The 682,738-nt window shown below is 62.0% G+C and carries 660 protein-coding genes, 9 tRNA genes, 5 pseudogenes and 5 riboswitches (1 of these 679 running past the window's edge); of the genes and pseudogenes, 338 read left to right on the top strand and 336 right to left on the bottom strand.

From position 1 onward, the window contains the following. The 4 genes from BLR25_RS03595 to BLR25_RS03580 all read right to left on the bottom strand — a co-directional run. Positions 1-551, bottom strand: a 551-nt coding sequence (locus tag BLR25_RS03595) for a GTP-binding protein (protein ID WP_143009755.1), incomplete at its 3' end; no start/stop codon positions are given. Between the two features lie 39 nt (positions 552-590). Continuing rightward, positions 591-665, bottom strand: a tRNA-Thr gene (locus BLR25_RS03590). Positions 666-695: 30 nt separating this feature from the next. Then, positions 696-769 (bottom strand) — tRNA-Gly (locus BLR25_RS03585). Between the two features lie 60 nt (positions 770-829). Next, positions 830-914, bottom strand: a tRNA-Tyr gene (locus tag BLR25_RS03580). Between the two features lie 188 nt (positions 915-1,102). Between BLR25_RS03580 and BLR25_RS03575 the strand changes: the two genes are divergently transcribed. After that, positions 1,103-1,843, top strand: coding sequence for a class I SAM-dependent methyltransferase (locus BLR25_RS03575; RefSeq protein WP_091933722.1), 741 nt, complete (start codon positions 1,103-1,105; stop codon positions 1,841-1,843). Positions 1,844-1,846: 3 nt separating this feature from the next. Here BLR25_RS03575 and BLR25_RS03570 read toward each other — a convergent pair whose 3' ends face one another. The 4 genes from BLR25_RS03570 to BLR25_RS03555 are packed head-to-tail and all read right to left on the bottom strand — an operon-like array spanning position 1,847 to position 5,922. After that, a complete protein-coding gene (locus BLR25_RS03570; protein ID WP_091933476.1) occupies positions 1,847-2,491 on the bottom strand; it encodes a response regulator in 645 nt (214 codons plus the stop codon). Positions 2,492-2,551: 60 nt separating this feature from the next. Then, positions 2,552-3,028, bottom strand: a complete 477-nt coding sequence (locus BLR25_RS20880; RefSeq protein ID WP_143009754.1) for a hypothetical protein — start codon at positions 3,026-3,028, stop codon at positions 2,552-2,554. A gap of 4 nt (positions 3,029-3,032) precedes the next feature. Next, on the bottom strand, positions 3,033-5,567 hold the full coding sequence (locus BLR25_RS03560; RefSeq protein WP_176785735.1) for an ATP-binding protein: 2,535 nt from the start codon (positions 5,565-5,567) through the stop codon (positions 3,033-3,035). Further along, the gene (locus tag BLR25_RS03555) at positions 5,560-5,922 is read right to left on the bottom strand and encodes a thioredoxin family protein (RefSeq protein ID WP_091933466.1); all 363 of its coding nucleotides are present in this window, start codon (positions 5,920-5,922) and stop codon (positions 5,560-5,562) included. The genes BLR25_RS03560 and BLR25_RS03555 overlap by 8 nt, the downstream gene beginning before the upstream one ends. Before the next feature lie 272 nt (positions 5,923-6,194). Here BLR25_RS03555 and BLR25_RS03550 point away from each other — a divergent pair, with 272 nt between their 5' ends. Continuing rightward, positions 6,195-6,770 (top strand): DUF4337 domain-containing protein, encoded by a 576-nt coding sequence (locus BLR25_RS03550; protein ID WP_091933463.1) that lies wholly within the window; start codon positions 6,195-6,197, stop codon positions 6,768-6,770. A gap of 31 nt (positions 6,771-6,801) precedes the next feature. Here BLR25_RS03550 and BLR25_RS03545 read toward each other — a convergent pair whose 3' ends face one another. Next, positions 6,802-7,206 carry a surface-adhesin E family protein gene (locus tag BLR25_RS03545; protein ID WP_143009753.1) on the bottom strand — a complete coding sequence of 135 codons (405 nt, stop codon included), beginning with the start codon at positions 7,204-7,206 and terminating at the stop codon, positions 6,802-6,804. 101 nt (positions 7,207-7,307) lie between these two features. Between BLR25_RS03545 and BLR25_RS03540 the strand changes: the two genes are divergently transcribed. Next, the gene (locus tag BLR25_RS03540; protein ID WP_091933455.1) at positions 7,308-8,576 is read left to right on the top strand and encodes an ATP-dependent 6-phosphofructokinase; all 1,269 of its coding nucleotides are present in this window, start codon (positions 7,308-7,310) and stop codon (positions 8,574-8,576) included. A 24-nt stretch (positions 8,577-8,600) separates the two neighbouring features. Here BLR25_RS03540 and BLR25_RS03535 read toward each other — a convergent pair whose 3' ends face one another. Then, positions 8,601-9,230, bottom strand: coding sequence for a LysE family translocator (locus BLR25_RS03535; protein WP_091933452.1), 630 nt, complete (start codon positions 9,228-9,230; stop codon positions 8,601-8,603). Between the two features lie 114 nt (positions 9,231-9,344). After that, the gene (locus tag BLR25_RS03530; protein WP_091933447.1) at positions 9,345-9,959 is read right to left on the bottom strand and encodes an acetate uptake transporter; all 615 of its coding nucleotides are present in this window, start codon (positions 9,957-9,959) and stop codon (positions 9,345-9,347) included. 256 nt (positions 9,960-10,215) lie between these two features. Between BLR25_RS03530 and BLR25_RS03525 the strand changes: the two genes are divergently transcribed. The 7 genes from BLR25_RS03525 (at position 10,216) to BLR25_RS03495 (ending at position 17,357) form a co-directional block, all read left to right on the top strand. Further along, positions 10,216-11,037 (top strand): undecaprenyl-diphosphate phosphatase, encoded by an 822-nt coding sequence (locus tag BLR25_RS03525; protein ID WP_091933443.1) that lies wholly within the window; start codon positions 10,216-10,218, stop codon positions 11,035-11,037. Beyond that, positions 11,034-11,603, top strand: coding sequence for a YqiA/YcfP family alpha/beta fold hydrolase (locus BLR25_RS03520; protein WP_091933719.1), 570 nt, complete (start codon positions 11,034-11,036; stop codon positions 11,601-11,603). The genes BLR25_RS03525 and BLR25_RS03520 overlap by 4 nt, the downstream gene beginning before the upstream one ends. A 7-nt stretch (positions 11,604-11,610) precedes the next feature. Beyond that, positions 11,611-13,515 carry a ribonuclease catalytic domain-containing protein gene (locus BLR25_RS03515; RefSeq protein ID WP_091933440.1) on the top strand — a complete coding sequence of 635 codons (1,905 nt, stop codon included), beginning with the start codon at positions 11,611-11,613 and terminating at the stop codon, positions 13,513-13,515. 10 nt (positions 13,516-13,525) lie between these two features. Next, the gene (locus BLR25_RS03510; RefSeq protein ID WP_176785734.1) at positions 13,526-14,395 is read left to right on the top strand and encodes an energy transducer TonB; all 870 of its coding nucleotides are present in this window, start codon (positions 13,526-13,528) and stop codon (positions 14,393-14,395) included. A 10-nt stretch (positions 14,396-14,405) separates the two neighbouring features. Then, positions 14,406-15,224, top strand: coding sequence for a shikimate dehydrogenase (gene aroE / locus BLR25_RS03505; protein ID WP_091933437.1), 819 nt, complete (start codon positions 14,406-14,408; stop codon positions 15,222-15,224). Beyond that, positions 15,221-15,934 carry a monofunctional biosynthetic peptidoglycan transglycosylase gene (gene mtgA / locus BLR25_RS03500; RefSeq protein ID WP_091933431.1) on the top strand — a complete coding sequence of 238 codons (714 nt, stop codon included), beginning with the start codon at positions 15,221-15,223 and terminating at the stop codon, positions 15,932-15,934. Before aroE ends, mtgA begins: the two co-directional genes overlap by 4 nt. An 82-nt stretch (positions 15,935-16,016) precedes the next feature. Further along, positions 16,017-17,357, top strand: a complete 1,341-nt coding sequence (locus BLR25_RS03495; RefSeq protein WP_091933427.1) for a magnesium and cobalt transport protein CorA — start codon at positions 16,017-16,019, stop codon at positions 17,355-17,357. A 50-nt stretch (positions 17,358-17,407) separates the two neighbouring features. On the opposite strand, the gene hemL is transcribed toward BLR25_RS03495, so the two are convergent. Together hemL and thiD (BLR25_RS03485) are read right to left on the bottom strand one after the other, a co-directional pair. Then, the gene (hemL, locus tag BLR25_RS03490; RefSeq protein WP_091933423.1) at positions 17,408-18,691 is read right to left on the bottom strand and encodes a glutamate-1-semialdehyde 2,1-aminomutase; all 1,284 of its coding nucleotides are present in this window, start codon (positions 18,689-18,691) and stop codon (positions 17,408-17,410) included. A 52-nt stretch (positions 18,692-18,743) separates the two neighbouring features. Then, positions 18,744-19,583, bottom strand: coding sequence for a bifunctional hydroxymethylpyrimidine kinase/phosphomethylpyrimidine kinase (gene thiD, locus BLR25_RS03485; RefSeq protein WP_091933417.1), 840 nt, complete (start codon positions 19,581-19,583; stop codon positions 18,744-18,746). Positions 19,584-19,594: 11 nt separating this feature from the next. Here thiD (BLR25_RS03485) and BLR25_RS21180 point away from each other — a divergent pair, with 11 nt between their 5' ends. The 5 genes from BLR25_RS21180 (at position 19,595) to BLR25_RS03465 (ending at position 26,085) form a co-directional block, all read left to right on the top strand. Further along, entirely contained in the window at positions 19,595-19,765 is a 171-nt protein-coding gene (locus tag BLR25_RS21180; protein WP_176785733.1) for a hypothetical protein, read from the top strand. A gap of 112 nt (positions 19,766-19,877) precedes the next feature. Beyond that, positions 19,878-20,249 carry a response regulator gene (locus BLR25_RS03480; RefSeq protein WP_091933694.1) on the top strand — a complete coding sequence of 124 codons (372 nt, stop codon included), beginning with the start codon at positions 19,878-19,880 and terminating at the stop codon, positions 20,247-20,249. 24 nt (positions 20,250-20,273) lie between these two features. Beyond that, positions 20,274-20,639, top strand: coding sequence for a response regulator (locus BLR25_RS03475; protein ID WP_091933413.1), 366 nt, complete (start codon positions 20,274-20,276; stop codon positions 20,637-20,639). A gap of 12 nt (positions 20,640-20,651) precedes the next feature. Continuing rightward, positions 20,652-21,161, top strand: coding sequence for a chemotaxis protein CheW (locus BLR25_RS03470; RefSeq protein WP_091933410.1), 510 nt, complete (start codon positions 20,652-20,654; stop codon positions 21,159-21,161). 4 nt (positions 21,162-21,165) lie between these two features. After that, positions 21,166-26,085, top strand: a complete 4,920-nt coding sequence (locus BLR25_RS03465; protein WP_091933407.1) for a hybrid sensor histidine kinase/response regulator — start codon at positions 21,166-21,168, stop codon at positions 26,083-26,085. Here BLR25_RS03465 and BLR25_RS03460 read toward each other — a convergent pair. Then, positions 26,063-27,502, bottom strand: coding sequence for a cryptochrome/photolyase family protein (locus BLR25_RS03460; RefSeq protein WP_091933403.1), 1,440 nt, complete (start codon positions 27,500-27,502; stop codon positions 26,063-26,065). The genes BLR25_RS03465 and BLR25_RS03460 overlap by 23 nt on opposite strands. Positions 27,503-27,571: 69 nt before the next feature. On the opposite strand from BLR25_RS03460, the gene BLR25_RS03455 reads away from it, so the two are divergent. From BLR25_RS03455 to BLR25_RS03425, 7 genes are all read left to right on the top strand, one after another. Next, positions 27,572-28,141, top strand: a complete 570-nt coding sequence (locus BLR25_RS03455; RefSeq protein ID WP_091933400.1) for a YqgE/AlgH family protein — start codon at positions 27,572-27,574, stop codon at positions 28,139-28,141. Then, on the top strand, positions 28,134-28,577 hold the full coding sequence (gene ruvX / locus BLR25_RS03450) for a Holliday junction resolvase RuvX (RefSeq protein WP_091933396.1): 444 nt from the start codon (positions 28,134-28,136) through the stop codon (positions 28,575-28,577). The genes BLR25_RS03455 and ruvX overlap by 8 nt, the downstream gene beginning before the upstream one ends. 12 nt (positions 28,578-28,589) lie before the next feature. Beyond that, complete coding sequence (pyrR, locus tag BLR25_RS03445; RefSeq protein ID WP_091933392.1) at positions 28,590-29,096, top strand: bifunctional pyr operon transcriptional regulator/uracil phosphoribosyltransferase PyrR; 507 nt, start codon at positions 28,590-28,592, stop codon at positions 29,094-29,096. Further along, a complete protein-coding gene (locus tag BLR25_RS03440; RefSeq protein WP_091933390.1) occupies positions 29,089-30,048 on the top strand; it encodes an aspartate carbamoyltransferase catalytic subunit in 960 nt (319 codons plus the stop codon). The genes pyrR and BLR25_RS03440 overlap by 8 nt, the downstream gene beginning before the upstream one ends. 1 nt (position 30,049) lies before the next feature. Further along, positions 30,050-31,312 carry a dihydroorotase gene (locus tag BLR25_RS03435; protein WP_091933387.1) on the top strand — a complete coding sequence of 421 codons (1,263 nt, stop codon included), beginning with the start codon at positions 30,050-30,052 and terminating at the stop codon, positions 31,310-31,312. A 17-nt stretch (positions 31,313-31,329) separates the two neighbouring features. Further along, positions 31,330-32,565 (top strand): NupC/NupG family nucleoside CNT transporter, encoded by a 1,236-nt coding sequence (locus BLR25_RS03430; protein ID WP_176785732.1) that lies wholly within the window; start codon positions 31,330-31,332, stop codon positions 32,563-32,565. A 164-nt stretch (positions 32,566-32,729) separates the two neighbouring features. After that, positions 32,730-34,355 (top strand): methyl-accepting chemotaxis protein, encoded by a 1,626-nt coding sequence (locus tag BLR25_RS03425; RefSeq protein WP_091933380.1) that lies wholly within the window; start codon positions 32,730-32,732, stop codon positions 34,353-34,355. A gap of 75 nt (positions 34,356-34,430) precedes the next feature. Here the strand turns inward: BLR25_RS03425 and BLR25_RS03420 are convergent, their stop codons facing one another. From BLR25_RS03420 to BLR25_RS03395, 6 genes are all read right to left on the bottom strand, one after another. Further along, positions 34,431-35,051, bottom strand: coding sequence for a TetR family transcriptional regulator (locus BLR25_RS03420; protein WP_091933375.1), 621 nt, complete (start codon positions 35,049-35,051; stop codon positions 34,431-34,433). A 149-nt stretch (positions 35,052-35,200) separates the two neighbouring features. Continuing rightward, on the bottom strand, positions 35,201-35,950 hold the full coding sequence (locus BLR25_RS03415) for a sulfite exporter TauE/SafE family protein (protein WP_091933371.1): 750 nt from the start codon (positions 35,948-35,950) through the stop codon (positions 35,201-35,203). A gap of 10 nt (positions 35,951-35,960) precedes the next feature. Next, positions 35,961-36,251 carry a DUF167 domain-containing protein gene (locus tag BLR25_RS03410; RefSeq protein ID WP_091933368.1) on the bottom strand — a complete coding sequence of 97 codons (291 nt, stop codon included), beginning with the start codon at positions 36,249-36,251 and terminating at the stop codon, positions 35,961-35,963. Positions 36,252-36,261: 10 nt separating this feature from the next. Further along, entirely contained in the window at positions 36,262-36,807 is a 546-nt protein-coding gene (locus tag BLR25_RS03405; protein WP_091933364.1) for a YggT family protein, read from the bottom strand. Between the two features lie 47 nt (positions 36,808-36,854). Beyond that, positions 36,855-37,667 (bottom strand): pyrroline-5-carboxylate reductase, encoded by an 813-nt coding sequence (proC, locus tag BLR25_RS03400; protein WP_091933361.1) that lies wholly within the window; start codon positions 37,665-37,667, stop codon positions 36,855-36,857. Next, on the bottom strand, positions 37,664-38,353 hold the full coding sequence (locus tag BLR25_RS03395) for a YggS family pyridoxal phosphate-dependent enzyme (RefSeq protein ID WP_091933358.1): 690 nt from the start codon (positions 38,351-38,353) through the stop codon (positions 37,664-37,666). The genes proC and BLR25_RS03395 overlap by 4 nt, the downstream gene beginning before the upstream one ends. Positions 38,354-38,416: 63 nt before the next feature. Between BLR25_RS03395 and BLR25_RS03390 the strand changes: the two genes are divergently transcribed. From BLR25_RS03390 to BLR25_RS03340, 11 genes are all read left to right on the top strand, one after another. Beyond that, on the top strand, positions 38,417-39,463 hold the full coding sequence (locus BLR25_RS03390) for a type IV pilus twitching motility protein PilT (protein ID WP_091933354.1): 1,047 nt from the start codon (positions 38,417-38,419) through the stop codon (positions 39,461-39,463). A 24-nt stretch (positions 39,464-39,487) separates the two neighbouring features. Further along, a complete protein-coding gene (locus tag BLR25_RS03385) occupies positions 39,488-40,624 on the top strand; it encodes a PilT/PilU family type 4a pilus ATPase (RefSeq protein WP_091933349.1) in 1,137 nt (378 codons plus the stop codon). Between the two features lie 251 nt (positions 40,625-40,875). Next, positions 40,876-41,469, top strand: coding sequence for a 2-oxoacid:acceptor oxidoreductase family protein (locus BLR25_RS03380; protein WP_091933346.1), 594 nt, complete (start codon positions 40,876-40,878; stop codon positions 41,467-41,469). Further along, on the top strand, positions 41,462-42,715 hold the full coding sequence (locus BLR25_RS03375; RefSeq protein WP_091933342.1) for a transketolase C-terminal domain-containing protein: 1,254 nt from the start codon (positions 41,462-41,464) through the stop codon (positions 42,713-42,715). The genes BLR25_RS03380 and BLR25_RS03375 overlap by 8 nt, the downstream gene beginning before the upstream one ends. Before the next feature lie 10 nt (positions 42,716-42,725). Continuing rightward, complete coding sequence (locus tag BLR25_RS03370) at positions 42,726-43,742, top strand: thiamine pyrophosphate-dependent enzyme (protein ID WP_091933338.1); 1,017 nt, start codon at positions 42,726-42,728, stop codon at positions 43,740-43,742. After that, entirely contained in the window at positions 43,742-45,364 is a 1,623-nt protein-coding gene (locus BLR25_RS03365; protein WP_091933334.1) for an NAD(P)-binding protein, read from the top strand. Before BLR25_RS03370 ends, BLR25_RS03365 begins: the two co-directional genes overlap by 1 nt. Positions 45,365-45,793: 429 nt before the next feature. Further along, a complete protein-coding gene (locus BLR25_RS03360; protein WP_176785731.1) occupies positions 45,794-46,255 on the top strand; it encodes a type III secretion system chaperone in 462 nt (153 codons plus the stop codon). Between the two features lie 20 nt (positions 46,256-46,275). Beyond that, positions 46,276-47,865: a hypothetical protein gene (locus tag BLR25_RS03355; RefSeq protein ID WP_091933328.1), complete on the top strand. Its 1,590-nt coding sequence runs from the start codon at positions 46,276-46,278 to the stop codon at positions 47,863-47,865. Between the two features lie 2 nt (positions 47,866-47,867). Next, positions 47,868-48,203: a hypothetical protein gene (locus BLR25_RS03350; protein ID WP_091933325.1), complete on the top strand. Its 336-nt coding sequence runs from the start codon at positions 47,868-47,870 to the stop codon at positions 48,201-48,203. A 490-nt stretch (positions 48,204-48,693) separates the two neighbouring features. After that, positions 48,694-53,682, top strand: coding sequence for a 2-oxoacid:acceptor oxidoreductase family protein (locus BLR25_RS03345; RefSeq protein ID WP_091933321.1), 4,989 nt, complete (start codon positions 48,694-48,696; stop codon positions 53,680-53,682). Next, entirely contained in the window at positions 53,679-56,522 is a 2,844-nt protein-coding gene (locus tag BLR25_RS03340; protein ID WP_091933318.1) for a sulfide/dihydroorotate dehydrogenase-like FAD/NAD-binding protein, read from the top strand. Before BLR25_RS03345 ends, BLR25_RS03340 begins: the two co-directional genes overlap by 4 nt. Positions 56,523-56,717: 195 nt before the next feature. Here BLR25_RS03340 and BLR25_RS03335 read toward each other — a convergent pair whose 3' ends face one another. The 3 genes from BLR25_RS03335 to BLR25_RS03325 all read right to left on the bottom strand — a co-directional run bounded on the left by BLR25_RS03335 (position 56,718) and on the right by BLR25_RS03325 (position 60,560). Then, positions 56,718-56,909: a 4Fe-4S binding protein gene (locus tag BLR25_RS03335; RefSeq protein WP_091933314.1), complete on the bottom strand. Its 192-nt coding sequence runs from the start codon at positions 56,907-56,909 to the stop codon at positions 56,718-56,720. A 208-nt stretch (positions 56,910-57,117) separates the two neighbouring features. After that, complete coding sequence (gene hydA / locus BLR25_RS03330; RefSeq protein WP_091933310.1) at positions 57,118-58,512, bottom strand: dihydropyrimidinase; 1,395 nt, start codon at positions 58,510-58,512, stop codon at positions 57,118-57,120. Next, positions 58,497-60,560, bottom strand: a complete 2,064-nt coding sequence (locus BLR25_RS03325) for a glutamate synthase (protein ID WP_091933307.1) — start codon at positions 60,558-60,560, stop codon at positions 58,497-58,499. Before BLR25_RS03325 ends, hydA begins: the two co-directional genes overlap by 16 nt. Positions 60,561-60,796: 236 nt before the next feature. On the opposite strand from BLR25_RS03325, the gene xdh reads away from it, so the two are divergent. From xdh to BLR25_RS03290, 7 genes are all read left to right on the top strand, one after another. Further along, positions 60,797-63,439, top strand: a complete 2,643-nt coding sequence (gene xdh, locus BLR25_RS03320) for a selenium-dependent xanthine dehydrogenase (RefSeq protein ID WP_091933304.1) — start codon at positions 60,797-60,799, stop codon at positions 63,437-63,439. Continuing rightward, the gene (locus BLR25_RS03315; RefSeq protein ID WP_091933301.1) at positions 63,430-64,623 is read left to right on the top strand and encodes an amidohydrolase family protein; all 1,194 of its coding nucleotides are present in this window, start codon (positions 63,430-63,432) and stop codon (positions 64,621-64,623) included. Before xdh ends, BLR25_RS03315 begins: the two co-directional genes overlap by 10 nt. Positions 64,624-64,842: 219 nt before the next feature. Further along, positions 64,843-66,330 (top strand): nucleobase:cation symporter-2 family protein, encoded by a 1,488-nt coding sequence (locus BLR25_RS03310; RefSeq protein ID WP_091933298.1) that lies wholly within the window; start codon positions 64,843-64,845, stop codon positions 66,328-66,330. A 74-nt stretch (positions 66,331-66,404) separates the two neighbouring features. Further along, on the top strand, positions 66,405-67,478 hold the full coding sequence (locus tag BLR25_RS03305; RefSeq protein ID WP_091933295.1) for an XdhC family protein: 1,074 nt from the start codon (positions 66,405-66,407) through the stop codon (positions 67,476-67,478). After that, entirely contained in the window at positions 67,478-68,332 is an 855-nt protein-coding gene (gene yqeC / locus BLR25_RS03300) for a selenium cofactor biosynthesis protein YqeC (RefSeq protein WP_091933292.1), read from the top strand. Before BLR25_RS03305 ends, yqeC begins: the two co-directional genes overlap by 1 nt. Further along, on the top strand, positions 68,329-69,165 hold the full coding sequence (gene yqeB / locus BLR25_RS03295) for a selenium-dependent molybdenum cofactor biosynthesis protein YqeB (RefSeq protein ID WP_091933289.1): 837 nt from the start codon (positions 68,329-68,331) through the stop codon (positions 69,163-69,165). Before yqeC ends, yqeB begins: the two co-directional genes overlap by 4 nt. A gap of 18 nt (positions 69,166-69,183) precedes the next feature. Beyond that, positions 69,184-69,804: a nucleotidyltransferase family protein gene (locus BLR25_RS03290; protein WP_245715455.1), complete on the top strand. Its 621-nt coding sequence runs from the start codon at positions 69,184-69,186 to the stop codon at positions 69,802-69,804. Here the strand turns inward: BLR25_RS03290 and BLR25_RS03285 are convergent. Further along, positions 69,779-71,068 (bottom strand): pyridoxal-phosphate dependent enzyme, encoded by a 1,290-nt coding sequence (locus BLR25_RS03285; protein WP_091933282.1) that lies wholly within the window; start codon positions 71,066-71,068, stop codon positions 69,779-69,781. The genes BLR25_RS03290 and BLR25_RS03285 overlap by 26 nt on opposite strands. Further along, positions 71,065-72,558, bottom strand: coding sequence for a pyridoxal-phosphate dependent enzyme (locus tag BLR25_RS03280; RefSeq protein WP_091933279.1), 1,494 nt, complete (start codon positions 72,556-72,558; stop codon positions 71,065-71,067). Before BLR25_RS03280 ends, BLR25_RS03285 begins: the two co-directional genes overlap by 4 nt. A gap of 347 nt (positions 72,559-72,905) precedes the next feature. On the opposite strand from BLR25_RS03280, the gene BLR25_RS03275 reads away from it, so the two are divergent. The 9 genes from BLR25_RS03275 (at position 72,906) to BLR25_RS03235 (ending at position 82,831) form a co-directional block, all read left to right on the top strand. Beyond that, positions 72,906-74,477 (top strand): ABC transporter substrate-binding protein, encoded by a 1,572-nt coding sequence (locus BLR25_RS03275; protein WP_091933275.1) that lies wholly within the window; start codon positions 72,906-72,908, stop codon positions 74,475-74,477. A gap of 73 nt (positions 74,478-74,550) precedes the next feature. Beyond that, positions 74,551-75,489: an ABC transporter permease gene (locus tag BLR25_RS03270; RefSeq protein WP_091933272.1), complete on the top strand. Its 939-nt coding sequence runs from the start codon at positions 74,551-74,553 to the stop codon at positions 75,487-75,489. Between the two features lie 17 nt (positions 75,490-75,506). Next, the gene (locus BLR25_RS03265; protein WP_091933268.1) at positions 75,507-76,394 is read left to right on the top strand and encodes an ABC transporter permease; all 888 of its coding nucleotides are present in this window, start codon (positions 75,507-75,509) and stop codon (positions 76,392-76,394) included. Next, positions 76,391-77,404: an ABC transporter ATP-binding protein gene (locus tag BLR25_RS03260; protein WP_091933264.1), complete on the top strand. Its 1,014-nt coding sequence runs from the start codon at positions 76,391-76,393 to the stop codon at positions 77,402-77,404. Before BLR25_RS03265 ends, BLR25_RS03260 begins: the two co-directional genes overlap by 4 nt. Next, the gene (locus BLR25_RS03255) at positions 77,401-78,384 is read left to right on the top strand and encodes an ABC transporter ATP-binding protein (protein ID WP_091933261.1); all 984 of its coding nucleotides are present in this window, start codon (positions 77,401-77,403) and stop codon (positions 78,382-78,384) included. The genes BLR25_RS03260 and BLR25_RS03255 overlap by 4 nt, the downstream gene beginning before the upstream one ends. 201 nt (positions 78,385-78,585) lie before the next feature. Then, on the top strand, positions 78,586-79,830 hold the full coding sequence (locus BLR25_RS03250; RefSeq protein WP_091933691.1) for a Zn-dependent hydrolase: 1,245 nt from the start codon (positions 78,586-78,588) through the stop codon (positions 79,828-79,830). Positions 79,831-79,851: 21 nt separating this feature from the next. Then, positions 79,852-81,444 (top strand): N-acyl-D-amino-acid deacylase family protein, encoded by a 1,593-nt coding sequence (locus BLR25_RS03245; RefSeq protein WP_091933258.1) that lies wholly within the window; start codon positions 79,852-79,854, stop codon positions 81,442-81,444. 35 nt (positions 81,445-81,479) lie between these two features. Then, positions 81,480-82,352, top strand: a complete 873-nt coding sequence (locus BLR25_RS03240; protein ID WP_091933254.1) for a MurR/RpiR family transcriptional regulator — start codon at positions 81,480-81,482, stop codon at positions 82,350-82,352. A 47-nt stretch (positions 82,353-82,399) separates the two neighbouring features. Next, on the top strand, positions 82,400-82,831 hold the full coding sequence (locus BLR25_RS03235; protein WP_091933250.1) for an EamA family transporter: 432 nt from the start codon (positions 82,400-82,402) through the stop codon (positions 82,829-82,831). A gap of 149 nt (positions 82,832-82,980) precedes the next feature. On the opposite strand, the gene mce is transcribed toward BLR25_RS03235, so the two are convergent. Continuing rightward, positions 82,981-83,391: a methylmalonyl-CoA epimerase gene (gene mce, locus BLR25_RS03230; protein WP_091933246.1), complete on the bottom strand. Its 411-nt coding sequence runs from the start codon at positions 83,389-83,391 to the stop codon at positions 82,981-82,983. A gap of 78 nt (positions 83,392-83,469) precedes the next feature. Then, a complete protein-coding gene (gene lgt, locus BLR25_RS03225; protein ID WP_091933243.1) occupies positions 83,470-84,279 on the bottom strand; it encodes a prolipoprotein diacylglyceryl transferase in 810 nt (269 codons plus the stop codon). Between the two features lie 89 nt (positions 84,280-84,368). Between lgt and ilvD the strand changes: the two genes are divergently transcribed. The 3 genes from ilvD to BLR25_RS03210 all read left to right on the top strand — a co-directional run bounded on the left by ilvD (position 84,369) and on the right by BLR25_RS03210 (position 87,270). Beyond that, positions 84,369-86,222 (top strand): dihydroxy-acid dehydratase, encoded by a 1,854-nt coding sequence (gene ilvD, locus BLR25_RS03220; protein WP_091933240.1) that lies wholly within the window; start codon positions 84,369-84,371, stop codon positions 86,220-86,222. Positions 86,223-86,232: 10 nt separating this feature from the next. Next, positions 86,233-86,850, top strand: a complete 618-nt coding sequence (rhtB, locus tag BLR25_RS03215; protein WP_091933222.1) for a homoserine/homoserine lactone efflux protein — start codon at positions 86,233-86,235, stop codon at positions 86,848-86,850. Between the two features lie 81 nt (positions 86,851-86,931). Further along, positions 86,932-87,270 (top strand): c-type cytochrome, encoded by a 339-nt coding sequence (locus BLR25_RS03210; RefSeq protein WP_091933219.1) that lies wholly within the window; start codon positions 86,932-86,934, stop codon positions 87,268-87,270. 49 nt (positions 87,271-87,319) lie between these two features. On the opposite strand, the gene BLR25_RS03205 is transcribed toward BLR25_RS03210, so the two are convergent. Next, on the bottom strand, positions 87,320-88,240 hold the full coding sequence (locus BLR25_RS03205; RefSeq protein WP_091933216.1) for a LysR family transcriptional regulator: 921 nt from the start codon (positions 88,238-88,240) through the stop codon (positions 87,320-87,322). Positions 88,241-88,354: 114 nt separating this feature from the next. Here BLR25_RS03205 and BLR25_RS03200 point away from each other — a divergent pair, with 114 nt between their 5' ends. Further along, positions 88,355-89,119 (top strand): maleate cis-trans isomerase family protein, encoded by a 765-nt coding sequence (locus BLR25_RS03200; RefSeq protein WP_091933212.1) that lies wholly within the window; start codon positions 88,355-88,357, stop codon positions 89,117-89,119. Here the strand turns inward: BLR25_RS03200 and BLR25_RS03195 are convergent, their stop codons facing one another. Together BLR25_RS03195 and BLR25_RS03190 are read right to left on the bottom strand one after the other, a co-directional pair. Beyond that, positions 89,120-90,298 (bottom strand): EAL and HDOD domain-containing protein, encoded by a 1,179-nt coding sequence (locus BLR25_RS03195; RefSeq protein ID WP_091933209.1) that lies wholly within the window; start codon positions 90,296-90,298, stop codon positions 89,120-89,122. Positions 90,299-90,303: 5 nt separating this feature from the next. Beyond that, entirely contained in the window at positions 90,304-91,356 is a 1,053-nt protein-coding gene (locus tag BLR25_RS03190) for a 2Fe-2S iron-sulfur cluster-binding protein (protein WP_091933206.1), read from the bottom strand. Between the two features lie 58 nt (positions 91,357-91,414). Between BLR25_RS03190 and BLR25_RS03185 the strand changes: the two genes are divergently transcribed. Both BLR25_RS03185 and BLR25_RS03180 read left to right on the top strand, forming a co-directional pair. After that, positions 91,415-92,296 (top strand): NAD-dependent epimerase/dehydratase family protein, encoded by an 882-nt coding sequence (locus tag BLR25_RS03185; RefSeq protein ID WP_091933201.1) that lies wholly within the window; start codon positions 91,415-91,417, stop codon positions 92,294-92,296. Positions 92,297-92,305: 9 nt separating this feature from the next. Continuing rightward, a complete protein-coding gene (locus BLR25_RS03180; protein ID WP_091933197.1) occupies positions 92,306-93,448 on the top strand; it encodes a THUMP domain-containing class I SAM-dependent RNA methyltransferase in 1,143 nt (380 codons plus the stop codon). 4 nt (positions 93,449-93,452) lie between these two features. Here the strand turns inward: BLR25_RS03180 and BLR25_RS03175 are convergent, their stop codons facing one another. The 9 genes from BLR25_RS03175 to BLR25_RS03135 all read right to left on the bottom strand — a co-directional run bounded on the left by BLR25_RS03175 (position 93,453) and on the right by BLR25_RS03135 (position 103,029). Further along, entirely contained in the window at positions 93,453-95,849 is a 2,397-nt protein-coding gene (locus tag BLR25_RS03175; RefSeq protein ID WP_091933193.1) for a caspase family protein, read from the bottom strand. Positions 95,850-95,986: 137 nt separating this feature from the next. Next, complete coding sequence (locus BLR25_RS03170) at positions 95,987-97,639, bottom strand: fatty acid--CoA ligase (RefSeq protein ID WP_091933190.1); 1,653 nt, start codon at positions 97,637-97,639, stop codon at positions 95,987-95,989. 247 nt (positions 97,640-97,886) lie between these two features. Continuing rightward, positions 97,887-99,638 carry a type III secretion system outer membrane ring subunit SctC gene (gene sctC / locus BLR25_RS03165; protein WP_091933187.1) on the bottom strand — a complete coding sequence of 584 codons (1,752 nt, stop codon included), beginning with the start codon at positions 99,636-99,638 and terminating at the stop codon, positions 97,887-97,889. Next, positions 99,635-100,036: a type III secretion system chaperone family protein gene (locus tag BLR25_RS03160; RefSeq protein WP_091933184.1), complete on the bottom strand. Its 402-nt coding sequence runs from the start codon at positions 100,034-100,036 to the stop codon at positions 99,635-99,637. Before BLR25_RS03160 ends, sctC begins: the two co-directional genes overlap by 4 nt. Further along, positions 100,023-101,084: a type III secretion system export apparatus subunit SctU gene (gene sctU, locus BLR25_RS03155; RefSeq protein WP_091933181.1), complete on the bottom strand. Its 1,062-nt coding sequence runs from the start codon at positions 101,082-101,084 to the stop codon at positions 100,023-100,025. Before sctU ends, BLR25_RS03160 begins: the two co-directional genes overlap by 14 nt. Next, the gene (gene sctT / locus BLR25_RS03150; protein ID WP_091933178.1) at positions 101,081-101,896 is read right to left on the bottom strand and encodes a type III secretion system export apparatus subunit SctT; all 816 of its coding nucleotides are present in this window, start codon (positions 101,894-101,896) and stop codon (positions 101,081-101,083) included. The genes sctU and sctT overlap by 4 nt, the downstream gene beginning before the upstream one ends. Before the next feature lie 13 nt (positions 101,897-101,909). Continuing rightward, complete coding sequence (gene sctS, locus BLR25_RS03145) at positions 101,910-102,179, bottom strand: type III secretion system export apparatus subunit SctS (protein ID WP_091933175.1); 270 nt, start codon at positions 102,177-102,179, stop codon at positions 101,910-101,912. Between the two features lie 8 nt (positions 102,180-102,187). Next, on the bottom strand, positions 102,188-102,835 hold the full coding sequence (gene sctR / locus BLR25_RS03140; protein ID WP_091933171.1) for a type III secretion system export apparatus subunit SctR: 648 nt from the start codon (positions 102,833-102,835) through the stop codon (positions 102,188-102,190). Next, positions 102,832-103,029 (bottom strand): FliM/FliN family flagellar motor switch protein, encoded by a 198-nt coding sequence (locus BLR25_RS03135; RefSeq protein WP_218122604.1) that lies wholly within the window; start codon positions 103,027-103,029, stop codon positions 102,832-102,834. The genes sctR and BLR25_RS03135 overlap by 4 nt, the downstream gene beginning before the upstream one ends. Before the next feature lie 3 nt (positions 103,030-103,032). On the opposite strand from BLR25_RS03135, the gene BLR25_RS03130 reads away from it, so the two are divergent. From BLR25_RS03130 to BLR25_RS03120, 3 genes are read left to right on the top strand one after another with little or no spacing between them, the layout of a single operon-like run. Then, complete coding sequence (locus BLR25_RS03130) at positions 103,033-104,226, top strand: hypothetical protein (RefSeq protein WP_143009751.1); 1,194 nt, start codon at positions 103,033-103,035, stop codon at positions 104,224-104,226. A 24-nt stretch (positions 104,227-104,250) separates the two neighbouring features. Next, positions 104,251-104,526: an EscE/YscE/SsaE family type III secretion system needle protein co-chaperone gene (locus BLR25_RS03125; RefSeq protein WP_176785730.1), complete on the top strand. Its 276-nt coding sequence runs from the start codon at positions 104,251-104,253 to the stop codon at positions 104,524-104,526. Next, positions 104,526-104,765 (top strand): EscF/YscF/HrpA family type III secretion system needle major subunit, encoded by a 240-nt coding sequence (locus tag BLR25_RS03120; protein WP_091933157.1) that lies wholly within the window; start codon positions 104,526-104,528, stop codon positions 104,763-104,765. The genes BLR25_RS03125 and BLR25_RS03120 overlap by 1 nt, the downstream gene beginning before the upstream one ends. 197 nt (positions 104,766-104,962) lie before the next feature. Here the strand turns inward: BLR25_RS03120 and BLR25_RS03115 are convergent, their stop codons facing one another. The 6 genes from BLR25_RS03115 to BLR25_RS03090 form a co-directional block, all read right to left on the bottom strand. Then, positions 104,963-105,307, bottom strand: coding sequence for a hypothetical protein (locus tag BLR25_RS03115; RefSeq protein ID WP_091933154.1), 345 nt, complete (start codon positions 105,305-105,307; stop codon positions 104,963-104,965). Positions 105,308-106,032: 725 nt separating this feature from the next. Then, complete coding sequence (locus BLR25_RS03110; protein ID WP_143009750.1) at positions 106,033-106,287, bottom strand: hypothetical protein; 255 nt, start codon at positions 106,285-106,287, stop codon at positions 106,033-106,035. 453 nt (positions 106,288-106,740) lie between these two features. Then, complete coding sequence (locus tag BLR25_RS03105; protein ID WP_218122602.1) at positions 106,741-107,388, bottom strand: RNA polymerase sigma factor; 648 nt, start codon at positions 107,386-107,388, stop codon at positions 106,741-106,743. A 469-nt stretch (positions 107,389-107,857) separates the two neighbouring features. After that, positions 107,858-108,643 (bottom strand): class I SAM-dependent methyltransferase, encoded by a 786-nt coding sequence (locus BLR25_RS03100; RefSeq protein WP_091933145.1) that lies wholly within the window; start codon positions 108,641-108,643, stop codon positions 107,858-107,860. A gap of 7 nt (positions 108,644-108,650) precedes the next feature. Further along, on the bottom strand, positions 108,651-109,409 hold the full coding sequence (locus tag BLR25_RS03095; RefSeq protein ID WP_245715454.1) for an SDR family NAD(P)-dependent oxidoreductase: 759 nt from the start codon (positions 109,407-109,409) through the stop codon (positions 108,651-108,653). After that, positions 109,406-110,509: an NADH:flavin oxidoreductase/NADH oxidase gene (locus tag BLR25_RS03090; RefSeq protein WP_091933137.1), complete on the bottom strand. Its 1,104-nt coding sequence runs from the start codon at positions 110,507-110,509 to the stop codon at positions 109,406-109,408. Before BLR25_RS03090 ends, BLR25_RS03095 begins: the two co-directional genes overlap by 4 nt. 78 nt (positions 110,510-110,587) lie before the next feature. Here BLR25_RS03090 and BLR25_RS03085 point away from each other — a divergent pair, with 78 nt between their 5' ends. Next, complete coding sequence (locus tag BLR25_RS03085) at positions 110,588-111,373, top strand: transporter substrate-binding domain-containing protein (RefSeq protein WP_176785729.1); 786 nt, start codon at positions 110,588-110,590, stop codon at positions 111,371-111,373. Positions 111,374-111,387: 14 nt separating this feature from the next. On the opposite strand, the gene BLR25_RS03080 is transcribed toward BLR25_RS03085, so the two are convergent. The 5 genes from BLR25_RS03080 to BLR25_RS03065 form a co-directional block, all read right to left on the bottom strand. Then, a complete protein-coding gene (locus BLR25_RS03080) occupies positions 111,388-114,237 on the bottom strand; it encodes a CHAT domain-containing protein (RefSeq protein ID WP_176785728.1) in 2,850 nt (949 codons plus the stop codon). A gap of 109 nt (positions 114,238-114,346) precedes the next feature. Next, on the bottom strand, positions 114,347-114,679 hold the full coding sequence (locus tag BLR25_RS21175; protein WP_176785727.1) for a hypothetical protein: 333 nt from the start codon (positions 114,677-114,679) through the stop codon (positions 114,347-114,349). A 117-nt stretch (positions 114,680-114,796) separates the two neighbouring features. Continuing rightward, a complete protein-coding gene (locus BLR25_RS03075) occupies positions 114,797-115,018 on the bottom strand; it encodes a hypothetical protein (RefSeq protein ID WP_091933125.1) in 222 nt (73 codons plus the stop codon). Positions 115,019-115,282: 264 nt separating this feature from the next. Beyond that, positions 115,283-116,182, bottom strand: coding sequence for a ketopantoate reductase family protein (locus BLR25_RS03070; RefSeq protein WP_091933122.1), 900 nt, complete (start codon positions 116,180-116,182; stop codon positions 115,283-115,285). Positions 116,183-116,222: 40 nt separating this feature from the next. After that, entirely contained in the window at positions 116,223-117,446 is a 1,224-nt protein-coding gene (locus BLR25_RS03065) for an MFS transporter (RefSeq protein ID WP_245715453.1), read from the bottom strand. 275 nt (positions 117,447-117,721) lie between these two features. Between BLR25_RS03065 and BLR25_RS03060 the strand changes: the two genes are divergently transcribed. Then, a complete protein-coding gene (locus tag BLR25_RS03060) occupies positions 117,722-117,901 on the top strand; it encodes a hypothetical protein (RefSeq protein ID WP_091933119.1) in 180 nt (59 codons plus the stop codon). Between the two features lie 246 nt (positions 117,902-118,147). Here the strand turns inward: BLR25_RS03060 and BLR25_RS03055 are convergent, their stop codons facing one another. Next, on the bottom strand, positions 118,148-118,369 hold the full coding sequence (locus tag BLR25_RS03055) for a DUF3079 domain-containing protein (protein WP_091933115.1): 222 nt from the start codon (positions 118,367-118,369) through the stop codon (positions 118,148-118,150). A 204-nt stretch (positions 118,370-118,573) separates the two neighbouring features. On the opposite strand from BLR25_RS03055, the gene BLR25_RS03050 reads away from it, so the two are divergent. Beyond that, entirely contained in the window at positions 118,574-118,993 is a 420-nt protein-coding gene (locus BLR25_RS03050) for a hypothetical protein (protein ID WP_091933112.1), read from the top strand. 66 nt (positions 118,994-119,059) lie between these two features. On the opposite strand, the gene BLR25_RS03045 is transcribed toward BLR25_RS03050, so the two are convergent. Then, positions 119,060-120,550 (bottom strand): cobyric acid synthase, encoded by a 1,491-nt coding sequence (locus BLR25_RS03045; protein ID WP_091933109.1) that lies wholly within the window; start codon positions 120,548-120,550, stop codon positions 119,060-119,062. A gap of 56 nt (positions 120,551-120,606) precedes the next feature. On the opposite strand from BLR25_RS03045, the gene cbiB reads away from it, so the two are divergent. The 23 genes from cbiB to BLR25_RS02935 all read left to right on the top strand — a co-directional run bounded on the left by cbiB (position 120,607) and on the right by BLR25_RS02935 (position 139,492). Continuing rightward, on the top strand, positions 120,607-121,563 hold the full coding sequence (gene cbiB, locus BLR25_RS03040; RefSeq protein WP_091933106.1) for an adenosylcobinamide-phosphate synthase CbiB: 957 nt from the start codon (positions 120,607-120,609) through the stop codon (positions 121,561-121,563). Beyond that, positions 121,556-122,557 (top strand): threonine-phosphate decarboxylase CobD, encoded by a 1,002-nt coding sequence (cobD, locus tag BLR25_RS03035; RefSeq protein ID WP_091933102.1) that lies wholly within the window; start codon positions 121,556-121,558, stop codon positions 122,555-122,557. Before cbiB ends, cobD begins: the two co-directional genes overlap by 8 nt. Further along, a riboswitch (cobalamin riboswitch) is annotated at positions 122,557-122,752 on the top strand. It overlaps the preceding gene by 1 nt. 86 nt (positions 122,753-122,838) lie before the next feature. Further along, entirely contained in the window at positions 122,839-122,988 is a 150-nt protein-coding gene (cbpA, locus tag BLR25_RS03030; RefSeq protein ID WP_091933099.1) for a modified peptide precursor CbpA, read from the top strand. Beyond that, complete coding sequence (gene cbpB, locus BLR25_RS03025; RefSeq protein ID WP_091933096.1) at positions 122,989-124,365, top strand: peptide-modifying radical SAM enzyme CbpB; 1,377 nt, start codon at positions 122,989-122,991, stop codon at positions 124,363-124,365. A gap of 26 nt (positions 124,366-124,391) precedes the next feature. Beyond that, on the top strand, positions 124,392-125,435 hold the full coding sequence (cobT, locus tag BLR25_RS03020; RefSeq protein WP_091933093.1) for a nicotinate-nucleotide--dimethylbenzimidazole phosphoribosyltransferase: 1,044 nt from the start codon (positions 124,392-124,394) through the stop codon (positions 125,433-125,435). A gap of 101 nt (positions 125,436-125,536) precedes the next feature. After that, positions 125,537-125,750, top strand: a riboswitch (cobalamin riboswitch). A 157-nt stretch (positions 125,751-125,907) separates the two neighbouring features. Next, positions 125,908-126,588: an energy-coupling factor ABC transporter permease gene (locus tag BLR25_RS03015; RefSeq protein ID WP_091933089.1), complete on the top strand. Its 681-nt coding sequence runs from the start codon at positions 125,908-125,910 to the stop codon at positions 126,586-126,588. Then, positions 126,585-126,956 carry an energy-coupling factor ABC transporter substrate-binding protein gene (locus tag BLR25_RS03010; protein WP_091933086.1) on the top strand — a complete coding sequence of 124 codons (372 nt, stop codon included), beginning with the start codon at positions 126,585-126,587 and terminating at the stop codon, positions 126,954-126,956. Before BLR25_RS03015 ends, BLR25_RS03010 begins: the two co-directional genes overlap by 4 nt. Beyond that, positions 126,946-127,686 carry an energy-coupling factor transporter transmembrane component T family protein gene (locus BLR25_RS03005; protein WP_091933083.1) on the top strand — a complete coding sequence of 247 codons (741 nt, stop codon included), beginning with the start codon at positions 126,946-126,948 and terminating at the stop codon, positions 127,684-127,686. The genes BLR25_RS03010 and BLR25_RS03005 overlap by 11 nt, the downstream gene beginning before the upstream one ends. After that, complete coding sequence (locus tag BLR25_RS03000; protein ID WP_091933080.1) at positions 127,683-128,531, top strand: energy-coupling factor ABC transporter ATP-binding protein; 849 nt, start codon at positions 127,683-127,685, stop codon at positions 128,529-128,531. The genes BLR25_RS03005 and BLR25_RS03000 overlap by 4 nt, the downstream gene beginning before the upstream one ends. A gap of 36 nt (positions 128,532-128,567) precedes the next feature. Next, complete coding sequence (gene cobM / locus BLR25_RS02995) at positions 128,568-129,362, top strand: precorrin-4 C(11)-methyltransferase (protein WP_091933077.1); 795 nt, start codon at positions 128,568-128,570, stop codon at positions 129,360-129,362. A gap of 1 nt (position 129,363) precedes the next feature. Further along, positions 129,364-130,275 carry a sirohydrochlorin chelatase gene (locus BLR25_RS02990; protein ID WP_091933074.1) on the top strand — a complete coding sequence of 304 codons (912 nt, stop codon included), beginning with the start codon at positions 129,364-129,366 and terminating at the stop codon, positions 130,273-130,275. 6 nt (positions 130,276-130,281) lie between these two features. Then, positions 130,282-130,956 carry a precorrin-8X methylmutase gene (locus tag BLR25_RS02985; RefSeq protein ID WP_091933070.1) on the top strand — a complete coding sequence of 225 codons (675 nt, stop codon included), beginning with the start codon at positions 130,282-130,284 and terminating at the stop codon, positions 130,954-130,956. Beyond that, on the top strand, positions 130,953-132,110 hold the full coding sequence (locus BLR25_RS02980) for a cobalt-precorrin-5B (C(1))-methyltransferase (protein ID WP_091933066.1): 1,158 nt from the start codon (positions 130,953-130,955) through the stop codon (positions 132,108-132,110). The genes BLR25_RS02985 and BLR25_RS02980 overlap by 4 nt, the downstream gene beginning before the upstream one ends. After that, the gene (gene cbiE, locus BLR25_RS02975) at positions 132,107-133,396 is read left to right on the top strand and encodes a precorrin-6y C5,15-methyltransferase (decarboxylating) subunit CbiE (RefSeq protein ID WP_091933061.1); all 1,290 of its coding nucleotides are present in this window, start codon (positions 132,107-132,109) and stop codon (positions 133,394-133,396) included. Before BLR25_RS02980 ends, cbiE begins: the two co-directional genes overlap by 4 nt. Then, a complete protein-coding gene (gene cobI / locus BLR25_RS02970; RefSeq protein WP_091933056.1) occupies positions 133,389-134,183 on the top strand; it encodes a precorrin-2 C(20)-methyltransferase in 795 nt (264 codons plus the stop codon). Before cbiE ends, cobI begins: the two co-directional genes overlap by 8 nt. Further along, the gene (locus BLR25_RS02965) at positions 134,176-135,096 is read left to right on the top strand and encodes a cobalamin biosynthesis central domain-containing protein (RefSeq protein ID WP_176785726.1); all 921 of its coding nucleotides are present in this window, start codon (positions 134,176-134,178) and stop codon (positions 135,094-135,096) included. The genes cobI and BLR25_RS02965 overlap by 8 nt, the downstream gene beginning before the upstream one ends. Next, positions 135,093-135,488, top strand: a complete 396-nt coding sequence (locus tag BLR25_RS21170) for a cobalamin biosynthesis protein (protein ID WP_176785725.1) — start codon at positions 135,093-135,095, stop codon at positions 135,486-135,488. The genes BLR25_RS02965 and BLR25_RS21170 overlap by 4 nt, the downstream gene beginning before the upstream one ends. After that, positions 135,485-136,474 (top strand): precorrin-3B C(17)-methyltransferase, encoded by a 990-nt coding sequence (gene cobJ / locus BLR25_RS02960; RefSeq protein WP_091933052.1) that lies wholly within the window; start codon positions 135,485-135,487, stop codon positions 136,472-136,474. Before BLR25_RS21170 ends, cobJ begins: the two co-directional genes overlap by 4 nt. Positions 136,475-136,491: 17 nt before the next feature. Continuing rightward, entirely contained in the window at positions 136,492-137,097 is a 606-nt protein-coding gene (gene cobO / locus BLR25_RS02955) for a cob(I)yrinic acid a,c-diamide adenosyltransferase (RefSeq protein WP_091933048.1), read from the top strand. A gap of 2 nt (positions 137,098-137,099) precedes the next feature. After that, complete coding sequence (locus BLR25_RS02950; protein WP_091933044.1) at positions 137,100-138,407, top strand: cobyrinic acid a,c-diamide synthase CobB; 1,308 nt, start codon at positions 137,100-137,102, stop codon at positions 138,405-138,407. 10 nt (positions 138,408-138,417) lie between these two features. Next, positions 138,418-139,173, top strand: coding sequence for a uroporphyrinogen-III C-methyltransferase (cobA, locus tag BLR25_RS02945; RefSeq protein ID WP_091933040.1), 756 nt, complete (start codon positions 138,418-138,420; stop codon positions 139,171-139,173). A gap of 42 nt (positions 139,174-139,215) precedes the next feature. Beyond that, positions 139,216-139,292 (top strand) — tRNA-Arg (locus tag BLR25_RS02940). Between the two features lie 123 nt (positions 139,293-139,415). Continuing rightward, positions 139,416-139,492 (top strand) — tRNA-Arg (locus tag BLR25_RS02935). A 117-nt stretch (positions 139,493-139,609) separates the two neighbouring features. Here the strand turns inward: BLR25_RS02935 and BLR25_RS21485 are convergent. The 5 genes from BLR25_RS21485 to BLR25_RS02910 form a co-directional block, all read right to left on the bottom strand. Continuing rightward, a complete protein-coding gene (locus tag BLR25_RS21485; protein ID WP_218122601.1) occupies positions 139,610-140,935 on the bottom strand; it encodes an HNH endonuclease in 1,326 nt (441 codons plus the stop codon). A gap of 38 nt (positions 140,936-140,973) precedes the next feature. Then, a complete protein-coding gene (locus BLR25_RS02925; RefSeq protein WP_425438675.1) occupies positions 140,974-141,948 on the bottom strand; it encodes a tyrosine-type recombinase/integrase in 975 nt (324 codons plus the stop codon). Further along, positions 141,849-142,241 carry a helix-turn-helix domain-containing protein gene (locus tag BLR25_RS21895; protein ID WP_425438674.1) on the bottom strand — a complete coding sequence of 131 codons (393 nt, stop codon included), beginning with the start codon at positions 142,239-142,241 and terminating at the stop codon, positions 141,849-141,851. The genes BLR25_RS02925 and BLR25_RS21895 overlap by 100 nt, the downstream gene beginning before the upstream one ends. Then, positions 142,178-143,245 (bottom strand): replication initiation factor domain-containing protein, encoded by a 1,068-nt coding sequence (locus tag BLR25_RS02915; RefSeq protein ID WP_091933034.1) that lies wholly within the window; start codon positions 143,243-143,245, stop codon positions 142,178-142,180. Before BLR25_RS02915 ends, BLR25_RS21895 begins: the two co-directional genes overlap by 64 nt. Before the next feature lie 67 nt (positions 143,246-143,312). Then, entirely contained in the window at positions 143,313-143,783 is a 471-nt protein-coding gene (locus BLR25_RS02910; protein ID WP_091933031.1) for a hypothetical protein, read from the bottom strand. A gap of 245 nt (positions 143,784-144,028) precedes the next feature. Between BLR25_RS02910 and BLR25_RS02905 the strand changes: the two genes are divergently transcribed. Further along, a complete protein-coding gene (locus BLR25_RS02905; RefSeq protein WP_091933028.1) occupies positions 144,029-145,402 on the top strand; it encodes an AAA family ATPase in 1,374 nt (457 codons plus the stop codon). Beyond that, positions 145,332-145,898: a hypothetical protein gene (locus BLR25_RS20875; protein WP_143009749.1), complete on the top strand. Its 567-nt coding sequence runs from the start codon at positions 145,332-145,334 to the stop codon at positions 145,896-145,898. The genes BLR25_RS02905 and BLR25_RS20875 overlap by 71 nt, the downstream gene beginning before the upstream one ends. Positions 145,899-146,063: 165 nt before the next feature. On the opposite strand, the gene BLR25_RS02900 is transcribed toward BLR25_RS20875, so the two are convergent. The 4 genes from BLR25_RS02900 to BLR25_RS02885 form a co-directional block, all read right to left on the bottom strand. Continuing rightward, positions 146,064-147,677 (bottom strand): recombinase family protein, encoded by a 1,614-nt coding sequence (locus BLR25_RS02900; RefSeq protein WP_176785724.1) that lies wholly within the window; start codon positions 147,675-147,677, stop codon positions 146,064-146,066. Positions 147,678-147,844: 167 nt separating this feature from the next. Then, positions 147,845-147,985 (bottom strand): hypothetical protein, encoded by a 141-nt coding sequence (locus BLR25_RS21165; RefSeq protein ID WP_176785723.1) that lies wholly within the window; start codon positions 147,983-147,985, stop codon positions 147,845-147,847. A gap of 230 nt (positions 147,986-148,215) precedes the next feature. Next, positions 148,216-149,292 carry a hypothetical protein gene (locus tag BLR25_RS02890; protein WP_091933018.1) on the bottom strand — a complete coding sequence of 359 codons (1,077 nt, stop codon included), beginning with the start codon at positions 149,290-149,292 and terminating at the stop codon, positions 148,216-148,218. Between the two features lie 12 nt (positions 149,293-149,304). Further along, positions 149,305-149,655, bottom strand: coding sequence for a hypothetical protein (locus BLR25_RS02885; protein WP_143009748.1), 351 nt, complete (start codon positions 149,653-149,655; stop codon positions 149,305-149,307). Between the two features lie 259 nt (positions 149,656-149,914). Between BLR25_RS02885 and BLR25_RS02880 the strand changes: the two genes are divergently transcribed. Next, positions 149,915-151,255 carry an AAA family ATPase gene (locus BLR25_RS02880; protein ID WP_091933012.1) on the top strand — a complete coding sequence of 447 codons (1,341 nt, stop codon included), beginning with the start codon at positions 149,915-149,917 and terminating at the stop codon, positions 151,253-151,255. Between the two features lie 3 nt (positions 151,256-151,258). Continuing rightward, positions 151,259-152,191 (top strand): DUF4435 domain-containing protein, encoded by a 933-nt coding sequence (locus BLR25_RS02875; RefSeq protein ID WP_091933008.1) that lies wholly within the window; start codon positions 151,259-151,261, stop codon positions 152,189-152,191. Positions 152,192-152,256: 65 nt separating this feature from the next. Here the strand turns inward: BLR25_RS02875 and BLR25_RS21160 are convergent, their stop codons facing one another. Next, positions 152,257-152,532 (bottom strand): hypothetical protein, encoded by a 276-nt coding sequence (locus BLR25_RS21160; RefSeq protein ID WP_176785722.1) that lies wholly within the window; start codon positions 152,530-152,532, stop codon positions 152,257-152,259. Positions 152,533-152,675: 143 nt separating this feature from the next. Here BLR25_RS21160 and BLR25_RS02870 point away from each other — a divergent pair, with 143 nt between their 5' ends. Together BLR25_RS02870 and BLR25_RS02860 are read left to right on the top strand one after the other, a co-directional pair. Then, positions 152,676-153,542: an AraC family transcriptional regulator gene (locus tag BLR25_RS02870; RefSeq protein WP_091933004.1), complete on the top strand. Its 867-nt coding sequence runs from the start codon at positions 152,676-152,678 to the stop codon at positions 153,540-153,542. A gap of 268 nt (positions 153,543-153,810) precedes the next feature. Then, positions 153,811-155,223, top strand: coding sequence for a caspase family protein (locus BLR25_RS02860; protein ID WP_091932997.1), 1,413 nt, complete (start codon positions 153,811-153,813; stop codon positions 155,221-155,223). A 64-nt stretch (positions 155,224-155,287) separates the two neighbouring features. Here BLR25_RS02860 and BLR25_RS02855 read toward each other — a convergent pair whose 3' ends face one another. Beyond that, the gene (locus BLR25_RS02855) at positions 155,288-156,433 is read right to left on the bottom strand and encodes a rhodanese-like domain-containing protein (protein ID WP_091932994.1); all 1,146 of its coding nucleotides are present in this window, start codon (positions 156,431-156,433) and stop codon (positions 155,288-155,290) included. Between the two features lie 185 nt (positions 156,434-156,618). Then, entirely contained in the window at positions 156,619-157,020 is a 402-nt protein-coding gene (locus tag BLR25_RS02850; RefSeq protein ID WP_091932990.1) for a hypothetical protein, read from the bottom strand. 182 nt (positions 157,021-157,202) lie between these two features. Between BLR25_RS02850 and BLR25_RS02845 the strand changes: the two genes are divergently transcribed. Continuing rightward, the gene (locus BLR25_RS02845) at positions 157,203-157,712 is read left to right on the top strand and encodes a DUF2284 domain-containing protein (protein ID WP_176785721.1); all 510 of its coding nucleotides are present in this window, start codon (positions 157,203-157,205) and stop codon (positions 157,710-157,712) included. 442 nt (positions 157,713-158,154) lie between these two features. Continuing rightward, positions 158,155-158,439, top strand: a complete 285-nt coding sequence (locus tag BLR25_RS20870) for a hypothetical protein (RefSeq protein ID WP_143009747.1) — start codon at positions 158,155-158,157, stop codon at positions 158,437-158,439. Between the two features lie 72 nt (positions 158,440-158,511). Here the strand turns inward: BLR25_RS20870 and BLR25_RS02840 are convergent, their stop codons facing one another. Both BLR25_RS02840 and BLR25_RS02835 read right to left on the bottom strand, forming a co-directional pair. Further along, on the bottom strand, positions 158,512-159,156 hold the full coding sequence (locus BLR25_RS02840) for an HAD family hydrolase (RefSeq protein WP_091933680.1): 645 nt from the start codon (positions 159,154-159,156) through the stop codon (positions 158,512-158,514). Positions 159,157-159,220: 64 nt separating this feature from the next. After that, positions 159,221-160,636, bottom strand: a complete 1,416-nt coding sequence (locus tag BLR25_RS02835) for an MFS transporter (protein WP_218122600.1) — start codon at positions 160,634-160,636, stop codon at positions 159,221-159,223. Between the two features lie 224 nt (positions 160,637-160,860). Here BLR25_RS02835 and BLR25_RS02830 point away from each other — a divergent pair, with 224 nt between their 5' ends. From BLR25_RS02830 to BLR25_RS20865, 15 genes are all read left to right on the top strand, one after another. Further along, complete coding sequence (locus tag BLR25_RS02830; protein WP_091932984.1) at positions 160,861-161,703, top strand: oxidoreductase; 843 nt, start codon at positions 160,861-160,863, stop codon at positions 161,701-161,703. Between the two features lie 26 nt (positions 161,704-161,729). Then, positions 161,730-162,410 carry a DsbA family oxidoreductase gene (locus tag BLR25_RS02825; RefSeq protein WP_091933671.1) on the top strand — a complete coding sequence of 227 codons (681 nt, stop codon included), beginning with the start codon at positions 161,730-161,732 and terminating at the stop codon, positions 162,408-162,410. A 31-nt stretch (positions 162,411-162,441) separates the two neighbouring features. Beyond that, positions 162,442-162,705, top strand: a complete 264-nt coding sequence (locus BLR25_RS02820) for a KTSC domain-containing protein (RefSeq protein ID WP_091932980.1) — start codon at positions 162,442-162,444, stop codon at positions 162,703-162,705. Between the two features lie 127 nt (positions 162,706-162,832). After that, on the top strand, positions 162,833-163,561 hold the full coding sequence (locus BLR25_RS02815) for a FadR/GntR family transcriptional regulator (protein WP_091932976.1): 729 nt from the start codon (positions 162,833-162,835) through the stop codon (positions 163,559-163,561). Between the two features lie 191 nt (positions 163,562-163,752). After that, positions 163,753-164,733 (top strand): TRAP transporter substrate-binding protein, encoded by a 981-nt coding sequence (locus BLR25_RS02810; protein WP_091932973.1) that lies wholly within the window; start codon positions 163,753-163,755, stop codon positions 164,731-164,733. 56 nt (positions 164,734-164,789) lie between these two features. Beyond that, positions 164,790-165,284, top strand: a complete 495-nt coding sequence (locus BLR25_RS02805) for a TRAP transporter small permease (RefSeq protein ID WP_091933667.1) — start codon at positions 164,790-164,792, stop codon at positions 165,282-165,284. Further along, positions 165,275-166,633 (top strand): TRAP transporter large permease, encoded by a 1,359-nt coding sequence (locus tag BLR25_RS02800; RefSeq protein WP_091932970.1) that lies wholly within the window; start codon positions 165,275-165,277, stop codon positions 166,631-166,633. The genes BLR25_RS02805 and BLR25_RS02800 overlap by 10 nt, the downstream gene beginning before the upstream one ends. Positions 166,634-166,672: 39 nt before the next feature. Then, positions 166,673-167,365 (top strand): RraA family protein, encoded by a 693-nt coding sequence (locus BLR25_RS02795; RefSeq protein ID WP_091932967.1) that lies wholly within the window; start codon positions 166,673-166,675, stop codon positions 167,363-167,365. Between the two features lie 28 nt (positions 167,366-167,393). Continuing rightward, positions 167,394-168,158 (top strand): SDR family NAD(P)-dependent oxidoreductase, encoded by a 765-nt coding sequence (locus BLR25_RS02790; protein ID WP_091932964.1) that lies wholly within the window; start codon positions 167,394-167,396, stop codon positions 168,156-168,158. A gap of 26 nt (positions 168,159-168,184) precedes the next feature. After that, entirely contained in the window at positions 168,185-168,460 is a 276-nt protein-coding gene (locus BLR25_RS02785; RefSeq protein WP_091932960.1) for a UxaA family hydrolase, read from the top strand. Positions 168,461-168,481: 21 nt separating this feature from the next. Continuing rightward, complete coding sequence (locus BLR25_RS02780) at positions 168,482-169,660, top strand: UxaA family hydrolase (RefSeq protein ID WP_091932955.1); 1,179 nt, start codon at positions 168,482-168,484, stop codon at positions 169,658-169,660. Between the two features lie 22 nt (positions 169,661-169,682). Next, positions 169,683-171,077: a glucuronate isomerase gene (gene uxaC, locus BLR25_RS02775; RefSeq protein WP_091932952.1), complete on the top strand. Its 1,395-nt coding sequence runs from the start codon at positions 169,683-169,685 to the stop codon at positions 171,075-171,077. A 100-nt stretch (positions 171,078-171,177) separates the two neighbouring features. Next, positions 171,178-172,092 carry an alpha/beta hydrolase gene (locus tag BLR25_RS02770; RefSeq protein WP_091932948.1) on the top strand — a complete coding sequence of 305 codons (915 nt, stop codon included), beginning with the start codon at positions 171,178-171,180 and terminating at the stop codon, positions 172,090-172,092. A 98-nt stretch (positions 172,093-172,190) separates the two neighbouring features. After that, positions 172,191-172,379, top strand: coding sequence for a hypothetical protein (locus BLR25_RS02765; protein WP_143009746.1), 189 nt, complete (start codon positions 172,191-172,193; stop codon positions 172,377-172,379). Between the two features lie 613 nt (positions 172,380-172,992). After that, positions 172,993-173,187, top strand: a complete 195-nt coding sequence (locus BLR25_RS20865) for a hypothetical protein (RefSeq protein ID WP_143009745.1) — start codon at positions 172,993-172,995, stop codon at positions 173,185-173,187. A 584-nt stretch (positions 173,188-173,771) separates the two neighbouring features. Here the strand turns inward: BLR25_RS20865 and BLR25_RS02755 are convergent. From BLR25_RS02755 to BLR25_RS02720, 9 genes are all read right to left on the bottom strand, one after another. After that, a complete protein-coding gene (locus tag BLR25_RS02755; protein WP_091932937.1) occupies positions 173,772-174,326 on the bottom strand; it encodes a hypothetical protein in 555 nt (184 codons plus the stop codon). After that, the gene (locus BLR25_RS02750) at positions 174,323-176,581 is read right to left on the bottom strand and encodes an AAA family ATPase (RefSeq protein WP_176785720.1); all 2,259 of its coding nucleotides are present in this window, start codon (positions 176,579-176,581) and stop codon (positions 174,323-174,325) included. Before BLR25_RS02750 ends, BLR25_RS02755 begins: the two co-directional genes overlap by 4 nt. Before the next feature lie 172 nt (positions 176,582-176,753). Continuing rightward, positions 176,754-176,975 (bottom strand): helix-turn-helix transcriptional regulator, encoded by a 222-nt coding sequence (locus BLR25_RS21745; protein ID WP_091932931.1) that lies wholly within the window; start codon positions 176,973-176,975, stop codon positions 176,754-176,756. A 130-nt stretch (positions 176,976-177,105) separates the two neighbouring features. After that, positions 177,106-178,059 carry a hypothetical protein gene (locus BLR25_RS02740; protein ID WP_143009744.1) on the bottom strand — a complete coding sequence of 318 codons (954 nt, stop codon included), beginning with the start codon at positions 178,057-178,059 and terminating at the stop codon, positions 177,106-177,108. 94 nt (positions 178,060-178,153) lie between these two features. After that, positions 178,154-178,426, bottom strand: coding sequence for a hypothetical protein (locus BLR25_RS20860; RefSeq protein ID WP_143009743.1), 273 nt, complete (start codon positions 178,424-178,426; stop codon positions 178,154-178,156). 93 nt (positions 178,427-178,519) lie between these two features. Further along, a complete protein-coding gene (locus BLR25_RS02735) occupies positions 178,520-178,759 on the bottom strand; it encodes a hypothetical protein (protein WP_143009742.1) in 240 nt (79 codons plus the stop codon). A gap of 11 nt (positions 178,760-178,770) precedes the next feature. Next, on the bottom strand, positions 178,771-180,057 hold the full coding sequence (locus BLR25_RS02730; protein ID WP_091932921.1) for a tyrosine-type recombinase/integrase: 1,287 nt from the start codon (positions 180,055-180,057) through the stop codon (positions 178,771-178,773). After that, entirely contained in the window at positions 180,045-180,446 is a 402-nt protein-coding gene (locus tag BLR25_RS02725) for an Arm DNA-binding domain-containing protein (protein WP_091932918.1), read from the bottom strand. The genes BLR25_RS02730 and BLR25_RS02725 overlap by 13 nt, the downstream gene beginning before the upstream one ends. A 175-nt stretch (positions 180,447-180,621) precedes the next feature. Next, complete coding sequence (locus tag BLR25_RS02720) at positions 180,622-181,488, bottom strand: YicC/YloC family endoribonuclease (protein WP_091932915.1); 867 nt, start codon at positions 181,486-181,488, stop codon at positions 180,622-180,624. Positions 181,489-181,776: 288 nt separating this feature from the next. Between BLR25_RS02720 and rph the strand changes: the two genes are divergently transcribed. The 3 genes from rph to hemW are packed head-to-tail and all read left to right on the top strand — an operon-like array spanning position 181,777 to position 184,252. Further along, the gene (gene rph, locus BLR25_RS02715; protein WP_091932911.1) at positions 181,777-182,493 is read left to right on the top strand and encodes a ribonuclease PH; all 717 of its coding nucleotides are present in this window, start codon (positions 181,777-181,779) and stop codon (positions 182,491-182,493) included. Further along, positions 182,490-183,080, top strand: coding sequence for an RdgB/HAM1 family non-canonical purine NTP pyrophosphatase (gene rdgB, locus BLR25_RS02710; protein ID WP_091932908.1), 591 nt, complete (start codon positions 182,490-182,492; stop codon positions 183,078-183,080). The genes rph and rdgB overlap by 4 nt, the downstream gene beginning before the upstream one ends. After that, positions 183,077-184,252, top strand: a complete 1,176-nt coding sequence (hemW, locus tag BLR25_RS02705) for a radical SAM family heme chaperone HemW (RefSeq protein ID WP_091932904.1) — start codon at positions 183,077-183,079, stop codon at positions 184,250-184,252. Before rdgB ends, hemW begins: the two co-directional genes overlap by 4 nt. Positions 184,253-184,271: 19 nt before the next feature. Here the strand turns inward: hemW and BLR25_RS02700 are convergent, their stop codons facing one another. Next, positions 184,272-185,366: an ankyrin repeat domain-containing protein gene (locus tag BLR25_RS02700; RefSeq protein ID WP_176785719.1), complete on the bottom strand. Its 1,095-nt coding sequence runs from the start codon at positions 185,364-185,366 to the stop codon at positions 184,272-184,274. A gap of 101 nt (positions 185,367-185,467) precedes the next feature. On the opposite strand from BLR25_RS02700, the gene BLR25_RS02695 reads away from it, so the two are divergent. Beyond that, positions 185,468-186,004, top strand: coding sequence for an energy transducer TonB (locus BLR25_RS02695; RefSeq protein ID WP_091932898.1), 537 nt, complete (start codon positions 185,468-185,470; stop codon positions 186,002-186,004). A 9-nt stretch (positions 186,005-186,013) separates the two neighbouring features. On the opposite strand, the gene trmB is transcribed toward BLR25_RS02695, so the two are convergent. Then, a complete protein-coding gene (gene trmB / locus BLR25_RS02690; RefSeq protein ID WP_091932895.1) occupies positions 186,014-186,727 on the bottom strand; it encodes a tRNA (guanosine(46)-N7)-methyltransferase TrmB in 714 nt (237 codons plus the stop codon). 247 nt (positions 186,728-186,974) lie between these two features. On the opposite strand from trmB, the gene BLR25_RS02685 reads away from it, so the two are divergent. After that, complete coding sequence (locus BLR25_RS02685) at positions 186,975-188,216, top strand: GGDEF domain-containing protein (protein ID WP_091932892.1); 1,242 nt, start codon at positions 186,975-186,977, stop codon at positions 188,214-188,216. A 13-nt stretch (positions 188,217-188,229) separates the two neighbouring features. Here the strand turns inward: BLR25_RS02685 and BLR25_RS02680 are convergent, their stop codons facing one another. From BLR25_RS02680 to BLR25_RS02670, 3 genes are all read right to left on the bottom strand, one after another. Then, positions 188,230-188,508 (bottom strand): HU family DNA-binding protein, encoded by a 279-nt coding sequence (locus BLR25_RS02680; RefSeq protein ID WP_091932889.1) that lies wholly within the window; start codon positions 188,506-188,508, stop codon positions 188,230-188,232. An 89-nt stretch (positions 188,509-188,597) separates the two neighbouring features. Next, positions 188,598-189,254, bottom strand: a complete 657-nt coding sequence (nfsB, locus tag BLR25_RS02675) for an oxygen-insensitive NAD(P)H nitroreductase (RefSeq protein ID WP_091932887.1) — start codon at positions 189,252-189,254, stop codon at positions 188,598-188,600. Between the two features lie 66 nt (positions 189,255-189,320). Further along, positions 189,321-189,893 (bottom strand): DNA-3-methyladenine glycosylase I, encoded by a 573-nt coding sequence (locus BLR25_RS02670; RefSeq protein WP_091933662.1) that lies wholly within the window; start codon positions 189,891-189,893, stop codon positions 189,321-189,323. Between the two features lie 171 nt (positions 189,894-190,064). Here BLR25_RS02670 and BLR25_RS02665 point away from each other — a divergent pair, with 171 nt between their 5' ends. Then, positions 190,065-190,523 (top strand): zinc-binding metallopeptidase family protein, encoded by a 459-nt coding sequence (locus tag BLR25_RS02665; protein ID WP_091932884.1) that lies wholly within the window; start codon positions 190,065-190,067, stop codon positions 190,521-190,523. After that, on the top strand, positions 190,520-191,515 hold the full coding sequence (locus tag BLR25_RS02660; RefSeq protein ID WP_218122598.1) for a CapA family protein: 996 nt from the start codon (positions 190,520-190,522) through the stop codon (positions 191,513-191,515). Before BLR25_RS02665 ends, BLR25_RS02660 begins: the two co-directional genes overlap by 4 nt. A gap of 10 nt (positions 191,516-191,525) precedes the next feature. Here BLR25_RS02660 and BLR25_RS02655 read toward each other — a convergent pair whose 3' ends face one another. After that, on the bottom strand, positions 191,526-191,858 hold the full coding sequence (locus tag BLR25_RS02655; RefSeq protein WP_091932878.1) for a cupin domain-containing protein: 333 nt from the start codon (positions 191,856-191,858) through the stop codon (positions 191,526-191,528). Positions 191,859-191,873: 15 nt separating this feature from the next. Next, a complete protein-coding gene (locus BLR25_RS02650) occupies positions 191,874-192,179 on the bottom strand; it encodes a putative quinol monooxygenase (RefSeq protein ID WP_091932874.1) in 306 nt (101 codons plus the stop codon). 209 nt (positions 192,180-192,388) lie between these two features. Here BLR25_RS02650 and BLR25_RS02645 point away from each other — a divergent pair, with 209 nt between their 5' ends. After that, positions 192,389-193,351, top strand: a complete 963-nt coding sequence (locus BLR25_RS02645; protein WP_091932870.1) for a FecR family protein — start codon at positions 192,389-192,391, stop codon at positions 193,349-193,351. Positions 193,352-193,442: 91 nt separating this feature from the next. Here BLR25_RS02645 and BLR25_RS02640 read toward each other — a convergent pair. The 3 genes from BLR25_RS02640 to BLR25_RS02630 all read right to left on the bottom strand — a co-directional run bounded on the left by BLR25_RS02640 (position 193,443) and on the right by BLR25_RS02630 (position 195,481). Continuing rightward, positions 193,443-193,516, bottom strand: a tRNA-Gly gene (locus BLR25_RS02640). 27 nt (positions 193,517-193,543) lie between these two features. Next, positions 193,544-194,782 carry a formate-dependent phosphoribosylglycinamide formyltransferase gene (purT, locus tag BLR25_RS02635; protein WP_091932867.1) on the bottom strand — a complete coding sequence of 413 codons (1,239 nt, stop codon included), beginning with the start codon at positions 194,780-194,782 and terminating at the stop codon, positions 193,544-193,546. Between the two features lie 93 nt (positions 194,783-194,875). Next, the gene (locus BLR25_RS02630; protein ID WP_091932864.1) at positions 194,876-195,481 is read right to left on the bottom strand and encodes a hypothetical protein; all 606 of its coding nucleotides are present in this window, start codon (positions 195,479-195,481) and stop codon (positions 194,876-194,878) included. A gap of 121 nt (positions 195,482-195,602) precedes the next feature. Between BLR25_RS02630 and pssA the strand changes: the two genes are divergently transcribed. Then, positions 195,603-197,012 (top strand): CDP-diacylglycerol--serine O-phosphatidyltransferase, encoded by a 1,410-nt coding sequence (gene pssA / locus BLR25_RS02625; protein ID WP_218122597.1) that lies wholly within the window; start codon positions 195,603-195,605, stop codon positions 197,010-197,012. On the opposite strand, the gene BLR25_RS02620 is transcribed toward pssA, so the two are convergent. Together BLR25_RS02620 and BLR25_RS02615 are read right to left on the bottom strand one after the other, a co-directional pair. After that, positions 197,007-198,164, bottom strand: coding sequence for a sensor histidine kinase (locus BLR25_RS02620; RefSeq protein ID WP_091932861.1), 1,158 nt, complete (start codon positions 198,162-198,164; stop codon positions 197,007-197,009). The two genes, pssA and BLR25_RS02620, sit on opposite strands and share 6 nt — an antisense overlap. 13 nt (positions 198,165-198,177) lie before the next feature. Beyond that, positions 198,178-198,891, bottom strand: a complete 714-nt coding sequence (locus BLR25_RS02615) for a response regulator transcription factor (RefSeq protein WP_091932859.1) — start codon at positions 198,889-198,891, stop codon at positions 198,178-198,180. Positions 198,892-199,235: 344 nt separating this feature from the next. Here BLR25_RS02615 and BLR25_RS02610 point away from each other — a divergent pair, with 344 nt between their 5' ends. Then, positions 199,236-200,021, top strand: a complete 786-nt coding sequence (locus tag BLR25_RS02610) for an EF-hand domain-containing protein (protein ID WP_091932856.1) — start codon at positions 199,236-199,238, stop codon at positions 200,019-200,021. 69 nt (positions 200,022-200,090) lie between these two features. Here BLR25_RS02610 and BLR25_RS02605 read toward each other — a convergent pair whose 3' ends face one another. Beyond that, positions 200,091-200,993: a 5'-nucleotidase gene (locus tag BLR25_RS02605; RefSeq protein ID WP_091932853.1), complete on the bottom strand. Its 903-nt coding sequence runs from the start codon at positions 200,991-200,993 to the stop codon at positions 200,091-200,093. A gap of 140 nt (positions 200,994-201,133) precedes the next feature. Here BLR25_RS02605 and BLR25_RS02600 point away from each other — a divergent pair, with 140 nt between their 5' ends. Beyond that, on the top strand, positions 201,134-203,173 hold the full coding sequence (locus BLR25_RS02600; protein ID WP_176785718.1) for a methyl-accepting chemotaxis protein: 2,040 nt from the start codon (positions 201,134-201,136) through the stop codon (positions 203,171-203,173). A 48-nt stretch (positions 203,174-203,221) separates the two neighbouring features. Here the strand turns inward: BLR25_RS02600 and BLR25_RS02595 are convergent, their stop codons facing one another. Continuing rightward, the gene (locus tag BLR25_RS02595) at positions 203,222-203,587 is read right to left on the bottom strand and encodes a DUF1840 domain-containing protein (protein WP_091932846.1); all 366 of its coding nucleotides are present in this window, start codon (positions 203,585-203,587) and stop codon (positions 203,222-203,224) included. Positions 203,588-203,742: 155 nt separating this feature from the next. Between BLR25_RS02595 and BLR25_RS02590 the strand changes: the two genes are divergently transcribed. Continuing rightward, positions 203,743-204,954: an MFS transporter gene (locus BLR25_RS02590; protein ID WP_091932843.1), complete on the top strand. Its 1,212-nt coding sequence runs from the start codon at positions 203,743-203,745 to the stop codon at positions 204,952-204,954. 96 nt (positions 204,955-205,050) lie between these two features. On the opposite strand, the gene BLR25_RS02585 is transcribed toward BLR25_RS02590, so the two are convergent. The 13 genes from BLR25_RS02585 to mnmG form a co-directional block, all read right to left on the bottom strand. Beyond that, entirely contained in the window at positions 205,051-205,479 is a 429-nt protein-coding gene (locus BLR25_RS02585; protein ID WP_091932840.1) for a F0F1 ATP synthase subunit epsilon, read from the bottom strand. A gap of 59 nt (positions 205,480-205,538) precedes the next feature. Next, positions 205,539-206,939 (bottom strand): F0F1 ATP synthase subunit beta, encoded by a 1,401-nt coding sequence (gene atpD / locus BLR25_RS02580; RefSeq protein ID WP_091932837.1) that lies wholly within the window; start codon positions 206,937-206,939, stop codon positions 205,539-205,541. 35 nt (positions 206,940-206,974) lie between these two features. Beyond that, positions 206,975-207,841: a F0F1 ATP synthase subunit gamma gene (gene atpG / locus BLR25_RS02575; RefSeq protein WP_091932834.1), complete on the bottom strand. Its 867-nt coding sequence runs from the start codon at positions 207,839-207,841 to the stop codon at positions 206,975-206,977. A 16-nt stretch (positions 207,842-207,857) separates the two neighbouring features. Beyond that, positions 207,858-209,396: a F0F1 ATP synthase subunit alpha gene (gene atpA, locus BLR25_RS02570; RefSeq protein ID WP_091932830.1), complete on the bottom strand. Its 1,539-nt coding sequence runs from the start codon at positions 209,394-209,396 to the stop codon at positions 207,858-207,860. 9 nt (positions 209,397-209,405) lie between these two features. Continuing rightward, entirely contained in the window at positions 209,406-209,942 is a 537-nt protein-coding gene (locus tag BLR25_RS02565) for a F0F1 ATP synthase subunit delta (protein WP_091932826.1), read from the bottom strand. Positions 209,943-209,947: 5 nt separating this feature from the next. Then, a complete protein-coding gene (locus BLR25_RS02560) occupies positions 209,948-210,418 on the bottom strand; it encodes a F0F1 ATP synthase subunit B (protein ID WP_091932823.1) in 471 nt (156 codons plus the stop codon). A 37-nt stretch (positions 210,419-210,455) separates the two neighbouring features. Then, positions 210,456-210,704 carry a F0F1 ATP synthase subunit C gene (atpE, locus tag BLR25_RS02555; RefSeq protein ID WP_091932819.1) on the bottom strand — a complete coding sequence of 83 codons (249 nt, stop codon included), beginning with the start codon at positions 210,702-210,704 and terminating at the stop codon, positions 210,456-210,458. A 59-nt stretch (positions 210,705-210,763) separates the two neighbouring features. Next, positions 210,764-211,636 carry a F0F1 ATP synthase subunit A gene (gene atpB, locus BLR25_RS02550; RefSeq protein WP_091932817.1) on the bottom strand — a complete coding sequence of 291 codons (873 nt, stop codon included), beginning with the start codon at positions 211,634-211,636 and terminating at the stop codon, positions 210,764-210,766. Position 211,637: 1 nt separating this feature from the next. Then, positions 211,638-211,970, bottom strand: a complete 333-nt coding sequence (locus tag BLR25_RS02545; RefSeq protein ID WP_245715460.1) for an ATP synthase subunit I — start codon at positions 211,968-211,970, stop codon at positions 211,638-211,640. A 203-nt stretch (positions 211,971-212,173) separates the two neighbouring features. Beyond that, on the bottom strand, positions 212,174-213,016 hold the full coding sequence (locus BLR25_RS02540) for a ParB/RepB/Spo0J family partition protein (RefSeq protein ID WP_091932811.1): 843 nt from the start codon (positions 213,014-213,016) through the stop codon (positions 212,174-212,176). After that, complete coding sequence (locus BLR25_RS02535; protein ID WP_091932808.1) at positions 213,013-213,813, bottom strand: ParA family protein; 801 nt, start codon at positions 213,811-213,813, stop codon at positions 213,013-213,015. The genes BLR25_RS02540 and BLR25_RS02535 overlap by 4 nt, the downstream gene beginning before the upstream one ends. Positions 213,814-213,829: 16 nt before the next feature. After that, complete coding sequence (gene rsmG, locus BLR25_RS02530; RefSeq protein ID WP_091932804.1) at positions 213,830-214,459, bottom strand: 16S rRNA (guanine(527)-N(7))-methyltransferase RsmG; 630 nt, start codon at positions 214,457-214,459, stop codon at positions 213,830-213,832. Beyond that, positions 214,456-216,363 carry a tRNA uridine-5-carboxymethylaminomethyl(34) synthesis enzyme MnmG gene (mnmG, locus tag BLR25_RS02525; protein WP_091932800.1) on the bottom strand — a complete coding sequence of 636 codons (1,908 nt, stop codon included), beginning with the start codon at positions 216,361-216,363 and terminating at the stop codon, positions 214,456-214,458. The genes rsmG and mnmG overlap by 4 nt, the downstream gene beginning before the upstream one ends. Before the next feature lie 178 nt (positions 216,364-216,541). On the opposite strand from mnmG, the gene BLR25_RS02520 reads away from it, so the two are divergent. Then, positions 216,542-218,269, top strand: coding sequence for a response regulator (locus tag BLR25_RS02520; protein ID WP_091932796.1), 1,728 nt, complete (start codon positions 216,542-216,544; stop codon positions 218,267-218,269). A 35-nt stretch (positions 218,270-218,304) separates the two neighbouring features. Here BLR25_RS02520 and BLR25_RS02515 read toward each other — a convergent pair whose 3' ends face one another. From BLR25_RS02515 to gudD, 10 genes are all read right to left on the bottom strand, one after another. Further along, entirely contained in the window at positions 218,305-219,345 is a 1,041-nt protein-coding gene (locus tag BLR25_RS02515; protein WP_091932791.1) for an SMP-30/gluconolactonase/LRE family protein, read from the bottom strand. Further along, positions 219,345-220,898 (bottom strand): galactarate dehydratase, encoded by a 1,554-nt coding sequence (gene garD / locus BLR25_RS02510; protein ID WP_091932787.1) that lies wholly within the window; start codon positions 220,896-220,898, stop codon positions 219,345-219,347. The genes BLR25_RS02515 and garD overlap by 1 nt, the downstream gene beginning before the upstream one ends. A gap of 20 nt (positions 220,899-220,918) precedes the next feature. After that, a complete protein-coding gene (locus BLR25_RS02505) occupies positions 220,919-221,752 on the bottom strand; it encodes an aldo/keto reductase (protein ID WP_091933656.1) in 834 nt (277 codons plus the stop codon). A gap of 43 nt (positions 221,753-221,795) precedes the next feature. Continuing rightward, the gene (locus tag BLR25_RS02500; RefSeq protein WP_091932783.1) at positions 221,796-223,295 is read right to left on the bottom strand and encodes a tripartite tricarboxylate transporter permease; all 1,500 of its coding nucleotides are present in this window, start codon (positions 223,293-223,295) and stop codon (positions 221,796-221,798) included. A gap of 9 nt (positions 223,296-223,304) precedes the next feature. Then, the gene (locus tag BLR25_RS02495) at positions 223,305-223,766 is read right to left on the bottom strand and encodes a tripartite tricarboxylate transporter TctB family protein (protein ID WP_091932780.1); all 462 of its coding nucleotides are present in this window, start codon (positions 223,764-223,766) and stop codon (positions 223,305-223,307) included. Between the two features lie 163 nt (positions 223,767-223,929). Beyond that, entirely contained in the window at positions 223,930-224,889 is a 960-nt protein-coding gene (locus tag BLR25_RS02490) for a Bug family tripartite tricarboxylate transporter substrate binding protein (RefSeq protein ID WP_091932777.1), read from the bottom strand. A gap of 88 nt (positions 224,890-224,977) precedes the next feature. Beyond that, positions 224,978-226,246, bottom strand: coding sequence for a glycerate kinase type-2 family protein (locus tag BLR25_RS02485; protein ID WP_091932775.1), 1,269 nt, complete (start codon positions 226,244-226,246; stop codon positions 224,978-224,980). Between the two features lie 87 nt (positions 226,247-226,333). Beyond that, a complete protein-coding gene (glxR, locus tag BLR25_RS02480) occupies positions 226,334-227,224 on the bottom strand; it encodes a 2-hydroxy-3-oxopropionate reductase (protein WP_091932772.1) in 891 nt (296 codons plus the stop codon). Positions 227,225-227,293: 69 nt separating this feature from the next. Beyond that, positions 227,294-228,073: a 2-dehydro-3-deoxyglucarate aldolase gene (gene garL, locus BLR25_RS02475; protein WP_091932768.1), complete on the bottom strand. Its 780-nt coding sequence runs from the start codon at positions 228,071-228,073 to the stop codon at positions 227,294-227,296. A gap of 21 nt (positions 228,074-228,094) precedes the next feature. Continuing rightward, positions 228,095-229,444 carry a glucarate dehydratase gene (gene gudD, locus BLR25_RS02470; RefSeq protein WP_245715452.1) on the bottom strand — a complete coding sequence of 450 codons (1,350 nt, stop codon included), beginning with the start codon at positions 229,442-229,444 and terminating at the stop codon, positions 228,095-228,097. 168 nt (positions 229,445-229,612) lie between these two features. On the opposite strand from gudD, the gene BLR25_RS02465 reads away from it, so the two are divergent. After that, positions 229,613-230,365, top strand: coding sequence for a FadR/GntR family transcriptional regulator (locus tag BLR25_RS02465; RefSeq protein ID WP_091932761.1), 753 nt, complete (start codon positions 229,613-229,615; stop codon positions 230,363-230,365). Between the two features lie 18 nt (positions 230,366-230,383). Here the strand turns inward: BLR25_RS02465 and mutY are convergent, their stop codons facing one another. Next, positions 230,384-231,463, bottom strand: coding sequence for an A/G-specific adenine glycosylase (gene mutY, locus BLR25_RS02460; protein WP_091932756.1), 1,080 nt, complete (start codon positions 231,461-231,463; stop codon positions 230,384-230,386). Positions 231,464-231,564: 101 nt separating this feature from the next. Beyond that, on the bottom strand, positions 231,565-233,052 hold the full coding sequence (locus BLR25_RS02455) for an FAD-dependent oxidoreductase (protein ID WP_091932753.1): 1,488 nt from the start codon (positions 233,050-233,052) through the stop codon (positions 231,565-231,567). Positions 233,053-233,055: 3 nt separating this feature from the next. Here BLR25_RS02455 and BLR25_RS02450 point away from each other — a divergent pair, with 3 nt between their 5' ends. The 3 genes from BLR25_RS02450 to BLR25_RS02440 all read left to right on the top strand — a co-directional run bounded on the left by BLR25_RS02450 (position 233,056) and on the right by BLR25_RS02440 (position 235,526). Next, positions 233,056-233,268, top strand: a complete 213-nt coding sequence (locus BLR25_RS02450) for a hypothetical protein (RefSeq protein WP_091932750.1) — start codon at positions 233,056-233,058, stop codon at positions 233,266-233,268. Positions 233,269-233,340: 72 nt separating this feature from the next. After that, on the top strand, positions 233,341-234,930 hold the full coding sequence (locus BLR25_RS02445) for a sigma-54 interaction domain-containing protein (protein WP_091932747.1): 1,590 nt from the start codon (positions 233,341-233,343) through the stop codon (positions 234,928-234,930). 149 nt (positions 234,931-235,079) lie between these two features. After that, the gene (locus tag BLR25_RS02440; protein ID WP_091932744.1) at positions 235,080-235,526 is read left to right on the top strand and encodes a c-type cytochrome; all 447 of its coding nucleotides are present in this window, start codon (positions 235,080-235,082) and stop codon (positions 235,524-235,526) included. 95 nt (positions 235,527-235,621) lie between these two features. Here the strand turns inward: BLR25_RS02440 and BLR25_RS20850 are convergent, their stop codons facing one another. From BLR25_RS20850 to ubiB, 4 genes are all read right to left on the bottom strand, one after another. Next, on the bottom strand, positions 235,622-235,906 hold the full coding sequence (locus tag BLR25_RS20850; protein WP_176785717.1) for an acid-shock protein: 285 nt from the start codon (positions 235,904-235,906) through the stop codon (positions 235,622-235,624). Positions 235,907-236,073: 167 nt separating this feature from the next. Next, complete coding sequence (locus BLR25_RS02430; protein ID WP_091932740.1) at positions 236,074-237,129, bottom strand: Ldh family oxidoreductase; 1,056 nt, start codon at positions 237,127-237,129, stop codon at positions 236,074-236,076. Positions 237,130-237,316: 187 nt separating this feature from the next. Further along, entirely contained in the window at positions 237,317-239,308 is a 1,992-nt protein-coding gene (locus BLR25_RS02425) for a UvrD-helicase domain-containing protein (RefSeq protein ID WP_091932737.1), read from the bottom strand. Between the two features lie 57 nt (positions 239,309-239,365). Beyond that, positions 239,366-240,907, bottom strand: coding sequence for a ubiquinone biosynthesis regulatory protein kinase UbiB (ubiB, locus tag BLR25_RS02420; RefSeq protein WP_091932733.1), 1,542 nt, complete (start codon positions 240,905-240,907; stop codon positions 239,366-239,368). A gap of 225 nt (positions 240,908-241,132) precedes the next feature. Here ubiB and BLR25_RS02415 point away from each other — a divergent pair, with 225 nt between their 5' ends. The 5 genes from BLR25_RS02415 to BLR25_RS02395 all read left to right on the top strand — a co-directional run bounded on the left by BLR25_RS02415 (position 241,133) and on the right by BLR25_RS02395 (position 245,593). Then, positions 241,133-242,113, top strand: a complete 981-nt coding sequence (locus BLR25_RS02415; protein ID WP_091932730.1) for a sialic acid TRAP transporter substrate-binding protein SiaP — start codon at positions 241,133-241,135, stop codon at positions 242,111-242,113. A 99-nt stretch (positions 242,114-242,212) separates the two neighbouring features. Beyond that, positions 242,213-242,704: a TRAP transporter small permease gene (locus tag BLR25_RS02410; RefSeq protein ID WP_143009740.1), complete on the top strand. Its 492-nt coding sequence runs from the start codon at positions 242,213-242,215 to the stop codon at positions 242,702-242,704. Then, positions 242,701-243,978, top strand: coding sequence for a TRAP transporter large permease (locus BLR25_RS02405; RefSeq protein WP_091932726.1), 1,278 nt, complete (start codon positions 242,701-242,703; stop codon positions 243,976-243,978). Before BLR25_RS02410 ends, BLR25_RS02405 begins: the two co-directional genes overlap by 4 nt. A gap of 117 nt (positions 243,979-244,095) precedes the next feature. After that, positions 244,096-244,812, top strand: a complete 717-nt coding sequence (locus BLR25_RS02400; protein WP_091932723.1) for a DUF554 domain-containing protein — start codon at positions 244,096-244,098, stop codon at positions 244,810-244,812. Positions 244,813-244,822: 10 nt separating this feature from the next. Beyond that, positions 244,823-245,593, top strand: coding sequence for a hypothetical protein (locus BLR25_RS02395; RefSeq protein ID WP_091932720.1), 771 nt, complete (start codon positions 244,823-244,825; stop codon positions 245,591-245,593). A 13-nt stretch (positions 245,594-245,606) separates the two neighbouring features. Here BLR25_RS02395 and BLR25_RS02390 read toward each other — a convergent pair whose 3' ends face one another. Beyond that, positions 245,607-246,146, bottom strand: a complete 540-nt coding sequence (locus tag BLR25_RS02390; protein WP_091932717.1) for a YMGG-like glycine zipper-containing protein — start codon at positions 246,144-246,146, stop codon at positions 245,607-245,609. A gap of 16 nt (positions 246,147-246,162) precedes the next feature. Next, complete coding sequence (locus BLR25_RS02385; RefSeq protein ID WP_091932714.1) at positions 246,163-246,522, bottom strand: hypothetical protein; 360 nt, start codon at positions 246,520-246,522, stop codon at positions 246,163-246,165. A 186-nt stretch (positions 246,523-246,708) separates the two neighbouring features. Here BLR25_RS02385 and argS point away from each other — a divergent pair, with 186 nt between their 5' ends. From argS to BLR25_RS02365, 4 genes are read left to right on the top strand one after another with little or no spacing between them, the layout of a single operon-like run. Next, positions 246,709-248,472: an arginine--tRNA ligase gene (gene argS / locus BLR25_RS02380; protein WP_091932711.1), complete on the top strand. Its 1,764-nt coding sequence runs from the start codon at positions 246,709-246,711 to the stop codon at positions 248,470-248,472. 32 nt (positions 248,473-248,504) lie between these two features. Beyond that, entirely contained in the window at positions 248,505-249,137 is a 633-nt protein-coding gene (locus tag BLR25_RS02375; protein ID WP_091932708.1) for an SPOR domain-containing protein, read from the top strand. 3 nt (positions 249,138-249,140) lie between these two features. Beyond that, a complete protein-coding gene (locus tag BLR25_RS02370; protein ID WP_091932704.1) occupies positions 249,141-249,794 on the top strand; it encodes a thiol:disulfide interchange protein DsbA/DsbL in 654 nt (217 codons plus the stop codon). A gap of 4 nt (positions 249,795-249,798) precedes the next feature. Beyond that, complete coding sequence (locus tag BLR25_RS02365) at positions 249,799-250,596, top strand: SDR family oxidoreductase (RefSeq protein WP_091932699.1); 798 nt, start codon at positions 249,799-249,801, stop codon at positions 250,594-250,596. 12 nt (positions 250,597-250,608) lie between these two features. Here BLR25_RS02365 and BLR25_RS02360 read toward each other — a convergent pair whose 3' ends face one another. Next, on the bottom strand, positions 250,609-251,811 hold the full coding sequence (locus BLR25_RS02360; RefSeq protein ID WP_091933649.1) for an MFS transporter: 1,203 nt from the start codon (positions 251,809-251,811) through the stop codon (positions 250,609-250,611). A 135-nt stretch (positions 251,812-251,946) separates the two neighbouring features. On the opposite strand from BLR25_RS02360, the gene BLR25_RS02355 reads away from it, so the two are divergent. From BLR25_RS02355 to ubiT, 4 genes are all read left to right on the top strand, one after another. After that, positions 251,947-252,852, top strand: coding sequence for a LysR substrate-binding domain-containing protein (locus tag BLR25_RS02355; RefSeq protein ID WP_091932698.1), 906 nt, complete (start codon positions 251,947-251,949; stop codon positions 252,850-252,852). Positions 252,853-252,958: 106 nt separating this feature from the next. Next, positions 252,959-253,972, top strand: a complete 1,014-nt coding sequence (gene ubiU, locus BLR25_RS02350; protein ID WP_091932697.1) for a ubiquinone anaerobic biosynthesis protein UbiU — start codon at positions 252,959-252,961, stop codon at positions 253,970-253,972. 4 nt (positions 253,973-253,976) lie between these two features. After that, positions 253,977-254,882 (top strand): U32 family peptidase, encoded by a 906-nt coding sequence (locus tag BLR25_RS02345; protein ID WP_091932693.1) that lies wholly within the window; start codon positions 253,977-253,979, stop codon positions 254,880-254,882. Between the two features lie 2 nt (positions 254,883-254,884). Next, positions 254,885-255,349, top strand: coding sequence for a ubiquinone anaerobic biosynthesis accessory factor UbiT (ubiT, locus tag BLR25_RS02340; RefSeq protein ID WP_091932690.1), 465 nt, complete (start codon positions 254,885-254,887; stop codon positions 255,347-255,349). A gap of 83 nt (positions 255,350-255,432) precedes the next feature. Here the strand turns inward: ubiT and BLR25_RS02335 are convergent, their stop codons facing one another. After that, positions 255,433-255,816 carry a YajD family HNH nuclease gene (locus tag BLR25_RS02335; protein ID WP_091932686.1) on the bottom strand — a complete coding sequence of 128 codons (384 nt, stop codon included), beginning with the start codon at positions 255,814-255,816 and terminating at the stop codon, positions 255,433-255,435. Positions 255,817-255,911: 95 nt separating this feature from the next. On the opposite strand from BLR25_RS02335, the gene BLR25_RS02330 reads away from it, so the two are divergent. The 3 genes from BLR25_RS02330 to BLR25_RS02320 all read left to right on the top strand — a co-directional run bounded on the left by BLR25_RS02330 (position 255,912) and on the right by BLR25_RS02320 (position 257,912). Next, positions 255,912-256,829: a DMT family transporter gene (locus BLR25_RS02330; RefSeq protein ID WP_091932682.1), complete on the top strand. Its 918-nt coding sequence runs from the start codon at positions 255,912-255,914 to the stop codon at positions 256,827-256,829. Positions 256,830-256,892: 63 nt separating this feature from the next. Next, the gene (locus BLR25_RS02325; RefSeq protein ID WP_091932679.1) at positions 256,893-257,678 is read left to right on the top strand and encodes an enoyl-CoA hydratase/isomerase family protein; all 786 of its coding nucleotides are present in this window, start codon (positions 256,893-256,895) and stop codon (positions 257,676-257,678) included. Between the two features lie 42 nt (positions 257,679-257,720). After that, positions 257,721-257,912, top strand: coding sequence for a DUF1289 domain-containing protein (locus BLR25_RS02320; protein ID WP_091932675.1), 192 nt, complete (start codon positions 257,721-257,723; stop codon positions 257,910-257,912). 166 nt (positions 257,913-258,078) lie between these two features. Here BLR25_RS02320 and BLR25_RS02315 read toward each other — a convergent pair whose 3' ends face one another. Further along, positions 258,079-259,269, bottom strand: a complete 1,191-nt coding sequence (locus tag BLR25_RS02315) for a M20 aminoacylase family protein (protein WP_091932663.1) — start codon at positions 259,267-259,269, stop codon at positions 258,079-258,081. Between the two features lie 82 nt (positions 259,270-259,351). Between BLR25_RS02315 and rapZ the strand changes: the two genes are divergently transcribed. From rapZ to BLR25_RS02290, 5 genes are all read left to right on the top strand, one after another. Continuing rightward, on the top strand, positions 259,352-260,212 hold the full coding sequence (gene rapZ, locus BLR25_RS02310) for an RNase adapter RapZ (RefSeq protein ID WP_091933645.1): 861 nt from the start codon (positions 259,352-259,354) through the stop codon (positions 260,210-260,212). Continuing rightward, the gene (locus BLR25_RS02305) at positions 260,209-260,583 is read left to right on the top strand and encodes a NusG domain II-containing protein (RefSeq protein WP_091932662.1); all 375 of its coding nucleotides are present in this window, start codon (positions 260,209-260,211) and stop codon (positions 260,581-260,583) included. Before rapZ ends, BLR25_RS02305 begins: the two co-directional genes overlap by 4 nt. Continuing rightward, positions 260,564-261,106, top strand: a complete 543-nt coding sequence (locus tag BLR25_RS02300; RefSeq protein ID WP_091932656.1) for a Gx transporter family protein — start codon at positions 260,564-260,566, stop codon at positions 261,104-261,106. Before BLR25_RS02305 ends, BLR25_RS02300 begins: the two co-directional genes overlap by 20 nt. Then, positions 261,099-261,731: a flavin prenyltransferase UbiX gene (locus BLR25_RS02295; protein ID WP_091932654.1), complete on the top strand. Its 633-nt coding sequence runs from the start codon at positions 261,099-261,101 to the stop codon at positions 261,729-261,731. The genes BLR25_RS02300 and BLR25_RS02295 overlap by 8 nt, the downstream gene beginning before the upstream one ends. A gap of 192 nt (positions 261,732-261,923) precedes the next feature. Next, entirely contained in the window at positions 261,924-262,103 is a 180-nt protein-coding gene (locus BLR25_RS02290) for a hypothetical protein (RefSeq protein ID WP_091932652.1), read from the top strand. A 19-nt stretch (positions 262,104-262,122) separates the two neighbouring features. On the opposite strand, the gene BLR25_RS02285 is transcribed toward BLR25_RS02290, so the two are convergent. The 7 genes from BLR25_RS02285 to rpmH are packed head-to-tail and all read right to left on the bottom strand — an operon-like array spanning position 262,123 to position 267,073. Next, positions 262,123-262,509 (bottom strand): nitrous oxide-stimulated promoter family protein, encoded by a 387-nt coding sequence (locus tag BLR25_RS02285; RefSeq protein WP_091932651.1) that lies wholly within the window; start codon positions 262,507-262,509, stop codon positions 262,123-262,125. Further along, entirely contained in the window at positions 262,506-263,273 is a 768-nt protein-coding gene (locus BLR25_RS02280) for a sulfite exporter TauE/SafE family protein (protein ID WP_091932650.1), read from the bottom strand. Before BLR25_RS02280 ends, BLR25_RS02285 begins: the two co-directional genes overlap by 4 nt. 3 nt (positions 263,274-263,276) lie before the next feature. Further along, on the bottom strand, positions 263,277-264,650 hold the full coding sequence (gene mnmE, locus BLR25_RS02275; protein WP_218122596.1) for a tRNA uridine-5-carboxymethylaminomethyl(34) synthesis GTPase MnmE: 1,374 nt from the start codon (positions 264,648-264,650) through the stop codon (positions 263,277-263,279). Beyond that, entirely contained in the window at positions 264,619-266,310 is a 1,692-nt protein-coding gene (yidC, locus tag BLR25_RS02270) for a membrane protein insertase YidC (RefSeq protein WP_091932645.1), read from the bottom strand. The genes mnmE and yidC overlap by 32 nt, the downstream gene beginning before the upstream one ends. A 19-nt stretch (positions 266,311-266,329) precedes the next feature. Further along, positions 266,330-266,539, bottom strand: coding sequence for a membrane protein insertion efficiency factor YidD (gene yidD, locus BLR25_RS02265; RefSeq protein WP_091932643.1), 210 nt, complete (start codon positions 266,537-266,539; stop codon positions 266,330-266,332). A 4-nt stretch (positions 266,540-266,543) separates the two neighbouring features. Further along, positions 266,544-266,912, bottom strand: a complete 369-nt coding sequence (rnpA, locus tag BLR25_RS02260; RefSeq protein ID WP_091932641.1) for a ribonuclease P protein component — start codon at positions 266,910-266,912, stop codon at positions 266,544-266,546. 26 nt (positions 266,913-266,938) lie between these two features. After that, positions 266,939-267,073, bottom strand: coding sequence for a 50S ribosomal protein L34 (gene rpmH / locus BLR25_RS02255; protein ID WP_091932639.1), 135 nt, complete (start codon positions 267,071-267,073; stop codon positions 266,939-266,941). A 255-nt stretch (positions 267,074-267,328) separates the two neighbouring features. Between rpmH and dnaA the strand changes: the two genes are divergently transcribed. The 5 genes from dnaA to BLR25_RS02230 all read left to right on the top strand — a co-directional run bounded on the left by dnaA (position 267,329) and on the right by BLR25_RS02230 (position 273,764). Further along, positions 267,329-268,726, top strand: coding sequence for a chromosomal replication initiator protein DnaA (gene dnaA, locus BLR25_RS02250; RefSeq protein WP_091932638.1), 1,398 nt, complete (start codon positions 267,329-267,331; stop codon positions 268,724-268,726). A 208-nt stretch (positions 268,727-268,934) separates the two neighbouring features. Then, positions 268,935-270,053, top strand: coding sequence for a DNA polymerase III subunit beta (gene dnaN, locus BLR25_RS02245; protein WP_091932637.1), 1,119 nt, complete (start codon positions 268,935-268,937; stop codon positions 270,051-270,053). Positions 270,054-270,112: 59 nt separating this feature from the next. Continuing rightward, positions 270,113-272,584, top strand: coding sequence for a DNA topoisomerase (ATP-hydrolyzing) subunit B (gyrB, locus tag BLR25_RS02240; RefSeq protein ID WP_091932636.1), 2,472 nt, complete (start codon positions 270,113-270,115; stop codon positions 272,582-272,584). A gap of 60 nt (positions 272,585-272,644) precedes the next feature. After that, positions 272,645-273,361: a pseudouridine synthase gene (locus tag BLR25_RS02235; RefSeq protein WP_091932633.1), complete on the top strand. Its 717-nt coding sequence runs from the start codon at positions 272,645-272,647 to the stop codon at positions 273,359-273,361. A 43-nt stretch (positions 273,362-273,404) separates the two neighbouring features. Continuing rightward, positions 273,405-273,764 carry a DsrE/DsrF/TusD sulfur relay family protein gene (locus BLR25_RS02230; RefSeq protein WP_091933641.1) on the top strand — a complete coding sequence of 120 codons (360 nt, stop codon included), beginning with the start codon at positions 273,405-273,407 and terminating at the stop codon, positions 273,762-273,764. Between the two features lie 98 nt (positions 273,765-273,862). Here BLR25_RS02230 and BLR25_RS02225 read toward each other — a convergent pair whose 3' ends face one another. The 3 genes from BLR25_RS02225 to BLR25_RS02215 form a co-directional block, all read right to left on the bottom strand. Then, on the bottom strand, positions 273,863-276,394 hold the full coding sequence (locus tag BLR25_RS02225) for a DNA topoisomerase III (protein WP_091932631.1): 2,532 nt from the start codon (positions 276,392-276,394) through the stop codon (positions 273,863-273,865). A 120-nt stretch (positions 276,395-276,514) separates the two neighbouring features. Next, a complete protein-coding gene (gene dprA / locus BLR25_RS02220; protein WP_091932628.1) occupies positions 276,515-277,609 on the bottom strand; it encodes a DNA-processing protein DprA in 1,095 nt (364 codons plus the stop codon). Position 277,610: 1 nt separating this feature from the next. Further along, on the bottom strand, positions 277,611-278,630 hold the full coding sequence (locus BLR25_RS02215; protein WP_091932625.1) for a LysM peptidoglycan-binding domain-containing protein: 1,020 nt from the start codon (positions 278,628-278,630) through the stop codon (positions 277,611-277,613). A gap of 156 nt (positions 278,631-278,786) precedes the next feature. Here BLR25_RS02215 and def point away from each other — a divergent pair, with 156 nt between their 5' ends. The 3 genes from def (at position 278,787) to htpX (ending at position 281,149) form a co-directional block, all read left to right on the top strand. Continuing rightward, positions 278,787-279,290 (top strand): peptide deformylase, encoded by a 504-nt coding sequence (gene def, locus BLR25_RS02210; RefSeq protein WP_091932624.1) that lies wholly within the window; start codon positions 278,787-278,789, stop codon positions 279,288-279,290. Further along, positions 279,287-280,216: a methionyl-tRNA formyltransferase gene (fmt, locus tag BLR25_RS02205; protein WP_091932623.1), complete on the top strand. Its 930-nt coding sequence runs from the start codon at positions 279,287-279,289 to the stop codon at positions 280,214-280,216. Before def ends, fmt begins: the two co-directional genes overlap by 4 nt. Before the next feature lie 78 nt (positions 280,217-280,294). Beyond that, positions 280,295-281,149 (top strand): zinc metalloprotease HtpX, encoded by an 855-nt coding sequence (gene htpX, locus BLR25_RS02200; RefSeq protein ID WP_091933636.1) that lies wholly within the window; start codon positions 280,295-280,297, stop codon positions 281,147-281,149. Here the strand turns inward: htpX and BLR25_RS02195 are convergent. Together BLR25_RS02195 and BLR25_RS02190 are read right to left on the bottom strand one after the other, a co-directional pair. Then, positions 281,143-282,099, bottom strand: coding sequence for a S1/P1 nuclease (locus BLR25_RS02195; protein WP_176785716.1), 957 nt, complete (start codon positions 282,097-282,099; stop codon positions 281,143-281,145). The genes htpX and BLR25_RS02195 overlap by 7 nt on opposite strands. Next, positions 282,089-282,988: a cation diffusion facilitator family transporter gene (locus tag BLR25_RS02190; protein ID WP_091932621.1), complete on the bottom strand. Its 900-nt coding sequence runs from the start codon at positions 282,986-282,988 to the stop codon at positions 282,089-282,091. The genes BLR25_RS02195 and BLR25_RS02190 overlap by 11 nt, the downstream gene beginning before the upstream one ends. A 162-nt stretch (positions 282,989-283,150) precedes the next feature. Between BLR25_RS02190 and rsmB the strand changes: the two genes are divergently transcribed. From rsmB to BLR25_RS02160, 6 genes are all read left to right on the top strand, one after another. Then, on the top strand, positions 283,151-284,419 hold the full coding sequence (gene rsmB / locus BLR25_RS02185; protein ID WP_218122595.1) for a 16S rRNA (cytosine(967)-C(5))-methyltransferase RsmB: 1,269 nt from the start codon (positions 283,151-283,153) through the stop codon (positions 284,417-284,419). After that, positions 284,370-284,990 carry a DUF4390 domain-containing protein gene (locus BLR25_RS02180; RefSeq protein WP_245715450.1) on the top strand — a complete coding sequence of 207 codons (621 nt, stop codon included), beginning with the start codon at positions 284,370-284,372 and terminating at the stop codon, positions 284,988-284,990. Before rsmB ends, BLR25_RS02180 begins: the two co-directional genes overlap by 50 nt. Beyond that, positions 284,987-287,140 (top strand): sensor histidine kinase, encoded by a 2,154-nt coding sequence (locus BLR25_RS02175; RefSeq protein ID WP_091932618.1) that lies wholly within the window; start codon positions 284,987-284,989, stop codon positions 287,138-287,140. Before BLR25_RS02180 ends, BLR25_RS02175 begins: the two co-directional genes overlap by 4 nt. Before the next feature lie 3 nt (positions 287,141-287,143). Continuing rightward, complete coding sequence (locus tag BLR25_RS02170; protein ID WP_091932617.1) at positions 287,144-288,406, top strand: sigma-54-dependent transcriptional regulator; 1,263 nt, start codon at positions 287,144-287,146, stop codon at positions 288,404-288,406. Between the two features lie 60 nt (positions 288,407-288,466). Further along, positions 288,467-289,531, top strand: a complete 1,065-nt coding sequence (gene hemE, locus BLR25_RS02165; protein ID WP_091932616.1) for a uroporphyrinogen decarboxylase — start codon at positions 288,467-288,469, stop codon at positions 289,529-289,531. Between the two features lie 302 nt (positions 289,532-289,833). After that, entirely contained in the window at positions 289,834-291,840 is a 2,007-nt protein-coding gene (locus tag BLR25_RS02160) for a primosomal protein N' (protein ID WP_091933633.1), read from the top strand. A 17-nt stretch (positions 291,841-291,857) separates the two neighbouring features. Here BLR25_RS02160 and BLR25_RS02155 read toward each other — a convergent pair whose 3' ends face one another. The 6 genes from BLR25_RS02155 to BLR25_RS02130 form a co-directional block, all read right to left on the bottom strand. Beyond that, positions 291,858-292,085 (bottom strand): hypothetical protein, encoded by a 228-nt coding sequence (locus BLR25_RS02155; protein ID WP_091932615.1) that lies wholly within the window; start codon positions 292,083-292,085, stop codon positions 291,858-291,860. 93 nt (positions 292,086-292,178) lie between these two features. After that, positions 292,179-292,760, bottom strand: coding sequence for a ubiquinone biosynthesis accessory factor UbiJ (locus BLR25_RS02150; RefSeq protein ID WP_091932613.1), 582 nt, complete (start codon positions 292,758-292,760; stop codon positions 292,179-292,181). Positions 292,761-292,763: 3 nt separating this feature from the next. Continuing rightward, the gene (locus tag BLR25_RS02145) at positions 292,764-293,627 is read right to left on the bottom strand and encodes a Tim44 domain-containing protein (RefSeq protein ID WP_091932612.1); all 864 of its coding nucleotides are present in this window, start codon (positions 293,625-293,627) and stop codon (positions 292,764-292,766) included. A gap of 12 nt (positions 293,628-293,639) precedes the next feature. Continuing rightward, the gene (gene ubiE, locus BLR25_RS02140; RefSeq protein WP_091932611.1) at positions 293,640-294,374 is read right to left on the bottom strand and encodes a bifunctional demethylmenaquinone methyltransferase/2-methoxy-6-polyprenyl-1,4-benzoquinol methylase UbiE; all 735 of its coding nucleotides are present in this window, start codon (positions 294,372-294,374) and stop codon (positions 293,640-293,642) included. Positions 294,375-294,404: 30 nt separating this feature from the next. Further along, positions 294,405-294,833 carry a gamma-butyrobetaine hydroxylase family protein gene (locus BLR25_RS02135; protein ID WP_091932609.1) on the bottom strand — a complete coding sequence of 143 codons (429 nt, stop codon included), beginning with the start codon at positions 294,831-294,833 and terminating at the stop codon, positions 294,405-294,407. A gap of 115 nt (positions 294,834-294,948) precedes the next feature. Beyond that, positions 294,949-298,821, bottom strand: coding sequence for a DUF3683 domain-containing protein (locus BLR25_RS02130; protein WP_091932606.1), 3,873 nt, complete (start codon positions 298,819-298,821; stop codon positions 294,949-294,951). 465 nt (positions 298,822-299,286) lie between these two features. On the opposite strand from BLR25_RS02130, the gene BLR25_RS02125 reads away from it, so the two are divergent. After that, positions 299,287-300,177, top strand: coding sequence for a response regulator (locus BLR25_RS02125; RefSeq protein ID WP_176785715.1), 891 nt, complete (start codon positions 299,287-299,289; stop codon positions 300,175-300,177). A 40-nt stretch (positions 300,178-300,217) separates the two neighbouring features. Continuing rightward, the gene (locus BLR25_RS02120) at positions 300,218-300,991 is read left to right on the top strand and encodes a coiled-coil domain-containing protein (RefSeq protein WP_143009738.1); all 774 of its coding nucleotides are present in this window, start codon (positions 300,218-300,220) and stop codon (positions 300,989-300,991) included. Positions 300,992-301,103: 112 nt separating this feature from the next. On the opposite strand, the gene BLR25_RS02115 is transcribed toward BLR25_RS02120, so the two are convergent. Then, positions 301,104-301,526, bottom strand: a complete 423-nt coding sequence (locus BLR25_RS02115; protein WP_091932598.1) for a YqaA family protein — start codon at positions 301,524-301,526, stop codon at positions 301,104-301,106. 48 nt (positions 301,527-301,574) lie between these two features. Here BLR25_RS02115 and ilvA point away from each other — a divergent pair, with 48 nt between their 5' ends. The 4 genes from ilvA (at position 301,575) to BLR25_RS02095 (ending at position 308,090) form a co-directional block, all read left to right on the top strand. Then, positions 301,575-303,089, top strand: coding sequence for a threonine ammonia-lyase, biosynthetic (ilvA, locus tag BLR25_RS02110; RefSeq protein ID WP_176785714.1), 1,515 nt, complete (start codon positions 301,575-301,577; stop codon positions 303,087-303,089). 76 nt (positions 303,090-303,165) lie between these two features. Then, entirely contained in the window at positions 303,166-304,104 is a 939-nt protein-coding gene (cysK, locus tag BLR25_RS02105; protein ID WP_281245553.1) for a cysteine synthase A, read from the top strand. A gap of 84 nt (positions 304,105-304,188) precedes the next feature. After that, positions 304,189-305,328: a MalY/PatB family protein gene (locus BLR25_RS02100; RefSeq protein ID WP_091932588.1), complete on the top strand. Its 1,140-nt coding sequence runs from the start codon at positions 304,189-304,191 to the stop codon at positions 305,326-305,328. A gap of 47 nt (positions 305,329-305,375) precedes the next feature. Further along, entirely contained in the window at positions 305,376-308,090 is a 2,715-nt protein-coding gene (locus tag BLR25_RS02095; RefSeq protein ID WP_091932583.1) for a sensor domain-containing protein, read from the top strand. 16 nt (positions 308,091-308,106) lie between these two features. On the opposite strand, the gene BLR25_RS02090 is transcribed toward BLR25_RS02095, so the two are convergent. Continuing rightward, complete coding sequence (locus BLR25_RS02090; RefSeq protein ID WP_091932582.1) at positions 308,107-309,072, bottom strand: phosphoglycerate dehydrogenase; 966 nt, start codon at positions 309,070-309,072, stop codon at positions 308,107-308,109. A gap of 159 nt (positions 309,073-309,231) precedes the next feature. On the opposite strand from BLR25_RS02090, the gene BLR25_RS02085 reads away from it, so the two are divergent. The 6 genes from BLR25_RS02085 (at position 309,232) to BLR25_RS02060 (ending at position 317,897) form a co-directional block, all read left to right on the top strand. Beyond that, positions 309,232-309,831, top strand: a complete 600-nt coding sequence (locus BLR25_RS02085; RefSeq protein ID WP_091932580.1) for a response regulator transcription factor — start codon at positions 309,232-309,234, stop codon at positions 309,829-309,831. A 302-nt stretch (positions 309,832-310,133) separates the two neighbouring features. Then, positions 310,134-311,162 carry a DctP family TRAP transporter solute-binding subunit gene (locus tag BLR25_RS02080; RefSeq protein WP_091932577.1) on the top strand — a complete coding sequence of 343 codons (1,029 nt, stop codon included), beginning with the start codon at positions 310,134-310,136 and terminating at the stop codon, positions 311,160-311,162. 159 nt (positions 311,163-311,321) lie between these two features. Further along, on the top strand, positions 311,322-311,846 hold the full coding sequence (locus BLR25_RS02075; protein WP_176785713.1) for a TRAP transporter small permease: 525 nt from the start codon (positions 311,322-311,324) through the stop codon (positions 311,844-311,846). A 47-nt stretch (positions 311,847-311,893) separates the two neighbouring features. Continuing rightward, positions 311,894-313,171, top strand: a complete 1,278-nt coding sequence (locus BLR25_RS02070) for a TRAP transporter large permease subunit (RefSeq protein ID WP_091932575.1) — start codon at positions 311,894-311,896, stop codon at positions 313,169-313,171. Positions 313,172-313,218: 47 nt separating this feature from the next. Continuing rightward, complete coding sequence (locus BLR25_RS02065; RefSeq protein ID WP_091932574.1) at positions 313,219-314,217, top strand: TRAP transporter substrate-binding protein; 999 nt, start codon at positions 313,219-313,221, stop codon at positions 314,215-314,217. Between the two features lie 161 nt (positions 314,218-314,378). Further along, on the top strand, positions 314,379-317,897 hold the full coding sequence (locus BLR25_RS02060; RefSeq protein ID WP_091932573.1) for a response regulator: 3,519 nt from the start codon (positions 314,379-314,381) through the stop codon (positions 317,895-317,897). Between the two features lie 7 nt (positions 317,898-317,904). Here the strand turns inward: BLR25_RS02060 and BLR25_RS02055 are convergent, their stop codons facing one another. Beyond that, positions 317,905-318,534, bottom strand: a complete 630-nt coding sequence (locus BLR25_RS02055; RefSeq protein WP_091932572.1) for a 5-formyltetrahydrofolate cyclo-ligase — start codon at positions 318,532-318,534, stop codon at positions 317,905-317,907. 43 nt (positions 318,535-318,577) lie between these two features. Here BLR25_RS02055 and BLR25_RS02050 point away from each other — a divergent pair, with 43 nt between their 5' ends. The 4 genes from BLR25_RS02050 to BLR25_RS02035 are packed head-to-tail and all read left to right on the top strand — an operon-like array spanning position 318,578 to position 323,370. Then, positions 318,578-320,521, top strand: a complete 1,944-nt coding sequence (locus BLR25_RS02050; RefSeq protein ID WP_091932571.1) for a lytic transglycosylase domain-containing protein — start codon at positions 318,578-318,580, stop codon at positions 320,519-320,521. A gap of 48 nt (positions 320,522-320,569) precedes the next feature. After that, the gene (locus tag BLR25_RS02045; RefSeq protein ID WP_091932570.1) at positions 320,570-321,466 is read left to right on the top strand and encodes a complex I NDUFA9 subunit family protein; all 897 of its coding nucleotides are present in this window, start codon (positions 320,570-320,572) and stop codon (positions 321,464-321,466) included. A gap of 49 nt (positions 321,467-321,515) precedes the next feature. Beyond that, positions 321,516-322,136, top strand: coding sequence for a glutathione S-transferase family protein (locus BLR25_RS02040; RefSeq protein WP_091933626.1), 621 nt, complete (start codon positions 321,516-321,518; stop codon positions 322,134-322,136). Between the two features lie 16 nt (positions 322,137-322,152). Next, on the top strand, positions 322,153-323,370 hold the full coding sequence (locus BLR25_RS02035) for a multifunctional CCA addition/repair protein (protein WP_091932569.1): 1,218 nt from the start codon (positions 322,153-322,155) through the stop codon (positions 323,368-323,370). A gap of 6 nt (positions 323,371-323,376) precedes the next feature. On the opposite strand, the gene BLR25_RS02030 is transcribed toward BLR25_RS02035, so the two are convergent. From BLR25_RS02030 to BLR25_RS02020, 3 genes are read right to left on the bottom strand one after another with little or no spacing between them, the layout of a single operon-like run. Continuing rightward, on the bottom strand, positions 323,377-324,555 hold the full coding sequence (locus BLR25_RS02030; RefSeq protein WP_091932568.1) for a class I SAM-dependent methyltransferase: 1,179 nt from the start codon (positions 324,553-324,555) through the stop codon (positions 323,377-323,379). Then, the gene (cobC, locus tag BLR25_RS02025) at positions 324,552-325,067 is read right to left on the bottom strand and encodes an alpha-ribazole phosphatase family protein (protein ID WP_176785712.1); all 516 of its coding nucleotides are present in this window, start codon (positions 325,065-325,067) and stop codon (positions 324,552-324,554) included. Before cobC ends, BLR25_RS02030 begins: the two co-directional genes overlap by 4 nt. Beyond that, positions 325,052-325,807 (bottom strand): adenosylcobinamide-GDP ribazoletransferase, encoded by a 756-nt coding sequence (locus tag BLR25_RS02020; RefSeq protein ID WP_091932564.1) that lies wholly within the window; start codon positions 325,805-325,807, stop codon positions 325,052-325,054. The genes cobC and BLR25_RS02020 overlap by 16 nt, the downstream gene beginning before the upstream one ends. A gap of 142 nt (positions 325,808-325,949) precedes the next feature. Between BLR25_RS02020 and cobU the strand changes: the two genes are divergently transcribed. Further along, the gene (cobU, locus tag BLR25_RS02015; RefSeq protein WP_091932560.1) at positions 325,950-326,501 is read left to right on the top strand and encodes a bifunctional adenosylcobinamide kinase/adenosylcobinamide-phosphate guanylyltransferase; all 552 of its coding nucleotides are present in this window, start codon (positions 325,950-325,952) and stop codon (positions 326,499-326,501) included. A gap of 47 nt (positions 326,502-326,548) precedes the next feature. Here cobU and BLR25_RS02010 read toward each other — a convergent pair whose 3' ends face one another. The 5 genes from BLR25_RS02010 to BLR25_RS01990 all read right to left on the bottom strand — a co-directional run bounded on the left by BLR25_RS02010 (position 326,549) and on the right by BLR25_RS01990 (position 330,468). After that, positions 326,549-327,448 carry a hypothetical protein gene (locus tag BLR25_RS02010; protein ID WP_091932557.1) on the bottom strand — a complete coding sequence of 300 codons (900 nt, stop codon included), beginning with the start codon at positions 327,446-327,448 and terminating at the stop codon, positions 326,549-326,551. Next, the gene (locus BLR25_RS02005) at positions 327,445-328,047 is read right to left on the bottom strand and encodes a hypothetical protein (protein WP_143009736.1); all 603 of its coding nucleotides are present in this window, start codon (positions 328,045-328,047) and stop codon (positions 327,445-327,447) included. The genes BLR25_RS02010 and BLR25_RS02005 overlap by 4 nt, the downstream gene beginning before the upstream one ends. Next, entirely contained in the window at positions 328,044-328,412 is a 369-nt protein-coding gene (locus BLR25_RS02000) for a hypothetical protein (RefSeq protein ID WP_143009735.1), read from the bottom strand. The genes BLR25_RS02005 and BLR25_RS02000 overlap by 4 nt, the downstream gene beginning before the upstream one ends. Before the next feature lie 20 nt (positions 328,413-328,432). Next, on the bottom strand, positions 328,433-328,879 hold the full coding sequence (locus tag BLR25_RS01995; RefSeq protein WP_091932550.1) for a hypothetical protein: 447 nt from the start codon (positions 328,877-328,879) through the stop codon (positions 328,433-328,435). A gap of 65 nt (positions 328,880-328,944) precedes the next feature. Continuing rightward, positions 328,945-330,468 (bottom strand): DUF4384 domain-containing protein, encoded by a 1,524-nt coding sequence (locus tag BLR25_RS01990; RefSeq protein ID WP_176785711.1) that lies wholly within the window; start codon positions 330,466-330,468, stop codon positions 328,945-328,947. 149 nt (positions 330,469-330,617) lie between these two features. Between BLR25_RS01990 and BLR25_RS01985 the strand changes: the two genes are divergently transcribed. The 5 genes from BLR25_RS01985 (at position 330,618) to BLR25_RS01965 (ending at position 332,845) form a co-directional block, all read left to right on the top strand. Next, the gene (locus tag BLR25_RS01985; RefSeq protein ID WP_143009734.1) at positions 330,618-330,998 is read left to right on the top strand and encodes a hypothetical protein; all 381 of its coding nucleotides are present in this window, start codon (positions 330,618-330,620) and stop codon (positions 330,996-330,998) included. 13 nt (positions 330,999-331,011) lie between these two features. Further along, the gene (locus tag BLR25_RS01980) at positions 331,012-331,332 is read left to right on the top strand and encodes a hypothetical protein (protein ID WP_143009733.1); all 321 of its coding nucleotides are present in this window, start codon (positions 331,012-331,014) and stop codon (positions 331,330-331,332) included. Beyond that, positions 331,319-332,002, top strand: a complete 684-nt coding sequence (locus BLR25_RS01975; RefSeq protein WP_091932538.1) for an OmpA family protein — start codon at positions 331,319-331,321, stop codon at positions 332,000-332,002. The genes BLR25_RS01980 and BLR25_RS01975 overlap by 14 nt, the downstream gene beginning before the upstream one ends. 77 nt (positions 332,003-332,079) lie before the next feature. Further along, positions 332,080-332,412, top strand: coding sequence for a hypothetical protein (locus tag BLR25_RS01970; protein ID WP_143009732.1), 333 nt, complete (start codon positions 332,080-332,082; stop codon positions 332,410-332,412). 106 nt (positions 332,413-332,518) lie between these two features. Beyond that, complete coding sequence (locus BLR25_RS01965) at positions 332,519-332,845, top strand: hypothetical protein (protein ID WP_143009731.1); 327 nt, start codon at positions 332,519-332,521, stop codon at positions 332,843-332,845. A gap of 80 nt (positions 332,846-332,925) precedes the next feature. On the opposite strand, the gene BLR25_RS01960 is transcribed toward BLR25_RS01965, so the two are convergent. The 4 genes from BLR25_RS01960 to BLR25_RS01945 all read right to left on the bottom strand — a co-directional run bounded on the left by BLR25_RS01960 (position 332,926) and on the right by BLR25_RS01945 (position 337,376). Further along, the gene (locus tag BLR25_RS01960; protein ID WP_143009730.1) at positions 332,926-333,768 is read right to left on the bottom strand and encodes a penicillin-binding protein activator LpoB; all 843 of its coding nucleotides are present in this window, start codon (positions 333,766-333,768) and stop codon (positions 332,926-332,928) included. Positions 333,769-333,798: 30 nt separating this feature from the next. Then, positions 333,799-334,416 carry a penicillin-binding protein activator LpoB gene (gene lpoB, locus BLR25_RS01955; RefSeq protein ID WP_091932529.1) on the bottom strand — a complete coding sequence of 206 codons (618 nt, stop codon included), beginning with the start codon at positions 334,414-334,416 and terminating at the stop codon, positions 333,799-333,801. A 90-nt stretch (positions 334,417-334,506) separates the two neighbouring features. After that, the gene (locus tag BLR25_RS01950; protein ID WP_091932527.1) at positions 334,507-335,889 is read right to left on the bottom strand and encodes a DUF1425 domain-containing protein; all 1,383 of its coding nucleotides are present in this window, start codon (positions 335,887-335,889) and stop codon (positions 334,507-334,509) included. Between the two features lie 23 nt (positions 335,890-335,912). Then, positions 335,913-337,376, bottom strand: coding sequence for a COG3014 family protein (locus tag BLR25_RS01945; RefSeq protein WP_143009729.1), 1,464 nt, complete (start codon positions 337,374-337,376; stop codon positions 335,913-335,915). A 203-nt stretch (positions 337,377-337,579) separates the two neighbouring features. On the opposite strand from BLR25_RS01945, the gene gmk reads away from it, so the two are divergent. The 9 genes from gmk to BLR25_RS01900 all read left to right on the top strand — a co-directional run bounded on the left by gmk (position 337,580) and on the right by BLR25_RS01900 (position 346,277). Then, positions 337,580-338,191 carry a guanylate kinase gene (gene gmk / locus BLR25_RS01940; protein ID WP_091932523.1) on the top strand — a complete coding sequence of 204 codons (612 nt, stop codon included), beginning with the start codon at positions 337,580-337,582 and terminating at the stop codon, positions 338,189-338,191. A gap of 15 nt (positions 338,192-338,206) precedes the next feature. Beyond that, positions 338,207-338,413, top strand: coding sequence for a DNA-directed RNA polymerase subunit omega (gene rpoZ / locus BLR25_RS01935; RefSeq protein WP_091932520.1), 207 nt, complete (start codon positions 338,207-338,209; stop codon positions 338,411-338,413). 28 nt (positions 338,414-338,441) lie between these two features. Continuing rightward, positions 338,442-340,640 (top strand): RelA/SpoT family protein, encoded by a 2,199-nt coding sequence (locus BLR25_RS01930; RefSeq protein ID WP_091932517.1) that lies wholly within the window; start codon positions 338,442-338,444, stop codon positions 340,638-340,640. A gap of 123 nt (positions 340,641-340,763) precedes the next feature. Continuing rightward, a complete protein-coding gene (locus tag BLR25_RS01925; RefSeq protein WP_091932515.1) occupies positions 340,764-341,555 on the top strand; it encodes a TatD family hydrolase in 792 nt (263 codons plus the stop codon). 277 nt (positions 341,556-341,832) lie between these two features. Next, positions 341,833-343,623: a fumarate reductase (quinol) flavoprotein subunit gene (gene frdA, locus BLR25_RS01920; protein ID WP_091932514.1), complete on the top strand. Its 1,791-nt coding sequence runs from the start codon at positions 341,833-341,835 to the stop codon at positions 343,621-343,623. After that, entirely contained in the window at positions 343,616-344,368 is a 753-nt protein-coding gene (locus BLR25_RS01915) for a succinate dehydrogenase/fumarate reductase iron-sulfur subunit (RefSeq protein WP_091932512.1), read from the top strand. The genes frdA and BLR25_RS01915 overlap by 8 nt, the downstream gene beginning before the upstream one ends. Then, positions 344,365-344,763 carry a fumarate reductase subunit C gene (locus BLR25_RS01910; RefSeq protein WP_091932509.1) on the top strand — a complete coding sequence of 133 codons (399 nt, stop codon included), beginning with the start codon at positions 344,365-344,367 and terminating at the stop codon, positions 344,761-344,763. Before BLR25_RS01915 ends, BLR25_RS01910 begins: the two co-directional genes overlap by 4 nt. Next, positions 344,760-345,125, top strand: a complete 366-nt coding sequence (frdD, locus tag BLR25_RS01905; protein ID WP_091932506.1) for a fumarate reductase subunit FrdD — start codon at positions 344,760-344,762, stop codon at positions 345,123-345,125. The genes BLR25_RS01910 and frdD overlap by 4 nt, the downstream gene beginning before the upstream one ends. A 180-nt stretch (positions 345,126-345,305) precedes the next feature. Further along, positions 345,306-346,277: a sugar-binding transcriptional regulator gene (locus BLR25_RS01900; protein WP_091932503.1), complete on the top strand. Its 972-nt coding sequence runs from the start codon at positions 345,306-345,308 to the stop codon at positions 346,275-346,277. Positions 346,278-346,333: 56 nt separating this feature from the next. Here the strand turns inward: BLR25_RS01900 and BLR25_RS01895 are convergent, their stop codons facing one another. Further along, positions 346,334-347,035: a GntR family transcriptional regulator gene (locus BLR25_RS01895; RefSeq protein WP_091932500.1), complete on the bottom strand. Its 702-nt coding sequence runs from the start codon at positions 347,033-347,035 to the stop codon at positions 346,334-346,336. Between the two features lie 133 nt (positions 347,036-347,168). Here BLR25_RS01895 and BLR25_RS01890 point away from each other — a divergent pair, with 133 nt between their 5' ends. The 4 genes from BLR25_RS01890 to BLR25_RS01875 all read left to right on the top strand — a co-directional run bounded on the left by BLR25_RS01890 (position 347,169) and on the right by BLR25_RS01875 (position 351,414). Next, entirely contained in the window at positions 347,169-348,224 is a 1,056-nt protein-coding gene (locus BLR25_RS01890) for a 4-hydroxythreonine-4-phosphate dehydrogenase PdxA (RefSeq protein WP_091932497.1), read from the top strand. A gap of 76 nt (positions 348,225-348,300) precedes the next feature. Then, positions 348,301-349,290 carry a tripartite tricarboxylate transporter substrate binding protein gene (locus tag BLR25_RS01885; protein WP_091932496.1) on the top strand — a complete coding sequence of 330 codons (990 nt, stop codon included), beginning with the start codon at positions 348,301-348,303 and terminating at the stop codon, positions 349,288-349,290. Positions 349,291-349,356: 66 nt separating this feature from the next. Next, the gene (locus BLR25_RS01880) at positions 349,357-349,857 is read left to right on the top strand and encodes a tripartite tricarboxylate transporter TctB family protein (protein ID WP_176785710.1); all 501 of its coding nucleotides are present in this window, start codon (positions 349,357-349,359) and stop codon (positions 349,855-349,857) included. A 57-nt stretch (positions 349,858-349,914) separates the two neighbouring features. Next, positions 349,915-351,414 carry a tripartite tricarboxylate transporter permease gene (locus BLR25_RS01875; protein WP_091932494.1) on the top strand — a complete coding sequence of 500 codons (1,500 nt, stop codon included), beginning with the start codon at positions 349,915-349,917 and terminating at the stop codon, positions 351,412-351,414. A gap of 66 nt (positions 351,415-351,480) precedes the next feature. On the opposite strand, the gene tkt is transcribed toward BLR25_RS01875, so the two are convergent. Both tkt and BLR25_RS01865 read right to left on the bottom strand, forming a co-directional pair. Next, positions 351,481-353,484, bottom strand: coding sequence for a transketolase (gene tkt, locus BLR25_RS01870; protein WP_091932493.1), 2,004 nt, complete (start codon positions 353,482-353,484; stop codon positions 351,481-351,483). An 81-nt stretch (positions 353,485-353,565) separates the two neighbouring features. Then, entirely contained in the window at positions 353,566-355,272 is a 1,707-nt protein-coding gene (locus BLR25_RS01865) for a diphosphate--fructose-6-phosphate 1-phosphotransferase (protein WP_091932482.1), read from the bottom strand. A 199-nt stretch (positions 355,273-355,471) separates the two neighbouring features. Here BLR25_RS01865 and BLR25_RS01860 point away from each other — a divergent pair, with 199 nt between their 5' ends. Continuing rightward, positions 355,472-356,458, top strand: a complete 987-nt coding sequence (locus tag BLR25_RS01860) for a transaldolase (protein WP_091932481.1) — start codon at positions 355,472-355,474, stop codon at positions 356,456-356,458. 292 nt (positions 356,459-356,750) lie between these two features. Further along, positions 356,751-358,505 (top strand): NAD-dependent malic enzyme, encoded by a 1,755-nt coding sequence (locus BLR25_RS01855; protein ID WP_218122594.1) that lies wholly within the window; start codon positions 356,751-356,753, stop codon positions 358,503-358,505. Positions 358,506-358,658: 153 nt separating this feature from the next. On the opposite strand, the gene ccmI is transcribed toward BLR25_RS01855, so the two are convergent. Genes ccmI through ccmA form a run of 9 tightly spaced genes read right to left on the bottom strand, consistent with a single transcriptional unit; the run spans position 358,659 to position 365,616 of the window. Next, a complete protein-coding gene (gene ccmI, locus BLR25_RS01850) occupies positions 358,659-359,900 on the bottom strand; it encodes a c-type cytochrome biogenesis protein CcmI (RefSeq protein WP_091932480.1) in 1,242 nt (413 codons plus the stop codon). Continuing rightward, positions 359,897-360,382 (bottom strand): cytochrome c-type biogenesis protein, encoded by a 486-nt coding sequence (locus tag BLR25_RS01845; RefSeq protein ID WP_176785709.1) that lies wholly within the window; start codon positions 360,380-360,382, stop codon positions 359,897-359,899. Before BLR25_RS01845 ends, ccmI begins: the two co-directional genes overlap by 4 nt. Further along, on the bottom strand, positions 360,379-360,960 hold the full coding sequence (locus BLR25_RS01840) for a DsbE family thiol:disulfide interchange protein (protein WP_091932479.1): 582 nt from the start codon (positions 360,958-360,960) through the stop codon (positions 360,379-360,381). Before BLR25_RS01840 ends, BLR25_RS01845 begins: the two co-directional genes overlap by 4 nt. After that, positions 360,957-362,915: a heme lyase CcmF/NrfE family subunit gene (locus BLR25_RS01835; RefSeq protein WP_091932478.1), complete on the bottom strand. Its 1,959-nt coding sequence runs from the start codon at positions 362,913-362,915 to the stop codon at positions 360,957-360,959. Before BLR25_RS01835 ends, BLR25_RS01840 begins: the two co-directional genes overlap by 4 nt. Then, complete coding sequence (ccmE, locus tag BLR25_RS01830) at positions 362,912-363,379, bottom strand: cytochrome c maturation protein CcmE (RefSeq protein ID WP_091932477.1); 468 nt, start codon at positions 363,377-363,379, stop codon at positions 362,912-362,914. The genes BLR25_RS01835 and ccmE overlap by 4 nt, the downstream gene beginning before the upstream one ends. Then, a complete protein-coding gene (ccmD, locus tag BLR25_RS01825; protein ID WP_091932476.1) occupies positions 363,376-363,579 on the bottom strand; it encodes a heme exporter protein CcmD in 204 nt (67 codons plus the stop codon). Before ccmD ends, ccmE begins: the two co-directional genes overlap by 4 nt. A 2-nt stretch (positions 363,580-363,581) precedes the next feature. Further along, on the bottom strand, positions 363,582-364,325 hold the full coding sequence (gene ccmC / locus BLR25_RS01820; protein WP_091932475.1) for a heme ABC transporter permease CcmC: 744 nt from the start codon (positions 364,323-364,325) through the stop codon (positions 363,582-363,584). Between the two features lie 8 nt (positions 364,326-364,333). After that, positions 364,334-365,002, bottom strand: coding sequence for a heme exporter protein CcmB (ccmB, locus tag BLR25_RS01815; protein ID WP_091932474.1), 669 nt, complete (start codon positions 365,000-365,002; stop codon positions 364,334-364,336). After that, entirely contained in the window at positions 364,996-365,616 is a 621-nt protein-coding gene (gene ccmA / locus BLR25_RS01810; protein WP_091932471.1) for a cytochrome c biogenesis heme-transporting ATPase CcmA, read from the bottom strand. The genes ccmB and ccmA overlap by 7 nt, the downstream gene beginning before the upstream one ends. Positions 365,617-365,808: 192 nt before the next feature. On the opposite strand from ccmA, the gene BLR25_RS01805 reads away from it, so the two are divergent. From BLR25_RS01805 to hypF, 5 genes are all read left to right on the top strand, one after another. After that, positions 365,809-367,875: a sensor histidine kinase gene (locus BLR25_RS01805; RefSeq protein WP_091932470.1), complete on the top strand. Its 2,067-nt coding sequence runs from the start codon at positions 365,809-365,811 to the stop codon at positions 367,873-367,875. Next, positions 367,862-368,512, top strand: a complete 651-nt coding sequence (locus tag BLR25_RS01800) for a response regulator transcription factor (protein WP_091932469.1) — start codon at positions 367,862-367,864, stop codon at positions 368,510-368,512. Before BLR25_RS01805 ends, BLR25_RS01800 begins: the two co-directional genes overlap by 14 nt. A 173-nt stretch (positions 368,513-368,685) precedes the next feature. Then, positions 368,686-369,654 (top strand): DmsE family decaheme c-type cytochrome, encoded by a 969-nt coding sequence (locus tag BLR25_RS01795; protein WP_176785708.1) that lies wholly within the window; start codon positions 368,686-368,688, stop codon positions 369,652-369,654. Positions 369,655-369,671: 17 nt separating this feature from the next. Then, positions 369,672-371,669, top strand: coding sequence for an MtrB/PioB family decaheme-associated outer membrane protein (locus BLR25_RS01790; RefSeq protein WP_091932465.1), 1,998 nt, complete (start codon positions 369,672-369,674; stop codon positions 371,667-371,669). Between the two features lie 199 nt (positions 371,670-371,868). Next, entirely contained in the window at positions 371,869-374,190 is a 2,322-nt protein-coding gene (gene hypF, locus BLR25_RS01785) for a carbamoyltransferase HypF (RefSeq protein WP_245715448.1), read from the top strand. Between the two features lie 10 nt (positions 374,191-374,200). On the opposite strand, the gene BLR25_RS01780 is transcribed toward hypF, so the two are convergent. From BLR25_RS01780 to BLR25_RS01755, 6 genes are all read right to left on the bottom strand, one after another. Further along, a complete protein-coding gene (locus tag BLR25_RS01780) occupies positions 374,201-375,247 on the bottom strand; it encodes a septal ring lytic transglycosylase RlpA family protein (RefSeq protein WP_245715447.1) in 1,047 nt (348 codons plus the stop codon). Between the two features lie 19 nt (positions 375,248-375,266). Beyond that, positions 375,267-376,367 (bottom strand): rod shape-determining protein RodA, encoded by a 1,101-nt coding sequence (gene rodA, locus BLR25_RS01775; RefSeq protein ID WP_091932463.1) that lies wholly within the window; start codon positions 376,365-376,367, stop codon positions 375,267-375,269. An 8-nt stretch (positions 376,368-376,375) separates the two neighbouring features. Continuing rightward, a complete protein-coding gene (gene mrdA, locus BLR25_RS01770) occupies positions 376,376-378,280 on the bottom strand; it encodes a penicillin-binding protein 2 (RefSeq protein ID WP_091932462.1) in 1,905 nt (634 codons plus the stop codon). A gap of 11 nt (positions 378,281-378,291) precedes the next feature. Beyond that, entirely contained in the window at positions 378,292-378,813 is a 522-nt protein-coding gene (mreD, locus tag BLR25_RS01765; RefSeq protein WP_091932461.1) for a rod shape-determining protein MreD, read from the bottom strand. A gap of 4 nt (positions 378,814-378,817) precedes the next feature. Next, positions 378,818-379,735 (bottom strand): rod shape-determining protein MreC, encoded by a 918-nt coding sequence (gene mreC / locus BLR25_RS01760; protein WP_091932460.1) that lies wholly within the window; start codon positions 379,733-379,735, stop codon positions 378,818-378,820. A 115-nt stretch (positions 379,736-379,850) separates the two neighbouring features. Then, the gene (locus BLR25_RS01755) at positions 379,851-380,894 is read right to left on the bottom strand and encodes a rod shape-determining protein (protein ID WP_091932459.1); all 1,044 of its coding nucleotides are present in this window, start codon (positions 380,892-380,894) and stop codon (positions 379,851-379,853) included. A gap of 96 nt (positions 380,895-380,990) precedes the next feature. Between BLR25_RS01755 and gatC the strand changes: the two genes are divergently transcribed. The 3 genes from gatC (at position 380,991) to gatB (ending at position 384,257) form a co-directional block, all read left to right on the top strand. Next, on the top strand, positions 380,991-381,278 hold the full coding sequence (gene gatC, locus BLR25_RS01750; protein ID WP_091932458.1) for an Asp-tRNA(Asn)/Glu-tRNA(Gln) amidotransferase subunit GatC: 288 nt from the start codon (positions 380,991-380,993) through the stop codon (positions 381,276-381,278). Beyond that, entirely contained in the window at positions 381,275-382,729 is a 1,455-nt protein-coding gene (gene gatA, locus BLR25_RS01745) for an Asp-tRNA(Asn)/Glu-tRNA(Gln) amidotransferase subunit GatA (protein WP_091932456.1), read from the top strand. Before gatC ends, gatA begins: the two co-directional genes overlap by 4 nt. 70 nt (positions 382,730-382,799) lie before the next feature. Then, positions 382,800-384,257, top strand: a complete 1,458-nt coding sequence (gene gatB, locus BLR25_RS01740; RefSeq protein WP_091932454.1) for an Asp-tRNA(Asn)/Glu-tRNA(Gln) amidotransferase subunit GatB — start codon at positions 382,800-382,802, stop codon at positions 384,255-384,257. A gap of 45 nt (positions 384,258-384,302) precedes the next feature. Here gatB and pyrE read toward each other — a convergent pair whose 3' ends face one another. Beyond that, on the bottom strand, positions 384,303-384,950 hold the full coding sequence (pyrE, locus tag BLR25_RS01735; RefSeq protein ID WP_091932451.1) for an orotate phosphoribosyltransferase: 648 nt from the start codon (positions 384,948-384,950) through the stop codon (positions 384,303-384,305). 35 nt (positions 384,951-384,985) lie between these two features. On the opposite strand from pyrE, the gene BLR25_RS01730 reads away from it, so the two are divergent. From BLR25_RS01730 to BLR25_RS01710, 5 genes are all read left to right on the top strand, one after another. Continuing rightward, entirely contained in the window at positions 384,986-385,768 is a 783-nt protein-coding gene (locus tag BLR25_RS01730) for an exodeoxyribonuclease III (RefSeq protein WP_091932449.1), read from the top strand. Positions 385,769-385,878: 110 nt separating this feature from the next. After that, complete coding sequence (locus tag BLR25_RS01725) at positions 385,879-386,199, top strand: ElaB/YgaM/YqjD family protein (protein WP_091932447.1); 321 nt, start codon at positions 385,879-385,881, stop codon at positions 386,197-386,199. A gap of 11 nt (positions 386,200-386,210) precedes the next feature. Beyond that, positions 386,211-386,618 (top strand): phage holin family protein, encoded by a 408-nt coding sequence (locus BLR25_RS01720; protein WP_091932439.1) that lies wholly within the window; start codon positions 386,211-386,213, stop codon positions 386,616-386,618. After that, positions 386,599-386,916: a YqjK family protein gene (locus BLR25_RS01715; RefSeq protein WP_091932435.1), complete on the top strand. Its 318-nt coding sequence runs from the start codon at positions 386,599-386,601 to the stop codon at positions 386,914-386,916. The genes BLR25_RS01720 and BLR25_RS01715 overlap by 20 nt, the downstream gene beginning before the upstream one ends. After that, positions 386,916-387,227 (top strand): hypothetical protein, encoded by a 312-nt coding sequence (locus tag BLR25_RS01710; protein ID WP_091932432.1) that lies wholly within the window; start codon positions 386,916-386,918, stop codon positions 387,225-387,227. The genes BLR25_RS01715 and BLR25_RS01710 overlap by 1 nt, the downstream gene beginning before the upstream one ends. A gap of 183 nt (positions 387,228-387,410) precedes the next feature. Here the strand turns inward: BLR25_RS01710 and BLR25_RS01705 are convergent, their stop codons facing one another. The 11 genes from BLR25_RS01705 to BLR25_RS01655 form a co-directional block, all read right to left on the bottom strand. Then, the gene (locus BLR25_RS01705) at positions 387,411-388,142 is read right to left on the bottom strand and encodes a uracil-DNA glycosylase family protein (protein ID WP_091932429.1); all 732 of its coding nucleotides are present in this window, start codon (positions 388,140-388,142) and stop codon (positions 387,411-387,413) included. Next, the gene (locus BLR25_RS01700; protein WP_245715446.1) at positions 388,112-389,371 is read right to left on the bottom strand and encodes an AmpG family muropeptide MFS transporter; all 1,260 of its coding nucleotides are present in this window, start codon (positions 389,369-389,371) and stop codon (positions 388,112-388,114) included. The genes BLR25_RS01705 and BLR25_RS01700 overlap by 31 nt, the downstream gene beginning before the upstream one ends. After that, positions 389,371-389,985, bottom strand: coding sequence for a methionine biosynthesis protein MetW (gene metW / locus BLR25_RS01695; RefSeq protein ID WP_091932428.1), 615 nt, complete (start codon positions 389,983-389,985; stop codon positions 389,371-389,373). The genes BLR25_RS01700 and metW overlap by 1 nt, the downstream gene beginning before the upstream one ends. Further along, entirely contained in the window at positions 389,982-391,109 is a 1,128-nt protein-coding gene (metX, locus tag BLR25_RS01690) for a homoserine O-succinyltransferase MetX (protein ID WP_091932427.1), read from the bottom strand. The genes metW and metX overlap by 4 nt, the downstream gene beginning before the upstream one ends. Positions 391,110-391,302: 193 nt before the next feature. Further along, positions 391,303-393,054, bottom strand: coding sequence for a phosphoenolpyruvate--protein phosphotransferase (ptsP, locus tag BLR25_RS01685; protein ID WP_091932424.1), 1,752 nt, complete (start codon positions 393,052-393,054; stop codon positions 391,303-391,305). 7 nt (positions 393,055-393,061) lie between these two features. Next, positions 393,062-393,331, bottom strand: a complete 270-nt coding sequence (locus tag BLR25_RS01680) for an HPr family phosphocarrier protein (RefSeq protein WP_091932421.1) — start codon at positions 393,329-393,331, stop codon at positions 393,062-393,064. A gap of 25 nt (positions 393,332-393,356) precedes the next feature. Beyond that, a complete protein-coding gene (locus BLR25_RS01675; RefSeq protein WP_091932418.1) occupies positions 393,357-393,746 on the bottom strand; it encodes a PTS sugar transporter subunit IIA in 390 nt (129 codons plus the stop codon). Between the two features lie 27 nt (positions 393,747-393,773). Next, complete coding sequence (locus tag BLR25_RS01670) at positions 393,774-394,850, bottom strand: FAD:protein FMN transferase (protein WP_176785707.1); 1,077 nt, start codon at positions 394,848-394,850, stop codon at positions 393,774-393,776. Next, positions 394,829-395,785 (bottom strand): glutathione synthase, encoded by a 957-nt coding sequence (gene gshB / locus BLR25_RS01665; protein ID WP_091932416.1) that lies wholly within the window; start codon positions 395,783-395,785, stop codon positions 394,829-394,831. Before gshB ends, BLR25_RS01670 begins: the two co-directional genes overlap by 22 nt. Positions 395,786-395,826: 41 nt before the next feature. Beyond that, a complete protein-coding gene (gene gshA / locus BLR25_RS01660) occupies positions 395,827-397,122 on the bottom strand; it encodes a glutamate--cysteine ligase (RefSeq protein WP_091932409.1) in 1,296 nt (431 codons plus the stop codon). A gap of 36 nt (positions 397,123-397,158) precedes the next feature. After that, positions 397,159-398,433 carry an Eco57I restriction-modification methylase domain-containing protein gene (locus tag BLR25_RS01655; RefSeq protein ID WP_091932406.1) on the bottom strand — a complete coding sequence of 425 codons (1,275 nt, stop codon included), beginning with the start codon at positions 398,431-398,433 and terminating at the stop codon, positions 397,159-397,161. A 127-nt stretch (positions 398,434-398,560) separates the two neighbouring features. Here BLR25_RS01655 and panE point away from each other — a divergent pair, with 127 nt between their 5' ends. From panE to BLR25_RS01640, 3 genes are all read left to right on the top strand, one after another. Then, positions 398,561-399,484 (top strand): 2-dehydropantoate 2-reductase, encoded by a 924-nt coding sequence (gene panE / locus BLR25_RS01650; RefSeq protein WP_091932403.1) that lies wholly within the window; start codon positions 398,561-398,563, stop codon positions 399,482-399,484. A gap of 136 nt (positions 399,485-399,620) precedes the next feature. Next, positions 399,621-401,240 (top strand): ABC-F family ATPase, encoded by a 1,620-nt coding sequence (locus BLR25_RS01645; RefSeq protein WP_091932400.1) that lies wholly within the window; start codon positions 399,621-399,623, stop codon positions 401,238-401,240. A gap of 10 nt (positions 401,241-401,250) precedes the next feature. Next, a complete protein-coding gene (locus BLR25_RS01640; RefSeq protein WP_091932397.1) occupies positions 401,251-401,811 on the top strand; it encodes a 1-acyl-sn-glycerol-3-phosphate acyltransferase in 561 nt (186 codons plus the stop codon). 1 nt (position 401,812) lies between these two features. Here BLR25_RS01640 and BLR25_RS01635 read toward each other — a convergent pair whose 3' ends face one another. Both BLR25_RS01635 and sulP read right to left on the bottom strand, forming a co-directional pair. Continuing rightward, entirely contained in the window at positions 401,813-402,412 is a 600-nt protein-coding gene (locus tag BLR25_RS01635) for a hypothetical protein (protein WP_091932393.1), read from the bottom strand. Positions 402,413-402,479: 67 nt separating this feature from the next. Continuing rightward, a complete protein-coding gene (gene sulP, locus BLR25_RS01630) occupies positions 402,480-404,123 on the bottom strand; it encodes a sulfate permease (protein WP_091932390.1) in 1,644 nt (547 codons plus the stop codon). 116 nt (positions 404,124-404,239) lie between these two features. Here sulP and BLR25_RS01625 point away from each other — a divergent pair, with 116 nt between their 5' ends. The 5 genes from BLR25_RS01625 (at position 404,240) to BLR25_RS01605 (ending at position 409,111) form a co-directional block, all read left to right on the top strand. Then, on the top strand, positions 404,240-404,443 hold the full coding sequence (locus tag BLR25_RS01625) for a CopG family transcriptional regulator (protein ID WP_091932387.1): 204 nt from the start codon (positions 404,240-404,242) through the stop codon (positions 404,441-404,443). Positions 404,444-404,547: 104 nt separating this feature from the next. Further along, on the top strand, positions 404,548-405,156 hold the full coding sequence (gene thrH / locus BLR25_RS01620; protein ID WP_091932385.1) for a bifunctional phosphoserine phosphatase/homoserine phosphotransferase ThrH: 609 nt from the start codon (positions 404,548-404,550) through the stop codon (positions 405,154-405,156). Positions 405,157-405,165: 9 nt separating this feature from the next. Continuing rightward, complete coding sequence (gene purU / locus BLR25_RS01615) at positions 405,166-406,041, top strand: formyltetrahydrofolate deformylase (RefSeq protein ID WP_091932383.1); 876 nt, start codon at positions 405,166-405,168, stop codon at positions 406,039-406,041. Positions 406,042-406,100: 59 nt separating this feature from the next. Next, a complete protein-coding gene (locus tag BLR25_RS01610; protein WP_091932381.1) occupies positions 406,101-408,032 on the top strand; it encodes an ABC-F family ATP-binding cassette domain-containing protein in 1,932 nt (643 codons plus the stop codon). A gap of 230 nt (positions 408,033-408,262) precedes the next feature. Then, positions 408,263-409,111 (top strand): HTD2 family dehydratase, encoded by an 849-nt coding sequence (locus BLR25_RS01605; protein WP_091932378.1) that lies wholly within the window; start codon positions 408,263-408,265, stop codon positions 409,109-409,111. Positions 409,112-409,264: 153 nt separating this feature from the next. On the opposite strand, the gene BLR25_RS01600 is transcribed toward BLR25_RS01605, so the two are convergent. From BLR25_RS01600 to polA, 4 genes and pseudogenes are all read right to left on the bottom strand, one after another. Continuing rightward, the gene (locus BLR25_RS01600) at positions 409,265-410,416 is read right to left on the bottom strand and encodes an HD domain-containing phosphohydrolase (protein WP_091932375.1); all 1,152 of its coding nucleotides are present in this window, start codon (positions 410,414-410,416) and stop codon (positions 409,265-409,267) included. Next, positions 410,413-411,183 (bottom strand): annotated as a pseudogene (locus tag BLR25_RS21890) (response regulator); the annotation flags it as partial. The gene BLR25_RS01600 and the pseudogene BLR25_RS21890, both read right to left, overlap by 4 nt. A gap of 111 nt (positions 411,184-411,294) precedes the next feature. Next, a pseudogene (locus BLR25_RS21885) lies at positions 411,295-413,496 on the bottom strand (ATP-binding protein); the annotation flags it as partial. A gap of 529 nt (positions 413,497-414,025) precedes the next feature. Beyond that, positions 414,026-416,779, bottom strand: coding sequence for a DNA polymerase I (gene polA, locus BLR25_RS01590; protein WP_091932368.1), 2,754 nt, complete (start codon positions 416,777-416,779; stop codon positions 414,026-414,028). A 12-nt stretch (positions 416,780-416,791) separates the two neighbouring features. On the opposite strand from polA, the gene BLR25_RS01585 reads away from it, so the two are divergent. Genes BLR25_RS01585 through BLR25_RS01550 form a run of 8 tightly spaced genes read left to right on the top strand, consistent with a single transcriptional unit; the run spans position 416,792 to position 421,582 of the window. Beyond that, positions 416,792-417,517, top strand: coding sequence for an LOG family protein (locus BLR25_RS01585; RefSeq protein ID WP_091932365.1), 726 nt, complete (start codon positions 416,792-416,794; stop codon positions 417,515-417,517). A 46-nt stretch (positions 417,518-417,563) separates the two neighbouring features. Beyond that, positions 417,564-417,902: a DUF2782 domain-containing protein gene (locus BLR25_RS01580; RefSeq protein ID WP_091932364.1), complete on the top strand. Its 339-nt coding sequence runs from the start codon at positions 417,564-417,566 to the stop codon at positions 417,900-417,902. An 18-nt stretch (positions 417,903-417,920) separates the two neighbouring features. After that, positions 417,921-418,658 (top strand): BPSS1780 family membrane protein, encoded by a 738-nt coding sequence (locus tag BLR25_RS01575; RefSeq protein WP_091932362.1) that lies wholly within the window; start codon positions 417,921-417,923, stop codon positions 418,656-418,658. Positions 418,659-418,679: 21 nt separating this feature from the next. Further along, on the top strand, positions 418,680-419,438 hold the full coding sequence (locus tag BLR25_RS01570) for a BPSS1780 family membrane protein (RefSeq protein WP_091932360.1): 759 nt from the start codon (positions 418,680-418,682) through the stop codon (positions 419,436-419,438). Beyond that, positions 419,431-420,108 (top strand): nicotinate-nucleotide adenylyltransferase, encoded by a 678-nt coding sequence (gene nadD, locus BLR25_RS01565; protein WP_091932359.1) that lies wholly within the window; start codon positions 419,431-419,433, stop codon positions 420,106-420,108. Before BLR25_RS01570 ends, nadD begins: the two co-directional genes overlap by 8 nt. Positions 420,109-420,115: 7 nt before the next feature. Then, a complete protein-coding gene (gene rsfS / locus BLR25_RS01560) occupies positions 420,116-420,475 on the top strand; it encodes a ribosome silencing factor (RefSeq protein WP_091932357.1) in 360 nt (119 codons plus the stop codon). A 9-nt stretch (positions 420,476-420,484) separates the two neighbouring features. Next, positions 420,485-420,955, top strand: a complete 471-nt coding sequence (gene rlmH, locus BLR25_RS01555; RefSeq protein WP_091932355.1) for a 23S rRNA (pseudouridine(1915)-N(3))-methyltransferase RlmH — start codon at positions 420,485-420,487, stop codon at positions 420,953-420,955. Between the two features lie 3 nt (positions 420,956-420,958). Further along, positions 420,959-421,582 (top strand): Maf family protein, encoded by a 624-nt coding sequence (locus tag BLR25_RS01550; protein WP_091932354.1) that lies wholly within the window; start codon positions 420,959-420,961, stop codon positions 421,580-421,582. Here the strand turns inward: BLR25_RS01550 and BLR25_RS01545 are convergent. After that, the gene (locus tag BLR25_RS01545) at positions 421,566-422,645 is read right to left on the bottom strand and encodes a hypothetical protein (protein ID WP_091932353.1); all 1,080 of its coding nucleotides are present in this window, start codon (positions 422,643-422,645) and stop codon (positions 421,566-421,568) included. The two genes, BLR25_RS01550 and BLR25_RS01545, sit on opposite strands and share 17 nt — an antisense overlap. A gap of 2 nt (positions 422,646-422,647) precedes the next feature. Continuing rightward, on the bottom strand, positions 422,648-423,919 hold the full coding sequence (locus BLR25_RS01540; protein ID WP_091932352.1) for a peptidase U32 family protein: 1,272 nt from the start codon (positions 423,917-423,919) through the stop codon (positions 422,648-422,650). 100 nt (positions 423,920-424,019) lie between these two features. Here BLR25_RS01540 and rng point away from each other — a divergent pair, with 100 nt between their 5' ends. Then, positions 424,020-425,474 carry a ribonuclease G gene (gene rng, locus BLR25_RS01535; RefSeq protein WP_091932351.1) on the top strand — a complete coding sequence of 485 codons (1,455 nt, stop codon included), beginning with the start codon at positions 424,020-424,022 and terminating at the stop codon, positions 425,472-425,474. Between the two features lie 26 nt (positions 425,475-425,500). On the opposite strand, the gene BLR25_RS01530 is transcribed toward rng, so the two are convergent. Continuing rightward, positions 425,501-426,241 carry a substrate-binding periplasmic protein gene (locus tag BLR25_RS01530; protein ID WP_091932350.1) on the bottom strand — a complete coding sequence of 247 codons (741 nt, stop codon included), beginning with the start codon at positions 426,239-426,241 and terminating at the stop codon, positions 425,501-425,503. 105 nt (positions 426,242-426,346) lie between these two features. Beyond that, on the bottom strand, positions 426,347-426,808 hold the full coding sequence (locus BLR25_RS01525) for an Lrp/AsnC family transcriptional regulator (RefSeq protein WP_091932348.1): 462 nt from the start codon (positions 426,806-426,808) through the stop codon (positions 426,347-426,349). A gap of 169 nt (positions 426,809-426,977) precedes the next feature. Between BLR25_RS01525 and leuA the strand changes: the two genes are divergently transcribed. From leuA to hprK, 15 genes are all read left to right on the top strand, one after another. Next, positions 426,978-428,657, top strand: coding sequence for a 2-isopropylmalate synthase (leuA, locus tag BLR25_RS01520; protein ID WP_091932345.1), 1,680 nt, complete (start codon positions 426,978-426,980; stop codon positions 428,655-428,657). Positions 428,658-428,737: 80 nt separating this feature from the next. Continuing rightward, complete coding sequence (locus tag BLR25_RS01515; protein WP_091932341.1) at positions 428,738-429,361, top strand: riboflavin synthase; 624 nt, start codon at positions 428,738-428,740, stop codon at positions 429,359-429,361. Next, positions 429,361-430,515: a bifunctional 3,4-dihydroxy-2-butanone-4-phosphate synthase/GTP cyclohydrolase II gene (ribBA, locus tag BLR25_RS01510; protein ID WP_091932339.1), complete on the top strand. Its 1,155-nt coding sequence runs from the start codon at positions 429,361-429,363 to the stop codon at positions 430,513-430,515. Before BLR25_RS01515 ends, ribBA begins: the two co-directional genes overlap by 1 nt. 27 nt (positions 430,516-430,542) lie before the next feature. After that, positions 430,543-431,025: a 6,7-dimethyl-8-ribityllumazine synthase gene (ribH, locus tag BLR25_RS01505; protein ID WP_091932337.1), complete on the top strand. Its 483-nt coding sequence runs from the start codon at positions 430,543-430,545 to the stop codon at positions 431,023-431,025. Continuing rightward, positions 431,022-431,507, top strand: a complete 486-nt coding sequence (gene nusB / locus BLR25_RS01500; RefSeq protein WP_091932336.1) for a transcription antitermination factor NusB — start codon at positions 431,022-431,024, stop codon at positions 431,505-431,507. Before ribH ends, nusB begins: the two co-directional genes overlap by 4 nt. Before the next feature lie 54 nt (positions 431,508-431,561). Further along, positions 431,562-432,518 (top strand): thiamine-phosphate kinase, encoded by a 957-nt coding sequence (gene thiL, locus BLR25_RS01495; protein ID WP_091933609.1) that lies wholly within the window; start codon positions 431,562-431,564, stop codon positions 432,516-432,518. A 43-nt stretch (positions 432,519-432,561) separates the two neighbouring features. Next, a complete protein-coding gene (locus BLR25_RS01490; protein ID WP_091933606.1) occupies positions 432,562-433,014 on the top strand; it encodes a phosphatidylglycerophosphatase A family protein in 453 nt (150 codons plus the stop codon). Beyond that, entirely contained in the window at positions 433,011-433,526 is a 516-nt protein-coding gene (locus tag BLR25_RS01485) for a CinA family protein (RefSeq protein ID WP_091932335.1), read from the top strand. Before BLR25_RS01490 ends, BLR25_RS01485 begins: the two co-directional genes overlap by 4 nt. A 110-nt stretch (positions 433,527-433,636) precedes the next feature. Then, the gene (gene recA, locus BLR25_RS01480) at positions 433,637-434,653 is read left to right on the top strand and encodes a recombinase RecA (protein ID WP_091932332.1); all 1,017 of its coding nucleotides are present in this window, start codon (positions 433,637-433,639) and stop codon (positions 434,651-434,653) included. A gap of 24 nt (positions 434,654-434,677) precedes the next feature. Continuing rightward, complete coding sequence (recX, locus tag BLR25_RS01475) at positions 434,678-435,124, top strand: recombination regulator RecX (protein ID WP_091932329.1); 447 nt, start codon at positions 434,678-434,680, stop codon at positions 435,122-435,124. Continuing rightward, a complete protein-coding gene (gene lptB, locus BLR25_RS01470; protein WP_425438673.1) occupies positions 435,124-435,870 on the top strand; it encodes an LPS export ABC transporter ATP-binding protein in 747 nt (248 codons plus the stop codon). The genes recX and lptB overlap by 1 nt, the downstream gene beginning before the upstream one ends. 81 nt (positions 435,871-435,951) lie before the next feature. Next, the gene (locus tag BLR25_RS01465) at positions 435,952-437,391 is read left to right on the top strand and encodes an RNA polymerase factor sigma-54 (RefSeq protein WP_091932328.1); all 1,440 of its coding nucleotides are present in this window, start codon (positions 435,952-435,954) and stop codon (positions 437,389-437,391) included. Positions 437,392-437,527: 136 nt separating this feature from the next. Beyond that, positions 437,528-437,845 (top strand): ribosome hibernation-promoting factor, HPF/YfiA family, encoded by a 318-nt coding sequence (gene hpf / locus BLR25_RS01460; protein ID WP_091932327.1) that lies wholly within the window; start codon positions 437,528-437,530, stop codon positions 437,843-437,845. Between the two features lie 95 nt (positions 437,846-437,940). Further along, positions 437,941-438,402 carry a PTS sugar transporter subunit IIA gene (locus BLR25_RS01455; protein WP_091932326.1) on the top strand — a complete coding sequence of 154 codons (462 nt, stop codon included), beginning with the start codon at positions 437,941-437,943 and terminating at the stop codon, positions 438,400-438,402. Next, positions 438,399-439,340: an HPr(Ser) kinase/phosphatase gene (hprK, locus tag BLR25_RS01450; RefSeq protein ID WP_091932325.1), complete on the top strand. Its 942-nt coding sequence runs from the start codon at positions 438,399-438,401 to the stop codon at positions 439,338-439,340. The genes BLR25_RS01455 and hprK overlap by 4 nt, the downstream gene beginning before the upstream one ends. A gap of 67 nt (positions 439,341-439,407) precedes the next feature. On the opposite strand, the gene ttcA is transcribed toward hprK, so the two are convergent. The 5 genes from ttcA to bamE form a co-directional block, all read right to left on the bottom strand. Next, positions 439,408-440,295, bottom strand: coding sequence for a tRNA 2-thiocytidine(32) synthetase TtcA (ttcA, locus tag BLR25_RS01445; protein WP_091932323.1), 888 nt, complete (start codon positions 440,293-440,295; stop codon positions 439,408-439,410). A 35-nt stretch (positions 440,296-440,330) separates the two neighbouring features. Continuing rightward, on the bottom strand, positions 440,331-441,029 hold the full coding sequence (locus BLR25_RS01440; RefSeq protein ID WP_245715445.1) for a pteridine reductase: 699 nt from the start codon (positions 441,027-441,029) through the stop codon (positions 440,331-440,333). Between the two features lie 109 nt (positions 441,030-441,138). Next, positions 441,139-442,164 (bottom strand): UDP-N-acetylmuramate dehydrogenase, encoded by a 1,026-nt coding sequence (murB, locus tag BLR25_RS01435; RefSeq protein ID WP_091932318.1) that lies wholly within the window; start codon positions 442,162-442,164, stop codon positions 441,139-441,141. Between the two features lie 5 nt (positions 442,165-442,169). Then, positions 442,170-445,850 (bottom strand): methionine synthase, encoded by a 3,681-nt coding sequence (metH, locus tag BLR25_RS01430; protein WP_091932316.1) that lies wholly within the window; start codon positions 445,848-445,850, stop codon positions 442,170-442,172. Between the two features lie 57 nt (positions 445,851-445,907). Beyond that, a riboswitch (SAM riboswitch) is annotated at positions 445,908-445,985 on the bottom strand. Between the two features lie 86 nt (positions 445,986-446,071). Continuing rightward, positions 446,072-446,383 carry an outer membrane protein assembly factor BamE domain-containing protein gene (bamE, locus tag BLR25_RS20840; RefSeq protein WP_143009728.1) on the bottom strand — a complete coding sequence of 104 codons (312 nt, stop codon included), beginning with the start codon at positions 446,381-446,383 and terminating at the stop codon, positions 446,072-446,074. Between the two features lie 371 nt (positions 446,384-446,754). On the opposite strand from bamE, the gene BLR25_RS01420 reads away from it, so the two are divergent. The 4 genes from BLR25_RS01420 to BLR25_RS01405 all read left to right on the top strand — a co-directional run bounded on the left by BLR25_RS01420 (position 446,755) and on the right by BLR25_RS01405 (position 450,153). Next, positions 446,755-447,288: a YqaA family protein gene (locus BLR25_RS01420; protein WP_143009727.1), complete on the top strand. Its 534-nt coding sequence runs from the start codon at positions 446,755-446,757 to the stop codon at positions 447,286-447,288. Between the two features lie 206 nt (positions 447,289-447,494). Beyond that, the gene (locus BLR25_RS01415) at positions 447,495-447,749 is read left to right on the top strand and encodes a helix-turn-helix domain-containing protein (protein WP_245715444.1); all 255 of its coding nucleotides are present in this window, start codon (positions 447,495-447,497) and stop codon (positions 447,747-447,749) included. A 258-nt stretch (positions 447,750-448,007) separates the two neighbouring features. Next, positions 448,008-449,006: a lactonase family protein gene (locus tag BLR25_RS01410; protein WP_176785705.1), complete on the top strand. Its 999-nt coding sequence runs from the start codon at positions 448,008-448,010 to the stop codon at positions 449,004-449,006. Then, on the top strand, positions 448,987-450,153 hold the full coding sequence (locus BLR25_RS01405) for a dienelactone hydrolase family protein (protein WP_218122593.1): 1,167 nt from the start codon (positions 448,987-448,989) through the stop codon (positions 450,151-450,153). The genes BLR25_RS01410 and BLR25_RS01405 overlap by 20 nt, the downstream gene beginning before the upstream one ends. Before the next feature lie 12 nt (positions 450,154-450,165). Here the strand turns inward: BLR25_RS01405 and BLR25_RS01400 are convergent, their stop codons facing one another. From BLR25_RS01400 to BLR25_RS01390, 3 genes are all read right to left on the bottom strand, one after another. Continuing rightward, positions 450,166-451,002, bottom strand: a complete 837-nt coding sequence (locus BLR25_RS01400) for a deoxyribonuclease IV (RefSeq protein ID WP_091932289.1) — start codon at positions 451,000-451,002, stop codon at positions 450,166-450,168. Between the two features lie 124 nt (positions 451,003-451,126). After that, entirely contained in the window at positions 451,127-451,771 is a 645-nt protein-coding gene (locus tag BLR25_RS01395) for a class I SAM-dependent methyltransferase (RefSeq protein WP_091932286.1), read from the bottom strand. Between the two features lie 15 nt (positions 451,772-451,786). Beyond that, a complete protein-coding gene (locus BLR25_RS01390) occupies positions 451,787-452,530 on the bottom strand; it encodes an SDR family oxidoreductase (protein ID WP_091932282.1) in 744 nt (247 codons plus the stop codon). A gap of 152 nt (positions 452,531-452,682) precedes the next feature. Between BLR25_RS01390 and BLR25_RS01385 the strand changes: the two genes are divergently transcribed. Both BLR25_RS01385 and BLR25_RS01380 read left to right on the top strand, forming a co-directional pair. Then, complete coding sequence (locus BLR25_RS01385) at positions 452,683-453,129, top strand: PPC domain-containing DNA-binding protein (RefSeq protein ID WP_091932279.1); 447 nt, start codon at positions 452,683-452,685, stop codon at positions 453,127-453,129. Positions 453,130-453,157: 28 nt separating this feature from the next. Continuing rightward, on the top strand, positions 453,158-453,691 hold the full coding sequence (locus tag BLR25_RS01380; RefSeq protein WP_091933592.1) for a GNAT family N-acetyltransferase: 534 nt from the start codon (positions 453,158-453,160) through the stop codon (positions 453,689-453,691). 19 nt (positions 453,692-453,710) lie between these two features. On the opposite strand, the gene gcvA is transcribed toward BLR25_RS01380, so the two are convergent. Further along, positions 453,711-454,622: a transcriptional regulator GcvA gene (gcvA, locus tag BLR25_RS01375; protein ID WP_091932276.1), complete on the bottom strand. Its 912-nt coding sequence runs from the start codon at positions 454,620-454,622 to the stop codon at positions 453,711-453,713. A gap of 121 nt (positions 454,623-454,743) precedes the next feature. Here gcvA and BLR25_RS01370 point away from each other — a divergent pair, with 121 nt between their 5' ends. Together BLR25_RS01370 and BLR25_RS01365 are read left to right on the top strand one after the other, a co-directional pair. After that, positions 454,744-455,088 (top strand): DUF2917 domain-containing protein, encoded by a 345-nt coding sequence (locus tag BLR25_RS01370; protein WP_176785704.1) that lies wholly within the window; start codon positions 454,744-454,746, stop codon positions 455,086-455,088. An 84-nt stretch (positions 455,089-455,172) separates the two neighbouring features. After that, complete coding sequence (locus tag BLR25_RS01365; RefSeq protein ID WP_176785703.1) at positions 455,173-457,023, top strand: caspase family protein; 1,851 nt, start codon at positions 455,173-455,175, stop codon at positions 457,021-457,023. A gap of 3 nt (positions 457,024-457,026) precedes the next feature. Here BLR25_RS01365 and lipA read toward each other — a convergent pair whose 3' ends face one another. The 11 genes from lipA to BLR25_RS01310 all read right to left on the bottom strand — a co-directional run bounded on the left by lipA (position 457,027) and on the right by BLR25_RS01310 (position 467,554). Next, positions 457,027-457,998 carry a lipoyl synthase gene (gene lipA, locus BLR25_RS01360; protein WP_091932270.1) on the bottom strand — a complete coding sequence of 324 codons (972 nt, stop codon included), beginning with the start codon at positions 457,996-457,998 and terminating at the stop codon, positions 457,027-457,029. Then, entirely contained in the window at positions 457,995-458,564 is a 570-nt protein-coding gene (gene lipB, locus BLR25_RS01355; RefSeq protein ID WP_245715457.1) for a lipoyl(octanoyl) transferase LipB, read from the bottom strand. The genes lipA and lipB overlap by 4 nt, the downstream gene beginning before the upstream one ends. 78 nt (positions 458,565-458,642) lie before the next feature. Continuing rightward, a complete protein-coding gene (locus BLR25_RS01350) occupies positions 458,643-458,918 on the bottom strand; it encodes an HP0495 family protein (protein ID WP_425438672.1) in 276 nt (91 codons plus the stop codon). Further along, positions 458,911-459,798, bottom strand: a complete 888-nt coding sequence (locus BLR25_RS01345) for a D-amino acid aminotransferase (protein WP_091932266.1) — start codon at positions 459,796-459,798, stop codon at positions 458,911-458,913. Before BLR25_RS01345 ends, BLR25_RS01350 begins: the two co-directional genes overlap by 8 nt. Positions 459,799-459,805: 7 nt before the next feature. Next, positions 459,806-460,945, bottom strand: coding sequence for a D-alanyl-D-alanine carboxypeptidase family protein (locus BLR25_RS01340; protein WP_091933585.1), 1,140 nt, complete (start codon positions 460,943-460,945; stop codon positions 459,806-459,808). A 65-nt stretch (positions 460,946-461,010) separates the two neighbouring features. After that, entirely contained in the window at positions 461,011-462,201 is a 1,191-nt protein-coding gene (locus tag BLR25_RS01335; protein ID WP_091932264.1) for an MFS transporter, read from the bottom strand. A gap of 74 nt (positions 462,202-462,275) precedes the next feature. Then, entirely contained in the window at positions 462,276-463,496 is a 1,221-nt protein-coding gene (locus tag BLR25_RS01330; protein WP_245715443.1) for an ABC transporter permease, read from the bottom strand. After that, entirely contained in the window at positions 463,493-464,194 is a 702-nt protein-coding gene (locus BLR25_RS01325; protein WP_218122592.1) for an ABC transporter ATP-binding protein, read from the bottom strand. Before BLR25_RS01325 ends, BLR25_RS01330 begins: the two co-directional genes overlap by 4 nt. Beyond that, a complete protein-coding gene (locus BLR25_RS01320) occupies positions 464,191-465,477 on the bottom strand; it encodes an efflux RND transporter periplasmic adaptor subunit (RefSeq protein WP_091932262.1) in 1,287 nt (428 codons plus the stop codon). Before BLR25_RS01320 ends, BLR25_RS01325 begins: the two co-directional genes overlap by 4 nt. After that, entirely contained in the window at positions 465,474-466,913 is a 1,440-nt protein-coding gene (locus tag BLR25_RS01315) for an efflux transporter outer membrane subunit (protein WP_218122591.1), read from the bottom strand. Before BLR25_RS01315 ends, BLR25_RS01320 begins: the two co-directional genes overlap by 4 nt. 62 nt (positions 466,914-466,975) lie before the next feature. After that, entirely contained in the window at positions 466,976-467,554 is a 579-nt protein-coding gene (locus BLR25_RS01310) for a Spy/CpxP family protein refolding chaperone (protein ID WP_176785701.1), read from the bottom strand. Positions 467,555-467,770: 216 nt separating this feature from the next. On the opposite strand from BLR25_RS01310, the gene BLR25_RS01305 reads away from it, so the two are divergent. From BLR25_RS01305 to BLR25_RS01295, 3 genes are all read left to right on the top strand, one after another. After that, positions 467,771-468,493, top strand: a complete 723-nt coding sequence (locus BLR25_RS01305) for a response regulator (protein WP_176785700.1) — start codon at positions 467,771-467,773, stop codon at positions 468,491-468,493. Continuing rightward, entirely contained in the window at positions 468,490-469,851 is a 1,362-nt protein-coding gene (locus BLR25_RS01300; RefSeq protein WP_091932256.1) for an ATP-binding protein, read from the top strand. The genes BLR25_RS01305 and BLR25_RS01300 overlap by 4 nt, the downstream gene beginning before the upstream one ends. Positions 469,852-469,932: 81 nt before the next feature. Then, positions 469,933-470,865, top strand: coding sequence for a dihydrodipicolinate synthase family protein (locus BLR25_RS01295; RefSeq protein ID WP_091932254.1), 933 nt, complete (start codon positions 469,933-469,935; stop codon positions 470,863-470,865). A 65-nt stretch (positions 470,866-470,930) separates the two neighbouring features. Here the strand turns inward: BLR25_RS01295 and BLR25_RS01290 are convergent, their stop codons facing one another. Continuing rightward, positions 470,931-473,408 (bottom strand): glycogen/starch/alpha-glucan phosphorylase, encoded by a 2,478-nt coding sequence (locus BLR25_RS01290; RefSeq protein WP_091932252.1) that lies wholly within the window; start codon positions 473,406-473,408, stop codon positions 470,931-470,933. A gap of 198 nt (positions 473,409-473,606) precedes the next feature. On the opposite strand from BLR25_RS01290, the gene BLR25_RS01285 reads away from it, so the two are divergent. Then, positions 473,607-473,891 (top strand): type II toxin-antitoxin system HicA family toxin, encoded by a 285-nt coding sequence (locus BLR25_RS01285; RefSeq protein WP_091932250.1) that lies wholly within the window; start codon positions 473,607-473,609, stop codon positions 473,889-473,891. A gap of 1 nt (position 473,892) precedes the next feature. On the opposite strand, the gene BLR25_RS01280 is transcribed toward BLR25_RS01285, so the two are convergent. Both BLR25_RS01280 and BLR25_RS01275 read right to left on the bottom strand, forming a co-directional pair. Next, the gene (locus BLR25_RS01280; RefSeq protein ID WP_091932248.1) at positions 473,893-475,101 is read right to left on the bottom strand and encodes a multidrug effflux MFS transporter; all 1,209 of its coding nucleotides are present in this window, start codon (positions 475,099-475,101) and stop codon (positions 473,893-473,895) included. Positions 475,102-475,104: 3 nt separating this feature from the next. Beyond that, positions 475,105-476,604 carry a YifB family Mg chelatase-like AAA ATPase gene (locus tag BLR25_RS01275; RefSeq protein ID WP_091932246.1) on the bottom strand — a complete coding sequence of 500 codons (1,500 nt, stop codon included), beginning with the start codon at positions 476,602-476,604 and terminating at the stop codon, positions 475,105-475,107. A gap of 379 nt (positions 476,605-476,983) precedes the next feature. Here BLR25_RS01275 and BLR25_RS01270 point away from each other — a divergent pair, with 379 nt between their 5' ends. The 5 genes from BLR25_RS01270 to BLR25_RS01250 all read left to right on the top strand — a co-directional run bounded on the left by BLR25_RS01270 (position 476,984) and on the right by BLR25_RS01250 (position 482,368). After that, positions 476,984-479,155 carry a TonB-dependent receptor gene (locus BLR25_RS01270; RefSeq protein WP_176785699.1) on the top strand — a complete coding sequence of 724 codons (2,172 nt, stop codon included), beginning with the start codon at positions 476,984-476,986 and terminating at the stop codon, positions 479,153-479,155. 68 nt (positions 479,156-479,223) lie between these two features. After that, on the top strand, positions 479,224-480,468 hold the full coding sequence (locus BLR25_RS01265; protein WP_091932242.1) for a PepSY-associated TM helix domain-containing protein: 1,245 nt from the start codon (positions 479,224-479,226) through the stop codon (positions 480,466-480,468). After that, positions 480,465-481,124, top strand: a complete 660-nt coding sequence (locus tag BLR25_RS01260; protein WP_245715442.1) for an energy transducer TonB — start codon at positions 480,465-480,467, stop codon at positions 481,122-481,124. The genes BLR25_RS01265 and BLR25_RS01260 overlap by 4 nt, the downstream gene beginning before the upstream one ends. 8 nt (positions 481,125-481,132) lie before the next feature. Further along, a complete protein-coding gene (locus BLR25_RS01255; protein WP_091932240.1) occupies positions 481,133-481,933 on the top strand; it encodes a MotA/TolQ/ExbB proton channel family protein in 801 nt (266 codons plus the stop codon). A 12-nt stretch (positions 481,934-481,945) separates the two neighbouring features. Next, positions 481,946-482,368 (top strand): ExbD/TolR family protein, encoded by a 423-nt coding sequence (locus BLR25_RS01250; protein ID WP_091932238.1) that lies wholly within the window; start codon positions 481,946-481,948, stop codon positions 482,366-482,368. 18 nt (positions 482,369-482,386) lie between these two features. Here BLR25_RS01250 and BLR25_RS01245 read toward each other — a convergent pair whose 3' ends face one another. Continuing rightward, the gene (locus BLR25_RS01245; RefSeq protein WP_091932236.1) at positions 482,387-482,644 is read right to left on the bottom strand and encodes an accessory factor UbiK family protein; all 258 of its coding nucleotides are present in this window, start codon (positions 482,642-482,644) and stop codon (positions 482,387-482,389) included. A gap of 238 nt (positions 482,645-482,882) precedes the next feature. On the opposite strand from BLR25_RS01245, the gene BLR25_RS01240 reads away from it, so the two are divergent. The 4 genes from BLR25_RS01240 (at position 482,883) to BLR25_RS01225 (ending at position 486,456) form a co-directional block, all read left to right on the top strand. Then, the gene (locus BLR25_RS01240; protein ID WP_091932234.1) at positions 482,883-483,740 is read left to right on the top strand and encodes a TorF family putative porin; all 858 of its coding nucleotides are present in this window, start codon (positions 482,883-482,885) and stop codon (positions 483,738-483,740) included. Between the two features lie 23 nt (positions 483,741-483,763). After that, the gene (glnK, locus tag BLR25_RS01235) at positions 483,764-484,102 is read left to right on the top strand and encodes a P-II family nitrogen regulator (RefSeq protein ID WP_091932231.1); all 339 of its coding nucleotides are present in this window, start codon (positions 483,764-483,766) and stop codon (positions 484,100-484,102) included. Positions 484,103-484,128: 26 nt separating this feature from the next. Then, positions 484,129-485,586 (top strand): ammonium transporter, encoded by a 1,458-nt coding sequence (locus tag BLR25_RS01230; protein ID WP_091932229.1) that lies wholly within the window; start codon positions 484,129-484,131, stop codon positions 485,584-485,586. 171 nt (positions 485,587-485,757) lie between these two features. Next, entirely contained in the window at positions 485,758-486,456 is a 699-nt protein-coding gene (locus tag BLR25_RS01225) for a helix-turn-helix transcriptional regulator (RefSeq protein ID WP_091933568.1), read from the top strand. 13 nt (positions 486,457-486,469) lie between these two features. Here BLR25_RS01225 and BLR25_RS01220 read toward each other — a convergent pair whose 3' ends face one another. Both BLR25_RS01220 and BLR25_RS01215 read right to left on the bottom strand, forming a co-directional pair. Beyond that, entirely contained in the window at positions 486,470-486,967 is a 498-nt protein-coding gene (locus BLR25_RS01220) for a C40 family peptidase (protein WP_091932227.1), read from the bottom strand. A 55-nt stretch (positions 486,968-487,022) separates the two neighbouring features. Further along, positions 487,023-487,910, bottom strand: a complete 888-nt coding sequence (locus BLR25_RS01215) for a dienelactone hydrolase family protein (protein ID WP_091932224.1) — start codon at positions 487,908-487,910, stop codon at positions 487,023-487,025. 203 nt (positions 487,911-488,113) lie between these two features. Between BLR25_RS01215 and BLR25_RS01210 the strand changes: the two genes are divergently transcribed. After that, positions 488,114-489,724, top strand: coding sequence for a methyl-accepting chemotaxis protein (locus BLR25_RS01210; RefSeq protein WP_091932220.1), 1,611 nt, complete (start codon positions 488,114-488,116; stop codon positions 489,722-489,724). Positions 489,725-489,823: 99 nt separating this feature from the next. Here BLR25_RS01210 and thiC read toward each other — a convergent pair whose 3' ends face one another. Together thiC and thiD (BLR25_RS01200) are read right to left on the bottom strand one after the other, a co-directional pair. Continuing rightward, on the bottom strand, positions 489,824-491,740 hold the full coding sequence (gene thiC, locus BLR25_RS01205; protein WP_091932217.1) for a phosphomethylpyrimidine synthase ThiC: 1,917 nt from the start codon (positions 491,738-491,740) through the stop codon (positions 489,824-489,826). Between the two features lie 50 nt (positions 491,741-491,790). Next, entirely contained in the window at positions 491,791-492,681 is an 891-nt protein-coding gene (gene thiD / locus BLR25_RS01200; RefSeq protein ID WP_091932213.1) for a bifunctional hydroxymethylpyrimidine kinase/phosphomethylpyrimidine kinase, read from the bottom strand. Beyond that, positions 492,671-492,771, bottom strand: a riboswitch (TPP riboswitch). (Overlaps the previous gene by 11 nt.) Positions 492,772-492,897: 126 nt before the next feature. Here thiD (BLR25_RS01200) and BLR25_RS21595 point away from each other — a divergent pair. The 3 genes from BLR25_RS21595 to BLR25_RS01185 all read left to right on the top strand — a co-directional run bounded on the left by BLR25_RS21595 (position 492,898) and on the right by BLR25_RS01185 (position 497,417). After that, a complete protein-coding gene (locus tag BLR25_RS21595) occupies positions 492,898-494,184 on the top strand; it encodes a carbonic anhydrase (protein ID WP_176785698.1) in 1,287 nt (428 codons plus the stop codon). A 90-nt stretch (positions 494,185-494,274) separates the two neighbouring features. Next, a complete protein-coding gene (locus BLR25_RS01190) occupies positions 494,275-496,776 on the top strand; it encodes an ATP-binding protein (RefSeq protein ID WP_091932206.1) in 2,502 nt (833 codons plus the stop codon). Positions 496,777-496,787: 11 nt separating this feature from the next. Continuing rightward, positions 496,788-497,417 carry a response regulator transcription factor gene (locus BLR25_RS01185; RefSeq protein ID WP_091932201.1) on the top strand — a complete coding sequence of 210 codons (630 nt, stop codon included), beginning with the start codon at positions 496,788-496,790 and terminating at the stop codon, positions 497,415-497,417. 71 nt (positions 497,418-497,488) lie between these two features. Here the strand turns inward: BLR25_RS01185 and BLR25_RS01180 are convergent, their stop codons facing one another. Continuing rightward, positions 497,489-498,841, bottom strand: coding sequence for an anaerobic C4-dicarboxylate transporter (locus BLR25_RS01180; protein ID WP_091932196.1), 1,353 nt, complete (start codon positions 498,839-498,841; stop codon positions 497,489-497,491). 348 nt (positions 498,842-499,189) lie between these two features. Here BLR25_RS01180 and BLR25_RS01175 point away from each other — a divergent pair, with 348 nt between their 5' ends. From BLR25_RS01175 to BLR25_RS01145, 7 genes are all read left to right on the top strand, one after another. Then, positions 499,190-500,491, top strand: coding sequence for an HD-GYP domain-containing protein (locus BLR25_RS01175; RefSeq protein ID WP_245715441.1), 1,302 nt, complete (start codon positions 499,190-499,192; stop codon positions 500,489-500,491). Beyond that, entirely contained in the window at positions 500,488-502,812 is a 2,325-nt protein-coding gene (locus tag BLR25_RS01170) for a PAS domain-containing hybrid sensor histidine kinase/response regulator (RefSeq protein ID WP_091932192.1), read from the top strand. The genes BLR25_RS01175 and BLR25_RS01170 overlap by 4 nt, the downstream gene beginning before the upstream one ends. Before the next feature lie 133 nt (positions 502,813-502,945). After that, positions 502,946-503,593, top strand: coding sequence for a TetR/AcrR family transcriptional regulator (locus tag BLR25_RS01165; protein ID WP_091932188.1), 648 nt, complete (start codon positions 502,946-502,948; stop codon positions 503,591-503,593). Further along, complete coding sequence (locus BLR25_RS01160) at positions 503,590-504,642, top strand: efflux RND transporter periplasmic adaptor subunit (protein ID WP_091932183.1); 1,053 nt, start codon at positions 503,590-503,592, stop codon at positions 504,640-504,642. Before BLR25_RS01165 ends, BLR25_RS01160 begins: the two co-directional genes overlap by 4 nt. Next, the gene (locus BLR25_RS01155) at positions 504,639-507,728 is read left to right on the top strand and encodes an efflux RND transporter permease subunit (protein ID WP_091932179.1); all 3,090 of its coding nucleotides are present in this window, start codon (positions 504,639-504,641) and stop codon (positions 507,726-507,728) included. The genes BLR25_RS01160 and BLR25_RS01155 overlap by 4 nt, the downstream gene beginning before the upstream one ends. 43 nt (positions 507,729-507,771) lie before the next feature. Then, positions 507,772-508,461 (top strand): protein-L-isoaspartate O-methyltransferase family protein, encoded by a 690-nt coding sequence (locus tag BLR25_RS01150; RefSeq protein ID WP_091932175.1) that lies wholly within the window; start codon positions 507,772-507,774, stop codon positions 508,459-508,461. A 20-nt stretch (positions 508,462-508,481) separates the two neighbouring features. Next, the gene (locus tag BLR25_RS01145; protein ID WP_091932170.1) at positions 508,482-509,831 is read left to right on the top strand and encodes a TolC family outer membrane protein; all 1,350 of its coding nucleotides are present in this window, start codon (positions 508,482-508,484) and stop codon (positions 509,829-509,831) included. Here BLR25_RS01145 and waaA read toward each other — a convergent pair. Further along, positions 509,806-511,083 (bottom strand): lipid IV(A) 3-deoxy-D-manno-octulosonic acid transferase, encoded by a 1,278-nt coding sequence (waaA, locus tag BLR25_RS01140; protein WP_091932165.1) that lies wholly within the window; start codon positions 511,081-511,083, stop codon positions 509,806-509,808. The two genes, BLR25_RS01145 and waaA, sit on opposite strands and share 26 nt — an antisense overlap. After that, on the bottom strand, positions 511,080-512,033 hold the full coding sequence (gene waaC / locus BLR25_RS01135; RefSeq protein WP_176785697.1) for a lipopolysaccharide heptosyltransferase I: 954 nt from the start codon (positions 512,031-512,033) through the stop codon (positions 511,080-511,082). Before waaC ends, waaA begins: the two co-directional genes overlap by 4 nt. Before the next feature lie 60 nt (positions 512,034-512,093). Here waaC and rfbB point away from each other — a divergent pair, with 60 nt between their 5' ends. Genes rfbB through BLR25_RS01100 form a run of 7 tightly spaced genes read left to right on the top strand, consistent with a single transcriptional unit; the run spans position 512,094 to position 518,841 of the window. Then, positions 512,094-513,161 (top strand): dTDP-glucose 4,6-dehydratase, encoded by a 1,068-nt coding sequence (gene rfbB, locus BLR25_RS01130; RefSeq protein WP_091932162.1) that lies wholly within the window; start codon positions 512,094-512,096, stop codon positions 513,159-513,161. Further along, complete coding sequence (rfbD, locus tag BLR25_RS01125; RefSeq protein WP_091932158.1) at positions 513,158-514,054, top strand: dTDP-4-dehydrorhamnose reductase; 897 nt, start codon at positions 513,158-513,160, stop codon at positions 514,052-514,054. Before rfbB ends, rfbD begins: the two co-directional genes overlap by 4 nt. Before the next feature lie 31 nt (positions 514,055-514,085). Further along, positions 514,086-514,976 carry a glucose-1-phosphate thymidylyltransferase RfbA gene (rfbA, locus tag BLR25_RS01120; RefSeq protein WP_091932154.1) on the top strand — a complete coding sequence of 297 codons (891 nt, stop codon included), beginning with the start codon at positions 514,086-514,088 and terminating at the stop codon, positions 514,974-514,976. After that, positions 514,973-515,527: a dTDP-4-dehydrorhamnose 3,5-epimerase gene (rfbC, locus tag BLR25_RS01115; protein WP_091932149.1), complete on the top strand. Its 555-nt coding sequence runs from the start codon at positions 514,973-514,975 to the stop codon at positions 515,525-515,527. The genes rfbA and rfbC overlap by 4 nt, the downstream gene beginning before the upstream one ends. Continuing rightward, positions 515,527-516,984 (top strand): phosphomannomutase, encoded by a 1,458-nt coding sequence (locus BLR25_RS01110; RefSeq protein ID WP_091932144.1) that lies wholly within the window; start codon positions 515,527-515,529, stop codon positions 516,982-516,984. The genes rfbC and BLR25_RS01110 overlap by 1 nt, the downstream gene beginning before the upstream one ends. A gap of 13 nt (positions 516,985-516,997) precedes the next feature. Continuing rightward, entirely contained in the window at positions 516,998-518,002 is a 1,005-nt protein-coding gene (gene galE, locus BLR25_RS01105) for a UDP-glucose 4-epimerase GalE (RefSeq protein WP_091932139.1), read from the top strand. An 11-nt stretch (positions 518,003-518,013) separates the two neighbouring features. Next, complete coding sequence (locus BLR25_RS01100; RefSeq protein WP_091932134.1) at positions 518,014-518,841, top strand: symmetrical bis(5'-nucleosyl)-tetraphosphatase; 828 nt, start codon at positions 518,014-518,016, stop codon at positions 518,839-518,841. Here the strand turns inward: BLR25_RS01100 and BLR25_RS01095 are convergent. From BLR25_RS01095 to BLR25_RS01055, 9 genes are all read right to left on the bottom strand, one after another. Then, positions 518,796-519,584: a lysophospholipid acyltransferase family protein gene (locus BLR25_RS01095; RefSeq protein WP_091932131.1), complete on the bottom strand. Its 789-nt coding sequence runs from the start codon at positions 519,582-519,584 to the stop codon at positions 518,796-518,798. The two genes, BLR25_RS01100 and BLR25_RS01095, sit on opposite strands and share 46 nt — an antisense overlap. Before the next feature lie 14 nt (positions 519,585-519,598). Beyond that, positions 519,599-520,051, bottom strand: a complete 453-nt coding sequence (locus BLR25_RS01090; protein WP_091932127.1) for an outer membrane lipoprotein — start codon at positions 520,049-520,051, stop codon at positions 519,599-519,601. Positions 520,052-520,065: 14 nt separating this feature from the next. After that, positions 520,066-521,001 carry a carbohydrate kinase family protein gene (locus BLR25_RS01085; protein WP_091932124.1) on the bottom strand — a complete coding sequence of 312 codons (936 nt, stop codon included), beginning with the start codon at positions 520,999-521,001 and terminating at the stop codon, positions 520,066-520,068. A 79-nt stretch (positions 521,002-521,080) separates the two neighbouring features. Continuing rightward, a complete protein-coding gene (locus BLR25_RS01080; RefSeq protein WP_091933559.1) occupies positions 521,081-522,256 on the bottom strand; it encodes a DUF3426 domain-containing protein in 1,176 nt (391 codons plus the stop codon). Further along, positions 522,253-523,149: a 50S ribosomal protein L11 methyltransferase gene (gene prmA, locus BLR25_RS01075; protein ID WP_091932120.1), complete on the bottom strand. Its 897-nt coding sequence runs from the start codon at positions 523,147-523,149 to the stop codon at positions 522,253-522,255. Before prmA ends, BLR25_RS01080 begins: the two co-directional genes overlap by 4 nt. 5 nt (positions 523,150-523,154) lie before the next feature. Further along, positions 523,155-524,519, bottom strand: coding sequence for an ATP-binding protein (locus BLR25_RS01070; protein ID WP_091932117.1), 1,365 nt, complete (start codon positions 524,517-524,519; stop codon positions 523,155-523,157). 7 nt (positions 524,520-524,526) lie between these two features. Continuing rightward, on the bottom strand, positions 524,527-524,952 hold the full coding sequence (accB, locus tag BLR25_RS01065; RefSeq protein ID WP_091932114.1) for an acetyl-CoA carboxylase biotin carboxyl carrier protein: 426 nt from the start codon (positions 524,950-524,952) through the stop codon (positions 524,527-524,529). A gap of 88 nt (positions 524,953-525,040) precedes the next feature. Further along, a complete protein-coding gene (locus BLR25_RS01060) occupies positions 525,041-525,649 on the bottom strand; it encodes a TlpA family protein disulfide reductase (protein ID WP_091932110.1) in 609 nt (202 codons plus the stop codon). Beyond that, a complete protein-coding gene (locus BLR25_RS01055; RefSeq protein WP_091932106.1) occupies positions 525,624-526,235 on the bottom strand; it encodes a hypothetical protein in 612 nt (203 codons plus the stop codon). The genes BLR25_RS01060 and BLR25_RS01055 overlap by 26 nt, the downstream gene beginning before the upstream one ends. Positions 526,236-526,338: 103 nt before the next feature. Between BLR25_RS01055 and mpl the strand changes: the two genes are divergently transcribed. From mpl to BLR25_RS01020, 7 genes are all read left to right on the top strand, one after another. Further along, positions 526,339-527,697, top strand: a complete 1,359-nt coding sequence (gene mpl, locus BLR25_RS01050; protein ID WP_091932103.1) for a UDP-N-acetylmuramate:L-alanyl-gamma-D-glutamyl-meso-diaminopimelate ligase — start codon at positions 526,339-526,341, stop codon at positions 527,695-527,697. A gap of 115 nt (positions 527,698-527,812) precedes the next feature. Further along, on the top strand, positions 527,813-528,025 hold the full coding sequence (gene rpsU, locus BLR25_RS01045) for a 30S ribosomal protein S21 (RefSeq protein ID WP_042334924.1): 213 nt from the start codon (positions 527,813-527,815) through the stop codon (positions 528,023-528,025). Positions 528,026-528,152: 127 nt separating this feature from the next. After that, entirely contained in the window at positions 528,153-528,599 is a 447-nt protein-coding gene (locus BLR25_RS01040) for a GatB/YqeY domain-containing protein (RefSeq protein WP_091932100.1), read from the top strand. Positions 528,600-528,669: 70 nt separating this feature from the next. After that, a complete protein-coding gene (dnaG, locus tag BLR25_RS01035; protein ID WP_091932098.1) occupies positions 528,670-530,406 on the top strand; it encodes a DNA primase in 1,737 nt (578 codons plus the stop codon). 62 nt (positions 530,407-530,468) lie between these two features. Then, positions 530,469-532,421, top strand: a complete 1,953-nt coding sequence (gene rpoD / locus BLR25_RS01030) for an RNA polymerase sigma factor RpoD (RefSeq protein WP_091933555.1) — start codon at positions 530,469-530,471, stop codon at positions 532,419-532,421. A gap of 8 nt (positions 532,422-532,429) precedes the next feature. Continuing rightward, a tRNA-Ile gene (locus BLR25_RS01025) sits at positions 532,430-532,506 on the top strand. Between the two features lie 216 nt (positions 532,507-532,722). Next, positions 532,723-534,213, top strand: a complete 1,491-nt coding sequence (locus BLR25_RS01020; protein ID WP_143009725.1) for a sensor domain-containing diguanylate cyclase — start codon at positions 532,723-532,725, stop codon at positions 534,211-534,213. Between the two features lie 118 nt (positions 534,214-534,331). On the opposite strand, the pseudogene BLR25_RS01015 reads toward BLR25_RS01020, so the two are convergent. Continuing rightward, a pseudogene (locus BLR25_RS01015) lies at positions 534,332-534,520 on the bottom strand (zinc ribbon domain-containing protein YjdM); the annotation flags it as partial. 266 nt (positions 534,521-534,786) lie between these two features. Between BLR25_RS01015 and BLR25_RS01010 the strand changes: the two are divergent. Next, positions 534,787-535,869 (top strand): acyltransferase family protein, encoded by a 1,083-nt coding sequence (locus BLR25_RS01010; RefSeq protein WP_091933552.1) that lies wholly within the window; start codon positions 534,787-534,789, stop codon positions 535,867-535,869. A 419-nt stretch (positions 535,870-536,288) separates the two neighbouring features. On the opposite strand, the gene BLR25_RS01005 is transcribed toward BLR25_RS01010, so the two are convergent. Both BLR25_RS01005 and BLR25_RS01000 read right to left on the bottom strand, forming a co-directional pair. After that, complete coding sequence (locus BLR25_RS01005; RefSeq protein WP_091932092.1) at positions 536,289-536,627, bottom strand: zinc ribbon domain-containing protein YjdM; 339 nt, start codon at positions 536,625-536,627, stop codon at positions 536,289-536,291. A gap of 55 nt (positions 536,628-536,682) precedes the next feature. Further along, positions 536,683-536,758 (bottom strand) — tRNA-Phe (locus BLR25_RS01000). A 227-nt stretch (positions 536,759-536,985) separates the two neighbouring features. Continuing rightward, a riboswitch (S-adenosyl-L-homocysteine riboswitch) is annotated at positions 536,986-537,066 on the top strand. 80 nt (positions 537,067-537,146) lie between these two features. Between BLR25_RS01000 and ahcY the strand changes: the two genes are divergently transcribed. Both ahcY and metF read left to right on the top strand, forming a co-directional pair. Beyond that, the gene (gene ahcY / locus BLR25_RS00995) at positions 537,147-538,547 is read left to right on the top strand and encodes an adenosylhomocysteinase (protein WP_091932088.1); all 1,401 of its coding nucleotides are present in this window, start codon (positions 537,147-537,149) and stop codon (positions 538,545-538,547) included. A 76-nt stretch (positions 538,548-538,623) separates the two neighbouring features. Next, the gene (metF, locus tag BLR25_RS00990) at positions 538,624-539,451 is read left to right on the top strand and encodes a methylenetetrahydrofolate reductase [NAD(P)H] (RefSeq protein WP_091932082.1); all 828 of its coding nucleotides are present in this window, start codon (positions 538,624-538,626) and stop codon (positions 539,449-539,451) included. Positions 539,452-539,593: 142 nt separating this feature from the next. Here metF and BLR25_RS00985 read toward each other — a convergent pair whose 3' ends face one another. From BLR25_RS00985 to BLR25_RS21880, 3 genes are all read right to left on the bottom strand, one after another. Further along, positions 539,594-541,441, bottom strand: coding sequence for a caspase family protein (locus BLR25_RS00985; RefSeq protein WP_091932077.1), 1,848 nt, complete (start codon positions 541,439-541,441; stop codon positions 539,594-539,596). A gap of 345 nt (positions 541,442-541,786) precedes the next feature. Beyond that, positions 541,787-542,383 (bottom strand): caspase family protein, encoded by a 597-nt coding sequence (locus BLR25_RS00975; RefSeq protein ID WP_176785696.1) that lies wholly within the window; start codon positions 542,381-542,383, stop codon positions 541,787-541,789. Beyond that, positions 542,319-542,615, bottom strand: coding sequence for a caspase family protein (locus BLR25_RS21880; RefSeq protein ID WP_143009723.1), 297 nt, complete (start codon positions 542,613-542,615; stop codon positions 542,319-542,321). The genes BLR25_RS00975 and BLR25_RS21880 overlap by 65 nt, the downstream gene beginning before the upstream one ends. A gap of 568 nt (positions 542,616-543,183) precedes the next feature. Here BLR25_RS21880 and BLR25_RS00970 point away from each other — a divergent pair. Then, on the top strand, positions 543,184-544,833 hold the full coding sequence (locus BLR25_RS00970; RefSeq protein WP_176785695.1) for a methyl-accepting chemotaxis protein: 1,650 nt from the start codon (positions 543,184-543,186) through the stop codon (positions 544,831-544,833). Between the two features lie 156 nt (positions 544,834-544,989). On the opposite strand, the gene BLR25_RS00965 is transcribed toward BLR25_RS00970, so the two are convergent. The 8 genes from BLR25_RS00965 to nifH form a co-directional block, all read right to left on the bottom strand. After that, on the bottom strand, positions 544,990-546,309 hold the full coding sequence (locus tag BLR25_RS00965; protein ID WP_091932064.1) for a DcaP family trimeric outer membrane transporter: 1,320 nt from the start codon (positions 546,307-546,309) through the stop codon (positions 544,990-544,992). 442 nt (positions 546,310-546,751) lie between these two features. Next, entirely contained in the window at positions 546,752-547,708 is a 957-nt protein-coding gene (locus BLR25_RS00960) for a hypothetical protein (RefSeq protein WP_091932060.1), read from the bottom strand. Between the two features lie 29 nt (positions 547,709-547,737). Further along, a complete protein-coding gene (locus BLR25_RS00955) occupies positions 547,738-548,451 on the bottom strand; it encodes a dinitrogenase iron-molybdenum cofactor biosynthesis protein (protein WP_091932056.1) in 714 nt (237 codons plus the stop codon). 59 nt (positions 548,452-548,510) lie between these two features. Further along, positions 548,511-548,708: a 4Fe-4S dicluster domain-containing protein gene (locus BLR25_RS00950; RefSeq protein ID WP_091932052.1), complete on the bottom strand. Its 198-nt coding sequence runs from the start codon at positions 548,706-548,708 to the stop codon at positions 548,511-548,513. Between the two features lie 26 nt (positions 548,709-548,734). Beyond that, complete coding sequence (gene nifT / locus BLR25_RS00945) at positions 548,735-548,956, bottom strand: putative nitrogen fixation protein NifT (RefSeq protein ID WP_091932048.1); 222 nt, start codon at positions 548,954-548,956, stop codon at positions 548,735-548,737. Positions 548,957-549,040: 84 nt separating this feature from the next. After that, complete coding sequence (nifK, locus tag BLR25_RS00940) at positions 549,041-550,606, bottom strand: nitrogenase molybdenum-iron protein subunit beta (protein ID WP_218122589.1); 1,566 nt, start codon at positions 550,604-550,606, stop codon at positions 549,041-549,043. Between the two features lie 165 nt (positions 550,607-550,771). Then, entirely contained in the window at positions 550,772-552,247 is a 1,476-nt protein-coding gene (gene nifD / locus BLR25_RS00935; RefSeq protein WP_091932045.1) for a nitrogenase molybdenum-iron protein alpha chain, read from the bottom strand. Between the two features lie 89 nt (positions 552,248-552,336). Continuing rightward, on the bottom strand, positions 552,337-553,227 hold the full coding sequence (gene nifH, locus BLR25_RS00930; protein WP_091932041.1) for a nitrogenase iron protein: 891 nt from the start codon (positions 553,225-553,227) through the stop codon (positions 552,337-552,339). 111 nt (positions 553,228-553,338) lie between these two features. Between nifH and BLR25_RS00925 the strand changes: the two genes are divergently transcribed. Both BLR25_RS00925 and BLR25_RS00920 read left to right on the top strand, forming a co-directional pair. After that, positions 553,339-554,235 carry an NAD(+)--dinitrogen-reductase ADP-D-ribosyltransferase gene (locus tag BLR25_RS00925; protein ID WP_091932038.1) on the top strand — a complete coding sequence of 299 codons (897 nt, stop codon included), beginning with the start codon at positions 553,339-553,341 and terminating at the stop codon, positions 554,233-554,235. A gap of 140 nt (positions 554,236-554,375) precedes the next feature. Continuing rightward, complete coding sequence (locus tag BLR25_RS00920; protein WP_091932035.1) at positions 554,376-555,218, top strand: SIR2 family protein; 843 nt, start codon at positions 554,376-554,378, stop codon at positions 555,216-555,218. On the opposite strand, the gene draG is transcribed toward BLR25_RS00920, so the two are convergent. From draG to nifL, 9 genes are all read right to left on the bottom strand, one after another. Continuing rightward, on the bottom strand, positions 555,211-556,116 hold the full coding sequence (gene draG / locus BLR25_RS00915; RefSeq protein ID WP_091933544.1) for an ADP-ribosyl-[dinitrogen reductase] hydrolase: 906 nt from the start codon (positions 556,114-556,116) through the stop codon (positions 555,211-555,213). The genes BLR25_RS00920 and draG overlap by 8 nt on opposite strands. Positions 556,117-556,192: 76 nt before the next feature. Then, on the bottom strand, positions 556,193-556,552 hold the full coding sequence (locus BLR25_RS00910) for a 2Fe-2S iron-sulfur cluster-binding protein (RefSeq protein WP_091932030.1): 360 nt from the start codon (positions 556,550-556,552) through the stop codon (positions 556,193-556,195). A 46-nt stretch (positions 556,553-556,598) separates the two neighbouring features. Next, positions 556,599-556,886, bottom strand: coding sequence for a 2Fe-2S iron-sulfur cluster-binding protein (locus tag BLR25_RS00905; protein WP_091932026.1), 288 nt, complete (start codon positions 556,884-556,886; stop codon positions 556,599-556,601). Between the two features lie 10 nt (positions 556,887-556,896). Beyond that, positions 556,897-558,174, bottom strand: coding sequence for an FprA family A-type flavoprotein (locus BLR25_RS00900; RefSeq protein WP_245715439.1), 1,278 nt, complete (start codon positions 558,172-558,174; stop codon positions 556,897-556,899). Then, positions 558,171-558,617 (bottom strand): ArsC/Spx/MgsR family protein, encoded by a 447-nt coding sequence (locus tag BLR25_RS00895; RefSeq protein ID WP_091932021.1) that lies wholly within the window; start codon positions 558,615-558,617, stop codon positions 558,171-558,173. The genes BLR25_RS00900 and BLR25_RS00895 overlap by 4 nt, the downstream gene beginning before the upstream one ends. 10 nt (positions 558,618-558,627) lie before the next feature. Continuing rightward, complete coding sequence (locus BLR25_RS00890) at positions 558,628-558,906, bottom strand: 4Fe-4S dicluster domain-containing protein (RefSeq protein ID WP_091932017.1); 279 nt, start codon at positions 558,904-558,906, stop codon at positions 558,628-558,630. Next, on the bottom strand, positions 558,906-560,399 hold the full coding sequence (nifB, locus tag BLR25_RS00885) for a nitrogenase cofactor biosynthesis protein NifB (RefSeq protein ID WP_245715438.1): 1,494 nt from the start codon (positions 560,397-560,399) through the stop codon (positions 558,906-558,908). Before nifB ends, BLR25_RS00890 begins: the two co-directional genes overlap by 1 nt. 243 nt (positions 560,400-560,642) lie before the next feature. Further along, complete coding sequence (gene nifA, locus BLR25_RS00880; protein WP_091932011.1) at positions 560,643-562,217, bottom strand: nif-specific transcriptional activator NifA; 1,575 nt, start codon at positions 562,215-562,217, stop codon at positions 560,643-560,645. Then, the gene (nifL, locus tag BLR25_RS00875) at positions 562,208-563,743 is read right to left on the bottom strand and encodes a nitrogen fixation negative regulator NifL (protein ID WP_218122588.1); all 1,536 of its coding nucleotides are present in this window, start codon (positions 563,741-563,743) and stop codon (positions 562,208-562,210) included. Before nifL ends, nifA begins: the two co-directional genes overlap by 10 nt. A 388-nt stretch (positions 563,744-564,131) precedes the next feature. Here nifL and rsxA point away from each other — a divergent pair, with 388 nt between their 5' ends. Genes rsxA through BLR25_RS00840 form a run of 7 tightly spaced genes read left to right on the top strand, consistent with a single transcriptional unit; the run spans position 564,132 to position 569,509 of the window. Then, on the top strand, positions 564,132-564,713 hold the full coding sequence (rsxA, locus tag BLR25_RS00870) for an electron transport complex subunit RsxA (protein WP_091933540.1): 582 nt from the start codon (positions 564,132-564,134) through the stop codon (positions 564,711-564,713). A 13-nt stretch (positions 564,714-564,726) separates the two neighbouring features. Next, positions 564,727-565,260, top strand: coding sequence for an RnfABCDGE type electron transport complex subunit B (locus BLR25_RS00865; RefSeq protein WP_091932003.1), 534 nt, complete (start codon positions 564,727-564,729; stop codon positions 565,258-565,260). 20 nt (positions 565,261-565,280) lie between these two features. Further along, positions 565,281-566,792 (top strand): electron transport complex subunit RsxC, encoded by a 1,512-nt coding sequence (gene rsxC / locus BLR25_RS00860; protein ID WP_091931999.1) that lies wholly within the window; start codon positions 565,281-565,283, stop codon positions 566,790-566,792. Further along, complete coding sequence (locus tag BLR25_RS00855) at positions 566,789-567,886, top strand: RnfABCDGE type electron transport complex subunit D (protein ID WP_091931996.1); 1,098 nt, start codon at positions 566,789-566,791, stop codon at positions 567,884-567,886. The genes rsxC and BLR25_RS00855 overlap by 4 nt, the downstream gene beginning before the upstream one ends. After that, complete coding sequence (gene rsxG, locus BLR25_RS00850) at positions 567,883-568,521, top strand: electron transport complex subunit RsxG (protein WP_091931993.1); 639 nt, start codon at positions 567,883-567,885, stop codon at positions 568,519-568,521. Before BLR25_RS00855 ends, rsxG begins: the two co-directional genes overlap by 4 nt. After that, positions 568,518-569,201, top strand: coding sequence for an electron transport complex subunit E (locus tag BLR25_RS00845; protein WP_091931987.1), 684 nt, complete (start codon positions 568,518-568,520; stop codon positions 569,199-569,201). Before rsxG ends, BLR25_RS00845 begins: the two co-directional genes overlap by 4 nt. 26 nt (positions 569,202-569,227) lie before the next feature. After that, complete coding sequence (locus tag BLR25_RS00840; RefSeq protein WP_091931983.1) at positions 569,228-569,509, top strand: RnfH family protein; 282 nt, start codon at positions 569,228-569,230, stop codon at positions 569,507-569,509. A 118-nt stretch (positions 569,510-569,627) separates the two neighbouring features. Here BLR25_RS00840 and nifM read toward each other — a convergent pair whose 3' ends face one another. The 12 genes from nifM to nifE form a co-directional block, all read right to left on the bottom strand. Next, positions 569,628-570,506, bottom strand: a complete 879-nt coding sequence (nifM, locus tag BLR25_RS00835; RefSeq protein ID WP_091931980.1) for a nitrogen fixation protein NifM — start codon at positions 570,504-570,506, stop codon at positions 569,628-569,630. Further along, positions 570,493-570,966, bottom strand: coding sequence for a nitrogen fixation protein NifZ (locus tag BLR25_RS00830; RefSeq protein WP_091931977.1), 474 nt, complete (start codon positions 570,964-570,966; stop codon positions 570,493-570,495). The genes nifM and BLR25_RS00830 overlap by 14 nt, the downstream gene beginning before the upstream one ends. Beyond that, a complete protein-coding gene (gene nifW, locus BLR25_RS00825) occupies positions 570,966-571,274 on the bottom strand; it encodes a nitrogenase-stabilizing/protective protein NifW (RefSeq protein WP_091931974.1) in 309 nt (102 codons plus the stop codon). The genes BLR25_RS00830 and nifW overlap by 1 nt, the downstream gene beginning before the upstream one ends. A gap of 30 nt (positions 571,275-571,304) precedes the next feature. Then, positions 571,305-572,432, bottom strand: a complete 1,128-nt coding sequence (gene nifV / locus BLR25_RS00820; RefSeq protein WP_245715437.1) for a homocitrate synthase — start codon at positions 572,430-572,432, stop codon at positions 571,305-571,307. Positions 572,433-572,562: 130 nt separating this feature from the next. Further along, positions 572,563-573,780, bottom strand: a complete 1,218-nt coding sequence (nifS, locus tag BLR25_RS00815; protein ID WP_091931966.1) for a cysteine desulfurase NifS — start codon at positions 573,778-573,780, stop codon at positions 572,563-572,565. A gap of 3 nt (positions 573,781-573,783) precedes the next feature. After that, positions 573,784-574,707, bottom strand: coding sequence for a Fe-S cluster assembly protein NifU (gene nifU, locus BLR25_RS00810; protein WP_091931962.1), 924 nt, complete (start codon positions 574,705-574,707; stop codon positions 573,784-573,786). Between the two features lie 92 nt (positions 574,708-574,799). Next, positions 574,800-575,099 carry a ferredoxin III, nif-specific gene (gene fdxB, locus BLR25_RS00805; RefSeq protein ID WP_091931959.1) on the bottom strand — a complete coding sequence of 100 codons (300 nt, stop codon included), beginning with the start codon at positions 575,097-575,099 and terminating at the stop codon, positions 574,800-574,802. 47 nt (positions 575,100-575,146) lie between these two features. Continuing rightward, positions 575,147-575,611, bottom strand: coding sequence for a NifX-associated nitrogen fixation protein (locus BLR25_RS00800; protein WP_091931956.1), 465 nt, complete (start codon positions 575,609-575,611; stop codon positions 575,147-575,149). Then, positions 575,608-576,060, bottom strand: coding sequence for a SoxR reducing system RseC family protein (locus tag BLR25_RS00795; protein WP_176785694.1), 453 nt, complete (start codon positions 576,058-576,060; stop codon positions 575,608-575,610). Before BLR25_RS00795 ends, BLR25_RS00800 begins: the two co-directional genes overlap by 4 nt. Next, positions 576,057-576,473 (bottom strand): NifB/NifX family molybdenum-iron cluster-binding protein, encoded by a 417-nt coding sequence (locus tag BLR25_RS00790; protein ID WP_091931949.1) that lies wholly within the window; start codon positions 576,471-576,473, stop codon positions 576,057-576,059. The genes BLR25_RS00795 and BLR25_RS00790 overlap by 4 nt, the downstream gene beginning before the upstream one ends. Before the next feature lie 13 nt (positions 576,474-576,486). After that, the gene (nifN, locus tag BLR25_RS00785; RefSeq protein ID WP_091931946.1) at positions 576,487-577,881 is read right to left on the bottom strand and encodes a nitrogenase iron-molybdenum cofactor biosynthesis protein NifN; all 1,395 of its coding nucleotides are present in this window, start codon (positions 577,879-577,881) and stop codon (positions 576,487-576,489) included. Next, positions 577,874-579,307, bottom strand: a complete 1,434-nt coding sequence (gene nifE / locus BLR25_RS00780) for a nitrogenase iron-molybdenum cofactor biosynthesis protein NifE (RefSeq protein WP_091931943.1) — start codon at positions 579,305-579,307, stop codon at positions 577,874-577,876. The genes nifN and nifE overlap by 8 nt, the downstream gene beginning before the upstream one ends. Before the next feature lie 343 nt (positions 579,308-579,650). Between nifE and BLR25_RS00775 the strand changes: the two genes are divergently transcribed. The 5 genes from BLR25_RS00775 to BLR25_RS00755 all read left to right on the top strand — a co-directional run bounded on the left by BLR25_RS00775 (position 579,651) and on the right by BLR25_RS00755 (position 581,851). Then, entirely contained in the window at positions 579,651-580,196 is a 546-nt protein-coding gene (locus tag BLR25_RS00775) for a nitrogen fixation protein NifQ (RefSeq protein WP_091931939.1), read from the top strand. Between the two features lie 83 nt (positions 580,197-580,279). Then, on the top strand, positions 580,280-580,705 hold the full coding sequence (locus tag BLR25_RS00770; protein WP_091931934.1) for a TOBE domain-containing protein: 426 nt from the start codon (positions 580,280-580,282) through the stop codon (positions 580,703-580,705). A 17-nt stretch (positions 580,706-580,722) separates the two neighbouring features. Further along, positions 580,723-580,905, top strand: coding sequence for a hypothetical protein (locus tag BLR25_RS00765; RefSeq protein WP_091931930.1), 183 nt, complete (start codon positions 580,723-580,725; stop codon positions 580,903-580,905). Positions 580,906-580,995: 90 nt separating this feature from the next. After that, on the top strand, positions 580,996-581,313 hold the full coding sequence (locus BLR25_RS00760; RefSeq protein ID WP_245715436.1) for a NifB/NifX family molybdenum-iron cluster-binding protein: 318 nt from the start codon (positions 580,996-580,998) through the stop codon (positions 581,311-581,313). A gap of 64 nt (positions 581,314-581,377) precedes the next feature. Next, positions 581,378-581,851: a GNAT family N-acetyltransferase gene (locus tag BLR25_RS00755; RefSeq protein ID WP_091931926.1), complete on the top strand. Its 474-nt coding sequence runs from the start codon at positions 581,378-581,380 to the stop codon at positions 581,849-581,851. 51 nt (positions 581,852-581,902) lie between these two features. Here BLR25_RS00755 and BLR25_RS00750 read toward each other — a convergent pair whose 3' ends face one another. Next, a complete protein-coding gene (locus BLR25_RS00750; protein ID WP_143009722.1) occupies positions 581,903-582,316 on the bottom strand; it encodes a hypothetical protein in 414 nt (137 codons plus the stop codon). Positions 582,317-582,683: 367 nt separating this feature from the next. Here BLR25_RS00750 and BLR25_RS20830 point away from each other — a divergent pair, with 367 nt between their 5' ends. Continuing rightward, positions 582,684-583,058 carry a hypothetical protein gene (locus BLR25_RS20830; RefSeq protein ID WP_143009721.1) on the top strand — a complete coding sequence of 125 codons (375 nt, stop codon included), beginning with the start codon at positions 582,684-582,686 and terminating at the stop codon, positions 583,056-583,058. Between the two features lie 35 nt (positions 583,059-583,093). Here the strand turns inward: BLR25_RS20830 and BLR25_RS00740 are convergent, their stop codons facing one another. From BLR25_RS00740 to BLR25_RS00720, 4 genes are all read right to left on the bottom strand, one after another. Further along, a complete protein-coding gene (locus BLR25_RS00740) occupies positions 583,094-583,471 on the bottom strand; it encodes a diacylglycerol kinase (protein WP_091931911.1) in 378 nt (125 codons plus the stop codon). 53 nt (positions 583,472-583,524) lie between these two features. Continuing rightward, positions 583,525-584,592, bottom strand: coding sequence for a glycosyltransferase family 4 protein (locus tag BLR25_RS00735; protein ID WP_218122586.1), 1,068 nt, complete (start codon positions 584,590-584,592; stop codon positions 583,525-583,527). A gap of 280 nt (positions 584,593-584,872) precedes the next feature. Then, entirely contained in the window at positions 584,873-586,066 is a 1,194-nt protein-coding gene (locus BLR25_RS00725) for a glycosyltransferase (RefSeq protein ID WP_091931900.1), read from the bottom strand. After that, a complete protein-coding gene (locus tag BLR25_RS00720; protein ID WP_091931896.1) occupies positions 586,054-586,836 on the bottom strand; it encodes a UDP-2,3-diacylglucosamine diphosphatase in 783 nt (260 codons plus the stop codon). Before BLR25_RS00720 ends, BLR25_RS00725 begins: the two co-directional genes overlap by 13 nt. 45 nt (positions 586,837-586,881) lie before the next feature. On the opposite strand from BLR25_RS00720, the gene BLR25_RS21155 reads away from it, so the two are divergent. Next, positions 586,882-587,049 (top strand): hypothetical protein, encoded by a 168-nt coding sequence (locus tag BLR25_RS21155; RefSeq protein WP_176785693.1) that lies wholly within the window; start codon positions 586,882-586,884, stop codon positions 587,047-587,049. Here the strand turns inward: BLR25_RS21155 and BLR25_RS00715 are convergent. The 3 genes from BLR25_RS00715 to BLR25_RS00705 all read right to left on the bottom strand — a co-directional run bounded on the left by BLR25_RS00715 (position 587,036) and on the right by BLR25_RS00705 (position 590,922). Further along, a complete protein-coding gene (locus tag BLR25_RS00715) occupies positions 587,036-587,317 on the bottom strand; it encodes a thiamine S protein (protein WP_091931893.1) in 282 nt (93 codons plus the stop codon). The genes BLR25_RS21155 and BLR25_RS00715 overlap by 14 nt on opposite strands. Positions 587,318-587,351: 34 nt before the next feature. Further along, positions 587,352-589,265, bottom strand: coding sequence for a sigma-54-dependent Fis family transcriptional regulator (locus tag BLR25_RS00710; protein ID WP_091931890.1), 1,914 nt, complete (start codon positions 589,263-589,265; stop codon positions 587,352-587,354). Positions 589,266-589,464: 199 nt separating this feature from the next. Further along, complete coding sequence (locus BLR25_RS00705) at positions 589,465-590,922, bottom strand: heterodisulfide reductase-related iron-sulfur binding cluster (protein ID WP_091931886.1); 1,458 nt, start codon at positions 590,920-590,922, stop codon at positions 589,465-589,467. Positions 590,923-591,243: 321 nt separating this feature from the next. On the opposite strand from BLR25_RS00705, the gene BLR25_RS00700 reads away from it, so the two are divergent. Beyond that, positions 591,244-592,974, top strand: coding sequence for an aldehyde ferredoxin oxidoreductase family protein (locus tag BLR25_RS00700; protein WP_091931882.1), 1,731 nt, complete (start codon positions 591,244-591,246; stop codon positions 592,972-592,974). 81 nt (positions 592,975-593,055) lie between these two features. After that, positions 593,056-593,304 (top strand): MoaD/ThiS family protein, encoded by a 249-nt coding sequence (locus tag BLR25_RS00695; RefSeq protein WP_091933531.1) that lies wholly within the window; start codon positions 593,056-593,058, stop codon positions 593,302-593,304. Between the two features lie 257 nt (positions 593,305-593,561). Here BLR25_RS00695 and BLR25_RS20825 read toward each other — a convergent pair whose 3' ends face one another. From BLR25_RS20825 to BLR25_RS00660, 8 genes and pseudogenes are all read right to left on the bottom strand, one after another. After that, positions 593,562-593,777, bottom strand: a complete 216-nt coding sequence (locus BLR25_RS20825) for a hypothetical protein (RefSeq protein ID WP_143009719.1) — start codon at positions 593,775-593,777, stop codon at positions 593,562-593,564. Positions 593,778-594,027: 250 nt separating this feature from the next. Beyond that, positions 594,028-594,465, bottom strand: coding sequence for a DEAD/DEAH box helicase family protein (locus tag BLR25_RS21590; RefSeq protein ID WP_245715435.1), 438 nt, complete (start codon positions 594,463-594,465; stop codon positions 594,028-594,030). Between the two features lie 201 nt (positions 594,466-594,666). Further along, positions 594,667-595,131, bottom strand: a pseudogene (locus BLR25_RS21875) (TniQ family protein); the annotation flags it as partial. Between the two features lie 2 nt (positions 595,132-595,133). Continuing rightward, positions 595,134-596,156, bottom strand: a complete 1,023-nt coding sequence (locus BLR25_RS00680; RefSeq protein WP_091931870.1) for a TniQ family protein — start codon at positions 596,154-596,156, stop codon at positions 595,134-595,136. Next, on the bottom strand, positions 596,153-597,127 hold the full coding sequence (locus BLR25_RS00675) for a TniB family NTP-binding protein (protein ID WP_091931866.1): 975 nt from the start codon (positions 597,125-597,127) through the stop codon (positions 596,153-596,155). The genes BLR25_RS00680 and BLR25_RS00675 overlap by 4 nt, the downstream gene beginning before the upstream one ends. A 1-nt stretch (position 597,128) precedes the next feature. Then, positions 597,129-599,117, bottom strand: a complete 1,989-nt coding sequence (locus BLR25_RS00670; protein ID WP_091931863.1) for a DDE-type integrase/transposase/recombinase — start codon at positions 599,115-599,117, stop codon at positions 597,129-597,131. A gap of 12 nt (positions 599,118-599,129) precedes the next feature. After that, positions 599,130-600,092 carry a hypothetical protein gene (locus tag BLR25_RS00665; RefSeq protein WP_143009718.1) on the bottom strand — a complete coding sequence of 321 codons (963 nt, stop codon included), beginning with the start codon at positions 600,090-600,092 and terminating at the stop codon, positions 599,130-599,132. Between the two features lie 239 nt (positions 600,093-600,331). Beyond that, on the bottom strand, positions 600,332-600,562 hold the full coding sequence (locus BLR25_RS00660) for a DNA-binding protein (RefSeq protein ID WP_091933527.1): 231 nt from the start codon (positions 600,560-600,562) through the stop codon (positions 600,332-600,334). Between the two features lie 143 nt (positions 600,563-600,705). On the opposite strand from BLR25_RS00660, the gene BLR25_RS00655 reads away from it, so the two are divergent. Continuing rightward, complete coding sequence (locus tag BLR25_RS00655; protein WP_176785691.1) at positions 600,706-601,128, top strand: helix-turn-helix domain-containing protein; 423 nt, start codon at positions 600,706-600,708, stop codon at positions 601,126-601,128. Positions 601,129-601,307: 179 nt separating this feature from the next. Here BLR25_RS00655 and BLR25_RS21870 read toward each other — a convergent pair whose 3' ends face one another. The 7 genes from BLR25_RS21870 to BLR25_RS00620 all read right to left on the bottom strand — a co-directional run bounded on the left by BLR25_RS21870 (position 601,308) and on the right by BLR25_RS00620 (position 612,949). Next, the gene (locus BLR25_RS21870) at positions 601,308-601,793 is read right to left on the bottom strand and encodes a Mov34/MPN/PAD-1 family protein (RefSeq protein ID WP_091931853.1); all 486 of its coding nucleotides are present in this window, start codon (positions 601,791-601,793) and stop codon (positions 601,308-601,310) included. Further along, the gene (locus tag BLR25_RS00645) at positions 601,786-603,513 is read right to left on the bottom strand and encodes a HesA/MoeB/ThiF family protein (RefSeq protein WP_091931850.1); all 1,728 of its coding nucleotides are present in this window, start codon (positions 603,511-603,513) and stop codon (positions 601,786-601,788) included. Before BLR25_RS00645 ends, BLR25_RS21870 begins: the two co-directional genes overlap by 8 nt. An 11-nt stretch (positions 603,514-603,524) precedes the next feature. Next, complete coding sequence (locus BLR25_RS00640; protein WP_091931845.1) at positions 603,525-604,742, bottom strand: nucleotidyltransferase domain-containing protein; 1,218 nt, start codon at positions 604,740-604,742, stop codon at positions 603,525-603,527. Positions 604,743-604,767: 25 nt separating this feature from the next. Beyond that, positions 604,768-606,366: an SAVED domain-containing protein gene (locus tag BLR25_RS00635; RefSeq protein WP_143009717.1), complete on the bottom strand. Its 1,599-nt coding sequence runs from the start codon at positions 606,364-606,366 to the stop codon at positions 604,768-604,770. Positions 606,367-606,645: 279 nt separating this feature from the next. Next, positions 606,646-609,759, bottom strand: a complete 3,114-nt coding sequence (locus BLR25_RS00630) for a type I restriction endonuclease subunit R (RefSeq protein WP_091931838.1) — start codon at positions 609,757-609,759, stop codon at positions 606,646-606,648. An 11-nt stretch (positions 609,760-609,770) separates the two neighbouring features. Beyond that, the gene (locus BLR25_RS00625; RefSeq protein WP_091931834.1) at positions 609,771-611,114 is read right to left on the bottom strand and encodes a restriction endonuclease subunit S; all 1,344 of its coding nucleotides are present in this window, start codon (positions 611,112-611,114) and stop codon (positions 609,771-609,773) included. After that, positions 611,111-612,949, bottom strand: a complete 1,839-nt coding sequence (locus BLR25_RS00620; protein WP_091931831.1) for a type I restriction-modification system subunit M — start codon at positions 612,947-612,949, stop codon at positions 611,111-611,113. The genes BLR25_RS00625 and BLR25_RS00620 overlap by 4 nt, the downstream gene beginning before the upstream one ends. A 313-nt stretch (positions 612,950-613,262) precedes the next feature. Between BLR25_RS00620 and rpoH the strand changes: the two genes are divergently transcribed. The 4 genes from rpoH (at position 613,263) to BLR25_RS00600 (ending at position 617,823) form a co-directional block, all read left to right on the top strand. Next, entirely contained in the window at positions 613,263-614,114 is an 852-nt protein-coding gene (gene rpoH, locus BLR25_RS00615; RefSeq protein WP_091931828.1) for an RNA polymerase sigma factor RpoH, read from the top strand. A gap of 311 nt (positions 614,115-614,425) precedes the next feature. Continuing rightward, positions 614,426-615,433, top strand: coding sequence for a LacI family DNA-binding transcriptional regulator (locus BLR25_RS00610; RefSeq protein ID WP_091931824.1), 1,008 nt, complete (start codon positions 614,426-614,428; stop codon positions 615,431-615,433). A gap of 380 nt (positions 615,434-615,813) precedes the next feature. Then, positions 615,814-616,302 (top strand): tripartite tricarboxylate transporter TctB family protein, encoded by a 489-nt coding sequence (locus BLR25_RS00605; RefSeq protein ID WP_091931821.1) that lies wholly within the window; start codon positions 615,814-615,816, stop codon positions 616,300-616,302. An 18-nt stretch (positions 616,303-616,320) separates the two neighbouring features. Continuing rightward, entirely contained in the window at positions 616,321-617,823 is a 1,503-nt protein-coding gene (locus BLR25_RS00600; protein WP_091931818.1) for a tripartite tricarboxylate transporter permease, read from the top strand. A 112-nt stretch (positions 617,824-617,935) separates the two neighbouring features. Here the strand turns inward: BLR25_RS00600 and BLR25_RS00595 are convergent, their stop codons facing one another. The 5 genes from BLR25_RS00595 to BLR25_RS00575 all read right to left on the bottom strand — a co-directional run bounded on the left by BLR25_RS00595 (position 617,936) and on the right by BLR25_RS00575 (position 623,273). Continuing rightward, positions 617,936-618,253: a DUF3579 domain-containing protein gene (locus tag BLR25_RS00595; protein WP_091931815.1), complete on the bottom strand. Its 318-nt coding sequence runs from the start codon at positions 618,251-618,253 to the stop codon at positions 617,936-617,938. A 131-nt stretch (positions 618,254-618,384) separates the two neighbouring features. Next, a complete protein-coding gene (locus BLR25_RS00590; RefSeq protein ID WP_091931812.1) occupies positions 618,385-619,314 on the bottom strand; it encodes a dihydrodipicolinate synthase family protein in 930 nt (309 codons plus the stop codon). A gap of 59 nt (positions 619,315-619,373) precedes the next feature. Then, positions 619,374-621,023 (bottom strand): signal transduction protein, encoded by a 1,650-nt coding sequence (locus tag BLR25_RS00585; RefSeq protein ID WP_091931809.1) that lies wholly within the window; start codon positions 621,021-621,023, stop codon positions 619,374-619,376. A gap of 35 nt (positions 621,024-621,058) precedes the next feature. After that, entirely contained in the window at positions 621,059-622,648 is a 1,590-nt protein-coding gene (locus tag BLR25_RS00580) for an FGGY-family carbohydrate kinase (RefSeq protein WP_218122584.1), read from the bottom strand. Positions 622,649-622,796: 148 nt separating this feature from the next. Then, positions 622,797-623,273, bottom strand: a complete 477-nt coding sequence (locus BLR25_RS00575; RefSeq protein WP_176785689.1) for a NanQ anomerase/TabA/YiaL family protein — start codon at positions 623,271-623,273, stop codon at positions 622,797-622,799. A 155-nt stretch (positions 623,274-623,428) separates the two neighbouring features. On the opposite strand from BLR25_RS00575, the gene BLR25_RS00570 reads away from it, so the two are divergent. The 7 genes from BLR25_RS00570 to phoR all read left to right on the top strand — a co-directional run bounded on the left by BLR25_RS00570 (position 623,429) and on the right by phoR (position 629,912). Continuing rightward, positions 623,429-624,424 (top strand): PstS family phosphate ABC transporter substrate-binding protein, encoded by a 996-nt coding sequence (locus BLR25_RS00570; protein WP_091931783.1) that lies wholly within the window; start codon positions 623,429-623,431, stop codon positions 624,422-624,424. Between the two features lie 105 nt (positions 624,425-624,529). Beyond that, the gene (gene pstC, locus BLR25_RS00565) at positions 624,530-625,474 is read left to right on the top strand and encodes a phosphate ABC transporter permease subunit PstC (RefSeq protein WP_342718393.1); all 945 of its coding nucleotides are present in this window, start codon (positions 624,530-624,532) and stop codon (positions 625,472-625,474) included. After that, the gene (gene pstA, locus BLR25_RS00560; RefSeq protein ID WP_091931777.1) at positions 625,474-626,406 is read left to right on the top strand and encodes a phosphate ABC transporter permease PstA; all 933 of its coding nucleotides are present in this window, start codon (positions 625,474-625,476) and stop codon (positions 626,404-626,406) included. The genes pstC and pstA overlap by 1 nt, the downstream gene beginning before the upstream one ends. 21 nt (positions 626,407-626,427) lie before the next feature. Continuing rightward, complete coding sequence (pstB, locus tag BLR25_RS00555) at positions 626,428-627,213, top strand: phosphate ABC transporter ATP-binding protein PstB (RefSeq protein ID WP_091933523.1); 786 nt, start codon at positions 626,428-626,430, stop codon at positions 627,211-627,213. A 13-nt stretch (positions 627,214-627,226) separates the two neighbouring features. Next, positions 627,227-627,931, top strand: coding sequence for a phosphate signaling complex protein PhoU (phoU, locus tag BLR25_RS00550; RefSeq protein WP_091931775.1), 705 nt, complete (start codon positions 627,227-627,229; stop codon positions 627,929-627,931). After that, entirely contained in the window at positions 627,928-628,614 is a 687-nt protein-coding gene (phoB, locus tag BLR25_RS00545) for a phosphate regulon transcriptional regulator PhoB (protein WP_091931773.1), read from the top strand. The genes phoU and phoB overlap by 4 nt, the downstream gene beginning before the upstream one ends. A 5-nt stretch (positions 628,615-628,619) precedes the next feature. Next, positions 628,620-629,912, top strand: coding sequence for a phosphate regulon sensor histidine kinase PhoR (gene phoR / locus BLR25_RS00540; protein ID WP_218122582.1), 1,293 nt, complete (start codon positions 628,620-628,622; stop codon positions 629,910-629,912). Here phoR and BLR25_RS00535 read toward each other — a convergent pair. Beyond that, a complete protein-coding gene (locus BLR25_RS00535; RefSeq protein WP_091931767.1) occupies positions 629,909-630,823 on the bottom strand; it encodes a LysR family transcriptional regulator in 915 nt (304 codons plus the stop codon). The two genes, phoR and BLR25_RS00535, sit on opposite strands and share 4 nt — an antisense overlap. 136 nt (positions 630,824-630,959) lie before the next feature. On the opposite strand from BLR25_RS00535, the gene BLR25_RS00530 reads away from it, so the two are divergent. The 3 genes from BLR25_RS00530 (at position 630,960) to BLR25_RS00520 (ending at position 632,932) form a co-directional block, all read left to right on the top strand. Then, the gene (locus BLR25_RS00530) at positions 630,960-631,430 is read left to right on the top strand and encodes a DoxX family protein (protein WP_091931764.1); all 471 of its coding nucleotides are present in this window, start codon (positions 630,960-630,962) and stop codon (positions 631,428-631,430) included. 38 nt (positions 631,431-631,468) lie between these two features. Then, a complete protein-coding gene (gstA, locus tag BLR25_RS00525) occupies positions 631,469-632,074 on the top strand; it encodes a glutathione transferase GstA (protein WP_091931761.1) in 606 nt (201 codons plus the stop codon). Between the two features lie 66 nt (positions 632,075-632,140). Further along, positions 632,141-632,932, top strand: coding sequence for a dioxygenase family protein (locus tag BLR25_RS00520; protein ID WP_091933520.1), 792 nt, complete (start codon positions 632,141-632,143; stop codon positions 632,930-632,932). Positions 632,933-632,955: 23 nt separating this feature from the next. Here the strand turns inward: BLR25_RS00520 and BLR25_RS00515 are convergent, their stop codons facing one another. The 6 genes from BLR25_RS00515 to glnA form a co-directional block, all read right to left on the bottom strand. Continuing rightward, the gene (locus BLR25_RS00515) at positions 632,956-633,672 is read right to left on the bottom strand and encodes a type III pantothenate kinase (RefSeq protein ID WP_091931758.1); all 717 of its coding nucleotides are present in this window, start codon (positions 633,670-633,672) and stop codon (positions 632,956-632,958) included. After that, positions 633,669-634,484 carry a biotin--[acetyl-CoA-carboxylase] ligase gene (locus BLR25_RS00510; protein WP_091931755.1) on the bottom strand — a complete coding sequence of 272 codons (816 nt, stop codon included), beginning with the start codon at positions 634,482-634,484 and terminating at the stop codon, positions 633,669-633,671. The genes BLR25_RS00515 and BLR25_RS00510 overlap by 4 nt, the downstream gene beginning before the upstream one ends. Before the next feature lie 40 nt (positions 634,485-634,524). Further along, the gene (gene ntrC / locus BLR25_RS00505) at positions 634,525-635,952 is read right to left on the bottom strand and encodes a nitrogen regulation protein NR(I) (protein WP_091931752.1); all 1,428 of its coding nucleotides are present in this window, start codon (positions 635,950-635,952) and stop codon (positions 634,525-634,527) included. A 54-nt stretch (positions 635,953-636,006) separates the two neighbouring features. Then, entirely contained in the window at positions 636,007-637,098 is a 1,092-nt protein-coding gene (gene glnL / locus BLR25_RS00500; protein WP_091931747.1) for a nitrogen regulation protein NR(II), read from the bottom strand. A 19-nt stretch (positions 637,099-637,117) separates the two neighbouring features. Further along, positions 637,118-637,588 carry a DUF4124 domain-containing protein gene (locus tag BLR25_RS00495; RefSeq protein WP_091933512.1) on the bottom strand — a complete coding sequence of 157 codons (471 nt, stop codon included), beginning with the start codon at positions 637,586-637,588 and terminating at the stop codon, positions 637,118-637,120. A gap of 145 nt (positions 637,589-637,733) precedes the next feature. Further along, positions 637,734-639,149, bottom strand: a complete 1,416-nt coding sequence (gene glnA / locus BLR25_RS00490; RefSeq protein WP_091931744.1) for a type I glutamate--ammonia ligase — start codon at positions 639,147-639,149, stop codon at positions 637,734-637,736. 314 nt (positions 639,150-639,463) lie between these two features. Between glnA and BLR25_RS00485 the strand changes: the two genes are divergently transcribed. The 3 genes from BLR25_RS00485 (at position 639,464) to BLR25_RS00475 (ending at position 641,870) form a co-directional block, all read left to right on the top strand. Next, positions 639,464-639,913, top strand: a complete 450-nt coding sequence (locus tag BLR25_RS00485; protein WP_091931742.1) for a rhodanese-like domain-containing protein — start codon at positions 639,464-639,466, stop codon at positions 639,911-639,913. Between the two features lie 83 nt (positions 639,914-639,996). After that, on the top strand, positions 639,997-641,091 hold the full coding sequence (nadA, locus tag BLR25_RS00480; protein WP_091931737.1) for a quinolinate synthase NadA: 1,095 nt from the start codon (positions 639,997-639,999) through the stop codon (positions 641,089-641,091). Positions 641,092-641,096: 5 nt separating this feature from the next. Beyond that, entirely contained in the window at positions 641,097-641,870 is a 774-nt protein-coding gene (locus tag BLR25_RS00475) for an endonuclease/exonuclease/phosphatase family protein (RefSeq protein ID WP_091931733.1), read from the top strand. A 15-nt stretch (positions 641,871-641,885) separates the two neighbouring features. Here the strand turns inward: BLR25_RS00475 and gluQRS are convergent, their stop codons facing one another. The 10 genes from gluQRS to BLR25_RS00425 form a co-directional block, all read right to left on the bottom strand. After that, entirely contained in the window at positions 641,886-642,830 is a 945-nt protein-coding gene (gluQRS, locus tag BLR25_RS00470) for a tRNA glutamyl-Q(34) synthetase GluQRS (protein ID WP_091931730.1), read from the bottom strand. Positions 642,831-642,884: 54 nt separating this feature from the next. Beyond that, positions 642,885-643,976, bottom strand: coding sequence for a redox-regulated ATPase YchF (gene ychF, locus BLR25_RS00465; protein ID WP_091931727.1), 1,092 nt, complete (start codon positions 643,974-643,976; stop codon positions 642,885-642,887). Between the two features lie 25 nt (positions 643,977-644,001). After that, positions 644,002-644,589 (bottom strand): aminoacyl-tRNA hydrolase, encoded by a 588-nt coding sequence (pth, locus tag BLR25_RS00460; RefSeq protein ID WP_091931724.1) that lies wholly within the window; start codon positions 644,587-644,589, stop codon positions 644,002-644,004. 75 nt (positions 644,590-644,664) lie between these two features. Beyond that, a complete protein-coding gene (locus BLR25_RS00455) occupies positions 644,665-645,273 on the bottom strand; it encodes a 50S ribosomal protein L25/general stress protein Ctc (protein WP_091931721.1) in 609 nt (202 codons plus the stop codon). A 54-nt stretch (positions 645,274-645,327) separates the two neighbouring features. Further along, positions 645,328-646,278 carry a ribose-phosphate pyrophosphokinase gene (locus BLR25_RS00450; RefSeq protein ID WP_091933507.1) on the bottom strand — a complete coding sequence of 317 codons (951 nt, stop codon included), beginning with the start codon at positions 646,276-646,278 and terminating at the stop codon, positions 645,328-645,330. Positions 646,279-646,364: 86 nt separating this feature from the next. Next, a tRNA-Gln gene (locus tag BLR25_RS00445) sits at positions 646,365-646,441 on the bottom strand. Between the two features lie 112 nt (positions 646,442-646,553). Next, on the bottom strand, positions 646,554-647,735 hold the full coding sequence (locus tag BLR25_RS00440; protein ID WP_091931716.1) for an iron-containing alcohol dehydrogenase: 1,182 nt from the start codon (positions 647,733-647,735) through the stop codon (positions 646,554-646,556). A 12-nt stretch (positions 647,736-647,747) separates the two neighbouring features. Then, on the bottom strand, positions 647,748-648,605 hold the full coding sequence (gene ispE, locus BLR25_RS00435) for a 4-(cytidine 5'-diphospho)-2-C-methyl-D-erythritol kinase (protein WP_091931713.1): 858 nt from the start codon (positions 648,603-648,605) through the stop codon (positions 647,748-647,750). Then, positions 648,602-649,198 carry a lipoprotein insertase outer membrane protein LolB gene (gene lolB, locus BLR25_RS00430; protein WP_091931709.1) on the bottom strand — a complete coding sequence of 199 codons (597 nt, stop codon included), beginning with the start codon at positions 649,196-649,198 and terminating at the stop codon, positions 648,602-648,604. Before lolB ends, ispE begins: the two co-directional genes overlap by 4 nt. An 8-nt stretch (positions 649,199-649,206) precedes the next feature. Then, positions 649,207-650,982, bottom strand: coding sequence for a tetratricopeptide repeat protein (locus tag BLR25_RS00425; protein ID WP_091931706.1), 1,776 nt, complete (start codon positions 650,980-650,982; stop codon positions 649,207-649,209). A 143-nt stretch (positions 650,983-651,125) separates the two neighbouring features. On the opposite strand from BLR25_RS00425, the gene mutM reads away from it, so the two are divergent. Continuing rightward, a complete protein-coding gene (gene mutM / locus BLR25_RS00420) occupies positions 651,126-651,953 on the top strand; it encodes a bifunctional DNA-formamidopyrimidine glycosylase/DNA-(apurinic or apyrimidinic site) lyase (RefSeq protein WP_091931703.1) in 828 nt (275 codons plus the stop codon). A gap of 94 nt (positions 651,954-652,047) precedes the next feature. Here mutM and BLR25_RS00415 read toward each other — a convergent pair whose 3' ends face one another. The 5 genes from BLR25_RS00415 to BLR25_RS00395 are packed head-to-tail and all read right to left on the bottom strand — an operon-like array spanning position 652,048 to position 656,069. Beyond that, positions 652,048-652,302, bottom strand: coding sequence for a YfhL family 4Fe-4S dicluster ferredoxin (locus BLR25_RS00415; protein WP_091931699.1), 255 nt, complete (start codon positions 652,300-652,302; stop codon positions 652,048-652,050). 22 nt (positions 652,303-652,324) lie between these two features. Then, positions 652,325-652,822, bottom strand: a complete 498-nt coding sequence (coaD, locus tag BLR25_RS00410; protein WP_218122608.1) for a pantetheine-phosphate adenylyltransferase — start codon at positions 652,820-652,822, stop codon at positions 652,325-652,327. Further along, complete coding sequence (gene rsmD, locus BLR25_RS00405) at positions 652,815-653,378, bottom strand: 16S rRNA (guanine(966)-N(2))-methyltransferase RsmD (RefSeq protein WP_091931695.1); 564 nt, start codon at positions 653,376-653,378, stop codon at positions 652,815-652,817. The genes coaD and rsmD overlap by 8 nt, the downstream gene beginning before the upstream one ends. 2 nt (positions 653,379-653,380) lie before the next feature. Beyond that, positions 653,381-654,676, bottom strand: coding sequence for a M16 family metallopeptidase (locus BLR25_RS00400; RefSeq protein WP_091931691.1), 1,296 nt, complete (start codon positions 654,674-654,676; stop codon positions 653,381-653,383). A gap of 10 nt (positions 654,677-654,686) precedes the next feature. Next, positions 654,687-656,069, bottom strand: coding sequence for a M16 family metallopeptidase (locus BLR25_RS00395; protein ID WP_091931687.1), 1,383 nt, complete (start codon positions 656,067-656,069; stop codon positions 654,687-654,689). Between the two features lie 97 nt (positions 656,070-656,166). Here BLR25_RS00395 and ftsY point away from each other — a divergent pair, with 97 nt between their 5' ends. From ftsY to BLR25_RS00375, 4 genes are all read left to right on the top strand, one after another. After that, positions 656,167-657,141 (top strand): signal recognition particle-docking protein FtsY, encoded by a 975-nt coding sequence (gene ftsY, locus BLR25_RS00390; protein ID WP_091931682.1) that lies wholly within the window; start codon positions 656,167-656,169, stop codon positions 657,139-657,141. A 2-nt stretch (positions 657,142-657,143) separates the two neighbouring features. Then, complete coding sequence (locus tag BLR25_RS00385) at positions 657,144-657,815, top strand: cell division ATP-binding protein FtsE (protein ID WP_091931679.1); 672 nt, start codon at positions 657,144-657,146, stop codon at positions 657,813-657,815. Next, positions 657,812-658,711: a permease-like cell division protein FtsX gene (gene ftsX / locus BLR25_RS00380; RefSeq protein ID WP_091931674.1), complete on the top strand. Its 900-nt coding sequence runs from the start codon at positions 657,812-657,814 to the stop codon at positions 658,709-658,711. The genes BLR25_RS00385 and ftsX overlap by 4 nt, the downstream gene beginning before the upstream one ends. A 72-nt stretch (positions 658,712-658,783) precedes the next feature. Beyond that, on the top strand, positions 658,784-659,719 hold the full coding sequence (locus BLR25_RS00375) for a ZIP family metal transporter (protein ID WP_091931671.1): 936 nt from the start codon (positions 658,784-658,786) through the stop codon (positions 659,717-659,719). A gap of 31 nt (positions 659,720-659,750) precedes the next feature. On the opposite strand, the gene BLR25_RS00370 is transcribed toward BLR25_RS00375, so the two are convergent. Continuing rightward, complete coding sequence (locus tag BLR25_RS00370) at positions 659,751-660,620, bottom strand: EamA family transporter (protein ID WP_091933499.1); 870 nt, start codon at positions 660,618-660,620, stop codon at positions 659,751-659,753. Positions 660,621-660,790: 170 nt separating this feature from the next. Between BLR25_RS00370 and BLR25_RS00365 the strand changes: the two genes are divergently transcribed. Continuing rightward, positions 660,791-661,000: a hypothetical protein gene (locus BLR25_RS00365; RefSeq protein ID WP_091931668.1), complete on the top strand. Its 210-nt coding sequence runs from the start codon at positions 660,791-660,793 to the stop codon at positions 660,998-661,000. A 250-nt stretch (positions 661,001-661,250) separates the two neighbouring features. Further along, positions 661,251-662,786, top strand: coding sequence for a biotin attachment protein (locus BLR25_RS00360; protein WP_091931664.1), 1,536 nt, complete (start codon positions 661,251-661,253; stop codon positions 662,784-662,786). A gap of 252 nt (positions 662,787-663,038) precedes the next feature. On the opposite strand, the gene BLR25_RS00355 is transcribed toward BLR25_RS00360, so the two are convergent. The 13 genes and pseudogenes from BLR25_RS00355 to BLR25_RS00295 form a co-directional block, all read right to left on the bottom strand. Beyond that, on the bottom strand, positions 663,039-664,175 hold the full coding sequence (locus BLR25_RS00355) for a glycerate kinase (protein ID WP_091931661.1): 1,137 nt from the start codon (positions 664,173-664,175) through the stop codon (positions 663,039-663,041). Between the two features lie 78 nt (positions 664,176-664,253). After that, positions 664,254-665,201 carry a transketolase family protein gene (locus tag BLR25_RS00350; RefSeq protein WP_091933495.1) on the bottom strand — a complete coding sequence of 316 codons (948 nt, stop codon included), beginning with the start codon at positions 665,199-665,201 and terminating at the stop codon, positions 664,254-664,256. An 8-nt stretch (positions 665,202-665,209) separates the two neighbouring features. After that, positions 665,210-666,043, bottom strand: a complete 834-nt coding sequence (locus BLR25_RS00345; protein ID WP_091931656.1) for a transketolase — start codon at positions 666,041-666,043, stop codon at positions 665,210-665,212. Between the two features lie 43 nt (positions 666,044-666,086). Beyond that, a complete protein-coding gene (locus BLR25_RS00340; RefSeq protein ID WP_091931652.1) occupies positions 666,087-667,115 on the bottom strand; it encodes a zinc-dependent alcohol dehydrogenase in 1,029 nt (342 codons plus the stop codon). 28 nt (positions 667,116-667,143) lie between these two features. Then, positions 667,144-668,412, bottom strand: coding sequence for a TRAP transporter large permease (locus BLR25_RS00335; RefSeq protein WP_091931648.1), 1,269 nt, complete (start codon positions 668,410-668,412; stop codon positions 667,144-667,146). Further along, positions 668,409-668,945, bottom strand: a complete 537-nt coding sequence (locus BLR25_RS00330) for a TRAP transporter small permease (protein WP_176785687.1) — start codon at positions 668,943-668,945, stop codon at positions 668,409-668,411. Before BLR25_RS00330 ends, BLR25_RS00335 begins: the two co-directional genes overlap by 4 nt. A 141-nt stretch (positions 668,946-669,086) precedes the next feature. After that, the gene (locus BLR25_RS00325) at positions 669,087-670,106 is read right to left on the bottom strand and encodes a TRAP transporter substrate-binding protein (protein WP_091931640.1); all 1,020 of its coding nucleotides are present in this window, start codon (positions 670,104-670,106) and stop codon (positions 669,087-669,089) included. A gap of 86 nt (positions 670,107-670,192) precedes the next feature. After that, positions 670,193-671,092, bottom strand: a pseudogene (gene garR / locus BLR25_RS00320) (2-hydroxy-3-oxopropionate reductase); the annotation flags it as partial. Positions 671,093-671,113: 21 nt separating this feature from the next. After that, positions 671,114-671,917 (bottom strand): hydroxypyruvate isomerase, encoded by an 804-nt coding sequence (gene hyi, locus BLR25_RS00315; protein ID WP_091931631.1) that lies wholly within the window; start codon positions 671,915-671,917, stop codon positions 671,114-671,116. A 211-nt stretch (positions 671,918-672,128) separates the two neighbouring features. Next, entirely contained in the window at positions 672,129-674,051 is a 1,923-nt protein-coding gene (locus tag BLR25_RS00310) for a sigma 54-interacting transcriptional regulator (protein WP_091931626.1), read from the bottom strand. A 149-nt stretch (positions 674,052-674,200) separates the two neighbouring features. Further along, entirely contained in the window at positions 674,201-674,413 is a 213-nt protein-coding gene (locus BLR25_RS00305; protein WP_091931621.1) for a dodecin, read from the bottom strand. A 53-nt stretch (positions 674,414-674,466) separates the two neighbouring features. Continuing rightward, positions 674,467-675,345 carry an HDOD domain-containing protein gene (locus BLR25_RS00300; RefSeq protein WP_176785686.1) on the bottom strand — a complete coding sequence of 293 codons (879 nt, stop codon included), beginning with the start codon at positions 675,343-675,345 and terminating at the stop codon, positions 674,467-674,469. Between the two features lie 139 nt (positions 675,346-675,484). Beyond that, positions 675,485-676,315 (bottom strand): putative hydro-lyase, encoded by an 831-nt coding sequence (locus BLR25_RS00295; RefSeq protein ID WP_091931613.1) that lies wholly within the window; start codon positions 676,313-676,315, stop codon positions 675,485-675,487. Between the two features lie 217 nt (positions 676,316-676,532). Here BLR25_RS00295 and BLR25_RS00290 point away from each other — a divergent pair, with 217 nt between their 5' ends. Continuing rightward, positions 676,533-676,988 carry a bacteriohemerythrin gene (locus tag BLR25_RS00290; protein WP_176785685.1) on the top strand — a complete coding sequence of 152 codons (456 nt, stop codon included), beginning with the start codon at positions 676,533-676,535 and terminating at the stop codon, positions 676,986-676,988. 24 nt (positions 676,989-677,012) lie between these two features. Here the strand turns inward: BLR25_RS00290 and BLR25_RS00285 are convergent, their stop codons facing one another. Further along, entirely contained in the window at positions 677,013-680,120 is a 3,108-nt protein-coding gene (locus BLR25_RS00285) for an ATP-binding protein (protein ID WP_176785684.1), read from the bottom strand. Between the two features lie 237 nt (positions 680,121-680,357). Here BLR25_RS00285 and BLR25_RS00280 point away from each other — a divergent pair, with 237 nt between their 5' ends. The 3 genes in view from BLR25_RS00280 to BLR25_RS00270 are tightly spaced (at most 27 nt apart) and all read left to right on the top strand, a layout consistent with a single transcriptional unit that may run on beyond the window. Continuing rightward, complete coding sequence (locus BLR25_RS00280; RefSeq protein ID WP_176785683.1) at positions 680,358-681,914, top strand: DUF4118 domain-containing protein; 1,557 nt, start codon at positions 680,358-680,360, stop codon at positions 681,912-681,914. Next, complete coding sequence (kdpE, locus tag BLR25_RS00275; protein WP_091931600.1) at positions 681,911-682,627, top strand: two-component system response regulator KdpE; 717 nt, start codon at positions 681,911-681,913, stop codon at positions 682,625-682,627. The genes BLR25_RS00280 and kdpE overlap by 4 nt, the downstream gene beginning before the upstream one ends. Before the next feature lie 27 nt (positions 682,628-682,654). Continuing rightward, on the top strand, positions 682,655-682,738 hold the start of the coding sequence (locus tag BLR25_RS00270; RefSeq protein WP_091931597.1) for a potassium transporter Kup. Its footprint extends 1,800 nt past the window's final position; 84 of the gene's 1,884 nt are visible here — the first part of the coding sequence; its start codon is at positions 682,655-682,657; its stop codon lies beyond the right edge, outside the window.

Genomic DNA, 682,738 nt, shown 5'->3' with positions numbered 1-682,738 from the left:
CTCGTGTCGCCTTCCAGCGCCTTCAGCGCCGAGCCCTTGACGATAGGAATGTCGTCGCCAGGGAATTCGTACTTCGACAGCAGCTCGCGAACTTCCATTTCAACCAGCTCGAGCAGCTCAGCATCATCAACCATGTCGCACTTGTTCATGAACACGATGATGTACGGAACACCCACCTGACGCGCCAGCAGAATGTGCTCACGCGTTTGCGGCATCGGACCGTCGGCCGCCGACACCACCAGGATCGCGCCGTCCATCTGCGCAGCACCCGTAATCATGTTCTTGATGTAGTCAGCGTGGCCCGGGCAGTCAACGTGCGCGTAGTGACGCGTCGCCGTCTCGTATTCCACGTGCGCCGTGTTGATCGTAATGCCGCGTGCCTTCTCTTCCGGCGCCGCGTCAATCTGGTCGTAGGCCTTCGCCTCACCACCAAACTTCTTCGACAAGATCGTCGTGATCGCCGCCGTCAGCGTCGTCTTACCATGGTCAACGTGACCAATCGTGCCGACATTCACGTGCGGCTTCGTACGTTCAAATTTTGCCTTAGCCATAGCCGGTACCTCGATACGTTAAAAATAAAGGCCAATTCGTGGTGCCCATGGGCAGGATTGAACTGCCGACCTCTCCCTTACCAAGGGAGTGCTCTACCACTGAGCTACATGGGCGCCCTGCTTGTCGTAAAACCTGCCGCAACATGGAGCGGGTGAAGGGAATCGAACCCTCGTCTTAAGCTTGGAAGGCTTCAGCTCTACCATTGAGCTACACCCGCGAAACCATCACCCCGCTGCAACCAACTTACTGCAATCACAACCAGACACGGCGGAATTCTTGGTGGAGGGAGAAGGATTCGAACCTTCGAAGGCAGAGCCGACAGATTTACAGTCTGTTCCCGTTGACCGCTTGGGTATCCCTCCAACTCGGAACCAGCAAGTATGGTGCACTCGCTGCACTTTGTCAAGTGCCTTTCCGATAAGAGTAGAATTATAGCAATATCTGCGCCCTGTTTCGAGATATTTTGACTATTTTGCCATTCATGCCCACAGACAATTACGAGCCAAACGCCGACGCAACAGGCACCGAACCCACCGCCCCCCCGCGCACGATGCTTCGACAATGCGCCGTCCAGGGTGCCGCCGTCATCCTCGTCTTGTCGCTCGCCTGGCCCTATTTCGGACTCCGGAGCGAACCCCTGCCCTGGCCAGAAACAGCGTTCGGCATTGGCGCAGTCGCTCTGCTCCTTGCCCGCCTCAGCCACCAACCGAGTTGGTGGCTCTGGATTCATGCGCTTTTCGTGCCGGCCGCCTGGGCCGTTTCGCGCCTCGACATCCCACCCGGGTGGTTTCTGCTCGGCTTCATCGCCTTATTGCTGTTCTTCCGCGGCGCCGCCAGCGGCCGCATCCCCCTGTATCTCAGCAACGCAGCGACCGTCGAAACTCTGAGCGATCTCCTGCGGCAGCATCCGGGGGTGCGCTTCGTCGACCTTGGCGCAGGCATCGCCAGCACGCTTGTACCACTCGCCCAAGCACTGCCCGACAAACACTTCACTGGCGTGGAGAACGCGCCGGCCTCATGGGCGATCGGACGAATCCGTACGCGCGGAATTGCCAACATTCTCTGGCAGCACGCCAACCTTTGGGACCAATCTTTGGGCGACTATGACGGTGTTTACGCCTTCCTCTCGCCCGCCCCGATGGCGGCGCTTTGGCAAAAGGCTCTGCGTGAAATGAAGCCAGGATCAATTCTCGTCAGCAATTCGTTCGCAATCCCCGACGTCTCGCCGACCGAGATCATTCAGGTCGACGACACCCGCCAGACGCAACTTTACTGTTATCGGATTCCTTGAGAACTAGAGCCGGATACCATTCTGGCTGATAGTCACCATCGCCTGCGTGCGACTGGATACGCCGAGCGCCTTGAATATGGCGGTCATGTGGACTTTGACCGTTCCTTCGGACAAACCAAGCAAGGCCGCAATGTCGCGGTTCGACTTGCCATGCGCCATCAACCTGAGCACCTCAATTTGCCGCCCCGTCAGACCAATTTCCGACGGGTCGATCTTGCGTGCGGCAGCGCTCTTGGGCGTCACCACCGTCGACAAGGCAAGACCGGCAGACGCCAGCGGCCGCCCGGCCAACACCTCACGCAAAGCTTCCAGAAGGCGCTCGCTGGAATACGTCTTCGAAACAAAGCCGGCAGCGCCGGCTCTCATCGCTTTGCCCACGGTCGCCGCATCGTCAAAAGCAGAAAGAATCACGACGGGCATATCCGGATAACGTTTGTGCAAGGTGGCCAGATATGACAGCCCATCCAGCCGCGGCAAACCGAGGTCCAGCAGCATCAAATCCACCGAACCGGACTCTTGTAATCGCTGACTGGCGATATCGCAATCCGCCGCTTCAAGTACCGTAACATCGGACTCGAGTTGGCGCAGCGTTTGCGCCAAGCCCTCGCGTACCAAGGCATGATCTTCGACGATGAGCAGTTTGAGCATACGGGAACGAACCGCTGAATTGATTTGCGGCAAACTATAGCACGCTAGGAAACAACGGAACTATGGCTGCACCGCGCATGACTTGAGCCAATCGACCGGCATTTCGATCGCACCGCCCTTGATGAGCGGCTCACCAATATAGGTGCCGCGAAAGAGGAGTCCGGTTTCGCCGTGTGCTGCCGTCCACGGCGTCTCCCACGATTCCACGACGATCCGCGCCCGCGTCACATCGACATCGGCGGAATCGCCTTCGACCCGCCCGAACACGCAGGGCGTCGCGCGCGCCAGTTGCCACAAGGCTTCCCGCGTCACCGCCGACCCAGCCCTGGCAGCCGCAGGACATTCCTTCACCGACTGTCGCTCACGGTGTATTTCGCTCACCACGCCTTTCACCCAGAACGTCGGGGATTTAAGCAAACGACCCTCACCGCCTTCACGCAAAACGACACAATCGCCCTCGCTGATATCGGCCCGTACAGAAATATTTGAGAGAAATAACGCGCAGAGCAAGACCAACGACTTCCGCCCGAAATACATGCCATCACCCCACCAAGGCTTGTCGATCTATTCCATTTCTCGCCGCGACACTCATCGCCGCCAGCAAATCCACCATTTCGACCGGCTTGAGGAGGACGGGCCAGGGCGATGACGCAGCAATTATCTCGCGCCGAAGCGCCTCGCCGGTCATCAAGACCGCCTGCACCGGCGTCGTCCGTCGTTCCTGCACGGCGGTAAGGAACGCCATGCCGTCCATCCCTGGGAGATTCAGGTCGGACAGATAAAAATCTGCAGCCAGAACCGCTTGCGCGCCGAGTGCGCGCTCGGCGGAATCATAGAGTTGAGTGCTGACACCAAACTCGTCGAGCGACAACTCGATCGCCTTGGCAACCATCGGATCATCTTCCACCACGACCACCGACCATCCCGCCAGCAAGGACTCGTCCACGCCACGAGGAACGGATGCCACCGGCTTAATTGCCGGAATGGCGGCGGCGACCGGAATCTCATACGCCGGTAGCATTACTTCGAAAACGGATCCCTGTCCCGGTCGCGAACGATACGACAATTCGCACTCCAACAATTGCGCCATGCGCCGAGCAATGGTCAGCCCGAGCCCCAAGCCCTTGCTGCGGTCGAGCACCGAATCGCTGACCTGATAGCTTTCTTCGAATATTCGATCACCATCGCGCGGATCGATCCCCACGCCGGTATCCCACACCTGAATCACCATGCGCCCGCGGCGCTTGCGCGCACCGACCAGAACGCCGCCGCGCTCGGTGTATTTCAAGGCGTTGTCGATCAGATTGCGCACGATACTCATAAGCAGACCGGTGTCGATGAACAACACTGTTGGCGCGAAGGGGAAAAACAGCTTGAACCGGAGATTTTTCTGCCGTGCCAAGGTCGAGAATTCAGCGTCGATCGCACGGAAAATCTCTTCCAACTCGACGCAACGCGGCTGCGGCTTGATCTGACCGGAGTCAAGCTTGGAAAGATCGAGCAGGGAGTAGAGCAATTCACTCAGCGCATGCCCCGAGCGCGACAGAAAATCGGCAATCGCCTTCTGTTCCGGGCTCAGATCGGTACGACGCAAGGCATCGAGAAACAGGTTGATCGCCTGAATCGGCTGACGCAGATCGTGGCTGGCCGCTGCCAGGAAGCGCGTCTTGCCGAGGTCGGCATTCTCGGCGCGCTGCTTGGCTTCGAGCAACTCGGCCTCTGTCCGCTTGCGCTGGGTGATATCCGTCAGCGCCGCAAGATACCCCTGCACACTGCCGTCCGAGGCGACGCCGGCCCTGATCTCGACCTGAACATAGGCCAAGGTGCCGCCCGGTTGGACAAAACGAAGTTCGCAGGCATACGGACGCTGCAGGATGCGGCCAACCATGCTGCGACGGGGAAGGCCGGATCGATCTTCGCGATGCACGAAGCCCGTCCAGTCCGAACCGGTCATTTCCTCCCGGTTGCGCCCGGCGATCGCCGCGCAACGGTCATTCACATAGGTGCAATTGCCGGCGTCGTCAAACCGGGCAATTCCGACCGGCACCAACTGAGTGAGCTCGCGAAACTGCGATTCGCTCACCGCAAGCTCGCTCAGTACCTGCTGCTGATGCGCCTGAGCTCGCCGCAACCGCATCAACAGGACGCCCAGAAGGGTGAACACCATGGCGGCCGAAACGACAACGCCAACGACTTGCTGATACCAGACTTCCAGCACTTCGTTCTTGCCCAGCCCCACCGCGAAGTAGAACGGAAAATCCCGCATCCTGACGATGCTCATGATGCGCGGGACATAATCCGGCGCAGCTTCGTAGTGCAATGTGGTAAGCCGCTCCGGCAGAGCCAATCTCCGCACCACAGGATGTTCGGACGGTAACGCGGTGTTGACGTCTCCCGGCAGATCCGGAGAGCGGATCACCAGCGAGTGGTCGTCCCGACGCAACGCAATCAAACCGTAGTGTCCCAGTTCAAGCGCGGAAAACTGACGCCGATAGAAGCCGAGGTCGATCGAACCATAGACAACCCCAAGGAAGTCTCCCTTGTCATTGCGCAGGCCTCGTGCCAGCACCAGCACGTCTTTACGAACCCCCCGCCCTGCCAGCACCTCGGAAATAACCAGACGATCGCTTGGATCTTCGCGCAATTGGCGGAAATACGAGCGATCCACGACATTCATCCGACTGATATCCAGCGCGCCGGAAAAATACAACAGATTGCCGCCCGCATCGACCACGCGATAACCGACCATGTCGTCTCGGTTGATCATGCGCCGCTCCAGACTCGCATTCATGCCGGTCCGATGACGCACGACCGCACCAGGACGGAGGACGTCGGCGGAAATATCACGCCGAAGCGCGATGAGTTCGGCGTCAATCTGGCGCAAGCGCGCCTCAAAACGCGCCTCGAACAACGCCGCCAGGTTGTAGGCACTTATTTCCGCCGTGTTGACCTGATCGCGGTAACTCAGCCAGAGTTGCCCGCCCAGCAGCAAGAGCATCGACATCACCGCGACCACCAGCAGCCAGGGTGCCAACATCAGCGGCACCACCTGATTCGGATGCCGGCGCTCAGCCATTCGCCGCCAGCCCCACCAAATCGGCATCGCTCTGCCAGAGCAAACGCTCCGGCGCAGAACGGGCATAGCGCCGACTCTCGTCGAGCGACTGCTCAGCGAAGGTCTCAAGCATCCGCTTCAACACGCCATGGTGCGGCAGCATCGTCCCGAAAAACAGGACATCCCCACCGCGCCGGATCAATACCGTCGGAAAATTCTCGACATCGAGATCACCCATCTCGTCTGCCTGATCCTCGATATCGACCCAGTGGAAACGCATCTCCGGGAACTCATCCGCCAACGCCTCGAACCCTGCCCGGTACTCGCGACAAGTTCCGCACCATTCGGCACACAGGCAGATGACGGCAAACTCCATGCTCGAAACGCTCCCTCGCTCAATTCAACCGCAGACCACAATCACCCCGCGCTACGTCAGGCCGGAAAACCTAAACGGACCGACGCCCAGGCATACGGCTACCGGACGCCACAAAGACACTACCCCGCGCGGGGAGATTGGCGAAGCAATATTATGGCAGAACTGTTCGCTCCTGCCGGCTTTGGGTCACCATCCCCCGATTGACGAAAAGAGCGACGACGGAGATACTTCGCCGCACTTATTTTTCAGTTCATTTCTCGGGAAGGAACGCCATGTCCGGCCACGGTTTCCATGTTCACGGCCCCCACGATCACGAAGTCGAACACGTCGCGCAACACGGCGGCGACCCCTTCACCGCGCGCGTCGCCGTGCTGACGGCAATCCTGTCGACGGTTGGCGCCATCTTCGGCTACATGGGTGGCCACAGCCAGAATTCGGCCCTGCTGTACAAAAACGAGGCCGCGATCCAGAAAACCTCAGCATCCAACCAGTGGAACTATTACCAGGCGAAAAGCAACAAGCAAAACCTCGCCGAATTGTCGATCGTGCTGACGCGCGGCGACGACCGCGAAAAATACGCGCAGGAGGTCGCCCGCTACAAGAAGGAAAAAGAAGAAATCAAGCTCGACGCGGAAAAGCTCGAAGCCAAGGCTAAAGCTGCCGACGAGAAGAGCGAAATCGAAATGCATGTGCACGAACGCTGGGCGCTTGCCACCACCTTGCTGCAAATTGCCATCGCCCTCTCGGCCATCACCTTGCTCACCCGCAAGCGCTGGCTACTCGTCGGCGTTTACGGCGCCAGCGCGCTCGGCGTGATCACCGGCGCGATGGGCTACCTGCATCTCTGACACCTTCAGGTGAAGGCGGCTTGTCGTCCACTCAGCGGACCTGACAGGCCACCTTCCACAAGGCCTCTTCCATCGACGCCTCGGAAATCGTATACCAGCGCTCGGCTTCCTGGCCGTCGGCCGCGACCTTGATGCCGTCGCCCATCGGGCCGGTAAAGGAGAGGGACGACAGATAGCGCTCACGCTTGTTGATGCAGTCATACACGGTGCGTACCACGGTCGACCGATACGCCGGCTGACCCTCTTCCTCCTGCGGTTCGGCCCAGCGCACCAGATGCAGCACCTGCCCCGTGTCGCCTTCGCGACGAACGCTGGCGCGGTCGACATAGACCCGCATGCCGTCGTCGAAACGCGAAAGTTCCTGCCATTCGGCTCGGGCGGAAGCGCTGGCCAGCAACAGCAAGAGCACGCCGGCAATTCGTCTGGATATTTTCATGGCGCGGATTGTACCCGATCACACCAAACGTCCGTTTGACCCGAGCGCCTGCATCAGTGGATACTAGGCGCTCTCCCGCCTTCCAGCGTAAAGGCCCCGGCATGAATATCACCGTTCTCGGCGAAGCCCGCTACCCCTCTCCGCTGTCGCACTTTGTCAGCGACAAAATCCGCGTCCTCCTGAATGCCGTGATCGACCCGGACGCACCGCCAAGCGACGATTTGCTGCTCGAAGTCGCCGGACCGCGGGAAATGCTCTATTTCGACCCGAAGAAAACACGCGCCGGCATCGTCACCTGCGGCGGCCTCTGCCCCGGTCTGAACAACGTCATCCGTTCGCTGGTGCTACAACTCCACCACGTCTACGGTGTCCGTGAAATCCTCGGCTTCGTCAATGGCTATCAGGGACTCGATCCCTGGCGCGGCGCCGAGCCGATCCCGCTGACGCCGGAATTCGTCGAGGACATCCACAAGGGCGGCGGTTCCGCCCTCAACACCTCGCGCGGCCCGGTCGACGTCAGCGTCGCCGTCGACAACCTCATCCGCCGCAAGATCGACATTCTGTTCGTCGTCGGCGGCGACGGCACGCAGCGCGGCGGCGCGGCGCTCTATCACGAGGCCAAGCTGCGCGGCCACGCGCTTGCCGTGGTTGGCATCCCGAAGACGATCGACAACGACGTCCCCTTCGTCTCGCGTACGTTCGGCTATCTGACCGCCGTCGAAGAGGCGACCCGCATCCTGACCTGCGCGCACACCGAGGCGCATAGCGTCGAAAACGGCATCGTCGTCGTCAAGATCATGGGCCGCCATGCCGGCTTCATCGCCGCTGGCGCGACGGTCGCCAGCCAGGACGTCAACTTCACGCTGGTCCCCGAAGTACCGTTCGTCCTCGACGGCGAAGACGGCTTCCTCGCCGCACTCAAACGGCGCATCGTCAAGCGCGGCCATGCCGTCATCCTGGTTGCCGAAGGCGCCGGACAGCATCTGATGAGCGGCGGCGAAAAGCAGTATGACGCCTCCGGCAACCTCAAGTCGAAGGACATCGGCGTCTTCCTGCGCGACCGCATCCACACCTACCTGAAGGAGCAGGACATCCCCTTCACACTGCGCTACATCGATCCGAGCTATCTCGTCCGCAGCGTTCCGGCTGGCGCCGAAGATGCGATCCTCTGCGACTTCTTCGCCCGCAACGCGGTTCACGCCGCCATGGCGGGCAAGACCGGGTTGGTCATCGGCCAGCAGCACGACATCTTCACGCACGTCCCGATCGAACTGTTGGCCAGCCGAAAGAAGCAACTCGACCTCAACAGCCCTGAGTGGCAAGGCGTTCTGTCGGCCACCGGCCAGGAATTCGCGCACTTCCCGGCCTGATCGTTCATACAGGCAGAAGGCCGTTCAGCGCACCGCCATCAAGCGTGCGCCAAGCGCGACGAACACGGTGCCGGCGGCGCGGTCCAGCCAGACGCCCGCCTTGCCATGACGGCCCAGCCATTGCCCGACGCTGCCGGAGAAAAAGCCGAGTGCGCCGAAAATCAGTGCGGACTGCAGGGTAAAGATCAGGCCCAGCCAGGCGGTCTGCACGGACGCCGAACCGTGCTCGACATTGACGAACTGCGGCAGAAACGACAGGAAGAAGATCACCACTTTCGGATTGATCGCGTTGGCCAACAAACCCTTGGCGAAAAATTGCCGGGGCGATGACGGCAGCACCGCCACCGCATCGGTTCGTACCGCGCCGCCGCTGCGCCACGCCTGAATGCCAAGCCAGACGAGATACGCCCCGCCGCCGAGCTTGAGCACCCCGAAAGCCATCGGCGAGGCCGCCACCAGAGCGCTGATACCCAGCGCCGCCAGCGTCGTATGGCTGATGCATCCGGCCGCACAACCCAAGCCGAAGGCCATGCCGTGACGCCGACCGCGCGACATGCCGACGCTGAGGACCATCAGGTTGTCGGGGCCGGGCGATACCGTGATCAGCACCGCGGCTGCCAAAAAGGCCAGACACTGCTCGGGCGTCAGGGGCATGCGCGCTCCAATCGTCGAAAAGGTCAAAGAATACCGCAAGCCGGAAAAGAAAAAAGCGAGGGTCCGGAGAGCCCTCGCTTTTCATTCGGCCGGAACGCGCCGGCGCAGTGTTGCTTACTTGAAGATGCCGAAAGGCTTGCCCACCGGCAGGAAGACCTTGCCGAAGAAGGTGTTCAGCACGACCGCGCCGCAGCCATAGAAGGACAGCATCGCGGTGGTCAGTTCGGCGTAGGCGCCGATCATGTGCGTCTCATGCGGGGCAACGCCGAAGGCATTGAGCGACAGGGCGGCCAGCAGGATATCGATGACCACCATGGTGATGAAGATCAGCTTGCTGACTTCCATCGCGCCCAGCGTCATCAGGACCGAGAAGATCAGATACCCGAGGAAGGCGAAGCCCAGTTGCTTGACGTCACAGGCTGCGGCCAGTTCCGGTCCGAACACGCCCATCTTCATCATCCAGGCGGTGGCAACGGCATACCAGAAAAAGGCATAGGCACCGAAGACGGTACCGCCCCAGATGTTGTCGTGGAGGAAATCGAAGATGCAAGCGATCAGCTGCGCAGTCGCGCCAAGGAACAGCGCGTAGACGATCACGAACGACAGGCCCGTCGTCAGCCCCAATTTCTGCGACGAGGCGACCAGCGTCACCATCGCCAGGCCGAACAGCCCCAGCGCGGTCGGATTGGCGACCGTAACTTTAATTTTCTGCGTTTCAGCAGCACTCATTGACACTCTCCTGAAAAAAGAATGGACCTGTCGGCACACCCCGCGACCCAACGAAAAACATCCAAAAAATCAGACGCTCCGGAAACACAGGCGCAAACAAATCCGTTTTAACCCCAATGTAAAGGTCGCGCATTCTCCCATGCACCACGCATCCTGTTCAACTTCGGTTTTCCGCAAAAAGACAAGCGCTTGCCGTCCCTAGCCCCGCGGCAGGACGCGCCTGTTAGAATGCCGGTTTTTTCCACGGAGCCGTTTGGTGGACTTCCTGATCCTGTTCAAGGCCCTTGTGCTCGGCATCGTCGAGGGGCTGACCGAATTCCTGCCGATTTCATCGACCGGACACCTGATCCTGGTCGGTGACCTGCTCGGCTTCAACGACGCACGCGGCAAACTGTTCGAAATCGTCATCCAGTCCGGCGCGATTCTCGCCGTTTGCTGGGAATACCGCGCCCGGATCTTCAATACGCTGCGCGGACTGCCCCGCGAACGGGCGGCGCAGCGCTTTGCCCTGAACATCGTCATTGCCTTCATCCCACTCGCCGTCCTCGGCCTGCTGTTCAAGAAGGCGATCGAAGCCCACCTGTTCAAGCCCCTGCCGGTCGCCCTCGCCTTCATCGTCGGTGCCATATTCATTCTCTGGGCGGAGCGTCGGCGGCACACGATCCGCGTCGACTCGGTCGACGACCTCAGCGCCCTCGACGCGCTCAAACTCGGACTCGCCCAGGCGCTGGCACTGATTCCCGGCACCTCACGCTCCGGCGCGACGATCATCGGCGGACTCTTCTTCGGACTGTCGCGCCGCGCCGCTGCCGAGTTCTCGTTTTTCCTGGCCATCCCGACGCTGATCGGCGCAACCCTCTATCAGTCCTACAAGGAGCGCGCGCTGTTCTCCGCCGACGACCTCGGCCTGTGGGCGACCGGCTTCGTCGCCGCCTTCGTCTCCGCCTTTTTCTGCGTGCGCTGGCTGTTGCGCTTCATCTCGACGCACGATTTCACCCCGTTCGCCTGGTACCGGATCGCTTTCGGCATCGTCATCATCGTCACCTGGCAACTCGACCTTATCGCGTGGACCGCATGATCTCTTCGATTCTTTACCTGCATGGATTCTGTTCGTCGCCGGCTTCCTGGAAAGTCGGCGTCCTCAAGAAAGCACTCGACGACCGCGGACAGGGCTATCGTCTGATCTGCCCGACGCTGTCGCCGGTACCAGAGGAAGCCATCGCCCAGGCCGAGGCCATCATCGAAAGCCGCGTCGGCCCCTTGACGCTGGTCGGCAGTTCGCTCGGCGGCTACTACGCCACCTGGCTGGCGGAAAAGCATCTGCTGCGTGCGGCCCTGATCAACCCGGCCATTGTCGCCCCGATTTCCCTGCAGAAATACCTGGGCACACAAACGAATTTGCATACCGGTGCCAGTTTTGAATTCACCGAGGCGCATATCGACCAGCTGCGCGCGCTCGAAGCCCCGGAAATCACGCCCGGCCGCTACCTGCTGATGGTCGAAAAGGGCGACGAGGTACTGGACTACCGCGATGCCGTCACCCGGTACGCCGGCTGTCGCCAGGAAGTCTTCGACGGGGGCGACCACAGCTTTACCCGCTTCCCCGACATGTTGCCGCAACTCCTTGAATTTTGCGGGTTATAATTTCCCGATGCATGTATTGTTCGAAGAAGACGGCGCGTTCAAGGCAGCCACGGTCCTGACCGACAACGACAGCTCGCTGCAGGTCGAAACGGCCAGCGGCAAGCGCAGCAAGATCAAGGCGGCCAGTGTCCTGTTGCGTTTCAACGACCCGTCGCCAACCGAGTTGCTGAACCGGGCCGAACCCGCCGCCGGGGAGATCGATATCCCCTTCCTCTGGGAGTGTGCAAGCGATGGCGAATTTCTTTTTTCTGATCTTGCCGACGACTACTGCGGACACAAAGCCAGCCCGGTCGAAGCGGCATCGCTGTTGCTTGCCCTGCATTCAGCGCCCATCCACTTCCACCGCAAAGGCAAGGGCCGCTTCCGCAAAGCCCCTCCAGACATTCTGGCAGCCGCTCTGGCCGGTCTTGAAAAAAAGCGTCAGCAAGCGCTAGCCATCGAACGCATGGTGGCCGAACTCAAGGCATTCACCTTGCCGCCGGAGTTCAAGCCGCTGCTCGACCAACTGCTCTACAAACCCGACCGTAACCGCCCGGAAACCAAAGCGCTGGAAACTGCCTGCGCCGAGACAGGACTGTCGGCGCTGCACCTGCTCGACCGTTGCGGCGCGGTGCGCAGCGCCCACGACGTTCATCTGCGCCACTTCCTGCTCGAGTATTTTCCGCAAGGCACCGCGTTTCCGCCGGTCGAACTGCCGACCCTCACGAACGAGCTCCCGTGCGCCACGGTGGCCGCGTTCTCGATCGACGACGCGGCAACGACCGAAATCGACGACGCCTTCTCTATCGAGACACTCGCCAGCGGCTGGCGCGTCGGCATTCATATCGCCGCCCCGGCCCTCGGCATCCTGCCCGAATCGCCACTCGATGCGATCGCCCGCCAGCGGCTGTCGACCGTTTACATGCCCGGCCGCAAGATCACCATGCTGCCCGACACCATCGTCGAGGCCTACACGTTGGCGGCCGGACGCGAGTGCCCGGCGTTATCGCTGTATCTGACAGTCACACCGGATTTCGAGATCGCTGCGCACGAATCGCGCATCGAACGCGTGCGCATTGCCGCCAATCTGCGCCATCACGACATCGAACCGCTGTTCAACGCTGAAACGGTCGCCGGTGAACTGCCGGATTTCCCGTTCCGCGACGAGCTGAAAACGCTCTGGCAACTGGCCAGCGCCTGCGAGAAGCGACGCGGCAAACCGTCGGCCATGCAAGGCATCCACGACTACAATTTCGACATCGACGGCGATCCCGAGAACCCCGAACAGTGCCGCGTCCGCATCAGCGAACGCAAGCGCGGCAGCCCGCTCGACAAGCTCGTCGCCGAACTGATGATCGTCGCCAACAGCACCTGGGGCGGGCTGCTCGCCGAGCGCAGCATCGCCGCGATCTACCGGGCGCAGACCGCCGGCAAGGTACGCATGACGACATCGCCGCTGCCGCACGAAGGACTTGGCGTCGCCCAGTACGCCTGGTCGTCGTCGCCCTTGCGCCGCTACGTCGACCTGATCAACCAGTGGCAACTGATCGCCTGCATCGGCGACCGCGCCCCCTATTTCAAGGCACGCTCGGATGCGCTTTTTGCCGCCATGCGCGACTTCGAGCTGACCTACGCCGCCTACGCCGAATTCCAGCGCGGCATGGAGCGTTACTGGTGCCTGCGCTGGTTGCGCCAGGAGGCGATCGACAGCATCGGCGCCACCGTGCGTCGCGAGAACCTCGTCAAGGTGGATCACCTGCCGATCGTGCTGCGCGTCCCGTCGTTGCCGGAATTGCCGCCGGGTACCCGAGTCACGCTCAGCATCGAAACGCTCGACCCGCTGACGCTCGACCTCGGTCTGCGCTTCATCGATACGCAGGAAGGCGAAAGCGACGAAGCGCTCGACGACGACGCGGCGGAAGCGCTGGACTGACGTGATCGCCATGAGTCTGCCCCGGCGCCCGTTCGCCGCCATCCCCAAGCTGTGGATGGCGTTCGGCATCTCGTTCGCGCTGCACGGGCTGCTGCTGGCACTCAACTTCAAGTTTCCCGATGCCTCGCGCGCCTTCCAGGACAAGGCGCTCGAAATCATCCTGGTCAACAGCAAGTCGGCGCACAAGCCGACCAAGGCGCAAGCCCTCGCGCAAAACCGTCTCGACGGCGGCGGCGACACCGACCAGGATCGGCGCATGCGGACGCCGCTGCCGGCCTCGCACCGCGAGAAAAGCGGCAACGATCTCGAACAGGCGGAGAAGCGGGTCAAAGCCCTCGAAGCGCAACAACAGAGACTCCTGGCGCAAGCTCGCGGCAAGGGCATGGCAATCAAGGCCGAACAGGAAGCGCAACCGGAACCGGTGCCAACCCTCAGCGGCCGCGACCTTGCCACCAGCGCCCTGGCGCTGGCACGCATCGAAGGTGAAATCGCCCGCGACACCGAGACCTACAACAAGCGCCCCCGCGTCAAGCATCTCGGCGTTCGCGTCGACGAATATCGCTTCGCACAATACGTCGAGGACTGGCGCCTGAAAGTCGAACGCATCGGCACGCTCAATTACCCGGAAGCCGCACGTGGCAAGCTGTTCGGCTCACTGATCCTGTCGGTGACGATCACCGCCGACGGCCAGATCGCCAAGATCGAGATCGATCGCAGTTCGGGCCATCGCATCCTCGACGACGCCGCCCGGCGGATCATCCAGATGGCCAGTCCCTACGCCGCCTTCCCGGCCGACATCCGCGCCGACTTCGACCGCCTCGAAATCACGCGGACCCTGACCTTCACGAACAGCAACCAGCTCGAATCACGCACCCGTTGAAAGAACGACCATGACAGACCACTACTGCGTTTTCGGCAACCCGATCGGTCACAGCAAATCGCCGATCATCCATGCCGCCTTTGCCCGCCAGACCGGAGAGGATATCGACTATGTCACGCAACTGGCGCCGCTTGACGACTTCACCGGCGCCGTGCGCGACTTCATCGCCCGCGGCGGCAAGGGCGCCAACGTCACGGTGCCCTTCAAGGAAGAGGCTTTCCGACTGGCGACCCGGCGCACCGAGCGCGCCGAACTCGCCGGCGCCGTCAACACCCTGAGTTTCTGCGACGGCGAGATCATCGGCGACAACACCGACGGCTTCGGACTGCTGCATGACATCGAAACCAATCTCGACACACCGGTCGCCGGCAAGCGCATCCTCATGCTCGGCGCCGGCGGCGCCGCCCGCGGCGCCATCGGCCCCCTGCTCGACGCCGGCGCGCTATCGCTGACCGTCGCCAACCGCACGGTCGCCCGCGCCACTGAACTGGCTGCGCGCTTCGCTGCGCTCGGCGCCGTCAGCGCCAGCAGTTACGACGACCTCGCCGGACAACAGTTCGACATCGTCATCGACGCCACCTCGTCGAGCCTCAGCGACGCCATGCCGGCGCTCCCGACCGGCCTGTTCGCCGCCGGCAGCCTCGCCTACACGATGATGTACGGGCGTCCCGACATGCCCTTCTGCCGCTTTGCCCAGGAACAGGGCGCCGCACGCATCGCGCAGGGGCTCGGCATGCTCGTCGAGCAGGCCGCCGAAGCCTTTTTCGTCTGGCGCGGTGTCCGCCCGCAAGGCAAGCCGGTCATGGAACTGCTGCTCGCGGCGAAATGAAGGCGGCGCGTTTCTTCGCGTCGCTTGGCCGCTGGACAAAACGCCTGCTGTGGCTCGTCGTCATTGCCGCAGTCCTCTACGAAGCCTGGATCTTCGCGTGGGTCCTGTGGTGGCGCGACCACAATCCGGACATAACCCGCTTCATGGAGATCCGCCTCGCCGAATTGCAACAAAAAACGCCCGGCGCCCGCCTGAGCAAGCACTGGGTCGAGTACGGCGCGATCACGCCGGCGCTCAAGCGCGCACTGATCGTCGCCGAGGACGATTCCTTCGTTCATCACCAAGGCTTCGACTGGCGCGGCATGCAAAAAGCGCTCGAGCGCAATGAGCAACGCGGGAAAATCGCCGCCGGCGGCTCGACGATCACGCAGCAACTGGCCAAGAACCTCTTCCTGACGCCGGACAAGACGCACTGGCGCAAGGCACAGGAAGCCGTGATCACCGCAATGATCGAGGCCACCTGGAGTAAGCGCCGCATCCTCGAGGTCTATCTCAACGTCATCGAATGGGGCAACGGCGTCTTTGGCGCCGAGGCGGCGGCACTTCATCACTTCGGCATTGCCGCGGCGCAGCTGTCGCCGGAACAGGCCGCCCGTCTCGCGGCGATGGTGCCGAGCCCGCGCTATTACGACCGTCATCGCGACTCTGCCGGCCTCGCCGCCCAGACCGATGTCCTGCTCGGACGCCTGCCCGCAGCACAAATCCCCTGACGCACAGCCGGTTTTGGCCTGCCCCGCATGCTAGAATTGGCGCCGGTTTGACGCGCCCCGGCAACGCAGGAGGAAATCCCCGATGAGCGAAGAAAAGAGCATTCCGGAGAATCTGGATACGGTCAAGGAACTGCTTGCCAAGCGCAAATTGGTCGAGGAGCTCGTGCACCGTTCGGATTCGCCGCGTCACGACAGCGGCGACGACCCCGCACACAAGCAACACCCGATCGGCCTGCACGCCCTGCTCGAACGCCTGCCGCTCAACGAAGTCGCGGCCATCATCGAGGCGCTGGAACCGCAGGAACGCCTGCAAGTCTGGAATGACGTGCGCGAAGAACGCGGCGAGGCAATCCTTGAAATCCTCTCTGACGAGATCCGCGAAGACCTGATCTGCGACAGCCACCTGCGCAACGAAAAGACTTCGGTGACGGCCTTCGAACTGCGCAACGGCCGCCTCAGCCAGATCAACGTCAACACGCCCTACGACCTGCGCTGTCTGAAACCGATCTGGGTCGACCTGGTCGCCCCGACGCCGGAGATCCGTGCCTGGGTCGGCCGCTTCTTCGACGTGCAGTTGCCCAACCCGAACAACCTCAAGGACCTGGAGGCCAGCGCCCGCTTCTACGTCGAGGACAACGGCGAGATCCACCTGCACTCCGACTTCCTGCTCGATTTGGAGACCGAATCGCGCAACGTCGCGGTCGCCTTCATTCAGCACAAGGACGTGCTGTTCTCGGTGCGAACCGAGGAATTGCCGACCTTCCGCTTGCAGCGCCTGCGGGCGCGGACCCAACCGGGCTACGTCTCGGACGGCAAGGACGTGCTGCTCGACCTCTACGCGGCCGACGCCGAATACTCCGCCGACGCACTCGAAGACATCTACGCCGACCTCGAAGCCGCCGGCAAGAAAGTGCTCAACAAGCACCTGTCAGACGAAGAAGCGGCGGCCATCCTGTCCGAAATCGCCCGCAGCGAAGACCTCAACGGTCGTATTCGCCGCAACGTGCTGGACACGCGCCGGGCGGTTTCCTTCCTGATGCGCGGCAAGTTCCTCACCGCCGACCAGCAGGAGGACGCGCGCCAGATCCTGCGCGACATCGAGTCGCTCGACGGCCACACGTCCTTCCTCTTCAACAAGATCAACTTCCTGATGGACGCGACGGTCGGCTTCATCAACATCAACCAGAACCAACGCGTGTCGAAGCTGACCACGATCAGCGTCATCTTCATGCCGATCAACATCCTCGCCGGCATCGGCGGCATGTCGGAATTCTCGATGATGACGCAGGGCGTCCCCTGGCCGCTCGCCTACGCAGCCTTCATCATCGGCATGATGGGCGTCGGTTGGGCAACTTTCCTGGTATTGCGCCACTACGAGCGTCGCATGGCGCTCGAACAGCGCAGCAAGGATGCACTCGGCTAAACGCCGGGTTCGGCGGGGCGCACGCCCCGCCCTCTATCTCGAAACAAGCGCTAGACGGGATTCGCGAACCAGCGCCCGGCCGCTGCCACCGTCTCGGCGATGTCGGCATCGCTGTGTGCCGCCGAAACGAAGCCCGCCTCGTAAGCCGACGGCGCGAAATAGTGACCGGCGGTCAGCATCGCATGGAAGAAGCGGTTGAACGCGGCCTTGTCGCACTCGAGCACTTCGGCATAGGTCTGCGGACAGGCGGCACGGAAATACAGCCCGAACATGCCGCCGACAGCCTGCGCCGAAAAGGCCACGCCCTGCTGGCGCGCCGCATTTTCCAGTCCGCTGCACAAGGCCGCCGTCTTCGCCGACAACGTCTCGAAGAAGCCCGGCGCCTGAATCAGCTTGAGCGTCGCCAGCCCAGCGGCCACCGCCACGGGATTGCCAGACAGCGTGCCGGCCTGATAGACCGGCCCGAGCGGCGCGATCTGTTCCATGATCTCGCGCCGACCGCCAAAGGCGCCGAGCGGCATGCCACCACCGATTACCTTGCCAAGCGTGGTCAGGTCCGGCGTGATGCCGAAGCGGCCTTGCGCACAGGAGAGGCCGACGCGGAAGCCGGTCATCACCTCGTCGAAAATCAGCACGGCGCCATGCTTCGAGCACAGCGCACGCATCGCCTGCAGGAATTCCTGCTGCGGCGCGATCAGGTTCATATTGCCGACGACCGGCTCGACGATCACCGCGGCGATCTTGTCGCCATGCTCGGCGAAGGCCTGTTCGAGTTGCGCCGCATTATTGAAATCGAGCACCAGCGTGTGCTTGGCGAGATCGGCCGGCACGCCACCGGAACTTGGATTGCCGAAGGTCAGCAAACCGGAACCCGCCTTGACCAGCAGACTGTCTGAATGGCCGTGATAACAGCCCTCGAACTTGACGAGCAGGTCACGCCCGGTGAAGCCGCGCGCCAGACGGATCGCGCTCATCGTCGCCTCGGTACCGGAACTGACCAGCCGCACCATGTCCATCGACGGCAACAGCTGACAGAGCAGATCGGCGAGATCGACCTCGGCTTCGGTCGGCGCCCCGAACGACAGCCCTTGCGCCGCAGCCGCCTGCACTGCCGCAACGACGTCGGGATGCGCGTGGCCGACGATCAGTGGCCCCCAGGAGCCGACATAGTCGAGATAGGACTTGCCATCGACATCGGTAACACAGGCACCGGCCCCCTGCTTGAAAAAGCGCGGTGCGCCACCGACGGAACGGAAGGCGCGCACCGGCGAATTCACGCCACCGGGAATATGCCGTTGGGCACGCTCGAAGAGAGAGGAATTTCGATCAGACACGTGAAGTCTCCGCAAATAGAAAGAAAGGAATGCGCTTCAGCCCGCCCAAACATCAGGCATCCGGCGCCTCGTGACGGCGCGCCCAGAAAAACCGGTCAGGAATGAACTGCCCCATGCCGGCACGAAATCCGGCCGCCAGCGTCTGCCAGGTGTAGTCCTGCGCCTCGCGCACCGCGTCGCCGACGGCCAGGCCGTGGGCCAGTCCGGCCGCTGCCGCGGACGCCAGCGTACAGCCGGCACCGTGATAGGCCCCGGCCAGACGATCCCAGTGATCGCTGCGCGCCACGCCCTCGGCACCGTAAAGGGTGTTCACCACCTGCTGCGTGTTCTCGTGCGTGCCGGTCAGCAGCACGTGACGGCAGCCACAGGCCAGCAGGCGCTTGGCGCATTCGCCGAAATCGAGGTCGTCGGCATCGCTCTTGCCGTCGTCGGCCAGGCGGCGGATCTCGAGTGTATTCGGCGTCAACAAGGTTGTCTGCGGCAGGATCAGCTCCTTCATCGCGCCGACCATCTCGTCGTCGGCCAGTTCGGCGCCCCCACCCGAAGAGAGTACCGGGTCGAAAACCACCGGCACATCGGGATAATCGGCCAGCACCGCCGCCACGACGGCAATGATATCGGCACTACCGAGCATGCCGAGCTTGAACGCATCGACCGGCATGTCTTCGAGGACCGCGCGCGCCTGCGCCTCGACCCACTCGGGATCGAGCGCCAGCACACTGCTGACGCCGACGCTGTCCTGCACCGTGATCGCCGTCACCACCGACAGCGGATGACAGCCCATCGACGTCAGCGTCATCAGGTCGGCCGCTACCCCGGCCGCACCCGTCGAATCGGTCGCAGCGAAACTGAGAACGAGGGGGGGCGATAGATGAGAAGAGAGTGAATCCATGAAATCGTCACATGCCGTCGGGTTCGCCGGTGCTGGCGCATGCGCGCTACACCCGGCTTCCGGCGCGAAAAAACATGACGACGATTCTACCCGAAAATCCGCTCCCGACCGGGTTGGCGGGCGTCTGCGCCGATACCTGGCGACGCTCGCCAGTCGCCGCCGGGGCGAGCCTTGCGGTATAGTGTGGCCCAGATTGAATCCGAACGAAGTCATGCAGCATCCAGGTCGCCCCCAAAAGCGGCAGTCCGGAGGACAGAATTGACTGAAGCCGTTGATTTGAATGGCATCAAGGTCATGGTGGTTGACGACAGCAACACGATCCGGCGCAGCGCCGAGATTTTCCTCACGCAAGCCGGATACCAGGTCATTCTTGCCGAGGACGGTTTTGACGCGCTGGCGAAAATGATCGACCACCGGCCCGCCATCGTCTTTTGCGACGTCCTGATGCCGCGCCTGGACGGCTACCAGACCTGCGCGCTGATCAAGAGGAATCCCCTCTTCCATGCAACGCCGGTGATCATGCTGACGTCCAAGGATGGACTGCTCGACCGGGCACGCGGGCATATGGTCGGTGCCGACCAGTACCTGACCAAGCCCTTCACCCGGGAAAGCCTGTTGCAGGCACTTGCGACCTTCGCCAAACCTCCGTCCGGATCTCTCAACTGAAAAAAACAACTCAGGAGCATCGCCATGTCCACTGTCAAGAAAATCCTCGTCATCGACGACTCACCGACCGAACGCTATGTGCTGGTCGACCTGCTGACCCGCAACGGCTATGAAGTCGTGACGGCGACCAACGGCGAAGAAGGCATCGACAAAGCCCGGAACGAGCATCCCGACCTCATCCTGATGGACGTGGTCATGCCCGGACTGAACGGTTACCAGGCGACGCGCACGCTGACGCGCGACGACGCCACCAGGAACATCCCCATCATCGTCTGTACCTCCAAGGGCCAGGAAACCGACAAGATCTGGGGGCTGCGCCAGGGCGCGCTCGACTACCTGACGAAGCCGGTGGACGGCGACGAACTGCTGATGAAAATCGCCGCACTCTGATCCAGACCACGCATGGGCCAGCGCGGCAGCCTCAGCCAATTCCAGACCTACCTCGCCAACCGTCTGGCCGGTGCCGGATCGCAACCGGCGGCCGGTCTGCTCGGCGTGTTATCGGGCGAGGAGCGCTGGCTGCTGCCGCTTCAGGACTCCGGCGAAGTCGTTCCGCCGCCGCCTCTGACCGCCGTTCCCTTGACGCGTCCCTGGTTCGCGGGCATCGCCAACATCCGCGGCGACCTCTACGCTGTCACCGATTTTGCCGCGTTTTGCGGCAAGGAAGCGACACCAAGAAGCGGTAGCGCGCGGCTGCTGCTGGTTGGTCCGAGGCAAGGCAACAACTGCGCCCTGCTCGTCGGCCGCATGCTCGGATTGCGCAACATCGCAGACCTGACCCCGACCGATTCGGAAACCCCGCCCCATGCCTGGGTGGGTCAGACGTTTTCCGACAAGGAAGGATGCACCTGGCGGATGCTCGACGTTCGGCAATTGATGGCCGACGAAGGCTTCATGTCGGTCGGCTCGTAATCCCATGAACACAAAAAACACATTCGACACCGGTCTCCTGACCTGGGTCAGGAGCGAAATCGATCAGGCGCTCGACCAGGCCGACCAAGCGCTCTGCGCCTACACCGACAGCGTCACCCACGGCGCTGGCGATCTCTCGCGCATCCACGACTGCCGACTGCGCCTGCATGAGGTCCACGGCGCCGTCGCAATGGTCGGACTCGACGGCATCACCCAACTCACCGAAGCGCTCGAACAACTGATGGACGCCGTCGAAAGAATGCTGCGTCCCGCCGGCGAAACGACCATCGATCTGGCGCACCGTAGCCTCCGGGCGATCCGGCAGACATTCGACGCCTTGCAGGCCGGCAAGCCTCTGCAAGCCCTGCGGCTGGCACCGCTCTACGAAGCGGTGCAGAAAGCGCGCGGCATCGACACGGTTTCGCCCACCGAACTTTTTTTCCCGGACACGAGCCTCTGCCTGCCCGCCTGCGAACAGGTCAGCAAACAGGCCGGCGAAGCGTTGGCAGCCGACGAACGCCGATCGCGCCAGAAGCAGGCGCGCGCGCGCTTCCAAAAAGGCCTGCTCGTCTGGTTGCGGGCGCCACAGGAACGCACCGGCCTCGACGAAATGCGCGAGGCCCTGCTGCAAATCGAAGCCAGCCAGGAAACGCCGGCCACCCGCACTTTCTGGCGCGTGGCGGCAGGCGTACCGACGGCGCTGACGGAAAACCCCGGTCTTGCCGAAAGTGCGCTCAAACCCTGGTGCACGCAGATCGACCAACAACTGCGCCGCCTCATTGACGGGGATGTCGCCGCCGATACACGCCTGCTGCGCGAATCGCTGTATCTCATCGCCAGCAGCGCCGCTGCGCACCCGCTGACCGAGGAGATCCGGACGACCTACCGTCTGGGCGACCTGATCCCCGACAACGCAAACGACGCCCTGGAAGAAACGCCGCAGCAGCAATTGCACGCCCTGCTGATTGCCGCCGAAAACGCCTGGAAAGCCCATTGCACGGGCACGGCATCGGCACTGACGACGTTTGGTGCGCGGATTGGCAGCGCCGCCACGCTGATCGAAACGCTCGGTCACACCGACACCCGCCGCCTGGCGCAAGCCATCGTCGCTGCGGCCAACTGGCTCGGCGAAGATCCGGCGCGCCATTCGGACACGCTGGCCGGCGAAATGGCGACGGCGCTGCTGCTCGCGGACACGGCGCTACGGAATTTTGCCCACCTCGGTAGCGATTTCGCCCAAGCCGTCGACACCACCGTCGCCCGCCTGCACCGTTGCATCGCCGGTTTCGCTCCCGCCGACGAGGAAAGCGATCCCGCCCTGGCAACGCTCTCCCAGGAAGCGCAGGAAAGCTTGCGTGCCGGACAGGCCGGCAAGGCGCTCAGGAATGCGCTGACGCAGATCGAACTGGTCCTCGACGAAGTCTTCCGCACGCCCGAGCGTCGAAACGACATCGCCACGCTGGAAACGTCGCTGCAACAGGGAGCGCGCGCGCTCACCGACTTCTGCCACGACGCGGCGGCGCTCGACGCCTGGCAGCGCTGTGCCGCCGACCTGCGACGCCTTGGCGCCGCCGATGCGCCCGCCCCCGACGCCGACTTCGAACGCATCGCCCGTGGCCTGGCGCTGATCGGATTCTTTGTCGACGCCCGCGAGCACGATGACATCGACTTCGCCGAATTCGCCCGGCAATTCGACGCCGCGACGCCCGCCGCAGCGCCGGAGGCAGCGCCCGATACCGCCGCCAGCACCACGACCGACGCCGAATTCATCGCCCTCTTCGTCGAGGAAGCGCGCGGCGAACTCGTCACCCTCGCCGACTGCCTCGAACGCCTGCGCCGGCAAGCCGGCGACCGCGAGGCGCTGATCACGCTGCGTCGTGCCTTTCACACGCTCAAAGGCAGCGGCCGCATGGTCGGACTGGAAGACGCCGGCGATGCCGGCTGGGCGCTCGAACAAACGCTCAACCTCTGGCTGGGCCAGGAACGGGCGGTCTCCCCGGCCTTGCTCGACCTGATCGAACAGGCGCGTGCGCTGTTCGAGACGATGGCCGACGCGCTCGAAAGCCAGGCCGGCACTCCGCCCGACATCTCGGCGCTGATTGCCGCCGCGGCGGCGCTCCGGCAACCGCCGACCGACACGGCCGCGCCACGCCCGGCAGCCGCCTCGCGCACCATCCTGTCGGGCGCGCTGCTGGAAATCTTCCGCGACGAAGCGACCGGCCATGTCCGCACGCTGCGCCACGAACTCGGCGTACTCGAACGCGACGAGACGACCGCAACGCCAGCGGAGATGATCCGCGCCGCCCACACTTTGGCCGGTATTTCGGCTACCGTCGGCTTCCGCCAACTCAATCAACTCGCCCGCGCCCTCGAATACGCGCTGCTTCGACGCGGCCCTTCGGCCGAATCGGCCAGTCTCGAAGCGCTCGGCGTGCTCCGACAGGCCACCGACGAGATCGAACAGACCCTCACCGCCGTCATCGAACAACGCGAAATCAGCCTGTCGCCGGACATCGTCGACGCGTTGAACGCGCTCTACCCGGCGGTCGCCGACAGCGACGCGCCCGCGGAAAACGACGACGCGGCGATTCCGGCACCCGCGCCCGCCGCCGAAGGATCGGGCAAGACAAAACTGGCGACGCTGGTCGCCGCCCTGCCGCAGCGCGAAGACGACATCGACCCGCAACTCCTGCCGATCTTCATCGACGAAGCGCAGGAACTGAGCCAAGGCATTGCCACGCAACTGCGCGCCTGGCAGGACGCCCCGGACGACGCCGAAGTCGTCACCGCGCTCACCCGCCTGCTGCATACGCTCAAAGGCAGCGCCCGCATGGCCGGCGCCATGAATCTCGGCGAAATCACCCATGCCATCGAGGCCCGCGTCATCGACACCACCAGCGGCGGTGAGATCTCGCGCGACGCCATCGATGACATCTGCAACGTTTTCGATGACGTGCAGCAAATCCTCGACCGGCTTCAGGGCGGCGAAATCCCCGATGCCGGCACACCGCCCCCCGGAACCGAAGACGGAACGCCCGACGCAACACCGGCGGTGCAGGAACACGAGGCCGGGATAGGCGTACCACGCGCCACCGTGCGAGTACGCGCCGACCTGATCGACCGGTTGGTAAACGAAGCCGGCGAACTGTCGATCGCCCGCACCCGGATCGAAGGCGAAATGCGCGGCCTCAAGGACTCGCTGCTCGACCTCACCGACAACGTCGCCCGGCTGCGGCGCCAGTTGCGCGACATCGAGATGCAGGCGGAAACGCAGATGCCGGCCGGACAACGATTGGACGACAGCGCCGACGACAGCACACCCGCCGGTTTCGATCCGCTCGAATTCGACCGCTTCACGCAATTTCAGGAAGCGACGCGGATGCTCGCCGAATCGGTCAATGACGTCGCCACCGTCCAGCAGAGCCTGCTCAAGAACCTCGACAACGCCAATGCCGCGCTGGCCGCTCAGGCACGCCTGAACCGGACGCTGCAGAATGAACTGATGGCCGTGCGCATGGTGCCTTTCGGCAGCCTCTCCGACCGTCTCTACCGCATCGTCCGGCAAACCTCGAAAGAACTCGACAAGCGCGTCAACCTTGAAATCCACGGCGCGCAGGTCGAACTTGACCGCAGCGTTCTCGACAAGATGGTGGCGCCGCTCGAACACTTGCTGCGCAACGCCGTCGCGCACGGCCTCGAAGCAGTCGGCCAGCGGCGGGCTGCCGGCAAACCCGACATCGGCGAAATCAACCTGTCATTGACGCAGGAAAGCAACGAAGTCGTGCTGAGCCTCAGCGACGATGGCCGCGGCCTCGACCTGCCGCGCATCCGTGCGCGCGCCGTCGCCGCCGGCCTGCTCGCCGAAGACGCCGTCGTCAGCGACGACCGTCTGGCCGAAATGATCTTCACGCCGGGATTCTCGACGGCAGCCGAAGTGTCCCAGATCGCCGGACGCGGCATCGGCATGGACGTCGTCAAGAACGAGGTCGCGCATCTCGGCGGCCGCGTTGACATCGCCACGCAGGCCGGAAAAGGCACCGAATTCCGCCTCACCCTGCCGCTGACCCTGGCAACGACCAAGGCGCTGCTGGTCCGCGTCGGCAACCGACGCTATGCGATTCCGTCGGCGATGATCGAGCAGGTACTCGACCTCAAGGAAGAAGCGCTCGAAGACATCGGCGCGGCCGGACAGGCCGACTGGCAAGGCCAGGCCTATCCCTTCCAGTTCCTGCCTCGCCTGCTCGGCGACGCCAGCGCGCTGCCCGAGCGCCGTCGGCAATACTGGGTGTTGCTGCTGCGCAGCGGCGGGCGCCGCTCCGCCGTGCAAGTCGATGAGCTGATGGGCACCCGCGAAATCGTCATCAAGAACGTCGGGCCGCAGCTGGCCCGCGTCATCGGCATCGAGGGCGCAACGGTGCTCGGCGGCGGCGAAATCGTCCTGATCATCAACCCGGTCGCGCTCTTCGTGCAATTCACCCAATCGCCGGCGCGCGGCGATGCCGCCCAGACGCCGGCTGCCGGTCCGTCGGGGTCGATGCCGGCGCACCGACCGACGGTAATGGTCGTCGACGATTCGCTGACGGTGCGCAAGATCACCGGGCGGATGTTGGCGCGCGAAGGCTATCAGGTCCTCGTCGCGCGCGACGGCGTCGATGCGCTCGAACAGTTGATCGACATCGTTCCCGACGTCCTGCTCGTCGACATCGAGATGCCGCGCCTCGACGGTTTCGAACTGACGCGTCAGATCCGCGCCGACGAACGATTGCACGCGGTGCCGATCATCATGATCAGCTCGCGTACGGCGGAGAAGCACCGGCGCTATGCCGCCGACATCGGCGTCGATCACTTCCTCGGCAAACCGTTCAACGAAGAAAACCTGCTCAAGCTCGTCGCGAGCTTCGTCACGCTGGCGAACCGTTCTTGACAGCGGCATAACGCGCGAGCGTGCGCCGCCGCGCCTCGGCGTGATCGACGCAGGGCCGCGGATAGTCGACGCCGAGGCGCAGGCCATGCGCCGCCAGCGCCAATTCGCCCAGAGTCCACGGGGCATGGATGAAACGGTCGGGCACAGCCGCCAGTTCCGGCACGAAGCGGCGGATGAAACTTCCCTCGGCATCGAAGCGCTCGGATTGGGTCACCGGATTGAAAATACGGAAATAGGGCTGAGCGTCACAACCGGTCGACGCCGACCACTGCCAGCCACCGTTGTTCGCCGCCAGATCGAAATCGAGCAGGCGCTCGGCGAAATAGGCCTCGCCACGCCGCCAGTCGATGCCGAGATCCTTGGTCAGAAACGATGCTGTCAGCATGCGCAGGCGATTATGCATCCAGCCGGTCAGGCGTAGTTGCCGCATCGCCGCGTCGACCAGCGGAAACCCGGTCGCGCCCTCGCACCAGGCGGCAAAATCGCGATCGGCAGTCGCGCCGCTTTCCCACTTCAGCGCGTCGAATTCACGGCGAAAGGCGCCGTCCACAACATGCGGAAAATGATCGAGAATCATGAAATAGAAGTCGCGCCAGATTAGCTCGTCGAGCCATTTCGCCGCGCCGTCCCGGCCCGCCCGGGCGCCGCCGATTGCCAGGGCGACGAGCCGGCGAATCGACATCGTGCCGAAACGCAGATGCGGCGACAGGCCCGAGGTAGCGTCAAGCGCCGGAAAATCACGGGCGGTCGCATAGCCGCCCAGCAACGACTCAAAGCGCGTGAGCGCGGCCTGCGCGCCGGACATCCCCGGCTGAAACGGCAAGGCATCGGCCGGCGGCCGGAAACCGATGCTCGCCAGCGGCGGCACGCCCTGCGCGCACGGCGGCACGGCCAAGCGCCCCGGCTGGATCGAGAACGGAACGATATCGTCATCGGCAAAGCGCCGCAGCCAGGCATTCCGGTACGGCGTAAACACCGTCAGCGGCCGTCCTGACTGCGCCAGGACCTCGGCACCGTCGCGCAGCGCCTGATCCTTGAAGCCTTCGAAGCCGATCCTGTGCGCCGCCAGTGCCGTTTCTACCGCAGCGTCGCGCTGCTTGGCCGCGGGTTCGTAATCGCGATTGGCGAAGACCGCGTCGACACCGAGCTCGGCGGCAAGCGCCGGAATGGCGTCGACCGCGCGCGCCGTGCGCACGATCAGCGCGCCGCCGTGCTGGCGCAGGCCGGCCTCGAGTTCGATGAGCGAGGCATGGATGAAGGCAACGCGCGCATCCGCCGGGTCCACCAGGGCGTCAAGAATGTCGCGATCGAAAATGAACACGCAATAGACGCGTCTGGCGCGTCGCGTCGCCTCGGCCAAAGCCGCGTTATCATCGTCGCGCAGATCGCGCCGGAACCACATCAGAATCGAATCCAACACCCTGCCACTCCCGGTTAGACCATGGTGGCCGCATGGCCAACCGCCATTTGAGGGTACAATATTCGTATGCAGAGCATCAACCTGACCGATCATTTTCTGATCGCCATGCCTTCCATGGCGGATCGGTATTTTGCCAAGTCCCTGGTTTATATCGCCGAGCATAACGAACAAGGCGCCCTCGGCCTGATCGTCAATCGTCCGGTCGAGCTCAACCTGGCGACGCTGCTTGAGCGCATCTCGATCCCGGTCTCACCGCGGGATCACGACGAATTCGCCAATCAAGCCGTCTATTTCGGTGGCCCGATCCAGACCGATCGCGGCTTCGTCCTGCATCGACCGCTCGGTGAATGGCAATCGACGCTCATCGTCAACGCCGACACCGGACTCACGAGTTCCCGCGACATTCTCCTGTCGCTCGGCAGCGCATTGCGCCCGGCCGACCTGCTCGTCAGCCTCGGCTATTCCGGCTGGGGCGCCGGCCAGCTTGAACACGAACTGGCGCAAAATTCCTGGCTGACGGTCCCCGCCAGCGCCCACATCCTCTTCGGACTGCCGCACGAGGAACGCCTGGCCTCAGCCATGGACATGCTCGGCATCGATTTCGCCAACCTCGCGGACGCCGCCGGGCATGCCTGAGACAGGCGCACCGGCACGAGGCACGGTCCTCGCCTTCGACTTCGGCGAAAAACGCATCGGCATCGCCATTGGCGAATTTGAATTGCGCCAGGCGCATCCGCTGACGACGATACGCAGCGAAATCAATGCCGAACGCTTCGCCGCCATCGGCGCACTGATCCAGGAGTGGACACCGATCCGGCTCGTCGTCGGCCTGCCGGTGGCGCTCGACGGCACACCGCACGCCATGACGGCACGCTGCACTCGCTTCGCCAACCAGTTGCGCGGCCGCTTCAATCTGCCCGTCGACTATGCCGAAGAACGCTACAGTTCGCTCGAAGCCGAGGAACGGCTACGCGAGAGCGGCCACGACGCCCGCAGCGCCAAGGCTCATGTCGACACGCTGGCCGCCCAGATCATCCTGCAAGGCTACTTCGAACACCTCCCGTCCCCTTAGGAAACCGCCACCATGCCCCTTCCCATTCTTCCGGACGCCGAAGCGCAATGCATCGCGCTTGCCGATCTGATCCGCCCCCACCTGCAGCCCACGACGATGCTGATCGGCATCCACAGCGGCGGCGCCTGGGTCGCGCGACGTCTTGCCGAACTGCTGCAACCGGCCACACCGATCGGCCAACTCGATATCTCCTTCTATCGCGACGACTTCAGCAAGCGCGGACTGCACCCGCAGGTCAAGCCGACACGGATCCCGCTCGACGTCGACGGCCGCTCGCTGATTCTCGTCGATGACGTGCTCTATACCGGCCGCACCACGCGCGCTGCCATCAACGAATTGTTCGACTACGGTCGTCCGGCCAGCATCTCGCTGGCGGTCCTCGCCGACCGCGGCGGCCGCGAACTGCCGATCTATGCCGAGTTCTGCACCTGGCAAGTCGCACTCGGCGAACGCGAGGAACTCGTGCTTGAACCTGGTCCGGACGGCAAACTGCAATGGAGGTGCGAAGACCATGCCTAATCCTCAGCTCAACGCCCACGGGGAACTCACCCACCTGCTGACGACCGAGGGCCTGCCGCGCGAAACGATCGAGCATATCCTCGACACCGCCGCAAGCTTCCTCGAAGTGTCCGACCGTAGCGTCAAGAAGGTGCCGCTGCTGCGCGGCAAGAGCGTCTTCAACCTGTTCTTCGAGAATTCCACGCGCACACGGACGACCTTCGAAATCGCCGCCAAACGCCTCTCGGCCGACGTCATCAACCTCGATGTCGCGCGCTCATCGACGGCCAAGGGCGAAACGCTGCTCGACACGGTGGACAACCTCGTGGCCATGCACGCCGACATGTTCGTCGTCCGCCACAACGCGTCGGGCGCCCCCTACCTGATCGCCGAACATCTGCGCCGCACCGGGCGGTCCGAGGTGCACGTCGTCAATGCCGGCGACGGCCGGCACGCGCACCCGACGCAGGGCCTGCTCGACATGTACACCATCCGCCACTACAAGCGGGACTTCTCGCAACTGCGCGTGGCCATCGTTGGCGACATCCTGCATTCGCGCGTCGCACGCTCGGACATCCACGCGCTCAAGGCGCTCGGCGTCCCCGAGATCCGCGCCATCGGACCGCAGACGCTGCTGCCCGTGGCGATCGAAAAAATGGGCGTACGCATCTTCCACGACCTGCGCGAAGGCGTCCGCGACTGCGATGTCATCATCATGCTGCGGCTGCAGAACGAGCGCATGAACGGCGCGCTGCTGCCGTCGGCGCGCGAATATTTCAAGTGCTACGGCCTGACGACCGAAGTGCTGGCGCTGGCCAAGCCCGACGCCATCGTCATGCACCCGGGACCGATGAACCGGGGCGTCGAGATCGCCTCCGACGTCGCCGACGGCGCGCAATCGGTCATCCTGCCGCAGGTGACCTTCGGCATTGCCGTCCGTATGGCGGTCATGAGCATTCTGGCGGGGAACTGAGATGAACAAGCACACGATCCACATCACCGGCGGCCGCGTCATCGATCCGCAGCGTCAATTCGACCAGGTCGCCGACGTCTATATCGACGGGGACCGCATCGCCGCAATCGGTGCAGCCCCTGCCGGCTTCGTCGCGACGCAAACGATCGACGCCCAAGGCTGCATCGTCAGCCCCGGCTTCGTCGATCTTTCCGCCCGCCTCGGCGGTGTCGAACCCGAACTGGCAGCCGCCGTCGCCGGCGGCATCACGGCACTGGCCTGCCCGCCCGACACGCGACCGCCGCTCGACGAAGCCGGACTTGTCGAACGCATCGTCCGTCGCGGCGCCGCGCTCGGCCTCGCCCATATCTACCCGCTCGGCGCACTGACGCAGGAACTCGGCGGCGAGAAGCTCGCCGAACTGGCGACGCTGAGGAAGAGCGGTTGCATCGCCTTCTCGCAAGCCCAGCGTCCGCTGATCGACACGCAAGTGCTGCTGCGGGCGATGCAATACGCCGCCACCGTCGACGTCGCCCTGCACCTGCAACCGCAGGACCACTACCTGGCCCGCGACGGCGTCGCCCATGACGGCGATGTCGGCTCACGCCTCGGACTCGCCGGCATCCCGGTCTGTGCCGAAACCGTCGCCATCGCCACCGCCCTGCAACTGGCCAAGGCCACCGGCGTCCGCCTGCACCTGACGCGGCTGTCGTCGGCCGCCGGTATCGCGCTGGTACGTGAAGCGCGCCGCAACGGACTCGCCGTCAGCTGCGACGTCGGCATCCATCACCTGCACCTGTCGGAAGAGGACATCGGTTATTTCGACAGCCATGCCCGCTTCACTCCGCCGCTACGCGCCACCAGCGACCGCGCCGCGCTGCGCGAAGCGGTTGCCGAAGGTCTGGCGGCGATCTGCTCCGACCACACGCCGGTCAGCGAAGACGGCAAGCAACTGCCGTTCGGCGAAGCTCAACCGGGTGCGACCGGGCTCGAACTGCTGCTGCCCTTGACGCTGCGCTGGGCACAGGAATGCGGCGTTCCGCTGGCGACGGCACTGGCCCGCATCACCTGCGATCCTGCCACCATCCTCGGTATCGAGACCGGCACGCTCGCGCCGGGCAGCCGCGCCGACCTCTGCATCTTCGATCCCGAGGCACGCTGGCGCGTGACGCCGGACACGCTGCGCAGCCAGGGCAAGAACACCCCCTTCCCCGGCGAAGAGATGTGTGGCCAGGTTCGCGCCACGCTGGTCGGCGGGCGCCAGGTCTTCGGCGACAGCCACTAGGACAGCGGGAGCCCACGGTGCAGGCGCTCGTCGGCTATCTCGGCCTGCTGGCGCTGGCGTGGGTGCTATCGGCCAACCGGCGGGCGGTGCCCTGGCGTACCGTTCTCGGCGGCATCACGCTGCAAGGCGCGCTGGCGCTGGCGATTTTCCGCCTGCCCGGCGCCCGCGAGACCTTCGCCGCCTGCAACGACGCCTTGCTCGCCATCAGCGCGGCAACGCGCGAAGGCACGCAACTCGTCTTCGGCTATCTCGGCGGCGGCCCGCTCCCTTTCAGTGAAAGCGCGCCCGGCAGCAGCTTTGTGCTGGCCTTCCAGGCGCTCCCGATCGTGCTCGTCATGAGCGCGCTCTCGGCGCTGCTTTTTCACTGGCGGATACTGCCCTGGGCGGTGCGCTTCTTTTCGCTCGTCCTTGAACGCAGCCTCGGCGTCGGCGGAGCCGTCGGCATGTCCACGGCCGCCAATGTCTTCGTCGGCATGGTCGAGGCGCCCCTGCTCGTCCGCCCCTATCTGGCTGCCGTCAGCCGCGGCGAGCTCTTCATCATCCTCTCCGCCGGCATGGCTGGCGTCGCCGGCACGGTCATGGGGCTGTATGCGGCGATCCTCGGCAAGGTCGTTCCCGATGCGCTCGGCCATATCCTCGCCGCCTCGTTCATCAGCGCGCCGGCTGCGATCGTTTTCTCGGTCATCCTTGTGCCCCCCACCGGCGCACCGACCGGCCGCCACCTTGAGCTGCCGCGCACCGACCAGAGCAGCATGGACGCGATCACCCGCGGCACGATGGAAGGCGCGACGCTGCTGATCAACATCGTCGCCATGCTGATCGTCCTCGTCGCACTCGTCAGCCTCGCCAACCAGGCGCTCGGTATGCTTCCGGCAATCGACGGTACGGCGCTGACGCTGCAACGCCTGCTCGGGTGGCTGATGGCGCCGCTCGCTTGGGCTTGCGGCATTCCCTGGAGCGAGGCCGGCACCGCGGGCGCGCTGCTCGGCACCAAGACCGTCCTCAACGAACTGATCGCCTATCTTGATCTCGCCTACCTGCCCGCCGACGCATTGGCGCCACGCTCAAGACTGATCATGACCTACGCGCTCTGCGGCTTCGCCAACCTCGGCAGTCTCGGTATCCTGCTCGGCGGCATGTGCGCGATGGCTCCCGAGCGCCGCGCCGAAATCATCCGGCTGGGCCCCTGGACACTCGTGTCCGGTACGCTGGCGACACTTTCCTGCGGCAGCGTCGTTGCACTACTGCAATAAGCCAGAGCAACAAACGCCCGGGGCTCAATCAAACCCTCCCTCTTTCGGCCAAATTGGCCTACCATTCATTCAGATGTCAAGTAATTGGCATCCGCCGGCCTATGACATAAAAATTTTCCATCAGCTGAGCACCTATAAAAACTCACCGGGAAAGGACCTTCGAAATGGGGAATGTCAGTATCGCAAGACGTTTGCAAATTCTCGCCGTCGTTGCCATCACCTCGCTGCTGGTCCTGGCGGCCTCCGGTGCCTACGTCGCCTATCACCTCCGCGGCAGCATCGACTACCTTTACCGGAATACGCTGCCCAGCATCGAAACCATTGAATCCATCAATCAGGATTTCCTGCGCTTGAGGCTATCGGTGCTCTACCACTTCCTCAACAAGGATGCCGCCAAGAAGCAAACCTCCGATGCGCAGATCAAGGCGCTGAAGGACAAGATCCGGCAAGGATTGGCACGCTACGAGAAGGATCTCGTTTCCGATGCCACGGACAAGGCGATGCTGGACAAGGAAAAGGGCTATTTCGAAACCTATTTCGTCGAGATCGAACCGGCGCTCGAACGATCTCGGGCCCTCGATGACGCCGGCATTTGGGATGGCGTCGCCAAGGCGACCAAGAACATGACGGTTCTCAGCGAAGCCATCGAGGCACACAAGAAATACAACAACCAGCTGGCTGAAGACTACATCAAGGACTCGGAAGCCAGCGACCGGCGCGGCCAGTTCGTCGCCATCGGCCTGATCGTCCTGTCGCTCACCGTTGTCGGCGGACTCAGCTTCTTCATCATTCGCGAGATTCGCACGCGCATGGGGCGTCTGAGCGGCATGATGAACCAGGTCAACGACACGCTCGATTTCACGGTGCGTATCCCGATCACGCGCATGGACGAACTCGGCCACTCCGCCGACGCTTTCAACCGGCTGATCGAGAAGTTACAGACGAGCCTCCGATCGATTGCCGAGAGCACGCGTTCAGTCGCCGCGGCCGCCGACGAAATGAACACCACCTCCGGTCACGTCGCCACCGCCTCGCAGCAGCAAGCCGCAGCGGCCTCCGACATGGCGGCAACCGTCGAGCAACTCACGGTCAGCATCAATCACGTCGCCGACCGGGCCGGCGAGACCAGCCGCCTGGCCAAGGAATCGGGCGAGGTCGCCGGGCGCGGCGAGCATGTCATTGCAGAGACCAGCACGGAAATTCACGAAATTGCCAGCACGGTCGGCGAAGCCGGAGAACTCATTCACAGTCTCGAATCGAATAGCCAGCAGATCGCCAACGTCCTTCAGGTCATCCGGGACGTCGCCGAACAGACGAATCTGCTCGCACTCAACGCTGCCATCGAAGCTGCCCGCGCCGGCGAGCAAGGCCGCGGCTTTGCGGTCGTCGCTGACGAAGTGCGCAAGTTGGCCGAACGCACCGCCACCTCGACCCAGCAAATCGCCAAGACCATCGACACCATGCGCACCAGCGCAAGCGACGCGGTCGCCAGCATGACGACGGTCAACACCAAAGTAAAATCCGGTGTGGACAAGGCTCAGGAGGCCAATCAAGCGATGCTGCAAATCGGCGAGGGGGCACGGTGCTCGATCGACATGGTCGAGGAAATTGCCGAAGCCATTCGCGAACAGGGAGCCGCCACCAACAATATCGCCTCGCAGGTCGAACGTATCGCCCAGATGTCGGAAGAGAGCAGCGCAGCGGCAGCCAACAGTGCCGAAGCCGCGAACACGCTCGACCGACTGGCCAAGGATATGCAGCGCATCGTCAGCGCCTACCGGGTCGCTTGACGTTGGCCTTCGACGCTTAATGCCAGTGAGGACAGGCCCGGTTAAATGCAGACTGCGTTTAACCGGGGACCTTTTCTATTGAGTTGTGTGCAATCCCGCAAGATACAGATCAATGATGACCGGCCCGTCGGCAGCCAACGAGAAAAGCCGCGGATCGAGCGTCCAGTTGACCACGAGGCCGTCGGCCGCCGCCATCAGACCAATCGCTGCCAGATGCGGGTCTAGCGAAGCGGGCAGATAGCCACGTGCCTGCGCCAACCGGAAGGCTTCTTCACTGACCGCGAGATAACGGTTTCCGCATTCGAGATGCTTGTCCCGACTGCGCGCCATTTCCCCGACATACTCGCATTTATGCCAGACGATCTCTATGACGCGGAGATAGCGCGGATCATTGACGATGCGTTCGAAGAAATGCGATGCGAGTTTGCGCAGGAGGTCGACCGGATTGGCGTCGTCGTCGGCCCGCAACTCGGCAAGCTTCGTCTCGAACGGGTCGAAAACCCGCTGGATCATGGCATCGAACAGATCGGCCTTGTTCTTGAAGTGCCAATACACGGCACCGCGCGTCACCCCGGCCGCCGTCGCGATTTCCGCCAGCGAGGTGCGACTGACGCCATGTTCCTTGAACACGAGTTCAGCCGCATCGAGAATCGCGTTCCGGGTTTCCTGCGCTTCCTCCTTGGTTTTCCTGACCATGATGATGATCCTCCTGCATGACGCCCATAGACCAATGCCAGGTACGCAAGTCACGATTCTAGCGCGAAACGGCGAATACATACACTCATGAATGTATGTAAATATCATGCAGCGCCACGCCGATCCGTCGCTGTTCGTCGGCGATTTTGTCAGGCGAGCAATTTTGGCAAGGCCGCGCACAACACGGCCACGCCGGAAAAGCTCAGCAGGAGTAGAACGATCTGGCGGAAGCGCGCCTGGCTCATGCGCGCATAGACGCGCACACCGAAGCGCGCCGGCAGAAACAGTGCCAAGGCCACGACAGGGAACATCGGCCACATCTCGGCGCTGACCACCCCGGTGAATAGATAGGCGACGAAGGTCACCGCCAGCGTCGCCAGGTTGAAGTTCTGGATGACCGCGCGCTGCTCGTCTTTCTCAAGTCCGCGCAGGGTCGTCCACAAGGTCGGGATGGCCCCCGTGATACCGCCGAGACCGCCCATGAAGCCGCCGGCCATGCCCGAGAGCGCGTCGGCAAGGCGACCGCCCCAGCGAATCTGCGGCAGATTGCGGGAAAACAGCATGGTCGGACACCAGGCGACGAGCACGATGCCGAGGATCAGTTTGAAGACATTGGGATCGAGCGACGGCAGGAGCAACACGCCAATCGGAATGCCGACGAGTCCGCCGGCGAGATAGGGCCCGAGGACCTTCAGATGCAGCCCGCGCCGGACCGACACCATGGCAACCAGCTGGCCTGTCAGCGAGCCGAAGACGGCCATCACCGAGACGAGCTTGGGATCGAGTCCCCAGACCCAGATCGACACCGCCACCATGCTGAAAGCGAACCCCGACAAGCCTTGCACAAAACCGGCGATGACGGCACCAACGATCAACAGCAGGTAATCGGGAGAGAACATCGACGAGCCCTCAACTGCCCGACCAGAGCCGATCGCGCACGACGGCTTCATTGACGGCGACTTCGACCACCTTGCGCCGGGAGGTCTGTCCGCTCTTCAGGCTGACGGCGGCGCGCGGCAGGTCCAGGCGGTCGGCAATGAACTCGAGCAGTGCCGCGTTGGCCTTGCCGTCCACCGGCGGTGCGGCCAAACGGATTTTCAGCGCATCGCCGTGCAGGCCGGCCACTTCGGTCTTGCGTGCCGCCGGTTGGATGTGCAGCGTCAGCGTCACCGCGTCACCGCGTGCCTGCAACCAGGTCACCGCACGCGCCTCACAGGAAAATCAGGATCAGCTGCAGCAGGAGAATCGCCGCCAAGGGCGACAGATCGATCATGCCGAGCGGCGGAATGATGCGCTGCAACGGCGCCAGCAGCGGCCGGGTGAATTGATTCACCGGCTGGGAAAACGGCGAATACGGGTTGATCCACGACAACACCGCCTGCAGCACCAGCGCGCCGATCATCAGGTAAACGCCCAGCCGCAGCGTGGCGAGCAAGGCCTGCCCGGCAATGAATGCGACGAGCATTTCCGGCGCGCCGAAACCGATATGCATTCCGCCCAGCAGGGCGACCCGGGCCAGCAGGAGCAGCGCCTGCAACGCATACGCGGGCAGCAGCGACGCCAGGTCGAAGCCCATGAATCCCGGCAGGATGCGCCGCAAGGGCGCGACGATCCAGTTACTCAGCTGAACGACCAGCGCCCCCAGCGGATTGGAGAAGGAGACGCGAAACGCCTGCATCATGAAGCGGAGCAACAATACGCCGCCAAAAAATCCGCCGATGGAATCGAGCAGGAAAAGCAAAGCACGCGTCAACATCAATCACTCTCCAATGCACACACGGTATCGATCGCCGGCACGCTCGCTCAGTCGCGCCCGAACTGTTCGCCGAGTTCGCGGCTACGCGCTGCGGCCGCCAGCGCACCGGCGGCAATCGCTTCGCGTACGCCGTGCTCCGCCATGACGCGCAGCGCCGCCTCGGTCGTGCCGCCCTTCGACGTGACGCGCTCGCGCAGGATCGCTGCGGACTCTTCCGAGCCCTGCGCCAGCTTGGCGGCGCCAAGCACCGTATCGATCGACAGTTGACGCGCCTGTTCGGGCGAGAAACCGAGTTCGGCAGCAGCCTGCTGCATCGCCTCGATCAGCAGGAAGGCATAGGCGGGACCGCTGCCCGAGATTGCCGTGACCGCGTCGATCTGGCCTTCGTCAGCCACCCATAGGGTCGTGCCGACGGCCTGCAGGATTTTTTCCGCGCCGCGCCGCTCGGGCTCGGCAACGCCGGGCAGCGCGAATAGACCGGTAACGCCGGCGCCGATCAGGGCCGGCGTATTCGGCATGGCTCGGACCAGGCGCGTATAGCCGCCGAGCCAGCGCGACAGGTCGCCCAGACGAATACCGGCGGCGATGCTGATGACGAGTTGCTCGCGCAACTTGCCGCTAAACGGTTCGACTGCAGCGCGCAATTGCTGCGGCTTGACCGCCAGCAGCAAAACGTCGCAGTTGAACACTTCTGCCGTCGGCGTCGTCACGCACTTGACGCCGAAGCGCTGCCGCAAGGGCTCGTGGTTCTGCTCGTTGATCTCGATCACCGTGATCGCGCTGGCGGGGACGCCTTTGTCGAGCATGCCGCCGATCAACGCATTGGCCATATTGCCGCCGCCGAGGAAGGTGATTTTCATGGTTTCTGTCTCTCTCCAAAAATCGCGGTTCCGACACGCACCATCGTCGCCCCTTCGGCGATCGCCGCCTCGAGGTCGTGCGACATGCCCATCGACAGCGTATCGAGCGGCATTCCGCCGCGTTGCAACTGTTCAAATGTCTCGCGCAGCGAAGCAAATGCACGTCGCTGCGCGGCAAAATCCTCGATCGGTTCCGGAATCGCCATCAATCCACGCAACTGCAAGCGGGGCAAACCGATCACCGCGGCGGCCAAGGCCGCCACTTCGTCCGGCGCGACACCGCTCTTGCTCGCCTCGCCGCTGACATTGACCTGCAGGCACACCTGCAAAGGCGGCAGGTGTTCGGGCCGTTGTTCCGACAAGCGCTGCGCGATCTTCAGACGATCGATCGAGTGCACCCAGGCAAACGATTCGGCGACCGGACGCGTCTTGTTGCTCTGCAGCGGGCCGATGAAATGCCATTCGAGCCCCAGCGCCGCAAGCGCCTGGGTCTTGGCCACGCCTTCCTGCACGTAGTTCTCGCCGAAGCAGCGCTGTCCGGCCGCAGCGGCTGCCTCGACCGAAGACGCCGGCCAGGTCTTGCTCACGGCCAGCAGCGTCACCGCGGCCGGGTCGCGCCCGAAACGGCGCGCAGCCGCATCGATGCGGGCGCAAACGGCTTGCAGGTTGGCAGAAATAGTCGTCATAATCGGAGCCGAAAGATGCCGCGAGTATAGCATCGCGCTCCGAACACCGCCGAGGGAGACCCCATGGACATCACCGAACTGCTGGCCTTCAGCGTCAAGAACAAGGCTTCCGACCTGCACCTTTCGTCCGGCCTGCCTCCAATGATCCGTGTCCATGGCGATGTGCGCCGCATCAATCTGCCGCCGATGGAACACAAGGACGTGCACGCCATGGTGTATGACATCATGAACGACGGACAGCGCAAGCACTACGAGGAAAACCTCGAATGCGACTTCTCCTTCGAGATCCCCAACCTCGCCCGCTTCCGCGTCAACGCCTTCGTGCAGAAGCGCGGCGCGTCGGCGGTGCTGCGCACGATTCCCTCAAAGGTGCTCTCGCTCGAGGACCTCAACGCGCCGAAGATTTTCAAGGACATTTCCGAATATCCACGCGGCATCGTACTCGTCACTGGTCCGACCGGGTCGGGCAAATCGACGACGCTGGCGGCAATGGTGAACCACATCAACGAAAACGAACAGGGCCACATCCTCACGATCGAGGACCCGATCGAATTCGTGCACGAGTCGAAGAAGTGCCTGATCAACCAGCGCGAAGTCGGACCGCATACGCATTCGTTCTCGAACGCGCTGCGCTCGGCCCTGCGCGAGGACCCCGATGTCATTCTCGTCGGCGAAATGCGCGACCTCGAAACCATTCGCCTGGCATTGAGCGGCGCCGAAACCGGCCACCTGGTATTCGGCACGCTGCACACCTCGAGCGCGGCCAAGACGATCGACCGTATCGTCGACGTCTTTCCTGCCGCCGAAAAGGAAATGGTCCGGGCGATGCTGTCGGAATCCCTGCGCGCCGTCATCTCACAGACCCTGCTCAAGACCAAGGACGGCAGCGGCCGCGTCGCCGCGCACGAAATCATGATCGGCACGCCGGCGATCCGCAACCTGATCCGCGAAGCCAAGGTCGCACAGATGTACTCGGCGATCCAGACCGGCGCACAGGTCGGCATGCAGACGCTCGACCAGAACCTGCAGGACCTCGTCCGCCGCAACATCGTGACCGCCTCGGAAGCGCGCAGCAAGGCCGCCAACAAGGACGCCTTCCCGGGTGCCTGACACGCCAGATAAAGAAAGCCCGCCATGGAACGCGATCAAGCCCTTCGATTCATGCAGGAGTTGCTGCGCCTGATGGTGCAGAAAAAAGGCTCCGACCTCTTCGTCACCGCCAACTTCCCGCCGGCCATCAAGATCGACGGCAAAATGACGCCGGTCTCGAACCAGATCCTCACGGCGCAGCACACCTCCGAACTCGCGCGCTCGATCATGAACGACCGGCAAGCGGCCGAATTCGAAGCCACGCGCGAGTGCAACTTCGCCATTTCGCCGGCCGACATCGGACGTTTCCGCGTCAACGCCTTCGTCCAGCAAGGGCGTGTCGGCGTCATCTGCCGCACCATCAATACGACGATCCCGCGTTTCGAGGACCTCAACCTGCCGCCCGTGCTCAAGGATGTCGTCATGACCAAGCGCGGACTGGTGTTGCTCGTCGGCGGCACCGGATCGGGCAAATCGACCTCGCTGGCAGCGATGATCGGCTATCGCAACGAAAATTCGTTCGGGCACATCATCACCATCGAGGACCCGGTCGAATACGTGCACGACCACCGGAGCTGCGTCATCACCCAGCGCGAAGTCGGCGTCGACACGGAGTCGTGGTCGGCTGCGCTCAAGAACACGCTGCGCCAGGCGCCCGACGTCATCCTGGTCGGCGAAATCCGCGACCGCGAAACGATGGACTATGCAGTCGCCTTCGCCGAGACCGGCCACCTTTGTCTCGCCACGCTGCATGCCAACAGCACCAACCAGGCAATCGACCGGATCGTGAACTTCTTCCCGGAAGAGCGTCGCCCGCAACTTCTGATGGATCTCTCGCTCAACCTGCGCGCCGTCATCTCGCAGCGCCTGATCCCGCTCAAGGAAGGCAAGGGCCGTGCCGCGGCGATCGAAATCCTGCTCAACTCGCCGCTGGTATCGGACCTGATCTTCAAGGGCGAGGTGCACGAGATCAAGGAAATCATGAAGAAATCGCGCGAACTCGGCATGCAGACCTTCGACCAGGCCTTGTTCGATCTCTATGAGGGCGGCAAGATCAGCTACGAAGATGCCTTGCGCAACGCCGATTCGGTCAACGACCTGCGCCTGCAGATCAAGCTGCACGGCAAAGAATCGAAAGATCGCGATGTCAGCGCCGGTCTCGACCATCTGGAAGTCATGTAAGGCCATGAATCGGCGCCATCCCCGGCGCCGCAAGCCCTAACGCGAAAAATCAGGAATTCCGAAAAAGCCGCCTCCGCGGCTTTTTTTATACAGAAATTCAATAAACGAAATTGACTTTCACAATGCGCAAAATTTTTGTACAATCGCTAATTCCAGGAGTGCATTTTGTTATTCCGATATTGCACCAAGAGGCCTGACAAACGCCATGCGGTCTGACAAAAACTCCCAAACCCCAGAAGCGGAGAGCGTTTATGTTCGAAGTACGCATTCATGGCCGGGGAGGCCAAGGCGTGGTGACGGCGGCGGAGATGCTGTCGATCGCCGCATTTGAAGAAAACCATCACGCGCAAGCATTTCCAAGCTTCGGCTCCGAGCGGACCGGGGCGCCGGTCGTGGCCTACTGCCGCATCGACGACAAGGAAATCCGGCTGCGCGAACCGATCATGCAACCGGATGCACTGATCATCCAGGACCCGACGCTGCTGAGCCAGATCGACGTTTTCGCCGGTCTCAAGCACAACGGTTTCGTCCTCATCAACACCAAGAACAGCTTTGCCGAACTGGGCCTCGCCGAACTGGTGAGCACCTGGTCGGCCGACCGCCTGTGCATTCTGCCGGCCACCGACCTCGCGCTCAAGCACGTTGGACGCCCGGTGCCGAACGTGCCGCTGCTGGCGGGTTTTGCCGCGCTGTCGGGCAAGATCAAACTCGAATCGGTGTGCAACGCCATCAACGTCAAATTCTCGGGCAAGGTCGCCCAGGGCAACGTCGCCGCCGCGACCGAAGCCTTCGAGATCGTCCGTGCCCATGTCGAAAGCACCCGCAAGGAGGTTGCCCATGCTTAAGCAAATGGAAGGCTCGCAGGCCGTCGCCGAAGCGATCGCGCTGTGCCGTCCGGAAGTCATCTGCGCCTATCCGATCTCGCCGCAGACCCACATCGTCGAAGGGCTTGGCGAGATGGTCAAGGGTGGCGAACTGCCGGAATGTGAATTCATCAACGTCGAATCCGAATTCGCCGCGATGAGCGTGGCCATCGGCTCCTCCGCTGCCGGCGCCCGTACCTACACGGCAACCGCCGCGCAGGGCCTGCTGTTCATGGTCGAAGCCGTCTATAACGCATCGGGCCTCGGCCTGCCGATCGTGATGACCGTCGCCAACCGCGCGATCGGCGCCCCGATCAACATCTGGAACGACCACTCCGACTCGATCTCGCAACGCGACAGCGGCTGGATCCAGCTGTTCGCCGAAACCAACCAGGAAGCCGTCGACCTGCACATCCAGGCCTTCAAACTGGCCGAAGAGCTGTCGCTGCCGGTGATGGTCTGCATGGACGGTTTCATCCTGACCCACGCCTACGAGCGCGTCGATATCCCGAGCAAGGAGCAGGTCGACGCCTTCCTGCCCAAGTACGAACCGCGCCAGGTGCTCGACCCCAACGATCCGGTCTCGATCGGCGCGATGGTCGGTCCCGAAGCGTTCACCGAAGTCCGCTATCTTGAGCACCAAAAGCAGATGCAGGCGCTCGAACTGATCCCGGAAATCGCCGCCGAGTTCAAGGCAGGCTTCCAGCGCGACTCGGGCGGTCTGGTGCGCGGCTATTGTCTCGAGGACGCCGACACCGTCGTCGTCGCCATGGGCTCCGTGCTCGGCACGATCAAGGACACCATTGATGAGATGCGCGATGCCGGCGTCAAGATCGGCGTGCTCGGCGTCATCTCCTTCCGTCCGTTCCCGCTCGAGGCCGTGCGCGCCGCGCTGAAGAACGCCAAGCGCGTCGTCGTCGTCGAGAAGACCTTTGCCGTCGGCATCGGCGGCATCCTGGCCACCGACATCCGCACGGCCATGGACGGCATCGCCATCCGTGACTACACCGTCGTCGCCGGTCTCGGCGGCCGCCCGATCACGCGCAAGTCGCTCCGCGAAGTCTTCAACAAGGCCACGTTCGACGAACTGCCTGCACTGACCTTCCTCGATCTCGACTGGGCCATCGTCAACAAGCAGCTGGCGCGCGAACGCGCCAAGCGCCGTTCCGGCCCGACCGCCGAAAACATCCTGCGCGACGTGGGCGACCATGTTGCCCAACACAGTTGAGGAGTCGTTCATGAGCTTTCAACCCGTCAAGTTTTACCAGACCGGCACCTTTACCGTCGGCAACCGCCTGCTCGAACCCGATCAGCGCAGCGTGCAGGCCAACATGGAGCGGACCAACTCGCTCAACTCCGGCCACCGCGCCTGCCAGGGCTGCGGCGAGGCGCTCGGCGCCCGCTACGCCATCGACGCGGCGATGCACGCGACCAACAACCAGCTGATCGCCGCCAACGCTACCGGCTGTCTTGAGGTCTTCTCGACGCCCTACCCGGAAACCTCGTGGCAGGTTCCCTGGATCCACTCGCTGTTCGGCAATGCCGCCGCCGTCGCCACCGGCATCGCCGCGGCGATCAAGGTCAAGCGCCTGAAGGGCGAGACCAAGGAAGACGTGCGCGTCGTCGCCCAGGGCGGTGACGGCGGCACCACCGACATCGGCTTCGGCTGCCTCTCCGGCATGTTCGAGCGTAACGACGACGTGCTCTACATCTGCTACGACAACGGTGGCTACATGAACACCGGCGTTCAGCGCAGCTCGGCGACGCCGCCGGCCGCGCGCACGGCGACGACGATGCCGGTCGGCGCCGAACCCGGCAACCCGTTCGGCCAGGGCAAGTTTGTGCCCTCGATCGCGATGGCGCACGAAATCCCCTACGTCGCGACCGCCACCGTTGCCGACCTGCGTGACCTCGAACACAAGGTCAAGAAGGCGATGACCTTCCGCGGCGCCCGTTACATCCACATCCTGGTGCCCTGCCCGCTCGGTTGGGGATCGCCTTCCGGCGACACCATCAAGCTCTCGCGCCTGGCCAAGGAAACCGGTTTGTTCCCGGTCTTCGAAGCACAGTACGGCGAAATCACCGGCTCGGCCAAGATTCGCGAACCGCTGCCGGTCGAGGAGTACCTGCGGCCGCAAAAGCGCTACGCCCACCTGTTCGGCAAGAAGCCGGCCTATGAAACCATCGTCCGCCTGCAGGCGCTCGCGGACCGCAACATCCGCAGATACTCGCTGCTCGACAAGGAGGCGAACTGATGAACAAGCCTTTTGCAATCACCCTCGATCCCGGTTCCTCGCTCGCCAACCACACTGGATCGTGGCGGACGGAACGTCCTGTCTACGTTGACCGTCTCCCGCCCTGCAACAACCAGTGCCCGGCCGGCGAAGACATCCAGGGCTGGCTGTTCCACGCCGAATCCGGCAACTACGAGGCCGCCTGGCGTCACCTGACGACCCACAACCCGTTCCCGGCGATCATGGGCCGCGTCTGCTACCACACCTGTGAAGGCGCCTGTAACCGCGGCAAACTCGACGCAGCCGTCGGTATCAACTCGGTCGAGCGCTTCCTCGGCGACGAGGCGATCAAGCAGAAGTGGCAGTTCGATCGCCCCGCAGCGGAATCGGGCAAGCACGTGCTGGTCATCGGCGCCGGTCCTTCCGGCATGTCGGCGGCCTACCACCTGCGTCGCCTCGGCCATCAGGTCACCGTCGTCGAAGCCGGCCCGCTGGTCGGCGGCATGATGCGCTATGGCATTCCGAAGTACCGCCTGCCGCGCGAAGTGCTCGACGCCGAGATGCAGCGCATCGTTAACATGGGGGTGCGCGTCGTCCTCGACACGAAGATCGAGAACGTCCTCGACACGATGAAGGAAGGCAGCTATGACGCCGCGTTCCTCGCCGTCGGCGCCCACATCGGCAAGCGCACGGCCATCTCCGACGGCGAAGGCCCGCGCGTTTTCGACGCGATTTCGGTACTGCGCGGCCTGGAAAACGGCGAGAAGATCCCGCTCGGCCGCCGCATCGCCGTCTATGGCGGCGGCAACACCGCGATCGACGTCGCGCGTACGGTCCGTCGTCTTGGTGCCGAACCGATCATCATCTACCGCCGCACGCAGGACAAGATGCCGGCGCACGCCTTCGAAATCGAGGAAGCGCTGCAGGAAGGCGTGACCATCAAGTGCCTGTCGACGATCAAGCAGACCGATCCCAAGGGCATCGTCATCGAGAAGGTTCAGGCCGACAGCCGCGGCTCGCTCCACCCGACCGGTGAGTACGAGACGCTGGAAGTCGACTCGGTGGTGCTGGCGCTCGGCCAGAACGTCGACCTCGGCGCGCTCAAGGGCGTGCCGGACATCGAACTCAATGACGGCGTCGTCAAGGTCGATGCCAACATGATGACCGGCCATGCCGGCCTGTTCGCCGGTGGCGACATGGTGCCGACCGATCGCAACGTCACCGTCGCCGTCGGCCACGGCAAGAAGGCGGCCCGCAACATCGACGCCTGGCTGCGCGGAACGACCTACGCCGCCCCGGAAAAACACCAGATCGCCACCTTCGAGCGGCTCAACACCTGGTATTACTCCGACGCGCCGAAGACCGTCCGTCCGATGCTCGACGTGATCCGTCGCCAATCGACCTTCGACGAAGTCCAGGGCGGTCTCGACGAGACCAACGCGCTGTTCGAAGCGCGCCGCTGCCTCTCCTGCGGCAACTGCTTCGAGTGCGACAACTGCTACGGCGTCTGCCCGGACAACGCCGTCATCAAGCTCGGCCCCGGCAAGCGCTTCCAGTTCAACTACGACTACTGCAAGGGCTGCGGTCTCTGCGTCGCCGAGTGTCCTTGCGGCGCCATCAACATGGTGCCGGAAAACATCTGATCGGCAACGCTTCGTTGTGCGCTTCAGAAAAAGCAGGGCTTCGCGCCCTGCTTTTTTTTCGCCGACGCAACGGGCCGGATGCCCGGATGCCAGCGACACTCACTGCCACTGTAATCGCGACACGAATCCACGGGTGATATTCCGGTGACAGGATAGACTCGGCAGATTTCGGTTGCAGCCACCGGAAGATTTTTTGTCAGTGCAATTGAGGGAGAAGTCCGTCAATTCCTTCGGGTGCGTGCGCGAAAACACTCCGAGGCAAGAACCGGGTCGCCGCAACGCCAGAGCCTCGGTTCGCGACAACCGCCTTCGTCGCTGATCGCCCCCCTTTGCCGAGATGCATTGGAACCGTCCTTTTCCGGATGTTACCAAGGCGATTTGAATCTCCATAAGAAAAGCCATCGCACGATGGCCACGGAGATCTTTCCCATGTCATCCCAACAGACCCTCCGCGATCTTATGACCGAGATCGGCCCTCTCCTTGATCTGGCGCAGATCACCGAGTTTTCCGAGGACGCTTCCTGGCATCTCGTATTCGATACCGATATCCACATGGATATCGAATACGACCCGAAAGGCGAACGCTTGATGATTACCGGCGATCTTTCCGAGCTGCCGCAAGAGCGCGAGAACACTTGCGTAGCTCTCCTGCGCTACAACTACCTCTGGACGGAGCACGGCGGAGTTCGCGCCGCGCTCGACGGCGTACCCGGTCGCCTCGTCCTCATGCTCGAAATGCCCGTTGCTCGACTGGAAATCTCGCGCCTGTGCGCCGCGCTGCGAAACCTTCGGACGGTCATTGAAACCTGGCGGGCCATCCTGAGTGGCAAGACGAGCGCAAGAGAGGCTGCCGAGCAAGTAATCACCATGGCTGGAATCATCCGGTGTTAATTGATCTGGAGGGATGGCGAATGCCCAACACTATCGCAGATGCAAGAACTCTCACCTTAAGCGACATCGTCGATCAACTTGGCGTCAAGCCTGACGATGATGGCAAGGTCAATGACACACGGGAACTGCGCTCAAGAGGCAAGGATTTGTACGTTAAGGAGGAACGAGGGGCCCACCCCTCCGTGGTCAGCCGGAAGTTGCACCGTGAATATGCCATTGAGCGGGTGCGCGACAGCCTCGCGGCCGAGTTCAATACGCTCCCCGACAAAGCGCAGCAAGTTCTCCACGACGTGTTCGGCCGGGAGCCCACCCAGATCACCGTAAAAAATCTCCTGCGCTTGCACGAACTGGGAACGAGCGCCAAGAACCTGTACGAAAAGTGCGGCCACAATTTGCCACTAGCATTCGAGGCGGCCAAAGGCGTCGAAGAATTCCCTCAACTCCCCCAGTATGAGCAAATAGCCAAACGCAAACTGCCCGCCGAGCATAAGGAAGCCGAGAAAACGAAGCTGCTTGAACGCGTGGCACAAGAGCTCATCGATGACTACGTGGACCAGAGCAAGGCGCTGAAAGACCTGGTTAAAGAGGAGGATCGACCCGAACTCTTTGCCATACTGCTTAGCAAAATGTCTGAACTTCCCGACTCGTTTGGGTCGTGCACTCGTGATCAAAAGGCTATGTGGATCAGGTTCGCCTCGATACTTGGCCATACCGGGAAAGACCCCAAAACCAATGAAAAATACAGAATATTTTCCCGAGATCAATTGCGATGCATGACCGTCGAACAAAGACTAACCATGCTGGGCACACTGATAAATCGCTTTAGTCAGCTCCGTCTTACCCATGACAATTGGATTCTAGGACATTCTGCCAAGCCAAAGTGGGCCGAGGAAAACTTCGCCGAACAAAAGACCATGTGGCGCTTATACATCTGGATCAGCCAAGGTTTTGGCCTGGACGAATTGGCGCCGCTCGAAGAGGTTAGGGCACTGGAATCATTCATTAAGGCAGCCAGCAAAGACGCGTTCTTTCGCGACGCCTACGCCCGTTGGGACGATAAGAACCAGAAAGAACGCATGGAGGTCTGCCAACGCCTCGTTGATCTGTACGCCGACAAATTCATTCTGATGCAGCACAAACCGTCGGTCGCATTCCTCGACGCCGCCGATTGCCCCCCCAGGGCTTTTACCCGCCCCAGCGTTATTCATCCCTATTTCGATTCAATCAATTTCAACAAGGAAAAAGTACTCACCGGAGACTTCTGCTCCGCTTGCAATAGCATCCTTCATGAATTGACGCACTGTTATCAGCACGAATTGATTTGGCTGAAGAACACATTCCAAATGAATCGTGATGACCCACGCCACCTTCGGGTGAAGATCTTCGAATTCGGCACAGCTTGCTACCAACTGCCGAGTTTTTTTGAGAATCTCGGTTTTTCGGAAGAGACAGCACTGTTCGCATATAAACAAAATGTAATTGAACAGCACGCCTATCAAATCGGCGACTACACCGAGTCCAGGATGCGCGAACTTTTCGCCCAGCAAGACACGACAGAACAAAAAAGCGAATCGGGAGAGACAGAACAAGTAAATGACTCGGGAGAATAACCATGACGATGACTCGCTTCGCAATTTTTGAAATTGCCGATCTCGCCAACGCAGCACAGATCGGAGAAATCGTGATTGCAGGCGCTGGCGCAATCCGCTTGAGCGCCAGCGCCGACGCTCCTTCGACCCTCCGTCTCGGCAACGCCGTCAATGTGGTTCGCACCGCCCGATCCCTTGACCTGCGCAGCGAGTCGATCAGCAACGACGGCCATCTTGTGATGGAAATCGACAAGATCAGCCCCGGCGCCCCACTCTATGCGGCGGCGGTCGCCGATACCTTGTCATGCCGTTATGGCTTCCGCTGCGTCATGCAGGGGGAAGGCGCCGAAAACACCTGACCCTCCGCCATCGGCAAACAGCAGTTTTTCCGGTCATCGAGCTTGGCGCATACCCGGCTCTTTTTTCGTCACATTCCCCTCGCCCCGTCGCCGCCGTCACCTCCGCATTGCCGACAAAAACCTAAACAACTGATTCGTCTGGGAATATTTTTTTTGGTATTGCATTTCATAATTTGCAAAATTTTGTTGCTAGAATAGTTCGTTCTGGGGTGTCAATTTTCTATTCCGATATAACACTAAGCTGCGGATAGAAAAGGGAATCTCGATCAAACTCTCCAAGGGGAGATCTATGGGAACGCAGAGGGGACTGCACCATAACGGCCACAACGGCCACCTTCTGGCAATGGCGAAAAACGTGTCGCCGATTGCCACGCCCTCGTATTTCTCGCGCCCAGACGGCATTTCCGGATCCTTTCATCGATTTGTAGCAAGCCAACCGCCAAGTCAGGCGGCGGGCTGAATTTCTCATCATCCTTTCGGAATTCTCAATATGAAAGCCAAGAAAGCGAAATATCCAGGCATTCCCACCGTCATCAACGGTAACGGCGCAGTCGCCCACGTCATGGGCCAGGTCTGCGGCGGCGTGATCGGCTACCCGATTACACCATCGACGGAGATCTCGGAAATTTACGAAGCCTTCCGTGCGGAAGGCGGCGTCAATGTCTGGGGCAAGCATCCTTTCTTTTTTGAGCCGGAAGGCGAACACTCGGCCCAGAGCGGCGCGCTTGGCGCGCAACTGACGGGCGGCCAGTACATCTCCAACGCCTCGTCGAGCCAGGGCATTCTCTACGCGCTCGAATCGCACTACGTCACCGTCGGCAAGAAGGTCGGCGGCTTCGTGCTGCAGGTCGCCGCCCGCGTCGTCTCGAAGCATTCGCTCAACGTCATGGCCGGTCACGACGACGTCTATGCCCTGCTCTCCTCAGGCTACACGATCCTGTTCGGCTCGAACCCACAGGAAGCCGCCGACCTCGCAGCGATTTCCTACCGCAGCTCGGCGCTGTCGCTGATCCCGGTCGCCAACGCCATGGACGGCTTCGCCACCAGCCACATGATGAGCGAGTCGTATCTGCCCGAACCGGAATTGCTGAAGGAATACCTCGGCGACCCGGAAGGCCGCATCAAGGCGCCGACCGTCGCCCAGGAAGTGCTGTTCGGCGCCAAGGGACGCGTCTTCCAGCTCAACCAGTACCTGTCGCGCCATGAGGCCGACATCACCGCCGACAACCTCGCCGCGCTGAAGAAGTACCTCGACAGCAACGCCGCCAAGGTCGAAAAGGACAACGCCGGCGAGCTCGTCGCCAAGACGCTCGGCTGGCTGCCCGAAGAACTCCACGGTCAGTGGAAGCGCCAATGGGTCAACGCTCTTGAAAAAGGTACCCGCCAGCTCGTTCCGGCGCTCGTCGACGTCAACAATCCGGGCCTCACCGGCGCGGTGCAGAACCAGCCCGACTTCCAGGCCGGCGCTGCCGACCACCGTACCCACTTCGTCAGCGAAGTCCCGGCGCTCGTCCGCCAGGCAATGGCCGAATACTCGACGCTGACCGGCCGTCATTATTCGCCGGTGCATACTTATATGTGCGATGACGCCGAAATCGTCATGGTCGGCCTCGGCTCGGTCTGCGACGACGTCGAAGCCGTCGTCGATTACCTGCGCAGCAAGGGCAAGAAAGTCGGCCTCGTCGCCATCAAGCTGCTGCAACCCTTCCCGGAAGCCGAAGTCGTCGCCGCGCTGGCCGGCAAGAAGGCAGTCACGGTGCTCGAACGTTCCGACCAGACCGCGCTGACCACACTGGTCACCCAAGCGCTGTTCAAGGCCCGTGAAAACGGCGAAGCGAAGACCGTCCGTCACGCCGACATCCCGGCAATCAAGGCCATTCCGCGCCTGACCACGGCCATCTTCGGCCTCGGTGGCCACGATCTGCAGCCGCGTCATCTGATCGCCGCGTTCAAGGCGATGGAAACCGGCAAGAGCGCGCCGCTCGTCTACCTCGGCTCGCAGTTCTTCTCGAAGACCTCGAATCCGCGCCTCGCCGAACTGCAGAAGCGCATGAAGGCCGCGTATCCGGAAACCGAAATGATGGCGCTCGAAGCCGAGCCGAATCCGCGCCTGCTGCCCGATTCGGCCTTCCGCATCCGTTTCCACTCGGTCGGCGGCTACGGCACGATCGCCTCCGGCAAGCTGCTCACCGACATCCTCGCCGGCGCCCTCGACATGCAGTCGAAATCGGCGCCGAAGTACGGCTCGGAAAAGAGCGGCGCCCCGACCAATTACTACATCACGCTGAGTCCCCAGCCGATCAAGATCACCAACGCCGAGCTCGAAGACGTTGAAGTCGTGATCTCGCCGGACCACCGCTCCTTCGTGCACACCAACCCGCTCAAGGGTCTGGCCGATGGCGGCACCTTCATCCTGCAGTCGTCGGGTACGCCCGAGCAGGTCTGGGCCGAACTGCCGGCGCAATTCCGCAAGACGATCCGCGAGAAGAAGATCAACTTCTTCATCATCGACGCCTTCGCCGTCGCCAAGCGCAACGCGCCGACGCCGGAACTCGCCACCCGCATGATGGGCATTGCCTTCATCGGCGCGGTCGCCGGACACGTCAAGCAAGTCGCCGGTGGTGCCTCGCAGAAGGCGATTCTGGAAAAAGTGCGCAAGCAGATCCAGAAGAAGTTCGGCTCCAAGGGCGACGCCGTCGTCGCCGGCAACATGCAAGTGATCGAGGAAGGCATCCAGGCCACGCAGCGCGTCGACTACAATGCCGCCGCCTTCACCAAGATCGACGCCAAGCCGGCGCCGATCGTCCTGCGCAATGTCTCGCTCTCGTCGTCGATGTGCCAATCGTCGGGGTCCTCGACCTGCGGCCTGTTCGATCGCGAGTATTTCAGCGACATGATTGCCACGCCGTTCAAGGAAGGCACCATCGGCGAAGCGCCGGTCCTGCCCGGCACGGGCCTGTTCATGCCGGCCGGCAGCGCTGGCGCCAAGGACAAGGGTCTGTTCCGCCGCACCGTACCGGTCTTCAACGCCGAGGTGTGTACCGGCTGCATGGAGTGCACGCTGGTTTGTCCGGACGCCGCGATCCCGAACACGGTTCATGACATCCACGAACTGCTCGCCACCGGCATCGCCCAGCTTGACGTCACCGAAGCACAGCGCGAAGCCATGCGCGCGCAGATCATCCCGATGACCGAGGGCATCCGCGAAACCTATCGCCAGACGAAGGAAGAGCGGGCGTTCCACGAAGTCGTCGCGGAAGTCGCCGGCAAGCTGCCGACCAAGCAAGCCACGCTGCTCGCCAACTTCACCAAGCTCGTCGACGTGCTCGCCGTCTACCCGGTTTCGAAGACGCGGCCCTTCTTCGACGCGATGGAAAAGGCGACGCCGGGCACCGGCGGTCTCTTCGCCAGCACGATCGACCCGTGGAAGTGCACGGGCTGTCTCGAATGCGTCGAAGTCTGCGGCCCGGGCGCCCTGAGCGCGCAGGAACAGGAACCGGCGCTGCTTGAAATGCTGCAGACCCGCTTCGAATTCATGAGCAAGACGCCAAACACGCCGGTGCGCTTCTTCGACACCGCGCTCGAAGGCGGCGAAGCCAAGCGCCTGCTGCTCGATCGCAGCAATTACTATTCGACGACTGGCGGTCACGGCGGCTGCCGCGGCTGCGGCGAAGTCACCGCGATCCGTCAGGTGATGGCGACCAACCATGCGATCACCGACAAGCGCAAGGAAGCCCACATCGCCGAACTCGAAGAAACGGTGGCGGCGCTGGAAGCGAAACTCGCCTCGCTCGGCAAGAAGGACGCCGCGCGCAGCCAGCGCATCGACACGGCGCTCAAGGCGCTCGAGAAGCGTCTGTACCTCTATGAAGGCGGCCCGACCGGCAACGGCCCGGCTGGCGCGATCATCGCCAACTCGACGGGGTGTAGCAGCGTTTACGCCTCGACCTTCCCGTTCAACGCCTACAACGATCCCTGGGTGAACAGCCTGTTCCAGGACGCCCAGCCGCTCGCCAAGGGCATCTTCGAGGGCATCGCCGCGCAGGCGCTGACCGACATCCGCGCGCTGCGCACGGCCAAGCTCGAACTGGCCGACGCCTACGTGCCGGAACAGCATGACGCCGAAATGCGTCTGCTGAGCTCGGACAAGTTCACGAAGGAAGAGCTGGCCCTGTTGCCGACGATCATCACCGTCGGCGGCGACGGCGCCACCTACGACATCGGCTTCGGCGCCTTCTCGCGCATCCTGGCGAGCAACACGCCGATCAAGGTCGTCGTGCTCAACACTGGCGCCTACTCGAACACCGGCGGACAAGCCTCGACCTCGAGCTTCATCGGCCAGGACTCCGACCTCGCCCGCTTCGGCGCGGCGCACAGCGGCAAGTACGAAGCGCGCAAGGAACTCGGCCTGATCGCCTCGTTCCACTCGAACGTCTTCGTCTGCTCGACGAGCACGGCATTGCAGGGACACTTCCTCAAGAACACGATGGAATTCCTGACCTATACCGACTCGCCGGCAGTGCTCGACGTCTATACGCCCTGCCAGGGCGAGCACGGCGTCGCCGACAACGTCTCGGCGCAGCAGGCGGCCCTCGCCGTCAAGAGCCGGATGAACCCGGTCTTCGTGCACGACCCGCGCCGCGGCAAGACGCTGCACGACTGGTTCTCGCTCGAAGGCAACCCGGAACCGAAGGCAACCTGGAGCAAGCAGACGCTCGAATACCTCGACGACAAAGGCGAGCTCAAGCTGATGACCGTGCCGCTGACGCCGGCGAGCTTTGCGCTGACGGAAATCCGTTTCAAGAAGCAGTTCCGCAAGCTGAAAGCCGATGCCGACAACCAGATGCCGGTCGAGCAGTTCATCGATCTGCCGGAAGCGCAGCGCAAGGGCAAGGTGCCCTTCGTCTTCGCCACCGACGGCAAGAAGAAACTCGTCAAGTACGGCGTTTCGGCGTCGATCGTCGCGCTCGTCGAGGAACGCCGCAAGCACTGGCAACTGCTGCAGTACCTCGATGGCCAGCACGTCTCGAAGATGAGCGACGAGTACAAGAAGGGCATCGCCGCGCTGCAGTCGCAGGTGCAGGAATCGCTCAAGCAACGTGACGCGTCGCTCGACGGCATCGCCCGCGCGATGTCCGAGCTGGCCGCCTCGAGCAAGGCCCAGGTCGGCAATGGCGTCGTCATCCCGATCGCGCCGGCAGGCGCTGCCCCGGCCGCTGCGCCTGCGGCAGCCGGCGCCGCCACCGCCGTCGCCACGGCGATCGTGACGATGGAAGACTCGAGCAAGTGCACGAACTGCAAGACCTGCTATCAGGACCTCTCGGAAATCTTCGAGAAGACCGTGATGGTGGTCAACGGCGAGTCCCGCGAAGTGGCGCGGATCATCCCCGGCGCGCTCGAGCGCGTGGAAGTCACCCCTGAGCTGAAGGCTCGCATCAAGCGCGTCTCGGCCAATTGCGATGCGGAGATCATTCGATGAGTCAAGCAACACCCAACCCGCAGGACGATCTGTACCGCTACCTCAACGCCAGCGAATCGCTGGAGAGTACGCGGTCGCAGATCGAAGCCCTGGAACAGTCCGACGCGGTGAATGCCTTCCATAACCAGATGGAACTCCTGAAGCGCCGGCTGCTCCAGGAGCCGCAGGCCTTCCGCGAGATGTTCATCGCCGACGGCGCCAACGCCATCGTCTGGGAATTCCAGCAGCCCGAGCTTTCCGAAAGTTTCATCAACACCTTCTGGGAGTTCCTGCTGCGCGACGATGACATCAGCAAGGTGCTGATGCGCTTCGTCTGGAATGTGCCACTGGGCCTCAAGCGCAAGTTCGTCAAGGCGCTCGACCAGCACCTGTCCGACCGTTACCCGATGTTCAAGGGGCTGTCGAACGGCTGGCCGGCGGACAGCTTCATCCCGCCGTACATCCGCTCGCCGGAAGAACGTTCGACCGACTTCGAACTCGTCAATCAGGGCTACCTCGGCTACATGAACACCGGCCTCACCGCCCGTGAAGTCGACATGCTCGTCTGGCTCGAAGTGCTGCGCGACAAGCAGTGCGAGGAGCGTCCCTGCGAAATCGGCCTGCATGTGGCCGGCAAGGCCGATCCGAAGGGCGGCTGCCCGGTCAAGATCCACATCCCGCAGGTTCTCAACCTGATGGGCAACGGCCGTTTCCGCGAGGCGATGGAGCTGATCGAGAGCTGCAATCCGCTGCCCAACGTCACCGGCCGCGTCTGTCCGCAGGAACTGCAGTGCCAGGGCGTTTGCGCGCACACCAAGCAGCCGATCGAGATCGGCCAGCTCGAGTGGTTCCTGCCACAGCGCGAGAAGGTCGTCAATCCGGACGGCGTCGCCGAGCGTTTCGCCGGCGTGCCCAACCCGTGGGAACAGGCCGTCAAGCCGCCGATCGCCATCGTCGGCTCCGGCCCGGCCGGCCTCATCAACGCCTACCTGCTGGCGGCTGAAGGCTACCCGGTGACGGTGTTCGAGGCTTTCCACGCGCTCGGCGGCGTGTTGCGCTATGGCATTCCCGAGTTCCGCCTGCCCAACTCGCTGATCGACGACGTCGTCGCCAAGATCAAGCTGCTCGGCGGCAAGTTCGTGCAGAATTTCGTCGTCGGCAAGACGGCAACGCTGCAGGACCTCAAGAACGCCGGTTTCTGGCGCATCTTCGTCGGCTCCGGCGCCGGTCTGCCGCGCTTCATGAACATCCCCGGCGAGCATCTGCTCAACGTGATGTCGGCGAACGAGTTCCTGACCCGCGTGAACCTGATGCAGGGCCTGCGCGAGGACTATGAAACCCCCTTGCCCGAAACGCGCGGCAAGGAAGTCCTCATCATCGGCGGCGGCAACACCGCGATGGACGCGGCACGCACGGCACGGCGCCTCGGCGGCAACGTCACCATCGTTTATCGCCGCACCCGCAGCGAAATGCCGGCGCGCGTCGAGGAACTGCACCACGCACTCGAAGAAGGCATCCAGCTCAAGGTGCTGCGCTCGCCCTGCGAGTTCATCGGCGACGACAAGACGCACTTCGTCATGGCAACGACTCTCGAAGTCATCGCCCTTGGCGAGCCGGACGCGTCCGGACGCCGCAGCCCGGCGCCGACCGGCGAGAAGGAGACGGTGAAGGCCGATCTCGTCATCATGGCGCTCGGCAACGATCCGAACCCGATCATCCGCGACTCGGAACCGAGCCTCAAGACGACGCGCGGCGGCTCGATCGAACTCGGCACCAAGGGCTCGATGCAGACCTCGCTCAACGGTATCTACTCGGGTGGCGACGCGGCCCGCGGCGGTTCAACCGCGATCCGCGCGGCCGGCGACGGCCAGGCGGCGGCGCGCGAGATCGTCGGCGAGATCAATATGTCGGCGGCCGAGATCGCCGGCATGGTCGAGCAGGCCAAGGCCTACACCGAACTCGGCGCGACGCCGCAAACGATCGTCGACAAGATCGACCTCGCCGGCGGCATCGTCGAGTTCATCGTCAAGGCGCCGATGATTGCCAAGTCGGCCCGCGCTGGCCAGTTCGTGCGTGTGCTGGCCTGGCCCGACGGCGAACTGATTCCGCTGACGCTCGCCGACTGGGATGAAAAGGAAGGCACCATCTGCCTCGTCGTCCAGGGCATGGGCACTACCAGCCTCGGTATCAACAAGATGAAGATCGGCGAATCCTTCGCCGGCATCGCCGGCCCGCTCGGCCTGCCGAGCGAGCTGCATCACTACGATCCGAAGAAGCAGACGGTGGTGTTCACGGCGGGCGGTGTCGGTCTGCCGCCGGTCTATCCGATCGCGCGCGAGCATCTGCGCCTCGGTAACCACGTCACGCTGATCTCAGGGTTCCGCAGTTCCAGCCTGCTGTTCTGGATCGCGGAAAACGAGCGTGTCGGCAAGCTCAAGGCCGAATTCGGCGACCTGCTCGACGTCATCTACTGCAGTAACGACGGCAGCTTCGGCATCCACGGCTTCGTCACCACGCCGCTCGAGGAAATGCTCAAGAACGGCAAGAAGAGCAAGGGCCGCGACATCGCCGAAGTGGTCACCATCGGTCCGCCGCTGATGATGCGCGCGGTCAGCGACCTGACCAAGCCGTACGGCGTCAAGACCGTCGCCAGTCTCAACTCGATCATGGTCGATGCCACCGGGATGTGCGGCGCCTGCATGGTGCCGGTCAACCTCGACGGCAGGATGGTGCGCAAGCACGCCTGCGTCGACGGCCCGGAAATCGACAGCCACATCATCGATTGGGACAAGTTCCTGCCGCGCTTCGGCCTCTTCAAGCCGCAGGAACAGGCGAGCAAGGTCAAGCACGGGTTTGCCTGACCGGGTTTAGGCCAACAAAAAGGGCGACCCTGCGGTCGCCCTTTTTTATTGCGTGCTGTGCTTCTGTTCTATCCGTTGTTCAGCGGTTTTTTTGGCGCCTTTTTTGGCGCTCTTCCAACGCTGTTTCAACGTTTTTCAGCGATTTTTCAGCACTCCCCTACTGACAACGCGCCAACGCCCTCCCAGACGTTCGTATTAAGCCGGGACGCAGGCGTCGACGTTGCACAGTTGTGCGCACATCGGGCTGTCATAGACGCCGTCGCACTGCGTGCACTTGTCCGGATCGATCTTGTATTCCTTGCCGGCGTGGCTGATCGCCCGGTTCGGGCATTCGGATTCGCAGGCGCCACAGGCGTTGCAAAGGTCCAGTTCAATTTTGAAGGCCATGAGTTTCTCCTCGAAGTGTGGCGGTTGCGCCCGGCGGGCAAATCACCGTCCAATTAAAAAATCATACTCGCAATCACGACAAGCATCACGACAGTGATCGCAACATCGCCGTTTCCCCGCGCTCGCGTGTGTCACGCGACGCATTCGCCGGACACGCGAATCGCGCATGATAGCCATGATCGCAAAAATTCGCCATGGGACAGTCTCTTCAGCGCGTTGCCGGAGACGACGTCGGTGCGCGATGACAATAGCGTCCGTGTCCGGCCTCGACGCGCAGGTCGCCATCCGCCCAGACATGCGCGCCGCGGGCGAGCGTCTGGACGACGACACCGCGAACCTCGCGCCCTTCCCAGACGGAAAAATCGGTGCGCTGATGCTGCGTCACCGCCGACAGCGTTTTCGTGCGCGCCGGATCAAGCACGATCACATCGGCATCGCCGCCGATCTCCAGCCCGCCCTTGCGCGGCCAGAGACCAAAGGTCTTCGCTGCGTTCGTCGCAGTCAACGCGACAAACTGCTCGGGCGTAATCCGACCGGCATTGACACCGAGATCCCAGAGCACTGACAAGCGCTCTTCAACGCCGCCACAACCGTTCGGAATCTTGGTGAAGGCGTCGCGACCCAAGCGCTTCTGCGCTTTCGTGAAGCAGCAGTGATCGGTCCCCGTCGTGCTCAGCGTGCCGTTCTGGACGCCCGCCCAGAGTACGGGCGGGTGCGCGGCCGGGCGATACGGCGGGCTCATGACATGACCGGCGGCAACGTCGAAATCAGGATCGCGATAAACCGAATCGTCGATCGCCAGAAAACCCGGCAGCGTCTCGCCGATCACCGGCACGCCGCGCGCCTGCGCGGCGGCAATCGCCTGCACCGCCTCGGCAGCGGAAACGTGGACGACATAGAGCGGCACGCCGACGGTCTCGGCCAGCGCAATCGCCCGGCCGGTCGCCTCGCCCTCGCACAGCGACGGGCGCGACAACGCGTGACCGAGCGGCGCGGTGAGGCCCTCGGCCAACAATTTTTCCTGCAGGTAGGCGATCAGGTCACCGTTTTCGGCATGAACCTGCGGCAAGGCGCCCAACTCACGGCAACGCCGGAATCCTTCGATCAGATCTTCGTCGGGCAACATCAGCCCGCCCTTGTAGGCGAGGAAGAACTTGAAGCTGCTGATGCCGTGCGCGCGTACGAGCGTCGCCATCTCGTCGGCAAAACGCGCGTCCCACCACGACACGGTCATATGAAAGCCGTAATCGATCACCGATTTCGCCGCCCAACCCTGCCAGACGGCGAGCGCCTCCAGCGGCGACTGGCCTTTCTCCGGGCCGACGAAATCGAGAATCGTCGTCGTGCCGCCGGCGGCCGCGGCCGCCGTCCCCGAACCGAAATCGTCGGCGACCACCGTGCCCATCATCGGCAACTGCATGTGCGTGTGCGGGTCGATGCCGCCGGGCATCACGAAGCAGCCGCCGGCATCGATGATGTCTGCATCATCGGCGACGAGATTGTCGCCAATCGCCGCAATGCGGCCGTCATGGCAAAGCAGATCGGCACGCCGATGACCGTCGGCGGTGACCAGCGTGCCACCGCGAATCAGGACGTCGCGCATGATTCCGCCATTTCCAGGGCGGTCTTGACGTAGTTGCTGGCCTCGGCATCGATCACGGCAAGGCGCAGCAATTCCATCAGCCGAAGCTGGCGCAGATCGACGGCGGCGTCGGCCTGTCCCTCGACCGATCCCAGCGGGTCGTCGAGGTCGACGCGGATATCGAAGCCCTCGCCGACATAGCGCAGCTTGGCACCCGGCGTATGTTCGAGCCGTAGTTCCTTGCCCTCGACACGGGCGAACATGGTCAGCGTCTCGCCGTCGCGCACCAGCGCGTAACCATCGCGCGTCGGTGCCGCCTGCCAGGCGGCCAGGCTGCCGAAAAAGCGCGGCTTGATCAGGCAGGGACTGCGGTTTTCCGGGCAGATCACCTCACAGTTGCCGCACTCGTTGCAGGCGTCGATGAAGTTTCCGATCTGCCAGGGCTTGCGGAATTCGATCGGATCGGTCGTTTCGACAGACCAACCCGCTGCCGACGGCACCAGCCGGCCGGTCGAATACGTGCCCGGTTCGATCGCCAGGACGAGGTTGGCGTTGTTCGGGCAGACCGAGATGCACTTGTTGCAGTTCACGCAGTCGAACATCGCCAACTGCTTCTTGAGTTTGAGCGGCGCCGGATCGTGCTTGGCGCGGGTGTAGCGCGGATCGTCGAGCGCACGCACCACATAGGTGTCGGTGTTGCGCAGCACGCAGGCCGATACCCAGGCCGGGAAAGCCTCGCCGGCCGCCGCGGCGAGATCCCCGCCATTTTGCAGCGCCGCCCGGCAGGCGTCGACGCGCACCGATGGCAGACCTAGTCCGTCGAGCGCCGCCTCGCCGTGGCCGAACGCCTTGATGACGAATTCATCGAGCGTATGCGCGCCGGTTTCCGTCATGCGCGCTTCGAGCGCCGTCAGATACGCGGCGCCACGACCGTAACCGCCGGCCTTGAGCAGGTCGGAACAGACCGTCACCGGTTTGAGGGAAAGCGCCACGGCATCGGCAAAATTCTGTTCGTTGATGCCGGCCGAGAACGAGACGCGATAACGGTCGCCGAATTCGGCACGGAATTTCCGCACCAGCGCCATCGCCAGCAAATGCAGCGGCTGGCCGGACATGTACATGTTCGACTCGACCGCCGGGAAGAAGCTCTTGTAGTTCTTGACCAGCAGCGTGTTGCAGAACTTGACGCCGAAATCGCGTCCCTGTTGCGCCGCCAGATCGCCGAGCCGCGTGATGATGCCGACCATGTCGGCCCAGGAGGGATCGCCGGCGAAGGCCGAATCGGGAACGATGAGATCGGTGTAACCGAGGCGATCGTGGAGAATCTCGAAAAGCGTCTCGCGACCGAGCAGCGTCGGATTCAGCTTGACGACGACATTGAGCCCCATGTCGCGCAGCAGGAAGCTGGCAATCGCCTCGATTTCGTCGGGCGGACAGCCGTGGAAGGTCGATAGCGTCAGCGTGTCGGAAATACAGGTCCGGAACGGCAGGTCACGGAACCGCGCCAGCGCGTCGGGAATCTGCGCACGCAGCCGTTCAACCGTCGTCCGCGCATCCATCAGCCCGGAGAGGAAGGCACGGATCGGCGGCGAACTGATGCCGGCGAGATCGTAGCCGACGCTCATGTCGAACACCGTTTCGGCATGGCCAACGGCCAGACCGTCCGCCTTCAGCATCTCGACGAGCATCGACGCCTTGACGTACTCCTCGAGCGACTGATCGAGCTTGAGTTCCTGCGACCACTCGACGTTGAAGCCGACGGTCTGCATGTCGATGCAGGGCCGCACGATTTTCAGCTCATCCATCACCTGGACGGTCTTGAGCTCCATGAAGCGCCCGCCGCACAGCCAGGCAAGCACGATATTCTGCGCCAGTTGCGTGTGCGGACCGGCGGCCGGACCGAAGGGCGTGGACACCGGACCACCCGGAAACGACATTGACAGGTCAAGATCGCTGCGGCCGGAATAAAATAGATGGTTCGGCAGATCGAGGGCGCCCTTGCCGGCGGCCAGATCTGAGAACAGACGCGTGGCAAGGATGTCAAACGGAATCGGAGTCAGGTCGGCCATATCTCATTCGCCAGGAAACAGAATTGCTCACGGTAATGACGCAAAAACAACGCAGCTTCTCCAGCAACATGCATGCCAGGGTTGCTGCGTTCGCTCAGTCTGTCATTCGCTTGGATTGAAAGATTGAAATTAACATATCACAATACGGATATTTTGAAACCATTGTTTCACATGGCCCGGAATTTGCAAGCCGTTGAACCGGCACATCCGCTAGACCCACGCAAAGGCAAACGCACATGACCCTGTACCACTTCACGCTCAACGGCACCCCGGTCGAAGCCGAGGCCGAGCCGACGCAATCGTTGCTCGAGATCCTGCGCACGCAGTTCAAGATCATCTCGGTCAAGAGCGCCTGCGCCCCGCAGGGCCAATGTGGTGCGTGTCTCGCGCTGATCGACGGCGTGCCGCGTACCTCCTGCAGTCTGGCGATGGGCAAGATCGAGGGCAAGAAAATCCTGACGCTCGAAGGCGTCAGCGAGGAGGAGCGGGCGCTGTACGCCCAGGCTTTCCAGAAGGCCGCCGGCATGCAATGCGGCTTCTGCACGCCCGGCCTCGTGCTGCGCATCAAGTGGCTGACCGATCGCGCCCGGCCGATGTCGCGCCAGGAGATCGCCGAAGCGCTGAACGGTCACGTCTGCCGCTGCACCGGCTATGTCAAGATCATCGACGCGGTCGAACTCATCTACGCCGCCAAGCACGGCGGCCAGCCGCTCGACGCCCCCACCGAACAGGGCCGTGTCGGCGATCCGCTCGGCCGTTATCAGGGCATGGCGCTGGCGCTCGGCCAGCGACCCTTCGTCGCCGACCTCGATGTTCCCGGTCTGCTGCACGGCGCATTGACGCTGTCGCCGCATGCGCGCGCACGCGTCATCTCGATCGATACCAGCAAGGCGGCAGCGCTGCCCGGCGTCATCCGCGTCGCCACGGCCAAGGATGTGCCCGGCGACCGCTGGGTCGGCCTGATCTACAAGGACTGGCCCTGCTTCGTCGCCGAGGGCGAGGAAGTCCGCTACGTCGGCGACGTGCTCGCCGCGGTCGCCGCCGAAACACCGCAGATCGCCCGTGCCGCCGCCAAACTCGTCGAGGTCGAGTACGCGCCGCTGCCGCCGGTGCTCGATCCGGCCGAAGCGATCAAGCCGGGCGCGCCGCAGGTCAATCCAAAGCATGACAACGTGCTGTCGCGCTCGATCCTCCAGCGTGGCGACGTCGATGCCGCGCTCGCCACCTCGACCCATGTCGTCAGCGGCACCTGGCGCACCCAGCGCGTCGAGCACATGTTCCTAGAACCGGAAGCGGCGCTGGCCATGCCGCTCGATGACGGCCGCATTCATCTCTACACGCAGGGCCAGGGCATTTTCGAGGACCGCCACCAGGTCGCCTCGGTGCTCGGCGAGCCCGAAGCGAATGTCTATGTCGAGTTGGTGCCGAACGGCGGCGCCTTCGGCGGCAAGGAAGACATGACGGTGCAGGCGCAGACGGCGCTACTCGCCCGCCTGATCGGCCGGCCGGTACGCATCGAACTGACCCGCGAGGAATCGGTACGCATGCATCCGAAGCGCCATCCGATGACGATGGATTACACCGTCGGCTGCGACGCCGAAGGCCGGCTGACCGCCGCGCGCGTCTATGTGCTCGGCGATTCCGGCGCCTATGCCTCGGTCGGCGGCAAGGTGCTCGAACGCGCCGGCGGCCACGCCTGCGGCGCCTACCGGATTCCCGTCATCGACATCGAGGCGGTCGCCGCCTACACCAACAACCCGCCCTGCGGCGCCATGCGCGGCTTCGGCGTCAATCAGACCAACTTCGCCATCGAGGGCTGCCTCGACCTGCTTGCCAAGAAGGTCGGCATCGACGGCTGGGAAATGCGCTGGCGCAACGGCATCCGCGTCGGCGACATGTTCAGCAGCGGCCAGATCCTGGAGAAATCGGTCGGCCTCGAACGCACGCTGCTGGCGGTGAAGGACAGCTACTACGAGGCCAAGGCGGCCGGACGCGCCGTCGGCATCGCTTGCGGCGTCAAGAACTGCGGCCTCGGTAACGGCGCGATCGAACGCGGCTACTGCCAGATGGTCGTCGAAGCCGACGGCAGCATCGGCCTCTACTCCGGATTCACCGAAATGGGGCAGGGGCTGATGACGATCATCATCCAGTTCGCCGTCGAAGTGACCGGCCTGCCGCCCTCGGTCTTCCGGCCGCAGATCAACAGCCGCTTCGAACTGGCCGGCGGCGCCACGACCGGCTCGCGCGGCACGCTGCTCGCCGGCCGCGCCACCATCGACGCGGCTCAGAAACTCAAGGCCGATCTCGACGCCGGCAAGACGCTCGCCGACCTCGTCGGGCGCAGCTATGCCGGCGAGACGATCATCGACGACACGACGGCGCTCGGCCAGACCAAGAACGGCAAGATCAAGACGCACACCACCTTCGGCTGGGCCTCGCAAGTCGTCGTGCTCAACGAGGAAGGTGCCGTCGATTTCGTACACTCCGCTCAGGACGTCGGCCGCATCATCAATCCGCAACAGTGCGAAGGTCAGCTCGAAGGCGCCATCCACATGGGTCTCGGCTACGCGCTGACCGAGGAACTGCCGTGCAAGGACGGCATGCCGGTGGCTTACACGATGCGCGATCTCGGCATCCTGCGCGCCAAGCACATGCCCAGGGTCAAGATCACGCTGGTCGAAGAGAACGAACCCGAAGGCCCGTTCGGCGCCAAGGGCATCGGCGAACTTGGCCTGGTGCCGACGCCGAGCGCATTGGCCGGCGCGCTGGAGGCTTTCGACGGCACGCGTCACGTGTCGCTGCCGATGAGGGATTCGCCGGCCGCGCGGGCGATCGACGTCGGCCATCTCGACGATGCGGAGCGCGATCAATGGCACTAGCACCGGCCCTGCGGATCGGCCCCGATCGCCACGGTCGCGTCGTCGCCATCGATAACGGCCTGGTCGTCGCAACGGCACCGGCCGACGCGCAGCACCTGGCCTGCCCTGACGGAGAGATCCTCGCCGGCGCCGTCTGCGCCCACACCCATCTGTACAGTGGTCTCGCCCCGTACGGCATGCCGCCCGCTTCGCCGCCGCCCGAAAATTTCGTGCAGATCCTCGAGCGCGTCTGGTGGAAGCTCGACCGGGCGCTCGACGCCGACACCCTCGCCGCCTCGGTGCGCGATTACGTCGCCAAGGCGCTGCTCGCCGGCACGACGACGCTGATCGACCACCACGAGTCGCCGAACCTGATCGAAGGTTCGCAGCAAATAATTGCCGACGCCTGCGAGCAACTCGGCATCCGCGCGCTACTCTGCTACGGCGCCACCGAGCGCAATTTCGGCGCCGACGAAGCCCGGCGCGGCCTCGAAGAATGTCGCCGCATTGGCGCCTCGCCGTTGCGGCGCGGCCTCGTCGGCCTGCATGCGAGTTTCACCGTTTCCGACGAAACGATCCGTGCTGCCGGAAACCTGGCCCGCGAACTCGGCACCGTCATGCACGTGCATGTCGCCGAGGATGCCGCCGACCTTACCGACGCCCAGGCACGCGGCTATGCGGGCCCGCTCGAACGCCTCGAACAGTTGGGGGCGCTGCCGCCCGGCTCGATCATCGCCCACGGCGTCCATCTGAACGAAGCGCAGGTCCGGCACTGTGCCGAACAGGGCTGGTGGCTGATCCACAATCCGCGCTCAAACGAAGGCAACCGCGTCGGCTATGCCGGTCAACTACGACACAGCCCGCGCGTCGCGCTCGGCTGCGACGGCTGGGATGCCGACATGGCCGTCGAACAGGCGGCGCTGCTGCGTCTGTCCAAGCAACACGGCGACGCCGACGTGGCGACGCGGCTCGACCGCGGCCATGCGCTTGTCGCCGAACGCTTCGGCGCCACCGCCGACCCGCTGCAGCCCGGCGCCCTCGGCGATCTCGTCATCCGCCAGGACGGCGACGTCCGCCATGTCATCGTCGGCGGCCACATCGTCGTCGCCGACGGGCGGCTCACCGGCGGCGATGTCGACGTCATCGGTGCCGATGCCAGACGAGAAGCCACACGCTTGTGGCACCGGATGGCCGAAACGGAATAGAATCTCGCCAGCATAAAAAAGCCGACCGACGCGAAAACGCATCGACGCTAAAAAAAATCAGCGCCACGCGATCGGCTGGTACGAACGTTGCTCGATTGGAAACACCAGTTTCATAAGCGCCAAATTCAGGAACATTTGTTTCAATCTGGTGCATTGTGCTGTCGATTGATCCCCGTTTTGGTGAATTCGCATCCATCTTCTGTCCAGGGAGACATAACCATGAGTCAAGCAGCATCCATCCATCCCGTCGATCAGACCCTGCCCATGGGTCAGCTCGCCGTTCTCGGCCTGCAGCATGTGTTGGTCATGTACGCGGGCGCCATCGCCGTGCCGTTGATCGTCGGCCGCGCCTTGCAACTCACGCCCGAACAGGTGGCGATGCTGATCTCGGCCGACCTCTTCTGCTGCGGCCTCGTCACGCTGATCCAGTCCTGGGGCGCGACGCAGTGGTTCGGCATCCGCCTGCCGGTGATGATGGGCGTCACCTTCGCCGCCGTCGGACCGATGGTCGCCATCGCCAGCACCATGCCCGGCATGGCCGGCGCACAGGCGATCTTCGGCGCAGTCATCGGCGCCGGCCTGATCTCGATCATCATCGCGCCCTATGTCAGCCGCATGCTGCGCTTCTTCCCGCCGGTCGTCACCGGCACGATCATCCTGGTCATTGGCCTCAGCCTCATGCGGGTCGGCATCAGCTGGGTCTTCGGTACGCCGGTCGGCCCGACGGCGCCGAGCATCGTCAACCCGGAACATGCCAAGTGGCTGGCCGAGATCCGCGCCATGGCCGGCGCCGTGCCGGAAGTGCCGAAAGGCCTCGCGCTTGCTGCCAGCATCCCGAATCCGAAGTACGCGCCGCTCTCGGGCGTTGCCATCTCGGCGCTGGTGCTGGTCTCGATCATGCTGATCGCCAAGTATGCCAAGGGCTTCGTCGCCAACATCTCGGTGCTGCTCGGCATCATCATCGGCGCCGTCGTCGCCACGGCCTCCGGCTTCATGAGCTTCGACAAGGTCGCCAAAGCCGGCTGGTTCGATATCGTGCTGCCCTTCCAGTTCGGCATGCCAACCTTCGACCCGATCCTGATCCTGACCATGACGCTGGTCATGATCGTCGTCATGATCGAATCGAGCGGCATGTTCCTCGCGCTCGGCGAGATGACCGGCAAATCGGTCGACCAGCCCGACCTCGCGCGCGGCCTGCGCACCGACGGTCTCGGCACGCTGCTCGGCGGCATCTTCAACACCTTCCCCTACACCAGCTTCTCGCAGAACGTCGGCCTCGTCGGCGTCACCGGCATCCGCAGCCGCTTCGTCTGCGTTGCCGGCGGCATCATCATGCTGGTCCTCGGCATGTTCCCGAAGATGGCGGCGCTGGTCGAATCGCTGCCGGCCGTCGTTCTCGGCGGTGCCGGTCTCGTCATGTTCGGTATGGTCGCCGCGACCGGTATCCGCATTCTGACCGCCGTCGACTTCCAGGCCAACCGCAACAACCTGTTCGTCGTCGCGGTTTCGGTCACGGTCGGCATGATTCCGCTGGTCGCTCCGAACTTCAAGCAGTGGATGCCGCACAGCATCCATCCGCTGATCGATTCGGGCATCCTGCTGGCGTCGATCAGCGCCGTGGCGCTCAACGGCTTCTTCAACCACGGCAACGGCGTCAGTCAGAAGGAAACCGTCGCCGCCGCCAAGGCTGCCGACGGAGCCCACTGAGCCTGCGCATGCGGTGATGCGCCTTGAACGCGCTACACTGAGCGGTCCGACCGTCAACGCCTGACCGCTCCGCTATGGATCACACCCTTTTCAAGGCCATCACCGACAGTCGCCAGCGCATCACGCTGGCGACGATCATCGACGTCAAGGGTTCCTCGCCCCGCCACGCCGGCACCAAGATGCTGGTCGGCTACGACGGCACCCGCACCGGCACGATCGGCGGCGGCAAAAGCGAAGCACGCACGCTCGACGCCTGTCGGCAAAGCCGCGAAAGCGGCCGCAGCCTGCTGCTCGAAACCAAGATGCTCGGCGACGGCACCGCCAGCACCGAGATGATCTGCGGCGGCACCCACCGCGTCCTGATCGAAGCCGCCGTCGATCCCGAACCCTACCGCCAGGCGCTGGCGCTGCACGGCCAGGGCAAGCGCCTTGTCTTCGTCAAGCGCCTGGTCGGCACCCCCAATGAAACGCTCGACGCGGTCGAAACCAGTCTGATCGATGCCGAGGGCGGCATCCTGTGCGGCCCGGCCGGCAGCATCGACTTGGAACGCGTGGCCCGTGCGCTGCAATCCGGCGCACCAAGCTTCGACACCGTCAACGGCCTCTATTACGAACCGCTGCTCCCGGAAGAAAAACTGCTGCTGCTCGGCAGCGGCCACGTTGGCCAGGCCGTCGCCCGTACCGCCGCATCCGCCGGTTTCCGCGTCACGGTCATCGACGACCGGCCCGAGATCATCGACGCCGCCCGCTTCGACGCGACGATCCGAACCGTCGTCGCGCCCTACGAACAGGCGATCGCCGAATTCGCGTTCGACGCCGCCACCTATGTCGTCATCGTCACGCGCGGCCACCACCTCGACCTGCAATGCCTGCGCGCCATCCTGACACGCGACTACCGTTATGCCGGGATCATGGGCAGTCGGCGCAAGACGCGCATCCTGATCGAACAGGCGATCACGGACGGCTTCGACCCGGAAAAGATCGACGCGCTGTGCACGCCGATCGGCCTCGACATCGGCGCCGAATCGCCGGAGGAACTCGCCATCGCCATCGTCGCCGAGATGATCGCCTTCCGGCGCAACGCCCGCATCCTGCCGGCGCTTCAGCACGCCCGGAAAGCCCGCCGCCCCGCCCCTGCCGTGAACTGATGCGCGGTTCGATACACAACTCGATGCGTTTCTCCGACCTCCTGCGCCCTCTGTTGCCGTCTTCTCCGCCCGGCAAGGTCATCGCGCTGGTCGGCGGCGGCGGCAAGACGACGGCGATGTTCGCCCTGGCCGAGGAATTCTCGGCCGACGGCCATGACGTGCTCATGACCACGACGACCCACATCGCCGACCCGCGCGACGAACCGGACCGAAGCTTCGACCATCTCTGGCTCGATCCGGCGGCTGTCGCCGACCCGGCGCAGATTCCCAAAACCGCCGCCGGACGCGGACGCCGCTGCGTGCTCGCCGGCAGCGACGCCGCCGACGCCGGCAAGCTCAAGGGCATCGATCCTGAACAGCTGACGACGCTGCGGCATGTCTGGCCCTTCATTCTCGTCGAGGCCGACGGCGCCAAGCGCAAGCCGATCAAGGCGCCGGCCGCCTATGAACCGGTGTTGCCACCGACGGCCGATCTGGTCCTCGGCCTGATCGGGCTTGATGCCCTTGGCCGCGCTTGCGGCACCGACACGGTTCACCGCCCCGAACACTTCAGCCAGATTACTGGCTGTCCACCCGGTACGCCGATCGGACTCGATCACCTCGCCCGCCTCGCCACCGCGCCCGACGGGCTGTTCAAACAGGTGCCGCCGGCAACGCCGCGCGTCCTGGTTCTCAACAAGGCCGACCGCAGCCCGCTGCCCTTGCCCGAAGTGCTCGACGCGCTCGAGGACTCGGTATCGCGCTGCGCCGAATTGATCGTCATCACGACGCTCGCCGAACGCGATCCCGAACAGCGGGTCCATGCCCAGCGTCCGCTCGTCTGCTGCCATTTCCCCGGAGACCTCGCTTCATGAAGCTTCTCAATCAACACACGATCGTCGTGCGCGGCGCCGGCGACCTCGCCACCGGCGTCATCGCCCGGCTCGTGCACGCCGGTTTTCGTGTCGTCGCGCTCGAATCGCCGACGCCGAGTGCCATCCGGCGCACCGTCTGCCTCTCCGAAGCGATGTACGAAGGACGCGCGCAAGTCGAGGACATCGAAGCGATCCGCGTCGACACAGTCGACGCCGCGCTGGCCCTGCTCGCCAGCGCCGGCCCGTCCGGCCCGGTGCCGCTGCTCGCCGACCCGAAGGCCGAGTCGCTGGCGGCAATCAAGCCCCTGGCGCTCGTCGACGCCATCATCGCCAAGCGCAACCTCGGCACGCGCCGGGGCATGGCACCGATCGTCGTCGCGCTCGGCCCCGGCTTCGAGGCCGGTGTCGACGCCGACGCGGTGATCGAAACCAATCGCGGCCATCATCTCGGCCGCATCCTGCTGAGCGGCCAGGCGGAACCGAACACCGGCGTGCCCGGCATCATCGCCGGCGCCGGTCGCGAGCGCGTGCTCTACGCGCCGGTCGCCGGTGTCATCGAAAACCTGACGCAGATCGGCGATCAGATCGAGGCCGACCAGGCGGTCCTCGCCGTCGTCGGTGAGGCCGGCCGCGTACTCGTCCGCTCGGCGCTCCAGGGCACGGTTCGCGGCCTCATCCGGCCGGGCTATCCGGCCCACGCCGGGCTCAAGGTCGCCGACGTCGACCCACGCTGCGTTCGCGAGCATTGCCACACGATTTCGGACAAGGCGCGCGCGCTCGGCGGCGGCGTGCTCGAAGCCGTGCTCATGCTGGCGGGCCGCGTCGGTGCCTGAGATTGGCGACGGAGATTCGTGGCTGAGATCGGACCCCGCATGATCGTCGGCATCCTTCTCGCAGCCGGCGCCGGCCGTCGTTTCGGCGGCGACAAGCTGCTCGCCGAAGTGGCCGACGGGCAGTGCGTCGCCGAGCTGTCGGCCGCGCGTCTCGCCCCTGCCGTCGACCGGATGATTGCCGTCGTTCGCCCCGGCGACGACGCGCTGGCCAAACGGCTCACGCAAGCAGGGGCCGAAGTTCGGCCCTGCCCCACGGCGCACGAGGGCATGGGCGCCAGTCTCTCTTTCGGTGTGCGGCAGGCACCCGACGCGGACGGCTGGCTGATTGCGCTCGCCGACATGCCGCTCGTCGCCACCGACGACATCCGGCGCGTGGCCGACGCATTGCGCGCCGGCGCCGCCATCGCGCTGCCGGTTGCCGGCGACCGGCGCGGCCATCCGGTCGGCTTTTCGCGACAGTTTCTTGACGAACTGACGGCGCTCGGCGGCGATGCCGGTGCCCGCGCGCTGCTGCAGCGATACGCAGCGGCAATCACGCCGGTGCCGGTTGCTGATGCCGGCACCTGGCTCGACCTCGACACCGCCGACGATCTCGCCGCCTTACGCCAACAGACTAGCGCTCAATCCCGGAAAAAATGATAGCGGCATCGCCACTGGCCGGTGGCGCCACAATCAGGCCGGCCAGCCCGGCTGTCCCCGTTGCCGATGCGCGGATGCCGGTCGTCGCCACACCGACCTCATGGGCGCGCTGCAACACAGCTTCGACCGCTACCACCGGCGCCCCGCCGGACGCGCGCATCGCCGAGACGATCTCGAACCAGTCATAAGTCTCGTCGTCGAGAATGCCGCTGGCGATACTGCTCGGCGCATTTTCCCAGGCCCACATGAACTGTGAGCGCCGTTGCGCCGCCGATTTAGGATCGCCGCCGGACAGTTGCGCCCAGGCACGCGCCAGCGGCGCACAGGCAGCGGTCTGGACAGCCATCAGGCGCGGCACGGCCGCCACCAGGCCCTGGCGTGCCGCCAGCGCAAAGCCTTGCGCCAGCCCGCTGGCCAGCGCCCCGCCGCCGATCTGGACATAGAGCGATTCGGGCTGCGCGCCCGTCGCCGCGAAAGTCTCGGCCATTTCCAGCGCCAGCGTGCGCCCGCCCTCGATCGCCAGGCCGTTCTCGGTCCCCTGCACACCAAACGGAATCGCCCCGGCCGTGACTGCTTCGCGGAAGCGCAGGAAGCAGGGATCGCCGCGTTCGCCGGCACGGCGTTCGCACAGCGTGATCGTCGCGCCGAGTTCGGTCAGCCGACGCACGACAGAAGAACTGGCGTCGGGCGGAATGAAAACATCCAGCGGCCACTCGGCAGCACGCGCAATTACCGCCGCCGCCAGCGCGGCATTGCCGCAGGAAGCGATGGCCAGGCGTCGCGACGACAGCCCGTCGCCGGCCGGCAGCCGCGCAGCCTCGAGGACGCGCAGGTAGAGCATGACGCCCATCAAATGCCGCGCCTTGTGCGAGCCCGCGACATTGCCGGTCTCGTCCTTGACCCAAAGGCGGCCAGAAAAACCGATCGCTTGCGCCAGCCGCGCCTGCTCGCGCAAGGGCGTCAGGCGGAAACCAGTGCCGTCGGCGGCGATCAGCGCGGCGTCGAGACGGCCGGCAATATCCCTCCAGGCCTCGTCCGACAGCCCGGCGCGACGCGCCAGCCGATACGGCGAGAGGAAGCGGCGATAGCGCACGAAGGGATCGTCGCTCGCCGTATCGATGCCTACAGCATCGGCATCGGCGGGTAGCAGCAGGTGATCGATATCGCGGCCATCGTCGGCATTGGGACAGCGGAAGGGCAGGCTGAGCGCGGCATCGACGCGCGCGCCGCAGCCATGACAGACGAATTGCCCGTCGTCGCTCATGCCTTGACGCCGGTCCGCGCGTTGAATTCGGCGATCATCGCATCCCAGGCCGGCACGAGATCCTGCAGGCCATCCCAGAACGACTGCCTGGCGCGCGCCGTGAAATCCTCGAGCGACACGCCCTGCTGCTCGACCCAGGTGAAGTAACCGAGGTTGAAGATGCGCTGCCGTTCGATATGCGTGAGTTCGAGCAGGTGGTCGGTGGTCGTCGCCGCCAGCGACTGGCCCCAGCACTCGCCGGCGTTGACCGCGTCGAAGCGGCCGCCGAAATAGCGCCCGATCGCCTTGTCGATCTCGCTGCCGTACATCGCCGCGCCGTCGGTCGCGACGGTGATGATCACGTCATCCTCACCGAGACCGTAGTAGCGCGCCGTCTTGATTGCCGCCAGCATGTTGCAGAGCGAGGACAAACCGAAATTGGACAGGCGCTCGACGAGAGCGGCATCGACGCCGCGCCGCTCGACCAGATACTTGCGCCCTTCCGGGGTATTGAAGAGCACCATCAGCTGGTCGGAGTGCTGATCGCTGACCGCGGCGATCATGTCGGTGTTCATGACGTTGTGGATATAAGGCACGTGCTTGTCGCCGATACCCTGGATGTTGTGCTCGCCGAAACCGTTGTTGAGCAGCGTCGGGCATTCGGCCGCTTCGACGGCGACGATGCGTGCGCCGAATTTTTCCTTGAGATGATCGCCAGCCGCCAGCGTACCGCCCGAACCCGAGGCCGACACGTAGGCGGCGAGCTTGGCGCCCGGCTTGCCCTGGGTCAGCGATGTGTACAGCGTTTCCAGCGCGGCGCCGGTGCAGTTGCGGTGGATCAGGTAATTCCCGAACTCGCAGAACTGGTTGAAGATGATGTTGGCCGGATCGCGATCGAGCTCGGCGCAGGTGTCGTAGATTTCCTTGACGTTGCTCTCCGAGCCCGGCGTACGGACGATGTCGGACGGATCGCTGACCCATTTGTCGAGCCAGTCGAAGCGCTCCTTGCTCATGTTCTCGGGCAGCACGGCCGTGCCGCGGCAACCGAGGATGCGCGAGATGGCGACGCCGCCGCGACAGTAGTTGCCGGTCGAGGGCCAGACGGCGCGGTGCTTGGTCGGATCGAACTGGCCGGTGACGAGGCGCGGCACCAGGCAGCCGTAGGCGGCCAGCACCTTGTGCGCATTGATCATCGGGAAGCGGTTGCCGAGCGCCAGCACGATGCGCGCCTTGACGCCGGTCAGCGCCGGCGGCAGCTCGATGTGCTCGGGCACGTCGGTGAGGCCGGTGCGCGCGCCGTCGTTGAACCAGTGCACGCGAAAGAGGTTGAGCGGATGCGGGCTGTCCGGGCTGACGTCCTTCAGTTTTTCCCGGATGCTCGCCGGGATCGTGGACGGGTCCTTGAGCTGGCCGATCGTCGGCAGCAGCACGCCGGCTTCCTTGAAGCGGGCGATCGTATTTTCATAAACCGCGGTGTCGACCACGGTGCGTTCCAGTCCCAGACGTGCCATTGCAGCCTTCCTTCACAAAATGCGGCCAGCGCCGCCGTTAAACGACGATGAAAATGTGCTTCGGTCGGAGACGCCTCCCGACCACTGTTCACAAGCGCGCCGGAACGGTATTTGTCGACCGACCGGAGCGTCACGCCCCAGCTCGGTGCAAAACCCCATTGACCGGCATTTTCCACCAACGAATCATCGCATTAGATTGCCCATAATTGGTGCGTGGTTATTCGTTTTTGCACCACTTTGGAACGAATTTTTTACGTTTGACATCGTTGAAAATTTCATTTTACAGTGTTTTCGACGGTCTGGAAGACAGACCGAATTTTTCCCCTTTTTCTCCTCTGGAGATCGCCATGCGCCTGCCCCTCCCGTTCCGCGCCCGCCCGCTTGCCGCCGCCTTTTTTTCGCTTGCCGCCCTCGCCGCCCAGGCCGGTTTTGCCAGCACCCTGCACATGATCCCGCAGGGCGATCTGAAGATCCTCGACCCGATCCAGAACCCCTCCTACATCACCCGCAACCACGGCTACATGATCTACGATACGCTGTTCGCGCAAAATGCGAAGGGCATCATCAAGCCGCAGATGGTCGATAGCTGGAAAGTCTCGGCCGACAAGAAGACCTGGAGCTTCAAGCTGCGCGACGGACTCAAGTGGAGCGACGGCACGCCGGTCACCGCCGCCGACTGCGTCGCCTCGCTCAAGCGCTGGGGCGCCCGCGACGTCTCGGGCCGGCTGCTCTTCGCCGCGGTCGGCGAGATCAAGGCGAGCGACGCCGCCAACTTCACGATCGTGCTCAAGTCGGCCTTCGGCCCCGTGCTCGAAATGCTCGGCAAGCCCTCGTCGAACGTCCCCTTCATGATGCCCGAGCGCATCGCCGCGACCGACCCGAACGAGCAGATCAAGGACACCGTCGGCTCCGGTCCCTTCATCTTCAAGCGCGACGAGTGGGTGCCGGGCAGCAAGGTCGTCTACATCAAGAATCCGAATTACGTGCCGCGCAAGGAGCCGGCCGACGGACTCGCCGGCGGCAAGCTCGTCAAGGTCGACCGCGTCGAATGGAACTACATCCCCGACCAGAACACCGCGCTCGCCGCCTTCAAGAAGGGCGAGATGGATATCTACGAACTGCCGCCGGCCGACTTCATCCCGGTGCTTTCCGCCGATGCCTCGATCAAGCTCGCCACCGACCCGCTCGGCGACCAGGGCTGGCTGCGTCCGAACCATCTGGCGGCGCCCTTCGACAATCCGAAAGCCCGGCAAGCGCTTTACTACCTCGTCAATCAGGGCGAATACATGGCCGCCGCCGGCTTCCCGGAAGCCTACCGGCACAAGCCCTGCATGGCCTACTTCATGTGCGGCAGCGTCAACGAATCGTTCGCAGGCTCGGCGCCGTATGCCGGTGGCAAGGATATCGAAAAGGCCAAGAAACTCCTGCAGGAAGCCGGCTACAAGGGCGAGAAGATCGTCGTGCTGACGCCCTCGGAGCCGCCGGTGCAGGCCGCCGCCGCCATGGTCACGGTGCAGAACCTCAAGAAGGCCGGCGTCAACGTCGATGCGCAGGCGATGGACTGGAGCACGCTGCTCGCCCGCCGCGCCAAGAAAGATGGCTGGCATATCTTCCACACTTATTCGGTCGGCACCGACGTCTTCTCGCCGGCGGTCAACGCCTACGCCCAGGCCAACTGTGAAAAGGCGCCGTCGGGCTGGCCGTGCGACGCCAAGCTTGAGCAATTGCGCGCCGCCTGGGTGGCCGAAGGCGACGCCGCCAAGCGCAAGAAGATCACCGACGAGTTGCAGGCGCGCATGTACGAGGTCGTGCCCTATGTGAACTTCGGCCAGTTCTTCCAGCCGATGGCCTATCGCACGAATCTCACCGGCGTGCTCAGCGTCGGCGTGCCGGTGATGTGGAATATCGAGAAGAAGTAAAACCCCGCCGGGCCGGCGCTTCTGTCATCACTCCTGCCTTCACGCCGACCGGCCCGGTTATCCTCCCGTCATCATGAACTATCTGCTCAGACGCCTGCTCGCCGTCATCCCGGTATTGGCCGTCGTCGCCGTCATTGTCTTCCTGCTCCTGCGCCTCGCCCCCGGCGATCCCGCTGTCATCATCGCCGGCGACACGGCGAGCGCCGAGGACATCGAACACATCCGCCAGACGCTCGGTCTCAACCGGCCGGTGGTCGAGCAGTTCGTCGGCTGGATCGGCCAGATCCTGCGCGGCGATCTCGGCACCTCGGTGTTCACCGGCATGCCGGTCGCCGAGATGATCCGCCAGCGCGTCGAGCCGACCTTGTGGATTTCGGCGCTGACCATGGCCTTCGCCGTCGTCTTCGCCGTGCCGATGGGCATCATCGCTGCCTGGAAAGCCGGCACCTGGGTCGATCGCGCCGTCTCCGGACTCGCCGTCGCGGCCTTCTCGCTACCGGTGTTCGTCATCGGTTATGGCTTGGTCTATGGTTTCTCGACCCAGCTCGACTGGTTCCCGGTGCAGGGCTTCAAGAGCCTCTCGGACGGGTTCGTTCCCTTCATCCGCCACCTCGCCCTGCCGGTCATCAGCGGCGGGCTGATCTACATGGCCTTGCTGGCGCGGATGACGCGCTCGACGATGCTGGAAGTGCTTGCCCAGGACTACATCCGCACCGCCCGCGCCAAGGGCCTCTCGTCGCAGCGCCTGTTGCTGCGCCACGCGCTCAAGAACGCCGCGGTGCCGATCGTCACGACCATCGGTCTCGGCATCGCCATGCTGCTTTCCGGCGTCATCGTCACCGAGAGCGTCTTCGCCATCCCCGGCATCGGCCGCCTCACCGTCGACTCGATCCTGCGCCGCGACTACCCGGTGATCCAGGGCATCGTGCTGGTGACGGCAACGGCCTACGTTCTCATCAACCTGATCACCGACCTGCTCTACGGTCTGTTCGATCCGCGCATCCGCTACTGAACCGGAGACCGCCGCCCATGGACAGCCCGATGATCGCCGCCCTCGAAGCCCGGCTCGAACGACAGCGCCGGCAGCCTCGTATTCTTGTCTTCGCCCGGCGCCATCCGGTGCTTGTCGCCGGCGCCGCGCTGCTCGCGACGATGGTGCTGTTGGCGCTGCTGGCACCCTGGCTGGCGCCGCACGACCCGACCGAAATGAACGTGCTGCAGCGCCTGAAACCGCCCTCGGCCGACTACCTGCTCGGCACCGACGCGCTCGGCCGCGACATCCTCTCGCGCACCCTCTACGGCGCACGCGTCTCGCTGCTCGTCGGCGTCTCGGTCGCGCTCTTCTCGGCGCTGGTCGGACTCGGCATCGGCACCGTCGCCGGCTTCAACCGCGTCGCCGACCGCATCATCATGCGCATCATGGACGGCATGATGGCGATTCCCGGCATCCTGCTCGCCGTCGCGCTGATGACGCTGATCCGCGCCAGCATCGCCACCGTCGTCATCGCCATCGCCATGCCCGAGATCCCGCGCGTCGTCCGCCTCGTCCGCTCGCTCGTGCTGACGATCCGCGAGCAGCCTTACATCGAGGCCGCCCGCGCGATGGGAACGCGGCTGCCGATGATCCTGCTCCGCCACGTCATTCCCAACCTGCTGACGCCGCTGATCGTGCAAGCGAGCTTCATCTGGGCCTCGGCGATGATTTTCGAGGCCTACCTCTCCTTCCTCGGCGCCGGGACGCCGCCCGAGGTCCCGAGTTGGGGCAACATGATGGCCGAGGGCCGCTCGGTCGTTCAGCTCGCTTTCGGCATCATTCTGTATCCGGGCATCTTCCTCGGCCTCACCGTGCTCGCCGTCAACCTCGTCGGCGACGGCCTGCGCGACCTGCTCGACCCGCGCATCGGGAGAAAACTGTGAGTGCTCCGATTCTCGAGATCGACGACCTGCGCATCGCCTTCGCCAGTCCCGACGGCATCGTCCGCGCCGTCGACGGCGTCTCCTGGCAGCTGAATGCCGGCGAAATGCTCGGCATCGTCGGCGAATCCGGCTGCGGCAAGAGCGTCACGGCGATGTCGATCCTGCGCCTCCTGCCCGGACCGCCGGCGATGTTCGCCAGCGGCGCCATCCGCTTTCGCGGCGAAGACCTGCTCACCGCCAGCGAAGCGCGGATGCGGGCGCTGCGCGGCAATGCCATCTCGATGATTTTCCAGGACCCGATGACCTCGCTCAATCCGGTGCTGACGATCGGCGAACAGATTGCCGAAGTGCTGATCCTGCACCAGAAGCTGTCCAAACGTGCCGCCTGGACGCGCGCCGGCGAGATGCTCGACCTCGTCGGCATTCCCGACCCGGTCCGCCGCCTGGCCGACTACCCGCATCAGTTCTCCGGCGGCATGCGCCAGCGGGCGATGATCGCGCTGGCGCTCGCCTGCAATCCGGCCGTGCTGATCGCCGACGAGCCGACCACCGCGCTCGACGTGACGATCCAGGCACAGATCATGGAACTCCTTGCCCGGCTGCGTCGCGAAATGGGGACGGCGATCGTGCTGATCACCCACGATCTCGGCGTCGTCGCCGAATGCTGCGACCGCGTCGTCGTCATGTACGCCGGCACCAAGGTCGAGGAAGCCCGCGTCGACGCGCTCTTTGCCCGCCCCAGCCACCCTTACACGCGCGGCCTGCTCGCCGCGATGCCCGAACTCGACACGCCCGGCGACGCCCGCCATCGCCGTCTCGCCGAAATCCCGGGCATGGTGCCTTCGCTGAAACAGGCGGCCGTCGGCTGCCGTTTCGCGCCGCGTTGCGCCCTCGCCGACGAGCGTTGCCGGCAGACGATCCCGGCGCTCGCCCCCACCTCCGGCGAACACGCGGACCATTTCGCCGCCTGCTTCCGCGCCCACGAACCCCTGCCAGGAACCGCCGCATGAGCGTCGTCGCCTTTCCCCGTCCGCTGCTCGATGTGCGCGACCTCGTCAAGCATTACCCGACCCGCACGTTCTGGCGCGACAGTCCGCCGGTGAAAGCCCTCGACGGCATTTCGTTCACACTCGGCGCCGGCGAGACGCTCGGCCTCGTCGGCGAATCCGGCTGCGGCAAATCGACGGCGGCGAAAACGCTGCTGCGGCTGATCGAACCGACGGCCGGCCAGATCCTGTTCGACGGCGCCGATATCGCAACGCTCTCGCCGGCCGCCTTTCGCCCCTACCGGCGCGAACTGCAGATCGTTTTCCAGGACCCCTACGCCTCGCTCAACCCGCGCCTGCGCGCCGGCGAAATCGTCGCCGAACCGCTGCGCAATTTCGGCTGGGACAGCCGCGACGGCGAACAGCGCGTCGCCGACCTCTTCGCCCGCGTCGGCCTCAACACCGACGCCTTGAAAAAATACCCGCACGAGTTTTCCGGCGGGCAACGCCAGCGCCTCGGCATCGCCCGCGCCCTGGCGCTGAACCCTCGGCTGATCGTCCTCGACGAACCGGTGTCGGCGCTCGACGTCTCGATCCAGGCGCAGGTCATCAACCTGCTCGAAGACCTGCAGGCCGACCTCGGCCTCTCCTATATCTTCGTCGCGCACGACCTCGCCGTCGTCCGCCACATCAGCCACCGCGTCGCCGTCATGTACCTCGGCCGCATCGTCGAGATCGGCCCGGTCGACAGCTTGTTCACCCGTCCGTTGCATCCGTATACGCGTGCGCTGCTGTCGGCCGTGCCGAAGATTTCGCCGGCCGCGCGTCAGAACCGCATCCTGCTCAAGGGCGACCTGCCGAGTCCGGCGCATCCGCCCTCGGGCTGCACCTTCCGCACGCGCTGTCCGCAGGCCCGCCCCGAATGCGCCGAACGTGCGCCGCAACTCGTCGCGCACGGCAACCGGCATCAGGTCTCCTGCCATTTCGCCGAAACATCCGCCTGATGACGCCAGGCGGCCGCGGCCCTTCGGACAGAGCATGCGATCACTGGAACAATCGTTTTAAATTTGACAAGGATGAAATATTAGTTTTAAAGTAAATCGATCATCATGAACGGTCGGACCGCGCCGACATCCCGGGCCGATATCCCGCATCGGGACCGCATCGGTCACCGACCGTCAACCGAACACGCACGAACCACTGCCATGACCACTGCCAAGACACCCCGGATCGACGGTGAGCGCCTACTCCGTCGGCTCAACGACCTCGGCGCCATCGGCGCCATCGATGGCGGCGGTTGCGCCCGCCTCGCCCTGACCGACGCAGACAAGGCCGGACGCGACCTCGTCTGCGGCTGGATGCGCGAACTGGGTCTCTCCGTCAGCATCGACGCCATCGGCAACGCCGTCGGCATTCGCGCCGGCCGCCGTCCCGGCCCGCCGGTCATGGCCGGATCACACATCGACACCGTCCGCACCGGTGGCCGCTATGACGGCAATCTCGGCGTACTGGCCGGGCTCGAAGTCGTCGCCGCGCTCAACGATGCCGGCGTCGAGACCGAACACCCGCTCGCCGTCGCCTTCTTCACCAACGAAGAAGGCTCGCGCTTCGCCCCGGATATGATGGGCAGCCTCGTTTTCACCGGCGAACTGCCGCTCGCCACCGCGCTCGATACCGTCGGCATCGACGGCGCCCGTGTCGGCGACGAACTCGCCCGCATCGGTTATGCCGGCGACACGCCGGTGCCGCACCCGGCGCCGCGCGCCTATGTCGAACTGCATATCGAACAGGGCCCGGTGCTCGACCACGAAAGCGTGGAGATCGGCGTCGTCGAATCGGTCCAGGGCATTTCCTGGACCGAGATCGAGATCGGCGGCGTCTCCAATCACGCCGGCACGACGCCGATGTCGCTGCGCTGCGACCCCGGCTGGGCTGCCGGTTCTATCATTGCCTTCGTCCGCGAACTGGCGCGCGAGCTCGGCGGCAGCCAGGTCGCCACAGTCGGGCGGATCGAATTTTTCCCGAACCTGATCAACGTCGTGCCTGAACGCGCCGTCCTCACCGTCGACCTGCGCAACACCGACGAGACGACGCTGCAACAGGCCGAAGCCCGCCTGCACGCCCATCTCGACGCGTTGCGCGCACAGGAAAAGGTGACGATCACGACGCGCCGGTTGGCGCGCTTCGAACCGGTCCCCTTCGCACCGGAGATGACGGCGCTGATCGAACGCCACGCGAAGGCGCAAGGACGCTCGACGCGCCGATTGCCGAGCGGCGCCGGACACGACGCGCAGATTCTGGCGGCGGTCTGCCCGGCGGCGATGATTTTCGTCCCGAGTGTCGAGGGCATCAGCCACAACGTCCGGGAGTTCACTCCCCCCGATCAACTCGAAGCCGGCGCCAATGTCCTGCTGTCGGTTCTGTGCGAACTGGCCGGTGCCGACGCCTGACCGACGCCACGAAAGAACACCGTGAAAACCCTCTTCAAGGATGGCCAGATCATTGACGGCAGCGGCGCCGCCGCCGTCACCGCCGACCTGCTCGTCGTCGATGGCACGATCGCCGCCATCGGGCGCCTTGATGCCGAGCCCGGCACGCAGGTCATCGATGCCCGCGATCGCATCGTCTGCCCCGGCTTCATCGACACCCACACCCACTCGGACCTCGCCGCGATCATCGACCCGGCGCTCTCCGCCAAGATCCGGCAAGGCATCACCACCGAACTGCTCGGACAGGACGGCGTCGCGCTGGCACCGCTGCCAGAGCAGTACATCACGCCCTGGCGCAAGAACATCGCCGGCCTCGACGGCGACACCGACCTGATCGACTGGAAATTCCGCGACACCGACGGCTACCTCGCGCTGCTCGCCGCGCATCGTCCGGCGACCAACCTCAGCTATCTCGTGCCGCACGGCAACGTGCGCATGGAAGCGATGGGACTCGACGGCCGCGCCGCCAGCCGTGAGGAAGTGGCCCGCATGTGCGAGATCCTCGACCGCGAACTGGCCGCCGGCGCCTACGGCTTCTCCACCGGCCTCATCTACATGCCCTGCGCCTTCGGCGACACGCACGAGCTTGTCGAGCTGTGCAAGGTCACCGCGCGGCGCGGCGGCATCTTCGTCGTGCATCAGCGCAGCGAGGCCGACGACATCCTCGCCTCGACGCAGGAACTCATCGACATCACGCGGGCCTCGGGCGTGCACCTGCACATCTCGCACATGAAAGTCTGCGGCAAGAAGAACTGGGGGCTGATCGACCCGATGCTCGACATGCTGGAACGCGCCCAGCAGGAAGGCATGAAGATCTCCTACGATCAGTATCCCTACGTCGCCGGCAGCACCATGCTCGGCGTCATCCTGCCGCCCTGGGTGCATGCGGGCGGCACCGACAAACTGCTCGAACGCCTCGCCGATCCCGCCGCGCGCACGCAGATGATCGCCGACATCGAGCGCGGCATCCCCGGCTGGGATAACTTCATCGACTTCGCCGGCCTCGACCAGATCTTCGTCACCAGCGTCAAGACCGAGCGCAATGCCGACGCCGTCGGCCTCAACCTCGTCCAGCTTGGCGAACTGCGCGGCAAGGACCCGTACAACGCCACCTTCGACCTGCTCCATCAGGAGGACAATGCCGTGGGCATGGTCGATTTCTACGGCACCGAGGAGCATGTCATCAAGTTCCTCTGCCGTGCCGAGCAGAACGTCTGTACCGACGGGCTGATGGGCCGCGGCAAGCCGCATCCGCGCGTCTTCGGCGCCTTCCCGCGCGTGCTCGGCAAGTACGTGCGCGAGGAAAAGCGCCTCTCCTGGGAAGCGGCGATCCACAAGATGACCGGCAAACCGGCCGCCGTGCTTGGCTTGCCCGACCGCGGCCTGCTCCGCCCCGGCTATGCCGCCGACATCGTCATGCTCAACCCGGCGACGGTCATCGACAAGGGTACCTTCATCGAACCCAATCAATATCCGGACGGCATCGACGCGGTGATAGTCAACGGCGCCTTCGCCTTCGTCGGTGGCGCCGAGACCGGCGCCCGCAGCGGACGGGTGCTGCGTAAGGACTATTGAACGCCCTCACAACAGAGCCGGTATAATCGAAGGCTATGAAAAAGACCGGCCCGGCCAAGAACAAGAAGGAATTCACGCTGATCGACGAGCGCATCGGAGCGCTCACCGAGACGCTGCCCGACTCCGAGCGCAAGCTGGCGGAACTCCTTTCTTCGCGCCAGGTGCTGCTCGCCACGCACTCGGCGACCGAACTCGCGGCCCTCGCCGGCAGCTCAAAAGCGGCCGTCACCCGTTTCATCCAGCGTGTCGGTTACAAGAGCTTTGCCGAAGCCCGGCGCGAAGCGCGTGAAGCGCAATGCTGGGGCGCCCCGGCATTTCAATATGCGCCCGACCTGTCGAGCGTCTCCGGGGACGCCTTCGCCAAACACCTGCAGAGCGATCTCGACAACCTGACGCGAACCTTCGAGCGGCTCAACCCGAAAACGGTCGAGCGCGCCATCGACGCCATCGTCAAGGCGCGCCGTGTGGCAGTCATCGGCTATCGCAACAGCCATGCGCTGGCCCAGTATCTGGTCCGTCAACTGGTCCTGCTCAAGGACGCCGTCACGCTGCTGCCGCAAGCCGGCCAGACAGTCGGCGAGGACCTCGCCGGCTTCACGGCCGAGGACATGATCATCGTCCTGGCCTTCCGGCGCCGTGTCCCGGTCGTCGACCAGATCGTCCAGCACGCGCGACAGATCGGGATGCCGGCGCTGATCCTGACCGACGCGGCGACGCCGGCCAATGAAGTGCCCGGCGACTGGCGCATCGTCTGCGAAACGCGCGGTTCGGCGCAATTCGATTCCTATGCGGCGGCGATGAGCGTGCTCAACCTGCTCGTGTCGACGCTGGCCCTGCGCCCCGAGATCGCCAACAAGCACCGGCTGCTCCAGGCCGAGCGCCTGCACAGCGCCTTCAGCGAACTGTAAGGGGCAGCGCCGCAATCCTTTTTAACGACCGGAAAGGAGTGCAAAACATGACCAACGGCAGCTGGGTTTACTGGGCACTACTGTCCGCCGTCTTCGCCGCGCTGACCGCGATTTTCGCCAAGATCGGCATCCAGGGCGTCGACTCGGACCTCGCCACGCTGGTCCGCACCGGCATCATCATCGTCGTGCTCTCGGCCTTCGTCTGGTTCGCCGGCAAATGGAGCAACCCCTTCGCGCTGCCGGGCAAGACCTGGCTGTTTCTCACGCTCTCCGGGCTCGCCACCGGCGCGTCCTGGGTCTGCTATTTCCGCGCGCTGCAGATCGGCGAAGCGTCGAAAGTCGCCCCGATCGACAAGCTGAGCCTCGTGCTGGTCGCCCTCTTCGCCGTTGTCTTTCTCGGTGAACGCCCGTCGGTCAAGGACTGGACCGGCATCGCCATGGTCGCCGGCGGCGTCCTCGTCCTCGCGCTCAAACGCTAGGGGGTGTTCACAATCAAGCGCTTGATTGTGAACACCCCCTAAGCAAAAAAGAGGGAGTTCCCCTCGCGGGCAACTCCCTGGTACTTCCAAAGGCCTTCCCGACACGCGCCTAAGGCGCCGACCGGGAACGGCCTGCTCTGGTCGTTGTATTACTTGTTCGGATCTTCGCAGAGTTCCATCAGCACGCCGGCTGTGGACTTCGGATGCAGGAAGGCGATGTTCAGGCCTTCGGCGCCCTTGCGCGGGGCCTTGTCGATCAGCTGAACGCCGTTACCGGCGAGTTCGTCGAGGTTCGACTGGAGACCTTCGACGGCGAACGCGATGTGCTGGACGCCCTCACCCTTCTTCTCGATGAACTTGCCGATCGGGCCTTCCGGATCGGTCGACTCGAGCAGTTCGATCTTCGACTGACCGATCTTGAAGAAGGCGGTGCGAACCTTCTGTTCCTTCACTTCTTCGATCGAGTAGCACTTCATGCCGAGTTGCTTTTCCCAGAACGGGATGGCGTCGTCGAGGCTCTTGACGGCAATGCCGATGTGCTCAATGTGCGTCAGATTCATTTCGATATCCTTATGAAAGGGTGATGGTAAAACGGGAAAAGTCTAGAAAACCACTATAAACCGGTTTTTCAAAAACAATCAATTTCGGACTTCCGCAGAAAGCGATCGATTTGCGCGGATCAGGAGCACGATGCCGAGGACAACCATCGGCAAGGACAACCACTGTCCCATGCTGACGACCTCGGAAAGGCCGAAGATGCCGTCGTCGGGCGAGCGGAAATACTCGGCGACGAAGCGGAAGACGCCATAACCGAGCAGGAAGGCGCCCGAGACCGCCGCGCGCGGACGCGCCTTGCCGGCGTAAATCCAGAGCAAAACAAAGAGCAGCACCCCCTCCAGCCCGGCCTGATACAGCTGCGACGGATGACGCGGCGCCAAACTGCCGGACTGCGGGAAGACCATCGCCCAGGGCAGCGAAGGATCGCAGACGCGCCCCCACAGTTCACCGTTGATGAAATTGCCGAGTCGCCCGGCGGCGAGGCCAAGCGGCACCAGCGGTGCGATGAAATCGGTAATGTCGAACCAACGCTGCCCGGTCTTGCGCGCGTAGAGCGTCATCGCGACGAGCACACCAAGAAAACCGCCGTGGAAGGACATGCCGCCTTTCCAGACGGCGAAGATCTCAAACGGATGCGAGAAATAGTAGCCGGGCGCGTAAAACAGCACCTCGCCGAGGCGGCCGCCGAGGACGACGCCGAGCACGCCATAGAAGAGCAGGTCGTCGAGATGCGTCGCCGTCCACCCGGCCGGCCCCAATTGCCGGTGAATGCGCACCCGCCCGAGCGCGATGAACTGCAGGAAAGCCGCCAGGTACATCAGCCCGTACCAATGGATCGCCACCGGTCCGAGCTGCACCGCGACGGGATTGAACTGGGGATGGATCAACATGCGCTCACCGCTTCATGACAACCGCTTTTGGGCTAGAATCGTCGATTATACCGTCTCGTATCACCTGTCATCGTTACCTGGAGAGTCCCATGCCTGCCTATCGTTCCCGCACCTCCACCCATGGCCGCAACATGGCCGGCGCCCGCTCGCTGTGGCGCGCGACCGGCATGAAGGATGGAGATTTCGGGAAACCCATCATCGCCATCGTCAACTCCTTCACCCAGTTCGTCCCGGGCCACATGCACCTCAAGGACCTCGGCCAGATGGTCGCGCGCGAGGTCGAGGCCGCCGGCGGCGTCGCCAAGGAATTCGACACGATCGCCATCGACGACGGCATCGCCATGGGCCATGACGGCATGCTCTACTCGCTGCCCTCGCGCGAGCTCATCGCCGACTCGATCGAATACATGGTCAACGGCCACTGCGCCGACGCAATGATCTGCATCTCGAACTGCGACAAGATCACCCCGGGAATGCTGATGGCCTCGATGCGCCTCAACATCCCGACGATCTTCGTCTCCGGCGGTCCGATGGAAGCCGGCAAGGTCCAGGTCGGCGGCAAGATCGTGCGCACCGACCTCATCGACGCGATGATCAAGGCAGCCGACAAGACCATGTCCGACGAGGACGTCGCCAACATCGAACGCTCGGCCTGCCCGACCTGCGGCTCCTGCTCGGGCATGTTCACCGCCAATTCGATGAACTGCCTGGCCGAAGCCCTCGGCCTCGCCTTCCCCGGCAACGGCACAGTGCTGGCCACGCACGCCGACCGCAAGGAACTCTTCCTCAAGGCCGGCCGCCAGATCGTCGAACTCTGCCGTCGTTACTACGAGCAGGACGACGCCTCGGTGCTGCCGCGCAGCATCGCCAGCTTCGACGCCTTCGAAAACGCCATGTCGCTCGACGTCGCCATGGGCGGCTCGACCAACACCGTGCTGCACCTGCTGGCCATCGCCCAGGAAGCCGAAGTCGATTTCACCATGAACGACATCGACCGCATCTCGCGCAAGGTGCCGCACCTGTGCAAGCTGGCGCCCTCGACCGAACAGTTCCACATCGAGGACTGCCACCGTGCCGGCGGTATCTTCGGCATCCTCGGCGAACTCGACCGCATCGGCCTCATCCATCGCCACACCGCTACCATCCACACCAAGACGATCGGCGAAGCCATCGACATCTGGGATGTCATGCGCACCCACGACATCGACGTGCACACGCTGTATCTCGCCGCGCCGGGCAACGTCCCGAGCGGCGAAGCCTTCTCGCAGGCCAAGCGCTACCCGGAACTCGACCTCGACCGCACGCACGGCTGCATCCGCGACCGCGCCAACGCCTATAGCCAGGACGGCGGCCTCGCCGTGCTCTTCGGCAACATCGCCGAGGAAGGCTGCATCGTCAAGACCGCCGGCGTCGATGCCAGCATCCTGACCTTCACCGGCAAGGTGCGCGTTTTCGAAAGCCAGGAAGACGCGGTCAACGCTATCCTCGGCGACCAGATCAAGGCCGGCGACGTCGTCCTGATCCGCTACGAAGGACCGAAGGGCGGTCCGGGCTGCCAGGAAATGCTCTACCCGACCTCGTACCTCAAGTCCCGCCATCTCGGCAAGCAGTGCGCGCTGATCACCGACGGACGCTTCTCCGGTGGCTCGTCGGGCCTGTCGATCGGCCACGTCTCGCCGGAAGCGGCGGAAGGCGGCGCCATCGGCCTCGTCGAGGACGGCGACACGCTCGAAATCGACATCCCGAAGCGCAGCGTTCGCCTCGCTGTCTCCGACGAAGAACTCCAGCGCCGTCGTGCCGCCATGGAAGCCAAGGGCGACAAGGCATGGAAGCCGGTCAGCCGCAAACGCGTCGTCTCCAAGGCGCTGCAGGCCTACGGGCTGATGGCGGCCTCGGCCTCGCGCGGCGCCGTGCGCGACCTCGGCCAGCTCAAGCGTCGCTAAAGGCGACGCGATGGCTCTTTCGGTCTGGCTTGGTTTCCTCGTCGCGTCGATCCTGATCGCCGTCTCGCCCGGTCCGGGCGCGGCGGCGTCGATGAGCGCCGGTCTGCGCTTCGGCTATGGCGGTGCCGTGCGCGTCATCGCCGGCCTGCAGTGCGCGCTGACGATCCAGGTGACCGTCGTCGCCCTCGGCCTCGGCGCGCTGCTGACCGCCTCGGCGTATGCCTTTGACGTCATCCGCTACGTCGGCGCGGTCTATCTCGTCTGGCTCGGCTTCCAGAAATGGCGCGCGCCGGCCGAAGCTTTCGACGCTGGCGCAGCGTCCATACGGCCGGGCGGCCTGTTCGTCGAAGGCCTTCTGGTCAACCTAACCAACCCGAAGGCCATCGTCTTCATCGCCGCGCTGGTGCCGCATTTCATCGACCCGGCCAAACCGCAGTGGCCGCAGTTCGTCATCATCGTCCTGACCATGTGCGGCATCGACTCGATCGTCATGTCGGGCTACGCATTGCTGGCCTCGCGGGCGCGCGGCTGGCTGCGCAACCCGCGCCTGATGAAAGCGCAGAACCGGATCTTCGGCGGCATTTTCGTCGGCGCCGGCGCGCTGCTCGCGACCTCCGGGGGCCAATAATCGAACGCTTTGCCGGAAATGCGGTCTGAGCCGGCGCCCAATGATTCCAGCATCCCTCATTCCACTCACAAGGAGTTCACCATGAAATTGCTGTCCGTCTCGCTCGCCGTCGCCGGCCTTCTCCTCGGAACAGCGGCCCAGGCCGACGAAGCGCTGGCCAAGGCCAAAGGCTGCCTCGCCTGCCACACTGTCGACAAGAAACTGATCGGCCCGATGTACAAGGAAGTCGCGAAGAAATATGCCGGCCAGAAAGACGCCGAAGCGACGATCGCCGGCACCATCGTCAAGGGTACGCCCGCCCCGACCGGCGTCGGCTGGCAGAAAGCCGGCAACGCCACGCTGCCGTTCATGCCGCCCAACGCTGGCGTCAAACCCGACGAAGCGGCCAAACTGGCCAAGTGGATTCTCACGCTCAAGTAAGCATCCCGGGGGCGAGGCCGATGGCCGCCCCCGTCCCGGCATAACGGGTTCAGGCTCCCTCTGACAGCCGCTGCCGGGCCAATTCGACAAAAGCACGCGCCGCCGGCGACAAGCTCGCCGGATCGCGCGTTGCCAACAGCAAACGACGCGACACCGGAATGCCGTCGAGTTGCACCAGCGCCAACCCCATCGAGCGCACATGCGGCGCCCCGGCCGCACGCGGGACGATCGCCGCGCCGATGCCGGCCGAGACCATCCGGCACACCGCATCGAAATTGCGTACCTGCACCCGCACCTTGAGCGCACAGCCGACCGATCCGGCCAGCGCGGCAATCTGCCGCATCAGCGAGGTCGACCGGTTAAGTCCGACGAAATCGAGCGCCGCCGCCTCGCGCAATGACACCGTCGTCCGGCGTGCAAGGGCATGCTGCGCCGGCAACAGCAAGACCAGTTCATCCACATCGCAGACAAAACTCGCGAGTCCTTCGAGCGGCGTGTTCTCGCCGACGATCGCCACTTCGGTCGTGCCGGCGACGACGGCCCGCACCGCTTCCTGACTCAAGGTTTCCTCAAGATCGACCTTGACCGACGGATGCCCGACGAGAAAGCGCGCCAGCAACGCCGGCAGAAAGCCGGCGAAGGCCGAAGGATTGGCCCAGATGCGCAGGCTGCCGCCGGCGCCGCGGCGGTAATCGTCGAGGGTGAGCGCCAGCCGCTCGACTTCGGCGATGACGCGGATCGCCTGCTCGAGCAGCGCCTGGCCCGCGGCGGTCGGCACGACGCCTTTCTTGCCCCGCAGCAGCAGCGCCATGCCGACATGCGCCTCGAGATCAGCCATGCGCTTGCTTGCAGCGGCGACGCTGATGCCGAAACGGCGTGCACCGGCGCTCAGGCTGCCGCCATCGACGGCGGTGACGAAGAGCCGCAGCGTCACGAGATCGAAGCGGCTGAGATTGACGGAGGATGGCATTCCTTAACTTTTTACGAAACTTGTTTGAATTATTTTCAATAACACGAAGGATAGCAAGCACCATACTGAAGGTGAAGCGACATCCCTTCCCCCCCTGAACAAAGGAGTTCCGACATGAAGCAGACCTACCGGATCGGCCAGATCGTCCCCAGTTCCAACACCACGATGGAAACCGAAATCCCCGCCATGCTGCGCGCCCGCGAAACGATCGAGGCTGAGCGCTTCACCTTCCATTCGAGCCGCATGCGCATGAAAAAGGTCACCAAGGAAGAACTCGCAGCAATGGACTGCGACTCCGACCGCTGCGCCATCGAACTCTCCGACGCGCGCGTCGACGTCCTCGGCTACGCGTGCCTCGTCGCCATCATGAGCATGGGCAAGGGCTACCACCGCGTCTCCGAAGCCCGCCTGCACCAGCGCACCGTCGATAACGGCGGCCCGGCACCGGTAGTGACGAGCGCAGGCGCACTCGTCGAAGGACTCAAGGTGATCGGCGCCAAGAAAGTGTCGATCCTGGCCCCGTACATGAAACCGCTGACCCAACTCGTCATTGAGTACATCGAGAACGAAGGCATCGAGGTCGTCGACAGCCTCTCGCTCGAAATTCATGACAATCTGGAAGTCGGCGCCCGCGACCCACGCGCGCCGGCCGAACTCTGGCGCAAGCTCAACACCGCCAATGTCGATGCCATCGTCGCCTCGGCCTGTGTGCAGATGCCTTCGCTCGCTTCCATCCCGCTGATCGAGGCGGCCAGCGGGCTGCCGGTCGTCTCGAGCGCCGTCTGTACGGCCTACCAGATGCTGGCCAAACTCGGCCTCAAGACTGTCGTGCCCGATGCCGGCGCACTGTTGTCCGGACGCTATCCGGCGGTGCGCTGATCACTGCGCCATCGCGTCGGCGAAGGCCAGCGCCTGCAACTGGGCGCGATTGAAGGACTCCGCCGACAAGCCGAGCTGGCCCGCCAGCTCGGCAATCGCCGGGCCGTCCTCGCCCTCGCTGATACAGGCAAGGTCGAGAAAAGGCGCATAGAGCCCGCCCTGCCCGAGCAAGGCATCGCAAATCGCCTCGGGCAGGCTCATCGATTCAAGCACCGTCTCCATGCTCACGCCGAGCAGCACATCAAGCATCGAGAATGCCCCGGTAATGAACAGGTTGTCATACTCCTGCGGATCGACGAGGCCATGCCCCAGGCTCTCCATCAGCCGCGCCCGCGTCAATGCCGCATGCATCAGCGCCGGCGCCATTGGGTCCTTGCTGGCGGTCACGAGCAGGAGCGACAACCACTTATTGAGCTTGTCATAGCCGAGAATCGTCACCGCGTGACGGAACGACTGGATTTCGCACGACAGCCCGAAACCGGCCGAGTTGATATAACGCAGCAGCTTGTAGGACAGTGCCACGTCCTGCTTGAGCGCCGCCTCGACTTCCTTGACATCAGCATTCTTGCGGACAAGGTTGAGCACCCGGACGATCTGCGCCTGTCCCGGATTCAGGGGTTTCCTCACCGTGTGTGCCGAAGCCTGCTTGAAAAACCAGCTGGCGACGGCGTTTATCCCGGCGTCGAGGCAAGCCTTGAAAACCTCGCGATCGAAAACGTTGAGCGCGATGACGATGCCATGGAGCTGCAGTTGCGCGGCCAGCGCGCTCAATCCTGCCGGCGCCAAATGGCGCGCGTCAAGCGCGACAAAACGATACTGGAGGCCGCTGGCCAGCGCCGTCGCCACCTGCGCATCGACCTTCAGGCACAGCGCCGGCTGAACCGATTGCAGGGCGGCGACGAACTCGCCTCCCTTCGGACCGAGCAACGTTGCCGAACCGAGTTCGAGCACCGCATTGGCAGGCACGGGCCAATCGAGCCAGGCCGCATCGACCGGAAGGCTACCGCCATCAATAAAGAAAATCCGCTCGCCGGCCGGCCAGACGTCCACCAGCCCAGCCAAGGCCTGAGCCGCCGCATGGGCGTCCGCGGCACCGCTGGCGTGCAGCGTCAGCCGGGTGGCGATCGCTCGACTTTGCCCGTTCAATACCGGTTGTCGCGAAAGGAAAATGTCTGTCATACGCTTTACTCCGCCTCAACCGGCACGCTCGACCGCGGCCGCACCACGTCGCCCGAAAATGCAAAGGCATCGGCAAAGAACGCCGCTGCCGGCAGACCGCCCGCGTCAAGGAAGCGCTCGCGCACGGCCGTCACCAGCGCCGGAGAGCCGCAGGCATAGACCTCGCACCCGGAAAGATCGGGAAAATCGGCCAGCACCGCCGCGTCGAGCGACCCGGTGCGCCCGGTCCACGCATCCGCTTCCGCCGGCGCCGAGAGAACCGGCTCATAGCGGAATGCCGGATGCGCTGCCGCCCAATCACGAACGAGTGCGTCGAAATAGAGATCCTGACGCTGCCGTCCGCCCCGGTAAAGAATCAGGTCGCGCCGCAATCCGCGCGCCAGTTCGGCTTCGAGGATCGCCTTGACCGGCGCAAAGCCGGTACCGCGAACGACGAAGATCGCCGGTTTGTCGGAGGCTTCGTGCAAGCCGAAACTGCCATGCGGGCCGTGAATGCGGACGAGATCGCGCAGTTTCAGTCCGTCAAAGACATGACCGGTGAATTCACCGCCGCGGATTCGCCGGATATGCAGTTCCAGCGTCGTGCCGCCGGGCGCGCTCGCCAGCGAAAAAGCGCGCCGCCGTCCGCCGCTGAGCAGGATATCGACATACTGCCCCGGCCTAAAGGAAAAGGCCTCGCTGCCGGGCAGCTTCAGTTCGACGCGCATGACATCGGGGGCGACGCGTTCGAGCCGTTCAACGCGCGCCGGCAGCAGGCGCGGCGGTTGGTCGGCTGCCAGGGCCGGCGCACGCGATTCGATGCGCAGATCGCTGCGCGGCCGCGCGCAGCAGAACAGGGCCTGCCCCTGCGCGCGTTCGGCCTCGCCAAGCACAAACGGGGACGTCTCGCCGTGATCGACCTCGCCCTGCAGCACACCGCCACGGCAAGCGCCGCAGTGTCCGGTACGACAGCCATACGGCAAGGTGATTCCGGCCCGCAGGGCGGCGCCGAGAATCGTCTCATTCTCGTCGCCGTCGAAGGTCTGGCCACCCGGTTCATGCTTGATGCGAAAAACCATCGAAACTCCCAGAGAGTCCATCCGGTAAAATCACGCCGTGAATTCTTGGCACACGCACTTGCAGAAACTACTGATCATCGGCGGCGGCGACGTCGCCCGCCGCACCGCGCAGCATCTGCGCGGCCGCTACCGCCTCTACATCCTGCTTCGTGACACGACGCAGGCGGCGTTCTGGCGCGCCCAGGGTGCCCGCACGATCCAGGGCGATCTCGACCGGCCCGAGAGCCTGACACGGCTCGGCGGCCTCGCCGATATCGTGCTGCATTTTGCCCCGCCACCCGACCGTGGCCCGCGCGACACGCGCACCAGGCACCTGATCACGGCACTGAGACACGGAAAAAGTCTACCACAGCGCCTCATCTACATTAGCACCAGTGGCATCTACGGCAACTGCGACGGCGCACGCATCGACGAGACGCGGCCGCCGGCACCGGCCACCGCCCGCGCGCGACGGCGCGTCGACGCCGAACGCCAGCTGCGACAATTCGGAAGACAGTCGTCGGTCAGTGTCAGCATCCTGCGCGCGCCCGGCATCTACGCTGCGGACCGCTTGCCGATCGAGCGCCTGCAGCGCGGCGTCGCGGCGCTCGCGCCCGAAGACGACGTGTTTACCAACCACATCCACGCCGACGACCTCGCCCGGCTGGTCTGCGCTGCCCTCCGGCGCGGCCGCAGCAACCGCTGCTACAACGCCAGCGACGACTCGGCGCTGCGCATGGGCGAATATTTCGACCTCGTCGCCGACAGCTTCGACTTGCCGCGCCCGCCGCGCATCTCGCGCGACGAAGCGAAAAAAACACTCTCGCCGGTACAACTCTCGTTCATGAGCGAATCGCGGCGACTCGACAACCACCGCATCCGCCGCGAATTACGCGCACAATTGCGCTATCCTCAAGTGGCGGACGGCATTGCCGCCGCCAAGACCGACCCCTCTCTCTAGGACACTCGTTTGGAACACTTCTTCGCCACCTGCCCGCGCGGGCTCGAAACCCTGCTCGCAGAAGACCTTGCCGCCGCCAATGCGCAGGACATCCGCAACGTTCCCGGCGGCGTTCATTTCGCCGGCGACTGGGTGTGCTGCTATGCCGCCAACCTGCACTCGCGGATTGCCACACGCATTCTCTGGCGTGTCGCCGAAGGCCCGTACGCCCGCGAAGACGACATCTACCGGCTGGCCTACGATACCCCCTGGTCGCGCTGGTTCGGCGCCGCCCAGACGCTCCGCGTTGACGTCACGGCGATCAAGAGCCCGCTGAAAAGCCTCGAATTCATCACGCTGCGCATCAAGGACGCCGTCTGCGACCGATTCCGTGCCGATTCCGGCCAGCGGCCGAGCGTCGACACGCGCACGCCGGACGTCCGTGTCCAGGCCTTCATCACCGCCGAGCGTTGCACGCTCTATATCGACACCTCCGGCGCACCGCTCTATCAGCGCGGCCTGCGGCAGAAAACCGTCGAAGCGCCGCTCAAGGAGAATCTTGCCGCCGGCATCCTGCGCCTCACCGGTTGGCAACCGGGAACGCCACTGCTCGACCCGATGTGCGGCAGCGGCACCTTCCTCGTCGAAGCCGCGCAAATGGCGCTCGGCATCGCCCCGGGATCGGGCGGTCGCAGCTTTGGCTTCCAGCGTCTGAAGAACTTCCGCCTCGAAACCTGGAAGAACCTGCTCGACGCAGCGCAGGACGCCGAGAAGCCCGCAAAACCGATGCAGATTTATGGCAGCGACATCTCCCCGGTGTCGGTCCGTGCCGCGCTTGCCAACCTCGACCGCGCCGGCCTGCTGCCTGCGGTGAGCCTGTCTTCGGGCGACATCCGCGAGATCGCGGCGCCGGCCGCGTCGGGCGTCCTGGTCGCCAACCCGCCCTACGGCGAACGCCTGTCGGAGCAGGAGGAACTTGCGGCCTTCTATCCCGAACTTGGCAGCGCCCTGAAACGCAACTTCGCCGGCTGGACCTGCCACCTGCTCACCGCCGATCTGCGCCTGCCAAAACTGATGCGCCTGACACCAAGCAAGAAGACGCCGCTGTTCAACGGCGCCATCGAGTGCCGGCTGTTCGAATTCAGGATGGTCGCCGGCAGCAACCGGAAATAGCCGATCAACGCGTCCGCACCAGCGGGAAGCCCTGCCCGGTCGGTGACACGATCGGGTATTGCTTGTGCTGGAAGACCTTCTCGGCCAACTCCGGCACCATGTTATCGACATAGTCGGCGAGTTCCAGCGTCTTGACGAAACCGTCGCGGTCGGTATCGGCCGCGCCGTTCAAGCCCTCGACGATGACGTAGGTGAACAGCCCCTGCCCCTTGTAACCTTCGAGCGCCTCCTGCACCGACGTCGCCGCCGACAGCACCGTCGAACCGACCGCCCGCGACAGCACCTTCATCGCCGTGTCGTCGCTCATGCCGCGCGTCAGCATCGCCACCTGTAAAGCGTCGCCGAGCTGTCCGGCACTACAGGTGTCGAGCACGATCAGTTTCTTCGACGCCGGGATGTTCGAGATCAATTCCTTGAGCGTTTCCTGGGTCAGCGCGTCCTGCTTGAGTCGCGCCGACGCCGTCGACCCGACATTGGACGTGATCAAGAGATACTGGCCGTCGTCGACGGTGCCGTGACTGGCGACATAGAAGACGAACAAGTCGTCCGGCCCGACATCGCGCTGCGCCTGTTTGAGCGCCTCGACGATCGCCGTCTTGGTGGTGTCGGCCGGCGTCACCAGCGTACGCACATTCACCGACGAGAAAAGACTCCTGGCCTTGCTGCCCAGCGTCGATGCGAACAGCGTCGCATCCGACACCGTGTATTTCAGCGCCAGGCGCGGATTGGCAAAGTCCTTGATGCCGATGACAATGGCATGCATGGACGGCGGCCGCGCGACAATATTGGCCTGCACGCTGATGGTCGCATCGGTACTCTGCATGCTGTTGTCGGCGTTGAAGGCGATCGCGCGGATCGCATTGACGCCGGGCTCGAGCGGTATGTCATAAGGGAGGACGACGCCCTCGGCGCCTGCCTCCGGCGACACCGCCCGATTTCGGTCGAGCACCACCGCCGTGCCGTTGCGGTACAGACGCACATCGCCGATGCCACCGCCCTGATCCTTGACGCGCAGGCGAACCGACACCTGGCGCGCATCGGTCGCGACCGGCGTTTCGATGATTGCCACCGATGGCGGCGGCTTGATGTCGGCAACCCGCTTGAACTCGCTCAGCGCCCCGCCGGACAGGGCCACTTTGACGAGATCGGGCCGGTAGAACGACTCGCGCAACTGCGCGATGGAAAACGGCTGGCCGCCAACCGACACATCGAGATTCTGATCGCCCTTGTCCGACGCGTTGTAATAACCGCTCGGCGTCGACACCAGCCATTCGCCGTCATCGAAAGCGATCATCGCGGCAGCTTCCTCGCCGCTGTCAGCGTTATAGATGCGCACCGAAGCCGCCGAGGTAATCGCCAGCAGGCGCCCGTTGGGCGAGAACTCGGCAAAGGCCGGGCTCATGTCGAGAATCATTTTCTCGTCCGGCCGCTTGAGCGCATGGATCAGCTGGCCGTCGGCAAGATTCCAGATGCGGTAATCGCCTTTGTTGTTGCCGCTGACGAAGCGGCTCCCGTCGGGCGCGGCAAGCAGGAACTTGATCTGCGCGTTGTCCTTGTCCGATCCAAGGAAGGTGTTTTGTTCGTCGTAGCGCAGGAGTTCCCTGACGGGAAAGCCGGTCGCCGCATCGCGCAGCGTTACCGAAATCGTCATGCTGGTACCCAACGTGCCGTGGTAGTCGGAATGCGAGGTCAGCAGATAACGGCCATCGGGAGTGAACGCCACTCCATTCACGTGACGGTCGCTCACCTGCCACAGCTGCGCACCGGTCTGCACATCGATCAGGGCCAGTCCTTTCCGGGCCTGTCCCATCACCGCTATTCGGCGCCCATCCGCCGACATCGCCGCGATCTGCCATTCGCGGAAGGTCCGAATCGTCGTACCGGAGCTCAGGTCGACCTGCTTGGTGTTGAAGTACGGCACGTCAAAGAGGTTACCCATATTGAATTCGGCGCCAAACAGGTAACGGCCATCTGGCGTCATGAACAGCCGGCTGAGAAACTGTCCGGGAATGTCGCGGATCTTCTTGCCGTTTTCGACGTCCCACTGTGCCGTAAAACTGTCACCGAACAAACCGGTCATGCCGGTGGCAATCAGCGACTTGCCGTCGCGCGAGAACACCACACCAACGACACCGTAAGGCGCTTCGAGCGGAATCGTCGACTGGCCGCGCGCCGACGCGACGTCCCAGACACGGATCGCCGGTGCGACACCAGCCGACGCCATTTGCCGCCCATCGGGAGAGTAGGCAAGACTGGCCACCGCCAGCACCTTGCTTTTCACCGCCACTTGCCGATCGCCCGAGCGTGTCCCCAACTGCGGCGTCACCGCCATCATTTCCATGCACCCGGCCACCAGCACGCATACCGCCAGTGCAAGGCCCCATCCGATTTTCGCACGCATGACCGCACTCCCTCGTTTTGGTGCGGGTCGCGGTCAACGCAAGTCGGCCCGCCTATTCATAAAGAATATGCGAGCCGACGGGAAATGCCAGAAATCAGACGCGTGCCGCCACCCGGCGACACGCTTACGACGAATGCTTAGAGCGTGTCGAGCGATTCGCGCATGGCGCGCTTGTTGATCTTGCCGACACTGGTCTTGAGCAGCGCCTTGACGAAGCGTACCTGCAACAGGACACCGTGACGCGAGATGCCGGTCTTCTCGATCAGCGCCGCCGAGGCATTGCGGATGGCATGCTCGCTGACTTTGCCCTCGAATTCCGGCTTGAGCACGACCAGCGCCAGCGGACGCTCGCCCCATTTCTCGTCGGGCAGACCGATCACCGCCACTTCCTGGACGGCCTCGTGCGCGCCGACCACGTCCTCGAGTTGCAGCGACGACGCCCACTCACCCGCGGTCTTGATCACGTCCTTGATGCGGTCGGTGATCTTGAGATAACCACGGGCGTCGATATTGCCGATATCCTGGGTATGCAGGTAACCGCCTGCCCAGAGTTCCTGCGACGGCTGCGACGCGTCGAGATAGCCCTGCGTCAGCCAAGGCGAACGCACGACGACCTCGCCGGTGGTATTGCCATCGTGGGCGACATCGTTCATTTCGGCCGTGACGATACGCAAATCGACGAGCGGCAGCGGCAAGCCGGTCTTGCAACGCAAGCTCACCTGCTCCGCCTCCGGCGCATCGAGATCGGCAGCCGTGAGGTGGGCGATAGTCAGCACCGGACAGGTCTCCGACATGCCGTAGCCGGTAAAGGCGTCGACCCCCTTTTTCAGCGCTGCGCTGGCCAGGGCCTGCGACATCGCCGAACCGCCAATCACCACTTTCCAGCGCGACAAATCGGTCTTGGCGAAATCCGGATGGGCGAACAGCATCTGCAGGATCGAGGGCACGCAGTGCGAGAACGTCACGTTCTCGTCGCGCAGGAGTTGCAACAGTGCGCCGGGCAGGTACTTGCCCGGATAGACCTGCTTGACGCCGAGCAGCGTCGCCACGTACGGGAAACCCCAGGCGTGCACGTGGAACATCGGCGTGATCGGCATATAGACGTCTTCGCGGTGCAGGCGCCCATGCACCGACGCCGTCCCGACGTTCGTCGCCACGCCGAGCGTATGCAGGACGAGTTGGCGATGACTGAAATAGACGCCCTTGGGCAGACCGGTCGTGCCGGTGGTGTAGAACACCGTCGCCTGCGCGTTCTCGTCGAAATCGGGGAAGTCGTAGTTTGGACTCGACGCCGCCAGCAACTGTTCGTATTCCGACGCGAAGACGACCGGCACATCGACCGGGCCACCCTCGTCGTCGATCAGGACGAAGCGCCGAAGACGCTCGAGACGCGGCGCGATCGCCGCGACGATCGGCAGGAACTCGCGATTAACGAGCAGCACGTCGGCCTTGGCATGGTTCAGCGTGTAGAGGATCTGTTCGGCGCTGAGGCGCACGTTCACGGTTTGCAGGATGGCACCCATCATCGGCACCGCGAAGAAACACTCCAGATAGCGGTGACTGTCCCAGTCCATCACCGCCACCGTATTCCCGGCCTCGACACCGAGCCCGGCCAAGCCGCTGGCCAGACGGCCGATGCGTTCGCGCAAGGTCCGGTAGGTGAAGCGCAGTTTCCCCTGGTAACAGATTTCCTGGTCCGGCGACGTCGCCAGCGGCGTATGCAACAGATGTTTGATCAACAGCGGATACGCATACGCTGACGGCGCGGACTGGATGATTTTGACGGGCATGATCGCTCCACGATTCGAGTGATAACAAAAACATCGGAAAACCGATCGGGACGATTCATTCTCGTTAACTACGGGCATCCCGGACGGCTGAATTGGCGGTCTACCGCCACCGGGCAAGCAGTATAGCGATCTAACCGCACCGCCGACAACACGGTGACGACAACAGCGCGGCGCCGCCCTCGTCGCGGCAACGGGGCGCCGGCGTGCGCAATACCTCGTCCGGAACCGCGCGACGCACCGCGTCCAACTACGGCGCCTTCTTCTCCTGCGCCTCCGGCATCGCGAAGGCTGGCACATCCGCCGACGCTTCGTCAGGAATGACGATCGACTCGCCGGCCGGGAGGGCGACGACCCGCGGCTTGATCAGGAACAGCCGCTGGCGCTGCTGACGATCGGTGGTCTTGTGCGAGAACAGCAGCCCGAGCACCGGAATCGCGCCGAGCACCGGCACCCGGTCGGTTCTCTGCACATCCTGCTCCCGGCTGTAACCGCCGACGATCAGCGTCTGTCCTTCGTTCACCAGCGCCTGCGTGCTGAGGCCGCTATTCAGGACTGTCGGCAACTGGTCGACCAGCTTGTCCTGAACGGCCCCGTCCTCGACATCGACCGTCAGCTGGACGACGCTTCTATCATCGGACCGGATGACCCGCGGCGTCACGCGCAAGGTCGTGCCGGCACTGACCGGCGTCACCGTCGCGACGCGCTCGCCCTGGGTACGGATGTAGAAAGTTTCCGAATGATCGAAGACGGCACCAAGATTGTCGAGCGTCAACACCGAACGGCGACTCTGCACGGTGGCATCGCCGATGCCCTCGAGCGCACGCAGGCGCGACACCAGGAAATTTCCTGCACTGACCGACAAGGTCGAGGCATCGACCGCATCTTTCGCCGCCGCCCAGTTGATCGCCAGCGCCGGCGACGATGACGCTGGCGTCGGTGTGTTGTACCCCAGGCCGCCACGCCCGACGCGCGCCCCCCAGTCGATGCCCAACTCGCTCATGTACTGGCTGTTGACGTCCACGATCATCGCCTGGATCTCGATCAGCGGCGTCGGGACGTCGAGCGCCCGGATCAGCGTTTCATACACCGGCATCCGTTCAGGGATGTCCTGCACGATCAGGCTGTTCAGGCGCACGTCGGCCTGAACCGAAGGCATGCGCACGCGGGCGCCACCGGGCGTCCGTATCGGCGACGCAGTCGGCGCGGCAACGGTGGCAGACGCGGCGGCCGCCGGATCGGCAACCAGCGGCGACGCCGTGCGCAACGGCGCCGCCGAGGCCATCGCCTCGTTGTTGACGCCGCCCCGCCCACCGCCGCCGGCGCCGAGGATCAGATTGCGCAGGATCGTCGCCACCCCGGGCGTGACGATTTCCCGGTCGCGAAAAAAAATGCTTCGATCATCGACGCTGGCATGCTTGAGCCGGAACACCGCCACCTGCTGGCCACCGGCGACCGATGGCAGTGACTTGACGGTGCGTTCGATCAGATCGACGTAAGCCGGCGGCCCGGACACCATCGCCACCCCCTGGTCCGGCAATTCCCCCCACCCGAAGCGCGCGTCGAGGATACCGAGGCTCGCCAGCGCGTCGCGCAACTGGCCGGTACTGTTATAGGCCGACGGCAGGTAGGCGACGCGCTGGTCATCCGACCGGCTGACGAACAAGGTCCCGGCATGGATGAACCAGTTGAAGCCATAGACGCTGCCGAGCTTGTTGATGAAGTCGGTCGGACTCGCGGCGTTGAAACGCCCGTTCACCCCCCCCTCGATCCCGCCACCGAGTTTCAGCGACAGGCTGAAGCTGCCGGCGAAGTCCTTGAGCACGGTGTCGAGCCGGGCCGAATTGGCGTAGTGGCTGTACGGCGCCTCCGTCCATGGCGGCGGCCCGGCCGCGACCGTACCCAGCGTCAGCAGCAAGGACATCAGCGCCACGCCGTGGCAAACACGCCACACATTCCGGACGCTTCGCATGACACCGGCACCGGTCGGTCTTCTCGTCATTTCCTCTGTGCCTCCCTGATCCAGAATTCCAGCGCATCGACAAATTCGCCGATCTCTGCGCCGACCTCGTCGGCAGAAAGATCGGCCGCCAGAGACTGCTGCAGGGACAAGGCGCCAGCGATGCAGAGCGTCGCGGCCGAATCGCGCAGCCGTCCGGCCGCGACATTCGTCATGCGTGCCAGCCACCGATCGGCCATGACATCCCCCAACCCGGCCGGCAATGCCGCGATCCGCGCGCTGAACGCCACACGACCGCCGATGTCGGGACGGAACTGCAAGCGATAGCGTCCGTCGACCACGAGCGTCAGATGCCCGCGGTCGTGCCAGGACAGCGTCGGAATCCCGCGTTGCAGGGCAAAAGCCCTTAGCCCCGGAGGCATCGTGCTAGGTCCCGCCATGGTCGCCCTCATGCATGGAAAAGTCGCGGACGAGCCGCAACACCTCGGCGACCGGCTCGACCAACGCGCTCGGAATGTAGTGCTCGATCGCCGCCTCGCGCATCAACTGATGCGCCAGCGGGATGTTCTGCAGGACGGGAACGCCGGCCTCGCGTGCAGCCTCGATCATCCGCTCCGCCAGCGCCCCCTCGCCCTTGGCGATGACCATCGGCAAGGGCGTTTCATCCTTGTCGTAATGCAGGGCGATGGCCAGGTGGCTCGGGTTGGTCACCAGGACCGTCGCCTTGCGTGCCCGATCCACCGCCCCCTGATTCAAAAGCTCCTGATGCAGGCGACGGCGATGCTGTTTGATTTCCGGGCTGCCTTCCATTTCCTTGTATTCCTGCTTGACCTCGTCCTTGGCCATCATCAACCCCTTGGTATATTGACGGCGCTGAAAAACGAAGTCGGCGGCGGCGATGGCCGCATAGACGACGGCGACATTGACGATCAGCGTTCGCAGCAAGGCTGCGACGCCGACACCGACGCCCGCGATGCCGCCTTGCGGCAGGGTCAGCAATTCCGGAATGGCTGCGCGCAACAACGAATAGATCAAGGCCGCGAGACATCCGATCTTCAGCACGGACTTGAGCAGTTCAATCAAATTCCTGACCGCGAAAATGTTCTTGAGATTGGCGATCGCGTTGAGCTTTTTCGCCGACGGCTTCAAGGCTTTGAAGGCAAACAGCATGCGGGTTTGCGCCATTTCAACGAAGAGCCCGAGTCCGATGACGATCAGCAGGAAAGGAAGCAGCAGCGACAGCGCCTCCTTCACCAGCTGCCTCAGCACCGCACTTGCAGCGTCCTCGAACGGCAATGCCAGCGCACCGAGCGGCAATAACATCATCTCGCCCAGCGACTCGACAATGCGCTCCGCCGAGCCAAGCAAGTAGGCGAACATCGCCAGGATCAGCACGGTCTGCGTGAAGTCCTTGCTTTTGGCGACCTGCCCCTCGTCCCGTGCCTGGCGGATTTTCTTGCCGGTCGGCTGTTCGGTCTTTTCGCTCATGGCCAGCGCCCCGCAGCCCCCTCCCACTGCTGGCGAAGGAAGGACAGCATCCCCGGCCCGTCGGCAAGCGATTCACCGGCGTAATAAAACAGCGTCGGCAGATACACCAGCAAGACCAGCATCGCCAGCCCGCTCTTGATCGGCATCGCCAGGAAGAAGACATCGAGTTGCGGCACGAACCGGCTGATCAGGGCCAGCCCGATTTCGGCAAGAAACATCGCGACGATCGCCGGTGCGCTGAACAGCAGGCCGAGGCGAACGATCCGCGTGAATTCGTCGAGCAGCAGCGGCATCGACTCCGATCGCAGCGACGGCATCCAGGCGAAGACGTCCCAGATGCGGAAGCTGTCGTAGAGCACTTGCAGCATCATCGTCACTCCACCGCCGGTCAGGAAGAAGACGATGAAGGCCTGATTGAAGAGAATGCCGAGCGGCGACGAATCATTGCCGGTCAACGGATTCAGCGTTGCCGAAATGCTCGCGCCGCGCTGGTTGTCGATCAGGAAGCCCACCGCTTCGAAGGCCCAGAACGGTACAGCGATCAGATAACCGAGCACGAAGCCGACACCGACCTCCTTGACGACGCATATCAGCACTTGCGACGCCCCCGGATCGGTCGCCGCGAGACTCGACATCAGCGCCGGCGCGACCGGTGCGCCCAGACCGGCGGCCAGCGCGAAACGCAGCATGCCGGGCAGTAGCTGCCGGTTGAAGAGCGGCACGGCGATGAATAGCGCCAGGATGCGCGGCTGCGTCAGCAACAGCGCGATCAGGAAGGTCCTGGTTTGCTCGACAATTCCGCTGGCATCCATGGGCAGCTCGCCGCTAACGCAAGGCATGCGGGAACAAATCGAAGACGACGAGCGTGAAATTGAACAGCTCGCCCCCGATCCAGCGGATCGTCAAGGCCAGCGTCGCCATCACTGCGATCAGTTTGATCGCAAACGACAGCGTCTGCTCCTGGATCTGCGTCAACGCCTGGAACAGCGAAAACAACGTGCCGACGACGGCCGCCACCAGGATCGGCGGCAGGGACAGCGCCAACACCAGGTACAATGCTTTCATCATGTACGACACCACATCGGCCGATTCCATCGCGTCTCCTAGGCGTAGGTCTGGATCAACCCGTGGATCAGCCGCGACCAGCCGTCGACCATGACAAACAGGAACAGCTTCAGCGGCAGCGAAATGGTGACCGGCGACACCATCATCATCCCCATCGACAACAGGATGTTCGAGACGATCAGGTCGATGACGACGAACGGCAGATAGAGCAGGAAGCCGATCTGAAATGCCGCTGTCAGTTCGCTGACCAGGAAGGCCGGCATCACGACGAGGAAATCGCGTTCGCTGACGCCGGCCGCCAGTGCCGGCCCCCACATCTTCCGTGCCGAGGCGACGAAGAATTCGTGCTGCTCCGGGCGGCTGTTGCGCATCATGAATTCGCGCAACGGATCGGCGCCCTTGCGCAGCCCCGTCAGCAAGCCATCGACACTTTTCATCGCCTGCGGCTGCTGCAAAGTGGTTTCGTAGATCCGCTGCCCGACCGGCGCCATCACGTAGCACGACAGGATCAAGGCCATCCCGTACAGCGCGAGGTTCGGCGGAATCTGCTGCACCCCGAGCGCATTGCGGATCAGCGACATGACGATCGAGATTTTCAGGAAAGAGGTCGTCGCGACGACCAGCGTCGGCAGCAGCGCCAGCAGGCCGAGCACCAGCGCGAGCGTGATCGGATCGAACTGGCTCATGCCCGCATCGCCAGCGTCGCGATGCTCACGCCCAGTCGCCCGTCGATGTCGACGAGTTCGCCGGTAGCGATCAGCCGGCCGTTGGCGCGCACATTGACAAGCGTGCCGAGCGGCCGGTCGAGTTCGAGCACCTGCCCGGCCCGCAGGGCTTTCAGTTCGCCCAGCGTGATGCTGCGCTCACCGAGATCGAACACCAGATGCACCGGAATGCTGTCGATCGGCGACGGTGCAGTGGCGTCAGCTGGCGTCTCGAACCATCACAGGATGGCGAGGCCGCACCGATGCAGGGCGGGTCGCTGCCGCTTGGCACCGGGATGGAGATCGGCAAGGCGTTGATCACGGTGGATGTCGTCGAAGCGCCGTGGCGAATCCGCCACGCATCTGCCGTCATCAGCGCTGAAGATAAAACTCAACGTCCGGGCCAGGCCGCCCCCCGATATAATGCCAAAGGCATTGTCGCAACACCGGTATCCGCAAACGGAAGTCACTCCTCGCGCATTGCCGCTTGCATCGTCGCAGGCCTCGCCGCGATCGGCGGTCTTGCGGTATTCGCACAGCCCGAGGCGGTTCCACCGGTAGCGACAGTGGCGGAAATCAGCCGATCCGACCGCGACGATCGTCGAATCGCCGACATGTCGACAATTCTCGCGACGCTGGCCATCAACGACCGCGCAGAGATCGTCCGTCTTGCCGACGGCAAGCTGCGGGTCGACGCAACGGTAATCGATGAAGCCGAATACGAACGGCTGGCGGACGCACTATCACGACTTCATCCACGCCCCGGACTGCGCAGGACCGACGAACGCGAATTCGTCCAGTCAGTCTGCCAATCCGTTGCCGCCGAGGAAGACGGGGTCGTTTGCGAATATCTCGACAACGGAAGATTCCGGATCCGCGGTCACGTCGCCAGCGAAAATCTGCGGGAGATCCTGCCCGCCAGACTGTCGGCGGAATTTCCGGCGATTCGCCGGATTGATGACATTAGAATGAGCCGGGTCAAGATGGCCGAGCATCTGCTCGACGTGTTGCGCAGCAAGGGCCTGACCGACCTTCGCGGCCAGTGGCGGGACGGCGTGTTCGTCATTGAAACACCGACGCTTGCGGGCGATCAGGCGTCCCTGGCGCACGCCCTCGCCGACGCCGATCGCCAGTTCGGCCGCTGGCTCAGATTTGCCGTCAAGTCGCCCGTATCGTCGCACCCTGCCGCACACGTTGATCCCTCGCTGCCATTTCACCCGAGCACCGTCGTCGGCGGCGCAACGCCTTATCTCGTTCTCGACAACGGCCAGAAGATACTGGTCGGCGGTCATGTCGGCGCCTGGCACCTGGTCGGCATCGACGCTGAACGGGTTCGGCTCGACGGACCGAGCCCAATCACCTTTACCCGGTAACCGTACGTGACCAGGATGGCAATCATGATGACCGAATTGGAAGAGCAGCTGGCGCGAGCGGACGCCGGATCCTTACGCGCCGCGCTGTCCCGGCGACTGGGCGAACTTGCCGAAGATGCCCGCGTGCGTCTTGCCGAAGGCGTGCCGCGGGAGGACTACGAACGCTGGCATCAAACGGAGGAAGCGATTCAGGCGGCAAGCGAGGTCATCGCGCATTGGTCGCTTCCGCCACAACCGGACATCTCCGACGACACCATGCGAGCGCAAGGTGCCGCATCACATTTTTCCAGGAGATCTTGATGACAATCAACAACCTGAACTTCGACTATGTCGGCACCACCGTAGCCAATGTCATCGGCACTGCGGAATCGGCGCTCAAAGCCAAGATCTCGACGCTTGATTCGGCGACTGCGAGTCCTGCCGAGCTGCTCCTGCTGCAACAGGATATCTCCAAGTGGGCAATCATGACCGAGATCCAAAGCACGCTGGTCAAGACCATCAGCGATGCGATGAAAGGCATCATCCAGAAATCCGGTTAAGCCGACACAATGCATAAGAGCCTGTTTCGGTAGGGCTCGCGGGCCGCGTTGTCGATAGGGGCGGAGGGATGCAAGGCGCGAGGCGCGGCGCATGGTTGCTCCATGCGCAAGTGAAGCAGCGCCGCAGGCACCGCTCCTATCGGCAACCCGAAGGGCCGCCGGCGCGGCCCACGAGCCCTACCGAAACAGGCTCTACGTCATCGGGATTCCGGATTCTCGTGATCGCTCGGCGTCGCATCCGGCCGCTGCGACAGCGATTCGCCGAAACTGACGCCCTGGAGCGCAGCACGGATCGTCTCAGCCATCGACAATGCCTGCATCACCGTGCGCGAGGACAGCGGCCTTCCCTCCTCCGTCCCGAGATCGAGTTCATCGGCTACCACCTGCGCGAGTCTGACGCCATAAGCGTCGGTCATCGCAGCGACAAATGCTGACGTCGCGTCGCCGCAAGACTCAAGCCGCGCGACCGCGTACCCGACACGAGTATGCGTGGTCGCCACCAACACCAGCGACGCGTCCTGAAGTTCGATGTACGCATCCATACCCAGCGCAGCCAAGCGACGAAACTTTTCTATACCGAAAGCATATCTTGCGGCGCGTATGTGAGAGAAAGTTTCCATACAATCTGATCGGAACAACCGCGATTAGAGAGAAATAACTGAGTTGCTGGCAGAGAAAATATAGCAATAGGCCGCTGTTTGCAAAATAAACATCCGCCGTTTGTAACGGCGCCGGCACATTCGGTTCCTTTGGCTTCCGGAGAACTCGCACAACCATCCCCGTCACGTCGATCAAGGTGACAGAAAAAAATTTCATTGGCATCGCCAGCACAACAACAGTCCGGACGATCCGAAATTTTCACTTCAAAAGGCGCCCGGAACCACACCACCGATAATCGTTCATTGCCGCCGTCGTGCTCGCCGGCGGTACGTCCAACGGATTGAATGGCGGACCGTAATCCCGCCGTGTCACTGCGGACCTCTGCGCCATCAAACCGCGCGAATATCTCAATCAGTCCGTCATCACATCCGGCGTCGGCATGATTGCTGACGTTCGGCTATCTCGCGTCAAGACCACGACCGATGTGCGCCGGGTATGCGCGGACACGCCGCGCCCGGAGGTATCTACATCCAGTGCCTGCTGCAACGCTCCGGACTCATCGAACCGGCGCATCGACGTGTAACGAAAGACTCCCTGTTCTAGCGACATCTTTCCTCCATCGCCGCCGCGTCCTGCGCCTGATTTGTGCCGGTGGACGTCCCCACGTTCAAACGCCGCTCGGCGATCCGCTGACCGAGGATCCGACGCTGCTGACGCTCGACCTTTTCGACAACCAGGGATCATCAGCTTCAGTACCGACGGTGACAGCCCCGGCGACGCTGTCACAGACCGCTGGCGCGATGTTTATGGCGAACTCATATTCTCGACAGCGGGAGATGTGCGCATCATCGACGTCGCGCTGCATGCGGCGTTCAGGAAGATCGAGAGATATGTTGTGGCGATCTCTCGTCAGCGATTTCACGCCACCAGCGATCCCGAGTGTCTTGTCGCAGCCTTTACCGGGATCCCACGCGCAGCACTGCTTCTCGCAACCGCCCGCGACGCCGGTCCTGCGGAGCGCGCGCCGCCACGATGTTATCGGTATTGACTCGCCCATTCGCGCAGGAGCGCCACTGCAGGCGGCTTCCCGAAAATTCTTCTTGCATTATGCGACCGGAAGGATGCGTGACAAGCGCACGCTGCCCGTCGTCACCTTCCAATACCGCGTCCAAGTTGTCGTGATCGCGGGCCTTGGGAAAGCCGGGCATGCCGTCTGACAACAGTCCGGCATCCGGAGACTCGCGGAGGTCATGCCTCTTGGCTCAAGCCTTCCGGCGCCAGGCGATGCGCGGGCAACTGCTCCGCTGAAATGCAGGGGCGAAGCCTGCGAAGGCCCTCCGAGCCCGGACCGCCGCCGAAAGACGCGCCGTCACCATCAGGGGAGGATCCCCACATCCCCGAGCCGTTCTCGCAGTCGCGCGCGCGCACGGGCGACGCGACTGCGCACGGTTCCCACCGGGATCGCCAGCATCAGCGCGGCTTCTTCGTAGGACGTTTCTTCCAGCGCCACCAGCAGCAATACCTCCCGCATCTCCAGCGGCAACGCCGACAACTCGCGATTGAGGGAAATCACTGCCCGGCGACGAGCGATCGAATCGGCGGGATCATCGCTCTCCGCCGCGATATCCTCCAACAGTTCGCTATCGACGAAATCATATTTGCGTTGTGGCGCCCGCGAAAGGTAATTGCGCGTCAGGTTCATCGCAATGCCATACAACCAGGTCGACAATGCGGATTCGCCGCGATAAGTCTCATACGAGCGAGACGCTTCCAGGAACACCTGCTGCACGAGATCCTCGGCGTCGTAGGCATGCCCGATGTTCTTGAGAATGAAGCGATGGAGACGCTGACGATGGTCCTGCACAAGTTGTCTGAACAGGCGCTCGCGGGGTGGTCCGTCCACCCGTACGTCTGTCATGGAGAGAGCGGCACATTTCGACGAGTTATCCGAAATCGCTCCACTTTCTTTGCAGCCCGGCCTGGGCGATTTGTCGCCAGCCGCGGAGATGACTGTTCTTTTCATGGTAATAGGACCGCCGCAAAGACCTACTGCATGGTTAGCGAGCAATTTTCAGGACTGACTGAATGACTCGCCGCACAAGAAATCATCGGCTTTGAGCGAACACAGTAGTGCTGATACCAGCATCGATTGGCACGCTGCAGCCATTACTGCATACAGAATATCCAATAAATCGAAGACAAAACAGACGCCTTATCGTAACGCCACTAATCGCATATTACTGTGAAGTAAGTATCATAATCGTCTATTTATGCACGTAGAATGCCACCACATACGGACTTCTCCGGCGTATGAGAGCTTGACCAGGCAAGCGCGAGACGCCGGCACACAAGTCATTGCTATTGTGTTTGCAACGCACGCCGCCACTCGACCGCCAGTCGTTCGTCACCGCTGCATTCCGAGCTCGGACCTGTCGAGTGGTGCGACGTCCTGTGGCACCAGTGACGCGGGAGACATGGCCCGCCGCAACCGGCTACTTCATCGCCCGCTTTGGATAAATGTCGAAGCGACTCGATTTTCCTTCGAGTGCATAGCCCGGCAGCATGCCGGAAATCGCCGGCGCCTTGCGCGGACGTTTGACAACAACGCGATGCGACGCGAGCGCCAGTGCGGCTTCGAGCAAAGCCGGCGCGTCGTCGTCATCACCGGCAAGCGGACGGAAGAGGCGCATTTCCTTTTTCACCAGCGCATGCTTGTCGCGGTGGGGAAACATCGGATCGAGGTAGATCACCTGCGGCGGATCGCCTTCCCAATCCCGCATCAGTGCGATGGCATCACCGCAGACCAGGCGCATCCGGCCGATGATGGCAGCACAATCGGGATCGGCGAGCGCCCGCGCCAACCCGTCTTCGAGCAAGGCTGCGATGACTGGCTGGCGTTCGATCAGGGTCATCGTACACCCCAGTTGCGCCAGCACGAACGCATCGCGACCGAGTCCGGCCGTCGCATCGAGAACCGTCGGCCGCACACCGGACTGGACACCTACCGCCTTGGCGATCATCTGACCGCTGCCGCCGCCGAACTGACGACGATGAGCGACCGCGCCGGAAAGAAAATCGACCCGGATCGGGCCGGATGCCTGCGGCCCCAACTCGGCGAACTGGAGGCCGTCGCCCCCCACCTGCACGGCATACGCCGCCTCACCGCCGAGCGGCAAACCCAAACGCTGCGCCAGGACTCCGGCCGCATCGTCACAACCGGCATCCAGGGCCTCGACCCGGATCGCCGTCGTGATGCCCGCGGCGGTTGATTCGCTCATGCGCACCTCAGCCCGCCGGCTGCCGGACCAGGCTGAACGGGCCGTAGCCCTGGCAGACCGGCATCAATTCGAGCTGATTGACATTGACATGAGGCGGCAGGGACGCCACCCAATACACGGATTCGGCAATGTCATCGGCACTCAGCGGCGTGGTGCCTTCGTATACTTTCGCCGCCGCAGCGGCATCGCCGTGCAGTCGCACCTGCGAGAATTCGGTACCCCCGCACAGGCCCGGCGCGACGTTGGTCGCGCGCACGCCGGCCCCGACGAGATCGGCACGCAGATTGCGCGTGAATTGCTCGACGAAGGCCTTGGTCGCGCCATACACATTGCCGCCGGGATACGGCGTTTCGCCCGCGGTCGAACCGATATTGACGATCGTCCCGCGGCCGCGCGCGACCATGCCGGGCAACAGCGCATGCGTCAGCGTCACCAGGCCGCGGACATTGGTGTCGATCATCGTTTCCCAATCGCTCAGTAGTGCCTTCTGTGCTGGCGCGACGCCGAGCGCAAGTCCGGCGTTGTTGACGAGCACATCGACCGGTGTCCATTCGGCCGGTAAACCGGCCAGCATCGCCTTGATTGACGCCTTATCTGTCACGTCGAGTACCACCGGCAGAAGTGCCGGCCCAAGATCCGCCTGCAGCGCCAGCAGTCGGTCGCACCGCCGCGCCGCGGCAATGACGCGATGACCTTCCTTGACGAAACGGCGCGCCATGGCTTCGCCGAAACCCGAACTGGCGCCAGTAATCAACACATTCATCATGCTTTCTCCTGAATCAACTGCCGCGACACAGTACCGAGGGGCGCTGCACGCAAATACTGGCGCGGCCACTCGCCAATCCCGCCAAGCGCCTGAACCGCCTGCATCGGCCAATAAGGATTGCGCAGCGCCTCACGACCGATCATGACGAGATCGGCCTGTCCGGTCCGAACGATGTGATCGGCCTGGGCCGGCGTCGTAATCAGGCCGACCGTTGCCGTCGGAATCCCCGCCTCGCGGCGGATGCGCTCGGCAAAACCTGTCTGAAAACCGGGACCGACCGGCATCGTCGCCGTCGGAATCAGTCCCCCGGAGGAAACATCGATCAGATCGACGCCGAGCGTCTTGAGGATGCGACACAGTTCCACGCTTTCCTCGACGCACCAGCCGCCATCGACCCAGTCGGTCGCCGAAATCCGCACCAGCAACGGCAGACGCTCCGGCCACTCGGCGCGAACCGCCGCGACGACCTCGCGAACCAGGCGCGTGCGGTTCTCAAAGCTGCCGCCATAGGCGTCGTTGCGCTGATTGGCGAGCGGCGAGAGAAACTGGTGCAGCAGATATCCATGCGCGGCGTGAATTTCGACCGTCTGAAAACCGGCGGCACAGGCGCGCCGTGCTGCGGCGACGAACTGCCCAACGATCGCCGCAATCTCATCCGCCATCAGTGCCGTCGGTGACGCATAGCCCTCGCCATAAGCCAGCGCAGAAGGTGCACACGTCGTCCAGCCGCCCTCGTCCGCCGTCAAACTGCGCTGCGCTTCCCAGCCGGCGGCGATACCGCCCTTGCGTCCGGCATGGGCAAGCTGTACGCCGGCCACCGCGCCCTGCGCGCGAATCAACTGGGCGATACGCGCGAGCGGCGCTACCTGCCCGTCATGCCAGAGCCCGAGATCGTACGGAGTGATGCGTCCCTCGGGCGCCACGGCCGTCGCCTCGAGATTGATCAGGGCAAAGCCGCCGACCGCGCGCGTGCCGTAATGCACGAGATGCCAGTCCGAAGGCATACCGTCGCGCGCCGAATACTGGCACATCGCCGGCATCGCGATCCGGTGACGGAGCACCACATCGCGCAACTTGAGCGCTTCCAATACATGTGTCATGACATCGGTTCCTCAATCGAGCGACACAGTTTATCATCCCGGCCTGGCCCTCCTCGTCCGCCCCCTCCGGAGATTCCCATGCGCCTGATCCGAACGCTGCTCCTCGTCGTCGCCAGCCTTTGTCTCAATCTCCCGGCCACTGCCGAGAGCAATCGCCTCGACGACATCCTCGCGCGCGGCGCCCTGCGCGTCGGAACGACCGGCGACTACAAGCCCTTCAGCTATCGCCCGGCGACGTCGGTCGAATTCGTCGGGCTCGACGTCGAACTCGCCGGACAACTCGCCAAGGCCCTTGGCGTCAAGCTTGAACTCGTGCCGACCTCATGGCCGACACTGATGAAGGATCTCGGCGAGGACCGCTTCGACATCGCCATGAGCGGTGTTTCGATCAGCCTCGATCGGCAGAAGAAAGCGCTCTATTCGATTCCCTACCTGCGCGATGGCAAGACACCGATCACGCGCTGCGAAAACAAGGAGCGCTTCCAGACGCTGGCCCAGATCGACCACCCCGGCGTCCGTCTGATCGTCAATCCCGGCGGCACCAACGAGCGCTTCGCCCGTGCCAATATCAAACAGGCGTCGATCGCGGTCCATCCCGACAACGTGACGATCTTCGACCAGATCATCGCCGGCCGCGCCGACCTGATGATTACCGACGCCATCGAAACGCGCCTGCAGGCCAAGCTCAAGCCGCAACTGTGTGCCTTGCACCCCGAAGCACCGTTCGATTTTTCCGAAAAGGCCTACCTGCTGCCGCGCGACCTGGTCTGGAAGACTTTCGTCGACCAGTGGCTGCACCAGACGATCGCCAGCGGCGCTTTTTCACCGCTGCTCGAAAAATGGCTGGCGCACCCGTGGCCCTGATGCGCTGATCCGAATCAGCGCCCGCCGTCGCCGACCAACGCGTACGGCGCCCAGAACATCGGATGCGCGTAACTGTAATCCTTGCCCGCGCTCTTTTGCATCAACGCCAGCGACGACTGCTGCAGCGCCCGCGCCCGCGACATCGCCGGATCGGCACTCTGCCGACGGAAGGCTTCGGTCGTCAGCAGCCGTGCCGACTCGGTCTCGACGGCCCAGTTGGTGACCAGCAGCGCCCGCGCGCCAGCGTAGAAGAAGGCCCGCCCCAATCCCGACACCGACTCGCTCGACTGCCCACCCGCCGCCGCGGTGTTGCAGGCCGACAGCACGACCCAGTCGGCGCGCAGCTTGAGCCCGAGGATTTCCTCCATCGTCAGCATGCCGTCCTCACCGTCACCGGTGATCGCCGGATTGGAAAGCGCCAGGGCCGGCTGGAACAACCCCGGCATCTCGTTCCCCATCAGCCCGTGCGTCGCGAACATGACGACACGATAGCCTGCGAGCGCGGTGTGCTTGACGACCGCTTCGCTCGCCCGTTCGTGCAGGAAGATGTCGCGAGTCGCATCGGCCCCGAGTACGGCGGCGACTTCCTCGACTTCCTGCGCCGTCTCCGGCAGTGGCGGCAAGAGCTTGAAATTGACCGGTACGCCAAGCGAGGTGGCGGATGCCGACCCGGCCTCGCCACGATCGTCCGAGCGCAGGGACGCGCGCCAGCGTCCGCCTCGCGTCGTCGCCCCACTCTCTGCCGCTCCGGCGGCGGCCACGAAGACAGGATCGCCAAAGCCGACGAAGGGTCGTTCGGCCGGTTTGGGCACGCCTTGGCCGCGTAGCGCCGTCAGCGCCACGACCGCCGGCAGCTGTGAAATTCCGACGCGCTTGATGAGCCAGGGCGCCTCCGCCATCTCGGCATACGGCAAGCGCGCCGCCGGCGCCGTCCATGGCTCGGTCAGGAGCACGCCGAACGGCAATTGGCCGAGACGACCCTGCGGAACGACGATGAGATCCTGCGCCTCGCGCCAACCGTCCTCGACGCTACCGAGCAATTGCGCATACAACTCGTGCGCCACTTCCAGATCATATTTAGGCGAACGTCCTGCCGCGTCGGCATTGGGATCGAGCCCCCGGCGCAATTTGTCCACCTTGGCATCGACCTGCGCCTGGCTCATCGGCACGACAGCAAACTTCGGCTCGCCACGTGCCGGAATCGCCCAAACCAGCGTTTGCGCGCTGCCGGTATAAATCGACACCAGCGCCTCACCCGTGCGTAAAAGCTTCTGGACGGCCGCAATGCCGACCGGCTTCGGGTTGAGCAATCCGGCGTAGTCGGGGAAACGACGCTCGATATCGCGCAGCGCCTGCGTTTGCTCGTTACGCAGGCGCGTCAGCGTCGCACGCATTTGCGCAACGACCTGATCCTGTTCCGCCACCCGGCCGCGTGCCAGCAGATTGCCAAGCGACTCGGCGAGCGCGCTGATTTCGCGTTGCAGATCCTGTTCACGACGCGCGAGATCGGCGAGCGCCGGATCGGCAATCGTCGCCCGCGACGCCGACACCGACAATGCGCGCTGCACGGTACTGCCGCGCGCCAGATCGGCGAGCCGGAAGGCCTCGTCACGTGCCGTTGCCGCATCGGCACCACCCGCCGCCGCATGGGAAGCCAGCAAGGCCAGATAACCGTCGAGCATCCAGTTGAAACGAGCGTTGCGCAAAACGCCGGCATCGACTGACGAGCGTTCGCCATTGGCCAGATCCAAATACTTGGGTACGGCGACGCGCAGCTTCTGCAGGGCCTCATCGGCGCGCCCATTGGCGGCTAGCGCGAGTCCGTAAAACGCCTCGGCCTCCCAGCGAAGCAAGGAAGCTTCATCTTGTTGTCGACGCGCTTCGACAATGCGTTCCATCATTGCCAGCGCCGGGGCTGGATTGTCCAGACGCTGCAAGGTGTAGGCGTATTCGACCGACCCGGATGCCACCCGACCGCGTTCCGATGCCGCGCCAAGCAGCGCCGCCTCGCGTTGCCGGTGCCACTCGAGCGCCTGCGGCCATTGTCCTAGCAACATATGAACCCGGGCCAATTGAAGCCTCAGGTCGGCAGCGCGCAAGGACGCCTCCGACGAATCGCTGGCGCGCAGGGAATCGAGCCCTTCCTCGAAAATCCGCCGCGCCAAGTCGACTTTTCCCTGCTCCAGCGCCAAGCGCCCCATGCTTTGCTTGACGCGCACATGAATGGCTGGCCGCTTCTTGATCTCCACGGTCTGATCGGCGACCACACGCAGCTGATCAGCGGTAACCCCGGCAGCCGCAAGTTGGCCAGTGGCAATCTGAACATCCATCAATCCGCGCACGCACTCCATGATCTGCACGCTGCCTTCGATGTCCGGATTGTCGCGCAAGGCGGCGGTAGAGGAGGCGACGCAGGCCTTCAGCGCTTCCTCGGCCTCAGCCAAATGTCCCGAGCGCAGTAACACCGCCGCCTTCGCGCGCGCCAGCCCGGCCTGCCACCAGGGGCCGCGCGAAAACCAGCGCCTCGAACGACGTAATGAATCCATCGTGCGTTCAAGCTGAGCCAACGCCGCCGACGCCTGGTCCAACTGATGCAGGGAGGCATACTGGTTGACCTGGGCAATCAGAACGTTGTGATCCTGACCGGGACCGCTCGTGACACGCAGTTGCCGCTCGCCAACATCGATAGCCCTGGCGAACAGGCCGCGGTCGGCATAGTTGTGGCGCAAACGCTCGTAAACCGGAAAGGCTGCCGGGTTTTGCGGACCGATCAACCGGATCGCCTCTTCCAGCAACTCGCGCTCACGTTCGACTGCCCCCTCTTCGCGCGCCTTCTCGGCTTCGAGGAAAACGGGGCGCGCCACCTCGGGAATCGGCGGCGGGGGGTTCGCGTTTTGCGCCGATGCCAAGGAAGCCAGGCACAACAGGCCCGTCCACACAGTGCAGCGCAGCCACCGCGGTAACAGAATGCCGCTACCGGTCGGACGGCTGATCAGGCGGCGGCAGATCCGGCGCACGGCCAAAACGAACAATGCCAAAGGCGATGACAATCGAGAACAGAGCGACGATGAATGCAAGACGCCGTCCCTTCCATAGACTGGAGAACCACCGGTTGAGATCGTCGGCGAAAATCGCCGCCTTGCCGCCGAAGCGCTCGAGTTCGCGACGATACAGTTTTGAATCCCCCGGATCGACCACATAGACCGCGCCATCGACGAATTCATATGACAAGCCTTCGTCCGGCAGGTTTCCGGCACGATGGTAGATCAGGCCAGCAATCAGCAGACCGGCCAGCAAAATCACCACGCCGGCGACATCGCAAAAAAACCTGAGTGAGCGTCGATCCCTGAATATCATCCGACCGTCACCGTCGACATACCATCCGTACCCGGCAACGGCCGCAAGCAGACAAGGCGCAATTCCTCACAGCCCATATTTGTCGATTTTCTTGTCGTAGCCCTTGGCCGCCATGCACTTGTCCATCGCCTCGGTGGCGTCGTCGCCGACTTGCCGCGCCATTTCGGTCTTGCATTCGACCAGCGCATCCTGCAGCGCATCGGCATTGCCGTCCTTGACATAGGTATAGGTATTCGAACAGGCCGAAACCACGAAACACAGCAGCGCGGTGACATAAATCGATTTCATGGGACGCCTCCTGAGGGTCATGACGTACTGATGCTACTTCCGGCGCCCACCGATAGCAAGATTCGGCGCTCGCGCAAGTCTTACAAACCGTTACGCAATCGCCGCAGTGCGCCAACAGACAGGCGCCGGCCTCAAAACGTACACTGCAGTCATTGCTTCAGCATCCCCTGCTGACAATGTTTGACCCTCCCTGACTCATCGCAATGATGAGATTTGCATCCCGTGTCCGACTGACACGGGATTTTTTTTGCCGTCGCTCGCCCCTCAATTGCCCGCCGGCGCGTTCTCCAGCAAACGTACGAGCGCGTACAAGACGCGGTTGGCGGGGGTGGCAATGCCAAGTGCCTGACCGCGACGCACGACGTATCCGTTCAGATGATCGATTTCGCTGGGCTTGCCGCGCATCAGGTCCTGCGCGGTGGAAGAACGCTGGGTCGGCATGCTGTCGATGATGCCCTGAACCGCCGCCCGCGAATCCGCCGCAATCGCGATGCCATCGGCACGCGCCACGGCCAGGCACTCGCTGAGCACATCGTCGATGACGTCAGCAACGCCGGCGCCCTGGGCCAATACACCATAGGGCTGTCGGGTGATCGCCGACAAGGCGTTCAAAGTGCAGTTGACGATCAATTTCTCCCACAAGGTCGCCATGACGTTGTCCGACACCCGGACGGGAATGCCGGCAGCGACAAACAGGGCCGACAAGGCCTCGGCCTCGGGCGAGGCGCCGATCACGAGATCCCCGCGCCCGTGGTGACGCACATGGCCGGGCCCCGCCATCTCGACGGCGACGTACACAGCGACGGGCAGTGCCGTCCGACCCAGACAGGCCGACAGACGTGCCGCGTTATCGACGCCGTTCTGCAGGCTGAGCACGATCGTCGTCGCCTCGAGATGGGGCGCCATCGCCGCGGCCGCGCGCTCGGAATCGCCGGATTTGACGCAACACAGCACCAACGCCGCGCCTTTGATCGCGCTGGCGTCGCCGGCGGCTGCCAGCGCGATTGTGCCGGAGAATGCCGCCGCCTCGAAACGCAGGCCCTGTGCCCGGATGGCCTCGACATGCGGGGGACGGCCGATCAGCACGACCTCGTGCCCGGCCCGCGCCAACATGCCGCCGTAGTAACAACCGACAGCACCGGCACCCATCACTGCTATCTTCATGTGAGTCTGCTCCTGTCTGCGGCACCTCGCCCAACCCTGCTCATGGCGTCGATTTCGCCGGAGCGGCGACGCTTCGATGATGCAGCCTGACGCGCCAGGAAAAGGCCGCGCCCAACACCGGAATCAGCGTTGCTGCCACGAGAAATAGTGTTTCGGCGCCGAGGTTCGAGAAAATGTGCGAAGAAACGAAGACGCCGAGCGACTGCCCGAGGAAAAATGCCGACGCAAACAAGGAGACCGCGGTACCGCGGACGCTTGGCGCCATCTGGGTAGCATTGGTCTGCAGCGTATTGTGCAACTGGTAAAAACCGAGGCCTGCCAGGAAAGTCAGGAAGGGCGTCCACGCCCAGTGGTTTTCGGTCGCAAGGATCAGCCAGGCGAGGGCCAGCATGACGCCGCCGACCCCGGCAAGCCCGGGCTCGCCGAGACGACGGACAAAATGCCGGGCGAACACGATGTAGAGAAAACCGCCGGCACCGAAAGCCATCATCATCACACCAGCCGTCGTCAGCGCCAAGGAAAACCGGGTGTGCAGGAAAGTCGGAACGAAAGCCATCGGACCGAATACCAGCATCCCCTCGATGAACACCGTCACGAGCACGACGCGCGCCCAGGGTGTAGCCAGCACCACGCCCACCTGCGTCAGAATCGAAGCGCGGACCAAGGGATTCCCGGCGGCATGCTGCGCCGAAGGATTGTGGCGCGCTTCCCGCAGCACGCGCCAACCGACACCGAGAAAGATCGTCGCGAGGAAGGCGAAAGCCCAACGCCAACCGAAGGTATCGGTAAATACGCCGCTGATGAATTGGCCGCTGACCAGGCCCAGAATCTGCCCGCCCAGGAACCGGGCCAGCGTCGCCTGCCGGTGTTCGTAGGCGACCGTATCGCCGATCCAAGCCATCGACAGCGGAATGATGCCGGCGGCGGTCATGCCGGACAGGAAGCGCGCGACCACCAGCCAATCGAGCGACCCGGCGAAGGCGGCCGCCAGCGTCCCCGCCGTCGACGCCAATGTGCAATAGGCGATCAGCCGATACTTGCCGATGCGATCGCCGAGCGTCCCGAAAAATGCCTGCAGCAACCCGTAGGCGATCGCAAAAAAGGACACGACATGACTCGCCTCGGCCGTACTCGTCGAAAAATGCTCCGCCAAGGCCGGCAGCATCGCATCGCAAATCCGCATCGAGGCTGCGCTGGCGAACGCTGCCATCGACAGCAACAAAATGGCCCGCGTGCGGTGAGGATCGGAAAACGGCGTCGTCACAAAAATATCCCGGTCATAAATGGATCGGCAAGCATTATGCGCGATGTCGCGCGCCGTGGCGCACCGTTCGCCAGGCCAGGAACCTCAGCCTCCGATTCTCTGTTGCAAAAGATGCGAAAAATATGAAAAACAGCCAGGAGCAAGCACTCACTATCAGCACAAGATCGGCCTGACCATCTCACAAAAACGCCTACTACTTTAGTGATACCCATGCTAGAATCCGTCGCCTAAATTTCGACCACTCTCCCCTTTGGCCCACTCAAGGAGACCATTCGATGAAAATGGAAAACCTGCTGCCCGAACAAGCGCGCGCCTTTCTGGAAAGCGCTAGTTACCTTGAACCCGTCATCCAGCAAGGCGAAGACGCCGTGCACTTTGGTATCGACAACGTCGGACGCGAATTCATCATGATCGCTTCGATGATTGGCGACGTCTTCAAGCTCGGCTTCCTTTGAGCGTTGCGGTGTCCCCGGCGTCGGCGGTATCCGCCGGCTCCACTTTCTCCTGCTTTGGAAGCACCGTCGGCACGCCTGAAGGCGCCGGCGTACAAGACTCTGGCATGCCCAGCGTTGGCGGTCGTCCGCAGGCGACGCAATAACCGCGCTTGTCGATGATGCAATAACCGAGACAGGGATAGCGCACGGCGCTCCCCCTTCATCGGCCACCGGCCGGCACACGCGCCGGTCGTGTCGATTCGACATTCACTTTTTCACCTCGCCCGCATCGGCGTCCGCCGGCGTTTCTTCGTCGACGTCTAGGCCCCAGTCGCCGTGGCGATACCAATCCTCGCCGAGCAACTCGGCCGGATGCTGGGTGCGGCCCGAGCCATTGCCGCAACCGAGCGAATCCCAGGGGCAATAGCGGTCGCAGCCCCAGCAGATACGCTCCGGGTGTTTGGGGTTCAGGGGGAATTTCTTGGCCATCAATCGCTTTCAATCGAACGGCACGCGCCTTGACGTCGTTGCCTGTCCACACCGCCGATAGAGTCGCCGCCAAGCCAACAGGTTCCCCGACGGCACGAACTGGCGACCAGTGATACACTACGAATCGTAAGGGGGTCGTCGTCATGCAAACCCGGGTTTGCGACAACGTCGGCTCGGATTCAGCGCCACCACAGGAGCGACAACATGGGCATTACAGAACAGGTCAAGAACAACCTCGAGCAAGGCAAGGAACTCGTCAAGACCAATATCGAATATGGCAAGGAACTCGTCGAGTCAGGCCTTGAAGGCGCCAAGGAAGCCCGCCGTGCGGTGCTCGAAGCCGAAGAGACCTCCGACATCCTGGCCGTCGCCGCTGAACAGTCCTGGCAAGCCGCCAGCTTCGGCGTGCTGACCGGCGCCGTGCTCGGCGCGCTGGCCGACGATCGCAAGCCGGTACGCGGCGTCATCGCCGGTGGCATTCTCGGCGCCGTGCTCGGTTTCGGCGCCAGCTTTGCCTGGAAGACCCGTCCGCTGACCGCGGCAATGGCACGCGAAGCCGGCAAGCGCATCGGCACGACGCGCGACAAGCACTGGCTGTCCAAGCATCCGATCAACTACGGCTGATCGTTCGCCAGCAGTTTCCAGAATCACCCTCGTCTGCCGGAGAAATCCGGCAGACGCTTATGGGTCTCAGACAGGCGCCTTGTCCGGCCGGATACACGGAAACCACTCGGCCAGCCGCGCCAGATCCATGTGTTCCTCGACAGCGTCGGCCAGACGATCGAGGTCGCGCTCGCGCCGCTCGACCGGGTCAAAACGCGCTGCTGGCGTGTGTCCTGCCCAGGCGATCAGCGCGTTGAGCGCATCGGGCTGATCGAACAATCCATGGCAGTAGGTCGCCAGCACCTGGCCATCTTCGGAAATCGCGCCTTCGGGCGATCCGCCCAGCTGCGTCGACGGCCGTGACAGCGCCGGACCGTGCGTCACGCCCATGTGGATCCGGTAGCCCTCGATCGCCGGCGCCCCCGGCAGGGTCAATGTTCCGCTGACGTTTTCCAGCCGCTTCTCGGCGGCCAGCGTCGTCTCGAAATCGAGCAGGCCGAGCCCCGGTGCGCTTCCCGGCGCGCCTTCGAGCCCTTGCGGGTCGTTCAGTTGACGGCCAAGCATCTGCAAGCCGCCGCAGATACCGATCAGCTTGCCGCCATAGCGCAGGTGGCGCTGGATCGCCTCTTCCCAACCCATCTCGCGTAGCCAGTCGAGGTCGGCCTGGACCGCCTTCGAACCGCCGAGCACGATCAGATCGCAGGGCGGCACCGGGTCATGCGCGCCGACGATGGTGAAATCGACTTCCGGGTGATAGCGCAAAGGGTCGAAATCGTTGTGGTTCGACAGGCGCGGATATGCCGGCGCAACGACCTTGAGCTTGGCATTTTCCTTTTCCAGTTTGCCGCGCGGCAGCGCGTCCTCGGCATCGAGATACAGCCCGTGCAGATAGGGCAGCACGCCTAGCACCGGCTTGCCGGTCCGTTCCTCGAGCCAGCGCAAACCCGGTTCGAGCAGCGACATGTCGCCACGGAAACGGTTGATGACGAAGCCTTTGACCCGCGCCTGCTCGCTCGGCGACAGCAATTCGAGCGTGCCGACGAGGTGCGCGAAGACGCCGCCGCGATCGATATCGGCGACGATGATCACCGGACAATCGACGACCTCGGCGAAGCCCATGTTGGCGATGTCGCGGGCGCGCAGGTTGATCTCGGCCGGACTGCCGGCGCCTTCGACGACGATACAGTCGTAGGCGTCGTTGAGGCGTTGCCAGGACTCGAGCACGGCCTTCATTGCCCGTGGCTTGTATTCGTGATAGTCGCGGGCATTCAGGTCGGCGTGCGCCTTGCCCTGGATGATCACCTGCGCGTGCCGGTCGGTCGAGGGCTTGAGCAGGATCGGATTGAAGTCGATATGGGCCGGCACGCGCGCGGCCAGCGCCTGTAGCGCCTGGGCGCGACCGATTTCGCCGCCATCGACGGTGACAGCCGAATTGAGCGCCATATTCTGCGGTTTGAAGGGCGCGACGCGCAGCCCGCGACGGGCGAGCACGCGGCAAATGGCGGCAGCCAACACCGATTTACCGGCGTCGGAGGTGCAGCCCTGGACCATCAGGGAGGGAACGGATTTTTGTGACATGGTTAGCGGATTTTCAAGGTAAGTCGTAGAATTGCGTCCTTTTCCGCCATTCTCTCATGCTTGCCCCGTTTTCACTCGACCTGCCGTTCGCGGGCGTTCCATCGACGCTGTGGCTGCCCCTCGCGGCGCTCGCGGCGGTGGTCCTTGACCGCCTGCTCGGCGAAATGCGGCACGCACATCCGCTGGTCGGCTTCGGAAACCTGGCGAGCGCCGTCGAACACCGGCTGAATGGCGGCCGGGCCCGCATCCTGCGCGGCGCCCTTGCCTGGATGCTCGTCGTCCTGCCTTGGGTCGCCCTCGCCGTCTGGGCCAAACGTTACGATTTCATCGGCTGGCTGACCGATGTCGCACTGCTCTATCTCGCCCTCGGCGGCCGCGCCCTGCACGAACACGCCGAACACGTCGGCGCCGACCTCGCCGCCGGCGACCTCGCCAGCGCCCGCCAGCACGTCGGCTGGATCGTCTCGCGCAACACCGAGCAACTGGACGAATCAGGCGTCGCCAAGGCCTGCATCGAATCGACACTCGAGAACGGCAACGACGCGATCTTCGGCGCGCTCTTCTGGTTCATGCTCTTCGGCGGCGCCGGCGCCGTACTCTTCCGCCTGGCCAACACGCTTGACGCGATGTGGGGCTACCGTACCCCACGCTTCCTCGAATTCGGTCGCGTCGCCGCCCGCCTTGACGACGCGCTCAACTATTTCCCGGCACGCCTGACCGCGCTCTCCTACGCGCTGATGGGACAGACCGCCCGCGCCCTGCGCTGCTGGCGTGCGCAGGCGCCGATCTGGGACAGCCCTAACGCCGGACCGGTGATGTCGTCCGGCGCCGGCAGCCTCGGCCTCGCGCTCGGCGGCGCCGCGATCTACCACGGCCAGCTGGAAGAACGCCCGGTGCTTGGCGAAGGTCGCCCCGCCCGCGGCGAGGACATCCCGCGCGCGCTGGCGCTGGTGCGTCGCAGCCTGGCGCTGTGGCTCGTCATTTACCTCCTGTTGGGAGCCGCCTGTGCTTGAACATGGTGGACGCCTGCTGGCCGCGGCCCAGGCACACAACATCCCGGTCGAGCGCTGGGTCGACCTGTCGACCGGCATCAATCCCGAAACCTACCCGATCCCGGCGATCGATCCGGCCTGCTGGAACCGCCTCCCCGAAGACAACGACGGACTCGAAACCACGGCCGCCGCCTACTATGGCAACGACCGTCTGCTCGCGCTGTCCGGGTCGCAGGCGGCGATCCAGACGCTGCCGCTGTTTTTCGCCCCGCAAGTCATCGCCTGCGTCGCGCCGATCTACGAAGAACATCCGCACGCCTGGGAACGCGCCGGCCATCGCGTGCGGCGACTGCCGACGCTCGCCCGCGCCCTCGCGGCGGCGACGCCCTTGGTCCTGATCTGCAACCCGAACAACCCAACCGGCAACGCAACACCGCGCGATGCCGTTGTCGACGCTGCCGAACAGTTGCGGCGGCGCGGCGGCTGGCTGATCGTCGACGAAGCCTTCGGCGACGCCAGTCCGCAGGACAACGTCGTCGATCTCGCCGGCAGCGAGGCCGCGCCGAACCTGATCGTGCTGCGCTCGCTCGGCAAGTTCTTCGGCCTCGCCGGTGCCCGCGTCGGCTTCGTCTTCGGTGTCGCCGAGAAACTCGATGCCCTGCGCGAAAAACTCGGCCCCTGGCCGCTCTCCCACCCGGCGCGCTTCGTCGCCCGCCACGCACTCGCCGACACCGCCTGGCAGGACGGCGCGCGGCAACGCCTTGAAACTGCCTCCATCCGCCTCGAACAGGCGCTCGCACCACTGGGCGAGGTTCAGCGCACGGCCCTGTTCTGCACCGTCAAGACGGCACAGGCCAGCGCGCTTGCCGAGCATTTCGCCCGCCATGCCATCCTCGTGCGACGTTTCGACGCGCACGGACTGATCCGTTTCGGCCTGCCCGGCAACGAAAGCGAATGGGAACGGCTCGACGCCGCGCTGGCGCAGCTGACCGCCGCCGCCTTGACGCTGTCCTGACAACAACGGGATAATTCGCGTTCCGTTCGGTTCGACGAAACGGAACACGGTGAAAATCCGTGGCGGGCCCGCCGCTGTATCCGGGGACGAATGCTGCACGGTCGCACGACCAGCCACTGGGGGACATCCTCCGGGAAGGCGCAGCAGTTCGGTTGATCCGGGAGCCAGAAGACGTCTCGAACCGTGCAGAACAAGCAAGAAGCCGCATCCGCGCCGGCCATCGCCGTGCGCCTGCACGCCTCTTGTCCTGATGACTCATGCACTGTCCCGAGGAGAGGATCATGTCGCCACAACAGCCCGCCCAACCGGCCACCCAGGCCGCCACCCAACCGACCGCCCCCGTCGCGAGCATCGCCATGCGCAAGCGTTGCCATCCCGATGGCATCGGCCTGTCGCATTACGTGCTGATGGACCGGAGAGCGGCCAAGTAAATGAAAGTCGCCGAACTGACGCGGGCCGCCGGCCCGCTATTGGCCGTCGACATCGAACACGACAGCTATGCCGCGGTCATCGAGCCGGAATCGGCGTTCTGGATGCTGGTGGACAAACACCAACTCGACGCCGCGACCGCCGATCACCTGCCGATGATGCAGGCCTGGCGCGACCAGGCCGACGACTTCGCCGCCGAAATGCAGGCGCTGCGTTTTGGCCTGACGCCCTCCGGCGTCTACCTGAACCCGACCGAGCGTTGCAACCTCGATTGCAGCTACTGCTATCTGCCGCGTGCGCAACGACGCGACGGCCAGCGCATGACGACCGAGCGCTTGCTCGCCGCGCTTGAGCGCCTGCGCGACTATTTCCGCACGGTGATGCCGCCGGGCCGCCTGCCGCGAGCGATCTTCCACGGCGCCGAGCCGCTGATGAACCGCGACGCCGTCTTCGCCGCGATCGACGCCTTTGGCGCCGATTTCGACTTCGGCCTGCAGACCAACGCCACCCTGCTCGATGACAGCGCCGTCGAATTCCTGACGGCGCGCAACGCCAGCATCGGCCTCTCGCTCGACGGGCCGCTCGCCGGCATCACCGACGCCACGCGCAAGACCTGGGCCGGCAAGAGCGTTCATGACAAAGTACTGGATGCGATGGCGCGCCTGCGCGGCTACGGTTCCTGGAGCGTAATCGCCACCTGCACGACGGAAAACCTGCCGCATCTCAACGCACTCGTCGATCTGTTCCACGCCGCCGAAGTGCCGACCTGCATGCTCAATGCATTGCGCTGCACGCTGCCCGACGCACGAACCGTGAAACCTGACGATGCGACGATGGCTCGCGCCTTCATCGCCGCACTCGAACGCTCGCACGAACTGTTCCGTCAGACCGGCCGCAAGCTCGTCGTCGCCAATTTCGCCAACATCCTCATCGGCATCCTCGCACCGACGGCGCGCCGGCTGATGTGCGACCTCTCGCCCTGCGGCGGCGGCCGCGCCTTCTTCGCACTGGCGGCCGACGGCAGTCTCTATCCGTGCAGCGAATTCATCGGCCTGCCGCGCTTCAACGGCGGCAACCTGTTCGATGATCACGGCATCACGACGGCACTCGCCTCGGAAGCGTTCCGCAGCGTCACCGCGCGCGACGTCGATACCTTCGCACCGTGCAACGACTGTCCGATCCGGCACTTCTGCGGTTCGCCCTGCCCGGCCGAAGCGCACGAAATGAACGGCGGCATGGACCGCACCGGCGCCTTCTGCGACTTCTACAAGGCGCAGGTCCGTTACGCGCTGCGCCTGATCGCCGACGGCAGCGCCGACGATTTTCTCTGGGACGGTTGGGACGACGCCACCGAAACCGTCTTCAGCCATTTCGGATAACCCGCATTCCTCAGGATTCCATCATCATGACTTCCCCCTTATTCTCGCTCGCCGCCCCCGACCGTGCACTCGCCGTCACGCTGCAGCACAAGATCGACCGCAAGACCAAGCCGCTCGGCGCCCTCGGACAACTCGAAGCGATGGCGCTGCAGATCGGCCTGATCCAGCAAACCGCGACGCCCCGGCTCGCGCATCCGCAGATCCTCGTCTTCGCCGGCGACCACGGCGCCGCCAAGGCCGGCGTCTCCGCCTATCCGCAGGAAGTGACGTGGCAGATGGTCGAGAATTTCCTCGCCGGCGGCGCCGGCATCAACGTCTTCGCGCGCCAGAACGGTATCGGCCTGACCATCGTCGACGCCGGCGTCGCCCATGATTTTGGTGTTCGTGACGGCCTCGTCGACGCCAAGATCGCAGCGAGTACGCGCAACTACATCGAGGAACCGGCGATGACCGACGCCGAGTGCGACGCTGCGCTCGAACGCGGCGCGGCGCTCGTCCGCAAACTCGCCGCCGAGGGTTGCAACGTCATCGGCTTCGGCGAGATGGGCATCGGCAACACCGCCTCGGCCTCGCTCATCACCCACTGCCTGACCGGTGTCCCGCTCACCGAGTGCATCGGCCGTGGCACCGGTCTCGACGACGCCGGCCTGCAACGCAAGCGCGCGCTGCTCGACCAGGCTCTGGCGCGCACCGGACGCATCACCGAACCGCTCGCCGCGCTGACCGAGTTCGGCGGCTACGAGATCGCCATGATGGCCGGCGCCATGCTGGCCGCCGCGCAGGCCGGCATGGTCCTGCTGATCGACGGCTTCATCGTCAGCTCGGCCGCGCTCGTCGCCGCCAAGCTGGCCCCGCATTTCACCGACTACTGCATCTTCTGCCACCACTCGGCCGAACCCGGCCACCGCGCCCAACTCGCGGCGATGCAGGTAGCGCCGCTGATCAACCTGGGCCTGCGTCTCGGCGAAGGCACCGGCGCCGCGCTCGCCTATCCGCTGGTGCTGGCGGCCGTCAATTTCCTCAACGAAATGGCCAGTTTCGAGTCGGCCGGCGTCTCCGACAAGGGCTAAAAGCCCCGCGACCAACGCGGTTTCTGCAGCCGAGTCCTGAACAAAAACAAGGTCTTGGCTTGTGGAAACCCGCAGTTTTCATTCACTGCGTCCTTGGCGTAAAATGGGCGCGAATTTCAGGTTCCTTGTTCCCTCCGGGGGACGGGTGAAACGGGAAGTCGGTGACTCCGCCGTGCGCGGTAATTCCGACGCAGCCCCCCGCTGCTGTAGGCCTGACGAATCCGGCACGATGCCACTGTGCGACACAATCGCATGGGAAGGCGCCGGAGGAGGAAGACGGCAAGCCAGAAGACCGGCCTGGAATGAATGTGGTGCCAATCCTCGGGGTGAGGGGTGAGGTTCTGACGATTCGTTGCCGCGCTTCAATGGTCCTCCGTCTACCGAGGACCGGCAGCCCATCCTCCGATCGACTCCCCTTTTTCCGAGACCGTTGTCATAGTTGTCGCGTCGCTTTCGGAATCAGAGGTGAATCATGCATATCATGGAAGGCTATCTCCCCGTCGAGCATGCCCTCGGCTGGACCGCCGCCTCGGCCCCTTTCGTCGCCTACGGGATCCATGCCGTGCGCAAGCGCTTCCGTGACAACCCCGAACAGCGCATGCTGCTCGGCGTCGCCGCCGCCTTCACCTTCATTCTCTCGGCCCTGAAGCTGCCCTCGGTCACCGGCAGCTGCTCGCACCCCACCGGCACCGGCCTCGGCGCACTGCTCTTCGGTCCTGCCGTGATGGCGCCGATCGGCCTCGTCGTGCTGCTCTTCCAGGCGCTGCTGCTCGCCCATGGCGGCCTGACGACGCTCGGCGCCAACGTCTTCTCGATGGCCATCGTCGGCCCCTTCGTCGCCGCCGGCATCTTCCGCGTCGCCCGTGGCCTGCGCCTGTCGTTGGCGCTCAGCGTCTTCCTCGCCGCCTGCCTGTCCGACCTCGCCACCTACGTCACGACCTCGGTCCAGCTCGCCTGGGCCTTCCCCGACGCGACCGGCGGCTTTGCCGTTTCGCTCGCCAAGTTCGCCGGCATCTTCGCCATCACGCAGATCCCGCTGGCGATCAGCGAAGGCCTGCTGACCGTCCTCGTCTTCAACGCGCTGGCCCGCTTCAATGCCCAGGAGTTGCGCAGCCTCAAGCTGTCGACCGACCTGGAAGTCCGCGCGCAATGAAGAAACGCCCGGTCAACCTGCTGCTGATCCTCGGCGTCGTGCTGCTCTCGGCGCTGCCGCTGTGGCTCGTGCAGAAGCCAGAGGCGACGCCGGGCAGCGAGGCCGCCGAAATCTTCACCGGCGCCGACGACAAAGCCAAGAACATGATCGGCAGCATCAACCCCGACTACAAGCCGTGGTTCTCGCCGATCATCGAACCCGCCAGCAACGAGATTGCTTCGCTGCTTTTCGCACTGCAGGCGGCGATCGGCGCCGGCGTCATCGGTTATTACCTTGGCGTCTCGGTGACGCGCGAAAAATTCCGCCGCGAGGCCGAGAAGAACGCCGCCACGCCGACCGCTCCGGAGAACGAACGCAGTGCTGATTGAGCAGTCGGCCTACACCAATCGCTGGCGCAGCATCTCCCCGGCCGCCAAAGGCCTGTTCGCGCTCAGCGGTCTCATTGCTTCGTTCGCCGCGGCAACACCGACGACGGCGGCGGTCGTCGCACTTGCGCTGGTCGCCACGACGCTGCTCGGCGCCGGTATCGGCTGTGCGCGACTCGCACGCGTCGCCGCTCCGGCGCTCGGCTTCCTGCTCATCGGCAGCCTGAGCCTGCTGGTCTCGCCGGCGCTTGACGCCAGCGGCAGCCTGACGCTGCAATGGCTGCCCGAAGGCAGCGCGCCCTTCTTCCGCCTCGTCGCGCGCTCGGGTGCGGCGCTGGCGGCGCTCCTTTTCCTGGTGCTGACGACGCCGCTGATCGACCTGATCGCGCTGATGCGCCGCCTGCGCTTTCCCGATGTGCTGCTCGAACTGATGGTCGTCTGCTATCGCATGCTCTTCGTTTTCTCCGAAGCGCTGCACGACACGCTGACCGCACAGGCCGCCCGTCTCGGCTATGCCACTCCACGACTCGCGCTGCGTTCGCTCGGCCAACTGACCGCCAACCTGGCGATCCAGGTCTGGTCGCGCGCGCATGACCTGCATATCGCCGCACTCGCCCGCAACAACGACGGGCCGCTGCGCTTCATCGAACCGACCTTCGCCGATACCCGCCGCGATCTCGCGATCGCCGCGCTGGCCGGCAGCATCCTGATTCTCGGAGCGACTCTCCTATGAGCTTCAACGACGTCCTGCTGCAGTTCGAGCAGGTGGCCTATCGTTATCCGGACGGCAGTATCGGCCTCGACGGCTGTTCGCTCGGCATCCGCGCCGGCAGCCGCAACGCGCTGCTCGGTGCCAACGGCGCCGGCAAGACGACGCTCTTCCAGCATGCCAACGGCCTGCTCCAGCCGCAGGGCGGCGTCGTACGCTACGCCGGCACGCCCGTCGACTACAGCCGCGCCGGCCTGCGCCGCCTGCGCACCGACATCGGCCTCGTCTTCCAGAACCCCGACCGGCAACTCTTTTCCGCCAGCGTGCGCGAAGACGTCTCCTTCGGCCCGCTCAATCTTGGCCTCGATACCGATACGGTACGCCAGCGCGTCGACGCGGCACTCGATGCCGTCGGCCTCGCCCATGCCGCCGACAAGGCCGTGCATAACCTTTCCTTCGGACAGAAAAAACGCGTCTGCATCGCCGGCGTGCTGGCCATGGAACCCAAGCTGCTGATCCTCGACGAGCCGATGGCCGGTCTCGACAACGCCATGCGCGAGGAACTCCTCTCGGCGCTCAACGGGCTTCATGCCAAAGGAATCACGCTGCTGCTCGCCACGCATGACATCGACTTCGCCTACCGCTGGGCCGACGACATCCACCTGATGGCGCGCGGCCGCTGCACCGCCTCGTTCGCCAGCGCGGCGATGCCGGCGCGCGAGGACGATCTCAAGGCCGCCGGACTGCCGTCGCCGCAGGTCATCGCCCTGCACCGGGCGCTGGTCGCCCGCGGCCTGCTGGCGGCAACGCCGCTGCCGCGCTCGCAGCGCGAACTCGTCGCGCTTCTCGAAACGGGAGCGCTTTCATGAATGCTGATTTGATTTTCTTTTTTGCGAGGTACTGCCATGGCCGGTAAGGTCTGGTTCATCGGCGCCGGTCCCGGCGATCCCGATCTCATCACCGTCAAGGGCCGCAAACTGCTCGAACAGGCCGGCGCGATCCTCTACGCGGGTTCGCTCGTCGACCAGGCCGCAACGATGTACGCGCCCGAAGGCTGCGTCATCCGCGACTCCAAGGACATGACGCTCGAAGAAATGGTCGCCTGGGTCATCGACCAGGCCAGCCGCAATGCCATCGTCGTGCGCCTGCAGACCGGCGATCCCGGCCTCTACGGCGCGCTGATCGAAATGACCCGTCCGCTCACCGCCGCCGGCATCGAGTGGGCCGTGGTCCCCGGCGTCTCGTCGGCGATGGCGTCGATGGCCGCCGCCGGCGAATCGCTGACGCTGCCGGAAGTCACGCAGACCGTCATCCTGACGCGCACGGCCGGCCGCACGCCAATGCCCGAAGGCGAAGACCTCGTCTCGCTGGCGCGCCACCACTGCACGCTCTGCATCTATCTTTCGATCACGCTGCTGCACGAAGTCCAGGCGGCGCTGCGCGAGGCCGGCTGGCGCGAGGACGCGCCGATCCTCGTCGTGCAGAAGGCCAGCTGGCCGGGCCTGGAAAAGATCGTGCGCGGCACGCTCGCCGACATCAAGCGCAAGTGCCAGGACGAAAAAATCGGCAGCCAGGCGATGATCGTCGCCAGCCCGACGCTCGGCTCCGCCGACTGGGAAAGCCTGGTGCGCTCCAAGCTCTACGACCCGACCTTCACGCATCGTTTCCGCAAGGCCAGCGAGGACAATGGCAATGACTAAGATGCTCCGCACGACGATCCTGCTGGCCGGACACGGTTCGCGCAACCGCGACGGCAACGACGAGATCGAGCGCTTCGCCGCCGCCTGGCGCGAGCGCCATCCCGAATTGCGCATCGATGTCTGCTTCATCGAACATGCCGATGTACTTCTCGACGAAGGCCTCGACCGCGCCGCGCGCGATGCCGATGGCGTCATCCTCGTGCCGCTGATCCTCAATGCGGCCGGACACGTCAAGATGGAAATGCCGGCGGCGGTCGCGGCGGCACGCGAACGTCATCCGAAGGTGCGCTTCGTTGTTGCCCGCCACCTCGGTATGGGTCGCGACATCCTCGACGTGCTGCAACGGCAGCTCAATCGCCAGATGCGCGCGCTGAACGTGCCCGACCCGCAGACCACCGGCGTCATCCTGCTCGGCCGCGGTTCCTCGGACGCCAGCGCCAACGGCGAACTGGCGCGCATGGCGCGCTGGATCTTCGAGGAAAACGATCACGAACTCGTCGACCTCGCCTTCACCGGCGTCACCTGGCCGCGCCTCGAAACCGCCGTGCAGCGCCAGATCAAGCTCGGCATGACGCAGATCTGCATCCTGCCGGTCTATCTCTTCACCGGCGTGCTGATCGAGCGCATCGCCGCGCAGGTCGAGCGCCTCAAGCAGCAGTACCCACAGGTCGCGTTCGCAGTCGGCAACTACTTCGGTTTCGAGCCGGAAATTTTCGCAATTCTCGACCGCCGCATCGGTGACGACGAACTTTCCAGCGGCGGACTGCTCGAATGCGACGGCTGCAAATATCGCGAAGCCGCCGAAGGCGAGCATCTGCACGATCACAGCCACACAGGGACCGGCGCCTGCGCCGGCCACGCCGAGCACGCGCATGAACATGCGCATTGCCACCACGCCCACCCTCATCGCTGAACGCTTATGACCACCAACATCGTTACCGAACAACTGACCGCCGCCGGCCGTGCCATCGAGCATGACTCCTTCGCGATCATCGACGCCGAAGCCGGCCCACACGCCTACACCGCCGAACAATGGCCGCTGGTGCGCCGCATGATCCACGCCAACGCCGACTTCGAATTCAACGGCCTCACGCTGTTCCACCCGGACGCGATGCGCGCCGGCCTCGCCGCCGTGCTCAAAGGCGGCACGCCGGTCGTCGCCGACACCGAGATGATCTGCGTCGGCCTGTCGAAGCCGCGCCTCGCGCATTTCGGCATGAGCACGCTGCACACCATCTCCGATGCCGACGTCATCGAGCGCGCCCACGCCGAGGGCACGACCCGCGCCGTGCAAGCCATGCGCAAGGCGCACCGTCTCGGCAAGCTCGAAGGCGGCATCGTCGCCATCGGCAACGCACCGACCGCGCTGCTCGAAGTCATCCGCCTGATTCGCGAAGAGGGCGTGCGCCCGGCGCTGATCGTCGGCATGCCGGTGGGATTTGTCTCGGCAGTCGAGTCGAAGGATGAGCTGATGACGCTGAACGAAGTGCCCTGGGTCGCAATCAAGGGCCGCAAGGGCGGATCGACGCTCGTCGTCGCCGCCGTGCATGCCCTGCTGGGGCTCGCCGAAGCCGAGCAAAAGAAGGTGGCATGAGCGACAGCCCCGCCCCCGAGAAAGTCCGCAAGGGCGACGCCAAGCGCAAGCGCGGCGGCCGCAGCGGCTTCACGACCGGTGCCTGCGCCGCCGCGGCGGCGCGTGCGGCGACACTCGGCCTCGTCAACGGCGAAGTCCCGAATGTCATCGTCTCGCATCTCCCCAACGGCCATGACATCAGCTTCCCGGTCACCGACGGCCACCTTGCCGACGGCATTGCTCATGCCGTCATCATCAAGGATGCCGGTGACGATCCGGACGCGACGAATGGCGCGCATCTCACCGCCGACGTGCGGCGCCTGCCGGGCGCAGCCGGGCAGATCGTCCTCAAGGGCGGTACAGGTGTCGGCACCGTCACCAAGGAAGGCCTCGGCCTCGAGGTCGGCGGACCGGCGATCAACCCGGTGCCGCGCCGCAACATCACCGAAAACGTGCAGGCCGTCGCCGGCGCGCTGCTCGACAACGACGGTCTCGAAGTGACGATCTCGGTGCCGGGCGGCGACGAGATGGCGAAGAAGACGCTCAACGCCCGTCTCGGCATTCTCGGCGGCATCTCGATCCTCGGCACCACCGGCATCGTCCGCCCCTATTCGACCGCGGCCTTCCGCGCCAGCGTCGTGCAGGCGATCGACGTCGCCGCCAAGCAGGGCCAGACCGACATCGTCTTCACCACCGGGGGACGCAGCGAAAAGTTCGCCATGGGCCAACTGCCGGCGCTCGACGAATCCTGCTTCGTGCAGATGGGCGACTTCGTCAAGGCGGCGTTCCAGGCGGCGATCAAGAACAAGATGGCGCGCGTCTACATTGGCGCGATGGCCGGCAAGCTGACCAAGATGGGCCAGGGCCTCGCCGTGACCCACGCGTGGAAGGCCGAGATCGACCGCGACCTGCTCGCCGAATGCGCGCAGGAAGTCGGCGCCGCCCCAGACCTCGTCGCCGAGATCCGTTCGGCCGAGACGGCGCGCTTCGCCGCCGATCGCCTCGTCGCGCTGGGCCTGTCGGAGGAGTTCCACCGCGCCATCGCCAAACGCGCGATCCGCAGCCTGAAATTCTGTTATCCGGGCAAGTACCACCTCTGCGTGCTGGCCTGCGACTTCGACGGCAAATTCATCGTCCGTGTCGACGAAGCCGAAGCACTGGAGCCCACGGCATGAGCCACTGCACCCTGATCGGCATTCTCGACGACGGCTGGGCCGGACTCACCGATGCCGCACACGAACGCATCACTGCCGCCCGCGTCGTCATCGGCGCCGGCCGCACGCTCGAGCTCGTGCGCCCGCATCTCGCTGCCGGCGCCATCACCCACGACATGGACGGCGCGCTCGCCGCCGTCGCCGACTGGAGCCGCGATGCACTCGCCGCCGGCCAGCCGGTCGTCGTGCTCGCCACCGGCGACCCGCTCTGTCATGGCCTCGCCGCCTGGCTCGACGGCAAGTTGGGCGGCAAGCTCGACATCCTGCCGAATCTGTCGACGCTGCAACTCGCCTGCACCCGGTTCAAGCAGCCATGGAATGACATCGCTATCGCCTCCTGCCACGGCAAGGATGCCGGCGAATGGTGCGTCGGCGCGACGCCGGCACACGGCCTCTACGCCGCGATGCGCGCCATCGCGCTGAACCCGACGGTCTTCCTGTTCACCGGCCCCGAAAACACCCCGGCGCGGCTCGCCCGCGCCTTACGTCTCGCCGGTTATGCCGACGACGAGATCACGCTGTCGATCGCCTGCCGGCTGCAGTTGCCCGACGAAACGCTGTTCCCGGCACTGACGCTCGACGTCGCCGCCGCCACCGACTTCCCGACGCCGAACGTCGTACTGGTGCAGCGGCGTGCCGCGGCACCGATGCCGGCCTTCGGCCTGGAAGATCTCGAATACCTCCAGCGCAGCCCGGAAAAAGGCCTGATCACCAAGCAGGAAGCGCGTGCCGTCTCACTCGCCAAACTGCGCATCGCGCCGACTGCGACGGTCTGGGACATCGGCGCCGGCGCCGGCTCGATCGGCCTCGAAGCCGCCCGCCTGGCGCCGCACGGCCACGTCTGGGCGATCGAGAAGAACACCGGCGACGCCGCCAACGCGCGCGCCAACGCCGCGCGTTTCCGCCTCGGCAACTACACGCTGATGGACGGCAAGGCGCCCGAACACCTCGACACCTGGCCGAATCCTGACGCCGTCTTCATCGGCGGCTCGGGCGGCGAACTCGCCGGGCTGATCCGCCTGATCCTCGACCGCCTGAACCCCGGCGGCCGGCTGGTGATGAACTTCGTCACCCTCGAAAACCTCGCCACCGCCACCACCGCGCTCGCCGACGCCGGCGCCGCGTGGGACGTCATCCAGCTGCAAGCGAGCCGCAGCCAACCGATTCTCGACATGCACCGGATGGCGGCCCAGAACCCCGTCTGGATCATCACCGCCAGCAAACCGCAGGAAGCTCCCCATGACTGACACGAAAACTTACGGAAAACTGATCGGCGCCTCGCTCGGACCGGGCGATCCCGACCTCATTACCCGGCGCGCCTGGACGGCGCTGCAATCGGGCGCGCGCTGGATCTATCCGGTCAAGAAGGCGCAGGAAATCTCCTACGCGCTGTCGATCGTCCAGAACGGCGGACTGCCAGTCCCGACCGACGCGGTCGAACTCGTCTTCCCGATGACGCGCGACGCCGAAGCGCTCGGCAAGGCCTGGACGCGCGCCGCGCGCCGGACCGTCGAGCTGCTCGCCGAAGGCCGTGACGTGGTCTTCCTCGTCGAAGGCGACGCCTCGACCTTCGCCACCTTCGGCCACCTTGCCCGCGTCGTGCGCGAGATCGTGCCGGAAATCGAAGTCGACACAATTCCGGGCGTTTCCTCCTTCACCGCCGCCGCTGCTGCCACCGGCCTGCCGCTCGCCGAAGAAGACGAGACGCTGGCGATCATCCCGACCGCCTACGGCATCGGCGTCATCGAGCATATGCTCGACGAATTCGACACGCTGATCCTGCTGAAAGTGAAGCCGCTGCTCGACGAGGTGATCGAACTGCTGGAACGCCGCGGCATCCTCGCCACCAGCTGCTTCATCGAGAAGGTCGGTTCGCCCGACGAGCGCATCGTGCGCGATCTCGCCACGCTCAAAGGCGAGACGGTCAATTACCTGTCGCTGCTGATTGTGCGCAACGCCAAGCGCCAGCGCGGCGAACTGCGCCGCGGCTGCCGCCAGCGCAAGGAAGCGGCCGAGGCGCGCGCCAATGCGTGAGCGGCTCAAGGCCCTGCGTGAGGCGGCCGCCCAGGTCGCCGACGCAGCTGCCAAAGCGACGCCCGCCACAGCGGCGCCCGGCAAGATCGAGCCCGGTCTGGCCGGATCGTTGCGCGCCGTGCGCCGGCAACTGGCGGACGAGAAGCTGGCGCAGGCCCCGAGCTTCGCCGGACGCGTCGCCGTCGTCGCCATCACCCGGCACGCCATCACGCTCGCCGGCAAGGTCGTCGCCGCGTTGCCGGACGCGCGCCTGCACGTCCCGGAAAAATTTCTCGCCGATGCCGAGCGCTGCGCCCCGGGCGCCGTCGTCGCCTACACCGGCAAGACCGGCGAAGAACTCGGCCGCCTCTTCGGCGCGGTCGACGGCATCGTCGCCATCTTCTCGCTTGGCGCGCTGGTGCGCCTGATCGCTCCGCATCTCAAATCGAAGGAAACCGACCCGGCCATCGTCGTGCTCGACGAGGAAGGTCGTTTCGCCATCCCGATGCTCTCCGGCCACCTCGGCGGCGCCAATGCGCTCGCCGGTCGGCTTGCCGTCGTCCTCGGCGCGACGCCGGTGCTCACCACCGCCTCCGACGTGCGCGAGACGCTCGCCGTCGATCTGCTCGGCCGCGAACACGGCTGGGCGCTCGACGCCACGCATGAAGCGCTCGTCCACGCCAGCGCCGCCGTCGTCAATGACGAACCGGTCGCGCTCGTGCAGGAAGCCGGCAGCCCGGACTGGTGGACGCGCCACGCCAACGGCCGGCGCGGACCGCTGCCGGCCAACCTGACGCGTTTCGACCGGCTCGAAGACGTCGACCCGGCGCGCTATGCCGCCGTCCTGATCGTCACGCAGCGCGCACTGCCCGGAAATTATGCCGATGCGCTGGCCGGCCGCTGCGTCATCTACCGCCCGCAGGAGGACGCATGAAAATCGCCCTCGGCCTCGGCTGCGACCGCGACACGCCGATCGCCACGGTGCGCGCCGCCGTCACCGCCGCACTCGCCGTCTGCCGCGAACGCTGGGAAGACGTCGTCGCCGTCGGCAGCATCGACCTCAAGGCCGATGAACCGGCGCTGCTCGAACTCGCCGCGGACCGCGGCTGGTCGATCCGCTTCTACCGCGCCGACGAACTCGCCGTCGTCGATGTTCCCAACCCGTCGGAAACCGTGCGCAAGCACACCGGCACGCCCTCGGTCTCCGAGGCGGCCGCGCTGCTCGCCGCCGGCGCCGACAAGACGCATCTCCTGATCGAAAAACTTCGCCACCGCGGCCCCGACGGCCGCAATGCCACCGTCTCTATCGCAAGGATCCCGGAATGACCGAAAACACCACCCACACCCCCCGCGGAAAAATCATGCTCGTCGGCCTCGGCCCGGGCAGCCACGACTACCTGACCGCCCGCGCCCGCGCGGCGATCGGCGAAGCCGACACGGTCATCGGTTATGCCACCTACATCCGCCTGGTCAAGGACCTGCTCGAGGGCAAGGAAATCGTCAAGAAGGCGATGGCCGAAGAACTCGACCGCGCCATCGAAGCCTACGAGCGCGCCAAACTCGGCAAGAAGGTCGCGCTCGTCTCCTCGGGCGACGCCGGCGTCTACGGCATGGCCGGCCCGACCTTCGAAGTGCTCTTCCAGGCTGGCTGGACGCCCGACTCCGACATCGAAGTCGAAATCATTCCCGGTGCCTCGGCGATCAACACCTGCGCCTCGCTCGTCGGCGCGCCGCTGACGCACGACTTCTGCGCCATCTCGCTCTCCGACCTGCTGACGCCGTGGCCGACCATCGCCCGCCGTCTCAACGCCGTCGCCTACGCCGACTTCGTCGTCGCGCTCTACAATCCGAAGAGCGGCCGCCGCACGCGCCAGATCGAGGAAGCGCAGCGCATCTTCCTGCAGTTCCGCGATCCGAAGACGCCGGTGGCGATCGTCAAGTCGGCTTTCCGCCCGAAGCAGCGCATCGAATTCACCACGCTCGACAAGCTCACCGAAGCCGACATCGGCATGCTGACGACGGTGCTGATCGGCAACTCCAACACCTACGTGAAGCACGGCCTGATGATCACGCCGCGCGGCTATGCCAACAAATATGACGTCGAAGTCGGCAACCGCGCCGCGCGCGAAGGCGAGAAAGCCGGCGTGTCGCTGTCGACCGGCCTCAACGGCTGGCTCGCGGCGATCCACGGCAGCGACAAGACGCCGGCCGAACTGGCGCTCGAATACCGGCTGCCGGAAGTCTATATCCGCTCGGTGCTCGAACATCCGCCGGTCGATCTCGCCGACGCCGACGACAGCGGCGAAGAGTAACAGGGCAGGCCACGACGATGAGTGACGACGCCAAGGACGCGCGGCACCAGGACCGCATGCAGCGCAAGAAGGCGGTGGTCGACCAGAAGATCGCCGACGCCAAAACACGCCGCGGCGTGCTGCTGGTCAACACCGGCATCGGCAAGGGCAAATCCTCGGCCGCTTTCGGCGTTCTCGCGCGCGCACTCGGCAACGGCCTCAGCGCTGCCGTCGTCCAGTTCGTCAAGAACCGCTCGGGCACCGGCGAAGAGGCCTTTTTCCGGCGCGCGTCCGACATCCGCTGGCACGTCATGGGCGAGGGCTTCACCTGGGAGACGCAGGATCGCGAGCGCGACGCTGCCGCCGCCCGCAAGGCCTGGGAACAGGCGCGCGTCTATCTCGCCGACGCCAGCATCGACCTCGTCGTCCTCGACGAACTCACCTACGCCTTCAAATACGGCTGGCTCGACCTCGATGCCGCACTCGCCGACCTCGCCGCGCGTCCGCCGATGCAGCATGTCATCGTCACCGGCCGCGCCGCGCCGCAGGCGCTGATCGACGCCGCCGACACGGTCACCGACATGGACCTCGTCAAGCACGCCTTCAAGGCCGGCGTCGCCGCCATGCCGGGGATGGAGTTCTGAGCATGACCGAGCGCAGCTGTCCCGCCCTGCTCTTCGCCGCGCCCGCCTCGGGCAGCGGCAAGACCAGCCTGGTCGCGGCGCTGGCGCGCCTGCACACGCGGCAGGGACGCCGGGTCAAAGTCTTCAAATGCGGACCGGATTTCCTCGATCCGCAGATTCACGCCATGGCCAGCGGCCAGCCCTGCGACAACTTCGACCTCTGGATCTGCGGCGAAGATGACATTCGCGCCCGCCTCGCCCAGGCCGCGCAGGACAACGACCTGATCCTCGTCGAGGGCGTCATGGGCCTCTTCGACGGCACGCCGAGCAGCGCCGACATCGCCGAGCGCTTCGGCCTGCCGGTGCTGGCGGTGATCGACGCGCGCGCCATGGCGCAGACCTTCGGGGCCGTCGCCTTCGGCCTCGCCCATTTCCGCCCCGCCGTCCCTTTTCACGGCGTCCTCGCCAACCGCGTCGGCAGCGCCCACCACGCCGGCCTGCTGCGCGCCGCGCTGCCCGACGGCATTCATTGGTGCGGCGCCTTGCCGCGCCAGGACGCCGCCTCGCTGCCAAGCCGTCACCTCGGCCTGCTGCCGGCTGCCGAAATCGACGATCTGACGGCGCGCATCGATCTGCTCGCCGACGCACTCGCCGACACGCCGCTGGCCGAACTGCCGCCGCCGGTCACCTTCGCCGTGCCCGACCAGGCGCCGCAACCGGCACTGCTGCAAGGGCGACGGATCGCCATCGCCCGCGACGCCGCCTACTGCTTCATTTACCCGGCCAACCTCGAACTGCTGACGGCGCTCGGCGCCGAACTCACCTTCTTCTCGCCGCTGGCTGGCGACGCCCTGCCCGACTGCGACGCGGCCTGGCTGCCCGGAGGCTATCCGGAACTGCACGCGCCGGCGCTAGCCGCCCGCACCGATCTGGCGGCGCAGCTGCGCGCCCACGTCGACGCCGGCAAGCCGCTGCTCGCCGAATGCGGCGGCATGATGTCGGTCTTCGAGCGCCTCGTCGATCTCGACGGGCAAACCCACGCGATGTTCGGCCTGCTGGCCGGCCAGACGGTCATGGGCAAGCGCCTCGCCGCGCTCGGCTCGCAGGAAGTCGCGCTGCCCGAAGGCACGCTGCGCGGCCACGCCTTCCATCATTCGCGCTGCGACAGTCCGCTGCCGCCGCTCGCCCAGGCGCAAAAGACCGACGGCCGGGTCGGCGAGCCGGTCTGGCGGCAACGACGCCTCACCGCTTCCTATTTTCATTTCTATTTCCCCTCCAATCCCGAGGCCACCGCCTCGTTGTTCGACCCGGCCATGCCGGTTGCATCGTGAAGGAAAGAACATGAGCACGACAGAGAAACTTGGTACCGTGACCCTCGTCGGCGCCGGCCCCGGCGATCCCGAACTGCTGACGCTCAAGGCGGCGCGCCTGATCCGCGAGGCCGACGTCGTCGTTTATGACAATCTCGTTGGCAGTGGCATCCTCGACATGATCCCGTCCACCACCGACCGTATCTACGTCGGCAAGAAGGCCGGACAGCACACGCTGCCGCAGGAAGACATCAACCGCCTGCTCGTCGACCTCGCCCGTTCGGGCAAGAACATCGTCCGCCTCAAGGGCGGCGATCCCTTCGTCTTCGGCCGCGGCGGCGAGGAGATGGAAGAGCTGATCGAAGCCGGTTTCTCGGTCGAGATCGTGCCGGGCATCACGGCTGCACTTGGCGCCGCATCAAGCTGCCACTTTCCGCTGACGCACCGCGACCACGCGCAAAGCTGTGTCTTCGTCACCGGCCACCTGAAGAACCACACGATCGACCTCGACTGGCCGGCGCTCGCCCGCCCCGGCCAGACACTGGTGTTCTACATGGGCATCACCGGTCTCAACATCATCTCCGGACAACTCATCGCCCACGGGCTACCGGGCGACACCCCGGCGGCGATGATCTACAAGGCGACGCATCCCGAGGAACGTTTCATCCCGACGACGCTGGCCAATCTCGAAGCGACGGCGATTGCCGAAGCCGTCAAGCCGCCGTCATTGATCGTCGTCGGCAGCGTGCTCACGCTGGCCGGAAAAACGTCCGCCGCATCAAAGTGATGGACGAAAAGGGCCAAAAAAGCTATAGTTCGCACCCTCCGCGCGCCCGTAGCTCAGCTGGATAGAGTACTGCCCTCCGAAGGCAGGGGTCGGACGTTCGAATCGTCTCGGGCGCGCCAGCATTCAGGAAAAGGCTGATTCCACCAGGAATCGGCCTTTTTTGTTTTTGGGGCCGCAAAACGCACGCGGGCATGGACTCTTGCCGAGCTGACCTGTACAATCCGCGACTTCAAAAACGCGTAGCGCCCGTAGCTCAGTTGGATAGAGTACTTGGCTACGAACCAAGGGGTCGGGCGTTCGAATCGCTCCGGGCGCGCCACGTAACTTTTTGAAAACAAACAAATTAGCCACTCTTAACCGAGTGGCTTTTTTGTTTTATGGCATTGCTGTGACAAAAATGTGTCGCACTTGCACCAACCTACAGCCATTACCCTCGCTAATTTTTGACGTTGCTAACGATCAAATCTTTCACCTGACTCACGGTCAGCCACTGTTTCTTAGAGTGGACGACTCGATGACAATTTGGGCACAACATCGCGAGGTCATCTAGCTTAGTAACAGCCCTCTCTTCCAACGTGTGCAAAGGTTTCGTGTGATGAACCTCAATAATGTGAGAGGCAGTTGCGCCGTACTTGTCGCAAAAGTCAAAGCCACATGCTTCACAGAATAATTTTCCGTGAGCATCCCGAAACGCCTTCTTTTTTCCTTCAATCAACTTCCTGCTTCGCTCGCGAATCCGATGTAGGCGCGTCAAAATAGCCCCCTCTTCCGCCTGTACGAAACCCGGCTCATCGAGTTCAATCGTCTGAGAAACAGACGGCTCCATCACCGCAGCCTTTATCGCACGAACAACTCCAGCCAAGCGTGCAGGACTAGCGGCGAACTCTTGCCAAACAACCGCCTCATCCCTATTACCCCTTCCCAAACCGACGCGACCACCTTGCGTATAGTCGGGATCATGATGACGAAAATTCATCAACTTCATATAGACCCCGTTCGAATTCCGATACGCCTCATTTTGAACAACACCAAGAGCCACACCGAGCCGATTCAGAAAACTGGAGAGCTCCAAAACGTCCTTGCTATCTTTTGCCACTGGCGACTGTTTTTGCTGCAGATAAAGGTCTAACGCCAAAATCAGCTCATCCCTGCTCCATTTGGGATTCCGTTTCTTTCTATCGCCCTCAGAATCACCACTCCTCCCCCTCCCAGATCCGTTCGTCGCACCACGGGAAAGCATTTCATTGCCAGGAATAAGACCAAGTTCCTTTAAGTAATCTAGGCCAAACTTTGTGAAACCGACGGATGTCACCTTAGATCGCCAAGCACCGGTCTTTTCAATCGCGGAGGCATACGCATTCACAAGGTCCTCACCTTGCAATCCACCCTTAACAAGTCTTAGCAAGGACGAGAGCGAATGAAGAGTTGCCGTACCTTGAGGGTTCTCATCCAAATGATGACGCAACATCTCTTTTTGCCGATCCGTCATTTCCCATGTATCAACCGTACGCGCCGCACAGAAGAGCGCGCCAAGATCAGTCGTTTTTACTTGGTCTCCTGTCGCATCAAGCAAACCAAGGCCAGCAGCAAAACGCACCAACGTCCGAACACGCACAGCAGGATGCTTCGCCGAGCCACTCTTGGTAGTCAAATCATTATGCCTGGCGAGAGTCGCTATATCCGCGCCCTTGAGGTCTGCCACACAATAGACAACACCGTTTATATAGTGGAGCTTTGCGACGGTAAAAACCTGGCCTTTCATACCCCCCCCTACAGAGTCATTTCAGGTAGCAAGACAAACTAGTTGTTTATCATTAACGATTCCAAGCGATCAGCATATGGCGCGAGATGATCCGCGGCAAGGTGTGCATAGCGCCGTACCATCTCCGAACTCTCCCACCCTCCCATTTCCTGCAAAGCAAACAATGGCGTTCCAGCTTGCACATGCCAACTTGCCCACGTATGGCGCAAATCATGCCACCTAAAGTCCTCGATCCCTGCACGCTCTAGCGCGCGATACCAGGCTTTCGTACTCACCTGAAGGATTGGCCTACCTCGATAGCTAAAAATGCGCTCAGGATGTCCTCCCAACTGTTTTTGGATCAACGCCACCGCTTCGACGTTCAGAGGAACAGAAATCGCCTTCCTAGCTTTGGCCTGATCAGGATGAATCCAAGCAATTTTGCGATCCAAATCGACCTGCGACCATTGCAGCCCGGTAACATTAGCACGACGAAGACCCGTCGCCAGTGAGAACGCCGCCATATCGGCCAAATGGGGTGGCAATTCCGAAATTAGCCGTTTTGCCTCATCACGCGTCAAGTAACGAATCCGACGCGTCGGCTCCCTCAACATTCGTACTTGTGGCGCTTTATCAAGCCACTCCCATTCATTAACGCACTTGCGCAGAATGGCTCGAAGCACCTCAAGGATGCGGTTTACTGTTGCATTGCTCACCCCTTCTGCCAATTTTGCCTCGGTAATCCTGTCGATCATGCGACGATTAATCGAACAAAGCATGACCCCTGACAAATGGGCATCCAACCAGCGGAGATGTATTTTGTCCGTTTCAATCGTCGCCTTATGCGATTGTTCTTTCAGCCAACGAACAACAGCATCATTCCATGACCTACGAGGCCTCTCGCCGAGCTTCGACAACCGCCATAACTCGCTTTTCAGCTTGTCGTGGAATTCTCTGGCCTGCGACTTGATTTCAGTCCCAGCAGACTGGCGTATTCGCTCACCATTGGGTGCGACAACATCGACCCAATAGATTGATCCACGCTTGTAGAGTGGCATCCTTGAACCTCATCATTTAGCGAGACTTTGGGAAAAGGACGCGGCCCGGAATACTTCGACCGCAACCAATCGGCTAGATCTTCTTCAAGAAAAACCCAGGCGCGACCGGCCTTCGCCCCCGGAATAAGCCCGGCTTTTGCTCGCCTTCGGACTTCTTCGGGATGCATTTTTAGAAAGCCCGCTGCCTCCTGGAGGGTAAAGGTATTCACGACACCTCCCCCGGAAAGGCATGATCCAGGCGTTTCGGAACGCCTCGCACGGCGAGACATTCAACGATTTCAAGCGGCGAAAGCTCCAGAATTTTCCATTGAAACCAAATCAATTTTCCGTAACTATTCCGGGCGGCCTCGACTAACACATTGAGTTCGATCTTCGCTGTTCGCGTAACGGTTTCGATACGCGATTGCCCCTTGCTAATCCAGGCGCATGGAGGATAAGAAGCCGCTAAATACATGGAGGGTGTAAGCAATACATCAAGCGGAATTCGTCTATCCCGATTGTGGAGTTCCACCTCCCAACGAACCCAACTACTTCGAGGATCGCCTAGCTGCTTTCCCTTTTCATAAATCCGTAGGAGCTTGCCGTTTTTGCGATTCCCGACATATAGAGTCTTCCCCTTGCCGGAGCCGAAATCATCGACGTATTCGCCCGCTGGCGGATGCCCCTTTCCGGCATGAAAGTCACCGGCCTCATACCAATCGCGGAGCTGCTCAAGCGAAATTAGCCCTTCGTAATCATCATGCGCGAGATCAACCCGAGTAATTCGCCCGCGATGCTCCTTGATGAAATCATGAACCGCGAGCCAATCTTTGATAACACAACACCCCTCGCCCGACAGACTAATCAGCGAGGTTCCAGCAACCGAATGCCCGCCGGTTCCAAAAATTCCATAACCATCACCAAGCACCCAGGAGTCTTTATAGTTGAGATGCCCTTTCCTTCGGTTCGCTCCTATACCGAATCCAAAGGAGCGGCGCAGCAACCCATCAAACTCGATAAGTTTTTCGTTACCAGTAATCTGAAAGCGAAGAGTGAAATTTAACCAATCAACAAACGCAGCCTGGAGATTTGGTTCCTTCGAATGATTTTCCCCCCGTATTACCAGACGGGGGGATTCGGCCACCTCAGCCGTCGCACCAACCTCAAGCGCTTCTGTTCCGGCCTCGTTTGGCCGTACGGTTGCCGCTTGCGCGGCAATCCGTGCGCCCAGCCCGAGGCCGGTTACATTTTCTGATGAGTTTGTTGAAAACTCTGAGGATTGATGAACGCCCATTTCAGAGGAAACATAAGAATTCCTCCGAACAATACACCACACAAAAGGAAATCACAAGTTCCCTTTGCTAAATCTCTGACACATCCCTACGTCGCGGGATTTTTATCGTTCCGCCGACAACCTTCCAGAAATTTGAATAACGTAGTGCCAGATTCAACCCAACAGAACGGTAGCTACTTGGTCCCACCTCGGGAAACTCTTCCCGAATCCGAATATTGAGAATCTCCTCATAATTCCGCACGGTCTTTTTGCTGTGGATGATGTAGAGCACCTTCCATCCAAAATGGAACCCCATCCTCATCATCCCGAGAGCAGCCTCAAGCTGAGTTAAATCACCTTGAAAACTCGTAACCGCCTCATTTTCGATATAACGAAGTCGGGTTTCTTGATCGGCGGTAAGACGATGAACCCTATCTGGAGGCTCTTTCCGCTCCATTCCTAAGAGCTTTACAAGCGCCTCAATACTTGCCAGCTCAACTTTTCTAAGGAAGCCGTCCGATGGTTCCGAGCCAATCTGGCTATCGGTATCTTTCTCCATGTTCCCTCCTAGTAATTCTGAGAATATACCCACAAAAGGAAACTTGAACAACCCTCCACCCATCACCCTCCTGAACTGACCACACCACTAGCACTTTCAATTATCAAGGTCTTAAAATATGACGAAGTGGCCGTCGCGGCACTCATGATCTTGTATCGCTCTTTTCACATAAAGCAAGTTATAGTGAATGAATCGAAGACATAACGCTTCGCCCCCCCTGTCAACATTGACGTCCTAACAAAACAATGGCTAAACCAACCGCAAAAACAACGAAATCGCTCTTTAGGGGAAAATTCACATCAATGTCCGTTTGTGGATTCAAATCCCTATTTTCGGAACAAGAAATCAAACTACGCCCACTGACTATCCTTGCTGGAAGCAACAGCTCAGGAAAGTCCAGCATCATGCAACCGTTGCTGCTTCTGAAACAAACATTAGAAGCCCAATACGACCCAGGCTCTTTATTGCTCGACGGTCCTAACGTACGTATGACATCAGCACACCAAATGATGTCCCGATTGAACAACCGTCAAACTGCTAGCTGTTTTTCACTGGCTTTTCATCTTGACTCAGAACACAGCCTAAAGGTCGAATTTAAGCGAGTTGAAGGAAAAGGTATTGAGCTACATAGGATTTGCTACACACACGAAGGAGCAGAAATAGACGTCAGACAGGGACCAGCAAGTGAGAGTGTATTGAGTTTCATCCGAAGCATTAATGACGAAGGCTTAAGCCTCATTGATATGTTCAAACCAAAGGAGGACATAACCTGGGAAATCTCACGCGACCGATGCCTGTTTAAGCTATCGATGCTACGAGAGAAATACACCTTTTTCCAAACAGAACTTCCGCAATCTCAAGCACTGCAACAATTGGCAAAAAAGCTAATTCATGTCCCAGGCTTGAGAGGAAACCCTGCACGTACCTATCGCACCACGGCTTTTGAAGGAACGTTCCCTGGAACATTCGAAAACTATGTGGCGAGCGTTATTAGCCATTGGCAAAAAGAACAAGATCCTAGACTCGACAAATTAGCCAGTGACTTGCAAAAACTTGGTCTCACATCAAGGGTCACGGCAGAGCAAGTTGATGACACACAGGTAGAAATCAAAGTCGGCCGGGTTACCAATAACAGTAAGCAATCGCGAGACAACGTCAGTATTGCAGACGTTGGCTTTGGCATGTCTCAGATACTGCCAGTCATCGTAGCTCTACATGTCGCGGCTAAAGACCAAATTGTGTATATCGAGCAACCTGAAATTCATCTTCATCCCAAAGCCCAATGGATTTTAGGTTCAATACTGGGAGACGCGGTTCTACGGGGAATCCAGTTGGTCATTGAGACTCACAGCTCCTTACTGCTACTCGGAATTCAAGAGCTAGTCGCTAGCGACAGGCTTCCCGCTGACAAGGTACAACTTCATTGGTTTTCCCGGAACCAAAAGGGGGAAACGGTAATATCCGCAGCCGACTTAGATGAGACAGGTTCCTTTGGAGACTGGCCAGAAGATTTTGACGAAACAACCATGATCGCCCAACGGGCCTATCTTGCTGCCGCTGAACGTAAGTTATTTGAAAAAAATGCCCAAAAAAAGACAACCAGTAAGCCTGGTTATTGATGCAAGCGTTGCCCGCGCCAGCGGCAATGACTCCGCCACATTCCCTTTGGCTATTTACTGTCGCGACTATCTCTCCGAGATAATTAACCACGAATACAAAGTAGTATTTAGTCCAGAGATGTCTCGCGAATGGAATAAACATCAATCAAACTTTGCTCTTGGTTGGCGTACAAGCATGGTAGCAAGACGGCGAATCGAAGTTCTCACAGAAGATCCTGCAAACATGGATTTTCGCAATGCCATTTCATCATCGCAATCGACGCCCAATCAAAAACGGGCGATGCTAAAGGATAGCCACCTAGTCGAATGCGCCGGAGCAACTGACAACAGAGTTTCTGCACTTGATGACACGGTACGCAGGCTGTTTCAATACACGACAGGCGTATCAGCTCATGTGAAGAAACTTGTATGGGTAAATCCAGGGAAAATCGAGGAAACCCCATTGCAATGGTTACGCGACGGAGCGAAGGCAGAGACGGCAAGAATGCTACGATAATCCGAGAATGACACCCATCACATTTGTTCTCCAACCTTTAAAATTGTTCTGAATGTATCTCTCCCACATTTGGTGTGCCTGTGGCGTGACTGCGTGTTGTTGCCAGAAGGACAACACAAACACATAACAATTTGAATTTTATTGACTTATTTTCAAAGAAATGGACTACGAACCAAGGGGTCGGGCGTTCGAATCGCTCCGGGCGCGCCACGCGAACATGGAACTGGGCACTTCTTCTGAAGTGCCCTTTTTCTTTTCTGAAATCGCTTGAGCAAGCGCGACATAACTCCCCTTCATCGTTGCCGTGTCACCCGTCACCACGATCTCATCGACCAAGGCGTGCAAGTAGCGCTTCGCGAAATCCTTGTTCTGTAGCTTCGCCCGAATGGCTTTGCTGAACGCTTCTACTTGGCTCGGCAGAATCCGATCCTGCGGAGCCGCATGAATCCTCCTGACGCCAGTCAATTCGATCATCAGGGACTGACGTTCTGATTTGAGTTCCTGCGACCTGCGCTGCACCACTTCATCGACCGCCAGACCGTTCTCAACGGCATCGAGCAAATTCCGCTGCTTCTTTTCAACTTCCTTCAGGAGCTTGGTCAGCGCGTTGACCTTCTCTTGTTCGGTGCTTTTGCTCGACCTGATCCGCTTGCGTAGCTCGGTCATGAGCTGGTTCAAACGCTCTGGCGCGCAGATTTTCTCGGCAAATTGATCGAGGATCAGCGCATCAAGCTTTTCCATCGGGATATTCCGGCTATCGCAGGCATGGTTTCCTTTGCTCTGGCGATTCGCGCACTTGTAGTAGTGATAACGACCACTCTTGCCCGTCACCGCTGTCAGGCGGTGCCCACAAGCGCATCTAAGCAGCCCTGTAAGCAACGTCGGGGAGTTCACAAGCCTCGGGGGTGTGTTGCGCGGCGAGCGGGCTTTTCGGAGCGCCTGTGCATCGTGGAATTGTTCAGGGGTCACAATTGGCTCAGATCGATAAGTCACCCACTCGTCGGCGGGGCGTTTCTCCCCGGTCTTGGAGCAACGCTTATTAAAGACATGCTCGCCAAGGTAGGCACGGTCACTCAGGATCTTGTGAATCTTCTGGATGCTCCACGGATTACCGCGCATGAGCTGACCGCGTTGCGTGAGGTGCTTACCGATTTCCTTGATACCGAGGGTCTTGCCGCGGAATCCGTTGAGGTACAGATCGTAGATCGTCCGCACAATGATAGCTTCAGCCTGATCGAGTTCGAGCCTCTTCCGCTTGCGCCCCCGGCTTCCCGATATTTCCGTGGCCACAGCCTTAAATCCAAACGGCGCCTTTGAGCCGCTATAGAACCCCTGCCGCACGTTCTCGCACATGGCGCGGTGCGTATGTTTCGAGTTCTCGCGACTCTGGTGTTCGTCAAAGAGGTTAATGATGCGCCGCATCATGTCGCCACCAGCATCATCGCTCGTCGGCTGGGTGATCGAGATGATTTTGACGCCATGCCGTTTGAGCTTGCGTTCGTAGCTGCCAAACTCAATACCATCGCGGAAGAAGCGCGAGAAACTGTGAATCAGAATCGCCTCGAACGCTGCCGGTTTCGCTTGAGCATCGGCAATCATCTGTTGAAACACTGGCCGCTTGTCATCCATCGCCGAGGCTCCCGATTCGACATATTCGCGGATCGGCGTGCAAGCGTTGGCCTTGCACCAGTCTTTCAACTGACGGATTTGGTCTGGGATCGACAGATCGTTATCGGCTTGGCGCGTCGTGGACACACGCGCATAAAGCGCAACATGCATGGTTCTCACTCCGTAATGACCGGCTCCCCATTCACCGCATGGCGTGATGTTGGCGATGAGCGCCCGTCTATCAAGGTCAAGCTTTGTGCGCGTGCGCAACCTTGACAGCCAGTCACTCATCGCCCTTTTGGTCGCCATGCGGCAAATGGGGCGCTGTGGTGTTGCTATCAGTCCTCGGCTTCGCTTTGCTGCTGCATCAACACCAGCAACTCGGGATAGACCGAGGCCAGCAAATCAGTTTCAGCTTCTTGCGGCATATCGAGGGATTCGGGCTTGAGCCGAATATCGAGCAGGATGGTTTCGCTCACTCATCGTGGCACCTCCTTTCCTGCTGTATCGGCCTGCCCTGTCCTACCCTGTCCGTACCGCTTTAGCAGAGAATCCAATTCCGGTAGGAGTCCCTGATTTCCGAACTCATCGAGCGCGATCTTGCGAAACGCATGAAACTGGCACTCCGTCGGCATCCCTATCGCCGCAGCATCGAGGATGCGACTCAAGCGCCCGTGAACCGCTTCGACGATATCGTTACGCAATTGGCTCACCATTGGCCGAGCCTCGTTTCATCCATGCGTCGCTTGACCTCACCATCCCATAATAGCGGATCGTGCAGACGATCAATTTGACGCCCCAAGCAAGTCATCGCATCTTCTTTTGTTACCTGGGCTTTGCCGCGCTGCAACGCGTGAATCGAGGCGATTCGTTTGAGATACCCATAGACAGCAATACTCAGGCGAAGCATTCGCTCATCCAACTGTGCGCCGGGATCACATTCTCGCAACACCCCAAGGCAATCTAATTCGCTAATCCTCGCGGAAAGATCAGACCACAAGGGATGCAGCGGCCACCGTGACCGATTGCTATCCGCCGTCTTTCTGCGTAGCGAAGCGCTTGATTCAACCAAAGGGCGGAGCAAGTCGCCCTGGCGCTCACGCAAGTCGGCAAATGTCCTTATCCCAATATACCGGAGCATGGCTTTACGGATTTCCCACTCAATGCGCCAAACGTTGTCTTGAGTATCTCCCCATAGGGGGTAGAACCACGTTTTGTGGCTCGACTCAGCGATCTCCTCGGATTTGTTATAAACCCGCAGAACAATCGGGCTAGTACCGAATGAGAACGTCTGGACCTGCCCATTTTTCCGGTACTGGACGTCCTTTACCGCCGTCGTGACAAAACTGTCCTCATCGAAATCGATCGCATCGATCCAATAGTCAAAGGCAAAGTCGACACGCGATAGGCTCTCGGCACGAAACGGCTCCAGCCCAACTGACTTGGCCCAACGTAGAAAGCGTCCGTGCAGTTCATCGGCACCGTAATGCCAAAGAGCGTGACTTCGATAGGTCACATAAAAGTTCGGCTTGTTGAACTCCCCGCACTGGATGCTGAAAGCATCGTTCTCCAGCAGGAGCGGATAACCACTCCCGGTCCCATGGCTTGCCAACAAGAACTCTTCTGCACCCAAGACCAAGGGTACAGAGTGGCGCAACTTGGCCTGCTTTATCGAGTCGCGCTGTACAGCAAGCCACTCGAAATCAAAAACGCTATTCGCCTCTCGGGTGAGGTACTCAGCTACGACAAGTGTGTCGACGCCGCAGAGCAAATTGCGAAAGGCCATGATTCAGACCGCTCAGTCTTTACCCTTGCTGGTCTTTGCAGGACGACTCTTCTTTTTCGGCCCCTGAACGGCTACCACCGTCTTGCGATTACTCGTCCCTCTCCTATCGATGGTCATTTCTCGAACCACTTCATCGGGAAGCTTGCTCTTAACCGCATCAAGACCACACTCGATGAGCTGATTAATTATCTGTGACACCGAGACCTCGCTCATCCGAGCCAAATTCTCGATCTGAATGAATTCCGGCAACGGAAATCGATGGCTGCGCTGAACAGAAGCGACAACACCTCCGATTGAGGCCGACCCCATCACCATCGCGGCCAAAAGGCTGGCAGCAGTCGGTTCGTTTTTATCTGATGTCATGACATCATCTCCTAGTGGTTTGTGTTACACCACTGTAACCCACCGAAGAAACCCACGTCAACACCCGCGCAAAATCTGCACTCCTGGACTCACTAAGACATGAGCCGCCCGGCGTCCTCGCATCGGCTCCGGGCGCTTGGCGGCTCATGTCTTCTTGCGACTCGATTCCCGTAGTGATAGGGTTCCATGCAAGGCTTTTTATTCCGATGTATTTATAGCCCCCCGTGTTACTTGAACGGGATGTGCGGAGCAAATCGATATGACCATAAGCAATAGCCCAATACAACGTTTCTCCATCACCAATCTTCATGGAGAACGTAACGTAGTGATTGATTTCGCAAATACAGTAAAGATACTGATAGCGGAAAACGGCGCCGGAAAAACTACAGTACTGAATGCGCTGTACAACCTAATTGCGGGAAATTTTAACAAGCTTCGCAAAACCAATTTTTCCCAAATTTCAGTGACTTTCTCCTCTGGACGAGAAATTTTTCTGACCCAAGAAGACCTTAGATGGAAAGTAAACGACGCTCAAATCCCCCCAGGGATCTTCCAGCATTTCAAAGCATTCCTGCCTCTAGAACACATCCAAGAAATTTACGATCTATTCTGTCAAGGCAACCGTTCCGTCCTTAAAGCTTCTCCTTATTTCGCAGAAGCCAGGAAGAGGATGAATGTCGATGAAGCGAACCTAATATCATGGATTGAAATTCTCGTTCGCGAGCTATCGCCATTGAATTTACAGGGTCAGCGCCTTATCGAGGCCAGATCAGTTATACAAGAGGAGTTTCCATTTGACCTTATATACCTGCCGACTTACCGAAGGATCGAAGAAGATTTAAGAAACCTCGGCGAAACGATACCAGACAGAGGAATAGATAGAAATTTTATTCAGTTCGGAATGAGCGACGTTACCGCGCGTTTTAACGAAATAACATCTGAGATCAAGAATTCTTCTATCCGATGGTTTGCGCGCGTCAACGGCCAAATGCTTACTCAACTAATAACCGGGGTAAATGTTGATGATGATATGCGCAATAGCCTTAGCAGTGCAGAAGCTCTCAGAATTGTTCTCGATCGCGTCGGAGACAACGTAAGTCCTGAAAATAAGCAACACATAATGAGTTTGATCCACAATCGTCGGATACTCGACAATGCTTCATTATCTTACTTCATGGCGAATTTGGTTAAAGTCTATGAACAACAAAAGGAAAATGACTCGGCGATTAAGAAATTTACGGCCATATGCAATATGTATCTCGTTGACAAGGAAGTTGTCTACAACGAAAGCTCTGTAGAAATAGATATTGTCCGCAAGAAGAATAAGGCAAGCGTGATGATCGAAACCCTTTCCTCGGGGGAGAAACAAATAATCTCCTTATTTTCCCGGCTTTTCTTGGAGAAACATCGTTCAGTTGCTATTTTTTTTGACGAACCAGAACTGTCCTTATCTCTTGAGTGGCAGAAGAATCTTCTTCCTCATATCGTTCAATCCGGTATTTGTGGATTTCTTTTCTGCACAACTCACTCTCCGTTCATTTTTCAAAACGATCTAAGGCCTTACACCAGTGATCTCGTAGAGTACATTACGGAGCTCTAGGAAATGGGTCGCGTAGAAAAAATGCTGGAGGCAACCGAATCGGTATCGGTTGCCTTCATGATTTTCAGCAGAGTTGCAGCACGAGATAGACAGGCCATCTTCTGCTTCTTTGAAGGCGAAGACGAGAAATATTACAGTGGCAGGATTAACTTTGTTTTCGGCCATAGACCGTGGCACCCTATTAATTGTGGTGGAAAAAATGCCGTCCTTGAGACACAGAGAGAAATAAGGTCACGAACTTATTATGACAAACACACAGTCGCCTTCTTCGTTGACAGAGACTTTGACGAGCCAATTTCCAGAACCATGGCTGACGAAATTTACGAGACCCCATGCTATTCAATAGAGAATCTATATTGTGACCCTCAGGCCATCAAGCGAATTCTTTCTGCTGAATTTGGCTTAGCCGACCAAGCAGGACTAAATGAGCAGTTTACTCAGATCTACGATCGCATACTGGAATGTCAGAACGCGTTTCACGAGCTGATTCTCCCTCTCAACTTATTCATCAAGGCTCACCGTTTAGCCGAAAAACATAGTGGAATCAAAAGGCTTAACTTAAAAAATGTCAGACTTGAGCAAGTTGTCAGCATTTGCCTCGATAAAGTTGAAAGGTTGATTGCAGATGAGGATCTAAATTCTCTTTATCCTGAATCTATTCCTATTGAAAATATCGATTTCAGTTCCATCCCATCGTTTCATGGAACTAACTTATGCTATGAGCTACGTGGCAAATACGAACTTGAGTTCATTCGAATAATTCTCTGCCGACTTAAAGAAGCATGCTCGTGTAAAGAGCATGTTTTTTGTCGGAAAGGCTATTCGGTAAAGCTGAATCTCACAAAAGCAAACACAATTTCAGAGTTAAGCCAATACGCGACGACGCCTCCGTGTCTCATAAAGTTCTTAACCAAATTGGCAGGCTGGCCCCCTTGACCATGATCAAGAAACAGCCCCTACAATTGAGAGCGCATAGTTTTACTGCAGACAATTCAAATTTTTCACTTTTTGATATTTACAAGAAGATCGACAATCCAGTGCCCAGACTCACCGCTTCTGGCGCGCCACGCAACTTTTTGAAAACAAGCAAATAAGCCACTCCTCACCGGGTGGCTTTTTTGTTTTCTGCGGGGACGATTAGGGACTCGGCCCCACAGCGAAAGCACGAAATAAGCACGGCGCACTTCTCTTCCCCTGCCTGGCACCACTTCGTACCTCGCCATCTGGCGCCATTGTTTAGGCTTGCAAACGACGTTTCTCCGGTAGAGTTCGACCATCGGAATCCCGACCAAGCACAGCGTGTCCTGAAAGGCCGTGCCAATTCAGTCACACCTGGCATGCCGGGGGGATCTGAGCAATTTTTGTCAGGCCTCAGCACCGGAAATTACGCATAGTGCGGCCCGTGAAGAATGAACCGCGAATGAACGAAAGCAAAGCCAGCGTCTATGCCGCCCGATTTGACAGAGTGCTCGATCACATCGAACAGCACCTCGACGAACCGCTCGGCGTCGAGCAGCTGTGCCAGCTCGCGAATTTCTCCAGGTTCCATTTTCACCGGCAGTTCGCCGACTACATCGGCATCACCGTGGCGCGATACATCTTGCTGCTTCGATTTCGGCAGGCAGCCTATCGGCTCGCCTTCGATCACAGCGCCAAGATCATCGACATCGCTCTGGATGCTGGCTTTGAAACCCCGGAATCGTTCACCCGTGCCTTCGGCAAAACCTTCGGCCAGACCCCTTCGGCCTTCAGGAAAGCCCCCGACTGGGATGCCTGGCACGCGGTCTATCGATTCCGCTTACCCGAAAGGAATACCATCGTGCAGGTCGACATCGTCGATTTTGAAACAACCCGAATCGCAGTGAAGGAACACCGCGGCCCCACCGAAAAACTGAATCATGCCGTGGGCGAATTCATCGCCTGGCGCAAAGAATCCGGCCTGTCCCCGAAGGACAGCCATCGAACTTTCGGCATCGCCTACGACAACCCCGACACGACGCCCCCGGCGGAATTCCGTTTCGATATTGCGGGAGAGATCAAAACGGAAGTCCCCGCCAATGCGCAGGGCATCGTCATGAAAACCATCCCCGGCGGCCGCTGCGCCAAAGTGCGCCACTACGGATCGCACTCACGTATTGGCGAGAGCATTTACCCACTGTATCGGCAATGGCTGCCCAGCAGCGGAGCAGAACTGCGCGACTTCCCGCTTTACTTCCACTACCTGAATCTGCTGCCGGAAACCTCGGAAGCAGACCTGGTGACGGACATCTACCTGCCCTTGAAGTGACGGCCCAGGGCGGCTGCGTTTCCGCCCCGGCCAATGACGCCGACACACCCCCTGGCGGCCGCTGCGATCCGCCACGCTGCGCCAACGACCAGGAATGCGCCGATATCGCACGCAATCGGCATCCTTTCCCACACGGCGGACTGAATGCCGCGTCGCCGCGCATCCTCCGCATCGCGGCACTACAGCCGGTATGCTAGAGTTTTAAGGAAGCCTAGCGTGCGGCGGGGTCGCACCCAGGCCGTACTTGGCTATCCGAAGGGGGCACAGCATGAACCGGTTCGTCTCGACACTCTGCATCGCGCTGCTGCCAATGCTGGCCGGCTGCGTGTCCGCGCCGCCGGTCGATCGCGTGCAAGTGACGGTCCTGTGCAACAACCGGGTGTGCACACCGATCGACGCCAATAACGCGACGCGTTCGATCCAGTCGATCAAGAAGCTGATCTATGACGGCCTGTCGCGCGAGTTCTCCGCCTGCGAAACCAGCGGACCGAACAACCCCTGTACGTCCAACGATCTGGGCATGTTCGTGCTCGGCGGGCCAATCCCGGGACGCGGCGCGCTCAAGTCGGCGAGCTTCCTCTCGGTCACCGACGGCCCGGTCGCCAACAGCCTCAACCTGCGCATCGCCCTGCGCGAAACCTTCATCGGTACGCCACTCGTCTGCTCCCATGCCGACGGCACGCTGACACTGAGCGGAGCCGGCAAGGTCGTGCTCGAATTCGCGCCGCATTACTGCAACTGGGCACTGGTCGGCAACGTCTTCACCTCGTTCTCGATGGTCATCGACCGCATCGACCTGAACGACAGGCTGGTCACCGGCTACTATTCGCTCGCCACCACCGGCACAGGCAACGGCGCCGGCAGCGGCTACGCGGCGCTGCGCATTCCCGACGGGCGGCTCGACTTCGGCACCTTGCAAGAACTCGACACCCTGATCAAGAGCAACGCGACGAACCGGCTGACGACGGCGGAATCGCCGGCGCCGGCGACCGCGCCGCAGCCGGAAGGTAGCAAGGTCGCGCTGATTATCGGCAACGCCGGCTACAAGATTTCGCCGCTGCAGAATACCCGCAACGACGCCAAGTCGATGGCTGCCTCGCTGAAAGCTCTCGGCTTCAAGCAGACGGTGTTGATCGACGCCAATCACGACCTGATGGAAAGCGGCCTGCGGGCCTTCATGGAGCAAGCCCGCTCAAGCGCCATCGCGCTCGTCTATTACGCCGGCCACGGCGTCGAGATCAACGGCCGCAACTACCTGGTCGGCACCGATGTGGACATGAGCTCGCCGCAACAAGTGCTGGCGCACAGTATCGACGCCACCGAGATGCTGTCGGCCTTGGGCATCGCCACCCAGGGCGCCAAGATCCTGATCCTCGATGCCTGTCGCGACAACCCGTTCCCGGAACGTTTCCGTCGCCAGGCGCACGGCCTCGCCCAGATCGAGGCGCCGGTCGAAACCTTCATCGCCTTCTCGACCTCGCCGGGCAAGGTTGCCGAAGATGGCAGCGGTTCCAACAGTCCTTATACCAAGGCACTCATCGCGCGCCTCGACAGGGAAAATAGCGCGCTCGAAGCCATCTTCCGCGACGTGCGTAAATCGGTCGTCAACGAGACCAACGGTCGCCAGACCCCCTGGGAAAACACCAGCCTGACCGCCGAGATCAAGCTGTCGACGCCATAGGTGCCCGTCCGACGCGCCATGCGCAGGCGGTGCGCATGGCATCGTTTCCCGGAAAAGTCCGTCCTTACTTCTGCTTCATCGTGTAGCTGCCATCGGCTGCGAACTTGATGTTCGCATCGAGGAAGAAGGCCTTGACGTCGGCGCGAGCGGCCTTCACCGTGTCATAGGCTTCGCCGGAGCGGGCGCCGGTAGCACAGAAGAAAATCACCGGCTTGTCGGTCGGCAGCGACGCGACCTTGGCATCGAGATCGTCAACCGGAATGTTGACGGCCCCCTTGATCGTCCCGGCGTTGAACTCGCGCAGGTCACGCACATCGACGAGATGGATCGATTGCGGCGCGCTCTTCCACACCTTCTCGAACGATTCTACCGTCACCGTTCCCTTTTCTTTGCCGTAGGCGAGCGCAGCGCCGTCGGCCGACGCCGTCGCAGCGGCTGTCGCCGACTTGGCGGCACCCGCACCGGCCAGCTTTTCCCATTCCGGATAGCCCTCCGGATAGGTCACCACGTTCGCATAGCCAAGCTTCTTCGCCTTCGCCGCCGATTTATCGGAAAGCACGCAATCGAGGCCGCCGCAGTAATAAATCAGCTGCGTTGCCTTGTCGGCCGGCAGTTTGTCGAGGTGCTTGTCGAACTCGCTGTCCGGAATATTGATCGCCGTCGGGATCATTCCTTTCTCAGCGACGCGACGCGGCCGGGCGTCGATCAACGCGTAAGCGGCTTTGTCGTCGATCAGCTTCTTGATATAGGCGGCCGAGACCGATACACCTTCACCGCGTTCCTTCCAGTCCGGCATACCTTCCGCATATACCATGATTTTGGCATAGCCAAGCTTCTCGGCCTTGAACGCAGAATTGTGGCTCAACATGCAATCGACACCACCGCAGTAGAAAATCAGCAACGCGGACTTGTCTGCCGGCAACTTGTCGGCAAGCTTGTCGAACTGACTGTCGGGAATATTGATCGCCCCGGGAATATGACCCGGATCGAATTGCCGTGCCGCCGGACGCGAGTCGATGATCATGACATCCTTCACCGGCGGAATGTCGACCTTGCCACGCACTTCGTCGTAACCGGCCAAACCTTTGACGTACCAGCCCTCACGCGGCTGGCTCCTGAGATCGGCCGCCACCACATTGAAACCGACAGCCACCAGCACAACGCCCGTCAGTAACCGGCGCCCGGCGCATTGCAAGCATGTTTTCCACATAAGCCCTCCTGAATGACCCTGTTATCAGTCGCCAATGCCGAGTTGGCAGACCGTGAAGTAATTGAATTCTAATATTACCACTTACGAATATACAGGGGCATTGGTTAGGTAGCTTCCGAAGTTGTCCGACCGCGACAAGCACTCCGGCGTAAAGTTTCTGCTTCCTGCAATTCGAGACGGGGGAATTACAGGCAGAGTCCCCAAGGACGCCGACTTCTGCTCTCGGCCATCGCCCACTGCCGCGCTTCGTCCATCGCCGAAAACAGGCGGACCTCATGGCGATTCATGCCGGTCGAAATGTATTCCTGGACGAGGCTTACGACGTCGGGATGCGTCGCCACGATCGCAATGCGGGTATCGGGATTCTGCCGGGAGGCCACGCCATCCGTCGCCGCCAACTCGAGCAAGGCTTCCGTCGAATAAGATCCGCCTGTGCATTGTCGGCAGTCATGCACAATGTAGCGGAGTGAATCGTAACGTTCATCCGCTTGATACAATCGGGCCACCTGAGCGACTTCAACGATCGTCAGATGCCCGTGATAGCACACCAGAACACCGTCCGACTCCCAAACCAGTTCGTGACTCATTCGCCCTCCCCTGCCGATTTTTTTTGCAGCATGTTGATCCTTTTGCGCCGGATTTGCAAATACCATATTCTCCGCTCCGGCCCGCCCACCGTTTGCACGCGTCTTTAGTCCGTCATCGAACCAGTTTTTATATGCACACTTCCCAGCAACTACGGACGGCGGTTGTCAGCAAGGCAGCGATCATGCGGCACTATGATGTCAATCGCATTCAAGGCTATTGCCGCGACTGCGGCATGTACGGCAAATTCTGGTCCTGTCCACCCTTCGACAGTCAGCCGCTGGCAGCCTTGCCGGAATGGACGCACGCGGTGCTCATCATGTGGCAGACAGCGGTAAGCACTCCCGACGACATGAATGCCTTGATAGCGCAATTTCAGGCGGCGCGCCGCCATCTTGGCGAAATCCTGATCGGCTGCGAGCGCCCCGGAACCACCGCCATCATCGCCGGCCAATGTTTCGGCTGTTCCGATTGCGTCCGCGCGCGCGGGGCTGATTGTTGCGCACCGGCGCGGATGCGCTATTCGCTCGAGTCGCTTGGTTTCGACGTCAGTACCTTGACAGAAGAACTACTCGGGCATCGCCTGGCGTGGGCCGCCGACAAGACACCCGACACGCTGACGCTTGTCGGTGCATTGCTCTGCGCCAATTGCGACTCGGCCAGGCACCTCGAACAGGCGCTCTCCGCACGTTAAATTTGGCCTGCAGTCACTCAGCACGGCGCACCGCCGATGCTCGCCAACAACTGCAAACGAGAACTAGTTCCTGGTCGCTCACCCGCAATCACGGCTATAAAGAGCGCCGATCATATTCGCGTCGCAGGTCTTCAAAGATGAGCCGTACCACGCCCTCCGTTTTTTTCTGCCAATTGCCTTCATGCAAATCGCTTCACGCTGCAATGACAGCTGTCGCTCACACTTTGGCATATTGCCACCGACACTCCCCGCGCAAGGCCAATGATACGTGCAGGGCAGGACCGCATTAGACGACTCCTCATCCCCAAAGCACGATTTCCCCTAAGCCGTTGCCATACCGATGCCATTGGCGTAACCTCGGCGCATGAGGTGACGGCGCACATCCGATAGACCCAGCTGCCCCCAACCGACGAGCGCGGTTAAGACTGCACGGAGGCCCTCTTTGAAAAAACTGCTCATCCTGTTGTTAATCGGTATTTGTGGCCTGGCATGGCGCAGCGAAGATCTCATGAAACTCGTCGGCCTCGCACATCCCAGCGGAGACGTTTCCCGGTTTCAGGGATCGCCCCAGCAGCCACCTCGTGGAATGACGATGAATGAATTTGCCGAACTGGCCAGAAAGGATCCTGACGCATACCGCAAATTCTTCGCCAGTCATCAGGCCACCACCGAACGCAACCCGGCCGACAAGTTGATGAATTTTTTCGCGCATGGCAAATACGAATAGTCGTCGCAGGTGCGAATGTCATCGTCTCCCGGACCATCAGCGCGCCAGCAATTGCAGAATATTCCGACCGCTCTAGAGGTGGTGGATCAAGTCCGACAAACCGCCAATATAGGTAAGCTTGTCGGCAATCGCCTCCGGCACGCCTTCGCGCGGATGCAATGAGAATACCCGCATTCCCGCCGCAACGCCGGCCAGCAGTCCGGGGACGCTGTCCTCGACCACTGCGCAATGCGCTGGGTCGGTACCGAGATCGCGCGCGGCAATCAGGAACAAGGCCGGATCGGGTTTGAAACAGCTGTGGTCGTAGGCGCTGTAGATGCGGTCGCCGACATAGGGCAACAGACCGGTCAGGTCGAGCGTCAGCTGCACCTTTTCCATCGGACCGTTGGTGACGACGCCGAAAGGAATATGCAGACGTTGCAATAACTCCAGCGCGCCCGGCATCGGCGCGAGATCCTCCTTGAAGCGGCGGACACTGGCTTCGCGGTAGCGCTGCGTGAAGTCCTGTTCGAAATTGTCGCCAGCCTCCGGCACGCGTTCGGCAATCCAGGCAGCGATCCTGGACATGCGCACACCGCGAAACTGGCGGTGCGCTTCCTCGCGCGTGAATTGCAGCCCCTCCGCCACCGCCATCTGGTGCAGCACGTCCATCGCCGGCACCTCGCTATCCACCAGGGTGCCGTCGCTATCGAACAATACCGCGCGTATTTCTCGCATTGTCATCTCAGTTCAGCCAAGCGGCATTGGCCGCGCAAAAACGCAGGAGCATAGCACGCACCGGTCAGCGCTCGGCCGACGCGTGCCGCAAACGCAGAAGACTGAAGACCGCCGCCGCGCCGGCCAGTCCGGCGGCCAAGCTCAGGGCGACAGCCGGCCCGGCGCCATCGTGCAGACTGGTGAGCGTGAACACGATCGCCATCGTCATGGCGCCGCAGGTCTGCCCGGTCAGGCGCGCCGTCGCCAGCATGCCGCTGGCCCCGCCGGCACGATGCAGTGGCGCCGAGGTGACGATCGTGTGGTTGTTGGGCGACTGAAAGAGGCCGAAACCGGCGCCGCTCAGCGCCAGACGCCAGATGATATCGACATCGCTCGGCGTCGCCGGCATGGTCGCCAACAGCCCAAGACCGGTCGCCAGGAGGGCGAGGCCGATGCCGCTGAGCAAGCCATCGGGATAGCGGCCGATCAGATGCCCGGCCAGGGGCGCCGTCACCACCACGGCAAGCGGCCAGGCAGTGATCAACAATCCGGCCTGTGCCGGCGAATGGCGATACGCCACGATCAGCAGGAAAGGCAGGGCGATCGAGGTCAGCGTTTGTGCGGCAAAAGCCGTCACCGAGGTGCACATCGACAGCGCGAACACCGGGATGCGCAGCAAATCCACGGGAAAGATCGGCACCGGCAAGCGCCATTGGCGCCGCAGATATACCACACCGACGCACACACCGACCCCCAGCAGGGCCGCGCCGGTCGTCAGGCTGTGTGTCGCCATGGTGCTGTCGCCGCGCGTGCCAAGACCGTGGGCGCCAAAGAAAACGAGGACGAACGTGGCGACGTTGAGCAACACGTCGACAAGGGACAAGCGCGCACCCGGCAAAGGCGGCGTGCGGTTTTTCGGCAGCACGCGAAAGCCCAACCACAACACGATGGCGCCAATCGGCAGGTTGATCGCAAACAACCAGGGCCAGGACGCCAGCGAGAGAATCAGCGCGGCCAGCGATGGACCCGCGACCGAAGCCGTCGCCACCGCCACCGAATTGATCGCGACGCCGCGCCCGAGCAGATGGCGCGGATAAATGAGCCGCACCAGCGCCGGATTGACCGACATGATCCCGGCTGCCCCCAATCCCTGCAACGCACGCGCCGCCACCAGTACCGGCAAGGATCCGGCGAGCGTGCAGGCAAAAGACGCCAGCGTAAACAGGATGAGTCCGCTGAGATAGACGCGCCGATAGCCGATCAGATCGCCCAGCGTCGCGCACGGCAGCAACAGCGCCAGGATGCAGACCTGATAGGCGTTGATCACCCACACCGATTGCGCAGCGGACGCATCGAGTTCGTGCGCAATGGTCGGCAAGGCGAGATTGACGACGGAACTGTCGAGCACCGACATCGTGATCCCGAGGATCACCACCACCATGGCGGCATAGCGCGTCGGTACGGGCAGGCCGTCCTGATCCGGAGCTGTCGAAGGAGTCACGGCGAAAACGCCTGGGGAAGGATGAATCCGGAAATTATACCGATCGATTTCGATCGTCGGCGCACCGGCCGGCGTATTCGCCAAAGGTGAACAGAACCAAAGCGAGCGAAGCGTGTCTGTTGGGCAAGATCGCCGATGCCCGTCGACAATGACAACGCGATGACTCGCCGCCCGGAATTTTGGCATGATGTTGCATCGGATCTTCTCTGACTGGGAGCACTGCCATGCAAAACGACCGGCCTGTCTGGCTGATCACCGGATGTTCGAGCGGTTTCGGCCGCGAACTCGTGCGCGCGCTGCTGGCGCGGGGACACCGCGTGGTGGCGACCGCGCGCAAGCCCGAGACCCTCGCCGAATTCCCTGCCAATGACGGACTGCTGATCGCAGCGCTTGACGTCAACGTACCGCAACAGATCGCCGACGTCATGCAGCGTGCCGAAGCCCGCTTCGGGCGCATCGACGTGCTCGTCAATAATGCCGGTTACGGCTATCTGGCGGCGATCGAGGAAGGCGAGGAGGCCGAGATCCGCGCGATGTTCGATACCAATGTCTTCGGACTCGCGGCAATGACCCGCGCCGTGCTGCCGGGCATGCGGCAACGGCGCAGCGGTCACATCGTCAATATCTCGTCGATGGGCGGCCTCGTCGGATTCGCCGGCGTCGGCTATTACAACGCAACGAAATTCGCCGTCGAAGGCCTGACCGAAGCGTTGGCCAAGGAAGTCGAACCGCTCGGCATCCGGGTGACGGCGGTCGAGCCGGGACCGTTCCGCACCGACTGGGCCGGCGCCGGACTGCGCCTGACACAGCACGCCATCGCCGACTATGCCGACACCGCCGGCGCCCGACGTATCGCCACGCGCGGCTACAACGGCAAGCAACCCGGCGATCCGGCCCGCGCGGCCGCCGCGATCATCGCCGCGGTCGAAGCGCCGGAATCGCCGCGCCATCTGCTGCTCGGACGGCCGGCCCACGATACCGTCAACGACAAGTTGCAAGCCTTGCAGCGCGAAATCGAGCACTGGCGGGAACTGACGCTCGGCGCCGATTTTCCCGCCGGACAATGAACCGATCCCCCACCGAGGACATCCCGATGACCGCCACACTCAGAATCGACTTCGTCTCCGACATTTCCTGCCCCTGGTGTGCCATCGGCCTGGCATCGCTTGAACAGGCGCTGGCCGAGACGGCCCCGGAAATCACCGCCGAACTCCACTTCCAGCCCTTTGAACTCAATCCCGGCATGCCCCCCGAAGGCCAGGACATCACCGAACACCTGACGCAAAAGTACGGCACGACGCCGGCACAGCAAGCGCAGGCCCGCGAAGCGATCCGGCAGCGCGGCGCCGACGTCGGCTTCGTCTTCCGGCGCGAAGGCCGCGACCGCATCTACAACACCTTCGACGCGCATCGCCTGCTGCATTGGGCGGGTCTGCCCTCCACCCAACCCGGCGGCTTGCAGCACGCTTTGAAGAAACGCCTGTTCGGCGCCTATTTCACCGACGGCGAAAGCCCGGCATCACACGCCATCCTGTTAGGCGCGGTGGCCGATGTCGGACTCGACGTCAGCCGCGCCCGCGAGATCCTCGACGGCAACGACTACGCCGACGAACTCCGCCGAATCGAAGGCCTGTACACCGACGCCGGCATCCACTCGGTGCCGGCCATCATCCTCAACTCACGCCATCTGATTTCAGGCGCCCAGCCGGTGTCACTCTTCGTCCAGGCCTTGCGTGAAATCGCCGGAGAAAGCCCGGAACAGACAGCACCCTGAGAACACGCGCCCTGCATACAAGGAACCCGCCATGGAAATGAAACACATTCAATCCGGCCGTCTGCGCAGCGTCGGCTATGACGCGCGCGAGCGACTGCTGCGCGTCGAACTCGACGATGGCAGCCTGATCGAATACACCGGCATCGGCAGCGAACTGTGGCGCCGACTCTCGACCTCCGCGTCGGCCTGGAGCGTCTACCGCGACGCGATCGAAGAGGAATACACCGGCCGCAAGGTCGCCGGCAGCACTGCCTCGAAAGCCGGCGGCAACCCGCTCGACGCACTGTTCAAATAGGATCGCGCGGCGCCCGCGGCAAATTCTCCGGGAAGACGTCCTTCTACAGGCCCGTCACAACCTGTTGGACAGGTTTGCGTTTCGCTCGATATAATCGGGGCAACCCATTCTTCTTTGGATCGCCCGCATGGAAGACTACGTCGTCCCGGTAATGCAGCAGGAAACCCTGTCGTCGCAGGTCATCCGCTTTCTTCTCGGCCTTATCTCGGAAAAGCGCCTGAAAGTCGGCGACATCGTGCCGAGCGAGGTCAAGGTTTCGGAAATGCTCCAGGTCAGCCGCGGCATTGTCCGCGAATCCTACCGGGCGCTCGCCTCGATCGGGGTGCTTTCCGTACAGAGCGGCAAGCGACCGCGCATTCGCGAAATGGATCCGAGCGTACTCGCCCAGTTTTTTGCCTATGCCGCCGCGACCAGCCAGATCAGCCCGACGCAGATTCTCGAATTGCGCCGGGTAATCGAAATGCAGGCCGCCGTTCTCGCCGCCACCCACGGTACCGACGAGGATCTGGCCACGATCGAAGCCGCCGGCAAGCGATTGCACGAGCAACCGATTTCGCATCCGGAGTGGATCAAACGCGACTACGAACTGCACATCGCCATTGCCAATGCGGTCCATAACCCGCTTTTCCAGATCATCATCCGGGCCCTGCGCGCACCGCTGGAGGAATCGATGCGCGTCGGCATCGAGAGCCAGGTGAGCAACCACACCGAGGCCCACATCGTCGATCTGCACGACCGGATCGTCAGCGCCATTTGCCAGCGCGATGCCAGCGCCGCCAGCCAGGCCATCGAGGAACATTTCAACGCGCCGGTGTCAGCACTGCTGAAAAAGGCCATCGACGATACCCGCTGCTAGCGTCCGCGCAAAAACACCGACAAACAAGCCCCGCACCCACGCCACGGCACAGCGTTGACATGCCCGATCACTATGCTAATCTGTCAACGTGTTGTACAGGTTTATAGGTTGGATTCGGCAAGCGCCGGCCAGCCTGCAGTTTGAGTTGGAGAACATCGTCCCCCGTTTCAATTCATTCCCAGGAGCAAACCATGAAACAACCTATCAAGGCCTTGATCGGCCTGGCGCTGGCAACCGCCTTCACCCTCACGACAGCGCATGCGCGCGACTTCCGCGGCGCCATCGTTCACCCGCTGGACTACCCGGCGTCAGTCGCTTTCAAACACATGGGCGACGACATCTCCGCCGCCACCAAAGGCAAGTACGGCATCAAGGTATACGGCAGCAGCACGCTCGGCTCGGCCAAGGACGCCATCGAACAGGTGAAGATCGGCGCCATCGACATGACCTGGATCAGCGGCTCCGACTTCAACCAGATGCTGCCCGAAACGGTGATTCCCAACCTGCCCTTCCTGTTCCGTGACATCGAGCACTTCCGCAAGGTGATGTACGGCCCGGTCGGCGATGAACTGCGCGCCTCGTTCGAGAAAGTCGGCTTCGTCGCGCTCGCCGCCTACGAGGCCGGTTCCCGCTCGTTCTACGCGAAAAGACCGATCCGCTCGGTGGCCGACATGAAGGGCCTCAAGGTTCGTGTCCAGCCCTCCGACATGTGGATCAGCGTCATGGAAGCGATGGGCGGCAACGCCACGCCGATTCCCTACGCTGAACTCTACACGGCCCTGAAGACCGGCCTCGTCGACGCGGCCGAAAACAACTACGCGTCCTACGAAACGGCAAAGCACTTCGAATCGGCACCGATATTCAGCGAAACCCAGCACGTCATGGTGCCGGAATTCCTCGTATTCTCGAAGAAGGTCTGGGACACGCTGACCAAGGAAGATCAGGCGGCGATCCGCAAGGCCGCAGCCGACTCCGTTCCCTACTACGTGAAGCTCTGGGTCGCCAAGCAGGACGACGCCAAGAAAGCGCTGATCGCCCACAAGGTCACCTTCATCGAACCAAAGGACATCGATCGCAAGTCCTTCTCGGATTCGCAAAAAGCCGTCTGGGACAAGTACGCCAACACGCCGGAACTCAAGTCGCTGCTGCAGAAGATCATCAACACCAAGTAACCGAACCCCCGCGCGAGGACCTGCGGGTCTTCGCGCGCCTCTGAGGAAGTATGCAAATGCATTGGCTGACCAAACTGAACGAGTATCTGTCTCGTTGGGCGATGTACATCGCCGTCGCCTCGCTGCTTGGCATCGTCGGCACCGTCCTCGGTTCCGTCATCTGGCGCTACGTGCTCAATAATGCGCCGTCATGGTCGGAGCAGGTCGCCCTGCTGCTGGTCATTAACGTCGCCATGTTCGGCGCTGCAGCCGGCATTCGCGACGAAGGCCACATCGGCATGGAATCGCTCGTCGGGCTGCTGCCGAAACCCCTGCAATTCTGGGTCGGCAACATGAACGGCTACCTGACCATTCTGTTCGGCGCTGCGCTGATCTGGTGCGGCACGTTGATGGCCATTTCCGTCTATCCCAACCGCATTACATCGATCGGCATCACGGAAGCCTGGCGTTATGTTCCCTGCATCATCGCCGGCACCCTCTTCATCCTGTTTTCGATCGAGCATCTGATCGCAATGTTCACCGGCAAGGAAGTGACTCCGTCATGGCACTGATCGTCCTCTGCATCACCTTCACCCTCTTTCTGCTGATGGGCCTGCCAGTGGCGGTGGCCATCGGTCTGAGCTGCATGGCGACCTTCGTCGCCGAGGGATTCCCGCTCGAACTCGCCCTGCAGAACATGATTTCCGGGATGAACGTTTTCTCCTTCCTGGCCATCCCCTTCTTCATCTTTTCGGGCGAGCTGATGCTGCACGGCGGCATCGCCGACAAGATCGTCACCTTCGCCCGCAACATGGTCGGACACTGGCGCGGCGGCCTCGGCATGGCCAACGTCGTCGCCTGCACGATCTTCGGCGGTGTCTCCGGCTCGCCGACCGCCGACGTCTCGGCGATGGGGGGTGTCATGATCCCGATGATGAAGAAGGAAGGCTACAGCGCCGATTACGCCGTCAATGTGACGACGCACGCCGCCCTCGCCGGCGCGCTGATGCCGACCTCGCACAACATGATCATCTACGCCTTCGCCGCCTCGAGCACCAGCGGCATGCTGGCCGGCGCCAACATCATGAGCAAGGGCGTGTCGATCGGCGAACTGATGTTCGCCGGCGTCCTCCCGGTCATCGTGCTGATGGTCTGCATGCTCGCCGCCGCGTACTGGGTGGCGCTCAAGAACGGCTTTCCGATCAAGCCCGACGGTTCGAGCACGCTCGATCCCTTCGCCGGCTGGCGGGCGATCCTGGTCTCCTTCGTCGCCGCCATTCCGGGTATGTTCGTCGTCGTCATCATCCTCACGTGCATCATCATGGGCGTGACGACAGCGACCGAAGCCGCCGGTATCGCCGTCACCTACTCACTGCTGCTGACCTTCCTCGGCTATCGCTCGATGAGTTGGCACAAGCTGATGAAAGCCGCCGCCAAGGCCGCCAAGACGACCGGCGTCATCCTGCTGCTGATCGGCGTCAGCACGATGCTCCAGTACATCATGGCGATCCTCGAGATTCCGGACAAGACGGCGCAAATGCTGCTCGGCACGACAAGCAATCCGCTCGTCATGTTCTTCCTGATCAACATCATCCTCTTCCTGCTCGGCACCTTCATGGACATGGCGGCGACGATCCTGATCTGTACGCCGCTGTTCCTGCCGATCGCCTTGCAGATGGGCATGGGCCCGGTCCAGTTTGGCATCGTCATGCTGCTCAACTGCGCGCTCGGCCTCAATACGCCGCCGGTCGGCGGTACCCAGTTCGTCGGCTGTGCCATCGGCGGCGTCTCGATCGAGGAAGTCATGAAAACGATCACGCCGTTCTATGGCGCGCTGTTCGCCGTCATGGGCGTCGTCACCTACGTCCCGTGGTTCTCCACCTGGATTCCCTCGTTGCTGAAGGGCGCGCCGGTTTACTGACCGAGCCGCCCAATGCCCTCACACGCCTAAAGGACTCACATGAAAACGCCCTGGAAAAATGACGACGAACTCTTCGCGCTGGCAAAGCAGAAACTCTTCGTCGCGCTGGTCGGCGACATTCTCGACAAGCTCGGCTGCCAGCACCAGTTTCTGCCGGCGCAGATCAAGCCCATCCAGAACAGCATGGTGCTGATCGGTCGTGCCATGCCGGTACTCGAAGCCGACCACTTCGCCGAAAAATACGAAGGTCGCTCGCCCCTTTCGCAACAGCCGTTCGGCCTGATGTTCCAGGCACTCGACGACCTCAAGCACAACGAGATCTACATCTGCACCGGATCGTCGCTGCGCTACGCCCTCTGGGGCGGCCTGATGTCCACGCGTGCGATGAAATGCGGCGCTGCCGGCGCCGTGCTGCACGGCTATCATCGCGATTCCAACGAGATCGAGCGGCTCGGCTTTCCGGTCGCGTCGATGGGCAGCTATGCGCAGGACCAGGGGCCACGCGGAAAAGTCATCGACTGGCGTGTACCGATCGAAATCGACGGCGTTCGCATCAATCCCGGCGATGTCATTTTCGGCGATCGCGACGGCGTGCTCGTCGTGCCCAAGGACAAGGTCGACGAAGCCTTCATCGGCGCATTCGAAAAGGCAAAAGACGAGAACAAGGTCCTCAAGGCGCTGCAGCAAGGCATGCCCACCGTCGAGGCCTTCGAGACCTTCGGTATCATGTGACGCAACCCACCGGACAAGGACACACCTAATGACAACAGCAAACGCCTTCTCGCTCGAAGGCAGGACGGCGCTCATCACCGGTGCCACCAGCGGCCTCGGCTACGCCATCGCCCAGTGCATGCTGACACAAGGCGCCACGGTCATCATCGTCGGCCGCGATCTCGACAAGGCGCGGCAAGCCGCCGCCAGCCTCGGACCCAATGCACACGCTGCGGCCTTCGACGTGCAGGACACCGACCGGACGGAGGCCTGGGTCGGCGACTTGCTCAAGCAACATCCGCGCATCGACATTCTCGTCAACAATGCGGGCAACCACTGCAAGAAGCCGATCGAACAAATGAGCGTCGCCGATTTTGAATCGGTGCTCGATGTCCATGTCGTCGGCGCATTCGCGCTGACCAAGGCGCTGGTGCCGCACATGAAGGCGCATCGCAAAGGCTGCATCCTGTTCACCGCATCGATGACCTCCTTCCTCGGCCAACCCTTCGTCACCGGCTATGCGGCCGCCAAATCGGCCTACCTCGGATTGATCCACGGCCTGGCCACGGAGCTTGGCGCCGACGGTCTGCGCGTCAACGGCGTCGCCCCCGGCTGGATCGACACACCGATGCTGCGCAAGGCCATCGAAGGCGACGATGCGCGCAAGAACAAGATCCTCGGCCGCACGCCGATGAAATGCTTCGGCGATCCCGAAGACATCGGCTGGGCCGCCTGCTACCTCGCCAGCGATGCGGCAAAATTCGTCAACGGCCACGTCCTGATCGTCGACGGCGGCGCGCTGATCGGCTTCTGAGTCGCCGTGCCAATCCGGGAGACGCCATGAAAAGAGGATTGCGCCTGCACCGTCAGGATAATTGCATCGTTATGCTGGATGATGTCCGGCGCGGGGAGGCGGTCGCTTACGACGGTGGATCCGTGATCGCCAACGCCGATGTCGATCTCGGCCACAAGCTGTCGATCGAGGCCATCGCCATCGGCGAAAAAATCAGAAAATATGGCGCCAGCATAGGTTCTGCGACGGCAGCGATTGCCCCGGGCGATCATATTCATACCCATAACCTGAAGAGCGACTACATCGTCGGTTTTCATCATTAGTCCGGCATAAAGAGGAACCCCATGCAAGGATACGTGCGCCAGGACGGCAAACTTGGCATCAGGAATACGGTGCAGGTCGTCTTTCTCGTCGAATGCGCCCATCATGTCGCCAAGCGCATTGCCGAAAGCTTCACCGCCGACGTCCAGTATTTCGGATTCCCCGGCTGCTATCCTTCCGACTACGGCCACCGCCTTGTGCGCAACCTGTGCACCCACGCCAATGTCGGCGCAGTCCTGCTCGTCTCGCTCGGCTGCGAGAACTTCGACCGGAATCGCTTGCACCAGGAGATCCGCCAAAGCGGCCGGCCCTGCGAGACGCTCGTCATCCAGGAAACCGGCGGCACCGCACCGAGCATCGCCGAAGGCTGCCGTCGCGTGCGCGAAATGCTTGCCACGATCGCCGCCACACCGCGACGCGCGATGACATTCGGCGACCTGATCATCGGCACGGTTTGCGGCGGATCCGACGGTACCAGCGGCATCACCGGCAACCCGGCCGTCGGCCGTGCCTTCGACCGCCTGCTCGCCGACAACGCCATTTGCATGTTCGAGGAAAGCGGCGAACTGATCGGTTGCGAGCCGCACATGATGGCACGTGCCGCCGACGAATCGGTCCGTCGGGACATCGACGCGGCGATGAGCAAGGCGCGCGATTACTACTCGACCATGGGCCTCGGCAGCTTCTCCAACGGCAACGCCGTCGGCGGACTGACGACACTCGAAGAGAAGTCGCTGGGCGCCTACGCCAAGTCGGGCGACGGCAAGATTAGCGGCGTCATCCGTCCGACCGAAATACCGACGAAGCCCGGTCTCTACCTCATGGACGTGGTGCCCGACGGCGAACCGCGCTTCGGCTATCCCAACATCTGCGACACCTCCGAGATCGTCGAACTCATCGCCACCGGTTGTCATATCGTCCTGTTCACCACCGGCCGTGGTTCGGTCATCGGTTCGGTCATCGCGCCGGTCATAAAAGTCTGCAACAACCCGCAAACCTATGCCCGCCTGAGCGATGACATGGACATCAATGCGGGACGCATCATCAGTGAGGGAGCGACGCTCGACGACGTCGCCGACGACATTCTTCGGGCGATCGAAAACACGGCGTCCGGCATGCCGACCAAAGCCGAAAAACTGGGGCACGTCGAGTTCGTGCTGACCTACAAGGATTTCGATTACGGCAAAGCCTGTTGCCGCTGATCCGAACGTACCGGAGACCAAGATGAGCGCCTTCATGGACAAGGACTTTCTGCTCGACACCGACGTGGCACAACGCCTTTATCACGACGTCGCCGCAACGCTGCCGATCATCGATTACCACTCGCATCTGATCCCCCGTGAAATCGCCGGGCGGCGCAGGTTCGCCAATCTCGCCGAACTCTGGCTCGGCGGCGATCACTACAAATGGCGCTTGATGCGCAGTTGCGGCATCACCGAAGATTTCATCACCGGCGATCGCCCGGTGCGTCAGAAATTCGACGCTTTCTGCCGCATCCTGCCGCTTGCCATCGGCAATCCGATCTTTCATTGGAGCCACCTCGAACTGCGCCGGCTGTTCGGGATCGACCTGCCGATCAACGCAAGAAATGCTGATGCCATTTGGGAACAAGCGAACGCCCGACTGGCGCACATGGACACCTGGAGTTTCCTCGAGCAGGCGCGGGTCGACATCGCCTGTACGACCGACGACCCGGCCGACGATCTCGCCGAACATCGCGCGATTGGCGCTTCTGCGCTGAAGACTCGCGTCATCCCCGCCTACCGGCCGGACAGCGCCATGGCCATCAACGCACCAGGGTTCCCCGCCTACCTGGAGAAGCTCGGCAGCCGCATTGGCGTGCCGATCGCCTCGTTTGCCGCCCTCATCGACGCGCTGATCGACCGTATCGACACCTTCGATGCCGCTGGCGCACGCATCTCCGATCATGCCATTGACGTGCCGCTGGCCGACGTCATTCCCGCTACCGATGTCGCCGAGCGGCTTTTCGCCAAGCGGATGCGCGGTGAAGCGTTGTCGCCGGCAGAAATCGGCGAATACCATAGCGTCATGCTCGACCGACTCGGCCGCGCCTATGCCGAACGCAACTGGGCGATGTGCCTGCACATTGGCGCCTTGCGCGACGTCAATACCCGTATGGTCGGCCGCATCGGACAAGCCACCGGCTACGACTCGATCGCTGACCACAGCTATGCCAAAGGACTGGCCGCACTGCTCGATAGCATGGAGCGCGACGACCAGTTGCCGAAGACCATGCTGTTCTGCCTGAACCCGGCAATGAACGAAGTCCTTGGCGCGATGATCGGCAATTTCCAGACGGGACCGGTCAAGGGCAAGATCCAGTATGGTCCGGCCTGGTGGTTCAACGACCACAAGGAAGGCAACCTCGAGCAGTTCGTCACGCTGGCAAACCTTGGCGCCCTCGGCACCTCGGTCGGCATGGTGACCGATTCGCGCAGCTTTGCCTCCTACCCGAGGCACGAGTATTACCGCCGTCTGCTCTGCCGACAGCTCGGACGCTGGGTCCAGGACGGCGAGTACCCCGACGATTCGGAGGCGCTCGACACCATTGTTCGCGGCATTTGCCATCAGAATGCGCGCGATTATTTCGGCTTCTAGGGCGGAGGGCCGCCCGATAACGTCCTCGATTTCACCGGCCATTCTGGCCGGTTTTTTTGTGCATCCGAGTGTTTTCGGACCTGACTAAATAAGGACCGTCATGAGCGCGTTGCAGACGCTGGATGTCATTACGCTCTGGCCTGACGCTGTCGGACCGGGCTCGGAACAGCTGTCGATCCGGGAAACCGTCACCGAACGCAGCTGTCATCCGTGCTGGCCCGATCGCATCCTGACCGGCATCACCCGCCCCCGACTGACCGCCTTCGTCCCGCGCAAACCCAACGGCGCCGCCGTCATCGTCGCCCCTGGCGGCGCCTACGGACGCATCGTGCTCGACAAGGAATCGGCGGAGATGGCGCTCTGGCTCAACACGCTCGGTGTCACCGCCCTGCTGATGCACTACCGGCTTCCCGCCGAAGGTCACGCCGACGGCCCCGACGCCCCGTTTGCCGACGCACAGCGCGCCATACGCGTGTTGCGCCAAAATGCCGGTGACTGGGGGCTCGACCCGGCCCGCATCGGTTTCCTCGGCTGTTCGGCCGGTGGCCATCTCGGCGCCATGCTCGGCACGCAATTCGATCGCCCGGTCGGCCGCCGCATCGACGACCTCGCCGCCTTTTCGGCGCGTCCCGATTTCATGCTCTTGCTCTATCCGGTGATTTCGATGACCGATCCGCACGCCCACTGCGAGTCGCGCGACAATTTGCTCGGTAGTTCGCCGTCGCCCGCCCGGATCCATCGCCATTCCGCCGAGAACGGGTTGCGCCCGGAAACCCCGCCGTGTTTCCTCGCCGTCGCCGACGACGACGCCGTCGTTCCGGCCGAAAACAGCCGGCTGTTCAAGGCTGCGGCGCTCGCCGCCGGCGTCGACTGTACGCTCCACCGTTTCAACCGGGGCGGCCACGGCTTTGGCATCCGCGATGCCCGCGATACACCGGCCCACGGATGGACGACGCTGGCAGCCGAATGGCTCGCCGCCCACGGGTTCCTCGCTAACGAACGGAACGCGGAATAGACCCGGAAACATTTGGCAACAACTTCGCTGTCAAACGCCGTCAGTCGGGGATGATGCCAACGCGTTAAGGACACATGAACACACGCAAGGAGACGTTCATGAGCACCTCACTCAAGACTGTTTTACTGGCCGCCGGCATCGCGATACTGTCGGGTTGCGCCGTCTATCCGTCACACGGCGCCTACTACGGTCCGGGTCCGGGTTACTCCTCCTACCGCGGCTTCGTCCCGCCGCCCGCACCGTTCCGCGGGTTCTCGCACCACGGCCACGGATTCCGGCGCTGGTAAGCCGGCGCGCCGAGGAATCCGAGTGTCATTTGTGAATCTGAATCTAGAGTAATGGCCGAAAACGTTGCCAATACTGGATTTCCATCACTAGACATTTGATGGTGGTACACGTATTGGTGCACGTTTCTTGAGAGTGTAGCCAACATCGCCGATAAATTGCTTGGGTTCCGAACGTCTAGGAAAACTATGCCGACGGCCACTTTGGAGCAGATACCCCGTTTCTGCTGATGCGTCCGGCACATCGGGCTTTGTAGACAGGACTCCTAGCCGGTGAATCCGCCCCCACGGTAAGCCCCCAAAGTGACCGCCGGAGTATAGGCCGTTTATGGCAGGACCGCTAGAATATGCCCTTCCACCTCGTCTTTAGCCTTTGCCGTGAAAGGGCTCCAAAGTTTGACGAGTAAACGAATAGAGAAAGAACTGTGGAAGTATCCCCCATCGGCCGATGAGTAGCTGGCATTAGACCTTACTACCTTCGGTCAAACGTCCGAAACGAATGGGGGCATGCTTTGATGCTAGCATAAACTACGATATTTACCGGTCTACGATATTCGTTTGCAACCGCCTTAACGAACGTACGCCCGTTGGGCTAACGCCCCAAAGGATACCTACAATGACCGATTTCACCCGCATGACTACCGAGCAGATCGAAGAAGAATTGATGAAGCTCTGCATCGCGGAGCGATTCGACGGGGATGTCGCGTGGTTGACCAGGGCATATGACGGTGAGCATTCCCTCGAAAAGGCCAAAGAACTCGACGATTGGCTACACCTTGCCAACCCCCGAAGGCACTCATCGCTTAAGTAAATTGTCGCCCCTCAGTCGTTTAACAACGCCGCCAAGCTCCCCTAGACTTAGATCCAGCCCCGTAAACGGCGGAGTAGAGGACGCTAGCCTATCTTGGGTGGCCGAATTCTCCGGTAGCCCTGCGGGGCGTTCCTTTTCAGCTTTCCCGGTATTCTGCGCGATCAGCCGAAGTAGCATCTGGAGTTCTTTGCTTCTATACTGTCGGCGGTGATGGAGCTTGCGCGTCGGACTCATAATCTGAAAGTGTGCGGAGTGCGCCACCCAAAGGCTGCATTGACTTGATCGCGCTGGGAATTAGACCCGGAGTTGCCGTCAAGCCATTCGCGGCCTTTGTTCTTTCATACACCAGCAATAAGCCGTCGATGACCCATGGAAGGTTAAATTCCACCCATTGCATATCCCCTACCCGGTATGCGTGGGTATGCGCGGATATTCGCGTGGATATTCGTTCAGTTATTTTCCCCATCCATACGCACAACCCGCGCCTTTGCTACGGGTTATGGCTATCGGCTGTTTAGAAATGTGCGCGGAAATCGCGCCTATCGGCTTCTCGCACGCGCGCGCACGACTGTCATCACCTACCTTTAGGGCCTCGCAAAACCCTGGCCGTCGTACACGCGCGTTGAATAGTAGTTATCGTTGAATGCTTCGCAGCGTTGCAACACATTGGCGACAGGCCGGTAGCCTTTAATAGCAGACACCGGCCCTCCCGGCCTTGAGACAGAACAAATACCGCCGCGCAGGTTCCGGCACTCGGCGCATCGGTGGCGGTCATCGGAGAATGGCTCTGGCTTAGTCAGTTCCGCCGCTACCCGCCCGATAAAATAGTTTCTTGCGTCAAAGTCGCAGCGGCATTTGTCGATCACCTCGCCAATCGTCACCGTGTCCGTTTCGCCAACGGATGCCAACCAGGTAAGAATCCGCTTCTCGTCGGAATCATTGAGAGGGGGCAATCCGCCGCAGTCTGAATCGTTCGCCGCCTGTAGTGCCTCGATGATGTCCGTCTTGCTCTCGCGGATTGCAGCTAGCCAGCGATTTACCGCCGCGCCGTCGCCGGTCGCTTTGATGGTGCCAGTAGGGGAAAGCGTCAGTCTTACCCCGTCCGCTTGAGCCTCGCGGATGATCGTCGCCGGGGTCATATTTCCACCTCGACCGCGCCTAATTCATTACGAAGGTGCTCAATTTTCCCGAAGGTGCTCACCACTTTTTGTTGGGCATCTTCGGCATTGTTGAGCATCTTCGCGTTTTCAAGGACCGTTTTCACGGCTCCCTGTCCAGGCATCCGCCAAACCCATCCGGCTTTCATGCCTTCCTTGGCTGGTTCAATTCCAAGCGCCTTTTGTGCCCGCCTGATCGTTGCCCAGGAGTACCCCGCGCCATCGGCATCCACCTTGATGGTCTTTGTTGGCAAAGGGCCATCTGACAGCAAGTCGGCAAGGAATCGCTTGGCATCTGCCAGGGTACCGCCTTCGCCATCGTCGCCAGTTGCATCCGCCGTCGCCAGCAATTCACGTGCAGCACCTTCTACCGCATCACCCCACAGCACAGATGACGCGAAGATGCCAGGATGCGTTTTCAGTTCGGCCTGGTGCAAGTCGTATTCAAAACCGCCGTCATCCGGTCCGATGTTCGACTTTGCCCGGCAGAAAAGCCGCACGGTGTGCCCGTCTTCGCCTTCCTCCTGATGCTTCGCTGCCACCAACACCACGCGGGCCAGCGCGCCGAATGCCAGGCTTCCGGTCAATCGCTCTACGGGGTCGCGTCCGCCTGTTCCCTTGGAAAAGTGCGTGATACCCAACAGGGCGCAGCGCATCGCGCCAGCCAGATCAACCAACGGTTGCAGTCCGCGTCGCACCTCTGCATTCTTGTGACTGTCTCCGGCAATGGCGGAAACCACGGGATCAACAATCAGCAGTCGCACGCCGCCGATTTCGGCCAGCTTGCGCCGTAGCGGTTCCATGTCGCGGGCAGGGTCGAAAGATCGCCGCTCGTTGCCTTCCCGAATGTCAGCAATGAAATAAACGCGGGACAGATCAGCCCCCGACAGGGCCAGCCTCGGTATTAGGGTGTCGGCGGGGTCATCTTCGCCACTCCAGATCACAACATTTCCGGCAATGGAGCGGGTGCCATCCGGCCAGTGTCCACCGGTTGTCACGGTCGCAGCCAGCCCCATGCTGATTGTCGTCTTGCCGGTGCCTGGTGCGCCGCCAAAGACATGCATCTTGCCCGCCGCCAGCCAGCCATTCCAAAGCCAGGTTATCGGTTCTGGGGTTAGCTCACTTGCCCGAATCAGATTCACATCCCGCGCATATTCGCCGGCTGGCGCATTACCATCACCGGGTTGATGCTCTCCATTTGTCGGTTCGCTCGCGCTCGTTACGGCGCTTATTACGGCGTCCGCCCCGCCAAGAATGAACAGGTCATTCATGTCCGTCATGTCGGGATCGCGGTCAGTACCAAAGTCTGGAATTGCCAGTTTCCCGCCGACAGATCGCGCCGCCTCGATTGCGTGTGGATCTGGTTCGCCGGTCGTCTTCACCAGATCAGCCAGGATCACTATCGCCGCTTGCGAGTAGCATTCGCGCATGGTCTTTGCCACCGTTGGCAAGTTGCCCGATGACAGCGCCGCTATGCCGGGTTTCCCTGTCGCCGTCGATGCGGATAGCACGGTCGCCACGCCTTCACCTATCAACAAAGTCAGGCCAGAGCTCTTGCTATCTGGCAGGCGTTCGGTTGCCCAATACCCGCCCACCTTGCTACCGCGCCCGGATAATGCCGCCTTGCGCTTGTCGCCATCAATCAGTTCCAGCGTTGAAATACTGCCGCTTTGTTTGACAGGAACTACCAACAAGCGCCCGGTCAGCAGGTCGCCGCTCGACTTCGGGGAGTAGCCCAATATCGCAGCCGCCTTACTCGAGTCAATCTCTCGCAGAGTCGGTGTCGGTAAAACTCTCTTGCGTTCCAGATAGGGATGATCGGCTTTCGCTTCGGTCGCCGCTTTCATGATCGCCGCCGCCTTTGCTGCCGTGTCGGCACGTTCGCGGGTTATCTCGGCTTCCTCTTTCTCTGCCCGTTCTGCTGCAATCCGCCGCCGCTCGGCAAGCTCTTCCGGTGTCGGCATTTGATGCCCGCCATCATCGTGCCAGCCGTTCGCCTTGGCTTCATAGAAAAGCGAACCAATGCTTACCTTGCCGCCAGCCCTGATGCTCTTCCACACGTCCCGAGCGTCCTTGCCGTTGAAGGACTCAGCTTGCTGGCTCCAAGATTCCCACAGATCAAAGCCGGCGTCTGCAATCTCTGACTTGATCGCCATGCCTATGCGGAGCCATGTCACTCGGTCGCTGGCATCAATGAATTGCAGGGCTTCGCGGATGCGGTCGACGTTGGTCATCATTGTCGCCCGCCTTTCTGCCATCCGCGCTTCTGGCGACGTTCTATTTTGCTCTGTTTTAGACAACCAAATAGTGCCGGTCTGGTAGTATCGGAGTCTGTGACAGTGGTATCTCTTTTAGCCGTGCCGGTGCCTGCCGTGCGCGGCTTTTTCTTGTTCGTCATCTCAGCCCCCTTTACGCCGCCAGGGCTTTGCGAAGATCTCCCACGTTCCAGGCGGTCACGCGCTCGGATAACTTTCGTGGGGCAGGCAGTGTGCCGCGCTTTACCATTCGCCAGACGGTTGCCGATGAACAACCGATAAGAGCCTGAACTACGGGCTGACGAACATTGGCGGAATCAGGAAGTGAATCGAAGTGAACCAGCGCTTCGGGGATGCTTCTGGTATGTGATGCCATGTTTTCGCCCTTTCTGAGACGTTATGCACATGGCTTCGTATTATTTATATCAAAACGGCGTTAGATGCCCATCCCCAACGGACGCCGTACATTTTCTGATTGAGGCTGTACAGTCTCCGCTCGGAAACTGTTATCTAAATCTCACTCCGATTTTCTTTGCATGCTCACGAATCCACCCCGCAACTGTCCTCGGAGTCTTTTCAATACCCTTCGTCTCTAGCAGCCAACTCGCGATATGTACACCTGCCATGTCTGCACTACTAAATCGCGAAATGTCTTTTTCCCACTCGGCAACGACGATGCTCTTTGCTTCATAGTTTTCGCGGTGCCTTTCACTATTTAGTTTTTTCGCATTCTCTGATCTGAGCATGCACGCTTCGTGTTCGCGCATGGCCCGTATCTTTGCCTCATCTTCCATGTAACGAAAGTGCTCAGCAAAACAGACTGCATCCATCGCTTCAATAGCATTCTCGCCAGCGACAGCCATATTAATTTCATGGCCGAAATTAAATTGCTTGTCTGGTTTCAGGGCTGAGGCCGTTTCAGCTATTCTGCACAGCGCCAATGTTGCGAATAGCTCTGAATAGGTTGCATTCGCAATGTCGTTTACATCTTCTGCGGCATAGCCTCTCGCCAATATTCTCAAAACTTCGGCATCGGTATCGGTTGAATATGGCCCGTCCAACATCAACTTATCTCTAGCATCTTCTTTGAGTTGCCATTGCCCCCCATATTCTTCTCCGTTCTCGCTTTCCATACTTCCAACCCATTCGAAAAACTCTAACGCCCTGTCGTACTCTTGTTCAATCCAGGCTGGTTCGCGCTTCCATCGTCTGGGAGTGTTCAATATTTCTTGTAGGCGACTGATTTCGTCGTCAAGCGCATCTGACCTATGACAAAAGATCGCAAAGTCTAGACCTCGTGCCATTTTTAGTATTTCTTCGACTGTCCTTGACTCCAATAGCACTCGAGCTCGGTTAGCAATCTTTGGTAAGTGCGCAAACGGATAGCTTGGCACTTCTTTTGACCGTGGGTCAAAGAACATTAGCAAGTGCACAAGATAAGAATAATATTCCTTTGCCATAGCGCCCCTTCGTCGCTCCCCCGTTAGGTAGCCACGCCAGCCAGGTAAGGGTGTCCCGGTTTTCGTCCCGTCGGACTAGGCGCGGCTTGACTGATTACATGATAGATTTTTCCACTTCTTCAATAAAACATCCCACATCGTTATCTACACTATCAGCCAGATATACAGCGTGAGTCATTAGCCTTGTTATCGTATGGGAGAATAATTTTTCTGGTTTTGGGTCGAGAGAAGAAAGAATCTCAACAGCATTAGCAATTGCTGACAAAGCCTCGCAGCCAGACAGATAAATCCTGGCGCTTTCGATGTCGCTTTTGGTAATTTGATTAGCCGGGCTTTTCTGGGTGGAAGTATTATTCGCGTTAGCCATGATGCAATCTCCTGTATTGCGTTGTGGTTAGGGCTGGCGTTGTGTTGGCGCACTTCGCCCGCCCGCTTTGCCCGAAAACGTCGGGCGGCGTGATTAGGGAAATATTCTCGTCATTCCTTGAGCCGCTTGAATCATCGCGTCGTAAGGCTCCTTCCCTTCGGTCAAGCCCTTCGCCAACTCCAAGAGATATGTCCGTGTTATCTCGAGATGTAGGCTGGCTTGCACGCATTGCCTTACATTCTCTGGCATGTTCAGGAAGTTATCTGACAACTCGCCGAGCACCTGGGCAGCATCCGCTATTTTCTCAACCTGCATATTTTCCTTTCTGGTCACCACTAGATTCGTCAGGTGGCGGTGTTGCCTTTCTTAGCCTTCTTCATCGGAATAACGTTGTAGTCGGGTTTTCCCTCTTCCAAAGCCTTCAATAGATTCGCCCATTCGTTCAGGGCTGCTTTGCGTTCGTCAAAGTAATCGTGACGGTTGTAGATACCCTCCACGCCTTTGATCTTGTGGTTTAAGCAGCGCTCTGCCACGAAAGGATCGACGCCCAGCGCCGCTAGGTGCGTCCGGGCCGTACGGCGAAAATCGTGAATCGTGAAGTTCGGAACGTCTTTGAGTCGGGGCCGAATGTGTTTTGCCATCGCGGCATTCAGCGTGTTCAGGTCGATATGTGGAATCATCCGGTGCTGAGCCTTACGGGCAGGGAAAACACAGATTCTGCCGTTCGCCAGGCGGTGCAATTCCTTGAGCGTTTCCAGTGCTAGCGGCGGCAAGGGAATATCGATCGCTGAGCTGGTCTTGGTACGCTCTGCCGGCAGGTGCCAGACTGCGTTATCAAGGTCAAACTCGGACCATGGAGCCGCAATCAATTCTTCCTTACGGACAGCCAACAAGAGAAGAAGGCGGACGGCATAAAGGTTTTCAACCGAGAACGTCCCGAGCATTTCCCGCATGACCTGGAATAGCTGAATAATTTCCTCGCGGGTTAGCCAACGATCCCGGCTTTCTTCTTTCCCGCCCGCGTCCGATGGATCAAAAGCAGATGCCGGGTTGTAGATCACCACATGGCGCTTGACTGCGAAGTCAAAAATTCGCTTTGTCCAGCGAAGCACGTCATTGGCTATTGTGGGAGCCCCGCGCTTAACGATGGTTTGCAGCATGTCGTCGACGTCTCGTGGTTTGACGTCTTCGGCTTTCATCTTGCCGATACATGGCTTGATGTCGTTCTCAATCCGACGGCGCACGATGTCGGAATGCTTCCATGTCGGCAGAATGATGCGCTCAAAGAATTCGTCGCAGAGTTGCGCCACCGTCACGGCGTTTTTCTCGGCCTCTATCTTGGCAATTGCCGCTTTCTTGCGTTCCTGCTTCTCACCAGCAACGTCATGACCAAGGGCAACACGCGCCGATAACTCCTTTGCCGTCTTGCGGGCATCGGCCAACGACAACACGGAATAGCTACCGAGAATTACGATTCGCTGCTTTCCTGCAAAGCGATAACGAAATTTCCACACCGGAACAGCATAATTTTCACGAAAACACAGGCAAAGGCCATCGCCATCACCTCTTTGCTCAAATCGTTCGTTTGCTTTGATCCACGCCCTGATCTGAATATCAGTTAGCTTGCCCATAAGTCTCCTCCTTCAAACTCTATGGACACGGTCATTCGCTTTGCCCCTCTAAGTGACGCCTCTCGCAGCAAGGCAGAAAACGTTATTGCCAATTGCTTGTCGCTGTCCTTCCTGCGTTTGTTACCTATAGAGGCCACCACGCTTTCCCCTTCTTCGATCAACTTCCGATAACTGCGCGCTAGTTCGCGTGCCTTATCTAACGAGAGATCCGGATAACTACCGAGGGAAAGCTTGTGTTGCTCACCGTCCTGCGTAAATCGGAACAACCAACACGGAAATTTGAAACTCTGCCGAAACGAGAGATATAACCCGCCTCCATCGCCTCGCATCTCGAAACGCTCATCTGCTTCTATCCAAGAAGCAATCAACTTATCCGTCAGTTTTCTCATGGCACAACCTCAGTAAGCACCTCCTATTTACAGATCAAATAACAAAGGGGTTCTCATAGAGGTGCACACAAATTCTGCGCTTTTATGAGACGACATGCAATGCATAGATACAAAAAAGCCGCATGGTTAGCGGCTTTTATCGTTTTGCAGACCCGGTGTGAGACGCCGAGAAACGTTACTCCAAATTCTGAATCTGTTCGCGCATTTGCTCGATCAGCAGCTTGAGGTCCATCGCCGTCTGCGACACTTCGGCCACCACTGACTTCGACCCCAGCGTATTGGCTTCGCGATTGAGTTCCTGCATCAGGAAATCGAGACGCTTGCCACAGGCGCCACCAGACTTGATGACGCGCTCGACCTCGTCCAGATGCGTCGACAGCCGCGCCAGCTCTTCAGCCACGTCGATACGCACGGCAAAGACAGCGACCTCCTGGCGAATCCGTTCGTCATCGGCACTGCCGAGCGCATCGACGAGGCGCTGCTTGAGCTTTTCCTGGAAAGCCGCCTGGGCCGCCGGAATCCGCGGCGTCACTTCGCGCACCAGATCGCGGATCCGGGCAACGCGCTCGAGGATGACGTCGCCAAGCTTCTGGCCTTCGCGCGCGCGGCTCGCGGCAAAATCGTCGAGCACCTGCTTGGCCAATGCCAAGGCTTGCGGCACCAAGCTGTCAGTATCGAGCGCATCGTCGCCGAACATGCCCGGCCAGCGCAGCACTTCAGCCACCGACAGCGCACGGGCGCCCGGCAACTCCGTCAGCACCTGCGCTTCCAGCCCTTTCAGGCATTGCAGCAGATCGGCATTGACGGTCAGCGCCTGTTGCGTCGACGCCTTGGCGGCAAAACCGACGCGGCATTCGATCTTGCCGCGCGACAGTTTGGCGCTGAACATCTCGCGCAAGGGCAATTCGGCCGCGCGCAACTCCTCGCAAATGCGGAACTGAAAATCGAGATAGCGCGAGTTGACGCTCTTGAGTTCAAGGTGCAGCGTGCCGCACTCGACATCGAGCGTGCGCACCGCATAACCGGTCATGCTGTAGATCATGGAGGTCCTGGACAAAAGGAAGAGAGAAAGGCCGTTGGCCGTCGGCTTTACAGCCCGAGGGCAAACCCCGACAATGCCAAAGTGTCATGATAGCTTCGATTCCGACCGTCCAACAAGCCGAGCCGACTGACTCTCAGCAGTCCGGCACCGTGTCGGCAATCGCTGCCGACGTCCTGGCGACTGTTCGGACCGCTGTACTGCGATCTCGCGGATAGCAATGCCAGAACAAAGCCCAAACGACTTCCCGACCCAAACATCCCGTTTAATTGCCCTCGATACAGGAACACTATGCGTCCCAGCCAACGTCAACAGAACGAACTTCGCCCGATCCGCATCACCCGGAATTTCACCTGCCATGCCGAAGGCTCGGTGCTCATCGAGATGGGCAACACCCGCGTGCTCTGCACCGCCAGCGTCGAAGAGTCGCTTCCTCCCTTCCTGCGCGGTAAAGGCCAGGGTTGGGTGACTGCCGAATACGGCATGCTGCCCCGCTCGACCCATACCCGCAGCGCCCGCGAAGCGGCCAAGGGCAAGCAAACCGGCCGCACCCAGGAAATTCAGCGCCTGATCGGCCGCTCGCTGCGCGCCGTCACCGATCTCGTCGCCCTCGGCGAACGCCAGATCACGCTTGACTGCGACGTGATTCAGGCCGATGGCGGTACCCGCTGCGCCTCGATCACCGGCGCCTGGATCGCCCTCCATGACGCCTGCGAAGGACTGGTCAAGGACGGCAAGATCGCCACCAATCCGTTGCGCGATCACGTTGCCGCCATCTCGGTCGGCATCTTCGAGGGCGCTCAGGTGCTCGACCTCGATTATCCCGAAGATTCGGACTGCGACACCGACATGAACGTCGTCATGACCGGCAGCGGCGGCCTCGTCGAAATCCAGGGTACAGCCGAAGGCGAACCCTTCTCGCGGGCGCAGATGGACGCACTCGTCGATCTCGCCGAAGCCGGCATCCGCGAACTCATCCGGCGCCAAAAGGAGGCCATCGGCTCATGAAGCTCGTCGTCGCCTCCAACAACCCCGGCAAACTGCGCGAATTCGGCCAGTTGCTCGCGCCGCTCGGCTGGGAAACCATCGCGCAGAAGGAACTCGGCGTTCCCGAATGCGAGGAGCCGCATCACACCTTCGTCGAGAATGCGCTGGAGAAAGCCCGCCACGCCTCGCGCGTCACCGGACTGCCGGCATTGGCGGACGATTCCGGTCTCTGCGTTCACGCCCTGGGCGGCGCGCCCGGCGTCTACTCGGCGCGCTATGCCGGCGAACCGAAATCGGATGAGCGCAACAACCAGAAGCTCGTCGCGGAGCTCACGCCGCATGCCGACAAGCGCGGGCATTATGTCTGCGTGCTGGTCTTCGTGCGACATGCCGACGATCCGCAACCGATCATCGCCGAGGGCGAATGGCACGGAGAAATCGTCAGCGCGCCGCGCGGCGCCGGCGGCTTTGGCTACGATCCCTACTTTCTGCTGCCCGAGTTCGGCAAGACTGCCGCCGAACTCGACGCCGCCGAGAAGAATCGCTGTTCGCACCGCGGTCTCGCCCTGCAAGCATTGATCCAGCGTCTCCAGGCTCGCCGCGCATGACAGTACCCGAGGCGTTCGCGCCGATCCCGTTGTCGCTTTATGTGCATGTTCCCTGGTGCGTACAGAAGTGCCCGTACTGCGACTTCAACTCGCATGCCTTGCGTGACACGCTGCCCGAAGCCGAGTATGTCGCCGCGCTGATTGCCGACCTCGAGTCGGCGCTGCCGCTGGTCTGGGGACGACGCATCAGCAGCGTCTTCTTCGGCGGCGGCACGCCCAGCCTGCTCTCGGGCGAAAGCATCGCCACGCTGCTGGCCGCCTTTCGCGCGCGTCTGCCGCTGATCCACGGCGCCGAGATCACGCTGGAAGCCAATCCCGGCACCGTCGAATCCGAAAAATTCGCCGCTTTCCGCGACGCCGGCGTCAATCGCCTCTCGCTCGGCATCCAGAGTTTCAACCCGCCCCACCTGCACGCGCTAGGACGCATCCACGATGACCGCGACGCCTGCCGCGCCATCGAGATCGCCGCCGAACACTTCGATAATTTCAACCTCGACCTGATGTACGGTCTGCCGCGTCAAACCCTGACGGAAGCGCTGGACGACCTTGAGCGGGCACTCGGTTTCGCACCGCCGCATCTCTCTTGCTACCAACTCACGCTCGAACCCAACACCGCCTTCGCCGCTGCACCGCCGCCTGTCCCCGAAGCCGACCTGTGCGCCGACATGCAGGAAGCCATCGAGGCCCGGCTCGCCGATGCCGGCTACCAGCACTACGAGACATCCGCCTTCGCCCGCCCGGGCCGTCAATGCCGCCACAATCTCAATTACTGGACCTTTGGCGATTACCTCGGCATCGGCGCCGGCGCCCACGGAAAGCTGACCATCCCCGGCGAGGACAGCCGTTCGGTCCTGCGCCAGATGCGCTGGAAACTGCCCAAACAGTACCTGGCGCAAACGGCGGCCGGCACCCCGGTGCAGGATGAATTCACCGTCGACGTCGAAGACCTGCCCTTCGAATTCATGATGAATGCCTTGCGCCTGAATCAGGGTTTCGCCCCGGCGCTTTTCGGCGAGCGCACCGGCCTTGCGCTCGAAGGCATCGAAGCGCCGCTACAACGGGCCGAAGCAGCCGGCCTGCTCGAACGTAATGCCGAGCGCATCGCACCGACGGCGCGCGGTCAGCGCTTCCTCAACCAGCTCCTGCAAGGTTTCATCGCCGAAGCAGAGTGAGGAGCGCGGCGCCGTAGCCTTATTGCTTCATCTGCTCGACGGTATCAAACAGTTGCTTGCGCAAGTCGTCCGCCGGCCGCCCCTGTGCCTCGGCCAGACGAATCTGGCGCATCAATTCGGCGACCTGGCCAGCCGTCGGTCGCGCCGGTTGACTGGGCGTGATGCTGATCGTTCCTGTCGGCGCGACTGGCGCCGCCGGCTTGCCATTGACGACCACCTGGGCGCGTTCGCTGCCCAAAGCCCCCCGCTTGGCGGTAATCACCAGCGAACGCGGCTGATAGGGCAGAGGCATCGGCCGGCGCGAAGGGCCGACGACGATCGACGAACGACGGAACGCACCGACCGCCTCCATCAACTTCTTGCGCAATTCCTCTGACGACTGACCGGCCACTTCGGCTTCACGGATCTGCCGCAACAATTGCTCGATTTCGCTCGGCGCCGCCGCCGAGCGCACCGGCTCGCCAAAACTTTCCTTCGGCGCCTTGACGGCAATGGCGAACTCCTCGGACGAAGAAATCATCTTGCCCAGCCGGTAGTGGTCATAACGCATCGCCAAGGTCAGGGCCGAATCGCCCCAGTCGTTCTTGCTTCTGGGGTCGGCGCCCGATTCCATCAACACTTTCGCCAGGTCCTCGCGCCCTTCGCGCGCCGCCATCATCAAGGGCGTCGAGCCGTTCGGCGACTTGGCGTTCACTTCGGCACCGAGACCGATCAGGTACTTGGCCAATTCGTTATGGCCATTGAACACGGCGTAATGCAGCGCGCCCCAGTAATTCCCTTCGCGGTTGAGCGCCGCACCATGATCGAGCAGCCATTTGACCGCCTCGACGTGATTGTTCCAGGCCGCCAGTTGCAGGGGTTGCTCACCATTCCGGTTGGCCCGCCGTGGATTGGCGCCGCGCTCGACGAACAGGGCCATCATCGGGATATTGCCGTTCCAGGCGGCGATCATCAGGCCGGTACCGATCTCGGCACCGACGAATTCCGGATCCAGCCCCTCATCGAACCAATTCCGGACCCGGTTGAGATCGCCTCGCTCGACCGTAAAGGAAAAAGTGAAAGGATCGGGCGCGGCAGCCCAGGCAAACGAGCCGGCCAAGGCCAGAAAAACCACCGCACATCTGCCAAATTTCGCCCATCGATACATCCGAACCGTCCTTGCCACTCCGCAAAAGCACGATATTACGCCAGGTTTTGTAGGAAAATACGGGCGCCATGCCGTCCCGTCTTCTCATTGCCTTCGCGCTCTCTTTCATCCTGCACGGCGTGCTACTCCTGCCCGATGTCTTCAAGCGCCTCGCCGCCCCGTCCCGCCCCGCTGCCTTGCAGGCCACCCTGCGGATGCCGCCGGTGACGCCGCCGCCCGCCGACACGTTACTGAAAAACACCCTCGACGAGAGTAGCGAAAAAGCCCGTTCCGAGCCGACGCCACCGCCCCCCAAAGCGTCGCCGCCCGTCAAGACGTCGCCGCCGCAAAAAATGCCGGCCAAGCAGAACGTGCAAGCCGCCCAGCGCAAATTGTCCCAGCATCTTTTTTATCCGCCCGAAGCGGTCGCCCGCGGCATTCAGGGCGAGGTTCGGCTGATCCTCAGGCTATCGCCCAGCGGGACGATCGAAGATGTCGCCGTTGCCGCCAGCAGCGGCCATGCCATCCTCGACAATGCCGCCATCCGCGCCGCCTACGCCATGGGGCAACTCGCCGGCGGTAACGGACGCGAACTGATCCTGCCAGTGATATTCCGCCTGCAGTAATCGGTACGACTAGCGGCGCCGGAAAATCACATCCCAAACGCCGTGACCGAGGCGCAAGCCACGCTGCTCGAACTTGGTCAACGGACGGTAGTCGGGACGCGGCGCGAACCCCGATGCCGTATTCTGCAGCGAGGGCTCGTCGGCCAGCACCGCGAGCATCTGCTCGGCATAATTTTCCCAGTCGGTGGCGCAATGCAGATAGCCGCCCGGCTTGAGCCGCCGTGCCAGTGTCGCAACCAGCGGCGACTGGATCAGGCGGCGTTTGTGATGCCGCGCTTTCGGCCAGGGATCCGGAAAGAAAATATGCACGCCGTCGAGGCAGCCCTCGGGAATCATGTCACGCAGGACTTCAACGGCATCGTGCTGGACGATCCGCAGATTGGCGAGACTCTTCTCGGCGATGAGCTTGCACAGGCTGCCAACGCCCGGCGTATGCACTTCGACGCCGATGTAATCCTGATGCGGATTGGCTTCGGCAATCGTTGCCGACGTCTCGCCCATGCCAAAGCCGATTTCGAGAATGCGCGGCGCCGAACGACCGAACACCGCATCGAAGTCGAGCGGCGCGTTCGCATACGGAATACCGATCCTGGCCATCATTTCGGTGTAATAGCGCTGCTGCGCATTGGACACCCGGCCCTGGCGCAGGACGAAGCTGCGGATATGCCCGGCACGCCCGGCCGTGTACACGTTTTCGCTGTCGGAGATATCGATATCGTTCACGCTTTTACCCCTCTCCGGCCGACCGCCGGAATTCGTCCATCTGTTTCTGCTCGTTCCGTGGCTCACCCGCGGACGCGGGCCGCGATTCTACCATGCCCGTCCACGGCCTACCGGCGGCGGCGTCATACCGCAATTCATCGACAAAGAACATGTCAATAGTGCTGGCCGCCGCCACCATCACTCATATACCATATGGATTGTCGTCAAGCTGACAAAGCAACCTCCATCCCCACCGACCCGACGCCCCATGCGCAAACTCGCAGAAATGCTGAACACGCGGCTATTGGCCGCGCAAGTGAACGAGTTGGCGCAACGCGAGCGCATCACTGCCACCCTTTCAATCGCCGCCATCGCGATGATTGGCTGGGTTCATTGGGACGCCGTCGCCAGACTGCCGATTGTCGCCTGGAGTATTTACATGAGCGCCGTGCAGATCATGCGCATCGCTGCCATCGGCATACTCTCGCGCCGATCCCCGGCGACGCACAACGTCTTGCTGCGGCGTAACAGCCAGATTGTCATCAACGTGCTCAACGGACTCGGCTGGGGCGCGATCTGGTTCGTGCTCGATACCGGCCGCATCGATTTCCTGTTCATGTTCAAGTTCGGGGCGATCGCCGGCACCACCGGCATCGCCCTGAATTCGCTCAGCGTCATCCTGCCGGTCTATCTCGGCTTTCTGCTCTCGCAAATGGGCTTGATGACGCTCTACCTGCTCGGCAGCACTCCATTCCTGACCCCGCACCAACAAGCGGCCTTCGTTACCGGCACCGTCGTCTATACGATCGTTCTCTGCGCCATCGCCCGCAGCACCGCGCGACTGACAAAACAGGCCATGATGCACGAAATGGAACGGGAAGCCGCCCTGATCGAGGCCAAGGAAAGCCATCTGCGTGAACTCGACCTGCGCAAGAGCCTGCAGGCACAGTCACGCCAGATCGAGGAAGCGAACCAGAAACTCAACGCGGCGAACGAAAGCCTGCAAGTGCTGGCACGTCAGGACGCACTGACCGGCGTCGCCAACCGGAGGCACCTCGTCGAGGAACTCGAACGTAATTTCCAGACTTTCCACCGTTATGCCAACCAATTCTCGCTGATCCTGCTCGACATCGACCATTTCAAACGGATCAACGACGTTTACGGCCACCACACCGGCGATCTGGTACTCAAGGCGACCACCGCCAGAATTCTCGCCGGACTCCGCGAAATCGACCGCATGGGCCGCTGGGGTGGCGAGGAATTTCTCTGCATCCTGCCCAACACTGGCCTGGAAGAAGCGCTCGCCTGTGCCGAGCGCCTCCGCCGCGATCTTGCTTCCGCAGCGCTTGTCGACAGCTTACCGGCGCTTTCGGTAACCGCCTCGTTCGGCGTCGCCACCTGCAGCCAGGACGACAGCATCGACACCCTGATGGGCCGTGCCGACAAAGCCCTGTACGAGGCAAAAGAAAAGGGCCGAAACCGGATCGTCGGTATTTCGGCCCTCGATTGAAGCGTGCCGGGTCTTACTTCTTGGCGACGGCGCTCTTGAACGCTGCGCCGGCCGAGAACTTCGGCACCGTTGCCTCGGGGATGACCAGCTTCTCGCCGGTCTTCGGGTTCTTGCCTTCACGCGCGGCGCGCTTGGTCGCCTTGAACGCGCCAAATCCCACCAAGGTGACGCTGTCGCCAGCCGCTACGGCCTTCGTGATGTTGTCCACGACGGAATCGAGCGCGCGCGCCGCTGCTGCTTTCGACAGATCGGCATCCTGGGCGATCAGTTCAATCAGTTCGGATTTGTTCATTGCATCTCCTTGGCTTCAAAAAAGGGCGCGAGGATACTGGAGAACGGACGGTTTTCCAAGCCCCGCACGGGTTGTCGGTTCTCTCGACGCTAGATTTCGGTAAAAAGCGTCTCGGCAGGCAGACGTGATTTCGGCAAGTCGGCATTGAAATCGTCCTGGCTGCGATAACCCAGCGCAGCCATTACCACGCTGGTCAGACCCTGCGAACGCAGGTCGAGTTCCTCGTTAACGATGCGCTGGTCAAATCCTTCGATCGGGGTCGCGTCGATTCCCAAGGCCGATGCACCGAACAGCAAGGTCCCCAGGGCAATGTAGACCTGCTTCTCCATCCAGTGCTGCGTGTCCTTGAAATCATAACGGTGCAACCCGGCGTAAAAACTGCGCCCACGCCGCTGCGTTTCCTTGCCCTCCGGCTTGGGGAAGCGGCCGTCGCGATCTTCCTGATCCAGCACCGCCGTCAGATGATCGTCGTCCATCGACGTGCGCGCGCAGAATACGATGACATGCGAGGCATTGAGGATCTTGGGCTCGTTCGCCGCATACGTGCTCGCTTTGGCGGCCCTGGCGAGTCGCTGCTTGGCGGCATCGGTCGAGACGATAAAAAAGTGCCAGGGCTGCGAATTGACCGACGAAGGCGCGTAGCGCAGCAGGGTCTTCAGCTGTTCGACGTCGGCTGGCGACACTTTCCGGCTCGGATCGTAGGCTTTGCAAGTGCGGCGCGAAAGCGCCACCTGGGTGATATCCATGACAGTACTCCAATTGAATTGCATCGACGCGGCCGATTTTACCGTAGCCGGCCACCACCACTGCCCTTAGCGGGCCAGCGCCCGGACGGCCTGATGGCGAAAACAAGTGATCAGGTGATCGTTGACCATGCCCGTCGCCTGCATGAAGGCATAACAGATGGTCGTCCCGACGAACTTGAAGCCGGCGCGCACCAGCGCCTTGCTCATCGCATCCGAACGGGGCGTCGCCGCCGGCACCTCGCCCGGCGCGTGCCAGTCATTCTGGATTGGCGCATCGTCGACAAAGCGCCAGAGGAAATCCCGCAAGCGCGTGCCACCCGCCGTCAGTTCGAGATACGCCCGCGCATTGCCGATCGTCGCCGCCACTTTGGCTCGATTGCGGATGATGCCGGGATCGGCCAGCAAGGACGCGATCTTCGCTTCGTCATAAGCAGCGATCCGGGACGGCTCAAAACCGTCGAACACCTCGCGGTAATGCACCCGCTTCTTGAGTACGGTGGCCCAGGACAAGCCCGCCTGCGCGCCTTCAAGCACAAGCAATTCGAACAGCTCCCGATCGTCATGAACGGGAACGCCCCATTCCTCGTCGTGATAGCGACGATACAGATCAAACCCTTCACACCACGGACACCGTTCCATCGCCCTCTCCTTCAAATGACCGAAGTGTAGCGCGCTGTCGAGGACGATCGGCAGCGCAAGGAAGACCATCACACGACAACATCGGCATTTTGGCCGGCGCGATTCCATACTACACTCCTGGCTTCGGCAAACCCGACATCCGTCAGATTCGGCGGACACGCCATCGCAAACATGCTCGACATTCTCCTGCCCTCCCGCCGGCATCACACACCCTATCGAAAAGGACTGGCCCTGAGTCGCGTTGCCGCGTCGATGCTGATCGCCTGGCCGTTCGCCGTCCTCGGCGAGAACAGCCAACTCCGCTGCGACGTTTCCTACAGCGGCAAAGCGGAAACGCTGGTATTTTCACCCGCCGCCGATCCCTATCGCGTCAAGGCCATCAACATCAACGACCGCTTCCGATTCAAGGCCGTCGTCATCGGCGATGCTTCCGGCATCGATGACATCAGTCTCTATGTGCATGACCTCGACACCGGACACCCCGTGCTTCTGCACGAAGCGAACTACGCCAAGCCGATACCGCAACGCAACGCGCAACCCGATGCGCTGACCGGTACGCAAACCATCTACTCGCCGCGTCGCGGTCGCGAACTGAGCTATCGATGCGCACTGCTGGAACTCGAACCGTGATCCGATCCGTCCTTCTCGCTCTGGCTGCCTTCGCCCTGCCGGCAACGGTGGCGGCCGAAACCGTGGCAAACGCCGCTCCGGTCAGCATTGTCTTCGTCGGCGACATCATGCTGGCCGACACGCCCGGAAAAGTCATACGGCATGGCGGCGACCCATTCGGCCCGGTCGCATCGCTGCTCGCCGCCGCGGACATCAGGATTGGCAATCTTGAATGCACGGTCGCCAGCAGTGGCCAGCGGGAAGCCGGCAAGGTCGTGACATTGCGCGCACATCCCCGCGTGCTCAAGGTGCTTGGCCACCACTTCGACGGCGTCAGCGTCGCCAACAACCACTCCGGCGATTTCGGCCCGACCGCGTTCGCCGAGATGATCGGCCATCTGGAACGCTCCGGCATCGGCTTTTTCGGCGGCGGACGCACTCTTGCTGACGCTCATCGCCCGCTGATCGTAGAGCGACAGGGCATACGCATCGCTTTTCTCGGCTACAACGAATTCATGCCGCGCCGCTTCGAAGCCGACGAAGACAAGGCCGGTATCGCCTGGAGCGAAGACGCGCAGGTCCGCTTCGATATCGCCGCTGCCCGGCAGCGCCATCACGCGGATGTCGTCATACCGGTCATGCATTGGGGATGGGAAAACGAGTCGGTCGCCAATGACCGGCAGCGCGCGCTGGCGCGCCTGATGATCGATGCCGGCGCCGATGCCGTGGTGGGTGGCCACCCGCATGTTGTCCAGGACACGGAAATCTATCGCGGCAAACCCGTTTTCTACAGTCTCGGCAACTTCGTCTTCGACGGATTCGACCCGCCCGAAAACAATACCGGCTGGATTCTACGACTCGAGGTCGACCGCCACGGACCGCATGCATGGCGGATCGACCCGGTCCGGATCGATGCCAAAGGAATCCCGCACCCGAGCACCGACCCCGCGACATGCTGGCGTGCCGGAATGACCGACGCAGCGCCTTGCGGCGACCGCGTCCCAGCGCGCTGATGATGTGAAATTACGTCGCGGACGGCAGATAATCGTCGCGAACCGGAGAAAACACCTCAATCGCCACCGAATCTTCGAGAATATCGGCCCGATGCTCGACGTTTCCGGGGATGCACCAACTGTCGCCCGGACCGGCGACAAAGGCCTCACCGCCGATGATCAGGCGAATCTTGCCGGAAACCAGGTAGCCCGTTTGTTCGTGAACATGCGAATGTGCGGGCAACTGGGCACCGGCAGTTAACCTGAATTCGGAGAGCAAGGTCTTTTCGCCGAATACCAAGGTCTTGAGGAGAATCCCCGGCAACGCCGACTTGTACGATTCTCCGCTCGCCGCATTAAACATCGCGAACCTCCGGCTCTATGCGTTTTGCAAAATCTTGAGCGACACTTTTTCCAGCATGCCCTTGACCTGCTCGCCATAGGCAAGCATGTGCGGCGCCACCGAATGTGCCTGGAGCGCTTCCAGACTGTCCCATTTTTCGATGACGGTGACGATGCACGCGTTCTTGTCCTGGGTCGGAATGTCGGTCACCAGGTCGATCGCCGGCACATACTCGATGCAGCCATCCTCCTTCAGAACGTTCGGCACGTTGGCCTTGAAGATCTCGATGAACTCGGCCAGACAGCCTTCCTTGATGTATAACGATGCCAATACATGGACCATGAATACACTCCTCCTCAATGAACAAAAGGCGATGCTCTGCTTATTTTCGAAGCAGGCACGCCCAGCAATCGTCCATTCTAGCCGGAATTTTTCAGTCGAAATGCATTTCTCCGTGTCCAATAAATACCTTGCCTCACCAAGCTCAAGCGTCGTAGGCTACTGCCATTAAGCATTCTGCAGTCCTCGACCATGTTCGTCGGAAAGGAGCAATGATGTTGATTCGTCACAGCAAACTCTCCAAGGGCGCCTTTGCAATGGCGCTAATATTCGGTTTTAGTCAGCTGGCATGGGCCGCGGCTTTGGTCGAACAAGCCGTTGGCGAACTACGTGTCGCCAAGGACGGTACCGAATCGCGTGTCGCCCAGGGGGCTCGCATCGACAGCGGCGCAACGCTGACGACGCTTTCAAACAGTCATGCCATATTGCGCTTCGATGACGGCCAGGTGATCGTTCTCAACGCGGACACCGTGTTCAAGGTTGTCGACTACCGCTACGACCAGACGAAACCGGCAGAAGATCGCTCGATACTGGATCTGGCGAAAGGTGCATTCCGTTATGTCTCGGGCGCGCTCGCCCAACGTAGTCGCGAAGCCACCGAGATTCGCAGCAGCACTGCAACCATCGGCATTCGCGGCACCGATTTCATGGCCGCATCCGGCAGTTTGGGCATTTCCGTCGGCAGCGGACAGGTTGCCGTATCGAATACCGCAGGCAGCGCCGTCTTCGGCGCAGGGCAGACCAGTTACATCGCCGCAGCCAACGTTCTGCCCGTCGCCGGGCCGCTACCGGGCGCAATAGTCACTTCCTTCAGTCAACTCGCCCAAATTCCGGTCGTTGGCGCGCCTTTGCCTGCCAACCCCAATCCCGGCCCAGGTTACGGCGGTGGCAATGCTGCCACAGGAACGACCACGGGGTCGGCGACGACAGGCTCCGCCACGACAAGCACTGCAGCCACGGGAACGGCGAGCACCGGCACCGCTGCGGCAACCGGAACCGCTGCCGGCGCCAGCGCCTCGGGCGTCGCCGTCGGCACGATGGCGACCGCAGCGACCGCAGCCGGCGTTGCCGCCGCAGCCGCAGCCGCACTCGCCGCCGCAGCGTCCGGTGGCGAATCGCAGAACTCCGTGGCGACCACTTCGACCTCGACCAGCACGGCCACAAGCACCCAGTAGCGATCTCTCACCCGCAGCGCCAGCAGCCTGCGAGGACCGACACATAACAAAAAAGCCAACCGATATCGGTTGGCTTTTTTTACACTCAAACTGGAGCGGGCGATGGGAATCGAACCCACGGCACAAGCTTGGGAAGCTTGGGTATTACCATTATACGACGCCCGCGAAGCCGCTATTCTAAGTGCTCCGCGCCTAGGATTCAATCGGCTTGACGCGGCTCGCCGCCAGTTTCGCGCGCTGGCGCGCTTCGTCGGTCGTCGCCGCAGTAGCCACGGCAACGCCCATGCGGCGCTTCTTGAAACTTTCGGGCTTGCCGAACAGGCGCAGATCGGTCTCCGGCACGGCCAGCGCTTCGGCGACCCCAGCGAAGGCGATCGCCGTCGCGTCCACGCCGCCGTAGATCACCGCCGAAGCGCCCGGCGCGCGCAGCGAAACATCCACCGGCAAGCCGAGAATCGCGCGAGCATGCAATTCGAATTCGGAGAAACGCTGCGAGGCAAGCGTCACCAAGCCGGTGTCATGCGGCCGCGGGCTGACCTCGGAGAACCAGACCTGATCGCCGCGCACGAACAACTCGACCCCGAACAGACCGCGCCCGCCCAGGTTGGTCGTGACCGCCGCCGCGATTTCCCGCGCCTTCTCCAGCGCCGCCGGACTCATCGCCTGCGGTTGCCAGGATTCCACGTAATCGCCGCTGATCTGTAGATGACCGACCGGCTCGCAGAAATGGGTCTCGACCGCGCCGCTGGCACCGACGGCACGGACCGTCAGCAGGGTGATCTCGTATTCGAAATCGATAAAACCTTCGACGATGACGCGCCCGCGGCTCACCCGCCCGCCCTGCATGGCATAGTCCCACGCCTTGGCAACATCCTGCGGACCGCGCAGCAGCGACTGCCCCTTGCCCGAGGAGGACATCGTCGGCTTGACGAGACAAGGATAGCCGATACCGGCGTCGATCGCCGCCTGCAACTCATCCAGCGAACTGGCAAAGGCGTACGGCGAAGTCGGCATGCCCAGTTCCTCCGCCACCAGGCGGCGGATGCCTTCGCGATCCATGGTCAGGCGCGTCGCGCGCGCCGTCGGAATAACTTCGGCCAGGCCTTCGCGCTCGATCTCGAGCAGCAGATCGGTCGCGATCGCCTCGATTTCCGGCACCACGAGATGCGGCCGCTCCTGCTCGATGACCGCCCGCAAAGCGGCCGCATCGGTCATCGAAACGACATGCGACCGATGTGCGACCTGCATGCCAGGGGCATTGTCATAACGATCGACGGCAATGGTTTCGATACCCAGGCGTTGCAGCGCAATGATGACTTCCTTGCCGAGTTCGCCGGCACCCAACAGCATGACCCGGGTTGCCGAACGGGACAGTGGTGTCCCCAGCGCGGTGACAGGTTGAAGACGCGAGCCGATAGGAGTCGTAGCCATGGCAAGGTTCCAGATGACGGTGAACGAAGAAGGCGGATTTTACCAGCCCGGGACCAAGGCTGTCCGGTCACGCCGCCGTCTGGCGGAATATGCTCAGCGCAAATCGGCGACGAGTGCCTTCAAGCCATGTCCGCGCGCCGCAATCCGGACGCGCTCGCGGTATTGCCGCAACTTGTCGCGAGCCAATACCGCCGGGGGCTTTTCCGCAGCCACGCCGGCGCCAGGATGATAGACCGGCATCATTGGCCCGCCATGGGAGCGACGCCAATCGCCGATATGGATCAATCCTTGCGCGATGAGCGCCGCCAGATAGCCGCTGTTCTTGACGGTATTGATCGACAGACCTGAATACTGCGCGATCTCGCGGTAGGTCAGGGGGCCGAAATGGCCCAAGGTCTCGACGATGCGCACCATGCCAGGAGCATCACGATTGCTATCGTCGACACGCGGCCGCTTGACGTCTTCCTGATTGCCAAGACTGTACAGCGGCGTGGAAAAACGGCCATTGACCTGGCGCCAGCCGCTGATGAACAAGCATCCGCGGGCCTTGAGGGCCTTGATGTATCCTCCGCACGCCAGCGTCGTCATGCCGACAAAAGCCTCCGCCGAAATGTCGGACACCGACATATTCGGTTTCTTCTCGAGCACGCGCAAAATGCGCTGCATGGCCTGGCTGGTAACGGGATCGGGCGTTTTCATGCCGCTACGCTATCAGAGCTGATTGCGGCTGACAACCATCAGGCCTCGACCCGGCGCCGAAAACCGCCCAAAAGGACAAGAAACGGCGCGGAATCGGCCGACCCCGGTATAATCCGCCTCCGTGGAACACGATCATCTCTATCGAACAACGACATCCCGTCTTGCCCGCGTTTTGCAACGCTGGCGCGATCGCGCGCGCCACCTGCCGGCGCTCGAAGATATCCGCGGCATGGCCGTTCCGGCGGACGCCGTGACGATTCTGCCCGATCCGGTCGCCTTCCGCGAAACGCTTCTGGCGCAAATCGCCAAAGCGCGGAAGCGCATCCTGATCGCGGCCTTGTATCTGCAGGACGACGACGCTGGCCGGGAAATTCTGGCGGCGCTTTACGCCGCCCGCGCCGCACATCCCGAGATAGAAATCGCTGTCTTTGTCGACTGGCACCGTGCGCAACGCGGCCTGATCGGCAAGCAGAAATCCGACGGCAACGCCGCCCTGTACCGCGCCGAAGCCGAACGGTTCGGCCCGGGCGTCACCGTGTACGGCGTTCCGGTCCAGCGACGCGAACTGCTCGGCGTGCTCCACCTGAAAGGCTTCGTTTTCGACGAGACCGTGCTCTACAGCGGCGCCAGCCTCAACGACGTCTACCTGCAACGACACGGGCGTTACCGGCTCGACCGTTATCATCTGATCCAGCATCGCGAACTCGCCGACTGCATGGCGCGTTTGCTGACCGAGACGATTACCCCGCATCCGGCCGTGCACCCGCTGGAGCGGGCCGACACGCCGCCAACCGGGCGTTTGAAGCCGGCGATTGCCGACCTGCGGCGAACGCTGGCCGCGGCACGCTACCGATTCACCGCATCGGCGCCAAGCGACGCAGATGTGTGCATCACCCCCCTGGTGGGCTTGGGTCTTCGGCACAACGAGCTGAATCGCGTGCTCCTGCAACTGGTTCTGCAGGCGCGGAGCCAACTGACGCTCTTTACCCCGTACTTCAACCTCCCGGGCTCGCTGCAGCGCGCACTGCGCCGGGCAATCCGCGCGGGTTGCCGCATCACGATCGTGCTCGGCGACAAGACCGCCAACGATTTCTACATTCCCCCGAGCGAGCCGTTCAAGACGATCGGCGCGCTGCCCTATCTCTACGAAGCCAACCTGCGCCGTTTCTGCAAGCGTCATCAGCGCGCCATCGCGGCCGGTGTGCTCAACGTGCATATCTGGAAGGACGGCGACAACACCTTCCATCTGAAAGGCATGATCGCCGATGAAGAGCGCATCCTGCTGACCGGAAACAATCTCAATCCGCGCGCCTGGCGACTCGATCTGGAAAACGGCCTGCTGATCCACGACCCGCACCGCCTCCTGACGACGCAGCATCGGGCAGAACTCGACCGCATCCTCGTCAACACGGTCCGCCTCGCCCACTACGACGCACTCGAGACGGTCGACCACTACCCACCGCCGGTACAGCGCCTGATCCGGCGCCTGGCCCGCATCCGCGCCGACCGGCTGATCAACCAGATGTTATAGCGCCGTCATCGGCAGATAGACGCTGACGCGCAAACCGCCTTCCGGACGGTTCTCTGCCTTGATCTGGCCACCATAGTTTTCGACGATCTGGCGTGCGATCACGAGACCCAAGCCGTGACCGTTCACGCCGCTCGTCTGCGAGCCACGATAGAAAGGCTGAAAGATCTGCTCGGTTTCGCTGCTGAGGACGCCGGGACCGCGATCTTCCACTTGAACACACGCGGTTTCGCCCTGGACGCTCAAACACAGGCGGACCCACTTTCCGGCCGAAGCATGCGTCATCGCGTTGCGCAACAAGTTGTCGAAAACTCGGTGCAGCAACTCAGGATCGCCCATGACGCGTACCGCTGCCATGTCTTCACCCTCGAACTCGAGGTTGAAGCCCAACTGTGCCGCCTGCGGCTCGGCATCGGAAACGACATTGCCGAGCACCTCGGCAACAATGACCGGTTCGTCGATGCGTTCGACCATGCCCGCTTCGAGACGCGACAGTGTCAGCAGTTCGCTGATCAGTCGATCCATCCGCTCCGACTCGCGTTCCAGTCGCTGCAAGCAGTCTTCGAGCCGATCCGGCTGCTGGCGCGCAATGCCGATCACCGCCGTAAGTCGTGCCAGCGGTGCACGCAATTCATGCGACACGTCGTAAAGGAGGCGACGCTGGCCTTCCATGAGATGCGCCAGACGCGTCGCCATATGGTCGAACTCCTGGCACAACTCGGTCAGCTCGTCCTCGCGCCGCCCCATTGAAGCCGCGAGCCCGGGAGACAATTTTCCGCCACCGGCGGCGCGTAGCGCATCTTTCAGCCGCCGGATCGGGCGTGCCACATAGCTCGCCAGAAGAGCGGCGAACACCAGGCTGACGACCGCGCCAGCAAGAAGATGCTCAATCGGTAGTTTCGCCGGCCGCGGCAGGAACCCTGGCGGGTGTGGCTCACCTGGGCCACCGGGCGGCCCCGCAAAGGGCCCGCCCACCGGCCCGCCTTCGGGTGCCGGTCCTTGAAAACGGGATTCGTGTGGCGGTGGATGATCGAAGACATGGACGGGTTTGGTCGCCCAGATCGCGAGGCCGACACCGACCACGGCAAGCAACTGCGCCAGGAAAAAGAAACAAAGAAACTTCCAATAGAGACGACCGAGCCTGAAACGGGGCATATCCACCCTCCCGTCAATCGATCAGCAGCTGATAGCCCTTGCGCAGGACGGCCTGGATGCGCGGACGACCGTCGTTCAGCGGCGGCAATTTCCGCCGAATGCTGCTCAAGTGCACGTCGATACTCCGATCATAGCGCTGATGTGGGCGGCCGAGCCCTTGTTCCGACAGCGTATCCTTGCTGACCACCTGTCCGGCCCGCTGAATCAGCACCTCAAGCAGGTTGAATTCGGCATTGGTGAGATTGAGATCCTGCTCGCCCCAGGAGATTTTTCGCTGGGCCGATTTCAGAACGAGTTCGCCAACCCGGACCATATCGCTTTCGCCCGGCTTGCTCCCCTCGCTGGCGGCGAGCGTACGCCGCAGGATTGCCCGCAGGCGGGCGCTGAGTTCGCGGGGCGTGCAGGGCTTCGCCACATAGTCATCGGCGCCCAATTCCAACCCCTGGATGCGGCTCTCGTCGTCACCGCGCCCGGTCAGCATCAAGACCGGGATGCTGCTCTTGGCACGAATGCGCCGCAACACCTCGATGCCGCTGATCCCCGGCATCATGACATCGACAACTGCGATATCGGGCAGGGGACCGGAAAACAGCATCTGGATGGCCGTTTCACCGTCATTTGCCTGCGATACGCGAAAGCCATCGCTGCGCAGGTAAAAATTCAGAAGCGAGACCAGTTCGACATCGTCGTCGACCAGCAACACGTGGGGAGCATCAGGAAAATTCATGACGGAATGATAACCAAGTCGAGCCTTCATCGGGCGCCTGCTTTACGCGCATTTACGCCCCTTTGGAAAAACTTGCCGGACGACCGGCAAAACAATGCATGTATCAGATTATATTCGATTTTTATTCCACAAACCGGGCACAAACCCCGCCCTTTGCACAGCATCCGTGCCGTGTCGCCCAAGCCGTGCGGATGTCGCCGTCGATGACGCCAGAATTCTTAACACAGCTTTTCACTGTTTAACCCTTAAGCACCTTCGTTGACGGCTTTTCTGGCCGATATTTTGCCTATGACATATCGGACCGGCTGCCGCCGATTCCTTTTCATTTTTTCGAGGAGAATGCGATGAGTTCCATCAGCAGCATAGGCAATTACTACAACACCAGTAGCTACTACACGACCGGCAGTTCGAGCAGCACGAGTTCGAAGCGTCCGAGCAGCGATGAAATCGCCAGCGAGCTTTTTTCGGTACTCGATAGCTCTGGCAAGGGCTACATCGAGGAGAGCGATCTTGCATCGGCGCTGTCCAGCCTGAGTGGTACATCGAGTACGACATCAAGTTCGACCTCCAGCGCCAGTGACATTTTCTCGCAGCTCGATTCCAACGGCGACGGCAAGGTCACGGCATCGGAAATGTCGGCGAGTCTCACCAAACTCGCCGATCAGCTCGATACCCAGTTCAACCAATCGCGTATGCAGGACGCGACGGGCTCGATGCCGCCGCCGCCCCCGCCGACCAATGACACAGGCTTCACCCAGGACGAACTCGAGCAGCAGCTGTCCGAGATCAGCAGTAGCGGCAGTACCAGCGACAGCCAACGTGCCGATCTGATCAGCAACATCGTCAACAACTTCAGTGCGGCCGACACCAACGGCGACGGCAAGGTAACATTCGACGAAGCCATGTCCTACCAGCAATCGACAACGAGCGCGACATCTTCGTCGAGCAGCAGTTCGTCGTCGACGTCGACCAGTTCCGACTCGTCGAGCAAGGACTCGAGCACCAGCACGCAAACCACCGATGCGCAGATGTTCCGGCAGTTAATGGATCTCCTGCGTCTCTATGGCGATGGCACGAGTAGCAACAACACGCTAAGTTCGCTGAGTTCGCTGATTTCGACGTCGGCCTGATGGCACAGAACGACTCCGGCTCCCGCGCGCGAGCCGGAGCGGCGATTCTCGCTGCGCGCGAACACCGACTCAGGTGTTGGTGACGCCGCTGAGCACCTGACCGGCAGGCCCGGCCCTGGACGCCGATTCGCAGTGTCCGGTCTGGTCGTCGAAGAAGAAGTCGGGTTCGAATTCCGCCAGAAACGGCCCTTTCTCCAGACCACCGAGAAACATGGCCTCATCGACCGAAACGCCCCAGTCGATCAGCGTACGGATGGCGCGCTCGTGGGCTGGCGCGCTCCGCGCCGTTACAAGCGCTGTGCGCAAGCGGACCGGAACCGAAGGCCCGGTCGCGCCCTGCAGTCGTTGCAAGGCTTCGAGCAGCGGCTTGAACGGGCCAGGCGGAAGCGGACGTGCAACATGCGCCCGTTCATGGGCGTGAAAGCGCGCCAGTCCATCCTGCTGATAGATGCGCTCGGCTTCGTCTGAAAACAGAACGGCATCGCCGTCGAACGCAATCCGCAACTCATCGGCATGGCGCTCGGTATCGACGTGCGAATGCGCAAAAACCTGAGCGGCGGGAAATCCGGCTGCAAGTGCCTTGCGAACGTCATCGGCATTGGCCGACAGGAACAGATGCGCACCGAGCGGATCGAGAAAGCGGTACGGCGCCCGCCCGCGGGTGAAGACACCGCGACCAAGATCAAGCCCGTTCTCTTCTGCCGAACGGAATACTCGCAATCCCGAAACGGGGTCGTTGCGCGAAAGAATGACGATTTCAACGCGATGCACGCCGTCGGCATTGAACGCCAAGAGCTTCTTCGCCAGCGTAAAGGCCACGCCGGGCGGCGCCGGCCGGTCCAGCCGATCGGACTGCAACTGCATGTAAGCCCGGTCGTCCATTTCTTCGAATACGCGGTTTTCCTCCTCGAAATCGAAGAGTGCCCTCGACGACAGCGCAACGACAAGTTTGTTATCCAACGTCACCGGCATGCAAGACCTCCGTTACTCGATCGGGCCAAAGATTTTTCCCTGACCCCATTTTAGCCTCCTAGAGTTGCGTCGATGGCTATGCCATAATCGATTCGCGTATGCCAAATCTAAACAACGACAGCATCCGTCATGGAGGAGTTATGAACGTACGTCAACGGCCACTGGCCCAGCAACTCAGCATCGTCATCCTGCTGACCACCGTGTTCGTTTTCGCCGTTCTGGTCACCACGCTCTCCATTCTGTCAAATCGCGCCGCCATCGGCCAGGCCGAAACAGCCATTCAGGAACGCGTCAACGCCCTCGCCGCGGCCATCAGCGACAGTCTCGACAACGCCAAGGATACGGCTAAATCGGGCATGGATATCGCCCACAAGATGCTGCCCGGCAGTATCACGCTCTCCGACGAGAAAGCGCCGGCCGGCGACGTTGCCGCCGTACCAGTACTCAAATCCGGAGGCGTCACCCTCAACAACAATCTCGAACTGCTCGCCAAGATCCGCGACCTGTTGCACGCCGACCCCGCCGTCATGGTCAGGCTCGGTGACCAATTCGTCCGCGTCACCACTTTCCTGAAAAATCCCGCCGGCAAGTCGCAGGTCGGCGTCCCCCTGCCGGCAACGGGACCTGAAACGCGCGCCGTCAAGGACGGCAAGCTGTACAGCGGCCTCGTCAGCCGCGACGGCGTCTATTACGTCTCGCATTTCGAACCCATCATCATCGACAATACCACCGTCGGCGCGCTATCGATCCGTGTCAACGTCGATAATATCCTCAAGCGGGTCAAGGAAGGCATCCAATCGTTCCAGGTCGGGGAAACCGGTTACGCCTTCATCGTCGCACCCGGAAAAACCCTTGAAGACGCGGTCATCGTCGCCCACCGCGATCCGAAACTCGTTGGCAAGTCGGTCAAGGAACTGGCGAATCCGGCAATCACCGCCTTCGTCAAACTCATGATCGAAAAGCGAAGCGGAACGCTGCATTACGACTGGACCAGCGAAGACGGCAAATCCGGACGCAAGCTCGCCGCGCTTGCCGAACTCAAGGACTCCGGCTGGATCGTCGGTGCCGGCACCTGGGTCGATGAGTTCACTATCGAAGCCCGCAAGATACGCAACATCACGATCGGCATCCTCGTCGGCGCCGCGGCTTTGCTGGTCATTGTCGCAGCGTTTTACACCAACCGGCATCTGGCGCCCCTGTCGACGATGGCTGAGACGCTCACCGCCATGGGCGATGGCGATCTGCGCCGAAGCATTGCCCAGGCCGATCCGAACAGCCGGGATGAAACAGCCCAATTGGCAGTTGCACTACGGCGGATGCGGGACGGCCTGACCCAGATGATCGGACAGATCGGTGCCGCGACGACCGACATGACGGTCGCGGCGGAAGCGATGAACAGCACCGCGCAGAGCGTGATGGACGGATCGGAGCAGCAAAGTCAGTCCGCCGCGAGCCTGGCAGCCGCGGTTGAGGAAGTGTCAGTTTCGATCTCCCACGTTTCCACCAATGCCAGCGATGCCGAACGACTCGTGACCGAATCGGCGGTTGCCGCGCATCTTGGCAACCAGCGTGTCGGCGAAGTCGTCCGCGAGTTTACCGGTATCGAACGCGATATCCGTGAAACAGCGACCGTCGTCCACCAACTCGGGGAACGGACCGCAAACATCACGCAGGTGGTCCAGATCATCAAGGAAATCGCCGACCAGACCAACCTCTTGGCACTCAATGCCGCGATTGAAGCCGCACGCGCCGGTGAATCCGGCCGTGGCTTTGCCGTGGTTGCCGACGAGGTACGCAAGCTTGCCGAACGGACCGCCGCATCCACCACGGAGATTTCAGGAACGATCGTCACCGTTCAGCAGGACTCGCAGGAAATCGTCACCCGTATCGGCAACCTCGCCCAGCGCATCACCGAAGGCGTCGGTGCCGCCCGTACCGCCGGGGACACCTTGAACGACATCGAAAGGGAAAGTCAGACCGCCGTCACCGCCGTCAAGGAAATCGCCAACAGCACCGGTGAACAAAGTGCAGCGACACACGATATTGCCCAGGGGGTCGAGAATATCGCGCGTATGGCTGAAGCCAACCGACAAGCCAGCGAACAAAACAGTGAAGGCGCCGAACACCTGCACCAACTGGCCGAAACGCTGAACCAAGCGGTCGTACGCTTCAGGATCTGAGGTATATCAGGAGACACCCACCGCATTCTGCGGTGGGTACGGCACGCGCTAAAAGTCGCGGTCGGCTTCCCAGAGGATGAAACCTTTTTCCTTGAACGTCCATTCCATCAGATGCACGAGTGGCGTCGCGCGCTGACACAAATGAACAGGCGGGACTTCAACCTTGACGCCGACCTCATCCAACTCATCGTCGGGATCGATCCCTTCCTCTCTCCGGCGGCATTCGGCCAAATGCAAGGCTTCCTTTTCCGCAGCGATCGCCTCCTTCAGTCGTGCGATCGCCTCCGGCAACTGCTCATGCATGAAAACGCCGCGCGCCGTACATTCCTTGCCGATAATCTCGTATAGCCGACGCAGGTGTTCGGCAAACATCACCATGTCGCCAGAAGTGCTTGACGTTAATCTCACCAACATGACCCGGCCTCTCTACACTCGTCTCTCTTAAGTCTCGATCTCTTTGATTTCATTCTAGCCGCTGGAAGCCAGCTTTGCGGGGTAGAATCCCCATTCATTGCCTTTCCATTGCGCCTTCATGCCAAGGGTCGGATGCGACCCGATGCTCATCTGTCATGTCCTGGTTAAGACTTTTCCTGCCCTTTGCCGGCGCCTATTTTCTCTCGTACCACTTCCGGACGATCAACGCGGTTGTCGGTCCGATCCTGAGCAACGAACTGTCCCTTGGTGCCGCCGATCTTGGCTTGCTGACGAGCACGTATTTTGTCGCATTCGGCGCCACCCAGCTTCCACTCGGCCTGCTGCTCGATCGTTACGGCGCGCGGAAAATCGAGGCTGTGCTGCTGCTGTTTGCCGCGGCCGGGTCGGCGGTTTTCGCTGCGTCGACCTCGATCGACGGGCTTGCACTCGGCCGGGCGCTCATCGGCCTCGGCGTTTCCGCCTGTCTAATGGCCTCGTTCAAGGCATTCTCGCAGTGGGTTGCGCCGGACAAGCTCGCCGCCATGACCGGATGGATCATGACCGCCGGAACCCTCGGCGCATTCGCCTCGACGGCGCCGCTCGATCTCGTTTTGTCTTGGCTGACCTGGCGCGAGGTCTTCTGGCTGCTCGCCGGCATCACCTTCCTCGTATCGGCCTGGGTATTCGTCAGCGTTCCCGAGAAGCAGAGCACGCAGAAGCCTGACTCGATGGCAATCCTGTGGGCCGGATTGCAGGAAATTCTGCGCAGCCCGCATTTTTGGCGGATCGCCCCGATCGGTTTTGCCCAGGTCGGCGGATTCATGGCGATTCAAAGCCTCTGGTCGAGTGCCTGGCTGATGCAGGTCAATGGCTTTTCGCGCTCGCAAGCCGCGGACCACCTCGCAGCGATGAGCATCGCCATGATCGTCGCCTATGTCCTCATCGGTCTGGTCTCGACCCGACTGGCCCGCCACGGGATCAGTCCGCGCATGCTGCTCGCCGGTGCGCTCGGATTCGCGCTGACGACCCTCATCGCAATCGTCGCCGAAGCGAGCGAACACCATTACGCGCTGTGGATCGTTTATGGTGCATTTTCGAGTTTCGGCACGCTGTCTTATTCGGTGCTGGCCAGCGACTTCCCGAACGCACTGTCAGGCCGCGTCAATACGACCTACAACCTCCTGAGTTTCGCCGGCGCCTTCGCCTTCCAGTGGGCCATGGGGCTGATCATCGATGGATTGCGTGCTACCGGCTACTCAAGCGCCAGCGCCCACCGCTACGCCTTCATCATGCTGATTGCCTGCCAGCTCGGCGCCTGGCTCTGGTTCCTCAGCGGTTTCCGGAAAGCCCGACGACAGCTTGGCTGACAGCAATAGCCGGCGGCAGCGACCGGACGGGCCACGCTTTAAAAACAAAACGGCCGGGCGGTGTCGCCCGGCCGTTTGTCTTCGATTCCGACACGCTCAGTGCTGGGTGTGGTGTTTCTTCCGCTTGATCGTCTTGAGCTGCGCAACGGCTTCCGCCAGTTCCGCCTCAGCCGCCGCGTAATTGATGTCGGCGGCGCGGTTCTTCAACGCTTCTTCGGCCCGCTTCTTCGCCTCGAAGGCCTTGGCTTCATCAAGATCGTGCGCGCGAATCGCCGTATCGGCAAGCAGCGTGATCAGATTCGGCTGGACCTCGAGAATCCCGCCCGACACGTAGACCAACTCATAATCGTCACGATCGGGAATCTTGAGTCGCACGGTTCCCGGCCGCAGACGCGTCAGCAGCGGCGTATGCCGGGGATAAATTCCGAGCTCCCCCGACTCGCCCGGAAAAACGGCGAAGTCGGTCTCACCCGAGAAAATCGATTCCTCGGCGCTGACTACATCGACATGTACTCTCAGTGGCATCTTTCATTCCCCTGCGCCAGGCGCCCTCCAAACGGAACGGCGCCCCGGCGCGCTCGATCTTAGAGGGTCTTGGCTTTCTCGAAGGCTTCTTCGATGCTGCCGACCATGTAGAAGGCCTGTTCGGGAATGCTGTCGCATTCACCGTCACAAATCATCTTGAAGCCCTTGATCGTATCCTTGAGCGACACATACTTGCCCGGCGAGTTGGTGAACACTTCGGCCACGTGGAAGGGCTGCGACAGGAAGCGCTGGATCTTCCGGGCGCGATACACGCTCAGCTTGTCTTCCGGCGAAAGCTCGTCCATACCGAGAATCGCGATGATGTCGCGCAGTTCCTTGTACTTCTGCAGCGTCATCTGGACCGCGCGCGCCACTTTATAGTGCTCTTCACCGACAACCTGAGGATCGAGCTGACGCGAGGTCGAGTCGAGCGGATCCACGGCCGGATAGATACCCAGCGCCGCAATGTCACGCGACAACACGACGGTCGAGTCCAAGTGAAGGAAGGTCGTCGCCGGCGACGGGTCGGTCAAGTCGTCCGCAGGCACATACACAGCCTGGATCGAGGTGATCGAGCCGACCTTGGTCGAGGTGATCCGTTCCTGCAAGCGGCCCATTTCCTCGGCCAGCGTCGGCTGATAACCCACGGCAGACGGCATTCGGCCGAGTAGCGCGGACACTTCGGTTCCGGCCAGCGTGTAACGGTAGATGTTATCGACAAAGAAGAGAATGTCGCGGCCATCGTCGCGGAAACGCTCGGCCATCGTCAGACCGGTCAGGGCCACGCGCAGACGGTTACCCGGCGGCTCGTTCATCTGACCGAAGACCATCGCCACCTTGTCGAGAACGTTCGAATCCTTCATCTCGTGATAGAAGTCGTTCCCTTCGCGCGTCCGCTCACCGACGCCGGCGAACACCGACAGACCGGAGTGCTGCTTGGCGATGTTGTTGATGAGTTCCATCATGTTGACGGTCTTGCCGACGCCAGCGCCGCCGAAGAGACCGACCTTGCCGCCCTTGGCAAACGGACAGACCAGATCGATAACCTTGATGCCCGTTTCGAGCAGCTCGACCGACGGCGACAGCTCGTCGAACTTAGGCGCCGGCTGGTGAATCGCGCGACGCTCTTCGGTTTTGATCGGACCCGCTTCGTCGATCGGACGACCGAGCACGTTCATGATGCGCCCGATCGTCGCCTCGCCGACCGGCACCGAAATCGGCTTGCCGGTATTGCTGACCTTCATGCCGCGACGCAAGCCATCGGAAGACCCCAGGGCAATCGTGCGCACCACGCCATCACCGAGTTGTTGCTGGACCTCAAACACCAGGTCGGCTTCGCAACCGGCGTGCTCCTCGGCCTTGTCGAGCGCGAGGGCATCGTAAACATTCGGTATTGCATCGCGCGGGAACTGAATGTCCACCACGGCGCCGATACACTGAACAATATTTCCTTGACTCATCGTCCTATCCTCAATCAATTAACCGGTTCGCAAGATCAGACGGCCGCAGCGCCGCTGACGATTTCCGAAAGCTCCTTGGTGATGGCCGCCTGGCGCGCCTTGTTGTACATCAGCTTAAGTTCGCCGATGACGTTCTTGGCGTTATCCGAGGCCGACTTCATCGCCACCATCCGCGCGCTCTGTTCGGAAGCCATGTTCTCGGCCACCGATTGATAGAGCAGCGCTTCGACGTAGCGGATCAGCAGGTTGTCGATCACCGATTTGGCATCGGGCTCATAGAGATAATCCCAGCGATTCTCGGTATTGCTGCCAACGAGATCGCCGGAAAGCGGCAGCAACTGCTCGATGACCGGCTCCTGCTTCATCGTATTGATGAAGCGGGTATAGGCGATGTAGACGACATCGACCTCGCCATTCACATAGGCATCGAGGAGCACTTTCGCCGGACCGATCAACTTCTCGAGATGCGGGGTATCGCCGAGTCCGGTCAGATGCGACACCAGATTCGCACCGGCACGCACCATGAAGCCGAAACCCTTGTTGCCGACTGCCGACACCTGCAGGGATTTGCCCTCGGCATCCCATTCCTTCATCTTGCTGAGCGCCAGACGCAGGACGTTGGTATTGAGACCGCCGCACAGCCCCTTGTCGGAGGTGACGACGATCAGGCCAACGCCCTTGACCTCGTCGCGCCGCTCGAGGAACGGATGCGCGTAGTCCGTCAGGGCGTGCGAAAGATTGCCCGCCACGCGCCGGATTTTCTCGCCATAGGGACGTGCCGCCCGCATCCGGTCCTGCGCCTTGCGCATTTTGGATGCGGCGACCATCTCCATCGCCTTGGTGATCTTGCGCGTGCTTTCGACGCTCTTGATCTTGTTGCGGATTTCCTTGCCGCTCGCCATGACGATATTCCCCCGTTCAGACCAGCGTGGCCTTGAACGCTTCGATCGCCTTGGTCAGCGCCTTCTCGGCTTCGCTGTCGAGTTCCTTCTTCTCCTCGATGGCATTGGCCAGAGCGGCATGCTGCTGCTTGATGTAGTTCTGCATCAAGCGTTCGATTTCGAGCGCCTTCTTGACCTCGACATCGTCAAAGAAGCCCTGGTTCACCGCGTGCAGCGTGATCGCCATTTCCGACACCGCCATCGGCGAGTACTGCGGCTGCTTCATCAGCTCGGTGACCATGCGGCCACGATCGAGCTGCTTGCGGGTCGCTTCGTCGAGATCGGAAGCAAACTGCGCAAACGCTGCCAGTTCGCGATATTGGGCAAGCGCCAGACGCACACCGCCGCCGAGCTTCTTGATGACTTTGGTCTGAGCCGCACCACCGACCCGCGACACCGAAATACCGGCATCGATGGCGGGACGCACGCCCGAATTGAACAGGTCGGTATCCAGGAAGATCTGGCCGTCGGTAATCGAAATGACGTTGGTCGGCACGAACGCGGACACGTCGCCGGCCTGCGTTTCGATGATCGGCAGCGCCGTCAGCGAACCCGTCTTGCCCTTGACCTCGCCATTAGTGAAACGCTCAACGAATTCCTCATTGACGCGCGCGGCCCGTTCGAGCAGGCGCGAGTGCAGGTAAAAGACGTCGCCCGGGTAGGCTTCGCGGCCCGGCGGACGGCGCAGCAGCAGCGACACCTGACGGTAGGCCCAGGCCTGCTTGGTCAGATCGTCATAAATGATCAGCGCATCCTGGCCGCGATCGCGGAAGTATTCGCCCATCGTGCAGCCGGCATACGGTGCGATGTACTGCAGCGCCGCCGATTCCGACGCCGTCGCCGCGACGATGATGGTGTATTCCATGGCACCATGCTCTTCGAGCCGGCGAACCACGTTGGCAACGGTCGAGGCCTTTTGCCCGATCGCCACGTAAATACAGATCAGGTCCTTGCCCTTCTGGTTGATTATCGTGTCAACCGCCACCGCCGTCTTGCCGGTCTGACGGTCGCCGATGATCAGTTCGCGCTGTCCGCGCCCGATCGGCACCATCGAGTCGATCGACTTCAGACCGGTCTGCACCGGCTGCGACACCGATTTCCGCCAGATCACGCCCGGCGCGACCTTTTCGATCTTGTCGCTCAGCTTGGCGTTGACCGGGCCCTTGCCGTCGATCGGCTGACCCAGCGAGTTGACGACCCGTCCGAGCAGTTCGGGGCCGACCGGCACTTCAAGAATACGGCCCGTCGAACGCACGATGTCGCCTTCGGAGATCTGCTCGTACTCGCCGAGCACGACCGCGCCGACGGAGTCGCGTTCGAGGTTGAGCGCCATGCCGAAGACGCCGCCGGGAAACTCCAGCATTTCGCCCTGCATCACATCGGCCAGACCGTGAATCCGGCAGATACCGTCGGTCACCGACACGACCGTGCCTTGTGTCCGGGTCTCCGAGCCCGTGTCCAGATTCTGAATCTTGCTCTTGATCAGTTCACTGATCTCGGAAGGATTCAATTGCATGCATTTCTCCTAGTTCTTGAGCGCTGCGGCCATTGCGTCGAGCTTGCCGCGAACGGAAGCGTCGAGAATCTGGTCGCCGACCGCGACCCGAACGCCACCGATCAGGCGCGCATCGACCCTGACACGAGCTTCGAGGCGCGTCGCAAAATGCGCTTCAAGCTCTTTCATCAGATTGTCCAGTTGTGCGTCGTCGAGAGGGAAAGCGCTGGTAATTTCCGCTTCCCGGATGCCCTCGTCGGCGCTCTTGAGTTGCTCGTAAATGTCCCGAATATCGGGCAAGACCGAAAGGCGCTCATTTTCCGCCAGCAATCCGACAAACTTCGCGAGATCCTGGTCTTTCTCTTCGCTAAAGAGCGAAATGAACAGTTCGGTCACTTGGCCCGCGGAAAACCTTGGATTGCCCACTATTTTGGCCATTTCCGGATCAACGACAATCGCGGACAGGCGCTCGAGGCGTTCCGACCAGACGGACTGCTTCCCGGTTTCCCGCGCCAGGCGAAACACTGCCTGCGCATAGGGGCGAGCGATGGTGACAGACTCGGCCATAGGGATCAGAGGTCCTGCTTGATCTGCGCCAGCAAATCGGCATGGGCCTTGGCATCGACTTCACGGCGCAGGATCTTCTCCGCACCGGCGATGGCCAGATCGGCCACACGCTCGCGTAGCGCTTCCCTGGCTCGCGCCGCTTCCTGCTCGATTTCCGCCTTGGCGCCGGCAATCACCTTGTCGGCCTCGATACGCGCCTGCGCCTTGGCTTCCTCGATGATCTGCTGCGACTGTTTCTCTGCCTGGACAAGAAGTTCGACAACCTTCTCCTTGCCCTCCCGGACCGTCTCCGCCGAGCGCTTGGATGCCAGCTCGAGGCTTTGCTTGCCTCGCTCCGCCGCTGCCAAACCCTCGGCAATCTTTGTCGCACGTTCGTCGAGCGCTTTCACGATGGGGGGCCATACGAATTTCATCGTAAACCACGCCAAGATGAAAAACACAACGAGCTGGGCGACCAGAGTTGCGTTCACATACACAGTGATCTTCCTCCGCTGAGGTGGATCGAAGCGTCGCTTACTTGACGACGAACGGGTTGGCGAAGGCAAACATCATGGCGATACCGACACCGATCAGGAACGCCGCGTCGATCAGACCGGCCAGCATGAACATCTTGGTCTGCAGCTCGTTCATCAACTCGGGCTGGCGGGCCGAGGCTTCGATGTACTTGCCACCCATCAGGCTGATGCCGATACACGCACCGATAGCACCCAGACCGATGATCAGACCGCAGGCCAGCGCCACATTGCCGAGAACAATTTCCATGACTACTCCTTCAGATTGATGAGTTACAGCGTTAACAATTGAACCAACAAAAACAAAAATCAGTGCCCTTCATGCGCCTGGCCGATATAGACCAATGTCAGCATCATGAAGATGAAAGCCTGCAGCACGACGATCAGGATGTGGAAGAGCGCCCAGAAGGTGCCCGCCACCACATGCCCGGCCCACATCAGCGAACCGCCGACGCCGCTCATGCTCGAGAAGCCCATGCCCATCAGCGCGATCAGCATGAACAGCAGTTCACCGGCATACATGTTGCCGAACAGACGCATGCCGTGCGACACCGTCTTGGCCAGGAATTCGATCATCTGCATCAGGAAGTTCGGCAGATAGAGCGCCGGATGATTGCCGAACGGCGCGGTGAAGAGTTCATGCACCCAGCCGCCCATGCCCTTGATCTTGATGTTGTACCAGAAGCAGAGCAGCAGCACCCCGATCGACATGCCAAGGGTGCCGTTCAGGTCGGCCGTCGGCACCACGCGCAGATAGGCGTGCTCGTTGCCGGTGGCGCCTTGCCAGAGCATTGGCAGCAAATCGACCGGCAGGAAGTCCATCGAGTTCATCAGGAAGACCCAGACGAACACCGTCAGCGCCAGCGGCGCGACGAATTTGCGCGACTCTTCGCTGTGGATGATCGAACGCGCCTGGCCGGCGACCATTTCGAGCAGGATCTCGACCGCCGCCTGCGCCCGTCCGGGCACCCCGGAAGTCACCCGGCGCGCCACCACCCACATCAGGAGCAGGCCGATGACGCCCATCGCCACCGAGAAGAAAAGGGTATCAAGGTTGATGACCGAGAAATCGACGACAGATGCCTGCGGATGCCCCGTGGTGTTGAGGTGCCCCAGATGGTGGACGATGTAGTCGCCCGCACTCGGAACATGAGCCGCCGCTTCGTGACCGGTTGTTGCCATATCAGGACTTTTTCCAGAAAGCCAAAAAACCCGCTTGCACTGCAAGCACCAAACCGCCCAGCAAGGAGAACCAATGCAGGTCGGCATAATTCTTGACGATCAACACCAGCAGCCCGACCGTCAGGGCCATCTTGATGAATTCACCAAGAAAGAAATTGACCGGGTACGAAGCCTTCGGACGCTGCGCGACCCTGCTCAGGCGCAACGCGAACAGAAAATTGGGGAGCACGCATACGAGACCGCCCAAACCTGCCGAAACCGCTCCATGAAACCCTGCCCATCCGCCCGCGACCGCAACCGCCACTCCGGTCGCCATCAACTGCAGAATGACCACTCTGAACAATTGTGCAACCCCAAAAAAAGAAGGCGGTCCTTGCCAGCCACCGGACCGATTGTTGTTTTTCGTTGTTTCAATGCGACTTTATATCACAGGCCGAGCGAATTGCACTATTTCGGATTTCCGACAATTGATGTCAATAATTCTCACTCTCAACTGTTTCGAATGCATTTCCCTCAACCCGCTTCTGCAATACAAGTTCAGCGCATCCGCTGCAGGATGCCGTCCAACTGGTCGAGATTGGAAAATTCAATCTGAATACGTCCGCCGCCAGCCTTGTTGGTACGTATCTCCACCGCTGCCCCGAAGACGTCGGACAGTTCATCCTGCAGACGCAACACGTCGCGATCCGGCTTGGCGGCCTCGGCCGCCTTATGCGGTTTGAGTGCCTGCTGGGCCAATCGCTCGGCCTCGCGGACCGACAGGCCCTTCTGCACGATGCGCTGCGCCAGCTGCACCTGCAAGGCGCCGGACAAGGGCAGCAAGGCGCGGGCATGACCCATGTCGAGCTCGCCGCTCATCAGCAGGTCCTGTACCGGCTGGACGAGCTGCAGCAAACGCAGGAGATTCGTCGCCGCCGGCCGCGAACGGCCGACCGCGTCGGCCGCCTGCTGGTGCGTCATCGAGAACTCGTCGATCAGACGTTGCAGACCTTGTGCTTCTTCAAGCGGATTCAGATTCTCGCGCTGGATGTTCTCGATCAGCGCCATGGCCAGGGCCGCCTCGTCCGGGATTTCCCGGATCAGCGTCGGCACCTCGGTCAAGCCGGCGATCTGCGCGGCACGCCAACGACGTTCGCCGGCGATGATCTCGTAACGTTCTTCGAGGCCCCCGAGCGGACGCACGAGAATCGGCTGCATCACCCCCTGGGAGCGGATCGACGCCGCCAAGGTTTCGAGCGAGGCACTGTCCATCCGCGTCCGCGGCTGGTATTTGCCGGGCTGCAACTGGCCAACCGGCAGCGACCGCTGCTGGTCGCGCCCACTGTTGTCATTGCCGGCAAGCAGCGCATCGAGGCCGCGGCCAAGACCTTTCATTTTCATTGTTCCACTCCTTGTTCCGCCGGCACGCGAACGACACCGTCACGCCGGTCGAGTAATTCCTGCGCCAGAGCCGAATAGGCCTGAGCACCGCGCGACTGCTTATCGAAGGCGATCACCGGCTTGCCGTAGGACGGCGCCTCGGCAAGACGAACGTTGCGCGGGATGATGGTGCGATAGACCTTGTTGCCGAAATGCTCGACAAGCTCTCCGGAAACCTGCTGCGTCAGCGTCGAACGCGGATCGAACATGGTGCGCAGCAGGCCTTCGATTTCGAGCCGGGGATTGAGGTGGGCACGCACCTTTTTGAGCGTCGCGACGAGGTCGGTCAGTCCCTCAAGCGCATAGTATTCACATTGCATCGGAATCATGACGGCGTCGGCCGCAGCCAAACCATTGACCGTCAGCATATTGAGCGCCGGCGGACAATCCATCAGGACGAAATCATATTCACCGAGCACCGGGGCGAGCGCGTCACGCAAGCGGTACTCGCGCCCATTCATGTCGATGAGATCGACTTCGGCGCCCGCCAGCTCGCGATTGGCCGGCAGCACATCGAAGCCGAAATCGGTCCTGATCCTCGCCTCGAGTACGGTCGATCGCCCGATCAGGATCTGATACACCGTCGGCAAGGCCTCGCGCTTGACGATGCCGCACCCGGTCGTGCCGTTGCCCTGCGGATCGAGGTCGATCATCAGCACGCGCTGATCCAGCGCCGCCAGACAGGCCGACAGATTGACCGCTGTCGTGGTCTTGCCGACGCCGCCTTTCTGGTTGGTCACCGCCAGTATTTTCGCCAACTCGTTTCTCCCCTGACTAATGCGCTGCCTTGCTCAGAACGACCAGATGCCGATCGCCATCGACCCCGGGCACGTCGAGCCGATGAACTGCGCCCACCTGCGCCGTCGCCGGCAGCCTGTCCAACTCGGCCTGCGGATGCACCCCTTTCATGGCCAGCCAGACGCCGCCCTCCACCAGGAGGTGCGCCGACAAGGTCACGAAATCGGCAAGTTCGGCAAAGGCACGCGATGTAATCGCAGTAAAGCCGCTCTCCGGATGATACTGTTCGACCCGTCCGGCGTGAACGGAAATATTCCGCAATCCCAGTTCTATGGCCGCCTGTTGCAGGAAAGCCGCCTTCTTCGTGTTGCTGTCGAGCAAGGTGACCGACAGATCGGGACGGGCGATCGCCAGCGGGATGCCCGGTGTGCCGCCGCCGCTACCGACGTCGAGCAGACGCCCGGCCGGAACGAAAGGCAGGATGGCGAGCGAATCGAGCAGATGATGGCTCACCGCCCGGTCCTGCTCGCGCAAGGCGGTCAGGCTGTAGGTGCGGTTCCATTTATAGAGCAGCGCCAGATACGCCAGCAAACGTTCCTGAGTGGCGACGTCCAACTCCAGACCCATCGCCGCGAGCCCTGCCGACAGTTGCTCCGCCTGGCTCATGCCTTCTCCCGGCCGGCGTCGAGCGCCTGGCGCTTGAGGTAGACCAGCAGGATCGAGATCGCCGCCGGCGTCATGCCCTGGATGCGCGAGGCCTGGCCGATCGTCTCGGGTTGGTGCCGCAAGAGTTTCTGGCGAATTTCGGCCGACAGCCCGCCGATGCTGTTGTAATCGATGCCGGCCGGCAGGCGGGTTTCTTCGTTGGCCTGGTTGCGCACGACTTCCTCGGCCTGACGATCGATGTAGCCCTGGTACTTGGCCTGGATCTCGATCTGCTCGACCACCAGCGGATCGCTGACGCCGGCGCTATCCTGCGTTTCACCGACGCCGAGCGCCATCAGATCGGCATACGCCACGTCGGGACGCCGCAGGAGTTCGTACAGCGTGTATTCATGTTCGATCGGCTTGCCGAGCACCTGCGTCACGGCCGCCATGTCGACCTTGTCCGGATGCACCCAGGTCGAGCGCAGCCGCTCCTGTTCGCGCGCGATCGCCTCACGCTTGGCGCAGAACGCCGCCCAACGGGCGTCGCCGACCAAGCCCAGCGCCCGTCCCTGCTCGGTCAGTCGCATGTCGGCGTTGTCCTCGCGCAGGCTCAGACGGTATTCGGCACGGCTCGTGAACATGCGGTAAGGTTCGGCAACGCCGCGCGTGATCAGATCGTCGACGAGCACGCCGAGATAAGCTTCGTCGCGCCGCGGCGACCAGCCGTCCTTTTCCTGCGCGAACAAAGCCGCATTGGCACCGGCGAGCAGACCTTGCGCCGCCGCCTCTTCATAGCCGGTCGTGCCGTTGATCTGGCCGGCGAAGAACAAACCGCGGATCGCCTTGGTTTCGAGTGTCGACGACAATCCGGTCGGATCGAAGTAGTCGTATTCGATGGCGTAGCCGGGCCGCAGGATATGACAATTCTCGAGTCCCCTCATCGAGCGCACCAGCGCCAGCTGCACGTCGAAAGGCAGGCTCGTCGAGATGCCGTTCGGATAGATTTCGTGCGTCGTCAGGCCTTCGGGTTCGAGGAAGATGTTGTGGCTGTTCTTGGTCGCGAAACGATGAATCTTGTCCTCGATCGACGGACAGTAGCGCGGCCCGACACCCTCGATGACGCCGGTATACATCGGCGAGCGGTCGAGACCGCTGCGGATGATCTCGTGCGTCCGCTCGTTGGTGCTCGTCACCCAGCACGGCATCTGGCGCGGATGCTGGCGCGCATCGCCGAGGAAGGAGAACACCGGCAAGGGATCGTCGGAATGCTGCTCGGTCATCACCGAGAAATCGATGGTTTTCCCGTCCAGGCGCGGCGGCGTACCGGTCTTGAGACGACCGGCCGGCAACTGCAGTTCGCGCAGGCGGGCGGCCAGCGAAATCGAGGGCATGTCGCCCATGCGTCCGCCCGTCGATTGCGACAGGCCGACGTGGATCTTGCCGTTGAGGAAGGTCCCGGCCGTCAGCACGACGGCGCGCGCCGAGAAGCGGATACCGTGCTGGGCCACTGCCCCGACGACCCGGTCGCCTTCGACGATCAGATCCTCGCACGACAGCGCGAACAGCGTGAGATTCGGCTGATTCTCGAGACGCCCCCGGATCGCTTGCCGATAGAGCACGCGATCGGCCTGCGCGCGCGTCGCTCGCACCGCTGGGCCCTTGGAGGAATTGAGGATGCGGAACTGGATGCCGGCCTCATCGGTCGCTGCCGCCATCGCACCGTCGAGCGCATCGACTTCCTTAACGAGATGCCCCTTGCCGATGCCGCCGATCGAGGGGTTGCAACTCATCGCACCGAGCGTGTCGAGGTTATGCGTCAGTAATAGCGTCTTCACGCCGATGCGGGCGCTGGCGAGCGCCGCCTCGGTGCCGGCATGGCCGCCACCGACCACGATCACATCGAAACGTTCAGGAAACTGCATGAGGAAATATCCAGCACAAGCAAATCGGGAGGGTTGCGGATTCTACGCCAATTCCATGAAAAATAACAGGTTTCCAGTATTACCAGGAAAAATTCCGAATGAATTCGGTGACATGCGTCAGATTGCAACGGTCATACCTGCTTGCCCGGAAGATCAGGCTCGCGTAAGGTGCGCGCTCATGGCCCAGCCGGATTCCTCCCTCACCGCAGATTTGCTCTTTTCACTGAGCAAGGACCTCGCCCGCATGCGGGTTCTGCTCGTCGATCGTCATATCGGCGCGCGCAACTCGATGCGCATCATCCTGTCGACGCTCGGCGTCAAGTCGATCCACGGCGCAGGAACGGCGGCGGAAGTCGTCCGCCAGGTCAAGGCCAATGACTTCGACATCATCCTCACCGACTATCACCTCGATGACGGCCGGGACGGTCAACAACTGCTTGAGGAACTGCGCCAACAGCATCTGATCGCGTCGTCGACGGTATTCATCGTCATTACCGCCGAACGCGGTTATCACAACGTCGTTTCCCTGGCCGAGCTCGCCCCCGACGATTATCTGATCAAGCCCTTCACCGCCGATCAGTTGCAGGGCCGCCTCGCCCGCGCCATTCACAAGAAGCGGCACTTCGCGCGGGTTCTCGAGGCGCTCGACCGCGGCGCCTACGCCAGCGCCCTGAACCATTGCGACACGCTGCTGGCGCAGAACACGCCTTTCGTTTTCGACTGCCTGCGCTTCAAGGGCGAAACGCTCAACACGCTGGGTCGCTACGACGATGCCAAGCAAATTTATCAGCGCGTGCTCGACACGCCGACGCCGCCGGCCTGGGCCCGCATGGGTATGGCGATCGCGTTGCGCGGTGAGGAGCAGCTCGAACAAGCGGAACTGCTCGCCACTGACCTGATCGAGGACTTTCCCGAGTTCCTCGCCGCCTACGACTTCGTCGCCAGCGTGCGCGAGGAAATGGGACGGCTCCCCGAAGCACAGTCCGTTCTGCAACAAGCCGCCGGCATTTCCCCCAACAATACGATCCGCCAGCGCCTGGTCGGTGACATCGCCGTCCGCAACCAGGACCTCGACACCGCCGAAGACGCCTATGGCCGGGTCCTCGATCGTCGCCAGGGATCGTCGCTGCGCAGCATCGACGACTACACCAATCTCTCGCGCGCAATGATCGACAACGAGCATGTCAGCGAGGCCAAAAAGGTGGTCGAGGACCTGCGCCGCGATTGGCGGGGCAGCAAACACGGCGAAATGGCCGCGCTGGTGATGGACAGCCTCTGCGCTCACAGCGAAGGCGCCGCCGATCGTGCCAAGGAGGCGCTCGACAAGGCCCTGACACTGCACGGAGAACTTCAGGGCGACGACAACCCGGCGCAGTTGTCGCAAAAAATCGTCGTCGACCTCGCCCACGCCTGCCTGGCGAACAACGAAACCGGCAAGGCCCAGGAGATTTTCTCCAAGGTCGCCACGGAAAACTACGAGGACCGCCACCTGATCGCCCGCATCGAGGACGTGTTCGCCAAGGCTGGCATGGCCGAAGCCGGACAGTCCCTGCTCGACAAGATCAGCCGCGAAATCGTCGACCTCAATAACCGCGGTGTGCTTGCCGCCCGCAGCGGCGATCTCGACACCTCGGTCAAGATGCTCATCGAAACGGCACAGCGCGTGCCAAACCTGCAGTTCCTCGTCAACGCCAGCAAAGCGATCTTCACACTGATCGAACAGCGCGGCTGGGTCAACGACTACGCCGATCTCGGCCTGCGCTTCATCGAACAGGCCCAGGCGAAGGAACCGCGCCATCCCAAGGTCATTTCGGCGCGCGAACTCTATCAGCGCGTCGCGCGCAAGTACGGGATCGATTCGGCCCCCGGCAGCGCACGCAGCGGCGCCGAGAAGACCGAAGGCTAAGCGTCTGCGCCGTCGGGAATCGCCGGCCGCACGGGTCAGACGGTGCCTTGCGCTTCTACGTACAAAGCATACAGGGAATGCGAACTGGCCATGTACAACCGGTTGTTCTTCGGCCCGCCAAAGCACAGGTTGGCGCAACGTTCCGGCAAGCGGATGAAACCGATCGGTTTGCCCTCCGACGTGAACACTTTGACGCCGTCGAGCGCTTCCGGCGCGCCCCGCAGTCGGTAGGCCCGACGCCCGCCACCGACCTCGGTCGGTTCCGCTTCGAGCGTGCCGTCGCTGCCCCAGCCACACCATAAATTACCGTCGCGATCGACCCGAAAGCCGTCTGGCGCGCCGTGGTCGGCGGCGTCGATCAGCTTCGTCTTGTTGCCCACCGTACCATCCAGGCGAACGTCATAAGACCAGATGCTGCGATTCGGCGTGCCTTTCCACTCGACCACGTAAAGCTTCTTCTCGTCCGGCGAGAATGCCAGCCCGTTCGGGTTGACGAGGTCGGAAATCACCGGGCTGAGCGTGCCGTCCGGCGCAATGCGGAAGACATGGGTGGCGACCTGTTCAGGCGTCGCCTTGAAACCTTCCCACTCACCACTGATGCCGAACAACGGATCGGAAAACCATACCGAGCCGTCCGATTTGACGACGACGTCATTGGGCGCGTTGAGCCGCTTTCCCTCGTAGCCGTCGGCCAGCACCGTGATACGGCCGTCGCGCTCGGTCCGCACCACGCGCCGCGTCAGCGAATGCTCGCAGGTGATCAACCGTCCCTGCCGGTCGCGCGTATTGCCATTGGAAAAGTTCGCCGGCTCGCGAAATACCGTGAAGCTGCCGTCCCGTTCGCTGTACCTCATGATGCGATTGTTCGGGATGTCGCTGACCAACAGGCACGCCTCGTCAGGCAGATAAACCGGCCCCTCGGCCCAGCGCATGCCGGTCGCCAGTCGCTCGAGCGAACTACTGTAGATCCGGTACTTGAGAAACACCGGATCGAGGATTTCGACGGCCGGATCGGGATAGCGCAGACTCGGCCTGAAATCGGTCCCGTCGCCGTCGCGTTCGCACGACATGGTCATCAGGTAATCGGCGCCGGATTGAACACGGCAAGCGAGTTGAACAGCCCCCACTGGTCGGCCCAGGTCTTCTTGCGCCCGCTCGCCACGTCAAGGATCAGGCGGAAGATTTCCCAACCGACATCTTCGATCGTCGCTTCGCCGGTGGCGATCGTACCGGCATCGACCTCCATCAGGTCGTGCCAGCGGGCGGCGAGATCGCGGCGCGTCGCCACCTTGATCACCGGCGCGGCTTCGAGTCCGTAGGGCGTGCCGCGCCCGGTCGTGAACACCTGCAGCGTCATGCCGGACGCAAGCTGCTGCGTGCCGCAGACGAAGTCGCTGGCCGGCGTCGCCGCGTAGATCAGGCCTTTCTGCGTCACCTTTTCGCCCGGCGCGATGACGCCGGAAATGGCGCTCTTGCCGGATTTTGCGATCGATCCCATCGCTTTCTCGACGATATTGGCGAGGCCACCCTTCTTGTTGCCCGGCGTCGTGTTGGCCGCCCGGTCGGTTTGCCCGAGCGCCAGGTAATTGTCATACCACGCCATCTCGCGCAGCAGCGCTTTGCCAACTTCCTCATTGACGCAGCGCGGCGTCAGGAGGTGGATCGCGTCGCGCACCTCGGTCACTTCCGAGAACATCACCGTCGCACCGGCCCGCACCAGCAGGTCGGCGGCATAACCGACTGCCGGATTGGCGGTCACGCCGGAGAAGGCGTCGCTGCCACCGCACTGCAATCCGACGATCAGGTCGGACGCCGGACAGGTTTCGCGCTTGCGCGCGTTGAGGCGGGCCAGATGCACTTCGGCCTGCTTCATGATGTTGTCGACCATCGACTGGAAGCCGGTAAATTTCTCGTCCTGCAGGCAGACGACGTCGTCGCTGACGACCTTGATAGGAATGCCGCCCTCATTGAGAAGCCGATCCGGCGGCAATTTTTCGCAACCGAGGCTGACGACAAAGACCTCGTTGCCGAAATTCGGATTCAGCGCCAGATTGTGAATCGTCCGGATCGGCACCACCGCCGCCGGCGCGTTGATCGCAACGCCGCAACCGTAGATGTGATTGAGCCCGACAATGCCATCGACATTGGGATATTTCGGCAGGAGCTCGGCCTTCATGCGTTTGACAACATAATCGACGACACCGGCGACACACTGCACGGTCGTCGTGATCGCCAGCATGTTCTTGGTGCCGACAGTGCCATCGGCATTGCGGTAGCCCTCGAAGGTGTAGCCGTCGAGCGGCGGCAACGGGGCCGGCACCTTGGTTGCCAGCGGCAGGGTTTCGAGTGGCGGCGCGACCGGCAGGCGCACCAGCGACTCCTCTATCCATGCCCCGCGCACAATCGGCTTCTCGGCGTAGCCGATGACTTCGCCATAGCGCAGAATCGGCGCGTCCTGCGCCAGATCGACGAGTGCCACCTTGTGTCCCTGCGGCACGTGCTCGCGCAAGGTCAGACCGTCTTCGAAGACGGTGCCGGCCGGCAAGCCGCCCGAGTTGACGACGATCGCGACGTTGTCGGTGTCATGCACCTTGATGTACAGCGGCTTGGCAGGCTTCTTCGCATTCATATCCGGTATTCCACTGGGGCTTACAGCATTTCCAAAGGGGTCGCACGCGTTGGCGGCGGGAAGAGGCGATCGAGCGCAGCCAGCACCGGCGCGTCGAGTTGGCACTGTAGTGCCGAAAAATTTTCTTCGAGGTGCGCGCGCGTCGATGCTTTCGGGATAGCGATCACACTGTCACGCTGCAACAGCCAGGCGAGCGCCAGCTGCGCCGGCTTCCACCCGCGCTCCCGCGCCAGATCGCAAAAGCCGCGATGTCGCAGCAGGCGCGCCTGTTCGATCGGCGAATATGCCATCACCGGAATCCGCCGTTCCTGACACCAGGGCAGCAAATCCCATTCGATGCCGCGCCGCGTCATGTTGTAGAGCACCTGATCGACCGCCAGTGCCTCGCCGCCGGTAACATCGCACCATTCATTCAGGTCATCGGCATCAAGATTGCTGACGCCAAAATGACGGATCTTGCCGGCCGCCTTCAGTGCCTCGAAAGCTTCGATCGTTTCCTCGAAGGGCACGCTGCCGCGCCAGTGCAGGAGATAGAGATCGAGACAGTCGACACCGAGCCGGCGCAAGCTGCGTTCACAGGCGGCCTGCGCCGCCTTGACGCCGGCATTGTGCGGATAAACCTTGCTGACCAGAAAAACCCGCTCGCGGCGACCGCGAATCGCCTCGCCGACGAGCTTTTCCGATTCTCCCTCGCCGTACATCTCGGCGGTGTCGATCAGCGTCATGCCGAGGTCGATGCCGTGCTGCAAGGTCGCAATTTCCTCGGCACGCCGCGCCCGGCTTTCGCCGATCATCCAGGTGCCCATGCCCAGCGCGGGCACCAACTCGCCCGCGGGCAGACTGACGTGTTTCATTGCTTGCATCCTTTCATCGCAGCGCGGCACCGTACGACCGGCCTCACTCCTTGAAGGTTTCCTCACGCTTCTTGCTGATCGCCGGCAACAGCACCACCACCATTGCCACCAGCGAGACGGCGAGCAGCGTCGCCGACAGCGGCCGCGTCACGAACACCGAGAAGTCGCCCGAGGACATCAACAGCGCACGGCGCAGGTGCTCCTCCATCATTGGACCGAGGATGAAGCCGAGCAGCATCGGTGCCGGCTCGCATTCAAGCTTGCTGAAGAGGTAACCGGCAAAGCCGAAGAAGGCCATCATGAAGACGTCCCACTCGGTATTGTTGATGCTGATGACGCCGATTGCGCAGAAAACGATGATGACCGGGAACATCAGGTGATACGGCGCCGTGATCAAGCGCACCCAGAGACCGATCATCGGCAGGTTGAGCACGATCAGGAAGAAGTTGCCGATCCACATCGACGCGATCAGGCCCCAGAACAGCGCCGGCTGCTCGGTCAGCACCGCCGGACCCGGCTGGATGCTGTGGATCATCATCGCACCGATCATGATCGCCATCGTCGGGTTGGACGGGATACCGAGCGTCAGCATCGGGATGAACGAAGTCTGCGAACCGGCGTTATTGGCCGATTCCGGACCGGCGACGCCTTCGATAGCGCCTTCGCCGAAGGGGATCGGATTCTTCGAGAGCTTCTTCTCGACGGCATACGACGCGAAGGACGACAGCACTGCACCGCCCCCCGGCAGGATGCCGAGGAAGGAGCCGACGACCGTGCCGCGCATGATCGGTGCCAGGATCTGCTTGAAGTCGGCCCAGGACAGACGCAAGCCCGACACCTTCTTGGCCATGACGTCGCGGGTTTCCTTCTTCTCGAGATTGTTGATGATCTCGCCGAGACCGTACATGCCCATCGCCAACACGACAAAATTGACGCCGTCGGCCAGCCAGGGCTGCCCGAAGGTGAAGCGCTCGGCACCGGAATTGACGTCGGTGCCGATGATGCCAAGCAACAAGCCGAGGAAAATCATGCCGAGCGCATGAAGCAGCGAGCCGTGCGCGAGGACGATCGAGACGACGAGACCGAGGACCAGCAGCGAGAAATATTCGGCCGGACCGAATTTCAGCGCCATGTCGGCCAGGGGAGGCGCAAACAACGCGATCAGGAAGGTGGCGATGGTGCCGGCGATGAAGGAACCGATCGCCGCCGTCGCCAAGGCCTTGCCGGCGTCACCGCGCTTGGCCATGGCATGGCCGTCGAGCGCAGTGATCACCGACGAGGCCTCACCCGGCAGATTGACGAGAATCGCCGTCGTCGAGCCGCCGTATTGCGCACCGTAGAAGATGCCGGCCAGCATGATCAGCGCGGTGACCGGCTGGAAGCTGAAGGTCACCGGCAACAACATCGCGATCGTCGCCACCGGACCGAGGCCGGGCAGGACGCCGATCAACGTGCCGAGGACGACGCCGACGAAACAGTAAAACAGGTTGGCCAGCGAAAAAGCGGTGCTGAAGCCAAGCGAGAGATTAGCCAGAATTTCCACAGAACCCCCTCACAGGCCGAGCCACGGGCCGAAGATGACAAAAGGCAGCCCAAGTCCCTTGACGAAGACGAGCGCACTGAACGCACTGGTGACGACGGCCAGGATCAAGGCCGTGCGCAGGCGGAATTTATCGCTCGCCCAGGCGCTGGCGACGACCAACAGGATCAGCGAGAGTGCAAGCCCAAGCCCGCGAACGAGCAACCCGAACAGCACGACGCTGCCGAGCACGAGAAAAATTTCCTTCCAGTAGAAGCGCTGAATCGCCTCGCCCGAATGCGTGAAGGAACGAATGATCGAAATGCTGCCGACCAGCACGAGCAAGCCGCCCAGTACCGTCGGAAAGTAACCGGGCCCCATGCGCACGCTGGACCCCATGTTATAGCCGCTGGCGATGACGATCGCCCCGATGCCGATCAGGGCGTACATCAACCCTGCGTAAAAGTCCTTCGGATGCTTGATGAATGATCCCATATGCATTTTCCCCTGCGTCCACCCTTTTCTGCGTTGCCAGCCGCTTTAACTGCATTGCGACACGTTTTACTGCCTCTCTCTGTCCGCGGCTGGAGCGGCGGCGATCACCGCCGCTCCAGCCGGGTTTGCTTTTTCATATTGGTGTTGCGAAGCCTTCTCCGGCTCAGTCGAGCGTGATCTTGCCGACCTCGATCACGGTCTTCCACTTGGCCAGTTCAGCGTTCAGGAAGCGCGAGAACTCTTCCGGCGTCGATGCGACGATTTCAAAGCCCGGGTCGGTCAGTTTCTTCGCCGTCTCCGGATCCTTGAGTGCAGCGACCATCGACTCATGCAGCTTGGCCTTGACGTCGGCCGGCAGCCCCTTCGGCGCGCCCAGGGCCTGCCAGGACGTCACCACCATATCGCGGTAGCCGAGTTCGACCATCGTCGGCACGTCGGGCAGCAGCGGCGAGCGCTTCTCGCTCGTCGTCGCCAGCGCGCGCAGCTTGCCGGCCTTGATGTGCTGGATCACGTTGTTGAGGTTCTGGAACGACACCTCGGCGTGGCCCGCCACGAGATCGGCGATCGCCGGGCCGCCGCCCTTGTAGGGCACGTGGATACCGGTGGTATTGGTAATCATCCAGAACAGCGCAATCGACAGGTGGTCCGACGAACCGGCGCCCGACGACGGGAAGCTCACCTTGCCGTTCTTCTGCTTGAGATAGGCGATCAGTTCCTTGACATCCTTGGCCGGCACGTTCGGATTGACGACGAGGATGTTGGGCGACTTGACGGCGACCATCAGGAGATCGAAGTCCTTGGCTGGATCATAGGCCAGGTTCTTCTGCAGGAAGGGATTAGCGGCCCAGACGCCGATCGAGGCGCAGAGGACGTTGTACCCATCCGGCGCAGCACGCTTGATTTGCGCGGCGCCGATGGCACCGGTCGCGCCCGGTTTGTTTTCGACGATGACCGGCTGGCCGAGCTTTTCGCTCATCTTCGGCGTCATGATGCGCGCCAGCATGTCGGTCGAGCCGCCCGGCGGGAACGGCACGGTAATCGTCACCGGCTTGTCCGGAAACGCGGCATGCGCTGCCGTAGCAACGAACGCACTGGCAAGCAGTGCCAGGATTGTTTTTTTCATGGTGAACCTCTCCTCCGTGGTTTATGAACTGTGTTGCAGGACGTCCGCGTTCAAGCACGGACGCCGGTTCGGGCTGGCGCGCCAGCAGTCATAAGATCAGCACCGCCCGGAAATCATTGACGTTGGTCAGCGTCGGCCCGGTCACGACCGCATCGCCCAACGCCCCAAAAAAGCCGTGTCCATCGTTATCGGCCAGCGCATCCTTCGGCCGGATACCCTTTTCCCAAGCACGGGCAAGCGAATCGGGCGCAAGAATGGCGCCGGCGATTTCTTCCTGCCCATCGACGCCGTCGGTATCCCCGGCGATCGCATGAACGTTCGGCAACCCGTCGAGGGCAACGCCGAGCGATAGCAAATATTCGACATTGCGACCGCCGCGACCGTTACCGCGCACCGTCACCGTCGTCTCGCCACCCGACAGCAGCACGCACGGCGGCTGGAAGGGCTGCTGGAAGCGCACGACCTGGCGCGCGATTCCGGCCATCACCTTGCCAACATCGCGGGCTTCGCCTTCGATCGCATCGCCGAGAATGTGCGCCGGAATGCCGGCCTGACGAGCCACGGCAGCAGCAGCTTCAAGCGCCATCATCGGCGTCGCGATGAAGTGGGTTTCGCTGCCGGCAAGGCGCGGATCGTCGGGCTTGATCGATTCGCCACGCCCGCTTGCCAGCGTTTCGAGCACCGCCGGCGGCAACTGTATGCCGTAACGGCGAACGATCGCCAGCGCGTCCTCGCACGAGGTCGGATCGCCGACCGTCGGACCGGAGGCGATATCGCAGGGTCCGTCGCCCGGCACATCGGAAATCAGCAGGGTCACTACCTTCGCCGGATGGCAGGCCGCCGCCAGGCGTCCGCCCTTGATTGCCGACAAATGGCGGCGCACGCAATTCATTTCGCTGATGCTGGCACCGGACTTGAGCAATTCGCGATTAACGGCCTGCTTGTCTTCGAGACTGATCCCCGGCAAGGGCAAGGGCATCAGGGCCGAACCGCCGCCCGAAATCAGGCAGAGCACGAGATCGTCAGGCGTCAGCCCCTCGACGAGATCGAGGATGCGCTGCGCCGCCTTCAACCCCGCCGCATCCGGCACCGGGTGGGCGGCCTCGACAATCTCGATCTTGCTGCAGGGCACGGCATAGCCGTACCGCGTCACCACCAGCCCGGAAAGCGATCCGAGATAGTGGTCTTCAAGGACGCGCGCCATCGCCGCCGAGGCCTTGCCGGCACCGATGACGATCAAGCGGCCGCGCGGCGGCGCCGGCAAATGGCGCGGAATGCCATGGTGCGGCTGAGCCGATTCGATCGCCGCCCGGAACATGTCCTCGAGCAATTGACGCGGATTGATTGCAGTACTCATTCGCCGATTCCGTCCCTGACAATGTTTGATGAATACCCTTCGTCACCGCCCCGGTGCGGCCGGCACGATGACGAAGTGATGACGCGATCAGGCTTTTTGCCCGATCTCGAAATTGGCCATCAGTTCGAGCGCGCGCACCATGCCCGAGTGATCCCAGGCGCTGCCGCCGTGCGCGGCGCAACTGTTGAAGAGCTCCTGCGCCGTTGCCGTGTTCGGCAGCGACAGGCCGAGTTTGCGCGCCGACGAGAGCGCCAGGTTGAGGTCCTTCTGGTGCAGTTCGATGCGGAAGCCCGGATTGAAGGTGCGCTTGACCATGCGGTCGCCGTGGATCTCGAGGATCTTCGACGAAGCGAAACCGCCCATCAGCGCCTCGCGCACCTTGGCCGGATCGGCACCCGCCTTGGCGGCGAAGAGCAGCGCTTCGGCGACTGCCTCGATGTTCAGCGCGACGATGATCTGATTGGCGACCTTGGCCGTCTGCCCGTCGCCGTTGCCACCGACCAGCGTGATGTTCTTGCCCATCAGGTCGAACAGCGGCTTGACCGTGTCGAAGCTCGCCTGGCTACCGCCGACCATGATCGACAGGGTGGCGTTCTTGGCGCCGACCTCGCCGCCGGATACCGGCGCATCGAGGTATTCGCAGCCGAGGGCGTTGATCTTCTTGGCAAACTCTTTGGTCTCGATCGGCGAGATCGAGCTCATATCGACGACGATCTTGCCGGCCGACAAGCCTTCGGCAATTCCGTTGGCATCGAAGAGGGCGGCGGCGACATGCGGCGTATCGGGCACCATCGTGATGATGATGTCGGCTTTCTGCGCGACTTCCTTACCGCAACTGCACGCCTTGCCACCGGCGTCGATCAGGGCCTGCGGGATGCTCGGAATGTTGAAGAGATAGACCTCGTGTCCCGCAGCAATCAGATGACCCGCCATCGGCGAACCCATGATCCCCAAACCGACAAAACCGATCTTGCTCATTTTTCACTTCTCCTGTTCAAAGGGTCGCAGCCTGAACTGCGTTAATAATGACATTGGTACCGACAATGCTCAAAGAAACTTGTCGCGCAAGGCTTGCGTGGCATTCCGGAAAACACCGAGATCGCTGCCGACGGCGACGAAGGTCGCGCCCATCTCGATATAACGGCGCGCATCCGCCTCGACCGGCGCCAGAATGCCGATCGGTTTGCCGTGCGCTTTGGCGCTGGCGCAGATCTTCTGCATCGCCGCCTGAACTTCCGGCTGCAGCGGATTGCCGAGGAAACCGAGCGAAGCCGAGAGGTCGGACGGGCCGATGAAGATGCCATCCACCCCCTCGACGGCGCAGATCTCGTCGATCGCATCGACGCCGACCTGATTTTCGATCTGCACCATCACCGTGATGTTGTCATTGACGATCTTGAGATAGTCCTTGACCGTGCCGTAGCGGTTATTCCGTTGCGATACCGACACACCGCGCACGCCCTGCGGCGGATAGCGCGTCGCGGCGACGGCAGCGCGCGCCTCCTCGGCCGACTGCACGAAGGGAATGAGAAAATTGTGGAAACCGGCGTCGAGCAGGCGCTTGATTTGCACCGTGTCGTTCCATTGCGGCCGGACCACCGGCGCGCTGCGGCTGTCCTTCAGGGCCATCAACTGCGGAATCAGGTTGATCGCGTCGTTCGGCGAATGTTCGGCATCGAGCAACAGCCAGTCGAAACCGGCGACACCGAGGACTTCGGTGGTGATATAGCTGCCCAGCGAACTCCAGCAACCAATCAACAGTTTGCCGGCCTTCAGGTCGCGGCGAAAGGTATTTGGAAAAGCGGAATACACCTGTTGTTCACTCATGATTTTTTTCCTTTTCTTTCCTCAGCGCACGAGACAGGGGCGCTTGTTGTCAAATTTCCAGCCCGGAATCAGGAACTGCATGGCCACCGCATCGTCGCGCGCGCCCAAGCCCATCGCCAGGTAGGCCTGATGCGCTTTTTCGACTTCGGCCATGTCGAGCTCCAAACCGAGGCCCGGCTTTTTGGGCACGCGGATCAGACCGTCCTTGATCTGATACGGCTCCTTGGTCAGACGCTGACCGTCCTGCCAGATCCAATGCGTGTCGATCGCCGTCACCTTGCCCGGCGCCGCCGCGCCGACATGCGTAAACATCGCCAGCGAGATGTCGAAGTGATTGTTCGAGTGCGATCCCCAGGTCAGCCCGAACATGTCGCACAGCTGCGCGACGCGAACCGAACCCTGCATCGTCCAGAAATGCGGGTCGGCGAGCGGGATATCGACCGATTGCAACTGGATCGAATGCGCCATCTGGCGCCAGTCGGTAGCGATCATGTTGGTCGCCGTCGGCAAGCCGGTGGCGCGGCGGAACTCGGCCATCACCTCGCGGCCGGAGAAGCCGGCTTCGGCGCCGGTCGGATCCTCGGCATAGGCGAGGATGCCATGCTTGTCGCGACACAGGCGAATCGCCTCGGCCAGCGACCAGGCGCCATTCGGATCAAGCGTGATGCGCGCCTGCGGGAAGCGTTCATGCAAGGCGATGATCGCCTCCATTTCCTCGTCGCCGGACAGCACGCCGCCCTTCAGCTTGAAATCGTTGAAGCCGTAGCGCGCGTGCGTCGCCTCGGCCAGGCGCACAATCGATTCGGCAGTGAGTGCTTCCTCGTTGCGCAGGCGGAACCAGGCGTCGTCCGCGTTTTCTTCGCTGCGATAGTTGAGATTCGTCTTCTTGCGGTCGCCGATGTAGAAGAGGTAGCCGAGGATTTCGACCGCCTCGCGTTGCATGCCCTCACCGAGCAATGCCGCCACCGGCACGTTCATGAACTGGCCAAGCAGATCGAGAAAGGCCGATTCGACCGCGGTCACCGCGTGGATCGTCGTGCGCAGGTCGAAGGTCTGGAGGCCACGGCCACCGACGTCGCGATCGGCAAACGCCGAACGCATGGCATTGAGAACATTGTTGTATTCGCCGAGCGTTTTGCCGATGATCAGGGAGCGTGCGTCCTCGATCGTCTGCCGGATTTTCTCGCCGCCCGGCACCTCGCCGAGACCGGTGTTGCCGGCGCTATCCTTGAGGATGACGATATTGCGCGTGAAAAACGGCCCATGCGCCCCCGACAGGTTGAGCTCCATGCTGTCCTGCCCGGCGACCGGAATGACCTGCAGATCCGTAACCTTCGGTGCGCCGCTGATAGTTTGCCCTGCTGAAACCAAGATGACCTCCGCGAATTTATTTATTCCCCAACCTGGAAGGACCGACGGGCCGCATTTCACACCCGTCTTGCGCCACTTCGTCATACGTCGTCGTACGTCGTATCATGGAGTATAAAGTGATGTAGAATATTTGCAATAGGCATCCCTCCCCTTTTTACTTCGCCCGCCATGAACAACGAAAAAACCGCCGTCCAGCCCCGCCGACGCCCCGTCAGCCTCGCGCAGGAAGTGATGAACGACCTGGCGGAACGGATTCGCTCCGGTCGTTATCGTCCCGGCGACAAGTTGCCGACGGAACCCGAACTGATGGTCGAACAGGGCGTCAGCCGAACCGTGGTGCGCGAGGCCATGTCACGGCTACAAGCGGCCGGACTCGTCGAGACCCGACATGGCGTCGGCACCTTCGCGCGGGCGCCTTCGGCGCCGAAGCTCGACCTGACCACCGTCGTCACCATCCGCGATGTGCTCGCCATGCTGGAACTGCGCATCAGCCTGGAAACCGAGGCGGCGGGGCTTGCCGCGCAACGGCGCACCGAAGAGCAGCTCGGCCTGATGCGTGAGGCGCTTGCCGCCTTCGAGCAAGGCGTCCGCAAAGGCGAACGCTCGATCGAGGCCGATTTCCAGTTCCACCTGCAGATTGCGCTGGCCACCCACAACAAGTATTTCGAGGAGTTCTACCGGCACCTCGGCCCGACGACCATCCCGCGCACACGCATCGACATTTCCAAGCTCTCGCTCGAACCGGGCCAGGACTACCTGCTGCGCACGAATCGCGAACACGAGGCGATCCTCGACGCGATCTACCGGCAGGACCCGCAGGCAGCGAGCGCCGCCATGCGCATGCACCTGACCAACAGCCGCGAACGACTCAAGCGCGCCAGCGAGAATTCCGCGCCGATCGACCTACCCGTACAGGACTGACGTCGTACGACCTAAAGGTTACCGGGAAGCTGCCGCTTCGAGAATTTTCCGTATCGGCGCCGGCAGCGCCGCGCTTGCCAAGGCCGACCAGGGACGCCAGAGCAATGGTTCCGGCAGCCTGCCCGACGGCGGCAGTGCCTCGACGCAACAGAACGACACATGCATGAGCAGGCGGAAATGCGTGAACGTATGGCGCAGATCCGGCAATGCCTGCTGCGAAACCAGGCGGTAACCGCAACGCGCGGCCAACGCTTCGGCACTATTCCAGCCGTCCTGCTCGGGCAGGCTGAGCAACCCACCCCAGATGCCGGTGGCGGGACGCTGTTCCAACAAGACGTTTTCGCCGTCGGACAGTAGCCACATCGTCGTTTCGCGCTCGGGCAGCGGCTTGCGCGGTCGCGCCTCCGGCAGTTCGTCGACACGCCCCTGCGCCAGCGCGCGGCAAGAAGCATTGAGCGGACAGGCGGCACAATCGGGCGTCGAGCGGACGCACAGGGTCGCGCCCAGATCCATCAAGCCCTGCGTATACGCCTCGATTCCGTCCCCCGGCAGCAAGGACTCGGCGAGCGCCCAGAGTGACCGCTCGATGGCCGGCGCGCCAGGAAAACCGGCGATGCCGAAATGCCGGGCGAATACACGCTTGACGTTGCCGTCGAGGATCGCCGCGCGCACGCCAAAGGCAAAAACGGCAATCGCCGCTGCCGTCGAGCGCCCGATTCCGGGCAAACTCGCCAACACCTCGGGATCTTGCGGAAATTGACCGTCATATCGCTCGACGACCGTTTGCGCGCAACGGTGCAGGTTACGCGCCCTAGCGTAGTAACCGAGTCCCGACCAGTTTTCGAGAACCGACTCGACCGGCACACGCGCCAAGGCGTCCACCGTCGGAAAACGCTCGATAAAACGCGCGAAATAGGGAATGACCGTCGATACCTGCGTCTGCTGCAGCATGATTTCGGACAGCCAGACGCGATAGGCATCGCGCGTCGACTGCCAGGGCAACTGATGGCGCCCGCAACGACGCTGCCAGTCGATCAGGCGGCGGGAGAACGAGGGATCGGCAGGAATCGTGGAAGAAACAGGCGAAGACACACTCATGGAACGGGTCGGCAAACAGGGCGGACGATCTTAGCACGCCCGCCCACGTTGCCGACCGGCGCCGGGAAAAGTCAGACACTCCCGGCGCCCGGCGACGCTGCCTAGCGCGCCTTGGCCGCCTGCGCGGCGTGCTCGCCGGCGATGCGACCTGAATTGACGGCAAAGCCGATCGTGCTGCCGGCCATCAGCAGGTCATAGCTGTCGCCGTACATGCCACCCGCATCGTTGCCGACGACATACAGTCCCGGCACCGGTACTTCCTGTTGATTGACCGCCTGCAGGTTCTCGTTGACCTTGACGCCGCCGAGCGTGCCGAGGGTCGTCGCCACGCTCTTGATCGCGTAGAACGGCGGCTTGCTCACGGCTTGCAGGAACTTGGCATCCTTGGCGAAATCGCGGTCATGACGCACGGCAACGTTCTCGTTGTAACGCGTGATCGTCTTCTTGAGCGCCTCGGCCGGCATGCCGGTCAGCTTGGCGAGTTCGTCGACCGAATTGGCCTTGAAGGCGATCCCGTTCTTCTGCCCACGCTGGAAATGCTCGTCGAATTTGTCGAGCTTGGCCGTCACCGGCACCATCACGCCAACGCCGACGTCAATGCCCTTGGTCTTCATGTAGTCCAGCGTATTCTGGTCGAAGACGACGAACATCGTACCGCCCTGTTTTTCAAGCGCGTTGCCGGCGAACGGCCACTGGAAGATGATGCCTTCATCGGCGAAACGCTCGCCGCGCGGGTTCAGCCACAGATGCGGCTGTTTGGCGGCGGCACCGGTGTGCGAGGTCGTCGATTCGCCGACCGGGCCCGGACGGTACGAGGCCACGACTTCGGTACCCTCCGCCGCTGCGCCGGCGGCCCATGCCATCTGGATGCCGTCGCCAGTTTTGCCGACGTTGGCGACCGGCATCGCATTCGGGAAGCGCACGTATTTCTCCAGCATTTCCTTGTTGTTGCCGAAGCCGCCGGTGGCGATGATGACCGATTTGGCGCGCAATTCGATCTTCTCGCCGTCCTTGCTCTTGGCCAGCACGCCGACGACCTTGCCGTTTTCCTTGATCAGGTCGGTCGCCGATGTTTCCGTCATGATCGGATAACCGAGCGCCGTGAATTTGTCCTGCAGCGTCTTGATCCAGCCGGCGCCGCGGCCGTGATAGATATGCCAGGTGTACAGACCGCCCGGATAATTGGAGGTCAGTTTTTCGAAGGTCACGCCGTTGGCTTTCAACCACTCGATCGAATCGGCGGACTTATCGACAAAGGCACGCACCAGCTTCGGATTGGCGCGCCAGTGGCTGTAGTCCATGATCAGCTTGAAGGCCTGGTCGGTCGTCAGGGTGTAGTTCATCTCGCGCTGCAAGGAACTCTCGACGGCAAAGATGCCTTCCGAGAACTGACCGGTACCGCCTGTGCGCGCCTGCTTTTCGAGCACGACGACCTTGGCGCCCTTCTCTGCGGCGGCATAGCTGGCGGCAGTACCGGCCGCCCCGGCGCCAATCACAACGACATCGGTATTGATCGTCTGGTCCGCCTGCGCGGCAATCGCCAGCGTCGACGCAACCACGGCGGCAAACGCCCTGACCCTGAGTTTCATAGCATGACTCCTGAAGTGAATAAGACTGAAAAGCTTTCGCATCCCAAGCGGGAAAAGGAGACCGGCCTGTTCTTTCTGGCCTTGTTCGTCGGTACCGGCACCTTGCGCTTCGGCAAATTGCAATACCCATGCCATGCTCATGGAAATCACTACATACCTGATTTTATGCATCTTTTAATCGACAACCGAGACAAAGGCATCTTCCAAAACGCATAAACTGCCATATTTGCCAGACGCACCGCCGTATTGGATAGAATACGGGCATAACTACCGCATAAGGCAGAACCAATGAGCGACCTCGACCCGGCCTTCTACCGTAGCGTCACTACCGCCATTTGCAGTTCGAGCGAAATCGGCAGTGCCTTGCATCGCGCCCTGCTTGCCCTGCGCGAAATGATGCCGATCGACCTGATGATCATCTGGGTTTACGACGACGCCCAGTCCGGCCTGCGTAAAATTGCCATGGCATCCGAGGACGGCGGACACGACAGCAACGAACTCATGCGACTGAATCCGGCGACGCGGGCAAAGCTGCTGCGCATGGACATCCCTCACACCGTCATCGAACGTACCGGCCTCAACCCGGTTGTCATGCGCATCGTGAACCACCCGGACGCCGACCCGGTCGCGCGCAGCATGAAGAAATACTTCATGCCACAGGACTATTCGTCGATGGTCATGTATCTCGACAGCGACGGCAAACGCATCGGCACCCTCTTCGTTCGCGCCGAAGGGACGCAACGCTACGAGGCTGCCCACGCGCAGTTGCTCGCCCAGTTTCTCGAGCCCTTCACGCTGGCTGCCGCCAACGCGCTGCACCGCGAAGAGATGATCAAGCACCGCAACGCGCTGGCCGGAGACCAGGCGCATGCCCGACAAAGCGCCGGCAATGCCTCGGGCGATCGCATCATCGGCAGCGAGTACGGTCTGAAAAACGTCATCGACATGGCGCGGCAAGTGGCGACAATGACGAGCCCGGTACTGCTACGCGGCGAAACCGGTACTGGCAAGGACATGATCGCCACCGCCATCCACCGCCTGTCGGCCTTTCGCGACGGTCCCTTCGTCAAGGTCAATTGCGGCGCCATCCCCGAGGCGTTGATCGATGCCGAACTTTTCGGCCACGAAAAGGGCGCGTTCACCGGCGCCTTTTACCAGAAGCTCGGATTTTTCGAACGCGCCGACAAGGGCACGATCTTTCTCGACGAAATCGGCGAACTGCCGCCGCCGGTGCAGGTCCGCCTGCTGCGCGTGCTGCAGTTCAAGGAAATCCAGCGCGTCGGCGGTAGCGACCCGATCCGCGTCAATATCCGCGTCATCGCGGCGACGCACCGCGACCTCGAACAAATGGTGGCGGCAAAGCAATTTCGCGAAGACCTGTGGTTCCGTCTCAACGTCTTCCCGATCTTCATTCCGCCGCTGCGCCAGCGCACGGAGGACATCCCCGAACTCGTCAGCCACATGGTGACGAAGAAGAGCCGCGAGCTCAACCTGCCAGGCACGCCGCTGATCGCGTCGTCGGCAATGAAACGCCTGGCCGAATACGACTGGCCCGGCAACGTCCGCGAACTTGAAAACATCATCGAGCGGGCACTGATTCTTTCCCGCGGCAAGATAATCGGCATCGATGCCCTCTTCCCCGGCGATGCGCCGCGCGCGACCGTCCCGCGACCGGCCGCCGACGCGATCCAGCCGCTCGACAGCCTGTTGCGCGAGCACATCGTCAGCGCACTCGGCCACTGCGACGGCAAGGTGCAGGGACGCGGCGGCGCAGCCGAAGCGCTGGACATGAATCCCAGCACCCTGCGCAACCTGATGAAACGCCTCGCCATTCCCTACGGCCGCAAGGCTGGAACGGAATTCCGGCGCAGCGCCTGACCACCCCGGCGAGCACCGGAACACAGTATTCTTGAACTTCCACGGCGACAGCCACTCATAGTCAGCCGAACATTCGAATCGCATTTTCGCTGCCACAGACAGCGAGTTTGCGCGATACTAATCATCGGTCTCACTCGAAGAGGAACTCCATGTCCGACAACAAGAACCCGTCACGAACCATTTTTCTGGGCGCTGTCGCCGTCGGCGTGCTGCTGACCGTGGTGGTCTGGCCGCTCTCGATGCTGGGCAAGGGCGGCGTCTCTCCTGCCGATGCCGACGAAGCCGAACTGCGGATCCAGCCGGTTGCCCGCGTCGAGATGCAGAAGGCGGAGAGCGTCAAATCGGACGGCAAGCCGCGCAGCGGCGAAGCGATCTACGCCAGCGTCTGCAAGGCCTGCCACGAAGCCGGTGTCGCCGGCGCACCGAAGACCGGCGACAAGGCCGCCTGGGCGCCGCGACTGGCCACCGGCATGGCGGCGCTGCTGAAATCGGCGACCAACGGCAAGAACGCCATGCCCGCACGCGGTGGTGCGCCCGATCTCAGCGACGACGAACTCAAGGCCGCCGTCACCTATCTGACCGGAAAAGCCAAATAGGCGCTTCGCTACCGATCCCCGGACAATAAAAGGGGCGCCGCACAGGCGCCCCTTTCACATTGCGCCACCTGAGCGGTGGCGCTGTTTTGCGTTGATTACTTCGTTGCGGCCGGCGCTGCCGACGTTGCGGGCGTGGCCGGTGTTGCCGGCGTCGCCGGTGCGGCAGGCTTTTCAGCCTTGGCCGCCTTGTGATGCTTGACCTTGGCCTTCGCTTCGGCCTTCACCGCCGGCTTGGCTGCGGCTGCCGGAGCTGCGGGGGTCGCGGCGACGGCCGGCTTGGCCGCCTCGGCAGCTTGCGCCGGAGCTGCAGCAGGCGCCTGAGCAAAAGCCATCGAACCGAACGTCGCAGCAATGACAACAGCAAGAATTTTCTTGAGCATGATCAATCTCCAATGAGTGAGTTGTGCAACTCGGTCGGTTCGATGCACCGTGCAATCTGTTCCGGCCTTGCTAGCAGTAACGCCTGAAGATTCACCGCGGATGTCAGCGCTTGGGTAACGTCGGGTAACGCCGTGTGACGGGGCCTGTGCCCCGTCGAACGATCGGATCAAAGCGGTTGCGGCACGCTCACGCCGTACTTGGCCGCTTTCGCCGTCAGCGCTTCGAGCACCGCGGGCGAGACGTCGACACCGTTCAACTCGGCCTCGCGCATGCGCTTCTGCGCCATTTCGCCCGGCAAACGGACGGGTTTGGCCGGATCGATCGGCGCATTGGCGTGGCAGCGGTCGATCGTGTAATCGGCCTGGCGGAGAAAATCGGCACGGCCACCGAAAGCCGCCGGATCCATCACCTGCAGGAAAACGCCGGCGCCCCAGCGCTTTTCCGCGTCCGGCCGTCCGAAGCCGGCCAGGCCATGGGTGAGCATCTCGACCATCAACGACAGACCGAAGCCCTTGTGGCCGTACTCGAGCCCGCCGAGCGGCAGCAGCGTGCCACCGACACCGGGATCGATGACATGAGGATCGGTCGTCGGCGTGCCTTTGGCATCCATCAGCCAGGGATGCTCGAACTGGACGTTGGCCGCCCCCTTCTGCTTGGTCATGCCGACCGTGGTGATCGAGGTGCTGACGTCGACCCACACCGCCTGCTCGCTTCCCGGATAGCCGATCGCGATCGGGTTCGGCGTAAAGATCGGTTCCGTGCCGCCATACGGTGCGATGAAGCCCGAGGCCGGGTCTGATGACGCAAGCATGACAACGAGACCGCGGTCGGTGACCTGCTTGATCAGCGCCGCCAGGCAGGCGATATGGTGACTGCGACGAATGACGCCGGTGACGACGCCGTGTTCGCCAACCCGGTCGCAGGCCTGCGTCAGGGCCGTCGATACCAGCCACGGTCCGGGCAGGTAACGGCCATCCCAGACGAAGACGGCACCGCTGTCGCGTATCACCTCCGGCTCGCCCGCCGTCGTCATCAGCCCTTTCTCGATCTGGTCGAGATACTGCGGACACAGCGCCATGCCGTGCGTGCGCTGGCCGACCATGTCGCCGGTTACCAGCACGGTCGTCACCGCCTCAGCCTTGTCGGCTTCGAGGCCGGCCGCGACGAAAAGCGAGGTCGACAATTGCTTGAGGGATTCGATGCTGTAGTGCTGCGTTGCCATTCATGCCTCCGGTATATTAAGAGCCTGTTTCGGTAGGGATCGTGGGCCGCGAGCCCTACCGAAATAGGCTCTAGATGCGAATCGCGAACCCGGCATTCTACGGCATCTGCCATACCAGACGCCGGGTTTCTCGTATATTCCGGCCCCTAGGGGGTGTCACAATCTAGCGGTTGATTGTGAACACTCCCTAGCCAGCCTTCCCGGCCAGCATGGCACGCATCGCCGCAAGACGTGCGGCACCGGTCGCCTTGTCGGGTGGTGCATCGACCTTGCCGCCGGAGAAGCGCAGGTCCTCGCCCATTTCGGCGATAAAGCGCGAGGGCTCGCAGGGAAAGAAGTCGCGCCCCTGTTTGCGGCGTTCGGCATAGGTCACATGCAGCGAGCGCTGGGCGCGGGTGATGCCGACATACATCAGGCGGCGCTCTTCCTCGAGCTTGACCGGATCGAGCGATTCACGGTGTGGCAACACGCCCTCCTCGACGCCGATCAGGAAGACGTGCTTGAACTCCAGTCCTTTCGAGGCGTGCAGCGTCGATAGCTGGACGGCATCGGGCGCATCGGCATCCTCGCGTTTTTCGAGCATGTTGATGAGCGCGATCATCTGCGTCAGTTCGATCAGGTTCTTGTTGTCCTCTTCGCCACGTCGCGCCAGCCAGCTGACGAGTTCCTGCACGCTCTCCCAGCGCGTCATCGCCACCTTGCGCTCTTCCTCGCTCATCAGCCAGGCTTCGTAACCGATGGCGCCGAGCAGGTCGTTCATCACCGTCCCGGCCGGCTCCCGTTGGGCCCGATATTCGATGCGATTGATGAATTCGCAGAAGTCGACCAGCGGACCGAGCTGGCGCGCCTGCACGCGACGAGCGAAGCCTTCCTCGAAGGCGGCGGCAAAGAGCGAGATGTGACGCTCGCCGGCGTAGGTCCCGAGCGCCTCGAGCGTCGAACTGCCGACGCCGCGTTTCGGCGTCGTCACCGCCCGGATGAAGGCCGGATCGTCGTCGTTGTTGGCGAGCAAGCGCAGATACGCGGTGATGTCCTTGATTTCGGCCTTGTCGAAGAACGACTGCCCGCCCGACAGCAGATACGGTACGCGCTGGTCGCGCAGATGCTGCTCGATGATGCGCGCCTGGAAGTTGCCACGATAGAGGATGGCGTAATCGGAAAACTTGCCGCGATGCTCGAAGCGATGCGCCTGCAGCTTCATCGCCACATGCTCGGCTTCCTTTTCGCTGTCGCGGCAGACCGTCACCGAGATCGCTTCGCCGTGACCCAGGTCCGACCAGAGCTTCTTGTCGAACAGTTTTTCATTGTGCGAGATGACCGCATTGGCAGCCTTGAGGATGCGCACCGTCGAACGATAGTTCTGTTCGAGCTTGATCAGTTTGAGGTTCGGGTAATCGCGCGGCAGGCCGCGCAGGTTCTCGATGTCGGCGCCGCGCCAGCCGTAGATCGCCTGGTCGTCGTCGCCGACCGCTGTGAAGGCCGCGCGCGGCCCGGCGATCTGCTTGAGCAGGCGATACTGGCAGGCGTTGGTGTCCTGGTATTCATCGACCAGCAGGTAGCGCAACCGGTTCTGCCACTTGTCGAGCACCTCGGGATAGCTGTCGAAGAGCAGCACCGGCAGCACGATCAGGTCGTCGAAATCGACCGCCTGGTAGGCTTTCAGCGTCGCCGCGTAGCTGGCGTAGGCTTGCGCCGCCAATTTCTCGATCTCGCTCTCGGCATTGGCGAGCGCGGCGTCGGGCTGGATCAGCCCGTTCTTCCAGTTGGAGATCAGCGTCTGCAATCGGCGGATCGTCGCCTTGTCGGCGCTGCCCGAGAGGTCGGAAAGGATGGCGAAGCAGTCGTTCGAATCGAAGATCGAAAAGCGCGGCTTGTAGCCCAGCACTTTCGCCTCCTCGCGCAAAATGCGCATGCCGAGCGAGTGAAAGGTCGAGATCGTCAGCCCGTCAGGCTTGCCGTCGAGCAGTTGCGCGACGCGCTCCTGCATTTCCTTGGCAGCCTTGTTGGTGAAGGTGATCGCCGCGATATTCGAGGGCGAGAAACCGCATTCCTGGATCAGGTAGGCGATCTTCTGCGTGATCACGCGGGTCTTGCCCGAGCCGGCGCCGGCAAGCACCAGCAAGGGACCGTCGAGATAACGAATGGCTTCGCGTTGAGGGGGATTGAGAACAGCGGACATCGGATTGCAATGACAAACAGTTGAAACGGCGGCGGCCCGGACGAAGCCGGGCGCCGGCTACCAAAAGAACGGCGTCAGCAGAGCCGCCAGCAGCAGCCCTGCAATTGCCAGCAACAGGCGATTCTGGCGGCGCTGGGTGGCGTTGAGTTCGGCCAGCAGCGGCGCCAGATCGCTCGCCGGCGCCTGCGCCAGCGCCTGATGGACGAGGCGCGGCAGTTGCGGCAGGGTCCGCGCCCAGGTTGGCGCCTCCTGCTTGACCGTGCGCAGCAGGGATCGCCAGCCGAGCTGTTCGTTCATCCAGCGCTCAAGGAAAGGTTTGGCGGTGTCCCAGAGATCGAGGTCGGGATCGAGCTGACGGCCCAGTCCTTCGATATTGAGCAGCGTTTTTTGCAGCATGACGAGTTGCGGCTGGACCTCGACATTGAAACGCCGCGAAGTCTGGAACAGGCGCATGAGCACGCGACCGAACGAAATCTCGCGCAAGGGCCGGTCGAAGATCGGCTCGCAGACGGCGCGGATCGCCGCTTCGAACTCGTCGGCACGCGTTTCCGGCGGCGCCCAGCCGGCCTCGATATGCGCCTCGGCGACACGCCGGTAATCGCGCCGGAAAAAGGCGAGGAAGTTCTGCGCGAGATAGTTCTTGTCACGCTCGCTGAGCGTGCCGACGATGCCGAAATCGAGCGCGATGTATTTGCCCCGGTGCTGCGTGTCGATCGCCACGAAGATGTTGCCCGGATGCATGTCGGCGTGAAAAAAGCCGTCGCGAAAAACCTGCGTGAAGAAGATCTCGACGCCGGCGCGCGACAGCGCCTTGAGGTCGACACCGGCGTCGACCAGCATGTCCTTCTGACTGATCGGCAGACCGCGCATGCGCTCCATGACCATGACGCCGGTCGTGCAGAAATCCCAATGGATTTCGGGTACCAGCAGCAGCGTCGAGCCAGCGAAATTACGGCGCAGCTGCGACGCATTGGCCGCCTCGCGCATGAGATCGAGCTCGTCGTAGAGATATTTGGCGAACTCGGCCACCACTTCGCGCGGCTTGAGGCGCCGGCCGTCGGCCCACAGCGATTCAAGCAGCGCGGCGGCCGAATCGAGCAGCGCCAGATCGTGCGCAATGGTCTTTTCCATGTCGGGCCGGAGAATCTTGACGGCGACTTCATGACCGCCATCTTCCGGCTTGAGACGGGCGAAATGCACCTGTGCCACCGACGCGCTCGCCACCGGCACCTCGTCGAACTCGGCAAACACCGCACTGGCCGGACGGCCATAGGCCGCCTCGATCTGGGCGTGGACGAGCAGCGGCGCGAACGGCGGTACCCGGTCCTGCAGCTTGGCGAGTTCGTCGGCGATATCGAGCGGCAGCAGATCCCGACGCGTCGACAACACCTGCCCGAACTTGACGAAGATCGGCCCCAGCGACTCCAGCGCCTGACGCAGGCGTACCGCGCGCGGCTCGCTCAGATGCGCATGCCCGCCGAAGCGCAGCAGACGCGACAAGGCCGCGAGGCGCCCGCTCGGCTCGTGCTCGAGAATCATGTCGTCGATGCCGTAACGGCGGACGATTCCCAGGATTTTGGCAAGACGAAAGGCGCGCATCGGACAGTCGGAAAGTGCAAAAGCGTGAGTGTATCCCGAATCGCCCGTGACGCTGCCATCAAAGCGCGCCCGCGCCCCCCTCGCAGCCGCTAAGATAGCGCCAGACGGATGTCATGAATCGATGCCGTCGCCATTGCTTTTAATTCCGGCTTTATCTATATTGCTGCATCGAGTTAGCATCGTTTCACCACCATTCCGAAACACCATAACAAGGAGGGCTTCAGCATGGTCTCAACGAAGCGTTGTATCGGCTTTCTCATCGGTCTGGGTCTGAGCGGCCTGGCCGTGGCTCAACAGCCCGTCGTCCTGCGCTGGGGCGACGTCGTCGCCGGCGGCCATCCGCAGGTCGTCATGATCGATCGCGTCGCCGCCGAAGTGAAGGCCAAGACCAACGGCCGGGTCGATATCCAGGGCTTCCCCGGCGGCCAGATGGGCAGTTCGCGCGACATGATCGAAGCGGTCGCCAACGGCACCCAGCAGCTGATCACCGAAGGCGCCGCCAATTTCGGCGCCTGGATTCCGTCAATCTCGGTCACCGAAGCGCCCTTCATCTGGCGGAGTCCCGCGCACCTGATCAAGGCGATGAACGGCCCCTTGCTCGACAAATACAACGAGCAGCTGATCAAGGCGCGCGGCATGCGCATCCTCGGCGCAGTCTATTACGGCACCCGTCATCTCACCACCTCCGACCGCGCCATCAAGACGGTCGCCGACGCCAAGGGGTTGAAGGTCCGCGTTCCGGAAAACGACGTGTTCAAGGCGATGGCGGAAAGCTGGGGCGCCAAGCCGACGCCGATGAACTTCAATGAACTCTACCTCGCGCTGAAGACCGGCACGGTCGATGCCCAGGAAAATCCGCTGCCGACGATCAAGTCCGGCAAGTTCAACGAGGTCCAGAAGTACATCATTCTCACCGGCCACGTGCTGACGCCGCGTCTCGTCGTCGTCAACGAAGCCGCCTGGCAGAAGATCCCGGCCGCCGACCGCAAAATCGTCGAAGAGGCGCTAAAGACACATATGGCCTGGGCCGACGACCAGATCCAGAAGCAGGAAACGGCGCTGATCGATGAGTTCAAGGCCGCTGGTGTGACGATCCTCCAGCCTGATGTGGAAGCCTTCCGCAAGGCCACGCTCGCCGTCGTGCCGCCCAAGTTCGAAGCCAAGTGGGGCAAAGGGACCTTCGAAAGCATCCTGAACATGAAGTAAGCACGCCCGGCCGCCTCGGACGGAGACCGCCGCCTCGGCGCCTCCGCCCGGTGGCGGCCCGCGCACGCACATCACACGGCAACACCGCAGGGAGGTTGAATGTCATCAGGAAGTTTCTCGCGTGCCGCGCTCAAGCTGCTGCACGTCACCGGGATCGTGCTGTTCATCGGCATGGTGTCCCTGGTACTGGCGCAGGTCGTCGCCCGCAAATTCTTCGAGCCGCTCGTGTGGAGCGAGGAACTGGCGCGCTATGTCTTCATCTGGGTCGCCTTCATCGGCTGGGTCATCGCCACGCATAACCAGTCGCACATCCGCATTTCGCTGATCACCGACCGTGCCGGTCCGCGCCTCAAGCTCGCGCTCGGCCTGTTTGCCAACCTGTCGGTGACGGTGTTCGCGCTGATCTTCGTCGTCAAGGGCATCAAGCTCGTCGAGAACAACCTCGACATCGAGACGATCACGCTGTTCTTCGATTTCTGGCTGGTCTACGCCATCATCCCGGTCTCCGCCATCGCTGCCATCGTCGTGCTGATCGCCGACACCATCGCGCTCCTGCGCGGACATCATGCCGAGAAGGAGATCGTGCTATGACCAGCGTCATGCTCATCATCCTCGCCGTCTGGTTCGTCGCGCTCTTTTCCGGCGCGCCGATCTATGTGCTGATGGCCCTTGCCGGTGCCGCCTTCGCCTACGTCACCGACATCAACCTGATCGTCATCCCGCAGAAATTCACCAAGGCCGCCGACAGTTTCCCGCTGCTCGCCGCGCCGATGTACATCCTGATGGGCAGCCTGATGAATTCGTCGGGTGTCACCGAGCGCATCTTCCGCTTCGCCACCGTCTGCGTCGGCTGGTGGAAAGGCGGCCTCTGCCACGCCAACATCCTCGGCAGCGTCATCTTCGCCGGCATGAGCGGCTCGGCGGTGGCCGACGCCGGCGGTATCGGCGTCATCGAGATCAAGGCCATGCGCGACGCCGGCTACGATGGCGAAACCGCCGCCGCGATCACCGCCGCGTCGGCGACCATCGGTCCGATCATCCCGCCCTCGCTACCGATGATCATCTACGGCGTCTCGGCCGAGACCTCGATCGGCAACCTCTTCCTTGGTGGCGTCATCCCGGGCCTGCTGATGGCTGTGGCGCTGATGGTGATGGTGCGCGCCCTGGCCATCCGCAAGAACCTGCCGAGCGCACCGGTGCCCGGGCGCCAGGAAATCTGGGACGCCTTCGTCGGCGCCTTCCCGGCGCTGATGTGTCCGGTCGTGCTGTTCGGCGGCATGATGACCGGCTTCTTCACGCCGACCGAGTCGGCCGGGGTCGCGGCCTTCTACGCCTTGCTCGTCGGCTTTTATTATCGCGACATCGATATCCGTCAGATTCCTCGCATCGTGCTCGAAACCGTCGAGACGACCGGCGTGCTGATGGCGCTGGTCATGAGTGCTTCCTTGCTTGGCTACGCCCTGTCGATGTCGCGCCTGCCGCAGGAATTCGGCGGCTGGCTGACCGGCACGGTCAACTCCCAGATCGCCTACCTGCTGATGGTCAATGTGTTGTTACTGATCGTCGGCTGTTTCATGGAAGCGATCTCAGCGATGCTGATTCTGATCCCGATCCTGGTGCCGCCGGCCATGGCGCTCGGCATCGACCCGACGCAGTTCGGCCTCGTCGTTGTGCTCAACCTGATGATCGGCACGATCACGCCGCCAGTCGGCATCGTGTTGTTTATCACCGCCCGCGTTGCCGACCTGCCCTTCGACAAGGTCTGCAAAGCATCGCTGCCTTTCCTCTGGCCGCTGGTCGGCGTGCTGGTTGGTATTACCTTCATTCCGTCACTGACGACCTGGCTGCCGGCATTGTTCAAGTAGCTATCGAAGTATCAAGAAAGGCGGCCGGCAGGTCGCCTTTTTCTTTTCCGCGGTGGACAAGTCCGGCGCCGAGCGGCACCATTCCAGACTTTCGATTCCTTCGCCGGAGAATTTCGCATGCTCGGTCCGTTCGTTAACAGTGCCGCCCTCTTCGTCGGCGGCGCGCTCGGCGCCGCGCTCGGCAAGGTTGTCCCACACCGCGTCAAGGAAGCGCTGCCAATGACCTGCGGCATCCTCGCGGTCAGCATCGGTACCGTCCTGATCCACAAGGTGCACGCCTTTCCTGCCGTCACCCTCGCACTCCTCGGCGGTTCGCTCATCGGCGAACTGCTTTATCTCGAGCGAGGTCTCGAACTAAGCGTCGGCTGGATGCGCAGTCAATTCGCCCGCTTTTCACCGGCCCGCCCAAGCGCGCCGGTTAACGACAAATTCATCACCAAGTTCGTCAGCATCCTGGTGCTGTTCTGCGCCAGCGGCATGGGTATTTTCGGCGCCATGCGCGAGGGCATGACCGGAAATTCGGAAATCCTGCTCGCCAAAGCCGTCCTCGACTTCTTCACCGCCTTGATTTTCGCCACCGATCTCGGCTTCTCCATCGCCATCGTCGCCCTACCCCAGCTGATGATTCAGGGTGGTCTGTTCCTCGGTGCCCGGCTGTTGATTCCGATGACGACGCCGGAAATGCTCGCCGATTTTTCGGCCTGTGGCGGCATCGTGCTGCTTGCGACCGGACTCCGTATCTGCGGCATCAAGGTCTTTCCGATCGTCAACATGCTACCCGCCCTGTTGCTGATCATGCCGGTCTCGGCCGGGTGGACGCTGCTTTTTTCCTGACCCGATCGCCATGTTTCTCGCCTTCAAGTTGCTGATCACACCGCTGCTGATCGGCTCGGTGACACTTGCGGGTCGCCGCTGGGGCGGTGTTGTCAGCGGTTTCCTGATTGGCTTGCCGCTGACCTCCGGCCCGATTTCCTTCATCCTTGCACTCGAATACGGCGTCCCCTTCGCCGCACAATCGGCTGTCGGCAACCTCGCCGGACAGATCTCGAACTGCATTTTCTGCCTGAGCTACATCGCCCTCGCGCGGCGCAGCGCCTGGCCGCTCAGTTCGGCCGGCGCGATCGCCGCCTTCTTCGCCTCGACCTTCCTGCTCAATCTGCTTACCTGGCAGCTGTGGTCGGCACTGGCCGTGCTGGTGGTCGTCATCGTCATTGCCGCACGTCTCGTCAAGCCACACCCATTGCCGCCCGGTCGCCTGGTACCGCCCTGGTGGGACCTGCCCGGACGCATCCTCAGCGCCACCGTCCTCGTCGTGCTGCTGACGACGATCGCCGATGCGCTCGGTCCCCAACTGAGCGGCCTGATTTCTCCCTTCCCGGCGTTCAGCGTCATCTTCGCCTCCTTCACGCACTTGCAACAAGGGCCGAAGAGCGCGTCCAACCTGTTGCGCGGCGTCATCGTCGGCTCCGGCGGCTATGCGAGCTTTTTCGTCGTGGTGGCAGCCCTGTTGCCCAGCCTCGGCATCGGGCTGACCTACCTGCTCGCATGCGCCGCCGCCATCGCCGTCGGCGCGCTCGTGTTCTTCAGTACGCGCCGCACCGGCGCGACAGCATAGACGCGCAAGCGAACTATTTACCCGCTGGCGCCGGCACGTAGTCGGGTGGCGGCGAGGCGGGCGGCGCATGCGGCGGCGGTGGCGGAATTGCCGCCCCCGATGCCGTCGTCGCCGGCGCCTGTTCCATCAGGCTGCGCGCCATCGACGCGGGAACCGGCACCCGATGTCCGCCAGCATACATGCACTGGATATAGGCGTTGTCGTAGCGCGTCTGAGCGTCATAACCGTAGCTGCGACCCGCATCGGCCCCTGAAGCGCTACCGACCAGCAAACCGGCGCCGGCGCCGATGCCAGCCCCCTGCTGACCGCCGATCGCCGCCCCGGCCACCGCGCCGACGGCGGTACCGATCGCCGCATTGCGGACCGAGGGATCGCGGCCCATGCCTTCAATTTGCTGCGCGGCATATTGCCGGCATTGAAAGTCGCTCGCCCGGAAATCGTTGAGATTCTTGCCGGTCCCCGGCAGAACGAGAACGCTGGGACCGCTCGGTATTGTCGCGCAACCGCCGGCCAGTACTGCCAGGCCGATCACGCCTACCCACTTGGCTTTCATCCTATGCTCCTGCTCGTCATTGTGCCGGCGGCTCGGGCAAGACCTTCATCCAGCCGCCGGGACATTCATTGACATACGGGTAATACGCACGCGTCGCCGCGCAGTAGTACCAGACATTGTTCGCCGCGCCGGGTGCTGCGGTGGTTACCGGCGGCGGCGTCTGTTCGATATACACCGGCGGCGTCCGTTCGACGACGATCGGCGCGTAGGGCGGATAGTAATAATACGGCCGCGGATAATACGCCGGTCCCCACATCGGTCCCACCACCACGGAGACATGCCCGCGATGATGACCGCGCGCCCAGGCGGCGTCGATGCCGACCGAAGCCAGCAAGGCCAGGGCCACCATGACGTGTAAAAAACTTCTCGATTTCATTGACGACTCCTTCCGCGCAAAAACTCGCGTTCCGGAGAGCGTAACGCTTTTGGGGTGGAAATGGTTGATCGGCGGTGGGCAAGCGCCCCGCCTCCTGCGTCGCAAACGCCGACGCCAGGTTAAGCAGGTCTGTCCAAGGCATCGTATAATCAACCTCTTGCCTATTTCTCACTCTGTGCCTTGTCAATGACTCAGGATATCAAGACCCATCTTTCCGAACTGATGCGCACGGCGCTCGCCAGCGTCGCGCCCGATCAAGCCGGTACTGCCATCGTTCTCGAACGCCCGAAGCAAGCATCGCACGGCGATTTCGCCTGCAATCTCGCCATGCAGCTGGCCCGCGCAATGAAGCGCAATCCGCGCGAACTCGCCCAGTTGCTGCTGTCCGAAATTCCGGCTTCGCCCTTTGTCGAGAAAACCGAGATCGCTGGCGCCGGCTTCATCAACTTCCACCTGCGTTCGAACGCCAAGCTGGAAGTCGTGCGCGCCATCCTGGCCCAGGGTGAAACTTTCGGCCGATCGACGCTGGGCGGCAAGAAGAAGGTCCAGATCGAATTCGTCTCGGCCAACCCGACCGGCCCGTTGCACGTCGGCCACGGCCGCGGCGCCGCCTACGGCGCCAGCCTGTCGAGCCTGCTGGCCTACGCCGGCTGGGACGTCACACGCGAGTACTACGTCAATGACGCCGGCCGGCAGATGGATATCCTCGCGCTCTCGGGCTGGCTCCGCTACCTCGAACAGCTGGGCGAAACCGTTCCCTTCCCGCCGAACGCCTATCAGGGCGACTACGTCCGCGAGATGGCGCGCGAAATGACGATCGCGCACGGCAAGAAATTCCTGCGCAGCGCCGCCGCCGTACTTGAAGGCACACCCGGACTGCCCGATGCGCAGCGCGGCGACGACGAAGCCAAGCAACAGCGCGAGAGCCACCTCGACGCGCTGATCGTCACCGCCAAGCAGTTGCTCGGCGGTGACTGGAGCTACGTCCATAGCCACGTCCTCAACGAACAGCTCGAGGATTGCCGCAACGACCTCGAGGAGTTCGGCGTGCATTTCGACGTCTGGTTCTCGGAAAAGTCGCTGTTCGACACCGGCCTCGTCGAACGCTGCGTCGCCCGTCTCGAAGCTGCCGGCCACGTCTATCTGCAGAACGGCGCCAAGTGGTTCCGTTCGACCGATTTCGGTGACGAGAAGGACCGCGTCGTACAGCGCGACAACGGCCTCTTCACGTATTTCGCCTCGGACATCGCCTACCACCTCAACAAGTACGAACGCGGCTTCGAGCGCATCATCAACATCTGGGGCGCCGACCACCACGGCTACATCCCGCGCGTCAAGGGCTCGCTGACGGCGCTCGGCCTCGACCCCGACGTCCTCGACGTGGCGCTGGTGCAGTTCGCCGTGCTCTACCGCAACGGGCAGAAGGCTTCGATGTCCACCCGCTCGGGCGAATTCGTCACCCTGCGCACCCTGCGTGACGACGTCGGCAACGACGCCTGCCGCTTCTTCTACGTGCTGCGCAAATCCGACCAGCATCTCGATTTCGACCTGGATCTCGCCAAGAGCCAGACCAACGAAAACCCGGTGTTCTACATCCAGTACGCCCACGCTCGTGTCTGTTCGGTGCTCGCGCAATGGGACGGCGATGAAGCGGCGATGGCCGGTGCCGACCTGTCGCGCCTCGACAGCCCGTACGAACTGGCGCTGGCCGCCAAGCTCGGCGAGTTCCCGGAAGTCATCGAAGCCGCTGCGCGCGACCTCTCGCCGCATCTTGTCGCGTTCTACCTGAAGGACCTCGCCGCCGCGTTCCACAGCTACTACAATGCCGAGCGCATGTTGGTGGACGACGCTGCCCTCAAGGATGCTCGCGTCGCGCTGGCATTGTCGGTCCGTCAGGTCATCCGCAACGGACTTGGCATCCTGGGCGTCAGCTGCCCGCAATCGATGTAATCGGAACCTGTTGAAGTGGCACGAGGCCCCGAATGAAAGCGCATACCCGTTCCTCCCGTTCGCCAAACCGGACCTCCGGCGGCAATACCCTGCTCGGCCTGTTTGTCGGACTGGTCATCGGCGTGCTTACCGCCGCGGGCGTCGTCTGGTACATCTTCAAGACGCCGGCACCGTTCTCCAACAAGTACCAAGCGCCGGCAACCGCATCGGCCGCCAATCCGGCAGCGCCGCCGGCTGCGGGCGGCAGTGTGCCGGCACAAGTGCCAATGGCACTGCCGGGCAAGCCGGGCGACCCGATCCCGCAGGCCGGCGACAAGCCGCGCTTCGATTTCTACAAGATCCTGCCCGGCAACGCCGACGCGGTTCCCGATCCGAAGGCGGCGGCGAAGACGCCCGACGGAAAAACACGGAACGAAAAGGACGCTTTGCTTGCCGAACCCGTCTATCTGCAGACCGGCTCGTACCAGAACGCCGGCGATGCGGATAACCAGAAGGCCCGACTGGCGATGATGGGCGCCGAAGCAACGATCCACCAGGTCATGCTGCAGGACAAGGTCTGGTACCGCGTCCGTCTCGGACCGTTCCGCAAGATGGACGAAGTCACCAGCTTGCGCTCGGAACTCGCCAAACAGGGCATTGAAGCCAACGTCGTCAAAAAGGACTGATTCATGAAACACCTCGTACAAGGCTGGCTGGCCGCTCTGGCCCTGGCGCTTTTCGCTTTCGCATTGCCGGCGCAGGCCCAACTCGCGGTCGGCCGCGATTACGTCGTCATCACCCCCCCCTTGACCAGCGATACGCCGGCCAAGATCGAGGTCATCGAGTTCTTCTCGTATGCCTGTCCGCACTGCAAGGACCTGCACCCCTACTTCGACCGCTGGTCGACCAAGCTACCGTCGGACGTCGTCGTGCGCCGCATCCCGGTCGGTTTCAACCAACCGTACTACCAGTTGATGGGGCGTTTCTACTACGCGCTCGAAGCACTCGGGGAATTGTCGCGGCTCGATAGCGCAGTGTTCAGCGCCATCCATGACAAGGGCTTGAAACTCGTCGATGAGAAAAGCCTGACCGAATGGGTTGTTGCTCAGGGCGTCGATGCCAAGAAATTCTATGATGCCTTCAATGCCTTCGGCGTCGTCAGCAAGGCCAAGCGCGCCGACCAGATCGCCCAGGCAGCCCACATCAGTGGCGTGCCGGCGCTCGTGGTGGATGGCACCTACCTGGTGACGGGCAATGAAATCAAGACGCTGCCCGATCTTCTCGTGCTCACCGACAAGGTCATCGACAAGCGCCGCCTCGAACGCAGCAGCAAGAAGAAGTAAGCGCATGCCGATCGCGTCAGCGCGTCGCGTTTTCATCACCGGCGCCTCGTCCGGCATCGGCAACGCCTTGGCCCGGTACTACGCCGCCCAGGGTGCTGTGCTCGGTCTCGCGGCGCGGCGCGCCGACGAATTGCAGGCCCAAGCCGAAATATTGCAGGGCCTTGGCGCTGCCGGGGTCGCCTGTTTCCCGCTCGATGTCGCCGACAGCGCGGCCTTGCGCCAGGCCGCCGGTGATTTCGTCGCGGCTTACGGCGCGCCGGACATCGTCATCGCCAACGCCGGTGTTTCCTCCGGCACGCTGACCGAATGCGCCGAGGATCTCGCCGCGATCAAGCGCATCTTCGACATCAACGTCTTCGGCATGGCGGCGACGTTCTCGCCCTTCATCGCACCGATGCAGCAGTCGGTCAAAGAAGGCCGTGCCTGCCGCCTGGTCGGCATCGCCTCGGTCGCCGGCATCCGCGGCTTGCCGGGCGCCGAAGCCTATAGCGCGTCCAAGGCGGCGGTCGCCATCTATCTCGAAAGCCTGCGCCTTGAAATGCGCGCCTCGGGCATCAAGGTCGTCACCATCGCGCCGGGCTACATCGCGACGCCGATGACCGCGATCAATCCCTATCGCATGCCCTTCCTGCTTCCGGCCGACGAAGCGGCCCGCCGCTTTGCGCGTGTCATCGATCAGGGCTGCAGCTATGCGGTCATTCCCTGGCAGATGGGAGTCGTCGCCAAAGGCCTGCGCCTGCTGCCGAACTGGCTTTACGACCGGCTGTTCGCCAACGCTCCACGCAAGCCCAAGATTCTCTGACGTCTCTAGCGCTCAGCCGCGTCGCCCGGCGTTGGCTAGAACCCACAGCAAACCGCCGGCACCCAGCGAACCGAAGGCAACGATCCAGGCAAAAGAATTGTCGCTGCCACCGGCCACGTCGAGCATCGCGCCGAAGGCCAGCGGCGCAATGAAGGCGGCGCCAAACCCGGAGAGCGAATACAAGGCCATCGCCGCACCACGTTGTGCCGGTGGCGTCGCCTGCACCAACCCGGCGGTCAGCGCCGCCGAATCGACCATGGCAGAGACGAAATAGACGATCAGCACCGTCAGCAGCAACCACCACGGCCAGGCCGCCGCCACCCCGGCAACCCAGCACAGCAGCCCGGAAGCCATCATCGCCCAACCGATCCAGCGGACACGTCCGAATTTCCCGGCGGCCTCATTACCGAGGATGCTGGCCGGCAAGCCGAACAGATTGATCAGCGCCGCGGCCTCGGTCGGCGACAGGACCGGCGCAACGACCTTGTTCAGGGCGTAGGCGAAGACGACAAAGGCCACCATCCAGGAGCGCAAACCAAAGAGTTCCCAGCAGTGACAGACGTAGCCGAGGATGAAGCGGCGCGAATCGCGGTTCGCCAGCACTGTACCGAAGCGCGGAAACCAGGGCGCCTGCTCGCCCGCCCTTCGCGCCATCGGCAGCAAGCCAACCCACATCGCCAGTGCCGCGACGAGCGGCCCGAAGGCCAGCAGGTGCATGCTCGTCCGCCAACTCATCGCGGTCGTCAGCCAGCCGGCCGACAAGAGCGAAAGACTTGTGCCAATACCGAACGCGGCGGTGTAGAAAGAAATGTAACGTGACTGCCGCTCGCCCTCGACCCGGTCGGTCAAGGCCTTGAGACCCGGCATATAGGTACCGGCCAAACCGGCGCCGGTGAGCGCCTGGAAGAATGCGCCGGAAGCGACGTCGTGCGCGAACAGGGCGAAACCGGTCGTTCCCGCAAATCCGAGCAGACAGGCGGCGACGAACACGCCGCGCGCATCGAGACGGTCGGTAATCCCCGATAGAAAGGGCACGGCCAGCATATAGCCGAAGAAGAACGCGCCGCCGACGAAGCCCGACTGCGCCCCCGTCATCGACCATTCGCCACGCAAGACCGGCAGATACGCCGCATAGGCGGCGAAGCCGGTCATGCTCAACACCTCGGACAGGCAGATCAGGGCGACGATAGCGCCGTGGGTCGTCAATTTTTTCATGATGTGTTTCAAACGTTCCTGCGCGCCCGATTGGCGGCCGGCGAAATGCCAGCCATTGCGGGACGAGACTTTACATGGACAGATATAATCAGACTACCGATAAAAATAGACCGTATCCGATAGAAAAACTCACCATTGGCCAAGCGACACCTCCCCCCACTCAACGCGCTACGCATCTTCGAAACCGCCGCCCGGGCACGCAGCCTGAGCGAAGCGGCGCGCGAACTCGGACTGACGCACGGTGCCGTCAGTCGGCAGATTCAATTGCTGGAAGACTGGCTCGGGCAGCCTTTGTTCCAGAAACACGGACAACGAAGCGTCGCGACCGACCACGCCCGCGCTTTTGCCGCCGAAATCAGCGCCGCCTTTGACCGCATCGGCGATGCCGCCATCCGCTTCGGGAAAACGCCGCACACCCGCGTACTCCGCATCAACGCCCAAACGACCTTCGCCGTACGTTGGCTAATTCCTCGCCTGCAAGGCTTCCACGAGAAACATCCGGACATCGAAATCGCCGTCGCCACTTCGAACACCGGCGACGCCGCGCAGGGCCAGCGCGTCGATGTCCTGATCCGGCGCGAACCGCTCGATCGGCCGGAATGGCGCCATTTCGACGCGCTTCCGCTGTTCGAGGAACAGTTGAGGCTGGTCGCCGCGCCCGATTTTGTCGCCCGAACCGGCCTGAACCAACTCGATGATCTGCGCCAGGTCAGCTTCGTCACCTCGGAAACTCGCGTCGGCGAATGGGAGCGCTGGCTCGAAGCCCTCGGCATCGCCGATCTGCGCCCGGCCCGCTTTCGCCGTTTCGACCACTACCACGTCGCGGTACAAGCGGTCATCGACGGACTCGGCGTCGGCATCGGCGGATTTCCGACACTGGGCAACGAACTGGCGCAGGGACGGCTCGTCACGCCCTTTCCCGGATCGGCCAAGGGCGCAACCTACGTCGCCCTGGTCCCCAAGGATGCCGACAAAACACAGGCGCTGCAATGCTTTCTCGCCTGGCTCCAAGCAGAAGGCGCCGCTACCGGAACCGCGTGATCGGGCGGCTTGCTGCGACCGCCAGACCAATCCGATTTATCGCCAAAAATCATGCGCTTTGCCCAAGCGGCCGGTATACTCCCGCCTTGGACTTTTGGAAACCTCCATGCTGCAACAGAAACTTCCTGAACTCGTCTGTCCGGCCGGCAGCCTGCCTGCCCTCAAGGCCGCGATCGACCATGGTGCCGATACGGTGTATTTCGGCTACAAGAACGACACCAACGCGCGTAACTTTGCCGGCCTCAACTTCGACCAGAAGGCGATGGTCGAAGGCATCCAATACGCCCATGCCCGCGGCCGGCAGGTGCTGATGGCGATCAACACCTTCCCGCAACCCGGACGTGAAACCGACTGGCACCGCGCCGTCGATGGCGCCGCCGATCTCGGCGTCGACGCCGTCATCCTCGCCGACGTCGGTCTGCTCGATTACGCCAGCAAGCGGCACCCCTCGCTGCGCCTGCACCTGTCCGTGCAGGGATCGGCGACCAGCTACGAAGCCGTCAATTTCGCCCACCGCGAATTTGGCATCCGGCGTGCCGTGCTGCCGCGCGTGCTGACGCTCGCGCAGGTCGAACTCGTCATCAAGAACACGCCGATCGAGATCGAGGTCTTCGGTTTCGGTAGCCTGTGTGTGATGAACGAAGGCCGGTGCTGGCTCTCGTCCTACGCCACCGGCGAATCGCCGAACACGGTCGGCGCCTGTTCGCCGGCCAAGTTCGTCAAGTGGGAAAAAGCGCCCGGACAAATGAATACCCGCCTCAACGGCATCCTGATCGACCGGCACAACGACAAGGAGCCGGCCGGCTATCCGACGCTGTGCAAAGGCCGCTTCGAAGTCAATGGATCGACCTATTACGCGCTCGAAGAGCCGACCAGCCTTAACGTCCTCGAAATGCTGCCCGAAATCGTCAAGATCGGCGTTTCCGCGATCAAGGTCGAAGGCCGCCAGCGTAGCCCGGCCTATGTCGCGCAAGTCACCCGCACGCTGCGGGCCGCGCTCGACGAACTCGGCCGCGATATCGATCACTTCAAGGTCAAGCCCGCCTGGCAAGCCGAACTCGGCAAGGTCGCCGAAGGCACGCAGATCACGCTTGGCGCCTACAACCGTCCGTGGAGATAAGCCAATGAAACTCTCGCTCGGACCCCTGTTGTATTTCTGGCCCAAGGACAAGGTGCTCGATTTCTACGCCGAGATGGCGGAGATCGCGGCCCTCGACATTCTTTACGTCGGCGAAGTCGTCTGCTCGCGCCGCCAACAACTGCGCACGGCCGACTGGCTGGCGCTGGCGCGCAAACTGACCGATGCCGGCAAGGAAGTGGTCGTCTCGGCCCAGGCGCTGCTCGAATCGGAAAGCGACCTCAAGGCGCTGCGCCGACTGATCGACGAAGCCGGTTGCAAAGTCGAGGCCAACGACCTCGGCGCCGTCAATGTCGCCGCCGGCCGTCCCTTCGTCGCCGGGCCGCACCTCAACATCTACAACGCCGCGACGCTGGCGACCTTCCAGCGCTACGGCCTCACCCGCTGGGTGCCGCCGCTCGAAGGCTCGCGCACGCTGATCGAGGCGCTGCACAAAAGTCGCCCGCAAGGCGTCGAAACCGAGGTCTTCGCGTACGGCAAACTGCCGCTGGCCTTCTCGGCGCGCTGTTTCACCGCCCGCCATTACGGTCTCAACAAGGACGACTGCCAGTTCAAGTGCATGGAGCATCCGGAAGCCATCACCCTGAAAACCCGTGAAGGACAACCCTTCCTGGCAATCAACGGCATCCAGACGATGTCGGCGCAGACCTACAACTTGCTCGCCGAGATCCCCGACATGCAGGCGATCGGTATCGATATCGCCCGCATCAGCCCACAGCCCGCGCATACCGCCGAGATCGTCGCCGCCTTCGACGCGGCACGCCGGGGTGACAAATCCGTTTCGCTTAAGCGAGAATGGGCACCCGAAGGCTTCGTCGATGGCTACTGGTTCGGCGAAGCCGGCATCGCCGCCCGGCACCAGGCTGCGCTGACCGAATTGCAAGGAGCATGAGCATGTTTGAAAACCGCTTCAAGTCGCTGACCATTCCGCGTTTCACACTGCCGGGCTTCGTTGCCACGGTCGGCAACAAGCTGCCGCAATGGCCGCACGCACTGGCACTGACCGCCGGACTCAACGCCGTAGTCAAGATGAAACTGCTGGCCGAGGACAGCCTGAACCTGCTCGAAGGCCGGACTTTCCTGATCGACGTCCTCGACACCGGCGGCCGCGCCGCCTTCACCTTCCGCAACAGCCTGTTCCGCCCGCTGTTCACGGCGCCCGAAACGCCCGACCTCGCCTTCCGCGCCAATCTGTCGGCGTTTCTGCAACTGGCGGCACGGCAGGAAGATCCCGACACGCTGTTCTTCAACCGTGAATTGTCGATCGAGGGTGACACCGAGCTCGGACTGATCGTCAAGAACATGCTTGACGCGATGGAGTGGCCGAGTTTTCCCAGCATGCCGGCGTTCCGCCACTAGGATGACGCAGCGCCGAGCACCAGGCTGAATTCCAATCGGATCGATCGACCTGGCGCGACCTTTGCGCGCCTCAGCGCATTCCCTCAGTTTTTCCCCTTCGACAGCAAATCCTTGAGATTGGCAAAGGGTTGCGCGCTCGCGCGGATCTTCGGCGACTTGCCATCGACAACGCCGGCCTGGCGGGCCGCGTCGGCGTCCAACTCGCGCGCGTGCTCGTTGTCGTGACAGTAAAGACACAGCAATTCCCAGTTGCTGCCATCCTTCGGATTGTTGTCGTGGTTGTGGTCGCGGTGATGAACCGTCAGTTGCTGCAGGTTGTCGCGCGTGAATTCGCGGGCGCAGCGGCCGCAAATCCAGGGATACAGTTTCAGCGCCTGTTCGCGATAGCCGGCTTCGCGCTGCTGGCGCTGGCGCAGCGTCTCGGCGATCATCCTGTCAGTGTGTGCTCGCTTTTCTTCCGGGCTCATGGGTGTCTCCTGAACGAGCCGCGATTGTACGATGCTACGCGCGGCATGGGATAATCACCCTTTAACGCATTGCGCCCCCGACGGCGCTCCCGGCCATGTCCTCCGCCTCTCCATTGTTGTACCTCAAGCTGTTACTTGTCGCATTTTTCTGGGGCGGTACCTGGATCGCCGGACGCCTGGCTGTCGCCGAGGCGCCACCGCTGACCGTCGCGAGTTGGCGTTTTCTGCTGGCGGCACTGATGCTCGGTGCGCTGCTGCTCAAACGTGAAGGCATTCCGCGCTGGCGCGCCGCCGAATGGCTGGGACTCGGCATTCTTGGCTTGACCGGCGTGTTCCTCTACAACCTCTGCTTTCTCAATGCATTGACCGCGGTCGAAGCCGGACGCGGCGCCCTTGTCGTCGCTTTCATTCCAGCCTTGATCGCACTCGCCGACTGGCTCCTGTTCCGCGTACCGATGTCCGGTCGCCGCGCGCTCGGCGTTCTCCTGGCCATGAGCGGCTGCCTGCTCGTGGTCACGCAGGGCGACCCCGGCCGACTTTTCGCCAAGGGCGGACTCGGACGTGGCGAATGGATGCTGCTCGGCACCGCACTCTCCTGGACGGCCTATACGCTAGCCAGCCGTCGCTATTCCGAACATCTCAGCCCGCTGGCGCTGGCTTTCGGCGGCTGCCTCTGCGGCTGGGTCATGCTGACGGTGGCCGCCCTGGCCGAAGGCAGCCTGTTCGCGCTCGGCCACATGTCCTGGGTCGGTACCAGCAGTATCGTCTTCCTCGGCGTCTTCGGAACCGCCATCGCCTTTACCTGGTATTCGGAGGGCATCAACCGGATCGGCAGCACACGCGCCGCCGCGTTCATCAATCTGGTACCAGTGTTCGCCGTGCTGCTCGGCGCCCTGCTCCTCGACGAGCGACTCGGTTCCCGCGTGCTCGCCGGTGGCGCCTGTGTGATTGCCGGCGTCCTGCTGACCAGCCAATTCAAGTTTTCGTTCCGTTCGACCGCCAAGGGCGGTTAGAATCAACGTCTGATTTGCCATGCTTGCCATGGCTCAGCCTTGAATTGTCCGCGGAGGAGATTCATGTATCAATCGATCATTACCGAAATCGATGACGGCGTCGGCATCCTGACCCTGAACCGGCCGACGCGGCACAACGCGCTCGACGAGACGCTGATCAACGAGATCACGGCCGGCCTGCAGGACCTTGAAACCAATCCGCGTGTCCATCTCGTCGTTCTCTCCTCGGTCGGCAAGAGTTTCTGCGCCGGCGCCGACATCAGTTGGCTCAAACGCGAGACCAGCAACACGCTCGAGGAAAACCTGCGCGATGCCCGCAATCTCGGGCGTTTGATGACGACGCTGAACAACCTCCGCAAACCGACGATCGGACGTATTCAGGGCCCAACCTTCGGCAGCGGCGTCGGCCTCGTCGCCTGCTGCGACATCGCCATCGCCACCTACGACGCCCAGTTCGCGCTCAGCGACGTCAAGCTCGGCATCATCCCGGCGGTCGTCAGCCCCTTCATCATGGCCGCCGTCGGCGAGCGTTTCGTTCGTCGTTACACGCTTTCCGCCGAACGCTTTTCCGCCGCCGAAGCCTATCGGATCGGTCTTGTCCATGAGGTCGTGCCGGACGAAACCGAACTCGACCAGGCACTGATCGAAATCGTCGATAGCCTGCTGAAGAACGGTCCGCAGGCCATGGCAGAATGCAAGTCTTTGGTGCGGGACCTGTCGGCGCGTCCGATCGACGACGACATCATTGAAGAAGCAGCTCAGCGAATGGCGCGCGTGCGCTCCAGCGCCGAGGGGCGTGAAGGACTCACGGCTTTTATTGAAAAGCGCAAACCGAACTGGATCGCCTGAAAAGGGTCCAAAGGTTTCCCGTGAAACCTGGACTCTTTGCCGATGACTTCCCGATCGATGCGCAACACCGTTCCTTCTCCCTGCACCGACCGCTGCTCGCTTGATCCGCAAACCGAGGTATGTCGCGGTTGCGGGCGCCACCTTGACGAGATCAGCGCCTGGGCGACCGCCACTGAAGCCGAACGCCTGGAAATTGTCGCCCGCGCGCAGGAGCGCAGAAAGGCGCTGTCATGACCGAGGACTGGCGGGAAGACCCCTATCAGTGCGTTGGCATCTGTCAACCCGGACCGGATCGTTTGTGTCGGGGTTGCGGGCGCCCGTGGGATGAGCCCACCGACGTCAATACCCCACTCCCGCAAACGCCGACAACAGCAGCCGAGCACGAACGGCAGCAATAAAGCTATCCGGTAACCGGCTGCAACATTTCCTCGACCAGCGCTACCCAGTAGCGAATGCCGATCGGCAGGATATCGTCGTTGAAATCGTAGTGCGGGTTATGTAGCGTGCAGGCGCCGGCACCACCGTCGCCATCGGCACCGTTACCGAGCCACACATAGCATCCGGGCTTTTCACGCAACATGTAGGCAAAATCTTCCGCGCCCATCGACGGCAATTCGCCGGTTCGGACGTTGTCCTCGCCGACCACCCGCGCCGCGACCTTCTGGCAGATCACCGCTTCGTCAGGATAATTGATCGTCGGCGGATAGCGTTGATCGAAACGCACCGACAGGGTCGCACCAAAGGTCTTGCCGACGCCGCCGCACAACGCTTCCATGCTGCGTTCGATGCGTTGCTGGATCTCCGGTCGGAAGCTGCGGATCGTGCCGCGCAGGAAGACCTCGTCGGGAATGACGTTAAAGGCTTCGCCACCATGAATCTGCGTGACGCTGACCACCGCCGGATCGCAGGGATGGATTTCGCGCGAGACGATCGTTTGCAAGGCCAGAACCATATGACTTGCCGCCACCACCGCGTCGATGCCCTGATGCGGCATGCCGGCGTGACACCCTTTACCGCGAACGCAGATTTCGAAACAGCAGGTGCCCGCCATGACCGGACCGGGCATGACCGCCATTTCGCCGACGGGAATACCCGGCCAGTTATGCAGACCGAACACCGCATCCATCGGAAACTGATCGAACAAGCCGTCCTTGACCATCACCAAGGCACCGCCTTCGGATTCCTCGGCCGGCTGGAAAATGAAATGCACGGTGCCGTCAAAATCGATGGCATCCCGATGCTGACTCAGATAACGCGCCGCGCCCAGGAGCATCGCCGTATGGCCGTCGTGACCGCAGGCGTGCATGCACCCGGCGTGCGTCGAACGATGCGCAAAGTCGTTCTTCTCGGCCACCGGCAGCGCATCCATGTCGGCACGCAAGCCGATCGCACGCGCACTGCTTCCTTTCCGCAGCACGCCGACAACCCCCGTTCCCGCCAGACCACGATGCACATCAAGGCCGCACGCGGAAAGTTCGCGCGCGACAAGATCGGCAGTACGGTGCTCGTTGAACGACAACTCGGGGTGGGCATGCAGATCGCGGCGGATGGCCACGATATCGGAAAGGAAAGTCAGGTCTTGCTGGCTCATGGTAAGGACCGAGAATGCAGAGCAGTTAGTGTAGTCCAGGCCGGCTTGCCCGTACACGGAGGCTTCCGCTATGCTGACGCCCATGCACATCGTCATCATCAGCGGCCTGTCCGGATCGGGGAAGTCGATCGCCCTCAACATGCTCGAGGACGCTGCCTACTATTGCGTGGACAATCTGCCCTCGCCTTTGTTGCAGTCGCTCGTCGACCATCTCTCAGGCCAGGGCTGCGAACGCCTCGCGGTTGCCATCGACAGTCGCGGCGGCGACAGCATCGCCACCTTGCCGCAACAACTCAAGCGCTTGCGGGAAGAGCGACACGACCTGCATTTCCTCTTCCTCGACGCCAAGAGCGACACCCTGCTCAAGCGCTATTCAGAAACCCGGCGGCGTCACCCGCTCGCCAGCAGTACCTCGACGCTAGCTGAGGCGATTGCCGAAGAACGACAGCGACTGGCGAGCCTGTCAAACCTCGGACACCACATCGATACTAGCGAACTCAAGCCCAACGCCCTGCGCGAGTGGGTGCGACAGTTCGTCCTGCTCGACGCCGGCCCGACGCTGACGCTGTTGTTCGAATCCTTCGGCTTCAAACACGGCGTGCCACTCGACGCCGAACTCGTCTTCGACGTCCGTTGCCTGCCCAACCCGCACTACGAACCGGCGCTCCGCCCCCTCACCGGTCGCGACGACGCGGTGGTCGCTTTTCTCGAGGCTGCCCCCGAAGTCTGTCGCATGCGCGAGGACATCGCCGGTTTCGTCGATCGCTGGCTGCCCTGCTACATCCGTGACAACCGCAGCTACCTGACGGTCGGCATCGGCTGCACCGGCGGGCAGCACCGTTCGGTATATTTCGCTGAGTGGCTGGCCCGGCATTTCAAGGACAAGGCGCACGTCCTCGTCCGTCACCGGGAATTGGCGCCCTCGTCTTCGCTCCCCCAATGAACTGGTTGCGGCTATTCCGTCCCGGCGACTGGCTGCTCGCCCTGTTGTCCGTGCTTGTCTGTGTCGCGACCATTCCCTTTGCCTGGCAACACGGCAACGGCGAGCGCGCCATCGTTCGTCGCGGCGGCGACGTCGTCGCCGAACTCGACCTGTCGCGCAATCAACGCATCGACGTCATCGGACCGATCGGCACCACCGTCGTCGCGGTCGATCAAGGCCGCGTCCGGGTCGCTTCCGATCCCGGCAGCCATCAATACTGCGTTCGCCAGGGATGGTTGAAGCGCGCCGGCGAAATTGCCATTTGCGCCCCCAACCAGGTCAGCGTCCAGGTCGAAGGACGAAACAAAGCCTATGACTCGCTCAGTTACTAACCTGACCACCACCCCGGAAGATCACCGCATCGCCCGGCTGGCCGCCGCGGCGATCGGGCTCTCACTCGTCGACGCGGCGATCCCAATGCCGCTACCGGGTATCAAGCCGGGACTCGCCAACATCGTCACGCTGATCGTCATCGCCCGGCACGGCTGGGGCGCGGCGGTCTGGGTTTGCTTGTTGCGCGTCATTGCCGGCGGACTGCTGCTCGGGCAATTTCTCTCGCCGGGCTTTTTCATGAGCCTGACCGGCGCCCTCTGCAGCCTGGCCGTGCTGGCCATCGCCTCACGCCTGCCCAAGCGCTGGTTCGGCCCGATCAGCTGGAGTCTCGCCGCCTCGTTCGCCCATATCGGCGGACAACTGCTGCTCGCCCGTCTCTGGCTGATTCCACATGACGGTCTGTACTACCTCGTCCCATTCTTCACCGCGGCGGCGACGGTCTTCGGTATCATCAACGGTCTGATCGCTGCCCGTCTCATTGCCGAACATCCCTCTTTCTCGACTCAGGACCCCCATGGCTAAAACAGTCTGTCTTGCCTTCACCGGCGCGTCCGGAATGCCTTACGGCCTGCGTCTGCTCGACTGTCTCCTGCAGCAAGGCTGTCGCGTCCAACTCTTGTACTCACAAGTCGCGCAAATTGTCGCCCGCCAGGAAATGGCACTCGAACTCCCGGCGCGTCCGAAGGAGGCGCAAGCGTTCCTGCGCGAACGCTTCGCTTCGGCACCCGGAACGCTTGAGGTTTTCGGCCGCGAGGAATGGTTCGCCCCGGTCGCCAGCGGCTCCAATCCGCCCGATGCGATGATCGTCTGTCCCTGCACTATGGGAACGCTCGCCGCCATCGCGCAAGGTCTCGCCAGCAACCTCATCGAACGGGCCGCTGACGTTGCGCTGAAGGAAGGTCGCCGCCTGATTTTGGTTCCCCGTGAAACACCGCTGTCGGTCATCCACCTCGAAAACATGCTGCGCCTCGCCCGGGCCGGTGCGGTGATCCTGCCGCCGGCGCCCGGCTTCTATCATCATCCGGAATCGATCGACGATCTCGTCGATTTTGTCGTCGCACGCGTCCTTGATCAGATTGGTGTCACTCACACACTGATGGCGCGCTGGGGTGCCGAATCAGAAGCCGACAGTCAAGACAATCGTTGAATACAGAACCCCGTCATGTACTTTTTTTGCATTGTTCTCAACCTCGTCAGCGCCTTGTCAATAAGCGCTCACTTTCTCCGAACAGGCCATTTGGCAATCGCTATTCTCTGCCTGCTACTTCCCTTGTTATTTTTCCACAGGCAACGCCGCAGCCTCTGGGGCTTACAGGTTTATGCCTATCTGGCCGCAGTTATGTGGCTGTACACCGGTGCGCAAATCGTCGCCATGCGCCTCTCGGCCGGGCAAGCTTGGGCCAAGGCTGCCGCGATCATCGGTGTCGTTTCGCTGCTGGCGGTTCTCGCCGGCGCCTTGCTCAACCACTCGACGCTGCGCGACCGTTATCCGCGATCGAAGCCGCGTTCAGGCCGCTGAATTCCGGCCTGGCCGCACCTTAGTCATCCGCCGAGGTATCGGTCTTGCGCGCCTTTTTGTCGGGCAGCGACGGCGTCGGACGACGCCCGTCGATCAGATGGCGAATGCCCATGATCGGATGATGCCGTAGCATCCGGGGTCCGGCCCAGCGCATGACCACCCGGACCTGTTCGCGTCGCGACGCGGCATAGCAATGAACCAGGCACTTGTTGCAGGTTGGCTTGGCGTCGCCGAAGGGACAACGTTGCAGACGCCGTTCGGCATAGTCGAGCAAATCGCTGCAGGCGCTGCAGAGGGCGTCTTGCGTATCGTGGTGCGCCCGGCAATAGAGACGGAGCATCGCCGCAATCGTCTTTAGTTCGCGCGCACGCCGGATGAAGCGCTTGTCTGTCCTGAAGCCGCTCATGCAAAGGTGTCCCAGGCGAATTTCAAGATCAAGGCGCTGACGACACCCAGAAACACGCGACGCACGAAACCGCTGCCGTGTCTCAACGCAAGATGGGCGCCGAGGAAGGAACCGAGCACATTGGCGGTCGCCATCACCACCGCTGCCGCCGGCAGGTAAAAACCATTGGGCAGAAAATACCCGATCGCCGCGACGTTGGTCGCAATATTCACCACTTTGGCCGCCGCCGACGCATGCAGAAAATCAAAGCCGAAAAAGCGAATGAACAGAAAAATCAGAAAGCTACCGGCCCCAGGACCGAAAAATCCATCGTAAAAACCGATTGCTGCACCCAGCAGCAAGGCATAGAAAAACTCCCGCACACCGCCATGCTGCGGACGGTGAACTGAGCCAAAGTCTTTGCGCCAGAAGGTATAGATCGCCGAAGCGATCAACAGGATAAGGATCATCGGGCGCAAGAGATCGCGCGGCAACCAGGCGACTGACATGGCCCCGATGTAAGAAAAAACAAAGGCGGCGGCCGCCGCCGACAGGGTCGCCCGCCAAGGCATATTGACACGGCGTATATAGCGATATGCGGCGTTCGATGTGCCAAAGACGCTGGCGATCTTGTTCGTTCCGAACAGCGTGGCTGGCACTTCCTTGGGCAATATCGAAAACAGCGCCGGCAACTGGATCAAACCTCCGCCCCCAACAACCGCATCGATAAATCCGGCAAACAGCGCGGCAATTCCCAGCATTGCCAGCGGCAAGGTTTCGATCATTCCCTATTTTCCGATACAGAAGCGGCCAAAAATCTCGCCGAGCAGATCGTCGGCGGTAAATTCGCCGGTTATTGAAGACAGCGCGCGCTGCGCCAGGCGCAGTTCTTCGGCGAACAGTTCGAGTTGCGGTAGTTGCGCACGGGCCATGCCGATATGATTTCCGGTGTCGGCCAAGGCCCTTAGATGGCGCTCACGGGCGATGAAGACGTCCTCGGCCGGATGCCATCCGGCGATCCGCAACAATTCATCTCGCAACAAACCAATGCCCTCGCCCGTCTTGGCCGAAAGCCGAATCTCGACGCCATCCCGCGTTTGCGAGCGTGCCACCGGGCAACCCGCCAAATCCGCCTTGTTGCACACGGTAATGCGCACAATCCCAGGCGCCAACCGGGCGATGATCTCAGCATCGGCTGGCGTCACGCCAACCCGGGCATCGACCAGCAGCAATACAACATCGGCGCGCTCGATCTCGCGCCAGGTCCGCTCAATCCCGATCCGCTCAACCTCGTCATTGGTCTCGCGCAAGCCGGCGGTGTCAATGACGTGCAGCGGAATCCCTTCAATTTGCAAACTACCCCGGACGACATCGCGAGTGGTTCCGGCGATTGGCGTGACGATTGCCAGTTCGTCACCGGCCAAACGGTTCAAGAGGCTCGATTTGCCGACATTTGGCTGCCCGACGATCACTACATGCAGGCCGCTTTGCAACAAGCGTCCTTGGTGCGCCCGATCACGCACGCTGGCCAATCGGGCCTGCAAGCGATCGAGACGTCCGAAGGCATCGGCCGCTTCGAGAAAATCGATTTCCTCATCGGGAAAATCCAGCGTGGCCTCGGTCAGTGCCCGCAACTCGGTCAACTGATCGAGGAGAAAATGAATCTCACGGGAAAAATCGCCGTGTAGCGAGCGGACTGCACTGCGCGCGGCCGCAACCGTGGATGCATCGATCAGATCGGCAACGGCTTCGGCCTGTGCCAGATCCAGCTTGCCGTTGAGAAAGGCACGGCGGGTGAATTCCCCCGGTTCCGCAAGCCTGGCACCAAGATCCAGGCAGCGCGACAACAACAGTTGCAGCACCATCGGGCCACCGTGGCCATGTAACTCGATGACGTCTTCACCGGTGAAGGAATACGGCGCCGGAAAATACAGGATCAGGCCGGTATCGAGCAGGCTGTCGTCAGCTGCGAGGAAATCGACCAGCGTCGCCACGCGCGGCACCGGTAATTTTCCACACAGTGCTTGGGCATAGGCGCCGATAGTGCGCCCGGAGAGTCTGACGATCCCCACCCCGCCCCGCCCGGAGGCGGTGGCGATGGCGGCGATCGTTTCGCTTGGGACCGCTCGGTCAGGCTTTGGCGTCGTTGGCGGCTTTTCCACCACTTTCGATCATCCGCGTGATCTGCCATTGCTGGGCAATGGAAAGGATGTTGTTAACCACCCAGTACAGCACGAGACCCGCCGGGAAGAAGAGGAACATCGCACCGAAAATGATCGGCATCAGCAACATCACCTTGGCCTGGATAGGATCGGGCGGCGTCGGATTCAGCTTGGTCTGGATGAACATGGTGATAACCATGATGATCGGCAGAACAAAATACGGATCCTTCGACGACAAATCATGAATCCAGAGCGTCCAAGGCGCATCACGCATTTCCACGGCCCCCAGAAGCGCCCAATACAAGGCGATGAAGACCGGGATCTGGATGACGATCGGCAAACAGCCACCCAGCGGATTGATTTTCTCGCTCTTGTAGAGATTCATCATCTCGGTGTTGAGTTTCTGCTTGTCATCGCCATAACGCTCCTTGAGCGCATTCAGGCGCGGCGTAACAGCCTTCATCTTGGCCATCGACTTGTAGCTCGCCGCCGACAGCGGGAAGAACAGCAATTTGATGAAAATCGTCAGGATGATGATGGCCCAGCCCCAGTTACCCACCAGCTTGTGGATAACTTCCAGACACCAGAAGATCGGTGCGGCGACGATCGTCAGCCAACCGTAATCCACCACCAGCGGCAGACCCTTGGCACCAATGCCGCCTTCGGCCACAGGTTTTGCAAGCTGATCGAGCGTCGACTGGATTTGCGGACCGGCGAACAGGGAAACCGACTGGCTCGCCTTCGCACCGGTCGCCACAGGCGGAATAGGAACGATCAAACCGGCAGTAACGACGCTGGTTCCGTCAAGCTTGCGTACAAAGAATTCACGCGGCAGCTTTTCCTCGGGAACCCAGGCCGACACGAAATAGTGCTGAACCATGGCCATCCAGCCGTTATCAGCCTTTTCGACGAACTTCGCCTTGCCCTTCTCGATATCCTTGAACTCGACCTTCTGGAATTTTTCCTGCTCGGTATAAAGCGCCGGACCGGTAAAGGTGCTGACCGTGCTGCTCTCGCCTTCCGGCGTTTCCGTATCGCGCTGCAGCTGGAAATACGCATGCGGGGCCAAATCCTTGCCGCTACCGTTCTCGATTTCGTGCGTCACGCCGATCAGATAGCTGCCGCGGGTAAAGGTGTAGATTTTCGCGACCTTGATACCGCCAGTGACAGATTCAAGCCGCAATTGCAGGGTTTTGTCGTCGGCACCGAGTTCACGGGCGCCCTTAACGGCAGTAAATCGCGTCTTGTGATTCGGCAATCCGTCCCCGATCAGGCCGCTTTGCGCCAGATACTGGTGCTTTGCCTCAAACAGCGAAAACGGCTTGTCCTTGTCGGTGACCGACTTGTACTTGCTCAGGTCCAACCCGACAATATCGCCGCCAAGCGTCGAAATTGAAGCGGTAAAGAGATCCGTCTTGATTGTGACGACATCGGCTTTCGCGTCAGCTGGCGTCACCGCCGCGACAGCGGCCGTTTGTCCGGGCACAACAGCCTTCGCGGCTGTCGTCGATGTTGGTGCTGGAACCGAGCCACTGGCAGGGGCCGCAGCAACTTGGGTCTGAGCCGGAACGGGTGGCTGATTGTATTTTTGCCAGGCATCCCAAAGCATGACCAGCGAGAACGAGAATATCAGCAGTAGAACCAGGCGCTTATTGTCCATGAACGGCCTATGTCAGTAATCAGGGGACGGGATCAACACCACCCGGATTCCACGGGTGGCAACGGGAAAGACGTGCAATTCCAAGGCGCATACCTTTTAGGGCGCCATACTTCTGAACTGCTTCCGCAGCATATTCGGAGCAACTCGGATAAAAACGGCACCGCTGCCCGAGCATCGGGCTGATGGCATACTGATAAAAGCGAATCATCGCCAACAGCAAGGATCTCATGGCGTCACCGTCGAGTTGTGCTCATCTTGTCGAACAAGCTCTGCATTTCCTCGGCCAAAGCGCGTCGATCGAGCTCGGCCGGTCGTGTGGCAAGACGCAATACAAGATCTCTCTGGACCAGTCGGCTTCGGATCAGGCGAAAGCTTTCCCGAGCCAATCGGCGAATTAGATTTCGATCTACCGAACGCCGCAACAAACGCTTCGCGACAACCAGCCCCAATCGAGGACCTGTCTGTTCGCTCTCTGTTTGAGGCCGGTAATGTAGCAGGAAATGCCGGCTTTTGACTGCTTTCCGAAAACCAAAAACGGATGAAAATTCATCCGTTTTTATCAGTCGATAGTGCCTTGGAAACGTAGCTCGTGTCACGGGCATTTGCCCTTGACCGGATAACCGTCGAATCAGACAGCCAGACGATGCCGGCCTTTGGCGCGACGAGCACGAATTACGGCGCGACCTCCACGGGTGGCCATGCGGACGAGAAAGCCATGGGTGCGTTTACGGCGGACGACGGACGGTTGGTAGGTACGTTTCATGATCAAACCTTCAGGGATTGTTACAAGGTTACAAAGTAAACGCGCAATTAGACATGCTTAGCTTGTTGTTTGTCAAGCTTAAATTTGTGAATTAGCTGTGGATAACTTCTCCCCATCGGGGTAAAATCCTTCCTCCATGGGAGTCCATGGCTTAATCCGCGCTGAACGATCGCAGTCAGTATTGGTGTATCGATTACCGCGATTCTTTTTCATTCTCTGCCTCGCCAGAAATAAAGTTTATATCCTTCTCCCGCAATGAGCAGCTTTTGGACATCCTGTTTGGCCCAGTTCGAACAAGAACTCCCGCCACAACAATTCAACACCTGGATTCGCCCGCTTCGGTTAATCGGAGAAGACGATCCCGCCAATGGCTTGCATCTGATCGCACCCAACGGCTTCATTCTCAAATGGGTCAAGGAGCGCTATCTCGCCCGGATCGAAGAGCTGGGCCAGGTATTTTTTTCCGAACCAGTATCCGTATCGCTGTCGTTGGCGGATCGCGCAAGCTCCGCCGTAACGCCGACAAAGCAATTGCCGTTGCCGCCCCCGGTTCAAGCACCTGCGGCACCGGTTGGATTACCGCCAGCGACGATCGAACGGCCGCTCGACAAGACACGCTCTCCTTACGAAAAGACCCGACTGATTCCCGGATTTACCTTTGACAACCTCATCGTCGGCAAAGCGAACGACCTTGCCCGAGCCGCCTCAATGCAGGTCGCGCTGAATCCCGGCGGCCTTGCTTACAACCCGATGTTCATTTACGGCGGCGCCGGGCTCGGTAAGACGCACTTGATTCACGCCATCGGCAACCACATCCTCAAGCAGAATCCGGATACGGTCGTTCGCTACGTTCACGCTGAAGACTATTATTCGGACGTCGTTCGCGCTTATCAAACAAAGTCCTTCGACGTCTTCAAACGCTATTACCGCTCGCTCGATGTGCTGCTGTTGGATGACGTTCAGTTCTTCAACGGAAAAAATCGTACGCAAGAGGAATTTTTCTTTGTTTTCAATGCATTGATTGAGGCAAAGAAGCAAATCGTCATCAGTTGCGACACCTATCCAAAAGATATTTCGGGACTCGAGGATCGACTGATCACTCGATTCGACTGGGGTTTGACGGTGCAGATTGAACCGCCTGAGATCGAAATGCGGGTAGCGATCCTCAAGAAGAAGGCAGAAGCGGAAAGCGTTCAACTGGACGATGAAGTCGCCTTTTACATTGCCAAGCATCTTCGCTCCAACGTCCGAGAACTCGAAGGCGCACTCAAGAAGGTGCTCGCTTATGCCGCGTTCCACGGACGTCGCATTGACCTCGATCTTGCCAAGGAGTCTCTCAAGGACGTCGTTGGCGCGGTCAACCGGCAAATCACCGTCGAAAATATCCAAAAGACCGTCGCCGACTATTACAAGATCAAGGTTGCTGATCTCTTCTCGAGCAAACGGACCCGCCAGGTGGTCCGCCCAAGACAAGTAGCCATGTGGCTCTCCAAGAATCTGACCTCGCAGAGCTATCCGGCAATCGGAGAATCCTTCGGCGGTCGCGACCACACGACGGTGTTGCATGCGGTAAGAACGATTGAAGCGTTGCGCGCGAAAGACAACGAGCTAAATCACGACGTCCACGTGCTGCTACAGGTGTTAAAAGGATAGCAATGTTGATGACCGGTGTAATTTCATGTGGATAATATGTTGGAAATTACCTTGTTTTTGTGAAGTGCCATTTTTATTCAAAGTTATCCACAGCGACATACAGAGTTTCTTCAACGCCGATTTTTTATTGTAAGTAACTGAATTAAAAATATATTTTTTTGTTATTCACAGAGTTGGCCTTGAGTTTATCTTTATAGGATTTATATATATGCTTCTTATTAAAACCCAACGTGACATGCTGTTGTCGCCGCTACAGTCGGTGTCCGGAATCGTTGAGAAGCGACATACTTTGCCGATTCTCTCCAATGTGTTACTGGAGAAGAAGGGCGACCAACTGACTTTCCTGGCGACAGATATTGAAATACAGATCACGACGACGAGTAGCGGTGCCATTGGCGAAGGTGACGGTGCAGTCACGGTTGGCGCTCGCAAATTGCAGGACATTCTGCGTTCCCTACCGGAAGGAACGGAAATCAGTTTGAATCTGGATGAAAAGCGTCTTCAGGTAAAGGCCGGGAAGAGTCGCTTCAGTTTACAGACCCTGCCAGCAGAAGATTTTCCTAAAATGGCACTGGCCGACGGAAATCTCCGCAAAATTACTGTAACGCAGAAGCAATTCCGTCATTTGCTTGGACAGACGCAGTTTTCAATGGCTGCGCAAGATGTGCGTTATTACTTGAATGGACTTTTGTTGATGGTCGACGGCACAGATTTTCGTGCCGTGGCGACTGATGGTCATCGACTGGCATTTGCCAGCATGTCGCTGACGCTGAGCGACGAATCACCGTTGCCGAAGCAAGAATTCATTCTGCCGAGAAAGACGGTGCTCGAATTGAATCGTCTGCTGGATGATAGTGAAGAGCCGTTGTCGATTGAGTTGGGCAGCAATCAAATCAAGTTCCAGTTTGGGCAAATCAATCTGGTATCGAAGTTGATTGACGGAAAATTCCCTGATTACGAACGTGTGATTCCGTCAACACTCAAGAACGTGGTGAGTCTTAATCGGGCGGCGCTGTTGCAAGCAATGGTCCGTGCGGCCATTCTGACGAATGAGAAATTCCGCGGTGTTCGGTTAGTGTTGTCCTCCGGTGTGTTGAAGATCATGGCAGCCAATGCAGAACAGGAAGAAGCGCAGGAAGAAATCGAGGTCAGTTTTGACGGCGATCCGATCGACGTCGGGTTTAACGTCGGTTATCTCCTTGATGTGTTGAATAATACGTCCTCGGAATTGATTGAGTGGGGATTCAACGACGCTAATTCGAGTGCATTGATTCGCATCCCCGGTAACGACTGTTTCAAGTATGTCGTGATGCCGATGCGGATATAGACAAAGGTATTAAGGAAGTAGCAGTAGATGTTTCACGTGAAACTGGAATTGGAATCGGAATGATAGAAACGAATGACGCAGCCGCTTACGACGAATCAAGCATTCAGCAACTAGAAGGTTTGGAAGCGGTCCGCAAGCGGCCCGGAATGTACATCGGCGATACCTCGGATGGTACCGGTTTGCATCACATGGTTTTCGAAGTGGTGGATAACGCAATCGACGAAGCACTCGCCGGTCACTGCGACGATATTGTGATCACCATTCATGCCGATAACTCCATTTCAGTGACCGATAACGGTCGGGGTATTCCTACTGGCATCAAATTCGATGACAAGAATGAACCCAAGCGCTCCGCCGCAGAAATTGTGATGTGCGTGCTACACGCTGGTGGTAAGTTCAATCAAAACTCCTACAAGGTTTCCGGCGGTCTGCACGGTGTTGGCGTTTCCTGTGTAAATGCTTTGTCGAAATGGTTGCGCTTGACCATTCGCCGTGACGGCAAGAAATATCAGTTGGAATTCCGGCGAGGCAGTGTTGCCGATCGGTTGATCGAAGTACAGAACGGCGTCGAGGTATCGCCGCTACGTACCGTCGGTAATACCGAACGACGTGGAACCGAAGTTCACTTTATGGCGGACGAAGAGATCTTCGGCCATGTTGAATTTCATTACGAAGTGATCGCCAAGCGCTTGCGTGAACTTTCCTTCCTGAATAACGGCGTGAAAATTCGCTTGGTCGATCAGCGCACCGGAAAGGAAGAGGATTTCGCTTTCCTTGGAGGCGTCAAGGGCTTTGTCGAATACATCAACCGATCGAAGGCCGTGCTACACCCGTCGGTTTTCTGCGCAGCGGGAGAATCGCAACTTCCGACGGGCGGAGTTATCGGTGTCGAAGTGGCGATGCAGTGGAACGATACGTACGCCGAGCAAGTACTGTGCTTTACGAATAATATTCCGCAGTCCGACGGCGGAACGCACTTGACCGGCTTACGGGCGGCAATGACGCGTGTTATCAACAAGTACATTGAAGTCAATGAAATTGCCAAGAAGGCTAAGGTCGATATCTCTGGCGACGATATGCGCGAAGGTCTCGCGTGTGTCTTGTCGGTAAAGATGCCGGATCCGAAGTTCGCGTCGCAAACCAAGATGAAACTGGTTTCGTCAGAGGCGCGTCCTGCGGTTGAAGAAGTTGTGGCGCAGAAGCTTGCCGAATTCTTGGAGGAAAATCCGTCCGACGCCAGAGTCATTACAGGCAAGATTGTCGAAGCTGCGCGCGCGCGTGATGCCGCGCGAAAGGCGCGCGAGATGACGCGCCGGAAAGGATTGCTTGACGGTGTCGGACTTCCCGGCAAGCTGGCGGACTGCCAGGAGAAAGATCCAGCCTTGTGTGAGTTGTATCTGGTCGAGGGTGATTCCGCCGGTGGTTCCGCCAAGCAAGGGCGCGATCGTAAGTTTCAAGCCATTCTTCCGCTTAAAGGAAAAATTCTCAACGTCGAAAAGGCCCGATTCGACAAGCTGATTTCGTCTCAGGAAATCGCAACATTGATCACTGCTTTGGGGACCGGAATCGGGAAGGACGAGTACAAGCCCGAAAAACTTCGGTATCACCGTTTGATTATCATGACTGACGCTGACGTCGACGGTGCGCACATCCGAACGCTGTTGTTGACTTTCTTCTACCGGCAAATGCCCGAATTGGTGGAAGGCGGGCATATTTATATTGCGCAACCGCCGCTTTATAAAGTTAGGCACGGAAAGACAGAGACGTACATCAAGGACGATCAAGCCTTGAATCAATACCTCCTGAGAATGGCACTCGATGAAGCGGTACTCGTACCGAAGGTCGGTGCTGCCGAAATCCGTGGTGTAGCTCTGGAAGAGTTGGCACGCGAATATTTGTTATCGCAGGCCGTCATTAATCGCTTGGCGCATTTAATAGATCCAGATGTTTTGCATGCCCTGATTGACGCCAATCTTGAACTTGATCTTTCAAATGAAACACTTGCGACGTCAAGCGCACAGTCGCTGATGGCTGTGATCGATGCGAAGGCTGGGTTGAATGTCTTCGCGCGCTATGACAGCGCCCAAGAAAGATGGCAGTTGCGCATCGAGAAAATGCATCATGGCAATCTTAAGGTCGGCGTGATCGATGAAGATTTGTTGGTCAGCGGCGACTACGTTCAGTTACGTAAGACAGCGCAGTTGTTGGCGGGATTGTATGGTTCGGGTGGCTACGTGCTTAGAGGCGAAAAGAAGCAGTTGGTAAGTAGCTTTGCGGAAACGATGCGCTGGCTTTTGTCCGAAGTGGAACGCGGAATCAGTAAGCAGCGTTACAAGGGCCTGGGTGAAATGAATCCAGAGCAGTTGTGGGAAACGACAATGGATCCGAAAGTGCGCCGTCTCCTTCGGGTTCAGATCGAGGACGCCATTTCCGCCGATGATATTTTCACAATGCTTATGGGAGAGCTCGTTGAGCCGCGTCGTAATTTCATCGAAACAAATGCGCTCGCTGCGCGGAACATCGACGTTTAAGAACGACGCCGGGCACTTTGGTTATGGCGTGTTGAGGTGAGTGCAAGGGTAAAGCGGGTAATGCGACTCGATCAGCTTCTGCAGTCGCAGGGCTTTGGGTCGCGGAATGAATGCCGTCGGATGATTGAATGCGGTCGGGTTAGTGTCGGGGATGCTGGAATCATTCGGGATCCCGACACCGAGATCGTCCTTGAACGCGCGCGATTCGTTATTGACGGCGTTGAGTTCATTTACCAGCGGCATGTCTATATCGTGCTTAACAAACCCGCCGATTTCGAGTGTTCGCATCGGCCTGAGCGCTACCCCAGTGTCTTTAGTCTCTTACCGCCAGATCTTGTTCGACGAGGGGTTCAAGCGGTCGGTCGCCTGGACTCGGATACAACGGGACTGCTACTGCTCTCAGACGACGGTCAATTTATTCATGCACTTAGCTCGCCCAAAAAGGCTGTTCCGAAGTGTTATGAGGTGATCGCGCGCCATAGCGTTCCTGATACCCAGTTGGAGCAACTGGAGGCTGGCGTGGTACTCCGTGACGATCCGCAACCCGCTAAGGCGATCTCTTGCGAACGCGTGAGCGAAACCATCGTACGGATGTCCGTTACAGAAGGGCGCTATCATCTAGTTAAGCGGATGATTGCAGCAACCGGGAATCGTGTTGAGCAACTTCGGCGCGTTGCAATTGGCGGTTTCCAACTCCCCTCCTCTTTAGCTCCGGGTGAGTGGCGGTGGTTAGAGTCCGATGAATTGCAGTTGCTTGGCTGGAAGGCTTCGGAATGAGCATTCCTGGTTGCGGATAGGCTTGATCAACGAGGATATGGTAATGCAAAACATTTTGATGATCGTTCAAGCGGCGGCCTACGGTAATGAGCGGATGTTGGGCGCCTTGCGTCTCAGTACGGCACTGGTGGCACAAGAAAGTACGACGGTTGAGTTGCGCGTGTTCTTAATGTCCGATGCGGTCACTGTCGCCCTTCCAGGACAAGCGGCGGCTGAGGCCGGTGGCGGCCTGCAGGCGATGCTCGAGGATCTGCTGCGCAAAGGCGTGTCAGTGTGTCTGTGTCGTACTTGTGCTGCCACGCGCGGCATCAGCGAAGCGCGCCTGATCCCCGGAGTCCGGATTTCGACGCTTCCGGAATTGGCCGAATGGACGCTTCAAGCCGATAAGGTACTGACGTTCTAATTTCATCGTGCTCCAGCGCGTCTCCGGGCGGTTGTGTTCCACGTGAAACAAAAAAAGAGGCTGGGGATACCAGCCTCGATAGCGCGCATTGATCGTAATCAGGATTTCTTGGCCGGCTTTCCCGCCGCCGCAGCCTTTGGTTTGGGTTCCCGCTTTTCAAATTCAAACCCAACTTTTCCGTCGGAACCCCGTACCAGGAACGCCGAGAATTTCCTTCGCGTGCGTGCGGACACGAACTCTTTAAGTAAATCCGTCCGCCCGGTTGTCAGTAGCTTTCGCATCTGCTCAGGTTCAACTGTTTGTTGCAAAATAACTTTTCCAGAGCGGAAATCGCAGGATTTTGCGGCACCAACGGATTTTTCACAGACATACGCAAGGCCGTGTTCAAACACCTGAGCCCCGCATTTCGGACACACGCCCAAACTGGTTTGAGCTGAAAAATCGACATCTTCCTGCCCTTCTCCATCCGAACCTGTGTTTTGCCCAAAATCGAATTCAGCGGCGTTATCCGCGTTGAGACGGATGATCGCATTGAACGGGCGCCCCATCTTGTTACGAAAACCGGTTAACGGGCCCACCATGCGCGTGGAGATCAGCGTCTCGATTTCTTCTGCCTCAAACTGCCTGCCCGCGACAATTTTCCACAGAGAGAAATCACAGGATTGGCATTGGAATTTCTTGTACGTCTCCTTGATCTTGCCCTTGCACTTGGGGCAGGGAGACTGCAATTCGCCAAAATCCCCCGGAATCGTATCACTGTCATAACTCTTTGCACGTTCCACGATGAGTTGCGTCATCGCGGCGATTTCCTTCATGAACGCTTCGCGCGACATCTCGCCCCGCTCCATGCGTGCGAGCTTGTATTCCCATTCGCCGGTTAGTTCGGGCGCTGTCAGTTCAGGGATGCCGAGCCCGTTGAGCAATGTCATCAAGGAAAAAGCCTTGGCGGTTGGAATCAACTCCCGGCCTTCCCTGTGGATATATTGCTCATTCAAAAGGTTTTCAATAATTTGCGCGCGCGTCGCCGGCGTGCCCAAGCCCCGCCCCGCCATTGCGGCCTTCAATTCTTCGTCATCAACCATCTTCCCTGCGCCTTCCATCGCGGACAGCAGGGTTGCTTCGCTGTAGCGTGCGGGAGGACGCGTCTCATTACGATTGAGTTTAACCGGATCGGTGCATACCGATTCTTTGGGTGCAACCGGGACAAGATTTCCTTCATCGCCTTCCTGACTTTCTCGCCCGTAGACCGCAAGCCAACCGGGGAAAACCAGAACTTTGCCTTCTGTCTTGAAGGGTTCACCTTCGACGCGCGTGATGCGTGTGGTCAGCATGTATTCTGCAGCCGGATAGAAAACGGCCAAGAAGCGTTTGACCACAAGGTCGTACAGTTTCTGTTCTGGCTCGGAAAGATGCTTCGGCGCCTGCAGCGTCGGAATAATGGCGAAGTGATCCGAGATCTTTGCGTTGTTGAAAATCCGCTTATTCGGCATCACCCAACTACGTGCGAGGATTTGGTGAGCGAAAGGTGAATAGCGTGCAAGCAAGGCTTCGTCGCTTCCTTTGCCGATACCCTCACCGGTGAGCATCGACAAAGTACTCTTGACCGTGCCCAGGTAATCTTCAGGCAGCGCGCGCGCATCGGTACGCGGATATGTCAGCACCTTATGCTTTTCGTACAGCGCTTGTGCCAGGCCAAGGGTTGATTTGGCCGAGAAGCCGAAACGGGCATTCGCATCACGCTGGAGGCTGGTCAGGTCGTACAGCAAAGGAGATAGCTGCGTCGAGGGTTTGGCCTCTTCGGTAACGCAGCCAAGTTTTCCCTGGCACTTTTCGACCAGTTGCTGTGCGCGTGCCTCTTCCCAAAGTCGCTCGGCCCGTGCGTGTTCGTCTTCCGCTTTGCCTTTGAATTGTTCGTCGAACCATTTACCCGAATACTGGCCATTAACGCCAGTGAAGGTCGCTTCGACTTCCCAGAAGGTACGTGCCTTGAAGCGACGAATTTTGTCTTCGCGATCGACCATCAGGGCCAGGGTCGGCGTTTGCACGCGACCGACCGTCGTGAGATGGAATCCGCCGGTCTTGGAGTTGAACGCAGTCATTGCGCGGGTGCCGTTGATTCCGACCAGCCAGTCGGATTCCGAGCGGCATACCGCCGCATCCGCTAACCCCTGCAATTCGATACCAGGCCGAAGATTGGCAAAACCGTCGCGTATCGCCTGTTGGGTCATCGATTGCAACCAGAGGCGCTCGACCGGTTTGCTCGACTTGGCGTGCAGAGCGATGTAATTGAAAATCAATTCACCTTCTCGTCCCGCGTCGCAGGCATTGACAAGACTGGTGACGTCTTTGCGCTTGATGAGCCGCGTCAGTAATTTCAACCGGGACTCAGTCTTTTCGATCGGCTTCAGATCGAAGTTTGGCGGGATGACGGGCAGATGCGCAAAGGACCATTTCCCACGCTTTACTTCGAATTCTTCCGGACACGCCAGTTCAACCAGATGCCCGATCGCAGAGCAAAGCACGGCGTTTTCGCTCTCGAAGTAGTCGTCATGCTTGGTGAACCCGCCCAGCGCCCTCGCGATATCGTTCGCCACTGAGGGCTTTTCGGCAATAATCAGCTTTTTGCTCATGGAATCGGGACGTCCGGAAAATTAGAATATGTTTTTGGCATTAACGCGCTGGCGTACTTGCCGTGCATGATAAGAGCGGATCGTGACGCTTGGCAAGCATGCCACACCCGCAGAAATCGGTTATTGCGCGCAGAGTCTCTGAACGAACCCGCCGGGAAGACACGATAACCGTCCTTCAAGTTCCAATTGCAGCAGGCGTGTTGAAAGTGTGTCGATAGGCAGTTGCGTGCGAGCAGCGAGGGTGTCGATGCTACAGGGATCGAAACCAAGATGTTCGAGAACGGTATCAGACTGTACTGGATGGTTCTGCGGTGTGTCAGTCAAAGCGGGACCAACAGGCGTGTCGTAGTTGAGTTCATCGAGGATATCCTGAACGGTTTCGACAAGTTTTGCACCCTGCTTGATCAAGGCATGGGATCCTCTTGATAGCGGCGAGTGAATCGACCCGGGAATGGCGAAGACTTCTCTTCCCTGTTCCGCGGCAAGTCTGGCGGTGATGAGCGAGCCGCTATCGACGGCAGCTTCGACCACCAAAGTTCCCAGCGACAGCCCGGAGATCAATCGGTTGCGCCTTGGGAAATTTCCGGCGATTGCGGGTGTGCCAAGTGGAAATTCAGACACGATGCAGCCTCGTCTGACGATTTCCCGGGCCAAATCACGATGCGCCGCCGGATAAATCCGATCAATGCCTGTACCGATGACGGCAATGGTATCGCCCTCTGTTTCAAGCACGCCCCGGTGAGCGGCCGCATCGATCCCGTGAGCGAGACCGCTGACAACGGCTAAACCCGATTGCGCGAGCGCCGCAGCAAACCGACTCGCATTGGCAGCGCCCTGTGGCGTCGGATTACGACTACCGACGACAGATATTGCTGCTCTTCTGAGCAATTCAACGCGGCCATTTACATAAAGCACTGTTGGCGGGTCGGGAATTTCCAGCAATGCAGCCGGGTATTCGGGGGAACCGAGTGTGACAATGGCATGGTCGGATTCCGACCCCCAGGCGAGCGCTGCTTGTATTGCTGAGGTTGTATCGGTTTCGAGCAAGCGCCGGGCTCTTTCCGGGCCGATGGTGTTGGCAAGCGCGCCAGGATCGGCGGAAAAAATCTTATCCGGCCCGCCAAAGGCGCGTAGCAACCGCCGTTGTGTTTCCCCGCCGATACCAGGGACGTGGGTTAGACGAAGCCAGCCGGCAAGAGCGAGGTCCGGCACCATTCTATGGCGTGCGGACGAAATCATTGACGTTGACGGTGCCTTCCGATTGCAGGATCAGTGCATAGGCGATCCGCGAAAAGCTTCGGAAAACGAAAGCGAGACCAATCTGTTCGCGGGGAATCGGGATGGCATAGGCGCGATCCTTTTCATCCCTCCCGGCCATTGTCCGATTGCGTTCCACCACCAGAACATGCCCGACTTCCAGTCCGTCCCGATCACCACGACTGAGAGAGATGATCGATCCTCGGCCAGCTGAGCCGACGCCACCATAAATTGAGATCACCCGAGCTTCGATCGCGCGATCCGGACGGTGTGGAATGTAATCGACAAGTACTGGAGTCGACGCCGGAACCAAGCGGTCTCCGCGACCGATTTCCTGTTTCACGGTTTGAATTTCGAACGTCGCCGGCGTACCGGCGCGGATCTGTTTGGCGGTACCTAGATGAAAGGCCTCATAGCCCAGAATTTCCTTGGGGCTCTCCGGATCATAGAGCGGACGGCCATTTCGGTAGACCTGCCAAAGCGCAATCTCCGGCGGGGCGTTTTCGACATAGGCGAGATCGCCGTTGCCTAGAAATACGCGATCCTGTTGCGTCGCGACGATGCGGGCGGCATGTTCGAGTTCGCCGGCTTCAACGACAAGCGGTGCCGAGATGAAGGGTTCGATGGCGTTTGGCGGGATCGGTGGAATCGCGGGCGTTAGCCGGGTGGCGTGAATGGCGGGTTGCAGCTTGACCGTTTCGAGACGTAGGTAAGGCGTTCCATCGCTATCACGTTCAAGAACAATGACATCGCCGGGATGGATGCGGCCAGGGTTACGCACCTGTTCGCGATTCATGCGCCAAAGCTCGGGCCAGCGCCATGGATCCTTGAGAAATCGCGCGGCAATCCCCCATAACGTATCGCCGCTCGTGACCACATACCGGTTTGGCGCCGACTCGGCGAGAACGCCGGGCGTGTCCTGTGCATACCCGCAGACGGCGGCCAATGCCAGAACAAGCGCGGATAAAATGCGTGTCATCGTGGTATCCTCATGCGACCCGGACAGCAGGATCGGCGTCCCGTCGAAACCTTAGCAATTCCTGAAACGACGGGAATCCGGCAGCGAGGCGAGCGCGATTCTCCCTGACTTTCCGACCGATTCTGCACGTAATCATTTTTTCGATCAAGCAATTTTATGGCGCTTCTACCCATTCTCCGTTTCCCCGATCCGCGCCTGAAAAAAGTGGCCGCTCGGGTTGATGTCGTCAATGACAGCATCCGTCAACTCGCGCGGGACATGGCGGAAACCATGTACGAAGCGCCGGGTATTGGCCTTGCGGCGACACAGGTCGATGTTCACAAGCGTGTCATCGTCATCGACGTTTCGGAAACTCGCGACCAACTACTGGTCCTGATCAATCCCGAACTTGTTGAGGCCGACGGTGAGCAGGTCGGCGAGGAAGGCTGCCTCTCGGTGCCAGGCATTTACGACAAGGTGCTGCGGGCTGAGCGGGTTAAGGTCGCTTATCTCGATCTCGACGGACAAAGTCAAATCGTCGAGGCCGATGGCCTCTTGGCGGTTTGCCTGCAGCACGAAATGGATCATCTGCAGGGCAAGGTGTTCGTTGAGCATCTCTCGGCGCTGAAGCAAATGCGCATCAAGAACAAGCTTTCCAAACAGGCGCGGATTACGGCATGAAATTGATTTTTGCGGGAACGCCGGTGTTTGCCGCCCAGGCGTTGGAAGCACTGATTGCCGCTGGGCATGAATTGGTGTTAGTGCTTACTCAGCCGGATCGTCCCGCTGGCAGAGGGTTGAGCTTGCAGCCTTCGGCAGTCAAACAGGTGGCGCAGGCGCACGGAATTGAGGTTTTTCAGCCCAACTCCTTGCGTGATACCGAGTCACAGGCGCGCGTGAGCGCCGTCGGTGCCGATCTGATGGTGGTTGCCGCGTATGGCCTGATTCTGCCGCAAGCGGTGCTCGACATGCCCCGCCTTGGCTGCGTCAATATACATGCCTCCTTGCTACCCCGCTGGCGGGGAGCTGCGCCGATCCAGCGTGCGATTCTCGCCGGCGACCGCGAGACGGGTGTCTGCATCATGCAAATGGAAGCGGGCTTGGATACCGGTCCGGTGTTGCTATCCGAAGCCTTGACGATCGAAGACGAAGACACCAGCGCGAGTTTGCACGATCGCCTGGCGGATCTCGGTGCACGCCTGATCGTCGATGCAGTCGCTTCCCTGCCCTTGTCGCCTCGTCCTCAACCCGAGGTTGGGATCACCTACGCGGCCAAGATCGAAAAACGCGAGGCAGCGCTCGACTGGCACCAACCGGCGGAAGCGTTGGATCGCCATATCCGTGCTTTCAACCCATTTCCCGGTGCCGTAGCGAGTCTGAACGGACAACCCGTCAAAGTGTGGCGAGCGTATCGCGTCGCTGGGCAGGGGACGCCAGGCGAGATTTTGGCTGTCGGCAAGGACGGCATCAGCGTTGCCTGCGGCGACGGTGTCCTGTGTTTGCTCGAGGTGCAGAAGGCCGGTGGCAAGCGGATGAGTGCGGCGCAATTCGCCGCTGGCGGAACGATTTTGGCAGGTGCATCCTTCGATTTGACGCCTGCCACTTGAAGTAATCACCTTCTTTCCCCATCTAGGTCAAGGCGCGGTGCAAGCCGTGATTCCTTGTGACATTCGGAGAGCATGACGATGTTCAACTGGCTCAAAACTTCCCTGCTGATGGCCGCGATCGTGGCCTTGTTCGGCCTTATCGGCTCGTATCTGGGCGGACCTTCCGGCATGATGCTGGCGCTCCTGCTCGGCGGCGTGATGAATGTGTTTGCCTATTGGTTTTCTGACAAAATGGTTTTGCGCATGTACAACGCGCAGGAGGTCGATGAGGCGTCGGCGCCCCAGTTCTATGCAATGGTTCGGGAGCTTGCTGGCCGCGCCGGACTGCCCATGCCCCGGGTGTATCTGATCGACGAACCGCAGCCGAACGCCTTTGCCACGGGCCGCAATCCCGAGCATGCCGCCGTCGCCGCGACGACCGGGATTCTGCAAATGCTGTCGGCGCGCGAAATTCGCGGCGTGATGGCGCACGAACTGGCGCATGTCCGCCATCGTGACATCCTGCTATCGACGATTTCGGCGACGATGGCCGGTGCGATTTCCTCACTGGCCAATTTCGCGATGTTTTTCGGTGGGCGCGATTCGGACGGCCGACCGGTCAATCCGGTGGCCGGCATCCTGCTTGCGATCCTGGCGCCGCTTGCTGCTACCCTGATCCAGATGGCCATTTCACGCGCCCGCGAATTCGAGGCGGATCGCGGCGGCGCAGAAATCTGCGGGGATCCCAATGCCCTTGCCGACGCTCTGACCAAGATCGACGCTTATGCTCGCGGCATTCCGATGGTGACGGCGGAAGAGCATCCGGCTACGGCGCAGATGATGATCATGAACCCCTTGTCTGGCGAAGGCCTCGCCGGCTTGTTCAGTACGCATCCAGCCACCGAGGAGCGGGTTGCGCGCTTGCGCGAGATGGCCGGCGGACGTCGTTACTGAGGTATTGCAATCCCGGGGCCGTCGAGCAGACGGTTGAGCAATCGGCCGAGCCGATAGCCGGCCTGGGTGATGCGCCGCTCGGCAATGGCACGGCTGCGCTCGCGAAAATCGTCGTCAATGACCGCAATGTCGTCGTTTGACGCGGGATAAGCATTCGCCTGGGCCGCTCGCCAGCTTTCGTCGAGCCATTGCGGAGCGGGTGCTTCCGCGTCCATGGCTGATTGCGGGTGATGCGCGATCAGGTTGTCGATGGCCGTGTCGAGCGCGTTGCCGTGCAATTTGCGCGGACCGCCCAGATCGTCCCAATAACTGTGCAGGCTGATCGGGGATTTTCGCGCGCCTGCCGGGTCGCGAACGCGGAATTGTGTCCCGAACCCGTCCCATTCACCGTTTGTGTCGAGCCGCAGACTTACGTGCAAAGGTTGGTGAGCGTCGCCGACCAGATGAATCAGCCAAGGAAGTGCGTAGGTTCGCGTTGCGGCATTCGCGGTTTGGTATTCGAAATACGAGCATTGGGTGGCGATGGCAGTGCCCAGATTCTCGCTTGTCGTGTTTGGCGAAAGTTGTCCTGCTGGCGCATCCAGAGGGCGCGCCAGCGTGTGCCAACTGGTGTGACGTTCCATGTCGGGAAAGCCGGCCAGAAGCGGGGTCGGCGCCTCGGTGGCCTGTGTGAAAAAGCGCGGATCGTGGCGGATTTCGTCAGGCCAGGTGGATGCGGCGATGAACGTCTGCCGTGCATCCGGCGTTTCTCCCCCAGGCGCTTGCCAGCGTGTTCGATCGGGATGCGCGTCGAGCAGACGCGCGGCTTCTTGCCGGGCCGACGGGGTCATCACCGTCCATGCGATACCGGCAATCAGCCGATGTCCCGTCGCGTTCCAACTCCATGCCGTCGCACTTGAACCGGCGAGCGCGGCAAGAATGAGTCCTTGGGCGAACGTCCTAACGATCAAGCGTGATGTCTTCCAGCGACGCCGGATCTTCGATCGGTTCGAGGTGCGTCAGGACCGTTGATTGAGGAAGCACGTCGCGAATCTCGGCTTCGAGGCGTTCGACATATTCATGGCCTTTCTGAATGGTCCAGCGCCCCGGCACGAGAATGTGGACCTCGACGAAACGCCGGTTGCCCGATTCACGTGTCCGCAAGGCGTGGTAGTCGATACCGTCGGTGCAATGGCGCTCGAGAACGGCGACGACGGCAGCGTGTTCGTCGGAAGCCAGGGAGATGTCCATCAGCCCATGAACCGCTCTCGACACCAGACGATATCCGGTCCAGACGATGTTGGCGGCGACGAGCAATGCGATGACCGGGTCCAGCCACAACCACCCAGTAAAGGATACGGCGCCGACGGCCAGGATGACGCCGATCGATGTCCAGACGTCGGTGAGGAGATGGTGGGCGTCCGCCTCCAAGGTGAGCGAGCGATACTTTTTTCCGGCCGACAACAGGATCAGCGCTGTGACCAGGTTGAGGACGGAGGCGACGCAGGAGACGACGAGACCGACGCCGACCCGCTCCAAAGGATGCGGATCGACCAGGCGTTCGCAGGCCGTTGCCGCGATGGCGAGTGCAGCGAACAGGATGAGGATGCCTTCGAATCCAGCGGAAAAGTACTCAGCCTTGCCGTGGCCGTAAGCATGGCGTTCGTCGGCTGGTTGTTCGGCGAGCGAGATCATGGCCAGCGCCATCATCGCGCCAGCGAGGTTGACGATCGATTCGAGCGCGTCGGAGAGCAGACCGATCGAACCGGTGACGCGCCAGGCGGCGCCCTTGAGCAGAATGGTGGCGACTGCCGTGGCGATGGAGAGCCACGCGTAACGTTTGATGGAAGTGGTGTTCATCACGGAATTATGAGGCTTTCGCTGCCGGCCTGCCAGCGTCGGCATGCTACACTTTCGGCTTAATAGTCCGCCTGGGGCGAGATTGTGTCCTTGTCGACAAAAAAATTGCGTGTCATAAAAAGGAAGGGTCCGGAAGCGGCCGATGGCGAGCACCCAGTTGTGGTGCCTGCCGCGTTGGCGCCCGATTCGCTCGGCTGGAGCCTGCTCTTGGCGGCTCGTTTGCTGGCCAGGGTGGATGGCGGGCAAAGCCTGACCGAAGCGCTTGTCCTGCTTGAGGGGCAAATACCCGCGGCGCGTGCAGCGGCCCTGGATGTGGTGTACGGAAGTCTGCGCCAGTTTGGGCGGCTGGAATTTCTCCTTGGGCGCCTGATGACCAAGCCTTTGTCCCATCGGGAAACCGATGGCTTGCTGCGCGCGGCGCTGTATCGGCTCGAGAGCCGTCCGGAGGCAGTGCATACCGTGGTCGATCAGGCGGTGAAGGCGTCCGGAGAACTCGCAAGCGGCGTCTTCAAGGGCCTGGTCAATGGTGTCCTGAGGAGTTATCTGCGCCAGTGCGAGTCCCTGCTGTCGGCTCTGGCGAATGACGAGGTGGCGCGTTACCAGCATCCGCGTTGGTGGCTTGAGCGTTTGCGTCGAGGCTACCCGCAGCAATGGGAAGAGATCGTCGCGGCCGACAACGCGCCGCCACCGATGAGCTTGCGTGTCAATCGTCGCAAGGGCACCGTGGCCGACTATCTCGAATCGCTGGCGTCGGCGTCGATGTCGGCGCAAGCGGTGGGTGATTGGGGCGTTCGCCTCGAGCATCCGGTTCCGGTCGATGCCTTGCCCGGGTTTTTCGAGGGGCGAGTCTCCGTTCAGGATCTCGGGGCGCAGCGTGCGGCGGCGCTACTGGCGCCGGCAAACGGGATGCGGGTGCTTGATGCGTGTGCGGCGCCCGGTGGCAAAACAGCCCATTTGCTCGAATCCGCGGATATTGATCTGCTTGCGCTTGACGTCGATGCGGCGCGTGCTCGCCGGATCGGCGATACGTTGCGTCGCTTGGAATTGACCGCCAAGCTAGCCGTTGGCGATGCCGCACAACCCGCCGATTGGTGGGATGGGCAGGTGTTCGACGCGATTTTGGCCGATGTCCCCTGCTCCGCTTCCGGCGTTGTCCGGCGTCATCCCGACATCAAATCCTTGCGCCGGGAAAGTGACATTCGCAAATTTGCACGGACGCAGGCCTTGATTCTCGACGCGCTCTGGCCGCTGCTGAAGCCGGGCGGCAGGATGGTCTATGCGACTTGTTCCGTGTTTGCCGAGGAAAATGCCGGACAGATCGATGCCTTCCTGGTCCGAGAGTCCGGCGCCAGAAGAATTTCGCAAGAGCAGTGGCTGCCGTGTGCCGCCAGCGACGGGTTCTACTATGCGGTGCTGGAAAAGATCGCTTAGCGCATTCGTCGCAGCCTTCTGTGCATGGTTGCTCTGCTTCGGCGTCGCGCAGGCGGCGGATATCAGCCTGCGCAACCCACAATTGGAATTGACCGATGACGGTTATGCCTTGTCGGCCGATTTCAACATCAATTTCAACACGCGCCTTGAAGAGGTCATCAGCAAAGGGGTTGTGCTCTATTTCGTCATCGATTTCGAACTCACGCGCTCGCGTTGGTACTGGTTCGACGAAGTGGTCCTTCGTCGCAACCGCACGATCCAGTTGTCCTACCACGCATTGACCCGTCAGTACCGGCTTTCGACCGGGTCACTGCATCAAGGCTACGCCACGCTCGATGAGGCGCTCCGTGTCATGGCCCGGGTGCGCTATTGGCCTGTCATAGACAAGGGAGAGGTTCGTAGTGACAAGGCATATCAGGCAGCCGTGCGCATGCGGTTGGATCTTTCGCAAATGCCGAAGACATTCCAGGTGAGTGCACTGTCAAGTCGCGATTGGAGTCTCAATTCCGACTGGGTCCGCTGGGGCTTCATGCCGGCCGAACTTGCGTCGCTTGCGGGAGACGCGAAGTGAAACTGTTGATCATTATTGCCGCATCGCTCGGCAGTATCCTGCTGTTCCTCCTGGCCTCGGCCAGCGCCAATACCGCCCTGTTCGCCCGGCATTATCCCTGGCTTCTTGGCCTCAATGCAGTTGTCGCGCTGTCGCTCTTCGTACTGATCGTCTGGCAGGTGCGCGATCTCTGGCAAGAGCATCATGCCCGTGTGTTCGGATCAAGACTCAAGCTGCGTCTGATGATCATGTTCGGCATGATGGCTGTTCTTCCCGGTGTGCTGATTTATGGCGTGTCCGTTCAGTTCGTCACCAAGAGTATCGAAACCTGGTTTGACGTGCGCGTTGAAAAAGCCCTCGAATCCGGCCTCAACCTCGGGCGGGAAGCGCTCGATTCCTTGCGCGCCGATCTGACCGAAAAGGGCAAGAACATGGCGATCGAGCTCGGCGAAACGACCGATCCGCAGCCGCGCCTGGTGCTTGGCCGATTGCGCGATCAGGTCGCAGTTCAATCGGCCGCGCTCTATGCCTCGAACGGACAACTACTGGCGACGGCGACCAGCGAACTGTCGGCGCCGCCTCCCGTCCAGCCGGCGATCGAGCTGATTGCCCGCATTCGTGCCGGACGCACTTACAGTGAGATCGATGCGTCCAACGGTGACGAGCTGATCCTGCGCGCCTATGTTCCTGTCATGCCGTCGGTGTTTGGAGCCGAGACGCGTATTCTGCAACTGACCCAGGCAGTGCCTTCCGGTTTGGCCGCCAATGCCGAACGGGTGCAGGAGGTTTATCGCGATTACCAGGAACTGTCACTCGGCCGCGAGGGCTTGACGCGCATTTATGCGATGACGCTGACGCTGACGGTGCTGCTCGCTTTATTCACGGCGATCGCTACCGCGTTCTTTCTGGCACGACGTCTTTCGGCGCCGCTGTCGATCCTGGCCGAAGGGACGCAAGCGGTAGCTTCCGGCGACTTCACGCCGCGCCAGGCGATCTACAGCCGCGATGAACTGGGCGTGCTCACCCAGTCGTTCAACCAGATGACGCGGCAGTTGAATGAGGCGCGACGGGACACCGAGCGCCATCGTATCGAGGTTGAATCGGCGCGCTCCTACCTCGAGTCGATTCTCGCCAATCTTTCGGCGGGGGTTCTCGTCTTCGACGCCAATTTCCTGTTGCGCACCGCCAACCAGGGCGCGCAGACAATTCTTGACGACAGCCTGGATGACTTGTTCGGAGCGCCGGTCGATACCTGGCCTCGTCAGCAAGTGCTGGGCCAGGCGATTCATGAAGCGTTTTCTGCGCACGGCCGTAAGGAATGGCAGACGCAGATTGAATTGAATCGTCCTGCGGGCATGCCGCAAATTCTGCACTTGCGCGGTACGCAATTGCCGGAGGACAGCTATGGCGGTTTCGTCGTTGTTTTCGACGACGTGACGCGTCTTGTTGCGGCACAACGTAGCGCAGCCTGGGGCGAAGTGGCGCGGCGACTGGCGCATGAAATCAAAAATCCGTTAACACCGATCCAGCTGTCGGCAGAACGCTTGCAGCTGAAGCTCGCAGGAAAACTGCAGAGCGGCGATGCCGAGATGTTCAACCGGTCCACGCAAACCATCATCAATCAGGTTCAAGCAATGAAGCGCATGGTCAATGAGTTTTCCGACTATGCCCGTCTGCCGCCGCCGGAACGCAAGGCGCTCGACCTCAACGCACTGATTCGCGAAGTTCTCGGCTTGTACGAGACGTCTTCGGCGCATATCACCCTGTCGCTGGATAGTGATCTGCCGCCGGTGTTTGGCGACGCGTCGCAACTGCGTCAGATTATCCATAACTTGTTGAGAAATGCCGAAGATGCTCAGGAAAACCGGGAGCATCAGGAAATCGGTGTACTAACCCGCAAGAACGACGGCATGGTCGAAATGACAGTAAATGATTGCGGAACCGGCTTCCCACCGGAGATAATGGCGCGCGTTTTCGAACCGTATGTCACGACGAAGGCTCGGGGGACCGGTTTAGGCTTGGCGATCGTCAAGAAGATTGTTGACGAGCACGATGGCCAAATCAGGATCAGCAATCGTCAACCGACGGGAGCGGAAGTGTCGATCCGGTTGCCGCAGGCGCCGTCGCCGGAGACGTCAGAAGAAAACATGATGCAAATTGCAGAGAATTGAACTATGGCGCAAATATTGGTCGTCGATGACGAAATGGGCATTCGCGAGCTACTCTCGGAGATTCTTGCCGATGAGGGGCATAGCGTCATGTTGGCCGAGAACGCTGCCGCGGCACGTCGGTCGCGGGCGGAAAAGCGGCCCGACCTTGTCTTGCTCGACATCTGGATGCCCGATACTGATGGCATTTCCCTGTTGAAGGAATGGTCTGCTGCCGGGCTGCTGACGATGCCGGTGGTGATGATGTCAGGTCATGGCACGATCGATTCGGCCGTCGAGGCGACGCGCGTTGGCGCCGTCGATTTCCTCGAAAAGCCGATCGCCTTGCAGAAACTTCTGGCGACCGTCAAGAAAGCGCTCAAACACGACGTCTCGCCGCACAAGCCGCCGCTGACTCTCGATGCGTTTTCGCGCTCACCGCTGCTGAAGGATCTCAAGAAGCGGCTGGAACAGGCCGCCGCCAAGACTTCGGTGCTGCTGCTGAAAAGCGCGTCGGGCAACATCGCCGAGATTTGTGCCCGGACACTGCACACACCGAAGACGCCCTGGCTCGATCTTTCGGTGTCGAGCGCGCCGCTGACTCAGGAGATGCTGGAAAATTCGGCGGGCGGCATTCTGTTCGTGTCCGATCTTGCCTTGCTCGGCAAGCTGCAGCAGAAGAATCTGAGTTTCGCCCTGGAGCGCCTGGAAAAATACCATGTGCAACTGATCGCAGCGACCTCGCGGCCGTTATCGACGCTGGTCGAGACGGGCTGGGATCCGGCTTTGGTGGCCCGGCTCGGCGAGGTGTGGGTGGCCCTGCCGCTCATTTCCGGACATGCCGACGACGTCCCTGAAATCGCAACCTTGGTGCTTGCTCATCTGGTCGAGCGCAATGAGGTGCCGGCGCGCAGTTTTTCGAGCAGTGCCCTCAATGCCCTGCGCTTGCATCGCTGGCAGGGTGAATGGGTCGAGTTGCTGGCCGCAGTGAAAAATCTGGCGCTGGCGGCGCTTGATGAGGAAATCGGACAGGAGGACGTCGACAACCTGTTGCGTCGCGACCAGCCCGACACGGCCACACCGCCGCCTGCCCTGCCCTTGTTCGATCAGCCATTGCGGGAAGCGCGTGAAGCGTTCGAACGTCTCTACTTCGAGCATCACCTCAGGCTTGAGCGCGGCAACATGACGCGGGTGGCCGAGCGTACCGGGCTTGAACGCACGCATCTCTACCGCAAGCTGAAGCAACTGGGGCTGACGCTGGGACGACGGGGCGAAGACGCCGAACAATGAAGCGCGGATGTTCCCGTGCTTTCTGATATGAGCCATTTTTCGTGATTGGGCCGACCTGCGATGACGCGACCACGTAACGACAATTTTCTCCGCGCGCTGCTGCGCGAGCCGACCGATTACACGCCGCTCTGGCTGATGCGCCAGGCCGGTCGTTATTTGCCCGAGTACTGCCAGACGCGCAAGCGTGCCGGTAGCTTCCTGTCCTTGTGCAAAAGTCCTGCGCTGGCCTGCGAGGTGACGCTGCAGCCGCTCGCGCGCTATGAACTCGATGCGGCGATCCTGTTTTCCGACATTCTCACCATTCCCGATGCGATGGGCTTGGGCCTCGCGTTCAGCGAGGGCGAGGGACCGAAATTTGAGCGCCCGCTGCGCGAAGAGTGGGCGATCCGCGACTTGGCTGTTCCGGATCCTTACGACCACCTGCGCTATGTCATCGATGCGGTGGCGGAAATTCGTCGCGCGCTCGGCAATAGTGTGCCGCTGATCGGTTTTTCCGGAAGTCCCTATACCCTCGCCTGCTACATGATCGAAGGCGGGTCGAGCACTGACTTCCGTCATCTCAAGAGCATGCTGTACGCGCGCCCGGATCTTCTGCACCACATTCTTGGTGTCACGGCCAAGGCGGTCACGGCTTATCTGAACGCGCAGGTCGAGGCGGGGGCGCAAGCCCTGATGATTTTTGACTCCTGGGGCGGCAGTCTGTCCCACGCGGCGTATCGGGAATTTTCACTCGCCTATATCCGGCAGATCGTCGATGGTTTGGTGCGGGAGAAGGATGGCGAGCGCATCCCCGTGATCGTCTTCACGAAGGGAGGCGGTCTTTGGTTGGAGGATATCGCGGCGTCTGGCTGTGATGCGGTCGGACTCGACTGGACCATCGATCTTGGTGAAGCTCGTCGTCGCATCGGCGATCGCGTGGCCTTGCAGGGTAATCTCGATCCGGCGGTGTTGTTCGCCTCGCCAGATGTCGTGGCGAACGAGGCGCGTAAAGTGCTCGACAGCTTCGGTGCGGGCAACACCGGGCATGTGTTCAATCTCGGTCATGGCATTTCCCAGTACACACCGCCAGAAAGTGTGACGGCGCTGGTGGAGGCTGTGCACGGTTATCGGCGTGGAATGCGCTGAGTACGCTCCGATTTATGCACAGAGATGGGGCGCATGTCAGCGTCCGCGAGCAAGTTCTTTCTATATCAGAGGCTTGTTTGTAACGTGCTGATTTTATGTTGTTTTTTGTTTTTGTCCGCAAGGAGTCGCGGCCATGAAACCCTTGTGCAATAAGGATCTCGGGCGGTTTTCCTGAAACAACCCACAGAGTTTTCCACAGATGTTGTGCACAACCAGAAATGCCAATCCGGTGAGTGGTTTACGCCGGCTTTGAAGATTTTGTACGAGGAAAACGCGGCAAGTGGCCGCTCCCGAGAAAACGCATGCAGCTTGTCCGAGTCGCCCTTGATGTTCCGCTGGATCGGTGTTTCGACTACCGCGTTCCGGAGGGCGTTTCGCTGACGGCGGCCGATGTCGGCGTGCGCGTACGTGTTCCTTTTGGACTCAAGTCGCGGATCGGCATCGTTGTGGATCTGCCTGCCGCCAGTGATGTCGGCGACTCGCAACTCAAGGCGCTCGAAGAGGTCCTGCGCGATACCCCACCGTTGCCGCCGGATTGGTTTCAGCTGTGCCAGTTCTGTGCGCGCTACTATCAGGTGCCGCTCGGGGAAGTCATGCTGTCGACCTTGCCCGCCGGCTTGCGCCGGATCGATCCGCCGAAGGCGCGCACGCCGCGTCGGACAGCGTCTGCCGTTGAGACGACTACACCGCCGGCGCTGACCGACGAACAGGCAGCCGCCTTGGCGGCAATCTCCGCTGATCCGGGGTTCAGTGCGTATCTCTTGCACGGCGTTACCGGCAGCGGCAAGACCGAAGTCTATCTGCGGCTCGTCGAACGCGTGCTGGCTGCGGGGCGCCAGGTCCTGTTGATGGTGCCCGAAATCAATCTAACGCCGCAACTCGAAGCGCGTGTCTCTGCCCGCTTCCCCGATGCCCAACTGGTCAGTTTGCACAGCGAACTGACCGAAGCGGCGCGCACGCGGCATTGGCGTGCCGCCTTCGAAGGCAGTGCGCGCATTGTCCTTGGCACCCGCCTGGCTGTCTTCACCCCGATGCCCGAACTTGGGCTGATCGTGGTCGATGAGGAGCACGACGCCTCGTTCAAGCAACAGGACGGCATGCGTTATTCAGCGCGCGACGTGGCCGTGTTTCGTGCCCGCGACCGGGATATTCCGATCGTTCTCGGCTCCGCTACACCTTCGCTGGAAAGTTGGGCCAATGCCACTGACACCCGCACCCCGGCGCGCTACCGGCTTATCAGCCTGACCGAACGCGCGGTGCAGAGCGCCCGCTTGCCGGCGGTCCAACGCGTCGATACGCGTCTTGAGAAGTTGCAGGACGGGTTGAGTGACCGACTGCTCAAAGCGATCAGCGAGCGCCTGGCGCGACGCGAGCAGAGTCTGGTGTTCCTCAATCGCCGTGGCTATGCGCCCGTACTGACCTGTACCGCCTGCGGCTGGATTTCGCATTGTCGCCGCTGCGCCGCCAATCTTGTCCTGCATCTCGCCGACGGACGTTTGCGCTGCCATCACTGCGGTTTTGAGATTCGTGTGCCGAAGGCTTGTCCGACCTGTGGCAATCAGGACATCCTGCCTTTCGGGCGGGGAACGCAACGCCTGGAGGAAGTGCTTAGCGAACGCTTCCCGTATGCGCGTATCCTGCGCGTCGATCGGGATTCGGCAAAGAGTCGCAAGCAATGGGAAGCGCTGGTCGAGCGCATTCGCGGGGATGAGGTAGACATTCTGGTCGGCACGCAGATGCTGGCCAAGGGACATGATTTTCCCAAGCTCACGTTGGTGGGCGTACTCGGCGCTGATGCGGCGCTGTTTGCCGCCGACTGGCGGGCGCCCGAACGCTTATTCGCGCAACTCATGCAGGTGGCGGGACGGGCGGGACGGGCGGAATTACCGGGTGAGGTGCTGATCCAGACGCAATATCCCGAGCATCCGCTCTATGCTGCACTGGTCCGCCATGATTATGCGGCGTTCGCCAATGCGCAGCTGAAGGAGCGCGAACAGGCCGGCTTTCCGCCCTACACCTTTCAGGCGATGCTGCGCGCCGAGGCGCCGCAGATGGCCGATGCGATCGCCTATCTCGCTTCGGCGCTCGCCTGGGACGGTGCCGCAGAGCATCCTGAAGTGATGCTCTACGATCCGGTGCCGATGCGGCTTGCCCGGCGGGCGAACATGGAACGCGCGCAATTACTGATCGAATCGCCGTCGCGGCGCGCCCTGCAGGTCTTTCTTACTGCCTGGCGCGACCATCTTGCGGCGATCAAGGCGCCATCCCGTCTGCGTTGGCATCTTGAGGTTGACCCCTACGAATTCTGAGCGACTGCCGTAGCGTGTCAGTCCGTTGCCGGGCTGACGCAATTCGGGCACGTCCGACCTGTCCGGTGCGACATCGCCGGTGCGGTGCTGACGACGATCTCGCGCAACGCGATCGAAAAATCGCGTTGATGGGCGATCAGTCGGGCCAGTGACCCGTGCATCTGAGCCGTGGCGGAGTGGTAGGCGAGCAGTGCCTGCGTGAATTTTTCGACCGAGGCATTGAGGTTCGGGCGGCGTTGGCGCATGACGGACTCCTGAGTTGGAACGGTCTCAGGTTAGCGTCTGCGGATGACGGATTTATTGAAGCAGGATGACAGCGCCGATGGCGTTGGTATCGCCTAAGGATTGCGGCGCGCTGTCAGCGATTCGACACGTCGGTTGAGGCGTTCGGTGGCATCGGCAACTTGGCCGACATCGCGCGCGAATGCGGCGAATTCGAAGCGTTGCACGATCAGCGGCTTCTCTAGCGAAAAGTATTCGGCGAGGTTTTGCGCGAACGCCTGCGCTTGTCGCTGATGCCACGCGATGAAGCGGGCTGCGCCCTTGGCCAGTCGCCGTGCTGCCACGTCGCCGAGGACCGGCGCCAGATCGTCCTCGATTTCCCAGCGCAAATGGCGCAGGACAAAACCAATGGTCTCAGCCAGATCCGCGGCCCCGTTGAGGCGGGTGGCAGCGATCAGCGCCTCGCGGTCACCGCCTGATTGCCACAGCGCTTCGGGCGGGAGGATGAGTTCGACGGCCGGGACGTTGCTGGTGTCGGCCTCCGTCAAAGTACCGTCCGGACGGATGACCAGATTCGCGGTGACCGGGCCGCAGATGAGGCGGAGCCCTTGGCCGGCGAAGGGTTGAAGTCGTTTGCGCGCCCAGGCTTCGCCAGCGAGCAGATGGTTGGCGAAGCCGAGGGCGGTGCGAATCAGCATCGGTCAGGCGAGTTGTTGAATACCGGCGACGACCCAGCCGCGGCTGCCGTCGACCGATTTGCTCAGGTTCCAGATCTCGTCGAAGGGGGCTGCCGCGGCGTTGGTGGACTCGCGGATCATGCCGGTGAAGCGGACGCTGGCGATATGCTGGTGGCCTTCGGTGACGACTTCGAGCAGTTCGGCGTTGAGCGTCACGACATCGGTCTGTTGCGGTGCGCTGCCACGCTCGTCCATCTCAAGCTTGATTCCGGCGTAGATCTCCGGCGCGACGAATTCGCGAATGTCGTCAATGTTCTTCGCATCGTTGGCGGCTTGCAGACGGACGAAGTTGAGCTTGGCGACACGCAGGAAGCCGTCGACGTCAAAACCTTCCGGGATACGCGAAACCGGGGTAGCGGCGCCACTGGTCGCGACTCCGGCGGGAGGTGCTTCGGACGGCACCGGGCCACCGTTGCCCATCCCGGCATATTGCAGGGGTTCCGATGCCGGTTGCGCATTGCGCCGGAACAGCAGCTTGAAGACGAAGACCGCCGCCATGGCGAGCAGCGCCATCATCAGGAAGTTGGCAAAGCCGGCGCCGAGGCCGAAGTGCGAGAGCAAGGCACCGAGGCCGAGGCCGGCGGCCAGGCCAGCGATCGGGCCGAGCCAGCTGCGCTTCGGTTGTGCGGCAGGCGCCGGGGCTGCCGTTGGCGCCGGCGACACCGGTGCCGGCGCGGCTTGCTGCGTCGGGGAGACGGGGCGCGGCGTGACGGCCTGTCGTTGCATTCCGATCGAGCGACCGCCACCAAGACGGGCCGCTTCGGCGTCGCCGACGCTCATACTGAGGGCGGCAACTGCGACGAACAAGATTGCGAAAAACTTCTTCATAGGTTTCTCCTCTTAGAATTTGAAACCACGGTGGAGGGCGACGACGCCCAGGGTCAGGTTGAAATAGTCGACTTTTTCAAGACCGGCCGCTTCCATCATTGATTTCAGCGTGTCTTGGTCGGGGTGCATGCGAATCGATTCGGCAAGATAGCGGTAGCTGTCCTCGTCCTCGGTGACCCATTTGCCGATGCGCGGGATGACCTTGAACGAATAGAAGTCGTAGGCGGGTGCCAGCGGTTTCCAGACGCGCGAGAACTCCAGCACCAGCAGACGGCCGCCCGGGCGCAGTACGCGATACATCTCGGCGAGGGCGCGGTCTTTGTGCGTCATGTTGCGCAGCCCGAAAGCGACGGTGACGCAATCGAAGTAGTTGCTCGGAAATGGCAGCTTCTCGGCGTCGCATTGCGCCACGGGCAGCATGACGCCCTTGTCGCACAGCCGGTCGCGGCCATGCGTGAGCATGGCGTTGTTGATGTCGGTGAGCCAGACCTGGCCGGTCTTGCCGACTTTGCGCGCGAAGGCCAGCGAAAGATCGCCGGTGCCGCCGGCCACGTCGAGCACGCGCGAACCTTCGCGCACGCCGCTGCGGTCGATCGTGAACGTCTTCCAGAGCCGGTGCAGGCCGCCCGACATCAGGTCGTTCATGATGTCGTAGCGGTTGGCAACCGAGTCGAAAACCTGGGCGACGCGCCCGGCTTTCTCGGCTTCAGCGACTTGTTCGTAGCCGAAATGGGTGTTTTGGGTCATGGCGATTAGATGAGGGCCGAATGGCGGAAATCAAGCCTTGGCACCGCCGCATTTGGCGACGGGCTTGGCGGGAGGCGGCGGACACTGGGCCGGATCACGGCTGGCGCCGGCAGCGGCAAGCCGGTCGAGATAGTCTTGCCAGAGCGCGTCGCGACGCAGACAGAAGTCGTGGAGGATATCCCAGGAATAGAGGCCGCTGTCGTGTCCGTCGGAGAAAGTGGGTCGAATCGCGTAATTGCCGACGGGTTCGAGACCGACGATCTCGACGTCCTGTTTGCCAACTTGCAATACCTCCTGGCCGGGGCCGTGGCCCCGCACTTCCGCCGACGGCGAGAGCACGCGCAGGAACTCGTAGCTCAGTTCGTAGCGGACGCCGTCGAAGACGATGTCCATGCGGCGGGATTTCTGGTTCAGCGTTATTTCGCTCGGGATCGGGGTATCGGGACGCAGGCCGGCCATGACGATTCTTCAGAAAAATGACGCGCTATCATAGCGCAAGAAGCGTCGCACTCCGTTGCCGGTGTGCGACGCGATGGTGAGGGAGTGTACGCGAGCGTGCGAGGTCCGTTTCCGCCTAGAGAAGCACGCGCTCGATACCGCCCTGCTGTGCCTGGCGCAGATAGTTCTCCATCCAGTGCTCGCCAAGCCGCAGGCGCGCCAGTTCGACGACCATGAACTCGGCTTGTGTGCCGGCATCGTCCTCGTAACGCGACAGACCCTGCAGGCAGGAAGGACAGGAGGTCAGCATTTTCAGCGGACCGGCGAAGCCGTCGGTTCTCAATGCGGCGGCGCCCTGCTCGATCTCTTCCTGTTTGCGGAAGCGGACCTGCGTGGAGACGTCGGGGCGCGTCACGGCAAGCGTTCCGGATTCGCCGCAGCAGCGGTCGGAGAGCGTTACCGGCTGCCCCATCAGCGCGTTCGCGGCTTTGATGCCGGTCGTCGTGCGCATCGGCGCGTGGCAGGGCTCGTGGTAGAGGTAGCGCGCCCCCGAGTTGCCGTCGAGTTTGACGCCCTTCATCAGGAGATATTCGTGGATGTCGAGCAGCCTGCAGCCGGGGAAAATTTTCTCGAACTGGTATTTGAGCAGCTGATCCATGCAGGTGCCGCAGGACACGATCACCGTGTTGATGTCGAGGTAGTTGAGCGTGTTGGCGACGCGGTGGAAGAGCACGCGGTTGTCCGTGGTGATCTTCTGTCCCTGGTCGGCCTCACCAGCGGCGATCTGGGGATAGCCGCAACAGAGATAGCCCGGCGGCAGCACTGTCTGCGCGCCGATTTCGTACAGCAGCGCCTGGGTCGCCAGACCGACCGGTGAGAACAGGCGTTCGGCACCGCAACCGGGGAAATAGAAGACGGCGTCGCCGTCGTAATCGGCGGCACCGACTTTACGCGGGTCACGGATGACCGGCACGATCTTGTCGTCCTCGATGTCGAGCAGTGCCCGCGCCGTGCGTTTCGGCAGACCGGCCGGCATCGGCTTGTTGAGGAAGTGGATGACTTGCGTGCGCAGTGGCGGCTGGCCAACGGTTGCCGGTGGCAGCGCGGTCTGGTGCTGGAACAGGCCGAGCGGTTTGAGCAGGCGGTGCGCGAAGCGCTGGGCCGCGTAGCCCCAATCGACCATCAGCGTGCGCGTCAGGCGGATCGACGCGGCGTCCTTCATCGTCAGGAAGGCCATTGCTGCGGCCTTGGCCGGAACGAACTTTTTCTTGCCCTGCTCGCGCAGGAAATTGCGCATGCGGATCGAGACGTCGCCGAAGTCGATGTCGACCGGGCACGGTTTCACGCACTTGTGGCAGATCGTGCAATGGTCGGCGACGTCGTTGAATTCCTCGAAGTGGCGCAACGAGATGCCGCGTCGCGTTTGCTCTTCGTAGAGGAAGGCCTCGATCAGCAACGAGGCGGCGAGGATCTTGTTACGCGGCGAATAGAGCAGCGTCGCGCGCGGCACGTGCGTCGAGCAGACCGGCTTGCACTTGCCGCAGCGCAGGCAGTCCTTGACCATCGTCGCGATCGTGCCGATCTCGGATTGCTCCATGATCAGCGACTCGGTGCCGAGCAGCGAGAACGACGGCGTGTAGGCGCGCGACAGATCGGCGCCGTGCATCAGCTTGCCGCGGTTGAAGTGGCCGTCCGGGTCGATGCGCTGCTTGTAGGCGCGGAAGGGAGCGAGCTCCTCGTCGCTGAGGAATTCCAGCTTGGTAATGCCGATGCCATGTTCACCGGAAACGACACCGTCGAGCGCCCGGGCGAGCGCCATGATGCGAGCGACGGCGGCATTGGCCGTCTGCAGCATGGCATAGTCATCGGAATTGACGGGAATGTTGGTATGCACGTTGCCGTCGCCGGCGTGCATGTGCAGCGCGACGAAGACGCGGCTGCGGCGATTTTCGCGCTGGAGTCCGTCGATGCGTTCGAGCAGACGGCTGAACAGCTTGCCTTCGAAGATGGCTTCCAACTGCGGCTTGAGTTCGGTCTTCCAGGAGACGCGCAGCGAGTAATCCTGTAAGCGATGGAACAAGCGCGGGGCCGGCGCACGGTTGGTCAATGCCGTGGTAATGATGCCGTAGCGTTCGAACTGGCTCTCGGCATCGGTCAGTGGCAGGTCAAGACTGTCGAGCAGCCACTGCCAGCGCTCGCGTACGCCGGCAATCGCGTCAAGCGCCGCCTGCCGCTTGTCGCCAAGCAGCACGGTGTTGTCGAGGTTGGCGTCACCTTGGTGCAGCGGCAGGTCGTCGGCTTCGCCCTGCAGGAATTGCGTCAGGGCATCGCACAGCGCCAGCTTGTTGCGGATCGACAATTCGATGTTGATCCGCTCGACGCCGTCGCAGTACTCGCCCATGCGCGGCAGCGGTATGACAACGTCCTCGTTGAGTTTGAAGGCGTTGGTGTGGCGCGAGATAGCGGCAGTGCGGGATCGGTCGAGCCAGAATTTCTTGCGCGTGTCGGCATCGATGGCAATGAAGCCCTCGGCCGAACGCAGGTTGCACATGCGTACAACTTCAGAAGCTGCAGCCATCACGGCGGCTTCGTCGTGACCGACGATATCGCCGAGCAACACCATTTTCGGCCGGCCATGGCGCTTTGCCTTGGTGGCGTAGCCGATCGCCTTGACGTAGCGTTCGTCGAGGTGTTCGAGGCCGGCGAGTTGAACGCCGGCGCCATGACCGGCGCCGCCCGGCTTGAAATAGTCGGTGATCTCGACGATGGCCGGCACCGCTTCGCGCACCTGACCGAAAAACTCGAGACAGACGGTGCGCGTGACCGGAGGCATCGTGTGGAGTACCCAGCGCGCGGCGACGATCAGGCCATCGGTCCCCTCTTTCTGGACGCCGGGCAGGCCGGACAGGAATTTGTCGGTGACGTCCTTGCCGAGACCGGTCTTGCGGAAGCTCGCGCCGGGAATGTCGAGTAGTTCGGGTTCGCCGCGAAGAGTGACACCGTCATCGGCAAAACGGCGGATCTCGAAACGGACCCAGGGCTGGTCATGGATCTTGCCGAAATTGTGGCCGATGCGCGTGATTTCCATCCAGTGGCCGTCGACGTCGACCATGCGCCACCAGGCGAGGTTGTCGAGCGCAGTGCCCCAGAGGACGGCCTTTTTCCCGCCGGCGTTCATCGCGATGTTGCCGCCGACGCAGGACGCGTTGGCCGAGGTCGGGTCGACGGCGAAAACGACGCCGGCAGCGGCGGCGGCCTCGGCGACGCGGTCGGTGACCGCGCCGGCGCCGGTGCGCACGGTCGCATACGTTTGCGTGCAACCGGGGAGTTGCAGCATTTCGACTGGATCGATGCGTGTCAGCTTTTCGGTGTTGATGACCACTGAATTCGGTGTCAGCGGTACGGCGCTGCCGGTGTAGCCGGTGCCGCCCCCGCGCGGGATGATGGTCAGCCCGAGTTCGATGCAGCCCCGAACCAGCGCGGCGACCTCTTCTTCACGATCCGGGTAGAGCACGACGAAGGGGTATTCAACGCGCCAGTCGGTGGCGTCTGTCACGTGGGTGACGCGGGCCATGCCGTCGAAGGCGATGTTGTCTCGCCGCGTATGCGGCAAAAGCGTCTTGAGGACACGGGCGCGCAGCCGGGCGGTTTCTTCGAAGTGGCGCTCGAACACGTCGACCGCTTGGCTCGCTGCCTGGCACAGGGCGAGTACGGCGTCGTTGCCTTGCCGACGCTTGTCGATTTCGTTCAGGCGATGGCGCAGTGCGGCGACCAGCGCGTCACGCCGCTCACGGCTGGTGAGCAGATCGTCCTCAAGATAGGGATTACGCTGCACGACCCAGATGTCGCCGAGCACTTCGTAGAGCATTCGCGCCGATCGTCCGGTGACCCGTTGTGCGCGCAACTGATCGAGGATTGCCCAGTTGTCCGGACCGAGCAGTCGTATGACGATTTCCCGGTCGGAAAACGAGGTGTAGTTGTAGGGAATTTCCCTTAGGCGAGCGTTCATGGCGAATCAGGAGCCGACATCAAACAGTGATTTTAGCCCAGAAGCGTGGCGCTCCCCAGTCTCGCCCGGTGGCGCCTGTCGTTGGTCTGCGTTGCGCGTCCTGTGGAGGGCCCCCCCTTCGCATGACGCACGCCTTGCAGCCGTTCCGGCTCAGGGCGCAACGCAATCCAGCGGTTGATTGCGAACACCCCGTTGATATCGCGTCATTGAATCGGAGTGTTTACAAAGAAAAGAACAAGAAATGTGCGGAATAGTTCGCAGATTTCAGACGAATATTATGGAAATATATACGCCGAATTTGACGCCGGTACGTCTGGCCTTCACTCACTCAATCGGTTGAGGCGTCAGAATCAACGAGTGTTTGTCCCGCATTGTGGTTCGGCAGCTTAGCCATATTTCAAGGAAGCGGCGTTTTCACAATGTTGTCGAGAAGTCGCATGCGAGGGCTCCTTCATGCAGCGATTCATGATTGTCGACGATAGCTTGGCGGTTCGATCGATCATACGCCGAGCCATCACTTCCTGCGGCTACGCCGGAGAGGCCATTCATGCCGTATCGAGCGGTATGGAGGCCCTGTCTGCGGTCAATACGTTCCGGCCCGATCTGATTATTACCGATTGGCATATGCCGGGGTTGTCGGGCTTGGATTTCGTTCGTACGCTGCGCCGCGAGGGGCATGAAAGTGTCAAGGTCGGGATGGTAACCGCTGAAACCTCCGAGGCTTGTATGGTCGACGCGCGAAAGAACGGTATTGAGTTCATTCTGCACAAGCCATTCCGGGATGACGACCTGATGGCTCTGATCGTCAAATCGGTCGGTCATCCCGTTTCGGGTCGGGCGGGAGCACGGACAGCCCCTACGTCTGAGGTGGCTGCGATCGTTACGCTGGACGATGTGACGCGTTTGGTTAAGGCGGCCTTGCCGACACGGGAGTTTTCCCTGAAAAAGGTGGACGCAATTCACCCGGAATATCTGTCGGCGAAAGTTCTGGTCGGGTCGTACGCGAGAGTCGGAAAAAAATCGGTTGATGCCTTGTGCATTATGGATATGCCGTGCTTAACCCTGATGGCGGGGGCGAAGAAGGGCGGCGATGTCACGCTGGTGCAGGCAGCGTTATCAACCGAGGCGATGCGCGATGAGGTCTTGAGACCGGTCAGTCGTTTTCTCGAGAACGTCGCACCTCTATTTTCCTTGCGCGACAAGAAGCCATTGGTGTTGATTCGCTCGAACCTTGTCGAGCTCGACAAGGGGGGGCTGAAAAAGGCCTTGTTGTGCAATGTTGGCCTGCAAGTGTATGAGCTTGGCGTCCCGGGGGGCGGGCCTGGGCGTTTCGTTTTTCTCCAGTTGGTTTCCTGAGGACGCGCGATTGCCCGAATGGGTGCTTTTCTGGGGGCAAATGCTGATCACTACCGACAGGAATCAGCTAGCCGTAATCGTCGTGACGCTGGCGGCGGTGGCCATTACCGTGTATTCGGTGATGGCGTTTGGCAGAATTGCCCGATGTATCGAAGAAGGATACGCCCGGCAGGCTGAATTGGCCGCTGATTTGAGAGGCACAGAGGCCGTGCTCAACGCAAATTGCAGTCGCTTGGCGTCGGCAGTCGAGCGTTTGGAAAAAACGCAGAAAGATATCGAGGCCGGGCCGAAACAATCGGCCGGCAATAACCAGGATCCGGTGTCGGGGCTTTCGTCGTTCAGTCGCGTCGAGCTTGCTCGCTTGCTCGCGCAAAACACGGCGCTCGAGGCCTCCTTGAATGAAGCACAAAACAAGTTGAGAGCGAGCGACAAGCTGATTATCGAACTGCGTCGCCAGAAACTTGCGGCGGAAGAGGCCGAAGCGGTACTAGCGCGACTGCATGCGCAGAACCAGCGCCTGCTCACAAATTTACGCGATACGCGTCGTCGCTTGCGGGAGGCCGAGCAGAAATCCGAACCCGGTGGCGCTTTGCCAGTTGAGGGCGAGGCGTGTTCGGGAGAGCAGGAACGAACGCAGACGCATGAGCGCGTTGCGGAAAATCTGGCGCTGCGCGGACGTATCAAGGTGCTCGAGCTTGAAAGCAACCAGATGCGGGCGAAAATCGACGAGCGAGAAGAAGAATTGGCGCGTACCTTGCGTGAGAAAACCTTGATCGAGGAACGCTTTGTACAACGGGAGTTGTCCGAAGAATAGCGTCCTGGAAGGCACTTCGTGCGGAGGTTCCCGAAAGTCCGCTTCGGAGTGACGCGCCGGCAAGGATTTTCGGCTTCAGTCCCGTCGCGTCAGTCGTCGAGAATCCTGCGAACTACCATTGCATCGCGATGGCGATCAGCCAATACCGAGCGAACTTTCCGATCGCCATGAAAACGGCGCAGGGGCCGGCGCGCAGTCGCAACCAGCCGGCGGCGACACAGAGCGCATCGCCGATGATGGGTGTCCACGCGAGCAGCAGGATCGGTGCCCCCCAGGTGCTGACGCGTTCCTGCTGTGTCAGTGACTCGATCTTCTGCCATTTTGGCAGCCAGCGTCCGCACGCATAGGAGGTCATGCCACCGAGCGTATTGCCGAGGGTAGCGAGGAGCAAGGCCGGCCAGAGCTGCTCGGGGTGCAGCCTGAGCATGCCCGCCAGCACCAGTTCGGAACCGCCCGGAAGCAGCGTCGCGGCGAGAAAACTCGAGGCGAACAGACCCCACAGCCCGGCTTCGGCGCTGATGTTCAGCCAGTCCATGGGCAGGCTGCTAGAATCATGGGTCTTTCCGCTCGATCTGTGGTTTCCATGACTCCCGATTATCTCGAAAAAATCCTCAACGCGCAGGTTTACGACGTGGCGGTCGAATCCCCGCTTGATTTGGCACCCAATCTCTCGGCGCGTATCGGCAACACGCTGCTGATCAAGCGCGAGGATATGCAGCCGGTGTTCTCGTTCAAGTTGCGCGGCGCCTACAACAAGCTGGCCAGTCTGTCGTCCGAGCGGCTCAAGCGCGGTGTCATTTGCGCGTCGGCAGGCAACCATGCCCAGGGCGTGGCTTTGTCGGCGGCGAAGATCGGGTGTCGGGCGGTAATCGTCATGCCGACGACGACGCCGGCGATCAAGGTCGATGCGGTGCGTAGTCGCGGCGGCGAAGTGGTGCTGCACGGCGATTCCTTCGATGCCGCGTATGCCCATGCCAAGGAACTGGAAAAGCAGGAGAAGCTGACCTTTGTGCATCCTTTCGACGATCCCGACGTGATCGCCGGTCAGGGCACCATCGGCATGGAGATTCTGCGTCAGCATGGCAAGCCGATTCATGCCGTCTTCTGCGCCATCGGCGGCGGTGGTCTGATCGCCGGTGTAGCCGCCTACATCAAGCGCCTGCGTCCCGATATCCGCGTCATCGGTGTCGAAACGCATGATGCCGACGCCATGAAGCAATCACTGGCGGCGGGTAAGCGGGTACGCCTCGATCAGGTCGGCCTCTTTGCCGACGGGACTGCGGTGAAGTATGTCGGCGAAGAGACTTTCCGGCTCTGCCAGCAGTACGTCGATGAAGTCGTCCTGGTCGATACCGATGCTATTTGTGCGGCGATCAAGGATGTTTTCGAGGACACCCGTTCGATTCTCGAACCCTCGGGCGCGCTGGCCATTGCCGGCGCCAAGGCCTATGCGGCGGCGCATCGCCTGAAGGACAAGACGCTGGTGGCGGTGGCCTCCGGCGCCAACATGAATTTCGACCGCCTGCGTTTCGTCGCCGAACGTGCCGAGGTCGGCGAGCAGCGCGAAGCGGTGCTGGCAGTGACCTTGCCGGAAAAACCCGGCAGCTACAAGAAGTTCCTCTCGTTGATCGGTGCCCGCAACATCACCGAGTTCAACTACCGCTACAACGATCCCGACTCGGCCCATGTCTTCGTCGGCATCCAGGTGGCATCGCGTGCCGAGTCGCTCAAGCTGGTCGAGCAGTTGCGCAAGCACGGGTATGCGACACTCGATCTTACCGACGACGAAATGGCCAAGCTGCATATCCGGCATCTGGTCGGCGGCCACGCGCCGCAGGTCGATAACGAGATTCTTTACCGCTTCGAGTTCCCGGAGCGGCCGGGTGCCTTGATGCACTTCCTGTCGCAGATGAGCGCCGGCTGGAACATCAGCCTGTTCCACTACCGCAACCACGGCGCCGATACGGGGCGGGTCCTGGTCGGCATGCAGGTGCCGCCAGGCGACATGAAGGCTTTCCGCGCCTTCCTCAAGGACCTTGGGTACGCGCACTGGAACGAAACCGAGAATCCGGCGTGCCACCTGTTTCTCGGGCAATAGGACCGGAAACAGGTCCGGAATCGTGCCGACGCCACGGTCATGACGGCGTCGGATTGAATGGAATGAGGAGCGTTCAATGTCACTGAAGATCGCCAGCAATGTCACCGAACTGATCGGCAATACGCCGCTGGTCCGGCTGAACCGGATCGCCGCCGGGATCGACGGCACGATCGCCGTCAAACTCGAATTCTTCAATCCCGCGCACAGCGTCAAGGACCGCATCGCTGCGGCGATGCTCGATATAGCCGTCGCCGCTGGAAAGATCGGCCCTGACACCGTCGTGCTCGAACCGACCTCCGGCAACACCGGCATCGGCCTGGCGATGGTCTGCGCCGCGCGAGGGATCCGGTGCTGTTTCGTCATGCCCGAAACGATGAGCCGCGAGCGCCGTCTCCTGCTCAAGGCCTATGGCGCCGAACTGGTGCTGACGCCGGGGTCCGAGGGCATGGCCGGGGCCATCCGGCGGGCCGACGAAATGGCAGCGGCCGATCCGCGCTATTTCATTCCGCAGCAGTTTGAAAATCCTGCGAATCCGGCCATCCATCGGGCGACGACGGCCGAGGAAATCTGGCGCGATACCGACGGGCAGGTGGATATTTTTGTTGCCGGTGTCGGTACCGGTGGCACCTTGACCGGTGTCGGCGAGGTCCTCAAGGCGCGCAAGCCGGCGGTACGCGTGGTTGCCGTCGAGCCGGATGCCTCGGCGGTACTGTCGGGGGGCGAAAAGGGGCCGCATCCGATCCAGGGTATCGGCGCCGGTTTCGTGCCGGCGGTGCTGAACGTGTCGATTTTCGACGAGGTGGTACGGGTCAAGGCCGACGACGCGTTCGCGACGGCGCGCCGCATGGCGACCGAGGAAGGCATCCTCGTCGGGATTTCATCGGGCGCCGCCGTCTGGGCGGCGCTGCAGGTCGCCGGACGGGCCGAAAACGCCGGCAAATTGACGGTGGTGATGATTCCGTCGTTCGGCGAACGCTATCTGTCGACGGCCTTGTTTGCCAATTTGCAGGTGTGAGCGCCCGGCGGTGCACGCGTTCCTTTTGTCTTCAGCGCCGGTTTCATGCTTATATCGCGCTTTTGCTTTTTTTGTCGTTGATGGATGACTGTGTTTGATTTTGACCGCGTGATTGATCGTCGCCACGGCGACTCGCTCAAATGGAATCGCTACGGCGATCGGGATGTCCTGCCCTTGTGGGTGGCCGACATGGATTTTGCCGCGCCGCCGCCGGTGCTTGAGGCGCTGCAGCAACGCGTGGCGCATGGCGTGCTCGGCTACGCGAAGCCGGGACACGGTCTCGTCGAGGCGGCACTGGAACATCTGGCCGGTCATTACGCCTGGTCGGTCGATCCTGCCTGGATCGTCTGGCTGCCGGGGGTGGTGACGGGCTTGAGTCTGGCCTGTCGCGCCGTCGAGGGGGACGTGCTGACGGCCACGCCGGTCTATCCGCCGTTCCTGTCCGTACCCGGTGCGTCGGGACGCCCGCTGGTGACGGTGCCGCTGCAATTGGCGAATGGTCGCTGGGGCTGGGATTTTGCCGCGATGGAGGCGGCCTTGACGCCGTCCTCGCGGCTCTTGCTGCTCTGCCACCCGCACAATCCGGTCGGCCGCGTCTGGGATGTTGCCGAGCTTGCCGCGCTCGCCGAGTTCTGCGAGCGCCACGATCTCTTCGTCTGTTCCGACGAGATCCATTGTGATCTGATCCTCGATGAGGACTACCGCCATCAGCCGCTGGCATTGGCTCAACCGGGATTGGCGGCGCGCTGCATCACGTTGATGGCGCCGTCGAAGACCTACAACATTCCCGGCCTCGCCTGCGCTTTCGCCGTCATCGCCGATCCCGCCTTGCGTCGCCGTTTTACCGACGCCATGCGCGGTATCGTTCCTGACGTCAATGTGCTCGGCCTCGCTGGAGCTGAAGCCGCCTTCCGTCATGGCGAGCCGTGGCGCCGGGAAGTGCTCGCCGTCCTGCGCCGCAATCGCGACCGCGTGCAAGCTGCCGTGGACGCGATGCCGGGCTTGTCGATGACGCCGGTCGAAGCGACGTATCTTGCCTGGATCGATGCGCGCGGGCTGGGGCTTGCCGACCCGGCGCTGCATTTCGAGCAGGCCGGTGTCGGTCTGTCGAGCGGTGTCGATTTCGGCAATCCCGGCTGGGTTCGCTTGAATTTCGCCTGTCCCGCCTCGACGCTCGATCTGGCGCTCGAACGAATGCGTGGCGCCTGCGCCTGTTCGGCGTGAAGCAGGTGGAGCGGCGCTCGGTTTCGACGATTTGGCGCCGGACTGCAGTGCTGGTGGTGGGCTTGGGGCTGGTCGGCGGGACCTGGGTGGCGTCGGCGCTCGATCTTTTCTCGGCGGAATGGGATGTCCGGATCGCATCGATGCCGATGGCCTTGAATCCGCCCTGGGGGGCGATCGCCGCGCTGTTGCTGGCGAGTGCCCTGGCTTTTTATCTGCGCCGCCTGCGCTTGAATAATGCCGATGCCAAGGCGCTGACCATCCGCGAGGACCTCGAAAGACATCGCCGTATCGAGGACTGGGCCAGCAAGCTGTTCCAGGCGCTCGACCAGAATCCCGCGACGATTTTCATTACAGATGCCGAGGGACGTTTCGAGTACGTCAACGACAGCTTTTCGCAGACGACCGGGTATGTCCGGGAAAAAGTGCTGGGGCAGACGATGGCCTTGCTGTCGCCGTCAGACGATGCATCGGCACCTTATGCCGCCATGTGGGCCGCAGCGCGTCGTGGCGAAGTCTGGAAAGGCGAGGCGCAGACGCGGCGAAGCGATGGGACGCTGTTTTGGGAGCGCGTGCTTTTTTCGCCGCTCAAGGATCGTGACGGACACATCACCCATTTCGTCGCGATCAAGGAGGATATTTCCGAACTTCGATCGGTGATGTCGCGCTTGCAGGAAAGCGAAGGTCGTTTCCGCGCGGCGACGGCTGCGATGGTCGAGGGATTGGTCGTCATTGGTGCCGACGGGCGCATTCTCTTCGCCAATCCGGCGGCCGAAGCGTTCCTGGCGTGTCCGCCCGGTGGGCTTGTCGACGTGCGTGCCGCCGAAGTCCGCATTGATCGCTTGCGTGAGGACGGTACGCTGTATGCGCCGGAGGACTATCCGTTGACGCGATCCCTGCGCGACCAGTGCGAGCTGCGTGGCTTGGTGTTCGGTCTGCGCGACGCACAGGGCGATGTGCGCTGGCTCGAATTCAATTCCTCGCTGTTGCGGATGGAAGCGGACGGCGCGCCGGGACTGGTCGCGACTTTCACCGACATTACGGAACGGCGCAAGACCGAAGCGCAGTTGCGTCTGGCGTTCGAGGCGATCCGCCAGAGCGGCGAAGGCATCCTGATGACCGATGCGCGCCACATCATCCTGTCGGTCAACCCGGCGTTCGAAGTCAAGACCGGCTACGCCGCCGACGAGGTGCTTGGCAAGACGCCGGCATTCCTCGCCTCGGGCCGCAACGATGCCGATTTCTATCGTGAGATGCAGGCGCGCATCGAGGAGACCGGGGCCTGGCAGGGCGAAATCTGGAATCAGCGCAAGAACGGCGAAGCCTATCCGGAATGGCTCAATGTTTCCGGCGTCCGCGACAACGACGGACCGCCCGGCAATTACGTCTACATTTATTCGGACATGACCGAGCGGGTCGAGGCGCAACAGCGTATCGAAATGTTGGCGCATCACGATCCCCTGACCGGTCTGCCCAATCGCGTGCTCCTGCGCGACCGCGTCGAGCAGGCGATGGCCCAGGCGAACCGCTTGCAGAGCCGCGTTGCGCTGATGTTTCTCGATCTCGATCGTTTCAAGACGATCAACGATTCGCTCGGTCATCCGGTCGGCGACGAGTTGCTCAAGGAAGCGGTCAATCGGCTCAAACGCTGTGTGCGCGAGTCAGACACGATCAGTCGCCAGGGCGGCGACGAATTCATGATCGTGCTCAACGACGTGCGCGACGGCGATGCCGTCTCACGCGTCGCCGAACAGATCCAGCAGCAGATGCGTGAACCCGTCGATATCGAAGGACACCGGCTCAGTACCTCGTTCTCGATCGGCGTTTCGATCTTTCCCGATGACGGACAGGACTTCGATACCCTGCTCAAGAAGGCCGACACGGCGATGTATCACGCCAAGGAGGCCGGTCGCAACGGCCACCGGTTCTTCACCGAACAGATGAATCGCCGCGTCGTCGAGCACCTGACGATGGAGACGCAGCTGCGCCGGGCGCTGGAGAACAACGAGTTCGTGCTGCATTACCAGCCACAGATGGATCTCGGCGAGGGCACGATCGTCGGTGTCGAGGCCTTGATTCGCTGGAACAGCCGCGAGCATGGACTGGTGTCGCCGGCCCGTTTCATTCCGGTGGCCGAGGAGTCGGGGTTGATCGTGCCGATCGGCGCCTGGGTGTTGCGCGAGGCCTGCCGCCAGGCGCGCGAATGGCAAGTCGCCGGCATCGATCCCTTTGTCATGGCAGTCAACCTGTCGGCGGTGCAATTCCGTCATCATGACCTGATCAACAGCGTCATCAATGCCTTGGTGCTGTCCGATCTCGATTCGCAGTGGCTGGAACTCGAACTGACCGAATCGATCCTGATCCAGGATGCCGAGGCGACGCTCGAGGCGATTCGCCGGCTCAAGTCACTCGGCATAAAGCTGTCGGTCGACGATTTCGGCACCGGCTATTCCAGCCTTACCTATCTCAAGCGTTTTTCGGTCGACAAGCTGAAAATCGACCAGTCCTTCGTGCGCGACCTGGCACGCGATCCGGAAGACGCGGCGATCGTTCGGGCGATCATTCAGATGGCGCACAGCCTGCGCTTGCGGACCATCGCCGAGGGCGTCGAAACCGAGGAGCTGGCGAGTCTCCTGCGCGTTTTCCACTGCGACGAGATCCAGGGCTACTGGCTGGCCAGGCCGATGCCGGCGCGCGAAATGGAGGATTTCCTGCGCTCGCATCAGACGCGCAGTGTCGCCGGTCGGCAGGGCGTGCTGCTCTAGCGACGCCCGATCCGCGTCAGAAGCGGTTGGCCTGGATGTAGTCCTTGCCGCCGGTCAGGTAGTCGACGAGGTTGGTGACGGCGCGTACCGCCTGGCGCTCGACGCTTTCGGCCGTGCGGCTGCCGATGTGTGGCGTGATCAGGATCGAATCGACCGACAGGAACGGATGATCGGTGGCGATCGGCTCTTCGTCGAGTACGTCGGTGGCATAGCCGGCGAGCTGGCCGCTGCGGCAGGCTGCGACGATGTCGGTTTCGACGACGAGTCCACCGCGCGCCGTGTTGATCAGCGTTGCGCCCGGTTTCATCGTCGCCAGGGTGCGCGCGTTGATGAAGCCGCGCGTCGCGTCGGAAAGCCCCATGTGCAGCGAGACGGTATCGGCGACGGGCAGCACGGCATCGGCGCTGTCGGCGCGGACGATGTCATATTGACGGGCGAACTCTTCCGGCCAGTGCGGGCTATAGGCGACGCAGCGCATGTCGAAAGCGCGGGCACGCTTGACGACTTCCTGCCCGATACGACCGAGGCCGAGAATGCCGAGCGTCTTGCCGGCCAGTTCGTGTCCGGTCTTGCGTGTCCAGCGTCCATTCTTGACGGCATTGGCATGGCCGACGAAATCCTTGGCGAGTGCGATCATCAGACCGATGGCATGTTCGGCGACGGTGGTGTGGTTGACGCCGGGGGTGTAGAGCACGGGAATTCTGCGCGTGGTGGCATGGGCGACATCGATCGAGTCCAGACCAATGCCATATTTGGCGATGACCTTGAGCGAATCGCCGGCGGCGTCAATGACGGCGCGGGTGATGCGGTCGTCGCCGTTGAGGAGTCCGTCGAAGGGGCCGTGTTCGGCGAGCAGCGCAAGCATCTGCCCTTCGTTGAGCGGTCCGCGCGCGCGGACGACGTCGAAACCGCTGCGGTCGAGCAGCGCGTGGTGGGCGCCGGGCGTGTCCTGGAAGCTGGTAGTAGTGAGCAGGATTTTCATGGTGATGGTCGGGGCGATTTTGGGTCAATGCTATACTCATCGTACCATGCGGCGTCGATGCCGCCGTGCTACCGGACCGGAATGCAGTACCAGGCGATGGCTTGTCGGAACGTAGCCGTATTACAGTGAGTCACAGAGGGTCAGATAAGGGACGCAGCAATGCAGATGGCTTGCCCGATCGTTTATATCATCGACGACGACGACATTATTCTCTGGATGTTCCAGGAATTCCTGCAGGGCATCGGCGCGGAGATCCGTACCTTTTCGTCGGCGCGTCAGTTTCTCGATGCTTATCGTCCCGGCCCCCATGAATGCCTCGTCTGCGACCTGCGCATGCCGGAAATGGGCGGGTTGGAGGTGCAACGCCTGTTGCTCGAAAGCGGCAGTCACCTGCCGATCATCCTGGTCTCGGGCTATCCCGAAGTGCATTCGGCGGTCGAGGCAATCAAGAAAGGCGCCTTCGATTTTCTCGAGAAGCCGGTCAACGGTGGCTTGCTCGTCGAGAAGGTGCAGAGCGCGCTGGCGCGTTGCCGCCAGATGCATGCCGAAAAGCTGGTGCGGCAGACGCGCGAGGCCCGCCTGGCCTTGCTGACGCCGAAGGAACGCCAGATCGCCGAACTCGTCGTCGACGGGAAATCGAGCCCGAAAATCGCCGAGGCGCTCGACATCAGCGTGCGCACGGTCGAGAACCACCGCGCCCGGCTGATGGAAAAGTTGCACGTCGAATCGACGATCGAACTCGTCAAACTGTTTCTCTGACGCGACGCCTGTCGCGCCCGGCGTGGGTAGTTTCCCCCTTCCCGTCTGAGTAGTTCCACTCTCCCGCATCCCCTTGTCCAGGAGAACAATCCCGGGCCATAAAGCAGCGAAAGAAACAGGGCGGGAAAACAGTCATTCCGATCGTCATGAGCCGCGACGAAACGTCGGCGACGAAACGTCGGCGACGACGGTCGTTATCAGCCGGATGCATTTTTCGTTCTCCTTTCGCGTCGTTTTAGCAGGTTGCCGGATTGTCCGGCGGCCGGGTTTTCGAACCATTACTCCCTCTGAAAGGACGAACGATGCAAGCACGAGTCTCCAAACGGACCTTCCTCTCCCTCGCTCTCGCGACGGCGCTCGCCTGCGCCTTCGGCTCGGCCAATGCTGCCGACATCAAGGAGCGCACCGCCAAGTTCCCGATCGTCAATCCGATCGACCACCCGCAAGGCCTCGGCGCGCAGAAGTTCGTCGAAGTCGTCGAGAAGAAGAGCGGCGGCAAGATCAAGATCAAGATCCACGCCAGCGGCGCGCTCGGCGGCGAGCAGCAGGTCGCGGCGGCGATGCAGGGCGGTACGGTCGAAATCTCGATGATGTCGCCGGCACAGCTCGTCGGCACGATCAAGGAATTCGTCGTGCTCGATTTCCCCTTCGTTTTCGCCAACGAAAAGCAAGCCGACGCCGTGCTCGACGGCCCGTTCGGCAAGAAGCTGATGGACCTCATGCCGGCCAAGGGCTGGGTCGGTCTCGGCTTCATGGAGCAAGGCTATCGCAGCATCAGCAACAGCAAGCGGCCGATCAACAAGCTCGAGGATATCAAGGGCCTCAAGCTGCGCACGATCCTGAACCCGCTCTACGTCGACATGCTCAATGCGCTTGGCGCCAATGCCGTGCCGATGCCTTTCCCCGAGGTCTATACGGCGCTTGAAACGAAGACCATCGACGGTCAGGAAAACCCCGAGACTTCGGTCGATGCAAGCAAGCTCTACGAAGTCCAGAAGTACTTCAGCGCCGACCGCCACATCTACAACCCGCAGATGCTGATGGTCAGCAAGAAGTTCTGGGACAGCCTGTCGGCCGACGAGAAGAAGATCTTCGAAGAGGCGCTGGTCGAAGCGCGTGACGTGCAGCGCAAGGCCGCCCGTGCGATGACCGAGAAGTCGCGCAAGGTGCTGATCGAGCATGGCATGCAGCTCAACGAAATCGCGCCGGCAGAAATCGCCCGCATGAAGGAAGTCGTCAAGCCGGTGACCGAGAAGTATGCCGCCCAGCTTGATCCGGCGCTGGTCAAGGCCTTCTACGCCGAACTCGACAAGGTCAAGAACCTGAAGTAATCCCCGTCACGGGGTTGGCGGTTCCGGCTTCGTGCCCGGAACCGCCCCGCAATGCCGGCTTCGCAGCGTCATGCGCACATTCCAGCGGCCGGCTGTTTCCTGCAAGAAAATTTCCCGAGCATAGCGATGAAAGCAATCGAGAAAGTCGTGATGCACACCATGAACACGATTATCGTGGTGTGTCTGGCGCTGATGGCCATCATGGTCTTCAGCAACGTGATCCTGCGTTTCGTGTTCAATTCCGGTTTCACCATGACGGAAGAATTGGCACGCTTTGTCTTCCTGTGGCTGATCTTCATCGGTTCGGTCGTGGCCATGAAGGAAGGCGCCCACCTCGGCGTCGATTCGCTGGTCTCCCGCCTGCCGCGCGCCGGCAAGATCTTCTGCGCTGTCGCCAGCAATGCCATCATCCTGTGGCTGTGCTACCTGTTCTTCGTCGGCAGCTGGGTCCAGACCGTCGTCGGCATGGGGACCAAGATGCCCGCCTCTGGAATTCCCATGTCATTCCACTACGGCACCGGCCTGGTGATGAGCGTCGGCGTCGGCATCATCGTTCTCGGCAACACCTGGCGGGTGATCACCGGCAAGGCGTCGGATGCCGATCTGATCCAGGTCAAGGAATCCGAGGATTCCGTCGAGGAAGCCCATTGCGATGCGGATACGTCCGCGCCGAAAGGCAAATGAATCGCGCCGCATCGACGGCTGATAAGAACTGAACCGGAGTAATTCACATGGTAGTCACCGTATTCCTGATCTCGCTGCTCGGCGCCATGGCGCTCGGTATGCCGATCGCCTTCGCCCTGATGACCTGCGGCCTCGCGTTGATGCTGCACATGGACATGTTCGACGCGCAACTGATCGCCCAGAACACCATCGACGGCGCCGACAATTTCGTGCTGATGGCGGTCCCCTTCTTCATGTTGGCCGGCGAGTTCATGACCGCCGGCGGTTTGTCGCGGCGCATCGTCAATCTGGCGCTGGCACTCGTCGGTCATATTCGTGGCGGCCTCGGTTATGTCGCCATCGTTGCGGCGATCATCATGGCCAGCTTGTCGGGTTCCGCCGCGGCCGATACCGCTGCCGTCGGCGCCCTGCTCCTGCCGATGATGCGTGACGCCGGTTACAACGTGCCGCGTTCGGCCGGCCTCATCGCGTCGAGCGGCATCATCGCACCGATGATTCCGCCGAGTATTCCATTCGTCATGTTCGGCGTCGTCGCGCAGTTGTCGATCACCAAGCTGTTCATGGCCGGTATCGTGCCGGGCCTGATGATGGGCATCAGCATCGGTCTCGCCTGGCTGTGGGTGATCCGCAAGGACAAGCTCGAACCGGCGCCGCGCAAGAGCGCTGCCGAAGTCTGGAAGGCCGTGATCGACGGCATCTGGGCGCTGATCATGCCGGCGATCATCCTTGGCGGTCTCAAGACCGGCGTGTTCACGCCGACCGAGGCAGGTGTCGTGGCTGCGTTCTACGCGCTCTTCGTCGGCATGTTCATCTACAAGGAAATCAAGTTCTCGCAGCTTTATCAGCTGCTCCTCAATGCCGGCAAGATCACCGCGGTCGTCATGCTGCTTGTCGGCGCGGCGATGGTGTCGTCATGGCTGATTACGGTCGCCGACCTGCCCGGCCAGCTCGCCGCGATGCTTGAGCCGTTCATGGGCAACAAGATCATGCTGATGGTCATCGTCATGTTGCTGGTCGTCGTCGTCGGTACGGCGATGGACCTGACCCCGACGATCCTGATCCTGACGCCAGTGCTGATGCCGGTGATCAAGCAGGCAGGGATCGACCCGATCTATTTCGGCGTCATTTTCATCATGAACAACGCCATTGGTCTGATCACGCCGCCGGTCGGTACGACGCTCAATGTCATCTGCGGTGTCGGCAAGGTCAAGATGGACGACGTCATCGTCGGCGTCATGCCCTTCATGATTGCCGAACTGATCGTGCTGACGCTGCTGACGCTGTTCCCGTCCCTGGTGCTGGTGCCGATGCGCTGGTTCCTGTAGTAGCGAAGGTTTTGTTAGTTGCTTGTCTTATCCACCTGGAGAAACTCATGAAAATGAAATTGGCAGGATTGGTATCGGCAGTATCGTTGGCTGTGTGCGTTGCCGCACCCGTGCAGGCGAAAGAGGAAGCGATGACCCTGCGCCTCGGCTTCGAAGTGTCGCTCGACAGCCCGCAGGGCGTTGGCGCCAAGGAAATGGCGCGCGTCGCCAGCGAGATGTCGAAAGGCAAGATCAACATCGAGCTCTATCCGGAGCAGAAGCTTGGCACCGGTCCGCAGATGATCGAGATGGTCAAGAAGGGCGAACTCGATGTCTTCCAGGGCGGCGCCGGCATGTTCTCGTCGATGGAAGGCCGTTTCAATGTCTTTGACATTCCCTATCTGTTTGATTCCGTCAATCAGGCGTACAAGGTCCTCGACAGCAAGTTCGGTCGCGAAATGCTGGCGACGCTCGAGCCGCACGGGCTCAAGGGCATGTCGTTCTGGGAGAACGGCATCCGCGTCGTCACCAACAACGTCCGTCCGATCACCAAGCCGGAAGATCTCGTCGGTCTCAAGATGCGCGTGATGCCGGCGAACGCGGTGCATGTGACCTTGTGGAAGCACCTCGGCACCGAGCCGACGCCGCTGCCCTTCGGCGAAATCTACGGCAAGTTGAAGAGCGGCGAACTCGACGGACAGGAACACCCGATCGCGCCGATCTACGCCGGCAAGTTCTACGAAGTGCAGAAGTACCTGTCGCTGACCAATCACATGTACGGCCCGCTGATCCAGATCATGAATCTGGAGAAGTTCAAGTCCATGCCGAAGAAGACGCAGACGATCCTGATGAAGGCGTCGTATGCCGGTGCCGTGGCGATGCGTAAGTTCTCGAACGACAACGCCGCCAAGTTCCTTGAGGACATGAAACAGAAGGGCGTCATCGTCAACGACGTCGACACCAAGCCGTTCCGCGAGAAGGCCCGTCCGATCATCGAGCAGCAATTCGTCGAGAAGAATGGCGACGCCTGGCTGAAGAAGATCAACACGATGCTCGGCAAGAAGTAAGACGCCAAAAGCCCGGATCGAACGGCAGCCGGCGCCCCTTCGGGTCGGCTGCCGTTTTTCACGTGCATCGCCGGCGTTTCGCCGTGAATATCATGGCGTCGACATAGTACGATAGCGATTCCATTCCTCTCTCACCGGGTTCCGTTTCACGCCTTTTCGTCATGAACGTATCGCGCAAGGATTTCCGTCGTCGCATGCTGCTGGCCGTCGTCGCCGTGGCTCTGCTCGTCGCGGCGGGCGTGGCGGTGCTGCGCGTCATCGGCAACGAATACCGCCAGAATTTCGGCAATCACATCCTCAGCAATCTCGAAACGATGGATCGCGTGCTCGGCTTGCTCGAGCAGGACTCGGCGCATCGCGTCAAGCTGATCATCGACGAGCCGCGTCATCGCGTGTTGGCGACCGGCCTGATCGCGCGTCCCCACGATCAGGCGCTGCAGCTGCGTTTCCGTGAATGGATCACGCCGCTCTACAGGAGTCGTGGCTTTGAGGATTACGCGCTGATTTCGGCCGATGGCAAACGCATCATTGCCGCCGGAACGCCCGAGTTGGTCGGCAGGGAGCCCCTCGTGTCCACGCAGGATACGCTGCGCCGCGCCGAACTCTTGGGCGCCGCGATGACGCCGCCGACCGCCGGTCGTTTCCCGGCCGCAGGTGTCGACATCGAGAATCCGAATGTCATGGCATTCCAGCTGTCTTGCGTGCGCATCGACCGCGGGTTGCATCTGCTAGGCTTTCTCTGTCTGAGCGAAAATCCGCTTTTGCGTCTTTATCAATTGCTTCGCGCCGGGCGTCCCGGGCAGACCGGTGAGGCGTATGCGATCGACGCGAGCGGTCAGATCCTGTCGCCGATCCGCTTCGAGCGCCGTTTGCCGACGCCCTTGAATGCCGAGACGGGCTGGAGCCTGTTCCGTCTTTCGGCTCGGGCACGGGGGCCGATATTGCCGAGCGACGAGGCCCCTGCCCTGCCGCTGACCGAGGTGGTCGAGCGTTTGTTGCGGCATGATTCGCTGCATACCGGCCTGGTCGAAAATTACACCGATTACCTTGGGCGTCAGGTTGTCGGTGCCGGACGCTGGTTGCCCAATACGGCGATGGGCATCGTCATCGAAGTCGATATGGACGAAGCATTCCGGTCGTATCGCTTCGCGCGCAATGCGCTGATCGCGCTGATCGGACTCGGCGTCCTGCTGATCGTCGCCTTGACCACCATCGACTTGCGTTCGCGTTTCTCGCTCGCGCGCAGCGAGCAGCAGATGGCGGCGTTCCGCGATCATATTCCGGCGGAATTGCACATGAAGAGCGCGGCGGGGCGCTACTTGATGGCGAATCCGGTCTACGAAGCGTCGTTCCGGCAGGAGCCCGGTTATGTTCTTGGCAAAACCGATGCGGAACTCTACCCGCCGGGAGAGGCGCGTGAGCGCGAGACGGAGCATGACGAAGTCGTGCGCACCGGCCAGCCGGTACATCACATCCATACCAAGAAGCTCGACGATGGCGGCGAAGCGACCTACAGCATCGTTCGTTTCCCGGTGCTCGGTGTTGATGACGCTGTCGTTGCGGTCGGTACCGTCGGTCTCAACATCACCGAGCAGATCCGCACCCAGCGCGAACTCGAGGAATTGACGCGTACGCTTGAGGACAAGGTCGCCAAGCGTACCGTCCAGCTTGCCGCAGCGCGTGACCTTGCCGAGGCCGCAAGCCGTGCCAAGGCCGAGTTCCTCGCCAACATGAGCCATGAAATCCGGACGCCGCTCAATGCCATCATCGGCATGAGCCATTTGGCCGCACACATCAACACGGCGCCGCGCGTCGCGCATTACATCGGTCGCATCCAGTCGTCGAGCCGGCACCTGCTGGCCGTCGTCAATGACATTCTCGATCTGTCGAAAATCGAGGCCGGAAAACTCATGATCGACGTCAGCGAGTTCATCCTCGAGAACATGCTCGGCCACGTCGCCGGGCTCGTGTTCGAACGCGCCGATGCCAAAGGCCTGGAACTGATCATCGACATCGCACCGGATCTGCCCAAGCGTCTGGTCGGCGATTCGATCCGCATCAGCCAGATTCTCATCAACTTCGCCAATAACGCGGTCAAGTTCACCGATGCCGGAGAAATCGTGCTGCGCGTGCGTGCGACCGGCGATGACAACGGGAAAGTGCGCGTGCGCTTCGAAGTTGAGGACACCGGCATTGGAATAGCGGCCGACAAGCTGTCCTTGCTCTTCTCGCCGTTCCAGCAGGTCGATGGGTCGATGTCGCGGCGATTCGAAGGTACCGGGCTGGGGCTCGCGATCAGCCGGAATCTCGCCGAACTGATGGGCGGCATGGTCGGTGTGCGTTCGGTACCCGGCCGAGGCAGCGTGTTTTCGCTCCAGCTGGCGCTGAGCGTCGCCGATCCGGTGGCTCCGGATGTTGCGCCCCTGCCGACGTTGGCGCCCCATCGCTTGTTGGTGGTTGATGACAATGTCGCCGCCGGGCGTCATCTGCTGGGGTTGCTTCAAGCCTTGGGTTTGCGCGCCGACTTCGCGCCGACGTGTGACGAGGCCTTGGCGGTGTTGAAAGCAGCGGAAGACGCAGCCGATGGCTATGACGCGGTGTTTGTCGATGGACGGTCGGTCGCTACCGACAGCGCGCGTCTGCTCGTGACTTTGTCCGGGCGTGATGCGCCGCGGCCGCGTATCGTGCTGATGACGCCGGGTGTGCAAGAGTCGTCGGCTGAGCTCGATCGCGAGGGCGTCGATGCCTCGCTGAGCAAGCCGGTCATGCCGTCGGAATTGCTGGACACGGTCTTGCGGCTATTCGATCCCGAGCGCGCCCGTCAGGTTGAAGCCGCGGCGGCGTACAGCGATTGGGAGTGTCTGGCGGGTCGCGCCGTACTGCTCGTCGAGGATAATCCGATCAACCAGGAAGTCGTCCAGGGCCTGCTGGAAATGGTCGGCGTGCGCGTCACCATCGCTAACAACGGGCTCGAGGCAATCGAATTTCTGGAACATCAGCCCTTCGATCTGGTCCTGATGGATGTCCATCTGCCTGTCATGGACGGCTTCGAGGCGACCGCGGCGATTCGCCGGCGTGCACGTTTCGCTGCTCTGCCGATCGTCGCGCTGACGGCCAACGCGCTCGAAGGCGATCGCGAACGCTGTCTGGCCGCTGGCATGAACGATTACATCGCCAAACCGATCGATCCGGAGCAAATGTTCCCGACCTTGATCCGGCACCTGCTGAATGTCGGAGGGCTGCCGGATGCGTCGGTCGAGCATCGTGCGGCGGCAGGAGGGTCGCCGGCTGCGCTGGCGCCGACAGCGGAAGGAGAAAGAATCGCCGCGATCGCCGGGATTTCGGGACTCAATGTCACTCAGGCGGTCAGCCGGATGATGGGTCGCCAGGATCTCTATGTCCGGCTGGTGAGCCGTATGGCGGTTGAGCGCGGCGATCGGCCGGCCGAAATCCTTCGGGCCTGGGCGCGCGGCGAGATCGAGACGACGACGGCATTGGTGCATGAGGCCAAGTCCCTGCTCGGCGCGCTCGGTGCCGATCTGCTCCAGGCGCAATGCGTCGATTTGCAGCGCGCGCTGCGCGCCGGAGAAACGCCAGCCGACGAAGTCCTGCACTTTGCGACGGCATACGAGAAACTGCTGCAGCAATTGGCGCGCGCGGTATTGCCCGTGGTGGACTAAGCGCCGCTTATCGTACCGGGGGGAAAGAAAAGACGCCGGTTTCGGTGACCACGGCATCGAGCCGCATGTCGTGCGCTGCCGGGAAGATCGTGTCGACGCGGGCGAGGTCGAAACCAATGCCGATGGCAAGCGGGCGGGGATGCAACAGCGCCAGCGTGCGGTCGAAAAAGCCGCCGCCGTAACCGAGCCGGAATCCTTCGCGGTCGAAGGCATTGATCGGGATAAGTAGCACTTGGGGCTTTGCCATCTCGCCAGCCACCGGCGTTGGGATGCCGTAACGGTCGGGTTGCAGCGCTTCGCCCGGTTGCCAGCGGCGAAAGGCGAGTGGCCGGTCCGGCGCTTCGACGACGGGCAGCAGTGCCATGAAGCCGGGTTGCGCCGCGGCCGTCCAGCGCGCGATCAGCGGACGCAGGTCGGGCTCGTTGCGAATCGGCCAGCAAAAGGCGACGCGTTGCGAAACCAGCTCGGGGTAGGCCTGTTCGAGGCCTGCGCATACCGCTGCCGAGCGTGCCTCGTGTTGTTCTGGCGCCAGCGCTTCGCGTGCTGACAAGACCTGTGCGCGCAGGGTGCGCCGGGCGATCCGGGTGTCGCCGACGTCATTTTCCGGGGAGATTTCCAGTCGGGTCTGTCCCTGCATGTGGTATGCTCGAAGACCGTGTTTACGGGTTGTCCAGCTTATCATGAAGTTCCGCACCGCGCTTTCCCTTGCCTGTCTGTTGTTGTCCTCCGTCCTTGCCGTTCGTGTCGACGCCGCCCCCGACGACCGTTTCCTTGCCGCGCGTGATGCCGTCAAGGCCGGCGACAAGGCGAAACTGGAACGGATCGCCCCCGAACTCCAGGGCTACGAACTCGAAGCCTACGTCGATTACTGGCGGCTGGTGACCGATCTTGGCAACGCCGATCCGGACGCCATCCGGGCTTTTCTGCAGCGCAACGACAAGAGTTATATCGCCGACAAACTGCGCGGCGACTGGTTGCGCCAGCTTGGCAAGCGGCAGCAGTGGGCCGACTTCGACGCCGAATATCCGGCCTTGGCGCAGCCCGACCAGGAACTGCTCTGTTACGCGTTACAAAGCCGGCGACTGCGCGGTGACGCAAGCATGCTCGACGAGGCGCAGCCGCTGTGGCTGAGCCTGATCGAGCCGCCGGAAGGCTGTTATCCGGTGTTGGAGGCGCTGATCCTCGAGAAACGGGTGCTGGCCGATGATGTCTGGGCGCGTGTCCGGCGGCAGTTCGAAGCGAACCGTCTGGCTGCTGCGCGTTACAGCATGAACTATCTGCCGCCGAGCCAGACGCCCGACGCCAAGCTGGCCGTCGCCGTCAGCGACGCACCGATGCCATGGCTGGCGCGCTTGTCGACATCGGCCTTGAATCAGCGCATGAATCGGGAACTGGCGGCGCTGGCGATCAGTCGCATTGCGCGTAACGATCCGCGCATGGCAGCCGAGCAACTCGAGCGGTTCGAAAAACATCTGCACGCGAGTGAGCGCGGCTGGGCCTGGGGGCAAATCGGCTGGCAGGCGGCACAACGGCATATGGACGAAGCGCTGGGCTGGTTCCGCAAGGCCGGCGATGTGCCGCTGTCCGAGGAAGTCAGCCAGTGGAAAGTGCGCGCCGCCTTGCGCGCCCAGGACTGGGGAACGGTGCGTGCTGCGATCGAGGCGATGCCCCCTGCCCTCGCCGGCCAGCCGGCCTGGGTCTATTGGCTCGGGCGCGCGTATCGCGCCGGCGGCCGCGTCGAGGATGCCAACGCGCTGTTTGCGAAGATTTCCGGGCAACCCAATTTTTACGGCAACCTGGCCGACGACGAACTCGGCCGGGCGATTACGGTGCCGCCCAAGGCGAGTCCGCCGACGCGCGACGAAATGGCCCGTGTCGGCGAACTTTCCGGGATTCGCCGGGGGCTTGCCCTCCTGCGCCTCAACATGCGCGTGGAAGGCGTACGCGAATGGAGTTGGGGGCTGCGCGGACTCAATGACCGGGAATTGCTGGCGGCGGCGGAAATCGCGCGGCGTGCCGATGTCTATGACCGTGCCATTGCGGCGGCCGACCGTACGAAGAACGAGCACGATTATTCGCTCCGCTATCTCTCGCCGTTCAGCGAACAGGTGCGGCCGGCGGCGCGCAACCAGTCGCTCGACGACGCCTGGGTGTATGGGCTGATGCGCCAGGAGAGCCGCTTCGTCACCAATGCCCGGTCGACGGTGGGTGCGTCGGGCTTGATGCAGCTGATGCCGGCGACGGCCCGTTGGGTCGCCAAGAAGATCGGATTGGCCGACTATCACCACGGCAAGGTCAATGACACCGAGACCAATGTCCTGCTTGGCACCAGCTATATGCGGCTCGTCATGGAGGATCTCGACAATCATCCGGTGCTGGCCTCGGCCGCCTATAACGCCGGGCCGGGCCGGGCGCGCAAGTGGCGTGCCGACCGACCGCTCGAAGGCGCGGTGTATGCCGAGACGATTCCGTTCAACGAGACGCGCGACTACGTCAAGAAGGTCATGAGCAACGCCGTGTATTACTCGGCGCTGTTCGAGAATCGGCCGCAATCGATCAAGAGCCGGCTCGGCACCGTTGCGCCGCGTGTGAGCGCCGAACTGAGGAATCCCGACCTGCCGTAGATGTCTAACCGTCTCGTCGATGCGCGTGTTCGGGACGGGAGTGAAACGATGGGACAGAAAACGGTATTGCTGATCGGCGGGAGTGGTTTCGTCGGTGCCAGCGTGATCGAGTGCCTGGCGCAGCGCGGGGTTCGCGTCGTCGCACCGACGCGCCGTAAGCCACCGCGGCAGGCGGCGCCGACGCTCGACTGGATCGAGACGGACGTCAATGCCGACGGGGTACTGGCGTCGCTGATGCCCGGGGTCGATGCGGTCATCAATCTTGTCGGCATTCTCCATGATCGTGACGGCAGCGCGCCCTTCGGCCGCCGCTTTCGTGCCGCCCATGTCGATCTGCCGCGCGCGATTGCCGCGGCGATGCGCGTGGCCGGTGTACGCCGCCTGATTCATGTCAGTGCGCTACGCGCGATGGACGCTGCGCCGTCGGCGTATCTGCGCTCGAAAGCAGCCGGTGAGGCCGTGCTGCGCGCCGCCGAAGGCATCGATGTGACGGTTTTCAGGCCATCGGTCATTTTCGGTGCTGGGGATGCCTTCCTCAATCTGTTTGCCCAGTTGTTGCGGGTTTTTCCGGTGTTGCCGCTGGCTGGCGCGTCGGCGCGCTTTCAGCCGGTCTTTGTCGGCGACGTGGCGCGCGTGCTTGTCGATGCGCTCGATCGGCCGGAAACGGTCGGGCAGGTTTATGAACTTGGCGGCCCGGGCGTCTATACGCTGGGCGCGCTGGTCGAGTATGTCGCGGCCTGTCGCGGTGTGCGTCGTTTGATCGTGCCCTTGCCGATGCCGGTCGCCTATTTGCAGGCGGCGTTGCTGGGATGCTTGCCACAACCGCCGATGACCATCGACAATCTGCGCTCGATGACGCTCGACAACGTCTGCGATGGTCGGCATGATTATCCGGATTGGCGACCGGCCGCGCTTGAGGCGGTCGTCCCCGCTTATCTGTCGTGAAGGACCGAAGCGTGTTTCGAGTGATCGTTCAAATTTAATGGGGGAAACGATGAAGCTGGTGATCGGCGATCGCAATTATTCGTCATGGAGCTTGCGCCCGTGGCTGGTACTCAAGCAGATGGGGCTGTCTTTCGAGGAAATTCCGATCCGTCTGCGCGAAGCGGGGACCAAGGCGGAAATCCTGAAATACTCGCCATCGGGCAAAGTGCCGTGTCTGATCGATGGTGAAATCGTTGTCTGGGATTCGCTGGCGATTTGCGAATACCTGGCCGAGAAGAAGCCGTCCCTGTGGCCGGCGGACGCCAAGGCGCGTGCCGAGGCGCGCGCGATCAGCGCCGAAATGCATTCGGGCTTCATGGCCTTGCGTCACGACATGCCGATGGAGGTGCACGCCTACAAGCCGCATGACGGCCGTACCGCCACTGCAGAAGCCGACATCGCCCGCATCGTCTCGATCTGGCAAAGCTGCCGCAAACGCTTTGGACAGGGCGGGCCGTTCCTGTTCGGCGAGTTTTCTGTTGCCGACGCGATGTTTGCACCCGTGGCGTGGCGCTTCCTGACCTATGCCGTTTCGCTGCCGCCCGAGGCGCGTGCCTGGGTCGATATGATGGCGGCTTTGCCGGCGATGCAGGCCTGGCGTGCCGGCGCCATCGCCGAAGCGGCGGAATGACGATTTGTCGTCGGTAATGCGCATCTACAAGGTCGGCGGCGCGGTCCGCGACGCGCTGCTCGGCCTGCCTGTGCAGGATCGCGATTATGTCGTCGTCGGTGCGACGCCGGAGGCGATGCGGGCGCAGGGTTTTAAACCGGTCGGCCGTGATTTTCCCGTCTTCCTGCATCCGCAGACGCACGAGGAATACGCGCTGGCACGCACCGAGCGGAAGAGCGGGCACGGCTATGCCGGCTTCGTCTTCCATGCGGCGCCCGATGTCACGCTCGAAGAGGATCTGGCGCGCCGGGACCTGACGATCAATGCGATCGCCGAGGCCGACGATGGCACGCTCGTCGATCCTTTTGGCGGCATCGCCGATATCGAGGCCCGGGTGCTGCGCCATGTTGGGCCGGCCTTCGTCGAGGATCCTGTGCGCATCCTGCGTCTGGCGCGCTTTGCCGCCCGCTTCGTCGATTTCCGGATTGCGCCGGAGACGGCGGCGCTGATGCGCCAGATGGTCGATGCCGGCGAGGTCGATCACCTCGTCGCCGAACGTGTCTGGCAGGAACTGGCGCGCGGTCTGATGGAGAAGAAGCCGTCGCGGATGATCGAGGTGCTGCGGCAGTGCGGCGCCCTCGCCCGCCTGCTGCCCGAACTCGATCGGCTGTTCGGTGTGCCGCAACGCGCTGACTACCATCCGGAAATCGATACCGGCGTGCATGTGATGATGGCGCTCGACTGTGCTGCCGCCGAGGAGCGCGAGTTACCGGTGCGCTTTGCCGTGTTGATGCACGACCTTGGCAAGGGCACGACGCCGGCGGCCGATCTGCCACGTCATCCCGGTCATGAAACGCGTGGGGTCGAACTCGTCGAGGCCGTCTGCGCGCGTCTGCGCGTGCCGACCGAGTGCCGTGACCTGGCGCGTCTGGTCACGCGTTATCACGGCGACATCCGTCGCGGTCGCGAATTGCGGGCGGCGACCGTGGTGCGTTTGCTCGAACGCAGCGACGCCTTGCGGCGGCCCCAGCGTTTCGAACAGCTTCTGCAGGCCTGCGATTGCGATTTCCATGGCCGTCTCGGCTGGGAAGACAAGCCGGTCGAGGAGCCGGATTTCTTCCGCCAGGCACTGGCGGCCGTCCGTAGCGTCGATGCCGGCGCCATCGCCCGCGCCTGCGACAGTCCCGGCAAGATTCCCGAACGTGTTAACGCGGCGCGTGTCGCTGCGGTCAGTGAGGCGACCGGGCGATCCTGATGCCCGTCAGAGCGTTTCGCTGCGGTCGCCGACGGCGAAACCGATGAGGAGCTCGTCGATGCCCTTGCCGAGCGCGACGACCTTGAAGAGTTCGCCCATTTCCGCCGGCGACAGCAGCTTCTGCAGGGCTTGCGAGCGCGCCACGCGCTCGCGCGGTGTGCTCTCGCCGGCCCGTTCGAACCACTCGCCGATGCCGCAGTTAACGAGAAAGTTTTCCTGCAGGGTGTAGCCGAGGAAATCGAGGCCGGCGTTGAAACCTGCTTCGACGATGGCGGTGAAATCGACGTGCGCGGTGATGTCCTGCAGACCCGGAAGGAAGAACGGATCGTCGTGGGCGCGGTGGCGATAGTGGCACATCAGTGTGCCGGCGCTGCGCTGCGGGTGATAGTACTCGTGGCGCGGGAAACCGTAGTCGATCAGAACAAGAGCGCCACGACCGAGAATGTCGCCCCAGCCGTGGGTCCAGTCGGCGGCAGCCAGTCCGATTTCGCTGACATAACCGGGCGGAATAGCGGTTTCGGCGGCGAGATGTCGGGCCGCGTCAGCCAGGCGGCCGGTCGCCGGACGGTCGCACCAGACGAAGCGATCCTGCTCCCAGGCGACGCCGCGTTCGAGGATCTCAGACTCTTCCCAGCGCACGAGCTGTACCGGGAGTGCGTCGAGCAGTTCGTTGGCCAGCACCAGTCCGTCGAAGCACTCAGGCAGGCGGTCGAGCCAGACGACGCGTTCGACGAGATGCGGTAGTTCGCGCGTCAGCGTGTCGCGTTGCCGGGCACGGAGTTCGCCGGACAGGTCGAGAATCGCGTAACGCTCGGGGAGTGTACCCTTGCGTTCAAGTGCGCGTAACAGATCGGCGGCGAGCCGGCCGGAACCGGCCCCGACCTCGAGGATCATCGCCGCGCTCAATGCCATGACCTGGGCCGCCTGATTGGCCAGCGTCTCACCGAATGCCGGCGAGATTTCAGGGGCGGTGATGAAGTCGCCGGCGGCGCCGAATTTATGCGCACCGCCGGAGTAGTAACCCATGCCAGGCGCGTAAAGCGCGCGCGCCATGAAACGGTCGAAGCCGATCCATCCGCCAGCGGCGGCGATCTCATCGGCGATCTGGCGGACGAGCGCATCGCTGAAGGCGAGCGCATCGGCGGAGGGTGCCGGCAGCGCCGGGCCGCGATCGCTGCCGATCATAGTGTGACCTCGGTCAGGCTGCCGAATTCGAACGGGAGTTGTGTCCAGACTTCAGCCGGCAGCTGTCGCCAGTGCCCGACCAGAACGCGCAGGACACCGGCGTGAGCGACGATAGCGATGTTTGGCAAGGTCTGCTGTTCGAGCCAATCGGCAAAGTCGAGGACACGTCGCTGCAGATCGGCGACCGACTCGCCGTTGGGGGGCATGTAGTTCAGGACATCGGCCGCCCAGGCGTCGAGGGCCGATCGGTCGATCGCATCCCAGCCCTGCCCTTCCCAGTCGCCGAAATGGATTTCACAGAGACGCGCGTCGATCCGGACGTTCGGGTCGAGCGCCTCGGCCAGACCGCGGGCACGGCGTAGCGGACTGCTGATGACGGGCGTGCCGGGCGGCAGCGCCGGGCGAAGCCGCTCGGCGATCGGCACCGGATCGTCGCATTCGACGTCCAGCTGGCCGTAGCAGATGCCGGCGGGGATCGTCGGACGCGGATGGCGGATCAGGAAAACCTGCACAACAGGCCCCCGTAGAAGGCGATTTCGGCCAGTTGCTGCGTCGCGCCGAGGCAATCGCCGGTATAGCCGCCGATGCGGGTCTTGAACAGGCGCGCCAGCCAAGCGGTGGCGAGCAGCGCGGCGATGACGGCGGTGAACGCTTGGGTCGGCGGCAGTCCGCCGAGCGGCACCAGCGCGGCGAAGCCGGCGCAGAATATGCCAAAAGCACCGAGGCGGTTGTCGAAGGGCTTGGCCTTGCCCTGATCGCGCACGTAGTCCATCGTCGCCAGGATCAGCGTTGCGCAAAGCCGCGAGAAGGCATGGCCGGCGATCAGCGTGATCGGGATCAGTGCCGTGTCGATTTCGACCAGCGCGATAAAGCGCATCAGCAGCATCAGCGTGACGGCGACGACGCCGAAGCTGCCGACGCGCGAATCCTTCATGATGTCGAGGATACGTTGCTTGTCCCAGCCGCCGCCGAAGCCATCGACCATGTCGCCCCAACCGTCTTCGTGAATGGCGCCGGTGAAATAGACGATGGCGGCGATGGCGGCGAGCACGGCCAGGGTTTTCGGCCAGAACAGCATGCAGAAGGCGAAGACTGCGGCGCCGAGGGCGCCGACGACGGCGCCGGCGAGCGGGAAATAGCGGATCGATTTTTGCAGCGCGAAGCCGCTGTGGCCGAGCGCACCGGGCAAGGGAAGTCGCGTGAAAAAGCGGAGGGCGCCGGCCAGGGTTTCGAGTTCGGAACGGAATGACATGAGGGGCGGAAAGCGTGGGGTCGAGGATGGGCGAAGCGGCTTCGGGCGTCGCCGGGAAGACGCGGAAAAGTCGTCCGGCATGACGCGAATCGCAATTCTGCGCGCCATTATAGACCGAGGAATCTCATGCTAAGCTTGGCGGATGAAAGAACTGATCCTGGGAGGGGCGCGTTCCGGAAAAAGCGCCTATGCAGAACAACGGGCCGTCGATAGCGGCCTGCATGTCGTCTATGTGGCGACGGCGCAGGTGCTCGACGGCGAGATGGAACGTCGGGTTGCCGTGCATCGCGCGCGCCGGCCGGCCGATTGGGGCCTCGTAGAATCGCCACTGAAACTGGCGGAGACGCTCGAGCAGCACGCCCGTCCGGACACCTGTCTGCTTGTCGATTGTCTGACGCTTTGGCTGACCAACACCCTGTTCGCCGGTGAGGCCGCGCGTCAGGCCGAGGCGGGCGAGGCGCCGACCTGTCCGCTCTTCGCCGCTGAAACCGATGCCCTGATCGCGGTGTTGCCGCGCCTGCCGGGGCGGGTCATCATGGTGTCGAACGAGGTGGGTTGCGGCATCGTGCCGATGAATGCTGTATCGCGCTTGTTTGCCGACGAACAGGGCCGCCTCAACCAGCGCGTCGCTGCGGTGTGCGATTCGGTTTCGCTGGTGGCGGCCGGTCTGCCGCTACGACTCAAGGGCGTGTGAGCGTCGCACCCCGTCGATAGAGATACCGAGACTGTCGCGGCGTTGGCTCAGCGCCGCATTTCCGCCAGCGGCGCGTCGGGAAAACCGGCGAAGAAACGGGCGCGCAGGGATTCGATGTCCTTGTCCTTCATGCCGACAAGGCGGGCGTTGAAGGCGCGCGGGTCGGGGGTGTAGAGCAGGTAGGCCTGGGTCTCGTTGATCATCATTTCTTCGTTGTCGGGGTTGTAGCTGCTGCCCGACAGGAATTTCCGGAAAGCGTTGCGCTGGCCGTCGTTCAACACGTTGCGCCAGAAGTGGCGGCAATAGTTGGCGTAGAGCGGATTGGTGTAGTACTCGGCGTGACTGATCTCGTGCATGAGGATCGTCGTCCGCGCCTGTACGGATACCGGCGGACTGGTGCGATCACTGGCTTGCGGGATCGAGAGAATGACCGCCTGCGGTTTGAGCGCCTGGAAGAAGCCATTGCGCTCCACCATCCAGCGCGATTCGATGAGCATTTTCCGCAAGGCGATCTCTTCGGCGTTCAGTCGGATGCCGCCCATGTCGGCGAGATTGAAGAAGACGACGAGTTCGGACACGAGAAAATCGTTGCCGTAGGCGAAGGTTGCGTCGCTCTTGCCGACCGAGCGAATGAATTGTGCAAGCTCGTCGTTGTTGAGCACGCGCGACCGCGGTGCGCCGATGCGTTCGACCAGCGCGACGACACGGTTGAACATCCGCCCCTGCTCCTGCAAGTTTGGGAAATCGATGATGCGGATCAGCGCGCGTGGACCGTAATCGAAGAGCGTCACCTGATCGGCACGTTGGTTGAGAATGGCGGCGTAATCGGCTGCCTGGCTCGATGGCAACGCGTAAGGACTAGCGTCCTGCGCATGAACGACCGGCGACAGCAACAGCGCTGCGACGAGGCATAGTTGGGCAAGGCCGCGGGCAAAGTGCTGGGTCATGGCCTACGGTAAGCGTCCATGCTGAAGCGGTGTGCCCGTTCCAGGTTGTAGGTGGTGTTGTCGCGATTGCTCGGGTGCGAGGGCTGGTTGAAGCCGGGGCGCGTATTGACAGGAGGGTAGGCGGGCATCAGTCCGTAGCCATAACCATAGCCATACGGCGAGGCGTACAGGGTCGGCGTCGTGCCGGGATTGGCGTAGGTGCCGGTGGTGTAAAGTTCCTGGCCGAACGCGTGCGCGCGTGTCAGGGCGTAGGTGGCGTTGTCGCGATTACTGGGGTGCGCGGGCACGTTGACGCCGGGCCGGTAGGCGACCGGGGGATAGGCGATGTAGGGGCCGCCGGGGCGCATCAGTAAAGGCGCCGGCATGACGAAATACGGCGATGGCGGGAGGATGGCCTGGTCGCGTGCATAGGCGGTCGCGAAGACGACGGAGCGCATGCGCGGATGCGCGTACATGAACTCGGCGTCGGCGGAGGTTGCTGTCCCATTGGCGAGCAGGATGATTTCAGCGCCTGCCGGCGCACCGAGAAGCAGCAAGCCGGTCAGCGCCGCGAGGCGCGTCATTTGTGGGGCGCGACGAAGGAAATGTTTGCGGTTCATTTTCCGCCTCCTATCTCGTTCACGCTGACCGAGCCGCCGTTGCGCTGAATCGAATACACCTTGCCGGTACGGGGCGAGGTATATCGGGTCGCGTTGGCGGGAACGTCCTTGCCGTCGATCGTGACGCGTCCGTTGATGACCGTCACGCCTTCGATGTTGGCGTCATCGGCGATGTGGCCGACGACGACGCTGGCTTCGTTCTTGCCGCGCCCTCCCGCGAAGGCACCGGCTTGTACGCTGACCTGCCCGTCGCGCTGGATGACGACGCCTTGTCCTGGCGTACTGACGCTGACTTGTGCGAACGCCAAGCTTGTACAGAACAGGCTGCCCAGGGGGATGATCCAGCGTTTCGGGGATCTTTTCATGGCACGACCTCGCAGTGAACTCACTTCTTGCAGTTCACGTTAACGGCGGAGTTACCCCGTTCGTTGACCGATGTGTTGCGATCAACCACGGTCTTGTCGCCGATGGCACCTACCGTGATCGAGACGTCGCCGCAGGCGCGGTTGTTTGCCGCGTTGTTGCCCGGCACATACGCCGCGGCGCGTTGCCGGGATTTGTCGGCGTCGCTTTGCGGGGCGTTGCGCAAGATGATGGTGGTTTTTTCATCGCTGGGCGGCGCACCGCCCGAGCGCAGATATTCCTGTGCATCCTGACCGAGCCGTTGCGCCTGGCTGCCGCTGTCGACGAAACCGTCTTCGATAACTACCGGAGCCTTCTTGCCGTCGACTCGGTTACGTGCGGAAGCCGCCGAACGGCTGGCCTCCTTTTCCGTCCGGGTCTGCGTTCCGGATGGCTGAATGATGATCTCGCCAGCCTGCGCAAGCGACATCAGGAGCGCTGCCGAAATGGCTACTGTCCGAAGGGTCACGGCAGCCTCCTGTCATTCTCCGACGACTACTGAATGGTGATGTCGAGCTTGGCTTCCGCGACCGAAGGATTCGATGCACGGAAAGCTTTACCGATTTCATCCATCGAACCGACCTTCAGCGGCGTCAGGTCCGCTGCCTTGAGGGCCGCCGGCAAGGCCAGGTCGCGATTGCTGCCGTAACAGACGATCTGCTCCTTCCCCGGTCTGTCGAACTTGATCTGGAAGGGCGAATTTTCCGGCGGCAGCGAGATCGCCACATTGCTCTTCATGAACGGATCGGGACTGAAACGATTCGGGTGGATGCGGGCGATCGTTCCGGAGATATCGCGGTAATAGCAGTACAGCACACCATCGCCGCTCATCTGAACCCGTGCCTTCAACAACTCACGCACACGGTAGGTTGGGCGATTGCCGCGATCGCTGTCGAGCTTCACGGTCAGCGGTCCTTGCTGGCTATCCGGCCGCGGTGTGGCGGCGATTGTGGTGGGCTTGGCGGTAGGATCTTCAACGATCGGTTGGTCGGCATCGAGCAGCGCGTAATACAGATCGAAGTTGATCCGTCCGTCGGCGACAAGCTGGTTCTCGGCCTGGTAACGTCCGATGGCGCTCGACAACTCGCGTGAAGTGGCTCCGTTGATCGGGCCATTGTAGTAATTCATGCCACCGAGCTTGCGTTGCACGAGCTTGACGCGGTCTGTCGGTGTCATTGCGTCATACCAGTCGCGCGCCTGCTGGAGCATCACCGGATTGGTCTTGTCGATTTCGAGGCACTTCCAATACGGAACGCCGGTCAGCTTGCCGACGACCTCGATCATGCCGAGTTCGACCAGCGCGCGTACGCCGGAACCGAGTCCTTCGGCTTTGTTGAGCGACATGTTGAATGAGAATCCGACTTGCCCGATCTTGCCGCCCGCTTCCTTGGAATTGCCGGCGCGCGTAATGACCAGTGAGTTACTAGCGTTCATGCCCGGCATGATCATGCGGGTCGTGGTTTCGCCGATGTTCATGTCCATCGAAACGACCGATGACACCTGGTCCTTGCTCAGACCAAGGTCGAGCCAGGGAAGGGCGATGCCGCCACCGCGTTGCGAGTCGATGGCGTTTTCATCGAGCTGGGTGATGGCGCCGCGGATGTAGTAGTTCGGCAGTTTGTGCTGGAAGGCGCCTGCTGCCTGCATGTCCTGGAATAGCGCCAGCAGGTCGTTGCGTTCGGTGTCATAGTCGATGAAGGAAAGCGCCTTGCTCTTGACCGACATGCGCGATGCCGCGCTGATCAACATTTCCTTCGTTCCCGCCATGACTTTTCCGGTGGAGTCCGGGATGCCGGCCGTGGTGATGACAATATCCCGCTTGCCGTACGCCAGCATCAGATCGTCCATGCAGCGCAGCGCCGGGGTGAAATTCGTGACCGTCTTTGCTACCGGGGTCTTGACTGCTGTCGCAACGGTTGCCGTTTCCGGCTTTGGCGGGTCGGCCACGCACGCGGCCAACGCACTGGTGAGGCTTAACGCAGCGATGACGAGACGGGATTTTTCATATGCGCGGACCATAATGAATTCCTTGGAAAAAGTACGCTGCGTTTTTGTTGGACCATTTAATACATCATAGTCGGAATTTCTGGAAACCATGCATTGCCGGGACTATCCTGACACATGTCAACCGGCGAAATCAAGGCGCGTTAAAGTGACATGATTGCTTGTTGAGTGGGAACGCGGCGTCTATACTTGACGGCGCTTCTGGCGCTAAAGTCGGACTCGACACGGGGGAGGCCATGATAATAAGTAATTTATGTGTTGCGGCTGCTTTGGGCGTCTTCATCGCAGCGAGTGCCTCTGCGCAAACGCAAGGCGGGGCCGTGCGCGGCAATACCAACATCAACGTCAACGCCGAAAACATCAATACGATCGCAGCGGGCAGCAACAACGTTGCGCGCACCAGCATCGGCAGCGTCAAGAGCGGGGCGAAGGGCGGCGGCAACGTGTCGGTCGATGTCAAGAACGTATCGAATGTCGTCACCGGTCATGGTCGCAAGGGGTGCATCAATATCGGCGTAAAAGGCGCTGATCCCGAATGCAAATAGGGAGGAACTGGCGATGAAATTTTTTATGCGAACCGTGTTGATACTCTCCGTTTTTTCCCTGGCGGGCTTTGTCACGCAGGCTTCTGCCGATATCAATAAAGGCACGCATCTTCAGACATCGGGACAAAGCAAGGTCAATAAGGCGCTTGCCCGCGGCTATATGCAAAGTGGTAATACCGATGGATATTCGCGCATGCAGCAGCAGAGCCAGGTGAATATTGGCAGCAAGAAAGCCGGTACCTGTAATATGAATATTGGATCGACCCAGCCCGGAGACAAAAACTCGAAGGATGTCATCGTGACTTCGAAGGAGATCATCAATGTATGCAAATAAACTGATCACGGCCGCGTTGTTGCTTGCCTTCGGTTTAGCGACCGGCAGCGCTGTCGCCGCCGACGTCAAGGTGTATGACAAGGCGCCCAGTGTCGAGGAATTGCAACGGCAATTGACGGGTAGCGACGAAGGGGCGCCTCGGTCAAAGCCGAGGACACGTGCCATCGTTTTCGGCGATGCGGCACCAGCGCCGCAAGAAGCTGCGCCGCCGCAAGCTGCGCCCGCACCGGCGCCAGCGCCGCAAGCCCAAGCGCCGCGGCCACAACAGACACAGTCGCAAGGGCAGGCGCAGGCCGCCCGTCCGCAGCCGCAGCAGCAGTCCGTTCAGGTTGGTACGAATGCGATTGCCTTCCCGATCAACTTTCGTGTGAACAGTTCAGACATCATGCCGGAATCGATCCCGTTCCTTGAGTCGATCGCCGGTTTGATGCAGAAAGATCCGGGCGTTCGCTTGATGGTTGAGGGGCATACCGACAGTTCGGGCAGTTCGGCACGAAACAATTCGCTGTCGCGTGAGCGGGCGTATTCGGTGGTCAATTATCTGATTGATCACTATCGCATCGATCCAACTCGTCTTATGCCGGTTGGCAAAGGATTCAGCGAGCCGCTGGAAGGGTTGGATGCATCGAATCCGAAGAACCGGAGAGTGCAGTTCCGCATTATCGGTTAAGCGGTGTTTTGGCAGCACCCCCGAAGCGAGGGTTCGCGCGGGGTAATTGTTCACCTTCTTTATAAGGGGTCTCTATCATGCGTAAATCACTTTTCATTATCGCTACGATGGCTGCTTCAACGCTGGCTTTCGCCCAGGCAGGTGTCCAGGCTACGCCGGGAAGTGTTCAGGCGACTTCCGGAGGCGTGAATATTCAGGGCAATACCAATATCAAGGCGAGTGCCGAGAACGTGAATGCGGTCGCGGTCGGCCAGGGCAACACGGCCAAGAATGCGGTCGGCGCGATCAAGGGCGGCACCAACATCAAGGGCAACACCAACATCAATGCCAGTGCCAAGAATGTGAACGCCGTTGCCGTCGGCAAGGGCAACACGGCCACCAACGATGTCGGCGTGATCGGCGGCAAGTAAGCGTCCCATTTAGCGGAAAAGCCCAGAGGGTGTTCAGGCCCTTTGGGCTTTTTCGTCTGAGTGCGTCAACCGACGCACGACCGCGACGCGATCCTCTGGAGGGCGCATGAAAACTTATCTCGCGTGTTCATTAGTCTTGGTGGCCCTGGCGGTGCAGGCTCAGCCGGCGAACGAAGTCGTGCAGCGCTCGAGCAGTCCGACGGGGTTGCAGATCCGCGATGCTGGCGCAGCAACCGGCGGCGAATTGGGCGGCAAGGCCGGCGTGGCTTCCTTCGCCGATGAAAAGGATGCGGCTGCTTCGCAACAGGTCGGCAGTAGCGCCGTTCAGATTCAGGGCAATACCAGCGTCAAGGCCAATGCCAGGAACATGAATACGAGCGCACAGGGATTGGGTAACGCAGCGCGTAACGAGGTTGGCGCGATCGGTAAATAAGCAGGCAGCGTCGGGCGGCCGTCCGATGAAAAAAGGCCGCCGTCATCGACGGGCGGCCTGATGGATCGGATGCCATTGGTCTACTTGAAGATGATCACCTCTTCACGGCGACCGCCGCTCTCACGCGGTGGCATGCCACCGTCGCGATCGCCGGTATCGGCATAAATTCCGCTGAGTTGTTCTTCCATTTGGCGGCTGACGTCTTCGCCCAGGCTCTTCGATACTTCCGAGATCACCTTGCCTCGGCTCAGGACGACGCGCCCTCCCCGACTGGACAGCAATTTGACATCCTGCCCGGTTCCCATCGCGCTGAAGGAAGAGCTAACCTTGAAGGTCTTGGTGCTGATCAGGCTGAATTCGCCGACGAGTTCAAGGCTCAGGGTGTGCGAGACGGTGTTGGTGTTGTCGATGGGATTGGCTTCCTGACGAAACTCGATACTGCTGACGGTACCGAAGAGTACATAGTCGGCACCGGGGAACATGCCTTGCTTGATGCGCCCGACGATGTCATAAAGCTTCTCGTTGTTGCGCGCCGTAAAGGGCTTGCCCTGGACGAGTTCGAAGCGCCCGGTGCGCAGGATGCCGCCTTTGATGTCGGCGGTGAATTTGCGCAGTTCGCCGATTTCGATGTAGCTGTAGGTGCCTTCGTTCGAGTAATAGCTGCTCTCCGACTGGGCGTTGAGCGAACCGCTGCTGCGGCGCGAATAGCCGGCGTCGGATTCGCGTTCGCTTTCCCTGCCGGAGGCGCGCAGCGAAGAGCGCTCGGAGGCCGAGACGGTCTTGAAGTATTCGCTGACGCGCTCCTCATAGGCGAGATCGGTGACAGCGACCTTGGGCGGCGGTGCCGCCAGGGCGCCGCCGTTGATCATCGCGCAGAGCGCGCCGAGCGCGAAAAGGCGAGTAAGTCGGCGAGTGATTTGCATGAGCTGTCCTTCTTGCAAATGGAATGACGATCAGCGCCGCGCGGTCTTGCGGATATCCTTTTCGTCAGACCACTCGACAATCCCTGATTCAATTTCGATCAGGCGCAGGTTCATCTTGTAGTACACGTCCTTGATGTCGCTGCCGCGTTTGACGATCGAGGAAATGCTGCCATCCAGGCGAAATTTTGCGCCCTGCATGCGCCCGACGCGCACCGACTTCGATTTGTCATAAAGGCCCGACTGCGACTGCCGGCGAAGTTCGTCGACCTGGTTCTGCATGTTGTCGGCTTCGATGACATAGCGGACGCCGTTCTTTTGCAGTTGCGTCAGAACAGTGTCGGTAATCAGCTTCGTGTCGAAGTATTCGCTGGTCTTATTCTGCACCGGCGAAGCCATCATCAGGCCGCGCTTCTTGATCAGATCCTGAATGACAGGGTGCTGGATCAGTGACTGTGTCATTTTTTCCGAAATCATCTGGATGTCGGTGGAGCCGAGATCGGTTGTGACCGTCTCGACAGCCTTGGAGTCACCGTAGCTGACACCGCTCGATCCCGTTGTCGGCGATGTCGTCTGGCATCCTGCCAGGGCGAGCATGAGTAGTCCGGTTAGCAATGGGATGCCGCGGCTCGAACGAAGCGTTGCGTTCATGAACAAGTCTCCTTTGTTGATGATGGTGATGATGCCGGACCAAGCAGTTCTCTCCCTGTACTCCTGTCAGTATAGCGAGTCGTCGTTATGCTACTGGCCTCGATTGTTCGGGCTTTGCAGGATCAGGCGGAAGTCGGTGGCCTTGAACGTGGGCGACACGACGTTTATGGTTTGCTTTTGAGCGCCATAAACGATCAGCGGCTTCCAGGGTTCTTCGTCCCACACGGCGAAACCGTCCTGATCGAGCCATTTGAAGCGATAGTAGAGTTGCTGGTTGCTGTCGCTTGTGTTGGAGATTTCGGCCTGGATGCGCAGCAGGTTGTCGCGTTTGACGGCGCGCAGGTCGGTGACCTTGAGGTAGGTCATTCTGCCCTGCTCCTCGATCTTACTAGCGATGGTCGGTGCAGCGCTCGGTGCGGCCATGGCGACCTGTTGCGGTGCATAGGCCGGGGCGGCGGTCGCTTCGCTGCTGCGTGTCACGGCTTGCTGTGCGGCGGGTGCCTGGCTGAGCGCGGTGATCCGGCGGTTGGCGAGACCAGCGAATTGTCCGCTCGGGTATTTGCCGAGGTAGTCCTTGAAATCGTCCGGATTCTTGCTGTCCTTGATGCTGTCCCAGAAGGACAGTTCGAGGGCGCGCGGATCGACCGTCTGCATGACGGCAGGCGCTGCACCGCCGGAAGCCATTGCCATCTGCGTCGGTGCCGAAACGAAATAGAAGTCGCCGTCGGATTGATCGTAATAGGCCGGGTCCTGGTCGTGGCTGACGCTCCTCGCCTTCTGTTTGACGATCGACCGTGTTTGTCGGATGGCCTCGACTGCGCTGATGCCGGGTTTTGAAATCAACGGCAGGAATTCGCGGGTGAACAGTCCGTTCGGGTTGCGATCCTTGTCGTCGAGGGCGTCGAGCGCTTCCTGATTGGCGCCGGCCGAATAGAGCACCGTCTGGCCGCTGGGCGAACTCGTCATCGCCAGGCCGCGGGTTGCGCCGATCGAGCGTCCGGCTTTGCGCGGAAGCGGGTTGTTGCGACACGCGTCAAGCACGAGCAGCGTGTACTTGGCCTTGGCATCGGCGAGTTTGTCCTGCAGTCGCGGAATGCTGACCGCCTGGTCGGCGACGTCGGCCGGATCCTTCGGTGGATCCATGTCTACCGGGATCAGGTAGTTCTGATTGTCGATTTGAACGCCGTGTCCGGCATAGAAGAAAACGCCGACGCCGCCGCCGGAAACCTTTTGCACGAACTCGTTGATGGCTTGGTTCATTTTCTTCTGGCCAATGTTGTTGAAGGCGTCGACTTCGAAGCCGACCTTCTTGAGTTCGGCGGCGATGGCGTTGGCATCGTTGGTCGCCTTCTCGAGTTTGGGCAGGTTTTGATAGGCGTTATTGCCGATAACGAGCGCCACCCGCCGTTCGGCAGCGAGAAGTTGTCCGGAAAGACCCAGCAAGCAGCAAAGAATGATGAGTATGCGTTTCATGAGCGTCTCCTGATGGGCTTGCCCTATTCGGCCTTCTTGGCCGGGCGTCGCGGTGCCGGACGTTTGGCGGCCGGGGCTTTGGCAGGGGGTTCTGGTTCTTCGGCGATGGCAATGGCGCCGGGGGTGTTCGGTTGTCCAACGTAGACGGTTCCACCGGTCAGGCGGATCGGGATAATCGTGAAGCGGTTGCCGATGTCGACGTCCTTACGGAAAGTGCCGCTTCCGGTTTGAAATTCGATCGATTGAGTACCGACGGGCAAGGTGGCGCGAGCGACTGAGATCCGCTCGGGGAGCATTCGCCAGCTGCGATCGTCGGCTTGTTCGCTGACCACACTGACGGCCGTGGTCAGCAGTCCGGTGACGGCGCCGGCCTTGTTGGCCTGCTCCTGGGCGACGGATTTCAGAACGGCGCGAATGACCGTACGCAGCACAATGCCGGGCATTTGATCCTTGAGCTGGCGTCTGGCCATGACATCCAGATTAGCCAGTGTTTCCACCGGGATCTGTCGCTTTCCGGCATTGATCGCATTCGGGACAAAACCTTTGTATTCGGATTTGACCAGCGGGAATGACAGTGGCGTGGCAATCAGCCCTTTCTTGCCGGTCGGGATCGGAATCGGCACGGTGATCGATTTCCAGGCCGGGGCGAAGCCCGATTCGATGATGAACAGCACGTCCGATTCTTTCGGGCCGGGCTTGCGGCGTCCTATCTCGCGCAGTCCGGCCTGGGTGATGCGCAAATTCGGCGCCAGTTGCAGGGCGTTGCGATAGCCGGGTTCGGCCATTGACGGTTCGCCGGTGACTTCAAAGAAATAGCCGGCGAGGTAATGCGAGAGCGCGTTCTGGTAGCCGTTCTTGAGTCCCGTGACTTCGGGTGCATCAAGTTCAGCCATGGGATAACCCTTCATGTCCTTGACCGTGATGCCGACGTCCTGCTGTTTGGCGTCTTCCTGCAGTTTGTCGTATTCCTTCTCCCGGAAGCTTTCGATCAGCTTTTCGCGCTCGACCGTTTTTTTCATCTCGATGCGCGCGAGATCGTAACTGCCTTGCATGATGTGGCTGAGCATCAGCTTCGTCGACAGCATTACTTTTTCAAAGTCCTGGCCGTCATAACGCCGGGTCTTGTCGTTGATCAGGTAACTGCCGATGTCGCCGAGCACCTTGTTGGCGTCGGACTTGACCGCATCCTCCCAGTCGCGGATGAATTCATCGGCTTTGAGCCAGGAGTCCTTGCTGGCGGGATAGCTGCTGTCGAGCGCGAGCAACTCCCCCTTTTCGAGGTAATAGAGGAGATCCTTGTCCTTGACGAGGACGCCGGGTTCATTGTTTTTCTCAAGCAGGTCGAAGGCCTTCTTGACCGAGCCGCCTTGCACGAGTTGCACCGTTTCCCGCAGCTCGCTGTCGTACTGGCGCATCGGATTTCCCGCACAGCCGCCCAGAAGAACGGTCCCTGCGACGACGAACAGCCCGAATCCCCTCGTGCCCATGTCCTGATCCCCTCGCGTTTTCCGTGTTACGCAAACGGAATGTATTTGTAATCATTCTCCTACATTTTAGTCTGCGTCGCATGGCAATTGATGCCAAATGCACGTCAACTGTGCACGTCCTCCGGGCACGCCTGTCCGTGATGCGTTCGCGGGTACAATACGGTTTGAATCGGTAGGGAAACTGAAATCAAGGATCGCTGTTTATGACAGGTCATCTTTATATCGTCGCCGCGCCATCCGGGGCCGGGAAAACCACGTTGGTTCGACTGCTACTGGAAAACGATCCCGATATCTGCCTGTCCGTGTCGACGACGACCCGGCTGCCCCGGCCGGGGGAGCAGGACGGGCGGGAATACCATTTTGTCGACGTGCCGATTTTCCTGGAGCATATCGGCGAAGGGGCGTTCCTCGAATGGGCCGAGGTGCACGGAAATTATTACGGTACGTCGAAGCAGTGGATTGCCGAACAGATGGAGGCGGGGCGCGATGTTCTGCTCGAAATCGACTGGCAAGGCGCGCAACAGGTGCGCAAAGCCTTTCCGGCTGCGATCGGGGTGTTCATTCTGCCGCCCTCGCTGGTGACTTTGCAGGAGCGTTTGTCAGGACGGGGAACCGATTCGGCGGAGACCATCGCTCGCCGGATGGCGGCCGCGCGCGACGAGATGAGGCATGTGGATGAGTTCGACTATGTTATCATCAACGACGACCTGCACCAGGCGCTGGCGAATCTCCAGTCGGTGATTTTCGCCTCCCGTCTGCAGTACGAAAGCCAGCGGCAGCGACATTCGGCGCTATTTGCCGCACTTCTCCGATAACCACCAGGATTCATCATGGCCAGAATTACCGTTGACGATTGTATTCACAGCATCCCGAACCGTTTCCAGATGACATTGGCAGCGACCTACCGTGCCCGTCAGATCACGTCGGGCGCGTCGCCGATGGTCGATGTCGATCGCGACAAACCGACGGTGATCGCACTGCGCGAGCTGGCCCAGGGGTTGTATGGGCTGGAAGTGCTCAATCGCGGACAGGCCTGATTATCGCCGGGCGGCGTGGTGAATCCGTATGTGTGCCGATGTGACCGGAAGTGATTCTGACGATCATGCCGTTCCCCCTGCCAGGCCGCCGCTCCCCGGGCATCAAATAGACGATCCGGCGTTCCGGGTTTTTCTCGATTCGCTGGCGTATCTTGAGCCGGATGAAATCCGGCAAGTTGTGGACGCCTACCTGTTCAGCGAGGAAGCACATCGAGGCCAGACCCGTCTTTCGGGTGAGCCCTATGTGACGCATCCGCTCGCTGTTGCCGGTGCGCTGGCCGAATGGCGGATGGATGTCCAGGCGATCATCGCCGCCCTGCTTCATGACGTGATGGAGGATACGGCGGTCTCGAAAGCCGAGATCGCCGCGCATTTCGGCAAACAGGTAGCCGATCTGGTCGATGGGCTGTCAAAACTGGAAAAAATCGAATTCCAGTCGTATCAGGACGCCCAGGCCGAAAATTTCCGCAAGATGCTGATGGCCATGGCGCGCGATTTGCGCATCGTGCTGATCAAGCTCGCGGATCGCTTGCATAACCTGCAGACAATGGCGCCCTTGCGGCCGGAAAAGCGCCGCCGGATTGCCCATGAAACGCTGGAGATTTACGCGCCGATTGCGACCCGGCTCGGTCTCAACAACATCTCGCGGCAGTTGCAGGATCTGTCGTTCAAGCAGATTCACCCGACGCGCTTCAACGTACTGACCAAGGCGGTCAAGGCCGTGCGCGGCAATCGGCGCGAGTTGCTGTCGAAAATCCTCGACGGCATACGCGGCAAGTTGCAGGAAGCGCATATCGAGGCGGGCGTCTTCGGGCGTGAAAAGAGCCTCTATTCGATCTATCACAAGATGGTCGAGAAGCATCTGAGCTTCTCGCAGGTGCTCGATATCTACGGGTTCCGGATTATCGTCCGTGACATCCCTACCTGTTACCTAGCGCTGGGTGCGCTGCACAGCCTGTACAAGCCGGTTCCGGGAAAATTCAAGGATTACATCGCGATTCCCAAAGGGAACGGCTATCAGTCGCTGCATACGACGTTGATCGGTCCCTATGGCACGCCGGTGGAGATCCAGATCCGCACGCAGAGCATGCATCATGTCGCGGAAGACGGCATCGCGTCGCACTGGCTCTACAAGGATAGCGAGGAAAGCGGCGCCGAACTGCAGGTCAAGACGCACAAGTGGCTGCAGTCGCTGCTCGAATTGCAGAGTTCGTCGGGCGATTCCTCCGAGTTCCTCGAGCACGTCAAGGTCGATCTCTTTCCCGACGAAGTGTATGTGTTCACGCCCAAAGGCAAGATTCTGGCGTTGCCGCGTGGCGCGACCGTGGTCGATTTCGCTTATGCCGTTCACACCGATGTCGGTCATCGCTGCGTCGCCGCGCATATCGATCACGAGCTCATTCCGCTGTCGGCCGAGCTCGCCAACGGTAATCAGGTCGAGATCATCACGGCGCCGCATGCCAATCCCAATCCGGCTTGGCTCGGTTATGTCAAGACGAGCCGGGCCCGCAGCAAGATTCGCCAGTTCTTGAAGCTGCAACAACAGGAAAGCGCCAGCGCCCTTGGTGAAAACATGCTCGAGCAGGAGTTGCGGGCCTTGGGTGTCGTCCCCTCTGAGATTCCGGCGGCGGTTTGGGATCATGTGGTTCGCGACGCCGGCAAGAAATCCCGGCGCGATATTTTTGCCGACATCGGCCAAGGGCGCAGCCTCGCCGTCGTCTACGCCAGACGCCTGGTCGAGCACGAGGAGGTGCAGCAAGGCAGCGAGCGGGAGGCGATTCCTCTGGTAATTCGCGGAACGGAAGGCGTCGCCATTCAGTTGGCCACCTGTTGCTGCCCGATTCCGGGCGACCCGATCATCGGTTTGCTCAAGGAAGGCCAGGGGCTGCGGATTCATACGCATGCCTGCCGTTCGGTGCGCCGGTCGCGCAGCATCGAGCCCAACAGCTGGATTCATGTCGATTGGGCGCCCGATCCGGGGCTGATGTTCGACGTGCGAATCAAGGTAATGATCCGCAACACGCGTGGCGCGCTGGGGCGTGTCGCCACGGGAATTTCCCAGTCTGGCTCGAATATCCGCCAAGTCACCATGTCCGGAGAGAATCCCGGGCTGACGTCGGACCTGCATTTCCTCATCCAGGTTTCGGATCGACCGCATCTTGCCAAGCTGATGCGCCATTTGCGTCGCGTCCCGGATGTCATCCGGATCATCAGGGAACAGGAGTAGCGCGTGATTGCCGCGACCGCCGACGCCAGCGCAAGGGGTGCGGTCGGTTTTCGGCGAGCGGGGGTTGCCGGCAGCACCGTCGGCACCGTAGGGTGTCTCGTTACTACGACCTTGCACTAAGCCATGCTTTTCGATACTCACTGTCATCTGGATGCGCCCGAGTTTGATCGGGATCGTCCTGCAGTGGTGGCCGCGGCGCGCGACGCGGGCGTTGACCGGATGCTGGTTCCTGCCGTTGCCATCGCCAATTTCGCGGCGGTCCGCAGCTGTTGCGAGCGCTATGCGGGTTGCCGCCCGGCCTATGGCATCCATCCACTCTACGTTGGATCTTCTGACGAGGCTGATCTCCGGGCGTTACGCCGGTATTTACAGGCTGAAATCGATGGCGTGCTCTCGCCGGTGGCGATCGGGGAAATCGGACTGGATTTTTTTGAGGCGGCGGGCAATGTCGATCGGCAGGCGCATTTTATGCGCGAGCAACTGCGTATCGCCGCCGATTTCGACCTGCCGGTCGTTCTGCATGTCCGCCGCGCTGTGGAAGCCGTGCTCGGGCAACTGCGTGCGATACCGGTGCGCGGCGGGATTGCACACGCATTCAATGGCAGCCGCGAGCAGGCGGAGCACTTCATCAAACTCGGATTCTGCCTGGGGTTTGGCGGTGCCATGACCTATTCCGGATCAACCCGCATTCGCCGGTTGGCGGCGACCTTGCCGATCGAATCGATAGTCCTGGAGACTGACGCGCCGGATATCGCTCCCGCCTGGCTTGGTGGGGATAGCGGCCGTGCGCGCAATACGCCGGATCAGCTTCTGCGCATTGCCGCGGTGCTGGCCGAGTTACGGGAGATGCCGGTCGCGGATATCATCGAAGCGACCGCCCGAAATGCGTGCCGTTGCCTGTATATGACAGAGTGATTGGTCGGTGACGGTTGGGCGAGAGGCGTTTTGAGCGCATTCGCGGACGACTACATGGTTGAGTAGTCGTCCCTATGGCATTGAACGGGAAAGGGTTTTTAAGCACGGGCTCGCGTCGGAGGCCGGGTTCGCGCGATTTGACGGAGGGGGGCTGTTGTCGGCGGTACAATTAAGCGCCATAATTTCAAGTGGTTTTACATAAACGGCCGCCCGTTTTCGGGACGGTCAGTAGGCGCTGGTCGTAGCAAAATTCGCGTTTCGCGAGAAAGGATTAAGCGTGAATATTTATAAGGCAGACGTTGTTATCGTAGGGGGAGGGGGGTCTGGTTTGCGCGCAGCAATCGCCGTGGCGCAGTCTGATCCTTCACTGAAGATCGCACTGGTATCGAAGGTCTATCCGATGCGCAGCCATACCGTTTCGGCGGAAGGCGGCGCGGCCGGCGTCAAGCGTGATGACGACAATTATGATCTTCATTTCCACGACACCGTTGGCGGTGGCGACTGGCTGTGCGAGCAGGATGTCGTCGAGTATTTCGTTCAGCAGGCCCCGATCGAGCTGACCCAGCTCGAGCATTGGGGATGCCCGTGGAGCCGCACCCCCGAAGGCAAGGTCAATGTCCGTCCCTTCGGCGGCATGAAGATCGAGCGGACGTGGTTCGCTGCGGACAAGTCCGGATTCCACATTCTCCACACCTTGTTCCAGACATCGATCCAGTTTCCCTCGATCAAGCGTTTCGACGAGCATTTCTGCGTCGACATTCTGGAAGAAGATGGTCGTTGCCAGGGCATCGTCGCCGTGGAAATGGCCACCGGTGAATTCACGATGATTCAAGGTAAGTCGGTGATCGTCGCTACCGGCGGTGCCGGCCGTATCTTCCGCGAGAGCACGCTGGGCGGTATCGTTACCGGCGACACGCAAGGCGCGGTGTTCCGCCATGGCGTGGCCCTGCGCGACATGGAGTTCGTGCAGTATCACCCGACCTGCATGCCGATCACCGGTCTGCTGTTTACCGAAGCGTGCCGCGGTGAAGGCGGCTACCTGGTCAACAAGGACGGTTACCGTTATCTGCAGGACTACGGTCTCGGACCGATCGGCGACAAGCCGAAGAACAAGTACATGGAACTCGGCCCGCGCGACCGCCTGAGCCAGTCGTTCTACTTCGAAATGCAGAAGGGCCGCGTCTTCGAAGATCCGGTGCTCGGCAAGCACGTCCATCTCGATCTGCGCCATCTCGGCAAGGAGCGTCTGCACGAGCGTCTGCCGCTGATCTGCGAAATGGCCGAAACCTTCCTCGGTATCGATCCGGCGACGCAACCGATCCCGGTGCGTCCGGCGGTGCACTACACGATGGGCGGTATCGCCACCGACAACAAGTGCGAAACGACGCTGCGCGGCCTCTACGCGATCGGCGAATGCTCGAACGTCGGTCTGCACGGCGCGAACCGTTTGGGCTCGAACTCGCTGACCGAACTCGTCGTGTTCGGCAAGCTGGCCGGCGACGAAGCCGCCAAGACGGCCAAGTCGGTTGGCTTCGGCAACACCGACAGCCTGCACAAGCAGGCCGAAGCGATCGAGAAGCGTGTTACCGCATTCAAGGCGCAGACCGGCGGCAAGGAGCGGGTCGCCACTATCCGCAAGGAAATGGTGCAGACCATGGAAGACGGCTGCGGCATTTATCGCGTCCATGACACCATGCAGACGACCTGCGACAAGCTGGCCGAACTGCGTGAGCGCTTCAAGAACGTCGAACTCGACGACAAGTCGAGCGTGTGGAACACCGATTGGCTGACGGCCATCGAGCTCGATTATCAGCTCGACGTGGCTCAGGCTATCGCGTATTCGGCAATCAACCGCAAGGAATCCCGTGGCGCGCATCAACGTCTCGACGGGTACGAGCAGCGTGACGACGTGAACTTCCTCAAGCACTCCGACGCGTTCTATGTGCAGGGTGCTCTGCCCCGCATCCAGTACGCCGATGTGAAGATCACCAAGTCCCAACCGGCCGCTCGCGTCTATGGTGCGGCGGGTGAAAAAGCCGACGCGGAAAGGAAAGCCTCCCATGTCTGAACAGAAATTCATTGAAATCGAAGTGTTGCGCTACAAGCCGGAGAGCGATGAAGCGCCGCATTCGGAGGTCTATAAGGTGCCCTTCACCGACGATATGTCGGTGTTGCAGGGCGCCCAGTACATTAAGGACAACTTCGACGGTTCGCTGACCTATCGCTGGTCGTGCCGGATGGCCATCTGCGGTAGCTGCGGCATGATGATCAATGGTGTGCCGAAGCTTTCCTGCGAGACCTTCATCCGCGATTACTACCCGAACCGCATCACGATCGAGGCGCTTGCGCATTTCCCGATCGAGAAGGATCTGGTGGTCGATCTTTCCGGTTTCATCGAGAAGCTCGAAAGCGTCCAGCCGTACATCATTCCGGCCGAGAAGCGTTCGCTCGATCAAGGTGAATACATCCAGACGCCGGCGCAGGTCCAGGACTACATGCAGTTCACTTCGTGCATCAACTGCACGCTGTGCTATGCCGCATGTCCGCAATTCGGTCTGAATCCCGACTTCATCGGTCCGGGCGCGATGGCGTTGCTGCATCGCTACAACATGGACTCGCGTGACGGCGGCGCCGAGCAGCGGATGGAACTGGTGGCGTCGGAAGAAGGCGTCTTCAATTGCAGCGCAGTCGGTTACTGCTCCGAAGTCTGTCCGAAGCACGTCGATCCGGCCAACGCCGTCAATATCAACAAGACCAATGCAGCGAAGGATTACTTCCTGCGCTTCCTGTCGCCGAAAGGGGGTGCCAAGTGAGCAAGCGTAAACCTTATGTCCGGTCGATGGATGGGTGGTGGAAGAAAAACCCGTTCTTTGTCGAATATGTGATCCATGAGAGCACTGCGCTGTTCGTGCTGGCGTATGCGGTGACGCTGCTGGTCGGGCTGATCCGTCTCGGTCAGGGTGAGGCGGCTTGGAATGGCTGGCTGGCCGCACTGCAAAGTCCGGGCGCCTTGGTCTTCCACCTGGCGCTGCTGGTGGCGATCGCTTACCACGCTTATACGTGGTTCAAGATCATGCCGATCACCCTGCCGCCGATCCGGGTTGGCGGCGAGAAACTGTCGCCCTGCGCGATCATCACCGGCGGTCTGGTTGCCGCCGCGGTCGCGAGTCTCGGACTCATCGTTCTGGTTTGGAGGATTGCCGCATGAAAACTCGTAAGCGTTCGAATGCCCCGATTTTCTGGGGCCTCTTTGGGGCTGGCGGCATGCTGTCGGCGTTGTTCGGGCCGGCCCTGGTGTTCATCACCGGTCTGGCTGTGCCGCTGGGCCTGCTGTTGCCGCAAGGGACGATGAGCTATCCGAAGATGCTTGCCTTCGCCCAGAACTTCATCGGCAAAGGCTTCATCTTCGCCGTGATCGCCCTGTTCATGTGGCATGCCGTGCACCGGATCTACCATTCGCTGCATGAATTCGGCATCCACGCCGGTATGGGCGCCAAGCTCCTGTGCTATGGCTCGGCCTTTGTCGGGACGGTGATTTCGGCCGTCGTGTTGCTGGGAGTTGGGTTCTGATCTGAGGATATTCCTCGAATCAGCCAACGGGCGCGTGAGCGCCCGTTTTCTTTTTAGGCGGCAAAAATACTTTTGTACGTCAAAAACAACATTTGTATAGAATAGCGTTTTGGATTCGGTTGGCCTCATCGCCTGCCGTGTTGATCATTGTCTGATTCGATTTCGTTGACGCCAAGAGAAATGCCGAAGAACCGTGATGAACCCGTCATTCAAGGCGGGGAGCAACTGCGTGCGCGCATAGCCTGGTATTACTACGTGGCCGGCCTGACTCAGCAGGAGATTTCCGATCGTCTCGGGATTGCTCGCGCACGGGTGAACAAGATCGCCGGACAATTGCGCGAGGACGGCTCGGTGGTTGTCGATATCCGCTTGCCGCTGGCGGGGTGTGTCCAGCTCGAAGAGCAGTTGCGCGATCTGTACGGGCTCAAGTGCGTGTCTGTCGTGCCTTCGGTCGATGACGATGAACAGCAGCGTCGGATGATCGGCGACGCGGCCGGCGTGATGCTGGATACGCTGATTGAGGATGATCAGTGCTTTGCCGTTGGCTGGGGGCGGACGCTGAGCGCGAGCATCAAACGTTTGCGTTCGCGATCGCTCAAGGGCAGCGCAGTCGTCTCGCTGATGGGCGGGCTGATGCGCGCTTCCGAAACGAACTCCTTTGACGTGTCGACTGAACTTGCCAGAACTTTGGGCTCCGAGTGCTATTTTGTGACGGCGCCGGTGTACTGTCCGAGCATCGAGAGCCGCGAGATTTTGTTGACCCATAGCGGCGTCAATGAAGTCATGGCGCGCGCCCGTAAGTCGAATTTGGCGATCGTTTCCTGCGGCGATCTGACGCCGGGAACGAAGATGACCTCGCTGAGTTCGATCGGCAGTGTGCGCGATCGTCTACCCGAGTTGAAGCGAATGGGCGCCATCGGCGAAATTCTCGGTACCTTCCTCGATGCCGACGGTCGGCCGGTCGATCACATGCTCAACCAGTGCGTGATTGCGCTGCCGCCTCAGGATCTCAAATCGATTCCGCACAGCATCCTGATTTCCGGCGGGGTTTACAAGGCGAACATCATCCAGGCGATCCTGACGGCCGGGTATGTCAACTGCCTGGTCACCGACGAGGCGGTTGCCCAACGGCTGGTCGCGCAGCGGAAGTAAGCGAACACTCTTCTCGCTTGGCCGCCCGGTATTTCGAGCCTGAAGCTAACCGAGTTTCAGATGGCGTCCTTGACACGGTCCCAGGTCCGTGTCAAATGATCGACGAGCGCCGCTGACAGTCTCGGGCCGTCGCGGGCCTCAAGCGCGGCAATCATTTCTTCGTGATCGGCGACGGCGCCCGACCAGGTGTCGTCGTTTTGGTCGCCGAGATAGCGGATACGTCGCATTTTCGATTGCAGGATGTCATGCACCATCGCCAGCGAGGCATTGCCCGCCAGCACGATCAGTGCCGAGTGAATCTGCTGGTTTTTCTTGAAGTACTGCAGACGGTCGCCGGAGCGGTAGAAAGCCAGCATTTCGTCATGCAGCGTCCGGACGGCACCGATCTGCGCATCGCTGGCGTTCTGGCAGGTCAGGGTGCCCGCCAAATGTTCCAGTGAACTGAGCACCTCAAGCATGTCACGAACATCCTTCGCCGTCAGCACACAGACCATTGCGCCGCGTCCCGGCACAAGTTCGACCAGCCCTTCCATGGCCAGCACCTTGAGCGCTTCGCGTAGCGGCGTGCGGGAAACGCCGAGTTGCTGACCGAGTTGCCCTTCATTGATGCGGGTGCCGGGTAGCAGTACGCCCTCAATGATCATGTCGCGTAGCCGGGAGACAACAACGCTATGCAAGGTCGGCCGATCGATCGGGGTGATGGCACCGTCGGCCAGGTCGGAATCGAGGCTTGGAATGGCGGCGTCTTGAGTGTTCATGCGAATTTCCTGCGAGGGTTGGTGCGCTTCGATAGGAGCGAACGATACCACGGACGTCAAAAAATTTTTCTTTGAACGTGTTGCATTCTGAATTCAGAATACATGATAATGGATCAAACATCAAAGCGTTTGGATGTGGATCGACCCGAGTTCACCCCAAGGAGGCTCTACCGTGAATCTTTCACTTCCCACTATCGCCCTGGCCATGGGCGATCCCGCCGGCATCAGTCCGGAACTGACCGCCAAGTTGCTGGCGAACGACGAGGTCAGGGCGGCAGCCCAGATCGTTGTTTTCGGCGATCGGCGCATCCTGGCCGAGGGCGCACGCATCGCCGGCGTCACGCTGGATATTGCCGTGGTTTCGCCCGAGGTGGCCTATGACGCGTCGCCGCGTCCGGTGCTGATCGATCTCGGCCATCTGGCGCTCGAGACGGTCAAACGCGGTGAAGCGACGCCGGAAGGGGGCGCCTTCGCACTCGAGAATTTCCGCCGTGCGCTGCTCATGGCAAAGGAAGGCAAGGCCGATGCGGTGTGCTTCACACCTTTCAACAAGAAGGCCATGCGCTACGTCTATCCCAAGTACGACGACGAAATCCGCTATGCAGCCGAGATCACCGGATTTACCGGGCCCGCGCGCGAGTTCAACGTGCTGGACTCGTTGTGGAATTGCCGCGTTACTTCACATATCCCGCTCTCCCAGGTGGCCTCGTCCTTGACGGCCGAGGGCATCGTCGCGGAGTTGGATCTTGCCGACCGGTGCATGCGTGAGTCTGGGCTGGCGAACCCGCGCATTGCCGTTGCCGGATTGAACCCGCACGCCGGTGATGGTGGCAACTTTGGTCGCGAGGAGATCGATATCATTGAACCGGCAGTGAAACTGGCGGTGAGCAAGGGCTACAATGCTTCGGGACCGTACCCGGCGGACACGGTCTATGTGCGGGCGCGGAATGGCGAGTTCGACGGCGTCCTGACCATGTATCACGATCAAGGCCAGATCGCCATGAAGCTGATGGGCTTCGATCGCGGCGTCACGATGATGGGCGGGTTTCCCTTCCCGATTTGCACGCCGGCCCATGGCACTGCTTACGACATCGCCGGGCGCGGTATCGCCAATCTCGGCGCCAGCAAGGCTGCATTGTTGTTGGCGGCGCGCATGGCGGCGAGAAATCGGGCTGCAAAGAATACATAACAAGAACAGAGTTGCATCAGGGGTTGCATAAACGTTGTTTTCATCACGTTTCAATTCGCACACGAGGAGTCAAACAATGTTCAAGACAGGAATGATCGCCACCTTGCTGGCTACCGCATTCTGTGCCGCTGGCGCACACGCCGCATGGACGCCCGACAAGCCCGTAGAGTTTGTCGTGACCAGCGGCGCCGGTGGTGGCACCGATATTTTCACCCGGACGATTCAGTCGATCATCGTCAAAAACAAGTTGATGGATGCGCCGATCGTCGTCGTCAACAAGGGAGGCGGTGCTGGCAGCGAAGGCTACGTCTATGGCGCGAGCGAACAGAGTAACCCGTACCGCGTGACTTTCGGCACCAACAACGAATATCTGCTGCCACTGGTCGCCAAGATGGGTTACGCGACCGAAAGCTTCACGCCGGTCGCGGCGATGGCGCTCGATGAATTCCTGATCTGGGTCAATGCCAAGTCGCCGTACAAGGACGCCAAGGGCTTCATCGAGGCAGCCAAGAAGGGTGACGGCCTGCGCATGGGCGGTTCGCAGTCGAAGGATACCGATCAGACGCTGGTCAGCATCGTCAGCGATGCGACCGGCGCCAAGTTCAACTACATCCCCTTCAAGAGCGGCGGCGAGGCGGCGATTCAACTGGCGGGTGGCCACATTGATTCGAATGTGAATAACCCGAACGAAAATATCGGCCAGTGGAAGGCCAACATGATCCGTCCGCTCTGCGTCTTCAGCCCGAAGCGCATGATGGCGGGTCCGAAGGTGACCAAGGAGATGAGTTGGTCCGACATCCCGACCTGCAAGGAAAGCGGGATTCCGGTCGAGACCTACCAGATGCCGCGCACGATCTGGCTGGCGGCCGGTGTTTCGCCGGACGTGGTCGCGTTCTATTCCAGCGTGATGGACAAGGTGCGTCAGACGTCGGAATGGAAAGCGTACATCGAGAAGACTTCCCAGACCGAAACCTTCATGGCGGGTGAGGATCTGCGCAAGTACATCACGCAGGACACGGCCCGGGCGTACGGCGTCTTCAAGCGCGAAGGCTGGCTGGCGAAGTAATCATTCGGGATCGCCGGGGAGCGGCGCGGGGCGCCGCTCCAATTGAAACACTCAAGGAGTTGGACTATGCGAACCACGTCCGGGGTGCTGCTATCCCGTTTCGCCATGGAAATCGCGACCGCGCTGGTGACCGCGTCAATCGGCGCCGTCGTCTGTTTCGGATCGCTGGAGTTCGGCACCGGATGGGGCGATGCCGGTCCCCAGCCGGGTTATTTCCCGTTTTACGTCGGCTTGATCCTGATCTTCGCCAGCGGCGTCAATCTGGCGATGGCGCTTGTTCATCACCGCGAGCGGCTGGAAGCCTTCCTGACGACCGAACAGGCGCATCGTGTCACCGCCTTCTTCGGTCCCATGTTCTTGTTTGTGTTGGTGTCCTCGTTCCTCGGGGTCTATGTCGGCATGATCCTGTACTTGTTCTGCGTGATGGTGTTCCAGGGGCACTATCCGGTCCATAAGGCGCTTGCTGTGGCTTTGTCCGCTGCCGTCGCCAACTATTTCCTCTTCGAAGTGTGGTTCCAGGTTCCCTTGCTCAAGGGGCCGCTCGAAGCGATGCTCGGCATTCACTGAGTGCATTGATCCGGGAACAAAGCGCACACCGCAATAAATCATTCTGGGGAGTTTGCGTTGGACAATTTCAGTAACTTGCTCGACGGCTTTTCGATTGCGTTTTCGCTCTTCCACCTGGCGCTGATGGCCGTCGGCGTCTTGCTGGGTATTCTGGTCGGGGTGTTGCCCGGGCTCGGGGCGCCGAACGGCGTGTCCTTGCTGTTGCCGCTGACCTTCACGATGGACCCGGTGTCGGCCATCATTCTGCTTACCAGTATGTACTGGGGCGCCCTGTTCGGCGGGTCGACGACCTCGATCCTGTTCAATATTCCGGGCGAGCCTTCTTCGGTGGCGACGACCTTCGACGGCTATCCGATGGCGCAGCAGGGACATGCGACGCACGCCCTGACGCTGGCCTTCATGTCGGCGGGGTCCGGTGCGATGTTCGGCGTTGTGGTCATCACGCTCTTGTCGGGATGGGTCACCGAGTTTGCGTTGCAGTTCAGTTCGCCCGAGTACTTTGCCGTCTTCCTGCTGACTTTTGCCAGCTTCATCGGCATGGGCAGCGGTTCGGCCTGGAAGGCAGTCGTCTCGATGATGCTCGGCTTCGCTTGCGCGACGGTCGGCATGGATGGCATTTCCGGCAACATGCGTCTGACATTCGGCTTCTCGGAACTCGTCAAGGGCATCAGTTTCCTGGTGGCGGTCATCGGCCTCTTCGGTCTGGGCGAGCTCATGCAGACGATGGAAGAGGGACTGCGTTTCGACGGTATCCATGCGCGCATCCGCATTCGCGATGTGTTCAAGGCGGTTGCTTCGATGCCGGGACACTGGCTGACGCTGTTGCGGAGCGCCGTCATCGGTTGCTGGATGGGCATCACGCCGGGCGGGCCGACGGCCGCATCGTTCATGAGCTACGGTCTGGCCAAGCGTTTCTCGCGCAACAAGGACAATTTCGGCAAGGGCGAGCCCGCTGGGGTGGTGGCGCCGGAGACTGCCGATCACTCGGCCGGAACCTGCGCGATCCTGCCGATGTTGGCGCTGGGCGTACCGGGGTCGGCAACGGCAGCGGTAATGATGGGGGGGTTGATGATCTGGGGCCTGACGCCCGGACCGATGCTGTTTATCGAACGGCCGGATTTTGTCTGGGGCACGATCGCCAGCATGTATCTGGGCAACGTCATGGCCGTGGTCCTGGTGTTGGCGACGGTGCCGATGTTTGCTGCGATCCTGCGCATTCCGTTCTCGATCATCGGTCCGCTGATCGTTGTCGTCTGTTTCATCGGCGCCTACACGATCAGTGGTTCGCGGCTCGACCTGTGGCTGGCCCTGCCCTTCGGCGTGTTGGGTTACGTGTTCAAGAAACTCGGTTATCCGATCGCGCCAATGGTGCTGGCCATGGTCTTGGGGGACAAGGCGGAGGATGCCTTCCGCCAGTCGATGATGATGTCCAAGGGGTCGCTCAGCATCTTCTGGACCAATTCGCCGCTGGTGGCGACGATCATGGTGCTGGCGGTGTTGCTGCTGTCCTGGCCGCTGGTCAGTGCCGTGCTGAAGCGCTTCCGCAAGGTGGCCTGACGATTTCCAACTGCAATAAAAAGGCCCTCGCCGCGGCGAGGGCCTTTTACTTTCTGGCTGGCAGTCTTACTTCCGAAGGACGCCGGTGACCGCTTCTTCCACCTTGGCGGCAGTGATGCCCAGGTATTCGAAGACCTGCGCGGCGGGGCCGCATTCGCCAAAGCGGTCGATCCCGACGACGGCACCTTCAAGACCGACATAGCGGTACCAGCCCGTCGTCGAGCCGGCTTCGACGGCGACGCGCGGAATGCCGCGCGGCAGCACGCTGTCGCGGTAGGCGGCGTCCTGTTGGTCGAAGACGAAGTTCGACGGCATCGAGACGACGCGAACCGGAATGCCCTTGTCGGCGAGCGCCTGCTGTGCGGCGACGGCCAGCGACACTTCCGAACCGGTGGCGATAATCACCGCCTTCGGTGTGCCGGCGCAGTCCTTGAGCACGTAGCCACCCTTGCGGATGGCGGCGACTTGGGCAGCGTCGCGCGCGTTATGCGCGAGATTCTGGCGGGTGAGGATCAGCGCCGTCGGCGTCTGGCGGTGTTCGACCGCGATCTGCCAGGCGACGAAGGCTTCGACGCTGTCGCAGGGACGCCAGACATCGAGGTTCGGGATCATGCGCAGCGTTGCCGTCTGCTCGATCGGTTGGTGCGTCGGGCCGTCTTCGCCGACACCGACCGAGTCGTGCGTGAACACGTAGATCGGGTTGATCTTCATCAGCGATGCCATACGGATGGCGTTGCGGGCGTATTCCGAGAACATCAGGAAAGTGCCGCCGAAGGGGCGGAAACCGCCGTGCAGGCAGAGACCGTTCATGATCGCTGCCATGCCGAATTCACGCACGCCGTAGTGCAGGTAGTTGCCGCCTTGGGCGATGGTTTCGGGCTTGATTTCGCGGCAGCCCTTCCACATTGTCAGGTTCGACGGTGCGAGGTCGGCCGATCCGCCGACGAATTCCGGCATCAGCGCGGCGAGTGCCTGGATGGCGTTCTGCGAGGATTTGCGCGTGGCGATGACTTCGCCCTTCTCGGCGACAGCCTGGAGCGCCTCGGTGGCTTTGGTGGCGTAATCGGCAGCGAGATCGCCGGCCATGCGGCGCTCGAACTCGGCGGCGAGTTCCGGGAAAGCCTGACGATAGGCGGCGAATTTGGCCGTCCAGGCCGATTGCAGCTGGGCGCCGGCAGACCGTGCATCCCAGGCGGCGCGCACGTCGGCGGCAATTTCGAAGGGCTCGGCAGTGATGCCGAGCGCGGCACGGGTGGCGGCGACTTCGTCCTTGCCGAGGGGGGCGCCGTGCACGTCGTGGGTGCCGGCCTTGTTCGGCGAGCCCTTGCCGATGACGGTCTTGCAGCAGATCAGCGTCGGCTTGTCGCTCTGCGCCTTGGCGGCGGCGATGGCGCGGTCGACGGCGTCGACGTCGTGGCCGTCGACATTGCGGATGACATTCCAGCCGTAGGCTTCGAAGCGCTTCGGCGTGTCGTCGCCGAACCAGCCTTCGACGTGGCCATCGATCGAGATGCCGTTGTCGTCATAGAGGGCGATCAGCTTGGACAGCTTCCAGACACCCGCCAGCGAGCAGACTTCGTGCGAGATGCCTTCCATCAGGCAGCCGTCGCCGAGGAAGGTGTAGGTGTAGTGGTCGACGATGGCGTGACCATCCTTGTTGAACTCGGCGGCGAGCAATTTTTCCGCCAGCGCCATGCCGACGGCGTTGCCGATGCCCTGGCCGAGCGGTCCGGTGGTCGTTTCGACGCCCGCCGTGTGGCCGACTTCGGGGTGGCCCGGGGTCTTGCTGTGCAGTTGGCGGAATTTCTTCAGCTCGTCGAGCGGGAGGTCGTAGCCGGTGAGGTGCAGCAACGAGTAGATCAGCATCGAGCCGTGGCCGTTCGAGAGCACGAAACGGTCGCGATTGGCCCACTTGGGATCGGTCGGGTTGTGCTTGAGATGGCGGTTCCACAGTGCGACGGCGATTTCGGCCATGCCCATCGGGGCGCCGGGGTGTCCGGAGTTGGCGGCCTGGACGCCGTCCATTGCCAGAATGCGGATCGCATTGGCCAGAGAAGTCGGTGTTGCCATGAGAGTGCTCCTGAATTGGTGAGTGGCAGTGCGCACAAGAAAGCCGGCCGGGGCAGCTGCCCCGGCCGGATTGAGAGTTTGCTAGCCGATCTTGAAGGCCAGCGAGTCGGCGCCGCTATTGAGTGCGACGGTGATGGGTTGCTGCAGGGCGGTCGGGCCCCAGATCTGACGCGGTCCGGGAGAAGCGAAGCAGTCGTCTTCCGACCAGGTGGCACGATGCGCGACGAAATACTGCATGGCCGGTGCACCGGTCTTGACCAACGCTTTCTCGATGACGAATTCGTCGTGGCCGTGACGGCGTTCGATATTGAGCAGGCCCGGCAACGGAATTGCCTTGGGTACGCCGCCGCTCGTCAGTGCGGTGATCGTCGCCATGTAGCCGGTGCGGCCGTCGAGGATCAGCGACCCGGCGGTGAGGCCGAGGTTGTAGGTATAGGCGGCATCGAACAGGGTCGGCGCGCCGCAGCGCCCTTCGTAGCCGAAGAAGTGGTTCATTGTCGCAAACGGCACCTTGGCGTCCATGGCCTTGAGCGCGCGCTTGGTCATGTCGATCAGCAGTTGCTCGGTCGGGATCAGCGACACCTGCAGGTTGCCGTGCGAATCCCGCTCGGCCAGCAGCATGTCGACGATGTAGCCGGGCAGCGAGGTGAAGAGCGCGGCGCTGTCAGCCGACAGAAGCTCGGCGACGAAGGCCGGACGCTCGGCTTTCTCGAGCTTCTCGAAGGCGGCAGCCTGTTGCGCCAGCACATCGTTCAGTTCGGCGATCAGAGCGCCCATTTCGGGGATGAATTCAACCACGCCTTCGGGGATCACGACGACGCCATGATGAATGCCCTTCGCGGCGCGCTTGACCACGGCCTGGGCGATGTCGTTGGCGATCGAGCTCAGCGATTGCTTCTTCTCGGCGATTTCTTCGGAGATCAGCGTGATCGCCGGTTGCGTTTGCAGACCGACCTCGAGCGTGACGTGCGAGGCCGAGCGGCCCATCAGCTTGATGAAATGCCAGTATTTCAACGAGGAACGCGTGTCCTGCAGGATGTTACCGACCATTTCGGCGTAGATCTTGGTGGCCGTGTCGAAACCGAAGGAGATCGGCAGCAAATCGCCGATCTGCAGATCGCCGTCGATGGTTTTCGGCACGCCGATGACCTGGACGCCCGAGCCGTCGGGCTTGATGCCGGTATAGAGGTATTCGGCAAGGACGGCGGCGTTGGTGTTCGAGTCGTCGCCACCAATGACGACGATGGCATCGAGATTGTGCTTGATGCAGGTTTCCTTGACCTGGGCGAATTGCTCGGGCGTCTTGATCTTGGTGCGGTCGGTGCCAAGGAAATCGAAACCGCCGGTATTGATGATGTTATTGACGTCGGCGTCGGTGATCTCGAAAAGGTTGCCCTTGAGCAGGCCTTTCGGGCCCGGCTTCACGCCGAACAGCGTATTGCCGTTACCGAGCACGCGCTTGATGCCGCAGACGACGTTATGGCCGCCGGAGGCCGGGCCGCCGGAGAACAGCACGGCGACGCGCTTGCCCTGCGCGACCTTGGGGTTGGCGCCGACACCTTCGAGCACCTTGTTACCGGAGGCCTTGACGGTATTCGGGAAGGACTCGGCAACCTTGGCACTGTCCTTGGTGCCCAGAGTTTGCGCGGTGTCCTTGAACTGAATGGCGGTCGGTTGGGTCGACGATTCGAACACGCTGCAGACGGGGAGGGGAAGCTGGCGCACGGCCTGTTCGAAAATGGAGTTGTGTGCGGCGATTCCCTGAAATTTCGCGATAGGTGAGTTCATAGCTTCGAATGATGGGATAGGAAAAAAACAGGAGACATCATGAACCGGGGGCGCTTCGCTGAAACATCATGCTAATGTACATTTGTTCATTTCAAAATACAAATGAAATATGATTTTGCGGTATTCCGGGTTCCGGACGAATGAAAAGAGGCGCAAAATCGAATTTTATCCTTTTATCCATCAGGCACGAGGAACGTAAATGGCTGGAAGTTTGCTCGAACAACTTAAGACGATGACGGTCGTGGTCGCCGATACCGGCGATATCCAGGCGATCGAGGCGTTCACGCCGCGCGATGCGACGACCAATCCGTCGCTGATCACGGCAGCGGCACAGATGCCGCAATACCAGGGCATCGTCGACGAAACACTGATGCAGGCGCGGCGCGATTGCGGTGCTGTCGCAGAAGCGGCTCAGGTCGTGTCCTTGGCCTTCGACCGGTTGGCGGTCGCCTTTGGCCTCAAGATCCTTCAGATCATCCCGGGACGCGTATCGACCGAGGTCGATGCGCGCCTGTCCTTCGATGTCGACGGGACGATTGCCAAGGGGCGCCAGTTGATTGCCCAGTATGAAGCCGCCGGCGTTTCGCGCGAGCGTGTGCTGATCAAGATCGCGTCGACCTGGGAAGGCATCCAGGCGGCGGCCGTGCTGGAAAAGGAAGGCATTCACTGTAATCTGACGCTGCTCTTCGGGATGCACCAGGCAGTGGCCTGTGCCGAGGCCGGTGTGACGCTGATTTCGCCGTTTGTCGGCCGCATTCTCGACTGGTACAAGAAGGATTCCGGCCGCGCGAGCTATGCGCCGCATGAAGATCCCGGTGTCGTTTCCGTCACGCAAATTTATAACTACTACAAGAAGTTCGGCTATCAAACCGAAGTGATGGGCGCAAGCTTCCGTAACGTCGATGAGATTACCGAACTGGCGGGCTGCGATCTACTGACGATCGGGCCGTCGCTATTGAAGGAACTGCAGGCCACGCAGGGCGAATTGCCGCTTAAGTTGGACGCCAAGGTGGCGAAGACGGTCGCAATCGAACGCATTCCGATGGATCAGGCGATTTTCGCGAAGATGCATGTCGCTGACCGCATGGCTGACGAGAAATTGGCAGAAGGCATCGCCGGTTTCACTCAGGCGCTTGAAACGCTGGAAGCTCTCCTGGCCAACCGGCTCAAGACGCTGGAAGCTTGAGATTTTTAGGGGCCGGCGAATGCCGGCCCGTCCGGAAGTGCAGGCAGGAAAACCGGCCTTCATCGCGTGTCATCGCCGCTACTCGCCCGAGTAGCGTGGGGCTGGAACTACTCTGGTAGGTAGTTCCAGCGTTTTCTTTCCTCTCTATGATTGCGTCCGCTCAGGCGAGGCGCAACAACTCTGTTGAGAGCAAGACAGACCTCGCGTTCCGGGTGCCGTTCGTGATCAGCCGGGGGGCTGTTTTTTCTTCTTTGCTCGTGGATTGGCCAGGACGCTGGCGCAGCAGGGGCTCATGCCGTGCGCCACACTCGAATTGCTGGAGCAGACATTCATGGTTTCGACACACTCCGCCGACACGGTCGGCAGCCTGGGGCTATCTTTGCGGGGCTACGACCTGCTAGACAACCCGCTGTACAACGAGGGAACGGCCTTTACGCAGGAGGAACGCGACGGCTTCGGTTTGAACGGACTGTTGCCGCCGCACGTCTTTTCGATCGATGAACAGATCAAACGGCGGATGGACGCGTTGCGTGCGTTGCCGACCGATTTTGATCGGCACGTTTTCATGCGCGAACTGCAGGATACGAACGAGACGCTGTATTACGCCTTGCTGACGCGCAACATCGAAGAGCTTCTGCCGATCATCTACACGCCTTCGGTCGGCCTTGGCTGTCAACGTTTCAGTCGTATCTACAAACGTCCGCGCGGCCTCTTTTTGAGTCTGCCGCACAAGGATCGTCTCGACGAAATCTTCGCCAATCCCCGCTTCGACACCGTCGAGTGCATCGTTGTCACCGACGGCGAGCGCATCCTCGGACTCGGTGATCTCGGTGCCGGCGGCATGGGGATACCGATCGGCAAGCTCGCCATCTATTCGGCGGCCGGCGGCATCAATCCGGCGACGACACTGCCCATCACTCTGGATGTCGGTACCAACAATGCCATCCTGCTCGAGGACCCGATGTATATCGGTCTGCATCAACGGCGTACCACCGGGCAGGCGTACGACGACTTCATCGAAGCGTTTGTCCAGGCGGTCATGAAGCGCTGGCCGAATGTCCTGCTGCAATGGGAAGACTTCCACAAGACCAACGCCAGCCGTCTGCTCGAACGCTATCGTGACCTTCTGTGCTGCTTCAACGACGATATTCAGGGGACGGCGTCCGTGACGACCGGGGCGCTGATGGCTGCCGTGCAGATCACTGGCGAGGCCCTCGTCGATCAACGCATTGTCATCCTTGGCGGCGGTTCGGCCGGGATTGGCATTGCCGACCTGATCAAGCGGGCAATGGTGGAAGCGGGGCTGAGCGATAGCGACGCCGCCCGCCGCTTCCATATTGTCGGCCGTCACGGACTGGTGACCGACGCGACCGAGAATCTGGAGCCGTTCCAGAAGGCCTTTGTCCAGGATCGTCGGTATGTTGCCGACTGGCAACTTGATCAGGCCGGGCAGATTGCCTTGCTCGATGTCGTGCGCAACGTCAAACCGACGGTGCTGGTTGGCGTATCCGGCCAAGCCGGCGTTTTCACCGAGACGATCATCCGGGAAATGGCACGTCATGTGGCTCGTCCGATCATTTTCCCGCTCTCGAACCCGACCGCCTGTGTCGAGGCGCAGCCGGCCTCGGTAATCGAGTGGACCGACGGCCGTGCCATTGTCGGTACCGGCAGTCCCTTCGCGCCTTTTGAGTTCCAGGGCAAGACGCACACGTTTGCGCAAACCAACAACTCCTACATTTTCCCTGGCGTTGGATTGGCGACTTTGGCCGTCAAGGCACGTCGTGTCAGCGACGGGATGTTCCTGGCGGCGGCCCGAGCCCTGGCTGCCTTGTCGCCGGCGCGGACGCAGGTTGGCGCTGCTTTGCTGCCGCCGCTCAACGAAATGCCCCGGGTGTCGCGCGATATTGCCGTGGCCGTTGCCCGTCAGGCGCGTGCTGAAGGGCTGACCGCCGACCTGAGCGACGCACAGATCGATGCTTTGATCGACGCCAAATTCTGGCGGCCCGAGTACAGCCCGTATCACTATGTCGAGGGCGGCCACCGCTGATCCGCCTTTAACGGTTCCATCATTCGCCACCCCGCAGCTTGGGGTGGCTTTTTTATGTCCGACCGATGAGCCGACCGGGCTAACAAAGAAAGAGCCGCGCGATGGCGGCTCGTTTCTGTGAGGTCGGTTCTGGTGCGTCCCGTCGATGCGATCTCAGGGTTGTACCTGGTCGATCACCAGACGCTGGTTCTTGCTGCCCGGCTTGACGCTCTTGAGGGTACCGATGAGGTCGCCCGGGCTGCTCTGGGCGATGCCGCCCTTGGTCACGCGTGCCTCGAGGACGACGCTTTGCGTCGTCGACAGCTTTTGGCCGCCGGGCAGACTGTTGCTGTCGTCCAGGCGGAATTTCAGCGGCAGGTCGGATGCACGCGCACGGATGACGGCGAGCGGCATGCGTGAGCCTTCGGCGGGGCGAGCGAACACGTAGAGCGTGTCTTCGGGCTGTGCCTTGGCGATGAGCTTTCCGCTCAGAACGACCTCGCCCTCAATCGCGCCCTTGGCCGGCGCGCTGGCAGGCGTTTGCGTGGCCTCCTTCTTCGCGGCCGGCTTGCCCTGGATACCCGCAGCCGCTCGGGCTTTTTCGATCGCGGCTTCGACGGCTTCGGCGTCCTCGCCTCCAGCGTCGAGTTGCGGCAGCAGCCGTTCCCAGTAATCGACGGCGGCGCGGAAGTTTCCGCGTTCGTTGGCCGAATGGCCGGCGAGGAACAATGCCAGCATGCCGTTCGGGTCGATCTTGAGCGCTTTGGCGATCAGTGCGTCGGTCTTCTCGTTGAAGGCCCCGCCATTGGCCTGTAACAGCGTTTCGGCGTAGTCGGCGAGCAGATAGGCGTCCCCTTCAATTGCCGCGGCGCCGCGTGCGTAGGCGTCGGCCGCCTCGGCGAAGCGGCTGAGTGACTTGTAGGAGCGGGCGAGCATGATCCAGCCCTTGGTGTCGTCGGGGTTGGCCTTCAGGCGTTCGACCAGCCGGTTCAGCATGGCGTCGAGTTCCTGCGCCTGGGCATGCGCGCGCACCTGCGGCGGCTCGAGTGCTTGCGGATTGCCGAGTTGCCAGTAGCCGAACACGGCGGCCAGCACGAGCGTCAGTCCGAGCAGGAGCGCGTTGCGTCCACTCATGCGCGCCTTGGCGATGGTGGGCGTCGGCGCTGCGTCGGTTTCCTCGAGCAGGCGGCGCTGCAGTTCGCGCTTGGCCTGGTCGAAGTCTTCGACGGTCAGCAAGCCCTCATCGCGCGTGCGTTCGAGTTCCTGCAATTGATCGCGGAAGATGTCGAGGTTGGCCTGCCGACGGTCGACCGAATGGGCGTCCCGGCCCTTTCGCCACCACGGGCTCAGCAGGAGGGCGAGGGCGACCAGCGTCAGCAGCGTCGCGGCGAGGATGAACTGGAGAGGCGCGCTCATGATGCTTTTCCGTTTCCGGCATCTTTAAGCAGCTGCTCGGCCTGACGCTGCTCGGCGGCGCTGAGCGGCGCGTCGTCGATGCGGCGCGTCCGTCGGCGGAGGAAGACGAACAGACCACCGAGTCCGCCGACCAGCAGCAGCACGGGTCCGAACCACAGCAGCAGTGTCGTGCCTTTGAGCGGCGGGCGGTAACGGACGAAATCGCCGTAGCGGCTGACCATGAAGTCCATGATTTCGCCGTCGCTCTTGCCGGCTTCGATCATCGTGCGGATTTCGCGGCGCAGATCATTGGCGAGTTCGGCCTGCGAGCCGGCCAGCGACTCGTTCTGGCAGACGAGGCAGCGCAACTCGGAGGAAATGGCCACCAGCCGCTTTTCGGCGGCTTCGTTTTCAGCGACCGGTGCCGCTTCTTTCGCGTGCAGGGCCTGTGTCAGGCTCATGGCGCACAGCAGGGCGGCGCACCAGAATTTCAAACGGTTCATTTGTTGAGTTCCCCTACCAGCGGCAGGATCTTGCCGGAGAAAACATCGGGCGAGATCGGGCCGATGTGCTTGAAGCGGATGATGCCGGCCTTGTCGATGACATAGGTTTCGGGCACGCCATAGACGCCGTAGTCGATGCCGACACGGCCGTCGAGATCGAGGATCGACAAGGCATAGGGATCGCCGTGACGGCGGAGCCAGGCGTTGGCGCGCTCGGTCGCCATGCCTTTTTCCGATTCGGGCGAGATCTTGGCGATGTCGTAATTGGCGTCGCCGCGGATTTCCTTGTAATTGAGGCCGATCAGCGTGACCGCTTTGTTCTTCGACATTTCGACGAGCATCGGATGTTCCTGGCGGCAGGAGACGCACCAGGTCGACCAGACGTTGAGCAGCCACACTTTGCCTTGCATGTCCTGCGGCGAGAAGGTCTTGTCGCTGCCGAGCTGCGGCAGCGCGAACGCCGGTGCCGGTTTGCCGATCAGCGGCGACGGTACTTCGCGCGGATTGAGGTTGAGGCCGACGGCAAGAAAACCGACGAGCACGACGAAGCCGACGAGCGGCCAGAGAAAACGGTTCATGCGGCGGACTCCTTGGCGGCTTCGGCACGGTTCAGGCGATAGCGACGGTCGCTCATGGCGAGCAGGCCGCCGAGCGCCATCAGCAGGCAGCCGCCCCAGATCCAGTCGACGAAGGGCTTGTGATACACCCGCACCACCCACTCGCCGTCGACTTTGGCGCGATCGATCGGTTCGCCGAGCGAGACGTAGACGTCACGCAGGAATCCCGCGTCGATCGCGGCTTCGGTCATCGGCATGCCGAAGGTCGGGTAAATGCGTTTTTCCGGCGACAGCTTGCGCAGCGTCTTGCCGTCCTTCTGCAGATCGACGTCGCCGACGAGCGCCTGATAGTTCGGTCCCTTTTCTTCACGGATGCCGTTGAAGCGGAAGGTGTAGCCGGAGAGCGTCACCGTGTCGCCGGGTGCCATCTTGACGTCCTTCTCGGCCTGGTAGCCGTTCACCGCCGCGACGCCGATGACGAAGGCGGCGACTCCGACGTGGGCGAGGTGCATGCCGAGGAAGCTGGCCGGTTGGGCGAACAGCGACTTGCCGGTGGCGCGCATGCGCTGGGCGATGTTGAGCGCGGCGGTGACGATGATCCAGACGGCGAGCACCAGGCTCAGCGCGACCAGCGGTTTCCACTCGCCGCCGAGCAGCGGCGCCAGCAGTCCGACCAGTGCGGCGGCGCCGAAGGCCCAGCGCAGCAGGCGGGCGAGTTCGGCCGGGCTTGCCTGTTTCCAGCGGGCGAAGGGAGCGACGCCGATCAGGAAGAGGGCCGGGATCATCAGCGGTGCGAAGACCGAGTCGAAATAGGGTGGGCCGACTGACAGCTTGCCCATACCGAGTGCGTCGATCAGCAGCGGATAGAGCGTGCCGAGCAGGACCGAGCCGCAAGCGACGGCGAGCAGCACATTGTTGGTGAGCAGCAAGGACTCGCGCGAAAAGAGTCCGAAGCGTCCGCCGAGGCCTACTTTCGGTGCACGCCAGGCGAACAGCGCCAGCGAGGTGCCGATGACGATGACGAGCAGCGCGAGGATGAAGATGCCGCGACGCGGATCGGTGGCGAAGGCGTGGACGGAGGTCAGGACGCCGGAACGGACGAGGAAGGTGCCGAGCAGCGAGAGCGAGAAGGCGGCGATCGCCAGCAGCACGGTCCAGTTCTTGAAGCTGCCGCGCTTTTCGGTGACGGCAAGCGAGTGCACCAGCGCCGTGCCGACCAGCCAGGGCATGAAGGATGCATTTTCGACCGGGTCCCAGAACCACCAGCCGCCCCAGCCGAGTTCGTAATACGCCCACCAGGAACCGAGGGCGATGCCGAGCGTGAGGAAAATCCAGGCGGCGATCGTCCAGGGGCGCGACCAGCGCGCCCAGGCGGCGTCGAGTTGGCCCGAGAGCAGCGCCGTGACGGCGAAGGCATAGGCGACCGAGAAGCCGACATAGCCCATGTACAGCATCGGCGGATGGATGACGAGACCGGGGTCCTGCAGCAGCGGGTTGAGGTCGCGGCCTTCGGGAGCGCCGGGCAGCAGGCGCTCGAACGGGTTCGAGGTGAGCAGCACGAAGAGCAGCAGGCCGGCGGTGACGAGGCCGAGCACACCGATTACACGTGCAATCATTGGCTCGGGCAGGCGGCGCGAAAACACTGCAACGGCGAGCGCCCACAGCCCGAGCATGAAGATCCACAGCAGCAGCGAACCTTCGTGCCCGCCCCAGACGCCGGCGATGCGGTATTGCAGTGGCAACTGGGTATTGGAATGCTGGGCGACGTAGGCGACGGTGAAATCGTTCTGGATGAAGGCCGTGGTCAGGCAAACGAATGCCGCGGCGAGCAGCAGCGCCTGCGTCCAGGCGGCCGGGCGGGCGAAGGCAGTCCAGGCCGCCAGGCCGCGATGCGCGCCGACCAGCGGCAGGATGCCCTGGGCCAGGGCGACGCACAGCGCCAGGATCAGGGCGTAGTGTCCGAGTTCAGGAATCATTGCTTCACCGTTTTGGCCGTGGCCTCGATCATGGCCTTGTTGGCCTGGGCGTCGCCGACGGCCTTGGCGGCTTCCGGCGGCATGTAGTTTTCGTCGTGCTTGGCCAGCACCTCGGAGGCAGTGAACAGGCCGTCGTCGCCGAGCTTGCCCTGGGCGACGGCGCCTTTGCCCTCCTTGAAGAGGTCGGGCAGGATGCCCTTGTAGCGCACCGGCATGTCATGGGCCGTGTCGGTCATGACAAAGGCGATGGTGACGCCGTCGGCCTCGCGGTGCAGCGATCCTTCCTTGACCAGTCCGCCGATGCGGAAAGCCTTGCCTTTCGGCGCTTCGCCGGTGGCGACCTGAGTCGGCGAGAAAAAGAAGACGAGGTTACTGCGGAAGGCGTTCAGCACCAGGGCGGCGACGAGTCCGAGGATGACGAGTCCGACAGCGATGAGCAGCAGACGTTTATGGCGGGTTTTCAATGGCTTTCCTCACGTGAAGCGGCGGGGTCGAGTTTTTCTGCGCGCAGTTGCCGGCGCAGACGGTCGATCAGTTGCTTGCGACCGCGGACGAGCAGGACCGGTTCCAGAATCATGACGAGCGCCATGACGATGAACGATCCCCAGACGTAGAGACCATGGGTTCCCATGGCAAGAAAATCGGAAAGGCTGTTCCAGTACATGCTCACTTCTCCTGGGCGAGTTCGGCCTTGACCCACTCGGTATGGCGTTCGCGTTCAAGCACGATCTTGCGCACGCGCATCAGCGCCACGGCGATGGCATACATCCAGCAAGCCAGTGCGCAGAGCAGCATGCCGACGAGCATGACCTTGGCCATCGACGACTTGGCAATATTGACGGTCGAGCCCTGATGCAGCGTGTTCCACCACTTGACCGAGAAATAGATGATCGGCACGTTGACGACGCCGACCAGCGCCAGGATCGCCCCGGCCTTGTCGGCGCGGCGCGGATCGTCGATCGATGCCTGCAAGGCGATGAAGCCGACATAGAGGAAGAGCAGGATCAGCTCCGAGGTGAGTCGCGCATCCCACACCCACCAGGCGCCCCACATCGGTTTGCCCCAGAGCGCGCCGGTCCACAGCGAAAGAAAGGCGAACAGTGCGCCGGTCGGGGCCAGCGCCTGCGCCATCATCGCCGACAGGCGGAAGTTGAACGCGAGTCCGAGCGCTGCCCAGAAGGCCATGACCAGGTAGATGAACATCGACATCCACGAAGCCGGCACGTGCAGGAAGATGATGCGATACCCCTCACCCTGCTGCGCGTCGGTCGGTGCGATAAGGAAGCCGACGATCAGGCCGGCGATGCCGAACAGTGCGGCGAGCGCCCAGAACCAGGGAATCATCTTGCCGGCGAGCGGATAGAAGGTTTGCGGGCTCGAAAAATGGTACCAGTTGAAGCCTTTTGACATGGGCTGAATTACTCCAAAGCGATGCGCAGCGCGGCTGCGGTGGGCCAGGGGGCGAAAAAGACGCCGGCCAGCGTCAGCGCGCCGAGCAGCGACAGATGCGCCTGGGCGCCGACCCCGGTGACGGTGGCCTCGACGGCGCCGGCCCCGAATATTAGCACCGGAATATATAGCGGCAGAATCAGCAGCGAGAGCAGGACGCCGCCGCCGCGCACGCCGAGCGTCAGCGCCGCGCCGATGGCGCCGATGCCGGACAGCGCCGGCGTACCGATCAGCAGCGACAGGGTGAGCGCCTGCAAGGCCTCGCTCGACAGGTCGAACTGCAGGCCGAGTACCGGCGCCAGCAGCGTCAGCGGCAGCCCGGAAACGAGCCAGTGTGCGGCGACCTTGCCAAGCACGATGAGGCCGAGCGGTTGCGGCGAAAGCGCCAGCTGTTCGAGCGTGCCGTCGCGGTGATCGTCGGCGAACAGGCGCGGCAACGACAGCATCGTGGCGAGCAGGGCCGCGACCCAGAGGATACCGGGCGCCAGCCGCCGCAACTGGTCGGGCTCCGGTCCGATGCCGAGCGGGAACAGACTGACGACGATGATGAAGAAAAACAGCACCGAAGCGATGTCGGCCTGCCGGCGCATGCCGAGCCGCAGGTCGCGGGCGATCAGCGAGAAGACGGCGTTCAGCATGATCCAAGCACCAGTTGACGGACGGTTCCGGCCGGAATGTTGACCGGCTGGTGGGTGGTCAGCACGGCCAGGCCGCCGCGTTGCAGATGGGCACCGATGAGGCCGGCGACGAGCTCGACAGCGGCGGTGTCGAGCGCGACGAAGGGCTCGTCGAGCAGCCAAAGCGACTTGCGTTCATGCACCAGCCGCGCCAGCGCAACCCGCCGTTTCTGGCCTTGCGACAGATAGCGGCAGGCCAGATCGGCGCGTCCGGCGAGGCCCAGGGTTTCCAGCGCTTCGAGGGCGAGATCCTCGTCGAGTGGCGTGTCGGCGAGTTTTGCCGAGGCGCGCAGGTTTTCGAGCGGCGTCAATTCTTCCTTGATGGCGTTGAGGTGGCCGAGGAAGCACAGTTCGCGGCGGTAATCCTCACCGAGTCGCCCGATCGTCTCGCCTTTCCAGCGAATCTCGCCGGCAGCCGGCGGCAGGAGTCCGCACAGCATGCGCAGCAGGCTGGTCTTGCCGGAACCATTCCTGCCTTGCAAATAGAGCAGCTCGCCTTCGTCGAGGCGAAAGGCGAGATTCCGGAACAGACTGCGTTCTCCGCGAACGCACTCGAGATGGGAGGCGACGAGCATTGTGATGGAAGCGATACGGCTAAACAGGTATTGTCGGGCAGCGAGTTTAGCCGGGGTTTGACAAGAGTCAAATTCTACTGAATTTTATAAGCGCGGCGGATTCTGCTGTAATGACGCAACACAAGTGATCCTGATCTGGCCGAAGCGCCGTTCGTCAGGGATGTCTTGAAATCGATTCTCCGATGAGGGGCCGTGATATCCATCCATCGTCAGACGCCGGCTTGGCGACGCATTTCCTCGGTACGCGCGGTCGTTCTGCTGTCGTCGGGCATGATCGCTGTGCTGGCAATTTCGGCCGCCATGATCCTCTTCGACCTGCGCCACAAGGAACTGGTACATGCGCAGCAGCAGTCGCTCGGCCTGACGCGACTGCTGTCCGAGCAGACGACGCGCGCTTTCGATGGCATCGTCCTGATGATGCGCGGCGTGCGCGATCGGATGGACGACGTCTACGGCCAGCGCCTGTCGCTCAACAGCCTGCCGGTCAGCTTGCTGCTCAAGGTGCGCAGTGCCGGTTTGCCACAGGTCAAGTCGATTTTCCTGGTCGACCGCGACGGCTTCGGCGTGAATTCGTCGCGCGACGATTTCATCCGGCAGCTGCGCATGCAGGATCGTGTTTTCTATCGCTATTTCGCCGACGGCGGACCTGACGAGATTTTCATCAGCCGTCCCGAGAAGGCGCGTGTCGATGGGCAATGGACCTACTACGTCGGCGTGGCGCTCCGCGATGGTGCCGGGCGCTTCCGCGGCGTCCTGGTGTCGGCGGTGAACATCGACTATTTCGATTCGCTCTACGGCAGTATCGGACTGGATACGGTCAGCCAGATCGTGTTGCTGAACCAGCACGGCGAACTGGCGGCGGGCCAGTTCCGTGGCGACGAGGCGATGGGCTCGCTGTTCGGCAACCGGAGCATCCTGGCGGGCCTCGTCGGGTCACCCGGCAAGAGCGCGATGGAAACCCGCCTCGATGCCGATGGCGCGCGACAGTTCGTCGCCTACCGCGCGGTGGCGAACTACCCGTTCTTCGTTGGCGTGGTGGCTGATGAAGCGGTGGCGCTGGCTTCCTGGTGGGATGTGGCGCGCCCGATCGCATTCGGGATCGTGATGGTGATCGTTTTCGTCGTCTTCACGACCTGGGTTTTTGCCCGGAATCTGGCGCGCAAGGAACTGCTCGAATTGGCCTTGCTCGAAAGCGCCGAGCAATTGCGGCACATGATCGAATCGGCACGCGACGCCATCGTCACGCTCGATGCGCAGGGGCGGGTGCTGATGGCCAATACGGCGGCGGCCGAACTCTTCGGCATTTCGGCCGGGCACGCGGTGGGCCAGCGTCTGGTCGCCTTGCTCGATGGCAAGATCCCGGCGCGGCAACTCGATCGCCTGGCCCGCAGCATGGACCGGAGTCGGCCGGAGGCCGGTGGCGAGGGCATCGAAGCGCTCGATCTTCGCCGTGACGGGCGGACGCTGTTTGTCGAGTTGAGTTTGTCCGCGGCCCAGTTTCGTGGCGAAAGTTTGCTGACCGCGGTATTTCGCGATGCCACCGAACGACGCCGGGCCGATCAGCAGTTGCGCGATTCACACCGTCAGTTACAGGAGTTGTCGGCTTCGCTGCAGCGCGTGCGTGAGGACGAGCGCTCACGCATTGCACGGGAACTGCATGACGAGCTGGGCCAGTTGCTGACCGGCATCCGGCTCGAAATATCCTGGTTGGGCGGGCGCCTGATTCCGGAGCAGCGGCTACTCTCCGAGCGGGTCGTCGCCATCAAGGAGCAGATCGACCAGACGATCGCATCGGTGCGCCGGATTTCTTCGGAGCTGCGGCCCCTCGTGCTCGACGATCTGGGTTTGGTCGATGCCGCGCATTGGTACATCGATCAGTTTTCCGAGCGCACGGGGATTGAGATCGACCGACATTTACCCGACAGCGATGTCGAGTGTGATTCGGCAGTGGCGACGGCGCTTTTCCGCATCCTGCAGGAATCGATGACGAACGTGGCGCGCCATGCTCAGGCCTCGCGTCTGACGGTTCGCCTTGGTCATGACGGGGGCAAGTGGAACCTTTGTGTCGAGGACGACGGGCAGGGATTTGTATACGATAACGGGCAATGTTGCGGCAACATGGGCCTCGTCGGCATGCGCGAACGCGCGCAAATGCTGGGCGGGCATCTGGAAGTCGAAAGCTCGCCAGAACGTGGCACGCGGATCAGCGTGACGATTCCGGGCAACGGGCAGCCAAAGGATGACGATGGAAAAGCGTAGAGTGCTGTTGGCGGACGATCACGCCATCATCCGCGACGGTGTGCGGCAAATCCTCAGCGATACCGAGGACCTCGAGGTCGCCGGCGAGGCGGCCAACGGCATCGAGGTGATGCAGCGTATCCGCGAGGGCGTCTGGCATGTGCTCGTCCTCGATATTTCGATGCCGGGGCGCGGCGGGATAGAACTGATCCGGATGATCCGCGACGAGCGTCACGCTGTGCCGATCCTGGTCCTCAGCATGCATCACGAGGAGCAGTACGCCGTCCGGGCGCTGAAGGCCGGCGCCCAGGGCTATGTCACCAAGGAAAGCGATGCCGACCTGCTGGTTGGCGCGATCCGTAAGGTTGCCAACGGCGGCGTGTTCGTCAGCGACAAGGTGGCCGAGTTGATGATCCGCAGTGGTCAGTCGGCGTGTGACGTGGCGCCGCATCAATTGTTGTCAGACCGCGAATACCAGATTTTCGATAAACTCGTGCAAGGCCGGGGATTGAGCGAGATCGCCCTCGAACTGTCGCTGAGCGTCAAGACGATCAGTACCCACAAGACGCATATCCTTCAGAAAATGGGCCTGACCAACAACGCCGAACTGGTGCGCTACGCGATTTCCAGAGGCTTGGTCGATCCGGGGCAATACTGATCCGACGGTTGGCATTCCCGAGAAGGGTAGGAATTTTCCTACAGCCCTTTTAATCCAATGCCGATATTGTGGTCATTAACCTTTATTTACACTCCTTGACATCTTTGCATTAGAAGAAAGATCGGCCGGACTGCATCTTGAAGCAGGTTGCGGTCGATGCTCAAGGAGGCGTTATGGGAATACCGAAGTTGTTTTTGGGGCTGATGGTGGCGCTGGGTGTTGCTGCTGCCAGTCTCTCCGCACCGGCGTTTGCGGCCGATCCGGCCAACGATCTGGTGCTCAAGGGGGATGCCCGCTGCACCGGTTGCCACGACGAGTCGGATGATGCCGGCCCGAACATGATCGACCTGCACCCCTCGGTGCTTTCGATCGGCAAGACCAAGCACGGTACCCGCGCCGACGGTCGGACGCCGACCTGTACCGATTGCCACGGCGATAGCGACAAGCACGTCAAGCATCGCGGCAGCGGCACGCCGCCATTGACCGATGTGACCTTCGACAAGAAGAGCAAGACCGACGCGACGACCAAGAACGGGGTTTGCCTCACTTGTCACGAAGGAAGCAAGCGGATCGGATGGCAGGGGAGCAAGCATGGCCTCAACGACGTCGCCTGTACCTCTTGCCACCAGGTGCATGCCAAGAACGACAAGGTGATGGGCAAGTTCACCCAGATCGAGGTGTGCTCGACGTGCCACAAGGAGCAGCGCACGCAGGTCACCAAGCCCTCGCACCACCCGATCATCGAAGGCAAGATGAACTGCGCCTCGTGCCACAACGTACACAGCGACACCCCGAAGCAGCTCGTCAAGGACAGCACCAACGACACCTGCTACACCTGCCACATGGAGAAGCGCGGTCCCTTCGTGCATAACCACCAACCGGTGACCGAAGACTGCGGCATCTGCCACCAGCCGCATGGTACTTCGATCTCGGGGATGCTCAAGTCGCGAGCGCCGTTCCTTTGCCAGGAGTGCCATAGCCAGAGCGGGCACCCGGGGCAGGTATTTGCTTTGCCGGCAGGGCGTACGACGGGTACCTCGTCGGTTGGGACAGTCGCCCGTGGCTGCCTGAATTGTCATACCAATATCCATGGCGGAAACAGCACGCTCAATAACGTGCAGGCCCGGGACTTCCGTCGTTGATCGAGGAGCGCCGACTCATGAAAACAGTACAGAAATTCAAGCTTTCCGCGCTCTCGATCTGCCTTGGCTCGGCGTATGGGGTGGCACTGGCGGCGGATGTCAATGTCGATGCGCTGACCAAGCCCGATAGCTCCGTTTCGGTTGGCGTCGGCAACTGGTCGGGCGACCGTCACCAGCAGGGCATCTACGATGGCATGCGGGAGAAGGGCGCTGTCGGGCTGATGGACGCCGACATCAACAAGCGCGACGAGGAAACCGGGACTTGGCTGAAACTCAATGCCAGCAACCTCGGGTTGGAGTCGCGTGAAGTCAAGGCGGAGTACCTGCGCCAGGGCGACATGGGGGTGACGTTCGAGTATTCGCGAACGCCTTCGGTTAATCCGAATACCTTCTCGACGCGTCTCCAGGGGATTGGGACGACCACGGAGACGATTCCATCGACTGTCGGGACGAACGGTGTTATCTCGCTGGGCACGAAGCGCGATCTGTATGGTCTCGGTTTCACCAAGCGGTTCAACTCTGAGTTTGATCTCGTCGTCAGTTTCAAGAACGAGGACAAGACCGGCACTCGCGCGTGGGGGGCTGGCAGCACCCCGCTGTTTGCCGTCGAACCGATCAATAGCACGACGCGTCAGCTTGAAACTGCGCTCAACTACACGACGAAGAAATTGCAGTTGTCGGGCGGTTACTACGGCAGCTGGTACGGGAACAACATGGGCACCAGCTCCGTGACCGTGTATCCGGCTTCCACGACCCCCGTTTTCCTGTCGCTGCCGCTTGATAATCAGGCGCACCAGGCCTTTGTGCATGGCGGCTACAACTTTACGTCGTCCACGCGCGGGACGTTCAAGGCAGCCTACACACATGCTACCCAGAATCAGGGACTGGCTAACCAGGGGTGGGCGAGTTCGCCGCAAAGTCTGAATGGTGCGGTCAATACGACACTGCTTCAGGCTGGCCTGACGTCGCGGCTGACCAAGGACTTTTCGGTGATGACGAATCTGCGCTATCACAACGTTGATGACGCTACCCCGATTTCACTGTTGAGTTCGACGCCGACGAACTATATGCCGTGGTCGTATAAGACGACAACCGGAAAGTTTGAAGGCACGTATCGTTTGCCTAAGGGATACAGTCTGACGGGCGGTGTGGATTTCAGTCGCCAGGATCGTGGCATTCCGACCGGATTCGATGCGCAACGGGCGGTGCCTTATCGTTACAAGGTCGACGAGACGACGTACCGGATGCAGCTACGTCGCGCGATGTCGGAAACGGTCAATGGCGCCATCGCTTACCTTTACAGCACTCGGGCGGGGTCTTCCTACGGGCAGACTTCAACCGCGCTGGCAACGGTGTATAGCAACCAGATCAACCCGCTCAACATTGCCAACCGGACGCGCAACAAGATTCGGATGACGGCCGACTGGACGCCGGCGGATGCTCTGACGCTGCAGATGACGCTTGAAGCGGCGAAGGACAATTACGGGTTCGACCGTATCTATGGCGTTCGCGACGGCAGTGCCTTGCACTATGGACTCGATGCCAATTACGCGATGAGCGAAAACTGGAGCCTGAATAGCTGGTATGCCTACGATCGCAGCCACGCGAATCAGCTCAATTTCGGAATGTCCGACAGTCTTATGGAGGTTGACCACTCCTTCGGTTTCGGGACGCGCGCCAATGCCAGCGAGCGCCTGAAATTCGGTAGCGATGTCGTATGGACACGCGGTACCAGCACCTATCAGCAAGCGGCCACGCAGCCGTCAACGCTGGAACCGATCACTAATATCCTTTTCCGTGCCAAGATCTTCTCTCAATATACGCTCGACAAGCAGTCGGAAGTGCGCTTTGACTTCATCCATGAGCGCTGGAAGACAAACGACTGGACATGGATGTTTGCGAACGGCAGTGCGTTTGTTTATGGAACGTCGCCGAATGATGGCACCATGGTATCCACCATGCCCAAGCAGATCTCCAACTACGTCGGTGCGCGCTACATCTATCGCTTCCAGTAAGCCAGGAACGCAGCACAGTCCTTTCACGGCGATGCCTCCGGGCATCGCCGTTTCTTTTCCGTAAAACCACGCATATACCCTAAGGATTCCTTGCGCTAGAATCCGCGGCAACATGTCTGGCTATGCTCAATGGGAGTTCCGGTGATTCGATCGGGATTTCGAGCTTGGCCTGTTGCCAATGCCAACGGGTTGTGTCCGAGTGCAAACCTCTGAAAATAATGAACTTGTCTGCCAGCGCGTGCGGATCAACGGCGTCGTGCAAGGGGTCGGATTCCGGCCGCTGGTGTGGCGGCTGGCAAAGGAACTCGGTCTTACTGGCTGGGTTCGCAACGATGCCCGTGGCGTAGAACTCGAGGTCAGCGGGCTGCGCTCGCACGTCGAGACGCTGATCGAGCGCCTGCATCGGGACGCACCGCCGAACGCGCAGATCGATGCGATTACGTCGCGATATACCGAATCGGTGTCGGTTTCGGGCGATTTTTTCATTCTCGACAGCCGCGGCGGACGTTCGGCAACGATGATCGGGCCGGATATGACGGTATGTCGGGATTGCCTGGCCGAAATGTTCGATCCTTCCAGCCGGCGCTGGCGTTATGCGCTGACCAATTGCGGTCACTGCGGGTCGCGCTATTCGATTTGCACCGGCTTGCCCTTCGATCGTGCGCGCACCAGCCTCAAACCGTTCGCGATGTGCGGAAAATGCGAGGGCGAATATCACCGGGCGCATGACCGGCGTCTTCATGCCGAAGGGAATTGCTGCCCACGCTGCGGTCCCCAGATTTCACTTCTCGATGCTGCTGGAAAGCCGATTCCCGGTGATGTCGTCGTCAATGCGCTGGCCCTGATTCGGGCCGGCCGCGTTGTCGCGATCAAGGGGCCGGGCGGATTCCATCTCTTCTGCGATGCGCACAATCCGGCGGCTGTCGCCCTGATGCGCGAACGCAAGCGGCGCCAGTGCAAGCCGTTCCCGGTGATGTTCGCCAGCGCGATGTCGGCACTTCCGTATGTTCAGTTCCGCGTCGGCGAGCCGGGACTGCTGACCTTGCCAGAGCGTCCGATCATCCTGCTCAACAAGCGCAAGCGTTGCGACGAGGTGATGCCGGCCGTTGCGCCCGAGCTGCACTGGCTCGGCGTCGTCCTGCCGTTCGCGCCGATTCACTATCTGCTTTTCCACGAGGCGGCGGGACGTCCGAGCGGATTGCAATGGTTGGAGAGCGACCAGGAATTGGTGCTCATGATGAGCAGCGGCAATCTCGCGCGCGAACCGATCGCCATCGACAACGACGAGGCGTTGCAGCGCCTGGCCGGCGTTGCCGATGCGTTTCTCATGCACGACGGCAAGATCGTCACGCGTTGTGACGACAGTGTCGCCTGCTCGGCGCCGGGGGGCTTGCAACTCATCCGGCGGTCGCGCGGCTATGCGCCGAAAGCCTTGAAATTGCCTCAGTCGGGACCGCCAGTACTTGCGGTCGGCGGCCCGGTGAAGAACGCCATCTGCGTTACGCGTGGCAACGAGGCCTTCGTTTCGCAGCATATCGGCGAGCTGTCGAATCCAGTCGCTGCCGTCGGTTTTGAGGATACCGTCCAGCATCTGCTCAAGATGCTTGAAGTGGTGCCGGCAGTGATTGCGCATGATATCCATCGGGATGCCTACGTCACCGCGCTGGTCGACGAGATGGCGCGCGAGCGCGACGTGCCGATGCTGGCGGTGCAGCACCATCACGCGCATGTGGCGGCGGTTCTGGCCGAGCATCAGGTGGTCGAACCGACCTATGGCTTGGCGCTCGATGGCGGCGAACTTGGGACCGATGGCACGATTTGGGGCGGCGAATTGCTCAAGGTCAGCGGCGCGCGTTTCGAGCGCGTTGGTCATCTGTCCCCCTTCCTGTTGCCGGGGTCCGAAATCGAGTCGCGCGTGCCCTGGCGGCTGGCGGCCTCGATCCTGCAGTCGCTTGGCCGTGGGGACGAGATCGTCCGACGCTTCGCCGGCCTCGCGGGCGTCGAAAACGTTGCCGCCGAACTGGCGGCGGGCGCGATGGGACGGCAGTCCTCGAGTCTTGGCCGCCTCTTCGAAGCGGCCGCCGGGCTGTTGGGCATCCGCCACGAACTGATTTACCGGGATCAGGCCGGGTTGCTGATGGAAGGTTACGCGGAACGCTTCGGGGCGGCCGAACCGCTCCCGGATGGCTGGCGCGTGTCGGGCAATTGGCTCGATCTCTTGCCCGTATTCGACTACCTGCGCGAAGAGCGCGAGCCACAACGCGGCGCCGCAGTTTTCTATGCCACCGTGGCGGCCGCCCTCGCCGACTGGATGCACACTCTGGTGCCCGAGGGCAGCGCGGTGGCTGCTGGCGGCGGCTGCATGCAAAACCAGGTGTTTTCGCGTGAATTGCGTTTCCGGGCGGGGAAATTCGGCCTGACGTTCATCGAGGCGCGTCGGCTGCCGCCGAGCGACGGCGCACTGGCGCTGGGTCAGGCCTGGGTTGCCCAGCGCTACCTGCTTGGCGACAGTCTGGGTTGAACGGAGCGCGTCAGCGGACGACGAAAGCCGGCTTTTGGCCGTAGGACAGGCGGATGCGTTCGGCGACTTTTTCCGCGTCGGCCCGATTCGGGTACGGGCCGACCTGAACCCGGTACCAGCTATCGCTCGGGACGACGACGATCGGCTCGTCTACCCAATCAAGTTCGCGGGCGATATGCGCGCGCAGGCTCTCGGCATTGTCGTTGTTCGAGAAGGCGCCCAGTTGCAGATAAACGCCGGCGGCCAGCGTCACCGGGCGACTGGCGGGTGTGGGCGGCTCGGCAGCGAGCCGGCTGGCCAGCAGTTCGATCTCGTCGCGGCCACCTGTTGCCGGCGCCGGCGGCTTGACCTGGGCATAGGACACCGAGGTTGCGTCACCAGGAAGGATCGTCTCGACCTCGACCAGCGTGCTGCCGTTGTTGATGTAGCCGAGACGGTAAGCTGCGGCATACGACAGGTCGATGATCCGGTCGGCGTGGAAAGGTCCGCGGTCGGTGACGCGTACGACGACGCTCTTGCCATTGGCCGGATTGCTGACGCGGACGTAGGACGGAATCGCCAACGTCGGGTGTGCCGCCGTCATCGAGAACATGTCGTAGGGCTCGCCGATCGAGGTCCGCTGTCCGTGGAATTTCTTGCCGTACCAGCTGGCGACGCCGCGCTGGCGAAGCGCTCGTAGCGTCGTGTCCGGCACATAGTTCTTGCCGAGCACGCTGTAGGGTCGGTTGGCGAAGCGGTGCAGCGGTTCGAGTCGCGGTTGTGCGTCGGGGATGTCATCGAGATTGTCGGGAATCTCGTCGCCGGGACCGTCGTCCTTGTAGTAGCCGCCGCCACGCTTTTGCACCGCCTGCGTTTTTCGCGGTGCGGATTTTGCTGCTGTCGCGGCGGGTTCTATCCGATTGGCCGACTCGCCCGGCTCGACGACGTGGACCGGGGTGCTGCCGCATCCGGCGAGAACGAGCACGGCGAAGGATGCCAATAGTGCCGGAACGCTTCCGCCGGCGCGCCGTGCGGTCTTGCGCAGCATGAAACGATGCGTATCTTCTTTGGTGGTCATGACAACGAAATACGAAGCTTCATTTCTTGACGAGCATGCGATGCGACTGGATGCTCATCAGGATACCGAGTCCGAGGAACAGCGTGACGAGTGCGGTGCCGCCATAGCTCATGAATGGCAGCGGAACGCCGACGACGGGCAGAATGCCGCTGACCATTCCCATGTTGACGAAGGCATAGGTGAAGAAACTCAGCGTGATCGAGCCACCGAGGACGCGGGCGAACAGCGTCGAGGCGTTGGCGGTGATCATCAGCCCTCGGGCAATCAGCAGGAGATAAAGTATGGCCAGAATGGTGCAACCGATCAGGCCCCGCTCTTCGGAAAACACCGCGAAGATGAAGTCTGTATGCCGTTCGGGAATGAATTCCAAGTGGGTTTGCGTGCCTTCCAGCCAGCCCTTGCCAAAAATTCCGCCCGAGCCGATGGCGATGGTGGACTGGATGATGTGGTAGCCGGAGCCGAGCGGATCAGTCGAGGGGTCGATCAGCGTCAGGATGCGCTTGCGCTGGTAATCGTGCAGCACGGTCCAGACGAAGGGCGCGGCGCCGGCGCCGGCGGTGATCATGCCGATGATGACCTTCCACGGTAACCCGGCGAAGAAAATGACGTAGAAGCCGGCCGCGCCGACGAGGATGGCGGTTCCGAGGTCGGGCTGTTTTGCGATCAGTCCGAAGGGCACGATCAGGAGCAGTCCGGCGACGCAGTAATGCCGCAGTTTGAGCGCGGCCTCGTATTTCTGGAAATACCAGGCGAGCATCAGCGGCATGGCGATTTTCAGGATTTCGGACGGCTGGATGCGCATGAAGCCGAGTGAGAGCCAGCGCCGGGCGCCGTTGACCTTGATGCCGACGAGAAAGACGAGCACCAGCAGGATGACGCCGACGACATAGAGCGGAACGGCAAAACGCATCAGTTTTTGTGGCGGGAATTGCGCCACCCCCCACATGACGGCCAACCCGACCGCCATATTGACGAGCTGCGACAGCGCGCGATTGTTGGCATCGTAGGTGGCGCTGAAGACCGTCGCCAGGCCGGCGAGCATGAGCAGCGCGGTAATGCCGAGCAAGGGCATGTCGAGGTTGGAGACGAGGCGGCTGCGGATGCGGTAGAGGATTTCCATGGCGCTGTTTACTCCTCTTCCTCGGCGTTTTCGTCTTCCTTGGCCGGCCCTTTCGGCTGTTTGCCGAGCAGGTAGTAGTCAAAGACCATGCGTGCGATCGGTGCCGCCGACTGTGCGCCGAACCCGCCGTTCTCGACCAGAACGGCGACCGCGATCTTGGGATCTTCGGCCGGGGCGAAGGCGATGAAGAGCGCGTGATCGCGCAGTTCCTGTTTCAGCTTCCCGGCCTTGTAATCGGAGCCCTTGAGGCTGAAGACCTGTGCCGTGCCGGTTTTGCCGCCGGACGTGTATTCGGCGCCGGCGAAGGCGCGGGCGCCGGTCCCTTCGCGATTGACGCCGACCATGGCTTTCTTGATCGTGTCGATGTTCTGCTGCTTCCAGGTGAGCGTGCGGATCGGCTTGGGCTCGATCATCGTCTTCTCGCCGCTTTTGGTGTCGGTGATGTATTTGACGAGATGCGGACGGTACATGACGCCGTTGTTGGCCAGCGCCGCCGTGGCTTGGGCAAGCTGGATCGGCGTGTAAGCGTTGTACCCCTGGCCGATGCCGATCGAGATGGTTTCGCCGGCGAACCACTTTTGTTGCTCGGGGCGCTTGAAGCGCCGTTTCTTCCACTCGGGCGATGGCAGCACGCCTTCCGACTCGCCCTCAATGTCGATGCCGGTTCTCTGGCCGAGACCGATCTGCCCCATGAAACGGGCGATCAGATCGATGCCCATGTCGTTGGCAAGCATGTAATAGTAGGTGTCACAGGACTGGACGATCGACTTGTACATGTCGACGAGTCCGTGGCCGCCCTTCTTGTCGTCGCGGAAGGTGTGACCGCCGAAGTTGAAGAAGCCCGGGTCGGCGATGGCCTGGCTGGGGGTGCGCTTGCCCGATTCCAGCGCCGCCAGGGCCATGAAGGGCTTGAAGGTCGATCCGGGCGGATAGGCGCCGTTGAGGGCGCGGTTGATCATCGGACGGTCGCCCGAGGCGTTCAGTTGTTCCCAGTCTTCAGTACGGATGCCGTCGACGAACAGGTTGGGATCGAAGGTGGGCGTCGACACGAGCGCCAGCAGGCCGCCGGTCGAAGGTTCGAGCGCCACCAGCGCGCCGCGGCGATCGCCGAAGGCTTTCTCGGCGATCTCCTGCAGTTTGACGTCGAGCGTCAGGGTCAGATTGTTGCCCGATACCGGCGGCGTACGCGACAAACTGCGCACGGCGCGTCCACCCGCGTCGATTTCGACTTCCTCGTAGCCGGTCTCGCCATGCAATTGGAATTCGTAGGATTTTTCCAGACCGGTCTTGCCGATATGGTCGGTGCCGCGATAATTGGCCTCCTGATCGTTGCGCTCGATGTCGGCCAGGTCGGTCTTGTTGATGCGGTTGATGTAGCCGAGCGCGTGCGATGCCAGCGATCCCAGCGGATATTGGCGGAACAGTCGCGCTTTGACCTCGACGCCGGGGAAGCGGTAACGATTGGCGGCGAAGCGGGCGACATCCTGATCGTTGAGACGCGTGCGGATCGGCAGGCTTTCGAAGGACTTGCTTTCCTCCATCAATTTCTTGAAACGCCGCCGGTCTTTCGCCTGGATTTCGATAATCGTGCTGAGTCCGTCGATCGTCGCCTCGAGATCGTCGACTTTCGAGGGTGTGATCTCAAGCGTGAAGGCCGAGTAGTTGCGGGCGAGGATGACGCCGTTGCGGTCGACGATGACGCCGCGATTGGGCGGGATCGGCACCAGCGAAATGCGATTGTCCTCGGCGCGGGTGACGTAGTAATCGTGCTGGACGATTTGCAGGTAGATGAAACGGCCGATCAACAGCAGGAACGAGAGCAGCACCGCGCCGGCCGCAAAGGCGATGCGAAAGCGGAAGCGGTCGAGTTCGCTGTCCTGCGAAGAGAGGGGGTAGGCAAAACGGTGGCGCACGCGGGCCTCGCTCAGATCGGCCGGTTGGCGTCGTGTTCGATCGGCTGGTACTGCGGCAGCAGGAGCACATACGTCAGCGGCGGCCAGAGGACGGTGGCGAGAAACGGTCCGACGAAATAACCCCCGCCGGGGAAGTCGACCCCCGGCGCCAGGCGGACGATCACCTGCACCGCCTGCCCCACCAGCATCAGCGGCAGGACGTGCAATGCCTGCTGCGAGAGCGGGAACCACAGAATACGACGCGACAGCAGCGCAGCCAGGTAGGCGACGACGACGTAGGCCAGCGCATGCTGCCCGAGCAGGCTCGCATCGGCGACATCCATCGCCAGTCCCAGCAGGAAGCCCGAGCCCATGCCGACGCGGCGCGGTTCGCGGATGCTCCAGAAAACGAGCGTCAGGGCGACCCAGTCAGGGATCCAGGTAATCGAGGCGGTCGGCAGGAAATTGAGGAACAGCGCGATGATCAGGCTCAGCGCGATGAAGAAGGGCCGGACCGGTTGCAGGATGCGTGACGAGGAATAAGTGGTTTGCATGGGCTCAGTCCCTCTTCAGGCGTTTCTTCTTCTGCCCCGGCTTGGCCACTGTCTTGACCTTGCTGGTCAGCGCTTCTTCGGGAATCGCTTCGGGCTGGCGCTTGGCCAGCACCATGACCTCGTTGTAGTTTTCCACGCCTGCCGTTGGCTCGCAGAAAATGCGCGCAAACGAGTAGGACGTATCGCGTTCGATATGCGTGATCCGCGCGACCGGAAGACCGACCGGGAAAATGCCGTCGAGTCCCGACGTGACGAGCACGTCGCCATTCTGGACGTCGGCGTTGGCCGGCATGAAACGCAACTCAAGCTGGCCGCTACCGAGACCAAAGACGACCGAACGCAGGCCGTTGCGGACGATCTGCACCGGCACCGATTGTTCCTTGTCGGTGATCAGCGCGATCTCCGAGACGAACGGGAAAATGCGGGTGACCTGCCCGACGACGCCGGCCTCGTCGATGACCGGTTGTCCGGCTTCGATGCGATGCTGCTGTCCTTTATCGACGACGATCCTGCGGGAGAACGGGTCGCGGGCGGCATAGACGATGCGGGCTACGATGCCATCGACATGCTGGCGTTCGCGCATGTCGAGCAGTTTGCGCAGATGTGTATTCTCGCTTTCGAGCTGGCGCAGTCGCAGCAGTGCCGAAGCGCTTTCGAGCTGGTCGCGCTTGAGCTTGGAATTTTCTTCCTGGAAGCGGGTGATGCCGGTCAGGTATTGGCCGCCGTTGCTCAGCAGTTCGATCGGTGCGTGCGCCGCGACATGCAGGGGGTAGGTGATCAGCGAGAGCGTCGAGCGCAAGAGCTCCAGTGTCTGGAAGCGCGCATCGACAAACAGCAGCGCCGTCGATAGCGCCGCGTAAAACGACAGGCGCGCCAGCGGCGCGGGTCCTCGTTTGAAAAATGGAGGCGGCTGCTGGTCCATGCGCTAAGGATTCGGAAACGTCTGCGGCGAGCGGCCGCCGGCCGCCTCCGATGCCGGGACGGCCTGGGCGCTGATGCGCGATGCGTGACCGATCACCCTCGACTCGACAGGAGGTTCAATCCGAAGCAAAGATGCTGCCGAGCTTGTCCATGCGCTCAAGCGCCATGCCGCAACCGCGGGCGACGCAGGTCAGCGGCTCTTCGGCAACGATGACCGGCAGACCGGTTTCTTCCATCAGCAGACGATCGAGATCGCGCAGCAAGGCGCCACCGCCGGTGAGCACCATGCCCTTGTCGGCAATGTCGGCCCCGAGTTCCGGCGGCGTCTTCTCGAGCGCCGACTTGACGGCGGAGACGATGCTGTTGAGCGGATCGGTCAGCGCTTCGAGGATTTCGTTCGACGAGATCGTGAATTTGCGCGGAATGCCTTCGGCCTTGTTGATGCCCGAGACTTCCATCTCGCGCACTTCGGTGCCCGGGAAGGCGGAGCCGATCTGCTTCTTGATGCTTTCGGCGGTGTTCTCGCCGATCAGCATGCCGTAGTTGCGGCTGATGTAATTGATGATCGCTTCGTCGAGCTTGTCGCCGCCGACGCGGACCGAGCCGGCATAGACCATGCCGCCGAGCGAGATGACGCCGACCTCGGTGGTGCCGCCGCCGATATCGACGACCATCGACCCGGTTGCCTCGGCGACCGGCAGGTCCGCACCGATCGCGGCAGCCATCGGTTCCTCGATCAGGAAGACCTGGCTGGCACCGGCGCCGATCGCCGATTCACGAATCGCACGGCGCTCGACCTGCGTCGAACCCGAGGGCACGCAGATGATGATGCGCGGGCTCGGCGAGAGCAGACGGGAATCGTGGACCTTGCGGATGAACTGCTTGAGCATCTGCTCGGTGACGGTGAAGTCGGCAATGACGCCGTCCTTCATCGGGCGGATGACCGTGATCGCGCCGGGGGCCTTGCCAAGCATTTCCTTGGCGCCGTGACCGACGGCCTGGATGGTCTTTTTGGAATTCGGGCCGCCTTCCATGCGGATGGCGACGACTGACGGCTCATCGAGAACGATGCCCTTGCCGCGCACGTAGATCAACGTGTTGGCGGTCCCAAGGTCGATCGCGAGATCGTTCGAAAAATAACTGCGCAAGAAGCTGAACATGCCTGGATATCCGAGAAAGCTCCGCTGGGATGCGGGAAATAAAGCTTTTATGATACCTTATATGGCTACCTTTTTAATAATCCTGAATTATTTCACATGTCGCTTTCCCTGGAACAAGTTCATCGCGTTGCCCAGTTGGCGCGGCTCGAAATCAGCGATGCCGAGGCCGAAACGACGCGCACCCAACTCAATGCCATCTTTACCCTGATCGAGGCGATGCAGGCCGTCGATACGAAGGGGATCGAGCCGATGGCGCACGCACAGGATCTGTCGCAGCGCCTGCGGCCGGATGAAGTGACCGAAACCGACCGGCGCGGGGCCTTTCAGGCGGTGTCGCCCGAGGTCGAAGCCGGCTTGTTCCTGGTGCCGAAGGTGATCGAATGATCGAACGCAGTCTGAAATCGCTTGCCGCCGCGCTTGCGGGCAAGGAAATCTCGAGCGTCGAACTGACGCAGACCTATCTGGATCGGATCGCCCGGCTCAACCCCGACATCAACGCGTATATCACCGTCGCTCCGGAAAAAAGCCTGGCGCAGGCAAAAGCAGCGGATGCGCGCATCGCCGCCGGGCAGACGACGGCATTGACCGGCATTCCGCTGGCGCAGAAGGATATTTTCTGTGCGCAAGGCTGGCGCACGACCTGCGGTTCGAAAATGCTCGACAATTTCGTCAGCCCTTACGATGCGACCGTCATCGAGCGGCTGAACACCGCGGGCGCCGTGATTCTCGGCAAGACGAACATGGACGAGTTTGCCATGGGCTCGTCGAACGAAACCTCGTATTTCGGCGCGGTGAAGAACCCCTGGGATCGCGACCGCGTTTCCGGCGGCTCGTCGGGCGGTTCGGCTGCTGCCGTGGCGGCACGCCTGGCGCCGGCCGCGACCGCCACCGACACCGGCGGTTCGATCCGCCAACCGGCGGCGCTGTGCGGCCTGACCGGCCTCAAGCCGACCTATGGCGTCGTCTCTCGCTACGGCATGATCGCCTATGCCTCGTCGCTCGACCAGGGCGGACCGATGGCGCGTTCGGCCGAGGATTGTGCGCTGCTGCTCGATGCCATGGCCGGCTTCGATCCGCGCGATTCGACCAGTCTTGAGCGTCCGGCAGACGATTATCTGCGCGATCTTGAGCGTCCGCTCGCCGGACTGCGCATCGGTTTGCCAAAGGAATTCTTCGGTGAAGGCTGCGATGCGGCTGTCATGGCCAGCATCGAGGCGGCGATTGCCGAATACCGCAAGCTCGGCGCCGAAACCGTCGAGGTGAGCCTGCCGAACATGAAGCTGTCGGTGCCGGCGTATTACGTCATCGCGCCGGCGGAAGCGAGTTCCAACCTGTCGCGTTATGACGGCGTGCGCTATGGCTATCGCGCCCCCGAATATGCCGATCTCAACGACATGTATGCCAAGACACGGGCGCAAGGTTTCGGCGACGAGGTCAAGCGGCGCATCCTGATCGGCACCTATGTGCTCTCGCACGGTTATTACGACGCTTACTACCTTCAGGCGCAACGCATCCGCCGGCTGATCGCCGACGATTTCCGCACCGCTTTCAAGCAGTGCGACGTGATCATGGGGCCGACCAGCCCGACGACGGCGTTCAAGCTGGGTGAAAAGATCGACGATCCGGTGCAGATGTATCTGTTCGACATCTTTACGCTGGGCGTCAACCTGGCCGGCTTGCCCGGCATGTCGGTGCCCTGCGGTTTGGTCGACGGCTTGCCGGTGGGGCTGCAGTTGATCGGCGATTATTTCAGCGAGGCGCGCCTGCTCAATGTGGCACATCGCTATCAGCAGGCGACCGACTGGCACCTGCGCCGTCCCGCAGGCCTCGATTGAGGCCGGCCCGCCGCGACGATTTGGATGGAAACGCGCAGCCCGGCTGCGCTTGATGAGAGAGTCATAAACGATGAAACAATGGGAAGTCGTCATCGGCATCGAGACGCACGCGCAGTTGCAGACGCGCTCGAAGATCTTCTCCGGCAGTTCGACGGCCTTCGGCGCTGAGCCGAACGTGCAGGCCAACGCCGTCGACCTCGCCTTGCCCGGCGTGTTGCCGGTGCTCAATCGCGGCGCCGTCGAATGCGCGATCCGTTTCGGACTCGCGGTCGAGGGCGAAGTGGCGCCGAAGTCGGTGTTCGCACGCAAGAACTACTTTTATCCCGATCTGCCGAAGGGATACCAGATCAGCCAGTACGAGTTGCCAGTGGTGGTCGGTGGGAAACTGACCATTACGCTTGGTGAAGGCGATGCGGCGGTCGAGAAGACGATCAACCTGACGCGGGCACACCTCGAGGAAGACGCAGGCAAGTCGCTGCATGAAGATTTTCATGGCAAGTCGGGGATCGACCTCAACCGTGCCGGGACGCCGTTGCTCGAGATCGTCACCGAACCGGACATGCGTTCGTCGGCCGAAGCGGTGGCCTACGCGCGGGCACTGCACGCGCTCGTGCGCTGGATCGGTATTTGCGACGGCAACATGCAGGAAGGCTCCTTCCGTTGCGATGCCAACGTCTCGGTCCGGCCGGTCGGCCAGCAGGAATTCGGCACCCGTCGCGAAATCAAGAACCTCAATTCCTTCCGCTTCATGCAACAGGCGATCGACTACGAGGTCAGCTGGCAGATCAATGAAATCGAGGAAGGCCGCGCCATCCAGCAGGCCACCGTGCTGTTCGACCCGGACACGGGTGAAACGCGGTCCATGCGTACCAAGGAAGACGCGCACGATTATCGCTATTTCCCCGACCCCGATCTCCTGCCGCTGATGATCGACCGCGACTGGGTGGCGCGGACGCGCGCCGACATGCCGGAACTGCCGACGGCCAAGAAGCAGCGTTTCGTTGCCGACTTCGGCCTTTCCGCCTATGACGCGACGACGCTGACCGCTTCGCTCGATATCGCCGGTTACTACGAAGCGGCGGTGGCCGTTGCTGGCAAGGGTGCGGCCAAGCCTTGTGCCAACTGGGTGATGGTCGATCTGGCGGCGCGACTCAACAAGGATGGGCTCGACATCGCGTCATCGCCGGTGTCGGCGGCGCAGTTGGGTGGGTTGGTGGCACGGATTGCCGATAACACCATCTCCAACAACATCGCCAAGAAAGTGTTCGAGGCGCTGTGGGCCGGTGAAGGTCAGAGCGCTGACGAAATCATCGAGAAGCAGGGCCTCAAGCAGATCACCGATACTGGCGCGATCGAGAAGCTGATCGACGAGGTGCTTGCCGCCAATGCCGCGATGGTCGCGGAATTCAAGGCTGGCAAGGAAAAGGCCTTCAACGCGCTGGTCGGCCAGGCGATGAAGGCGACCAAGGGCAAGGCCAACCCGCAACAGGTCAACGAACTGCTGCGCAAGAAGCTGGCTGGCGCCTGAGCGTGAGTGCCTGACGCCGGCCAGAATACGGCCGGCGGGAGCGCGTCAGGCCGACAGGCTGACGCCGTACTGTTGCCGGTAGCGCGCGACGGCTTCTTCGTGTTGCTTGAAGTCGGGCCGATTGCGCAGGTAGGCCATGAGGTCGTCGAGCGTGGCGACGGCGACGACCGGGATGCCGAAGTCGCGGCGCACTTCCTGGACCGCCGACAATTCGCCGGTGCCGCGCTCCATCCGGTCGAGCGCGATGACGACGCCGCAGGGCGTCGCTCCGGCGGCACGAATGATTTCCACCGATTCACGCACCGAGGTGCCGGCCGAAATGACGTCGTCAATGATCAGGACGCGGCCCGAAAGCGGCGCGCCGATGATGTTGCCGCCTTCGCCGTGATCCTTGGCTTCCTTGCGATTGAAGGCGAAAGGCAGGTTGTGTCCGGTGCGGGCGAGCGCCAGGGCGCTGACCGAGACGAGCGGAATGCCCTTGTAGGCCGGGCCGAACAGCATATCGACCGGCGTGCCGCTGGCGAGGATGGCCATGGCGTAGAATTGCGAAATCCGGTCGAGCGAGGCGCCGTCGTCGAACAGGCCGGCGTTGAAGAAGTACGGCGAGAGCCGGCCTGCCTTGGTCTTGAATTCGCCAAAACGCAGAACGTTCTGGTTGAGGGCGAATTCGATGAATTCCTGGCGAAAGTCCATAAAACACCAAACATGAATACGGTTGCGAGAGGCAAATGGTACGCATCATTACCCTAAATCTCAATGGAATTCGTTCGGCATGGAGCAAGGGCGTCTTTCCCTGGCTGGCCGCTCAGGATGCCGATGTCGTCTGCCTGCAGGAGATCAAGGCGCAGTTGGCCGACCTCTCCGACGAGATGCGGGCCCCCGAGGGTTTTCACGCCTACTACCATCTGGCCGAGCGCAAGGGCTACAGCGGCGTCGGTCTGTGGTGCCGGCGACAACCCGATGCGGTAATCGAGGGCCTTGGCGATGCCGAATTCGATGCCGAGGGGCGCTATCTGCGGGCTGATTTCGGCATGTTGTCGGTCATCTCGCTCTATCTTCCTTCGGGCTCGAGTTCGCCGGAGCGGCAGGAGGCCAAGTTCCGCTTCATGGACCGCTTCTACCCGGTACTGGCCGATCTTGCCGCCAGCGGCCGCGATGTCGTCGTTTGCGGAGACTGGAATATCGCGCATCGCGAAATCGACCTGAAGAACTGGAAGAGCAATCGCAAGAATTCCGGCTTCCTGCCGGAGGAGCGGGCCTGGGTCGGCCGGCTTCTGGATGAAGCGGGCTGGGTCGATGCCTACCGGCGTCTCCATCCCGAAGCGAGCGAGGATTGCTACACCTGGTGGAGCAACCGCGGACAAGCCTGGGCCAAGAACGTCGGTTGGCGGCTCGATTACCAGTTGGCGACCCCGGCCTTGGCGGCACAGGCGACATCAGCTGGGGTCTACAAAGCGCAGCGCTTTTCCGATCACGCGCCATTGACCATCGACTACGACCGTATGCCATAGTGCTTGGCAATTGCTTAGTCACGGCAAATTCGATACCCTGTGCAGGACGCCGGCAAAGCGCCTGAAATACCGGGACGCCGCCGCCAAATTCCTTTACCGTGAGGCTTACCATGTCTGAATATTCCGAAGTGGGTTGCTGCAGCAAGCAGAAGCTGGTCGATGACCTGAAGAACGTCGTTGCCGATGCCGAAGAGATTCTGCGGGCGACGGCGGGCGTCGCCGGCGAGAAGATGGTCGAGTTGCGCGAACGTGTCGGCGAGCGCCTGGCCGATGCCAAGATTCGCCTGGCCGATGCCGAAGCGCTGGTCGTCGACAAGACGCGGGCCGCAGCGCGCGCGACCGACGAATACGTCAAGGAAAACCCCTGGCAGGCCGTTGGCGTTGCCGCCGGGATCGGCTTCCTGATCGGCGTCATCGTCAGCCGCCGCTAGGCGAACGCCGCATGGAAGAACGTTCCGGAGGTCGGGGCGGCCTGTTTGCCGCCCTCAAGAACAGTGCCGCGACGCTGCTGGCAAGCGGCAAGACGCGGCTCGAACTCTTCGCCAACGAGATCGAGGAAGAGAAGCTGCGCGCCGTCCGGATCCTCGTGATGGTGTTGGGCGCGGCGTTCTGCCTCGGTTTTGGCGCACTCGTCCTGATCCTGTTCCTGACCGCCTTGTTCTGGGAAAGCCGGGTCATGGTGCTGGGCGTTTCCACCGGCATCCTGCTGGTCGCCGGTTATCTTTTCGTCGGTGGGCTGCAACGTGCGTTGCAGCGGCCGGAACGGATGTTCGCGGCGAGTCTTGCCGAGCTCGAAGAAGATTTGCGCCAGTTGAAAGCAGGCCTCGATCATGATGCAGCGTCTAAATGAGCTTCATCTTGAGCGGGGAAAACTGCTCGAACGCATTACCACCCAGCGCTATGTGCTGATCAACGAGGTGCAGCCGATCCGGGCGACGCTCGATCGGGCCGACCACGTCGTCGTGACGGTGCGATCGGGCATCGAGACGGTCAAGCGCTATCCGGCGATTGCCGGCGTCGCTGCCGCGCTCGTCTGCATCCTCAATGCGCGCCGGGCGTTCCGGTTGGCGCGACGCGGCTTCTTCCTCTGGCGGACCTGGCGTTCGCTGCGGGAGCGCTTGCTCGCCTCGGGTTGGCCGGGCTTCTGATGAGTGACGATCCGTCCGAAAAGCCAGCGCCCGGGCTGCTTTCCCGGGCGTGGGCGTCGCAACGTTCCCAGGCAAAGGATCTGGTCAGCGATCTGGTGCGCATGCGCGGCTTGATGCCGTTGTTGATGAAGCACCGCAATGGCGGCGTGTGGACGCCGGGCGAAAGGGCCGAGCTCCTGAACCAGTTGCGCATCCTGTCGCGCGTCTCGCCGTATTTGCTTCTCTTGCTCTTGCCCGGTTCGGCCTTGCTCCTGCCGGCGTATGCCTGGTGGCTCGACCGGCGGCGCAAGCCGAGAGCGGCGCTTCACTAAGAGCCTATTTCGGTAGGGATCGTGGGCCGCGCCGACGGCCCTTCGGGTTGCCGATAGGGGCGGTGTCTGCGGCATTGCTCCGCTTGCGCATGGAACCACCATGCGCTGCACCTCGCGCCTTGCATCCCTCCGCCCTTATCGACAACGCGGTCCGCGCGCCCTATCGAAATAGGCGCTAAATTCTCAGTCTGCCCACAGTCCCAGCGCAGAAAGCTGCCGCGTGGCGGCTTCGGCCCAACCGCGGTTGGCGGCGGGGCTGGCCGGACTCGGGTGGAGCACCTTGCCAATTTTGAGCGGCATCCCCTTCAACGCTTCCACTGCTCGGGCTTCGGCGAAGGCCCCGATGCCAATGACCCATTCCGGTTGCAGGATCGTCACGATCTGTCGCAGATGCTCGTCACAGGCGGCGTAGAGCGGCGCACTTTCGGCGCTCGGCAGCTTGTCGGGGGTGAGATTGCGACCTTGGTCGAAGAAGGCGAGCGGACAGTAGTTAGCGACGAAATGGTCGGCAAAGAATTGCTCGGCCGTACCAAAACGTTGCTGGAACAGCGCCCACAGCCGTCGTCCGCTCACTTCGGAACGGGCGCAGGCGAACCCTTCGATCGGGCGTTTCGGGTTTTCGACGGCAGGCTTGTCGACGCGGGCTTCAATTCCCATCCAGTCGCGCGCCGCGGCGATTTCGCCGAACGGGATGCCGCACTGGACCATGCCGAACGGTCCCGGATTCATGCCGACGAAGATTACCTTCTTGCGACTCTTGCCGAAACGGCGCAGGTAGATCTCGTGCGGCGCCCGGGCATAGTCGAGCGGGTTGTACAGGTGCGAGACCGGTGGCGCGAAGCGCAGGGCGTTGACGGCGGTCGAGAGCGTACGGGCGGCAGCGATCAGGCGTTCTGAGGTGTCGTTGAGTTCCATGGCGCGATCTTGAAGAGGAGGAGCATGCCGGGAATGGCAAGCAGGAAGCAGAGACCGAAGAAATGGACCCAGCCCAGTTGTTCGACAAGCCAGCCGGCCGACGCGTTGACGACGGTGCGCGGCACCGCGGCGAGGCTGGTGAACAGGGCGAACTGGGTGGCCGTGTAGGCCGGATGCGTCGTTCGGGCGATGAAGGCGACGAAGGCGGCGGTGCCGAGTCCGACACCAAAGGCTTCGATGCCGATGACGAGGGCCAGCGCCAGGAGACGTTCCGGCGTCGCCGGCGCGCTGCCGGCGCCGGCCAGCCAGGCAAAACCGAGGATGGCCAGCATCTGCACGGCACCGAACAGCCAGAGCGAGCGGTTGATGCCCAGGCGGACCATCCACAGGCCGCCGAGCAGACCGCCGATGACCGAGGGCCACAGGCCGGCATTCTTGGCCACCAGCCCGATTTCAGTCTTGGTGTAGCCCATCTCGAGATAGAACGGCGTTGCCAGCGCAGTGCAGAGCGAGTCGCCGAGCTTGTAGAGGAAAATGAACCCGAGCACCAGCAGGGCGCTCTTGACGCCCGACCGATGCAGAAATTCGCGGAAGGGCTCGGTTACCGCCGCCGCCAGCGTGCGCGGTGCCGGCGCGCGGCCCGGTTCGGAGACACGCAGCGTCATGAGGAGTCCTGGCAGCATGAAGAGGCCGGTGACGGCGAACACTTCGAACCAGGGCAGGCGGTCGGCGAGCCAGAGCGACAGCGAACCGGGGATCAGCCCGGCGACCTTGTAGGCGTTGACGTGGATCGCGTTGCCGAGTCCCAGTTCCTGGTCGTCAAGCAATTCGCGCCGGAAGGCGTCGAGGGCGATATCGAGCGTTGCCGAGAGCACGGCGATCAAGGTCGCGACGGCGGCGATGCTTGAAAGCGACTGGCTCGGCGACAAGGTGCCGAGCCAACAGATGGCGCCGACCAGCGCCAGGTGGGTGGCCGCCATCCAGCTGCGGCGTCGCCCCAGCCAGGGCAGCGCATAGCGGTCCATCAGCGGCGCCCAGAGGAATTTCCAGGTGTAGGGAAACTGGATCAGCGCAAAGAGACCGATCTCGCGCAGGCTGATGCCCTCGGTCTTGAGCCAGGCCGGCAGCAGGTTGAGCAGCAGGAACAGCGGCAGGCCCGAACTGAAACCGGTGAAGATGCAGATCAGCATCTTCCGGTCGAACAGGATGCGCAGACTGCCGGCCCTCACTATTTTCGGCCCAGGCGGTAGAAGGCGAGGCTGCCGTCGAGGTTCGGATCCTCGGTCACGAGTTGCCCTGCGTTGTTGAAGGCGCGCCGTTCGAGAATGGCGATGCCGAGCTTGTCGCACAACGCCTCGAAGTCGGCGATGGTGAAGAAGCGCACGTTCGGCGTTTCGTACCATTCGTAGGGCAGATCCTCGGACACTGGGACGCGGCCGTTGGCGATCGCCTCGCGGTTGGTGCGGTAGGCGAAATTGGGAAAGCTGACGACCGCTTCGCGGGCGACGCGCAGCATTTCCGTCAGGATGCGCTCGGTCGCCAGCATCGCCTGCAGTGCCTGCGAGATGACGACGTAATCGAACGACTGGTCTTCGAAGCCAGACAGCCCGTGGTCGATGTTCATCTGGATGACGTCGACGTTGTTGCGGATGCAGCCGAGAACGCTGTCATGGTCGATCTCGACGCCGTAGCCGCTGATGTCCTTGTGTTCGCGCAGGTAGCGCAGTAGCGAACCGTCGCCGCAGCCGAGGTCGAGCACACGGTTGTTGCGGGGTATCCAGTCGGCGATGACGGCGAAGTCGAAGCGGTCGCGTTCCTGTTTGGTCAGTTTGCGTAGGTTCATACCGCGATGTTCTCCAGATAGGCCCGCAGCACAGCGTGATAATGGGCGTCGTCGAGCAGGAAGGAATCGTGTCCGGCGTCGCAGTCGATTTCGGCATAGGCGACACGTCGGCGGTTTTTCAGCAGCGCGAAAACGATTTCACGCGAGCGTGCCGGCGAGAAACGCCAGTCGGTCGAGAAGCTGGCGATGAAAAACTCGGCTTTTGCCCGCGCCAGCGCGCCGGCGAGGTCGCCGTCGTAGGCGAAGGCCGGGTCGAAATAGTCGAGCGCCTTGGTCGTCGCCAGGTAGGTGTTGGCGTCGAAGAATCCGGCGAACTTGTCGCCCTGGTAGCGCAGGTAGGATTCGACTTCGAAGTCGACGTCATAGCTGAAGCGGTGTTCGTCGTGACGCAGCCGGCGGCCGAATTTCTCGTCCATCTGGTCGTCCGACAGGTAGGTGATGTGGCCGATCATGCGCGCCAGGCGCAAGCCCCGCTTGGGGACGACGCCGTGTTCGGCGTAGTGGCCGCCGTGGAAGTCGGGGTCGGACAGAATCGCCTGTCGCGCGACTTCGTTGAAGGCAATGTTCTGGGCTGACAGCTTCGGTGCCGAGGCAATGGCGACAACATGACGGATGCGGTCGGGAAACTGCAGCGACCATTCGAGCGCCTGCATGCCGCCGAGACTGCCGCCGAGCACGGCGGCCCAGGTGTCGATGCCGAGCGCGTCGGCCAGGCGGGCTTGCGCGGCGACCCAGTCCTCGACGGTGACGAGCGGGAAGTCGGCGCCGTAGCGCTTGCCGGTTTCCGGATTGGTCGACAAGGGTCCGGTCGATCCGTAGCAGCCGCCGAGGTTATTCACGCCGATCACGAAGAACTTTTGCGTGTCGAGCGGCTTGCCCGGGCCGACGAGGTTGTCCCACCAGCCGAGATTGTTCGGGTTGTCGGCGTAGGTGCCGGCGACGTGGTGGCTGCCTGACAGCGCATGGCAGACGAGCACCGCGTTCGAGCGCGCCGCGTTGAGCGTGCCGTAGGTTTCGTACACGAGTTCGAAACCGGGCAGCACGGCGCCGCTTTTCAAGGTCAGTGGCGCTTCGGAGCGGAAGCGCTGTGGGGTGACGATTCCGACAGAATTTTCAGAGGTCATTTCAGTCTGTTCGCACAAAAAACAAAACCCAGTCGGCCAAAAAGCGGACTGGGTGCGAGCCGCTTTAGCCGGATTTATTGAGCGCCCGCAAGCTGATCTTCAAATCGGCGCTATGGGAGGAAGTTACCGCCGCGGCTGAAAATTGTCAAATCAGCGCGGACATGCCACGGCGGCGGGCTTCCGCTTTCATTTCCTAAAGTTGCCAGGCATTGAGCCGTTCGATCTGCTCCTGGATCTTGGCCGATTCCTCGAGCTTCAGGATGCGTCGGACGATTGGGGTGATCTCGGAAATGTCGCTCTGCTTGATCTTCTGCTTCACCTCCGGAATCTGCGCCGGGAACATCGAGAACTGGCGCAGCCCGAGACCGAGCAGCAGGCGCGTCATGTGCGGGTCGCCGGCGAGCTCGCCGCACATCGACACCGGGATGCCGGCCTTCTCGCCGCTGGTGATGACATGCGAGAGGAGCATGAGCACGGCCGGGTGAAGCGGGTCGTACAGGCTGGCGACCTGTTCGTCGCTGCGATCGATGGCCAGCGTGTACTGGATCAGGTCGTTGGTGCCGATCGAGAGGAAATCGAGTCGGCGCAGGAAAAGTCCAACGGCGAGCGCCGCGGCCGGTACCTCGATCATGCCGCCGATCTCGATCGCCTCGTCGAAGGGAACGCGTTCGCCGCGCAGGCTCGATTTCGCCTGCTCCAGCATCGCCAGCGTCTGATCGATCTGGTGCGCATGCGAGAGCATCGGGATGAGAATCCGGATCTTGCCGTATTTCGAGGCACGCAGGATGGCGCGCAGCTGGGCGAGGAAAGGTTTGGGCTCGGCCAGCGACAGCCGGATCGAACGTAAGCCGAGCGCCGGGTTGTCGCGTTTGCGGTCGGACGAAGAGAGTTCGGTGTGCAGGTTCTTGTCGTTGCCGAGGTCGAAGGTACGGATGGTGACCGGACGGCCTTCCATGCCCTTGACGACCTTGCGGTAGGCATCGAACTGTTCTTCTTCGCCGGGCATGTCGCCGCGGCCGAGGAAGATGAACTCGGTCCGGAACAGGCCGATGCCTTCGGCGCCGCTCTCAAGTGCCAGCGCGACCTCGGACGGCTCTTCGATGTTGGCGAGCAGGTCGATCTTGGTCTTGTCGAGCGTGGTCGCGCGCGCGGTCTTGAGCAGCTTGAGCTTGGCGCGTTCGATCTCGATCTGGCTTTTCTTGAGCTGATATTCCTCGAGAATGCGCGGGTCGGGATTGACGATGACGACGCCACGCGTGCCGTCGACGATCAGTTGTTCCTTGTCGCGAATCAGTTGCCGCGCGTTATGCAGGCCGAGTACCGCCGGAATGCCCATGCCGCGCGAAAGAATGGCGGTATGCGAGGTGGCGCCGCCGACGTCGGTGATGAACGAGGCGAAATTCTGGTCCTTGAAGGCCATGACGTCGGCCGGTGACAGATCGTGGGCGACGACGATCAGGTTCTCGCCTTTGACGCCCTTGCCGAAACGCGAATGCGCGTGGTCGGGGTGTCCGGTCAGTTCGCGCACGACCCGTTCGACCACCTGGCGGACGTCATAGCTGCGTTCGCGCAGGTAGGTATCGTCGATCGCTTCGAACTGGCCGACCAGGTGTTCCATCTGCTGGACGATCGCCCATTCGGCGTTGCAGCGGCGTTCGCGGATGATGTCCTTGGGGATCTCCGAAAGTTCGGGGTCCGACAGGATCATCAGGTGCAGGTTGACGAAGGCGCCGATGTCGGTGAGAGCGTGACTGGTGTTGGCCTTCAGCGCCTGGAATTCGTTGCGGACGGCCTCAACGGCGGTTTCGAAACGCGCGACCTCCTTGTCCACCATGCGCGGCGGAATCAGCAGGTGCGAGACTTCGAGCGTCGCCTGCGAAATGAGGTGCGCCCGGCCGATGGCGATGCCGCCGGATACCGGCAATCCGTGCAGGGTGAAACTCATGGCGTACTCACTCCCCTTCGCCAAATTTGTCCTCGATCAGTTTAAGGATGGCATCGAGCGCCGGTTGTTCATCGGCACCGACGGTTTCGACGACGACGGTGGTTCCCTTGCCGGCAGCCAGCATCATTACGCCCATGATGCTTTTTGCATTGACGCGGCGGCTGCCCTTTTCCATCCACACCTCGGAATCGAAGCCGGACGCCAGTTGCGTCAGCTTGGCCGAGGCGCGGGCATGAAGCCCGAGTTTGTTGGAGATCTGAATTTCTGCACGTGCCATTCGGTTTTCCTCGTGATCGGCAGTCTTATTGCCGGTGCATGTTGATGACGCCGTCGCGACCGCCGCTGACAGCTTTTTTTACCAGGGTTTTCATTTCGCCTTTGCGGTAGGTGAGCGCTCGCAACACCATCGGCAGACTGACGCCGGCGACGCCTTCGACGCGGCCCGGTTCGAGCAGTTTGAGCGTAAGGTTCGAGGGCGATGCGCCGAGCACATCGGTCATGATGAGCACGCCGTCGCCTTCGTCGACTTGGGTGACCAGTTCACGCGCCAGCGGCAGCGTGTCGAGTGGATCGTCCTGCGGCGTCAGGCCCAGTTGGGCCATCAAGGGAGGACGCCGGTTGAGGATGTGGCAAACGTTCTGCACGAGGCTTTCGCCGAATGTTCCGTGCGTGATGAGAAGAATGCCGATCATGACTCCTCCGGGGAATATTCCGACATTCTAAGGTATTCCGCGATTTCCGGCAGGTGCGGCGGCATCGATGCTGATGACAGTGAGGTCGGCGCCGGCGAGGCTGCCGCTTTCGAGCCGTTGCCGGAAGGCGGCGCTGGCTTCGATGCGGCCGCTGGCGTCGACCCGGAGAACGTGGGTGATGCCGAGCGCCCTTGCCATCTCGGGCCATTCCGAACCGGCGATGAACAGCGGCTTGGAGGCCGCGTCGGAGAGCGTGCCGGCGGCGGGTCGTGGCGTGATCAGGACGCTGAGCGACTGGGTGTGCGTCACCGGTGCGCCGCTACGCGGGTCAAGCAGGTGGCAGTAACGCTTGCCGTCGAGTTCGAAGTAGCGCTGATAGTCGCCCGAGGTGCCGATCGCTTCGCCGTCCTTGAGCGAGAGCACGGCCAGCGGGCCGGGCTGGCGCGGATGCTGGATGCCGATGCGCCAGGCGTCGCCGTGCTTCGTACCCAGCGCCATGACGTTGCCGCCGATGTTGACGAGGGCGTTGCCGACGCCGTTTTCGCGCAGGATGGCGCTGGCCCGGTCTAGCGCGTAGCCCTTGAGATAACCGCCCAGGTCGAGCGCGACGCCGCGGTTGCGGCTGCTGACGCGCCGGTTCTCGATGCGCAGGTCGGCGATGCCCGGACGCTGCTTGCGCCAGGCGGCAAGCGCACGGGGATCGGGGAGGGCGGCCTTGAAGTCGTCGGACTGGAATCCCCAGAGGCCGATCAGGCGGCCGATGCCAGGATCGAACAGGCCGTTGCCCAGCGCTGAAATGCGCTGGGCATCCTTGAGGATGGCCGCCATTTCGTCGGAGACCTCGATGGGTTTTCCGGCGGCGATGGCGGTGTTGAGCGCGCTGAGTTCGGACGGCAGCCAAGCGTGATAGGTCCGGTGCAGCCGGTCGAACTCGCGCAGCACGGCGTCGGCGGCCCGCCGCGCCGTGGTCTCGTCGGTATCGGCGACGAGCACCTCGACGCGCGTACCGAAAACGAAGGATTCCTGCTGGTGCAGGGCGGGCCGGCCGCAGGCGCTGAGGCCGGCGAACAGGAGAACGAGGATCAGGCGGCCGAGGCGATACATGCCTTTTCCACAGCGGCGATGACGAGACCGGCCGTGTCGAAGCCGGTCTGGTCGGCGATTTCGACCATGCAGGTCGGGCTGGTGACGTTGATTTCGGTCAGCCAGTCGCCGATGACGTCGATGCCGACGATCAGCAGGCCGCGGGCGGCGAGTACCGGCGCCAGCGCGCCGGCGATCTCGCGGTCGCGCGGCGTCAGTTCGCGTGCCTCGCCGCGTCCGCCGGCGGCCAGGTTGCCGCGCGTTTCGCCGGCTTTGGGAATGCGCGCCAGGCAGTAGGGGGCGACCTCGCCGTCGATGATCAGGATGCGCTTGTCGCCCTGGCTGATCTCAGGGATGTAACGCTGCGCCATGATCGTGCGCTGGCCGCCCGCCGTCAGTGTCTCGACGATGACGTTACGGTTGGGATCGTCGGCGCGGACACGGAAGACCTGGCTGCCGCCCATACCGTCGAGCGGCTTGAGAATGCAGTCGTGCTGCATGTCGATGAAGGTGTGCAGCAAGGTTTCGTCGCGCGCGACCTCGGTCGGGACGATGAATTGCGGAAATTCGAGGATGGCCAGCTTTTCCGAGTGATCGCGCAGCGCCGCCGGGCGGTTGAAGATGCGCGCGCCTTCCGCTTCGGCGCGTTCGAGCAGCCAGCAGGTGGTGATGTACTCGATGTCGAAGGGCGGGTCCTTGCGCATCAGGACGGCGGTGAAGTCGCGCAGCGGGACGACATGACGGACGAGTTCGACGCACCAGCGCGCATCGTCGTACAGCATTTCGAGATGCACCGCTTCGGCGCAAACGCCGTGCAACGGCGACCAGTGGATCGCCGACTGCTGGATGGCCCAGACCGCGTGGCCGGCAGCCTGCGCGGCGCGCATCATGGCGATGCTGGAATCCTTGGTGACCTTGAGCGAATCGAGCGGGTCGACAATAAAGGCTAAGCGCATGAAGTGTCCTCTCTGAGCAGGGGCTGTTCGTCTGTGTTCGTCTATTCGTCGGCGGGCGCGGTGCGTTCGAGTTCCAGCGAAGCGGCGAGCTGGGCGAGGCGGGCGACGACGCCATAGGCATAGAAGCGGTTGGGCGGCGCGTCCGGATTCTGGCCGCAGTCCGGCAGGCAGCAACTCGTCTCGAACGCCAGCGGCTCGAAATGCATGCCGGGAGCATTGAGATTCTCGTCGATGCCGCGTCCGCCGTGGACGCGGTAGAAACCGCCGACGACAAAGCGATCGATCATGTAGACGACCGGTTCGGCGACTTCGGCCACGTCGTTCTTGACGACGCGCTCGAAGGTATGGACGCCCTCCTGGATGATGACCTGGGTGACGTTGAGTCCTTCCTTGATGACCGACATCTTGTTGCGTTGCTTGCGGTTGAGGCCGATGACCTCTTCGGCGCTCTTCGCCGTCATCACGCCCATGCCGTAGGTACCGGCGTCGGCCTTGACGACGACATAGGGCGTTTCGGTGATGCCGTATTCGTTGTATTTCTCGCGGATCAGCGTCAGTACCGCGTCGACGTTGGCGGCCAGGCATTCCTCGCCTTGGCGCTCGTGGAAGTTCACGTGGCTGCACACCGAGAAATAAGGGTTGATCTGCCAGGGATCGATGCCGACCAGCTTGGCGAATTCGTCGGCGACTTCGTCATAGGCGGCGAAGTGGTTCGACTTGCGCCGCACGGCCCAGCCGGCATGCAGGGGAGGTAGCACGAACTGCTCGTTGAGGTTCTGCAGGATCTCGGGGATGCCGGCCGACAGGTCATTGTTGAGCAGGACGGCACAGGGATCGAAGTCCTTGAGGCCGAGGCGGTAACGCGTGCGCACCAGCGGTTCGAGCAGCAGCGACTGGCCGTTCGGCAATGCCACCGGCGTCGGTTCGGTGATTTCCGGCAGCAGCGAGCCGAGGCGCACGTCAAGGCCGGTCAGGCGCAGGATATTGACGAGATGGGCGACGTTCTGCAGGTAGAAGACATTGCGCGTGTGGTTTTCGGGGATCAGCAGCAGGCTCTTGGCGCTCGGGCAGATCTTCTCGATCGCGGTCATCGCCGCCTGTACGCAGAGCGGCATGAAATCGGCATTGAGGTTGTTGAAACCGCCGGGGAACAGGTTCATGTCGACCGGCGCCAGCTTGAAACCGGCATTACGCAGATCGACCGAGCCATAGAACGGCGGGGTATGCTCCTGCCATTGGCCGCGCAGCCAGCGCTCGATTTCCGGCGCGGCGTTGAGGAAGCGGCGCTCGAGTTCGAGAATCGGGCCGTTCAGGGCGGTAGTGAGATGTGGGACCATGCGGTTCTCCTGTAGGTCGTGTCGGTGGGTGCGGGCTCAGAAATGCCGCTTGAGCCTGTCCCACCACGTTGAACTCGCTCCCGGCAGGAAGGTGCGGAAGCTTGCCGGCAGTGGCGCATGTTCGAGGCTGCGCTGCGTGAAGAGGAAACGGCCGTCGCAGACGAAACCGAGGTCTTCCCAGTCGACGTCGTTGAGTGCTTCGGCCAGTTGCCGGACGTCAACGTCGGGATGGCGCGGAAAGATCGCCAGCACCGATCCGTCATAGTGCGGGCAGTCATGCGTGAAGAAGGGGCGCGGACGCCGCGTCTTGGCGTTCACATAGACGCGCGGTTGCGTCGAAACGTAATAGGCACGCCCCCAATGCCACCAGTTCGAGGCGTCGAAGGAACGGATGCGCCGGGCGATGAGCCGCTCCCGGTGGGGCAGCAGCGCTTCCGGCGGCGCCCCGCCGGGTTCGCACCAGATCATCCGTCGCGTCTTGCTGTCGCGCGCCGTCGATGAACAGACGAAATCGCGGGTGCCATGCGCTTCGCTGGTGTACAGGTCGTCGGCGCCGGAGACTGCGCCGACCTTGACGAAGGCGATGTCGGTCAGGTGTAGCGCGTAGTCATGGCGCGTGAATAGCAGATGGCCGTTGCTCTCGACGAAGCGCCTTTCCTCGGCGTACAGGCTTTCCAGGAAGCTCGCGTCCTGGCCGGCGCCGAGCGTGCTGTAACGGGTGCGATGGCTGTGGTTGTCGCGTTCGAAGCGCCAGATGGCGCAATTGGGCGCGGCGTCGTTGAAGAGGTGCAGGTCGCCGAGATCGATGAAATCGGTGATGGTGCCGGCCGCGAAGAGCAGGCGATTGAGCGGCACGGCCGAGGTCGCCTTGAGCAGGTCGCGCGGTGTGATGAAAATCAGCTCGCCGCCGGGTTCGAGGTGACGCAGGCACTTTTCGATGAAAAACAGGTACAGGTTGGCCCGACCGTCGAGTACGCTGTGGCGGGTGAGCATGCGGGTGTACTCGGAGATGTCCTGGTAGCGGACATACGGCGGATTGCCGATGATTGTGGCGAACAGTTCGTCGTCGGGGTAAGTGAAGAAATCCATGACCTGCGCTGTCGCCGGCGCGTGACGCGCGTCGATCTCGATGCCAATGGCGTCGGGGAAGTGCTGCAGGAAGGCGCCGTCGCCGCAGGCCGGTTCGAGCACGCGGCCCCGATTGCGCACCAGTTTGCGCATGCAATCGACGATGGCCGGCGGGGTGAACACCTGGCCGAGCAAGGCGATGTCGCAGGAGGGGGCGGTCGGCGCGTTGGCGGCGGGAGGCATGGGTCGAAGCGGATGTCGGGGAAAGCAAGAGTATAAGCTACTCGCTCGAACGAAAAGCGATTGCGGGGTCATCGAATCGGGTCTCTACAGTGGTACATTTTGGTTTTTCAGCCTAAGGAGACCGGCAATGCGAGTTTTGGTTCTGGGAGCGGGAGGAATCGGCGGCTATTACGGGGCGCGCATCCAGGCGGCAGGCGGCGATGTCACTTTCCTGGTGCGTCCGGGACGCGCCGAACAGCTCAAGCGCGATGGCCTCAACGTCTTCAGCCCGTTTGGCGATCTACACCTTCCGGCGCAAGTGGAGACCAAGGAGACGCTCAATTCCAGCTACGACGTCATCATCGTGTCGTGCAAGGCCTTCGATCTCGACTCGGCGATGGACGCGATCGCGCCGGCGGTCGGCAAGGGCAGCGTGATCCTGCCGCTGCTCAATGGCGTTCGTCATATCGACGCGCTCGTTGCCCGTTTTGGCGCCGAGCATGTGCTCGGCGGCGTCGCCGCGATCTCGGTGACGCTCGCGCTCAATGGCGACGTCCAGCACCTCAACAAGATGCATCGCTTCATCACCGGCGCGCGCGGCGAGACTGCGCCGGCAGTGCTGGCGCCGCTGGCGCAGTTGCTGGCTTCGGCCGGGTTCGACTTCGTGTTGTCGAACAACATCGACCAGGCGCTGTGGGACAAATTCGTCTTCCTGACCTCGCTGGCCGGGGCGACTTGCACGATGCGGGCCAGCGTCGGGCAGATCATGAGCACGGTCGCCGGCGAAGCCTTCCTGAACGGTTTGCTCGATGAATGTGCCGCCGTGGCGGCAGCGAGCGGCTATACGCTGGCCGAGGCACAGCTGGGCGCCTACCGCGGACAGCTGACCGACAAGAGTTCGGGCCTGATGGCCTCGATGCTGCGCGATGTCGAGAAGGGCGGTCCGACCGAGGCCGACCATATCCTCGGCGACATGGTCGCGCGTGCCGAGGCGCTGGGCGTCGCGACGCCCAATCTGCGCCTGGCCTACTCGCACCTGCAGGCCTACGACCTGCGTCGCAAGGCGGCTTGATCCGACGCCGGGGCGGCGCCCTCCGATAGGGCGCCGCCGCGTCGATACCTGATTTTATTCGGCAATTTCAGCGCGAAGGCGCTGGCTCGGGTACAATGCCGGGTTTTTCAACTGGCTGATTGTCCGAGGTTTTTGCGTGCTTGTCGTTGCCAACATTACCATGCAGTTCGGGGCCAAGCCCCTGTTCGAGAACGTCTCCGTCAAATTTGGCGAGGGTTATCGCTATGGCCTGATCGGCGCTAACGGCTCGGGCAAATCGACGTTCATGAAGATCGTCGCCGGCGAACTCGAGTCGACCGCCGGCAATGTCTCGAAGGATGCGCACGAGCGCATGGCCTACCTGCGCCAGGATCAATTCGCCTACGAAGATCAGCGCGTCATTGACGTCGTCATGATGGGCCACGAGCAGATGTGGGCCTGCATGCAGGAAAAGGACGCGATCTACGCCAATCCCGAGGCGACCGAGGAAGACTACCTGCACGCCGCCGAACTCGAGCATCATTTCGCCGAATACGGTGGTTACACGGCCGAGGCGCGCGCCGGCGAACTGCTGCTCGGCGTCGGCATTCCGTCTTCGCAGCATTACGGGCCGATGAGCGAAGTGGCGCCGGGCTGGAAGCTGCGCGTGCTGCTGTCGCAGGCGTTGTTCGCCGATCCCGACATCCTGCTGCTCGACGAGCCGACCAACAACCTCGACATCGCCACCATCCGCTGGCTCGAGAATGTGCTCAACGAGCGTAACAGCACGATGATCATCATCTCGCACGACCGTCACTTCCTGAACCAGGTGTGCACCCATATGGCCGACCTGGATTACGGCAAGATCACCGTCTATCCGGGGACCTACGACGATTTCATGGAAGCCTCGTCGCAGGCGCGTCAGCAGCAGAAGAACGCCAACGACCGCGCCAAGGAGCGCATCGCCGAATTGCAGGAATTCGTGCGCCGCTTCTCGGCCAACAAGTCGAAGGCCAAGCAGGCGACCAGCCGCATGAAGCTGATCGACAAGCTCAAGCCCGAGGACATCAAGCCTTCGTCGCGCCAGTATCCGTGGATCCGCTTCGATTATGACGAGAAGGAAAAACTGCACCGGCAGGCCTTCGAGATCGAGAACTTGTCCTTCGGTTACGAGGGCGGCCGACGGGTCTTCAATAATTTCAACCTGACGCTGAATGCCGGCGACCGTCTTGCGGTCATCGGCGAGAACGGTGTCGGCAAGTCCACTCTGCTCAAGCTGCTGGTCGGCGATCTGCAGCCGCAGCACGGCAGCATCAAGTGGGCCGAAAAGGCGCGCTTCGGCTATTACGCGCAGGATCATGCCGACGAATTCAAGCGAGAGGTCAATCTGACCGACTGGGTGGCCGACTATGCCCGCGCCAATTCGGCCGAGGGCGAGGATCTCGAAACGCTGATCCGCGGCACGCTCGGGCGCCTGCTGTTCTCCGGCGACGACGTCAGGAAGCCAGTCAACGTTCTTTCCGGGGGCGAGCAGGGGCGGATGATCTTCGGCAAGCTGATGCTGCAGAAGCCCAATGTCCTGATCATGGACGAGCCGACCAACCACCTCGACATGGAATCGATCGAGTCGCTCAACACCGCGCTCGAAAAATTCAAGGGGACGCTGGTGTTCGTCTCGCACGACCGTGAGTTCGTCTCGTCGCTGGCGACGCGCGTGCTCGAGATCCGCGACGACGGCAGTCTCATCGATTATCCGGGTAACTACGAAGACTACCTGGCCAGCCAGGGCATCGACTGAGGAGCGCCACATGTGCAGCGCGTTGGCTTCATGGGTATTGCGTCTGATCGGCTGGCAGGCGGTATTGGTGCCGCCGCCCGGCCCCAAGTCGGTCATCATGTTCTACCCGCACACCTCGAACTGGGATTTTCCCCTGGGGGTGCTGTTCAAGGCGCGCTTCGGCTTCGATGTTCATTGGGCGGGCAAGGACACCTTGTTCCGCTTTCCGCTGCGCCGCTTGCTGTTGTGGCTCGGCGGTGTGCCGATCAACCGGCGCGAGCGCACCGGCATGATCGGTCAGATGGTCGCGCGTTTCGCCGAGAGCGACTCCTTCCATCTGTGCATCGCCCCGGAAGGCACGCGCAAGAAGACCGATCACCTGAAAACCGGGTTCTATCGCCTTTCGCTGGCGGCCGGCGTGCCGCTCGGATTGGCCTTTGCCGACTACCGCACCAAGCGCGTCGGTATTGAGCGCTGGGTCGTCCTGAGCGGTGACGAGGCGGCTGACCTGGCCCTGCTGCAAGCGTTCTACAGCGACAAACAGGCTTTCGATTCCGCCAAGGCCGGCGATATCGCCTTCCGTCGCGACTGAATTATTTAGGTACCCGTTCCCGCGTACTGGCCTCGGCGCTGGCGTCGGCGCTGGCCTGCTTGGCCCGGCGCTCGGCCAGCCGTCTTTCGCGCTCGGCCTGGCGCTCTTCCCGCTCCTTCTGCTCGGCAGCGGCTTTTTGCCGGTACTGAGCGGCCTGTTCAGCCTTTTCGGCGATCTTGCGTTCGCGTTCGGCGGCGCGCGTTGCTTCCTTGCTGCGGAATTCGCTCGCCTGGGTTTGCTGCTCGGCTTCGCGTGCCGGCGCGTCGGCCTCGCGCTTGGCTTCCTTGGCTTCGACTTCGGTGCGGCGGGCGTCTTGCTGGAAGGCGCGTGCCGGTGCGTCGAGCTCGCGGGCGGCAACGTTCGCCGCGGTATGGCGTGCCTTGGCGTCCTTGAGACAGGCGCTGACCAGTATTTTCTGGTAGCAGGCGGCCTTGTCCGCGGCATATTGGTCGGTCGCCGCCTGTTTCATCGCGGCGGCCCGGTCCCGTTGCGCTTTAGCCTGCTCCGCCGTTTGCGGCACTTCCAGTGCGCCGGCGTGAAACGGCAGCGCCAGCGTGCTCAGCAGCAGCGCTGGGACCAGCCGCTTTCGAATCGCTGCCATCGCATGTCTCCAATTCATGTTGTCTCGAACAAAACGCGATTCTCGCACGGACTGGCCGGGAAACGGGTCAGGCCGTTTGTTTCGCGCCGTGTTCGGCACGCATGAAATCGGTTACCGACGGATAGAACGCATGTTTGCCGAGTCGATTGGCGAGACCGGCGCGTTCGATCTTGCGTTGCACGTTCGAACGCAGGCCGCAGATGACCAGTCGGGTGTCGAATTGACGGCAGTCGTCGGCGATTTCCGCCAGCGTTTCGATGCCGGTTGCATCGATGAACGGCACGCGCCGCATACGCAGGATCAGCGTGTCGGCATGGGCCTGGACGCTTTCGAGCACGCGTTCGAGCTTTTCGGCGGCCGCGAAGAAGAACGGACCTTCGATGTCATAAATCATGGTGCCGGCCGGCAAATCGAAGTCTTCATGCGCGGTCGCCGCCTTGAAGCTCTCGTTGTCGTTCTCGATGCGGACGGCGTCGGCCATGCGCCGCATGAAGAGCAGCGAGGCGAGGATGACGCCGACATTGACGGCGATGACGAGATCCGAAAAGACGGTCAGCGCGAAGGTGACCAGCATGACGCCGACGTCGGGCGACGGCGCCGTGCGGGCCATGCGCAGGAAGTGCCGGACTTCGCTCATGTTGTAGGCGATGACGAAGAGGATGGCGGCGAGCGAGCAGAGCGGGATGTAGGCGGCGAGCGGCGCCAGCGCGAGGATGATGGCCAGCAGCGTGACGGTGTGAATGATGCCGGCGACCGGGCTGTTGCCACCGTTGCGGATGTTGGCGGCGGTTCGGGCGATCGCGCCGGTGGCGGCAAAACCGCCGAACAGCGGCGAGACGATGTTGGCGATGCCCTGACCGATGAGTTCCTGGTTCGAATTGTGACGGGTGCCGGCCATGCCGTCGGCGACGACGGCGGACAAGAGCGATTCGATGGCGCCGAGCAGGGCGATGGTGAAGGCCGGGCCGATCAGGTGCAAGGCATCCGAGACAGTGAAGGCCGGAACCGAGAAGCTCGGCAGCGTTTGCGGGATGCCGCCGAAGGCGCTGCCGATGGTGGCGACGCCGTCGAAGTGGAAGATCGATTGCAGTACGGTTGCCGTCACCATGGCGACCAGCGGCGCCGGGACGCGCTTGGTGACGCGTGGGGTCAGGATCAGCAGGACGAGGCTGAGCAGGGCGAGGCCGGTGGTGGCGAGGTGCAACTGCGGCAGCGCGGTCAGCAGTTGCCAGAGCTTTTCATGGAAATGCGTTGCCGATCCGCTCAGCGTCAGACCGAAGAAGTCCTTCCACTGGCCGATCCAGATGATCACGCCGATACCGGTGGTGAAGCCGATGATGACCGGATCGGGAATGTACTTGATGACGCCGCCCATGCGCGCGAGTCCCATGGCGACGAGCATGCAACCGGCCATCAGGGTCGCGACCTGCAGGCCGACGATGCCGTACTGGGCGGTGATGCCGGCGAGGATGACGATGAAGGCACCGGTTGGGCCGGATATCTGCGTGCGGCTGCCGCCGAACAGCGAAGTCATCAGGCCGGCGACGATGGCCGTGTACAGGCCCTGTTCCGGCTTGGCCCCGGAGGCGATGGCGAAGGCCATGGCCAGCGGCAGCGCGATGATGCCGACGATGATGCCGGCGACAAGGTTCTTGGGAAGGTGTTTTTGTTGCAGCAGCCCGGCGCGGGCGGCTTCGACGATCGCGATCATGCCGTTTTCCGTGGGAAACACTGCGACCGCGTAAGGGGTCGCGGGATGAAATGTTAAAAAAATGTGCGTCGCATTATAATAAAAGTCACATCCAAAGGGAAAGTCGGGAGGCATTCATGGAAAATCGTACGGCCCGGTTGACGGTGCTGATCGATCCGCGCAAGAAGCAATTGTTCGAGGATTTATGCGCCCGCCAGGATCTGAATACTTCGCAGGTGGTGCGTCGCCTGATTCGCCAGTATTTGCTCGATCACCTGAGCGACGAAGAAACGCCGGACTGGTTGCGGGCGCCGTCATCGCGGCGCGAAGAAGGGAAATGAAGCGCCAAAATCGGGTTTCTTGCGCTTGACCCCATGCGGAAGCGGGCTTTTTGATAGAATAGCCGGCTGTTTTTCTTCTTGTTTTCGTTTTTTTGGAGCGTGTTGTGAGAATCGTCTGCCTCGATCTTGAAGGTGTTCTCGTTCCCGAAATCTGGATCGAGTTTTCCAAGCGCACGGGCATTCCCGAGCTACGCCGCACGACGCGCGACGAACCCGATTACGACAAGCTCATGCAGTTTCGTCTGAACCTGCTGCGCCAGCATGGTCTGGGCCTGCCCGATATCCAGAAGGTGATCGGCGAAATGGGACCGATGCCGGGCGCGCGTGCCTTCCTCGACAACCTGCGCGAGCGCTATGAAGTGATCATTCTTTCCGACACTTTCTACGAGTTCGCCCACCCGCTGATGCGCCAGCTCGGCTGGCCGACGCTGTTCTGCCACAGTCTCGAAACCGACGCCGACGGCATGCTGGTCGCTTATCGCCTGCGCATGCCGGACCAGAAGCGCGAGGCGGTCAAGCGCCTGCGCGAGATGAACTTCACCGTCGTTGCCGCCGGCGATTCCTACAATGACACGGCGATGCTCGGCGAGGCCAACGGCGGCATCCTCTTCCATCCGCCGGAGAACGTGATTCGCGAGTTCCCGCAGTATCCGGTGATCCTGAACTATGACGAATTGCGCGCCGAAATCGACAAGGCCTTTGCGCGCGTCTGATCCCTGCCCATGTATTCACAACGCTTCTACACCCTGACCGCTTCCTGTCCCGACCGGGTCGGGATCATTGCCCGCGTCGCCGGCTTCATCGCCGAGCACCACGGCTGGATTCTCGAATCGAGCTATCACTCCGACGACGGCGGCGGCGATGCCGATGGCAGCCGTTATTTCATGCGGCTCGAGGTCAAGGCCGATTCGCTGCCCTTCCACCTGGCGGAGTTCCGCGAGCGTTTCCGGCCGATCGCCGAAGAGCTGGAGATGGACTGGAAGATTTCCGATTCGGCCGTCAAGAAGCGCGTTGTCATCTTCGTCAGCAAGCAGGAACATTGTCTTTACGATTTGCTCGCCCGCTGGCAATCGAAGGAACTCGACATCGAGATTCCCTGCGTCATCTCGAATCACGACACCTTCAAGGGTTTCGTCGAGTGGCACGGCATTCCCTTTCACCATGTGCCGGTCAACCCCGACAACAAGGCGGCGGCCTATGCCGAAATGCGCCGTCTCTTCGAGGAAGTGCGCGGCGACACCCTGGTGCTGGCGCGCTACATGCAGATCATTCCGCCGGATATCTGTGCCGACTATCCGGGACGGATCATCAACATCCACCATTCCTTCCTGCCGAGCTTCGTCGGCGCCAAGCCGTATCACCAGGCCTACCAGCGTGGCGTCAAGCTGATCGGCGCGACCTGCCACTACGTCACCAGCGCCCTCGACCAGGGACCGATCATCGAGCAGGACGTGATCCGCATCGACCATTCCGATTCGGTCGATGACATGGTTCGCTACGGCAAGGACATCGAGAAGGCGGTCCTGGCGCGCGGCTTGCGCTATCACCTCGAAGACCGCGTCCTCGTGCACGGCAACAAGACGGTGGTATTCCGATAGGCAGGTCCAAGGCCGGCACGGGCGTTCGTCGCCTGGCTGCCGGCGACTGAAAGCATTCGATGATTTCTCTCAGGAACGTGACGCTGCGGCGCGGTACCAAGGTATTGCTCGACGCGGCGTCGGTGACGGTCAATCCGGGTGAAAAGGTTGGCCTGGTCGGCCGCAACGGCGCCGGCAAGTCCTCGTTGTTCGCCCTGTTGGCAGGCAATCTGCATGAGGATGGCGGCGAATTCCTGCTGCCGCCGTCGTGGCGTCTGGCGCAAGTCGCGCAGGACATGCCGGAAACCGAGGACAGCGCCACCGACTTCGTCATCGCCGGCGACAGCCGCCTGATGGCGGCCGAGGCCGAGGTCAAGGCGGCCGAAGCGGCCGGCGACGGCGAGCGCATGGCCTATGCCTATACCGCCCTGCACGATGCCGGGGCGCATGATGCGCAGGCACGGGCGCAGGCACTGATTCTCGGGCTCGGGTTCAAGACGACCGAACTCAATCATCCGGTCAACAGCTTTTCCGGTGGCTGGCGTATGCGGCTGCAGTTGGCGCGGGCGCTGATGTGTCCGTCCGACCTGCTGCTGCTCGACGAGCCGACCAACCACCTCGACCTCGACGCGCTCGTCTGGCTGGAGAGCTGGCTCAAGCGTTACGAAGGCACGATGATCGTCATCAGCCACGACCGTGAGTTCCTCGATGCGGTGACCAATGTCACGCTGCATATCGACGTCGGCCGGCTGACCCGTTACGGCGGCAATTACAGCACCTTCGAGGAAACGCGCGCACAGCAACTGGAACTGCAGCAGGCGGCCTACGACAAGCAGCAGGAAAAGATCGCGCATCTCACCTCGTTCATTACCCGTTTCAAGGCCAAGGCGACCAAGGCCAAACAGGCGCAGAGCCGGGTCAAGGCGCTCGAACGCATGGAAAAGCTGGCGCCGGTGCTGGCGTCCGCCGAATTCACCTTCGAGTTCAAGGAACCCGCCAACCTGCCCAATCCGATGCTGGTCCTGGGCGACGTCGATTGCGGCTATGCGCCGGCCGAAGACGCCGCGGCGGGCGCCATGCCGACGGTGATCGTGCGCAAGGCGACGCACACGGTGAGTGCCGGACAGCGCATCGGCATCCTCGGCGCCAACGGCCAGGGCAAGTCGACGCTGGTGAAGACGATCGCCCGCACGCTGGCGCCGTTGTCGGGGATCGTGACCGAAGGCAAGGGGCTGTCGATCGGTTACTTCGCCCAGCAGGAACTCGATGTCCTGCGTCCGCAGGACAATCCCCTCGAACACATGGTCCGGCTGGCGAAAGAAGCTTTACCCGAGGGCGAATCCGGGCGCGAACAGGACTTGCGGACCTATCTTGGCGCCTTCAATTTTTCCGGCGACATGGTCAAGCAGGCGGTTGGCACGATGAGCGGTGGCGAGAAGGCGCGCCTGGTTCTTGCGATGCTCGTCTGGCAACGTCCGAATCTGCTGCTGCTCGACGAACCGACCAACCACCTCGATCTGGCGACGCGTGAGGCTTTGTCGGTGGCGCTGAACGAATTCGAGGGGACGGTCATGCTCGTCAGTCACGACCGGGCGCTGTTGCGGGCGGTATGCGACGAATTCTGGCTGGTGTCGCGCGGCAGCCTGGCCCCCTTCGACGGTGATCTCGACGACTACCAGCAATTCCTGCTCGACGAAGCCAAGCGCGTGCGCGAGGCCATCAAGGAGTCGCAAAAGGAGGCGCGGGCCGCAGCCGCGCCGGTGCTTGCCCCGGCTGCGCGCAAATCGTCGTCCAATCTCAAGGCCTTGCAACGCGATCTTGGCAAGCTCGAACAGCAGATGCTCGAGTTGCAGACGCAGAAGAATGCCATGGAAGCGCGGCTGTCGACGCTGAGCGACCCGCAGGAAATCGGTGAGCTCGGTCTGAAAATGCAGACCATCGATGAAAGTCTGGCCGACATCGAGGACCGCTGGCTGGCGATTTCCGAGGAGATCGAGGCGCTTTCCTCCTGAATGCGGCGGCGGGTATGATTTAGAGCCTATTTCAGTAGGGCTCGCGGGCCGCGTTGTCGATAGGGGCGGAGGGATGCAAGGCGCGAGGCGCAGCGCATGGTTGTTCCATGCGCAAGCGGAGCAACGCCGCAGACACCGCCCCTATCGGCAACCCGAAGGGCCGTCAGCGCGCCCCACGATCCCTACCGAAATAGGCTCCTAGCCGTTGTCATTACTCGGAGGAATGTGCCGTGGATACTGCTGTGATCGATCATTTGCGCGGCTGGATCGGCAAGTCGCAAACGGATGAGGACCTGATTTCCGAACGGCAGGCGCGCCTGATGGCGGCGACTGTCGACTATCCGCTGGAGCGGATCGCGGCGGGGCAGCCCCTGCCGCCGCTGTGGCACTGGGTCTATTTCCTCAACGGCCTGCCGCCGGCCGAACTGGGGCGCGACGGGCATCCGGCGCGCGGCGGTTTCCTGCCACCGGTGCCGCTCTCCAACCGGATGTGGGCCGGTGGGCGCGTTGCCTTTCTCCGGCCGATTCCGATCGGTGCTTCGGTGCGCAAGGTTTCCACCATTCTTTCGGTCGAGCACAAGCAGGGCCGGTCGGGCGATCTGGTCTTCGTGACGGTGCTGCATGAGTTATTCCTGACGGAGGGCACGCTCTGCCTGCGTGAGGAGCACGATATCGTCTATCGCGAGCCGCAACCGCTCGCCAAGCCGGTGCCGGTCGCCGATGCAGCGAGTCCGGCGGGGGTGTCGCGCAGCCTGACGCCGACATCGACGCTGTTGTTCCGCTACTCGGCGCTGACCTTCAATGGTCACCGGATTCATTACGATGCCGATTATTGCCGCGAGGTCGAGGGCTACCCGAATCTCGTCATCCACGGCCCGCTCAATGCCACTTTGTTGGCGCAATTGGCCGAGGCGGTCGGCGGCCGTCCGATCCGCGAGTTTTCCTATCGGGGGGTTTCGCCGGCCTTTCTCGGTGAGACGATCACCTTCAATGTTCAATGTGATGGCGACGCGGTCCGGCTGCGCGCCCTGCTCGGCAACGGGGCGCCGAGCATGCAGGCGGAAGCGCGATTGGCCTGAATGGGGCAAAAAAAAAAGGCGCCACGAGGGCGCCTGAGGGGGGTATGTCATGGGGAAGATATGCGGTCCAGAAGGACCGGCCCTAACCCGAAGACAGAATGACGTATCTGGATTTTTGGCGCAATCCGTACTTTCCGCAAAGAATTGCGGGAATTACGTAGTCGACTCTGTAGTGTCCGCAGGTGGGTCGGCGAAACAACGGGCGATGTCCTCGAACTTTTCGGCGCAGTCGAGCATGCAGTCGAGGATGTCGGGATCGAAATGGCGGCCGCGTTCGGCGCGCATGATGTCGACGGCTTCGTCGTGCGGGAACGCGGGTTTGTAGCTGCGCCGCGAAATCAGTGCATCGTAGACGTCGGCGACCGCCATCAGCCGCCCGGCCAGGGGAATGGCGTCGCCGGCCAGGCCCCGCGGGTAGCCGCTGCCATCCCAGCGCTCATGGTGTGTCAGCGCGATCTGGCGTGCGTAGCCAAGGAAGCTGGCGCTGCCTTCGCCGATTTCGCGCTCGGCCGCGGCGATCGCTTCGGCGCCGAATTCGGCGTGTCGTTGCATGATCAGGCGCTCGTCCGGCGTCAGCTTGCCGGGTTTGAGCAGGATATGGTCGGGAATCGCGACCTTGCCGATGTCGTGCAGCGGCGCCGATTTGAACATCAGCTGAATGTTGGTCTGGGTGAGTTCGGCGGCGAAACGCGGGTGCCGGACGAGCTTTTCGCACAAGGCGAGCAGGTAATGCTGCGTCCGCCGGACGTGGTTGCCGGTTTCGTTGTCGCGCGCCTCGACGAGGGCGCAGAAGGCGGAAATGATCGCGCTTTGTGCCGAGATGAGTTGTTCCGTGCGCCGCATCAGCTCGTCCGATTGTTCCTGGATCTTGCGTGTCCGCTCGATCACCAGCTTTTCCAGCCCCCGGTTCTGGTTCTGCAGGGCGTGACGCACTTGGCTGAGCAAAAGATGGTTGCGGACGCGGGCGCCGAGCACCGGTGGCGACAGCGGCTTATGCAGGAAGTCTTCGGCGCCGATCGACAGCGCATAGGCTTCCTCGTCGGTACTTTCCAGACCGGTGAGGAAGATGACCGGGATGTCGCGCGTGATCGGGTTGCTCTTGAGCCAGTTGCACAGGGCATAGCCGTCTGGCATTGGCATGACGATGTCAAGAAGCACGAGGTCGGCTTTGTTGCCGGACTCGAAGTAGTCGATCATCGCCTGACCAAGGTTGAAGGTGATGACGTCGTAATTCTTGCCGAGATAGTCCTCGATGATCAGGAGATTGTCGGGTTGATCGTCGACGGCGATGACCTTTTGTCTCATGAGGGTTTCGTCTGTTGCGGGGTGTTGGCGAGCCAGTTCCGGCAGGCGCCGAGGACTGCTTCGAGGCTGGTTTTCAGTTCACGCGCGAGCGCTAGGGTGTCGGGTTCGCCGGTGCGCGCCGCGGCCTGTGTCTGCTGGGCGACTTCACGCAAGCGGTTGGCCATCAGGTTGCCGCCGGTACCCTTGAGTCCATGCGCGATGCGTCCGATTTCGGCAATGTCGCCAGTGGCGATGAATTCGGCCAGTTTCTGCGGCGTCTCGGCATAGTAGTCGAGCGAAGAGTGGAGCAGCTTGGCGACGAATTCGGTGCGACCGCCGAAGCGGCGGAGCAGGCCGTCAAAATCGAGCGATGCCGTCTCGGTGGCGCTGCGTTTTTCCGGCGGCGTCGTTGCCGGCGGAGGGGGCGCAGTGTTTTCCGCGGCGGCAGCGGGAACGAGCCAGCGGGTCAGCGCCTCGAACAGCTGGTCGGGATCGACGGGTTTGGCGACATGGTCGTTCATCCCGGCGTCGAGGCAGCGCGCACGATCGACCGAGAAAGCGTTGGCGGTCATCGCCAGGATCGGCGTGGTGGCGTATTCGGGCATCTGCCGCAGCCGGCGGGTGGCTTCGAGGCCATCCATGCGCGGCATCTGCACGTCCATCAGGATCAGGTCGTAACGGCGCTTTGTCGCTTTTTCGAGCGCCTCGATGCCATCGCTGGCAACGTCGACGGTCAGGCTGGCCATGCTCAGAAGGTCGCGTGCGACCTCCTGGTTGATCGGGTTGTCCTCCACCAGCAGCAGGGTTGCCGGTCCGGGCGTTAGCGTTTCCCGTGCGTTTCGGTTTGATGTCGCCGACTCCTGCTGCCGCGGTTCCAGCAGCAGGAGTAGGGCGTCGTAGAGCGAGGATGAGGTGACCGGCTTCGGGAGAAAAGCCGCGAAACCGGAGTTGGCATGCTCGCTGGAGTCCTGCTGGTTGCCGTTGGCCGAAACCATGATCAATTTTGGCTTCCGCTCGATCGGCAGACCATTCAGGCGTCTGGCCGTCGCGTAACCGTCCATGCCGGGCATCTGCCAGTCGATCAGCGCGACGTCGAACGGACGTCCCGCCTGGTCGGCTTCGACGACCGCGTTGATCGCGGCCTCGCCGGAGGCAACGGCTTTGCCTTGCAAGCCCAGGTTTTCGAGCGTGGCCAGCAGCGGTTCGCGGGCTTCTTCGAGGTCGTCGACGATCAGTATGCGGACCGTCCGGCGTAGCTCCTGTCCGATCTGCGGCCAGGAGACATCGTTGAGTGCGCGCAGCGGCAACTCGAGCCAGAAACAGCTGCCCTTGGAGGGCTCGCTCGTGCAGCCGACCGTGCCATCCATCAGCGTCGCCAGGCGTCGGCAGATCGCCAGGCCGAGGCCGGTGCCGCCGAATTCGCGGGTGGTCGAGGCATTGGCTTGTTCGAAAGCTTCGAACAGATGCAGTTGTTGTTCCTGCGTTATGCCGATGCCGGTGTCGATGACCTCGAAGCGGATGATCAGGATGTCGCCCCGCCGGTGAATGATGCGGCAGCGCAGGAGCACCTGCCCGACTTCGGTGAACTTGACCGCGTTGCTGACGAAATTGAGCAGGATCTGTCCGAGCCGTTTGCCGTCGCCGTGCATCATCGGCGGCAGGTGGTCGGTGTCGACGATCAATTCGAGATTCTTGCTGGTGACGCGGTCGCGCACCATGTCGGCGATGCTGACGATCAACTGGTCGACCGAGAAATCGTAACTTTCGAGAATGAGCTTGCCGGCCTCGATTTTCGAGAGGTCGAGAATGTCGTTGATGATGCCGAGGAGATGTTGGGCCGAAGTGTCGATTTTTTCGAGCCGGCGTACGGTCTGTCCTTCGGTGACCTCTCGCCTGAGCAGGTGTGTCAGGCCGATAATGGCGTTCATCGGCGTGCGGATTTCGTGGCTCATGTTGGCGAGGAAGGTGCTCTTGGCGACGTTGGCCGCTTCGGCTGCCAGCTTGGCTGCCTCAAGTTCGGCGGTTCGCTCGCCGATGCGTTCTTCAAGCGTCGTGTTGAGGTCGCGCAGGGCCTGTTCCACCCGTCGCTGTTCGGTCATGTCGATGTAGGCGCAGAGAATCAGGCGGTGGCCGTCCTGCTCGATCAGCCGCGATGAATGGAGGATTTTCAGCTGTTGCCCGTCGGCACGCCGTACCCAGGCCTCCAGTTCGCATCGGCCGTACTGCTCGAGTGCGCCGAAATAGGTGTTGCGATCTTCGGGATTGACCCAGAAATTGAATTCCGCGGCGGTCTTTCTGCGCACACCGTCGTGCGGGTAGCCGAAGAGTTCGAACCAGGCCTCGTTGCGGGTTGGATCGATGATCCGCGCTTCCTTGGGCGACAAGGTGTCCGTCAGCGAGAGCGGCAAGGGCGATTTCTCAAACAGCGCCTGGAAGCGGGATTCGCTGGCACGCAGGGCTTCTTCGGCGCGCTTGCGTGAGGTGATGTCCTTGCCGGTGCCGCGATAGCCGATGAAACGTCCGTCGTCGGCGAATACGGGAATGCCAGAAATGCTGCGATAGCCGATCAGCGAGCCGTCCCGTCCCAATGCGCCGAACTCGAGGTCGCGGAAGGGTTGGTGCGCATCGAGGCAAGCCCGGTGCGCCTTCCAGTCTTCTTCGGTCAGTGTCGAGGGCATTTCCCAGCGACTTTTGCCCAGCAGCGATTCGTTCCCCAGCGAAAGCCGGTAGAAATTCGACGAGACATAGGTGAAGCGGTAGTGCTCGTCCTGCTCCCAGATCCAGTCCGATGACAGGTCGTTCAGGCTTTCCAGCATCGCGTTCTTGCGCCGGAGATCCTCGAACGCGGCGAGCAGGCGGGTGCGCATGCTCTCCATCGACAGCGCCACACGTCCGAGTTCGTCGGGATAATCGGCGACGATCGGCGATTGCAGATCTTCGTCGGCAATCCGTTGCGCGGCCCGGTTGAGCCGGTTCAGCGGACCGATCAGCCGCGTGCGCAGCACCAGTGCGATCAGGGTCAGCGAGAGGGCGATGATGATCGATTGCTGCAGAAGGTTCGCGCGCGATTGCCGCCGGTCGGCGTCAAGATAGGAATCCATCGACATGCCGAGGCGGAAGCGGCCGACGACATTGCCCTTGTAATCGATGACGGCCTCGCGATGGACGGTGGTGGCCGGATTGTCCTGCGGCGAGCGGAGGTCGGCCACCGGTTTCCCTGACAGGGCGTCGATGACCGTGATCGAGGTGATGCGCCGGTCCTCCATGAAGGCACGCACGATTTCAATCGTATTGGCTTCGGAAAAATCCCAGAGCGCGCCGCGCAGCGACGCTTCGAGCGCCTTCGATACGCTGACGAGATCCGTTTCCAGCGCCGCGCGGGCGCGCGCTTCCGACGACGAGGTCTGGATCAGGTAGAAAGTGAAGGAAGGAATGATGAATGCAAGGAAGAGCGCGACGAAGACCGCCAGCTTCAGGCCGTGCGGGCCAGGAGCAATGAGCGGATCTTTTGACGACACGGCGTCGGACTCATTCACATCGCTTCTCCTCATCGTCCCCATATTACTCTCAAATATGCAGAGTTGATCCCTTCTTGCCTTGTAATGCTTTTGTATTTATTTCGACGTCGCCTCAGTGCGCTTCGTCCCAGTTGGCGCCGACGCCGACCTCGACCGCCAAGGGGACGCCAAGACCGCCCAATCGGGTCATCAGCGGCGGCAGTTCCTCACGCACGCGAGCGAGTTCGCGGTCGGGAACTTCCAGCACGATTTCGTCGTGGACTTGAAGGATTTGTCGGGTCTGCAGGCTCTCGCGATCGATCCAGTCTTGTACCGCGATCATCGCCAGTTTGATGAGATCGGCGGCAGTGCCCTGCATGGGGGCATTGATGGCGGCGCGCTCGGCGCCCTGGCGGCGTCCGACCTGGGCTGCGGTGATGTCTGGCAGCCAGAGCCGGCGGCCAAAGACGGTTTCGACGTAACCCTGCATTTTTGCCTCGTTGCGCGTGCGCTCCATGTAGCGCGCGACGCCGGGATAGCGGGCGAAATACCGTTCGATGTAGCTTTGCGCGGCACTGCGTTCGAGGTCGAGCTGGCGCGCGAGGCCGAAAGCGCTCATGCCGTAGATCAGTCCGAAATTGATGACCTTGGCAACGCGGCGCTGATCGGCGCCGACTTCGATCGGCGTGACGCCGAAAATCTCGGCGGCGGTGGCGCGGTGCACGTCCTCGCCGCTTGCAAAGGCTTCGATCAGCCGGGCGTCCTGCGAGAGGTGCGCCATGATGCGCAGTTCGATCTGCGAATAGTCGGCCGAGACAATATGACATCCTGGTGCGGCGATGAAGGCGGCGCGGATACGCCGGCCTTCGCTGGTGCGGACCGGGATGTTCTGCAGGTTGGGATCGCTCGAGGCCAGTCGTCCCGTTACCGCGACGGCCTGGGCGTAGCTGGTGTGCACGCGACCGGTCTGTGCATTGACCATGCGCGGCAATTTGTCGGTATAGGTGCCCTTGAGTTTGGCGAGTTGGCGGGATTCGAGCAGCAGTTTTGGCAGCGGATAGTCGAGGGCGAGTTCGGAGAGCACCTCCTCGTCGGTCGATGGCGTTCCCGACGGCGTCTTCTTCTTGACTGGCAGTCCCAGCTTGTCGAAGAGAATCTCGGCCAACTGTTTCGGTGAGTTGATGTTGAACGGCTGGCCAGCCAGTTCGTGCGCCTGGCCCTCGATTTCGAGCAGTCGCTTGCCGAGTTCGTCGCTTTGCCGTGCCAGCAGCGTGCTGTCAATGAGGATGCCGGTACGCTCCATGCGGTACAGGATGTCGCGGACCGGAATCTCGATCGTTTCGTAGATCCGCTTGAGACCGGTTTCGGCGGCGATCTGCGGGAAAAGCCGGGCGTGTAGCTGCAGGCAGAGGTCGGCGTCTTCGGCGCCGTACTCGCCGGCCTGTTCGATGGCGACCTGGTTGAAACCAATCTGGTGCACGCCCTTGCCGCACAGGTCCTCGTAGGCGATGGTTGCGAGGCCGAGGTGGCGCAGCGCCAGCTGGCCGAGATCATGGCCGCGCACGCCGGACCTGCCGGCCTCGAGCACATAGGACTGCAGCAAGGTGTCATGGACGACGCCGGCGAGCGCGATGCCGTGATTGGCGAAGACATGCTGGTCGTACTTGAGGTGCTGGCCGATCTTGGCGTGCCGCGGCGATTCGAGCCAGGGCTTGAGGCGGGCGAGCACCGCGTCGAGCGGCAGTTGCTGCGGGGCGCCCGGATAGTCGTGCGCCAGCGGCAGATAGGCGGCCTCGCCTTCGCGGGTGGCGAACGAGATGCCGACGAGGCGTGCGGCGAAGGGGTCGAGGCTGGTGGTTTCGGTGTCGAGCGCAACGAGCGGCGTTTTTTCGATCCGGTCGAGCCAGGTGTCGAATGTCGGCCAGTCGAGGATCGTCGTGTAGTGGCGCGGTGCCGGCGCGAACAGCGAGTCCGAGACGGGTGAAACGGGCGCGGCGATGGCGGTTGCTGGCGTCGTCGCCTTGTTCTGCTCACTGACTTCCTTCAGCCAGGACTTCATTTCGTAGCGCGTGAAGAGTTCGACAAGTTGCTCGCGATCGGTTGGCCGCGGGATGAGTTCGGTCGCGCGTTGCGGCAGGTCGAGGTCGCAGCGGACCGTGACCAGGCGTCGCCCGAGCGGCAGGAAATCGAGCGCGGTGCGCAGGTTTTCGCCGACCACGCCGCCGATGTCGCCGGCCGCGGCAATGATGCCGTCAAGCGATCCGTATTGCGCCAGCCATTTGACGGCGGTCTTGGGGCCGACCTTGTTGACGCCCGGAACGTTATCGACGGCATCGCCGATCAGTGTCAGGTAGTCGACGATCCGCTGCGGCGGAACGCCGAACTTGGCGAGCACGCCGGCCTCATCGAGCGTTTCGTTGCTCATCGTGTTGACCAGGCGAACCTGCGGCGTGACGAGTTGTGCAAGGTCCTTGTCGCCGGTCGATACGACCACGTCGAGTCCCTCCGCCGCGGCCTGGCACGCCAGAGTGCCGATGACGTCGTCGGCCTCGACGCCGTCGACCATCAGGATCGGCCAACCGAGCGCGGCGACGCCGGCATGGATCGGCGCGATCTGGGCGGCGAGGTCGTCGGGCATCGAGGGTCGGTTGGCCTTGTATTCAGGGTACCAGTCGTCGCGGAAGGTTTTGCCCTTGGCATCGAAGACGCAAGCCTTGTAAGCTACGTTCTGTCCTTTGAAGTCACCGTCCAGCCGCCGCAGCATGTTGAGCACGCCGTAGATGGCGCCGGTCGGCTCGTTCTGCGAGTTGCGCAGGTCGGGCATGGCGTGAAAGGCGCGGTAGAGGTAGGACGAACCGTCCACCAGCAGCAGGATAGGCTTAGTCATCGAGAAGGCACCATGAGCGAAAAACAGAAAGTCCCCCCGCTGGCTGATCCCGGCGCTTCCAAGTTCGCCGCCTCGCAGGAGGCCTGGCGAGTGTTCGGCATTATGTCAGAGTTCGTCGAGGCGACGCAGCGCCTGGCGGCGATCCGTCCGGCCGTGTCGATCTTCGGCAGCGCGCGGATCAAGCCCGGTTCGGAGTTTTACGCGCTGACCGAGGAAATCGCGCGCAAGCTCTCCGATTCGGGCTTTTCGGTCATCTCCGGTGGCGGCCCCGGCATCATGGAGGCGGCTAACAAGGGCGCCTATTTCGGCAAGTCGCCGAGCGTCGGCCTGAATATCCAGCTACCGCACGAGCAGATGGCCAATTCCTACCAGGATCTGTCGCAGACCTTCCGGCACTTTTTTGCGCGCAAGTACATGTTCGTGCGCTTCGCCAATGCCTATGTCGTTATGCCCGGCGGTTTCGGCACGCTCGACGAACTGCTCGAGGCGCTGACCTTGATCCAGACCGGCAAGAGCCAGAAAATCCCGATCATCCTGGTGCATGAGCCGTTCTGGCGCGGGCTCGTCGACTGGTTCCGGACGACGCTCGTCGATGAAGGCATGATTTCGCGGGATGACCTCGATCTTGTCCAGGTGCTCGACCGGCCCGAGGATGTCGTCAATGCCATTTTCAAGCATTACGAGTCGCGCGGCTTTGCACCGCTGCCTGCCGAGCGGGAGATGTGGCTGAATCTGTAATACAATGTAAGTATTCCCTTTGTTCTGTCCTGCCCGGAAAGCCGCCATGTCCCGATCGCCCAGTCTTCTCGCCTTGCTGCTGTGTGTTTGCGCGGGTTCCGTCGGCGCCCAGGGGCAAGCTATCCCGGCGCCGGTGAACGACGCGCGGCCGCCCGCCCTGGAAGTCATCGACGATTCGGTGGAGCCGCAGGTGACGATCCGCAAGCGCGGCGAAGACATGATCGAGGAATACCGGGTCAATGGCATACTCGTCAAGGTGGTGGTTACGCCGGAGCATGGCGTGCCCTATACGCTGATCGACCCGAAGGGCGATGGCGTGCTCGTGCCGTACAACCCGGCGGGAACGCAGATCAGTGTTCCGCTGTGGGAAATCGGTACCTTCTGATCCGACCCACCCCTGGCCATGGATGAATTTCCGCTCGCCGCGCCGGCGTTCTCCGGCGACAGCCGGACCGTCGATGCCGGCAATGCCTTCGACTGGTTGCGGCAAGGCTGGGCAGTGTTCATGGCGCAGCCGGGACAATGGCTGATCCTGTCGCTGTTGTTGCTGGTCATGATGTTGGGCTTGTCGATCGTGCCTTTGATCGGCACGCTGGCGGGCAATCTTCTGACGCCGGTGTTCCTGGCCGGCTTGCTGCATGCCTGTCGGCGCACGCTCAACGGCGAGACCCCGGAGGCGGGTGATCTTTTCGCCGGCTTCAAGGCCAATACCGGAAACCTGGTCATCATCGGCCTCTTTTATATGCTCGGCATGTTCTGCATTTTTCTTGTCGGCCTCGCGATTGGCGGCGGTGGCCTGGTTGGCGGGATGATGGCCGGGAGCATGCTCGGGGCGGGCGTCGCCTTCGGTGGCGTGGCGCTTGCGATGCTGCTGTCGCTGGTCTTGTCGGTGCCGCTATTCATGGCGCTCTGGTTCGCGCCGGCGCTCGTGTATTTCAATCGCATGGCACCGGTCGAGGCGCTCAAGGCGAGTTTTGGCGCTTGCGCGAAAAATACACTGCCTTTCCTGGTCTATGGGCTGATCGTCCTGATCCTGACTTTTTTTGCGGCTTTGCCGCTGTTCCTCGGGTTTCTCGTACTCCTGCCGGTCATCGCCGGTTCGGTCTACGTGTCCTACCGGGACATCTTCCTGGCCGACTGACGTGGCCTTTTTCGGGTTCCGATGCAAGCACTGACTCTCCCTGCGCGCCGCGGCTGGCGTTGGATTATTGACGGCTACGCGATCTACAGCAAAAGCCGGCTGATGCTTTCCCTGATCGTTTTCTCCTATTGGCTGCTGATGATGACGGTCAATTCGGTGCCGGTCATCGGGCAGGTGATCGCGACGATCTGCCTGCCGGCGATGTCCGTCAGCATGATGAATGCGTTCCGGCGCATCGAGCAGGGCGGGACGGTCCTGCCGCCGGTGCTGTTTTCCGGGTTTTCGGCTAATACTCCGATCCTGCTCAGCTTGGGCGGCATGTATTTGTGCGCGGCGCTGCTGATTTTCGCGATCACGTCGCTGATCGACGGCGGCGTGCTGTTCAACCTCTTCGTCGTCGGCGGCGAGTTCGACGAGACCTTGTCCACCAACGCGGTGCTGGTTGCCGCGCAAATCGCCACCGTGCTTTTCATGCCGCTGGTCATGGCCTACTGGTATGCCCCGATTCTGGCGGCATGGCATGGCTATTCGGCGGCGAAATCGCTGTTTTTCAGCCTCGTCGCCTGCATGCGGAACTGGCGCGCGTTTCTCGTTTACGGGTTCGGCCTGATCGGCTGTGGCCTCGCCATGCTGCTCTTGTCCGGCATGGTGTCGTCGATGTTCGCGGGCGCCGGCAAACTGTCGTTCCTGGTCGTCGGTTTCATCGGCATGCCGATTGTCTATGCCAGCTTCTACGTCAGTTATCGCGACGTCTTCGTCGCTGTCGACGAGAATGTCTGAAGCATTGACCCTGCGTCCGCTCGGTATTTTCGGCGGTACCTTCGATCCCGTTCATTGCGGCCACTTGCGCCTGGCGGAGGAAGCGGCCGACGCGCTGGCGCTCGATACCGTGCGCTGGATTCCGGCCGGACAACCGCCGGCACGTCTGCGTCCGCCGCTGGCCAGCGCCCGCCAGCGCCTGGAAATGGTGCGGCGGGCCATCGATGGCAACGCCCGTTTCGAGATCGATGCCGGCGAAGTCGAGGCCGATCAGACCAGTTATACCGTCCTGACGCTGGAGCGACTGCGCCTGCCGACGGTCTGCGGCACGGCGCGACCGCTCGTGTTGCTGACCGGCGCCGATGCCTTTGCCGGCATGTCGAGTTGGCATCGCTGGGAGCGACTCTTCGAGTTGGCGCATGTGGCCGTCGCCTGCCGTCCCGGTTATTCGATCCAGGCCGACAGCCTGCCGCCGGCGCTTGCCGAGGTCTATCGGCAGCGTCTCTGCGACGATCCCGCCGAGCTTTCCGAGGCGCCGGCCGGACGCATCGTCAGCTTCGCCATGACGCCGCTCGGCATTTCGGCGACGCGCATCCGCGAGGCGCTGGCAAAGCGGACGAGTCCGCGCTACCTGTTGCCGGACGCAGTCCTCGACTATATTCATCTTCATTCACTGTACCAGGAGAGCTGATCCGCCTATGAACACCGCCCAGATCGAGCAGATCGTCGTTGCCGCGCTCGAAGACATCAAAGGCAAGGACATCGAAGTCATCAATACCAGCGCGCTGACGCCGCTGTTCGAGCGCATCGTCGTCGCCAGCGGCGATTCCAACCGCCAGGTGCGTTCTCTCGCACGTAACGTCGAGGACAAGGTGCGCGAAGCCGGCATCGAGATCCTGTCGACCGAAGGCGAGGACGGCGGTGAATGGATTCTGGTCGATCTCGGTTCGGTCGTTGTTCATGTCATGCAGCCGGCGATCCGCGCGTACTACAACCTCGAAGAACTCTGGGGCGGCAAGGGTCCGGCCCGCGTGCGGGCGGCCTCGCATTCGGCCTGAGGTCCGGCGATGCGCCTGACCATTCTTGCCGTCGGTCACCGGACGCCCGACTGGGTCGCCGACGGTTGCGCCGAGTATTTGAAGCGCATGCCGCGCGAGTTGCCGCTGACGGTTGTCGAGATCAAGCCGGAGCCGCGCGGGACGAAGACCCGCGAGCAATTGCTGGCAGCGGAAAAAGTCCGTCTGCAGCAGGCCCTGCAGGGCTATTCCCGCATTGTCGTGCTCGATGAGCGCGGCGAGGATCTGACGACGGTGAAGCTCGCCCAGAAGCTCGAAGGCTGGATGCGAGAAGGCGGCGACACCGCCTTCATCATCGGCGGCGCCGACGGCATCGACGCCGAGATCAAACAGCGCAGCGACGCGATGATCCGCCTGTCGAGCCTGACGTTGCCGCACGCGATGGCCCGCCTGGTGTTGTGCGAGCAGCTCTATCGCGCGCACAGCGTCGTGCGCAACCATCCCTATCACCGCGAAGGCTAGGCGATGGCGCTCGAACTGGATGCACCGGCGATCTATTTGGCATCGCGCAGCCCGCGTCGCCGCGAGTTGCTGACGCAGATCGGCGTCAGCTTCGATGTCATCGCCTTTCGCGGCCCGCCGCGCGAGGATGACGAAACCGATGAAACGCCGCTGCCTGGTGAGCGGCCGATCGATTATGTCCAGCGCGTCGCCGAGGCCAAGGCCCGCCATGGCGAACGGATCGTCGGATGGCGTCGCCTCGAGCGACGTCCGGTGCTGGCGGCCGATACGACCTTGGAGTTCGATGGCGAGATCATCGGCAAGCCCTGCGATGCGGACGATGCCTTTCGCATTCTGCGGCGACTGTCGGGCAAGACGCATCGGGTGCTGACGGCGGTAGCGGTGGCGGGTGACGGGCGCCTGGAAGCGGCCTTGTCGATCAGCGCGGTGCGTTTTGGCGTGCTAGATGACGAAGACATCCGGCGCTATGTCGATAGCGGCGAACCGATGGACAAGGCTGGCGCCTACGGCATCCAGGGGCATGCCGGTCTGTTCGTCGAGCATCTGGCCGGCAGCTATACCGGTGTGATGGGCCTGCCGCTGTTTGAAACGGGGCGTTTGCTCCGGCGGTTCAACGCGTCGTACTGAGGCGACGGTCGAGCAATTCGGCGACTTCGGCAATACCGGTGGGGCGCGGCGGCGTCGGTGCCGGCAGGCGCCAGAGCTCAGTTAGTGTGTCAGCGAGATCGCCGCTGCGAAGAGCATCGGCACCGACCTCACGGCAGCGTGCGTGCTGCTCCAGCCATTCGATCAGGCAGTCCTGTTCGGGCCAGTCGGTCCGCCGCTGGTAGAGGACGGCGGTGCCGTTGCAGGCGGCCTCCGTGAAGGTGCCATAGCCGGGCTTGGTTAGCACCGCGTCGACGCTGGCGAGCACGTCGGTAATAGGCAATTTCAGAGGTTCAAGCGCGTTTATGTCCGCCCGTTCGACGCCCCAATCTTGTGGCACCAGCCAATGGATGCCGGGATGTTGCGGCCAGTGTTCGACGGGCAGTTCGTGCGCGACACCGCCAAAGGCGATCAGGACGATCCGGTCATCGTCACAAGCCAGGCGCTCAGCCAGTTTGTCGCGCCGGCGCCGGCCGAGCGACGCGACCGGCCCGACCGGACGGGCATTGCCGAGCGCAGCCATCGGCATCGCCGGAATTAGCCGGAGGAAGTGCTCGGCGGATGCGTAGGCAGCGTGGATTTCGGCATGGATCGGATTGGCCCAATCGGCGTCGCCGAAGAAATGGGCGAAGAGTTCGGCCCAGTTGAGCGAGCACATCGTCAGCGCCGGAATGCCGGCTTGGGCGGCGCCGGCGAGCGGCAGGTAGGCGACGTCGGTCAGAACGAGGTCGGCCGCGCAGTCGGCGAGCAGGCGCGCCTCGGCGGCAACGCGCCGGGACCAATCGGCGTGGAAGGCGCGGTAGCGGCGTTCGGTTTCGGCTGCGTCAATGCTGACGGCATTGAGCATGGCGAAGCCGAAATCGGTGCTGTCGGCGATGAAGGCGAAATCGCCGCGAATGCGCGCCCGGACCTTCGCTTCGGGCAGTCCGCAGCGCACTGTCAGGCGCAGGTTGGGGCGCCGGTCCTGCAGCGCACTGAGGATCGGCGCTGTCTGAGCAAGATGCCCGAAGCCGTGCGAGGAGATATCGACGAAGAGATGCGGCATCGCTAGGGTGCGACGAAACGCGCGAGCATGCCGCCCTGGCAGGGCTCGGCGAGCGGAATCCAGACGCGGTGACCGTTGCCGGGCGCGACGTCGATGCCAATCCCTTCGGCATTTTCCATGCGATCGAGAACGAATTCGCGATTGCCGGCGGGGTGGACGAGTTCGAGGCGGTCGCCGACGGCAAAACGGTTCTTCACCTCGACTTCGACGAGGCCTCGGCCAACCTCCCCGCTGATGATGTCGCCGACATAACGGCTGCGCCCGGATTCCGAATGACCGCGCAGGTAGTTCTGGCGCTCGGCGTCGTGATGGCGCTGATAAAAGCCATCGGTATAGCCGCGGTTGGCAAGGCCCTCGAGTTCTCCGAGTAGGCGCGTATCGAGCGGGCGTCCGGCGAGTGCGTCGTCAATGGCGCGGCGATAGGTTTGCGCGGTACGTGCCGCGTAGTACGGGGATTTCGTTCGTCCCTCGATCTTGAGCGAATCGACGCCGATGTCGACCAGGCGCTGCACATGCTCGATGGCGCGCAGGTCCTTCGAGTTGAGGATGTAGGTGCCGTGTTCGTCTTCCTCGATCGGCATCAGTTCGCCGGGCCGTTCGCTTTCTTCGAGCAACCAGACGTCGGCGGCCGCGTCTTCGGCGGCAGGACGCACGGCATAATCCCAGCGGCATGAGTTGGTGCAACTGCCCTGGTTCGAGTCGCGCCGGTTGAAATAGCCGGAGAGCAGGCAACGGCCCGAGTAGGCGATACAGAGCGCGCCGTGCACGAAGACTTCGAGCTCGATGTCGGGGCATTCCTGCCGGATTTCGGCGACTTCGTCGAGCGAGAGTTCGCGCGAGAGGATGATGCGACGGATGCCAAGCTTTCGCCAGAAGCGAACGGCGGCGAAGTTCACGGTGTTGGCCTGGACCGAGAGATGGATCGGCAAGCTCGGCCAGCGTTCACGGACGAGGTCGATCAGGCCGGGGTCGGCCATGATCAGGGCGTCGGGGCCGAGCGCGACGACCGGCGCCATGTCGGCGAGATAGCTGCGTACCTTGGCGTTGTGCGGCAGCACATTGCTGACGACATAGAACGACTTGCTCGCGGCATGGGCTTCGCTAATGGCGTCACCGAGGCGTTCGAGGTTGCCGAATTCGTTGTTGCGGACGCGCAGGCTGTAGCGCGGTTGGCCGGCATAGACGGCGTCGGCACCGAAGGCAAAGGCGGTGCGCATCATGACGAGCGAGCCGGCGGGGGCGAGCAGTTCGGGGCGGCGGGAAGCGTTTGGCATGCGGCGGAGGCGGCGAAAGGAACCGAGAAAAATGCGGGAAAAAGGTAGAATGCAGCGGAAACCGGCATTTTACCCGGATCGGGCAAGACAATCGGATACCATGGCTGAAGACATCCTCATCAATTTCACACCGCAAGAGACGCGCGTCGCCGTCATCTACCAGGGCGCCGTGCAGGAATTGCACATCGAGCGCACGGCCAATCGCGGTCTCGTCGGCAACATCTACCTGGGGCGGGTCGTTCGCGTCCTTCCCGGCATGCAGTCCGCATTCATCGACGTCGGCCTCGAACGCACGGCCTTCCTCCATGTCGCCGACATCTACGAATCGCGACCGGCCGGCGAGCCGCCGCGGCCGATCGAACGCATCCTGCACGAGGGTCAGAGCATCGTCGTCCAGGTGATCAAGGATCCGATCGGCACCAAGGGCGCACGCTTGTCCACGCAGATGTCGCTGGCCGGGCGCTTGCTGGTCTATCTGCCGATGGAGAAGCACATCGGGATTTCCCAGCGTATCGAGAACGAGGCAGGGCGCGAGGCCCTGCGCGAGAAACTGGCGCGCCTGGTGCCGGAGGACGAGCCGGGCGGATACATCGTTCGCACCATGGCCGAGAATGCCAGCGACGAAGACCTGCTCAAGGACATGGCGTACCTGCGCAAGCTCTGGGGTAACATCGAGGAGCGGTCGCGCACGCGTGCCGCGCCGTCGATGATCTACCGCGAGTTGTCGCTCGGCTTGCGTGTGCTGCGCGATTTCGTCAGTTCGGATACGACCGACATCGTCATCGATTCGCGCGAGAACTTTCAGGCGCTGAAGGCCTTTGCCGATATGTACACGCCGTCGGTGCTACCCTTGCTGACGCATTACACCGGCGAGCGGCCGCTCTTCGATCTGCACGGCGTCGAGGACGAAATCCAGAAGGCATTGGCGCGCCGCGTCGATCTGAAGTCTGGCGGCTACCTGATTTTCGACCAGACCGAGGCGATGACGACGATCGACGTCAATACCGGCGGTTTCGTCGGTGTGCGCAATTTCGACGACACCGTGTTCAAGACCAATCTCGAGGCGGCGCAGGCGATCGCCCGGCAACTCCGTCTGCGTAACCTTGGTGGCATCATCATCATCGATTTCATCGACATGGACAGCGACGAGCATCGCGCGGCGGTGCTGGCCGAGTTCAACAAGGCGCTGGCCAGCGATCACACGCGGTTGACTGTCAACGGTTTCAGCGCGCTCGGTCTCGTCGAAATGACGCGCAAGCGGACGCGCGAGTCGCTGGCGCACGTGCTCTGCGAGGAATGCCCGACCTGCGGCGGTCGTGGCGAAGTCAAGACGGCGCGTACCGTCTGCTACGAGATCCTGCGCGAGTTGCTGCGCGAGGCGCGCCAGTTCAATGCCCGCGAATTCCGCATTCTCGGTAGCGTGCCAGTGATCGATGTCTTCCACGATGAGGAATCGCAGGGGTTGGCGATGCTGTCCGATTTTATCGGCAAGCCGATTTCGCTACAGGCGGAGCCCAGCTATACCCAGGAGCAATACGACATCGTCCTGTTGTGACGCAAGGGCTGCCGTGATTGGGCGGCCTACTGCCAGCGATCGATGATTTCCTGCAGTTTTCCGTTCTTGCGCATGACATCGATCGCATCGGCGATTTTCCTGGCCAACGGGGCCGGAAAGTCGGGGCCTGCGGCGATATAGATGCCGATGGTGTTGCCGACCACCGGGCCTTCTTGCAGCATCTCCGGCAGCGCGCCGATTTTCCGCCAGTGGTAGCGGTAGACGACGCGTGAGTCGGCGATGGCATCGACGCGTCCGCTCAGCAACTTCTTGATATTGGCCTCGGCGTCGCCGGCGTTGTCGTCGATCCGGCTGAAACCTTGTCGGCGCAGGAATTCGATCGCGGCGTGACCACGAATCAGGCCGACCGACAAGTTGCGCGCCTCGTCGAGCGTGCGCGGCGGCGTGGCCTTGGCGTAAGTCGCGATGCGGATCTGGTTGGGTACCAGTTCGGCGATCCATCGGTATCGCGTTTCCCGTTCGGGGGTGCGTGACAAGGGGATCAAGGCGACCGGTTCGCCGTTCCGCCGCAATACTTCGGCTTGCGCCCGCATCCAGGGGAGTCCCAGCTGGAATTCGAACCCTGGGGCGCCGTACTTGCCGGCTTCGTTGAGAATTTCGACAACGATGCCGAGTGGCTTGCCTTGCACGACGCCGTTCCAGGGCATCGATTCGTTACCCAGAACCAGCACGGTCGACCCACGTGCCATCGTGCTCGCCAACAGCAAAACGCAAACGAGAAATAAACCGTTGGCGAGGGCTTTCATCGTCGTCCCGGGGTCAAAGTGGATCGGAAGGGCTGGTGCCGGCCAAGGGGCCGGACACGGGAGGTCGAGCCACGGTCGAGTGTATCCCAAGGAACGACGAAGCGCCTAGACCGGGACGTCGGTGCGTTCGACCACCCGGCGAAGGACGAAGCTCGAATGCACGCCGGTGACCCCCTGGATCCGATTGATGCGATTGAGCAGGAGTTCCTGGAACGCATCCATGTCCCGGACGATCACCTTGAGTTGATAGTCGGCATCCTGCCCCGTGATCAGCAGGCATTCGAGCACTTCCGGCAGTTTCCGGATCTCCATCTCGAAGTGTTCGAAGCGTTCGGGCGTGTGCGCATCCATGGCAATGTAGATGAGCGCAACGAGCGAATAGCCCAGGGCCTTTTCATTGACCCGGGCACGGTAGTCACGGATGACGCCGGCGTCTTCGAGCGCACGGACGCGGCGCAGGCAGGGCGAGGGCGACAGACCGACACGGTCGGCGAGGTCCTGGTTGCTGATGCGCCCTTCCTGCTGGAGGACCTGCAGAATCGCGCGGTCGTAGCGGTCGATTTCCATAAATATCTCGCTGTCTCGTTAGTGAGCAATTTTATTGCTGGCACGACTAATTATATTTAATTTAATGCCAAAAAGTCGTGTCTGTTCGTTGATAATCGCAATCGTCTGCGTTGCGCTCTCGGCTAAGATACTGTCATTGAGATGATTGTTGATTCCGGAGAGAGATGTCATGTTGAAGAATCCCGCCAGCAAATACACCGCGTTTCCGCCGATTGCGTTGAGCGACCGGCGCTGGCCGTCGCAAACCATCACGCGCGCGCCGATCTGGATGAGTTCCGATCTGCGCGACGGGAACCAGGCGCTGTTCGAGCCGATGAATGCCGAGCGCAAGATGCGCATGTTCCGGACCTTGTGCGCGGTCGGTTTCAAGGAAATCGAGGTTGGCTTTCCGTCGGCGTCGCAGACCGATTTTGATTTCGTCCGGACCCTGATCGAAGGCAAGCATATTCCCGATGACGTGACCATCGAAGTGCTGGCGCCGGCGCGGGGCGAACTGATCCGCCGTACCGTCGAGAGCCTGAAGGGGGCGCGGCGAGCCATCGTGCATATCTACAATGCAACGTCGAAGCCGTTCCGGGAGGTGGTCTTCGGTCTGAGCAAGGCCGAGATCGTCGGCATGGCGGTGTCTTCGGTGAAGCTCGTGCGCGAGTTGTGCGACGCCCAGCCGGACACCGAATGGATGCTCGAATACAGCCCGGAACACTTTACCGGGACCGAGCTCGACTATGCGCTGGAAATTTGCGATGCGGTGACCGAGGCGTGGGGCGCGACGCCGGCTCGCAAGGTCATTCTGAACCTGCCGACGACGGTGGAGATGGCGACGCCGAACGTTTATGCCGACCAGATCGAGTGGATGCATCGCCATCTCGCGCGTCGTGACAGCGTCATCCTCAGCCTGCATCCGCATAACGATCGCGGGACGGCGGTCGCGGCCGCCGAAATGGCGCTGATGGCGGGCGCGGATCGCGTCGAGGGTTGCCTGTTCGGAAACGGTGAGCGGACCGGCAACGTCGATCTGGTGACGCTGGCACTCAATCTTTACACGCAAGGGGTCGATCCGAAGCTCGATTTTTCCGATATCAACTCGGTGGCGCGTACCTTCGAGTACTGCACGCAACTGCCGATTCATCCGCGTCATCCGTATGTCGGCGATCTGGTGTTTACCGCCTTCTCCGGTTCGCACCAGGATGCCATCCGCAAGGGCTTTGCCGTTCAGCAGCAGGATGCCACGTGGGATATGCCATATCTGCCGATCGATCCGGCCGACCTCGGGCGCAGCTACGATTCGGTCATTCGCGTGAATAGCCAGTCGGGCAAGGGCGGTGTCGCCTATCTGCTCGAAACCGAATACGGCATCACCATGTCGCGTCGCTTGCAGGTGGAGTTCTCGGGCGAAGTGCAGCGTCATACCGACACCCACGGCGGCGAGATGGAAGCGGCCGACATCTGGAATCTCTTCTCGGCGACCTATCTCGAGACGACGACGCCGGTGCGCTATCTCGAACATCATCTGTTCGAGGATGGCCAGGCCCAGGGTATCCGCCTGATTGCCGAGGTCGATGGTGAGCGGCAGACGCTGGTTGGCGAGGGCAACGGCCCGATCGATGCAGCGGTACATGCCTTGAGCACGATCGGTCTGGCGATCGAGGTGCGCAGCTATGAAGAGCGCTCGATGGGCAAGGGTGGCGATGCTCGCGCCTGCGCTTTCATGGAAGTCTGCGGCGCCGGCGGTGATCGCGACTGCTTCGGTATCGGCCTGGACGCCAATATCGTCACGGCATCGATCAAGGCGCTGATGAGCGGCGTCAATCGCCTGTATGGGAACGGGAGGGCGGCAGACCCGGCCTGAGCGGTCAGATCGTCGTCGGATGGCGGCGGGAGCATGGTAGAATCACCTCCCTTCTCGCTTCCCTCCGATGGGTTCTGATTATGTTCTCGGGAATCGTTGCGGCCGTTGGCCGCATCACCGCTCTGACGCCTCGCAATGATGGCACGACCACGGTTCGCCTGACGGTCGATGCCGGTTCGCTCGACCTCGAAGACGTCGCCCAGGGCGACTCGATCGCCTGCAATGGCGTCTGCCTGACGGTCGTCGACAAGCAGCCCGGCGCCTTCTGTGTCGACGTCTCGCCGGAAACGCTGTCCTGTACCGTCGGTCTGGCCACGCCGGGCCGCATCAATCTGGAAAAGGCGTTGTGCCTGGCCGACCGTCTTGGCGGTCATCTCGTGTCGGGCCACGTCGATGGTGTCGGCACCGTGTTGCGCTTCGATCCGGTGGGCGACAATCGCCTGCTCGAAATCCGCGCGCCGGCAGCGCTCGCCAAGTACATCGCCCGCAAGGGCTCGATCACGGTCAATGGCGTCAGTCTGACGACCAATACCGTGGAGAATGCCGATTTCACAATCAACCTGATTCCGCACACGCTGGAGGCGACGACGCTCGGCGCGATCCAGGCGGGTGATCTCGTCAATCTGGAAATCGATCTGATCGCGCGTTATGTCGAGCGAATGCTCAGCGGCGATGTGTCCGAGTTGCAAAAGGAGAATGTCTGATGTCGCCGTTCAGTTCATCGCCGGCGATTGCGCCGATTGAAGATATCGTTGCCGAGTTGCGCGCCGGGCGCATGGTCATCCTCGTCGATGAGGAAGACCGCGAAAACGAGGGTGACCTGGTTCTTGCCGCCGAGCATGTGACGCCGGAAGCGATCAATTTCATGGTCACGCACGCACGCGGCCTCGTCTGCCTGACGATCACCGAAGCGCGGACCCGGCAGTTGGGCCTGGCGCCAATGGCGCGTGACAACAAGAGCCCTTACAGCACTGCGTTCACCGTCTCGATCGAAGCCGCCGAAGGCGTGACGACCGGGATTTCGGCGCAGGATCGCGCCAATACCATTCGTGCCGCCGTGGCGCGGGATGCCAAGCCCGAAGACATCGTCCAGCCCGGACACATTTTCCCGATCACGGCGCGTCCCGGTGGCGTGCTTGTCCGTGCCGGACATACCGAGGCTGGTTGCGATCTGCCGCTGATGGCCGGGCTTGAGCCTTCGTCGGTGATCTGCGAGATTCTCAAGGAAGACGGCACGATGGCGCGGATGCCCGATCTTGTCGAATTCGCCCGTCAGCATGGGCTCAAGATCGGTACCATCGCCGATCTGATCCAGTTCCGCAGTCGCAACGAGACGCTGGTCGAACGTACGGTGTCCAAGCCGGTGCGTACCGCGCGCGGCGAATTCATGCTGCATGCTTATACCGACCGGGCCAGCAACGAAGTGCATCTGGCGCTTGCCAAGGGTGACATTTCGCCCGATAAGGAAACCCTGGTGCGCGTTCACGAACCGCTCAACGTGCTCGATTTTCTTGATCTCGACAATGGTCGCCACGCGTTCTCGCTCGACAGCGCGATGCGTCTGCTGGCGGAGGCTGAGACCGGTGTTATCGTGCTCATGCGCCGCCATGACAATGAGCTGGATCTCGTCAAGGCGCTGTCCGAGGCGGCGCCGGCGAAGCGTCCGGTGGCCAAGTGGGACCCGCGCATCTACGGGATCGGCGCACAAATCCTGCGCGACCTCGGCGTGCGGAAAATGCGCCTGATGGCAAGTCCGCGGCGCATGCCGAGCATGACCGGCTTCGATCTCGAAGTGACCGGTTATGTTGCGACGCCGGACGAGCCGGATGCCGCCGCCCCCTGTCCCGCGAATCGATGACAGTCACGTTCTAGGAAAGGTCGAATCATGCCGCGCTTTGACAACATCTATGAATATCCGTCGAATCTCAATGGCGAGGGGCTGTCCGTCGGCATCGTCATGAGCCGCTTCAACCAGGACATCTGCGAGAGCTTGCTGTCGGCTTGCGTCGCCGAATTGCGGCGGCTCGGCGTCGATGACGGCGATATCGACATCGCGACGGTGGCCGGCGCGCTGGAAATTCCGCTCGTGCTCCAGAATATGGCGCAAAGCGACCGCTATGACGCGCTCATCGCGCTGGGCGCGGTGATCCGTGGCGAGACCTACCATTTCGAAGTGGTGTCGAACGATTCCTGCCGTGCGGTCATGGATGTGCAACTCGATACCGGCATTCCGGTTGCCAATGGCATCCTGACCTGCGAGAACGACGAGCAGGCGCTCGCACGGACGCGCGAAAAAGGCTCGGATTGCGCCCGAACAGTGATTGAAGTGGCGAACCTGCTGCGCGCCATGGACGAGAGACCCGTATGAACGAAGCAACGCCCAACAAGCCGGCCAAGCCGGTCAACAAGTCGCCGCGCCGCCGCGCGCGCGAGTTCGCCCTGCAGGGTCTTTACCAATGGCGCCTGAGCGGCAACGACGAGGCCGCCATTGAGTCGCATTTGCGCGATAGCGAGGAATTCGGCAAGGCCGACCGTGAGTTTTTCACCGGTTTGCTGCGCGGTGTGCTCGCTCAGGAGTCGGAATTGCAGGCGGCGCTGCAGGCCTATCTTGACCGGCCGTTCGGCGAGTTGTCGCCGATCGAGGCCAGTGTCCTGCTGGCCGGGGCCTACGAGCTGACCAATTATCCCGAAACCCCGTATCGCGTCATCATTAACGAGGCGATTGAACTGACCAAGGGTTTTGGCGGCACCGACGGCCACAAGTATGTCAATGGCGTGCTCGACAAGCTTGCGGCGAAATTGCGGCCGATCGAAGTCGAAGCCAAGCGCTCGGCGCGGACGAGCCGCTGACGCAATGCGTAGTGGCGCTGGTTTTCCGGCGTGTCCGGCGGCGTGATCCTGGCCATGCCCTCCGAGTTTTCGCTGATCGATCGTTATTTTGCCCGGGCAACGCCGCAGGCCGTGCTCGGGCCGGGTGACGACTGCGCTTTGCTGGCGCCCTCGCCGGGCATGGAATTGGCGATCACCACCGATATGCTCGTGTCGGGAACGCATTTCCTGCCCGATACCGATCCTTTCCAGCTTGGCTGGAAAACACTGGCCGTTAACCTGTCCGATCTGGGTGCGATGGGCGCCGTGCCGCGCTGGGTGCTGCTCGCCGGTAGCCTGCCCAAAGCAGACGAAGTCTGGCTCGCCGCTTTTTCCGAAGGCTTGTTCGCCTGTGCCGGCCGCTATGGCGTCGATCTCGTCGGCGGCGATACGACGCGCGGCCCCTTGAATCTGTGCATCACCGCGCTCGGTGAGGTGCCGGTCGGTACAGCCCTGCGACGTGATGCGGCTCGTGTCGGCGACGACCTCTGGGTGTCCGGCCGTCCGGGGCTTGCCGCCTTGGGCCTGGCGCAACTGCAAGGGCGCGCGTCCTTGCCCGGCGTGCTGGCGGCGCAGTGTATTCGCGCCTTGCAGCAACCCGTGCCGCGCGTCGAACTCGGTCTGGCGTTGCGCAGCGAGTCTTTGGCGCGTGCGGCCATCGACGTCTCCGACGGCCTGCTCGCCGATGTCGGGCATATTGCCGAACGCTCCCGGCTCGATCTCGAGGTTCTGGCCGAACACTTGCCCCCGTTGCCAGCCGGTGCGCCGGTCGATGCGGCGCGACATTGTCAGTTGGCCGGCGGCGACGACTACGAACTGGCGTTTACGGCGCCGTCCGAGAATCGTAGCGCGCTGGCGGCGCTGGCCGCAGGTCTCGATTTGCCGCTGTGGCGGATCGGCCGGGCGGTCGCCGGCAGCGGCGAGGTCCGCTTGCTCGACGCCGAGGGTCAGCCGGTGGCCTTGAAACAGAAAGGGTTCGATCACTTTGGTTAAGATCAAGACGGTCAGCGCGCGCCCGCCGCTGCGCTTTTTCCTGATGCATCCGGCGCGTCTTGTCGCCTGTGGCTTCGGCAGCGGCTTGTCGCCGTTCGCGCCGGGGACGGTCGGGACGCTGTTCGGCTGGGGAAGCTTCGTGCTCATGCGTCCGTGGCTGAGCGACATCGAGTTGCTGCTCCTGATTGCCGTCGCCTTCGTCGGTGGGGTGGTCGCTGTGCACAAGACCGGACAGGATCTCGGCGTGTGCGATCACGGCAGCATCGTTTGGGATGAGATCGTGCCGTTCTGGCTGGTCCTCGTGTTCTGCCCGCCAGGATGGCTCTGGCAGGGAGCGGCGTTCTTGCTGTTCCGCCTGTTCGACATCGTCAAGCCGCAGCCGGCGCGCTATTTCGACGAGCAGGTGAAAAACGGTTTCGGCGTCATGTGCGACGATCTCGTCGCCGCCGGCTATGCCGTCTTGGTGCTGGCCATCGCTCGCTTCCTGTTGTCATGAATCCACCCGATCAAGCCGCTCTCGAAGCGCTCGCCGAGCAGGTTGGCGATGCCCTGCGCAGCCAGGGGCTGCGGCTGGCGACGGCCGAGTCCTGCACGGGCGGTTGGGTCAGTCAATGCCTGACGGCGGTGGCCGGCAGTTCCGATTGGTTCGAGCGCGGCTTCGTCACCTATTCCAACGACGCCAAGCAGGAAATGCTCGGCGTGCCGGCGGAGGTGCTGATCCGGCATGGTGCGGTCAGCGAAGCGACAGCCGTGGCGATGGCCAACGGCGCGCTGGCGCATAGCCATGCCGATTGGGCGCTGGCAATCACCGGTGTGGCCGGACCCAGCGGCGGTTCGCCCGAGAAACCGGTTGGCTTCGTCTGCTTTGCCTGGGCCGGGCCGGCGGGGGCGGTGGCGACGAGCAGCCGGCGTTTCGACGGTGATCGTCAGTCTGTCCGGGCGCAGTCGGTCGAGTTTGTCCTGTCGGAATTGCGCGAGCGTGTGAAGACGATGACCGCAATCAGTTAACCTGGGAATAAAACTGCTGTATATAATCACAGTATTCGCTGTCGGGCGGGTAGACTTCCGGCGTCGGCGAACATGAGATAATTCATGCCAACCTGACCAAAGGACACGCAATGGACGACAACAAGGCAAAAGCACTGGCTGCGGCACTGGCTCAGATCGAAAAGCAATTCGGCAAGGGCTCGATCATGAAGATGGGCGAGGGCAGCGTCGAGAAGGATTTGCAGGTCGTCTCGACGGGTTCGCTCGGCCTGGACATCGCGCTCGGCGTCGGCGGTTTGCCGCGCGGCCGCGTCGTCGAGATCTACGGCCCGGAATCGTCCGGCAAGACGACGCTGACGCTGCAAGTAGTGGCGGAAATGCAGAAGCTGGGCGGCACAGCGGCGTTCATCGATGCCGAGCATGCACTCGATCCGACCTATGCCCAGAAATTGGGCGTGAAACTGGATGATCTGCTCATTTCGCAGCCCGATACCGGCGAACAGGCGCTCGAAATCGCCGACATGCTGGTGCGCTCGGGCAGTGTGGACGTGGTGGTCATCGACTCGGTGGCGGCGCTCGTGCCGAAGGCCGAAATCGAAGGTGAAATGGGCGACTCGCTCCCCGGTTTGCAGGCGCGTCTGATGAGCCAGGCGCTGCGTAAGCTGACGGCGAACATCAACCGGACCAATACGCTGGTGATCTTCATCAACCAGATTCGCATGAAGATCGGCGTGATGTTCGGCAGCCCCGAAACGACGACCGGCGGCAACGCACTCAAGTTCTACGCCTCGGTGCGCCTCGACATCCGTCGCATCGGCGGCATCAAGAAGGGCGACGAGGTGGTCGGCAACGAAACCCGCGTCAAAGTCGTCAAGAACAAGGTGTCGCCGCCGTTCCGCGAAGCCCTTTTCGATATTCTGTACGGGGAAGGCACATCGCGCGAGGGCGAAATCATCGAACTCGGTGTGGCGCACAAACTCGTCGAGAAATCGGGGTCCTGGTATGCCTATGCCGGCGAGAAAATCGGCCAGGGTAAGGACAACGCGCGCGAGTTTCTCAAGGCGAATCCGCAGATCGCAGCCGAAATCGAGGCCAAGATCCGCGCCGCCGTCAACGTGCCGTCGGCGAAGCCGGCGGTCGAAGGCTGACCGGCGGAAACGCCATAGCGGGCCATGGACACCTCCTTGCGCGAGCGTGCCGTGCGTCTGCTGGCCCGACGTGAGCATTCGCGGGCCGAACTGGCGCGCAAGCTCGGCCCGCATGCCGAGTCGGCGGAAGCGCTCGATGCCGTGCTCGACGATCTCGTCGCCCGTCGCTTGCTGTCTGACGAGCGCTACGTCGAAGCGCGGCTGAATGTGCGCGCGGCCCGCTTTGGCAACGCGCGTCTGGCGCAAGAGTTGAGAACGCAGGGCGTCGACGACGATCTGGTCAGGAGTGCGTTGGCGGACTGCGAGGAAGAGTGGGTGCGTGCCTGCCAGGTGTGGCGTCGCCGCTTCGGTGACCGACCGGCATCGGCGGATGCCGCCGGGCGGGCGAAGGAGATGCGCTTCTTGATGAGCCGGGGGTTTTCCGGAGAAACGATCCGTCGCGTTTTGCGCGGCGATTTGAGTGATGACTGATGATGGCCGAGACTGACAAAAACAAGAGTACGCTGGCGACGACCCACCTGCAGAAAAGCTACAAAAAGCGCAAGGTGGTCCAGGATGTCTCGCTCGAAGTGTGCAGCGGCGAAGTGGTGGGCCTGCTCGGTCCGAACGGCGCCGGCAAGACGACCTGCTTCTACATGGTCGTCGGCCTGGTCGCCTGCGATGCCGGCGACGTTTTCGTCGATGGCGAGCGCATCACGCACCAGCCGATCCATCGGCGCGCGCGCATGGGGCTCTCGTATCTGCCGCAGGAAGCCTCGGTCTTCCGCAAGCTGTCGGTGATCGAAAACATCCGTGCTGTGCTTGAGTTGCAAAATATCTCGGCCGAGGAGGTCGAGCGGCGGGCCGAAGATCTGCTCGCCGAACTTCATATCGGACACATCCGCAACAGTCCGGCAGCGGCGCTGTCGGGCGGCGAGCGACGGCGCGTCGAAATCGCCCGCGCACTCTCGACCAATCCGCGCTTCATCCTGCTCGACGAGCCGTTCGCCGGGATCGATCCGATCGCCGTGCTCGACATCCAGAAGATCATCCGCTTCCTCAAGGATCGCAACATCGGCGTACTGATCACTGACCACAACGTCCGCGAGACGCTTGGCATCTGTGATCACGCCTACATCCTCAATGAAGGTACGGTTCTTGCTGCTGGTCGGCCAGAGGAAATCATTTATAATGAAAGCGTGCGTAAGGTGTATCTGGGCGAGAACTTCCGCCTCTGAGCGCAACGCTCGTTTTTCCACAATGTAAAACAACAGGCGGGTCGATCCTTTCACGTATCCGGTGACCTGTTCGGCTCCGACATGAAACCATCCCTACAACTCAAGCTGTCGCAACATCTCGCGCTGACGCCGCAGCTGCAGCAGTCCATCCGGCTATTGCAGCTATCGACGATCGAGCTTGAGCAGGAACTGGAGAAGTATCTCCAGGAAAATCCCTTGCTGGAGCGCGCCGAGGAAGAATACGCCTCGGGCCCGTCGTCGTCGGAGGCCGAGGCGCCGATGAGCGGCGGGGACGCTGCCGCCACCGAGGACGCGGGGGAGCCGGCACCGACATCGTCGGCAGCGGAGGACGAAAGCTGGTTCGGCGAGGAGGGTAATTTCGCCGGGGCGAGCGGATCCTCAGGATCGTTCGACGACGACGACAACGATTATCAGGACGTTCAGGCGGCAACGACTTCGCTGCGCGAACATCTTTCCTGGCAACTCGGTTTGATGTGCCTGGAAGAGCGTGACCGTGTCCTTGTGCAATGCCTGATCGATGCGCTCGACGATGACGGCTATCTGGCCCAGTCGCTCGAGGAACTGGCTGGCGTTTTGCCGGCTGAACTGGAAATCGAGCCGGAAGAGCTGCAAATCGCTCTGCGGCATTTGCAGAATTTCGATCCGACCGGCGTCGGCGCCCGTAATGCGCAGGAATGCCTGCTGCTGCAACTGACTGCCCTGCCGGTCGACGACACGCGCGAACTGGCCATCCGGATCGTGCGTGATCATCTCGAGCTGCTTGCCGGTCGGGACTTTGCCAAGCTGAAAAAGCTGTTGGAATGCGATGACGAAGCGTTGCGCCAGGCCCAGTTCCTGATCCGCAGCCTCAACCCGCGCCCCGGCAGCAAGTATGCCGCGCTCGATGCCCGCTATATCGTACCGGACGTGGTAGTGCGCAAGCTGCGCGGGCAATGGACCGTCAATATCAATTCGGACGCCTATCCGAAGCTGCGCATCAACAGCCTGTACGCCCAGATTCTCTCGCGCCACCGTGGCTCGGGCCTGTCGGGGCAACTGCAGGAGGCGCGCTGGCTGATCAAGAACGTTCAGCAGCGTTTCGACACCATTCTTCGCGTCGCGCAGACGATTGTCGATCGTCAGCGCCAGTTTTTCGATCACGGTGAAGTCGCCATGCGGCCGCTGGTTCTGCGCGAGATCGCCGAAATTCTCGGGCTGCACGAGTCGACGGTGTCGCGCGTGACGACCCAGAAATACATGGCGACGCCGCGCGGGATCTTCGAACTGAAGTATTTTTTCGGCAGTCACGTCGCCACCGAAACCGGCGGCGCCTGCTCGGCAACGGCGATTCGGGCCCTGATCAAACAGTTGGTCAGCGCCGAAGACACCAAGAATCCGTTGTCGGACAGCCAGTTGTCGGAAGTCCTCGGGCAACAGGGCATTGTGGTCGCCCGGCGAACGATAGCAAAATACAGGGAATCACTCGGTATTCCGCCGGTCAAACTGAGACGAACGATTTAATGGGCGTGGTCATGTATCAGCAACGCGCTCGCGGTGCCAATCCCGCGAATCAACACCCCCGGGCGGCCCTGGTGGCGGTCAAGGGGCAATCTGATGGCTGTGAAAGCAGCTGACAACACAAAAAAGGAGTCATACCATGAACCTGCAAATTACAGGACACCACCTCGAGGTTACCCCGGCGATTCATGACTATGTTACCGGCAAGCTCGAGCGCGTCACGCGTCATTTCGACAGCGTGATCGACGTCGCCGTGATCCTGTCGGTGGAGAAGCTGAAGCAGAAAGCCGAGGTCACGGTTCATCTATCCGGTAAGGACGTGCATGTCGAAGCGATCGAGGAGGATCTCTATGCCGCCATCGACGTTCTTGCCGACAAACTCGATCGACAGATCCAGAAGCACAAGGAAATTCAGAAAGATCATCACCGCGGCCAGAAGATAGGCCATAACATCTGATTGCGTTCTGATGCCGGGCAGCTGATCGCGTTCGCGCGATCAGCTGCCCGGTTCTTACTGCCCCCACCCGAATCGTCTCGCCCGTATCGTCGCCTATGAGCCAGCTCCTCCGTTTGCTTCCTGTCGAAAACATTCTTCTTGATCTTCAAGCGACCAGCAAGAAGCGGGTTTTCGAAAGCGTCGGCCTGTTGTTCGAGAACAATCAGGGGATTGCTCGCAGCACCGTTTTCGAAAGCTTGTTCGCGCGCGAGAAGCTCGGCTCCACCGGGCTCGGTCATGGCGTTGCCGTACCGCACGGTCGCATCAAGAATCTCAAGGAAGCCAAGGCGGCATTCGTTCGTCTCGCCGCGCCGGTTCCCTTCGAGTCGCCGGACGGAAAGCCGGTGTCGATCTTTTTTGTCCTGCTCGTGCCCGAACATGCCACCGAGTTGCACCTGCAGATCCTGTCGGAACTGGCCGAACTGTTCTCCAACAGCGCGTGTCGCGAAGCCTTGCGCGAGGCGACGAGCGTCGAGCAGGTTCGCAAGCTATTTTCACCTGAGAGAGTCCCAGCATGAGCTCGACGCGCGCTTTCAGCATTTCTCAGCTTTTTGAAGACCACGCCGAAAAGCTCAAGTTGAAATGGGTGGCTGCGGAAGGCGTCGATCGAAATCTGGAATTGACCGAGCCGGAATTTTTCGGCCCCGATGTCGTCGGCCATTTCAATCTCATCTACAGCCACCGCGTCCAGGTCATCGGGCAGGCCGAACGGCGCTGGGCGGAACGCGCAGGCGAGGATCACTGGCAGCGCCATCTCGATGAGATGATGCAGGCCCGGCCGCCCGGGATGATTATTGCCGACGCGCTCGATCCGGGCCAGGACCTGCTCGATCGTTGCGAAAAAAAGGGGGTGCCGCTGTTTTCGACGCCGAAGCCCTGTGCACAGGTGATCGATCACCTGCACCTTTACCTCGCCCGCCAGTTCGCCGAAACGCTGTCGGTGCATGGCGTCTTTATGGATGTCTATGGCATGGGCGTGCTGATTACCGGCGATGCCGGCGTCGGCAAGAGCGAACTCGCGCTCGAACTCATTTCGCGTGGCCACGGATTGGTTGCCGACGATGTCGTAGAGTTGGCACATACCGCCGCCAATACCCTCGAAGGGCGCTGTCCCGGTATGCTGCGCGACTATCTCGAAGTGCGCGGACTCGGCTTGCTGAATATCCGGACGATCTTCGGTGAGACTGCAGCGCGACGGAAAATGAAGCTTAAGCTCATCGTGCATCTGCAGAAGCAGGCCCCCGGCGGGAATACACCGCGCCTGCCGCTCGACTCGCAGACGCAGGAAATTCTCGGCGTTTCCGTTCGCAAGGTGGTGTTCCATGTCGCGCCGGGACGTAACCTGGCGGTGTTGCTTGAGGCGGCCGTGCGCAACTGCATTCTCCAGTTGCGCGGAATCGACAGCATGAGCGACTTCATCGACCGCCAGCAACGCGCAGTGCTCGACGGCGAGTAAACCGCGTTCCGGCAGGGCTTGCCAGCCCTGCCGATTCAGGCGCGCAACGTCGGCGTCGGCTGACGCCTTATGACTCGCTACGCTGGATCGTGACGACGCTGGTCGCCGGTGGCAGCGACTCCTGGAACGGATCGTCGAAGACCAGATCGCCACCGTCCATGGCATCGAGCGTCTGGCCGACGCGCAAATCCTTGAAACCGAACAGCGCGGTGTCGGCGAGGTGCGAGGGGACAATGTTCTGCATCGCGGTGAACACCGACTCCGTCCGTCCCGGGTAGCGCGTGTCCCATTCCGCCATCATTTCGCGGATTTTTTGCCGCTGCAGGTTGCTTTGCGAACCGCAGAGATTGCACGGAATGATCGGGAATGCCATGCCGCGTGCATAGCGCGCGATATCGTGTTCGCTGCAGTAGGCGAGCGGACGGATGACGACATGCGCGCCGTCGTCGGTCAGCAGCTTGGGCGGCATACCCTTGAGTTTTCCGCCGAACAGCAGGTTGAGGAAGAGCGTGTGAACGATGTCGTCGCGATGGTGGCCTAGCGCGATCTTGTTGGCGCCGAGTTCCTTGGCCGTGCGGTAGATCACGCCACGGCGCAGGCGCGAGCAGAGCGAGCAGGTGGTTTTTCCTTCCGGGATCTTTTCCTTGACGATGGAATAAGTGTCCTGCTCGACGATACGGTAGTCGACGCCGAGTTCGGCGAGATAGCGGGGCAGCACGTCGGCGGGGAAACCGGGTTGTTTCTGGTCGAGATTCATGGCGATCAGCCTGAAATTGACCGGTGCGCGTCTCTGCAGGGCCATCAGGATCGAGAGCATGGCGTATGAATCCTTGCCCCCGGAGATGCAGACGAGCACGGTGTCGCCGTCCTCGATCATGTTGTAGTCGGCGATGGCTTTGCCAGCGGCGGTTTCCAGCCGCCGTGAGAGGCGCTGCAGCGTCTTTGAATTTTCCACGGGAATCCTACGGGTGAATGCGATGAAGAAAAAAGCTAGAGGTGGGCGGTGCGACCGCCGTCGACATTGATGACCTGGCCGGTGATGTAAGGCGCATCGGCGAGCAGGAAGCGGACCGTACGGGCGATGTCGTGCGGACTGCCTTCATGCTTGAGCAGGGTGTGCGCGACGATTTCCGCGCGTTCGGCGGAGTCGAAATCGTCGCCGCCTTCGGGCCAGAGAATCGGTCCCGGTGCGACCGCATTGACGCGGACATCGGGGGCGAGTTCGATGGCCAGTGCGCGCGTCAGACCGAGCAAACCGGCTTTGGCGGCGCAATACAGCGGGTAGCCGGCCATCGGCCGCTCGGCGTGAATATCGGTGATGTTGATGACGGCGCCATGACTCTCGCGCAAGTGTGGCGCGGCGGCCTGGGCAAGAAAAAGCGGTGCCTTGAGATTGCTGCCCATGAGGTCCGTCCAGGCCGCCTCGTCGATCGTGCCGAGGGGGGTGGGGAAGAAGCTCGAAGCGTTGTTGACCAGTGCGTCGAGGTGCCCGAAGTGCGCCACGCTTTGGTCAACGAGTGCGGCCAGCGCTCTCACGTCGAGCAAATCTGCGTGCAGGCAGCAGGCGGAACCTGAGCGTTCCTCGTTGAGGGCCTCGGTGAGGGTCCGCGCCGCTTCGGCGGCATGCCGGTAGTGCACGACGATATTGCATCCTGCGCCGTGCAGTTCGCGGGCGATGGATCGCCCCACGCGTTTGGCTGCGCCGGTTATCAGTACCGTTTTTCCGATCACCCGCCGTTCCTCGTCACGAATGTCTACAGCATCGATTTTAATGGATTTCGCGTCAGCCACCGGCGATCTAGATGAATACGGGCTCGGGGTTGAGGGCAACGCCGAAGCATTGCCGGACATCATTCTGCACCGCGCGCATCAGGGTAAGGACATCCTCGCCGCGGGCGCCGCCGCGATTGACCAATACCAGTGCCTGCTTTTCGTACATGCCGACGGAACCGAGCCAGCGTCCTTTCCAGCCGCTCTGTTCGATCAGCCATCCGGCGGCGAGTTTGCACCGTCCGTCGCCTTGCGGATAGTGCGGCATGCCCAGGTGGGTGGCCAGCAGACGACCGGCCTGTTCGGCGTCGACGATGGGATTCTGGAAGAAGCTGCCGGCGTTGGCGAGCACGGCCGGATCGGCGAGTTTGCGCCGCCGGACCGCGCTGACAGCGTCGGCGATCTCCGCCGGCGTCGGCAGGGCGACCTTGCGCGCGTCGAGTTCGGCGCCGATGTCGGCGTAGCGGGTGAGTGCCGTCCAGCGCTTGGGCAGGCGGAAAACGACCTCGGTGATGACCATGCTCGCGTCGAGATGCCAGCCTTCCTGCTTGAAGCGACTGTCCCGGTAGCCGAGACGGCAGGCGTCGCGATCGAAGCGGCAGACCTGGCCGTTACGCATGTCGATGGCACTGACGCAGTGCAGGCGTTCGCCGACTTCCAGTCCGTAGGCGCCGATGTTCTGCACCGGTGCGGCACCGACGGTGCCGGGAATCAGGCTGAGATTTTCCAGACCGGGCCAGCCCTGTGCCAGCGTCCATTGCACAAAGTCGTGCCAGGGTTCGCCAGCACCGGCGCGGACATACCATGCGTCCGCGTCCTCACTTGCGAGCGCGCGGCCGCGAATGGCCATATGCAGGATGAGCCCGGGAAAATCGCCGGTGAGCACGACGTTGCTGCCGCCGCCGAGGACGAAGCGGCGCTCGGCAGACCGGGCGAGCGCTTCGAGTTCATCTGGCCGTGTGATCGAAGCGAAGCGCGCTGCCTTGCCGGGCAACGCCAGCGTGGTGTGCGTTGCCAGATCGACGTCGCTTCGGATACGCGGCGCGGACGTCATCGGATCTATCGGATCGGCGCCAGCCAGCGCTCGGCATCGGCGAGTGCCATGGCGTTGCGTTGCGCCCAGTCCTCAAGCTGATCGCTACCGATCTTCGGAACGGCGAAATACCGCGCTTGCGGATGCGCGAAATAGAAACCGGACACCGAGGCGGCGGGCGTCATCGCGAACGATTCAGTGAGGGCCATGCCGGCGTTGGTCGGGGCATCGAGCAGGTCGAACAGCGGACCCTTGGTTCGATGGTCGGGGCAGGCCGGGTAGCCGGGGGCCGGGCGAATGCCGACGTATTCCTCCCGAATGAGCGCGTCATTGTCGAGCGCTTCGGCCTTGGCGTAGCCCCAGTATCGCGTGCGCACTTCCCGATGCAGCCACTCGGCGCAGGCCTCGGCCAGGCGGTCGGCGAGGGCCTTCAACATGATGGCGCGATAATCGTCATGAGCGGCGGCGAATTCCTCGAGTTTCCGTTCGATGCCGATGCCGGCAGTGACGGCGAAGGCGCCGACCCAGTCGGGCGTGCCTTTGCCGGCGATGAAGTCGGCAAGCGCGTAGTGCGGCTTGCCCGCTGGCCGCTCGTGCTGCTGGCGCAGCGTGTGCCAGACCATGGCCGTCTGCGTCCGTGCGGCGTCGCTGTAGATTTCGATCGCGTCGCCGACGGCATTGGCCGGATACAGGCCGAAAACGGCGTTGGCGGTCAGCCAGCGTTCGGCGATGATCTGGCGCAGCATTTCCTGGCCATCGGCATAGACGGCACGGGCCGCTTCGCCGACGACGGCGTCATCGAGGATGCGCGGGAACGCGCCGGCCAGGTCCCAGGTCTGGAAGAACGGGCCCCAGTCGATATGGCGCGCGAGCGTCGCCAGGTCGATGTCGCGCAGGACATGACGGCCGGGTTCGGCCGGTGCGACCGGACGGTAGCCGGCGTCTTCGTTCCAGGCCAAACGATTGGCGCGCGCATCGGCGAGCGTGACCAGCGTCACGCCCTTTTTGGCGCCGTGCTGCTCGCGCACGCGCGCGTAGTCGTCGGCAATCTCGCGGCGGTAGTCGGCCGACTGCTCTTCCGACAGCAGGCGGGTGACGACGCCAACCGCGCGCGAAGCGTCGGGAACGTAGATGACGGTGCCATCGTAGCTGGGGGCGATCTTGATCGCTGTGTGGGCGCGGCTGGTCGTCGCGCCGCCGATGAGGAGCGGCACCTCGAAGCCCTGACGCTGCATTTCGGCAGCGACGTGCGTCATCTCCTCGAGCGACGGCGTGATCAGGCCGGAGAGACCGATCGCCTGGGCGCCGTGTTCGCGCGCCGCGTTGAGAATCTTGTCACAGGAGACCATGACGCCGATATCGATGACTTCGTAGCCGTTGCAGCCGAGCACGACACCGACAATGTTCTTGCCGATGTCATGGACATCGCCCTTGACCGTGGCGAGGACGATGCGCCCCTTGCTGGCGGCACCGCTGCGTCGCTTCTCTTCCTCGATGAAGGGAACGAGGTGAGCGACGGCCTGTTTCATGACGCGCGCCGACTTGACGACTTGCGGTAGGAACATCTTGCCTGCGCCGAACAGGTCGCCGACGACGTTCATCCCGCTCATCAGAGGCCCTTCGATGACGCCAAGCGGCGGACGGCCTTGCGCGGCCAGCCCGGCGCGGCACTCTTCGGTGTCGGCGACGACGAAATCGGTAATGCCCTTGACCAGCGCGTGTTCGAGCCGCTTCTCGACGGGTTGGGCGCGCCAGGCGAGGTCGACGCCGCTCTCCTTGGCCTTGCCTTCCTTGACCGTCTGCGCGAATTCGACGAGCTTTTCGCCGGCGTCGGAGGCGGTATTGAGCACGACCGCTTCGACCCGGGCGCGCAGTTCGGGGTCGAGATCGTCATAAACACCGAGCATGCCGGCGTTGACGATGCCCATCGAAAGGCCGGCGCGGACCGCATGGTAGAGGAATACCGTGTGGATCGCCTCGCGTACGGCGTCGTTACCGCGGAAGCTGAACGAGACGTTGGAGACGCCACCGGAGATCTGGGCGTACGGGAGATTGGCGCGGATCCAGCGACAGGCTTCGATGAAGTCGACCGCATAGTTGTTGTGCTCTTCGATGCCGGTGGCGATGGCGAAGATGTTCGGATCGAAGATGATGTCTTCCGCCGGAAAGCCGATGCCGGTCAGCAGCGTATAGGCGCGCTGGCAGATTTCGATCTTGCGGGTGTAGGTGTCCGCCTGGCCTTTTTCGTCGAAGGCCATGACGACGACGGCGGCGCCGTAACGCAGGGCGAGGCGGGCGTGGTCGAGGAAGCTCGCTTCGCCTTCCTTCATCGAGATCGAATTGACGATGCCCTTGCCCTGGATGCAGCGCAAGCCGGCTTCGATGACCTCCCACTTCGACGAGTCGATCATTACCGGCACGCGCGAAATGTCCGGCTCGGAGGCGATCAGCTTGAGGAAGCGCTCCATCGCCGCGCGCGAATCGAGCATCGCCTCGTCCATGTTGATGTCAATGACCTGGGCGCCGTTCTCGACCTGCTGCCGGGCAACCGCCAGGGCGTCGTCGAAGCGCCCTTCAAGGATCATGCGCGCAAATGCGCGCGAGCCGGTTACGTTGGTGCGCTCGCCGACATTGACGAAGAGCGAGTCCTTGCCAACGTTGAAGGGCTCGAGACCCGACAGGCGGAGCTTCTTCTCGATGTCCGGGAGAGTCCGCGGGGCGAGTCCGGCGACCTTGTGCCCGATCGCGGCGATATGGTCCGGCGAGGTGCCGCAACAGCCGCCGACGATATTGACGAAGCCGTGGCGCGCCCAGTCGGCGATTTCATCGGCAAGCATGTCGGGTGTTTCGTCGTAGCCGCCGAACGCATTCGGCAGCCCGGCGTTGGGATGCGCCGAGACGTGGCAGTCGCATACCCGGGCCAGCTCTTCGACGTATTGACGCAATTCCTTGGCGCCGAGTGCGCAGTTGAGGCCGAAGGAAAGCGGCTTGATGTGGCGCAGCGAATTCCAGAAAGCTTCGGCGGTTTGTCCCGATAGCGTACGGCCGGAGGCATCGGTGATCGTTCCCGAAATCATGACCGGCCAGCGGCGGCCGATCGTGTCGAAAAACTGCTCGATGGCGAACAGTGCCGCCTTGGCGTTGAGTGTGTCGAAGACGGTCTCGACCAGCAGGATGTCGGCGCCGCCGTCGGTCAGGCCGCGGATGGCGTCGGTATAGGCCTCGACGAGTTGCTCGAAGCTGACGTTGCGGTAGCCTGGGTCGTTGACGTCCGGAGAGATTGATGCGGTGCGCGAGGTCGGACCGACGACGCCGGCGACGAAGCGCGGCTTGGCCGGTGTCTTGGCGCTGAACTCGTCGCAGACCTCTCGGGCGAGCCGGGCGCCGGCAACGTTGAGTTCATAGGCGAGGTGTTCGAGCTTGTAGTCGGCCTGAGATAGCGAGGTCGCGTTGAACGTGCAGGTTTCGACGATATCGGCACCCGCCGCAAGATATTCGCCATGAATATCCCGGATGACGTCGGGGCGGGTGAGCAGGAGGAGGTCATTGTTGCCCTTGAGATCCGACGGGTGATCGGCAAAACGGCTGCCGCGGTAGTCGGCTTCCTGCAGTTGACGGCGCTGGATCATCGTTCCCATGGCGCCATCGAGGATGAGCAGTCGGTCTTGCAACAAGGAAGCGAGTTCGGCGGTACGGTCAGGCTGCATGATGAAGGAACCTCAAAAAATAAAAACCCGTTCGGCTTCGTGGCGAACGGGTTCGGAATCGCTGCATTGAAGCCCGCTTTAGCCGGATTTTTTGCGCGCCCGCAAGCTGAACTTCAAATCGGCGCGGTGTCGGGGAATAAGCCCAGGACAGGCACGGGAATTTACGCGCCAAACCATTGATTGTCAAGCCAAAGCGGTGTTCTTTGTGAGGTTGCGGGCGTTTAGCCGCGGGGCTCCCGGTGACGACTCGTCGCGCAGACCTGCCCGTCGTCGTCGAAATGGACGTTGAAGAAGGTCGTTTCTCCGGCGTCGTCCCCGGTTTTCCAATCCCACACCTCCTCGTGCTTGAGCGGGAACCGGATCGTGTGGGCGGGATTTCCCAGCACGCGCCGGACGTCTTCGTGATCCATGCCAACGACAATCCGGGCGAAATTGGCGTCGGTCAGCGCGTTCCGGATGCCGAGCAAGATCCCGTTTCGATCGAAGTCGAGCATGAAATTCTGTGTACCGAAGGGCATCGTCGCAAATTCCATCACGCTTCCGCCGTCGGTTTGCCAGGAGGCTGTTGCCGGGCCTAGCCTGGCGATAACCGTTTGAATGTCGTCGGCGCCTGGACGCAAGCGCCGCAGACGGGACGGAAGAAAGGTGCCCCGGAAATCTGCCTGGAGTCGAGCGAGGCAGCGTCCCCAAAATTCCCAAGTCATGATCCGAAAAAATTGCCTAACCCAAAAATAACGTGAAATTGTGCCTGCTCTGGGGCTGGAAAAACACATACAATTTTTGCCGCCAAGGATGTCTTTACAATATTTCTCATGAATAGGTCACCGATACGTATTCGATCAATGACAAGGCTAACGCCGACCCGATGTCGCGAGCAAGCGCCGGAGTCCCCGAGGTGCTTCGAATGAACTCGACGCGCATTCCTCTTTGGGTCCGGAAACTGCTCGATCGTAGCGTCGGACATCGCTACTATCCGGCGGTGGTCGCGCTAATTGCGTTCGCCTCGACGGCCAGCTTTTCATTTCCATTTGTCATCGTGCTGATTCCGGCTGTTTTGCTCGCCCCCCGCCGCTGGTTTTTACTCGGAGTACTGACCGGAGTTGCCAGTGGCATTGGCGGGGCTGTGCTCGTTGAGTTGTTCCAGTACTTGGGCAAGGAATTGGTGCTGGAGCGCTATCCGCAGCTTGTCGATAACGCGCATTGGCAGAGCGCGAGCGCCTGGCTGCATGCATATGGTCTGTTCGCGCTGGCCGTTATCGCCGGCTCGCCAATCCCGCAAACGCCGGCAATTTTTGCTTACTCGTTGGCCGAGCCCTCAACGCTGGGTGTGCTTGTTGCCATTGGAATTGGTAAGACAGTTAAGTACGTTTTCCTGTCGTGGGTAATTGCTCGCTATCCTTCGCGCTTCATTCGATACCGACAGGCTTGTAACGAATGAGTCATTCGGAATATTTTGATTGAGCTTTTCTTGAAATTCTCTGTCAATGCGTCTATGACTTTAGTTGAATGTCCTTAGGCGTGCGTAACCTGTCAGTTTTGGCACTAAGACGGAAAATTTCGTTATTGTTGGTGCATACTTATAGCGCAACAACAACACCTCCTGTTCGGAGGGAATCGTAGTACTCACTGTCATGGAGTCTTTATATGCCAAGCAAACCCAAAGCTGCAAAAGCGCCGAAGCTTTTCCTGCAAACTGGCGAACAGGCTGCTACCCTGCGCAGAAAGCTCGGTGTCAATCAGTCGATATTCTGGAGCCGTATCCGTGTGACCCAATCGGGCGGTTCGCGCTATGAGTCCGGCCGCAAACTGCCGCATCCGGTCCAACTGCTGCTACATCTGGCCTATGCACCCGAGGCGTCGGCGCAGGCACTGCTCGTCTACCTGCGCGAAAGCCAATAGACAGACATCGGGTCCGGAATTGTTCGGACCTCGGGGTGGTCCGAATATTACAGGCCACCCGGAATGTCGCAAACACGACCGGTTGTCGTCAATGATGACAACCGGTCGTTTTCATTATTGGGTTCGTATGACCTCGTGTGGGTAAATCCGGACGGCGTCCGACGGCCGGATCGCTCCCGCTCAAATCTTGACTTGCGATGATCTAGCGGAATGGCGATGATCCTGTGCGTCACGCAATCAACTGTCGGAGTCCACTGCATGCAAGCGTTGTTTGTCTACGTCTCCTGTGGCGAAAGCCGCGAAATCGATGTTTTTTCCCTTGATCCCCGCTCGGGGGGCATCAGTCTGCGCCAACGTTTGCTGACGTCCGGATCGCCGGTGCCGATGCGCGCCATGCCCGCCCAGCAGCGTTTGTATGTGGGAATGCGCAACGAAAATGCTTTCCATGCCTTCGCCATTAAGCCGGAGGACGGGTGTTTGCGGAGTTTGGGCGGTGTCGTTGCGCCGGGTGCGCCGGTTTATGTGTACGCCGCGCCGGCGTCAGGCGTGGCGTTTTCGTCGTCGTACGGCGACAACAACCTGAGCGTCTTTCCGCTCGATGCGGCCGGTGTTCCACTGGCCGCACAGCAGACCGAATCCGGTTTGCCGCGTGCGCATGCCGCCCGCGTCGACCAAAGCGGACGTTGGCTGCTGGTGCCGACGCTTGGCGCCGATGCCATCCGTATTTATCGGATCGAAGCCGGCGGTCGTCTGGTGCCGAACGCAGTCTCCGCGGTGGCGGCCGGGAGTGGTCCGCGGCATCCGGTGTTTTCGGCTGACAATCGTTTCGTTTACTGCCTGAACGAATTGAACGGATGCATCGATGCCTTCGCGTTCGATGCCGAGCGCGGCGGACTGGATCTGCGTCAAACGATCTCGATGATGCCGTCTGGTTTTGGCGGTGCGCCGTGGACGGCGGAACTGAGACTGACCGGCGATGGCCGTTTCATGTACGCCTCCGATCGGCGCAGCAGCACGATCGCGACCTTGCGCGTGGACAAGAAGACGGGAAAGTTGGCCTTGGTTGGACATACGCCGACGCAGGATACGCCGCGGGGCATGGATGTCGATCCTTCGGGGCGCTGGCTGGTTGCGGCCGGACAGCAGTCGGCGGCATTGACCGTGTATTCGATCGATCCGGTCAGCGGACGGCTGACGGCAGCAGGCTGTCAACGGACCGGAAAAGAGCCGATCTGCGTTGAAATCGTCGCGCTATGACGAATGCGGGGCGGCCGACTGCCGCCCCGGCCACCGCGTCCGGCTGATCCTGGTCCGCGGGTGGCTGGTTTTCTTTTGCCTCTTGCCGTTCCCCGTCTTTGCCGCCGAACCGATGTTCAACAAGTCGTTGAACGAAGCGGTAGTGTTTATTCCAAATGGGAGCGGGCCGCTTGCCGCGGTGCTGGAAACGACATTTTTCCGTCCGGACGGCGACGGGCCGTTTCCGCTGGTCGTCATCAATCACGGCAAGGCTTCGGGTAATCCGCGTTTTCAGTCGCGGGCGCGCTATATCGTCGCGAGCCGCGAATTGGTTCGGCGTGGCTATGCCGTCATGATCCCGATGCGTGGGGGGTTCTCGCGTTCCTCAGGCAATTACATTTCCGGTGGCTGCAATATCGAGGCCAACGGCCTGAGCCAGGCCCGGGATGTGCGTGCGGCGCTCGACTACGCGACGCAACTGCCGTATGTCGACCCGACGCGGATCGTGGTGATGGGGCAGTCGCATGGAGGATTGACGACGCTGGCCTTGGGCACGAAGCCGTACGCCGGTGTTCGCGGCCTGGTCAACTTCGCCGGCGGGCTGAGAAAAACCGAATGTCTTGGATGGGAGCGATTGTTGGTCGATGCCTTCCGCTCCTATGGTGAAACGAACCGCCTTCCATCGCTGTGGTTTTACGGCGATAACGATTCGTATTGGTCGCCCGAAACCCGCAACGCGATGTTGAACGCTTATGTCGGCGCTGGCGGAAATGTACGCATGGTGGCTTTCGGCAAGTTCGGCACCGACGCCCATGGTCTATTCGGTCATCGCGACGGCTGGTCCATCTGGTGGCCGGAGGTCGAAAAATTTCTGGCCGAGCTCGGGTTGCCGACCCAGGTGCTGCCGCGCACGGCGAGTGCCGACCCGGCCCGGATTCATCTGGAAGCCGTTGCCGCGAGCATGCGCTGGGGAGCGCGCTGCCAAAACGCCTTCAACGACTTCGTGGACGCCGATTATCCGCGCGCGTTTGCCTGGTCTGCCAGTGTCTGCAGCGTGGCGGTCGGCGGCGAAAACCCCGGCAAGCGGGCGCTTGATCTGTGTCGCAGCCGGGTGCCGACGGGGTGTCAGTTATTCGCGGTCGATGACGCTGTTCTTGCTGCCAACTGATTTGCCGCCAATTCATTCCGGGTTGAATGCTGCGCGCAGCGTGGCGATCTCTTTGGCATAGCCGGGAAGCTCGTTTGGCGTTTCGAGCAGAAACGGCAGATGCCGCAGGGCGGGATGGTTGACGATGCGCTCGATCGCCGGAAGTCCGAGACTGCCGGCGCCGATGCAGGCGTGTCGGTCCTTTCGGCTGCCGAGCGGGTTCTGGCTGTCGTTGAGATGGATCGCGTGCAGGCGATCGAGGCCGATGACCGCGTCGAACTGTGTCAGTACCCCGTCGAGGTCGTTGACGAGGTCATAGCCGGCGTCGTTGAGGTGGCAAGTGTCGAGACAGACGCCGAGCTTTTCCTGAAGATGTACGCCGTCGATGATGCGCCGAAGTTCTTCGAAGTTCCGGCCGATCTCGCTGCCCTTTCCTGCCATGGTTTCGAGGAGCACCGTGGTGGTCTGTGTCGGCGAGAGGACCGTGTTGAGTTGGGCGACGATCAACGCAATGCCGATGTCTTCGCCCTGGCCGACGTGGCTGCCGGGGTGGAAGTTGTAGAGATTGCCGGGCAGGTGCTCCATGCGCTGCAGATCGTCGCGCATCGCTTCGTGCGCGAAGCTTCGCGTTTTTTCGTCGGCCGAACACGGGTTGAGCGTATAAGGCGCATGCGCCAGCAGTTTGGCGAAACCGTTGTTTGCCGCGAGCGACCGGAAATCGGCGATGTCTTGCGGGTCGATGGCTTTTGCCGCGCCGCCGCGGGGATTGCGCGTGAAGAACTGGAAGGTATTGGCGCCGATCGACAGGGCGTCCTGGCCCATGGCGAGAAAGCCGCGCGCGGTGGAAAGATGGCAGCCGATGGAGAGCATCGAAGAGAACCTGTGGGTGGTGGAGTCGCGATTTTGCCCGAGAGTGGTGAAGGGCGGCCAGGGATTTTTCGCGAATCGCCCGTCGGTTGTGGCGGTGCGAACCCGCGCAGACGGAACCGGGTGCCTAGTGCCCGGTTGGCCGCTCGAAAAGCGTCAGGTAGGCGATGGCGTGGCCGAAATGTGCTTTTTCCCGGAAGCCGGCCGCTTCCGCCTGTGCGCGAACGTGGCTGCGGCGCTGGAAGTGCGGGTCGAAGATCAGTTCGGCGACTGCGAGCAGACCGCCGGGTTTCAGGCTGACGAACAGTTCGGCCAAGGCGGCGCCTTGGTCGGGTATCTCGCCGAGCACTGCCGCCATGACGACGCGATCGTAGCGCTTCGACTCCAGCGTGCCCTGTCCGAGTGCGGTCATTCGTGTACAGATGTTGTCGATGCCGGCTTGCCGCGCCTTGGCATCGACGCGCGCCAGCATCCCGGCCTGGAGGTCCGCGGCGACGACCTCGCCCTCGGGTCCGACGGCAAGTGCCAGCGGCAGGCTCAGCCGTCCGGGGCCGCAGCCGGCATCGAGAACCTGCATGCCTGTGTCAAGTCGCATCTGGCGCACGATGAAGTCGGCCCGGTGCGTGCGGGCGAACGGGTTTTCGCGCTCGACCATCCAGCCGAGCCAGGACGGACACGGCAGCGTCCGTCGTTGGGAAAACAGGCGCCAGAGCAGGCTGATCGCGACGAAGATCGCAATCAGCCAGGCCAATCCTGCGGCGGCGCCGGTCATCGACCTTATCCGAGCCTAGAATTCCTGACGCGTCGGACGGAACAGGATTTCGTTGATGTCGACGTCGTCGGGTTGGCTGACCGCGAAGCTGACGGCACGCGCGAACGCGTCGGCCGGAATGGCGTGTTCATAAATCCGGCGCACGGCCTCGGCAATGTCGGGTTCGCTGATGCTGTTGGGAAGTTCGGTGTCGACGGCGCCCGGCGAAATGATCGTCGTGCGGATGTTGTAAGCCTTCACTTCCTGACGCAGTCCTTCCGACAGCGCCCGCACGGCGTGTTTGGTCGCCGCATAAACGGCGGCGCCCTGGCGGATCTTGTGGCCGGCGACCGAAGAGACGTTGATGATGTGGCCGGATTTCTGCTCTTTCATCACCGGCAATACGGCGGCGATGCCGTAGAGCACACCTTTCAGGTTGACGTCGATCATCTGTTCCCACTCGTCGACCTTGAGCCGTTCGAGCGGCGAATTCGGCATCAGCCCGGCATTGTTGATCATTACGTCGACGCGGCCGAAGGTCTGGACTGCCGTATTGACGAGTTTGCTGACCTGATCGCGTTGTGTCACGTCGGTTTCGATGGCGAGTGCCTTGCCGCCTTTGGCCGTCAGTTCGTCGGCGAGGGACTGGATCAGTGCCAGTCGCCGCGCGCCGAGAACGACGCTGGCACCGTCGGCGGATAGCGCGCGAGCGGCTGCCTTGCCGAGTCCGCTGCTGGCGCCGGTGATGACCACGATCTTGCCTTCGATGTTCTGTGCCATGGACTGTCCTCCGGTTGTCGAATAGGTCATTGTATTGCAGTTCGGAGAGGCTGGCGGCGTGTGACGGTGGCGTTTCTGGTGGCGCGCCGGTACGATAAAACTCTTTTCTGCCGCAGATCGGATGCGGACGTTCTTGTCATGACGGAGGCTTCATGAAATATTCACAAGCGTCGTTGGGGCGCGTTTTTGTGGTTCGGCTTGAGGATGGCGATATCGTTCATGAGTGTCTCGAGCGTCTGGCGCGCGAGCAGGCGATCGCCGCGGCCGGGCTCATCGTTCTCGGAGACGCCGATGCCGGCAGTCGTCTGATCGCCGGGACCGAAGCCGGGCGGGCCGATCCGCTGGTCTTCATCGAGCGTTGTCTTGACGAAGCACACGAGGTTGCCGGCGTCGGAACGATTTTTCCCGACGAACAGGGTAATCTCATTTCGCATGTGCATCTGGCTTGCGGCCGCCAGGATTCCCTGGTTGTCGGTTGCGCGCGCGCTGGCGTCAAGGTCTGGCACGTAATGGAAGTGATCGTGGTCGAACTCGTGAACTGCACGGCCGTGCGGCGTTTCGAGGCGGGGCTGCAGGGGTTCCGCTTGCTCAATCCCTGAAATCGACAATACCAACGGGATGACGCCGATGTTATCGAACATCATCATTCGGGACGAAGCGCCTGCCGACATCGAAGCGATCGGGCAAATCACCGTCGCTGCCTTTGCCACCCTGTCAGTCAGTCGGCATACCGAGCAATTCATCATTGCCGCGTTGCGACGGGCCCGGGCACTGTCGGTATCACTGGTGGCCGAATCAGCCGGCGAGCTGATCGGGCACATCGCCTTTTCGCCGGTCGTTCTGTCGGATGGCAGTGCCGGCTGGTACGGCATGGGACCCTTGTCGGTGGTGCCGAGCCGGCAGCGTGCCGGCGTCGGGACTGCGCTCGTGCAGGCCGGGTTGGCGAGACTGTCGGGTCTCTCGGCGGCGGGCTGTTGCCTGGTTGGCCATCCGGCCTATTACACGCGCTTCGGCTTTCGACCGGTTCCCGGTTTGTCGGTCGATGGCGTGCCGGATGAATTCTTCTTCGCCCTGAGTTTTGGCGCCGCTTGTCCTCAGGGGCGCGTTGCATTCCATCCGGCATTTTTCGCCGACGGCAGTTCGGCGGAGGATGTGCGCTGAGCGCCTGAGAAAGGAGGGCTCAGGGCGCGCCCGTGCCGTAGCGTCGGGAGAATTCGTCGATTTGTTCGCCGAGCCAATGACGGAAATTCATGACGACCGGCGAATCCTTCTTGTCCTTGCGGCAAACGAAGTAGTAGGCATGCGGGGTGAGTGCCTGGTGGGCATACGGCCGGATCAACTGTCCGCTCGCGAGCGCCTCGTAGGCGACCGACAGGCGCGCCAGACCGATGCCCTGGCCCCGGATCGCCGCCTGCAGCATGAGCGAGGAGTCGCTGAAGACAATGCCATGTTCCGGTTCGGCGATGGCGCCGAGTCCTGCCTCCTGCAGCCACCACGACCAGGGTTCGCCCTGCGAATGCAGGCGCGGCAAATCCTTCAGGACACGCGGATCGGCGAGTTGATGCTGGCGGGCGAATTCCGGGGCGCAGACCGGGAAGATCCAGTCGCGCATCAGCAGATCGGCATGGAGACCCGGGTAATGACCGGCACCGAAGCGGACCGCGACGTCGGCTTCGCCTTCCTGGAGTTGGCTGAGGCGCGACGAGGATTCGAGTTCGACGTCGATGCCCGGATTCGCGGCGATGAATTCGCCCAGACGGGGCAGCAGCCAGTGCGCGGCAAATGATGGCGTCGTGCTGACGCGCAGTTTCTTGTCATGGCGGGCGTCGAGGAGCGCTTCGGTGGCGCGGTCGATTTCGTCGAGTGCCGCGGCGATCCGGGCGATGTAGGCGGCGGCCGGCGCGGTCGGTCGCAGCATGCGACCGTGTTTTTCGAAGAGTGGCGTGTCGAGCGCTTCCTGGATCGCGCGGATCTGGTGGCTGACGGCACTGTGCGTCAGACAGAGTTTTTCGGCCGCCCGCGAAACGCCCCCGTACTTGACGACGGCGGCGAGCGTGCGCAGCGCATTGAGCGGAGGTGCGGGCTGCGACATGTGAATATTGCTCACAATAAATGAAGAAATATATCGATGGAAGTATCCCCGATTTCGCCCGAATATTCACTGTATGGGCCGGCATGGTGATTGGCTCGGGACGAATCGGAGCGTGGCAATCATGTTACATCAATCGACCTATATCCAGATCGAACTTGGCGTGGGTGAGGCGGTGTCCTTGCTCGGGGCGGACGGCTGTTTGCTGCGCTGCGTGAGTGGCAAGGTCTGGCTGACCGAAGAAAACGGTGGGCAAGACGTGATCTTGAGGGTGGGCGAGTGCTTTCTTCTGACGCATGGCGGCCGGGCCGTGGTCGAGTCGATCGACAAGCGACAGTCCGCCCGCTGCCAACTGGTCCCAGTGGTCCCGGCGCAGTCCTCGCAACTGCTTGCCGCCTTGCAGCGCTGGGTCCGGTATCTGAGCATCCTGCCGACGATCGATACCGGCAGGCGCGGCGGCGTCGGATGACGCGCATTCCATTCATGTATTGGGCGAGCGATGGAGATTTGGTACGATGCATTGTTCATTTCTCGGGCGAAGAACATCAGCGTCATGTGGCGGAGCCTCCTCCCTCTTTTTGTCGTCGTCATGCAATTCGTCGTTGCCGGGCAGGCGACGTGCGTCGAATTGGCGAAAAAGGGGATGCCATCGGCGAGCGAGGACGGTGCCCGGGTTGCTGTTGTCATCGGCAATAGCCGCTACCCCTCCGGTGCGCTCGTCAATCCGCGTAACGATGCGACGGCGATTGCTTCGGCACTCAAGAAGTTGAAGTTTGACGTCGAACTCAAACTGGATGCGACGAAAGCCGATCTTGATGGCGTCTTCAAACGCTTCAGCGGCAAAGCCGACCAGTCGGCCGTGGCCGTCGTCTTTTATGCCGGGCACGGCATCCAGGTGAGCGGCAACAATTATCTGATTCCGATCGACGCCAATCCGCAAAGCGAACGCGACCTGAAACGCGAGATGGTCCGCCTTGATGATGTCATCGACGACATGGGTAGCGCCAAGGTCAAGATCGTCTTTTTCGATGCCTGTCGCGACAATCCGCTGACGCGCAGTTTCAGCCGCGGCGGGTCGCGGGGGATGGCGGCGCCGAGCGAAGCGACCGGGACGCTGATCTCGTTCTCGACCAAGCACGGCAATACGGCGCTCGATGGCGACGGCAAGAACAGCCCCTACACCGGCGCCCTGCTGGCGGCGCTCGAAGGCTCCCAGCGCATGGAAATCGAGCAGTTGCTGCGCAAGGTGCAGCAGGATGTGAAGCGCGATACGCGCGGTCAGCAGGAACCCTGGCGCTACGGTTCGCTCGACGGCGATTTCTATTTTTTGACGCCGGTGCCGGAAGCCAATACGGCGGCGGTGCAAAAGGAAATGGTCGATAAAGCCGTGGCCGAGGCGGTGACCGAGGCGCTGCGCCAGGCCAACGAGCAATCGGCGAAGGAGCGAGCCGAAACGCAGCAGCGCGTCAATGAACAGGCGGTGGCGGAGGCTTTGCGAAAAGCCAATGAACAGGTCGCGCGCGAACGCGCCGAAGCCGAGCGCAAGGCCGAAGAGCGTATTGCCCGCGAGCGCGCCGAGATCGAGCAGCGGGCGGCGCGGGAGCGCAGCGAGCTGAAGGAATCGATGGAGCGCATGCTCAAGGAAGCCATCGAGCGGCAGAATGCGCTGCTCCTCGCCGAGCGCGAAGCGCGCAAGGCCTCGGGCGAAGCCGTTGTGCCGCAAGCTCCTGTGACGACGGTCGTCGCCGCGCCGGAAAGGAAACCAGAGACGTCGCTGCAGCTGGCAATGGTGCCGTCATCGCTCAGGCAGGACGACAAGCGCCCCGCGTCTTCGCTGCTTGCCGATGCTGCCGTCAATGCCGGCGATGCCTGGGAGTATGCGGTTAGAGACGAGAAGTTCGGCGGCAAGGGGCATCGCCTGGTTTTTCGGGTAAAGGCAATGTCAGGCGGCAAGTCGCTGGAAGAATTCACTTGGGATGGCGGCAACCGGACCGAATGGGTCGTCGGCGGTGAATTGATGGCGGTCGCCGTGCCGGGCGATTCGCGCTTCATGTTCGCGCCGCACTGGGCGAACGATTCCTTGCCATCGGGCATCGACGTGATGAGTGGCAATTTTCCCCGTTGCAATCCGCTTGAAGGTGGCTTCTGCCGGGTCGCCAATCTCAAGCAGAGCGGGACCGAAACGATCACCGTGGCGGCCGGCACCTTCAACACGATCCGGCTGGAGGGCTGGATCAATGCGACGAATTCGTCCGGAACCGGAACGGCGCCGGTCGTTGCGTGGTACTCGAAGGATCAGCGCCGCCTGATCAAGCAGATCGTGACTTCAAGCAAGAACAATCCGAATTGGAATTTCAAGGAAGTCATCGAACTGAAAGCGATCCATCCGGCGGGCAGCCGCTAACGCCTACGCCGTGACGCCGGCGCGATCGGCTTGCTGATCGGCCCAGTAGGAACTGCGCACCATCGGCGCGCAGGCGGCACCCGAGAATCCCATTGCCAGCGCCTCGCGCTCGAACATCGCGAAGGTTTCCGGCGTGACGTAACGCAGCACCGGCAGGTGATGGTTCGACGGTGCGAGGTACTGGCCGATCGTCAGCATCTCGACGTCATGGGCACGGAGGTCGCGCATGACGTCCAGAATTTCCTCGTCGGTTTCGCCGAGACCGACCATCAATCCCGATTTTGTCGGAATCTGCGGGTAGCGCGCCTTGAACGCCTTGAGGAAGGCCAGCGAGTGCGCATAATCGGCGCCGGGACGTGCCTGCTTGTAGAGGCGCGGCACCGTCTCGAGGTTGTGGTTGAGGACGTCAGGCAGCGATTCGCCGAGGATGCCGATGGCCAGTTCATGACGTCCGCGAAAGTCGGGGACGAGGATTTCGATCGTCGTCGAGGGCGATTGCTCGCGCACCGCGTCGATGACATCGGCAAAATGGGCGGCGCCGCCGTCGCGCAGGTCGTCGCGGTCGACGCTGGTGATGACGACGTAGCGCAGCTTGAGATGGGCGACGCTTTCGGCCAGGTGCTGCGGCTCGTTTTCGTCGGGCGGCAGCGGTTTGCCGTGGCCGACGTCGCAGAACGGACAGCGGCGCGTGCAGATGTCGCCGAGGATCATGAAGGTTGCAGTGCCGCGGCCGAAGCATTCGCCGATGTTGGGGCAGGCGGCTTCCTCGCAGACGGTGTGCAGTTTCTGCGTGCGCAGCATGCGCTTGATCTCGCCGTAGCGACCGACGTCATTACCGGCCTTGACGCGAATCCAGGACGGTTTGCGCAAGGGCGTGTCGACGGGGACGACCTTGATCGGGATGCGCGCGGTCTTGAGTTCGCCGCGTTCCTTGACGCCCGCCACCTTGGCGGCGGGCTTTTGTTCTTCGCTCATGCCTTCTCCAGTTGTTTGACGAGTTCGCCGGCGAGCGCTGCCGCGGCGTCTGCCGGTTGTAGCGCGAGGCCGAGGTCGCGCGTCTGCGTGACCGCCATGCCGGCGTAACCACAGGGATTGATCGCGGAAAACGGCAAAAGATCCATGTCGACGTTGAGACTCAGACCGTGCGTGCTGCAACCGCGCCGGATGCGCAGCCCCAGCGCGGCGATCTTGGCGACCGTGCCGTCGTTGCGATCGACATAAACGCCGGGGGCGCCATCGACGCGGCGCGAGACAAGACCGTGCTCGGCGAGCAGGTCGATGATGGCCTGCTCGATGCGCCAGACGAAGTCCTTGACCTTGAGGTGCCGGCGGTTGAGGTCGACAAGCAGGTAGATGACGACCTGTCCGGGGCCATGGTAGGTGATCTGTCCGCCGCGGTCGATCTGGATCAGTGCAATGCCGTTGTCGTGGAGCCGGTGTTCCGGCTTGCCGGCCTGGCCAAGCGTGTAGGTTGGCGGATGCTCGCAGCACCAGAGCTCGTCGGGTGTGTCGCCGTTGCGCGCGGCGCTGAAATCGTTCATCGCCTGCCAGGTCGGCCGATAGTCGACACGGCCGAGTTGACGCACGCGAATCGGCGGAAGGACGCCCGAGTTCACGCTCTAGAGCACCACCTTGACGAGCGGATGGCTCGTCAGTTCGCGATAGAGCGCGTCGAGTTGTGGCTTCGAAGTGGCGCGGATGGTGCAGGTCAGGCTGACGTACTTGCCGCCGGAGGAAGCGCGCATTTCCATCGTCGCGCCGTCGAAGTCCGGGGCGTGGCGCCGGACGATCTCGAGCACTGTCTGCGCCAGCGCGTCGCCGGCCAATCCCATGATCTTGAGCGGGAAGGCGCAGGGGAATTCGAGCAGCGTTTCTTTTTCGGGAGCTTCAGCCACGGCCATGCCTCATTTGTTGTTCGCGGAAGTCGACGTACCACGCCAGCATTTGCCGGCCGACCGGGCCGGGCCGCCCGGCGTCGGCGCCGTGGCCGACCGGTTGGCCGTCGAGCGTGGTGACGGCCAGCACTTCCTTGGTTGACGACGTCATCCAGACTTCGTCGGCGTCGCGAAGTTCCGCCTCGGTGACCGGTCGCACCTCGTGCGCGGCGCCATGACGCGCCGCCAGTTCGAGGACGAGGTCATAGGTCGTGCCGGGCAGCATGTGGTGATCCTTGGGCGGCGCCAGGATGATGCCCTTGCGGACGATGAAGATGTTCGACGCCGAGCCTTCGGTGAGAAAACCCTCGCGGATCAGGATGGATTCGGTGCAGCCCGCGTCGACGGCCTGCTGGCGCGCCAGGATGTTGGGCAGCAAGGCGACGGTCTTGAGGTCGCAGCGGCCCCAGCGGATGTCCGGCAGGGTGATGGCGGCGATGCCGCTGCGGCGCATTTCGTCGCTCGGACGGGTCAGCGCCGCGGTGAAGGCGAAGACGGTCGGCGGCACGGCCGGGAAGGGCTGGTCGCGCTTGGTGTCGGCGCCGCGCGTTACTTGCAGGTAGAGCGACTGGTCGGCAAAGGGCGCAGCCTCGATGATTTGGGCGATGACCGCCTGCCACTGCGCGATCGAGAGCGGATTGGCGAGGCGGATGCCGTCGAGCGAATCCTGCAGGCGACGCAGATGCTCTTCGCATCGGAACGGATAGCGCGAGTAGACCGGAATGACCTCGTAAGCGCCGTCGGCGAAGAGAAAACCGCGGTCGAGCGGCGAGATGCGCGCCGCCGACAAGGGCAGGAATTGCCCGTTCAGATAGCAGGTCGTGTCGACCGTCGTGCTCATGGCGGGCTCAGTTGAACCAGAGACGAACGGTGTCGATGGCGCGACTGACGGCGCCGCCTTCAGGAATGGCTTCGAGCGCGCTCACCGGGTATTCGCCGAAGGGCTTGCCGTCGAGGCTGACCTTGAGCGTGCCGACGATCTGGCCGGCGGCGATCGGCGCCATCAGCTTCGGTTGCGCGACGAATTCGCTCTTGAGGCTTTGTTCGAAGCCCTTGGGTACGGCGAGCTGGAAGTCGTTGGCGAAGCCGGCCTTGAGCGTGCCCTGTGTGCCTTTCCAGACTTTCAGCGTCGACACCGGCTGGTCCTTTGCGTAGAGCTTGACCGCGTCGTAGAACTGGAAGCCGTAGTTGAGCAGCTTGAGCGATTCCTGCGCGCGGACGGAATCGGAGGTCGTGCCGAGCACGACCGAGAGCAGCCGGCGCGGGCCGCGCTTGGCCGAGGAGATCAGGCAATAGCCGGCCGCATCGGTGTGGCCGGTCTTGACGCCGTCGACGCTGGGATCGAGCCAGAGCAGGCGGTTGCGGTTGGGCTGGGTGATCTTGTTGTAGCGGAATTCGCGGATCGAATAGTACTTGGCATATTCTTGCGGGAAGTCGCGGATCAGCGCCGTAGTCAGCCGCGCGAGGTCGCTGGCCGTCGTGTAATGCTGCGGATCGGGCATGCCGGCCGCGTTGCGGAAGCTCGTGCTCTTCATGCCGAGGCGTTGCGCTTCGCGGTTCATCATCTGGGCGAAATTGTCTTCGCTGCCGGCGATCGCCTCGGCCAGCGCGACACAGGCGTCGTTGCCGGACTGGACGATCATGCCCTTGATCAGGTCTTCGACGACGACCTGTGTGCCGACCTGGATGAACATGCGCGACCCTTGTGCGCGCCAGGCTTTTTCCGAGACCGGAATGGCCTGGTCGAGCTTGATCGTGCCTTGTTTCAGTGCCGAAAAGGTCAGGTAGGCGGTCATCAGTTTGGTCAGCGACGCCGGTTCAAGGCGGTCGTCGGCGGCTTGGGAACTCAGCACCTGGCCGGACGGCACTTCGAGCAGCAACCACGATTTGGCGGCCAGCGTCGGCGGCGTCGGCAGCGACATCTGTTGCGCCAGGGCGAGCACGGGGAGAAATAGCAAGGAAAGGCAAAGCGAGCGGAGCGTGCGCATGGAAGGAATCATCTTGGGTGGAAGGAACAAGCTGTGATTATAGCAAGCGCCCAGGCGCCGACCGGTTAGCCGGCGGTGTCGGGCGCCCGCCAACCGAGCCAGGCGATGAGGCCGGCCAGCGCCTGCACCAGGATCATCGCCACGACCGTGCCCTGCCACGTCCAGGCTTCGAAGGCCAGGCCACCGATGCCGGTGCCGGCGGCGCCGCCGGCGTAGTAGGCGAGGTAATAGAGTCCCGAGGCCGACGAGCGTCCGTTTGGGACGTGGCGGGCAATGAAGCTGATCGTCGCGGCCTGGCAGATGAAAACGCCGGAAGAGCAGATGGCGAGGCCGGCGATCACCGCGGTCAATGCCGGCACCAGCGTCGTGGCGATGCCGAGCGAGGAGATGCCGAGCGCGATCAGCAGCGCGTGCAGGAAGCCGAAACGGACGATGAAACGACCGGCCAGCGGGGTGATGACGACGCCGAGCAGATAGACGCAGAAGATGTTGGCGAGTCCGGCGGCGCTGAGTTCGAAGGGCGGCGCGGCGAGCAGGAAGTTGACATAGGTGAAGCTGCCGACCAGCGAGAACAGCACGCAGAAACCGACGGCGCAGGCGGCCAGCAGCCGGGGATTGCGCAGGTGCATGGCGATCGTGCGGAAGGCCTGCCCCGGATCGGTGTTGGCGACGAAGCGGCGCGATGCCGGCAGGCGCCAGACGGCGACGACCGCGCCGATCAGGTTGAGGACGACGAGCGTGACGAAGGCCCCGCGCCAGCCGAGCAGGTGACTGGCGTGGCCGGTGATGAAGCGGCCCGAGAATCCGCCCATGACGGCGCCGCCCATGTAGACGCTGGTGATGCGCGCGGCCTGGTCGCCGCTGAATTCCTCGCCGATGTAGGCGGTGATGGTGACGACGATGCCGGGGATGGCGAGCCCCTGGAGAAAGCGCAGGAGGACGATGCTGTCGAGTCCGTGGGCGAGCGGGATCAGGGCGGTCGGCACGGCGAGGCCGAACAGCGACCAGCAGATGACGACCTTGCGCCCGAGCGCGTCGGAGAGCATGCCCATGAACGGCGAGACCAATGCGACGGCGAGTACCGTGGCGCCGACGGTGGCGCCGGCCTGCAGCGGCGAGGCGCCGAAATCGGCGCTGACCAGCGGCAGGATCGATTGCATCGAATAGAGGTTGATGAAGCCGAAAAAACCGATCAGCCAGATGACGGCAGGCGAGGCCTGCCGGTCGGCGCCGGGGCGCCTGTCAAGACCCAACATGGAGACAAAGTGGAGCGAACACGGGAATCCACGTTTATACGCCGATTTCGTCCGCCCTGCGTTCCTTTTTTTGACTACTCGAATCTCAATGCGACGATGGGGTCGAGCCCGGCAGCGCGGCGCGCCGGCATGTAGCCGAAGACGATGCCGATCAGCGCGGAAAAGAAGAATGCCAACAGGTTGATGCCGGGATTGAAGAGGAAGGGCATGTGCATCAACGCCGTCAACGCCAGGCAGACGACGAGCGAGAGCGCGATGCCGATCAGTCCGCCGAGCGCCGAGAGGACGACGGCTTCGATCAGGAATTGCAGCAGCACCTCGTGTTCGAGCGCGCCGATGGCGAGGCGGATGCCGATCTCGCGGGTGCGCTCGGTCACCGAGACGAGCATGATGTTCATGATGCCGATGCCGCCGACCAGCAGACTGACGGCAGCGACGGCGCCGAGCAGGCCGGTCATCGTGCGGATCGTGCCCGAAAGCGTTTCGGCGATCTGCTTGGTGTCCATGACATGGAAATCGTCGTCCATATGCTCGGCGAGTTTGCGCCGCTCGCGCATCAGGCGCCGGATCTGCTCCATCACCGGGTCGGCGCTGACGCCGTCGCGCAAGGACAGCATCAGCATCGAGACATCGGTGACGTTGCCGATCAGCCGCCGCTGCGCGGTGCGCACCGGCATCAGCACAATGTCATCCTGATCCTGGCCCATCGCGCCTTGTCCCTTGGCGCGCAGGAGGCCGATGACCTGGCAGCTGAAATTCTTGACGCGCAGTTCGTTGCCGATCGGCGAGACGTTGCCGAACAGCTGCTTGCGGACGGTATTGCCGAGAATGCAGACGGCCTTGCCGGCGCTCTCCTCGTCGTCCTCGAAGCTGCGGCCGGCGGCCAGCGTCCAGTTACCGGTGGTGAGGTAGGCATTGGTGGTGCCGTTCACCTGCGATTGCCAGTTCTGGTTGCCGGCAACCAGCGTGACCTTGCTACCGACCACCGGCGCGACCGCGCGCAGGCTCGGGATCTGGCTTTCGATCGCATCGACGTCGCTGAGCTTGAAATTCTGCGCACCGGCGCTGTCGCGGCCCGGGCCGAGTTGCTGGCCGGGCCGCAGGATCAGCAGGTTGCTGCCGAGGCTGGAGATCTGGTCGGAAACCATGCGGGTGGCGCCGTTGCCGAGCGTCACCATGGTGATGACCGCGGCAACGCCGATGACGACGCCGAGGACGGTCAGGAAGGAGCGCATCAGGTTGCGCCGGATCGCGCGCAGCGCGAGCAGCAGGGCGTTGAGCAGCATCTGCGTCATGCGCGCTCCTTTTCGTGATCGCTGGCGACCAGGCCGTCGCTGAAACGGATGATGCGGTCGGCATAGTCGGCCATCTCCGGTTCGTGCGTGACCATGACGATGGTGATGCCCTGTTGGCGGTTGAGTGTGACAAGCAGTTCCATGATCTCGTGGCCGCGCTGGCTGTCGAGGTTGCCGGTCGGTTCGTCGGCGAGCAGGAGCAAGGGGCGGGTGACGATGGCGCGGGCGATGGCGACGCGCTGTTGTTGGCCACCCGAAAGCTCGGCCGGCGTGTGGTGTTCCCAGCCGGTCAGGCCGACGTGGGCCAGCGCCTCGCGCGCCGCGGCGTGACGCTGGGCGGTTTCGGCGCCGCGATAGAGCAGCGGCAACTCGACGTTTTCCTGCGCCGAGGTGCGGGCGAGCAGGTTGAAACCCTGAAAGACGAAACCGAGGCAGTGGCGGCGCAGCAGCGCCCGTTGTTGCCGGTCGAGCGTGTCGACGCCGATGTCGCGGAAGCGGTAGCTGCCGCTGCTCGGGCCATCGAGGCAGCCGAGCAGGTTGAGCGCCGTCGACTTGCCCGATCCGCTCGGTCCCATGATGGCGACGAACTGGCCGGCCGGAATGTCGAGGTCGATGCCTTTCAGTGCCTGGAAAGCGGCGACGCCGTTGCCATAAGTCTTGGTGATGCCGCGCAGGCGGATCAATGGCGAATCGCTCACCGCGGCGCTTCCTGATAGTCGACGATGATCGCCATGCCGTCCTTCAACTCGCCCCCGGTGATCTCGGTCTGGCGGCCGTTGCTGGCGCCGGTTTGGACGGCGATGGCGACAGGGCGTCCATCTTGCAACGTCCATACCTGTTTGGCATCGGTCGTGCTGCTTGCCGGGGTGGTCTTCCTCGGTTGCGGTGGACGCGGCAGCAAGCGCGAGAGGAAACTGCCGGACGGCGCTTCACCGGCGATATCGGGCGGCGTAAAGCGCAGCGCCGCGTTGGGGACGAGCAGCACATCGTCGCGCTGCGCGGTGACGATGCGCGCCGTCGCCGTCATGCCGGGGCGGAGCGCCAGATCGTCGTTGGCAACACTGAGTACGGTCTTGTAGGTGACGACGTTGTCGGTCGTCGTCGAGCCGAGGCCGACACGCTGGAGCGTCGCCGGGAACTTGCGACCGGGCCAGGCGGAGACAGTGAAGTTGGCCGACTGGCCGAGCTTGACGCTGCCAACGTCGGCTTCGTCGACTTTGACCTGCAACTCCATCTTGGTCAGGTCTTCGGCGATCGTGAACAGCACCGGCGTCGTCATCGCAGCGACGATCGTCTGGCCGGGTTCGACCTTGCGTGTCAGCACGACACCGTCGGTCTGGGCGCGGATGACGGCCTTGTCGATATTGGTCTCGTCGGTCTTCAGCGCTGCCCGTGCCTGGGTGACCGTGGCCTTGGCGCTGGCGACGTTGGCGACGGCGCGCTGGTAGGTGGCTTCGGCGGTTTCCAGCTCGGTCTTCGAAGGCACCTTGCCGCCCGAGAGTTCGGCAACATGGCGCAAGCGGCCGAGGCTGGCGCGCGCTTCGGCGACGGTGGCTTCGGCCTGCAGCACACCGGCTTCGGCGGCGGCGACGGCGGCCGCCGATTTGGCGACGGCGTCGCGCAGTTTCGAGGTGTCGAGTCGGGCGACGACCTGTCCCTTGCGGACATGGTCGTTTTCGTTGGCCAGCACCGCTTCGAGCGTTCCCGAGAGTTCGCAGCCGACGTCGACCGAGCGTGTCGGTTGCAGGGTACCGCTGGCCGAGATCGTGACGACGAGTTTGCCGCGGCTGGCCGCTTCGGTCCGGTAGCGTCCGCCGTGATCACTCGATCCGCCGGGGAGTGCGACCAGTAGAACGAGTGCGGCGATGGCGAGACCGCCGCCAATGAGCAGCGGTTTCGATCGAAGGAATCGGCGCCAGCCGGTGGGCGCGCGGAGACGGTCGGCATTGAAATCGGGAAGGTTCATATCGGGTTGCTTCATGAGGGTCTGTCGCTGCTGTCCTGGCTGGTTTGCCAGCCGCCGCCAAGCGCCTTGTAGAGTTGGACGACGGCGTTCAGGAGATCTGCTTCGGCGGAAGCGAGGCTGTCTTCGGCGCTCAGGCGGGTGCGTTCGGTCTCGAGTACTTTCTGGAAATCGGCGATGCCGGCTTGGTACTGCGTGCGCGCCAACTGGGCGGCTTTTCCGGCCGCGTCGGCCGCCTGGCGGCGGGCATCGACGCGCGTGCGCCCGACGCGGTAGGACGTCAGCGCGTTTTCGACGTCTTCAAGTGCGGTCAGCAGGCTTTTTTCCCAAGCGATCAGCGCCTGTTCTTCGACGGCGCGTTGCGCGGCGAGACGGCTGCGGATGCGGCCGCCGTCGAACAGATTGCCGGCGAGGCTGGCGGCCAGCGAGCGCACGGCGCTGGTGCCGCCGGTCAGTGCGTCGATGCCGGTTGCCTGCCAGCCGAACGATCCGCTCAAGCTCAGGCTTGGCAATCGGTCGGCTTCGCGTTGCATGCTGCGGGCGATCTCGGCCTTGAGCGTCAGTTCGGCGGCCTGGACGTCGGGACGTTGGCGCAGAGTGTCGGTCGGAATGCCAACGGCAATGTCCGTCGGCACCTCCGGCAATGCCGCCGGTATCGCCAGGCGCTGGCGCAAGGTTGCCGGCGGCTGGCCGGTGAGCAGCGCCAACCGGTGCTCGGCGCCGGCGCGGCTGCTTTCTAGACTGGGGATCGTCGCCCGCGTCTGGGCGAGATTGGTGCGCGCCTGTTCGACGTCGAGCGCCGTGACGAGGCCGGCCATTTCCCGCCAGACGGCGATCTGCAGCGTTTCGTCCTGGCTGATGACGTTGGCTTGGGCGATGGCGAGGCGGCGTTGGCTGGCGCGTAGCGTGACGTACTGCGTGGCGACTTCGGCCGCGAGCGATACCTGTGTTGCGGCGAGACTGGCTGCCATGGCATCGGCATCGGCTCGGGCGCCGGCGGCAGCGTCGCGCAGACCGCCGAAAATCGACGGTTCCCAACTCGCGTCGAAGCCAGCGGCATGAAGCGTTTGCGGGGTGCCGCTGCCGCCGGCGGCGAGCCCGGTCAGTGCGCGCGTTGACGACGCCGAGGCATCGAGCGAGGGCGCCAGGTTGGCAACGGCAAGCGCCTGGGCCGCGCGCGACTGGCGCAATTTCGCCTGGGCGCTGCGAATATCCGGGGCATTGTTCAGGGCGGTGGCGACCAGCGTGTCGAGTGTCGGGTCGGCCAGTCGCGTCCACCAGCGGGCGAGTTCGTCCGGAGCCAGGGCTGCGCTGGTTGGCGTCGGAGCGTCCCAGCGTACCGGGATCGCAATCGTCGTGTCCGAGCGGGTCTTGTCGAAACGTTGTTCGAGTGAAGCGCAACCGCCGAGCAGGCTGAGCAGCATCAGCGGGAGCAGGAAACGGGAAGAATGCATCGATACGCGTTTTGGATTTCGGGAAAAAAAGCGGCCCGGACACGCCGGGCCGAAAAGTGCGCCTAGTTGGCGCGGGGAGAAACGTTGTCAGGTGCCGGGCGCGCATCGCCCGGTAGTCCGCCGCGCTGCGGACGATGATGCCATTCGGATGCGGTACGGCCACGTGTCATGCGTTCGGCGCCGGCCTTGAAGAAAAGCCGTGCCTTTTCTTTCTGCTCGGGGTTGAGCTTGTCATAGACCGCGAGCCAGCGGTCGCGGACGGCCGTGCGCTGCTTCTGCCCTTCGGCTTTCAGATCGTCCATGCGCTTGACGATGGCGCGCAGGTCGGCGCCTGGCTGCGCCAGCGCGGCCTGGATTTCCTCGTGCTGTTTGCGGAATGCGTCGCGGCCGTTGGCGAAGCTGTCCTTGGCGAATTTTTCGGCATCCTGCCAGGCGGCTTCCTGCGCGGCGTCGAGCTTGAGATCGTCGTGCAGGCGTTGCATGGCGCGACCGCCATGGGCAAAGCCGGCATGCATGCCGTGCATCTGCATGCCCGGACTTCCGGCCTCGCCGCGCGGCATGGCGAACGCGCCGGCAGCGACGCCGAGCGAAAGCGTCAGCGCGGCGATCAGAAAGCGGGGGGAATGCTTATGAATTTTCATTGCGGTACTCCTTGATGATGAATGGAACATTCGCTTGTCCTGCGGCGTCCGGTAAGGAGCCTTGCGGCCTGAAGCGATGTCGCCATTGTCTGTGCTAGCGCGTTGCAAAGAATTTCGCGCTCGGGATGGCCGGTTTCAAATTGTTTCGGCGTGCTTTCGCGCGCATCCGGCTGACATAGAATGGTAGCCAGAGAATTTGCCTCTCGGTGTAAATCCATGAAAAAGATCCTGCTTGTCGACGACGATCCAGAATTACGGCAGCTATTGGCGACCTATCTCGGACGTCATGGGCTCGACGTGTTGCTGCTGCCAGACACCCGTCAGCTCGATGCCTATCTCGAACGCTATCAGCCGCACCTGCTGGTCCTTGACCTGATGATGCCCGGCGAGGACGGCCTGGCGGCATGCCGGCGCTTACGCGGGCGTGGCGAGACGGTCCCGATCATCATGCTGACCGCGCGCGACGAACCGGTCGATCGTGTCGTCGGGCTCGAAATGGGGGCAGACGACTATGTCGGCAAGCCTTTCGATCCGCGCGAACTGGTCGCGCGCATCGAGGCCGTGCTGCGCCGCGGGGCGCAACCGGCTGCGGCGCCGCAGACGCAAGGCGGCGTGTATCGGTTCGGCGACTGGGCTTTCGATCGCGCCACCCGGCGACTCGAACGTCATGGCGAGGAGATGGTGCTGACGAGCGGCGAGTTCGCGCTGCTCAATGCCTTGGTCAACAACGCCGGGCGGCCGATGAAACGCGAGCGTTTGCTCGAAATGACACGGGGCGACGACTCGGAATCCTTCGATCGGGCGATCGATGTGCAGATCCACCGCCTGCGCCGCCTGATCGAGGTGGATCCGACGCAGCCGCGCTTCCTGCAGACCGTTTGGGGGGTCGGCTACGTGTTCGTGCCCGACGGTGCGACGAAGGCGGAGTCGAAGGGATGAAACTGCCCCGGCTCTGGCCTTTCTCACTGGCGAAGCTGACCGTCCTGCTGGTCGTCATTGTCGTCGCGGTGGCCGAGATCACTACCTTCTCGGTTGTTTTTCACGACGGTCGCGAATCGCATCTTCGGCAGACAGGCCAGCATATCGCCGGCCAGATCCGTTTGCTGCAGACGATCCTGCCCGGCCTTGACGAGCGCGCGCGGCGCAAGCTCGAGCAGACCGATCCAGGTGGCCCCTGGTTGCAACTGCGACCGGATGGTCGGGATGTGCCGGAGCGAACGCCCAATTTCGGTTTTGCCGGACGGCTCGGTATCGAGCTCGGCCGCAGTCTGGGCGAGCCGGTGGTGTTGCGAAACGAGGGCCAGGGCCGTCGCAGCAGCCTCTGGATCGGCTTTGATGTGACGGGCGAGCGCTGGTGGCTGGTGTTGCCGCCGCCGCGTTTCGAGCCGCGCGGCATGCCGCTCGAACAATGGTTCTGGCTCGGCGGCGCCTTGTTGGCGCTGATCGTGGTCGCTGGCGTGTTCGTGCGCGGCATCGTCCGGCCGCTACGCCGTCTTGGCGAGGCCGTCGTCGCGACCGGCGACGGGCGGGCGCGACCGGTGCTGCCCGAGGGACCGATGGAAGTGCGTCAACTCGCCGAACAGCATAACCGGATGGTGTCGCAACTGGCGCAAGCCGACGCCGAGCGGCGCGAGATGCTGGCCGGCCTGACGCACGATCTGCGGGCGCCGCTGGCGCGCTTGCGCGTGCGCCTGGCCTTGCTCGAGAACGATGCCGAACGTGCGGGCCTTGAACGCGATGGCGAGGACATGGAGCGCATCGTCGGCCAGTGCCTATCGTTCCTGCGTAGCGAGGCTGACGAGGCGTCGCCGGTTGCGCCGCTGTGCCTGGCCGACGCCGTCAGCGACGAGGTGGCCCGCCAGCGCGAACTCGGCCGGCCGGTCGACATGACCGTGGTACCGGCGGCGGTGGCGTGTCACGTTGCCGTCGCGCATGGCGATTTGCAGCGGGTACTCGACAACCTGATCGGCAACGCGTTGCAGTATGGCGCTCCGCCGGTCGAGATCGCCGTGTCGGCGCCGGAGCCGGCGTCGGTTCTGCTGACGGTACGCGATCACGGTCCGGGGATTCCGCCGGCGCAGCGTGCGCGTGTCTTCGAGGCCTTCGTTCAGGGTGAGCCGGCGCGCGCGACGCGCGGCAGCTGCGGCCTCGGCTTGGCCATCGTGCGCCGGATCGTCGTCCGCTGCGGCGGCAGTGTGCGCTTGTCGGAGGCCGATGGCGGCGGTCTTGCCGTCGAGATGAGCCTGCCGTGCGTGGCGATGCCAGCGTCCCCGGGCGTCGTTGCAGATTCGGCGTGATCGGCCTAAAATGGTTAGCTATATCGTTTTAGCTAACATGCTCCGGCGCATTCCTGCCGGAGGTCTGGGAGGAGAGCGCAGATGAGCCGCCAACGTATTGAAGGCATTGTTCCCGTCATGATCACGCCGTTTAACGAGAGCGGCGAGATCGATTATGCCGGGCTCGAACGTTTGATCGAGTGGTATATCGAGAAGGGTTCCGACGCGCTGTTTGCCGTCTGCCAATCGAGTGAAATGATGTTTCTCTCGGTCGACGAGCGTCGGGCGCTGGGCCGTTTCGTCGTCAAGCAGGTCGCCGGCCGTGTGCCGGTCGTCGTCTCCGGACATGTCAGCGATGATCCCTACAGTCAGCTCGAGGAGTTGCAGGCCGCCGTCGACACCGGTGCCGACGGTATCGTGCTGGTGACCAATCACCTCGATCCGAAACAGCGCGGTACGGCGCCTTTCCTTGGCAACCTCCAGTGGCTGCTCGATCGCTTGCCGGCTGATATGCCGCTCGGATTGTACGAGTGTCCGGCACCCTACCGCCGTCTGCTGACCGATGAGGAACTGCGCTTCTGCATCGACAGTGGGCGTTTCGTGTTGCTCAAGGACGTTTCCTGCGATCTCGAGACGGTCAAGCGGCGCGTGGCGATGACGGCCGGGACGCCGTTTGCGATCCTCAATGCCAATGCGGCGATCGCCTACGATGCGATGAAGGCGGGCTCGCGCGGCTTCAACGGCGTCTTCACGAATTTCCATCCCGACCTGTACAAATGGCTGTACACGCAAGGCGCACAACACCCGGCGCTGGCGGCAGAACTCGCCAATTTCCTCGTGTTGGCCGCGTTGGCCGAGCCCTTCGGCTACCCGGTACTGGCCAAGATGTACCACCAGCGTATCGGGACCTTTGCGTCGATCAAGAGTCGGACGATCACCTTCGACGTGCGCGAGCGCTTCTGGGCGCTCGATGCCATCCTCGACAAGATCGTCGAAGGCACCGAGATGATGCGCGCCCGGATCGCGGCGCTCTGACGCAGGCGGCGCGCGCCGCCGCTGAAAAACAAAGCCCCGGAGCGATTGCCCCGGGGCTTTTTACGTTAACAGACCGGTACCGGACCGACGTGCCAGATCTGTTCGGCATATTGCCGGATGGTTCTGTCGCTCGAGAACTTGCCCATGCCGGCGACATTGAGGATGGACTTCTGCAGCCATTCTTCGGGTCGGCAGTAGAGCGCATCGACACGTTCCTGGCAGGCGACGTAGGAGGCATAGTCGGCGAGCAGCAGGTAGTGGTCGCCGTGGCAGAGCAGGGCGTCGACAATCGACTGGAAGCGGTCCGGTTCATCGGGCGAGAAATAGCCGGAGGCGATCATGTCAAGCACCTGCCGCAGTTCGGTGTTGCCGTGGTAGTAATCCCACGGGTTGTAGCCGCTGGCGCGCAGGCGGGCGACTTCGTCGGCCGTCAGTCCGAAGAGGAAGAAGTTCTCCTCGCCGACTTCTTCCATGATCTCGATGTTGGCGCCGTCGAGCGTGCCGATGGTCAGCGCGCCGTTGAGTGAAAGCTTCATGTTGCCGGTGCCGGATGCCTCGGTGCCGGCCGTCGAAATCTGCTCGGAAAGATCGGCCGCCGGAACGATGCGTTCGGCATTGGAGACGTTGTAGTTCGGAATGAACAGCAGCTTCAGGCGGTCGCCGATCAGCGGGTCGTTATTGACGATCTCGGCAACGTTGTTGATCAGGCGGATGATGCGCTTGGCCATGACGTAGCCGGGCGCGGCCTTGCCACCGATGATGACGGTGCGCGGTGCGGTGTTCGGATGCGTGCCTTGGCGGATGCGGTTGTACAGCGTGATGACATGCAGCACGTTGAGCAGTTGCCGTTTGTATTCGTGGATGCGCTTGATCTGGATGTCGAACAGCGAATCCGGATTGACGCGGATGTGCAGCGTTTCCTCGATCATCGCGGCGAGCCGTTCCTTGTTGGCCCGTTTGACCGCGCCGAATGCCTTGCGGAAAGCCGCGTCCTTGGCCAGTGCGCGGAGTTTCTGCAGCTCGTCGAGGTTGCGAATCCAGCCGGTGCCGATGTTCGCGCTGATCAACTCGGCCAGCGCCGGATTTGCCTGGTTGAGCCAGCGTCGCGGCGTGATGCCGTTCGTCATGTTGAGAATCTTGCCCGGCCAGAGTCGGTTGAAGTCGGAGAAGATCGTGCTCTTCATCAATTCGGTATGCAGTTGTGCAACGCCGTTGACCGTGTGGCTGCCGACAATCGCCAGGTGCGCCATGCGGATGCGGCGGTCGCCGTTTTCGTCGATCAGCGACATGCGCCGCAGCAGTTCGTTGTCGCCGGGGAAGGTGTGCATGACCTGACGAAGGAACTGGAAGTTGATCGCGTAGATGATTTCCAGGTGGCGCGGCAGAATCGCCTCGAACAGCGAAACCTTCCACGTCTCCAGCGCTTCCGGCATCAAGGTGTGGTTCGTATAGGAGAAGGTCCGCGTCGTCAGGTTCCAGGCGTGGTCCCAGCCGAGGCCGTGGATGTCGACGAGCAGGCGCATCAGTTCGGCGATGCTGATCGCCGGGTGGGTGTCGTTGAGCTGAATCGCCACCTTGTTCGGTAGTTCGTCCCAGGTCGCGTGATGTTTCTTGTAACGGTAAAGGATGTCTTGCAGCGAGGCGCTGACGAAGAAGTATTGCTGCTTGAGGCGCAACTCCTTGCCCATCTCGGTCGAGTCGTTGGGATAGAGCACCTTGGAGAGGTTCTCCGAGGCGTTCTTGTCGGCCACCGCCTGGATGTAATCGCCTTGGTTGAAGTAGCGCAAATCGAAGTCGCGCGACGACTTGGCGGCCCATAGCCGCATGTTGTTGACCGTCTTGCCGCCGAATCCGGGAACTGGCGTGTCGTATGCCATGGCCATGATTTCCTCGGTATCCACCCAGTGATGGCGGAGCGTGCCGTCTTCGCTGGTGAATTGGACGACGCGGCCGTGGAACTTGACCGGGTACAGCACTTCCGGACGCGGGAATTCCCAGGGATTGCCGTAGCGCAACCAGTTGTCGGGATGCTCGACCTGCTGGCCGTCCTCGATCTTCTGATGGAACATGCCGTACTCATAGCGTATGCCGTAGCCGTAACACGGCAATTCCAATGTTGCCATCGAGTCGAGGAAGCAGGCGGCCAGGCGTCCGAGGCCGCCGTTGCCGAGGCCGGCATCGAATTCCATTTCGCTGACGGCTTCGATGTTCTGCCCGAGTTCGTGCAGCGCCTGCTTGAATTCGCCATGCAGTTCGAGATTGAGCGCAGCGTTGCTGAAGGTGCGGCCGACGAGGAATTCGAGCGACAGGTAGTAGACGCGCTTGGGATCGTCGCGATAGTACGTCTGCATCGTCTCCATCCAGCGCTCGGCCATCCGGTCGCGTGCTGTTCTCGCTGCGATCTCGTACCAGTCATGCGTCGTTGCGAGTGCCGAATACTTGCTGATCGAATAGGTCAGGTGCGCTTCCATCGAATTGAGGATCGCTTTGGTTTCCTGAACATCGGCTGCTGCCTTGCTCGACTTGGATGGCTGCTTCTTCATGGCGTTTTCTCCGTGTGTGCCAGGTCATTGGATACCGTTCCCACCCCGAGGGAACGCTCGTCCTCCCGAGCGCCTAGCATACTCTTGATGCGAACGGAATGTGGCAAAAATCTGGCGTGCGCTTGTCGCTGTCAGGGTGTCCAGAATGCGGCTGGCGGGCTATGATGGTCGTGTCCGTTCCGCTGTCGGGAGATCGCGATGAGCAACAAACACCTGCACCTGCTCCAAGCCATCTATCATGAGCCGCCCAGCGCCAACATCCATTGGCGCGAAATCGAATCATTGCTGTTGCATCTCGGCGCCAGCGTCGAATCGGCCCATGGTGCGCGCTTTCGCGTGTTGTTGAACCGGATGGAGTTGTTCGTCCATCAGCCGCACAACAATTCGACCTGCCCAAAGCAGGAAATCAAGCAGATCCGCGAATTCCTGGCGCGGGCCGGCGTGACGCTGTCGTCGTACGAAGCGCGGCAGAAAACGGCCTGATTCAGCGCTCCGGCGCGTGCGCGCAGCGGAAATGAAGAAAGGCGCATAGCGCGCCGACTGTCATGAACGCGCCCATGGCCGCGGCCAGCGAGTGCGTTGAAGACCAGGCGGCGGGTGCAGCGATACCGGCGACCAGGCTGTTCGACAAGGACTGCAGGAACATCTGGCAGGAGGCCGCCAGTCCGCGTTGTTTGGGGAACATGTCGAGGGCAAGCAGCGACATGCTTGGCATCGTCAGAGACATGCCAAGCGTATAGAACGGCATCGGCAGTACGCTCCACGGCAATCCTGGTGCGAGCAGGAAACTGATGCCCAGGTTGATGCTGACGGCGAACGCCATGATGGCGTAACCCAGGGCGATGGTGCGTTTGGGCGAAAGGTGGCCGGCAAGGCGGCCGGACAGCCAGGCGCCGCAGACCAAGCCGCACATCGCCGGGCCGAAGAGCCAGAGAAAACCGGTCTCGGGGACACCGAGGTGACGGATCAGGAAGGCCGGCGCCGACATGATGTAGATGAAGAATCCGCCGAAGTTGCAGGCGAGTGCGCAGGTGGCGAGCAGGAAGGCCGGCGAGGTCAGTGTTTTTGCATAGGCTTTGGCGAGATAGATCGGGTGCAGCGACCGGCGCTGAGCCAGCGGTAAAGTTTCCGGCAGTCGCCAGACGCAGGCAGCCCACAGTGCGCCACCCATGAGGGCGAGGAAGATGAAGATCGAGCGCCAGCCGAAGGTGCTCTGCAATTGACCGCCGATGACAGGGGCGACGGCCGGGGCGATGGCGAACATCATGGTGATGTGCGACATCAGTCGTTGCGCCGCGGGACCGACGAATATATCGCGAACGATGGCGCGGCTGACGACGACGCCGGCACAGGCGGAAAAGCCTTGCATGCCGCGCAGCAGCCAGAGATGTTCGATGCGCGTGGCAAACAGGCAGCCGACCGACGCGAGCACGAATACGACGAGTGAGAAAAGAATGACGTGTCGACGTCCGATGGCGTCGGAAATGGCGCCGTGCCAGAGCGACATCAGCGAAAACATGAAGAGATAGGCGGTCAGCGTCTGTTGCACCTCGATCGGCGAGGCACGAAACGCATCGCCGATGTCATGCAACGAGGGCAGGTAGGCATCGACGGAAAACGAGCCGACTGCAGCCAGTGCGGCCAGCAGGACGGCAATGCCGGCAGTCGATCGGCCGGCGGCGGGTGGGGTCATCAATCAGTCCTTTGCGAAGCGACGATAGTATACGGCTTCGGCGATATGCTCGGGGCGTAGCGTCCGACTGTCGGCGAGATCGGCAATCGTGCGCGCGACCTTGAGCACGCGGTGATATGCACGGGCCGAGAGGCCGAGGCGCACGATGGCTTGTTTCAGCAGGGCAAGACCTTCGGCATCAGGATGACAATAGCGTTCGATCTGGCTGACGGGGAGTTTGGCGTTGGTGCTGCCCTGACGCGCCTGCTGGCGTTCCCGCGCCTGGCAGATGCGCGCGCGTACCGTTGCCGATGACTCGCCGATCGGCAGTTGTTGCAGCGCATCCGCGGGAAGCGCCGGCACGTCGACGTGCAGGTCGATGCGATCGAGCAGCGGGCCCGAGATCCGGTTGCGGTAACGGAGCACCTGTTCCGCCGTGCAGCGGCATTTTCCGCCTGCGTCGCCATGATGGCCGCAGGGACAGGGATTCATCGCGGCAATCAGCTGGAAATGCGCCGGGAAAACCGACTGGCGGGCGGCGCGCGAGATATGGATGCGGCCGCTTTCGAGCGGTTCGCGCAGCGCCTCGAGGACTTGACGTTGGAATTCCGGCAGTTCATCCAGAAAAAGGACACCTTCATGGGCGAGCGAGATTTCGCCGGGACGCGGAACGCTGCCGCCGCCGACCAGAGCGACGGCCGATGCTGAGTGGTGTGGTGAACGAAAGGTCGGTTGCGAAAATCGTTCCGGTCGGAAAAGGCCGCACAGCGAAAGAATTGCCGCCGATTCGAGCGCTGCCCGGGGAGTCAGCGGCGGCAACAGTCCGGGGAGTCGCGCGGCAAGCATCGACTTCCCGCTACCCGGCGGTCCGGAGAACAGCAGCGAATGCCCGCCGCCGGCGGCTATTTCGAGTGCGCGCTTGGCCAGGCTCTGCCCTCGCACATCGGCAAGGTCGATATCGTCTGTCGCCGTGTTGTCGTCAAGCGGGGAGGCGGCGCACTGCGGCAGTTCCTGCCTTTTGCACAGGTGCGCGCAAATGTCGAGCAGCGAGCCGGCAGCGAACAGCGGTGCATCGGCGGCCGGCGCGGCTTCCTGTGCGCTTTCGGCCGGCAGGATGAAACGGCGGCCGGTCTTGCCGGCGGCGAGCACCATCGCCAAGGCGCCCCGGATGGGATGCAGCACGCCGGACAGCGAGAGTTCTCCGGCGAACTCGTAGTCGTCAAGGGCCGTCACGGGAATCTGACCGGAAGCGCCGAGAATCCCGAGCGCGATCGGCAGGTCGAAGCGGCCGGATTCCTTGGGCAGGTCGGCGGGGGCCAGATTGATGGTGATCCGTTTCGCCGGGAAGTCGAAGCCCGAATTCAGCAGTGCCGCGCGCACGCGGTCGCGGGCTTCCTTGACTTCGGTGTCGGGCAGTCCGACGACGGTGACGCTTGGTAACCCGTTGGCCAGGTGAACTTCGACGGCGACTTCGGGCGCGGAGAGACCGTCGAGTCCGCGACTATGAACAATGGCGAGCGACATGGTGGCGCCTCCAGACTAGGCAATCATTGATTGGAACCCCGGTGGCGTGGTGTTCCGAGGTGCGCGTTCAGAAGCGTCCGAAAGCGCGCCGCCTCGATCGATGCCGCGTCTCGTCAGGGCCGCTCAGCCTAGTCGCGAAGTGACCGTTTGGAATGGCACTTTTGCACATACTTTGACAAAAAATTGGCAAAAAACGGGGCGTATTCGTTTGGACGCGCTCTGTTATCCTGTATGCAAATGACAATTATTCTCATTGACGAGCGTGTTTTGCATGGATTAAAATGAGAATAATTCTCGTTTGCCAAGGAGTCTCGATCGAAGAGGCCCGGTAAGCGCGGCGTTCAATTGTTTTTCGAATTTCGGATTGAGGGAGCATTCTTTGAAGCATCAATATCGATCGGCCTCGTTGTTGACCGGGGTGTTGTGGGCGTGCACGGCGAGTGCGCAGGGCGTTGATTCGACGGCGGCGGAGTTGGCACCGGTGGTGGTCAATGCCAGTGCCGATGCTTCGGCGGCAGGTTTGGCGCCGGAGTATGCCGGCGGACAGGTGGCGCGAGGGGCGCGAATCGGTCTCCTCGGTAATCAGGACATCATGGAAACGCCGTTCGTCAGCACGGCCTATACGCAGGAATTCATCCAGAACCAGCAGGCGCGCAGCGTCGCGGACGTCGTCCAGAACGATCCGGCCGTGCGTAGTGCGCGCGGTTTCGGCAATTTCCAGGAACTGTATGTGGTGCGCGGCTTCCCGGTGTATTCGGATGATATGGCCTACAACGGCTTGTACGGATTGCTGCCCCGCCAGTACGTTGCCGCCGAACTGCTCGAGCGGGTCGAGATATTCCGCGGCGCCAATGCCTTCCTGAATGGCGCCGCGCCGGGGGGTAGCGGCATCGGTGGCGCCATCAACCTGGTGCCTAAACGTGCGCCCAACGAGCCTCTCACGCAGTTCACGACGGGAATCGAAAGCGGGGGGCAGCGCTATCTGGCTGCCGATCTGGCGCGTCGTGGTGGTCTGGACGACAGTACCGGTGTCCGCCTCAACGCCGTCCGGCGCGAAGGCGGTACCGCGGTCAGCGGCGAGAAGCGCGAACTCAGCCTGTTCTCGCTCGGACTCGACTATCGTAGTACCGACTGGCGTCTTTCGGCGGATGTCGGTTATCAGGACCACCATCTTGATCAGCCGCGCCCCAGCGTGACGCCGAGCGGCGGTATCCCGTCGGCCCCCGATGCGACGAAAAACTATGCGCAGCCCTGGACCTATTCCGACGAAAAGCAGACGTTCGGGACCGTGCGCGGCGAGGTCGATGTAAACGACCGGGTGACCGTGTGGGCGGCCGGCGGCATGCGCGTTGGCAAGGAGGCGAACGTGTTGGCCAATCCGACCGCGACTGCCGACGGCAAGACGACGACTTATCGCTTCGACAATGTGCGCGAAGACACCGTGCATACGGGGGAAATCGGCGTACGCACGAGCATGGAGTCGGGGCCGGTCAAGCACAAGCTCAGCGCGGTCGCCTCGGCGTATTCGCTGGATTCGCGCAACGCCTACGCATTTTCGAATTTTTCGGGGTTTTCCGGCAATCTCTATAGCCCGACGAGCGTCGCCGCGCCCGCGGCCGACTATTACACCGGCGGTGTCTTGAGTTCGCCCAAGACGACCGAGGAGACCCGCCTGTCGAGCGTGGCGCTTGCCGATACGCTGTCCTTCGCGGCCGACCGGGCGTTCCTGACGCTCGGTGCGCGTCATCAGACGATCGAGAGCAAGGGCTACAACTACGGTACCGGGGCGCAGGAGTCGGCGTACAAGAAGAGTCATGTGAGTCCGATGGCTGGCCTGGTCGTCAAGGTGGCCCCGCGTGTCTCGGTGTATGGCAACTACATAGAAGGGTTGGCCAAGGGCGATGTTGCGCCGGCGACTAGCGGCGGGCAGGCGGTCACCAACGCCGGTCAGGCGCTGGCGCCCTACGTGTCGAAGCAGAAGGAGATCGGCATCAAGTATGACGGCGGCCGGTTCGGCGGTTCGCTGAATGCTTTTCAGACGACCAAGCCGAGCGCCTTCGTCGTCAACCAGACCTTCACCGAGGCCGGCGAGCAGCGTAATCGCGGACTGGAACTCAGTCTGTTCGGCGAACCGGTGCGTGGTACCCGCTTGCTCGGCGGTGTGACGACGCTGGACGCCAGGCAGACGAAAACCGAAGGCGGCACACTTGACGGCAAAGAGGTCATCGGTGCTCCACGTCGCCAGGTCAACCTTGGCGGCGAGTGGGATCTGTCCGCTGTCCGTGGCCTGACGCTGACCGGGCGCGTCCTGCATACGTCGGCGCAATATGCCGATGCCGCCAATACGCTGACTTTGCCTTCGTGGTCGCGCTATGACGTCGGCGCACGTTACGTGACGCAGGTCGCCGGACAAGCCGTGACCGTGCGTCTGCGCGTCGATAACGTCACGAATCGCAGCTATTGGGCTTCGGTCGGTGGTTATCCGGGGGCCAATTACCTCGTTCTTGGGGCGCCGCGCACCTTCGTGTTGTCCGCGACCGTCGATTTGTGAGTCCGAGCGCTTCGATCGGTGCCGATACGTCGGCATTCGATCGATGGCGCAGAATTTCTGGGCGAAAAATGTTGATACGTCCCTGGCTCGTTCGCCTGCACCGCTATGTCGGCCTGGCGATCGCGCCCTTTCTTGTGGTGACCGGGCTGACGGGTGCGTTGATATCGTGGGATCACGAACTCGACGCCTGGCTCAATCCGCGGCTTCTGTCGGCGGTGACGCGTGGGCCGGAGATTCCTTCGCTCGCTTTGGCGGCGGCGATTGAGGCGCGCGATCCTCGCGTCCGGGTCACCTATGTACCGCTGTCGCGGGAACCCGGCGCGGCCCTGGCGTTCGGTGTCGAGCCGCGTATCGACCGGGCGACCGGAACCGCATTTGCCGTCAACTACAACCAGGTCTTCGTCGATCCCGTCAGCGGCGCGGAACTCGGTCGGCGGGAGTGGGGTGCCGTCTGGCCGATTACCCGGGAAACCGCGGTGTCTTTTCTCTACAAGTTGCATTTCAGCCTGCATGTGCCAGAAATCGCCGGCAACGATCGGTGGGGAATATGGTTGCTCGGCGGGGTGGCGCTGTTGTGGTTGTTCGATTGCCTGACGGCGCTGCTTCTGACCTTTCCGGCGCCCTTGGCCAAGAAAGCGACACAACCGGTTCGCGCTTGGTGGCGACGCTGGTCGGTGGCCTGGCAGATACGTCGCGGTAGCGCGCCGTATCGGTTCAATTACGATATCCACCGCGCGTTTGGGTTGTGGACCTGGGGTGTGTTGCTGGTGCTCGCCTTTACCGCGTTTTCGCTGAATCTCTACCGGGAAGTGTTCTATCCGCTCATGTCGACGGTGAGCGAGGTGACGCCGACGCCGTATGAAACGCGCGCCGAGGCGAGTCCTGGCAGCCCGTTCGAGCCGCGCATCGGATTTGCCGAGGCAATCGCCGCGGCGCAGGCCGACGCGCGTCGGCGCGGTTGGCACGAGCCGCCTGGAGGGGCGTTCTATTCATCACGCCATGATGTGTTCAGCGTGCAGTTTTTCCATCCCGGCGAAGGCCACGGCAGCGCTGGCGTCGGTCCGGCACAGCTGTTTGTCGACGCGGGGAATGGTGCACTGATTGGCGAACGCTTGCCTTGGCACGGCACGCTGGCCGACCGTTTCATGCAGGCGCAATTTCCGCTTCATTCCGGTCGCATTCTCGGTTTGCCCGGGCGTATCGCCGTGTCGATGATGGGTCTGGTGGTCGCCATGCTGTCGCTGACCGGCATCTATTTGTGGTGGAAGAAGCGGGACGGGCGACGCCGTTCGCAAGGCAGGAGAACGGCGTGAGCAAGACGAACGGGCAGCGCGACGCTATGTCGTATTCATTTTCCGCCAAAGGTCTTGGTGTTGTCGCGCTTGCTCACGTCGCGTTACTGCTCGGACTCGTCGCCACGCCCGCGCCCCGTCCAACACCGGTGCCGGCGTCCCTCATGGTGCATCTGGTGCAAACGCCGACGCCGACGATGCCGACGCGAGCGGCGGCGAAGCCGACTGTCGTCGAACGTCGTCACAAAACGCCGCAGCCCGTTCAGTCGGCGCCAACGCCGACACCGGCAAATACGACGGCGCCGATATCGCCCGCAGCTGCGTCGACGAATGCCCCGGCCGCGGCGCCCGCGCCTGCTGCCGCAGCAGCAGTGGCCGCGCCGGCGGTTGCCGAAAGCCTGCCGCGCTATGACGCCGACTATCTGCAGAATCCGGCGCCGGCTTACCCCGCGGCCGCACGCCGTCTCGGCGAAGAGGGCAAGGTCATGCTCCACGTTCGCGTCGATGCCGGCGGTCGGCCGGTTCAGATCGACATGCGAACGAGTAGCGGATCGTCGCGGCTCGACCGGGCCGCGGTGGATGCCGTACAGCGCTGGCGCTTCGTTGCCGCCCGGCGCGGCGAAACGGCCGTCGAGGCCTGGGTACTGGTTCCGATTATTTTCAACTTGAAACAATAGAGGTTGGCATGAACGACAGTTCGTTGGGGTTTCTCCACTTTCTCAATAATTCCGATGGCATTGCCAGGGCGGTGCTCTGTATGATGCTGTTCGCATCAATCGGCACCTGGTACCTGATCGTGGTGAAAGGCTTCGTGACACGCCGGATGACGCGCCGCAGCCGGGATTTTCTCGCCGTCTTCTGGGATGCGCCCAATCTTGAGGCAGTCGCAGCGCGCTTGCGCGAACGCGGCGCAAACGAACCTTTTGCGCATCTCGTGCATCACGGATTCACGGCCATCGAACAATGCCATCGTCGTGGCATGCCAGGGCGTGGTGAAGCATCGGCGCTGATCAATGCCGGTTCGGCCGACGACCTGCTCACGCGCGCGCTCAAGCGGGCGATCGACGAAGACCGGCAGCGCCTGGAGTTCGGTCAGACCTTTCTGGCGACGGTCGCATCGGCGACGCCCTTCGTCGGCCTGTTCGGCACTGTCTGGGGGATCTATCACGCGTTGCTCGCCATCGGCGCATCTGGCCAGGGGACGCTCGACAAAGTTGCGGGGCCGGTCGGCGAAGCGCTGATCATGACGGCGATCGGCCTGGCTGTCGCCATCCCCGCGGCGGTCGCCTACAACGCTTTCGCCCGGGCGAACCGTAATATTCTCGCGCAACTCAACGCCTTCGCTTATGACGTCTTTGCTTTCCTGGCGACGGGCGTCAAGACATCACCGATGCGGAACGACGCCCGGGCGACCAGCGAAAATGTCATTGCCATGGCCAGGACACAGACGCCGGGGTCGGGTGTGCTGATGTCGTCGAGCCATTGAGAGGGGGTCGGAATGGCCTTTGGTAGCCTCGAAAATAGTGGCGACGACGAGCCCTTGGCTGAGATCAACATGGTGCCGCTGATCGACGTGATGCTGGTGTTGCTGATCATCTTCATGGTGACCGCGCCCTTGCTCACGCACGCGGTCAAGGTCGATCTGCCGAAAGCGTCGTCAACACCGAATCAGCAGCGGAATACGCCGGTACAACTGACGATGGACGGCGAGCGCCGCCTCTTCTGGAACGGCGTCCCGGTGGATTCGGCACAACTGGCACAACGCCTGGAGAGCGTGGCGGCCGCCGAATCACAAACCGAAGTGCAACTCAGGATCGCGCGCACGGTTCCTTACGAGCATGTGGCGCAGCTGATGTCGGAAGCGGCGCGACGCGGCGTGACGCGCATTGGATTCGTCACCGAGCCCGAGTCGGGACGCTGAAAATGACCGGAGGAAGGCTTAGCGCGACGCGTTAGCGTCCGGCGGCGTTGTGTTTTCCATCCGGGCGACGCGCTCTTCAAGCGCGCTCAATTTTTCGCGCGTGCGTTGCAGCACCTGGGCCTGGATGTCGAATTCCTCGCGGGTGACGAGGTCCAGTCGGGAAAAGAAGCCGGAGAGCAGCGCCCGGACATTTTTCTCGATATCGGCGGCGGGTGTGGCTGCGGCGATGGTGCTCAGTTTGGCGCTGAGTTCCTCAAAAATTTTTGGGTCGAGCATGGTGGCCTCGGTGTCTGGATTTTTATGCAAGTCTAGCACAGCGGAATGGGGTGCTCGCCGGCACTGCCTTGGTGCAAACTCTGGATGAAATTGCGCCAGCGCTGTGCAATTCATTGCGACAGTTTTCTGTATGGTGTTGTAAGCATATAATTCATAAGTGATTTTTTATATGGCACGCCATGTGCTAATACGTCCTTGTCTCGCGTTTGTTTGTTCAACACCATTCAAGGAGTCATTCATGAAAAAGGTCCTGCTCGCAACCCTCCTGGCTTCGGCATTCTCGGTTCCTGCGCTCGCTCAAACAGCGGCAGCCCCGGAAGCCGCGCCCTCGCCGCTGACCGGCAACCTCGGCCTGTTCTCCAGCTACCGCTTCCGCGGCATCGACCAGACCTATGGCAAGCCCGCCTTGCAAGGGGGGGTTGATTACGCCCATCCAAGCGGTTTCTATGTCGGCAACTGGAACTCGAACGTCAGTTCGGGGGCGGGCTTTCCGGATGGAAATCTTGAGATGGATTTCTATGGTGGTTACAAAGCCAACGTTGGCGATCTGGGCCTCGATCTGGGCGCGATTCTGTACTACTACCCCGGTTCCGAAGCGAAGGTTCTCGGTACCGGCGCCCATTCGGGAGCGGTGACGAACAAGGAAGTCTATATCGGTGCGACGTGGAAGTTCCTGTCGCTGAAGTACAACTACGCGGTGGATGACTATTTCTCCTTGCGCGGCTGGGACAGCACCGGAGCCTCGACCGGCAAGACAACGCGCGGGTCTGGCTATCTGGATTTCACCGCCAACTATGATCTTGGTGATGGATGGGGTCTGGTCGGCCACTTCGGTCATCTGAATCTGAAGAATAGCTACAAGGGCAGCTACAGCGATTGGAAAGTCGGTGTGACCAAGGATTTGAGCGGCTGGGTCGTCGGCCTGTCGTACCTCGATACCAATGCCAATGGCAAGTGTTCGGGCGCCACCGGTTATCAGTTCTACTGCTTCAGCAGCATGAATACCGATAACGCCGGAACGCTCGGCACGAATACGGCCAAGACCAAGGACGCCGGTCGCGGGACTGCTCTGCTGTCCGTCAGCCGGACCTTCTAACGTCGGCAATAGGAGAATTCATCGTGAAAATGATTACAGCCATCATCAAGCCGTTCAAGCTTGATGAAGTCCGGGAGGCGCTGTCAGTGGTCGGCGTAAACGGGATTACCGTTACCGAAGTCAAGGGCTTTGGCCGCCAGAAAGGGCACACCGAGTTGTACCGCGGCGCCGAGTACGTCGTCGATTTTCTGCCCAAGGTGAAGGTCGAGGCGGCGATCGATGACGCGATTCTCGATCAGGCGATCGAGGCGATCGAGAAATCGGCGAATACCGGCAAGATCGGCGACGGCAAGATCTTCGTCTTCGATCTTGAGCAGGTTGTCCGCATCCGTACCGGCGAAACCGGTGAAGCCGCGCTGTAAGCCTATGTAAATCCAAGGAGTAAATCATGAAAAAACTACTTGCCGTGCTGGCTTTTGTCAGCGCGCTGGGACTCTTCACGTCCGCATTCGCGGCGGACACGGCGGCGCCGGCCGCCTCCGCTGTCGTCACGGCGACTGCAGCCGCCCCCGCGGCCGCTGCGGCTGCCCCGGCGCCCACCGTCAATAAGGGCGACAACGCCTGGGTGCTGGTCAGTGCGGCGCTTGTCATCCTGATGTCGATTCCGGGCCTGGCCCTGTTCTACGGTGGCCTCGTCCGTTCGAAGAACATGCTCTCGGTATTGATGCAGGTGTTCGTCACCTTCTCGCTGATCAGCGTCCTCTGGGTGGTGTACGGTTATTCGCTATCCTTTACCGAAGGCGGAAGTTTCCTCGGTACACTCGACAAGCTCTTCCTGAAAGGTGTCACCGTCGATTCGATCGCGGCGACCTTCACCAAGGGCGTCGGTATTTCCGAGTTGGCCTATGTCGTCTTCCAGGGCGCTTTCGCGGCAATTACCTGCGGTCTGATCGTCGGTGCCTTCGCTGAACGCGCGAAATTCTCTGCCGTGTTGGTGTTCATGGTGCTGTGGTTCACCTTCTCGTACTTGCCGATGGCGCATATGGTCTGGTACTGGGCGGGTCCTGATGCCTACATCGACGCGGCAGCCGGCGAAGCGGCGGGCAAAACGGCCGGCTTCCTCTTCCAGAAAGGCGCGCTCGATTTTGCTGGCGGTACGGTGGTGCACATCAATGCCGCAGTCGCCGGTCTGGTCGGTGCCTACCTGATGGGCAAGCGGATTGGTTATGGACGTGAGTCGATGGCGCCGCATGGCCTGACCTTCACGATGATCGGTGCATCGCTGCTCTGGTTCGGCTGGTTCGGTTTCAACGCCGGTTCGGCGCTCGAAGCTTCGGGCGGCGCGGCGCTGGCGATGGTCAATACCTGGGTGGCAACGGCGGCGGCGGCAATGTCCTGGATGCTGGCTGAATGGATGCTCAAGGGCAAACCCTCGATGCTGGGTGCTGCTTCCGGTGCCGTAGCCGGATTGGTTGCGATTACGCCTGCTGCCGGTTTCGTCGGCGTCGTTGGTGCCATCGTCATCGGTCTGCTGGCCGGGGTCGTCTGCCTCTGGGGTGTCAATGGTCTCAAGCGACTGCTCGGTGCCGACGATTCGCTCGACGTATTCGGTGTGCATGGCGTCGGCGGCATCCTTGGTTCGATCCTCACTGGCGTCTTCTGCGCGCCTTCTCTCGGCGGTACCGGCGTGTATGACTACGTTGCCAACGCTGTCGGCGAATACGACATGGTTGCGCAGGTGATCAGTCAGTTGTGGGGTGTCGGCACGGCGATCGTCTGGTCCGGCATTGTTTCCGTCGTTGCCTTCAAATTGGTGGATATGTTCATCGGCCTGCGCGTTCCCGAAGAAGAAGAGCGCGAAGGTCTCGACGTCACCTCGCACGGTGAATCGGCGTACAAGTTCTGACTCCTCTGTGCTGCAACTCTCTTTGGGCGCCCTTGTGGCGCCCTATTTTATTTTGTGTACCACTATTCCAACGGAATCGATCCTTGGCTATGATGCGTCTCTGAAAGACGTAAAAAACGGGTTGAGGGTGCTATATTGACCGTGTATCTGAATTCTTCGGGGATGGTCACGATGAAAAAAACAACGAAAGAGGCTAATAAAGAACAAGCGCTTTTGCTTGAGCAAGTTAACCAGATTGCTCAAGGACTGGGGGAAACGTTTGCGCCTTTTTGCGAGGTCGTTGTGCACGATTTGCTGCATCCGGATCATGCAATCCTTGCGATCTACAACAATTTGTCGGGGCGTGACGTCGGGTCGCCCGCGACGGAGTTGGGCATGGCCCGCGTCACCGATTCAGAGTTTCCCCAGATCGTCTCTAACTATGCCAATCAATTGCCGGACGGTCGGCAGATCAAGAGTACGTCGATCGGCATCAAGGATTCGCGTGGGCGTTATATCGCAGCCCTGTGTCTGAATGTCGATTTGTCGCTCTTCCGCGGATTGCAGAATGTGCTCGAACAGTTCGGCATGATTGGCGCCTTGCTCAATATCAGCGAGTCTATCCGGCCAGGAACAAGCGCAGCCGGGCAAGTGCGTATCGATCCCATCCGGATACAGCCGGTGGGGGGCGGGTCGGAAACGATCTGCGCGAGAATCGATCAGTTTGCCGCCTTGCATGCGACTACCCCGCGCGCACTCAAGTCGGCACAGCGGCGGGCGTTGGTCCGCGAACTGAAGAGTGCGGGCTTCCTCAATATCCGGAAGTCGATGGAAACGGTTGCGCAGTACCTGGGGGTTTCCAGGGCGACCGTGTACAACGACGCAAGATAAGCCGCGTCCTGTTTCAGTCGAAGTAGCTGCGCGCCGCTTCGAAGCGTGCAGCGAAGTATCCGGCACTCAAGCGGTCGATGCGCACCCGTCCGGTGCTTGAGGGCGCGTGAACAAATCGGTCATCGCCGATATAGACGCCGACGTGCGAGAACGGGGCGTTGCGGGTGTTGAAAAAGACGAGATCGCCGGGCTGCAGGCGGCTCTTTTCTATGGGCAGACCCTTGCGCGCGATTTCAGCGGCGTTGCCGGTCACTTTCAGCCCCGTCGCCTGGTTGAAAATATAGGACACCATGCCGCTGCAGTCGAGACCCGCTTCGGGGTTCTTGCCACCGAAGCGGTAGCCCGTATCGATCAGACCGAGCGCGAACATCACGACCTCGTTGCTCTTCGTGCTCGGTCGCCGTTCTGGTGCCGTCGGCCGGCTGGCCGGGCGCTCGACAACGGGAGGGACGCTGCCGCACGCGGCGACGATCAATGTTGCCAGTAGAATCCAGTGACGTCGGTTCTGCATGGCACCAGTATAAGCGAACCGCGATCCGCGTGAGTGTCTTGTTCCGGCAACGATCTCAGATTCCGTTGGCCTTGAACCACGCCAGTAACCGCTTCCAGCCATCCTCCGCAGCTTCCTTGCGGTAGCTTGGGCGATAGTCGGCATGGAAGGCATGAGGCGCGTCGTCATATATGACAATTGCAGATTCCTTGCTGGCGGTGGTTCCGCTGGCGAGTACGCCGCGCATGGCTGCGACGGTATCGAGCGGAATGCCTTGATCCTGTCCGCCATAAAGTCCGAGTACCGGACCGTGAAGGGCGGCGCCGACGTCGATCGGGTGTCGCGGGGTCAAGGCGTTCTTGTCTCCGACGATGCGTCCGTACCAGGCAACGCCCGCACGGACTTGAGGATTGTGCGCGGAATAAAGCCAGGTAATGCGCCCTCCCCAGCAGAAGCCGGTGATGCCGAGGCGTGTTTCGTCGCCGCCATTGCCCTTGGCCCAGGCTGTGCAGGCATCCAGATCGCTCATGACCTGGGCGTCCGGGATCTTGCTGACGACTTGGTTCATGAGTTCCTGAATGTTGGTGTATTGGCGCGGATCGCCCTGTCGCGCATAAAGTTCGGGTGCGATCGCCAGGTAGCCTTGTTTGGCCAGGCGACGGCAGACATCCTTGATGTGCTCATGAACGCCGAATATTTCCTGAATCACCAGAATGGTCGGAAATTTCTTGCCGGCGTTGGGCCGGGCAAAATAGGCCGGCAAGGCGCCATCGGCCACAGGAATCTTGATCTCGCTGCAGGTCAATCCATCGGTATCGGTAGTGATAAGCGTTTGCGCCATGATGGGCTGAACCGAGAGCGCGAACCCCGCGCCGAGCGCCGAAACGATGAAGCTGCGCCGGGTAAAGGAGATGGATGGGGCAAGGCTGTCGAATTCCGGGCTGGGGCCGTTGGGGTCGCTCATGAAAATTCTCCTGAAAAAGTGAGGAATAGTTCCTCGGCGGAGGTTGACACGAGAAACCAGAATCAATTCCCTACGCCGTTCAGGGAGTACCGGTTCGGGTCTGCATCACGCCTCATCTCTCCAACCGACTGGATGGTCTGCAACGAACGGTCTCTTGCAGCCCCGCGAGAGATGTCTGAAAACTATAGCTTTCCGAGGTGGTCATGAAACTCTCTACCCGTCTTGGCCTTGTCGTCGGGCTAGCCGCCCTGGGGACTGTCATCCTCGTCCTCGTGGCGCTGCAAGTCTTGCGCATGACGATGCTCGAGGATCGTCGCGCGCAAATCATGCAGACACTCAATCTCGCCGGCAAGCAGGTGGATTATTTCGTCGCGATGGAAAAAAAGGGGACCCTGTCGCGGGAGGAGGCGCAAGCGCGTGCCAAGGAGGCGGCATTAGCGCTGCGAGACGGCAATGACTATGTATTCATTCGTGATTTTGTCGGGACGCTTCTGGTTCATCCAGATCCGAAAAGAGTCGGAAAAGTCGATGTGGGCGCCAAAGTTCCGGATGGGCGCACAACTTTGCAGGTGTATTTGGACGGACTCAAGAACGCAGACCCGGCTTTGGTCGAAATCATGACAGCGAAAGCAGGAACGACCGAACCGGTGCCGAAACTCAACGGGGTGACAAAAATTCCGTCATGGGAATGGATGATTGGCTACGGCCTCTTTATCGATGATATTGATGCGGCGTATCGCAAAAATGCGATCTACCTCGGTCTGATCGGGTTTGCGGTCTTCGTCGTGGTTGTCGTGTCGGCATTGCTGATGGCAAAACGGATCTATGGCGCGCTGGGCGGCGAGCCCGAATATGCGGCAGAGATGGCGCGGGCGATTGCCGCTGGGGACTTGTCGCAACGGATCGAATACAGCCGGTCGGCGGGAAGTCTGATGGAATCCATAGAGTTGATGCAGAAGAGTCTCCACGACATCATTCTGGCGATCAAGCAGAATGCTGATCGGGTCGGAAATGCGTCAGACAGCCTGACGCTTCAGATGGGCCAGATCAATGCGGCTTCGCTCCAATCGCTCGATGCGATCACGGCAACGGCAATCGCGATCGAGGAGATTGCAGTCAGCGTGAACCATATCTCGCAGAGTGCAAAGGAAACGGAAACCAACGCCGTCAATGCGAACCAGTTGGCGCTGGACGGCGAGTCGCTTGTCAACAGTGCCAGTCAGGAATTTCAGCGTGCAGCGAAGCAGGTTGAAGATGCGTCGGGAATGATCGGCAGCTTGGTCGAGCGCTCCTATGAGATTGGCGGAATCGCACGAGTCATCAAGGAAATCGCGGACCAGACGAATCTGCTGGCGCTCAATGCAGCGATTGAGGCGGCGCGAGCCGGAGAACAGGGGAGAGGGTTCGCTGTCGTTGCCGACGAGGTCCGCAAGTTGGCAGAGCGAACCAGTCTGGCGACGGATCAGATTACCGGCATGATCGAAGGGATCCACAAAGACACCGCGAATGTTGTCGATGGCATGCGGGCCGTAGGTCCCCAGGTGTTGCTGGGCGTCGAAATTGTGGGCAAGACCGGGTCGGCGCTTCGCAAGATCAGTGATGCGACTCAGGTAGCCAAAGGCAACGTCAGCGAAGTTGCCGCCGCAACCAGCGAGCAGAGTCAGGCGAGCGCGACGGTTGCGCGCAATGTCGAGCAGATATCGAGCATGATCGAAGCATCAGCGAAGTCTGTCGAGCAAGCCAACAGCAATGTCAGGATGCTGGAGCAATTGGCCAATGAATTGAGAAATTCGGCGGCACGCTTTCAGGTGTGAGTGCGGACAGGCGCTGTCGTTTCTTCAGCGCCGCCGAAAACACAAAGAGCTGCGAGCAGAATGCTGGCAGCTCTTTGTGCGTCTTCGAGACCGGTGTTGTCAGACCTTGCGATAAACCTCAGCGCCGGCTTTCACGAATTCCATCGCTTTCGTTTCCATTCCCTTCTCCAGTGCGACTTGCTCGTCGAACCCTTGTTGTGCCGCGAAATCGCGGACGTCCTGCGTGATCTTCATCGAGCAGAAGTGTGGGCCGCACATCGAGCAGAAGTGCGCGACCTTGGCCGATTCCTTCGGCAAGGTCTCGTCGTGGAAGCTTCTCGCCCGGTCGGGATCGAGACCGATGTTGAACTGATCATCCCAACGAAATTCGAAGCGTGCCTTGCTCATCGCATTGTCGCGGATTTGCGCGCCGGGATGGCCCTTGGCAAGATCGGCAGCGTGGGCGGCGAGCTTGTAGGTGATGATGCCTTCCTTGACATCGTCCTTGTTTGGCAGGCCGAGGTGTTCCTTCGGTGTGACGTAACAGAGCATGGCGGTGCCGTACCAGCCGATCATCGCGGCGCCGATGCCGCTAGTGATGTGATCGTATCCCGGTGCAATGTCGGTCGTCAGCGGGCCAAGGGTGTAGAACGGCGCTTCCTTGCAGTACTCAAGCTGGAGGTCCATGTTTTCCTTGATCATGTGCATCGGCACATGGCCCGGTCCTTCGATGAAGACCTGGCAGTCGTTCTTCCAGGCGATGTCGGTAAGTTCTCCCAGCGTCTTGAGTTCGCTGATCTGTGCTTCGTCGTTGGCGTCGTAGATCGAGCCCGGTCGCAATCCGTCGCCAAGAGAAAAGCCGACGTCATAGGCTTTCATGATGTCGCACATTTCTTCGAAGTGGGTGTAAAGGAAACTTTCCTTGTGATGCGCCAGGCACCACTTGGCCATGATGGAGCCACCGCGCGAAACGATGCCGGTCATGCGGCTCGCTGTCATCGGCACGTAGCGCAACAGGACACCAGCATGAATGGTGAAATAGTCGACGCCTTGTTCGGCCTGTTCGATCAGCGTGTCACGGAAAATTTCCCAGGTGAGTTCTTCGGCTTTGCCGTTAACCTTTTCCAGTGCCTGGTAAATCGGCACAGTACCGATCGGCACAGGGGAGTTGCGGATGATCCATTCGCGCGTTTCATGGATGTTCTTGCCGGTCGACAGGTCCATGACCGTGTCGCCGCCCCAGCGGATCGACCAGGTCATTTTCTCGACTTCTTCCTGGATGCTTGAACCGAGCGCCGAGTTGCCGATATTGGCGTTGATCTTGGTCAGGAAGTTACGACCGATGATCATCGGTTCGGCTTCCGGGTGATTGATGTTGGCGGGGATGACGGCGCGACCGCGGGCGACTTCGCTGCGCACGAATTCCGGGGTGATTTCCTCCGGAATGCTGGCGCCGAAATGCTGACCGGCATGCTGTCGGGTCATCAGGGCCGCCAGTTTCTTGCCTTGCGGGCCGGCACTCTGGAGCGATTCGATATAGGCGCGGCGGTTGTTGTTTTCGCGGATGGCGATGAACTCCATCTCCGGCGTGATGATGCCTTGCCGTGCGTAGTACATCTGGGTGACGTTGCGGCCGGGCTTGGCGCGCAGCGGCGTTCTGTGCAAACCGGGGAAACGGAGTTCGTCGAGCGAAGTGTCGGCGGCACGCAGGCGACCGAATTCCGAGCTCAGGTCGTCGAGCCGTTCGGTATCGCCGCGTTCGGCGATCCAGCCGGCACGCAGCGCCGGCAGGCCTTGACGGATGTCGATTTTTTGTTGCGGATCGCCGTAGGGGCCGGAGCAGTCATAGACGAAGATCGGCGGATTTTTTTCGCCGCCGAAGGCTGTCGGGGTGTCGTCCTGAGAAATTTCGCGCATCGGCACGCGGATGTCCGGCCGGCTGCCCTCGACGTAGATTTTCCGTGAATTCGGCAGCGGTTGAATGGCCGCTTCGTCGACGTGAGCGGTGGCGGCAATGAATTTCTCGTTGGCGTTCATGATGCGAGCTTCCTGTGAAATAAACGGCGGTAGCCGTGGGCAACAAGGCTTCAGGCCGAGGGCCAGAGCGCATGAAAGTGGTGAACTGGGCCGTGGCCCATGGGCGATGAGGCGACATTGAGCTGCCCCGAGTGTGCGATGGCACGCGCCAGCCAGGCATGCGCGTCGCGTACCGCCGAGGGAACGTCGGGGCGCTGCGGCAGTAAGGCGGCAATGGCGGACGAATAGGTGCAACCGGTGCCATGCGTGTTTTTCGTGTCGATGCGGCGACCGGGCAGTTCGATCATTGTGTCGCCGTCAAAGAGCAGATCGACGAGTTCGCCACCCGGCAAGTGGCCGCCTTTGAGCAATACCCAGCGCTGGCCGGCATGCGGAAGGATGTCGCGCAGCTTTTCGGCAGCGCGGCGCATGTCGCGCACCGATTCCGGGGTGGTTTGTCGCAACAGCACGCCAGCTTCCGGAAGGTTGGGTGTGATCATGGTGGCGAGCGGGAACAGCGCTTCGCGCAGCATGGTGATGGCCGAGTCGGCCAGCAAGGCATCGCCGCTCTTGGCGATCATCACCGGGTCGAGGACGAGGTAAGGCGGTTTCCGATTTTCGAGGCCTTCAGCGACGGTGCGGACGACGCCGGCATTGCCGAGCATGCCGATCTTGACGCTGGCGATGGCCACATCGTCGAACAGCGTGTCGATCTGTTGCCGAATGAAAGCTTCCGGCGGCAGGTGGACGGCGGTGACGGCGCGGGTGTTTTGCGCGGTGAGCGCGGCGACGATGCCGCAGCCGTAAGCGCCGAGCGCGGAGAACGTCTTCAGGTCTGCCAGAAGTCCGGCGCCGCCGGATGGGTCGATGCCAGCGATCGAGACGACATTGGGTATGGCGCCTTGCGTCGAGGCGGCAGACGTCTCAACGAAAGAGGAGAATGGCGAGAATGTTGCGTTCATTACGTTTCCCTACGACGGCATTACCCGTACAGGTTCAAAGGGTATTATCTCAGCCCTGTCTGCTGTGACAGAGCACCCCAGGCGAGACCGACCAAGGTACTGGAATTGGCGTCCGATGGCAAGATTCGCCTTTTTTTGACGCAAGTCGGGGGCGTTCGGTTCCCTCCGATGTCGAATTACGCTAAAGAAATGGCGCGCGGGTCCGTGAATACGCAGATGGGGCGAAAAATCATTATTGCAGCGGCCTTGGCCGTCCTGCCTGCGCTGGCCGTGTCGCCGAGTGCGCAGGCGGCATGGCAGTTGGTGGCGACCGAGCAAGGCAAGCGGGTCGAAATCGAACGGGACAGCATCGCAACCGGCGAGGGCGGGGAGGTCCGGGTGCGCGGCCGGATCGTGCTCGACAAGTCGATCATCGATCCTAGGACTTCGTCTTTGTATCGCGTCATCGAGATTTCCAACCGTTTTGATTGTGGCGAGCGGACGTATGCGACGCTGAAACGTTCGTACATCAAGGAAAACGGTGAATTGGTGCGCCAGGAAGAAGTGCGCATGCCGGACAATATGCCGGTGCGCTCGGGGACGCCGGACGACCGTCTGTTCCGTGAGGCATGCCGTCCTGAGGCGTCTGCCGGTGTCCGGCCGGTGAGTCTGAGCCAGACCGTCGATCGGGTGAACGAAGCGGCGTCGGAGTTGCGCCAGGTCAATCAGATGATGATCGACAAGGAAGTCAAGAAGGACGCATCGCGCTCCCGCGACAAAGTCGGTCGCCTGACCGAGCGGCAAGGGGGGGCTTCTTCAAGGAGCGAGAAGAAAGGTGTTCCGGCGCCTACGGTTGCCTGGTCGTACGAGGGGGCAGGGGCGCCCGAGCGCTGGGCTGCGTTGCGGTCCGAGTATGCCGTCTGCACTTTTGGTCATCGCCAGTCGCCGATCGATATCCGTGATGGGATTGCCGTCGATCTTGAGCCGATCCAGTTTTCCTATCACCCGGTGAAATTCAAGGTCGTCGATGCCGGCAGGAATCTGCTCGTCATGAGTTACGGCGGAGTCTTCGGATTGCTCGGAAAGAGCTATGCATTGACGCAAGTGCTCTTCCACCGCCCCGGTGAGACGACCGTGGGCGGCCGTTCTTTCGATATGGAAGTCCAGTTGATGCATCGCGCCGCGGATGGGCAGCAGGCGATCGTTTCGATCCTGCTTGAGCGCGGGGCGGAGAATCCGGCAATCCAGTCAATTCTGAATAATCTGCCGCTGGAGCGCGGCGGCGAGGTGGCGCCGGTGTCGCAACTTCTCGATCTGGAGCGTCTATTGCCCGCCGATCGGCGCTATTACGCGTTCATGGGATCGCTGACCATGCCGCCGTGTACGGAGGACGTGCTGTGGCTGGTGCTCAAACAGACGCAGTCGGTTTCGTCGGAACAGCTCGCGATCTTTCAGCGCCTGTATCCGCCCAATGCACGTCCGGTACAGCCGGGTTCCGACCGCATCATCAAGGAATCGCGCTAGCCGGTCGCCTGTTCGCCGGAGCCTCCATTCGTTCCGGCTTGGGGTATTGTTCACCTGTTCCGATTCCGGGCGGTGTTCGATTCGACCCCTATGCCAAGACGTTTCCTCGATGTGCTGGTGGTGCTGGCCATGCTGGTGGTGGCGGGGGTCCTTGCTTACCACTACAGCCTCAAGGCGGGGATCCGCGAGCGTCAGGAGATTGCCGCTCATCGGTTGGAAGTATTCTCGGCGGCCTTGTTCTCGCCGATGGACAAATATGACTATCTGCCGGAAATCACGGCGGAGCATCCGTTAGTGGCGGCAGCACTCGAAAAAACGGACGATGCGACGCGGATACGCCGGCTCAATGTATATCTTGAAGGCCTTAGCCGTATCGCTCGCACCGAGGCCATCTATGTTCTCGATGAAAACGGCCTGACGATCGCGTCCAGCAACTGGCGCGATACGGTGACTTTTCTTGGCAACAATTACTATTTCCGGCCCTACTATCACGATGCGATTCTGCAAGGGAAAGGGCGCTTTTTCGGCGTCGGCACGGTCAGCCAGCTGCCGGGCTACTATCTTTCGCATCGCGTGAGGACATCCGGCGGCTTGCAAGGGGTCGTTGTCGTCAAGGTCGATCTTGGGGACCTCGATGCGCGTTGGGACGATGGACAGGACACGATGGTCGTCACCGACGAAAACGGGATCGCCTTCCTGAGTTCGCGCAAGGATTGGAAGTATCGGGCGCTGCGTGCGCTGGATCAGCACATGCTGGAAGAACTCGAGCGGACGCAGCAATATGGGGCGCGTCTCAAGCCTCCCGTGCTCCAGAGTATGGAACGCCAACTCGACCACGGCGATCGCATCGTGCGCGTGATAGAGACGGAGGCCGAAGGTGCGCCGAAGGAACACCGTTTCCTGGTGCGGCGAGCCGCCTTGCAGGGCGCAAAGTGGGAAGTCGGCATCTATACGTCACTGGAGGAAACCGAGTCTCGGGCACGCCTGGTTGCGCTGGCAGTGTGTGCCGGGGCGGTCATCCTGATTCTGATGGCGATGTATTGGCAGTTGATTCAGCGCCGGCGGGTGGAAAAGGAAGAGTCGCAACGGGCCTTGCAGAAGGCGCACCTGGAGCTTGAGACAAACAATCAGGAACTTGAAAGAACCGTTGTCGAACTGGCCCGCGCGATTGCCGAAGCGGACCGCGCCAATCGCGCCAAATCGGAATTTCTCGCCAACATGAGCCATGAAATCCGGACGCCGATGAATGCCATTCTCGGACTGACGCATCTCGCGCTCAAGACCGAACTGGATGCAAAGCAGCGCAACTATCTCGCCAATGTCGATTCCGCGGCGACCGGCTTGCTTGGCGTCTTGAACAACGTTCTCGATTTTTCGAAGATCGAGGCAGGCAAGTTGCAGATCGAACGCATCGCTTTCGATCTCAGCGAGGTCTTTCATAATGTCGCTTCGATTCAGGCGCTGAGCGCCGAGAGCAAAGGGCTAGAGCTGATTTTTCGCTTCGATCCGGATCTTCCGCTCAGCCTTGAGGGGGATCCGCTTCGCTTGGGCCAAGTGCTGATGAATCTGGTCGGCAATGCCATCAAATTTACGGAAAGTGGCGAGATCTGCATTTCAGTCGACAGTGTCGAGCGCGATACTTCCAATATTTGCCTGCGGTTCTGTGTCAGCGATACGGGAATCGGCATTTCACCTGAGCAGCGTCAGAGCCTTTTTCAGGCGTTCAGCCAGGCAGATCAGTCGACGACGCGTCGCTATGGCGGAACGGGCTTGGGACTGGCGATCTGCAAAATGCTGGCCGAAGCGATGGGAGGCCAGATCGGTGTTGAAAGTGCGTTGGGACAGGGGAGTCGCTTCGTTTTTACGGCGCGTTTCGGCTGCCCTGCCGACGCACATTCCTTGCGTCAGAACGGTTCTGATTTCGCCGGTCTCAAGGTCGTTGTGATCGACGATAACGCTTGTTCCCGCGATGCACTGGCGCTTCTGCTTCGTTCCTGGGGGATGCAGGTGGAGGCGTTTGCTTCAGCGGGTGAAGCCTTGGAATGGAGCACGGAAGCGGGATGTGCCGGCGAATTCGATCTGTTCCTGATTGATGCCGCGACGCCAGCATACGACTGCCTCGGTGTCATTCGCGAGTTGCGTTCGGTGTCGGCAGGCAATCCGCTGGCGAAAGTTGTCTTGCTCAAGCGTCGCAGTGACGACGATGCAGCGCTGAACGTTCCGGACGCCGGGGTTGATGCGGAAATGTTCAAGCCGATCGAACCGGTGCTCTTGCTGGAAACGCTGGCGACGGTCTTTGGCGGGCAGCCTGCGGATGGGGATGCTGGTCACGGTCGGGAGTCGGTCGCCATGCCGGAGTCAGCGGCTGTCGGCGCTTCGTTGGCTTGGCTTGATGTTCTGCTGGCGACCAACAATATTGCGGCCGAAGCCTGTCTTCAGGACTTGCGCCAGAGGTTTGTGACGAATGGAAAAACGTCTGAATTTGATGCGCTTGAGCGCGCGATCGATCGCCTGGATTATCCGGTGGCCCGGAAAATTTTGGCAACGTTGATCGTCTCGCCGGAGATGCATGTGGCAGGGACGGACGCTTGAAGGAGAGAGGGATGTCGAATAGCGCCAAGGCGACAGTTTTGCTGATCGACGATGAGTTGGTAAACATCAAGATCCTGTCGGATGTACTCAAGGATGACTATGTCGTAATCTTCGCTTCGGGCGGCGAGGAGGGGGTCCGTCGTGCGAGTGAATCCATGCCCGATATCATTCTGCTCGATATCATGATGCCGGACATGGATGGTTATGCGGTGTGTGCCCGCCTGCAGGAAAACCGGAAAACGTCGAGTATTCCAGTCGTTTATGTCACTGCGCTGGGGTCGACGGCGCAAGAGATCAAGGGGCTCAATCTTGGGGCGGTCGATTACATCACCAAGCCGATCAATGAGGAAATCGTCAAGGCCAGGATTCGCAATCATCTGAAATTTCGCCGGGTGGTCCAGGCGGCGTCGCGTGATGACGCCGTCGAGGAGGACAGCCGCCAGGAGAACATGACCGAGCGTCAGCGGGAGATTTTCCGCTGGGTGCGCGAAGGCAAGACGAACTGGGAGATCGCCAAGATCATCGGTTGTTCGGAGGAGAATGTGAAATACCACATGAAAAATATCCTCCGCATCATGGGGTCCTACAACCGGACGCAGGCAGTGGCCACCCATGTCAGGAAGCGAGCGCCAAAAGACTGAGGACAAAATGCAAAGCGCCCCGGATGTCCGGGGCGCTTTTTTGAACCGTATCCTTGTATGTCGATAAGTTATCAGTAGAGGACCTTGACCATCAACCAGCCGACGCAGCAGCCGACACCGACACCGATCAGGCCGGGGATGATGAAGCTGTGGTTGATGACGAACTTGCCGATGCGGGTTGTGCCGGACCGGTCGAAACCGATACAGGCCAGGTCGCTCGCATAGGTTGGCAGGATGAAGTAGCCATAGCACGCCGGCAAGAACGCGATCATGACCTTCGGATCGACGCCCAGACTGACGCCGAGCGGTGCGATTGCGGCGATCGCAGCGGCCTGGCTATTAACCAGCTTGGAGACGATGAACAACACGAGGGCATAAGTCCAGGGCTGTGCGGCGACGATGCCGGCGAGACCTTCCTTGAGCAGCGTGAAGTGGGCCTCGAACACGGTGTCAGCCATCCAGGCGACGCCGAAGATCGAAATGACCGCGACCATCCCAGCCTTGAAAACGGTGCCGTTCGGAATTTCCTGGGGCTTGACCTTGCAAAGGACGAGAATCAGGGCGCCAGCGCTCAGCATCATCACCTGAATCAGGAGATTCATCGACAGCGGCTTGAGCTTGCCGACGGGTCCGACCAACGGGCGCAGATCCTGGAAGGCACCCAGCAGCACGACGATGCCGATGGCCGCGAAGAAGATCCAGGTGGCCCAGTACGCTTCTTTCGGGAAGACCTTGTCGAGAAGCGTGGCCGATTCGCCGTAAATGTACTCGCGCTGTACCGGATCCTGCAGCTTGGCCTGGAACTCCGGGTCCTTGTCGAGATCGAGGCCGCGTCGCATGCTCCAGAGTGCGGCGACGATCATGCCGCAGAACGTCGCCGGCATTCCGACGGCGAGGAGTTCGATGATGCTGGGCGGATGATCGAGCCCTTTCGCCTTGGCCATGATGGCGACCATCGAGACGACAGCGACCGACACAGGTGAAGCGCAAATACCGATTTGCGAGGATATCGATGCGACGGCCATCGGGCGTTCCGGGCGGATGCCGGTCTTGATGGCAATGTCGTAGATGATCGGGAACATCGTATACACGACGTGCCCGGTGCCGCACATGACCGTCAGCGACCACGTGGTGATCGGGGCGAGCAATGTGATGTGCTTCGGGTGGCGGCGTAACAGTCGTTCGGCGAAGCGCATCATGACGTTCAGGCCGCCGGCGGTTTGCAGCGTCGAGGCGCATGCCAGCACGGCCATGATCGTGAGCAATACGTCGATCGGTGGTTTACCCGGCGCCAGATGGAAGACAAAGGCGAAGACCAGCAGGCCGAAACCGCTGATAAGCCCCAGGCCGTAACCGCCGTAACGGGCGCCCGCCAGCAAACAAAGCAGGATGATGCCAAACTCGAGAATGATGCTTGTTTCCATGGACCGATCCCAAATCGAAGTGTAGTTTTGTCGTTATGTTTCGTCGGAAGCTGGTTTCTTGTTGAAAGCGAGGGGCAGCTGATTGCCGATGAAACGGTTGTATTGCTATTTTTATAGCCGAATCATAGTCCAACGCCGCGCCAGTGTAACTACCCGGACGGGTAGTCTCATTGACGCACGTCGGGGCGGCACGAACGGTCGCCGTTCGATCCAGAGAGTGGATCCGGTGGGCGCCAGCGTTCAATAGTGGATTAGCATGGAAAAAAGCCCTAGGATAGGCGGCGACGGTTCCATGGCGTCAGTTTCTGTCCTTCGGTCGGATCCGTCGATTATTCAGCCAGGTTGGGAATGACTGCCATGCAGATGCAGGACAGCGCATACGTGACGATGGACCAGTTGCGGGTCGGTTTGTACGTTTATATCGACCTGAGATGGTTCGAGCACCCGTTTGCGTTCAACAGTTTCAAGATCAAGGACGAAGAGCAGATCCGTTCGCTGCGCAGCCTGGGGCTGGCGCGGATTCGCTATGATCCGGCGCGTAGCGACAAGGCGACGCCGTCTGGCAGCGAGCTTGTCTTGGCGCCATCTGAAACGGTCGCCCCGGTCGCCCCGGTCGTCAAGGAACATCCGGCGCTGGCGGCGAAGCGTGCGCTGATCGAGAAGATCCGGGTGCAGCGTGAGGCTGCGGCGCGGATCGAATCGGCATTCGTTGACACCGCCCGAACCATTCATAACGTCGAGAAGAATCTTCTGACCAATCCGGCCGAGACCTTGCGCGAAGCCAACCAGTTGATCAGCCAGATTGCCGACTCGTTTCTCGATGCACCCGAACTTGCCATCCATGTGATGGGCGATAAGATCGGCAGCGAGGAGCTTTATTTTCACTCGCTCAACGTGACCATGTTGTCGCTGATGATGGCGCGCGATCTCAAATTGCCGGCGGAAGTGATGCAGTGCCTGGGGATGGGCGCTTTGTTTCACGACGTCGGCTGCCGTGAGATCCCGGACAAGATCCTCAAGAAAAGCGAACCCTGGACGCAGGCCGAACGTAACTACTACGAACTGCACTGCGCCTATGGCGCCGAAATTGGTCGCAAGCTTGGATTTGCGCCGTTGGCGATCGACGTCATTCAACAACATCACGAAATGGTTGATGGTAGTGGCTATCCCTCCCGTTTGAAGACCGATGCCATCAGCCTGTCGGCGCGCATCGTCGCCATCGCCAATTATTACGATGAGCTTTGCAACCCCTCGAACATCGCCAACGCGCTGACGCCGCACGAGGCGTTGTCGATGATGTTTGCCCGTTTGCGCGGGAAATTCGATCCCAAACTGCTGCAACTGTTCGTGCGATGCCTTGGCGTCTATCCGCCGGGAACGATCGTCCAGTTGTCGAATGGCGTGATCGGCATGGTGGCGACGATCAATACCGCCAAGCCGATGAAGCCGATGATCGTCGCCTATGACGCCGATATTCCCAAGGAGGAGGCCATTCTTATCGACATGGACGGGACGGTTGATGTCAATATCGTCAAGGCCATCCGGCCGGCCCAGTTGCCGCGGGAGATCTATGCTTATCTGAGTCCGCGCAAGCAGGTCAGCTATTATTTCGATGCCGGTTCTCCCAGCAAGGAGTCTGTCGCGAAATGATGGCGAGCGAAGCGCTCCTCCTCGATCATCTTGGGCAGATGATCTTCCTGGTCGAACCGGAGTCCTTGCGTATCGACTATGCCAATCGCGTCGTTGAGCGCATGCTCGGGTATTCGGGCGAGCAGTTGCGGGCGATGACGATTCTCGATGTCGAATGTTCACTGCAGGACGTCTTTTACTGGGAAGAGATACGGAACGGGCAGTTGTCTGCTATCGAAGCGCAGGAAGGCGTGTATCTGTGCGGCGACGGTTCGATGTGGCCGGCGACGAAAACGGTGCAGGTGATCGAGATGGAGGGGCAGTGTCGTCTGCTGGTGCAAGCCTCTCCGACGAGCGGTGTGGCGACGGCCGCCGAGAATCTCGCCTATACGATGTCGCAGCTTCGTGCGACGCTCGAATCGACGGGGAATGGCATTCTGGTGCTCGATTGGCAGGGCAAGGTCGCGAGCATGAACCGCCAGTTCAGTGGCATGTGGTCGATTCCCGAAGGATTGTTGCTGCGCCAGGATGATCAGGCGATTCTCGACTTCGTTGCCGACCAGTTGGTCGATGCCGAGGTGTGGCAGCAACGCATGCGCATCGTCGTCGATGAAAACGAAACTAAGGATTTGCTGCATCTGAAGAGCGGTAGCGTGTTCGAGTGCAAGTCCTTGCCGCAGTACCTCGACGAGCGCATCATCGGCCGAGTGTTCGCCTTCAACGATCTGACCGAACGGATCCGTATCGAGGACGATCTGATCGCTGCCCGACAGCGTGCGGAGATGGCCAATCAGGCCAAGGCGGCGTTTTTGGCAATGATGTCGCACGAAATCCGGACGCCGATGAACGGCGTCATGGGCATGACGACCTTGCTGTTCGATACGCCGCTCAACGACGAACAGCGTCGTTACCTCGACATCATTCGTTCGAGTTCCGAATCGCTGCTGTCGGTGATTAACGATGTGCTCGATTTCTCGAAGATCGAAGCGCATAAGTTGGCACTCGAGGCGATCGACTTCAGCCTGCCGTCCTTGCTTGAGGATTTCTCCGACCTGATGGCCTTGCGTGCGGCAGAAAAGGGGATCGAGTATGCGTGGGTTATGGATCGGGCGGTGCCTGAACGCGTCTGCGGCGATCCTGGCCGGGTGCGGCAGATTCTGACCAATCTGGTCGGCAATGCCATCAAGTTTACCGAGGTCGGTACGATTTCGGTGCGGGTGTCGCGTTTGCCCGATCGGGATGATGAGATCGTGCTGCAGATCGAGGTCAGCGATTCAGGCATCGGCATCGCAGAAGAGGATCTGCCGAAAATCTTTGCGCCGTTCGAACAGGCGGATTCATCGACGACACGTCGCTATGGCGGTACCGGACTGGGCTTGACGATCACGCGCCAGTTGATCGGTCTGATGGGGGGCGATATCAGTGTCGCCAGCCGTCTTGGCGATGGCACCTCGTTCGTCTTCAGTCTGGCGCTGCGTCGGGCCGCAGATCGACCGGCCTCGGCAGAAGGTGTGCTATCGACGGCGGCAGACGATGTGTCGATGGCGCGCGTGCTGGTTGTCGACGACTTCGAGGTGAGTCGTCAAGGCCTGGTGGAGCGCTTATGGCGCTGTGGCTATGCGGCCGACGCCGTCGGCAATGCCGAGGCGGCGCTGCTGGCGCTTCGGCATGCGCGCGATTCGTCGCGTCCCTATCGTGCACTGATCGTTGACCAGAGTCTGCCGGGGAACGAGGGCGAATCGCTTGGGCGACAGGTCGCCGTCGCCGAGGAATATCGCGGGATCGTGCTCGTGTTGTGCGTCGCCGCAGGCTTCCGTGGCGACGCTCAGCGCATCCATGACGCCGGATTTGCGGCATATGTGCACAAGCCGGCACGGAAGGCGGTGTTGCAGGAATGCTTGCAGCGGTTGACACATTCTTTCCCCGCGGAAGCGCCGACGCAAACGCAGCCAGTGGTTTCCGGGGCGCTACCGAACAGATCATGTCGACTGCTGGTGGTCGAGGATAATGCTATTAACATGGTGGTGGTCAAGGGGTTGCTGGGCAAATTGGGTTTCTCCCAGATCGACAAGGCTCGCGACGGCGTCGAGGCTGTCGATGCCGCCCAGGAGGTCTCCTATGATCTGATTTTCATGGACTGCCAGATGCCGCACATGGACGGTTACGAAGCGACACGCCGCTTGCGGGAACTGGGGGTCGGGACGCCGATCGTCGCCATGACGGCGCATGCGTTGAGCGGAGAGCGCGAGAAATGCCTGGAGGCTGGCATGGACGACTACTTGAGTAAACCGCTGTCGCTGGATCAGCTGAAAGAGTGTCTGGCACGGTGGCTGCCCGAATAAGGGGGGCGAACGAATCACGCAAGGATCGCAGCATTGCGTGCGACGTGCCGGTACCGGGGCGATCGCTTGACGCAGTGCGAAGGAATGCTATATTAATGACCGAATAGTCATTAACAGTCGATGGGGATATCCCATGAGCAATTCCTCCGAGCCAGTTGGCGCGCCGCGCAGGCGACGCAAGGAAGCGCGGCCATCCGAGTTGACGGCCGCCGCGCTGGCGCTTTTCGTCGAGAAAGGGTTCGCGGCGACGCGGCTTGAGGACGTCGCGGCACATGCCGGCGTTTCCAAGGGGACCCTGTACCTCTATTTCGATAGCAAGGAAGCCTTGTTCAAGGCGGTGATCGAAGAGGGGATCGTCGCGCGCTTCGTTGCTGCCGGCGAGCAGGCGGCAGCCTTCGACGGAACGGCGACGGATTTGCTGCAGCACCTGTTGCTGGCTTGGTGGGAGCAGATCGGCAGCACGCCGCTCGCCGGTGTCGCCAAGCTGATGATCTCGGAATCGCGGAATTTCCCGGAAGTGACGCGTTATTATCATGACAAGGTGATTGTCCGGGGGCGAGCTCTGATGCGTTCGGTGCTGGAACGGGGGATCGCCAACGGTGAATTTCGCGCCGTCGATATCGATTCGGCCATTGACGTGATTTTTTCCCCTTTGCTGATGTTGGTGTTGTCGCGCTTTTCGCTGGCGTTCTGTAGCGGAAGTGACGATCCCAAATCTTTCCTGAAAAAGCATATCGATCTCGTCCTGCGCGGCTTGTCGAAGGAAGAGGCCGGACGATGAGGGGAGAACGTACGGCGATGCTGGCAATGGCGTGTGTCGTCGCCCTTGTGTCGGGGTGTGGCAAGAGCGACGCGCCCCCCGAGCCGCAGCGGCCGGTCCTGACACGCAAGGTCGGTCTTCGCGGCGAGGCCGTCGGCATCGGGTATACCGGCGAGATACGTTCGCGTTACGAAACGCCGTTGGCATTTCGTGTGTCCGGCAAGATAAGCGAGCGTTTTGTGAACGTCGGCGATACGGTCAAAGCCGGCGACGTGCTGGCCCGGCTCGATCCTGCCGATGCACGCCTGGCGTTGGCGTCGGCGCAGTCGCAGGCGGATCTCGCCGCGGCGGAATTACGTCGCTATCGCGATTTGCGCGCGAAGAATTTCGTCAGCCAGTCCGTCCTCGACGCCAAGGAAACCGCATATGCCACGGCAGTATCGCAGGCGGATCTCGCGAAAAATCAGTCCGCCTATACCGTACTGCGCGCCGACAAGGCTGGCGTCATCGATCAGGTCAACGCCGAGATCGGGCAGGTCGTCGCAGCGGGGCAAGCGGTGATGCGTCATTCGCGTCTGGATACGCCGGAGATCGCCATCGCCGTGCCTGAATCCCGCGTCGCCGAGATTCGTGCCGGACAGTCGGCGAGTATTCGCCTATGGGCCGACGGACAGGCCGATTATCGCGGTCATGTGCGCGAGTTGGCGGCGGTGGCGGACGCAGCGACCCGCACTTATGCCGCGCGGGTGACGATCGATAATCCGGATGGCCGCTTCCGCCTGGGTATGACGGCGCGGGTCGAGTTCGCCAATTCCCCGGCACGCACCGCTTCGGCGCCGCATGCCATTCCGTTGGGCGCGCTGTTCCAGCATGAGGGGAAACCCGCCGTCTGGGTGGTCGGTGCCGACCAGACCGTGTCGCTGCGTCCGGTGGTCGTTCTGTCCTATGGCGAAAGCGAGGTTCTGCTCGCCAACGGTCTTCAGCCGGATGATCGCATCGTCATTGCTGGCGTGCATAAGCTGAGTGCCGGCGAGAAAATCCGGGCGATTGACGCGCAGGCGTCTCCATGAAGCAACTCAACCTGTCCGAATGGGCGCTGAACCATCGGACGATCGTAGCCTATCTGATGATCGTCCTGATGATCGGCGGGGCGATGTCCTATTTGAAACTCGGTCGCGCCGAAGATCCGGATTTCACCTTCAAGGTCATGGTCGTGCGTACCTTGTGGCCGGGCGCAACCGCGCGCGAGGTCGAACAGCAAGTCACCGAGCGCATCGAGAAAAAGCTGCAGGACGTTCCCTGGGTCGATGTCGTGCGGTCCAACTCGAAAGCCGGCGAATCGCTGGTGTTCATCGTGCTCAAGGATCGGGCGCCCAAGGCGGATGTGCCGGATGCCTGGTATCAGGTGCGCAAGAAGATAGGCGACGTGCGCCAGACCTTTCCGGCCGGCATCCAGGGGCCGTTTTTCAACGATGAATTCGGCGATACCTTCGTCAATATCTTCGCCCTGACCGGCGATGGCTTCGACGTCGGCCGGTTGCGCTGGGAGGCCGAGCGCATCGCCCGGGCCTTGCGGCATGTTCCCGATGTGAAGAAGATCGAGTTGGTCGGTGTACAGGACGAACGCATCAACGTCGAAATTTCACACCGCAAGCTGGCGACGCTGGGGATCGATGCGCAACTGATTTTCGATGCGCTCCAGCGACAGAATGCGATGGCGTCCTCGGGGTTTTTCGAAACCGAGTCGGATCGCGTCCGGCTCCGCGCCAGCGGTGCCTTCGGCTCGCTTGAGAGCGTGCGCGCGACGCCGATACAGGCGGGCGGCAGGTCCTTCCGGCTCGGCGACATCGCCTCGGTTTCGCGCGGCTTCGTCGAGCCGCCGGCGCCAGCCATGCGTGTGCAGGGGCTGCCGGCGATCGGCATCGCCGTCGCCATGGCCAAGGGCGGTGACGTGATTGCCCTGGGCCGGCAGCTACGCCACGAGGTTGAGCGGATGCAGCGCGACCTGCCGACCGGGATCGATGTGCATGTCATCGCCGATCAGCCGGAGATCGTCCGCCGTTCGATCGATCTCTTCGTCTCCTCGCTCGGCGAGGCGCTGGTCATCGTGCTGGCGGTGTCCTTTCTCAGTCTCGGATTGCGCACCGGCACGGTCGTGGCGCTGTCGATTCCGTTGGTGCTGGCGATCACCTTCCTGTTGATGGAGATCTTCGGCATCGACCTGCAGCGCGTTTCCCTGGGAGCGCTGGTGATCGCGCTCGGTTTGCTGGTCGATGACGCGATCATTGCCGTCGAAATGATGGTGGTGAAGATGGAACAGGGCTGGAACCGCTTCCGCGCAGCGACCTTCGCGTATACCTCGACGGCCTTCCCGATGCTGACCGGGACGCTGATCACGGCGGCGGCGTTCACGCCGGTCGGCTTCGCCAAGTCCACGGCGGGCGAGTATACGTTTTCGATTTTCGCCGTCGTCAGCATTGCGCTGATCGTTTCCTGGATTGTTGCCGTCATATTCACACCGTATATCGGCTACAAGCTGCTCGATCCCGAAAAATTGCGGGCGAAGGCCGCGACGCATGGCGACGACATCTACAACACGCGCTTTTATCGTGCCGTGCGCAGCGCCGTCGAGTTGTGTCTGCGCCGACGGGGATGGGTGATCGCGGCGACCGTTGCAGCCTTTGCGTTGTCGCTGCTGATTTTCAACAGCGGCGTGCAGAAGCAGTTTTTCCCCGCGTCCGAGCGGCTCGAGTTGCTGATCGACGTGTGGTTGCCACAGGGGAGTTCGCTGAAGGCGACCGAGGCGCAGACGCGGCGTATCGAGAATCTTCTCCTGCATGACGCCGAAATGAAGAAGTCGGTGAGCGATTTCGTCAGTTACGTCGGCAACGGCAGTCCGCGCTTCTACCTGCCGCTCGATCAGCAACTCTTCAACGACAACTTTGCGCAGTTCGTCGTGCTGACGCGCGATGTCGCGTCGCGCGAAGATCTCAAGCGGCGCCTGGAAGCCTATTTTGTCAGTGATAACGCCGATTGGCGCCAGGGCTTCGCCAACGCTCGGATTAGGGTACTCCGTCTCGAAAACGGGCCGCCGGTCGGCTTTCCCGTCCAGTTCCGCGTTTCCGGCGAAGACCTGCCGGCGTTGCGGAAAACTGCCGAAGCCGTGGCCGGCGTCATGCGAGCCAATCCGCATGTGCAGGATGTCAATTTCGACTGGAACGAAATGAGCAAGACGGTGCGCCTCGACATCGATCAGGATCGGGCGCGGGCGCTGGGGGTCAGTACGCTCGATCTGTCGAATGCGTTGAATCTTCTGCTCAATGGCCTGAGCGTGACGCAGGTGCGCGAGCGGGACGTGCTCGTCGATATCGTCGTGCGCGCGACCGGCGACGAGCGCATGCGCTTGTCGGAACTGCCTGACGTGGCAGTGCGTACGGCGTCCGGGCGTAGCGTGTCCTTGGCGCAATTGGTGAAGATCCGCTACGAACTCGAGGACGGCCTGATCGTGCGTCGGAACCGCCTGCCGACCGTGACGGTCCGCGCCGATATTCGCGGCGCCATGCAGGCGCCGGTGGTCACCGCCCAGATCAGTCCGCAGCTCGATGCCATCCGCGCGGCCTTGCCGCCCGGTTTTCGCATCGAGACCGGCGGTGCGACCGAGGAATCGGCCAAGGCCGAGGATTCGATCAAGGCGGTGATGCCGGTCATGGTCTTGCTCGTCATTACCCTGCTCGTACTGCAACTGCAGAATGTCCGCCGGGTCGTGCTGGTGCTGCTGACGGCGCCGCTGGGCTTGATCGGCGTGGCGTTCGCACTCTATGTCTTCAACATGCCGTACGGGTTCGTCGCCAATCTCGGCGTGATCGCCTTGTCCGGGATGATCATGCGCAACTCGGTCATTCTCGTGGACCAGATCGAGCAGGACGAAAAGTCCGGCCGCTCGACCTGGGAGGCCATCGTCGAGTCGACCGTGCGCCGTTTCCGGCCGATCATGCTGACTGCAGCGGCGGCGATCCTGGCGATGATTCCGTTGTCGCGTAGCGTCTTCTGGGGGCCGATGGCGGTGGCGATCATGGGCGGGTTGGTCGTGGCGACCGTGCTGACGGTGTTCTTTCTGCCTGCGCTCTATGCGGTCTGGTATCGCGTAAAGGTATAATCAACAGGATTCACACCAGAACATCGTCTTATCGGGGAGCGCCATGTCCGTCACGCCAGTATCCAACGAAACCGCCCGCTTCAACATGATCCAGCAGCAGATCCGCCCGTGGGAAGTGCTCGATCCGGTCGTCCTCAAGCTGTTGTCGGTGGTACGACGCGAAGATTTTGTACCGGACGCTTATCGCGATCTGGCCTTTGCCGATGTGGAAATTCCCCTGCGGCCCGGCGAAGCCCAGGCCTTGCCCGGACAATCGATGCTGGCGCCGCGCCTCGAAGCGCGCATTCTGCAGGAACTCAACATCCGCAATACCGATACGGTGCTCGAAGTGGGAACCGGCAGTGGCTTCATGGCGGCCTTGCTGGCAGCCAAGGCGGAATTCGTCTACAGCGTCGAGATCGATTCCGAACTCGCCGATCAGGCGCGGGCCAATCTGGCCAACGCCGGCGTCGTCAATGTCCAGGTCGAGACCGGTGACGGAGCACAAGGTTGGCCGGCCCATGCGCCGTATGACGTGATCGTGCTTTCGGCGTCCACGCCGGTGTTGCCCGAGGCGGTGTTGCAGCAATTGAAGGTCGGCGGGCGTTTGATCGCTGTCGTCGGCGAGGCGCCGGCGATGCAGTTGCAGTGCGTGACCCGCGTCAATGAGTCATCGTTCGCGACCAATGGCGTGCTTGAAACGGTGCTGGCGCCGCTCGTCAATGCGCCGGCGCGGAAGAAATTCGTTTTCTGAAGGGATCAAAGGGACTCCCCATGCGCATGAGTTTTCCGGCTCGAGGCCTGCCTCTCATCCTTGGGGCGCTGCTTTCTTCTTCTCCCGTCTTCTCGGCCGATATCCTCCAGGTTTATCGCGAGGCGCTCGTCAACGATCCGCAGTATGTCGCCGCGCGGGCGACGGTGGCGGCCGGGCGGGAAAAACTGCCGCAAGGCCTGGCTGGGCTGCTGCCGACGATTTCGGCGACGGGAAACATGACCGGTAACCGCAATACCTATACCGTCACCGGGACAACGCCCTTGGCAGCGCCGAGCCGCAATTTCAATTCCAACGGCTGGAACCTCAATCTGACGCAGCCGCTCTTCCGCTGGCAGAACATTGTTCAGTACGGGCAGGCGCAACTGCAGGTCGCCCAGGCCGAGGCCAATTTCGCCCAGTCGTCGCAGGACCTGATCTTGCGTGTTGCGCAGGCTTATTTCGACGTGCTCTATGCGCAAGAGAACCTGACCGCTGTGCGTGCCAGCAAGCAAGCGATTGCCCAGCAGCTTGAACAGGCCAAGAAGAATTTCGAGGTCGGGACCGCGACCATCACCGATTCGCAGGAAGCACAGTCGCGCTACGATCTTGCGACGGCGCAGGAAATCGCCGCGAGCAACGATCTTGAGGTCAAGCGCTATGCCTTGCGCGTGATCGTCGGCAAGGATCCGGGCGCGCTGAATCGTCTGCGGGCGCAGGCGGCGCTGGTGCCGCCACAGCCGGCAACCATGGATCGCTGGGTCGATGCGGCCGAAAAGGACAGTTTCGTCGTCCAGGCGCAGGAAGCCGCAGCCGAGGTTGCCGACAAGGAAATCGAACGCAACCGCGCCGGCCACTATCCGACGCTCGACCTGGTGGCCAATTACGGGCAGACCAACTCGATCTATTCGGTCGGTGTTCCCGGTGCGATGCTGGAGACTACCCCCCGTAACGTCGCCGTGCAGGTGAACCTGCCGCTGTTCCAGGGCGGTGCGGTCAATTCGCGCACGCGTGAAGCGGTCGCCAATCGCGAGGCGGCGCGGGCGAACCTCGACAACGCGCGGCGGACGGCGGCGCTGAGCGCGCGGCAATCCTATCTCGGCGTCGTCAACGGTCTGGCGCAAGTCAAGGCGCTCGAAGCGGCGCTGATTTCGAGTACCAGCGCGCTCGAATCGAACAAGCTCGGTTATGAAGTCGGCGTGCGCATCAACATCGACGTGCTGAACGCCGAGAATCAGGTCTATGTGACCAAACGCGATCTCTTCAAGGCGCGCTTCGATACGCTGATGGCACAGCTGAAGCTGAAGGCAGCGGTCGGTGCCCTGAGCGAGAACGACCTCGAAGCGATCAATCCGCTTTTCGAGACGCCCTGATTTCCTCGACCAATGCGACGGTTCGCGCCGTGGCGCCGCGATGCGCCTGGCTGAACTCGACGGCGGCCTGACGCATGGCGACGAGTACGTCGCGATCCTGTAATAAACGGGCAGCTTCTGCGGCGGCCGCGTCGGCGTCGGCAAGGCGGCGCGCTGCGCCGCAGGCGATGGCGTCTTCGGTTGCCTGGGCGAAATTGAAGGTGTGCTGGCCGACGAGCACCGGGCAGCCACAGGCGGCGGCCTCGATCAGGTTCTGTCCGCCGAACGGCAGGAAGGTCCCTCCCATCAGCACGATGTCGGCCGCGGCGAAGTACGCCGGCATTTCTCCCATGCTGTCGCCAAGCCAGACCCGGGTCCGGGTGTCCGGAAAAACGCCGCCGCTGCGGCGTTGCAGCGTCAGCTGACGGGTCCCGACCAGCGCCGCCACCGCGTCAAAGCGTTGCGGATGGCGCGGAACGAGCAGCAACAGCGCGTCTGGCGTGGCATGACGGATAAAGGCGTCGATGATCAGCGCTTCCTCGTCTTCGCGCGTGCTGGCGGCGAGCCAGACTGGCCGCGTGCCAAATGCGGCACGCCATTCTCCACCGAGCGCGAGTTTTTCAGCCGCCGGCGTCACGTCGAACTTGATGTTGCCAAATACGCGGACGTTCTCGGCGCCGATGACGGTCAGTCGTTCGGCATCGGCGGCGGTTTGTGCCGCGACGCCGGCAAGTTGTCGCAGTGCCGGCCGGATCAGCGGCAGGAAACGCTGGTAACCGCGCAGCGAGCGTGCCGACAGGCGCGCATTGACGAGCAGCAATGGTGTGCCGTGTGTCGCCGCCGAGGCGATCAGGTTCGGCCACAATTCGGTTTCCATGAGCAATCCGACCTTGGGCCGGAAGTGCGTGAAAAAGCGCGCGCAGGCGCCGGGCAGGTCGTAGGGCAGGTAGGCCTGGATCAGACGCTCGCCATACTTGCCGATCAATTCGCCACCGGTCGCGCGTCCGGTCGGCGTCATGTGAGTCATCAGCAGGTGATGGTCCGGATAGGCGGCGAGCAAGGCCTTGATCAGTGGTTCGGCGGCGCGGGTCTCACCGACCGAGACGACATGCAGCCAGATGAGGCGCTCGGGTGCCGGTTGCGGGTAACGGCCATAGCGTTCGCCGACCTTGTCGAGATATTCGGGTTGCCGGCGCGCGCGCCAGGCCAGGCGCAGCCAGACGAGCGGCTGGGCGAAAAAGAAAAGGAGCGTATAGACGAAGCGTGCCATCAGCGGAGTTCCTGTTCGGCGACCGCAAGTACCTGCGCGGCGGACGGCGGAGCGAGCCGGTTGCCGAGGTTACGGACGAAGCCCGGCCCATAGGCGCCGGTCAGCGCCGGGTCGGTGGCGGTGTAGATCGCGATCGTCGGCGTGCCGAGTGCCGCCGAAAGGTGCACGAGGCCGGTGTCGACGCCGAGCGTCAGTTGTGCGCGGCCGAGCAGCGCCGCGAGTTCACGCAGCGACAGCCGCGGCGCGACGATGGCGCCGGGAATGGCGGCGGCGAGGCATTCGGCGCGTTCGCGTTCGGCCGGACTGCCCGACGGAAAAACCGGGGCGATGCCGCGTTCGGCGAACGCCTTGCCGACGGCGACCCAGTCGGCTTCGGGCCAGAGCTTGTCGGCGCGGCTGGTGGCCGTCAGCATGGCAGCATAAGGCCCGATGCCGAGCCAGGGCAGCGCAAGCTCGGGCGTCACGATGCCATAGGACAGGGGATTATCGACGGGCAGGTCGAAGGCAGCGGCGGCCAGCCAACGATTGCGTTCGACCGCGTGCGCGTTGGGCGGAATGACGAAGGTCCGGTCGTAGGCGCGTGCCGCCAGCGGTTCGCGGGCGACTTCAGCCGCATAGCCGAAGCGTTCGCCGCGTGCCTGCCAGGCGATCAACGCGCTCTTGACAAGCCCCTGAGTGTCAAGAACGGCGTCATAATCATAGGCGCGCAGCCGTTGCCGGAAGTCGCCAATCTCGCGCCAGGTTGATGCATGCAGGAGCTGCCGGCGCCAGCGACGAATGGCGACGGGAATGACGTCGGCAACTTCCGGGTGGAGGCGAGGGATGTCGACGAAGGCTTCCTCGACGCACCAGTCGATTGCCGCTTGCGGGAAGGCGCGGCGAAGATCGCTCATGACAGGCAGATTGTGAACGACGTCACCGAGCGAGGAAGTTTTGATCAACAGAATGCGCATCAGAGAGTAAAATGACGGCAGCGGAAAGGCCGCATTATAAGATAAGCGAAAGGATGGGCTGTGATACTTGTGACCGGAGGCGCCGGTTTTATCGGCGCGAATTTCATTCTTGAATGGTTGCGCAATGCCGACGAGCCAGTACTCAATCTCGACAAGCTGACGTACGCCGGTAATCTCGAGACCCTTGCCAGTCTCGAAGGCGATCCGCGTTACGCGTTTGTCCAGGGCGACATCTGCGACAAGGCGCTGATCGACCGTCTCCTGCTCAAGCACCGTCCGCGTGCGATCGTGCATTTCGCCGCCGAGAGCCATGTCGACCGGTCGATCCACGGTCCCGGCGACTTCATCCAGACCAATATCATCGGCACCTTCAGCCTGCTCGAAAGCGTGCGCGCCTATTTCGGCATGATCCACGAGGACGAGCGTAGCGCCTTCCGCTTCCTCCATGTGTCGACCGACGAGGTCTACGGTTCGCTCGCCAAGGGCGATCCGGCTTTCAGCGAAACGAACCGCGTCGAGCCGAACAGTCCTTACTCGGCGTCGAAAGCGGCGTCGGACCATCTCGTGCGTGCCTATCACCATACGTACGGCCTGCCGGTTCTGACGACCAATTGCTCGAACAACTACGGACCCTTCCAGTTCCCCGAAAAGCTGATTCCGCTGATGGTGGTCAACGCGCTGGCGGGCAAGTCGCTGCCGATCTATGGCGATGGCCAGCAGATCCGAGACTGGCTCTACGTGACCGACCACTGCGCGGCGATCCGGCGCGTCCTCGAGGGCGGTCGTCTCGGCGAGACCTACAATATCGGCGGCTGGAACGAAAAGCCCAATATCGACATCGTCCATGCGATCTGCGATTTGCTCGATGAACTGCGGCCACGTGCCGACGGCAAGAGCTATCGGGAACAGATCACCTACGTGACCGACCGGCCGGGCCACGACCGTCGCTATGCCATCGACGCGACCAAGATCGAGCGCGAACTCGGTTGGCGTCCTGCGGAAACCTTTGAAACCGGCATCCGCAAGACGGTGCAGTGGTATCTCGATCATGCCCAATGGGTTGCCAATGTGCAGTCCGGTGCCTATCGCGAGTGGCTTGAACGGCAATACGGCGCGCGCGGCGAATGAAGGTCCTGCTCCTCGGCAAGAACGGGCAAGTCGGTTGGGAATTGCAGCGCAGCCTTGCGCCGCTCGGTGAACTGATCGCGCTCGATTCACGCGGCGACGGCGCGCTGTGCGGCAACCTCCTCGATCTCGCCGGCCTGGCTGCCACAGTGCGTGAGGTGCGCCCGGATGTGATCGTCAATGCGGCGGCCTATACGGCGGTCGATCGCGCCGAGTCGGAGCCGGTGCAGGCACGCCGGATCAACGCCGAAGCGCCGGGCGTACTCGCCGACGAAGCGACAAGAATCGGCGCCTGGTTGCTGCATTACTCGACCGACTACGTATTCGACGGGAGCGGAACATCGCCCTGGCGCGAAGACGACGCAACCGGGCCGTTGAGCGTCTATGGGCAGACCAAGCTCGAAGGCGAGCAGGCGGTGGCGCGCTGCCCCAAACATTTGATCTTCCGCACCAGTTGGGTCTACGCGGCGCGCGGGAACAATTTCGCCAGGACCATGCTGCGGCTGGCGCAAGAGCGCGATGCCTTGCGCGTCATCGACGATCAGGTCGGCGCGCCGACCGGTGCCGAATTGCTCGCCGATGTGACGGCGCAGATCCTGCGCTCACATGCCGACCGTCCTGATGTGGCGGGCATCTATCATCTGGTGGCGTCGGGCGAAACGAGTTGGCATGGCTATGCCCGTATGCTCATCGACCATGCGCGCGAGCTTGGTGTGCCGATCCGGGTCGAGCCGGAGGCCATCGCGCCGATCACGACGCAGGACTATCCGTTGCCGGCAGGACGCCCGGCCAATTCGCGCCTCGATACGACGAAGTTGCAACACTGCTTCGGTCTGGTGCTGCCGGATTGGCGCGTCGGAGTGCGCCGGGCGCTCGATGAAATGCTGAATAAATGACCAGTTTTTTACACTCAGGAAGCTGAATCACATGGCACTCAATCGCAAAGGCATCATTCTCGCAGGCGGGTCGGGGACACGCCTCTATCCGGCAACGCAGGTCGTCTCGAAACAACTGCTGCCGATCTTCGACAAGCCGATGATCTACTACCCGCTCAGCACGCTGATGCTGGCCGGGATCCGCGACATCCTCATCATTTCGACGCCGCAGGACACGCCACGCTTCGAGCAGTTGCTCGGCGACGGCAGTCAGTGGGGAATTCATTTGTCGTATGCGGTGCAGCCCTCGCCGGACGGTCTGGCGCAGGCCTTTCTGATTGGCGAGCGCTTCATCGACGGCGCGCCGTCGACGCTGGTGCTTGGCGACAATATCTTCTATGGCCACGACTTCGCGGCCTTGCTCGGTGAGGCGGATCGGAACCGGGACGGTGCGACCGTTTTTGCTTATCCGGTGACCGATCCCGAACGCTACGGCGTCGTCGAATTCGACGCGCAATGGCGCGCCGTCAGTCTCGAGGAAAAGCCCAAAGCGCCGAAGTCGCGCTATGCCGTGACCGGCCTTTATTTTTATGACGAGCAGGTGGTTGAGCTAGCCAAGACGATCAAGCCGTCGGCCCGCGGCGAACTCGAAATCACCGACCTCAACCGGCTCTATCTCGAACGTGGGCAACTCAGCGTCAAGACGATGGGCCGTGGCTATGCCTGGCTTGATACCGGTACGCACGAATCGATGCTCGAAGCCAGCCAGTTCATCTACACCATCGAGAACCGGCAAGGGCTCAAGGTAGCCTGTCCCGAGGAAATCGCCTGGCATAGGCGCTGGATCGACGACGCGCAACTCGAACAGATGGCTCAGGCGCTGGCGAAGTCGGGCTACGGCCAGTATTTGTTCGGGCTCCTCAAGGACAAGGTGTTCGTATGAAGGCGACGCCGCTGGCGATTCCGGACGTCATGCTGATCGAGCCGAAGGTGTTCGGCGATGCACGAGGCTTTTTTTTCGAGAGTTTCAACCAGCGCGCGTTTGTCGAGGCGACCGGGACGGATGTAACGTTCGTGCAGGATAATCACTCGCGCAGCGCCCGCAACGTGCTGCGTGGTTTGCACTATCAACTGGCGCCGCGGGCGCAGGGCAAATTGGTGCGCGTTGTCGCCGGCGAGGTGTTCGATGTCGCCGTCGATATTCGTCCGGAGTCGCCGACCTTCGGCCGCTGGGTTGGACAGCACCTGTCGGCGGAGAACAAGTGCCAGCTCTGGATTCCGCCGGGACTCGCGCACGGCTTCGTCGTCGTCAGCGAGACCGCCGAGTTTCTTTACAAGACGACCGATTACTGGGCGCCCGAGGTCGAGCGCTGCATTCGTTGGGACGATCCCGATCTGGCGATCGACTGGCCGCTCGATGGTGCGCCGCTCGTTTCGGCGAAGGATGCGCTCGGCGCCAATTTCTCGACACTGAAACAAGCCGGAACAGAGTGATGAAAATGGCAATGCAATATCGGATCGCCGATTTGATGGAGACAAGTGGCGTGCGTTTCGGAACGAGCGGCGCACGTGGATTGGTGGCAGCGATGACCGCCGAAGTGTGTCACGCCTACGCTGTGGCGTTCCTGCAAGCCGTGCCGGCGAAGGCCGGACGGGTGGCGTTGGCGATCGACCTGCGCCCGAGCAGTCCGGCGATCGCGTCGGCCTGTGTCGCGGCGATCGAGGCGGCCGGCCTCAAGGCGGATTATTGCGGCGCAATTCCGACGCCGGCGTTGGCCTTGTATGCCGAGGCCGAAGGCATTCCGGCGATCATGGTGACCGGCAGCCATATTCCCTTCGATCGCAATGGCATCAAGTTCTACAGCGCGAACGGAGAGATTACCAAGGATGACGAGGCACGCATTCGCGATGCGATTGTCACGGTGCCCGACAGCGGCGTGACGGCGCCATTGCCCGCGCCGAATGATGCAGCGCGACGCGCCTATTTGCAGCGCTATCGCGATTTCTTCCCGTCGGCTTTTCTCGCCGGAAAGAAAGTCGCCGTGTATGAGCATTCGAGCGTTGCTCGCGATCTCTTGCGCGAACTTCTTGAGGGTTTCGGGGCGCAGGTGCTCTCGCTCGGCCGTACCGACGCATTCGTCCCCATCGACACCGAGGCCGTCAGCGCGGAAGACGTCGCTCAGGCGCGTCGCTGGGCTGTGGCCAATAGCTTCGACGCCATCGTGTCGACTGACGGTGATGCCGATCGGCCGCTGATCGGCGACGAAAACGGCGACTGGTTTCGCGGCGATGTCACTGGCATTCTTTGCGCCCAGTATCTCGGTGCCGGCGCGGTGGCGACGACCGTCAATTGCAATACGGCGATCGATAGTTGCGGTGCATTTTCCCGCGTGACGCGAACCCGGATCGGTTCGCCGTATGTCATCGAGGGCATCGAGCAATTGTTGGCGGCAGATGCAGGAACGGTGGTCGGGTTCGAGCCGAACGGCGGCTTCCTTGTCGGTTCGCCGCTGACGCGTTCCGGGCGTGCCCTGGCGGCCCTGAAAACCCGCGACGCGGTTTTGCCGATGCTCAGCTTGCTGGCGCTGGCCGGCGAGAACGGGCAGCCTCTTTCGGCCTTGTCGAGCCGCTTGCCGGCACGATTCACGGCCAGCGACCGCCTCCAGGCATTTTCGACAGCGCGAAGCCGGGCGCTCATTGCTGAGCTGACGGCATCGTCAGCGGCGATCGAGGACTTTCTCGCAGGCCTTGCCGGCAAGCCGGTGTCGATCGACGAGACCGACGGTTTGCGCATCCGGCTCGATTCGGACGAGATCGTTCATCTGCGGCCTTCCGGCAATGCCCCGGAACTGCGGTGTTATGCCGAAGCTAGCGATGCCGCGCGCGCCCGGCATCTCGTCGAGGAATGCCTGAAGCGCGTGCTCGCCTTCGGCGGAACGACGGCAGACTAAAACAGGAATCGCTATGCATATCTTGGTTACTGGCGGCTGCGGTTATATTGGCTCCCATACTTGCGTCGCGCTGATGGCGGCCAGCCACCAGGTCACCATTGTCGATGATCTCTCGAACAGTCAGGCCAGCGTTGTCGATGCGATTGCGCGGATCAGCGGACAACGTCCTGATTTCGTCAAAGGCGACGTGCGCGATCGGGCACTGCTGCGGCGAGTTTTTTCCGAGCGGAAGATTGATGCGGTCATCCATTTCGCCGGCCTGAAAGCCGTCGGCGAATCGGTGGTACAGCCGCTGCGCTATTACGACTGCAATGTCGGCGGCGCGATCGCGCTGTGCGAGGTGATGGCCGAGTGTGGCGTCAGGACGCTGATCTTCAGTTCGTCGGCGACTGTGTACGGCGATCCCGCTGCCGTGCCGATTCGTGAGGATTTTCCGCGGTCTGCGACGAATCCTTATGGCGCCAGCAAGCTGATGATTGAAGACATCCTGGCGGATCTGGCGCGGGCCGATGCCGAATGGAAGATCGCCCGCCTCCGCTATTTCAATCCGGTCGGCGCGCACGAAAGCGGACTGATCGGCGAAGCGCCAAATGGCGTGCCCAACAACCTCATGCCCTATGTGGCGCAGGTGGCCAGCGGGCAGCGTGAACGCTTGTCGATATTTGGCGACGATTATCCGACGCCCGATGGTACGGGAGTCCGCGACTATATCCACGTCATGGATCTTGCCGAGGGGCATGTGGCGGCGCTGGCTTGCCTCCGGAGGGACGGCGGCGTGGTGACGGTCAACCTTGGTACTGGGCGTGGTTATTCGGTGCTTGAGATGGTGCGGGCGTTCGAGCGTGCCAGCGGCAAGCGTATCGATTATGCCGTCGTCGCGCGTCGCCCTGGCGATGTCGCCGCCTGCTATGCCGATACGACGCTCGCTGGCGAGCGACTCGACTGGCGGGCGAAGCGGGGCATCGACGAGATGTGCCGCGATGCCTGGCGCTGGCAGCAGCATCAGTCGGGCAGCTGAGGGAGAAGGCCTTGGCGACTTATGCCATTGGCGATATCCAGGGCTGTTTCGGCACCCTGTGCTGCCTGCTCGAAAAAATTGCGTTCGATCCGGCGAAAGACCGGTTGTGGTTCGTCGGCGACCTGGTGAATCGCGGGCCGCGCTCGCTCGAGACGCTACGTTTTGTCCGCGGCCTCGGCGCTGCCGCGGTCGTGGTGCTTGGTAATCACGATCTCGCCTTGCTGATGACGGCCGAGGGCTTTGGCAAGCGCGGCAAGGACGATACGGTCGAGGATGTGCTGAACGCACCGGATCGCGACGTGCTGCTCGATTGGCTTCGACACCAGCCGCTTTGTCATGTCGAATATGGCTTCTGCATGGTGCATGCCGGTTTGCTGCCGGCGTGGTCGGTGGCGCAAGCGCGGGGTTTGGCCAGGGAGGTAGAGGTGGCGCTGCTTGCTGATGACTGGCGCGTTTTTCTGGCCAACATGTGGGGCAGCGAGCCGGCGGCGTGGGACGACGCACTGGTCGGTTGGGCGCGCCTGCGTGTGATCGTGAACGCCATGACGCGCATGCGTTTTTGCACGCCTGACGGCGTCATGGATTTTCATGCGAAGGGCGAGCTTGTCGATGCGCCGCCGGGCTATGTGCCTTGGTTCGAGGTGCCGGGGCGGCACAGCGTCGATACGGTGCTGGTCACCGGTCACTGGTCTGCCTTGGGACTCAAGATGACGCCGAATCTGCTGGCGATCGATTCGGGCTGCCTGTGGGGCGGCCTGCTGACCGCCGTTCGCCTGGAGGACCGGTCGGTCTTTCAGGTGCCGTGCTTGCCGGAAGAGGTGGCTGGCGCCGCGGTGTAGCCGAGGTGACGGGAAATCTCCGCGTGCGCTTCGGCGGCGAGCTCGCGCCGCGATTTTCCCGCCGTGGCGATGACTGCACCGGCACGAACGCGGGCGATCAATCGGCGACGGGCCAAAATGGCCGAAAAACACTGCATCAGCGTGATGTCTCCGGCATAGGACGGTGCCAGGCTGAATCGTCCGTCGGCATCGCAGTAACTGAGCGAAAGCGGCAGGATCGGGCGTCCGGTTTCGATTGCCGGTTGTAGCAGCGCGCCATGGAACGAACGTACCTGCGTGCCGTCGGTCGTCATGCCTTCCGGGAAAATGGCGACGTCCTGCTCGCGGTCGAGCAGCGCGTCGATCTCGCGGTTGATCTCCTGAGCATGTGCGCGGCTGCCGCGCACGAGGAAAATCGTGCCGTTGCGGGCCGATAGCCAGCCGATGAACGGCCAGTGGCGGACCTCCGACTTGGCGATGAAGGCGGCCGGGCGAACGGCATTGATCGCAAAAATGTCGAGCCAGGAGATATGGTTTGCCACGATCAGACAGCCCGGCGGGGCGTCAATGGCGGGTGCGTCGACCTTGACTGCAAGCAGCGTCAGGATACGATGCGACCACGCTTGTTTGAGGCGAAGTCGTCGAAGTTCGCCGACGCAGGGGTAGATCAGCGCTGCGCCCAGTCCGATCCAGACGAAGTGCAGGGCCAGGCGCAGACAACGCCAGCCCCGTATCAGGTATGGCGTGGTGTCGGACGAATGCATCGATGCCGAGGCGCTTAGTGCGAGACGCGCGACGAGTTGTAGTTGCTCAGGACGCGGACGCGTTCACCGGGGTGAAAGACTTCGCCCATTTCCTGGACGATTGCGACGGTCTGGCCGTTGTCAAGCCTGACGGTGATTTCGAGCGCGTTTTTCTGCGTGAGCTTTTCCTCGGCGGCCGATCCGGCGAGTCCGCCAGCGACGGCGCCGAGGATGGCGCCGACGATCTGGCCCTTGCCGCCGCCGATGTTGCTGCCGGCAACGCCACCGATGGCACCGCCGGCAAGCGTGCCGGTGCCGCTGCGCGTACCTTCCATGCGAACTTCGCGCACGGTCTCGACAACACCGGCACGGACGGTCATTTCACGGCGCGCCTGATCGCGTGTGTACACATCACCCGAGAGGTTGCTGGCGCAAGCGCCCAGAAAAAATGTCGTCAGAATAAGACTGATGATGCGAGCGTATTGCATGAGGGACTCCTTTCTTACCACGGTGCCTTGCCGAAGGCCTTGGTGTAGCGGGCCGCGATCTCGTCGCGCGTCGGACGGTGGTTCTGGCCGCCCCGGTGAGCGATCTTGATTGCGCCCATGACGGCTGCCAGTCGTCCGGTATCTTCCCACGCCCAACCTTCGGCAATGCCGTACAGTAATCCGGAACGATAGGCATCGCCGCAACCGGTGGGGTCGACAACGTCGTCGGCCTCGACGCACGGAATTTCCAGGCGTTTTCCATCGGCATAGATGTGCGAACCGGCCGGGCCGAGCGTCACGATCAGTGCCTTGACGCGCGCGGCCAGCGCTTCCAGCGGCAGGCCAGTGCGATCACAGGCCATTTTCGCCTCGTAGTCGTTGAAGCAGGCGTAGTCGCACAGGTCGAGGAACTGCAGCAATTCCTCGCCCGAGAACATCGGCATGCCCTGGCCCGGGTCGAAGAAGAAAGGCACCTTGCTGGCGGCGAGGTCGCGGGCGTGCTGGAGCATGCCGTCGCGGCCGTCAGGGGCGACGATCGCCAGCGTCGCTTCGCGCGCATCGGTGGTCCGGTTGGCGTGTGAATGGGTCATCGCGCCGGGATGGAATGCGGTGATCTGGTTGTCGTCGAGGTCGGTGGTGATAAAGGCCTGGGCGGTGAAGCTGCCCTCGATCTGACGCACATAGGTCCGCGGGATGTCGAGGGCATCGAGGCGACGCAGATAGGGCTCGGCGTCCTCGCCGACCGTGGCCATGATCAGTGGCTTACCGCCGAGCAGTTTCAGGTTGTAGGCAATATTACCGGCACACCCGCCGAATTCGCGCCGCATCTCAGGCACCAGGAAGGCGACGTTCAGGATGTGGATCTGCTCGGGCAGGATATGGTTCTTGAAACGATCATGGAAAACCATGATGTTGTCGTAGGCAATGGAGCCGCAGATGAGCGTGGACATGGGGCGTCAGTATTGTATGGACCAGGGAGCGCGGATTATAGCATCGGCGCCACCGGCCTTCCCTTCACGGCGCCGGAACTCAGGGATAGAAGACGTAGAGGCGGTAGCCGGCGGCGTTGATGTCCTTGGCCTCGATCCAGACGCGGACGCCGACGTCGGCGTGCGGACCGATGGGCTGGCCAGCGGGTTGAGTGGCTGGCAGATATTCTTCCGGCAGGAAGACGCGGCGGGCAATCGGTGTGTCGCGCGTATCGGTCAGAGCCAGTTCGAGTGCGGGATACGCCTGCGGAAAGGCCGCGCGGTTGCGCACGGTGGCGCTCAGTACGAGCAAGTTGCCGCGGGCGGTGTCGCTTTGCAGGTCGGACGACTCGATGCTGATCAGATCAACCCGGCGCGCGAGCGGAATCGTGGTGCCCAGGCTGGCGCTCATTTTTTCGAGTACGGGGCGCAGGACCGGCACGTTGATGGCCAGTTCGGTGCGGAAGCGATAGGACATCTGTCCGAGCAGTGCAATGGCCAGCACTGTGGCGACGACGATGTACGGCCAGCGCATCGGCGGTGCAGCTTCCTGATGCACGGGGGCTGCCATGACACCGGCCGACCACTTGCTGTAGCCAGGCACTTCGGTCATTTCGCGGGGCAGAATCAGGCCGGTCGCCTTGCCGAGTTCCTGGGCTTCGGCTTCGCTGAGCGGGGTGACGGGCTCGCCGTCGGCGGTCGTCTCCGTGGCTTGTTCGCTGGGCTCCCTGCGCCTTTCTGTATCGGAGGGCTCGGCGAACGTCGGTTCGAGCAGGACGCTGAGGGCGGGGTCCGGTGCCGGGATGTAGGGTTCATCCTCCGCGTCGTCGTCCGCTTTGTCGTCTGCCTCGTCATCTGCCTCGTCATCTGCCTCGTCGTCCGTTAGCTCATCGGTCGGGTCGGCAGCGTCTTCTTCCTCTTCTTCCGGCATCGCCTCCGGAAATTCGGGTTCCGATGGCGCCTCCATGGCCGGTGTTTGCGGCGTGGCCGTCAGCACCGGTGCCGGGGGCACCACGCCGAAGTCGATTGGCGCTGCCAGTTCGACCGGGGCGGCCGGTGATGGCCCAGGTGCCGGCACGGGCAGATCGTTGCCGGCCGTCGGGTGCTCTTCGATCAGGCTGTCGAGTGCGTTGAACACCGTCTGGCATTGGCCGCAACGAACCTTGCCGGCGCGTGCACGCAACTGGTCCGGGGTGACGCGGAAGGTGGTCTGGCACTCGGGGCAGCGGGTTTTCATGCGGACTTTCTGGTGCCGGCGAGACAGACCCAGCCGTCACGCGTGTCTTCGACGACAAGGGTGGCGTAGGGGGCGTATACGCCGATCAGGTCGTCGGCTTGCTCGGCGAGAATGCCTGACAGCGCGAGCTTTCCACCGGGACGAACGTGGCTGCAGATGGCCGGAGCCAGGGCCTTGAGCGGATTCGAGAGAATGTTGGCGACGACGACGTCGAACTGTCCGGCAATGGACTGGGCCGAATCGGCGAAGCGGGCGGTGACGCCATTGCGTTCGGCATTGTCGATCGCGGCGCTGACCGCCTGCGGGTCGATATCGACACCCAGGATTGGGGTTGCACCGAGCTTTGCCGCGGCGATGGCCAGGATGCCGGAACCGCAGCCGTAATCAAGCAGCGATTCGCCGGGCGCGATGGCGCGTTCCAGCCATTCGAGGCACAAGCGTGTGGTCGGGTGCGAGCCGGTGCCGAAGGCCATGCCTGGGTCGAGCACGAGAACGATCGCATTGGGGTCTGGCGCTTCGTGCCAGGATGGCACGATCCACAACCGGTCGGATACCCGGATCGGGTCGAATTGCGATTGCGTGAGTTGCACCCAGTTCTGCTCGGCGACGGTTTCGCGCGTGTAGTTCGGCACCGCATTCAGTTCGGCCAGGGGTGCGCAGACCGCCAGCAGGATATCGGGATCGGTGCTGTCGTCGAGCAGGGCGACGACGCGCGAGCGCGACCATCCCGGTGTCGTCACCGACCCCGGTTCGCCGAATTGCGGCGTTTCGGCCGGGGTGCCGGCATCGGCATCTTCAATACTGGCCGAGAGCGCGCCATTGTCGATCAGCGCGTCAGCCAGCGCTTCGGCGTGTTCGCAGTCGGTTTCGATGCTGATGGCTGTCCATGACATGATGCTTAAGACTTTCGTTGGGCGTCGCGTTTGATGGCGAGCACTTTTTCAAGGTAGTGAAGGTTGGTCACGCCTTTTTGAATATTGGCGTCGTTGAGCAGGTTCCGGTGCAGGGCGAGATTGGTTCGCAGACCTTCGATTCTCGCCTCGTCCAGCGCGTTGCGCAGACGACGAATGGCATGTTCGCGATTTTCGCCGAAAGCAATGATTTTCGCCACCAAAGGATCGTAGTGTGCGGTCACCGCTTCGCCGGCCTGCAGGGCACTGTCGCAGCGTATGCCGGGGCCGCCCGGGAAATGAAGGGCGGATATTTTCCCCGGGGCGGGCAGAAAGCTTTGCGGGTCCTCGGCATTGATCCGGCATTCGATCGCGTGGCCGCGGAAAACCAGTTCGCGTTGGCGGAAGCGCAATTTTTCGCCGGCGGCGGCGCGGATCTGTTCCTGAACGAGGTCGATGCCCGTGACCATTTCGCACAAGGGGTGTTCGAACTGCAGTCCCGCGGTGATTCCGGCAAAGTGGAAGTCGCCCTTTTCGACGAGAAAACGGAAACCGCCGACGCCGTGGAAGCCAATCTGACGGCAGGCATCGGCGCAGCGTTCGCCGATGCGGGCAACCAATCGGTTGGGGATGCCGAAGGCCGGCGCTTCCTCGATCAGCCGGTGCCCCTTGCGCTGCAGCGAGCAGTCGCGCTCGCCGAGAAAAAGGACATTGCCATGCTGGTCGGCGAGCATCTGGATCTCGATATGCCGTGGGTATTCGAGATGTTTTTCGAGATAGACATCGGCGGAGCCGCAGAGCTCTAGCGCTTCAGCCCGGGTCTGCGTGATCGCGTTGAGCAGCGCGGCGTCGGTGTGGACGATGCGCATGCCGCGTTCGCCGCGGTAGACGGAAGCCTTGATGACGACTGGATAACCGAGCTTCTTGGCGAGTCGCTGCGCCTCCTTCGCGTCGTCAGCGAGCGGAGTGTCGGGGCCGGGAATGCACGGTATGCCGGCGGTTTTCATGGCGCCGCGCAGGCGTGTCTTGTCGTTGAGCAAACGCAGCGTTTCCGCCCGTGCGCCGATGAAGCTCAGTCCGGCGGCGTCGACGCGGGCAGCGAAATCGGCACTGCCGGCGAGGAATCCGTAACCCGGATGGATGGCTTCGGCATCGCTGACGATCGCCGCCGACAGGATCGCCGCGGCGTTCAGGTAACTCAGACTGGCCGGGGCCGGGCCGATGCAGACGGCCTGGTCGGCGAGCGCGAGGAAACGGGCGCCGCGGTCCGCTTCCGAATGCGCGACGACGGTCTTGATGCCGAGGTCGCGGCAGGCCCGCAGGATGCGCAGGGCGACTTCACCGCGGTTGGCGATCAGGATCTTGCCGAACATGCCCTGCCTATTCGATGACGAACAGCGGCGTGCCGTACTCGACGGCTTGTCCGCTTTCGACGAGGATGGCACGGACGACGCCGTCGCAGTCCGATTCGATTTCGTGGATCTGCTTCATCGACTCGATGACGCCGAGCAGGTCGCCCTCCTTGACGATGCTGCCGATCTCGACCAGCGGTGCGGCTTCCGGGCTGGCAGTGCGATAGAAGGTGCCGACCATCGGCGCCTTGACCGTTTCGCCGTCGCCGAGGTCGTCGTCGGCGCCGGTTGCGGGCGGCAGCTGGACGGCCGATTCGCTGCGCTTCTGGCGCGGAACCATGGCCGAGGCGTGCTTGACGATGCGCACCTTTTCCTCGCCTTCGGTGACTTCGAGTTCGGCGATTCCGGATTCCTCGACGAGGTCGATGAGTTTCTTGAGCTTGCGCAAATCCATGGGGAAATCCTGAGTTATTCGACTTGGCGGCGGTCTGGATGGACGCCGTGGCGCTGAAAAAAGGGGCGAAGAATAGCCGAAGTTTGCGTCAATTGCTCGGCGCTTGTCCAGAAACGCGGGCAGGATTGGCCTTCGTTTCCGCCGCCAGGAAGCTGTCGAGCCTTTGTTCGGAAAGTCGTCCAAGCTGGGTCAGCGCTGGGTCTCCGCCGGGGCGTATGATCAGTGTGTAGGGCAATCCCATCGAGGTGTTGCCGAGATCGCGCATTAGCCGGCTACCCTCCGTGTCGGCAATCAGCAGCGGATAGCTGACCGGCAGCTTTGCCGAGAAATCGGCGACGTTCTTTGCGTTGTCGACGGCAATGCCGATGAACTGAACGCCGCGATCGCGGTATTGGCTGTTCAGGCGCGAAAAGGCGGGCATCTCGTCGCGGCAGGGCTGGCACCAGGCAGCCCAGAAGTTGACCACCAGTGTCTTGTCGCGCCAGTCGCCGATTTTGACGGCGTTGCCTTGTCCATCGGGGAGGCGTGTGGCGAACAAGGTCTCGATCGCCTGGCGCGGGATGTCTTTGGCATCGAGCTTGCCAGCGTCGTTCTGGGGAAGCGTCGCTTGCACCGCGATATAGATGCCGGCGACGGTGATGAGGGCGCCGATGACGAAGGCGAGCGTCTGTTTACGGCAGCGGTTCAGGCAGATCATCGGGGAATTCCTCCAGCAGGCGATCAAGCGCGGCGAGTTGCAGGCGCGGGCGGGGGCGGCCGTCGCGCGTCCGCGGGGCGATGCGTTCGTCGTTGCGCGGGTAAATGACGAGGTTGATGGGGGCTTCTTCGTCCTCGATTGTCAGCACCGCTTCGGCGCGATCGTTGCGCGGCGTTTGGTGCGTGAAGGCGATGCCCTTGTTGAGCAGGAATATTTCGACGTCCTTGGCGCTGTCGGTGAAGAGTTGAATGTCGATTTCGGCGTGACGCCCGGCGGTGCCGTCAGCCACGGCGCCCGAGAGGTAGGGAGAGAAGCGCTGGAGTTCGGCCATCGCTTCCCGGGCCGTGCGGCGCAGGCGCAGAAGGCGGATGCTTTGCTCGTCATGCTGGAAAAGACGCTGATACAGGCGCAGCTCGGCCTCGACGTCGGCGTTTTCGGGGAGCTTGACGTTTTCCGCCAAACCCAGTTGGTGGGCGGCCTTGCGTTTGGCCTGGCTGGCGTCGCCGATGCCTTCTTCCGCCATCAGGCGTGCCGCTGCGGCGGCGATCAATTGGCGCTGTCGTGCGGTGGCGTTTGAATGCGGCATGGGAGTCTTCAACGGCAAGAAATGCGGGGTGACGCTACGGAGGCGGTACAATTCGCCCGGTCGCAATCGCGATGCTCATACCATTTTATCGTGGAATTGTTTCATGCATATTCATATCCTCGGCATCTGCGGGACCTTCATGGGCGGGGTCGCCCAGCTCGCCCGTGCCGCCGGCCATCGCGTCACCGGATGCGATGCCAACGTGTATCCGCCGATGAGCACGCAACTCGAAGCGGCCGGCATCGAGTTGATCGAGGGCTTCGGCAGCGATCAGATCAAGCTGGCCCCCGATGTGTTTGTCATCGGCAATGCCGTTTCGCGCGGTAATCCGCTGCTTGAAGAGATACTCGATCGCGGCCTGCCGTATGTCTCCGGACCGCAATGGCTGGCTGACAATGTCCTGAATGGGCGCTGGGTTCTGGCCGTCGCCGGTACGCACGGAAAAACGACGACCGCATCGATGCTTGCCTGGATTCTCGAAGATGCCGGCTTGAGTCCGGGCTTCCTGATCGGCGGCGTGCCCAATAACTTTGGCGTGTCGGCGCGCCTGGCCGGGCATCTGGCCGATTCGCCTTTTTTCGTCATCGAAGCCGACGAATATGACACTGCATTTTGCGACAAGCGCTCGAAGTTCGTTCACTATCATCCGCGTACCGCTGTACTGAACAATCTGGAGTTCGATCACGCCGATATCTTTTCCGATCTGGCGGCGATCGAGACTCAGTTCCATCATCTTGTCCGCACGCTGCCACGGAATGGCTTGCTCGTCGTCAATGGGCAGGAGGCGAGTCTTGAACGGGTGCTGGCGCGCGGCTGCTGGACGCCGGTCGAACGCTTCGCCAATCGCGATGGCTGGCATATGGAAGGTGACGACGCGAGCGGTGCCTTGCGCTGGATGAAGGGCGGTGTGCTGGTCGGTTCGGCGCAGTGGTCTCTTACCGGTGAGCACAACCGCGCCAATGCGGGAGCGGCGCTGCTGGCGGCAAGGCACGTGGGCGTAAGCTTCGAGCATGGCCTGGCCGCGTTGTCGCGCTTCGAAAGCGTCAAACGGCGCATGGAATTGCGCGGTACGGTTCGCGGCGTCAGCGTCTATGACGATTTCGCGCACCATCCGACTGCGATCGCCACGACGCTCGCCGGTTTGCGTCGGCGTATCGGTACGGGCGGGCGCATCCTGGCGGTGCTGGAGCCGCGGTCGAATACCATGAAGCTTGGTGTGATGAAGGCGCAGTTGCCCGGCAGTCTGGTCGACGCGGACCGGGTTTATTGCTATGCGGCGCAGTTGGGGTGGGATGCGCGCGAGGCGTTGGCGCCGATGGGCGATACCGCGGTCGTGGCCGACGATCTCGAAACATTGGTCAATGTCGTGACTGCCGAGGCGCGTGCCGGAGACCATATTTTGGTGATGAGCAACGGCGGATTTGGCGGCATTCATGGCAAGTTGCTGGCGGCTTTGGGCTGAGTCTGGCGTGAGCTTGTGTCGGCATGAATAAAAAAGCTTGGCGTTTTTCCAGTCTTTCTTTATAATGCTCGGCTCTGTCGTAATCCGACTTTGTCTTTGAATTTAGGAAGAGTTAATGCCTGCCATTCGTGTGAAGGAAAACGAGCCGTTCGAGGTGGCCATTCGCCGGTTCAAGCGCACTGTTGAAAAAACCGGTCTGCTGACCGAGTTGCGTGCCCGCGAGTTCTACGAGAAGCCCACCGCCGAGCGCAAGCGCAAGCTTGCGGCTGCTGTCAAGCGCCATCACAAGCGCATGCGTAGCCAGACGCTGCCGCCGAAGCTTTTCTAGTTCAAAGGTTTCGACCCTCGGATAGCCGCCTGTTGAATGACGGGCGGCTATTGGCGTTTATGGGTAACGCGTGTTTGCGGTCGGGCGCTACGCCCGGTTACTGTGCTGTCAATGCTGGAGTCTCGGGATGAGTCTTAAAGAACGCATCAGTGAAGACATGAAGGCCGCCATGCGGGCGGGGGAAGCGGCAAAGCGCGACGCGATTCGTCTGTTGCTGGCGGCGATCAAGCAGAAGGAAGTCGACGAGCGCATCGTGCTCGACGATGCTGCGGTCATTGCTGTCATCGACAAGTTGCTCAAGCAGCGTCGCGACTCGATCACCCAGTACGAAAGTGCCGGTCGGACGGATCTCGCGGCAGCGGAAAAGTTCGAGGCCGACGTACTGTCGGCATATATGCCGGCAGGCTTGTCGGACGATGAGGTTGTCGCGGCCATCGAGGCGGCGATTGCTGCCGTCGGCGCCGCCGGGCCTGGTGACATGGGCAAGGTGATGGGCGTGCTCAAGCCGCAACTGGCGGGGCGTGCCGATATGACGGAAGTGTCGAAGCGGGTGAAGGCGGCTCTGGCGAAGTAATACGACGAGATCGTCACGCCGGAAATCCGGTCCGTTCTTTTCGTTTACGTATGTTGATTGGCCAGTTGTCATGATCCCCGATTCCTTTATTCAGGAGCTATTGCACCGGGTCGACATCGTCGACCTGATCGATACGCATGTCCCGCTGAAGAAGGCCGGGGCGAATTACGCCGCCTGCTGTCCGTTCCACAACGAAAAATCGCCATCCTTCACGGTCAGCCCGACCAAGCAGTTCTACCATTGCTTCGGGTGCGGGGCGCACGGAAGCGCCATCAGTTTTCTGATGGAGTTCTCCGGTCTTGGTTTCGTCGATGCCGTCAAGGATCTCGCCGCCCGGGCGGGGCTTCAGGTTCCCGAAGAGGCGGGGCGTCGCTCCCATGAAGGGCCGAAGCTCGCATCGCTCACGGACTTGATGGCGCGCGCGGCGAAATATTATTACGAACAGCTCAAGCACTCGCCGAAAGCAATCGAGTACCTCAAGGGGCGCGGCGTGTCCGGAGAAGTCGCCCAGAAATTCGGGATCGGTTATGCGCCGGACGGTTGGCAGAATCTTGGCGCTGCGTTTGAGGATTACACTCGAAGCGAATTGCAGACGGTGGGTCTGGTCATCCAGAACGAGCAGGGGCGTCTCTACGACCGCTTCCGTGACCGCGTAATGTTCCCGATTGTCAATCAGAAAGGCGAAGTGATCGCCTTTGGCGGGCGGGTGCTTGGCAGCGGCGAGCCGAAATATCTGAATTCGCCGGAAACGCCGCTGTTCGAAAAAGGGCGCGAGGTCTTTGGTTTGCCGCAGGCGCGCACCGCGTTGCGCGAAAAGAACACGGTGATCGTCGTCGAAGGCTATATGGACGTGGTGGCGCTGGCCCAGCATGGTGTCGGCAATGCGGTGGCGACGCTCGGCACGGCGACGACGGCGACGCACGTGCAGAAGCTGCTGCGGCAGGTCGATCGTATCGTCTATTGCTTTGATGGCGACAATGCCGGGCGCAAGGCCGCATGGCGGGCACTCGAAAACAGTCTGGATGCGTTGCCGGAGCAAAAGAGCATCGGCTTCGTTTTTCTGCCGGAGACCGAGGACCCCGATAGCTTCGTTCGCAGTCACGGCAAGGATGCGTTCGAACGCCTGATTGCCGACGCGCTGCCGCTGTCGGAGTTCATGCTGCGTGAGTTGGCGTCCCGATGCGACATGACCAGTGCGGAAGGTCGTGCACGGCTTGTGTCCGAGGCGAAGCCGCTGCTCGGACGCTTGCAAACGCCGCTTTTGCGACTACAGTTGGTGAAGCGTCTTGCGGAAGCAAGCGGATTCTCTCAACAGGAAGTGGAGCGTTTGTGCGATTTGCGTCCCGTAGCACGGCCAGCACCCGCGAAAGCGCCGCGAAAGGCGCCTTCGGTGCTGCGTCCGCTCTTGCGAATATTGATGCACAAACCGGAGTTGGCGAAGAATCTTCCGCTCGAGGCGTTGCCATTGAATACGGAAGAAGGTCGGGCGGTCCGGACCTATTGCCAGGTGGTGCGGGCGGCGGGCGACGTTGTGCCGGCCTATCCCGTGCTGTTGGAACGTCTGCGCGGTAGCGAGGACGAAGAAATGTTGCGTGATGCGGCCGGCGAGTTGATGCAGCAACCGTTCGACGAGGCCGTGATCGACGAGGAATTTGAGGGTGCCGTCGAGCGCTTGTTGGAAGCCGGACGGAAGCGCGACTTTGCGGCGCTTCAGGCCAAGGTGTCGAAACTTGGCGTTTCTGGTCTGTCGAATGAAGAGAAGCAGCAGTATTTGCAGGCGCTTAATGGCCGTCGCTCGGAGGCATAAGGAGTGACAAGTTGTGATAAAATCAAGGGTTTTTTGATACTTACGCTTTCCGGGGTATGACCATGGCACGGGAAAAGGCAGCGAACAACAAGTCGGCAAAATTGAAGGCCGCTGAGTTACTTGCGCAGATGGGCGGTCAGCCCTCGCCTGATGACGAAGAGATGCGCAAGACGCGTCTCAAAACACTGATCAAGTTGGGCAAGGATCGCGGCTTCCTGACCTATGCCGAGGTGAACGATCACCTGCCGGACGATGTGGTCGATGCCGAACAGATCGAGAGCATCATCAGTACGTTCAGCGACATGGGCATCCAGGTCTACGACGAAGCGCCGGATGCCGAGACGCTGCTGATGTCCGACTCGGCGCCGCCAGCGGTGACCGACGATGCCGATGTCGAAGAGCAGGCCGAGCAGGCGCTGTCGACGGTTGACTCCGAGTTCGGTCGGACGACGGATCCGGTACGGATGTACATGCGGGAAATGGGATCGGTCGAGTTGCTCACGCGCGAAGGCGAAATTGAAATTGCCAAGCGCATCGAGGACGGCCTCAAGCACATGATCCAGGCGATTTCCGCCTGCCCGACGACGATCGCCGAGATTCTCGATTGCGCCGACCGGATTTCCAAGGATGAGATGCGCATCGATGAACTCATCGATGGTTTGATCGACCCGAATGCGACCGACGCAGATATCGAGGCGCTGGCCGACGACGAAGAAACCGCCGCCGAACTCGACGAAGAAGAGGGTGATGACGGCGACGGCGGTGAAGGCGCCGCGGCGTCGGCATCGCTGCTGAAGCTGAAAGAAGAAGGCTTGCAGCGTCTGGAGGAAATCAAGGCGCTTTACGCCAAGGCGCATGCCACGCTGGCCAAGAAGGGCTCGCAGGACAAGGCCTATCTGAAGCTCCAGCAGAAGATTTCCGAAGAAATGATGTCCATCCGCTTCACGTCCAAGATGATCGAGCGGCTGTGCGATTCCGTGCGTTCAATGGTTGAAGAGGCGCGCGCCTGTGAGCGCAAAATCCAGCGCATCTGCGTTGATACCGTGCGCATGCCGCGTCCGCACTTCATCAAGGTGTTCCCCGGCAACGAACTCAACCTGAATTGGGTCGAGCAGGAAATCGCGGCGGCGTCGGGCAAGCCGTATGCGCAGATCCTGCTGCGCAACGCGCCGAACATCGTCGAGGAGCAGCGCAAATTGCTGGCGCTGCAGGAACGCATCGGCATTCCGCTCAAGGAACTCAAGGACATCAACAAGCAGATGTCCACGGGTGAAGCCAAGGCGCGGCGGGCCAAGCGGGAAATGACCGAGGCGAACCTCCGTCTCGTCATTTCGATCGCGAAGAAATACACGAACCGCGGGTTGCAGTTCCTCGACCTCATCCAGGAGGGGAACATTGGCCTGATGAAGGCCGTCGATAAGTTCGAATATCGTCGTGGTTACAAATTCTCGACCTATGCGACGTGGTGGATCCGTCAGGCCATTACGCGTTCGATCGCTGACCAGGCGCGCACGATCCGGATTCCGGTGCACATGATCGAAACCATCAACAAGATGAACCGCATTTCGCGGCAAATCCTGCAGGAAACCGGTGTTGAGGCTGACCCGGCGACCCTTGCCAAGAAGATGGACATGCCGGAAGAGAAGATCCGCAAGATCCTCAAGATCAGCAAGGAGCCGATTTCGATGGAGACGCCGATCGGCGACGACGACGATTCGCACCTTGGTGATTTCATCGAGGACGCGGCAACGCTGGCCCCGACGGATGCCGCGCTGTTCTCGAGCTTGCGCCTGATCACCAAGGACGTACTCGACACGCTGACGCCGCGCGAAGCCAAGGTGCTGCGCATGCGCTTCGGCATCGAGATGAATACCGACCACACGCTCGAAGAAGTCGGCAAGCAGTTCGACGTGACGCGCGAACGTATCCGCCAGATCGAAGCCAAGGCCCTGCGGAAGCTGCGTCATCCTTCCCGTTCGGATAAACTGCGCAGCTTCCTCGATAGCAATAGCTAATTGCTTTCGGGCCTGTAGCTCAGTTGGTCAGAGCAGAGGACTCATAATCCTTTGGTCCAGGGTTCAAGTCCCTGCGGGCCCACCAATCAAAAGGGGCTGCGATTTTTTCGCAGCCCCTTTTTCATGCGCATGACCCTTTGGATTGGTAGTGCCTCCCCGTCAGCATCGATCATAGGGGCAGGCATCGCGCTGTTGCACGAGCAGAGTGTCGTGTGCGCGTGTCTATGACTATCGGGTACAAAATCGGCTTACAATCGACTTCTGGCGCGATCTCCCTGTGATCGCGGGTTCGGTTGTCCAAATGAAAAGAAGCAACATCAATCGACTGTGGGAGTTTTCATTCCAGGCAAATCGCCTTCGGCGGCTTGCCGTTGTCGGGTTGGTTGCGTTCCTGATGCTTGCTTTTGGAGTATGGATGGGAGTCGATCTCTATTACTCCTACCAGCAGCGCGTCGCCGAATCCCGCAAGGAACTTGAAAACCTGTCGATCATCATCGAGAGCAACGTTCTAGCGACCCTGAGCAAGATAGATGTTGTCATCAGCGAAACAGCATATACGTTCGGCCCAATGGTCGATGGCCGGAAGAAGCTTGCTCTATTGGAGGCTAACCAGGAGCTGCTGCGCCGTATGGCCTACATTCCGGAAGCGCAGGCCTTGAGTCTGCGTGTTATCAATGCCGACGGACGAGTGGTGTTCAATGCAGGCGAAACGGCCGAGCTCCCCAATGTGGTCGTAGCCGATCGTGCCTACTTTCTGCGACATAAGAGCGACCCGAATGCCGGCTTGGTCCTTTCCGAGGCGATACTTTCGCGGTTTACCGGCAAATGGTTGCTGACGCTGAGTCGAAGGATGGTCGATGCCGAAGGGAATTTCGCTGGCGTGGTTCAGGCGGCACTGCGCACCGAATATTTCCAGGGGCTGTTCGAACTCGTTAACGTCGGTGCTGACGATAGCATCTCCCTGCTCGACGAAAACAAGCGCCTGTTGGCGCGTCATCCGCCGCGTTTAGACGCGGTTGGGCAGCAGTTCGACCAATTGGCGGTCGTGATGCATTTTCCCTCGGACCCGAGTGCCATTAGCTACCGGCGAGGGGCCGGAATCGATGGCGTGGATCGCCACTATGTCATTCGCAATATAGGTGCCTATCCCTATGTGCTGGTCGTCGGGCGTTCGAGCGAAGCGATACGATCGCTGCAGCAGGGCAAGATCTACCTGTATGTCGTTTGCTATTTCTGTCTCGCGCTAGCCTTCGCTTGCTTCTTGTGGGTATATGTCCGGCATCAGCAAGAGTTGGAAAAACTCGCGACAACCGATAGCCTGACGGGCTTGAAGAATCGGAGAATCTTCGACAGTACACTCGAGTTTATGATGGCGCGCAGGGTGAGAAATTCGTTCAGTGAACGTCTTTCCGTGGCCTTGTTCGATATCGACCATTTCAAGATGATCAACGACACGCGTGGCCACTTGAAGGGCGATGAGGTGTTGAGGCGTGTGGCCAACGTCATTCGCTGCAGAGTCAGGAAAACGGATTTGTCGTGCCGGTGGGGGGGCGAGGAATTTATTGTTCTTCTCAACGACTGCGATATCGAGCAAGCAATCGTGGTCGCAGAAAACATCCGCAGTGCGATTGCGGATGAGTCGATGTCGTATCCGGACGATGGTTTTCGCGTAACGATCAGCGCCGGTGTGGCCGAGGTGGCTGAGGGCGACACGGTAGATTCGTTGGTAAAACGGGCCGACGACGCGCTGTACCAAGCCAAGGCAAGTGGCAGGAACCGCGTGTGCCGTTGATGCCGGCGTAGCGGCAAAACGAAAAGGGCCCGGTCTTTCGATCAAACCCTTGGAAATTTCGGGACCCCGAGTCGGAATCGAAGTCGGTGCCGCCGAAGCGTATGTTTGCGGTTGCCGATCAGGCTTTTTTCACGAACTCCGATTTCAAACTCATTGCGCCAATGCTGTCGATCTTGCGATCGATGTCGTGGTCGCCTTCAACGAGCCGGATGTTCTTGACCCTGGTGCCGACCTTGACGACCAGCGAGGAATCCTTGACCTTCAGGTCCTTGATGACGGTGACGCTGTCGCCGTCCTGGAGGATGTTTTACAAAAAAGACCACAGGTTATATAGGCACACTGACACGAATCGCCCTTGCCAGCAGTTCAGCCTGACTCCTTTAGAATGTGAATTTGACTAATTACTGTGATTCTATTTTCACGAATGACAGACAGAATCGACCCATAAACAGACTATATGCTTTTCTGTAGTTATTTGGTGTTTCAGATTTTATGCTGAAATTGTCTTTTGTTTCAACGCCAAGTACTATTAGGCTCACGTTTAATAACTTTCCCATCTTCAGTTCAGCCGAGATGAGCATTGCTAACCCGATGACTAACCACTTCGTCCCTACTGCAATAAAAACGGAATATGACTATTTGCTTGATTTTGTAAAGGGTGTCGCCATCATTCTGGTGGTGTTGGGACATACTTTTCAAAATCAAACATCGAACTTCGATGAGTTGTATGGATTTCGTTTCATATACTCGTTCCACATGCCTCTATTTGCCTTCTTGTCAGGTGCTGCGGCAGCGCACTGGGCTGTGAGGCTTAATGCGTCTGGCAGCCTAATGGAATTGACCGGAGCATCAATTAGTCGGGTGCGTAAGTCTGCGGTTCATTTGTTGTTACCTTTCTTGTTCTGGACCGTAGTTGCTTTTTTTCTTAGTGGTTCGCAAGAATCCATTGACCAGCATCTCCGGAAAGTTTTTAGAGAAGCACATTATTCCTTGTGGTTTTTACCTTGCATATTTTGGTGTACAACCTTCACTTCGTTGTTCATGCTTTTCTTTTCCACCGCGAAAAAAATTTTTGAAACCACTCGTCTTGGGAAGTTATTGCGCTATCTAACGCCGCTTCCCGCTCAGATGGCAGCTTTGCTGATTGTTTGGTTGCTGTTCCGAAAACAACTTCCTGATGGATTTGGTTTTGGATTCGCGAATTTCTTTCATGGTGGTCTATTCTTCTTTTTTCTGCTCGGGCTCGTATTTTTTAAGCGTTTCATAAATATCAGAAGCGTGGCCCTTCAGGTTTTTCCATATGTGATTTTTTTGGCTTTAGTTCCTTATTGGCATCGAACCCTAGATAACAATATCATTCAGGATGCTCCTAATTTTCTGACTATCGGTCTGGTAGCGAAGAAATATGCACTTATAGTTGCGATTTCAGGAGTTTTTGCCATTGTCGATCTGTCGAGGTTAATGTACTCATGTGGAATTAAGTGGATTAATGTTTCAATGTGCTTTATAGGTAGAGCATCGCTTGGGATATATGCGATGCATTTCTATTTCATTGACTACAAGCCGCCGGTGGTTGCGGCTATTTTGAGTAGTTTGGTTCTATACCAATTAATATCCTACATCCCTCTGGTGCGCACAATTGTCTTAGGGAAATGAGGTTATAACCGGCATTGTTAACGTGATAATTGTTGCGACGATTGCAGCGATAGATACGGCAGACGGGTTGGCTGGTGATGTGAGTGATGCAGGTGGTTCCCGGCGGATGGATAAAAGAAAACGCCCAAGGGATTTCTCCGAAGGGCGCTGAGTGATGTGTTGCAAGATTATCTTGTGCTATCTGAATTGATAGACGCCTACAAGTGAAATGAGAAATGCGGCGGGGTGGCTCCCGGTTGTCGGATATATGCTTAATGGATATGTTCCGTGACAAGCGCTATGCCGAGAGGTATCTTTCTTGGGTTGTAGTGTGACCAAACGAAAAAGGCCTGATCTTTTGATTAAACCCTTGGATGTTTCTTTAGCGCGAGGGGAGGGCGGGGCGTCGACCTGCCGAATTTCAGGCTCGCGGTGGCGGATCAGGCTTTCTTCACGAACTCCGATTTCAAACTCATCGCGCCGATGCCGTCGATCTTGCAGTCGATGTCGTGGTCGCCTTCAACGAGCCGGATGTTCTTGACTTTGGTGCCTACCTTGACGACGAGCGAGGAGCCCTTGACCTTCAGATCCTTGATGACGGTGACGCGGTCGCCGTCCTGAAGGACGTTACCCACGGCATCGCGAACGATTCGAACGTCCGAAGATTCGACCAGGCCTTCCTTGCTCCATTCGTGGGAGCATTCCGGGCAGATGAACATGGCCCCATCTTCGTAGGTGTATTCGGAATTGCACTGGGGGCACTTGGGCAGGGTCGTCATGGGGATGGTCCGCAAAGCAAAACGGCCAACCCGAAGGTCAGCCGTTTTAGGTATCTGGTGGCCAGTCGCGGAATCGAACCACGGACACGCGGATTTTCAATCCGCTGCTCTACCAACTGAGCTAACTGGCCAAGAGCCGCGCATTATAACGACTCGATTTCGATTCGTCAAAAAATAAGCACGTTTTTGTGATTGATCGCAGAACCTGGCATGCACATTCTTGAAATGGCGCGAGCATTGGAGTGGCATCTTTCTTCCCTTTCAGCAAGGCGTTCGTTGTGGATTTTGCGGCGTTGGTCGAGTGGCCGCCGCGGGGCGGTGTCTGTACAAGCAGCTAATATCGCGTATAATCCGTAACTTATCCGAGGAGCGCTGCAAAACCCTTTTTCGCCGCGGCGAATGGTTTCAGGCTCGGACTTTCCAACGGCGCTCACCTGACCAACCCGTGCCGACACGGGATTGTGGGTGAGCAGAAAAATCCCGCATCCGCGTCGGCCACAGTTCTTAAGGAGAACAGCTGTGGCTCAATTCACTGATTTCGTGGTCGCAGACCTCGCCCTCGCCGATTGGGGACGCAAGGAAATCCGTATCGCAGAAACCGAAATGCCGGGCCTGATGGCTATCCGCGACGAGTTCGCGGCGAGCCAGCCGCTCAAGGGCGCGCGCATCACCGGATCTTTGCACATGACCATCCAGACGGCCGTGTTGATCGAGACGCTGGTCGCGCTGGGCGCCGAAGTGCGCTGGGCGTCGTGCAATATTTTCTCGACCCAGGATCATGCGGCGGCAGCCATCGCCGCGCAAAATATCCCGGTTTTTGCGGTCAAGGGCGAGTCCCTGCCCGACTACTGGGAATATACCCATCGCATTTTCGAGTGGGCCGACGGCGGCTATTCGAACATGATCCTCGACGATGGCGGCGACGCGACGCTGTTGCTGCATCTCGGCGCACGCGCTGAGAAGGATCTCTCGATCCTGAATCAACCGACCTGCGAAGAGGAAACGGTGCTTTTCGCCTCGATCAAGGCCAAGTTGGCCCAGTCGCCCGCCTGGTATTCGACGCGCCTCGCGCAAATCAAGGGCGTCACCGAGGAAACGACGACCGGGGTTCATCGCCTGTATCAGATGCACGAACGTGGCGAACTGAAATTCCCGGCCATCAACGTTAACGATTCCGTCACGAAGTCGAAGTTCGACAACCTCTACGGCTGTCGCGAATCGCTTGTCGATGGCATCAAGCGCGCAACCGACGTCATGGTTGCCGGCAAGGTCGCCGTCGTTTGCGGTTACGGCGATGTCGGCAAGGGCTCGGCGCAAGCGCTGCGCGCGCTCTCGGCGCAAGTCTGGGTCACGGAAGTCGATCCGATCTGCGCGCTGCAGGCGGCAATGGAAGGCTACCGCGTCGTCACCATGGACTATGCCTGCGACAAGGCCGACATGTTTGTTACCTGCACGGGTAATTACCATGTCATCGCGCATGAGCACATGATCAAGATGAAGGACCAGGCGATCGTCTGCAACATTGGCCACTTCGATAGTGAAATCGACGTTGCCTCGATCGAGAAATATCAGTGGGAAGAGATCAAGCCGCAGGTCGATCACGTTGTCATGCCGTCGGGAAATCGCATTATCCTGCTGGCCAAGGGACGCCTGGTCAATCTCGGTTGCGCCACGGGACACCCGAGCTATGTGATGTCTTCGTCATTCGCGAACCAAACGATCGCGCAGATCGAGTTGTTTACGCAGACGGCGAAATATCCGGTCGGTGTCTATACGCTGCCGAAGCATCTCGATGAGAAGGTCGCCCGTCTTCAGTTGAAGAAGCTCAACGCGCAACTGACCGTGCTGACCGAGAAGCAGGCGCAGTACATCGGCGTATCGGTGGATGGCCCGTACAAGGCCGATCATTACCGTTACTGATCGGGGCGTGCGGCGTTGTCGGCTTTCGCCCGATGACGCCGTTAGCCAGTGTTTCTTCTGATCCGAAGATCGAAAAATGACCACCAATATTTCAATCGAGTTTTTTCCTCCGCAAACTCCGGAAGGACTGGAGAAGTTGCGTGGCGAGCGCGCCAAGCTGGCGGTGCTGAAGCCGGAATTCTTTTCGGTCACCTACGGTGCCGGCGGGTCGACGCGTGAGCGCACGTTTGCCGTTGTCAAAGAGATTGCGGCGGAGGGATACGAAGCTGCGCCGCACCTCTCCTGCATTGGTTCCACGCGCGCCAGCATTCGGGAAATACTGGACGAATTCCAGAGTGCCGGTATTCGTCGAATTGTTGCGCTGCGTGGCGATTTGCCCTCCGGGACGGCCGAAGCCGGCGAGTTTCGTTATGCCAACGAGCTTGTCGAATTCGTTCGGAGCGAAACCGGAAAGCACTTTGAGATCGAAGTAGCCGCCTATCCCGAATGGCATCCTCAGGCCCGTTTCCCTCGCGACGATCTGGCGAATTTCGTGCGCAAGGTCAAGGCGGGCGCCGACTCGGCGATCACGCAGTATTTCTACAACGCCGATGCGTACTTCCATTTTGTCGATGAGGTTCGTCGGCAGGGCGTCGATATTCCAATCGTTCCGGGCATTATGCCGATTGTCAGCTTCTCGAAACTGGCGCGGTTTTCGGATGTTTGCGGTGCGGAATTGCCGCGCTGGATGCGGCGGAAATTTGAGGGGCTTGGCGACGACACCGAGGCGATTCGGGCATTCGGACTGGATCTGGTGACTTCGCTCTGCCAGCGCCTGCTTGCCGGTGGGGCGCCTGGCCTGCATTTCTATTCGATGAACCAGTCGGCCCTGACGCTGGAGATCTGCAAGCGACTCGGGATTTAAGCACTCTCGATAGGAAACGAAAGCGCTTCCTCACGAACGGGCTTCCATCAGGAGGCCCGTTTATTTTGTGTGGAGGTAGTCCCATGGTCCGTCAAACGCTGAAACAGCAGAAATTAATTGATCTGACTATTGTGATGCAGCGCTAGTGCATAGCCTTTCGTATGGCAACAAGTTCGACAGTTTCGCCAAACGTGCCGTATCCTCCTCCGGTCCTCCTGATCTCCTGCTTCAGCATTCTCTTGTCTGGTATCGAATACCATACCTGTGAGCGCAGCCCTCCAGAAGGACAGTTGGAACCGCTCGGGCATGAAATAGTCAGCCAGCCATCGAGACGAATAGCGTCAAACGTTCCAGCAGATAGCGATAGCTGTTCATGGCCAACAATTGTCAGCGATAGCCGGCAGAGATTCTGCTGCAGTGGATTGCAGAATCCTCTGCCTCCTTCTACGAGCAACTCAGCCGGTATGTCTTTGCCATTCCAGAGCGGTCCGAATACAAAGGTGGAATCACCGGAAATGGCAACCGCGGAGGCCTTGTTCGGGTGGAAGACCCAGTCAAACGACTTGAGTCCATCGAAACTAACTTCTTCCAGCTGACGTTCACTTGTCGCGGCAGTTGTCCGGAAACGTATCCTATTCTTGATCAGACCAGAAACTTGATCCTTGATGACGTATTCCCATTCGTCACCGAGTTGCTTATCGTCGATGGAAAGTGGAGGCACTACAGCCGGCTGAACGGCGCTTCCCAGCGCCTCCTGCGCTTTTTCGCTCCGAAGGGAGGATTCGAGTGGCTTGTTGTGCGCCAACGGTTCCGTCAGAACTTGGACGGAGACCTTTTCTCCCGCGGCCCTGCGGGCATCCCGTTCGAGTTGCAACTGCGAGTTTTGCCGGTCCATTGCTTCCTTGAGCATTCGCTCCATGGATTCCTTCAGCTCGGCGCGCTCCCTGGAAAAGCGCTCTGCCGCCTTGTATTCGGCCTCTGCCCGCTCGCGGGCGATCCGCTCTTCGGCGCGTTTCTCAAGCTCCGCTTTTTCTCGTGCGGCTTGTTCGTTGGCCACTTTCAAAGCCTCGACAACCGCTTGCTGGTTTGCCCTTTGCTGGAAATCCGAGTGCTCGGTCGCTTTCTTTACGGCTTCAGCAACGGCCTCGGAAATGGCTTTGTCGACGGTTTCTCTGGAAAGCGCTGCCGAGCCTTCAACCTCGGGGGAGCGGAAATAGAAATCGCCATCGAGGGAACCGTAACGCCATGGCTCCTGTTGTCCTCGTGTCAGCCGCTTCACTTCCTGCTGCACTTTGCGCAGCATCTGCTCGATCTCCATCTGCGGCTGGCTTTCCAATACCGCAAGCAGGGCAGACGTGTAGGGGCTGTTCTTGCCGTCACCATCGGCTGCGGTGTTGCCGTGTTTCGTCGAAAACGAAATCAGGGTACCCGAGGACTCGGCGGGAGCGGCAAGCCCTCTCGCCGATCCGCGGCTGAAGCTTCTGGCGAAAGGATTGTCGCGGCAGGCATCAAAGAATATGAGTTTGACCTTGGCACTGGCCATGTCATCGATGACATCATCGAGGCGAACCAACTCGCGCTTGAGGTCGCGTTCGTTTTGCGGCGCCGCATCGATGGGGATCAGAAAATTGATGCCATTGACCTGAACCCCGTGACCCGCGTAAAAAACCAGCGCCACTGCCGATTTTTCGGCCTTGACGCCAAACCGTTTGAATAGCCCGTCGAGATCGGACTTGGTCGCGTCGATTTTAAGCTCAACGTCAAAGCCGAATTTCTTGAGGGCAGCGGCCATAACCGCCGCATCATTTTTCGGATTTTCCAATGCGCCCGACGGATAGCGGCTGTTTCCTATGACAACCGCGACTCTTACCCCCGCATCCTTGGCGTCAGGGGCGGGCTTGTACAACGTGTCTGCGGCAATCGCGCTTCCGATCGCCAGCAGAAGCCAAGATGCGAATAGATCGATGAAATGGGTACGAAAAAATTTCATGATTTAGTCGTTTGCGGTAATGCTCAATGTCCATGTTGAAAACAAGCCAACAGACGGGGCTTGGGGGCGCAGAAATTCTGCACTTAAACGGGATAATATGCCAAGAAGCTTGGGATGGTGCCATGGTGGAAGATACTTCGGATTTGTACCACTCAAAAGAGTTTGATGAACCAGTCTGCCCTGACGCTGGAGATCTGCAAGCGGCTTGGGATTTAAGCGTTCTCGATAGGCAACGAAAGCGTTTCCTTACGAACGGGCTTCCATCAGGAGGCCCGTTTTTTTGTTGTGGGACTGGCTATATGAGGCAGCCCCTACTTCATTTCCGGACTATCCTCGGGGAGTAGGTCAGGAGTCCGAGCGCTCGGTTGCTTTCTTTACGGTTTCAGCAACGGCGTCGGAAATGGCCTTGTCGACGGTTTCTCTGGAAAGCGTTGCCGAGTCTTCAACCTCCGGGGGACGGAAATAGAAATCGCCATCCAGGGAGCCATAACGCGATGGCCCCTGCTGTCCTCGTGTCAAGCGTTTCACTTCCTGCTGCACTTTGCGCAGCATCTGCTCGATCTCCATCTGCGGCTGGCTTTCCAATACCGCAAGCAAGGCTGATGTGTAGGGGCTGTTCTTCCCGTCGCCATCGGCTGCCGTATTGCCGTGCTTCGTGGAAAACGAAATCAGAGTGCCCGAAGCCTCGGAGGGGGCGGCAAGCTCTCTCGCCGATCCGCGGCTGAAGCTTCTGGCGAAAGGATTGTCGCGGCAGGGATCAAAGAATATGAGTTTGATCTTGGCACTCGCCATGTCATCGATGACATCATCGAGGCGAACCAGCTCGTGCTTGAGGTCGCGTTCGTTTTGCGGCGCCGCATCGATGGGGATCAGAAAATTAACGCCATTGACCTGAACGCCATGGCCTGCGTAAAAGACCAGCGCCACTGTCGATTTTGCCAAGCCGTTTGAGTATTCCGTCGAGATCGGACTTGGTCGCGTCGATTTTAAGCTCAACGTCAAAACCGAGCCTTCTTAAGGCTGCGGCCATAACCGTGGCATCGTTTTTCGGGTTTTCCAATGCGCCTGACGGATCGCGGCAGTTTCTTATGACGACCGCGACTCTGGCCCCGGCATCCCTGATTCCGGGGGCAGGCTTGTCCAACTTGTCTGCGGCAATCGCGCTTCCGGTCATTAACACGAACCAGGATGCCAAATGACCGATGAAATGGCTGCAAAAAATTCATGACTAAATCGTTTGCAGTAATGCTCGATGCTTGTGTTGAAAATGCGCCAGCTGACAGGGCTTGGGGCCGTAGGAATTCTGCGCTTAAACGGGATGATATGACAAGATGCTTGAGGCGATGTCTTGACGGGAGATGTTCTGGATTCGTAATACCCGCAGGGTTTTCATGACCTATCCGCGCTAATGCGGGTGATCTGCAAGCAACGCCAGAGATAGGCGATTTTGATAGGAAACCAAAGCGCTTCCTTGCGAACCGCCTTCCTCTGGCAGCTCGCATTTATGCCCGCTATCCTATGACAATCGATCTATGGCATAGTAGAAATTCCTGAAATGGCGATGCCTCTGTCTTTCTTTGGCAGCAAAATAATCGAGAAAATACAAGGAGTGACGGAGCGCGGGGGGCGATGCCGTCGCTCGTCGGTTGAATAGAAATTGGGGGGATTCTATGCAAGTGCAGATTGCCAATGATCGCGATTTTTTTGCGCAGTCTCTTCGTTGGTCATTCTATGCAGGAGGCGTGGTTGCGCTGCTTTCCGCCCTCCCGTTGGCATTTTTCTCGCTCTCGCAGCAAGGGACGGAGCAGCCCGCTTACTCGCTGGCGATCATGATGATGGTGTTCGCCGTGGTCGGTACGGTCGGAAGCGTCTATGTGTTGATGCGCAAGATGTGCCAACCTATTGCCGTGATCAGCGATGTTCTCGAGGGCGCGGCTTCCAGCGAAGGCGACCTCTCACGGGATGCGGCAGGGCTCGATGGCTCTGCCTATGCGCGGATCGGGAGTTGCTATAACACCCTGATGGCCGCGTTGCGGCGCCTGATCGACATGATTCGCGCCCAAACGGTGCGGATTGCGTCGGAATCGGTACAACTCAAACAAAATATCACCGCTGCGGTGACGTCGGCCGAATCGCAGGAAGCGGCGTCCCGGGACATCGCCAGTTCGTGTGCCGCCGTGACCGATACCGTCGTCCATGTCGCACAACAGGTCGAAGCCCTGAATCAGCGTGCTGCAGAGCATCTGGCCGCAGCCAAGAAATCGGAAGTCGAGTTGAACGAACTGGTCGAGGATATCCACACGATTAACGAGCGACAGCAGACGTTTCGCGTTACCGTCGAGTCGCTTTCGAAGCATGCTCATAACATCAGCCAGATCATTCAGCTGATCCAGGAAATCTCCGATCAAACGAATTTGCTTGCGTTGAACGCTGCGATCGAAGCGGCGCGGGCGGGGGAGCAGGGACGCGGATTCGCGGTGGTTGCCGACGAAGTCAGAAAGCTCGCCGAACGGGCCAAGAGCGCTGCCGGGACGATCACCGCCAGCGCCCACGAAATGACGGCGCTGGCCGATGACACCATGGAGGTGACGCATCAGGTCTGCCACGATACCCAACATGCGCGTGAGGCGGTCCAGCGGGCGTCGGCGAGCTTCAGCAGTATCGTCGAGAACTTCAACGTGACCTCGGAGGGCCTGTGTTCGATGGCCGAAGCCGCGCATGAACTCGAGACGGCCAATCTCGGCATTCTCGACCGCGCCAAGGAAATCGACGCGCTCTCCAGCGACATGGGCGGGCGAATGCGCGCCTCCCTGGTGTCGGCGAATGCCTTGAGCGCGTCGACCGAAGGCATCCTCGCCTCAGGCGCCCGCTTCCGGCTCGGCTACGGGAAATTCGAACAGGTGCTCGGACAGTGTTATGCGTATCGCGATCAGGTCCAGGCGCTGCTGCAGTCCTACGCCGATCGTGGCATCAACGTGTTCGACCAGAACTATCGGCAGATTCCGGGGATTACGCCGGCCAAGTATGAAACGGCCTATGACAAGGCGGTCGAAAAGGATCTGCAGGCAATCTATGAAGAAATGCTGACGACGATTCCCGGCGCGGTGTCATTGATCGCCGTCGATATCAAGGGCTATGCGCCGACGCATTGCCGGAAGTTCTCGGTCCAGACCGGCAACCCGGAGAACGATGTTGCGTTCAGTCGGCATAAACGCATCTTCAACGATCCGGTCGGCATACGGTCGGCGCAGAATACGGAAGCTTTCTGCGCGCAAACCTACAGTCAGGCGGGTACGGGTCGGGTGTTGACCGAGATCGGTACGCCCATCAGCGTCAGCGGGCGCCACTGGGGCGGTTTGCGCATCAATGTCGATCCGGCCGTGCTGATCTGAGCATTTCCCGGAATGGATGGCCGCCGTGAGGCGACGGGCTGTCGTCGCAAGATGAGCGGTGCACCCAGTGCGAGATCGTTCAGGTCCGGACGGTCGACGAAAAAAACGGCAGCGGGAAATCCGCTGCCGTTGTCGTTCGTGAAGCTGACGCGCTGATTAGAACAGGTTGTAGCGGAACGTCGCGTTGATGCGGTTCTGCGTGCCCTTGTCGTTGGCGAAGGTGGTGCGCTGGCCATAGGCGTACTCGATGCCGACTTCGGTGTTCTTGGCAACGGTCCAGAACGTATTGATCATTGCTTCGTTGATCTTCTGGTTCACGTCGGTCTGGCTTTCCAGCGCGGCGTTTCCGGAGAAACGGGTGTAGGCATAGATCAGGTTCGAACGGATCGTCGGCGCCCATGCATGAGTCAGGCCGACGTGGCCGCCGACCGTCTTCCACAGATCGATGCCGGTGCCATTTTCGTAAGCGCTCTGGACGAGCGAGTTGAGCATGTAGCGGCCGATGCCGTTACCGCCCTTGACCTGTGCCACGATCGTGTCGTTGGCGCTGATCTTCAGGCTGCCGCCGATGCCGAGGCCCAGCGCGCTCTTGCTGTGCTGGTCGTTACGATATTGCTGGAAGATCGTGCTGGCCGACAGGTGGCCCCAGTTGCCCTTGGTGGTGAAGCGGGCAGTGACGTCCGGCGTACGGTCGAAGCTCGTCGACGTTCCGGCCGAGTAGCTTTGGGGATTTTCCACGGCAACCGCCAGGGACGTGGATGCATTGATCGGCTGCGTGTAGCGGATCTGCGGCTGACGCACGAAGGTCTGCGTGCCGACACCGTTGTAATCGACGGAATCGACGAAGGAATCCATGTCGGAGAAGTTCGACCAGGTCTGGCCGACGAGGAAGCGACCGACCGTGCCGTAGGCGTGGCGCAGACGGAACAGTTGCGAGTTCGTCAGCAGTTCGCCGCCGTGGTCGTTCGGCGCGTTGAAGTCAGCTTCGATCTTGGTGCCGATCGGGCCGACATCGCTGGCCGTGCTCGTTTCGATGCCCAGGCGCGAGGTGCGGGCGGTCATGTAGAGCTGGCCCTTGCGCTGGCCGTCGGCCGATTTGTTGAGCGGTTGGGCGGCAATCATGCTCGACCAGTCGCCGTTGTCCTTGGTGTCGCTGTTCTTGCCGCGCATGTCATACGTGGCATCGGTCTGGACGTAACCATAGACGCGCAGGGAGGTGTTGGTTCCCGGCACTTTGATCGAGTTGGGCAGATCGCCGGCGGTCACGACGACGGCCGCAGGGGCGGGCGCAGCGGCGGCGGGGGCAGCAGCCGGGGCGGGCGCCGCCGCCTTCTGTGCTTCGAGCTGTTCGACGCGAGCGAGCAGCTTTTGCACGGCCGCGCGCAGTTCCTCCACTTCACCGGCAAAGACCGGCGCCGAAGCGGCAATCATTCCCACTGCGGACAGCGCAGCGACGATTTTTTTGACGTGTGTCATAACGTTTGATTCCTGATATCAAGGTAATGGTTAAAACAAAACGGCGATCAGCCGCCTCGTGTTTCAAGACAGCCAACCGCCCTCCCGGACATGGTGCAACTAAAAATCGATCATGAGGCTGGGCGCGCCGAACGACGAACTCGGGTGCCAAGTTCGCGTCGTACCCCCCCACTAAAATGAAAAAGGCCCGCATTGCTGCGAGCCCCGACAATACCAATGCTGATGGGTAGAAACGCAAAAAAGCAATTATATCTTAAAATCAACTACATATAAACAACGTATATTGGAGCGGGGTACAGTTTATCGAAACGGAAACCGTCGGGCTAGATTTCCGGCAGGCGTATGTTTAGGGCGTGTCCGTGAGTGTCGTTTTTCGGTCATTACACATCGGACCGGCGTTGTCGCCGTATCGCTATCGATCGAGATTCCGAATCCGGTGTATTCAGAAACCGAACGGCCGGTGCAGCCAGTTCCGGAGCACCTTTACGTCGCGTTCCGGCAAATAGGCGAAGCCGTCCTGCACATCGTCGATGACGGCGTAGGCGACGGCTTGCGGCACGCTCTTTGTGGTCAGCATGTGGAAGAACCAGGCCATCGGATAGCCGGCCTGTCGGTCGAACTGCTGCAATGCCTCGGCCAATGCCAGGCCTTTCGCCCCGTAGGCACTGAGAAATTTCGGCGATGGGCCGTTCAGGGCGGCGACGGGCGTCGCTTGCTGGATGGACTGGCGATAGCGGTCAAGGTACTCGCGTACGGCGAGGACCCAATGATTGCTGAAATGCGTGGTTTGACCGGCACTGCTCGCCTGCCAGGCATCGAAGAAGCGATGAACCGTCTGCGGTTCGGGTTTCTCCGCGGCGATGCGCTTGAGCAGTTCCGACACATTGGTGATGCGGCGCAGCGCATAGAACGGCACGGAAACCGGTTCATTCGTCGCTGCTCCGGCTTCCGGCGCTTCGAAGAGTTCCTCGAGGCTGCCGGGCACATGCCCCTCGAATAGCACATGGCTGACCGTTTCCTGCAGTTCCTCGATTTCGACCTGAACGAAATCCGCCGCCTGAGTGCCGGTGACCGCTACCAGGTAATGTGTCCGCCCGAGCAAGCGGGTCGCACGCAAACCGCTGCCGGCACAGGCGTCATAGAGGGCGCGCAGGTCGTCCTCGTGCTTCGCCAACTCGGACTCGCCCCAACGGGTCAGATCGTCGGCGATATGCCGGCCGGTGGCGTCGATAACCCCACCGAGCCGAAACCAGCCGCCGCGCGTCAGCACATCGCGGAAGGCGCGATCCGGCGCAATTGCCGACAACTCGCGCGCCAGACCGGATGCACCGATAGAGACGGGCAAGCCGACACACAGACTGCGCGCGGCAGCGTCGAAATCGAGGGTTTGCTTGGACATGATAGGTGTCATCGTTCAATCCTGAATCGTCATGCGTTGTCCGTCGTCGCGAACTTCTCCAGCGACTGCGCCGGCACCCCCATCACCCGCGCCAGCCAGGGCGGCGGATGGCGCAGCGAATTCTGCAGACGGGCGACGACGGCGCGCGCCGATTCCGGCCGGGGGATTTTGACCGGATGCACGCTGGCCCGTACCACCTTGGCCGCCGCCGGTCCGCCGATCGACTGGACGAAGACGACGTCGCAGTCGGCGATCAGCGCAGCGCGTGCCGCGTTGCGGTCTTCGGCGTGGTCGGCTTCGAGGGTCGGGCGGATGGCGATCAGGCGCGATTCGGCAGGCGAGAGTTGATAAATGAGAAAGCGTTCGCAGGAGCCGAAATGTCCGTCGAGTACCTCGCCGGTATTCGAAGCGCAGGCAGCGCGGATCGAACCCGGCATGTCGCCGTCGCTGTGGCTGTCGAGCGGCGGCAATTCGCTGAAGGCCAGGTCCTCGCCCCACAGCAGTCGCGCGACCTGCTTGAGCTTTTCCGGTTCGACGCCGACCGCGCAGTCTTTCTCGGCATGGTTGCCGGCGAGAATTTCGCGCAGATCGGTCACGGTGATCGCCGCCAGTCGCGTCTCCGTCAGCGGCAGTCCGAGACGATCGCCAACGGCCTGGGCGAACGCCGCGGCGCTGAGGCCGTCGAGTTCCCTGGCGGCCATGCCGAGGCGCAGTGCGGCCTCGCGGGTGATTTGTGCGGTCATGACACTTCTCCAACGGATCGCCCGTCATTGCGGCATTCGCCGCAATGACGGTCTTGAGGTCAGGCGTAGACGATGCAGGTGTCGCCACCCGGACAGGTGTCCTGGCACTTCGGCGAATCGGCCTCGTCGTCGCACTCGGTGCAGCTGTCCTTGTTGATCTTGAAAATGCCGCCCTTCTCGACGATCGACTTGGTCGGGCAGACCGGCACGCAGTCGCCGCAGGAGGTGCATTCGGATTGCGTAATCTTCATTGCCATGATGTTTCTCCTTTCAGTTCAACGATTCACTCGACGCCGTCGATGCGCCTGGCGCGCAGCGAATACGGCAGGCGCGCCGGCGCCGTCTGCGGCTCGATGTAGTAAATGCCGCCGTTGCCGAGCTTGATTTCGCCGCCCCACTTCTCCGGTGAATCGAACTCCATCGAGACGATCGAGTCCTCGATGTCTCGCTTGGGCATGTAGAACACGTAGCCGCGGTCGCCCTTGCGGATCATGATGTTGGCCATGTCATTTTTCCTTTCGCTGGCAAGACGCCGTCATTGCGGCGCAGGCCGCAATGACGGACGTATCGGCGCTTCGTTCCGAGGTCACTAGCGCACCAGGTCGAAGTTGTAGTCCGTTTTGCCAAGCAGCTTGGTCTGCTCGTCGAGACGTTCCAGCACAGCGTTGGTCAGCGTCGTCAGGATGTACATGCCGCCTTCATAGCCGAGCGTCGTCATGCGGTGCAGGTGATGCCGGTCGAAGATCGGGAAGCCCATGCGGATCAGCGGCACTTCGAACTCCGGTCCCTTGTGCAACGTGTCGCGCTGGATGAACTTGCCGAGGCTGCTGCCGATGACGAAATCCGGCTTGTCGGTGAAGCAGAGGCTGCGCAGGTGCCACAGGTCGCATCCCGGATAGAGCTTGGCGTGAATGCCGTAGGGCGATTCCTCGAGCACTTTCTTCATCGCCTTTTCCCAACGCTTGTTGCTGTTGTTGCAGACGATGTGCGTCGGCTCGATGCCGAGTTCGAGCATGAACTTGACGAGGCCCATGACGAAATCCGGGTCGCCGAATACCGCCATCTTCTTGCCGTGCAGCCACTGGTGCGAGTCGGTCATCATATCGATGAGGCGACCGCGCTCCTTGGTGATCGACGCCGGAACTGCCTTGCCGGTGACTTCCGAGACCTTCATCAGGAACGCATCGGTCCATTCGACGCCCATCGGGATACTGAGCTTTGGGACTTCGTGGTTCCAGGTGTTCTCGATATATTTCTTCGACTTTTCCAGCGTCGTCGATTGCAGCAGGAAGGTGGTGATCGCGTTCGGCGCGTCCTTGACCTCATCGATCGTCGTGCCGCCGGCGTACATTGCGTATTCGCCGGTTGCCGGCGTGTCGAGGACTTCTTCAGGATCGCAGAGATAGCTGTAATCGACGCCCATCTCGGTCATGTAGCGCTTGATCACGCGGTAGTTGCCGAGGTAAGTCTCGAAGCCCGGCACGATGTTGATCTTGCCGTTGCTGCCCGGCGCCTTGCCTTCCATTTCCTTGAGGGTGAAGTACTTGGCGACGCCTTCAAACATGTTATCCCAGCCGGTGATGTGCGAGCCGACGAAGGACGGCGTGTTGGCGTAGGGGATCGGGAAGTCCTTGTCGACATAGCCCTCCTTGCGCGCGTTGCCGATGAAGGCGCCGAGGTCGTCGCCGATGACTTCGGCGATGCAGGTGGTGCACACCGCGATCATCTTGGCGTCATATAGCTTGGTCGCGTTCTGCAGGCCTTCATGCACGTTCTTCTGGCCGCCGAACACCGCCGCGTCTTCGGTCATCGAATCGGCGATGAAGGCGATCGGTTCCTTGAAGTGCCGGTTGAAGTAGGTGCGGAAGTACGCCACGCAGCCTTGCGAACCGTGGATGTAGACCATCGTCTTCTCGAAGCCGAGGCCGCACAGCGCCGCGCCGAGCGGCTGGCAGGCCTTGGCCGCATTGACCGTCAGCGCTTCGCGCTTGAAGTTGAGATCCTGGTACTCCTGAGTGGTCGTCCACTCGAACACTTCCTGTACCTTTTCCTTCGGATGGCGCTCTTCGTAAGCGCGCTTGCTCTCGAAGATGTTCTGATACTCCGGCTCGGCGAAGAGCGGAAAACAGGGTTTGATTTTGTCAGCGACTTGCATTTGCATCTCCTTTGTCCGGCCACTCATCCGTGGACGCGAACAGAAGTTGAGGGAATTCGATCAACGACTTTTCACTCCGGCGACGCGGCGGGCACGGCGAGCAACCATGACATGGTCTTGCCTTCGCATTTCGTCGTGCCCGCTGCGCATGCCGTGGGGTTGTCCTTACGCGGCTTCTGCTTCCGCCGTACTTTCGGCCGGCTTCTGCCAGGGCGCCTTGAACAGGGTCCAGCACGGGTTGTTCACCGCCATGTCCATGTCGCGGGCGAAGACAGCGAAGCCGTCGAAGCCGTGGTACGGGCCGGAGTAGTCCCATGAGTGCAACTGGCGGAAGGGCACGCCCATCTTGTGGAAGGTGTATTTCTCCTTGATGCCGGAGCCGACCAGATCGGGCTTCAACTGGCGTACGAACTCTTCAAGCTCGTAACCGGTCGCATCGTCGTAGATCAGCGTCGTGTCCTTGAGGTCGTGCATCGTGCGGTCATAATCGTCGTTGTGCGCGAACTCGTAGCCGGCGCCGATGACTTCCATGCCGAGATCTTCGTAGGCGCCGACCGTGTGGCGCGGACGCAGGCCGCCGACATAGAGCATGACTTTCTTGCCTTCGAGACGCGGGCGGAACTTGGCGATGATCGCGTCCATCGCCGGCTTGTACTTGGCGATCACGCGCTCGGCGCCTTCCTTGATCGTGTCGTCGAAGTGCGAGGCGATCTCGCGCAGGCTCGCGGCAATCTTCGACGGACCGAAGAAGTTGTATTCGAGCCAGGGAATCCCGTACTTCTCTTCCATGTGCCGCGCGATGTAGTTCATCGAACGGTAGCAGTGCAGCAGGTTGAGCTTGACCTTCGGCGTGTTTTCGATCTCGGCGATGGTGCCGTCGCCGGACCACTGCGCGACGACGTTGAGTCCCATTTCTTCGAGCAGGATGCGCGACGCCCAGGCATCGCCGCCGATGTTGTAGTCGCCGAGAATCGCGACGTCATAGGGGCCGCCCGGTTCGAGCTTGCCGTCGCGATTGGAGATGATCCAGTCGCGGATCGCGTCGTTGGAGATGTGGTGGCCGAGCGATTGCGAGACGCCGCGGAAACCTTCGCAGCGGACCGGGACGATGGTCTTGCCGATCTCGGCCGCCTTCTTCTTTGAGACGGCTTCGATGTCGTCGCCGATCAGGCCGATCGGACATTCGGATTGCACGGAAAGCGCCTTGGAGAGCGGGAACAGCCCTTCGACCTCGTCGATCAGCTTGGCGAGTTTCTTGTCGCCGCCGAAGACGACGTCCTTCTCCTGGAAGTCCGACGAGAACATCACGTCGCAGAACGAATCGATGCCCGAGGTGCCGGCGAAATAATTGCGGCGGCCGCCGCGCGAATACTGGCCGCAGCCGATCGGGCCGTGCGAGATGGCGATGATGTCCTTGAACGGTCCCCACACCACGCCGCGTGCGCCGGCGTAGGCGCAGCCGCGCTGCGTCATCACGCCCGGCACCGACTTGCGGTTGGAGGTGATGCACTTCTTCGACTGCGTAATGGCCTTGTCATTGACCATCAGGTGTTTGGCCCGGTCCTTCTTGGCCTTTTCGGGATAAACCTCGAGCACCTCCTGGATGAGGGCTTCGGCTTCTTCGCGGTTGAGCAAGCTCATTTTGCTTCTCCTGTCGGGGCGGCGGTCTTCAGCTCGACACGGCGCCCGTGATCGTTAACTCAGGTTTCCGGTGACGCTGCCGCCGAGACTCAGGCTGCCTCGGCCGCGAGTTCCGCCGCCGTCTTGCCGATGATGGTTTCGTCTTCCACCTCCATGATGCCGAACTCCATCAGCAGGTCTTCCAGCTCTTCCATCTCGAGCGGCGTCGGAATGACGAACAGTTTGTTGTCCATGATCTTCCGTGCCAGCGCGCGGTACTCGTCGGCCTGACCGCAGTTCGGGTCGTATTCGATGACCGTCATGCGGCGGATTTCGGCGTGCTGGACGACGTTGTCGCGCGGTACGAAGTGGATCATCTGCGTGCCGAGCTTGGCCGCCAGTGCCATGATCAGTTCGTCTTCACGGTCGGTCTTGCGGCTGTTGCAGATGAGGCCGGCCAGACGCACGCTGCCGGAATTGGCGTACTTGACGATGCCCTTGGCGATGTTGTTGGCGGCATACATGGCCATCATTTCGCCGGAGCAGACGATGTAGATTTCCTGCGCCTTGTTCTCGCGGATCGGCATGGCGAAACCGCCGCAGACGACGTCGCCGAGCACGTCGTAGAAGACGAAGTTGAGTTCTTCGTCATAGGCGCCTTCTTCCTCGAGGAAGTTGATGGCGGTGATGACGCCGCGGCCGGCACAACCGACGCCTGGCTCCGGTCCGCCCGACTCGACGCATTTGACACCGCCGTAGCCGACGGCCAGCACGTCTTCGAGTTCAAGGTCTTCAACCGATCCGGCTTCGGCCGCCAGGTGCATGACGGTGGTCTGAGCCTTGCTGTGCAGGATCAGGCGGGTCGAGTCGGCTTTCGGGTCGCAGCCGACGATCATGACCTTCTGCCCGGCCTCGGCCAGCGCGGCGACCAGGTTCTGGGTTGTGGTTGACTTGCCGATACCACCTTTGCCATAAATAGCGGCTTGACGAAGCTTAGCCATGGTGCAATCTCCTATGTCTGTGTTTCTTTCGGGTGTTAGGAAAATCCCGGGTCCCGTGCAAGACTTCGCAAGGACCGTGCCACAACTAAAAACATTGCCTAAGTGCTTGTAATGACGGAAAAATCACAGAAGGACAACGCGGTGGAAGATACGGGGAAACCCGACAATGCGCCGGGCGTTTGTCGCGCTGCCGACAACGACAGTCCCTCGCTGCCGCGTTACGCGCGCCTGCCGATCAATCGCTGCAATGTCCCGCCTGTCATATTGGGGAGCCTGACGTTCCAGCGTCATCCGACTCCGCTTCAGCTCGACAGCGTTGCCGAGTTGCACGCCGATCTCTTCCGCCGCCTTGACGCCATCGACGACCGGGCCGTGCGCGCCGAGGCCTTCCGCGACTACGTGACGGTGCGCTTCTGCCTGGAGAGCCTGGAGGAGGCCGGGCTGAGCGAACGCTCGCGGGGGCGTGCCAAGGCCAACTGGATGCGCGTGATCCGCGGCTGGAGCTTCGACTCGGACGGGCGTGAAGGCGCCGTGCTCAAGGGCTGGGTGGAATCGCGTTTCGGACTGCTCGCGCGCTTTCACGGTGAGCCGCTTCGCGATTTTTCCGGCCGGGGCTACCTGCGTTATCAGGAAATGCGCTCGGCCGGCCTGTACGGCACCAACGCGCTCGAAAGCCAGCTCGACCTGCTCTACGCCTTCAGTCAGTATGAATACCGGCGTCGCGCGCCGGAGACAAAATGGATCGAACTGTTCCGCGGCACCAACCGCATCAACGAACATGAAGTGTTGAACAAGAGCGGGCGCCGTCAGGTCGTGCTGTTCAACAACCTCACATCGTTCAGTTCGTCGCGCGAGCGCGCCGGCGAGTTCGGCGACACCATCCTCGCCACCCGCGTCCCGGTCGAAAAGGTGTTCTTCAGCCATGCGCTGATTCCCGGCGTGCTCAAGGGCGAGGAGGAATACCTCGTCATCGGCGGCGTGTACGACGTCTCGCTCGCCACGCTGTAGCTTTGTCGCAAACGCGACAAGACGACATCGTCATTGCCCGGTGGAATGGCGGGAACCTCGGCCCGGTCCTTGTCACGAGGCGGGGGTGACGTGCGGTGCGTTTCTTGCATGGCGATTCCCGGACTCACCGAGGATCGCCCATGGACGCCACGCTCCGCACGACACTTCTATCCGGGCTGCACGACGGCAGCATCGTTCCCTATCTCGGCGCCGGCGCGCTGGCCGACGTTGTGCATAAGAAGAAGGGCGGGCAGATGCCCGCCACCAGCGAGCAGTTGATCCTCGCGATGAACGGCGGCCGGCCGATGGCGGCGAAACTGATGTACGAGTTCTCGCGCGCGGCGATGAACGTCGAGTTGAAGCGCGGACGCACGGCCGTCACCCGCTTCCTCCACGACACCTACGCCGACCGCGAGTGGTCACGGGCGAGTCTGCACGACTGGTTGCAATCGATCCGCCCGCCTTATGTCATCGACATCAATCGCGACACCCAGCTGCTGGACAGCTACGCCGGGTCACCGCATACGCTGATCCTTGGTTGCGCGCGGATCAGTGGCACGAGCTATCGTTTCAAGCTGTACCGCCACGACGGCGCCGTCTATGCACCGATATTGCCCGACGAGGCCGATCCGCGTCTCCCGGTCCTGTTCAAGCCGATGGGCTGCCCACGGCCGCACCCGAGCTACATCGCCTCGGATGCCGATTATGTCGATTACATTACCGAGCTGATGGGCGGCTTTGCCGTGCCGCCGTTCGTCAAGGCGCTGCGTCGGGAGAAACGGTATCTGCTGCTCGGCATGCGTCTCAACCGCGATACCGAACGCATGGTGCTTTCCGATCTGATCCATGGCGCGGGGTCGCCCGCCGGCTGGGCGATGATCGCCGACCCGACGGTCAAGGAGCGGCGTTTCCTCGAACGCATCGGTATCGCGCTGATCGAGAACAGTTGGTCGGCGTTGCTACAGGCGGAGACGCTTAAGTAGCGCCGGTCGCCTTGTCGGCGCACGCCATCAGGGCACGCGCCTGGTTGCGACAGGCGAGGCTCACCGCCGGATCGAGCGCCCTGATCCAGCGCGGCGGAATCGCCTCGATCCCGTAACAGGCGCCGGCGAGCATGCCGACGATGGCGCCGGTCGTATCGGCGTCGCCGCCGCGATTGACGGCATCGACGAGGCAACTTTCGAAGCTGTCGGTCTGCATCAGCGACTGCAGCACCACCTGCATCGTCTCGACAATCCAGCCGCTCGGGTTTTCGCGCCGCCGCGTGCGATAGGAGCACTCGGGATTGGCCGTCACGTAGGGCAGGATGCAGCGGCGATAGACGGCGCTCAGGGGGGCGCCGCGCATGAACTGTTGCACGGCGAGTACGATGCACTCGCAGGCGGCGTCAGACGCCGGATTGTGGTGCGTCACATGCGCCTGGGCGCGGACGCCGGCGCGGATCGTCGCTTCATCGCGGCCGAACAGCGCCAGCGCCACCGGCAGCACGCGCATCGCCGCGCCATTGCCGGCGTCGAATTCCGAGGGTTTCGCCTCGGGGTCGCCACTGCGCCGGAAGGCGACGAGATTGCGCCGCACGGTGTTGCCGATGTCGATCGGTTTGCCGCGCATCCAGGCGTCGAACGCGCGCGCGCAGGAGAGCGCGCTGACTTCGCCGTTGTCGTCGAGGATCGCCTTGCCGAGCGCCAATGCCATCGTCGTATCGTCGGTGACCTGGCCGGGTTTGATGTTCAGCCAGCCGCCACCGCGGATCTCGCCATGGACGCCGTAACGTTGCGCGATCTCGCGCGGCGTCATGAATTCGACCGTCGCGCCCAGCGCGTCGCCAAGCGCCAATCCGAGATAGGCGGCTTCGGCGCGGGCGACGCGCGCGCTGTTCATGTCGGCACCTGCTTCGCCGTTGGCTTGCCGGTCATTCGTCGGGGCGGGGCTCGCCACAGGACGGCCCCCGTCGTCCTCAGCGGCTCGGATACTCGACGATGAGGTCCTCGTCGCGCAGGACCATCTGACAGGCCAGTCGCCATTCGTTCGGCATGAAATCGTCGACCAGCATCTTGTCGACCTCGTCCTGCGTCACCTTGCCCATATCCTTGAGAATCGCGATCTCGTGATCGGTCAGCGGATGCGCCATGCGCTTCTTGCGATCGAGCGGGAAGACCTTGACCAGGCAGTTGCCGCATTCGCCATCGCCGCAGCTGAAATCGATGGGGACGTGATTCTCCTTGGCGATATCGAGAATCGTCTTCTTGTGGCTGCCGGCGACGGCATAGACGGTCTTGTCCTTGTGCAGCGTGCTGCTGAAAGTGATGGTGGGCATGTCTGACTCCTCTGTGGATAGTGGACGATGAAGAAAGCGCCGGCGGTCAGGCCGGCTTGACGATGACATCGCCTTTGAGCACCTGGGCCTGACAAGCCAGGCGGTGATGGCGCGGGGCCAGGTTGTCCTTCAGCACCTGGTCTTCGAGCACTGACGGCGCGGCGAGATGTTCGTAGCCGGACACGACCTCGGTCAGGCAGGTGCAGCATTCGCCTTCGCGGCAACCGTAGGTGATGCCGGCGCCGATCTTTTCCGACACTTCGATCAGGCGCGTGCCGGCAGGCACCGAGACGGTGATGCCGACGTCCTGGAAAGTGACATTCGCTTTGGGCATGCTTCTCCTTTCAGGCCAGCGTGGCCATGTCGATGACTCGGTGATCGGCCTTGCCGGTCAGGTGCTTTGCCAGCTCGACGCCAAGGCGGCGACAGGCGGCCAGTTCCTCGGGGGTCGGAATCAGGCGCGCGCGCACGCCTGGCAGGGGGATGCGCAGCTTGAGGCCGCGCAGGCGTTCTTCGATCAGGGGCACCGCTTCGCCGCTCCAGCCGAAGGCGCCGAAGGCCGCGCCGAACTTGCCGCGCAGTTCGATGGCGTTGAGCGAGGACAGCAGGTCCCAGACCGGCTTGACGGCGTCGCCGTTGATCGTCGGGCTGCCGATGGCGATGGCGTCGGCTTCCTCGACGAGATCGATGAGCAGGTCGGGGGCACAGGTTTCCAGATCGTGCAGCGACACGTGCAGACCCGACGATTCGGCGCCGGCCGCCAGCACGCCGGCCATCGCGCGCGTGCTGCCGTAGGCCGAGAGATAGAAAACATGCAGGCGTTTGAGCCGGCCTTCGGGTTGTTCCGCCGGACCGGCCAACTGTCGGTAGCGGCGCAGGTAGTACTGCGGCGTTTCCCGCAGCACCGGGCCGTGGGCCGGCGCCAGCGTGCGGATCGGCAGCGGATCGATCAGGTCGAGCGCCTCGCGCACATGCGCCTTGAATGGCCGCATCAGATGGGCGAAGTAATAGTCGAAGTCGCGGCGGAAATCGCCGACCGCGTCGTCGAACAGGCGTGCATCGCAGACGTGGCTGCCGAAGGCGTCGCCCGAGAACAGTACGCCGGCATCTTCCAGCCAGGTGCATTGCGTGTCCGGCCAGTGCAGGCAGGGCGTGGTCAGGAAGGACAGCGAGCGGCCACCGAGATCGACGGTGTCGCCCGTGATTACCGGCGTGACCGGCAGGCTGTCGGCGTGCAGCAGTCCCTTGAGCATCGGCTTGGCGCGCGCCGAGAGGTAGAGCCGCGCGTTCGGCGCCCGGCGGAGCAGTTCCGGTAGCGCGCCGGTATGGTCGGGTTCGAGGTGGTTGAGTACGATCGCCTGGATTTCCTCGTACTGCGCGACGGATTCGAGGCGACGGAAAAATTCGTCCGAAAAAGCGGCCTTGACCGTGTCGATGACCGCGACGCCACGATTGCCGCGAACGACATAGGCGTTGTACGAGGTTCCCCGCTCGGTCCTCAGCACGAGGTCGAAATTGCGCAGCCACGGATCGAAGGCGCCGATCCAGTGCACCCGCTCGGCGATCTCGACGGCGCCGCCGTGACCCGGATCCGGCGAGAGACTCATGTCGGCCGGTTTCATTCGCGCACCGGACAGGTCGTTCCGTTGGCGCCGTGCCGGCAGACCTCGGGATTGCCGATCACCGGCGCGCCGTCGAAAGCGGCGGAAAGGCCGATCCACGCATGGATCGTGCGGATGTCGAAGCCGGCCTGGCAGATGCCATCGACGTCGAGCAGCGGACGCCGGATCAGCAGCGGATGCTCGACCAGCAGGTCGAGCACGGTCGTCACGTCGGCGGCATCGAAGGCTTCCGGATTGATCGCGCCGCTTTGGATCAGCGGCGCGTTGCGGTTGAACCATTGCGATATCGGCAGCGACTTGAGGAAGGGCAGCAGTTGCAGGCGCCGCCAGTCGGTATGCAGAATGTCGCGTGCCACGACGGTATGGCCGGATGCTTCCAGCAAGGACTTCTGCCAGGCGTTGCCGGCGCATCCCGGCTTTTCGTAGAACACCACGGTGGCCATCGTCGTTCTCCTAGGGAGTGCCTGATGCCGGGCGCATCGCAGCCCACAGCTCGGGCGGCAGGTGCGTTAGCGAGCCGAGCGGGTTGAGCGGCTCATTCAGTGCATTGACGATCGCGCCCTCGATCGGACAGATTGAGGCGCATTGGGGATCGGCGTAGTCGCCGAGGCACTCGCCGCATGCCGATGCATCGATCAGGAAATGCGGCTTCGCCGCCCGGATCGCCCGGCTCGGGCACAGCGGCTCGCAGGCACAGCAATTGACGCAGGTGTCGACAATTCGCAGCGCCATCACGCACGCTGCCTTTCCGTCGCGGCATCGGCGAGTTCGCCTTTTTCCAGCATCGCGCGCCACACCGCCGCCACGGCCGCCTCGATCGCTTCCATGGCGTGTTCGGTATCCGGGCGGATGCCGGCCGCTTCCAGCCGGCTCCACGGTTCGATGCCGATGCGCGCGCAGAGCACCGCCTCGCAGCCTTCGAGCGTACGGACGATGCGGTCGATCCTCGACTCGCCGTCGCCGCAGGTCTCGCTGCCGCCACAGTATTTTTCCGTCTTGCGGTGGCCGATCAGGCGAACGCCGGCTTCGCTTGCTTCATACACCAGGAATTCACGCGCGTAGCCGAAATGCTCATTGATTATGCCGTTGCCCTTGGTCGCGACGGCCATCAGCACCGGGCGTCCGAGCGGTTTGCGCGGCGGCCGGTGCAGGGCGATCACCTGCGTCGCGGCCTGGGTGCGTTTCGCTTCCAGTTCGGCGCGCACCTGTTCGCGGAACGCCAGTCGGCGCGCCAGCGCGGCTTCGTGGTCGATTTCCATCGCCGCCACTTTCTCCAGCGTGAACTCGGCGCCGCGATCTTCGCCGAGCAGGCCGACCGCATCGGCGCGGCACTGGCGGCAATGGCGCATCATCGTCATGTCGCCGGCGCAGGCGTCCTGCACGGCTTTCAGCTCGGCCGCCGTCGGGCCGCGCTGGCCGGTCAGTCCGTAGAAAGTGCCGTGTTCCGGCGCGGCGATCAGCGGCATGACGTTGTGCAGGAACGCACCCTTGGCCTTGACGATGCGCGAGACCTCTTCGAGGTGGCCGTCATTGACGCCGGGAATCAGCACCGAATTGACCTTGACCAGGATGCCGCGCGCCACCAGCATTTCCAGTCCCTTCTGTTGCTGCGCGATGAGGATCTCGGCGGCGGCGCGCCCGCGTACGCGGCGGTGCTGCCAGAAGATCCACGGGTATATCTTCGCGCCGATGTCGGGATCGACGCAGTTGATGGTGATCGTCACGTGTTCGATGGCGTGCTGGCTCAGTTCGTCGACGCACTCGGGCAAGGCGAGGCCGTTGGTCGACACGCACAGCTTGATGTCCGGCGCCTTCTCGGCAAGCAGGCGGAAGGTCGCGAAGGTGCGTTCGCGATTGGCCAGCGGGTCGCCCGGGCCGGCGATGCCGAGCACCGACATCTGCGGAATCGCCGCTCCCACGGCCAGCGTCCTTTGCACCGCCTGTTCGGGCGTCAGCACTTCGGAAACGACGCCGGGACGCGATTCGTTGGCGCAGTCGTACTTGCGGTTGCAGTAGTTGCACTGGATGTTGCACGCCGGCGCGACGGCCGCATGCATGCGCGCGAAATAATGATGCGCCTGCTCCGAATAGCACGGATGTTCTTCGACCTTGCGACGGACCGCCTCCGGCAACCCGCCCATCTGCCGCGCAGACGCCCCGCATGCGCTGGCGCTACAGCCGCCCGAAGCCGGTACGACCGGAATGATGATGTCTGGATGCTCCACGATAGTCTCCGCACGCTGTGTCCATGTGCCTTGAGCAATCGACGTGCCAAACGGCGATGTTGGCGCAAGCCGCTGTTATTGCTGGCTTTTATTCAAAGTGGTTTATGTAGCAAGACAAACAAACCGGGAGGCTGCGTGTCACAAAGGCCACACGGGAAGGCGCGTGATCGCCGGTGTGACGCCGGCAGCTGCGGATCGCACGGATATGACGATTCGGCTCACGAATCGTCATATCCGTGTCGTCTACAGCTTTTTCACTTCGATGTTGAGCGTCAGGATGCGGTAGGCGATCTGACGCGGCGTCATGCCAAGGAGGCGTGCGGCGCGGGCCTGTACCCAGCCGGCTTGCTCAAGCGCGGCGATGACGCGGGCGCGTTCGTCGGGTTCGGCGTCGTTGCCGAACGGAGGGGCAACCTCTGGCGTCGGGGGCATGTCCCAGGTGGTGGCCGGCACGGCGGGCATCTCGCGTTGCCGGTCGATGCGGATCAGGTCGGCGTCGACGGTGCCCGACTCGGACATCACCGTTGCCCGCTCCAGGCAGTTTTCCAGTTCGCGCACATTGCCCGGCCAGCCGTACTGGCTCAGGCGCCGGATCGCCGCGTCGGTCAGCACGATCCGCCGGCCCTGCGTTTCGCCGATGCGCCGGACGAGGAAACTGGCAAGATCGGGCACGTCTTCCAGCCGTTCGCGCAGCGCCGGTAATGCAATCGGCATGACGTTGAGGCGATAGTAGAGGTCTTCGCGGAAGTTGCCGGCATCGACGGCAGCTTCGAGGTCGCGGTGCGTCGCGGCGATGACACGCACATCGACCTTGAGCGTGCGCGTGCCGCCGACGCGTTCGAGTTCGCCTTCCTGCAGCACGCGCAGCAGCTTGGCCTGGAACGCCGGCGAGATTTCGCCGATTTCGTCGAGGAACAGCGTGCCGCCGTCGGCCATCTCGAAGCGCCCCTGCCGTGCGCTGACGGCGCCGGTGAAGGCGCCCTTTTCATGGCCGAACAATTCGGATTCGAGCAGGTTCTCGGGCAAGGACGCGCAGTTGAGGCGCACATACGGTCCGCCCGAGCGCGGCGAATGGTAGTGGATGGCGTTGGCGATCAGTTCCTTGCCGGTGCCGGTCTCGCCGCGCAGCAGTACGGTGGTGTTCCACTTCGACACCATGCGCACCTGGTCGAAGACGCGGCGCATCGCCGCCGAGCGACCGACGATGTTGTCGAAGCCGTACTGATGGCGCACCGTCCGGCGCAGGTTGTCGCGTTCTTCGACCAGCGTCTTCTTTTCCCGCTCGATGTCGAGTGAGAGGCGCACGCTGTGGCCGATCAGGTTGGCGACCATTTCGACAAAGCGCGTGCGTTCTTCGAGCAGGCCGTCGTCCGGCGTGTTCGGCTGCACGGCGAGCACGCCCTGCAGCTTGCCGGCCAGACTGATCGGCGCGGCGATGAAGGGCAGACGGCGATCAAAGACGCCGAGACGGTTGAGAAAGCGTGGTTCGTCGCCGACGCGCGGCAGGGCGATCGTGCGTTTCTCGTCGAGAATCAGCCCGAGCAGTCCCTCTCCCGGCTGATAGCGGATGTCGCCGCGGTCGCCTTCCTCGTCGATGCTGACCGCATGGACGACGAGGTCGCCGCTCTCCGGATCGACGACGGTGACCAGACTGCGGCTCATGCCGGCGTGCTCGTCGAGTGTGCGCAGCACTTCGCGCAGCGTATGACGGAAGTCGAGCGTGCGCGAGAGAATCTCGCCGACGCCATAGAGCGTTTCGAGTTCGATCCGGCGCAGCGTCGTCAGCCCCGGCCGGGTGGATTCGTTGCTCAGGACCATGGCAGGCTTCCCTTGCGCAAGGCCGGCAATGTCACATGCATGGCGCAACCGCCGGCATCGCCGGCTTCGATCCTGATGACGCCCTCATGGACGGCGGCGACCTGCTGCGCCGATGACAATCCGGTGCCAAGATGCTGCCCGCCGGCCTTGCGCGTCGAGTAGAAAGGCTCGAAGACTTTAAGGCGCAGGGCGATCGGGATCCCCGGTCCGCTGTCCTCGATGATGACGCTGATGTTGCCGCTGGCGGCGCGCGTCGTCACGCGCAGTTCGCGCTGCGTCCAGCCCTTGGCATTCATCGCGTCGATGGCGTTGTCGACGATCGCCTTGAACATCGTGCGCAAGCGCTTGGCATAGCCCAGCACCGGCGGCATCACCGCCTGGGGCTGCCAGTGCACGGTGATCCCTGCCGCCAGCATGCGTTCGGTGCTGATGTCGAGTACATCGCGCATCACTTCATTGATGTTGACGGTCGTCTGCGATTCGGGCCGGTGTTCGGGGATGACGGCGCGCAAGGTCTCCACCGTCTCGCGACAGGCGGCAAGCGCCTCGCGTAGCGCGGCGGCGGCAGGATCGAGGCCGGAGCGTCGCTCGATCGTGGCCATCACCGAGGCCATCACATTGACCGGTCCCTCGATCTTGTACACCGCCGCCGACAGCGATTCCTGCAAGGTGTCGATGCGGCTTTCCTCGGCCATCATCGCTTGCAGCAAGGCCATACGGGTCTTTTCCTGTTCGGCGCGCTGGCGTGTCGTCTCGCGCGCGATGAGCAGGAGATAACAGTCGTCGCGCCGGTGAAAAAAGCCGTCAGCATCGCCGGGCTGGCGCTGCACCCAGAGGCCCGAACAGGAAAACCAGCGCGGTCCGGCCGGCGACTCGAGGCGCAGTTCGTGTTCGCTGAACGCCGGGTCGCTGATGCGCACCGACGGGCGCAGCACAGTACCGTCGGCGCGCACCGCGTCGAGGATCAGGCGCGCCGGTTCGACCATGCGCAGGTCGCCCATCAGCTTCTTGTATTCGTGATTGTCGAGCACGACCTTGTCATGACGATCGACCAGCGCGATGACGAGCGGCGCCGAATCAACGACCGTTTCGATCAGCGCCTTTTGGCCGGCGACTTCGCATTCGAGGCGGTGCAGCGGCGTGACGTCGCGCTGCAGGGCGAGATAGTGGCTGATCTCGCCGTCGCCATCGACGACCGGCGTGATGAGGAGATCGGCGAGATACTTGCTGCCGTCCTTGCGCCGGTTGACGAGGCGGCCGTTCCAGGCCAGCCCGCGCGAGATGACCGCCCACAATTCGTCATACACCGCCACCGGCGTCGATTTGTTCGAGAGGATCGACTGGTTGGCACCGACCAGTTCATGCGGCGCATAGCCGGTCATCCGCACGAAGGCCGGATTGACATAGATGATCGTCGCGTTCACGTCGGAAATCGAGATCGCGATGTCTGCCTGCTCGACCGCCTGCTCGAAAATCTGCGGCACGATGGTCGTCGGCGATCCGTGTGTCGACTGCGGAGTGTTCATGATCGTTTCCTGTGTCATGTAACGAGTCCGATGCAGGTTCCGTGCCATTGGCCGTCCCCTGCGATGCCGGGCACGGTCGGCAATTTGCCGTTGTTTACGCTTGTTCCAGATCTTGTTCCCGATCTTGTCCCTTATGCCGGCAGGGACATCGCCCGTCTGTCGGCTTTGTCGCAGCTTGTCGGACTTGCGACATTCCTGAGGCAATTCCGACGACGCGCCGCTCGCCCGGGCGCTCACCGAAAACACCGTAACGGTGCGGTTTATGGCGCGACCGCACATTTTCGGGGAGGCGACGAGCGCGCTTGGCACGATTCGTGAATCAGGACCGGCAAAGGACTATTCCGGCCTTGCGCCTTTCCTCACTTTCACGCGATTCAATCGAGCCATCATGGGTGAATACATTGCGCTGCTGATTACGACCGCCTTCGTCAACAACGTCGTGATGGTCAAGTTTCTCGGGCTCTGCCCGTTCCTGGGCGTGTCGAAGCGCATCGACGGCGCCCTCGGCATGGGCATGGCGACGACCTTCGTCATCGTCCTGGCCGGGGCGGTGTGCTGGAACATCGAACACTGGCTGCTCGCGCCGCTCGGCCTCGGCTATCTGCGCATCATTTCCTTCATCCTCGTCATCGCCGCCATCGTCCAATTTACCGAGATGGTGATTCACAAGATGGCGCCCTCGCTCTACCAGACGCTCGGCATCTACCTGCCCCTGATCGCCACCAACTGCGCGGTGCTGGGGCTGGCCCTGATCAACACGCAGGAAGGACAGAGTTTCGTCACGGCCGTCATCTACGACTTCGGCGCCTCGACCGGTTTCAGCATCGCCATGGTGATGTTCGCCGGGATGCGCGAAAGACTCGCGCTCGCCCGTATTCCGGCAGCATTTTCCGGAGCGCCGATCGCTTTCATCCTCGCCAGCCTGATGTCACTCGCATTCATGGGCTTTTCCGGACTCAACCTCAGCTAGGAGATCGATCGCGATGTTTGCCGCCGTCATCAGCCTGACCCTTCTCGGCGCCCTTCTCGGCCTTGGCCTCGGTGTCGCCGCCACGCGCTTCGCCGTCGAGGGCGATCCGCTCGTCGACGAACTGATTGCCTTGATGCCCGGCTCCAACTGCGGGCAATGCGGCATGGCCGGCTGTGCCGCGGCCGCCCAGGCGATTGCCGAAGGTAGTGCCACCGTCACGGTTTGCCCGGCCGGCGGCAAGGCCCTGGCAACGATGCTCGGCGAGAAACTCGGCATCAGCGTCGATCTCGGCGACATCGTCGATGACGGGCCCAAGCTCGCCGTCATCGCCGAGGAAATCTGCATCGGCTGCTGCCGCTGTCTGAAGGTCTGTCCGACCGACGCGATGATCGGCGCGCCCAAGCAGATTCACAACGTCATTCGCGAAGCCTGCACCGGCTGCGGCAACTGCATCGAGCGCTGTCCGACCGGCGCGGCGACGCTGCAGCCCGTTCCCGTCACGCTGCCGCATTGGGTCTGGCCGAAACCGGCGCCCGCACTTGCCTGAACCCGCCTGAGGATATTGTCATGGGCCTGATCGAAACTTTCCTGCACCGGTTTGCCGCGCCGCGTTGGGGCGTCCATCCCGACGACCACAAGCGGCCGGCCGCCGATGCGCCCTTGCGCCAGCTGCCGCTGCCGGAACGTCTCTACCTGCCGCTGCAGCAGCACGTCGGACAGCCGGCGCGGCCGATCGTGCTGCCCGGACAGAAGGTCCGCAAGGGACAATTGGTCGCCGAAGCGCAGGGTCGCATTTCGGCGCCGGTGCATGCGTCCACCTCGGGCACCGTCGCGGCGATCGGCGAGATCACGGCGCCGCATCCCTCGGGGCTACCCTTCTCCGCCATCACGCTCATCCCGGACGGCAACGACAGTGCCGGCGACATCGACATCGTCGCCGACCCGTTCGCGCTGGCGCCCGATGAGATCGCCGAACGCGTCGCCGCCGCCGGTATCGTCGGGCTCGGCGGCGCCACCTTCCCTTCAGCGGCAAAGCTCGCGCTCGGCAAGCGCTCGAAGGTGACGACGCTGATCGTCAACGGCGGCGAGTGCGAACCCTATCTCTCCTGCGATGACCGCATCATGCGTGACCACGCCGCCGACGTCGTCGATGGCATCCGGCTGATGATGCACGCGATCGGCGCGCGCGAGGCGCTGGTCGGCATCGAAGACAACAAGCCCGAAGCGATCGCCGCCATGCGCCGCGCCGCCGCCGGCTTCGCCGAGGTCACGGTGCGGCCGGTGCCGGCGCGCTATCCGATGGGCTCCGACCGCCAGCTGATCCAGACGCTGACCGGCAAGGAGGTGCCGTCCGACTGCCGCGCCGCCGATGTCGGTGTCATCGTTAACAACGTCAGCACGGCCAACGCCGTGCATCGTGCCTTGCGCCTCGGCGAGCCGCTGATCCGCCGCATTGTCACCGTCAACGGTGGCGCCGTGTGGCAGCCGGGTAACCTCATGGTGCCGGTCGGTGCGCTGGTGTCCGATCTGCTCGACTTCGTCGGACTCAAGAGCGAGCCGGCGCGGCTCGTCATGGGGGGTCCGATGATGGGCAGCGTGCTGCCGCATGCACAGGTGCCGGTCGTCAAGGGGACGGCCGGCGTTCTCGCCTTCAACGAGGACGATATCGCGACGCCGCCGCCGAGCCCCTGCATCCGCTGCGGCAGTTGCACGCAGGCCTGTCCGGTCGGCCTGTTGCCGCTGGAGATGGCGGCGCTGATCCGCAACGACCGTCTCAAGGATGCCGCCGTGCTCGGTCTCCCGGACTGCATCGCCTGTGGCTGCTGCGCCTATATCTGCCCTTCGCACCTGCCGCTGGTGCAGTACTTCAGCCACGCCAAGAGCGAACTCTGGGCGCAGGAACGCAGCACGCTGCGCATGGAAGCGACCCGGAAACTGGCCGCCGAGCGCGCGGTCCGGCTCGAACGCGACGCGCGGGAGAAGGCCGAAACGGCCGCGCGCCGCAAGGCCGAACGGGCCGCGCAGAAAGCGGCGCAGGCCGCCGCCGAGGCCGCTTTGTCCACGGAGAATGCCGCATGAACCCGTCATCGATCAGCCTGCCGCCTGTGGCCTCACCGCATCATCTGACCGGCAACAGTATTTCACGCATCATGCTGACGGTCTGCGCCGCGCTGATGCCGGCGACATTGTTTGCCTTCTGGCTCTACGGCTGGCCGGCGATATTCCTCTGGCTGGTCACCGTCCTCTCGGCGCTCGCTGGCGAGGCGCTCTGCCTGCGTCTTTCCGAGCGGCCCGTCGCCGCGGTTCTTGGCGACGGCTCCGCCTTGCTGACCGGCTGGCTGCTGGCGATGTCGCTGCCGCCGTGGGCGCCCTGGTGGATCGGCGCGCTCGGCGGCCTGTTTGCCACGGTCATCGCCAAGCAGGTCTTTGGCGGACTCGGCTGCAATCTGTTCAATCCGGCCATGGTGGCGCGCGTTTTCCTGCTCATCTCGTTTCCGGTGCCGATGACCGCCTGGGTCGCGCCGCTGCCGATCACGGCCGCGACCGCGCCCGGCCTGCATGACGGGCTGATGATCCTGCTCAACGGCGTTCCTCAGCTCGACGCCATTGCCAGCGCCTCCCTGCTGAGTTTCGCCAAGACCGAACTGTCGCGCGGCGTCGATCTCGTCCACGCGCTTTCGGGCGCCGCCGCGCCGGCCAGTTCGCTGATTGGCGCCCGCGCCGGCAGCCTCGGCGAGACGGCGTCGCTGCTGATTGCCGCCGGCGGTGCGCTGCTGCTGATTACCGGCGTCATCCGCTGGCATATTCCGGCGGCGATGGCGGCCGGCCTCGTCGTTCCCGCCGCCATCGCTCATGCCGTCGATCCGGCCCGATACCTCGATGTCGCCACCCACCTGCTGTCGGGCGGCGCAACACTCGGTCTGTTCTTCATCGCCACCGATTACGTCACATCGCCGAACACCAAGGCCGGACAACTCGTTTTCGGCGCCGGCTGCGGCCTGCTCACCTTCATCATCCGCACCTGGGGCGGTTATCCCGAGGGCGTCGCCTTCGCCGTGTTGCTGATGAATGCGCTGACGCCGGTGATCGATCGCTACCTGCGCCCGCGCATCCTCGGTCGCGATTGGCGCGGCGCCCCGCTCAACCCGGAGACAGAAAGAGCCAAATCATGAGCACGCTTGCCCTGTGGCGCGACAAACTCGCGTACCAGCCGGTCTCGCTCGGCATCGTCGCGATGCTCAGCGGCCTCGCCCTCGTCGTCGCCAATACCGCCACGCTGCCGGGGATCGCCGCGGCCGAACAGCGCGATCTCCAGACGTCGCTCGAACAGGTGCTGCCGTCCGGCTTCGCCAGCAACGATCTCGTCCGGGACACGATCCTCGTCAGCGGTGGCGACGGGCCGCCGCGCACCGTCTATCGCGCCCGCACGGCTGCCGGCGCCATCTGCGGCACGGTCTTCCAGGTCAGCGGCCGTGGCTATGCCGGCGACATCAACATCCTGATCGGACTCGATCGCGACGGCCGCCTGCTGGGCGCGCGCGTCATCAAACATCAGGAGACGCCGGGGCTCGGCGACAAGATCGAAAGCGCGAAAAGCCGCTGGATCGACGATTTCGCCGGCAAGTCGCTGTCGTCGCCGCCGCCGGCGCAATGGGCCGTTAAAAAAGACGGCGGCGTCTTCGACCAGTTCGCCGGCGCCACCATCACGCCGCGCGCGGTCGTCAAGGCGGTCCGCCAGGGCCTTGAGTTCTACGCCGCGCATCGCGCCGAAATTCTCAACGATTCGCCGAAGGAGTCCACGCGATGAATTTCCGTGAAATTTCCCGCAACGGTCTCTGGGACCAGAACATCGTCCTGTCCCAGATTCTCGGCATGTGCCCGACGATGGCCGTCACCACCAGCGGTACCAACGGACTTGGCATGGGCTTGGCGACGACGGCCGTGCTCGTCTGCTCGAACATGCTGATTTCTTCGGTGCGCGCCTTTGTCTCGCCGCAGGTGCGTATCCCGGTCTATATCGTCCTGATCGCGACGCTGGTCACGCTGGTCGACATGAGCCTCAACGCCTGGATGCACGACCTCTATCGCGTGCTCGGCCTGTTCATCGCGCTGATCGTCGTCAACTGCGCCGTGCTCGGCCGCGCCGAAGCCTTTGCCTCGCGTTCGGGCGTGCTCGCCTCGGCGCTCGATGGCCTGTTCATGGGTCTCGGCTTTACCGCCTCGCTGACGGTGATCGGCCTGATCCGCGAACTGATCGGCGCCGGCACCTTGTTTGCGCAGGCCAGCCTGTTGCTCGGTCCGGCGTTCGCCTTCCTCGAAATCAAGGTCCTTCCCAATTACGGCGGCATGCTGATGATGATCTTGCCGCCGGCCGGTTTCCTTGTCCTCGGTCTGTTGCTCGCGCTGCGTCGTTTGTTTGAATTACGGGCCGCCGCCCGCACGACGCCGGCGACAGCCGTTCCCGATGCCGTCGCCGGCTGTCACTGATAGATTGCCCCATCCAGGAGAACTCCATGCAAATCGGTGTCGCCTATTCCGAACATGCCCAGCAGGTCTGGATGACCATCGACGTTCCCGAAGCGACGACGGTGCGCGAGGCGATCGACCGGTCGGGCATCCTGCAGCAGTTTCCGACGATCGATCTCGACGCGCAGAAGGTCGGCATCTTCGGCAAGGTGGTCAAGCCCGACACCGCGCTGCGTCCCGGCGATCGCATCGAGATCTACCGTCCGATCGTCTGCGATCCGCAGACGGTGCCGCGCCGCGACGGTGTCGGCGCCGATGATGACGAATGAGAAAGAGGATCCGGTCCTTGCCTCCGGACCGCGCGGCAGGCTGACCGCCGCGCGGCGGTGAGAACTGCGCCTGAATCGACTGCCGCCCCCGTTCCTGCGCGGAGAACTCGAACCGGCGCTACGCCGCCCGTGCCGCCGCCTGATCGTCGGCAAACAACTGCCGGATCCAGGCTTTTTGCGCGCGTGCGCGCTGCGATTCGGCCAGCGCGGTGCGGATCTTCTCGCGTACTGCCACGAAGGGAATCACGCTGTCATCCTCGATGGCGACGCAATGGAAGATGTGAAAGCCCATTGGCGATTCGACGATGTCAGACACCTCGCCGAGCGCTAAGGCGAACGCCGTCGGTTCCAGTTCGGCGAACAGCTGGCCGCGCCGCACGGTACCCAGCAGGCCGCCCTCGACGGCGCTCGGGCATTGCGAATAACGCAGCGCCTCGTCGGCGAAGCGCGACGGCGTCGCGATGACGCGGGCGCGGATCGCCGCGATCGTGCGATACGCTGCCGTGCGCTCGCTGCCCGGCACGGCATCGTCGATGGTGATCAGGATATGGCGCAGCGTACGGTTTTCCGGGCGATGAAAGCGATCGCGGTGCATCAGGTAAAAGATCTCGGCGTCGATGTCGCTGGGCGTCGGCGTGCGGGCGGACACGCGCTCCAGCACCGCCTCGAAACGCAGGTCGCGTTCGATCGAGGCGCGCAAGGAGATAAGGTCGAGCCCGGCCGCGTCGAGCGCGGCGTCGAGTTCCTCGCGGCTGGCATAACGCGAACGAACATCGGCGAACGCCGTGTCGACCGATGCCGCCGGCAAATGCACGCCGGCCGCCTCGGGCGCCGCGAGGATGCGGCGCTCGATCTCGCGCTGGCGTCGCGCCACCTGATCGACGCGTGCACGCTCCTCGGCCGTCAGCGCCGTCGGCGATTTGCGGAACAGTTCCTGCGCCAGCTTCAGCACGAGGTAGGCGTGGGTGTCGGAGTTGTTTCGTTCAGGCGATTTCATGACGCTTCTCCAATCTTTCCTCCAACGCACGCAGCGCCGACTCCGGCACCGCGAAGACACGGCCGCGATGGCTGTCGAAATGGACGTGATAGACGGGGGCAGCGCCGTCGCGCAGCACGCGCAGCACCTCGCCGACCGTCCCCGGCGCAATCGTCAGTTCGGCGCCGAGCTTGAGGCGCTGCGCCGAGGCGACGCGTTCGCGCGAACCGAAGCGGCTCGGCAGCCAGGGGGCGTCGATGTCGTCCAGCTCTTCTTCGCGACAGCCGACCATGCGATCGTCATCGAGGAAGTGGACGGTGTAGATGACCTGGTCGATCAGGAAAGTGCCGACGTCGACGATCGTGCCGGTGCTGCCGGCGCGGATCAGCAGTTCGCCGACGGCGGTGCCGGCAAAGGTGCCGTCGTTGCGCAGGTTGCGCACGACGCGGACCGACTCGCCAATATCCCAGCGCGTCTGCATCACGGCCTCGCGCGCCGGATCGACGACAGCGGCACCGTGGCGATACCGGCGGCGCGCTTGAAGACGCGAAAGACCTTCTCGGTCTGCGCATCCGAATGCACGAAGTCCTCATAGGCGCGTGCGAGGCAGTCGCGATACTGCTCGTGGGTCGGGGGGGCTGTGTCGGCCCGGTGTTTGAGGTAGTCGTGAAAGCGCTGCAGGATGTGCAGCCGGCAGATCTGGATGACACCGGGATCGTAGGCGATGCCGAAGTAGGTCAGGAAGTCCTCGGCCGATTCCAGTTCGGCCATTTCAAGTTCGATGCTCATTGCAATGTCCTCGCTTATGTCTCGCCGCGCCTAGTGCCGCGCGCCTTCCAGCAGTGCCAGCAACTCTTGCGACGATGGCGGCCGTTTCGCCGCGTTCACGAAATCGCGGACGCTGTCCAGAATCTGCGCCGCCTCGGCGTCGGCGATCCGCTCGCCGAGCGACGCGTACACGGCCTGAACGCCGACTTTTCCGGAATGCTTGCCGAGCACGAAACGATGCTGGCGGCCGACGAGACTCGGGTCGAAACCCTGGTAGTTGTCGGGGTTCTTGATCAGTCCGTCGATATGCACGCCGGATTCGTGCGCGAAGGCGCCTTCGCCGACGACGCTCTTCTGCCACGGTACCGGTCGCCCGGAGGCGCAGGCCACGAGTTCCGACACGCGCGGGAATCCCTTCAGGTCGATGCCTGCGTCGATGCCGTGGCACTGGAACAGGCCGAGCACGACTTCTTCGAGCGGCGCGTTGCCGGCGCGTTCGCCGAGGCCGTTCACCGTCGTGTTGACGTGCGTCGCCCCGGCTCGCACCGCGGCCAGCGTGTTGGCCGTCGCCATGCCGAGATCGTCGTGTGCGTGAATTTCGATTTCAAGATCGGTGCGGCGGCGCAGGTCGGCAATCCGCTCGGCCATCGAGAACGGATCGAGCACGCCGAGCGTATCGGCGAAGCGGATGCGACGCGCGCCGGCCTTCTGGGCAACGTCGGCGATCTGCGCGAGAAAACCGGGATCGGAGCGCGACGCGTCTTCCGCGCCGACGGCGACCTCGAAGCCGGCGTCGAGCGCGTAGGCGATGTGCGCCGGCAACTGGTCGAGCAGCCAGCCGCGTTCCTTGCGCAGCTTGTAGGCGAGATGCTGGTCGGAGGCCGGGACGGAAATATCGACGAGATGAATCCCCAGGCCGGCACAGGCGTCGATATCGGCGCGCAACATCCGCGTCCAGACCATCAGGCGCGCGGCGAGGCCAAGACCGGCGACGGCCCGGATGCTCTCTTGTTCGAGCGCGCCCATCGCCGGAATGCCGACCTCCAGTTCCGGAATGCCGATGGCATCGAGCTGGCGGGCGATCGCGAGTTTTTCGTCGAGGCTGAAAGCGACGCCGGCCGATTGTTCGCCGTCGCGCAGTGTGGTGTCGTTGATCACCGGGATGGTAGTGCGTGTCATGGCCATGTTACCTCCTGGAGATACAACAGCAATTCCAGTGCCAGAATGATTTGTCACGCCTTTTCAATCGCTTGCGAATCGGCGCCGGAACGACGCAGCGCCTTTTGTCGCAAAGCCGACACGGCGTGGATCACGCGTAGGCCGGTGCGAATGTGACCGCCCCGGCGGCCGCGCCGTCGACCGGCCCGTTGCCGTTCCAGTACGGCGAGAGCTTGCGCAGCTGCGCGATGATCGGCGGCACCGCGGCGATGACGCGATCGATCTCTTCCTCGCGGTTGTAGCGCGACAGCGAGAAGCGGATGGTGCCGTGCGCGGCCGTGTACGGGATGCCCATGGCGCGCATCACATGCGAGGGTTCGAGCGATCCCGAGGTGCAGGCCGAGCCGCTCGACGCCGCGATGCCCTGCTGGTTGAGCAGGAGCAGGATTGCTTCGCCCTCGACATACTCGAAGGCGATGCTCGAGGTGTTCGGCAGGCGATTGGCCGGATCGCCGGTGACGAAGGCATGCGGCACCTGCGCCAGGATGCCGGCTTCGAGCTTGTCGCGCAGGCGCTTCACTTCGGTGTTCTCGAACGTCATGTGTTCGAGGGCGAGTTCGGCCGCCTTGCCGAGGCCGACGATCGACGCCGAGTTCTCCGTGCCGGCACGCCGGCCGCGTTCCTGGTGGCCGCCGCGCAGGAGCGGACGGAAGCGCGTGTTGCGCCGCAGGTAGAGCACGCCGATGCCCTTGGGCGCATGCAGCTTGTGCCCGGACAACGAGAGCATGTCGATCTTGCTCGACTTGAGGTCGATTGGCACCTTGCCGACCGCCTGCACCGCGTCGGTGTGGAACATCGCGCCGACAGACCGCGCCATCGCCGCCATTTGCTCGACCGGAAACAGCGTGCCGGTTTCGTTGTTGGCCCACATCGCCGAGACGATCGCCGTGCGCGGCGAGAGCAGGGATTTGTATTCGTCGAGGTCGAGCCGTCCCCGCTTATCGACCTTGAGGCGATGGACGACCACGCCTTCCTTCTCCAGATGCTCGCACAGCGCCAGAATCGCCGGGTGCTCGACCACCGTGGTGATGATCTGCTTGCGTTCGGGCTGCGCCCGCAGCGCCGAGAGGATCGCCGTCGAATCGGACTCGGTGCCGCAGGAGGTGAAGATGATCTCGGAATCGAATTCGGCGCCGAGCAACTGCTGCACCGCACCGCGGGCTCCCTTCAGACCCTGTGCCACCTGGTTGCCGAAGCTGTGCATCGACGAGGCGTTGCCGAACTGTTCGGTAAAGTACGGCAGCATCGCCGCGACCACCGCCGGATCGCAGGCTGTCGTCGCGTTGTTGTCGAGATAGATCGGGGTCATCGCTTACCTCCGCGCCTGCGCGAGCAAAGCCGCCGGCAGCAGCTGCACGAATTCGCCGAGCGCCTCGACGAGCTGCGCCTGGATGCCGGAGAGCGTCGCCTGTTCCATCATGCAGCCCTGGCAGGCGCCTTTGAGATTGACGTAGATGTTCTTGCCGTTGATCTCGACGACTTCGATGTCGCCGTGATCGCGTTGCAGCATCGGACGGATGGCCTCGATCGTTTCCTCGATCTTGCGCATGCGCTGATAATTGGTGAGGCGCGGTTTGCTCTCGGCCTCGATAACCGGCTCGGGCACGGCGTCAGTCGTCGAGGCCGAAGGCAGTTCAGCCAATGACGGAGGCATCGGTGCGGTGCAGTGTTCGGCCGATGTCCTGGCCAGGATTTCCTCGATGCCTTCATGACAGCTGCAACAGCCGCCGCCGGCCTTGGTGTACTGCGTCACCTGCTCGACGGTGGTCAGCGTGTTGGCGCGCACGACGTCCTCGATCAGCACCGAATCGACGGCGAAGCACTTGCAGACCATCGCGCCTTCTTCATGATCGTCGGACCAGGCTTCACCGCGGTAGTTGGCGACCGCCGCCTGCAAGGCCTCGCGTCCCATCACCGAGCAGTGCATCTTCTCGGGCGGCAGTCCGTCGAGATAATCGGCGATCTGCTGATTCGACACCTGCAAGGCTTCGTCGAGCGTCATGCCTTTGACGATCTCGGTCAGCGCCGATGACGAAGCGATCGCCGAGCCGCAGCCGAAAGTCTGGAAGTGGGCGTCGACAATGCGCTCGTTCTGCGGGTCGACCTTGAGCATCAGACGCAGCGCGTCGCCGCACTGGATCGAACCGACGTCGCCGACGGCGTTGGCATCGGCCATCGGACCGGCATTGCGCGGATTGAAGAAATGCTCACGAACTTTTTCGGAATAGTCCCACATGGCGCGACTCCTGATGTTTGAAAAATGCAGCGGCCAACTTCGATGTCATTGCAGCGACTGAGCGGTATCCGGAAGCGGGCCTCGCCAGGCGATCACGCCATCACCGGGCTGGCCGAATAGCTGTAGCAGCCCTTCGGGCAGACCCGGCTGCAGGCGCCGCAGCCGATGCAGTCCTTGGCGTTCTTGATCGTCATGACCGAGGCGGTATCGTCCTCGTCGTAATCCTCGTCGTCGATGTCCATGTCCTCGCCGCGATCCATGAGGTCGAGCACATCGCGCGAGCAGACCTTGTAGCAACGGCCGCAGCCGATGCACTTCTTGGGATTGATTTCGGTGATGAACTCAGGTGTCCAGGGAGTGCCGCCGAGGGTCAGGCCAGTGATGTTTTCCATGTCAGTTTCCTCAATCAAAAAAGGGTGGGGTAGAAAAAAAGGGGGGGCTACAGTCCGGCAACTTCCGGGTACTTGCCGACGATCTCCAGCGCCACCGCCAGATACTTGTCGGCCTCGTTCTTCATCTTCGACAGACTCTCGAAGCCGAAGCGATGCACGTCGCGCAGGGTGCGGTCGAGCACGACCAGTTTGCCGACCGTGATCAGCACACGTCCGAAGCCTTCGTAGGAGAGATGCACCAGCGGCACGGCCATCAGGCCGCATTCCTTCTCGATCATTACGGAGATCGCGTTGTAGAAGGCGCGCACGCAGGCGATCGTGGTTTCGTCGGGATCGCCGATGAGCGGGATCTCGGCCTTGCGCTCCTTGGTCAGGACGAAGGGATCGAGCAGGCGCTCGGCGGGTTGCCCGTCGAATTGTCCGTAGCTGTCGAGCGCGCGCATCTGGCGCACCATTTCCTTGATGAAGTCGGTCTCGCGCAGCGTGTCGAACGGGTTGGCAATCGTGGTCATGAGGGTGCTCCGGGGTGAAAAGTGTGGCTGCAGTGATCCGGCAACGCGCTGGGTGCCAGGGTGTTGCCGAGCGCCGCAGGCGCGACCGCGCGCGCGATCAGCAGCCCGGCGACGAAACCGAGCGCGGCGCCGGCGACCGTGGCTGCGTCGTTGCCGGCGTAGAGTTCGGCGAGGATCGCGCCGAGCAGCAGACAGACCGCCGGCAGCGCATAGCCGAGCAATGCCGCGACGACGACCGACGCCGACGAGGTCGATACGGTCACTGCGTCGCCGACACGCAGCGTTGTCGACAGGCGCAGGCGGACGATTTGATCCGCTGTCTGTCCGGCGCCGCAGGTGCCGCGACTGCCGCACTGGCCGCAGGCCGACTCACGCTCAAGCCGTACCTGCGCCAGGCCATCGTCATCGAAGCGGATGACCTCGCCGCGCCGTTCGACGGTCTCGTTCATTCCTGCCATCCTTCCTCGGCCATACGCTCGAAGCGGTCGGCATCGGCCGCGCGCCGCACGATGCGGTCGATCCAGGCGACGCCGCCGTCATGCGCCGCGCGACGCAGTTCGTCGAGCAGACTGTCGATGCTGCGTTCGTCGTCGAGGCGGAACGGCTGAATCCCCGCCGCCAGCAACTGACGGACCGCCGAACCGCCGACCGCCAGGCAATAGACGGCGGCGCAACCGGCCAACGCGGAAATCTTCTGCGCCAGCTTGTCCTCGTTGCCGTCCATCGATTCCTCGGGGAATTCCGCCACTTCGACGAGCCGCGTGCGCTCGCCGTCGATCGCGTGGATAGCGAAGCCGAGCGACGCGCCGAAATGCTGGTCGACGGTCGTGCGGTTGGAGGTGGCGAAGGCGACCTTGAGCATCGCGGGCACCGTCTCAGTGGTGGACCAGGCCAGCGCCAGCTTGCGTCCGCAAGGGGGTGGGCATGACGTCGGTTCGGTAAATGGATCGGTAGGCAGGAAGCTCATGGTGCTGCCCCAGGAAAAGGTTGGCGATATCGAACAGGGCTTGCCGCGACTGGCGGTAGCCCACCCATCCGCGCGCGTAGCCGCCGACGCAGTCATACAAGGGAAAGCCGGCGCGCAACAGCGGAATGCCCAGACGTTTGGCGAGCGTGTCGCCGTGCGAATTGCCGACCAGCAGTTGCGCGCCGGATGCTGCGGCCGCCTGCTCGCAATCCTCCAGGTCGCCGATCTGAACAGCGTGGCAGGAAACGCTCCCGAGCACCTCGGCGCGGGCCGGCGTCACCGCCGTCACGACCTCGGCGCCCATGCCGGCGAACAGGTCGGCGAAGCCTTTGAGCAGATCGGGTTCGAGCGCCAGCGCGACGCGCAGGAAGCCGGTCATGAAATGCGTATCGACCATCGCATCGAGCAACTGCGCGCGCTGCCGCTCGATTTTCGCCGGCACCGCTACGCCGGAGATGTCTGACAAGGCGTGCGTGAAGGCATCGCTGGCGTCGAGTCCCATCAGGTGGTCGAACCGGAAGGTCGGCACGCCGGTGCGCGCTTCGAGCCGGTCGGCCGCTGCGCCGATCGAACGGCCGATCGCCAGCGTGGCGATCGACTCGCCCATCGCCGCAATCTCGGCAAGCGGCGCGCCGCCGAGCGTCAACGGCGTGTACTGCTTCTCGATCAGGTGGCCGTCCATCGAATCGCCGAGGTCGGGCACGACGACCGGACGCAGACCGAAGGCTTCGATCCAGTCCTTGATCGCTTCGATGTCGCCCGGCGAAAGCATCGACGACGCCAGTACATTGACCTGGCGATGTCGCCGTCGTGCGTGGCGCGTTTCCGGCACCAGCGTTTCGATGATGGCGTCGAGCGCCAGGGCGAAGCCGCTCTCGAAACAGCCGTTGAAGTCCGGCGTATTGACCGGAACCACCGCGACATCGGCATATTCCGGATGCTTGGCGCGGAACTCGCGTACCAGACGGTGAATGTCGGTTCCCTGTGTTTCGGACAGCCCGGTCGTCGGCAAGCCGATGACGTCGGGATGGTTCCTGTCGCAGATCGTCTTGAGGCCGACGAGCACGTTCTCGTCGGCATTCATCACCGTGGCGATCTGGTCCATCGCCGTCGTCTGCAGCGGGATCGGCTCGCGGAAGTGGCGCACCAGAAAGACCTTGCCGAAGGCCGTGCAGCCTTGCGCGCCGTGCAGCATTGGCAGACAGTTGCGCAGTCCGAGGAAGGCCAGGGCGGCGCCGACCGGCTGGCTCGCCTTGAGCGGGCTGACCGTCAGGGCCTTGGCGCGGCGAATGATTTCAGCCATGGCGCGCTCCTGTTTCCGCAATGACGACCGGCTGGCCGACGCGCCTGACGTGCGCCCACGGCGCCGGTTTGCGCACCGCCAGCCAGACCGGGTTCTCGATGGTCAGCGCCAGCTGGCGCGCCATCTCGACCATGCCGGCGTAACCGGCATAGGCATGTTCGCGTTCCTGGTTGATGTCGAGGAAGGGCACGCGCGCCTTCATTGCCGTATAGAGATTGCGACCACCGGCGATCAGCACGTCGGCGCCTTTCTCGTTGTAGATCTTGAGCAGGCCGGCCGGGTTGCCGTCCTCGATCATGTGCGTGTCCTCGCCCATCAGTGCGCGGATGCGTTCCTTGTCTTCCTCGGTCGATTTGCGCACGCCGGTGGCCACGACCTCCATGCCCAGATCCTGCAAGGCGGAAATGATCGACCAGGACTTGACGCCGCCGGTGTAGAGCAGGGCGCGCTTGCCCTTCAAGCGCGCGCGCCAGGGGGCGAGCAGGGCGTGGACCTTGGCTTCCTCGCGGGCGATCAACGCTTCGGTGCGCGCCGTGAGGTCGTCATCGCCAAGCAGCGCGGCGAATTCGCGCAGGACTTTCGACGTGTCGGAAATGCCGTAGAAACTGCCCTCGAAATACGGCACGCCCCAGCGTTCCTTCATCTTGCGCGCGACGTTGAGCAGGGCGTTGGAGCAGACGACCATCGACGCTTCGGCGCGGTGCATCGTTTGCACTTCGCGGAAACGCGCATCGCCCGAGAGCGCGCCAAGGATGCGCAGGCCGAGTTCGTCGAACAGCGGCGCCACGTGCCAGAACTCACCGCAGATGTTGTATTCGGCGATCAGAGCGATGTCATGGACGCGGATGCCGGGGCGTTGCGCCGAGTCGGGCACCGGGTCGGGTTCGCGCGTACCGATGACGTACTCGAACATCGTCTCGCCGGCGATGCGGTCACCGAGTTTCTTGGAACCGTAGAAGCCGGCCGCGTCGACCGGCACCACCGGCACGCCCCAGCGCGCCTGCGCTGCCTTGCAGATCGCCGGCAGGTCGTCGCCGATCATCGCTGTAACGCAGGTGGCATAGACGAAGACGGCAGCCGGCGCGTGCGTGTCGATCGCCTGCTTGATGGCATGGAACAGCCGTTTCTCGCTGCGGCCCATGACGATATCCTGTTCGGAGAGGTCGGTCGCCATGCCGATCCGGTAGAGCCCCGGCCCGCTCGTGCGCGTGCCCCGGTTGTCCCAGGAGTCGCCGGCGCAGGCGATCGGCCCGTGCACGATGTGGGCGACGTCGGCGATCGGAAACAGGGTGATCTGCGCGCCGTCGAAGGTGCAGCCGCCAGCGGTCGCGCCGGGCTTTGGACGCGTGCAGCCGCCCTTGGCCTTGTTCGCGTTGTTCGAACAGGCGGGCTCGTTGATCAGCAGGGCGATGTCGCTCGTCTTCATGGCGGAATCCTTTCGGACCTCGTCTTGCAAGCTGCGTGCCACGGGCGGGAAGCCGCACGGGTCGAGGCGACTGGCGGTGGCATGAAAACGCCCCGCGACCGGCGCCGGTCGAAGCCGGCCGCGTGTTTCGGCACGTGCGGCGCCAAGCTGTCACCGACGTCGACGCTCGCGGTGGCGCCGGGTGGCTTTGTGGCGATCACGACAGAGTGCGCTGCCGGGGCCGGGCGTCTTGTCGCGAATCCGACATTCGCGCAACGAAATTGCCGGCCCGGCGGGATGGAAGGACTTTTGCTAGGAGTGAACGACCCGCAGGCAACACATCAGCAGCAAAGGAGATCTCACGATGACGCTACCCCTCTCTCTCGCCCGCCATCCCGAGCGCCCGGACACGCTGGCTTTCGCCGGCGTCATCGCGATGTCCTTGCGCGCCGGACGTGCGCCGCTGATCCGCGGCCTGAGTGAAGACGGCTTCAGCCACCTGATCGACGAATACTTCCCGGGGCTCGACTGCCGCAACGGCGCGTCACCCGTCGCCGGCGGACGCGGCCGCCTGTTCGAACTCGACGAGTTCGACGACCTCGTCGAGCTGCTGCTCGACCATCGCGCCGGCGGACGCGTGCAGGAAACCTGGTTGGCGCACGCCATCGCCACCGCCGCGATGGGCGAGAACCATCTCTGGCAGGACATGGGGCTACCCAGTCGCAGGGTTCTCTCGGAACTGATGACGACGCATTTTCCGGCGCTCGCCGCGAAGAATGTCGGTGACATGAAATGGAAGAAATTCTTCTACCGGCAACTGTGCGAGCGTTCGGGAATTCCGATCTGCAAGTCACCGCATTGCGCCGACTGCTGCGATTTCAGAATCTGCTTCGGGCCGGAGGACAACTGATTGTCCGGGCCACACTGCCGACGCAGGGCGCCATATCGCTGGCGGTATGCGTTCTTACCGATCAACACATCAGGAAATAAGATATGAAAACCAGTGCGCGCAACCAATTCCTCGGCCGCGTCAAATCGCTCAGGAAAGGCGCCATCAACGCCGAAGTCGTCCTCGATATCGGCGGTGGCGACGAACTCGCTGCGGTCGTCACCAACGACAGCATCGACCAACTCGCCCTCAAGCCGGGCATCGAAGCCTACGCGCTGATCAAGGCGCCGTGGGTCATCGTGACGACCGATACGTCGCTAAAGACCAGCGCGCGCAATAGGCTGTGCGGTACGGTCGTGCGCTGCCAGGAAGGCGCGATTAACGGCGAGGTGGTCATCGAGCTGCCGGGCGGCAAGCTCGTCGTGGCGACGGTCACCAACGAGAGCATCCACGACCTCGGTCTCGCCAAAGGCACGCACGCCTGTGCGTTGATCAAAGCCTCGCACGTCATCTTGGCGGTGCCGTCGTAAGCGCGAGGTGCTGACGCATGATCGCAAAAATCCTGGCAGTCGCCGTGCTGCTGGCCGCGTTCTCCACGCCCGCAGACGAACTGAAGCTTGCCATCGATGCGTGGACGACAGGGGCTCCCAGACCCGGCATCGTCGTCTGTTATAACGAGGCCCTCAGCGCCGCCTTGCCGGACAGGCGACGCAGTCGGGATCGGCACTGAGCATGAAAGGAGCATGTGTTGAAAATTGCTGTTGGTACCCGGAATTTCGTTACGATCGCAGGACATGCGGGTCGGACGCGTGACTGGCTGATGTTCGCCGCCGCCGATGCCGCGTCGATTCCCGATGCGCGGCGCATCGTGCTGGAGAAGATGCAGCTGATCCATCATTTCGGCGACTACGGTGAAGGCGCGCATCCGCTTGACGGTGCCGACGTGGTGATCACCGGCAGTGCCGGCGAAGGTTTCCTTCGTCATATGGCGGCGCGCGGCGCGCGCGTGATCCTCACCGGCGAGATCGATCCGCGCGAAGCGGTGCGCAAGCTGCTTGCCGGAGAAGCGCTCGCCGAAACGCGCTTCGACATCACGACGATGCTGTGCAAGGTGCACGATCTGTTCGGGACGCACTGAATGACAACGGCAAAGGACGGCATTATCGTGTGTCGACCAGTTCTGCCGGATTGACTGGATAGACATGGAAGCACGTATCGACGTCGCTACCGACGATGACCTCGAACCGATGGCCGATTTGCTGGCCGAGCTCTTCACGCTCGAAAGCGATTTCACGCCGGATCGCGACAAGCAGCTCGCCGGGCTGTATCTCATCCTCGACAATCCGGCGGTCGGCCAGCTCTTCGTGCTGCGCATCGACGGAAACGTCGCCGGCATGGCCAACGCGCTATTCACCGTCAGCACCGCCGAGGGCCGGCGCGTCGTGCTGCTTGAGGATGTGGTCGTCAGTCGGACCTGGCGCGGCCGTGGATTCGGTCATCGGCTCGTCGAACATGTGTTGGCGTGGGCCGCCGCCAAGGGCATGCCGCGCGTCACCCTGTTGTCCGACAAGGACAACGCACCCGCGCTGGCGTTCTACGAAAAGCTGGGTTTCGAGCATTCGGCGATGCAGGTGCTGAGAATGCAGACGATGGATCGGCCAAGGCGCCTTGCCTAGGCGCATCATCCTCCGCGAGTAGCGACGTCAATCGCACCGCGGGGGTGGAGATCAATGCCGTACGGGTCGGAGATATTCCTTGAAATCAGCACTGAACTCCGAAAGGTGGCGCTCGATTTCGGTGCCAATCCGTTCGTAAATTTCAATGGCCGTCTGGTTTCTCCCTTTAATCGCGTCAATATGAACGCTATAAAAAAGATCGCGGATCCTTCTGTGGCTCGCCAAATGGCGCTGCTTCACCGCGCCGGGAATCGAATGGAGTCCGAGCAGCTCTTCTTCATGAAGAAAGAAGGCGTCGGCGGCGTTGACCAGGAGCCGGAATCTTTCAATGAAAGTCTGGCTGGCAATCGTGTGCAAAGGGCTGAGATCGAGTAATTTGAGCAGCCGGATCAGTTCGCTGCAATGCTCGTCGAATGGGAAGTGCCCTTTGGCGCCGATAGGCATTTGGTGTTCTTGCGTTCTCATGAAGAAAACCCTCGGTGATGGAATGTCAGCGGATTGTTGCATCCAACGATTTAAGGACGATGACAGAAATGTGTCATGCGAACGGTGTGCCGGAGGCGCTGTTCATGAATGTCCGTAATCAATTTGTAATATGAGTTCGGTATGCTTGTTCAATCGAAAGAAACGGCCATTGACGCGAGATTGCGCTCGTGCCGACCGCGCTTGGCGCGAAGCACTCAGGTGAATTGACCTGCTGGCATGAACATCAGATGTCAGGCAAGCATCATTTCCCTGCGCTAGTATCTGTGTCATGGATCTTTGTCATGATCCTGGCGTGTCGTGTTTGACTCGCCGGAGCGTTCCTGTTGATGCAAAACGAAACCACGTGATGAATACTCAAAAAAATCCTCGATCAGCCGCCAAGAAACAGCGTGAAGGCAATGACGGCGACGATAAAACCACCCCGCCGAATTCGGAGCCCGTCACCACGGGAAAAAGACGCCGCTTGGCGCGTGCTTTTTCCTATCCGCTGGATGAGGCGTTGAGGAAAAAGGATGAACCCGTTCGAGAGCGGTTTTCGTTGCTCAAGACCGAATATGACACCCTGATTGCCAGGAAGGAACAACTCGTCGATCAGGGCGTGGACGTCAAGAAAAGGGATCTTGTCAGGTTGGGGCTGCAATTGCTGAACGATAAGACTGACGGCGAGATTCTCATTCTGCTGAACAGACTCCCCAAAATTCCGGAAAGCGGAAAGAAGTAAGAGCCGCTCCCCAATCACTACGTCGATCTTGCCCTTCACTTGCCGAAGAGCACGCAAGACCAGACCAGCCCGATATTGAGCAAGGCCAGTAGCACGGCGGAACTGCCGATATCCTTGGCGCGTTTTGACAAATGATGACGATCGAGTGAGATGCGATCGATGGCTGCTTCAATCGCCGAGTTGACCAGTTCGACAATGAGCACGAGCAGGACACTGGCGATCATCAGGGCGCGCTCGGAGCCGCTGACGGGCAGGAAAAAGCTCAGCGGCATCAGGACAAGGGCAAGTAGCGTCTCCTGTCGGAATGCGTCCTCGCACCGATAGGCTTCGCGCAAGCCGGCAAGACTGTAATTCAGCGCACACCAGATCCGGCGAAGGCCGGTTTTTCCCTTGAATGGGCTTTCCTCACGCAATATGGTTCTCCTCACCCAGCTGGGGCTGGGGATTCAGGGGGTGACGATGCTATTCAGGAAATCTTTCCTGCTGCAGTCGATAAGCAGGGGGCGCTGGTTTCAGGCCGTCGCAACTTATCTGGAATTACTTGGAGTGCCGCCAATAGTTGCGTCGTCGCTGCGTGCCAGGGGAATTTCTCGGCATGCTGTCGCACGGCGCTACGCGACAATTTGAGTGCGCTCAGGCACGCCTCGCGCAGATCCCGATGCATGACGCCCCCGGCTGATTCGCCGATGACGTCGATCGGTCCCGGGGCCAGAAACGCGGCAACCGGGGTGCCGCAGGCCATCGATTCGACCATCACCAGCCCGAATGTGTCCGTGACGCTGGGAAAGACCATCACATCTGCCGAGCGATACAAGCGTGCCAATTCCTCGCCTTTGAGCACACCGAACCAATGCGCGTCGGGAAAACGTGCTTGCAACTTCGCCCGCTCCGGCCCTTCGCCCGCCACCCATTTTTCGCCGGGGAGATCCAGCGCCAGGAAGGCGTCAACCTGTTTTTCGACGGCGATGCGGCCGACGTAAAGGAAAATCGGTCCTTGTTGAGTGGCTTCACGATCCCCAGTGTCGGTGAAAATGCCGAAATCGACGCCGCGTGACCATAAGCGAGCATGGCGAAAACCGCGCGCATGCAAATCGGCGACGATGGTCGGCGTCGGTGCCAGGGTGGCTCGTGCAGCGTTATGAAATCTGCGTAGCAAGGCGTATGTCCAATCCAGCGGTATGCCGAAACGCAGCTGCACATATTCGGGGAAGCGGCTATGGTAGGCGGTTGTGAACGGCCACTTGCGACGGAGCGCGATACGTCGCGCCATCCATCCCAGCGGACCCTCGGTGGCGATGTGAAGGCAATCCGGCGCAAATGTGTCGATGCGGCGTTCGAGTGTGCGCCGCGTCGTCAATGCCAATGAGATTTCCGGGTAGGTCGGACAGGGAATTGCGCGGAATTCGAGCGGGGAAATGATATCGACCACGTTTCCCATTGCTTCGAGTTCACGGCGCGTCATTTTCAGCGTGCGAACGACGCCATTGACCTGTGGCTCCCAGGCATCGCTAATGATCAGGATTCTCAACGCCATTCCTTATCGTCCCGTAATATGACCAACAGTTCGCTCACACAACGCGGCAGGGGTTTTCGGGCGGTGGTGCGATTCATCGTCGCGACGGATCGACCGAAGCGATCGCGTTCCTCGCGACTCGCCAGGGCCGCCATGACACTCCGTCGGCAACGCCATCGGAGACGGCCGCGGGTGACAACTTGACGCATCTCTTCGACCGGATGACTGCGTCGGCAGTGATAACAAAATCGTTGTGTCGCCACGAACAGAAGCCCTCCAAATAGTTGAATATCATCGACGCTCACATTGGCAGCAGACCGACACCGGACGCTTGCTCGCCCGTGTGGGTGGCAACGACGTCGCGATACAACGCAGCCATCCGGACGGCCAATCGCTCGTCCGACCACTCGGCTGCATATTTACGGCCTTCTGCCGCAAGACGCTTGCGCCAGTCTTCGCCGAGCAGCAAGAGCGACAACATCCGGGCGAAGGCCGCGGGTGAGTCTTCAGGAACGACCGCGCCGCGTTTCGCCCCGAGAATGTCGATGGTGCCCATCTCTGCCAACGCCACTACGGGCAAACCGGCGGCCATCGCTTCGAGCAGTACCAGGCCCTGTGTTTCAGTGCGCGAGGCAAAGACAAAAACGTCGGCTGCGGCATAGCAGGCGGGCAGTTCGGTTTGTCGGTCGAGATAGCCGATGAATTGAACATTGCGCTCCAATCCTTGCGCCTTGACCCGTTCCTGCAGAAAGCCCAGGGCGGGTCCTTCGCCGGCGATCAGTAACAGCAGATCGGGGACCGATGCGCGCGCCAGGGCGGCGACCTCGAGCAGGTAATGAATGTTTTTCTCATGCGCGACACGGCCGACGAACAAGGCCACCGGCCGGGTCGGTGCGATGCCGTAGCGCGCCCGGAACTCCGCGCGGGTGCTGTCGTGCACGGTCGCTTGCAGCGGAATTCCCGTTGGCAGTATCTGCATTGGCGTCGTTACGCCATAACTGAGCAATCGGGAATGAATTGCGCGCGACGGAACGATGACGGCATCGAGAGAATTGCACTGCCAGCGCGAGAAACGCCGCGTGGCGCCTCTCAATAAACAGGACGGAACGAAGGGAGCGTAATGCTTGAGATATTCCTCGAACAGCGTGTGGTAGGTGGCTATGACAGGCGTTTTGTAACGCCGTGCGGCCGCTATTCCAGCGTAATGGGCGACGAAAGGCGTCTGGATGTGAATCAGGTCGTAGCCGCCGCGAACGGCGCGATCGACGGCGTCATGCATGGCACGCCAATGCACAAGCCGGTCTTCGGGGTCGCACGGCAAGACACGAGACGGCACGCGCTCGATCCAGGCTTCGGTGCCGGTGTTGCCGTAGTCCGGCGCGATCAGGCTGATCTCCACGCCATTCTTTTGCAGTGATTGCCGGTACGTCTGGATGGCCGTCGAGACACCGTTGATGCGTGGAAAATAGACGTCCGAAACCATCAGGACACGCATGCTTCCTCCTTTTGTGCCGGCATTGCGTTGCCCATGTCGGCGCCCCAGTTGATAAGTTCGAGTCGTCCGTCGAGATGCTCGACGATGGCGGTGCAGCTATCGACCCAGTCTCCGCAATTGACGTAACAGAGGCCTTCGATTTCGCGAATCTGGGCCCAATGAATATGACCGCAGATGATGCCGTCGAGGCCGCGTTGACGCGCGGCATGGATCGCCGCGTCCTCGAAGTCGAAAATGAACTGCATTGCTTTCTTGATCCGGCGCTTCGCGTAGCCGGCCAGCGACCAGTAGCAATGCCATCCGAATCGCCTCCGAACGAAGGAAATCAGGGCGTTGACGCGGACCAGCGCGTTGTACATGACGTCGCCGAGAATCGCGACCCATTGGTGATGGCGCGTAATCTGGTCGAATTCGTCGCCGTGCAGCAAGAGAAAACGGCGCCCATCGGCAAGTTCATGCACGACTTCACTGGCAACCTGGATGTCGCCGAAAGCGATGCCAAGATAATCGCGTAGCGCTTCGTCATGGTTGCCGGGAATGAAGACGACGCGCTCACCGTGGCGTGCCCGGCGCAGGATTTTCTGCACGACCGTGTTCTGGGCTTCTGTCCAGACAACATGGCGACGCATGGCCCAGAAATCGATGATGTCACCGACCAGGAACAGGTTGTCCGCAAGTGTCTCGCGCAGAAAGCCCAGCAGGGCGTCTGCCTGGCAAGCACGAGTGCCCAAATGGATATCGGAGATGAAGATGGATCGCACGACACGCATGGCGCACAGCCTGCGCGTCGAATGTTACGCCGTTAAGACGATTGGATGACCGTGGTGTTGCGAAGGCCTTCGTTCGATCTGGCGCCTTGTCCGCCGCAACCGGGAAAACACAAGCGGCGCCGCAGCGCTGAAGTCATGAAGAATGAGGAAGATGTTCGCGCCGATGACGTGGGCATCGCCCGGCGAGACGAGGCGGCGATTACCGGTTCTTGAATCCGAGCAGAAAGCGGTGCGGGCCGGGAACGCCCGGCGGGACCAGCGCGACGCGATCGCCCGGATGAATCCGGGCGCAATCGACGGCGAACGCCTTGCGATTGATGAACATGACTTCGACATTGGATGCGTCGATGTCGAGCGCCGCCAGCAACGCTTTCCCCGTCAGATCGGCGTCGAGACAGAAGGCGTGCGGGTTCGACCACTGCCGCTGGCGAAAGACGTCGGCCAGGCCCATGAAGGCGTGGAGTTCAATGTTCCCGGCCATGATCCGGCTTCCTTATTATTGATGGGCGGCGTGCTTACTTGTTCTGCAGGCGTCGATACAGGGTGTTGCGGCTGATGCCGAGCCGCCGCGCAGCTTCGGACATGTTGCCGTGACTCAGGGCAATGGCCCGGCCAATGGTGGCCTGGGACAGTTCGCGCAGGTTCTCGGTCGTTTCTCCCGCCGCAGGGGCTGTCGATGGCACTCGCCAGTGTAATTCCTCGACCAGGTCGTCCGACAGATGGTTCCAGCCGATCCGTGTCTCGTCCGCGTCGAGCAGGGCGATGGCGGTACGCAGCGTGTTGGTCAGCTGGCGAAGATTGCCTGGCCAGGCGTACTCGGCGAATGCCGTCGCGAGCGCCGGTTCGAGCGTGATGGGGCGATCAGGCGCGAGGTCTTCGAGTGTCTTGGCGACGACGGCAGTGAAATCCTTGCGCTGGCGAAGCGGAATCAGCTGCAGGGTCAGGCCGCTGAGTCGGTAGTACAGATCGGCGTCGAAGCGTCCGGCCTCGATCTCCGCTTTGAGGTTGGCGTGTGTCGCCGAAATCAGGACGAAATCGACGGGTTCCGTTTCGCCGCCGAGCGGCGTGACGCGCCGATCCAGCAGGACCTTGAGAAAGCGGGCCTGGATGCTTGGGGGAATGGCCTCGATGCGGTCGAGAAACAGCGTGCCCTTATTCGCTTCGCGGATGTGCCCGAGCGCCCCCTCGCGGCACAGGCTGGGGGCGAAGCCGAACAGCGCGGTCTCGATCAGCTCTTGCTGCAGCGCCGCCAGGTTGACGGAGATGAAGGGGCCGTCCTGGCGCGGGCCCGAGGCGTGGAAGGCGCGCGCGAAACATTCCTTGCCGACGCCCGGCTCGCCATGCAACAGCAGCGAGATCGGCTTGCCGATCAGTTTTTGTGCCTTTTCGATCGCCGCGCTCACGCGTTCATCGCCGGTGTCGAGCGCTTTAAGCGCACTGCGCGGCGCTTCGGTTGTGGTGGGGCTTGCGACCGGGGGCGGCGTTCCGCTGCGCACAACCTGGGGCGGATCGACGCGCACGAACAGGCGTTCGCCGTCGGTACGCGCCACCAGCATCGGTTCGCCGGGGCAGCGGCGGTTCCAGTCGAGCAGGTCGGCCAGTCGCGGTTGCAGGAGTCGTTCCAGCGGCGTGATGCGCAGATCTCCGGCATGCAGCCCGAGCAGTGCCAGGCCGGCCTGGTTAGCCCCGACCAGCCAGCCGTCGTCGCTGAGCGCCACGATGCCCTCGGCAAAGGTGCCGATGCCCTCGGCCAAGGGGTGCAGGCGGAGGCGCAGGCTGCGGGCGTGATGCGCGTCGAACAGGCGGTTTTCCACCATGTGCGCGGCGGCCCGGATGAGACCGAAAGTATGCGGATGATGCTGGCGTTCGTCGCCGGAGATGTCGAGGACGCCGAGAATGCGACCGTCGGGCGCAGAAAGCGGCGCCGACGCGCACGACAGGAATCCGTTGCGTTCGAGAAAATGTTCGCCGCCATGCACGACGAGCGGCTTGCCTTCCGCAAGCGCGGTGCCGATGGCGTTGGTGCCACGATGACGCTCATTCCACGAGGCGCCGGGGGATAGCGTGACGCGCTCGGCGCGGGTCAGGAAGTCGGGGTCGCCGAGCGCATGCAGCAGCACGCCCTTGTCGTCCGAGAGAATGATCATGCTGCCGGAATTGCGCGTCTGTGCGTGCAGGTATTCCATCACCGGGCGGGCATGGGCGATCAGCTCGTGGTGACGTTCGGTGCTGCGCGCGAGTTCGCTGGCCGAAAGCCTGCCCGGGTCGGGCAGGCGGCCGTCGGGCGCCAGGCCGGCGTCGAGGCTGCGGCGCCACGAGCGCGTCAGCAGCGCGCTGACGAGATAACCCATGGGTATCTCGCCCTGTTTCAGCATCAGGTCGCGGGCGCGACGCAGTCTGGCGCGATCGAGTTTGGTCGGAGACTCCATGTTCCCCCGTGACGCAATAATGGACAGCCGGTCCCTTGGCGGTGTCATGCGCGGTTGATGTGGCCGCGCGGAGTCATTCTACTTGCAAGGGAATTCCTGAGGGGTGCAAATTATGCTGTTCGCCAAGGGGCTGGCGAGGCGTGGCGAGCGTGGAGCGTCGATCGTTGCGTGTCGCTCGAATGCGTCAGGAAATAGGCTCTTAGGGCTCGCCCCCGCTCACGGCATCGTTGTCGGCGGCACGGTAGGCGGCGGCGAGCAGTTCGACCGGATGGCTGACGCGCTGTGGCAGCAGTTGGTTGAACTGCATGCGACAGCTGAGACAGTCGGTCACGAGTTCCTCAGCCCCGGTTGCCTGTGCTTTGCGCGCCAGGCGTCCGCCGATGGCGGCGGACGTGGCGTGAAAGGCGGTTTTGTAGCCCATCAGGCCGCCCAGGCCGCAGCAGTCGAGCGTGTCGCCAAAGCGCTGGAGGTCGATGCCGGGAACGCCTGCCAGCACGTCGAGCCACGGCGTGCCGATCTCCTGTTCGCGCTGATGACAGGGCGAAAAGTACGCCAGCGATGGGGATGCCGGCGTGAACCGGCGGTCGAATTGCCTTTGCGTGTCCAGTTCACGGAGGTATTCGCCGAGGTCGTAGGTCCGGCTGGCGATTTTCAGTCGCTGGATGCCGTCGAATTCGGCGAAGTAGCCACGGTCGCGTAACAGTCCGGCGAGGACGAACTTGAGGGTCATCGGCTTGCTGGCGCGCTGGATCAGCGTGTCCTGGCGTTGTCCGAGCAGGGGATCCTCGGCGCGCAGGCGTCGGCCGATACGTTCGAGATTGTTCCCCTCCTCTGCGGCGATCGGGGCGATGCGCGCGCGATATTCGGGCGAATAGACGGCTTCGGCCGGTTGTACCGATTTCAGGAAGTAACCGCAGGTCGGGCAGGAGCAGATGATGTCGTAGCCGGCGTCGACCCCCTGCGCGAGGGATTCCAGGTTGAAGCGCGCGTTCTTCAGCGTGAACGCGCGATCGCCTTCGAGCAGGCTCGGCATGCTGCAACAGCGCTGCGGCGGCACATAGACGGAGACGCCGTTGCGCTCGAGGACCTCGACCGTCGCGCGCGCCACTTCCGGAAACAGATAGCGGGCCGTGCATCCGACGAAATAGGCGACCTTGCGGCCGTCGGTGGGTGTCGGCTGGTCGAGTTTTCGTGCGCGGACCCAGACGTCGAACGATTGCCGCGGAAAAGACGGCAGCTTGCGATCCGGGTGGATGCCGGCCAGGCGCTTCAGGCCCGGGCCGATCTGCCGGTGTTGGAGCAGGGCATTGGCGATGCGGGGAACGGCGCCGGCGGTTCGGGAGAGCAGGCGCAGGTCTTCGAGGGCGCGAACGGTGATCGGCACACCACGCCGCTTGGCGAAGCCGTCCTTGGCTTGTCGGATCAAGGTACGGATGTCGATGCAGGGACACAAGCCGCAGTGGTTGCAGAGGTCGGGGAGCTGTTCCATTTCCGTATCGGTAATTGCCGCGCCGCCGGCCGTCCGGCGGTCGTGCAGGCGAAACAGCCGATGAAAGAACAGGCAGGTCGATTCTTCCAGGTATTCGCGGCACCAGTCGCACGCCGTGCAGCGATCGATAGTCTGGCGAACGAATTGCTCGGGAGGGATCTCTGGCATGAGGGGCGTTGGGGGCGCGTCGGGATACGGAGTCCAGACTATTCTCCAGACGCGGCGTGGCGGCAAGTCCCGCCGGCATTGTTCGCCGGCCGTGTGTCATTTGGGGACAGTGCGCGCTCCCGGGGAGGGCGAAAAGGTGTGGCAAAACGTGACAACCGGAGAGGAATGTTCCGGGTTTGCTTGTGTCCGGTTTCGCCCGGTCGAATACTGTTATCAGAGTGGAGGGCAGGGCGCATCGGTCTTTTTTCGAAAGCCCCTGTACGCGCAACTCTTCAATGTCGACGCCTGCTGGCTGTCGTGTCACACCCCCCGGAGAAAAACATGGATAAAATCGTTCGCATCAATATGACGGATCGTTCCACCCGGATAGAGACCGTTCCCGAGGCGTGGGCCGGTCTGGGCGGGAGGGCCCTGACCTCGACCATCGTCGCCAATGAGGTTCCGCCGACCTGCCACGCGCTGGGGCCGAACAACAAGCTGGTCTTCGCCCCCGGCCTGCTGTCGGGTACCGCAGCCGCCAATTCGGGCCGCATTTCGGCCGGCGCAAAGAGCCCGCTGACCGGCGGCATCAAGGAGTCGAACGCCGGCGGCACGGCCGCCAAGATGCTCGCCAAGCTCGGCATTCAGGCGCTGATCATCGAAGGGCAGCCGAAAGATGACGAGTGGTACAGCGTGCATGTCACGAAAAATGCCATCACCATCGCGGAAGAGAAGGAACTGGTCGGTGCCGGCAACTATTGTCTGATCAACCAGGTGCAGGCGCGCTACGGCCTGGCCGTCGGCGTCATCGCGATCGGACCGGTCGGCGAGATGAAGATGCTGACCGCGAACATTTCGGTCGCCGATCCGGATTCGCGCATTCGCAGCATCGGCCGCGGCGGGTTGGGCGCGGTGATGGGCTCGAAGCGGATCAAGTTCATTTCGATCGACGATACCGGCACGCCGCCCGTGATGCCCAAGGACGGTCCGAAATTCAAGGAGGCCGCCCGGCTCTTCGCCAAGACGCTGCTCGATCACCCGGTCAGCGGCCAGGGGCTGCCGACCTATGGCACCGACGTGCTGGTGAATATCCTCAACGAAGCCGGCGGCTTGCCGACGCGCAACTTCACCAGCGGACAATTCGACGGGCATGACAAGATTTCCGGCGAGACGATGCATGCCACGATCGTTGCCCGTGGCGGTTCGCCGACGCACGGGTGTCACGCCGGTTGCCAGATCCAGTGCTCGCAGGTCTATCTCGACAAGGAAGGCAAGTACCTGACCTCGGGGTTCGAGTACGAGACGATCTGGGGGATGGGCGCCAACTGCTGCATCGAAGATCTCGACGACATTGCCGAGGCCGACCATGTCATGGACGACATCGGCGCCGACAGTATCGAGACCGCGGTCATGTTTGGCGTGGCGATGGAAGCGGGCGTGCTGAAGTTCGGCGACGGCAAGGAAGTCGTGCGCATGCTGCGCGATGAAATCGGCAAAGGCACGCCGCTCGGTCGCGTGCTCGGCGGCGGCGCGGCGCATGTCGGTCGTTCCTTCGGTATCGTGCGGGTGCCGGTGGTCAAGAATCAGGGCATCCCGGCCTACGATCCGCGCGCCGTCAAGGGCATCGGCGTGACCTATGCGATGGGCACCATGGGCGCCGACCATACCTCCGGCTATTCGATCGCCACCAATATTCTCAACGTCGGTGGGCATGTCGATCCCCTGTCGAAGGTCGGCCAGGTGGAACTGGCGCGCAACCTGCAGATCGCCACGGCCGCCATCGACTCGACTGGCATGTGCCTGTTCATCGCCTTCCCGGCACTGGATATTCCGGAGTGCCTGAGTTCCCTGATCGACATGATCAACGCCCGCTACGGGATCGCCCTGACTGGTGACGACGTGACGGCGCTGGGCAAGTCGGTGCTCAAGCTCGAACGCCAGTTCAATCTGGCGGCCGGTCTTTCCAAGGAGCATGACCGCCTGCCGGAGTTCTTCAACTATGAGGCGATTCCGCCGCATAACGTGATGTGGGACTTCACGCCGGAGGAACTCGACGCGTTCTGGGATTTTTGATGGCATCATGACGCGCCCGCAAGGGCGTTTTAGGCCGGCGTGGCCGTTGTTGCCACGCCGGATTTTTCTTTAATGGCGGCGATGAATATCAGGCTGAGACTCTTCGCGACACTCCGGGATTACCTGCCGCCGGGCGCGAGCACGGAAGTCCCGCTCGAACTTCCCGATACGGCGACGGTGGCCGATGCGCTGACGACGCTCGGCGTGCCGCTCAATCTCGCGCATATCGCCTTCGTCAATGGGCGACACGTACTCAAGCCCGACTTGGCGACGCGTGTCCTTCAGTCGGGCGACGTCGTTTCGGTCTTTCCGGCCATTGGCGGGGGCTGATCCCTGTCTCGGGCGTGCAGGCGATGCGGCACCCATCGTCGGGAAAACAGCGAAAACATCCGGGCGCCGAGACAAACTGCCGGTTGCTATCGTCCGCAATTCAACTTGCCCCCATGCGCGCCTTATAAATCAGTACATTACCAATATTTTCGCAACATGACCCCCGGAGATTCGGCAACTGAAGTTGCTCCTTTTCGGACTCTCCGCAATTCAACTTGCCCCTCGTCTGTCTTGAGCAACCAAGCGAACTGGCCGCATCATTTCTTTGACACTGCGACCGACGACCGGGGCGCGCGTTTTCGCGCCCTCTTGGCCTTTTTCTGTTCAGCCGCCAAAATATCGAGCGGGCTGGGGGAATCCGGGTCGGGAAATACGCCGTCAAAATTCTCCAGCAACTCCATAGCGCGCAAAATTGCGATTAGATTGCGCAGAGTAATGGCGCCCGTTTTTTCGAATCTCTTGAGAGGCGTCAAGCCGATTCCAGCCCGCTTAGCCAGGACCTCCTGGGTTGTCGCTGCACCCCCACGCGCTACCCGCCAAGCTCGTAGCGAGGCAGCTATGCGTTGCGCCACTTCATCATTCGTTAGTTGATACAGGTCCATAGCCCAATATTAGACTTTTATCGACGTCAATACAATATAGCAGTCTATTATTAGGCTGCATGGCGGAAGGCTTATCTTGTCGATTAGGACTAGATACACCCGGTATGGAAACGTAGTCGTCCTACGACGGCAACGTATCGAGAAGGTCTATCCATTCCCGCGCTGCCTGGCACATTCCCTGATTTGCTCTTGATGTGAGCATTTCATCACTCGGTGGATACCAGTACGTCCCACTCTGGCATTTGGTTAGATGCTCCTGAATGTAAATACTTTCGTATCCAAACAATTTGTATCCGGCAAATCCCAACGCCAGCGATTTGGGGTCTCCAGATTCCTGCGGGACAGGAACTTCCAACAAATAGCTGCGAAATTGACGCACGTTATCGGCTGAGCACAGTTGACCTTTGTTAGCCAGGCTAGAAAGCAGATACCGAAAAAGCTTCGTTGCGTTATCGTCGCGGTCGACGTCGATGTAACCGCTAGGGCTAACACGCAACAGGGGTGGCTCAACAGGGGTGGGCAGCCCGGAGGCACAAGGAGGTTTTTTCTTTTCAGACATAAGGCAAAGCAACTCCGTCTGCCTCCCGAGCACGTAATAGTGAAGTTCGTGCGGCAGCGTTACTGGCTGACAGTCGACCAGGCTTTCACCGCACAGGCCGCAAAGAAGCAGGTTAACCTTCCCACGTACCCAATCCTGAATTGGTAGTTGAAACAAATGTCCGCAGTGCGGGCACCGGTCTCGTAGCACGCTGTCGTGAGTTGGACACACAAAGGCGCATTTCAATCGCCACAGCCACCGGATGTGCGGTGTTTTGTCGTTCCGCATACAGCTCTCGCAGAATCGATAGACGGGAAGTTTGTGAAATATGCTGGTTGTAACGCAAGCGAAATCGGCACGCCGGAACGGACTGTCCACCGGAGGCTCAAGCCTCCGAAAATCCTCGACCGGTAGCGCGAAGACCTCGGCGAACCGGCTCCAGTCTGGCTGATACCAGCCGGCGTCAACCCAACCAGGGGGTACCTCCAATCCGAGAATCTTACGGAATGCCCTCGTTGAAATGCCAACCCCACTTGTTGTGCGCCAAAGCCAGGAGCTAAATGCCTCACCGTCTATCGGAGCAGGGGTCCCGAATATTCGCTGGCGCGTCGGGCAGCTAGCAGCGAGGTGATTGTTGGCTTGGATATCGGACAGGACTTTGGAGATTAATTCCTTTCGGTCAGCCACCGTTACTCCTGTTTTTCGAAATCGAATTCAAGTTGCCGGACACGCCGAAGTCGATGCTTATGTCCGAACTCCTGCCAAATGGTTCGCAGATGCTGCTCATATGTCAATCGAATAAACGCCATTTCCTCGCCATCCAGTTCCTGTCGCAAATACCGCTGTACTGGACCAAGCAGCCTTCCTTCGAGGGGCCCCTGGTAATCTGCCGGTGGGCGCCGCGCGTATTCGGCCAGTAAGTCGCCGAATCCCTTTGGCCAATCCTTTAGCAACTCAAAAGTGTGCCTTATCATCAAATCCACCTCGGTTTGACCGCGCTTTAGCCTCCCGTGCCCCGTCCCATAACGTCCCAAGTCTTTGAGGCAATGTCCGAGAAACCATATCGTTTTATGCAGGCCATCCAAACTCAAGCCGGCCAGGAGGTCAAACTCTCTGTGACCGACCCCCAAGGACTCTCCCGGAGGTACTCGAGCGCCGCCACGTAGCTCGATTAGGAACGACATGGTTAACGCGTCGTTCGATGCGTGAAGTGCCTCGGCATCTGCGAGTTTGTAACCACAGGCGCAATACTCAAGGCGATGTGCTGTCCAGTTCAGCCGCTTTCGACACTTCGGGCAACAATCCAGCAGGCGCGTTCGATGGCGAGCGCAAGCATTGTAGAAAACCAGTTGCCAACACCCTCTGACAAAAGGTGCTTCGCGTAAGCAGCAGGGACAAAACTTGCGATGATTCGGGGCGATGAACGCTGCTTTGGTAACCCATTCGCCGCACACTTGCCATGACCGCACTCCATCGTGGTTGCGTCTCTCAATCCCGGACAGTTGCTCCACCTCTTCCGGATACAAGCGACAGTAAGTCGCGAGCTTTGTCACCACCGTTAAAGATACCGAATGCCGTGGCGTTCCCAATGCATCGGACAACAGACTCTGAATGCCTTTGATGCCGTTCTTTTCTGCCACACGGTGGAGGTACCCGAGCACGTACTCTTCGGGAAATGGCGTCACTCGGTGGATTACTCGAAATTCGCTCATATGTCGACGAGCCCAAATGGGGTTTGTTCGACACAGAAAATCTGGAAATGGGCCTTGGCAAAATGCACCATTGATATTGATTTGGCACCTGCTGAAGCTGCGATGGCTACTGCATCTGCAAGGAAGTTTTTCAAGCGACGAAAGTTGCCGCCGCACGTTTCATAGATTTTCTTGCTCAATTCCTCGTCGGCTAATCCGGATAATTCCTCCATCGGTAGCGCGCTATCAAGCGCCCCCAGGAGGCCAATAAAAATCTCATCATATTTGAAGGATTCAAGCTTCAGCGTTCCAGGCCAGCGCGTCGAAATTTGAGTATCCGCCAAGATGGCCTCCAAACCCGGAGTCCCGGCAAATACGAAAGCAACCGACTCAAGTTGGTCATAAAGTGTCTTGAGCGAGTCGCCTAAAACCCCACCAAATCGGTCTCTGGTTCGATTTCCCGATACGGACAGAAATAGATGTTGTGCTTCGTCAAACAAAATGATTTTGACGTTGCACTGCTTTAGCGCATTACTCGCAAGTTGGCGAAGTTTGCTGTTGCTATCGAATCTGACTGACTCCGGGTTCTGGCCAAGTTTCAGGAGAATTGATAGATAAATCTCCGATTCAGCCGGCCTACCGTCAAATCGAAGATACAAAACAGGGCACACATATCTTTCCGTCGTTTCGACAGGCAGGTGCTTACACAGGAAGGCCTGCAAAATAAACGACTTCCCCTCTCCTCCGCCACCGAATATCCACAACCCACCAGGGCTTTTGAATTTGTCCGATTTTTCCAGAAGAGTTTCCATAAATTTCATACTGCGCCGGTAAGAGGGCACCGCAATTGAGACCACGCGTGTAAATTCCGCGCGTTCCACTTCGGTTCCACGCAAAGCCAGGAGTCTTCTATCGTCTGGCGCCAAGTCTTTAGGTTGTGCCTTCTCCAAGCCCTGGAAAATGGACTTCGTTTGGAAAACTGCTGCGCCCATGTCAGATGCCCCAGGCAAAAATCGGTATGTCGGTGATGGGGGCGGTGGCCTGTTTAATTTCTAACGGGGTTTGCCTGGAAAGCTGCTGGCCGGCGAATGGGGTCAGGATAGTTCTCGATTCGCCATTCAGAATGGCGTTGGAGTTAATCTCGGCAAGTTTTGCTAGGCGCGCCTTGGGAATGTTCTCTTTGTTGGCGATTTCCTCACGGATTCGGTCATTAATCATTAGCCGGGTTTCTCTCAGGGTATCGACAGCAGTCACTGCCTTCAGCCTAACGCCAGCTTCTTTTCGCAAGCATTTGTGCTGGTGTAGGCTAAGTCCTTGCGCATAGTCAGGGCGAGTACATGGCACCAGGATGTACTCTTTTGTCCGTGGGTTCTGCACATGAATTTGCCCCAAATTTTCCGATGACACGACATAGTCGACCCTTGTATCTCTACCAAGCTGCTTCATCATTTCAGCCAATGTGTCGTCGGCATAGTTGAGCCATTGAAACCGTATTCCTTCGTGTGATAGGCACCCCGTATGTCGCTCGCCCAGGATAATATCCAGTGCGTCAATGCTGGCCGGATATGGCGGCGGAGCCACGCCTACCAATTCCTTCCATACCAGTAGCGGTATTTCCTGCGTTCTTTTGTTCGGAAAGACGTTGTGATGGTCAACCGCCCATTTGTGCAACAAGAAGGCGAGGGTTGAGACTCTGATTACCGCATCCTTTGCGGGGTCATAATCGCCACGCTCCTTAAGGCAGGAAAAAGTTCTTCCGGGAAGCATCTCAAAAAAAGTCTGTTCCAGTGTCAGGAAGAATCTCTCGATGGAGGCTTTCAACCAGGGGGTACGACGCTCGCAATGCTCGTATCCGCTCCCCAACGAAAGAATCGCTGCCTTGCATCGCTTGCTTAAGAAATCCGCTCCACGGTCCGAAACATATTTCACGGCACAGCCATGTGCCGGCCAAGGGTTTTCGAGCTCAGGCCAAATCTCGTAAGCGCGATTATGCGAAAGCAAAGAGTGCTTAATGGCCCCAAAAATCGAACGCAGTCCGGTTTGGTGAAACGAGATAAAGAAGCCAAGTAACATGCCGGTCCGACGGTCTTTGATGGCTGTTAGCCAGGGCCTCCCAAGGGGAAGCAACGCGCGGTCATCAATGACATAGAGGTTCATCGGCGTATGGTCAAGCTCCGCGCAGTCCAGCGGGAAGTCCGCCGGTAGATGGCCCTTAATCATTTTGAGCGTGTGCCTGGCGGCTTCCCGTCCTAACCGCGCCACCAACACCTCTTCTTTAGGCAGCAGCTTGATGCGGTTCAGGTAGGTGCGCTCTGACACCAAGGTGAGCAATTGCTCTCCGTTCAGTTGCCGTAGCGAGTTTTCCCGCTCCAGGGTATCTTTGTACTGACGATAGGCCGAAGCGCCCCCGGGCCGAGTTGGCTGTAAATAGACCTCCTCAATATTGTCTTGAAGATATTTCTCGCTTTCACCATCCAGCCGTTTGGCCGGGCTTTTCCTGGCGTTCTTATTCACCAGCGCAAAGACGTTGTAACTGTTTTTCTCAAATAGCCGCCACCAGCGGCGCAAAGTGGATTCACTCGGCACCCCGCGTGGGTCATCAATTTCCTTGGCTATCTTTTCAGCTTCTTCTCGAATAAGCTGCTTCTGACCTTTGGTGATTCCTGCTGCCTTCAAGCGGCTGATGTAGTCGTGCCGCCTTATCACTTCATCTTGATGCTTTTCGGGGATATCGGCCAAAGTTACATCGATTGTTGGCTCCGGCTCCTCTGGTAATAGCAACGCCTTTGGCGAGGAAAACGCAGTCAAGACGGCGAGGCGCCCGGTTTGTTGCTCTTCCCAGAATGAAGACTCCTCTATCGTCTCCCGCTTACCAGTCTCCGGATTCTCGAAATACAGTTCATCTCCACAACGAGACGAATACTCAAGGAATTGACCGAGTCGTTTTACAACCAATCCCTTCTCGAAGTAAAAGTGGCCCATTTTTCGTCCCGCTCACTTGCCGGCGTCGATTGAACCAGCGACCTGACCAAGCGAGAAACCTCCTCGGTGGTAAGCGTTTCGAAATAGGCGCTCCTCCTCGGTGAGACTACGTAGAGGCGCCCCAAGGACAGCGCCACCAAAAAATCCCCGTGGGCTAACAGGCTGACGACTCCGTCGCCAAGTCGCCGCATCCGCCAGGAGTGGTTTATTTGCCGGTCGACGACCCATAGCCATTTCTGCCAGAAGACCACTGTACCTGCCCGAACCAATAATCGACTCAAGGGCTAATCCTCCAAAAGGTTGCGCGGGCAGGCTGACGACTGTCGTGCGAGGGTGAAGAGGTATGCTCCAGTCAAAGCAGATTTTTCGGGTCGCTATCATCGACCACACATCGACTAGTTCAACGGAGGCGCGCGTCATCAAATCGAGAATCGAGAGAGGACCCGCCGTCAAAGTTTCAGTGATTCGAGCGACATTATTTGCCGGAACTCGTGAGGTAACGTACCGCGACAACAGCTTCACGGAAGAGCTTCGTGGCTCTTCTGCCAGTTGAGCGTCCACCAAGAAAGCAAAGGGTATCTGTCTCTCCCGGTACGCCCGAGCTATCGCGACGTATTTGTCCAGGGAATCTTCTCGAACCAGGAAAGTCAATGATTTGACTTCGAGCCGAAGACCATCAACAAACGCATCAACGGTGAAATCAGGGATATGGTGGCGAATCTTGCCTTCCAGCGAATAGGGCTCTTCACTGGCCTGTGAGGTGATGGCACGAACATCATGGCAGAGGAGCAGGTGGTTAAGCACGCCGCTCTCAATGTGGGATTCGTACTCGGCATCGAACTGAGTTATACCTTCCACAAATCGCCCCCCGGTGGTTCGATGAGGGCTGCATTCGGCAAGGTGACGAATAGGTGCGCCGGGCACCTCCACGAGAGGCTTCGGGGATTTTCTGAACTTCCTTTTCTTCGTCGCCATGGAACTCTCCAAGCTGAGCCTTAGCGCAGCAGCAGGACATGCATATGCATGCACTTACGCAAAGCACGGTTTCAAAAGACAACAAATCTCTTGACTTCGCCGCCTGGCTTGGAGATACTCTTAGCGCCAACCAAGAATCACCTCCTGCCTGGGCAGGGCGAAGCCGGATGACCATCAAGGACTTCCGGCTTTTTTGCGTTCTACCTCATCTCTCCTCCATCAAATCGGTCGGGCAATAGTTACTCTTCCCGGTGCAACCGCTCGTTCAACTGCTCCAAGGAACTCGCTAGCCCCGTTTTTAAACCCAGCGCCACAGCTATCTGATGGCTCTGCCCACGCAGGCACTTCCGCTTCCCCTCCAGAACTTGATAGACAAGCCCGGTCGAAAAGCCGTTGGCTCGAGCCCATGAAGAAACCGGTATTCCGGCCTCTTCAAAAATCACACGAACACGTTTGGTACTTTCGAACATAGTTGGCACTTTGCGCATTTAGTGTTATATTTTGCATGCTATTATCGTGATTTTTGCGCCTAAATAAATTCAATTGAAATCAATCTATCATCTTTGATTTCAATTGTCGACCCGGCGACAATAATTTCTACATGAGTGCACAAATGACCATTATTCCGGCTGGCTTTGGACGACGACTCAGGGAAGAGCGCGAGCGCTTAGGCTTTACCCAAGCACAGTTCGCGGAAGCTGCCGGGGTTCAGCGACTGGCTCAAGGCCAATACGAAAGCGAATCACGGTCACCTACCGTCAGATTCTTGTCGGCAATAGGAAACAGCGGCATAGACCTCAACTACGTCCTGTTTGGGCGCAAAAGCCCACCTGCAGCGGAGGAACAGCGCAGTCTGGAGAAGCGTGTTTTCGAATTGGTCGAAAAATATGCGCAGGGGCAACCCGACGGTAGATTAGGGGCGGAGGCCCGTTATGCCATGTTCGAGTTTCTTCGAGCCTACCTGAGCACGGCCGATGCGAACGCCAGCGAAACGCTAGACCCGGCAGAGTTGATTGCCAAGCACCTGCGTTCCTAGCATCGCGCCAGGAGGCCGGAGGATAGCGTGCCGGCCAAAAAATTGACTGCGGAAAACATCCCCCTTGGCCTAACAGCACCAAGAGCAAAGCGGGAGTACAACTCCGCTCAGGGGACTCAAAGTTCCGAGAATTGAAATGTTCCTTCGAAGCATCCACTTAAGCCAGGGTGAATGTCTCTTCACAGCTCCTCTGGTGCAGCTCGCAATGCCTGATGGCCGTCGTGAAGCCAAACACCAAGCCCCTGTGGGAACGGAGCTTTCCCCACAATCAAAAAAAGGAGCCCAGTAAACAGGCTCTTTGATGCGTTAGCATGGTCAGCAGCCATCTGGAGGTCCGTTCCCGACGGGTACGGTATTGGTTCCGGATGCGTATGCCAAAACCCAAGACAGTGAAGCCCTTGTTCAAAAAGTCGCTCTCGTTCGGCTTCCGCGTCTCGAAGGTCGAAACCAACGCCAGCGAACGCAGACCATTGTGCTGGGAGTTTCGTGACCATATCGACTACGACAACCTCTTTCGTGAGGTCGAGAGCGTAAAGTTGGCCAACGACCTCTCGTTTCATCCAACCACATTGTGCATGCTTCTTGAGCACAGACAAGCTATCCGAGGGTATCTCAAGGCTCCACGCAGCGCCAGGCAAGCGGAAGCGAAGGCTCTGGTCAGCCATTGGGATTTAGTACCTCGTCGTAGCCTCGTGACAGCATCCTGGAGTCTTGCTCACTGCCAGCCAACGGGACAATTGCTCTGGGCCTTGCACCAACATTGAGTGCGTCAAAGTAAGCCTTGGAGCGCACCCACGACCAAATCGCCGAGTCACCTGACGCCCGGCCAAGGGCACTTAATAGCCGCTCAGCAGCAAAACCCGCTGCTTGCCAGGTGTCAGCAACGCCATAGGGGTGGAACCCGGCTCCGCACGCGGGTATCTCGTGCTTCGTCGATTCTGGCCACTCGGCGGCATTGACCAAAGCATCAGCGGGGTCCGACATCGGCCAAGCATCGGCCGCCCCCACTAGAACGACGTGTGCGGCTGCGCAGAACGGCTCAAGCCAGGCATGCGCGATAGGCGTGCCCTGAAAAGCGCTATGCCGATACTGGCTCAAGAGAGCTCGCACGGAACTCTCGCCTGTGCAATCAACCACCAGGTCAAACATGCCAGGTGTTGCCCGGTCGCTCACCCAAGAGCTGGCTAAGGCAGACACTCCTTGGACGGTCACTCCGGGGATTTCTCGGGTCAAACGCTCGGCAAGCCGCGTTGCTTTGCCTTGATACGCCGATGATAAGCCAAGAACGTGTCGTGAACAGTTCTCCGGCAAGAACAAGTCGGGGTCGACGATGATGATGCTACCTACGCCGGCGCGGGCCAGAAGTTCGATTACCGGACTACCCAAGGAGCCGCAGCCAAGAACCAAGACGCGTTTATCCTGCCGGCTGGCGAACTCATCCGAGCCATAGCCTCGCGTCAGGGACCATTCGGCGTCCAACCGAATCGCTGGAAGTGGCTCGATGGCAGGTGGTGTCAGTCTTTGAACCAGTGGCGGACACAACTGGTAAGCATATACGAACTGGCCTTGAACAAAAGCCACAAGGAACAACTGCCGCGGCTTGTCGGCGAACTGCTGTAGCCACGAAATAACGGATACCGCGTTATCCGATAGTTGGCCCACCAGCATGTCAAGGTCTTCAAAGTCCTGAGGCCAAACACCGGGCCGCCAATCCTGGCCAATGGGTAGAGGGACGAACAGTGCTGTCCCACGAGCCAATTGACCGTCAGATATGCCGTGACGTCGCGCCAAGCTATGCGGGTCCGTGTCCCCATGGCAAGCAACAACGGCTTTTACTTTCTGACGGCCGGTACCGACCAAGTAGATGGCTAGTGAGCCTTCCTCAATCGTTGTCAGCCCCCGGATGGCCACATACAGATGTTTGGGCGTCGGTCGCGCATTCCTGCGTGATGCAACTTTGTCGCAAAACCGCATCCAGTAAGACCAACACTCACGCCTGAGCTCGGAAGCTATCCAGTCTTCGTCATTGCATTGCGTCAGGAAATGCTCGAACGCACTAAGGACCCGGCCTATGGCTTGAACGGGGTTGGCATAGTCGTCAGGGGTTGCTTCCACGCCTAAGCAGACCTTTCCCGTCTCTTCCACGTGTGGAAGAACCAAACAGTGGTCTTTGTGCAGATAGATTTGGGCAGGGGTTGCAGGGAAGTCACGGGGCAGAGAGAGCTTCGCAGTATCGTGCAGTAACCGCGGGTGGGATACTTTGAACTTCCACGCCATCGGTTTTGACGACCCCGGCACGCTTTCTACACGGGTTGCAAACGGCCTTCCAGCGTCAGTTATCCACGCCTCAACTGCCTTTGCAGCGACGGCAAAAGGTTTGACCATGCAGACCTACTTCAAGCCAGCGTGTTTTTCGAACCCTGAGGACGCACCGTCGTCGGATTGGTCCGAGGCTGACCAGGAACCGCGGCGAGCAGGCCTTGTAATGGGCTTGTAGGCATCGAGGCTTTCCAAGCATCTACGCCATATTGGCCAAAGACGCTCCTAATACGAGCCTCGCTCTTCTTGCTGTACTCCTCTGAGAACAGAGCCTCAAGGTCAGCAACGAGTTGCTTATGCCAGGTATTGAACTCCCGCGCTCGAAGGCCTCTATCGGAGTTCCAGCGGTCAGCGAAGTTCTCCATAGTTAACGCCGGGTTTGAAACGCAGTAGCTCCTGCCATCAGTAAAAATGCCCCGAGGCATGCGGTCAACCAATTCCAAAAGGACTTCAATAGGCGATGAATAGGCCGTTTGTTCGTGGGTCACCATGTTGTTGTAGGCATGTCCGGCCAACGTTACCAAGATGACTGAAATGGGCTTCGCGTCCTTTCGCTCTTCAGAAAGATTCCAGTAATAGTTGTCACGATGCAGCTTCATAAGCTGAATGCCGCGCCGAAGGATATCGTCGATACCAACAGGTGTATCAGGAATCGGGGTGACTTGCGTGTCAGCTTTGGCAAGCATCTCTCGCAGCTCTCGGTGGAAAGAGAACCGCTTATCAGCAATCGTGCAGAACCAGTCGGCAAACTCTTCCGGATTGGAGGGACTCCAACGGGTGTCAGGGTCTCGAACCCGGAGGTCGGTAGCTACGCTCAAGCCCATCGAACGACTATCAGGTAAGGCAGGCGTTACATCGAAATAGAATGGCTCGCCAGGGTAATTGAGGCGCCAGCAGCGACGTTTTTGTGTGGGTTCACCTGCGCCATGAATACCCTTTAATGCGGAGCCAAAAGCTTGGAAGAATGGTTCGGGGTTAGTAATGCCATGAACCTTTGGGCCCGTAAGCTTTACCACTATGTCGAGGTCGAAATTCTGGTTGCCTCTCGGCGATACCGTTGTCTGTGTGCGCATGGAGCCTTGGACGAAGACGTACGCATCGGCATCGGCCATATCCAGCTTTGCTGCAACGTGTCGCCCGAGCGCTTCGTATCGCGCGGTGGCTCGAGCACGCTCTTCCTGTGAGAGTTCCAGCTTCTGAAGCATCTCCACAATGAAAGCCTCCCATTGGACCCTTTCCTGGCGTGCCTGGAGGGCATCAAAAATGCGTTTTGCGTAGCTATTTGCAGTAGTCATATCAAGAGGCTTTCATGGTTCAAGATTAGAGCGCTACCTGCTCACCGCCAGGGCCGGAGACCAAGGTTGATGAAATTTCTATGGTTTGCTTAAACGGGCTTCCGGAGCCCCGGTCGGTCTCGTAGCAGACATATATGGCTTGATTGCGTGCTTGAATTTTTTGCCCTACACGGAAGCAGGCAGAAGCCGGCGCACCTACGAAGAGATGAATGCGCCGAACCTTCCATCTATCCTGAAGTGTACGGATGGCTTCATCCAGCTTGGTGCCAAAGAGTTCCAAGTCCTTGGGATGTCCGATGACATCAGAGCTAAATCGGTTAGCGGTGAGCTTAAGAGTTGGCAACTTCAGCACACCGTTTTCGTAGCATTCAGCAGTCAGTCTATCTTGAGCAATGTCGAACGTCAGTGACACCAATAGGCAAGCCTCGGTCTCACTCTGGTGGTCCTTGAGAACCTCCAGTCGATACTTTTCGGGGCGTGGCTCGGTAGCATCCGACGGCCATGCCCACTGCCCACCTTGGTTGCCCGCCACCTTGTCTCGGTGGAATTGAAAGACTGAAACTCCGGCCGTGTCACCAATGAGCCGACCGCCCAGTATCAAAACTGAGGTGCTATGTATCGGGAAGACAGCAAGGTGAGGTCGCGCATGACCTCGCGCCGAGCCGTTCAAGAGGGCTTTCATGCGAGGGATGTCGGTGGAAAGCGACTCGAAGAGACTGCCCCAGTATGCCGCCGAATGCGGGTTGTGCAAGATGTAGCTATTGAAACAGAAATACTCCGGCTCATCTCTACTAGGTCTTAGCCCGACATTAAGCATGGCGTCTTCGACGTTCCGCTTCGAGTAGTGATGAGGCTGCCCCGTGACGTTGCCGATTAGCATGATTGGCTCAGCCGGTGGGTACTGGAGACCAGCAAGAAGGCGCTTTATATCGGCAACGTTTCGGGCACGCATGGCTCGAAGCTTTTCCGTTGTATAAATGGCCGGAGCTACTCGGTCGATAAGCCGATGGCACTTGTCGCAAAGCAACATGATGTTCTCAGCGTCGTCGGCTAGCAGTGGAGACTGGACCGCATCCCCGCGAGGGCCATCTGCCGACGAGGCAACGATGTGGGCGAGATAGCTGTAGTTCGCGTGCCCATCTGTCGCAAAATGAGATGAAAGGTCTTCGCCGCACCCATCAAATTGACAGCGCCACGCCGATGCCATGAACACCTTTTGAGCTGTTTTTGAACTTACCTCACCTGTGCGCCCCTTGGAGGTAGTGGCCCCGAGCACTGCAGCCTGCCAAGACTGAACCACTTTCTTGGTTGCTGCAGTGACCCTCAAGGCTGATAGGTTGGCATCCCTTGGGTTAGTTGCGGTGGTTTCAGCCCATTTAAGGACACGGCGCCTGAAGTACGAAGACATGGCGCTCAAGGAGTCTCCACCAAGGTCACCGATACCCTCAAAGTCCCACACATTGGTCGAGGCTTCCTTCGAAAACACACTGCAGGTGAATCGATTGACTACCAGCAGAGATTCTTTCCCAGCGGCTAAAAGCCCTTGAAGCAGACGAGCCAGCTCCTCATCGGTCAATCCGACGGGATGCATGGGTGGTGACGAGACGATTACTGAACCTAGCATGCAAGAATTCCTAGGTTAGCTAAACATAAGTGCAACGTACGGTATGGAAAAACAAGTCTCCATTAGTCGTCAATTCTAATGGCACGAAAGGACCCGAGACGACGAATTGGCTGATTCTTTGGCGGATTGCGTGGCTGATTCTATGAATTATATTCGTCTTATATTTCAATGCATTAAAAGAACATGGCCACTCAAGTGGCGTTTGATTTGGCGGACTATTTGGCGGATTGAAAGCCGCAAGGGTTAAACTCATGGCGAGGTGGTTGATATATAAATATATTAAGCAACTGTGGCTGACGGCCAAGCCTTAGCTCGAAGCTCCTCATACAACTGCGCCGGCCCCAACAGAGTATCTTTCAATCCCTCGCGAATCTTCTCCGAGCCCAGAGCCTGGGTGCTCATCGTTGTATGCGCACCCAGCGCATCCATAATGGCGTTGAGAAGCGCTTGTGACAGGTCTGGAGAGTTGGCAAACTGCTCCTTGGTGTTGTTGGCCGCCTGCTGAACCAGCGTTTCGTTCTCCAGGAGCTTCCCTTTTAGGACACCATTCACATAGACGAGCTGGTCGTTGTCAGAAAGGTCGCCTTCGAACAGCCCGTTCACCTGCTGGATGATTTCCTCGAGATAGGCCTTTTCCTTGTCATGGAGAGTGCCGCCGCCAGTTTCGGCCATGGGTTGCAACTTCTTCGATTCGCCCTGCTGAAGGTCAAGGCTATGCTGTCCCTTGTTACGCAAGGTGTGGTGGGTCAACACCACCTTGGATAGGTCAACGGTGTCCCGCTCTCGCCCAAAGTCCAGTAGCGGTATCAGACGCTTGAAGAAGATGAAGCGTTTCTCGATGTCGGTATTGCCGTAATCGAATATTTGCGACAAGAAGGCATAGAGGCGGTTATAGGCGCCCATGTCTTTCTTGAAGAGCACCAGCACTTCCATCGCCTCCTTGGCTGCCTTGGCAGCTTGTTCGTCCTTGTTGGCGTCAGCAGTGGCTTTGGCTGTCCGAAGGGCCTTGTAGCGTTTGAGCAGTCGGTCTGCGACGGGCGCAATGGCGGCATTGAGTTGAGCCTGTGTGCCTTTCGGGTCCATCTCTACCTGGGCGACCCGGTCGACCTCATAATTATCGTAGTAACCGGCAGCGTCCAATTTTGCGCGAAGGTCGAGGACCAGGTTCGGGTCGGTGGTAGCTTCGAGCTGGGCGGTTTCGTAATAGGTCTTGAAGGCTTCCAGGACATCCTCGGATTCGTTGACGAAGTCGAGGATGTAGGTGGTGTCCTTGCCGGGATAAGCGCGGTTCAGTCGGGACAGCGTTTGTACCGCTTGGATGCCGGCCAACCGTTTATCGACATACATGCCGCAGAGCAGCGGTTGGTCGAAACCAGTCTGGAATTTGTTGGCTACCAGCAGCAGGTGATAGTCCGGTTCGGCAAAGGCATCGCGGATATCTCGCCCTTTCAATTCAGGGTTGAGCAGTTTGCTGTGTTCCGAGACGGATTCGGGGTAGCTATCGTAGTCGGTGATTTCACCTGAGAAGGCTACCAGGACACCCAGCTTGTAACTATGCTTCTGGATATAGGCCGTGATGGCCTTCTGCCAGCGTACGGCCTCTTTACGGCTGCTGACCACGACCATGGCCTTGGCCTTACCGTTGAGCAGCGGCTGAACGTTCTCGCGGAAGTGTTCGACGACCGTCTGGACCTTCTGCGCGATATTGTAGGGGTGCAGGCGGACCCACTGCATGATTCCCTTCAGGGCTTCCGACTTCTCGACCTGTTTCTCGTCGTACTCCTGGCCATTGTTGGCGAGCTTGAACGCCAGCTTGTAGGTCGTGTAGTTCTGGAGGACATCGAGGATGAAGCCTTCTTCAATCGCCTGACGCATCGAGTAGACGTGGAAGGCTTGAGGTAAGCCGTCTTCGTCTTTGCGGCCGAACAGCTCAAGCGTCTTCTGCTTGGGCGTTGCCGTGAAGGCGATGTAGGTCAGGCCTTTGTCTTGGCTGGCCTTGGCCGACATCTGGAGAGCCAGCAAGGTCTCGGTATCAACTTCGCCGCCATCCTGGAATTCAGCAAGCTCCTCGGCAGACAGCACCTGCTTAAGCTTGGCAGCAGCTTCTCCGGTCTGGGAGCTATGGGCTTCGTCGGCAATGACGGCAAAGCGCTTCCCTTCGGTGGCCGAGAGCTTCTGGACGGCTTCGAGCGCAAACGGGAAGGTCTGGATAGTGCAGACAATGATTTTTTTGCCGTCCTTGAGTGCCTGGGATAGTTGGGCGCTCTTGCTGCCGTGGTCATCGGAAATGGTGGCAACCACGCCGGTGGTGCGCTGAAAATCAAAGATAGCTTCCTGCAATTGGGCGTCAAGCACATTGCGGTCGGAAACCACCAGGATACTGTCGAACAGCTTCTGGTGCTTAGCATCATGCAAGTCGGCCAGGAAGTGAGCAGTCCAGGCTATCGAGTTGGTTTTGCCGGAGCCGGCCGAGTGCTGAATCAGGTAACGCTCGCCGGGTCCGTTTTCTAGAACGTCGGCCACCAGTTTGCGCGTGGCGTCGAGTTGGTGGAAGCGCGGGAAGATGACGCCAGTCAGTTGTTTCTTGTCGTTGCGCTTACCCATGAGGTAACGACCGAGGATTTCGAGCCAGCTGTCGCGCTGCCAGACGTCTTCCCAGAGGTAAGCGGTGGCGTAGCCATAGGGATTGGGTTCGTTGCCTGCGCCACCTTCATTGCCGCGGTTGAACGGCAGAAAAGTCGTGGCCGGACCAGCCAATTGCGTCGCCATCATGACTTCGCTTTGGCTAACCGCGAAATGGACGAGGGCTGCGCCGGGGAAGGCCAGCAGCGGTTCGACCAGTCCTCCCTTCGGGGTCGGATGACGGTCAAAGCGGTATTGGTCGACGGCATCGCCGACGCTTTGCGTGAAGTCGGACTTCAGTTCGGCGGTAGCCACGGCGATACCGTTCACGAAGAGCACCAGGTCCAGTGCTTCTTTGGTGTTGTTCAACGAGTGATGGACTTGGCGGACCACGCGAAGGCTGTTGGCCTCGTAGGCTTTCTGGATGGTTGCGTTTAGTCCCAGTGCTGGCTTGAACTGCACCATGGCGAGCGGCTTCTTGAGGCCGACTATCTCGACACCGCGGCGCAGCACTTCCAGCGTGCCGTGCTCGTTAAGGCATTTACGTACCCGCTCGGCCAGGACCTTCGGCAGGCTGGCACCGTGTGTCTTGCTCAGTTGTTGCCAGCTATCCGGCTGGGTGGCCTCGACCCAGGTTAGCAGGTCGGGAAGGAACAGAGCATTTTGCCGGTCGTACAGGGTGGCATCGGCTTCCTCATAGAGCCAGCCATTCTGACCAAGATGCTCACAAATCGCCGATTCGAAGTGGTGTTCTTGGTGCAGGCCTGGCATTTGGCGCTCTCTTAATTGGCTAGGTGACGGACGTCGATTTTTCCGGTAACGGCGGCGGAGATTAGGGCGGTGCGGCGCTCTTTAAGGAGGCCAATTGCTCGCAAGGCTTCAACCGTAAGTGCATCAAGCCTTCCCATTTCTTTATCAAGAAATATAGAAATCGCCTGCTGCTCTTTCAACGGGGGGATGAAAAACCGGAGTTGCTTATACTCTCCAAGTCCCACTCGTGTTCTCGTCGATTCGACCGAGATTTGGTCAATCGCTGTTTGACCATATTTTGAGTTAAGCAACCAGCAGACGTAGTTGCCATCGGCCTTACAGATATCAAGCCGAAGACGAATTACATCTTGGGTAATAATTCCGTTTGGCTCATTTTGTGGGTAAACAGCGGCCAAACCTGGTGGGTCTCCGACTTTGGCCACCAAAACGTCTCCCGGCAGGACGTTGCAGAATTGAAGTTGTGCGGCCTTTTCTTCGGTAACGCACCATTCACTAACCCTGCAATAGCCGCTCTGCTTGATATCCCGGATATAGATGACGGGCACTCCATCAGAGACAAGCTCTGATGTGAGCAAGTCACTTCCAAAGGGGCCGTTTACAAAGGAGTGTCGATGGCTTGTCACCAAATCAAGAAGTTTCTTTCTGTGCCCCCAATGTGCCGGTACTTCTCCCAACCACTCTACCCCCGAATCCTTCATCGGCACATCCGGATTCAGGCCCTTGGTCACAGCTTGTGAAATAGTGGCTTGGCGCTTTTCTGCTAAGAGCGTGAGAAGCTTTTCCTGCTCGGCAACCAGGGCGTCAATCTTGGCGGTTTCTCGGTCGAGGAAGGTGGCGATGGCTTCTTGTTCTTCTGGTGGAGGTACACTACAAGACAATGCCCCAAACACTTCGGGATAGAGCCGTAACCTAGACTCAATCACCCCTGATGAATATGCCTTGAATTGGAGCGTGGTCTTATCTTCTCTAACCAGATAGTCAAGAAACCTAGGATTATCTTTACGCTTGAGAGAAAAAACGCTGTAGGCCGGGCTAACAATCCCATGGTACGCGGAGAATCCAAGCCCACGATTCCAAGCGAGCATGATGTTCATCACTAGGTCGTTGGGATAGCAAACCTTATAGCCTTCAAGTGACTCTGCGCGGCTTAAGAAATCCCCTTCGTCGATGATATCTGCCCGAGGGGAGACCCCCGTGTACGCGGAGACTGATAGCAATGTTTCACCACCTTCTGTCGAGCGCTCATTCCGTTCTGCAAAAAGTTCTTTGTAGCGGATTACCTCCCAGTGAGATGGGACATCGCCAAGCCACGCAATACCGCTATTCTTGTAACCCTGATACCTTGGCAAGCTCATTCCGCCAGCCCCTCAAGCATCTTGGTGATGTTGGTGGCCACCGCCTTCAACTCTTCGTCAATCTCATGTAGGCTCCGCGGAGGCTCGAAGACATAGAAATGTCGGTTGAACGGGATTTCATAGCCGACCTTGGATTTTTCCTGGTCAATCCAGGCATCCGGAGCATGCGCTAACACTTCCCGCTTGAAATAAGCGTCAATATCGTCCAAGAGCGGGACGTTTTCCGTGTCGCGCAGAGCGGCATCGGGTTGGGGCTTGCCCTTTTGTTTTCCCTTCTCGCCAACCAGGACTTTGCCGGCAGCATCGCGTAGCGGGCGCTCGACGGTGATGGTCGTGTAGCCGAATTCCTCATCCTTGAAGATGCGTGAAATCGGAACTGTCTTGATACGGCAGCCTTCTGGCACTGGAGGAGGGGTTTCCCCCTCAGCCAGGAGCACCCGGCTGATTTCCTTGCCAGAGGCATCCAGCAAAGTCGCAAGGTTGGCTTCGGTGAATGCGCCGAACAGGCGTGTGATATCGGCGATATGTTCGTCGGACAGCTCTTTTCGCTTGCTGCCGAGACTTTTGCGCATCTTCTGCCAGAAGCTGCTTGCGTCGATGAGCTGTACCTTACCTTTGCGGACCCCTGGCTTCTTGTTGGAGAGAATCCAGACATAGGTGCTAATACCGGTGTTGTAAAACATATCGGTTGGCAAACCGATGATGGCCTCGACCAAGTCGTTTTCCAGCACATAGCGACGGATTTCAGATTCTCCACTGCCTGCTCCGCCGGTAAACAGGGGCGAACCATTGAGAACGATACCGATACGACTGCCACCATCGACAGCCGGACGCATCTTGCTGATGAGGTGGAGCAGGAACAGCATTGAGCCGTCGGAGACCCGGGGCAACCCGGGGCCGAAACGGCCGTCAAAACCTTTGTCCGCGGCTTCCTTGCGAACTTCCTTCTCGACCTTCTTCCATTCGACGCCAAACGGCGGATTGGAGAGCATGTAATCGAATTTACGGCCACCGTGGCCATCTTCGGAAAGGGTGTTGCCGACCACGATATTGCCGACATCCTGGCCCTTGATGAGCATGTCAGCCTTGCAGATGGCGTAGGACTCATCGTTGAGCTCTTGACCAAACATGGTTAGGCGAGCCGATGGATTGAGCTCCAACAGGTATTCACCGGCCACGGAAAGCATACCGCCTGTGCCGGCTGTTGGGTCGTAGATGGTCCGAACAACAGCATTGCCAGATGTCAGAACATCGTCGTCCTCAATAAACAGTAGATTCACCATCAGCCGGATGACTTCGCGCGGGGTAAAGTGCTCCCCGGCAGTCTCGTTCGAGATTTCGGCGAACTTCCGAATTAGCTCCTCGAACACCAGGCCCATCTGGGCGTTATCGACGATATCCGGGTGTAGGTCGATATTGGCGAATTTCTCAGTGACTAGATAGAGCAGCCCGGCTTTGGCCAGTCGCTCGACCTGGGTGAAGAACTCGAAGCGCTCAAAGATGTCCAGAGCTGCCGGCGAAAACCCCTGAATGTAGGCATAGAGGTTCTCGCGAATGTTGTCCTGGTCGCCCAAGAGTTTGCCGAGGTCGAGCGGCGAAGTGTTGTAGAAACCCTGGCCCGCTTTGCGTAGGAGAAACGGGTCAGGATTAAGTCCGGCAGCCGTCTTTGCTTTCAATTCGGCCAACACGGCCGCTTTGGTGGATTCAAGCACACAATCCAGGCGGCGCAGAACTGTAAATGGGAGGATTACTTTGCCGTATTCGGATTGTCTGTAATCGCCGCGTAGTAGGTCTGCAACTGACCAAATGAAGGAGGAGAGGGCTTGTTGATTCATGTTCTCGTTGTTGTGTTGGCTGGAATGGCTTATTTGGCCAGCCTTTTATCGAAAGCATGACTATAACTCGTTGCTGCCCCCCAGGGCATACTAAGGCCCAGCCGTCACCGTTGAAGTGGCTCGCTGGCCAAAATTGATACTTTCCGAGGGGAGCAAGTTGAGTTGCGGAAGGAGCAAGTTGAATTGCGGACGATAGTTGCCGCGGTGATCAACACCCTGTTACAAGAAACCTTTCGAGCGTTTAGCACTCTTACGCAACGAGTGCTAAAATGGCTCTGGGTAATCCTAGTAACAACAGGAGGTGTGATTCCAAATGACGCAAGCACTGGCGTTCCCGACGATCTCTGCGGTAGGCAATATCGACGCCTACATTCAGGCAGCGAAACAATTTCCGATTCTGACCGAGGAGGAAGAGTTCCGGCTGGCAACGCGCCTTCGTGAGGAAAACGATCTGGAAGCGGCGCGTCAGCTGGTTCTTTCGCACCTGCGTCTGGTCATCTCGATTGCGCGCGGCTATCTGGGTTACGGTCTGCCGCATGCCGACCTGATCCAGGAAGGCAATATCGGCCTGATGAAGGCGGTCAAGCGCTTCGACCCGTCGCAGGGCGTGCGCCTGGTTTCCTTCGCCATCCACTGGATCAAGGCCGAGATCCACGAATATGTGTTGCGCAACTGGCGCCTCGTCAAGGTCGCGACGACCAAGGCGCAGCGCAAGCTGTTCTTCAATCTGCGTAGCATGAAGGAGAGCAGCGAGGCGCTGACCCCGGCGCAGATCGACGCGATCTCCGAACAGCTCAAGGTCAAGCCGGAAGACGTGACCGAGATGGAGACCCGGCTGAGCGGTCACGACGTGGCGCTCGAGCCCGGTAACGATGAGGACGAGGCCTTCGCGCCGATCGCCTACCTGCAGGACAATCGCTCCGAGCCGGTGCGAGTTCTGGAGAGCCGGGCGGCGGATCATCTGCAAGGCGAAGGCCTGCAGATGGCGCTGGGTGAACTGGATGAGCGTAGTCGGCGCATCGTCGAGTCGCGCTGGTTGGCTGAAGAACCGGCAACCTTGCATGAACTTGCCGCGGAATTCGGCGTGTCGGCCGAGCGTATCCGGCAGATCGAGGTCAAGGCGATGCAGAAGATGCGCGCCAGTCTGGCACCGCTGGTCGCCTGATCCGGCGCCTGACACCACAGCCAAAACCGCCCGCCATTTGCGGGCGGTTTTTCTTTTCCGGCCCTGTTTCCTGAGATAATCGACGTTTCGCGTATTCGTTCGTTTCGCTAGGGTGTGCTCTCAATTGACCGCTGGATTGCGTTGCGCCCTGCGCCGGATCGGCTGCAAGGCGCGTGCCGTAGCGAAGGGTTGTTCCCTTCGCAAGACGCGCAACGCTGCAGACGACCGGCGCATCCGCCGCCTAGCGCTACGCCTCGCCAGACCCTTGCGCAACCAACGCTTAATTGAGAACACACCCTAGGAAACCCGGTATGTCAAAAACTGTCGAAGAAATTGCCAAGGCTACCGGCTTTTCGATCACCACCGTCCGCTTCGTCATCAACGGGCAGACCGATCGCTACCGCATCAGCGCCAAGACCCGCCAGGCGATCGAGGATTACATCGCCATCCACGGTTACTCGATCAACCATGCCGCGCGCAGCCTCAAGCTCGCCCGCACGGAGACGATCGGCTTCGTCGTGCCCGACCTTGCCAACGCCTATTTCGCGCGGCTGATGGCGGCGCTGGAAGCCCGTTGCAACGAACGCAATCTGCTGCTGCTGACGCTGGCCTCGCACGAGAGTCCGGAACTCGAAAACCGCGCAATCACGAGCCTGCTCGAACGCGATGTCGATGGGCTGGCGATCGCTCCCTGCCAGTCGGTGGTGCTTCCGCAACTGCGCAGCAACAAGACGCGCGCGTCGATCGTCGCCTTCGACCGTGGCTACCCTTCCTGGCCGTTTCCCGCCGTCGTCAGCGACAACTACCAGGGCGGGCTGGAAATGGCGCGCCGCATGCTGCAGGAATCCGCCGGCGGCGAATGTTTCTTCCTGTGCGCGCATGCCGATTCGCCGAGTATTCAGGATCGTATCCGTGGCTTCGAGACGGCTTGCGCCGAGTCCGGCGTCGATGACGTCGCGTCGCGGATCTGGACGGATGCCAACGACAGTCCCGACGCCGGCCGGCATCTGATGCGCATCCTCATCGACGAGTTGCGGCGACCGCCGGCCGCCTTCATGTGTTCGTCATTGCTCGTGCTCGAAGGGGCCTTGCTGCAATTGCGCGAACAGATGGGCAACATCGATCCGGCGCTGTTGATCGGCACCTTCGACGATCACGCCATGCTGGATCTCCTGCCCAACCGGATCGTTGCCGTCCGCCAGAACGAGAAGGCCATCGCCGAACGCCTGTTCGAGCGTTTGCTGGCGCCGCGTGATCCGGTCGGCCTGCCGGGCGAAACCGACACCGTGCCTTGCGAAATCATCTGCCGGAATTTCTGAATCTGCTGTTTTCCTTCGCCTTTCGCGTGGCTGTGGCTAAATCGTAACAGCGTGAGTCGCCATGAGCCTTTGCTGTCAGTAGACATTCGTCTTTGAGGCGTATAGATTGCGGGCTTGGGGACGCGTGGGTCATGGTTTCAAGAGGCGCTGTCGTGGCTTGCACAGGCTTGTCGGGACGTGCTTGAGTCAATCGCTCGTCAGGAGGTCGGCAACGACAGCCTGATGCGATGGCAGTCTTGAATCCGTTTGCGCTTTCGTGCGTGGGCATCGGCTCAAAAACGTCCGGCAGTCTGTTCAACAGCGACAAGGATCTGTTCTCCCGCTGCGACACGATGCGGCGGAGACGGGTTTTTGGGCTTTGATTAGGAAGGGGTGTGCGCATGGAAGAAACGACCGCCGCTGACCAGCCAAAAACGTTTTCGGCGTGGGTCAAGAAGCAGAATGCCGGCCTGTGGTTCGGGCTAGGGTATCTGGCGTTTTCGCTGCTGTTTTTTGTCGTCTCCTTCGATCTCCTGTACAAGTCGCGGCTGATCGGCGCTGGGCCGGGTATGTATCCGCGCTGGCTGACCGGTCTGTCGATCGTCGTGGCGCTCGCCTACATCTGGCAGTCCTGCCACGGCCAGGTGTTCCGCGTCGGCGAGTGCTTCCCCGGGCGGAAAGAACTGACCAATGTCGCGACGGTGTTCCTGTCCTGCATGGTCTTCGTGCTGCTGCTCAATCACACCGGCTTCATCATCGCCGGCTCGCTCTTGCTGCTGATCATGTTCGTGCCGCACTACAAGCTGTGGCAGGCGGTGCTGTTGTCGATCGGGATCTCGCTGGTCTGCTACGGCATCTTCAAGATCTGTTTTTCCGTCCCCCTGCCCTGACCGCCGGAGCATCGCACTATGGAATCACTGATGGGTTTGTTGTCGGGTTTTGGCGTGGCGATGACATGGCAGAACCTCCTGTATTGCCTGATCGGCGTCACCGTCGGCCAGCTGGTCGGCGTGCTGCCGGGCATCGGCCCGACCACCGCGACGGCGCTGCTGATCCCGCTGACCTACGGCATGTCGCCGGTCTCGGCGATCATCATGCTGTCCGGGATTTATTATGGTGGCATGTACGGCGGGACGATCACCTCGGTGCTGATCAACACGCCGGGCGAGGCCGCCTCGGTGATCACCTGCCTCGACGGGCATGAAATGGCCAAGCAGGGGCGTGCCGGGGTCGCGCTCGGGGTGGCGGCCTTGGGCTCCTTCGTCGGCGGCGTTGCCTCGGTGCTGGGCCTCGCGCTGATCGGTCCGCCGCTGGCCGACTTCGCGCTGCGCTTCGGGCCCTCGGAGATGTTCTCGCTGATGCTCTTCGGCATGACGATGGTCGTCGGCCTGATGGGCAGTTCGATCGTGCGCGGCCTGGTCGCCATGTTCATCGGCCTGATGCTCTCGGTGATCGGCATGGATTCGATCACCGGTACTTTGCGCTTTACCTTCGGGCAGCCTTTCCTGATGAACGGTCTTGACCTGGTGACGATCGCCATGGGCTTGTTCGGCCTGTCGGAAATCTTTCTCGGTATGGAAAACCTCAATGCCGTCGGCAAACCGGAGAAGCTGTCGAGCCTGTGGCCCGAGAAAAAGGAAATGAAGACGACAACCAACGCGATCCTGCGCGGGACCGGTCTCGGCTTCTTCATCGGCCTGATTCCGGGCACCAACTCGGCGATTCCGGCGCTGCTGTCGTACTCGATGGAGAAGAAGCTGTCGAAGACGCCGGAGAAATTCGGCAAGGGCGCCATCGAAGGCGTCGCCGGTCCGGAAACCGCCAACAATTCGTATTGCGGCGGTGCGATGATCCCGCTGCTGACACTGGGCATTCCGAGTTCTCCGACCATCGCCATCCTGCTCGGCGCCTTCGTCATGCACGGGCTGACGCCGGGACCGATCCTGTTTACGCAGAATCCGACTTTCGTCTGGGGCGTGATCGCCAGCATGTTCATCGGCAATGCCATGCTGCTGCTCATGAATCTGCCGCTGGCCGGCTGGTGGGCGCGGATCGCGCTGGTGCCGGCCAAGCTGCTCTATCCCATTGTGCTGATCATCTCGATCATCGGCGCCTATACCGTTTCCAATGACCTGTGGGATGTCGGTGTCATGCTGGTCTTCGGGGTACTCGGTTACATCATGAAGAAGATCGACATTCCGATGGCGCCGATCGTGCTCACCTATGTGCTGGGCACGATGATGGAGAAGGCGCTGCTGCAATCGGTCAAGATCAACGGCGGCAGCCTGATCGGTCTGGTCGAAAGCCCGATCTCGCTGGTCATGCTGATCCTTGCCGCGATCGTGTTCTCCGGCAGCGTCTATGCCGAGATCAAGAACAAGAAGGCGATGATCGCCGGCGAGATCGACTGAACCCCGCCGGGCTTCCTCCGGCAATAAAAAAGCCGACCGCAGCAAGCGTGCTGCGTCGGCTGTTTTTTTGCGTCGATCGCGCGTCCGGCGATCGACCTTCCCGCGACCTGCGTCAGGCGGTCGGTTCTGCGGCGGCCGGCTCGGGCAGGATGCAGACTTCCGGCCATTCGATCATCAGGTCGTTGTCCTTGGCGAAGTTGACGACGAAGTCCCAGAGTTCCGGGTCTTCCTTTTTCAACTCGGCGGCGATAAATACGCCTTTGTCCTTATCCTTGTGGATGGGCCGGACATACTTCGAATAGGTCAGTCGTCCGTCCTCGAACTTCGACACGGAGCAGCACAGGCGCTGATCCCAGTCGCTCGGGCGGAAGACGCGGCCGGAGTTGGTGCGGCCGATGATGACCAGGCACCCGGATTCCAGAATTTCCATAATATCGATCTCAACACGCAATAAGAAACGGCAGGGCGCCCACACACGGCGCCATCATCCGGTCATTTTCCCATACGTTCGCACCGGCCGTCCAACGAAAAGCGGACGACAGGCGGAACGGGGGCGGCAACTCAGAGCGCGAGCAGCGTTTTCAGCGTTTCGCCCAGGCGCACCATCTGCTGGGTATTGGTCGCGAAATGGGCGCTGTAGTAGTGCGCCGGGTCGCGCGTCCGGCTCGTCGCCGTGCGGAAATTGCCGATCGACACCTGGTAGTCCTTGGCGCAGATCGGGTAATCGAGCGATTCGGCGAGCGAGGCCGTGGCAAGATAGTCGGAAACGATCCGGGCTTTTTCCGGCGCGTCTTGCCAGTGCTTGCACAGCCAGACGTACAACTCGGGATGGAAGTTTGCCATGACGCCGCTGTAGCCGTGCGCCCCCGCCTGCAATGACGCGAGCAAGGTCTGGCCGTTAGCGTTGGCGAGGTGGACGCGGCTGCCACGGGTCAGCTCGAGTCGCCGTTTGATCGTGTCGATCTGGCAGCAAGTGTCCTTGATGAAGGTGTAGCGCCCACTCTCCGCGCACCAGCGCACGACCTCGTCGGAGAGCAGGCGCTTGTAGGGATGCGGACATTCATAGATACCGAGTCCGACCCGGTCGTCGAGCGCGGCGGTGATGCGCTGCAGGCTGTTCAATACGGTGTCGTCGCCTTCGCTGGCCGCAGCGAGTCGGTTGCTGATCAGGATCAGGCTATCGACGCCGGTTTCGGCCATCTTGCCGAGCTGGTCGATCTGTTGCGACAGGGCGCAGGCGGTGTGGCCGGAGGCCACGACCGGGACGCGCCCATCGACGCGCTCGAGCACGAAGCGGACAAGCTGTAACGATTCAGCTTCCGACAAAAAGAACATCTCGCTCGACTGGCAGTTGGCGAACAGGCCCGAGACGCCGGCGCGCAGATACCATTCGATCAGTTTCTCCAACGACGCCCAGTCGATCTCGCGGTGTTCGTCGAAGGGCGTCAGCATGACGGGCCAGACACCGCAGTATTGGCTAGCAGTTTGCATCGGGACTCATTTCCTGAAAAAACGGGGCGACCCATGCCAAGGCCGCCCCCATGGAGAAATTACAGAAGGGCGTAGGCGTCGCCGGCCACGCTGACCCGGATGTTCTGCGTCAGTGCCTGGGCGACGAAGGCGCGCAGCACGTCGGCAAGCTTGTCGTCATCGACATAGGCGACCGTGATGTGGTTGCTCTGGTGGCCGGCCATCAGGTCGTCGCGGCCGACGCCGTCGAGCACGCAGTTGAGCAAGGGCCATTCGTAGGTCGTCGCCTTGCGCCGCCGTTCGAACTCCTCGGCCGGCAGTTCGACTGCCGTGCCGGTGCCGATATGCATGAAGACCTGCGTGCCTTCGTAGTGCGCCCGCGCCCAGATCAGGCGGCCGGACTTGCCCTGGCCGTGGATCGACGAGCCGCCCTTGGGGAAGTACATGGCCGGCTGACGGTAGCCGGTGGCGCCGGCGATGCCGCCCTTGAGGTGTTCGAAGGGGACCGATCCGGAAATCTCGAAATCCCAGTAGAAGGTGCCCTGATATTCGCTGCCCCAGCGGATGTCGTGCAGCGTCGTTTCCGACGGCAGTCCGAAGGCGTCGAGCAGGCGCCAGAGCATCGTCTGGGGAATCGCCGTGCCCATGTCGACTTCATTGATGCAGGGGATCGGCTTGCCGGCGCGAATGATGTTGCCATTTTCGTCGGGGATCGGGAAGCGCGCGGTCGAGCCGATCGCGCCTTCGGCGAAGTCGGAGGCAGCGCACGAGTGGGCGAGGCCCTGCTGGTACTGGACGCCGACCGAGGTGAGGCCGAAGCGCTGGGTGAAACGCGCCATCGCGATCATCATCGCGCACTGTTCGAGCACCTGATCGCGCGTCAGTTCTTTTGCCGGATCGCTGCCGAAATTGAACTTCATGCCGCGTGCCTCGTACCACTGCAGGCATTCCTCGCGCAGCGATTGCGGCACCTTCGCCATTTCGACGAGCAGGGCCGATTGCGACAGGCTTTCCATCGGCATGCCAATGTCAACGAGCGCCTTCTGCGGGAAGACGCCGTTGATCATGCCCATGCAGAAGCTGTCGAACAGCCCCATGATTTCCTTGTTGCGCAGGACGAATTCACCGACCTGGCGGCCGGCCTGCCAGGCGTCGGTCTTGGCGGCCGGATGCGTGGTATCCACCGTGTGCAGATAGGAGACGTCGTGGTCGATCTTGCCGGTCTTGAGCCAGGCGCCCAGGCCTTGATAGAAGAAGGCGTCGTCGAAGTCCGAGGACCACAGGCGCGCGTACTGCTTGCCCAGGCTGTTGAGCGTGCCGGCCATGCACAGCATGCCGACGAGGCCCGGCCAGGTGCCGTCGAAATTGGCCAGCAGCAGGACCGGCCCGCGATGCTTGGCGAGACTCGGCGCCAGGTGGTGCGAGTACTGCCAGGCGGTCAGCAGCACGATGACGGGCGCATCGGGGTCGATGCTCGCGAAGAGGTCGCTGCCTTCCCGTTGGCTGCTGATGAAGCCGTGTCCCTTGTCGTTCTTGTAGAGGTGGGCGCGCTTGGCGGCGACGCCGAAACGATCGGCCAGGGCCTTTTCCAGCTTGGCTTCGAATTTGTTCTGGACCGGCCAGCATTCGACGTTGGCCGATTCGCGCAGGTCGGCGTTGGTAACGACCAGCACTTCCTTGGCGCCGGCCGAGATCAGCGGCTTGTTCTCGGGCAGGGTGAGCTTGAGCATGTGGGACATCCTTTCGACAGAGGGGCGGGCGTGGCTCAGTGCCAGGCCTGCATGGCGGAACGGCAACGTTCCATTGTTTCGTAAAGTTGCAGATAGACGGCGTATTTGGCGTCGTGGAAGGCCTTGGTGTCGGGGCGCGCCTTGACACTGCCGCCGGGACGGACCATGCAGGCCGCCGCGTCGGGCAGGGTCGGGAAGGCGCCGTCGGCCACGGCGCCGAGCAGGGCGGCGCCCAGCGTCACGGCGTCTTCCTCGCTGACGAGGTGGATCTCGCAGCCGGTCGCGTCGGCGTTTTCACGCAGCCAGTACGGGTTCTTCGTGCCGCCGCCACACATGATGATGCGTTCGATCTTGTGCCCGGCCGCGTTCATGCTTTCGATGATGTGGCGCGTGCCGTAGGCCAGCGCCTGCAGCGTGGCCAGGTACAGGCGCGCCAGCGCGTCCTTGCCGGTTTCCAGCGTCAGTCCGACGACGACGCCGCGTGCGTGCGGGTTGGCGCGCGGCGAGCGGTTGCCGTGGTGGTCCGAGAGTACATGCAGGTCGCGGGCGGGGTAGGCTTCGCGGCGTTCAAGATCCGCCGTCCAGTCGTTGAGCACGGCGTAGAGGTTGCGATTCTCGTCTTTCGCCGTCGCTTCGAGCAGCGGCCAGGCGTCGCTCTGGCGTAGTGTCCAGTCGAGCAGCGCGCCGGCGGCACTCTGTCCGCCTTCGCCGAGCCACCAGCCCGGTAGCATGGCGCCGTAATAGGGCCCCCAGACGCCGGGAACCATGACCGGGTCGGGATTGACGACCATGTGGCAGTTCGAGGTGCCGCCGATGATCGCCAGGCTGCCGAGCGGTGCCGTGCTGACCAGCGCGAGCCCGCCGGCGTGCGCGTCGATGATGCCGGTGGCGACGGTGATGCCGGCCGGCAATCCGAGTTCGGCCGCCGCCCCCTGGCTCAGGCCGCCGGCGGCCGAACCGAGCGGCAACACCGTGGCCGGCACCTTGCCGAGCAGGTCGTCGAGGCCGACTGCTGCAAGTAGCGTTGCGCTGAAACGGTTCTCGTGCGCGAGATAGTTCCACTTGCAGGTGAGTGTGCACACGCTTGCCGTGTCTGCCCCGGCGAGCCGCCAGGTCAGGTAATCGGCGAGGTCGAAGAAGCGCCAGGTCCGGGCGTAGCGCTCGGGGAAACGCTGCTTCAGCCACAGCACCTTGGGCAATTCCATTTCGATGCTGACTTCGCCGCCGACGTAAGCCAGCACCCGGTCCTTCGTGGCGTTGATTGCAGCCGTCTGGTCGCCGGCACGGTGGTCCATCCACATGATGATGTCACGTTCGGCTTCGCCGCCTTCGGCCACCGACACCGGCGCGCCATCGGCGCCGACGGCGACGAGCGAACAGGTGGCATCGACGCCGATCGAGACGACTTGCGCCGGATCGATCGCCGCGGTGGCGACGGCCTCGCGCACGGCGGCGACGGTTTGCGCCCAGATGTCGGCCGAGGATTGCTCGACATGCAGCGGCTTGGCATGGAACTGTTGGATCGTGCGCACGGCAAAGGCCAGGCGATGGCCTTCACGGTCAAAAAGACCGGCGCGCACGCTTGCCGATCCGACGTCGATTCCGAGATGAACGGGGTTTCCCACGACACCCTCCATTGTTATAGCTAATTCGAGTTAGCAATATAGTGAATGGCGGCGGTTTTATCAAGCTGCGGATGTGAAAAAGCCTCCGCGAACGGAGGCTTCCGGGGCTGCGGCGCGCGTGTCCGGCGGCGCGCCGGGTCGCGGCGGATCAAAGGCCGAGCAGGCTGCTATGCACCTTCATGACGACCTTGCGGATCATCTTCTTTTCACTGACGACGACGCAGGGGCGATGCAGTTCCTGCGGCAGGAAGACCAGGAAAGTGCCGGGATTGACGTCGATGAAGGCTTCGGCGGCCGGCGTCGGGAAGAAGGCGAGGTCCTTGTCCTTGAGCTGGTCGTCGGCGATCGGCAGTTCCGGTTGCGGCAGGGCGAAGCCATAGCGCTCGGCGGTCGAGTAGGGCAACTGGATGTCGGCGTATTGCTTGTGCGCTTCGGCACGGCTTTCGGCCAGCGTGCGCAGTTCGACGTCCTGGACGAGATAGAACAGCTTGTCGCCTTCGACTTCGTATTTGCCTGGGGCCAATTCCAGCGGGTTCACCTTCTGGATGGCTTCGAGCGCCCGCACGACGGCGGCGGGCAGAACGGACTTCTGGCGGGCGACATCGGATACCAGACCGACGATCATGGCGATTCTCCTTTTAAAAAACGGGATCATACCCGCCTCGCCGGCCAAGGCAAAATGGCCAGACCACTTTTGTGACGCGCTGTCATCCTGTTGTCACAATCGCCGCGTAAGGTGCGCCCTGAACTCACTGACAACAGTCCGAAAGGAGCGCAGCAATGATGAAGCACAGAATTCTTTCCGCCCTGGCCCTGGCCGGGTTTGCAATGGTCGGCGCGCAGCCGGTGCTGGCCCAGGTCGTCAAGGTCGATGGTTCGTCGACGGTCTATCCGATCACCGAAGCGGTTGCCGAGGATTTCCAGAAAGCCAAGAAGAACGCGGTCAAGGTGACCGTCGGCATCTCGGGCACGGGCGGCGGTTTCAAGAAGTTCTGCCGCGGCGAGATCGATGTGTCCGATGCCTCGCGTCCGATTCTCAAGGCCGAGATGGAAGCCTGCAAGCAGGCCGGCATCCAGTATTACGAATTGCCGGTGGCTTTCGACGCGATTACCGTCGTCGTCAATCCGAAGAGCTTCCTCAAGGACATCAGCGTCGAGCAGCTGAAGGCGATGTGGGAGCCGGCGGCGCAGGGCAAGGTCAGTAAGTGGAACCAGATCAATCCGGCCTGGCCGGACGCGCCGATCAAGCTCTTCGGGCCGGGCGCCGATTCGGGCACCTTCGATTACTTCACCGAGGCCGTCGTCGGCAAGGCCAAGTCTTCGCGCGGCGACTACACCGCTTCCGAAGATGACAACGTTCTGGTCCAGGGCATCTCGCGCGACGTCAATGCGATCGGCTATTTCGGCTACGCCTACTACGCCGAGAATACCGGCAAGCTGAAGGCGCTGCCGGTGATCGAGAAGACCGGCAAGGCGGGTATCGCCCCGTCGGAAAAGACGGTGCTTGACGGTTCCTACCAGCCGCTGTCGCGGCCGATCTTCATCTATGTCAATGCCAAGTCGCTCGACAAGCCCGAGGTCAAGGAATTCGTCGAGTACTACATGAAGGAAGGCGCCAAGCTGGCGAAGGAAGTGAAGTACGTGCCGCTGCCCGCCAAGGCCTACACGGTCAATCTTGAACACCTCGCCAAGAAGAAACTCGGCACGGTGTTCGGCGGCAATGCCGAGGTCGGTGTGACGATCGAAGCGCTGCAGAAGCGTGAGGGCTCGCTCTAAACCTTCCGGTACGACGCCGCTGCCCGGCATGTCCGGCGCGGCGTCGCGATCGGGGCGTACAGCGCCATCCGCTCAATTTTCAGGGTCAATTACGTGAGCCTATCCTTGTCTGATCGCACTCCTCCCGGCGCAATGACGCCCGGTCGGGTGAGTCCGCGTTTGTCGCACAACGCGATGCGCCACTGGAACGAGCGCCTGATCGAAGCCGTCCTGTTCCTCGCCGCCGCGCTCTCGGTGCTGACGACGCTCGGCATCGTCTATATCCTCGTTTCCGAATCGATTCATTTCTTCGCGCGTATTTCGATCGTCGATTTCCTGACCGATACGCAATGGACGCCGCTTTTCGACGACGCCCACTTCGGCATCATGGTGCTGGTGTCCGGTACGCTGGTGTCATCGTTGGTGGCGCTGCTCGTGGCGATTCCGGTGGGCACGACGATCGCCATCTACCTCTCCGAATTCGCCGGCAGTCGCGTGCGCGAAATCGCCAAGCCGATCCTCGAACTGCTCGGCGGCATCCCGACGATCGTGTATGGCTATTTCGCCCTGCTCGTCGTCACGCCGATCCTGCAGGTGCTGCTCCCCAACCTGCCCGGCTTCTCGCTGCTCTCGGCGGGTTTCGTCATGGGCATCATGATCGTGCCCTACATCGCCTCGCTCTCCGAGGACGCCATGCGCGCGGTGCCGATGAGCCTGCGCGAGGGCGCCTATGCGATGGGTTCGTCGCGGCTTTACACGGCGATCCACGTGGTTATACCGGCGGCATTGTCCGGGCTGGCCGCGTCGTATGTGCTGGCGGTGTCGCGCGCCGTCGGCGAGACGATGATTCTCGCCGTCGCCGCCGGCATGCAGCCGAACCTGACCTGGAACCCGATGGAACCGGCGGCGACGATCACGTCCTATATCGTCCAGGTCGCGCTCGGCGATTTGCCGCACGGATCGATCGGTTACCAGACGATCTTCGCCGCCGGCCTCACGCTGCTGCTGATCACCTTGATGTTCAACATCGTCGGCCAGTGGTTGCGGGCCAAATACAAGGAAAACTACTGATGAAACCGCTGACGACCGAAGAAATCCGCGCCGTCATCGCGCGTGGAAAACTCAAGGACACGCTCTTCAAGGCGCTTGGCATCCTGTGCCTGGCCTTCGGGTTGTTTGTCATCGTCGCGCTGATCCTCGACATGGCGATCAAAGGGTCCGAGCGCTTCACGCTCGATTTCTTCCTCAACTTTGCATCGCGCCGGGCGGCGCAGGCCGGTATCCTCTCGGCCTGGGTCGGTTCGTTGCTCGTCATGTTCGTCACCGCGCTGGCGGCCGTGCCGCTGGGCGTCGCGGCCGGCGTCTATCTCGAGGAGTATGCACCGCGCAACTGGATGACGCAGGTGATCGAGATCAACATCGCCAATCTTGCCGCCGTGCCGTCGATCGTCTATGGCCTGCTGGCGCTCGGCATCTTCGTTTATCAGTTCGGCTTCGGCCAGAGCATTCTGTCGGCCGGCCTGACGCTGGCCCTGCTGATTCTGCCGATCATCATCGTCGCGACGCGCGAGGCGATCCGGGCGATTCCGGCGATGATCCGCGAAGGTTCGATGGCCGTCGGCGCGACGCGCTGGCAGACCTGCCGCTATCACATCATTCCCTATGCGATGCCGGGCATCCTGACCGGCGTCATCATCGGCCTCGCCCGCGCCATCGGCGAGACCGCGCCGATCATCACGATCGGTGCGCTGACCTTCATCGCCTTCCTGCCGCCGGCGCCGCTGACGGCCTTGCCGGACGGCGGCACGGCGGGGTTGTTCGACTGGGTCACGGCACCTTTCACGGTGATGCCGATCCAGATTTTCAACTGGACCTCGCGCCCCGATCCGGCCTTCGAGATCAATGCTGCCGCCGCCGGCTTCGTGCTGATGGCGATGGTGCTGGCGATGAATGCGCTGGCGATCTGGCTGCGCTACCGGATGCGCAAGAACATCAAGTGGTAATCAAAATCATTGGAGCCCTTCGTGCCAAATAACACGACGCAAGAACGCCTCAAGGCGGAAGCCCGCGGCCTGAATTTTTTCTACAACGGTGGAATTCAGGCGCTCAAGAACATCAACATGCCGATCTATGACAATCGCGTGACCGCGCTGATCGGCCCGTCGGGCTGCGGCAAGTCCACCTACCTGCGCAGCTTCAACCGCATGCACGACCTCTATCCGGGCAACCGCTACGAGGGCGAGATCCGCTTCTACCCGGACGACACCAACCTGCTGGCGCCGGAGGTCGATCCGATCGAGGTGCGCATGCGCGTCGGCATGGTCTTCCAGAAGCCGAATCCGTTTCCGAAGTCGATCTACGAAAACGTCGCCTACGGCCTGCGCGTGCGCGGCGAGCGCAATCGCCGCATGCTCGACGACAAGGTCGAACATGCACTGCGCGGCGCGGCCCTGTGGGATGAGGTCAAGGACCGTCTGCAGGACCTCGCGTCGAATCTTTCCGGTGGACAGCAGCAGCGCTTGTGCATCGCCCGCGCGCTGGCGACCGATCCGGAGTTGCTGCTCTTCGACGAGCCGACCTCGGCGCTCGATCCGATCGCCACCGGCGCGATCGAGGAACTGGTGCACGAGCTGAAAAAGCGTGTCACCATTCTGATCGTGACCCATAACATGCAGCAGGCGGCCCGCGTCTCGGACTATACCGCCTACATGTTCCTCGGCGAGATGATCGAGTTCGGCAAGACCGACGAGATCTTCATCAAACCGAAGGACCGGCGCACCGAAGACTACATTACTGGCCGGATGGGCTGAGGAGAACACTGCGATGGAAGACATTCTGCATCATCAATCGAGCCAGTTCGACGAGGAACTCGGACGTCTGCGCAGCGACGTGCTGCGCATGGGCGGGCTCGTCGAAAACCAGGTGGCGACGGCGATCGAGGCTTATGGCGCCTGCGATCCGCGCGCCATCGAAGAGACGATTGCGCGCGACCAGGACATCAATGCGCTGGAAAAGCAGATCGACGACGAGAGCGCGCAGCTGATCGCGCGGCGCCAGCCGACGGCGGTCGATCTGCGCCTCGTCTTCGGCATCATCAAGATCGTCACCGACCTCGAACGCATCGGCGACGAGGCGAAGAAGATCGCCAAGGGCGTGCGCCGGATCTGCGCCGCCGGCAGTCAGCCGACGCAGTTCGCGCCGGCCATCCTGCATCTTGCCGAAACCGTGCTGGTGATGGTGCGTGAGTCGCTCGACGCCTTCGCCCGCCTCGATTCCGGTCTTGCGCAGAAAGTCATCGTCGATGACAATGGCGTTGATGCCGAATTCAAATCGATCGTTCGCCAGTTGATCACTCACATGACCGAGGAACCCAATACCATCAGCATGGTGATGGACGTGATCTGGATCGCCCGTTCGGTCGAGCGTATCGGCGATCATGCCAAGAATGTCGGCGAACACGTGATATTCATTGTCGAGGGGCAGGACGTGCGCCATCGGCGATTGTCGAGCAACGGAGGTGCGGTGTGACGACGTCTGTTCTGGTCGTCGAGGACGAACCGGCGATTCTCGAACTCGTCGCGATCAACCTGCGCCATGCCGGCTTTCAGGTGATTCGCGCGACGAGCGCCGAGGAGGCCGATGCCGTCATCCGCAATGAATTGCCCGATCTCCTCGTGCTCGACTGGATGCTGCCCGGACAGTCCGGGGTCAGCTTCGCGCAGAAGCTGCGCGGCGACGAGCGCACGCGCGAACTGCCGATCATCATGCTGACCGCCCGCGTGCACGAGGAAGACAAGATCCAGGGACTCGAAGCCGGCGCCGACGACTATGTCACCAAGCCGTTTTCGCCCAAGGAACTCGTGGCACGTGTCCGCGCCCTCCTGCGCCGCCGGGCCCCGCATCTCGCCGGCGAGGCCGTCGAGGTCGGTTCGCTCAGCCTCAATCCGGCGACGCACCGGGTCCTCGCCGGCGGCCAGCCGGTCGAACTCGGACCGACCGAATTCCGCCTGCTCTTTTTCTTCATGACCCACCCCGAGCGCGTCTATAGCCGTGCCCAGTTGCTCGACGAGGTCTGGGGCGATCACGTTTTCATCGAGGAACGCACTGTCGACGTTCACATCCGTCGCCTGCGTGCCGCGCTTGAAGCGTCCGGCCATCACGAACGCGTCGAGACGATCCGCGGTACCGGCTATCGCTTCAACGGAGCCTGAGCCTCTTGCGACAGGAACTCATCCGGACGCTGCTGCTGACGACGCTGGCGGGCTGCGTCGCTCTGCTCGCCGCGCTGGTGTTTTCGGCGACGGTCGGCTGGCTGGTTTTCTGCGCCGGCTTGATGTTGCAGATGCTCGCGCATTTTCGCAACTTTGCCTTGCTCGACCGCTGGTCGCGCGCGCCGGAAGTCGATATCGCGCTGGAAGGCCGCGGCGCCTGGGACGGTGTTTTCGGCCGCCTCTATCGCCACGAGAAGGACCTGCGCGCCCTCGTCGAACGGCGCAATCGCCGCATCGACATGTTGCTGGCGGCGATCCAGGCGCTCAATGACGGCGTCGTATTGCTCGACCGCAACGACCAGATCGTTTTTTGCAACGCGACCTCGGAGGCGCTGCTCGGGCTGCGCGCGCGCACCGACATCGGCCAGTCGGTCGCCAATATCGTCCGCCAGCCCGAATTCGTCGCCTACCTGACGGCGCGCGACCTGAGCCGTCCGCTGATCTTGCGCTCGGAGCGCAATCCCGGCCAGGTGCTGTCGATCCAGCTGATTTCCTATGCCGACCAGCGCACGCTGGTGCAGATCAAGGACGTGACGCAGACCGATCGCCTCGACCGCATGCGCCGCGATTTTGTCGCCAATGTTTCGCACGAATTGCGCACGCCGCTGACCGTGCTGTCCGGTTTCCTCGAAACCTTGCGCGAGATCGAATTGACGCCGGACGAGCGACAGCATTACCTCGCCCTGATGTCGGAGCAGTCGGGTCGCATGCTTTCGGTGGTCCAGGATCTTTTGACGTTGTCATCGATCGAGGCGGCGCCGCCGCCCGAGGATGGACTCATCGACATGGCCCGGATCCTCGACAAGCTTCGGCGCGATGCCGAATCGCTGTCGGCCGGACGCCACCGCATCGTCGTCGATGCCGACGATGCCTGCGATCTGCTCGGCGGTGAGCACGAACTCGTCAGCGCCTTGTCCAATCTGGTGTCCAATGCCATCCGCTACACCCCCGCCGGCGGCACGGTGACGATCCGCTGGCATGCAAACGCGCAGGGCGGCGTCTTCGCCGTCGAGGACACTGGCATCGGCATCGAGGCGCAGCATATTCCCCGGTTGACCGAGCGTTTCTACCGCGTCGATCGCGGGCGTTCGCGCGAGGCCGGCGGTACCGGACTCGGGCTGGCGATCGTCAAGCATTCGCTCAACCGTCATCAGGCCTTGCTCGACATCAGCAGCACGCCGGGCGTCGGCAGCTGTTTCGCGGCACGCTTTCCCGGCGCCCGCGTCGTCACTCACTAAGGTTTTGTTTCCGCGCCCCACGGCGTGTGCGCGAACCAGTCGGTCAGGAAGGCTGTCATCGCCTGTACCTTGGCCGAGAGGTGCCGCCGGGTCGGATAGACGACCTGGATCGGCAATGTGCGCAGGCGCCAGTCGGGTAGGACGCGCTGCAGCGCGCCACGGTCGATCAGCGGTTGCAGGATGAAGCAGGGCGCGAAGACGATGCCGGCGTCGGCGACCGCCATTTCCGTCAGCAGCATGCCGTTGTTCGAATGGAAAGGACCGCTGTAGCGCACGCTGGCGACGCTGCCGTCGGCCTGCGAAAACTCGGCCTGATTGCCGCCGGCCGCATAGTGATAGGTGAGACAGATATGCCGGGCGAGATCGCCGGGGTGCTGCGGCATGCCGGCGCGTGCCAGATAAGCCGGCGAGGCGGCGGTGAGCACCACCGTTTCGGCGACGCGGCGGGCGACGAGGTTGTCGCTGCCGACCCGTCCGACCCGGATCGCCATGTCGAGTCCCTCTTCGGCAAAGTCGGCGACGTTGTCGGACAGCACCAGATCGAGCGTGACTTCAGGGAAGCGGCGCGAGAAGGCGACGAAGGCCGGCGCCAGTCGTAGCGTCGCCAGGGCGATCGGCGCGGTCAGGCGCAGCCGTCCGCGCGGTCGTTGTGCCTGACCCGAGACGCTGGCTTCGGTTTCCTCAAGGTCGGCAAGCAATTGCGTGCTGCGCTCGAAATAGGCATAGCCTTCGTCGGTCGGTCGCATCCGCCGCGTCGTGCGGTTGAGCAGGCGCACGCCGAGCAGCGTTTCGAGCTGGGCCACGTGCCGCGATACCGCCGTCGTTGATAGACCCAGCTGGTTGGCGGCGGCGGCGAAACTGCCGGCCTCGATGACCGCGCAGAAGACCCGCATTGCTTCAAATCGATCCATCTGATTATCCCGAATTTCGCAACAGAGATTCAATCTTACGCGTATTTATCCCGGTTTTCGTGTTCTGTACAGTTCAACCCATGCGCCGGACCACTTCGGTCCGGACCGAATCCACCGAATTTTTCAGGAGACTGTCATGACTGCGATCACCGCAACCCTTACCCCCTCGAATGCCGCGAGCGCTTCGGCCGCTCGTCCGGAAGCGACGGCGCGTGCCGCCGACTATGGCATCGCGCTGTTGCGCGTCGCCCTGTCGGCGATGTTCCTCTCGCACGGCCTGCTCAAGCTGCTCGTCTTCACCCTGCCGGGTACGGCCGGATTCTTCGCGTCGGTCGGTTTCCCGGCCTGGACCGCCTACATCGTCGTGCCGGCCGAGATCCTCGCCGGTATCGCTTTGCTCGTCGGCTTCAAGACGCGTTGGGTTGCGCTCGCCACCGTGCCGCTCCTGATCGGTGCCCTATCCGTGCATCTCGGGAACGGATGGCTGTTCAGCGCGCCTAAGGGAGGCTGGGAATATCCGCTCTATCTCGTCGTGCTGGCCGCAGCCCAGTCCTTGCTCGGCAGCGGCGCCTTCGCGCTCGACAACGTTCGCCGCACGACCGTCTGAGCTTCTCTTGTTGCGCTTTCCATACGAAAGGAAATGTCATGAAACTGTACTTTTCGCCGATGGCCTGCTCGCTCTCTCCGCATATCGCCTTGCGTGAAGCCGGTCTTGACGTCGAACTCGTTCGCGTCGATCTCAAATCGCATACGCTGGCCACGGATGGCAGCGACTTCGCCGGCATCAATCCCAAAGGCTATGTGCCCGTGCTCGAACTCGATGACGGCTCCCGCCTGACCGAGGGGCCGGCGATCGTGCAGTACATCGCCGACCTCAAGCCGGAAGCCGGTCTGGCGCCGCAAAACGGCACGCTCCCGCGCTATCGTCTGCAGGAATGGCTGACCTTCATCAACTCCGAAATCCACAAGGGTTTCGGCCCGCTCTTCCGGCCGACGACGCCGGAAGACGTCAAGGCGGCCGCGCGCGAGACCCTGGTGAAGCGCCTCGATTATGTTGCGGCGCAATTGAAGGACCACGACTACCTGCTGGGCGATCGCTTCAGCGTCGCCGACGGGTATCTGTTTACGGTGCTCAACTGGGGCCAATGGACCGGCGTCGATGTCGCCCGTTGGCCGGCCTTGCAGTCCTTCCAGCAGCGTGTTGCAAGTCGTTCGTCGGTACAGGCGGCGCTGGCTGCCGAGGCTGCCTGAGTCCTGTGTTCGGCGGGGGCGCTGCCGCAGTCAGCGTGGCGCCCCGCCATGATCGAGTCATCCATCATGTCAAAACAGCCCGTCCTCTTCCTGTCGCACGGTTCGCCGATGACCGCCCTTGGCGGTGACGACCTCGCCGCCGTCTGGTCGGCACTCGCGCCCCGCTTGGAAAAACCCGCGGCCATCCTGGCGGTGTCCGCCCACTGGACGACGCGGCTGCCGATGGTCTCCGGTGCGGCGCGTCCCGAAACCATCCACGACTTCGGCGGCTTCCCGGCCGAACTCTACCGCCTGCGCTACCCGGCGCCCGGTGATTCTGCCCTGGCGCAACGCCTCAAGCAGCGGCTGTCCGAGGCCGGCATCGCCGCCGGCATCGATGCCGGTCGCGGTCTCGATCATGGCGCCTGGGTGCCGCTGCGTGCGCTCTTTCCCGCCGCCGACGTGCCGGTTGTCTCGGTGTCGGTGCAGCCGGATCGTTGTGCGCGCCACCACCTCGCGCTGGGCGCCGCGCTGGCGCCGCTGCGCGACGAGAATGTGTTGATCGTCGCGTCCGGACACATGACGCATAACCTGGGTGAATATATGCGGAGCAATGGTGACGGACCGTCGCCCGAGTCGCTCGTCTTTCGCGATCATGTTCATGCCAAGATCATGACAGGGGACGTCGAGTCCCTGCTCGACTGGCCGCATACCGCGCCCGGCGCGCTGGCAGCGCATCCGACGCCGGAGCATTTTTTGCCGCTGTTCGTGGCCCTGGGCGCGATCGGGACGACCGATCGCAGCGAGTGGCTGGGCGGTGGCTGGATCGGTGGCAAACTGGCCGCCGACAACTACCGTTTCGCCGGCGAATCCCTCTAGGGCTTGACGCTCGGGAAGCGCGTTCAGCCTTCGCGGGCGAAACGCAGCAAGCCTTCGAGGATCAGGTTTTCCGCGGGTCGGCAGGGAATGCGCAAGTGCGGCACGATGGCGGCCGCGGCGCCGCCGGTGATCAGGCAGAGCGCATCGGGCTCTCCGGCCACGTGCGAGAACATGCGCTCGATGGCGCCGGTCTGGGCAAACAGGCAGCCGCTGACGATGGCATCGACGGTGCTGCGCGGATGCTCGCTGCAGACGCCTTCGGCAAACGGCAATTGTGCGGTGTTGCGGGCCAGCGACGAACGCATGAGGTCGATGCCGGGCAGGATAAGGCCGCCGCGGAAAACGCCATTGGCATCGAGGTGGTCGACAGTCGTGGCGGTGCCGGCGCAGACGACCAGACAGTCCGAGGCGTGCTGCGCGCGGGCGCCGATCAGTGCCGCCCAGCGGTCGGCGCCGAGCTTTTCGGGGAATTCGTAGCTGCTGCGCACGCCGCAGGCTTCACGGCTGGAGCGCAGCCAGCGTAGCGGGTGGCGTCCCGCCAGCGCCTGCGTCACGGCGCTTTCGACGGCCTCGCCGGCGACGTTGCTGGCGACGACCTGGGTGCCGTTCGGCCATTCCGCCGCGAGTTCGGCCAGTCGCGCGGCCTCGGGCGTCGGCAGGGCGGTGCGCATCAGCCAGTCCTTGCCTTCGCGGACGCCGACCTTGACGCGCGTGTTACCGATATCGATGGCGACGATCATGATGCGGGCCTCAGGCTGACGTCGCCGGACAGGCAGCGTTCGATGCGCCCGTCGCCGTCGACGAGCAGCGCGCCGTCGCTGTCGGCGCCGCAACAGCGTCCTTCGAGAACGGTGACACCGTCGCGCAGCACGCGCACCTTCCGGCCCTGCCAGGCGTGACAGGCTTGCCAGGCGTCGCGCACGGCGGCGAAGCCTTCGGCAGAAAAGGCGTCGAATACGGCAGCGAGTTCGACCAGCAACGTGCCCAGCAGATAATGACGATCGGGTAGTGGCGTCACCATCCCGGCGAGCGCGGCGACCGGCATCATCATCGGCGTTGCCACCGGGTCGAGTTCGGGCAGTTTCAGGTTGAGGCCGATGCCGATGACGGCCCGCGTCGTTTCGTCATCGCCGCTCAATTCGACGAGGATGCCGCCGAGTTTGGCGTCGCGGTAGAGGATGTCGTTGGGCCACTTGAGCGTGGCGCCGGCGGCGCCACAGCTGTCGAGCGCCCGCACGACGGCGAGGCCGACGCCGAGCGAGAGGCCGGCCATGTCGGCGAGGCCGCGGTCGAAGTCCCAGAGCAGCGAGAAGGTCAGGCTGGCGTCGGGCGCGGCCGACCATTGCCGACCCCGGCTGCCGCGGCCTGCGGTCTGGTGATCGCAGACGATGACGCTGCCCGAGCTCGCGCCTTGGGCGCTGCGTTCGAGCAGGAGCGTGCTGGTCGACGCGCAGGCGTCGATGGCGGTGATCGCAAATCGTGCCCGGGCGGCGCCGAGGGCCGTCTGCAGACGCTCGGGATCGATCAGTTGAGAGGGGCCAAAAGCACTCAAGGGGACGGTTCCGGAATCGGGAGTCCGCCATTATCCCCGATTATCCGCCGGCGCGCTCCGTGTCGTCGGCGCGACCGCCGTCCATCCCGAGTTCCTGGATCTTGCGGGTGATCGTGTTGCGTCCGATGCCGAGCGCAACGGCCGCTTCGATACGACGTCCGCCGGTGTGCGCCAGTGCCCGCGAAATCAGGATGCGCTCGAAAGCGTCGGTCAGCTTTTCGTGGACCTGGCCTTCGCTGGCGGCGAGCATGCGATCGACTTCGCTTGCCAGGCCGCTCTGCCAGTCGCCGCCGCTACCGGCGGCAGCCGGCGCGTCGCGCATTTCAGGCGGCAGGTCGGCGACATCGACGGTCTGTCCCGGTGCCATCACCGTCAGCCAGTGGCAGAGGTTCTCAAGCTGCCGGACGTTGCCGGGGAAATCGAGGTTCGAGAGGAAACGCAGCGCGGCGTCGGAAAAACGCTTGCCTTCGACGCCAAGTTCCTGCGCGCTGCGTTGCAGGAAATGGCGGGCCAGGATCGGGATGTCTTCGCGTCGTTCACGCAGGCTGGGCAGGCGCACGCGGATGACGTTGAGCCGGTGGAAAAGGTCTTCGCGGAAGAGACCGTCCTTGACGCGCGTTTCGAGGTTCTGGTGTGTGGCGGCGATGATGCGGACATTGGCCTTGATCGGCGAGTGGCCGCCGACGCGATAGAAATTGCCGTCGGAAAGGACGCGCAGGAGGCGCGTCTGCAGATCGGCCGGCATGTCGCCGATTTCGTCGAGGAAGAGCGTGCCGCCCTCCGCCTGTTCGAAACGGCCGCGGCGCTGGGTGGCGGCGCCGGTAAACGCGCCGCGTTCGTGGCCGAACAGCTCGGATTCGAGCAGGTCCTTCGGAATGGCAGCGGTATTGATGGCGATGAAGGGCTTGTCGCTGCGCGGGCTGTGGCGGTGCACGGCGCGGGCGACGAGCTCCTTGCCGGTGCCGGATTCGCCGGTGACCATCACCGTCGCGCTCGACTGGCTGAGGCGGCCGATGGCGCGGAAGACTTCCTGCATCGCTGGCGCTTGTCCGAGAATTTCCGGGAGTTGGCTGACTTCATTCTGCGCACCGCCTTGGTGCGCGCTCTCGTCGATGGCGCGCCGAATGAGTTCGAGCGCCTGGTCGACGTCGAAGGGTTTCGGCAGATATTCGAAGGCGCCGCCCTGGAATGCGGCGACGGCGCTGTCGAGGTCCGAGTAGGCGGTCATGATGATGACCGGGACAGAGCTGAACTTGGCTTTGAAGCGTTTGAGCAGATCGAGGCCGCTCTCGCCCGGCATGCGAATGTCGGAGACGAGGACCTGCGGCGGCTCCGCGCCGTGGTCGAGCTGCGAAAGGACCTCGCTGGCCGAGGCGAAACTCTTGAACGGGACTTGTTCGCGCGTCAGCGTCTTTTCGATGACCCAGCGAATTGACTTGTCGTCGTCGACGATCCAGACCGGCTTCATGTGTTTTCCAGACTTCATGATTCGTATGCCAAGCCTATAGCAAATTGCTTGCCATCACGGCGATCCGAGTGGCAGGCGGATGGTGAAGCAGGTGTAGCCGGGCCGGCTTTCGCATTCGATCGTCCCCTGGTGTTGCTGGACGAAACTTTGCGCGAGCGTGAGCCCCAGCCCGCTGCCGCCCTCGCGGCCGGAAACCAGCGGATAGAACATGCGTTCGCGGATGTCGTCGGGAATGCCGGGGCCGTTGTCCACGACCTGCAGTTCGAGCGCCAGGCGGTGGCGCTTTTTGGCCAGCGTCACCTGGCGGGCGACGCGGGTGCGCAGGATCAGCTGGCCGCCCAGCCGTAGGGCGCCGTCTTCCTGCGGGTGCGGTTGTCCCTGGATGGCCTGCGCGGCGTTACGGGCGATGTTGAGCACGGCCTGGATCAGTTGCTCGCGGTCGCCGATCAGATCGGGCAGGCTGGTGTCATAGTCGCGCACGAGCCGCAGCGTCGTCGGGAATTCGGCCTTGAGCAGGCTGCGCACGCGTTCGAGGATTTCGTGGATGTTGACCGGCGCCGGCTGCATCGGGCGATGCGGTGACAGCAGGCGCTTCATCAGATCCTGCAGGCGGTCGGCTTCCTTGATGATGACTTGCGTATATTCGCGCAGGCCGGGATTGTTGAGTTCGTGTTCGAGCAGTTGTGCGGCGCCGCGAATGCCGCCGAGCGGATTCTTGATTTCATGCGCGAGATTGCGGATCAGCTCGCGGTTGGCGATCTGCTGTTCGATCAGCCGTTCCTCGCGCGTCGCCTTGAGTTGCTGGTCGATTGGCCAGAGCTCGACGAGCAGCCCGGCTTCGGGCAATTCGGTCGGGTTGACCGTGCAGTTGAGGTGTAGGGTGACATCGTCATTGCGTCGCAATTCGACGTTCTGGCCGGTATAGCCCCAGCCGTGGCGGCCGGCGTTTTCCAGGGCTTCGTGCAGCACCGGCGAGCAGATGGCGATGGCGTCGAGGGTTTCGCCGATCACCGCCTTGCGGCTGACTGCGAGCAGGTTTTCAGCGGCGGCGTTGATGTAGCGCACCCGAAAGGTGCCATCGAGCAGCACCACCGACGATGAGAGTAAATCGAGTCCGGCAAAGGGGTTGGGGGCAGCCTCGGACATCGTGTGGTTCTCTCCGGAATCAGCGCACTCGCGTCAGTTCGGCGCGAATCGCTTCGATATTGCGTTCGTGTAAGGCCACCCGATCCTTGAACGGTTGCAGGCGGTCGAGGACTTTCTGGTAGTTGCGTTCGTTACCGTAGCGCACGGCTTCCTGGTCGGCCAGGTCTTTCTTGGCCTGGTCGAGGTTTTTCTGCTCGGTGTCCAACTCGCCTTCGAGGATGCGTTTGCGGTCGCCGTCGCGGGCGCGCTGCGCACTTTCGTCGACCTTCGGGAAGTTCTGCGGCGTCGGTGCGCGCGCGGCGGGCTTGGCCGGCGTGCCGGTGGCAGCGGGGGGGGCAGCGGGCGTGTCGAAACTGAGGCGCTTGCAGTGCTTGTCGCCCATGTTCGAGTAGGTGACATGGCCGTCGGCACTGACGCACTTGAAAATGTCGGCGTGCGCCGGCATGGCTGCGAAGAAGAGTGTCGAGGCGGCGAGTAGCAATCTTGTCATTGTCATTGGTCCATCCAGGCGGATTCGCGCGTTCGAATCGGGCAGTGTATTGGATGGTTCCTTGAAATACAACGGCACTTCAGGTGAGTCCGGGCGATAAAAAAGGACGGGAAAGCCCGTCCTTTTTCCTCGGAACATCCAGCGATCAGCAGCTGTAGTACAGCTCGAACTCGACCGGGTGGGTCGTCATGCGGATCTTGTTGACTTCTTCCATCTTGAGGTCGATGTAAGCGTCGATCCATTCGTTCGAGAAGACGCCGCCCTTGGTCAGGAATTCGCGATCCTTGTTGAGCGCGCCCAGGGCCTCTTCGAGGCTGGCACACACGGTCGGGATTTGCGAATCTTCTTCCGGCGGCAGGTCGTACAGGTTCTTGCTGGCCGGCTCGCCCGGGTGGATCTTGTTCTGGATGCCGTCCAGACCCGCCATCATCAGGGCCGAGAAGCACAGGTACGGGTTGGCGATCGGATCCGGGAAGCGGGTCTCGATGCGGCGAGCCTTGTCCGACGCGACGTGCGGGATGCGGATCGAGGCCGAGCGGTTCTTCGCCGAGTAGGCCAGCTTGACCGGGGCTTCGTAGTGCGGGACCAGGCGCTTGTAGGAGTTCGTGCCCGGGTTGGTGATCGCGTTCAGCGCCTTGGCGTGCTTGATGATGCCGCCGATGTAGAACAGGGCGAGTTCCGACAGGCCGGCGTAGCCGTTGCCCGCGAACAGGTTCTTGCCGTCCTTCCAGATCGACTGGTGCACGTGCATGCCCGAGCCGTTGTCGCCGACGATGGGCTTCGGCATGAAGGTGGCGGTCTTGCCGTACTGGTGCGCGGTGTTATGCACGACGTACTTGAGCATCTGCGTCCAGTCGGCGCGACGGACCAGCGTGTTGAAGAGCGTGCCGATTTCGCATTGGCCGGCGTTGGCGACTTCGTGGTGATGCACTTCGACCGGGATGCCGAGCGACTCGAGCGTCAGCACCATGGCCGAACGGATGTCGTGCAGGCTGTCGACCGGAGCGACCGGGAAGTAGCCGCCCTTGACGCCCGGACGGTGACCCGAGAAACCGTTGCCTTCGTTGCGCTCACCGGCGCCCCAGGCGGCTTCGGCCGAATGGATCTTGAGGTTGCAGCCCGACATGTCGACCGACCACTCGACGCCGTCGAACACGAAGAATTCGGGTTCCGGGCCGAAGTAGGCGGTGTCGCCAATGCCCGAGGACTTGAGGTAGGCTTCAGCGCGCTTGGCGATCGAACGCGGGTCACGGTCGTAGCCGCGGCCATCGGTCGGATCGACGACGTCGCAGGTGATGACCACCGTCGTTTCGTCATAGAACGGGTCGATGTAGGCCGTGGCGGGGTCCGGCATCAGCAGCATGTCGGAGGCTTGAATGCCCTTCCATCCGGCGATCGACGAGCCGTCGAAAGCGTGGCCGCTTTCAAACTTGTCTTCGTCGAACGCGCTGACCGGAACGGTCACGTGCTGTTCTTTGCCGCGGGTGTCGGTGAAACGGAAATCGACGAACTTGACGTCGTTTTCCTCAACCATCTTGATTACATCTTGTGGGCTTGCCATTGCAAAGTCTCCTCAGCAGGTACCGGCGAATCCGGCGACGATAGAAATTGGTGATTCGGGTGTTAGCAGAAACCATGCCAAGCGCTTGGCGTGGAAATATCCATTGTGCCATAAGAGAAAATTCGAATTGCTGGAGTTTTGTCGCCCTGCAATGGTGCGCCGCACTTCTGAACGCACCAAAGCGGTGCAATTGAGTATTTTTTGGAAAAATCCGGTCTAACGAAGCGATGCCTGCTGTTTTGCGTTAGCGCCGACGCAAGCAGGACAAGTGATTTATACTTCAAGAACTCACCGCCGATCGCAAATTGTCCGTCATGGGAAAACTGTCCGACTTGCTGAACCTCGCTCAGGCACGCGCCAGCGATCGGGGCCTCCCTTATGCCGGCGCGCTGACGCCGGCGGAAGCCTTCGAAGTCCTGCAACTGGCGCCCGGTGCGAAGCTTGTCGATGTGCGTACCCGGGCTGAGTGGGATTGGGTCGGCCGCATCCCCGGCGCCGTCGAGATCGAATGGAATACCTATCCCGGCGGGCAGCACAATCCCGATTTCCTGTCGCAGCTCAAGCGCCAGGTCGATGCCGAGTTGCTTGTCATGTTCATCTGTCGTAGCGGGGTGCGCTCGCATAATGCCGCCAGCCTGGCCAGCGAGGCCGGATTCACGGCGAGCTACAACGTCCTCGAGGGTTTCGAGGGCGATATCGACGCCTTCGGGCAACGCGGCAAAGTCGGCGGCTGGCGCCGCGCCGGACTCCCCTGGAGAAGCTGAGCCGGGCGAGAGGAGAGATTTTCCGTTTGTCATTGCAACACCCCTTTATCCACCAAAGTAACTACCAAAGTCAGAACCTACCGATGTCAGAACTCATTCCTTTTGACGTGTTCAACGCGCTGTCCGATGACGAATGTCATGCCCGTATCCGCAGCGCACGGGAAAAACTCGGCAAGCGCGCCGCCTTGCTCTGCCACCATTACCAGCGCGCCGACATCTACCAGTACGCCGATCTCACCGGCGACTCGCTGCGCCTGTCGCGCATGGCAGCGAACACCGATGCCGACTATCTCGTTTTCTGCGGCGTGCACTTCATGGCCGAAGTAGCCGACATCATGTCGAAGCCGCACCAGATCGCGATCCTGCCCGACCTCGCCGCCGGCTGTTCGATGGCCGACATGGCCAATCTCGCCAAGGTCAGCCGCTGCTGGCGCGAGCTCAACGAAGTGATCGACGCCGAGGCGCTGGTCACGCCGGTCACCTACATCAACTCGGCTGCCGACCTCAAGGCGTTCTGCGGCGAGCACGAAGGCATCGTGTGCACCTCGTCCAATGCGCCTGTCATCGCCAAGTGGGCGTTCGCGCGGCGTGAGAAGATCCTGTTCTTCCCGGACCAGCACCTCGGGCGCTGGACCGGTTATTCGATGGGCATACCGCTCGACGAGATGTTCGTGTGGGATCCGGATCTCGAGTTCGGCGGGCTGACGCCGGAGCAGATCCGCAAGGCGAAGCTGTTGTTGTGGAAGGGCCATTGCTCGGTGCACCAGATGTTCCAGCCGGCGCATATCGCCAATTTCCGCCGCCAGTATCCCGACGGAAAAGTCGCTTCGCATGCCGAATGCGCCTTCGAGGTCTGTATGGCGTCCGATTTTGTCGGCTCGACCGAGCTGATCATCGATGTCGTCAAGAAGGCGCCGCCCAACACGCGCTGGCTGGTCGGCACCGAGCTCAATCTCGTCAATCGTCTGGCCGAGGAGGTCAAGCCGGAGGGCAAGATCGTCCAGTTCATGTCGCCGACGGTGTGCATGTGTTCGACCATGCAGCGCATCGATCCGCAACATCTGGCCTGGACGCTCGAGAACCTGGCGGCGGGCCATGTCGTCAACCACATTCGCGTTCCGGAGCATGAGGCCGCGTTGGCCAGAGCCTCTGTCGAAAGGATGCTCGCGGTATCGTGAGCGCCATGTCCATCCCGCAGATCAGTGTAGTCACCTACAATATCCACAAGGGATTCTCGCAGTTCAACCAGCACATGATGGTGCATGAACTGCGGGAGCAACTGCGGGCGCTGGCACCGGACATCGTGTTTCTCCAGGAAGTGCAGGGGCGCCACCGTCGTCATGCCGCGCGCATCGACAACTGGCCGGAGGAACCGCAGCACAATTTCCTCGCCGCCGACGTCTGGCAATCGACGGCGTACGGGCGCAACGTCGTTTATGACCACGGCCACCACGGCAATGCCATCCTCTCGCGTTTCTCGATTTCGCAGGCCTACAACCAGGACGTGACGCACCTGCGCTTCGAGCGGCGCGGTCTCTTGCACAGCATTCTCCAGGTGCCGGGACTGGCGCGGCCTTTGCACTGCGTCTGCGTGCATCTCTCGCTTTTTGCGCGCTCGCGCCGGCGTCAGCTCGACGCGCTCTCGGGCTATCTCGAAAGCATTCTCGATGACGATACGCCGCTGATCATCGCCGGCGATTTCAACGACTGGCGGAACGAGGCCGACAACCTGTTGGCGCAGCGCCTCGGCTTGGTCGAGGCGATTGGCGGACTGGGCGGCGACGGCGGCTCGCCGGGCAGAAGCTTTCCGGCGACACTGCCGGTGCTGCGGCTCGATCGTATCTATCTGCGCGGTTTCAGCGTGACGCATGCCGAGGTGCTCTCGGGCGATCCCTGGGCGAAAATTTCCGACCACGCCGCCTTGTCGGCGGCCTTGTCGTGGTCGGATGCTGCCTGAGGTGCGCTGAGGCGGTCAGCCTGGCGTGATGACGCCCGGATAGATGGCGCGGACTTTCGGCACGCGCGACATCGACCAGTGGCCAATGGCCCAGCGCCAGAATTCCGCGAGCGGCGCGCCGCGAAGTTCCGCCGGCGGCGGATGTCCAAGAAAGGTACAGGTGGCGGCCAGCGCGACGCTGCCTTGCGCCGGATCGACCGCTTCGGCCAGCGTCTGTTTCGACAATTTTTCGCCGACGGCGTTGACCACCACCGGCAGGTGCGCATAGATCGGTGTCGGCAGTCCCAGGCAGCGTTGCAGCCAGAGTTGGCGGGCGGTGGAGTCGAGCAGGTCGACGCCGCGCACGACGGTGTTGATGTCTTGTGCCGCGTCGTCGACGACGACCGCCAGTTGATAGGCATATTGCCCATCGGCACGCAGCAGCACGACGTCGCCGACATCGCGTTCGGGGTTCTGGCGCGTCTCGCCCTGGATCCGGTCGACAAAGCCGATATCCTCGTCGGGGACGCGTAGCCGCCAGGCGCGGGCGGCCTTGCCCGGGGCGAGGCCATCGCGGCAGGTGCCGGGATAGCGCAGGCCGCCGTCGATCGAGCGCGTCGTCGTCGCGGCGGCGATTTCGCTACGCGAGCAGGCGCAGGGGTAGACCCAGTCGTCGGCCTGCAGGCGCGCCAGTGCCGCGTGATAGCGGTCGAGGCGCTGGCTTTGCACGACCACTTCGTCGTCCCATTCGAAGCCGAAACCGGCGAGCGTGCGCAGGATGTGATCGGCGGCGCCGGCGACTGTGCGCGGGCCGTCGACATCCTCGATGCGCACCCGCCACTCGCCCTGATGCGCGCGGGCGTCGAGATAGCTACCCACCGCCGCCACCAGCGAACCGAAGTGCAGCGGGCCGGTGGGCGAAGGGGCGAAACGCCCGCGATAGCGGACGGCTGCCGGCGGTTGGGCGCTTGTGTCAGGCACGTCGGCTGGCGTTCTCGACGACCCGTGGGTGGCGCGGGGTCGAGAAGGCCTTTCCTAGACGTTGAACAGGAAGTTCAGCACGTCGCCATCCTTGACGACGTATTCCTTGCCTTCGGCGCGCATCTTGCCGGCTTCCTTGGCGCCCTGTTCGCCGCCACAGGTGATGAAGTCCTCGAAGGAGATCGTCTGGGCGCGGATGAAGCCGCGTTCGAAGTCGGTGTGGATGACGCCGGCCGCTTGCGGTGCCGTGTCGCCCTTGTGGATCGTCCAGGCGCGCACTTCCTTGACGCCGGCGGTGAAGTAGGTCTGCAGGCCGAGCAGGTGGTAGGCGGTATGGATGAGGCGGTCGAGACCCGGCTCTTCGAGGCCGAGGTCGGCGAGGAAGAGCTGCTTTTCCTCGTCGTCGAGTTCGACGATTTCGGCTTCGATCGCCGCGCAGATCGCCACGACTTCAGCCTTTTCGGCGGCGGCGTGGGCGCGCACGGCGTCGAGCAGCGGATTGTTCTCGAAGCCGTCTTCGGCGACGTTGGCGGCGTAGAGCACCGGCTTGGCGGTGATCAGGCAGAAGGGCTTCAAGTTGAGCCATTCTTCCTTGGAGAGATCGAGTCCGCGCACCGGTTTGCCCTGGTCGAGCTGGGCGAAGCATTTTTCCAGCACGGCGACCAGCAGCTTGGCTTCCTTGTCACCGGCGCTGGCCGGCTTGCGATAGCGGTTGAGTGCCTTCTCGACGGTGGCGAGGTCGGCCAGCGCGAGTTCGGTGTCGATGACTTCGATATCGCGGATCGGATCGACGTTGCCCGACACGTGGATGACGTTGTCGTTGGAGAAGCAACGCACGACGTGCAGCACGGCGTCGGTTTCACGGATGTTGGCGAGGAACTGGTTGCCAAGGCCTTCGCCCTTCGAGGCGCCGGCAACGAGTCCGGCGATGTCGACGAATTCGGTGACGGCCGGGACGATGCGTTGCGGCTTGACGATGGCCGACAGCGCTGCGAGCCGCCTGTCGGGGACCTCGACGACGCCGACGGCGGGGTCGATCGTGCAGAAGGGATAGTTTTCCGCTGCGACGCCGGCCTTGGTCAGCGCGTTGAAGAGGGTGGACTTGCCGACGTTGGGCAAGCCGACGATTCCGCATTTGAGGCTCATGGTGAGATTCCCGGGAAGTGTTCGGTTAGGGGGTGGCGGCGGGCGTGCCCGCCTTGACGTGGAGCGCCCGCTGGGCGGCGGCGTAATCGCCGTCGGCGAGCTTCGGCCAGGCGTTCAGGCAGCGCGTCAGCGTCGCGTCGATCAGCGCCTGTTCTTCCTTGCGCGGCGCCTTGAGGACGTAATTGACGACTTCGTTGCGGTCGCCGGGGTGGCCGATGCCGACGCGCAGGCGCCAGAAATCGGGGACCGACAGGTGCGCCTGGATGTCCTTCAGGCCGTTGTGCCCGCCGTTGCCGCCGCCCTGCTTGAGCTTGACGCCGCCGGGCGGGAGGTCGAGTTCGTCGTGGATGACGAGGATTTCGTCGGGCAGGATCTTGTAGAAGTGCGCGAGCGCGACGACCGCCTGGCCCGAACGGTTCATGTAGGTGCTCGGCTTGAGCAGCCAGAGATCGCCACAGCGGCCGACGTGCCCGTGAAATTTGCCTTGCGGCGCGAGCGAGATCTTGAGGTCGCGCGCCAGGGCGTCGACGAACCAGAAGCCGAGGTTATGGCGGTTGTCTTCGTATTCTGCCCCGGGGTTGCCGAGGCCGACGATGAGGCGGGGAGCGGGCATGGCAATCGACTCGTTAACAAGCGAAAGGCCGCCGCGGGCGGTGCCCGGCGACGGCCTGAGAGCTCAGGGCGACGATCAGGCCGCCGGAGCCGCTTCTTCTTCGCCTTCGGCCGCAGCCGCCTTCTTCACCGTGATGGCGACGACGACCGGGTCATCGCTACCGTGCGTGACCGGCTTGACGCCGTTCGGGAAGGTCAGTTGCGACACGTGCAGCGATTGGCCGCCAGCCAGATCCTTGAGGTCGACTTCGATGAACGACGGCAGATCCTGCGGCAGGCAGGTGACGTCGATTTCGTTCATCGCGTGCGAGACCGTGCCGCCCGCCATCTTGACGCCCGGGGCCATCTCGGCGTTGATGAAGTGCAGCGGCACCTTCTGGTGGATCGCATGCGTCGCATCGATACGCTGGAAGTCGACGTGCAGCACCAGGGCCTTGTACGGGTGCATTTGCGCGTCGCGCAGCAGCACCGTCTCGTTCGCGCCTTCAAGCTTGAGCGTGATGACGGACGAGTGGAAGGCTTCCTTGCGCAGCGACAGCAGCAGGTCGTTGTGGTCGAGTTCGATCATCGTTGCGCCAGCGGTACCGCCGTAGACGATGCCCGGGACCTTGGCGGCGCGACGCAGGCGGCGGCTCGCTCCGGACCCCTGCAGTGTGCGCGTGTTTGCGTTGAGTTCAAATTGCATGACAGCTCCTGAGTGACAAACCCTGCCCGCGACCAGGCAGGGGGTTGAGAAAAACTATTCGATGAACAGCGAGGACACAGATTCCTCGTTGTTGATACGGCGGATCGTTTCGGCCAGCACGTCGGCGACCGAGAGCTGACGGATGCGCGGCGATGCTTGCGCTTCCTCGGTGAGCGGGATGGTGTCGGTGACAACGAGTTCGTCGAGGTCGGAATCGTTGATGCGCGAGACCGCCGGACCGGACAGGACGGGGTGAACGCAGTAGGCGATGACCTGCTTGGCGCCGTGTGCCTTGAGCGCCGACGCGGCTTTGCAGAGCGTGCCGGCGGTGTCGACGATGTCGTCCATCAGCACGCAGGTGCGGCCCTTGACGTCGCCGATGATATTCATCACTTCGGAGACGTTGGCTTTCGGGCGGCGCTTGTCGATGATCGCCAGGTCGCATTCCAGACGCTTGGCCAGCGCACGGGCGCGGACGACGCCGCCGACGTCGGGCGAAACGACCATCAGGCCCTGGATGTGTTTTTTCCAGACATCCGCCAGCATGATCGGCAGCGAGTAGATGTTATCGACGGGGATGCTGAAGAAGCCCTGGATCTGTTCGGCGTGCAGGTCCATCGTCAGGACGCGGTGCACACCGGCGGCGGTGAGCAGGTCGGCTACGAGCTTGGCGGCGATCGGCACGCGCGCCGAGCGGACGCGGCGATCCTGGCGCGAATAACCAAAATAGGGGATGACGGCGGTGATGCGACCGGCCGAGGCGCGGTTGAGCGCGTCGACCATGATCAGCAATTCCATCAGGTTTTCGTTCGATGGCGCGCAGGTCGGCTGCATGATGAAGACGTCCTTGCCGCGCACGTGTTCCTGAATCTCGACGCTGACTTCGCCGTCGGAGAAGCGTGCCACATTGGCGCGTCCCAGCGAAATGCTCAGGCGGCGGGCCACTTCGGCGGCCAGTTTCGGGTTGGCATTGCCGGTGAATACCATCAGGCTATCGTAGGCCATCGTACACATCCAGTGACGCCGACGCGGGGCGCCTTCAAATGAAACGCGGGCAGGTCGATAACCTGCCCGGCTTGGAGAATTCGATTTGGCTGGGGAAGAAGGATTCGAACCTTCGAATGCCGGAATCAAAATCCGGTGCCTTGACCAACTTGGCGACTCCCCAGCGGCGCTCGCAGACGATTGCCTAACGAGCGAGGCGCGGATTATAGCGAGCTTTTTTTAAAAATACCAGCCCCTCGCGTCTTATTGTTGTCGGTTTGAACGCCGGATCCCCGTCATCGCCGCGCCTGCAGGATCGCTTCCATCTCGTTCCGGTTCAGCGTGGCCGGGCTGTTCTTGCCGTTCGAGCGCGAGAGGATTGCGTCGAAATCGGCGTTCGTCAGGCCGTAATCGCCGAGGCGCGGGAGTTTGAAGCGTTCGATCCAGCCGTCGAGCGTGTCGATCAACGCCTGGCAGTCCTCACCGGTCGAGCGTGCCGGGCGTCCGGCCAGCAGGGCGCCGACGCGTGCGTATTTGTCGAGAGCGAGACGCTGGCGTTCGCCGTCGGCCGACAGCGCGGCGAGGGTGCGGCGCGTCGTCTCGCCGAGCAGGGTGCCGCAGACTTCGCCGTGCGGCATCGTGCAGCGTCCGCCGATCGGTCCGGCGAAGCCGTGTACGAGGCCGAGGCCGGCCTGTGACAGGACGATGCCCGAGACCAGCGCGGCGTAGGCCATGCGGCTGCGCGCGTCGAGATCGTCGGCGCCGTTTTCGCAAGCGCGCAGGAATCCGGCGGCAAAGGCGTCGAGACCGCTCCAGGCGAGGGCGTCGGTGAGTGGCGAGGCCTTGGTCGAGACGTAGGCTTCGAGCAGTTGCGTCAGCGCGTCAAGGCCGCAGGCGGCGGTCACCGCCGGCGGACAGCCGAGCGTCAGCGCCGGGTCGACGAGGGCGACATCCGGCATGAAGTTGTCGTGGCGCAGCGAGTTCTTGAAGCCGTTCGGGCCGACGGCGCTGAGGACGGCATTCTTGGTCGCCTCGGCGCCGGTGCCCGAGGAGGTCGGGACGGCGATGAAGGGGCGTTTGCGGCCGTCATGGCGGCGCGTCTCCTGGCCTTCGAGGAAGTCGCGTACCGATCCTTCCTGCGTCAGCATGGCCGAGATCGCCTTGCCGGCGTCGATGGCGCTGCCGCCGCCGATGCTGACGACGGAGGCCGGCGCTTCGGCGCGGAAACGCGCGCTGACCGTGTCGACGAAATCCGGCGAGGGCTCGCCCGCGACCGAGACCTGTTCGACCGCCACGCCGGCATCGTGCAAGCCCTGCATCAGTGTGTCGAAAGCGGGCGATTGACGGAAGGAGGCGCCGCCGGTGACGAGCAGGGTCGTGTCGCCGCGTGCGCGCAGCAGCCCCGGCAGGCGGGCGAGGGTGCCTGCGCCGAAGTGGATGTCAGGGAGTCGCGAGAAAACGAAAGGAAGTTCAAACATGAGTCATGCCTTTCAGTCGGCCAATGCACATAAGGGATGTTCGGCGAGGCCCGGTGCCGCCCAGCCGCGCATCGACGCCGGCAGGTCGGCGAGGACGGCGCGGGCTTGCGCTGCGTCGGTGAATTCGGCGAAGACGCAGGCGCCCGAGCCGGTCATGCGTGCCGGCGCGAAGCCTGCCAGCCAGCGCAGGCTCTCGCCTACTTCCGGAAAGCGCGCGACCGCCACCGCTTCGAGATCGTTGTGCCCGAATCCCGGACGCCAGTCGGCGGCGCGGATGGCCGGCGTATCGCGGCAGAGTTCGGGGGAGGTGAAGATCGCGGCGGTAGGCACTTGCACCGGCGGTTCGAGCACGACGAACCATGACGGCGGCAGCTCGACCGGTTGAAGCGCTTCGCCGATGCCTTCGCCGAACGCGTTCTTGCCGAAAATGAAGAGCGGCACATCGGCGCCGAGCGTCAGGCCGAGGGCTTGCAGCCGTTGGCGCGGGAGTCCGAGTCCCCACAGGTGGTTGAGCGCGAGCAAGACGGTGGCGGCGTCCGAACTGCCGCCGCCGAGACCGCCGCCCATCGGCAGGCGTTTGACGACCTCGATATCGGCACCGAGGCGGCAGCCGGTCGCGTCCTGCAGCAGGCGCGCGGCCCGGATGCAGAGGTCGCTTTCCGGCGGGACGCCGGGCAGCGGTTGGGTCAGGCGCAACTGGCCGTCATCGCGCCGGGCAAAACGCAGGGTGTCGCCGTGATCGACGAAGCGGAACAGCGTTTGCAGCAGGTGGTAGCCGTCGGCGCGGCGGCCGGTGACGTGCAGGAACAGGTTGAGTTTGGCCGGCGCGGGATACGCGCTCTGCCAGTCCCAGGAGGATCGGGGCGTCAAGGGTGGGCCTCTTCGGGGGAAAGACTGTGCCAGGCGTCAACGAAGACGCGCAGTTCGACGTGTTCGCCCTGCCGGGCGATGATTCGCATCGGTGGCGAGCCGGGCGCGTCGTCGCCATAGCCGTAATCGATCTGCCAGCCGTCCTGTTGCAGCGACAGCACCCGTCCAAGCGGGTCGAGCCGGCCGCTCCCCGGGGGGGTGCGGCCGCGTACCCAGTCCGCCAGTTGTTTCAGCGGCAGGGGATAGCCGAGGACTTCGCGCGTCAGTGTTTCGGCGTCCGGCGCAGTGCGGATGCGACCGTCGCTGCCGGTCAGGCGGGCGCCGTCGGCGTCGGTGACGATTTCGGCCAAGCCCTGCCCAAAGGGAGACGACAGCAGCAATTCGCTGGTGTTCGGGCGGTAGGTCCAACTGATGCGGCCCGAATAGCTCTTCGCTTCGTGATTCAGCGCAAACCGTCCTTCGAGCGAGAACGCGGCCAGCGCATCCCGCGGTGGGGGCGGGACGGGCGCCGGCGTCAGCGACGCGCAGCCGGAAACGAGCAGGAGCAGGGCGGCGGCACCGGCGAGCGCGGCGAGAAAGGATCGAGCGGACATCGGGGCGATCAGGGCAGGAACTTCTTGATGACCTCGCTCAGCGCTTCATTCGCGGGGTGTTTTTTTTGTGCTTCCAACCACATTTTCCTGGCATCCTCGGGGCGTCCCTGCGCCCACAGAACCTCGCCGATGTGGGCGGCAATCTCGGGGTCGTCGCGCCGGGCGTAGGCCTGTTGCAGGTAATCGAGCGCGCCGGCCAGGTCGCCCTGGCGGAAAAGAACCCAACCCATGCTGTCGAGGATGAAATAGTCCTCCGGCGAGAGCTTGAGCGCCCTTTCGATCAGTTCGCGCGCTTCCGCCAGGCGCTCGTTGCGGTCGGCCAGCGAATAACCGAGGGCGTTGTAAGCCTGGGCACTGTCCGGCCGCAGTTCGATCAGGCGGCGCAGGCGGGTTTCCATCAGCGGGATGTTGCCGAGTTTCTCGGCCAGCAAGGCCGATTCGTAGAGCAGGTCGGGCTGGTCCGGCTGCTTTGCCAGCAGCGCGTCGAGCAGATCGAAGGCTTGCTGGGACTGCTTGGCGTCACGCAGCAGGCCGGCTTCGGCAATGGCGAGTTGCGTGCGCTCGTCGGCGGAGCTCGCTTTGGCCGACGCCAGCAGGCGTTGCGCTTCGTCGAAGCGTCCCTGGTCGATCAGCAGGCGCGCGCCGCGCAAACGTGCCTGAACGTAGTGCTCGCCGCCGGTCAGCTGGGCGTAGTAGCCGAGCGCTTCGGCGCTCTTGCCGCGTTCTTCGGCAATCTGGCCGAGGAAGAAGTAGGCGTAGTTCTTGTCGGTGGCGGGGGAGGCGAGGAAACGCTTGAATTGCTTCTCGGCCTCGTCGAGATCGTTCTGCTGCAGCGCCAGGATGCCCAGCGAGAAGAGCGCGTCGGCGCTGTCGGGCGAGAGGTCGAGGACGGCGTTGAATTGCCGGCGCGCGTCGTCGTAGCGCTTCTGGCCGACCAGAAGCCGTGCCAGTTGCATGCGCACGTCGCGGGCTTTCGGATACCGATCGGCGAATCCCTGCAGGAAATCGATCGATTCGACCGGCGACAAGCGCGTCAGCAGTTGGGCGTGGAGCAGGGCGGCGATCTCCCAGTCCGGGCGGTCTTCCAGCGCTCGCCGCGCTTCGGCGCGCGCGCGCTCCTGCTGCCCGGCGCCGGCGGCGGCGACCGAGATCGCGTAGTGGGCTTCGGCCTGATCGGGGAAGGCGCGGCCGACGCGTTCGATGATGTGGAAGGCGCTGACCCGGTCGGGCAGGCGCGCCAGCATGCGGTTCAGTCCGAGCAGGTTGTCGCCGAGCGCGGCCCGATCCTGTTCGAGCATGCGAATGAGCAGCGCCGGCAGGTTTTCCGTCTGGTTCGACATGATCATGACGCTGGCAAGCATGAGCGGCGCCTGCTTCGAGTCGGGTTCGACCTCGACCCAGCGTTGCGCGGCTTGCAGCGCGAGGTCGAAACGGCGCGTGAAGCCGGCGATTTCGACGGTGCGTTCGAGCAGTTTCGGGTCCTGCGTCTTGAGCGCCAGGTCGGCATAGGCGGTGGCGGCCAGCGGCGCTTCGCCGCGGCGCAGGGCGATTTCGCCGAGCAGCACCTGGAACACGACTTGTCCGATCGACGGGCTGGCGTCGGTCGCCCCGGGTTCGACAACGGTGGCCGCGACCGCTCGTTCGCTGCGGACCGGGCGCTTGCGGTGCGTCGTCGTGTCGTCCGCGGCGGCGGCAAGGCTGACGCCCGTCGCAAGCGCTATCGCGAGGACAGTCAGTCGGGTTTGGCGGAAGTTGACGCGAAATGCGACACGAAATGCGTTCATGGAGTCCTTCAATCGCCCGGATGCCGGAACCGGTTAGAGCGATGTGCGTCCAAATGGTTTAGTCTGGTCAAGCCCGGCGACGTGGCGTTGCCGCCGAATCGCCCGTGGAGCTTGCATGTTATTGGGTTTCTCAAGGAGCATCAATGCCGGAACTGCCCGAAGTCGAAGTCAGCCGCCTCGGTTTGCTGCCCCATCTTGTCGGCCAACGATTCCGGCGGGTGGTGTTTCGATGTCCGAAACTTCGCCATGAGTTGCCGCCCGCGCTGGCCGATCGTCTCGCCGGCCTGCGTGTCGATGCCATCGCCCGGCGCGGCAAATATCTGCTCTTCGACTGCGAGAGCCGGTCCGGCGGCGGTTGGCTGATCCTGCATCTGGGCATGTCGGGCAGCCTGCGCATGGTGTCGCTCGGCGATCCGCCGCAGAAGCACGATCACGTCGATTTCGTCCTGTCTGGCGAGGTGCTGCGGTTTCGCGATCCGCGCCGTTTCGGCACGCTGGTCTGGCAGCCGGGGAGCGCGGTCGAGCAGCATCCGCTGCTCGCCTCGCAGGGGATCGAGCCCTTGTCGGCGGCCTTCGACGGCGCCTGGCTGCATGCCGCGACGCGCGACAAGACGGCGCCGATCAAGACGACCCTGATGGATAGCCATCTGATCGTCGGCGTCGGCAACATCTATGCCGCCGAAAGCCTTTTCATCGCCGGCATCTCGCCGCGCCGGCCGGCCGGCCGGCTGACCCGGCCGCAATGCGAGCGACTGGTCGGGGCGGTGCGGGACACGCTGATGCGCGCGATTGCCGCCGGTGGCAGCAGCGTGCGCGACTACGTTCATAGCGACGGCGGCGCCGGCAGCTTTCAGTTGAGTTGTGCCGTCTATGGCCGCGCCGGTCAGCCGTGCACGGTCTGCGGTCATCCGGTGCGCGTGATCCGCCAGGGCGGGCGCAGTACTTTCTACTGTCCGCACTGCCAGAAGTAGTTTCGACGGCGAGAAAATAAAACGCCGCTCGCAGCGGAGCGGCGTCGTCTTTCGGCCGTCAGGCGACGGCCGGAAAAACGGGGATCAGCCAGGATCAGCGCGACTTGCCGGTCAGGCGCTCGAACTTCACCCAGAGCTGGTCCTTGCTTTCTTCGTTGTTTTCGTCCTTCTGGATGCAATCGACCGGGCAGACGTCCACGCACTGGGGCGTGTCGTAGTGACCGACGCATTCCGTGCATTTGCCCGGATCGATCTGGTAGATTTCGTCGCCTTGCGAGATCGCCTCGTTCGGGCACTCCGGTTCGCAGACGTCGCAGTTGATGCACTCGTCGGTAATGATCAGGGACATGACAATTTCTCCTAGAGGATGATCAGGCGGCTTGCGTGGCCGTCACTTTTTTGTTGAGTCGTGCGCCCACGCTCGGGTGCACGAACTTGCTGACGTCGCCGCCGAGCAGCGCGATTTCGCGGACGAAGGTCGCCGAAATGAAGGTGAATTGCTCGCTCGGCGTCAGGAACATGGTTTCGACCTCGGGGAAGAGGTTGCGGTTCATCCCGGCCATCTGGAATTCGTATTCGAAGTCCGAAGCGGCGCGCAGGCCGCGCAGGATGACCTTGGCGCCCTTTTCATGGAGAAAGTCCATGAGCAGGCCGTCGAAGGAGGCGACTTCAATGTTCTTGTACGGCGCCAGCACTTCCCGCGCCATCTCGGCCCGCTCCTCGAGCGTGAAAAAAGGTCGTTTCGACAGGCTCGCCGCGATGGCGACGATGACGTGGTCGAAGAGTCCGGATGCTCGCCGCGCGATGTCTTCGTGACCTTGGGTGATCGGGTCGAAGGTTCCCGCGTAGATTGCCACCCGCTTATTCAGCGCCATTGGTAGTGCCGCTCCGCATTAAATGATAAAAAACCTGACCGGCACGCCCGCTGCGCACCGTTTGCCAGTCTCCCAGCGAATCCAGCGCCTGCTCGGCTTCGACGTAGATCGCGCCGTCGTCGGCCATCAGCCGCGATAGCAGCGGCGCCAGCCGTTCGAGCCAGCCCTGCTTGTAGGGCGGATCGAGAAACAGCACGTCGAAGCGCGGGGCCTCGCCGGAAAGAGAAGAGGCGAATTTTACCGCATCTGCGCGGATCGTTCGCAAGCGGCCTGACGCGTTCAGCATTTTTGCGTTGGCCTCGAGCGCGGCGAAGACCTTGGGCGAGGCTTCGACCATGGTCACCGAGGCGGCCCCGCGCGAGGCGGCTTCGAAGCCGAGCGCGCCGCTGCCGGCGAAGAGATCGAGGCAGTGGCGCCCGTCGAGATCCTGGCCCAGCCAGTTGAACAGCGTCTCGCGCACGCGGTCGGGCGTCGGCCGCAAGCCTTCCGAATCGGGAAAGCGCAGGACGCGGCGGCGCCATTCGCCGCCGATGATGCGAACCGAATTCACGCCTACTCCGCGCCGACGATCAAGGTGACGAGATTTTGCGGGCGCACGCGGCGGGCAAAGGCGGCCTTGATGTCGGCAATGCTGACCTGCTCGACCTTCTCGGTGTAGCGGTCGAGGTAGTCGAGCGGCAGTCCGTAGAAACCGATCGCCGCGACGTTGTCGAGGATCTTGCGGTTGCTGTCGAGGCGCAGCGGGAAACTGCCGACCAGATTCTGCTTGGCGGCCTGCAATTCGGTCTCGCTCGGTCCTTCGGCGAGGAAGGTCGCGAGCACCTGGCGCGTCACCTTGAGCGCGTCGCCCACTTGCGCCTTCTTGGTCTGCAGGCCGATCTGGAACGGTCCCGGCTGCGCCAGCGGCATGATGTAGCTATAGACGCTGTAGGCGTAGCCGCGTTTCTCGCGCACTTCCTTCATCAGTCGCGAGACGAAACCGCCGCCGCCGAGCGTGTAGTTGCCGACCAGGAGCGGGAAGAAATCGGGATCGCCGCGGCGGATCGTCGGCAGACCGAGCAGCAGGTGGGCCTGGGCCGACGGATGGGCGATCCGCTTCTCGCCCGCTTTCGGCAGCGTCGGCGCCGGCAAGGACGGCAGTGCCTCGGCTTTCGGCAGGTCGGCGCTCAGTTTCTGGACGAGCGCTTCGGCCTGTGCCCGGTCGATGTCGCCGACGATCGAGACGATGGCGCGGGCGGCGGTGAAATGGCTGCGGTAGAAATCGAGCAAGTCAGTGCGCTTGAGGGCGGCGAGTTTCTCCGGTTCGGCGTGGACGCCGTAGGGGTGGCCCGGATACATCAGCGCCCAGAAGTTCTTGCTGGCGATCGATTCGGGGCGCGTCAGCGCTTCCTTGAGCGAGGCGACGGCGCGCGCCTGTTCGCGGACGAAGATGTCGTCGTCGAAACGCGGGCTGACGAGCACGGCACGCAGGATGTCGAGCGCCGGCTCGCGCTTGTCGGCGGCCGACAGCGTGCGCAGGCTGACCGAGGCGCGATCCATGTCCACGTTCGTGGAGAGCAGCGCGCCGAGATCGGCCAGACGGTTCGAGATCGCCGTTTCGTCCATGTCGCCGGCGCCGAGGTCGAGCAATGCCTGCGTCAGCGAAGCGGCGCCGGGCTTGCCGGACGGGTCGTAGGCGGTGCCGGCAGCGAAGTCGATCTGGACGTCGAGCATCGGCAGGTCGTGGTTCTCGACGAAATAGACCCGCACGCCCGAAGGCGCCACCCAGTGCTGGATGTTCACGCCGGCCTGCGCCAGCGTGGCCAGCAGGCAGAGGCAGAGTGCGGACAGGAGGTGTCTGAGCTTCATCTCAATGCTTTCAATGGCGGGTGGCGGCCGGACGGCGACGCGGCGTGTCGGGCAGCGGCTGGGGATCGAGTTCGGCGACCGTCAGCTGGTCGTCGACGAAGTATTTCTTGGCGGCGGCCTGCACCTGCTCGGCCGTGACTTCCTGCAGCTTTTCGATCAGTCGCTTGTTCGCCGTGTAGGGGACGCCGGAGGTTTCGAGCTGTCCGATTTCCATGGCCTGGGCGAACATCGAATCGAGTTTGTAAGTCTGGTTGGCGACGAGTTGCGCCCGGGCGCGGGCGAGCTCTTCGGTCGAGACGCCGTCGGCGACGATGCGGGCGATCTCGGTGCGGAATCCGTTTTCCAGTTCGGCCGGCGTCTTGCCTTCGCTCGGCGAACCGAGCAGGTAGAACAGGCCGGGGCCGCGCGAGGTGGCGTCGTAGCCGGTGCCGGCGCTGACGGCGAGGCGCTGTTCGCGCACCAGCCGCCGCGAGAAGCGCGCCGCGTCGTGTCCGTCGAGAATGGCGGCGAGCATTTCCAGCGCGTAGGGATCGACGTCCTTCTCGACGTCGCGCACCACGGGCACCTTGTAGGCCATGACGACAACCGGCAGTTCTGCCGGCGCCTTCACCGTCAGCCGGCGGGTGCCGGTCTGCGTCGGCTCGACCTGCGGCTTGCGTGCCGGCAACGGGCGCGCCGCCAGCGGGCCGTAGTATTTTTCCGCGAGCCGGAAGACGTCGTCATGATCGACGTCGCCAACGATGACGACAAAGGCATTGTTCGGTTCGTACCAGCGCTCGTACCAGTCGCGGGCGTCCTGGACCGTCATCGCTTCGAGATCGTTCATCCAGCCGATCACCGGAACCCGGTAAGGGTGCGCCTGGAAAGCGACGGCGCCCATCTGTTCGAAGAGCCGCGCCTGCGGCTGGTCGTCGGTGCGCAGGCGACGCTCTTCCATGACGACCTTGATCTCCTGTTCGAATTCCTTCGGGTCGAGGTTGAGGTGACGCATGCGATCGGCTTCGAGCTGGATCATCTGCTCGAGCTTCTGCTTCGGCACTTGCTGGAAGTAGGCGGTGAAGTCCTTGCTGGTGAAAGCATTGTCACGTCCGCCGGCGGCGGCGACGAGGCGGCTGAATTCGCCCGCGCCGATGCTCGGCGTGCCTTTGAACATCATGTGTTCGAGCAGGTGCGCGACGCCGGTCGTGCCGTTCGTCTCGTCCATGCTGCCGGCCCGGTACCAGACCATATGCACTGCGGTCGGGGCGCGGTGGTCTTCCTTGACGATCACGCGCAAGCCGTTGGCCAGCTGTTTTTCGTAGGGATTGGCGAACGCCGCTGGCGTCGCCGACAGGGCTGCCATCAGGGCCGCCAGCAAGGTGCCCCACCAGCCGATTCGTCGGAGTTCTCGCATTGAAGTCAATACCTTCTGTTAGAATTTCCCGGAACTTCCGGGGCTCGGCATCTTACCATCGCCCCATTCTTCCGGTATTCACAGACAATTTTCCCCCATGTTTAGTTTCTTCAAAAAGTCCGTCGATGCCCCGGCGTCGACCGCGCCGGCCGAGAATTCTTGGCGCGAGCGGCTCAAGGTCGGGTTGGCGCGTACGCGGGCGCAGCTTGGCGGCCGGCTCAAGTCGATTTTCGCGCGCGGCAAGGTCGATGACGAATTGCTCGAGGAACTCGAGGCATTGCTGCTGACCAGCGACGTCGGTCTCGACGCCACCGAACATCTGCTCGAAAGCCTCAAGGAGCGCGCCCGGCGCGAGTCGATCGACACGCCCGAAGGCATCCAGCAGGCACTTGCCGATGCCTTGCACGAACTCCTGCTGCCGCTGGAGCAGCCACTCGACGTCGGCAGCCACCGGCCGTTCATCATCATGATCGCCGGCGTCAACGGCGCCGGCAAGACGACTTCGATCGGCAAGCTGGCCAAGCATTTCCAGTCGCAGGGACTGTCGGTCCTGCTTGCCGCCGGCGATACGTTCCGCGCTGCCGCGCGCGAGCAGTTGCAGACCTGGGGCGAGCGCAACAATGTCACAGTCATTGCCCAGGAAGCCGGCGATCCGGCCGCCGTCATCTTCGACGCGATCTCGGCCGCACGGGCGCGTGGCATCGACATCGTGCTCGCCGACACCGCCGGCCGCCTGCCGACGCAGCTGCATCTCATGGAAGAAATCGCCAAGGTGCGCCGCGTCATCCAGAAGGCCGATCCGACCGGGCCGCACGAGACGCTGCTGGTGCTCGACGCCAATTTCGGGCAGAACGCGTTGGCGCAGGTCAAGGCCTTCGACAAGTCGATCGCCGTTACCGGGCTTGTCGTCACCAAACTTGACGGCACCGCCAAGGGCGGCGTCGTCGCCGCCATCGCCCGGCAGTGTCCGAAGCCGATCCGCTTCATCGGCGTCGGCGAAGGCATCGACGATCTGCGGCCGTTTGTGGCGCGGGACTTCGTCGATGCGCTGTTCGATCAATCGCAGGCCTGATCATGATCATCGCCAACGCTGTCTGCAAACGCTATTCCGAAGGGCTGACCGCCCTGCGCGATGTCAGTTTTGCGATCGAGGACGGCGAGATGGTGTTCATCACCGGGCACTCCGGTGCCGGCAAGACGACGCTGGTCCGTTTGCTCGCCGCGATCGAGCGCCCGACCTCGGGCAGCATCATCGTGAACGGTCAGAACCTCGCGTCTTTGCGGCGTGGGGCGATCCCCTATCTGCGACGCAATTTCGGCCTGATCTTCCAGGATCAGAAGCTGCTGTTCGACCGCAGCGTCCTCGACAATGTGCTGCTGCCGCTGGCGATCATCGGCCTGGCGCCGAAGGAGGCTGCGCGCCGGGCGCGCGCCGCGCTCGACAAGGTGGGGCTGCAGGCGCGTGAGAAGGCGTTTCCGATTGCCTTGTCGGGTGGCGAACAGCAACGCCTGGCGATCGCCCGTGCCGTCGTCAACCGGCCGGCGATCCTGCTCGCCGACGAACCGACCGCCAATCTCGACAGCGATACGGCCGCCGACATCCTCGATATCTTCCAGGCCTTCCATCAGGTCGGCGTGACGGTCATCCTGGCTACGCACGATCCGCAGTGGATGAAGCACCTGGGGCCGCGCGTGCTGCGGCTCGAACACGGTCGCCTGTCGGGCGCCGACGGAGACGCGCTATGAGGCAATTTCTCCATCAGCATGCCACGGCCTGGCGCGATGCCTTGCGCCGGCTGGGCGCTTCGCCGCTCAACACGATCCTGTCGCTGATCGTCATTGGCACCGCGCTGGCCCTGCCGAGCGCCGGCTGGGTGGTGCTCGACAACCTGCGCGGCCTGACCGACGGTGCCTCCGGCGTCCAGCAGATCAGCATTTTCATGGTCGCCGAGGCCGGCAAGAAGGACGTTGCCGAGATCGAGTCGCGGCTGCGCGAAACCAAGGCCGTTAACTGGCGTTTCGTCTCGCGCGAGGAGGCGCTGAAGCGCTTGCAGGCGAGCGAGGGCATGGCCGAAATCATCGCCAGCCTGCCGCGCAATCCACTGCCCGACGCCTTTATCGTCGAGCCGGCCGATACGCGCGCGGAAACGCTGGAGGCGATGGCCAAATCGTTCTCCGCCTGGCCGAAGGTCGCCCACGTCCAGCTCGACTCGGCCTGGGTGCGGCGGTTCAATGCCTTCCTCCGCATCGGCAAATTGTCGCTGACGCTGCTTGCCTCGCTGTTCGCCGGGGCGCTCGTGGCCGTGACCTTCAACACGATCCGCCTGCAGATCCTGGCGCAGTCGGCGGAAATCGAGGTGGCCAAATTGATCGGCGCGACCAATACCTTCATCCGTCGCCCCTTCCTCTATTTCGGCGCCCTGCAGGGGGCGCTCGGCGGTTTGTTCGCAGCACTGCTCGTCGGCAGCGGCGCCTACCTGTTGGCTGAACCGCTGGCCGAACTGATCTCGCTCTATGGCCAGGATTTTTCGCCGCACGGCTTGTCGGCGGTCGGCGTCGCCGCGCTGACGGCGGTCGGCGTCACGCTGGGCTGGCTCGGAGCGATCCTGTCGGTGGCCATTCATTTGCGCCGGTTCGACTGATCGGCCCGGAACCGGGGATGGCCGGCGGGGTCAGAGAGTGATCCGATTGTCCATGACTGTTCCGGAACATCCATGATCGATTCTCCTCGGCAATCTCCGCCGTCAAACCGTATCGACAGCTTGCGCGCCTACGTCAACGCCAACCGCCTCGCCGCCGGGATGTTGGCGTTGACGATCCTGGCGATGGCGGCGCTGGTGGCGCAGAGCCTCGTCCGTTTCTTCGCCGGCGAAGCGCCGCCCGGTTTCGAAAGGGCGCTGCTGGGCGGGCTGGCGGCGGCCGGCGCGACGGCGCTCGGGGCCTTGCCGGCCTTCGGCATGCGCGGCATTTCGCAGAAGGTCGAGGACAGCATGCTCGGCATGGCGGCCGGCATGATGCTGGCCGCCAGCGCTTTTTCGCTGATCCTGCCGGGTATTGCCGCCGGTACAGAGATTCTCGGCAGCAAGCTGCCGGGGACCGGTCTCGTCGCCTTCGGCATGGCGCTCGGCGTCATGTTGATGCTCGGCCTCGAACGCTTCACGCCGCACATGCATCCTTCGACGGGTCCCTGCGGTCCCGGCAACGAGCGCTATGGCCGGGTCTGGCTGTTCGTGTTCGCGATCGCCTTGCACAACCTGCCCGAGGGCATGGCGATCGGCGTCAGTTTTGCCCACAACGATTTGGCGGTCGGGCTGCCGACGATGTTGGCGATCGCCTTGCAGGACATTCCCGAGGGGCTGGCCGTGGCCTTGGCGCTGCGCACCGTCGATCCGCGCACCGGCCGCGCCGTGTTGCTTGGCGCCGCGTCGGGGCTGGTCGAGCCGCTTGGCGCCCTGCTCGGCATCGGTCTGTCCAGCGGTTGGGCGACGGCCTATCCGACCGGTCTTGGGCTGGCGGCCGGCGCCATGATCTTTGTCGTCTCGCACGAAGTCATCCCCGAAACCCACCGCAACGGCCATCAGACGCCGGCGACGATCGGTCTGATGGGCGGTTTCGTGTTGATGATGATGATGGATACCGTGCTTGGCTAAGCGCTTGTTTCGCTAGGGCTCGCGTGCCCTGTCAGGCGGCGAGGCGTGCCGATGCGCGCCGGCCGAGGCGGTTGAGCCAGAACGAGGCCATGATGACAACCCCGCCCAGCGCAATCCGCTGCAGGTCGGCGTCGCGGTTCCAGATCAGCACATTGACGAGCAGTCCGGCCGGGACATGCAGTTCGTTCATGATCGCCAGCACGCCGGCATCGACCTGCGTGCTGCCCTTGACCCACCAATACATGCCGAGCGCCGTGGCGAAGACGCCCATGTAGATCAGCACGCCCCATTGCATGGCGGTCTGCGGCATCTTGGCGGCGTCGCCGAACAGCAACCAGGAGGGCAGGGCGAGGACCAGCGCGCCGAGGAAAAAATGCCCGAACAGCCGGAACATCGGCACATCGGTCGGGTAGCGCAGCAGCAGGCGGCGACAGAGGACCTGCCCGGCGGCGAAGGTGGCGTTGGCGATCTGCAGCAGGACGAAGCCGAGCAGGTAGTCGCCGTGCAGCGGCCGGAAGCGGATGATGATGCCGCCGACGACGGCGACCGCGGCCGCCAGCATCGCCCAGCGGTTGAAGCGGCGTTGCAGCGCGTCGTCGATCAGGGTCACGTAGATCGGCGTCAGCACGGTGAACAGCAGGACTTCGGGGACGGTCAGCACGGCGAAGCTGCGGTACAGGCAGAGGTAGGTGACGCCGAACTGGAGCGCGCCGGCGAGCCAGAAGCCGCGGATCAGCGCCGCCGGCAGGCCGCGCCAGACGGTGAAGGGAACGAAGAGGGCGGTGGCGATCAGCACACGGACGAGGACGGCGAGGTCGCTATCGACCTGCCCCGCCAGGTACTGGCCGATCAGGCTGAAGGAAAAGGCCCAGAGAATGGTGACGACGATCAGGTAATTCATGGCTTCTTGCACGGACAATGAGCGTTCATGATACGGCAGCGCTTCGCTCGCTTGAAGTTCGGTTTTGCGCAGGGACTTGAACTTTGTGCGTGGCGTCGCCATATAAGCTGAAGTGCCGGACGCCATGTCGCTCCGGCATCGATCGTTTGGAATCGTGAAGGTAGGCGGGAATGAATGCGGATCTCGGGCACTACGTTGGCAGAATCGTCAGACTCCGGCAGCAGGTTTTTCAGGCGGTGCGCGAGCGCGCGCGGCGCCAGGGCGTCTCGCTCGAAAACTCGTTCATCGTCACGGAAGTGAAGCGAGGCGTCAAAAAGCTGGTCTGCTACGGCGCCAGTTTTCGCATCGAGGTGGCGGTTGCCGATGTGGTACTGGTCTAGGCGTTATTTCGGCAGGGATCGTCGGCCGCGCCGGATGCCGGTTGTTGCGCCGGAAGCAGTGATAGCGGCGTAACAACGCGCTTTTCCCCAAAAAATTTGTGGAATTGTGAGATCATTGCGGTTTACCGAAACGTCCCGGTTTTCCTCCGCGCCTTCGGTTGGTCGGGGAGAACCTTCGTGTCGGATTCGCGTGTAATCCGGGCGACGCTGTGCCGGCATAAACCATTCCCAACCACCTTACGAGGATGTCATGACCAAGCGAATTCTTTTCCAGGACACCACTTTCCGTGACGGGTTCCAGTCCGTCTTCGGCGCGCGTGTTTTTACGCGTGATTTCATGCCGGCCGTCGAAGCCGCGGTTGCCGCCGGCATCACGCACTTCGAAGCTGGCGGTGGTGCCCGTTTCCAGGCGCCGTTCCTGTACTGCGGTGAATCGGCCTTCGACATGATGGACGAATTCCGCAAGACGGTCGGTCCGGATATCCGCCTGCAAACGCTCGCCCGTGGCATCAACGTGGTGGCGCTGGAACAGCAGCCGGCCGACATGATCGACCTGCATGCCAAGATGTTCAAGAAGCACGGCATGACCCGCATCCGCAACTTCGATGCGCTGAACGACGTCAATAACCTGATCTACTCCGGCAAGTGCATCGTCGACGCCGGCCTCGAGCACGAAGTCGTCGTCACCATGATGGAACTGCCGCGCGGCTGCTCGGGCGCGCACGATCCCGAATTCTATGCTGGCGTGCTGCGCCAGATCCTCGACGCCGGCGTGCCTTTCACCAGCGTCTGCTTCAAGGACGCGTCGGGTACCTCGAATCCGCGCAAGGTGCATGAAACCTTCAAGCTGGCGCGCAAGCTGGTCGGCGACAAGGTCGAACTGCGGATCCACAGCCACGAGACCTGCGGTACCGGCCTGGCGCAGTACCTGGCCGCGATCGAAGCCGGTTGCGACGGCGTCTGCGTCGCCCGCGCCCCGCTCTCCGGCGGCACCTCGCAGCCCGACCTCTTCTCGCTCTGGCACGCGCTCAAGGGCACCGATTACGATCTTGGCATCGACATCGACAAGGTCATGGAAGCCAACCGCGTCACCAAGGAATGCCTCAAGGACTACGACTTCCCGCCCGAGGCCCTCGGCGTCGATTCCGAAGTCATCTTCAGCCCGATGCCGGGCGGCGCGCTGACGGCCAACACGCTGATGATGCGCGAGTCGAAGACCTTCCACCTCTATCCGAAGGTCATCGAAGCGATGGCCGAGTGCGTCGCGCGCGGCGGTTTCGGTACCTCGGTGACGCCGGTGTCGCAGTTCTACTTCCAGCAGGCCTATGCCAACGTGCTGATGGGCAAGTGGGAAAAGATGACGGACGGCTACGGCAACATGGTGCTGGGCTACTTCGGCAAGACGCCGGTCGCGCCGGATCCCGAGATCGTCAAGATCGCTTCCGAGCAACTCAAGAAGCCGGTGTTCACGGGCGATCCGATCAAGGATCTCGAACCGGGCATCCCGAAGGCCAAGAAGCTGCTCGAAGACAACGGCTTGCCGGCCACCGACGAAAACATCTTCATCGTTGGCGCCTTCACGACCAAGTCGGGCAACAAGGGTATCGACTTCCTCAAGGGCAACTTCAAGACCTCCGTGCCGAAGAAGGATCCGGCCAAGGCTGCTGCCCCGGCACCGGCACCCGCCGCGCCGGCAAAGGCCGAGCCGACCCCGGATGTCGGCGGCAATCTGTACCACGTGTCGATCGCCGGCCAGGCGTTCGACGTGCGCGTGCGCAGCCACTGAAACCGAGCGCCGGGCGCCTGACCGGCGCCCGTGCAGCGCACTGAATAGCGGGATTCCTGAAAGGGGATCCCGTTTTTTATGGGGCGTTCGCGGCCTGCCGTTGGTGGATGCTGGCCATGTGGCGCCGATCCCGGCAATGCCTCAGCCCCGGTGTCGAGGCTGAGGGGGGCGGTTGCGAATAAAAAAAGCGGAGCGACGCCCCTGGCAGCGATCTGCTGCCGTCGTCCCGCTGGAGGAAAACGTGTTCCCGCCTCAGCGCCTCGCTGCCCGGAGAATGCGACACAGGCGCGTCGTCGCCGCTTCGATCAGTTCCTCGCCGCGTGCCATGCACTCGTCGAGCGCCATTGGGCGGTCGCAGATGCTCATGACCGCGTCGATGCCCTGGGCGAGCGTTTCGTCGGCGCCTTCGCCGAGGCTGCCCGACAGACAGAAGACCGGTACGCGGTGAAGCTTGGCGGCCTTGGCGACGCCCACCGGCGCCTTGCCGAAGGCCGTCTGGAAGTCGGTGCGTCCTTCGCCGGTGATGACGAAGTCGGCGCCTTTGACTGTTTCGCCGAAACGCACGGCATCGAGCACGATTTCGACGCCGGGGCGCAGTTTGGCCGGGGTGAAGAGCAAGAGACCGGCGCCCATCCCGCCGGCGGCGCCGGCGCCCGCGGTTTCAGCGACGGTGCGCCCGGTGGCGGCCTGTGCAATCGTGGCGAAGTGCCAGAGCGCGGCGTCGAGTTCGGCGACGAGCGCCGGCGTGGCGCCTTTTTGCGGGCCGAAGACCGCCGAGGCGCCGCGCGGGCCGCAGAGCGGGTTGTCGACGTCGCAGGCGACCAGGATGTCGGATTCGCCAAGACGCGGATCGATCCCGGAAAGATCGACGGCGGCGAGTCGGGCGAGGGCGCTGCCGCCGTCGGGGAGTTCCTTGCCGGCGGCGTCGATGAAGCGCACGCCGAGCGCGCGCGCCATGCCGGCGCCGCCGTCGTTGGTGGCGCTGCCGCCGATGCCGATGATGATCTTGCGCAAGCCGGCGTCGAGTGCGGCACGCAGGAGTTCGCCGGTGCCGTAAGTCGTCGCCCGCAACGGATCGCGCTCGGCGCTGGCAAGCAGCGGCAGGCCCGATGCCGATGCCATTTCGATGACGGCGGTACGTCCGTCGCCGAGAATGCCCCAGTGGGCGCGGATGCGTCGGCCGAGCGGGTCGGCGACGTCCTGGTGGCGCAGTTCGCCGCCGGTGGCCGCGACCAGCGCTTCGACGGTGCCTTCGCCGCCGTCGGCGATCGGCATCTTGAGTACGTCGGCATCGGGATGAATCTTCAGGATGCCGCGTTCCATGGCCTGCGCTACGCCCAGCGCCGAAACGCTGCCTTTGTATGAATCGGGAGCGACGATGATACGCACCTTGATTTCCTCCTCAACATTCCAAAGCGCCGGCCATCGCCGGCGGCGGGGCGACTGCCCCGCGGGTCCGGCTCCGGCTCAGCCTTTGCGGCGCAGAGCCAGTTCGGCCTTGCTGACAATGTGGGCGGCGCTGAGGCCGTACTTCGCCAGCAGCTTCTCGTAGTCGCCCGACTCGGTGAAAGTGTCCTCGATACCGACGAATTCCATCGGTACCGGGCATTGCCGGGTCAGCACTTCGGCGACGGCGCTGCCTAGGCCGCCGTAGACGTTGTGTTCCTCGGCGGTGACGACGGCGCCGGTTTCCTGCGCGCAGCGGATCAGCAAGGCGGCATCGATCGGCTTGATCGTGTGGATATTGACGACGCGCGCCTGGATGCCGCGCTTGGCGAGAATCTCGGCGGCTTCGAGCGCCTTGATCAGCATGTAGCCGGTGGCGACGATGGTCAGGTCCTTGCCCTCGACGAGCGTCACGCCCTTGCCGATCTCGAAGTTGTAGCTCGCCTTGTCGAGGATCACCGGCACTTCGGCGCGGCTCAGGCGTAGATAGACCGGGCCCTTGTAGGCGGCGACCGCGCGCGTCGCCAGTTCCGCCTCGACCGGGTCGGAGACCGAGACCACCGTCATGTTCGGCAGCGCGCGCATGAAGGCGATGTCGGCGATGGCGTGGTGGCTGGCGCCGTCATACGAATCCGACAGGCCAGCGTAGGTGCCGGCGAGCTTGACGTTGAGGCCGGTGTAGGCGATCAGGCTGCGCACCGGATCGGCAGCGCGCAGCACCATGAAGGCGGCGAAGGTGTTGGCGAAGGGAATCTTGCCGGCGGTGGCGAGGCCGGCGGCCATCGCCACCATGTTGGCCTCGGCGACGCCGACGTTGTAGTAGCGTTTCGGGAATTCCTTGCCGAAGACGATGCTCTTGCTCGAGCTGCCGACGTCGGCATCGAGTGCGACGATGTCCGGATTCTCGCGTCCCAGTTGCGCGAGCGTCTCGCCATAGACGTCGCGGATCGCTCTTTTCGTGTTTGTCATAATCGTGCTCATACCGTCACCCCCAGTTCCTTCATCGCATTCGCATATTCTTCCTTGCCGATTGGCTTGCCGTGCCAGGCGCTCTTGCCTTCCATGAAGGAGACGCCCTTGCCCTTGACGGTCTTGGCGACGATCACCGTCGGCACACCCTTGACGGTGGCCGCCAGGTCGACCGCGTCGGCGATCGCTTCGACACAGTGGCCGTCGATCTCGATGACGTTCCAGCCGAACGAGCGCCATTTGGCGGGGATGTCGCCCATCGGCATGATTTCGCTGACGGTGCCGTCGAGCTGCACGCCGTTGTTGTCGACGATGACGAGCAGGTTGTCGGCGGCGAACTTGGAAGCTGACATCGCGGCTTCCCAGACGATGCCTTCCTGCAGTTCTCCGTCGCCCATCAGCACGACGGTGCGGTAATCGTGTCCGTCGAGCTTGGCCGCCATGGCCATGCCGAGGCCGGCCGGCAGACCGAGACCGAGCGGTCCGGTCGAGAGCTCGACGCCGCAGGTTTTCTTCGCGCAGGGATGTCCCTGCAGGTGGCTGTCGAGCTGGCGCAGGGTGACGAGGTCGTCCTGCGGGAAGAAGCCGCGGGCGGCGAGGATCATGTACAGCATCGGCGCGGCGTGGCCCTTGCCGAGGATGAAGCGGTCGCGGTTCGGATCCTTCGGGTTTTTCGGATCGACGCGCAGCTTTTCGAAATATAGCGTCGTCATGATCTCGGTCGAGGACAGCGATCCGCCCGGATGCCCGGTCTGGATGCCGAACAGCAGCTTGATCAGATCCCGACGCAGCCCGAGGCAGGTCTCTTCAAGGAAGCGCTTCCTTTCGTTGCTCAAACTCATTGCGTTCTCCTGGTAAATCGTGTGTGACGTAGCGCGCGAAGGCTCATTCGCCGATGTCGATGACAACCTTCATGACGCTTTCCGGATGGGTGTCGATGTGCGGGTAGACGGCTTCCATCTGGCGGATGTTGAAGTGGTCGCTGATCAGTCGCGAGGTGTCGATCTTCTTTTGCGTCATCAGGTCGATCGCCCGCTGGAAGTCCTCGCGCAGGTACATCATGATGCCGAGCATGTCGACCTCGCGGCGCTGGAAGAGCGGCAGTTCGACCTCGACCGGTTCCTTGTAGTTGGCGACGATGACGAGCTTCGACGAGCAGCGCGCGGCGGCGACGGCTTCGTTGAAGATCGCCTTGACGCCGGCGCAGTCGATGATGATGTCGGCTTCGTTCTCGCCGAACTCTTCCATGATGACGTCCTTGAGCTTGCGGCCGCGCGTGTCGATGCAGGCGTGGATGCCGCAGTCGCGGGCGATGGCGAGACGGGTCGGGTTGATGTCGGTGATGACGACCTTGCGCGCGCCGGAGGCGACGGCGACTTGCGCGACGAGGTTGCCGATCGTGCCGGCGCCAAGGACGACGACATTGGTGCCGGTGATGTTGCCGCAACGCCGGATGGCGCCGGTCGCCACCGCCGTCGGTTCGACCAGCGAGCCTTCGTCGAAACTCATCGTCTCGGGCAGGCGCAGCACCTTCGAGGCAGGGGCCGCGAAATATTCCGAGAACATGCCGCCGGTATGGACGCCGTAGACCCTGAGGTTCTTGCAGACGTTGGGGTGGCCGCTACGGCAGGGCGCGCATTCACCGCAGAAGACCTGCGGCTGGACGGTGACCTTGTCGCCTTCCCTGAATCCGGTCACCTTGCTGCCGACCTTGGCGACGACACCGGCGCCTTCGTGTCCCTGCACCACCGGGAAGCTCATGTACTTGTGCTTGCCGTGGTAGATCTGGATGTCCGAACCGCAGACGCCGACGCGCTTCATCCGGATCAGTACGTCGTCATCGCCGATGTCGGGGATCGGTGTGTCCAGGAAGCTCATCTTGAAGGCTTCCGTCATTTTTACTTGCAGCATCATGGTCTCCAAAGTCTGAAAACGTTTTGCGTTACTTGAGGGCGTGCGGCAGCCACAGCGAGACCCAGGGCACGTAGGTCAGCACGATCAGGACGATCAGCAGCACGCCGACGAAGGGCAATACTTCTCGCGCGATCTGGCCGAAACGCACCTTGGTCACCGACTGGGCGACGAAGAGCAGGATGCCGACCGGCGGATGGATCTGGCCGATGGTCAGGTTGACCAGCAGGACGATGCCGAAATGCACGAGGTCGATCTGGTACTGGGTCAGCACGGGGATCAGGATCGGCACCAGGATGATCATGATCGCGATCGTCTCCATGAAGCAGCCGAGCGCCAGCAGGATGAAGTTGAGCAGGATCAGGACGACCCAGGGCTTGTCGGTAGCCTGCGTCAGTGCTTCGGTGAGCATCTGCGGCGCCTGGGCGATGCCGATGTACCAACTGAACGGCGACGCGGCCGCGACGATCAGCAGGATCACCGCCGTTTCCTTTGCCGTCTGCAGCAGGATGGTCGGGACGTGCGTCCATTTCAGCGTCTTGTAGACGAAGAGGCCGACGATCAGCGAATAGAAGGCGGCGACGGCGGCGATCTCGGTGGCGGTGAAGATGCCGGCGCGGAAACCGCCAAGAATCAGTATCGGCATGAACAGCGCCCACACGGCTTCGCGGAACGACGAGGCCAGGCGGCTCCAGGCGAAGGCCGCGTCCTTGGGGAACTGGCGCTTGTGCGACACCCAGCCGACGACGAGCATCATGCCGCCGGCCATCAGCAGACCCGGCAACAGGCCGGCCCAGAAGAGGTCGCCGAGCGAGATGTTGGCCTGCCAGGCGTAGATGACCATCAGCGTCGAGGGCGGGATGATCGGACCGAGCGTCGCCGCAGCCGCGCAGAGGGCGGCGCCGAAACCGCCGTCATAACCGGAGCGCTTGAATTCGGAGCCGAACACGCGCGAGAGCGCCGAGCAGTCGGCGACCGAGGAGCCGGAAATGCCGGAGAGGAAGATCTCGCCGACGACGACGGTATGGGCGATGCCGCCGCGGATGTGGCCGATGAAGGCGCGGGTGAAGCCGAACAGGCGCTCGCTGATGCCAGAGTCATTCATCAGTGAACCGGCCAGCGTGAATAGCGGGATCGCCAGTAGCGGGAAAGACTGGACGCCGGTGACGACGCGCTGGGCGACGAGCGACAGCGGGATGCCTTCGAGGCCGATGACGAGCATTGCCGAGCCCATCATGGCGAGGGCGATCGGCAATCCGATCAGCAGCAGGAAGACGAAACTCAGGATGAGAATGGTCATTGGGCACCGCCTTCCTTCATGATCACGACCTCGGTTTCGCCGCGGAAGACCGGGGCGGCGCCCTCGTCCATCCAGACGCGCAGCGCGTGGATGATCATCAGCACCAGTCCGATCGGCATGGCGACGGCGAACCAGGCTTTGGAGACGCCCATCATCGGCGAGTCCACCACCAGTTCCTGCAGTACCTGTTCGATGCAGCCATAGACCATGGTGCCCATGATGACGATGCCCATGAAGACGGTCAGCACGTTGACCCAGGTGAACTTGGGCATGCGGAAGACCGGCGCCATGACGTCGATGCGGATATGCATTTGCGAGCGCACGGCGGCGGCCGCGCCGATGAAGACCATCCAGGTGAGCATGGCGACGATCAGTTCCTCGCCCCAGGTCAATGGATCGTTGAAGACGTAGCGCAGGATGACCGAGAGCATCACCATGAGGGCGATGGCGCCGTGAATTGCAATGACAAAGAAATCTTCGACCGCGGCGATGAGATCGTCGATCTGGCCGAATAAGTTGCGAAAACTGTTCATGTCTGTTCCCGAATACGAGTCAGTGAATCCGTATCGATACGCGTGGCAATCCCCTCCTGACATGATGTCGGGATGAAAGTCCTGGCGCGGGTGTCGGGCCGGCGTTGGCCGGCCCGGGTTGATCGGAGTCGGTTGCAGGCCTTACTTGGCGGCGTCGACCGCGGCGCGGATGCGCTTCAGGTTTTCCGCGCCCCAGCGCGCTTCCAGAGCCTTGTATGCCGGTTCCATACGGGCGGCGAAGGCGGCGCGATCGGGCTTGTCGTTGATCGTCGTCTTGCCGCTCTTGCGGATCTCCTCGAGCATGCTCGCCTCACGCTCCTGCTGGATGCGCGAGTTCTTTTCCGAGAGCGTGGCGATCTCGTCGAAGAGCAGCTTCTGGAATTCCGGCGACAGTTTTTCAAGCGAGCGCTTGTTGATGATGACGGTATTGTTCTGGAGCATGTGGCGCGTCATCGACAGGTGCGGCTGCACTTCGTAGAACTTGCGCGTATAGATCGTCGGGATCGGGTTTTCCTGGCCGTCGACAAGCTTCATCTGCAGCGCGGTGTAAACCTCGCCGAAGGGAATCGGCGTTGCCGCCGCGCCCATGGCCTTGATCATTTCGACCCAGACGGGCGATTCCGGCACGCGGATCTTGAGGCCGGCCATGTCTTCGGGTTTGTTCACCGGCTTGCTGCCGGTCGTCAGGTTACGCCAGCCCCAGTACCAGATCTTCGACAGCATCAGCACGCCGTGCTTGTCGCGCAGTTCGTCGAAGACCGGCTGGAAGGCCGGGCCGGTGATGACCTTCTGGGCCTGCGCCCAGTCGCGCCAGAGGAAGGGGCCGCTGGCGATTTCAAGCGCCGGGGCCAGGTTCGAGAGTGCGGCCATCGACGGTGCCGAGAGGTCGACGGCGCCCGACTTGACCTGCTGGATCAGATCGACTTCCTTGCCCAGCTGCTCGCCGGGGAAAACCTTGATCGTCAGTTCGCCCTTGGTCTTCTTGGTGATGTTGTCGGCAAACTCCTGGAAGAGTTCGGTTGCCAGTTCGCCATTGTTGTTGACGTGGCCGAAGCGCAGCGTGGTCGCCGCCTGGGCGGCGAAGGGCAGGGCGCTCAGCGTGGCCAGGACGGCGGTGGCGAGGGTCGAGGCGAACAGTTTCCGGGGGGTGAAACGATGCATGGTGAACCTCCTTGTGATCGGGTTATGGTTTTTACGTCGTCGAACAGCATCGGGGTGGCCGGTCGCGCCAGCCACCCGCAGGGGAATCAGGCTTTGCGGCGGACTTCGGTCTTGGCCAGCTTCTCGTAGAAGCGGACGATGGCGCTGTGGTCGCAGGCGCCCATGTCGTCACACTTGAGGGCTTGCAGCGTCTCCATGACGTTGGCCGTCAGCGGCGTCGCGACGTTGAGCGCGTGCGCCGTGTCGAGGGCGTTCTGCAGGTCCTTGATGTGCAGTTCGATGCGGAAGCCCGGCTTGAAGTTGCCGTCGAGCATCATCGGCACCTTGGCGTTCATGACGGTCGAGCCGGCGAGGCCGCCCTTGATGGCGTTGAACACGGCTTCCGGGTCGACGCCGGCCTTGGTCGCCAGCACGAAGGCTTCGGAGACCGCGGCGATGTTGAGGGCGACGACGATCTGGTTGGCGAGCTTGGTGACGTTGCCGGCGCCGACATCGCCGACCAGCACGACCGAGGCGCCCATGCACTTCAGGATCGGTTCGCATTCGGCGAAAACGGCGGCGTCGCCGCCGACCATGATCGACAGGGTTGCGTCGATGGCCTTCGGTTCGCCGCCGGAGACCGGCGCGTCGATCATCTTGACGCCCTTGGCCGCCAGTGCCTGGGCGACTTCCTGCGCTGCCTGCGGGGCGATCGAGCTCATGTCGACGACGATGGTGCCGGGCTTGGCGCCTTCGGCGACGCCATTGGCGCCGAGGACGACGGTTTTCACCTGCGGCGAGTTGGGCAGCATCGTGATGACGATGTCCGTCTGGGCGGCGACGTCCTTCGGCGTGGCGGCCGATTTGGCGCCGAGCGCGACGACTTCGGCGACGGCGGCGGTATTAATGTCGCAGACGGTCAGGTCGTAGCCCGCCTTCAGCAGGTTTTTACTCATGGGCTTGCCCATGATGCCGAGTCCGATGAAACCGATTTTCTTGCTCATGACCTCTCCTGAGGGGTGTTGGGTTCAGAGGGAATAGCCGTAGTCGCGGATCCAGCCCAGCGATCCGGCGGTGTTCGGGGTGGGGACGTATTCGAGACCGATGTAACCGTCATAACCAGTCGCCATGAATTCGGCGAGCAGCCAGCGGTAGGCGATTTCGCCGGTGCCCGGCTGGTGGCGGCCGGGGTTGTCGGCGATCTGGACGTGCGCGATGCGCGCCAGGTTCGTCTTCAGGATGCCGGTCAGTTCGCCTTCCATACGTTGCGCGTGATAGACGTCGTATTGCAGGTAGGCGTTCGGATGGCCGACAGCATCGAGGATGTCGAGCACCTTGCCGGTCGTGTCGAGGAAGAATCCCGGCACGTCGCGCGAGTTGAGATGTTCGACGAGCAGGCGGATGCCGGCCTGGCCGAGCGCCTCGGCGGCGTGGCGCAGGTTGGCGACGAGTGCCGCGCGCTGCTCGGCGACGGGCACGTCCGGCAGCGTCTTGCCGACCAGGCAGTTGATCTGCGGCACGCCCAGCGCTTGCGCGTACTCGATCGCACGGGCGACGCCGGCGCGGAATTCTTCCTGACGCGCCGGGTTGACGGCGATGCCGCGTTCGCCGGCGGCGAAATTGCCAGCCGGCAGGTTGATCAGCACCAGCGTGAGCCCGTTGTCCGTGAGCGCCGCCTTCAGGTCGGCGATCGCGTAGTCGTACGGGAACATGAATTCGACCGCCTTGAAGCCGAGCTTCGCAGCCGCCGCGAAGCGTTCCATGAAGGGCACTTCCTGAAACAGCATCGACAAATTCGCCGAAAACTTCGGCCTTGCACCTTCTGCGCTCATGTCTTCATCCCCTGTCTTGATTGGTTTGGCGAAAGCGTCGTTGCGCCGTCGCAAAAATGATGGGATGACTATGGCAATAACCGGGCCAGCGCCGGGGTTAAGCTGTATGAGACTGTTTTGTCGTGGTTTTCTGCTTCGGGTAGGGGAGACGTAAGCCTGTGTCAACGTTTCATAATGAAACGTCGATGTTTCATTATTTTTATTTCGTCATTCAGTTGGCGTCGCTGGCCGGCCGGGTGATGCGGCGGTTGTCGCGAATCCGGCGCCACAAGGTCGTGCGCCCGAGACCGAGGATGGCGCTGGTTTCCTTGACCGAACCGCCGGTCTTGTCGAAGACGTGGGCGATGTATTCGTCCTCGAGTTCCTTGAGCGTCATGTCGTCCGGGAAGTGCGTTCCGCCGGCGTCGCTTGGCGTTTGCGCTTGCGGCATGCCGGCGAGATCGTCGATGCCGACGATGCGGCGGTCGGTGACGACGACGGCGCGCTCGATCATGCCGCGCAATTCGCGCACATTGCCCTTGAAATGGTAGCGGCGCAGGTAGGCGAGCGCTTCGGGGCTGAGGCTGAGGCGGCCTTTCTGGTAGCGTTCGGCGAATTCCCTGAGGAAATGCTGGCCGAGTAGCTCGATGTCCTCGATGCGCTCGCTCAGCGGCGGGATGTAGAGGCTCAGGATGGCGATGCGGAAGAACAGGTCGCCGCGGAACTGGTGCGCGTCGATGAGTTGGCGCAGGTCGCGGTTGGTGGCGCAGATGACGCGCACATCGACCGGAATCAGCTTGTCGCCGCCCAGGCGCATGACCTGCTTTTCCTGCAGGACGCGCAGCAACCGGCCTTGCAGCAGCAACGGCAGTTCGCTGATCTCGTCGAGGAAGATCGTGCCGCCGTGGGCCATCTCGAACAGGCCGGCCTTGCCCTTGCGGACGGCGCCGGTGAAGGAGCCTTCGGCGTAACCGAACAGCTCGCTCTCGATCAGCGTTTCCGGCAGCGCCGCGCAGTTGATGGCGACGAAAGGCGCGTTGCGACGCGGGCTGGCGCGGTGGATGCTCTGTGCGAACAGTTCCTTGCCGACGCCGGACGGCCCGTAGATCAGCACCGAGGCGTCATAGGCGGCGAATTTCTGCGCGCTGCGGATGCAGTCGGCGATCGCCGCGCTGCCGTGGATGATGTCGGAAAACTGGTATTGGGCGACGAAGCCGCGTTCGGCGAGCTTGATGCGGATCTTCTGTTCGAGGCGCTGGACGTCGGTGATGTCCTGGTAGGTGGCGACGGCGCCGCGCACCTCGCCGTCGACGACGACCGGGATGCGGCTGGCGGCGACGACGGTCTGGTTGTTCAGCGTCTGGATGTCGCCGATGACCGACTGTTCGCTCTCGAGCACGGCCAGCAGCCGGGTTTCCGGGATGACCTCGGTGATCGGCCGGCCCATCGCCTCGTGGCGGCTGCAGCCGGTGATCTTTTCCGAGACGCTGTTGAAGACGGTGATGACGCCGCGATTGTCGATGGCGATGATTCCGTCATGGACGAAGTCGATGATGGCGGAGAATTGCTGGGCCTTTTCCTTTTGCAGTCGCGAGGCATAGAGGATGTCCTTGGCCTGCTGGATGGCGATCTGCATCGCCTGGCTGCCGGACTGGACCAGCGACGCCTTGCCGTTCGAGCGCAGCGCCGCCATCTTGACGTTGTTGTCGCCGACGAAGGTACGGATGCCCTGGCCGAGCAGGCGCTCGACTTCCACTTCGATGTCGCTGTGCTTGGTGATTTCGCAGCAGACGGCGGGCAGGTCCATGACCTTGGCGATCGTCTCGGCGCCGTAGATGACGTTGCGGAAGCCGATTACGCCGATCGGCCCGTCGATGCCGGCGTCCTTGGCTTCGGTGAAGGCGTCGATGAGGTCGAAAGCATTGACCTTGACTTCGACGGTCGGGATGTCGAATTCGCTGCGGATGAGTTCGTAGAAACCGCCGCGTGAGACGATCACGCGGGCGCCGGCATCGATGGCCGAGCGGGCGCGTTCGAGGACGTTGCCCGGTTCGGCTTCGAGCAGGCCGACATTGCTGTAGCCGTTTTCGGCGATGATGCGATGGGTGACGTCCGCCATCGCGGAAAACGGGGTGACGACGACGATTTCCTTCATGGGCCGGTCCGTTGAAGACGTAAGGATGGCGACCGCAGCCCTTTCGCGGCTGCGGTCCGGCCCAGATTCTATCGCTTTGCGCGGGGATTACGAGCGGATATCACGCGGAGATATCCGCGTGGCGTAGTGTTCCGGCGTATGCGCGGCGCCTATTCGCCTTCTATGCGGAAGCCGACTTTCAGCGTTACCTGGAAGTGTGCGACCTTGCCTTCGACGACGTGTCCGGTCGTCTTTATGACCTCGAACCACGAGATGCGGCGGATCGTCTTGGCGCTGGTTTCGATGGCGTTGCGAATGGCGTCGTCCGTGCTGACGTGCGAGGAACCGACGATTTCAACCATTTTATAGACGTGATCAGACATGGTAGCCCTCAGAAAGTGGTGTTTGTGCGAGCGGTTTGACCGTGGTCCGGCGCTCAGGGTTCATTCTGCCCCAAGGTGGTCGTCTGCCGGTACTGGAAGAGCACATCGTCGATGAGGTCGTCGAGATCGACGGCGGACAGGCCGAAGAATTGGGCGACCGGTGCCGCTGCGCGTTCCCACTCGTGTTCCTCCGGTTTGCGCAGGAGCATGCCGGCGATGCGTTCGGAAACGAGTGTGATGCCGATGAGGACGCAGACCTCGTCACCTGGCGCGTGGGAGAGCGAGCCGTCGAGCACGTCATGGTCGTGATGGTAGCGGATGGCCTCACAGAGGACGTCCGACAGTCCCCAGCTTTTCGTCATCAGGTAGCCGATCGTCGCATGGTCGGTGCCGTGTTGTTGCTCTTCGATCTCGGTGAATTTGCTCAGGCTCTTGTTGGCCAGTTGCAGCGTGTCCTTGTAGTCGGGAAAGCGCTGCATCATCAGCGGGATGCCACAGTCGTGGAACAGGCCCATGCAGTAGGCGGTTTCGCGGCGCGTGCCTTTGAGCTGTCCGCTGAGCAATGCCGAGATCTCGGCGTTATGCGCGGCGCGGTCCCAGAAACGTTCCAGGTTGAGCTTCTTGCCGCCGCTGACGGCCTGGCGGACGAAGTGGCCGACGACGAAATTCATCAGGTTGCGGTTGCCGATCATGAGCACCGCATCGTCGACCGAGTTGACCGAGCGGTTGATGCTGGCGCCGACCGAATTGACGATCTTGAGGACGGCGGCGGACAGGGCGACGTCGCCCCGGACCAGCGCGGCTATGCGGCGCGGGTCGCCGTCTTCCTTGCGCAGCTCAGCGTTCAGGTCGTTGAGGATTTGCGGGCACGGCGGGATCTTGAGACCGCGCAGCAAGGCGGCTGGGTCGGTTTTTTTTGCGGCAGGCGTCATGGCTTGAATCGACATCGTGATATTTTCATCGAGTATTGCATATCTCGGTCACCGCTGTCGCGTCGGTCATCGGCATGATTCCCGCGTCATGTTGCCTGGAGGGCGTGGCGGCGCTTGCCGCCTGGCCTAGGCGGGGTGATCAGACGTAGAGGAGATCGCGGTCGAGCAGATCGGTGACCAGCATTTTGCCGGGCGCGTGCGTGATGCAGAAGGCCGGCTTGGCCTCCATGACGACCGACTGGGGGGTGACGCCGCAGGCCCAGAAGACCGGAATCTCGTCGGGCAGGACGGCGACCGGATCGCCGAAGTCGGGGCGCTGCAGGTCGGCGATGCCGATCAGCGATGGATCGCCCAGGTGGACCGGTGCGCCGTGCACGGTCGGCATCCGCGCCGTGACCTGGACCGCCTTGATCGCGTCGGCGGCTTTCATCGGCCGCATCGAGACGACCATCGGCCCGTGGAAAGGTCCGGCCGCCCGGGTGGCGATGTTGGTGCGGTACATGGCGACGTTGCGGCCTTCCCGGATATGGCGAAGGGGTATGCCGGCGTCAATGAGCGCCTGCTCGAACGAGAAGGAGCAGCCGATGACGAAGGTGACGAGATCGTCGCGCCAGTGTGACAGCAGGTCGACGGGTTCCTCGACGAGGGCGCCGTTACGCCAGAGGCGATAGCCGGCGACGTCGGTGCGGATGTCGAGGTCGGCGCCGAGGCCCGGCAGATGCGGGTCGCCGGGCTCCGAGACGGCCAGCAGGGGGCAGGATTTCGGGTTGCGCTGGCAGAAGCGCAGGAAGTCGTTGGCTTCGCTTTCCGGCAGGATGGCGACATTGCCCTGGACATGACTCGGCGCCATGCCGCTGGTTTGCCCGCGCCAGCGTCCCTCGCGTACCGCCAGGCGTGCGTCGAGCCCGGTGCGGACGAGTGGACGGGCCGCTGTGTCGGTGGAGGTGCAGGATGCGATTTGGGATGGCATGGCGTCTTCCTTGTCGCCCCGGAGGGGCGGAAAGTGATCAAGATGTCCTTGCCGCGATAGTACCGAAAATTTCCGTTGCTGGATTCGTCAGGCGCGCTTTTTCGATGCCATTCGCTTGCGATGCGGCAGCATGGTTTTCCGATTGCCGGTGTCGCAGTTCATGACAAAGTGCTGCGATCGGCGTAGAGTCCTTGACTTGGAAGCACGGACCAAGAGCATGGGTTATGACAGTTATGGCGGTCACGGGATCGCGCCGGAGCATCTTCTCGCTTCGCTGAAAATCGGCGACGCAGCGATCGATGGCGAGCACGAGCGTTTGTTCGGCGAACTGTATCGCCTGCGGCAGGAGATGCTGGCGGGCGGGGCGGCGTCCGGCGGCCGGTCAGGGTTCCAGTCGACGCTGGGCACGATCGGCGCCACGATGATGGCGCACTTCGAGCACGAAGAACGTTTCTTCGCCACGCTGGGGATGCCCGAGTCCGAAGTGCTCTGTCATCTCGGCGCGCATCGGGAAATCGTGCATCAGTATGCCGAACTCAATCTTCGCCTGCTGCAGGATCCGTCACTCGATAGCGAGGCGGTCCTGACGATGGTGCAGGAGTGGATCTTCTACCACCTCATCCGTTACGACCTGAAAATGCGGCCCTATGTCGCGCTCATGCATTCGGAGTGAGGCCCGGCCGGATGGCGGCGTGCCTCAGTGTTCGCCGAAGTCCAGCCATTTCAGCACGCTGCCGTAAAGTTCGTCGGGCGAGAAGGGCTTGACGATGCAGTCGTTCATGCCGACGTCAAAGCATTCCTGCTGTTCCTCGCTCAGCGCGCTGGCGGTCAGCGCCACGATCGGCAGCCGTTCGTACCCCGGTTCGGCGCGCAGGCGCGGCGCCGCTTCGAGTCCGCCCATGACCGGCATCTGCACGTCCATCAGGATCAGGGCATAGGTCTGGCGGCGGGCCGCCTCGATCGCCTGTTGGCCGTCTTCGGCCGTGTCGACGACGAGGCCGCAGACTTCGAGCAGGAACTTGGTGATCTCGAGGTTGACCGGGATGTCGTCGACAACGAGCACGCGGCGACCGGTGTGGCGCTGCTTGATCCCTTGCTCGGCGTTGACCTTGTCGGCCGCGTTGACTGGCGACAGGGGCGCGGCGCTGCCTTTTTTCAGGCGGGCGCTGAACCAGAAGGTGCTGCCGACACCGACCGTGCTCTCGACGCCGGCTTCGCCGCCCATCATTTCGGCGAGGCGACGCGTGATCGCCAGGCCGAGGCCGGTGCCGCCGTAACAGCGGGTGGTGCTCTTGTCGGCCTGCTCGAACGCACCGAACAGGCGCGGCAGGACGTCGGCATCGATGCCGATGCCGGTGTCGACGACTTCGAAGCGGACCATGACGCTGTCGTCATCTTCGCTCTGGTAGCTGATGCGGATGGTCACCGAGCCGTGCTCGGTAAATTTGATGGCGTTGGTGGCGTAGTTGAGCAGGGCCTGGCGCAGGCGCGTCGGGTCGCCGGCGAGCCGCGGCGGAAACTTGCCGGTATCGAAGACGAGGTCGAGGTTCTTGCGTCGGGCGCGTTCGGCGAGCAGCGCCCGGACGTCGCCGACGATGCTGTCGATGTTGATCGGGATTTCCTCGAGCGCGAGTTTGCCGGCTTCGATCTTCGAGAGGTCGAGGATGTCGTTGATGAGTCCGAGCAGATGGTTGGCCGCCGTGTCGACCTTGTTGATCCGGTCGGCCTGGGTGGCGCTGAGACCTTCGCGCCGTAACACCGAGACCATGCCGAGGATGGCATTCATCGGCGTGCGGATTTCATGGCTCATGTTGGCGAGGAAGAGGCTTTTCTCGAGGTTGGCAGCCTCCGCCTGGATCTTCGCCTCGGTCAGCTGGTGGGTGCGTTCCTCGACGAGACGTTCGAGGTGGTGACGGTATTGTGTGAGTTCCTGCTCGGTGCGCCGTCGTTCGGTAATGTCGCGTGCCGACCCGACGGTGCCGATGCACTTGCCGTGGCTGTCGATGAACGGCGCCTTGTAGACCTCAAGGTGCGCCGGTCGGCCATGCAGGACGCCGCTTTCCTCGTAGATCGAGAGACGGCCCCGCGCGATCGTGTCCGCATCGCTCTTGCCGCAGATATCGCCGAATTCGAACCAGTCCTGGCGATCCGGGTTCGCGGCGCGTTGTCGTTCGGCGAAGTAGGCGGTGGTCTTGCCGACCGGGTCTTCGTCGTCTTGGGCGCCGAGTCGCAAGCGGGTATTGGCGTCGTTCGAGAAGATGTAGCGTCCCTCGAGATCCTTGGCCCAGATCATGTCCGGCACGATGTCGCACATGCGACGGAGCAGCGTGGCGAGATCGGTGGCGGCCTGTTCGCTGCGCTGCAGTTCGTGCTCCATCGCCTTGCGCGCGCTGATGTCGCGGATGCGGGAAATCGTCTGTGCCTCGCCGCTGGCGCTGGTGAAGATCGTCGATTCGTAATCGGCGATGAAGGTGCTGCCATCCTTGCGCGTGAAACGCGCTTCGCCGGCGAATTTGCCGTCGCGCTGCCGCTGGGCCAGTATTTCGCCGGCCTGAGGATCGGCGGCGTCGAAAATCGGTTGGCGGCCGAGCGCGCGGAATTCCGTCAGGCTGTAGCCGAACAATTCGCAGGCGGCCGGATTGGCAAACAGGATCGTGCCGTCGGGGGTGCCGAAGAAGATGGCGTCGCCTGCGAGTTCGAAGGTCAGCCGGAAATGCTCCTCGCTTTCGCGCAATTCGCGTTTGCGTCGGGCCAAGGTTTCGAGCAACTGGTTGAAGCCGATGACCATCTGCCCGATCTCGTCCCGCCGGCCTACCGGCAGCAGTTGCGGCGGTTGATCGCCGTGTGCCATGGCGGCCAGGGCCGAGGCGGTTCGGGCCATCGGCGAGAGTTGCCGCCGCAGCCCCCACCAGATCACGAATCCGGCCAGCAAGGTCAGCAGCGCGGTGGCGATCAGCATGCGCTGCTCGGTCTGTCGGATCGGGGCGAACGCCTCGGCCACCGGCAGGCTGACCGCAACGCCCCAGTCGATGCCGGGAATCCGTTTGTACGAGGTCATTTCCTTCTGGCCGTCGGCGTGTTCCAGCAGGACGGTCCCGTCGCGCCCGCCGTGCGGGCTGCCGAGGACGCGCTTGACGGTCGGCGCGTCGAGCTTCTCGAGGATGCGATTGTGGTCGGACGCGGTGACGACCAGTCCTTCCTTCTCGGCGATGAGCAGATAGCCGCCGCTGTCGCCATAGCGGCCGGTCGCCAGCCGGTCGAGGAAATTCGGGCGGTTGAGGTTGCTGATGCCCGACACCGCGCCGACCACAGCGCCGTGCGCGTCGCGAATCGGTGCGGCGATGACGACCAGCGGTGCGTGCGCCGTTTTGCCTCGGACGGGCCTGCCGACGGTGGTCACGCCGTTATTCAGCGCACCGGCGAGGTAGTCGCGATCGAGATAGTTGACGCCGATCCGTTCGAGTCGGTGGGGCTGGGTGGCGATGGCGGTGCCGTCGCGGCCGTACACGATGAGCCCGTCGTTGAACAGCCGACCGGTGGTCGCATGGCGCAGCAGGATTGCCGGCAAGGTCTCGGGCTGGGTCAGCGCCGCCGGCGCGATATCGGTGGCGAGTTGTTCCAGGCTGATGCGCCGTACCTCCATCTGTTCCTGAATGTCGGCGGCCATGTAGCTGGCGGTGGAATATTGCTGCTGCCCGAGCAGCCGTTCCATGTCGCCTTGCAGGACCCCGGTCGCGTGCCAGGAGAGGAGGCCCATTCCGGTCAGGAAGATGACCAGCGCAGTGGCGGTGGCCCGGGTTTTCAAAGAGAACTCTTTCCGGATGAAAGGCATGGGCGCTCAGTTGTTTTTGTTTTTACTGAAATTTACAAATAAACAAGATGTTGTCCTATTCTAACACGTTGGCGGCAGAGCGCTGGCCGGGGCCTGGTGCGGGTTCCGCGGCTAATGACAAAGTACTTGAGCGGATGCCGGCCGTTTTTTACACCTTTTTTATATGCCAGGCGGGACAATGCATTCCATGGACTTTCGAGGAGCGCTGTCATGGGCACGGTGCAGCACGGGGATCGCGATATTCAGGGGTGGCAGGGGATTGCCCTGGCCGTGGCCGCCTGCGCGGCGGTGACGCTGCTTTGTCTGCCGCTGGCCAATCTGCTCGCGCCGGCCAACATCGTCATGCTCTTCCTGCTGACGGTGCTGCTGGTGGCCGTCCGTCTCGGCTTGTCGGCGGCATTGGTCGCGGCCTTTCTCAGCGTCGCCCTGTTCGATTTCTTCTTCGTGCCGCCGCGCTTTTCCTTCGAGGTCAGCGACGGTCAGTATCTCGTCACCTTTGCCGTGATGCTGGTGGTGGCCGTCGTCACCAGCACGCTGGCGGCAAATCTGCGTCGCAATGCGCTGGCCTCGGCGCTCGAGGCACGTCGGGCGCGGGCGCTCTACGAAATGGCACGCGAACTGTCCGGCGCGCTGACGATGGCGCAGGTTGCCGAGATTACGCGCGTCTTCCTGCGCAACGTCATGAACGCCGAGGGCGATGTGCTGCTTCACGACACGCAGGCCGGCTTCCGCTCCTGTGCCGAGAACGCGCCGCCCAGTCTGCGCATCGAACCGGCGCTGGCGCTGATCGCCTTCGAGCGCGGCGAACCGGTACGCTGCAATCCGCTCGCCGGCTCGGGGAGCGCGGCGCTGTATTTGCCGCTGAAGGCGCCGATGCGCATGCGCGGTGTCATCGCCGTGGCGCCGCTCGAGAATTCGGCGGCCGAGCTGACCGACATGCAGGCGCAGCAGGAACGGTTGGGGACCATGGCTTCGCTGGTGGCGATCGCCATCGAGCGGGTGCACTATGTCGAGGTCGCCCAGCGCTCGCAGGTCGATATCGTCTCCGAGCGCCTGCGCAGTTCGATCCTGTCGGCCCTGTCGCACGATCTGCGCACGCCCCTGACGGCGCTCGTCGGTCTGGCCGATTCGCTGGTCGAGTACCGTCCGCCCCTGGCGATGCCTGCGCGCGAGACGGCGATGGCGATTCGCGATCAGTCCGAATATCTCGCCGGACTCGTCACCAACCTGCTCGACATGGCCCGCCTGCATGCCGGCAAGGTGACCTTGCGCAAGGAGTGGCAGCCGATCGACGAGGTCATCGGCTCAAGCATCAAGCTGCTCGGCCGCGCGCTCGCCGGTCATGCCGTTCGCGTGCGGCGGGGCGGCGATCTCCCGCTCGTCGAATTCGATGCGGTGTTGATCGAGCGGGTGCTTTGCAATCTCCTCGAAAATGCTGCCAAGTATTCACCGCCCGACCAGGACATCGGCATCGAGGTGGCGCTGCAGGACGATTGTCTGGCGGTGTCGGTCGTCGATCGCGGTCCCGGTTTTCCCGGCGAGGCCGGCGATTCGATTTTCGAGATGTTCGTGCGCGGCGAGCACGAGTCGACACGCGCCGGCGTCGGGCTCGGCCTGGCGATCTGCCGTGCCATCGTCGAGGCGCATGGCGGCAGCATCCGGGCGATGAACCGGCCTGAAGGCGGCGGCTGCGTCTCTTTCTCGTTGCCGCTGGGAACGCCGCCAGCACTCGATGAGGAACCCACCGGTCTGGAGGAGGCGTCATGACGACGGGGCGGCTGACGGTACTGGTGGTCGAGGACGAAAAGCTGATCCGCCGTTTCCTGCGCTCGGCGCTCGAGGAGGAAGGCTGCACCGTGTGCGAAGCCGACGGTGTCGGACGCGGATTGACCGAGGCCGGTGCCTGCAAGCCGGCACTGGTGGTGCTCGACCTGGGACTGCCCGATGGCGACGGCGTCGATTTCATCCACAATTTTCGCGCCTGGTCGGAAGCGCCGATCCTGGTGCTGTCGGCGCGTTCGAACGAACAGGACAAGGTGCGGGCGCTCGATGCCGGCGCCGACGACTATCTCACCAAGCCATTTGGCGTCGGCGAATTGCGCGCCCGGGCGCGGGCATTGTTGCGCCGGCATGGGCGGCATGGCGACGCGGTCGATCCGGTCGTCGAATTCGGCAGCGTCCGGGTCGATCTGTCGCAGCGCAGCGTGCTGCGAAACGGCGAACCGGTCCATCTCACGCCGATCGAATATCGCCTGTTGCGCGTGTTGCTCGCCAACAGTGGCAAGGTGATGACGCAGCGTCACCTGCTGCGCGAAGTCTGGGGCGGCGACCGGGTCGAACACAGCCCCTACCTGCGCGTTTATGTCGGACACCTGCGCCAGAAGCTTGAAGAGGATCCGACACAACCGACCTATCTGCTCACCGAAACCGGTGTCGGTTATCGCTTCCAGCCGCCGGTGGCGGCTCTGGAGAGTTCGTAGTCAATTCGCATTTCTCGGGAACATTCAATGAACCAGCCCGCTTCGTCCGGCAAGACGAGATTCGCTTCGCTCGCACTGGCCGCGCTCGGCGTCGTCTATGGCGACATCGGC

This window comes from Propionivibrio dicarboxylicus (assembly GCF_900099695.1).
In the GTDB taxonomy this organism is placed as follows: Bacteria; Pseudomonadota; Gammaproteobacteria; order Burkholderiales; family Rhodocyclaceae; genus Propionivibrio; species Propionivibrio dicarboxylicus.
The sequence above is the reverse complement of the archived record's forward strand: the minus strand, read 5'-3'. Positions and strand labels throughout refer to the sequence as shown.

Coding starts and splice junctions, on each gene's coding strand:
- BLR25_RS03250 (WP_091933691.1), top strand. CDS start 78,586: ATGACCACTGCCAAGACACCCCGGATCGACGGTGAGCGCCTACTCCGT.
- BLR25_RS02765 (WP_143009746.1), top strand. CDS start 172,191: ATGAGCACCTCACTCAAGACTGTTTTACTGGCCGCCGGCATCGCGATA.
- BLR25_RS00570 (WP_091931783.1), top strand. CDS start 623,429: ATGATGAAGCACAGAATTCTTTCCGCCCTGGCCCTGGCCGGGTTTGCA.
- nifD (WP_091932045.1), bottom strand. CDS start 552,247: ATGAGCTTGCTCAACCGCGAAGAAGCCGAAGCCCTCATCCAGGAGGTG.
- mreC (WP_091932460.1), bottom strand. CDS start 379,735: ATGGACCAGCAGCCGCCTCCATTTTTCAAACGAGGACCCGCGCCGCTG.
- BLR25_RS01380 (WP_091933592.1), top strand. CDS start 453,158: ATGTTATCGAACATCATCATTCGGGACGAAGCGCCTGCCGACATCGAA.
- BLR25_RS02285 (WP_091932651.1), bottom strand. CDS start 262,509: ATGAGCGGCTTCAGGACAGACAAGCGCTTCATCCGGCGTGCGCGCGAA.
- atpB (WP_091932817.1), bottom strand. CDS start 211,636: ATGGCAACAACCGGTCACGAAGCGGCGGCTCATGTTCCGAGTGCGGGC.
- BLR25_RS02505 (WP_091933656.1), bottom strand. CDS start 221,752: ATGAAACACGTCAGTCTGCCCGCGGGCGAGTTGGTGCCCGCGCTGGGC.
- atpD (WP_091932837.1), bottom strand. CDS start 206,939: ATGAGTCAAGGAAATATTGTTCAGTGTATCGGCGCCGTGGTGGACATT.
- BLR25_RS02845 (WP_176785721.1), top strand. CDS start 157,203: ATGCGGCACTATGATGTCAATCGCATTCAAGGCTATTGCCGCGACTGC.
- BLR25_RS01290 (WP_091932252.1), bottom strand. CDS start 473,408: ATGAAGAAGCAGCCATCCAAGTCGAGCAAGGCAGCAGCCGATGTTCAG.
- BLR25_RS02410 (WP_143009740.1), top strand. CDS start 242,213: ATGTCATCAGGAAGTTTCTCGCGTGCCGCGCTCAAGCTGCTGCACGTC.
- BLR25_RS03365 (WP_091933334.1), top strand. CDS start 43,742: ATGAACAAGCCTTTTGCAATCACCCTCGATCCCGGTTCCTCGCTCGCC.
- yqeB (WP_091933289.1), top strand. CDS start 68,329: ATGAAGCTTCTCAATCAACACACGATCGTCGTGCGCGGCGCCGGCGAC.
- BLR25_RS02790 (WP_091932964.1), top strand. CDS start 167,394: ATGACAACAGCAAACGCCTTCTCGCTCGAAGGCAGGACGGCGCTCATC.
- glnA (WP_091931744.1), bottom strand. CDS start 639,149: ATGGCAAGCCCACAAGATGTAATCAAGATGGTTGAGGAAAACGACGTC.
- BLR25_RS02300 (WP_091932656.1), top strand. CDS start 260,564: ATGACTCGCTCAGTTACTAACCTGACCACCACCCCGGAAGATCACCGC.
- nifT (WP_091932048.1), bottom strand. CDS start 548,956: ATGGCCAACATCATGATCCGCAAGGGCGACCGCGGCTACGTGTTCTAC.
- atpA (WP_091932830.1), bottom strand. CDS start 209,396: ATGCAATTGAATCCTTCCGAGATCAGTGAACTGATCAAGAGCAAGATT.
- BLR25_RS00760 (WP_245715436.1), top strand. CDS start 580,996: ATGTTCGCCGCCGCCGATGCCGCGTCGATTCCCGATGCGCGGCGCATC.
- cobO (WP_091933048.1), top strand. CDS start 136,492: ATGAGTGACGACGCCAAGGACGCGCGGCACCAGGACCGCATGCAGCGC.
- BLR25_RS20850 (WP_176785717.1), bottom strand. CDS start 235,906: ATGCTCAAGAAAATTCTTGCTGTTGTCATTGCTGCGACGTTCGGTTCG.
- BLR25_RS02085 (WP_091932580.1), top strand. CDS start 309,232: ATGCAGATGGCTTGCCCGATCGTTTATATCATCGACGACGACGACATT.
- BLR25_RS02370 (WP_091932704.1), top strand. CDS start 249,141: ATGAAACACCTCGTACAAGGCTGGCTGGCCGCTCTGGCCCTGGCGCTT.
- dnaN (WP_091932637.1), top strand. CDS start 268,935: ATGCTTCTTATTAAAACCCAACGTGACATGCTGTTGTCGCCGCTACAG.
- BLR25_RS01340 (WP_091933585.1), bottom strand. CDS start 460,945: ATGCGCACGCTCCGCTCGCTTTGCCTTTCCTTGCTATTTCTCCCCGTG.
- BLR25_RS01525 (WP_091932348.1), bottom strand. CDS start 426,808: ATGGAAATCGACCGCTACGACCGCGCGATTCTGCAGGTCCTCCAGCAG.
- accB (WP_091932114.1), bottom strand. CDS start 524,952: ATGGATTTGCGCAAGCTCAAGAAACTCATCGACCTCGTCGAGGAATCC.
- BLR25_RS00715 (WP_091931893.1), bottom strand. CDS start 587,317: ATGGCCGGGAACATTGAACTCCACGCCTTCATGGGCCTGGCCGACGTC.
- BLR25_RS02160 (WP_091933633.1), top strand. CDS start 289,834: ATGCAGCTTGTCCGAGTCGCCCTTGATGTTCCGCTGGATCGGTGTTTC.
- BLR25_RS03160 (WP_091933184.1), bottom strand. CDS start 100,036: ATGGCGGGACCTAGCACGATGCCTCCGGGGCTAAGGGCTTTTGCCCTG.
- rfbC (WP_091932149.1), top strand. CDS start 514,973: ATGAAGGCGACGCCGCTGGCGATTCCGGACGTCATGCTGATCGAGCCG.
- BLR25_RS00905 (WP_091932026.1), bottom strand. CDS start 556,886: ATGCCCAAAGCGAATGTCACTTTCCAGGACGTCGGCATCACCGTCTCG.
- gyrB (WP_091932636.1), top strand. CDS start 270,113: ATGATAGAAACGAATGACGCAGCCGCTTACGACGAATCAAGCATTCAG.
- uxaC (WP_091932952.1), top strand. CDS start 169,683: ATGAGCGCCTTCATGGACAAGGACTTTCTGCTCGACACCGACGTGGCA.
- gatC (WP_091932458.1), top strand. CDS start 380,991: ATGTCGCTTTCCCTGGAACAAGTTCATCGCGTTGCCCAGTTGGCGCGG.
- BLR25_RS01040 (WP_091932100.1), top strand. CDS start 528,153: ATGAGTCTTAAAGAACGCATCAGTGAAGACATGAAGGCCGCCATGCGG.
- BLR25_RS01185 (WP_091932201.1), top strand. CDS start 496,788: ATGTCGAATAGCGCCAAGGCGACAGTTTTGCTGATCGACGATGAGTTG.
- BLR25_RS00485 (WP_091931742.1), top strand. CDS start 639,464: ATGGGAAAACTGTCCGACTTGCTGAACCTCGCTCAGGCACGCGCCAGC.
- BLR25_RS03010 (WP_091933086.1), top strand. CDS start 126,585: ATGAAGAAACGCCCGGTCAACCTGCTGCTGATCCTCGGCGTCGTGCTG.
- BLR25_RS01890 (WP_091932497.1), top strand. CDS start 347,169: ATGTGGATCGACCCGAGTTCACCCCAAGGAGGCTCTACCGTGAATCTT.
- hemE (WP_091932616.1), top strand. CDS start 288,467: ATGACGCGACCACGTAACGACAATTTTCTCCGCGCGCTGCTGCGCGAG.
- BLR25_RS03340 (WP_091933318.1), top strand. CDS start 53,679: ATGAGTCAAGCAACACCCAACCCGCAGGACGATCTGTACCGCTACCTC.
- BLR25_RS01800 (WP_091932469.1), top strand. CDS start 367,862: ATGGAAAAGCGTAGAGTGCTGTTGGCGGACGATCACGCCATCATCCGC.
- BLR25_RS02485 (WP_091932775.1), bottom strand. CDS start 226,246: ATGAGTACTGCAATCAATCCGCGTCAATTGCTCGAGGACATGTTCCGG.
- BLR25_RS02365 (WP_091932699.1), top strand. CDS start 249,799: ATGCCGATCGCGTCAGCGCGTCGCGTTTTCATCACCGGCGCCTCGTCC.
- pyrE (WP_091932451.1), bottom strand. CDS start 384,950: ATGGACTTTCGCCAGGAATTCATCGAATTCGCCCTCAACCAGAACGTT.
- BLR25_RS00705 (WP_091931886.1), bottom strand. CDS start 590,922: ATGCCAGAGATCCCTCCCGAGCAATTCGTTCGCCAGACTATCGATCGC.
- BLR25_RS01070 (WP_091932117.1), bottom strand. CDS start 524,519: ATGTTCGGCAAGATCCTGATCGCCAACCGCGGTGAAGTCGCCCTGCGC.
- BLR25_RS01110 (WP_091932144.1), top strand. CDS start 515,527: ATGAAAATGGCAATGCAATATCGGATCGCCGATTTGATGGAGACAAGT.
- BLR25_RS02100 (WP_091932588.1), top strand. CDS start 304,189: ATGACTGTGTTTGATTTTGACCGCGTGATTGATCGTCGCCACGGCGAC.
- lgt (WP_091933243.1), bottom strand. CDS start 84,279: ATGTTGATCCATCCCCAGTTCAATCCCGTCGCGGTGCAGCTCGGACCG.
- cbpA (WP_091933099.1), top strand. CDS start 122,839: ATGTCGCCACAACAGCCCGCCCAACCGGCCACCCAGGCCGCCACCCAA.
- thiD (WP_091932213.1), bottom strand. CDS start 492,681: ATGAACGCAACATTCTCGCCATTCTCCTCTTTCGTTGAGACGTCTGCC.
- BLR25_RS02465 (WP_091932761.1), top strand. CDS start 229,613: ATGAACAACGAAAAAACCGCCGTCCAGCCCCGCCGACGCCCCGTCAGC.
- murB (WP_091932318.1), bottom strand. CDS start 442,164: ATGACGTCCGCGCCGCGTATCCGAAGCGACGTCGATCTGGCAACGCAC.
- BLR25_RS03285 (WP_091933282.1), bottom strand. CDS start 71,068: ATGAGCGACGACGGGCAATTCGTCTGTCATGGCTGCGGCGCGCGCGTC.
- BLR25_RS01265 (WP_091932242.1), top strand. CDS start 479,224: ATGTTGATACGTCCCTGGCTCGTTCGCCTGCACCGCTATGTCGGCCTG.
- BLR25_RS01550 (WP_091932354.1), top strand. CDS start 420,959: ATGGCGCTCGAACTGGATGCACCGGCGATCTATTTGGCATCGCGCAGC.
- BLR25_RS00340 (WP_091931652.1), bottom strand. CDS start 667,115: ATGATGCTGCAAGTAAAAATGACGGAAGCCTTCAAGATGAGCTTCCTG.
- BLR25_RS02070 (WP_091932575.1), top strand. CDS start 311,894: ATGGTAGTCACCGTATTCCTGATCTCGCTGCTCGGCGCCATGGCGCTC.
- BLR25_RS00360 (WP_091931664.1), top strand. CDS start 661,251: ATGACCAAGCGAATTCTTTTCCAGGACACCACTTTCCGTGACGGGTTC.
- sctC (WP_091933187.1), bottom strand. CDS start 99,638: ATGACGAGAAGACCGACCGGTGCCGGTGTCATGCGAAGCGTCCGGAAT.
- BLR25_RS00790 (WP_091931949.1), bottom strand. CDS start 576,473: ATGCTCAAGGTCGCCTTCGCCACCTCCAACCGCACGACCGTCGACCAG.
- rfbA (WP_091932154.1), top strand. CDS start 514,086: ATGGCACTCAATCGCAAAGGCATCATTCTCGCAGGCGGGTCGGGGACA.
- BLR25_RS01790 (WP_091932465.1), top strand. CDS start 369,672: ATGAAAACAGTACAGAAATTCAAGCTTTCCGCGCTCTCGATCTGCCTT.
- BLR25_RS02540 (WP_091932811.1), bottom strand. CDS start 213,016: ATGAAAATGAAAGGTCTTGGCCGCGGCCTCGATGCGCTGCTTGCCGGC.
- BLR25_RS01005 (WP_091932092.1), bottom strand. CDS start 536,627: ATGACGACCCTGCCCAAGTGCCCCCAGTGCAATTCCGAATACACCTAC.
- BLR25_RS03555 (WP_091933466.1), bottom strand. CDS start 5,922: ATGGAGTTTGCCGTCATCTGCCTGTGTGCCGAATGGTGCGGAACTTGT.
- BLR25_RS01150 (WP_091932175.1), top strand. CDS start 507,772: ATGTCCGTCACGCCAGTATCCAACGAAACCGCCCGCTTCAACATGATC.
- BLR25_RS03435 (WP_091933387.1), top strand. CDS start 30,050: ATGAACAAGCACACGATCCACATCACCGGCGGCCGCGTCATCGATCCG.
- BLR25_RS03530 (WP_091933447.1), bottom strand. CDS start 9,959: ATGAGTGCTGCTGAAACGCAGAAAATTAAAGTTACGGTCGCCAATCCG.
- BLR25_RS03465 (WP_091933407.1), top strand. CDS start 21,166: ATGAACACAAAAAACACATTCGACACCGGTCTCCTGACCTGGGTCAGG.
- BLR25_RS01600 (WP_091932375.1), bottom strand. CDS start 410,416: ATGAGACAAAAGGTCATCGCCGTCGACGATCAACCCGACAATCTCCTG.
- BLR25_RS01835 (WP_091932478.1), bottom strand. CDS start 362,915: ATGATTCCTGAACTCGGACACTACGCCCTGATCCTGGCGCTGTGCGTC.
- BLR25_RS02215 (WP_091932625.1), bottom strand. CDS start 278,630: ATGACACGCATTTTATCCGCGCTTGTTCTGGCATTGGCCGCCGTCTGC.
- BLR25_RS00385 (WP_091931679.1), top strand. CDS start 657,144: ATGATCATCGCCAACGCTGTCTGCAAACGCTATTCCGAAGGGCTGACC.
- BLR25_RS01515 (WP_091932341.1), top strand. CDS start 428,738: ATGTTCTCGGGAATCGTTGCGGCCGTTGGCCGCATCACCGCTCTGACG.
- BLR25_RS01580 (WP_091932364.1), top strand. CDS start 417,564: ATGTCCCGATCGCCCAGTCTTCTCGCCTTGCTGCTGTGTGTTTGCGCG.
- BLR25_RS02795 (WP_091932967.1), top strand. CDS start 166,673: ATGAAAACGCCCTGGAAAAATGACGACGAACTCTTCGCGCTGGCAAAG.
- BLR25_RS02740 (WP_143009744.1), bottom strand. CDS start 178,059: ATGGCAAAGGAATATTATTCTTATCTTGTGCACTTGCTAATGTTCTTT.
- ribH (WP_091932337.1), top strand. CDS start 430,543: ATGCCGCGCTTTGACAACATCTATGAATATCCGTCGAATCTCAATGGC.
- BLR25_RS01250 (WP_091932238.1), top strand. CDS start 481,946: ATGGCCTTTGGTAGCCTCGAAAATAGTGGCGACGACGAGCCCTTGGCT.
- BLR25_RS01965 (WP_143009731.1), top strand. CDS start 332,519: ATGAAAACTTATCTCGCGTGTTCATTAGTCTTGGTGGCCCTGGCGGTG.
- BLR25_RS03355 (WP_091933328.1), top strand. CDS start 46,276: ATGCCCAACACTATCGCAGATGCAAGAACTCTCACCTTAAGCGACATC.
- BLR25_RS01170 (WP_091932192.1), top strand. CDS start 500,488: ATGATGGCGAGCGAAGCGCTCCTCCTCGATCATCTTGGGCAGATGATC.
- BLR25_RS03350 (WP_091933325.1), top strand. CDS start 47,868: ATGACGATGACTCGCTTCGCAATTTTTGAAATTGCCGATCTCGCCAAC.
- BLR25_RS02230 (WP_091933641.1), top strand. CDS start 273,405: ATGCAAAACATTTTGATGATCGTTCAAGCGGCGGCCTACGGTAATGAG.
- mpl (WP_091932103.1), top strand. CDS start 526,339: ATGCATATTCATATCCTCGGCATCTGCGGGACCTTCATGGGCGGGGTC.
- BLR25_RS02770 (WP_091932948.1), top strand. CDS start 171,178: ATGAGCGCGTTGCAGACGCTGGATGTCATTACGCTCTGGCCTGACGCT.
- BLR25_RS01680 (WP_091932421.1), bottom strand. CDS start 393,331: ATGGCACGTGCAGAAATTCAGATCTCCAACAAACTCGGGCTTCATGCC.
- BLR25_RS00290 (WP_176785685.1), top strand. CDS start 676,533: ATGGGTTATGACAGTTATGGCGGTCACGGGATCGCGCCGGAGCATCTT.
- hemW (WP_091932904.1), top strand. CDS start 183,077: ATGACAGTACCCGAGGCGTTCGCGCCGATCCCGTTGTCGCTTTATGTG.
- BLR25_RS02605 (WP_091932853.1), bottom strand. CDS start 200,993: ATGCCGGTGACGTTGGATAACAAACTTGTCGTTGCGCTGTCGTCGAGG.
- BLR25_RS02585 (WP_091932840.1), bottom strand. CDS start 205,479: ATGCCACTGAGAGTACATGTCGATGTAGTCAGCGCCGAGGAATCGATT.
- BLR25_RS02080 (WP_091932577.1), top strand. CDS start 310,134: ATGCAAGCACGAGTCTCCAAACGGACCTTCCTCTCCCTCGCTCTCGCG.
- lolB (WP_091931709.1), bottom strand. CDS start 649,198: ATGTCCGCTCGATCCTTTCTCGCCGCGCTCGCCGGTGCCGCCGCCCTG.
- BLR25_RS00325 (WP_091931640.1), bottom strand. CDS start 670,106: ATGCATCGTTTCACCCCCCGGAAACTGTTCGCCTCGACCCTCGCCACC.
- BLR25_RS03375 (WP_091933342.1), top strand. CDS start 41,462: ATGCTTAAGCAAATGGAAGGCTCGCAGGCCGTCGCCGAAGCGATCGCG.
- BLR25_RS00345 (WP_091931656.1), bottom strand. CDS start 666,043: ATGAGTTTGAGCAACGAAAGGAAGCGCTTCCTTGAAGAGACCTGCCTC.
- BLR25_RS03425 (WP_091933380.1), top strand. CDS start 32,730: ATGGGGAATGTCAGTATCGCAAGACGTTTGCAAATTCTCGCCGTCGTT.
- ccmA (WP_091932471.1), bottom strand. CDS start 365,616: ATGCTCGTCGCCTCCCATCTCGAGTGCGTTCGCGGAGAACGCAGTCTG.
- BLR25_RS02645 (WP_091932870.1), top strand. CDS start 192,389: ATGATGTTGATTCGTCACAGCAAACTCTCCAAGGGCGCCTTTGCAATG.
- ilvA (WP_176785714.1), top strand. CDS start 301,575: ATGACTCCCGATTATCTCGAAAAAATCCTCAACGCGCAGGTTTACGAC.
- BLR25_RS02135 (WP_091932609.1), bottom strand. CDS start 294,833: ATGGCCGGCCTGCGTCCCGATACCCCGATCCCGAGCGAAATAACGCTG.
- BLR25_RS00535 (WP_091931767.1), bottom strand. CDS start 630,823: ATGGATCGATTTGAAGCAATGCGGGTCTTCTGCGCGGTCATCGAGGCC.
- BLR25_RS03420 (WP_091933375.1), bottom strand. CDS start 35,051: ATGGTCAGGAAAACCAAGGAGGAAGCGCAGGAAACCCGGAACGCGATT.
- BLR25_RS02820 (WP_091932980.1), top strand. CDS start 162,442: ATGGAAATGAAACACATTCAATCCGGCCGTCTGCGCAGCGTCGGCTAT.
- BLR25_RS03175 (WP_091933193.1), bottom strand. CDS start 95,849: ATGCGTGCGAAAATCGGATGGGGCCTTGCACTGGCGGTATGCGTGCTG.
- def (WP_091932624.1), top strand. CDS start 278,787: ATGGCGCTTCTACCCATTCTCCGTTTCCCCGATCCGCGCCTGAAAAAA.
- BLR25_RS02915 (WP_091933034.1), bottom strand. CDS start 143,245: ATGGGCGTTCATCAATCCTCAGAGTTTTCAACAAACTCATCAGAAAAT.
- BLR25_RS02680 (WP_091932889.1), bottom strand. CDS start 188,508: ATGAACAAATCCGAACTGATTGAACTGATCGCCCAGGATGCCGATCTG.
- BLR25_RS02855 (WP_091932994.1), bottom strand. CDS start 156,433: ATGTGGAAAACATGCTTGCAATGCGCCGGGCGCCGGTTACTGACGGGC.
- BLR25_RS01720 (WP_091932439.1), top strand. CDS start 386,211: ATGGAAGAACGTTCCGGAGGTCGGGGCGGCCTGTTTGCCGCCCTCAAG.
- BLR25_RS00710 (WP_091931890.1), bottom strand. CDS start 589,265: ATGGAGTCTCCGACCAAACTCGATCGCGCCAGACTGCGTCGCGCCCGC.
- BLR25_RS02810 (WP_091932973.1), top strand. CDS start 163,753: ATGAAACAACCTATCAAGGCCTTGATCGGCCTGGCGCTGGCAACCGCC.
- BLR25_RS00695 (WP_091933531.1), top strand. CDS start 593,056: ATGAATATCAGGCTGAGACTCTTCGCGACACTCCGGGATTACCTGCCG.
- BLR25_RS00950 (WP_091932052.1), bottom strand. CDS start 548,708: ATGGCAATGAAGATTACGCAATCCGAATGCACCTCCTGCGGCGACTGC.
- nifK (WP_218122589.1), bottom strand. CDS start 550,606: ATGCAAGTCGCTGACAAAATCAAACCCTGTTTTCCGCTCTTCGCCGAG.
- rsmG (WP_091932804.1), bottom strand. CDS start 214,459: ATGAGCCAGGCGGAGCAACTGTCGGCAGGGCTCGCGGCGATGGGTCTG.
- BLR25_RS01970 (WP_143009732.1), top strand. CDS start 332,080: ATGCGTAAATCACTTTTCATTATCGCTACGATGGCTGCTTCAACGCTG.
- BLR25_RS03575 (WP_091933722.1), top strand. CDS start 1,103: ATGCTTCGACAATGCGCCGTCCAGGGTGCCGCCGTCATCCTCGTCTTG.
- pyrR (WP_091933392.1), top strand. CDS start 28,590: ATGCCCCTTCCCATTCTTCCGGACGCCGAAGCGCAATGCATCGCGCTT.
- BLR25_RS01400 (WP_091932289.1), bottom strand. CDS start 451,002: ATGCTCTCCATCGGCTGCCATCTTTCCACCGCGCGCGGCTTTCTCGCC.
- ubiU (WP_091932697.1), top strand. CDS start 252,959: ATGCTGCAACAGAAACTTCCTGAACTCGTCTGTCCGGCCGGCAGCCTG.
- BLR25_RS00590 (WP_091931812.1), bottom strand. CDS start 619,314: ATGCAAACTGCTAGCCAATACTGCGGTGTCTGGCCCGTCATGCTGACG.
- cbiB (WP_091933106.1), top strand. CDS start 120,607: ATGCTTGCCCCGTTTTCACTCGACCTGCCGTTCGCGGGCGTTCCATCG.
- cobU (WP_091932560.1), top strand. CDS start 325,950: ATGAAAGAACTGATCCTGGGAGGGGCGCGTTCCGGAAAAAGCGCCTAT.
- BLR25_RS01230 (WP_091932229.1), top strand. CDS start 484,129: ATGAAAAAACTACTTGCCGTGCTGGCTTTTGTCAGCGCGCTGGGACTC.
- BLR25_RS00395 (WP_091931687.1), bottom strand. CDS start 656,069: ATGCGAGAACTCCGACGAATCGGCTGGTGGGGCACCTTGCTGGCGGCC.
- BLR25_RS03170 (WP_091933190.1), bottom strand. CDS start 97,639: ATGCCCGTCAAAATCATCCAGTCCGCGCCGTCAGCGTATGCGTATCCG.
- BLR25_RS00365 (WP_091931668.1), top strand. CDS start 660,791: ATGAATGCGGATCTCGGGCACTACGTTGGCAGAATCGTCAGACTCCGG.
- BLR25_RS01285 (WP_091932250.1), top strand. CDS start 473,607: ATGAGCAACAAACACCTGCACCTGCTCCAAGCCATCTATCATGAGCCG.
- BLR25_RS21870 (WP_091931853.1), bottom strand. CDS start 601,793: ATGGCTGACCAGAGCCTTCGCTTCCGCTTGCCTGGCGCTGCGTGGAGC.
- BLR25_RS02490 (WP_091932777.1), bottom strand. CDS start 224,889: ATGAAAAAAACAATCCTGGCACTGCTTGCCAGTGCGTTCGTTGCTACG.
- frdD (WP_091932506.1), top strand. CDS start 344,760: ATGAAAACTCGTAAGCGTTCGAATGCCCCGATTTTCTGGGGCCTCTTT.
- BLR25_RS02155 (WP_091932615.1), bottom strand. CDS start 292,085: ATGCGCCAACGCCGCCCGAACCTCAATGCCTCGGTCGAAAAATTCACG.
- ubiE (WP_091932611.1), bottom strand. CDS start 294,374: ATGACCCAAAACACCCATTTCGGCTACGAACAAGTCGCTGAAGCCGAG.
- BLR25_RS02685 (WP_091932892.1), top strand. CDS start 186,975: ATGCGCAAACTCGCAGAAATGCTGAACACGCGGCTATTGGCCGCGCAA.
- sctS (WP_091933175.1), bottom strand. CDS start 102,179: ATGGAATCGGCCGATGTGGTGTCGTACATGATGAAAGCATTGTACCTG.
- hyi (WP_091931631.1), bottom strand. CDS start 671,917: ATGAGCGCAGAAGGTGCAAGGCCGAAGTTTTCGGCGAATTTGTCGATG.
- rng (WP_091932351.1), top strand. CDS start 424,020: ATGGCTGAAGACATCCTCATCAATTTCACACCGCAAGAGACGCGCGTC.
- BLR25_RS03205 (WP_091933216.1), bottom strand. CDS start 88,240: ATGCCATCCTCCGTCAATCTCAGCCGCTTCGATCTCGTGACGCTGCGG.
- leuA (WP_091932345.1), top strand. CDS start 426,978: ATGTTGAAGAATCCCGCCAGCAAATACACCGCGTTTCCGCCGATTGCG.
- thiL (WP_091933609.1), top strand. CDS start 431,562: ATGCCCTCCGAGTTTTCGCTGATCGATCGTTATTTTGCCCGGGCAACG.
- bamE (WP_143009728.1), bottom strand. CDS start 446,383: ATGGAATTTGCGACGATGCCCTTCGGTACACAGAATTTCATGCTCGAC.
- BLR25_RS01895 (WP_091932500.1), bottom strand. CDS start 347,035: ATGAACACTCAAGACGCCGCCATTCCAAGCCTCGATTCCGACCTGGCC.
- BLR25_RS00630 (WP_091931838.1), bottom strand. CDS start 609,759: ATGCCAGGCCTGCACCAAGAACACCACTTCGAATCGGCGATTTGTGAG.
- BLR25_RS02425 (WP_091932737.1), bottom strand. CDS start 239,308: ATGTCCGCTGTTCTCAATCCCCCTCAACGCGAAGCCATTCGTTATCTC.
- BLR25_RS01305 (WP_176785700.1), top strand. CDS start 467,771: ATGAAAAAGATCCTGCTTGTCGACGACGATCCAGAATTACGGCAGCTA.
- ychF (WP_091931727.1), bottom strand. CDS start 643,976: ATGAGCCTCAAATGCGGAATCGTCGGCTTGCCCAACGTCGGCAAGTCC.
- BLR25_RS02145 (WP_091932612.1), bottom strand. CDS start 293,627: ATGAAGAAGTTTTTCGCAATCTTGTTCGTCGCAGTTGCCGCCCTCAGT.
- BLR25_RS02345 (WP_091932693.1), top strand. CDS start 253,977: ATGAAACTCTCGCTCGGACCCCTGTTGTATTTCTGGCCCAAGGACAAG.
- argS (WP_091932711.1), top strand. CDS start 246,709: ATGACTCAGGATATCAAGACCCATCTTTCCGAACTGATGCGCACGGCG.
- BLR25_RS02020 (WP_091932564.1), bottom strand. CDS start 325,807: ATGTCATTCCGTTCCGAACTCGAAACCCTGGCCGGCGCCCTCCGCTTT.
- BLR25_RS01880 (WP_176785710.1), top strand. CDS start 349,357: ATGCGAACCACGTCCGGGGTGCTGCTATCCCGTTTCGCCATGGAAATC.
- BLR25_RS03380 (WP_091933346.1), top strand. CDS start 40,876: ATGTTCGAAGTACGCATTCATGGCCGGGGAGGCCAAGGCGTGGTGACG.
- gshA (WP_091932409.1), bottom strand. CDS start 397,122: ATGGTCCCACATCTCACTACCGCCCTGAACGGCCCGATTCTCGAACTC.
- BLR25_RS00890 (WP_091932017.1), bottom strand. CDS start 558,906: ATGGCGCTGCGAATTGTCGACACCTGCGTCAATTGCTGTGCCTGCGAG.
- gshB (WP_091932416.1), bottom strand. CDS start 395,785: ATGCGCTTAGCCTTTATTGTCGACCCGCTCGATTCGCTCAAGGTCACC.
- metW (WP_091932428.1), bottom strand. CDS start 389,985: ATGAACCTACGCAAACTGACCAAACAGGAACGCGACCGCTTCGACTTC.
- dnaA (WP_091932638.1), top strand. CDS start 267,329: ATGAGCAGCTTTTGGACATCCTGTTTGGCCCAGTTCGAACAAGAACTC.
- BLR25_RS01490 (WP_091933606.1), top strand. CDS start 432,562: ATGCATCCGGCGCGTCTTGTCGCCTGTGGCTTCGGCAGCGGCTTGTCG.
- prmA (WP_091932120.1), bottom strand. CDS start 523,149: ATGTCATGGACAGCCATCAGCATCGAAACCGACTGCGAACACGCCGAA.
- atpG (WP_091932834.1), bottom strand. CDS start 207,841: ATGGCGAGCGGCAAGGAAATCCGCAACAAGATCAAGAGCGTCGAAAGC.
- purU (WP_091932383.1), top strand. CDS start 405,166: ATGTATTCACAACGCTTCTACACCCTGACCGCTTCCTGTCCCGACCGG.
- BLR25_RS02610 (WP_091932856.1), top strand. CDS start 199,236: ATGAGTTCCATCAGCAGCATAGGCAATTACTACAACACCAGTAGCTAC.
- ubiT (WP_091932690.1), top strand. CDS start 254,885: ATGTTTGAAAACCGCTTCAAGTCGCTGACCATTCCGCGTTTCACACTG.
- BLR25_RS01960 (WP_143009730.1), bottom strand. CDS start 333,768: ATGCAAATCACTCGCCGACTTACTCGCCTTTTCGCGCTCGGCGCGCTC.
- BLR25_RS00640 (WP_091931845.1), bottom strand. CDS start 604,742: ATGACTACTGCAAATAGCTACGCAAAACGCATTTTTGATGCCCTCCAG.
- BLR25_RS01395 (WP_091932286.1), bottom strand. CDS start 451,771: ATGACCGGCGCCGCCGCAGGATTGGCCTGGCTGATTGCGATCTTCGTC.
- BLR25_RS02950 (WP_091933044.1), top strand. CDS start 137,100: ATGACCGAGCGCAGCTGTCCCGCCCTGCTCTTCGCCGCGCCCGCCTCG.
- ftsY (WP_091931682.1), top strand. CDS start 656,167: ATGTTTAGTTTCTTCAAAAAGTCCGTCGATGCCCCGGCGTCGACCGCG.
- BLR25_RS02800 (WP_091932970.1), top strand. CDS start 165,275: ATGGCACTGATCGTCCTCTGCATCACCTTCACCCTCTTTCTGCTGATG.
- BLR25_RS21160 (WP_176785722.1), bottom strand. CDS start 152,532: ATGGTCGAACTCTACCGGAGAAACGTCGTTTGCAAGCCTAAACAATGG.
- BLR25_RS00775 (WP_091931939.1), top strand. CDS start 579,651: ATGACGCTACCCCTCTCTCTCGCCCGCCATCCCGAGCGCCCGGACACG.
- BLR25_RS00440 (WP_091931716.1), bottom strand. CDS start 647,735: ATGTTTGAACTTCCTTTCGTTTTCTCGCGACTCCCTGACATCCACTTC.
- BLR25_RS02815 (WP_091932976.1), top strand. CDS start 162,833: ATGGAAGACTACGTCGTCCCGGTAATGCAGCAGGAAACCCTGTCGTCG.
- BLR25_RS02515 (WP_091932791.1), bottom strand. CDS start 219,345: ATGACCATGTCGTGCGAACGCGACGGCGACGGGACCGATTTCAGGCCG.
- ccmI (WP_091932480.1), bottom strand. CDS start 359,900: ATGAGCGCGCCTCTCCAGTTCATCCTCGCCGCGACGCTGCTGACGCTG.
- ccmC (WP_091932475.1), bottom strand. CDS start 364,325: ATGTCAAAAGGCTTCAACTGGTACCATTTTTCGAGCCCGCAAACCTTC.
- BLR25_RS01160 (WP_091932183.1), top strand. CDS start 503,590: ATGAGGGGAGAACGTACGGCGATGCTGGCAATGGCGTGTGTCGTCGCC.
- BLR25_RS01780 (WP_245715447.1), bottom strand. CDS start 375,247: ATGACCACCAAAGAAGATACGCATCGTTTCATGCTGCGCAAGACCGCA.
- sctR (WP_091933171.1), bottom strand. CDS start 102,835: ATGAGCCAGTTCGATCCGATCACGCTCGCGCTGGTGCTCGGCCTGCTG.
- rsfS (WP_091932357.1), top strand. CDS start 420,116: ATGAACACCGCCCAGATCGAGCAGATCGTCGTTGCCGCGCTCGAAGAC.
- BLR25_RS02825 (WP_091933671.1), top strand. CDS start 161,730: ATGACCGCCACACTCAGAATCGACTTCGTCTCCGACATTTCCTGCCCC.
- BLR25_RS02320 (WP_091932675.1), top strand. CDS start 257,721: ATGACTTCCCGATCGATGCGCAACACCGTTCCTTCTCCCTGCACCGAC.
- BLR25_RS02395 (WP_091932720.1), top strand. CDS start 244,823: ATGTTTCTCGCCTTCAAGTTGCTGATCACACCGCTGCTGATCGGCTCG.
- BLR25_RS01175 (WP_245715441.1), top strand. CDS start 499,190: ATGACTGCCATGCAGATGCAGGACAGCGCATACGTGACGATGGACCAG.
- glxR (WP_091932772.1), bottom strand. CDS start 227,224: ATGAGCAAGATCGGTTTTGTCGGTTTGGGGATCATGGGTTCGCCGATG.
- BLR25_RS02440 (WP_091932744.1), top strand. CDS start 235,080: ATGTCCGACAACAAGAACCCGTCACGAACCATTTTTCTGGGCGCTGTC.
- mutM (WP_091931703.1), top strand. CDS start 651,126: ATGCCGGAACTGCCCGAAGTCGAAGTCAGCCGCCTCGGTTTGCTGCCC.
- BLR25_RS01165 (WP_091932188.1), top strand. CDS start 502,946: ATGAGCAATTCCTCCGAGCCAGTTGGCGCGCCGCGCAGGCGACGCAAG.
- BLR25_RS03545 (WP_143009753.1), bottom strand. CDS start 7,206: ATGAAAATATCCAGACGAATTGCCGGCGTGCTCTTGCTGTTGCTGGCC.
- BLR25_RS00595 (WP_091931815.1), bottom strand. CDS start 618,253: ATGGAAATTCTGGAATCCGGGTGCCTGGTCATCATCGGCCGCACCAAC.
- BLR25_RS01585 (WP_091932365.1), top strand. CDS start 416,792: ATGAGCGAAAAACAGAAAGTCCCCCCGCTGGCTGATCCCGGCGCTTCC.
- ftsX (WP_091931674.1), top strand. CDS start 657,812: ATGAGGCAATTTCTCCATCAGCATGCCACGGCCTGGCGCGATGCCTTG.
- BLR25_RS01010 (WP_091933552.1), top strand. CDS start 534,787: ATGAGCATTGCTAACCCGATGACTAACCACTTCGTCCCTACTGCAATA.
- BLR25_RS21155 (WP_176785693.1), top strand. CDS start 586,882: ATGACCGTGGTGTTGCGAAGGCCTTCGTTCGATCTGGCGCCTTGTCCG.
- metX (WP_091932427.1), bottom strand. CDS start 391,109: ATGACCTCTGAAAATTCTGTCGGAATCGTCACCCCACAGCGCTTCCGC.
- ruvX (WP_091933396.1), top strand. CDS start 28,134: ATGCCTGAGACAGGCGCACCGGCACGAGGCACGGTCCTCGCCTTCGAC.
- BLR25_RS00370 (WP_091933499.1), bottom strand. CDS start 660,620: ATGAATTACCTGATCGTCGTCACCATTCTCTGGGCCTTTTCCTTCAGC.
- BLR25_RS03535 (WP_091933452.1), bottom strand. CDS start 9,230: ATGCCCCTGACGCCCGAGCAGTGTCTGGCCTTTTTGGCAGCCGCGGTG.
- BLR25_RS02120 (WP_143009738.1), top strand. CDS start 300,218: ATGCTGATCACTACCGACAGGAATCAGCTAGCCGTAATCGTCGTGACG.
- mce (WP_091933246.1), bottom strand. CDS start 83,391: ATGAATCTGACGCACATTGAGCACATCGGCATTGCCGTCAAGAGCCTC.
- nifU (WP_091931962.1), bottom strand. CDS start 574,707: ATGTGGGACTATTCCGAAAAAGTTCGTGAGCATTTCTTCAATCCGCGC.
- yidD (WP_091932643.1), bottom strand. CDS start 266,539: ATGAGATCCTTGCTGTTGGCGATGATTCGCTTTTATCAGTATGCCATC.
- BLR25_RS01990 (WP_176785711.1), bottom strand. CDS start 330,468: ATGGTCCGCGCATATGAAAAATCCCGTCTCGTCATCGCTGCGTTAAGC.
- cbiE (WP_091933061.1), top strand. CDS start 132,107: ATGAGCCACTGCACCCTGATCGGCATTCTCGACGACGGCTGGGCCGGA.
- BLR25_RS01950 (WP_091932527.1), bottom strand. CDS start 335,889: ATGAAACGCATACTCATCATTCTTTGCTGCTTGCTGGGTCTTTCCGGA.
- BLR25_RS01900 (WP_091932503.1), top strand. CDS start 345,306: ATGCCGAAGAACCGTGATGAACCCGTCATTCAAGGCGGGGAGCAACTG.
- BLR25_RS02330 (WP_091932682.1), top strand. CDS start 255,912: ATGTCCTCCGCCTCTCCATTGTTGTACCTCAAGCTGTTACTTGTCGCA.
- BLR25_RS02060 (WP_091932573.1), top strand. CDS start 314,379: ATGAACGTATCGCGCAAGGATTTCCGTCGTCGCATGCTGCTGGCCGTC.
- BLR25_RS01575 (WP_091932362.1), top strand. CDS start 417,921: ATGGATGAATTTCCGCTCGCCGCGCCGGCGTTCTCCGGCGACAGCCGG.
- BLR25_RS01655 (WP_091932406.1), bottom strand. CDS start 398,433: ATGCCTCCCGCCGCCAACGCGCCGACCGCCCCCTCCTGCGACATCGCC.
- BLR25_RS02360 (WP_091933649.1), bottom strand. CDS start 251,811: ATGAAAAAATTGACGACCCACGGCGCTATCGTCGCCCTGATCTGCCTG.
- BLR25_RS01420 (WP_143009727.1), top strand. CDS start 446,755: ATGAACTCGACGCGCATTCCTCTTTGGGTCCGGAAACTGCTCGATCGT.
- BLR25_RS02400 (WP_091932723.1), top strand. CDS start 244,096: ATGCTCGGTCCGTTCGTTAACAGTGCCGCCCTCTTCGTCGGCGGCGCG.
- dnaG (WP_091932098.1), top strand. CDS start 528,670: ATGATCCCCGATTCCTTTATTCAGGAGCTATTGCACCGGGTCGACATC.
- waaC (WP_176785697.1), bottom strand. CDS start 512,033: ATGCGCATTCTGTTGATCAAAACTTCCTCGCTCGGTGACGTCGTTCAC.
- BLR25_RS02450 (WP_091932750.1), top strand. CDS start 233,056: ATGACTCCTGAAGTGAATAAGACTGAAAAGCTTTCGCATCCCAAGCGG.
- BLR25_RS02050 (WP_091932571.1), top strand. CDS start 318,578: ATGAAGTTCCGCACCGCGCTTTCCCTTGCCTGTCTGTTGTTGTCCTCC.
- hprK (WP_091932325.1), top strand. CDS start 438,399: ATGAGCTCGACGCGCGCTTTCAGCATTTCTCAGCTTTTTGAAGACCAC.
- rph (WP_091932911.1), top strand. CDS start 181,777: ATGCGTCCCAGCCAACGTCAACAGAACGAACTTCGCCCGATCCGCATC.
- BLR25_RS03470 (WP_091933410.1), top strand. CDS start 20,652: ATGGGCCAGCGCGGCAGCCTCAGCCAATTCCAGACCTACCTCGCCAAC.
- rfbD (WP_091932158.1), top strand. CDS start 513,158: ATGAAGGTCCTGCTCCTCGGCAAGAACGGGCAAGTCGGTTGGGAATTG.
- BLR25_RS01840 (WP_091932479.1), bottom strand. CDS start 360,960: ATGAACCGTTTTCTCTGGCCGCTCGTCGGCTTCGTCGTGCTCGTCGGT.
- BLR25_RS02850 (WP_091932990.1), bottom strand. CDS start 157,020: ATGAGTCACGAACTGGTTTGGGAGTCGGACGGTGTTCTGGTGTGCTAT.
- BLR25_RS03360 (WP_176785731.1), top strand. CDS start 45,794: ATGTCATCCCAACAGACCCTCCGCGATCTTATGACCGAGATCGGCCCT.
- BLR25_RS03235 (WP_091933250.1), top strand. CDS start 82,400: ATGACCAACGGCAGCTGGGTTTACTGGGCACTACTGTCCGCCGTCTTC.
- BLR25_RS01345 (WP_091932266.1), bottom strand. CDS start 459,798: ATGAGCACGACGGTCGACACGACCTGCTATCTGAACGGGCAATTCCTG.
- BLR25_RS02620 (WP_091932861.1), bottom strand. CDS start 198,164: ATGCCCCGTTTCAGGCTCGGTCGTCTCTATTGGAAGTTTCTTTGTTTC.
- BLR25_RS00475 (WP_091931733.1), top strand. CDS start 641,097: ATGTCCATCCCGCAGATCAGTGTAGTCACCTACAATATCCACAAGGGA.
- yidC (WP_091932645.1), bottom strand. CDS start 266,310: ATGGACAATAAGCGCCTGGTTCTACTGCTGATATTCTCGTTCTCGCTG.
- BLR25_RS01095 (WP_091932131.1), bottom strand. CDS start 519,584: ATGCATTCGTCCGACACCACGCCATACCTGATACGGGGCTGGCGTTGT.
- BLR25_RS00585 (WP_091931809.1), bottom strand. CDS start 621,023: ATGCTCAAGCTCACCCTGCCCGAGAACAAGCCGCTGATCTCGGCCGGC.
- cobI (WP_091933056.1), top strand. CDS start 133,389: ATGACTGACACGAAAACTTACGGAAAACTGATCGGCGCCTCGCTCGGA.
- BLR25_RS01455 (WP_091932326.1), top strand. CDS start 437,941: ATGAGCCAGCTCCTCCGTTTGCTTCCTGTCGAAAACATTCTTCTTGAT.
- BLR25_RS00515 (WP_091931758.1), bottom strand. CDS start 633,672: ATGATCGTCGCCATCGATATCGGTAACACGCGCGTCAAGGTCGGCGTC.
- ilvD (WP_091933240.1), top strand. CDS start 84,369: ATGCCTGCCTATCGTTCCCGCACCTCCACCCATGGCCGCAACATGGCC.
- BLR25_RS01625 (WP_091932387.1), top strand. CDS start 404,240: ATGGAAAATCGTACGGCCCGGTTGACGGTGCTGATCGATCCGCGCAAG.
- nifN (WP_091931946.1), bottom strand. CDS start 577,881: ATGGCTGAAATCATTCGCCGCGCCAAGGCCCTGACGGTCAGCCCGCTC.
- cobM (WP_091933077.1), top strand. CDS start 128,568: ATGGCCGGTAAGGTCTGGTTCATCGGCGCCGGTCCCGGCGATCCCGAT.
- garD (WP_091932787.1), bottom strand. CDS start 220,898: ATGAATGCGAAGAAGCCTGCCAAGCCGCTGTACATCAAGGTGCATGAC.
- BLR25_RS02315 (WP_091932663.1), bottom strand. CDS start 259,269: ATGAGCCAGCAAGACCTGACTTTCCTTTCCGATATCGTGGCCATCCGC.
- BLR25_RS03325 (WP_091933307.1), bottom strand. CDS start 60,560: ATGGCCGACCTGACTCCGATTCCGTTTGACATCCTTGCCACGCGTCTG.
- garL (WP_091932768.1), bottom strand. CDS start 228,073: ATGAGTGAACAACAGGTGTATTCCGCTTTTCCAAATACCTTTCGCCGC.
- BLR25_RS03335 (WP_091933314.1), bottom strand. CDS start 56,909: ATGGCCTTCAAAATTGAACTGGACCTTTGCAACGCCTGTGGCGCCTGC.
- BLR25_RS03370 (WP_091933338.1), top strand. CDS start 42,726: ATGAGCTTTCAACCCGTCAAGTTTTACCAGACCGGCACCTTTACCGTC.
- BLR25_RS02980 (WP_091933066.1), top strand. CDS start 130,953: ATGAGCGACAGCCCCGCCCCCGAGAAAGTCCGCAAGGGCGACGCCAAG.
- BLR25_RS02750 (WP_176785720.1), bottom strand. CDS start 176,581: ATGATGACCAACGTCGACCGCATCCGCGAAGCCCTGCAATTCATTGAT.
- BLR25_RS21595 (WP_176785698.1), top strand. CDS start 492,898: ATGGGGCGAAAAATCATTATTGCAGCGGCCTTGGCCGTCCTGCCTGCG.
- BLR25_RS02375 (WP_091932708.1), top strand. CDS start 248,505: ATGAAAGCGCATACCCGTTCCTCCCGTTCGCCAAACCGGACCTCCGGC.
- atpE (WP_091932819.1), bottom strand. CDS start 210,704: ATGGAAATTGTTCTCGGCAATGTGGCGCTGGCCTGCGGTCTGATCATC.
- BLR25_RS01255 (WP_091932240.1), top strand. CDS start 481,133: ATGAACGACAGTTCGTTGGGGTTTCTCCACTTTCTCAATAATTCCGAT.
- BLR25_RS03415 (WP_091933371.1), bottom strand. CDS start 35,950: ATGTTCTCTCCCGATTACCTGCTGTTGATCGTTGGTGCCGTCATCGCC.
- BLR25_RS00750 (WP_143009722.1), bottom strand. CDS start 582,316: ATGAGAACGCAAGAACACCAAATGCCTATCGGCGCCAAAGGGCACTTC.
- BLR25_RS00765 (WP_091931930.1), top strand. CDS start 580,723: ATGATCGCAAAAATCCTGGCAGTCGCCGTGCTGCTGGCCGCGTTCTCC.
- BLR25_RS01540 (WP_091932352.1), bottom strand. CDS start 423,919: ATGCCAAACGCTTCCCGCCGCCCCGAACTGCTCGCCCCCGCCGGCTCG.
- BLR25_RS01180 (WP_091932196.1), bottom strand. CDS start 498,841: ATGGAAACAAGCATCATTCTCGAGTTTGGCATCATCCTGCTTTGTTTG.
- BLR25_RS01090 (WP_091932127.1), bottom strand. CDS start 520,051: ATGCAATACGCTCGCATCATCAGTCTTATTCTGACGACATTTTTTCTG.
- BLR25_RS03550 (WP_091933463.1), top strand. CDS start 6,195: ATGTCCGGCCACGGTTTCCATGTTCACGGCCCCCACGATCACGAAGTC.
- mtgA (WP_091933431.1), top strand. CDS start 15,221: ATGAAGGCGGCGCGTTTCTTCGCGTCGCTTGGCCGCTGGACAAAACGC.
- cysK (WP_281245553.1), top strand. CDS start 303,166: ATGTCACTGAAGATCGCCAGCAATGTCACCGAACTGATCGGCAATACG.
- BLR25_RS00670 (WP_091931863.1), bottom strand. CDS start 599,117: ATGGGCCACTTTTACTTCGAGAAGGGATTGGTTGTAAAACGACTCGGT.
- BLR25_RS01210 (WP_091932220.1), top strand. CDS start 488,114: ATGAAACTCTCTACCCGTCTTGGCCTTGTCGTCGGGCTAGCCGCCCTG.
- BLR25_RS01295 (WP_091932254.1), top strand. CDS start 469,933: ATGAGCCGCCAACGTATTGAAGGCATTGTTCCCGTCATGATCACGCCG.
- BLR25_RS00450 (WP_091933507.1), bottom strand. CDS start 646,278: ATGGCCTACGATAGCCTGATGGTATTCACCGGCAATGCCAACCCGAAA.
- BLR25_RS03095 (WP_245715454.1), bottom strand. CDS start 109,409: ATGATGAATGTGTTGATTACTGGCGCCAGTTCGGGTTTCGGCGAAGCC.
- proC (WP_091933361.1), bottom strand. CDS start 37,667: ATGAAAATCACCTTCCTCGGCGGCGGCAATATGGCCAATGCGTTGATC.
- BLR25_RS00495 (WP_091933512.1), bottom strand. CDS start 637,588: ATGACAAGATTGCTACTCGCCGCCTCGACACTCTTCTTCGCAGCCATG.
- BLR25_RS03210 (WP_091933219.1), top strand. CDS start 86,932: ATGAAATTGCTGTCCGTCTCGCTCGCCGTCGCCGGCCTTCTCCTCGGA.
- cbpB (WP_091933096.1), top strand. CDS start 122,989: ATGAAAGTCGCCGAACTGACGCGGGCCGCCGGCCCGCTATTGGCCGTC.
- lipA (WP_091932270.1), bottom strand. CDS start 457,998: ATGAGCGAAGAACAAAAGCCCGCCGCCAAGGTGGCGGGCGTCAAGGAA.
- BLR25_RS02295 (WP_091932654.1), top strand. CDS start 261,099: ATGGCTAAAACAGTCTGTCTTGCCTTCACCGGCGCGTCCGGAATGCCT.
- BLR25_RS02455 (WP_091932753.1), bottom strand. CDS start 233,052: ATGAAACTCAGGGTCAGGGCGTTTGCCGCCGTGGTTGCGTCGACGCTG.
- BLR25_RS03195 (WP_091933209.1), bottom strand. CDS start 90,298: ATGACAGACATTTTCCTTTCGCGACAACCGGTATTGAACGGGCAAAGT.
- BLR25_RS02600 (WP_176785718.1), top strand. CDS start 201,134: ATGAACGTACGTCAACGGCCACTGGCCCAGCAACTCAGCATCGTCATC.
- BLR25_RS00700 (WP_091931882.1), top strand. CDS start 591,244: ATGGATAAAATCGTTCGCATCAATATGACGGATCGTTCCACCCGGATA.
- BLR25_RS00305 (WP_091931621.1), bottom strand. CDS start 674,413: ATGTCTGATCACGTCTATAAAATGGTTGAAATCGTCGGTTCCTCGCAC.
- BLR25_RS03115 (WP_091933154.1), bottom strand. CDS start 105,307: ATGGATGCGTACATCGAACTTCAGGACGCGTCGCTGGTGTTGGTGGCG.
- BLR25_RS20860 (WP_143009743.1), bottom strand. CDS start 178,426: ATGGCTAACGCGAATAATACTTCCACCCAGAAAAGCCCGGCTAATCAA.
- nifH (WP_091932041.1), bottom strand. CDS start 553,227: ATGGCTAAGCTTCGTCAAGCCGCTATTTATGGCAAAGGTGGTATCGGC.
- metH (WP_091932316.1), bottom strand. CDS start 445,850: ATGCAGCCTGACCGTACCGCCGAACTCGCTTCCTTGTTGCAAGACCGA.
- BLR25_RS01310 (WP_176785701.1), bottom strand. CDS start 467,554: ATGAAAATTCATAAGCATTCCCCCCGCTTTCTGATCGCCGCGCTGACG.
- BLR25_RS03125 (WP_176785730.1), top strand. CDS start 104,251: ATGATGACCGAATTGGAAGAGCAGCTGGCGCGAGCGGACGCCGGATCC.
- BLR25_RS02045 (WP_091932570.1), top strand. CDS start 320,570: ATGGGACAGAAAACGGTATTGCTGATCGGCGGGAGTGGTTTCGTCGGT.
- htpX (WP_091933636.1), top strand. CDS start 280,295: ATGTTCAACTGGCTCAAAACTTCCCTGCTGATGGCCGCGATCGTGGCC.
- pstA (WP_091931777.1), top strand. CDS start 625,474: ATGAAACCGCTGACGACCGAAGAAATCCGCGCCGTCATCGCGCGTGGA.
- kdpE (WP_091931600.1), top strand. CDS start 681,911: ATGACGACGGGGCGGCTGACGGTACTGGTGGTCGAGGACGAAAAGCTG.
- lpoB (WP_091932529.1), bottom strand. CDS start 334,416: ATGAACGCAACGCTTCGTTCGAGCCGCGGCATCCCATTGCTAACCGGA.
- BLR25_RS02670 (WP_091933662.1), bottom strand. CDS start 189,893: ATGGAACGGTGTCCGTGGTGTGAAGGGTTTGATCTGTATCGTCGCTAT.
- BLR25_RS01945 (WP_143009729.1), bottom strand. CDS start 337,376: ATGGGCACGAGGGGATTCGGGCTGTTCGTCGTCGCAGGGACCGTTCTT.
- gmk (WP_091932523.1), top strand. CDS start 337,580: ATGACAGGTCATCTTTATATCGTCGCCGCGCCATCCGGGGCCGGGAAA.
- BLR25_RS01465 (WP_091932328.1), top strand. CDS start 435,952: ATGAAACCATCCCTACAACTCAAGCTGTCGCAACATCTCGCGCTGACG.
- nadA (WP_091931737.1), top strand. CDS start 639,997: ATGTCAGAACTCATTCCTTTTGACGTGTTCAACGCGCTGTCCGATGAC.
- BLR25_RS01925 (WP_091932515.1), top strand. CDS start 340,764: ATGCTTTTCGATACTCACTGTCATCTGGATGCGCCCGAGTTTGATCGG.
- BLR25_RS01330 (WP_245715443.1), bottom strand. CDS start 463,496: ATGACGCAGATGCTGCTCAACGCCCTGCTGCTCGCGCTGCGCGCGATC.
- BLR25_RS21180 (WP_176785733.1), top strand. CDS start 19,595: ATGCCGTCGGGTTCGCCGGTGCTGGCGCATGCGCGCTACACCCGGCTT.
- BLR25_RS01980 (WP_143009733.1), top strand. CDS start 331,012: ATGAAATTTTTTATGCGAACCGTGTTGATACTCTCCGTTTTTTCCCTG.
- BLR25_RS03055 (WP_091933115.1), bottom strand. CDS start 118,369: ATGGCCAAGAAATTCCCCCTGAACCCCAAACACCCGGAGCGTATCTGC.
- BLR25_RS00770 (WP_091931934.1), top strand. CDS start 580,280: ATGAAAACCAGTGCGCGCAACCAATTCCTCGGCCGCGTCAAATCGCTC.
- gstA (WP_091931761.1), top strand. CDS start 631,469: ATGAAACTGTACTTTTCGCCGATGGCCTGCTCGCTCTCTCCGCATATC.
- rpmH (WP_091932639.1), bottom strand. CDS start 267,073: ATGAAACGTACCTACCAACCGTCCGTCGTCCGCCGTAAACGCACCCAT.
- BLR25_RS02055 (WP_091932572.1), bottom strand. CDS start 318,534: ATGCAGGGACAGACCCGACTGGAAATCTCCCCGGAAAATGACGTCGGC.
- BLR25_RS03255 (WP_091933261.1), top strand. CDS start 77,401: ATGAGCGTCGTCGCCTTTCCCCGTCCGCTGCTCGATGTGCGCGACCTC.
- BLR25_RS00955 (WP_091932056.1), bottom strand. CDS start 548,451: ATGACCGCACAAATCACCCGCGAGGCCGCACTGCGCCTCGGCATGGCC.
- mreD (WP_091932461.1), bottom strand. CDS start 378,813: ATGCAAACCACTTATTCCTCGTCACGCATCCTGCAACCGGTCCGGCCC.
- BLR25_RS01845 (WP_176785709.1), bottom strand. CDS start 360,382: ATGAACCGTTTGAAATTCTGGTGCGCCGCCCTGCTGTGCGCCATGAGC.
- BLR25_RS03540 (WP_091933455.1), top strand. CDS start 7,308: ATGAATATCACCGTTCTCGGCGAAGCCCGCTACCCCTCTCCGCTGTCG.
- BLR25_RS00910 (WP_091932030.1), bottom strand. CDS start 556,552: ATGCCCACCATCACTTTCAGCAGCACGCTGCACAAGGACAAGACCGTC.
- BLR25_RS01385 (WP_091932279.1), top strand. CDS start 452,683: ATGAAATATTCACAAGCGTCGTTGGGGCGCGTTTTTGTGGTTCGGCTT.
- BLR25_RS02965 (WP_176785726.1), top strand. CDS start 134,176: ATGCGTGAGCGGCTCAAGGCCCTGCGTGAGGCGGCCGCCCAGGTCGCC.
- BLR25_RS03275 (WP_091933275.1), top strand. CDS start 72,906: ATGCGCCTGCCCCTCCCGTTCCGCGCCCGCCCGCTTGCCGCCGCCTTT.
- BLR25_RS03085 (WP_176785729.1), top strand. CDS start 110,588: ATGCGCCTGATCCGAACGCTGCTCCTCGTCGTCGCCAGCCTTTGTCTC.
- hpf (WP_091932327.1), top strand. CDS start 437,528: ATGAACCTGCAAATTACAGGACACCACCTCGAGGTTACCCCGGCGATT.
- BLR25_RS01855 (WP_218122594.1), top strand. CDS start 356,751: ATGCCGTGCGCCACACTCGAATTGCTGGAGCAGACATTCATGGTTTCG.
- BLR25_RS03455 (WP_091933400.1), top strand. CDS start 27,572: ATGCAGAGCATCAACCTGACCGATCATTTTCTGATCGCCATGCCTTCC.
- BLR25_RS00920 (WP_091932035.1), top strand. CDS start 554,376: ATGGACGCCACGCTCCGCACGACACTTCTATCCGGGCTGCACGACGGC.
- BLR25_RS00895 (WP_091932021.1), bottom strand. CDS start 558,617: ATGGCCACCGTGGTGTTCTACGAAAAGCCGGGATGCGCCGGCAACGCC.
- BLR25_RS01155 (WP_091932179.1), top strand. CDS start 504,639: ATGAAGCAACTCAACCTGTCCGAATGGGCGCTGAACCATCGGACGATC.
- sctU (WP_091933181.1), bottom strand. CDS start 101,084: ATGAGCGAAAAGACCGAACAGCCGACCGGCAAGAAAATCCGCCAGGCA.
- BLR25_RS01080 (WP_091933559.1), bottom strand. CDS start 522,256: ATGAAAACCCGCTGCCCCGAGTGCCAGACCACCTTCCGCGTCACCCCG.
- BLR25_RS00795 (WP_176785694.1), bottom strand. CDS start 576,060: ATGAACGAGACCGTCGAACGGCGCGGCGAGGTCATCCGCTTCGATGAC.
- BLR25_RS00840 (WP_091931983.1), top strand. CDS start 569,228: ATGCAAATCGGTGTCGCCTATTCCGAACATGCCCAGCAGGTCTGGATG.
- BLR25_RS02565 (WP_091932826.1), bottom strand. CDS start 209,942: ATGGCCGAGTCTGTCACCATCGCTCGCCCCTATGCGCAGGCAGTGTTT.
- BLR25_RS02415 (WP_091932730.1), top strand. CDS start 241,133: ATGGTCTCAACGAAGCGTTGTATCGGCTTTCTCATCGGTCTGGGTCTG.
- BLR25_RS01280 (WP_091932248.1), bottom strand. CDS start 475,101: ATGACCCCACCCGCCGCCGGCCGATCGACTGCCGGCATTGCCGTCCTG.
- BLR25_RS01975 (WP_091932538.1), top strand. CDS start 331,319: ATGTATGCAAATAAACTGATCACGGCCGCGTTGTTGCTTGCCTTCGGT.
- BLR25_RS03310 (WP_091933298.1), top strand. CDS start 64,843: ATGAGTCAAGCAGCATCCATCCATCCCGTCGATCAGACCCTGCCCATG.
- gatB (WP_091932454.1), top strand. CDS start 382,800: ATGAAACAATGGGAAGTCGTCATCGGCATCGAGACGCACGCGCAGTTG.
- BLR25_RS00660 (WP_091933527.1), bottom strand. CDS start 600,562: ATGTTCGAAAGTACCAAACGTGTTCGTGTGATTTTTGAAGAGGCCGGA.
- rdgB (WP_091932908.1), top strand. CDS start 182,490: ATGAAGCTCGTCGTCGCCTCCAACAACCCCGGCAAACTGCGCGAATTC.
- BLR25_RS00600 (WP_091931818.1), top strand. CDS start 616,321: ATGGAATCACTGATGGGTTTGTTGTCGGGTTTTGGCGTGGCGATGACA.
- BLR25_RS20830 (WP_143009721.1), top strand. CDS start 582,684: ATGAATACTCAAAAAAATCCTCGATCAGCCGCCAAGAAACAGCGTGAA.
- BLR25_RS02385 (WP_091932714.1), bottom strand. CDS start 246,522: ATGAAATCGAGAAGTTTTTTACACGTCATGGTGGCCCTGGCCTTGCTG.
- BLR25_RS02035 (WP_091932569.1), top strand. CDS start 322,153: ATGCGCATCTACAAGGTCGGCGGCGCGGTCCGCGACGCGCTGCTCGGC.
- BLR25_RS01085 (WP_091932124.1), bottom strand. CDS start 521,001: ATGTCCACGCTCATCTGCGGCTCCATTGCCTACGACAACATCATGGTT.
- BLR25_RS00280 (WP_176785683.1), top strand. CDS start 680,358: ATGGGCACGGTGCAGCACGGGGATCGCGATATTCAGGGGTGGCAGGGG.
- BLR25_RS01635 (WP_091932393.1), bottom strand. CDS start 402,412: ATGGCAGCGATTCGAAAGCGGCTGGTCCCAGCGCTGCTGCTGAGCACG.
- BLR25_RS03515 (WP_091933440.1), top strand. CDS start 11,611: ATGCATGTATTGTTCGAAGAAGACGGCGCGTTCAAGGCAGCCACGGTC.
- nifL (WP_218122588.1), bottom strand. CDS start 563,743: ATGAACACTCCGCAGTCGACACACGGATCGCCGACGACCATCGTGCCG.
- gatA (WP_091932456.1), top strand. CDS start 381,275: ATGATCGAACGCAGTCTGAAATCGCTTGCCGCCGCGCTTGCGGGCAAG.
- nifW (WP_091931974.1), bottom strand. CDS start 571,274: ATGAGCATCGAACTTGAAATGGCCGAACTGGAATCGGCCGAGGACTTC.
- thiD (WP_091933417.1), bottom strand. CDS start 19,583: ATGGATTCACTCTCTTCTCATCTATCGCCCCCCCTCGTTCTCAGTTTC.
- BLR25_RS01710 (WP_091932432.1), top strand. CDS start 386,916: ATGAGTGACGATCCGTCCGAAAAGCCAGCGCCCGGGCTGCTTTCCCGG.
- BLR25_RS03240 (WP_091933254.1), top strand. CDS start 81,480: ATGAAAAAGACCGGCCCGGCCAAGAACAAGAAGGAATTCACGCTGATC.
- sctT (WP_091933178.1), bottom strand. CDS start 101,896: ATGGATGCCAGCGGAATTGTCGAGCAAACCAGGACCTTCCTGATCGCG.
- BLR25_RS03000 (WP_091933080.1), top strand. CDS start 127,683: ATGAGCTTCAACGACGTCCTGCTGCAGTTCGAGCAGGTGGCCTATCGT.
- BLR25_RS01415 (WP_245715444.1), top strand. CDS start 447,495: ATGCCAAGCAAACCCAAAGCTGCAAAAGCGCCGAAGCTTTTCCTGCAA.
- BLR25_RS21485 (WP_218122601.1), bottom strand. CDS start 140,935: ATGAAAGGCCAGGTTTTTACCGTCGCAAAGCTCCACTATATAAACGGT.
- BLR25_RS03440 (WP_091933390.1), top strand. CDS start 29,089: ATGCCTAATCCTCAGCTCAACGCCCACGGGGAACTCACCCACCTGCTG.
- BLR25_RS01715 (WP_091932435.1), top strand. CDS start 386,599: ATGATGCAGCGTCTAAATGAGCTTCATCTTGAGCGGGGAAAACTGCTC.
- BLR25_RS03200 (WP_091933212.1), top strand. CDS start 88,355: ATGAAGCAGACCTACCGGATCGGCCAGATCGTCCCCAGTTCCAACACC.
- nifA (WP_091932011.1), bottom strand. CDS start 562,217: ATGGTCCTGAGCAACGAATCCACCCGGCCGGGGCTGACGACGCTGCGC.
- BLR25_RS02010 (WP_091932557.1), bottom strand. CDS start 327,448: ATGACCCAGCACTTTGCCCGCGGCCTTGCCCAACTATGCCTCGTCGCA.
- BLR25_RS00720 (WP_091931896.1), bottom strand. CDS start 586,836: ATGCGTGTCGTGCGATCCATCTTCATCTCCGATATCCATTTGGGCACT.
- BLR25_RS01020 (WP_143009725.1), top strand. CDS start 532,723: ATGAAAAGAAGCAACATCAATCGACTGTGGGAGTTTTCATTCCAGGCA.
- BLR25_RS03480 (WP_091933694.1), top strand. CDS start 19,878: ATGGTGGTTGACGACAGCAACACGATCCGGCGCAGCGCCGAGATTTTC.
- BLR25_RS03190 (WP_091933206.1), bottom strand. CDS start 91,356: ATGGTTTTTCGCATCAAGCATGAACCGGGTGGCCAGACCTTCGACGGC.
- BLR25_RS02725 (WP_091932918.1), bottom strand. CDS start 180,446: ATGAGAAAACTGACGGATAAGTTGATTGCTTCTTGGATAGAAGCAGAT.
- fdxB (WP_091931959.1), bottom strand. CDS start 575,099: ATGGAAAACATCACTGGCCTGACCCTCGGCGGCACTCCCTGGACACCT.
- BLR25_RS02280 (WP_091932650.1), bottom strand. CDS start 263,273: ATGATCGAAACCTTGCCGCTGGCAATGCTGGGAATTGCCGCGCTGTTT.
- BLR25_RS02885 (WP_143009748.1), bottom strand. CDS start 149,655: ATGACATCAGATAAAAACGAACCGACTGCTGCCAGCCTTTTGGCCGCG.
- BLR25_RS02075 (WP_176785713.1), top strand. CDS start 311,322: ATGAACACGATTATCGTGGTGTGTCTGGCGCTGATGGCCATCATGGTC.
- BLR25_RS02890 (WP_091933018.1), bottom strand. CDS start 149,292: ATGGCCTTTCGCAATTTGCTCTGCGGCGTCGACACACTTGTCGTAGCT.
- BLR25_RS02225 (WP_091932631.1), bottom strand. CDS start 276,394: ATGAGCAAAAAGCTGATTATTGCCGAAAAGCCCTCAGTGGCGAACGAT.
- BLR25_RS00830 (WP_091931977.1), bottom strand. CDS start 570,966: ATGCAGACGCGCTGGGATATTGGCGAGTCGGTCCGCGTCGTGCGCAAC.
- rodA (WP_091932463.1), bottom strand. CDS start 376,367: ATGGAAATCCTCTACCGCATCCGCAGCCGCCTCGTCTCCAACCTCGAC.
- ribBA (WP_091932339.1), top strand. CDS start 429,361: ATGTCGCCGTTCAGTTCATCGCCGGCGATTGCGCCGATTGAAGATATC.
- BLR25_RS02190 (WP_091932621.1), bottom strand. CDS start 282,988: ATGAACACCACTTCCATCAAACGTTACGCGTGGCTCTCCATCGCCACG.
- BLR25_RS01225 (WP_091933568.1), top strand. CDS start 485,758: ATGAAAAAAACAACGAAAGAGGCTAATAAAGAACAAGCGCTTTTGCTT.
- BLR25_RS01705 (WP_091932429.1), bottom strand. CDS start 388,142: ATGGAACTCAACGACACCTCAGAACGCCTGATCGCTGCCGCCCGTACG.
- nifS (WP_091931966.1), bottom strand. CDS start 573,780: ATGACCCCGATCTATCTCGACAACAACGCGACGACAGCCTGCGATCCG.
- rapZ (WP_091933645.1), top strand. CDS start 259,352: ATGCACATCGTCATCATCAGCGGCCTGTCCGGATCGGGGAAGTCGATC.
- tkt (WP_091932493.1), bottom strand. CDS start 353,484: ATGGCAACACCGACTTCTCTGGCCAATGCGATCCGCATTCTGGCAATG.
- BLR25_RS00300 (WP_176785686.1), bottom strand. CDS start 675,345: ATGACGCCTGCCGCAAAAAAAACCGACCCAGCCGCCTTGCTGCGCGGT.
- mnmG (WP_091932800.1), bottom strand. CDS start 216,363: ATGCAGTTTCCTGAACGTTTCGATGTGATCGTGGTCGGTGGCGGCCAT.
- BLR25_RS02780 (WP_091932955.1), top strand. CDS start 168,482: ATGCAAGGATACGTGCGCCAGGACGGCAAACTTGGCATCAGGAATACG.
- BLR25_RS02040 (WP_091933626.1), top strand. CDS start 321,516: ATGAAGCTGGTGATCGGCGATCGCAATTATTCGTCATGGAGCTTGCGC.
- BLR25_RS01190 (WP_091932206.1), top strand. CDS start 494,275: ATGCCAAGACGTTTCCTCGATGTGCTGGTGGTGCTGGCCATGCTGGTG.
- BLR25_RS01995 (WP_091932550.1), bottom strand. CDS start 328,879: ATGTCGCTTGCGCAGGCTGGCGAGATCATCATTCAGCCATCCGGAACG.
- hydA (WP_091933310.1), bottom strand. CDS start 58,512: ATGCGCGACGTCCTGATTCGCGGTGGCACGCTGGTCACCGCCGACGGT.
- fmt (WP_091932623.1), top strand. CDS start 279,287: ATGAAATTGATTTTTGCGGGAACGCCGGTGTTTGCCGCCCAGGCGTTG.
- BLR25_RS00900 (WP_245715439.1), bottom strand. CDS start 558,174: ATGAAACCGGCCGACATGAGTCTCTCGCCGGATCCGGGTCACGGCGGC.
- BLR25_RS03520 (WP_091933719.1), top strand. CDS start 11,034: ATGATCTCTTCGATTCTTTACCTGCATGGATTCTGTTCGTCGCCGGCT.
- BLR25_RS02665 (WP_091932884.1), top strand. CDS start 190,065: ATGCTCGACATTCTCCTGCCCTCCCGCCGGCATCACACACCCTATCGA.
- rnpA (WP_091932641.1), bottom strand. CDS start 266,912: ATGCCCGTGACACGAGCTACGTTTCCAAGGCACTATCGACTGATAAAA.
- BLR25_RS00925 (WP_091932038.1), top strand. CDS start 553,339: ATGACGGAAAAATCACAGAAGGACAACGCGGTGGAAGATACGGGGAAA.
- rpoD (WP_091933555.1), top strand. CDS start 530,469: ATGGCACGGGAAAAGGCAGCGAACAACAAGTCGGCAAAATTGAAGGCC.
- BLR25_RS03510 (WP_176785734.1), top strand. CDS start 13,526: ATGAGTCTGCCCCGGCGCCCGTTCGCCGCCATCCCCAAGCTGTGGATG.
- BLR25_RS01410 (WP_176785705.1), top strand. CDS start 448,008: ATGCAAGCGTTGTTTGTCTACGTCTCCTGTGGCGAAAGCCGCGAAATC.
- BLR25_RS00675 (WP_091931866.1), bottom strand. CDS start 597,127: ATGGGCGCAGCAGTTTTCCAAACGAAGTCCATTTTCCAGGGCTTGGAG.
- BLR25_RS03100 (WP_091933145.1), bottom strand. CDS start 108,643: ATGAGCGAATCAACCGCCGCGGGCATCACGACGGCGATCCGGGTCGAG.
- BLR25_RS00800 (WP_091931956.1), bottom strand. CDS start 575,611: ATGACCACGATTGCCAACCCGTTCGACACGCTGCGCGAGACCGACTTC.
- BLR25_RS02235 (WP_091932633.1), top strand. CDS start 272,645: ATGCGACTCGATCAGCTTCTGCAGTCGCAGGGCTTTGGGTCGCGGAAT.
- BLR25_RS02430 (WP_091932740.1), bottom strand. CDS start 237,129: ATGGCAACGCAGCACTACAGCATCGAATCCCTCAAGCAATTGTCGACC.
- metF (WP_091932082.1), top strand. CDS start 538,624: ATGACCACCAATATTTCAATCGAGTTTTTTCCTCCGCAAACTCCGGAA.
- BLR25_RS01220 (WP_091932227.1), bottom strand. CDS start 486,967: ATGCAGAACCGACGTCACTGGATTCTACTGGCAACATTGATCGTCGCC.
- BLR25_RS01915 (WP_091932512.1), top strand. CDS start 343,616: ATGTCTGAACAGAAATTCATTGAAATCGAAGTGTTGCGCTACAAGCCG.
- BLR25_RS00735 (WP_218122586.1), bottom strand. CDS start 584,592: ATGGCGTTGAGAATCCTGATCATTAGCGATGCCTGGGAGCCACAGGTC.
- BLR25_RS01275 (WP_091932246.1), bottom strand. CDS start 476,604: ATGTCGCTCGCCATTGTTCATAGTCGCGGACTCGACGGTCTCTCCGCG.
- ptsP (WP_091932424.1), bottom strand. CDS start 393,054: ATGAGTTTCACCCTGCACGGATTGCCGGTATCCGGCGGCATCGCCATC.
- BLR25_RS03060 (WP_091933119.1), top strand. CDS start 117,722: ATGAAAATGGAAAACCTGCTGCCCGAACAAGCGCGCGCCTTTCTGGAA.
- BLR25_RS00310 (WP_091931626.1), bottom strand. CDS start 674,051: ATGAAGGAAATCGTCGTCGTCACCCCGTTTTCCGCGATGGCGGACGTC.
- BLR25_RS02030 (WP_091932568.1), bottom strand. CDS start 324,555: ATGATCGGCAGCGATCGCGGCCCGGCGCTGCCGGCACCCTCCGCCGAT.
- BLR25_RS03570 (WP_091933476.1), bottom strand. CDS start 2,491: ATGCTCAAACTGCTCATCGTCGAAGATCATGCCTTGGTACGCGAGGGC.
- BLR25_RS01570 (WP_091932360.1), top strand. CDS start 418,680: ATGCAAGCACTGACTCTCCCTGCGCGCCGCGGCTGGCGTTGGATTATT.
- BLR25_RS01145 (WP_091932170.1), top strand. CDS start 508,482: ATGCGCATGAGTTTTCCGGCTCGAGGCCTGCCTCTCATCCTTGGGGCG.
- BLR25_RS02065 (WP_091932574.1), top strand. CDS start 313,219: ATGAAAATGAAATTGGCAGGATTGGTATCGGCAGTATCGTTGGCTGTG.
- BLR25_RS02785 (WP_091932960.1), top strand. CDS start 168,185: ATGAAAAGAGGATTGCGCCTGCACCGTCAGGATAATTGCATCGTTATG.
- BLR25_RS00725 (WP_091931900.1), bottom strand. CDS start 586,066: ATGCGTGTCCTGATGGTTTCGGACGTCTATTTTCCACGCATCAACGGT.
- BLR25_RS02090 (WP_091932582.1), bottom strand. CDS start 309,072: ATGAAAATCCTGCTCACTACTACCAGCTTCCAGGACACGCCCGGCGCC.
- BLR25_RS03130 (WP_143009751.1), top strand. CDS start 103,033: ATGCACCGGAATGCTGTCGATCGGCGACGGTGCAGTGGCGTCAGCTGG.
- BLR25_RS01885 (WP_091932496.1), top strand. CDS start 348,301: ATGTTCAAGACAGGAATGATCGCCACCTTGCTGGCTACCGCATTCTGT.
- BLR25_RS02985 (WP_091933070.1), top strand. CDS start 130,282: ATGACCACCAACATCGTTACCGAACAACTGACCGCCGCCGGCCGTGCC.
- BLR25_RS01795 (WP_176785708.1), top strand. CDS start 368,686: ATGGGAATACCGAAGTTGTTTTTGGGGCTGATGGTGGCGCTGGGTGTT.
- BLR25_RS03390 (WP_091933354.1), top strand. CDS start 38,417: ATGGACATCACCGAACTGCTGGCCTTCAGCGTCAAGAACAAGGCTTCC.
- BLR25_RS02870 (WP_091933004.1), top strand. CDS start 152,676: ATGAACGAAAGCAAAGCCAGCGTCTATGCCGCCCGATTTGACAGAGTG.
- BLR25_RS00605 (WP_091931821.1), top strand. CDS start 615,814: ATGGAAGAAACGACCGCCGCTGACCAGCCAAAAACGTTTTCGGCGTGG.
- thiC (WP_091932217.1), bottom strand. CDS start 491,740: ATGAACGCCAACGAGAAATTCATTGCCGCCACCGCTCACGTCGACGAA.
- BLR25_RS03475 (WP_091933413.1), top strand. CDS start 20,274: ATGTCCACTGTCAAGAAAATCCTCGTCATCGACGACTCACCGACCGAA.
- ubiB (WP_091932733.1), bottom strand. CDS start 240,907: ATGCGCGCCTTTCGTCTTGCCAAAATCCTGGGAATCGTCCGCCGTTAC.
- draG (WP_091933544.1), bottom strand. CDS start 556,116: ATGAACAGCGCGCGCGTCGCCCGCGCCGAAGCCGCCTATCTCGGATTG.
- ccmB (WP_091932474.1), bottom strand. CDS start 365,002: ATGCTGAACGCCGTCTTCTCGCTGATCGCCCGCGACCTGCGGCTCGGC.
- BLR25_RS01390 (WP_091932282.1), bottom strand. CDS start 452,530: ATGGCACAGAACATCGAAGGCAAGATCGTGGTCATCACCGGCGCCAGC.
- nifM (WP_091931980.1), bottom strand. CDS start 570,506: ATGAAATCGCCTGAACGAAACAACTCCGACACCCACGCCTACCTCGTG.
- BLR25_RS01215 (WP_091932224.1), bottom strand. CDS start 487,910: ATGAGCGACCCCAACGGCCCCAGCCCGGAATTCGACAGCCTTGCCCCA.
- rpoH (WP_091931828.1), top strand. CDS start 613,263: ATGACGCAAGCACTGGCGTTCCCGACGATCTCTGCGGTAGGCAATATC.
- BLR25_RS00415 (WP_091931699.1), bottom strand. CDS start 652,302: ATGTCCCTGATCATTACCGACGAGTGCATCAACTGCGACGTCTGCGAA.
- BLR25_RS01245 (WP_091932236.1), bottom strand. CDS start 482,644: ATGCTCGACCCAAAAATTTTTGAGGAACTCAGCGCCAAACTGAGCACC.
- BLR25_RS01930 (WP_091932517.1), top strand. CDS start 338,442: ATGTGTGCCGATGTGACCGGAAGTGATTCTGACGATCATGCCGTTCCC.
- nadD (WP_091932359.1), top strand. CDS start 419,431: ATGTCTGAAGCATTGACCCTGCGTCCGCTCGGTATTTTCGGCGGTACC.
- BLR25_RS00620 (WP_091931831.1), bottom strand. CDS start 612,949: ATGAATCAACAAGCCCTCTCCTCCTTCATTTGGTCAGTTGCAGACCTA.
- BLR25_RS21880 (WP_143009723.1), bottom strand. CDS start 542,615: ATGACCGGAAGCGCGATTGCCGCAGACAAGTTGGACAAGCCTGCCCCC.
- BLR25_RS00960 (WP_091932060.1), bottom strand. CDS start 547,708: ATGTCCAAGCAAACCCTCGATTTCGACGCTGCCGCGCGCAGTCTGTGT.
- BLR25_RS00635 (WP_143009717.1), bottom strand. CDS start 606,366: ATGCTAGGTTCAGTAATCGTCTCGTCACCACCCATGCATCCCGTCGGA.
- BLR25_RS02005 (WP_143009736.1), bottom strand. CDS start 328,047: ATGAACCGCAAACATTTCCTTCGTCGCGCCCCACAAATGACGCGCCTC.
- BLR25_RS01860 (WP_091932481.1), top strand. CDS start 355,472: ATGGCTGGAAGTTTGCTCGAACAACTTAAGACGATGACGGTCGTGGTC.
- phoU (WP_091931775.1), top strand. CDS start 627,227: ATGGAAGACATTCTGCATCATCAATCGAGCCAGTTCGACGAGGAACTC.
- BLR25_RS01320 (WP_091932262.1), bottom strand. CDS start 465,477: ATGAAGCAACCCGATATGAACCTTCCCGATTTCAATGCCGACCGTCTC.
- recA (WP_091932332.1), top strand. CDS start 433,637: ATGGACGACAACAAGGCAAAAGCACTGGCTGCGGCACTGGCTCAGATC.
- BLR25_RS03495 (WP_091933427.1), top strand. CDS start 16,017: ATGAGCGAAGAAAAGAGCATTCCGGAGAATCTGGATACGGTCAAGGAA.
- rhtB (WP_091933222.1), top strand. CDS start 86,233: ATGGCTCTTTCGGTCTGGCTTGGTTTCCTCGTCGCGTCGATCCTGATC.
- sulP (WP_091932390.1), bottom strand. CDS start 404,123: ATGATCGCGATCGTCGAAGCCGCCCGCGCCGGGCTGCTGCAACAAAAA.
- BLR25_RS01730 (WP_091932449.1), top strand. CDS start 384,986: ATGGTACGCATCATTACCCTAAATCTCAATGGAATTCGTTCGGCATGG.
- BLR25_RS03015 (WP_091933089.1), top strand. CDS start 125,908: ATGCATATCATGGAAGGCTATCTCCCCGTCGAGCATGCCCTCGGCTGG.
- BLR25_RS02130 (WP_091932606.1), bottom strand. CDS start 298,821: ATGAACGCTCGCCTAAGGGAAATTCCCTACAACTACACCTCGTTTTCC.
- BLR25_RS03090 (WP_091933137.1), bottom strand. CDS start 110,509: ATGACACATGTATTGGAAGCGCTCAAGTTGCGCGATGTGGTGCTCCGT.
- pth (WP_091931724.1), bottom strand. CDS start 644,589: ATGCCCGCTCCCCGCCTCATCGTCGGCCTCGGCAACCCCGGGGCAGAA.
- BLR25_RS02720 (WP_091932915.1), bottom strand. CDS start 181,488: ATGATCTACAGCATGACCGGTTATGCGGTGCGCACGCTCGATGTCGAG.
- BLR25_RS00985 (WP_091932077.1), bottom strand. CDS start 541,441: ATGAAATTTTTTCGTACCCATTTCATCGATCTATTCGCATCTTGGCTT.
- BLR25_RS03105 (WP_218122602.1), bottom strand. CDS start 107,388: ATGAAAAGAACAGTCATCTCCGCGGCTGGCGACAAATCGCCCAGGCCG.
- BLR25_RS02730 (WP_091932921.1), bottom strand. CDS start 180,057: ATGGGCAAGCTAACTGATATTCAGATCAGGGCGTGGATCAAAGCAAAC.
- BLR25_RS21895 (WP_425438674.1), bottom strand. CDS start 142,241: ATGTCTCGCCGTGCGAGGCGTTCCGAAACGCCTGGATCATGCCTTTCC.
- mutY (WP_091932756.1), bottom strand. CDS start 231,463: ATGAGTGTGTCTTCGCCTGTTTCTTCCACGATTCCTGCCGATCCCTCG.
- BLR25_RS00625 (WP_091931834.1), bottom strand. CDS start 611,114: ATGAGCTTGCCAAGGTATCAGGGTTACAAGAATAGCGGTATTGCGTGG.
- BLR25_RS02390 (WP_091932717.1), bottom strand. CDS start 246,146: ATGAAAGCCAAGTGGGTAGGCGTGATCGGCCTGGCAGTACTGGCCGGC.
- nfsB (WP_091932887.1), bottom strand. CDS start 189,254: ATGGATATCACCCAGGTGGCGCTTTCGCGCCGCACTTGCAAAGCCTAC.
- BLR25_RS03315 (WP_091933301.1), top strand. CDS start 63,430: ATGGCACTAGCACCGGCCCTGCGGATCGGCCCCGATCGCCACGGTCGC.
- BLR25_RS01610 (WP_091932381.1), top strand. CDS start 406,101: ATGATTTCTCTCAGGAACGTGACGCTGCGGCGCGGTACCAAGGTATTG.
- glnL (WP_091931747.1), bottom strand. CDS start 637,098: ATGTCCGAGGCTGCCCCCAACCCCTTTGCCGGACTCGATTTACTCTCA.
- BLR25_RS00400 (WP_091931691.1), bottom strand. CDS start 654,676: ATGAAGCTCAGACACCTCCTGTCCGCACTCTGCCTCTGCCTGCTGGCC.
- BLR25_RS00680 (WP_091931870.1), bottom strand. CDS start 596,156: ATGAGCGAATTTCGAGTAATCCACCGAGTGACGCCATTTCCCGAAGAG.
- BLR25_RS00575 (WP_176785689.1), bottom strand. CDS start 623,273: ATGATCGTCGGTCTGGTATCCGATGTCGCCCGCCAGAAGTCCGTTCTG.
- cobA (WP_091933040.1), top strand. CDS start 138,418: ATGAGCACGACAGAGAAACTTGGTACCGTGACCCTCGTCGGCGCCGGC.
- BLR25_RS03050 (WP_091933112.1), top strand. CDS start 118,574: ATGGGCATTACAGAACAGGTCAAGAACAACCTCGAGCAAGGCAAGGAA.
- rpsU (WP_042334924.1), top strand. CDS start 527,813: ATGCCTGCCATTCGTGTGAAGGAAAACGAGCCGTTCGAGGTGGCCATT.
- BLR25_RS01725 (WP_091932447.1), top strand. CDS start 385,879: ATGTCTGAATATTCCGAAGTGGGTTGCTGCAGCAAGCAGAAGCTGGTC.
- BLR25_RS02900 (WP_176785724.1), bottom strand. CDS start 147,677: ATGCATGTTGCGCTTTATGCGCGTGTGTCCACGACGCGCCAAGCCGAT.
- BLR25_RS02805 (WP_091933667.1), top strand. CDS start 164,790: ATGCATTGGCTGACCAAACTGAACGAGTATCTGTCTCGTTGGGCGATG.
- BLR25_RS02595 (WP_091932846.1), bottom strand. CDS start 203,587: ATGTTGGTGAGATTAACGTCAAGCACTTCTGGCGACATGGTGATGTTT.
- BLR25_RS00335 (WP_091931648.1), bottom strand. CDS start 668,412: ATGACCATTCTCATCCTGAGTTTCGTCTTCCTGCTGCTGATCGGATTG.
- rlmH (WP_091932355.1), top strand. CDS start 420,485: ATGCGCCTGACCATTCTTGCCGTCGGTCACCGGACGCCCGACTGGGTC.
- BLR25_RS02910 (WP_091933031.1), bottom strand. CDS start 143,783: ATGGAGAAAGATACCGATAGCCAGATTGGCTCGGAACCATCGGACGGC.
- BLR25_RS02305 (WP_091932662.1), top strand. CDS start 260,209: ATGAACTGGTTGCGGCTATTCCGTCCCGGCGACTGGCTGCTCGCCCTG.
- BLR25_RS00655 (WP_176785691.1), top strand. CDS start 600,706: ATGACCATTATTCCGGCTGGCTTTGGACGACGACTCAGGGAAGAGCGC.
- BLR25_RS02590 (WP_091932843.1), top strand. CDS start 203,743: ATGTCCTGGTTAAGACTTTTCCTGCCCTTTGCCGGCGCCTATTTTCTC.
- rsxG (WP_091931993.1), top strand. CDS start 567,883: ATGAGCACGCTTGCCCTGTGGCGCGACAAACTCGCGTACCAGCCGGTC.
- lptB (WP_425438673.1), top strand. CDS start 435,124: ATGATGGCCGAGACTGACAAAAACAAGAGTACGCTGGCGACGACCCAC.
- dprA (WP_091932628.1), bottom strand. CDS start 277,609: ATGGTGCCGGACCTCGCTCTTGCCGGCTGGCTTCGTCTAACCCACGTC.
- yqeC (WP_091933292.1), top strand. CDS start 67,478: ATGCGCGGTTCGATACACAACTCGATGCGTTTCTCCGACCTCCTGCGC.
- rpoZ (WP_091932520.1), top strand. CDS start 338,207: ATGGCCAGAATTACCGTTGACGATTGTATTCACAGCATCCCGAACCGT.
- BLR25_RS03385 (WP_091933349.1), top strand. CDS start 39,488: ATGGAACGCGATCAAGCCCTTCGATTCATGCAGGAGTTGCTGCGCCTG.
- BLR25_RS00665 (WP_143009718.1), bottom strand. CDS start 600,092: ATGGCGACGAAGAAAAGGAAGTTCAGAAAATCCCCGAAGCCTCTCGTG.
- BLR25_RS01370 (WP_176785704.1), top strand. CDS start 454,744: ATGTTACATCAATCGACCTATATCCAGATCGAACTTGGCGTGGGTGAG.
- panE (WP_091932403.1), top strand. CDS start 398,561: ATGCGAGTTTTGGTTCTGGGAGCGGGAGGAATCGGCGGCTATTACGGG.
- BLR25_RS02335 (WP_091932686.1), bottom strand. CDS start 255,816: ATGAGCCCGGAAGAAAAGCGAGCACACACTGACAGGATGATCGCCGAG.
- BLR25_RS00295 (WP_091931613.1), bottom strand. CDS start 676,315: ATGCCATCCCAAATCGCATCCTGCACCTCCACCGACACAGCGGCCCGT.
- BLR25_RS20880 (WP_143009754.1), bottom strand. CDS start 3,028: ATGTATTTCGGGCGGAAGTCGTTGGTCTTGCTCTGCGCGTTATTTCTC.
- BLR25_RS03265 (WP_091933268.1), top strand. CDS start 75,507: ATGGACAGCCCGATGATCGCCGCCCTCGAAGCCCGGCTCGAACGACAG.
- BLR25_RS00610 (WP_091931824.1), top strand. CDS start 614,426: ATGTCAAAAACTGTCGAAGAAATTGCCAAGGCTACCGGCTTTTCGATC.
- polA (WP_091932368.1), bottom strand. CDS start 416,779: ATGACTAAGCCTATCCTGCTGCTGGTGGACGGTTCGTCCTACCTCTAC.
- nusB (WP_091932336.1), top strand. CDS start 431,022: ATGAACGAAGCAACGCCCAACAAGCCGGCCAAGCCGGTCAACAAGTCG.
- BLR25_RS03405 (WP_091933364.1), bottom strand. CDS start 36,807: ATGTTGACGCGTGCTTTGCTTTTCCTGCTCGATTCCATCGGCGGATTT.
- BLR25_RS01300 (WP_091932256.1), top strand. CDS start 468,490: ATGAAACTGCCCCGGCTCTGGCCTTTCTCACTGGCGAAGCTGACCGTC.
- BLR25_RS03075 (WP_091933125.1), bottom strand. CDS start 115,018: ATGAAATCGATTTATGTCACCGCGCTGCTGTGTTTCGTGGTTTCGGCC.
- BLR25_RS02630 (WP_091932864.1), bottom strand. CDS start 195,481: ATGAAAACGCCCGATCCCGTTACCAGCCAGGCCATGCAGCGCATTTTG.
- BLR25_RS02115 (WP_091932598.1), bottom strand. CDS start 301,526: ATGGACTGGCTGAACATCAGCGCCGAAGCCGGGCTGTGGGGTCTGTTC.
- BLR25_RS20865 (WP_143009745.1), top strand. CDS start 172,993: ATGACCGATTTCACCCGCATGACTACCGAGCAGATCGAAGAAGAATTG.
- BLR25_RS01055 (WP_091932106.1), bottom strand. CDS start 526,235: ATGCCGCATTCAAACGCCACCGCACGACAGCGCCAATTGATCGCCGCC.
- BLR25_RS03560 (WP_176785735.1), bottom strand. CDS start 5,567: ATGGCTGAGCGCCGGCATCCGAATCAGGTGGTGCCGCTGATGTTGGCA.
- BLR25_RS02655 (WP_091932878.1), bottom strand. CDS start 191,858: ATGTTTAATGCGGCGAGCGGAGAATCGTACAAGTCGGCGTTGCCGGGG.
- nifE (WP_091931943.1), bottom strand. CDS start 579,307: ATGAAGACGAGCGACATCGCCCTGCTGATCAACGAGCCCGCCTGTTCG.
- BLR25_RS02840 (WP_091933680.1), bottom strand. CDS start 159,156: ATGCGAGAAATACGCGCGGTATTGTTCGATAGCGACGGCACCCTGGTG.
- BLR25_RS01670 (WP_176785707.1), bottom strand. CDS start 394,850: ATGTATCGCCTCGGCCGCCTGATCCTCGTTCTCCTGTTCGCCGGCCTC.
- cobJ (WP_091933052.1), top strand. CDS start 135,485: ATGACCGAAAACACCACCCACACCCCCCGCGGAAAAATCATGCTCGTC.
- BLR25_RS02830 (WP_091932984.1), top strand. CDS start 160,861: ATGCAAAACGACCGGCCTGTCTGGCTGATCACCGGATGTTCGAGCGGT.
- gcvA (WP_091932276.1), bottom strand. CDS start 454,622: ATGTCGCAGCCCGCACCTCCGCTCAATGCGCTGCGCACGCTCGCCGCC.
- BLR25_RS02495 (WP_091932780.1), bottom strand. CDS start 223,766: ATGGGATCATTCATCAAGCATCCGAAGGACTTTTACGCAGGGTTGATG.
- BLR25_RS02520 (WP_091932796.1), top strand. CDS start 216,542: ATGGCCCAGCCGGATTCCTCCCTCACCGCAGATTTGCTCTTTTCACTG.
- lipB (WP_245715457.1), bottom strand. CDS start 458,564: ATGAACGATTTCAGCGCCGCGCGCAACGGCGACACACCCGACGAGCTC.
- BLR25_RS02000 (WP_143009735.1), bottom strand. CDS start 328,412: ATGAAAAGATCCCCGAAACGCTGGATCATCCCCCTGGGCAGCCTGTTC.
- BLR25_RS00645 (WP_091931850.1), bottom strand. CDS start 603,513: ATGGTCAAACCTTTTGCCGTCGCTGCAAAGGCAGTTGAGGCGTGGATA.
- BLR25_RS00520 (WP_091933520.1), top strand. CDS start 632,141: ATGTCAAAACAGCCCGTCCTCTTCCTGTCGCACGGTTCGCCGATGACC.
- BLR25_RS02880 (WP_091933012.1), top strand. CDS start 149,915: ATGACCATAAGCAATAGCCCAATACAACGTTTCTCCATCACCAATCTT.
- BLR25_RS03120 (WP_091933157.1), top strand. CDS start 104,526: ATGACAATCAACAACCTGAACTTCGACTATGTCGGCACCACCGTAGCC.
- BLR25_RS02990 (WP_091933074.1), top strand. CDS start 129,364: ATGCTCCGCACGACGATCCTGCTGGCCGGACACGGTTCGCGCAACCGC.
- BLR25_RS00845 (WP_091931987.1), top strand. CDS start 568,518: ATGAATTTCCGTGAAATTTCCCGCAACGGTCTCTGGGACCAGAACATC.
- BLR25_RS02695 (WP_091932898.1), top strand. CDS start 185,468: ATGCCGTCCCGTCTTCTCATTGCCTTCGCGCTCTCTTTCATCCTGCAC.
- rsxA (WP_091933540.1), top strand. CDS start 564,132: ATGGGTGAATACATTGCGCTGCTGATTACGACCGCCTTCGTCAACAAC.
- BLR25_RS03395 (WP_091933358.1), bottom strand. CDS start 38,353: ATGACGACTATTTCTGCCAACCTGCAAGCCGTTTGCGCCCGCATCGAT.
- BLR25_RS00350 (WP_091933495.1), bottom strand. CDS start 665,201: ATGACAAACACGAAAAGAGCGATCCGCGACGTCTATGGCGAGACGCTC.
- BLR25_RS01545 (WP_091932353.1), bottom strand. CDS start 422,645: ATGCCGCATCTCTTCGTCGATATCTCCTCGCACGGCTTCGGGCATCTT.
- BLR25_RS01365 (WP_176785703.1), top strand. CDS start 455,173: ATGTGGCGGAGCCTCCTCCCTCTTTTTGTCGTCGTCATGCAATTCGTC.
- BLR25_RS03270 (WP_091933272.1), top strand. CDS start 74,551: ATGAACTATCTGCTCAGACGCCTGCTCGCCGTCATCCCGGTATTGGCC.
- BLR25_RS02905 (WP_091933028.1), top strand. CDS start 144,029: ATGGCTAAACCAACCGCAAAAACAACGAAATCGCTCTTTAGGGGAAAA.
- BLR25_RS00455 (WP_091931721.1), bottom strand. CDS start 645,273: ATGCAATTTGAACTCAACGCAAACACGCGCACACTGCAGGGGTCCGGA.
- BLR25_RS21170 (WP_176785725.1), top strand. CDS start 135,093: ATGAAAATCGCCCTCGGCCTCGGCTGCGACCGCGACACGCCGATCGCC.
- BLR25_RS00530 (WP_091931764.1), top strand. CDS start 630,960: ATGACTGCGATCACCGCAACCCTTACCCCCTCGAATGCCGCGAGCGCT.
- ccmD (WP_091932476.1), bottom strand. CDS start 363,579: ATGTACTGGAACAGCCTTTCCGATTTTCTTGCCATGGGAACCCATGGT.
- BLR25_RS02860 (WP_091932997.1), top strand. CDS start 153,811: ATGAACCGGTTCGTCTCGACACTCTGCATCGCGCTGCTGCCAATGCTG.
- BLR25_RS01675 (WP_091932418.1), bottom strand. CDS start 393,746: ATGATCGGCATTCTTCTCATCACGCACGGAACATTCGGCGAAAGCCTC.
- cobT (WP_091933093.1), top strand. CDS start 124,392: ATGACTTCCCCCTTATTCTCGCTCGCCGCCCCCGACCGTGCACTCGCC.
- BLR25_RS02150 (WP_091932613.1), bottom strand. CDS start 292,760: ATGCTGATTCGCACCGCCCTCGGCTTCGCCAACCATCTGCTCGCTGGC.
- BLR25_RS02445 (WP_091932747.1), top strand. CDS start 233,341: ATGAGCGACCTCGACCCGGCCTTCTACCGTAGCGTCACTACCGCCATT.
- BLR25_RS03045 (WP_091933109.1), bottom strand. CDS start 120,550: ATGTCACAAAAATCCGTTCCCTCCCTGATGGTCCAGGGCTGCACCTCC.
- ntrC (WP_091931752.1), bottom strand. CDS start 635,952: ATGAAGCCGGTCTGGATCGTCGACGACGACAAGTCAATTCGCTGGGTC.
- BLR25_RS01865 (WP_091932482.1), bottom strand. CDS start 355,272: ATGAACTCACCTATCGCGAAATTTCAGGGAATCGCCGCACACAACTCC.
- BLR25_RS21590 (WP_245715435.1), bottom strand. CDS start 594,465: ATGTCTGAAAAGAAAAAACCTCCTTGTGCCTCCGGGCTGCCCACCCCT.
- BLR25_RS00965 (WP_091932064.1), bottom strand. CDS start 546,309: ATGACACACGTCAAAAAAATCGTCGCTGCGCTGTCCGCAGTGGGAATG.
- xdh (WP_091933304.1), top strand. CDS start 60,797: ATGACCCTGTACCACTTCACGCTCAACGGCACCCCGGTCGAAGCCGAG.
- BLR25_RS01240 (WP_091932234.1), top strand. CDS start 482,883: ATGAAAAAGGTCCTGCTCGCAACCCTCCTGGCTTCGGCATTCTCGGTT.
- rsxC (WP_091931999.1), top strand. CDS start 565,281: ATGGGCCTGATCGAAACTTTCCTGCACCGGTTTGCCGCGCCGCGTTGG.
- BLR25_RS01530 (WP_091932350.1), bottom strand. CDS start 426,241: ATGAAAGCCCTCGCCAACGGTTTATTTCTCGTTTGCGTTTTGCTGTTG.
- BLR25_RS03280 (WP_091933279.1), bottom strand. CDS start 72,558: ATGGCACGTCTGGGACTGGAACGCACCGTGGTCGACACCGCGGTTTAT.
- BLR25_RS21745 (WP_091932931.1), bottom strand. CDS start 176,975: ATGGCATCACATACCAGAAGCATCCCCGAAGCGCTGGTTCACTTCGAT.
- BLR25_RS02650 (WP_091932874.1), bottom strand. CDS start 192,179: ATGGTCCATGTATTGGCATCGTTATACATCAAGGAAGGCTGTCTGGCC.
- BLR25_RS03305 (WP_091933295.1), top strand. CDS start 66,405: ATGGATCACACCCTTTTCAAGGCCATCACCGACAGTCGCCAGCGCATC.
- BLR25_RS01640 (WP_091932397.1), top strand. CDS start 401,251: ATGTGCAGCGCGTTGGCTTCATGGGTATTGCGTCTGATCGGCTGGCAG.
- BLR25_RS03070 (WP_091933122.1), bottom strand. CDS start 116,182: ATGAAGATAGCAGTGATGGGTGCCGGTGCTGTCGGTTGTTACTACGGC.
- BLR25_RS02290 (WP_091932652.1), top strand. CDS start 261,924: ATGTGGCTGTACACCGGTGCGCAAATCGTCGCCATGCGCCTCTCGGCC.
- BLR25_RS02170 (WP_091932617.1), top strand. CDS start 287,144: ATGGCGCAAATATTGGTCGTCGATGACGAAATGGGCATTCGCGAGCTA.
- BLR25_RS00425 (WP_091931706.1), bottom strand. CDS start 650,982: ATGAACGCATTTCGTGTCGCATTTCGCGTCAACTTCCGCCAAACCCGA.
- BLR25_RS00375 (WP_091931671.1), top strand. CDS start 658,784: ATGATCGATTCTCCTCGGCAATCTCCGCCGTCAAACCGTATCGACAGC.
- BLR25_RS02125 (WP_176785715.1), top strand. CDS start 299,287: ATGATTGTCGACGATAGCTTGGCGGTTCGATCGATCATACGCCGAGCC.
- BLR25_RS02405 (WP_091932726.1), top strand. CDS start 242,701: ATGACCAGCGTCATGCTCATCATCCTCGCCGTCTGGTTCGTCGCGCTC.
- BLR25_RS01485 (WP_091932335.1), top strand. CDS start 433,011: ATGAATCCACCCGATCAAGCCGCTCTCGAAGCGCTCGCCGAGCAGGTT.
- BLR25_RS00855 (WP_091931996.1), top strand. CDS start 566,789: ATGAACCCGTCATCGATCAGCCTGCCGCCTGTGGCCTCACCGCATCAT.
- BLR25_RS00865 (WP_091932003.1), top strand. CDS start 564,727: ATGTTTGCCGCCGTCATCAGCCTGACCCTTCTCGGCGCCCTTCTCGGC.
- BLR25_RS02325 (WP_091932679.1), top strand. CDS start 256,893: ATGTATCAATCGATCATTACCGAAATCGATGACGGCGTCGGCATCCTG.
- BLR25_RS02755 (WP_091932937.1), bottom strand. CDS start 174,326: ATGACCCCGGCGACGATCATCCGCGAGGCTCAAGCGGACGGGGTAAGA.
- BLR25_RS01335 (WP_091932264.1), bottom strand. CDS start 462,201: ATGTTGGGTCTTGACAGGCGCCCCGGCGCCGACCGGCAGGCCTCGCCT.
- recX (WP_091932329.1), top strand. CDS start 434,678: ATGGACACCTCCTTGCGCGAGCGTGCCGTGCGTCTGCTGGCCCGACGT.
- galE (WP_091932139.1), top strand. CDS start 516,998: ATGCATATCTTGGTTACTGGCGGCTGCGGTTATATTGGCTCCCATACT.
- BLR25_RS00330 (WP_176785687.1), bottom strand. CDS start 668,945: ATGAACAGTTTTCGCAACTTATTCGGCCAGATCGACGATCTCATCGCC.
- BLR25_RS00755 (WP_091931926.1), top strand. CDS start 581,378: ATGGAAGCACGTATCGACGTCGCTACCGACGATGACCTCGAACCGATG.
- purT (WP_091932867.1), bottom strand. CDS start 194,782: ATGGCTACGACTCCTATCGGCTCGCGTCTTCAACCTGTCACCGCGCTG.
- BLR25_RS01315 (WP_218122591.1), bottom strand. CDS start 466,913: ATGCATTCTTCCCGTTTCCTGCTCCCGCTGATGCTGCTCAGCCTGCTC.
- nifV (WP_245715437.1), bottom strand. CDS start 572,432: ATGACACGCACTACCATCCCGGTGATCAACGACACCACACTGCGCGAC.
- aroE (WP_091933437.1), top strand. CDS start 14,406: ATGACAGACCACTACTGCGTTTTCGGCAACCCGATCGGTCACAGCAAA.
- BLR25_RS01755 (WP_091932459.1), bottom strand. CDS start 380,894: ATGTTCAGCTTCTTGCGCAGTTATTTTTCGAACGATCTCGCGATCGAC.
- BLR25_RS02615 (WP_091932859.1), bottom strand. CDS start 198,891: ATGAATTTTCCTGATGCTCCCCACGTGTTGCTGGTCGACGACGATGTC.
- BLR25_RS02875 (WP_091933008.1), top strand. CDS start 151,259: ATGGGTCGCGTAGAAAAAATGCTGGAGGCAACCGAATCGGTATCGGTT.
- BLR25_RS03345 (WP_091933321.1), top strand. CDS start 48,694: ATGAAAGCCAAGAAAGCGAAATATCCAGGCATTCCCACCGTCATCAAC.
- BLR25_RS01060 (WP_091932110.1), bottom strand. CDS start 525,649: ATGATCTGCCTGAACCGCTGCCGTAAACAGACGCTCGCCTTCGTCATC.